This is a genomic window from Streptomyces sp. NBC_00078, assembly GCF_026343335.1.
GTDB lineage: Bacteria > Actinomycetota > Actinomycetes > Streptomycetales > Streptomycetaceae > Streptomyces.
Genome location: NZ_JAPELX010000001.1, coordinates 2165431 through 3088176 on the forward strand (window position 1 = coordinate 2165431; position 922746 = coordinate 3088176).

At 70.3% G+C, this 922746-nt stretch carries 814 protein-coding genes, 9 tRNA genes, 1 other RNA gene, 29 pseudogenes and 2 riboswitches (2 of these 855 cut by a window edge); of the genes and pseudogenes, 375 read left to right on the forward strand and 478 right to left on the reverse strand.

The genetic code is table 11. The features are described 5' to 3' along the window. Positions 1-230, reverse strand: partial view of an excinuclease ABC subunit UvrA gene (gene uvrA / locus OOK07_RS10100; protein ID WP_266678919.1) — the start only. It extends 2836 nt beyond the left edge of the window; 230 of the gene's 3066 nt are visible here — the first part of the coding sequence; it begins with the start codon at positions 228-230; its stop codon lies beyond the left edge, outside the window. Positions 231-453: 223 nt separating this feature from the next. Here uvrA and OOK07_RS10105 point away from each other — a divergent pair, with 223 nt between their 5' ends. The 5 genes from OOK07_RS10105 to OOK07_RS10125 all read left to right on the forward strand — a co-directional run bounded on the left by OOK07_RS10105 (position 454) and on the right by OOK07_RS10125 (position 4760). Next, positions 454-1140 carry a maleylpyruvate isomerase family mycothiol-dependent enzyme gene (locus tag OOK07_RS10105; protein WP_266678921.1) on the forward strand — a complete coding sequence of 229 codons (687 nt, stop codon included), beginning with the start codon at positions 454-456 and terminating at the stop codon, positions 1138-1140. Between the two features lie 88 nt (positions 1141-1228). Next, complete coding sequence (locus OOK07_RS10110; RefSeq protein ID WP_266678923.1) at positions 1229-1885, forward strand: MBL fold metallo-hydrolase; 657 nt, start codon at positions 1229-1231, stop codon at positions 1883-1885. 327 nt (positions 1886-2212) lie between these two features. Next, complete coding sequence (locus tag OOK07_RS10115) at positions 2213-3097, forward strand: ABC transporter substrate-binding protein (protein ID WP_266801920.1); 885 nt, start codon at positions 2213-2215, stop codon at positions 3095-3097. Beyond that, positions 3094-4011 (forward strand): amino acid ABC transporter permease, encoded by a 918-nt coding sequence (locus OOK07_RS10120; RefSeq protein WP_266678925.1) that lies wholly within the window; start codon positions 3094-3096, stop codon positions 4009-4011. The genes OOK07_RS10115 and OOK07_RS10120 overlap by 4 nt, the downstream gene beginning before the upstream one ends. After that, positions 4008-4760: an amino acid ABC transporter ATP-binding protein gene (locus OOK07_RS10125; RefSeq protein ID WP_266678927.1), complete on the forward strand. Its 753-nt coding sequence runs from the start codon at positions 4008-4010 to the stop codon at positions 4758-4760. Before OOK07_RS10120 ends, OOK07_RS10125 begins: the two co-directional genes overlap by 4 nt. Positions 4761-4805: 45 nt before the next feature. Here OOK07_RS10125 and aroQ read toward each other — a convergent pair whose 3' ends face one another. Continuing rightward, positions 4806-5279 carry a type II 3-dehydroquinate dehydratase gene (gene aroQ, locus OOK07_RS10130; RefSeq protein ID WP_266678929.1) on the reverse strand — a complete coding sequence of 158 codons (474 nt, stop codon included), beginning with the start codon at positions 5277-5279 and terminating at the stop codon, positions 4806-4808. Between the two features lie 130 nt (positions 5280-5409). On the opposite strand from aroQ, the pseudogene OOK07_RS10135 reads away from it, so the two are divergent. Beyond that, positions 5410-5730 (forward strand): annotated as a pseudogene (locus OOK07_RS10135) (MFS transporter); the annotation flags it as partial. Here the strand turns inward: OOK07_RS10135 and OOK07_RS10140 are convergent. The 7 genes from OOK07_RS10140 to OOK07_RS10170 form a co-directional block, all read right to left on the reverse strand. Beyond that, positions 5720-6820, reverse strand: coding sequence for a calcium:cation antiporter (locus OOK07_RS10140; protein ID WP_266796010.1), 1101 nt, complete (start codon positions 6818-6820; stop codon positions 5720-5722). The pseudogene OOK07_RS10135 and the gene OOK07_RS10140 sit on opposite strands and share 11 nt — an antisense overlap. Before the next feature lie 62 nt (positions 6821-6882). Then, a complete protein-coding gene (locus OOK07_RS10145; RefSeq protein WP_266796012.1) occupies positions 6883-7197 on the reverse strand; it encodes a hypothetical protein in 315 nt (104 codons plus the stop codon). 127 nt (positions 7198-7324) lie between these two features. Beyond that, positions 7325-8326 carry a TerC/Alx family metal homeostasis membrane protein gene (locus tag OOK07_RS10150; RefSeq protein WP_266678935.1) on the reverse strand — a complete coding sequence of 334 codons (1002 nt, stop codon included), beginning with the start codon at positions 8324-8326 and terminating at the stop codon, positions 7325-7327. Positions 8327-8556: 230 nt separating this feature from the next. Further along, positions 8557-10557 carry a TerD family protein gene (locus OOK07_RS10155; protein WP_266796014.1) on the reverse strand — a complete coding sequence of 667 codons (2001 nt, stop codon included), beginning with the start codon at positions 10555-10557 and terminating at the stop codon, positions 8557-8559. A gap of 81 nt (positions 10558-10638) precedes the next feature. Next, positions 10639-11217, reverse strand: a complete 579-nt coding sequence (locus OOK07_RS10160; protein ID WP_266678939.1) for a TerD family protein — start codon at positions 11215-11217, stop codon at positions 10639-10641. Between the two features lie 160 nt (positions 11218-11377). Next, entirely contained in the window at positions 11378-13516 is a 2139-nt protein-coding gene (gene uvrB, locus OOK07_RS10165; RefSeq protein ID WP_266678941.1) for an excinuclease ABC subunit UvrB, read from the reverse strand. A gap of 40 nt (positions 13517-13556) precedes the next feature. Continuing rightward, on the reverse strand, positions 13557-14423 hold the full coding sequence (locus OOK07_RS10170) for an MHYT domain-containing protein (RefSeq protein WP_266796017.1): 867 nt from the start codon (positions 14421-14423) through the stop codon (positions 13557-13559). Positions 14424-14703: 280 nt separating this feature from the next. Here OOK07_RS10170 and OOK07_RS10175 point away from each other — a divergent pair, with 280 nt between their 5' ends. Beyond that, positions 14704-15579 (forward strand): glycerophosphodiester phosphodiesterase, encoded by an 876-nt coding sequence (locus tag OOK07_RS10175; RefSeq protein WP_266678945.1) that lies wholly within the window; start codon positions 14704-14706, stop codon positions 15577-15579. A 46-nt stretch (positions 15580-15625) separates the two neighbouring features. After that, positions 15626-16180, forward strand: a complete 555-nt coding sequence (locus OOK07_RS10180; protein ID WP_266796018.1) for a methylated-DNA--[protein]-cysteine S-methyltransferase — start codon at positions 15626-15628, stop codon at positions 16178-16180. Between the two features lie 347 nt (positions 16181-16527). Here OOK07_RS10180 and OOK07_RS10185 read toward each other — a convergent pair whose 3' ends face one another. Together OOK07_RS10185 and OOK07_RS10190 are read right to left on the reverse strand one after the other, a co-directional pair. Next, complete coding sequence (locus OOK07_RS10185; RefSeq protein ID WP_266678948.1) at positions 16528-16956, reverse strand: VOC family protein; 429 nt, start codon at positions 16954-16956, stop codon at positions 16528-16530. An 86-nt stretch (positions 16957-17042) separates the two neighbouring features. Next, on the reverse strand, positions 17043-17837 hold the full coding sequence (locus OOK07_RS10190) for a methyltransferase domain-containing protein (RefSeq protein ID WP_266796019.1): 795 nt from the start codon (positions 17835-17837) through the stop codon (positions 17043-17045). Between the two features lie 261 nt (positions 17838-18098). Here OOK07_RS10190 and corA point away from each other — a divergent pair, with 261 nt between their 5' ends. Next, entirely contained in the window at positions 18099-19226 is a 1128-nt protein-coding gene (gene corA / locus OOK07_RS10195) for a magnesium/cobalt transporter CorA (RefSeq protein ID WP_266678952.1), read from the forward strand. Positions 19227-19244: 18 nt separating this feature from the next. On the opposite strand, the gene OOK07_RS10200 is transcribed toward corA, so the two are convergent. The 3 genes from OOK07_RS10200 to OOK07_RS10210 form a co-directional block, all read right to left on the reverse strand. Continuing rightward, complete coding sequence (locus tag OOK07_RS10200; protein ID WP_266796020.1) at positions 19245-19673, reverse strand: CBS domain-containing protein; 429 nt, start codon at positions 19671-19673, stop codon at positions 19245-19247. A 134-nt stretch (positions 19674-19807) separates the two neighbouring features. Then, positions 19808-20221 (reverse strand): PPOX class F420-dependent oxidoreductase, encoded by a 414-nt coding sequence (locus OOK07_RS10205; RefSeq protein ID WP_266678956.1) that lies wholly within the window; start codon positions 20219-20221, stop codon positions 19808-19810. Between the two features lie 61 nt (positions 20222-20282). Beyond that, entirely contained in the window at positions 20283-20924 is a 642-nt protein-coding gene (locus OOK07_RS10210; RefSeq protein WP_266801921.1) for a nucleoside/nucleotide kinase family protein, read from the reverse strand. A 136-nt stretch (positions 20925-21060) separates the two neighbouring features. Here OOK07_RS10210 and OOK07_RS10215 point away from each other — a divergent pair, with 136 nt between their 5' ends. From OOK07_RS10215 to gltD (OOK07_RS10225), 3 genes are all read left to right on the forward strand, one after another. Beyond that, on the forward strand, positions 21061-21756 hold the full coding sequence (locus OOK07_RS10215; protein ID WP_266796021.1) for a DUF2293 domain-containing protein: 696 nt from the start codon (positions 21061-21063) through the stop codon (positions 21754-21756). Between the two features lie 186 nt (positions 21757-21942). Next, positions 21943-22422: an anthrone oxygenase family protein gene (locus OOK07_RS10220; protein ID WP_266796022.1), complete on the forward strand. Its 480-nt coding sequence runs from the start codon at positions 21943-21945 to the stop codon at positions 22420-22422. Positions 22423-22589: 167 nt separating this feature from the next. Beyond that, the gene (gene gltD / locus OOK07_RS10225) at positions 22590-24077 is read left to right on the forward strand and encodes a glutamate synthase subunit beta (protein WP_266678962.1); all 1488 of its coding nucleotides are present in this window, start codon (positions 22590-22592) and stop codon (positions 24075-24077) included. An 84-nt stretch (positions 24078-24161) separates the two neighbouring features. Here the strand turns inward: gltD (OOK07_RS10225) and OOK07_RS10230 are convergent, their stop codons facing one another. Beyond that, positions 24162-24665, reverse strand: coding sequence for a carboxymuconolactone decarboxylase family protein (locus tag OOK07_RS10230; protein ID WP_266683432.1), 504 nt, complete (start codon positions 24663-24665; stop codon positions 24162-24164). Positions 24666-24763: 98 nt separating this feature from the next. Here OOK07_RS10230 and pdxR point away from each other — a divergent pair, with 98 nt between their 5' ends. Further along, entirely contained in the window at positions 24764-26227 is a 1464-nt protein-coding gene (pdxR, locus tag OOK07_RS10235; protein ID WP_266796024.1) for a MocR-like pyridoxine biosynthesis transcription factor PdxR, read from the forward strand. A 141-nt stretch (positions 26228-26368) separates the two neighbouring features. Here pdxR and OOK07_RS10240 read toward each other — a convergent pair whose 3' ends face one another. Continuing rightward, the gene (locus OOK07_RS10240; RefSeq protein ID WP_266678966.1) at positions 26369-26623 is read right to left on the reverse strand and encodes a DUF397 domain-containing protein; all 255 of its coding nucleotides are present in this window, start codon (positions 26621-26623) and stop codon (positions 26369-26371) included. Beyond that, positions 26624-27484 carry a Sco1979 family transcriptional regulator gene (locus OOK07_RS10245; protein WP_266796026.1) on the reverse strand — a complete coding sequence of 287 codons (861 nt, stop codon included), beginning with the start codon at positions 27482-27484 and terminating at the stop codon, positions 26624-26626. 216 nt (positions 27485-27700) lie between these two features. Between OOK07_RS10245 and OOK07_RS10250 the strand changes: the two genes are divergently transcribed. The 3 genes and pseudogenes from OOK07_RS10250 to OOK07_RS10260 all read left to right on the forward strand — a co-directional run. Next, entirely contained in the window at positions 27701-28333 is a 633-nt protein-coding gene (locus OOK07_RS10250; protein ID WP_266796028.1) for an ATP-binding protein, read from the forward strand. Further along, positions 28324-28764: a hypothetical protein gene (locus tag OOK07_RS10255; protein WP_266678972.1), complete on the forward strand. Its 441-nt coding sequence runs from the start codon at positions 28324-28326 to the stop codon at positions 28762-28764. The genes OOK07_RS10250 and OOK07_RS10255 overlap by 10 nt, the downstream gene beginning before the upstream one ends. Positions 28765-28905: 141 nt before the next feature. After that, a pseudogene (locus tag OOK07_RS10260) lies at positions 28906-29652 on the forward strand (hypothetical protein); the annotation flags it as partial. A 13-nt stretch (positions 29653-29665) separates the two neighbouring features. On the opposite strand, the pseudogene OOK07_RS10265 reads toward OOK07_RS10260, so the two are convergent. Both OOK07_RS10265 and OOK07_RS43650 read right to left on the reverse strand, forming a co-directional pair. Next, a pseudogene (locus OOK07_RS10265) lies at positions 29666-29910 on the reverse strand (hotdog fold thioesterase); the annotation flags it as partial. Positions 29911-29956: 46 nt separating this feature from the next. Then, a complete protein-coding gene (locus OOK07_RS43650) occupies positions 29957-30151 on the reverse strand; it encodes a TetR family transcriptional regulator (protein WP_406311464.1) in 195 nt (64 codons plus the stop codon). 163 nt (positions 30152-30314) lie between these two features. Between OOK07_RS43650 and OOK07_RS10275 the strand changes: the two genes are divergently transcribed. Together OOK07_RS10275 and OOK07_RS10280 are read left to right on the forward strand one after the other, a co-directional pair. Then, positions 30315-30587, forward strand: a complete 273-nt coding sequence (locus tag OOK07_RS10275; protein ID WP_266796029.1) for a hypothetical protein — start codon at positions 30315-30317, stop codon at positions 30585-30587. A gap of 130 nt (positions 30588-30717) precedes the next feature. Further along, positions 30718-31308, forward strand: coding sequence for a TetR/AcrR family transcriptional regulator (locus OOK07_RS10280; protein WP_266683434.1), 591 nt, complete (start codon positions 30718-30720; stop codon positions 31306-31308). A gap of 313 nt (positions 31309-31621) precedes the next feature. On the opposite strand, the gene OOK07_RS10285 is transcribed toward OOK07_RS10280, so the two are convergent. The 5 genes and pseudogenes from OOK07_RS10285 to OOK07_RS10305 all read right to left on the reverse strand — a co-directional run. Then, complete coding sequence (locus OOK07_RS10285) at positions 31622-31804, reverse strand: DUF8839 family protein (RefSeq protein ID WP_524540334.1); 183 nt, start codon at positions 31802-31804, stop codon at positions 31622-31624. Between the two features lie 154 nt (positions 31805-31958). Beyond that, the gene (locus OOK07_RS10290) at positions 31959-32648 is read right to left on the reverse strand and encodes a DUF899 domain-containing protein (RefSeq protein ID WP_266796031.1); all 690 of its coding nucleotides are present in this window, start codon (positions 32646-32648) and stop codon (positions 31959-31961) included. A 110-nt stretch (positions 32649-32758) separates the two neighbouring features. After that, a complete protein-coding gene (locus OOK07_RS10295) occupies positions 32759-33934 on the reverse strand; it encodes a cytochrome P450 family protein (RefSeq protein WP_266678980.1) in 1176 nt (391 codons plus the stop codon). A gap of 35 nt (positions 33935-33969) precedes the next feature. Beyond that, a complete protein-coding gene (locus OOK07_RS10300; RefSeq protein ID WP_266678982.1) occupies positions 33970-34182 on the reverse strand; it encodes a hypothetical protein in 213 nt (70 codons plus the stop codon). A gap of 116 nt (positions 34183-34298) precedes the next feature. After that, positions 34299-34436: pseudogene (locus tag OOK07_RS10305) on the reverse strand (amidohydrolase); the annotation flags it as partial. A 450-nt stretch (positions 34437-34886) separates the two neighbouring features. On the opposite strand from OOK07_RS10305, the gene OOK07_RS43255 reads away from it, so the two are divergent. Next, positions 34887-35396, forward strand: coding sequence for an endonuclease/exonuclease/phosphatase family protein (locus OOK07_RS43255; RefSeq protein WP_323183037.1), 510 nt, complete (start codon positions 34887-34889; stop codon positions 35394-35396). 263 nt (positions 35397-35659) lie between these two features. Here the strand turns inward: OOK07_RS43255 and OOK07_RS10315 are convergent, their stop codons facing one another. The 3 genes and pseudogenes from OOK07_RS10315 to OOK07_RS10325 all read right to left on the reverse strand — a co-directional run. Next, positions 35660-37600, reverse strand: a complete 1941-nt coding sequence (locus tag OOK07_RS10315) for an FUSC family protein (RefSeq protein WP_266796033.1) — start codon at positions 37598-37600, stop codon at positions 35660-35662. A 599-nt stretch (positions 37601-38199) separates the two neighbouring features. Then, positions 38200-38937 (reverse strand): DUF7873 family protein, encoded by a 738-nt coding sequence (locus OOK07_RS10320; RefSeq protein ID WP_266678986.1) that lies wholly within the window; start codon positions 38935-38937, stop codon positions 38200-38202. 175 nt (positions 38938-39112) lie between these two features. After that, positions 39113-39577: pseudogene (locus tag OOK07_RS10325) on the reverse strand (nucleotidyltransferase domain-containing protein); the annotation flags it as partial. Between the two features lie 273 nt (positions 39578-39850). Here OOK07_RS10325 and OOK07_RS10330 point away from each other — a divergent pair. From OOK07_RS10330 to OOK07_RS10340, 3 genes are all read left to right on the forward strand, one after another. Further along, positions 39851-40258, forward strand: coding sequence for a RidA family protein (locus OOK07_RS10330; RefSeq protein WP_266796034.1), 408 nt, complete (start codon positions 39851-39853; stop codon positions 40256-40258). 88 nt (positions 40259-40346) lie between these two features. Next, the gene (locus OOK07_RS10335) at positions 40347-40946 is read left to right on the forward strand and encodes a gamma carbonic anhydrase family protein (protein ID WP_266796036.1); all 600 of its coding nucleotides are present in this window, start codon (positions 40347-40349) and stop codon (positions 40944-40946) included. 100 nt (positions 40947-41046) lie between these two features. Next, positions 41047-41505 carry a GNAT family N-acetyltransferase gene (locus OOK07_RS10340; protein ID WP_266796037.1) on the forward strand — a complete coding sequence of 153 codons (459 nt, stop codon included), beginning with the start codon at positions 41047-41049 and terminating at the stop codon, positions 41503-41505. A gap of 66 nt (positions 41506-41571) precedes the next feature. On the opposite strand, the gene OOK07_RS10345 is transcribed toward OOK07_RS10340, so the two are convergent. Genes OOK07_RS10345 through OOK07_RS10355 form a run of 3 tightly spaced genes read right to left on the reverse strand, consistent with a single transcriptional unit; the run spans position 41572 to position 44789 of the window. After that, positions 41572-42546 carry an MBL fold metallo-hydrolase gene (locus tag OOK07_RS10345; protein ID WP_266796039.1) on the reverse strand — a complete coding sequence of 325 codons (975 nt, stop codon included), beginning with the start codon at positions 42544-42546 and terminating at the stop codon, positions 41572-41574. Positions 42547-42570: 24 nt separating this feature from the next. After that, on the reverse strand, positions 42571-43293 hold the full coding sequence (locus OOK07_RS10350) for an aspartate/glutamate racemase family protein (RefSeq protein ID WP_266796040.1): 723 nt from the start codon (positions 43291-43293) through the stop codon (positions 42571-42573). 5 nt (positions 43294-43298) lie between these two features. Beyond that, the gene (locus OOK07_RS10355; protein ID WP_266678996.1) at positions 43299-44789 is read right to left on the reverse strand and encodes an NCS1 family nucleobase:cation symporter-1; all 1491 of its coding nucleotides are present in this window, start codon (positions 44787-44789) and stop codon (positions 43299-43301) included. Between the two features lie 144 nt (positions 44790-44933). Here OOK07_RS10355 and OOK07_RS10360 point away from each other — a divergent pair, with 144 nt between their 5' ends. Then, positions 44934-45644 (forward strand): GntR family transcriptional regulator, encoded by a 711-nt coding sequence (locus OOK07_RS10360; RefSeq protein ID WP_266796041.1) that lies wholly within the window; start codon positions 44934-44936, stop codon positions 45642-45644. A 7-nt stretch (positions 45645-45651) separates the two neighbouring features. On the opposite strand, the gene pip is transcribed toward OOK07_RS10360, so the two are convergent. After that, complete coding sequence (pip, locus tag OOK07_RS10365; protein ID WP_266796043.1) at positions 45652-46614, reverse strand: prolyl aminopeptidase; 963 nt, start codon at positions 46612-46614, stop codon at positions 45652-45654. Between the two features lie 37 nt (positions 46615-46651). Then, positions 46652-47359, reverse strand: a complete 708-nt coding sequence (locus tag OOK07_RS10370) for a uracil-DNA glycosylase (RefSeq protein ID WP_266679002.1) — start codon at positions 47357-47359, stop codon at positions 46652-46654. Positions 47360-47433: 74 nt separating this feature from the next. Here OOK07_RS10370 and OOK07_RS10375 point away from each other — a divergent pair, with 74 nt between their 5' ends. Beyond that, positions 47434-47655 carry a hypothetical protein gene (locus OOK07_RS10375; RefSeq protein ID WP_266512415.1) on the forward strand — a complete coding sequence of 74 codons (222 nt, stop codon included), beginning with the start codon at positions 47434-47436 and terminating at the stop codon, positions 47653-47655. A gap of 41 nt (positions 47656-47696) precedes the next feature. On the opposite strand, the gene OOK07_RS10380 is transcribed toward OOK07_RS10375, so the two are convergent. Further along, on the reverse strand, positions 47697-48452 hold the full coding sequence (locus OOK07_RS10380) for a PP2C family protein-serine/threonine phosphatase (RefSeq protein WP_266679004.1): 756 nt from the start codon (positions 48450-48452) through the stop codon (positions 47697-47699). 219 nt (positions 48453-48671) lie between these two features. On the opposite strand from OOK07_RS10380, the gene hslR reads away from it, so the two are divergent. Then, positions 48672-49193 carry an Hsp15 family ribosome-associated heat shock protein gene (gene hslR, locus OOK07_RS10385; RefSeq protein ID WP_266679006.1) on the forward strand — a complete coding sequence of 174 codons (522 nt, stop codon included), beginning with the start codon at positions 48672-48674 and terminating at the stop codon, positions 49191-49193. A 231-nt stretch (positions 49194-49424) separates the two neighbouring features. Here the strand turns inward: hslR and OOK07_RS10390 are convergent, their stop codons facing one another. Beyond that, entirely contained in the window at positions 49425-49889 is a 465-nt protein-coding gene (locus OOK07_RS10390; protein ID WP_266679008.1) for a DoxX family protein, read from the reverse strand. A 98-nt stretch (positions 49890-49987) separates the two neighbouring features. Then, positions 49988-50887 carry an acyltransferase domain-containing protein gene (locus tag OOK07_RS10395; protein ID WP_266796045.1) on the reverse strand — a complete coding sequence of 300 codons (900 nt, stop codon included), beginning with the start codon at positions 50885-50887 and terminating at the stop codon, positions 49988-49990. Between the two features lie 69 nt (positions 50888-50956). On the opposite strand from OOK07_RS10395, the gene OOK07_RS10400 reads away from it, so the two are divergent. After that, positions 50957-51232 carry a DUF6343 family protein gene (locus OOK07_RS10400; protein WP_266796046.1) on the forward strand — a complete coding sequence of 92 codons (276 nt, stop codon included), beginning with the start codon at positions 50957-50959 and terminating at the stop codon, positions 51230-51232. A gap of 7 nt (positions 51233-51239) precedes the next feature. Here the strand turns inward: OOK07_RS10400 and OOK07_RS10405 are convergent, their stop codons facing one another. The 4 genes from OOK07_RS10405 to rpsA form a co-directional block, all read right to left on the reverse strand. Further along, entirely contained in the window at positions 51240-51620 is a 381-nt protein-coding gene (locus OOK07_RS10405) for a tetratricopeptide repeat protein (RefSeq protein WP_266796047.1), read from the reverse strand. Between the two features lie 50 nt (positions 51621-51670). Beyond that, positions 51671-52300, reverse strand: a complete 630-nt coding sequence (gene coaE, locus OOK07_RS10410; protein ID WP_266796049.1) for a dephospho-CoA kinase — start codon at positions 52298-52300, stop codon at positions 51671-51673. A gap of 48 nt (positions 52301-52348) precedes the next feature. Then, positions 52349-53287 (reverse strand): PAC2 family protein, encoded by a 939-nt coding sequence (locus tag OOK07_RS10415; protein WP_266796051.1) that lies wholly within the window; start codon positions 53285-53287, stop codon positions 52349-52351. Positions 53288-53558: 271 nt separating this feature from the next. After that, complete coding sequence (gene rpsA / locus OOK07_RS10420; RefSeq protein WP_266796053.1) at positions 53559-55070, reverse strand: 30S ribosomal protein S1; 1512 nt, start codon at positions 55068-55070, stop codon at positions 53559-53561. A 379-nt stretch (positions 55071-55449) separates the two neighbouring features. Between rpsA and OOK07_RS10425 the strand changes: the two genes are divergently transcribed. From OOK07_RS10425 to hrpB, 3 genes are all read left to right on the forward strand, one after another. Next, positions 55450-56262 carry a class I SAM-dependent methyltransferase gene (locus OOK07_RS10425; protein ID WP_266801922.1) on the forward strand — a complete coding sequence of 271 codons (813 nt, stop codon included), beginning with the start codon at positions 55450-55452 and terminating at the stop codon, positions 56260-56262. Between the two features lie 155 nt (positions 56263-56417). Beyond that, positions 56418-56744 (forward strand): hypothetical protein, encoded by a 327-nt coding sequence (locus tag OOK07_RS10430; protein ID WP_266796055.1) that lies wholly within the window; start codon positions 56418-56420, stop codon positions 56742-56744. Between the two features lie 37 nt (positions 56745-56781). Beyond that, positions 56782-59280 (forward strand): ATP-dependent helicase HrpB, encoded by a 2499-nt coding sequence (gene hrpB, locus OOK07_RS10435; protein WP_266796056.1) that lies wholly within the window; start codon positions 56782-56784, stop codon positions 59278-59280. Here hrpB and pgfA (OOK07_RS10440) read toward each other — a convergent pair. The 3 genes from pgfA (OOK07_RS10440) to OOK07_RS10450 all read right to left on the reverse strand — a co-directional run bounded on the left by pgfA (OOK07_RS10440) (position 59270) and on the right by OOK07_RS10450 (position 62298). Next, positions 59270-60262, reverse strand: coding sequence for a cell envelope lipid trafficking protein PgfA (pgfA, locus tag OOK07_RS10440; RefSeq protein WP_266796057.1), 993 nt, complete (start codon positions 60260-60262; stop codon positions 59270-59272). The two genes, hrpB and pgfA (OOK07_RS10440), sit on opposite strands and share 11 nt — an antisense overlap. Positions 60263-60283: 21 nt before the next feature. Then, entirely contained in the window at positions 60284-60418 is a 135-nt protein-coding gene (locus OOK07_RS10445; protein WP_266796059.1) for an SPW_0924 family protein, read from the reverse strand. 158 nt (positions 60419-60576) lie between these two features. Next, complete coding sequence (locus tag OOK07_RS10450) at positions 60577-62298, reverse strand: lytic transglycosylase domain-containing protein (RefSeq protein ID WP_266796061.1); 1722 nt, start codon at positions 62296-62298, stop codon at positions 60577-60579. A gap of 370 nt (positions 62299-62668) precedes the next feature. On the opposite strand from OOK07_RS10450, the gene OOK07_RS10455 reads away from it, so the two are divergent. Next, entirely contained in the window at positions 62669-63820 is a 1152-nt protein-coding gene (locus OOK07_RS10455) for a DUF4184 family protein (RefSeq protein ID WP_266796063.1), read from the forward strand. Positions 63821-63879: 59 nt separating this feature from the next. Here the strand turns inward: OOK07_RS10455 and OOK07_RS10460 are convergent, their stop codons facing one another. Then, positions 63880-64248: a hypothetical protein gene (locus OOK07_RS10460; protein ID WP_266796065.1), complete on the reverse strand. Its 369-nt coding sequence runs from the start codon at positions 64246-64248 to the stop codon at positions 63880-63882. A 391-nt stretch (positions 64249-64639) separates the two neighbouring features. Next, positions 64640-67363 carry a DNA polymerase I gene (gene polA, locus OOK07_RS10465; protein ID WP_266679022.1) on the reverse strand — a complete coding sequence of 908 codons (2724 nt, stop codon included), beginning with the start codon at positions 67361-67363 and terminating at the stop codon, positions 64640-64642. A 146-nt stretch (positions 67364-67509) separates the two neighbouring features. Here polA and OOK07_RS10470 point away from each other — a divergent pair, with 146 nt between their 5' ends. The 8 genes from OOK07_RS10470 to OOK07_RS10505 all read left to right on the forward strand — a co-directional run bounded on the left by OOK07_RS10470 (position 67510) and on the right by OOK07_RS10505 (position 76971). Continuing rightward, complete coding sequence (locus OOK07_RS10470) at positions 67510-69789, forward strand: FdhF/YdeP family oxidoreductase (protein ID WP_266796068.1); 2280 nt, start codon at positions 67510-67512, stop codon at positions 69787-69789. Between the two features lie 51 nt (positions 69790-69840). Beyond that, complete coding sequence (locus OOK07_RS10475) at positions 69841-70311, forward strand: PaaI family thioesterase (RefSeq protein ID WP_266679026.1); 471 nt, start codon at positions 69841-69843, stop codon at positions 70309-70311. Between the two features lie 76 nt (positions 70312-70387). Beyond that, positions 70388-71143, forward strand: coding sequence for a hypothetical protein (locus tag OOK07_RS10480; RefSeq protein WP_266796069.1), 756 nt, complete (start codon positions 70388-70390; stop codon positions 71141-71143). A 176-nt stretch (positions 71144-71319) separates the two neighbouring features. Continuing rightward, on the forward strand, positions 71320-72543 hold the full coding sequence (locus tag OOK07_RS10485; protein ID WP_266679030.1) for a branched-chain amino acid ABC transporter substrate-binding protein: 1224 nt from the start codon (positions 71320-71322) through the stop codon (positions 72541-72543). A gap of 114 nt (positions 72544-72657) precedes the next feature. Then, the gene (locus OOK07_RS10490) at positions 72658-73590 is read left to right on the forward strand and encodes a branched-chain amino acid ABC transporter permease (RefSeq protein WP_266679032.1); all 933 of its coding nucleotides are present in this window, start codon (positions 72658-72660) and stop codon (positions 73588-73590) included. A 5-nt stretch (positions 73591-73595) separates the two neighbouring features. Then, positions 73596-75380, forward strand: coding sequence for a branched-chain amino acid ABC transporter permease (locus OOK07_RS10495; protein ID WP_266796071.1), 1785 nt, complete (start codon positions 73596-73598; stop codon positions 75378-75380). A gap of 5 nt (positions 75381-75385) precedes the next feature. After that, a complete protein-coding gene (locus OOK07_RS10500; protein ID WP_266796072.1) occupies positions 75386-76258 on the forward strand; it encodes an ABC transporter ATP-binding protein in 873 nt (290 codons plus the stop codon). Continuing rightward, positions 76255-76971: an ABC transporter ATP-binding protein gene (locus OOK07_RS10505; protein WP_266679038.1), complete on the forward strand. Its 717-nt coding sequence runs from the start codon at positions 76255-76257 to the stop codon at positions 76969-76971. The genes OOK07_RS10500 and OOK07_RS10505 overlap by 4 nt, the downstream gene beginning before the upstream one ends. An 83-nt stretch (positions 76972-77054) precedes the next feature. Here the strand turns inward: OOK07_RS10505 and OOK07_RS10510 are convergent, their stop codons facing one another. Then, complete coding sequence (locus tag OOK07_RS10510) at positions 77055-77711, reverse strand: ANTAR domain-containing response regulator (RefSeq protein ID WP_266679040.1); 657 nt, start codon at positions 77709-77711, stop codon at positions 77055-77057. 101 nt (positions 77712-77812) lie between these two features. On the opposite strand from OOK07_RS10510, the gene OOK07_RS10515 reads away from it, so the two are divergent. Together OOK07_RS10515 and OOK07_RS10520 are read left to right on the forward strand one after the other, a co-directional pair. Next, a tRNA-Leu gene (locus OOK07_RS10515) sits at positions 77813-77885 on the forward strand. Positions 77886-77990: 105 nt separating this feature from the next. After that, positions 77991-78737: a helix-turn-helix domain-containing protein gene (locus OOK07_RS10520; protein ID WP_266679042.1), complete on the forward strand. Its 747-nt coding sequence runs from the start codon at positions 77991-77993 to the stop codon at positions 78735-78737. Positions 78738-78763: 26 nt separating this feature from the next. On the opposite strand, the gene pyk is transcribed toward OOK07_RS10520, so the two are convergent. Further along, positions 78764-80200 carry a pyruvate kinase gene (gene pyk / locus OOK07_RS10525; RefSeq protein ID WP_266796074.1) on the reverse strand — a complete coding sequence of 479 codons (1437 nt, stop codon included), beginning with the start codon at positions 80198-80200 and terminating at the stop codon, positions 78764-78766. 122 nt (positions 80201-80322) lie between these two features. Then, positions 80323-81036 (reverse strand): SIMPL domain-containing protein, encoded by a 714-nt coding sequence (locus tag OOK07_RS10530; protein ID WP_266679046.1) that lies wholly within the window; start codon positions 81034-81036, stop codon positions 80323-80325. A gap of 149 nt (positions 81037-81185) precedes the next feature. On the opposite strand from OOK07_RS10530, the gene OOK07_RS10535 reads away from it, so the two are divergent. Beyond that, positions 81186-82982 carry a bifunctional metallophosphatase/5'-nucleotidase gene (locus OOK07_RS10535; RefSeq protein ID WP_266796075.1) on the forward strand — a complete coding sequence of 599 codons (1797 nt, stop codon included), beginning with the start codon at positions 81186-81188 and terminating at the stop codon, positions 82980-82982. A gap of 52 nt (positions 82983-83034) precedes the next feature. On the opposite strand, the gene OOK07_RS10540 is transcribed toward OOK07_RS10535, so the two are convergent. The 6 genes from OOK07_RS10540 to OOK07_RS10565 all read right to left on the reverse strand — a co-directional run bounded on the left by OOK07_RS10540 (position 83035) and on the right by OOK07_RS10565 (position 90975). Next, positions 83035-84183, reverse strand: coding sequence for a GDSL-type esterase/lipase family protein (locus OOK07_RS10540; RefSeq protein ID WP_266796077.1), 1149 nt, complete (start codon positions 84181-84183; stop codon positions 83035-83037). A 51-nt stretch (positions 84184-84234) separates the two neighbouring features. Next, complete coding sequence (locus OOK07_RS10545; RefSeq protein WP_266796079.1) at positions 84235-85695, reverse strand: lysine N(6)-hydroxylase/L-ornithine N(5)-oxygenase family protein; 1461 nt, start codon at positions 85693-85695, stop codon at positions 84235-84237. Continuing rightward, positions 85692-87119, reverse strand: a complete 1428-nt coding sequence (locus OOK07_RS10550) for a pyridoxal phosphate-dependent decarboxylase family protein (protein WP_266796081.1) — start codon at positions 87117-87119, stop codon at positions 85692-85694. The genes OOK07_RS10545 and OOK07_RS10550 overlap by 4 nt, the downstream gene beginning before the upstream one ends. A gap of 215 nt (positions 87120-87334) precedes the next feature. After that, positions 87335-89833 carry an aminopeptidase N gene (gene pepN / locus OOK07_RS10555; RefSeq protein WP_266796083.1) on the reverse strand — a complete coding sequence of 833 codons (2499 nt, stop codon included), beginning with the start codon at positions 89831-89833 and terminating at the stop codon, positions 87335-87337. A gap of 79 nt (positions 89834-89912) precedes the next feature. Then, positions 89913-90485, reverse strand: coding sequence for a response regulator (locus tag OOK07_RS10560; RefSeq protein ID WP_266679058.1), 573 nt, complete (start codon positions 90483-90485; stop codon positions 89913-89915). A 139-nt stretch (positions 90486-90624) separates the two neighbouring features. Beyond that, positions 90625-90975 carry a chorismate mutase gene (locus tag OOK07_RS10565; RefSeq protein ID WP_266679060.1) on the reverse strand — a complete coding sequence of 117 codons (351 nt, stop codon included), beginning with the start codon at positions 90973-90975 and terminating at the stop codon, positions 90625-90627. A gap of 328 nt (positions 90976-91303) precedes the next feature. Here OOK07_RS10565 and OOK07_RS10570 point away from each other — a divergent pair, with 328 nt between their 5' ends. Beyond that, positions 91304-92203, forward strand: coding sequence for a hypothetical protein (locus tag OOK07_RS10570; RefSeq protein ID WP_266679062.1), 900 nt, complete (start codon positions 91304-91306; stop codon positions 92201-92203). 22 nt (positions 92204-92225) lie between these two features. On the opposite strand, the gene OOK07_RS10575 is transcribed toward OOK07_RS10570, so the two are convergent. Together OOK07_RS10575 and OOK07_RS10580 are read right to left on the reverse strand one after the other, a co-directional pair. Further along, on the reverse strand, positions 92226-92504 hold the full coding sequence (locus OOK07_RS10575; protein ID WP_323178077.1) for a helix-turn-helix domain-containing protein: 279 nt from the start codon (positions 92502-92504) through the stop codon (positions 92226-92228). Between the two features lie 168 nt (positions 92505-92672). Beyond that, the gene (locus OOK07_RS10580) at positions 92673-92936 is read right to left on the reverse strand and encodes a helix-turn-helix domain-containing protein (protein WP_266679066.1); all 264 of its coding nucleotides are present in this window, start codon (positions 92934-92936) and stop codon (positions 92673-92675) included. A 190-nt stretch (positions 92937-93126) separates the two neighbouring features. Here OOK07_RS10580 and OOK07_RS10585 point away from each other — a divergent pair, with 190 nt between their 5' ends. The 3 genes and pseudogenes from OOK07_RS10585 to OOK07_RS10595 all read left to right on the forward strand — a co-directional run bounded on the left by OOK07_RS10585 (position 93127) and on the right by OOK07_RS10595 (position 95680). After that, positions 93127-93789: a hypothetical protein gene (locus tag OOK07_RS10585; RefSeq protein WP_266796085.1), complete on the forward strand. Its 663-nt coding sequence runs from the start codon at positions 93127-93129 to the stop codon at positions 93787-93789. After that, positions 93786-94818 (forward strand): annotated as a pseudogene (locus OOK07_RS10590) (hypothetical protein). The gene OOK07_RS10585 and the pseudogene OOK07_RS10590 overlap by 4 nt, the downstream one beginning before the upstream one ends. 211 nt (positions 94819-95029) lie before the next feature. Continuing rightward, positions 95030-95680: a hypothetical protein gene (locus OOK07_RS10595; RefSeq protein WP_266512511.1), complete on the forward strand. Its 651-nt coding sequence runs from the start codon at positions 95030-95032 to the stop codon at positions 95678-95680. A 3-nt stretch (positions 95681-95683) separates the two neighbouring features. Here OOK07_RS10595 and OOK07_RS10600 read toward each other — a convergent pair whose 3' ends face one another. From OOK07_RS10600 to OOK07_RS10615, 4 genes are all read right to left on the reverse strand, one after another. Further along, positions 95684-97795, reverse strand: a complete 2112-nt coding sequence (locus tag OOK07_RS10600) for a hypothetical protein (RefSeq protein WP_266796087.1) — start codon at positions 97793-97795, stop codon at positions 95684-95686. 48 nt (positions 97796-97843) lie between these two features. After that, positions 97844-98134: a hypothetical protein gene (locus tag OOK07_RS10605; protein ID WP_266796089.1), complete on the reverse strand. Its 291-nt coding sequence runs from the start codon at positions 98132-98134 to the stop codon at positions 97844-97846. 365 nt (positions 98135-98499) lie between these two features. Then, positions 98500-99405, reverse strand: a complete 906-nt coding sequence (locus OOK07_RS10610; RefSeq protein WP_266796091.1) for an SDR family oxidoreductase — start codon at positions 99403-99405, stop codon at positions 98500-98502. A 1-nt stretch (position 99406) separates the two neighbouring features. Further along, entirely contained in the window at positions 99407-100165 is a 759-nt protein-coding gene (locus OOK07_RS10615; RefSeq protein ID WP_266679076.1) for an SDR family oxidoreductase, read from the reverse strand. Between the two features lie 194 nt (positions 100166-100359). Between OOK07_RS10615 and OOK07_RS10620 the strand changes: the two genes are divergently transcribed. The 4 genes from OOK07_RS10620 to OOK07_RS10635 are packed head-to-tail and all read left to right on the forward strand — an operon-like array spanning position 100360 to position 103777. After that, positions 100360-101118, forward strand: coding sequence for an enoyl-CoA hydratase family protein (locus OOK07_RS10620; RefSeq protein WP_266796093.1), 759 nt, complete (start codon positions 100360-100362; stop codon positions 101116-101118). Then, positions 101119-101955 carry a CoA transferase subunit A gene (locus OOK07_RS10625; protein ID WP_266679080.1) on the forward strand — a complete coding sequence of 279 codons (837 nt, stop codon included), beginning with the start codon at positions 101119-101121 and terminating at the stop codon, positions 101953-101955. Beyond that, complete coding sequence (locus OOK07_RS10630; RefSeq protein ID WP_266679082.1) at positions 101952-102722, forward strand: CoA-transferase subunit beta; 771 nt, start codon at positions 101952-101954, stop codon at positions 102720-102722. The genes OOK07_RS10625 and OOK07_RS10630 overlap by 4 nt, the downstream gene beginning before the upstream one ends. After that, a complete protein-coding gene (locus OOK07_RS10635) occupies positions 102722-103777 on the forward strand; it encodes an NAD(P)H-dependent flavin oxidoreductase (RefSeq protein ID WP_266801923.1) in 1056 nt (351 codons plus the stop codon). The genes OOK07_RS10630 and OOK07_RS10635 overlap by 1 nt, the downstream gene beginning before the upstream one ends. Positions 103778-103937: 160 nt before the next feature. Here OOK07_RS10635 and OOK07_RS10640 read toward each other — a convergent pair whose 3' ends face one another. The 3 genes from OOK07_RS10640 to OOK07_RS10650 are packed head-to-tail and all read right to left on the reverse strand — an operon-like array spanning position 103938 to position 106568. Beyond that, the gene (locus OOK07_RS10640) at positions 103938-105095 is read right to left on the reverse strand and encodes an acetyl-CoA C-acetyltransferase (protein ID WP_266796095.1); all 1158 of its coding nucleotides are present in this window, start codon (positions 105093-105095) and stop codon (positions 103938-103940) included. Between the two features lie 43 nt (positions 105096-105138). Next, positions 105139-105750, reverse strand: coding sequence for a TetR/AcrR family transcriptional regulator (locus OOK07_RS10645; protein ID WP_266796097.1), 612 nt, complete (start codon positions 105748-105750; stop codon positions 105139-105141). A 26-nt stretch (positions 105751-105776) separates the two neighbouring features. Continuing rightward, positions 105777-106568 (reverse strand): SDR family oxidoreductase, encoded by a 792-nt coding sequence (locus OOK07_RS10650; RefSeq protein WP_266679088.1) that lies wholly within the window; start codon positions 106566-106568, stop codon positions 105777-105779. 48 nt (positions 106569-106616) lie between these two features. Between OOK07_RS10650 and OOK07_RS10655 the strand changes: the two genes are divergently transcribed. Together OOK07_RS10655 and OOK07_RS10660 are read left to right on the forward strand one after the other, a co-directional pair. Next, positions 106617-107756 (forward strand): acyl-CoA dehydrogenase family protein, encoded by a 1140-nt coding sequence (locus OOK07_RS10655; RefSeq protein ID WP_266679090.1) that lies wholly within the window; start codon positions 106617-106619, stop codon positions 107754-107756. After that, complete coding sequence (locus OOK07_RS10660) at positions 107756-108961, forward strand: acyl-CoA dehydrogenase family protein (protein ID WP_266796099.1); 1206 nt, start codon at positions 107756-107758, stop codon at positions 108959-108961. The genes OOK07_RS10655 and OOK07_RS10660 overlap by 1 nt, the downstream gene beginning before the upstream one ends. Here the strand turns inward: OOK07_RS10660 and qcrB (OOK07_RS10665) are convergent. Beyond that, complete coding sequence (gene qcrB, locus OOK07_RS10665; protein ID WP_266796101.1) at positions 108936-110585, reverse strand: cytochrome bc1 complex cytochrome b subunit; 1650 nt, start codon at positions 110583-110585, stop codon at positions 108936-108938. The two genes, OOK07_RS10660 and qcrB (OOK07_RS10665), sit on opposite strands and share 26 nt — an antisense overlap. 94 nt (positions 110586-110679) lie before the next feature. Continuing rightward, the gene (locus tag OOK07_RS10670) at positions 110680-111228 is read right to left on the reverse strand and encodes a HutD/Ves family protein (protein WP_266796103.1); all 549 of its coding nucleotides are present in this window, start codon (positions 111226-111228) and stop codon (positions 110680-110682) included. Between the two features lie 138 nt (positions 111229-111366). Between OOK07_RS10670 and OOK07_RS10675 the strand changes: the two genes are divergently transcribed. Then, positions 111367-112278 carry a rhomboid family intramembrane serine protease gene (locus OOK07_RS10675; RefSeq protein WP_266796105.1) on the forward strand — a complete coding sequence of 304 codons (912 nt, stop codon included), beginning with the start codon at positions 111367-111369 and terminating at the stop codon, positions 112276-112278. A 36-nt stretch (positions 112279-112314) separates the two neighbouring features. Beyond that, positions 112315-113232, forward strand: a complete 918-nt coding sequence (locus OOK07_RS10680) for a chitosanase (RefSeq protein ID WP_266796107.1) — start codon at positions 112315-112317, stop codon at positions 113230-113232. A 160-nt stretch (positions 113233-113392) separates the two neighbouring features. Here the strand turns inward: OOK07_RS10680 and gltD (OOK07_RS10685) are convergent, their stop codons facing one another. The 3 genes from gltD (OOK07_RS10685) to OOK07_RS10695 all read right to left on the reverse strand — a co-directional run bounded on the left by gltD (OOK07_RS10685) (position 113393) and on the right by OOK07_RS10695 (position 120540). Further along, positions 113393-114853: a glutamate synthase subunit beta gene (gene gltD / locus OOK07_RS10685; protein WP_266796108.1), complete on the reverse strand. Its 1461-nt coding sequence runs from the start codon at positions 114851-114853 to the stop codon at positions 113393-113395. Continuing rightward, positions 114846-119438, reverse strand: a complete 4593-nt coding sequence (gltB, locus tag OOK07_RS10690; protein ID WP_266796110.1) for a glutamate synthase large subunit — start codon at positions 119436-119438, stop codon at positions 114846-114848. Before gltB ends, gltD (OOK07_RS10685) begins: the two co-directional genes overlap by 8 nt. Positions 119439-119808: 370 nt before the next feature. After that, complete coding sequence (locus OOK07_RS10695; protein WP_266796111.1) at positions 119809-120540, reverse strand: VIT1/CCC1 transporter family protein; 732 nt, start codon at positions 120538-120540, stop codon at positions 119809-119811. A gap of 295 nt (positions 120541-120835) precedes the next feature. Here OOK07_RS10695 and OOK07_RS10700 point away from each other — a divergent pair, with 295 nt between their 5' ends. The 7 genes from OOK07_RS10700 (at position 120836) to OOK07_RS10730 (ending at position 128763) form a co-directional block, all read left to right on the forward strand. Then, a complete protein-coding gene (locus OOK07_RS10700; RefSeq protein WP_266796113.1) occupies positions 120836-121945 on the forward strand; it encodes an ADP-ribosylglycohydrolase family protein in 1110 nt (369 codons plus the stop codon). 161 nt (positions 121946-122106) lie between these two features. Continuing rightward, positions 122107-123327: an ADP-ribosylglycohydrolase family protein gene (locus tag OOK07_RS10705; protein WP_266801924.1), complete on the forward strand. Its 1221-nt coding sequence runs from the start codon at positions 122107-122109 to the stop codon at positions 123325-123327. A gap of 7 nt (positions 123328-123334) precedes the next feature. Then, positions 123335-124501, forward strand: a complete 1167-nt coding sequence (locus OOK07_RS10710; RefSeq protein ID WP_266796115.1) for an ADP-ribosylglycohydrolase family protein — start codon at positions 123335-123337, stop codon at positions 124499-124501. Beyond that, the gene (locus tag OOK07_RS10715; RefSeq protein WP_266796117.1) at positions 124489-125856 is read left to right on the forward strand and encodes an ADP-ribosylglycohydrolase family protein; all 1368 of its coding nucleotides are present in this window, start codon (positions 124489-124491) and stop codon (positions 125854-125856) included. The genes OOK07_RS10710 and OOK07_RS10715 overlap by 13 nt, the downstream gene beginning before the upstream one ends. Beyond that, positions 125853-126746 carry a ribokinase gene (gene rbsK, locus OOK07_RS10720; RefSeq protein ID WP_266796118.1) on the forward strand — a complete coding sequence of 298 codons (894 nt, stop codon included), beginning with the start codon at positions 125853-125855 and terminating at the stop codon, positions 126744-126746. Before OOK07_RS10715 ends, rbsK begins: the two co-directional genes overlap by 4 nt. Then, a complete protein-coding gene (locus OOK07_RS10725) occupies positions 126743-127933 on the forward strand; it encodes a CaiB/BaiF CoA transferase family protein (RefSeq protein WP_266679122.1) in 1191 nt (396 codons plus the stop codon). The genes rbsK and OOK07_RS10725 overlap by 4 nt, the downstream gene beginning before the upstream one ends. Beyond that, positions 127930-128763, forward strand: coding sequence for an HpcH/HpaI aldolase/citrate lyase family protein (locus OOK07_RS10730; RefSeq protein WP_266679124.1), 834 nt, complete (start codon positions 127930-127932; stop codon positions 128761-128763). The genes OOK07_RS10725 and OOK07_RS10730 overlap by 4 nt, the downstream gene beginning before the upstream one ends. A 61-nt stretch (positions 128764-128824) precedes the next feature. Here the strand turns inward: OOK07_RS10730 and lgt are convergent, their stop codons facing one another. From lgt to hisI, 11 genes are all read right to left on the reverse strand, one after another. Further along, the gene (gene lgt, locus OOK07_RS10735; RefSeq protein WP_266679126.1) at positions 128825-129808 is read right to left on the reverse strand and encodes a prolipoprotein diacylglyceryl transferase; all 984 of its coding nucleotides are present in this window, start codon (positions 129806-129808) and stop codon (positions 128825-128827) included. Positions 129809-129892: 84 nt separating this feature from the next. Beyond that, positions 129893-130663 (reverse strand): DsbA family protein, encoded by a 771-nt coding sequence (locus tag OOK07_RS10740; RefSeq protein ID WP_266796120.1) that lies wholly within the window; start codon positions 130661-130663, stop codon positions 129893-129895. 88 nt (positions 130664-130751) lie between these two features. Then, complete coding sequence (gene trpA, locus OOK07_RS10745) at positions 130752-131570, reverse strand: tryptophan synthase subunit alpha (protein ID WP_266796122.1); 819 nt, start codon at positions 131568-131570, stop codon at positions 130752-130754. After that, the gene (trpB, locus tag OOK07_RS10750) at positions 131567-132850 is read right to left on the reverse strand and encodes a tryptophan synthase subunit beta (RefSeq protein WP_266679132.1); all 1284 of its coding nucleotides are present in this window, start codon (positions 132848-132850) and stop codon (positions 131567-131569) included. The genes trpA and trpB overlap by 4 nt, the downstream gene beginning before the upstream one ends. A 133-nt stretch (positions 132851-132983) precedes the next feature. Then, positions 132984-133151: a tryptophan biosynthesis modulator TrpM gene (gene trpM / locus OOK07_RS43550; RefSeq protein WP_368081947.1), complete on the reverse strand. Its 168-nt coding sequence runs from the start codon at positions 133149-133151 to the stop codon at positions 132984-132986. A gap of 22 nt (positions 133152-133173) precedes the next feature. Continuing rightward, positions 133174-133983, reverse strand: a complete 810-nt coding sequence (trpC, locus tag OOK07_RS10755; protein ID WP_266796123.1) for an indole-3-glycerol phosphate synthase TrpC — start codon at positions 133981-133983, stop codon at positions 133174-133176. 145 nt (positions 133984-134128) lie between these two features. Further along, positions 134129-134578, reverse strand: coding sequence for a DUF2752 domain-containing protein (locus OOK07_RS10760; RefSeq protein WP_266679136.1), 450 nt, complete (start codon positions 134576-134578; stop codon positions 134129-134131). 75 nt (positions 134579-134653) lie between these two features. Next, the gene (locus OOK07_RS10765) at positions 134654-134908 is read right to left on the reverse strand and encodes an HGxxPAAW family protein (protein ID WP_266679138.1); all 255 of its coding nucleotides are present in this window, start codon (positions 134906-134908) and stop codon (positions 134654-134656) included. A 122-nt stretch (positions 134909-135030) separates the two neighbouring features. Next, complete coding sequence (locus OOK07_RS10770) at positions 135031-135672, reverse strand: TIGR02234 family membrane protein (protein WP_266679140.1); 642 nt, start codon at positions 135670-135672, stop codon at positions 135031-135033. Positions 135673-135744: 72 nt separating this feature from the next. Further along, positions 135745-137232: an anthranilate synthase component I gene (locus tag OOK07_RS10775; protein ID WP_266796125.1), complete on the reverse strand. Its 1488-nt coding sequence runs from the start codon at positions 137230-137232 to the stop codon at positions 135745-135747. Positions 137233-137243: 11 nt separating this feature from the next. Further along, positions 137244-137636, reverse strand: coding sequence for a phosphoribosyl-AMP cyclohydrolase (hisI, locus tag OOK07_RS10780; protein WP_266512605.1), 393 nt, complete (start codon positions 137634-137636; stop codon positions 137244-137246). Between the two features lie 84 nt (positions 137637-137720). On the opposite strand from hisI, the gene OOK07_RS10785 reads away from it, so the two are divergent. Continuing rightward, positions 137721-138356, forward strand: a complete 636-nt coding sequence (locus tag OOK07_RS10785; protein WP_266679144.1) for a TIGR03085 family metal-binding protein — start codon at positions 137721-137723, stop codon at positions 138354-138356. Between the two features lie 185 nt (positions 138357-138541). On the opposite strand, the gene OOK07_RS10790 is transcribed toward OOK07_RS10785, so the two are convergent. From OOK07_RS10790 to hisD, 10 genes are all read right to left on the reverse strand, one after another. After that, positions 138542-139792, reverse strand: coding sequence for an MFS transporter (locus OOK07_RS10790; RefSeq protein WP_266796127.1), 1251 nt, complete (start codon positions 139790-139792; stop codon positions 138542-138544). A gap of 14 nt (positions 139793-139806) precedes the next feature. Then, a complete protein-coding gene (locus OOK07_RS10795) occupies positions 139807-140397 on the reverse strand; it encodes an ArsR/SmtB family transcription factor (protein ID WP_266796128.1) in 591 nt (196 codons plus the stop codon). A 109-nt stretch (positions 140398-140506) separates the two neighbouring features. Next, positions 140507-141262 (reverse strand): imidazole glycerol phosphate synthase subunit HisF, encoded by a 756-nt coding sequence (gene hisF, locus OOK07_RS10800; protein WP_266796130.1) that lies wholly within the window; start codon positions 141260-141262, stop codon positions 140507-140509. Then, positions 141259-141654 carry a RidA family protein gene (locus tag OOK07_RS10805; RefSeq protein ID WP_266679148.1) on the reverse strand — a complete coding sequence of 132 codons (396 nt, stop codon included), beginning with the start codon at positions 141652-141654 and terminating at the stop codon, positions 141259-141261. Before OOK07_RS10805 ends, hisF begins: the two co-directional genes overlap by 4 nt. Further along, positions 141651-142376: a bifunctional 1-(5-phosphoribosyl)-5-((5-phosphoribosylamino)methylideneamino)imidazole-4-carboxamide isomerase/phosphoribosylanthranilate isomerase PriA gene (gene priA, locus OOK07_RS10810; protein WP_266796132.1), complete on the reverse strand. Its 726-nt coding sequence runs from the start codon at positions 142374-142376 to the stop codon at positions 141651-141653. The genes OOK07_RS10805 and priA overlap by 4 nt, the downstream gene beginning before the upstream one ends. A gap of 3 nt (positions 142377-142379) precedes the next feature. Further along, a complete protein-coding gene (hisH, locus tag OOK07_RS10815; RefSeq protein WP_266796133.1) occupies positions 142380-143027 on the reverse strand; it encodes an imidazole glycerol phosphate synthase subunit HisH in 648 nt (215 codons plus the stop codon). Beyond that, entirely contained in the window at positions 143018-143182 is a 165-nt protein-coding gene (locus OOK07_RS10820; protein ID WP_266679154.1) for a CG2302 family histidine operon protein, read from the reverse strand. The genes hisH and OOK07_RS10820 overlap by 10 nt, the downstream gene beginning before the upstream one ends. 4 nt (positions 143183-143186) lie before the next feature. After that, positions 143187-143780, reverse strand: coding sequence for an imidazoleglycerol-phosphate dehydratase HisB (gene hisB, locus OOK07_RS10825; RefSeq protein WP_266679156.1), 594 nt, complete (start codon positions 143778-143780; stop codon positions 143187-143189). Continuing rightward, complete coding sequence (locus OOK07_RS10830) at positions 143777-144892, reverse strand: histidinol-phosphate transaminase (protein ID WP_266796135.1); 1116 nt, start codon at positions 144890-144892, stop codon at positions 143777-143779. Before OOK07_RS10830 ends, hisB begins: the two co-directional genes overlap by 4 nt. Beyond that, entirely contained in the window at positions 144889-146229 is a 1341-nt protein-coding gene (gene hisD / locus OOK07_RS10835) for a histidinol dehydrogenase (RefSeq protein WP_266796136.1), read from the reverse strand. The genes OOK07_RS10830 and hisD overlap by 4 nt, the downstream gene beginning before the upstream one ends. Before the next feature lie 180 nt (positions 146230-146409). Between hisD and OOK07_RS10840 the strand changes: the two genes are divergently transcribed. The 4 genes from OOK07_RS10840 to ybaK all read left to right on the forward strand — a co-directional run bounded on the left by OOK07_RS10840 (position 146410) and on the right by ybaK (position 150446). Next, complete coding sequence (locus tag OOK07_RS10840; RefSeq protein ID WP_266679162.1) at positions 146410-147987, forward strand: oxidoreductase; 1578 nt, start codon at positions 146410-146412, stop codon at positions 147985-147987. Positions 147988-148129: 142 nt separating this feature from the next. After that, on the forward strand, positions 148130-149170 hold the full coding sequence (locus tag OOK07_RS10845) for a hypothetical protein (protein WP_266679164.1): 1041 nt from the start codon (positions 148130-148132) through the stop codon (positions 149168-149170). A gap of 11 nt (positions 149171-149181) precedes the next feature. After that, positions 149182-149922 (forward strand): LON peptidase substrate-binding domain-containing protein, encoded by a 741-nt coding sequence (locus OOK07_RS10850; RefSeq protein ID WP_266679166.1) that lies wholly within the window; start codon positions 149182-149184, stop codon positions 149920-149922. A gap of 20 nt (positions 149923-149942) precedes the next feature. After that, positions 149943-150446, forward strand: coding sequence for a Cys-tRNA(Pro) deacylase (gene ybaK, locus OOK07_RS10855; protein WP_266679168.1), 504 nt, complete (start codon positions 149943-149945; stop codon positions 150444-150446). Positions 150447-150907: 461 nt separating this feature from the next. Here ybaK and OOK07_RS10860 read toward each other — a convergent pair whose 3' ends face one another. From OOK07_RS10860 to OOK07_RS10875, 4 genes are all read right to left on the reverse strand, one after another. Continuing rightward, a complete protein-coding gene (locus OOK07_RS10860; protein ID WP_266796137.1) occupies positions 150908-151603 on the reverse strand; it encodes an AAA family ATPase in 696 nt (231 codons plus the stop codon). 34 nt (positions 151604-151637) lie between these two features. Beyond that, positions 151638-152459 (reverse strand): ABC transporter permease, encoded by an 822-nt coding sequence (locus tag OOK07_RS10865; protein ID WP_266679172.1) that lies wholly within the window; start codon positions 152457-152459, stop codon positions 151638-151640. A 100-nt stretch (positions 152460-152559) separates the two neighbouring features. Beyond that, the gene (locus OOK07_RS10870; protein ID WP_266679174.1) at positions 152560-153534 is read right to left on the reverse strand and encodes an ABC transporter ATP-binding protein; all 975 of its coding nucleotides are present in this window, start codon (positions 153532-153534) and stop codon (positions 152560-152562) included. A gap of 122 nt (positions 153535-153656) precedes the next feature. Next, entirely contained in the window at positions 153657-154871 is a 1215-nt protein-coding gene (locus tag OOK07_RS10875; RefSeq protein WP_266679176.1) for an NYN domain-containing protein, read from the reverse strand. 234 nt (positions 154872-155105) lie between these two features. On the opposite strand from OOK07_RS10875, the gene OOK07_RS10880 reads away from it, so the two are divergent. Beyond that, on the forward strand, positions 155106-155270 hold the full coding sequence (locus OOK07_RS10880) for a hypothetical protein (protein WP_266679178.1): 165 nt from the start codon (positions 155106-155108) through the stop codon (positions 155268-155270). Positions 155271-155362: 92 nt separating this feature from the next. Here the strand turns inward: OOK07_RS10880 and dnaE are convergent, their stop codons facing one another. Beyond that, entirely contained in the window at positions 155363-158902 is a 3540-nt protein-coding gene (gene dnaE / locus OOK07_RS10885) for a DNA polymerase III subunit alpha (RefSeq protein ID WP_266796138.1), read from the reverse strand. 205 nt (positions 158903-159107) lie between these two features. Here dnaE and OOK07_RS10890 point away from each other — a divergent pair, with 205 nt between their 5' ends. The 6 genes and pseudogenes from OOK07_RS10890 (at position 159108) to OOK07_RS10915 (ending at position 165404) form a co-directional block, all read left to right on the forward strand. Continuing rightward, the gene (locus OOK07_RS10890) at positions 159108-160448 is read left to right on the forward strand and encodes a DUF2252 domain-containing protein (protein ID WP_266679182.1); all 1341 of its coding nucleotides are present in this window, start codon (positions 159108-159110) and stop codon (positions 160446-160448) included. 68 nt (positions 160449-160516) lie between these two features. Continuing rightward, complete coding sequence (locus OOK07_RS10895) at positions 160517-161218, forward strand: hypothetical protein (protein ID WP_266796140.1); 702 nt, start codon at positions 160517-160519, stop codon at positions 161216-161218. Positions 161219-161297: 79 nt separating this feature from the next. Continuing rightward, positions 161298-162122: a thioredoxin domain-containing protein gene (locus tag OOK07_RS10900; RefSeq protein ID WP_266796141.1), complete on the forward strand. Its 825-nt coding sequence runs from the start codon at positions 161298-161300 to the stop codon at positions 162120-162122. 400 nt (positions 162123-162522) lie between these two features. After that, positions 162523-162663, forward strand: a pseudogene (locus OOK07_RS10905) (DUF2252 domain-containing protein); the annotation flags it as partial. Positions 162664-162851: 188 nt separating this feature from the next. Next, positions 162852-163196 carry a hypothetical protein gene (locus tag OOK07_RS10910; RefSeq protein WP_266679188.1) on the forward strand — a complete coding sequence of 115 codons (345 nt, stop codon included), beginning with the start codon at positions 162852-162854 and terminating at the stop codon, positions 163194-163196. A 537-nt stretch (positions 163197-163733) separates the two neighbouring features. Continuing rightward, on the forward strand, positions 163734-165404 hold the full coding sequence (locus tag OOK07_RS10915; protein ID WP_266796143.1) for an alkaline phosphatase D family protein: 1671 nt from the start codon (positions 163734-163736) through the stop codon (positions 165402-165404). On the opposite strand, the gene OOK07_RS10920 is transcribed toward OOK07_RS10915, so the two are convergent. After that, a complete protein-coding gene (locus OOK07_RS10920) occupies positions 165401-165970 on the reverse strand; it encodes a dienelactone hydrolase family protein (RefSeq protein ID WP_266679192.1) in 570 nt (189 codons plus the stop codon). The genes OOK07_RS10915 and OOK07_RS10920 overlap by 4 nt on opposite strands. A gap of 107 nt (positions 165971-166077) precedes the next feature. Here OOK07_RS10920 and OOK07_RS10925 point away from each other — a divergent pair, with 107 nt between their 5' ends. Then, positions 166078-167190, forward strand: coding sequence for a mechanosensitive ion channel family protein (locus OOK07_RS10925; protein WP_266796144.1), 1113 nt, complete (start codon positions 166078-166080; stop codon positions 167188-167190). 26 nt (positions 167191-167216) lie between these two features. Here the strand turns inward: OOK07_RS10925 and OOK07_RS10930 are convergent, their stop codons facing one another. The 6 genes from OOK07_RS10930 to OOK07_RS10955 form a co-directional block, all read right to left on the reverse strand. Then, the gene (locus OOK07_RS10930; protein WP_266679196.1) at positions 167217-167957 is read right to left on the reverse strand and encodes an SDR family NAD(P)-dependent oxidoreductase; all 741 of its coding nucleotides are present in this window, start codon (positions 167955-167957) and stop codon (positions 167217-167219) included. A gap of 67 nt (positions 167958-168024) precedes the next feature. Further along, the gene (locus OOK07_RS10935; RefSeq protein WP_266796145.1) at positions 168025-169611 is read right to left on the reverse strand and encodes a Na+/H+ antiporter; all 1587 of its coding nucleotides are present in this window, start codon (positions 169609-169611) and stop codon (positions 168025-168027) included. An 87-nt stretch (positions 169612-169698) separates the two neighbouring features. Further along, the gene (locus OOK07_RS10940) at positions 169699-170169 is read right to left on the reverse strand and encodes a GNAT family N-acetyltransferase (protein WP_266679200.1); all 471 of its coding nucleotides are present in this window, start codon (positions 170167-170169) and stop codon (positions 169699-169701) included. Continuing rightward, on the reverse strand, positions 170166-171110 hold the full coding sequence (locus tag OOK07_RS10945) for an RluA family pseudouridine synthase (RefSeq protein WP_266679202.1): 945 nt from the start codon (positions 171108-171110) through the stop codon (positions 170166-170168). Before OOK07_RS10945 ends, OOK07_RS10940 begins: the two co-directional genes overlap by 4 nt. An 84-nt stretch (positions 171111-171194) precedes the next feature. After that, positions 171195-171770 carry a signal peptidase II gene (lspA, locus tag OOK07_RS10950; protein ID WP_266679204.1) on the reverse strand — a complete coding sequence of 192 codons (576 nt, stop codon included), beginning with the start codon at positions 171768-171770 and terminating at the stop codon, positions 171195-171197. A gap of 60 nt (positions 171771-171830) precedes the next feature. After that, on the reverse strand, positions 171831-173156 hold the full coding sequence (locus OOK07_RS10955) for a TraR/DksA family transcriptional regulator (RefSeq protein WP_266796147.1): 1326 nt from the start codon (positions 173154-173156) through the stop codon (positions 171831-171833). Positions 173157-173750: 594 nt separating this feature from the next. On the opposite strand from OOK07_RS10955, the gene ileS reads away from it, so the two are divergent. After that, the gene (gene ileS, locus OOK07_RS10960) at positions 173751-176921 is read left to right on the forward strand and encodes an isoleucine--tRNA ligase (RefSeq protein WP_266796149.1); all 3171 of its coding nucleotides are present in this window, start codon (positions 173751-173753) and stop codon (positions 176919-176921) included. Between the two features lie 203 nt (positions 176922-177124). On the opposite strand, the gene OOK07_RS10965 is transcribed toward ileS, so the two are convergent. From OOK07_RS10965 to rsmH, 16 genes are all read right to left on the reverse strand, one after another. After that, positions 177125-178339 (reverse strand): DivIVA domain-containing protein, encoded by a 1215-nt coding sequence (locus OOK07_RS10965; RefSeq protein ID WP_266679210.1) that lies wholly within the window; start codon positions 178337-178339, stop codon positions 177125-177127. A gap of 53 nt (positions 178340-178392) precedes the next feature. Beyond that, on the reverse strand, positions 178393-178677 hold the full coding sequence (locus OOK07_RS10970; RefSeq protein ID WP_016435858.1) for a YggT family protein: 285 nt from the start codon (positions 178675-178677) through the stop codon (positions 178393-178395). 72 nt (positions 178678-178749) lie between these two features. Further along, entirely contained in the window at positions 178750-179391 is a 642-nt protein-coding gene (locus OOK07_RS10975) for a cell division protein SepF (protein WP_266679212.1), read from the reverse strand. A 129-nt stretch (positions 179392-179520) separates the two neighbouring features. Beyond that, the gene (locus OOK07_RS10980) at positions 179521-180255 is read right to left on the reverse strand and encodes a YggS family pyridoxal phosphate-dependent enzyme (RefSeq protein ID WP_266796151.1); all 735 of its coding nucleotides are present in this window, start codon (positions 180253-180255) and stop codon (positions 179521-179523) included. Positions 180256-180260: 5 nt separating this feature from the next. Continuing rightward, on the reverse strand, positions 180261-180998 hold the full coding sequence (pgeF, locus tag OOK07_RS10985) for a peptidoglycan editing factor PgeF (RefSeq protein ID WP_266679216.1): 738 nt from the start codon (positions 180996-180998) through the stop codon (positions 180261-180263). Beyond that, positions 180995-182188, reverse strand: a complete 1194-nt coding sequence (ftsZ, locus tag OOK07_RS10990) for a cell division protein FtsZ (RefSeq protein ID WP_266796153.1) — start codon at positions 182186-182188, stop codon at positions 180995-180997. Before ftsZ ends, pgeF begins: the two co-directional genes overlap by 4 nt. Before the next feature lie 278 nt (positions 182189-182466). Next, on the reverse strand, positions 182467-183261 hold the full coding sequence (locus OOK07_RS10995; RefSeq protein WP_266796155.1) for a cell division protein FtsQ/DivIB: 795 nt from the start codon (positions 183259-183261) through the stop codon (positions 182467-182469). 34 nt (positions 183262-183295) lie between these two features. Next, entirely contained in the window at positions 183296-184393 is a 1098-nt protein-coding gene (gene murG, locus OOK07_RS11000; RefSeq protein WP_266679222.1) for an undecaprenyldiphospho-muramoylpentapeptide beta-N-acetylglucosaminyltransferase, read from the reverse strand. Between the two features lie 6 nt (positions 184394-184399). Continuing rightward, positions 184400-185758 (reverse strand): putative lipid II flippase FtsW, encoded by a 1359-nt coding sequence (ftsW, locus tag OOK07_RS11005; protein ID WP_266796156.1) that lies wholly within the window; start codon positions 185756-185758, stop codon positions 184400-184402. Positions 185759-185855: 97 nt separating this feature from the next. Further along, positions 185856-187289, reverse strand: a complete 1434-nt coding sequence (gene murD, locus OOK07_RS11010) for a UDP-N-acetylmuramoyl-L-alanine--D-glutamate ligase (protein WP_266796157.1) — start codon at positions 187287-187289, stop codon at positions 185856-185858. Next, a complete protein-coding gene (gene mraY, locus OOK07_RS11015; protein WP_266679228.1) occupies positions 187271-188344 on the reverse strand; it encodes a phospho-N-acetylmuramoyl-pentapeptide-transferase in 1074 nt (357 codons plus the stop codon). The genes murD and mraY overlap by 19 nt, the downstream gene beginning before the upstream one ends. Beyond that, entirely contained in the window at positions 188341-189747 is a 1407-nt protein-coding gene (locus OOK07_RS11020; protein ID WP_266679230.1) for a UDP-N-acetylmuramoyl-tripeptide--D-alanyl-D-alanine ligase, read from the reverse strand. The genes mraY and OOK07_RS11020 overlap by 4 nt, the downstream gene beginning before the upstream one ends. A gap of 4 nt (positions 189748-189751) precedes the next feature. Beyond that, on the reverse strand, positions 189752-191329 hold the full coding sequence (locus tag OOK07_RS11025; protein ID WP_266801925.1) for a UDP-N-acetylmuramoyl-L-alanyl-D-glutamate--2,6-diaminopimelate ligase: 1578 nt from the start codon (positions 191327-191329) through the stop codon (positions 189752-189754). A 161-nt stretch (positions 191330-191490) separates the two neighbouring features. Then, complete coding sequence (locus OOK07_RS11030) at positions 191491-193452, reverse strand: peptidoglycan D,D-transpeptidase FtsI family protein (protein WP_323178078.1); 1962 nt, start codon at positions 193450-193452, stop codon at positions 191491-191493. A 5-nt stretch (positions 193453-193457) separates the two neighbouring features. Beyond that, positions 193458-193991, reverse strand: coding sequence for a cell division protein FtsL (gene ftsL / locus OOK07_RS11035; protein WP_266679234.1), 534 nt, complete (start codon positions 193989-193991; stop codon positions 193458-193460). A gap of 62 nt (positions 193992-194053) precedes the next feature. Then, the gene (gene rsmH, locus OOK07_RS11040; protein WP_266796159.1) at positions 194054-195010 is read right to left on the reverse strand and encodes a 16S rRNA (cytosine(1402)-N(4))-methyltransferase RsmH; all 957 of its coding nucleotides are present in this window, start codon (positions 195008-195010) and stop codon (positions 194054-194056) included. A 358-nt stretch (positions 195011-195368) separates the two neighbouring features. On the opposite strand from rsmH, the gene OOK07_RS11045 reads away from it, so the two are divergent. The 4 genes from OOK07_RS11045 (at position 195369) to OOK07_RS11060 (ending at position 201127) form a co-directional block, all read left to right on the forward strand. Continuing rightward, positions 195369-195977 (forward strand): beta-class carbonic anhydrase, encoded by a 609-nt coding sequence (locus OOK07_RS11045; protein ID WP_405672386.1) that lies wholly within the window; start codon positions 195369-195371, stop codon positions 195975-195977. A gap of 238 nt (positions 195978-196215) precedes the next feature. Then, positions 196216-197256: an AAA family ATPase gene (locus OOK07_RS11050; protein ID WP_266679240.1), complete on the forward strand. Its 1041-nt coding sequence runs from the start codon at positions 196216-196218 to the stop codon at positions 197254-197256. Next, a complete protein-coding gene (locus OOK07_RS11055; protein WP_266679242.1) occupies positions 197256-198629 on the forward strand; it encodes a DUF58 domain-containing protein in 1374 nt (457 codons plus the stop codon). The genes OOK07_RS11050 and OOK07_RS11055 overlap by 1 nt, the downstream gene beginning before the upstream one ends. Continuing rightward, positions 198626-201127 (forward strand): transglutaminase TgpA family protein, encoded by a 2502-nt coding sequence (locus OOK07_RS11060; RefSeq protein WP_266679244.1) that lies wholly within the window; start codon positions 198626-198628, stop codon positions 201125-201127. Before OOK07_RS11055 ends, OOK07_RS11060 begins: the two co-directional genes overlap by 4 nt. Positions 201128-201207: 80 nt before the next feature. Here the strand turns inward: OOK07_RS11060 and OOK07_RS11065 are convergent, their stop codons facing one another. The 3 genes from OOK07_RS11065 to OOK07_RS11075 all read right to left on the reverse strand — a co-directional run bounded on the left by OOK07_RS11065 (position 201208) and on the right by OOK07_RS11075 (position 203500). Continuing rightward, complete coding sequence (locus OOK07_RS11065; RefSeq protein WP_266796161.1) at positions 201208-201600, reverse strand: SCO2097 family morphological protein; 393 nt, start codon at positions 201598-201600, stop codon at positions 201208-201210. Positions 201601-201883: 283 nt separating this feature from the next. Continuing rightward, complete coding sequence (locus tag OOK07_RS11070) at positions 201884-202705, reverse strand: methyltransferase (protein WP_266679248.1); 822 nt, start codon at positions 202703-202705, stop codon at positions 201884-201886. Positions 202706-202933: 228 nt separating this feature from the next. Continuing rightward, complete coding sequence (locus tag OOK07_RS11075; RefSeq protein WP_266679250.1) at positions 202934-203500, reverse strand: SAV_6107 family HEPN domain-containing protein; 567 nt, start codon at positions 203498-203500, stop codon at positions 202934-202936. Positions 203501-203661: 161 nt separating this feature from the next. On the opposite strand from OOK07_RS11075, the gene OOK07_RS11080 reads away from it, so the two are divergent. The 4 genes from OOK07_RS11080 to OOK07_RS11095 all read left to right on the forward strand — a co-directional run bounded on the left by OOK07_RS11080 (position 203662) and on the right by OOK07_RS11095 (position 209236). Further along, the gene (locus OOK07_RS11080; RefSeq protein WP_266796162.1) at positions 203662-204453 is read left to right on the forward strand and encodes an ATP-binding cassette domain-containing protein; all 792 of its coding nucleotides are present in this window, start codon (positions 203662-203664) and stop codon (positions 204451-204453) included. Further along, a complete protein-coding gene (locus OOK07_RS11085) occupies positions 204425-206509 on the forward strand; it encodes a YhgE/Pip family protein (RefSeq protein WP_266796163.1) in 2085 nt (694 codons plus the stop codon). Before OOK07_RS11080 ends, OOK07_RS11085 begins: the two co-directional genes overlap by 29 nt. A gap of 47 nt (positions 206510-206556) precedes the next feature. After that, positions 206557-207186, forward strand: a complete 630-nt coding sequence (locus OOK07_RS11090; protein WP_266679256.1) for a TetR/AcrR family transcriptional regulator — start codon at positions 206557-206559, stop codon at positions 207184-207186. A 541-nt stretch (positions 207187-207727) separates the two neighbouring features. Beyond that, positions 207728-209236, forward strand: coding sequence for a phytoene desaturase family protein (locus OOK07_RS11095; protein ID WP_266796165.1), 1509 nt, complete (start codon positions 207728-207730; stop codon positions 209234-209236). 33 nt (positions 209237-209269) lie between these two features. Here the strand turns inward: OOK07_RS11095 and OOK07_RS11100 are convergent, their stop codons facing one another. The 6 genes from OOK07_RS11100 to OOK07_RS11125 all read right to left on the reverse strand — a co-directional run bounded on the left by OOK07_RS11100 (position 209270) and on the right by OOK07_RS11125 (position 214281). Continuing rightward, a complete protein-coding gene (locus tag OOK07_RS11100) occupies positions 209270-210253 on the reverse strand; it encodes an SCO2102 family sporulation regulator (RefSeq protein WP_266796167.1) in 984 nt (327 codons plus the stop codon). Positions 210254-210309: 56 nt separating this feature from the next. Then, positions 210310-211233, reverse strand: a complete 924-nt coding sequence (gene metF, locus OOK07_RS11105; protein WP_266679267.1) for a methylenetetrahydrofolate reductase [NAD(P)H] — start codon at positions 211231-211233, stop codon at positions 210310-210312. Between the two features lie 119 nt (positions 211234-211352). Beyond that, entirely contained in the window at positions 211353-212009 is a 657-nt protein-coding gene (thiE, locus tag OOK07_RS11110; RefSeq protein ID WP_266796168.1) for a thiamine phosphate synthase, read from the reverse strand. Positions 212010-212218: 209 nt separating this feature from the next. Further along, the gene (locus tag OOK07_RS11115) at positions 212219-212590 is read right to left on the reverse strand and encodes an Rv2175c family DNA-binding protein (RefSeq protein ID WP_266679271.1); all 372 of its coding nucleotides are present in this window, start codon (positions 212588-212590) and stop codon (positions 212219-212221) included. Positions 212591-212656: 66 nt separating this feature from the next. Then, positions 212657-213877 (reverse strand): NAD(P)/FAD-dependent oxidoreductase, encoded by a 1221-nt coding sequence (locus tag OOK07_RS11120; protein WP_266683468.1) that lies wholly within the window; start codon positions 213875-213877, stop codon positions 212657-212659. Positions 213878-213930: 53 nt separating this feature from the next. Continuing rightward, a complete protein-coding gene (locus OOK07_RS11125; RefSeq protein WP_266679273.1) occupies positions 213931-214281 on the reverse strand; it encodes an avidin-fold protein in 351 nt (116 codons plus the stop codon). 52 nt (positions 214282-214333) lie between these two features. Further along, a riboswitch (TPP riboswitch) is annotated at positions 214334-214445 on the forward strand. Between OOK07_RS11125 and thiO the strand changes: the two genes are divergently transcribed. The 6 genes from thiO to OOK07_RS11155 all read left to right on the forward strand — a co-directional run bounded on the left by thiO (position 214443) and on the right by OOK07_RS11155 (position 220140). Then, complete coding sequence (gene thiO, locus OOK07_RS11130) at positions 214443-215597, forward strand: glycine oxidase ThiO (RefSeq protein WP_266679275.1); 1155 nt, start codon at positions 214443-214445, stop codon at positions 215595-215597. It overlaps the preceding riboswitch by 3 nt. Next, positions 215594-215794 (forward strand): sulfur carrier protein ThiS, encoded by a 201-nt coding sequence (gene thiS / locus OOK07_RS11135; protein ID WP_266679278.1) that lies wholly within the window; start codon positions 215594-215596, stop codon positions 215792-215794. The genes thiO and thiS overlap by 4 nt, the downstream gene beginning before the upstream one ends. 3 nt (positions 215795-215797) lie before the next feature. Then, the gene (locus tag OOK07_RS11140) at positions 215798-216592 is read left to right on the forward strand and encodes a thiazole synthase (RefSeq protein ID WP_266796169.1); all 795 of its coding nucleotides are present in this window, start codon (positions 215798-215800) and stop codon (positions 216590-216592) included. Between the two features lie 118 nt (positions 216593-216710). Next, positions 216711-218633, forward strand: coding sequence for a Stk1 family PASTA domain-containing Ser/Thr kinase (gene pknB, locus OOK07_RS11145; RefSeq protein ID WP_266796170.1), 1923 nt, complete (start codon positions 216711-216713; stop codon positions 218631-218633). Between the two features lie 34 nt (positions 218634-218667). Continuing rightward, positions 218668-219537, forward strand: coding sequence for a deoxyribonuclease IV (locus tag OOK07_RS11150; protein ID WP_266796171.1), 870 nt, complete (start codon positions 218668-218670; stop codon positions 219535-219537). 108 nt (positions 219538-219645) lie between these two features. Further along, complete coding sequence (locus OOK07_RS11155; RefSeq protein ID WP_266796173.1) at positions 219646-220140, forward strand: DUF4396 domain-containing protein; 495 nt, start codon at positions 219646-219648, stop codon at positions 220138-220140. Positions 220141-220156: 16 nt separating this feature from the next. Here the strand turns inward: OOK07_RS11155 and OOK07_RS11160 are convergent, their stop codons facing one another. Continuing rightward, complete coding sequence (locus OOK07_RS11160; RefSeq protein ID WP_266679288.1) at positions 220157-220804, reverse strand: sulfite oxidase-like oxidoreductase; 648 nt, start codon at positions 220802-220804, stop codon at positions 220157-220159. A gap of 173 nt (positions 220805-220977) precedes the next feature. Between OOK07_RS11160 and bfr the strand changes: the two genes are divergently transcribed. Continuing rightward, a complete protein-coding gene (gene bfr, locus OOK07_RS11165) occupies positions 220978-221457 on the forward strand; it encodes a bacterioferritin (RefSeq protein WP_031044530.1) in 480 nt (159 codons plus the stop codon). Here the strand turns inward: bfr and OOK07_RS11170 are convergent. Beyond that, positions 221454-221726: a (2Fe-2S)-binding protein gene (locus tag OOK07_RS11170; protein ID WP_266796175.1), complete on the reverse strand. Its 273-nt coding sequence runs from the start codon at positions 221724-221726 to the stop codon at positions 221454-221456. The two genes, bfr and OOK07_RS11170, sit on opposite strands and share 4 nt — an antisense overlap. Positions 221727-221849: 123 nt before the next feature. After that, positions 221850-223202: a class II 3-deoxy-7-phosphoheptulonate synthase gene (locus tag OOK07_RS11175; RefSeq protein WP_266679293.1), complete on the reverse strand. Its 1353-nt coding sequence runs from the start codon at positions 223200-223202 to the stop codon at positions 221850-221852. Between the two features lie 105 nt (positions 223203-223307). On the opposite strand from OOK07_RS11175, the gene OOK07_RS43415 reads away from it, so the two are divergent. Beyond that, a complete protein-coding gene (locus OOK07_RS43415; protein WP_073723848.1) occupies positions 223308-223364 on the forward strand; it encodes a trp operon leader peptide in 57 nt (18 codons plus the stop codon). 114 nt (positions 223365-223478) lie between these two features. Then, positions 223479-225344 carry an anthranilate synthase family protein gene (locus tag OOK07_RS11180; protein ID WP_266796177.1) on the forward strand — a complete coding sequence of 622 codons (1866 nt, stop codon included), beginning with the start codon at positions 223479-223481 and terminating at the stop codon, positions 225342-225344. 56 nt (positions 225345-225400) lie between these two features. On the opposite strand, the gene OOK07_RS11185 is transcribed toward OOK07_RS11180, so the two are convergent. The 4 genes from OOK07_RS11185 to OOK07_RS11200 form a co-directional block, all read right to left on the reverse strand. Beyond that, entirely contained in the window at positions 225401-226429 is a 1029-nt protein-coding gene (locus OOK07_RS11185; protein WP_266679297.1) for a 6-phosphofructokinase, read from the reverse strand. Positions 226430-226537: 108 nt separating this feature from the next. Beyond that, positions 226538-227227: a response regulator gene (locus OOK07_RS11190; protein WP_266679299.1), complete on the reverse strand. Its 690-nt coding sequence runs from the start codon at positions 227225-227227 to the stop codon at positions 226538-226540. After that, entirely contained in the window at positions 227224-228456 is a 1233-nt protein-coding gene (gene macS, locus OOK07_RS11195; protein ID WP_266796179.1) for a MacS family sensor histidine kinase, read from the reverse strand. Before macS ends, OOK07_RS11190 begins: the two co-directional genes overlap by 4 nt. A gap of 25 nt (positions 228457-228481) precedes the next feature. Then, entirely contained in the window at positions 228482-229198 is a 717-nt protein-coding gene (locus OOK07_RS11200; protein WP_266796180.1) for a lysophospholipid acyltransferase family protein, read from the reverse strand. Positions 229199-229423: 225 nt separating this feature from the next. Here OOK07_RS11200 and OOK07_RS11205 point away from each other — a divergent pair, with 225 nt between their 5' ends. After that, entirely contained in the window at positions 229424-230203 is a 780-nt protein-coding gene (locus tag OOK07_RS11205; protein WP_266679305.1) for an alpha/beta hydrolase, read from the forward strand. Beyond that, the gene (locus tag OOK07_RS11210) at positions 230196-230759 is read left to right on the forward strand and encodes a hypothetical protein (RefSeq protein ID WP_266679307.1); all 564 of its coding nucleotides are present in this window, start codon (positions 230196-230198) and stop codon (positions 230757-230759) included. Before OOK07_RS11205 ends, OOK07_RS11210 begins: the two co-directional genes overlap by 8 nt. On the opposite strand, the gene OOK07_RS11215 is transcribed toward OOK07_RS11210, so the two are convergent. From OOK07_RS11215 to OOK07_RS11240, 6 genes are all read right to left on the reverse strand, one after another. Beyond that, positions 230756-231502, reverse strand: coding sequence for an endonuclease/exonuclease/phosphatase family protein (locus tag OOK07_RS11215; RefSeq protein ID WP_266679309.1), 747 nt, complete (start codon positions 231500-231502; stop codon positions 230756-230758). The two genes, OOK07_RS11210 and OOK07_RS11215, sit on opposite strands and share 4 nt — an antisense overlap. A gap of 157 nt (positions 231503-231659) precedes the next feature. Next, a complete protein-coding gene (locus tag OOK07_RS11220) occupies positions 231660-232613 on the reverse strand; it encodes an ROK family glucokinase (protein ID WP_266679311.1) in 954 nt (317 codons plus the stop codon). Positions 232614-232737: 124 nt separating this feature from the next. Next, complete coding sequence (locus tag OOK07_RS11225; protein WP_266796183.1) at positions 232738-233271, reverse strand: DUF5304 domain-containing protein; 534 nt, start codon at positions 233269-233271, stop codon at positions 232738-232740. A gap of 57 nt (positions 233272-233328) precedes the next feature. Further along, positions 233329-234498 carry an ArsA family ATPase gene (locus tag OOK07_RS11230; RefSeq protein ID WP_266679315.1) on the reverse strand — a complete coding sequence of 390 codons (1170 nt, stop codon included), beginning with the start codon at positions 234496-234498 and terminating at the stop codon, positions 233329-233331. A gap of 64 nt (positions 234499-234562) precedes the next feature. Further along, positions 234563-235006, reverse strand: coding sequence for an SRPBCC family protein (locus tag OOK07_RS11235; protein WP_266679317.1), 444 nt, complete (start codon positions 235004-235006; stop codon positions 234563-234565). Positions 235007-235139: 133 nt separating this feature from the next. Continuing rightward, positions 235140-235895: a metallophosphoesterase family protein gene (locus OOK07_RS11240; RefSeq protein WP_266683470.1), complete on the reverse strand. Its 756-nt coding sequence runs from the start codon at positions 235893-235895 to the stop codon at positions 235140-235142. Positions 235896-236233: 338 nt separating this feature from the next. Here OOK07_RS11240 and OOK07_RS11245 point away from each other — a divergent pair, with 338 nt between their 5' ends. Next, on the forward strand, positions 236234-238030 hold the full coding sequence (locus OOK07_RS11245; RefSeq protein ID WP_266679319.1) for an AMP-dependent synthetase/ligase: 1797 nt from the start codon (positions 236234-236236) through the stop codon (positions 238028-238030). Positions 238031-238049: 19 nt separating this feature from the next. Here OOK07_RS11245 and OOK07_RS11250 read toward each other — a convergent pair whose 3' ends face one another. Beyond that, complete coding sequence (locus tag OOK07_RS11250) at positions 238050-239690, reverse strand: GMC oxidoreductase (protein WP_524540313.1); 1641 nt, start codon at positions 239688-239690, stop codon at positions 238050-238052. A 110-nt stretch (positions 239691-239800) separates the two neighbouring features. Then, on the reverse strand, positions 239801-240943 hold the full coding sequence (locus OOK07_RS11255; protein WP_266796185.1) for a glycosyltransferase family 4 protein: 1143 nt from the start codon (positions 240941-240943) through the stop codon (positions 239801-239803). Between the two features lie 120 nt (positions 240944-241063). On the opposite strand from OOK07_RS11255, the gene OOK07_RS11260 reads away from it, so the two are divergent. Further along, entirely contained in the window at positions 241064-242299 is a 1236-nt protein-coding gene (locus OOK07_RS11260; protein WP_266679323.1) for a glycosyltransferase 87 family protein, read from the forward strand. Positions 242300-242549: 250 nt separating this feature from the next. Here the strand turns inward: OOK07_RS11260 and OOK07_RS11265 are convergent, their stop codons facing one another. From OOK07_RS11265 to OOK07_RS11290, 6 genes are all read right to left on the reverse strand, one after another. Then, entirely contained in the window at positions 242550-242684 is a 135-nt protein-coding gene (locus OOK07_RS11265; protein WP_266796186.1) for a hypothetical protein, read from the reverse strand. Between the two features lie 107 nt (positions 242685-242791). Continuing rightward, complete coding sequence (locus tag OOK07_RS11270) at positions 242792-243982, reverse strand: hypothetical protein (RefSeq protein ID WP_266679325.1); 1191 nt, start codon at positions 243980-243982, stop codon at positions 242792-242794. A 31-nt stretch (positions 243983-244013) separates the two neighbouring features. Beyond that, complete coding sequence (locus OOK07_RS11275) at positions 244014-245030, reverse strand: C40 family peptidase (protein ID WP_266796188.1); 1017 nt, start codon at positions 245028-245030, stop codon at positions 244014-244016. 201 nt (positions 245031-245231) lie between these two features. Further along, positions 245232-246266 carry a C40 family peptidase gene (locus tag OOK07_RS11280; RefSeq protein WP_266796190.1) on the reverse strand — a complete coding sequence of 345 codons (1035 nt, stop codon included), beginning with the start codon at positions 246264-246266 and terminating at the stop codon, positions 245232-245234. 223 nt (positions 246267-246489) lie between these two features. Beyond that, positions 246490-247833, reverse strand: coding sequence for an NYN domain-containing protein (locus OOK07_RS11285; RefSeq protein ID WP_266679337.1), 1344 nt, complete (start codon positions 247831-247833; stop codon positions 246490-246492). 34 nt (positions 247834-247867) lie between these two features. Beyond that, positions 247868-248107, reverse strand: coding sequence for a hypothetical protein (locus tag OOK07_RS11290; RefSeq protein WP_020137397.1), 240 nt, complete (start codon positions 248105-248107; stop codon positions 247868-247870). A 164-nt stretch (positions 248108-248271) separates the two neighbouring features. Here OOK07_RS11290 and OOK07_RS11295 point away from each other — a divergent pair, with 164 nt between their 5' ends. Then, the gene (locus OOK07_RS11295) at positions 248272-249057 is read left to right on the forward strand and encodes a rhomboid family intramembrane serine protease (protein WP_266796192.1); all 786 of its coding nucleotides are present in this window, start codon (positions 248272-248274) and stop codon (positions 249055-249057) included. Beyond that, complete coding sequence (locus tag OOK07_RS11300) at positions 249054-249335, forward strand: Lrp/AsnC family transcriptional regulator (RefSeq protein ID WP_266679341.1); 282 nt, start codon at positions 249054-249056, stop codon at positions 249333-249335. The genes OOK07_RS11295 and OOK07_RS11300 overlap by 4 nt, the downstream gene beginning before the upstream one ends. A gap of 35 nt (positions 249336-249370) precedes the next feature. Here OOK07_RS11300 and OOK07_RS11305 read toward each other — a convergent pair whose 3' ends face one another. From OOK07_RS11305 to ctaE, 6 genes are all read right to left on the reverse strand, one after another. Next, a complete protein-coding gene (locus OOK07_RS11305) occupies positions 249371-250747 on the reverse strand; it encodes an aminotransferase class V-fold PLP-dependent enzyme (protein ID WP_266796193.1) in 1377 nt (458 codons plus the stop codon). 123 nt (positions 250748-250870) lie between these two features. Beyond that, positions 250871-250986, reverse strand: a riboswitch (SAM riboswitch). A 76-nt stretch (positions 250987-251062) separates the two neighbouring features. Continuing rightward, positions 251063-252127 (reverse strand): anthranilate phosphoribosyltransferase, encoded by a 1065-nt coding sequence (trpD, locus tag OOK07_RS11310; protein WP_266679351.1) that lies wholly within the window; start codon positions 252125-252127, stop codon positions 251063-251065. Positions 252128-252271: 144 nt separating this feature from the next. Beyond that, positions 252272-253924, reverse strand: coding sequence for a cytochrome bc1 complex cytochrome b subunit (gene qcrB / locus OOK07_RS11315; protein WP_266796195.1), 1653 nt, complete (start codon positions 253922-253924; stop codon positions 252272-252274). After that, complete coding sequence (gene qcrA / locus OOK07_RS11320; protein WP_266679355.1) at positions 253921-254976, reverse strand: cytochrome bc1 complex Rieske iron-sulfur subunit; 1056 nt, start codon at positions 254974-254976, stop codon at positions 253921-253923. Before qcrA ends, qcrB (OOK07_RS11315) begins: the two co-directional genes overlap by 4 nt. Next, a complete protein-coding gene (gene qcrC / locus OOK07_RS11325) occupies positions 254973-255782 on the reverse strand; it encodes a cytochrome bc1 complex diheme cytochrome c subunit (RefSeq protein ID WP_266679357.1) in 810 nt (269 codons plus the stop codon). The genes qcrA and qcrC overlap by 4 nt, the downstream gene beginning before the upstream one ends. Positions 255783-255861: 79 nt before the next feature. Next, positions 255862-256482 carry an aa3-type cytochrome oxidase subunit III gene (gene ctaE / locus OOK07_RS11330; protein WP_242760872.1) on the reverse strand — a complete coding sequence of 207 codons (621 nt, stop codon included), beginning with the start codon at positions 256480-256482 and terminating at the stop codon, positions 255862-255864. Positions 256483-256660: 178 nt separating this feature from the next. Here ctaE and OOK07_RS11335 point away from each other — a divergent pair, with 178 nt between their 5' ends. Then, complete coding sequence (locus OOK07_RS11335; protein ID WP_266679363.1) at positions 256661-257065, forward strand: response regulator; 405 nt, start codon at positions 256661-256663, stop codon at positions 257063-257065. Positions 257066-257072: 7 nt separating this feature from the next. Here OOK07_RS11335 and OOK07_RS11340 read toward each other — a convergent pair whose 3' ends face one another. The 4 genes from OOK07_RS11340 to ctaC form a co-directional block, all read right to left on the reverse strand. Beyond that, complete coding sequence (locus OOK07_RS11340) at positions 257073-258329, reverse strand: L,D-transpeptidase (protein WP_266796197.1); 1257 nt, start codon at positions 258327-258329, stop codon at positions 257073-257075. Between the two features lie 132 nt (positions 258330-258461). Next, positions 258462-258860 carry a cytochrome c oxidase subunit 4 gene (gene ctaF, locus OOK07_RS11345; protein WP_266679367.1) on the reverse strand — a complete coding sequence of 133 codons (399 nt, stop codon included), beginning with the start codon at positions 258858-258860 and terminating at the stop codon, positions 258462-258464. Beyond that, complete coding sequence (gene ctaD / locus OOK07_RS11350) at positions 258857-260593, reverse strand: aa3-type cytochrome oxidase subunit I (RefSeq protein WP_266679369.1); 1737 nt, start codon at positions 260591-260593, stop codon at positions 258857-258859. Before ctaD ends, ctaF begins: the two co-directional genes overlap by 4 nt. Beyond that, positions 260590-261549 carry an aa3-type cytochrome oxidase subunit II gene (gene ctaC, locus OOK07_RS11355; protein WP_266512908.1) on the reverse strand — a complete coding sequence of 320 codons (960 nt, stop codon included), beginning with the start codon at positions 261547-261549 and terminating at the stop codon, positions 260590-260592. Before ctaC ends, ctaD begins: the two co-directional genes overlap by 4 nt. A gap of 239 nt (positions 261550-261788) precedes the next feature. Here ctaC and OOK07_RS11360 point away from each other — a divergent pair, with 239 nt between their 5' ends. Beyond that, positions 261789-263165, forward strand: a complete 1377-nt coding sequence (locus tag OOK07_RS11360; protein ID WP_266796200.1) for a cysteine desulfurase/sulfurtransferase TusA family protein — start codon at positions 261789-261791, stop codon at positions 263163-263165. A 1-nt stretch (position 263166) separates the two neighbouring features. On the opposite strand, the gene OOK07_RS11365 is transcribed toward OOK07_RS11360, so the two are convergent. Then, positions 263167-264141, reverse strand: coding sequence for a carbohydrate kinase family protein (locus OOK07_RS11365; RefSeq protein ID WP_266679373.1), 975 nt, complete (start codon positions 264139-264141; stop codon positions 263167-263169). A 142-nt stretch (positions 264142-264283) separates the two neighbouring features. Here OOK07_RS11365 and OOK07_RS11370 point away from each other — a divergent pair, with 142 nt between their 5' ends. Further along, positions 264284-264493, forward strand: a complete 210-nt coding sequence (locus OOK07_RS11370) for a hypothetical protein (protein ID WP_266679375.1) — start codon at positions 264284-264286, stop codon at positions 264491-264493. A 162-nt stretch (positions 264494-264655) separates the two neighbouring features. Then, entirely contained in the window at positions 264656-266407 is a 1752-nt protein-coding gene (locus tag OOK07_RS11375) for a hypothetical protein (protein WP_266796202.1), read from the forward strand. A 96-nt stretch (positions 266408-266503) separates the two neighbouring features. Here the strand turns inward: OOK07_RS11375 and OOK07_RS11380 are convergent, their stop codons facing one another. Continuing rightward, positions 266504-266860, reverse strand: a complete 357-nt coding sequence (locus OOK07_RS11380; RefSeq protein WP_124004201.1) for an iron-sulfur cluster assembly accessory protein — start codon at positions 266858-266860, stop codon at positions 266504-266506. Positions 266861-267139: 279 nt separating this feature from the next. On the opposite strand from OOK07_RS11380, the gene nadA reads away from it, so the two are divergent. Next, the gene (gene nadA, locus OOK07_RS11385; RefSeq protein ID WP_266796204.1) at positions 267140-268336 is read left to right on the forward strand and encodes a quinolinate synthase NadA; all 1197 of its coding nucleotides are present in this window, start codon (positions 267140-267142) and stop codon (positions 268334-268336) included. A 21-nt stretch (positions 268337-268357) separates the two neighbouring features. Here nadA and OOK07_RS11390 read toward each other — a convergent pair whose 3' ends face one another. From OOK07_RS11390 to OOK07_RS11410, 5 genes are all read right to left on the reverse strand, one after another. Beyond that, positions 268358-270571, reverse strand: coding sequence for a serine/threonine-protein kinase (locus tag OOK07_RS11390; RefSeq protein WP_266796205.1), 2214 nt, complete (start codon positions 270569-270571; stop codon positions 268358-268360). Positions 270572-270773: 202 nt separating this feature from the next. After that, on the reverse strand, positions 270774-271460 hold the full coding sequence (locus OOK07_RS11395; protein WP_266796207.1) for a response regulator: 687 nt from the start codon (positions 271458-271460) through the stop codon (positions 270774-270776). A 28-nt stretch (positions 271461-271488) separates the two neighbouring features. Continuing rightward, positions 271489-272712, reverse strand: a complete 1224-nt coding sequence (locus OOK07_RS11400) for a sensor histidine kinase (protein ID WP_266679385.1) — start codon at positions 272710-272712, stop codon at positions 271489-271491. A gap of 195 nt (positions 272713-272907) precedes the next feature. Further along, positions 272908-273186: a PspA-associated protein PspAA gene (gene pspAA, locus OOK07_RS11405; RefSeq protein WP_266679387.1), complete on the reverse strand. Its 279-nt coding sequence runs from the start codon at positions 273184-273186 to the stop codon at positions 272908-272910. A gap of 23 nt (positions 273187-273209) precedes the next feature. Next, on the reverse strand, positions 273210-273977 hold the full coding sequence (locus OOK07_RS11410) for a PspA/IM30 family protein (protein ID WP_266520206.1): 768 nt from the start codon (positions 273975-273977) through the stop codon (positions 273210-273212). A 242-nt stretch (positions 273978-274219) separates the two neighbouring features. On the opposite strand from OOK07_RS11410, the gene OOK07_RS11415 reads away from it, so the two are divergent. The 3 genes from OOK07_RS11415 to OOK07_RS11425 all read left to right on the forward strand — a co-directional run bounded on the left by OOK07_RS11415 (position 274220) and on the right by OOK07_RS11425 (position 276816). After that, positions 274220-274894, forward strand: a complete 675-nt coding sequence (locus OOK07_RS11415; protein ID WP_266679389.1) for a DUF3043 domain-containing protein — start codon at positions 274220-274222, stop codon at positions 274892-274894. 83 nt (positions 274895-274977) lie between these two features. Next, on the forward strand, positions 274978-275679 hold the full coding sequence (locus OOK07_RS11420) for a class I SAM-dependent methyltransferase (protein WP_266796209.1): 702 nt from the start codon (positions 274978-274980) through the stop codon (positions 275677-275679). A gap of 57 nt (positions 275680-275736) precedes the next feature. Continuing rightward, positions 275737-276816, forward strand: a complete 1080-nt coding sequence (locus OOK07_RS11425) for a S1C family serine protease (RefSeq protein WP_266796210.1) — start codon at positions 275737-275739, stop codon at positions 276814-276816. A gap of 53 nt (positions 276817-276869) precedes the next feature. Here the strand turns inward: OOK07_RS11425 and OOK07_RS11430 are convergent, their stop codons facing one another. Further along, the gene (locus tag OOK07_RS11430) at positions 276870-277082 is read right to left on the reverse strand and encodes a hypothetical protein (protein WP_266512951.1); all 213 of its coding nucleotides are present in this window, start codon (positions 277080-277082) and stop codon (positions 276870-276872) included. A gap of 177 nt (positions 277083-277259) precedes the next feature. Between OOK07_RS11430 and OOK07_RS11435 the strand changes: the two genes are divergently transcribed. Further along, on the forward strand, positions 277260-278462 hold the full coding sequence (locus OOK07_RS11435; protein WP_266796212.1) for a bifunctional adenosylcobinamide kinase/adenosylcobinamide-phosphate guanylyltransferase: 1203 nt from the start codon (positions 277260-277262) through the stop codon (positions 278460-278462). Here the strand turns inward: OOK07_RS11435 and OOK07_RS11440 are convergent. Further along, the gene (locus tag OOK07_RS11440; RefSeq protein WP_266796213.1) at positions 278451-278984 is read right to left on the reverse strand and encodes a methyltransferase domain-containing protein; all 534 of its coding nucleotides are present in this window, start codon (positions 278982-278984) and stop codon (positions 278451-278453) included. The two genes, OOK07_RS11435 and OOK07_RS11440, sit on opposite strands and share 12 nt — an antisense overlap. A gap of 137 nt (positions 278985-279121) precedes the next feature. On the opposite strand from OOK07_RS11440, the gene cobT reads away from it, so the two are divergent. The 3 genes from cobT to OOK07_RS11455 all read left to right on the forward strand — a co-directional run bounded on the left by cobT (position 279122) and on the right by OOK07_RS11455 (position 282799). Beyond that, positions 279122-280243, forward strand: a complete 1122-nt coding sequence (cobT, locus tag OOK07_RS11445) for a nicotinate-nucleotide--dimethylbenzimidazole phosphoribosyltransferase (RefSeq protein ID WP_266796215.1) — start codon at positions 279122-279124, stop codon at positions 280241-280243. Between the two features lie 83 nt (positions 280244-280326). Continuing rightward, positions 280327-282063, forward strand: coding sequence for a phosphatidylglycerol lysyltransferase domain-containing protein (locus OOK07_RS11450; RefSeq protein ID WP_266796217.1), 1737 nt, complete (start codon positions 280327-280329; stop codon positions 282061-282063). Positions 282064-282073: 10 nt separating this feature from the next. Further along, positions 282074-282799 carry a hypothetical protein gene (locus tag OOK07_RS11455; RefSeq protein ID WP_266679405.1) on the forward strand — a complete coding sequence of 242 codons (726 nt, stop codon included), beginning with the start codon at positions 282074-282076 and terminating at the stop codon, positions 282797-282799. 42 nt (positions 282800-282841) lie between these two features. On the opposite strand, the gene OOK07_RS11460 is transcribed toward OOK07_RS11455, so the two are convergent. Continuing rightward, the gene (locus tag OOK07_RS11460; protein WP_266679407.1) at positions 282842-283603 is read right to left on the reverse strand and encodes a hypothetical protein; all 762 of its coding nucleotides are present in this window, start codon (positions 283601-283603) and stop codon (positions 282842-282844) included. Between the two features lie 151 nt (positions 283604-283754). Between OOK07_RS11460 and OOK07_RS11465 the strand changes: the two genes are divergently transcribed. From OOK07_RS11465 to OOK07_RS11510, 10 genes are all read left to right on the forward strand, one after another. After that, positions 283755-284540 carry an adenosylcobinamide-GDP ribazoletransferase gene (locus tag OOK07_RS11465; protein WP_266796219.1) on the forward strand — a complete coding sequence of 262 codons (786 nt, stop codon included), beginning with the start codon at positions 283755-283757 and terminating at the stop codon, positions 284538-284540. A 65-nt stretch (positions 284541-284605) separates the two neighbouring features. Next, the gene (locus OOK07_RS11470) at positions 284606-285190 is read left to right on the forward strand and encodes an RDD family protein (RefSeq protein ID WP_266796221.1); all 585 of its coding nucleotides are present in this window, start codon (positions 284606-284608) and stop codon (positions 285188-285190) included. 316 nt (positions 285191-285506) lie between these two features. After that, complete coding sequence (locus tag OOK07_RS11475; protein WP_266796222.1) at positions 285507-287054, forward strand: leucyl aminopeptidase; 1548 nt, start codon at positions 285507-285509, stop codon at positions 287052-287054. A gap of 264 nt (positions 287055-287318) precedes the next feature. Next, entirely contained in the window at positions 287319-288707 is a 1389-nt protein-coding gene (gene lpdA / locus OOK07_RS11480) for a dihydrolipoyl dehydrogenase (RefSeq protein WP_266679417.1), read from the forward strand. A gap of 56 nt (positions 288708-288763) precedes the next feature. Further along, entirely contained in the window at positions 288764-290596 is a 1833-nt protein-coding gene (gene sucB / locus OOK07_RS11485; protein ID WP_266796224.1) for a 2-oxoglutarate dehydrogenase, E2 component, dihydrolipoamide succinyltransferase, read from the forward strand. A 545-nt stretch (positions 290597-291141) separates the two neighbouring features. Next, positions 291142-291765 (forward strand): GntR family transcriptional regulator, encoded by a 624-nt coding sequence (locus OOK07_RS11490; protein WP_266679421.1) that lies wholly within the window; start codon positions 291142-291144, stop codon positions 291763-291765. Positions 291766-292062: 297 nt separating this feature from the next. After that, the gene (aceE, locus tag OOK07_RS11495; RefSeq protein WP_266796226.1) at positions 292063-294765 is read left to right on the forward strand and encodes a pyruvate dehydrogenase (acetyl-transferring), homodimeric type; all 2703 of its coding nucleotides are present in this window, start codon (positions 292063-292065) and stop codon (positions 294763-294765) included. Between the two features lie 158 nt (positions 294766-294923). Beyond that, the gene (locus tag OOK07_RS11500) at positions 294924-295898 is read left to right on the forward strand and encodes a helix-turn-helix transcriptional regulator (RefSeq protein ID WP_266796228.1); all 975 of its coding nucleotides are present in this window, start codon (positions 294924-294926) and stop codon (positions 295896-295898) included. 56 nt (positions 295899-295954) lie between these two features. Continuing rightward, the gene (locus OOK07_RS11505) at positions 295955-296473 is read left to right on the forward strand and encodes a DUF4240 domain-containing protein (protein ID WP_266683474.1); all 519 of its coding nucleotides are present in this window, start codon (positions 295955-295957) and stop codon (positions 296471-296473) included. Between the two features lie 28 nt (positions 296474-296501). After that, complete coding sequence (locus OOK07_RS11510) at positions 296502-297044, forward strand: carboxymuconolactone decarboxylase family protein (protein WP_266796231.1); 543 nt, start codon at positions 296502-296504, stop codon at positions 297042-297044. A gap of 12 nt (positions 297045-297056) precedes the next feature. Here OOK07_RS11510 and OOK07_RS11515 read toward each other — a convergent pair whose 3' ends face one another. Continuing rightward, entirely contained in the window at positions 297057-297284 is a 228-nt protein-coding gene (locus OOK07_RS11515) for a hypothetical protein (RefSeq protein ID WP_266679428.1), read from the reverse strand. A 98-nt stretch (positions 297285-297382) separates the two neighbouring features. Here OOK07_RS11515 and OOK07_RS11520 point away from each other — a divergent pair, with 98 nt between their 5' ends. Next, on the forward strand, positions 297383-298510 hold the full coding sequence (locus OOK07_RS11520; protein WP_266679430.1) for a lipid II:glycine glycyltransferase FemX: 1128 nt from the start codon (positions 297383-297385) through the stop codon (positions 298508-298510). Between the two features lie 93 nt (positions 298511-298603). On the opposite strand, the gene OOK07_RS11525 is transcribed toward OOK07_RS11520, so the two are convergent. After that, a complete protein-coding gene (locus OOK07_RS11525) occupies positions 298604-299410 on the reverse strand; it encodes a peptidoglycan recognition protein family protein (RefSeq protein WP_266679432.1) in 807 nt (268 codons plus the stop codon). A gap of 187 nt (positions 299411-299597) precedes the next feature. Here OOK07_RS11525 and OOK07_RS11530 point away from each other — a divergent pair, with 187 nt between their 5' ends. Next, positions 299598-300791: a MarP family serine protease gene (locus tag OOK07_RS11530; RefSeq protein ID WP_266679434.1), complete on the forward strand. Its 1194-nt coding sequence runs from the start codon at positions 299598-299600 to the stop codon at positions 300789-300791. Positions 300792-300818: 27 nt separating this feature from the next. Here the strand turns inward: OOK07_RS11530 and OOK07_RS11535 are convergent, their stop codons facing one another. After that, a complete protein-coding gene (locus OOK07_RS11535; RefSeq protein ID WP_266796234.1) occupies positions 300819-301307 on the reverse strand; it encodes a GNAT family N-acetyltransferase in 489 nt (162 codons plus the stop codon). 41 nt (positions 301308-301348) lie between these two features. On the opposite strand from OOK07_RS11535, the gene OOK07_RS11540 reads away from it, so the two are divergent. Both OOK07_RS11540 and OOK07_RS11545 read left to right on the forward strand, forming a co-directional pair. After that, positions 301349-302245, forward strand: a complete 897-nt coding sequence (locus OOK07_RS11540; protein ID WP_266796236.1) for a TIGR01777 family oxidoreductase — start codon at positions 301349-301351, stop codon at positions 302243-302245. A gap of 149 nt (positions 302246-302394) precedes the next feature. After that, positions 302395-303738, forward strand: coding sequence for an NAD(P)/FAD-dependent oxidoreductase (locus tag OOK07_RS11545; RefSeq protein ID WP_266679440.1), 1344 nt, complete (start codon positions 302395-302397; stop codon positions 303736-303738). Positions 303739-303923: 185 nt separating this feature from the next. On the opposite strand, the gene OOK07_RS11550 is transcribed toward OOK07_RS11545, so the two are convergent. Continuing rightward, positions 303924-305360 carry an NsdA family TPR-like regulatory protein gene (locus OOK07_RS11550; RefSeq protein WP_266796238.1) on the reverse strand — a complete coding sequence of 479 codons (1437 nt, stop codon included), beginning with the start codon at positions 305358-305360 and terminating at the stop codon, positions 303924-303926. 253 nt (positions 305361-305613) lie between these two features. Between OOK07_RS11550 and lipB the strand changes: the two genes are divergently transcribed. From lipB to OOK07_RS11570, 4 genes are all read left to right on the forward strand, one after another. Further along, the gene (gene lipB, locus OOK07_RS11555; RefSeq protein ID WP_266679444.1) at positions 305614-306414 is read left to right on the forward strand and encodes a lipoyl(octanoyl) transferase LipB; all 801 of its coding nucleotides are present in this window, start codon (positions 305614-305616) and stop codon (positions 306412-306414) included. 74 nt (positions 306415-306488) lie between these two features. Then, positions 306489-307478, forward strand: coding sequence for a lipoyl synthase (gene lipA, locus OOK07_RS11560; RefSeq protein WP_266679446.1), 990 nt, complete (start codon positions 306489-306491; stop codon positions 307476-307478). A 279-nt stretch (positions 307479-307757) separates the two neighbouring features. Continuing rightward, positions 307758-307958: an SCO2195 family GlnR-regulated protein gene (locus OOK07_RS11565; RefSeq protein WP_266683475.1), complete on the forward strand. Its 201-nt coding sequence runs from the start codon at positions 307758-307760 to the stop codon at positions 307956-307958. 60 nt (positions 307959-308018) lie between these two features. Next, positions 308019-308723 (forward strand): DUF4191 domain-containing protein, encoded by a 705-nt coding sequence (locus tag OOK07_RS11570; RefSeq protein ID WP_266679448.1) that lies wholly within the window; start codon positions 308019-308021, stop codon positions 308721-308723. A gap of 1480 nt (positions 308724-310203) precedes the next feature. Here OOK07_RS11570 and OOK07_RS11575 read toward each other — a convergent pair. From OOK07_RS11575 to OOK07_RS11595, 5 genes and pseudogenes are all read right to left on the reverse strand, one after another. Next, a pseudogene (locus OOK07_RS11575) lies at positions 310204-310701 on the reverse strand (recombinase family protein); the annotation flags it as partial. Positions 310702-310957: 256 nt separating this feature from the next. After that, positions 310958-311692: a replication initiator gene (locus OOK07_RS11580; protein ID WP_323182942.1), complete on the reverse strand. Its 735-nt coding sequence runs from the start codon at positions 311690-311692 to the stop codon at positions 310958-310960. Beyond that, on the reverse strand, positions 311628-311825 hold the full coding sequence (locus OOK07_RS11585; RefSeq protein WP_266796243.1) for a replication initiator: 198 nt from the start codon (positions 311823-311825) through the stop codon (positions 311628-311630). The genes OOK07_RS11580 and OOK07_RS11585 overlap by 65 nt, the downstream gene beginning before the upstream one ends. 578 nt (positions 311826-312403) lie before the next feature. Further along, positions 312404-312823: pseudogene (locus OOK07_RS11590) on the reverse strand (helix-turn-helix domain-containing protein); the annotation flags it as partial. Positions 312824-312928: 105 nt separating this feature from the next. Continuing rightward, the gene (locus tag OOK07_RS11595; protein WP_266679450.1) at positions 312929-313396 is read right to left on the reverse strand and encodes an RDD family protein; all 468 of its coding nucleotides are present in this window, start codon (positions 313394-313396) and stop codon (positions 312929-312931) included. 197 nt (positions 313397-313593) lie between these two features. Here OOK07_RS11595 and glnA point away from each other — a divergent pair, with 197 nt between their 5' ends. From glnA to pspAB, 4 genes are all read left to right on the forward strand, one after another. After that, positions 313594-315003 carry a type I glutamate--ammonia ligase gene (gene glnA / locus OOK07_RS11600; RefSeq protein ID WP_266513032.1) on the forward strand — a complete coding sequence of 470 codons (1410 nt, stop codon included), beginning with the start codon at positions 313594-313596 and terminating at the stop codon, positions 315001-315003. 123 nt (positions 315004-315126) lie between these two features. After that, positions 315127-315384, forward strand: coding sequence for an SCO2583/SCO2584 N-terminal domain-containing protein (locus tag OOK07_RS11605; RefSeq protein WP_266679452.1), 258 nt, complete (start codon positions 315127-315129; stop codon positions 315382-315384). Positions 315385-315492: 108 nt separating this feature from the next. Continuing rightward, positions 315493-316410, forward strand: coding sequence for a zinc metalloprotease HtpX (htpX, locus tag OOK07_RS11610; protein ID WP_266796246.1), 918 nt, complete (start codon positions 315493-315495; stop codon positions 316408-316410). Between the two features lie 3 nt (positions 316411-316413). Beyond that, complete coding sequence (gene pspAB / locus OOK07_RS11615; RefSeq protein ID WP_266679456.1) at positions 316414-316998, forward strand: PspA-associated protein PspAB; 585 nt, start codon at positions 316414-316416, stop codon at positions 316996-316998. A gap of 24 nt (positions 316999-317022) precedes the next feature. Here pspAB and OOK07_RS11620 read toward each other — a convergent pair whose 3' ends face one another. The 3 genes from OOK07_RS11620 to OOK07_RS11630 all read right to left on the reverse strand — a co-directional run bounded on the left by OOK07_RS11620 (position 317023) and on the right by OOK07_RS11630 (position 319972). Beyond that, positions 317023-317307 (reverse strand): hypothetical protein, encoded by a 285-nt coding sequence (locus tag OOK07_RS11620; RefSeq protein ID WP_266679458.1) that lies wholly within the window; start codon positions 317305-317307, stop codon positions 317023-317025. A gap of 260 nt (positions 317308-317567) precedes the next feature. Next, positions 317568-318302: a GAF and ANTAR domain-containing protein gene (locus OOK07_RS11625; protein WP_266796249.1), complete on the reverse strand. Its 735-nt coding sequence runs from the start codon at positions 318300-318302 to the stop codon at positions 317568-317570. A 335-nt stretch (positions 318303-318637) separates the two neighbouring features. Then, positions 318638-319972 (reverse strand): DUF2252 domain-containing protein, encoded by a 1335-nt coding sequence (locus OOK07_RS11630; RefSeq protein ID WP_266679462.1) that lies wholly within the window; start codon positions 319970-319972, stop codon positions 318638-318640. A gap of 337 nt (positions 319973-320309) precedes the next feature. Between OOK07_RS11630 and OOK07_RS11635 the strand changes: the two genes are divergently transcribed. Next, entirely contained in the window at positions 320310-321494 is a 1185-nt protein-coding gene (locus OOK07_RS11635) for a winged helix DNA-binding domain-containing protein (protein ID WP_266796251.1), read from the forward strand. A gap of 171 nt (positions 321495-321665) precedes the next feature. Here the strand turns inward: OOK07_RS11635 and OOK07_RS11640 are convergent, their stop codons facing one another. Continuing rightward, positions 321666-321974: a hypothetical protein gene (locus tag OOK07_RS11640; RefSeq protein ID WP_266679466.1), complete on the reverse strand. Its 309-nt coding sequence runs from the start codon at positions 321972-321974 to the stop codon at positions 321666-321668. A 173-nt stretch (positions 321975-322147) separates the two neighbouring features. Here OOK07_RS11640 and OOK07_RS11645 point away from each other — a divergent pair, with 173 nt between their 5' ends. Continuing rightward, a complete protein-coding gene (locus OOK07_RS11645; RefSeq protein ID WP_266796254.1) occupies positions 322148-322507 on the forward strand; it encodes an arsenate reductase family protein in 360 nt (119 codons plus the stop codon). Positions 322508-322626: 119 nt separating this feature from the next. Next, on the forward strand, positions 322627-323349 hold the full coding sequence (locus tag OOK07_RS11650) for an SCO2207 family protein (protein WP_266796256.1): 723 nt from the start codon (positions 322627-322629) through the stop codon (positions 323347-323349). A gap of 3 nt (positions 323350-323352) precedes the next feature. On the opposite strand, the gene OOK07_RS11655 is transcribed toward OOK07_RS11650, so the two are convergent. Further along, on the reverse strand, positions 323353-324225 hold the full coding sequence (locus OOK07_RS11655; protein WP_266796257.1) for an alpha/beta fold hydrolase: 873 nt from the start codon (positions 324223-324225) through the stop codon (positions 323353-323355). 67 nt (positions 324226-324292) lie between these two features. Here OOK07_RS11655 and OOK07_RS11660 point away from each other — a divergent pair, with 67 nt between their 5' ends. The 8 genes from OOK07_RS11660 to OOK07_RS11695 all read left to right on the forward strand — a co-directional run bounded on the left by OOK07_RS11660 (position 324293) and on the right by OOK07_RS11695 (position 332864). Further along, the gene (locus OOK07_RS11660; RefSeq protein WP_266679474.1) at positions 324293-324754 is read left to right on the forward strand and encodes a MarR family winged helix-turn-helix transcriptional regulator; all 462 of its coding nucleotides are present in this window, start codon (positions 324293-324295) and stop codon (positions 324752-324754) included. A 184-nt stretch (positions 324755-324938) separates the two neighbouring features. Beyond that, on the forward strand, positions 324939-325970 hold the full coding sequence (gene glnII, locus OOK07_RS11665; RefSeq protein ID WP_266679476.1) for a glutamine synthetase: 1032 nt from the start codon (positions 324939-324941) through the stop codon (positions 325968-325970). A gap of 85 nt (positions 325971-326055) precedes the next feature. Next, positions 326056-327048: a DUF6891 domain-containing protein gene (locus OOK07_RS11670; protein WP_266796259.1), complete on the forward strand. Its 993-nt coding sequence runs from the start codon at positions 326056-326058 to the stop codon at positions 327046-327048. A gap of 332 nt (positions 327049-327380) precedes the next feature. After that, entirely contained in the window at positions 327381-327989 is a 609-nt protein-coding gene (locus OOK07_RS11675; protein ID WP_266796261.1) for a winged helix-turn-helix domain-containing protein, read from the forward strand. Between the two features lie 103 nt (positions 327990-328092). Beyond that, on the forward strand, positions 328093-329085 hold the full coding sequence (locus OOK07_RS11680; RefSeq protein WP_266796262.1) for an SDR family oxidoreductase: 993 nt from the start codon (positions 328093-328095) through the stop codon (positions 329083-329085). A gap of 102 nt (positions 329086-329187) precedes the next feature. Next, on the forward strand, positions 329188-330459 hold the full coding sequence (locus OOK07_RS11685; RefSeq protein WP_266796263.1) for a sensor histidine kinase: 1272 nt from the start codon (positions 329188-329190) through the stop codon (positions 330457-330459). Further along, on the forward strand, positions 330444-331097 hold the full coding sequence (locus tag OOK07_RS11690; protein WP_266679486.1) for a LuxR C-terminal-related transcriptional regulator: 654 nt from the start codon (positions 330444-330446) through the stop codon (positions 331095-331097). The genes OOK07_RS11685 and OOK07_RS11690 overlap by 16 nt, the downstream gene beginning before the upstream one ends. A 189-nt stretch (positions 331098-331286) precedes the next feature. Beyond that, positions 331287-332864 (forward strand): DUF1996 domain-containing protein, encoded by a 1578-nt coding sequence (locus OOK07_RS11695; RefSeq protein WP_266796265.1) that lies wholly within the window; start codon positions 331287-331289, stop codon positions 332862-332864. A gap of 71 nt (positions 332865-332935) precedes the next feature. On the opposite strand, the gene OOK07_RS11700 is transcribed toward OOK07_RS11695, so the two are convergent. Beyond that, a complete protein-coding gene (locus OOK07_RS11700; protein WP_266796266.1) occupies positions 332936-333352 on the reverse strand; it encodes a hypothetical protein in 417 nt (138 codons plus the stop codon). 134 nt (positions 333353-333486) lie between these two features. Here OOK07_RS11700 and OOK07_RS11705 point away from each other — a divergent pair, with 134 nt between their 5' ends. The 4 genes from OOK07_RS11705 (at position 333487) to OOK07_RS11720 (ending at position 337553) form a co-directional block, all read left to right on the forward strand. After that, positions 333487-333996, forward strand: a complete 510-nt coding sequence (locus OOK07_RS11705) for a tetratricopeptide repeat protein (protein ID WP_266796268.1) — start codon at positions 333487-333489, stop codon at positions 333994-333996. A 61-nt stretch (positions 333997-334057) separates the two neighbouring features. Next, the gene (locus tag OOK07_RS11710; RefSeq protein ID WP_266679494.1) at positions 334058-336019 is read left to right on the forward strand and encodes a hypothetical protein; all 1962 of its coding nucleotides are present in this window, start codon (positions 334058-334060) and stop codon (positions 336017-336019) included. Between the two features lie 35 nt (positions 336020-336054). Further along, on the forward strand, positions 336055-336807 hold the full coding sequence (locus OOK07_RS11715; RefSeq protein WP_266796270.1) for a flavin reductase family protein: 753 nt from the start codon (positions 336055-336057) through the stop codon (positions 336805-336807). 56 nt (positions 336808-336863) lie between these two features. Beyond that, positions 336864-337553, forward strand: coding sequence for a TetR/AcrR family transcriptional regulator (locus OOK07_RS11720; RefSeq protein ID WP_266796271.1), 690 nt, complete (start codon positions 336864-336866; stop codon positions 337551-337553). 37 nt (positions 337554-337590) lie between these two features. Here the strand turns inward: OOK07_RS11720 and OOK07_RS11725 are convergent, their stop codons facing one another. The 8 genes from OOK07_RS11725 to OOK07_RS11760 form a co-directional block, all read right to left on the reverse strand. Next, a complete protein-coding gene (locus OOK07_RS11725) occupies positions 337591-337953 on the reverse strand; it encodes a 5-carboxymethyl-2-hydroxymuconate Delta-isomerase (protein ID WP_266796272.1) in 363 nt (120 codons plus the stop codon). Positions 337954-338225: 272 nt separating this feature from the next. After that, on the reverse strand, positions 338226-339857 hold the full coding sequence (locus OOK07_RS11730; RefSeq protein ID WP_266679500.1) for a fused response regulator/phosphatase: 1632 nt from the start codon (positions 339855-339857) through the stop codon (positions 338226-338228). Between the two features lie 71 nt (positions 339858-339928). Beyond that, positions 339929-345340 (reverse strand): pullulanase-type alpha-1,6-glucosidase, encoded by a 5412-nt coding sequence (gene pulA, locus OOK07_RS11735; RefSeq protein WP_266796274.1) that lies wholly within the window; start codon positions 345338-345340, stop codon positions 339929-339931. 672 nt (positions 345341-346012) lie between these two features. Continuing rightward, positions 346013-347386 (reverse strand): alpha-amylase, encoded by a 1374-nt coding sequence (locus OOK07_RS11740; protein ID WP_266679508.1) that lies wholly within the window; start codon positions 347384-347386, stop codon positions 346013-346015. A 123-nt stretch (positions 347387-347509) separates the two neighbouring features. Then, positions 347510-349243: a glycoside hydrolase family 13 protein gene (locus tag OOK07_RS11745; protein ID WP_266683477.1), complete on the reverse strand. Its 1734-nt coding sequence runs from the start codon at positions 349241-349243 to the stop codon at positions 347510-347512. 215 nt (positions 349244-349458) lie between these two features. Next, positions 349459-350376, reverse strand: coding sequence for a sugar ABC transporter permease (locus OOK07_RS11750; protein WP_266679510.1), 918 nt, complete (start codon positions 350374-350376; stop codon positions 349459-349461). Positions 350377-350389: 13 nt separating this feature from the next. Next, positions 350390-351394 carry a carbohydrate ABC transporter permease gene (locus OOK07_RS11755; protein WP_266796276.1) on the reverse strand — a complete coding sequence of 335 codons (1005 nt, stop codon included), beginning with the start codon at positions 351392-351394 and terminating at the stop codon, positions 350390-350392. 108 nt (positions 351395-351502) lie between these two features. After that, a complete protein-coding gene (locus OOK07_RS11760; protein WP_266796278.1) occupies positions 351503-352777 on the reverse strand; it encodes an extracellular solute-binding protein in 1275 nt (424 codons plus the stop codon). A 399-nt stretch (positions 352778-353176) separates the two neighbouring features. Between OOK07_RS11760 and OOK07_RS11765 the strand changes: the two genes are divergently transcribed. Continuing rightward, positions 353177-354211: a LacI family DNA-binding transcriptional regulator gene (locus tag OOK07_RS11765; protein WP_266796279.1), complete on the forward strand. Its 1035-nt coding sequence runs from the start codon at positions 353177-353179 to the stop codon at positions 354209-354211. 131 nt (positions 354212-354342) lie between these two features. Then, positions 354343-355197 carry a phosphatase PAP2 family protein gene (locus OOK07_RS11770; RefSeq protein ID WP_266679518.1) on the forward strand — a complete coding sequence of 285 codons (855 nt, stop codon included), beginning with the start codon at positions 354343-354345 and terminating at the stop codon, positions 355195-355197. 93 nt (positions 355198-355290) lie between these two features. On the opposite strand, the gene OOK07_RS11775 is transcribed toward OOK07_RS11770, so the two are convergent. Together OOK07_RS11775 and OOK07_RS11780 are read right to left on the reverse strand one after the other, a co-directional pair. Then, a complete protein-coding gene (locus tag OOK07_RS11775) occupies positions 355291-356859 on the reverse strand; it encodes an amidohydrolase (protein ID WP_266796281.1) in 1569 nt (522 codons plus the stop codon). A 28-nt stretch (positions 356860-356887) separates the two neighbouring features. Further along, the gene (locus tag OOK07_RS11780) at positions 356888-358351 is read right to left on the reverse strand and encodes an APC family permease (protein WP_266679522.1); all 1464 of its coding nucleotides are present in this window, start codon (positions 358349-358351) and stop codon (positions 356888-356890) included. Positions 358352-358541: 190 nt separating this feature from the next. Between OOK07_RS11780 and OOK07_RS11785 the strand changes: the two genes are divergently transcribed. Then, the gene (locus OOK07_RS11785; protein WP_266796283.1) at positions 358542-359147 is read left to right on the forward strand and encodes a TetR/AcrR family transcriptional regulator; all 606 of its coding nucleotides are present in this window, start codon (positions 358542-358544) and stop codon (positions 359145-359147) included. A 141-nt stretch (positions 359148-359288) separates the two neighbouring features. Here the strand turns inward: OOK07_RS11785 and OOK07_RS11790 are convergent, their stop codons facing one another. After that, positions 359289-362318: a bifunctional [glutamine synthetase] adenylyltransferase/[glutamine synthetase]-adenylyl-L-tyrosine phosphorylase gene (locus OOK07_RS11790; protein ID WP_266679526.1), complete on the reverse strand. Its 3030-nt coding sequence runs from the start codon at positions 362316-362318 to the stop codon at positions 359289-359291. A gap of 256 nt (positions 362319-362574) precedes the next feature. Between OOK07_RS11790 and OOK07_RS11795 the strand changes: the two genes are divergently transcribed. The 5 genes from OOK07_RS11795 (at position 362575) to OOK07_RS11815 (ending at position 366960) form a co-directional block, all read left to right on the forward strand. After that, positions 362575-363087 carry a pyridoxamine 5'-phosphate oxidase family protein gene (locus OOK07_RS11795; protein ID WP_266796285.1) on the forward strand — a complete coding sequence of 171 codons (513 nt, stop codon included), beginning with the start codon at positions 362575-362577 and terminating at the stop codon, positions 363085-363087. A gap of 22 nt (positions 363088-363109) precedes the next feature. Further along, positions 363110-363550: a VOC family protein gene (locus OOK07_RS11800; protein WP_266679530.1), complete on the forward strand. Its 441-nt coding sequence runs from the start codon at positions 363110-363112 to the stop codon at positions 363548-363550. Positions 363551-363690: 140 nt separating this feature from the next. Further along, positions 363691-364611 carry an alkaline phosphatase family protein gene (locus OOK07_RS11805; protein WP_266796286.1) on the forward strand — a complete coding sequence of 307 codons (921 nt, stop codon included), beginning with the start codon at positions 363691-363693 and terminating at the stop codon, positions 364609-364611. Between the two features lies 1 nt (position 364612). Continuing rightward, positions 364613-365899, forward strand: coding sequence for an MFS transporter (locus OOK07_RS11810; RefSeq protein WP_266796288.1), 1287 nt, complete (start codon positions 364613-364615; stop codon positions 365897-365899). Further along, the gene (locus OOK07_RS11815; protein WP_266679536.1) at positions 365896-366960 is read left to right on the forward strand and encodes a TolB family protein; all 1065 of its coding nucleotides are present in this window, start codon (positions 365896-365898) and stop codon (positions 366958-366960) included. Before OOK07_RS11810 ends, OOK07_RS11815 begins: the two co-directional genes overlap by 4 nt. A gap of 122 nt (positions 366961-367082) precedes the next feature. Here the strand turns inward: OOK07_RS11815 and glnA2 are convergent, their stop codons facing one another. Then, on the reverse strand, positions 367083-368444 hold the full coding sequence (gene glnA2 / locus OOK07_RS11820; protein WP_266679540.1) for a gamma-glutamylpolyamine synthetase GlnA2: 1362 nt from the start codon (positions 368442-368444) through the stop codon (positions 367083-367085). A 363-nt stretch (positions 368445-368807) separates the two neighbouring features. Between glnA2 and OOK07_RS11825 the strand changes: the two genes are divergently transcribed. The 3 genes from OOK07_RS11825 (at position 368808) to OOK07_RS11835 (ending at position 372257) form a co-directional block, all read left to right on the forward strand. Then, complete coding sequence (locus tag OOK07_RS11825; protein WP_266796289.1) at positions 368808-369476, forward strand: thioredoxin-like domain-containing protein; 669 nt, start codon at positions 368808-368810, stop codon at positions 369474-369476. A 1-nt stretch (position 369477) separates the two neighbouring features. Further along, complete coding sequence (locus OOK07_RS11830; RefSeq protein WP_266679558.1) at positions 369478-370104, forward strand: DUF305 domain-containing protein; 627 nt, start codon at positions 369478-369480, stop codon at positions 370102-370104. 245 nt (positions 370105-370349) lie between these two features. Further along, a complete protein-coding gene (locus OOK07_RS11835; RefSeq protein WP_266801927.1) occupies positions 370350-372257 on the forward strand; it encodes a S53 family peptidase in 1908 nt (635 codons plus the stop codon). Between the two features lie 87 nt (positions 372258-372344). On the opposite strand, the gene OOK07_RS11840 is transcribed toward OOK07_RS11835, so the two are convergent. Continuing rightward, complete coding sequence (locus OOK07_RS11840; RefSeq protein WP_266679562.1) at positions 372345-372746, reverse strand: hypothetical protein; 402 nt, start codon at positions 372744-372746, stop codon at positions 372345-372347. A gap of 179 nt (positions 372747-372925) precedes the next feature. On the opposite strand from OOK07_RS11840, the gene OOK07_RS11845 reads away from it, so the two are divergent. Beyond that, a complete protein-coding gene (locus OOK07_RS11845) occupies positions 372926-374962 on the forward strand; it encodes an NAD(+) synthase (protein WP_266796291.1) in 2037 nt (678 codons plus the stop codon). A 167-nt stretch (positions 374963-375129) separates the two neighbouring features. Here OOK07_RS11845 and OOK07_RS11850 read toward each other — a convergent pair whose 3' ends face one another. The 4 genes from OOK07_RS11850 to OOK07_RS11865 all read right to left on the reverse strand — a co-directional run bounded on the left by OOK07_RS11850 (position 375130) and on the right by OOK07_RS11865 (position 380060). Then, the gene (locus tag OOK07_RS11850; protein ID WP_266796293.1) at positions 375130-376359 is read right to left on the reverse strand and encodes an MFS transporter; all 1230 of its coding nucleotides are present in this window, start codon (positions 376357-376359) and stop codon (positions 375130-375132) included. Positions 376360-376457: 98 nt separating this feature from the next. After that, a complete protein-coding gene (locus OOK07_RS11855; RefSeq protein WP_406313304.1) occupies positions 376458-377426 on the reverse strand; it encodes an endonuclease/exonuclease/phosphatase family protein in 969 nt (322 codons plus the stop codon). A 341-nt stretch (positions 377427-377767) separates the two neighbouring features. Next, the gene (locus OOK07_RS11860) at positions 377768-378397 is read right to left on the reverse strand and encodes a TetR/AcrR family transcriptional regulator (RefSeq protein WP_266679570.1); all 630 of its coding nucleotides are present in this window, start codon (positions 378395-378397) and stop codon (positions 377768-377770) included. Between the two features lie 73 nt (positions 378398-378470). Then, positions 378471-380060: an MFS transporter gene (locus OOK07_RS11865; protein WP_266679572.1), complete on the reverse strand. Its 1590-nt coding sequence runs from the start codon at positions 380058-380060 to the stop codon at positions 378471-378473. A gap of 200 nt (positions 380061-380260) precedes the next feature. Here OOK07_RS11865 and panB point away from each other — a divergent pair, with 200 nt between their 5' ends. The 3 genes from panB (at position 380261) to OOK07_RS11880 (ending at position 383209) form a co-directional block, all read left to right on the forward strand. Continuing rightward, positions 380261-381136 carry a 3-methyl-2-oxobutanoate hydroxymethyltransferase gene (panB, locus tag OOK07_RS11870; RefSeq protein WP_266679574.1) on the forward strand — a complete coding sequence of 292 codons (876 nt, stop codon included), beginning with the start codon at positions 380261-380263 and terminating at the stop codon, positions 381134-381136. 223 nt (positions 381137-381359) lie between these two features. Continuing rightward, complete coding sequence (locus tag OOK07_RS11875; protein WP_266679576.1) at positions 381360-382385, forward strand: efflux ABC transporter ATPase subunit, DrrA-related; 1026 nt, start codon at positions 381360-381362, stop codon at positions 382383-382385. After that, positions 382382-383209 carry an ABC transporter permease gene (locus OOK07_RS11880; protein WP_266796295.1) on the forward strand — a complete coding sequence of 276 codons (828 nt, stop codon included), beginning with the start codon at positions 382382-382384 and terminating at the stop codon, positions 383207-383209. Before OOK07_RS11875 ends, OOK07_RS11880 begins: the two co-directional genes overlap by 4 nt. 20 nt (positions 383210-383229) lie before the next feature. Here the strand turns inward: OOK07_RS11880 and OOK07_RS11885 are convergent, their stop codons facing one another. Next, positions 383230-386526, reverse strand: a complete 3297-nt coding sequence (locus OOK07_RS11885) for an AfsR/SARP family transcriptional regulator (protein ID WP_266796296.1) — start codon at positions 386524-386526, stop codon at positions 383230-383232. Positions 386527-386776: 250 nt separating this feature from the next. Between OOK07_RS11885 and OOK07_RS11890 the strand changes: the two genes are divergently transcribed. Further along, positions 386777-387589: a site-2 protease family protein gene (locus OOK07_RS11890; RefSeq protein ID WP_266796298.1), complete on the forward strand. Its 813-nt coding sequence runs from the start codon at positions 386777-386779 to the stop codon at positions 387587-387589. A 417-nt stretch (positions 387590-388006) separates the two neighbouring features. Here OOK07_RS11890 and OOK07_RS11895 read toward each other — a convergent pair whose 3' ends face one another. Further along, complete coding sequence (locus OOK07_RS11895) at positions 388007-388240, reverse strand: hypothetical protein (RefSeq protein ID WP_266796300.1); 234 nt, start codon at positions 388238-388240, stop codon at positions 388007-388009. A 435-nt stretch (positions 388241-388675) separates the two neighbouring features. Here OOK07_RS11895 and OOK07_RS11900 point away from each other — a divergent pair, with 435 nt between their 5' ends. Both OOK07_RS11900 and cyaB read left to right on the forward strand, forming a co-directional pair. Further along, a complete protein-coding gene (locus tag OOK07_RS11900; RefSeq protein WP_266679601.1) occupies positions 388676-389437 on the forward strand; it encodes a helix-turn-helix domain-containing protein in 762 nt (253 codons plus the stop codon). Positions 389438-389454: 17 nt separating this feature from the next. Then, complete coding sequence (cyaB, locus tag OOK07_RS11905) at positions 389455-390009, forward strand: class IV adenylate cyclase (protein ID WP_266679603.1); 555 nt, start codon at positions 389455-389457, stop codon at positions 390007-390009. Positions 390010-390591: 582 nt separating this feature from the next. On the opposite strand, the gene OOK07_RS11910 is transcribed toward cyaB, so the two are convergent. From OOK07_RS11910 to OOK07_RS11925, 4 genes and pseudogenes are all read right to left on the reverse strand, one after another. Next, positions 390592-392256 (reverse strand): recombinase family protein, encoded by a 1665-nt coding sequence (locus OOK07_RS11910; protein WP_266796301.1) that lies wholly within the window; start codon positions 392254-392256, stop codon positions 390592-390594. Positions 392257-392349: 93 nt separating this feature from the next. Further along, positions 392350-392529, reverse strand: a complete 180-nt coding sequence (locus OOK07_RS11915) for a hypothetical protein (RefSeq protein WP_266679610.1) — start codon at positions 392527-392529, stop codon at positions 392350-392352. A gap of 89 nt (positions 392530-392618) precedes the next feature. Then, positions 392619-393335: an NADPH-dependent F420 reductase gene (gene npdG / locus OOK07_RS11920; RefSeq protein ID WP_266585174.1), complete on the reverse strand. Its 717-nt coding sequence runs from the start codon at positions 393333-393335 to the stop codon at positions 392619-392621. 37 nt (positions 393336-393372) lie between these two features. Continuing rightward, positions 393373-393690: pseudogene (locus OOK07_RS11925) on the reverse strand (sialidase family protein); the annotation flags it as partial. 113 nt (positions 393691-393803) lie between these two features. Here OOK07_RS11925 and OOK07_RS11930 point away from each other — a divergent pair. After that, positions 393804-394406 (forward strand): phosphoheptose isomerase family protein, encoded by a 603-nt coding sequence (locus OOK07_RS11930; protein ID WP_266796303.1) that lies wholly within the window; start codon positions 393804-393806, stop codon positions 394404-394406. Between the two features lie 134 nt (positions 394407-394540). Here OOK07_RS11930 and OOK07_RS11935 read toward each other — a convergent pair whose 3' ends face one another. Beyond that, positions 394541-394771: a hypothetical protein gene (locus OOK07_RS11935; RefSeq protein WP_266513196.1), complete on the reverse strand. Its 231-nt coding sequence runs from the start codon at positions 394769-394771 to the stop codon at positions 394541-394543. Positions 394772-394829: 58 nt separating this feature from the next. Here OOK07_RS11935 and map point away from each other — a divergent pair, with 58 nt between their 5' ends. Further along, on the forward strand, positions 394830-395687 hold the full coding sequence (gene map / locus OOK07_RS11940; RefSeq protein WP_266796306.1) for a type I methionyl aminopeptidase: 858 nt from the start codon (positions 394830-394832) through the stop codon (positions 395685-395687). Positions 395688-395767: 80 nt separating this feature from the next. Here the strand turns inward: map and OOK07_RS11945 are convergent, their stop codons facing one another. Continuing rightward, complete coding sequence (locus OOK07_RS11945) at positions 395768-396424, reverse strand: PhzF family phenazine biosynthesis protein (protein WP_266796308.1); 657 nt, start codon at positions 396422-396424, stop codon at positions 395768-395770. Between the two features lie 274 nt (positions 396425-396698). On the opposite strand from OOK07_RS11945, the gene efeO reads away from it, so the two are divergent. Genes efeO through OOK07_RS11965 form a run of 4 tightly spaced genes read left to right on the forward strand, consistent with a single transcriptional unit; the run spans position 396699 to position 401008 of the window. Beyond that, positions 396699-397850 carry an iron uptake system protein EfeO gene (gene efeO, locus OOK07_RS11950; RefSeq protein ID WP_266796310.1) on the forward strand — a complete coding sequence of 384 codons (1152 nt, stop codon included), beginning with the start codon at positions 396699-396701 and terminating at the stop codon, positions 397848-397850. A 13-nt stretch (positions 397851-397863) separates the two neighbouring features. Then, positions 397864-399171, forward strand: a complete 1308-nt coding sequence (efeB, locus tag OOK07_RS11955) for an iron uptake transporter deferrochelatase/peroxidase subunit (RefSeq protein ID WP_266796312.1) — start codon at positions 397864-397866, stop codon at positions 399169-399171. Between the two features lie 3 nt (positions 399172-399174). Continuing rightward, positions 399175-400047: an iron uptake transporter permease EfeU gene (efeU, locus tag OOK07_RS11960; protein WP_266796314.1), complete on the forward strand. Its 873-nt coding sequence runs from the start codon at positions 399175-399177 to the stop codon at positions 400045-400047. Then, entirely contained in the window at positions 400007-401008 is a 1002-nt protein-coding gene (locus OOK07_RS11965) for an SCO2278 family lipoprotein (protein ID WP_266796316.1), read from the forward strand. Before efeU ends, OOK07_RS11965 begins: the two co-directional genes overlap by 41 nt. A 68-nt stretch (positions 401009-401076) precedes the next feature. Here OOK07_RS11965 and OOK07_RS11970 read toward each other — a convergent pair whose 3' ends face one another. The 5 genes from OOK07_RS11970 to OOK07_RS11990 all read right to left on the reverse strand — a co-directional run bounded on the left by OOK07_RS11970 (position 401077) and on the right by OOK07_RS11990 (position 406215). Next, positions 401077-401811 (reverse strand): bifunctional DNA primase/polymerase, encoded by a 735-nt coding sequence (locus OOK07_RS11970; RefSeq protein WP_266796318.1) that lies wholly within the window; start codon positions 401809-401811, stop codon positions 401077-401079. A gap of 38 nt (positions 401812-401849) precedes the next feature. Beyond that, complete coding sequence (locus OOK07_RS11975; RefSeq protein WP_266796320.1) at positions 401850-402512, reverse strand: TetR/AcrR family transcriptional regulator; 663 nt, start codon at positions 402510-402512, stop codon at positions 401850-401852. Between the two features lie 57 nt (positions 402513-402569). After that, the gene (locus OOK07_RS11980; protein ID WP_266796322.1) at positions 402570-403565 is read right to left on the reverse strand and encodes a small ribosomal subunit Rsm22 family protein; all 996 of its coding nucleotides are present in this window, start codon (positions 403563-403565) and stop codon (positions 402570-402572) included. A 227-nt stretch (positions 403566-403792) separates the two neighbouring features. Further along, a complete protein-coding gene (locus OOK07_RS11985; protein ID WP_266796324.1) occupies positions 403793-404968 on the reverse strand; it encodes a serine hydrolase domain-containing protein in 1176 nt (391 codons plus the stop codon). Next, a complete protein-coding gene (locus OOK07_RS11990; protein ID WP_266796326.1) occupies positions 404920-406215 on the reverse strand; it encodes a multidrug effflux MFS transporter in 1296 nt (431 codons plus the stop codon). Before OOK07_RS11990 ends, OOK07_RS11985 begins: the two co-directional genes overlap by 49 nt. A 118-nt stretch (positions 406216-406333) precedes the next feature. Here OOK07_RS11990 and OOK07_RS11995 point away from each other — a divergent pair, with 118 nt between their 5' ends. Together OOK07_RS11995 and OOK07_RS12000 are read left to right on the forward strand one after the other, a co-directional pair. Further along, positions 406334-407398 carry a Gfo/Idh/MocA family protein gene (locus OOK07_RS11995; RefSeq protein WP_266796328.1) on the forward strand — a complete coding sequence of 355 codons (1065 nt, stop codon included), beginning with the start codon at positions 406334-406336 and terminating at the stop codon, positions 407396-407398. Between the two features lie 47 nt (positions 407399-407445). Continuing rightward, positions 407446-408243, forward strand: coding sequence for an SDR family oxidoreductase (locus tag OOK07_RS12000; RefSeq protein ID WP_266801928.1), 798 nt, complete (start codon positions 407446-407448; stop codon positions 408241-408243). Positions 408244-408502: 259 nt separating this feature from the next. Here the strand turns inward: OOK07_RS12000 and OOK07_RS12005 are convergent, their stop codons facing one another. Next, positions 408503-409651 carry a D-alanyl-D-alanine carboxypeptidase family protein gene (locus OOK07_RS12005; RefSeq protein WP_266796330.1) on the reverse strand — a complete coding sequence of 383 codons (1149 nt, stop codon included), beginning with the start codon at positions 409649-409651 and terminating at the stop codon, positions 408503-408505. 80 nt (positions 409652-409731) lie between these two features. Between OOK07_RS12005 and OOK07_RS43655 the strand changes: the two genes are divergently transcribed. Continuing rightward, a complete protein-coding gene (locus OOK07_RS43655; RefSeq protein WP_406311561.1) occupies positions 409732-409890 on the forward strand; it encodes a hypothetical protein in 159 nt (52 codons plus the stop codon). A 22-nt stretch (positions 409891-409912) separates the two neighbouring features. Here OOK07_RS43655 and OOK07_RS12015 read toward each other — a convergent pair whose 3' ends face one another. Both OOK07_RS12015 and OOK07_RS12020 read right to left on the reverse strand, forming a co-directional pair. Then, the gene (locus tag OOK07_RS12015) at positions 409913-410893 is read right to left on the reverse strand and encodes an aldo/keto reductase (RefSeq protein WP_266796332.1); all 981 of its coding nucleotides are present in this window, start codon (positions 410891-410893) and stop codon (positions 409913-409915) included. A gap of 56 nt (positions 410894-410949) precedes the next feature. After that, positions 410950-411276 carry a nuclear transport factor 2 family protein gene (locus OOK07_RS12020; protein WP_266796334.1) on the reverse strand — a complete coding sequence of 109 codons (327 nt, stop codon included), beginning with the start codon at positions 411274-411276 and terminating at the stop codon, positions 410950-410952. A gap of 139 nt (positions 411277-411415) precedes the next feature. Here OOK07_RS12020 and OOK07_RS12025 point away from each other — a divergent pair, with 139 nt between their 5' ends. After that, the gene (locus tag OOK07_RS12025) at positions 411416-411982 is read left to right on the forward strand and encodes a DoxX family membrane protein (RefSeq protein ID WP_266679623.1); all 567 of its coding nucleotides are present in this window, start codon (positions 411416-411418) and stop codon (positions 411980-411982) included. Positions 411983-412004: 22 nt separating this feature from the next. After that, on the forward strand, positions 412005-412376 hold the full coding sequence (locus OOK07_RS12030) for a MazG-like family protein (RefSeq protein WP_266679625.1): 372 nt from the start codon (positions 412005-412007) through the stop codon (positions 412374-412376). 179 nt (positions 412377-412555) lie between these two features. Here the strand turns inward: OOK07_RS12030 and OOK07_RS12035 are convergent, their stop codons facing one another. The 24 genes from OOK07_RS12035 to OOK07_RS12150 all read right to left on the reverse strand — a co-directional run bounded on the left by OOK07_RS12035 (position 412556) and on the right by OOK07_RS12150 (position 452671). Next, positions 412556-413002 carry a lasso peptide biosynthesis B2 protein gene (locus OOK07_RS12035; protein ID WP_266679627.1) on the reverse strand — a complete coding sequence of 149 codons (447 nt, stop codon included), beginning with the start codon at positions 413000-413002 and terminating at the stop codon, positions 412556-412558. Beyond that, positions 412999-413265 carry a lasso peptide biosynthesis PqqD family chaperone gene (locus tag OOK07_RS12040; protein ID WP_266679629.1) on the reverse strand — a complete coding sequence of 89 codons (267 nt, stop codon included), beginning with the start codon at positions 413263-413265 and terminating at the stop codon, positions 412999-413001. Before OOK07_RS12040 ends, OOK07_RS12035 begins: the two co-directional genes overlap by 4 nt. After that, positions 413262-415076 carry an asparagine synthase-related protein gene (locus OOK07_RS12045; RefSeq protein ID WP_266796337.1) on the reverse strand — a complete coding sequence of 605 codons (1815 nt, stop codon included), beginning with the start codon at positions 415074-415076 and terminating at the stop codon, positions 413262-413264. Before OOK07_RS12045 ends, OOK07_RS12040 begins: the two co-directional genes overlap by 4 nt. A gap of 21 nt (positions 415077-415097) precedes the next feature. Further along, a complete protein-coding gene (locus tag OOK07_RS12050; protein ID WP_266679633.1) occupies positions 415098-415241 on the reverse strand; it encodes a keywimysin-related RiPP in 144 nt (47 codons plus the stop codon). Between the two features lie 157 nt (positions 415242-415398). Continuing rightward, a complete protein-coding gene (locus OOK07_RS12055; RefSeq protein WP_266679635.1) occupies positions 415399-416328 on the reverse strand; it encodes an ornithine carbamoyltransferase in 930 nt (309 codons plus the stop codon). Further along, positions 416325-416936 carry an LOG family protein gene (locus tag OOK07_RS12060; RefSeq protein ID WP_266796340.1) on the reverse strand — a complete coding sequence of 204 codons (612 nt, stop codon included), beginning with the start codon at positions 416934-416936 and terminating at the stop codon, positions 416325-416327. Before OOK07_RS12060 ends, OOK07_RS12055 begins: the two co-directional genes overlap by 4 nt. Continuing rightward, complete coding sequence (gene sbnB, locus OOK07_RS12065) at positions 416933-417937, reverse strand: 2,3-diaminopropionate biosynthesis protein SbnB (protein ID WP_266796342.1); 1005 nt, start codon at positions 417935-417937, stop codon at positions 416933-416935. The genes OOK07_RS12060 and sbnB overlap by 4 nt, the downstream gene beginning before the upstream one ends. Before the next feature lie 2 nt (positions 417938-417939). Continuing rightward, positions 417940-418971, reverse strand: a complete 1032-nt coding sequence (sbnA, locus tag OOK07_RS12070) for a 2,3-diaminopropionate biosynthesis protein SbnA (RefSeq protein ID WP_266796344.1) — start codon at positions 418969-418971, stop codon at positions 417940-417942. A 60-nt stretch (positions 418972-419031) separates the two neighbouring features. Next, a complete protein-coding gene (locus tag OOK07_RS12075; protein ID WP_266796346.1) occupies positions 419032-419985 on the reverse strand; it encodes a beta-ketoacyl-ACP synthase 3 in 954 nt (317 codons plus the stop codon). A 26-nt stretch (positions 419986-420011) separates the two neighbouring features. Then, the gene (locus tag OOK07_RS12080) at positions 420012-421004 is read right to left on the reverse strand and encodes a TauD/TfdA family dioxygenase (RefSeq protein WP_266796348.1); all 993 of its coding nucleotides are present in this window, start codon (positions 421002-421004) and stop codon (positions 420012-420014) included. A 75-nt stretch (positions 421005-421079) separates the two neighbouring features. Then, positions 421080-421733 (reverse strand): helix-turn-helix transcriptional regulator, encoded by a 654-nt coding sequence (locus OOK07_RS12085; RefSeq protein ID WP_266679647.1) that lies wholly within the window; start codon positions 421731-421733, stop codon positions 421080-421082. A gap of 952 nt (positions 421734-422685) precedes the next feature. After that, positions 422686-423465 (reverse strand): thioesterase II family protein, encoded by a 780-nt coding sequence (locus OOK07_RS12090; RefSeq protein ID WP_266679649.1) that lies wholly within the window; start codon positions 423463-423465, stop codon positions 422686-422688. Positions 423466-423478: 13 nt separating this feature from the next. Next, positions 423479-424633, reverse strand: coding sequence for a M20/M25/M40 family metallo-hydrolase (locus OOK07_RS12095; RefSeq protein ID WP_266679651.1), 1155 nt, complete (start codon positions 424631-424633; stop codon positions 423479-423481). A gap of 14 nt (positions 424634-424647) precedes the next feature. Continuing rightward, positions 424648-426030: a condensation domain-containing protein gene (locus OOK07_RS12100; RefSeq protein WP_266796351.1), complete on the reverse strand. Its 1383-nt coding sequence runs from the start codon at positions 426028-426030 to the stop codon at positions 424648-424650. Further along, positions 426027-426299 (reverse strand): acyl carrier protein, encoded by a 273-nt coding sequence (locus OOK07_RS12105; protein WP_266679655.1) that lies wholly within the window; start codon positions 426297-426299, stop codon positions 426027-426029. Before OOK07_RS12105 ends, OOK07_RS12100 begins: the two co-directional genes overlap by 4 nt. An 84-nt stretch (positions 426300-426383) precedes the next feature. After that, complete coding sequence (locus OOK07_RS12110) at positions 426384-427154, reverse strand: DUF4097 family beta strand repeat-containing protein (RefSeq protein ID WP_266679660.1); 771 nt, start codon at positions 427152-427154, stop codon at positions 426384-426386. 30 nt (positions 427155-427184) lie between these two features. Beyond that, positions 427185-428429: an MFS transporter gene (locus OOK07_RS12115; protein WP_266796354.1), complete on the reverse strand. Its 1245-nt coding sequence runs from the start codon at positions 428427-428429 to the stop codon at positions 427185-427187. After that, positions 428426-441910 carry a non-ribosomal peptide synthetase gene (locus tag OOK07_RS12120; protein ID WP_266796356.1) on the reverse strand — a complete coding sequence of 4495 codons (13485 nt, stop codon included), beginning with the start codon at positions 441908-441910 and terminating at the stop codon, positions 428426-428428. Before OOK07_RS12120 ends, OOK07_RS12115 begins: the two co-directional genes overlap by 4 nt. Before the next feature lie 15 nt (positions 441911-441925). Then, positions 441926-446902 carry a non-ribosomal peptide synthetase gene (locus OOK07_RS12125; RefSeq protein ID WP_266796358.1) on the reverse strand — a complete coding sequence of 1659 codons (4977 nt, stop codon included), beginning with the start codon at positions 446900-446902 and terminating at the stop codon, positions 441926-441928. After that, complete coding sequence (locus OOK07_RS12130; protein ID WP_266679668.1) at positions 446899-447114, reverse strand: MbtH family protein; 216 nt, start codon at positions 447112-447114, stop codon at positions 446899-446901. Before OOK07_RS12130 ends, OOK07_RS12125 begins: the two co-directional genes overlap by 4 nt. Before the next feature lie 55 nt (positions 447115-447169). After that, complete coding sequence (locus OOK07_RS12135; protein ID WP_266796360.1) at positions 447170-448330, reverse strand: acyl-CoA dehydrogenase family protein; 1161 nt, start codon at positions 448328-448330, stop codon at positions 447170-447172. Positions 448331-448333: 3 nt separating this feature from the next. Then, positions 448334-449881 (reverse strand): GMC family oxidoreductase, encoded by a 1548-nt coding sequence (locus OOK07_RS12140; protein WP_266796362.1) that lies wholly within the window; start codon positions 449879-449881, stop codon positions 448334-448336. Continuing rightward, complete coding sequence (locus tag OOK07_RS12145; protein ID WP_266679674.1) at positions 449878-450840, reverse strand: R2-like ligand-binding oxidase; 963 nt, start codon at positions 450838-450840, stop codon at positions 449878-449880. The genes OOK07_RS12140 and OOK07_RS12145 overlap by 4 nt, the downstream gene beginning before the upstream one ends. Positions 450841-450871: 31 nt before the next feature. Continuing rightward, positions 450872-452671, reverse strand: a complete 1800-nt coding sequence (locus OOK07_RS12150; protein WP_266796364.1) for a fatty acyl-AMP ligase — start codon at positions 452669-452671, stop codon at positions 450872-450874. 160 nt (positions 452672-452831) lie between these two features. On the opposite strand from OOK07_RS12150, the gene OOK07_RS12155 reads away from it, so the two are divergent. The 4 genes from OOK07_RS12155 (at position 452832) to OOK07_RS12170 (ending at position 456518) form a co-directional block, all read left to right on the forward strand. Then, a complete protein-coding gene (locus tag OOK07_RS12155; protein ID WP_266796366.1) occupies positions 452832-454052 on the forward strand; it encodes a beta-ketoacyl-[acyl-carrier-protein] synthase family protein in 1221 nt (406 codons plus the stop codon). 29 nt (positions 454053-454081) lie between these two features. After that, positions 454082-455014, forward strand: a complete 933-nt coding sequence (locus tag OOK07_RS12160; protein ID WP_266679680.1) for an acyl-ACP desaturase — start codon at positions 454082-454084, stop codon at positions 455012-455014. Then, positions 455011-455280, forward strand: coding sequence for an acyl carrier protein (locus OOK07_RS12165; RefSeq protein ID WP_266679682.1), 270 nt, complete (start codon positions 455011-455013; stop codon positions 455278-455280). Before OOK07_RS12160 ends, OOK07_RS12165 begins: the two co-directional genes overlap by 4 nt. A gap of 104 nt (positions 455281-455384) precedes the next feature. Beyond that, positions 455385-456518 (forward strand): Nramp family divalent metal transporter, encoded by a 1134-nt coding sequence (locus OOK07_RS12170; RefSeq protein WP_266679684.1) that lies wholly within the window; start codon positions 455385-455387, stop codon positions 456516-456518. A gap of 53 nt (positions 456519-456571) precedes the next feature. Here OOK07_RS12170 and OOK07_RS12175 read toward each other — a convergent pair. The 3 genes and pseudogenes from OOK07_RS12175 to OOK07_RS12185 all read right to left on the reverse strand — a co-directional run. Beyond that, positions 456572-457177: pseudogene (locus tag OOK07_RS12175) on the reverse strand (response regulator); the annotation flags it as partial. A 16-nt stretch (positions 457178-457193) separates the two neighbouring features. Next, positions 457194-457940 carry an AfsR/SARP family transcriptional regulator gene (locus OOK07_RS12180; RefSeq protein ID WP_266796369.1) on the reverse strand — a complete coding sequence of 249 codons (747 nt, stop codon included), beginning with the start codon at positions 457938-457940 and terminating at the stop codon, positions 457194-457196. 708 nt (positions 457941-458648) lie between these two features. Beyond that, entirely contained in the window at positions 458649-459182 is a 534-nt protein-coding gene (locus tag OOK07_RS12185; protein ID WP_266679688.1) for a hypothetical protein, read from the reverse strand. A gap of 347 nt (positions 459183-459529) precedes the next feature. Between OOK07_RS12185 and OOK07_RS12190 the strand changes: the two genes are divergently transcribed. The 3 genes from OOK07_RS12190 (at position 459530) to OOK07_RS12200 (ending at position 462045) form a co-directional block, all read left to right on the forward strand. Next, a complete protein-coding gene (locus OOK07_RS12190) occupies positions 459530-460708 on the forward strand; it encodes a sensor histidine kinase (protein ID WP_266679690.1) in 1179 nt (392 codons plus the stop codon). Next, entirely contained in the window at positions 460705-461409 is a 705-nt protein-coding gene (locus tag OOK07_RS12195) for a response regulator transcription factor (protein WP_266796372.1), read from the forward strand. Before OOK07_RS12190 ends, OOK07_RS12195 begins: the two co-directional genes overlap by 4 nt. A 66-nt stretch (positions 461410-461475) precedes the next feature. Further along, the gene (locus tag OOK07_RS12200; protein ID WP_323182944.1) at positions 461476-462045 is read left to right on the forward strand and encodes a LacI family DNA-binding transcriptional regulator; all 570 of its coding nucleotides are present in this window, start codon (positions 461476-461478) and stop codon (positions 462043-462045) included. Positions 462046-462150: 105 nt separating this feature from the next. On the opposite strand, the gene OOK07_RS12205 is transcribed toward OOK07_RS12200, so the two are convergent. The 3 genes from OOK07_RS12205 to OOK07_RS12215 form a co-directional block, all read right to left on the reverse strand. Further along, positions 462151-462462, reverse strand: coding sequence for a hypothetical protein (locus OOK07_RS12205; RefSeq protein ID WP_266679694.1), 312 nt, complete (start codon positions 462460-462462; stop codon positions 462151-462153). Beyond that, a complete protein-coding gene (locus tag OOK07_RS12210; protein WP_266796374.1) occupies positions 462459-463331 on the reverse strand; it encodes a phytanoyl-CoA dioxygenase family protein in 873 nt (290 codons plus the stop codon). Before OOK07_RS12210 ends, OOK07_RS12205 begins: the two co-directional genes overlap by 4 nt. Positions 463332-463397: 66 nt before the next feature. Further along, positions 463398-464195 carry a helix-turn-helix transcriptional regulator gene (locus OOK07_RS12215; protein ID WP_266679698.1) on the reverse strand — a complete coding sequence of 266 codons (798 nt, stop codon included), beginning with the start codon at positions 464193-464195 and terminating at the stop codon, positions 463398-463400. 504 nt (positions 464196-464699) lie between these two features. On the opposite strand from OOK07_RS12215, the gene OOK07_RS12225 reads away from it, so the two are divergent. Beyond that, on the forward strand, positions 464700-465050 hold the full coding sequence (locus tag OOK07_RS12225; RefSeq protein WP_266679700.1) for an antitoxin VbhA family protein: 351 nt from the start codon (positions 464700-464702) through the stop codon (positions 465048-465050). Further along, positions 465047-465616, forward strand: a complete 570-nt coding sequence (locus OOK07_RS12230) for a Fic/DOC family protein (protein ID WP_266796377.1) — start codon at positions 465047-465049, stop codon at positions 465614-465616. The genes OOK07_RS12225 and OOK07_RS12230 overlap by 4 nt, the downstream gene beginning before the upstream one ends. 583 nt (positions 465617-466199) lie before the next feature. Here the strand turns inward: OOK07_RS12230 and OOK07_RS12235 are convergent. After that, positions 466200-467231, reverse strand: a complete 1032-nt coding sequence (locus OOK07_RS12235; protein WP_266679704.1) for a substrate-binding domain-containing protein — start codon at positions 467229-467231, stop codon at positions 466200-466202. Between the two features lie 511 nt (positions 467232-467742). On the opposite strand from OOK07_RS12235, the gene OOK07_RS12240 reads away from it, so the two are divergent. After that, the gene (locus OOK07_RS12240; RefSeq protein ID WP_266796380.1) at positions 467743-469242 is read left to right on the forward strand and encodes an arabinofuranosidase catalytic domain-containing protein; all 1500 of its coding nucleotides are present in this window, start codon (positions 467743-467745) and stop codon (positions 469240-469242) included. Positions 469243-469512: 270 nt separating this feature from the next. After that, on the forward strand, positions 469513-472131 hold the full coding sequence (locus OOK07_RS12245; protein ID WP_266796382.1) for an alpha-L-arabinofuranosidase family protein: 2619 nt from the start codon (positions 469513-469515) through the stop codon (positions 472129-472131). A 537-nt stretch (positions 472132-472668) separates the two neighbouring features. Here the strand turns inward: OOK07_RS12245 and rnpB are convergent. The 4 genes and pseudogenes from rnpB to OOK07_RS12270 all read right to left on the reverse strand — a co-directional run bounded on the left by rnpB (position 472669) and on the right by OOK07_RS12270 (position 474849). After that, positions 472669-473073: RNase P RNA component class A (rnpB, locus tag OOK07_RS12250), an RNA gene on the reverse strand. Between the two features lie 130 nt (positions 473074-473203). After that, positions 473204-473986, reverse strand: a pseudogene (locus tag OOK07_RS43420) (EamA family transporter); the annotation flags it as partial. A 19-nt stretch (positions 473987-474005) separates the two neighbouring features. Then, a pseudogene (locus tag OOK07_RS12265) lies at positions 474006-474116 on the reverse strand (AraC family transcriptional regulator); the annotation flags it as partial. A 346-nt stretch (positions 474117-474462) separates the two neighbouring features. Continuing rightward, positions 474463-474849 (reverse strand): DUF302 domain-containing protein, encoded by a 387-nt coding sequence (locus OOK07_RS12270; RefSeq protein ID WP_266796386.1) that lies wholly within the window; start codon positions 474847-474849, stop codon positions 474463-474465. Positions 474850-474964: 115 nt separating this feature from the next. Between OOK07_RS12270 and OOK07_RS12275 the strand changes: the two genes are divergently transcribed. Further along, positions 474965-477121, forward strand: a complete 2157-nt coding sequence (locus tag OOK07_RS12275; RefSeq protein ID WP_266796388.1) for an MMPL family transporter — start codon at positions 474965-474967, stop codon at positions 477119-477121. A 97-nt stretch (positions 477122-477218) separates the two neighbouring features. Next, positions 477219-477485: a metal-sensitive transcriptional regulator gene (locus OOK07_RS12280; protein ID WP_266801929.1), complete on the forward strand. Its 267-nt coding sequence runs from the start codon at positions 477219-477221 to the stop codon at positions 477483-477485. Between the two features lie 48 nt (positions 477486-477533). Here the strand turns inward: OOK07_RS12280 and OOK07_RS12285 are convergent. From OOK07_RS12285 to OOK07_RS12300, 4 genes and pseudogenes are all read right to left on the reverse strand, one after another. Then, a pseudogene (locus OOK07_RS12285) lies at positions 477534-478400 on the reverse strand (Tn3 family transposase); the annotation flags it as partial. A 54-nt stretch (positions 478401-478454) separates the two neighbouring features. Beyond that, a complete protein-coding gene (locus tag OOK07_RS12290; RefSeq protein ID WP_266796390.1) occupies positions 478455-478901 on the reverse strand; it encodes a hypothetical protein in 447 nt (148 codons plus the stop codon). 24 nt (positions 478902-478925) lie between these two features. After that, on the reverse strand, positions 478926-479633 hold the full coding sequence (locus OOK07_RS12295; RefSeq protein WP_266796392.1) for a DUF4158 domain-containing protein: 708 nt from the start codon (positions 479631-479633) through the stop codon (positions 478926-478928). Positions 479634-479811: 178 nt separating this feature from the next. Beyond that, positions 479812-481263, reverse strand: a complete 1452-nt coding sequence (locus tag OOK07_RS12300) for an RNB domain-containing ribonuclease (RefSeq protein WP_266796394.1) — start codon at positions 481261-481263, stop codon at positions 479812-479814. A gap of 76 nt (positions 481264-481339) precedes the next feature. On the opposite strand from OOK07_RS12300, the gene yaaA reads away from it, so the two are divergent. After that, positions 481340-482122 (forward strand): peroxide stress protein YaaA, encoded by a 783-nt coding sequence (yaaA, locus tag OOK07_RS12305; RefSeq protein WP_266679720.1) that lies wholly within the window; start codon positions 481340-481342, stop codon positions 482120-482122. Positions 482123-482284: 162 nt separating this feature from the next. Beyond that, the gene (locus OOK07_RS12310; protein WP_266679722.1) at positions 482285-482911 is read left to right on the forward strand and encodes a bifunctional 4-hydroxy-2-oxoglutarate aldolase/2-dehydro-3-deoxy-phosphogluconate aldolase; all 627 of its coding nucleotides are present in this window, start codon (positions 482285-482287) and stop codon (positions 482909-482911) included. Positions 482912-482984: 73 nt separating this feature from the next. Here the strand turns inward: OOK07_RS12310 and OOK07_RS12315 are convergent, their stop codons facing one another. The 3 genes from OOK07_RS12315 to OOK07_RS12325 all read right to left on the reverse strand — a co-directional run bounded on the left by OOK07_RS12315 (position 482985) and on the right by OOK07_RS12325 (position 486194). Then, positions 482985-484523 carry a bifunctional RNase H/acid phosphatase gene (locus tag OOK07_RS12315; protein ID WP_266796397.1) on the reverse strand — a complete coding sequence of 513 codons (1539 nt, stop codon included), beginning with the start codon at positions 484521-484523 and terminating at the stop codon, positions 482985-482987. Positions 484524-484602: 79 nt separating this feature from the next. Beyond that, positions 484603-485346, reverse strand: a complete 744-nt coding sequence (locus OOK07_RS12320; protein WP_323178115.1) for a zinc ribbon domain-containing protein — start codon at positions 485344-485346, stop codon at positions 484603-484605. Then, on the reverse strand, positions 485343-486194 hold the full coding sequence (locus tag OOK07_RS12325) for a Nif3-like dinuclear metal center hexameric protein (protein ID WP_266679728.1): 852 nt from the start codon (positions 486192-486194) through the stop codon (positions 485343-485345). The genes OOK07_RS12320 and OOK07_RS12325 overlap by 4 nt, the downstream gene beginning before the upstream one ends. 244 nt (positions 486195-486438) lie before the next feature. On the opposite strand from OOK07_RS12325, the gene OOK07_RS12330 reads away from it, so the two are divergent. Together OOK07_RS12330 and OOK07_RS12335 are read left to right on the forward strand one after the other, a co-directional pair. Then, the gene (locus OOK07_RS12330) at positions 486439-487671 is read left to right on the forward strand and encodes a hypothetical protein (RefSeq protein WP_266796400.1); all 1233 of its coding nucleotides are present in this window, start codon (positions 486439-486441) and stop codon (positions 487669-487671) included. A gap of 96 nt (positions 487672-487767) precedes the next feature. Then, positions 487768-487920 carry a hypothetical protein gene (locus OOK07_RS12335; RefSeq protein WP_266679732.1) on the forward strand — a complete coding sequence of 51 codons (153 nt, stop codon included), beginning with the start codon at positions 487768-487770 and terminating at the stop codon, positions 487918-487920. A gap of 59 nt (positions 487921-487979) precedes the next feature. On the opposite strand, the gene OOK07_RS12340 is transcribed toward OOK07_RS12335, so the two are convergent. From OOK07_RS12340 to chsH3, 3 genes are all read right to left on the reverse strand, one after another. Continuing rightward, entirely contained in the window at positions 487980-488918 is a 939-nt protein-coding gene (locus tag OOK07_RS12340) for a 3-oxoacyl-ACP reductase (RefSeq protein WP_266796402.1), read from the reverse strand. 17 nt (positions 488919-488935) lie between these two features. Further along, complete coding sequence (locus tag OOK07_RS12345; RefSeq protein ID WP_266796404.1) at positions 488936-490021, reverse strand: Zn-dependent alcohol dehydrogenase; 1086 nt, start codon at positions 490019-490021, stop codon at positions 488936-488938. A gap of 94 nt (positions 490022-490115) precedes the next feature. Then, the gene (gene chsH3, locus OOK07_RS12350) at positions 490116-490991 is read right to left on the reverse strand and encodes an enoyl-CoA hydratase ChsH3 (protein WP_266679738.1); all 876 of its coding nucleotides are present in this window, start codon (positions 490989-490991) and stop codon (positions 490116-490118) included. Between the two features lie 259 nt (positions 490992-491250). Between chsH3 and OOK07_RS12355 the strand changes: the two genes are divergently transcribed. The 3 genes from OOK07_RS12355 to OOK07_RS12365 are packed head-to-tail and all read left to right on the forward strand — an operon-like array spanning position 491251 to position 494186. Further along, on the forward strand, positions 491251-492174 hold the full coding sequence (locus tag OOK07_RS12355; RefSeq protein ID WP_266679740.1) for an ABC transporter ATP-binding protein: 924 nt from the start codon (positions 491251-491253) through the stop codon (positions 492172-492174). After that, complete coding sequence (locus OOK07_RS12360; RefSeq protein ID WP_266679742.1) at positions 492174-492890, forward strand: ABC transporter permease; 717 nt, start codon at positions 492174-492176, stop codon at positions 492888-492890. The genes OOK07_RS12355 and OOK07_RS12360 overlap by 1 nt, the downstream gene beginning before the upstream one ends. A 15-nt stretch (positions 492891-492905) precedes the next feature. After that, positions 492906-494186 carry a sensor histidine kinase gene (locus OOK07_RS12365; RefSeq protein WP_266796408.1) on the forward strand — a complete coding sequence of 427 codons (1281 nt, stop codon included), beginning with the start codon at positions 492906-492908 and terminating at the stop codon, positions 494184-494186. On the opposite strand, the pseudogene OOK07_RS12370 reads toward OOK07_RS12365, so the two are convergent. After that, positions 494164-495702 (reverse strand): annotated as a pseudogene (locus OOK07_RS12370) (arabinofuranosidase catalytic domain-containing protein). The gene OOK07_RS12365 and the pseudogene OOK07_RS12370 sit on opposite strands and share 23 nt — an antisense overlap. Positions 495703-495964: 262 nt before the next feature. On the opposite strand from OOK07_RS12370, the gene OOK07_RS12375 reads away from it, so the two are divergent. Then, a complete protein-coding gene (locus tag OOK07_RS12375) occupies positions 495965-496597 on the forward strand; it encodes a response regulator transcription factor (protein WP_266683481.1) in 633 nt (210 codons plus the stop codon). Between the two features lie 9 nt (positions 496598-496606). Here the strand turns inward: OOK07_RS12375 and OOK07_RS12380 are convergent, their stop codons facing one another. The 3 genes from OOK07_RS12380 to OOK07_RS12390 all read right to left on the reverse strand — a co-directional run bounded on the left by OOK07_RS12380 (position 496607) and on the right by OOK07_RS12390 (position 499475). Then, positions 496607-497425 (reverse strand): hypothetical protein, encoded by an 819-nt coding sequence (locus tag OOK07_RS12380; protein WP_266796410.1) that lies wholly within the window; start codon positions 497423-497425, stop codon positions 496607-496609. Beyond that, positions 497425-497967: a SigE family RNA polymerase sigma factor gene (locus OOK07_RS12385; RefSeq protein WP_266679750.1), complete on the reverse strand. Its 543-nt coding sequence runs from the start codon at positions 497965-497967 to the stop codon at positions 497425-497427. Before OOK07_RS12385 ends, OOK07_RS12380 begins: the two co-directional genes overlap by 1 nt. Positions 497968-498044: 77 nt before the next feature. Continuing rightward, on the reverse strand, positions 498045-499475 hold the full coding sequence (locus OOK07_RS12390) for an MFS transporter (RefSeq protein ID WP_266796412.1): 1431 nt from the start codon (positions 499473-499475) through the stop codon (positions 498045-498047). A gap of 285 nt (positions 499476-499760) precedes the next feature. Here OOK07_RS12390 and OOK07_RS12395 point away from each other — a divergent pair, with 285 nt between their 5' ends. Together OOK07_RS12395 and OOK07_RS12400 are read left to right on the forward strand one after the other, a co-directional pair. Then, positions 499761-501497: an MFS transporter gene (locus OOK07_RS12395; RefSeq protein ID WP_266796414.1), complete on the forward strand. Its 1737-nt coding sequence runs from the start codon at positions 499761-499763 to the stop codon at positions 501495-501497. A 197-nt stretch (positions 501498-501694) separates the two neighbouring features. Further along, positions 501695-502345, forward strand: coding sequence for a class I SAM-dependent methyltransferase (locus tag OOK07_RS12400; RefSeq protein ID WP_266679762.1), 651 nt, complete (start codon positions 501695-501697; stop codon positions 502343-502345). Between the two features lie 19 nt (positions 502346-502364). Here OOK07_RS12400 and OOK07_RS12405 read toward each other — a convergent pair whose 3' ends face one another. Together OOK07_RS12405 and OOK07_RS12410 are read right to left on the reverse strand one after the other, a co-directional pair. Then, positions 502365-502625, reverse strand: coding sequence for a Txe/YoeB family addiction module toxin (locus OOK07_RS12405; RefSeq protein WP_266679764.1), 261 nt, complete (start codon positions 502623-502625; stop codon positions 502365-502367). Continuing rightward, positions 502622-502897: a type II toxin-antitoxin system Phd/YefM family antitoxin gene (locus tag OOK07_RS12410; RefSeq protein WP_266679766.1), complete on the reverse strand. Its 276-nt coding sequence runs from the start codon at positions 502895-502897 to the stop codon at positions 502622-502624. Before OOK07_RS12410 ends, OOK07_RS12405 begins: the two co-directional genes overlap by 4 nt. A 143-nt stretch (positions 502898-503040) precedes the next feature. Between OOK07_RS12410 and OOK07_RS12415 the strand changes: the two genes are divergently transcribed. The 4 genes from OOK07_RS12415 (at position 503041) to OOK07_RS12430 (ending at position 506386) form a co-directional block, all read left to right on the forward strand. Then, positions 503041-504036 carry an N-acetylmuramoyl-L-alanine amidase gene (locus OOK07_RS12415; protein WP_266796417.1) on the forward strand — a complete coding sequence of 332 codons (996 nt, stop codon included), beginning with the start codon at positions 503041-503043 and terminating at the stop codon, positions 504034-504036. 85 nt (positions 504037-504121) lie between these two features. Then, positions 504122-504925, forward strand: a complete 804-nt coding sequence (locus OOK07_RS12420) for a DUF5336 domain-containing protein (protein WP_266796419.1) — start codon at positions 504122-504124, stop codon at positions 504923-504925. Positions 504926-505039: 114 nt separating this feature from the next. Next, positions 505040-506050: an LLM class F420-dependent oxidoreductase gene (locus OOK07_RS12425; RefSeq protein ID WP_266796421.1), complete on the forward strand. Its 1011-nt coding sequence runs from the start codon at positions 505040-505042 to the stop codon at positions 506048-506050. Positions 506051-506098: 48 nt separating this feature from the next. After that, on the forward strand, positions 506099-506386 hold the full coding sequence (locus tag OOK07_RS12430) for a hypothetical protein (RefSeq protein ID WP_266679774.1): 288 nt from the start codon (positions 506099-506101) through the stop codon (positions 506384-506386). A 125-nt stretch (positions 506387-506511) separates the two neighbouring features. Here OOK07_RS12430 and OOK07_RS12435 read toward each other — a convergent pair whose 3' ends face one another. From OOK07_RS12435 to OOK07_RS12445, 3 genes are read right to left on the reverse strand one after another with little or no spacing between them, the layout of a single operon-like run. Next, positions 506512-507582, reverse strand: coding sequence for a prenyltransferase/squalene oxidase repeat-containing protein (locus OOK07_RS12435; protein ID WP_266679776.1), 1071 nt, complete (start codon positions 507580-507582; stop codon positions 506512-506514). After that, positions 507579-508313, reverse strand: coding sequence for a class I SAM-dependent methyltransferase (locus OOK07_RS12440; RefSeq protein WP_266679778.1), 735 nt, complete (start codon positions 508311-508313; stop codon positions 507579-507581). Before OOK07_RS12440 ends, OOK07_RS12435 begins: the two co-directional genes overlap by 4 nt. Then, the gene (locus tag OOK07_RS12445; RefSeq protein WP_266796424.1) at positions 508307-509716 is read right to left on the reverse strand and encodes a glycosyltransferase family 4 protein; all 1410 of its coding nucleotides are present in this window, start codon (positions 509714-509716) and stop codon (positions 508307-508309) included. The genes OOK07_RS12440 and OOK07_RS12445 overlap by 7 nt, the downstream gene beginning before the upstream one ends. 396 nt (positions 509717-510112) lie before the next feature. On the opposite strand from OOK07_RS12445, the gene OOK07_RS12450 reads away from it, so the two are divergent. Next, on the forward strand, positions 510113-510766 hold the full coding sequence (locus tag OOK07_RS12450) for a TetR family transcriptional regulator (protein WP_266679782.1): 654 nt from the start codon (positions 510113-510115) through the stop codon (positions 510764-510766). A 310-nt stretch (positions 510767-511076) separates the two neighbouring features. On the opposite strand, the gene OOK07_RS12455 is transcribed toward OOK07_RS12450, so the two are convergent. After that, on the reverse strand, positions 511077-511310 hold the full coding sequence (locus OOK07_RS12455; protein WP_266679784.1) for a ferredoxin: 234 nt from the start codon (positions 511308-511310) through the stop codon (positions 511077-511079). Positions 511311-511316: 6 nt separating this feature from the next. After that, positions 511317-512774, reverse strand: a complete 1458-nt coding sequence (locus OOK07_RS12460) for an aldehyde dehydrogenase (RefSeq protein ID WP_266796427.1) — start codon at positions 512772-512774, stop codon at positions 511317-511319. Between the two features lie 339 nt (positions 512775-513113). Between OOK07_RS12460 and OOK07_RS12465 the strand changes: the two genes are divergently transcribed. The 8 genes and pseudogenes from OOK07_RS12465 (at position 513114) to OOK07_RS12500 (ending at position 520930) form a co-directional block, all read left to right on the forward strand. Continuing rightward, positions 513114-514142, forward strand: a complete 1029-nt coding sequence (locus OOK07_RS12465; protein ID WP_266796429.1) for a Strvi_7410 family MBL fold metallo-hydrolase — start codon at positions 513114-513116, stop codon at positions 514140-514142. A gap of 42 nt (positions 514143-514184) precedes the next feature. After that, positions 514185-514295: pseudogene (locus tag OOK07_RS12470) on the forward strand (nuclear transport factor 2 family protein); the annotation flags it as partial. A gap of 364 nt (positions 514296-514659) precedes the next feature. Continuing rightward, on the forward strand, positions 514660-515892 hold the full coding sequence (locus OOK07_RS12475) for an SCO2321 family membrane protein (protein WP_266679790.1): 1233 nt from the start codon (positions 514660-514662) through the stop codon (positions 515890-515892). Further along, entirely contained in the window at positions 515889-516533 is a 645-nt protein-coding gene (locus OOK07_RS12480; RefSeq protein WP_266796431.1) for an SCO2322 family protein, read from the forward strand. The genes OOK07_RS12475 and OOK07_RS12480 overlap by 4 nt, the downstream gene beginning before the upstream one ends. Then, entirely contained in the window at positions 516526-517611 is a 1086-nt protein-coding gene (locus OOK07_RS12485; protein ID WP_266796433.1) for an energy-coupling factor transporter transmembrane component T, read from the forward strand. Before OOK07_RS12480 ends, OOK07_RS12485 begins: the two co-directional genes overlap by 8 nt. After that, positions 517608-519404 (forward strand): ABC transporter ATP-binding protein, encoded by a 1797-nt coding sequence (locus OOK07_RS12490; RefSeq protein ID WP_266796435.1) that lies wholly within the window; start codon positions 517608-517610, stop codon positions 519402-519404. The genes OOK07_RS12485 and OOK07_RS12490 overlap by 4 nt, the downstream gene beginning before the upstream one ends. Next, positions 519401-520219, forward strand: a complete 819-nt coding sequence (locus OOK07_RS12495; RefSeq protein ID WP_266679798.1) for an ECF transporter S component — start codon at positions 519401-519403, stop codon at positions 520217-520219. The genes OOK07_RS12490 and OOK07_RS12495 overlap by 4 nt, the downstream gene beginning before the upstream one ends. Positions 520220-520510: 291 nt before the next feature. After that, the gene (locus OOK07_RS12500) at positions 520511-520930 is read left to right on the forward strand and encodes an aggregation-promoting factor C-terminal-like domain-containing protein (protein ID WP_266683483.1); all 420 of its coding nucleotides are present in this window, start codon (positions 520511-520513) and stop codon (positions 520928-520930) included. A 195-nt stretch (positions 520931-521125) separates the two neighbouring features. On the opposite strand, the gene OOK07_RS12505 is transcribed toward OOK07_RS12500, so the two are convergent. Continuing rightward, a complete protein-coding gene (locus OOK07_RS12505; protein WP_266796438.1) occupies positions 521126-522373 on the reverse strand; it encodes an alpha/beta hydrolase family protein in 1248 nt (415 codons plus the stop codon). A gap of 103 nt (positions 522374-522476) precedes the next feature. Between OOK07_RS12505 and OOK07_RS12510 the strand changes: the two genes are divergently transcribed. Further along, entirely contained in the window at positions 522477-523184 is a 708-nt protein-coding gene (locus OOK07_RS12510; RefSeq protein WP_266679802.1) for a YoaK family protein, read from the forward strand. Between the two features lie 9 nt (positions 523185-523193). Here OOK07_RS12510 and OOK07_RS12515 read toward each other — a convergent pair whose 3' ends face one another. Genes OOK07_RS12515 through OOK07_RS12530 form a run of 4 tightly spaced genes read right to left on the reverse strand, consistent with a single transcriptional unit; the run spans position 523194 to position 525090 of the window. Next, the gene (locus OOK07_RS12515) at positions 523194-523664 is read right to left on the reverse strand and encodes a pyridoxamine 5'-phosphate oxidase family protein (RefSeq protein ID WP_266796440.1); all 471 of its coding nucleotides are present in this window, start codon (positions 523662-523664) and stop codon (positions 523194-523196) included. A 1-nt stretch (position 523665) separates the two neighbouring features. After that, positions 523666-524145, reverse strand: coding sequence for a hypothetical protein (locus OOK07_RS12520; protein WP_266796442.1), 480 nt, complete (start codon positions 524143-524145; stop codon positions 523666-523668). A 33-nt stretch (positions 524146-524178) separates the two neighbouring features. Then, a complete protein-coding gene (locus OOK07_RS12525) occupies positions 524179-524697 on the reverse strand; it encodes a GNAT family N-acetyltransferase (RefSeq protein WP_266679808.1) in 519 nt (172 codons plus the stop codon). A gap of 30 nt (positions 524698-524727) precedes the next feature. Then, on the reverse strand, positions 524728-525090 hold the full coding sequence (locus tag OOK07_RS12530; protein WP_266801930.1) for an ATP-binding protein: 363 nt from the start codon (positions 525088-525090) through the stop codon (positions 524728-524730). 124 nt (positions 525091-525214) lie between these two features. Between OOK07_RS12530 and OOK07_RS12535 the strand changes: the two genes are divergently transcribed. Next, positions 525215-526051: a helix-turn-helix domain-containing protein gene (locus OOK07_RS12535; RefSeq protein WP_266796443.1), complete on the forward strand. Its 837-nt coding sequence runs from the start codon at positions 525215-525217 to the stop codon at positions 526049-526051. Continuing rightward, positions 526023-526364, forward strand: coding sequence for a DUF397 domain-containing protein (locus tag OOK07_RS12540; protein ID WP_266679814.1), 342 nt, complete (start codon positions 526023-526025; stop codon positions 526362-526364). The genes OOK07_RS12535 and OOK07_RS12540 overlap by 29 nt, the downstream gene beginning before the upstream one ends. Here OOK07_RS12540 and OOK07_RS12545 read toward each other — a convergent pair. Then, complete coding sequence (locus OOK07_RS12545; protein WP_266796445.1) at positions 526348-527517, reverse strand: steroid 3-ketoacyl-CoA thiolase; 1170 nt, start codon at positions 527515-527517, stop codon at positions 526348-526350. The two genes, OOK07_RS12540 and OOK07_RS12545, sit on opposite strands and share 17 nt — an antisense overlap. Before the next feature lie 237 nt (positions 527518-527754). Here OOK07_RS12545 and OOK07_RS12550 point away from each other — a divergent pair, with 237 nt between their 5' ends. Continuing rightward, a complete protein-coding gene (locus tag OOK07_RS12550; protein WP_266679818.1) occupies positions 527755-528990 on the forward strand; it encodes a cytochrome P450 in 1236 nt (411 codons plus the stop codon). A 271-nt stretch (positions 528991-529261) separates the two neighbouring features. Here OOK07_RS12550 and OOK07_RS43260 read toward each other — a convergent pair whose 3' ends face one another. Together OOK07_RS43260 and OOK07_RS12560 are read right to left on the reverse strand one after the other, a co-directional pair. Then, positions 529262-530920: a LuxR C-terminal-related transcriptional regulator gene (locus OOK07_RS43260; RefSeq protein WP_323178081.1), complete on the reverse strand. Its 1659-nt coding sequence runs from the start codon at positions 530918-530920 to the stop codon at positions 529262-529264. Between the two features lie 91 nt (positions 530921-531011). Continuing rightward, positions 531012-533057 carry a bifunctional glycosyltransferase 87/phosphatase PAP2 family protein gene (locus OOK07_RS12560; protein WP_266796448.1) on the reverse strand — a complete coding sequence of 682 codons (2046 nt, stop codon included), beginning with the start codon at positions 533055-533057 and terminating at the stop codon, positions 531012-531014. 360 nt (positions 533058-533417) lie between these two features. On the opposite strand from OOK07_RS12560, the gene proP reads away from it, so the two are divergent. Both proP and OOK07_RS12570 read left to right on the forward strand, forming a co-directional pair. Then, positions 533418-534803, forward strand: coding sequence for a glycine betaine/L-proline transporter ProP (proP, locus tag OOK07_RS12565; protein ID WP_266796449.1), 1386 nt, complete (start codon positions 533418-533420; stop codon positions 534801-534803). Between the two features lie 122 nt (positions 534804-534925). Next, positions 534926-535597, forward strand: a complete 672-nt coding sequence (locus OOK07_RS12570; protein ID WP_266679824.1) for an O-methyltransferase — start codon at positions 534926-534928, stop codon at positions 535595-535597. 65 nt (positions 535598-535662) lie between these two features. Here OOK07_RS12570 and OOK07_RS12575 read toward each other — a convergent pair whose 3' ends face one another. Beyond that, positions 535663-536055, reverse strand: coding sequence for an FHA domain-containing protein (locus OOK07_RS12575; RefSeq protein WP_266679826.1), 393 nt, complete (start codon positions 536053-536055; stop codon positions 535663-535665). 81 nt (positions 536056-536136) lie between these two features. On the opposite strand from OOK07_RS12575, the gene OOK07_RS12580 reads away from it, so the two are divergent. Next, positions 536137-536565 carry a DnaJ family domain-containing protein gene (locus OOK07_RS12580; protein WP_266679828.1) on the forward strand — a complete coding sequence of 143 codons (429 nt, stop codon included), beginning with the start codon at positions 536137-536139 and terminating at the stop codon, positions 536563-536565. A gap of 7 nt (positions 536566-536572) precedes the next feature. Here OOK07_RS12580 and OOK07_RS12585 read toward each other — a convergent pair whose 3' ends face one another. Continuing rightward, positions 536573-537310: a hypothetical protein gene (locus OOK07_RS12585; protein WP_266796451.1), complete on the reverse strand. Its 738-nt coding sequence runs from the start codon at positions 537308-537310 to the stop codon at positions 536573-536575. 5 nt (positions 537311-537315) lie between these two features. Further along, complete coding sequence (locus OOK07_RS12590; protein WP_266796452.1) at positions 537316-537987, reverse strand: hypothetical protein; 672 nt, start codon at positions 537985-537987, stop codon at positions 537316-537318. Positions 537988-538229: 242 nt separating this feature from the next. On the opposite strand from OOK07_RS12590, the gene OOK07_RS12595 reads away from it, so the two are divergent. Then, complete coding sequence (locus OOK07_RS12595; RefSeq protein WP_266679834.1) at positions 538230-538862, forward strand: dihydrofolate reductase family protein; 633 nt, start codon at positions 538230-538232, stop codon at positions 538860-538862. A 156-nt stretch (positions 538863-539018) separates the two neighbouring features. Here OOK07_RS12595 and OOK07_RS12605 read toward each other — a convergent pair whose 3' ends face one another. Beyond that, positions 539019-541118: an MDR family MFS transporter gene (locus OOK07_RS12605; protein ID WP_266796454.1), complete on the reverse strand. Its 2100-nt coding sequence runs from the start codon at positions 541116-541118 to the stop codon at positions 539019-539021. Between the two features lie 168 nt (positions 541119-541286). On the opposite strand from OOK07_RS12605, the gene OOK07_RS12610 reads away from it, so the two are divergent. Beyond that, positions 541287-542276, forward strand: a complete 990-nt coding sequence (locus tag OOK07_RS12610; protein ID WP_266796455.1) for a peptidoglycan-binding domain-containing protein — start codon at positions 541287-541289, stop codon at positions 542274-542276. Between the two features lie 128 nt (positions 542277-542404). Here OOK07_RS12610 and OOK07_RS12615 read toward each other — a convergent pair whose 3' ends face one another. Both OOK07_RS12615 and OOK07_RS12620 read right to left on the reverse strand, forming a co-directional pair. After that, the gene (locus tag OOK07_RS12615) at positions 542405-543073 is read right to left on the reverse strand and encodes an HAD family hydrolase (protein ID WP_266679840.1); all 669 of its coding nucleotides are present in this window, start codon (positions 543071-543073) and stop codon (positions 542405-542407) included. A 280-nt stretch (positions 543074-543353) separates the two neighbouring features. Continuing rightward, positions 543354-543935, reverse strand: coding sequence for a TMEM165/GDT1 family protein (locus tag OOK07_RS12620; protein WP_266679842.1), 582 nt, complete (start codon positions 543933-543935; stop codon positions 543354-543356). 368 nt (positions 543936-544303) lie between these two features. Between OOK07_RS12620 and OOK07_RS12625 the strand changes: the two genes are divergently transcribed. The 4 genes from OOK07_RS12625 (at position 544304) to OOK07_RS12640 (ending at position 548332) form a co-directional block, all read left to right on the forward strand. After that, positions 544304-544948: an HNH endonuclease family protein gene (locus tag OOK07_RS12625; RefSeq protein WP_266796456.1), complete on the forward strand. Its 645-nt coding sequence runs from the start codon at positions 544304-544306 to the stop codon at positions 544946-544948. 115 nt (positions 544949-545063) lie between these two features. Next, positions 545064-546707: an alkaline phosphatase D family protein gene (locus OOK07_RS12630; RefSeq protein WP_266796457.1), complete on the forward strand. Its 1644-nt coding sequence runs from the start codon at positions 545064-545066 to the stop codon at positions 546705-546707. 328 nt (positions 546708-547035) lie between these two features. Then, positions 547036-547491, forward strand: coding sequence for a DoxX family protein (locus tag OOK07_RS12635; RefSeq protein ID WP_266679848.1), 456 nt, complete (start codon positions 547036-547038; stop codon positions 547489-547491). A gap of 229 nt (positions 547492-547720) precedes the next feature. Then, the gene (locus OOK07_RS12640) at positions 547721-548332 is read left to right on the forward strand and encodes a DedA family protein (RefSeq protein ID WP_266679850.1); all 612 of its coding nucleotides are present in this window, start codon (positions 547721-547723) and stop codon (positions 548330-548332) included. 265 nt (positions 548333-548597) lie between these two features. Here the strand turns inward: OOK07_RS12640 and OOK07_RS12645 are convergent, their stop codons facing one another. After that, the gene (locus tag OOK07_RS12645) at positions 548598-548825 is read right to left on the reverse strand and encodes a DUF2277 domain-containing protein (RefSeq protein ID WP_266683485.1); all 228 of its coding nucleotides are present in this window, start codon (positions 548823-548825) and stop codon (positions 548598-548600) included. Positions 548826-548922: 97 nt separating this feature from the next. Between OOK07_RS12645 and OOK07_RS12650 the strand changes: the two genes are divergently transcribed. Both OOK07_RS12650 and OOK07_RS12655 read left to right on the forward strand, forming a co-directional pair. After that, positions 548923-549822 carry a ketopantoate reductase family protein gene (locus OOK07_RS12650; RefSeq protein WP_266796460.1) on the forward strand — a complete coding sequence of 300 codons (900 nt, stop codon included), beginning with the start codon at positions 548923-548925 and terminating at the stop codon, positions 549820-549822. 195 nt (positions 549823-550017) lie between these two features. Further along, entirely contained in the window at positions 550018-550344 is a 327-nt protein-coding gene (locus OOK07_RS12655) for a DUF8825 domain-containing protein (protein ID WP_266796461.1), read from the forward strand. A 50-nt stretch (positions 550345-550394) separates the two neighbouring features. Here the strand turns inward: OOK07_RS12655 and OOK07_RS12660 are convergent. Beyond that, positions 550395-550466, reverse strand: a tRNA-Val gene (locus tag OOK07_RS12660). Positions 550467-550640: 174 nt separating this feature from the next. On the opposite strand from OOK07_RS12660, the gene OOK07_RS12665 reads away from it, so the two are divergent. Together OOK07_RS12665 and OOK07_RS12670 are read left to right on the forward strand one after the other, a co-directional pair. After that, entirely contained in the window at positions 550641-551411 is a 771-nt protein-coding gene (locus OOK07_RS12665) for a DUF4097 family beta strand repeat-containing protein (RefSeq protein WP_266679856.1), read from the forward strand. Between the two features lie 81 nt (positions 551412-551492). Further along, on the forward strand, positions 551493-552869 hold the full coding sequence (locus OOK07_RS12670; RefSeq protein WP_266679858.1) for a hypothetical protein: 1377 nt from the start codon (positions 551493-551495) through the stop codon (positions 552867-552869). A 120-nt stretch (positions 552870-552989) separates the two neighbouring features. Here the strand turns inward: OOK07_RS12670 and OOK07_RS12675 are convergent, their stop codons facing one another. From OOK07_RS12675 to OOK07_RS12685, 3 genes are all read right to left on the reverse strand, one after another. Then, positions 552990-554138, reverse strand: coding sequence for an IS630 family transposase (locus OOK07_RS12675; protein ID WP_266796463.1), 1149 nt, complete (start codon positions 554136-554138; stop codon positions 552990-552992). Between the two features lie 91 nt (positions 554139-554229). Then, positions 554230-555345: an amidase domain-containing protein gene (locus OOK07_RS12680; protein ID WP_266801931.1), complete on the reverse strand. Its 1116-nt coding sequence runs from the start codon at positions 555343-555345 to the stop codon at positions 554230-554232. An 85-nt stretch (positions 555346-555430) separates the two neighbouring features. Further along, the gene (locus tag OOK07_RS12685; RefSeq protein ID WP_266796464.1) at positions 555431-556294 is read right to left on the reverse strand and encodes a polysaccharide deacetylase family protein; all 864 of its coding nucleotides are present in this window, start codon (positions 556292-556294) and stop codon (positions 555431-555433) included. A gap of 103 nt (positions 556295-556397) precedes the next feature. Here OOK07_RS12685 and OOK07_RS12690 point away from each other — a divergent pair, with 103 nt between their 5' ends. Continuing rightward, complete coding sequence (locus OOK07_RS12690) at positions 556398-556619, forward strand: FmdB family zinc ribbon protein (RefSeq protein WP_266679862.1); 222 nt, start codon at positions 556398-556400, stop codon at positions 556617-556619. A 3-nt stretch (positions 556620-556622) separates the two neighbouring features. Here the strand turns inward: OOK07_RS12690 and OOK07_RS12695 are convergent, their stop codons facing one another. From OOK07_RS12695 to OOK07_RS12705, 3 genes are read right to left on the reverse strand one after another with little or no spacing between them, the layout of a single operon-like run. Beyond that, complete coding sequence (locus tag OOK07_RS12695) at positions 556623-557435, reverse strand: HAD family hydrolase (RefSeq protein ID WP_266679864.1); 813 nt, start codon at positions 557433-557435, stop codon at positions 556623-556625. After that, positions 557435-560053: a phosphoribosyltransferase gene (locus OOK07_RS12700; RefSeq protein WP_266796466.1), complete on the reverse strand. Its 2619-nt coding sequence runs from the start codon at positions 560051-560053 to the stop codon at positions 557435-557437. Before OOK07_RS12700 ends, OOK07_RS12695 begins: the two co-directional genes overlap by 1 nt. Before the next feature lie 24 nt (positions 560054-560077). Further along, on the reverse strand, positions 560078-561244 hold the full coding sequence (locus tag OOK07_RS12705) for an HpcH/HpaI aldolase/citrate lyase family protein (protein ID WP_266796468.1): 1167 nt from the start codon (positions 561242-561244) through the stop codon (positions 560078-560080). A gap of 196 nt (positions 561245-561440) precedes the next feature. Here OOK07_RS12705 and OOK07_RS12710 point away from each other — a divergent pair, with 196 nt between their 5' ends. Continuing rightward, positions 561441-562262, forward strand: a complete 822-nt coding sequence (locus tag OOK07_RS12710) for a TerD family protein (protein WP_266796470.1) — start codon at positions 561441-561443, stop codon at positions 562260-562262. A gap of 9 nt (positions 562263-562271) precedes the next feature. Here OOK07_RS12710 and OOK07_RS12715 read toward each other — a convergent pair whose 3' ends face one another. From OOK07_RS12715 to OOK07_RS12740, 6 genes are all read right to left on the reverse strand, one after another. Beyond that, a complete protein-coding gene (locus tag OOK07_RS12715; RefSeq protein WP_266801932.1) occupies positions 562272-563009 on the reverse strand; it encodes a TerD family protein in 738 nt (245 codons plus the stop codon). Positions 563010-563118: 109 nt separating this feature from the next. Beyond that, on the reverse strand, positions 563119-564267 hold the full coding sequence (locus OOK07_RS12720; protein WP_266679872.1) for a DUF475 domain-containing protein: 1149 nt from the start codon (positions 564265-564267) through the stop codon (positions 563119-563121). A 189-nt stretch (positions 564268-564456) separates the two neighbouring features. Next, on the reverse strand, positions 564457-565032 hold the full coding sequence (locus OOK07_RS12725; RefSeq protein WP_266679874.1) for a TerD family protein: 576 nt from the start codon (positions 565030-565032) through the stop codon (positions 564457-564459). A 115-nt stretch (positions 565033-565147) separates the two neighbouring features. Further along, positions 565148-565723 (reverse strand): calcium homeostasis/redox stress adaptation protein, encoded by a 576-nt coding sequence (locus tag OOK07_RS12730; RefSeq protein WP_266679876.1) that lies wholly within the window; start codon positions 565721-565723, stop codon positions 565148-565150. A gap of 113 nt (positions 565724-565836) precedes the next feature. After that, positions 565837-566295: a peroxiredoxin gene (locus tag OOK07_RS12735; protein ID WP_266679878.1), complete on the reverse strand. Its 459-nt coding sequence runs from the start codon at positions 566293-566295 to the stop codon at positions 565837-565839. 111 nt (positions 566296-566406) lie between these two features. Beyond that, positions 566407-566838, reverse strand: a complete 432-nt coding sequence (locus tag OOK07_RS12740; RefSeq protein ID WP_266513594.1) for a DUF3052 domain-containing protein — start codon at positions 566836-566838, stop codon at positions 566407-566409. Positions 566839-567191: 353 nt separating this feature from the next. Here OOK07_RS12740 and aceE (OOK07_RS12745) point away from each other — a divergent pair, with 353 nt between their 5' ends. Both aceE (OOK07_RS12745) and OOK07_RS12750 read left to right on the forward strand, forming a co-directional pair. Next, a complete protein-coding gene (gene aceE / locus OOK07_RS12745; protein ID WP_266679880.1) occupies positions 567192-569939 on the forward strand; it encodes a pyruvate dehydrogenase (acetyl-transferring), homodimeric type in 2748 nt (915 codons plus the stop codon). 117 nt (positions 569940-570056) lie between these two features. Next, positions 570057-570794, forward strand: coding sequence for a potassium channel family protein (locus OOK07_RS12750; protein ID WP_266796473.1), 738 nt, complete (start codon positions 570057-570059; stop codon positions 570792-570794). Between the two features lie 55 nt (positions 570795-570849). Here OOK07_RS12750 and OOK07_RS12755 read toward each other — a convergent pair whose 3' ends face one another. Then, a complete protein-coding gene (locus tag OOK07_RS12755) occupies positions 570850-571158 on the reverse strand; it encodes a small hydrophobic protein (RefSeq protein ID WP_266679885.1) in 309 nt (102 codons plus the stop codon). A gap of 268 nt (positions 571159-571426) precedes the next feature. Continuing rightward, a complete protein-coding gene (locus tag OOK07_RS12760; protein WP_266796475.1) occupies positions 571427-573046 on the reverse strand; it encodes an MFS transporter in 1620 nt (539 codons plus the stop codon). A gap of 66 nt (positions 573047-573112) precedes the next feature. On the opposite strand from OOK07_RS12760, the gene OOK07_RS12765 reads away from it, so the two are divergent. The 3 genes from OOK07_RS12765 to OOK07_RS12775 all read left to right on the forward strand — a co-directional run bounded on the left by OOK07_RS12765 (position 573113) and on the right by OOK07_RS12775 (position 575977). Further along, on the forward strand, positions 573113-573739 hold the full coding sequence (locus tag OOK07_RS12765) for a TetR family transcriptional regulator (RefSeq protein ID WP_266679889.1): 627 nt from the start codon (positions 573113-573115) through the stop codon (positions 573737-573739). A 102-nt stretch (positions 573740-573841) separates the two neighbouring features. Continuing rightward, positions 573842-575059, forward strand: a complete 1218-nt coding sequence (locus tag OOK07_RS12770) for an alpha/beta hydrolase (protein WP_266796477.1) — start codon at positions 573842-573844, stop codon at positions 575057-575059. Positions 575060-575116: 57 nt separating this feature from the next. Continuing rightward, positions 575117-575977, forward strand: coding sequence for a DUF4429 domain-containing protein (locus OOK07_RS12775; protein ID WP_266796479.1), 861 nt, complete (start codon positions 575117-575119; stop codon positions 575975-575977). A 120-nt stretch (positions 575978-576097) separates the two neighbouring features. Here the strand turns inward: OOK07_RS12775 and OOK07_RS12780 are convergent, their stop codons facing one another. After that, the gene (locus OOK07_RS12780; RefSeq protein ID WP_266796486.1) at positions 576098-577114 is read right to left on the reverse strand and encodes an aldo/keto reductase; all 1017 of its coding nucleotides are present in this window, start codon (positions 577112-577114) and stop codon (positions 576098-576100) included. Continuing rightward, a complete protein-coding gene (locus tag OOK07_RS12785) occupies positions 577111-577581 on the reverse strand; it encodes a MerR family transcriptional regulator (protein WP_266679897.1) in 471 nt (156 codons plus the stop codon). Before OOK07_RS12785 ends, OOK07_RS12780 begins: the two co-directional genes overlap by 4 nt. A gap of 116 nt (positions 577582-577697) precedes the next feature. Here OOK07_RS12785 and OOK07_RS12790 point away from each other — a divergent pair, with 116 nt between their 5' ends. Further along, positions 577698-578516 (forward strand): serine hydrolase domain-containing protein, encoded by an 819-nt coding sequence (locus tag OOK07_RS12790; RefSeq protein WP_266679899.1) that lies wholly within the window; start codon positions 577698-577700, stop codon positions 578514-578516. 62 nt (positions 578517-578578) lie between these two features. Here OOK07_RS12790 and OOK07_RS12795 read toward each other — a convergent pair whose 3' ends face one another. Beyond that, entirely contained in the window at positions 578579-579244 is a 666-nt protein-coding gene (locus OOK07_RS12795; protein WP_266679901.1) for a pirin family protein, read from the reverse strand. Positions 579245-579315: 71 nt separating this feature from the next. On the opposite strand from OOK07_RS12795, the gene OOK07_RS12800 reads away from it, so the two are divergent. From OOK07_RS12800 to fabF, 5 genes are all read left to right on the forward strand, one after another. After that, positions 579316-580521 (forward strand): PucR family transcriptional regulator, encoded by a 1206-nt coding sequence (locus OOK07_RS12800; protein ID WP_266679903.1) that lies wholly within the window; start codon positions 579316-579318, stop codon positions 580519-580521. Positions 580522-580610: 89 nt separating this feature from the next. Next, complete coding sequence (locus tag OOK07_RS12805; RefSeq protein ID WP_266679905.1) at positions 580611-581528, forward strand: ACP S-malonyltransferase; 918 nt, start codon at positions 580611-580613, stop codon at positions 581526-581528. 21 nt (positions 581529-581549) lie between these two features. Continuing rightward, complete coding sequence (locus OOK07_RS12810; protein WP_266679907.1) at positions 581550-582545, forward strand: ketoacyl-ACP synthase III; 996 nt, start codon at positions 581550-581552, stop codon at positions 582543-582545. A gap of 77 nt (positions 582546-582622) precedes the next feature. Beyond that, positions 582623-582871: an acyl carrier protein gene (locus OOK07_RS12815; RefSeq protein WP_030678203.1), complete on the forward strand. Its 249-nt coding sequence runs from the start codon at positions 582623-582625 to the stop codon at positions 582869-582871. Positions 582872-582951: 80 nt separating this feature from the next. Then, positions 582952-584223, forward strand: coding sequence for a beta-ketoacyl-ACP synthase II (gene fabF / locus OOK07_RS12820; protein ID WP_266679909.1), 1272 nt, complete (start codon positions 582952-582954; stop codon positions 584221-584223). A gap of 172 nt (positions 584224-584395) precedes the next feature. Here the strand turns inward: fabF and OOK07_RS12825 are convergent, their stop codons facing one another. After that, positions 584396-584890, reverse strand: coding sequence for a DUF3145 domain-containing protein (locus tag OOK07_RS12825; protein WP_266679911.1), 495 nt, complete (start codon positions 584888-584890; stop codon positions 584396-584398). 267 nt (positions 584891-585157) lie between these two features. Between OOK07_RS12825 and OOK07_RS12830 the strand changes: the two genes are divergently transcribed. Both OOK07_RS12830 and OOK07_RS12835 read left to right on the forward strand, forming a co-directional pair. Continuing rightward, a complete protein-coding gene (locus OOK07_RS12830; RefSeq protein ID WP_266796491.1) occupies positions 585158-586045 on the forward strand; it encodes an SGNH/GDSL hydrolase family protein in 888 nt (295 codons plus the stop codon). Positions 586046-586073: 28 nt separating this feature from the next. Next, positions 586074-587045, forward strand: a complete 972-nt coding sequence (locus tag OOK07_RS12835) for an aldose epimerase family protein (protein ID WP_266796492.1) — start codon at positions 586074-586076, stop codon at positions 587043-587045. 77 nt (positions 587046-587122) lie between these two features. Here the strand turns inward: OOK07_RS12835 and OOK07_RS12840 are convergent, their stop codons facing one another. Further along, positions 587123-589567, reverse strand: a complete 2445-nt coding sequence (locus OOK07_RS12840; RefSeq protein ID WP_266796495.1) for a beta-glucosidase family protein — start codon at positions 589565-589567, stop codon at positions 587123-587125. A gap of 139 nt (positions 589568-589706) precedes the next feature. Here OOK07_RS12840 and OOK07_RS12845 point away from each other — a divergent pair, with 139 nt between their 5' ends. Further along, entirely contained in the window at positions 589707-590285 is a 579-nt protein-coding gene (locus OOK07_RS12845) for a TetR/AcrR family transcriptional regulator (RefSeq protein WP_266796497.1), read from the forward strand. Positions 590286-590294: 9 nt separating this feature from the next. Here OOK07_RS12845 and OOK07_RS12850 read toward each other — a convergent pair whose 3' ends face one another. Then, positions 590295-590633 carry a YrdB family protein gene (locus OOK07_RS12850; protein WP_266796498.1) on the reverse strand — a complete coding sequence of 113 codons (339 nt, stop codon included), beginning with the start codon at positions 590631-590633 and terminating at the stop codon, positions 590295-590297. Positions 590634-590658: 25 nt separating this feature from the next. Then, on the reverse strand, positions 590659-591048 hold the full coding sequence (locus tag OOK07_RS12855) for a RidA family protein (RefSeq protein ID WP_266679919.1): 390 nt from the start codon (positions 591046-591048) through the stop codon (positions 590659-590661). Between the two features lie 49 nt (positions 591049-591097). On the opposite strand from OOK07_RS12855, the pseudogene OOK07_RS43265 reads away from it, so the two are divergent. Beyond that, positions 591098-592077: pseudogene (locus OOK07_RS43265) on the forward strand (LysR family transcriptional regulator). A 43-nt stretch (positions 592078-592120) separates the two neighbouring features. After that, positions 592121-592975 (forward strand): annotated as a pseudogene (locus OOK07_RS12865) (pyroglutamyl-peptidase I); the annotation flags it as partial. On the opposite strand, the gene OOK07_RS12870 reads toward OOK07_RS12865, so the two are convergent. Together OOK07_RS12870 and OOK07_RS12875 are read right to left on the reverse strand one after the other, a co-directional pair. Then, positions 592965-593771, reverse strand: coding sequence for an EI24 domain-containing protein (locus tag OOK07_RS12870; protein WP_266796500.1), 807 nt, complete (start codon positions 593769-593771; stop codon positions 592965-592967). The pseudogene OOK07_RS12865 and the gene OOK07_RS12870 sit on opposite strands and share 11 nt — an antisense overlap. Before the next feature lie 140 nt (positions 593772-593911). Further along, positions 593912-594778 (reverse strand): hypothetical protein, encoded by an 867-nt coding sequence (locus tag OOK07_RS12875; protein ID WP_266796502.1) that lies wholly within the window; start codon positions 594776-594778, stop codon positions 593912-593914. 187 nt (positions 594779-594965) lie between these two features. Between OOK07_RS12875 and OOK07_RS12880 the strand changes: the two genes are divergently transcribed. Both OOK07_RS12880 and OOK07_RS12885 read left to right on the forward strand, forming a co-directional pair. Continuing rightward, positions 594966-595109 carry a hypothetical protein gene (locus OOK07_RS12880; protein ID WP_266679923.1) on the forward strand — a complete coding sequence of 48 codons (144 nt, stop codon included), beginning with the start codon at positions 594966-594968 and terminating at the stop codon, positions 595107-595109. A 15-nt stretch (positions 595110-595124) separates the two neighbouring features. Beyond that, positions 595125-596279 carry a serine hydrolase domain-containing protein gene (locus OOK07_RS12885; RefSeq protein WP_266796505.1) on the forward strand — a complete coding sequence of 385 codons (1155 nt, stop codon included), beginning with the start codon at positions 595125-595127 and terminating at the stop codon, positions 596277-596279. Positions 596280-596371: 92 nt separating this feature from the next. Here the strand turns inward: OOK07_RS12885 and OOK07_RS12890 are convergent, their stop codons facing one another. Further along, positions 596372-596806, reverse strand: a complete 435-nt coding sequence (locus OOK07_RS12890; RefSeq protein WP_266796506.1) for an organic hydroperoxide resistance protein — start codon at positions 596804-596806, stop codon at positions 596372-596374. 105 nt (positions 596807-596911) lie between these two features. Further along, a complete protein-coding gene (locus OOK07_RS12895) occupies positions 596912-597910 on the reverse strand; it encodes an NADP-dependent oxidoreductase (RefSeq protein ID WP_266679926.1) in 999 nt (332 codons plus the stop codon). Positions 597911-598009: 99 nt separating this feature from the next. Here OOK07_RS12895 and OOK07_RS12900 point away from each other — a divergent pair, with 99 nt between their 5' ends. Next, on the forward strand, positions 598010-598447 hold the full coding sequence (locus tag OOK07_RS12900; protein ID WP_266679927.1) for a MarR family winged helix-turn-helix transcriptional regulator: 438 nt from the start codon (positions 598010-598012) through the stop codon (positions 598445-598447). Between the two features lie 68 nt (positions 598448-598515). Here OOK07_RS12900 and OOK07_RS43660 read toward each other — a convergent pair whose 3' ends face one another. Continuing rightward, positions 598516-599430, reverse strand: coding sequence for an SCO2400 family protein (locus tag OOK07_RS43660; RefSeq protein WP_524540314.1), 915 nt, complete (start codon positions 599428-599430; stop codon positions 598516-598518). Between the two features lie 191 nt (positions 599431-599621). Between OOK07_RS43660 and OOK07_RS12915 the strand changes: the two genes are divergently transcribed. The 12 genes from OOK07_RS12915 (at position 599622) to OOK07_RS12975 (ending at position 613785) form a co-directional block, all read left to right on the forward strand. Continuing rightward, on the forward strand, positions 599622-600779 hold the full coding sequence (locus OOK07_RS12915; protein ID WP_266679930.1) for a mandelate racemase/muconate lactonizing enzyme family protein: 1158 nt from the start codon (positions 599622-599624) through the stop codon (positions 600777-600779). Next, entirely contained in the window at positions 600776-601780 is a 1005-nt protein-coding gene (locus OOK07_RS12920) for a zinc-dependent alcohol dehydrogenase (protein ID WP_266796509.1), read from the forward strand. The genes OOK07_RS12915 and OOK07_RS12920 overlap by 4 nt, the downstream gene beginning before the upstream one ends. 110 nt (positions 601781-601890) lie before the next feature. Continuing rightward, positions 601891-602871, forward strand: a complete 981-nt coding sequence (locus tag OOK07_RS12925) for a hypothetical protein (RefSeq protein ID WP_266796510.1) — start codon at positions 601891-601893, stop codon at positions 602869-602871. A 153-nt stretch (positions 602872-603024) separates the two neighbouring features. Beyond that, positions 603025-604131, forward strand: coding sequence for a multiple monosaccharide ABC transporter substrate-binding protein (gene chvE, locus OOK07_RS12930; protein WP_266679933.1), 1107 nt, complete (start codon positions 603025-603027; stop codon positions 604129-604131). 51 nt (positions 604132-604182) lie between these two features. Continuing rightward, a complete protein-coding gene (gene mmsA / locus OOK07_RS12935; RefSeq protein ID WP_266679934.1) occupies positions 604183-605733 on the forward strand; it encodes a multiple monosaccharide ABC transporter ATP-binding protein in 1551 nt (516 codons plus the stop codon). Beyond that, positions 605730-606977, forward strand: a complete 1248-nt coding sequence (mmsB, locus tag OOK07_RS12940) for a multiple monosaccharide ABC transporter permease (RefSeq protein ID WP_266679935.1) — start codon at positions 605730-605732, stop codon at positions 606975-606977. Before mmsA ends, mmsB begins: the two co-directional genes overlap by 4 nt. 136 nt (positions 606978-607113) lie before the next feature. Further along, positions 607114-608235 carry an aldose epimerase family protein gene (locus OOK07_RS12945; RefSeq protein WP_266796512.1) on the forward strand — a complete coding sequence of 374 codons (1122 nt, stop codon included), beginning with the start codon at positions 607114-607116 and terminating at the stop codon, positions 608233-608235. 244 nt (positions 608236-608479) lie between these two features. After that, positions 608480-610129, forward strand: a complete 1650-nt coding sequence (locus tag OOK07_RS12950; protein ID WP_266796513.1) for a pyridoxal phosphate-dependent aminotransferase — start codon at positions 608480-608482, stop codon at positions 610127-610129. A gap of 49 nt (positions 610130-610178) precedes the next feature. Continuing rightward, on the forward strand, positions 610179-610673 hold the full coding sequence (locus tag OOK07_RS43275) for a DUF397 domain-containing protein (RefSeq protein ID WP_323182950.1): 495 nt from the start codon (positions 610179-610181) through the stop codon (positions 610671-610673). 111 nt (positions 610674-610784) lie between these two features. Then, complete coding sequence (locus tag OOK07_RS12965) at positions 610785-612683, forward strand: serine/threonine-protein kinase (RefSeq protein WP_266796514.1); 1899 nt, start codon at positions 610785-610787, stop codon at positions 612681-612683. Continuing rightward, complete coding sequence (locus OOK07_RS12970) at positions 612680-613501, forward strand: FHA domain-containing protein (RefSeq protein WP_266796517.1); 822 nt, start codon at positions 612680-612682, stop codon at positions 613499-613501. The genes OOK07_RS12965 and OOK07_RS12970 overlap by 4 nt, the downstream gene beginning before the upstream one ends. A gap of 41 nt (positions 613502-613542) precedes the next feature. Then, positions 613543-613785: a hypothetical protein gene (locus OOK07_RS12975; protein WP_266796519.1), complete on the forward strand. Its 243-nt coding sequence runs from the start codon at positions 613543-613545 to the stop codon at positions 613783-613785. Between the two features lie 115 nt (positions 613786-613900). On the opposite strand, the gene OOK07_RS12980 is transcribed toward OOK07_RS12975, so the two are convergent. The 4 genes from OOK07_RS12980 to arfA form a co-directional block, all read right to left on the reverse strand. After that, on the reverse strand, positions 613901-614551 hold the full coding sequence (locus OOK07_RS12980) for a DUF4360 domain-containing protein (protein ID WP_266679942.1): 651 nt from the start codon (positions 614549-614551) through the stop codon (positions 613901-613903). A gap of 265 nt (positions 614552-614816) precedes the next feature. Continuing rightward, positions 614817-615029 (reverse strand): hypothetical protein, encoded by a 213-nt coding sequence (locus OOK07_RS12985; protein ID WP_266679944.1) that lies wholly within the window; start codon positions 615027-615029, stop codon positions 614817-614819. A gap of 66 nt (positions 615030-615095) precedes the next feature. Continuing rightward, positions 615096-615554 carry an RrF2 family transcriptional regulator gene (locus tag OOK07_RS12990; protein ID WP_266679946.1) on the reverse strand — a complete coding sequence of 153 codons (459 nt, stop codon included), beginning with the start codon at positions 615552-615554 and terminating at the stop codon, positions 615096-615098. Positions 615555-615740: 186 nt separating this feature from the next. Continuing rightward, on the reverse strand, positions 615741-617255 hold the full coding sequence (gene arfA / locus OOK07_RS12995; RefSeq protein ID WP_266679948.1) for an arabinosylfuranosidase ArfA: 1515 nt from the start codon (positions 617253-617255) through the stop codon (positions 615741-615743). Between the two features lie 296 nt (positions 617256-617551). Between arfA and OOK07_RS13000 the strand changes: the two genes are divergently transcribed. Next, positions 617552-618175 (forward strand): toxin-antitoxin system, toxin component family protein, encoded by a 624-nt coding sequence (locus tag OOK07_RS13000; protein ID WP_266683490.1) that lies wholly within the window; start codon positions 617552-617554, stop codon positions 618173-618175. Then, positions 618172-619440, forward strand: coding sequence for an MAB_1171c family putative transporter (locus tag OOK07_RS13005; RefSeq protein WP_406311617.1), 1269 nt, complete (start codon positions 618172-618174; stop codon positions 619438-619440). Before OOK07_RS13000 ends, OOK07_RS13005 begins: the two co-directional genes overlap by 4 nt. Before the next feature lie 385 nt (positions 619441-619825). Here the strand turns inward: OOK07_RS13005 and OOK07_RS13010 are convergent, their stop codons facing one another. Together OOK07_RS13010 and OOK07_RS13015 are read right to left on the reverse strand one after the other, a co-directional pair. After that, entirely contained in the window at positions 619826-620671 is an 846-nt protein-coding gene (locus tag OOK07_RS13010) for an SMP-30/gluconolactonase/LRE family protein (protein WP_266796521.1), read from the reverse strand. Then, positions 620668-621441, reverse strand: a complete 774-nt coding sequence (locus tag OOK07_RS13015; protein ID WP_266679952.1) for an IclR family transcriptional regulator — start codon at positions 621439-621441, stop codon at positions 620668-620670. Before OOK07_RS13015 ends, OOK07_RS13010 begins: the two co-directional genes overlap by 4 nt. A 235-nt stretch (positions 621442-621676) precedes the next feature. Here OOK07_RS13015 and OOK07_RS13020 point away from each other — a divergent pair, with 235 nt between their 5' ends. After that, positions 621677-623716: a TerD family protein gene (locus tag OOK07_RS13020; protein WP_266796523.1), complete on the forward strand. Its 2040-nt coding sequence runs from the start codon at positions 621677-621679 to the stop codon at positions 623714-623716. A 169-nt stretch (positions 623717-623885) separates the two neighbouring features. Here OOK07_RS13020 and OOK07_RS13025 read toward each other — a convergent pair whose 3' ends face one another. The 8 genes from OOK07_RS13025 to OOK07_RS13060 form a co-directional block, all read right to left on the reverse strand. Further along, entirely contained in the window at positions 623886-624203 is a 318-nt protein-coding gene (locus OOK07_RS13025) for a DUF6087 family protein (RefSeq protein WP_266796524.1), read from the reverse strand. Between the two features lie 28 nt (positions 624204-624231). Continuing rightward, positions 624232-625362, reverse strand: a complete 1131-nt coding sequence (gene tgmC, locus OOK07_RS13030) for an ATP-grasp peptide maturase system methyltransferase (RefSeq protein ID WP_266796526.1) — start codon at positions 625360-625362, stop codon at positions 624232-624234. After that, on the reverse strand, positions 625359-626312 hold the full coding sequence (gene tgmB / locus OOK07_RS13035; protein ID WP_266796528.1) for an ATP-grasp ribosomal peptide maturase: 954 nt from the start codon (positions 626310-626312) through the stop codon (positions 625359-625361). The genes tgmC and tgmB overlap by 4 nt, the downstream gene beginning before the upstream one ends. Then, the gene (gene tgmA, locus OOK07_RS13040; protein ID WP_266796529.1) at positions 626309-626602 is read right to left on the reverse strand and encodes a putative ATP-grasp-modified RiPP; all 294 of its coding nucleotides are present in this window, start codon (positions 626600-626602) and stop codon (positions 626309-626311) included. The genes tgmB and tgmA overlap by 4 nt, the downstream gene beginning before the upstream one ends. 72 nt (positions 626603-626674) lie before the next feature. Further along, complete coding sequence (locus OOK07_RS13045; protein WP_266796531.1) at positions 626675-626839, reverse strand: hypothetical protein; 165 nt, start codon at positions 626837-626839, stop codon at positions 626675-626677. Between the two features lie 274 nt (positions 626840-627113). Further along, complete coding sequence (locus OOK07_RS13050; protein WP_266796533.1) at positions 627114-627800, reverse strand: hypothetical protein; 687 nt, start codon at positions 627798-627800, stop codon at positions 627114-627116. Beyond that, positions 627797-628195, reverse strand: coding sequence for a DUF6415 family natural product biosynthesis protein (locus tag OOK07_RS13055; protein WP_266796535.1), 399 nt, complete (start codon positions 628193-628195; stop codon positions 627797-627799). The genes OOK07_RS13050 and OOK07_RS13055 overlap by 4 nt, the downstream gene beginning before the upstream one ends. After that, positions 628192-628671, reverse strand: a complete 480-nt coding sequence (locus tag OOK07_RS13060; protein WP_266796537.1) for an ATP-binding protein — start codon at positions 628669-628671, stop codon at positions 628192-628194. The genes OOK07_RS13055 and OOK07_RS13060 overlap by 4 nt, the downstream gene beginning before the upstream one ends. A 305-nt stretch (positions 628672-628976) precedes the next feature. Between OOK07_RS13060 and OOK07_RS13065 the strand changes: the two genes are divergently transcribed. From OOK07_RS13065 to OOK07_RS13075, 3 genes and pseudogenes are all read left to right on the forward strand, one after another. Further along, positions 628977-630275, forward strand: a complete 1299-nt coding sequence (locus tag OOK07_RS13065) for an NsdA family TPR-like regulatory protein (protein ID WP_524540315.1) — start codon at positions 628977-628979, stop codon at positions 630273-630275. Continuing rightward, on the forward strand, positions 630260-630793 hold the full coding sequence (locus tag OOK07_RS13070) for a GNAT family N-acetyltransferase (protein ID WP_266679960.1): 534 nt from the start codon (positions 630260-630262) through the stop codon (positions 630791-630793). The genes OOK07_RS13065 and OOK07_RS13070 overlap by 16 nt, the downstream gene beginning before the upstream one ends. A 179-nt stretch (positions 630794-630972) precedes the next feature. Next, positions 630973-631164, forward strand: a pseudogene (locus tag OOK07_RS13075) (NAD-dependent epimerase/dehydratase family protein); the annotation flags it as partial. Between the two features lie 52 nt (positions 631165-631216). Here the strand turns inward: OOK07_RS13075 and OOK07_RS13080 are convergent. Beyond that, on the reverse strand, positions 631217-632464 hold the full coding sequence (locus OOK07_RS13080) for a PucR family transcriptional regulator (protein ID WP_266796541.1): 1248 nt from the start codon (positions 632462-632464) through the stop codon (positions 631217-631219). Between the two features lie 3 nt (positions 632465-632467). Next, positions 632468-632620 carry a hypothetical protein gene (locus OOK07_RS13085; RefSeq protein ID WP_266679964.1) on the reverse strand — a complete coding sequence of 51 codons (153 nt, stop codon included), beginning with the start codon at positions 632618-632620 and terminating at the stop codon, positions 632468-632470. Positions 632621-632860: 240 nt separating this feature from the next. On the opposite strand from OOK07_RS13085, the gene pgfA (OOK07_RS13090) reads away from it, so the two are divergent. The 11 genes from pgfA (OOK07_RS13090) (at position 632861) to OOK07_RS13140 (ending at position 645367) form a co-directional block, all read left to right on the forward strand. Beyond that, positions 632861-633847 carry a cell envelope lipid trafficking protein PgfA gene (gene pgfA, locus OOK07_RS13090; protein WP_266796543.1) on the forward strand — a complete coding sequence of 329 codons (987 nt, stop codon included), beginning with the start codon at positions 632861-632863 and terminating at the stop codon, positions 633845-633847. A 194-nt stretch (positions 633848-634041) separates the two neighbouring features. Continuing rightward, a complete protein-coding gene (locus OOK07_RS13095; RefSeq protein ID WP_266796545.1) occupies positions 634042-635193 on the forward strand; it encodes a glycosyltransferase family 4 protein in 1152 nt (383 codons plus the stop codon). Continuing rightward, the gene (locus OOK07_RS13100; RefSeq protein ID WP_266796547.1) at positions 635193-635999 is read left to right on the forward strand and encodes a class I SAM-dependent methyltransferase; all 807 of its coding nucleotides are present in this window, start codon (positions 635193-635195) and stop codon (positions 635997-635999) included. Before OOK07_RS13095 ends, OOK07_RS13100 begins: the two co-directional genes overlap by 1 nt. Beyond that, the gene (locus OOK07_RS13105) at positions 635996-640441 is read left to right on the forward strand and encodes an alpha-(1->3)-arabinofuranosyltransferase (protein WP_266796549.1); all 4446 of its coding nucleotides are present in this window, start codon (positions 635996-635998) and stop codon (positions 640439-640441) included. Before OOK07_RS13100 ends, OOK07_RS13105 begins: the two co-directional genes overlap by 4 nt. Next, positions 640438-640584 (forward strand): hypothetical protein, encoded by a 147-nt coding sequence (locus OOK07_RS13110; RefSeq protein WP_266679972.1) that lies wholly within the window; start codon positions 640438-640440, stop codon positions 640582-640584. Before OOK07_RS13105 ends, OOK07_RS13110 begins: the two co-directional genes overlap by 4 nt. Next, positions 640581-641969, forward strand: coding sequence for a condensation protein (locus tag OOK07_RS13115; RefSeq protein WP_266679974.1), 1389 nt, complete (start codon positions 640581-640583; stop codon positions 641967-641969). The genes OOK07_RS13110 and OOK07_RS13115 overlap by 4 nt, the downstream gene beginning before the upstream one ends. Before the next feature lie 94 nt (positions 641970-642063). After that, entirely contained in the window at positions 642064-642798 is a 735-nt protein-coding gene (locus OOK07_RS13120) for a class I SAM-dependent methyltransferase (protein ID WP_266679981.1), read from the forward strand. 23 nt (positions 642799-642821) lie between these two features. Continuing rightward, the gene (locus tag OOK07_RS13125) at positions 642822-643754 is read left to right on the forward strand and encodes a hypothetical protein (protein ID WP_266801935.1); all 933 of its coding nucleotides are present in this window, start codon (positions 642822-642824) and stop codon (positions 643752-643754) included. Continuing rightward, entirely contained in the window at positions 643751-643975 is a 225-nt protein-coding gene (locus OOK07_RS13130) for a Trm112 family protein (protein ID WP_266679983.1), read from the forward strand. Before OOK07_RS13125 ends, OOK07_RS13130 begins: the two co-directional genes overlap by 4 nt. Further along, positions 643972-644802 (forward strand): FkbM family methyltransferase, encoded by an 831-nt coding sequence (locus OOK07_RS13135; protein ID WP_266796552.1) that lies wholly within the window; start codon positions 643972-643974, stop codon positions 644800-644802. The genes OOK07_RS13130 and OOK07_RS13135 overlap by 4 nt, the downstream gene beginning before the upstream one ends. Then, positions 644768-645367, forward strand: coding sequence for a hypothetical protein (locus OOK07_RS13140; RefSeq protein ID WP_266796553.1), 600 nt, complete (start codon positions 644768-644770; stop codon positions 645365-645367). Before OOK07_RS13135 ends, OOK07_RS13140 begins: the two co-directional genes overlap by 35 nt. A 119-nt stretch (positions 645368-645486) precedes the next feature. Here the strand turns inward: OOK07_RS13140 and OOK07_RS13145 are convergent, their stop codons facing one another. Further along, positions 645487-646365 carry an ATP-grasp domain-containing protein gene (locus tag OOK07_RS13145; RefSeq protein ID WP_266796555.1) on the reverse strand — a complete coding sequence of 293 codons (879 nt, stop codon included), beginning with the start codon at positions 646363-646365 and terminating at the stop codon, positions 645487-645489. A gap of 182 nt (positions 646366-646547) precedes the next feature. Between OOK07_RS13145 and OOK07_RS13150 the strand changes: the two genes are divergently transcribed. From OOK07_RS13150 to OOK07_RS13160, 3 genes are all read left to right on the forward strand, one after another. Continuing rightward, a complete protein-coding gene (locus OOK07_RS13150) occupies positions 646548-647993 on the forward strand; it encodes an acyl-CoA synthetase (protein ID WP_266796557.1) in 1446 nt (481 codons plus the stop codon). After that, positions 647986-649404, forward strand: a complete 1419-nt coding sequence (locus OOK07_RS13155) for a carboxyl transferase domain-containing protein (RefSeq protein WP_266796559.1) — start codon at positions 647986-647988, stop codon at positions 649402-649404. Before OOK07_RS13150 ends, OOK07_RS13155 begins: the two co-directional genes overlap by 8 nt. A gap of 235 nt (positions 649405-649639) precedes the next feature. After that, positions 649640-650677 (forward strand): rod shape-determining protein, encoded by a 1038-nt coding sequence (locus OOK07_RS13160; RefSeq protein WP_266679995.1) that lies wholly within the window; start codon positions 649640-649642, stop codon positions 650675-650677. 323 nt (positions 650678-651000) lie between these two features. On the opposite strand, the gene OOK07_RS13165 is transcribed toward OOK07_RS13160, so the two are convergent. From OOK07_RS13165 to OOK07_RS13175, 3 genes are all read right to left on the reverse strand, one after another. Further along, positions 651001-651948, reverse strand: a complete 948-nt coding sequence (locus OOK07_RS13165) for an anti-sigma factor RsbA family regulatory protein (protein ID WP_266679997.1) — start codon at positions 651946-651948, stop codon at positions 651001-651003. A gap of 748 nt (positions 651949-652696) precedes the next feature. Next, positions 652697-653857: a T6SS phospholipase effector Tle1-like catalytic domain-containing protein gene (locus OOK07_RS13170; RefSeq protein WP_266679999.1), complete on the reverse strand. Its 1161-nt coding sequence runs from the start codon at positions 653855-653857 to the stop codon at positions 652697-652699. A 13-nt stretch (positions 653858-653870) separates the two neighbouring features. Further along, on the reverse strand, positions 653871-654746 hold the full coding sequence (locus OOK07_RS13175) for a DUF6424 family protein (RefSeq protein ID WP_266680001.1): 876 nt from the start codon (positions 654744-654746) through the stop codon (positions 653871-653873). A gap of 704 nt (positions 654747-655450) precedes the next feature. On the opposite strand from OOK07_RS13175, the gene OOK07_RS13180 reads away from it, so the two are divergent. Next, the gene (locus OOK07_RS13180; protein ID WP_266796563.1) at positions 655451-656884 is read left to right on the forward strand and encodes a glycoside hydrolase family 43 protein; all 1434 of its coding nucleotides are present in this window, start codon (positions 655451-655453) and stop codon (positions 656882-656884) included. A 128-nt stretch (positions 656885-657012) separates the two neighbouring features. Here OOK07_RS13180 and OOK07_RS13185 read toward each other — a convergent pair whose 3' ends face one another. Then, positions 657013-657360, reverse strand: coding sequence for a hypothetical protein (locus OOK07_RS13185; protein WP_266796564.1), 348 nt, complete (start codon positions 657358-657360; stop codon positions 657013-657015). 251 nt (positions 657361-657611) lie between these two features. Continuing rightward, positions 657612-658214 (reverse strand): DUF5994 family protein, encoded by a 603-nt coding sequence (locus OOK07_RS13190; RefSeq protein ID WP_266796566.1) that lies wholly within the window; start codon positions 658212-658214, stop codon positions 657612-657614. 334 nt (positions 658215-658548) lie between these two features. Between OOK07_RS13190 and OOK07_RS13195 the strand changes: the two genes are divergently transcribed. The 4 genes from OOK07_RS13195 to OOK07_RS13210 all read left to right on the forward strand — a co-directional run bounded on the left by OOK07_RS13195 (position 658549) and on the right by OOK07_RS13210 (position 660847). Then, positions 658549-659034, forward strand: a complete 486-nt coding sequence (locus OOK07_RS13195; protein WP_266796568.1) for a DUF5994 family protein — start codon at positions 658549-658551, stop codon at positions 659032-659034. A gap of 295 nt (positions 659035-659329) precedes the next feature. After that, positions 659330-659728: a DUF5994 family protein gene (locus tag OOK07_RS13200; RefSeq protein WP_266796570.1), complete on the forward strand. Its 399-nt coding sequence runs from the start codon at positions 659330-659332 to the stop codon at positions 659726-659728. Between the two features lie 286 nt (positions 659729-660014). Next, on the forward strand, positions 660015-660611 hold the full coding sequence (locus OOK07_RS13205; protein ID WP_266796572.1) for a DUF5994 family protein: 597 nt from the start codon (positions 660015-660017) through the stop codon (positions 660609-660611). 5 nt (positions 660612-660616) lie between these two features. Then, positions 660617-660847, forward strand: a complete 231-nt coding sequence (locus OOK07_RS13210) for a hypothetical protein (protein ID WP_266796573.1) — start codon at positions 660617-660619, stop codon at positions 660845-660847. A gap of 32 nt (positions 660848-660879) precedes the next feature. Here the strand turns inward: OOK07_RS13210 and OOK07_RS13215 are convergent, their stop codons facing one another. Then, positions 660880-662079, reverse strand: coding sequence for a N(5)-(carboxyethyl)ornithine synthase (locus OOK07_RS13215; RefSeq protein ID WP_266796575.1), 1200 nt, complete (start codon positions 662077-662079; stop codon positions 660880-660882). Between the two features lie 260 nt (positions 662080-662339). Between OOK07_RS13215 and OOK07_RS13220 the strand changes: the two genes are divergently transcribed. The 5 genes from OOK07_RS13220 (at position 662340) to OOK07_RS13240 (ending at position 668589) form a co-directional block, all read left to right on the forward strand. Beyond that, positions 662340-662666 carry a carboxymuconolactone decarboxylase family protein gene (locus OOK07_RS13220; RefSeq protein ID WP_266796577.1) on the forward strand — a complete coding sequence of 109 codons (327 nt, stop codon included), beginning with the start codon at positions 662340-662342 and terminating at the stop codon, positions 662664-662666. A gap of 483 nt (positions 662667-663149) precedes the next feature. Next, on the forward strand, positions 663150-664133 hold the full coding sequence (locus tag OOK07_RS13225; protein WP_266680021.1) for a response regulator transcription factor: 984 nt from the start codon (positions 663150-663152) through the stop codon (positions 664131-664133). 221 nt (positions 664134-664354) lie between these two features. After that, the gene (locus tag OOK07_RS13230) at positions 664355-665734 is read left to right on the forward strand and encodes an APC family permease (protein WP_266796580.1); all 1380 of its coding nucleotides are present in this window, start codon (positions 664355-664357) and stop codon (positions 665732-665734) included. Positions 665735-665919: 185 nt separating this feature from the next. After that, positions 665920-666264, forward strand: a complete 345-nt coding sequence (locus OOK07_RS13235) for a N,N-dimethylformamidase alpha subunit family protein (protein ID WP_266796582.1) — start codon at positions 665920-665922, stop codon at positions 666262-666264. Positions 666265-666282: 18 nt separating this feature from the next. Then, positions 666283-668589, forward strand: coding sequence for a N,N-dimethylformamidase beta subunit family domain-containing protein (locus OOK07_RS13240; protein ID WP_266796584.1), 2307 nt, complete (start codon positions 666283-666285; stop codon positions 668587-668589). A 120-nt stretch (positions 668590-668709) separates the two neighbouring features. On the opposite strand, the gene OOK07_RS13245 is transcribed toward OOK07_RS13240, so the two are convergent. From OOK07_RS13245 to OOK07_RS13280, 8 genes and pseudogenes are all read right to left on the reverse strand, one after another. Further along, positions 668710-669105, reverse strand: coding sequence for a PIN domain-containing protein (locus OOK07_RS13245; protein ID WP_266796586.1), 396 nt, complete (start codon positions 669103-669105; stop codon positions 668710-668712). Positions 669106-669503: 398 nt separating this feature from the next. After that, positions 669504-669911, reverse strand: a complete 408-nt coding sequence (locus OOK07_RS13250; protein ID WP_266796589.1) for a PIN domain nuclease — start codon at positions 669909-669911, stop codon at positions 669504-669506. Continuing rightward, positions 669908-670141, reverse strand: a complete 234-nt coding sequence (locus tag OOK07_RS13255; protein WP_019067000.1) for a type II toxin-antitoxin system VapB family antitoxin — start codon at positions 670139-670141, stop codon at positions 669908-669910. Before OOK07_RS13255 ends, OOK07_RS13250 begins: the two co-directional genes overlap by 4 nt. 845 nt (positions 670142-670986) lie before the next feature. Then, entirely contained in the window at positions 670987-672831 is a 1845-nt protein-coding gene (locus tag OOK07_RS13260) for an RICIN domain-containing protein (protein WP_266796592.1), read from the reverse strand. Between the two features lie 175 nt (positions 672832-673006). Then, entirely contained in the window at positions 673007-673399 is a 393-nt protein-coding gene (locus tag OOK07_RS13265) for an RICIN domain-containing protein (protein WP_323183039.1), read from the reverse strand. A 349-nt stretch (positions 673400-673748) separates the two neighbouring features. Further along, positions 673749-674510, reverse strand: a pseudogene (locus tag OOK07_RS13270) (family 43 glycosylhydrolase); the annotation flags it as partial. A gap of 251 nt (positions 674511-674761) precedes the next feature. Further along, positions 674762-677869, reverse strand: a complete 3108-nt coding sequence (locus tag OOK07_RS13275) for a DUF1349 domain-containing protein (protein WP_266796594.1) — start codon at positions 677867-677869, stop codon at positions 674762-674764. Positions 677870-678175: 306 nt separating this feature from the next. Beyond that, on the reverse strand, positions 678176-678943 hold the full coding sequence (locus OOK07_RS13280) for a FadR/GntR family transcriptional regulator (RefSeq protein ID WP_266796596.1): 768 nt from the start codon (positions 678941-678943) through the stop codon (positions 678176-678178). 128 nt (positions 678944-679071) lie between these two features. Between OOK07_RS13280 and OOK07_RS13285 the strand changes: the two genes are divergently transcribed. From OOK07_RS13285 to OOK07_RS13325, 9 genes and pseudogenes are all read left to right on the forward strand, one after another. Further along, a complete protein-coding gene (locus OOK07_RS13285; RefSeq protein ID WP_266796598.1) occupies positions 679072-680187 on the forward strand; it encodes an enolase C-terminal domain-like protein in 1116 nt (371 codons plus the stop codon). Between the two features lie 94 nt (positions 680188-680281). Then, positions 680282-681646: an ABC transporter substrate-binding protein gene (locus OOK07_RS13290; protein ID WP_266796600.1), complete on the forward strand. Its 1365-nt coding sequence runs from the start codon at positions 680282-680284 to the stop codon at positions 681644-681646. 12 nt (positions 681647-681658) lie between these two features. Continuing rightward, positions 681659-682579 (forward strand): carbohydrate ABC transporter permease, encoded by a 921-nt coding sequence (locus tag OOK07_RS13295; protein WP_266796601.1) that lies wholly within the window; start codon positions 681659-681661, stop codon positions 682577-682579. A 77-nt stretch (positions 682580-682656) separates the two neighbouring features. Next, a complete protein-coding gene (locus OOK07_RS13300; protein ID WP_266801937.1) occupies positions 682657-683541 on the forward strand; it encodes a carbohydrate ABC transporter permease in 885 nt (294 codons plus the stop codon). A gap of 85 nt (positions 683542-683626) precedes the next feature. Further along, positions 683627-683965 carry an L-rhamnose mutarotase gene (locus tag OOK07_RS13305; RefSeq protein WP_266796602.1) on the forward strand — a complete coding sequence of 113 codons (339 nt, stop codon included), beginning with the start codon at positions 683627-683629 and terminating at the stop codon, positions 683963-683965. A 68-nt stretch (positions 683966-684033) separates the two neighbouring features. After that, a complete protein-coding gene (locus OOK07_RS13310) occupies positions 684034-684885 on the forward strand; it encodes a fumarylacetoacetate hydrolase family protein (RefSeq protein WP_266796604.1) in 852 nt (283 codons plus the stop codon). A gap of 38 nt (positions 684886-684923) precedes the next feature. Further along, the gene (locus tag OOK07_RS13315) at positions 684924-685682 is read left to right on the forward strand and encodes an SDR family NAD(P)-dependent oxidoreductase (protein WP_266801938.1); all 759 of its coding nucleotides are present in this window, start codon (positions 684924-684926) and stop codon (positions 685680-685682) included. Then, a complete protein-coding gene (locus OOK07_RS13320; protein WP_266796605.1) occupies positions 685679-686752 on the forward strand; it encodes an aldo/keto reductase in 1074 nt (357 codons plus the stop codon). Before OOK07_RS13315 ends, OOK07_RS13320 begins: the two co-directional genes overlap by 4 nt. Next, positions 686733-687485: pseudogene (locus OOK07_RS13325) on the forward strand (amidohydrolase family protein); the annotation flags it as partial. The gene OOK07_RS13320 and the pseudogene OOK07_RS13325, both read left to right, overlap by 20 nt. Before the next feature lie 77 nt (positions 687486-687562). Here the strand turns inward: OOK07_RS13325 and OOK07_RS13330 are convergent. From OOK07_RS13330 to OOK07_RS13340, 3 genes are all read right to left on the reverse strand, one after another. Beyond that, positions 687563-687636: transfer RNA gene (locus OOK07_RS13330), tRNA-Ile, on the reverse strand. Positions 687637-687815: 179 nt separating this feature from the next. Further along, a tRNA-Asn gene (locus tag OOK07_RS13335) sits at positions 687816-687888 on the reverse strand. Between the two features lie 6 nt (positions 687889-687894). Then, positions 687895-687967, reverse strand: a tRNA-Asn gene (locus tag OOK07_RS13340). A 144-nt stretch (positions 687968-688111) separates the two neighbouring features. Here OOK07_RS13340 and OOK07_RS13345 point away from each other — a divergent pair. The 4 genes from OOK07_RS13345 to OOK07_RS13360 all read left to right on the forward strand — a co-directional run bounded on the left by OOK07_RS13345 (position 688112) and on the right by OOK07_RS13360 (position 693818). Continuing rightward, positions 688112-688417, forward strand: coding sequence for a YtxH domain-containing protein (locus tag OOK07_RS13345; RefSeq protein WP_266680032.1), 306 nt, complete (start codon positions 688112-688114; stop codon positions 688415-688417). An 84-nt stretch (positions 688418-688501) separates the two neighbouring features. Continuing rightward, entirely contained in the window at positions 688502-689944 is a 1443-nt protein-coding gene (locus tag OOK07_RS13350) for an FGGY family carbohydrate kinase (RefSeq protein ID WP_266680034.1), read from the forward strand. A gap of 209 nt (positions 689945-690153) precedes the next feature. After that, entirely contained in the window at positions 690154-691887 is a 1734-nt protein-coding gene (locus OOK07_RS13355; RefSeq protein WP_266680036.1) for an ABC transporter ATP-binding protein, read from the forward strand. Beyond that, entirely contained in the window at positions 691887-693818 is a 1932-nt protein-coding gene (locus OOK07_RS13360; protein WP_266680038.1) for an ABC transporter ATP-binding protein, read from the forward strand. Before OOK07_RS13355 ends, OOK07_RS13360 begins: the two co-directional genes overlap by 1 nt. Positions 693819-693982: 164 nt before the next feature. Here the strand turns inward: OOK07_RS13360 and OOK07_RS13365 are convergent, their stop codons facing one another. From OOK07_RS13365 to OOK07_RS13385, 5 genes are all read right to left on the reverse strand, one after another. Beyond that, positions 693983-695281, reverse strand: coding sequence for an RNA polymerase sigma factor (locus OOK07_RS13365; protein WP_266680040.1), 1299 nt, complete (start codon positions 695279-695281; stop codon positions 693983-693985). 461 nt (positions 695282-695742) lie between these two features. Next, complete coding sequence (gene dnaG, locus OOK07_RS13370; RefSeq protein ID WP_266680047.1) at positions 695743-697644, reverse strand: DNA primase; 1902 nt, start codon at positions 697642-697644, stop codon at positions 695743-695745. 129 nt (positions 697645-697773) lie between these two features. Further along, complete coding sequence (locus OOK07_RS13375) at positions 697774-699039, reverse strand: NAD(P)/FAD-dependent oxidoreductase (RefSeq protein ID WP_266796608.1); 1266 nt, start codon at positions 699037-699039, stop codon at positions 697774-697776. Between the two features lie 135 nt (positions 699040-699174). Beyond that, entirely contained in the window at positions 699175-700428 is a 1254-nt protein-coding gene (locus tag OOK07_RS13380) for a deoxyguanosinetriphosphate triphosphohydrolase (RefSeq protein ID WP_266680051.1), read from the reverse strand. 55 nt (positions 700429-700483) lie between these two features. Continuing rightward, positions 700484-701449, reverse strand: a complete 966-nt coding sequence (locus OOK07_RS13385; protein WP_406311637.1) for a sirohydrochlorin chelatase — start codon at positions 701447-701449, stop codon at positions 700484-700486. A 225-nt stretch (positions 701450-701674) separates the two neighbouring features. Here OOK07_RS13385 and OOK07_RS13390 point away from each other — a divergent pair, with 225 nt between their 5' ends. Together OOK07_RS13390 and OOK07_RS13395 are read left to right on the forward strand one after the other, a co-directional pair. Then, positions 701675-702451 carry a SanA/YdcF family protein gene (locus OOK07_RS13390; RefSeq protein ID WP_266680053.1) on the forward strand — a complete coding sequence of 259 codons (777 nt, stop codon included), beginning with the start codon at positions 701675-701677 and terminating at the stop codon, positions 702449-702451. 24 nt (positions 702452-702475) lie between these two features. Next, positions 702476-704647, forward strand: a complete 2172-nt coding sequence (locus OOK07_RS13395; protein WP_266680055.1) for a molybdopterin oxidoreductase family protein — start codon at positions 702476-702478, stop codon at positions 704645-704647. A 23-nt stretch (positions 704648-704670) separates the two neighbouring features. Here the strand turns inward: OOK07_RS13395 and OOK07_RS13400 are convergent, their stop codons facing one another. Then, complete coding sequence (locus OOK07_RS13400; protein ID WP_266680057.1) at positions 704671-705081, reverse strand: gamma-glutamylcyclotransferase family protein; 411 nt, start codon at positions 705079-705081, stop codon at positions 704671-704673. 150 nt (positions 705082-705231) lie between these two features. Between OOK07_RS13400 and OOK07_RS13405 the strand changes: the two genes are divergently transcribed. Then, positions 705232-706884, forward strand: coding sequence for a M4 family metallopeptidase (locus tag OOK07_RS13405; RefSeq protein ID WP_266796612.1), 1653 nt, complete (start codon positions 705232-705234; stop codon positions 706882-706884). A gap of 226 nt (positions 706885-707110) precedes the next feature. On the opposite strand, the gene OOK07_RS13410 is transcribed toward OOK07_RS13405, so the two are convergent. After that, on the reverse strand, positions 707111-707626 hold the full coding sequence (locus OOK07_RS13410; protein WP_266796614.1) for a hypothetical protein: 516 nt from the start codon (positions 707624-707626) through the stop codon (positions 707111-707113). A 361-nt stretch (positions 707627-707987) separates the two neighbouring features. Further along, positions 707988-708716 (reverse strand): NADPH-dependent FMN reductase, encoded by a 729-nt coding sequence (locus OOK07_RS13415; RefSeq protein ID WP_266796616.1) that lies wholly within the window; start codon positions 708714-708716, stop codon positions 707988-707990. 279 nt (positions 708717-708995) lie between these two features. Between OOK07_RS13415 and OOK07_RS13420 the strand changes: the two genes are divergently transcribed. The 5 genes from OOK07_RS13420 (at position 708996) to nirD (ending at position 714661) form a co-directional block, all read left to right on the forward strand. After that, on the forward strand, positions 708996-709532 hold the full coding sequence (locus OOK07_RS13420; protein ID WP_266680079.1) for a GVDTG sorting domain-containing protein: 537 nt from the start codon (positions 708996-708998) through the stop codon (positions 709530-709532). Positions 709533-709664: 132 nt separating this feature from the next. After that, positions 709665-710288, forward strand: coding sequence for a class F sortase (locus OOK07_RS13425; RefSeq protein ID WP_266680081.1), 624 nt, complete (start codon positions 709665-709667; stop codon positions 710286-710288). Positions 710289-710505: 217 nt separating this feature from the next. Beyond that, positions 710506-711720, forward strand: a complete 1215-nt coding sequence (locus OOK07_RS13430) for an NAD(P)/FAD-dependent oxidoreductase (protein WP_266680083.1) — start codon at positions 710506-710508, stop codon at positions 711718-711720. Next, positions 711720-714314, forward strand: a complete 2595-nt coding sequence (gene nirB / locus OOK07_RS13435) for a nitrite reductase large subunit NirB (protein ID WP_266796619.1) — start codon at positions 711720-711722, stop codon at positions 714312-714314. Before OOK07_RS13430 ends, nirB begins: the two co-directional genes overlap by 1 nt. Then, on the forward strand, positions 714311-714661 hold the full coding sequence (gene nirD / locus OOK07_RS13440; protein WP_266680088.1) for a nitrite reductase small subunit NirD: 351 nt from the start codon (positions 714311-714313) through the stop codon (positions 714659-714661). Before nirB ends, nirD begins: the two co-directional genes overlap by 4 nt. Positions 714662-714668: 7 nt before the next feature. Here the strand turns inward: nirD and OOK07_RS13445 are convergent, their stop codons facing one another. The 3 genes from OOK07_RS13445 to OOK07_RS13455 form a co-directional block, all read right to left on the reverse strand. Then, positions 714669-715595 carry an oxidoreductase gene (locus OOK07_RS13445; RefSeq protein ID WP_266680089.1) on the reverse strand — a complete coding sequence of 309 codons (927 nt, stop codon included), beginning with the start codon at positions 715593-715595 and terminating at the stop codon, positions 714669-714671. Positions 715596-715813: 218 nt separating this feature from the next. Further along, the gene (gene ppdK / locus OOK07_RS13450) at positions 715814-718534 is read right to left on the reverse strand and encodes a pyruvate, phosphate dikinase (RefSeq protein ID WP_266680090.1); all 2721 of its coding nucleotides are present in this window, start codon (positions 718532-718534) and stop codon (positions 715814-715816) included. A 406-nt stretch (positions 718535-718940) separates the two neighbouring features. Next, positions 718941-720137: an ROK family protein gene (locus OOK07_RS13455; protein WP_266680091.1), complete on the reverse strand. Its 1197-nt coding sequence runs from the start codon at positions 720135-720137 to the stop codon at positions 718941-718943. Positions 720138-720257: 120 nt separating this feature from the next. On the opposite strand from OOK07_RS13455, the gene OOK07_RS13460 reads away from it, so the two are divergent. The 3 genes from OOK07_RS13460 to OOK07_RS13470 all read left to right on the forward strand — a co-directional run bounded on the left by OOK07_RS13460 (position 720258) and on the right by OOK07_RS13470 (position 725647). Continuing rightward, positions 720258-721697, forward strand: coding sequence for an MGH1-like glycoside hydrolase domain-containing protein (locus OOK07_RS13460; protein ID WP_266796622.1), 1440 nt, complete (start codon positions 720258-720260; stop codon positions 721695-721697). Then, the gene (locus OOK07_RS13465; RefSeq protein WP_266796623.1) at positions 721694-723631 is read left to right on the forward strand and encodes an amylo-alpha-1,6-glucosidase; all 1938 of its coding nucleotides are present in this window, start codon (positions 721694-721696) and stop codon (positions 723629-723631) included. Before OOK07_RS13460 ends, OOK07_RS13465 begins: the two co-directional genes overlap by 4 nt. A 195-nt stretch (positions 723632-723826) precedes the next feature. Continuing rightward, positions 723827-725647, forward strand: coding sequence for an LTA synthase family protein (locus OOK07_RS13470; protein ID WP_406311644.1), 1821 nt, complete (start codon positions 723827-723829; stop codon positions 725645-725647). Between the two features lie 452 nt (positions 725648-726099). Here OOK07_RS13470 and dusB read toward each other — a convergent pair whose 3' ends face one another. Next, positions 726100-727239 (reverse strand): tRNA dihydrouridine synthase DusB, encoded by a 1140-nt coding sequence (gene dusB / locus OOK07_RS13475; RefSeq protein WP_266683501.1) that lies wholly within the window; start codon positions 727237-727239, stop codon positions 726100-726102. 173 nt (positions 727240-727412) lie between these two features. Between dusB and OOK07_RS13480 the strand changes: the two genes are divergently transcribed. Then, the gene (locus OOK07_RS13480) at positions 727413-728861 is read left to right on the forward strand and encodes an MFS transporter (protein ID WP_266796625.1); all 1449 of its coding nucleotides are present in this window, start codon (positions 727413-727415) and stop codon (positions 728859-728861) included. Positions 728862-728937: 76 nt separating this feature from the next. On the opposite strand, the gene OOK07_RS13485 is transcribed toward OOK07_RS13480, so the two are convergent. Further along, a complete protein-coding gene (locus tag OOK07_RS13485) occupies positions 728938-729861 on the reverse strand; it encodes a helix-turn-helix transcriptional regulator (RefSeq protein WP_266796627.1) in 924 nt (307 codons plus the stop codon). Between the two features lie 101 nt (positions 729862-729962). Here OOK07_RS13485 and OOK07_RS13490 point away from each other — a divergent pair, with 101 nt between their 5' ends. The 3 genes from OOK07_RS13490 (at position 729963) to OOK07_RS13500 (ending at position 732921) form a co-directional block, all read left to right on the forward strand. Further along, on the forward strand, positions 729963-731390 hold the full coding sequence (locus OOK07_RS13490; RefSeq protein ID WP_266680101.1) for an MFS transporter: 1428 nt from the start codon (positions 729963-729965) through the stop codon (positions 731388-731390). Between the two features lie 97 nt (positions 731391-731487). Further along, positions 731488-731694: a hypothetical protein gene (locus OOK07_RS13495; RefSeq protein ID WP_266680103.1), complete on the forward strand. Its 207-nt coding sequence runs from the start codon at positions 731488-731490 to the stop codon at positions 731692-731694. Positions 731695-731775: 81 nt separating this feature from the next. Continuing rightward, the gene (locus OOK07_RS13500; protein WP_266796630.1) at positions 731776-732921 is read left to right on the forward strand and encodes a serine hydrolase domain-containing protein; all 1146 of its coding nucleotides are present in this window, start codon (positions 731776-731778) and stop codon (positions 732919-732921) included. 146 nt (positions 732922-733067) lie between these two features. On the opposite strand, the gene OOK07_RS13505 is transcribed toward OOK07_RS13500, so the two are convergent. The 4 genes from OOK07_RS13505 to OOK07_RS13520 form a co-directional block, all read right to left on the reverse strand. Next, positions 733068-733658 carry a TetR/AcrR family transcriptional regulator gene (locus OOK07_RS13505; protein ID WP_266680107.1) on the reverse strand — a complete coding sequence of 197 codons (591 nt, stop codon included), beginning with the start codon at positions 733656-733658 and terminating at the stop codon, positions 733068-733070. A gap of 28 nt (positions 733659-733686) precedes the next feature. Then, positions 733687-734697, reverse strand: a complete 1011-nt coding sequence (locus OOK07_RS13510; RefSeq protein WP_266680109.1) for an aldo/keto reductase — start codon at positions 734695-734697, stop codon at positions 733687-733689. Between the two features lie 77 nt (positions 734698-734774). Beyond that, positions 734775-735386 carry a LysE family translocator gene (locus OOK07_RS13515; protein ID WP_266796633.1) on the reverse strand — a complete coding sequence of 204 codons (612 nt, stop codon included), beginning with the start codon at positions 735384-735386 and terminating at the stop codon, positions 734775-734777. Between the two features lie 152 nt (positions 735387-735538). After that, positions 735539-736921 (reverse strand): glycine--tRNA ligase, encoded by a 1383-nt coding sequence (locus OOK07_RS13520; protein ID WP_266680113.1) that lies wholly within the window; start codon positions 736919-736921, stop codon positions 735539-735541. A gap of 185 nt (positions 736922-737106) precedes the next feature. Here OOK07_RS13520 and OOK07_RS13525 point away from each other — a divergent pair, with 185 nt between their 5' ends. The 4 genes from OOK07_RS13525 to OOK07_RS13540 all read left to right on the forward strand — a co-directional run bounded on the left by OOK07_RS13525 (position 737107) and on the right by OOK07_RS13540 (position 740268). Next, entirely contained in the window at positions 737107-738066 is a 960-nt protein-coding gene (locus tag OOK07_RS13525) for a metal ABC transporter substrate-binding protein (RefSeq protein ID WP_266796635.1), read from the forward strand. Between the two features lie 17 nt (positions 738067-738083). Beyond that, positions 738084-738884, forward strand: coding sequence for a metal ABC transporter ATP-binding protein (locus OOK07_RS13530; protein WP_266796637.1), 801 nt, complete (start codon positions 738084-738086; stop codon positions 738882-738884). Beyond that, a complete protein-coding gene (locus OOK07_RS13535) occupies positions 738884-739786 on the forward strand; it encodes a metal ABC transporter permease (protein WP_266796639.1) in 903 nt (300 codons plus the stop codon). The genes OOK07_RS13530 and OOK07_RS13535 overlap by 1 nt, the downstream gene beginning before the upstream one ends. 68 nt (positions 739787-739854) lie before the next feature. Next, the gene (locus tag OOK07_RS13540) at positions 739855-740268 is read left to right on the forward strand and encodes a Fur family transcriptional regulator (protein WP_266680119.1); all 414 of its coding nucleotides are present in this window, start codon (positions 739855-739857) and stop codon (positions 740266-740268) included. Positions 740269-740282: 14 nt separating this feature from the next. Here the strand turns inward: OOK07_RS13540 and OOK07_RS43425 are convergent, their stop codons facing one another. The 6 genes from OOK07_RS43425 to OOK07_RS13575 all read right to left on the reverse strand — a co-directional run bounded on the left by OOK07_RS43425 (position 740283) and on the right by OOK07_RS13575 (position 743721). Beyond that, complete coding sequence (locus tag OOK07_RS43425; protein ID WP_353963537.1) at positions 740283-740957, reverse strand: YcxB family protein; 675 nt, start codon at positions 740955-740957, stop codon at positions 740283-740285. A gap of 60 nt (positions 740958-741017) precedes the next feature. After that, positions 741018-741869, reverse strand: coding sequence for an isoprenyl transferase (locus OOK07_RS13555; protein ID WP_266796641.1), 852 nt, complete (start codon positions 741867-741869; stop codon positions 741018-741020). 76 nt (positions 741870-741945) lie between these two features. Beyond that, a complete protein-coding gene (recO, locus tag OOK07_RS13560; RefSeq protein WP_266680127.1) occupies positions 741946-742692 on the reverse strand; it encodes a DNA repair protein RecO in 747 nt (248 codons plus the stop codon). Continuing rightward, entirely contained in the window at positions 742689-742820 is a 132-nt protein-coding gene (locus tag OOK07_RS13565; RefSeq protein WP_266680129.1) for a recombination protein O N-terminal domain-containing protein, read from the reverse strand. The genes recO and OOK07_RS13565 overlap by 4 nt, the downstream gene beginning before the upstream one ends. A 27-nt stretch (positions 742821-742847) precedes the next feature. Beyond that, positions 742848-743387, reverse strand: coding sequence for a DUF1266 domain-containing protein (locus OOK07_RS13570; RefSeq protein ID WP_266680131.1), 540 nt, complete (start codon positions 743385-743387; stop codon positions 742848-742850). Positions 743388-743505: 118 nt separating this feature from the next. Continuing rightward, entirely contained in the window at positions 743506-743721 is a 216-nt protein-coding gene (locus OOK07_RS13575; RefSeq protein ID WP_266680133.1) for a hypothetical protein, read from the reverse strand. Between the two features lie 180 nt (positions 743722-743901). On the opposite strand from OOK07_RS13575, the gene OOK07_RS13580 reads away from it, so the two are divergent. From OOK07_RS13580 to OOK07_RS13595, 4 genes are all read left to right on the forward strand, one after another. Further along, positions 743902-744735, forward strand: coding sequence for a helix-turn-helix domain-containing protein (locus OOK07_RS13580; RefSeq protein ID WP_266796645.1), 834 nt, complete (start codon positions 743902-743904; stop codon positions 744733-744735). Then, entirely contained in the window at positions 744717-744998 is a 282-nt protein-coding gene (locus OOK07_RS13585; protein ID WP_266796647.1) for a DUF397 domain-containing protein, read from the forward strand. Before OOK07_RS13580 ends, OOK07_RS13585 begins: the two co-directional genes overlap by 19 nt. 4 nt (positions 744999-745002) lie before the next feature. Beyond that, entirely contained in the window at positions 745003-745191 is a 189-nt protein-coding gene (locus OOK07_RS13590; protein ID WP_266680139.1) for a hypothetical protein, read from the forward strand. 92 nt (positions 745192-745283) lie between these two features. After that, entirely contained in the window at positions 745284-746762 is a 1479-nt protein-coding gene (locus OOK07_RS13595; RefSeq protein WP_266796650.1) for an alpha/beta hydrolase, read from the forward strand. 18 nt (positions 746763-746780) lie between these two features. Here the strand turns inward: OOK07_RS13595 and OOK07_RS13600 are convergent, their stop codons facing one another. After that, the gene (locus tag OOK07_RS13600) at positions 746781-747899 is read right to left on the reverse strand and encodes a glycoside hydrolase family 113 protein (protein WP_266796653.1); all 1119 of its coding nucleotides are present in this window, start codon (positions 747897-747899) and stop codon (positions 746781-746783) included. A gap of 139 nt (positions 747900-748038) precedes the next feature. Here OOK07_RS13600 and bla point away from each other — a divergent pair, with 139 nt between their 5' ends. Next, positions 748039-748932, forward strand: a complete 894-nt coding sequence (gene bla, locus OOK07_RS13605) for a class A beta-lactamase (protein ID WP_266801942.1) — start codon at positions 748039-748041, stop codon at positions 748930-748932. Here bla and OOK07_RS13610 read toward each other — a convergent pair. Continuing rightward, positions 748929-749363, reverse strand: a complete 435-nt coding sequence (locus OOK07_RS13610) for a protein-tyrosine phosphatase family protein (RefSeq protein WP_266796655.1) — start codon at positions 749361-749363, stop codon at positions 748929-748931. The two genes, bla and OOK07_RS13610, sit on opposite strands and share 4 nt — an antisense overlap. Next, complete coding sequence (locus OOK07_RS13615) at positions 749360-750142, reverse strand: FadR/GntR family transcriptional regulator (protein WP_405673863.1); 783 nt, start codon at positions 750140-750142, stop codon at positions 749360-749362. The genes OOK07_RS13610 and OOK07_RS13615 overlap by 4 nt, the downstream gene beginning before the upstream one ends. A gap of 191 nt (positions 750143-750333) precedes the next feature. Between OOK07_RS13615 and OOK07_RS13620 the strand changes: the two genes are divergently transcribed. Genes OOK07_RS13620 through OOK07_RS13640 form a run of 5 tightly spaced genes read left to right on the forward strand, consistent with a single transcriptional unit; the run spans position 750334 to position 756868 of the window. Continuing rightward, entirely contained in the window at positions 750334-751956 is a 1623-nt protein-coding gene (locus OOK07_RS13620) for an ABC transporter substrate-binding protein (RefSeq protein WP_266796658.1), read from the forward strand. 19 nt (positions 751957-751975) lie between these two features. Continuing rightward, the gene (locus OOK07_RS13625; protein WP_266796660.1) at positions 751976-752938 is read left to right on the forward strand and encodes an ABC transporter permease; all 963 of its coding nucleotides are present in this window, start codon (positions 751976-751978) and stop codon (positions 752936-752938) included. After that, positions 752935-754920, forward strand: coding sequence for a dipeptide/oligopeptide/nickel ABC transporter permease/ATP-binding protein (locus tag OOK07_RS13630; RefSeq protein ID WP_266796661.1), 1986 nt, complete (start codon positions 752935-752937; stop codon positions 754918-754920). The genes OOK07_RS13625 and OOK07_RS13630 overlap by 4 nt, the downstream gene beginning before the upstream one ends. Continuing rightward, positions 754917-755936, forward strand: coding sequence for an oligopeptide/dipeptide ABC transporter ATP-binding protein (locus tag OOK07_RS13635; RefSeq protein ID WP_266796663.1), 1020 nt, complete (start codon positions 754917-754919; stop codon positions 755934-755936). The genes OOK07_RS13630 and OOK07_RS13635 overlap by 4 nt, the downstream gene beginning before the upstream one ends. After that, on the forward strand, positions 755933-756868 hold the full coding sequence (locus OOK07_RS13640) for a dihydrodipicolinate synthase family protein (protein ID WP_266680163.1): 936 nt from the start codon (positions 755933-755935) through the stop codon (positions 756866-756868). The genes OOK07_RS13635 and OOK07_RS13640 overlap by 4 nt, the downstream gene beginning before the upstream one ends. Positions 756869-756970: 102 nt before the next feature. Here the strand turns inward: OOK07_RS13640 and OOK07_RS13645 are convergent, their stop codons facing one another. The 3 genes from OOK07_RS13645 to leuA form a co-directional block, all read right to left on the reverse strand. Then, positions 756971-758158 carry a sialidase family protein gene (locus tag OOK07_RS13645; protein WP_266796665.1) on the reverse strand — a complete coding sequence of 396 codons (1188 nt, stop codon included), beginning with the start codon at positions 758156-758158 and terminating at the stop codon, positions 756971-756973. Between the two features lie 340 nt (positions 758159-758498). Next, positions 758499-759194, reverse strand: coding sequence for a TerB family tellurite resistance protein (locus OOK07_RS13650; RefSeq protein ID WP_266680167.1), 696 nt, complete (start codon positions 759192-759194; stop codon positions 758499-758501). A 185-nt stretch (positions 759195-759379) separates the two neighbouring features. Further along, entirely contained in the window at positions 759380-761101 is a 1722-nt protein-coding gene (gene leuA, locus OOK07_RS13655; RefSeq protein WP_266796666.1) for a 2-isopropylmalate synthase, read from the reverse strand. A gap of 319 nt (positions 761102-761420) precedes the next feature. On the opposite strand from leuA, the gene OOK07_RS13660 reads away from it, so the two are divergent. The 4 genes from OOK07_RS13660 (at position 761421) to OOK07_RS13675 (ending at position 765463) form a co-directional block, all read left to right on the forward strand. Next, positions 761421-762494 (forward strand): M4 family metallopeptidase, encoded by a 1074-nt coding sequence (locus OOK07_RS13660; RefSeq protein ID WP_266680171.1) that lies wholly within the window; start codon positions 761421-761423, stop codon positions 762492-762494. Positions 762495-762515: 21 nt separating this feature from the next. Beyond that, positions 762516-762782 carry a protealysin inhibitor emfourin gene (locus OOK07_RS13665; protein WP_266680173.1) on the forward strand — a complete coding sequence of 89 codons (267 nt, stop codon included), beginning with the start codon at positions 762516-762518 and terminating at the stop codon, positions 762780-762782. A gap of 90 nt (positions 762783-762872) precedes the next feature. Next, entirely contained in the window at positions 762873-764195 is a 1323-nt protein-coding gene (locus OOK07_RS13670; protein WP_266680175.1) for a GH1 family beta-glucosidase, read from the forward strand. Then, positions 764192-765463 carry an MFS transporter gene (locus OOK07_RS13675; protein ID WP_266680177.1) on the forward strand — a complete coding sequence of 424 codons (1272 nt, stop codon included), beginning with the start codon at positions 764192-764194 and terminating at the stop codon, positions 765461-765463. Before OOK07_RS13670 ends, OOK07_RS13675 begins: the two co-directional genes overlap by 4 nt. A 3-nt stretch (positions 765464-765466) precedes the next feature. On the opposite strand, the gene OOK07_RS13680 is transcribed toward OOK07_RS13675, so the two are convergent. After that, positions 765467-766321 carry an NAD-dependent epimerase/dehydratase family protein gene (locus OOK07_RS13680; protein ID WP_266683504.1) on the reverse strand — a complete coding sequence of 285 codons (855 nt, stop codon included), beginning with the start codon at positions 766319-766321 and terminating at the stop codon, positions 765467-765469. A 133-nt stretch (positions 766322-766454) separates the two neighbouring features. Here OOK07_RS13680 and OOK07_RS13685 point away from each other — a divergent pair, with 133 nt between their 5' ends. After that, positions 766455-767303: a helix-turn-helix transcriptional regulator gene (locus tag OOK07_RS13685; protein WP_266796669.1), complete on the forward strand. Its 849-nt coding sequence runs from the start codon at positions 766455-766457 to the stop codon at positions 767301-767303. Positions 767304-767407: 104 nt separating this feature from the next. On the opposite strand, the gene era is transcribed toward OOK07_RS13685, so the two are convergent. Next, complete coding sequence (gene era / locus OOK07_RS13690; RefSeq protein WP_266680181.1) at positions 767408-768367, reverse strand: GTPase Era; 960 nt, start codon at positions 768365-768367, stop codon at positions 767408-767410. 162 nt (positions 768368-768529) lie between these two features. Between era and OOK07_RS13695 the strand changes: the two genes are divergently transcribed. Further along, positions 768530-769852, forward strand: a complete 1323-nt coding sequence (locus OOK07_RS13695; protein WP_266796671.1) for an ammonium transporter — start codon at positions 768530-768532, stop codon at positions 769850-769852. Positions 769853-769869: 17 nt separating this feature from the next. Here the strand turns inward: OOK07_RS13695 and OOK07_RS13700 are convergent, their stop codons facing one another. Next, on the reverse strand, positions 769870-771081 hold the full coding sequence (locus tag OOK07_RS13700) for an RNA-guided endonuclease InsQ/TnpB family protein (protein WP_266796674.1): 1212 nt from the start codon (positions 771079-771081) through the stop codon (positions 769870-769872). Positions 771082-771235: 154 nt separating this feature from the next. Between OOK07_RS13700 and OOK07_RS13705 the strand changes: the two genes are divergently transcribed. Beyond that, positions 771236-771574: a P-II family nitrogen regulator gene (locus tag OOK07_RS13705; RefSeq protein WP_266680187.1), complete on the forward strand. Its 339-nt coding sequence runs from the start codon at positions 771236-771238 to the stop codon at positions 771572-771574. On the opposite strand, the gene OOK07_RS13710 is transcribed toward OOK07_RS13705, so the two are convergent. The 11 genes from OOK07_RS13710 to OOK07_RS13760 form a co-directional block, all read right to left on the reverse strand. Further along, positions 771468-772478, reverse strand: coding sequence for a WxL protein peptidoglycan domain-containing protein (locus OOK07_RS13710; RefSeq protein ID WP_266680189.1), 1011 nt, complete (start codon positions 772476-772478; stop codon positions 771468-771470). The two genes, OOK07_RS13705 and OOK07_RS13710, sit on opposite strands and share 107 nt — an antisense overlap. 55 nt (positions 772479-772533) lie before the next feature. Then, positions 772534-773850: a beta-xylosidase gene (locus OOK07_RS13715; RefSeq protein WP_266796676.1), complete on the reverse strand. Its 1317-nt coding sequence runs from the start codon at positions 773848-773850 to the stop codon at positions 772534-772536. A gap of 204 nt (positions 773851-774054) precedes the next feature. Next, positions 774055-774531, reverse strand: coding sequence for a hypothetical protein (locus OOK07_RS13720; protein ID WP_266680193.1), 477 nt, complete (start codon positions 774529-774531; stop codon positions 774055-774057). 203 nt (positions 774532-774734) lie between these two features. Beyond that, positions 774735-775088: a cytidine deaminase gene (locus OOK07_RS13725; protein WP_266680195.1), complete on the reverse strand. Its 354-nt coding sequence runs from the start codon at positions 775086-775088 to the stop codon at positions 774735-774737. Between the two features lie 19 nt (positions 775089-775107). After that, complete coding sequence (locus OOK07_RS13730) at positions 775108-775467, reverse strand: MmcQ/YjbR family DNA-binding protein (protein WP_266680197.1); 360 nt, start codon at positions 775465-775467, stop codon at positions 775108-775110. Beyond that, positions 775464-776771 (reverse strand): hemolysin family protein, encoded by a 1308-nt coding sequence (locus tag OOK07_RS13735; RefSeq protein WP_266680199.1) that lies wholly within the window; start codon positions 776769-776771, stop codon positions 775464-775466. Before OOK07_RS13735 ends, OOK07_RS13730 begins: the two co-directional genes overlap by 4 nt. Then, positions 776768-777265, reverse strand: a complete 498-nt coding sequence (ybeY, locus tag OOK07_RS13740) for an rRNA maturation RNase YbeY (protein WP_266796680.1) — start codon at positions 777263-777265, stop codon at positions 776768-776770. Before ybeY ends, OOK07_RS13735 begins: the two co-directional genes overlap by 4 nt. A gap of 13 nt (positions 777266-777278) precedes the next feature. Next, positions 777279-778337 (reverse strand): PhoH family protein, encoded by a 1059-nt coding sequence (locus OOK07_RS13745; RefSeq protein WP_266680203.1) that lies wholly within the window; start codon positions 778335-778337, stop codon positions 777279-777281. 176 nt (positions 778338-778513) lie between these two features. Beyond that, positions 778514-779659 carry a carbohydrate kinase family protein gene (locus tag OOK07_RS13750; protein WP_266680205.1) on the reverse strand — a complete coding sequence of 382 codons (1146 nt, stop codon included), beginning with the start codon at positions 779657-779659 and terminating at the stop codon, positions 778514-778516. Positions 779660-779941: 282 nt separating this feature from the next. Beyond that, positions 779942-781231 carry a glucarate dehydratase family protein gene (locus OOK07_RS13755; protein ID WP_266680207.1) on the reverse strand — a complete coding sequence of 430 codons (1290 nt, stop codon included), beginning with the start codon at positions 781229-781231 and terminating at the stop codon, positions 779942-779944. Beyond that, the gene (locus OOK07_RS13760; protein WP_266796684.1) at positions 781228-782205 is read right to left on the reverse strand and encodes a 5-dehydro-4-deoxyglucarate dehydratase; all 978 of its coding nucleotides are present in this window, start codon (positions 782203-782205) and stop codon (positions 781228-781230) included. Before OOK07_RS13760 ends, OOK07_RS13755 begins: the two co-directional genes overlap by 4 nt. 86 nt (positions 782206-782291) lie before the next feature. Between OOK07_RS13760 and OOK07_RS13765 the strand changes: the two genes are divergently transcribed. Further along, entirely contained in the window at positions 782292-783083 is a 792-nt protein-coding gene (locus tag OOK07_RS13765) for an IclR family transcriptional regulator (protein ID WP_266796686.1), read from the forward strand. A gap of 197 nt (positions 783084-783280) precedes the next feature. Continuing rightward, positions 783281-784469: pseudogene (locus OOK07_RS13770) on the forward strand (MFS transporter). A gap of 313 nt (positions 784470-784782) precedes the next feature. Here the strand turns inward: OOK07_RS13770 and OOK07_RS13775 are convergent. From OOK07_RS13775 to hrcA, 10 genes are all read right to left on the reverse strand, one after another. Next, positions 784783-785772 carry an adenosine deaminase gene (locus OOK07_RS13775; protein ID WP_266680215.1) on the reverse strand — a complete coding sequence of 330 codons (990 nt, stop codon included), beginning with the start codon at positions 785770-785772 and terminating at the stop codon, positions 784783-784785. Between the two features lie 20 nt (positions 785773-785792). Then, positions 785793-786698: a ribonuclease Z gene (locus OOK07_RS13780; protein WP_266680217.1), complete on the reverse strand. Its 906-nt coding sequence runs from the start codon at positions 786696-786698 to the stop codon at positions 785793-785795. Between the two features lie 9 nt (positions 786699-786707). Continuing rightward, positions 786708-787061: a histidine triad nucleotide-binding protein gene (locus tag OOK07_RS13785; protein ID WP_266680219.1), complete on the reverse strand. Its 354-nt coding sequence runs from the start codon at positions 787059-787061 to the stop codon at positions 786708-786710. A 77-nt stretch (positions 787062-787138) separates the two neighbouring features. After that, complete coding sequence (locus OOK07_RS13790; RefSeq protein ID WP_266796690.1) at positions 787139-790381, reverse strand: S41 family peptidase; 3243 nt, start codon at positions 790379-790381, stop codon at positions 787139-787141. A 45-nt stretch (positions 790382-790426) separates the two neighbouring features. After that, the gene (locus tag OOK07_RS13795) at positions 790427-790984 is read right to left on the reverse strand and encodes a hypothetical protein (RefSeq protein WP_266796693.1); all 558 of its coding nucleotides are present in this window, start codon (positions 790982-790984) and stop codon (positions 790427-790429) included. 75 nt (positions 790985-791059) lie between these two features. Then, entirely contained in the window at positions 791060-791452 is a 393-nt protein-coding gene (locus tag OOK07_RS13800) for a VOC family protein (protein ID WP_266796695.1), read from the reverse strand. 18 nt (positions 791453-791470) lie between these two features. Next, entirely contained in the window at positions 791471-792223 is a 753-nt protein-coding gene (locus tag OOK07_RS13805; protein WP_266796697.1) for a 16S rRNA (uracil(1498)-N(3))-methyltransferase, read from the reverse strand. Continuing rightward, on the reverse strand, positions 792220-793296 hold the full coding sequence (locus OOK07_RS13810; RefSeq protein WP_266680229.1) for a nitronate monooxygenase: 1077 nt from the start codon (positions 793294-793296) through the stop codon (positions 792220-792222). Before OOK07_RS13810 ends, OOK07_RS13805 begins: the two co-directional genes overlap by 4 nt. A 282-nt stretch (positions 793297-793578) precedes the next feature. Continuing rightward, a complete protein-coding gene (gene dnaJ / locus OOK07_RS13815) occupies positions 793579-794712 on the reverse strand; it encodes a molecular chaperone DnaJ (protein WP_266680231.1) in 1134 nt (377 codons plus the stop codon). After that, on the reverse strand, positions 794713-795729 hold the full coding sequence (gene hrcA / locus OOK07_RS13820; protein ID WP_266680233.1) for a heat-inducible transcriptional repressor HrcA: 1017 nt from the start codon (positions 795727-795729) through the stop codon (positions 794713-794715). 151 nt (positions 795730-795880) lie between these two features. Here hrcA and OOK07_RS13825 point away from each other — a divergent pair, with 151 nt between their 5' ends. Beyond that, the gene (locus OOK07_RS13825) at positions 795881-796609 is read left to right on the forward strand and encodes an MBL fold metallo-hydrolase (protein WP_266680235.1); all 729 of its coding nucleotides are present in this window, start codon (positions 795881-795883) and stop codon (positions 796607-796609) included. Positions 796610-796643: 34 nt separating this feature from the next. Continuing rightward, positions 796644-797459 carry a DUF3097 domain-containing protein gene (locus OOK07_RS13830; RefSeq protein ID WP_266680237.1) on the forward strand — a complete coding sequence of 272 codons (816 nt, stop codon included), beginning with the start codon at positions 796644-796646 and terminating at the stop codon, positions 797457-797459. Here OOK07_RS13830 and OOK07_RS13835 read toward each other — a convergent pair. The 3 genes from OOK07_RS13835 to OOK07_RS13845 form a co-directional block, all read right to left on the reverse strand. Further along, positions 797437-798027, reverse strand: a complete 591-nt coding sequence (locus OOK07_RS13835) for a Uma2 family endonuclease (protein ID WP_266680239.1) — start codon at positions 798025-798027, stop codon at positions 797437-797439. The two genes, OOK07_RS13830 and OOK07_RS13835, sit on opposite strands and share 23 nt — an antisense overlap. A gap of 103 nt (positions 798028-798130) precedes the next feature. Further along, positions 798131-799363, reverse strand: a complete 1233-nt coding sequence (hemW, locus tag OOK07_RS13840; protein ID WP_266796703.1) for a radical SAM family heme chaperone HemW — start codon at positions 799361-799363, stop codon at positions 798131-798133. Between the two features lie 41 nt (positions 799364-799404). Further along, positions 799405-801333 (reverse strand): ATP-binding SpoIIE family protein phosphatase, encoded by a 1929-nt coding sequence (locus tag OOK07_RS13845; protein WP_266796705.1) that lies wholly within the window; start codon positions 801331-801333, stop codon positions 799405-799407. A gap of 102 nt (positions 801334-801435) precedes the next feature. Between OOK07_RS13845 and OOK07_RS13850 the strand changes: the two genes are divergently transcribed. Beyond that, positions 801436-805587, forward strand: coding sequence for a HAMP domain-containing hybrid sensor histidine kinase/response regulator (locus OOK07_RS13850; protein WP_266796708.1), 4152 nt, complete (start codon positions 801436-801438; stop codon positions 805585-805587). A gap of 12 nt (positions 805588-805599) precedes the next feature. Further along, entirely contained in the window at positions 805600-806172 is a 573-nt protein-coding gene (locus tag OOK07_RS13855; RefSeq protein WP_266680247.1) for a response regulator, read from the forward strand. Positions 806173-806181: 9 nt separating this feature from the next. On the opposite strand, the gene OOK07_RS13860 is transcribed toward OOK07_RS13855, so the two are convergent. Next, the gene (locus OOK07_RS13860) at positions 806182-808056 is read right to left on the reverse strand and encodes an AMP-dependent synthetase/ligase (protein ID WP_266796710.1); all 1875 of its coding nucleotides are present in this window, start codon (positions 808054-808056) and stop codon (positions 806182-806184) included. 263 nt (positions 808057-808319) lie between these two features. Then, the gene (gene lepA / locus OOK07_RS13865; protein ID WP_266796711.1) at positions 808320-810188 is read right to left on the reverse strand and encodes a translation elongation factor 4; all 1869 of its coding nucleotides are present in this window, start codon (positions 810186-810188) and stop codon (positions 808320-808322) included. Positions 810189-810407: 219 nt separating this feature from the next. Here lepA and rpsT point away from each other — a divergent pair, with 219 nt between their 5' ends. Continuing rightward, positions 810408-810674 (forward strand): 30S ribosomal protein S20, encoded by a 267-nt coding sequence (gene rpsT, locus OOK07_RS13870; RefSeq protein ID WP_266514164.1) that lies wholly within the window; start codon positions 810408-810410, stop codon positions 810672-810674. Positions 810675-811229: 555 nt separating this feature from the next. Here rpsT and holA read toward each other — a convergent pair. From holA to leuS, 9 genes are all read right to left on the reverse strand, one after another. Next, positions 811230-812216 (reverse strand): DNA polymerase III subunit delta, encoded by a 987-nt coding sequence (holA, locus tag OOK07_RS13875; protein WP_266796713.1) that lies wholly within the window; start codon positions 812214-812216, stop codon positions 811230-811232. 48 nt (positions 812217-812264) lie between these two features. Then, positions 812265-812492, reverse strand: coding sequence for a hypothetical protein (locus OOK07_RS13880; protein WP_266683506.1), 228 nt, complete (start codon positions 812490-812492; stop codon positions 812265-812267). A gap of 57 nt (positions 812493-812549) precedes the next feature. Continuing rightward, the gene (locus tag OOK07_RS13885; RefSeq protein WP_266680255.1) at positions 812550-813431 is read right to left on the reverse strand and encodes a YceI family protein; all 882 of its coding nucleotides are present in this window, start codon (positions 813429-813431) and stop codon (positions 812550-812552) included. 126 nt (positions 813432-813557) lie between these two features. Beyond that, positions 813558-814361 (reverse strand): arylamine N-acetyltransferase family protein, encoded by an 804-nt coding sequence (locus OOK07_RS13890; RefSeq protein WP_266796716.1) that lies wholly within the window; start codon positions 814359-814361, stop codon positions 813558-813560. Positions 814362-814365: 4 nt separating this feature from the next. Beyond that, positions 814366-816933: a ComEC/Rec2 family competence protein gene (locus tag OOK07_RS13895; RefSeq protein ID WP_266796718.1), complete on the reverse strand. Its 2568-nt coding sequence runs from the start codon at positions 816931-816933 to the stop codon at positions 814366-814368. Next, positions 816930-817961 (reverse strand): ComEA family DNA-binding protein, encoded by a 1032-nt coding sequence (locus OOK07_RS13900; RefSeq protein WP_266680261.1) that lies wholly within the window; start codon positions 817959-817961, stop codon positions 816930-816932. The genes OOK07_RS13895 and OOK07_RS13900 overlap by 4 nt, the downstream gene beginning before the upstream one ends. A 184-nt stretch (positions 817962-818145) precedes the next feature. Next, entirely contained in the window at positions 818146-818982 is an 837-nt protein-coding gene (locus OOK07_RS13905) for a DegV family protein (protein ID WP_266796719.1), read from the reverse strand. A 72-nt stretch (positions 818983-819054) separates the two neighbouring features. Further along, positions 819055-819789, reverse strand: a complete 735-nt coding sequence (locus OOK07_RS13910; RefSeq protein WP_266796734.1) for a hypothetical protein — start codon at positions 819787-819789, stop codon at positions 819055-819057. 156 nt (positions 819790-819945) lie between these two features. Further along, entirely contained in the window at positions 819946-822816 is a 2871-nt protein-coding gene (gene leuS / locus OOK07_RS13915; RefSeq protein WP_266796736.1) for a leucine--tRNA ligase, read from the reverse strand. 413 nt (positions 822817-823229) lie between these two features. Between leuS and OOK07_RS13920 the strand changes: the two genes are divergently transcribed. Beyond that, positions 823230-824579: a cytochrome b/b6 domain-containing protein gene (locus OOK07_RS13920; RefSeq protein WP_266796737.1), complete on the forward strand. Its 1350-nt coding sequence runs from the start codon at positions 823230-823232 to the stop codon at positions 824577-824579. Then, positions 824576-826189, forward strand: a complete 1614-nt coding sequence (locus OOK07_RS13925) for an NADH-quinone oxidoreductase subunit NuoF family protein (RefSeq protein WP_266680271.1) — start codon at positions 824576-824578, stop codon at positions 826187-826189. The genes OOK07_RS13920 and OOK07_RS13925 overlap by 4 nt, the downstream gene beginning before the upstream one ends. Positions 826190-826300: 111 nt before the next feature. Here OOK07_RS13925 and OOK07_RS13930 read toward each other — a convergent pair. The 10 genes from OOK07_RS13930 to OOK07_RS13980 form a co-directional block, all read right to left on the reverse strand. Further along, positions 826301-826373: transfer RNA gene (locus tag OOK07_RS13930), tRNA-Ala, on the reverse strand. 129 nt (positions 826374-826502) lie between these two features. Next, positions 826503-826736, reverse strand: a complete 234-nt coding sequence (locus tag OOK07_RS13935; RefSeq protein WP_003976229.1) for a hypothetical protein — start codon at positions 826734-826736, stop codon at positions 826503-826505. Between the two features lie 3 nt (positions 826737-826739). Then, the gene (locus OOK07_RS13940; RefSeq protein ID WP_107057459.1) at positions 826740-826913 is read right to left on the reverse strand and encodes a hypothetical protein; all 174 of its coding nucleotides are present in this window, start codon (positions 826911-826913) and stop codon (positions 826740-826742) included. A 399-nt stretch (positions 826914-827312) separates the two neighbouring features. After that, positions 827313-827385, reverse strand: a tRNA-Ala gene (locus OOK07_RS13950). 135 nt (positions 827386-827520) lie between these two features. Then, positions 827521-828192 carry a histidine phosphatase family protein gene (locus OOK07_RS13955; protein WP_266680273.1) on the reverse strand — a complete coding sequence of 224 codons (672 nt, stop codon included), beginning with the start codon at positions 828190-828192 and terminating at the stop codon, positions 827521-827523. Beyond that, positions 828192-828635: a ribosome silencing factor gene (gene rsfS, locus OOK07_RS13960; RefSeq protein ID WP_266514207.1), complete on the reverse strand. Its 444-nt coding sequence runs from the start codon at positions 828633-828635 to the stop codon at positions 828192-828194. Before rsfS ends, OOK07_RS13955 begins: the two co-directional genes overlap by 1 nt. A 124-nt stretch (positions 828636-828759) precedes the next feature. Next, positions 828760-830481, reverse strand: a complete 1722-nt coding sequence (locus OOK07_RS13965; RefSeq protein WP_266796742.1) for an LCP family protein — start codon at positions 830479-830481, stop codon at positions 828760-828762. A 16-nt stretch (positions 830482-830497) separates the two neighbouring features. Then, positions 830498-831214, reverse strand: a complete 717-nt coding sequence (gene nadD / locus OOK07_RS13970) for a nicotinate-nucleotide adenylyltransferase (protein WP_266680277.1) — start codon at positions 831212-831214, stop codon at positions 830498-830500. Positions 831215-831285: 71 nt separating this feature from the next. Then, a complete protein-coding gene (locus tag OOK07_RS13975) occupies positions 831286-831453 on the reverse strand; it encodes a hypothetical protein (protein ID WP_266680279.1) in 168 nt (55 codons plus the stop codon). Positions 831454-831559: 106 nt separating this feature from the next. Next, complete coding sequence (locus OOK07_RS13980) at positions 831560-831721, reverse strand: hypothetical protein (RefSeq protein WP_266514220.1); 162 nt, start codon at positions 831719-831721, stop codon at positions 831560-831562. A gap of 125 nt (positions 831722-831846) precedes the next feature. Between OOK07_RS13980 and OOK07_RS13985 the strand changes: the two genes are divergently transcribed. Next, positions 831847-832989 carry a M48 family metallopeptidase gene (locus OOK07_RS13985; protein ID WP_266680281.1) on the forward strand — a complete coding sequence of 381 codons (1143 nt, stop codon included), beginning with the start codon at positions 831847-831849 and terminating at the stop codon, positions 832987-832989. A gap of 152 nt (positions 832990-833141) precedes the next feature. On the opposite strand, the gene OOK07_RS13990 is transcribed toward OOK07_RS13985, so the two are convergent. From OOK07_RS13990 to proB, 5 genes are all read right to left on the reverse strand, one after another. After that, positions 833142-834212: an SCO2583 family membrane protein gene (locus OOK07_RS13990; RefSeq protein ID WP_266680283.1), complete on the reverse strand. Its 1071-nt coding sequence runs from the start codon at positions 834210-834212 to the stop codon at positions 833142-833144. Between the two features lie 112 nt (positions 834213-834324). Beyond that, positions 834325-834900, reverse strand: a complete 576-nt coding sequence (locus OOK07_RS13995) for an SCO2584 family spore wall biosynthesis protein (protein ID WP_266680285.1) — start codon at positions 834898-834900, stop codon at positions 834325-834327. 99 nt (positions 834901-834999) lie between these two features. Next, on the reverse strand, positions 835000-836286 hold the full coding sequence (locus OOK07_RS14000; RefSeq protein WP_266680287.1) for a glutamate-5-semialdehyde dehydrogenase: 1287 nt from the start codon (positions 836284-836286) through the stop codon (positions 835000-835002). 118 nt (positions 836287-836404) lie between these two features. Continuing rightward, on the reverse strand, positions 836405-836857 hold the full coding sequence (locus tag OOK07_RS14005; RefSeq protein ID WP_266683508.1) for a DUF8830 family protein: 453 nt from the start codon (positions 836855-836857) through the stop codon (positions 836405-836407). A gap of 204 nt (positions 836858-837061) precedes the next feature. Then, complete coding sequence (proB, locus tag OOK07_RS14010) at positions 837062-838168, reverse strand: glutamate 5-kinase (protein ID WP_266683509.1); 1107 nt, start codon at positions 838166-838168, stop codon at positions 837062-837064. A 210-nt stretch (positions 838169-838378) separates the two neighbouring features. Between proB and OOK07_RS14015 the strand changes: the two genes are divergently transcribed. After that, the gene (locus tag OOK07_RS14015) at positions 838379-839785 is read left to right on the forward strand and encodes a polysaccharide pyruvyl transferase family protein (RefSeq protein ID WP_266680289.1); all 1407 of its coding nucleotides are present in this window, start codon (positions 838379-838381) and stop codon (positions 839783-839785) included. 147 nt (positions 839786-839932) lie between these two features. On the opposite strand, the gene OOK07_RS14020 is transcribed toward OOK07_RS14015, so the two are convergent. The 13 genes from OOK07_RS14020 to OOK07_RS14085 form a co-directional block, all read right to left on the reverse strand. Next, positions 839933-841177 carry a glycosyltransferase family 2 protein gene (locus tag OOK07_RS14020; RefSeq protein WP_266796745.1) on the reverse strand — a complete coding sequence of 415 codons (1245 nt, stop codon included), beginning with the start codon at positions 841175-841177 and terminating at the stop codon, positions 839933-839935. A gap of 290 nt (positions 841178-841467) precedes the next feature. Beyond that, positions 841468-843582 (reverse strand): hypothetical protein, encoded by a 2115-nt coding sequence (locus OOK07_RS14025; protein WP_266801943.1) that lies wholly within the window; start codon positions 843580-843582, stop codon positions 841468-841470. A gap of 197 nt (positions 843583-843779) precedes the next feature. Next, positions 843780-845276 carry a bifunctional cytidylyltransferase/SDR family oxidoreductase gene (locus tag OOK07_RS14030; RefSeq protein ID WP_266680295.1) on the reverse strand — a complete coding sequence of 499 codons (1497 nt, stop codon included), beginning with the start codon at positions 845274-845276 and terminating at the stop codon, positions 843780-843782. Positions 845277-845860: 584 nt separating this feature from the next. Then, positions 845861-847411, reverse strand: a complete 1551-nt coding sequence (locus OOK07_RS14040; protein ID WP_266796747.1) for an alkaline phosphatase D family protein — start codon at positions 847409-847411, stop codon at positions 845861-845863. 203 nt (positions 847412-847614) lie between these two features. Then, on the reverse strand, positions 847615-847758 hold the full coding sequence (locus tag OOK07_RS14045; protein WP_266680299.1) for a hypothetical protein: 144 nt from the start codon (positions 847756-847758) through the stop codon (positions 847615-847617). A 95-nt stretch (positions 847759-847853) separates the two neighbouring features. Then, entirely contained in the window at positions 847854-849299 is a 1446-nt protein-coding gene (gene obgE / locus OOK07_RS14050) for a GTPase ObgE (RefSeq protein WP_266796750.1), read from the reverse strand. A gap of 130 nt (positions 849300-849429) precedes the next feature. Next, positions 849430-849684 (reverse strand): 50S ribosomal protein L27, encoded by a 255-nt coding sequence (gene rpmA / locus OOK07_RS14055; protein ID WP_019063244.1) that lies wholly within the window; start codon positions 849682-849684, stop codon positions 849430-849432. Between the two features lie 14 nt (positions 849685-849698). Then, complete coding sequence (gene rplU, locus OOK07_RS14060; protein WP_006374708.1) at positions 849699-850019, reverse strand: 50S ribosomal protein L21; 321 nt, start codon at positions 850017-850019, stop codon at positions 849699-849701. Between the two features lie 250 nt (positions 850020-850269). Then, positions 850270-854121, reverse strand: a complete 3852-nt coding sequence (locus OOK07_RS14065) for an Rne/Rng family ribonuclease (RefSeq protein WP_266796751.1) — start codon at positions 854119-854121, stop codon at positions 850270-850272. Positions 854122-854384: 263 nt separating this feature from the next. Further along, positions 854385-855194 carry a TIGR03936 family radical SAM-associated protein gene (locus OOK07_RS14070; protein WP_266796752.1) on the reverse strand — a complete coding sequence of 270 codons (810 nt, stop codon included), beginning with the start codon at positions 855192-855194 and terminating at the stop codon, positions 854385-854387. A 48-nt stretch (positions 855195-855242) separates the two neighbouring features. Further along, positions 855243-856475: a hypothetical protein gene (locus tag OOK07_RS14075; protein ID WP_266801944.1), complete on the reverse strand. Its 1233-nt coding sequence runs from the start codon at positions 856473-856475 to the stop codon at positions 855243-855245. Between the two features lie 39 nt (positions 856476-856514). Next, entirely contained in the window at positions 856515-856814 is a 300-nt protein-coding gene (locus tag OOK07_RS14080; RefSeq protein ID WP_266680308.1) for a hypothetical protein, read from the reverse strand. A gap of 77 nt (positions 856815-856891) precedes the next feature. Beyond that, complete coding sequence (locus tag OOK07_RS14085; RefSeq protein WP_266680310.1) at positions 856892-857446, reverse strand: TetR/AcrR family transcriptional regulator; 555 nt, start codon at positions 857444-857446, stop codon at positions 856892-856894. Between the two features lie 351 nt (positions 857447-857797). On the opposite strand from OOK07_RS14085, the gene OOK07_RS14090 reads away from it, so the two are divergent. Next, positions 857798-858907, forward strand: a complete 1110-nt coding sequence (locus OOK07_RS14090) for an ABC transporter permease (protein WP_266796754.1) — start codon at positions 857798-857800, stop codon at positions 858905-858907. A gap of 125 nt (positions 858908-859032) precedes the next feature. Here OOK07_RS14090 and OOK07_RS14095 read toward each other — a convergent pair whose 3' ends face one another. From OOK07_RS14095 to OOK07_RS14105, 3 genes are read right to left on the reverse strand one after another with little or no spacing between them, the layout of a single operon-like run. Next, positions 859033-859440 (reverse strand): arsenate reductase ArsC, encoded by a 408-nt coding sequence (locus OOK07_RS14095; RefSeq protein ID WP_266796756.1) that lies wholly within the window; start codon positions 859438-859440, stop codon positions 859033-859035. Between the two features lie 24 nt (positions 859441-859464). Continuing rightward, complete coding sequence (locus tag OOK07_RS14100) at positions 859465-860217, reverse strand: aquaporin (RefSeq protein ID WP_266796757.1); 753 nt, start codon at positions 860215-860217, stop codon at positions 859465-859467. Beyond that, on the reverse strand, positions 860214-860594 hold the full coding sequence (locus tag OOK07_RS14105; protein ID WP_266680318.1) for an ArsR/SmtB family transcription factor: 381 nt from the start codon (positions 860592-860594) through the stop codon (positions 860214-860216). Before OOK07_RS14105 ends, OOK07_RS14100 begins: the two co-directional genes overlap by 4 nt. Positions 860595-860699: 105 nt before the next feature. On the opposite strand from OOK07_RS14105, the gene OOK07_RS14110 reads away from it, so the two are divergent. Further along, positions 860700-861614, forward strand: a complete 915-nt coding sequence (locus OOK07_RS14110) for an arsenite methyltransferase (RefSeq protein WP_266796759.1) — start codon at positions 860700-860702, stop codon at positions 861612-861614. 145 nt (positions 861615-861759) lie between these two features. Here OOK07_RS14110 and OOK07_RS14115 read toward each other — a convergent pair whose 3' ends face one another. Continuing rightward, on the reverse strand, positions 861760-862068 hold the full coding sequence (locus tag OOK07_RS14115; protein ID WP_266796761.1) for an immunity protein CdiI family protein: 309 nt from the start codon (positions 862066-862068) through the stop codon (positions 861760-861762). 181 nt (positions 862069-862249) lie between these two features. Between OOK07_RS14115 and OOK07_RS14120 the strand changes: the two genes are divergently transcribed. Continuing rightward, a complete protein-coding gene (locus OOK07_RS14120) occupies positions 862250-862921 on the forward strand; it encodes a hypothetical protein (RefSeq protein ID WP_266796764.1) in 672 nt (223 codons plus the stop codon). On the opposite strand, the gene OOK07_RS14125 is transcribed toward OOK07_RS14120, so the two are convergent. The 3 genes from OOK07_RS14125 to OOK07_RS14135 form a co-directional block, all read right to left on the reverse strand. Continuing rightward, positions 862908-866069, reverse strand: coding sequence for an alpha-L-arabinofuranosidase family protein (locus OOK07_RS14125; RefSeq protein WP_266796765.1), 3162 nt, complete (start codon positions 866067-866069; stop codon positions 862908-862910). The two genes, OOK07_RS14120 and OOK07_RS14125, sit on opposite strands and share 14 nt — an antisense overlap. A 412-nt stretch (positions 866070-866481) precedes the next feature. Next, on the reverse strand, positions 866482-868050 hold the full coding sequence (locus tag OOK07_RS14130; protein WP_266796766.1) for an alpha-L-arabinofuranosidase B: 1569 nt from the start codon (positions 868048-868050) through the stop codon (positions 866482-866484). Between the two features lie 166 nt (positions 868051-868216). After that, entirely contained in the window at positions 868217-869362 is a 1146-nt protein-coding gene (locus OOK07_RS14135) for an AbfB domain-containing protein (protein ID WP_266796768.1), read from the reverse strand. A 737-nt stretch (positions 869363-870099) separates the two neighbouring features. Here OOK07_RS14135 and OOK07_RS14140 point away from each other — a divergent pair. Both OOK07_RS14140 and OOK07_RS14145 read left to right on the forward strand, forming a co-directional pair. Next, a pseudogene (locus OOK07_RS14140) lies at positions 870100-870192 on the forward strand (transposase); the annotation flags it as partial. A 129-nt stretch (positions 870193-870321) separates the two neighbouring features. Next, positions 870322-870699, forward strand: a pseudogene (locus tag OOK07_RS14145) (IS701 family transposase); the annotation flags it as partial. Positions 870700-870792: 93 nt separating this feature from the next. Here OOK07_RS14145 and OOK07_RS14150 read toward each other — a convergent pair. From OOK07_RS14150 to OOK07_RS14160, 3 genes and pseudogenes are all read right to left on the reverse strand, one after another. Next, entirely contained in the window at positions 870793-871305 is a 513-nt protein-coding gene (locus OOK07_RS14150) for an RICIN domain-containing protein (RefSeq protein WP_266801945.1), read from the reverse strand. Beyond that, positions 871282-872892 (reverse strand): annotated as a pseudogene (locus OOK07_RS14155) (glycoside hydrolase 43 family protein); the annotation flags it as partial. The pseudogene OOK07_RS14155 and the gene OOK07_RS14150, both read right to left, overlap by 24 nt. An 848-nt stretch (positions 872893-873740) precedes the next feature. Then, positions 873741-874198 (reverse strand): annotated as a pseudogene (locus tag OOK07_RS14160) (serine/threonine-protein kinase); the annotation flags it as partial. Between the two features lie 393 nt (positions 874199-874591). Here OOK07_RS14160 and OOK07_RS14165 point away from each other — a divergent pair. The 3 genes and pseudogenes from OOK07_RS14165 to OOK07_RS14175 form a co-directional block, all read left to right on the forward strand. Further along, a pseudogene (locus OOK07_RS14165) lies at positions 874592-874726 on the forward strand (glycosyltransferase); the annotation flags it as partial. A gap of 860 nt (positions 874727-875586) precedes the next feature. Then, complete coding sequence (locus OOK07_RS14170) at positions 875587-876975, forward strand: glycoside hydrolase family 43 protein (protein WP_266796770.1); 1389 nt, start codon at positions 875587-875589, stop codon at positions 876973-876975. A gap of 223 nt (positions 876976-877198) precedes the next feature. After that, entirely contained in the window at positions 877199-877357 is a 159-nt protein-coding gene (locus OOK07_RS14175) for a hypothetical protein (protein ID WP_406311680.1), read from the forward strand. A 218-nt stretch (positions 877358-877575) separates the two neighbouring features. Here OOK07_RS14175 and OOK07_RS14180 read toward each other — a convergent pair whose 3' ends face one another. Together OOK07_RS14180 and OOK07_RS14185 are read right to left on the reverse strand one after the other, a co-directional pair. Then, positions 877576-879069: a replication initiator gene (locus OOK07_RS14180; RefSeq protein WP_323182952.1), complete on the reverse strand. Its 1494-nt coding sequence runs from the start codon at positions 879067-879069 to the stop codon at positions 877576-877578. A 648-nt stretch (positions 879070-879717) separates the two neighbouring features. Then, the gene (locus OOK07_RS14185; protein ID WP_266796772.1) at positions 879718-880098 is read right to left on the reverse strand and encodes a hypothetical protein; all 381 of its coding nucleotides are present in this window, start codon (positions 880096-880098) and stop codon (positions 879718-879720) included. A gap of 205 nt (positions 880099-880303) precedes the next feature. Here OOK07_RS14185 and OOK07_RS14190 point away from each other — a divergent pair, with 205 nt between their 5' ends. After that, positions 880304-880534 (forward strand): DUF397 domain-containing protein, encoded by a 231-nt coding sequence (locus OOK07_RS14190; RefSeq protein WP_266796773.1) that lies wholly within the window; start codon positions 880304-880306, stop codon positions 880532-880534. A gap of 78 nt (positions 880535-880612) precedes the next feature. Then, on the forward strand, positions 880613-881113 hold the full coding sequence (locus tag OOK07_RS14195) for a hypothetical protein (protein WP_266796775.1): 501 nt from the start codon (positions 880613-880615) through the stop codon (positions 881111-881113). Between the two features lie 286 nt (positions 881114-881399). Here OOK07_RS14195 and OOK07_RS14200 read toward each other — a convergent pair whose 3' ends face one another. The 11 genes from OOK07_RS14200 to OOK07_RS14250 form a co-directional block, all read right to left on the reverse strand. Further along, positions 881400-883367 (reverse strand): TIGR03960 family B12-binding radical SAM protein, encoded by a 1968-nt coding sequence (locus OOK07_RS14200; protein WP_266796776.1) that lies wholly within the window; start codon positions 883365-883367, stop codon positions 881400-881402. Positions 883368-883502: 135 nt separating this feature from the next. Then, positions 883503-885038, reverse strand: coding sequence for a CYTH and CHAD domain-containing protein (locus OOK07_RS14205; protein WP_266680324.1), 1536 nt, complete (start codon positions 885036-885038; stop codon positions 883503-883505). Positions 885039-885136: 98 nt separating this feature from the next. Next, complete coding sequence (rodA, locus tag OOK07_RS14210; RefSeq protein WP_266680326.1) at positions 885137-886336, reverse strand: rod shape-determining protein RodA; 1200 nt, start codon at positions 886334-886336, stop codon at positions 885137-885139. After that, entirely contained in the window at positions 886333-888594 is a 2262-nt protein-coding gene (gene mrdA / locus OOK07_RS14215; RefSeq protein WP_266680328.1) for a penicillin-binding protein 2, read from the reverse strand. The genes rodA and mrdA overlap by 4 nt, the downstream gene beginning before the upstream one ends. A gap of 135 nt (positions 888595-888729) precedes the next feature. After that, positions 888730-889410, reverse strand: coding sequence for a rod shape-determining protein MreD (gene mreD / locus OOK07_RS14220; RefSeq protein WP_266680330.1), 681 nt, complete (start codon positions 889408-889410; stop codon positions 888730-888732). A 13-nt stretch (positions 889411-889423) separates the two neighbouring features. Further along, positions 889424-890368 carry a rod shape-determining protein MreC gene (gene mreC / locus OOK07_RS14225; protein ID WP_266680332.1) on the reverse strand — a complete coding sequence of 315 codons (945 nt, stop codon included), beginning with the start codon at positions 890366-890368 and terminating at the stop codon, positions 889424-889426. A gap of 146 nt (positions 890369-890514) precedes the next feature. Continuing rightward, complete coding sequence (locus OOK07_RS14230; RefSeq protein WP_266680334.1) at positions 890515-891534, reverse strand: rod shape-determining protein; 1020 nt, start codon at positions 891532-891534, stop codon at positions 890515-890517. 399 nt (positions 891535-891933) lie between these two features. After that, on the reverse strand, positions 891934-892347 hold the full coding sequence (gene ndk, locus OOK07_RS14235) for a nucleoside-diphosphate kinase (protein WP_266680336.1): 414 nt from the start codon (positions 892345-892347) through the stop codon (positions 891934-891936). 100 nt (positions 892348-892447) lie between these two features. Beyond that, on the reverse strand, positions 892448-892804 hold the full coding sequence (locus OOK07_RS14240; protein WP_266680337.1) for a DUF4233 domain-containing protein: 357 nt from the start codon (positions 892802-892804) through the stop codon (positions 892448-892450). Between the two features lie 6 nt (positions 892805-892810). Next, positions 892811-894337 carry a bifunctional tetrahydrofolate synthase/dihydrofolate synthase gene (gene folC, locus OOK07_RS14245; protein ID WP_266683513.1) on the reverse strand — a complete coding sequence of 509 codons (1527 nt, stop codon included), beginning with the start codon at positions 894335-894337 and terminating at the stop codon, positions 892811-892813. 138 nt (positions 894338-894475) lie between these two features. After that, complete coding sequence (locus OOK07_RS14250; RefSeq protein ID WP_266796781.1) at positions 894476-897100, reverse strand: valine--tRNA ligase; 2625 nt, start codon at positions 897098-897100, stop codon at positions 894476-894478. A 136-nt stretch (positions 897101-897236) separates the two neighbouring features. Between OOK07_RS14250 and OOK07_RS14255 the strand changes: the two genes are divergently transcribed. Beyond that, positions 897237-898232 carry a hypothetical protein gene (locus tag OOK07_RS14255; protein ID WP_266796783.1) on the forward strand — a complete coding sequence of 332 codons (996 nt, stop codon included), beginning with the start codon at positions 897237-897239 and terminating at the stop codon, positions 898230-898232. A gap of 72 nt (positions 898233-898304) precedes the next feature. Here the strand turns inward: OOK07_RS14255 and OOK07_RS14260 are convergent, their stop codons facing one another. Beyond that, a complete protein-coding gene (locus OOK07_RS14260) occupies positions 898305-898577 on the reverse strand; it encodes a hypothetical protein (protein ID WP_266796785.1) in 273 nt (90 codons plus the stop codon). 251 nt (positions 898578-898828) lie between these two features. Here OOK07_RS14260 and OOK07_RS14265 point away from each other — a divergent pair. Next, a pseudogene (locus tag OOK07_RS14265) lies at positions 898829-899119 on the forward strand (helix-turn-helix domain-containing protein); the annotation flags it as partial. Positions 899120-899201: 82 nt separating this feature from the next. Then, positions 899202-899885 (forward strand): IS630 family transposase, encoded by a 684-nt coding sequence (locus tag OOK07_RS14270; protein WP_266796787.1) that lies wholly within the window; start codon positions 899202-899204, stop codon positions 899883-899885. Positions 899886-899970: 85 nt separating this feature from the next. Here the strand turns inward: OOK07_RS14270 and clpX are convergent, their stop codons facing one another. The 5 genes from clpX to OOK07_RS14295 all read right to left on the reverse strand — a co-directional run bounded on the left by clpX (position 899971) and on the right by OOK07_RS14295 (position 904773). Further along, positions 899971-901260, reverse strand: coding sequence for an ATP-dependent Clp protease ATP-binding subunit ClpX (clpX, locus tag OOK07_RS14275; RefSeq protein WP_266514322.1), 1290 nt, complete (start codon positions 901258-901260; stop codon positions 899971-899973). A 178-nt stretch (positions 901261-901438) separates the two neighbouring features. Further along, positions 901439-902119, reverse strand: a complete 681-nt coding sequence (locus OOK07_RS14280) for an ATP-dependent Clp protease proteolytic subunit (RefSeq protein ID WP_323178082.1) — start codon at positions 902117-902119, stop codon at positions 901439-901441. 50 nt (positions 902120-902169) lie between these two features. Further along, entirely contained in the window at positions 902170-902790 is a 621-nt protein-coding gene (locus OOK07_RS14285; protein WP_323178083.1) for an ATP-dependent Clp protease proteolytic subunit, read from the reverse strand. A 280-nt stretch (positions 902791-903070) separates the two neighbouring features. Beyond that, a complete protein-coding gene (tig, locus tag OOK07_RS14290; RefSeq protein WP_266796789.1) occupies positions 903071-904471 on the reverse strand; it encodes a trigger factor in 1401 nt (466 codons plus the stop codon). Between the two features lie 225 nt (positions 904472-904696). After that, a tRNA-Pro gene (locus tag OOK07_RS14295) sits at positions 904697-904773 on the reverse strand. Between the two features lie 176 nt (positions 904774-904949). On the opposite strand from OOK07_RS14295, the gene OOK07_RS14300 reads away from it, so the two are divergent. After that, positions 904950-905023 (forward strand) — tRNA-Gly (locus OOK07_RS14300). A gap of 82 nt (positions 905024-905105) precedes the next feature. Here the strand turns inward: OOK07_RS14300 and OOK07_RS14305 are convergent. Both OOK07_RS14305 and OOK07_RS14310 read right to left on the reverse strand, forming a co-directional pair. After that, positions 905106-905297 (reverse strand): hypothetical protein, encoded by a 192-nt coding sequence (locus OOK07_RS14305; protein ID WP_266680341.1) that lies wholly within the window; start codon positions 905295-905297, stop codon positions 905106-905108. Between the two features lie 339 nt (positions 905298-905636). Next, the gene (locus OOK07_RS14310; protein WP_266680342.1) at positions 905637-905831 is read right to left on the reverse strand and encodes a hypothetical protein; all 195 of its coding nucleotides are present in this window, start codon (positions 905829-905831) and stop codon (positions 905637-905639) included. A 581-nt stretch (positions 905832-906412) separates the two neighbouring features. On the opposite strand from OOK07_RS14310, the gene OOK07_RS14315 reads away from it, so the two are divergent. Further along, entirely contained in the window at positions 906413-907591 is a 1179-nt protein-coding gene (locus OOK07_RS14315) for an acyltransferase family protein (protein ID WP_405672088.1), read from the forward strand. A gap of 26 nt (positions 907592-907617) precedes the next feature. Here OOK07_RS14315 and OOK07_RS14320 read toward each other — a convergent pair whose 3' ends face one another. Both OOK07_RS14320 and OOK07_RS14325 read right to left on the reverse strand, forming a co-directional pair. Then, the gene (locus OOK07_RS14320; protein WP_266801947.1) at positions 907618-908064 is read right to left on the reverse strand and encodes an HD domain-containing protein; all 447 of its coding nucleotides are present in this window, start codon (positions 908062-908064) and stop codon (positions 907618-907620) included. Positions 908065-908400: 336 nt separating this feature from the next. Beyond that, a complete protein-coding gene (locus OOK07_RS14325) occupies positions 908401-909591 on the reverse strand; it encodes a PP2C family protein-serine/threonine phosphatase (RefSeq protein WP_266680344.1) in 1191 nt (396 codons plus the stop codon). Positions 909592-909753: 162 nt separating this feature from the next. Between OOK07_RS14325 and OOK07_RS14330 the strand changes: the two genes are divergently transcribed. After that, positions 909754-910983 carry a GNAT family N-acetyltransferase gene (locus tag OOK07_RS14330; protein ID WP_266796790.1) on the forward strand — a complete coding sequence of 410 codons (1230 nt, stop codon included), beginning with the start codon at positions 909754-909756 and terminating at the stop codon, positions 910981-910983. A gap of 162 nt (positions 910984-911145) precedes the next feature. On the opposite strand, the gene OOK07_RS14335 is transcribed toward OOK07_RS14330, so the two are convergent. Beyond that, positions 911146-911955: an Fpg/Nei family DNA glycosylase gene (locus OOK07_RS14335; RefSeq protein ID WP_266680345.1), complete on the reverse strand. Its 810-nt coding sequence runs from the start codon at positions 911953-911955 to the stop codon at positions 911146-911148. 38 nt (positions 911956-911993) lie between these two features. After that, positions 911994-912482, reverse strand: a complete 489-nt coding sequence (locus OOK07_RS14340) for a ribose-5-phosphate isomerase (protein ID WP_266680346.1) — start codon at positions 912480-912482, stop codon at positions 911994-911996. Positions 912483-912685: 203 nt separating this feature from the next. Between OOK07_RS14340 and OOK07_RS14345 the strand changes: the two genes are divergently transcribed. Beyond that, positions 912686-914104, forward strand: coding sequence for an amino acid permease (locus tag OOK07_RS14345; RefSeq protein ID WP_266680347.1), 1419 nt, complete (start codon positions 912686-912688; stop codon positions 914102-914104). An 81-nt stretch (positions 914105-914185) separates the two neighbouring features. Here OOK07_RS14345 and OOK07_RS14350 read toward each other — a convergent pair whose 3' ends face one another. Then, positions 914186-914788, reverse strand: a complete 603-nt coding sequence (locus tag OOK07_RS14350) for a serine/threonine kinase C-terminal domain-containing protein (protein WP_266796792.1) — start codon at positions 914786-914788, stop codon at positions 914186-914188. A gap of 314 nt (positions 914789-915102) precedes the next feature. Between OOK07_RS14350 and OOK07_RS14355 the strand changes: the two are divergent. Next, positions 915103-915393, forward strand: a pseudogene (locus OOK07_RS14355) (BBE domain-containing protein); the annotation flags it as partial. An 87-nt stretch (positions 915394-915480) separates the two neighbouring features. On the opposite strand, the gene OOK07_RS14360 reads toward OOK07_RS14355, so the two are convergent. Continuing rightward, positions 915481-916059 carry a biotin transporter BioY gene (locus OOK07_RS14360; protein WP_266796793.1) on the reverse strand — a complete coding sequence of 193 codons (579 nt, stop codon included), beginning with the start codon at positions 916057-916059 and terminating at the stop codon, positions 915481-915483. A 433-nt stretch (positions 916060-916492) separates the two neighbouring features. On the opposite strand from OOK07_RS14360, the gene OOK07_RS14365 reads away from it, so the two are divergent. The 6 genes from OOK07_RS14365 to OOK07_RS14390 all read left to right on the forward strand — a co-directional run. After that, positions 916493-917704 carry an ROK family transcriptional regulator gene (locus tag OOK07_RS14365; RefSeq protein ID WP_266796794.1) on the forward strand — a complete coding sequence of 404 codons (1212 nt, stop codon included), beginning with the start codon at positions 916493-916495 and terminating at the stop codon, positions 917702-917704. A 206-nt stretch (positions 917705-917910) separates the two neighbouring features. Further along, the gene (locus OOK07_RS14370) at positions 917911-918978 is read left to right on the forward strand and encodes an ABC transporter substrate-binding protein (protein WP_266796795.1); all 1068 of its coding nucleotides are present in this window, start codon (positions 917911-917913) and stop codon (positions 918976-918978) included. A gap of 5 nt (positions 918979-918983) precedes the next feature. Beyond that, complete coding sequence (locus OOK07_RS14375; RefSeq protein WP_266680352.1) at positions 918984-919835, forward strand: ABC transporter permease; 852 nt, start codon at positions 918984-918986, stop codon at positions 919833-919835. Continuing rightward, positions 919811-920527, forward strand: coding sequence for an ABC transporter ATP-binding protein (locus OOK07_RS14380; protein ID WP_266680353.1), 717 nt, complete (start codon positions 919811-919813; stop codon positions 920525-920527). Before OOK07_RS14375 ends, OOK07_RS14380 begins: the two co-directional genes overlap by 25 nt. 350 nt (positions 920528-920877) lie before the next feature. Beyond that, positions 920878-922224 carry an LLM class flavin-dependent oxidoreductase gene (locus tag OOK07_RS14385; RefSeq protein ID WP_266680354.1) on the forward strand — a complete coding sequence of 449 codons (1347 nt, stop codon included), beginning with the start codon at positions 920878-920880 and terminating at the stop codon, positions 922222-922224. Between the two features lie 12 nt (positions 922225-922236). Further along, positions 922237-922746, forward strand: the 5' portion of a protein-coding gene (locus OOK07_RS14390; RefSeq protein WP_266680355.1) for a TauD/TfdA dioxygenase family protein. The gene runs 387 nt beyond the window's last position; only the first 510 of its 897 coding nucleotides appear in the window; its start codon is at positions 922237-922239; its stop codon lies off the right edge, out of view.

Below are 922746 nucleotides of genomic sequence, written 5' to 3' on the forward strand. Positions count from 1 at the left end.
ATGAAGTCGACGTCCGGCTTGTCCATCTGGCCGAGGAACTGACGGGCGTACGAGGAGAGCGACTCCACATAGCGCCGCTGCCCCTCGGCGAAAATGGTGTCGAAGGCCAGCGAGGACTTGCCCGACCCCGACAGGCCCGTGAAGACGATGAGCGAGTCGCGCGGCAGGTCGAGCGAGACATTCTTGAGGTTGTGCTCGCGCGCGCCACGGACGATGAGACGGTCGGCCACGCCGGTCCGCACCTTTCTTGAGAGAAGTGACAGGGGCGAGGCCCCCGTGCTTTCTCAGACTAGGGGGAGCCACTGACAACGCCGGTCGGATTCCGGGATGCATAACAATCCCCGCCCATCCAGCATGCCCGACGCCACTCCCGACCATATAGCACGTGCTTTCGATTTACGGCACGGCTTCACCACCTTCACCCAAAGGTGTGGCGGGGCTAGGGTCAGCACCATGATTGATCACGGTCATGACCTGGCGTCTGTACGTGACGCGACCGACCGGCTGCTCACTGCAGCCGCCAAACTGGACAACGCCTCGGCGGCCGGACCGTCACGGCTCCCCGGCTGGACCCGCGGCCACGTCCTCGCCCACCTCGCCCGCAACGCGGACGCCCTCGTGAACGTCCTCCGGGGGCGCCCCATGTACGCCTCCGGAGAAGCCCGCGACGCCGACATCGAGCGGGACGCCCCGCGCCCGATCGACGTCCAGCTCGCCGACCTGCGCGAGAGCGCGGCCCGCTTCCAGGAAACCGGAGCCGCACCCGCGGACTGGTCGCGCACGGTGGAGCTGCGCAACGGGGTCACCGACTCGGCATCCAGTGTGCCGTTCCGTCGATGGGCCGAGGTGGAGCTGCACCACGTGGACCTCGGCATCGGGTACGAGCTGGAGGATGTGCCGACGGAGTTCTCGCAGCGGGAGATCGACTTCCTCGCCGCGCGCTTCTCGGGGCACCCCGAGGTGACCGCCGCACGTCTTACGGACGGCACACGCGCGTGGCGGACGGGCCGGGAGGCGAGGGAGCCGGATGTCAGCGTCTCGGGCCCGGCGCCCGAACTGCTCGGCTGGCTCGCCGGACGCCGCGACGGCTCCGCGCTGACCGTGGAGGGCGGCTCACTGCCGGCGCTTCCCCCGCTGTGACCTCGCCTCCGATGACGGGGGACCAGGGTGCGCTCGCCGCCGATGACGGGGGGACCGGGGTGCGCTCCCCCGCTATAGGCTGGCGGCCATGACGTACAGCGGACAGGTTACGGTCGGCGGCCCGGCGGATGTGCACGAGCTGAAGGACCTGATGATCACCAAGATCGCGGTCGGCCCGATGGACAACAACGCCTATCTGCTGCGCTGCCGGGCCACCGATGAGCAGCTGCTGATCGACGCCGCCAACGACGCGGACACGTTGCTCGGCATGATCGGTGACGACGGCATCGCCTCCGTCGTCACGACGCATCAGCACGGCGACCACTGGCAGGCGCTCGCCCGGGTCGTCACGGCCACCGGCGCCCGCACGTACGCGGGGCGGGACGACGCCACCGGCATCCCCGTGCCGACCGACGTCCTCGTCGATGACGGCGACACGGTCCGGGTAGGGCGCGTGGAGCTGACCGCGCGCCATCTGGTCGGGCACACGCCGGGCTCGATCGCCCTCGTGTACGACGACCCGCACGGGCATCCTCATGTGTTCACGGGAGACTGCCTCTTCCCCGGGGGTGTCGGCAACACCCGTAAGGACCCGAAGGCGTTCGCCAGCCTGATGGACGACGTCGAGACGAAGATCTTCGGCGCGCTCCCCGACGAGACGTGGGTCTACCCGGGGCACGGCAACGACACGACCCTGGGCGCGGAACGACCGCATCTGCCGGAGTGGCACGCGCGCGGGTGGTGAACACCGTCGGGCGGGGCCGCGCAGGAGTTGCCTGCGCCCCGCGCGCGGTTCACCGCACACGCCCCGTGTGAACCGTTCACACACGCCGGAGCCAAGTGCACGCTCCCGGCGCACCTTGTTGCGCAGTCAACTGGAAACAGCCCCGCACAGGATGACGGCTCCTGCGCGGTACGGGCCGCCGGTCTTTCGATCCCCGCCCTCGACCGGCGGCCCCGGCGCGTTCCCCGTCCCGAAAGTGTTCACAGGACTGCAACACCCGTTCCCACCATGCGGACAATTGTGGTCGTGACCTCGACAAACGAGCCGTCGTACTGCCAATCTCCGGCCATGCACCTCGCCCCTCGCGCACTGCGCCGCGCCGTCACCGCGGCAACCATCGCCCTGCTTGCCACAGCCGTCGGCTGTGCCCCGCAGCCGGAGGAGAAGGCGGCGGCCACGCCGTCCGGGTCGGCCGGGAACACCTGCGCCAAGGGCAAGTTGGCCACCCAGACGTCCGGCAAGCTGACGATCGCTACCGACGAGCCCGCGTACGAGCCGTGGTTCAAGGACGACAAGCCCGCCAACGGCGAGGGCTACGAGTCGGCCGTCGCCTACGCCGTGGCACAGCGGCTCGGCTACGACAAGAGCGCCGTCGTCTGGCAGAGCGTGCCCTTCAACAAGGCCTTCGCGCCCGGTGTGAAGACCTTCGACTTCGACATCAACCAGGTGTCGATCAGTGCCGAGCGCAGGAAGGCCGTCGACTTCTCGTCCGGCTACTACGACGTGCGCCAGGCCGTGATCGCCCTGAAGGGCTCGAAGGCCGCGAAGGTGTCCGGCATCGCCGATCTGAAGGGCCTCAAGCTGGGCGCCCAGGTCGGCACCACCAGCCTCGACTACATCACCGACGTGGTGAAGCCGAAGCAGGAGGCCGCGGTCTACGCCAAGAACGACCAGGCCAAGTCCGCGCTGAAGAACGGCCAGGTGGACGCCATCGTCGTCGACCTGCCGACCGCCTTCTACATCACCGCCGCCGAAGTGACGGACGCGAAGATCGTCGGGCAGTTCGAGAACCAGGGCGGCACGCCCGAGCAGTTCGGGCTCGTCCTCGACAAGGGCAGCGCGCTCACCTCGTGCGTCACGAGCGCCGTGGACGCCCTGCGCAAGGACGGCACGCTCGCGAAGATCGAGAAGCAGTGGCTTTCCGACGCCGTCGACGCCCCGGTCCTCAAGTGACGCTCGCGAAGGAGGAGTCCGGCCGCGGCGGCGCGGACGACAAGGGTGACATGCCCGGCGGGGGCGAGGGCTACGTCCCGTCGCAGCGGCGGATCGAGCGCGAGGCCTTCAAACGCGCGCGTGCCCGCCGCGCGACGGCTCTCGCGGCGCTCTCGACCCTCGTCACAGGCATCGTCCTCTACCTGATCGTCGTCAACGCGCCCGGCTGGCCGCGCACCAAGGAGACGTTCTTCGACTGGCAGTACGCGCGCGAGGCGTTCCCCAAGGTCCTCGAAGGACTGTGGCTGAACGTGCGGCTGCTGCTGATCTGCGGCGTGGCGGTGCTGGTCCTCGGCATGCTGATCGCCATCGCGCGCACACTGCGCGGTCCCGTGTTCTTCCCCCTGAGGTTCCTGGCCGCCGCGTACACCGACTTCTTCCGCGGGCTGCCGCTGATCATCAACCTGATGATCGTGGTCCTGGGCGTCCCCGCGCTGCGCCTGCAGGGTGTGACCGTCGACCCGGTGCTGCTCGGCGGTACGGCGCTCACGCTCACGTACTCGGCGTACGTGGCCGAGGTGTTCCGCGCCGGCATCGAGTCCGTGCACCCCTCGCAGCGCGCGGCGGCCCGCTCGCTCGGCCTCACCAACCGGCAGGCGCTGCGGCACGTCGTCCTCCCGCAGGCCGTGCGCCGCCAGGTGCCGCCCCTGCTCAACGACCTGGTGTCGCTGCAGAAGGACACCGGTCTCGTGTCGATCGGCGGTGCCATCGACGCCGTACGGGCCGCGGACATCATCGTGGGGCGCAGCCTCAACTACACGCCGTACATCGTCGCGGGCCTGGTCTTCGTGGCGTTGACCATCCCGATGACCCGCTTCACGGACTGGGTGACGGCCCGGATGGACCGTCGGCGGGCCCAGGGAGGATCGATATGAGCGACGCGTCCGTGCTGCGCATGGAGTCCGTGCGCAAGACCTTCGGTGACTCGGTCGTCCTGCGAGACGTCGACCTGGAGGTCGCCCCGCACACGGTGACCGCGCTGATCGGCGCCTCGGGTTCCGGTAAGTCGACGCTGCTGCGGTGCGCCAACCTCCTGGAGGAGATCGACGACGGCGCGATCTGGCTGGACGGTGAGGAGATCACCGACCCGCGCACCGACCAGGACGCGGTACGCCGTCGTATCGGCGTCGTCTTCCAGGCGTACAACCTCTTTCCGCACATGACCGTCCTGGACAACATCACCCTCGCCCCGCGGCGCGTGCACGGCGTCTCCCGCGCGGAGGCCGAGGAGCGCGCCCGGGAGCTTCTGGAGCGGCTCGGTCTGGGCGGCAGGGCGGGCGAGTTCCCGGACCGGCTCAGCGGCGGTCAGCAGCAGCGTGTGGCGATCGCGCGTGCTCTCGCGGTGCGGCCCCGGCTGCTGCTGTTCGACGAGATCACCGCGGCCCTCGACCCGGAACTCGTCGGTGAGGTCCTCGCTGTCGTACGTGACCTCAAGGACGACGGCATGACCATGGTGCTGGCCACGCACGAGATGGGTTTCGCCCGGGACGTCGCCGACCAGGTTTGCTTTCTGGACGGGGGCGTGGTGCTGGAGCGCGGGACGGCGGAGCAGGTCTTCGGTGATCCGCAGCAGGAGCGCACACAGCGGTTCCTGCGGCGGATCGTGGAGGCGGGGCGGCTTTAAAAGCGCCGGCGCGGCTGTAAGGGCCGCCCGCCTGGCCATCAGGGCTTACGCGTCGGCCTGCGCCGCCCCCGCCAGCGCCGCGACGCGCTCCACTCCGAACACGTAACCCTGCACACCGCACCCGGCGATGACGCCGTCGGCACGGAGCGAGACGTACGAATGGTGCCGGAACGACTCGCGCTGGTGGATGTTGGAGATGTGCACCTCCAACACGGGCAGCCCGTCACAGGTGTTGAGAGCGTCCAGAATCGCAACCGACGTGTGGGAGTAGGCACCAGGATTGATGACGATCCCGCAGTGGTCGAGCCGCGCCTCGTGGATCCAGTCGACCAACTCGCCCTCGTGGTTGGACTGACGGAAGTCCACCGTGCCGCCGTGCGCGGCCGCCGCCTTGGCGCACAGGGCCTCGACGTCGGCGAGGGTGTCCTTGCCGTAGATCTCCGGCTGGCGCTGGCCGAGCAGGTTCAGGTTGGGCCCGTTGAGAATCATGATCGGGGCGTTGGCCAGGGTGCGGGGCACGGTTCCTCCGGTCCGGTCGGGTGGGCGATCCGGCGAAGGACCGCTGCTCGGACCGGTTTATCACGCTGTGTCGACGCTGGACCGGCCCGTATCCTCCCGGCGCATCGGCCTCACGTGGCGAGTGCCTTCTGAGCCGCTGCTGATGTTCACGGGCTTCCTGGGCGCGCTGATCGCGTTCATCACGATGTTCGGAGTCATCGCAGCGTATCTGCCCGAGTTGTACGAGCCGCGGGTGCGCTGCACTGCGGCGGTCGGCTACAACCTCGGTGGGGTGCTCGGGGGTGCTCTCACGCCGATCGCGGCGACGGCACTCGCCGAGCACGGGGGCAGGGTGCCGCGGGGCGTGGGCGCGTATCTGACGGCGATCGCGCTGCTGAGCCTGGGCTGCTTCGCGCTGCTGCCCGAGACGCGGCCGGTGCCGGTGGCCGTCGCGGCGCCGGTCATGGATTGATCGCCAGCTCCAAGTAGGCGGCGAACAGCACCAGATGGACGCCTCCCTGCAGGGGCGTGGCCCGGCCCGGCACCACGGTCAGGGAGCTGACCACCACGGTCAGCGCGAGCAGCACCATGTGCGTGGAGCCGAGGCCGAGGACGAGCGGGCCGGACAGCCAGATGGACGCCAGGGCCACCGCGGGGACGGTCAGGCCGATGCTGGCCATGGCGGAACCGAGGGCGAGGTTCAGACTGGTCTGCACCCGGTCCCGGCGGGCGGAGCGCAGGGCGGCGATGGTCTCGGGCAGCAGTACCAGCAGGGCGATGATCACTCCGACGACGGCGTGGTGCAGTCCGGCGTCCTCCACGCCGGACTCGATGGTCGGCGACACTCCCTTGGCCAGCCCGACCACGCCGATCAGCGCGAGGCCGAGCAGCCCGAGACTGGTCCAGGCGGAACGGGCGGACGGCGCGTCGGCGTGGCTCTCCGCCGTGATCACCTCGCCGTGACGGGTGATGGGCAGGAAGTAGTCGCGGTGCCGCACGGTCTGCGTCGCGACGAACAGGCCGTAGAGGATCAGCGAGGAGATCGCGGCGAAGGTGAGCTGTACGCCCGAGAACTCCGGGCCCGGCTTGCTCGTGGTGAACGTCGGCAGCACCAGGCTGAGCGTGGCCAGGGTGGCGACGGTCGCGAGGGCGGCGCCGGTGCCCTCGGGGTTGAAGACCGCCAGGCCGTGCCGGAGTGAGGCGACGAGGAGGCAGATGCCGACGATGCCGTTGCAGGTGATCATCACGGCTGCGAAGACGGTGTCCCGGGCCAGGGAGGAACTCTTGTCGCCGCCATCCACCATGAGGGTGACGATCAGGGCGACCTCGATGACCGTGACGGCGATGGCGAGCACGAGGGAGCCGAAGGGTTCGCCGACCCGGTGGGCGACCACCTCGGCATGATGGACGGCCGCCAGCACCGCGCCCGCGAGGACGAGTGTCACCAGGGCGACGACCGCCCCGGGCAGATCACGCCCCCAGGTGAAGACCAGCAGGACGACAGCGAGCGCCGGCACGAGGGACGTCCACTGTGTCGTGAGCGTCCTCAGCCGAGCGATCATGGAGTGGTCGTCGCAGAGGCGTACGGGCCCCCCGCACTCCGGCGGTGCGGGGCCCGTGTACGTCACCGGAACTCGGCCATGTCCAGCACGTCGCAGTCCGTGAAGGACGGCGGCCTGGTACACAACGCGGCCATCCGTTCGGCCATCTTCGTCGTCTCGGGGTCGTTGCTGTTGCGCATGGCCTCCTCGTACGAGTTGAACTCGATCACGACGAGATAGCGGCCCGGCTTGTTGCGGTCGTGCAGGACGAGCCGGTGCGTCGGGCCGCCACTGCGGCCGGCGAACTTCTTCTCCATCTCCTCGGACAGGGTCTGCATGTCCTCGATGCGGTCGGTTTCGAAGTCGACGATCTGCACGAACTTCATCGGTGCGTCCACGGTGCCTCCACCCGGCCAGGGCTCTCCCGGAGCGGGAGCGCTCAGCACCCAACGAAGCACCGGGAGCGGTGTTCGGCAATTCGCCGCGTACCGCTCCCGGTGGTGGTTGTCCCTACGTCGGTCGTGGTCAGGCCTGGATGCTGTCCTTCGGAGCGCCTTCGCTCTCCGCCTGCGCCGCTTCGGCTGCCGCCTGCTTCTTGGACGCCCTGAGGCTGGTGATCGTGGTGATCGCCAGGACGAGCACGATGAAGCCGAGCGAGAACGGGATGCCGATCTCGGGGACGTGGACCCCCGACTCGTGCAGCGCGTGCAGTACCAGCTTGACGCCGATGAAGCCCAGGATGATCGACAGGCCGTAACTGAGGTGGACCAGCTTCCTCAGCAGTCCGCCGATCAGGAAGTACAGCTGCCTGAGGCCCATCAGCGCGAACGCGTTCGCCGTGAACACGATGTAGGGGTCCTGGGTCAGACCGAAGATCGCGGGGATCGAGTCGAGCGCGAAGAGGACGTCGGTGGTGCCGATCGCGAGCATCACGACCAGCATCGGCGTCATGACCCGCTTGCCGTTCTGCGCGATCCACAGCTTGGTGCCGTGGTAGCGGTCGGCTACGCCGAAGCGGCGCTCGACGGCCTTGAGCAGCTTGTTCTCCTCGAACTCCTCGTCCTCCTCGTCGGCCCTGGCCTCCTGGATGAGCTTCCAGGCCGTCCAGATCAGGAAGGCGCCGAAGATGTAGAAGACCCAGGCGAAGCTGGCGAGGATGGCTGCCCCGGCTGCGATGAAGATCGCCCGCAGTACCAGGGCTATGAGGACACCGACGAGCAGGACCCGCTGCTGGTACTGGGACGGCACGGCGAACTTCGCCATGATCAGCACGAACACGAAGAGGTTGTCGACGCTCAGCGACTTCTCGGTGATGAAGCCCGCGAAGAACTCACCACCTGCCTGGCCGCCTCCGAAGACGAGCAGGCCGAGCCCGAAGAGCCCGGCGAGGGCGATCCAGACGACCGTCCAGATCCCGGCTTCCTTGATCGAGACGTCGTGCGGCTTGCGGCCGATGAAGAAGTCGACCGCGATGAGGGCGGCAAGGCCCACGATGGTCAGGACCCACAGGGTCGGGGAAACATTCACTGCGCCTCCGGCAGTACGTAACGGCAAATGTCAGCGTCGTCGCTGCCGGAGGTCTCTTCCACCCAGGCACGGGCCCTGGGCCGACGCCCCGGGATCTGGTTGATCCGTACTGACGAGTGCGCCGCAGCAGATAGGGAGTACTCCCCTCCGTGAGGTAAACAATACCTCAATCACCAAGGAAAGGTAAAGCAATTGGTAAAATAAATGCCAAGTTAGCTGGTCAGGGAGCTTTACATGTACTTGGTGCGGCTCTGTGAGACCTGACTGAGCACCTGCTGGAGCACCTGACTGCCGGGCGGCACGAGCGCCGGCTCGTACGTCCAGACATGGCCGACCCACGGGTCGGCGAGGTGGTCGTCGGGCAGCGGCGTGAGTCGCAGCAGCGAACGCCACAAGGGGTCGAGCAACGGCCCGTATCCGGCGGCCTCCTCGCGGTCCGCGACCATCATCAGGTGGACGCCGACGGCCGGGCCCTCGTCCGCGAGATAGCGCAGCTGGGTCACGGCACGGTCGTCGAAGCCGTGCGGGAAGTCGTTGACGATCAGGAGCTGCTCGGCGGTGTCCAAGCCCGGCGGCAGCGAGTCCGGCGCACCACCGCGCACCGCCATCTGCACCAGGTCGACACGCTGGGTGAGCCGAGTCAGGACGTCCGACACCCCTGCCGCGCCCGGGGCGGGTGGTGAGGCGAGCACGCCGGTCTGCACCAGCGGCGCGAGCGCCTGAGCCCCGGAGCCGGCCGGATCGATGACGTGCACGGCGAACTCGCCCGCCGGGTAGACCGCGAGCAGCCGGGCCGTCAGCGCCACCGCGGTGTCCATCGCGAGGCGCCCCAGTGCGTGGGCGTCCGCGTACGCGTACGACTCGTCGAGTGCTCCGGCGCGTCCGCTGTCGATCCACACACCGCGTTCGAGCGGCAGGCGGACCAGCATGGGGATGCGCAGCAGCTCGCTCTCGGGCAGGTACAGGTCGCCCAGGCGCACGGCCATCGGGATCTCCATCGGCACCCGGTAGGCGTGCCAGACGGGGTTGTCCCAGCGTGCGTACGCGGGTGGCAGCGCGGGCTCCACGACATCGGACTCCGCGGCCAGCTGGGCGAGGTCCCGGTCGAGAGCCTGGCGGGCCTGGTCGACGAGTTGCGCGTGCTTGCCCCGGGCCGCCTCGCGGGCGGCGTCGCCCTGTCCACCGATCCTGCTGCGCGGGTCGGACAGGACCTCGTCGAGCTCCTTCTCCATGCGTGAGTCGGCGAAGTCGACGGCGCTGCGGTACGCGGCCGTGGTCCGGGCCAGATCCTCGAACATCCCCCAGACCTGGTTGTACAGCCGCTCGTCCATCGACCAGCCGGTGGCGTCGCCCGCGACGGGCCGCGCGGGCTGCCCGGGCGGGGCCTCGGGCGCGGCCGGCGGGGGCGTGGGCGGTGCGGCGTTCTGCCGCCCGGGGTGGCTGTAGTTGACCGGGCTGCCGGCCTGGGGAACGGACGGCTGGGTGGCCGCGGAAGGGTCCGCTGGATACCCGGACTGCGTGCCCTGTGGACCGTACGGGGACGTGGGCTGCGGGGTCGCGTGACCAGCGGTGGCCTGCGGCGCCGGCCCGCCCTGGTCGGGGCCCGGCGCCGGTGCGACGGCCTGGCGGGTACGGTCGCCGTCCGCCGTGCGTTGCGGAGGTGCCGGCACCGAGCGGGCCAGGCCCTGAGCCACGGCCTCGTTGATCATGCCCGCGAGGTGGTGGGCCTCGGGCAGGCCCCGGTCGGCGAAGAGCTCGGCGAGGCCGCCCGCGTAGCCCTGGCCGACGGCACGCACCTTCCAGGCGCCCTGCCGTCGGTAGAGTTCCAGGGCGACGACGGCCGACTCGGCGTCGAGACCGGTGATCGTGTAACTGGCGACCTCGGTGCCGTCGAGGCCGGTGACCGCAACGAACGGGGCCGCCACGGCGCCGAAGCGGACCGGCCCCCCGCCGCCGGTGGGCAGGGCGAGCAGCACATCGACGCGGTGCACGGCCTCCGGCATGGCGTCCAGATCCACCGCGAGACGGTGATCGGCGGCCGCCTGCTTGGAGACCTCGAGCCCCGGCAGCGTGGGGGCACCCGGGTGGGCCACCCATTCCACGCCGCGTGCCCTGCCCTGCTCGTCGCTGAGCGTGGCCGAGGCCACGACCGGTGCGCCGGCCGAGACCCGGATCTCGAGACGGGCTTGGGAGAGCGAGTGGTTCTGCCCCCGCACCAGCTCGGCCGTCATCGCCCTCGTCCCCCTGTGTGCTGGTCTGTCGTGTCCTGTGCCGCCAGGGCCTGCCCTCCGACAGGCCCTGGCGGGATTGCCCTACAGGTGCGGCAGGATCGACGGCATCAGATCCTGGAAGGTGCGGCCGTTGGCCGGGGTGCCGAGCGCGGTCATCGTCCAGCCGGGGCCCGAGCGGTGCACCTTGGCCATGATCTGGGCCGTGTAGGCGCCGCCGCCCGCCAGCGTGTAGCGGGCCAGCTCCTGGCCGTTGGTCTCGTCGACCAGACGGCAGAACGCGTTCTGCACTTCCTGGAAGGTCTGGCCCGTGAAGGAGTTCACCGTGAAGACGATCTGGTCGATGTGCACCGGGATGCGTGCCAGGTCCACGAGGATCGCCTCGTCGTCGCCGCCCTGGCCGACACCGCCCACGAGGTTGTCGCCGGTGTGGCGCACCGAGCCGTCGTCGCTCACCAGGTGGCGGAAGAAGACGACGTCGATCGGCTGCTTGTCCGCGAACAGGACCGCGGAGGCGTCCAGGTCGATCTCCCGCGTGCGCGAGCCGAACAGGCCGCGCCGGGGAGCCGCCTGCCAGCCGAGACCCATGCGCACCGCGGTCAGGCTGCCTCCGTCGTTCTTCTGCAGACTGATGGCCTGACCCTTGGTCATGTTGACGGTCACGCGCTGATTCCCCTCTCGAACTGTCCCCTGTTGCCGCAGAGTCCGCGGTTGATCCGAACCCTACGCAGGGCCCCTGACCGTGCCGTACCCCGACCCGTACTTTGTGTCGGTCTTGCAACACAGAGCGCGTAGGCCGAGGTCCGGCGGTGGCCCGCGGAGGTCAGGCCAGACCCGCCTCCCTCATCTGACGCAGTTCCTTCTTCATCTCGGAGACCTCGTCGCGCAGTCGGGCCGCGATCTCGAACTGGAGGTCGGCGGCCGCGGCCCGCATACGCGCCGTCATCTCCTCGATCTGCTCGGCGAGTTCGGCCGCGGGCCGGTCGGTCGGAACCGTCTCCTTGGCCTTGCCCTTGGCGGACTTGGCGCCGCCTGCCGCCTTGCCGCCGAGGGCGGGCACGGGTGCCTTGGCGCCCTTGCCCTCCTTCAGCTTGCGGTACCCGGAGCCGAGCAGCTGTTCGGTGTCGACGTCCTCGCGGGCGATCTGCGCGACGATGTCGTTGATCTTCTTGCGGAGGGGCTGGGGGTCGATGCCGTTCGCCGTGTTGTACGCGACCTGCTTCTCCCGGCGGCGGTTGGTCTCGTCGATGGCCTTCTCCATCGCCGGGGTGATCTTGTCGGCGTACATGTGGACCTGGCCGGAGACGTTGCGCGCCGCGCGGCCGATGGTCTGGATCAGGGAGGTGCCGGAGCGCAGGAAGCCCTCCTTGTCGGCGTCGAGGATGGCCACCAGGGACACCTCGGGAAGGTCGAGGCCCTCTCGCAGGAGGTTGATGCCGACCAGGACGTCGAACTCACCGGAGCGCAGTTCGCGCAGCAGCTCGACGCGGCGCAGGGTGTCGACGTCGCTGTGCAGATAGCGAACCTGGATGCCGAGTTCCAGGAAGTAGTCCGTGAGGTCCTCGGCCATCTTCTTGGTGAGGGTGGTGACCAGGACGCGCTCGTCCTTCTCGGTACGCGTCCGGATCTCGTGCACCAGGTCGTCGATCTGCCCCTCGGTGGGCTTGACCACGACCTCCGGGTCGATCAGGCCGGTGGGGCGGATGATCTGCTCGACGGCGCCGTCCCCGCGCGAGAGTTCGTACTTGCCCGGGGTCGCCGACAGATAGACCGTCTGCCCGATGCGCTCCTGGAACTCCTCCCACTTCAGGGGACGGTTGTCGAGGGCCGAGGGCAGGCGGAAGCCGTGGTCGACGAGGGTGCGCTTGCGGGAGGCGTCGCCCTCGTACATGGCGCCGATCTGCGGCACGGTGTTGTGCGACTCGTCGATGACGAGCAGGAAGTCCTCCGGGAAGTAGTCCAGGAGGGTGTTGGGCGGGGAGCCGGGCGAGCGGCCGTCGAAGTGCATCGAGTAGTTCTCGACGCCCGAGCAGGAGCCGATCTGGCGGAGCATTTCGAGGTCGTACGTCGTGCGCATCCGCAGGCGCTGGGCCTCCAGGAGCTTGCCCTGCTTCTCCAGCTCGGCCAGGCGCTCCCCGAGTTCCTTCTCGATGTCGTTGGAGGCCCGCTCCAGTCTCTCGGGACCCGCGACGTAGTGGGAGGCCGGGAAGACGTACAGGTGCTCGTCGTCGCTGATGATCTCGCCGGTGAGCGGGTGGAGTGTGGACAGCGCCTCGATCTCGTCGCCGAACATCTCGATGCGGACGGCGAGTTCCTCGTAGACCGGGAAGATCTCGATGGTGTCGCCGCGGACGCGGAAGGTGCCGCGCGTGAACGCCAGGTCGTTGCGTGTGTACTGGATGTCGACGAAGCGGCGCAGCAGCTGGTCCCGGTCGATCTCGTCGCCGACCCGGAGGGGGACCATGCGGTCCACGTACTCCTGCGGGGTACCGAGGCCGTAGATGCAGGACACCGAGGCGACCACGATGACGTCACGGCGGGTGAGCAGCGAGTTGGTCGCGGAGTGGCGCAGGCGCTCGACCTCCTCGTTGATCGAGGAGTCCTTCTCGATGTAGGTGTCCGACTGGGGGACGTAGGCCTCGGGCTGGTAGTAGTCGTAGTACGAGACGAAGTACTCGACGGCGTTGTTCGGCAGGAGCTCTCGGAACTCGTTCGCCAGCTGGGCGGCCAGGGTCTTGTTCGGCGCCATCACGAGCGTGGGGCGCTGGAGCTTCTCGATCATCCACGCGGTGGTGGCGGACTTGCCGGTGCCGGTCGCGCCGAGCAGGACGACGTCCTTCTCGCCTGCCTCGATGCGTTTGGCCAGCTCGGCGATGGCCGCCGGCTGGTCGCCGCTGGGCTGGTAGGGGCTGACGACCTCGAAGGGCGCCACCGTGCGTTCGATGTTGGAAACGGGCCGCATGGAATCCACCGTACGACCCGGCACTGACAACGCGGACCGATCAGCGGTTCTGCGGGGTGCGCGAGGTGCGCCGGCCCGGCTGCCGGACCGGGCGGAGCGGGGGGCGGTGGGCCGGGTGGTGGACCGCCGGATGGGCCGGCACGCCCGGCTTGTGCTCGACGGGGGTCCAGTCGGGTTTCCCCGTGACCATCAGCGGGTCGAACACCACGACCGCCCCCGCGAGCAGGAGGAAGGCGAGCGGACCGACGAGCATGGGCCACAGCAGCTCGGCGGGCGATGCGCCGGCGGTGGGTGCCCCCGTGTCGTGGATGTGGACGCTGAGGGCCGCCATGCCCGTGTAGTGCATGCCGCTGACGGCGAGCCCCATGACGAGGCTCGCGCCCACGCTCCACAGGAAGCCTCTGACCTGTCCGGCCGCCCACAGAGCGGCGGTCGCGGCCGCCATCGCTATGACGACGGAGACGGCGACGGTCACCGTGTTGTACTCCAGCTGTCCGTTCAGGCGCATTCCGGCCATGCCCAGATAGTGCATCGAGGCAATACCCAGGCCGGTGATCGTGCCTCCGGTGAACAGGGCCGTACCTTTCGCACCCTTGTAGCCGACGATGAATATGCCGATACCCACCATGACGATGGCGACTCCGAGGCTGGCGAACGTCATCGTCCTGTCGTAGTGGATGGGCGTCTGTTTGACCTTGAAGCCCATCATCGCGACGAAGTGCATGGTCCATATACCGGAAGCGATGGCCGCCGAACCGAGGGCCAGCCAGCCGGGCCGCCAGGAGTGCGAGACGACCATGGATCTGGTGGTGCAGCGCAGGCCGAGAGCGCCGCCGAGGGAGGCCATGAAGAAGGCCACCAGCGGTGTGACGAGTCCGTAGCTGAATCCGTCGACCGTGCCTTGCATGCGCGGCTGCCCTTCCCGCCTTCGTACGTCCCGTAATTCCCTGAAATACGCCCCTCCCGGGACCGCCCGAGCGGTCAGGGGTGAGGCAGAGAGTATGACTCCCACCGGAATGGTCGAACGATTTTCCGGCAAAGAAACACGGCGTTGCCTCAGTTGTGCGGCAACAGTGAGCGCACTTGGGGGATCTGCATTCAATGTGTGGCCATCTTGTACCCCTCCGCCGTTGACGCTCTGCTGTCACAGTTGATCTGACCGTGATCGACCGACGCGAGGAGTACGCATGCACGCGCGCGCAGTCGCCGCCATCACCGCCGCTCTCCTGGGGACCGCCACCCTTCTGCTGCCGGGCTCCGCCGCCCGGGCCGGCGACGCCGGGGTGCGGCCGCTGGTCATCGGCCACCGGGGGGCGGCCGCCTACGCGCCCGAGAACACGCTGGCCTCCATCGACAAGGCGGCCGAGCTGGGCATCACCTGGGTCGAGAACGACGTCCAGCGCACCAAGGACGGCGAGCTCGTCGTCATCCACGACGACAGCCTGCAGCGCACCACGGACGTCGAGCAGGTGTTCCCCCACCGGGCACCCTGGAAGGTGAAGGACTTCACCGCGGCCGAGGTCGCGCGCCTCGACGCGGGCAGCTGGTTCGGCTCCGGGTACGGGTGCGCGCGCGTGCCGACGCTGACGCAGTACATGCGCCGCGTCGAGCACAACCACCAGAAGCTGCTGCTGGAGATCAAGAACCCCGACCTGTATCCGGGCGTCGAGGGGCAGACCCTGAAGGTCCTCGGCAACGAGGGCTGGCTCGACCGGCGGCATCTGGCCGACCGGTTGATCGTGCAGAGCTTCAGCGCGGACAGCCTGCGGATCGTCCACGACCTCAAACCCGCTGTCAGGACGGGCCTCCTCGGCATGCCGCGCGTCTCGCAACTGCCCGGGTACGCGAGCTTCACCGACGGGATCAACCCGTCGTACGGATCGCTCTCTCGGGGTTACGTCGCCGCCGTGCACTCCGTGACGGGACCGCACGGCCGGCCGCTCGCCGTCTTCGCCTGGACCGTCGACGACGCGGACACCGCCCGCCGGGTCGCCCGGTACCGCGTGGACGGCCTCATCACCAACAGGCCGGATGTGGTCCGGGCCGCCCTGCAGGCCCCCTGAGCCCGGCTCGCCGGGCGTTGTCAGTGCCGGGTCGTACGGTGGGCGCATGGACAGCGATGGGCAGTACGAACAGCAGGTCGTGTGGGCGGTGGTCGGCACCGGGATCGGCCCGCTGCTGCTGGCCGCGACCCGCGAAGGCCTGGTCAACGTCGTGTTCCACGCCACCGGGGCGACACGCGACATGGCGCTCGACCGGCTGGCCTCCCGGCTGGGCTGCGAGCCCGTCGAGGCACCCGGCTCGCCGCTGCTGACCGAGGCGATACGTCAGGTCGAGGCGTACTTCGCGGGCGATCGGCGCGACTTCGAGCTGGCGCTGGACTGGTCGCTGATCTCGGGCTTCAACCGGCAGGTGCTGCGCGAACTGGCCGGCGGTGTCCCGTACGGCGCGGTGGTGGGCTACGGCGACCTCGCCGGGCGGGTGGGCCAGCCGGGCGCGGCCCAGGCGGTCGGGGTGGCGATGGGGTCCAATCCGCTGCCGGTCGTCGTGCCCTGTCACCGGGTGGTGGAGAGCCACGGGGGCATCGGCGGGTTCGGGGGCGGGCTGGAGACGAAGCGCAAGCTGCTCGCTCTGGAGGGAGTGCTGCCCGAGCCGCTGTTCTGATACTCAAAGGGGCGCGCGAAGGGTGGCCGGGAAGCGGAACGGGCAGCAGACTCCGCCATGCGCACGACCACTGGCATCCGAGGGTTCGGAGGTGGACGCGGCGGTCAACGCGACCGTGATCGGTACGGACGACGCGCCGCGCGGCGACGCCGAGTTCGACCAGGGCGCCGGCACACGTACGTGCTCGATCCGCACCGGGCGCTGACCTGCGTACGGCCAGGTCTGAGGCCCTGAGCAGTGGGTGCCCACGCACACGTGGGCACCCGCCATGCCCTGGTGGTCGTGGTTCTGCGCCCTGGGTGGCAGTGGGGCCCCGTGCCCTGTCGGTCGTGGTCTCCCGTGCCTGTTCAGTCGTAGTGCCGGGCCTCGAAGACGTTTCCGTCCGGGTCGCGGAAGTAGAAGCTGCGCCTGGCCTTCCCGCGGGCGCCGTAGGAGTCGTACGAGAACTCCGAGATGGGGACGGCGCGTTCCGTCAGGCGGTTGTGCAGGGCGTCGAAGTCGTCGCCGGTCAGGGCCAGGCAGACGTGGTTGACCGGGTGGCCCGCGCTTTCGGGGGCGCCGGGGAGCATCTTCATGTGCGCCGCCATGGTGCGGGGCATGAGATCGATGATGGTCTCGTCGTTGAGCCGTACCGAGGGGAAGGGAGCCTTCCCCTCGGAGAACTCGGTGATCCTCAGGGGGCGCAGTCCGACGGCCTTCTCGTAGAAGCCGGCCGCGGCGACCGGGTCATGTACCCACAGGACGACATGGTCGAGACGTGTCGTGTTATCCGTCATGTTCTTCAGGCTGGTGCCGTCTCCCACAGGCCGCAAGGGCCTGCCCGGAGCTGCCGCTCGCCGGAGACGGAGGGCCGGGTCGGGGGTTACGCCTTGCATCCCCATGCCGAGATCATCGGCGCCGTGGCCAGGTCCATTGCGCCGGATGCGATGTTCGCCAGGTGGCGGTCGATGTCCTCGTTCGTGGCGATGTCCGCGCTGACGAGGCGGTCGCGGATCTGGCGGACAGTGGCCGATTCGAGGGCGGCGCAGGCCGGCGAGGTGAGCGGGAAGTACGCGTCGGCCTCCACCTGGCCCAGGCCTGCCTCGCGGAGCAGTCGCGGGAGGCGGCGGCCGTAGGCGAGATCGGCGCCCCGGTCGGCGAGCAGTTGGCGGAAGCCGTGCCGCAGGCGGTTGGCGAGCTCCTGCTCGGGGCCGTGCTCGTCGGGGCAGACCAGGGGTTGCAGGGCGGGATCGGCATCCTCGATCAGAAGCCGACCGCCGGGGCGCAGGGCCTTGACCATCGAACGCAACGCCCGTTCGCGGTCCGGCACATGGACGAGGACGAGCCGGGCGTGCACCAGGTCGAAGCCCTCGCCTGGCGGCTCCTCGGCGCCGACGTCGTGGACCCGCACGTCCACCGGCGGACGGGCGACGGAGGCGAGCAGGGACGTGTCGATGTCCGTGGCGACGACCTTTCCGCTCACACCGACCTTCTCGGCCAGCCAGGACACCACGGAGGTGCCGCCCGCGCCCACCTCCCAGCAGCGCCAGCCGGATCCGACGCCCAACGCTTCGAGATGCCGGAAGGTCGTCGGGTCGAAGAGGGTGGCGAAGGCGCCGAAGCGCTCTCCCGCCTCGTTCTGCTGGTTGCCGAGGAGGTATCCGTCGGATCGCGTCATGGCGCGATCATCCCAGCCGCGCGGCCGGCTCGGCGGAAGCCGTCGGCGCCTCGGCGCACGGCTTGCACGGGACGCCGGCCCGGTCGTCGGGGAACCCTTCGTCCACAGGCCGGAACCAAGCGGAATGCCCTGCTCCCACAGGCTCACCCGCCGCTTACACAGACCTGGCACACTGGCGCGCCAAGGCACAAGCAGGCGGTTCATCACGCAGGTGAACCGCGCACCACGCATCGAGCCGGAGATCCACGCAAGGAGATCCAGATGTCCATGGCAGGGAATCTGCGGAAGGTCACCCACCTCGGCAGGGTCGGCGGCCTCCGTACGGTGGCACGGCTGGCCAGGCGGCGCCCTCGCGTCGACCTGAGTCACCCGGCCAGGTCCCCGCTGGGCTCCTCGGTGGTGAACTGCGTGACCTACCGGGACGGCATGCGGGTCCCCGGCGGCAGCGATCTGGTGGACACCGTGGAGCGCGTGCGCAAGAAGGGGGACGGGTTCGTGTGGCTGGGGCTGCACGAGCCGACGGATCAGGAGTTCGCCGGCATCGCCGACCTCTTCGACCTGCATCCGCTGGCGGTCGAGGACGCGGTCGAGGCGCATCAGCGACCGAAGCTGGAGCGCTACGGCGAGACACTGTTCGCCGTGTTCAAGACGGTCTGCTACGTCGAGCACGAGGAGCTGACAGCGACGAGCAAGGTGGTGAACACCGGCGAGATTATGCTGTTCGTCGGTGAGGACTTCGTGATCACCGTCCGGCATGGGATGCACGGCTCGCTGGGCCCGCTGCGCGAGGACCTGGAGTCCGACCCCCACCAGCTCGCGAAGGGGCCGGCGGCGGTGCTGCACGCCGTCGCGGACCACGTGGTCGACGACTATCTGCACGTCACCGACTCCATACAGGCGGACATCGACCAGGTGGAGATGGACGTGTTCGCGGAGGGCGGCGCGCGGGCCGACCCGGGCCGGATCTACCAGCTCAAGCGTGAACTGCTGGAGCTGAAGCGCGCCGTCGTCCCCCTGGGCCGCCCGGTCGAGGACCTCGCCACGCGGCCTGTGCGGGTGGTCGGCCCGGAGATACAGACCTACTTCAGGGATGTTTTCGATCACCTCATGCGGGCGAAGGAGCAGATCGCCTCTTTCGACGAACTGCTCAACTCGATTCTGCAGGCTCATCTCGCGCAGGTCACCGTTGCCCAGAACGAGGACATGCGGAAGATCACGGCCTGGGCCGCGGTGATCGCCGTACCGACGATGGTCTGCGGCGTGTACGGCATGAACTTCGATCACATGCCGGAGCTGCACTGGAGGTTCGGCTATCCGCTGGTCATAGGCGTGATGTCGTTGGCGTGTCTGGTGCTGTACCGCGGCTTCAGACGCAGCGGCTGGCTGTGACGCGCCGCGCCCGGCGGGTCAGCGGCTCGTTCCCCTCGCGTACACCCTGTGGGCGAAGTCGGCGATCTGGTCCTCCGTCAGATGCTGGGCCAGGTCGGCCTCGCTGATCATCCCGACCAGCCGCTTGTTCTCGATGACGGGGAGCCGGCGGATCTGGTGGTCCTGCATCTCCCGGAGTACGTCGCCGACGTCGGCACTCGCGTCGATCCAGCGCGGGGTGCCGTGAGCCATCTCGCCCGCGGTGACCTTGGCCGGGTCGTGGCCCATGGCCACACAGCCGACGACGATGTCGCGGTCGGTGAGGATGCCGCAGAGCCGCTCGTTCTGGTCGCTGATGGGCAGGGCTCCGACGTTCAGCTCGCGCATCAGCTGGGCCGCGCGGTCCAGCGTCTCGTTCGCGGGGATCCACTGGGCGCCACGGTGCATGATGTCTCCGGCGGTGGTCATGGAGTACCTCCCGGTGCCGGAAGGCCGGCGCGGCGCGGGAACGCTCCGCTAGTCCCGGCGCCCTACATTCTCGCCGCGCGGCCCGCCCCGTGCACCCGGAACCCCGCGGTAGCAGGCGGCCCGGGAAGGCGGCGTCAGGCCGAGAAACCGACGATCCGCCGGGGGACGATGCGGATGATCACGCGGACCTCGTCGTCCTTCTCGGCGTGCGGGTCGATGCCGAGGTATTTGTGCGAGAGCTCGTAGGGGAGCCGCTTGCCCTCGTCAGCGAGGATCTCGGCGGTGCCGCGGATCTCGACCGAGGTGTAAGGGTCGGCGAGGTCGAAGACCGAGAGGCTGATGCGGGGGTCACGGCGGAGGTTGCGCACCTTCTGGCGTCCGTCGGTGGAGGAGAAGAGCACGGTGTCGCCGTCGCGCTTGATCCAGACCACCGAGTTCTGCGGGGCGCCGTCGGGGCCGAGGGTGGCAACGCTGGCGAAGTTCCTGCCGTCGAGAAGGGCGCGGACGGAGTCGGCGAAGAGGACGGGATCACTCGATGCGGTCGGCATGGGACCACCATAACTAAATGCACGCGCATATAAAAGTGGTGGGGTGCCATCTCGCGGCCGATCACCCTCTCCATGCCGGATGCCGTTGATCGTCGGCACGCACCAGGACGTCGGCCGTGTCCGCCGGGTTGGTCTCGTCCGCGTAGCGCTCGAAGGCGGGGAGCGTCCAGTGGTCGGCCTCGGGGGTACGGCGGCGCAGCGCGCCGGGTGAGAGGAGGACGTGGACGGTCAGATCGAAGGGGAACCAGTGACGCAGCAGGAGAGGGCCGTGCAGCAACAGGAAGCCACCGGGCGGGAGTGGGACGTAGGGGCTGCGCGTGGCGCGGTCGGTGGCCGGGTCCCACAGGTCGGGCAGGACGCGTCCGTCGCCGCCTGCTTCGAGGGGTCCGAACACCTCGCGCCACAGGGCGCCGGTGTCCAACCAGCCGTCGTAGTAGGCGTCGACGTCCTGGTGGCCGTACTCCAGGCGGAGCGAGGCGGGCCGCAGGAAGCCCTCGGCGCCGACGGTCAGCGAGGGGCGGCCGAGTATGCGCAGGGCCTCGGCGACCCGCTCGGCGAGGTCTCCGGGGCGGGCCGCCGGAGCTCCGTCGAAGGCGATGCGGGGCCAGGAGCCGCCGTCGGCCGGCTTGAGGTCGAGCAGACGCTCGGCCAGGAGGTCGCCGAGCCGGTCCCAGGTGATCGCTTCGAGTCGCACACGGCCCATGATGCGCCAGCCGCCCGCCCGGATGCGTCGCACACCCGCTGGCAGGGAAGGTGTACGGGAGGAGGGTGTGCGGAGCGCGGGCGCAGAGGGCGGTTGCGCGGTGGTCCAAGGTCCTGTCGGGGGGAAAGAACCAGCCATGGCACGTCTGACAACTCCCCCGCCCCGCATCGGGCTTCTCGTCTTCCAGCCTCTCCGGAGACGGCACTGCAAGGAGTGTCAAGCCGGACCGTTGACGCTGCTCGTGATCGAAGAGGGAGCGCCGCGGTGTCTCGACTGTGCCGATCTCGGGCATCTGGTGTTCCTGCCGCGCGGCGACACGGCGCTGACGCGTCGGTCGCGGGAGGAGAGCACACTGTCGGCGGTCGTGGTGCGCTTCAACCGGCGCAAGGCGCGGTACGAGCGGCAGGGCGTCCTGGTCGAGGAGGCGGGGCTCGCCCGGGCCGAGCGGCGGTGCCTCGCGGACGCCGAGGCGCGGCGGCGGCGTCGGGTGCGGGACGCCCGGCGACGGGCCGCGGAGGACGTGCGGTTCACGAAGGCGTTCGCGGCGGAGATACGGCGGCTGTTTCCCGCGTGCCCGGTGGAGCGGGCCCGGGAGATCGCGGAGCACTCGTCGGTGCGGGGCAGCGGGCGGGTGGGCCGGAGTGCCGCGGGGCGGGCGCTGTCCGAGGGGGCGGTGGTCTCGGCGGTCGTGGCGTCGGTACGGCATGTGGACACGCCGTACGACCAGCTGCTGATGAGCGGGGTGCCGCGGCACGAGGCCCGGCGGCGGATCGGAGCGGGGGTGGAGACGGTGCTGCGGGGGTGGCGGTCGGACAGGGCGGAGGCCGGTTGACGGACAGGGACCGGGCGGCGAGCGCCTAGCCGGCCGCGCACGGACGGCGGTCCGGCGGCGCCCGCCTGGACGCCCGCACATGTGCCCGCGCCCTTCGGCATGGTCACCGGGCCCGTACGGGAATTCACTTGTGGTGGTAGGAGGTGCCGGGCGAGGTCTCGGCTCGATACGGGGAGTTGACCTGAAGTGATCGATGGGCCGTACCTCTGGCTGACGGTGTTGGGTGTGCTCGGGACCGGTCTGGTGGCCGGGGTCTTCTGCGGTTTCTCGACGTTCGTGATGAGGGGGCTCGCCGCGCTGCCGCCGGCGCAGGGCGTCGCCGCGATGAACGCGATCAACGTGAGCGCGGTGATGCCCGCGTTCATGCTCGTGTTCGTGGGGTCGGCGGTGCTGTGCGCGGTGCTCGCCGTGGTGACGTTCGTCTTGTGGCCGGACGAGGGCACGGTGGAACTGCTGGTGGGCAGCGCGCTGTATCTGTTCGGCTGCTTCGGGGTGACCATGGTCGCGAACGTGCCGCGCAACGACGCCCTGCTCAAAATGGATCCGGGCACCGCGGAGGCGGCAGCGTACTGGCCGTCGTACGTGCGCGAGTGGACGTTCTGGAACCACGTCCGCATGGTCGCCTCGGCCGGCTCCGCGTTGGCCTATGTGCTGGCGCTCACCTGAGAGGCGGCTGAGAAGTTCCGGGCGGGCGCTGGGGGAACGCCGAGAGGGGTGGGGCAGAAAGCGCTGTCCGTCCCCTCTGCGCACAGGGCCGAGGAGTCGTATCGTGGCCGAAAGAACGCCGCCCGATGACGCACGGCTCGTCGTACGCGTAGGCAAGGAAGACGGCCATGGCCGATCCCAAGGGTTTCATGACCACGCCTCGCCGGGAGTGGCCCCGCCGGCCGGTCGAGGAGCGGGTCCGGGACTGGAACGAGGTCTATGTTCCCGGTGCGCTGCTGCCGATCGTCACCGGACAGGCCGACCGCTGCATGGACTGCGGTGTCCCGTTCTGCCACGACGCCTGCCCGCTGGGCAATCTGATCCCCGAGTGGAACGACCTGGTCAGCCGGGACGACTGGCGGGCGGCGGCCGACCGGCTGCACGCCACGAACAACTTCCCGGAGTTCACCGGCCGGCTCTGTCCGGCGCCGTGCGAGGCGGGGTGCGTGCTCGCCATCAACCAGCCCGCGGTCACCATCAAGAACGTCGAGGTCGCCATCGCCGACAGGGCCTGGGAGTTGGGCCTCGCACCCCCGAGAGCGCCGGACCGGCTGTCCGGGCGGACCGTCGCGGTGATCGGGTCGGGGCCCACGGGGCTCGCGGCGGCACAGCAGCTGACCCGGGCCGGGCACACGGTCGCCGTGTACGAGAAGGACGACCGGCTCGGCGGGCTGATGCGGTACGGCATCCCCGAGTTCAAGATGGAGAAGCACCATCTGGACCGGCGGCTGGAGCAGATGCGGGCCGAGGGGACGAAGTTCCGTACGTCGACGGCGGTCGGGCGGGACATCGGCGCGGCGGAGTTGCGGTCGCGCTACGACGCCGTGGTGATCGCGACGGGGGCCACTGCGTGGCGCGAACTGACCGTGCCGGGACGGGAGTTGGCCGGGATACAGCAGGCGATGGAGTATCTTCCGCTGTCCAACCGGGTGCGCGAGGGGGACCTGCAGAGTTCCCCGATGTGCGCCGCCGGGAAACACGTCGTCATCGTCGGCGGCGGTGACACGGGGGCGGACTGCCTGGGCACCGCGGTGCGTGAAGGGGCCGCGTCCGTCACGCAGTTGGACATCTACAGCCGGCCCGGCGCCGATCGCGACGAGGACACCGAGCCCTGGCCGACGTACCCGAAGATCTACCGGCTTTCGGCCGCCCACGAGGAGGCCCGCGATCTTCGGACGGCGCCGGCGGCGGACGCGGACGCGCGCCTGTTCGCGGCGTCCACGCTCCGCTTCGAGGGCGACGCGAACGGGCATGTGAGTTCGCTGCACCTCGTCGAGGTCGACGCGCAGCGCCGACCGCTGGCGGAGAGCGGGCGGACGTTGCCCGCCGACCTCGTCCTGCTCGCGCTCGGTTTTTCCGGACCGGACCGGGCGGACGGACTCGTGGACCAGTTGGGGCTGGCGATGGAGCCTCGCGGGACGATCACCCGGGACGTCGGGTTCGCGACCAACGTGCCCGGCGTGTTCGCGGCCGGGGACGCCGCGCGCGGGCAGTCACTGATCGTGTGGGCGATCGCGGAGGGCCGGGCGGTGGCGGCGGCCGTCGACCGCCATCTGACGGGAAGTTCACAACTGCCCGCGCCGATAGGGCCGTACGACCGGCCGATGGCGGTCTAGCCGACGGCGGTGTGATCGCCGACGCCCGTGTCACCTCCGACGGCAGCGGTGTGGCCTGAGACGGCAGCGGATTGCCGTCGAAGGTCAGCGTCGTCCGTCCGCCCCCGCCACCTTGGCCGTCGACAGCGCCACCCGGTTCCACGTGTTGATCGTGAAGATCAGGGCGAGCACGTGGGCCAGTTCCTCCTCGCCGAACTGGGCCGCGGCCTGGGCGTAGACCTCGTCCGGGACGCCGCCGTCGGCGACCAGCGTGACCGCCTCCGTCAGGGCGAGAGCTGCCTGCTCCCGTTCGGTGAAGAAGTGTCGGGCCTCGCGCCAGACGGCGATCATGTGCAGCCGGTCCTCGCTCTCACCGGCCTTGCGGGCATCGCCCGTGTGCATGTGCAGGCAGTACGCGCAGTGGTTGAGGTGCGAGGCACGGATCTGGATCAGTTCCACGAGGGCCGGGTCGAGGCCCTCGCGGGCGGCGGCGTCGAATCCGATGAGGGCGCGGAACACCTTGGGGGCGGACTTCCCGAAGTCCAGGCGGCCCTTTTCGGCCACGGCCGCGACGTGGCCGTGGCCGTCAGGCGTGCTCGACGTGTTCATCGCGCCTGCCGAGTCGGTCGTGTTCGTCGTGTTCGTCGTGTTCGTCGTCATGTGCATCAATATACGAGCTGGAAAGACCCGCTGTAGGGTGCATTTCCATGGCGGAATCATGGGTCAATTCAGCGGAGCGGATCGGGGCCGACCTGCATCTTGAGCTGACCGAAGCGGGTGGGCGGCGGGCCGCGCTCATCGAGGCGCTGCGCGAGGCCGCGCGCGGCGGGCGGCTCGCCCCCGGCACCCGGCTGCCGCCGTACCGCTCGCTCGCCGCCGACCTCGGTGTCGCCCGCAACACGGTCGCCGACGCGTACGCGGAGCTGGTCGCGGAGGGCTGGCTGACCGCCCGCCAGGGCTCGGGCACCAGGGTGGCGGCCCGTACCGAACCTCTCCGCCACGGTCCGCGCGCGCTCCGGAACGCACCTGCACGCGCGCGTGGGTCCAAGGCGCGTGCACCCGCGCGTGGCCCCCGGCACGATCTGCGCCAGGGCACCCCGGACGCGTCCGCGTTCCCGCGTGCGGCCTGGCTGGCCTCCTACCGGCGAGCTCTGCAGCAGGCGCCCAACGAGGTGTTCGGGCCCGGTGATCCCGCCGGTCGCGTCGAGCTCAGGGAGGCGCTCACGGAGTATCTGGCACGCGCGCGTGGTGTGCGAACGGAGCCGGAGCGGATCGTGATCTGCTCGGGCTTCGCGCACGCGCTGCGCCTGCTCTTCGACGGCCGGAACCGGATCCTGGGCGGACCACTGGCCGTGGAGGCGTACGGGCTGCCCTTCCACCGGGAACTGCTCGCGGCTGCCGGCGTACGGACGGTGCCACTCCCCCTCGACGAACACGGCGCCCGTATCGACCGGTTGGCACGCGAACGCGCCGTGCTGCTCACGCCCGCCCACCAGCTCCCGACCGGCGGACCGCTGGCCGCCCAGCGCCGTTCAGCGGTGGTCGACTGGGCACGCGCGCGGGGCGGGGTGGTCCTGGAGGACGACTACGACGGGGAGTTCCGGTACGACCGCAGGCCCGTCGGGGCCGTCCAGGGTCTCGATCCCGAGCGCGTGATCTACATCGGTTCGGTCAGCAAGAGCCTGTCCCCCGCGGTACGGCTCGGGTGGATGGTGCTGCCGGAGCGGTACGTGGACGGCGTGCTCGCTGCCAAGGGCGAACGGGAGGCGTGGGCGAGCGTCCTGGACCAGCTGAGCCTCGCCGACTTCATCGCCTCGGGGTCGTACGACCGTCATGTACGGCGCATGCGGCAGCGATACCGGAGCCGCCGTGACCGCCTCGTCGCGGCGCTCGCCCCGCACACGCCGCGGATCGCGGTGACCGGAGTCGCGGCCGGGCTGCACGCGGTGCTGCGACTGCCGCCAGGCACCGAGCGGTCCACCGTCAAGGCCGCCACCTGGCAGGGCGTCGCGCTCGAAGGGCTCGCCGGGTTCCGGCACCCGGACGCGAACACGGCCGCGCCCGACGGTCTGGTCGTGGGCTACGCGACGCCCTTGGAACACGCGTACGGGACCGCGCTGGAAGCGCTGTGCCGGATCCTGCCGCCGGGCGGCCCCGAGGATCCCGCCTGATCCACTCGCCGACGGGACGGTTCTCCACCATTGCTTGGCGCCCGTCAATTCAGCAGCAACACAAGGAAGAAGTTCAGAAGCCGGGAGGTTCAGAAGCCAGAAGCCACGAGCCAGGAGTTCAGCGAATATCACGCAATGACCTCACGAGAGCAGGAAGTCGGCTTCCCCTGCCTTGGCACCCTGGATGAACGCGGTCATCTCGTCGGTGGTGTAGATCAGCGCAGGCCCGTCCGGGTCGGTGGACTGACGTACGGCGATCCGGCCGTCGGCGAGCTTCATCGCCTCCAGGCAGTTCCCACCGTTGCCGCCGCTCCACGGCTTGTGCCAGCCCTCGCTCCCCAACTCCCGCGCGGGCATGCCGTTGTAGACGTGTTTGCGCGGTTTGATGCGATCCATTCACAGCTCCTTGCGGAGGTCCCGGAGGATCTCCTTCGTGCGATGTGCCGTAGCGGCCTGCGCCGCCATGCGGTCCATGGCCTCGAGGTGGGTCGCCACCTCCGGGCGCGCGTCGAGATAGACGGCGCCGGTCAGGTACTCGCTGTAGACCATGTCCGGCAGTTCTGACATGGCAAATCGGAACAGCACGAAGGGCCCGTACGTGCCGGGGTGCGGCCCGTTGGTGAACGGCCCGACCTGCAGGGTCACGTTGGGCAGCTTCGCGGCCCAGAGCAGCTTGTCGATCTGGGCACGCATCACCTCCGGGCCGCCGACGGGGCGGCGCAACACGGTCTCGTCGAACACGGCCCAGAACCGAGGCGCGCCCTGACGGGTGAGCAGTTCCTGGCGTTGTATGCGCAGGGCCACATGACGCTCGATGTCGTCGGGCCTGGTCTGGCCGATCGCGCCCGACCGCAGCACTCCGCGCGCGTACTCCTCGGTCTGCAACAGGCCGGGCACGAAGTGCGGATCGTACGAGCGGATCAGCGCGGCCGCACCCTCCAGGCTGACGTACATGGAGAACCAGCCGGGCAGGATGTCGTGGAACCGCTGCCACCAGCCGGGCCTGTTGGCCTCCTCGGCCAGCCGTACGAAGACCTCGGCCTCCTCGTCCGAGACGCCGTAGGACTTCAGGAGCAGCTGGAGGTACGGGATTTTCAGGCCGACCTCGGCCATCTCCATGCGGCGGACGGTGGCGGGAGCGACCCGAAGGACGCGGGCCGCCTCCTCGCGCTTGAGGCCGGCGCGCTCCCGCAGGTCCAGCAGACGGCGGCCGAGGACGACTTGACCGACCGTCGGCGCGGACCGCGGTTCACTCACGCTCCACCTCCACTGGCCGCCGAGAGTCCAAAAGCATGCTGACAGCCCTGCGGCGCCATTCGAAGACCTATTCGAAGATCTGTACGGATCTCCGTTGATCCCAACTGGCGCCGCCCAAGGTGCTGTTGCGAGCAGTGTGCCACGGCACTTCACCGCGTCACACGCACTCTGCATTTTTCAAAGTGACACTTGCCAAGTGTTCACGGCGGGGCGATAGTGGCAAGCGTGATTCCGTCCGCGCCCTTAGGAACAGACGCTGCCGCAGGCCGCCCCCTCGGTCTCGGTGCCGCCTCGGGAGTGAGGCCCGACAGGGCCGCTGCCGAGCGCCGGTTCCGCTTCGAGCTGGCCGCACATCCGGGGTCTCCCGCGCAGGCCAGACGCCTGACGAGGGCTCGGCTGGACGTGTGGTCAGTGTGCGAGGACATCTGCGACACCGCGGCTCTGGTCATCTCCGAGCTGGTCACCAACGCCCTCATGCACACGGCGAGCAGCCACATAGTCTGCGAGCTGCACGGCAATGACGACCTGGTGCGCATAGCCGTGCGTGACGAGGGTTGTGCACCGGGTGAGCCTCATCCGTCGCGGGCGCGGCCCGATGAGGAGCACGGGAGGGGATTGCTCCTCATCGACGCGCTCTGTGACGCATGGGGCGCCCATGACCACGGCCCGGGACTGCTGGTCTGGGCGGAGCTGCCGCGCAAGGCGGACACGCCCCGTCACGACTGCGGCCCCTGCAACGACCTGGGCTGGGGAGCCCGCCCCAAGCCGGGCCCGGCCGGCGGTTCGGGCGACGAGGACGAGGCCGATGCACACCAACGGCAGCACGGGACGGGAAGCCCATGGCGGTGAGGGCTGCGTCCGGGGGGCAGGTGCTGAGCCTGGACACGCTGGTCCGCCTCCGGCGCGGACTGCATACGCCGGGTGCGCACCAGCGGCTGCCCGTGCCCGAGGGCATGACGGCCCCGCTGGGCTGCGACGCGGTGGAGGTACCCGCGCGCTTCGGCCCGCTGGTGCTGCCTCGGCTGCCACGCGTGGGGTGCGTCTACGCCGACGAGGCGCACTGGTGGTGGCTCGTCCCCTCCGACTCCGACTACGCGATCGAGTGGCCTGAGCCCGCGCAGTACGCCGCCGGGGCGGTGGTTCCGGACGCCCCGGCGGTCCCCGACCTCGTCCACCGGCCGTCCGGCACGGTCCCCTACACCCCGCCGATCCCGCTGTATCTGGTCCTGTGCCGGGTCACGGGAACGACGCCCGCATGGTCACGGCCGGCCGCCGCGTGACCCTCGTGATTGCGTAAACATCGCCCTCGCAGGGCGTACGCCAACGCGCTCGCCCCTCTCCGACACACGCCCTCCCCCGATGGACCCGGCCCCGCGATAGTGGCCGTTCGTCGAGGTGAACCGAGGGAGGCTTCGGTGGGGATGACGCGGGGCTCGGGCGGGCGGGGGAAGACGCGGGGCTCGGGCGGGCGGAAGAAGACGCGGGGCTCGGGCCGACGGGGGAAGACGCGGGGCTCGGGCGGGCGGGGGAAGAGGGGCGGTGTCGAGGCACCCGAGGTCTCCGAGTCGGAGCAGCTGCTCTTCGGGGGGCCTTTGCGCTACGACATGGGCTGGAACCAGCACCGGGAGCGTTTCTGGAGCTGAGCTTCCGGGCCATGGTGACGCGGCTGCCGGCCCTGCTGGGGTCGAGTATCCGGCTCGCCTGGCAGGCCGACCGGCGGGCGGCGCGGACCGTGCTGGCGGCCGAGGTCGGCCGGGGCGCGATGCAGGCGGTGAGCCTGCTCGCGGTCAACAGCGTGCTGGGCCGGCTGATCACCGGCGGTCCGGTCGAAGGCCGGCTGCGCGGCGCCGTTCCCGCGCTGGTCGCGATGGCCGCCGTCATGCTGGTCGGGGCGCTGCTGCGGGGCGGCGTCGGTGTATGCCACCGGACGACGTGAGCCCAAGGTGGAGCGAGTGGCCACGGAGCCGTACCTGGAGCGGGCGGCGGCCGTGGAGCCGGCCGCGATCGAGGACCACTCGTTCCACAAGCTGCTGGACACCGCGCAGTACGGCGCCTCCTCGGCCCGGCGGATGATCTCGTACGCCACGCGCGTGGTGAACGCGATGATCTCACTGATCGCGGCGGCGAGCGCGCTGACCGTGCTGCACCCGGCGCTGCTTCCGCTGCTCTGGCGGGCATCGGGGCGAGAGCCTGCTGGCGGCCCCTGTTGACGACCGTGCCGATGGCGCGGACCTTGCCGGTCTCCACCGTGATCCGCCGAAGGAACTTCACCGTCGGATCGAGCAAGGTGTAAGCCATGCCCTGTGGCTGTGTCGAGTGGACGGCCCCGTCCGCCGCAGAGTCGAGCGGGGTGACGAAGACGCCGCCATGCACACCGCCGATCGGGTGCGGTGTTCCTCGCCAGACACCAGCGGGAAGACCCCCCGCCAGAGCACCGGCCTCTCCGTCGTGAGCGGTGTCAGCCGGCTTCCGTCAGGGCTGCGCGCGGCGACGAGGATCTCGCCGTCGATCAGCGCGTGCTGGGCGCCCTCCCGTCGGCCGGAACCCTGCTCGACTGCGGCGGTGGGCGAGTTCGTCGAAGGCGGGTGTTGTGCCCTCGTCGATCAGCGCCTCCTTGGAGGCGAACTGCCGGTAGAAGCCGCCGTGGGTCAGACCGGCAGCCTTCATCAGGTCCGGCGACGCCGATGTGGGTCCCCCTGCTCCCGGAACAGCCGGGAGGCGGTCTGCACGACCCGCTCCCGGTTCTCCCGAGCCTGCGCCTGTGACACACGTCCCATCGCCCCCCCGATTGAATGTCGATCGTAATTCATTCTCGGGCGCATCGCCACCGATGCGGACCTGGGCGCAGCGCTGGGACGCCAGGTGCACCTACGCCCGCCGCGCCGACTCGGGCAGCGGCCGGGCCTTCCGCCGCCACGTCCCAACTCTCCTGCGCGACCTGGGACTTGACGGTGATCATGAAATGCTCGCCCACGCCCTGCTCGCCTTCACCAGCCTCGATGCGGCGGACTACCTGCGCGAGGAGCTCGGGGCGCCCACCACGCGCCTGCAGGCCACGTGGGTCGACCTCATACGGCGGTTGGCCCAACCCGAGGGAACATGAGCGCGCATGCCCAGCAGGTGGCGGTCGGCATCCTCAGACGCCGTAGGCCACCATTGGAGTACGTTCGCAATACCATACGCCGAGAGGGCCGACTGAGGACAGGCGGCCCTTCCGGCGCATGGAGGAGCCCGTGGTGCGGTACAGCAAAGAGCACAAGCAGGTGACGAGGCAGCGGATCATCGAGACCGCCGGCCGTCGGTTCAAGCGCGACGGCATCGACGGCTCGGGCATCTCGACACTCATGGCGGACGCCGGACTGACCAACGGTGCCTTCTACGCCCACTTCGAGTCCAAGGACGACCTCGTCGCCACCGCGGTCGCAGACCAGTTGCGCACACTGAACGCGAACGTCGTCACGCAGGCGGCACCGGGCATCGTCGGACTCAAGCAGATCGTGCGGCAATATCTGTCGCCCCAGCACCGCGACAACCCCGACGAGGGTTGCCCCTCCGCCGCACTCCTCGACGAGATCGGGCGGTGCGGGGACGCGACCAAGCAGGCCTACACCGACGGCGTACTGGCCGTCACGGACAGCATCGCCGAGCGCCTCGCGCCGGCCGATCCGCGCTCGGTCCGCAAAAAGACCCTCAGCGTCTACGCCATGATGGTCGGAACCCTGCAGCTCTCCCGCGCCTTGGCCGACCGGCAACTCTCCGACGAGCTCCTCGAAGAGGGCATCCACAACGCCCTGACCGCCCTCGGCATCGCGGAGTCCCGCTGACCCGCAGCGGCACAACGCGGCAACCGCTCCACGCCACGCCCTCTGAGTTCCGCCGAGCACCTGCCGCGCCGGCGGGGGCTTTCCGGTCCGCAGCGTTGCGACCGCCTCTCCTTCCGCGCCGCGAGCCGTTGTGAAGGCTGGTTTCGCACGTCCTCGACCAGGGCCGCCTCGCGGAGTCCGGCACCCCGGACGAGCTTCTGGCGAGCGGCGGCATCTACGCGGAGCTGTACTCGCTCCAGGCGGAGCAGTTCACGGTGCCGGTGCCCGCCCCGAAGGCGGGCTGACGTCACCTGAGACCGCCCCCTGGAGCTGCTCAGGCCGTCGCGTCGGCTGCCTCACCCGGGCGGACGATCACCAGGAACATGTCCGTCGCCAGGTCCATGACCACCTCGGCGGGCAGTCCTTCCAGTCGCCGCGCATGCGCGAACTCCTCCGCGGGCCACGAGCCTCGCGGCCCACCTGCGGGAAAGCGTTCGAGCACTGTTCGCCCGTTCACCATCTCGCACCTCCAGAAAGCGTCGTTGTTGGAGTTAACGCCTTCCAGGGGCCGAACGCCTCGCTCAGTTGCGGTACTGAGACGTAGTTGACACTCGTCCACTGCGGATTGTGAGGTTCCGGTCACTGTGCGGTCATATGCGCTACCGAACGTGTCAGATCTCGTACTCGTCGTGATACCGGATGCGCTCGCTCCCCGCCGGCGCTCCGAGAGTGGACGCGCGCCCCTTGGGCTCCTCCCACTCCTCCTGCCGGCCCAGCGCGGTCAGGTCGAGGAAGCCCGTGGTCGAGCCGAGTCCGTCGAGGCCGCGCTCATACGTCGAGTAGGTGTGGAAGACCCGCTCACCGTCCCGCAGGAAGCAGCTGACACCGGGCCGCTCGACCGACTCCCCCTCGCGCTCCAGGGTCACGTCGAAGTCACGGTTGAAGTCGCTGCCGTACGACGAGTACCAGGGCACCGTCCACCCCATCCGGGCCTTGAACGGCAGGATCTTCGTGTACGGCGCACGGGAGACGGCCACGAAAGTCGTCCCCCGTGCCCACATATGCGCCAGATGCCCTATCTGGTCCAGGAACCCCGAACAGCTGCGGCAGCCGGCGTCCCACTCGGGCGCGAACATGAAGTGGTAGATGACGAGTTGAAGCCGTCCCTCGAACAGGTCGGGCAGGGTGGCCTTCCCGTCGCCGCCCTCGAAGACGTACGCCTCGTCCACCTCGACCATCGGCAGCCTGCGCCGCTCGGCGTTGAGCGCGTCACGCGCGCGTGTGGCGGCCTTCTCCTTTGCAAGCAGTTCCTCGCGTGCGGCAAGCCACTGCTCGCGCGAGACGATCTCCGGAAGCGACATGGCTCCTCCTGTACAACGGTCCGTTCCGGGTGGTGACCGACGGGAGGGGCGGAACTCATCGCCGCTCGGCAGATTTCTTCGGGCAGTTCCGGCAGGTTCTTCGGGCGGGTTCAGGTCGAGTACGCCACCGGGAGCGTGACCAGGCCACGGGCGCGCAGGGAGCGGCGCCACCGCAGGTCGTCGTCCGCGAGGCCGAGTTCGGGAAACCGCTCCAGCAGAGCGGCTACGGCGATCTCGGTCTCCGCGCGGGCCAGGGGTGCGCCCAGGCAGTAGTGGATGCCGTGGCCGAGGGCGAGGTGGCCGGAGGCGTCGCGGGTCAGGTCGAGTCGGTCGGGGCCGGGGAAGCGGTCCGGGTCGCGGTCGGCGGCGGACGGGGACACCCAGACCGTCTCGCCGGCGGGGACGGTGACGCCGCCGATGGTCACGTCCTCGACGGGGAAACGCCGGATGGCGAGCAGGGCGGGGCCTTCGTAGCGCAGGAACTCCTGGACCGCGGCGGGCAGTTGCGTCATGTCCTTGCGCAGGGCGGCCAGCTGCTCGGGGTGTTGCAGCAGAGCGAGCACGGCGTTGCCGATGAGCTGCACCGTGTTCTCGTAACCGGCGAAGAGGATGAGGAAGGCGAGGGACATCAGTTCGTCCTCGCTGAGCCGGTCGCCCTCCTCACGCACGGAGATCAGGTCGGAGAGCAGGTCGTCGGCGGGCGCGCTGCGCTTGTCCGCGAGAAGCCTGGTGAAGTAGCCGAGCATGGCGACGACCGCTTCTCTGGCCGCCTCGGGCCGCGCAGCCGGGTCCGGGGCGACGAGGGTGTCGGTCCAGACACGGAAGTCCAGGCGGTGCTGGTCCGGGATGCCGAGCAGGTCGCAGATGACGGTGATCGGCAGGGGCGCGGCGTAGGCGGCGATCAGGTCGGCGGTGCCGTGCGGGCCGAGCGCGTCGAGGAGTCGGTCGGCGGTGCGGCGGATGGGCGTGCGGAGCTTCTCGATACGGCGGGTGGTGAAGGCGCGGCCGACCAGGCGGCGGATGCGGGTGTGGTCGGGCGGGTCCATGTTGAGGAGGTTGGCGTCGAGCGCCGGCGGCAGGGAGAAGCCCTTGTAGGTGCCCGCTGTGGCATGCCGTTTGTCGAGCGAGAGCCGCGGGTCGGCGAGGGCCGCGCGAGCGTCGTCGTAGCGGGTGACGAGCCAGGCGGGCGTGCCGTCCGGTCCGGCGATGCGGTGCACGGGTGCGGTCTCGCGCAGCCGCCGGTAGACGTCGTAGGGGTGGTCGAGGAGGCCGTCGGCGGGATCCATGGGTTCAGCGTAGGGGCGCCCGGGCACCGGCGCGATCACCTGCCCGACTGCGTGACGCCCTGGGCGAGTTGACCGACGACGCCGAGGACTCCCTGGCCGAAGGCGGTGGGGGCGATCAATATGCCGAACACGAGCACGATGGCCACGGTCAGCTTCTCGTCGTTCCTGCTTCGGGCCTCCGTGCGGCGCCCCAGCCGCAGGACGATGATCACTGCGAGCAGCACCGCGACATCGATCGTCAGCTCCACCGGCCGGCCTCCCGTCAGGCACCTGCGTCCCGGCCTTCATGTGTAGCGTGAAACCACTTCGCGTGACGGCCCGGTTACCGGTGGTTGGCGCCAAAGTACTGCTCTGCGACCGGTTTTCAGGTCTTGTATTCCTGGACGCGTCGGCCATGGCTCCGGTCGAGAAGTGCCGGCATCCGTTCCGCCAACTCCCGCACCACGGCCGGGACATCAAGGGTGAGCAGCTCGCGGTCGCGCATCAGCACCCGCCCGTCGACGGCACCTGGAACCTGGAGAACCTGTACCGGCCCGGCGGCCCCTTCGGCCCCAAGGACAAGGCCGCCTACGACACGAAACTCGCGGCCCTCGCCGCCGTGATCACGGAGCTCGACCCGGCGCTGCTCGGTGTGCAGGAGGCCGTCGAGCCCGAGGCGCTGGACGACCTGGTCGGCATGCTGGACGGCGACTGGCACGTCGCGCTGTCGCAGCACCCGGACGGCCGGGGCATCCGTACGGCCGGGGCATCCGGGTCGGCTTTCTCAGCCGTACGGCGCTGGAGGTGCTGGCCGACACGAACGCGTTCCCGGCGAAGCTGCGCCCCGTACAGGAGGACGACTCGGGTGCGCAGGTGTCGGCGGCGGGGCGCGGGTTCCTCGCGGTGGAGGTCGCGACGGACGCAGGTCCGCTGCGGGTGGCCGTGGCCCACCTGAAGTCGAAGCTGCTGTCGTATCCGGGAGGCCGTTTCTTCCCTCACGACGAGGGCGAACGGGCCCGTTTCGGCGCCTACGCCCTCTATCGTCGGGCCGCCGAGGCGACGACCCTGCGCGCTGGCCGACGACCTGCTGGCCGGGGACGGACGCGCACGGGACGTTGCCGTGCTGGGCGACCTCAACGACGAGGTGCAGGCCGCGACCACCCAGATCCTGCTCGGCCCGCCCGGCTCCGAGATCGGCACACCGGGCTACGACAAGCCGGACAGGGGCGACGCGGAGCGGCTGTGGGACGTGGCACCGCTGATCCCCGCCGAGCAGCGCTACTCCCGCGTCGACTCGGGGCGGCGCGAGCTGATCGACCACATCCTGGTGAGCCACCGCCTGGTCCGGCGGGTGACGGCGGCGGGAACGGGGCTGCCCGGTGAAGGGACGCTGCGGCTGCCGTCGGTGGGGCCGGATCCGGCGGAGCGGCAGGGGAAGCCGGGGTCGGACCATGCGCCGGTGTGGGTGCGTGTGGGGCAGTAGTTCATGACTGGTCAGCGGCCCCGTTCGTGGTTCAGGCGGGCCAGGAGCAGGTTCGGGTCCGGCTCGGTGGCGAAGTACGCGTATCGCGGCCGCGAGGTCGCCCGCGCGGCTCACGGGCTCCGGGCCGGTGGCTGACGTGGCCGACGGGCGCCCGGCCGGTGGCTCCCGGGAACTCAGTGCGCCACGCCGTCCGGCCCGCGATGGGGAGACTCCGGCACTCCGGCACCCCGGCCCTGCCGCGATGCAGTGCTGCGGTGCCCCCGCTACACGGCCAGGGGCAACTCGGGAAGCCGTAGCCTTGTCCGCTCGTGCTCCGTCTCCAACTCAGCCAGAATCAGGGTGAGTTGCTCCCGGTCGCCGTCCGAGAGGCAACCCGAGTCGTCGAGGTGCACGGCGCAGGAGGTGGTGGCGTCCACGAGCCGTTCGAGGGTGGCGACGACCTCGTCCGCGCCCTCCGAGTGCCGGGCGAGCGCGGGGAGTTCGGCGGCGGCGAGGACGATGGCGGTATGGGCCTCGGCGAGTGTGCGGTAGGCCTCGCGGCGGAGGGTCCAGCGGGAGGCGCGGGAGTCGGCGGCGGGTTCGCGGAAGGCGGAGCCGGTTTCGATGTCAGCCGGCGAGCCGGCCGGGCCGGTCGCCGGGTCCGGGTCGTGGGACTCACGGAGGACGTGGGCGAGGTAGGCGTACGCCGCGCGGCTCGCCGCCGAGACGCGTGCCCGCACTCCCCCGCCCCGCTGCCCCGGCATCGGCAGATGCCCGACGAGGAGCACGATCGCGCAGGCCAGCAGCGTCTCGCCGATCCTGCTGGCGGAGGCCTGAGGCTCCCCGCCGACCATCACCAGGGCGAGGACGAGGACGGTGACGACCGCGGTCTGGGCGGCGAAGTGCCGTGTGGCGACGGGGATGAGGGCGCCGCTGACGGCCACGAGCGCGATGAGCCCCTCCGGCCGGGGGAGTACGGCGGCGAAGCCGGCGAAGAGCAAGGCCCCCAGAACCGTCCCTGCCGCGCGGTTGAGCACTCGGGACGCGAGGGGCCCGAGGTCGGGCTTGACGAGGAAGACGGCAGTGGCGGGCAGCCAGTACCAGTGCGCGTGCTGCCCGTACCAACGGCTGTGATGCAGAGCCTGCGCGACAGCGGCACTGGCCCCGAAGCACAGGGCGACGCGCAGGCCGTACTCCCGCCCACCGGCGCCGAAGGTGAGCCGGAGCAGGTCCCGGGCCGACCGCCGCCGGGTGTGCAGGTCACCGCCGTTGCCCTGGTCGAAGGCCTCCGCGGCGCGCAGCAGGGCGTCATCGAGGGCGCGCAGGGCAGGAGCCGAACGGTTGGGAGCCGGCAGCGGCCCGGTGTGCGTGTTCTCCCGTACGGCGGCTGCGAGTCGCCGGGGCGCTTCTGACGCCCGCCCGGGGAGGGCCTGCCCGGCCCATGCGAGGGCCGTCGCGGCCTCGCCGAGCGGCAGCGCGGCGGCGTACTGCGCGTGCAGCCGCCGCTCGGCGGAGGAGGAGGCGTAACGCCGCAGCCGGGGCCCGGCGAGGGCGTCCTGCGCATGGTCGAGGGCGGCGGTGAGCGCGACGCGACGGGCGGTGGCGTCGTCGGTCCCGACGGCATCGAGGAGGTCGGCGACGGCGTCGTACACGACGGCTACGGCGTCCCGCTCGCCGTCGAACCGGAAGTCGCCGGCGATGGCGCCAGGGGTCGGAAGGGCGAGGCGCAGCGCGAGCAGCCACCCTGCCCCGGCCAGGAAGGCGAGTGCCCTCAGCCACCCGGCCTCCGGAACCGGCATCCCGGCACCGACGGCGGAGGCGACGAGCACCTGCGTACCCGCGGCGGAGGCGACGGGCCCGATGGCACTGATACCGCCGGCGACGAGCCCGATGCCGGTGAGGAGAAGGGTGAGCGCGACCGCTCCGACATGGTCCCCGGCATACGTTCCGGCGAGGAGCCCCCCGGCCCCGGCAAGCGCAGGCAGCCCGAGCCGCTTGACGGACACCCGACGGCTGCCGGGCCGGTCGTTGATCCCGGCGAGCATGGCGGCGATGGCGGCTACGACGCCGAGGGAGGTGCGGTCGAGAAGGACGGCGGTGAGGAGGAGGGGGCCGGCGGCGAGGACCCCGCGTACGACCGCGCTCCAGGGAACCGGGCCGCGCTGGGCACGGAGCGCGTGGGCGAGCCAGGGCGGCGGGGCGAACGGTACGGCGGGGCGGGACACGGGGCTCCTGTCGTCTCGACGATGGCGGGGTGAGCCTTCGGGCGACGGTGGCCGGGCTGTGGACTGGTGTGGTGTCCACGGTAGAGCGCGTCCTTGGAGAAACAGGGACGCTGGTATTTCCAGAATGTGACGATCGAAGGGAAAGCCGCGTTCTTTATGAACACAATCCCGCTGCGGCGGCTGCGCGCCCGCGGAAACGAAGGCGGACCCGGGGGCGTAGCCTGCCCCCGGGCCCTGTGATGCCGCCCATATTCACACGCCGGCACACTTGAGAGTCCAGGTCAGCGTCATGTCGTCGCGTCCTGCCTTTGGACCACCGCACATCGAGCTGTGCGGACTGGACTTGAACCAGCATTTCGACGTACTGGGGCCTGAACCCGGTCGATCCGGCGATCGACGGCGAATGCTGAGTCTGGAGCGAGAGTCTGAGATTGATCGCGGTCTGCCTCTGCCAGTTGGGCTACCGCGGCAAGGAGGTGGTTCTTGATGCCGCGAGGAGGACTCGAACCTCCACTGGAACCGCGCATTCACGACAAGCTTCAGCTTCAGCTTGCGCTCTTCGCGCACCCCGGCCGCAACGGACCGGGGATTCTATGAGGCTACCCGTTACCGAAGAGGTAGCCGAACACGGCGTCCCCGACCCGCTCATCGACGACATCGACGCCGTTCGCCTCCTCACGGGCGAACTTCACGGCCTGCTGCAACTTCTCGACCCGGTCGAGGAGTTCATTGACGCGACGGGCCGGAAGCGCACCGGAGAACTTCACGGTCGTCCAGTACCCGACGGGAATGTCCTCGTAGTAGACCTCGACCTGAGCGGGATGCTTCTCGGTCGCCTCGGCCTTGACGTGGTTACGGGGAACCTTCTTGGTCCGCAGCGTCCGAACGGGCTCCGTCTTCCAGGCATCCGTCGAAGGGTCCTGAACCCACGCCTCGGAGGCGTCGAGGACGGGCAGCTTCCGTACGAAGGTGTTGAGGTCGACGAGCTGCTTCTCCAGGAACAGCAGGTAGGACACGGGAACGTCGGCGACGAGCACCCGCCCGTCCACCTTCACGTCGGCGCGGGCGGCGCAGTTGGCCCAGTCCTTGGTGGCGGTCACGTCGAACAGCCGGGTCAGGGTCGCCGCGGTCTCCCGCAACACACCCTCGGCCTGCACCTGCACCCGCGTCGACTCGGGCGGCAACTGCTCGCCCTCCTCGTCCTTCGGCTGGTAGGTACGCGAGATTCCGGCCAGCAACGCGGGCTTCTGCAGCCCGTGATGAGCGGCCGTCAGGTCCTGGTGCGCCTTGGACTTGATGCCCTTCTCCACTGCGATGATCTGATTGAGTTTCGCCACGTCCGGGACGGTAGCAGCGGGTACTGGAGTTACTCGAATGATTATTCGCCGGATCAGCCGGATTCTTCGTCGGCCGACGTGAAGAGGGACGCGAAGAGGGCCTCCGCGTCGGTAACGGCCCGGGTCAACGCCTCGGGATCCGTGCCCAGTTGACCGAGCACCGCGTCGATCCCCGTTTCTCCGGATACGACGCCGGCCGTGGCAGCTCGCCCCTGAGCACCCGGTTGACCGCCAACTCGGCGACGATCAAGTAAGTCGGAATTCCTGCGAGATGGAACAGCAACGGCTCCACCCGGAACCGCCCTTCCTCCGCCTCCGCCAACTCATGCTCCACGACGTCGAGATCGCGGTAGTGCACGTCCACACGCCGCCCGTCGATCGTCAGCCAGGCGCCGCCGTTGAACACGCCGCAGCCCCATCCCCCGACCTCGGAGACCTCGCCCTCCCAGCCGAGGGCGCGGAGGTCGGCGGGGTCGAAGAGGCCGCGGTAGTAGACCGCCATGTCCCAGTCACTGTCGGGCCGGTGGGTGCCCTGAGCGCGGGAGCCATCGAGGGCGACATCCTGGACGGCGGGGACGGCGGGGACGGCGGCGAGGCGGTCGGCGACTCTGTCGAGGAATCCCCGGTCACCTCCGTCCATCTCAGCCATGACGGCCAGCCTGCCCCGCACGCGACAGCCGGCGCCACGCATTATCAGCGAGTTCGTCACTCGAAGTACGGAACCTTGCACGTGGGTGCGAACGGCAGCTGCGTGAGCGTGAGCGGTCCACCGCCGGAATGACATACGCGGCGGCCGGCCATCGCCACGCGGCACGGGCGTGACGCGCCCGCGTCCCGTGAAATTCGGATGCGGCCCCGGTCGGCTGCCCGGACCATCGTCGAGTTGTCCCGCATCTGCTCCAGGAGCCGCCCCGTGATCCGCCGTGTCACCTCTCCCGTTCTCTTCCCGCCGCCCACCTACTCCCACGCCTCCGTCGTCGAGGCCGGCGCCAAGCTCGCGTTCCTCGCCGGTTCCGTCCCTCTCGACGCCGAGGGGAAGCTGGTCGGCGAGGGAGATCCCGTGCGGCAGGCCGAGCAGGTGCTGGTGAATCTCAAGGAGCAACTGCGCGCCGCCGGTACCGACTTGGCGCATGTCGTCGCGACCGACGTGTATGTGGTGAGCGGTGACACCGCCGTGCTCTCCGCCGTCTGGGACGTCGTCGAGGCGTCCGGGCTCAGCATCGGACCCCACTCTTCGACACTGATAGGCGTGGCGTGTCTCGGGTACAGAGGACAGCTGGTGGAGATTACGGCTACTGCCGTTGTTCCCGAAGGCCGATGAGGACCGTGGGCCTCCGTCGAGGCCCCGCGGGTCCCCGTAGGTCTCAATAGGTCCCAATGGGTCTCAATTGGTCTCAACAGGAGGCTGCATGTTGATCGAGCATCGCGGGCGCCGTCCCGTGGTCCCCGAGTCCGCCTACGTGGCGCCGACGGCCGTACTCTGCGGCGCCGTCACCCTGGGTGAGCGTGCCCGTGTGCTGCACGGCGCCGTACTCACCGCCGAGGACGGTGAGGTCCGCGTCGGCTCGGACGTCGTCGTCATGGAGAACGCGCTGGTGCGAGGCCGCGCCGGGCACCCCGCCGTGCTCGGTGACGCCGTGCTCGTCGGACCGCACGCCCATGTCAACGGAGCGGCCATCGAGGACGAGGTCTTCGTCGCCACCGGGGCCGCCGTCTTCCCGGGTGCCGTCGCCGGCGCCGGTTCCGAGCTGCGGATCAACAGCGTGCTGCAGGTCAACTCCGTACTGGCGCCCGGCACTGTCGTACCCATCGGCTGGATCGCGGCCGGAGCACCGTTGGCGCGGCTCTTCTCACCCGAGCAGCATGACGAACTATGGGCTGTGCAGCGGGAGTTGGACTTTCCGGGCACGGTCTACGGCGTGGCCCGCGGCACCTCCATGCGGGACATCATGGCGCGCCAGGCCGACTTCTACGGCGCCCATCACCACGACCGCCTCCTGGACCCCTGACGGCTGACGACGACGAACGACGACTGGCGATGACCACCGCTACTGCTACCGACGGGATCCGCCCTTGCGTGCCGAACCATCCCCAGCTTCCGAACCGTCCGTGGTGACACTCCGGCGGGCGGCCTCGGTTCCCGATGGCGATGCCTCTGCCGCAGCCGACGTCTGGCTCAGCTCCTTCGCCGCCGCGCTGCCGACGGTCGTCAGCCCTCGTTCCGCCGACGAGGTGCGCGGCTACTTCCGGGATGTCGTGGTTCCCCTGCGGGAGACCTGGGTCGCGGACGCCGGGGCCGACGGCGGGATCGTCGGGGTGATGGTGCTCCACGACGACGAGCTCTCCCAGCTCTATCTGCAGCCCGACTGGCGTGGGCGAGGCATCGGTGATCGGTTCGTCGCGCTCGCCAAGGAGTGCAGACCGGGCGGGCTCAGTCTGTGGACCTTCCAGGTCAACAGGCCGGCCCACCGGTTCTACGAGCGCCACGGCTTCGTCGCCGTCGAGTACACGGACGGCAGCGGGAACGAGGAGCGTGAGCCGGACGTGCGCTATGTGTGGCAGCCCTGAGGACGCTCTGCGGAGGCCTGCCGCACCACCCGTGCCCTGCCTCTCACCGCACCCGCCGCCCCCGCCCTAGCCCGATGACCCGGGGCCGTGATGCCGGTAGGCCCAGTCCGCCGCCTGGGCCGCGAGCCGGACCAGGTCCGGGTCGCTCTCGTCGCCGTCGAGGTGGCGGTATTCGACGGCGGTGAGGATGACGATCCGTTCCCGCAGACCCAGGTGGTCGTAGAACCCGGAGGCGAGGATGTCCGCGGCGGCCTCGCCCGCCGGGACGCCCGCCGCGTGGTGGGCCTGCACGAGCGCTTCGAGTTCGCGCAGGTAGGTGATGTAGTCGCGTACGTCCTGCGGGCCCATCACCGGACCATGTCCGGGGACCACCACTACGGGGTCCAGGGCGACGATCGTCTCGGCGGCGGAGATGATCCGGGCGAGCGGGCCGTTCCAGTGGACGGGGTGGTCGTCGGCGAACAGGACGTCCCCGGCGCAGATGACCCGCTGCTGGGGAAAGTGGACGATGAGGTCGCCGGCTGAGTGGGCCGGTCCCACCTCGATCAGTTCGGCCTCGATGTCGGCCACCCGCAGCGAATACCGGCCGGAAAAGGTGGTGGTGGGCGGGACGGACTCGACGCCCTCGTACTCGTAGCGGCCGAAGTGTTCGCGCGCGTACCAGCCGAGCGGCTGGTCGGCCGGTGTCTGGTGGGTGAGGAAGTGCATCTGCTGCGGGGAGGGTTCGTGGCAGAGGTGCTCGGCGCTCGCCTTCGTGGCGATGATCTCGGCGCCTGGGAAGCAGCCGTTGCCGAAGGTGTGGTCGCCGTTGACGTGGGTGTTGACGATCGTCCGCACGGCGGCGGCGCCCGCGGGCAGGACCGGCCGGGCGGCGGCGATGAGGGCCTCGGTCATGGGCCGGTCGTACGGGGTGTCGACCAGCGTCGCCTGCTCGCCGGAGGTGACGAGCAGACAGTTGGCGTAGCCCCAGGTGCCCGCGTGGCCCGGGGACCACAGGTGGAGTCCGTCGGCGACCGGGGTGAGTCCGTCGGGAAGGTTCATGCCATTGATTGTCGGTGAAGGTGATCACAGGTTCTGCGGTCGCCCCCACACCCGCCTCTTGCGCTCCGGCTTCGCATAACTCCCCGCTCTGCTCGTCCTCAGCCCCATCGTCACCAGCGACTCCGCCAGCTTCACCGCCGCCGCGACCCCGTCGACCACCGGCACCCCGAGCTTCTCCCCCACCACCTGCTGCAGTCCGGTCATCCCGGCGCACCCGAGCACCAGCACCTCGGCCCCGGCCTCCAGCGCCCGTTCGGCCGCCGTCAGAAACGCCGCCTCCGTGCGGTCGGGGTCCCCAAGATCGAGAACTCCGAGACCGGTACCGACCACCGCGGCGCAGTTGCGCCCCACCCCAGCCAGCTCCAGGCTGTCCTCGATCTGGCCGCAGGAGCGCTCCAGCGTCGTGACAACGCCGTACCTCCGGCCCAGTAAGCACGCCAGATGCGCCGCGGCCTCCGTGATGTCGACCACCGGCGCGTCGACCAACTCCCGTACGCCTTCGCGCCCGTGCTCCCCGAAGCCGGCCATGACGACGGCGTCGTACGACGGTCCTTCGTACGTCCGCAGCAGATCGAGGACGGCCGCGGCCGACAGATGGCTGTCGAGCCAGCTCTCCGCCGACTCGGGGCCCCATGTGGGGGTCAGCCCGAGCACGGTGGTGCCCGGGCCTGCGGCGGCCCGGGCACCTCGTACGATCTCCTCGGTCATCTCCTGCGTGGTGTTGCAGTTGGTGACGACGATCCGCACTCCGCTCAGACCTCCGCAGACCCGGCGGACACGGCCGGTACGGCAGCCGCAGCCGTAGCCGCCCGTTCGGACCGGCACAGCAGCGCGTACAGGCCTGCCCCCAGCGCCGTGCCGATGAACCACGAGTACGGGGCCACGTCGCTGAAGGTCTTCACGAGCGCGAGTACGGCCGCGACCCCCGCCGACGGCAGGAACGCCCACAGGGCCTTCGGGTTGACGCCCTTGCGGTAGTAGTAGCGGCTGCCGGGGCGGGCGTCGAACAGTTCGTTCACGTCGACACGGCCGCGCTTGACCCAGTAGTAGTCGAGCATGATCACGCCGAACAGCGGGCCGAGGAAGGCGCCGAGACCGCCCAGGAAGTAGTTGACGACCGTGGGGTTGGAGAAGAGGTTCCACGGGGTCACGACCAGGGCGGCGACCGTACTGATCATGCCGCCGACCTTGAAGGTGATCTTCTGCGGCCAGACGTTGGCCAGGTCGTACGCCGGTGAGACGAAGTTGGCGACGATGTTGACGCCCATGGTGGCGACGGCGAAGGTGAACGCACCCACCACGAGCACCCAGGTGTTGCCCACCTTCGCCACCAGCTCCGCGGGGTCCGTGATCGCCTCACCGAACACCTTCAGCGAGCCGGCCGTGACGATCACGGAGACGACCACGAAGGCGGTCGAGTTGATGGGCAGGCCCCAGAAGTTGCCGCGCCGGACGGTGCGATTGTCCGGTGCGAAGCGCGAGAAGTCGCAGAAGTTGAGCATCAGCGTGCCGTATGTGGCGAGGATCAGCCCGATCGCGCCGAACCACTGCCGCCACTGCTCCCCCACGGAGACCGGATGCGGGGTGGACGTGAGCGAGATGCTCCAGTCGGCCTTCCACAGCACCCACACCGCCAGCGCGATCATCACCAGCCAGATCGCCGGACCGCAGAAGTCCTGGAACTTCCGCACGGATTCCATGCCCTGACTGATGATCAGCGCCTGGACCAGCCACAACGAGAGGAACGACACCCAGCCGAGCGCGTCGAGTCCCACGAAGGAGTGGTGCGTCCAGGACTCCAGGCCCGGCCAGGCGGCCAGCAGCATCACGTTGACGGCGACGGAGGCCAGATAGGTCTGGATGCCGTACCACATGATGGCGATCACGGCCCGGATGAGGGCCGGGATGTTGGCTCCCCAGACGCCGAAGCTGATACGGCTGACGACCGGGAAGGGCACGCCGTGGCGCTGGCCGACCTTCCCCATCCAGTTCATGCCGACGTAGATGAGTACGAAGCCGACGAGCAGGGACGTGAAGACCTGCCACACGTTCATGCCGAGGACGAGCAGACCGGCGGCGAAGGTGTAGTTGCCGAGGTTGTGGACGTCGGACATCCACATGGCGAAGAGGTCGAAGACCTTCCAGTTGCGCTTCTCGGCCGGAGCCAGGTCTTCGTTGGTGAGCCGGGGGTCGGGGGTGAACGGTGGAGCGCCGATGGCTTCGGCACGGTCGGCGAGGGACACGGGGCCTCCAGGGACGGGCGGACGGAGGACTGCAACCGTTTGGTATACCAAACTGCGGTCATAGTCCTCCCGTCAAGCGTTCGGACCGATGTCGCTGCCATTAACGCTCGGTAAAACAGCCCCGAGGTCGGAGAAGATGACTCCATGAGCTCCTCCACGACGAAGATCGAACCTCTGGGCGCGGTCCGCGAACGCGTTCTGGCCGGCCTGCGGCAGGAGATCATCGCCGGCACCCTGCTGCCGGGCGACCGACTGGTCGAACGGGAGCTGGCCGAGCACTTCGGGGTGTCCCGGGTGCCGGTGCGCGAGGCTATCCGGGCGCTGGTCGCCGAGGGCTTCGTCCACTTCGAGACGCCACGCCGCACGGTCGTACGCCGTCTCACCCCGACGGACGTCCGGGAACTCTTCGAGCTGCGCGAGGCCCTGGAGGTCTACGCAGCCGGGCTCGCCGCGTCACACGCGACGCCGGAGGATCTGGCCGAGGCGGAGGAACTCCTCGGCCGCGCCGCCGCCGCGACCGAGGCGGGGGACGCCGAGATGATCACCGACATCAACAGCCGTCTGCACGACCGCATCATGGCCATGGCGGGCAACAGCCTGCTGACCGAGGCACTGGAGCCGGTCGCCGGCCGACTGCGCTGGATGACCCGGCGCAACGAGGAGTGGCCCCAACTCCTGGTGGAACACCGCGAGTTGTACGAGGCGATCGCCTCCGGAGACCCGGACCGCGCCCGCGCGCACGCCCTCGCCCATGTGCGGACCAACTACCGCTCCACGGTGCGGCATCTGTTCGGGGACACAGAGGGCAGGGAGGGCCGGGGGGACGCGGAGGATCTGGAGGACGCGGAGGCCTGACGGGCAGTCAGCGGCGGGCGTACCTGTCGGTCGCCGCCACCAGCGCCTCGGCAACTCCCGGCGCCCCCATGTTGTGCCCGACCTCGTCGACGACGGTCAACTCGCTGCCGGGCCAGGCGTGGTGGAGACGCCAGACGGTTCCGAGGAGGTTGCCGAAGTCGAGACTCCCCTGGACGAGGGTGCCGGGGATGTCCTTGAGCACGGGCGCGTCCCGCAGGACCACGCCTTCGTCGTTGCCCTCGCCCAGGAAGCAGTCGTTGCCCCAGTAGTGCGTGACCGTGCGAGCGAAGCCCATGCGGAATTCCGGGTCCTCGAAACGCTGGACCGAGCGCGGTGGCGCGGGAATGATCGCCGTCTCCCAGTCGGTCCAGGCGCGCGCCGCCCGTTTCCGCACCGAGGGGTCGGGGGACTCCAGGAGGCGGTTGTAAGCGGCGGCGAGGTTGCCGTCCCGGTCGTCGGCGGGCAGTTCGGCCAGGAACCGCTCATACGCCTCCGGGAAGATCTTTCCCAGTCCCCTGGTCAGCAGCGCGTGTTCCGCGTCGGCGCCGGTGGCGACCAGGGTCAGGACCAGCTCGGACACCGCCGCGGGATGCGTCTGTGCGTACCGCAGCCCGAGCACCGACCCCCACGAACCGCCCCACACCAGCCACCGCTCGATCCCCAGGTGCGCCCGCAGCAGCTCCAGGTCGGCGATGAGATGCGCCGTCGTGTTGACGCTCATGTCGGTGTCGTACGCGCTCGCATGCGGTGTGGACCGCCCGCAGCCGCGCTGGTCGAGCAGCACGATCCGGTACGCGTCCGGGTCGAAGTAACGCCGGAAGAACGGGCCGCAGCCGGACCCCGGCCCGCCGTGCAGCACGACCGCGGGCTTGCCCCCGGGGTTCCCGCAGGCCTCCCAGTGGATGCGGTTGCCGTCGCCGACGTCGAGCATGCCGTGGTCGTACGGCTCGGTCTCCGGGTAAAGAGGCACCCGGGCACCGTAACCTCCGTACGGTCGGCCCGTCGCCTTATTTCCCGGCCGTCCGGACGGGCAGTCCCGCCGCCTCCGCCGCCCTGCGCAGCACGTCCCGCAGCATTTCGGGGGTGAGCTTGCCGGTGAAGGTGTTGCGCTGACTGACGTGGTAGCAGCCGAAGAGGTCGAGGCCCCCGCCGAGCGACACGCGCGTGCCGTGCCCGAAGGCGGGCCGCGGGCGGGGAACCGTCCAGCCGGCCTCGGCGAAGGCGGGCAGCGCGGCCTGCCAGCCGAACGCGCCGAGCACGACCACCGCGCGCAGGGCCGGCCGCAGGAGCGTCAGTTCCTGGACGAGCCAGGGCCGGCAGGTGTCCCGCTCCCCCGGGGTGGGCTTGTTCTCGGGCGGGGCGCAGTGCACCGGCGAGGTGACGCGGACGCCGAGCAGCTCCAGGCCGTCGTCGGCGCTGACGGAGGCCGGCCGGTTCGCCAGCCCCACGTCGTACAGCGCCTGGTACAGCACGTCCCCGGAGCGGTCCCCGGTGAACATGCGGCCGGTGCGGTTCCCGCCGTGGGCGGCGGGCGCGAGGCCGATGATCAGGAGCGGGGCGTCGGCAGGTCCGAAGCCGGGCACCGGGCGGGCCCAGTACGTCCAGTCCTGGAAGGCCGCCCGTTTCGTCCGGCCGACCTCCTCGCGCCAGTCCACGAGCCGAGGGCATGCCGTGCATCCGCAGATCCGGGCGTCGAGATCGGCCAGGCTGTCCATGCCCTCCACCGTAGAACCACCGGACTGGCCCCCGCTGACCTGCGGTCCTGCTCGTCCCGACGCATGCTGGAGGCATGGACGAGAGCCCCCCTGTCGTCGTGCTTCCGCCGCAGTCGGACGGCGGACGGCGGGTGACGGTCAACGGCGAGCGTGTCGGCACCGCCTACAACCTCTTCGACGTGCTGGATTTCGTGCACCGCGCGGGCCTGCCCGCCGAGGAGGACCGGGCCGTCGACGACCCCGAGCTGATCGAGTGGCGCGGCGGCGGACCGTACGTGTGGAACAGCACGGCGTAGTCCCGGGCCGGAGGGGCGGTGCGCCCGTGCCCCCGCGCGGGCTATTCGCCCTCGCCCCCGATGCGTACGACGGCCAGCGTGATGTTGTCGGGGCCGCCGGCGTCGGTCGCGGCCTTCCACAGCTCGAAGGCGGCCCGGCCGTCGTCGTGCTCCCGCATGGCCTCCTCGATCACGTCCGTCGGCACCGGGTCGGTCAGGCCGTCCGTGCAGACGAGGTAGCGGACGCCGGGCGCCAGGGGCACCGTGGTCACATGCGGCTGGACGGCACGGTAGGTGGGAGAGCCGCCCAGGCACTGGGTGACGAGTGACGTGCTGTGCTGCCCGGGCCGGAGCGGCGGACTGTCGTCCACGCTCACCTGGCGCAGCCCTTCGCGCGAGGACGCGAAGACGCGGCTGTCGCCCACGTTGAACACCATCAGTGAGTCGGGTTGCACGACGAGTCCGGCGACGGTCGTCCCCATGGCGGTGAACTCGCCTCCCGCGTCGCCGCCGGCCGCCTCGTACACGGCGCGGTTGCAGTTGCTCAGGGCCGCACGGACGGTGTCCTCGCCGGTCAGGGCGGGGCCGAGCGAGGCGATCCGGCGGACGGTAAGGGCGCTGGCCACATCGCCGCCGGGATGCCCGCCGAGCCCGTCGGCCACGGCGACGACAAGAGGAGCCCCGAGCGGGAAGACCAGCGTCTGCGGGCAGTCGGTCACGGTGGCGCACAGGGTCCACGGTCCGGCGACGAGACTGTCCTCGTTCCGCTCACGGAGCAGCCCGGGATGACTCAGCGCGCTCACGGCGACGTACAGCATCCAGTGCCACCGCCTTCCCGCACCACACCCGGCCGGACCAGACCGGACCCACCTTCTCAGGCCGGTGCCGGGCTCCAAGTCTAGTAGTGGATCGTCATCGCCGCAGGTCAGAGGCGGGTTCCCGGCTACGTCGCCGGGGCGGTCGCCCTGTTTCGTTTCTGCGGGCCGCGCACGGAAAATCGTCCGGCCCGGCCGCTGCGACGGACTAAAGTCGGAGCTATGGCTTCCGAAGCTGACGAGGAGAAGAGCGGTCCGGGCTCCGCCGAGGGTGCGCCTGCCGAGGCCGATCCCAAGATCGCCGCCGCCATCGCGGCCGCGGAGGCCGCGGGCCCGGACGACGGCGAGACGGTGCGGATCGACAGCTGGATCTGGGCCGTACGTCTGACGAAGACCCGCTCGCTCGGCGCGGCCGCCTGCAAGGGCGGCCATGTGCAGGTGAACGGTGACCGCGTGAAGCCCGCGCACTCCGTGCGGATCGGCGACGAGGTGCGCGTGCGGCAGGAGGGCTGGGAGCGGATCGTCATCGTCAGGCGACTGATCCGCAAGCGGGTGGGCGCACCGGTGGCGGCCCAGTGCTACGTCGACAACTCCCCGCCCCCGCCGCCCCGACAGGTCTTCGCCCCGGCGGGCATCCGCGACCGCGGCACGGGCCGCCCGACCAAGCGGGACCGCCGCGACATGGAACGGCTGCGGGGCCAGACGGGCGGCAGCGACGGCAGCGGGCGCCCGGACGGACGCTGACGCCGACGCGGTGAGCCCGGCGGCACCAGGGCCCGCGGGAAGACCGACGGCGCACAAGTGCTGCCGCAGGAGGCCGGCTGTACATACGGCGGTGGCGTCCGGCGGGACCTCTGAGGTCCCGCCGGACGCCACCGCTGTCGTTCGTGGAAGTCGCGAAAGTCGGGAAGGTCATCGCACCCGTCGTCACACCTGTCGTGACGCGTTGCGTCACGCCCGCCGCCGCTCCCGTGTTCACGCCCGTCGTCGCACCAGTCGCAGCAGATCGGCGTTCGAGCCGCGCCGGGCCCAGGCGATCAGGGCGAGCGGCACGATCAGGATCAGCGGGGCCGCCGCGTTCTCACCGTCGAAGACGGTGGTCTGGACGACGAACGCGCCCACCATGAGCCCGCTCAGCGCGATCGCGGCCACCGACTGCAGCACAGGGATCAACAGGGCCACGCCACCGGCCAGTTCGAGAGCGCCGATGGTGTACATGCCCGCGCTGCCCCAACCGATCTTGTCGAAGGCGTCGACGGCGTAGGAGTTCCCGATCAGCTTGGGCAGGGCGCTCGCGATGCCGTAGAAGAGGGCGATCAGCACCTGCAGGGTGCGCAGGGCGATCCGGGCGCGGCGGCCGCGGGGGGTCGCGGACTCGGCGACGACGCTGCCGGAGGAGGCGGAAGCTACGGAGGCGACGGGGACGGTGGTCTCGGACATGGAGTTCTCCTGTGGTGAGCGGTTCGTCGTGCTGTCACAGGGGTAGACCGGCCGTCGCGCCGGAACTCATCGCCGCCGAGCGGGGTTTCGCAGGCACCCTAGAGCGGGAACCACCCGTGCCCGATGTACCAATGACCGCCCGCCCTCAAGTGGTCTCCGACCGCCCGCTCCACCGCGGTGCGCCGGGGCAGGCTCTCGATGGGCAACGCCGGGTCGCCGAAGACGAACTGGACCGGTTCCGTGTCGGCCGCCTCCCTGTCCTCGCGGGCGACCCGGAAGCGCTCCTGGAACCGGACGATGTTCGAGCCGGCCGGCAGATACTCCCTCAACTGCGGGTCCAGCAGCCAGGAGTGGCAGAGCGCGGCCCGGTACTTCTCCTCGGGGTAGTACCGGGTGAAGAACTCCCCCGCCAGCGCCAGCGAGCGCTCGCACGCCGCCGGTGACAGCGGGCCGAGGTAGTCGGGGATGTGGATGTTCAGGCACGGCATGCCGGGTGCCACGTCCAGGCCGGCCGACGCGAGCACCCGCGATGTGCGCTGCCCGTGCTTCGCCCGCTCGAACTGCAGCCGTCCCAGCTGGTACAGCTCGCCCCGGAAGTGGTGGGTGAGCCACCACGGCGCCTGTACACCCGCCCGGCCGTGCCGCCTGCGGTGCACGGCCATGTTCCGTCCCAGGTCGGCGAGGGTGCGCCGGGACACGTCGTCGGGCACGCCCCGCGCGCGGTGGTAGGCGCGCGTGTACGGCAACGCGGCCACGAACACGTACACGGGGAAGCAACGCTGCAGCGGCCCCGACGCCCAGTCCAGCTGGGGCAGGTCGACCGCGCCGTCGATCTCCCCCATGCCCCGGACCAGCTCCTCGACCGACGCCTCAAGGACGTGCAGGAGTTCCGGGTCGTCGGTCACGCGTCGGCCCATCCGGACGAGTTTATTGATGTCCTCGTGCGGTACGGCGAGATCCAGCAGCACCTCGGCGAGCTCGTCGGCATCCGGCAGCACGCGGCGACCCCCTAGTCCCGTTCCGTTTGGTGAACGTCCGTCCCGAAGAGTACGTTGCAAACAGGAGCGATGTTCCCGATGCGTACGGGCAGTGAGCCGACAACCGCGCGCAGTGCGCTGCGTGCGCGCTTCTGGCTGAGCATGTGGGGACTGGTGTGGGCGGTCTTCGGCACGGCCGCGTTCGCCCTCGTGGGACGCCCCGGGTGGGCGGCCGCCTGCGGTGTGCTGTGGCTGGTGATCACCGTGGACATGACCGTCATTCTCCGGCACATCCGGCAGGGCCCGCACTACCAGCCGGGCCCGGACATCCCCCCGTACCGCCCGCCCGAGAGGCGGCCCCGCTAGTGGGCGCTCACGCGTCGAACTGCGCCGCCTTCAGGTACTCCGGGTTGGGGTCCAGCGCGGCCGCCAGCCGGAAGTGACGCTTGGCCGACTCGGGTTCCCCGCGGCGCTCATAGGTCCGGGCGAGCGCGAAATGCGCGAACGCGTTGTCCGGCTCGCGCTCCAGGACGATCGTGAACTCCAGCTCCGCGGGCCGCAGTTGAGCGGCGGCGAAGAAGGCACGCGCGCGCAGCAGCCGGGCGGCGGTGTTCTCCGGGTGCGCGGCGATGACAGAGTCGAGCAGCTTCACCGCGCCCCGCGGGTCCCGTGCGTTGAGCAGTTGCTCGGCGGCACGGAAGTCGATGACATGCGTCTCCGGAGTACGTCCGGTCGAACCGCTGATCTCGGGCACGGCACAGTCCTTCCCTCACTGGGCGGGTTCAACGCCCCTGAAGGGGGCCGCTATTCCTGAGCCTGCGGTGACGACGCCGGCTGCGCCCGCGCTCTGCGCACGAGGTCCGCCCAGACGTCCTGCACGCGGCGCTGCAGCTGTTCCAGCGGTACGTCGTTGTCGATCACGACGTCCGCGATCTCCCGGCGCTTCTCGCGGGTCGCCTGGGCGGCCATCCGGGCGCGTGCGTCCTGTTCCGTCATGCCGCGCAGTCGCACCAGCCGGTCGAGCTGTGTCTCGGGGCTCGCGTCGACGACGATCACGACGTCGTAGAGCGGCGCCAGGCTGTTCTCGGCGAGCAGCGGCACGTCGTGGACGACGACCGCGCCCTCGGCGGCCGCCGCCTCCAGCTCACGTGACCGCGCGCCGACGAGGGGATGCACGATCGAGTTGAGGACGGCCAGCTTCTCCGGGTCGGCGAAGACGATCGATCCCAGCTTGGGCCGGTCAAGGCCGCCGTCGGCGCCGAGCACCTCCTCGCCGAAGGCCTCGACGACCGCCGCCAGTCCGGCCGTGCCCGGCGCGACGACCTCCCGCGCGATGCGGTCGGCGTCGATCAGCACGGCACCGCACTCGACGAGCAGCCGCGACACTTCACTCTTGCCGGCACCGATCCCGCCGGTCAGGCCCACCTTCAGCATGAGTGGGAGCTTAGGCCCTGGTCCTGACGGCGGCGCACCGGGTGTCTGTCAGTTGTCGCCTTCGCGTTCCGCCAGGAACCGCTCGAACTCGAGGCCGATCTCGTCCGCCGACGGGATGTCGACGGGTTCGGCGAGCATGTTGCCCCGGCTCTCGGCGCCCGCAACGGCGTCGTACTGGTTCTCCAGGCCCGAGACGAGGGCGGTGAGCTCGTCGTCCCCTTCCTGGATCTGCCGGTCGATCTCCGTCTGCGTGCGGTGTGCGTCCGTGCGCAGGGCGTGCGCGATGCCGGGAAGCACCAGGCCGGTGGCGGCCGTGACGGCCTCCAGGACGGTCAGCGCCGCGTCCGGGTACAGGGAGCGGGCGATGTAGTGCGGCACGTGCGCGGCGACGCCGAGGACGTCGAACCCGGCCTCCATGAGGCGGTACTCGACCAGGGACTCGGCGCTGCCGGGTACCTGCGCCTCGTCGAAGGGACTGCGGTGGCCGGGGACGAGGTCGGTCCGGTTGCCGTGCGGGGTGAGGCCCACGGGGCGGGTGTGCGGGACACCCATGGGAATGCCGTGGAAGTTCACCGACAGGCGGACGCCGAGCCGCTCCACGATCTGCTGTACGGCCGCGGCGAAACGCTCCCACTCCACGTCCGGCTCGGGGCCGGACAGCAGCAAGAAGGGTGCTCCGGTGGCGTCCTGGACGAGCCGCACGTCGAGGGTGGGCTCCTCGTAGTCGGTCCACCGGTCGCGCTTGAAGGTCAGCAGCGGGCGCCGGGCGCGATAGTCCACGAGCCGGTCGTGGTCGAAGCGGGCGACGACCTGGTGGGGCTGCGAGTCGAGCAGCCGGTCGACGATCTGGTCCCCGGTCTCGCCCGCGTCGATGTATCCGTCGAAGTGGTAGAGCATGACAAGGCCGGCCGACTCCTGGGCGAGCGCCATGTCGACCGCGGCGAGGCCCTTCGGCTCCCATGCGTACAAACCCTGCGGATCAAGCACTGTGACCGCTCCTCCTCGTGTTCGTACAGCACAACACCCCCTGGAGCAGGGGCATTCCCACCCGGCCCCCTGATCAGGCCTCTCTTATGGCCTTCTTATGACCGGGCGGCAGGACAACGCTCGGAAGGGGCGCGGGGAACCGCGCGACAGGCCCCCACTGGCCGGCAGCCGGACAACCGGGCCAGGGCAACGCTGAGGGGCCGCACCTCGAAAGGTACGGCCCCTCAGTTACCGGCTGATCAGCTACCGGCTAGACCTCAGCGGCGAGCGTTCAGCTCTGCCCACCCGCCAGCTTCTCGCGCAGCGCGGCAAGCGCCTCGTCCGAGGCCAGCGCGCCGGAGTTGTCCGGGCCCTCGGAGGAGTAGGAACCGCCGCCACCGCCACCACCGGACGCGGCCGGAGCCGCACCCGCAGTGTCGCCGCCCTCGGCCGCAGCAGCGGCGTCGGCCTCGCGGGACTTGATGACCTGCTGCTGGTGCTGCTCGAAGCGGGTCTGCGCCTCGGCGTACTGGTTCTCCCACACCTCACGCTGGGATTCGAAGCCCTCGAGCCAGTCGTTGGTCTCGGGGTCGAAGCCCTCGGGGTAGATGTAGTTGCCCTGGTCGTCGTACGACGCGGCCATGCCGTACAGGGTCGGGTCGAACTCGACCGTCGCCGGGTCGGCACCGAAGGCCTCGTTGGCCTGCTTCAGCGAGAGGCTGATGCGACGGCGCTCGAGGTCGATGTCGATGACCTTGACGAAGATCTCGTCGTTGACCTGGACGACCTGCTCCGGGATCTCCACGTGGCGCTCGGCCAGCTCGGAGATGTGCACCAGACCCTCGATGCCCTCGTCCACGCGGACGAACGCACCGAACGGAACCAGCTTCGTGACCTTGCCGGGCACGACCTGGCCGATCTGGTGGGTGCGGGCGAACTGCTGCCACGGGTCTTCCTGCGTCGCCTTCAGCGACAGGGAGACACGCTCGCGGTCCATGTCGACGTCGAGAACCTCGACGGTGACTTCCTGGCCGACCTCGACAACCTCGGAGGGGTGGTCGATGTGCTTCCAGGAGAGCTCGGAGACGTGCACCAGACCATCGACGCCACCCAGGTCCACGAAGGCACCGAAGTTGACGATCGAGGAGACGACGCCGGAGCGGACCTGGCCCTTCTGCAGGGTGGTGAGGAACGTCTGGCGAACCTCGGACTGGGTCTGCTCGAGCCAGGCACGGCGGGACAGGACCACGTTGTTGCGGTTCTTGTCCAGCTCGATGATCTTCGCCTCGAGCTCCTTGCCCACGTAGGGCTGGAGGTCGCGGACACGGCGCATCTCGACAAGGGAGGCCGGCAGGAAGCCACGGAGGCCGATGTCGAGGATGAGACCACCCTTGACGACCTCGATGACGGTGCCGGTGACGATGCCGTCCTCTTCCTTGATCTTCTCGATGGTGCCCCAGGCGCGCTCGTACTGGGCGCGCTTCTTCGAGAGGATCAGGCGGCCTTCCTTGTCCTCCTTCTGGAGAACAAGGGCTTCGATCTCGTCACCGACGGCGACGACCTCGTTCGGGTCGACGTCGTGCTTGATCGAGAGCTCGCGGCTCGGGATGACACCTTCGGTCTTGTAACCGATGTCGAGGAGAACCTCGTCCCGGTCAACCTTGACGATGACGCCGTCGACGATGTCACCATCGTTGAAGTACTTGATCGTCTCGTCGATAGCGGCGAGGAAGGCTTCCTCGTTACCGATGTCGTTGACCGCAACCTGCGGGATGGTGGCGGTGGTCTCGGTGCTGCTCGTCATGTGGGAAAGGGCTCCGGTACGGACGGTGAGTCGTAGGTACTGCTACGCCGGGAGCCCGTATCGCCCTGAAGAAGCCGGACAGCCAAGGAAGCGCCCCACCGGATATCGGTGATGGCGCCTCGACAACCGAGGGGACATACAACAGATGCGAGCGCAGCCTGCTACGTCTGAGGTGCGCAGGCCCACAGCGCAACTTGTAGCATACGGGGGCAGCCGGGCAGGGTCAATGCGCGAAGGCGCACACCCGGGGCGGATCGCCCCATACCCGGCACAAGAACCGTCTCCGGAGGCCACGCAGGCCTGTGAGACCCCTTCCGTGACACCGCCAAGAGGGTCGACGGCGTCGTGAAGGTGACGGAAGAGTACGACGAGGGAGCCGATCATCCAAGAGGCCAAAGCGTTCGAACCGGAAGCGACCCGGCGTGAGTCGGACATCGCGGAAAGCGCCCGGGCCAACCGGGGCTGGTGGGACCGGAACGCGGACGAGTACCAGGTCGAGCACGGCACGTTCCTCGGCGACGACCGTTTCGTATGGGGTCCCGAGGGCCTGGACGAGGTGGAGGCGGTGCTGCTCGGGCCGCCGGAGGACCTGAAGGGCAAGGACGTCCTGGAGATCGGCGCCGGCGCGGCCCAGTGCGCGCGCTGGCTGGCCGGCCAGGGTGCCCGCCCGGTCGCCCTGGACATCTCGCACCGCCAGCTCCAGCACGCGCTGCGCATCGGCGGCCCGTTCCCTCTGGTGTGCGCCGACGCGGGCGCGCTGCCCTTCACGGACGGCTCCTTCGACCTGGCGTGCTCGGCGTACGGCGCGCTGCCGTTCGTCGCCGACCCGGTGATGGTGCTGCGCGAGGTGCGCCGGGTGCTGCGCCCGGGCGGCCGCTTCGTCTTCTCGGTGACCCACCCGATCCGCTGGGCGTTCCCGGACGAGCCGGGCGCCGAGGGGCTGAGCGTGTCGGCGTCGTACTTCGACCGCACGCCGTACGTCGAGCAGGGCGAGGACGGCGACGCGGTCTACGTCGAGCACCACCGGACGATCGGCGACCGCGTGCGCGACGTGGTGGCGGGCGGCTTCCGCCTCGTCGACCTGGTCGAGCCTGAGTGGCCCGCGTGGAACACCTCGGAGTGGGGCGGATGGTCGCCGCTGCGCGGCAATCTCATCCCCGGTACGGCGATCTTCGTGTGCGAGCGGGACTGAGCGGCGCGTTCCGGCCAATCCCCGGCGCGCCCGGCTGCAGGGAGCATGCTCCGGGCGCCGTCAGGGAAAAACCGTCTGGCCACCACATCGTTCTGAACTGCGGTTCCCCGTCCTGAACCGCGGTTCCCGCGAGGTACGCACACGGGGGTGCGCGCATGGCCGTCTGCACGCGCTGCAAGCAGAGCGACAGGCTCACCAGCCTCGGGCGCCACTGGAGGACGCTTTCGGTCGACGGCCGCACCGAGGTACCGCACCTCGCGCCGCCCGTCCTCTACGACGCCCGGTACTCGCCGCCTGTCGGGCTGCTGGTCCTGGGGGGCGGGCTGCTCGTCACCGGCTCGCTGCTCGGGCTGGTCGTGGTGGCAGCGGGGCTGGTGTGGCTGACGGCGGTCAGGAACAGCGCTTTCGAGGCGTACCGCCGCTACGGCGAGTGGAAGAGGAAGCTGATCTGCGAGCGCTGCGACCTGATGGTCCTTCCGTGACGGTCTCGCCCGACGCGTCGGCTGGAACACTGAGGCGGTGATCCGCCAAGACGCCCTCGACCTCCTGCCCGTCCGTTCCGCCGTGCCCGCGCTGCGGGACGCGCTGGAGGGGCACGGTACGGCCGTGCTGTGCGCGCCGCCCGGCACCGGCAAGACCACGTTGGTGCCGCTCGCCCTGGCGGGACTGCTCGGGGAGGGGCCCGCACGGCGGGTCGTCGTCGCCGAGCCGCGGCGGATCGCGGCGCGGGCGGCGGCACGGCGAATGGCGTGGCTGCTGGGCGAGAAGGCCGGCGACAGCGTCGGCTACACCGTGCGCGGCGAGCGGGTCGTCGCACGGCACGCGCGCGTGGAGGTCGTCACGACGGGTGTGCTGCTGCAGCGGCTGCAGCGAGACCAGGAGTTGACCGGCGTCGACGTGGTCGTGCTCGACGAGTGTCATGAGCGGCACCTGGACGCGGACACGACGGCGGCGTTCCTGTGGGACGTACGGCAGACGCTGCGGCCGGAGCTGCGGCTGGTGGCCGCGTCGGCGACGACCGACGCGCAGGGGTGGGCGCGGCTGCTGGGCGGGGCGCCGGTGGTGGAGGCGGACGGGGTCCTGCATCCGGTCGACGTGGTGTGGGCGCCGCCCCTGCGCCCCATGCGTCCGCCGCACGGCATGCGGGTCGATCCGGCACTGCCGGCGTACGTGGCGTCGGTGGTGCGGCGGGCACTGGCCGAGCGGGAGGGGGACGTGCTGTGTTTCCTGCCGGGTGTCGGTGAGATCGCGCGCGTGGCAGGGCAGCTGGGGGACCTGGGCGGCGTCGAGGTGCTGCAGGTGCACGGGCGGACGCCTGCAGCCGTGCAGGACGCGGTGCTGGCTTCGGGGCAGCGGCGCCGGGTGGTGCTGGCGACCTCTGTGGCCGAGTCGTCGCTGACGGTGCCCGGTGTGCGGGTGGTCGTCGACTCGGGGCTGGCGCGGGAGCCGCGTGTCGACCACGCGCGCGGGCTGAGTGCGCTGACGACGGTGCGCGCCTCGCAGGCTGCCGGGAGGCAGCGGGCGGGGCGCGCCGGGCGTGAGGCGCCGGGTGCGGTGTACCGGTGCTGGGCGGAGGCCGAGGACGCCCGGCTGCCGCGTTTCCCTTCGCCGGAGATCAAGGTGGCCGATCTGACGGCGTTCGCCCTGCAGACGGCGTGCTGGGGCGATCCGGACGCGTCGGGCCTCGCTCTGCTGGATCCGCCGCCGGGCGGGGCGATGGCCGCGGCGCGGGGTGTGCTGACGGCCGTCGGCGCGGTGGACGCCGCCGGCCGGGCCACGGACAGGGGCGTTCGTCTGGCCCGGCTGGGGCTGCATCCCCGGCTGGGGCGGGCCCTGCTGGACGCCGGTGCCGATCGGGCCGCCGAGGTGGTGGCGCTGCTGAGTGAGGAGGCGCCTCGGGAGTACGGGGACGACCTCGCCGGTGCGTTGCGGGCGGCACGGAGCGGAGGTGACGGGTACGCGACGCGCTGGCGCACGGAGGTGCGGCGGCTGCGGTCCGTCTCCGCGCAGTTCGCCGAGCCGGCCGCCGGTGCCCCTCCCACCGGGGAACACGGCCTTGCCGGGCTTGTCGCCGCCCTCGCCTTCCCCGAGCGCGTCGCGAAGGCCGACGGCGGCTCCTATCTCATGGCCTCCGGCACCCGCGCCGAGCTGCGCGACGGATCCGCCCTCCGCGGGGCCCCGTGGATCGCCGTGGCCGTCGCAGACCGGCCCGTCGGCAAGGGGCACGCGCGCGTGCAGCTCGCCGCCGCGGTGGACCAGGACATCGCGCTGTCGGCTGCCGCGTCGCTGTATTCCGAGGCCCAGGAGGTCCACTGGGCCGACGGGGACGTCGTCGCGCGCCACGTCGAGCGGCTGGGGGCGATCGAGCTCACGGCACGGCCGTTGCGCGACGCCGGCCCCGCCCTCGTACGGACCGCCCTGCTCGAAGGTCTACGGCAGGAAGGGCTCGGCCTGTTGCGCTGGTCCGCCGACGCCGGCGTACTGCGGCAGCGGCTGGCGTTCCTTCATGCGCATCTCGGCGGTCCCTGGCCCGGCATGTCCGACGACGCGCTCCACGCGCGCGTGGACGAATGGCTGGAGCCGGAGTTGAGCCGGGCCCGACGGCGCGCCGACCTGGCGCGGATCGACGCCGGGCAGGCGCTCGCCCGGCTGCTGCCGTGGGCCTCCGGGGAGGCCGGCCGGCTGGACGAGCTCGCTCCGGAGCGCATCACCGTACCGAGTGGATCCAGAATCCGGATCGACTACGGCAATCCCGAACAGCCCGTACTCGCCGTGAAGTTGCAGGAGATGTTCGGGCTGCACGAGTCGCCCGCCGTCGCGGGGGTGCCGCTGCTCGTCCATCTCCTGTCCCCCGCCGGGCGCCCGGCCGCCGTCACCGCCGATCTCGCCTCCTTCTGGAGGGAGGGCTACAAGGGCGTTCGGGCGGAGTTGCGCGGCCGGTATCCGAAGCATCCCTGGCCCGAGGATCCGGCCGCCGCGGAGCCGACGCGGCACACCAACGCGCGGCTCAGGCGGTGACCGGTTCCGGCGTGGACGACTCGGCCGGTTCCGGATCACCCGGGCGCCGGCCGCGTGCCTCCAGACAGAGGGAGAGGGACAGGAGCAGGACGCCCAGGACCAGGAAGCCCCAGGGCAGGTACGACGTCAGCAGCAGGACGAGGGTGCGGTTGGACTTGACCAGGTCGACCGTGTGCCTGGTGTAGTCCTCGCGCATCTTCACGTCACCGGCGAACGCCGTCACCTTGTCGCGGCCGCCGAGGAGGGTGCCGCCGCGCAGTTCCTCCTTGTGGAGTTCCTCGCCGTAGACGGGAGCGCCGGTGACGGGCTCGACCCAGAACCTGCGGACCGTGGTGTACCAGCGGGTGGTGCCGGTCCTGGCGACCGACTCGGGGGTGATGCCCTTGACCGGCATGGTCCTGGGGAACGCCACCTTGGTCCAGGGGATGGTCTGCTCGAAGTAGTAGACCTCCAGGCCGCGGAAGTTCTGGGTGCCCTTGTAGTGGATGGGGTTGGTGGTGCGGGTCTGGGCGTCGAAGTACTCGTAGTCCCGTTTCTGTGTCAGGAAGGGCCACTTGAACTCGATGCCGTCCCGTTTCACCGGGGCGCCGTCGACCATCTCGCCGGTGGCGTGGACCGGGGCCTGGCTGTGGGCGTCGAAGATGTAGCGCTCGGGGATGCGGGAGACCATCTTCCCGTCGGGGCCCTGGACGTAGGACAGGCCGTCCCAGACGACGACGTCGCGGCCGGCCGTCCTCTCGATCTCCTTCGCGGCCTCCACGTTGCCCTTGAGGGTCTGCACGATGGTGACTTCGGAGACCTTGCGTGCCTTCATCGTGCCGTAGTCGAGGAGGGTCGCGCCCTTCGCCTCCAGCACCATGTCCTGGTACTGGCCGGCCGGGATCTTGGCGAGACGGGGAAAGGCGTACCAGCGCAGCATCGGGGACAGAGCCGCGAAGAACACGGCGAAGGCGAGCAGGACCAGACTGGCCTTGCGGCGCATCTCGGCCTCCCTACCGGGCGGTTACGGGTGGGCGGGCACCGTCGTCAGCAGGGGTTTCGGGGACGTCCTGCCCGTGGGACCGCCCATGGCCGTGATCGTGAGGATCAGCGCGAACGCGAGGACGAGACCGGTCGCGGCGGCGATCAGGGCGCGCATGCCTGCCTCCCGACGGAGTGGAAACCGCATGGAACTGATACATCGTCAGGTCCGGCACCGTAGCAACGGGTGGGCGAGATGAGAACACGTTGCACACACGACGACTGCGGCGCTCCCTCCGGTCGAGGCAGCGCCGCAGTCGTCGTCGTACGGAGAAACTACGAGCTCGGGCTCGCGGACGGGCTGGGGCTGGGGCTTGCCGAGGCGGCGGGGGCCACGGTCAGCGGGACGTTGAGCGCCGCACCGCCCGCGGTGGTGACGCGGAGCATGAAGGTGCCGGTGTTGTCGTCGGAGTACAGCTTCGGCAGCTTCAGCACGCCCTTGGCGTCCGTCTTCAGGCCCGTCAGCGTGCGTACGGCCTTGCCGTCGGCGTCCTTGAAGTACGGACCCTTGTCGTCCTCGGTCGGGTCGAGCACCGACTTGATCAGGGTCGCGGTGACCGCGACCTTGTCCGCGACGGCACCCTTGTAGGTGGCCTTCACCTCGGCCTGGTCGGCGAACTCGCCGCCCGGGGTGCAGGTCAGCGCCGTGTCGCTGGTACGGACGAGGGTGTCGGCGACGCGCTCGGTGACGGTGGCCGTGTAGTCGAGGCCGCTGACCGAACGGCCCATGAGCGTGGCACGGACGGTGACGTCGCCGGTCTTCTCGCCCGCCCGCAGCGCGGGAGCGACGGCCACACCGGAGCTGTTGGTGAGGACCGCGGCGACGCGCTCGCCACCGGTGAAGGTGGTGTCGGTGTCGCCGACGATGGTGAAGCGGACCCTGACCTTGCCGACCGCCTTGCCGGCCTTGGTCTCGGCCCTTGTGCTGATCTTCTTGGTGAACGCGTCGCCGGCCATCGCGGTGAGCTTCGCGGTACCCGCGTCCTCCAGGTGGTCGACCGTGTCGGTGGGGGTGGGGGTGGGGGTGGGGGTGGGCGACGGACTTCCCGGCGTCGACGGGGTGGGCGGTGCGGACGGGCTGGTCGAGCCCGAGCCCGGCTTCGGCCTGTCCGGCTGCGAGGGCGACGGAGACGGGCCGGCGCCCGCCGGGTCGTCGTTGCGGCCCGAGGGGACACCGCCGCTGCCGTTCGGGATCTCGTGCGTGCCCTTGCGGTAGTACTCCAGCCACGACAGGACGAGGTTCAGATAGTCCTGCGAGTTGTTGTAGCTGAGGATCGCGCGGTTGAGGTCGGACGGGGTCGACAAGTCCCAGTCGTAGCGGCAAAGGTAGTGGCCGGCGGCGAGGGCGGCGTCGTACACGTTGTTGGGGTCCTTGGCCCCGTCGCCGTTGCCGTCGCGGCCCGCCCACGCCCAGGTGGAGGGGATGAACTGCATGGGGCCCACGGCCTGGTCGTACGAGCTGTTGCCGTCGTACTTGCCGCCGTCGGTGTCCTTGATCATCGCGAAGCCGTTGCCGTCGAGCTGCGGACCGAGGATCGGGGAAATGGTGGTGCCGTCTGCGGAGACGCGGCCGCCGCGGGCCTGGCCCGACTCGACCTTGCCGATCGCGGCGAGCAGCTGCCAGGGCAGGTTGCAGCCGGGCTTGGACTCGCGCAGCTCGGCCTCGGCCTTCTTGTAGGCGTCGAGGACGGTAGCGGGTATGCCGGACTCGAAGTCGCCCTGCGCGACGGGGGTGCCGCTCGCGGACGGCGAAGGGCTCGGGCTCGGGCTCGGGCTGTGCAGCGGCGGCAGGTCCGTGTAGTACGGCGAGTTGCCGGTGGCGGCGCCGGCGTCCGCGGTCGCGTCGGGAGAGGGCTGGGCGTCCGAGGCGGTCCGTCTGCCGTGGTCGTCGACGGTCACCCCCGGAGCCTGAGAGGCGGACAGGGCCGCTACCGCGACCGCTGCCACGGCGGTGGTCGCCGCCCCTTTGGCCAGCCTCCTGCCGAATTGCGCCGCCATAAGGTGAACCCCTCCCGTGGACGCACCAGCGTCCGTCTTCGTCCTGTCGGGCACGCGCTGCGCCCGCCCTTGATGTGACGATCGACCCGGCGTGCGGGTTGCCCTCGATATTGCTCTTGTCTCGCTCGCGTCACTGGTACCGCCTGCGTCGCCGACGTCGACGGCGAGTTGCCCTGTTCGCGTGTTCGAACGTGCTGCCGAAGCGGTGACCCAGGCGACCCTACGACAACTTCCTTTCCACGGGGACCCGTTCGTGCCCGATATTCACCCCTTGGCCATGCGCGGCCGGGGCACAGTCGCGGCACGCATACTGGACCGAAGTGATCACCCGGGCCGCCCGCCCGGGCAACGTCCCGCGTGAGGAGCCCAGTTGCCGTTCACGCTGAGCCATGCGGCCGCCGTCCTTCCCGCGGTGCGCGCCGACGGGACCGGTCGAGGTCGGCTGATTCCGGCCGTACTCGTGGCCGGCTCCTTCGCGCCGGATATGACCTATTACGCAGCGAGTGCGGTGTCCGGGGCGATGGAGTTCGGGGACGTCACGCACTCCTTTCCCGGCGTCTTCACGGTCGATGTGCTGGTGGCCTGGGCGCTGGTCGGGCTGTGGCTGCTGCTGCGCGAGCCGCTGGTGGCGCTGCTGCCACGGGCCTGGCAACCGCGGCCGGCCGCCCTGCTGCACTGTGGGGCGCCACGCGCGCGCGTCCGGCCGTCCCTGGTGGCCCGGTGGTACGCCTCCGCCGCGCTCGGCGCCCTGACTCACGTCGTGTGGGACGCGTTCACCCACCTCGACCGCTGGGGCATGCGGCTCTTCCCCGCCCTGGGACACAAGGTAGACGGCTTCCCGTTGTACTGGTACCTGCAGTACGGCGGCTCGGCCGTGGCTGCGGGCGTGATCGCCGTATGGGCGGGGTGGGCGTTGCGGCGCCAGCCGACGGGGGCGGCCTCCGCCACCGGGCCGGTGAGCATGGGACGTGCCGGGGACGGGCCCACGTCGCGTCAGGAGACGGCCGGGGCGTCCTCCGCCGCCGCCGGGACGGTGGGCGCGGGACGTGCCGGGGACGGGCCCGCGTCGCGTCGGGAGACGGCCGGACTCGCCTCCGCCACCGGGCCGGTGAGCACGGGGCGTGCCGGGGACGGGCCCACGTCGCGTCAGGAGACGGCCGGGGCGTCCTCCGCCGCCGGGCCGTTGAGCGCGGGACGTGCCGGGGACGGGCCGACGGGTGTCGCCTTGCTTTCGGGGCGGGCAGGTGCCGGGCCGACGGGTGTCGCCTGGTTGTCGCTACGGGACCGGTGGTGGGCCGGTGCCGTGATCGGCGGGTGTGCGGTGGCGGGGGCCGTGCAGCGCGCGACCCGGTGGTGGGCGTACTGGGGCTCGACCGCGAAGCCGTGGGAACTCATCCCGGCGGTTTGCTTCGGAGCGGGCGCGGGGCTCGTGCTGGGTCTGCTGCTGTACGCGGTGGGAGTCAGGGTGTGGCGCCGGCCCGCGCCCGACGCCGCGGACCCGGAGCCGGTATCCGCCGCCTGAGGGTCGACCTGACCCTGGGTGAGGGTGCCCGCGGTCACGACGTGCGCCCTGGCCATTGGTCAGTGCCCGGCGCCGCCGTCCCTGCCCCTGGTGAAAGTGCCCGTGGTGACGATGAAGACGGGGATCGTGCGGGTGGCGCGGGCGGCGCGGGTGTGGCGGGTGCGGGCGATGAGTGCGGTCAGGTAGCTGCGGCCCAGGCCTGCCCATAGCCGCCAGACGGACGGCTCACCCGAGGTCTTTGCCGGGCGGCGCAGTCGGCGCCGGAGGTGCGTCGCCGTGCGGCGCAGAACGACGACGAGGTCGGTGGGGATGCGGGCGGTGCTTGCGCGGGCTGCGAAGGCCGGCACCGGCGCGGGCGGTGCGGCGGACGCCGCCTCGGCACTCGCCTGCGCTCTCGCCGTCCGGCGGTTGAGCATGCGTATACCCATGCCCGCATCCTGACGGGGCCGAGGCGGTGGCGCCCTTTTCGCGAGGGCCACCTGAGTGACGGGCCCTACGGAGACCCGCCGTAGAGGACGCAGAGCGCTCCGCACCACCGCAGCCAGACCCCGTGCCGCCGATCCATGCCGGTAGCGGGCTGCCCGCCGGGCCGCCGGAGTGTGGGCGTCGACGTCGAGGCGCGCCCTACCGCGAACCCACCCGAGTGCCGGCCCCTGCCCAGACCGGCCTGGGCGGCCCTGAAGCATGCAGAGCGCTCCGCACCACCGCAGCCAGACCCCGTGCCGCCGATCCATGCCCGTGTCGGGCCGCCTGGCGGGGGCGGTGTCGGGAGGCCGCCGCCCCCGGCAGGCGACCCGGCCCCCGCTCCGCCGCCGGAGGCTAGTGCGCCGCCGACTCCCAGTCCGTCCCCACGCCCACCGAGACGCCCAGCGGCACTGTCAGGTGAACGGCGTCGGCCATTTCGCGGCGGACGATCTCCTCCGCCTTCGCGCGCTCCCCGGGGGCGATCTCCAAGACGACTTCGTCGTGGACCTGGAGGAGCATGCGGGAGGTGAGGTCCGCCGCCCTCAGCGCGTCGTCCACCTTGAGCATGGCGATCTTGACGATGTCCGCCGCGGTGCCCTGGATGGGCGCGTTGAGAGCCATGCGCTCGGCGGCCTCGCGGCGCTGGCGGTTGTCGCTGTTGAGGTCGGGGAGGTAACGGCGGCGGCCGAAGAGCGTCGCCGTGTAGCCCGTTGCCCGCGCCTCGTCGACGGCCCGGCGGAGGTAGTCGCGGACACCGCCGAAGCGCTCGAAGTACGCGTCCATCAGGCCGCGCGCCTCCGCCGCCTCGATGTTCAGCTGCTGGGACAGTCCGAACGCCGACAGCCCGTACGCCAGGCCGTACGACATGGCCTTGATCTTGCGTCGCATCTCCGCGTCCACCCCGGCGGGCTCGACGCCGAACACCTGGGAGGCCGCGGTGGTGTGCAGGTCCTCGCCGGAGGTGAACGCCTCGATCAGGCCCTCGTCCTCGGAGAGGTGGGCCATCACGCGCAGTTCGATCTGGCTGTAGTCGGCGGTCATCAGCGACTCGAAGCCCTCGCCGACCACGAAGCCCCGGCGGATCGCGCGGCCCTCGTCCGTGCGGACCGGGATGTTCTGCAGGTTCGGGTCCGTGGACGACAGGCGGCCGGTCGCGGCGACCGTCTGGTTGAAGGTGGTGTGGATACGGCCGTCGGCGGCGATCGTCTTGATCAGGCCCTCGACGGTGACCCGCAGCTTCGCCTGCTCGCGGTGGCGGAGCATGACGACCGGCAGTTCGTTGTCCGTCTGGGTGGCGAGCCAGGCCAGGGCGTCGGCATCCGTGGTGTAGCCGGTCTTGGTCTTCTTCGTCTTGGGCAGGCCGAGCTCGCCGAAGAGGACCTCCTGCAGCTGCTTGGGCGAGCCGAGGTTGAACTCGTGCCCCGCGGCCGCGTGCGCCTCCTTCACCGCCTGCTGGACGGCGCCGGCGAACATCTGCTCCATGGCCTCCAGGTGGGCCCGGTCGGCCGCGATGCCGTGCCGCTCCATGCGGGCCAGCAGGATGGAGGTGGGCAGCTCCATGTCGCGCAGCAGGTCCGCGGCACCGACCTCCTCAAGACGGCCCCGGAACGCTTCCCCGAGGTCGAGGATCGCGCGGGCCTGCACCATGAGCGCCTCGGCCTCGGCACCGTCGTCGGAACCGAAGGCGAGCTGGCCGTCGGCCGCGGCGGCGGGAGCCAGCTCACGGCCCAGGTACTCCAGGGACAGCGCGTCCAGGTCGAAGGAGCGACGGCCCGGCTTGACCAGGTAGGCGGCCAGCGCGGTGTCCATGAAGACACCGGCGATGCTCCAGCCGTGCTCGGTGAACACGCGCATGGCGCCCTTGGCGTTGTGCAGCACCTTGGGGCGGTCCTCGGCGGCCAGCCAGGCCAGCCACGCCTTCTCGTCGGCCTCGTCCAGCTGGGACGGGTCGAACCAGGCGGCCGGTCCCCCGGCGGCGGCGAGCGCGACCTCGGCGACCGAGCCGGCGCCCAGCGCCCATGCGTCGACCGTGGCCACGCCGAGCGTCTGCGTGCCGTGCTCGGCGAGCCAGCCGGCCAGCTCGCCCGTGGCCAGCACCGTCCCGTCCAGCTCCACCCCGGGGGCCACCGGCGTCGCCTCGGCCTCCTCGCCGCCCGGGTCCACGGCGAGCAGCCGCTCGCGCAGCGAGGGGTTCCTGATCTCCAGGGTGTCCAGGATCATCGCGAGGGCCGTGCGGTCGTAGGCGACGCGCTCCAGGTCGGTGACCGCCTTGGGCAGCTCGACCGTACGCACCATCTCGGTGAGGCGGCGGTTGAGCTGGACGGCCTCCAGGTGGTCGCGCAGGTTCTGCCCGGCCTTGCCCTTGACCTCCTCGACGCGCTCGACCAGCTCCGCGAACGAACCGAACTGGTTGATCCACTTCGCGGCCGTCTTCTCGCCGACGCCGGGGATGCCCGGCAGGTTGTCGGACGGGTCACCGCGCAGGGCGGCGAAGTCGGGGTACTGCGCGGGTGTCAGCCCGTACTTCTCGAAGACCTTCTCCGGGGTGAACCGGGTCAGTTCGGAGACGCCCTTGGTCGGATACAGCACCGTCGTGTGCTCGCTGACCAGCTGGAAGGAGTCGCGGTCGCCGGTGACGATCAGCACCTCGAAGCCCTCGGCCTCGGCCTGGGTGGCGAGGGTGGCGATGATGTCGTCCGCCTCGTAGCCGTCGACCGCGAAGCGTGACGCGTGCATCGCGTCGAGCAGCTCGCCGATCAGCTCGACCTGGCCCTTGAACTCGTCCGGGGTCTTGGAACGGTTCGCCTTGTATTCCGTGAACTCCTCGGAGCGCCAGGTCTTGCGGGAGACGTCGAAGGCCACGGCGAAGTGTGTGGGCTCCTCGTCACGCAGGGTGTTGGCGAGCATCGACGCGAAGCCGTAGATCGCGTTCGTCGGCTGGCCCGTCGCGGTCGTGAAGTTCTCCGCGGGCAGCGCGAAGAACGCGCGGTAGGCCAGTGAGTGCCCGTCCATGAGCATGAGGCGGGGCCGCTTGCCGCCGGATGTCTTCTCGGTCTTCTTCGATGCTGTCTCTGCCACGCCCCCGATCCTGTCACGAGCCACTGACACTGAGACCCCCTTACGCCCTGGCCCCCTCGCTGTCAGCGCCCCGTGCGAGGATCGAGCGGATGGCTCGCACGCGTAGGTGAAGCGTGTATGTGCGTGTATGCGAAGGAGAGTGCGCGATGGCGACGAAGCCGCCCAAGGGCGACCCGGTTCAGGACGCGCCGCAGGTCGTCGAGCCGAAGCACGCCGCGGCGGGACTCCCCGCCATCGGGCACACGCTGCGCATCGCCCAGCAGCAGATGGGTGTGAAGCGGACCGCGCTGACGCTGCTGCGCGTCAACCAGAAGGACGGCTTCGACTGCCCCGGCTGCGCCTGGCCGGAGCCGGAGCACCGGCACAAGGCGGAATTCTGTGAGAACGGCGCGAAGGCGGTGGCCGAGGAAGCCACCCTGCGCCGGGTCACCCCGGAGTTCTTCGCCGCCCACTCCGTCGCCGATCTCGCGAACCGCAGCGGCTACTGGCTGGGCCAGCAGGGCCGGCTGACGCATCCCATGCATCTCCCCGAAGGGGGCACCCACTACGAGCCGGTGAGCTGGGAGCGCGCCTTCGACATCGTCGCCGAGGAGATCGCCGCCCTGGGCTCCCCGAACGAGGCCCTCTTCTACACCTCGGGCCGCACGAGCAACGAAGCGGCCTTCCTCTACCAGCTGTTCGCCAGGCAGCTCGGCACGAACAACCTGCCCGACTGCTCCAACATGTGCCATGAGTCGTCCGGTTCGGCACTGAACGAGACGATCGGCATCGGCAAGGGCAGCGTCCTGCTGGAGGACCTCTACAAAGCCGACCTGATCATCGTCGCCGGCCAGAACCCGGGGACGAACCACCCGCGCATGCTCTCCGCGCTGGAGAAGGCGAAGGCGGGCGGCGCGAAGATCATCAGCGTCAACCCGCTGCCCGAGGCGGGCCTGGAGCGCTTCAAGAACCCGCAGACCCCACAGGGCATGCTCAAGGGCGCCGCGCTCACCGACCTGTTCCTGCAGATCCGCATCGGCGGCGACCAGGCCCTCTTCCGCCTCCTCAACAAGCTGATCCTCGATGCGGACGGCGCGGTCGACGAGGAGTTCGTGGCCGAACACACCCACGGCTACGAGGAGTTCGCGGCAACCGCCCGCACCGCCGACTGGGACGAGACCCTCGCCGCCACCGGTCTCACCCGCGAGGAGATCGAGCAGACCCTGCGGATGGTCCTCGCCTCCAAGCGCACCATCGTGTGCTGGGCGATGGGCCTCACCCAGCACAAGCACTCCGTGCCGACCATCCGCGAGGTGGTCAACTTCCTTCTGCTGCGCGGCAACATCGGCCGCCCGGGGGCCGGAGTGTGCCCCGTCCGCGGACACAGCAACGTCCAGGGCGACCGCACGATGGGCATCTTCGAGCGCCCCGCACCCGCCTTCCTGGACGCCCTGGAGAAGGAGTTCGGCTTCGCGCCGCCGCGCGAGCACGGCTACGACGTCGTCCAGGCCATCCGCGCCCTGCGCGACGGCGCGGCGAAGGTCTTCTTCGCCATGGGCGGCAACTTCGTATCCGCCTCCCCCGACACGGAGGTCACCGAGGCGGCCATGCGGCGCGCCCGGCTGACCGTGCACGTGTCGACGAAGCTCAACCGCTCGCACGTGGTCACGGGCGCGCGTGCCCTCATCCTGCCCACCCTGGGCCGCACCGAGCGCGACCTCCAGGGCGGCGGCGAGCAGTTCGTGACCGTCGAGGACTCCATGGGCATGGTGCACGCCTCCCGCGGCCGACTGGAGCCCGCCGGCAGGCACCTGCTGTCCGAGCCGGCCATCGTCTGCCGTCTGGCACGCCGCGTGCTGGGCGCGGAGAACCCGGTGCCGTGGGAGGAGTTCGAGAAGGACTACGGCACCATCCGCGACCGCATCGCCCGAGTGGTCCCCGGCTTCGAGGACTTCAACGCGCGCGTGGCCCGCCCCGGCGGCTTCGCCCTCCCGCACGCCCCACGCGACGAACGCCGCTTCCCGACCGCCACCGGCAAGGCCAACTTCACCGCCGCGCCCGTCGAGTACCCCGAGCTGCCCGAAGGCCGCCTGCTGCTGCAGACGCTGCGCTCGCACGACCAGTACAACACCACGATCTACGGCCTCGACGACCGCTACCGCGGGATCAAGAACGGCCGCCGGGTCGTCCTGGTCCACCCCGAGGACGCGCGGGCACTCAAGGTCGCCGAAGGGTCGTACGTCGAGCTGGTCAGCGAGTGGAAGGACGGCGTGGAACGCAGGGCCGCCGGATTCCGGGTCGTGCACTACCCCACGGCACGCGGCTGCGCGGCCGCCTACTACCCGGAGACCAACGTGCTGGTCCCGCTGGACTCCACCGCCGACATCAGCAACACCCCGGCCAGCAAGTCCGTCGTCGTACGTCTGGAACAATCACCAACCCACTGAGCGTTTGCTCAGGCAGCTGGACGAGCGATCAGGACGAACGGAGCCGGGCCCATGGGCGAGCAACAGTACGTGAAGTTCCCGCAGGAGGTCATCGACGAGTACGCCGCACTCGGCGTCGACCTCCCCGCCCTGTTCTCCGCCGGGCACCTCGGCACCCGCATGGGCGTGGAGATCATCGAAGCCTCGGCCGACCGCGTCGTCGGCACCATGCCGGTCGAGGGCAACACCCAGCCCTACGGACTGCTGCACGGCGGCGCCTCCGCGGTCCTCGCCGAAACCCTCGGCTCCGTCGGCTCCATGCTGCACGGCGGCAGCTCCAAGATCGCGGTCGGCGTCGACCTGAACTGCACCCACCACCGAGGCGCGCGATCCGGCCTCGTGACCGGCGTGGCCACACCGGTGCACCGCGGGCGCTCCACAGCGACGTACGAGATCGTGATCAGCGACGAGGAAGGGCGGCGCGTGTGCAGCGCGCGACTGACCTGCCTGCTGCGCGACGTACAGCTGCCCGCCGCGGGCTGACGGCCGCGCCTTCCCCCCACCGGGCACTGTCCGGGCGCGTCCGCCGCGCCTACCGTTTCCCCATGAGGCCCCGGACATGAGCGGCATCGGCCCCGTCGAACCCGCCGGCCCCGTCGAGGCGAACACCGGCGACGACCCCGCCACCCCCCAGGACGTACCGCCACCCGACGTCATCGGCACCGACTCCCCCCGGCTGACCGACCGTTGGCACACACTGCTCCCGCGCACCCGCGGCACCGCACTGGCAGCGGCCGCGGCCACCCTGGCCGCGGCCGTATGGCTCCTGACCGCCCAACCCCCGCCCGCACCGCCGAAGGAACCGGCCACCCCCTCGCCCTCGACCACAACGGCCTTCCACTACAAGGGAGTTGCCGGGCACCCGGGCACAGCCACCACCAGGGACTTCCGCTTCGACGTCTCCGTACACGACGGACCCCCCGTCACCGTCTCCGACATCACCGCCGCCCCCACCGGCATACACACCCGCACCGCACCCCCGACACCCTTCACCGTGCACGCCGGAACCACCCACCGCATCACCGTGCGGATCACCGTGACCGACTGCGGCGGACTCCCCCTCAACGTCAACCTCCCTTTCCTCGACGTAACGCTGCGTAACACACACGCAATACAGCACTACAGTTTCATCTTCGGCGGCAGCTACTCGCACGACCTCTCCGACCTCCTCCACGCAGCCTGCGACGCCACCCGGACGCTCCCCTCGCCCCGCGTCCAACGGGAAGTGCGCGTTCTCACCATGTGGACCCGACGTGTTCCCGCCAAACCGGCCGAGAGCGAACTTCCCCAAGGCTCACCTTCCGGCACGTCATAACAAGAAAGTCACAAGCCAGCCCACACCGATGCCCCCACCTGACAGACAGGCTTAGAGTCACGCCCAGTCACCGCGCCGCCGGGCGCGTCTGCAGAACAGCCCAGCTCGACCCAGTACGGCCCGGCGAGACACACGGCAGCCCAGCAGGACTGCCGGCGCCAGGGAGAGGATTCATCGTGCGACACCGTTCTTTGGTCATACTCACCTCCGTACTCACGACGGGCGCCCTCACGCTGACCGCCTGCGGTTCGCGCGACGACAACAAGGGTGGGGACAGCGGCAGCAAGAAGACCGAGGTCATCATCGGCGTCGACGCACCGCTGACCGGCCAGAACTCCGCGACCGGCCTCGGCATCCAGGGCGGCGTCCAGGTCGCCGTCGACGACGCCAACAAGAACAACCTCGTGCCCGGCGTGACGTTCAAGGTCCAGGCCCTCGACGACAAGGCCATCCCCGCCAGCGGCCAGCAGAACGCCACCCAGCTCGTCAACGACGACAAGGTGCTCGGCGTCGTCGGCCCGCTGAACTCCGGCGTCGCCACCCAGATGCAGCAGGTCTTCGCCACCGCCAACCTGGTCCAGATCTCGCCGTCCAACACCGCCCCCGAGCTCACCCAGGGCAAGAACTGGCAGACGAAGAAGGTCCGCCCCTTCAAGACCTACTTCCGCACCGCCACCACCGACGCCCTGCAGGGCGGCTTCGCCGCCGACTACGCGTACAACACGCTCAAGAAGAAGAGCGTCTTCGTCGTCGACGACAAGCAGACCTACGGCGCGGGCCTGGCCAAGCTGTTCACCGCCGGCTTCACCAAGGCGGGCGGCAAGGTCGCCGGCACCGACCACGTCAACACCGGCGACACCGACTTCTCCGCCCTCGTCACCAAGATCAAGAACTCCAAGGCCGACCTCGTCTACTACGGCGGCCAGTACGACGAGTCCGAGAAGCTCACCAAGCAGCTCAAGGACGGCGGCGCCAAGCTCCCGCTCTTCGGCGGCGACGGCATGTTCAGCGACACCTACATCCAGACCGCCGGCAAGACCGCCGAAGGCGACCTCGCCACCTCCGTCGGCCAGCCCGTCGACACCCTCGCCTCCGCCCAGGACTTCATCAAGAAGTACAAGGCAGCCGGACTCAAGGGCGACTACGGCACCTACGGCGGCTACTCCTACGACGCCGCCACCGCCATCATCAAGGCCATCGGCAACGTCGTGAAGGACGGCAAGGTCCCCTCCGACGCCCGCGCCAAGATCGTCGACGAGGTCGGCAAGACCAAGTTCGACGGCGTCGCCGGCCCCGTCGCCTTCGACCAGTACGGCGACACCACCAACAAGCAGCTGACCGTCTACCAGGTCACCAACGGCAAGTGGAAGGCCGTCAAGAGCGGCACGTTCAACGGCTGACCAACCAGCCGAACCGCCGCTAGCACCACCCCAGGGCCGCGCGGCCGACCACACGTCACCCGCGCGGCCCGTTCCACGCCCCCCGCTCACTCCCCACCACATGGAGGCCATGCGGTGCACACCCTGCCGCAGCAGCTGGCCAACGGGCTGTTCCTCGGCTCGATGTACGGGCTGATCGCCATCGGATACACGATGGTGTACGGCATCGTCCAGCTCATCAACTTCGCCCATGGCGAGATCTTCATGACCGGCGGCTTCGGCGCGCTCACGGTCTACCTCTACGTCCTGCCCAACGGCACATCCATGTGGATAGCCCTCCCGGCGATGCTCATCGGAGGCGGACTCGTCTCCGTCCTCATCGCCGTCGGGGCGGAACGCTTCGCCTACCGACCACTGCGCGGCGCACCACGCCTGGCACCCCTCATCACCGCCATCGGCCTCTCCCTCGCACTCCAGCAGGCCGTCTTCAACTGGTACCCGGACGCCAAGACCGACCGCAACTTCCCCCAGATAGACGCCGGCCCCTGGCACCTCGGCTCCATCAACATCAGCAGCGGATCGCTCTTCGTCATCATCGCCGCCCCCCTCTGCATGGCCGCCCTCGCCATGTTCGTCAGCTTCTCCCGCACCGGCCGCGCCATGCAGGCCACCGCCCAGGACCCCGACACCGCCCAGCTCATGGGCATCGACACCAACCGCATCATCGTCATCGCCTTCGCCATCGGCGGCTTCTTCGCCGCCGTCGCCGCCATCGCCTACGGCCTGCGCTACGGACAGATCAAATACGACATGGGCTTCCAGATGGGCCTCAAAGCCTTCACCGCAGCCGTACTCGGCGGCATCGGCAACATCTACGGCGCCATGATCGGCGGCCTCGTCCTCGGCCTCGCCGAAACCATGGCCACCTCCTACATCGACGACATCCCCGGCATGCAGCAACTCGGCGGCGGCGGCTGGTCCTCCGTCTGGGCCTTCGTCCTCCTCATCCTCGTCCTGCTGTTCAGGCCACAAGGCCTCGTCGGCGAACGCGTAGCGGACAGGGCGTGACCACCATGACAACCACCGAAAAGACCACCCCCACCACGCCGGACACCCCGCGCGGCCTCATCCCCCTGCCCCAGTCCGCCGCCCGCGCCCTGATCGCCACCGGCGCCATCGGCACCATCGCCAGCACCTACATGTCCTGGACCTGGACCTCCGACTTCCCCGGGGACCTCACCTACTACGGCTCCCCCGCAGGCCTCCAGATCCTCGACCTCGTCGCCGGCGTCCTCACCCTGCTCTACGCACTCACCCGCTGGAACATACGCGGCCTCAACTGGCTCAACCCGGCCGGCGCCACCGCCCCCGTGTTCCTCGCCGCCGCAGCCGCCTTCGCCGTCAGCTGGTTCAGCGCCCTCGCCATCGCCATCGACCTCGGCGGACTCGTCAACCTCGACCCCGGCGCCTACCTCGCCGCCGTCGCCTCCCTCATCGCCCTCCTCGGCGCCCTCGCCCTGCCCAGCCCCGGCAACACCGCCAAAGCCTGGGTCAGCAAGCCCGACAACATCCCCCCGGCAGGCAAACTCCCCGCCTGGGGCGAACGCCTCGTCATCACCGCCGCCACCGGCGTCGGCCTCATCGCCTTCGCCTACGGCATCGGCGTCGACCCCGACGCCAGCGAAACCTTCATCGGCTTCCTGCTGCTCGTCATCTTCGGCTCCTGGGCCCTGCTCGCCGCCGGACTCGCCGACCGGTTCTCCGTCATCAACGCCCGGCACAAAGGTTTCGCCACCTCCATGGCCTTCCTCGCCGCCGCGATCTTCCCCTTCGTCGAGAACAACGAACACAACGCCAACCTCGGCGTGAACATCCTCGTCGTCGCCACCGTCGCCCTCGGCCTCAACATCGTCGTCGGCCTCACCGGACTCCTCGACCTCGGATACGTCGCCTTCCTCGGCGTCGGCGCCTACGCCGCAGCCCTCGTCTCCGGCTCCGAGTTCTCCCGCTTCTCCGGCGTCCAGTTCCCCTTCTGGGCCGCCATGCTCACCGGCATGGCCGCATCGCTCATCTTCGGCGTCCTCATCGGCGCCCCCACCCTGCGACTGCGCGGCGACTACCTCGCCATCGTCACCCTCGGCTTCGGAGAAATCTTCCGCATCACCGTCAACAACCTCGACGGCTCCTCCGGACCCAACATCACCAACGGCCCCAACGGCATCTCGATGATCCCCGACCTCGAGATCTTCGGCTTCAACCTCGGCACCAGCCACACCATCGGCTCCATCACCGTCGGCCGATTCGCCAACTACCTGCTCCTGATGCTCGTCATCACCGCCATCGTCGTCCTCGTCTTCAACCGCGCCGCCGACTCCCGCATCGGCCGCTCCTGGATCGCCATCCGCGAAGACGAAACCGCCGCCACCGCCATGGGCATCAACGGCTTCCGGGTCAAACTCATCGCCTTCGCACTCGGCGCCTCACTCGCCGGCCTCGCCGGCACCGTCAGCGCCCACGTCGGCTACAGCGTCAACCCCGCCCCCTACCAGTTCGCCGGCTCCGTACCACCCAACTCCGCGTTCCTGCTCGCCGCAGTCGTCCTCGGCGGCATGGGCACCGTCGGCGGACCCATCCTCGGCGCCACCCTGCTCTACCTCCTCCCCGAGAAGCTCAGCTTCCTCAAGGAATACCAACTCTTCGCCTTCGGCCTGGCCCTCGTCATCCTCATGCGCTTCCGCCCCGAGGGAATCATCGCCAACCGGCGCCGCCAACTCGAATTCCACGAAACAGAACAGGGCGACATCCCCGAACAGAGCCTTCCCGACACCACCGTCGGCGTCACCAAGGCAGGGGCGTAACCACCATGACCACCACCACGGCCACCAGCCCCGTCCTCGAAGCCAGCGGCGTCACCATGCGCTTCGGCGGCCTCACCGCCGTACGCAGCGTCGACCTCACCGTCAACGCCGGTGAAATCGTCGGCCTCATCGGACCCAACGGCGCCGGCAAAACCACCTTCTTCAACTGCCTCACCGGCCTGTACATCCCCACCGAGGGCAAAGTCGCCTACAAAGGCACCGTCCTGCCCCCCAAACCCCACCTCGTCACCAGCGCCGGCATCGCCCGCACCTTCCAGAACATCCGGCTCTTCGCCAACATGACCGTCCTGGAAAACGTCCTCGTCGGCCGCCACACCCGCACCAAAGAAGGCCTCTGGTCGGCCCTCCTGCGCGGCCCCGGCTTCCGCAAAGCCGAAACCGCCTCCCGCGAACGCGCCATGGAACTCCTCGAGTTCATCGGCCTCGCCCACAAAGCCGACCACCTCTCCCGCAACCTCCCCTACGGCGAACAACGCAAGCTCGAAATCGCCCGCGCCCTCGCCAGCGACCCCGGCCTGCTCCTCCTCGACGAGCCCACCGCCGGCATGAACCCCCAGGAGACCCGCGCCACCGAGGAACTGGTCTTCGCCATCCGCGACATGGGCGTCGCCGTCCTCGTCATCGAGCACGACATGCGCTTCATCTTCAACCTGTGCGACCGCGTCGCCTGCCTCGTCCAGGGCGAAAAACTCGTCGAAGGCACCTCCGACGTCGTCCAGGGCGACGAACGCGTCGTCGCCGCCTACCTCGGCACCCCCTTCGAAGGCGCCCCCGGCGACGACGAAGCCGCCGAAGTCGAAGCAGCCGAGGCCACCGGAGCACAGGGCACCACCAGCACGGAAGGAAACGCCCAGTGACCGCACTCCTGGAGGTCGAAGACCTCAAGGTCGCCTACGGCAAGATCGAAGCCGTCAAGGGCATCTCCTTCACCGTCGAAGCCGGCCAGATCGTCACCCTCATCGGCACCAACGGCGCCGGCAAAACCACCACCCTGCGCACCCTCTCAGGCCTCCTCAAGCCCCGCTCCGGCAAGGTCATGTTCGACGGCAAGCCCCTCAACGGCGTCGCCGCCCACAAGATCGTCGCCCTCGGCCTCGCCCACTCCCCCGAAGGCCGGCACATCTTCCCGCGCCTCACCATCGCGGAGAACCTCCAACTCGGCGCCTTCCTCCGCAAGGACAAAGAAGGCATCGAAAAGGACATCCAGCGCGCCTACGACCTCTTCCCCATCCTCGGCGAACGCCGCAAACAAGCCGCCGGAACCCTCTCCGGCGGCGAACAGCAAATGCTCGCCATGGGCCGCGCACTCATGTCCCAGCCCAAACTCCTCATGCTCGACGAACCCTCCATGGGCCTCTCCCCGATCATGATGCAGAAGATCATGTCCACCATCGTCGAGCTGAAGTCCCAAGGGACCACCATCCTGCTCGTCGAACAGAACGCCCAGGCCGCCCTCTCGCTCGCCGACCAGGGACACGTCATGGAGGTCGGCAACATCGTCCTCTCCGGCACCGGACAGGACCTCCTGCACGACGAATCGGTACGCAAGGCCTACCTCGGCGAGGACTAACCCCCTCACCGGACACACACGACCGAGGCCCGCACCCCTGAACCAGGGGCGCGGGCCTCGATCGTCCGTCTGCTGCGCGAGGGTCAGCCCTTCGCGGCCTTCTTCTCGTCCGCGTCCTGAATAACCGCCTCCGCGACCTGCTGCATCGACATCCGACGGTCCATCGACGTCTTCTGGATCCACCGGAACGCGGCCGGCTCCGACAGCCCGTACTCCGTCTGCAGGATCGACTTCGCCCGGTCCACCAACTTGCGCGTCTCCAGCCGGAGCGTGAGGTCGGCGACCTCCTTCTCCAGCTCCTTCAGCTCGGTGAACCGCGAGACAGCCATCTCGATGGCCGGTACGACATCACTCTTGCTGAACGGCTTCACCAGATACGCCATCGCACCGGCGTCCCTGGCCCGCTCCACGAGGTCGCGCTGCGAGAACGCGGTGAGCATCAGCACCGGGGCGATGCCCTCCTCGGCGATCTTCTCGGCCGCCGAGATGCCGTCCAGCTTGGGCATCTTCACATCGAGGATCACCAGGTCCGGCTTGTGCTCACGGGCCAGCTCGATGGCCTGCTCACCGTCACCGGCCTCGCCGACGACGCTGTAGCCCTCTTCCTCCAGCATCTCTTTGAGGTCGAGCCGGATCAGGGCCTCGTCCTCGGCGATGACGACACGGGTCGTCAGCGGAGGCACGTGCGACTTGTCGTCGTCGGGCGCGTCTACGGGCTGGGGCGACTCGGGGGCGGTCACGGGGGCTCCTTGATCAGGGCAGGGGTGCTGCTGACAAGAGCCTACCTAGCTGCGATAAGGTGGGGGCACAGCGGGTGACCGCTGACCTTCATATTGAAGGGGCCCCGGTAGCCCAGCGGTAGAGGCCATGGATTCAAAACCCATACAGCGTCGGTTCGAATCCGACTCGGGGCACTTTTCCTTCGAATCGAAGGTTGCCACCAAAAGCGGATGTACACGTTCTCGTGAACATCCGCTTTTTGCTGCGTGTCGTCGCGATCACTCTCGCAGGGTGACCACATGTACGACGTCAGCACACGCAGACAGACACTCGCACTGGTTTCACAGGGCCGTAGCCTCAACTCGGTGAGCCGGGAAACGGGTATCTCCAGAGCCGCAATCCGTTCCTGGCAAAGTCGCCTCGAACCGCTGCCACGCATGGCACCTCCGGACCCCGGGCCACCTGCCGATGAGTGCGCGTACGCCTACCTACTGGGCCTCTACCTCGGCGACGGCTGCATCAGCCCCCACTCGCGCGGCACCGGTTACTACCTGCGGATCGCGTGCGCCGATGCGTGGCCGGGGCTCATCGAACTGTGTCGCGACGCCATCACGAAGGTGCGGCCCGCTGTTCGTGTCTACCTCATGCAGAAAGAGGGCTGCACGATGGTCACGAGCTACAGCCGGCACTGGCCCGTCCTCTTTCCCCAACATGGCCCCGGCAAGAAACACGAGCGGACGATCGCTCTCGAACCCTGGCAGCAAACCATCGTCGCCACCCACTCCTGGGAATTCATCCGGGGTCTCATCCACTCCGACGGCTGCCGCATCACCAACTGGACCACACGGTTGGTCGCCGGTGAGCTCAAGCGCTACGAATACCCCCGGTACTTCTTCACCAACCTCTCGGGGGACATCATCCGGCTCTTCACTGCAGCCCTGGAGCACGTCGGCGTCGAATGGCGTCAGGCGAACCCCCGCAACATCTCCGTCGCCCGCAAAACCTCCGTAGCCCTGATGGACGCCCACGTGGGCCCCAAGCACTGAACCGCGAAGGGCACTTCAGTGGACGCCTACTTGGGGCTGTCGTCCTCCCCGATGTGATGCACCCGCACCAGGTTCGTCGAGCCCGAGACCCCGGGGGGCGAGCCCGCCGTGATGACCACGACGTCACCCTTCTGGCAGCGGCCGTACTTCAACAGCAGCTCGTCCACCTGGTCGACCATCGCGTCTGTGGAGTCGACGTGTGGGCCCAGGAACGTCTCCACGCCCCACGTCAGCGTCAGCTGGGACCGTGTCGCCGGGTCCGGGGTGAAGGCCAGGAGGGGGATCGGGGACCTGTACCGGGACAGGCGCTTGGCCGTGTCGCCGGACTGGGTGAAGGCGACCAGGAACTTGGCGCCGAGGAAGTCGCCCATTTCGGCTGCCGCGCGGGCGACCGCGCCGCCCTGGGTGCGGGGCTTGTTGCGTTCGGTCAGGGGCGGGAGTCCCTTGGCGAGGATGTCCTCCTCCGCCGCCTCGACGATCTTCGCCATGGTCCGGACGGTCTCGATGGGGTACTTGCCGACGCTGGTCTCGCCGGACAGCATCACCGCGTCCGTGCCGTCGATGACGGCGTTGGCGACGTCGGAGGCTTCCGCGCGGGTCGGGCGGGAGTTGTCGATCATCGAGTCGAGCATCTGTGTCGCGACGATGACCGGCTTGGCGTTGCGCTTGGCCAGTTTGATCGCGCGCTTCTGGACGATCGGGACGTGTTCGAGGGGCATTTCGACGCCGAGGTCGCCGCGGGCGACCATGATGCCGTCGAAGGCGGCGACGATGTCGTCGATGGCTTCGACGGCCTGGGGCTTCTCGACCTTGGCGATCACGGGGAGGCGGCGGCCTTCTTCGTCCATGATGCGGTGGACGTCCTGGATGTCGCGGCCACTGCGGACGAAGGAGAGTGCGATGACGTCGCAGCCGGTGCGCAGCGCCCAGCGGAGGTCCGTTTCGTCTTTGTCGGAGAGGGCGGGGACGGAGACGGCGGCTCCGGGGAGGTTGAGGCCTTTGTGGTCGGAGACGATGCCGCCTTCGATGACGGTGGTGTGGATGTGGGGGCCGTCGATGTCGGTGACCTGGAGGCAGACTTTGCCGTCGTCGACGAGGATGCGTTCGCCGGGGGTGACGTCGGTGGCGAGGCCGGGGTGTGTGGTTCCGCAGCCTTGTTGGTTTCCTTCGGCTTCGTCTTCTGTGGTGATGGTGAAGGTGTCGCCGCGTTCAAGGAGTGCGGGGCCTTCGGTGAAGTGGCCGAGTCGGATTTTCGGGCCCTGAAGGTCGGCGAGGATTCCGACGCTGCGGCCGGTTTCGTCGGAGGCCTTTCGTACGTGGTGGTAGCGCTCCTCGTGTTCGGCGTGGGTGCCGTGGCTGAGGTTGAGGCGGGCGACGTCCATTCCGGCTTCGACCAGGGCTTTGATCTGGTCGTAGGAGTCGGTGGCGGGCCCCAGTGTGCAGACGATCTTTGCTCGGCGCATGGTGTGAGCCTAGGCCTTACCGGTGGGTAGAGAGTTGGTCGCACATGTCTGCTCAACAACCTTTGGGTGAAGGGGTGTTGACAAGTATTGAAGTGTGCGTGGAGGTGCTCCGATGAGCATTTCTACAGTTGCGGTGGTGCCATGGTGAAGCGGGCGTTCACGGCTGCGAAGATTCGCTGGCGTTGGGGTTCGAGGTCGAGTGGTGGGGCTGCGTCTTCGGCGGTTGCGCCGTAGGCCATGGAGCGCATTCGGCCGGGGGGCTGTGGGTGGGGCTGTGCGTCCTCTGCTCCGATGTCGGCGAGTTCGACGAGTGCTGCGAGTGTGGTGCCGAGTGCTTGGGCGTATTCGCGGGCTCGTTGGACTGCTTCTTTCACGGCTTGCTGGCGGGCTTGTCGGTGGGCGGGTGAGTCGGGGCGCAGGGTCCACCAGGGGCCGTCGACGCGGGTGAGGTCCAGGTCGGCGAGGCGGGTGGTGAGTTCGCCGAGGGCGGTGAAGTCGGTGAGTTCGGCGGTGAGGTGGACGCGGCCGTGGTAGGCGTGGATGCGTTCGCCGCGGCCTTTGTCCTTGAGTTCGGGGCTGATGGAGAAGGCGCCGGTTTCGAGGCGTTCGACTGCGTCGCCGTATGTCTTGATCAGGTCGAGGGCGGTGGTGTTGCGGTGGGTGAGGTCGTCGAGGGCGGTTCGGCGGTCTTTGCCGCGGGAGGCGACGGTGATGCCGATGCGGGCGATTTCGGGGTCGACTTCGAGGCGGGCTTCGCCGCGGACGGCGATGCGGGGGGCGTCGGGGGTGCCGTAGGGGACGGCGGGGGGTGTGTCGTCGGTGGGAGGGGTGGCCATGCGTTCCACTCTGGCACTTGTTGGCTGTTTGGGGGCCGTGGGTGGTGCGGTTGGGTCATCAGATCGAAACCTGTGGGGCCTGTTGCGTTTTGCCGTGTCCGGGTCAGAATCTACGCGCGTTGTTGACTATTTCGCGAGGAGATCCAGACATGCCCTTGAACCGTAGGAAGTTCCTGCAGAAGTCCGCCGTGACCGGGGCGGGGGTGGCGCTGGCCGGTGCCGTGGCGGCTCCGTCGGCCGAGGCCGCTCAGGGGCGCAGACCTGCCAGGCGGTACTCGCTCACGGTCATGGGCACCACCGACCTGCACGGGCACGTCTTCAACTGGGATTACTTCAAGGACGCGGAGTACTCCGACAAGGCCGGCAACGCGATGGGCCTGGCGCGTATCTCGACGCTGGTGAACCGGGTGCGGGCGGAGAGGGGGCGCTGCAACACGCTGCTGCTGGACGCGGGTGACACGCTGCAGGGCACGCCGCTGACGTACTACTACGCGAAGGTGGATCCGATCACCGCCAAGGGCGGTCCGGTGCATCCCATGGCGCAGGCGATGAACGCGATCGGGTATGACGCTGCGGCGCTGGGCAACCATGAGTTCAACTACGGGCTGGAGACGCTGCGCAAGTTCGAGGGCCAGCTGCATTTCCCGCTGCTGGGTGCGAACGCGCTGGACGCGAAGACGCAGAAGCCGGCGTTTGCGCCGTACTTCATGAAGAGGTTCCGTGTGCCGGGTCTGCCGCCGGTGAAGGTGGCGGTGCTGGGTCTGACCAATCCGGGTATCGCGATCTGGGACAAGGCGTATGTGCAGGGGAAGTTGACGTTTCCGGGGCTTGAGGAGCAGGCGGCGAAGTGGGTGCCGAAGCTGCGGGCGATGGGTGCGGACGTCGTGGTCGTGTCGGCGCACTCCGGTTCGTCGGGGACGTCGTCGTACGGTGACCAGCTGCCGTATGTCGAGAACTCGGCGGCGCTGGTCGCTCAGCGGGTGCCGGGTATCGACGCGATTCTGGTCGGGCACGCGCATGTGGAGATCCCGGAGCTGAAGGTCACCAACGAGCGGACGGGCAGGACGGTGGTGCTGTCCGAGCCGCTGTGTTTCGCGGAGCGGTTGTCGTTGTTCGACTTCGAGCTGGTGTTCCGCTCGGGCCGGTGGGAGGTGGAGTCGGTGGCGGCGTCGTTGCTGAACTCGAACTCGGTCGAGGACGACCCGAAGATCACCAAGTTGCTGTCGGACGAGCATGCGAAGGTGGTGAACTACGTCAACCAGGTGGTCGGTAGGGCGACCGAGACGCTGACGACGGTCGACGCGCGGTACAGGGACGCGCCGATCATCGACCTGATCACCAAGGTCCAGGAGGATGTGGTGAAGGCGGCGCTGGCGGGCACGGAGTTCGCGACGCTGCCGGTGATCGCGCAGGCCTCGCCGTTTTCGCGGACTTCGGAGATCCCGGCGGGCGAGGTGACGATCCGGGATCTGTCGTCTCTGTATGTGTACGACAACACGCTGGTGGCGAAGGTGCTGACGGGTGGGCAGTTGCGGGCGTACCTGGAGTATTCGGCGGAGTATTTCGTGCGGACGGCGGCTGGTGAGGCGGTCGACGTGGAGAAGCTGACGAACGCGAACGGCCGCCCGGACTACAACTACGACTATGTGTCGGGTCTCGGGTATGAGATCGACATCGCCCAGGCGGCCGGGTCGCGGATCAGGAATCTCACCTTTGGCGGGGCCGCGCTGGACGACGGGCAGCAGTTCGTGCTGGCGGTGAACAACTACCGTGCCAATGGCGGTGGTGCGTTCCCGCATGTGGCGTCGGCGAAGGAGCTGTGGTCGGAGTCGACGGAGATCCGGACGCGGATCGCCGAGTGGGTGACGGCGAAGGGTGTGCTGGACCCGAAGGACTTCGCGTCGGCGGACTGGAGGCTGACCCGGGACGGCACGCCGGTGTTCTAGAGGTGGGGTTCTGGAGGCGGTGTTCTGGCCGCGGTGTTCTGGCGGCAGTCCTCTAGAGGTTCAGCAGGGTTACGTCGATGGCGTCGGCGATGGCTTTCGCGCCGGCGTCGTTGACGTGGAGTCCGTCGCCGCTGTTGAACTCGTCGCGGATTCTGGTGGGTTGGCCGGGGTCCGCGACGGCGGTGGCGATGTCGGCGACAGCGTCGAAGGGGTGGTCGTCGCCGAGGAGCCAGGTGTTGACCCGGTGGCGTACGGCCTGGCCCTCCTCGGTGTCGTAGCCGGGGTAGATGGTGCCGGCGTAGGGGCCGATGGTGCTGCCGATGACGGTGAGGCCGGCGGAGTGCAGGCGGTCGGCCAGGGTGGTGAGGCCGGTGATCAGGTCGTCGGCGGTGGGGAGTTGGCCGGGTTCGGGGTCCGCGATGGCGCCGGGCAGGCCGAGGTCGTTGAGGCCGACGTGGACGAGGACGTGGCTGACGCCGGGTACGTCGAGGACGTCGTGGTCGATGCGGGACAGCAGGTGGTCGCCGATCTCGTCGGTGAGCAGGCGGTTGCCGGAGATGCCCTGGTTGACGATCCAGCCGCGGTCGAGGCGGCGGCCGAGCTGGGAGGGGAAGCTGTTGTCGGTGCCGGGGGTGGTGGCCGCGCCTTCGATCCAGGAGTCGCCGAAGGCTACGGCGATGCGGGTGGTTTCGGGGGCGAGGACGTCGACGCCTGTGAGGAAGTGGCCGAGGGGCAGCTCCTCGGATTCGTCGAGGAGTTCGTCGGAGAGGTGGTTGCCGCTGACGGCGTGTCCGATGTCGTAGGGAGTCGCCGTGTAGGTGGTGAGTCCTGTGTCGCCCGGCAGGTAGAGGCTGATGGTGAGTTCTTCGCCTGCGCTCACGGGTAGTTCGACCGGGTCGCTGACGATTTCCTCGCCGACGGGCAGGCTGACTGTCTTGGCGCCGGAGAAGTGCAGGGGTGTGTCGCTGGTGGGGTCGATGCGGCTGCCTCTGGTGCGTACGGCGAGGTGGGCGCCGCCGAGTTCGAGGGGTTCCTTGCCGTAGCGGTTGCTGAGCCGCACTCTCAGTGCTTCACCTCCTCCGGCCAGGCGCAGGGACTGCCTGAGGGTCTGGTCGGTGAAGGAGCGGGGTTCGAAGAGGTGGAAGGTCTCGTGGGGGTTGATGACGGCGGCGCGGTGGGCTGCGATCCAGGTGGTGGTCATGGCGGGGCCAACGTCTGGGCCGTCGGGGTTCTTCCCGGCGTTCGGGTTTTTTCAGCTTCGGCGTTCCGGTGTTTTGTCGACGAGCGGTGTGAGCACCTGGGCGTGTCGTGCGTGCGGGATGCGCGGCTGTGACTGCTGGTCGAGTCCGAAGGTGGTGAAGGCGGTTCGGGTGGGGAGTGGGTAGGTCTCTTTTCCGGTGAGGGAGTTGAGGATGGTGGCGCTGCGCCAGGCGGCGAGGCCCAGGTCGGGGGTGCCGACGCCGTGGGTGTGGCGTTCGGCGTTCTGGACGTAGATGTGGCAGTCGGAGCCGCTGATGGAGGGGTCGAGGGCGAGGCGGAAGTGTTCGTCGACGCGGGGGCGTGCGCTGCTGTCGCGGCGCAGGTAGGGGTCGAGGCCGGCGAGGATGCGGTCGAGCGGGCGTTCGCGGTAGCCGGTGGCGAGGACTACGGCGTCGGTGGTGAGCCGGGAGCGGGTGTCCTGTTGCAGGTGTTCCAGGTGGAGTTCGACTTTGCTGGTGGCGATGCGGCCCGCGGTGCGGACCTGGACGCCGGGGGTGAGGACGACGTCGGGCCAGCCGCAGTGCAGGGTGCGGTGGTAGAGCTCGTCGTGGATGGCGGCGATGGTGTCGGTGTCGATGCCCTTGTGGAGCTGCCACTGGCTGGTGACGAGGCGGTCGCGGACGCCTTCGGGGAGGGTCTGGAAGTAGCGGGTGTAGTCGGGGGTGAAGTGTTCGAGGCCGAGTTTGGAGTACTCCATGGGGGCGAAGGCCTCGGTGCGGCCGAGCCAGTGGAGTTTTTCGCGGCCTGCGGGTCGGGCACGGAGCAGGTCGAGGAAGATCTCGGCGCCCGATTGTCCCGAGCCGATGACGGTGACGTGGTCGGCGGCGAGGAGGGTGTCGCGGTGGGTGAGGTAGTCGGCGGCGTGGACGACGGGGACGGCCGGTGCTTCGACGAGCGGTTTGAGGGGGTCGGGGACGTAGGGCTCGGTGCCGATGCCGAGGACGATGTTCCTCGTGTAGGTACGGCCGAGTGCTTCGGCTTCGCCGTCGGTGTCGAGCTGGGTGAAGTCGACTTCGAAGACGTCGCGTTCGGGGTTCCAGCGGACGGCGTCGACCTGGTGGCCGAAGTGGAGTCCGGGGAGGCTTGCGGCGACCCAGCGGCAGTAGGCGTCGTATTCGGCGCGCTGGATGTGGAAGCGCTCGGCGAAGTAGAAGGGGAAGAGGCGGTCGCGGGCCTTGAGGTGGTTGAGGAAGGTCCACCGGCTGGCGGGGTCGGCGAGTGTCACCAGGTCGGCGAGGAAGGGGACTTGGATGCGGGCTCCGTCGATGAGGAGGCCGGAGTGCCAGTCGAAGGTGGGGCGCTGTTCGTAGAAGGCGGTGTCGAGTTCGGTGAGGGGGTGGGCGAGGGCGGCGAGCGAGAGGTTGAAGGGGCCGATGCCGATGCCGACGAGGTCGCGGGGTGCGTCGGGCTCGCGGTGTGGGGGGTGGGGCTGGGTGTGGGGGGTGGTGCTCATCGGGGGATGTGTCCTTCCGCGAGTCTTTCGGCGGGTTCTCCGACGGCCTGTCCGGCGTGATGTTCGGTGGCCTTTTCGACGAGGGTGAGGAGGGTGGCCAGGTCGTCGGGGCGGGTGTGGGGGTTGAGGAGGGTGGCCTTGAGCCAGAGGCGGCCGTCGAGGCGGGCCCGGCCGAGGACGGCGCGGCCCTGGTGGAGGAGTTCTCGGCGTACGGCGGCGATGGCGTCGTCGGTGGTGTGCGCGGGCCGGAACAGGACTGTGCTGATGGTGGGCCGGTCGTGGAGTTCGAAGCCGGGGTGCTCGTGGACGAGGGCGGCGAACTCCTGGGCCCGGTCGCAGACTTGGTCGACGAGGGCGCCGAGGCCGGTGCGGCCGAGGGTCTTGAGGGTGACGGCGATCTTGAGGATGTCGGGGCGGCGGGTGGTGCGCACGGAGCGGCCGAGGAGGTCGGGGATGCCTGAGGCGGTGTCGTCGTCGGCGTTGAGGTAGTCGGTGTGCTGTGTGAGGGCGGCGAGGTCGCGGGGATGGCGGACCGCGAGGATGCCCGCGGCGACGGGTTGCCAGCCGAGTTTGTGCAGATCGAGCGTGATGGTGTGGGCGCGGTCCAGGCCGGCGAGCTTTCCGCGGTGGCGGTCGCTGAAGAGGAGGCCTCCGCCGTAGGCGGCGTCGATGTGCAGGCGGGCGTGGTGGGCGGTGCACAGGGCGGCGATCTCGGGGAGGGGATCGATGAGTCCGGCGTCGGTGGTGCCTGCGGTGGCCGCTACTACGACGGAGCCGTGGGGGCCGGGGAGGTGGGTGAGGGCCTCGTCGAGGGCTGCGGGGTCGAGGGTGCCGGCGGGGGCGGGGACGATCACGGGGTCGGGCAGGCCGAGGAGCCAGGCGGCGCGGGGCAGGGAGTGGTGGGCGTTGGCGCCGCAGACGAGGCGGACGCCGGTGCCGTGTGCCTCGCGCGCCAGGAGCAGGGCGAGTTGGTTGGATTCGGTGCCGCCGGTGGTGACGAGGGCGTCGGAGGCGCCGGCCTCTCTCGCCAGTGCGCGGGTGACGAGGGCTTCGAGTTCGGAGGCGGCCGGTGCCTGGTCCCAGGAGTCGAGGGACGGGTTGAGGACACTGGCGGCGAGGTCGGCGGCGGTGGCGACGGCGAGGGGCGGGCAGTGCAGGTGGGCTGCGCAGAGGGGGTCGGCGGGGTCGGCGGCGCCTTCGGCGAGGGCGTGCACCAGGGCGCGCAGGGCGTCCGGGTCGCCGTCCTGCGGCAGAACGTCTCCGGCGGCGGCCCGCACCCGCGTGGCGACCGCGTCCGGTCCGCCGGCGGGCAGGGGTCCGCCGCGGGCGCGTGCGCCCGCGTTCAGGGCGTCGAGCACGGTGTCGAGGAGCGGTCGCAGGGCGCGGAGGCCTTCGGGGCCCGAGGCGAGGCTCGGTGTGCTCATGGGTTCCTCCCGGGCGCGCAGGCAGAGGGAGTTCCAGCTTGTACGCGGATGCGTGCGCGTGCCCGAAAAGTTCAACGATCGGAACCCGAAAGGGTGTCCCTGTGGTGCCCGTGCGGGGCTAGGGCGGGCGTGCCGGTGGCCGGGGGCTGCGCCCTCGGATGCTGCTGAAAGTGCCCGTCCGGGCGCTCGGCCTCAGCTTCCCGTGCCCGCCCTCCCTAGCCCTCTCCCTCCGTCTCCCTGACCTGCAACGCCCGTCCCAGGTCGTCGAGTTGGTCGGCGAGTTTGCGGCGCAGGGACGGGATCGGGTTGGCGTCGCTCAGGCAGGCCTCGCCCAGGCGGAGTGTCTCGGGGTCGACGGCGTGCGCCGGGAAGGCCCAGCGGCCGGCGGCGTCGGCGATGGCGGGGCCGCGGCGGGCGGCGACGGTCACGGCGTCGCCGTAGTAGCGCGGCACGTACTGCCGTACCAGGTCGGTCTGTTCGGGCTGCCAGAAGCCCTGGGCGGTGGCGACGAAGAGGTAGTTGGAGAGGTCGTCGCCCCCGAACATGGCCTCCCAGGCCTTCGCCTTGGCGTGCTCGTCGGGCAGGGCGGCGCGGCAGCGGGCGGCGCCCTCCTGGCCGGTGGCGGAGGGGTCGCGGTCCAGTTCGGCGGCGATGGCCGCCTCGTCGGTGGCGCCGAGAACGGCGAGCCGGGCGAGGACCCTCCAGCGCAGTTCGGGGTCCAGCTCCGGGCCGCCGGGGACGGTGCCGTCGGCGAGCCAGGCGGCGATGGTGTCGGGGTGTGCGGCGACGTCGATGCTGTGGCGTACGGCGATCAGGCGCAGGCCGGGGTTGTCGCCGTCCTCGGTGCGGCGGATGAGGTCGCGGCAGAGGGAGGAGAGGGTCGCCAGGGCGGCGGGGCGCTGCTCGGGGGTGAGGTAGCGGTCGACGATGTGGGTGGCGGCGAAGGCGAGGACGCCCTGGACGAGGGCGAGGTCGGTCTCGTGCGGGAGGTGGGTGCGGGCCGTGTCGAGGTAGGCGGTGGGCGGGAGTTGGCCGTCGCGGACCGCGTCGCGCAGGGCGTTCCAGACGACGGCCCGGGTGAGGGGGTCGGGGAGGCCGGAGAGGCTGGTGCGGACCGCTTCGAAGGACTCGGGGTCGAAGCGGATCTTTGCGTACGTGAGGTCGCCGTCGTTGAGGAGGAGCAGGGCGGGGCGCTTGCCCAGGGGCTGGGGTGTGGTCTGCGGGACGTCGAGGTCGAGGCGTTCGCGCAGGGTGAGGTGGCGGCCCTCGTCGGTGATGTCCTGGTCGTAGAGGCCGACGGCGATGCGGTGCGGGCGGCTGCCGGTGTGTTCGACCCGCAGGGTGCATGTGCCCTCGTCGCCGGGGGTGATGAGCGCGCCGAGCGTGTCGACGCCGGTGGTGCGCAGCCAGGCGTCGGCCCAGGCGTGCACGTCGCGCTCGGTGGCGGAGGCGAGGGAGTCGATGAAGTCGGCGAGGGTGGCGTTGGCGAACTTGTGGCGGGCGATGTGGGTGTTGATGCCGGCGAGGAAGTCCTTCTCGCCGAGCCAGGCCACGAGTTGGCGTAGTGCGGAGGCGCCCTTGGCGTAGGAGATGCCGTCGAAGTTGAGGAGGGCGGAGGCCGTGTCGTCGACGTTCTCGGGGGCTACGGGGTGCGTGGACGGGCGCTGGTCGGCGTCGTAGCCCCAGGCCTTGCGGGCGACACCGAAGTCGGTCCAGGTGTCGGTGAAGCGGGTGGCTTCGGTGAGGGTCTGGTATCCCATGTATTCGGCGAAGGACTCGTTCAGCCAGATGTCGTCCCACCAGCGCAGGGTGACCAGGTCGCCGAACCACATGTGGGCCATCTCGTGGGCGATGACCATGGCGCGGGTCTGGCGCTCGGTGTCGGTGACGGCGGAGCGGTAGACGAACTCGTCGCGGAAGGTGACCAGGCCCGGGTTCTCCATGGCGCCGGCGTTGAACTCGGGCACGAACGCCTGGTCGTAGGAGTCGAAGGGGTAGGGCTCCTCGAACTTCTCGTGGTAGCGGTCGTAGCACTGCCGGGTGATCTCGAAGAGTTCGTCGGCGTCCGCGTCGAGGTGGGGGGCCAGGGAGCGGCGGCAGTGCAGGCCGAAGGGCAGGTCGCGGTGCTCGGTGCGCACGGAGTGCCAGGGGCCTGCGGCGACTGCGACGAGGTACGTGGAGATCAGGGGGGTGGGAGCGGCCTGCCAGCGGCCCTCGCCGAGGTGTTCGGTGGTGCCGTTGGCCAGGACGGTCCAGGTTTCGGGGGCCCTGACGGTCAGCTCGAAGACGGCCTTGAGGTCGGGCTGGTCGAAGGCGGCGAAGACGCGCTGGACGTCCTCCATGAACAGCTGTGTGTAGAGGTACGTCTCGCCGTCGGTGGGGTCGGTGAAGCGGTGCATGCCCTCGCCGGTGCGGGAGTAGCGCATGGCGGCCTCGATGCGCAGCTCGTGTTCGCCGGCGGTGAGGTTCTTCAGGGGCAGCCTGTTGCCGTCCAGGGTCTCCGGGTCGAGGGGCTGCCCGTCGAGGGTGGCGGAGCGCAGCTGTGCGGGCTTGACCTCGACGAAGGTGCCGGCGTCCGTGCGCGTGGTGAAGCGGATGACCGTCCGGGAGTCGAAGGTCTCGTCGCCGGTGGTCAGATCGAGGTCGACCGTGTACCGGTGGACGTCGAGGAGCTTGGCACGGGTCTGCGCTTCGTCGCGCGTCAGTACGGACATGCAGGCAATGCTGCCCGATGGCACTGACAAGGCACAGGGGCGGACCGGTACGCGCCGGTACGGGCCCCTGTGCGGTCGCCTATGTGCGGTCCCCTTCGAGCTCCCCGCCCAGGGCCTCGCTCGCGCGCTGGAGCGGGACGTGGGTGTCCGGGTGGGGCAGGGCGGGTGCGCCGGGGGCGGGTGCGGGCGTGCGGGGGGCGTGCTCCGTGGCCCCGGCGTGGTCCTTGACCAGGGCACGCAGGTCGCGGGCCTCCTGCGCCAGGTCGAGGTAGCGGCGGTGGGCGTCGTAGAGGTAGCGCACTTTGGTGCGCAGCGCCCAGGGGTCGATGGGCTTCATGACGAGGTCGGCGACGCCGAGCCCGAAGGCCGCGGAGGTCAGTACGTGGTCTACGCCGAAGCCGGTGAGCAGGATGACCGGTATGTGCTGGGTCTGTTCCACGCGGCGCATGTAGCGGACCACGTCCAGGCCGCTGACGCCGGGCATGCGGACGTCCAGCAGCAGCAGGCCGACCTGTCCGCGGAGCACCTGCTTGAGGGCCTCGTCGCCGTTCGTGGCGCGGCCCAGCAGATAGCCCAGCGGGGCCAGGGCGCTCTCCAGGGCGTACAGGGTGTCCTCGTGGTCGTCCACGATGAGGATCTTGGCTTCCGGCATGGCCCGTCGTCCCTCCCGCGTGGACAACCAGCTTATGTCGAGGTGCTGACGTGGCGTGCTCGTCAGCTGACAAGGAGTGCACAGCGCAGCATGCCCCCTGAAGGCCCTCCTGTCACGCCCCCCGTGGTATCCGGCGAGGTCAATTGGCCGCCTGCGTGGAGCCGTTCACCGCGTCGCCCGCGATGCGTTCGTGGTGGCGGATCACTTCCGCGATGATGAAGTTCAGGAACTTCTCAGCGAACGCCGGGTCCAGCTTGGCGCTCTCGGCGAGGGAGCGCAGGCGCTCGATCTGGCGGGCCTCGCGGGCCGGGTCGGCAGGCGGCAGCCGGTGTGCGGCCTTGAGGTGGCCGACCTGCTGGGTGGCCTTGAACCGCTCGGCGAGCATGTGGATGACGGCCGCGTCGATGTTGTCGATGCTGTCGCGCAGCCGGGCGAGTTCGGCGCGGACGGCGGGGTCCACGTCACTGGTGCCGGTGTTGCTGGTGGTCATGGGCATCCACCCTACGTGGCGTGCGGGAGTTCGATCATCGGTGGTGCTGGAGTTCGAGGAGTCGGCCACGGCCGGGACGGGCACCGTTTTCCTGCGGACTGTCGGACCTGTCGGACCCGTCGGACCCGTAGGACCCGTAGGACCCGTAGGACCCGTAGGACCCGTAGGACCCGTAGGACCCGTCGAGAGCATCCTGTCCGACCGTCGAGAGCGTGGGCGCCGGCGTGTACGGAGCCGGCGCGCAGCTCGTCCCGGGACCCGGCCAGGGCAAATCCGCTCGCGTCCCCGTAGAGTGGAGTCGGGTTCAGGGCGTCTTGGGGGTTCAGGCGTGGCGAACGGCGGACCGGTCGAGCACGGCTACCCACACCTGGAGACGGTGCGGGCCGCCATCACCGCGCTCTACAAGCGGTTGTCGTACGACACCATCCAGACGTTCTCGAGCAGCGTGGCGCCCGCCGACGTGGCGTTCGGCGACACGGACGATCTCTATCTGGGTACGCAGCGGGTGGCCCGCGAACTCGTCCGGCACTACCGCCTTCCGGACGCCCGCATGATCGTCGGCTTCCGCGAGATGCAGCATGCGGCGAACGTCGAACTCGCCGCGGGCCCCGAGTACTTCGTCGAACTGAACGACCGCTTCCGCACCCACCGCCGCGACATCGGCGCCGCCCTGGCCCACGAGGTCATGCATGTCTATCTGCACCGCCTGGACCTGTCCTTCCCGGGCACCCGCGACAACGAGATACTCACGGACACGGCGACGACATACCTGGGGGCGGGCTGGCTGCTGCTGGACGCCTATCGGGAGGACTCGGCGTCCTCCCAGAAGCTCGGCTATCTGACACCCGAGGAGTTCGGCTACGTCCTGGCGAAGCGAGCGCTGGTCTTCGACGAGGACCCGTCCGTCTGGTTCACCAGCCCCCAGGCCTACGAGGCCTACACCCGCGGCATGGCGCAGGCCCGCCACGACGAACAGCAGCCCCCGCTGACGGCGGCCGGCTGGGCGGGCCGCCGCCGCTACGCCCGCGACCGCCGCCACGCCCAGGACACCCACGCCCCGGCGTCCGCCCGCCCGGGAACCCCGTACACCTTCACCCCCGACGGCCGCGGCCCGCTGCGGGTGTCGTTCCCCTGCCCCACCTGCCATCAGCGCATCAGGGTGCCGGTACGGGGGCGCGTCCGCGCGCGGTGTGCGCTGTGCAGGACGGTGCTGGAGTGCGACACCTAGTGTCCTGAGTCGGGAAATCGGTTCAGATATCCGGCGAGGCGTTCGAGGATTTCGTCCGCCGTCTTCGGCACTCCAGCCGCTCCTGGACGAAACGGGCCCGCCACCGGCTCAGCGTGTGCGCCTCAACGCCCAGCCGGTCCGCAACATCCTTGTTCGAAGCGCCCGTTGCGCTCTCCAACACGATCCGGCACCGCAGAGCCAGCGCCCGGAAGGGCGCCCGGCGCCTCGCCCAACACGTCAACGTCTCGCGCTCGCCACCGGTCAGCACCAGCTCCGCCTTCGGTCGCTCCGTCCTCGCCACCCGGCCACGACGCCCAACCAGTACGGATTTACACAGCGAATTCCCGACTCAGAACACCAGTAGTCGCGGCAACGGTGGCTCTCCTCAGACGCCTTGACGAGAGCCACCAGCACTTTGTGTCGCTCGCCCACCACCGCACCTTCACCGCAGGGCGCGACCTGACCGCCATCAGGTGCCCGAAACCAGCCGCCTGGGTACGCTGCGCGGTCGGACCTCTACGTCCGTGTCGCGATGCAGCAGGCCGTTCACGAAGCTGCGACTGCGGCCCAGTTCGTCGGCGATCTCGTGGATGGAAGCACCGGCGGCGTACCTCTCAGCGGCGATCTTCGCGTAGCGCTCCCGCTCGGCTCCGAGGGCGTACCTGCCGTGGTTCGGGTACGGGATGTGCTTCCATCCAGGACTCCTGGGGTTCGTGTTCGGAGGCGCAGCCATGTTCACAGACTTCGTTGCGTTACGAAACAGTGACCATGCGACACCTCAGTTCACGGTTACTCACGGTGACCTTTGCCCGATTTGACCCGGTTGGGCGGCCGGCCTTGACGTAAAAGCCGCCTGGTGTCACCCAAATCCCGCCGATAGCGTTGGCACACTCGTGAAACCCTCGCCTCACCGGGAGTCATCCGTGAACCGCCGCTCCACCGTGCTCGCAGCCGCCGCGCTGACCACTGTCGCGGCCCTGTCGCTGTCCGCCTGCGGGAGCGGTGATGACAGCTCCAAGGGCAACGACAAGATCGCAGGGGCGGACGCCGGCAACGACTCGTCGGCAACGGCCTCGCCGAGTGCGTCCACTTCGACGGTTGCCGGTCGCCCCGAGATCAAACTGCCGTCGGACCTCACCATGGCGTTCGAGGGCGGGAAGACGGGCGACTCCGTCAAGGACGCCGTACTCGCTGACAGCGCTGAACGCATGCGTGCTGTCAATGCGGCAATTGCAGGGACGGACCCCAAGGAACAGGCACTGAACTTCTACGACACCGGCAGGGCGCTGCAAGCTGCCGTGACCTGGGTGGGGAAGTTCAAAAAGGCCAACCTCGGCATGACGGGCGCGATCCGGTACTACGACCGGACGGTGACACTCGACGGCAGCAAGGCAGCCTCGGTCGTGTTCTGCTCCGACGAGAGCAAGGGGTACGCCAAGGACCTCGAGACCAACAAGGCCAAGGTCACTGCTCCTTCCGACGATGACTTCATCCTTTACAACACCCGGTTGGAGAAGAACGAAGCTGGGGTCTGGCAGACCTCGCGCATCATTTCAACGGCGGGAGCGAAGCAGTGCCTGAAGTGAAAGCGAAACGAGCACTCGGTGTCCTCGTCCTCGCTGCGGCTCTCGTCACGCTGAATGCATCGAGCGCTTGGGCAGGCATCACCCCTGGGGACGGAAGCCATGAGACCGACACCGATGTGGTGGCCGACACCAGCGGGGACAAGGTTGCGGTCGGAGCCGGATCGGTCGTTTTCGACCGCTCCAAGAACGGCTCCGGTCAATCAGCAGGCCCGGTTGCCTCGACCACCACGTGGACGCCGCCGGCCTGCTACTACTCCCCGACCTATACCCCCGCCGATCTCAAGGCGTACTTGGAACCGATCTGGGCGCAAGAGTCAACAGGCTACGAATGGGACGCCAAGCAGCGCGATTACTACGTCAACGGCCATCCCTACAAGGACTTCAACAAAGAGAACGCCGACAAGGGTTACTGGTGGGACTCGCATGTCACACCGGGACGAGAAGGCGACCCGGCGTCTCTGAAGTGTGACAAGTCGATCTTCTGGGTCGACAAGGGCGACGATCCGCCTGCCGACGCTCCACAGGCCGTCACCCCCAAAGTGCTTGCTGAACTGGCATACGCGGAGACCCGGGTGCCGTCGACGACTGTGAAGCTTGCCCCGGCCGGCGCGACGAAGGTCAACCTGCCGACTTGGGCGTGGCTTGATGCGGCCAAGTTCAAGCCGGTATCAGTGACGGCGAGAGTCCCCCTTGCTGGGCACCTACGCCACGGCGACCGCCGAGCCGGTGTCGCTGAAGATCGACCCGGGCACTGACGACGCCATCACCTACCCTGCTTCCGGCGAGTGCCAGCTCAACGCCGATGGTTCCATCGGCGAGCCCTACGCCAAGGGCAAGGCCAACGAGGCCCCGCTGTGCGGAGTGAAGTACCTGCACTCGTCGGGCGATGGCACCTACTCGCTCAAGGCCACCGTCACCTGGAAGATCAACTGGACGGGCTCCGGGGGAGCGGGTGGCGACCTGCCCGACGGCACCTTCGGCGCCACCCAGGACGTCGTGGTCCAGGAGATCCAGGCCGTCAACCGCTGACTGCGTGAGGGCGCGAGGCCCGCTTGTGCTCGGGTCGGAGCCCCCTGACCTTCCCCTATGCCCTCTTCGCCTGACCAGGCTCCTGAGCAACGGCGTACGCCTGTACGATCGACCGAATCCCCCCATGCAGTCAGGGCCTGCCCCCGGGCTGGGCAACCAAGCCTCTTCGCTGAGCACACATCCTGAGCCCTCATCACTTACAGGAACACACATGACCGACTCCTCGTTCAGTGACGATGCCAAGGCGCAATCCCTTCTCAACCGGTCATTGCCCGATGCCGAGCATCAGCGCCGCCGGAGGTGGCTAATCGTTGGAGGTGCAGTGGTCGTCGCCGCCCTGCTCGTCGGTGGTGGTACATGGTTGGCCACGAGGGGTGGCAGCGATGACTCCGCACAGCATGCACCGGTGCTGCCGACCGCGTTCGCGGGGTATAAGGAGGCTGCGCCTCACGATACTGAATGGACCGAAATCGGCTCAGACTCGGTCAATACTGATATCACCAAGGGGCGGGTCAACCTGACTTATCGAGCTCCGGGTGGGAAGGCGTTGATAATCCGTGCCCAATACTGGCCGCATGCCACCCTCGAACCGGCGGGACCGAACGACGAACTTCGCTCGGTCTACAATTCGGCGATCGATCCGCGACGGGTCAAGACGTATCCGGCGGGTGCCGTCGGCGGAAAGATTCGGTGCGCGGACATCACCACCGGTGCGGTCACATTCACCACGTGCGGTTGGCACAACAACACTACCGACGTCACCTTGGCTCCCATGCTCAACCACCGCGAGATCGTATCCGCCGAAGCACCCGCCTATCTCCGAACCTTCATCAACGCCCTGAAAATCGCACCGTCGCAGTGAGCATCAGTCTGGGATGTTCTGGAACTCCTGAGATGCCTGGAAACCGTCGCGCTGCACTTTGGTGACCACGGCGTAGTCTTGAAGCCACCGTGAGTACGCGTTCAGTTGCCGCGGGCTCATCTTGTTCGGGTCCATCACTTGCCCCACAGAAGTCAGGAAGTTGCCGGCTGGGCTCTTGATGTAGTTCTTCGGGTCGCCTGTGTACGTCGTGCCGTCCTTGCCGTGCGGCCCGACAGTGACCGGTTTGGTGAGAGTGGGGTCGAACCCGGGTTTCACACCGCTGCCCGAGTCCCCGGCAAGCTGATTGTTCGCGAGTCTCTGGTAAGCATCGCGCCACGACGTGTCCAACTCGGCCTCTGACAGGCTCTTGTACTTGTCCGCAAGCCCGCCCGGCGCCTCCTCGGGCTTGACGCTCACCTGTTCTGCCAGCCAGTCCGTGAGCAGGCCCTGCGCGGAGTCGCCGAGCCCGGTGAGCTGTTCCTTGCCCATGTCGGCGACGGCAGTGGTGCCGCCCGTCGCGGCCGCCTTCGCCCCGTCGAATGCCGTCTCGATCAGCTTCTTGCGGAACTCGTTCACGCTGTCCGCCCACGCCTTGGCGTCGCCTTCGATGGATCCCTTGGCGTAGGTGAAGGCCGTGCCATACGCCTTCATCATCAGGCCGCGCTTCATCGCCAGGTACTCGATTGCATGGTCGTCCGAACGGTCTGTGTGTACACGCTTGTTGTCGACTTGCTTACGGTATGTGTCGAAGAGCGCACTCAGCTCGCCCGCCGCCCGTGGGTCCCGAGCCGCCTCGTTCATCAGCGCCTGCCACATCGGTGCACCCGCCTCCAGGCCGATGCGGGACGGGTCCTGGCCGTTCAGGAATGCCTTCTCATCCCACTTGGAGGCTTCCTCCGCGAAACCGCCAGATGTCGCATCGCCCATCCAGAACTTGTCGGCGACGGGAGAGGTGATTCCGTTCTCCATGTCCTTCCAGTACGAAGTGACCAGCTGCGAGTAGAAGTAGTCCACACTCTCGATGGGGTGGATGTCCTTTTCATCACCGTTCATGTGCTTGTAGTTGTCGAACATGAGGTGCGCGGTCAGCTTCTCGGCGAGAGCCTCGTTCGTCGGGCGCAGGGCGATGGTGGCGGAGTGCAGCACCTTGACCAGGGCGGCCGAGCGGGACTTGTCCCATGTACCGGCAGGGTTGTAGAGCATGTTCTGGATGGTGTCGTAGTCATGGCTCATCCATTCGCCGGACGCCTCGGGGTTGCTGGCGATGGCGTTGAACAACTGTGCGTAGTGGTCGGCCTCCCAGGGGCCCTTCCCGCTGCTGTTCATCCACTCGTTCTCGAAGGTCTTCTGGTCCTTGGAGAAGACCCGACCGCCGAGTGCGACCAAGAAGTCCTTGTCGTACGTCCCGCCGGCGAGAAGCGGCATCAGCCGGTCCGGTCGGAAGCCGCGCTGCGGGTCCATGGCGAACTTGTCGAACCACTTGCTCCAGTTGGCCTGCTTCTCCTTGGTGGTCTTGCCGTCGAAGGCCACCTGCGTGAACGTGCCGAGTGTCCTGGCGACGAGATTCCGGTCATGGGTCAGCGCGTCCGGGTGCTTGTCGTAGTAGTCGTCGTAGGGATCGTCGGCCATCTCGTTGGACAGCCACACCAGCTTGTCCGGTCCGAGGGTGCTGTAGAAGGCCTTGACGAAGTCACCGTCGTCGGCATTCGCCTCCAGGGCGGCGAAGAGTTCCGCCGAGTTGCTGCCGCGGAAGTCCTTCTTGAACCGCTCCGCCAGCGCCTTTCCGTTGCGTTCGGCTGCGGCCTTCTGGCCCACCATGGCCTCGTCGATCGTTACCATCGCCGTGCCCTTGGGGGCATTCGGATACGGCTTCCCACCGTTGCCGTTGCCGGTGACGGCCAGGGCTAGGTGGTAGCGGCGGATCAGCAGTGGTACCTGGTCGTCCAGCCAGCCGCAGATGCCGAGGAGTTGGGTCAAAGGTTGTGTGTCGATGCCGTGCCGCTCGAAGTTCGACTTGATCCAGGACACGCTGTCGCGCAACCGCTCCTTGTCCTTCTTGACTGAGCCGATCATGCCGTTCAGCGCCTTGGAGTCGATCCCCGAGAACTCGCCCATGTCCCTCTCCCCGTTGGTGGTACGTGCGCTGTCACCACACGCCTGGCATCAGTAGCCCTGCAGATCCATGCGCATCATCTTGGCCTCGCCCGGGGTCACCTTCTCCGGACACTTGGCGATCTCCGCATCCACCGCCGGAATGAGCTTCTCCACCAGGACCTTCATACGCGACCGTCGCCCCTCGAGATCCTTGGCCCAGTTACTGGCTGCCTTGCCGACCCAGACCTTCTTGCTACCCATGTCCTTGGCGGCGGTCTCGAGCTGCTTCTTCAGCATCTCGGTCTCGGTCTTGAGGCTGTTTTTGAGGCTCTCCAAGGAGGCCAGGTATGGATTGTCCACTTTCGGCTGGGTACTTGGGTCTCCCACGGTCGTCCCTCTCGAAATCGCGGCTGTGTAGGCCGAGTTGCATGATCTCATGCAGGAACCGGGCCTGGCATGGAGCCTTGCAGTCGGTCGCCGGGGGTGAGGTTCGCCCAGGGCGCCCCGACTACTGGTGTTCTGAGTCGGGAATTCGCTGCGTAAGTCCGTACTGGTTGGGCGTGATGGCCGGGTGGCGAGGACGGGACGACCGAAGGCCGAGCTGGTGCTGACCGGTGGCGAGCCCGAGACGTTGACGCGTCGGGCGAGACGCCAGACGTCGAGGGGACGGGTAGGGGCGGCGGGGGCGGGACACCCCTCAGGCACGGCCCCTCAGGCACGCCCCCTCACGCCCCGTACACCGCCCCCGGCACCTCGGCCCCCGCCAGCAGCTTCAGGACCGCCTCCCCCGTCTCCCCCGGACTCCACCGCGCCCCCTTGTCGGCGCTCGGCCCCGGCCGCCAGCCCTCCATGACCGTGATCCGGCCGCCCTCGGATTCGAAGACCCGCCCGCTCACACCGGTGCTTGCGGCGGAGCCCAGCCAGACGACGAGCGGCGACACGTTCTCGGGGGCCATCGCGTCGAAGCCGGACACGGGCGCCGTCATCGTGTCGGCGAAGGTGCCTTCCGTCATGCGGGTCCGGGCCGCGGGCGCGATCGCGTTGACCTGGACGCCGTAGCGGGCGAGTTCGGCCGCGGCGACCAGCGTGAGCCCCACGATGCCGGCCTTCGCGGCGCTGTAGTTTCCCTGCCCGACCGATCCCAGCAGCCCGGCTCCGCTGCTGGTGTTGACGATCCGGGCCGCCGGTACGCGTCCTGCCTTGGCCTGCGCCCGCCAGTGCGCTGCGGCGTGCCTCAGCGGTAGGAAGTGGCCTTTCAGGTGGACGCGCAGGACGGCGTCCCAGTCGTCCTCGTCGAGGTTGACGAGCATCCGGTCGCGCAGGAAGCCTGCGTTGTTGACGAGGGTGTCGAGCCGGCCGTACGTCGTGAGGGCCGTCGTGATCAGGGAGGACGCGCCGTCGGTGGTGGCGATGTCGCCGCCGTGGGCGACCGCCTCGCCGCCTGCCGTGCGGATCTCGTCCACGACCCGGCCGGCCGGGCTGTCGGGGCCAGGTGTCCCGTCCAGCCCCACGCCCAGGTCGTTGACCACCAGCCGCGCGCCCTCCGCCGCGAACGCGAGCGCGTGTGCGCGCCCGAGCCCACGGCCGGCGCCGGTGACGATCACGACCCGGCCGTCGCAGATTCCGCTCATCTCACGTCTCCTTGTTGGCAGTTGCCGCGTCCAGGAACGCCGGCCGCTCCCCGCCCCCGTGCACCAGCAGACTCGCCCCGCTGATGTAGGCGGCCGCGTCGGAGGCGAGGAAGACGGCGGCCGCGCCGACGTCGGCGGGTGTGGCCAGGCGGCCGAGCGGCACCGTGCGGGAGACCGCCTCGACGGCGTCCTCGCCGCCGTAGTGGAGGTGGGCCAGCTCGGTGCGGACCATGCCGACGACGAGGGTGTTCACACGGACCTGGGGCGCCCACTCCACGGCCATCGACCGGGCGAGGTTCTCCAGGCCCGCTTTGGCCGCCCCGTACGCCGCCGAACCGGGCGACGGGCGGCTGCCGCTGACGCTGCCGATCATCACGACTGCGCCCCCGGCCCGTCTGAGGTGCTCGTACGCGGCGAGGGAGGCCGTCAGGGGAGCGACGAGGTTCAGTTCGAGTACGCGCGCGTGCCGTTCCGCGTCCGCGTCGGCCAGCCGCCGGTAGGGGCCGCCGCCCGCGTTGTTGACGAGGACGTCGAGCCGGGGCAGCGCGTCGAAGAGGGCGCGTACGGCGGGTGGATCGCGCAGGTCCAGCGGGGCGAACTCGACACCCTCGGCGGGCACTTCGGGCGGTCTGCGCGCAACTGCGACGACTCGCGCGCCGGCCTCGGCGAAGGCTTTCGCGATCCCGGCCCCGACGCCGCGCGTGCCGCCGGTGACGACGACGGTCCTGCCGCTCAGTTGCGGCCGGCGAACGTCACTCATGTTCGCCTCGCGATGTCCGCTTCGGCCACCGCTTCTGGCCTGCTTTTCCTGCTGGGGGTCCGGGGGTCGCCCCTCGGAATAGTGCGGTATCCACAGGCCTTCCCGCTCCGATCCGACGGCTGCTAGCTTCGAAGCCTCACACCTAACAAATGTTTGGTGGAAAGGCGTTGGTTGGAAAGGTAGCTGATGCGCGCATGGGTGTCTCCACCTCGTTTCCGGAAAGCGGGCCCGAAGAGGAGGGAATCGCGGTCGTGACGGTCGACTTCCCGCCGGTGAACGCGCTGCCGGTGGACGGCTGGTTCGCGCTGGCCGACGCCGTGCGCGCGGCGGGCCGCGACCCGCAGGTGCGGTGCGTGGTGCTGACCGCACCGGGGCGGGGGTTCAACGCGGGCGTGGACATCAAGGAGATACAGGCACAAGGACCGAGCGCGCTGGTCGGCGCCAACCGCGGCTGCTTCGAGGCGTTCGCGGCGGTGTACGAGTGCGCGGTGCCGGTGGTGGCGGCGGTGCAGGGCTTCTGCCTGGGCGGCGGCATCGGACTGGTGGGGAACGCGGACGTGATCGTGGCGAGCGAGGACGCCGTCTTCGGCCTGCCGGAGCTGGACCGGGGCGCCCTGGGCGCGGCGACACATCTGGCCCGTCTGGTCCCGCAGCACCTGATGCGCGCGCTCTACTACACCTCGCGCACCGCGAGCGCGGCCGAGCTGCACGCGCACGGCTCGGTGTGGCGCGTGGTGCCGCGCGAGGAACTGCACACCGCCGCACTGGAGTTGGCGCGCGAGATAGCCGCCAAGGACGGGGAGCTGCTGCGCCTGGCCAAGGCCGCCATCAACGGCATCGACCCGGTCGACGTGCGCCGCAGCTACCGCTTCGAGCAGGGGTTCACGTTCGAGGCGAACGCGGTCGGGGTGGCCGACCGGGTCAGGGACACGTTCGGGAAGGAGGGTGCGTAGATGAGTGACAAGACGATGACCGCCGAGCAGGTCGTCTCCCGTCTGGAGAGCGGCATGACCCTCGGCATCGGCGGCTGGGGATCGCGGCGCAAGCCGATGGCCCTGGTGAGAGCGCTGCTGCGGTCCGACGTCACCGACCTCACGGTCGTCTCGTACGGCGGCCCGGACGTCGGCATGCTGGCGGCGGCGGGCCGGCTGCGGAAGCTGGTGACGGCCTTCGTCACCCTCGACTCGATCCCGCTCGAACCGCACTACCGCGCGGCCCGCGAGCGCGGCGCCTTCGAACTGACGGAGATCGACGAGGCGATGTTCATGTGGGGGCTGCACGCGGCCGCGAACCGGCTGCCGTTCCTGCCGGTGCGGGCCGGCATCGGCTCGGACGTGATGCGGGTCGCCCCGGGCCTGAGGACGGTCACTTCGCCGTACGAGGACGGGGAGACGTTCGTGGCGATGCCCGCCCTGCGACTGGACGCGGCCCTGGTGCACGTCAACCGCGCCGACCGGCTGGGCAACGGGCAGTATCTGGGCCCGGACCCGTACTTCGACGACCTGTTCTGCGAGGCGGCGGACACGGCCTACCTCTCGTGCGAACGAATCGTCGACACGGCCGAGCTGACGAAGGAGGCCGCTCCGCAGACGCTGCTCGTCAAGCGTCACACGGTGACCGGTGTCGTCGAGGCCCCGAACGGCGCGCACTTCACATCCTGCGTACCCGACTACGGCCGGGACGAGGCCTTCCAGAAACGGTACGCGTCCACGCCCTGGCCGGAGTTCGCCGCACGCTTCCTCGCGGGAGACGAGCAGGCGTACCGGTCGGCGGCCGGGGAGGAGACATGAGCGAGACCCCCGGCACCCCTCTTGCCACCACCCCTCTTCTCCCGCCCACCCGTGCCGAGTACTGCGTGATCGCCTGCGCCGAGGCCTGGCGCGGCGCGGGCGAGATCCTGGCGAGCCCGATGGGTGTGATCCCGTCGATCGGCGCGCGGCTCGCCAAGCGCACCTTCGCGCCGGACCTGCTGCTCACCGACGGCGAGGCACTACTGGTCGGACTGGACGGCACCGTCGAGGGCTGGCTCCCCTACCGGCAGCATCTGGCCCTGGTCACCGGCGGCCGACGGCACGTGATGATGGGCGCGAGCCAGATCGACCGGTTCGGCAACCAGAACATCTCGTGCATCGGCGACTGGGAGAAGCCCAGGCGGCAACTGCTCGGGGTGCGGGGCGCCCCGGTCAACACCCTCAACAATCCGACCAGTTACTGGGTGCCGAGACACTCCCGGCGGGTCTTCGTCGAGAGGGTCGACATGATCTGCGGGGTCGGTTACGACCATGCGGCCGCGCATCCTGACACGGCCCGCTTCCACCGCATCCCGCGTGTCGTCTCCGACCTGGGCGTCTTCGACTTCGACACCGGCGACCACTCGATGCGGCTCGCCTCGCTGCATCCGGGTGTCACGCCGGACCAGGTCAGGGAGGCGACCGCCTTCGAGCTGACGGTCCCGGACGACATACCGCCGACCCGTGAACCGACCCCCGGGGAACTCCGGCTCATCCGCGAGGTCATCGACCCGGCCGGCACGCGCGGCAGGGAGGTCGAGGCGTGATGGAGACGGCGCTCACCCGGCTGGTCGGGGTCCGGTACCCGATCGTGCAGACGGGCATGGGCTGGGTGGCGGGCCCGCGCCTGGTCTCGGCGTCGGCGAACGCGGGCGCGCTGGGCATCCTGGCCTCCGCGACCATGCCCGTCGACCGGCTGCGCGAGGCGATACGGGAGGTCAAGTCCCGTACTGACGCGCCGTTCGGCGTGAATCTGCGGGCGGACGCCTCGGACGCCGGCGACCGCGTGCGGATCCTGATCGAGGAGGGCGTACGGGTGGCCTCCTTCGCGCTCGCCCCCTCCGCCGGGCTGATCGCGGAGCTGAAGGAGGCGGACGTCGTCGTCATCCCCTCCATCGGTGCCCGCCGGCACGCCGAGAAGGTCGCGGCGTGGGGCGCGGACGCCGTGATCGTGCAGGGCGGTGAGGGCGGCGGCCACACCGGCGAGGTCGCGACGACCGTCCTGCTGCCGCAGGTCGTGGACGCGGTGCGGATACCCGTCGTGGCGGCGGGCGGTTTCTTCGACGGGCGGGGGCTGGTAGCGGCGCTGGCGTACGGGGCGGCGGGCGTCGCGATGGGCACACGGTTCCTGCTGACGTCGGACTCGACCGTGCCGGACGCGGTGAAGGCGAGATATCTGGCAGCGACGGTGAAGGACGTGACGGTCACGACGGCCGTCGACGGGCTGCCGCACCGGATGCTGCGTACGGACCTGGTGTCCTGCCTGGAGAACTCCGGTCGCGCGCGGGCCCTGTTCCACGCCGTTCGCCGGGCGGCGGGCTTCCGGAAGCTGTCCGGGCTCACCTGGCCGCAGCTGGTCCGTGACGGTCTCGCCCTGAAGCACGGGAAGGACCTGTCCTGGAGCCAGGTCCTGCTCGCCGCGAACACCCCGATGCTGCTGAGGTCGGCGATGGTGGACGGCCGCACGGACCTCGGAGTGATGGCGTCGGGGCAGGTCGCGGGAGTGATCGAGGATCTGCCGTCGTGCGCGGAGCTGGTGGAAGGGGTGATGGCCCAGGCCATGCAAACCGCACAGACGCTGGGTTTCTCCCTCAGCAGCTGACGCCACTCACCCGTCGCCCGCCGGCGGTCTCCCCGTTGGCTGCCGGCGGTCTCCCCGCCGGCTGTCGACGGCCGACGGGCACCCGTCCCCCTCACCCCACCCGTCGCCGGGCACCGACCGCCGGCCAACAGCCACCAGCCCACCCTCCCACCGGCCCCGGTCAGACCCGTTCGATGATCGTCACATTGGCCTGGCCGCCGCCCTCGCACATGGTCTGCAGGCCGAAGCGGCCGCCGGTGCGTTCCAGTTCGTGCAGCAGGGTCGTCATCAGCTTGACGCCGGTCGCGCCGAGGGGGTGGCCGAGGGCGATGGCGCCGCCGTTGACGTTGACCTTCTCCGGGTCGGCGCCGGTCTCCTTCAGCCAGGCCAGGACGACCGGCGCGAAGGCCTCGTTGATCTCGACCAGATCGATGTCGTCCATCGTCAGGCCGGTCTTCTTCAGGGCGTGGGCGGTGGCCGGTATCGGCGCGGACAGCATGCGGATGGGGTCCTCGCCGCGCACGGAGAGGTGGTGCACGCGCGCGCGTGGCGTCAGCCCGTGCTCGCGCACCGCCCGCTCGGAGGCGAGCAGCATGGCCGCCGCGCCGTCGGAGACCTGGGAGGAGCAGGCGGCGGTGACGGTGCCGCCGTCGAGGACCGGCTTGAGCCCGGCCATCTTCTCCAGGGAGGTGTCCCGGCGGGGGCCCTCGTCGACGGCGACCGAGCCGTGGGCGACGGTCTCCCGCTCGAAGCGGCCCTCGTCGATGGCCCGGAGCGCCCGCTGGTGCGACCGGAGCGCGAACTCCTCCTGGTCCTGCCTGCTGATGCCCCACTTCGCGGCGATGATCTCGGCCCCGGCGAACTGGTTCACCGGCTGGTCCCCGAACCGTGCCCGCCAGCCCTCGCTGCCAGCGAAGGGACCCTGCGTGAAGCCCAGCGACTCGGCGGCCTGGCGGGTCGCGAAGGCGATGGGGATCTGCGACATGTTCTGCACGCCGCCCGCGACCACCAGGTCCTGCGTGCCCGACAGCACTGCCTGCGCCGCGAAGTGCACGGCCTGCTGCGAGGAGCCGCACTGCCGGTCGACCGTCACGCCCGGCACCTCCTCGGGCAGTCCGGCGGCCAGCCAGCAGGTCCGTGCGATGTCCCCGGCCTGCGGCCCCACCGCGTCCAGACAGCCGAAAACGACGTCCTCGACGGCGGCCGGGTCCACGCCCGAGCGGGCCATCAGCTCCTTCAGAACATGGGCACCGAGGTCGGCGGGATGGACCCCGCTCAGCCCTCCCCGGCGTCGCCCGACGGGCGTGCGGACCGCTTCGACGATGTAGGCCTCGGCCATGACGACTCCCTCACGGAAAGGGGCACTTGGAAACGTGAAAGGGCTATGTGCGTACGGCGATCCCGTCCAGCACCATCGACAGGTACTGCCGGGCGATCTCCTCCGGGCTGTGCTGTCCGCCGGGCCGGTACCAGGACGCGGCCACCCACACGGTGTCGCGCACGAACCGGTAGGTGAGCCGGACATCGAGGTCGGCCCGGAAGACGCTGGCCTCGACCCCCCGCTCCAGCGTGGACAGCCACGCCTTCTCGAACTTGCGCTGCGACTCGGCCAGGAACACGAACCGCTCCTGCGCGACCAGTTGCTTGCTCTCCTTCTGGTAGATCGCCACGGCGGCGCGGTGCCGGTCGATCTCCCGGAACGACTCGATGACCAGGGCCTCCAGGGTCTCCCGCGGTCCCAGCTCGGCCTCCAGGACGGTGTCGTAGCCGCCCCAGAGCTCGTCGAGGAAGGTGCGCAGGATCTCCTCCAGCATCGATTCCTTGGAGTCGAAGTGGTAGTAGAGGCTGCCCGCGAGCATGCCCGCGTGGTCCGCGATCTTGCGTACGGTGGTGGCGTTGTAGCCCTGCTCGGCGAACACCTCGGCGGCGGTGTCGAGGAGTTCGCGGCGCCGGGCGGGGGCCGCGGTCACCTGGGGCTTCTTCTTGGTCGGCACGGGTCCATTGTCATCCGCTCCGGTCCTCAGGCGTGCCGGCTGCTGACGGAGACGACCTCTCCTGTCATGTACGAGGAGTATCCGGACGCCAGGAACACGATCACGTTGGCCACCTCCCAGGGCTCCGCGTACCGCCCGAAGGCCTCGCGTGCGGTCAGCTCCTCCAGCAGTTCGGGAGTGGTCACCTTCACCAGGTGCGGATGCATGGCGAGGCTCGGCGACACGGCGTTGACCCGCACCCCGTAGGCCGTCGCCTCCATCGCCGCGCACCGGGTCAGTGCCATCACCCCGGCCTTGGCCGCGGCGTAGTGCGCCTGTCCGGCCTGGGCGCGCCAGCCGACGACGGAGGCGTTGTTGACGATCACGCCGCCGCTTCCCTCCGCACGGAAGAGGCGCAGGGCCGCGCGGGCGCACCGGAACGTCCCCGTCAAGGTCACGTCCAGCACCTTCGACCACTGCTCGTCGCTCATGTCGACGAGATCCGAGGTGCCGCCCAGGCCCGCGTTGTTGACGACGATGTCCAGCCGCCCGTGCTCCCTCACAGCGGCCTCGAACAGGGCCTCCACCTGCACCTGGTCGGTGACGTCGCACGGCAGGGCCGCGACCGAGGACGGCCCGAACTCGTCGGCGAGCTGGGCCGCGTGCTCCTTCAGCCGCCGCGGGTGCGCGTCGCTGATCAGCACGCGCGCTCCCTCCTCCAGGAAGCGTCGCGCGCTCGCGCCGCCGATGCCCGCTCCGGCAGCCGCGGTGATGACGGCCGTGCGCCCCTTCAGCAGGCCGTGCCCCGGCTCGTACGACGGGCTCTCGACGACTGTCATACCGCCACGCTAACCTACCAAACACTTGTTAGGGAAGGATGGCAGCCGATGGATCTCGCGTTCACAGAGGAAGAGGAGGCCTTCCGCACCGAGGCCGGGGCCTGGCTCGCGGCCCATGTGCCGGGCTCCCCCCTGCCGTCCCTGGAGACCGCGGAGGGCTTCGCGGCGCATCGCGCGTGGGAGGCCGAACTGGCCGCGGAGCGCTGGTCGGTCGTCAACTGGCCGGCACGGTACGGCGGCAGGGAGACCGGCCTGATCGGCTGGCTGGTCTTCGAGGAGGAGTACTGGGCGGCGGGCGCCCCGGGCCGGGTCGGCCAGAACGGCATCAGTCTGCTCGCCCCCACCCTCCTCGACCACGGCACCGAGGAGCAGCGAGCACGCGTACTGCCCCCCATGGCGACCGGCGAGGTGGTCTGGGCGCAGGCGTGGTCGGAGCCGGAGGCGGGCTCGGACCTGGCGTCCCTGCGGTCGAAGGCGGTGCGCACGGACGGCGGCTGGCGGGTGAGCGGGCAGAAGACATGGTCGTCACGGGCGGCCTTCGCGGACCGCGCCTTCGGACTGTTCCGCAGTGACCCCGGGGCGCCGAAACCCCATCAGGGGCTGACGTACCTGATGTTCGACCTGCGCGCGCCCGGTGTCACGGTGCGCCCCATCGGCCGGCTCGACGGGAAGCCGGCGTTCGCCGAGCTGTTTTTGGACGAGGTGTTCGTGCCGGACCGCGACGTGATCGGTGAGCCCGGCGAGGGCTGGCGCATCGCGATGTCGACGGCGGGCAACGAACGGGGCCTGATGCTCCGTTCCCCCGGCCGTTTCCTGGCAGCCGCGGACCGGCTGCGCAGACTCTGGCGGCAGCAGGGAAGTCCGCCGTCCGCCCATGACCGGGTGGCGGACGCCCTGATCGGCGCCCGGGCGTACCAGCTCTTCACGTACGCGGCCGCTTCCCGTTTCCTGGAGGGCGCCTCACTCGGCCCGGAGTCCAGCCTGAACAAGGTCTTCTGGTCCGAGTACGACATCGCGCTGCACGAGACCGCGCTCGATCTCCTCGGCGACGAGGGCGAGTCGGCGGACTCCGACTGGGCCGAGGGATATGTCTTCTCCCTCGCCGGCCCGATCTACGCGGGCACGAACGAGATCCAGCGCGACATCGTCGCCGAGCGCCTCCTCGGCCTGCCGAAGGGACGCCGCTGATGCGCTTCGTCCTCGATGCCGGGCAGCGGGCGTTCGCCGACTCGCTGGACGCGATGCTGACGGCCGCCGGCACTCCCTCGGTCGTACGGGAGTGGAGCCGCGGCGAGCACGGGAGCGGCCGCGCACTGTGGTCCCGCATCGCCGAGGCGGGCGTGTTCGCGCTGACCGTCCCCGAGGAGTACGGCGGGCTGGGCGCCGGGCCCGTCGAACTCGTCGTCGCCTTCGTCGAGCTGGGGCGGCACGCCGTGCCCGGCCCGCTGGTGGAGACGGTCGCCGCGACGGCGCTGCTCCTCGGACTGGACGACCCGGGCCCGGCCGAACGCCTCCTGCCCACGCTGACCTCCGGCGAGTCGACGGCGACGCTAGTGCCCCAGCAGGCGACGTTCGCCCCGTCGCGGCGCCCGGCACGCTCCCCCACCGCCTCAAGGGCGTGGGACGTGCCCCCAGTCGCCGCGCCGGCCGAAAGCCCAGGTACGTCCAGTACGAGGACTTCCCACCGGCCCGCCGAGAGCACCCACCGGACGCCGCTCCTTGAGGGGCAGACGTTGCCTGCCGGGGCACGGGCGCCGGGCCCGTACGCCCTGGACGCGGACATGGCGGACGTACGGCTGACCACGCCGGAACCGCTGACCGCGCCGCCGGGGACCACCGATCTGTATCTCGCGCCTGCGGTCCGAGCGGCCGAAGTCCACCGCTCCCTCGATCCCGCCCGCCGGCTGTTCCGCCTCCCGCCCGGCGGGGAGCTGCTCGCATCGGGTCCGCAGGTCGCCGGGGCCGCCGCCCACGCCCTGGCCACCGGCCGCCTCGCCACCGCCGCGCAGGCCCTCGGCGTCGGGCTGGCGCTGCTGGACCGGACGGTCGTCCACGTCGGGCAGCGCAGCCAGTTCGGCGTCCCCGTGGGGTCGTTCCAGGCGGTCAAGCACCGGCTGGCCGATGCGAAGATCGCGTTGGAGTTCGCGCGCGCCGTGCTGTTCGGAGCCGCCCTCACGATGGCGGCGGCCGACGTCGCCGCCGCCAAGGTCACGGCATGCGAGGCGGCGTACACCACCGCCCGCACGGCACTGCAGCTGCACGGCGCGATCGGCTACACGGCGGAGTACGACCTGTCCCTGTGGCTGACCAAGGCCCGCGCCCTGCGGACCGCGTGGGGCGGACCCCGCGAGTGCCGGGCCCTGGTCCTCAGTGGTGGTGATCGCCGCTGGTGAGCTCGCGGTACTCCTCCGCCGTCGGTTTCGGGATGTGCGACTCGGACCCGAACATCGCCCTGGCCAGCCGGGCCCGCACCCGCTGGCCGGGCTTGACCCGCCGGCGCACGCCGTTGGCGTCCACGAGCGGACCGATCTCGTAGGGCGGGTTCTGCTCGTGCTGGGTGAGGGTGAACAGCTGGTCCTGTGGGAGGGGTTCGTGCACCTCGACGAACTCGCCGTGCGGCAGCCGGCGGATGGTGCCGCTCTCCCTGCCGTGCAGCACTTTGTCCCGGTCCCGGCGTTGCAGGCCCATGCAGACCCGCTTGGTGACGAGGAACGCGAGCACCGGCATCACGAAGAAGGAGATCCGCACGAACCAGGTGATCACGTTGATGGACAGATGCAGATGCGTGGCCACGATGTCGTTGCCGCCGCCGATCAGCAGCACCACGTACAGGCTCAGCCAGGCGACGCCCAGGCCGGTGCGGACGGGCGCGTTGCGCGGCCGGTCCAGGATGTGGTGCTCGCGCTTGTCGCCGGTGACCCAGGCCTCGACGAAGGGATACAGGCCGAGGGCGAGCAGGATCAGCGGGAACAGCGAGAAGGGGATGAAGACGCCCGGTTCGAGGGTGTGGCCCCAGAAGTTGAGCTCCCATCCCGGCATCACCCGGATCAGGCCCTCGGAGAAGCCGAGATACCAGTCGGGCTGGGCGCCCGTGGTCACCAGGTCCGGCCGGTACGGCCCGAAGGCCCATACCGGGTTGATGCTGGCGATGCCGCCCATGACCGCCAGCACACCGAAGACGAGGAAGAAGAAACCGCCCGCCTTCGCCATGTAGACGGGCAGGAAGGGCATGCCGACCACGGTCTTCTGGTCCCGTCCGGGCCCCGGGTACTGCGTGTGCTTGTGGTAGAAGACCAGGATCAGATGGGCGACGACCAGGCCCAGCATGATCCCCGGCAGCAGCAGGACGTGGACCGGGAAGAGGCGCGAGATGATGTCGTGCCCCGGGAACTCGCCGCCGAACAGGAACATCGACAGATACGTCCCGACGATGGGGATCGACAGGATCGCGCCGTCGGCGAAGCGGATGCCGGTGCCGGACAGCAGGTCGTCGGGGAGCGAGTAGCCGGTCAGGCCGGTGATGATGCCGAGCATCAGCAGGGTCCAGCCGAACAGCCAGTTGATCTCGCGCGGCTTGCGGAACGCGCCGGTGAAGAACACCCGCATCATGTGCACGAGCATGCCGGTGACGAAGACCAGCGCGGCCCAGTGGTGGATCTGCCGGATCAGCAGCCCGCCGCGCACGTCGAAGCTGATGTCGAGTGTGGACTCGTAGGCCCGGGTCATCGAGACGCCGTTGAGCGGGACGTACGAGCCGTGGTAGATCACCTCGACGCCGCTCGGCTCGAAGAACAGGGTGAGATAGATGCCGGTGAGGATCAGGATGAGAAAGCTGTAGAGGCAGACCTCGCCCAGCATGAAGGACCAGTGGTCGGGAAAGACCTTGCGCATGTTGGCCTTGGCCAGGCTGTAGAGGCCCAGCCGCCCGTCGGCCCAGTTCGCGAGCTTCTCGCCCTTGCCCTCCGGCTCCCTGCGCGCGGAAGCCGCCGCCTCGTTCCCCGATCGTGCGCCGTCCATACGTTCGTCGCCTCCCCGTAGGATCATCTTCAGGGTGACATGGTGGGGCAGCCAAGCCAACGGTGCCGACAGCCACGCGAGTGACCGCCTCGCCTCAACCCCTCGTGCCGACCCCGATCACAGCTGTCCGGCCTCCTGCGTGCAGCACCGCGTCCTCGCCGGCCAGCAGTACGGCGTCGTAGCGCGCGAGGCTTAGCCCGGCCACCTCCGCGGTGCCGTCGAGCACGACGACCAGGGTGCCCCCGGCGAGCGGGAGGCGCCCGCGCACGACAGCCACCGTCGGGGCCGTACGGCCACCGCTTCGGCGCCACATGACGTTGAGGTTCACCACGGGGCCACGCAGCAGGCGGCAGTCGGTCGGGACGTCGCCCCGGAAGTCCTGCGGTACGTGACGCGCATCGACGAGCCGTCGCTCGCCGCCCACCGTGAGGTCCATCCCCGCGCCCTGCACGACGGTCAGCGTGCGGTCGACGTCGGGGAAGGCGGAGAAGGGCCCGTCCGCGCCGACCTCCGCCAGGCTCACCCGCCAGTCGAAGTCGTCCATGCCCGCGCCCTCGGGCCGGACGGCTATCTCGCGTGTGATGCCGCCGCCGTTCTTCCAGGGCACGGCGGTCCGTTCGGCGGCCGGGAACAAGCGGGTCACCGGACGACCCGTCGGAAGATCACAATCATGGCACCAGGCTCCCACCGTTCACGTGTATTCGCTATTTTGTTCGCCGCCGACCCCACCGGCCCACCCGCCCTCTGACCACCATCCACCCCTTTTCCGCTGGAGCCGTACGTGGAGTCCGAGTCCGCCGTCACCACCTGCTATCGCCATCCCAAGGTGGAGTCCCACGTCCGCTGCACCCGCTGCGACCGGTACATCTGCCCGGACTGCATGCGGGAGGCGGCCGTCGGCCACCAATGCCCGGAGTGCGTGAGGGAGGGCGCGCGGTCGATGCGGCAGGCGCGCACGGCGTTCGGCGGCCGGATCACGGGCGCACCCGTGGTGACGTACGCCCTGATCGGGCTCAACGTGCTCGCGTACCTGGCCGAGCTGGTGCGTCCGGCGGTCGTGGACCGGTTCGAGATGCTGGGCCGGGGGCTGGTCGGACCCGACGGCGGTCACTACATGTGGCTGGCGAACCACCCCTCGGACTACCACCCCGAAGGCATCGTGGGCGGCGAGTGGTACCGCCTGCTGACCGGCGCGTTCCTGCATCTGCCGGTCGCCGAGGGGACGTTCGGGATCCTGCACATCGTGATGAACATGGTGTCGCTGTGGAACATCGGCCGGGTCGTGGAGTCCCAGCTGGGCCGAGTCCGCTACCTCACGCTCTATCTGCTGTCCGCGCTCGGCGGTTCGGTCCTCGTCCTGCTGATCGCGCCCGACACCCCCACGCTCGGCGCGTCCGGCGCGATCTTCGGGCTCGGGGCGGCTTACTACGTCATGGCCCGCCGCCTCGGCGCCGACATGAGCCAGGTCAACCGTTTCATGGCGGGCCTGCTGGTGTGGCTGCTGATCTCCGCGGGCCTCACGTCCTGGCAGGGCCACCTCGGCGGCCTGCTGGCGGGCGCCGTGGTGACGGTGGCGTACGCGTACGCGCCCGGGGACCGGCGCCGCACCCTGGTCCAGGCCGGCGCCTGCCTCGCCCTGTCGGTGCTGCTGGCCGTCCTGGCGATGGCGAAGGCCGCGGAACTGACCATGTGACCGTCCGATGAAAGATGCGCACGTAGTGTGTGCACCATGAAGCGTGCCGGTTGCCTCCTTTTCGCGGCCCTCCCCGTCGTCATCACGGCGGGGGTCTACGCCCTCACGCCCACGCACTCCCACGACGGCACGTCGAAGGCCTCCGCCTCCCCCTCCCGCTCCGCCGCGCCGCACGCCGCCACGGACGCCAAGCGCGGGGCCGAGCGGGAGAAGCCGGACGGCGATCAGGTGATCGCCGGGCTGCCGGCCGGTCTCGCCGCCCCCGCCAAGAAGGAACTGGCCCAGGAACTGGTGGCCAGCGCCGAGAACTCGACCCTCGACTGGCGCAGCGCCTACGGCTACGTGGAGGACATCGGCGACGGCCAGGGCTACACGGCCGGCACGGTCGGTTTCTGCACCGGCACCCACGACCTGCTCACCCTGGTCGAGCGCTACACCAAGGCCCACCCCGGCAACGGCCTCGCCCGCTACCTCCCCGCCCTGCACCAGGTCGACGGCACGGACTCCCACAAGGGCCTGGACCCCGGCTTCACGGCCGCCTGGAAGGCCGAGGCCGAGTTGCCCGCCTTCCGCAAGGCCCAGGACGAGGAACGCGACCGCGTCTACTTCGACCCGGCGGTCCGCCTCGCCAAGCTCGACGGCCTCGGCACACTGGGCCAGTTCATCTACTACGACGCCATGGTCTTCCACGGTCCGGGCACGGGCTCGACCGGCTTCTACGGCCTGCGCGAACGCGCGATGCGGGAGGCGGACACCCCGTCGCGGGGCGGCTCGGAGAAGAACTATCTGGACATCTTCCTGGACATCCGCGTCAAAGCCATGAAGACGAAGCGCCCCGGCATCGACACCTCCCGCGTCGACACCGCCCAGCGACGGTTCCTGTACGACGGGAACCTCGACCTGAAGACGCCGCTGACCTGGCAGGTGTACGGGGAGACGTACAAGGTGCCGTAGAGGCACCCGGCCCCGGCCCGACCCCATCCATCCGGACATGCGACGGCGCCTGCCCACCGTCCGGTCGGGGACAGGGCAAGCGCCGTGCTTGGGGGGTCTGGGGGTATTCCCCCCAGAAACCCGCCCGTACGCCTTTGTACGGGACGTATATGAGGGACCGTCAGGCCATCAGGGAACGGTCCGTCGGACGGATCGGGGCCGGCAGGTCGCTGGCTCCGGTCAGGAAGCGGTCGGTGCCGCGGGCGGCCGAACGGCCCTCCGCGATCGCCCACACGATGAGGGACTGGCCGCGGCCCGCGTCACCGGCGACGTAGACGCCGGGGACGCTGGTCTGGAAGTCGGCGTCGCGGGCGATGTTGCCGCGCTCGTCGAGGTCCAGGCCGAACTGCTCGACCAGGCCGTTTTCGCGGTCCGTGCCCGTGAAGCCCATCGCCAGCGTGACCAGCTGGGCGGGGATCTTGCGCTCCGTGCCCGGCTTCGAGGTCAGCTTGCCGTCGATGAACTCGACCTCGGAGAGGTGCAGCCACTGGACGTTGCCGTCCTCGTCGCCCTCGAAGTGGGTGGTGGAGACGGAGTAGACCCGCTCGCCGCCCTCCTCGTGCGCGGAGGTGACCTTGTACAGCATCGGGAACGTCGGCCACGGCTGGCCCGGGTTCCGCTCCTCGCCCGGGCGCGGCATGATCTCCAGCTGCGTCACCGAGGCCGCGCCCTGGCGGTGGGCGGTGCCCACGCAGTCCGCGCCGGTGTCGCCGCCGCCGATGACCACGACGTGCTTGCCGTCGGCCGAGACCGGGGAGGTGACGTAGTCGCCCTCCTGGACCTTGTTCGACAGGGGCAGGTACTCCATCGCCTGGTAGATGCCCTTGAGCTCGCGGCCGGGGACCGGGAGGTCACGGGGGGTCGTCGCACCGGCGGCGATGACGACGGCGTCGTACCGCTTCTTCAGATCGGTCGCCTTGAGGTCGCGGCCGATCTCGATGCCGGTACGGAAGCGGGTGCCCTCCGCGCGCATCTGCTCGATACGGCGGTTGATGTGCCGCTTCTCCATCTTGAACTCGGGGATGCCGTACCGGAGAAGGCCTCCGATGCGGTCCGCGCGCTCGTAGACGGCGACGGTGTGGCCGGCCCGGGTGAGCTGCTGGGCGGCGGCCAGGCCTGCCGGGCCCGAGCCGATGACCGCAACCGTCTTGCCCGACAGGCGCTCGGGGATCTGCGGGGCGACGTCACCGGTGTCCCACGCCTTGTCGATGATCGAGACCTCGACGTTCTTGATGGTGACGGCCGGCTGGTTGATGCCGAGCACACACGCCGACTCGCACGGAGCGGGGCACAGGCGGCCCGTGAACTCCGGGAAGTTGTTCGTCGCGTGCAGACGCTCGGAGGCGGCGCCCCAGTCCTCGCGGTAGGCGTAGTCGTTCCACTCGGGGATGAGGTTTCCGAGCGGACAGCCGTTGTGACAGAACGGGATGCCGCAGTCCATGCACCGGCTGGCCTGCTTGCTGATGATCGGCAGCAGCGAACCGGGAACGTAGACCTCGTTCCAGTCCTTGAGGCGCTCGTCGACGGGACGGGACTTGGCGACCTCGCGGCCGTGGTTCAGAAAGCCCTTCGGGTCAGCCATTGATCGCCGCCTCCATCATCTTCTCGGTGATCTCGGTCTCGGACAGACCGTCTCGCTCGGCGGCGTCCTTGGCGGCGAGCACTGCCTTGTACGTGCTGGGGATGATCTTGCTGAAGCGGTCGACCGCGGTGTCCCACTCGGCGAGCAGCTTCTCGGCGACGGTGGAGGCCGTCTCCTCCTGGTGCCGGCGGACCACGTCGTGCAGCCACTGCTTGTCGGTGTCGTCCAGGGACTCGATCGCGCCGGCGTTGCCGGCGTTGACGTTGTCGGCGTTCAGGTCGATGACGTACGCGATACCGCCCGACATGCCGGCCGCGAAGTTGCGGCCCGTCTCGCCGAGGACCACCGCGTGACCGCCGGTCATGTACTCGCAGCCGTGGTCGCCCACGCCCTCGGAGACGACCGTCGCGCCGGAGTTGCGGACACAGAACCGCTCGCCCGTACGACCGCGCAGGAACAGCTCGCCGCCCGTCGCGCCGTAGGCGATGGTGTTGCCCGCGATCGTCGAGTACTCGGCGAGGTGGTCGGCGCCCCGGTCCGGGCGGACGACGACGCGGCCGCCGGAGAGGCCCTTGCCGACGTAGTCGTTGGCGTCGCCCTCCAGGCGCAGCGTGACACCGCGCGGGAGGAAGGCGCCGAAGGACTGGCCCGCCGAACCGGTGAAGGTGATGTCGATGGTGTCGTCGGGCAGGCCCGCGCCACCGAACTTCTTCGTCACCTCGTGGCCGAGCATGGTGCCGACCGTGCGGTTGATGTTGCGGATCGCGACCTGGGCACGCACCGGCTGGGCGTCGATCGCGCTGGACGCGGCCAGGGCGTCGGCGGCCAGCTTGATCAGCTCGTTGTCGAGCGCCTTCTCCAGGCCGTGGTCCTGCTCGATGACCCGGTGGCGCACCGCGCCCTCGGCCAGCGCCGGCACGTGGAACAGCGGCGCCAGGTTGAGGCCCTGCGCCTTCCAGTGGTCGACGGCACGCGTGACGTCGAGCGTCTCGGCGTGGCCGACGGCCTCCTCGATGGTGCGGAAGCCCAGCTCGGCGAGGATCTCGCGGACTTCTTGGGCGATGTACTGGAAGAAGTTGACGACGTACTCGGCCTTGCCCGCGAACCGGTCCCGGAGGGTCGGGTTCTGGGTGGCGATGCCGACCGGGCAGGTGTCCAGGTGGCAGACGCGCATCATGACGCAGCCGGAGACGACGAGCGGCGCGGTCGCGAAACCGAACTCCTCGGCGCCCAGCAGCGCGGCGATGACGACGTCACGGCCGGTCTTCAACTGGCCGTCGGTCTGTACGACGATGCGGTCGCGCAGGCCGTTGAGCAGCAGCGTCTGCTGGGTCTCGGCGAGGCCGAGCTCCCAGGGACCGCCCGCGTGCTTCAGCGAGGTCAGCGGGGAGGCCCCCGTGCCGCCGTCGTGACCCGAGATGAGGACGACGTCCGCATGCGCCTTGGACACACCCGCGGCGACCGTGCCGACACCGACCTCGGAGACCAGCTTGACGTGAATCCGCGCCTGCGGGTTCGCGTTCTTGAGGTCGTGGATCAGCTGGGCCAGGTCCTCGATGGAGTAGATGTCGTGGTGCGGCGGCGGGGAGATCAGGCCCACGCCAGGGGTGCTGTGCCGGGTCTTGGCGACCCAGGGGTACACCTTGTGACCGGGCAGCTGGCCGCCCTCGCCGGGCTTGGCACCCTGCGCCATCTTGATCTGGATGTCGTCCGCGTTGACGAGGTACTCGCTCGTCACGCCGAAGCGGCCGGAGGCCACCTGCTTGATGGCGCTGCGCCGAGCCGGGTCGTAGAGACGGTCCGCGTCCTCGCCGCCCTCACCGGTGTTGGACTTGGCGCCCAGCTGGTTCATGGCGATGGCGAGGGTCTCGTGCGCCTCGCGCGAGATGGAGCCGTACGACATGGCACCGGTCGAGAACCGCTTGACGATCTCGGAGACCGGCTCGACCTCGTCGATGGAGATCGGCTGCCTGTCGGACTTGAAGCCGAAGAGCCCACGGAGCGTCATGAGCCGCTCGGACTGCTCGTTCACCCGGTCCGTGTACTGCTTGAAGACGTCGTAGCGCCCGGTGCGCGTGGAGTGCTGCAGGCGGAAGACCGTCTCCGGGTCGAACAGGTGCGGCTCGCCCTCGCGGCGCCACTGGTACTCGCCTCCTATGTCGAGGGCGCGGTGCGCGGGCGCGATGCCCGAGGCCGGGTACGCCTTCGCGTGGCGGGCGGCGACCTCCTTGGCGATGACGTCGAGGCCGACGCCGCCGATCTTGGTGGCCGTGCCGTTGAAGTACTTCTGGACGAAGGTGTCTTCGAGACCGACGGCCTCGAAGACCTGGGCGCCGCGATAGGAGGCGACCGTCGAGATGCCCATCTTGGACATGACCTTGAGGACGCCCTTGCCGAGGGCGTAGATCAGGTTGCGGATGGCCTGCTCGGCCTCTATGTCCGAGAGGAAGGTGCCCGCGCGGACCAGGTCCTCGACGGACTCCATCGCCAGGTACGGGTTCACCGCCGCGGCGCCGAAGCCGATGAGCAGGGCGACGTGGTGGACCTCGCGGACGTCGCCGGCCTCGACCAGCAGGCCCACGTGGGTGCGCTGCTTGGTGCGGATGAGGTGGTGGTGGACGGCCGCGGTGAGCAACAGCGACGGGATCGGCGCGTGCTCGGCGTCGGAGTGGCGGTCCGACAGGACGATCAGCCGGGCGCCGTTGCCGATGGCGGCGTCGGCCTCGGCGCAGATCTCGTCGATGCGCGCGGCGAGGGAGTCGCCGCCGCCGGAGACCCGGTACAGGCCGGAGAGCGTCGCGGCCTTGAAGCCGGGCATGTCGCCGTCGGCGTTGATGTGGATGAGCTTGGCCAGCTCGTCGTTGTCGATGACCGGGAAGGGCAGGGTCACCGAGCGACACGAGGCGGCGCTCGGCTCCAGCAGGTTGCTCGCGGGGCCCAGCGACGAGCGCAGCGAGGTGACCAGTTCCTCGCGGATGGCGTCCAGCGGCGGGTTGGTGACCTGCGCGAACAGCTGGGTGAAGTAGTCGAAGAGCAGCCGCGGGCGTTCGCTCAGTGCGGCGATCGGCGAGTCCGTGCCCATCGAGCCGATCGGCTCGGCACCGGCCTTGGCCATCGGCGCCAGGATGACGCGCAGCTCCTCCTCGGTGTAACCGAAGGTCTGCTGACGGCGGGTGACCGAGGCGTGCGTGTGCACGATGTGCTCGCGCTCGGGCAGGTCGGAGAGCTCGATCTCCCCGGCCTCCAGCCACTCGGCGTACGGCTGCTCGGCGGCGAGGCCGGCCTTGATCTCGTCGTCCTCGATGATGCGGTGCTCGACGGTGTCGACGAGGAACATCCGGCCGGGCTGCAGCCTGCCCTTGCGCACGACCTTGGCCGGGTCGATGTCGAGGACGCCGACCTCGGAGCCGAGGACGACGAGGCCGTCGTCGGTGACCCAGTAGCGGCCGGGGCGAAGGCCGTTGCGGTCGAGGACCGCGCCGACCTGCTTGCCGTCGGTGAAGGTGACGCAGGCCGGGCCGTCCCAGGGCTCCATCATCGTGGAGTGGAAGTTGTAGAAGGCGCGGCGGGCCGGGTCCATGGAGTCGTGGTTCTCCCACGCCTCCGGGATCATCATCAGCACGGAGTGCGGCAGCGAACGGCCGCCCAGGTGCAGGAGTTCGAGCACCTCGTCGAAGGACGCGGAGTCGGAGGCGTCCGGCGTGCAGATCGGGAAGACCCGCTCCAGGCCGTTGTCCCCGAACAGGTCCGAGACCAGCTGCGATTCGCGGGCGACCATCCAGTTGCGGTTGCCCTTGACGGTGTTGATCTCGCCGTTGTGCGCGACGAAGCGGTACGGGTGCGCGAGCGGCCACGAGGGGAAGGTGTTCGTGGAGAAGCGCGAGTGGACCAGGGCGACGGCCGAGCCGAAGCGGCGGTCGGACAGGTCCGGGAAAAAGGGCTCCAGCTGACCGGTGGTCAGCATGCCCTTGTAGACAATGGTGCGGGCCGAGAGGGACGGGAAGTAGACACCGGCCTCACGCTCGGCGCGCTTGCGCAGCACGAAGGCCTTGCGGTCGAGGTCGATGTCCTTGCTCAGACCGTCCGTGACGAAGATCTGCCGGAAGACCGGCATCGTCGAACGGGCCGTGGCACCGAGCAGCTCCGGAGCGACCGGAACCTCACGCCAGCCGAGAACCGTGAGGCCCTCCTCGCCGGCGATCGTCTCGATCTGCGAGACGACGTCCTCGGTGCCGTCCTCGGGCAGGAAGGCGATACCGACGGCGTATCCACTCGCCTCCGGCAGTTCGAATCCGGCCACCTCACGGAAGAAGGCGTCGGGAACCTGGGAGAGGATGCCGGCGCCGTCACCCGAGTCGGGCTCGGAGCCGGTGGCGCCGCGGTGCTCGAGGTTGCGCAGCACCGTCAGGGCCTGCTCGACCAGGGTGTGGGACGCCTCGCCGGTGAGGGTGGCCACGAAGCCGACGCCGCACGCGTCGTGTTCGTTGCGGGGGTCGTACATACCCTGCGCAGCAGGGCGAGCATCCATGAAGGACCAGTTCTGGCCATTCGCGGAATGCTGGGACGGCTGGCGCGGCGTACGCATCGGCTCTCCCGTCGTCGTCTCATATGGCATATGCAGATTGCCGAGGGACGACGTTGGCCCTCTGCTGAGTGCAAAATTTCGTGCAGGTTACATGATGGAGCGAATCTCGGGAACCGGGATATCACGTTCCAACATGCGGACACCGAAGGGATCGCGGCGGGATACCGCGACCGACGGTGGAAGCTATGGGGACCGATGCGAACAGATCGATGTCCGACGGCCCGTGCGCGAGGGGAGCGTCTTCGCCACCCCGCAGGTGCGCGGCAAGCCTCATTGCCCACAGCGCTTACGGCTCATGCCCAGTGGTTAAGCATTCGAAACCAGTGAGTAACGGCTACTTATGCGGCCCAACGCATAACTTGCAGCCGTCCTATCCTACGGCCGTCCCGAACAGGATGCCCAGGGCGTACGTCACACCGGCCGCCGCACCACCGAGAGCGAGCTGCCTGAGCCCGCTGAACCACCAGGTCCGCGCCGTCACCCTGGCCACCACCGCACCGCAGGCGAACAGCCCGAAGAACGCGAGCAGCAGGGCGGGCCACAGCACGGTGGCACCGAGCAGATACGGCAGCACCGGCAGCAGCGCGCCCAGCGCGAAGGAGCCGAAGGAGGACACGGCGGCGACGAGCGGCGAGGGCAGATCGCCGGGGTCGATGCCGAGTTCCTCGCGGGCGTGTATCTCCAGGGCCTGCTCGGGGTCCGTCGACAGCTGACGGGCGACCTCGCGCGCCAGCTCGGGCTCGACCCCGCGGGCCTCGTAGAGCGCCGCGAGCTCGGCCTCCTCGTCCGCGGGGTGCTTCCTCAGCTCGGCGCGCTCCACGTCCAGCTCGGCCTCGACGAGTTCACGCTGCGAGGCGACGGACGTGTACTCGCCCGCGGCCATCGAGAAGGCGCCGGCGGCGAGGCCCGCGAGCCCGGTCAGCACGATGGTCTGCTGGCCCGCGGCCCCACCCGCGACACCGGTCATCAGGGCGAGGTTGGAGACCAGGCCGTCCATCGCGCCGAAGACGGCGGGGCGCAGCCAGCCGCCGTTCACATCCCGGTGCGTGTGGTTGTCCCGGTGCGCCACGTGCAGCGCGGCCTCGGTTTCGATGATCGCCATTGCGGGGGTCCCCCAGGAAGCTAAGCCAAAGCTAACTTTGGACAAGTTCTACTCCTCGACAACGCAAAAGTTACGCCACCGATTCCGCCGCCGCCAGCAAGGAAAGGCTCGGCTAACCTGCGGCTTTACCTCGCGACGCTCATCCGTGTATGGGACCGCACATATGTCGACCGGGTGATGCTGAGTCCCGTCCGGCTCTGCGAAACCCCTCCGGTGGGACACATCCGAGAAAGGGGTCCGCGCCCTGAGAGGCCCGCCAATGAGCCGCCCGGAACCCTCGGAGGAGAAGCCGCGTATGGCATCGATCGCCTGCATTCCTTCTGTCCCCTCACCCGGGAACGCCGCCGACCTCCGCGAGCGGGCACGCGGTGCACTGCTCGGCCTGGCCGTCGGGGACGCCCTCGGCGCCCCCGCGGAGAACATGAAGCCGTCCGAGATCCGCGCCCGCTGGGGCCGCATCACGGGTTACGTGACCGACCGGCCGGCGGGCACGGACGACACGGAGTACGCGATCTTCTCCGGTCTGCTCCTGGCCCGGCACGGCTGCGCCCTCACCCCGGCCCATGTGGAGGCGGCCTGGCACGAGTGGATCGCGGACCGCGCGGAGGGCCCGTTCCGGGGGGCCGGCTTCAGCGAACGCGGCACCCTGGAGAACCTCCGCCGCGGCCTCGCCGTCCCCATCTCCGCCCAGCACCGCCACGCCTGGAGCGACGGCCTGGCCATGCGCGCGGCCCCCTTCGGCGTCTTCGCCGCGGGCCGCCCCGCCGAGGCGGCCCGGCTCGCGGCCGTCGACGGTTCGGTGAGCCACGAGGGCGAGGGCATCTACGGCGGCCAGGCGGTCGCGGCGGGGGTGGCGGCTGCGATGGCGGGGGCACCGCCGATCGCGGTCGTGGCCTCCGCGCTGGCCGTGATCCCGGACGACTCGTGGACGGCCCGCTCGCTGCGCCGGGCCGTGACGGTGGCCCACCGCGGCGAACGAGCGGTCCGCTCGGCGGTCGTCATCGGCGGCTACCCGTGGACCGACCTGGCTCCGGAGGCGGTCGCGCTGGCCTTCGGGGCGTACGCGGCGGCCGACGGCGACTTCAGGCAGGCCGTCCTCACCGCGGTGAACATGGGCCGGGACGCCGACACGACGGCCGCGGTGGCGGGCGCTCTGGCGGGCGCGACACAAGGAGTCTCCGCGATCCCGGCGGAGTGGGCGGCGGCGATCGGGCCGGCGCGGGGCAGCTGCCTGCCGGCGATGGCAGGCCATCACGTACTGGACGTGGCGGAGCTGCTGGTACAGGGCGGGGGCGTGACCGTACAGGAACTCCCACCGGACGTACCGGTCCGCGCCGACTGCCCGCCACCGGACGCGACCGCCTTCACCCTGGCAGCGAACGACGAGGCGGAGGCGGCCCGGTGAGACCGCCCGGGCCATGGGCGGTGGGGGCGGGCCCCACCGCCCCGGCAAACCATCCCGCCGCCACCGACCCGACGGTCACGGCGAACCCGCCGGTCACACCGCGGCCGACGGTCACGGCGGAGCCGAACGGACTCGCGGCCGCCGGCGGCGGCGAGGGCGCCGTGCAGAGGCCACCGGCACCCGACGACGAAAGCCGCGCGGCCGGTGCGGGTGGGAAGAGCAGAGCCGAAGGCGAAGCCGAGGAGGTTCACGCCCCACCGCGCCCGCAGGGACGTCGCATCGAGGGCCTCCTGCTCGGCCTGGCCGCGGGCGACGCCGCGGGCTGGCCCGCCGCCCGCCACCGGGCCGCCCGTATGCCGGAGTGGACCCGCCGGCTCACCCGCGAACTCGACACCTTCGCCGAACAGAACGCCACCACCACCCTCCCCGTCCCCATCGCCCTGAACCAGTCCCCCGAGCCACTCCGGCTCGGCCCCTCGGACGACGCCGAGTGGGCGGCCTTCGCCGCGGAGGCCCTTCTGCGGGCCGGGGACGACACCGTGCTCGGCGACCTGAGCCGGGAACGCCGCGCCCGCGCCGCCATCGACCTCACCTGGAACGCCGTGGCCAGCGAGGTCGCCGCCGCGGCGGACCGCGCCCCGGAGGTCGAGTCCGCCGTCCTGCCCCTGCGCGCCCGTATCTCCGTCCGCGCCGGCCTCGGCAACCTCGCCACCGGCCTGCGCCCGCCCGCCACCGGCCACGACAACCCCCACTACTTCGACGACGCGGCCTGCGTACGGGCCTGTGTCCTCGCCGTGGCCCACCCCGGCGCCCCCCGACTCGCCGCCGACCTGGCCGAGTTCGACGCCCGCTACACCCAGGACGGCGACGGAGTACGCGGTGCCCGGGCGATGGCGGCGGCACTGGCGCTGGCCCTGGCCGGCGCGGACGTCGGGACCTGCGTGGCAGCAGCCCTCACCGAACTCCCCGAGGCCACGGAGATCGGCCGCAACGCCCGCCACGCGCTCAAGCTGGCCGCCGACGCCGAGACCGCCTTCACCCTGATCCCTCTCCTGGAACACCAGATCGTCGACCACGTCTACAGCTACGGCATCGCAGCCGCGGAAACGGTCCCGGTCGCCCTCGCCCTGGCCACCGCCTCGGGCGGAAGGATCGCGGAAGCGGTGCCGGCCGCGGCGTGTCTGTCCCGCGTCGCCGACTCGGCCCCGGCCCTCACGGGCGCCCTGACCGGCGCGCTGGGCGGCGGCGACTCGATCCCGCCGTCCTGGCGGGAGGCCTGCCGCACCCTCTCCGGCTGCGCGCTCCCCCGCCTCACCGGCACCGACCTGGTGGAACTCGCCGAACTCCTGGAAGCCACGCAACCGGCCCCGCCAGGAGGATGATTCGGCCATGATGCCCAAACAGGCAGAAAACAGCCTCGATGACCGGATCACCGGAGCCCTCGTGGGCGCGGCGGTGGGCGACGCGCTCGGCGGTCCCGTCGAGGGCTACTCACCCGACCAGATCCTGCAGCGCCACGGCGGCCGCGTCCACGGCATCGTCGGCCCCTGGAGCGGCGACGACTGGCGCACGGCGCGCCCCATCGCGCCGTATCACAAGGGCGACGGCCACGTCACCGACGACACCTTGCTGACGCATGCGCTGGTCCGGGTGTACGCACAGGTCCGCGACCACCTGGACGCGTACGCGATCGCGGAGCACCTGGTCCCGGACCTGATGACCAAACCGCGCTGGATCCCGGAGCTGGAGACGGAGACCATCCCACTGCACCGTGTCTTCCTGGCGGAGAAATGGCTGGTGGCCCGTCTCCACTACGGCCATGTCGACCCGCGCGAGGCCGGCGTCGGCAACATCGTCAACTGCGGTGCGGCGATGTACATGGCCCCGGTCGGCCTGGTGAACGCGGCCGCGCCGACGGCCGCCTACGCCGAGGCGATCGACATCGCGGGCGCCCACCAGTCGTCGTACGGCCGCGAGGCGGCGGGTGTCTTCGCAGCTGCCGTGGCAGCGGCAGCGGCCCCCGCAGCGACACCGGACTCGGTCGTCACCGCCGCGCTCTCCCTGGCGAAGGACGGCACCCGCACGGCGATCGAGCGGGTCTGCGAAGTGGCCCTGCGCCACTCGGACTTCGAGTCCGCGCTGATTCCACTCCGCGAGGCGGTGGCCCCGTACGACACGGTGGGCCCGGACTACCGCTCCCCCTCCCTCGGGGCCCGCCGCCCGTCGCGCCTCCATTCGATCGAGGAACTGCCCGTCGCCCTGGGCATGTTGGTGCTGTCTCGCGGCGACTACCGGCACGCGGTCCTGGGCGCGGTGAACTACGGCCGCGACTGCGACTCGATCGCGACGATGGCGGGCGCGCTCGCCGGGGCTCTGGGTTCCCAGATCCCCGAGGACTGGTCGAAGACGGTGGCGGAGGCGAGCCGTCTGGATCTGTGGGAGCCGGCGGCGACGCTCGCGCGGGTGACCCGGGAGATCTTCGACCGGGACGTCCAGCGCCGCAGGGCCCACGAGGCGGCGTTCACCGAGATCGGGGGCCTGAGATGCTCCGAGTGACCTGGGTCCAGCCCGAGGACCTGATCGGCCACGAGCTGAGACAGGCCGCCCTGGACGGCCGTGAGCCGTCGGCGATCGCGGCGCGATGGAGAGCCGCGGGCGGTACGCAGGCCCCGCTGCGGGCCGGCGCGTCCCCGGAACCGGCCACGCGCTATCTTCGGCTGCTCGCGAAGGACCTGCTGGACGAACTGGCGGACCTGCCGAGCGCCTTGGGCGAGTGTGAGCCGACGGATCTGCGGAAGATCAAGGCCCTGTGCCCCAACTGGCCCGCCACCAACCCCACTTCGCCCACGCTCCCTTCACCGTCCCGCCTCGAAGCCGCCTGGCTCGGCCGCGCCGCGGGATGCCTCCTGGGCAAACCCGTGGAGAAACTCCCCCTGGAGGGCATCCGCGAGCTGGCCCGGTCCACCGGCAACTGGCCTTTGCACACCTACTTCACGGCCCGCGGAGTCCCCGAGGACCTCGCCTCGCGACACCCCTGGAACCGCCGCTCCGCGACGACCTCCCTCGCGGAGAACATCGACGGCATGCCCGAGGACGACGACCTCAACTACCCCCTCCTCAACCTGCTGCTGCTCCAGCGGCACGGCAGGCGGTTCACCACCACCGACGTGGCGGACCTGTGGCTGTGCGAACTCCCGGCGGGCCGCACGTTCACCGCCGAGCGCGTCGCCTACCGCAATCTCCTCCTCGGCCTGGAACCGCCCCGCACAGCACGTCACCGCAACCCCTTCCGCGAATGGATCGGCGCCCTCATCCGCGCCGACGTCCACGGCTGGACCAACCCCGGCGACCCGGCGGCCGCGGCACAGCAGGCCCACCGGGACGCCACCCTCACCCACACCGCGAACGGTGTCTACGCGGCGATGTTCACGGCCGCCACCATCGCCACCGCGGTGACCGGCGACCATGACGTCCACGCCTGCCTCCGCACCGGCCTGACGGTGATCCCACCCGGCTCCCGCCTGGCCAGGGCCGTCCGTCACGCCGTTCGCCTCGCCGAAGAACACACGGACTTCCACACCGTCGTCGACGAACTCCACGCCGCCCACGCCGCCACCCACCACTGGGTCCACGCCGTCCCCAACACAGCCCTCCTCGCCGCCGCCCTCACCCACGCGGACGGCGACTTCGCCGGCTCCATCTGCCGTGCCGTGTCCGGGGGCTGGGACACCGACTCCAACGGCGCCACCGCCGGCGGCATCGCCGCCCTCCTCGCCGGCTCCCCCTGCGCGCTTCCCGGCCGCTGGACGACCCCCCTGAAGAACCGGCTGGCCACCTCCGTCGGTGACTTCAACGGCATCGGTTTCGACGCCCTGGCCCATCTCACCCACCGGGAGGCATCCCGACCATGACCCACATCGTCGTACTGGGCAGCACGAACATGGACCTCGTCGCCTACGTCGAGAAGGCCCCACAGCTCGGCGAGACCGTCACGGGACGGGAGTTCCGTACGATCCCCGGTGGCAAGGGCGCCAACCAGGCGATCGCCGCGGCCCGCGCGGGCGCCACCGTCTCGATGATCGGCGCGGTCGGAAACGATGCCTTCGGCACCCGCCTCCGCTCCACTCTGGAACACTCGGGCGTCGACACGGACCACCTCCGCACCGTCGAGGCCCCCTCCGGCACCGCCCACATCGTCGTGGGCGACGAAGGCGGCAACGCCATCGTCGTGATCCCCGGCGCCAACGGCACCGTCGACCACCTCGTCCCCGGCGACGAAGGCCTCATCGCCTCCGCCGACGCCCTGCTCCTCCAGCTGGAGATCCCCCTGGCCGCGGTGGTGGCGGGCGCGCGGACCGCCCGCGCCCACGGCGTCCGTACGATCCTCACCCCGGCCCCCGCCCGGCCGCTGCCGCCCGAACTCCTGGCCGCCACCGACCTGTTGGTGCCCAACGAGCACGAGGCGGCGGCCCTGACCGGTGTCACCGACCCGCACAGCGCGGCCGCGTCCCTGCTCGACGAGGTGCCTGAGGTGGTCGTCACCCTCGGCTCGGCGGGCAGCCTGTACGCGGCCCGCGGCACCGACCCGCTCGCCGTCCCGGCACCACAGGTCACGGCCGTGGACTCGACGGGCGCGGGTGACACGTTCGTCGGCGCGCTCGCCGTGGCCCTCGGCGAGGGACGGCCGATGACGGAGGCGCTGGCCTGGGCGGGAGCGGCCGCAGCGCTCTCCGTGCAGCGGCCGGGCGCGTCGGCGTCGATGCCGTACCGCGCCGAGATCGAAACGCGGTTCACGTCATGAACCAAGCCCCGCTCACCGGCCTGCGCGTCCTCGACCTCGCCACCCTGTTCGCCGGGCCGCTCGCCGCCACGATGCTCGGCGACTTCGGCGCCGAGGTCATCAAGGTGGAACACCCGGCCAAGCCGGACCCCTCTCGCGGCCACGGCCCGTCGAAGGACGGCGTCGGCCTCTGGTGGAAGCTCCTCGGCCGCAACAAGCAGACCATCACCCTCGACCTCTCCAAGCCCGGCGGCCGCGCCACCCTCCTGCGCCTCGCGGCCACCGCGGACGTCGTCATCGAGAACTTCCGCCCCGGCACGCTGGAGAAGTGGGACCTGAGCTGGGCTGAGCTGTCCGCGGCCAACCCCCGCCTGGTCCTCACCCGGGTCACCGCCTTCGGCCAGTTCGGCCCCTACGCGCACCGCCCCGGCTTCGGCACCCTGGCCGAGGCGATGAGCGGCTTCGCCGCGATCACCGGGGAACCGGACGCACCCCCGACGCTCCCGCCCTTCGGTCTGGCCGACTCCATCGCGGGCCTGGCCACGGCGTACGCCGTCATGACCGCGCTCGCCGCCCGGGACCGCACCGGAGACGGCCAGGTCGTCGACATGGCCATCATCGAGCCGATCCTGACCGCCCTCGGCCCCCAGCCGATCTGGTACGACCAGCTCGGCCACGTCCAGCCGCGCACGGGCAACCGCTCCCAGAACAACGCCCCGCGCAACACCTACCTCACCTCCGACGGCGCCTGGGTCGCCGTGTCGACCTCCGCGCAGTCGATCGCGGAACGCGTGATGCACCTGGTGGGCCGCCCGGAGCTGATCGACGAACCATGGTTCGCGACGGGCGCCGACCGCGCCCGGCACGCCGACGTCCTGGACGAGGCGGTCGGCACCTGGATCGCCGAGCGCACCCGCACCGAAGTCCTGGCCGCCTTCGAGAAGGCGGAGGCGGCGGTGGCCCCGATCCAGGACGTCCGGGACGTGATGACGGACCCCCAGTACGCGGCCCTGGACACGATCACGACCCTCGATGACCCGGACCTCGGCCCCCTGCGTATGCAGAACGTCCTCTTCCGGCTCTCCGCCACCCCCGGCGCGATCCGCTGGGCAGGCCGCCCGCACGGTGCGGACACGGACCGGATCCTGACCGCGCTCGGTCTGACCCCGGCCGAGCTGACGGCCCTGCGCGAGGAGGGCGCCGTATGACCACGCCCCCGCTCACCTGGCTCTATGCCCCCGGAGACCGCCCGTATGTGGTGGCCAAGGCCCTGGCGGCCGGCGCCGACGTCGTCGTGATCGACCTGGAGGACGCGGTCGCCCCGGACCGCAAGGAGTACGCCCGCGCCGCGACCGCCGAACTCCTTTCCCACCCGCAGCCGGTCCCGGTCCACGTCCGCGTGAACGCCCTGGACGGCCCGCTGGCTCCGCGGGACCTGGAGGCGGTGGCCGCGCTGCCCGGGCTCGCGGGTCTGCGGCTGCCGAAGGTGACGGCTCCGGAGCAGGTCATCCGCACCGCGGAACGGTTCGCTGCAGCAGGAGGCGCCCCCGCCCTGTACGCGCTGCTGGAATCCGCACTGGCCGTCGAGCACGCCTACGCCATCGCGTCCGCCCACCCCTGCCTCCGCGGCATCGCCCTGGGCGAATCGGACCTACGGGCCGACCTGGGCGTACGCGAGGACGCGGGCCTCGACTGGTCCCGCTCCCGCATCGTAGGCGCCGCACGGGCGGCGGGCCTGCCCCCTTCCCCCCAGTCGGTCCACCCGGACATCCGCGACCTGGAGGGCCTGGCAGCCTCCTGCGCCCGCGGCCGCGCCCTCGGCTTCCTCGGCCGCGCGGCCATCCACCCGCGCCAGCTCCCCATCATCGAACGGGCCTACCTGCCCACGGCGAGAGAGGTCGAGGAGGCCGAGACGATCGTCAAGGCGGCGACCGCGCAGCAGGGCGCACAGGCCCTTCCGGACGGACGGTTCATCGACGCGGCGGTGGTGGCGGCAGCGCAGCGCACCCTGTCCCTCGCCCGCCGGAACCACGGTTGAGGGGCGCCCGCGAAAACCGCGGGCGCCCCTCAACCGTGATGATCGGCCAACGGCCGACCGGTCAGCTCTTCTTGGCCGACTCGGCGCCGTCCTTCGCCTCTTCCTCGGCACCAGCGGGTTCGTCGACGTCGTCGGCCTCGCCGGCAGCGCTCTCCACGTCCGTCTTCGGCGCCGAAGAGTCCGCCCCGTCCTTCTCGACGGCCTCGTCAGCGGCCTCGTCCTCCGCGGCGGCCGGCTCGACCACGGCCTCCCGGCCCGGCCGCTTCTTCGACGACACCACGATGTACGTCACCGCGAGCAGGAACACGATCATCGCGGTCCAGTCGTTCAGACGCAGACCCAGGATGTGGTGGGCGTCGTCGACCCGCATGTACTCGATCCACGCCCGGCCCACGCAGTACGCGGCGACGTACAGCGCGAAGGCCCGCCCGTGTCCCAGCTTGAAGCGGCGGTCGGCCCAGATGACCAGCAGGGCGACGCCGATGCACCACAGGGACTCGTAGAGGAACGTCGGGTGGTAGTACCCGGGCACTCGGCCGTCCTCCGAGGACGTGATGTGCAGCGCCCAGGGGACGTTCGTCTCCTTGCCGTACAGCTCCTGGTTGAACCAGTTGCCCCAGCGGCCGATGGCCTGGGCGAGGGCGATGCCGGGCGCGATGGCGTCGGCGTAGGCGGGCAGAGGGATGCCGCGACGGCGGCAGCCGATCCAGGCGCCCACCGCACCGAGCGCGATCGCGCCCCAGATGCCGAGACCTCCCTGCCACACCTTGAAGGCGTCCACCCAGTCACGGCCCTCGCTGAAGTACAGCTCGTAGTCCGTGATCACGTGGTAGAGCCGGCCGCCGACGAGGCCGAACGGCACCGCCCAGACAGCGATGTCGGCCACCGTGCCGGTCCGCCCGCCGCGGGCGATCCAGCGCTTGTTGCCGAGCCAGACCGCGACGAAGACGCCGATGATGATGCAGAACGCGTAGCCGCGCAGCGGAATGGGGCCGAGATACAGCACCCCATGCGACGGGCTCGGAATGTAGGCAAGTTCTTCCATGGCAGGGTCGACGCTACCGTGCCGGACCGGGCCGACGGCAGGCAGCCCGGCTACGGGTCCATAACGGGCGGGTGTGAAACCGCCTTACCCCTTGTTGGCCTCCTGCACCATCTGCTTCAGCTTGGCCGGTGTCATCGTCTGGTCCTGGTAGATGTTCTTGCCCCCGAGCAGCACGGTCGGCGTCCCGGAGAATCCGCCGGACTTGAAGGCGGCGTTCGACTTGTCGACCCAGCTGTCGTGCTTGCTGTCGTTGACGCACTGGCGGAAGGCCGCCGTGTCGAGGCCCTTGACCTTGCCCGCGAGCTCGATCAGCTTGCTGTTGCTGCCGAAGGTGTCGACGGTCTCCTTGGGCTGGTTGTCGTAGAGCACGTCGTGGTAGGCGGAGAACTTTCCGGCGTCCTGCGCGCAGGCGGCGGCATTGCCCGCGCGAAGGGAGCCGGTGCCGCCGAGATTGCCGTCGATCAGCCTGACCAGGTGGTACTCGACTCTGAGCAGGCCGGAGTCGGTCAGCTCGTGGATTGTCGGCCGATACGCCGCCTCGAAGGCCTGGCAGGCCGGGCAGCGGAAGTCCTCCCAGACCGTGAGCGTCGACTTGGCGCCGTCCTTGCCCACCGGAATCGCGAGACCGTCCTTGCCCTGCGCCCCGGAGGGCGCCACGGCCGGGCCCGAGGCCTTGTCGTCCTTGCCCGCGTTCGCGGCGACCACGCCGATCACTGCGGCGAGTCCCAGCACACAGACGACGCTCGCACCGATGATCAGCGTCCGCCGTCGCTTGTCCGCGGTCTTCTGCTTCTCACGCTCGACCGCCAGCCGATCCCGGGCGGTGCGCTTTCCCTCACGGTTCTTCTCGCTCACACCCCCAGAACGAACCGGGGAGGCGCATTGCGCCTCCCCGGTTGCAGATCCACCCGTTCGGAGGACCCGCGTGACATCAACTGCCCGGCTACGCCTGTCCGCGCACGCCCTTGGCCAGCTCACCGGCGAGCGCGCGGACGGCCTCGACGCCGGCCGCGTCGTCCGGCGCGTCCAGCATCCGCTTCACGAAGGCCGAGCCGACGATCACGCCGTCGGCGAAGCCGGCGACCTCGGCGGCCTGCCTGGCATCGGAGACGCCGAGGCCGACGCACACGGGCAGGTCCGCGCCCGCGGCCCGGGTGCGCTCCACCAGGTCCTGGGCCTGCGCGCCCACCGACTCACGGGTGCCGGTGACGCCCATCAGCGAGGCGGCGTACACGAAGCCGCTGCCCGCCGCGGTGATCTGGGCGAGTCGCGCGTCCTGGCTGCTGGGCGCGACCACGAAGACCGTGGCGAGGCCGTGCTTGTCGGCGTGCTCCCTCCACAGCGCCGATTCCTGCACCGGCAGGTCGGGCAGGATGCAGCCCGCGCCGCCCGCCTCGGCGAGCTCGGCCGTGAAGCGCTCGACGCCGTAGCGGTCGATGGGGTTCCAGTACGTCATGACGAGGATCGGCTTCCCGGTGGCCTCGTAGGTCTCCTTGACCGTGCGCATGACGTGCGCGATCTTGACGCCGCCGCGCAGCGCGATGTCGTCGGCGGTCTGGATGACCGGGCCGTCGAGGACGGGGTCGCTGTGCGGCAGACCGACCTCCACGACGTCCGCCCCGCCGTCGAGGACGGCCTTGATGGCCTCGATGCCGCCGTCCACGGTAGGGAACCCGGCCGGGAGGTAGGCGATGAGGGCGGAGCGTCCCTCGGCCCTGGCACCGGCGAGGGTGTCCGTCAGCAGCTGGATGTTCCCGCTCACTTGGCGTCCCCCTCGATCTCGGCGAGGTCGGCGGCGTCGGCCGCGACCTCGGCGTCGGTGTCGTACAGGCCGAAGTAACGGGCGGCCGTGTCCATGTCCTTGTCGCCGCGGCCGGACAGGTTGACGACGATCAGGCCGTCCTTGCCCAGTTCCCTGCCGACCTCCAGCGCACCCGCCAGGGCGTGTGCGCTCTCGATCGCCGGGATGATGCCCTCGGTGCGCGAGAGCAGGCGCAGGGCCTGCATCGCCGCGTCGTCGGTAACCGCGCGGTACTCGCCGCGGCCGCTGTCCTTGAGGTAGGAGTGCTCCGGGCCGATGCCCGGGTAGTCCAGACCGGCCGAGATCGAGTACGGCTCGGTGATCTGGCCCTCGTCGTCCTGCAGGACATAGGAGCGGGAGCCGTGCAGGATGCCGGGCTCGCCCGCGGTCAGCGTGGCCGCGTGCTCACCGGTCTCGACGCCGTGACCGGCGGGCTCGCAGCCGATGAGGCGTACGGCGGCGTCCGGGATGAAGGCGTGGAAGAGGCCGATGGCGTTGGAACCGCCGCCGACGCAGGCGACGGCGGCGTCCGGGAGGCGGCCGGCGCGCTCCAGGATCTGGCGTCTGGCCTCCACGCCGATGACGCGGTGGAAGTCGCGGACCATGGCCGGGAAGGGGTGCGGGCCGGCGACCGTACCGAAGAGGTAGTGGGTGCGGTCGACGTTGGCGACCCAGTCGCGGAAGGCCTCGTTGATGGCGTCCTTGAGGGTACGGCTGCCGGACTTCACGGCGATGACCTCGGCGCCGAGCATGCGCATGCGGGCCACGTTCAGGGCCTGGCGCTGGGTGTCGATCTCGCCCATGTAGATCGTGCACTCGAGGCCGAAGAGGGCACAGGCGGTCGCCGTGGCGACGCCGTGCTGGCCGGCCCCGGTCTCCGCGATCACGCGGGTCTTGCCCATTCGCCTGGTGAGCAGCGCCTGGCCGAGCACGTTGTTGATCTTGTGGGAGCCGGTGTGGTTGAGGTCTTCCCGCTTCAGGAAGATCCGGGCACCGCCGGCGTGCTCGGCGAACCTCGGCACCTCGGTCAGGGAGCTGGGGCGGCCGGTGTAGTGGACCAGCAGGTCGTCGAGTTCGCGGGCGAACTCGGGGTCGTGCTTGGCCTTGTCGTACTCGACGGCCACCTCGTCCACGGCGGCGACGAGGGCCTCCGGGATGAACTTGCCGCCGTATGCCCCGAAGTAGCCTTCGGGACTGGGGACTTGACCCTCCGGGTCAGGGATGAAGAACTCGCTGGGCATGCGGAAACCTCACGGTGAGTGCGTGGAAAAGACACTGATCGCCGTGGGGGCGGAGATGGTGGTTGACCGCGGACCGCTGTGGCCGGTCGCGCCCGCGCGGCGGTGGCCGCACATCAAAGACAGCTCCGCGCCCCTAGTGGGCGCGCTGCCATCGACGGCCGTTCACCTGCCCGGGTTCGTCTCCGATGACGTACCTGACCCTACGACCGTGTACGCGGCGTGCCGGGGCGCGGCAGCCACGGGGGCGGCAGCCGCGCGCGAGGCGGGCGTACCGGTCCACGGTCGTCATGGTGGGAGTCATCGAGGGTAAGCCTAGCGGGTGATCAGCTGCGGCCGTGCCGGAGTGCGGGATGCTCGCCCGCTGCCACCAGGTCCGACACCGCCGACTTGGGATCGCGGCCGGTGACCAGGGACTCGCCGACCAGGACCGCGTCCGCGCCGGCGTTGGCGTAGGCGATGAGGTCGTGCGGGCCGCGGACGCCGGATTCGGCGATCTTGACGATGTGTGCGGGGACCTCTGGGGCGACGCGCTCGAAGGTGCCCCGGTCGACCTCCAGGGTCTTGAGGTTGCGTGCGTTGATGCCGATCACCTTCGCGCCCGCGTCGACCGCGCGCTCGACCTCGTCCTCGTCATGCACCTCGACGAGCGGGGTGAGGCCGATGGAGACGGCGCGCTCGATCAGTGACTCCAGGGCCGGCTGGTCGAGGGCGGCGACGATGAGCAGCACGAGGTCGGCGCCGTACGCCCGGGCCTCCCACAGCTGGTACGAGGTGACGATGAAGTCCTTGCGCAGGACCGGGATGTCGACCCGTGCGCGCACCGCCTCCAGGTCGGCCAGCGAGCCGCCGAAGCGGCGCTGTTCGGTGAGGACGGAGATGACGGCCGCGCCGCCCGCCTCGTAGTCCGCGGCGAGTCCGGCCGGGTCGGCGATCGCGGCCAGCGCGCCCTTGGAAGGGCTGGAACGCTTGACCTCGCAGATGACCTTGACGCCGTCGCCGCGCAGTGCGGCCAGTCCGTCCTTGGCAGCGGGAGCCTTCGCCGCGCGCTCCTTGAGCTCGTCGAGGCTGACGCGCGCCTGCCGCTCCGCGAGGTCGGCACGGACTCCGTCGATGATCTCGTCGAGCACACTCACGCGAGCGGCCCCCTTCCAGACGGTTGACTGTTCAAGCGGTTGACCTTCGGTTAAAACCGATGGTCACTGCGATGGTATCCGCAGGAAGGCTTAGGCCTCACATCCTGTTGACGCCGGCCCCTCTACCTGGACTTTCACCCATTGATCAAGGATGCAGCCAGCCGCCGAACGGCGAGTTCCGGACAACCGTGAAGACCAGCAGCAACGTCCCCAGCGTCCACAGGTGCACCGGCCCGAGGTCGATGCGCAGCGGCCGTCCGCGCGCCGAGCGCACCACCCATACGGTCCACAGCACGGCGACGCCCAGATAGCCGATCACGGCGAGGGCGTTGTCCTGGAGTGCGGCCAGGAAGTCCCCGTGGACGAACGAGTAGGCACTGCGCAGGCCGCCGCAGCCGGGGCAGTAGACGCCGGTGAAGCGGTAGAGCGGGCAGACGGGGTAGTGGCCGGGCTGGTTCGGGTCCACGGTGCCCACGTAGGCGAAGGCCCCGGCGACGGCCGCGAACATCCCGGCGGGGACGGCCAGTCTCGCCGCCACCGTCGGCGGGGCGCCGGGCGGCGTCACAGGCTGGCTCTCGGCGTTCACACCTCGCATTGTCCTCCCGATCGCAGGCCGCGCACGCGTGAGGGGCGGTCCGATGCCGGATCGCCCCTCAGCAGTCGTACGCGCTCAGCTCTTGGCGTGCGCCGCCTGGCTCTGCTCCAGCGCGTCCTGGAACGTCTCGTGCGCGTCCTTCGCCTGGCCGAGGCCCATCGCGCTCATGATCCAGCCGACGATGCCGCCGACGACCACGATCGCCATGCCGGCCCAGAAGCCCACGGGCTCGGCCACCACCATGAAGGCACCCGAGACGCAGAAACCGATGAAGGCGATCGTGACACCGGTCCAGGCGGCCGGGGTGTGACCGTGGCTGCTGCCCGCCATGACTTGCTCCTCGTTGCTGTGTACGTGTGTGAGCCGGACGCTCAACGGACATTGTCCCGCACGCGCACGCGTGCGCTGCTCGGGGGTCGCTCCACGCGCGTCGGCGCCCGGAGAGGTGGTACCTACGCGCTGGTGGGGTCCTCGCCGCGGTCGAGTGCCTTCCAGATGTCCTCGGGCCGGTCGGGGTCGACGACCGCGGCCCTGCGGCGGGTCCTGGGGGCGCCACCGCGTTCGTAGCGGCCGGACATCGCGGGCCACTGCCGGCCGTAGCGCAGGGCGAGCAGGCCGGCGACGAGCAGCAGGGCGCCGCCCGCGGCCGCGACGTACGGCCAGGCGGTGTGGCTCAGGGCGTGCACGGTGGCCGAGGTGTCGCCCGCCGCCTGCGCGGCCCTCTCGTCCAGTGCGGAGCTGTCGGAGACGCCCAGCAGGGCGGCGGCGACCGTACCGGCGCCGGAGAGCGCGAGGAGGGCCGAGACCAGCAGTCGTCCGGCCCTGCGGACGGCGAAGACGGCGACGAGAGCGGCGAGGCCCACTATGGCGAGCGCCGCGGGGACGCCGGTGACGTCGCTTCCCTTGGCGGTCAGGGAGAAGGGGGCGCCGGCCACCGTCGCGGTCCCCTCGGACCAGCGCTGACGGGTGGCCAGCAGCGCCACGGCCGCGCCCAGCGCACCGCACAGCAGGGCAAGGGCGAGACTCCGGCGGCCGGCCCGGGAGGGGCCGTCGGCTTCGGAACGGGGGTGAGGAGCAGCAGTCACGTACTCCACTATCGCCCGAACCCCGGGTGAACCGTCACCCGGGGTTCACGTGAGAAGCACCCCGCTGCGGGGGAATGCGCCCTATTCGCCCAGTCTGTTCGCCGTGTGGACCGCGCGCAGGACCGCCGCCGCCTTGTTGCGGCACTCCTGGTCCTCGGCGACCGGGTCGGAGTCGGCGACGATGCCGGCGCCCGCCTGGACGTACGCCGTGCCGTCCCGCAGCAGGGCCGTGCGGATGGCGATGGCGGTGTCGGAGTCGCCCGCGAAGTCGAGGTAGCCGACGCAGCCGCCGTACAACCCGCGCCGGGACGGCTCGAGTTCGTCGATGATCTGCATCGCGCGCGGCTTGGGCGCGCCGGAGAGGGTGCCGGCCGGGAAGCAGGCCGTCAGGACGTCGAAGGCCGTGCGGCCGGCTGCGACCTTGCCGGTGACCGTCGAGACGATGTGCATCACGTGCGAGTACCGCTCGACGGACATGAAGTCGACGACCTCCACCGAGCCGGGTTCGCAGACCCGTCCGAGGTCGTTGCGGCCGAGGTCGACCAGCATGAGGTGCTCGGCGCGCTCCTTCGGGTCGGCGAGCAGTTCGTCGGCGAGGGCCTGGTCCTCCTGCGGGGTGGCCCCGCGATGCCGTGTGCCGGCGATGGGGTGGACCATCGCCTGTCCGTCCTCGACCTTCACCAGGGCCTCGGGGGACGAGCCCACGACGTCGAAGCCGTCGAAGCGGAACAGGTACATGTACGGCGAGGGGTTCGTCGCCCTCAGGACCCGGTACACGTCCAACGCGCTTGCAGTGCACGGTGTTTCGAAGCGCTGGGAGGGGACCACCTGGAAGGCTTCCCCGGCCCGGATGCGCTCCTTGACGTCCTCGACGGCCGCCCGGAAGTCGGGGCCGCCCCAGAGCGCGGTGTAGTCGGGGAGTTCCGAGGGCGGGAGGACGGCCGGAGGCTGGGCGACCGGAAGCGAGAGGTCGGCCTCCATGGCGTCCAGGCGGGCCACCGCGTCCGCGTGGGCCTCGTCGACGCCGGTGTCGAGGTCGTTGTGGTTGATCGCGTTGGCGATCAGCAGGACCGAGCCCTCCCAGTGGTCCATGACGGCGAGGTCGCTGGTGAGCAGCATGGTCAGCTCGGGCAGCCGGAGGTCGTCTCTCTCCCCCGGGCCGATCTTCTCCAGGCGGCGCACGATGTCGTAGCCGAGGTAGCCGACCATGCCGCCGGTGAAGGGCGGCAGGCCCTCCTGGTGCGGGGTGTGCAGGGCCTCGATGGTGGCGCGCAGGGCGGCGAGCGGGTCGCCGTCCTGGGGGACGCCGACGGGCGGGCTGCCGACCCAGTGGGCCTGGCCGTCCCGCGCGGTCAGGGTGGCCGCGGAGCGCACGCCGACGAACGAGTAGCGGGACCACTGAAAAGCCGTGCGCCCGTTCTCCGCGGACTCCAGCAAAAAGGTGCCGGGGCGCTCGGCGGCGAGCTTGCGGTAGAGCGCGACCGGAGTGTCGCCGTCGGCAAGGAGCTTGCGGGTGACCGGGATGACACGACGGTCGGTGGCCAGCTTGCGGAACGTCTCGAGGTCCATGGCGGCTGACCTTACTGATCCTGCGCCGGTACGCCGGAATCGGCGTCCTTGAGGAGCACGTCGACGTCGAAGCAGGTGCGCGCCCCTGTGTGGCAGGCGGCGCCGACCTGGTCGACCTTGACCAGCACGGTGTCCGCGTCGCAGTCCAGCGCGACGGACTTGACCCACTGGAAGTGGCCGGAGGTGTCGCCCTTGACCCAGTACTCCCCGCGGCTGCGCGACCAGTAGGTACAGCGGCCGGTGGTGAGGGTGCGGTGCAGTGCCTCGTCGTCCATCCAGCCGAGCATGAGCACCTCTCCGGTGTCGTACTGCTGGGCGATCGCTGGGACCAGCCCGTCGGCGCTGCGCTTGAGGCGCGCGGCGAGGTCCGGGGCGAGGCTGCTGGGCCTGGGCGTGCTGCTCATGGGTGCCATTGTGCCGCGCACCACTGACAGTGACGGTGGGGTGTCCACTGGGCGGACCCCCCGGGCAGTCGTAGGCTGGCTGGCATGTCGACTTTCGCCAAGCGTGAACGACTTCTCCTGGCCGACCTGTTGGAGGCCGAGGGCCCGGACGCCCCGACCCTCTGCACGGACTGGCAGACCCGCGATCTCGCCGCGCACGTGGTGGTGCGCGAGCGCCGCCCCGATGCCGCCGGCGGCATCCTGATCAAGCAGCTCGCGCCGCGCCTTGAGCGGGTGATGGCCGAGTTCACCGCGAAGCCCTACGGGGAGCTGATCCAGCTGATCCGTACGGGTCCCCCGCGCTTCTCGCCGTTCCAGCTCAAGCAGGTCGACGAACTGTCGAACACGGTGGAGTTCTACGTCCACACGGAGGACGTCCGCCGCGCGCAGCCGGACTGGACGCCGCGCGAGCTGGACCAGGTCTTCCAGGACACCCTGTGGTCCCGCCTGGAACGCTCGGCCCGCCTGATGGGCCGCAGCGCCCCGACGGGCCTGGTGCTGCGCCGCCCGGACGGACAGACGGCGGTCGCCCACCGCGGGACACCGGTGGTGACGGTGACCGGCGAGCCGTCCGAACTGCTCCTGTTCTCCTACGGCCGGCAGAGCGCCGCCACGGTGGAACTGGACGGCGACAAGGACGCGGTCGCGAAGCTGCACGAGGCCAGGCAGCTGGGCATCTGACGGCTCGCGATCGACCGAGGTGACGCGCGCCGAGAGCTGAAGCCCGACCAGGCTCCTCGGCGCGCCACACGTCCCGGACACCCCAGGCACCCACCACGCCGGCCCCGACCACCCGCGAGCCGCCGCGATCAAGGCCGCCCGCCTCCACCGAAGGAAGCCCGCCCGCCACCACCGAACGCCCGAGATCAGCCCGGCAACTCAGCGCGTCGCAGGTCCCGTACACCCAGCGCGACCACGCCGCCCAGACCACACACCACGGCGCTCACGACGAAGACCGGGCCGGTGCCCCAGGCGCCGATCGCGGCTGCGGACAGCGGCATGCTGAGGGGGGTCAGTCCGAGGCTGACCAGGCTGGAGACGGCGGTGACGCGGCCGAGGAAGGCGGGGTCGGCCTGGGTCTGCAGGAGGGCACCGCACATGGCGCCGCTGAGCCCGGCGAGCAGTCCGACGGCGAGCGCGACGGCCACGGCCGCGAGGAGGGTCGGTACGAAGGCCAGCGCGGCGATGGCGACCGCCCCGGCCAGGAGCGCGTACCCGGACACCTGTCCGGCGTGCGGCAGCCGGCCCCGCACGGCCAGCAGCAGCGAGACGAGCCCCGCGCCCACGCCGAACCCGGCCAGCACCCAGCCCATCCCGGACGCCCCCCAGCCGCGCTCGTCCGCGAGCAGGGTCAGGCCCACGTTGAGCGGCCCGACGAACCCGAAGTCCCCCAGGGCGATCGCCGGCACCAACGGGGCCAGGACCCGGTGGCGGCGGATGTACCGCAGCCCGGCCAGCAGGTCGGCCCAGGCGGTCCGGTCCCGCCCGGCCACCGTGTCGTCCGCCGGCAGCTCCCGCATCCGTACGCAGACCAGCAGCGGCACGGACACCGCGATCAGCAGCCCGGCGAGCCCGAACGCGGCCGCGGCCCCGCCCACCGCCACACCGAGACCGCCGAGCGGGGCGCCCACGATGACGGCGCACCGGTACGCGAGACCCCGCATGCCCTGGACACGGGCCAGCTGGCCCGGCTCGGTGATGCGCGCGGGCAGCGCACCCACCGCGGGTACGAACACGGCGTCCACCGTGCCGAAGACCAGGGCGAGCACCGCCAGCAGCCACAGGCCCGGGCCGGTGAGCAACAGCAGCCCCGCCACCGCGAGCACGGACGCGCAGCGCACCGCGTCGCTGCCGATGACGACACGGCGCGGCCCGAACCGGTCGGCGACCACTCCCCCGCCCAGCATCAGTACCGCGCGCGGCAGCGCGCTGACCGACATCACCAGACCGGCCTGGGTGGCGGAACCGGCCTGCACGGCGGCCCAGGACAGGGCGACGTAGTAGACGCCGTCGCCGGCCATCGACGACGCGTAGGCGCCGAGCCAGCGCAGGACGTTGGGGTCGCGATGGGCCGGCCGGTCGTCCAGGCCGCCCCGGGGCGCGAGCGTGGTGGTCACGGCGGACCGTCCTCTCAGACGCGGAAGGGGAAGCCGTACGTGTGCACCGCGACGTTCTCGCGGCCCTCGGTGTCGCCCGCGGCCACGGCGGCGCGGCCGTGCTCCTCGTAGCGGCGGACGAGGTCGTTCATCTCCTTGGCCAGCTCGGCCAGTTCGTCCGGGGTGAGCCGCAGCAGCCACTCGGAGGAGTCGGACGCCGCCGTCCACGCGTCGCCCCAGTGGGCGCGCTCGTCGAGGTGGCGTCGGTACATGTCGGCGCGCTGCTCGAAGAAGAGGCGGCCGGCCGCGGTGTGCGCGGCGGCCTTCTCAGGCGCGTCCCGGAAGTCCTCGTCGTGGACGCTCACGCCGTCCGAGGCAGGCTGCCACCATCGCTCCCGCCCGTCCCCGCTGCGCGCCTCGGCCTCCTCGATGAGCCCGTGCGCGGCCAGCTTGCGCAGGTGGTAGCTGACGAGCGAGACGGCCTCGTCGACCTGCTCGGCGAGCTGTGAGGCGGTCGCCGCCCGCGCGATGATCAGCAGTCGGTACAGCTGCGCCCGCAGGGGGTGGGCGAGGGCCTTGAGCGTGCCCACGTCCGTGATCCGGCGGTCTCTGTCCCTCTCAGGCATGCCCCCAGGCTAGAAACGAAAGGAAAGTTGCGCAATCTATTTTGCGCAACTTCTCTTTCGTTTCTGCCGGAGTGGTGTCTCTCCGAGGGTGATGTCTCCGAGGCCGGTGTCAGCGGACGGGGTGTCCCGCGGCCTTCAGCTCCTGCTTCACTTCCCCGATCCGCAGATCACCGAAGTGGAACACCGACGCCGCCAGCACCGCGTCCGCGCCCGCCGCGACGGCCGGCGGGAAGTGCGCGAGCTTGCCGGCGCCTCCCGAGGCGATCACCGGGACGGTCACGTGCCTGCGGACCGCCGCGATCATCTCCAGGTCGTAGCCGTCCTTCGTGCCGTCCGCGTCCATCGAGTTGAGCAGGATCTCGCCCGCGCCCAGCTCCGCGGCCCGGTGGGCCCACTCGACGGCGTCGATGCCGGTGCCCTTGCGGCCGCCGTGGGTGGTGACCTCGAAGGACCCGCTCTCGGTCCTGCGCGCGTCCACCGACAGGACCAGCACCTGCCGCCCGAAGCGCTCCGCGATCTCACGGATCAGGTCCGGACGGGCGATCGCGGCGGTGTTGACACCGACCTTGTCCGCACCCGCCCGCAGCAGCTTGTCCACGTCCTCGGCGGTGCGCACACCGCCGCCGACGGTCAGCGGGATGAACACCTGCTCGGCGGTGCGGCGCACCACGTCGTACGTCGTCTCGCGGTTGCCCGACGAGGCGGTGATGTCCAGGAACGTCAGCTCGTCGGCGCCCTCGGTGTCGTACACCTTGGCCATCTCGACGGGGTCGCCCGCGTCGCGCAGGTTCTGGAAGTTGACGCCCTTGACGACCCGGCCGTTGTCCACGTCCAGGCAGGGGATGACTCGGACCGCAAGGCTCATGCGGAACCCCCTCGGAACGCCTCCACCTCGACCTCGACGACCAGGCTGGGGTCCACGAAACCGGAGACGATGATCATCGATGCGGCGGGGCGGACGGCGTCGAACAGCTCCTTGTGCGCACGCCCGACGTCCTCCACGTCCCGGGCGTGCGTGATGTACATGCGCGTGCGCACGACGTCGTCACGCCCGAGGCCCACCTGCCCGAGCGCCGTCAGCGCGACGTTGAAGGCGTTGACCGCCTGCTCGTACGGGCCGCCGCCGGCGATCTCGCCGTCCACTATGGACGTGCAGCCGGAGACCAGCACCAGGCCGTTCGGCAGCTCGACCGCGCGGGAGTAGCCGAAGGCCTCCTCCCAGGGAGCACCCGTCTTCACCCGTCGTACCTCACTCACTGGGCCACCGCCTCCAAGGCCTCTTCCAGGGTGAACGCCTTCGCGTACAGGGCCTTCCCGACGATGGAGCCCTCGACACCGAGGGGTACCAGCTCCGCGATGGCGCGGAGGTCGTCGAGGGACGACACGCCGCCGGATGCCACGACCGGGCGGTCGGTCGCCGCGCAGACGCTCTTCAGGAGCTCCAGGTTGGGGCCCTGCAGGGTGCCGTCCTTGGCGATGTCCGTGACGACGTACCGCGCGCAGCCCTCCTTGTTGAGGCGCTCCAGCGTCTCGAAGAGGTCGCCGCCGTCGCGGGTCCAGCCGCGGCCGCGGAGAGTGGTGCCCCGTACGTCGAGACCGACAGCGATCTTGTCGCCGTGCTCGGCGATGACCTTGGCGACCCAGTCCGGGGTCTCCAGGGCGGCCGTGCCGAGGTTCACCCGGGTGCAGCCGGTGGCGAGGGCGGCGGCGAGGGTGTCGTCGTCGCGGATGCCACCGGACAGCTCCACCTTGATGTCCATCGCCTTCGCGACCTCGGCGATCAGCGAGCGGTTGTCACCCGTGCCGAACGCGGCGTCCAGGTCGACCAGGTGCAGCCACTCGGCGCCCGACCGCTGCCAGGCGAGGGCCGCCTCCAGGGGGGAGCCGTACGAGGTCTCCGTGCCGGACTCGCCGTGCACGAGGCGGACGGCCTGGCCGTCGCGGACGTCGACGGCGGGGAGGAGTTCGAGCTTGGCCATGGTCTACAGGGTTCCGATCCAGTTGGTGAGCAGCTGCGCTCCGGCGTCGCCGGACTTCTCGGGGTGGAACTGGGTGGCCCACAGGGCGCCGTTCTCGACGGCGGCCACGAACGGCTTGCCGTGCGTCGCCCAGGTCACCCTGGGGGCGCGCATCGCCGGGTTGAGCACTTCGAGGGACCAGTCGTGAACGGCGTAGGAGTGCACGAAGTAGAAGCGCGCGTCCGCGTCCAGGCCGGCGAACAGCTCGGAGTCGGCCGGTGCCTCGACGGTGTTCCAGCCCATGTGGGGCACGATCTCGGCCTGCAGCGGCTCGACCGAGCCGGGCCACTCGTCGAGGCCGTCGGTCTCCACGCCGTGCTCGATGCCGCGCGCGAAGAGGATCTGCATGCCGACGCAGATGCCCATGACCGGACGCCCGCCCGACAGCCGGCGGTCGACGATCCAGTCGCCGCGCGCCTCCTTCAGGCCCTGCATACAGGCGGCGAAGGCACCGACGCCCGGCACGAGCAGGCCGTCGGCGTTCATGGCCGTGTCGAAGTCACGCGTGATCTCGACGTCGGCTCCGGTACGGGCGAGGGCACGCTCGGCGGAGCGGACGTTCCCGAAGCCGTAGTCGAAGACCACGACCTTCTTGGGGCTGCTCAATTCCACACCTCCAGCCTCAGCACGCCCGCGAGCAGGCACATCGCGGCGCTGATGGAGAGCAGCACGATGAGGCTCTTCGGCATCTGCTGCTTGGCGAAGGAGATGATGCCGCCGACCAGGAAGAGGCCGACGACGATCAGGATGGTCGACAGTCCGTTCATGGCTTTACAGCGCGCCCTTCGTGGACGGAAGGATGCCGGCCGCGCGCGGGTCACGCTCGGAGGCGTAGCGCAGGGCCCGCGCGAGCGCCTTGAACTGGCATTCGACGATGTGGTGCGCGTTGCGCCCGTAGGGCACGTGCACGTGCAGCGCGATCTGGGCCTGGGCCACGAAGGACTCCAGGATGTGCCGGGTCATCGTGGTGTCGTACTCGCCGATCATCGGCGCCATCTTGTCGGGCTCGGTGTGCACGAGGTACGGGCGGCCGCTCAGGTCCACCGTCACCTGGGCGAGGGACTCGTCCAGCGGGACCGTGCAGTTGCCGAAGCGGTAGATCCCGACCTTGTCGCCGAGGGCCTGCTTGAAGGCGGCGCCGAGCGCGAGGGCGGTGTCCTCGATGGTGTGGTGCGAGTCGATGTGCAGGTCGCCCTCGGTCTTCACGGTCAGGTCGAACAGACCGTGCCGGCCGAGCTGGTCGAGCATGTGGTCGTAGAAGCCGACGCCTGTCGACACGTCGACCTTGCCGGACCCGTCGAGGTCTATCTCGACGAGGACCGAGGTCTCCTTGGTCACCCGCTCCACGCGTCCTACGCGGCTCATGTGCTCTGCTCCTTCTTCAGTTCACGGACCGCGTCGAGGAACGCGTCGTTCTCTTCGGTGGTTCCGGCGGACACCCGCAGCCACCCGGGTACGCCGTTGTCCCGGACCAGGACGCCCCGGTCCAGGATCCTCCGCCAGACCGCGTGCGAGCCGCCCTCGTCGTCGAATCTGCCGAACTGCACGAAGTTCGCGTCGGACTCGACGACTTCGTAACCGGCCGCCCGCAGCTCGCTCACCAGCCGGTCCCGCTCCGTCTTCAGCTGCTCGACGTACTTCAGCAGCGTGTCGGTGTGCTCCAGGGCGGCCAGCGCGGTCGCCTGGGTGACGGCCGACAGGTGGTACGGCAGTCGTACGAGCTGGACGGCGTCGACGACGGCCGGGTGGGCCGCGAGGTAGCCGAGCCGCAGTCCGGCCGCGCCGAAGGCCTTCGACATCGTCCGGGAGACGACGAGATTCGGCCGGCCTTCGATGAGCGGCAGCAGCGAGTCGCCGTGGCTGAACTCGACGTATGCCTCGTCCACGATCACCATCGACGGCTTCGCCGCCTGCGCGGCCTCGTACAGCGCGAGGACCGTCTCGCGCGGGACCGCGTTGCCGGTGGGGTTGTTGGGAGTGGTGATGAAGACGACGTCCGGCTTGTTCTCGGCGATCCACCGCTCGGCGGCCGGGAGGTCGATCGTGAAGTCCTCGGTGCGTGGGCCCGAGATCCAGCCGGTGCCCGTGCCGCGCGCGATGAGCGCGTGCATCGAGTACGACGGCTCGAAGCCGATGGCCGTGCGGCCCGGTCCGCCGAAGGTCTGCAGCAGCTGCTGGATGACCTCGTTGGAGCCGTTGGCCGCCCAGACGTTGGCCAGGCCTACCTCGTGGCCCGACGTGTCCGTCAGATACCTGGCGAGCTGGGTGCGCAGCTCCACGGCGTCCCGGTCCGGGTAGCGGTTGAGGTTTCGGGCCGCCTCACGGACGCGCTCGGCGATGCGTTCGACCAGCGGCTCGGGCAGCCGGTACGGGTTCTCGTTGGTGTTCAGCCGTACGGGGACGTCCAACTGGGGCGCGCCGTAAGGGGACTTGCCGCGCAGCTCGTCCCGTACGGGGAGATCGTCGATGCCAGTCACTTGCTCTCGGGTACCTTCCAGCCGAACCGTGCCTTGACCGCCGCGCCGTGCGCCGGCAGGTCCTCCGCCTCCGCCAGCGTGACCACGTGGTGCGCGACCTCGGCCAGCGCGTCCTTCGTGTAGTCGACGATGTGGATGCCGCGCAGGAAGGACTGGACGGACAGGCCCGAGGAGTGGCAGGCGCAACCACCGGTCGGCAGCACGTGGTTGGAGCCGGCCGCGTAGTCGCCGAGCGAGACCGGCGCCCAGGGGCCGATGAAGATCGCGCCGGCGTTCTTCACCCGGTCGGCCACGGCGGCCGCGTCGGCCGTCTGGATCTCCAGGTGCTCGGCGCCGTACGCGTCGACCACTCGCAGTCCCTCGTCCACGCCGTCGACGAGCACGATCGCGGACTGCCGGCCGGCTAGGGCCGGGCGGATCCGGTCCTCGATGTGCTTGGTGGCCGCGACCTGCGTCTCCAGCTCCTTCGCGACCGCGTCCGCGAGGGCGACGGAGTCGGTGACCAGGACGGCGGCGGCGAGCGGGTCGTGCTCGGCCTGGCTGATCAGGTCGGAGGCGACGTGCACCGGGTCGGCCGTGTCGTCCGCGAGGATCGCGATCTCGGTGGGGCCGGCCTCGGCGTCGATGCCGATCTTGCCGGCGAAGTAGCGCTTGGCGGCGGCGACCCAGATGTTGCCGGGGCCGGTGACCATGTTGGCCGGGGCGCACGACTCTGTGCCGTGCGCGAACATCGCGACGGCGGTCGCGCCGCCGGCCGCGTACACCTCGTCGACGCCCAGCAGCGCGCACGCGGCGAGGATCGTCGGGTGGGGCAGTCCGCCGAACTGGGCCTGGGCGGGCGAGGCGAGCGCGATCGAGGCGACGCCGGCCTCCTGGGCCGGTACGACGTTCATGATCACGGAGGACGGGTAGACGGACCGCCCGCCGGGCGCGTACAGCCCGACCCGCTCGACCGGCACCCACTTCTCGGTGACCGAGCCGCCCTGCACGACCTGGGTGGTGTGACTGCTGCGGCGCTGCTCGCGGTGGACGAGGCGGGCGCGCCGGATGGACTCCTCCAGGGCTGCGCGCACGGCGGGGTCGAGTTCCTCAAGAGCCTTTTCGAGCGCCGCGGCCGGGACCCGTACGGATTCCAGACGCACCCCGTCGAACTTCTCGGTGAAGTCGATCAGCGCCGCGTCACCCCGATGATGCACGGCTTCGCAGATCGGACGCACCTTCTCCAGGGCGGCCGAGACGTCGAAGTCGGCTCGGGGCAGCAGGTCGCGCAGGGCGGGTCCCTCGGGAAGGGCGTCGCCGCGCAGATCGATTCGGGCCAAGAGCGAATATTGCAGCACGGGCTCAATTCTCTCAGACCCTGGTCCGGCGTCGTTCGCGCGTATCAATGGCTGATACAGAACTCGGCGGAACCCGGAAGATCGCCTTCACGTCTAGCGTTCGAGGCGTCACACAGCGGGCATGAACAGTTGTGCGAAACGGGTGAGCCAGGAGGTTGGAAAAGCAGTGCGGGAAGAGCAGTGACCGAGGGGGCCGGTATCCGCACCGGAGACCTGCCGGAGGACCTGACCGCCGCCGAGGCCGGCATGTGGCAGGCCTTCCGCAACGGCAGTGTGTACGACCTGAGCAGCGGAGACACGCTCGTCGACGATCCGCACGGCGGCCACCCCTGGGGGCCCGGGCGGACCGTGCGGGCGCGCATCGTGTGCTGGCTGCTGCTGGACGGTCCGCCCGCGCTGGCCGGCCGTGTGTCGTCCCTGAAGCTGCGCGGTGTGCAGATCAGCGGCACCCTGGACCTCGCGGGCGGCACGGTCACGCCGTACGTCGAGATGCGCGCCTGCCGCTTCGAGCGGGACGTCCTGCTGCCGGAGGCCCACTTCACGACCCTGCGGCTGGTGGACTGCTCGGTGCCGCGCCTGGAGGCGGCCCGCGTCCGCACGGAGGGCGATCTGCACCTCCCGCGGTGCCGTTTCAACAACGGCATCCGGCTGACCGACGCGCACATCGGCACGGATCTGCTGATCAACCAGGCGATCGTCTACCGCGACCGCAGCGGCCGCTCCATCGCCGCCGACGGCATGACCGTCGGCCAGGACCTCCAGGCCGAGCTGCTGGAGTCGCACGGCGAGCTGAGCCTGCGCAGCGCGAAGGTCGGCGTCTCGCTGAGCCTGCGCGGCGCGCGGCTGGCCAACCCGTACTCCCGGCTCGCGCTGAACGCTCCCCAGCTGACCGTCGGACGCACGCTGTACCTGACCCCGGCGGGCGTCGGCGCCTCGATGCTGAGCGGCGCGACGCCCGCGCGCGGGACGCGGATCCAGCGGTTCGAGTGCCAGGGCGGAGTACGGCTGGACGACGGACGGTTCGAGGACGCGGTCGACCTGGAGCGGGCCCGGTTCACCTTCACCGAGGACCAGGAACTGTCGCTGCGCCGGGTGCAGACGCCCGAGCTGCGCTTCCTCGGAGAGCGTCCGCAGCGCGGCAAAATCGTCCTGTCGGGCGCGCGGGTCGTCAACCTGATCGACCGGGCGAGCGCCTGGCCGCCCCCCGGCAACCTGCACATGGGTGGTTTCCAGTACGAGAACCTCGTACCGCAGGGGCCCTTCCCCCTCACCGAGCGGCTGGAGTGGGTGGCCGCCGCGACCGCCGAGTACAACCCGGAGCCGTACGAGCGACTGGCGTCCGTGCTGCGGTCCGGCGGCGAGGACGAGGACGCCCGCGAGGTGCTCCTCGCCAAGCAGCGGCGACGCCGCGAGAGCCTGCCGATCGCCGCCAAGCTCTGGGGGTACGCGCAGGACTGGACGGTGGCCTACGGGTACCGGCCGGGGCGGGCGGCGGTGTGGATGGCGGTGCTGTGGGCAGCGGGCTCGCTGGCCTTCGCCCACGCGAGCCATCCGCCGGTGCAGCCCGGGGGGCATCCCCCGTGGAACCCGGCCCTGTTCGCCCTCGACCTGCTGCTCCCGGTCATCGACCTGGGCCAGGTCGGTGTCTGGCGGCTGCAGGGCGGCTGGCAGTGGCTGGCGGCGGCGATGATCCTGCTGGGCTGGATCCTGGCGACGACGGTGGCGGCGGGGGCCACGAGGATGCTGCGGCGCAACTGACGTACGGCGGGACCCGTGGCTTGGTCCTTCACAGTCGAACAGTTGTTGAACAATCACCTTTTACCTGCACTTGACCGATCTGCGTACAACTTTCCACGAGTTGCCGATAGGCCCTGGCGCCGGGTTGACCTGCGGCCTTTCAATGGTCGACACCATGGCTCTGCTGCACCCGTTCAGTCGCACGGCCCGGACGTCCCGGACCACGCCGCGCCCCGTCACCGGACTTCCCGCCGACGACGAGGTGCTCCTCGACGCGCCCGACGACCGCCTCGGCCCCGCGCTGGTCGCGTCCGCGCGCGGCGAGCACGGCCCCGCGGCCGCACTGCTCGCCGCCACGCGCGCCACCGCCGCCTGGGAGAACCGCGACCGGTACGCGAGACGGCTCGCGGCCTTCGCGCACTCCCGCCCGCAGTGGCTGGAGAGCTGGTACGCCGACGCCCCGCACGACCCGGACGTGCTGCTGCTCAGAGCCCAGCTCGCGGTGGACCACGCCTGGCGCTCCCCGGCGCGCGCGGAGTTGCTGCGCGGGGTGAGCCCCCTGATCACGGCGGCGGCCCTCGGCGACGACCGCGACCCGGTGCCGTGGCGGCTCGCGCTGGACCACGCGCGCGGCACCGAGGCCGGGCCCAAGTACTTCGGTGAACTCTGGGAGGCGGCACTGCGCCGTGCCCCGCACCACTACGGCTGCCATGTGGCGGCCCTGCGCTATCTGGCCGCCTCCTGGCAGGGCTCCCACCTCGAGTGCTTCGACTTCGCCGACCGGGCCGCACAGGACGCCCCGCCGGACTCCCTCATCCAGGCGCTGCCTTCACGTGCGGCGCTGGCCTATCTGACCGGCGGCGTCGGCGGTGCCGAGGTGCCACGCGAGCGGCTGGACGCGGCGGCCGACCGGGCGATCGCGCTGTCCGCCCGCTTCCCGGTCGCCGACCCGTGGCCGGCCGAGATCCGCAACAAGCTGCTGTACGTCCTCGTACGCCTGGACCGCTGGCAGGACGCCCTTGTCGAAGTCAACCGGATCGGCGCCTGTGCCACGTCCTTCCCCTGGGACCGGATGTCGGACGACCCGCTGGCCCTGTTTCTCAGGGTTCGCGGCGACATCCGCGCCCGTACGCCAGGCCCCCTGGCCCCGTCCCGGTATCCACGGAGTGGGCGCGGCGGACGCGCCGGCTCCGGCGACCATTAGGCTTTTGCGCCGTGACCACCGTCCGTCTCCCCCTCTTCCCACTGAACTCGGTGCTGTTCCCGGGGCTGGTGCTTCCGTTGAACGTGTTCGAGGAGCGCTATCGCGCCATGATGCGCGAACTGCTCAAGGCACCCGAGGACGAACCGCGCCGGTTCGCCGTCGTGGCGATCCGCGACGGCCACGAGGTGGCACCGAGCGCGCCCGGCATGCCGGACCCCACGGCCCTGCCCGACCGGGGGCCCTCGGCGGGCTTCGGCCCCGACCCCGCCAAGTCGTTCCACGCGACGGGCTGTGTGGCGGACGCGGCGACGATCCGCGAGCGCGCGGACGGCACCTTCGAGGTCCTGGCGACGGGGACGACCCGGGTGCGTCTGGTGTCCGTGGACGCGTCGGGCCCGTATCTGACGGCGGAGCTGGAAGAGCTGCCGGAGGATCCGGGTGACGAGGCGGGCGCGCTGGCCGAGGGCGTGCTGCGCGCGTTCCGCCAGTACCAGAAGCGCCTGGCGGGCGCGCGCGAGCGCTCGCTCTCCACGGGCGCCGACCTCCCGGACGAGCCGTCCGTGGTCTCCTACCTGGTGGCGGCGGCGATGATGCTGGACACGCCCACCAAGCAGCGTCTGCTCCAGGCCCCGGACACCGCGTCCCGGCTGCGCGACGAGCTGAAACTCCTTCGCTCCGAGACGTCGATCATCCGTAGCCTGCCGTCACTGCCGGCGTCGGACCTGACGCGCGGCCAGACGAGTCTCAACTGACCTCACCGCGAAGGCCCCCGATGGCGAAGAAGCCGAAGAAACAGCAGCAGGCGGGCGGCACACCGGCGACGGTGGCCCTGACCTCCGCCGGCGTCAGGTACACGGTCCACTCCTACGACCACGACCCCTCCCACCCGTCGTACGGCGAGGAGGCCGCAGAGGCGATGGGCGTCTCTCCGGACCGGGTCTTCAAGACTCTGGTGGCGGACGTGGACGGCGCACTGACGGTCGCGGTGGTCCCGGTGGCCGGCCAGCTGGACCTGAAGGCCCTCGCCTCGGCCGTCGGCGGCAAACGCGCCGCGATGGCGGACCCGTCCCTGGCCGAGCGCACCACGGGCTATGTCCGCGGCGGCATCTCCCCCCTCGGCCAGCGCCGGAAGCTCCCCACGGTCCTGGACGCCTCGGCCTCGGCCCACACCACGATCTGCGTCTCGGCGGGCCGCCGCGGCCTTGAGGTAGAACTCTCCCCCGAGGACCTGACCAAGCTGACGGAAGCGGTCCTGGCCTCCATCGGGCGCGCCTGACGCCTCGACGACTGCCCCTTACTCGGTCAAGTACGAGGGACATGCCGAAGAAAACCCCAAAACGCCAGTGGCGCACCACGTAGGCCCGCTCCCACCACGGCCACCGCCGGGCATAACCGTGCCCCGCCCCTCAAAGGCCGACCGCGGCACGCCGACCCGTCCGCCATTCGAGGACGAGGTCACCATCCCCCCACCCAGACAGAGCCGCGCCCTCTCAAGGTCCGCCATTCGAGGGCGAGCCCACCATCCCCACCCCCCAACCCAGACAGGGCCGCGCCCTCTCAGCCCGTCCGGCGTTTGAGGACGAGGCCGTTCAGGCCGATGGGGAGTCCAGGGGGTAAAGCCCGGGTAAAGCCCCCGGCGGGGCCGAAGGGGCGGAGCCCCTGGGGACGGGACGGGACGGGGCGGCGGGGGCGAAAAGTGACCGCCGCGACCACAACGGCACCGCCCCGCCCGACGCCCTACGCCCTCGGCGCCCCGTAAGGACCCTCGGGAACACCCCCGTGTTCCTGAGACGGCTCCGGATCCCGGGGCCCGAACAACGCCATCAGCCCAAGGTGCACCACCAGCGCGGCCAACGACCACGCCAACAACGCCCCCTTGGCCCCAAGCTTCAGCGGCGCAGAGAACCTGACCCCCTTGCCCACAGCCCTCGCATGGGCGATCACATCCTGCGCGGGCCCGAGCCACACCCCGATCTTCCAGGCCAGCAGGGACCCGAGCAGCCCCCCGACCCCCAGCGCCACCACCAACGGCACGCCGCCACGCCGCCGCCACAGGAAGACCGCGAGCGCACTCACCGCACCGAAGGCCACCGCAAGCAGAGTGAACGTTCCGTCCACCCCGATCGCCTGCTCCCCCTCGCTGTCCGCGAGATAGACGATCCACCTCTTGTCGGCCACGTCCCCGACCAGCGGCACATGCGGCGCCAGCCACCACCACAGCACCCCGAGCAGCACACCGGCGAGCGTCACCGCCACCGTGATCACGGCGGCCTCCCGCACTTCGGTCTTCATCCCGGGTCCGTCCTGTCCGTACGTACCGTCCCAGGCCGCGTCATGCGGCGCGGGAGCGACATGCCCGGCAGCCGGCGGCTGCCACGCATGGTGCGAGGTCGGTTCATGCGGCGGCGGAGGCGGAGTCAACGGTGCGGTCACCCTGCCATCGTGCCAGGCCCGCCTGTGTGGCGCGTCACCGGACGGCAGCCCGCCGGTACGCCCAGGTGGCGACGGCGAGCGAGAGGACACCCACACCGGCGCACACGGCGAGGTCCCCGGCCACGAAGGCCCAGTCGGGATGCGGCCCGAAGGTCCGCGCGAAGGCCTCGACGCCGTACGTCGACGGCAGCAGATCCCGGGCGAACCGCACGGCCCCCGGCATCCGGTCGGCCGGCAGCACCCCCAGCAGCAGCGCCGCGGACATGCCCATCTGCCCGAGCAGCGTGGCCAGTTCCGGCCGGGGCGCGAGCAGGCCGAGCGCCGCCCCCAGCCCCGCCAGTGCGGCACCCGCCAACGGAATGACCGCGACGAGCACCCACAGGTGCGCCATCGGCAACCCGAACAGCGCGCACCCGAACACCGCCGTGACCACGGTCCCCGGCACGGTGAACGACGCGTACGCGCCCGCCGCCCCCAGCACCACGGATGCGGGCGGCACGGGCAGCGTGGCGTAGTGGTCGAGTCCACCGCTCGCCCGCAGCTGCCCGAAGTACTGAGCCAGCAGGTTCAGCGCGACGAAGGCCACCACCAGCACCGACGCCCCGGCCACCACCGACTCGGCCTCGCCCCCGCCGTCCACGACCCCGCGCATCAGGATCATGATCCCGACCGACTGGAAGGTCGCCACGAAGAGCAGCGGAATCCGCGCGACCCGCGCGCGCGACAGCTGCGCCCGGTACACGGCCACGAGAGCAGGCCACATCCGCGCCCGCGGCCCGAGCTCGGCCGCGCCGCTGTCGGCCTCCTCCACCACCAGGGCACTGCCCGGCAGGGCATCGGCGGGTAGGGCACTCACGTCGCGCTGTTCCCCTTCTCGCTCGGTCCCACTGAGGCGCTGGGCCTCTCTCGTAGGGACCATACGGCTGCGGCGGCCCGCGCACTCACGACCACGTCGCTCACGCCTTCACCAACCCCTGCTGCGCGGCGCCGCCCAGCGCCAGGTACACGTCCTCAAGGCTGGGCGTGGCCAGGGTGAAGTCGTCGAGCGCGGCGAAGGCGCTGCCGCCGGTGACGGTGGCGACGACCGCACGCGCCTCCTCGGGGGCGAGCCTGAGCGTCCAGCGGCGCCCGGACTCGGTGGCCCGCTCCTTGAGCGCGGCGACCTCGGGGACGTGCAGCGGCGCCGTCTCCCGCCACACCAGCTCGACCCGGACCTCCCCGGCGACCTGCTCCTTGAGCCCGGCGGGGGTGTCGCAGGCGATGACCCGGCCCCGGTCGAGGACGGCGACCCGGTCGAGGACGGTCTCGGCCTCGATGACGTTGTGGGTGACGAGCAGCACGGTCGTCCCGCGCTCGGCCCGCCGCCGGTCCACCGCCGCCCACACGGCCCGCCGGGCCACGGGGTCCATCCCGGTGGTCGGCTCGTCGAGCACGAGCAGCGGCCGCTCCCCGACCAGCGCGGCGGCGAGGCACGCGAGCCGCCGCTGCCCGCCGGACAACTTCTTGAGCGCCCGCCCGCCGATGGCCGTAAGGCCGAGTTCTTCGAGTACGGCGTCCCGCTCGTCCCGCGCCTGCCGCGTCTGAAGGCCACGCAGCCGCCCGGTCGTCTCGGCGGCCAGCGACACGGTCAGCTCGTCGAGCGCGCTGGACTCCTGTCCCAGGTAGGCGAGGATCCGCGCGGCCCGCTCCGGGTGCCGCACGATGTCGTGCCCGAGGATCTCGACCCGCCCGGAGTCGGGCCGCATCAGCCCGGTCAGCTGCCGGACGAGGGTGGACTTGCCGGCTCCGTTGGGGCCGAGGAGACCGAAGATCTCACCCCGGCGGATGTCCAGCCGTACGTCGTCGGTGGCCCGTACCGCGGGCGTCCCCGGCACACCCCGGCGCGCCCGTACCGCTGGATAGGTCTTGGTCAGCCCGCGTACCGCGCACACGACATCCCCACCGTGCCGAAGTGCCTGTGCCGCGCGCGTACTCACAAAGGACGAGGGTACGGGGTCCGCGGCGTCCGGCCGCTCTCGGGTCGCCCCATGACGGCACACCCACCGGAAGGGAACTACTCCCCGGCAGGCGCGTGCTCCGCGGCCGTCCGTACGTCGATCTCCCGCCAGAACCCGGCCCGGATCGCGTACCGGTCGTGCTCGTCGATCTGGTCGTCCTTGTGGGCGAGCAGCCCGAAGCGGGCGGCGTAGCGCAGCAGCTCCCCGTCGACGCGGTGCGGGACCCGCGGGTACATCCCGGACAGCTTCTGCAGATGGCTCTGGTCGCCCAGCCGCTCCATCCACCGCCGTGCGAACACCTGCCCGACCTCGAACGGGTCTCCGCCGACCGTGGTGATGTCCTCCTCCCGGTCGGCCCACCGCTGCTCGGCCGTGGTCAGCTGCGCCAGCGTCGGCATCGAGGCGGCTTCGGGCGCCTCCGCGACGGGCCGGTCGACCCAGCCCTTGTCGGAGGACCAGCGCAGGGTCGCGTTGGCGGGATGCTGAGCGGGCTGCACTCCGGGGGCACGCAGCGCGGCCAGGTCCTTGGGGGTGGGCACTCCTCCCTTGGGCGCGGGCACCCGCTCCTGTGTGCCGTTCTCCGAGGCCGCGGCCGGGGCGTGCTCGACCTCCTCGGCAGTCCGCTCGGGCCCCTGGGCGAGCGAGGACTCGGGCAGCGGCGCGGAGAGGATCGCGGCGATCTCGGGCCGGGGGACCGGCGACGGCGCGCAGATTCCGCCGAGGTCCTTGGCGCGTACGGCCTTGGTGATCCACGTACGGTCCAGGACGCGCCGCTCGTCCGCCTCGGCGACCAGGTCCTCGGACTGGTTGTAGTCACCGTCGGCCGCCTGAACGGCCCACAGGTGTACGGCGACGCCGTGCTCCTTGGCGGCCATCATGCCCGGCAGCAGATCACCATCGCCGGTGACGAGGACGATGTCGGAGCAGGCGCGGTTGCGGGCCAGCTCGGTCAGCTCGGCGTGCATGGCGGCGTCGACGCCCTTCTGGGCCCAGCGTCCGTCGCTGCGGGTCAGGGCGCCGAGCCGGACGGTGACCCGGGGCATCACGCGCAGCCGGCGGTGCTCGGGCTGCGGGACGCGGTCGGGGGCGCCGTCGAACCAGTAGATGCGCAGCAGCGGCCGCTCGGTCTCGGACTCGGCGCGTTCACGCAGGGCCTGGATGAGGGCGGTGTGATCGACGGTGATGCGGGAGCGTGACGGCTCACCGGCGAGGAGACTGGCGGCGGCCCCCAGCAGATACCCGGCGTCCACCAGGACGATGCAGCGGTCCACGCGTTCCACCCTCTTTCCGGGAGGTTTGCTTCGGGCTTGCTTCGAGTCTGCCCGACTGCGCGGGGGTTAACGGCCCGAACTCGATCTTCGGCGTGGCGTTTCGGGGCGGACCTCGCATCCTCGCGCTCCGACAAGCCCTGTCACAGACGGTAATTATCCGAAATGCGCTCGTTGTCAGCCTATGTGAATCTGGTCCCGGCCCTGGCCCCTAGATCCCCCACAGGAGGCAGAACCATGGCCAAGAACAAGAAGCAGAACCGTAAGCAGCCGCAGTCCGAGCGCGGACAGCAGCAGGCCCAGGAGTCCTCGATGGAGGCACAGGCCGAGCAGCGTGCCACGCAGATCACCCCGGGCGACATGCCACGCAAGGGCCGGCAGAAGAGCTTCGGTCACAACTGACATCTGCATAAAGGGTTGTTGAGACCCAGGCACAGCCCGAGGGGCGCACCCCGTGCAGGGTGCGCCCCTCGCGCATGTCCGTGTGCCCGCCCTCAGCCGGCCAGGCAGGAGGGGCCGAGCAGCACCTTCAGGTCGCCGAACAACGCCGGGTCGGGCTTGACCCGGTGGCGGTCGAGGCGCAGAACGGTCGTCCTGGTCGGGCCCTGCAGCTTGATCCGGACCTCGCTGTCGCCCCGGTGGTGGCTGAGGATCTCACCGAGACGGCTGACCATCGGCGGGGTGACCCGGGTGGCCGGGATGGTGAGGATCACGGGCGCGTTGGTGCCCGCGTTCGACAGGTCCGGCACCTGGAGTTCCATCGCCACCAGCCGCGGCACGTCCTCGCGCTTGTCGAGGCGGCCCTTGACGAACACGACCGCGTCCTCGACGAGTTGGGTCGACACCAGCTGGTAGGTCGCCGGGAAGAACATGCACTCGATGGAGCCGGCGAGGTCCTCGACCGTGGCGATCGCCCAGGCGTTGCCCTGCTTGGTCATCTTGCGCTGCAGGCCCGAGATGATGCCGCCGATGGTGACGACCGCGCCGTCCGCGTGCTCGCCTCCGGTGAGTTGGGAGATGCCCGCGTCGGCCTTGTCGGACAGTACGTGCTCCAGCCCGAAGAGCGGGTGGTCGGAGACGTACAGACCGAGCATCTCCCGCTCCTGGGCGAGCAGATAGGCCTTCTCCCACTCGTCGGTGGTGAACTCGACGTCGAGTCCGAAGCCGGGCTCGCCGCTCTCCTCCTCGCCCATCCCGCCGAAGAGGTCGAACTGGCCCTCGGCCTCCTTGCGCTTGACCGCGACCACGTTGTCGATCATCGGCTCGAAGTGCGCGGTGAGGCCCTTGCGGGTGTGGCCCATGGTGTCGAAGGCGCCGGCCTTGATCAGCGACTCCGTGGTGCGCTTGTTGCAGGCGACCGCCTCGACCTTGTCGAGGTAGTCGGGGAAGGAGGCGTACTTCCCCTTGGCCTTGCGGCTCTTGATGATCGACTCGACCACGTTCGTGCCGACGTTGCGTACGGCCTCCAGGCCGAAGAGGATCACGTCGTCACCCTGCGCGGCGAAGTTGTGCACCGACTCGTTGACGTTCGGCGGGAGCACCTTGATGCCCATGCGGCGGCACTCGTTGAGGTAGATCGCCGACTTGTCCTTGTCGTCCTTGACGGACGTCAGCAGGGCGGCCATGTACTCGGCCGGGTAGTTGGCCTTGAGGTACGCCGTCCAGTACGAGACCAGGCCGTACGCGGCCGAGTGCGCCTTGTTGAACGCGTAGCCGGCGAAGGGGACCAGCACGTCCCACAGGGCCTGGATCGCCTCGTCGCTGAAGCCCTTCTTCTGGGCGCCGGCCTGGAAGAGGACGAAGTTCTTGGCCAGTTCGTCGGGCTTCTTCTTGCCCATCACGCGGCGCAGGATGTCGGCCTCGCCGAGCGAGTAGCCGGCGATGATCTGGGCGGCCTTCTGCACCTGCTCCTGGTAGACGATCAGGCCGTAGGTGACCGCGAGGACCTCTTCGAGGGGCTCCTCCAGCTCCTTGTGGATCGGGGTGATCTCCTGGAGCTTGTTCTTGCGCAGCGCGTAGTTGGTGTGCGAGTCCATGCCCATCGGGCCCGGACGGTAGAGCGCGGAGACGGCGGAGATGTCTTCGAAGTTGTCGGGCTTCATCAGGCGCAGCAGCGAGCGCATGGGGCCGCCGTCGAACTGGAAGACGCCCAGGGTCTCGCCGCGCTGGAGCAGTTCGAAGGTCGTCGGATCGTCGAGCGGGAGGGCCAGCAGGTCGAGGTCGATGCCCTTGTTGGACTTCACCATCTTGACGGCGTCGTCCATGATCGTCAGGTTGCGCAGGCCGAGGAAGTCCATCTTCAGCAGGCCGAGCGACTCGCACTGGGGGTAGTCCCACTGCGTGATGGTCACGCCGTCCGTGTGGCGCACCCAGACCGGGGCGTGGTCGACGATGGGCTCGCTGGACATGATGACGCCGGCGGCGTGCACGCCCATCTGCCGGACCAGGCCCTCGACGCCCTTGGCGGTGTCGATGACCTTCTTGACGTCCGGCTCGTTCTCGTACATCGCCCGGATCTCGCCGGCCTCGCTGTAGCGCGGGTGCGCGGGGTCGGTGATGCCGCTGAGGTCGATGCCCTTGCCGAGGACGTCGGCGGGCATCGCCTTGGTGAGGCGGTCCCCCATCGCGTACGGGTAGCCCAGCACGCGCGCGGAGTCCTTGATGGCGTTCTTCGCCTTGATCTTGCCGTAGGTGCCGATCATGGCGACCTTGTCGGCGCCGTACTTCTCCGTCACGTACCTGATGACCTCGACGCGCCTGCGCTCGTCGAAGTCGATGTCGACGTCGGGCATGGAGACGCGCTCGGGGTTGAGGAACCGCTCGAAGATCAGACCGTGCGGGATCGGGTCGAGGTCGGTGATGCCCATGGCGTACGCGACGATCGAACCGGCCGCGGAGCCACGGCCGGGACCGACGGCGATGCCCTGCTTCTTGGCCCACATGATGAAGTCGGCGACCACGAGGAAGTAGCCCGGGAACCCCATCTGGATGATGACGTCCATCTCGTACTCGGCCTGCTTCTGACGGTCCTCGGGGATGCCGCCGGGGAAGCGGCGCTCCATGCCGCGGCGGACCTCCTCCTGGAACCAGGTGACCTCGGTGAAGCCCTCGGGGATGTCGAACTTCGGCATGAGGTTCTTGGCCTCGAACATCCCGGCGGTGTCGACCTGTTCGGCCACCAGGAGGGTGTTGCGGCAGCCTTCCTGCCAGGCGTCCGAGGAGTCGATGGCGTACATCTCGTCCGTGGACTTCAGGTAGTAGCCGGTGCCGTCGAAGCGGAAGCGGTCCGGGTCGGAGAGGTTCTTGCCGGTCTGGATGCACAGCAGGGCGTCGTGCGCGGTCGCCTCGTGCGCGTACGTGTAGTGCGAGTCGTTGGTGACCAGGGGCGGGATGCCGAGCTTCTTGCCGATCGTCAGGAGACCGTCACGGACCCGGTGCTCGATGTCGATGCCGTGGTCCATCAGCTCCAGGAAGTAGCGGTCCTTGCCGAAGATGTCCTGGTAGTCGGCGGCCGCCCTCAGGGCCTCCTCCTCCTGACCGAGGCGCAGCCGGGTCTGTACCTCGCCGGAGGGGCAGCCGGTGGAGGCGATCAGGCCCTCGGACCACTGGGAGATGGTCTCCTTGTCCATACGGGGCCACTTCTGCAGCCAGCCCTCGGCGTACGCGTCCGAGGAGAGCCGGAAGAGGTTGTGCAGACCGGTCGCGTTCGCCGCCCAGATCGTCTTGTGTGTGTAGCCACCGGAACCGGAGACGTCGTCGCGCTTCTGGTGCGGCTGGCCCCACTGGATCTTGCGCTTGTTGCGCCGCGACTCGGGGGCGACATACGCCTCGATCCCGATGATGGGGGTGACTCCGGCCTTCTTCGCGGAGTGGAAGAAATCGTACGCACCGTGGAGGTTGCCGTGGTCGGACATGGCGATGTGGGTCATGCCCATCTCGTTGCACGCGTCGAACATGTCCTTCAGCCGCGCGGCACCGTCCAGCAGCGAGTACTGGGTGTGGACGTGCAGGTGCGTGAACGGCGGCTTTGACACGGCGTGGCCTCCATGGAAAACACTCGGCGACAGGCGGGCGGCCAGTCTGGGGGACAGCGTCGAAGTCTATGCCTCGGCACTGACACTCCGGGGGCTCCCCCGCGTACCTTCACTGCGAGGATCGCGGGCACTTCCGCGCACCCTCACCCGTTGGAAACTAGAGAAACGCCGTCGTACACATCCAGGCACCAGGAGGCACCCCGCGATGTCGGTACCCGAGCTCAACGACGAGCAGCGCGGCGAGGAGATCCTCACCGTGTTCGACACCGCCTTCGGCCGGCTCCTGGCCGCCGACCCTGCCGCGTTCCGCGTGAAGTTCCGCAAGATGGCGGCCTCCGCGTTCGCGTTCTACCGGGGCACGGCGTGCCTCTTCTACCACGACCTCACCGCGAATTCCCAGTTCGGTTCGAAGCGGGGCGGACCGTACCTGGACGAGCGCACCTCGCGCGTGTGGATCCACGGCGACCTGCACGCGGAGAACTTCGGCACGTACATGGACTCCAACGGCCGCCTGGTCTTCAACGTCAACGACTTCGACGAGGCGTACGTCGGCCCCTTCACCTGGGACCTCAAGCGCTTCTCCGCCTCCATCGCCCTCGTCGGTTACGCGAAGGCGCTCGGCGACGACCAGATCACCGAGCTGGTCGAGGTGTACGCGGGCGCGTACCGCGAGCGCATCCACGCCCTGGCGACCGGCGCCAAGAGCGACGAGGTGCCGCCGTTCACCCTGGACACCGCCCAGGGCCCGCTGCTGGACGCCCTGCGCGACGCCCGCTCCCTGACCCGCTTCGAGCTGCTGGACTCGATGACGGAGATCCGCGACTTCGAGCGCCGGTTCGCCCCCGGCGGCGGCTCCATCGAGCTGGACGCGGCGACCCGCTACAAGGTCCTGGCGGCCTTCGACGGCTACCTGGAGACGCTGCCGGACGCCTCGCTGGACCGCCCCGACTCGTACCGCGTGAAGGACGTCGTCGGGCGGCGCGGCATCGGCATCGGCTCGGCGGGCCTCCCGTCGTACAACATCCTCCTCGAGGGCCACAGCGACGCCCTGGAGAACGATGTGGTGATCTACATCAAGCAGGCCCAGACGCCTGCCGTCTCCCGGCACGTCACCGACCCGGCGATCCGGGACTACTTCCAGCACGAGGGCCACCGCACGGTGATCTCGCAGCGCGCCCTGCAGGCCCACGCCGACCCGTGGCTGGGCTGGACCGAGCTGGACGGCGCGGGGCAGCTGGTCGCCGAGGTCTCGCCGTACGCGGTCGACCTGGACTGGGGCGACATCGACGACCCGGAGGAGATCGCGGCCGTCGTCGCCGACCTCGGCCGGGCCACGGCCACCATGCACGCGGCGGCGGACGACCAGTCCGGCGAGTCCCTCGTGCCCTTCTCCACCGAGCGGGCCATCGACGCGGCGATCGCCGCCGACGAGGACGGCTTCGCGGGCCTGCTGACCGACTTCGCGCACAGCTACGGCACGCGCGCGCGAGCCGACCACCAGATCTTCGTGGACCTGTTCCGCAACGGCCGGATTCCGGGTCTGTGACGGTCGGAGATCTCACAGGGACCTTTTAGGGTTCCCTTAGCAGGGCTCGTGACAGACTCTCCCTCGCTATGGACATATCCGGGACCCGACTCAGAGCGCTTCGCGCGGCGCTGTTCACGGCACTCGTCGTGACCCTCAGCACCGCGTCGCACGTGTTGCTGTCGCAAGTCCCGCTGCCGCTGAACACGGTGGCCGCGGTAGCCGTCGCCGTGTTCGCGGTCGCGTACGCACTGGCCGGCCGCGAGCGCGGCTACGGACCGATCGCCGCCCTGCTGATCCCGCTGGAGCTGGCCGCCGACACGGTCTTCACCACCGGACAGCACGTCTGTTACGGCCGGGCGGGCGGCCCGGTGGCGGGCGCCCTGCGTTCCGTCGGCTGGGACCTGCTGTGCGGGAGCAGCACACAGGTCGGCACTCCGCTGACGCGGGTGACCCGCACCGGCGGCGACCGGCTCGCGGCGCTGCTCGCGCACGCGGACCCGGCCGCCGCGTGGCTGCTGCTCGGCGCGCACGTCGGAGTCGGCCTGCTCGCCGCCGCCTGGCTGCGCCGCGGTGAGCGCGCCCTGGCCCAGCTGCTGCAGGCGGTCGGCGCGACAGCTTGGACAGCGGTCCGACCCCTGCAGCTGGCGGCCGCCGCGGTGGCTGTGCGGGCGCCCGCGACCGTACGGCGCGTCCTGCGCCCCGGCCGGACCGCCGCCGTCGTCCGCGACCGGCTTTTCGTGCACTCCCTGGGACGGCGTGGACCGCCGTGCTCGGTCGCCCTGGTCTGAGCGACACCTCCGAGCACGATCACTCCCCCACACGTATCCCGCGTACGACAAGTGCGCGTCCCACATGGAGAACACCAACATGAGCAAGCGGAACAGCCAGACCTCGAAGACGGCGGCCCGAGAGCGGCTGCGTCAGGAGCGCGAGCGTCAGGCCAAGCGGGCCAAGGCCAAGCGGCAGATCATCGTGGCCTGTTCGGTCGTCGCCGTGCTGGCGGCGGCCGGCGGCATAGGCTACGCCGTCGTCCAGGCCAACAAGCCCAGCGGCTGGGATGCGGTGAAAAAGGAGAAGCTGGTCAAGCCGGCCAACAGCACGGGGACGGACGGTACGACCGTCGTCATCGGAAAGAGCACCGCCAAAAAGACCCTCGTGATGTACGAGGACCCGCGCTGCCCGGTCTGCGCCCAGTTCGAGCAGACGGTCGGCTCGACGGTCAAGAAGGATTTCGATGCCGGCAAGTTCAAAATTCAGTACGTCGGCGCCACGTTCATCGACAACAACATCCCGGGCGAGGGCTCCAAGAACGCGCTGAGTGCACTGGGCGCGGCCCTGAACGTCAGCCCCGAGGCGTTCCTCGAATACAAGACCGCTCTCTACTCGACGAAATACCATCCGGATGAGCAGGACGACAAGTTCAAGAGCGACGACTACCTGATCAAGGTGGCGAACACGGTGAGCGCCCTCAAGAACAACAAGGCGTTCCAGAATGCCGTGAAGAAGGGGACCTACGACAAGTGGGCCCTCGTGATGAGCGACAAGTTCAACACCGACGGAAAGAAGTACGGTTTCCAGGGGACCCCGACGCTACGTATGGACGGCAAGACTGTCACCGGCAGCGACGGCAAGAATGCCCCCATGTCGGTAACCGACTTCAATACCGCAATGAATAAGGCTCTCAACTCTTAGTTCCGCAGCCTCACGAAGTGGGAAGTGTCACGGGCCGGATTCAAGCCCGAGACACTTCCCATTCGACTTACGACTCAAAAGTCAGGCGATTACGCCTCGGCCCCAGGTGTGGTTGCAGCACTTATGAGTCCCGTGGGCCCCGTCCTGCAGACACGCCTCCACCTTGAGATTGCGGTTCTCCTTCTCCCTGGGGTCGTAGTCCTTGACGAAACACACCCGTCGTCACTCGATGTATCCGCTATCCAGGGGGCGAGCCGATTCGCGCCACTGCACGCATTACATCCCCGTTGCGATCACAGACGGCGAGCTTGTCACCGTTCGCAACAAAATGCGCGTAACCTCCCTTGGCCTGGTCTGTCGTGGTGACCGACCCGTCATAAGAGGTCTTCTCATGTGGGGCGCCATCGACGCCGCCATCACCCGCGACGAGGACGGCTTCGCCGCGGGGCTGGTGGAGTTCGCCCACTCCTGCGGCGCCCACGCCCGCGCCGACCACCAGATCTTCGTCGACCTCTTCCGCAACGGCCGCATTCCGGGGCTCTGGCCGTCCCGGGCCGTCCGCCCCGGGACGACGAATTCGCGTCCCGGCGGGAATCGCGGCGCGGCAATCGCGCTCCCACCGGGGAATAATTCGGCCAGATGTTTTCTGAAAACCCTGTGGTGGGCTCCATCGGCAGCCGGTTGAATCAAGGTCCGCAAGATGACCTTGGTAAGAAAACGAGGATGCACATGGGATTCCGCAAGAAGCTGGCGGGGGTACTGGGGGCGACTGCGCTGGCCATGAGCGGCATCGCGGTGAACGTGGCGACCGCGGGCACGGCGGCTGCCGCAGCCTGCGATCACGTGTCGGCGAGCAACATATCCAACGGGGTTGTCGTGGTCGTGGGCGGCGCGACGGCGTACAGCGAGCCCGCGTCGGAGTGCACGGCGTTGAGGAGCATGGCGCCGGGCCACGACCTGAACGCCTGGTGCTACACCATCAACAGCTACGGCAACCAGTGGACCCGCGTGAACGAGGGATGGATCTACAACGGACACCTGGCTCTCAAGTCGGGCACGGTGAAGCACTGCTGACCGGCGTCCGAATCGGCTGACATCCGGCCGGTTCCGCAATTGCTTGAAACGCCCCCTCGGAATTCCTGTAATGGGTCCGAGGGGGCGTTTTGTTGTGATGGGGGCGGCAGCGAACGGCGAATGCGAACCGTGACGCATTTCACGTTCCGCTTCAAAGGGAGGACCGACGGCGGGGCGCGGAAAGGCTGAAGCCGGCAGGGCCGACTGGATCCCGGTCCCGCCACGCCCGTCCGCCCTCCCGGCGACAGGCCCCCGCCAGGCCGTGATCCCCGGCGGGTTCAACTCGCGAATGCCGGCGACGTACCGATAGCTATCGCGGCGACGACCGCCCCGCCGCGAGCCCCTCCCCTTCAGTTTTCGGCCAACATCAAGGCTGAACTCTCATGGCGCTGGTCAGTGCGCCATTGATCGTCAGGGACGGTACCTTACGCAAGTTCGATGTCGACCTGGAATTCCCGGGAACCCCAAACCAAACAATAGGGCACATTTGGGAGTTCACTCGCGCGCATGACGTACCGATCAGTAACCTGATGCGCCGTGACCAGTCGATACAGAGCATCCACATCGCCCGAGGGCATCAACTCCCTCTCCCCGCGCCGCCGTACGGTCGTCAAGGCCGCGGCGGCGACCGCTGTCCTGGCCGGCCCGCTCGCCGCCGCCCTCCCGGCCCGCGCCGCCGCCGAGACCCCTCAGTTCCTGCACGGCGTCGCGTCCGGCGACCCGCTGCCCGACGGCATCCTGCTGTGGACCCGGGTGACGCCGACAGCCGAGGCCGGACCGGGTTCGGGGCTCGGCCCGGACACCGAGGTGAGCTGGGTCGTCGCCACGGACAAGGCGCTGACCCAGGTCGTCGCCAAGGGCTCCACCACCGCCACGGCCGCCTCGGACCACACCGTGAAGGCCGACATACGCGGCCTCCAGCCGGCCTCGGACTACTACTTCCGCTTCACCTCCGGCGGCGTGAACTCCCCGGTGGCGCGCACCCGCACCGCGCCGGCGGCGGACGCGGCCGTGTCCGGTCTGCGCTTCGGCGTGGTCTCCTGCGCCAACTGGGAGGGCGGCTACTTCGCCTCGTACCGCCATCTCGCGGCCCGTGGCGACCTGGACGCCTGGCTGCATCTCGGCGACTACATCTACGAGTACAAGTCCGGTGAGTACGCGGCCCGCGGCACGGTCGTCCGCCCGCACGCGCCGGCCAACGAGATCATCACGCTCACCGACTACCGCACCCGGCACGGCGAGTACAAGACCGACCCGGATCTGCAGGCCCTGCACCACAAGGCGCCGGTCGTCGCGATCTGGGACGACCACGAGTTCGCCGACAACGCCTGGTCCGGCGGCGCGGTCAACCACACCGAGGGCGCCGAGGGCACCTGGACCGACCGCAAGGCGGCCGCCAAGCAGGCCTACTTCGAGTGGATGCCGGTCCGCCCGGCGATCGCGGGCACCACCTACCGCCGACTGCGCTTCGGCAAGCTCGCCGATCTGTCGCTGCTGGACCTGCGCTCCTTCCGCTCCCAGCAGGCGTCCACAGCGAGCGGTTCGGTCGACGACCCGGACCGTACGATCACCGGGCGTGCCCAACTCGACTGGCTGAAGGCCGGGTTGAAGGCCTCCGACACCACCTGGCGGCTGGTCGGCAACTCGGTGATGATCTCGCCGTTCTCCTTCGGCTCGCTCTCCGCCGACCTGCTGAAGCCGCTGGCCAAGCTGCTCGGGCTGCCGCAGGAGGGGATCGCCGCCAACACCGACCAGTGGGACGGCTACACCGACGACCGCCGCGAGGTACTGGCCCACCTGCAGTCCAACGCGATCCGCAACACCGTCTTCCTCACCGGCGATATCCACATGGCCTGGGCCAACGACGTGCCCGTGGACGCCGGTACGTACCCGCTGTCGGCCTCCGCCGCCACGGAGTTCGTGGTCACCTCGGTGACCTCCGACAACCTCGACGACATCGTGAAGGTCCCCGAGGGCACGGTCTCCGCGATCGCCTCGCCGATCATCCGCGCCGCCAACCGGCACGTCCACTGGGTCGACACCGACCGCCACGGCTACGGCGTCCTGGACATCACCGCCGACCGCGCGCAGATGGACTACTACGTCCTGTCCGACCGCACGAAGGCCGACGCGACGTCCTCCTGGGCCCGTTCGTACCGCACACGCACCGGCACGCAGAAGGTCGAGCGGACGTACGACCCGGTCTAGAGCGTTTCGAGGAAGCCGAGTGCCACCCGCCAGGTGGCCTCGGCCGCCTCCTCGTCGTAGTCCGGCAGCTTTGGGTCGGTGTAGAGGTGGCCGGCGCCCGCGTATCTGTACACCTCGACGTCGGCGCCCGCCCTGCCCATCTGCAGATACCAGGCGGTCAGCCAGTCGTCCGTCTCGAACGGGTCCGGTTCGGCGACGTGCAGCTGGACCGGCAGGTCGTCCACCGAGGCGTTCGACGCGATGTCCGAGGTGCCGTGCAGGAGCAGCAGCCCGCGGGCCTTCTCGTCGCCGAGTGCGAGGGTCTGCGCGATGGAGGCACCGAGCGAGAACCCGGCGTACACAAGGCCCCGCTCCGAGTACGGGGCGGCGGCCAGGACGGCTCTCTTGAGCAGTTCGTCCTTGCCGGTCTCGTCCTTGAAGGCCATGCCCTCCTCGACCGTCTCGAACGTACGCCCGTCGAAGAGGTCCGGTGCCCAGACCTCGTGCCCGGCGCCGCGCAGCCGGTCCGCGGCCTCGCGCACCGCGGGCCTGAGGCCGTAGGTCGAGTGAAAGAGCATGATGTTCATGAGGTCATGGTGCCAGCCGGTACTGACAACGCCGTCCGGCGCCCGTACCCCTTGCGCGCCCGAAGTCACATGTTCATGAGCCCCTCGGGCCGGTTACGTTCGCAGGCATGGAGAACATACTCCGCCCGCTGATCGTGATCGGCGGCTCGGCCGTGATCACACTGCTCATCGGCTGGGCCACCGATCTACTGCTGCTCAAGGTCGACCAACGGCACCGCGAGACGCCCCTGTGGGGCCTGCTGCGCCGCGCCCGCGTGCCCTACCAGCTCGTGCTGTGCGCGGCGATACTGAGAGGGTCCTACGACCAGGCGCAGCTGACCGAGGAGCACAGGGTCGGCGTCGGCCAGCTGCTGACGCTGGTACTGATCGGGTCCACGGCCTGGCTGGTGGTGCGGATCGCGGCCGCCGTCGTCGACTCGACGTACACCCGCTACGCGCGCGCCCACCACGACGCCGCCCGGGTCCGCCGGGTGCGCACCCAGGTGTCGCTGATCATGCGCGTGGTGACGGCGATCGTCGGTGTGGTGGCGGTGGCCGCGATGCTGCTGACGTTCCCGGCGATGCGCGCGGCCGGCGCCTCGCTGCTGGCCTCGGCCGGCATCCTCGGCATCGTCGCCGGTGTCGCCGCCCAGTCCACGCTCAGCAACATGTTCGCGGGGCTGCAGATCGCCTTCGGCGACATGGTGCGCCTGGGCGACACGGTCGTGGTGGACGGCGAGTGGGGCACGGTCGAGGAGATCACGCTGACGTTCCTGACCGTCCGGACGTGGGACGAGCGCCGGATCACCATGCCGGTGTCGTACTTCACATCCAAGCCGTTCGAGAACTGGTCGCGCGGCACCCCGCAGATGACCGGCATCGTCTACTGGCACCTCGACCACTCGGCGCCGGTGGAGCAGATGCGCGAGAAGCTCCGCGACATCCTGCGCGAGTGCCCGGCCTGGGACGGCCGCGACTACGGCCTGGCCGTCACCGACACCACCCCGAACACCATGCAGGTGCGGGCCCTGGTGACGGCCAAGGACGCGGACGACATCTGGACGGTGCGGGTCACGGTGCGCGAGCAGATGGTGCGCTGGCTGTGCGAGCGGCACCCGTACGCCCTGCCCCGGGTCAACACGGCGGACGCGGCTCTGCTCGCGGACCGGCGCTCGCCCGACGGCTTCCCGGACGGCGCGGCCCGCCGCGCGCACGAGCCGCCCCGGACCGGCCGCGGCTGAGGCCCGCGCCGAGACCGTACGAGGTCTCAGTGGCCGCGCTCCGCACCCCCGTTGACCTGGACGACCTGCGAGGTGACATGCCCCGCGACCGGCGAGGCGAGCCAGTGCAGGGTCGCAGCCACGTCGCCGGGGGTGCCGGCGCGCTTGTTCAGGGTGTCCCCGACAAGCCGCTCGCGCCGCCCGGGGTCGATCCGCGGCCCGAAGAACTCGGTGTCCTCGACGTACCCGGGCGCGACGACGTTCGCGGTGATCCCGCGCGGTCCGAGCTCGCGGGCGAGGTCATGGGCGTACGGGTGCAACGCGGCCTTGGCTCCCGCGTACGCCCCGCTGCCGGACCCCCGGTAGGCGGCGATGGAGCTGACGAACAGCACCCGTCCGCCCGGCGTGGCCAGCCGGTCCTTGAGGGCCTCCGTGAGCAGCGCGGCGGTCAGGGTGTTGATCCGGAAGTTGACGGTCCAGTCGTGCGCGACCCGGTCGAGCGGATCGGCGCTGTCCGACGCGGGCTCCAGCTGCCCGGTGCCTCCGGCAGAGTGGATCAGCACGTCCACGGTCCCGAACTCCCGCGCCACGTGGTCGGCGACCCCCCGTACCGCTGCCGGATCGCTCAGATCGGCCGCGTACGTCGACGCCCCGGGCACCGCGGCCTTGTCGAGCACCTCCGCGCGCCGCCCTAGCAACAGGACACGGTCTCCGTCCGCCGCGAACACCTGCGCCGCCGCGAGTCCAATACCCGTACCGCCACCGCTGATTACGACATTACGAGTCATGATCCGACCCTACGCACCGAGACCCGCCGAACGCGAAAGGACCCGGCAAGTCATCGCAGCCGGAGGGTCACCGCAGACTGCGCACGTCGAGATGGCGCAGCACCCGGTCCACGATCTCCGGGTCCGCTCCGGGCTCGCTGCGCGCCGCCAGCACCTCGTGCCGCGCGGCGCTCAGCATCTCGCCCTGGATCCGCCGCACCCGCTTCAGCCGGCGCGCCCGGTGCTCATGCGCCTCCCGCCGCTCCTCGTCGCCCATGTCCGGGCTGATCCGCACCCCGATGTCGAAGGCCCGCCGCAGCATCTGCTCGGACAGCTCCTCCGGCAGCTCCTCGCCCTCCTCGATCTCCCTCAGCCGCTGCTTGGCCGCCCGGGCCGCCCGGACGGCGAGCGCCTTCTCGAAGTCCTTCTCCCGCTCGGTGTCGGCCCGCACCCCGAGCCGCTTCACCAGCCACGGCAGAGTGAGCCCCTGCAGCACCAGCGTGCCCATGATCACCCCGAAGGCGATGAACACGATCTCGTCCCGGTCCGGGAAGACCGACCCCTCGTCGGTCCTGAGCGGAATCGCCAGCGCCAGCGCCACCGAGGCCACGCCCCGCATCCCCGACCACCACATCACGACGGTCTCCCGCCAGGTCATCGGGATGTCCTCGTCGTGGTCCCGTCTGGCGTGCAGCCGCTTGGTGAGCCAGGTCGCCGGCAGCAGGTACACCAGCCGTACGACGACCACCACGGCCACGATCACCCCCGCCCAGCCGAGCATCTCGCCCCACCGCCCGGCCGCCGTCCGGATCGCGTTGTGCAGTTCGAGGCCGATCAGCCCGAACGCGACGCCCGTGACGAGCGTGTCGACCACGTTCCAGAAGGTGTGCCCGGCCAGCCGCGTCATCACGTCGTCGGCGTCGTTGGCGTACTCGGCGAGGAACAGCGCGGTCATCAGCACGGCGAGCACGCCGGACCCGTGCAGCTCCTCCGCGAGCACATACGAGGCGTACGGCACCAGGAGCGTCAGCCCGATCTGCAGGGTCGGGTCGTCGAGCAGATCGAGCAGCTTGTTGGCGCCCCAGCCGAGCGCGACCCCGATCGCCACCGCCACCACGCCGGAGAGCACCAGGTCGAGGGCGGCCCGCCCCGGATGGAACTCGCCGCTGACGGCGGCGGCGATCGCCACGTGGTAGAGCACGATCGCCGTGACGTCGTTGAACAGCCCCTCGCCCTCCAGGATGGACACCAGGCGACGCGGCAGCCCGAGCTGGCCCGCGACCGCGGTCGCCGCGACCGGGTCCGGCGGGGCGACCAGAGCGCCGAGCGCCACGGCGGCGGCGACGGGCAGCCCCGGCACGATCGCGTGCGCGACGGCGGCCACGCACACGGTGGTGACGAACACCAGCGCCACGGCCAGCAGGAAGATCGGCCGCAGGTTGGCCGCGAACTGCCGCCAGGACGTCCGCCGCACCGCCGCGTACAGCAGCGGCGGGAGCAGCAGGGGCAGGATCAGATCGGGCGGGACGTCGACGTTCGGCACGAAGTCGAGTACGGCGAGGACGATCCCCAGCAGAGTCATCAGCACCGGCGCCGGAAGCCCGAAGCGATCCCCGACCGGGACACTCACCAGGGCCCCGAGCAACAGCACGAACAACAGGGCCAGCTGATCCACGCTCAGCGCTCCGGGAGGGTCGACGTACGGGCGGCGGATCTCAAGCCTGCCACGCGACCGTCCCTGCCGCTCCGGGCCCGCCCGCTGTTACAGGGCGCGCCGCATCGCCCGGTGCGGGATGCCCGCCTCCGGGTACTCCGGTCCGTACGCCTCGTAGCCGAGCCGCTCGTAGAAGCCGAGCGCATGCGTCTGCGCGTGCAGATCCACCGCTGCGAGCCCACGCGCGCGTGCAGCGTCCTCGACGGCGCGCACCAGCGCCGCCCCGATGCCGAGCCCGCGCGCCTGCTGCGTCACCGCGAGCCGCCCGAGCGAACCCACCGTCAGGTCGCCGTCGGTCTTCGCCGCGGCCCGCTCCCCGTGCAGCAGCCGCCCGGTGCCGAGCGGCACCCCGTCCGCCCGCACGGCCAGCACATGCACCGCCACGGCGTCGTACGCGTCGTACTCGATGTCCTCGGGCACGCCCTGCTCGCCGACGAAGACCTCCTTGCGGACCGCGAAGCACATCTCCTGGTCGGCGGGGTCCTCGGCGACGCGCAGCACGTACGCGTGCGGGCTCATCCGTATGTCTCCTCGCGAACCTGGTCCAGGGCCTTCTGCAGGTCCGCCGGATAGTCGCTCTCGAACTCGACCCACTGTCCGTCGCCGGGGTGCTCGAAGCCGAGCCGCACCGCGTGCAGCCACTGCCGGGTCAGGAACAGCCGCTTGGCGAGCGTCGGGTCGGCGCCGTACGTCAGGTCGCCGACGCAGGGGTGGCGGTGGGCGGCCATGTGCACACGGATCTGGTGGGTGCGGCCGGTCTCCAGCTTCACGTCGAGCAGGGAGGCCGCGCGGAATGCCTCGATGAGGTCGTAGTGCGTGACGGACGGCTTGCCTTCGGCCGTGACCGCCCACTTGTAGTCGTGGTTGGGGTGGCGGCCGATGGGGGCGTCGATGGTGCCACTGGTCGGGTCCGGGTGGCCCTGCACGAGCGTGTGGTAGCGCTTGTCGACCGTGCGCTCCTTGAACTGGCGCTTGAGCGACGTGTACGCGCGCTCGGACTTGGCCACGGCCATCAGGCCGGACGTGCCGACGTCGAGCCGGTGCACGATGCCCTGGCGCTCGGCGGCACCGGAGGTGGAGATGCGGTAGCCGGCCGCGGCGAGACCGCCGATGACGGTCGGCCCGGTCCAGCCGGGGCTGGGGTGGGCGGCGACACCGACCGGCTTGACGATCACGACCACGTCATCGTCGTCGTACGCGATCTCCATGCCCTCGACCGGCTCCGCGACGATCTGCACCGGCGCGGGCGCCTGCGGCATCTCGACCTCGAGCCAGGCCCCACCGTGCACCCGCTCGGACTTCCCGACCACCGAGCCGTCGACCGAGACCTTCCCCGCCGCGGCGAGTTCGGCGGCCTTCGTCCGGGAGAAGCCGAACATGCGGGAGATGGCGGCGTCGACGCGCTCGCCCTCCAGGCCGTCGGGCACGGGCAGGGTACGGATCTCGGGAACGGTGCTCACCCGTCGAGTATGCCGGACGGCTCGGACAGCCCCGTACGCCAGCCTGTGCTCTCAGTCCTCGCTCAGGTCCCGCTCGGGCCCCGATCAGTCCTTGTGGACGGTGCCGTCCGGGTCGAGCCCCCTGAACGAAAGGAGCACGATCAGGATGCCGCCGCACACGATCGCGGAGTCGGCCAGGTTGAAGACGGCGAAGCCCTTGGGCGAGATGAAGTCGACGACCGCGCCCTCGAAGACTCCGGGCGAGCGGAAGATCCGGTCGGTGAGGTTGCCCAGCGCACCGCCGAGCAGCAGGCCGAGTGCGATCGCCCAGGGCACGCTGTAGAGCTTGCGGGCCAGCCGGGCGATCACCACGATCACGGCCGCCGCGATCAGGGTGAAGATCACGGTGAAGGCCTGGCCGAAGCCGAAGGCCGCGCCCGCGTTACGGATCGCCTCGAACTTCAGCCAGTCCCCGATGATCTCGATCGGCGCGTGATGCTCCAGCCTGGCGACCACGATCATCTTGCTGACCAGGTCGAGGGCGTACGCGAAGGCGGCGACCGCGAACAGCACGGCGATACGGCGCCTGCCCCTGGGACGGGCGGTCTCGCCCTGCTCCGGCTCGGTCCCCGCCGCCTCTGGGGAATCCGGCGTACCGATGATGCGTTCCGCCTCTGACACGTGAGTCCTCAACCTAGGTACCTGACTGAGGACGAGGGTACGACACGCCTCCCCCGACCCTCAGTACCGGCGTTCCTGCTTCTGCTTGCACTCGACACACAGGGTGGCCCGGGGGAACGCCTGCATGCGGGCCTTGCCGATGGCGTTGCCGCAGTTCTCGCACAGCCCGTAGGTGCCGGCGTCCAGCCGTTGCAGGGCGTGCTCGGTCTGCGTGAGCATCTCGCGCGCGTTGGCCGCGAGAGCCAGCTCGTGCTCCCGGGTGATGTTCTTGGTGCCGGTGTCCGCCTGGTCGTCGCCCGCGCCGTCTCCGGAGTCCCGCATCAGGCCGGCGACGGCGTTCTCGGACGCGGTGATCTCGTCACGCAGCCGCTGCCCCTCGGACAGCAGCTCGGCACGCGCCTCCTCGACCTCCTTCGGGGTCCAGGGCTCCTCGCCGGGGCGCACCGCGAGCTCGCCCGGCTCCGCGGCGGCGAGCCGTGCCTTGGGTACGGCGGTCTTCGCCGCTGTGGCCGTGCCTGGAGTCTTCTTCGCAACCACTGTCGTGGCTCCCGTCTGCTCCGCGGCCTCCGCCGCACCCACCGTCCTGGCCGTACGCTTCCTACCCACACTCTTCGCGGCCGCGCCCTCCCCCACGCCCCGCGCCCCACCCGCACCCTTCGCGCCCGCGCCCTTCGCGCCCCCGGCTTTCCCGGCCGCCCGCTTCGCAGCCTTCTTGCCCGCGGTCTTCCCGGCTCCGGCGCCGGCGCCGGCCACGGTCTTCGTTCCCGCGTCCCGCTCGTCCGAGTCCTGTTCGGTCACGGTCTTCCTACCGACACGTCGCTCGACGCCGCCCGGTTCGGCGGCGCCTTCCGGGACGGCGGTCTTCTTGCCCGCGGCCTTCTTGCCGGCCACCTTCTTCGCGACCGTCTTCTTCGCGACCGTCTCCTTCGCGGCTGACCTCTTCGAAGCCGCCTTCTTGGTGACCGCCTTCCTGGTGACCGCCTTCTTCGCCCCGGCCTTCTGCGCAGCCCCCGTCTTCTCGACGTCCTTACCGGCAGCCGCCGCCCCCTTGCCGCCCGTGGCCCTGCCACCGCCGGCCGCCGTCCCCGCGCCCGCAGCTCTCTCGGGCTCCTCCGCGGCCGCACCTTTCGACGCCGTCGCCTTGGAGGCGGTCGCCTTCCTGCTGGTGCTCTGCTTCCCCGGCGCCGTCTTCTTCGCGGGCCCCGGCCCCCCGCCGCCGGCGGCCCCCCGCACCGACTTCACCGACTTCGCGGCCACCTCAGCCGCACGCGCCGGGGCCCCTCCCCGCGCGCGCTTCTTCCCGCTCACGTCCTTGGCCGCATCGCCGGAGGCCTGCGTGGACCCGTCGGACGCCGACTGCTGTACGGCGGTCTTCTTCGCCACCATGGCCGCGGCCCCTTCACATATTGTGATCTTGCACGCGAATCATGCTGGGACGATAAATCGACTTGAGCCCCGCGGCAACGGGGCACACTCCCAGATTCGCCCGGCCCGCGTCCGCCGCTCGCAAGCCTGCATGCGTTGTGCCCAGCTCCCCGCGGGGTAATCCGCCGGACCGACCGTCCCAGGATCCGAACAGGCGTACCGCTCCATTCGGGTCATCGCCGCCCGTCCGGCACCCGCGCCCCCGGGGACCCGAAAACCGGTCGGCCGCTGTCCGCGCGGCGCCGTACACTGGGCGGAGCGAAAAGCGTGGATGGGGACGAGTAGCGGCGTACGCAGCCCAGAGCGACCCGGGGACGGTGGGAGCCCGGGGGCAGGCGCGACGTGAAGATCACCCCGGAGCCGCCGGAAGAAAGCCCCACAAGGGCGAGTAGAGCCGGCATCGCGACCCCAATGAGGGGGCTCACAGGTGCACAGCACGCACCGGGGAGCCAAGGAGGGTGGTACCGCGGGAGCGCGCCGAACCCGGCGCAGGAAGTGACACAGCTCTCGTCCCTCCGGACGGAAGGCAGCAAGTCCGCCGGAGGAAGCTCGCTGATGACAACGCCGACGTACCGCCAGGTGCCCGCCCAGGTCGACCTGCCCGCCCTCGAGCACGCCGTGCTCGACTTCTGGCGCGAGCAGAAGATCTTCGCCAAGAGCCTGGAGCAGTCCGAGGGCCGCCCCGAGTGGGTGTTCTACGAGGGCCCGCCCACCGCCAACGGCATGCCGGGCGCCCACCACATCGAGGCCCGCGTCTTCAAGGACGTCTTCCCCCGCTTCCGCACCATGCGCGGCTACCACGTGGCCCGCAAGGCAGGCTGGGACTGCCACGGCCTCCCGGTGGAGCTGACGGTCGAGAAGGAGCTCGGCTTCAGCGGCAAGCAGGACATCGAGGCGTACGGCATCGCCGCCTTCAACGACAAGTGCCGTGCGTCCGTGCTCCGCCACACCGACGCGTTCGAAGAGCTCACGACCCGCATGGGCTACTGGGTCGACCTGAACGACGCGTACGTCACGATGGACCCCGAGTACATCGAGTCGGTCTGGTGGTCGCTCAAGGAGATCTTCGGCAAGGGCCTGCTGGTCCAGGACCACCGCGTCGCCCCCTGGTGCCCGCGCTGCGGCACGGGCCTCTCCGACCACGAGCTGGCGCAGGGCTACGAGACCGTCGTCGACCCGTCCGTGTACGTCCGCTTCCCGCTCACCTCCGGTCCGCTCGCCGGCGAAGCCGCGCTCCTGGTGTGGACGACGACGCCCTGGACGCTGGTCTCCAACACCGCCGTCGCCGCGCACCCCGAGGTCACCTACGTCGTCGTGACCGACGGCGAGGAGAAGCTCGTCGTCGCCGAACCGCTCGTCGGCAAGGCGCTCGGCGAGGGCTGGGAGACCACCGGCCAGACCTTCACGGGCGCCGAAATGGAGCGCTGGACGTACCAACGACCGTTCGAGCTCGTCGAGTTCCCGAGCGTCAGCGAGGGAACCGATGGGCACACCCCGGAAGCCGCCCATTTCGTGGTCAACGCCGAATACGTCACGACCGAGGACGGTACGGGCCTGGTCCACCAGTCCCCCGCCTTCGGTGAGGACGACCTCAAGGTCTGCCGCGCGTACGGCCTGCCGGTGGTGAACCCGGTCCGTCCGGACGGCACCTTCGAACAGGACGTCCCCCTGGTCGGTGGCGTCTTCTTCAAGAAGGCGGACGAACGGCTCACCGAGGACCTCCAGCAGCGCGGCCTCCTCTTCAGGCACATCCCGTACGAGCACAGCTACCCGCACTGCTGGCGCTGCCACACCGCGCTCCTCTACTACGCGCAGCCGTCCTGGTACATCCGCACCACGGCCATCAAGGACCGCCTGCTGCAGGAGAACGAGAACACCAACTGGTTCCCGGACACGGTCAAGCACGGCCGCTACGGCGACTGGCTGAACAACAACATCGACTGGGCACTGTCCCGCAACCGCTACTGGGGCACCCCGCTGCCGATCTGGCGCTGCGAGGACGACCACCTCACCGTCGTCGGCTCCCGCGCGGAACTCACCGAGCTGACCGGCACCGACCAGTCCGAACTCGACCCGCACCGCCCGTACATCGACGACGTCACCTTCGCCTGCCCCCAGTGCGCGAAGACGGCCACGCGCGTGCCGGAGGTCATCGACGCCTGGTACGACTCGGGTTCGATGCCGTTCGCTCAGTGGGGCTACCCGTACAAGAACAAGGATCTCTTCGAGGCCCGCTACCCGGCGCAGTTCATCTCCGAGGCGATCGACCAGACCCGCGGCTGGTTCTACACGCTGATGGCGATCGGCACGCTGGTCTTCGACAAGTCCAGCTACGAGAACGTCGTCTGCCTCGGCCACATCCTCGCCGAGGACGGCCGCAAGATGTCCAAGCACCTGGGCAACATCCTGCAGCCCATCCCGCTGATGGACCAGCACGGAGCGGACGCGGTCCGCTGGTTCATGGCGGCGGGCGGCTCCCCGTGGGCGGCACGCCGCGTGGGCCACGGCACCATCCAGGAGGTCGTCCGCAAGACGCTCCTGACGTACTGGAACACGGTCGCCTTCCAGGCCCTGTACGCGCGCACCTCCAACTGGGCGCCCAGCGAGGCGGATCCGGCCCCGGCCGAGCGCCCGGTCCTGGACCGCTGGCTGCTGTCCGAACTGCACGCGCTCACGGACCAGGTGACCGAGTCCCTGGAGGCGTACGACACCCAGCGCGCCGGCAAGCTCCTGTCGGCCTTCGTCGACGACCTGTCCAACTGGTACGTCCGCCGCTCCCGTCGCCGCTTCTGGCAGGGCGACAAGGCGGCCCTGCGCACCCTGCACGAGGTCGTCGAGACGGTCACCAAGCTGATGGCCCCGCTGACCCCGTTCATCACCGAGCGGGTGTGGCAGGACCTGATCGTGCCGGTCACCCCGGGCGCGCCCGAGTCCGTGCACCTCGCCTCCTGGCCGCAGACGGACCTGGCCTCGATCGACCCGGAGCTGTCGAAGCAGATGGTGCTGGTGCGCCGGCTCGTCGAGCTGGGCCGCGCCACGCGCGCGGAGTCGGGTGTGAAGACCCGGCAGCCGCTGTCCCGTGCGCTCATCGCCGCGACCGGCTTCGACACCCTCGACCGTGCACTGCACGCACAGATCACGGAGGAGCTGAACGTCAGCTCGCTCGCGTCCCTGAGCGAGGTTGGCGGCAGCCTGGTCGACACGACCGCGAAGGCCAACTTCCGCGCCCTCGGCAAGCGTTTCGGCAAGCGCGTCCAGGAGGTGGCCAAGGCCGTCGCGAACGCCGACGCGGCGGCGCTCTCGCTCGCGCTGCGCGAGGGCACGGCCTCGGTCGAGGTCGACGGCGAGACGATCACCCTCGCTCCCGACGAGGTGATCATCACGGAGACCCCGCGCGAGGGCTGGTCGGTGGCCTCCGACTCGGGTGCCACCGTCGCCCTCGACCTGGAGATCACCGAGGAGCTGCGCCAGGCGGGGCTCGCCCGTGACGCGATCCGCCTGATCCAGGAGGCCCGCAAGAACAGCGGCCTCGACGTGGCCGACCGCATCGCGCTGCGCTGGACCTCGACCGACCCCGCGGTCATCGCGGCGTTGAGCGGCCATGCGGGCCTGATCGCCGACGAGGTCCTGGCGACGGACTTCGCCCAGGGCGAGGCGAACGACACATACGGCGAGCCGTTCACCGACGAGGGCCTGTCGCTGACCTTCCGCCTCCGGAAGGTCTAGCCGCTCGTCATCAGCGGTTCCGCCGCCGGGGCGCGACCAACTCCCCGCGGCGGAACCGCTGATGACACAGTCCGCCCCGTCGAGGACGGCGCGGGCACCGCTCCCTCAATGCGCGTAAAAGGGCGGGGCCCCGGATCGAAATCCGGGGCCCCGCCCTTTTGAACGCTGCCGGCGTCTACGGCGTACTACTCACCGTGCCGCGGTCAGTTGTCGTCCTCATCGATGAGGAACCCGCGCATCGGCGAGGGAGCCTGACCCATCGGCGACGGGCCCTGCGGCCGCACCGGAGCCATCGGCTGGGTCATCGCCGGGGACATCTGCTGCTGGCCGCCGTAGGACGGAGCAGCGGGAGCCGGGGCGCCACCCATGGTCGGGTTGCCGCCGTACGACGGAGCGCTCGCGCCGGCCGGTGCCATGGAGGGCGCCGGGGACGGCGGCAGAGACGCGGCCGCCGAGGTACGCGGCGGAGCCAGCGAGTCGTCGGCCTGGGTCTCCAGCTGACGCAGCTGGGACTCGAGGTACGACTTCAGGCGCGTACGGTACTCGCGCTCGAAGCCGCGCAGGTCCTCGACCTTGCGCTCCAGCGTGGCGCGGGCGGACTCCAGGGAGCCCATCGCGACGCGGTGCTTCTCCTGCGCGTCCCGCTCCAGCGCGTCGGCCTTGGCACGGGCGTCACGCTCAAGACCCTCGGCGCGGCTGCGGGCCTCACCGACGATCTTGTTGGCTTCGGAACGGGCCTCGGCGATCGCCTGGTCGGCGGTCTGCTGGGCCAGCGAGAGGACACGGGCGGCGCTGTCGCCACCGGGGCCCTGACCGGGGCCGCCCATCGGACCGCCCATGGGACCTCCCATGGGGCCGCCCATCGGGCCACCCATCTGCTGCTGCATGGGAGGCTGGCCGCCCATCGGGCCCTGGCCCATGGGGCCTTGACCCATCGGACCCTGGCCCATCGGACCGGGACCCTGGGGACCACCCTGACCACCGCCGGGACCGGCGGGCAGCTGCGGGGCACCGCTCGGCAGCTGGGGCGGGCCACCCATGGGGCCACCCATCTGCTGCTGCGGCGGGCCCGATATGCCGGCGGGCACGGGGCCGCCCGGCCCACGCATACCCTGCTGCTGCATACCCTGCTGCTGCATCCCACCCTGCTGGGGCATACCGCCCTGCTGGGGCATACCCTGCTGCTGGTCCTGCGGACCGGGGCCCTCCGGGGGCTTGCGCATGTTCTGCTGGTTCTGAGCAGCAGCACGCGTCGCCGCGGCCAGTTTGGCGCGCAGGTCCTCGTTCTCCCGGAGCAGGCGGGTCAGTTCGGCTTCGACCTCATCGAGGAAGGCATCGACCTCGTCCTCGTCATAGCCTTCTCGGAGGCGGACGGTCGTGAACTGCTTGTTCCGCACGTCCTCGGGGGTCAACGGCATCTCTTCACCTCAACGTAGTCGTCGGCATTCGGCAAGACGGTAGGTCACATCGATCACAGCCGGCTCACGATCGAGATCAGGATGTAGACGATGATCATCAGTACGAAGAAGGACAGATCGAGCGCCACGCCCCCGAGACGCAGCGGCGGAATGAACCGCCGCAGAAGCTTGAGCGGTGGATCAGTGACAGTGTAAGTGGCCTCCAGAACGACCACCATCGCCTTGCCGGGTTGCCACGAGCGGGCGAACTGGAAGACGTAGTCCATGACCAACCGGAAGATGAGCACGATGAGGAAGCACATCAGCGCGATGTAGATGACATCCAAAACCACGCTCATGACCCGCGCTTCCCTCTCCCCTGTTTCCGTGCTGCTGGTACTGCTTTGTATCGCTGTTTCCGGTCGTGCGTCTCAGCTCTGGTTGAAGAACCCGCCCTCTGCGATGCGGGCCTTGTCCTCCGCCGTGACATCGACGTTAGCAGGCGACAACAGGAACACCTTCTGCGTCACCCGCTCGATGCTGCCGTGAAGACCAAACACCAAACCAGCCGCAAAGTCGACAAGTCGCTTCGCATCTGTGTCATCCATCTCAGTCAGATTCATGATCACCGGGGTGCCCTCACGGAAGTGTTCCCCGATGGTACGGGCCTCGTTGTAGGTCCGCGGGTGAAGCGTGGTGATCCGATAAGGCTCTCGTTCCGACACGACCTTGGGCATGATCACCGGTGCGTTCTTCTCCAGGCTTGCGCGTTCTTGTGTGATGGACGCCACGGGCGCGATGCGCGCCGGACGGCCGGATTCCGCGGCTAGCGAAGCGGAACGGGGCACCGGTTCGCGAGACACGGGCGGTTGTACGATTCGCACCTCTTCGTCCCTTTGGGACTGATGTGCTACGTGTGACTGGTGGGACGGCTCGTGCCTACGGTGGTCCCGTTCGGGCTCGGGATCCAGTTCGGGCTCGAAGTCGTCATCGGGGTCGAATCCCCGGCCGTCGTACCCATCGTCCTCCACGAGGCCGAGGTAGACCGCCATCTTGCGCATCGCGCCGGCCATGCTCTGAGTCCTCCGCTCTGTGGTGGATCGGGCTGACGACTGCCAAGTGCCCGCGATCCACGAGGTCGTTACGCCCGCCTTCGGCGGCATTGACCATATTTTCTGCTGTGGTCCGACTTCCTGGCGACGTTACCCGAGCCTGGCGCGGACTCCGAGTACCGCGGTACCGACGCGTACATGTGTCGCTCCGGCCGCCACGGCCTGTTCGAGGTCCGCACTCATTCCCGCCGAGACCATGTTCGCAGCCGGATGGACTCGGCGCAGGTCGGTCGACAAATCCATCAACCGCTCGAATGCAGCCAGTTCACGTCCCGCGTAAGGGCCGGTGAGCGGCGCGACGGTCATCAGACCGTCCAGTCGCAGTCCCGGCGCCCGCGCCACCGATTCGGCCAACTCTTCGACGCCGTCGGGCCCGACGCCACCGCGCTCCCCGCGTCCGCCCCCTCCCGCCGCAGGCTCCTGCGCGTCGAGCGCGACCTGGAGCAGGCAGCCGATTTCGCGCTCCTGCCGCACCGCCTCCTTCGAGAGCGCCGTGACGAGCCGAGTGCGGTCGACGGACTGCACCAGGCCGGCATAACCGACCACGGAACGAACCTTGTTGGTCTGCAGTTGACCCACAAAATGCCAAGTCAGGGGCAAATCCGAACATTCCGCAGACTTGGGAGCCGCGTCCTGGTCGCGGTTCTCGGCCACATGCCGCACACCGAGTTCCGCCAGGATCCGCACGTCGCTCGCCGGATACGTCTTGGTGACCACGATCAGGGTCACCTCCTCGCGCTTCCGGCCGGCGACCGCGCACGCCGCGGCGATGCGACGCTCCACCTTCGCCAGGTTCTGGGCGAGTTCGTCCTTACGGTCCGTCATACCTCTCAGTCCAACCAGACATATCCCGCGAGTCGCCCCGTGGTGCGATCGCGGCGGTACGAGAAGTGATCGTCCGACTCCAGCGTGCACACCGGCGACTGCTCCCGGTCGTGCACCCCGAGCCGCTCGAGCTGCGCCTGCACTCCGGCGGTCACGTCGACCGCGGGCGTGCCCCAGCTCGTCTCGGCGTGCGCGGCCGGCTCGACGGCGGCCACATCGGCGCGCATCGCCTCCGGCACCTCGTAGCACCGGCCGCAGACGGCGGGGCCGGTGCGGGCGACGATCCGGCCCGGTTCGGCACCGAGTTCCGTCATGGCCCGTACGGCGGCCGGGACGACGCCGGCGACCATGCCGGGCCGCCCCGCGTGGGCCGCGGCGACGACCCCGGCGACAGGGTCGGCGAGCAGGACGGGCGTGCAGTCGGCGGTGAGAACGGCGAGCGCGAGACCGCGCCGCGCCGTGACGACGGCGTCGACCTCGGGTACGGGACGATCGCCCCACGGCCCGTCGACCACCGCCACCTCCGCACCGTGCACCTGGTTCATCCACACCACCCGAACCGCGTCCAGACCAAGGGACTTGGCGGCCAGCTCGCGATTGGTCCGTACGGCGTCGGGGTCGTCGCCGACCGCTCCGCCGAGGTTGAGCTCCTCGTACGGAACGGCGCTCACCCCGCCCCACCGGTCGGTGAAGGCGAAGTGCGCGCCGCTCACAGTGCTCGTTCCGGAGCGCTGTCCTATCACTTCAGGAAGTCCGGCACGTCCAGTTCCTCGGCTGCGCTGTCGTAGGACCGCGACGGCGGGACCGGCGGGGCGACCGGGATCTCGTTCGCCGGCTCCGGCGCGGGCTCCGTGTCTTCCTTCGGCGTGACGCTGCCGAGCGAGCCGAAGGACGGACGGCTCTCGGACTGCCGTACCGGAGTGGGCTCGTCGCGGCGGGCCGAGGTGGAGGACGAACCAAGGACGTTGTCCCGCTTGGAGGGCGGCTGACCGCCGTCGAAGCCGGCCGCGATGACGGTGACCCGCACCTCGTCGCCGAGGGCGTCGTCGATGACCGCGCCGAAGATGATGTTGGCCTCGGGGTGGGCGGCCTCGCTGACCAGCTGGGCGGCCTCGTTGATCTCGAACAGACCGAGGTCGCTGCCGCCGGAGATGGAGAGCAGCACACCGCGGGCGCCGTCGATCGACGCCTCGAGCAGCGGCGAGGAGATCGCCATCTCGGCCGCGGCCACCGCACGGTCGTCCCCGCGCGCCGAACCGATGCCCATGAGGGCCGAACCGGCCTCGGACATCACGGACTTGACGTCGGCGAAGTCGAGGTTGATCAGGCCGGGGGTGGTGATGAGGTCGGTGATGCCCTGGACACCGGAGAGCAGGACCTGGTCGGCCGACTTGAATGCGTCCAGCACCGAGACCTGGCGGTCCGAGATGGACAGCAGCCGGTCGTTCGGGATGACGATGAGGGTGTCGACCTCTTCGCGGAGTTCGGCGATGCCGTCCTCGGCCTGGTTGGCGCGACGCCGGCCCTCGAAGGTGAAGGGGCGGGTGACCACACCGATGGTGAGGGCGCCCAGGTTGCGTGCGATGTTGGCCACGACGGGTGCGCCGCCGGTGCCGGTGCCGCCGCCTTCTCCGGCCGTCACGAAGACCATGTCGGCCCCCTTGAGGACCTCTTCGATCTCCTCGCGGTGGTCCTCGGCGGCCTTGCGGCCGACGACCGGGTTGGCTCCGGCGCCGAGTCCGCGGGTGAGTTCACGGCCGACGTCGAGTTTGACGTCGGCGTCGCTCATCAACAGCGCCTGAGCGTCGGTGTTGATGGCGATGAACTCGACGCCCTTGAGACCGACCTCGATCATCCGGTTGATGGCATTGACACCACCGCCGCCGACACCGATGACTTTGATGACTGCGAGGTAGTTCTGCGGTGCTGCCACGTCGAAGGCCTCTCGCCTCGAGTTACGTGTCGCCCTCTCGCGGTTGCCCGTGATCCGACGACTGATGCCGAATGGGACGGTCCATAGCGCCGACCCGAACCCTAACGTTGAAGTTTAGGGTTACCAGTGTGTCTGTTCCCTGGAGTCTTCTGAACAGGACACTAAGTCGACAAGTGGCGCACGTTCAACGAACACGCCGAACCTCCCGTTTTTCTTTTCACCCTATGTGATCAGCCGTAGCAGTGACCAACCAGGGTGCTGGCCTGCGCGGATGTGCGTCAACTCCCTGATGACGCAGGCGCGGTGGGAACCGAAACGTCGAAGTGCCGCGCGTCGGGAGCTGCTTTCATGAGAGCGGTGAGCGCACGGGCCTTGGCGGCACCCTTCTCACCACTCCCCCAGGCGACGCTCCGGCCGTCGCCCAACTCCAGTGAGATGTCGTCGTATGAACGCACCTTGACGGCCTTGGTGACGTGTGCGACGGAGCCCGGGATGGCACCGGCGACGCGCACCGCCTCCCGCACCAGCCCGTCCTCGCCGAAGCGCCGCAGGCTCGCGGCGGACGAACCCGGGGAGGAGACTGTCAATTCCAGTGGCGGAACGCCTTTCGGGGCCTGGGAAACCGTGGCGAAACGGACACCTTCATCGTCCACTTCGACGAACTTTCCGCCCTTTTGGACAATCAGAACCGGAGTGCGCTCAACCACTTTCAGGCCGATTCCGTGGGGCCAGGAACGGACCACGTCAACCGTGTCAATTCGGAGCAGCTTTCGGCTGAGGCGCGTCTCGATCGCGTCGGTGTCGACGGAAATCAACGGCGCTCCGACCGGGACTTCGGCCGCCTCGCGCACCTCGGCGGGTGTCAGAACGCTGGTGCCGGAGACCGACACGCGCTCCACGCGCGTCCAGTGCGAGCCGTACAACAGCCAGACGGCGCCCGCCCCGAGAAGGATCAGCGCGACGACCATGATGATGATCGTACGAGGGCGGGGCGGCCACAACCGCCGTGCCGGAGGCGGGCCGGACGACTCCTGCTGGCGTTCACCGCGTTCGGCGGTGGTCGGTCCGGCCACGCTTCCTGCCCTTCACCTACATTGAAATACAGTCCTATTGACGTGCACGGCGGTCGGCGATCGCCTCGTACACCATGCCGACGAGCAGGTCGTCGGCGTCCCGACGGCCGAACTCGGCGGCGGCACGGGACATCTCGTACAGCCGGTGCGGGTCGGCGAGCACGGGCAGGACGTTGCCCCGTACCCAGTCGGGCGTCAGTTCCGCGTCGTCGACCAGCAGTCCGCCGCCGGCCTTCACCACCGGCTGGGCGTTCAGCCGCTGTTCGCCGTTGCCGATGGGCAGCGGGACGTAGGCGGCCGGGAGTCCGACGGCGGAGAGTTCGGCGACGGTCATCGCGCCCGCACGGCAGAGCATCATGTCGGCCGCCGCGTACGCGAGGTCCATCCGGTCCAGATAACTTACCGGGATGTACGGGGGCATACCCGGCATCTGCTGTACATGCGGCAGTTCGTTCTTCGGACCGACCGCGTGCAGGATCTGAATGCCCGCCTGCTGGAGCCAGGGCGCGACCTGCTGGACGACCTCGTTGAGGCGGCGGGCGCCCTGCGAGCCGCCGGAGACCAGCAGCGTGGGCAGGTTGGGGTCGAGGCCGAACATCGCGCGCGCCTCGGGGCGGACGGCGGCCCGGTCCAGCATGGCGATGGCCCGGCGCAGCGGGATGCCGATGTAGCGGGCGTCACGCAGCTTGCTGTCGGGAGTGGAGACGGCGACCCTGGCGGCGTAGCGCGAGCCGATCTTGTTGGCGAGGCCGGGGCGGGCGTTGGCCTCGTGGATCACGATCGGCACACCGAGCCGCTTGGCGGCGAGGTAGCCGGGCAGGGCGACGTAACCGCCGAAGCCGACGACGGCGTCCGCCTTCGTGCGCTCCAGGATCTGCTCGGTCGCCTTGATCGTGCCGCGCAGCCGGCCCGGGACGGTGATGAGTTCGGGCGTGGGCTTGCGCGGCAGCGGCACGGCAGGGATCAGCGCGAGTTCATAGCCCCGCTGCGGAACGAGCGTGGTCTCCAGGCCCCGCTCCGTGCCCAGGGCCGTGATCCCCACGGTCGGGTCCTGCCTGCGCAGGGCGTCCGCGAGGGCGAGCGCGGGCTCGATGTGGCCGGCGGTCCCCCCGCCGGCGAGTACGACATGCACCGAAATTCACCGCTCTCCGGACGAGCGCGCCGCCGAGGCACGCCGTCGCATTGTGTTCCATCTCCGAGGCCCCCGGTCCCGCACGCCTCTCGCCCGCTTTCTACCAAAGCGGGGTTGCCGCATGGCAAGCGCCGCCCGCGCAGCGGGCTCGTCACGCGCGAACGCGATCAGCAGCCCGATGGCGAACATGGTCGGCAGCAGGGCGGATCCTCCGTAGGAGAACAGCGGGAGGGGGACACCTGCGATCGGCAGCAGGCCGAGCACCGCACCGATGTTGATCACCGCCTGCGCGGTGATCCAGGTGGTCACGCCTCCCGCGGCATACCTGACGAAGGGGTCCTCCGTGCGTCCGGCCACGCGGATACCCGCATAGCCTAGAGCCGCGAAGAGGGCGAGTACCGACAGCGTCCCCGCCAGGCCCAGTTCCTCACCGGTGACGGCGAAGATGAAGTCTGTGTGCGCTTCCGGGAGTTGGCCCCATTTTTCCACACTCGCGCCGAGCCCGGATCCGAAGATTCCGCCTGATGCGAGCGCGTAGATGCCGTGCACGGCCTGCCAGCAGTCCGCGACCCCGGACTTGGGTTCGGTGGCGCCGATGCAGGCGAGCCGGGCCATGCGGTTCGGGCTGGTCTTGATGAGGATCACACCGAGGACGGCGGCGATCGACAGCACGCCCGCGAACAGCCGGGTCGGCGCGCCGGCCAGCCACAGCAGGCCGAACAGGATCGCCGTGAGAATGATCGCCGTACCCATGTCGCCGCCGAGCATGATCAGGCCGAGCAGCATGAAGGCGGCCGGGACGAGCGGCACCAGCATGTGCTTCCACTGGTTCAGCAGCTTCTTGTCCTGTTTGCGGGCCATCAGGTCCGCGCCCCACAGCACCAGCGCCAGCTTGCCGAACTCGCTGGGCTGGATCTGGAAGGAGCCGCCGAGCGAGATCCAGTTCTGGTTGCCGTTGACCGACATCCCTATCCCCGGTACCTGCACCAGCGCCATCAGGAACACGGCGCCCGCGAGGATCGGGTAGGCGAGCGCCCGGTGCAGCTTCACCGGCATCAGGGAGGCGATCAGCAGCAGGACGCCGCCGATCACGGCCGCCAGCAGCTGCTTGCGGAAGAAGTACGAGCCCGGCAGGGACATCTGCAGCGCCGTGATCTGGGAGGCCGAATAGACCATCACCAGGCCGAGCACGGTGATCAGCAGGCTGCCGCCGAAGATCAGGTAGTACGCGGTCAGCGGCCGGTCCCAGGCACGCTTGGCGTTGAGGTACAGCCGGCGTACGGGGTTGTCGCGGGGCGGACGGGGCGCTGCGGGCCGTCTGGCCGGCCGCTGCACCGGGGGACGGCCGGTACGGCTACTGGACATTACCGGCTCCTCGCGCCAACCCACCGAACCCGCGCCACATCCGAGTCATTCGTCCCTCCAAGGGTCCCGAAGCACCCTATGTGGCCGAGACCCGCCGTCAGGCGCCCGCGCCGAGTTCGCCGACCGCCTGGGCGAACGCGTCACCGCGCTTGTTGTAGTTGGCGAACATGTCCATGGAGGCGCAGGCCGGGGCCAGCAGCACCGTGTCGCCGGCGACCGCGAGCCGCTGGGCCTCCTGGACAGCCGCGAGCATCGCCCCAGTGTCGGTCCGGTCGAGGTCGACGACGGGTACTTGCGGCGCGTGTCGCGCCAGGGCTTCACGGATCAGGGCCCGGTCCCGGCCGATGAGCACGACACCGCGGAGTCGCTTGGCCGACTTGGCGACCAGTTCGTCGAAGGTCGCGCCCTTGGCGAGGCCGCCGGCGATCCACACGATGGACTCGTACGCCGCCAACGAGGCTTGGGCCGCATGGGTGTTGGTCGCCTTGGAGTCGTCGACGTACGCGACCGAGTCCACATCGGCCACGTGCGCGATGCGGTGCGCGTCCGGCTTGAAGTTCCGAAGGCCCTCGCGTACGGCCGCGGCGGGCACCCCGAAGGCGCGCGCGAGGGCCGCTGCCGCAAGAGCGTTGGCGATGTTGTGCGGGGCCGGCGGGTTGACGTCGGAGACCTCGGCGAGCTCCTGGGCGTTCTGCTGCCGGTTCTCGATGAAAGCGCGGTCGACCAGGATGCCGTCCACCACGCCGAGTTGGGAGGGGCCCGGAGTGCCCAGGGTGAAGCCGACGGCCCGGCAGCCCTCCTCGACGTCGGCCTCGCGCACCAGGTCCTCGGTGGCCTTGTCCGCGACGTTGTAGACGCAGGCGACGCGATTGCCCTCGTAGATACGGCCCTTGTCGGCGGCGTAGGCCTCCATGGAGCCGTGCCAGTCGAGGTGGTCCGGGGCGAGGTTCAGGACGGCGGCGGAGTGCACGCGCAGGGAGGGGGCCCAGTGGAGCTGGTAGCTGGACAACTCCACGGCCAGTACATCGAGATCGCCGTACTGCTCCTCGCCGAGGACCACGTCGAGGAGCGAGACACCGATGTTGCCGACGGCGGCGGTGCGCAGACCGGCTGCCGCCAGGATCGACGCGAGCATCTGCACCGTCGTCGTCTTGCCGTTGGTGCCGGTGACGGCGAGCCAGGGTGGCGCGTCCGGGCCGCGCAGGCGCCAGGCGAGTTCGACGTCGCCCCAGATGTCGACACCGGCCGCACGCGCGGCCTCGAACAGCGGCTTGTCCGGCTTCCAGCCGGGTGTGGTGACGACGAGTTCGGTGCCCTTGGGCAGGGTCGCTCCGTCACCGAGGCGCACCGTGATGCCCAGCGCCTCCAGTTCGGCGGCCTGCTCACGCGCGCGTGCGTCGTCGCCGTCGTTGACGACCGTGACGACGGCCCCGCGCGCGTGCAGCACCTTGGCCGCCGGGATTCCGGAGACGCCGAGCCCGGCGACCGTGACGTGCCTGCCCTGCCAGTCGGTCACTTGTCCGCTGCCCATCCCGCGTAGAAGAGGCCCAGTCCGACGATCACGCAGATGCCCTGGATGATCCAGAAGCGGACCACCACAAGGACTTCGGACCAGCCCTTGAGTTCGAAGTGGTGCTGCAGTGGCGCCATCCGGAAGACCCGCTTGCCGGTGAGCTTGAAGGAGCCGACCTGGATGACGACCGACATGGTGATGAGGACGAAGAGGCCACCCATGATGGCGACCAGCAGTTCCGTGCGGGAGAGGATGGCCAGGCCCGTGAGGACACCGCCGAGGGCGAGCGAACCGGTGTCACCCATGAAGATCTTGGCCGGCGAGGTGTTCCACCACAGGAAGCCGAGGCAGGCCCCCATGAGTGCCGAGGCGATGACCGCCAGGTCGAGGGGGTCGCGCACCTCGTAGCAGGCGTGCGGGTTGGTGAGGGTCTGCGCGTTGGCGCAGGACTCCTGGAACTGCCAGACACCGATGAAGGTGTAGGCGCCGAAGACGAGCACGGATGCGCCGGTGGCCAGGCCGTCCAGACCGTCCGTCAGGTTCACGCCGTTCGACATCGCGAGGATCATGAACAGCGCCCAGACCACGAACAGGATCGGGCCGATCTTCCAGCCGAAGTCGGTGATGAAGGACAGCTTCGTCGAGGCCGGGGTGTTGCCGCGAGCGTCCTGGAACTGCAGGGCGAGCACCGCGAAGCTGATGCCGACGATCAGCTGGCCGGCCATCTTCGCCTTGGCCCGCAGGCCCAGCGAACGCCGCTTGACGATCTTGATGTAGTCGTCGAGGAAGCCGACCAGGCCCATGCCGACCATCAGACCGAGCACCAGCAGACCGGAATAGGTCGGCGTGTAACCGGTGATGACCTTGGACAGGAAGTACGCGGCTACCGTCGCGAAGATGAAGGCGATACCGCCCATCGTCGGCGTACCGCGCTTGCTGGCGTGCTCGCGCGGGCCGTCGTCGCGGATGTACTGGCCGTAGCCCTTGCGGGCCAGCAGCTTGATCAGCAGCGGGGTGCCCACCAGGGTCAGGAACAGGCCGATGACTCCTGAGAACAGGATCTGCTTCATCATCGGGCGGCAACCTCACCCTCGGCACCGGTCGCGAGCAGCGCCTGGGCGACACTCTCGAGGCCGACCGAACGGGACGCCTTCACGAGGACGACGTCCCCCGGGCGCAACTCTCTGCGCAACAGGTCGACCGCCGCCTGTGCGTCGGACACGTGCACCGACTCCTCACCCCACGAACCCTCGTTATATGCGCCCAGTTGCAGCCAGGACGCTTCCCTGCCCCCGACCGCGACGAGCTTGCCGACATTGAGCCGGACGGCGAGCCGTCCGACCGCGTCGTGCTCGGCGAGCGCCTCGTCCCCGAGCTCGGCCATCTTGCCGAGCACCGCCCAGGTCCGCCGCCCCCGGCCCATGGCCGCGAGCGCGCGCAGGGCGGCTCGCATGGACTCGGGGTTGGCGTTGTAGGCGTCGTTGACGATGGTCACGCCGTCCGGTCGCTCGGTGACCTCCATCCGCCAGCGGGAGAGGGAGCCCGCCTCGGAGAGCGCGGTGGCGATCTCTTCCGCGGACATGCCCAGTTCATGGGCGACGGCGGCCGCGGCGAGCGCGTTCGACACGTGGTGCTCACCGTACAGGCGCATGGTCACGTCGCTTGCACCGGAGGGTGTGCGAAGCCTGAAGGCGGGCTGTCCGCTGTCCGTGAGTCGCACGTTCTCGGCGCGTACGTCCGCTTCGTCGGCCTCGCCGAAAAAGAGCACCTTCGCCTTCGTACGAGCCGCCATGGCCCGTACGAGGGGGTCGTCCGCGTTGAGGATCGCGGCGCCGTCCTCGGGGAGGGCCTCCACAAGCTCGCCCTTGGCCTGCGCGATCTGCTCGCGGCCGCCGAACTCGCCGATGTGGGCGGTCCCGACGTTGAGGACGAGGCCGATCTTCGGGGGCGTCAGATCCGCGAGGTAGCGGATGTGGCCGATGCCGCGGGCGCCCATCTCCAGGACGAGGAACCTGGTCTCCTCGGTGGCGGTGAGGGCGGTGAGCGGCAGCCCGATCTCGTTGTTGAGCGAGCCGGGCGTGAACACCGTCGGCGCCTTGCGCTGGAGGACCTGGGCGATCAGGTCCTTGGTGCTGGTCTTGCCCGCGGAGCCGGTGAGGGCCACGAGGGTCGCACCGAGGCGTCGTACGACATGACGTGCGAGGGCGCCGAGTGCCGTCTGGACGTCCTCGACGACGATCGCGGGCACGCCCACGGGACGCGAGGCGAGGACGGCGACCGCGCCCGCCTCGACGACCTGACGGGCGAAGTCGTGGCCGTCCGCGCGTTCGCCGACGAAGGCGACGAAGAGGCTGCCGGGCTCCACCTCGCGGGAGTCACGGACCACCGGAGCGGTGACCTGGACGGACGGGTCCGGTATGTCGTGCGTCTGCCCGCCGACGACTTCTGCGATCTCGGCGAGAGAGAGGGCGATCACAAGTTCATCCCTGGGTCTTCTGGATAGCTTCGCGAAGCACCTGGCGGTCGTCGAAGGGACGAACCACCCCGGCGATGTCCTGGCCCTGCTCGTGGCCCTTCCCGGCGACCAGCACGGTGTCGCCGGGCCGCGCGCGGGCGACGGCTGCGGCGATCGCGGCGGCCCGGTCCTCGAAGACCTGGACCTCGCCGCGCTCGTGTGCCGGTACGGACGCGGCGCCCTCGAGCATGGTTGCAAGGATGGCGAGGGGGTCTTCGGAGCGGGGGTTGTCGGAGGTCAGTACGGCGGTGTCGGCGAGCCGGGCCACGGCTGCGCCCATCGGCACGCGCTTGGTCCTGTCCCGGTCGCCGCCGCAGCCGAGCACGACGTGCAGGTTCCCCTCGGTGACCTTGCGCAGGGCGCGCAGGACCGATTCGACGGCGTCGGTCTTGTGGGCGTAGTCCACGACCGCGAGATACGGCTGACCGGCGTCCACCCGCTCCAGACGCCCCGGCACCCCCGGGACGGCGGCGATGCCGTCGGCGGCGGTCTGCGGGTCCAGGCCCGCTGCGGCCAGGGCGACGATCGCGGCGAGGGTGTTGGCCACGTTGAAGGGGCCGGCGAGCGGCGACTTGGCGTGGATGCGCTCGCCCTGGGGGCCGATCACCGTGAACGTCGAGTCCAGTCGGCCGATCTCGACGTCCTCGGCGCGCCAGTCGGCGTCCGGGTGGCCCTCGGCGGAGAAGGTGACGACCGGGACCGCGGCCTCCTTGGCGAGGCGTCTGCCGTACTCGTCGTCGGCGTTGACCACGCCGAGCCTGCTGCGCTCGGGCGTGAACAGCTGTGCCTTGGCCCGGAAGTAGTCCTCCATGTCGGAGTGGAACTCCATGTGTTCCGGGCTGAGGTTGGTGAAGACGCCGATGTCGAAGACGCAGCCGTCGACCCGGCCGAGGACCAGCGCATGGCTGGAGACCTCCATGGCGACCGCCTCGACGCCGCGCTCGCGCATGACTGCGAACAGGGCCTGCAGGTCGGTGGCTTCGGGCGTGGTGCGCTCGGACTTGATGCGCTCGTCGCCGATGCGCATCTCGACCGTGCCGATGAGGCCCACCCGTCGCCCACCACCGCCCTCGACCGACGACGCTTCGCGTCGGCCCCTCTCGCCGGCGTCGCTCCTGGTCCGCAGACCGCCCTCGACGAGGTAGGCGGTGGTGGTCTTGCCGGAGGTGCCGGTGATGCCGATCTGGAGGAGGTCGCGGCCCGGGTGGCCGTAGATCGTGGCCGCCAGCTCGCCCATCTGCGCGCGCGGATTGTCGACCACCAGGACCGGCAGGCCGGTCGCGGATGCGCGCTCGGCCCCCGTCGGGTCGGTCAGCACGGCGACCGCGCCGAGGCCGGCGGCCTGGACGACGAAGTCGGCGCCGTGCAGCCGGGCGCCCGGCAGGGCGGCGTACAGGTCGCCGGGTCGGACGGCGCGCGAGTCATGGGTGATGCCCGTGACCTCGGCGGCGCCCTCCGGCGCTGTGGCACCCAGCTGATCGGCGAGTTCCGCGAGGGGTGTGACGGAGAGCTGCACCGGCCTGGGCGGCCCCGGATAGGTCACGGATGCGCCCTTCTGGGTGGTTTGGGACTGATCAGCGTGTGGCACGGCGGTGAGCGTACCGGGCGCACCCGCCTGCGGGCGAAGTGAGGGGCGGGGGGTGCCCGGGTTGCCCGGGCCGGGGGTGATCATGGTCACGGAGCGTTCCTGGCTGGTTGCGCTGATCAGGGCGTGAAGGTGACGGGCAGGTTCGCGGCCCTGGCCCCCGTGGGCGGGACCTGAAGGGTCTTCAGTGCGAACTCCATCACCTTCTTGTAGATGGGTCCGCAGATCTGGCCGCCGAAGTAACTGCCGCTCGTGGCGTTCTGGATGGCGCAGTAGACGGTGATGCGGGGGTTGTCCGCAGGTGCGAATCCGGCGAACGACGAGGTGTAGCCGCGGTACTTGCCGGTGGCCGGATCCACGCGGTTGGCCGTACCCGTCTTGCCCGCGACCCGGTAGCCGGGGATGCGCGCCTTGGTGCCCGTGCCCTGCTCGTCGTCCACCACCGACTCCAGCATCTGGGCGAGCGTCTTCGCCGTCCTGGCGCTGACGACCCGCGTCTTCTTGGGCTGCGCGGCAGGCGTGAAGCGTCCGTCGGCACCCTTTGTGCCGCGCACGAGCGTGGGTTCGACGCGGACGCCGCCGTTGGCGATGGTCGAGTAGACGGAGGCCGCCTGCATCGCGTTGAGGGACACACCCTGGCCGAAAGGAATCGTGTACTGCTGCGATGTCGACCACTTGTCGGGCGGCGCGAGGATGCCCTTGGTCTCCCCCGGGATGCCGAGTCCGCTGTAGCTGCCGATGCCGAACTTGCGCAGATACGAGTAGAGGACCCTGTTGGCCTGCGCCTGTGTCTTGCCCAGCTGGCCGGTGGCCAGGATGGTGCCGATGTTGCTGGACTTGGCGAGCACGCCGTTGAGCGTCAGGTTCCAGGTGGCGTGGTCGATGTCGTCCTTGAAGAGCCGGTCGCCGCGGTGCAGCCGGTTCGGCACGACGACATGCGTGAGCGGGGTGGCGACGTTCTGCTGCAGTACGGCCGCCATCGACATGATCTTCGCGGTGGAGCCGGGCTCGAAGGCGTCCTCGACCGCCCAGTTGTGCAGGGCGTTCGGATCCGCCTTGGACAGGTCGTTGGGGTCGAAGCCGGGTGAGTTGGCCATGGCGAGGATCTCGCCGGTCCGGGTGTCCTGCACTATCACGTAGCCGCGGTCCGCCCTGGACTCCTTGACCTGCTCGGTGATCGCGTTCTGCGCCGCCCACTGGATGTCGCGGTCGATGGTGAGCTCGACGTCGCTGCCGGGCACGGCGGGCGTCTCGGCGGAGCCCGCGGTGGGCACCAGGCGGCCGCCGGACTGCGCGTAGCGGATCTTGCCGTCCTTGCCGGCCAGGTCCTGGTTGAACTCCTGCTCGACGCCTCCGCCGCCCTTGCCGTCGTCGTTGACCCAGCCCAGTATCCCGGCGGCGAGGTCCTGGTTGGGGTAGATGCGTTTGCTGCTCGGGTCGGCGAAGACGCCGGCGAGGACGTTGACCGTGGACTTGTCCTTCTCGCCCTTGGCGGTGAGCGCGGCCTTCAGGTCCTTGATCTGCTTCCAGACCTGCGGGGTCTGCCTGCGAGCGAGCAGGACGTAGCGCAGTTCCCTGTTCCGGGGGCGCAGCTTCCTGAGGAGCGCGTCCTGGTCCATGCCGAGGATCGGCGCGAGGAGCGCGGCCGCCTGCTCGGGTCCGTCGTCGATCTTCAGCTGCTTGCGGTTGAACATCGTGGGGTCGGCCGTGAGGTCGTACGCGTCCACACTGGCCGCGAGAGCCACGCCGTTGCGGTCGGTGATGCCGCCGCGTTCGGCGGCCAGGACGTGGCCGACGTAGCGGTTCTGCTCGGCCTTGGCCGCGTACGCGCTCGCGTCGACGGCCTGCACCTGCAGCAGCCGTACGACGAAGGCGATCAGCACCAGGGTGAGCGCCAGGCTGACCATGCGCAGCCGGGGGCGGGGGCTGCCGAGCCTCAGTGCGTTCGGGGCCGCGGGGCGGGCCGACGCCGGGCGGCGGGCCGGGCGGGCACCGGGGCTCGGGCGGCGCTGACCGGCGACGGGACGGGCGGGACGTGCGGGGCCGGGCACGCGACGGCGCGGCGGTTCCCTGTCGGACACTTCCGTCACCTGCCGGGGGTCGTGGTCGTCTGGGCGGGGGCGGCCGCCTGGGCGGGGGCGGCTGCCGGAGTGGGAGTGGCCTCCGGAGTGGGGGGCGTGCCGGGGTCCGGTGCGGACGCGAGGGCCTCCGGCGGGAGCAGGACGAGCGGCATCTGCGCCGCGGACTGCTCGGCGGCGGCCGAGGGGACGCCCTTCACGGTGCCGTCCGGGTTCAGGAAGGCGGGGTCCGAACCGGGGACCATGCCGAGCTCGCGGGCGCGGCGCTGGAGGGCCTCCGGGGCGGAGTAGGAGTCGATGTCGCGCTGGAGCGCCTGTTCCTCGTCGGTGAGGCTCTTGGTGTCCTTCTGGAGGTCGTCGAGCCGGAACGAGCCCTCGCTGACCGCGGAGTTCAGCACCAGCAGCCCGATCAGTCCGCCGCCGAGGAGGAGCACGACGAGGAGGACGAAGGGCGTACGGGCCGCCTGTCCGCGGTTTCCCGGTCCCGGGAAGAGCCGGGCGAGCCGGGCGGCCCGCCCTCTCAGTTCGGGTTTCCTACTCACAAGACCTCCAGTGAGTCCGGTTTCCCAACTCGCTCACTCCCCGGCTCGTTCGAAAATCCGGCTCACTCGGTGTCCTCCCTGATGCGCTCGGCGCCGCGCAGCCGCGCCGGTGCCGCCCGCCGGTTCTCGGCGACCTCTTCCTCGGTGGGAAGTTCGGCACCGCGCGTGAGCAGCTTGAGCCGGGGCTGGTAGCGCTCGGGGACCACCGGCAGGCCGGGCGGGGCGGTGTTCGCGGCGCCGGCTGCGAACACCTGCTTGACCAGGCGGTCCTCAAGCGAGTGGTACGACAGGACGGCGATCCGTCCGCCCACGCCCAGCGACTTCACCGCGGCCGGGATCGCCTGCTCCAGGACGGAGAGTTCGCCGTTGACCTCGATGCGCAGGGCCTGGAAGGTGCGCTTGGCGGGATTGCCGCCGGTGCGCTTGGCGGCCTGCGGCAGCGCGTCCCTGATGAGCTCGACGAGCCGCGCGCTGTTGCTGAACGGCTCCTTCCCGCGCTCACGCACGATCGCGGACACGATCCGCTTGGCCTGCTTCTCCTCGCCGTACGCGCGCAGGATCCGGACGAGTTCACCGGGGGGGTAGGTGTTGAGGACCTCGGCGGCGCTCATGCCGGTCGTCTGGTCCATGCGCATGTCGAGCGGGGCGTCCCGGGCGTAGGCGAAGCCGCGGTCCGCCTCGTCGAGCTGCATGGAGGAGACGCCGAGGTCGAACAGGACGCCCTGCACGCGCGCGAGGCCGAGCCGTTGCAGTACGTCCGGGAGTTCGTCGTAGACCGCGTGCACCAGGGTGGCCCGCTCACCGAAGGACGCGAGCCGATCACCCGACAGGCGCAGCGCTTCCTTGTCGCGGTCGAGAGCGACCAGCCGGGCCTCGGGAAACTGGGTGAGGAGTGCCTCGCTGTGGCCGCCCAGGCCGAGCGTGCAGTCGACGACCACCGCTCCCGGCCGCCGCAGGGCGGGGGCCAACAGGTCCAGGCACCGCTGGAGCATCACCGGGACGTGTCGACTCTGGCTCAAGGGGCCCTCTCAGATCCGGCACGGTGTACGCACCGCCGGGTCCCCGCCCGCTCGTGAAGGGGAGGCCTGCCGGCGCCGAGAGCGTCAGCCGACCGGGAGCGGGAGGAGGCCGAGCCGTACGTACGCGCCGCGCACGTGGGGAGACCGTCCGTGCGCGAGCCGGGGCCTCCGGGGTGTTCAGTCCAGCAGGGAGAGCCTCGCCTCCCGCTTCGCGTCACTTTAGTCCACGGTGTCTCGCGGTCAATCAACCGGCCTGCGCGTCGCGGTCCGGCATGAATGCGATGCGGTGAATCCGGGAAAATCACCCGCACGGCTCCCTGCCGGCCACCCCTGTGGGGTACCTCACAAGAGGACTGTGATGACTCCCTTTTCCCGCTCTCACACCGCGACTGGATCGCTTGTGACCAGTAACGTTATAGATATGACGACTTCTGCATCCGTTCCCACCGAGTCCGAAGGCGCCATACGGGGCGGCACCGTCACCGACCGCCTCGTGGACGCCAACGAACGTTACGCCGCCGCATTCACCGACCCCGGAATGGACGCCCGCCCCGTCCTGCACGTCGCGGTCGTGGCCTGCATGGACGCCCGCATCGACCTGCACAAGGCGCTCGGCCTGCAGCTCGGCGACTGCCACACCATCCGCAACGCCGGCGGCGTGGTCACCGACGACGTGATCCGCTCGCTCACCATCAGCCAGCGCAAGCTCGGCACCCGCAGCATCGTCCTCATCCACCACACCGGCTGCGGCATGGAGTCGATCACCGAGGACTTCCGCACCGAACTGGAGCGGGAGGTCGGGCAGCGCCCCGCCTGGGCTGCCGAGGCCTTTGCGGACGTCGACCAGGACGTGCGGCAGTCCATGCAGCGCGTGCGCACCTCGCCGTTCCTGCTGCACACCGAAGACGTACGCGGCTTCGTCTTCGACGTGAGGACGGGCCTGCTGCGCGAGATCGACCCCGTGTGACCGTCCCCGGCCCTTCTCGTTTTTCGCAAAACCGCCACACGCTGAAGACCAAGCGCTACAAAACCCGACATATCGCAGCCAGTTGTCCACAGTCGAGTGACACGAATCGGTAACGGCAGCAAGAATGCGGTGTGTGACGTCGCGCGGAACTATTCACGCGTGGTGTCCGTGTTTCGGGGTGGGCCGGTCCGCATCGCAGAGCGACGGCCCGGAGAAAGAACGGGCCGAGGAGGGCCGGGTGACGACCTATGACGATCGAGCGAGCCTTACAGATCTGACTTCCACTGTGGAGCGGGTCCGCAGTTCGGTGGAAGGAGTGATCGAGGGCAAGCCCGAGGTCGTGCGGCTTTCGCTGACCGTACTGCTCGCCGAGGGACATCTTCTGATCGAGGATGTCCCCGGTGTGGGCAAGACCATGCTGGCCAAGGCGCTGGCCAAGTCCATCGACTGTTCGGTGCGACGAATCCAGTTCACCCCGGACCTGCTGCCCTCGGACATCACAGGGGTGTCCATCTGGGACCAGCAGCGCCGGGACTTCGAGTTCAAGCCGGGCGCGATCTTCGCGCAGATCGTGATCGGCGACGAGATCAACCGCGCCTCGCCGAAGACGCAGTCCGCTCTGCTGGAGTCGATGGAGGAGCGCCAGGTCACCATCGACGGGACGACCTACGAGCTGCCCAGCCCCTTCATGGTGGTGGCCACGCAGAACCCGGTCGAGATGGAGGGCACCTACCCGCTGCCCGAAGCCCAGCGCGACCGCTTCATGGCCCGGGTCTCCATCGGCTACCCCAGCGCGGAGGCCGAGCTGCAGATGCTCGACATCCACGGCGGGGTCAGCCCGCTGGACGACCTGCAGCCGGTGGCGCACGCACACGACATCGTGAAGCTGGTCGAGGCCGTCCGCGGCGTCCACGTCGCCGACGCGGTCCGGCGGTACGCGGTGGACCTGGTCGCCGCCACCCGCAGCCATCCCGACCTCAGACTCGGCGCCTCCCCGCGCGCGACGCTGCATCTGCTGCGCGCGGCGAAGGCGTCCGCCGCCCTGAGCGGGAGGGAGTACGCGCTGCCGGACGACGTGCAGGCACTCGCCGTCGCCGTCCTGTCCCACCGCCTGCTGCCCACCGCCCAGGCCCAGCTCAACCGCCGTTCGGCGGAGCAGGTCGTGCAGGAGATCCTGCAGCGCATCCCGGTGCCCGCCGCTCCCCAGCAGCAGAGCGGCTACGGCACCCTGGGCCACGGCAGTGCCGCATACGGCTCACAACCACCGCGGAGGTTGTGATGACCACCGGGGGGACGGCCCGCCCGGACACCGGCCACAGCGAGAAGGGCGGCGTCCGTACGGCCCTCGCGGGCCTGACCACCCGCGGACGCTCCTTCCTTGCGGCCGGCGTGGCGGCCGCCGTCTGCGCCTACGTCCTGGGACAGAGCGACCTGCTGCGGGTCGGCCTGCTGCTCGCCGTGCTGCCCCTGGTCTGCGCGCTGTTCCTGTACCGCACGCGCTACCGGGTGGCCGGCAGCCGCCGCCTCTCTCCCGCGCGCGTGCCCGCCGGCAGCGAGGCCCGCGTCCATCTGCGGATGGACAACGTCTCGCGGCTGCCCACCGGCCTGCTGATGCTGCAGGACCGGGTGCCGTACGTGCTCGGCCCGCGCCCCCGCTTCGTGCTGGACCGGGTGGAGCCGGGAGGCCGCCGTGAGGTGTCCTACCGGGTCCGCTCCGACCTGCGCGGCCGCTATCCGCTGGGCCCGCTGCAGCTGCGTCTGACCGACCCGTTCGGGATGTGCGAACTGACCCGGTCCTTCTCGACGTACGACGACCTGACGGTGATCCCGCGCGTGGAGGCGCTGCCCCCGGTGCGGCTGACGGGCGAGGCGAAGGGGTACGGCGACGGGCGGCAGCGCTCGCTCGCCCTGGCCGGCGAGGACGACGTGATCCCGCGCGGCTACCGCTACGGCGACGACCTGCGCCGCGTCCACTGGCGCCTGACCGCCCGCTACGGCGAGCTGATGGTACGCCGCGAGGAGCAGCCCCAGCGCTCCCGCTGCACGGTGCTGCTCGACACCCGGGGCATCGCCTTCGAGGGCGCGGGCCCCGACTCGGCCTTCGAGTGGGCCGTGTCGGGCACGGCGTCCGTCCTGGTGCACATGCTGGAACGGGGCTTCTCCGTCCGCCTGTTGACCGACACCGGCACCTCGGTGCCCGGCGAGGGCGCCGACGGGTTCGCGGGCGCGAGCCAGGAGACGGCCGACTCTGCCGGGCTGATGATGGACACCCTCGCGGTGGTCGACCACTCGGACGGCACGGGCCTGTCCCGGGCGTACGACGTACTGCGCCGCGGGAACGAAGGGCTTCTCGTGGCCTTCTTCGGCGATCTGGACGAGGAACAGGCCGCGGTGGCCGCCAAGATGCGGCAGCGCAGCGGAGGCGCGGTCGCCTTCCTGCTGGACACCGGCGGCTGGGTGCGGGAACCGACCGATGTGCCCGGTCCGTTGGACAGGGGCGAGGAGCGGCTGCGGATGCTGCGGGAGGCGGGCTGGACCGCCCTCAGGGTGCCCCGGGGCGCTGCGCTGGCTGGGCTGTGGCGCCAGGCGGACCGTGAGCGCACGGGCCTCGCCGTGGCGGACGGGACGACCGGTGAGGGGGTGGGTTCATGAGCGGGCGCGCACGACTGGCGCTGTGCGCCTGGGCGGCCACGCTGATGACGTCCTTCGCCCTGCTGCCCCTGCTCTCCCCGGCCACGTGGATCCTTCAGGTGGCCGTCATGCTGGGTGTGCAGACGGGCGTGGGCGCGGCGACCCGGCGGGTGCCCCTGGCGCGGCCGCTGACAACGGCCGCACAGGCGCTCGTCACGCTGATGATGCTGACCCTGGTCTTCGCCAGGCAGCAGGCGCTGCTCGGGATCGTCCCGGGTCCTGAGGCCTTCCGTCACTTCGCCGATCTGCTGCGGCAGGGGGGTGACGACATCGCGCGGTATGCGATCCCGGCGCCCCTGGAGTCCGCCGGCATCCGGTTGATGGTCTTCGGCGGAGTCCTGCTGATCGGTCTCGCGGTGGACACGCTCGCGGTGACTTTCCGCAGCGCCGCCCCCGCCGGACTGCCCCTGCTCGCGCTGTACTCCGTCGCCGCGGGGCTGTCCGACGGTGGGACGGACTGGCTGTGGTTCCTGGTCGCGGCGGGCGGCTATCTGATGCTGCTCCTGGCCGAGGGACGGGAACGGCTCTCGCAGTGGGGCCGGGTCTTCGGCGGTGCGGCGCGCTCCCAGGGCGGGGAGCCCGGCGCGGTGGCACCGGTCCGCACCGGGCGGCGCATCGGTGTGGTCGCCCTGGGCGTCGCCCTGGTGGTGCCGGTGGCACTGCCCGCGATGAACGGCGGACTGCTGGACGCGGCGGGGACGGGCGTGGGCTCGGGCAACGGCAGCGGCGGCACCATCTCCGCGGTGAACCCCCTGGTGTCGCTGCGCGACAGTCTGAACGTGGACGAGGACCGCCAGGTCCTGTCCCTGAAGACGAACAGCAACGACCTCTCGAACATGTACCTGAGGATCGTGTCGCTCGACGACTTCGACGGCAGCACCTGGAAACCGTCCAAGCGGCATGTCACCGGCGTACCGGACAAGTTCCCGACCCCGGTCGGCCTCGCCCCGGACGTCAAGCGGGCGGAGATCGAGACCCGGATCTCGGCCGCCGACTGGTACGCCCAGGACTGGCTGCCGATGCCGTACCCGCCCAGTGGCGTGGACGTCGGTGGCAAGTGGCGCTACGAACCTGTGGGCATGACGCTGGTCGGCGACCACGGAGAGACCACGCGCCGCAAGACCTATCTGGTCAAGAGCCTCGATGTGCAGCCGACGGCGCAGCAGCTCGCCGACGCCCCGGCTCCGCCCGCGGCTCTCCAGCGTGACTACACCAGGCTTCCGGACTCGGTGCCCGCGGTGGTGGGCAGGACCGCCCGCACGGTCACCAAGGGCTCGACCAGCCACTACGAGCAGGCGGTCAAGCTCCAGGACTACTTCGCGATGAACGGCGGCTTCCAGTACAGCACCCAGGTGCAGGTCGGCAACGGCCCGCAGGCGATCGCCCGCTTCCTGAAGGACAAGGAGGGCTTCTGCGTCCACTTCTCCTTCGCGATGGCGACGATGGCCCGCAGCCTGGGCATCCCCGCCCGGGTCGCGGTGGGCTTCGCCCCGGGCACGCCGCAGGCGAACGGCTCGGTGTCGGTGGGTCTCAAGGACGCGCACGCCTGGCCCGAGCTGTATTTCGAGGGCGTGGGCTGGACCCGCTTCGAGCCGACCCCGAACCGCGGCGTGGCCCCCTCGTACACGCAGACGGACACGCCGGGCAACAGCCTTCCCGACGTGACGCGGCCCTCGCAGTCGGCGGGCTCGTCCGCCTCCGCGGCGCCGTCCGCGAGCACGAGCTGCTCGGCGCAGCAGAAGAAGCTCGAGGCCTGCGCGGCGGCGCTCCCGCTGGACACCGCCACGCAGGGCGACGACGGCCTCCCCTGGTACAAGATCGCCGGCTGGGCCCTGCTGGGTCTCCTCGCGGTCGCGGTACCGCTGCTGCCCATGCTGTGGCGTCTGCGACGGCGTTCGGTGCGACTGACGTCGGCCCAGCACTCCGCGTCGGGCATGCGGCTGACCCGAGAGGGCCGCACGGCGCGAGGGGCCGACGCGGGTTCCGCCGGCGACGTCGAGGTGACGGCCCTGCAGATCGAGGCCGACGCGCGATACGCCGCCGAGGTCGCCGCGGGCCATGTCCTGGCCGTCTGGCGCGAACTCACCGACACGGCCTGGGACTACGGCATCGCGCCGGACGACGCACTGACCCCGCGGAAGGCGGCCGCGCGCATCGTGCGGCTGGGGCGGCTGGATGCGGCCACCGCCGAGGCGGTGCACCGGGTGGCGAGTGCGGTGGAGCAGGTGCTGTTCGCGCCTGAGCCGCAGCCTGTGCCCGGACTGGCCGACGATGTGCACCGGCTACGGGTGGCGCTGCGGTCGAGCGTCGGCTGGACCACCCGGGTACGGGCGGTCGTGGCGCCCCGGTCGGCCATCCGCGCGGTGTGGGACTTCACGGACCGCTGGACGGTCTTCAAGGCCCGCTGGGCGGACCGCTGGTCGACGCTGGTGCGACGGCCGGGACAGCAGAGCGGCTGACGGCGCCCCGGTCTTCCGGGCGCGCGTGAGGGGGTGACCACCGGGCGGGTGGTCACCCCCTCATCTGCGTCGGGGAGGTGCTAGTGGCCCTGCTCGTCGCGGCGGCGCTGCCAGCGCTGCTCGATGCGGTCCATCATGGAGCGCTTCTGCCGTCCCTGACGGCGCGCGTGCGGGGCACCGGCGGCGGACTGTTCACCCGGCTTGGGGGCCTTGCGCCAGCCGGTCACGGCGAGGACCGCACAGCCGAGCATGACGAGGAAACCCACCACGCTGAGCCAGACCTGCTTGGCGACCATTCCAGCCATGAGGAGCGCGATACCCACGAGAAAGCCGGCGACCGCCTGGTAGACCCGTCGCCGGGTGTACGTACGCAGCCCGCTTCCCTCAAGCGCTGTCGCGAACTTGGGATCTTCGGCGTACAGCGCTCGCTCCATCTGCTCGAGCATGCGCTGCTCGTGCTCCGAGAGCGGCACGGAGTCCTCCTCATCGTGCAGTCGCCGGGGCGACCCGGGGGGTCCCTTCAGGATAGGCAGGGAATCGCCCCCGTGAAACCCGCCCCTCTGCGCCAATTGGCCAACCGGAATCCGCCATGGGCGTCTCGGCTCGCTGAAGCTTGCATTCCCCAGCGGCCGACCCGTCATGCCGGGTGGTCTCCCTCGATCATACGGCGCTGAGCGTCCGATCGGGGGGCCTGTGGCCTACTCCATGTGCGGCCAAGTCCCTGATCAGCGGTGCGCCGCGGGAGGCGGCTCAGGCCTATGAGGCCCCTTGCGTCTCACCGAGCACGTGGAGCTGGGTGGCGACCGAGTGGAAGGCGGGGAGCTCGGCCGCCGCCTCCTCCAGCTTCAGCAGCGCCTCCAGGGCGCCCGGCTCGGTGTCCACGAGGACGCCCGGGACGAGGTCGGCGAAGACCCGTACGCCGTGCACGGCACCGACCCTGAGGCCCGCGCCCTCGGCCAGGGAGGTGAGCTGCGCGGCGGTGAAGCGGCGCGGCACGGGGTCGCCATCGCCCCAGCGGCCGTTCGGGTCTTCGAGGGCCTGCTTGGCCTCCTTGAAGTGGCCGGCGAGGGCGCGCGCGAGCACGGCGCCGCCGAGCCCCGCGGCGAGCAGGCTGAGCACTCCCTCGGACCGCAGGGCGGCCACGACGTTGCGCACGCCTTCGGCCGGGTCGTCGACGTACTCCAGGACGCCGTGGCACAGCACCACGTCGTAGCCGCCGCGCTCGACCACGTCGAAGAGGCCGTGGGCGTCGCCCTGGACGCCCTTCACCCGGTCCGAGACGCCGGCCTCGGCGGTGCGGCGCTCCAGAGCGAACAGCGCGTTGGGGCTGGGGTCGACGACGGTGACCCGGTGGCCGAGACGGGCTACGGGCACCGCGAACTTGCCGCTGCCGCCCCCGGTGTCGAGGACGTCCAGCGACTCCCGGCCCGTGGCCTTCACCCGGCGTTCGAGGGCCTCCTGCAGGACCTCCCAGACCACGGCGGTACGGAGGGAGGCGCGGGGGCGAGGGGGGTCGGTGCGTGACGACGTCGTCTGGGGGTGGTGGTGGGAGACGGGCGGGCGCATCGGGTCCGACACGGCAGTTGACTCCTCGGCGCGGCACCGCCCCTTGCACGGCGGAGCGAACGGAGTGCCTTCCCCGCCGGGATGCGGGAGGGAAGGCTTCAGGCGCCTTCCACCCTATTGCCTCCGGTGCCCTGCCTGGTCACCGCGGTGGCGTGCCCCACCCGACGTCTCGCACGGCGGACGGGGTCATCCCGTGTTCGGCCAGCGACGGGCCATCCCGTGTTGGGTCGGCGGACGGGGTCATCCCGTGTTCGGTAAGTCACGGTCACTCTCCACCTCGCTCTGCGGATGGTCGGCGTCCTGGCGCGGCTGCGGGAGGACCGGCTGGAGGACGAGCATCCGCTCGACGAGGCGCAGGAACATCGCGACGTCGCGTATCAGGTCGTCGGCGTCCCGGCGGCCGGCCGCACCCGGGATGCCCGCCTCGGCCCGGGCGCGGCGCCGGGCACCGGAGGCGAACAGCGCGCTCCACTCGGTCAGTTCGGGCGCGATTTCGGGGAGCACTTCCCAAGCGCTCCGGATGCGGGCCCGGCGTCGGGAGGACGGCTCGGGGCGCCCTCGCGCGGCGAGTACGGCGGCGGCCGTGCGCAGGGCGGCGAGGTGGGCGGTGGCATAGCGCTCGTTCGGCGTTTCGAGGGCGGCTGCCTCGTCCAGTCCGGCGCGGGCCTGGGCCAGCAGGTCGAGGGCGGCCGGCGGGGCCGTGGTCCGGCGGAGCACCGGGTGGACGTCGCTCGCCGGGCCGGTCAGTGAGGGGGCAGGACCGGTGGCACGGCGCCGGCGGGCGGCTGCTGCGTGATAGCTGGCCATGACGAACCTCCTGTCGTCTGCGTGACGGCATGCCCCGATACGGGCCGCCGTATGTGCCCATCGTGCGGTATGCCACTGACAATCCGTTCTGACCTGGGCTTTTGCTTCGATCGAAAGTTCGCGTTAGTTTTTGCACTGACCAGTCAGTTCAATTCAGGGGAATGGGGGGAACCGTGCCCGGAATCGCTGTCACGGCCCGCGGCCTCGGACTCAGGGGCCCTCGCGGCTGGGCCTTCCGCGACGTCACGTTCGACGCGGAGCCCGGCTCGCTGATCGCGATCGAGGGACCCTCCGGGTCCGGCCGCACCTGCCTGCTGCTCGCGCTCACGGGACGGATGAAGACCACCGAGGGCGCGGCAGGGGTGGGCGAGTGGAAGCTGCCCAAGCAGATGGCGGCCGTGCGCCGGGTCAGTGGGCTCGCGCACGTCGGCTCGGTCACCGATCTCGACCCCGCGCTGACCGTGGGCGAGCACCTGCACGAACGGGCGCTGCTGCAGCGGCGGTTCGGGGACTCGCTGCGTGGGCTGCTGCGGCCGCGTGCGGAGCGCGTCGCCGAGGCCGGGCTGCGGATCGACACCGCGCTGGCCGCCGCCGGACTGGACCGGGAGGCGCTGCCCAAGGGCTCCCGGACGGCCGTACGCGATCTCGAGCGGCTGGAGGCGCTGCGGCTGTCCCTGGCGCTCGCCCTGCTCGGGCGCCCTCGGCTGCTCGGTGTCGACGACACGGACCTCAAGCTCTCGGAGGCCGAACGGGGCGAGGTCTGGGCGCTGTTGAGGTCGATCGCCGAGTCCGGGACGACCGTCGTGGCGGTCTGCAGCGAGGCTCCGGACGACACCGTCGCCGTAGCCACCGGGGACGTCGCGGCCACCAAGGAAGTCGCTGCCGTTCAGGACGTCGTAGCCACCGAGGGAAAGGAGAGGGCCGATGCGCTCGCCGAAACTGGCCGCTCTTGAGCTGAGGCGCTTCGGCAGGGGCAGGCTGCCGCGCGCCGCCATGGTGGCGCTCCTGGTGCTGCCGCTGCTGTACGGAGCCCTGTACCTGTGGTCCTTCTGGGACCCGTACGGCCGTCTGGACCGCATCCCGGTGGCGCTCGTCAACGACGACAAGGGGGCGACGGCCGACGGGAAGAGGATCGCGGCGGGCGACACCCTCACCGAAGGGCTGCGCGACAGCGACGTCTTCGACTGGCACGAGGTGAGTTCCGACGAGGCACGCGCGGGCGTGGAGGACGGCACGTACTACCTGTCGCTGACCATGCCGGCCGACCTCAGCGAGCGAATCGCGTCCAGCGCGGGCGACTCGCCACAGACGGGCGCACTCCAGGTGCGTACGAACGACGCGAACAACTACATCGTCGGGCAGATCTCGCGGACGGTGTTCAGCGAGGTGCGCCAGGCCGCGTCCACGAAGGCGTCACGGTCCTTCCTGGACAAGATCTTCATCTCGTTCTCCGACATCCACGGCGCGACGGTGAAGGCGGCGAACGGCGCCGACAAGCTGAGCGGCGGCATCGGGAAGGCGGAGAAGGGGTCGAAGGACCTCGCCGACGGGCTGAAGGACGCCAAGGACGGCAGCGGCAGGCTCTCCAAGGGCGTGCGGAAGCTCGACACGGGCGCCGGCGACCTGGAGGACGGCTCGAAGCAGGTCGCGGCGGGCACCCAGACGCTCGCCGACACGGTCAACGGGATCGACACGAAGGTGGGTCCGTTCCTGAAGGGCAACGAGAAGACCATCGGGGACACCGCCCAGTTGGTCGCCGACTCCTCCAAGGCGATCCGCCACAACCTCGGCACCCTGGTCAAGACGGCCCCGGTCGCCGCCAAGAGCGCCCGTGCGGCCTCCGACACGCTGGACGACGTCTACAAGGTGCGCTGCGAGAACCCGGTACTGCCGGACGCGGCCTGCTCCGACCTGAAGAAGGCGAAGGAGGCTGCCGACGACGTGTCGACGATCGCCGACGACCTGAACACGCTGATCGGCGACCAGGACGGCGACCTGAAGAAGCTCGACAAGAACCTGGCCACCCTCCAGACGCAGGCCCAGGCTCTCGCCGACCGCGCGCCGCACCTCTCCGAGGACCTCGACGACGCCGTCTCCAAGGTCAACAAGCTGAACGAGGGCGCCGTGAAGGTCGCCGCGGGCGCCAAGAAGCTGCACAAGGGGCTCGGCACGGCCAAGAGCGGTGCCGGAGACCTGGACGAGGGCCTCGGCAAGCTGAAGACCGGCGCCCAGACCCTCAACGGCGGCATGTACAAGCTCGTCGACGGCTCGGGGAAGCTCGCGGGCGGGCTGCATGACGGCGCAGGGCAGATCCCCGACTACGACAAGCAGGACCGCGACAGGCGCACCCAGGTGATGGCGGACCCGGTCGGGCTCGTCTCCAAGGACCTGCACAAGGCGCCCAACTACGGCACCGGGTTCGCCCCGTACTTCATCCCGCTGTCCCTGTGGGTGGGCGCGATGGTGGCGTACATGCTGATCCCGCCGATGAACCGGCGCGCGCTCGCCACGGGCGCCCCGGCGTGGCGGATCGCGCTGGCGGGCTGGCTCCCGGTGGTCGCGATCGGCGTACTGCAGACCGTGTCCCTGATGTCGGTGCTGCACTGGGCGATCGGCCTGCAACTGGACCGGGCGGCCGGCACCGTCGGCTTCCTGTTCCTGGTGACGGCGTGCTTCGGGGCGATCGTGCAGTGGCTGAACGCGCGCTTCGGGGCTGCGGGCCGGATCCTCGTCCTCGCCCTGTTGATGCTCCAGTTGACCTCCGCGGGCGGCACGTACCCCGTGGAGACCAGTCCGGGCTTCTTCAACGCGATCCACCCCTTCCTGCCGATGAGCTACGTCGTTGAGGCCCTCAGGAGGCTCATCACGGGCGGCGGCATGGGACCGGTGTGGCACGCGTGCGTGGTGCTCTCGGCGTTCACCGCGGGTGCCCTCGCACTGACCGCGGTGTCGGCCCGCCGCCGGCAGGTGTGGACGCTGGACCGGCTGCACCCGGAGCTGACCCTGTGAGCCCTGCGGTGACGTCCGGAGGTACGGCTCCTGTGACAATCAGGACCATGGAACGCAGCAGTGCCACGTCGGGCGGCAGCACCCGCCGCGAGGCCACCCGGCAGAAGCTCTACGAGGCGGCCGTCACGCTCATCGCCGAGCAGGGCTTCTCCGCCACCACGGTGGACGAGATCGCCGAGCGTGCCGGGGTCGCGAAGGGCACGGTCTACTACAACTTCGCGAGCAAGTCCGTCCTCTTCGAGGAGCTGCTGCGGCACGGCGTCGGGCTCCTCACCGCCTCCCTGCGGGAGGCGGCCGAGCGGACGGCCAGGGACGGCGGCAGCAAGGTGGACGCCCTGGACGCGATGATCCGGGCCGGTCTCGTCTTCATCGACCGCTATCCGGCCTTCACCCAGCTGTACGTGGCCGAGATGTGGCGCACCAACAGGGCCTGGCAGTCCACGCTGATGGTGGTCCGGCAGCAGGCGGTCGCGGTCGTGGAGGACGTGCTGCGCGAGGGCGTGGCGAACGGCGAGTTCAGCGACGAGATCGATGTGTCACTGACCGCGTCGGCGCTGGTCGGCATGGTCCTGGTCGCCGCCCTGGACTGGCAGTCCTTCCAGCCGGAGCGCTCCCTCGACGATGTCCACGCGGCGCTGTCCCGGCTGCTCCAGGGGCGCGTGAGCGGCCAGGGCTGAGCGCACACGAAAGCGCCGGTCCGATGTGGCCGCGTCCCCCGCGGGCCACCTCGAACCGGCGCCGTCCCGTACTCCCCCGTTTTCTCTTCCCCCGTTGGGACCCCCGTTTCGGTCGGTTCCCCCGGGTTCCCCCGTGCCTCGCTCCCGCCGACCTCGGTCGGCGGAAGGAGCGGATCCGGGGCCGCTCCGTTCCGGCGCCCCGTGTCGCCGGTGCCGGAGCCGCGCCCCTTTCCGTGTCTCCACTCTCTCGTTCACGCAGGTCGGGCCCATCCGCGCGCGTACTCATCTCACTCACTAGGTACGCATACTCAGTGCTGCGCACTCACCCCCAGGGCGCTCCGTTGCCGACTGGTCCCGATCGCCTCCGTGTCCGTACTCCCCCTGACTCCCCTCGGCCGATCTTCCCGGTCTCCCGGATCCGGGGGTTCCCGCGCCGCGGGGCCCAGCGACGGGCGGAACGCGGACTCGCCGCGCGGGCCGGACGCCGGCCGGCGGACCACGCGTGCCGTGGCTGTCAGTGGCGGTCGGTAAGGTCGCGGGCATGGGACGGATTGCGGTGATCGGCGCCGGGATGGGCGCGATGGCGGCCGCCGCCCGGCTGGCCGTCGCGGGCCACCGGGTCGCGGTGTACGAGCGTGCTCAGACGTACGGCGGGGCGGTTTGCCGCTTCGAGCGGGACGGGTTCGGCTTCGACGCCGGTCCGGGGCTGCTCACACTGCCCGCTGTCTGGCGCGATCTGTTCGTCAAGACCGGCAAGGAGCCGCTGGAGGCGTGCGTCGAGCTGGTCCAGGTCGATCCGTCCTCACGGCACGTCTTCGCGGACGGCACGGAGGTGTCCCTGCCGAACGCCTCGCGCGCCGGCGCGGTCGCGGCCCTGGACGAGGCCCTCGGAGCGGGCGCGGGCGGGCGCTGGGGCGACTTCCTGGTGCGGGCCCGTGAGGCCTGGGACCGCACCCGCCGGCCCCTGCTGGAGGAGCCCCTGTGGCCCAACTGGTCGGTGCTGGCCGAGCGCGAGCCGTACCCGGCGGTCCCGCACAAGCGGCTGCTGCGCACCCGGCGCGCCACCACGCTCGCCGAGGTCGGTGCCTGGGAGCTGCGCGATCCCCGGCTCACGGCCCTGCTGGAGAGCTACGCCCTCTCGTACGGCCTCGATCCGCGGTCAGCTCCGGCGAGCGCGGCCGTGCTGCCGTACATGGAGCACGCCTTCGGGAGCTGGTATGTCCGCGGCGGCGTAAGGGAGTTGGCGCGCGCGGTGTACGAGCGGTGCGTGGCCCGCAGGGTCGAGTTCCACTTCGGCGCCGAGGTGACCGCGGTGCTGGAGAAGGACGGACGCGCGGCGGGGGTGGAGCTGTCCGGGGGCACCTCCCTGGTGGAGGCCGACCATGTGGTGGCCGGCGTGCATCCCGTACGTCTGCGGGGGCTGACGGAGCGTCTGCTCGACGAGGAGGGCGATGTACGGCCCGACGCGGCCCCCCGCCCCGGACGGTTCACCGTGCTGCTGGCGCTGCGCGGCCCGCGGGAGGCCGGGGCGGTTCATCACACGGTCGTGCACGCGCCCGACCGTGCGGCCGAACTGGACTCGCTGGGTTCCGGCGCGGCCGAGCCCGTCCGGCCCACGGTGACCGTGCTGCGGCCGGACGACCCGGCGCTGAGACCGGACGACGGGCACGAGTCCGTGGTCCTGTCCGCGGTGGTGGCGACGGGGTCCGACCGGCATCCGCCGGAGCGGGACGAACGCCTCGCCCACGCTCTCGTCGCAGCGGCCGGGGCCGCGATACCGGGGCTGCGTGAGCGGATCATGTGGCGCGAGGTGCGGCCGCCGGAACACCGTGAGAAGGAGGCAGGCGCCGGGTTCGGTGGTCTGTCCGCTCCTTCGCTCGCCGCGGGGAGCGGGCGCTTCCTGCACCCGGCCAACACCACCCGGTTCCCGGGTCTGTACCGGGTCGGCGGGTGGTCCCACCCCGGCGGCGGTCTCGCGCATGCCGGCATGTCGGGCGCGCTGGTGGCCGGACTGATCGTGGAGGGGCCGGAGTTCAGGGGTTCCCAGTGAGCACCCCGCGCTGAGGGACCCGCTGAGGGGCTCTCAGAAGCGGTACTGCTCGTCGTACCCGTTCCCCTGCGCCTGCCCCTGCGCCTGTCCCTGACCGTTGTCGTCCTGGTAGGGGTACGGCTGCTCCTGCGGGAGCTCGCCGCCGTAGGTCTCGTCGGTGCGCTGCTGCGGGACCCACACGCCGCCGGCCGGGGTCTCGCCGCCGTAGGTGCCGGTGGCGTACTGGTCCTGTCCGTAGCCCTGTTGCGCGTACTGACCGTAGGTGGCGTCGTAGCCGCCGCCGTAGGTCTGGGTGCCGATGTACGGGTCGGAGTAGGCGGCGTACTGCTGCTGGCCGGTGGTGTCGTAGCCGTACTGCTGCTGGTCGTACCCGGAGTAGTCGTACGCGTAGGCCTGATCGCTGCCCTGGGCCGCCGTCGCGTACTGGTCCTGGGCCTGGCCGGCGTTCGCGTAGGAGGGGTCGCCGGCCGCGGTGTACGCGTTGTCGTTGTATATGCCGTACGAGCCGGTGTCGTCGGGCAGGGGCTGCGGTTCGTACACCGCGGTGGACTCGGCGGCCGTGGGCTCGGCAGCGGAGCGGGCGGGGGTGAAGACGTCGTCGCGGTCGTACTCGTCGTCCTTGTACGACACGCTCTCGCGGTTGTAGGCGGCCGCCTGGTCGCCGTATCCGCTCTCATCCGGCTCGAGGTCGGAGACCTCCAGGGTCGGGTCCTGACGGTCCGCCGTGCCACGCCTGCGCTTGGTGCCGGCGCCGTCCTCGTCGGGGCGCTTTACCGCCCAGCCCGAGGAGAAGCCACGGCGGAACGACAGCGTGACGTATGTCTGGCCGACCGCGAACGCGGCCGCGCCAAGGCCGATGACGATCACCTGCGAGATCAGCACCCCGGCCACGACGCACAGGAAGCCGGCGAAGGCGAGCAGTCGCCAGCGCAGCCGTGCCTTGTACTGCAGCAGCACCTCACCCAGCAGCCACAGCGCGACGATTCCGAACGCGATGTAGAGGACCGTATAGCCCATGTACGCCCCTCTCCCAGTCGCCGCTACGCAGTGTGTCGTATACCCGTGCGGCCGGTCTAGGCCCGCGGCGGATGGTGCAGGCCCAGGTTCTCGTAGATTTCCAGCGTCGCCGTGGAGTTGTTGAGCGTGATGAAGTGCAGTCCGGGCACGCCCTCGGCCAGCAGCCGCGCGCAGAACTCCGTGGCGAATTCGATGCCAATGGAGCGTACAGCGGTCGGATCGTCTTTTGCTGTGAGGATTCGCTCTTTCAGGGCGGACGGGATGTGAGCGTTGCTGAGCCGGGGTAGCCGCTCCAGCATCTTCACGCTGGTCACCGGCATGACCTCTGGGATGACGGGGGTCTCGCAGCCCGCCGCGGAGACCCGGTCGCGCAGCCGCAGATAGGACTCCGGCTGGAAGAACATCTGCGTGATGGCGTAGTCGGCGCCGGCCCGGCACTTGTCCACGAACCGGGCGACGTCCGCGTCCCAGCCCTCTGAGCGCGGATGCATCTCCGGGAAGGCCGCGACACCTACGCAGAAGTCGCCCGACTCCTTGATGAGCTGGACGAGTTCGGCGGCGTAGCTGAGGCCCGTCGGGTGCGGCACCCAGTCGCCCATGGGGTCGCCGGGCGGGTCGCCGCGCACGGCGAGCATGTTGCGGATCCCGGCGTCGGCGTACTGGCCGATGATGTTGCGCAGTTCGGCGACCGAGTGGTTGACCGCGGTGAGGTGGGCCACCGGGGTGAGCGTGGTGTCGACGACGATCTGCTGGGTCTCCCTGACCGTGGTCGCACGCGTGGAACCGCCCGCTCCGTAGGTGACGGAGACGAAGTCGGGGGCCACCGCCTCGACCCTGCGGAGCGCGTTCCACAGGCTCTTCTCGCCCTTGGGGGTCTTCGGCGCCGTGAACTCGAACGAGTAGGTCGTTTTGCCGCTCGCGAGCATGTCGCTCACGGTGCGTGCGCGATCAGTCCGGGTGGATGCGGTTCCGAGGGCCATACTCGCAGGTTAACCAGGGGTGGGCGGTCCCCCAACCGAGCGCCGGAAATTTGCCCGTTTTGTCGACTTGTTGTCCACCCCTTGGACAACCTGCCCGCTCAGGGATTCCGCCTGCCCGCTCAGGGATTCCGCAGCCGCTTCGCGAAGTCGGCCGCCGCCGCTCCGGGGTCGTCCGCCCCGGTGATCGCGCGGACGACCACCACCCGGCGGGCGCCGGCCGCGAGCACCTCGTCGAGGTTGCCGAGATCGATGCCGCCGATGGCGAACCAGGGGCGGTCGGTGCCGAGGGAGGCGGTGTACCGGACCAGGCCGAGGCCGGGAGCGTGCCGGCCGGGCTTGGTGGGCGTCGGCCAGCAGGGGCCGGTGCAGAAGTAGTCGACGCCCTCCTGGACGGCGGCGGCCGCCGCTTCCGCCTCCGCGTGCGTCGAGCGGCCGATGAGGACGCCGTCGCCGAGGATCGCGCGGGCCGCGGGAACCGGGAGGTCGCCCTGGCCCAGGTGGAGTACGCCTGCGCCGGCGGCGTGCGCGATGTCCGCGCGGTCGTTGACCGCCAGCAGCTTGTCGTGACGGGCGCAGGCGTCGGCGAGGACCTCCAGGTGCTCCAGCTCCTCGGCCGCCTCCATGCCCTTGTCGCGCAGCTGCACGATGTCGACACCACCGGCCAGGACGGCGTCCAGGAACTCGGGCAGGTCGCCCTGGCGCCTGCGGGCGTCGGTGCACAGGTAGACGCGGGCGTCGGCGAGCCGGGCGCGTGCGGTGACGGCGGTGTCGGGCATACGAGGGTCCCCCCGGTGTCGTTCCGTGTCGGCGGCGTACGGGCTCGGAGACGGCCGTGGCCGTCGGCCCCTGCGGACCTTGTCGAACCTGCGGGCCTGCGAGCCTGCGGGTCCGCGGCCTGGGGGCCGCAGTGAACCGCGGGCCCAGGCCGTGGCCGGCCCCGGCCCCGGCCCGTACGCCGGACGGTGTTCGGATCAGCCTGTTCGGATCAGACGGCGAGCGCCTGGGCCCGGCGCTTCACCTCCGTGCCTCGATTCTCGCTCAGAGCCTGCGCGGGGGTGCCGGGCAGGCTCTCGTCGGGGGTGAAGAGCCATTCGAGCATCTCTTCGTCGGTGAAGCCGTCGTCCCGCAGGAGCGTCAGAGTGCCGGCCAGGCCCTTGACGACCTTCTGCTCGACCCCGTCGATGAAGGCGGCGGGGACGTGCAGCGCACGGTTCTCACCACGGCGTACGGCGATGACTTGGCCGTCCTTGACCAGCTGTCGCACGCGCGTCACCTCGACATCGAGCATCTCTGCGATGTCGGGCAGGGTGAGCCAGGCGGGGATGAGAGCATCGGTCTTTGCGTCAATCTCGGTCACGGAATCAAGCCTGCCATCCCGCACTGACAGCCGGAAGCCAGGAGCGTCCGACCTGTGGCTTTTGCACTAGATCGCGGCGGCTTTCAATGGCTTCGCCGGATCCGCGAGCAGCTCCGGGTCCATCGGCGTTCCCGCCTCGATCAGCCGTCTGCCCTGCGCCAGGTCCCGCGGCCTGCCCACCGCCAGCAGGGCGGCCAGCCGGTTCTCGCGCAACCAGCAGACGGACCAGGCGGGTCCCGACGGGTCGCCGCGCCACAGGGTCGTGTCGGCGGACGTGTGGTGGCCGGCGTACTGGACGAAGCGGCCGAACTGCTCGGACCAGAAGTACGGGACCGGGTCGTAGACCGCCAGGGGTTCGTCGGTGGCCTCGCCGACGATGTTCGCCGCCACCGTGCGCGGCCCCTGGAGGGCATTGTCCCAGTGGTGGACCAGCAGGCGCTCGCCATATCTCCCCGAAGGGAAGGACGCGCAGTCTCCGACGGCGTAGACGTCCGGTGCGGACGTGCGCAGGTGGGTGTCGGCCACGACCTCGCGGTGCGCGCCGAGTTCGATGCCGGAGCCGGTCAGCCAGGCCGTGGCGGGGCGCGCGCCGATGCCGACCACGACCGCGCCCGCGGGCAGCCGCGTGCCGTCGTCCAGGACGACCGCTCCGGGCTCGACGCGCTGCACGCGCGCGTGCGTACGCAGCACGGCGCCGGCATCGGCGTACCAGGCCGCCATCGGTGCGGCCACCTCGGCCGGCAGCGCTCCCGCGAGCGGCCGGTCCGCGGCCTCGACGACGGTCACCGCGCAGCCGGACTCGCGCGCGGCGGTGGCGAACTCGGCGCCGATCCAGCCCGCGCCGACGACCACGATGTCGTGCTGCCGCGCGAGCACGGGCCGCAGTCGCTCGGCGTCGTCCAGGGTGCGCAGCAGATGCACGCCGGGCACGCCCTCCGTGCCCGGCAGGGTGATCGGCTCGGCGCCGGTGGCGAGGACCAGGACCTCGTACGGGACAGGCCCGGCCTCGGTGTCCAGTTCGTGCTCGCCGGGACGCACGCCGAGCACCTCGCGGCCCAGTTGCAGTTCGATGCCGAGCGCCTCGAAGTCGACGTCGAAGGCGGAGCCCTCGGACTTGCCGAGCAGGACGGCCTTGGACAGCGGCGGCCGGTCGTACGGCTGGTGGGGCTCGGCGCCGATCAGTGTGACGGTGCCGTCGAAGCCCTTTTCGCGCAGGGCGACGGCGGTCTGCACGCCGGCCATCCCCGCGCCGACGACGACCACGCGCCGCGCCGGTGACGTGCTCATTTCCCGCCTCTGCTCGCTCACCTGATCACCATAGACAACTGACAATTCGTCAGTCAGCGGTCGTGCTCAGTGACCTGCTCCACAACACTTGTCCCGCTGCCCGGCTGCGACTCCCACTCCCAGGTCTCCTCCAGCCGCACCCGCCGGTCCGGCAGTTCCACCACCGTCGACACGCAGTGCCCCGAGGACGTCGTCCCGTCGTGCTTGAGCTGGACGTAGCGGAAGTCCAGCCGGTCCCCCGTCCGGGTACCCACCAGATGCCCGCGTACGACGTCACCGCCCGCGTACTCGGCCCAGATCGCCCCGTCCTTCTCGTGGTACGTGAACCGGGTACGGGTACCCACCTGACCTGGGGCCTGGTCGGCGACGGGCGCGAGAACGAGGCCGTCGAGCGAGCGGGGCATGGCAGAGGGCTCCTTACAGAGGCGCGGCGGGTCGGGCTAGGGTGGCCAACGTACAAGCACTCGCGGGAGCCCGGACGCACCGGGCTGAGAGGGAGGCTGGCGGCCTCCGACCGTACGAACCTGATCCGGGTCATGCCGGCGAAGGGAGGGGCTGGACGCCCATGTCGTCACGTACGTCAGACGTCCTCGTGATCGGGGGCGGAATCATCGGCCTGGTCACTGCCTGGCGGGCCGCGCAGCACGGGTTGACCGTGGCCGTCGTGGACCCCGAACCGGGCGGCGGGGCCGCCCAGGTGGCCGCCGGGATGCTGGCCGCCGTCACCGAGCTGCACTACGGCGAGCAGACCCTGCTCGGCCTCAATCTGGAGTCGGCCCGCCGCTACCCGGACTTCGCGGCCGAGCTCACCGACCTCACGGGCCTCGATCTCGGCTACCGCCAGTGCGGCACGCTCGCCGTCGCCCTGGACGCCGACGACCGTGCCCACCTGCGCGAACTGCATGTCCTGCAGCGGCAGTCGGGGCTCGATTCCGAATGGCTGTCGGGGCGCGACTGCCGGCGCCTGGAGCCGATGCTCGCGCCCGGCGTGCGCGGGGGGCTCAGGGTCGACGGCGACCACCAGATCGATCCGCGGCGCCTGGCACGCGCGCTCGTGGCGGCGTGCGAGCTGGCGGGCGTGGTCTTCCACCGCGCGTGGGCCGAGCGCTTCCACGTCGTACAAGAGCGGGCCACCGGTGTCACCACGGCGGACGGTGACGAGCTGGGCGCGGGCCAGGTGGTGCTGGCCGCCGGCAGCCTCAGCGGGCGCCTCCCGGGCGTCCCGGACGACGTGCTGCCGCCCGTGCGGCCGGTGAAGGGGCAGGTGCTGCGGCTGACCGTGCCGAAGCGGTACGCGCCGTTCCTGAGCCGCACCGTGCGCGCGGTCGTCCGCGGCAGCCATGTCTACCTGGTGCCGCGCGAGAACGGCGAGCTGGTCGTGGGCGCGACCAGCGAGGAGCTGGGCTGGGACACGACGGTCACCGCGGGCGGCGTGTACGAGCTGCTGCGCGACGCGCACGAGCTGGTGCCCGGGATCACCGAGCTGCCGTTGACGGAGACGCGCGCGGGCCTGCGTCCCGGCTCCCCGGACAACGCGCCGCTGCTCGGCCCTACGCAGCTGCCCGGACTCCTGCTGGCCACCGGCCACTACCGCAACGGCGTGCTGCTCACGCCGGTCACCGGCGACGCCATGGCGCACGTCCTGACCATCGGCGAACTCCCGGACGAGGCCCGTCCGTTCACCCCGAGGCGTTTCGCGCTCATGGAGCAGCCCGCATGAACATCTCCGTCAACGGTCAGGCGCGGGAGTTCACTCCCGGCACCGCTCTCGACTCCGTCGTACACACGCTGACCCCGGCCTCCTCCGGAGTGGCCGCCGCCCTGAACGAAACCGTCGTCCCACGCGCCGAGTGGCCGTCGACGTCCCTCCGCGAGGGAGACCGCGTCGAGATCCTCACCGCCGTCCAAGGAGGCTGACCCATGGCCGACGATCCCCTTGTCATCGGCGGTACGTCCTTCACGTCCCGCCTGATCATGGGCACCGGCGGTGCTCCCAGCCTCGACGTGCTGGAGCGGGCGCTGGTCGCGTCCGGCACGGAGCTGACGACGGTGGCGATGCGGCGCGTGGACCCCTCGGTGCACGGTTCGGTGCTGTCCGTCCTGGACAGGCTCGGCATCCAGGTGCTGCCGAACACGGCGGGCTGCTTCACCGCCGGCGAGGCCGTCCTCACCGCCCGCCTCGCGCGCGAGGCGCTCGGCACCGAACTGGTCAAACTTGAGGTCATCGCCGATGAGCGCACCCTCCTGCCCGACCCGATCGAACTGCTGGACGCCGCCGAGACCCTCGTCGACGAGGGCTTCACGGTGCTGCCGTACACGAACGACGATCCCGTCCTCGCCCGGAAGCTGGAGGACGTGGGCTGTGCGGCGATCATGCCTCTCGGCTCGCCGATCGGCTCCGGGCTCGGCATCCGCAACCCGCACAACTTCCAGTTGATCACCGAGCACGCCCGCGTGCCGGTGATTCTGGACGCGGGCGCCGGTACGGCGTCGGACGCGGCACTCGCGATGGAGCTGGGGTGCGCGGGTGTGATGCTCGCCTCAGCGGTGACGCGGGCGCAGGAGCCGCAGCTGATGGCCGAGGCGATGAAGCACGCAGTGGAGGCGGGGCGGCTGGCCCGGCTCGCGGGGCGGATTCCGCGGCGGCATTTCGCGGCGGCGTCGTCCCCCGCGGAGGGCCTGGCACGACTGGACCCGGAGCGGCCCGCTTTCTGAACGGACGTTCGACACTGGCCGGAACTCGCTGCGATGTCCGTCACAGCTCGGCTGCAGTCACGCCCCGATCCCGCAGGAATCGACGGCCCTGTCAGTCACGGCTCGTACACTCACCTGCGTGGATACGACCCTTCAGGACCCTCTGGTCGGGCAGGTGCTCGACGGGCGCTATCGCGTGGAGGCGCGGATCGCGGTCGGCGGGATGGCCACGGTCTACCGGGCCCTGGACACCCGCCTCGACCGGGTGCTCGCGCTCAAGGTGATGCACCCCTCGCTCGCCGCCGACGGCACCTTCGTCGACCGGTTCATCCGGGAGGCGAAGTCCGTCGCCCGGCTGGCCCATCCGAACGTCGTGCAGGTCTTCGACCAGGGCACCGACGGGTCGTACGTCTATCTCGCCATGGAGTATGTCGCCGGGTGCACCCTGCGGGACGTGCTGCGCGAGCGCGGGGCGCTGCAGCCGCGCGCCGCTCTGGACATCCTGGAGCCGGTGCTGGCCGCGCTCGGTGCCGCGCACCGCGCCGGTTTCGTGCACCGGGACATGAAGCCGGAGAACGTGCTGATAGGAGATGACGGCCGGGTCAAGGTCGCCGACTTCGGCCTCGTCCGCTCCGTGGACACGGTCACCAACACCACCGGGACCATCCTCGGCACCATCTCCTACCTCGCGCCGGAGCAGATCGAGCACGGCACCGCCGACCCCCGGGTCGACGTGTACGCGTGCGGTGTCGTCCTGTACGAGATGCTCACAGGCGACCGGCCGCACTACGGGGACTCCGCGGCCACCGTCCTCTACAAGCACATCCACGAGGACGTCCCGCCGCCGTCGGCCGCGGTGCCGGGGCTGGCGTACGAACTGGACGGGCTGGTCGCGTCGGCCACCGCCCGCACTCCCGACATCCGTCCGCAGGACGCGGTGGCGCTGCTCGCGCAGGCGCGCGAGGTGCGCGCCACGCTCAGCGTGGACCAGCTGGACGCGATGCCCCCGCAGGCGCTCGTCTCGGACCACCGGGACATCTCCGCGGACCGTACGAGCGTGATCCCGCGCGGGCTGACGGTGCAGCGCCCGCTGCCGGTGAACGAGGACGACGACCGGCAGGCGCTGCACCACACCAGCGTGCTGGAGACTCCCCCACCGCTGCCCAGGCGCCGCCGCGGCAGGCGCGGTCCGCTCGCGATCGTCGTCGCGGTGCTGCTGATCCTCGGGGTCGGCGCGGGTGTCTGGTACATCAACTCCGGCCAGTTCACCAAGGTCCCGCCGGTGCTGGCGAAGACCCAGGTGGAGGCGCGGAAGCAGCTGGACGACGCCGGGCTGGACCTCGGCCGGGTCAAGCACGCCTACAGCGACACGGTGAAGCGGGGCACGGTCATCAGCTCCGACCCCGTGCCCGGCACCCGCGTCCGCGACAACGCGTCCGTGACGCTCACCCTCTCCGACGGCCCGGAGACCGTGCAGGTGCCCGACCTGGAGAGCCGGACGCTGGCCGAGGCGAGAGCACAGCTGAAGCAGCACAGCCTCGATCCCGGCATGGTCACCCGCGAGTTCAGCGACGACATCCCCAGGGGCTCCGTGATCTCCACGGACCCGGAGGCGGGCACGAAGCGGCACGCGGGCTCCGCGATCGCGCTGGTCGTCAGCAAGGGCAGCCCGGTGGACGTGCCGGACGTCACCGGTGAGGACCTTCAGGACGCGAAGGCGGACCTGGAGGACGCGGGCCTGACGGTGAAGGTCGCCCCCGAGCGGGTCAACTCCGAGTACGACCAGGGGCAGGTCGCCGCGCAGACACCCCGGGGCGACACCCAGGCCGCCGAGGGCGACACGGTGACGCTGACCCTGTCCAAGGGCCCCGAGATGATCGAGGTCCCGGACGTCACCGGTGACAACGTCCACGACGCGAACAAGGCCCTGAAAGACGCCGGCTTCAAGGTCGACGAGGACCGCGGTCTGCTCGGACTGTTCGGCGACACCGTCAAGAGCCAGTCCGTGGAGGGCGGGGACAAGGCGCCCAAGGGGTCGACGATCACCATCAAGATCCGGTGACGGAGCACGTCAGGCTGCGTGACACCCTGAACGGGTGAAGAGTCAGCAGTCCCGCAACCCCGTCGGCGGCCATGTTCCCGTGGCCGGCGGTCTCCACTCCGTCGGCCTGTCGTACGCCCATGACCTGAAGGCCGAGACGGTGCAGGTCTTCGTCGCCAACCCGCGCGGCTGGGCCACACCCGCCGGCAATCCGCGACAGGACGAGGAGTTCCGCGCGGCGTGCGAGGCCGAGTCGATCCCGGCGTACGTGCATGCTCCGTACCTGATCAACTTCGGTTCGCACACCGAGGCGACCGTCGAGAAGTCCGTGGAGTCGCTGCGGCACTCGCTGCGGCGCGGGCGGGAGATCGGGGCGCTCGGGGTGGTCGTGCACACGGGCAGCGCGACCGGCGGCCGGGACCGCTCCGTAGCCCTGAAGCAGGTGCGGGAGCACATGCTGCCGCTGCTCGACGAGCTCACCCACGACGACGACCCGTTCCTGCTCCTGGAGTCGACCGCCGGGCAGGGCGCCTCGCTCTGCTCGCGGACCTGGGACTTCGGCCCGTACTTCGAGGCGCTGGACGCCCATCCGAAGCTCGGCGTCTGCCTGGACACGTGCCACATCTACGCGGCCGGCCACGATCTGACCGGCCCCAGCGGCATGCACCAGACCCTGGACCTGCTGGTGCACACCGTGGGCGAGGGCCGGCTGAAGCTGATCCATGCCAACGACTCCAAGGACGTGGTCGGCGCGCACAAGGACCGGCACGAGAACATCGGCGCCGGTCACATCGGCGAGGACCCGTTCCGGGCACTGATGACCCACCCCTCGACCGAGGGCGTACCGCTGGTCATCGAGACGCCCGGCGGCAAGGAAGGGCATGCCGCGGACGTGGAGCGCCTGAAGAAACTGCGCGATTCCTAGGCGTTTCTTCAGGTGTTGAGGAATTCCCGCAACATCAGGGAATACCCCTGGGGGGTATAAGGGTTCTGCTCCATGCGGGAACCGTCACCTGACATTGGGGGCAGCGCCATGCGGCACGAGGCACATCAGGCACATCTGGAACACGCACACCACCATCACCCGGCCGCCGCCACCTGGGGCATGGCCGCCCAGGCGACCCTCCACTGCCTGACCGGCTGCGCCATCGGCGAGGTGCTCGGCATGGTCGTCGGCACGGCGCTCGGCTGGGGCAACGTCGCGACGACGGTTGTGGCGATCGTGCTCGCGTTCTTCTTCGGCTACTCACTGACGCTGCGCGGGGTGCTGCGGGCCGGCGTCGGTTTCCGTACGGCCTTCCGGGTGGCGCTCGCCGCGGACACCCTGTCCATCGCCGTGATGGAGCTGATCGACAACGGCGTGATCGTGCTGTGGCCGGACGCGATGGACGCCCAGCTGGCCGACCTGCTGTTCTGGGCTTCCCTCGCGATCTCCCTGGCGATCGCCTTCGTCGTGACGACGCCCGTCAACAAGTGGATGATCGGCCGTGGGAAGGGCCACGCGGTGGTGCACGGCTACCACCACTGACGACGCCCGCCGGGAGTCAGAGCTCGGGGCCGTCCCCGAGCTCCTCCTGGTAGGAGTAGCGCTGTTCCTTCCAGGGGTCGCCGACGTTGTGGTAGCCGCGCTCCTCCCAGAAGCCGCGGCGGTCGGCGGTCATGTACTCCACGCCGCGCACCCACTTCGGGCCCTTCCAGGCGTACAGATGGGGCACGACGAGGCGCAGCGGGAAGCCATGCTCCGCCGTCAGCAGCTCGCCGTCCTTGTGGGTGGCGAAGATGGTCCGCCCGGAAGCGAAGTCCGCCAGGCGGAGGTTCGAACTGAAGCCGTACTCGGCCCACACCATGACATGGGTGACCGCGGGCGCGGGCGGCGCGATCTCAAGAATCGCAGCGGCGGGAATGCCGCCCCATTCGGCGCCGAGCATGCTGAACTTCGTGACGCAGTGCAGGTCGGCCACGACCGTGGTGTACGGCAGGGCCGCGAACTCCTCGTGGGTCCAGCAGTGCTTCTCGCCGTCCGCGGTCGCGCCGAAGACCCTGAACTCCCAGCGCTCCGGGCGGAACTTGGGGACGGGCCCGTAGTGCGTGACCGGCCAGCCGCGTTGCAGGCGCTGCCCCGGCGGAAGCCCGGCCTGTGCTGCTCCTCCTGAATCGCGTTCTCCCGATTCACGCTCCGCCGGCTGACCCATGACTCCATCCTGACAGACCCGTGACAGTGCGCTTGACCTGCCCCATCAAATGTGGGCAACTACGACTAAGCATGCACTTACTTACTAAGTGAAGACTTACTGGACGATCTTTGTTGCCGGTGCAATCATGCGGCGCAAACTGCCAGTCCCCCCGCTTGGAAGGAGCCTCTGCGATGCAGGGCGACCCCGAGGTCATCGAATTCCTCAACGAGCAGCTCACCGGCGAGCTGACCGCGATCAACCAGTACTTCCTGCACGCGAAGATGCAGGAGAACTTCGGCTGGACGAAGCTCGCGAAGTACACGCGGCACGAGTCGTTCGACGAGATGAAGCACGCGGAGGTGCTCACCGACCGCATCCTCTTCCTGGAGGGGCTGCCGAACTACCAGCGGCTGTTCCATGTGCGCGTGGGGCAGACCGTCAAGGAGATGTTCGAGGCCGACCGGCAGGTCGAGGTCGAGGCGATCGACCGGCTCAAGCGCGGTATCGAGGTGATGCGCGCCAAGGGCGACATCACGTCCGCGAACATCTTCGAGTCGATCCTCGCGGACGAGGAGCACCACATCGACTACCTCGACACCCAGCTGGAACTGGTCGAGAAGCTCGGCGAGGCGCTCTACATCGCGCAGCTGATCGAGCAGCCGGAGAGCTAGGCGGCCTCGTCCAGACCGGTCAGGACCGGCTTGCCCTGTTCTGCGGCGAACTCACGGCGGGGGCACTCGCCCCGGCCCAGGAGTGCCTGGATCCGCCGGACGCACGAACCGCAGTCCGTGCCCGCCTTGCAGGCGGACGCCAGCCGGCGGGGGGTGCCGGCACCGTCCTCGGCATGCTTCTTGACCTGCTGCTCGGTGATGCCGAAGCAACTGCAGACGTACACGCGGTTCCACCTCCCGCCGGGATTGACCAGTCTCGCCGCCCCCATTGATCGGTGAGGCTAACCTAACCTTACCCGGCGTTCAGGAGCCGCAAAAGTGGGGCGGGGCGCGGATCGTATGTGATCCGCGCCCCATTCACGTCCTGTAACGGGTGCCCCCGTCACTGGTCCCTACTGGTCCCTGTACATCTCCGCCACGAGGAAGGCCAGGTCCAGCGACTGGCTGCGGTTCAGACGCGGGTCGCAGGCCGTCTCGTAGCGCTGGTGCAGGTCGTCGACGAAGATCTCGTCGCCGCCGCCCACGCACTCGGTCACGTCGTCACCGGTGAGCTCGACGTGGATGCCGCCCGGGTGGGTGCCGAGGCCCTTGTGGACCTCGAAGAAGCCCTTGACCTCGTCGAGCACGTCGTCGAAGCGGCGGGTCTTGTGACCGGAGGCCGCCTCGTAGGTGTTGCCGTGCATCGGGTCGGTGATCCAGGCGACGGTCGCGCCGGACGCGCTGACCTTCTCGACCAGCTCGGGCAGCTTGTCGCGGACCTTGTCGGCGCCCATGCGGACGATGAAGGTCAGCCGGCCGGGCTCACGGTCGGGGTCGAGGCGCTCGATGTACTGCAGCGCCTCCTCGGCCGTGGTCGTCGGGCCGAGCTTGATGCCGATCGGGTTGCGGATCTTCGAGGCGAACTCGATGTGCGCGCCGTCCAGCTGACGGGTGCGCTCACCGATCCACACCATGTGCGCCGAGACGTCGTACAGCTGCCCGGTACGCGAGTCGACCCTGGTCAGCGCCGACTCGTAGTCCAGCAGCAGCGCCTCGTGCGAGGAGTAGAACTCGACGGTCTTGAACTCTTCCGGGTCCGTGCCGCAGGCCCGCATGAAGTTCAACGCGTTGTCGATCTCGCGGGCCAGCTGCTCGTAGCGCTGACCGGACGGGGACGACTTCACGAAGTCCTGGTTCCAGGCGTGCACCTGGCGCAGGTCGGCGTAACCGCCGGTGGTGAAGGCGCGCACCAGGTTGAGCGTGGAGGCGGAGGCGTTGTACATCCGCTTCAGGCGCTCGGGGTCCGGGATGCGGGCGCTCTCGGTGAAGTCGAAGCCGTTGACCGAGTCGCCGCGGTAGGTCGGCAGGGTCACGCCGTCGCGGGTCTCGGTCGGCTTGGAGCGCGGCTTGGAGTACTGGCCGGCGATCCGGCCGATCTTCACGACCGGCACCGAGGCGGCGTACGTCAGCACGGCGCCCATCTGGAGCAGGGTCTTGAGCTTGTTGCGGATCTGGTCGGCGGACACCGCGTCGAAGGCCTCGGCGCAGTCGCCGCCCTGGAGGAGGAACGCCTCTCCCTTGGCGACGGCCGCCATCCGGGCGCGCAGCTGGTCGCACTCGCCCGCGAAGACGAGCGGCGGATACGACTCGAGGTCCGCGATCACTGCGCGCAGAGCCTCGGTGTCGGGGTACTCGGGCTGCTGCGCCGCGGGCAGGTTTCGCCAGGTGTTGCCAGCGCTCGCGCTGGTCGTTGCGTTCACGGTCACCCCGTAAACATTACGGGGTCGTGTCGACTGGTTATCTCCCGGCTCGACTGGTGAGACGGGGCGATCACCGTCCGGACGGCCGGGCGGTGCGGTAGGGTGCGTCGCATGTTCGCGCATTCGACCCAGACCTGGTGGTGGACCGCTCATCCGGCGGCCCACTGACTGCGCGTACGCAAAACTTCGCGAAGGCCGCCCGAGGGGCGGCCTTCGGTGTTTTCCGGGTCGTTCCTCTCCGTCCTCCCCGCCGACGACGAGACCGAGAAGGAACCCGGACCCATGAACCTGCTGGACCTGCCGCACGACCCCCGGCCGTTCGCCCTGCTGCGCCGCCGCGCGCCGGGCCATGCCATCGAGGAAAGCGCGACGGTCGAGCTGCTCCTCGGCCCGGTCGCCGCCTACGACCGCCTCGCCGACCTCCCTGACGAGGGCCTCGCCCTGGTCCCCTTCCGTCAGATCCGCGAGCGCGGCTTCGACGTCCGCGACGACGGCACCCCGCTGACGTTCCTCACCCCCGAGGAGTCGTACGAGATCCCGCTCGCCGACGCTCTCGCGCAGCTCCCGACGCACGACGTGCGGGTGGAGGGCGGCGGCTTCGACGTCGGCGACGAGGAGTACGGCGAGATCGTCGGGCGGGTGCTGCGGGAGGAGATCGGGCGGGGCGAGGGCGCGAACTTCGTGATCCGGCGGACGTACGAGGGCGGGATCCCGGGATTCTCCAGGGCCGACGCCCTCGCGCTCTTCCGGCGGCTGCTGGAGGGCGAGCGGGGCGCGTACTGGACGTTCGTCGTGCACACCGGGGACCGCACGCTGGTCGGCGCCAGTCCCGAGGTGCACGTCCGGATGTCCGGCGGCACGGTCGTCATGAACCCGATCAGCGGGACGTACCGGTATCCCGCCGAGGGCCCGACACCCGAACACCTGCTCGACTTCCTCGCCGACGGCAAGGAGATCGAGGAGCTGTCGATGGTCGTCGACGAGGAGCTCAAGATGATGTGCACCGTCGGAGACATGGGCGGGATCGTGGTCGGCCCTCGCCTGAAGGAGATGGCCCATCTCGCGCACACCGAGTACGAGCTGCGCGGGAAGTCCTCACTGGACGCGCGTGAGGTGCTGAAGGAGACGATGTTCGCGGCGACCGTCACCGGGTCGCCCGTGCAGAACGCCTGCCGGGTCATCGAGCGGCACGAGGTCGGTGGGCGCGGCTACTACGCGGGCGCGCTGGCCCTGCTGGGCCGGGACTCCGGGGGCGCGCAGACGCTCGACTCCCCCATCCTCATCCGTACCGCGGACATCGACGCGGACGGGCGGCTGCGGGTGCCGGTCGGCGCGACCCTCGTACGGGGATCGGACCCGGCGAGCGAGGTCGCGGAGACGCACGCGAAGGCGGCGGGTGTGCTGGCGGCCCTGGGCGTACGCCCGTCACGGCCGCGTGAGGAGCACACGCGCGCACGGCTCGCCGACGATCCACGCGTGCGTGCCGCGCTCGACGGGCGCCGGGCCTCGCTGGCCCCCTTCTGGCTGCGGATGCAGGAGCAGTCCGCTCAGCTCACCGGGCACGCCCTGGTCGTCGACGCGGAGGACACCTTCACGGCGATGCTCGCGCATGTGCTGCGCTCCAGCGGTCTGGAGGTGACCGTCCGGCGCCACGACGAGCCCGGTCTGCGGGACGCCGTGCTCGCGCATGAGGGGCCACTCGTGCTGGGCCCCGGCCCCGGTGACCCCTCGGACCTGGACGATCCCAGGATGCGGTTCCTGCGGGAGCTGACCGCCGCGGTGATCCAGGACCACCGGCACGGCGTCCTCGGCGTCTGCCTCGGACACGAGCTGATCGCGGCCGAGCTGGGGCTGGAGATCGTACGGAAGGAAGTGCCCTACCAGGGCGCGCAGACGACGGTCGGCCTGTTCGGGCGGCGCGAGACCGTCGGCTTCTACAACAGCTTCGTGGCGCGCTGCGACGACGAGACCGCGGGGGAACTGGCCGCGCACGGCGTCGAGGTCAGCCGGAGCCCGTCGTACGAAGTGCACGCGCTGCGCGGCCCGGGATTCGCCGGAGTGCAGTTCCACCCGGAGTCGATCCTCACGCTCAACGGCGCCGCCGTGGTGCGGGAGTTGGTCGGCCGGCTGCGGAACACGACCGTGTAGCCGGCCGCGCGGCCGTCCGGGGGCCGGCGCCCCCGGACCTCCGCCTCGGCCTGCCGTCAGCCGAAGAAGACCCCGACCTCCTCGTACAGCTTCGGGTCCACCGTCTTCAGTTTGGCCGTGGCCTCCGCGATCGGGACCCGGACGATGTCGGTGCCTTGCAGGGCGACCATCTTCCCGAAGTCACCGTCACGGACGGCGTCGATGGCGTGCAGGCCGAAGCGGGTGGCGAGCCAGCGGTCGAACGCGCTGGGGGTACCGCCGCGCTGGATGTGGCCGAGGACGGTGGTACGGGCCTCCTTGCCGGTGCGCTTCTCGATCTCCTTGGCCAGCCATTCACCGACTCCCGACAGACGGACGTGTCCGAAGGAGTCCAGCGACCCGTCCTTGAGGACCACGTCGCCGTCCTTCGGCATGGCGCCCTCCGCGACGACCACGATCGGTGCGTACGACGCCTTGAAGCGGGAGGTGACCCAGGAGCACACCTGGTCGACGTCGAAGCGCTGCTCGGGGATGAGGATGACGTTGGCGCCGCCCGCGAGGCCGGAGTGAAGTGCGATCCAGCCGGCGTGACGGCCCATCACCTCGCAGACCAGGACCCGCATATGGGACTCGGCGGTGGTGTGCAGGCGGTCGATGGCCTCCGTCGCGATGCCGACCGCGGTGTCGAAGCCGAAGGTGTAGTCGGTGGCGGACAGGTCGTTGTCGATGGTCTTGGGCACGCCGACGACGGGCACGCCGTACTCGTCGGTGAGGCGCGCCGCGACGCCCAGGGTGTCCTCGCCGCCGATCGCGATGAGCGCGTCGACCTCCTGCTTGGCGAGGTTCTCCTTGATCCGGCGGATGCCGTTCTCCTGCTTCAGCGGATTCGTGCGCGAGGAGCCGAGGATGGTGCCGCCGCGGGGCAGGATGCCGCGCACCGCGGGGATGTCGAGGCGGACGGTGTCGCCCTCCAGCGGTCCGCGCCAGCCGTCCCGGTAGCCGACGAAGTCGTAGCCGTACTCCTGCACGCCCTTGCGGACGATGCCCCGGATGACGGCGTTGAGCCCGGGGCAGTCGCCGCCTCCGGTCAGTACTCCGACCCGCATGGAAATGTCCCTTCGCCGCGGTTGCCTGTGAGGGCCACGCTAATGGTGATCCAGGTCACACAGGGATGGGCGTGAAGGGCAATTCCGGTGAACTGTCGGGCGCGCGGTTTACTCGTCGTCAAGTCCGCGCTCTATCGCGTAACGCACGAGTTCGACTCTGTTGTGCAGCTGGAGCTTGCCGAGAGTGTTCTGGACGTGGTTCTGCACCGTGCGGTGGGAGATGACGAGGCGTTCGGCGATCTGCTTGTAGCTCAGGCCCTTGGCGACCAGGCGCAGCACCTCCGTCTCGCGGTCGGTGAGCTGCGGGACCTTGGATTCGCCGGTGTCGGCGGCGGGCCCGGGCTCGGAGGCGAGACGGCGGTACTCGCCGAGGACCAGTCCGGCCAGGCCCGGTGTGAACACCGGGTCCCCGACGGCCGTACGGCGCACCGCGTCCAGGAGTTCCTCGGTCGACGCCGACTTCAGCAGATAGCCGGTCGCGCCGGACTTCACGGCCTCCAGGACGTCGGCGTGCTCGCCGCTCGCGGACAGCACGAGGACCCGCAACGCCGGGTTGTGGCCGACGAGTTCCTTGCAGACCTGGACGCCGGGCTTGGCCGGCAGGTTCAGGTCGAGGACCAGGACGTCGGGGGCGGCGGCCTTGGCGCGGCGCACGGCCTGGTCGCCGTCGCCGGCGGTGGCGACCACGTCGAAGCCGGACTCGGCCAGGTCGCGGGCGACGGCGTCGCGCCACATCGGATGGTCGTCGACCACCATGACCCTGATCGGGTCCCGCTGCCCGTCGGTGGAAACCGTCATCGCCGCTCCGCCTTCTTACCCCGTGGGTCCTTCGCGTCCTTCGGTACTTTCAGTTCGACCTCCGTGCCCTGCCCGGGCACCGAGATCAGTTCGGCGCTGCCGCCGAGTTCGCGCAGCCTGCCCCGGATGGACAGGGCGACGCCGAGCCGTCCCTCACCCTCGGCCTGGGCGAGCCGCCCCTCCGGGATGCCGGGTCCGTCGTCCCGTACGGTCACCACGACCTCGTCGGGCTCGTCCTCGACGAGGATCCACGCGCGCGCGTGCTCGCCGGCGTGCTTTCGTACGTTGTCCAGGGCGGCGCCGACGGCCGCGGCCAGCTCCTTCGCGGCGGGCATCGTCAGCAGCACGGGGGCGCCGGGCTCGGCGAAGCTGACCTTCGCAGCGGCGTACCGAGCGAGGAACACGCGCAGGTCCACGGGACCGTCCCGGTCGTAGGACGGCTCCTCCACGGCCCGTACGACCGCGCCCTCGGCGGCGTCCTCCGACGCCCGGGAGACGGGGACCAGCCCGCCGGAGACCAGTGTGCGCAGCGCGACCTCCTGCTCGCCGGCCATCCGGCCCAGCTCGCCCGCCTCCCCGCCGATGACGGCACCGCGCCGCTGCACCATGGCCAGCACCTGCAGCACGCCGTCGTGGATGTCCCGGGCCAGCCGCTCCCGCTCCCTCGTCGCGGCCTCGATCTCCAGGGCCCGGGCGAGGGTGCGCTCGGAGGCGCGGGCGACCTCGACGACGTAGCCGATGGCGATGGAGGCGACCCAGACCAGGATCACGTTGTGGACGGTGTCGCGGGCCGGGGCGCCGCGCTCGATCAGGTTGGCGGCGGCGACCGGCGTGGAGGCGAACGCGGCCCAGCGCCAGCCGCCCTTGATGGCGTACGCGAGAACCGAGCCTGCCGTCCATATCGACGGCAGGGTGGGGCCGCCGCTGTGGATGTGCGCGTCGTCGGCGGCGATCGGGGTGAGGAGGATGCCGGTGAGCGCGATGGCGAGGTCGACGGCGAGGAAGCGCTTGGTGCAGGCGACCGCGCTCTGGACGCGGGGCAGGGTGGCGAGCGTCCAGACGAACAGGACGACGTAGTAGACGATGGCGATGCCCGCACGGTCGTACTCGTCGTAGGCGGTGGCGAACAGGCCCACCGCGTACAGCATCGTCAGCACCCGGTACGCGGTCAGCGCACGCCACAGCGGCTGCTCGACCGACATCCGCATGACCTGCTCGCGCCTGGCCATTTCCGCCACCCCCACAACCAGGAGCCTAGGCCCCGGACTTCTCCTTCTTAGCCTGTTCCTTCTCCGCCTTCGCGGCATCGGCGATCCGCCGCTTGGCCGCGGTCGCGTAGATGTCGACGTACTCCTGGCCGGAAAGCTTCATGATCTCGTACATGACCTCGTCGGTGACCGCGCGCAGGACGAAGCGATCGTGCTCCATGCCCTGGTAGCGGCTGAAGTCGAGGGCCTTGCCGATGCGGATGCCGGGGCGCATCAGCTTGGGCATCACCTTGCCCGGCGGCTGGATCTTCTCCGTGTCGATCATCGCGACCGGGACGACCGGCGCGCCGCTGGCGAGCGCCACGCGCGCGAGGCCGCCGGGCTTGCCCCGGTAGAGACGGCCGTCGGGCGAGCGCGTGCCCTCGGGGTAGATGCCGAACAGCTCACCGCGCTCCAGGACGTCTATGCCGCTCTTGACGGCGGCCTCACCCGCGCCGCGCGCGCCGGAGCGGTCCACGGGGAGTTGGCCGACACCTTTGAAGAACGCGGCCGTGAGGCGGCCCTTCACACCGGGCGTGGTGAAGTACTCCGCCTTCGCGATGAAGGTGACCTTGCGGTCGAGGACCGCGGGCAGGAAGAACGAGTCGGAGAAGGAGAGATGATTGCTCGCCAGGATGGCGGCGCCTTCCGCCGGAATGTTCTCGAGCCCTTCCACCCAGGGCCTGAAGGCGACCTTCAGCGGTCCCCCGATGGCAACCTTCATCGTGCCGTACAACAACCGAGTGCCTCCCGTTTCCGTCGATCAGACCTTAACCCGGAGCACTGTCAAAGGCGCCGACGGCCCTGGTCGGTGTCAGTGCGGTCGCGTACGGTGAAGGTTCTGCAGGCGCTCCACCCACTGTGTGCCCGTTCCTTCCTTGCCCCCTCCCCCGACCCCCTTTTCCGCGACCCCTTCCATGACCCCTCTTCCATGAACAGGAGACCGAAGGTGCCGGTCCTTCCTGGAGCCGAGCCGTACCGCCATGAGGGCGGAGCCACAGGCGTCCTCCTCTGCCACGGCTTCACCGGTTCCCCCCAGTCGCTGCGCCCCTGGGCGGAGCATCTCGCCGAGCGCGGCCTCACGGTCTCGCTGCCGCTGCTGCCCGGGCACGGCACGCGCTGGGAGGACATGCAGCTCACCGGCTGGCAGGACTGGTACGCGGAGGTGGACCGCGAGCTGCGGTCCCTGCGCGAGCGCTGCGGCGAGGTGTTCGTGGCCGGCCTGTCGATGGGGGGCACCCTGGCGCTGCGCCTGGCGGCCAAGCACGGCGAGGGGGTCCGCGGGGTGGTGGTCGTCAACCCGGCGAACCGCATGCACGGCTTCTCCCCGTACGCCCTTCCGGTGGCCCGCCATCTCGTACGGACGACGAAGGGGATCGCCAGCGACATCGCCAGGGAGGGCGGCGCCGAGCTGGGGTACGACCGGGTGCCGCTGCACGCGGCCCATTCGCTGCGGAACTTCTTCCGGCTGGTCGACCGCGAGCTGCCGCAGGTCACGCAGCCGCTCCTGGTCCTGCGCAGCCCGCAGGACCATGTCGTGCCGCCGGCCGACTCGGCGCGGATCCTCGGCCGGGTGTCGTCACGGGACGTGACAGAGGTCCTGCTGGAACAGAGCTACCACGTCGCGACGTTGGACCACGACGCGGACCGGATTTTCGAGGAGAGCCTCGCGTTCATCGGCCGGCTCGCACCCAGTGTCGGCAAGGAAGGGACGGCCGCAGGTGGCTGAGCACGACTCGGACCGCGAGGATCTCGAGCCGGAGGAGCAGGGCGTCCCCTTCGACGAGGACGCCGCGTGGGCCGCGATCGTCGCCGGGTATGGCGACGAGCCGACGGACCCGCCGGGCGCCAAGCCCTTCAAGTCGGTCGAGGACCTGGCGCTGCTCGAGCCGGAGAGCAACGACTCCGCGGACGACGCGCCGAAGCAGGACAAGCCCGCCGGCCCCCTGGGCGGCTCGGTCTCCTTCGCGCCCGGCGTCGGTCCGCGCGACTACCCGGCCGCGGCGCCGTCCGAGGACGACTTCGACGAGGACGACGAGGGCCACTTCGTACCGCCGGAGCCGCCGCCGCTGCCCGCCGCGGACGCGACCGCGAAGTTCGCCTGGCTGGGAGTGATCGGCGGTCCGATCCTGCTCCTGCTGGCGGTGCTGCTCGGATGGGACATGACCTGGTGGCTCGCCACGCTCGGCATCGGCGGCTTCCTGGGCGGATTCGCCGCACTGGTGATGCGGATGCGGACGGATGACGAGGACGACGACGATCCGGGGCGCGGAGCCGTCGTCTAGCCGGCCGGGATCCTGAGGGCGGCCAGGACCGGAAGGTGGTCCGTGGCCGCCCTCAGATCTGTCTCCGTCACTCCGGGGTGACCGAGGGGGACGCCGCAGCCGAGCACCTCGATGCCCTTGGTGGCGAAGATCGCGTCGATGCGCTGGAAGGGTGTGACCGGCGTGAAGGTGAACTCGCCGCCCCAGGGGGCGGTGGCCCGGCAGTCCTGAAGGCCGTCGGCGAGACGGCGGAAGGTGCGGCCGGTGGGGCGGTCGTTGAGGTCGCCGCCCGCGATCGCGTGATCGACGCCCAGGCCGGCGAGGCGGTCCAGGAGCATGCCGCTCTGCTCGTAGCGCTCGTCCTTCTGCAGCGAGAGGTGGCAGCTGAGAACGCCGAGGCGGGTGGCGCCGAAGCGGAGCACCGCAGTGGCGAAACCGCGGCGGAACTGGCCGGGGGTGAGCGGCAGGAGGACGTCCTCGGTGCGTTCGACCGTCGCACGAAGGGTGCACAGGACGGCCGGGCCGGCGGCTGTGGCGCCTCCGGTGAGGATCACCTGGCCGGAGGCGGCCGCCAGCCGTGCGAGTTTCTTGCGCCAACGGAAGAAGAGCGGGGCTTCCTGGAGGAGGACCAGGTCGGGGCCGCAGGCGGTGATGACGCGGGCCAGGGCGTCCGTGTCGTCCCGCATGGAGCGGATGTTGTAGCTGAGGACCCGGATGACGGCGGAACCGTCCGGTTCGGTGCGGGAGTTGGGCAGCGGCTCCATGTGGATCAATCTACGCCTTGGAGCGCGGGGCGCGAGGTATATGGGCGACCGCCGGTTCCTTGTGGCTTGTCGCGCCCACACGGCGAAGCCGCGTGTTCATACAGCCCCGCGCCCCTGGAGCACGTGCACTGACCGCACCTGGCGAAGGCTGCGTGCGTCACATGATGGGGTCGGGTTCCCGAGCCAGGTCCGCCGCGCCCACCAGGCCCGCCTTGTTGCCCAGCCGAGCCGCGATGACATCCGCGACCGGGCGCCAGTTGCCGCCGACCAGCCAGCGCTTGTAGGAGTTGCGGATCGGGTCCAGGACCAGCTCGCCCTCGTCGGAGAGGCCGCCGCCGACGATGAAGGCGGACGGGTCGAAGAGCGAGGCGAGGTCGGCGAGGCCGGCGCCGGCCCAGCGGGCGAGCTCGCGGTAGGAGTCGACGGCGACCGGGTCGCCCTGGCGGGCGGCCATGGAGATGTGCTTGCCCTCGATGCCCTCGGGGCTGCCGTCGCCGAGGCCGAGCAGGATCTCGGCGTTCTCGGGGGTGGCGTTGGCGCGCTGTTTGGCGTATCTCACGAGGGCGCGTCCGGAGGCGTACTGCTCCCAGCAGCCCTGCGAGCCACAGCCGCACAGCAGTCCGTCCGGAACCATGCGGATGTGGCCGAACTCGGCGGCGACGCCGAAGTGGCCGCGGCGCAGTTTGTTGCCGATGATGATGCCGCCGCCCAGGCCGGTGCCGAGCGTGATGCAGATGACGTTGCGGTGGCCCTTGCCCGCGCCGAACTTGTACTCGCCCCAGGCGGCCGCGTTGGCGTCGTTCTCCACCACGACGGGGAGGCTCACGCGGGTCTCGACCGCCTGCTTCAGCGGCTCCTGGCGCCAGTCGATGTTCGGCGCGAAGTACACGGTGGAGCGCTGCCGGTTCACGTAGCCGGCCGCGCCGATGCCGACGCCGACGATCTCGTGACCGGCGCGTGCGCCCTCCACGGCGGAGGCGATGGCGTCCACGATCGCCTCGGGCGTGCCCGGGGTCGGCACCTGGTGGGTCGAGAGGATGTTGCCTTCCTCGTCGACCACACCGGCCGCGATCTTGGTACCGCCGATGTCGACGCCGATGGTGAGTCCCATGAATCCCTCAGTTTCGGTGTAGCCCCGCTACGGCCAACCGTACCCGAGGCCCTGCCGTCGGAGTCCCGTCGTCCGCCTGGAGGACAGGCGGGCGGGACTCCGACGGCAGGGCCTCGGGGGACTCTCAGTCCAGGTCGATGCGTTGCCCGGGTCCGGTGCCCTCGTCGCCGTCCCGGTGCTCGTCCAGGTCCTTGTGCAGGTCCGTCGTGCGGGTCGTCCAGCGCTGTTCCTGGGCCTGGACCGCGGAGCGGTAGGCGGCCAGCAGTTCGGTGCCCGCGGCGGCGAGGTGGTCGAAGACGTCCGGGTTGCGTTCGATGACGGGTTCGACCGCGGCCCTGGCCTGCTGGACGACCTGTTTCACCACCTGCTGGGCGGCGGGTCCGGCGACCGCGCCGAGCAGCGGGGACTGGATCGTCGACAGCTTGTCCGTGACGGCGTCGACGAGCCTGCGCAGTTCCTCGGCGGCCGAGCTCTGCGGCGGGCCGTACTCCGCGCGGCGGCGGGCCTTCTCCGCCGCGAGGTCCTCGGCGCACGCTGTCGACCAGGCGTCGGCGTCGGTCGCCCGCGCCTCGTCGATCGCCTCGTGCTCGCCCCCACTCTCGGCTTCGCTCGAACGGGGTGACCCCGACGCGTCGGACGGAGGGAGCTCTTCGCTCATGACGACCTCCTGATTACGGTTCGTCTCTACGACGTTACCCGAACGGGCGCACGTGCTTCACCGGGTCTGCGGCCACAGCTGCGGGTCGGGCGCGAACCGGATCCGCAGCTCGCCCTCGCGCAGCGCCGCCCCGTCGACGGTACAGCGGCGCAGGACGGACGGGAGGGGGAGGATACGGCGGAACTGGCCTGCCGCGACGACGAGTTCGTCGCCGCGCCGGATGAGGTCCAGGTCGTCGCGTATGGCGCCGGGCAGGGGCAGCCGCCAGACCAGCACGCCGTCGTCGGCGAGCCGGTCGACGACGGGCCACTCGACGGTGGAGGTCGTGTCGTTGACCGCGGGTACGTGGAGCGCGGCGAGGTCGTCGGTGCCGCGGGGGTCGTGGCCGAGATGGGCGACGGTCCGGACGTCATACGCCTCCCGCCACGCGTCGAGGACCTTGCGCTGCTGGGCGACGGGTCCGGCCGGCCAGCCGTCCGCGGCCCGCTCCGGCAGCACCCGGTTGGCGATCAGGACATCGGGGCGCAGCCCGCGCAGGGCGAGGCCGAGAGTGACGTCGCGGACTGTGTCGGCGCCGGCCGGGCCGGGGTCGGCGACCAGCCGTACGACAGTGCCGCGGTCGGCGAGTACGGCCTCGACGGCGGCCAGCTCCATGTCCCAGCGGGCGGCGGTCTCGTACAGCCACTCCGACGGCATGGGGACACCGGCCAGCCGTCCCAGGATGGGGCGCAGCGCACGGGCCGCCTGCCGCTCGGGCGGGAGCAGCCGGCGCAGATAGCGGCGCAGTTCCTCGGGGAGGGCGAGCAGGGCGAGGGCCTGCGGAGCGGGCGGGAGATCGACGACGAGCAGGTCGTGCGCCTCGGCGAGGGCGGCGTCGCGCAGGGCGCGCAGCAGCGTGAGCTCCTCGGCGCCGGGGAGGGGGGTGACCTCCTCGGCGTCCAGGCGGGAGGCGCCAAGGAGGTCCAGGACATTGGCCGCGCGTTCCTGGAACGCTGCGAGGTCGTCCCGGAAACCGGCGGCGGCGTCGGGACGCCAGGCGGTGAGATGCGGAGCGATCCGAGTCGGCGTCGAGCCCGTCTTCGCACCGAGGGCCGCGCCGAGGATGTCGGTGCGGTCGGCGCTGAGGACCAGGGTGCGGGCCCCTTCGCGTGCCGCGGCGAGCGCGGTGGCGGCCGCGAGGGTGGTACGTCCGCTGCCGCCGGGGCCGGTGATCAGGATGGTGCGCATGGGCCTGAACGGTACCTGTGCCTGATGGGCTGCCGGACCGTCCCCGGAGGCTGCTCGGCCGCCTCTACTTCTCCCCCGACTCCACGCGCTTCTTCAGCCCTGCCAGCGCCCGGTCGATGATGACCTTCTCGGCCTTACGCTTGATCATGCCCAGCATCGGGATCTTGACGTCCACGGTCAGCTGGTACGTGACCTCGGTCGCGGCCGCTCCGGCCGGCTTCAGGAGGTACGAGCCGTCGAGCGAACGCAGCATCTGGGACTTGACCAGGGTCCAGGAGACCTCGCTGCGACCGGTCCAGGTGTATGCGAGCACCTGGTCGTCCTTGATCGCTCCGGCGTCCATGACGAGCCTGACCTGCTCGGCGCGGCCCTCGGCGTCCGCCGCCAGGACCTCCGCCTCCTTCACCTCGCCGGTCCAGTCCGGATAGCGGGCGAAGTCGGCGATCACCGCCATGACGTCGGCCGGTGCCGCCTCGATCGTGATGCTCGAGCTGGTGTGTTCCGCCATCGCTGTGGCTCCTCCAGATGCGGGCCGGTACTCATGTCGTGATGCGCACGTGGGTGCAGCGTGAAGGCTACCGCGCGTCCGACCAGCCGACTTCACCCGCATACCCGTAGCACGGGCCGTGGTCGGGAGGTGGTCACCATTCCAGCGCCCACGGCTTTCCGGTCCCGGCGAAGTGACCTACGTTCACGCACTCCGTGGCGCCGATCCGCATCCGCCGGACCAGCGGCTGGTGGACATGGCCGAACAGCGCGTACCGGGGGCGGGTGCGGCGGATCGCGTCCAGCAGGGCCCGGCTGCCGCGTTCGAAGCGGCGCGCGACCGTGTCGTAGACCAGCTCGGGAACCTCCGGCGGGATGTGGGTGCACAGCACGTCCACCTCGCCGACGGCCTCGATCTTCGCCGCGTACTCCTCGTCGCTGATCTCGTACGGGGTGCGCATGGGGGACTTGAGGCCGCCGCCGACGAAGCCGAAGGTCCTTCCGCCGATCTCCACGCGCTCGCCGTCGAGCACGGTGGTACCCGGCCCGGCGTACTCCGGCCACAGGGGCGGCACGTCGACGTTGCCGTAGGTGGCGTACGTCGGTGTGGGGAAGGCGGCGAACATCTCGGCGTACTGCTTGCGCACCGCCTGCTCGATCACGGCGGCCCGGTCCGGGCCGACACCGCTCCACAGCCGGGCACCGAACGCCCGTGCCTCCTCGTAGCGGCGTGCGGTGCGCAGCTCGACGATGCGGTCGGCGTTCTCCGCGCCGAACAGTTCGGGGAAGATCCCGCGCGAATGGTCGGCGTAGTCGAGGAAGAGGACCAGGTCGCCCAGGCAGATCAGGGCATCGGCACCCTCGCCGGCCGCGGCCAGGTCGCGGGCGTTGCCGTGCACATCACTGACCACATGAACACGCGTCCTGCGATTACCGGCTGATGTGGATGCCATGGCGATCAAGGGTAAGCGTGTGCGGTGTACGTGAACAGTGCCGGCGGACCCTGCGGTTACTGGCCAGTCGGCTAGCAGGTGGACTACCGTACGCAAAAGAACACCAATCTGTGTGACGCAGCGAACATCTCGCCGGACCCCCCTGTCGAAGAGCCATACCGGCGGGTAACGTCCGGGCAGTCCAGTCGTGCTCAGGATTTCAACCACTGAACACCTGAGTACCTGCCCGAGCCTTGGACCCGCACCGTCGCATCACACAACGTCGTGGCGCCGGCGCCCTATGAGGAGCAGCAGTCTTGCGCGAGTTCAGCCTTCCGGCTTTGTACGAGGTCCCCGCGGACGGCAATCTGACCGACATCGTCCGGAGAAACGCCGCGCAGCATCCTGACGCCGCCGTCATCGCCCGCAAGGTGGGTGGTGTGTGGCAGGACGTGACGTCCACCGCGTTCCTGGCCGAGGTGCACACGGCAGCCAAGGGGCTCATCGCCTCCGGCGTCCAGCCCGGCGACCGGGTCGCCCTGATGTCCCGCACCCGCTACGAGTGGACGCTGCTGGACTTCGCGATCTGGAGCGCCGGCGCGATCACCGTGCCGGTGTACGAGACCAGCTCCGCGGAGCAGGTGCAGTGGATCCTCTCCGACTCGGGCGCGAGCGCCGTCGTCGTGGAGCTCGACAACCACGCGGCAGCCGTGGAGTCGGTGCGCGACCGGCTGCCCGCGCTCAAGCAGGTCTGGCAGATCGACGCCGGTGCCGTCGAGGAGCTCGGGCGGCTCGGCAAGGAAGTCACCGACGCGACGGTCGAGGACCGCAGCTCGCTGGCGAGGGCGGACGACCCGGCGACGATCATCTACACGTCCGGCACGACCGGCCGTCCCAAGGGCTGTGTGCTCACCCACCGTGCCTTCTTCGCCGAGTGCGGCAACATCGTGGAGCGGCTGCGCCCGCTGTTCCGTACCGGCGACTGCTCGGTCCTGCTCTTCCTGCCCCTCGCGCACGTCTTCGGCCGGATGGTGCAGATCGCGCCGCTGATGGCGCCGATCAAGCTGGGCATGGTGCCGGACATCAAGCAGCTCACCGACGAGCTGGCGTCCTTCCGCCCGACGCTGATCCTCGGCGTCCCGCGGGTCTTCGAGAAGGTCTACAACTCCGCGCGCGCCAAGGCGCAGGCGGACGGCAAGGGCAAGATCTTCGACAAGGCGGCGGACACCGCGATCGAGTACAGCAAGGCGCTCGACACCCCGTCGGGACCCTCGCTCGGCCTGAAGATCAAGTACAAGACCTTCGACAAGCTCGTCTACAGCAAGCTGCGCGCGGTGCTCGGCGGCCGCGGCGAGTACGCGATCTCCGGCGGCGCGCCGCTGGGTGAGCGCCTCGGTCACTTCTTCCGCGGCATCGGCTTCACGGTCCTGGAGGGCTACGGCCTGACCGAGTCCTGCGCGGCCACCGCCTTCAACCCCTGGGACCGGACCAAGATCGGCACGGTGGGCCAGCCGCTGCCGGGCTCGGTGGTCCGGATCGCGGACGACGGCGAGGTGCTGCTGCACGGCGAGCACCTGTTCAAGGGGTACTGGAACAACGAGCAGGCGACCGCGGAGGCACTGGCCGACGGCTGGTTCCACACCGGTGACATCGGCACCCTCGACGAGGACGGGTACCTCAGGATCACCGGCCGCAAGAAGGAGATCATCGTCACCGCGGGCGGCAAGAACGTCGCCCCGGCCGTGATCGAGGACCGCATCCGGGCGCACGCCCTGGTCGCGGAGTGCATGGTGGTGGGCGACGGGCGGCCGTTCGTGGGCGCGCTGGTCACCATCGACGACGAGTTCCTTGGCCGATGGGCCGATGAGCACGGCAAGCCGGCGGGCTCCACCGCGGCGTCGCTGCGCCAGGACCCGGACCTGCTGGCCACGATCCAGTCGGCGGTCGACGACGGCAACGCCGCGGTGTCGAAGGCGGAATCGGTGCGGAAGTTCCGCATTCTGTCCTCCCAGTTCTCCGAGGAGTCCGGTCACCTCACGCCGTCCCTCAAGCTCAAGCGCAATGTGGTGGCGAAGGACTACGCGGACGAGATCGAGGCGATCTACCAGAAGTAGTACGTCACGGTCGTACGGCTCATGGCGCGGTGTCCTCGGCGAGGACCCGCGCCATCGTGCGTTCGGCGAGCGCGGTGATCGTCACGAACGGGTTCACGCCGATCGAGCCGGGCACCAGCGAGCCGTCGGTGACGTACAGCTTCGAATAGCCCTTCACCCGGCCGTAGTCGTCGGTCGCCTTCCCCAGCACGCAGCCGCCCAGCGGGTGGTAGCAGAAGTCGTCGGCGAAGACCCTGCTCGACGAGCCGAACAGGTCGTAGCGGTAGATCGTGGCGTTGGCCGAGTTGATCCGGTCGAACAGCTTCTTGGCCATGGCCACCGAGACGGCGCTCTGCGCGGCACTCCAGCCGAGCTTGACCCCGTCGCTCGCGGCGTCGTACGTGAACGTCGCCCGCTCCCGGTTCCTGGTGATCGCCAGATAGAGGCTGACCCAGGTCTCGAACCCGATGGGCAGCGGGGCGATCTCGGCGAAGACCGGGTTGTCGGCGTTGGCCCAGTCGTCGATGCCCATGACCGGCATGGTCGACTGGTTGGCTCCGGTGGTGTCCCAGATGTGGTTGGCGCGGCCCAGCATGGTGTTGCCGTTGGTGCCCCAGCCGGCGCCGACGCTGGAGTTGAGCGCGGGCAGGGCTCCGGTGTCCCGGGCCCGGACGAGGAGTTCGGTGGTGCCGACGCTGCCGCCGCCGAGGAAGAGGTACGTGCAGTTGTACTGCCTGGTCCCGACGACCGCGCCGGTGTTGTCGATCCGGTCGGCGGTCAGGATCCAGCTCCCGTCGCCCGCCCGGCTGATCGCCTTCACCCGCTCCAGGGTGTTGATGGTGACGTTCCCGGTGCCGAGCGCCGACGCCAGGTACGTCGTGTCCAGGCTCCGCTTGCCGTGGTTGTTGCCGTAGATGACCTCCTGCCCGAGCGCGGACCTGGTCGCCGTGCCGGCCGCCTCGCGCGCCATGTAGTCGAAGTCGTAGACGTTGGGCACGAAGGTGGTCTTCAGGCCGGCGTTGGCCGCGGCCTTCCGTGAGGTCCGGGTGAACCGGTACCACTCCGTCGACTCGAACCAGGTGGGGTCGACGCTGTTGACACCCAGCTCGGAACGGGCGCGCGGGAAGTACGTGCTGTACATCTCGCCCGCGTCCACGGTGGGGAACTGCTCGCTGAAGTACGACGGGAGCGGGGTGACCGCCATGCCTCCGTTGACCAGGGAGCCTCCGCCGACCCCGCGGCCCACGTACACGGACATGTGGTCGAAGTGCACGCGGTCCAGGACGCCGGGGTACGCGCTGATGTCCCTGTTGACGAGGTCCAGCCACAGGAAGGTGGCCAGCGGCGCCTCGGTGCGGGTGCGGAACCACATGGAGCGCTGGTCGGGGGCGGCGGTGGAGCAGAAGACCTTGCCGTCGGCGCCGGGGGTGTTCCACAGCCGGCCCATTTCGAGGACGAGGGTGCGGACACCGGCCTGGCCGAGGCGGAGGGCGGCGACGGCCCCGCCGTAGCCCGAACCGACCACGATCGCCGGGGCGTTGTCGACGGCGGCCGCTTCCTCGGCGGCCTGCGCCGACTGGAGGCCGATACGGGTGAGTCCGGCCGCGGCGGCCGTCTGGAGGGCTGCCATGCCCAGGATTTGACGTCTCGTCAGCTGACGCTGCATCAGTTTTGCTGTCATGCGCGCAGCATGTGCGGATTTTCCGGTTCCGCCAATAGGCTCCGCCGGTTTTGGGACGCCGTCCGGGGTGCCGGGTGCTCAGCCGGGCGGCTGCGGGTTTTGTCCGGGCACTAGAGAAGCGCCTTCAGCTTCTCGGCGAGCGAGTCCCACCGCCATGTTTCCTCGACCCACTCGCGGCCCCGCTCTCCCATCCGCCGCCGCAGTTCCGCGTCGCCGAGGAGTACGGCGACGCGCTCGGCCGTCTCCTCGGCGGAACCGCCCCGCACCACCCAACCCGTCTCGCCGTCCAGTACGGCGTCGGGGGCGCCGCCCGAGTCGCCGGCGACGACGGGGAGGCCGGTCGCCGACGCCTCCAGGTAGACGATGCCGAGACCCTCGACGTCGAGGCCTCCGCGGCGCGTCCGGCACGGCATGGCGAAGACGTCCCCGGCGCCGTAGTGGGCCGGCAGCTCGGACCAGGGAACCGCACCCGTGAAGCGCACGGAACCGGCGACCCCGGTCTCCCGGGCCAGCCTGCGCAGGTCCTTCTCGTACGGGCCGCCGCCGACGATCAGCAACACCGCGTCCGGCTCGGCGGCCAGGATGCCGGGCATGGCGAGAATGAGGGTGTCCTGCCCCTTGCGCGGCACCAGCCGGGACACGCACACGACCACCGGCCGGTCCGTCAGCCCCAGCCGGGCCCGGACCGCGTCGCCGCCCGAGGCCGGATGGAAGGTCTTCTCGTCGACCCCCGGCGGCAGTTGCACCATCCGGCCGGCCGCGTCCGGTGTCAGCGCGGCGGCGATCCGCGAGCGTGTGTACTCGCCGAGGTAGGTGATCGTGTCCGTCGACTCCCCGATCCGGCGCAGCAGCTGCCGCGCGGCGGGCAGCTGCGCCCATCCCGCCTCGTGCCCGTGGGTCGTGGCCACCAGCCGCTCGGCGCCCGCCTTCCTGAGCGCCGGCGCCATCAGCCCGAGCGGCGCCGCCGCACCGAACCACACCGACGTGCACCCGTGCTCACGCAGCAGGCCCACGGCCCGCCGGGTCGCGCCCGGGGTGGGCAGCAGCATCGTCGTACGGTCGCGTACGACGGTGAACGGCTGCTCGGCGTCGAAGACGGCCGTCGCCTCGACGCCCTCCCGGCCGCGCTTCCAGGTGGAGGCGTAGACGACGAGGCGCTCGGGGTCCAGGCGCAGCGCCATGTTGTGCAGGAACGCCTGGATACCGCCCGGGCGGGGCGGGAAGTCGTTCGTCACGATGAGGGTCTTGTGCATCGCCGCCGACCCTATCCAACGGGCGCGGGCAGCCGGGCACGGCCACGTTTATGGCACCCACACAGCCCGGCAGGACATCATGTTCCCCTCAAGACGGGACGCGGACGAACAGGGGCTCCGGTGGACATTGCGGGTGCGAGGCGGTGCCTGGCGGGGCTGCTGGGGGCCTGGGGCCTGACCAGGCTGGTCCTGCTGCTGTTCGTGTTCAAGGTGTTCGTCTTCCCGGGCCCGGACGTGACGACCGACGTGTCCGTGATCTACCAGGGCTGGTACGAGACGCTGCGGCACGGCACCTTCCCGCTGGACGACGTCACCTGGCAGTACCCGCCCGCGGCCGCCCTGGCGATCCTCTCGCCCGCGCTGCTGGGCTTCCTGGAGTACACGAAGGCCTTCTTCGTCCTCGCCTTCCTCGCCGACCTGGTCGTCCTGTCACTGCTCGGGTACGCGGGCCTGCGCCCCGGCAGGACGCTTCGCGGAGCCTGGGTGTGGGTGGTGGGCGTACCGCTGCTCGGACCGACCGTGTACGCACGCTACGACGTGATGGTCACGGCCGTGGCCGTGGCAGGGCTCCTGGCGGGCGCCCGGCATCCCCGCGTGATGGGCGCCCTCGTCGGTTTCGGGGCGATGCTGAAGGTGTGGCCGGCGCTGCTGCTGCTCGGCGCCCGCAAGCGCGGCGCGTGGGCCTGGGCGGCGGCGAGCGCGGCCGCGCTGGCGGCGGCGTTCGCGGTGAGCATGCCCGGCGCCTTCGCCTTCCTGACCTTCCAGCGCAACCGCGGCACCGAGGTGGAGTCGCTGGGGGCCCTTGTCATCCACGTGGCCCGGCAGTTCGGCTGGGACGGCCAGGTGCTGCTGAACTACGGCTCGATCGAGTTCCTCGGCCCCTGGGTGACCGTCATCAGCTCGGCCGCCCTGTTCCTCACCGGCGTGGCCTTCGGCTGGCTGCTGCTGTGGCGGCTGATGGCGACGCGGTTCCTGCCGAACACGCTCGCCGACGCGGCCTTCACGGCGGTGCTGATGTTCACGGTCACCAGCCGGGTGATCAGCCCGCAGTACATGGTGTGGCTGGTCGGCACGGCTGCCGTCTGCCTGTGCTTCCGCAGCAGCCGGATGGGGCTGCCCGTGGGCCTGGTCGTCGCGGCCGCATTCGTGACGGTGCTGGAGTTCCCCGTCTGGTTCCAGCACGTGGTCATGAGCGACACCCTCGGCGTCACCCTCCTGGTCGTCCGCAACGGCCTGCTGGTCGTCGCCGCCCTGCTCGCGGCCGTGGAGCTGTGGCAGTCGACGGTCTCCCGCGAGCCGGTACCGCCCCTGCCCGCCCAGGCGACCCGCACGAGGGAGACCTCGACCTCGTCCTGACGCCGGGCGCTACGCAACAGCACGGCCACCGCACCGCCATCGTGAGCGCCGGCGCCGAAACAGCCGAGCAGCCCGAGCCCGAGCCCGAGCCCCGACAGGCCGTACGGGAACGGCAGTTGGACCGCCGTGCCGAGAACCGTCACCCGCAGCAGTGGAGGAACAGAACCCGGCGTGGGCGACACCGGCACCCCGCGCTGAAGGCTGCCCGCCGCACCGCGTAGAAGGCCATGGTGGCGGCCGTCATGGCCGTCTACGCGATCGAGCACCCGCCACGGCCGTCAGCCCCGGGCCGGGCCACGACCACAACCACAACTTCGACCGCGACCACGACCAGGACCCGCGCACCGCCCTCGCGCGCGGTGAAGTCGGCGGCCGTGGGCGACACCCGAGGCAGGCGGAGAACGCGGACACCGTCGGGGATGCGGCGCGGGCCTCTCGGGCACGGGCGCGGCGGAGCGCGCCGGGCTCGGGGAAGCCATCTCCCTGCCGGGCTCAGCCGAGTTGAGCCTGGAGGTAGTCCCGCCACTGCGCCGTGAACTTCTCCGATGTCGTGCCGAGCACCGTCTTCAGCGCGTTCTCGACGGAACCGGCCCGCTGCTGATGGTCGCCCACGGCGCGGTAGAACCGGCCGAGCCGCTCCTGGCCCCACTGCCCGGCGATCATCCGACAGGCCATCCAGCCGGCCTCGTAGGACTGCGCGAGCTTCGTCGCGTCGCCGCTGAAGCCGAAGTCCCCGTCGGTGGGCAGGCTGTCCGGCACACGCCCCTCGTCCACCGCGCGCGCCAGCTCCGGCGCGGCCTCGGAGGGGGTGCGGGTGGTGCCGAGGTAGCCGATCCAGTCGGCGTATCCCTCGGACAGCCACAGCGGGGTGGCGGCGGTGGTGTGGGCGCGGGTGGCGACATGGGTGGTCTCGTGGGTGAGCACGACCTGCTTGCCCAGGGGCCCGAGCAGGGAGTACGCGTCAGGGTTGATGATGATGCGGTCCGCGGGCGCGTTCGGCGGGCCGCCCACCTCGCCCGTGGTGACCGCCGCGATCCCGCGGTACTGGGACGCGGGCGAGCCGAGCAGCCCCGCCATGCCCTCCACCGAGCCCGGTACGAGCACCACGACCTTCCCGGTCCACTCCAGGCCCCACGCGCCGGACACGGCCGGCACCGCCTTGTCCGCGAGGCCGGCGTACGTGTGCAGGGCCTCGCTGGAGTGTCCGGTGCCCAGGACGAGGCTGTGCCTGCCGCGCACGACGGTCACCCCGCCCTGGTCCCACAGCTGCTGGGCGGCCTTCCTGGCGGGCTTGTCGGCGTCGACGTACCACTGCCCGTCCGTCTCCCGGGAGAGGGTCAGGGTGCGGCCCACGGTGACAGGTGCGTTGTCGTATCCCTCGATGCGGTAGCGCAGTTCGGCGGCGGCGGTGGCCTCGTCGCCGGTGCGGTGCAGGGACGTCACGCGGTACGACCAGGCCGAGAGGGGCACCCCGCGGAGGTTCTCGAACCAGCCGAGCTCACCCGTCGTCAGGAAGGCGCCCCGGTCACGGTCGAGGACGGCGGTGGACCGCCGGTCCAGGACGCGCTGCAGATCGGCCTTGGCGGTGTCGCCCGCGGGTCTGCCGCCGCACGCCACCAGAGAGACGAGCAGCAGCACGAGCACCACCAGCGCGGACCTCGACGCCCGCCTACGACCAGCCATCTTTCCGATCGTAAGGCCGACAGGGCGGTTGTCAGACCCTCGTGACCGAGGACACCGGCAACATGTTCACCGGGTCGTAGCGCACGGGTGCGCCGGGATAGGGCGCATGGATCACCTGGCCGTTGCCCATGTACATCGCGACATGGCTGGCGTCGGTCCGGTAGGTGACCAGGTCACCGGGGCGCGCCTGGGAGAGCGGGATCTGCCGGCCGGCGTACCGCTGCTCCTGCGAGGTGCGCGGCAGCTGGATTCCGGCCCGCGCGTACGACCACTGCATCAGGCCCGAACAGTCGAAGCCGGAGGGGCCGGTGGCGCCCCAGATGTACGGCGTCCCGAGCGCGGAGCGGGCGGCGGCGATCGCGGCAGCCGCGCGGGCCGAGGCGGGGAGGGAACTTCCGAGGTAGGGGATGTCGCCGCGGTCGCCGCGGGAGGCACGGTCGTATGCGGCACGTTCCCCGTACGGAAGGGAGTTGAGCAGCCGGCGTGCCTTGGCGAGTTTCTTCTCGACGGTCTTCTTGTGGACGGCGACGGCCTTGCGGTTCCTGGTCAGCTCGGCGAGCTTGCCGACAGCCTCGACGCGCTCCTGGGCGAGTTCGCGCATCGCGGACTGCAGGTCCCTGAGTTCACCGGCCTGGTGGGCGGTGATGCGGTCGAGGGCGGAGGCCTTGTCGAGGTAGTCGGCCGGGTCGTGGGAGAACAGCAGGGCGAGGGTCGGGTCGATGCCGCCGGAGCGGTACTGGGCGCCGGCCAGCGAACCGAGCGACTCCCGCATGGTGTTGATGCGCTGCTGCTGCCGGGCGATGCGGTCCTGCGCGTCGCTCACCTGCCTGCGCAGCGTGTCGGCGGTCTCGTCGGCCTTGTTGTAGGCCTCGGTCGCCCTCTCGGCCTCCTCGTACAGGCGGTCCACCTCGGACCTGGTGGTGTCGTGCGGAGCGGCGGTCGCCGGCACGGCGCCGAGGGCGGAGGCCGCGGCGGACAGCACACACAGGGCGGCCCCGGCGCCCCGGTTGAACCCGGACGTCGGTGCAAGGCGGCGATGGGACCTCACGGGAAGCCGCACTCCTTCCGTTGGCGACAAGGACTGCCTCCCCGCCGCAGCAGGGAAACGCGGCAGACAGTAGCCCCGCGGCGGGCCGACGGCCAAAGACCTCCATGGCCACACAACGTGACGCCCCGCCTCTGACGCAGGTCATCGGCGGGGCGTGGGGTCAGCGTGGGGTCATGCAATTCGCCCGTTCGGGCGGCACGGTCAGATCCGGACGCCGAACTGGAACGGCATGTTGCCGATCGACTCGTAGCGCACGGTGGCACCGCTGTGCGGGGCGTGCAGCACCTGGCCGTTGCCGGCGTAGAGGCCGATGTGGTGGAGGTCGCCGTAGAAGAGCACGAGGTCGCCGACCTGGAGCTGGCTCTCGCTGTAGATCCGCGTGCCCGCGTTGGCCTGGGCCTGCGAGGTGCGCGGGATGGAGACGCCGGCCTGGGCGTAGGCCCAGGAGGTCAGGCCCGAACAGTCGTAGGAGGCGGTGCCGGTGGCGCCGTAGACGTACGGCTTGCCGGTCTGGGTCTGGGCGGCGCGGAAGGCGGCGGCCGCGCGGCCGGAGGCGGCCTTCGAGTCGCCGAGGTCCACGCGCTCGGCGGAGGAGCGGCTGGCGCGGCTGTCCGCGGCGGCGAGCGCCGCCCGCTCCGAGGCCGTCAGGGTGTTGAGCAGCTTCTGCGCCTCCCCGAGCTTGCCCTGGACCTGCTTCTTCTTCTTGGCCAGCTCGGCGCGGGTGGAGGCGAGGTCCTTGAGCTTGTCGGAGGCCTCGGCGCGCTCCTGTGCGAGCTCGCGCTGCTTCTCCTGGATCTTCTTCAGCGCCCCGACCTGCTGGGCGCTGAGCTGGTCGGCTGTGGAGGCCTTGTCCAGGTAGTCGTCCGGGTTCGACGAGAGGAAGAGCTGGAGGGAGGAGTCGATGCTGCCCGTGCGGTACTGGGCGGCTGCTGCCAGCCCGATCGAGTCACGCAGCTCGTTGAGGTCATCCTGGCCGCGGGCGACTTTGTCCTGGATGGTGGAGATCTCCTTCTGGAGCTTCTCCTGCTTCTCCTTGGCGCCGTTGAGCTTCTCGGTGGCCTGCTCGGCCTGCTCGTAGAGCTTGTCGACCTTCGCCTTTACCTCGTCCTTGGAGGGCTTCTCGCTCGGCGCGGCGTTGGCGGCCTGGGCGCTGAAAGCAACGGCGGCAGCAGCTGCGGTGGTGAGCACGGTCACGCGAGTGCGGCTCGGCTGCCTGGGTCGACGGTGGGACGCCACGGACGCGGACTCCTTCTTGAGAGTGATCACCCGTTCGGAGGTTCGGGGCAGACCCTAGTGACCATCCTGTGATCAGATCAAATCCTCACACAAAAAAATCCCGTCACGCAATGCATTCTTTGCACTCAACGCACATGCAGTGATGCGCGGTTGACGCTACGTTGCGTGACGATCCCGCCAATTCGGTCATTAAACCGAGAAGTTCGACCTTCGGGACATGGGCTCAGGTCAGCCGCTTCAGGAGCATCGCCGAGGCGACCGGACGCGCCCCCGCGCGAGCCACTCCGTCGGCCACCTCGCGGTCGGTGGAGGCCACGATGACGGGCCGCCCGGGCGGCTCGGCGCGCACCAGCTGCCGGATCAACTCGTCGGCGGTCACGCCGGGTTTGGAGAACAGCACCCGGACCCCGCGCGGTGGCGCGAGCAGCACGGGGGCGGCCAGCTCGGCCCCGTCGAAGACGCAGGTGACCTCGGCGCCGGTCTGCGCGGCGAGCTGCGAGAGCTGCCCCAGGAGCCTCAACCGCTGCTTCTCCAGGGGCATTTGGGGGTAGCCGGTCTTGGTGACGTTGTAGCCGTCGACGACCAGGTGCGCCTGCGGCAGCGCGAGCAGCTGGTCCAGGATCGCGGGGTCGTTTTCGGACAATGCCCGCGCGGCGATGTCCTTCGGTGTCATTCGCCCCGGTTCGACCGCATCGACGGTCTCGGCCGGCCGTACGGACACGGGTGGCAACGCCAGCTCCCGGCGCAGCCCCTGGGCAGCGTCCAGCACGGTGTCCAGAAGCAGTCGTACGCGCATGTCCTCGACGCTGCGCCCCTCGCGCGCCGCCTTGCGCGTGGCCTCCAGGGCCGCCTCCGCCTCGCCGAGCCGCGACTTCAGGCGCCGGGTCTCACTCTCGGCGGCGGACAGCTGTGCCTGCCCCTCGGCGCGTGCGGCCTCCATCTCGCCCTGCGTCTTGCGCAGGGCCGCCTCGCGCCGCTTGACGTCGCTGTGGGCGGCACGCAGCTTCCGGTGCAGCGAGTCGGCCTCCTTCTTGGCGGCCTCCAGCTCGGCCCGCAGCCGCTCGGTGTCGGCCCGGGTCTGCTCCCGGGCGCGGTCGAGCTCCTCGCGCAGCCGCTCCAGTTCGGCCCGGCTCTCCTCGTCGGCGCGCTCGGCACCGGCCCGCTGGGCCTCCTCGCCGGCCGCGGTCACGAGCTTGACCCAACCGGTGGGCCGCAGAACGTAGGCCGCGGCCGCCACATCGAGCGGATCCGCGGCCGGGGGCGGCGAGCCGGAGTCGAGAGCACCGGTGAGTTCCGGCTGGACCTCTCTCAGCTTCTCCCCGATGCGCTGTCGGAACAGCGGATCGGTCTCCAGGGCGGCCGCCATCGCGTTGCCGGCGAACTTGGCCCGGCGGTTCGGCGCGAAGCGGGCGTATTGCCTGAGCTGTGCGGGCAGTTCACCGACGGTCAGTCCGCCGAACGCGTCCGAGACGATCTGGACGACCCTGCGGCGCACTCCGTCGGGCAGCGGACGGTCAAGCACCTCGGCGGTGCCGTCGCCCGGCCCCCCGCCTGTGGTCTCCGCCATCCGTCACACCCCAATACCTGTGGGGCCGCTCCGCTCAGGAGTCGGCGCCCGGCCTGTCCACGAGTTCCACCTGATCCACCGCGTTGCACCACCGGCAGCGCACGGACTCGATGGTCTCACTGACCACCTCGCGCTCCTCGACCTTCGGTTCGCCCGCCAGATCGAGGTGGACGTACTCGACGACCTTGGACGAGCGGGTCACGTCGAAGCGCGTGAGGTTGCCGCAGAGGGTGCAGCGCCACCGCGTGGAGGCGGTCGGCAGGGGAACCGTCATCGTGCCTGTGCTCTTTCCTTCTAGGCTTCCATTGTCAGTGACGCCCCAGATTCCCTGGGCGTATGGCTCGTAACCCTACGGCCTGGTGAGGACTCGCCGCCCGCCCGTCCAGGGCGGCGAGGCGGTCTGCGCTGCTGCGTCCCGTTACGTCATGCTCTGTACTCATGACCGGCAACTGGAGCCCGACCGTCAGCAGAGCGATCCGGCGCCCCGCGGCGCCCGTGACATATGCGCTGATCGCCCTGTGCTTCCTGGCCTTCGTCACCGGTCCGGCCGCAGGCCTGAATCCGGTCTACGGCTCCGGCGACGCGCTGGTCGCCGCCCAGCGCGCCTACTTCCACCGCTGGGGTGTGGTCCCGGCCGAGCTGTTCCAGGGCTCCCCGAGGGCCGCCCTGACCCCCGCCACGGCCCTGTTCATCCACGGCAGCTGGGTGCACCTGCTCGGCAACATGCTGTTCCTCTACGTCTTCGGCGTGATGACGGAGCAACGCGTGGGCCCACTGCGGTTCACCGTGTTCTACGTCTGCTGCGGATATCTCGCCCTGCTGGGGTACGCGGCCGCCAACGCCACGTCCGAGCAGTCCCTGGTCGGTGCGTCCGGGGCGATCTCGGCAGTCCTGGGTGCGTTTCTGTACCTCTTCCCCGGGGCCCGGGTCACAAGCCTGCTCCCGTTCCTCTTCTTCCTGCCCGTGCGCTTCCCCGCCTGGGTCGTACTGCCCTTCTGGGCGGCCCTGCAGTGGCTGGCGGCGGGGCGGGCGCCCGCGGGCCCGGGGGTGGCCTATCTGGCCCACCTGGTGGGCTTCGGCCTGGGCTTCCTCCTGGCCTGGGTCCGCTTCGGACGTGGCGAGGGACCGAAGGGCGGCCCGGGAAGGGCGGTGGTGGGCGACGGGCGGGCGACTACAGTGAAGTCCGCCCCAGCTCCGACCCCCGAGGGAGAGAACCAGCCGTGATCACCGCGATCGTCCTCATCAAGACCAGCGTGGACCGGATCCCCGAGATCGCGGAGTCGATCGCGGCGCTGGAGTCGGTGAGCGAGGTCTTCTCGGTCACCGGTACCTACGACCTGATCGCGATGGTGCGGGTCAAGCAGCACGAGGACCTGGCCGAGGTCATCCCGGGCCGAATCAGCAGGATCCCCGGCGTGGAGGGGACGGACACGCACGTGGCGTTCCGGACCTACTCCCAGCACGACCTGGAGGCGGCGTTCGCGATCGGCCTGGACTCCTGACCGGTCGCGGACGCCGCCCGAAGGCGTAGCCCGGCTCAGACCGAGGGGACGCAGCGGCCGCCCTCCGTGCGGTACTGCCACTTCGCTCCGTCGCTCACCAGCTCCTTCACGGCGTTGACGAAGCGCTCGACGTGCTCGTCGGGGGTGCCCGCGCCGAAGCTCACCCGGATCGCGTTGAGGGACTTCTCGCCGGGCGCGGCCTCGGGGGCGCCGCACTCGCCCTGGGTGTGCGGGTCGCTGCCCAGCAGCGTGCGGACCAGCGGGTGGGCGCAGAAGAGGCCGTCGCGGACGCCGATGCCGTACTCGGCGGAGAGGGCGGCGGCGAAGTGCGAGCTGTTCCAGCCCTCGACGACGAAGGAGATCACGCCGACCCGGGGCGCGTCCTCGCCGAAGAGGGAGAGGATCCGGACCTCCGGGACCTGGGCGAGGCCCGCCTTCACCTTCTCGATCAGGTGCTGCTCGCGGGCGACCAGCGTGTCGAAGCCGGCCTCGGTGAGGGCCTTGCAGGCCGACGCGATGGAGTAGACGCCGATCACGTTGGGGGAGCCGGCCTCGTGGCGGGCGGCGCTCTCGTGCCACTCCACGTCCACTCCCCCGTCCTCGCGCCGCGTGACCTTGCGGCTGGCGCCGCCGCCCGCGAGGTAGGGGTCTGCGGCCCGGAGCCAGTCGGCGCGGCCGGCCAGCACGCCGGAGCCGAAGGGCGCGTACAGCTTGTGGCCGGAGAAGGCGACCCAGTCGACGTCGAGGTCCCGCACGGAGACCGGGTGGTGGGGGGCGAGCTGGGCCGCGTCCAGGACGATGCGGGCACCGTGGGCGTGCGCCGCCGCCGCCAGCTCGCGCACCGGCCACAGCTCGCCGGTGACGTTCGAGGCGCCGGTCACACAGACCAGTGCCGGGCCGTGCCCCCCGTCGATCGGCACGGTGCGGTCGGCGAGGGCGCGCTCCAGGATCTCGACGGCCTGCCGCGGGGTGCGCGGGGCGTCGAGGCAGGTGACCCGAGCGTCCTTCCACGGGAGCAGGGCGGCGTGGTGCTCGGTCTCGAAGACGAAGACCTGGCAGTCGGCGGGCAGGGCGGCGGCGAGGAGGTTGAGCGAGTCCGTCGTGGAGCGGGTGAAGACCAGCTGGTCGTCGGCACGGCAGTCGAGGAACTCCGCGACCGTCCTGCGGGCGTTCTCGAACAGGTCGGTCGACAGCTGCGAGAGGTACCCGGCACCGCGGTGGACGCTGCCGTAGTACGGGGCGTAAGCCGCCACGTCGTCCCAGACCCGCTGGAGGGCGGGGGCGCTGGCCGCGTAGTCGAGCGCGGCGTAGGTGACCTCGCCGCCCGTCACGAGCGGGACGGTGACATCCCGGCCCAGAACGGGCAGCGGGGCACAAATGGTCTGGGCGACGGCAGCGGAGGAGACAGACATGGGGGAACTCCCGTGAGAGGCAAGGAAAAGTGAAAAGGGGTACGCGGAGGCAGGGCTACGCCCTATCGCATTCGCTTGCTCACAGAAGACTCCTCGACGACCAGGACCCCTGGCAGTGGGAGGGGCCCGCGCTTGCCGCACACCTTTTGTGCACGGCCTGGTCTTCACCCGGGGCACCCCGCCACGGACGGAGGGTTGCCGGACAGTCGGCCGGGGCCTCATGACTGTCACTCATGACCTGGTACGACATCTTGCCATACGATCTTCGGTCCGCAAGGCGCAGTCCGGATTCTGGACTGCGCCCCGCGTCACACCTCAGCGGTTGCTGGCCGCCACCCAGCGCTCCAGCGTCTGCTTGGCCGCACCCGAGTCGATCGACTCCGCCGCCCTGCCCATGCCGGCCCGCAGCTGCTCTGCCAGCGTCCCGGAGCCCGGATCGAGCGCCACCAGCGCCGCCGCCGAGTTCAGCAGTACCGCGTCGCGGACCGGGCCCGTCTCACCGTCCAGGAGTCTGCGGGCGACCTCCGCGTTGAACGACGGGTCGGCGCCGCGCAGGGCCTGCACCGGCACCAGTTCGAGGCCGACGTCACGGGGGTCGAAGGACTCCTCGGTGACCTTGCCGTCCCGGACGATCCAGACGTGGGACGTCGCCGTCGTGGTCAGTTCGTCGAGGCCGTCGTCGCCGCGGAAGACGAGCGAGGAGTTGCCTCGCTCGGCCAGGACGCCCGCGATCATCGGCGCCAGCCGGGGGTCGGCGACGCCGACCGCCTGGGCCTTGACCTTCGCCGGGTTGGTCAGCGGGCCCAGCGCGTTGAACACCGTCCGGATGCCCAACTGGCCGCGGGCGGCGGCGACATGGCGCAGCGCCGGGTGGAACTTCACCGCGAAGCAGAACGTGATGCCCGCCTCCTCGGCCACCTCGGCCACCCGCCCGGGCGTGAGGTCGAGGTTGACGCCCAGCTTCTCCAGGACGTCCGAGGCGCCGGACGCCGAGGAGGCCGCGCGATTGCCGTGCTTGACGACTTTCGCGCCGGCGCCGGCCACCACGAGCGCGGACATCGTGGAGATGTTCACCGTCTTGGCACCGTCGCCGCCCGTGCCGACGATGTCGACCGTGCGGCCCGACACCTCGATCACATTGGCGTGCTGGTACATCGCCCGGACCACGCCGGTGATCTCCTCGACCGTCTCGCCCTTGGCGCGCAGGGCGACGACGAAGCCCGCGATCTGGGCGTCCGTCGCCTCGCCCCGCATGATCTGGTCCATCGCCCAGGCCGTCGCGTCGGCGCTCTGGTCGCGGCCGTACAGCAGGGCGTTCAGTACCTCGGGCCAGGAACGGCCCGCCGCGGTGTCGCCTCCAGCGGGGGTCACAGCGCTCATGGGGCCGCTCCTGGGTGTCGTAGAGAAGTGTGAACTCGTAGCAGAGTCCGCGACCCCCACCCTATCCAGCCGGAAGGCATGGCAAAGGGCCCCGTCCGAACACCGGACGGGGCCCTTTTCCGTGGCGTGGCGACGCCGCAGCGATCAGTGGTGGCCGTGGCCGCTCGTGATCTCCTTGTACTCCTCGACGGTGGGCTTCGGAATCTGGGACTCCTCGCCGAAGTACGCCTCGCTGAGCTTGGCGCGCAGCCTCTCGGAGCCCTTCACCTTGCGCTCGACGCCGTTGCCGTCGGTCGTCGGGCCGATCTCGGCCGGCTTGTACTGCTCGTGCGCCGTGAGGGTGTGCAGCGCGTCCTGGCTGAGCGGCTCGTGGACCTCGATGAACTCACCGTGCGGCAGGCGCTTGATGATGCCCGACTCGCGGCCGTGCAGCACCTTGTCCTTGTCCCGGCGCTGGAGGCCGAGGCAGACCCGCTTGGTGGCGATGAACACGAGGACCGGCACGACGAAGAAGCCGACGCGCACGAACCAGGTGATCGAGTTGATCGACAGGTGGAAGTGCGTGGCCCACAGGTCGTTGCCGCCACCGATCATCAGCACGAAGTACCAGGAGATCCACGCGGCACCGAACGCGGTACGCGTCGGGGCGTTGCGCGGACGGTCCAGGATGTGGTGCTCGCGCTTGTCGCCGGTGACCCAGGACTCGATGAACGGGTAGACCGCGATCGAGACCAGGACCAGCGGGAAGATCACCAGCGGGATGAACACGCCCAGGACGAGCGTGTGGCCCCAGAGGTTGATCTCCCAGCCCGGCATGACACGGATCAGGCCCTCGGAGAAGCCCATGTACCAGTCGGGCTGTGCGCCCGTGGAGACCATGTCGGGCCGGTAGGGGCCCATGGACCAGATCGGGTTGATCGAGGCGATCGCCGCGATGGCCGCGATGACACCGAAGACCAGGAAGAAGAAGCCTCCGGCCTTGGCCATGTAGACCGGCAGCAGCGGCATGCCCACGACGTTGTTGTTCGTCCGTCCGGCGCCCGCGAACTGCGTGTGCTTGTGGTAGAAGACCAGGATCAGGTGGCCGACCAGCAGCCCGAGCATGATGCCCGGCAGCAGCAGGATGTGGATCGAGTAGAAGCGGGCCACGAAGTCGCCGCCCGGGAACTCGCCGCCGAAGAGGAACATCGACAGGTACGTGCCGACGATCGGCACGGACAGGACCGCGCCCTCCATAAAGCGGACACCGGTGCCGGAGAGCAGGTCGTCCGGGAGCGAGTAACCGGTGAAGCCGGTGAACATGCCAAGGACGAGCAGCAGGAAGCCGAACAGCCAGTTGACCTCACGCGGCTTGCGGAACGCGCCCGTGAAGAACACACGCATCATGTGCACGAACATGCCCGCGAGGAAGATCAGCGCGGCCCAGTGGTGGATCTGCCGGATCAGCAGACCACCGCGCACATCGAAGGAGATGTGCATGGTCGAGTTGAACGCCTCGGACATCATCTGGCCCTGCAGCGGGATGTAGCTGCCGTGGTACTCCACCTCGTTCATCGACGGGTGGAAGAACAACGTCAGGTAGACACCCGTGAGGATGATGATGATGAAGCTGTAGAGGCAGACCTCGCCCAGCATGAACGACCAGTGGTCGGGGAAGATCTTGCGCATGTTGGACTTGGCCAGGGAGTAGATCCCCAGACGGCCGTCGGCCCAGTCGGCGACGCGCTCGCCGGCGGGCGCTTTGCCGCGCCGCCCCGCGTTGTTCCCGGGGGTCCCGTTGGTCTCGTTGGTGCTCATCCGCGCTCCCAGAATGCAGGACCGACAGGCTCTTCGAAGTCGCCGAGCGCCTCGAGGTAGCCCTGGTCGTTCACGCCGATGCGCAGCTGCGGCAGGGCGTGACCGGCGGGGCCGAAGATCACCCGGGCACCGTCGGAGAGGTCGAAGGTGGACTGGTGGCAGGGGCACAGCACGTGGTGCGTCTGCTGCTCGTACAGGGAGATCGGGCAACCGACGTGGGTGCAGATCTTCGAGTACGCCACGATGCCCTGGTGCGACCACGCGAGTTCGCGCTTGTCCTTGATGTCGGCCGGCTGGATCCGGACGATCATCAGGGCCGACTTGGCGATCTCGGTCTGGAAGTTCTCGTCGTGCTCCTCCAGGCCCTCGGGCTTGGCGAAGGTGAGCGATCCGACCGCGACGTCCGAGGCACGCAGCGGCTCGTTCGTGTTCATGTTGACGAGCAGCTTGCCCTTGGACCACAGCGTGTGGCGGAGCTTCGTACCCGGCAGCGGGCCGAGGTCGCGCAGCAGCATGACGCCGGAGAGCGGGAACAGGGCCAGCGCACCGAACATCGTGTTGCGGATCAGCTTGCGACGACCGAGCGCGGACTCCTTGGCACCTTGCCGGAAGTCGTCCATCACCTTGGCCTTGACCTCGGGCGAGGCCTCGATCGGGTGACGCTCGTCGGCGACCTCCTCGTCGGACATCAGGGTGCGGGCCCAGTGGACCGCGCCCGCGCCGATGGCGAACAGCGCGAGGCCCAGCGTCAGGCCCAGCGCGAAGTTCAGCGCGTTGATGTGACCGATCGGGAAGACGAAGATCGCCTTGTCGTGCGGGATCGCCACGTACGAGGCGATGAAGCCCACCGTGGCGAGCATGGAGACCGTGAACAGCATGGCCACCACACGCTCGGACCGCTTGGCGGCCCGCTCGTCGATGTCCTGGACACGGTGCTCGTGGGGCGGCAGACCGGGGTCCGCGAACGGGTGCTTCTCGTCCGCGATGCTCACGGTGCCGTGCGCGTCCTGCTCTGCGGGCAGGTTCTCTTCTGGAATGTCTTGGCTACTCATGACTTCTTGGCCTTTGCGGTCCGAGCGGCGACCCAGACGGCGACCGCGATCAGCGCGCCGAGTCCGAAGATCCAGGCGAACAGGCCCTCGGAGACCGGGCCGAGACCGCCCAGCTCAAGGCCGCCGGGGCTCTCGGTGTCGTCACCGTTGACCGCGTTCAGGTACGCGATGATGTCCTTCTTGTTCTGCTCCGACAGCGTGGTGTCGGGGAACGACGGCATGTTCTGCGGGCCGGTCTGCATGGCCTCGTAGATGTGCTTCGGGTCGACGCCTTCGAGGCTCGGCGCGAACTTGCCGTGCGTCAGCGCGCCGCCCTTGCCGGTGAAGTTGTGGCACTGCGCGCAGTTGGTGCGGAACAGCTCGCCACCCTTGGCGATGTCAGCACCGTCCGGGCCGTACTGCGTCTTCGTCGGCACGTTCGGGCCGGCGCCGAGGGAGGAGATGTACGCCGCGAGCTGGTCGATCTCCGCCTGGGTGTAGATGACCTTCTTCTTCGGGATCTGCGCGCCCGGCTGCTGGGCAGGCATACGGCCGGTGCCGACCTGGAAGTCGACGGCCGCGCTGCCCACTCCCACGAGGCTCGGACCGTCGGAGGTGCCCTGACCGCCGGTGCCGTGGCAGCTGGCGCAGCCCACGGAGTAGAGCTTCTTGCCCTCGTCGATGGCGAGAGACTGGGCTGTTTCATCGGCCTGCGCCTTGCTCGCAGGTGCGAACGCGGCGTACAGCCCCCCGGTGCATGCCAGCGCGAGGAGTAGGACGACGAGCGCCGCCATGGGATGGCGTCGTCGTGCGGAGAGCTTTTTCACGGATTACCCCGGTGTCAGGATCTTCTGCGTCGATGCTTCTGGGATGTGCGCCCGTGGGCGCACGCGGGAACGGTCCCGGCTACTTGATCAGGTAGATCGTGGCGAAGAGGCCGATCCACACGACATCGACGAAGTGCCAGTAGTAGGACACGACGATGGCCGCGGTCGCCTGCTCGTGGGTGAACCTCTTCGCCGCGTAGGTGCGGCCGAGGACGAACAGGAAGGCGATGAGGCCGCCCGTCACGTGCATGCCGTGGAACCCGGTGGTCAGGTAGAACACCGAGCCGTACGGGTCGGAGGACAGGGAGAGCCCGTCCTTCTTCACCAGCTCCGTGTACTCGAAGATCTGACCGCCGATGAAGATCGCACCCATCACGAAGGTGACGATGAACCAGCCCCGGAGCTTCTTCACGTCCCCGCGCTCGGCGGCGAAGACGCCGAGCTGGCAGGTCAGGGAGGAGAGCACCAGGATCGTGGTGTTGGTCGCGGAGAACGGAAGGTTGAGATGGCTCGCCATCTCCTTCCAGTGATCCGGACCGGTCACCGATCGCAGGGTGAAATACATCGCGAAGAGGGCCGCGAAGAACATCAGCTCGGAACTCAGCCAGATGATGGTTCCGACGCTGGTGAGGTTCGGCCGGTTGACCGACGGGTGCGCGTGCCCGGTTTCTACTGTCGTTGCTGTCGCCACGACCGACATTATGTCGGTCCCTTATCCCGCCCTCACTCCGGGGGGTGCCGTTCGGAGTGTCCGTACCGCGTGTACTGCCCGTATGGCCCATCGAAGCCGTGTTCCAACAGGTGTTGACGCGGTGCTCATGGGAGTAGCATCCGCCCCATCGGTAACCGATGTTCCCGACCAACGATGCGGAGGAACGATGCAGGCGACCGCCACGGTGCTGGTCTACAGCGATGACTCCAACACCCGCGAACAAGTCCGGCTGGCGACCGGACGCAGGCCTGCGCCGGACGCTCCCGTCGTCGAGTTCCTGGAATGCGCCACGCCGGCGGCCGTCCTCAAGGAGCTGGACAGGGGCGGTGTCGACGTCTGCGTCCTGGACGGCGAGGCCGTGCCCATGGGCGGCATGGGCCTGTGCCGCCAGCTCAAGGACGAGGTGTTCAACTGCCCGCCGGTGCTGCTGCTGATCGGCCGGCCGCAGGACGCGTGGCTGGCGACCTGGAGCCGCGCGGAGGCGGCTGTGACGCTCCCTGCGGATCCTGTGGAGTTCGCGGCCGCCCTGGCCTCCCTGCTACGGCAGAAGGGGCTTCAGCAGAGCGCCTAGGAGCTTCTCAGACGCTCCGCGGCCTGAGCCGGGCTCGCTCCGCCGAGCTCGGCCCGTCGGGCGTGCCGGCGACCAGCGCGCTGCCGGTGCGCCAGTTCTGCCAGGTGAGGTTCCAGTCACCGAAGCCGTTGCCGAACGGCTCCATGGTGTCGCCGCCCGAGTTGACGACCTTCACCACGTCGCCCTCGTGGACGGTGTCGAAGAACCACTCGGCGTTGCTGGTGCTCATGCCGGTGCAGCCGTGGCTGACGTTGGCGTAGCCCTGGGAGCCGACGGACCAGGGGGCGGCGTGCACGTACTCGCCGCTCCAGGTCAGGCGGGTCGCGTAGTAGACGGGCAGGTCGTACGAGTCCGAGCTGCCCTCGGCGATGCCGACCGTGGCGCTGCGCATGCGTACGAAGTACTGCTTGCCCAGGATCACCTTGACGCCGTTGCGGGTCTCGAAGCCGGGCTTGCCGGTGGTGACGGGGAGTTCTTTGATGTCCTCGCCGTTCTTGTAGACCGTCATGGAGTGCGACGCCGCGTCGGTGACGGCGACGATGCTGTCGCCGATGGTGAGTTTCAGCGCCTTGCTCTTGGTGCCCCACAGGCGGTCGCCGACCTTGACGCCGTCGAGGTCGCTGTGGACCTGGACGGTGGCCTGGGCGGGCCAGTAGTCCTTCGGGCGGTAGTGGAGTTCCTTGTCGCTCACCCAGTGCCAGGCGCCCTGCACGGCGGGCACGGCGTCCACCCGCAGGGCCCGTTCGACGACGGCCCGTTGTGCCTTGTCCTTGACGGGCTTGTCGAGTTCGGCTGTCACGGGCTGGCCGACGCCGTACGTCCCCGACTTGGGCCCGAACGTCACGCCCAGGGTCTTCTTGGTGGTGGGCGTGGTGGTGTCGAATTCGAGGACCTTGCGCCCCGGTGCCCCGTCGTCGTCCTCCGTGCTCACCCGCACCGTGTAGTGCGCGTTGGCGGCGAGCGGGGAGGTGCTGTGCCAGCGGGAGCCGTCGGCGGAGAGTTCGCCCGTCACATAGCGGCCTGTGGCGTCCACGGCCGTGACGTCGGTGATGCGGTCGTCGTCGGCGGTGACCTCCAGGGGCTTGTCCGGGTCGGCCTTCTTCCCGTCTCCCGTGGGGCCCTTGAAGGAGATCTGGTCCGTCGCGTCGTACGGCTTGTCGGTCAGCGGGTTGCCGCCGCTGCTGCAAGAGGTGCCGCCCGCGCCGAGGGCGATCACCAGCAGCGTGCAGCTGACGACGATGCGGGTGCGCGGAGAGTGGTTCATGTCCCTCACGCTAGGGACGTTCGTCAAGCACGGCGCGCCGGGTAACTCGTTCGAGCGAACGGTATTGCGGCAAAAGCAGGAGCCCGGACGCTCCTGACGGAGTGTCCGGGCTCCCTTTGCGCTCTGCGCGTGCTACTGGGTGCGGTTCTCACCGCGGTAGTACTCGAAGACCCAGCCGTAGAGGCCGATCATGATGATCGGAGCGGAGAAGTACAGCAGCCACCAGCCGATCGCGATCGACAGGAAGGCCAGCGCGCCACCGAAACCGAGGGCGAGCGGCTGCCAGCTGTGCGGGCTGAAGAACCCGACCTCGCCGGCGTCGTCCGCGACGTCCGCGTCCCTGTTGTCCATGGCACCCGCGTCGACCCGCCGGGCCGTGAAGCCCAGGTAGAAGCCGACCATGATGCACAGACCGAACGCCAGGAAGAGGGCCGTGGTACCGGCCGGCTCCTTCGACCACACGCCATAGACGACCGCCATGGCGAGGACGAAGACGCTCAGCCACATGAACATCTTGCCCTGAACCTTCACTTGCCGGCCTCCTTGCCACCAGCCAGAGCCTTCTCACCGTGAGGCGCGTTCTCGAGCTGGTCGAGAGCGGCGATCTCAGGGTGATGCAGGTCGAACGCCGGGGATTCACTGCGGATCCGCGGCAGAGTGAGGAAGTTGTGCCGCGGCGGCGGGCACGAGGTGGCCCACTCGAGCGAGCGGCCGTAGCCCCACGGGTCGTCGACGCCGACCGGCTTGCCGTACTTGGCCGTCTTCCACACGTTGTAGAGGAACGGCAGGATCGACATGCCGAGCAGGAACGAGCTGATCGTCGAGATGGTGTTCAGGGCGGTGAAGCCGTCGGCCGCGAGGTAGTCCGCGTAACGACGGGGCATGCCCTCGGCGCCCAGCCAGTGCTGGACCAGGAAGGTGCCGTGGAAGCCGATGAACAGCGTCCAGAACGTGATCTTGCCGAGCCGCTCGTCGAGCATCTTGCCGGTCATCTTCGGCCACCAGAAGTGGAAGCCGGAGAACATCGCGAAGACGACGGTGCCGAACACCACGTAGTGGAAGTGCGCCACCACGAAGTACGAGTCGGACACGTGGAAGTCCATCGGCGGCGAGGCCAGGATGACGCCGGTGAGGCCGCCGAAGGTGAAGGTGACCAGGAAGCCGGTGGCCCAGAGCATGGGGGTCTCGAAACTCAGTGACCCCTTCCACATCGTTCCGATCCAGTTGAAGAACTTCACGCCGGTCGGTACGGCGATGAGGAACGTCATGAAGGAGAAGAACGGCAGCAGCACACCGCCGGTGACGTACATGTGGTGGGCCCACACCGTCACGGACAGGCCGGCGATCGCGATGGTCGCGCCGATCAGGCCCATGTAGCCGAACATCGGCTTGCGGGAGAAGACCGGGATGACCTCGGAGATGATGCCGAAGAACGGCAGCGCGATGATGTACACCTCTGGATGGCCGAAGAACCAGAAGAGGTGTTGCCACAGCAGGGCGCCGCCGTTGGCCGCGTCGAAGACATGTGCCCCGAACTTCCGATCCGCCTCCAGCGCGAACAGCGCGGCGGCCAGGACGGGGAAGGCGAGCAGTACCAGCACCGCGGTCAGCAGCACGTTCCACACGAAGATCGGCATGCGGAACATGGTCATGCCGGGCGCGCGCATGCAGATGATGGTGGTGATGAAGTTGACCGCACCGAGGATCGTGCCGAAGCCGGAGAAGGCCAGGCCCATGATCCACAGGTCGGCGCCGATGCCCGGCGAGCGCACCGCGTCGGAGAGCGGGGAGTAGGCGAACCAGCCGAAGTCGGCCGCACCGGACGGGGTGAGGAAGCCGCCGACCGCGATGGTCGAGCCGAACAGGTACAGCCAGTAGGCGAACATGTTCAGCCGCGGGAACGCCACGTCCGGGGCGCCGATCTGCAGCGGCATGATCCAGTTGGTGAAGCCGGCGAACAGCGGCGTCGCGAACATCAGCAGCATGATCGTGCCGTGCATCGTGAACGCCTGGTTGAACTGCTCGTTCGTCATGATCTGCAGACCGGGCCGGGCGAGCTCGGCGCGCATCAGCAGCGCCATGACGCCGCCGATCATGAAGAACGCGAACGACGTGACGAGGTAGAGCGTCCCGATCGTCTTGTGGTCAGTGGTGGTGAGCCACTTGATCACGACGTTGCCGGGCTGCTTGCGCCGGACCGGCAGTTCGTCTGAGTAGTGTCCCTCAGCTGCCGGGGCACCCTGGGGTTCGTTGACGATGCTCACAGGTTGTTCGTCTCCCGGTTCTTCTCGTGGCTCGTCTGCGCGATGCCGGCGGGAACGTAACCGGTCTGCCCCTTCTTGGCGAGGTCCTTGAGGTGCTGCTCGTAGCGCTCGGGGGAGACGACCTTCACGTTGAACAGCATCCGGGAGTGGTCGACGCCGCAGAGCTCGGCGCACTTGCCCAGGAAGGTGCCCTCCTTGTTGGGGGTCACCTGGAAGGAGTTGGTGTGGCCCGGGATGACGTCCATCTTCATCAGGAACGGCACCACCCAGAAGGAGTGGATGACGTCACGGGAAGTGAGGACGAAACGAACCGTCTTCCCCTCGGGCAGCCACAGCGTGGGGCCCGGGTTGCCGGTCTGCGGGTTCTTCGTGGCGGGCGTACCGACGTCGTAGACACCGCCGGCGTTCGCCGGGAAGTCGGTCTTGAACCGGTCCGGAATGGCGGCCAGGTTCTTGTCGGTCTTCGCGTCACCGGTGGAACCGTCGACGGGCTCGATGTAGTTGAAGCCCCAGCTCCACTGGAAGCCGACGACGTTGACGGTGACGTCCGGCTTCTTGTCGAGGCTCAGGATCTTCGTTTCGTCGCGGGCCGTGAAGTAGAACAGCACCGAGACGATGACGAGCGGAACGACCGTGTACAGCGCCTCGATCGGCATGTTGTACCGGGTCTGCGGAGGAACCTCGATCTTGGTACGGCTACGCCGGTGGAAGATCGTGCTCCACAGAATCAGGCCCCACACCAGCACGCCGGTGGCCAGCGCGGCAGCCCAGGAGCCCTGCCACAGGGAGAGGATCCGCGGAGCCTCTTCCGTGGTGGGGGTGGGCATACCAAGGCGGGGGAAGTCCTTGTATGTGCAACCGGTGGCGGTCGCCAGGACCAGGCCCGCGGTCATTGCCTGCAGCAGCTTCCGCCGCATCGGGCGCCGCGGCGAGCGGTCGGAGCCGTTGGGACTCACGTAGCGCCTTCCCGAGAGTCTCGCCCGCGCGTATCGGCTGCGGCCTTCTCGCTGGTCGGTCGCCGCCCTGCGTCGGGCAGGGGTTTGGATGTTTATGCGGACCAAACCCTAGCCGACGCGTTCCAGGGGGTCGCGGGGAGGGGTGCCTACCGGGTGGGGGGTTCGCTGGATTGGCGGCTGCGGGTGCATGGGGGCTGGTCGCGCAGTTCCCGGTGCCCCCAGGGAGTTAGCGTTGCCGTGTGTCCTACTTTGACGCCGCTTCCGCTGCCCCTCTCCATCCCGTTGGCCGTCAGGCGCTGTTGGCCTCTCTTGACGAAGGGTGGGCCGACCCTTCCCGGCTGTACCGGGAAGGCCGTCGGGCGCGGATGCTGCTGGACGCCGCGCGGGAGGCTGCTGCCGAGGCCGTGGGGTGCCGGCCTGACGAACTCAGCTTCACCTCTTCCGGCACGCGGGCCGTACACGCGGGGATCGCGGGAGCGTTGGCCGGGCGGCAGCGCGTGGGACGTCACCTGATCGTGTCAGCGGTCGAACACTCCTCCGTGCTCCATTCGGCCGAAGCCCACGAAGCAGGCGGGGGGACGGTCACGCAGATCGCGGTGGACCGCACGGGAGCGGTGAACGCACGGTCGTACGTGGACGCGCTGCGCCCCGACACCGCGCTCGCCTGTCTTCAGTCCGCCAATCACGAGGTGGGGACCGAGCAGCCGGTGGCCGACGTTGCCGCCGGGTGCCGGGAGGCCGGGGTGCCGCTGTTGGTGGATGCGGCGCAGTCGCTGGGGTGGGGGCCGGTCGAGGGCGACTGGTCGTTGCTCGCGGCCAGTGCTCACAAGTGGGGTGGGCCCTCGGGGGTGGGACTGCTCGTCGTACGGAAAGGGGTGCGGTTCGCGCCGCAAGGGCCCGTGGACGAGCGGGAGTCGGGGCGTGCGCCCGGCTTCGAGAACCTGCCTGTCATTGTCGCGGCAGCGGCTTCGCTGCGGGCGGTGCGCGCGGAGGCGGCACAAGAGGCGGTACGGCTGCGGGAACTGACGAAGCGGATCCGGGTCCGGGTGGCTCAGTCGGTGCCGGACGTGGAAGTGGTCGGGGATCCGGAGCGGCGACTGCCGGGGATCGTCACCTTCTCCTGTCTCTATGTCGACGGGGAGACACTGCTGCACGAGCTGGACCGGGAGGGTTTCTCCGTCTCGTCCGGATCGTCCTGTACGAGCAGCACGCTGACGCCGAGCCATGTGCTGAAGGCGATGGGGGCGCTGAGTGAGGGGAATGTGCGGGTTTCTTTGCCGACGGGGACGACCCGGGAGGAAGTGGAGCGGTTCCTGGAGGTGCTGCCGGGGGCGGTGGCGGGGGTGCGGGAGAAGCTCGGGGCTCCGGCCCCGGCCACGACCGTGCAGCAGGACGTTCTCGTCGTCGACGCTCTCGGCAGGCGCTGCCCGATCCCCGTGATCGAACTCGCCAAGGTCATCGGGGGCGTCCCGGTCGGCGGCACGGTGCGGGTGCTGTCCGACGACGAGGCGGCGCGGCTGGACATTCCTGCGTGGTGCGAGATGCGGGGGCAGGAGTACCTGGGCGAGGAGCCGGCGGACCAGGGCTTCGCGTACCTGGTCCGCCGGGTGTCGTAGCTCAGGCCAGGTGCTTCTGGACCTCGGCCGCCGCCTCGTCGCCGTACGCCTTGGTGAAGCGGTCCATGAAGTGACCGCGGCGCAGCTGGTACTCCTGGGTGCCGACCGTCTCGATGACGAGCGTGGCGAGCATGCAGCCGACCTGGGCCGCGCGCTCCAGGGAGACGCCCCAGGCCAGGCCGGAGAGGAAGCCGGCGCGGAAGGCGTCGCCGACGCCCGTGGGGTCGGCCTTGCGCTCCTCCTGCGCGCAGCCGACCTCGATCGGGTCCTCGCCCTTGCGCTCGACGCGGACTCCGCGGGCGCCCAGGGTCGTGATGCGGTGACCGACCTTGGCGAGGATCTGCTCGTCGCTCCAGCCGGTCTTGGACTCGATGAGGCCCTTCTCGTACTCGTTCGAGAAGAGGTACGTGGCGCCCTCCAGCAGTATCCGGATCTCGTCGCCGTTCATCCGGGCGATCTGCTGGGAGAAGTCGGCGGCGAAGGGGATCGACCGGGAGCGGCACTCCTCGGTGTGCCGGAGCATGCCCTCGGGGTCGTCGGCGCCGATCAGGACCAGGTCGAGGCCGCCCACGCGGTCCGCGACGGTCTTCAGCTCGATCAGGCGGGCCTCGCTCATCGCGCCCGTGTAGAAGGAGCCGATCTGGTTGTGGTCGGCGTCGGTGGTGCACACGAAGCGGGCGGTGTGCAGGGTCTCGGAGATGCGGACCGAGTCGGTGTCGACGCCGTGCCGGTCCAGCCAGGAGCGGTACTCGTCGAAGTCGAAGCCCGCGGCGCCGACCAGGATCGGCTGTGTGCCGAGCTGGCCCATGCCGAAGGCGATGTTCGCGCCTACGCCGCCCCGGCGTACGTCGAGGTTGTCGACCAGGAAGGAGAGCGAGACCGTGTGCAGCTGGTCCGCGACGAGCTGGTCGGCGAAGCGGCCGGGGAAGGTCATGAGGTGGTCGGTGGCGATGGAGCCGGTGACTGCGATGCGCACGGGGGATCTCTCCTGTGGGGAGACGGATTGACAGTTCACGCTACCGGGTCGTAGCGGGGCGCTGAAGAGGGGCTCCGAAGAGGCCAGAACTACCCGATAGTAGATCTTTCTTCGCAGGCTGGTACGTGCATACCGTTCCGCTATGACGAACCTCAAGGTCCATGCCCCGGTCCCGGTCGACCTGGAAGGCGACCTCGCGTCGCTGCGCGGCGACTGTGCCCGGATGGTCCCCCACTGGACCGCTCCCGACCGGGTCACTTCCCTTCCGGTCTCCCCGTCACTCATCCACGGGGTGAGGGTGCCGCAGAAGTCGGCCCGCCTGCTGGACGCGATGTCGGACTACGGCGACTGAACCCGGCTCGGTGGTACCCGATCGGCGCATTCGAGGGAACCGCGCGCTCCCCCGCTGCGTCCCATCGCCGTCCCCCGTAAAGGGGATGCGCGATACGACCCTCCAGCAGGCCGTTTTGACAGGGCCGGGTCAGGGTCATGGGACAGCAGAAGGAGCGATGCGGTGAACACCGAGCGACCCGACAACGACGCCGACGGCTCCGACGAGGAGCGGGGCGACACCGGCTCCGCGGCGGAGCAGGGTGCCGTGGCCGGACAGGACGCCGAGGGTTCCGGCGCCCAGGGGGACGGCGCACAGGCCGCCGGCGCCCAGGTCGAGGAGACCGAGGCCGTCGAGGCTTCCGTGGCCGACGAAGGTGACGCCGAGGCCGTCGAGGCTTCCGTGGCCGACGAAGGTGACGACGGTGTCCCCGACGCCACACCCGATCCGGGCGCGGATCACCCGCGGCCGCCCGGCCGCCGCTCCCCCGTGCTCGTCGCCTCCGTCGTCGCCGCCGTGCTGCTCGTGGGAGGCGGCGGGGCCTATCTCACCGCATCCGCCACCGGGGGGTCCGGCGGTCGTACCGGCTCCGGGGCCTCCGGCGACGACAGCACTCCCCCGCCACTCGCGCTCGACGGCTACTCCCAGGGCGGTTCGAACGGGATCGCGCCCGGGGAGCCCAACCCGTACGGCGTGACGTACAAGGTCGACGGCACTCTGCCCGCCGGACCCGGCTCCGCGCCCGTGTACCGGGCGGCCGGTGAGGTCACCAAGGACGAGGTGGCCCGGCTGGCGAAGTCCCTCGGTCTGGCCGGGGCGCCGGTGGCGCGGGGGCAGGGCTGGCAGGTCGGGCCCGCCAAGGACGGGTCGGGGCCGAGCCTGGTGGTGAACAGGCAGGCGCCGGGGACGTGGACGTTCCACCGGTACGCGGCCGGCACCGACGCCTGCCAGAGCATCACCGCGTGCACCAAGGATCCCGCGAACCCGGCCGGCGCCACGGTGAGCGAGGCGGCCGCGAAGAAGGCCGCGGCGCCCGTGCTGAAGGCGGTAGGCCAGGACGACGCGAAGGTGGACGCGAGCCAGGTCATGGGCGCCCAGCGCGCGGTGAACGCGAACCCGTTGGTCGGCGGGCTGCCCACATACGGCTGGACGACCGGGCTGACGGTGAGCGCACAGGGCGAAGTGGTCGGTGGCAGCGGCCAGTTGAAGGCACCGGTCAAGGGCGACACGTATCCCGTGCTGGGGGCGAAGAAGACGCTGGAGCTGCTGAACTCGGCGCCCACGACCGGCCACCGCATGGGCATCGGCGGCTGCGCCAGCCCCGTACCGCTGAAGGACCGGCTGGAGGCGCCGTGCGGTCAGTCGACCTCGGGGGCCGGTGCGAAGCCGGCGAAGGAGACCGTCACGATCGACGGCGCGGTGTTCGGGCTGGCCGCCCGGCCCGTGGACGGGCGGCAGGCGCTGGTGCCGTCCTGGCTGTTCGAGGTGAAGGGCGCGGGCGCGCGGCACGGCTTCTCGGTGACGTATCCGGCCGTCGACCCGAAGTACCTGGCGTCGGACTCGGGCACCGCGTCCCAGGAGCCGACCCCGTCGGCGAGCGCCCCGGGCGACGAGCCGACCTCGGCGCCGGCCACCCGGGACGTCAAGGTGGACGGCTACACGGCGGACGGCAAGGAGCTGACCGTGAGTTTCACGGGCGGCGTGTGCGCCGACTACACGGCGAAGGCGAGCGAGAGCGCGGACGAGGTGACCGTGACGGTGACCGAGAAGCCCTGGAAGGGCAAGATCTGCATCATGATCGCCAAGGAGTTCCAGAAGACGCTGCAGTTGGACGAGCCGCTCGGTGACCGGAAGGTCGTGGGCTCGGACGGCAGGGGGATCGCGCTGGTGAAGCCGGGAGCGCGGCTGCCGCGCGCTGCGGCCGGGGTGCAGTAGCCGTTCGGAGAAACGCGAAGGCGGCGGCCCCCTCGGAGGGGGCCGCCGCCTTCGGCGTGTTCAGTTGTCCAGTGAGCTTCGGCCGGTCGGCGGGGCTTAGCTGAAGGAGTCGCCGCAGGCGCAGGAGCCCGTCGCGTTCGGGTTGTCGATCGTGAAGCCCTGCTTCTCGATGGTGTCGACGAAGTCGACGGACGCGCCGCCCAGGTACGGGGCACTCATGCGGTCGGTGACCACCTTGACGCCGCCGAAGTCCTTGACCACGTCGCCGTCGAGGGAGCGCTCGTCGAAGAAGAGCTGGTAGCGCAGGCCGGAGCAGCCGCCGGGCTGGACGGCGACACGCAGGGCCAGGTCGTCACGGCCTTCCTGGTCGAGCAGGGCCTTGACCTTCGCCGCGGCGGCGTCGGACAGGATGATGCCGTCGGTGACGGTGCTGGTCTCGTCCGATACGGACATCTACATCTCTCCCGGGTTGTACGGAGACTGCTTGCCGACGTTTTCAACCGCCGGAGGCACGGATTCATTCCGAGCCGGGCAACTTGTCTTTTCGCCTGTCCTTTCATGCTCGCACACCCGCGACGAAGCGAACAGCGGCCCAATGGCCCCCTCCGGCACGGCACCGGGATTCATGTCACATCGACGTTATGACCATCGTCAAACTGACGTGAACCGGGTTATGATAGATAACGTCAGTTCGACGAAAAGCACTCCCGCAGAACAGAAAGGGTGCGTGTCGTGACCACCGCCCAGACCCCGGAGCTCGACGTACAGCCGACTCCTCTTGCCCTGCTGCTCCTCGGCCGCGAGGCCGACCCGAAGAGCGAGCGCGGCGTCGAGTGTCCCGGTGACCTGCCCTCGCCGTCCGACCCGGACCTCGTGGCACGCGCCCGCGCCGCGAAGGAGAAGCTCGGCGACAAGGTCTTCGTGCTCGGCCACCACTACCAGCGCGACGAGGTCATCCAGTTCGCCGACGTCACGGGTGACTCCTTCAAGCTGGCCCGGGACGCGGCGGCTCGTCCGGAGGCGGAGTACATCGTGTTCTGCGGTGTGCACTTCATGGCGGAGTCCGCGGACATCCTGACGTCGGACGACCAGAAGGTGGTCCTGCCCGACCTCGCCGCCGGCTGCTCGATGGCCGACATGGCGACGGCCGAGCAGGTCGCCGAGTGCTGGGACGTGCTGACCGAGGCCGGCGTGGCCGAGCAGGTCGTGCCCGTCTCGTACATGAACTCGTCCGCCGACATCAAGGCGTTCACGGGCAAGCACGGGGGCACGATCTGCACCTCGTCCAACGCCGAGCGGGCCCTGGAGTGGGCCTTCGAGCAGGGTCGGCCCGGTGCGACCAAGGTCCTGTTCCTGCCCGACCAGCACCTCGGGCGCAACACCGCCGTGCGGGAGCTGGGCATGTCCCTGGAGGACTGCGTCGTCTACAACCCGCACAAGCCGGGCGGCGGGCTGACGGCCGAGCAGCTGCACGCCGCGAAGATGATCCTGTGGCGCGGCCACTGCTCGGTGCACGGCCGCTTCAGCCTGGAGTCGGTCGAGGACGTCCGCGCCCGCATCCCCGGGGTGAACGTGCTCGTGCACCCCGAGTGCCGGCACGAGGTGGTGTCCGCGGCGGACCACGTCGGCTCGACCGAGTACATCATCAAGGCGCTGGAGGCGGCCCCGGCCGGCTCGAAGTGGGCCATCGGCACGGAGCTGAACCTGGTGCGCCGGCTGGCGAACCGTTTCGCGCCCGAGGGCAAGGAGATCGTCTTCCTCGACAAGACGGTCTGCTTCTGCTCGACCATGAACCGCATCGACCTCCCCCACCTGGTCTGGGCCCTGGAGTCGCTGGCCGAGGGCAATCTGGTCAACCGGATCGAGGTCGACAAGGAGACCGAGGCGTTCGCGAAGCTCGCGCTGGAGCGGATGCTGGCGCTGCCGTAGCCCGTCTGCCGCGGCCCCCGTTCACCCCGCCGAGACCGGTGTCCGGCCGGGGTGGGCCGGGTCGAGGGTGAAGATCGTGCCGTCGGCGGTCGCCACCACCAGGGCGCCCTTGTCGAACAGCACGACGGGCTCGAGCCCACTGGCCAGCACCTCGGCACGGGCAGCGGTCTCCCACAGCACCGTGCCCCGCGCCACGTCCAGGGCCGCCACCCGTCCGCTCGGGCCGGCCACGTACGCGGTGCGCCCCACGGCGTCCACCGAGACCTGGCCGGACGACTCCAGGGTGGTGCGGGACTCCCAGACCCGCGCCCCCGTCAGCGGCGAGACGGCGGTCACCAGGCCGCTGGAGGTGGAGAAGTAGAGCGTGCCGCGTGCCAGGGCCACGGTCCCCCGGTACCGCTGGGGCAGTGCTGTCACCTCGCGCTTCCCGCTCCCGGGGTCGACGCGCACGATACGGGTGTACGTCAGGTCTTTGCTGACCGCGACCGCGTCCGCGTCGGACTCCACGAACAGCAGCTTCCCGTCGAGGGCGCCGACGAAGCTGCCGCTGTCCGCGGGTGAGGACAGGCGCCGTACGGAGCCGTCGGAGGGGTCGATGACGATGAACTCCGTGTCGTCGTCCGCCGAGTCGGTGACGCACTCGACGTACGGACGGTCCTCCAGGTCGAGCAGGGTGCAGAAGTGCTTCGCCGGCAGGGACGCCTTCCAGCGCTCCTTGCCGTCGGCCACCGAGCGGGCGGTCACCGACCGGCCGTCGGCCTCCAGCATGAGGGCCAGTCCGGCGACGTCGATCGAACCCGGGCTGCCCTTGTACACCTTCCGGGACCAGAGTCTCCCGCCGTTGTCGCGGTCGAGGGCGACGAGGGACTGTTCCTGGGTGAAGCCGAACTTGTTGTTGACGAGCAGCTGGACGAGCACCACGTCGCCCTCGGCGCCGACGACCGACGACACGTACCGGTCGGCCGGGACCCCGGCGGGCGCGATGCCGGCGCGCCAGAGGATCGTGCCGGTGGCGGCGTCGATCCGTTCCGGGAGGAGTGCGTTGCCGCCGCAGTAGACGGAGCCCTGGTCCACCGCGCAGTGCGGCGCCATGTCCGTGCCGTGCACGTCCGGCGCCTTCGTCACTCCGCTCACGGCGGTTGCGGTCACCCCCGTCTGCCACGGCTTCCAGCCGGCCGGGAGCCCCGGCCGGCTGGACGAGGCGGGGCCCACCGGCGGGGAGTCCGAAAACCCCGGCCCGAACCCGACGTAGACCAGCAGCCCCAGGCCCAGTGCGCCGACCGCGGCCCACACCGGGCGTAGACGGCCGCGGCGGCCGGAGCCGGTAGTGGTGGTACGGCCGGACGCGATCCCCGGGCCTGTCTCCGCGTCGGCCCGCGGCGCGGACCGGCGCAGGGTCGTCGTGAGCGGCTCGTCCTCCGTGGGCTCGGGCAGGACTGCCGCGAACTCGTGGGCCAGTTCGTCGAGTTCGGGCCGGTCCTTGGCCTCCTTGGCCAGGCAGCGCTCCAGGACGGTGCGCAACGGGCGCGCCACCCCCTCCAGCACGGGCTCGTTGTGGACCACGCGGTAGGCGGTCAGATAGGGGCTGTCGGCGTCGAACGGGCCCCGGCCGGTGACGGCGAACACCAGCAGGGCACCGAGCGAGAAGACGTCCGAGGCGGGGCCCACCGTACGGGCGTCGGTGAGCTGTTCCGGGGACATGAAGGGCGGGGTGCCGATCATCTGCCCGGTCTCGGTGAGGGTGTTGTGGTTCTCGGCCGCGCGGGAGATGCCGAAGTCGATGACGCGGGGACCGTCCTCGGCCATCAGGACGTTGGCGGGTTTCAGGTCCCGGTGCACGACCCCGGCCCGGTGGATCTCCCGCAGCGCCTCCACCAGCCCCAGGGCCAGCTGCCGCAGTTCGGCGCCGCGCAGCCGGCCCTCCCCACGGATCCGCTCGGCGAGGGAGCGGCCGGGCACGTACTGGGTGGCCATCCAGGGCCGTACCGCCTCCGGGTCGGCGTCCACGACAGGGGCGGTGAAGGCTCCGCTCACCTTGCGGACCAGCTCGATCTCCTGGCGGAAGCGGGCCCGGAAGACCTGGTCCTCGGCGTACTGGGCGTGCACCACCTTGACCGCGACCTCGCGGCCTGAGCGGGATCTGGCCCGGTAGACGATGCCCATGCCACCGGACCCGAGCCGATCGGCCAAGGTGTAGCCGCCGACCGATTTCGGGTCGTCCTTGCGCAGGGGCACGCCCGAATCCCTTTCCCGCGTACTGAAGTTGGAGGCACAGAATACGCAGCGAGGGGACTCTGCCGGCCGGGGGCCCGGCCGCCCCTACGAGAAGGTCACATGCCGGCGGGCAGCGGTTCCTTCGGACCGGGTGCGGAGGCCGCTACGCCCCAGCTCCGACTCCCGCTTGCCGGTGTGGACTTCCTGCTGGCTCGGTCGAAGCTCACTCCGCCCTTGGACGGACCAGCCCGGACTCGTAGGCGGTCACGACGAGTTGGGCCCGGTCGCGGGCACCCAGTTTGGCCATGGCGCGGTTGACGTGGGTCTTCACGGTGAGCGGGGAGACCTCGAGGCGTTCGGCGATCTCGTCGTTGGAGTGGCCGCCGGCGACCTGGACGAGGACCTCGCGCTCGCGGACGGTGAGGGCGGCGAGCCGCTCGGCGCGGGCCGGGTCTCGGCCGTCGTCGGAGGCGTCGCCCTGGGCGAGGAAGCGGGCGATCAGGCCCTTGGTGGCGGCCGGGGAGAGCAGCGCCTCGCCGCCGGCCGCGATGCGGATCGCGCTCAGCAGCTCGTCCGGTTCACTGCCCTTGCCGAGGAAGCCGGAGGCACCGGCGCGCAGGGACTGCACCACGTAGTCGTCGACCTCGAAGGTCGTCAGGATCACCACGCGGACCTGGGCGAGGGAGGGGTCGGCGCTGATCATGCGGGTGGCCGCGAGACCGTCGGTGCCGGGCATCCGGATGTCCATCAGCACCACGTCGGCCCGCTCCTCCTTGGCCAGCCGCACCGCCTCCGCGCCGTCGGACGCCTCACCGACGACCTCCATGTCGGGCTCGGAGTCGACGAGTACCCGAAAGGCGCTGCGCAGCAGGGCCTGGTCGTCGGCGAGCAGGACACGGATCGTCGTCATACGGGGTCCTCCGCAGGGGGTGGGGGCGTCATACGGCTTCTTCCGCGGCGCGGGAGCGGGTCTTGACCGGCAGGATGGCATGGACACGGAAGCCGCCGCCGTAACGGGGGCCGGTGGTGAGGGTGCCCCGCAGGGCGTTGACCCGCTCGCGCATGCCGAGCAGGCCGTGGCCGCCGCCGCTCGTGAGGTCGTTGTCCTCGCCCGAGCCGTTGTCGAGGACGGTGATCTCGATGTTGGGGCCGACGCGTACGACGCTGACCTCGGCCTTCGCCTCCGTACCGGCATGCTTCTGCACGTTGGTCAGGGCTTCCTGGATGACGCGGTAGGCGGCCAGGCCGACGGCGGCGGGAAGGGTGGTGCCCTGGTCGGCGCGGGCGACCTCGACATGCAGGCCGGCGCTGCGGAAGGTGCCGACGAGTTCGTCGAGGCGCTCCAGGCCGGGCGCCGGTTCGGTGGGGGCCTCGGGGTCGCCGGACTGCCGCAACAGGCCGACCGTGGCGCGGAGTTCGTTGAGCGCGGAGCGGCTGGCCTCGCGGACGTGGGCGAGGGCCTCCTTGGCCTGGTCGGGCCGCTTGTCCATGACGTGCGCGGCCACACCGGCCTGCACGTTCACCAGGGCGATGTGGTGGGCGACGACGTCGTGCAGGTCCCGGGCGATACGCAGGCGCTCCTCGGCGACCCGGCGGCGGGCCTCCTCCTCGCGGGTGCGTTCCGCCCGCTCGGCGCGCTCGCGGATGGCCTGGACCACGGCGCGACGACTGCGGACGGCGTCGCCGGCGGTGGCCCCGATGCCGGTCCAGGCGAAGATGGCGAGGTTCTCCTGGGCGTACCAGGGCAGGGGGCCGGCCAGCATGGAGGCACCGGTCAGGACGGTCATCGTCAGCAGGCCCAGACGCCAGGTGGTGGGGCGGTCGGTGGTGGCGGCGACGGTGAAGAGGGCGATGACCGCGGCCATGGCGACGGGGGCCCTGGGATCGCCCACGACGCACTCGACGAGGGCGACGGTGCCGGTGAGGGCGAGGACCGTCCTCGGGGCGCGGCGCCGGAAGACCAGGGCGAGGGCGCCGAGGGCCATGAGCACGAGGGCGAGGACGTCGGGGGTGCGGATGCCCCAGGTGGTGTCGTTGCCGCCCCTTGGGTCCACGAAGGAGCCGGCCACCATGCAGACGAGTACGCCGGCCGCCAGGGTCGCGTCCAACGCGAGGGGGTGCGCCTTCAGCCGGCATCTGGTGCGTTCTAGCGTGCCGCTCACTCCTGAACAGTACGGGGCGCCCGACCCGGCCGGAACGGGTGGTGGCCGCACCTTGACGTGGCCGCGCCCTGGCGCTGCCGCCCCCGGCCCCCGCTTCGGCCCTTGAGGGCATCGTCCTCGAACGCCGGACGGGCCGGCACATTGCCGGACCGGCGTCGAGACGTGCCGTCCGGCGGGCGGAAAACGCCCCGTGACCTACCCGGGGATCAAGCCGTCGTCGCTCAGCAGGTCCCGGACCTCCTCCAAGGTGGCGTCCTCGGACGGGAGGATCAGTTCCGAAGGCTCCAGGGAGTCGTCGGGCAGGGGGTCGCCCAGCTCGCGGACCTTGGCGAGAAGGGCCTGCAGGGTGCGGCGGAAGGCGGGGCCGTCGCCGTTCTGCATTTCCTGCAGGAGGACGTCGTCCAGCTTGTTCAGCTCGGTGAGGTGGCCCTCGGCCAGCCTCACCTGCCCCTCCCCCATGATCCGTACGATCATGTCGCCCTCCTCGGCGTGGGCCGCTACTGCTTGTCGAAGCGCGGAGTGTCCTTCGGCTGCTGCTGGGACTGCGAGCCGCCCGCGCCGCCCTCGATCGCCTGGGGGGACGAGGAGCCGCCGGCCAGTTCGGCCTTCATGCGCTGCAGTTCCAGCTCTACATCCGTACCACCGGAGATCCGGTCCAGCTCGGCCTGGATCTCGTCCTTGTGCATGCCGGACTGGTCGTCGAGGGCGCCCGAGGCGAGCAGTTCGTCGATGGCGCCTGCCCGGGCCTGCAGCTGCGCCGTCTTGTCCTCGGCGCGCTGGATCGCCAGGCCCACGTCGCCCATTTCCTCCGAGATGCCGGAGAAGGCCTCGCCGATCCGGGTCTGGGCCTGGGCGGCGGTGTACGTGGCCTTGATCGTCTCCTTCTTCGTACGGAAGGCGTCGACCTTGGCCTGGAGCCGCTGGGCCGCCAGAGTGAGTTTCTCCTCCTCGCCCTGCAGCGTCGCGTGCTGTGTCTCCAGGTCGGTGACCTGCTGCTGGAGCGCGGCACGACGCGAGAGCGCCTCGCGGGCCAGGTCCTCACGGCCCAGCGCGAGCGCCTTGCGGCCCTGGTCCTCCAGCTTCGTCGACTGCGACTGCAGCTGGTTGAGCTGGAGCTCCAGGCGCTTGCGCGACGTGGCCACGTCGGCCACACCACGCCGCACCTTCTGCAGTAGCTCCAACTGCTTCTGGTACGAGTAATCGAGGGTTTCGCGCGGGTCCTCGGCCCGGTCAAGGGCCTTGTTCGCCTTCGCGCGGAAGATCATCCCCATACGCTTCATGACACCGCTCATGGGCTTCGCGCGCCCCCTTCTGACGTCCAGCTCTGCGACAGGACCCACAGTACGGGCCCTGCATCCATTGACGCACTGTTCGGGGACGGATGCGCTCATCCCCAAGGACGACTGCCACCGCTCCCGCTCCGGCGTAGGGAGTAGGTGTCCCCCCAAGGAAACCCCTGACGGACACCGGGGCCGGAAGCAGGCGCAACGTCCCCTCTGTCCCTTACATGACGACTGGTGTTGCCGGATCGTTCCCCGCGGGGCTGGGGTCCAACCCCGGGCACCCCGTACCCTTGGGTTTTGTGTTCCGTAGCCGTGCCAAGGAAGAGAAGGCCGCAGGCGCCGACAAGGCGTCGCTGACCGACTCCAAGCAGCCCCGTGACCCTCAGGCCAAGAAGGGAAGGCCCACGCCCAAGCGCAGTGCGGCCCAGTCCCAGCGCCGCAGCGTCGCCAACACCTCGATGACGCGCAAGGACGCCTCCAAGCGCCAGCGCGACGAGCGGCGTGCCGCGATGGACCGGCAGCGCCAGGCGCTGGCCGGCGGCGACGAGCGTTATCTGCCCGCCCGCGACAAGGGGCCGGTGCGGAAGTTCGCCCGTGACTGGATCGACTCCCGTTTCAACGTCGCGGAGTTCTTCCTGCCGATGGCCGTGGTCATCCTCGTGCTGAGCATGGTGCGGGTGGGTTCGCTGCAGAGCATCGCGCTGCTGCTGTGGCTCGTGGTGATCGTGCTCATCGTGCTCGACGCGATCGTCAGCGCCTTCCGGCTGAGGAAGCAGCTCGCCGAGCGCTTCCCGGACCAGAACACCAAGGGCGCCACCCGATACGCCCTGATGCGCTCCCTCCAGATGCGTAGACTCCGGCTGCCGAAGCCGCAGGTCAAGCGCGGAGAGCGGCCCTGAGCGCTACGTCGTTCTCCGGGGGCGCGGCGGATGCCTGGCTCAACACGCTGGGCGGTCTGCGCGATGTCGTACGTCAGGAGCTGGTGGCCCGGCAGCTCGACGAGCAGATAGCGGGACGTTTCCCGGTGGGGCAGCGGCTTCGGGTGCTCGACGTGGGCATGGGCCAGGGCACTCAGGCGCTGCGTCTGGCCCGGGCCGGGCATCAGGTGACCGGGCTCGAACAGGACTCCACGATGGTCGCCGCCGCGCGCGAGGCCCTCTCCGAGGAGCCCGAGGGCATCCGGGAGCGGGTGCGGATCATCGAGGGCGACGGCCGCGACACCGGCGTGCACTTCCTGCCGGGCAGCTTCGACGTGGTCCTGTGCCACGGGGTCCTGATGTACGTCGAGGAGCCTGATCCGCTGCTGGCCGGACTGGCCAGGATGCTCGCCCACGGCGGACTGCTGTCGCTGCTCGTGCGCAACGCCGACGCGCTGGCGATGCGCCCGGGGCTGTCCGGGGACTGGGCGTCCGCGCTGAGCGCCTTCGACACGGTGTCGTACACCAACCGGCTGGGCCTGGACGTCCGGGCCGACCGGCTGGGGACGCTGACCGCGACGCTGGCCGGGATCGGCGCGCCGCTGCACGCCTGGTACGGGGTGCGGGTGTTCACGGACACCGCGGCCGACGGGGCGGAGATCCCGGCGGACGCGCAGACCCTGCTGGCGGCCGAGGAGCGGGCGGGGCGGACGGATCCGTACCGCGGGGTGGCGGCACTGCTGCACCTGTGCGGGGTACGCGGCTGAGCCCCATTCGGGCGTGCACCACAAGCCGGGGATTCACTCCGAAGTGAGACTCGGGGCATGGACGTCTCCCGCACCCGTGCCCTACGGCTGCTCGCCTCTGCCGCCGCTCTCTGCTGCTCTGTCGCGTTCGTCTCGGCCTGCTCCGACTCCGGTTCCCGGGACGGGGCGGAGAAGTCGACCGCGCAGGCAGCACAGGCCGCCGTCCCCATGACGACCAGCGATCTGCAGAGCGACTACCAGAAGGTGATCAAGGACGTACTGCCGTCGGTCGTGCAGATCCAGGCGGGCAACGATCTGGGGTCGGGGATCGTGTACGACGACCAGGGGCACATCGTCACCAACGCGCATGTCGTCGGCGGTGAGAAGACGTTCCAGGTGACGACCGCCAACAGCGAGGACGTGCACACGGCCAAGCTGGTCTACTCGTACCCGGACCAGGACCTCGCCGTCATCAAGCTGGACGAGGCGCCCGGCGGGCTCCAGGCGGCGACCTTCGCGGACTCCTCGAAGGTCGCGGTCGGGCAGATCGTGCTGGCGATGGGCTCGCCGCTCGGGCTGTCGTCCAGCGTGACGCAGGGCATCGTGTCGGCGACCGGACGGACCGTCACCGAGGGCAGCTCGGGCGGCGGCACGGGCGCGACGATCGGGAACATGGTGCAGACGTCCGCGGCCATCAACCCCGGCAACAGCGGCGGCGCCCTCGTCAACCTCGACGGGCAGGTCATCGGCATTCCGACGCTCGCCGCCACCGACCCCGATCTCGGGGGCAGCGCGGCGCCCGGGATCGGGTTCGCGATCCCCTCATCGATGGTGAGGACGATCGCCGACCAGATCATCAAGGACGGCAAGGTCACCGACTCGGGCCGGGCGGCGCTGAACATCACGGGACGTACGGTCGTCGACAGCCGGTACCAGGCCGCCGGGGTCGCCGTCGTCGAGGTGAAGAGCGGCGGGGCGGCCGACAAGGCCGGCATCCAGGCCGGGGACATCATCACCAGGCTGGGCGACACGGGCATCACCACGATCACGTCCCTGTCCGAGGCGCTGGCGGCGGACCAGCCGGGCGAGAAGACGTCGGTGACGTTCACCCGGAACGGGAGTGAGAAGAAGACCGAGGTGACGCTGGGCGAGCAGTGAGCGGAGGGGGCGGCCGGGTCGCGGCCGCCCCCTCCGCCCGGGGCTTCGCCCGCCTACGCGTCCTCGGCGTGCAGGCTCATCGGCCCGTAGATCTCCGTGGAGTCCTCGAACAGACGCGCCTGGTCGGCGCCGCCTTCCTGGAGCGGCTTCCAGTACTCCCCGATCCAGGACTCGGCGTCCCCCTGCGTGGTGAACTCCTCGGGCTGCACGGCGGGCTGGACCTCCGCCCCGTCGGCCTTCTCGAACCGCCACGTCCATGACGCCATGTACGCCTCCTCGCTCCGCTGGTTAGGCCGTGATCAACCTACGGTAGTCGGTCGCGTGCGGGTCGTCGTCGGCTCGTCGCGCCCACACTGCGGTAGCCGCATATCCCATACGGCCCCGCGCCCCTTAAGGGCGCCTCCGTGACGCGGGACCGGACGCAACCGGCGAAAATCAATTCCGTGGAAGTGACTCTGCTCGGCACCGGTGCCCCCGCGGGCCTGCCCCGCCCCGACTGTCCCTGTGCCGCCTGTGCGGTCGCGCTCGGCGCCGACGCGCGGGCGGCGACCGCCGTGCTCGTGGACGGGACCCTGCTGCTCGACCTGACCCCGGGCGCGGCGTTCGCGGCCGCGCGGGCCGGGCAGTCGCTGGGCGGCGTACGGCAGGTGCTGCTGTCGCATCCGCACGACGGGCCGGCCGTCGAGGTGCCCGCGGGTCTGCCGCAGCCCGGGCGGGTGCCCGACGGGCGGGAGTTGGCGCTGCTGACGGGACATCGGGTGCGGGCGGTGGCGATGGACGCGCCGGGCACCGGCTACGCGGTGACCGGGCCCACCGGGCAGCGGCTGCTGTATCTGCCGCCCGGGGGCGCACCGGCCGGGCTGGAGAACGGGTCCGCGGAGTCGTACGACATGGTGCTCGCCGATGTCGTGGGGCGGCCGGACGCGCTGGCGAAGCTGCGGGCGGTGGGGGCGCTGGGGCCCACCACCGACGTCGTCGCCGTGCACCTCGACCATGACGTGCCGCCCGGTGCCGAGTTGCGGCGGCGGCTCGCCGCGGCGGGCGCGCGGGCCGTGCCGGACGGCACGACGCTGACCGTCGGGGTCTACGAGAACGTGCCCGATGTGCCGCGGCGGACGCTGGTGCTGGGCGGCGCCCGGTCCGGGAAGTCGGTGGAGGCCGAGCGGCGCCTGGAGGCCTTTCCCGAGGTGCTGTACGTGGCGACGGGCGGCTCCCGCAGCGGGGACACGGAATGGGCCTCGCGGGTCGCCGTCCACCGGGAGCGCCGGCCCGGGTCCTGGCGGACCGCCGAGACCTGCGACCTGGTGCCGATGCTCCAGGACGACGGACCGCCGCTGCTCGTCGACTGTCTGTCCCTGTGGCTGACGGACGCGATGGACTCCGCCGGGGCGTGGGACGACGCGGTGTGGGCGGACGGCGGTGAGCGCGCGCTGCGCGAGCGGGTGCGGGAGCTGACGGCGGCGGTGCGGGCGACCCGGCGGACCGTGGTCGCCGTGTCGAACGAGGTGGGGTCGGGGATCGTCCCGGCCACCGCGTCGGGGCGGCGGTACCGGGACGAGCTCGGGCGGCTGAACGCGGCGTTCGCCGGAGAGTGCGAACAGGTGGTGCTCGTGGTGGCGGGACAGGCCCTGGTGCTACGCGGCTGACGCCGTTCGGCGGGCGATGATCCGGCATGTGTACGGGAGCCGGTCCAGGACGTGACGGCTCGTCGCCACGATCGTGCAGCCCTGGGACTCGAGTTGCGCGCGCAGGCCATGGGCCTCGGGAGGGGCCGCCTCCACAAGGAGCAGGCCGCCGGGGCGCAGCAGGGTGAGGGCGGCGTGGAGCTCGGCGGCCGGGTCCGGGGCGGGTGAGCGGCGCTCCAGGAGCGTGACGACGTCGTAGCGGGCACGCAGGATCGTCGTGATGTGAGGATCCGTCACATGCCCCGCGTACGCCTCCTCGACCCGCTCGGCGTGACGGGCGTACGCCACGCGCGGGGTGGGGTCGAGGCCGTCGATGGAGGTGTAGGGGAAGAGTTGTCGCGCTGTCTCGGGGAAGTGGGCGTCGCCCGTGCCCACGTCCAGCCAGCTCTCCGGTTCGGGCAGCAGCCGCCAGATCGCCCGGGCCGTCGAACGGTGGCGTCTTTGCCGGTCGAGGACACTGACGCGGGTGCGCAGGCTGTTCATGGCGGCTCCCGAAGACGTACGACAATCCGCTGCAAAACGGAACGTATGGGATCCAGATCTTGGGAGCAACGACGTCACGCGCGCGTGGTGCCCATGTGGCGCTGTCACGTTCGATCGGTGGCGGTACTGTTCGGCGAATGAGCTCGCTTAATCTCGACGACTTCACCGATCTGATCGAGCGCCCTGACGGCGGGGTGCGCCGCGACGCCGAGGAGCGCCGGGAGCGTCAGATCGTGCCCCCCGGGTCGCTGGGCCGCCTCGACGTCCTGGGCGAGTGGCTGTCCGCGGCACAGTCGGCGGTGCCGGTACGGCCGATCGAACGACCGCGGGTCATTCTGTTCGCCGGTGACCACAAGGTCGCCGAACTCGGCGTCTCGGCGCGGCCCGCGGGCAGCGCGGACGCCCTGGTGCGCGAGGTCCTGGAGGGCGGCCGTCCGGTGTCGGTGCTGGCCCGGCGCCTCGGCGTGCCGGTGCGCGTCGTCGACATGGCGCTGGACTGCGATCCGGAGGCGCTGCCCGAGGAGGTCGCGGGGCACCGGGTGCGGCGCGGCAGCGGACGTATCGACATCGAGGACGCGCTGACGGCCGAGGAGGCGGAGGCCGCGTTCCGTGCCGGGGTCGCGGTGGCCGACGAGGAGGCCGACTCCGGTACGGATCTGGTGGTGCTCGGCGATGTGAGCGTCGGCGGGACGACACCGGCCGGCGTGCTGATCGCCGCGCTGTGCGGGACCGACGCGTCCGTCGTCACCGGGCGGGGCGGGCTCACCATCGACGACCTGGCCTGGATGCGCAAGTGCGCGGCGATCCGGGACGCGCTCAGGCGGGCCCGGCCGGTGCTGGGCGACCAACTGCAGCTGCTGGCGGCCGTGGGCGGGGCCGATCTCACCGCGATGACGGGTTTCCTGTTGCAGAGCGCGGTGCGCAAGACGCCGGTGATCCTGGACGGGGTCGTGGCGGCGGCCTGTGCGCTGGTGGCGCAGCGGGTCGCGTTCCGGGCACCGGACTGGTGGCTGGCCGCGCACGACAGCGGGGAGCCGGGCCAGGCGAAGGCGCTGGACCGGATGGCGCTGGAGCCGCTGCTGTCGCACGGGGTGACCGTGGGCGAGGGCGCGGGGGGACTGCTGGCGCTGCCGCTGGTGCAGGCCGCGGCGGCGCTGGCCGCGGAGCTACCGGAGAAGCCGCAGGTGGCCGAGGTGGCTGAGAAGTCCGAGGAACCCGGGAAGAAGGGCGAGGAGACCGAGGCGGAGGAGAAGGGGTAGGCCAAAGAACCCGCCGAAAGTCGACCGGCCTCAGACCAAAGATGGTGAGGTTCATCGAGGCATCGCCCATATGATCCTCATCCATGGGAGATGCCCGAATTGCCTCGCGGCGTGCCGCCGCCTTCGCCGTCTGGTACTTGCGGGCCGTCGCGTTCGTCAATTTCCTCAGTGCCGTCTGGGTCTCTCTGGGGCAGGACGTGCGACGGCACAACCAGGAGAACTTCTTCACCCCGTACCTGCTGACCGCTGGCTTCGCCTCCGGGGTCTTCACGGCGTTCCTCGCCATCACCATGCGGCGCCGCAAGCGCGCCGCATGGATCCTCAACCTCGCCCTGGCGGGCCCGTTCCTCGGGCTGTTCTCCTTCGCCATGACGTTCCCTGAGATCCGGCAGTACGTGCAGAACTGGATCTCGCTGGCCCTCACCGCCGCCTTCGTCGTGGCCCTGCTGGTCGGGCGGCGGGAGTTCTACGCCAAGGGCGACCGCTCGAACCCGAAGCTCGCCGCCGCCGTCGCGGTGGGCGGCACACTGGTCGCCTCGCTGCTGGCGGCGCTGCTGGTGACGGTCACCAACGAGGCGGCGGACGCGTCCCGTTCGACGTTCCCCGAGCGGTGGCGCTACGGCACCTTCCGCCTCGTCTCCATCGCCGTCGACGAATCCCACTTCCCGGGCGTCGAGGCGCCGAACTGGATCAACGTCGCCATCAACGTCCTCAGCACGATCCTCGTCCTCGCCGTCTTCTACGCCGCCTTCCGGTCCCGGCGCGCCGTCGACCCGCTCACCGAGGACGACGAGAAGCGGCTGCGGGAGCTGCTGGAGCGGCAGGGCGAGCGGGACTCGCTCGGCTACTTCTCGCTGCGCCGGGAGAAGAGCGTCGTGTGGTCGCCGACCGGCAAGGCGGCTGTCGCGTACCGGGTCGTCGGGGGCGTCTCGCTGGCGTCCGGTGATCCCATCGGCGACCCGGAGGCCTGGCCCGGCGCGATCGAGCCGTGGCTGGCCGAGGCGCGGGCGCACGGCTGGATCCCGGCCGTGATGGGGGCGAGCGAGGAGGCCGGGACCGTGTACGCGCGACACGGCCTGGACGCGCTGGAGCTCGGCGACGAGGCCCTGGTGGAGGTCGCCGAGTTCACCTTGGAGGGGCGCGCCATGCGGACGGTGCGGCAGGCCTACAACCGGGTGAAGCGGGCCGGGTACACCGTGCGCGTCCGGCGGCACGAGGACATCCCCGACGACGAGATGACGTACCTGCTGAAGCGGGCGGACGACTGGCGCGACGGGGCCACCGAGCGTGGGTTCAGCATGGCGCTGGGCCGGCTCGGGGATCCGGACGACGGCCAGTGCGTGATGCTCGAATGCACGGACGGTGAGGGCGAGTTGAGGGCGCTGCTGTCCTTCGTGCCCTGGGGGCCGCACGGGCTCTCCCTCGACCTGATGCGACGCGACCGCGACTCCGACAACGGGCTGATGGAGTTCATGGTGCTCGAACTCCTGCGCCGCGCCGACGAGATCCAGGTCAGGCAGGTCTCGCTCAACTTCGCCATGTTCCGTTCCGTCTTCGAACGTGGGGCGCGCCTTGGTGCCGGGCCGGTGCTGCGGCTGTGGCGCTCGCTGCTCAGCTTCTTCTCGCGCTGGTGGCAGATCGAGTCGCTGTACCGCGCCAACGCCAAGTACCGGCCCATCTGGGAGCCCCGGTTCCTGCTCTTCGAGAAGAGCGCGGACCTGCCGCGCATCGGTATCGCGTCGGCTCGCGCGGAAGGGTTTCTGGAGGCGCCCGGGCTGCCGAAGTGGCTGCACCGCAAGCACCTCGAAACGCACAGGTGAGGACCGCCGGATGAACAGGCTCGCACGCTGGGCCCGCGCCGAATGGGGACTCCTGTACCGCACGGCGCGTGACCCGCTGGTCGAGCGGCGCCTGCGGGCGATCCCGATGACGCTCGGGGCGGTGGCGCTGACGACGGTCGTGCAGATCGTGCAGAACCAGTCGTGGGGCTATCGGTTCGTGCAGGACGTCGGGGCCGTGCGCGCCGAGGACCCGCTGTGGCTGGCGCTGGTCCGCACTCCCCTCTCGCTGTTCGTCCCGGCGCTGGACCTCCCGGTCTGGGGCGCACTCGCGCAGATCCTCTTCGTCTTCGGGATCGCGGAGATCTGCATCGGCCGGTGGCGCACGCTCGTCATCGCCTACGCCGCCACCCTCGCCGGAACGCTGTACGCCCGCCTGGGCATCTGGCTCGGCTTCGACAGCCCGCTGGGGCTGCCCACTTCGGACGCGCGGGTCGTGGACACCGGCCCGTCGGCGGCCGTGGTGGGCCTCGCCGTCTTCCTCGGCTGGCGCTACGGCGCCCGTGTCACGGCCGGTGCGGTGATCGCGGCGATGGCGATCGAGGTGCTGCTGAAGGGAAACCTCGCCGGCAAGGAACACCTGGCGGCGATCGCGACGGTGGTACTCCTGTGCGCCGTCTCGACCCTGCGCCACCGCCACCGCCACCGCCGCCGCCACCGGCCGAGTGGGCGGGCGCGATTCAGCTCCCGTCCGGGCCCGCCGCCGACAAGATCCTGACATCCCCGGCCGAGGTCCGGGGGTCCCGGCGCTCGGGAGTTCTCACCGGCCCAGGGCGCGGGTCGGTTCAGGGTCGGGCTTTCCGCCGACGAGGTCCTGGAGCCTGCGGCGGGGGCCGGCCCAGCGGCGGTCGTGGCGGTAGGCGCGCAGGGTGGACCTGGCCCGGGCGCGCGGGCGGCGGCGGTAGAAGCGCCTGGCCCAGGGTGAGCCGGGACGGGCGAGGCGGACGGCACCGATCAGACCGACGAGCGGGATGATCACGCTGAAGATCGCCATCCTGGCCTTGCCCTTGCTCAGGACGGCCAGCGCGAACAGGAAGTTGATCACCACCGTCGAGATCACGCTGCCCCGGTCCTGCAGCTCCCCCTGGCTCATGTCGTTGACGCCGAACGGCGAGAAGCCCGCGAGCATCAGCCCGACCAGGGCCGCCGTCAGCACGACGACCTCCACGCTCTTGCGGCCCTCCTCGCTCCAGTAGACGTCGTCGAGGTGCAGGATCAGCGCGAACTCGTCGAGGACCAGGCCGGCCCCCATGCCGAAGACCACCGCGAAGGCGGCCGCGCCGAACCCGTGCCGGCTGCTGGCGACCGCTCCGAAGCCGCCGAGCACGGTGAGCACGACGCCGGGCACGACATGGTGGATGTGCAGCCCGCCCGCCTTGACGTTGCCGAAGGGGCCCTTGCCCGCCCGGATGAGGCGGACGATCATCCGGGTGATCAGGAACGTCAGCACGAACGCGGTGAGGGCGAGCAGCAACGGCAGCTTGCCGGGCTCGATGATGTTCCGCTGCAACCAATGTCCCATATGCGCACTTTACTCAGCTGTGCCTGGCGGCATCCGCACCCCTCACACCTGCCGGCCGGCCTTTCCGGCCGGGGGTCCGGGGGTTGTCCCCCGGAAGAACGCAGCCACGGCCGCCGCGGCTGTCCCGACGACCGCCCGGTAACCTGCGCCGGTGCTCAAGACCCCCTGGCCGGACGGCCTCCGCTTCGCCTTCGGCACCCTCACCGTGCTGCCCGTCCCGGTGACCCGCTGGGACCGGGACGCCGCGCGCGGCGGCATGCTCTGCGCCCCGCTCGCCGGACTGGTCGTCGGCGGGTGCGCGGCGCTGGCCGGTGTGGCGCTGTCGGCACTGGGCGCCGGTCCGCTGCCGGCTGCCGTCGCCTCCGCCGCCGTACCCGCCGTCCTCACCCGCGGACTGCACCTCGACGGGCTCGCGGACACCGCGGACGGGCTCGGCAGCGGCAAGCCCGCCGAGGACGCGCTGCGGATCATGAAGCAGTCGGACATCGGGCCGTTCGGGGTGATCACGCTCGTCCTGGTGCTGCTGGCGCAGGTGGCGGTGCTGGCTCAGGCGTACGGCGACTCGTGGGGGCGGGGTGCGCTCGCCGCCGTCGTCTCGGCGACCGCCGCCCGGCTCGCGCTCACCCTGGCCGCGCGGGCGGGCGTGCCGGCCGCCCGGCCCGAAGGGTTGGGGGCGGCGGTAGCGGGCGTGGTGCCGGTACGCGCGGCGGTGGTCGCGGCGGTCGTCGTGACCGGGGCGGCCGCCGCCGGGGGTGCGCTGACCGGGACGTACGACATGGTCCGTACGGCGGCGGCGGTCCTTGCCTCCCTCGCCGTCGCCGAACTCCTGCTCCGCCACTGCACACGCCGCTTCGGCGGGGTCACCGGCGATGTGTTCGGAGGGCTGGCGGAGACCGCGGCGACGGTTTCGCTCCTGGTGCTGTCACTGGGGCAGTAGTCTTTTCGGCCGTACGGACAAAAGATCGTGATCGGGGGACGTTCGTGCCGAAACTTCGTCGTGCCATGGCCTGGTTCATCGACTTCGCGCTGGTGCTCGCACTGGCCGCCGCACTGGCTGCGCTCACCTTCCACCGCATCTCCGCGCTCGTCACCGACGTGCCCGAACTCGCCACCCGCGGCGGCTTCGACCTGGTGAGCTCGCGCGGCGACGTCATCGGCGCCTCGGAGAGCGTCGGGCTGTCGCTGTGGGGCAAGGTCGTGCTCCAGGTCGAGGAGGCCTTCGGGGCGCTGATCGTGGCGACGTTCCTGTACCAGTGGGGCTGCCTCGCGCTTGCCGGACGGACCATCGGCAAGGGACTGCTCGGGCTGAAGGTCACACCGAGCGCTCCTCGCCGGGCCGCCGTGCGCGCCGCCGTCACCACCGCCGCGGACATAGCCGTCTACGCCGTCGCCTGCATCCTGCTGGTCGAGGGTCACTTCGTGCTGTCGGTCCTCGTGTGGGCACTGGCCGTCACGATCTTCTTCCTCAACGCGCTGCCGGTCTTCTCGCCCACCCGCCGCTCCCTCGCCGACCGCTTGGCGGGCACGGCGGTGACCGGCTTCGGGATCACCGGGCCCGGCGCCACACCCCCGGTTCGTCCGTTTTAGTTCCTGGTGCCGTACCCGCTGTCCGTTCTCGGGGCCGTACCGCTCGCACATCCGGTCGTCCGGCAACCGGCCGTCCGACAAACCGCCGGACACCGGCAGGGCGGCGATCCCGCCGGGGTGGACGGCGGCGGCCACGAGGTCCGCCGGGACCGAGTGAACGGGCGCACGCGCGTAGGCTCAGCCGGAGTGTTCGCCGCACCGGGACGGCCCCGCTGAGACCGCGCCCTCAGGTCGGATCTAGGGTCGGCTGTCGGGCCCGGTCGACCCACACAGATCGACCACAGGAACTTCACATCGGAAGCGAGAATTCACCACCGTGACTGCTCTCACTCTCAGCACCGCCGCGGCGCCCGGTCTTCGGGCCGATGCGATCGTGATCGGTGTGGCCAAGGGCACCGGCTCCACATCTGGGGACCTGGTCGTGGCGCCCGGCGCCGAGGCCGTGGACAAGGCCTATGACGGCAAACTCGCCGGCGTCCTGGAGACCCTCGGTGCCTCCGGCGCCGAGGGCGAGGTGACCAAGCTGCCCGCGCCCTCCGGCTTCAAGGCCCCCGTCGTGGTGGCGGTGGGCCTGGGCTCGCAGCCCGATAAGGACGCGAACGGGGCCGCCTTCGACGCCGAGGTCCTGCGCAAGGCGGCGGGCGCCGCCGCCCGTACCCTCGTCGGCGCCAAGAAGGCCGCCTTCGCCCTGCCGGTCGGGGACCCCTCCGACATCGGCGCGATCGGCGAGGGCGTGCTGCTCGGCGCGTACTCCTTCGACGCCTACAAGGACAACGGCAAGAACGAGAAGGCCAAGAACGGCAAGGCACCGCTCGCCGAGGCCACCCTCCTCGGCGGCAAGCCCCGCGACAAGGCGCACAAGGCGGCCGTCGAGCGCGCCACCGCCGTCGCCGAGGAACTCAACCGCGCCCGCGACCTGATCAACACCCCGCCGAACGACCTCGACCCGGAGGCCTTCGCCGCCGTCGCGCAGGCCGCGGCCAAGGAGCACGGCATCAAGGTGCAGGTGCTCGACGAGAAGGCACTGGAGAAGGGTGGCTACGGCGGCATCCTCGGCGTCGGCGCCGGTTCCGCAGCCGGCCCGCGGCTGGTGAAGCTGTCGTACACCTCCTCCAAGGCGAAGAAGCACCTCGCGCTCGTCGGCAAGGGCATCACCTACGACTCGGGCGGCATCTCGCTGAAGCCGGCGGGCCACAACGAGACGATGAAGTGCGACATGAGCGGTGCCGCCGCGGTCTTCGCGGCCGTCGTCGCCGCCGCGCGGCTCGGCCTTGAGGTCAACGTCACCGGCTGGCTGGCGCTCGCCGAGAACATGCCCTCGGGTTCCGCGACCCGGCCCGGTGACGTGCTGCGCATGTACAGCGGCAAGACGGTCGAGGTCCTCAACACGGACGCCGAGGGCCGGCTGGTGCTCGCGGACGCGCTGTGGGCCGCGTCCCAGGAGAAGCCGGACGCCATCGTCGACGTCGCGACGCTCACCGGCGCGATGATGCTGGCGCTGGGCAGCCGGACGTTCGGGATCATGGCGAACGACGACGCGTTCCGCTCCGCGGTGCACGAGGCCGCCGAGGAGGTCGGTGAGCCGGCCTGGCCGATGCCGCTGCCGGAGCACCTGCGCAAGGGGATGGACTCCCCCACCGCCGACATCGCGAACATGGGTGAGCGGATGGGCGGCGGCCTGGTCGCCGGTCTGTTCCTGCGTGAGTTCGTGGGCGAGGGCATCACCTGGGCGCACCTGGACATCGCGGGCCCGGCCTTCAACGAGGGCGGACCCTTCGGGTACACCCCCAAGGGCGGTACGGGTACGGCGGTACGGACGCTGGTGCGGCTGGCGGAGCTGACCGCGGCGGGCGACCTGGGCTGACGTCACGACGGGTGAGGGGGCTCCGCGCGCGGGTAGGGCGGAGCCCCCTCTTCTCTGCGCGCTCAGCCGGACGCGCCCTGCGCGCTCAACCGAACGTGGGACGTCTCACACACCGGCCCGGCGTCTCGTTCGCCCCCGACAAGTGCGAAGATGGGGCTCGGCAGGACAGGGCCCCCACCACAGGGCCGAAGAAAGAGCGGCCGGACACCAGCCGCCGACCGGTCACTGCTGACCGGCGTGGCGCACATGCATGGAGGACGTGACGTGGCGAACGACGCCAGCACCGTTTTCGACCTAGTGATCCTCGGCGGTGGTAGTGGCGGTTACGCCGCGGCGCTGCGCGGGGCCCAGCTGGGCCTGGACGTCGCCCTGATCGAGAAGGACAAGGTCGGCGGTACCTGCCTGCACCGGGGGTGCATCCCCACCAAGGCCCTGCTGCACGCGGGCGAGATCGCCGACCAGGCCCGCGAGAGCGAGACGTTCGGCGTCAAGGCCACCTTCGAGGGCATCGACGTACCCGCCGTCCACAAGTACAAGGACGGTGTCATCTCCGGCCTGTACAAGGGCCTGCAGGGACTCATCGCCTCCCGCAAGGTGACGTACATCGAGGGTGAGGGCCGTCTGTCCTCCCCGACCTCCGTCGACGTGAACGGCCGGCGCGTCCAGGGCCGTCACGTGCTCCTCGCGACCGGCTCCGTGCCGAAGTCGCTGCCGGGCCTGGACATCGACGGCAACCGCATCATCTCCTCGGACCACGCGCTCGTCCTGGACCGCGTCCCGAAGTCGGCGATCGTTCTTGGCGGCGGCGTCATCGGCGTCGAGTTCGCCTCCGCCTGGAAGTCCTTCGGCACGGACGTCACGGTCATCGAGGGCCTCAAGCACCTCGTCCCGGTCGAGGACGAGAACTCCTCCAAGCTTCTTGAGCGCGCCTTCCGCAAGCGCGGCATCAAGTTCAGCCTGGGCACCTTCTTCTCGAAGGCCGAGTACACCGCCGACGGCGTCAAGGTCACCCTGGCCGACGGCAAGGAGTTCGAGGCCGAGCTCCTGCTGGTCGCGGTGGGCCGCGGGCCCGTCTCGGCCGGTCTGGGCTACGAGGAGCAGGGCGTCGCCATGGACCGCGGCTACGTCCTGGTCGACGAGTACATGCGCACCAACGTGCCCACCATCTCCGCCGTCGGCGACCTCGTCCCGACCCTCCAGCTCGCGCACGTCGGCTTCGCCGAGGGCATCCTGGTGGCGGAGCGTCTGGCCGGCCTGAAGACCGTCCCGATCGACTACGACGGCGTGCCCCGGGTGACGTACTGCCACCCCGAGGTCGCCTCCGTGGGCATCACCGAGGCCAAGGCCAAGGAGATCTACGGTGCGGACAAGGTCGTCGCTCTGAAGTACAACCTCGCGGGCAACGGCAAGAGCAAGATCCTCAACACCTCGGGCGAGATCAAGCTCGTCCAGGTCAAGGACGGTGCCGTGGTCGGCGTCCACATGGTCGGCGACCGCATGGGCGAGCAGGTCGGCGAAGCCCAGCTGATCTACAACTGGGAGGCGCTGCCCGCCGAGGTCGCGCAGCTCATCCACGCCCACCCGACGCAGAACGAGGCGATGGGTGAGGCCCACCTGGCTCTGGCCGGCAAGCCCCTCCACTCGCACGACTGACCCTCGGTCGAAGAACGCGACGACACAGACTTCCGCACTAAGGAGCAACCGAAACCATGGCGGTTTCCGTAACCCTTCCGGCGCTCGGTGAGAGCGTCACCGAGGGCACTGTCACTCGCTGGCTGAAGGCCGAGGGCGAGCGCGTCGAGGCCGACGAGCCGCTGCTCGAGGTCTCGACCGACAAGGTCGACACCGAGATCCCCTCGCCCGCCGCCGGTGTCCTGGCGTCCATCAAGGTCGCCGAGGACGAGACCGTTGAGGTCGGCGCCGAGCTGGCCGTCATCGACGACGGCACGGGCGCGCCCGCTGCCGCCCCGGCCCCCGCTGCCGAGCCCGAGCCCGCCGCGGCTCCCGAGCCCGCCCCGCAGGCCGCTGCCCCGTCCACCGAGCAGGCGGCTCCGGCCCCCGCTCCCACCGCCGAGGCCGCTGCCGGCGGCGCCTCCGCCGAAGGCACGGACGTCGTCCTGCCCGCGCTCGGCGAATCCGTCACCGAGGGCACCGTCACCCGCTGGCTGAAGGAGGTCGGCGAGGAGGTCGCGGAGGACGAGCCCCTGCTCGAGGTCTCCACGGACAAGGTCGACACCGAGATCCCGGCGCCCGTCGCCGGCGTCCTGCTGGAGATCGTGGTCGGCGAGGACGAGACCGCCGAGGTCGGCGCCAAGCTCGCCGTGATCGGCGCGCCCGGTGCCGCTCCGGCGGCTGCCCCGGCCCCCGCCGCTCCGGCGCCCGCCGCCGCTGCCCCGGCAGCTCCGGCTCCGGCTCCGGCGGCTGCGGCGCCCGCTCCGGCCGCCCCGGCCCCGCAGGCCCCGACGGCTCCGGCCCCGCAGGCCCCGACGGCCCCGGCCCCGCAGCAGGTCACGACCCCGGCTCCCGAGCCGGTTCCGTCCGCCCCTGCTCCGGCGCCCGCCCCCGTCACCCCGGCTCCGGCTCCGGCTCCGGCTGCGACCGCCGGTGACGACGGCGCCTACGTCACCCCGCTGGTGCGCAAGCTCGCCGCCGAGAACGGCGTCGACCTGGCCGGCGTCAAGGGCACCGGCGTCGGCGGCCGTATCCGCAAGCAGGACGTCATCGCCGCCGCCGAGGCCGCGAAGGCCGCCGCCGCTGCTCCGGCTCCCGCTGCCGCCGCCGCGCCGGCCGCCAAGAAGGCGCCGGCCCTGGAGGCCTCCCCCCTCCGTGGCCAGACCGTCAAGATGCCGCGCATCCGCAAGGTCATCGGCGACAACATGGTCAAGGCGCTGCACGAGCAGGCGCAGCTGTCGTCGGTCGTCGAGGTCGACGTCACCCGCCTGATGAAGCTCCGCGGCAGGGCGAAGGACTCCTTCGCGGCCCGCGAGGGCGTCAAGCTCTCCCCGATGCCGTTCTTCGTGAAGGCGGCGGCCCAGGCGCTGAAGGCGCACGCGCCCATCAACGCCAGGATCAACGAGGGCGAAGGCACGATCACCTACTTCGACACCGAGAGCATCGGTATCGCGGTGGACTCCGAGAAGGGCCTGATGACCCCGGTCATCAAGCACGCGGGCGACCTCAACATCGCCGGTATCGCGAAGGCCACGGCGGAGCTGGCGGGCAAGGTCCGCGCCAACAAGATCACGCCCGACGAGCTGTCCGGCGCGACCTTCACCATCTCCAACACCGGTTCGCGCGGTGCGCTCTTCGACACGATCATCGTGCCGCCGGGCCAGGTCGCGATCCTCGGCATCGGTGCCACGGTCAAGCGCCCGGCGGTCATCGAGACCGAGGAGGGCACGGTCATCGGCGTCCGCGACATGACCTACCTGACCCTCTCCTACGACCACCGTCTGGTGGACGGCGCCGACGCGGCCCGTTACCTGACCGCGGTCAAGGCGATCCTGGAGGCGGGCGAGTTCGAGGTCGAGCTCGGCCTGTAAGCCTCAGCGGCCGTACGCTGGTGCCCCCGCCCGGAGTTCTCCGGGCGGGGGCACCAGCGTTTCCCGCATCTATCGCGGCGTCAGAGTGCGGTCGCTCCAGGCCCACAGGGTCTCCACCCACACCGGCCCCGGTGCGGGTCCTTACAGGCGGCGCGGATCTGCGAGGTGTAAGTCTCGTCTCACCTGCGGGAAAGCGCCCCCGTGCGCCCGTGCGGGATGCGCTTACGCCGGTGCGGGGGCTGCGTGCGATGCGGCCTTATTGTCTAAACTTGGTTTCCTCCAGGCGGTTTAGCCGCCAGGTGGTTCCTGCTTCGCCGCCCGCTGCCCCGGCTTGCGGGGTCTTACGTGGGCTCCACAGGCGTTTTATCTCTCCGCAGACCCTGCGGCGAGGAGGCGCCGTCCCTCGGCTCGAAGGTTGTTACACCAACGGTTCGACCAGGAGTCTCGACCGGATCCACCCGCCCCACCGAAGTATCCGACCTGCGCCGTTTAGAGTTGAGGTAAGCATTTCGGGGGGCCGAAGAGCCCCTCCCTAAGGAGCCCTCATGACCGCGCCCGTCGTCCACTCGCTGCGCGAGCAGATCCGCGAGCACATCGTGGAGGGGATCGTCAGCGGGCGCTGGAAGCCGGGCGAGCGGATCGTGGAGCGGCGGATCGCGACCGAGCTGGAGGTCAGTCAGACACCGGTGCGGGAGGCGCTGCGCGAGCTGGAGTCCCTGCGGCTGATCGAGTCGGCGCCGAACAAGGGCGTGCGGGTACGGAACCTGACGGCGGCCGACCTGGAGGAGAGCTACCCCGTCCGGGCCGGCCTGGAGGCGATCGCGGCGGAGCTGGCGGCGGAGCGGCTCGCGGAGGACTGCTCGGCCCTGGAACCGCACGTCGCCGCCCTCTACGAGGCCGACCGCAACGCCGACGGCACCGGCCAGGTGCGGCACACGGTCGGCTTCCACCGCGAACTGGTCCGTGCGGCCGGCAACTCGGTCCTGCTGCACACCTGGGAGGGCCTGGGCATCGAGGTGTTCACGGCGCTCTCGATCCGCTGGCTGGGGACGGTGCAGCAGTCGTACGCGGAGGAGCACGAGGAGCTGGTGGCGGCGTTCCGTCGCCGGGATCCGCGGATCGCGGAGATGGTGAAGGCACATGTGCTCGGGTGCGCGCCGCGGGCGTGAACCTTGAGCGAGGCAGCGCTCAAACGCGCCTCCGACCTGCGAAAACCCCGGAAAGTCGCGGCACCCGGTGCCTGCCCGAAAGGCACGCCGTGCCTACTTTCTCGTGATCAAGAGATTTTGCCCGCGAACCTTTGATCGATCATCGATCAGGGAGTTACAGTCTCCGACGGGCCACGCGGCGGAAGCCGCAAGGTGTTACAGCACCACAGAGCCTCACGCCCTGTCCTGCCAAAGACAAAGGGCATCCCCGAACCCTTGCCGATGAGGGAACCCCCTTCGACTGAGGAAGGCGGCGACATGACCGACCCCCACGCCATCCAGCCGAGCGAGCTCGACCAGCTCCCCGACCGGGACCCCGAGGAGACCGCCGAATGGCAGGCCTCGCTGGACGCGGTCGCCAAGGCGGCGGGCCCGCACCGTGCCGCGTACCTGATGCGCCGCACGCTGGAGCGCGCGGAGGGCAACGGCATCGCGCTGCCCAAGCTGCTCGAGACCGACTACGTCAACACCATTCCGACCGCCGCCGAGCCGGGCGTACCCGGTGACGAGGCGATGGAGTCCCGTATCACCGCGTGGAACCGCTGGAACGCGGCCGCCATGGTCACCCGGGGCGCCAAACACGGCGTCGGCGGCCACATCGCCACCTTCGCCTCCGCGGCCTGGCTGTACGAGACCGGCTTCAACCACTTCTTCAGGGGCAAGGAGGCCGACGGCTCGGGCGACCAGCTCTACATCCAGGGCCACGCCTCCCCCGGCATCTACGCCCGTGCCTTCCTCGACGGCCGGCTGACCGAGCAGCAGCTCGACAACTTCCGCCAGGAGGCGGGCGGCAACGGCCTCCCGTCGTACCCGCACCCGCGGCGCCTGCCCTGGCTGTGGGAGTTCCCGACGGTGAGCATGGGCCTCGGCCCCCTCTCCGCCATCTACCAGGCCCGCTTCAACCGGTATCTGACCGCGCGCGGCATCAAGGACGTCTCGGACTCGCACGTCTGGGCCTTCCTCGGCGACGGCGAGATGGACGAGCCGGAGTCCACGGCGGCACTCGCCCTGGCCTCCCGCGAGGGCCTGGACAACCTGACCTTCGTCATCAACTGCAACCTCCAGCGCCTCGACGGCCCGGTCCGCGCGAACTTCAAGATCGTTCAGGAGCTGGAGGCCCAGTTCCGCGGCGCCGGCTGGAACGTCGTCAAGACGCTGTGGGGTACGGCCTGGGACGAGCTGTTCCAGCTGGACACCACCGGTGCGCTCGTACGGCGCCTGCGCGAGGTACCCGACGCCCAGGTGCAGACGTACCAGACGCGCGACGCGGCCTACATCCGCGCCGACTTCTTCGGCAAGGACCCGGCGCTCGTCGAGATGGCGAAGCTGCTGAGCGACGACAAGATCCTCGCGTGCTTCCACCTCTCCCGCGGCGGCCACGAGTCCCGCAAGGTGTACGCGGCCTACAAGTCGGCCCTGGACCACAAGGGCGCTCCGACCGTCATCCTGGCCCAGACCGTCAAGGGCTTCACGCTCGGTGAGGGCTTCGCGTCGAAGAACGCCAACCACCAGATGAAGAAGCTGACGGTGGACGAGTTCAAGAAGATGCGTGACCTTCTCGAACTCCCGGTCTCGGACGCGCAGTTCACCGACGGGCAGGTGCCCTACGGCCACCCGGGCGCCGACTCCCCCGAGGTCCGCTACCTCCAGGAGCGCCGCGCGGCGCTCGGCGGTCCGGCCCCGGCCCGCCGTCTCCACGCGCTCCCCCCGCTGCCCGCCCCGGCGGAGAAGGCCTTCGCCTCCTTCGACAAGGGCTCCGGCGCCCAGAACATGGCGACGACCATGGCCTTCGTCCGCCTGGTCAAGGACCTGGTCCGCGACAAGGAGACCGGGAAGCGCTGGGTGCCGATCGTCCCCGACGAGGCGCGCACCTTCGGCATGGAGTCGCTGTTCCCGTCCCTCGGGATCTACTCCCCCAAGGGCCAGACGTACGAGCCGGTCGACCGCGACCAGCTGATGTACTACAAGGAGGCCAAGAACGGCCAGATCCTCAACGAGGGGATCACCGAGGCCGGTTCGATGGCCGACTTCATCGCCGCGTCCACCGCGTACTCCACGCACGGCGAAGCGATGATCCCGTTCTACATCTTCTACTCGATGTTCGGCTGGCAGCGCACGGCCGACCAGATGTGGCAGCTCGGCGACCAGCTCGGCCGCGGCTTCCTCGTCGGCGCCACGGCCGGCCGTACGACGCTGACGGGCGAGGGCCTGCAGCACGCCGACGGTCACTCGCCGGTGATCGCGGCGACCAACCCGGCGGCGCTGTCGTACGACCCGGCGTTCGCGTACGAGGTGGCGGCGATCGTCAAGGACGGTCTGCGCCGTATGTACGGCGAGGCGACCCCGGGTGAGGACCAGAACGTCTTCTACTACCTGACCGTCTACAACGAGCCGCTGCCGCAGCCGGCGAAGCCGTCCGCACCCGGCATCGACGAGGGCATCGTCAAGGGCCTGTACCGCTTCAACACGGCCGAGTCGGCGGGGCTGACGCCGGTGGCCAACGCGCCGCGCATCCAGCTGCTCGGCTCCGGCACGGCGATCCACTGGGCCCTCACCGCGCAGCGGCTGCTCGCCGAGGAGTGGGGCGTGGCCGCGGACGTGTGGTCGGCGACCTCCTGGACGGAGCTGCGCCGCGACGCGCTGGCCGCCGACGCGGCACTGCTCCAGGGCGAGGAGCGGGTCCCGTACCTCCGCCAGGCGCTGCAGGGCGCCGAGGGCCCGGTGCTCGCGGTCTCCGACTACATGCGCCAGGTCCCGGACCAGATCGCGCAGTGGGTGGACCAGGACTACTCGTCGCTCGGCGCCGACGGCTTCGGTCTCTCGGACACCCGCGAGGCGGCCCGCCGCCACTTCGGCGTCGACGCCGAGTCGATCGTCGTGGCGGCCCTGGCCCAGCTCGCCCGGCGCGGCGAGGTCAAGGCGACGGCGGTGAAGGAAGCACGCGCGAAGTACGGGCTGTAGGCCCGCGCTGGTGTGGGGCCCGGCGGCTGACGGCCGTCGGGCCCCACACCGTTTCCCGGCCGTTTGTCGGCTGCGGCCCCCACCGGCCCGCAGCCGAACACGCGCCCCACCCCGCTCAACCCCGCCCAAGCCGCGGAGCGCCCCGGCATCATGGCCGTATGCGTGCTGCCCGGCTCATCAAGATGGTGCTGCTGCTCCAGTCCCGCCCCGCCATGACCGCCGCCGAGCTGGCGCGGGAGCTGGAGGTGTCCGAGCGGACCGTGACGCGCGACGCGCAGGCGTTGTCGGAGGCGGGCGTTCCGGTGTACGCGGACCGTGGCCGGGCGGGCGGCTACCGGCTCATCGGCGGGTATCGCACCCGGCTGACCGGGCTGGCGCGGAGTGAGGCCGAGGCGCTGTTCCTGTCCGGCGTCCCGGGGGCGCTGCGGGAGATGGGTCTGGAGGACGCGGCGTCCGCCGCCCGGCTGAAGGTGTCGGCGGCCCTGCTCCCCTCCTTGCGGGACGCTTCCCGTGCGGCGGCGCAGCGCTTCCATCTGGACGCCCCGAACTGGTTCGCCGAACCGGGGACACCCCCGCTGCTGCCCGCGGTGGCCGACGCGGTGTGGGACGACCGCCGGATCACCGCGCGCTACCGGAGCCGGGAGACCGAGGTGGAGCGGGTGCTGGAGCCTTACGGGCTCGTGCTCAAGGCGGGCGTCTGGTACGTGTGCGCGCGGGTCACCGAGGGTGGTTCCTTCCGGGTGTACCGGATCGACCGGTTCACGGCGGCGGAGGCGGGCGGGGAGCGGTTCGAGCGGGACGAGGAGTTCGATCTGCCCGCCTTCTGGGCGGAGCGGGCCGCGCAGTTCGCGCGGTCGATCCTGCGGGCCGAGGTGGTGGTGCGGGTCTCCGCCGACGGGGCGCGAAGGCTTCCGTACGCCGTCGATCCCGCCTCCGCGCGGGAGGCCCTCGCCGAGGCGGGCGCCCCGGACGAGGAGGGGTGGCTGACGGTGACGCTCGCCGTGGAGTCGGAGAAGGTCGCCCACGCACAGCTCGCGGGGCTCGGGCCGGAGGTGGAGGTGCTGGCTCCGCCGAGCCTGCGGGCGCGTTTCGCCGATGACGCGATACGACTGGGCCGTCTGTACGGGACATAACAATCCGCCGCACTCCACGTGCGCCCCACCCTCCCAGGGCCGATGCTGTACCCGTGATGGACGAGACGGAGTTCTGGGAGCTGGTGGACGCCACCCGCGAGGCCGCCGAGGGCGACCCCGAGGAGCAGGCCGACCTGCTCGTGGACCGGCTGCTCCAGCTGGACCCGGACATGGTCCTCGACTTCGCCCGTCACTTCGAGGCCCGTTACAACCGCGCCTACCGGTGGGATCTGTGGGGCGCCGCATGGGTCCTGCTCGACGGGGCGAGCGACGACGCGTTCGACTTCTTCCGTTGCTGGCTGATCGGGCAGGGGCGGGAGGTGTACGAGGGGGCCGTGCACCACCCCGACGCCCTGGCCGAACTGCTGGACGACTTCGACGAGGAGATCGACGGGGACGGGGAGGAGCTGGGCTACGCGGCCGACGAGGCCTACGAGCAGCTCACCGGGACCGTCGCCCCCGACCTCGGGATCCCGCCCGCGGCCTCCGAACCGGAGGGGGCGTCGCTCGACTTCGAGAACGAGCGGGTGCTCGCGCAGCGCTATCCCAAACTGTGGGAACGCTTCAGGGGCTGACGTTCACGACTTCATCACTGGGGGGACCTTGGCCCGCATTCCGTACCCGGAGCGTCCCGCGGACGCCGTAGCCGCACTGCCCGTGCCGCTCAACGCCTTCCGCATGCTCTCCCATGCCACGCCGCTGACGGGCCCGGCGATCGACCTGGGCATGGCCGTGCTCCGTGAGTCGACGCTCCCGGTGCGGTTGCGCGAGCTTGTCGTGATGGCCGTCGCGAGCGGGACGCGGTGTGCGTACGAGTCCGCCCAGCACCACCCGATCGCGCTGCACGCGGGGGCGACCCCCGCACAGCTGACGGCGATCGCCGAACGGAGGGCGGGCGGCCCGGAGTTCGACGAGCCGGAGTCGGCGGCGGTGACCGCCGTGTTCGAGCTGGTCGACCGGCACACCCTGGCCGAGGACACGCTGGCGGCTCTTCGCGCCCGCTTCACCGATCGGCAGGTGGTCGAGATCGTCACCACGGTCGGCTACTACGTCATGCTGGCGGGCCTCATGAACGGGCTCGGGGTGGACATCGACCCGTCCGGCGAGCAGTTCCTCGGACTGTCCGGCGGCGACCGCCCGCAGTGAGGCACCAGGCACTCAGGCCACGGACGTACCCCGGCGCCCGGTGTCGGAGGGGATGTGGGCCTGCGTCCGGTCCGCCTTCACGACGTGCATCGGGGCCGCGTTGGCCTGGTGGAGCGCGGACGCGGTGACGGCGGCCGGGCCCAGGACCACGGCGGCGGCCGCGCAGAGCGCCGCCCAGGCGCCGTGGGAGCTCCGGATCCGGCCGTCCGTCTTGTGCGGGATGCCGTGGTGACTGTTCACTTCTTCCCCACCTCCAGTCAGTGCGTGTGCATGACGATAGGGAGGCTGCCTCGGGACGATCCGTGAGGCGGCTACGAGAAACCTGTGAGGCCCTGCCCATGACCAGCCCCCACGTGAAGGAGATCACCCGCGAGGAACACCTGGCCCACCTCCGGCTGTACCCCGACACGAGCCATCTCCAGATACCGGAGTGGGGCGACGTGAAGCCCGACTGGCTGGCGGAGAGCGTCGGTTGGTTCGAGGGGAAGCTGCTGGTCGCGACGGCGCTCGTGCTGTACCGGCCGCTGCCCGGAACCCGGCGCTTCCTCGCCTACCTCCCCGACGGGCCCGCGATCGACTGGCGCTCCCCGCGACTTCAGCGGTGGCTGGATCCGCTCGTCGCCCATCTGGAGGGGCGCGGGGCGTTCTCTGTCCGGATCGGACCGCCGCTCGTCGTACGCCACTGGGAGGCGCCCGGTGTCACCGCGGGCATCGCCGACCCCGACGTACGCCATCTCCACGATCTGCCGGCGGACGGCCTCGACGGGTATGCGCTGGACGTGGCGGAGCGGCTGGGGCGGCTCGGGTGGCGGCGGTGCGAGGAGGACGACGGCAGCGGCTTCGGGCTCGGCCAGCCGCGCTACGGCTGCCACATCCCGCTCGCGGGCCGCTCGGTGGACGAGCTGCGCGAGGCCCTGGCACCGCACTGGGAGCAGTCGTTGAGAACGGCCGAGGAGGCGGGTGTCCGCGTCGGCTGGGGCTCGGCCGCCGATCTGCCCGCATTCCACCGCCTCTACGCCTCGACCGCCGCCCACGACGGCTTCAAGGCCCGCCCACTGGACTACTTCCAGCGCATGTGGAAGGCCCTGAACGCCGAGGACGACGACCAGGTGCGGCTCTATCTCGCCGAGTACGACGGCGAGGTGCTCTCCGCGGCACTCATGATCAACGTCGGCTCCCGTGCCTGGCACTCGTACGCCGCGTCCGGCCGCAGGGGACGTGAACTGCGGCCCAGCAGCGCGCTGTTGTGGCGGATGCTGTGTGACGCGCGGCTGGCGGGAGCCGAGACGTACGACCTGCGCTCCATCACCCCTGCCCTCACCGAGGACCGCCTGCTGGGCAGGCTGCGCTTCAAGACGGGAGCGGGCGGCCGGGCCGTGGAGTACCTCGGGGAGTGGAAGCTCCCGGTGGGCAGCCAGGGCAAGGTGCTGCAACGGGCACTGGGGGCGTATCTCGGACGCAGGTGAGGGCGCGGGCGCTGTCCGCAAGTGCCCCCGGCGGGCAACGTTTGCGCGACGGGGCGAACGTTGCCCGCCGGGGCGCTAGGGAATCCGGCCCTGCTAGGGAATCCGGCCCTGCAGCCGTGCCGCCTGCTGTCTGATCGCGGGAAGGCGGGCACTGAGCGCGGCGCCGGGGCAGCTCGTCATGTAGGCGTCCTTGTGGCCGGCCAGGGCGGGCAGGGTGGCGGTGGTGCCGGAGGTGTAGCGGCTGAGGCTGTTGCTGGAGACCAGATGCACCTCGGCGCGCGGGTCGACGTCGGCGAGCCCCAGCTTCCAGGCGGCGACGGCGGCGATCGAGTCCGTCATCGCCTTCGGCACGGCGGCGCCGGCCGTGAAGGTGCCGATGGCGGCGATGCCGGCCGAGCGGTGGTTGAAACCCTGGGTGTGGGCGCCGGTGACGGGGCGGTCGACGCCCCCCGCGCGGCCCTCGTAGATGGTGCCGCAGCGGTCGACGAGGAAGTTGTAGCCGATGTCGTCCCAGTTCCGGGCGCCGGTCTGGCCCGCGTAGAGGTAGCGGATGATGCGCGGCACGTCGGCGCAGTCGTAGCCGTTCGGCGAGTCGGTGTGGTGGACGAAGACCGCGACGACCTTGTCGTCGTAGCGCGGGGGCGGTTGGGCGTGCCGGGTGAGGGAATCCAGCCAGGCCGATCTGGGCACGATGTGCGGCTTGGTCGCGGGGTGCAGGGCGGCGGGGCGGGCCGCGACCGGCGGCCGGCGGCCCGCGCCCGTGTGTCCGATGCCGTCGGCGCAGAGGATCAGTCCGAGGACGGCGGCCAGTCCGGGCAGCCAGGCGAGCAGCCGCCGCGCGGCGCGGGGTATGCGCGCTGCGCCGGCCTGCCGTGCTCCTGGAGATCTGCGGACACGCATGACTTCACTTTCGGCCGGATCCGCTCCGTCCGCGATGTGTGCTGTGCCACCCGGTGGAACCATCGTCCTGGTCCGAGGCGTTTTTCCTGATGCACGCACGCGTGGCCGGATCCCGCCGCCACGCGCGCGTGGCTGATCACTGGGCCCGTCCCGCGCGTAATAGGGAGTCTGAGAGAAAGGCGGCTTCGTGGACCTGCTCGACATCCTGCTGTTGCTGGTCGTTGTGGCCTACGCGGCGTCCGGCTACCGGCGCGGACTGGTGGCCGGCTGTGTCTCCCTCGCCGGGTTCGTCGGCGGCGCGGTCCTCGGCGTGTGGCTCCTGCCCTGGATGATGGACCTGGTGACGGCGGGGACGACCCGGGCGACCGTGACCGCGGTGCTGACCGTGCTGGTCCCGGCCGTGGTGGGGCACGAGCTGGCGGGGCGGCTCGCGCTGCGGCTGCGCCGGGAGCTGGGCCGTGCCAGTCTCGGTCCGCTCAGGGTGGCCGACGGGGTCGGCGGGGCCGCGGCGAACTCGGTGGCGGTGCTGATCGTGGCGTGGGTCGCCGCGAGCGTGCTCGGCGCCTCCTCCTCGCCGCTGCTCACGACGGCGATCCGGGACTCGACGCTGCTCGGCGCCGTACAGAACGCCATGCCGGACACGACCCCCACCTGGTTCTCCCGGGCCACGACCGCGCTCACCCAGGCGGGCTTCCCCCAGGTCTTCAACCCGTTCGAGAACGAGTCGACGGCCGAGGTGGCGAGGCCCACCGGCGACAGCGTCACGGCGAGCGCCACGAGCGCGGCCAAGCTGAGCACGGTGAAGATCGAGGGCGTCTCCGGCGACCAGGGCCGCGAGGGCAGCGGGTTCGTGTACGCACGCGACCACGTCATGACCAACGCGCACGTGGTGGCCGGCATCGACCTCCCGAGCGTGCGCATCGGCGGGGTCGGGCGGTCGTACGAGGCACGGGTGGTGCTCTTCGACCCCGACAAGGACGTGGCCGTGCTCTACGTGCCCGGGCTGCGCGCACCGGTCCTGAAGTTCGACGACAGCGCAGCACGCGGGGACTCGGCGGTCGTGGCCGGCTACCCGCAGGACGGCGACCTGAACCTCCAGGCGGCGACCGTCGCGAACCGGGTGCGGGCGAGGGGCCAGAACATCTACAGCGACGCCATGGTGACCCGCGAGATCTACTCGATCCGCTCCACCGTCCGGCCCGGCAACTCCGGCGGCCCGCTGCTGACGACCGCCGGCCGGGTCTACGGCGTCGTCTTCGCGCGCTCGACCTCGGACAACGAGACGGGTTACGTGCTGACGGCGGCCGAGGTCGCCTCCGACGCCGAGCGCGGGGCGAGGGCGACGGCGACGGTCGACACGGGCGCACTGGTCACGTCATGACCGGTCGGAGAGCGCACCCCGTGCCGGTCAGAGAGCGCACCCCATGAGGACGTCGTCCACGTACTCGCCCTCCAGCAGGAACTCGCCGGGAAGGATCCCCTCGACCACGAACCCCTCGGCTTCGTAGAGCCGCCGTGCCGGGGTGTTGTGCCCGAGCACTCGCAGGGTGAGGCGGCGTGCGCCGTGCTGCCGGGCCTCGATCCGCACGGCCCGCAGCAGCGCCCGTCCGACTCCGCTGCCGCGCGCCTCCTCGGCGACGGCGAGCCCCTGGATCTGGCGGACGTGGGAATTGCACACGAGGGGTGTCGGACGGCCGAGCCGGACGTAACCGGCGACCGCGCCGTCCAGCTCGGCGACGAGGTGGTCCCTGGGCCCGAACCGCTCGTTGAAGAAGGGTTCGTAGGGCGGCTGCGGTCGCGGCTGGACGGAGTGCAGCGGGGACCAGGTGACGCGGTCGAGCAGGCCCAGCGTCTCCTCGTCGTCGAGGGTGGCATGGCGTATGTACGGAACCGGCATGGCGGCAACCCTACGTCCGCCACTCAAGCAGAATGGAGGCCATGAAACCTTCCCGAATCGTGGTGGCCGGTGCGTCCGGGCTCATCGGTGGCGCACTGGTGCGATCGCTGACCGCCGAGGGGCACGAGGTGGTGCGGCTGGTGCGCCGGGCTCCCCGGGCGAAGGACGAGGTCCGCTGGGACCCGGAGGGCGGACGCGTGGATCCGGCCGGGCTCGCCGGGTGCGACGCCGTGGTCAACCTCGCGGGCGCGGGTGTGGGCGACCGCCGCTGGACGGACGCGTACAAGGCCCGGATCCGGTGCAGCCGGGTCCTCGGCACCGCGACGCTGGCCGAGGCGGTCGCCGCGCTGGAGAAGAAGCCGCGGGTGTTCGTCAACGGCAGCGCGATGGGCTTCTACGGCGAGACCGGCGACCGGGCGGTCGACGAGAGCGCGCCGCCCGGGACGGGGTTCCTGCCGGAGCTGTGCGTGGAGTGGGAGGGCGCGGCGGCACCGGCGCAGGAGGCGGGCGTACGCACCGTGTTCACGCGGACGGGGCTGGTGGTGGCCCGCGAGGGCGGGGCCTGGGGGCGGTTGTTCCCGCTGTTCAAGGCGGGGCTCGGGGGGAGGATGGGCGACGGGCGGCAGTACTGGTCGTACATCTCGCTGCATGACGAGGTGGCCGCGATCCGGCATCTCATCGACACCGACGGGCTGTCCGGGCCGTTCAACCTCACCGCCCCGAACCCGGTGACGAACCGGGAGATCGCCGCGGCCATGGGGCGCGTGCTGCACCGGCCGACGCTGTTCCCGGTGCCCGCTCCCGTGCTGCGGACGGTGCTCGGCGAGATGGCGGGGGATGTGCTGGGCAGTGCGCGGGTGCTGCCGAAGCGGCTGCTGGAGTCCGGCTTCACGTTCGCGTTCCCGGACATCCAGGAGGCGATCAAAGCCGCACTGTGACCGTATGCGACCGCCGTGCGACCGTGCTCTGCCCATGCGCGACTGTTCTTGACCGGTTACCACCTTAACCTCGACCCGAACTCGGGTATTCCCAGAGCCTGTTGGGGGCATGACGTCTCCACCGGCCGCGCAACCTCGGGGAGGGGCACGTGCTTGAGCCCGCGTACCAGGCGGACGTCGTGATCGTGGGAGCCGGGGTCGCCGGACTCTCGGCGGCGCATCGGCTGACCAGCGCAGGAGTGACGACCGCCGTCCTGGAGGCCGCCCCCTGCGTGGGGGGCCGCATGTCGACGGAGAAGGTCGACGGCTTCCGGCTCGACCGGGTCGGCCAACTGCTGTCCACGGCGTATCCCGAGCTACGGCTGACACCCGGACTGGACGCGCTCGTGCTGCGTTCCTTCGCTCCGGGCGTCCTGCTGCACAGCGACGGACGCCACCATCGCGCGCTGCCTCCGGCGAGCGCAGGGGGCGCAAGGGGCGCACTCCACGCCGTACGCGCCCTGGCGAGTGCCCCGGCGAAGAGCGCTCCCCGGTCCGGCGCCCCGCTCGGCACCGCCGTCGACCAGGCCCGTCTCGGCACCGCGCTCGCCCGGCTCGCGACGACGCCGATCGAACGGCTGCTGTCCCGGCCGGAGTTGCCCGCCGCCCAGGCCCTCGCGGCCCGTGGTGTCCCCGCCCGCACGATCGACGGCTTCGTGCGCCCGCTGCTCGCCGCCCTGCTGTGCGACCCGGAGCTGACCACGTCCAGCCGGTGCGCCGACCTCGCGCTGCGCGCCTTCGCGTGCGGGCGGCTGTGTCTGCCGGAGGGCGGTGCGGAGATGCTCCCGGAGCTGCTCGCCCGGGCGCTGCCACCGGGCACCGTGCACACCGGCGTCCGGGTCACCTCGGTCTCCACGAGCGCGGTGACCACGGCCGAGCACGGCGTGATCCGCTGCCGGGCAGTCCTGCTGGCCACGGACGCGCGCGCCGCCGCCGAACTCCTGCCGGGCCTGCGCGTACCGGACTTCCACCCGCTGACGGTGCTGCACCACACCACGGACGAGCCACCGACGACGGGCGCGTCCCTGCTCCTGGACGCCGACCGCGGCGGCCCTGTCGCGCACACGGCGGTCGTGAGCGCGGTGGACCCGAGCCGCGCGCCCGCGGGTCGCGCCCTCATCTCCTCGACGGTCCTGGGTACTCCCCCGGTCGACCTGGACACCGCCGTACGCATGCATCTCGCACGCCTCTACGGCACCTCGACCCGGCGCTGGGAATCCCTGGCCGTCCACCACACCCCCGACGCCGTGCCCGCCATGCGCCCCCCGCACGACCTACGCCGCCCGGTGCGCCTCCTGGCCGGCCTCTACGTCTGCGGCGACCACCGGGACACCAGCACGGTCCAGGGAGCCCTGCACTCCGGCCACCGGGCCTCGACGGCGATCCTGACGGACCTGGGAGCGGCAGGTTCCCTGCACGGGGCAGACCCCGCCCCCACAACCCAGGCCGCCTGAAACGCGCCCCGAAAGGGGCGCGGGGCTCGTATCGATGTGCGGCTCCGCCGCGTGCACCGGAGGCCCCCCGGCCTGAGGCTGGGGGGCCGGGTGCGGGCCCTCGTACCGGACGTACCGGGGCCTGCGCCTGCTACGGCGAGAGCGCTGCGGGGCGTCGCGACGGGGCGAACGTCGCCTGCCGGGCACTAGCCCAGCGCAGCGACCTTGTCGCGATACCCCCGCACCGGCGCCGCATCCTTGTACGGCTCCAACCGCCGCTCGAAGTCCCGGACATACTCGATCGCCCGGACGGACCGCATCTCCGCGGCAGCCCCCGCGGCCTCCGCACCGAGCTGGCAGGCCTGGTCCAGCTCACCCAGCCCGAGCCGGGCGGAGGCGAGGACCACCCGGCAGAACAGCCGGCTGCGGGCGAAGGAGGGAGCCCGCAGCTGGAGCGACCGCTCGGCGTGCTGCGCCGCCGCACGGAACTGCTGCAGGTCACGGTGCGCGTGCCCGAACTCGTCGGCGAGCTGCGCCTCGTCGAAGAACCGCGCCCAGTACGGGACTTCGTCACCTGCGCGGGCCGTTTCCAGTGCCCGCTCGGCGCGGACGAGCGAGGCGGTGCAGTTGCGCACCTCGCCGAGCACGCCGTGCCCGCGCGCCTCGGCCGAGTGCAGCAGGGCCTGTACGACGGGCGGGGCACTGGTGCCCACACCCTGCTGGGCCACGCGCGCCAGTTGCACGGCCTCCCGCCCGTGCCCGAGGTACACGGCCTGGCGGCTCATGGTGACCAGCACGTACGAGCCGTACGCCCGGTCCCCGGCCGCCTGCGCGAGCCGCAGCGCCTGCACGAAGTAGCGCTGGGCGAGCCCGTGCGCGGCGATGTCGTACGACGTCCAGCCGGCGAGCCGCGTCAGGTCGGAGGCCGCGCCGAACAGCCGGCGGCCGGTCTGTTCGCCGTAGGTGCCGCGCAGCATCGGCTCGCACTCGTGCTCCAGGTAACGCACGAGGGCCTGGCGGGCGTGGCCGCCGCCGTACATGTTGTCGAGGGTGCGGAACAGTTCGCCGACCGAGCGGAGCGCGGCGATGTCGCCGGTGGTGACCCGCTGGCCGGCGCCGCGTTCGGCCTGACCGCGCTGGCGGGGTACCACCGGGCGGCCCTGGGCGGGAACACGGATGGGCTGTTCGCCCCGGGCGACCCTGTCGTCGGCGCGGCCGATCAGCCAGTCGCGGCTGGGCACGACAAGGCCGGCCGGAGTGAACGCGATCTTGCGGAGCTCGGCGTGCGAGCCGGAGTCCTTGCGCCACAGGCCGCCGACGATGTCGACGGCCTCCTCTGGGGTGGCGGCGAACTCGAGTCCGGCGTAGACCGGCGCACAGGCGTCGAGGCCGAGGTCCTGGGCGGTGAGACGGCGGCCGAGACGGCGGGTGAAGACCTCGGCGATCAGGGCGGGAGTGGTGCCGCGTGGCTGCTGCCCGCGCAACCAGCGGGTGACCGACGTCTTGTCGTATCGAAGATCAAGCCCGTGTTCGAGACCGAGCTGGTCGACTCGACGGGCGAGACCCGCGTTGGAGAACCCGGCTTCTGCGATGAGCGCGGCGAGCTGGCGGTTGGGAGTGCGCTGCGCGGGTCGTTCCGTCATCTGCGGTGCGGTCTCCTGCCTTTCGGACCTCCGGTGCCGGTGTCGGCTCCGTTGCGCCCGGATTGCCTGTGAGCAGCCCTTATGGCCTGTGCGAACGGCGCGAATGTAGCGGAGAGTGAGCAGGCGATCGCACATTTCGCCGTTCGTTCATCCGATCGTGTGAGGATTACCCGCGGGGCTGACGCGAGACGGTCGGTCGTACAGTGGCGTAGGCACGTTTCGTGCCTTACGACCTTCCAGGGAGGCGCTTGCCGTGAGTGAGCTGCGGTTCGTCCGGATGGGATTCGGCGCCGAGGCCGTCGACTACCAGGTGGCATGGGACGAGCAACGCCGGGTGCACGCGGCGCGCTTCGCCGACGAGATCCCCGACACCGTGCTGCTCCTGGAGCACCCGCCCGTGTACACGGCGGGCCGGCGCACGGCGGACAACGAGCGCCCCCTCGACGGCACTCCCGTCATCGACGTGGACCGCGGCGGCAAGATCACCTGGCACGGCCCGGGCCAGCTGGTGGGCTACCCCATCCAGCAGCTCCCGCGCCCGGTGGACGTGGTGGCCCATGTGCGGCGCCTGGAGGAGGCCCTGATCCGCACCTGCGCGGAGTTCGGGGTGGAGACCATGCGCGTCGAGGGCCGCAGCGGGGTGTGGATCCTCGGCGATCCCGTCGAGCAGCGTCCGTCGCTCGGCGGGCTGTCCCTCGACCTGGACCCCCGTCTGCACGACGAGGAGTTCGACCCGCGCATGAACGGCCCGGAGTACGCCCCCTCCAACGCCGGCCAGCGCCGCGAGGACCGCAAGATCGCGGCGATCGGCATCCGCGTGGCCAAGGGCGTCACGATGCACGGCTTCGCCCTCAACGTGAACCCGGACAACAAGTGGTTCGACCGCATCATCCCGTGCGGCATCCGCGACGCGGGCGTAGCGTCACTGGCCGGCGAGCTGGGCCGCGACGTGACGATCGCGGAGGTGCTGCCGGTGGTGGAGCGGCACTTGGCGGACGTACTGGAGAACGCCGACCTGCAGCCGAGGGTGATCGAGAAGACACCGGCAGCCTGAACACCACGACAGGCATTCAAATCAACGGGCGTACCCTTGAGCACGCCGAAGAATCAATCGCTAGGGAGCCGGTCGTGTCCGCAGTCGCACCCGACGGACGCAAGATGCTGCGCCTGGAGGTCCGCAACAGCCAGACCCCCATCGAGCGCAAGCCCGAGTGGATCAAGACCCGGGCGAAAATGGGCCCCGAGTACACGAAGATGCAGAACCTCGTGAAGAGCGAGGGCCTGCACACGGTCTGCCAGGAAGCCGGCTGCCCCAACATCTACGAGTGCTGGGAGGACCGCGAGGCCACCTTCCTCATCGGCGGCGACCAGTGCACCCGGCGCTGCGACTTCTGCCAGATCGACACCGGCAAGCCCGAGGCGCTGGACCGCGACGAGCCGCGCCGCGTCGGCGAGTCCGTGGTCACCATGGACCTGAACTACGCCACCATCACCGGCGTCGCCCGCGACGACCTGGAGGACGGCGGCGCCTGGCTGTACGCGGAGACGGTCCGCCAGATCCACGCGCAGACCGCCGGGCGCGCGGACGGGCGGACGAAGGTGGAGCTGCTCGCCCCCGACTTCAACGCGGTTCCGGAGCAGCTCGAGGAGGTCTTCTCCTCGCGCCCCGAGGTGTTCGCGCACAACGTCGAGACCGTCCCCCGGATCTTCAAGCGCATCCGCCCCGGCTTCCGCTACGACCGCTCGCTGCAGGTCATCACGGCCGCCCGCGACTACGGCCTCGTCACCAAGTCGAACCTCATCCTCGGCATGGGCGAGACCCGTGAGGAGGTCAGCGACGCGCTCCGCCAGCTGCACGCGGCCGGCTGCGAGCTGATCACCATCACGCAGTACCTGCGCCCCTCCGTGCGTCACCACCCGGTCGAGCGCTGGGTCAAGCCGCACGAGTTCGTGGAGCTGAAGGAGGAGGCCGAGCAGATCGGCTTCTCGGGGGTCATGTCCGGGCCGCTGGTGCGTTCCTCGTACCGCGCCGGGCGGCTGTACCAGATGGCGATGGAGCTGCGTCAGTCAGCCGCTCCGGAGCAGGGCGGCAGCTACGTCGCCTCGCAGGCCGTCTGAGGGACGCCCGGCCCGCCCGCCAAATGGCACGGAGTGCCACCTCTCCGTGTGAATCTGCGCACAAGAAACTACCCGCCGGTAACGGCTGATTCGACGCGGCCCTGGCCGTCCTCGCAGATGAGGGCGCCGTCAGGGCCGCGTCGACGTTTTCGCTCGTCGCATCAAGGCTTCATTGGTGTTTGACCGGTCGGTCACGCCCTGGTAACACCAATCAGTGACGCTGGACTCACGCCACGTACACCCACACCCGTGCCCGTATCCCGAGGGGGGACCTCCACCATGCAGGCCGCGCCGGTTCGCGCCACCGCAATCCCGTCGTTCACCACTGCACTGCGTGCAGTCGAATCGCTGCTCATGAGCAGCGGCCAGCGCACCGCCCGTCGCAACGCCTGGACCTCCGTCCTGGAGGACCGCCGCCGCGCCAAGGACCGCGTCGAGGCCCAGCGCGTCCTGGACCAGACGCTCCTGCCCCGCCCCTGAATCCCGCCCTCGGGGCACTGCCGTCGTACGGCGGTCCCCGGGCCACGTAGACTTCGTGGCATGGCGAGGAAGGACACGGCAGCGGACGCTGCGAACCCCGGGCGACTGAAGCAGATCGCTCTGACCTACAAGATGACCCGCAAGGCCGACAAGAAAATCGGTCTTGTACTCGCGGCTGTCGGCATCGGCATCTTCGGTGTTTTCCTCGCGATCGGTTTCTTGATCGGTCACCCCATCTATCTCGGGATTCTGGGCCTGTTGCTCGCCTTCCTCGGGACGGCGATCATCTTCGGGCGCCGGGCCGAGCGGGCGGCCTTCGGGCAGATGGAGGGCCAGCCGGGCGCGGCCGCGGCGGTACTGGACAACATCGGCCGGGGCTGGACGACGACGCCCGCGGTGGCGATGAACCGAAGCCAGGACGTGGTGCACCGGGCCGTCGGCAAGGCCGGCATCGTCCTGGTCGCCGAGGGCAACCCGAACCGGGTGAAGAGCCTGCTGGCCGCCGAGAAGAAGAAGATGAACCGCATCGTCGCGGACGTGCCGGTGCACGACATCCTGGTCGGCGCGGGCGAGGGCCAGGTGGCGCTGAAGAAGGTGCGGACCACCATGCTGAAGCTGCCGCGCGTCCTCACGGGGCCGCAGGTGACGGCCACGAACGACCGGCTGCGCGCCATGGGCGACCTGATGAGCAACATGCCGCTGCCGAAGGGGCCGATTCCTGGACGTGGCATTCCCGGTCGCACCCCCCGGTCACCGCGAGGATGACGCCCGGCCTCACCTCCCCGCTCATTTCCATGCGCGGCAGGGGGTGAGGATCAACGGGAGGGGCGCCCTCGGAGCCCTTCAGGGCGCCCATGACTTCTTCCCAGAGCCCCGACGCGGTCCAGCGCCGCCAGTGCCCGCGCAGTCCCTTAGAGCCGAATTTCGCGTCCAACTCAGACCAACGGGCACCTGTCCGCGCTTTCTCCAAGAACGCTTGCAACACGGTGCGCGGCGCCAGCCCGCCCTTCTGGCGCGGGGTAAGACCTCCGCCTGGGAAACGGACCGTACCCACGACCCGATCCCAAGCCGCGTCTGTGAGATCCGGGACTAGGCGTTCGTTCTTCCGGAACCACTCCGCCACCGAGCAGACGAGCCCTTTACGCATCGGCGGAGGAGGACCGGTCACCTTGATGCGGATGTTGAGGAGTTCCATGAACTCCTGCTGCTGCTCGGAGAGTTCCTCCAAGCGATGGTGTGCCATCTCCGCGAGCGCCTGAAGGTTCTTCGCGCGCTCCTCCCCCATGGCCATTTCAGCCTGCCACGCGGCGACCTCTTCGCGGGTCTTCTCCAGGTACGCCAGCTCCTCCAACAGGGGCTTGACGGCCCGCTCTGCAGCAGCCTCGGTTTCCTTCGGAGAGCGCCGCACTTCCCGCTTGGTCACCACGACTGTCGTGACATCGATTGTGTCGTTCTGCTCCGCGATGTGCTGGTCAAGTTCGGCGAGCCTCGACGTCAGGTCGACGTTCTGCCCGACAGTCGTTCCCACCCACTCCTCAGCCATGGTCCGGAGGCGCTCAGGGTCGCCGAGGAGGCCGCAGACTTCCGTCCATGCCCACTTCTCCACGCCGCCCGCGCCGATCTGGGAGCAGGAGCAGGTGGGCGCACCAGGGTAGGCCTCGACCTTTCCCGTGCAGCGGTAATGCCGCGTCGTTGCGTCAGCGCGAGTGGCACCGACGTAGTGCTTGCCGCAAGGACTGATGATCCGGCCCGAGAGCGAATACACGCGACCAGTTCCCGCAGCGGCACGGGCAGGCTTGGAGGTCGCTCGACGAAGTTCGGCGACTTCTTCCGGGGTGAACATCGGGTCCAACGCCATAACGATGCTCTCGCCCCACACGGGGCGCCCGTCCAACCCCAGTTCCGCATTCTTGGCGTTCCTGAAGACGAACCGGGCATTCAATAGATCGTCGTTCATCAATCGCGACCGGATATTGGCGTGACTCCAAGGCTTACCGGACCGGCTCACCAGCCCCTCAGCGTTGAGGCTCAGCGCCACCTTTCGCCAGTTCCCCCGGAACTTGACCGCGAACCCCCGTGCCCGGCGGAGCACCAAGGCTTCATGGAGCGTGGTACACGGTGACGTTCGAGAGCAGTACTCTCCTCCATCGCATTCATCAACGACAAGCCTTTGCTCACCCTTCTTTCCCTTATCGGCGATTCGATATCCGTATCGAGCCTGCCCGCCGGGAAATCCACCCTCCTCCGCCTTCTCTTGGATTCCTCCCTGCGTACGGCTGCGGATATTCTCGCGCTCCCCCTCCGCATAATCGGCATCTTTTCGCATCTTCGAGCGTCCGGAAGCCGTTGCATTGTCGTAGTCATCCTTAACGACGGCAACGAAGATCCCGAGTTCTTCGAGGTCCCAGACCCAGCGCCAGAATGCCCGGCCTGTACGGCCGATGGCCCGGCCTTCGTTCACTACCACCATGTCGAAGGGGCGAGGGTCCCGGTGAGCATCTTCCATGAGCCGCTTGAGGTCGCCCCGCTGGTGAGCCTCCAGGCTGCCGCTCACGCCTTCGTCGGTGTAGGTGCCTGCGTGGTTCCAGCCCTTGCGCTCGATGTAGCGCGCGGTCTTCTTGGACGTGTAGGCCACGCCGTAGCCCTTGGCCTGGTCTTCGGTCGATACCCTCAGGTAGTCGACCGCCCGGAGCGTGGTCGCCCCTGCTGCCACGTCGATTGAAGACGTGAGAGTCTTACCCATGTCAGTCCCTCCAGACTGGCCAGACCCCGGAGCGCGCCAACGCTGCCGGGGTCACCCATGTGATCCGTCGACTATACGCGATGATCGCCCTACTCGGGCGCGAACAGGATTTCCAGTATTCGACGATGCGCCGCTTTCGATCCCGGCTCCTCCGTCGCGTACCAAATAACCTTTCGGCCAGGATCCGTTTCAGCGGGATCTAGCGTCCACTCAGACCGAATTTTATTACTCCCCCGAGTTTCCTTGGGAGGCCGACTCATCCCCCAACCACCCAATCCCAAGTATCCCATTGCTTCGCGTCCTCTATTTCCTCGCGGGCGATTTCGCGGTTACGGGCGATGCTTTCCGCGATGCCGGCGGCGAATTCGGCAGCGCCGGGTGTGTAACCGGATCCGATGTAGCGCCAGTTCGACTCTGTGATGGCGGCAGGATCTTCGGTCGATTCTTTCCCGCCGCGCTGGTATTCAGCCCGTTCGTCGCGTAGTGCGCCGTACGTGGTGGAGTAGCGGCGGGATTTGGTGAGGATGTGACCCCGGTAGCCGAGGCTGTGAGCCCATGAGCGGAGCCGGAGGTGTTCCAGTTCGGGCAGGCCGCCCAGGCGCCAGCAGGTACCCATCAGGGCCCGCACGTGAGGTGTGACGACCGCCGCGCGGATGTCGTCCGGACCGGTGATCCGGTAATCGAGTCCGGCGCCGGTTTCGGCGGTGCCCTTGGATACGTACTTGGCCACGTAGGCGGCGACCGCATCATCGGTGGGTCCTTCACCGTCGGCGAACGCCAGGATGGGCCGCACGTCCAACTGCGCGCCGAACATGAGGAGTTCGGTTCCGTAGGCACCGGATTCCGGGACGCGGGCGTTCGCCGCTGCGGCAGCCGCGCGGACGGCGGCGGCAAGCAGTTCGGCCGTTGCCCAGTCCGGGGACGGATCACCGGGACCGGCCGGGTTCCCCGTCCATCGAATAGGACGAGAGCACCTCACCCGTGACGGCATCGCGGGTGATCGTCGAACCGGACAGGTAAACAGGATGGGCACAGCCCCCGATGGCTTTGATCTGCGCCAGCCAGCACGGAAATTGGGGATCGTTGGCCAGGCGGACGATGTCCCGGTCGACATCGGACAGCATTCACAGACGCTTCTCACGCTCCAGCTGGGCAGAGCGGCTGGTCGACGTGGCCACCTCAGGCAAGGTGTTGAACACAGGGCACCTCCAGAACACACCCACCAGACCACTTATCCGGATGAGTTGGAGGATCATCGTCACTTGCCGTCCAGGCGCGCCTTCGGCGCGCCGCCGGGGCGGCTTGCCGCACCCCGTCCCGGCATGCGGCCTTCGGCCGGTCCGGTACGGGGCGCCGCCGCCCCCGGCGCACACCAGGCGAGCCCAGACGTGAGCCAGCTCCAGCACGGCCCACTGTGCCCGCCTCATCCCGTGGACTCTGGCCCGTGACGCACGGCATCCAGCACCCAAGACACCGATCCGGACGCACGACCCTCACGGCCAGCCCCGCGCCTGCTACGGCCAAGAGTGGTCGCCCTCGTGCCCCGCGAACAGGCCGCACGCGTCGTTGTCCACCCGGTCCTCATCCCCGAACCGATACACCGGACACGTATCACGCACTTCCACTCCGGACCGCCACCACACCCAGGTCATACGGCCAGATTCTTCCTGCGCCTCCACGATCCCCGCCGCATGATCCGGCCCCGGGCATCGGCACGGGCCTGGGCCGCGTGCGGGCGGTACTGGCCCCTGACCGGGTGGCGGTTACGGCGGATCTCCCGGCTGACCGTCGACGGGCTGCGGCCCAGCTCCGCGGCGATCGCCCGCACGGTCGCCTTCTCCCGCAGCCGGTCAGCGATGTGAATGCGGTCTTCCTCGCGCAGGTACCGGGACGGCCCGGTAGGCGCTGCTACCGCGTTGATCGGTGGCAGCGCCTTCCGGTTTCCGTATGCGTGACGCCCGTTGCGCCACTTCTGGCCGGTCCGCTCGTCGATCCCGACGATCCGGCACGCTTCCCGGTTACTCACGCCCTGCTGCATGAGCCTGGAGTATGCCTCCCGCTCCCGGGTGAGCTTGTTCCTGCCCTGAGGCTTCGTCCGGTTCTTACGGATCTCGAAGTCCATCGCACCCCTTGAACTGGGGTGTTGCAACGACTCCTAGAACCCAAGGCGACGGGTGCCCATTCGTCTTACCCGTTCGTACCCGTTCATACCCGTTCGTCGTACGCGCTAGATGCGGACCTCGACCGTGCGCGCGAGGCGGTCGTGCAGGCCCCTGCCGTCGCGGTCCCAGATCAGGGCCGGGATGGCCACGCACAGCAGGGCCGTGCGGAGGGCGGCCCGCAGGGGGCTGGGGCGGCCGGTGTCCAGGGCGACCACGCGGAGGCCGAACAGGCGCTTGCCCGGGGTGAAGCCGATCGTGCCGACCGTCAGGACGCCGAGAAGGAAGAAGACGAGCAGGGCCCAGTTGCCGGTCGCCTGCTCATAGCCGTGCGTGATCAGGCCGTATGCGATCAGCAGACACAGAGCCCAGTCGACGGCCAGGGCACCGAACCGGCGGCCCGGGCGGGCTACGGAGCCCGGCCCCTCCTGCGGCAGGCCGAGCTGCCGGCCCGGGTATCCGAAGTCGACACCGGCTTCCTCTGCGGCCGCGCGGGGGCCCGAGAGCCACGAGCCGATTGCATCCCTGTTCTCCACCCATCCACGGTACTGCGGGCGTTTCGCGATCCGGACAGGTGGGGTACACCGGACCGAGTCCGGTTAACTTGAGCGAAACAAATGGGTCACGCCCGAGAAATCACGCGTCCCTAGTGTCGGGGCCAGCGTGTGCCACCGCACTGGCCGCACGAACGAACTACCACCCCGGCGAGGCGGTCGGGAGTAGGAGGAGCTGGATGTTCCAGAACGCCGACGAGGCCAAGAAGTTCATCGCGGACGAGGACGTCAAGTTCATCGACGTCCGCTTCTGCGACCTGCCGGGCGTCATGCAGCACTTCACGCTGCCCGTCGAGGCGTTCGACCCGGACGAGGAGCTCGCCTTCGACGGCTCGTCGATCCGCGGTTTCCAGGCGATCCACGAGTCCGACATGGCCCTGCGCGCCGACCTGTCGACCGCGCGCGTGGACTCCTTCCGCCGTGACAAGACGCTCAACATCAACTTCTTCATCCACGACCCGATCACGGGCGAGCAGTACTCCCGTGACCCGCGCAACGTGGCGAAGAAGGCCGAGGCCTACCTCGCGTCGACCGGTATCGCGGACACCGCGTACTTCGGTCCCGAGGCCGAGTTCTACGTCTTCGACTCCGTGCGCTTCGCGACCAGCGCGAACGAGTCCTTCTACCACATCGACTCCGAGGCCGGCGCCTGGAACACCGGCGCCCTCGAGGACAACCGTGGTTACAAGGTCCGCTACAAGGGCGGCTACTTCCCGGTCCCGCCGGTCGACCACTTCGCCGACCTGCGCGCCGAGATCTCCCTGGAGCTGGCCAAGTCCGGTCTCCAGGTCGAGCGCCAGCACCACGAGGTGGGCACCGCCGGCCAGGCGGAGATCAACTACAAGTTCAACACGCTGCTCGCCGCGGCCGACGACCTGCAGCTCTTCAAGTACATCGTGAAGAACGTGGCCTGGCGCAACGGCAAGACCGCGACCTTCATGCCGAAGCCGATCTTCGGTGACAACGGCTCGGGCATGCACGTCCACCAGTCCCTGTGGACGGGCGGCCAGCCGCTGTTCTACGACGAGGCCGGTTACGCGGGCCTGTCGGACACCGCCCGCTACTACATCGGCGGCATCCTCAAGCACGCCCCGTCGCTGCTGGCCTTCACCAACCCGACGGTGAACTCGTACCACCGTCTGGTCCCGGGCTTCGAGGCGCCGATCAACCTGGTGTACTCACAGCGCAACCGCTCCGCGGCCATGCGTATCCCGATCACCGGCTCGAACCCGAAGGCCAAGCGCGTCGAGTTCCGGGCGCCCGACTCCTCCGGCAACCCGTACCTGGCCTTCTCCGCGCTGCTGCTCGCGGGCCTGGACGGCATCAAGAACAAGATCGAGCCGGCCGAGCCGATCGACAAGGACCTCTACGAGCTGGCTCCCGAGGAGCACGCGAACGTCGCGCAGGTCCCGACCTCGCTCCCGGCCGTCCTGGACCGCCTGGAGGCCGACCACGAGTTCCTGCTCGCGGGCGACGTCTTCACGCCGGACCTGATCGAGACGTGGATCGACTTCAAGCGCGCGAACGAGATCGCCCCGCTGCAGCTGCGTCCGCACCCGCACGAGTTCGAGCTGTACTTCGACGTGTGACCGGCCCGTAGGCCGCTCGGCCACGCCCCCGTTCCTGCTTTTGCAGGGCGGGGGCGTCGTCGTATGCTCTGGCACTGCTGTTCGATGCAGTCGACTTCGACAGAGACAACGGGGTGAGCCGGGATGTCCGAACAGGACGACGCTGAGCGGGAGTTCGACCTCAGGTGGGCGGACAGCGCCGATCACAAGGAGCCCTCGGCCCGGGCGCGGATGCTCGCGGCGCGCTGGAAGGAGAACCCGCCCGAGCCGGTGCCGTTCCGCGGCGACCCGGAGCCGGTCGCTCCACGCCGGTCGTCGTGGGTGTCGACGGCGATCGTGATGGGCAGCGTCGCCGCGATCATCCTGCTGCTGGGGTACGCACGGTTCCGGGCGCCCTACTAGATCACTACTGGGACCTTTGCGGCTCCTAGGGCCGATCGCGACCACTTCATGGGAGTGGCCGGGTGCACACTGGCAGTGGGACGAGTGCCTGACTGCGGGGTGAGGCAGATGCAGAGCCGCTTCCGGAGCGACCGGCGGTTGACCGTGCGGATGACGGTCACGATGTTCCTGCTCGGATTGCTGTACGTGGCGTTCTTCGCCGCGTTGATCGTGTTGCTCAAGTCCTGGTTGCTGGTCGTCGCACTGATGGCGGCGATGTTCGTCGCGCAGTTCTGGTTCTCCGACCGGATCGCGATGTTCGCCATGCGCGGGCGGGTCGTGGAGCGCGAGGAGTATCCCGAACTGCATGCGGTGGTCGACCGGCTGTGTGCGATCGCCGACATGCCGGTACCGGTGGTCGCCGTGTCCGAGATGGACATGCCCAACGCGTTCGCGACCGGGCGGAATCCCGATCACGCCGTGATCTGTGTGACGACCGGGCTGCTGCGGCGACTGGAGCCCGCAGAGCTGGAGGGCGTGCTCGCGCACGAGCTGTCGCACGTGGCGCACAAGGACGTCGCCGTGATCACGATCGCGTCGTTCCTCGGTGTGATCGCGGGACTGATCGTGCGGTTCGCCTTCTACTCGCAGTTGTTCGGCGGCGGACGCCGGGACCAGAACACCGCGATGGTCTTCGCCGCCGTGATGGGTGTGTCCGCGGCGGTGTACGCGATCAGCTTCCTGTTGATCAGGGCACTGTCGCGGTACCGGGAGCTGGCCGCGGACCGGGCGGCGGCGCTGCTCACCGGGCGGCCCTCGGCGCTGGCCTCCGCGCTGACCAAGGTGTCCGGTGACATCGCGCGGATCCCGACCAAGGACCTGCGGACCGCCCAGGCCTTCAACGCCTTCTACTTCACCCCGGCGACCGGCAAGGAGCCCGGCATCGAGCGGTACTTCTCCACGCACCCGAGCCTGGAGCAGCGGCTCGACCAACTGGGGCGGATCTCCGCCGAGTTGGGTGAGGCGGCCACCCCCGGAAAGGGCTGATGCATGGGGCTCCTGGACATTCTGCTCGGCCGTACGAAACCGGCCCTGCCCGATCTGGACCGCCTCTTCGCCCTGCCGTCGGCGGCCGTGACCCTTGAGGCCGCGGCCGGTTTCACGCCGACCGGCACGGGCGCGGTGTGCTTCGCCACGGTCGAGGGCTCGGCCTTCGAGCAGACGCACCGGGAGGTCCAGGCCCTGCTGGACGCGGACGCGGACCGGGACGGCCCTCCGGTGGAGCTGCGCCAGGACGAGTACGGCTACTCCTGGCTGCTCTCCCGCCGCTCCCCCGACCAGTTGTCCGAGCTGGTCAACGATCTGCACGCGGTGAACAGCTCGATGGAGGTGAACGGCTTCGGGCCGCAGCTGCTGTGCTCCCTGGCCGGTTTCCAGGGCGCGGGAGGCAGGCGGCTCGCGCTCGTCTATCTCTACAAGCGCGGCACGTTCTACCCGTTCGCGCCGCTGCCCGGTGAGGGGCAGCGGCGTGACAACGCGCTGGAGCTGCAGGTGAAGGCGGCACTCGGCGACGACCTGCGGATGGAGCAGGACCTGAGCCGCTGGTTCCCGGTGTGGGGCGCGCCCGGCCTGTAGGGCCCACGCACGGCCTCGCCGGTCCTACTTGTTCTTCTCACGCTCCTGGCGGCGGGTCTCCAGGGGGCGCTCGCGGCGGTAGCGGCGCTCCCACTTCGCCTGCTGGTCACGGCGCTTGCGGTAGGCCTGGTACGAGGCCGGCGTGGCGGCGGACGGGGATCCCCCCGGCGACGAGGGCCCCGAGACGGAGCGGTCCCGCCCGTACTGCAGGTACAGGAAGAGTACGCCGGCCGCGGCCAGCCACCAGACGTGGTTTCCGAATCCCAAGAGCGCCAGGACGACGGTCCCGGATATCAAGATGGTGCCCATGACGGGCCTCCGTGGGCGTGGGTGATCGAGCGGTAGGTGTGTCGTCCCGACGGGGCGCTGGGGATGGGCGTCCGTCCGTCGGTGCGTAGAGAGTAGCCCCGAGTCCGCGGGGTGATGCCGGTCCTGCGGAAAGCCGTGGTGGGCAGCTTTGCTGTGCTTGTCCAGCGTAGGGAGCCGGTCACCGGGAGTGCATCCGGTTTTCTTCGCGCCCCAGGGGTGCGGGGCGCCGGATACCCCCTTCTCGGCTACTCGGTAGTTGGCTACTCGGCCTGCAGGTCCAGCTTCCGGTCCACGACCTCCCGGGCCACTTCCGTCAGACGGCGGCGGCGGGAGCGGGCGTGGGAGCGCAGGACGCCGAAGGCCTCGTCCACCGAGATGGAGAGCCGGCCTGCGAGCGTGCCCTTGGCCTGTTCGATGACGATACGGCTGGTCAGGGCCTCGCCCAGCTGGTCGGCCAGGGCTCGGGTCTCGCGCAGGCGCCGGTCCCGTTCCAGAGCCCAGCCGGCGGCGTCGGTGAGTGACTGGCCAAGGGCCAGCAGCCCGGAGGCCAGCGGCCTGCCGCCGGAGCCCAGCACCACCAGGGCGCCGAGGGTGTCCTGGCCGACGTGCAGGGGCAGGGCGGCGGCCCGGCCGTAGCCGAGTTCCAGGGCCCGGCCCGTGTAGCGCGGCCAGTCACGGCGGGCCCGGTCGCCGTCGAGGGCGGTGTCCGGCACCGGCCGGCCGGTGCGGCGGGCCTCCGGGCCTGGTCCCTCACCCCAGCCGACGGCATCACACGCCAGGCGCATCGGCTCATCGCCGGCGCCGGCGACCTCGACATGGGCACTGTCGTCGGAGGCGTACAGCACGATCGCCGCGCAGTCACCGAGCAGTTCGGTTCCGCGTGCGGCAAGGGCGGCGAGGAGCCCGGTCGGATCGGACGCCTCGGTGACCGGGCTGGCGGCCAGGTCGACGAACGCCTGCGCCAGCCGCCGCGGCGGGTGGGACATCGTGCTCATCAGCTGAATTCCCTTCGCCTCTGCGGAGATCCGTCTCCCGCGGGCCCGCGACCGCAGTCCTCCTGGCCCGCGCCCCCGCGGTCTGCCCCGCCTGGGCCGAGCCTCAGCTCTGCCCGGAGGACGCGCTGTGCCATTGAGTGAGCGGAGGAGCCCTCGGCGAACGCGCGTGCCTCGATGGGTTCCCGTGCGTCGGCCACCGGACAGCCGAGGTGGATGAAGACCGTCCAAGCGGCCCGGTACACCTTGGCGCGCGGATCGGCGGCCATGGCGGAATCGTACGCTTGCCGTTGTCTCGCCAGGGGCGGTATGTGAATCGACTGCGGGGCAGTCCGGAGTCACACTTCCGGGGCCGCCGCGATCACGCCGGCGGCGACCGCCGCGCCCAGGGCGGCATGGTCGGCGGCGTTCTGGTCCGCGTAGTGGAGGGCGAAGTCGGCGACGGCCTGTTCGAAGGTGTCGGCGCCGCCCAGATAGGCGGCGATCGCGATGCGGTCGCCGGAGCGGGCGTGAGCACGGCCCAGGGCGGTGCCGCACAGCCGCGCGTACGCCAGGAGGTCGGCCGGCTTCATCCCCGCGACGTCCGCCGAGCCCTTCATGTCGCGCAGCCGCCGCCAGTAGTAGGCACGCCCCTGCGGCCCCGACATCCACCCGAGGAAGACGTCACCGGCCGTCTGCAACAACCGCTGACCTGCGACGACCCGATGCCCGGGATGGACGTAGGGCCCGGTCGGCAGATGCTCTTCCCACACGGACTCCCGCGCCTCCTTGATCTGCAGGAAGAGGGGGTCGTCCTGGTCGCGTCCGGTGAGCAGCACGACGAAGCACCGCATGCCGACGCTGCCCACGCCGACGACCTTGCGGGCGGCGTCGGCGAAGCGGTAGCGGTCCAGGAGGAGGCGGCGCTCCTCGGGGAGGGTGGAGCGGTAGTCGCTGAAGATCTTGCGCAGCGACGCCATGTCGGAGGCGCCGGCGGGTTCGAGGAGCGGTGGGTCCTGGATGATCCGGCGGCGTCCGTCGACCACTTCCGTGAGTTTGCCGACGGCGTGCAGGCTGGTGCGGCGGCGAGCCCGGGTGAGGCTGGCCTGTCCGCGGCGGTGCGCGGAGTGGGCGAGGGGCAGCAGGTGCTCGGCGTCGATGCGCTCGTACCAGACGGCGAGTTCGCCCTGCCGGGCCAGCCGCCGCACGGTGGTCCGGTACGCGGCCACCGCCTCCAGCGCCGAGCGGCGGACCTTTGCCTCGGCGTGCCCGTTCGCCCGGGCCGCCACGGCGACGGAGGCCGCGAGCCGTTTGACGTCCCACTCGAAGGGACCGGGGAACGTCTCGTCGAAGTCGTTCAGATCGAAGAGCAGGGCGCGTTCCGGGGAGGCGTACAGGCCGAAGTTCAGCAGGTGGGCGTCGCCGCACAGCTGCACGGTCAGCCCGGTGTGCGGCCGGGAGGCGAGGTCGGCGGCCATCACGGCGGCCGAGCCGCGCAGGAAGGCGACGGGTGACGCCGCCATCCGCCCGTACCGGATCGGCAGCAGTTCCGGCAGCCGGTCGCGGCCCTGCCGCTCCAGTACGGCGACGGGGTCGGGCCGGTCGACGGGCGGGATCCACGCGGCGTGCGCGGAACGGGCGACGCGGCGGCGGGCGGCCCTGCCGCGGTCGTAGCGTGAGGCAGCGGTACTCATGGGGTCCACCAACGCTTGCCGCGCCTGCCCATCACGCCTCCCGCTGCCGGCCGTGTCCGCACGGGGCGGTCCCGTCCGCCGCCCCCGCACGGTCGTCACCCGGGTTCCGCCGCCTCCTGATCGCAGTGAAGGCGGGTGCGGGGGTACGCGCATGCCGGGTACGGCGAACGGGTGACGCGGGGTGGGGTGACGTGGATCGGGTACGGCGCACATGTGCTGAGACCTCGGGGCGTCTTTCCTTCTCTTCCCGGCCCTACGGCGGCCCTGCGGCCCCTTGTCAGTGCCCTCCTGCAAGATGGGATCAAGGGTGATGCGACGGGGAGGCGGGGTGGCCGGGATGGGTGACGGCGTGCGGTACATCGGGGCGGCGGAGCGGCGGGCTCGGCTGGCGTTGCGGCATCGGCTGGCGCCGGGGGCGCGGGCGGGGAGCCCGGAGGAGGTCGCCGACTCATTGGTCGCGCTGCACGGCACGGACCCGGCGACGGTGTATCTGGCTGTCGGCGCACGGCTCGCGGACGCGGCGACGACCGTGCCGGAGACGGAGCGGGCCCTGTACGCGGACCGTTCCCTGGTCCGTATGCACGGCATGCGGCACACCGTGTTCGTGTTCCCCACGGACCTCACCGCCGTCGTGCACGCCTCCACCGGCCTCACGGTCGCCGCCCGGGAGCGGGCCGCGCTGCTCAAGGACATGGCGAAGGCCGGGGCACCGGACGCGGCCTGGCTGAAGGAGGTCGAGGAGTCGGCGCTGGCGGCGCTTGCGCGGCGCGGTCAGGCGACGGCGGCCGAACTCGCGCAGGACGAGCCGCGCCTGAGGGAACAGTTCGCGTACGCGGCCGGGAAGAGCTACGAGGGTGTGCACACCGTTTCGACCCGGCTGTTGAGGGTGCTGGGCGTGGAGGGCAGGGTCGTGCGGGGGCGGCCGCTCGGGTCGTGGACGTCCAGTCAGTTCCGCTGGGCGGTGGCACCCCCGCATCCCGAACTGGACGTGGCCGAGGCGCAGGCGGCGCTGCTCGGGCGGTGGCTCACGGTGTGCGGGCCGGCCACGGAGGACGACCTGAAGTGGTGGACGGGGTGGAAGGTGACCGACGTCCGGCGGGCGCTGACGGCGATCGGCGCGCGGTCGGTGGCACTGGACGAGGGCACGGGGTACGTCGTCGACGGGGACGTAGGGCCGGTGGCCGGGCCCGCGCAGCCGTGGGTCGCACTGCTGCCCGGCCTGGACCCGGCGGCGATGGGGTGGCGGGAGCGGGACTGGTATCTGGCACCGGAGTTGCGGCCGCAGCTGTTCGACGGCAGCGGGAACGTGGGGCCGACGGTGTGGTGGAACGGGCGGGTGGTGGGGGGTTGGGCCCAGCGCCGGGACGGCGAGATCGTGTGGCGGGCGCTGCTGCCCTCCGGGGTGGGGCGGGAGGCGGAGTCGGCGATCGGTGCCGAGGTGCAGCGGCTTCAGGGGTGGTTGGGGTCCACCAGGGTGACGCCGCGGTTTCGGACGCCGGTGGAGAAGGAGTTGGCGGGGTAGGGGTTGGCGGAGTGGGAGTTGGCGGTAAGGGTTTCCGCCCCGTCGCCCCCACCGTCCCGCCATGAGGGCCGGCCCCCCGGACCTCGCTCCGCAAACGCCGGACGCCGGACGCCGGACGCCGGACGCGCTGATTTTCAGCCCGCCCGGCGTTCGCGGACTAGGCCGGCCGGCTCACCGCGAGTAACGCATCAGTGCCCGCACCATGTGGCACGTCGTGTCCGACGGCGGATGGACGCCGATCAGTTCGGCGGCGCTCCGTATCGTCTCGTTGCGGGCCTGGTTCGGCATGTAGACCCCCGAGTCGAGCAGGGCGATCGCGAGCCGCATCGCCTTGAGGCGACGGTTGTGCGTGACATACCAGTCGCGCGGACGGCCCGCCGGCAGCGGGCGCTTCTCCACGGGGTCGTACGGCAGGTCGAGCAGAACGGGGCGCTTTGCTGTGGACTGCATCGGCTTCGGCTTCAGTGCGGCAGCGGGCACAGGCATCCTCCTGTCGCGGTCAGGGCCCTCACCGGGGACTACGTCGACCCCGGCGATTCCCTCGAACACTGCTTCTATTCTAGCGCCCGCCACTGACAAAAGCCCCTGGCCACAAGGGCTTTCGGGGCCGCTGTGACGCAGGTGGAGGACGGGTTTTCGCGTACCGTGAGGGCATGGAGATCTGGATCAACCCGGCCTGTTCCAAGTGCCGCAGCGCCATCAGCCTGCTCGACGCCGAGGGCGCCGACTACACCGTCCGCCGCTACCTGGAGGACGTACCGAGCGAGGACGAGATCAGGGACGTACTCGACCGGCTCGGTCTCGAACCGTGGGACATCACGCGCACCCAGGAGGCGGACGCGACGGAGCTGGGCCTCAAGGGGTGGGCGCGGGACGAGAGTTCGCGAGACCGGTGGATCAAGGCGCTGTCCGAACACCCCAGGCTGATCCAGCGACCGATCATCACGGCACAGGACGGCACGGCGGTGGTGGGGCGTTCGGAGGACGCCGTGCGGGATGCGCTGTCCCGCTGACCGTCTCACCAACCTCCGTGTGACGCGCGTTACTTCAGTGACTCCTGTAACCGCTGAGTAACCTCGTTCGGTATCTCGTACATAGCGGCGTACGCTCCCCTACCTCTCAGGAGGCGCGCATGTCGCGTAGGAGAAGTCTCGGTACGAAGAAGAAGATCGCGCTGCTGGTGAGCGCGGCGGCGGTGGCGGGAGGCGGCGCCTTCGTCATGGCGAGCACCTCGAACGCCGCGCAGAGTCCGGGCCCCAGGACGTTGTCCGCGGCGGACTCGAACGTCTGCCAGGGGCTCGCCACCGCCCTCGGGAACAACCAGAGGTTCATCGACGGGCAGAAGGCCGCTCCGGACGCCCAGTCCGCGGCGCGGATCGCCAACCGCGAGGCCGTCATCGCGCAGATCAAGGTCCAGCAGAAGGCGTCCGGTTGCGCCGTTGGGGAGTCGGCTCAGGACTCCCAGGCGACGCAGCCGGCGCAGAACGGCGCGGGACAGCAGGCAGGACAGCAGGCAGGTCAGCAGGCAGGGGGTGCCCAGCCCTCGCAGACCGCCTCGGCGCCCGCCGGAAACGCGGGCGGGAACGCGGGCGGCGCTGCCGCCTCCGGGCAGCAGGTGTGCAACGGCTCCACTGTCACCCTCTCCGGCGAGGGCGGCGCGCCTGCCGCCTCCAGCAACCAGTTCCCGGCGGGGACGACGCTGAAGGTCACCAACCTGGACAACAACAAGTCCACGACGGTGAAGGTCACTTCGGTGTCCGGCAGTTGCGCCCTGCTCAACAACGCGGCCTTCGAACAGGTCCGGGAGCCCGGCAAGTTCCTGATCCGACGCGCGCTGATCGAGAAGGTGGGGTGAGCCTCAGGGGTTCAGGAACTCCGTGAGGCGGCGGCCGAGTCCGGCGGGTGCGGACTGCGGCAGCGCGTGATGGGAGACATGCGGGAGTACGACCGTCTCGACACGCGGCAGCAGCGCATCCGCCCTCGATGCCACCTTGTACGCGTCATGGGTCCTGCTGTTCCCGGCCAGGAGCAGCAGGACCGGCGCGGTCAGTCCGCGCAGCGCGTCCGGCGCCGGGCGCGGGCGGGTCACCGGCTTCGACACGGAGGGGAAGCCGGCGGCCGCCTCCTGCAGACGGAGCCAGTCGGGGTCGAGGGGCACTCCCCCGGTCGCTCCCCCGGTCTCCCATTCCAGGAAGGCGCGGGCACGAGCGGGCGTGGGACGCAGCATCAGCGGCAGGGCGCGCAGCAGGTACGCCGGCCGGAAGCCGGCGAAGCACATGACGGGGTCCAGGAGGAAGAGGCGGCGCACGCGCGTGTGTGCGTGCCGTGCGTAGTGCAGGGAGATCCAGCCGCCGTACGAGTGCCCGCCCAGGTCCGCCTCCTCAAGGCCGAGTTCGTCCAGAACCCCCTCCAGCCAGGCCACCAGGTCGGCGACCGTACGGGGGTGACGGTCGACGGCCTCGGTTCCGCGGCCCGCGCAGGCGGGGAGGTCGACGGCGAAGACGCGGTGGGTGCGGGCGAGGCCGGCGGCCTGGGCGTACCAGGTCGCGGAGGTGGCTCCGCCGCCACCGGGCAGCAGGACCACCCCAGGGCCGTGCGGCGGGCCGCAGACATTGACGTACGTCGTGCCGAAGGGGGTGGGGACGGTCACCGCCTCCCGCTCGGCGGGCCACTTGCCCATGACCTTGTCGTACGCGGCCAGGAAGCCGTCCATGTCGTAGGCGGACCTCATTGCCCCTCCCCTATTATCTCGCTGAACGAGATACTCGATGAACGAGATAATAGAGCGGAGGCCGGTCTTGCGGAACCTTGGACCCGAGATGGAGGTCGTCCATCTGCTGCGCGCGGTGACGGTCGAACTCGGCCTGCACAGCGCCCGGTTCGCGAGCCGCAACGGCATGCACCCCACGGACGTACGCGCACTCATCGCCCTCATGGACGCCTCACGGGCCGGTGAGGAGACGACGGCCGGGCGGCTCGGCGCGGCACTCGGGCTGAACTCGGCGGGAACGACCGCGCTCGTCGACCGGATGGAACGCGCCGGACATGTGCGCCGGGTGCGCGCCGGGGGAGACCGGCGCAAGGTCCTGGTCGAGGTGACCGAGCAGGCGGTCGAGCTCGGATGGGCCTCCTTCGGACGGCTGATCGGAGGGGCGGCGGAGTTGCTTCGTGTGTACGACGAGCGGGAACTGGCCGCCGTCAAGGGGTTCCTCGAAGGAGTACTGGAGGGGCTGGCGGAGGCGGCGACGGAGCGGGACTGACCGGTCCGCGCGTTCTCACACCGTGACTCGCACCACACCACCTTCAGGTAACACGGGGTTCACATTCGAGCAACGGCCGGGAAATCGCCTGTTGACAGGCTCGCGGGCACAAGAGCGGCGCCCCAGTGCCGCAGCGCCGCAGCACCCGCAAGTGCGTAAGACACACCCCCGAAGGAAGTGGCTCGTGACCTTCAAGGCTGAGTACATCTGGATCGACGGCACCCAGCCGACCGCCAAGCTCCGTTCCAAGACGAAGATCATCACGGGCGGGCCCGTCGGTCTGGACACGCTGCCGATCTGGGGCTTCGACGGGTCCTCCACGAACCAGGCCGAGGGCCACTCCTCGGACCGCGTCCTCAAGCCGGTCTTCACCTGCCCGGACCCGATCCGCGGCGGCGACGACATCCTCGTCCTGTGCGAGGTCCTCGACATCGACATGACGCCGCACGAGTCCAACACCCGTGCCGCGCTGGCCGAGGTCGCCGAGAAGTTCGCCGCGCAGGAGCCGATCTTCGGCATCGAGCAGGAGTACACGTTCTTCCAGGACGGCTACCCGCTCGGCTTCCCCAAGGGCGGCTTCCCGGCCCCGCAGGGCGGCTACTACTGCGGTGTCGGCGCGGACGAGATCTTCGGGCGTGAGATCGTCGAGGCACACCTGGACAACTGCCTCGCGGCCGGCCTCGCCATCTCCGGCATCAACGCCGAGGTCATGCCCGGCCAGTGGGAGTTCCAGGTCGGTCCTGTCTCCCCGCTGGAGGTCTCCGACCACCTGTGGGTGGCCCGCTGGCTGCTCTACCGCACCGCCGAGGACTTCGGCGTCGCCGCGACGCTGGACCCGAAGCCGGTGAAGGGCGACTGGAACGGCGCCGGTGCGCACACCAACTTCTCCACCAAGGCGATGCGCGAGACCTACGAGGCGATCATCACCGCGGCCGAGTCGCTGGGCGAGGGCTCCAAGCCGCTCGACCACGTCAAGAACTACGGCGCCGGCATCGACGACCGCCTGACGGGCCTGCACGAGACCGCCCCGTGGAACGAGTACTCGTACGGCGTCTCCGACCGCGGCGCCTCGGTCCGTATCCCGTGGCAGGTCGAGAAGGACGGCAAGGGCTACATCGAGGACCGCCGTCCGAACGCCAACGTGGACCCGTACCTGGTGACGCGCCTGATCGTGGACACCTGCTGCTCCGCGCTGGAGAAGGCCGGCCAGGTCTGATCCGACCCGACTCCTGCGAGGGGGCGCCCATCGATCGCGGTGGACGCCCCCTCGCGTTGTCAGTGGTGCGTGCGAGGGTTGGGCCATGGAGATCAACGGGGGCATGGAGAACGACCGGGGACCGGCGGGCGACGGGGACCTGGGCATCGGCCGGAGCACGGAGACCGACGGGTGCCTCGCGGTCAGGGTCCGGACGGAGAACGGGCAGGCGCACACGCGGATTTCGGCCGAGCGGCTGGTTGAGCTGGTGCACCGGATCGGCGGTGCGGACGACCACTTCCTCGTCGTGCAGCGGATACCGGACCGGCCGGGGCTCTTCATCCAGGTGGCACACGAGCCGCGCGGGGTCTACGAGTTCCAGCACCGCACGGGCTCCGTCCCGCACATGTGGGTGACCGAGGTGACGGATCCCGGCCTCGTCGCGGACGTGATGGTGCGCTGGGCCCGGCAGGAGCGGGACTGGGACGCGGGCGTCACCTGGCGGCGCGACGAGCTCGCACCGCCCGAGGAGGTTCCCGCGCCCGACCCCCGGGCCGCGGGGCGTGCCGAGCAGTATGTGCGCGAGCTGCTTCAGGACGGCTACCTGGGCATCGACGAGCTGGTCCGCGAGACCGTGTACCTGATGGAGGACGCGCTCTCCCCCGCCCAGGCCCGCCGGATCGTCGAGCGGCTGTGGCTGGAGCGTGTCGACGCGCAGGAGACCTGGACGGCGCCGACCGGCCCGGACCGGCTGGAGCGGGCGTTCGCGGCTCTGGAGCGCACCGGCATCGTCGCCCGGGAGAACTTCGCCTGCTGCCATGGCTGCGGCATGACCGAGATAGGTGCGCAGGCGGACTCGGTCCAGGGCGCGCGGGGCTTCGTCTTCTTCCACCACCAGGGCACCCGCGGCGCGGCGGAGGGCGGCGGACTGACGCTCTATTACGGCGGGTTCGACGACTCGGCGCGGACCACCACGGCCGTCGGCCACGAGGTCGTCGCCGCGCTCGGTGCCGCCGGGCTGCCCACGGACTGGGACGGCGATCCGGCGAAGGCGATCGAGGTCACGCCCCTGACCTGGCACAAACGCCTCACAGGGTGAGGTCCGCGACGTGAGTTTCATACCGGGGAAGCGCCCAAGCAGTGAGAGGAGGCTCCTCGCCGCGGGCAGCGTCTGCTTCAATGGAGCCATGGCCGGCTTCCAGAACCACACCGCGACGGGTCGCCATGACCTCGAGCCGTTCTGGCCTTCCCGTCAGCACCACGACTTCGACCGGGTGTGTTGCCGCGCGATGAACGCGTCGGCCCTCTAAAGCCGTACACCCCGGCCTTCGTCCGACGCGAAACGACGTACGTCCCTCGACGAGCCCGACCGTGAACTCGCGGCCCGTCGTCCTCCCAGACGAACTCCTCGCGCGAAAGAGCTGACCCCTCATGGCGACCACTCGTTCTCTCTCCCCCGCCACCCTCACCGCCGCCCCGACCGTCACCCCGGCCCATGGCGCCCGGCACCGGCTGCGCGCCGTCGACCGGGACGAGGTCGTGGACGTGGCGGACTTCCTGCCGCCCGGCGCCACCTGGCTGCCGGCTCCGCAGCACACCCTGCCCACCCTGCCGGGCCGGCCGCCGATGATCGGCTACCTGGTGCTCGTCCCGGCCGACCAGCAGCCGCCGTTCCTGCCGGTGGCGGTGCCCGACCGCACCGACGCCGTGATCGCCCACGGCGCGGACGCCGGCGGCCAGGGCGGCGATCCGCTCGTCCGCATCGACTCCGTGCAGCGCACGGCCGACGTGGACGGACGGGAACTCGACCTCACCTACCTGGAGTTCGAGCTGCTCGCGCATCTCGTGGCGCACCCGCACCGGGTGCACACCCGCGACCAGCTGGTCACCACGGTGTGGGGGTACGGCCACGTGGGCGACGGCCGCACCGTCGACGTCCACATCGCCCGGCTGCGCCGCAAGTTGGGCGCCGAGCACCGCGCGGCCATCCAGACCGTGCGCCGGGTCGGCTACAAGTACACCCCGCCGACCGGCCGTTGACCACTCCCGACCTGCTGCCGACCTGCCGCCGGTCTGCCGCTGATCCTCTGCTGACGGCAGATTGCCGTTCCGTCACGCGTCCGGTCCGGGCAGGCTCACCGGCATGAGACTTCTGGTGCTGGGTGGTACGGAGTTCGCGGGACGGGCCGTCGTGGAGGCGGCGCTCGGGCGCGGCTGGGACGTGAGCGTCCTCAACCGGGGACGGCACCGACCGCCCCCGGGCGTGCGGTCCCTGCACGGCGACCGCACCACGCCCGACGGGCTCGCCGCCCTCACGGACGGCGAGTGGGACGTCGTCGTCGACACCTGGTCGGCGGCGCCCCGGGCCGTGCACGAGGCGGCGCGACTGCTGCGGGGCCGCGCCGGACGGTATGTGTACGTGTCGAGCCGCTCGGTGTACGCGTGGCCCTCGCCCCGCGGACACACCGAGGATGCGCCGCTGGTGGAGGGCGCCGAGCCCGACGCGGACAGGACCGACTACGCGCGCGACAAGCGGGGCGCCGAGATCGCCGCCGTCGAGGCGTTCGGCGCGGACCGGTCCGTTCTCGTACGGGCCGGGCTGATCCTCGGCCCGTACGAGAACGTCGGCCGCCTGCCCTGGTGGCTCGGCCGGATCGCGCGTGGCGGGCCCGTACTGGCCCCGGGACCGCGGGACCTGCCCCTGCAGTACGTCGATGTGCGCGACCTGGCCGAGTGGATCCTCGGCGCGGCGGAGCAGGAGCTGAGCGGGCCGTACACCCTGGTCAGTGCGCAGGGGCACGCCACCATGGGCGATCTGCTCGACGCGTGCGTCGCCGTCACCGGCTCGGACGCGGAGCTGCGCTGGACCGACCCCGAGGCCATCCTCGAAGCGGGCATCGAGCCGTGGACCCAACTGCCGGTGTGGGTGCCGCCGGACAGCGAGGAGCACGACTGCCTGCACGGCGGGGACGTCTCCCGCGCGCTCGCTACGGGGCTGCGCTGCCGGCCCGTCGCCGAAACCGTGACCGACACCTGGCGCTGGCTCCAGGACATCGGCGGCACGGCACCACAGCGCCCCGACCGGCCCCCGGTGGGACTGGACCCCGCCGTGGAGGCCAAGGTGCTGCGGGGTTAGCGGTCCACTGCTCTCCTCGCCGAGGGGTGTACGTGGCACCACCCGTCGGCCGGGGGGCTCAGCCCAGTGACCGTCGGTGCGTGCTCGGCCAGACTGGCTGCCATGAACACCAACACGAAGAACGGGTCTCTTACCACGAGGGCCCGGGCCGTCGCTCTGGCGGCGGGGCGGGGGTTCGTGCTGGCCCTGGTGTCCCTGCCCGGCGCGGTTCTCGGCTTCACCCTCTCCCTCCTGTCCATCGCGCTCATCCCGATAGGCATCGGACTCGTCACGACACCGTGGGTGCTGACGGGAGTGCGGGCGTTCGCCGACTGGCGGCGGGCGCTCGCGGCGAAGTGGAGCGGGGTGCCGATCCCGTCGGCGTACCGGCCGGTCCCCGAGGACGCCAAACCCTGGACGCGGACGTACGCGATGCTGCGCGACCCGGCGATCTGGCGGGACCTGCGGTGGCTGCAGGTGGACATGACGGCGGGGTACGTGACGGCGCTGCTGCCGGCGGTGCTCCTCTTCTACCCCTTCGAGGGCCTGGCCGTCGCGGCCGGGCTGTGGCGGCCGCTGTCGGACGGCGGCGGCTACTGGTACGGCTTCGTGCATGTCACCGGCCAGGCCTCCGCGCTCGGCGCCGGTGTGCTGGCCGTCGCGATCCTCGCCCTCGGCTCTCCCTACGCCCCGCGGCTGCTGACCGCCCACTTCCGGCTCACCCGAGCCGTACTCGGCGCGAGCCAGGCCGAGTTGGCCGAGCGCGTCCGCGTCCTCACCGAGACCCGCCGTGACGCCGTCGACACCTCCGCAGCCGAACTGCGCCGCATCGAGCGGGATCTGCACGACGGGGCGCAGGCCCGGCTGGTCGCCATGGGCATGGACCTGGGCACCGTCGAAATGCTCCTCGACAAGGACCCGGCGAAGGCCAAGCAGCTCATCGCCCGGACCCGCCAGTCCTCCGTGGACGCCCTCGGCGAGTTGCGCGACCTGGTCCGCGGCATCCACCCGCCGGTCCTGGCCGAGCGCGGACTCGGCGACGCGGTGAGGGCGCTGGCACTCCGGCTGCCCCTCCCGACCGAGGTGAACGTCGAGTTGAGCGGCCGCGCGGACGCGCCCGTCGAGTCCGCCGCCTACTTCGCCGTCAGCGAGGTGCTCACCAACGCGGTCAAGCACTCCGGCGCGGACCGGATCGGGGTCGACCTGCATCACAGCGAGGGCATGCTGCGGATCTCCGTCACCGACAACGGCAAGGGCGGCGCGGTGATCGGGTCGGGCTCCGGGCTGACCGGAGTCGAGCGGCGACTGGGTACATTCGACGGCGTCCTGGCCGTCAGCAGCCCCGCGGGCGGTCCCACCATGGTCACCATGGAGATCCCTTGCGAGTTGTCCTAGCCGAAGACCTCTTCCTGCTGCGCGACGGACTGGTCCGGCTTCTGGAGGCCTACGACTTCGAGATCGCCGCGGCCGTCGAGTCCGGCCCCGAGCTCACCCAGGCACTGGCCGAGCTGGAGCCGGACGTCGCCGTGGTCGACGTACGCCTGCCGCCGACGCACACCGACGAGGGGCTGCAGTGCGCACTGCGGGCCCGCCGGGACAGACCCGGGCTTCCGGTGCTGGTGCTCTCCCAGCACGTGGAGCAGCTGTACGCGCGCGAGTTGCTCGCCGACGGCAGCGGCGGGGTGGGGTACCTGCTCAAGGACCGGGTGTTCGACGCGGAGCAGTTCATCGACTCCGTACGGCGGGTCGCGGCCGGCGGGACCGCGATGGATCCGCAGGTGATCCAGCAGCTGCTGTCCCGGCGGGCGGCCGACGACCGGCCTCTCGGGCGGCTGACGCCCCGTGAGCGCGAGGTGCTGGAGCTGATGGCGCAGGGCCGCTCCAACGCGGCGATCGCGGGGCAGCTGGTGGTGACAGAACGGGCCATCGCCAAACACACCTCCAACATCTTCGCCAAACTGGACCTGGAGGTGTCGGATGATGACAATCGTCGCGTTCTGGCGGTCCTCGCCTATCTGGACCAGGACCGGTGAACGGCCGCGTATTCTCCGGAACTTCCGCTGTTCAGGCGACTGTTGGGACCCGTCGGCCGAGTAATCCTCTGATTTGTTTGCGGGGCTGCTGAACACCCCTGGGGCCACGCCCGTATCAATGGGCGCCGCTTCACTCCTGTCGGGCGCCTAGAAGCCCCGCCAAGCCCGCAAGGAAGTCAGAGGAGTTCCATGGTACGCAACACACGAAAGCGCCGTACGCCGCTGGCCACCAAGGCCATAGCCGCATCGGCGGCTCTAGCGCTCGGTGGGGGCGGGCTGATCTGGGCGAACTTCTACGCCTCGGCTCACGAGTCGAACAACTCGGGGCAGAACCAGACCAAGGCCGCCGCCGGCCAGGTGGCCACGATCGCCTGCCCGGACGTTCAGCAGAAGCTGACGAATGTGCCGGAGAAGGCCCGTCAGGGTGTGGCCACGGAGCTGGCGAACCTCGACAAGCAGATCACCGAGGCCTACGCCCGTCTCGCCTCCACCCGCCAGGCGCAGGCCGGCGACGCGAACTTCGTGCAGAACGCCATCGTCGGTCCGCTCAAGGACAAGCGGAACGCGACCCTCGACCGGATTCGCATCGACATCCAGCGGGTCGGCGGCCAGGTCGACGCGTCCGGGCTGACCGCGCTCGCAGCCTGTACGACGCAGAACGCCAACCAGAACAACGCCGGTGGCGGCCAGAACAACGGCGGCCAGAACAACAACGGTGGTCAGAACAACAACAACGGCGGCCAGAACAACGGCGGCCAGCAGCAGGGCAACGGTGGCCAGAACAACGGCGGCCAGCAGCAGGGCAACGGCCAGGCCGGCGCCGGTCAGAACATCGGCGGTCAGGCCGGCAACGGTCCCGTCGCCGCCGACTTCGTGGACATCACCAAGGTCTCCGCGAACGTCCAGGGCAAGCCGCAGAACGGCGGCCAGGCCTCGACCGGCACGTTCACCACCAATTGCGGAGTCAACGCCAACAAGATCTTCAACACCGACAACGTGATCGTGGCGCCCGGCGTGACCAACGGCGCCCACCACACGCACGACTACGTCGGCAACCAGAAGATCAACGCGTTCTCCGACAACGGCAACTTCCTGCAGGGCGGGACCAGTTGCCAGAACAAGAACGACCTGTCGGCGTACTACTGGCCGGTGCTGCGACTGCAGGACGGCACGCAGGAGTTCGACCAGAACAAGGACGGCGGCGGCAAGGAAGGCAACGTCGGCAAGATCCTCACCGCCCAGCAGGCCGAGATCAAGTACGTCGGCAACCCGACCAGCAAGGTCGTCGCGATGCCGCAGTTCCTGCGCATCATCACCGGTGACGCCAAGACCACGACCAACGGCCTGGCGAACGCCAACGCGCACTGGAGCTGCACCGGCTTCGAGAACAAGGTGCAGCTGACGGAGCAGTACCCGATCTGCCCGCAGGGCAGCAAGGTGGTCCGCACCTTCGCCTTCCAGAGCTGCTGGGACGGCCAGAACATCGACAGCGCCAACCACCGCACGCACGTGGCCTTCGCTGACCCGGCGAGCGGTGCCTGCGGGAACGGCTTCAAGGCGATTCCGCAGCTGACGATGCGCCTGGTGTACGACGTTCCGACCCCGACCATCGAGAACGGCCAGGTCAAGAATCCGTACGCGGTCGACGGCTTCCCGGAGCAGCTCCACAAGGCGGCCACCGACCACGACGACTTCATCAGCGTCACGACCGGCGGCCTGGCGAACAAGATCGCGAATTGCCTCAACGGCGGGCAGCGTTGCCAGTGACGAGCCCCTAGGAAAGCGGAGAGCGGGCGGTGGGAATCTCCCACCGCCCGCTTTCGTGTGTGCCGTAGAACTCAACCGCTGTGTGAGCCGTGCGCGCTGTGGTCGGTGCCGATCTCCTCCTCGCCGCCCAGCGTGCCCTGCAGCGCCTTGACCACCTTGTCGTCGCCGACGGCGACCCACTTGCGGCCCACGAGGTAGAAACCGCCGTAGTCCTTGGCGTCGTTGATCCACTCGCGCTGGCCGCGGTCGGTGGCGAAGGTGGCGAAGACGTACTTGCCGTCCGAGGTCTTGCAGATGGCCTGGCGGACCTCGTCGGAGTCGATCTGCATGTCCGGCTTGCACTTCACCTTGGCGGCCAGGCTCTCCAGGCTGCCGGTGGCGGTCGTCGGCACCTTGGCGGCAGCGTCGCTGTTTCCGGATCCACAGCCCGCCAGCGCCAGGACGGCCGCGGTGCCTGCCACGGCGATCATCGGTCGGGTCAACCTCATCTGTTCCTCCGGTCGCGTTGCTGGCCCTCGGGCCCGTCCCCTTCGATACGGCTGTGGGCCGCGGGGCACTCAAATCCAGGCGGTGCACTCAAATCCGGTGTGGCCGCGCGTACGGGTGTGCGAGGGTATGGCCCGTGAACCAGGACTGGGAAGATCGCGTGGCCGCCACTTGGGCCGCCTTCGACGACTACGCGGAAGAGGACGCCGCCGACTTCCGGGCCGCGGTCGACGCCCTCGTCGCCGAGCTGCCGGAGGGCAGTCCGCTCGGCCCCTTCGAGCAGGCCTGCGCCTGGGACTCGACGGGCCACTCGGACCGGGCGGTCCCGCTGTACCGGGAGGCGCTGGCCCTCGGGCTCAGCCAGGCCAGCGGCTACAAGGGCCGCCGCGCCAAGATCCAGCTGTCCAGTTCGCTCCGGAACATCGGGCAGGCCGAGGAGGGCGTCAAGCTGCTGTCAGCCGAACTGGTCGCGCCCTCGGACGAGTTGGACGACGCGGTACGGGCATGTCTGGCGCTGTGCCTGTCCAGCCTCGGCCGGGACCGCGAGGGTCTCTCCCTCGTCCTGGGCGCCCTGGCGTCGCATCTCCCCCGCTACCAGCGGTCGATGGCGAACTACGCGCGGGCGCTCGTCGACCCGCTGGACTGACCCGGGGACTGCGCCACCCGGGTTGCGGTGACCATCGCACGATTCGCTCGTTTTGCTGAACGTGCAGTCACAGGATGTCGCCCCACGCCCCGCACCTTCCTCCTCCGACCCGGTCGTCGACGTCGAGCAGGCCGAGGCCGCGCTCGTCGAGCACTACCCCCGGCTGGTCCGGCTCGCCTACCTGGTGCTGCCGCCGAGCCTCGGGCGCAACCGGCGCGTCGTGACCGCGCACGCCCTCACCCAGCGCGCCCTGCCCAGTGGCCGGACACCGGCGCCCGTGATCCCGGCCCAGTCGACCGGCCGCGACGGTGACCCGGGGTACGCCTTCGTCCGTCTGCAGGTCTTGCGTACGGCACTGGAGGCGGGCCTGCCGTTGCGGCGCGCAGCGTTCCCCAAGCGCTCCCAGCTGCCCCCGCTCCTCCCCCAGGTCTGGGGCCTGCGCCTGTTCCCGCGCTCGGGCGGGGCCGATGAACTCGCCCTGGACCAGCGCCTGTCCGCCCTGTCCGGGCCCGCGCGTGCGGCGTTCGTCCTGCGCGGCCTGGAGAAGCTGTCCGACGACGACGTTCGCAAGATCCTCGACTCCGCCGGCTGCGCCGACCCGGACGCGGCACTGAGCGAGGCCGACGACGTGTCGGCCACGCAGTGTCCACTGCTCGACTCCCCCGAGTTCGACCCCTGCTCGCTGCAGGCCCGGCCCACCGACCTGATGCGGCGCAGGCAGCACACCAGGGCCGCGCTCGCCGCCGCCGCGGCACTCGCCGTGTGCGGGACGCTCCTCGGGCTGCCCGGTGACGGCTGGGCGCCCGACGGCGCCGCCGCCCCCGTGTACGCGCAGAACCCGGCCGCCGAGGCCGCCCTCGACCCCGCCGGGCTGGCCCGGGTCGCCCCCACCGCCTGGGAGACCTCCGCACGCACCGACTTCTCCGTCTGGCCGGCCCGCGGCGACCTCACCGGCGACAAGGCCCTGCTGCGCCGCGCCCTCGCCGTCTGGGCCCGCCCCGGCGAGAGCGTCCAGGTCTCCGCCACCCCGGGCACCCAGTCCGGCGGCCCCTCCGGCCCGCCTCAGCTGCTGTACGCGGGGACCGTCGACAGCGCACACGTGGTGCTCCTCTACGACGGTCTGCGCGTCGCCCGGTACGCCGAGCCGAAGGACGGTACGAAGGGCGCCGCCCTGGACTTCGCGCGGGTCGACGACGCCGGCCGGTCCGAGGCGAGCGCGCTGGTCCTGAACCGGGCCGACGGCAACGTCCGCTATCTGACGGCGCCCTGGGTGACGAAGGCCGCGGAGCGGAACCTGCTCAAGCCGGACGCCGGTGCGATCGGCCTGCCGCTGACCGGCGGTGTCACGGCGCCGCTGGCCGGCCCCGCGGCACAGACCGGCACCTGCACGTCGTGGAACGTGCTGCAGCTGACCGACTCCACCGGTACGCGCGTGATGACCGACCTCGGTGAGCTGGTCCCCGCCCGCCTCACCACCGGACGGCCCGGCTCCCCCCACGAGGTGTCCGGCACACAGGCGTTGCGCGCGTGGGCGCCGTACGCCTGCTCGCTGGGCTCGCTGCGCTCGGCGGGCGTGCGCGACGTCAACGCCTGGGCGTATGCCCGGCAGCCGCTGCCCGACGCGAGCGAAGCGGGCTGGGCGGCCTCCGGCCCGAAGGGCGGATCGGGCTCGGCGGAGTGGGTGTGCACACGGGCCGAGACCTGGCGGGGCGGCGGGACACGGGTGCTGGCTCAGTTCCACACGCCGGGCGGGGCGTACGGGGCGATCGTCGCGAAGGCGGAGAACGTGCCGGCGTGCGGGGCGAAGGACCCGCATGTGCTCGCCGGCGTGCTGTGGAAGTCGGAGACGGGCAGCTGGTATCTCCTCGCGGCCGGAAGCCGGCAGACCTCGTCGATCAGCACGACGGGCGGGGTGCGGGCGAGTGCCCGGGGCGGTCTGCTGGCCGTACGGGCCGAGCAGGGGGCCCGGGCCGAACTCAAGGGCGTCCTGGACGACGGCCGGCCGATCGGCGGACTGGGCTAGGGCCGCCCCGCCCACCCGGCGACCCCTGCTCCGTCGTGGTCGTCGCGGGCACCGCGGTGCTGGTCCGGCGGGCGCTGCGGCGCCGCATCCGGACCTCGCCGCTGTGGCCGATGCCCGCCCTGGAGGAGGTGCGCAACCGCTTTCCGCCGGTCGAGGCGCCCTCGTACGTCTTCGTCGTCGGCGGCATCGGGATCACTCCCGTGCTGCCGATGTTGCGGGCGCTCGGGGACGGTAGGCCGTGGCGGCTGCTGTACGGCGGGCGGACGCGGGCGTCGATGCCGTTCCTGGAGGAAGTGGAGAAGCTGGGCGGTGACCGGGTGACCGTCGTCGCCGAGGACGAGGACGGACTGCCCGATCTCGACGGCCTGTTGGGGGATGTGCCCGAGGGGGCCGCCGTGTACTGCTGCGGGCCGGAGGGCCTCGTCGCGGCGGTGGAGGAGCGGTTCCCGCAGGTCCGCCTCGAACGCTTCGCACCCCGTACGGCCGCCGACGGCAACGTCGCCTTCGAGGTCGAACTCCGGCGCAGCGGACGGACGTTGACGGTGCCGGCCGACGTGACCGTACTGGCCGCCGTGCGCGCCGAGCTGCCGGACACCGCCTACTCCTGCGAGCAGGGCTTCTGCGGAACCTGCGAGCAGCGGGTCCTGGAGGGCGAGGTGGAGCACCGGTCCGAGCTTGGGGGCACCTCCCACGCCCTTAAGGCAGTGGGGGAGGACACCGAGCGCGGTGACTCGATGCTGATCTGTGTGTCGCGGGCCCGAAGTGAGCGTCTCGTGCTGGATATGTGAACACCGCTGGCCGGTCCGGTCCGTTCGGGGCCGGATCCGATCGGTAAGGTGTTCGTATGACTACCGGGGTGCGCCGCAGAATGGGAGTGGAAGAGCGGCGGCAGCAGTTGATCGGCGTCGCCCTCGAACTGTTCAGCCAACGCTCTCCCGACGACGTCTCCATCGACGAGATAGCGTCCGCCGCGGGCATCTCGCGCCCGCTGGTCTATCACTACTTTCCCGGCAAACTCAGCCTGTACGAGGCCGCGTTGAGGCGTGCCGCGCAGGATCTTGCGGGGCGGTTCGACGAGCCGCGTGAGGGGCCGCTCGGGGCGCGGCTGCTGCGGGTGATGCGGCGCTTCTTCGACTTCGTCGACGACCACGGCCCCGGCTTCGCGGCGCTGATGCGCGGCGGACCGGCCGTCGGCTCCTCGGCGACCAACGCGCTCATCGACTCCGTGCGGCAGGCCGCGTACGAGCAGATCCTTTCGCATCTGGGCGTCCAGGATCCGCCCGCGCGGCTGGAACTGGTCGTACGCTCCTGGATCTCGCTCGCCGAGTCGACCGCGCTGATCTGGCTGGACGGCCGGCGCATCCCGCGCGCCGAGCTGGAGGCCCAGCTCGTGCACGACTTCGCCGCGCTGGCCGCCGTGAGCGCCGCCTACGACGAGGAGATGGGCGCACTGCTGCGCCGGATGATCGAGGACGAACCGGCTGACGGGCCCTTCGCGCACCTGGTCGGCCGGCTGATCGCGCTCGACTCCTGAGGCGCCGGCGCCTCAGGGCGGCCCCCCGGCGGAGCGCTCAGCGCTCGAACTTGCGGTACGACGGGTCGAGGTCGCGGACCTCGGCGGAGGCGTGCAGCACGATTCCCTCGTCCGCGATGTGCTTGCGGAGCAACTCCAGGGCGGCCTCCGTGAGCCGTGCCTTGGTCTCCTCGGTACGCCCGGCGAGCAGTCCGAAGGTGACGTGGACGATCGCGTGGCGCAGCTCGGCGGGGTCCTCGTAGCCGAAGGCGGTGTACTCGCTGGGCCGGAACTGCGTCTTGCACGCCTCCGGCTTGGCCGCCGCGATCTCGACGGTCGCCTCGTGCAGGGCGCGGGCGAAGGCGTCCCGGTCGAAGGCGTGGGTGATCGTCTTCGAGTAGTCGACGCTGATCTGCGGCATGGGCACTCCCGTTCTACGGCTGCGACCGGGTCAGCCTAATGCCCCGGCAGGCAACGTTTGCCCGTAAAGGAGCGGCGTCCGGTGCGTGCTCCGGGGGCCTGCTCTGAGGGTCCCCCCGGCCGGAGGCTTGGGGAGTACCGGGGGCGGGCCCTCGTACTGGACGTACTCGGGCCTGTGGCCGGTGCGGCGACCGGGGGACCTCTCACGCCCTTGAGGCAGTGGGGGAGCGTGCCGGGCGTCGCGACGGGGCGAACGCTGCCTGGCGCAGCACACTAGTTCCCCTCCTTCCTCAGCTGCAGGGCCAGCATCGCGATGTCGTCCTCGCGGTCGTGGCCGAAACAGGCCAGGAGGGTGTCGCAGAGGGCGTCCAGGCCGGGCAGGGAGCCGATGGCCGCCGAGCGGAGCTGCTCCATCGAGATCGTCAGGTCCGTGCCCCGGGTCTCGATCAGGCCGTCGGTGACCATGAGGAGCCGGTCGGCGGGCTCCAGGAACAGCTCGGTGGGCGGCGGATGGGGCAGTCCCAGGCCGAGCAGCGGGCCGTCGGCCTTCGCGTACTCGGCGTCGCCGGTGTCCCTGAGGATCAGCGGCGGAATGTGCCCGGCGTTGGCGATCCGGGTCCGCCCGGTACCAGGGTCGATCAGGGCCAGGCATACGGTCACCGTGACCTCGGAATGGTAGTGCTGCAGCATTCGGTCGAGGCGCTCGGCGAGCACGGCCGGGTCGCTCTCCTCGACGCAGTAGGCGCGCAGCGCGTGCCGGATCTCGACCATCACGGTGGCCGCCTCCAGCGAGTGCCCGACCACGTCACCCACCGCCGTGAGTACACCCTCGTCGGTGCGCAGGGCAGCGTAGAAGTCGCCGCCGATCTCCGTTTCCTGCGACGCGGGCACGTAACGGACCACGACGTCCATGCCCGGCAGTTCGGGCAGCCGGTGCGGCTGGGGCAGGAAGCTGTGCTGGAGGGTGAGGGCGACGTGCCGCTCGACCTGGTACATGAGCAGCGGCTCGGCGGCCAGCGCGGTGGCCTGCGCCAGCCGGGCCACCAGGGCCTCGTCCTCGGGGTTCACCCGGCGCACCCCGCGTGTGGGCGTGGCCAGACACACCGGGGCCTTGCCGTCCTGGGTGAGGACCATCGCCAGCCGGCCGTCGTGCTGCATTCCTGGCCGGAAGAACCCGGCGGGCCACAGCGGCGCGGGCACCGTGGTGATCTGCACTCCCGACTGTCCCCGGGTGAGCCGCCGCAGCAGACCGGCCACGGCCCGGTGGGCGCCCGCGTCGGGCAGGGCGAGGGAGGTGCGGTCCCGGGAGGTGCCGCAGTACAGCTCCTCGTCCGGTCCGAGGACGAAGACGGCTGCGGGAGTGCCGGTGAGCCGGGCGGTGGAGTCGGCGGCCGCGTCCGCGAGTTCCTGCAGGGAGCGCGCCGCCTGGATGGTGACGATCGCCTGCGACAGCAGCGTCAGCCGCCGCACCAGCGCCTGGTCGTCGGCCCTGAGGCGCGCGGTGCGCACCGCGGCCCGGACCACCGCCTCGATCTCCTCGGGCTCGGCGGGCACCGTCAGATATGTCTCGGCGCCCACGTCCAGCCCCTGGCAGCGGTCGCCCGGGGCCACGGCGGCGGCGGAGAAGTGCACGACGGGCAGGGCCGCCATGTGCGGCCGTTCCCTGAGCCGGCGGCACAGTTCGAAGCCGCTCATGTCAGGCAGGTTGACGTCTACCAGGGCCACGTCGGGCAGCATGCCCTTGCGCAGCCGTACGTCGAGTTCGACGAGAGCCTGCCCGCCGGTGGCGACCGGTACGACCTGGTGTCCGGCCCGGCGCAGCACGGTGCCCATGGCGTACCGACTGGCCGCCACGTCGTCCACGACCAGCACGGTCGTGTCTGTCAGTTTGCCGTCGACGTCCATCTCTGAGCCCTTGGACAACACCGGTGGGGCAGACCCCGGTTCGAGGTCCGCCCCACCAAAATAATGCCCGGTCAGGAGATCCGGGAGAATATCGCGACACTGCGACCCGGAACGGCGAACGTGCCCGATTCCCGCTCGTAGGAAGAACTCTTGACGATAGGGTCCGCGCCCTTCGCCTGTACCGGGTGCAGCCGGTAGCCGGTCCCGGCCAGCGACTGGACGTGCTGCTCCTGCTTGCCGGGCGTCGCGTTGAACACGACGACCAGGTCGCCGAGTTCCATCGTGATCACGCCAGGGGTCTCGTCCTTCCCGGACAGCGGGAAGGACAGCGTGGACTGCACCTGCCCGGCCGTGCCGAGCGAGAACGCCTTCTCCGTGGACCGGATCCTCAGCAGGTCCTGGTACGCGGCCGAGGCGCCCTCGATCTGCGGGCAGCCCACTCGAACCGAGCTCAACAGCGGCTTGGCGTACGGCCACTTGGACTCGTTGTCGGCCGCCACCGGCAGTCCGCGGCCGAAACCGTTGCCGTCGGCGCAGTTCCAGTGGATGGCGTTGAACCAGTCACCGCTGTCGAAGGAGTTGCGGTCCAGGGACTTCGACCGCAGCAGGTCCGAGCCCGCCTGCGAGAGGGACGGCCCCTGCGAGAGAGTCGCGGTCGCCATCGCGAGGACCTGCATCCGGGCGCGGTCGGCCGCGGAGGTGCCCTTGGGCAGCTTGTAGGTGAGGGCGTCGAACAGGGACTCGTTGTCGTGCGCGTCCGCGTAGGCGACCGCGTCGCCGGGCGCGTCCGCGTAGCCGGCCGGCCGGCCGTTGTAGTCGACCTCGGCGCCGGTGACCTCCTTGCCGTCGGTGTCGGTGAAGCGGTAGTTGGCGAGGTTGCCGGCGAGCCCGACCTTGATCAGGTCCTGGTAGTGCAGCAGCCGGGCCTTCTGCTCGGCCGAAGTGCCGTTAGCCGTGGACGAGTTGGGGTCGGTGTACAGACCGGACGCGAAGCCCTGGACGCCGGGGTCGGAGTCGAAGGGGCTGCCGCCGCGGACGGCGTCCCGGGCCCGGTCGGAGAAGGTCGCGATCCCGGTGCCCGCCATGTTCTTCTGCGTGGCCTGCACGAAGCGGGCGTCGTCGGCGACCTCGCCGAAGTTCCAGCCCTCGCCGTACATGATGATCTTCTTGCCGTCGACGCCGTCCTTCGCGAGGGTCAGGGCGTCGAGCGCCTTGCGGACCGCGAGGATGTTGGCCTTCGGCTGGTGCCCCATCAGGTCGAAGCGGAAGCCGTCGACCTTGTACTCCCTGGCCCAGGTGACGACGGAGTCGACGACCAGCTTGCCCATCATGGCGTTCTCGGTGGCCGTGTTGGCGCAGCAGGTGCTGTTCGCCACCGAGCCGTCCGCGAGGAGCCGCTGGTAGTAGCCGGGCACGACCTTGTCCAGGACGCTGGTGTCCGCCTGGCCGGCGGCCGCCGTGTGGTTGTAGACGACGTCCATGACGACCCGCAGACCGTCCTGGTTCAGGGACTGGACCATCTTGCGGAACTGGACCGTGCGGCCCGTGCCGTCCGGGTCGGTCGCGTACGAGCCCTCGGGGACCGTGTAGTGGAACGGGTCGTAGCCCCAGTTGTAGGCGTCCTTCACCGCGGTCTTCGCGACGCACTCCTGCTGCTTGCCGGAGTCGGCCGCGTAGGAGGCGAGGTCGCAGTCGGGGCTCGCCTGGTCCGCCTTCTTCTCGGGGATGGTGGCGATGTCGAAGGCCGGGAGCAGATGTACGTACGACGTCCCGGACCTGGCCAGCTCACGCAGGTGCGCGGACCCGTCGCTGCCCTTGTCGGTGAAGGCGAGGTAGCTGCCGCGGTGAGCGGCCGGCACCGACTTGTCCTCGACCGAGAAGTCCCGGATGTGCAGCTCCTGGATCTCGGCGTCCTTCAGCGGCACCGCCTTGGGCTTGGCCAGGGAGGACCAGCCCTTCGGCGCGAGGGACCCGTCGTGCAGGTCGACGACGAGGCTGCGCTCGGAGTTCGCGGTCAGGGCGACCGAGTAAGGGTCGGTGACCTTGTTGGTGACGACCTTCCGTACGGTCGGCGCCCACACCTTCACGACGTACCGATAGGGCTTGTTCTTCCAGGACGGCGGCCCGGTGACGGACCAGACGCCGGTGGCGTCGTCGCGCTGCATCCTCTTGAGCGTGCCGTCCAGCTCCAGCGAGACGCTGTGCGCGGTCGGCGCCCAAACGGCAAGCCCGGGACGGCCGTTGTGGAACGTCGGGCCCAGCTCGGACGTGGCCGCCCTCGCGTACACGTCGTCGAGCACACCGGCGATCTGCACGCCCGTCGCCGCCACCACGGCGCCGTTCGCGGCGCGCTGCGAGGCGACGATCTGGCCGTCCAGCGCCGCGCGCACCCGGCCGCGGTCGCGCGGGTCGACGGACCAGGCCGTGTAGTCCTTCAGATGCGGGAACCTCGCCTTCTGGGCATCGCTGAGCGGCGTCTTCGTAAGGCGCAGCCAGCGCTCGTCGTCGCTGGTCAGTGCCCCGTCCTTGACGGCGATCGAGCCGTCGTGGGAGTAGAGCAGCTGGGTGGATACGGCCGCGTCGGAGCCGTTCCAGGCGACGGTGTTCCGGTCGATCCAGATCGCCTTGGACGTGGTCAGGTCGAGAGCGGCGGCCGAACCCGCCGGCTGCGGCAGCAGGTACTTCTCCTGGCCGTTCAACAGCCACACTTCACAGCCGTTGGACTTGAGATCCAGCGACTGGTCGGTGGAGAGGTCCTTCTCGACACCCTTGTGGATGATGTAACTGAGGCTGGTGGCACCGTCGTTGAGCGGCACCTCGAAGACCGCACCATAGGCGTCGGTCTTCGCCGGCTTCAGCGGGCTCGACCAGTCCGTGGGGTTCGCGGCTCCGGTCCAGACGTGCAGCCCCCAGCCGTCGTAGTCCCCGTCGGCGCGGTGGTAGTGAATGACGGCTTTGGTCTTGTCCTGTGCCGGGTAGTCCGGCCGCGTCGTCTGCACGGCCTCCTTGCCCTGCTCGATCCAGACCTCGCCGGTCTTGGTGACGTCGATGGTGCGGTCGGCGGAGACGTCCTTGTCGCCGTCCTTGTCGACGACCAGGAAGCCGACGCTGGAGGCACCGGGCTTCAGCTTGACGTAGGCGAAGGCGCCGTAGGCGTCACGGCCGGTGAAGGGATGGCCGGCCGGCCACGTGGTCGACTCGCCGTCGGCGAGGTCGCCCCAGGCGTACAGCCCCCACTTGTCGTAGTCGCCGTCGGTGCGCTTGTAGTGGACGACCGCGTAGTCACGGGAGGAGGCGGTGGGGGTCTCCGGCGCGGGCGGGGTGCCGGTCGTCGAGGCGGCCGTGGCGCTCGCGGTGTGCCCGGCCGAGTCGACGGCAACCGCCTTGTAGCGCAGGGCGGTTGAGGCGGCCACCTTCTTGCCGATGGTCTGGGTGACCTTGTACGGCGCGTGGTCGGCGGAACCCAGCGTCTGCCAGGCGCCGTTGCCGACCTGGGCGGCGAAGACGACGCGGCTGAGCCCGCCGCCGTCGACGCCGGCGGAGAGCTCGACCGTGCCGGTGGCGCCCGCGGCGGGGGCCTTGAGGGTGAGGGTCGGAGCCGTCGACGGCTTGGCGGGTTTTCCGGCCGCCTTGAGGACGACGGCGGATCCGGCCGGGACGGTGACCGTGACCTTCTTGTCGGCGCCGGAGGTGACGTCGTCCGAAGTGCCGTGGACTGCGCGGTACTTCATGTCCGCCGAGCCTGCCGCGAAGGTGGCCGACTTCGCCTCGTCCGCGTCGTTGAAGGCGACGAGGTACTCCTGGCCGGTCTTCGCGTCGGTGCGGCTGAAGGCGTAGACGCCCGGGCCGTCGGCCGCGTAGCGCTCGGTCTGCACGCCGTCCGTCAGGGCGGGGTTGTCCCTGCGCAGCCTGCTCAGCGCGCTGATCTGCTCGTAGAGCGGCGCCTTGGTGTCGTACGCGTCGCTCGCGTGCGTGCGGTCGGTGCCGATCTCGTCGTCGTCGAGGTAGTCGGCGACCTTGGAGGCGAACATCGTCTGACGGGCGTCCTTGTCGCCGCCGGAGCCGGTGAAGCCCTGCTCGTCGCCGTAGTAGACGACCGGGTTGCCGCGGCTGAGGAACATCAGCTCGTTGGCCAGCTCGTCCTTCTTGAGGATCTCCGCGTCCGTGGCCTTCGGGTTGTCCTGCTTCAGGAAGTACCCGATCCGCCCCATGTCGTGGTTGCCGAGGAAGGTGACCTGCTCGTACGCGTTGGCCTTGTCGGTCGTGTACTTGTAGTCGTCGCCGAAGACGGACGCCAGCTTCTGCGCGCTGCCGCCCTGGGAGGCGTAGGTGCGGGCCGCGTCCTGGAAGGGGAAGTCGAGGGTGGCGTCCAGGCGGCCCCGGGTGACATACGGCGAAGTGACCGAGGTGTCGGCGGAGTAGACCTCCCCGAACATGAAGAAGTTCTTACGGCCGTGCCGGGCCGCGTAGCCGTCGAGAGCCGTGGCCCACTGGGTCCAGAAGTCCATGTCGACGTGCTTGACGGTGTCGATCCGGAAACCGTCGATACCGAAGTCCTTGACCCACCGCTCGTAGATCTTCTCCATGCCGCTGACCACCTCGGGACGCTCGGTCCACAGGTCGTCGAGGCCGCCGAAGTCGCCGTACGTGGCGCTCTCACCGGCGAAGGTGGAGTCACCCCGGTTGTGGTACAGCGTCGGGGCGTTGAGCCAGGCGGGGACCTTGGCGTTCCTGTCCGCGGCGGCAACGGTCGGAGTACGCGGGAAGGATCCGGCGTCGACGGCGGGGAACTTCCTGCTTCCGTCCGCGTAGTCGGCGTCGTCGAAGGGCCGGCCGTCCTTGGTCAGGTACGGGAAGGCTCCCCTGGAGAGGTAGTCGTAGGACTTCTCCTTGTAGTCGACGACGTCGGCGGTGTGGTTGGTGATGACGTCGAAGAAGACCTTCATGTCCTTGGCGTGGGCCTTGGAGATGAGCGTCTCCAGGTCCCTGTTGGTCCCGAAGTGCGGGTCGACCCGGGTGAAGTCGGTGATCCAGTAACCGTGGTAGCCGGCCGAGGCGTTGGCACCGGTGCCCTGCACGGGACGGTTCTTGAAGATCGGGGCCATCCAGATGGCGGTGGTGCCGAGGCCCTTGATGTAGTCGAGCTTCTTGGTCAGGCCCTTGAGGTCACCGCCCTGGTAGAAGCCCTTGTCGGTGGGGTCGTAGCCGGTGCTGAGCCGCGAACCCGTCAGGCCGCCCTTGTCGTTGGACGTGTCGCCGTTGGCGAAACGGTCCGGCATGACGAAGTAGAACTGCTCCCGGGTGTCGTCGTGCCGGGCGGGCGCGGCGGCGAGCTGCGCGTCGGAGGGCGGCGGGGGCGGGGAATCCGCACGTGCCGCGAGCGGCTGGACCAGGGCGGCGGCGAGGGCGGCGACGGCGACAGCCGCGACCCGTCCGGCATGGGTTCTGCGGCGCTTTTGCGGCGCCGCCCATCTCGGTATCACAGGCGGGAACTCCTTGCGATGACGGCTCTGTGGGTCCGACCCCGCGCGACCGTATCGCTCACGCAAGGTTTACAGCAAGAGAGTTGAAACACATGGCAAGAACTTTCACAAGCCGCCCCGGGGCGGCTCAGGGCCGGCCGGCTGCGGTCGGCCGGCTGCCGCCTTGCGGGGTGCGCCGGATGGGGGAAGGGTGGCTGGTGTGGCGCACGCCGCCGGGCGCGGAGCAGCCCCTTCGGATCCGGCGCAGAGCACCCCCTCCGGATCCGGCGCCGAGCAGCCCTCCGGATCTCGTGCGGAGCCGTCCCTCTGGATCTCCGATGGCCAGAAACACGCAGCGACACCTCCTCCACGTGACCAGCGCGTCCGCCGTGGTCACGGCACTGGTGATGGCCGCGGGTCCCGTGGCCGCCCTGCCGGCGACCTCTGCCCGCGGCGCAGCGGGGCCGGGCGTGCTCGCCCCGTCCGGGCTTCCCGCTCGCACGCCTCCGCCACCGCCCCCATCGCCCCCGGCCTCTCCGGGGCCAAGGTGACGCGGCGCAGGCCGCGGTCGTCCGGTGCCTCGACGACGACCCACGGACGGATGCTCATGGGGCCAGCCTCGGCCCCGGGCCGGGTCGCACGCATGCGGGACTGCTCCGCTTGGCAGCGCCCGTCACCTGGCCGTGGGCAGGCTCAGCAGGTCGTCCTGCCCACGTAGACGGCGAGCGCGGTGTTGGCGCCCAGGGTGGCGGTGAGCAGGCCGGAGCTGTTGACCGTCACCGGCGTGTTGCTCTGGACGTCGCAGTACGTCCCGGCCGGGAGGGACGTCTGGTAGGTGCGGGTCAGGCTGCTCGACTCGTGGTTGATGGCGACGTAGCCCTTGGCTCCGCGCCCGAAGGCGATCGCGTCGCCCCCGTTGTCCCACCAGTTCGTCACCGACTCACCGCGCACGGCGTTCCGGAAGGCGACCATGCGGATGATCTCGGGCCAGGCGTGCTGGCACTTCCAGCCGTCCTGCCAACAGGCGTTCATCTGACCGCCGTTGGGCGGTCCGGCGTCCGCGTCGGACCACTCGTAGCCGGAGTTGATGTCCGGGGCGCCGTAGGGGTAGGCGAGCATGAAGACGTTGGCCAGCGTGTAGTTGGCGCCGTCCTTGTAGTTGAGGGTCGATCCGTTGCGCTCGGTGTCGTGGTTGTCGACGAACACTCCGGCCACCGAGCTGTTCAGGTAGCCCCAGCCCTCGCCGTAGTTCTTCAGGTAGGCGAGGTTCTCGTTGTTGAAGACGCGCTTGAGGTCGTACGCGTAGCGGAACTCCTGGACGTCGCCGTTGCCCGTGTACTCGGTCGGCTGGACGGCCTCGCCGGCGCCGTAGATGACTTCCTGCTTCCAGTACACCGACGGGTTGCCGAGCCGGGACTTGATGTTGGCGAGATCGGCCGCGGGGATGTGCTTGGCCGCGTCGATGCGGAAGCCGTCGGCGCCGTAGCCGAGCAGGGAGTTCATGTAGCCGGCGATGGTGGCGCGGACGTACTCCTCGCCCGTGTCCAGGTCGGCGAGGCCGACGAGTTCGCAGTTCTGGACGTTCGCGCGGTTGGTGTAGTCGCCGACCGTGGAGGTGCAGTCGTCCATGTCGGCCGAGGAGTACAGGCCGGGGTAGTTGTACTTCGTGTACGACGAGCCGCCGGTGCCGGTGCCGCTGCCCGCCGACATGTGGTTGATGACGGTGTCGACGACGACCTTCACACCGGCCGCGTGGCAGGTGCCGATCATGTTCTTGAAGGCCGTCGCGTCACCGAGCCGGCCCGCGATCCTGTAGCTCACCGGCTGATACGAGGTCCACCACTGTGAGCCCTGTATGTGCTCGGCGGGTGGACTGACCTGGACGTAGCCGTAGCCCGCGGGGCCGAGCGTGTTGGTGCACTCCTTGGCGACCGAGGCGAAGTTCCACTCGAAGAGAACGGCGGTGACGTCCTTGGTGCCGGGCGGGGAGGCATGCGCGGGGGTTGGGCTCATGACCAGGGCGGCCGCCGTGAGGGCGACGGTCGCCGCGAGGGTTCTGCGTGCCATGTGGGGTCTCCTTCACCTTTGAAGGTTCTTGCTGCAAGTTTTCAACCAACTTGCGGTGACGGAGATGTTAAAGGCCCGCTGCCTGAAAGGGCAGCGGGCCGTGTGAAGTTGATGCAAGAAACTTCAGGGGCGCGTGGTGAACCACACCGTCGTGTCCGCCGGCACCTTCGCCTCGCCGTCCGCCTCGGTCACCTCGCCGCTGGTGAGCAGGACACGACCGTATGCGGGAGTCGTGACGGACTCACCGCTGGTGTTGGTGACACACACGAAGTCCCCGCGCCGGAAGGCGAGTACGCCGTCGGGGGCGCGCAGCCACTCCACCGCGTCGCCCGCTCCCAGGTCGGGCTGCTCGCGGCGGGCCGCGAGGGCACAGCGGTACAGCTCAAGGGTCGAGCCCGGCACGCCGTCCTGCGCCTCGACGCTCAACTCGCCCCAGCTCTCCGGCTGCGGCAGCCAGCTGCCGCCGCTGCCGAAGCCGTACGACGAGCCCTCGCGCGTCCACGGGATGGGCACCCGGCAGCCGTCGCGGAAGCCGTCCTGGCCGGCGCCGCGGAAGTACGCCGGGTCCTGCCGGACTTCGTCCGCGAGGTCGACGACGTCCGGCAGGCCGAGTTCCTCGCCCTGGTAGACGTACGCGGATCCGGGCAGCGCCAGCAGGAGCAGGGTCGCGGCCCTCGCGCGCCTCAGCCCCAGCTCACGGTCGCCCGCCGTACGGATCTGGGTGCCAAGACCGGGCGGGTTGGCGAAGCGGGTGGCGTGGCGGGTGACGTCGTGGTTGGACAGGACCCAGGTGGCGGGGGCGCCGACCGGGCGCATGGCGTCCAGGGTGCGGTCGACGACCTCGCGAAGCTCGGCGGCGTCCCAGTCGGTGCTCAGGTACTGGAAGTTGAAGGCCTGGTGGAGCTCGTCGGGGCGGACGTAGTTCGCGGTGCGCTCGATGGTCGGCGTCCAGGCCTCGGCCACGAAGATGCGCCCGCCCGTCTCCCTCCCCCGCCCTTCCGAGGAAGGCCCTTCGGGCCCTTTTTGATTTCCGGAGTACTCGTCGAGGATGAGCCGCCACTGGCGGTAGATCTCGTGCACGCCGTCCTGGTCGAAGAACGGCATGACATCGTTGCCCAGCAGCTTCAGCTGCTCGTGGGAACCGAGGTCGGGCAGGCCCTTTGCCTTCACCAGGCCGTGGGCCACGTCGATGCGGAAGCCGTCGACGCCGATGTCGAGCCAGAAGCGCAGGATCGAGCGGAACTCGTCGCCGACGGCGGGGTGCTCCCAGTTGAAGTCGGGCTGCTCGGGGGCGAAGAGGTGGAGGTACCACTCCCCCGGCGTGCCGTCCGGCTCGGTGACGCGGGTCCAGGCCGGGCCGCCGAAGATGGACTCCCAGTCGTTGGGCGGGAGTTCGCCGTCCGCGCCCTTGCCGGGGCGGAAGTGGTAGCGCTCGCGGAGGGGGGAGCCCGGGCCCTCGCGCAGGGCCCGCTTGAACCACTCGTGCTGGTCGGAGGAGTGGTTGGGCACGAGGTCGACGATGATCCTCAAGGCCAGCTCGTGGGCGTCGCGGATCAGCGCGTCCGCGTCGAGCAGGTTGCCGAACATGGGGTCGACGGCCCGGTAGTCCGCGACGTCGTAGCCGGCGTCGGCCTGCGGGGAGGCGTAGAAGGGGCTCAGCCACACGGCGTCCACGCCGAGGTCGCGCAGATAGGTCAGGCGGGAGCGTACGCCTTCCAGATCACCCATGCCGTCGCCGTTGCTGTCGGCGAAGCTGCGCGGATAGACCTGGTAGATCACCGCGTCCCGCCACCAGTCGCCGCGCCTGGTTTTGGCGGGGGCGGGGGCCGGGGCGATGGCAGAGTGCTGCTGGCTCATGGCGTCCTTGGTGCGTAACGGGGTCATGGGGTCAGGTGTGCGTACGGCGGCGTTGACGAGGCGGCCGCGGTGACAGCGGGGTCGGATGGACACCGCGACCGCCTCGGGTCTGAAGGGTGTTTGGGGTCCCCCAAAAAAAGGGGGACGCGGGGAACGGCGCGACCAGCCACGACGGCGCCGCAGACAACGAACGGCCCTCCTCGCTCAACAGGCGGTCAGCCCTTCGTACCGCCGGCCGTCAGACCGGTCACCAGGTTCTTCTGCACGAGGTAGAAGAACACGGAGACGGGTATCGCGATCAGCACCGCCGTGGCGGCCATCAGGTTGCGCTGGGCGTCGTGCTCGCTGACGAAGGTCTGCAGCCCGACCGCGAAGGTGTACTTCGTGTCGGACAGCATGAACGTCGAGGCGAACGCGACCTCCCCGAAGGCCGTGAGGAAGCTGTAGAAGGCGGCGACCGCCAGGCCCGGCTTGGCGAGCGGCAGGATCAGTCGCGCGAACGTGCCGAAGGGGGTCAGCCCGTCGACGCGTCCCGCCTCGTCGATCTCGAACGGGATGGTGTCGAAGTAGCCCTTGAGCAGCCAGGCGCAGTAGGGCACGGCTGTCGAGCAGTAGACGAGGACGAGTCCAAGGTAGCTGTCGATGAGCTGCAGGTCCGACAGGATCTGGTACATCGGCACCATGAGTACGGCTACCGGGAACATCTGCGTGACCAGCAGCACCCACATGAACTTCCGGTAGCCCGGGAAGCGCATGCGGGAGACCGCGTAGCCGGTGGTCGCGGCGATCAGCACACCGATGACGGTGGTGCCGAGCGACACGATCAGTGAGCTCTTCAGCCAGTCGAAGAACTCCGTGTGCCGCAGCACGAAGGAGTAGTTGGAGAACGACATCTTGGCCCAGATGCCGCCGGGGTGCAGGTAGTCGTCCTTGTCCGGGCCGAGGGACAGATAGACCAGCCAGGCGACCGGGAAGAAGGCGATCAGGCTTGCGACGATCAGGAGGCCGTGCGAGACGAGGGAGGCGACGGGGCCGCGCTCCCCACGACGGACCGGGCGGAGCCGCGATGCGGCGAGGACCTGCGGGGTCACTGGGCTGCCTGGCTTGATCTCGGGCGGTGTTGCGGTGCTCATGGGGACTCCTGCCTCAGATCGCGAGCTGCTGCTCATTGCGGTTCAGCCAGCGGCGGTAGAAGGAGGTGAAGACGATCAGGATGGCCAGCAGCAGGATGCCGTAGGCGGCGGACTGCGCGAAGTCGCGCGGCTGCTGTCCGAAGCCGAGGTAGTAGGCCCAGGTCACCAGGATCTGGGCGTCGGGACCCGTGTTGCCGAACAGCAGGAAGATCACGGCGAACTGGTTGAACGTCCAGATGATGCCGAGCAGGACGACGGCGGAGCTGACCGCCCTCAGGCCCGGCAGGGTGACGTAGCGGAAGCGCTGCCAGGCGGTGGCGCCGTCCATCTCGGCGGCCTCGTACAGGGAGCCGTCGATGGACTGCAGTCCGCCGAGCAGCGAGATCATCATGAACGGCACACCGCACCAGGTGTTGACCATGATGGCGGCGAACCGCTGCCAGAAGGTGTCCTCCAGCCAGTCCGGCGCGGGCAGATGGAGTGCGTCCAGGGCGAGGTTGATGATGCCGCCGTCGGCGAGCATGAAGCGCCAGCCGAAGACGGTGACGAAGGTCGGCACGGCCCACGGCAGGATGAGGATCAGCCGGTAGAGGGTGCGGCCGCGCAGCTTCTGGTTGAGGAGCAGCGCGAGACCGAGGCCGATCGTGTAGTGCAGGGCGACACAGAGCGCGGTCCACACGATCGTCCAGATGAAGTGCGACCAGAAGCGGTCGTACGACGTCGGGCCGAACAGGATGTCCTTGTAGTTGTCGAGCCCGATGAACTTGTAGGTGGCGTCGATGTGGTTGACGCCGATCGTGCGCGCGGTGTTGAGGCTGTTGGCGTCCGTGAGCGTCAGGTAGAGGCCGTACACCAACGGGTACAGCACGAGGACGCCGAGTACGACGATCACCGGGGCGATCATCGCGTAGGCGTACCAGTGCTTCTGGTAGCCGTGTCTGAGGCGCTGGCCCAGCCCGGGCCGCGGCGCGCGGTCACCGTGGCGTTTGCCGGTGGCGCGGTCGATGGCGACTGTCATGTTCGACACCTTCTGGAAGTTCTACGGCTCTGAGAAGAGGCTGGGCGCAGGCCGGTGGCCGCCGGATCCCTCCCCCATGACTCAAGGGACCCGGCGGCCACACGGGGCTTACTTGCTGAAGTCCGGCACCAGCTTGGCGATGGCCAGTTCCGCGTTGCTCAGTCCCTTGTCGAGGGACTCCTTGCCGCCGGCGATCTTCGGCAGCTCGGTGTCCAGCGGCCCCCACAGGGAGCTGTACTCGGGCAGCGCCGGGCGCGGCTGGGCGGCGGGCAGGACCGTCTGGAAGCCGGCGATGCCCGGGTCCGCCTTGACCTCGGCGGTGTAGGCGTCGTCGCGGGTGGGCAGCGTGGAGTTCTTCAGGGCGATCTGCGTCTGGGACTTCGCGGAGGTCATGAAGTTGACGAACTTCAGCGCGGCCGCCTGGTGGGCCTTGTCCGAGCCGGCGTAGACGGACAGGTTGTGGCCGCCGGTCGGGGCGCCCGCCTTGCCGGTGGAGCCGGCCGGGACGGTGGCGATGCCGAGGTTGGACTTGTCCTTGAAGGCCGAGCCCTTGTAGAAGTTCGTGATCTCCCAGGGGCCCTGGATGATCGAGGCGACCTTGCCGTTGACGAACGCGTCCTGGATGTGGGCGTAGGCGTCGGCCGTGACGTCGGCCTTGTGCAGGCCCTGTCCGGAGAAGAGGCTCTGCCAGGTGCCGTAGGCCTTCTTCGCGGCGTCCGAGTTCACGGTGACCTTCTTGGCGGAGGCGTCGACGGTGTCGGTGCCCTCGCCGTAGAGGAAGGTCTGCGCGTAGTAGGCCTGGGTGGAGCCCCAGTAGCCGTAGACCTTGGCCTTGGCGTCGATCTTGGAGGCGTCGGCCTTCAGCTCGTCCCAGGTCTTGGGGGCCTCGGTGATGCCGGCCTTCTTGAAGAGGGCCTTGTTGTAGACGAGGGCGAGGGTGTCGGTGACCAGCGGAACGCCGTAGGTCTTGCCCTCGTACTTGGCCTGCTCGATCAGGTTGGACCGGAACTTGCTCTGGTCCTTGAGGGCCCCGGTGCCCTCCAGCGGAAGGAAGTAGCCCTTCTTCGCGAAGGCAGGCGTCCAGCCGACCTCGGACCGCAGCACGTCCGGGGCGCCCTTGGAACCGGCGGCGGTGTCGAACTTGTTCTGCGCCTGGTCGAAGGGGACGTTGACGTAGTTGACCTTGACGTCCTTGTTGGCGGCCTCGAACTCCTTGACCAGGGCCTTGTACGTCGGCGCCTCATTGGTGGCGTTGGAGGTGTCCCACCAGGTGATGGTGACCGGCCCGTCGCTCTTGTCGCTGCCGCTGTCACTTCCGCCGCAGGCCGTCGCCGCGAGGGCGAACGACGCCATCAGCGCGGTGGCCGCTATGCCACGCCGCATGAGTTCTCCTTGAGGGTGAAAGCCCGTGTGGTGCGAGAGGGGCCCCGTCCGCCGCTCTCGTCTTGCCGACTGCGCCGTTGCTGCCGCCGGGCGACGTGAACGTAACAGCGATGTCCGCGACCGCGAAAGTCCTTGCAGCAAAAAATTGCAAGGCGGCGCGGGAGTTACCCACCCGTGACCTCCCGACTCCGCTCCTCGACCCCCGCACAACCCCGTATTGAAGCCGCCGAGCGGGCAGTGGGAGTCTTGTGCAAGACTCTGCAAGCTCTTGCCGTATCAGGCGCCCACCCGAACACGAGGTACGCGATGACGCAGCAACCCGCACGGGGCCGTGCAACCGCTCGTGCCCGGCGCCCGATTGGTGTGCAAAGTGACAGTCGGCCGGTACAGTCCACCCCTGTGACCACACGGCTAGCCGACATCGCTGCTCAGGCCGGGGTGAGCGAAGCGACCGTCAGCCGCGTCCTCAACGGGAAGCCGGGCGTCGCCGCCACCACCCGCCAGTCCGTGCTCGCCGCCCTCGACGTCCTGGGCTACGAGCGCCCTGTGCGTCTGCGGCAGCGCAGCGAGGGCCTGGTCGGCCTGATCACCCCCGAGCTGGAGAACCCGATATTCCCGGCGCTGGCCCAGGTCATCGGCCAGGCGCTGACGCGGCAGGGCTACACCCCGGTGCTCGCCACCCAGACCCCGGGCGGCTCGACCGAGGACGAGCTGACGGAGATGCTCGTCGACCGCGGTGTCGCCGGCATCATCTATGTCTCCGGTCTGCACGCCGACACCACCGCCGACATGGAGCGCTACGAGCGGCTGCGCGCCCAGGGCGTGCCGTACGTGCTGGTGGACGGCTTCTCGCCCAAGGTGCAGGCACCCTTCATCTCCCCCGACGACCGTGCGGCGATGACGCTGGCGGTCACGCACCTGGTGTCACTGGGGCACACGAGGATCGGCCTCGCCCTCGGCCCCAAGCGCTTCGTGCCGGTGCAGCGCAAGATCGAGGGCTTCGTCCGTTCGATGCAGGACCAGCTCGGCCTCGGCGCGCAGACGATCGAGACGGATCTCGTCCAGCACTCGCTGTACACCCTGGAGGGCGGGCAGGCCGCGGCCACCGCGCTGATAGGGCACGACTGCACGGCGGTGGTGTGCGCCAGCGACATGATGGCGCTGGGCGCGATACGGGCGGCCCGGCAGCTCGGGCTCGACGTCCCGCGCGACGTCTCGGTGGTGGGCTTCGACGACTCCCCCCTGATCGCCTTCACGGATCCGCCGCTGACCACGGTCCGCAAGCCGGTCCCCGCGATGGGGCAGGCGGCGGTACGGACGTTGCTGGAGGAGATCGGCGGGACGCCCGCGCCGCACAGTGAGTTCGTGTTCATGCCGGAGCTGGTGGTGCGGGGTTCGACCGCTTCGGCCCCTGGGGACCGGAATCGTCCCTGAGGAGGAGAGCCCGGAGGTTCGTGCAGCGCGCCGGGAGTAGGCGCGGGCATCTCCTTGTCGTAGAACATGCGGCCCGAACGCGACCGAGGGATGATCGGTGACTGAAGGCGTTTCTGGCAGACTTTGTGCCTATGGGTGACTCGACCGTGACCAGTCTGGAAGACCGTGAGCAGACGGCCGCTCCAGGCTCCCTCACGGCCGTGCAAGGTCCGGCTTTCCTGCGCAGGCTGCGCACCCCGCGCCGTCCCCGCCTCTGGTTCGAGATCCTTCTCATCGCGGTGAGTTACTGGACGTACTCACTGATCCGCAACGCGGTCCCCGAGCAGCGCGGCACGGCACTGCGCAACGCCGACTGGCTCTGGCGGATGGAGCACCATCTCGGCCTCGCCGTCGAGGAGTCCGTCAACCACACCGTGAACTCGGTGACTTGGCTGATCGTCGGCATGAACTACTACTACGCGACGCTGCACTTCGTGGTCACGCTGGGTGTGCTGGTGTGGCTGTACCGCAGTCACCCGGGCCGCTATGCGGCGACACGTCTGGTGCTGTTCGCGACGACGGGTGTGGCCCTGGTCGGTTACTACCTGTATCCGCTGGCGCCGCCGCGTCTCATGACCGGCAGCCACTTCATCGACACGGTCATGGTCCACCAGACCTGGGGGTCGATGGCTTCGGGCGACCTGAAGCACGTGTCGAACCAGTACGCCGCGATGCCGTCCATGCACATCGGCTGGTCCGTGTGGTGCGGTCTGACGATCTTCGCCCTGTCCAGGGTGCCGTGGGTGCGGGTGCTGGGCCTTCTCTATCCGGTGGTGACGCTCACGGTGATCGTCGCGACGGCCAACCACTTCTGGCTGGACGCGGTCGGGGGGCTGCTGTGCCTGGCCTTCGGGTTCACGGTGGCGCGGGTCTGGTACGGGGCGTTGCCGTACGCGCTGCCACGCGCTCCGCGGACGCGGGGGGCTCGGCGGGAAGTGCCGGACTAGGCCGTCTGCCGTCCGCGGCGCCGTTGTGGCTGGTCGCGCCCGCGCGGCTGAGCCGAGTATCGATACGGCCCCGCTTCCCTTCGGAGCGCGCAGTCACCCCCGGTGCACCACGTGCCCGCCCGTCACCGTCAGCCGCACCGGCGCCTCCGTCAGTTCGTCTGCCGGGGCTTCCACCGGGTCAAGGGCCAGGGCCGTGAGGTCGGCCCGGTATCCGACCGCGATACGGCCCGCCACCTCCCCCTCCCCCGCTGCCCGCGCCGCGTGGCTCGTGCAGCCCTCCAGGGCCTCCAGCCCCGTCAGGCCCGCGCGCGCCGAGGCCGCGCCCCTCGGTGCGCGAGCTGTTGCCAGGACGGCCCGTACGTCGTAGTGGGCGATGGGCCAGTCCGAGCCCAGGGCGACCGTGGCGCCCGCGTCGCGCAGGTCCCGCAGGCGCCAGGCGTGGGCGGCGCGGGCGGTGCCCAGGCGGCGGGACCACTCGTCGCTGCCGTCGGCCCTGGTGTACGCGGTGTGCGGGGGCTGCATCGAGGCCGCCACCCCCAGCTCCGCGAACCGCGGCAGCAGGTCGTCCGGGGCCGTCTCGATGTGCTCGACGCGGTGCCGGTCCCGGCCGGCCGGCCCGAGCCCGGCCACCACGTCCAGGGCGTGCCGTACCGCGGCGTCCCCGATGGCGTGCGTGGCGGTACCGACACCGGCCGTGTGCAGGTGCCGTACGGCGGCGGCGTAGGCCTCGGGGTCCGGCCAGAACGCCTCCGTGCCCTGGCCGTGGCAGTCGGCGTGCTCCAGCCAGGCCGTGCCGCCCTCCACGGTGCCGTCCATGAAGAACTTGACCCCGCCGACCCGCCAGTGCCGGCCTCCGCGCCCCTGGAGGGTGATCAGTTCCGCCAGACCCGCCTCGTCCACCCCCGGCATGCACCACGGCGCGAACCGCAACCGCACCGGCAGCACCGTCTCGCGGGCCACGGAGCCGACCAGCTCCGGGTCCCCGGCGTCCATGACGTGCGCCCCGGTCAGCCCGGTCGCCGCCATCGCCGCCAGCAGCTCGACCAGGCGGGCCCGGCGGGTGGCGTAGGACTGCCGCGGCACGATGCCGGTGAGGAGGTCCATCGCCGCGTGCTCGACGAGGTGCCCCGTCGGCCGTCCGGCGGCGTCGCAGACCACCTCCGAACGCTGGGCGAAGTCCCGCGGTCCCCTCACGCCCGCCGCGGCGAGCGCCGCGCCGGTCGCGAGGGCGGAGTGACCGTCGTAGAGGCGCAGGAAGGCCGGCGCCCCGCCGAGTACGTCCTCGACGAGCGCCCGGTCGACGGCCCGGCCCTCGAACGCGTTGTGGTCGAGCCCGAAACCGATCACCCACCCGTCGATCCGCTCGGCCGCGGCCAGGGCCGCCTTGAGCCCCGCCAGGTCCGTCACCCCCGACAGATCCACCCCGCTCGCCATGTCCAGCCCCCACACGGGGTGGCTGTGCGCGTCCACGAGCCCGGGCACGAGGTGTGCCCCCTCCAGGTGCACCAGCTCGGTGCCCGGTCCGCGCCAGTCGCGTACGTCGCCCTCGTCGCCGACCGCGGCGATCACCCCGTCGCGCACGGCGACGGCGGTGGCGTACGGCCGGACGGAGTCGAGGGTGCGGACCTTGGCGCCGGTGAGGATCAGGCCGGGGGTGTGCATGATGCGTGAACTCCTTTGTTCCGTACGGCTATTCGGCAGGTTCGGCGGCGAAGTCCGCGTACACCTGCGGCCGTTCGCGGCGCAGCCACCAAGCAAGCGCCAGGCCTACGGCGAAGACGGCGGGCGCGGTGACGATCAGGACGGTGTTGACGGTCGTGGAGGCGCCGGTGAACAGGCCGATGTGGGTGATGACGAGCCCTATCGCGGTCGCGAGCAGCAGGGCGGCGGCGACCGGCGCGACGACCGTGCGCAGCGTGCCTTCCTGGTGGGTCACCCGGCGGAAGTAGCACGGCACGGCGATCGCGACGAGGAGCTGGAGGAGGAACAGGCCGATCATTCCCGGGGTGTTGACCCACAGGAGGAGTTGCTTGTACGGGTCGGCGCCGGCCGCCCAGAAGGCGGTGACGACGACTGCGCCGAGGACGGTCTGGGCGATTCCGGAGACGTACGGAGAGCGGTGGCGGGGGTGGATGCGGCCCAGCGTCCTGGGCAGTACGCCCTCTTCGGAGAGGGCGAGCGAGTACCGGTTGATCGCGTTGTGGAAGGCGAGGAGCGAGGCCATGACGCTGGTGACGATGAAGATGTGCATCAGGTCGGCCGCCCAGCCGCCGACGTAGGTGGTGATGGCGGAGAAGAAGAGGCCGCCGGGGTCCTTGGCCGCGGCCGCGATCACGTCCGTGTTGCCGAATGCCTGGATGACGATCCAGACGATGAACGCGTAGAACAGGCCGAGGAACGCGATCGCCAGGTACGTCGCGCGCGGCACCGTGCGCTCGGGGTCGCGGGCCTCGCGCCGGTAGATGACGGTCGACTCGAAGCCGGTGAACGCGGCGAAGGCGAAGGCCAGCACCACCGCCGTGCCGGAGACGAACACCTGGCCCGGGGCGAAGGAGGCGCCGGACAGTCCGTGCGCCCCGCCCTTGACGAGCACCCCGCCCGCGAGCAGCACCAGGATGCCGGTCTCGGCCAGGAGCAGGACGCCGAGGAGCCGGGCGCCGAACTCGATGGAGCGGTAGCCGCCGTAGCCGATGAGGAGCAGACCGGCCAGGGAGATCGGCAGCCAGGGGACGTCGGTGCCGAACAGGGCGCGCAGACTGTCCTTGGTGGCGCTGGCGAGGAGCCCGTAGACGCCGATCTCCATGCCGTTGTAGCCGATGAGGGCGAGCAGGGCGGCGCCGATGCCGGCCGGACGGCCGAGGCCGCGGGTGATGTACGCGTAGAACGCGCCGCCGCTTTTGACGTGGCGGCTCATGGTGGTGAAGCCGACGGCGAAGACGGCGAGGGTGATGCCGGCGATGAGGTAGCCGACGGGGGCGCCGATGCCGCCGAGCAGGATCGCGAGCGGGGCGACACCGGCCATGACGGTGAGCGGGGCGGCGGCGGAGACCACGAAGAAGGCGATGTCAGCGGTGCCGAGTGAGCCGGAGCGGAGGGTCGCCGCCGCGGAGGGCGGCATGCTCTCCTCGGAGGCGTCGGGAGTGGTCACGGACATGGGGAAGCCCTTCGAACGCAGGAGACGGGGAGGGTTCCGGGCGGGCGGGATGGCCGGTGCTCCCGGGGGCGCGTCGTGATGGGCCGGCGCCTCCGGACCCGTAAACCTAAAGGCTTTCGGTTTCGGCAATGTAGCCTCCTCCTGGGCATCCGGGAAGACCTGTCTCGCACCTTCAGGGGAGAAAACACGTATGGGACGGCCGCGCACACCGCTCCTCGACCGTGAGCGCATCACCACGACGGCACTGCAACTCGTCGATGAGCAGGGCGACTTCAGCGTGCCGCAGATCGCCAGGCGGCTCGGCGCGCAGACCGGCTCGGTGTATCACCATGTGGACGGCCGGGACGGGATCGTGGAGCTGCTGCGCGAGCGGGTCGCCGCCTCGATCGACCCGGGGACGCTGGATCTGCAGCCGTGGGACGGCGCACTGGAGGCCTGGGCCCGCTCCTACCGGGCCGCCTTCGCCGCGCACCCGAAGGCGATCCCGCTGCTGATGACGTCACCCGTACGAGCGCCCGGGGTGCTGGAGCAGTACGAACGCGCGGTGACCCTGCTGCTCGACGCCGGCTTCGCACCGGCCGACGTGATGCCGCTGACCATCGCCCTGGAGAACCTGGTCCTGGGCTCGGCCCTCGACCTCGCGGCCCCCGAGACGATGTGGGTCCTGACGGAGGAGGCCCGGACACCGCAGCTGGCGGAGGCACTGGCGGCGGTGGGCGAGGGCCGGGCGGACCGGGCCTTCGAGGTGGGACTGGAGGGCTTCCTGAACCATGCGCGAGCTTTGCGCCGCACATAACACCGCAGCCCGCCCGGCACCCATCAGCCCGTCCGGCGTTTGAGGACGAGGCCGCAAGGCCGACGGGGGGTCTGGGGGCGCAGCCCCCAGGAACGCGAACCCCCACAGCCTCGCGCCGTCTCCCGCCCCACCGCCGGAGGCCTACGCGCCGTAGAACAGCTCCTCCACCACCGCCCGCGCCCGCCGCGCCGTCCTCCGGTACCCGTCGAGCATGTCGCCCACATGCCCGTCCCCGTACCCCAGGTACCGTCCCACGGCGGCCAGTTCCCGTCCGTCGGACGGGAACGTGTCCCCGGCCCGCCCGCGCACCAGCATCACGGCGTTGCGCACGCGAGTGGCGAGCACCCAGGCCTCGTCCAGGATCTCCGCGTCCTCGGCCGCGATCAGCCCGGCCGCGCAGGCCGCCGCAAGTGCCTCGCGGGTGCGGGTCGTGCGCAGGCCCGGCTCGGCCCACCCGTGCTGCATCTGCAGCAGCTGCACGGTCCACTCGATGTCGGACAGGCCGCCGGGCCCGAGCTTGGTGTGCAGCTTCGGGTCGGCGCCGCGCGGGAGTCGTTCCGATTCCATCCGGGCCTTCAGCCGCCGGATCTCCCGTACGGCGTCGTCCCCGAGCCCCTCCGCCGGGTACCGCAGCGGGGCGATCAGCTCGATGAAGCGGCGGCCCAGGTCCTCGTCCCCGGCGACGGGTTCGGCACGCAGCAGCGCCTGCGACTCCCAGACCAGGGACCAGCGACGGTAGTAGGCCTCGTAGGAGTTGAGCGTCCGTACGAGCGGGCCGGACTTGCCCTCCGGTCGCAGGTCGGCGTCGATCAGCAGTGGCGGGTCCGCGCTCGGGATCTGCAGCAGCCGCCGCATCTCGGAGACGACCCGGTTGGCCGCCTCGGAGGCCTCCTGGTCCGCCACGCCCTCGCCCGGTTCGTGCACGAAGAGCACGTCGGCGTCGGATCCGTAGCCCAGTTCGTGTCCGCCGAAGCGTCCCATGCCGATGACCGCGAACCGGGTCGGCAGAGTGTCGCCCCAGCCTTCCCGCACCACCGCGCGCAGCGTGCCCGCGAGCGTCGCCGCGGTCAGATCGGACAGTGCGCCGCCGACCCGGTCCACCAGCGCCCCCTGGTCGGCCTCGGCCGGCTGGGTCTCGGTGCCGTAGGAGCCGACGATGTCGACGGCGGCCGTACGGAACAGCTCCCGGCGCCGGACGCCACGGGCCGCGGTGACCGCCTGCTGCGCGTTCTGCGCGCGGCGGACCGCAGCGAGGATCTCCTGCTCCAGCTGGCCGCGCCCGCGCGGCTCAAGGCCGCTGCCGCCGTCCCCGTCGCCGAGCAGCGCCACCGCCTCCGGGGCACGCATCAGCAGGTCGGGGGCGAGGCGCCCGGCGGACAGCACGCGGGCGAGGTTCTCCGCCGCGGCGCCCTCGTCCCGCAGCAGCCGCAGATACCAGGGGGTCTTGCCGAGCGCGTCCGACACCTTGCGGAAGTTGAGCAGACCGGCGTCCGGGTCGGCGGAGTCCGCGAACCAGCCCAGCAGCACGGGCAGCAGGGTCCGCTGGATGGCGGCCTTCCTGGTGACCCCGGAGGCCAGCGCCTCCAGATGACGCAGGGCGGCGGCCGGGTCGCCGTACCCGAGCGCGACCAGCCGCTCCCGGGCCGCCTCCGGGCTCAACCGGGACTCGCCCGGGGCGAGTTGGGCGACCGCGTCGAGCAGTGGGCGGTAGAAGAGTTTCTCGTGCAGACGGCGGACGACGGCGGCGTGCCGGCGCCACTCGCGGTTCAGCTCGGCGACCGGATCGGTGCGCAGGCCCAGGGAGCGCCCGATACGGCGCTGGTCGGACTCGTCCTCCGGCACCAGGTGCGTACGCCGCAGCCGGTAGAGCTGGATGCGGTGCTCCATGGAACGCAGGAAGCGGTAGGCCTCGTCGAGCTGGACGGCGTCGGCGCGCCCCACGTACCCGCCCGCGGCCAGCGCCTGCAGCGCGTCCAGCGTGGTGCCGCTGCGCAGCGCCGCGTCCGCCCGGCCGTGCACCAACTGCAGGAGCTGTACGGCGAATTCGACGTCCCTGAGGCCTCCGGGGCCGAGCTTCAGCTCGCGGTCGACCTCGGCGGCGGGGATGTTCTCGACGACGCGGCGGCGCATCTTCTGCACGTCGGCGACGAAGTTCTCGCGCTCGGCGGCCTTCCAGACGAGGGGTTCGAGAGCGGCCACGTACTCCTCGCCCAGCTCGATGTCGCCGGCCACCGGGCGGGCCTTGAGCAGCGCCTGGAACTCCCAGGTCTTGGCCCAGCGCTGGTAGTAGGCGAGGTGGCTGGAGAGGGTGCGCACCAGCGGGCCGTTCCTGCCCTCGGGGCGGAGGTTGGCGTCGACGGGCCAGATCGAGCCCTCGACGGTCGTCTCCGAACAGATCCGCATCATGTGCGAGGCGAGCTTGGTGGCGGAGCGCAGGGCCTTGGCCTCGTCGGCGCCTCCCCCAGTGCCTGAAAGGCCTGGGGGTGCCCCCAGGGCCTCTCCCACGAAGATGACGTCGACGTCGGACACGTAGTTCAGCTCATGGCCCCCGCACTTGCCCATCGCGATGACGGCGAGCCGGCACAGCGCGGCGTCCTCGGGTGCGGCGGCGCGGGCGATGGCGAGGGCGGCGCGCAGGGTGGCGGTGGCGAGGTCGGCGAGCTCGGCGGCGCTCTCGGCGAGGTCGGTGGTGCCGCACACGTCGCGGGCGGCGATGGACAGCAGGCAGCGGCGGTAGGCGACGCGCAGGGAGACGGGGTCCTGGGCCTCGGCCAGGCCCCCCTCGAACTCCTCGACCCCGGGGTGCAGGTCACGCGGCTCGTAGGTGACCAGCGCCTCCCAGTCGCGCGGGTGGCGGGCCAGGTGGTCGGCGAGGGCCTCGGAGGCACCGAGCACGCCGAGCAGCCGGTCGCGCAGGGGCTTGGCCGCTATCAGCGTGTCGAGCAGCTCGCGCCGCGCGCTGGGGCTGGGCTGGGCCTCCAGGAGCCGTACGAGACCGAGCAGCGCCAGATCCGGGTCGGCGGTCGCGCCCAGCGCGTCGAGCAGCACCGGGTCGTCGCGCACGGGCATCAGGTCAGCGCTGTCCAGGAGCCGCTCGGCGGCCGAGGGACCGGTGAAGCCGTGCCGCAGCAGCCGAGAGAAGGTACTGCTCCTGCGCCCCGGCACCGTCATCCCCGCCCTCCTGTCGGATCAAGGTCGTCCTGGCCCGAGCGTAACCGGAGACACTGACAGAAGCGCTGGGACGGGACGGCGGTTTCGGCGGGTGGTCGTCGCGGCCGGGTCCGGCCCCCTGTTGGGTCCGGGCAGCCGCTGTGCCCTGACCGGGCGACCGATGAGTTCTTCGACCGATGATTTCCCGCGGCGCGCACGGTCACCTCTTCGTACAGGCCGTCGGCATGGAAAGCACTGAAGGAGAAGAGGGCAGCTCATGGCGGACACCACCCCACAGACCCGTCTCGACCCCCGCTACAGCGACCCGCGGGCCACCGCGACCGACTGGTCCGAGGCCGAGGCTCGGCTTGCCGCGGCCGAGTCGTTCTGGATCTCCACCGTGCGGCCGGACGGGCGGCCGCATGTGACGCCGTTGCCCGCGGTGTGGTCGGACGGCGCGTTGCACTTCTGCACGGGGCCCGAGGAGCGCAAGGCGAGGAACCTCGCGGCCGATCCGCATGTCGCGCTGACGACCGGCAGCAACACCTGGGACAAGGGCTACGACCTGGTCGTGGAGGGCGAGGCGGTGCGCGTGGTCGAGGAGGAACGGCTGCGCCGCCTGGCCGCCGCGTGGGAGGCCAAGTACGGCAGCTTCTGGCACTTCGACGTGCGGAACGGGGCGTTCCATCATGGTGCCGGGCACGCTTTCGTCTTCGCGGTGGCGCCGCGCACGGTCTTCGGCTTCGGTAAAGGGGAGCCTTTCAGCCAGACGCGCTGGCGGTTCACCTGACGCACGGCAAAGGAGTCGTTCCATGGACATGAGTCTCGAAGTGCTGTTGCTGCCGGTCTCGGACGTTGACCGGGCCAAGGAGTTCTACCGGGACAGGGTCGGCTTCCACGTGGACCTCGACGGCGAGGTGATGGAGGGCGTGCGGATCGTGCAGCTCACCCCGCCCGGCTCCGGATGTTCGATCGCGCTGGTCGACGGACTGCAGGTCCCGACGGGCACGCCGCAGCCGGGGACGTACCACGGGATGCAGCTGTGCGTGACGGACGCCAAGGCCGCGTACGAGGAGCTGACCGCGCGCGGCCTGGAGGTCAGCGAGCCGCAGCAGTTCGCGCCGCAGGACGGGGCCACCTTCATGTACTTCAAGGACCCGGACGGCAACGGCTGGGCGATCCAGCAGTACCGGCGCCGGGCCACTGAGCCGCTGCACAAGGTGCTGGCCGATCTGGCCGCCCGACAGGGGTAGTTGATGCCGCAACGGTTCACCCGGCAGTAGTTCATCCGATCTTCACCATTCGGGTTGGGCGAGATGGGCCGGGGGCATCTTGGCGTGTGCATGCTCTGTCCGCACCGCCGCCCCCGTCCTTCCCCCCTCCGGAGGTTGATGTGTCCGGCAGTTCAACCAGTTCGGCCAGTTCGGCGTACCGCCGCAGCCGTGCCGCCGTGGCGTCCACGCTCGCCTTCACCGCTGCCGCCGTCGGTCTGTGGACCGGCCTCGGTGGCTCCTCGTCCGCCGCGTCCGGTGCGTCCGCGGCGTCCGGCGTGCCGGCCCCGGACCACGTGGTCGTCGTGGTCTTCGAGAACCATGCCTACAGCCAGGTGATCGACTCCTCCAGCGCCCCGTACATCAACTCGCTCAAGACCGGCGGCGCCAACCTGAGTCAGTCGTACGCCGAGACCCACCCGAGCCAGCCCAACTACTTCACCCTGTTCTCCGGCTCCACCCAGGGCATCACGGACGACAGCTGCTACACCCCCGGCTTCTCCTCGGCCCCGAACCTGGCCTCCGAGCTGATCGCCGCCGGACACACCTGGGCCAGCTACAACGAGACGCTGCCCAGCCAGGGCTCCACGACCTGCAGCAGCGGCGACTACGCGCGCAAGCACAACCCGTGGTTCGGCTTCAGCAACGTCCCGACGTCCAGCGCCAAGACCTTCGCGCAGTTCCCGGCCGACTACTCCACCCTCCCCGACGTCTCCTTCGTCACCCCCAACCTGTGCAGCGACATGCACGACTGCTCGGTGTCGACCGGTGACACCTGGCTGAAGAACAACCTCGGCGCCTACGCGACCTGGGCCAAGACCCACAACAGCCTCCTCGTCGTCACCTTCGACGAGGACAACCGCCTGGCCGGCAACCGCATCCCGACGGTCCTGTACGGCCAGCCGGTGACGGCGGGGTCCAGCAGCTCCACCACGTACAACCACTACAACCTGCTCCGCACCCTGGAGGACTCGCAGGGCCTGACGACCCACGCGGGCAACGCCGCCTCCGCGTCCGACATCACGGGGATCTGGGCCTCCTGAGATGTACGTAGCGGACAGCCGCGCAGGCACTCCTGATGCGCCGGCGTCCGCGGACGGTGCCGTCCGGCCCCTCGCCGGGCGGCGCCGCGCCGCGGTCGCCCCCACGGTCCTCGCCCTCGGCACGGTCAGCCTGATCACCGACGTCTCGTCGGAGATGGTGACGGCCGTCCTCCCCCTGTACCTGGTGGCGGGCCTGGGCCTGTCCCCGCTGGGCTTCGGGCTGCTGGACGGGATCTACAACGGCTTCTCGGCGCTCGTACGCCTCGTGGGCGGCCATCTCGCCGACCGCGGCGGGGGCCGCCACAAGTGGGTGGCCGGGCTCGGCTACGGCATCTCGGCGCTCTGCAAGCCCCTGCTCCTGCTCGCCCACTCCCTCACCCCCATCGGCCTGGTCCTGGCCGCCGACCGCACCGGCAAGGGCCTGCGCACGGCCCCGCGCGACGCGCTGATCTCCCTGTCGGCCACACCGCAGACCCGCGGCCGCGCCTTCGGCGTGCACCGTGCGATGGACACGGCCGGCGCGCTGCTCGGCCCGCTGGCGGCGTTCCTGATCCTGCGCGCCACGGTGGACGGCTACGACGCCGTGTTCACGGTGAGCTTCTGCGTGGCGGTGGCCGGGGTCCTGGTGCTGGTGCTGTTCGTGCCGGGCGCGTCCGCGGCTCCGGCGGCCGAGAAGGCCGTACGCCCACGCCCCACCCTGCGTGCCGCCCTCGGCCTCCTGCGCCACCGCGAGCTGCGCCGTATCACGATCTGCGCGCTGCTCCTGGGTCTCGCGACGATCAGCGACTCCTTCGTCTATCTCCTGCTCCAGCGCCGTCTGGGCGTCCCCGACCGCTGGTTCGCGCTGCTCCCGCTGGGCACGGCGGCCGCGTTCCTGCTGCTGGCGGTTCCGCTGGGCCGGCTGGCCGACCGGGTGGGCCGCCGGCGCGTCTTCCTCGCGGGGCACGGGGCGCTCCTGACGGCGTACACGCTCCTGCTCACCTCCTGGCACGGCCCGGCACTCCCCTACGCCGTCCTGCTCCTGCACGGCTCCTTCTACGCGGCGACCGACGGCGTGCTCATGGCGGTGGCCTCGGACTGCGTGCCTCAGGAGCTGCGCTCGTCGGGCCTCGCGGTGGTGCAGACGGGGCAGGCGCTGGCCCGGTTCGTGTGCTCGCTGGGCTTCGGCGCGGCGTGGACGCTGCGGGGCGACCGTACGGCCCTGCTGGCGTCGACGGCGGCGCTGGCGCTGTGCGCCGCCTTCTCCCTGACGACCCTGCGCCCCGCTGCCCGGGAGGCCGACGCATGACCGTACGCAACCGCATCCTGATCCTGCTGGCGGCCCTGACCGCCCTCGCGGCGGTCGCCGTGGCGTCGGTCCTGCACGCGTCGGCGCGCGCGGACCGCCTGCACCGGACCCAGCCGGGCGGGCCCCGCGTGACCTCGGGGCCGGTCACCCTCACCACCCCCGGCCGCATGGTCTTCCGCAACATGGCCTGGGGCCCGCACCGCGACGAACTGACGACGGTCCCGGCATCGGACCCGTCCGGCCCGCGCACCGCCTCCGGCGTCAAGTGCCTTCGTTTCTACGCCGCTTCGGGCACCGGCGTGTGCCTGCAGGCCGTGCACGGCACCGTCTCGGACACCTACCGCGCCCTCGTCCTGGACGCCCGCCTCAAGGAGAGGGCCCGCTACGACGTCCCGGGGATACCCTCCCGCGCCCGCGTCTCCCCCACCGGCCACTTCGCCGCCTGGACGGCGTTCGTGGGCGGCGACTCGTACGCGGGCACGGACTTCTCGACGCGCGCGGCCATCGTGGACGTACGGACGGGAAAGCTGATCCCGACGCTGGAGGCGTTCCGTATCGTGCAGGACGGCCACGCCTACCGCGCGGCGGACGTGAACTTCTGGGGAGTGACGTTCGCCTCGGACGACCGCACGTTCTACGCGACGCTGGCGACCAGGGGCAGAACCCACCTTGTCCGGGGCGACCTGCGGGCCCGCACGGTCACCATCCTCCACGCGAACGTCGAGTGCCCGTCCCTCTCACCCGACGGCACCCGCATCGCCTACAAGAAGCGGGTGCCGGGCCTCCCGAAGGACGCCCCGTGGCATCTGTACGTCCTCGACCTCCACACGATGCGCGAAACCCCGCTCGCCGAGCCTCGCAGCGTCGACGACCAGGCCGTCTGGCGCGACGGCCGGACGATCGTCTACGCCCTGCCCGGGGACTACGGGGCGGACCTGTACACGGTCCCGGCCGACGGCACGGGAAAGCCGCGGCGCATCAGCACGGCGGCTGTTTCGCCCGCGTTCGTGGGTATGGACCCCGACCTCCACGACAAGGTGGAGCTGATGCGCGGAGAGTAAAAGCGGCGAGGGCCCCTCCCGGCACCGGCACGGCCCCGGAACCGTGAGACGCGAGAAGGCCGACGGTCCACGACCGTCGGCCCCCACTGCCAAATGAGCAGGAAACCCGCTCTGACCTGCGACTACAGCACCGGCAGGTTCTTCCGCAGCTCGAACGCCGTGACCTCGGAGCGGTACTCCTCCCACTCCTGGCGCTTGTTGCGCAGGAAGAAGTCGAAGACGTGCTCGCCCAGGGTGTCGGCGAGCAGGTCGCTGCGCTCCATGAGGGTGAGCGCCTCGCCGAGGTTCTGCGGGAGCGGCTCGATGCCCATCGCGCGGCGCTCGGCGTCCGAGAGGGCCCAGACGTCGTCCTCGGCGCCCGGCGGGAGCTCGTAGCCCTCCTCGATGCCCTTGAGGCCGGCGGCCAGCAGGGTGGCGTAGGCCAGGTACGGGTTGGCACCGGAGTCGATCGAGCGGACCTCGACCCGCGCCGAGCCCGTCTTGCCGGGCTTGTACATCGGGACGCGGACCAGGGCGCTGCGGTTGTTGTGGCCCCAGCAGATGTACGAGGGGGCCTCGCCACCGGCACCGGCGGTGCGCTCCGAGCCGCCCCAGATGCGCTTGTAGGAGTTCACCCACTGGTTGGTGACCGCCGAGATCTCCGCCGCGTGCTTCAGCAGGCCCGCGATGAAGGAGCGGCCGACCTTGGAGAGCTGGTACTCCGAGCCGGACTCGTAGAACGCGTTGCGGTCGCCCTCGAAGAGGGACAGGTGCGTGTGCATGCCGCTGCCCGGGTGCTCCGAGAACGGCTTCGGCATGAACGTCGCCTGCACGCCCTGCTCCAGCGCCACCTGCTTCATGACCAGGCGGAACGTCATGATGTTGTCGGCCGTGGAGAGCGCGTCGGCGTACCTGAGGTCGATTTCCTGCTGGCCCGGGGCGCCCTCGTGGTGGGAGAACTCGACCGAGATGCCCATCGACTCCAGCATGGTGATCGCCTGACGGCGGAAGTCCATGCCGATGTTCTGCGGGGTGTGGTCGAAGTAGCCGGAGTTGTCGGCCGGGGTCGGGCGCGTGCCGTCGAGCGGGCGGTCCTTCAGCAGGAAGAACTCGATCTCCGGGTGCGTGTAGAACGTGAAGCCCAGGTCGGAGCCGCGGGTCAGGGCACGCTTGAGGACGTAGCGCGGGTCGGCGAAGGACGGGGAGCCGTCCGGCATGAGGATGTCGCAGAACATGCGGGCGGTACCGGGGGCCTCGGCGCGCCAGGGCAGGATCTGGAACGTCGACGGGTCCGGCTTGGCGATCATGTCGGACTCGTAGACCCGGGCGAAGCCCTCGATCGCCGAGCCGTCGAAGCCGATGCCCTCGTCGAAGGCCTGTTCCAGCTCGGCCGGGGCCACGGCCACGGACTTGAGGAAGCCCAGCACGTCCGTGAACCACAGGCGTACGAACCGGATGTCGCGCTCCTCCAAGGTCCGGAGCACGAACTCCTGCTGCTTGTCCATCTTCCGCTTCCCCATCCTTGCTGGTCAGGCCGCCTGTCTCCGTTTCACGCAGGAGGCGGTCGGGCACCTGAGCATCACACCACAACAGCATTTCAGCCGCGTTGCCGACCATGATCGACGCGGCGACCTCGGTCTGAATGCCTGGCATACGGCAGGTGTACGGCTCTACAGCCCATATTGCCTGCTCGGACTGACATCCGTAATGCCCGGCCCCACCTCGCACGCGAGGAGCACCGCTTACCTTCGGCGGATTCCTGTCGGGTACCTGTCGATCCGGCCATTCCCGTGACCTCCCTTCGAGGCGCCCCAGGTCCCCCATTACGATCAGCGGACCCGATCGTCCCTTTCGCAGAAGGACACCCCATGGGCTCCGCCAACAAGACCACCGGCACGGCACGCAAGGCGCGAATAGAGGAGATGCGGCGCGCCGAGCAGACCCGCGAGCGGCGCAACCGGATCCTGGTCATCGCCGCGAGCACCGTGGTCGTCGCGGCTCTGGTGGTCGGCGCCGTCTTCGTCGTCAAGTCGCAGGACGGCGGCGGGAGCGGCACCGCGGGCGACGGCAAGGCGCAGGCCTCGGGGCATTTCGTGACCGGCAAGGACGGCGTGCGGACCTGGTCGGGCAAGCTGGCCCGCAACCACGTCCAGGGGACCGTCAACTATCCCATGCACCCTCCGGTCGGCGGCGACCACAACCCGGTGTGGCTCAACTGCAACGGCGACGTCTACACCAAGGCCGTCAAGAACGAGAACGCCGTGCACGCGCTGGAGCACGGTGCGGTCTGGGTGACGTACACCGACAAGGCGAAGAAGTCCGACGTGGACGCGCTGTCCGCGAAGGTGAAGCAGACGCCGTACTCGCTGATGAGCCCGTACGCGAACCAGGCCTCCCCGATCGAACTGTCGGCGTGGGGGCATCAGCTGAGCGTGACGAGCGCGAGCGACCCGAAGGTCGGCGCGTTCTTCGAGACGTACGTGCAGGGCAAGCAGACTCCCGAGCCGGGCGCCTCGTGCACCGGCGGGACCATGTGACATGAAGAAGCACATCGGCTGGATCACCGGAACGACCGCGGCGGTGCTCGTCGCCGCCGGGGCGATCACCTACGCGGTCGCCGAGGACAGCGGGGCGGGCGCGAGCACGCCGTCGGCAGGATCCGCGGACGCCGGGTTCGCGCGGGACATGGCCGTGCACCACCAGCAGGCCGTCGAGATGTCGTACATCGTGCGTGACCGCACGAAGGACACGGAAGTGCGGCGGCTCGCCTACGACATCGCGCAGACGCAGGCCAACCAGCGCGGGATGCTGCTGGGCTGGCTCGATCTGTGGGGGCTGCCGAAGGTGTCGGCCGACCCGCCGATGACCTGGATGGGCATGGGCGGCATGGCCTCCGGCAAGGACGGCTCACTGATGCCCGGCATGGCGACGAACACCGAGATGCGCAAGCTCGGCACGCTGAACGGCAGGCAGGCGGAGGTCTTCTACCTGCAGCTGATGACGGCCCATCACAAGGGCGGCATCCACATGGCCGAGGGCTGCGTCGCCAAGTGCACCGTCGGCGTGGAGAAGGACCTCGCGCAGGGCATGGTCGACGCGCAGAAGTCGGAGATCGACCTGATGGCGGGCATGCTCAAGGAGCGCGGCGGGAAAGCGCGTTCCTGATCCCCTGCCGGGAACAAAGGCCTCAAATCGCCCCACCTGACGGTTCCTTGGGTTTCTCTTGGCTTACTCATTTCCCTGACATGGACGGTTCATCGAGAGAGTGGCCCCCATCGCTTGATCCATTGCCCGCCCCTCCGCCGCGGAGCGGGTCTACGCGGATCAACCGACGACCGACCACACATGCGGAGAACCGCATCGCAGGGGGTTCTATGAGATCCAATCGCGCCACACTGCGCACCGTGAGCATGGCAGCGACGCTGCCCATGATCGCCGGTGCGCTGGCGCTCGGCATACCCGCGGCACAAGCTGCGGACAATCCCGGCCGGGACACACTCGCGGGCACCAAGCCCGCGTGGGCGACGGCCAAGGCGGACAAGGGCGACGCCTCGAACGGCTCCCAGGTCTCGCTGAGGGTCTACCTGGCCGGCAAGAACGCCGCGGGCCTCGCCGCGTACGCGAAGTCCGTCTCCGACCCGGGCTCGCCGTCGTACGGCAAGTACCTGAGCGCCAAGAAGGCGCAGTCCCGCTTCGGCGCGACCAAGGCCCAGGTGGCCGCGGTCAGGTCGTGGCTGACGGCCAACGGCCTGAAGGTGACCGGAGTTTCGCAGCACTACGTCTCCGTCACCGGTGATGTGGCCGCCGCCGAGAAGGCGTTCGGCACCCAGCTGCACAACTACACAAAGGGCTCCAAGACGTACCGCGCGCCGTCGAAGGCAGCCTCGGTGCCCGACGGCCTCAAGGGCGCCGTCCTGACCGTCACCGGCCTGGACAACGCTCCGCACAAGGCGAGCCACGACGACCAGCTGCCCGGTCCGGGCGACGCGTTCAGGAACGCCGGGCCGTTCTCCTCGTACTACGGCTCGAACATCGCGAGCACGCTGCCCGACGCGTACGGAACGAAGATCCCGTACGCCATCAAGGGCTACACCGGCAAGCAGCTGCGTTCCGCCTACGGCGCCGGCAAGTACACCGGCAAGCGTGTCCGGGTCGCCATCACGGACGCGTACGCCTCGCCGACCATCGCCTACGATGCCGCCAACTACGCGAAGAAGCACGGCGACGCCGCGTGGAAGACCGGTCAGCTGAGCCAGTCGCTGCCCAAGAAGTACACGCACACCGGCGCCGACGAGTGCGACGCCTCGGGCTGGTACGGCGAGGAGACCCTCGACGTCGAGGCCGTGCACGCGGTCGCGCCGGACGCGCACGTCACGTACGTGGGCGCCGCGTCCTGCCAGGACCCCGACCTGCTGGACTCGCTCAGCAAGGTGGTCGACAAACACCTCGCCGACATCGTCTCCAACTCGTGGGGCGACATCGAGGCCAACCAGACGCCGGACCTCGCGGCCGCCTACGACCAGGTCTTCCAGTTCGGAGCGGTCGAGGGCATCGGCTTCTACTTCTCCTCCGGTGACAACGGCGACGAGGTCGCCAACACCAAGACGAAGCAGGTCGACACCCCGGCCAACTCGGCGTGGGTGACGGCGGTCGGCGGTACCTCCCTCGCCGTCGGCAAGGGCGACAAGTACCTGTGGGAGACCGGCTGGGGCACCGAGAAGGCCACGCTGTCCGCGGACGGCAAGAGCTGGACCGGATTCCCCGGCGCGTTCACCTCGGGTGCGGGCGGCGGCACCAGCAAGACGGTCGGCGAGCCCTTCTACCAGAAGGGTGTCGTCCCGGACGCGCTGGCCAAGGCCAACAACGCGGCCGGCAACCGTGTGGTCCCGGACATCGCGGCGATCGCCGACCCCAACACCGGTTTCCTGGTCGGCCAGACGCAGACCTTCCCGGACGGGTCGGAGAAGTACAGCGAGTACCGCATCGGCGGCACGTCGCTCGCCGCTCCGGTGATCGCGGCCGTGCAGGCGCTGGCCCAGGAGGCGGCAGGCGGCAAGGCGATCGGTTTCGCCAACCCGTCGATCTACTCCAAGTTCGGGTCGAAGCTGTACCACGACGTCACGGACAAGCCGACGGGTTCCGACCTGGCGGTCGCGCGCGTCGACTTCGTGAACGGCGTTGACGCGTCGGGTGGTCTTGCCACCTCGGTCCGCAGCCTCGGCAAGGACAGCTCGCTGTCGGCCGTGAAGGGCTACGACGACGTCACCGGCGTGGGCTCGCCCACGAACGGCTACGTGGACTCGTACAAGCGTCACTGACGTCTTACGGGCTTCCGAGCACCGTGCGCCCGCTCCTCCTCACCGGGAGGGGCGGGCGCACGCGTGTGCGCCCTGGGCTTGCGCAGGTCAGCCGGTTCGTCCGGGCCGGCGGTCAAGGGTCAGGAAGACCAGGAATCCGGCGGCGAAGAGCAGCGCACCGGCGATCAGGAAGGGCACCGGGGCGTACTCGTCGGTGCAGGTCTCCCCTCCGGCCGTCGCCCGGCACACGTTCCCAGGGCCGCCCCGGTTGAGGTAGGCGAGGTAGAAGAGCGGCAGAGACAGGCCGGTGACGGCCCCGGCGACGGCGTTGCGGTGCCCCTTGCGCAGCAGGAACACGGCGGCCAGGGCTCCCAGGACGATCAGGACCGGGCCCACGGACAGCAGCGCGGCCAGCCCGAGCGCGACACACCCGCCGACCGCGAGCCAGGCCAGGAACCAGCCCCACTCCGACGCACGGTCGCCCAGGACCGCGAGAGCCTTGCGTTGCACGGCGCCTCCTGCTTCGGCCTTCGGCGCTTTCGGCGGGAGACCGCGGCAATCGTGCGGCACGTCCCGGCGAAGACAATTCAGCATACGGCCGTGCCATGATCACGCCAATCATGGCGGGCCGGCGGGCGGGCACGAGACCCGCCCCCCATCGCGTCGCTCTGACGATTACACTGGCCCTCGTGCCTCAGTCGAACTTCTGGTCCATCTATCAGCACGGCTTCGCACGGGTCGCCGCGTGCACGGGCCACACCGTCATCGCGGACCCCCCTGCCAACGCCGAGGCGGTCCTGCGTCACGCACGCCGATGCGCGCAGGAGGGTGTCGCCGTCGCCGTCTTCCCGGAGATGGGGCTGTGCGGCTACTCGATCGAGGACCTGCTGCTGCAGGACGCGCTGCTCGACGGGGTCGAGGCGGCGCTCCGGGAGGTGGTGGCCGGGTCCGCGGACCTGCTGCCGGTGCTGGTCGTCGGCGCCCCGCTGCGCCATCGCAACCGGATCTACAACTGCGCCGTGATCGTGCACCGCGGCCGCGTCCTCGGCGTCGTGCCCAAGTCGTATCCGCCGAACTACCGGGAGTTCTACGAGCGCCGGCAGATCGGTGACGGTGCCGACGAACGCGGCGGGTCGATCCGGGTCGCGGGCGAGGCCGTGCCGTTCGGCGTGGATCTGCTGTTCGCGGCGGACGACGTCCCGGGACTCGTGCTGCACGCGGAGATCTGCGAGGACATGTGGGTGCCCGTGCCGCCCAGCGCGGAGGCGGCCCTCGCCGGTGCGACCGTCCTGGTCAACCTCTCCGGCAGCCCGATCACGGTCGGGCGCGCCGAGGACCGCAAGCTGCTGTGCCGCTCGGCGTCCTCCCGCTGCCTGGCCGCGTACGTCTACGCGGCGGCCGGCCTCGGCGAGTCGACCACCGACCTGTCCTGGGACGGCCAGGCCATGGTCTACGAGAACGGCTTGCTGCTGGCCGAGACGGAGCGGTTCCCGCTCGGCGACGAGTACGCGGTGGCCGACGTGGACCTCGACCTGCTGCGGCAGGAGCGGCAGCGGATGGGCACCTTCGACGACAACCGCCGTACGCACCGCGCGCGCACCAGCGACTTCCGTACGGTCGCCTTCGAACTCGATCCGCCGCTCACCGACCTGGGTCTGCGCCGTCGCCTGGAGCGCTTCCCGTTCGTGCCGGCCGACGCCGAGCGCCTGGCCCAGGACTGCTACGAGGCGTACAACATCCAGGTGGAGGGCCTTCAGCAGCGGCTCGCGGCGATCGGCGGCCCGAAGGTGGTCATCGGGGTGTCAGGCGGCCTCGACTCCACGCACGCGCTGATCGTCGCCGCCCGCGCGATGGACCGCGCGGGCCGCCCGCGCAGCGACATCCTGGCCTGGACGCTGCCCGGCTTCGCCACCAGCGACCACACCAAGGACAACGCCCACAAGCTGATGGCCGCCCTGGGCGTCACCGCGGCCGAGCTGGACATCACGCCGACCGCACGGCTGATGCTGCAGGAGATGGACCACCCGTTCGCGTCCGGCGAGCCGGTGTACGACGTCACCTTCGAGAACGTGCAGGCAGGGCTCCGCACCGACTACCTGTTCCGGCTGGCCAACCAGCGCGGCGGCATCGTGCTCGGCACCGGTGACCTCTCCGAGCTGGCGCTGGGCTGGTCCACGTACGGCGTGGGCGACCAGATGAGCCACTACAACGTCAACTCGGGTGTGCCGAAGACGCTGATCCAGCATCTGATCCGCTGGGTCATCAGCAGCGGTCAGCACGACGAGGAGACCGGCCAGACGCTCGCTGCGATCCTCGACACCGAGATCAGCCCGGAACTCGTACCGGGCGAGGAGATGCAGTCCACCGAGTCCCGGATCGGGCCGTACGCGCTGCACGACTTCACGCTGTTCCATGTCCTGCGGTACGGCTTCCGGCCGTCGAAGATCGCCTTCCTGGCCTGGCACGCCTGGCACGACGAGAAGACCGGCGCGTGGCCGCCCAACTTCCCGGAGGCCAAGCGGGTGGCGTACGACCTGCCGGAGATCCGGCAGTGGCTGGAGGTCTTCTGCCGCCGCTTCTTCGCGTTCGCGCAGTTCAAGCGGTCGGCCATGCCGAACGGGCCCAAGGTGTCGGCCGGCGGTTCGCTGTCACCGCGCGGCGACTGGCGCGCGCCGTCGGACAGCTCGGCGACCGCATGGCTGCGGGATCTTTCCCGCTTCGACTAGTTCGAACGTTGTCTGTCGGGGCTGGCCGGTCAGTCCCGCGCGGCAGGGTTGGCGGTACGCGGCCCTGGAGGCTGCGCCTCCAGGACCCCCATCGCCCTCATCGGCCCCATCGGCCCGAGGGCCTCGTCCTCGAAGGCCGGTCGGGCCGAAAGACACCGACCCGTGCCTCAGCGGTGCAGCGCCTCCGACTGCTGCGGCACATGGGAGGCGACCACGCGTTCCCGTACGGCCCGCGCCTGCGGGACGGGCCGCCGCCGGTCCACCGCGCACGCGGCCCCCGCGACGCCCAGGCCGAGCACGGCCAGCGCCGCGCCCGCCAGGGACGGCGAGGTCACGCCGAAGCCGGCGGCCAGGGCCACGCCGCCGATCCACGCGCCCCCGGCGTTGGCCAGGTTGAACGCGGCCTGGTTCGCGGAGGACGCCAGGGACGGGGCCGCCGACGCCTTCTCCATGACCATCAGCTGGAGGGGCGAGCCGGTGATGAAGGCCGCCGCGCCGAGCAGGATCACGGCGAGGGCCGCGCTCCACTGGGTGGACATCAGCAGCGGGAACAGGGCCAGTACGGCCGCCAGTGACACCAGCCCGCCGAACAGCGTCCCGCGCAGGGAGTGGTCGGCGAGGCGGCCGCCCGCCAGGTTGCCCGCCGTCGCGCCGACGCCGAACAGCGCCAGCAGCAGCGTCACGCTGGTCTCGGCGTACCCGGCGGCGTCCGTGAGCATCGGCGTGATGTAGCTGTACGCGGCGAACAGGGCGCCGAAGCCGGCGACGGTCGTGCCGAGCGCCAGCCAGACGGGCACGGACCGCAGGGCGGCCAGTTCGCCGCGCAGGCCCCCGGCCGCAGCGGCTTGGGTGGGGGCGTGCGGGATCAGCAGGGAGAGCGCGGCGATCGCCGCCAGGCCGATCGCGCCCACGCCGAGGAAGGTGGCCCGCCAGCCCAGGTGCTGTCCCATGAGCGTGGCGACCGGGACGCCGGCGACGTTGGCGACCGTGAGGCCGAGGAACATCAGCGAGACGGAGCGTGCCTTGCGTTCCGGCGCCACCATGTTCGTGGCGACGACGGCGCCCACGCCGAAGAAGGCGCCGTGCGGCAGACCGCTCAGGAAGCGGGCGGCCAGGAGCGAGTCGTAGCCGGGGGCGAACGCGGACAGCGCGTTGCCGACCACGAACAGGGCCATCAGGCCGATCAGGACCGTACGGCGGGACATCCGCGCGGTGACGGCGGCGAGGAGCGGGGCGCCGATGACGACACCCAGCGCGTACGCGGAGACCAGATGACCCGCGGTGGGGATCGAGACGTTCAGGTCGCTCGCGACGTCGGGCAGCAGGCCCATCATCACGAACTCGGTGGTGCCGATACCGAAAGCGCCGACGGCCAGTGCGAGCAGGGCCAGGGGCATGGAGGGGCCTGTTCCTTCCGGAGTGCAGAGGAGTGTGTGTTCCACGAGTGTATGTTCACTCGCGGAACAAAACCTCTCAGGCCCAGTATTCCGGCCCGCTAGGAGTCGGTGTCGAGGCTCACACGGGCCGCGATCGGCAGATGGTCGCTGCCGGTCGCGGGCAGCGTCCACGAGCTCACCGGCTCGACACCCTGGACCATGATCTGGTCGATCCGCGCCATCGGGAACGACGCCGGCCAGCTGAACCCGAAGCCGCTGCCGGCCGCCCCCTGCGTGGAGCGCATCTGGGAGGTGACGCCGTTCAGGGCGCGGTCGTTCATCGTGCCGTTCAGGTCGCCGAGCAGCACCTTCCGCTTCAGCGGCTCGTCGGCGATGGCCTCGCCCAGGGCGTTGGCACTCTTGTCGCGCTGGCGGGCCGTGAACCCGGCCTCCAGCTTCACACGCACCGACGGGAGGTGGGCGACGTAGACGGCGACCGGCCCCTCGGGCGTGGTGACCGTCGCGCGCATGGCGCGTGTCCAGCCCAGCTTGATGTCGACGGCCCTGACGCCGGTCATCGGGTCCTTGCTCCACAGGCCGACGGTGCCCTGCACCGAGTGGTACCTGTACGTCGACGCGAGCGCCTTCTCGTACACCGGAACCGCCGACGCGGTCAGCTCCTCCAGGGCCACCACGTCCGCGCCGGAGGCGGCCACGTCGCGGGCCGTGCCGGACGGGTCGGGGTTGTCGGCGTTGACGTTGTGCGTGGCGACGGTCAGGTCACCGCCGCCGCCGGTCTTGTCGGAGAGCAGACCGCCGAAGAGGTTCAGCCACACGATCGCCGGCAGCACCACCGCGATCAGGGCCGTCGCCGACCTGCGCACCAGGGCGAGCAGGAGCAGCACCGGGACCAGGAAGCCCAGCCAGGGCAGGAAGGTGTCGGTGAGGCTGCCCAGGTTGCCGATGCGGTTCGGGATCCGCGCGTGCAGCAGCATGACCAGGGCGAGGAGCACCGCGGTCGCGGCAACGACGACGCCTCGGCGCCAGATTCTTGGGTCGCCGCGCCATCCGGAGGCCAGGCGGCCCATCAGGCGCCGGAACCGGTCTCCCCGGCGCTCGGGCCCCGAGCCGCCGTTGTCCGTCTCCGTCATGTACGCCTGCTGCGCCATACCGCGTCGCCTCACTGCCTGCCTTGCAACACCGTCCGTCCCCCGCACCACGGGGGTGCCGAACACCCCCCTAGACCCTAGGGGATGATCGGCCCTGGACCTGCCGTCACATGACGGCCGTACGGGGACGAGGACGACCGACCCGGCGCCGGGAGTTCCACTTACGGCCGTGGAAAGCGCCGTCTGTGACGAACGGCGCACACTCGGGCCGCGCACTCGGGCTGCGCATTCGGGCTGCGCATTCGGGCTGCGCATTCGGGCTATGGCTTCGGGGAACTGACGGGCCGTAGCCCTTCGAGGAGCGTGTCGACCAGCCGCTCCGAAAGGCCCTCGGGCAGATCGGCGTCGGGCCGCATGACGGTGCGCAGCAGCATCGGGCCGACGACGATGTCGTTCAGCAACTCGATGTCGACGTCCGCCCGGATCTCGCCGTTCGCCTGCCCCCGCCGCAGGACCTCGACCTGGCGCCTGCGGCGCGGTTCGACGACCGAGGCGTGGTACGCCGCCCAGATCTTCGGGCTGCTCTTCATCTGCGCGAAGACGTTGTGCAGCAGCAGCGAGGAGCGGGTCAGCAGGGCGCGCCTGCGCAGCTGTTCCAGCATCGCCACCAGGTCGTCGCGCATCGAGGTGCCGGGCAGCTGCGGATCCGGCGGCTCGGCACCTCGTACGACGTCGACGAAGAGCTCCTCCTTGCCGTTCCAGCGGCGGTAGATGGTGGCCTTGCCGACTCCCGCCGTGCGCGCGATGCGCTCGATGGAGAGTTCGGCCAGCGGCACGCCCTCCTCCAGCAGCTTCATCACGCCCTCGACGATCGCACGCTCGACGGCCTCACTGCGGGGGCGGCCCCTGGCGGGTCCCTCGGGAGCGGCTTGGCTGTCGGCGAGGCTCACTTCACTGCGTCCCTTCGGTGTGCTGAACCCGATTCTCCCTTGCGTACGACACCACCCCGCAGGCCGGACGGCGTTATTCCGCCGCTGTGACCAACTCCTGGGCGTCCGCGCCCTCCTGACGGGCCGGCGGCTTCCCCGGCAGGAACAGCGCCACGACGACCGCGCCGACCACCGCCACGCCCGCGCCCCACAGCGCGGTGAGGTGCATGGCGTGCAGGAACGCGTCGTTGGCCGGAGTGACCAGCGCCCTGCCCTGCGGGCCGAGCTTGGCGGCGACGCCGAGCGTGGCCTCGATGGACTCGCCGGCGGTGTCGCGCAGGGCGGGGGGCAGCGGGCCGAGCTTGCCCTCGATGCCGTTGCGGTAGGCCGTGGACAGCACCGAGCCGAGGACCGCGATGCCGAGCGCGCCGCCGACCTGGCGGAAGGTGTTGCTGAGCGCGGACGCGGAGCCGGCCTTCTCGCGGGGCAGGGCCTGCATGATGACGACGCTGGTCGGCGTCATGATGTGCGCCATGCCGGTGCCCATGAGGAAGAAGATGACCTCCAGGAGCCAGATCGGGGTGTCCGCGTCCAGCGTGGCGAACGCGGCCAGCATCGCCGCGATGATCACCATGCCGCCCGTGGTGGTGGCCCGGTTGCCGAAGCGGTCGACGACCAGCCGGGCGCGCGGCGCGAAGATCAGCTGGGCGGCGGCCAGCGGCAGCATCAGCAGACCGGTCTGCAGCGGCGAGTAGCCGCGCACGCTCTGGGTGTAGAAGACCGAGAAGAAGGTCACGCCCATGAGCGCGAAGAAGACCAGCGCGATGGCGGCCATGGCGGCCGAGAAGACCTTGTTCCTGAAGTACGTGACGTCGAGCGAAGGGTGGTCGCTGCGCTTCTCGAACACGATGAAGGCTGCGAGGACCACGACGCCGGCGGCGATGGTCGACAGCACCTTGACGTCGGTGAAGTCGGCCAGCTCGCCGCCCTTGATGATGCCGTAGACGAGCAGGACGAGGCCGACCACGGACAGGACGACACCGACGGGGTCGACACGGCCGGGCTTCGGGTCGCGGGAGTCGGGGACCAGCCACAGCATCAGCCCCAGGGCGAGGAGCACGATCGGCACGTTGATGAGGAAGACGGAGCCCCACCAGAAGTGGTCGAGGAGCACACCGCCGGTGATGGGCCCTATGGCGATGGCGAGACCGACGCCGCCCGCCCAGATGCCGATGGCCTTGGGCTGCTCGTCGCGCTCGAAGACGTTCATCAGGACCGCGAGGGTGGCCGGCATGACGAAGGCCGCGCCGAGGCCCATCAGGGCGCGGAAGGCGATGAGCTGGGTCGCCGAGCCGGACTCGGCGGCCAGCGCCGACCCGATGCCGAACACGGCGAGACCGCCGAGCAGGACTTTCTTGCGCCCCAGTCGGTCGCCGAGCAGGCCCGCGGTGAACAGCAGGCCCGCGAAGACGAGCGTGTAGGCGTTGATCGCCCACTCCAGCTCGCTCTGCGTGGCTCCCAGGCCGGTCGGGGCCGGCGTCGAGATCGTCTTGATGGCGACGTTCAGGATCGAGTTGTCGAGCACCACGATCAGCAGGCTCAGCATCAGCACACCGAGGATCGCCCAGCGGCGCCGGTACACGGCTTCGGGTACCCGGGTGGCAGGAACGGGTGGAGAGGTCATGGGACCAGACTAGGTAATTCAGATACGAGACCGTGCCGTATCGAAATGTTTTTACCCAGTCCTTACGTGAGAGACGTCCATCCGGCCTCCATCGCTACGTGATGGACGTCCCTCTGGCTCTCTCTGGCACGAAGTGCCACCATGGAGGTGATCCGGGGACGCCGTGAGGGCGCCTCGAGATGACTGAAGGAGCCGTTGCAATGACGCAGCTCTCGGCTGCCCAGACTGTCCAGAACAGGCCCTCCGACGGCAGCAAGGCGCTGTACGGGGGGAAGGGCACACGCCGTATCACCGTTCGCGACATCGCCCTCGCCAAGGAACGCGGCGAGAAGTGGCCCATGCTCACCGCCTACGACGCGATGACCGCGTCCGTCTTCGACGAGGCCGGCATCCCGGTGCTCCTCGTCGGCGACTCGGCGGGCAACTGCCACCTCGGGTACGAGACGACCGTGCCGGTCACCCTCGACGAGATGACCATGCTGTCGGCTGCCGTGGTACGCGGCACCCAGCGCGCCCTGATCGTCGGCGACCTCCCCTTCGGCTCCTACCAGGAGGGCCCGGTGCAGGCGCTGCGCTCGGCGACCCGGCTGGTCAAGGAGGCCGGCGTCGGGGCGGTCAAGCTGGAGGGCGGCGAGCGCTCGCACGAACAGATCCGCCTCCTGGTGGAGTCCGGCATCCCGGTCATGGCCCACATCGGCCTCACCCCGCAGTCCGTCAACGCCATGGGCTACCGCGTGCAGGGGCGCGGCGAGGAGGCGGCCCAGCAGCTGCTGCGGGACGCGAAGGCCGTGCAGGACGCGGGCGCGTTCGCGGTGGTCCTGGAGCTGGTTCCGGCGGAGCTGGCGGCCGAGGTGACGCGGGTGCTGCACATTCCCACGGTCGGGATCGGCGCCGGTCCCGAGACTGACGCACAGGTGCTGGTCTGGACGGACATGCTGGGCCTGACCCCGGGCCGGGTCCCGAAGTTCGTCAAGAAGTACGCGGCCCTGCGCGAGGTCATGGGCGACGCGGTCAAGGAGTTCGCCCAGGACGTGGTCGGCGGGACGTTCCCGTCGGAGGAGAACTCCGTCCACTAGAGCCATCGCGGTACAGAGGCAGCCCGCCGATCTTCCCCCGTCGGCGGGCTGCTGCCTTGTGGCTCCGGCCGTGTCTGGGGCTTCGCCCGCAGACCGCCATCGGCCCGAAAGGCTTCGTCCTCCGACGCCGGACGGGCGCCGAGCCGGCCGATGTCGGCGCCCTGTCCGGGCCTGTAGGTGAGCTGTCGGTCGTTTGTCGGTGGGGCCTGGCACCGTTCTCGGCATGACGCGATTCGACAAGAACTCCAGTGACGGCGGTATCGCCGTGACCGTACGGGGGATGGTCAAGCACTACGGCGAGACCAAGGCGCTGGACGGCGTCGACCTGGACGTGCGCGAGGGCACCGTGATGGGTGTGCTCGGGCCGAACGGGGCCGGTAAGACCACCCTCGTACGGATTCTGTCCACTCTCCTGCAGCCGACCGCCGGGCAGGCGACCGTCGCCGGATACGACGTGCTGCGGCAGCCGCGGCAGCTGCGCCGGGTGATAGGACTCACCGGGCAGTACGCCTCGGTCGACGAGAAGCTGCCCGGCTGGGAGAACCTCTACATGATCGGGCGGCTGCTCGACCTGCCCCGCAAGCAGGCCCGCACGCGGGCCGACGAACTGCTGGAGCGGTTCTCGCTGACGGACGCCGCCAAGCGCCCCGCGAGCACCTACTCCGGCGGTATGCGGCGGCGGCTCGACCTCGCCGCCTCCCTGATCGGGCGGCCCGAGGTGCTGTTCCTCGACGAGCCGACCACCGGACTCGACCCCCGTACCCGCAACGAGGTGTGGGACGAGGTCAAGACGATGGTCGGCGAGGGCGTGACCGTCGTGCTGACCACCCAGTACATGGAGGAGGCCGAGCAGCTCGCCTCCGAGCTGACGGTCGTCGACCACGGCAAGGTCATCGCGGGCGGTGCCATCGACGAGCTGAAGGCCAGGGTCGGCGGACGGACGCTGCGGGTGAAGCCCGCCGATCCGCTGCACCTGCGCCCCCTCGCCGGAGCCCTCGACGAGCTCGGCATCACCGGGCTCGCCACGACCACCGTCGACACCGAGGGCGGCACCGTGCTCGTCCCGGTCCTCAGCGACGAGCAGCTGACCGCCGTGGTCAGCGTGGTCATGGCACGCGGCATCACCATCAGCTCCATCACCACCGAACTGCCCAGCCTGGACGAGGTGTTCCTGTCCCTCACCGGCCACCGCGCCAGTGCCCCGCAGGACGCCGTACCCACCGAGACCCGCGAGGAGGTCGCCGCATGAGCGCCGCAACCGCCACCGCCACCGCTCCGGCCGCCGTCGCCGACGCCCGTATCCCGCTGCGGGGCCAACTGCGTCACACCGGCGCCCTGATCCGCCGCAACCTGCTGTGGATCAAGCAGGACCCCGAGTCGATGTTCGACGCCCTGCTGATGCCGGTCATCTTCACCCTGCTGTTCGTGTTCGTCTTCGGCGGTTCGATCGGGCAGGCCCTGGGCGGCGGTCAGCACGGGTACGTGCAATACGTCATCCCGGGCATGATCGCGATGATGAGCATGTCGCTGTCACAGGGCGTCGGCACAGGGTTCAGCCAGGACTTCAACTCCGGTGTCATGGACCGCTTCCGGTCGCTGCCGATCGGCCGCGGCTCGGTGCTGTTCGCGAAGATCGCGGTCGAGTTGGCGCGGATGCTGTTCGCGACCACCGTGCTGATGATCGTCGCCGTCCTGGTCGGGTTCGACATCAACCACTGGGGCGGTCTGTTCGCGGCCGTCGGCCTGGCCTCCGTGTTCGCCTCCTCGATCATGTGGGTGTTCCTCACCCTGGGCGTGACCCTGAAGAACGCGCAGTCCGTGCAGGCGATGGGCTTCCTGGTCCTCTTCCCGCTGCAGTTCGGCTCGTCGATCTTCGCGCCGACGAACTCGATGCCGGGCTGGCTGCAGGCCTTCACCGACTACAACCCGCTGTCCACGCTCGCGGACGCGGCCCGCGGGCTGATGGTGGGCGGCCCGGTCGCGCACGACCTGTGGGTGACGCTGGGCTGGTCGGTGGCGATCACCGCGGTGGCGGGGCCCTACGCGATCCACAAGTTCCGTACCAAGAGCTGACGTTCACGCCGGTGCGCACGTCACACCAGGGCGGTGGCCTCCTCGGGAGAGAGGCCGCCGCCCTCGGCGTGCGCGGCCTCGTACGCCTGGTCGCCGAGCACGGCCCGCACCTGCCGCTCCGCGCGCTCGTACACCGCGCGTTCCAGGGATGTCGGGACATGGCTCGACGGCAGTGCCGCCCGGGCCGCCCCGATGCAGCGGGCGGCGTCGCGGGCCCGGCTGCCGCCGTCCGAAACGGCCAGGCCGATCGCGGAGAGGGCCAGGTACAGGGGCCGCATATGCGGGGCGATGGCCTCGGACACCGGATCGCCGGCCCGCCGCAGGGCCTGCCTGGCCTTGTCAAGGGAGGCATCGTGATTGCCGTCGACCGCCTCCACCCAGGCCTCCGAGCCGAGTATGAAAGCGTCGAAGACGACGAAGTGGGAACTACTGAACTCCCCACGCAGCAGTCGCAGTTGCTCGCGCGCCTCGGTGAGCCGGTCGGTCATGGCGAGCCGCCCCGCGAGGAACATCCGGGCGGCGGGCATGGCCTCGTTGCCCGGGCCGAACGGCATCTCGATCACCTCGCGCAGGATCCGCTCGCCCTCCTCGGCCTCGCCCGCCTCCATGAGCGCGGCGCCGAGCCGGGCACCCAGCACCGCCATCTGGGCATTGGCACCGAGCCGTTCGGCATACTCGATCGCCGACTCGTAGTCGTCGGCGGCGCGCCGGTACTCGCCGATCCGTTCACGGGCCTCGCCCCGCGCCGAGAGCGCTTCGGCCGCGCCCCACAGGTCGCCGATGCGCTGGTAGATCTCCAGTGACTCGTCGGCGTCGCGGGCCGCGTCGCCCGCCCAGTCGCTGCGGTTGGCCAGGACGTTGGCGCGCATCTGGAGCGTGGCGGCGAGCTCCCACTCCATGCCGGGGGTGGTGCGGCAGGTGTGGACGGAGGCGTCGAGGATGGCGGGCAGCCGCGACACACCGCCGGTCAGCATCACCGCGTAGAACCAGACCATGCCGGGGGTGCGGCAGATCTGCGGGGCGCCGGGTTCGTACACCTCGGTGATCAGGCGCAGCTTCTCCTTCGCCCGCGGGGAGTCCCAGGCCTCCAACTCGGTGTCCATGCAGGCCAGATGGGCGAGATGAAGACCGCGCCGGGCCTCGGCGAGGAGTTCGCCGGTCAGCGGGGGCGGGACGTCGGTGCAGCGCTGCCAGACCGGGGCGGCTCGCCGGACGGGGGCGGTGAAGGGGTCGGGGCCGAGGGCCATGACCTCCACACACCAGTTGCGCGCCTCGATCCGCACGTCGCGAATCTGCCAGTACCAGGCCAGCGACAGGACGAGACAGAGGCCTTCCTGTTCGTCGCGCTCGCTGACGGCATGGCGCAGGGCGGTGCGGAGGTTCTCGTACTCGCGCTCCAGCAGTCCGATGGCGGCGAGTTGGCCGGGGCCGCGGAGCAACGGGTCGGTGGTGCGGGCGAGTTCGCGGTAGTACGTCAGGTGGGCGCGCTCGGCCCCGGCCCGCTGCCCGGCCTCGTCGAGCCGCTCGGCGGCGTACTCGCCGACGGTTTCGAGCAGCCGGTAGCGCATCTCTCCACTGCCCGAGGGAGCGGCCACGACCAGGGACTTGTCGACGAGCGATCCGAGGGCTTCCAGCGCTCCGGACCCGCACACGGCCTCGGCGGCGGCGAGTTCGCAGCCGCCGGCGAACACCGACAGGCGGCGCAGCACGTCCCGTTCGGCCTCGTCGAGCAGCTCCCAGGACCAGTCGACGACCGCGCGCAGGGTCTGCTGGCGGGGCAGGACGGTGCGGCTGCCGGAGGTGAGCAGCCGGAAGCGGTCGTCGAGCCGGTCGGCGATCTGGCGGGGCGTCAGCATACGGAGCCGGGCGGCGGCGAGCTCGATGGCCAGGGGCAGTCCGTCGAGCCGCAGGCAGATTTCGGCGCACGCGTCGGGATCCTCGTCGATGCGGAACCCGGGCCTGGCGGCGGCGCCCCGGTCGGCGAGCAGCCGCAGGGCCACCGGCTCCGGCAGTGGTTCCACCGGCCGCAGCACCTCCCCCGGTACGCCGAGGGGTTCACGGCTCGTGGCGAGCACCGTCAGCTCCGGGCAGCGCTCCAGGAGCTGCTCCACCAGCCGGGCGGCCGCGTCGACGACGTGCTCGCAGTTGTCGAGGACGATCAGCATGCGCCGCCTGCCGCAGTGCTCGGCGAGCCGCTCCAGCGGATCGTCGTTGCGGTCGCTCCCGGCCGCCCGCATGGCTTCCGCTCCGGCGCCGTACAGCACGGTCTCGCGGGCTCCCACCGCGGTGAGCACGGCCTCCGGTACGGCGTCCGGGTCGTCCAGGGGTGCGAGCTCGGCCAGCCACACCCCGTCCCGGGCCGCGTCCCGCACGGTCTCGGCGGTCTCCTGCGACAACCGTGTCTTCCCGGCCCCGCCCGGCCCGAGCAGCGTGACGAGTCGGGCCGACGCGAGATCACCCCGAATGGCATCGATGTCGGCCTCCCGGCCGACGAAGGAGGTCAGCCGGGCGCGGAGGTTACCGGGCAGCGGGGCACCGGGGCCGGCGGGCGGGGCGACGGCCGGCCCACCGGCTGCGGCCCTGGGGCTGCCTCCGGCCAGCAACTCCCCGTGCAGCGCGGCCAGTTCGGGACCGGGATCGGAGCCCAGCCGGTCCGCCAGCAGCCGCCGTACGTCGTCGTACGCGTCCAGCGCCTCCGCCGTGCGGCCCGCGTCGCGCAGGGCGCGCAGGCGCAGCACCTGGAGGGGTTCGTCGAGGGGGTGGGTGTCGCAGAGGGCGGTCAGTTCGGGCAGGGACTGCTCGGCGTGGCCCAGGGCGAGCGCGGCGGTGTGGCGGGCGCGCAGGGCGTCCAGGCGACGGGTGTCCCAACGGGCCGCCTCGGCGGTGCGGTCGGGGAGGTCGGTGAGGGCGGGACCGCGCCACAGGCCGAGGGCGTCGTCGAGGACGACGGCCGCCTTGGCGGGGTCGCCGTCGGCCAGCGCGCGCGTGCCCTCGCCGGTCAGCCGCTCGAAACGGTGCAGGTCCACGTCGTCGGGCCGGGCCGTGAGCCGGTAACCGCCCTCGGCGGAGGCCACGGCGTCCGCGCCGAGCGCCCGGCGCAGCCGGCCGACCAGCGCCTGCAGCGCGCCCGGCGCGTCGGCGGGCGGATCGCCGCCCCACACCTCGTCGACCAGGACGCCGGCGGGGACCGTGCGACCGGCCCGTAGCGCGAGCACGGTCAGCAGAGCACGCAGCCGTGCCCCGCCGACCTGGACGGGGGTGCCGTCGGGGCGGAGAGCCTGAGCGGTGCCGAGGATGCGATAGCGCACGGGATCCATTGTCTCCGGAGAGGTCGGGGCCGGTCACGGGGTTCGGGCCGACGGTGCGTCGGCCTCGGAGGTCTTCGGAAGTCTTGGGAAGTCTTCGGTCGTACGGAAACGGGCTCGGAACCGGGTACGGGCGGGCGGTTCAAGGTCCCGCATGTCCTTACCCTTCCACGGAACCCCCGGCCCACCGCGAGACGTTTTCCCGGTACGCCCGGTACCGTCGGGCAGTCCCACCGCGCGCACGCACCGTCCAGGGAGCCCCATGACCACCGCCACCACCAGCCGCAGCGACCGGCGGATCAGCCCCGTCTTCATCGGGATCCTGGCCGTCACGGCGGTGACCGGCTGGGCCACCTGGACCGGGTTCTCCGAGCAGCCGGGCCTGGCCGTGTTCCTGTTCGTGACGGCGGCGTGGATCGTCTCCCTGTGTCTGCACGAGTACGCACACGCGCGTACCGCCCTGCACGGCGGCGACATCACGGTCGGCTCGAAGGGCTACCTGAGCCTCAATCCTCTCGCCTACACGCACGCCCTGCTCAGCATCGTCCTCCCCGTCCTCTTCGTGATCATGGGCGGCATCGGTCTGCCCGGTGGCGCCGTCTTCATCGAGCGCAACCGCATCAAGGGGCGCTGGCGGCACAGTCTCATCTCGGCGGCCGGCCCGCTGACGAACGTCCTGTTCGCGGCCGTGTGCACCGCTCCGTTCTGGCTGCACGCGCTGGACGGCGTGCCGCGGGACTTCCGGTTCGCGCTGGCCTTCCTCGCCCTGCTCCAGGTCACGGCCGCCATCCTGAACTTCCTGCCGGTGCCCGGCCTGGACGGCTACGGCGTGATCGAGCCCTGGCTGTCGGGCAACATCAAGCGACAGGTGGAGCCCTTCGCGCCGTTCGGCCTACTGTTCGTGTTCGCCCTGCTGTGGGTCCCGGCCGTCAACAGCGTGTTCTTCGACGTGATCGACTCGATCCTGCGAAGCCTCGGAATCGGCGACTTCGACACGTACTGCGGTCAGTACTTTTACAATTATGTATTCAGCTTCCTCCGGGACAACGGCCCGAACCTCGGCTGTGCGGCCTGAGGCGGCGCGCAAAAGCCCCGTCCACTCCGACTGAGGAACCGGGGAGAACGGGGCTTCGTCCCCGCCCGCGCCGTCGGCGGCGCACGGGGGTTGGGCGGGGAACCTCACGGCCCTGCGGACGCGGGAGAGTAGGGCCGTGAGGGGTCAGGGAAGCGTGCAGGAGCCGGGAGGGCCGACCTCACCAGCTGTCCGGCTCCTGCCGCTCCCACCGCGCGCCGGCACCACGGGGCGCCAGGACGCGGGTTCAGGGGGCTTCAGCATGTGAGCGTTGGCGTGCGTCCATAAAGGCCTGAACGTCGGCCTCAGCCTCGTCAGCGGACGCGTAGCCGAAGAACTCGGCGATGAGCCGGAACCCTTTGCCCTCCCATCGGAGGTAGGCGGCTCTCGCCTGCCGGTCCGCGCCCTCCGGGGCGTGGCTCATGGCGTCGCAATGAGCCTGGACGGGGCAACGCTGAAGTTGGCTTGCACGACGGTACGGAAGCGGACATGGCCGGGACGTTGCTCGGCGTGCAGCTCGGCCCACAGTGTCGGATCCGTGCCGTCGTTCAGTGACTTGTGGTCTATGCAGTGCACGCATTCGTCCCATCGGCTCTCCGGAGCCTCGTCCAGCTCGACGCCCGAACGCACCTCAGGAAACGGATCTATCTTCACTGCTCCGCCCTCTTCCGCGGGTGCGGATGACGGCCGATTTCGACTGCCAGATCCGACGCGTGCGACGGATCGTAGGCAACGCTATTGGGGTTCGATGCCTCCTTCCACTGCCGCGCGCATGCTCCGCAGACGTCACATCCACGAACCGGTTCCGGCGCGGCTAACGTCAAAAATGGAAGCTCCACCGGCCTCCCCTGCGTCGTATGCGACACGACTACACCTCCGCTAACTGTCTTCTCAGGGTCAACACGATTGCGTGAGGAGCAGCACACTTACGATCCCCCGCCGGTAATCTCACCGTGAGATGGCTTTTCGCTCGCGCGGAGATACCGGGGGCTTCCTATGTCGACAGCATTAGTACCGATCGACCTACCTGAGTGGTCATGGGAGCGTGCAGAGGTACGTCAGTCACTGCGGGCAAGGGACATCGGCGCCGTGTTCCGCCACGTGCAGCAGTACGCCGGCGCGAGTCAGTCGCGCATCGCGACGGCCACAGGGATGACGCAGGCTCGCGTCAACGAGATCATCAACAGGCGTCGGGAGGTGACACGCCTCGATGTGTACGAGCGGATCGCCGACGGGTTGCGTATGCCCGACGACGCGCGACACCTCCTCGGTCTGGCGGCCAGCCGCGAGAAACGAACCGGTGGCGCCGCCTTCGACCTGGCGGCGTTCCCTGAAGTCGTCCGCGTCTATGCCGCTCAGAATTCCGCAGCCTCCGAGATCCAGCAGCAAGCCCGCGCGGCACAAGAGTTGGACGTGTTGGCCGTGCGCGGTCTCGGCCTGATCGGGCTGAACGACAGCCTCCTGCGCGCCTGTCTCCCACGCGAACGGGGCGGCAAAGGGATCCGCGTCCGGGTGCTGCTACTTGATCCGGACTCCGACGCGCTCACCCGACGAGCGGCCGAAATCGGGGAGTCCGCCGAGTCCCTCGCCGGCGGAGTACGCCTGACGGAGGCCCGACTTCGAGAGCTACTTGCCGACGGCTGCGACATCCAGGTGTACCGGTATCGCCTGTTTCCCACCTGGCGGCTCATCCGCACGGACGCCACCATGTTCGTCAGCGCCTTCGACGCCGGGTGGGAGGGCCACGAGAGCGCTACGTACAAGGTGATGGAGACTCCGCACGGGCCCCTGTTCCGGGGGTTCCGAAGGATGTTTGGTGCTGTCATCGACGGCGCGCAGCGCACGGTCTGAGCAGAGAGGAACGGCCCGTGATTGAGGCTGAGTTGAAGGTCCGCGTCCACTCGCCAGAGGCAGTTATGCGGCAGCTCGACGAGCGCGCGACGGCCCGCGTCGAGGTGTACCGAGACACCTACTACGACCGGCCTGACGGATCCCTGGAGAAAGCCGACCAGGAATTGCGCGTGCGGACCGTCCACGGTGCGGATGGAACCCGTACGGTCCTCACGTTCAAGGGCGCGGCCGTCGACGAGGATTCCGGCTCCAAACCCGAACATGAAACGGTCGTCGAGGATGCGGGCGCCGCACACGCGATCCTCCGCGGGCTGGGACACGTCGAGCTGATCGCCTTCGAGAAGCGGTGCCGAAACTACGACTTCGAGGCGCACGGCCGACACGTGCTCGCCACCCTCGTCCGCGTCCCTGAGATCGACGGCACCTTCCTTGAGGTAGAGACCCTCGTCGAAGAATCTGAGCTGTCGCAAGCACTCGCCGACGTCCGATCGGTCCTGTCGGATCTCGGTATCAGCGCTGCTGATCTGACACGCGAGACCTACACGGGAGCGGTAGCCGCTCAGAGACGCTGAGCGCCTACAGCCACCCGGCGAGACGCATGCGACGTCGCCAACTCCGGCCATGGTGCGGCGTGCAGAACTGGCGGATCCTCCCGCGTCCCTCCGTCTGCGTCAGCGGGGCGCCACAGTGGAGGCAGTCAGCGTTGCACTGGCTCTTCGCGCTCTTCGTGTAGTCCATGGTCGGTCCTCTCAAGTCGAACGCCCCGCGGACCATGTCGGCCGGCGGGGCGTGGAAAGGCCGCTCGTCATGGCGACGAGCGGCCCGTGTGTGCGTGTGGTGTGCGTCAGACGTAGCGGCCGATGCCCGACCTCACGAGCTGCCGCCGTCACATTCCCCAACCGCTCCAGCGCCTCGAAGAACTCAGTCCTGCACGCCTCGCGCTCATCACCCGTCAACGACATGGTCCCCGCAACCTCCAGAATCTCTGGGTGTTGCGGGGACCTTTAGAACCCGAGTAGTCCGGTGGGGGCTCTGTCGTACCTAGTGTCTTGTGATCCCGTGAGTGTTACTTCCATAGCCCATAACGTCGCTGGTCAGTAGCCCTGTTGCGTACGCAACCGAGGAACGCGATCAGGATCACGAGACACTAGCAGCTACACGCCCAATTCGTCGGCGATCTCCAGCATCTCCCCCGCAGCGTCAGCGAAAAACTCAGCGGTGACGTCGAAGGAGACGCGCGACTCGTCGAGCTTCCGCCACCCCCCGGACTTGCCACGCTTGGCCTTGGTAACGACGCCACAGTCCAGGAGAAGGGAGCGCTTGTCGAGGTCATCGGCCGCGTCCCACATCTGTGCATACGTGGCCGACTGCGCCTTAACTACCGTGCGGGGCTCCGTCTTGGGACGTGCCTCCAGCTCCATCAGTCGAGCGTCGAGCGCGTCGTGAACCTCCTGCCACGCGCCTTGGGCAGCGCGGGACTTCTGCTTGCCACGCTCTACAAGGTGTGCCTTGAACTCAGCTTCGGTCTCCTCGATCTCCGGAGTTGGGTCGTACCCCGGAATCGTTTCGTGCTCCAGCACGCGCACGCCCCCGAGCCTGCGCAGGAATTCCCGCTCCACGTACTCTTCCGCCCACTGCTGTTTGATGGACGAGGGGGACGAGCACTGTGGTCCGGAACTGAAGCCCTGACACACATAGTTCTGCGCTTCTGTTCGCCGCTGGAGGTACATGCGCCCTCCGCAGGCGTCGCACAGAAGCACCCCCAGGAGCAACGCGTTCGTACCCTTGCGCGCGACTGGCTGACGCGCACGTGACTTGAAGATCTCGCCCACATGATCGAACTCCGTGCGCGTCATGATCGGCTCGTCGGTGAACGTCACAGGGGCTTCCGACTGTGCCTCCCTGACGACCTGCCCCTTGTATGTCTTCCAGCCGAGCATGGCGTAATCCGTCAGCATGCCTTTGATGGTCGCACCGGTCCATCCACGTATGGGTGATGCGCCTTCCGGCTCGGATTCTTCGTTACCTGCGGGATCCTCTTCGACGAATTCGCCACTCGTCGCGGTCTGCGCCTCCCGGAGTTCACGACGCTTTGCGTCCCAGTACTGCCACGGCGTGGGAACACCATCCGCCGTCAAGTCCGCGGCGATAGCGGTAGAGGACTTCCCGCGCTTCACGTCGGAGTCGTCGCCCTTTAGCTCACGGATGATCCGCTGAACCACCTTGACGGCTTCGACGTCAGGCTTCAGCGTCCATCCACCGCCTTCAAGTCGCTTGGGCTCGTAGCCGTATGGCGGTCGTCCACCCTTCCACCGGCCCTTCATCTGACGGAGCGCCGCGTGAGCACCCGTCACACGTTCTTTGGTGCTGAGGCGTTCGACCTGAGCCGCGAACGCAAACAGCATCATCATCAATTCCGACATGGGGTCCATGGGATTTCGGAAATCGAAGATGAGTCGGCCGGCGTTGCCTACGCCCTCGTCGAATACGAGCATCTTCCGATGCTCCTTCGCCCATTTCGCGAGGTCATGCATGTCCGACATTGACGCAATGGCACGGTCGAACCGCCACCAAACGATGGCGTCGAACTCACCGGAGCGCGCAAGCCACGCCCCAAGCTGCGGGCGGTCGAACGGGCTGAACTTGAGTGCTGAGACGTCGAGATCGACAGCCTCGCGAAGGGAGTCACCCTCCCCAAAGTCGATGTCCAGCGCCGCCGCAGATCGGTTGCCCGCCTCCCTCTGACGATCGACGCTCGTCGTGGAGTCCGTGAGTACAGACAGTCGGATAGCGCGCAGGCCGCGCAGTTGCTTCGGCATGATGAGGCCCCCCTCTACAGAGCACATCATCGCACACGTACTGCGGTCAGGAGCTCTACCGCTTCTGGCAGGGGACGAACGAGTTCTGCTCGGTCAGCCCGTGACCGACCTACGAGTCTTGCCCCGCTTCATGTAGTACCAGCACATGTTGCTGGACAGCCCCGCCAGCAGCACCCACACGATCCCCAGCCAGCTGCCCTGCGCGAAGGCGACCACGGCCGCGGCCACGGCGAGCACACAGACGATCAGGGCATACAGTCCAAGGCGGGGCATTTCGATCGGCTCCTGTCGGCGGACTCGGGTTCAGGCCTTCGGGGGGACACTGCTACGCCGACCAGTGTCCCCCATCCCCCTCCGTCTCCCTACACGTCCGTGACACGCAGCCCGGCGTGCGCCTTGTACCGCCGGTTCACCGAGATCAGGTTGGCGACGAGCGACTCGACCTGGTGGGCGTTGCGCAGCCGGCCGGCGAAGATGCCGCGCATGCCGGGGATACGTCCGGCCAGGGCCTGCACGATCTCGACGTCGTCCCGCACCTCCCCCAGCACCATCACGTCGGTGTCGATCTCGACGATCTCGGGGTCCTGCAGCAGCACCGCCGACAGGTGGTGGAAGGCCGCCGTCACCCGCGAGTCCGGCAGCAGGGCGGCGGCCTGCTCGGCCGCGCTCCCCTCCTCCGGCTTGATCGCGTACGCGCCCTTCTTGTCGAAGCCGAGCGGGTTGACGCAGTCCACGACGAGCTTGCCGGCCAGCTCCTCCCGCAGTGACTCCAGGGTCTTGCCGTGGCCGTCCCACGGCACGGCGACGATCACGATGTCGCTGCGGCGCGCGCACTCGGCGTTGTCCGCGCCCTCGACGCCGTGCCCGAGCTCGTCGGCGGCGGCCTGTGCGCGCTCGGCGGCACGCGAGCCGATGATCACCTTCTGGCCGGCCCTGGCCAGCCGGTAGGCCAGGCCCTTGCCCTGGGGCCCGGTCCCGCCGAGGACGCCGACGACGAGCCCGGAGACGTCGGGGAGGTCCCAGGGGTCCTTGGCGGGGGCCTTCGCGGGGACCTGTGCAGCACTGTCGGTAGAGGTCATGGGCCGACTTTACGTCCGCCCCGGACGCCCCCGCCGGTCAGGTGAGCCGCGTCACGGGCACCCGCCGGAAGACGATCCGCTCGTACGCGCCGAAGTCCCCGGTCTCGTAGAGGAGTCCGACGGTCGAGGAGTCGATCCGCACCAGGTCGGAGTAGGCGGCGGGCAGACCCACGACCTGGCGGCCCGTGTGCACGGGCCGCCAGGTCGTGCCGTTGTCCGCCGACGCACGGATGGTCATCAGCGCGCGGGCAAAGGCGTACGCGGGGCCGGAGAACAGCAGGACGTCGGGGTCGCGGAGCTGGAGCAGGCTGCCCTCGCACACCGGGCCGTCGAGACCGGCCTGCGGGCGGAAGGGGGTCCGCGCGGAAGGGGACAGTGGCTTCGGTCATCCGCGCAACGTCCCCAGGTCGGGCGAATTCGTGGTGAACTCCAGGTCACGAGTGACCGATTGGTGCAGGATGCGGACGCATGGACGCCGTACGGGTCGCGCTGCTGCGCGAAGTGCTCGCAGGAACCGAGTGGTTGGGCGCCACGCGGCGCTTCGCGGGGACTTTGCGCGGATCCGTGGTCTCGCACGGCGGCGGGCTGCTCCTGGTGGGTACGCAGGAGTACGAGCCGTGGCATCTGGCGGCCCACCTGGTGGACGAGGCCGCGTGGTCGGGGACGCCGGAGCTGGCCCCGACCCTGGTACGGCACGGCGCGTGCCCGTCCGATCCGGCGCATCTGGCAGTCGGGCTCGGCCGGTTGGCGGCGGCGCGCCGGGGCGAGACGCTGCTGGTCGTGTCGCCGGGAGGACCGGGCGCCCCGCTTCTGGAGCGGGTGCACGACGCACGGCGGGCGGGGGCGAGGGTGCTGGCACTCGGCCCCGGCGGGGGCGAACTCGCCCCCATGGCCCACGAGTCGCTGACCGTGCCGGAGGGCTCGGAGCTGGACCTGGACACCGTGCAGCACCTGGTCAGTGCGGCGGCCGGGGAGAACGCGCTCCCGGCACCGAGGGGGAACCGCCGGCTCAGGGACCGCCTGTACCGCCTGGCCGACCATCTCACTGCCCCACCACCCGCGCGCTGGTGACCTTCCCGGCCGCCTGGGAGTTCGCCCCGTACGACGTCCGCACGAACGAGCACGCGCTACGCCTGCGCGACCGGCGGAAGACGCCCGCACCCGCCCAGTCCTGATCGGGATCGGGATCGGGATCGGGATCGGGATCAGTCGTCGTCAGGGGTTCCGGCGGGGGCGTCGTGCCACTTCGGGTCGTTCTCCCATTCGAGATTGCGCTCGCGGGCCGTCGCCATCGCGGCCTCTGCCTCCTGACGCGAGGCATACGGCCCGAACCGGTCCTTGGCCGGACACTCCGGCCCCTCCTCGACCTTCTTGTGCTCCAGGCAGTAGTACCATTCGCCCGGTTTCCCGGCGGTCCGCTTCTTGAACAAGGCCATGACCGGCTCCTCTCGCCTCCGACATGTTCCCCCATGCCCGCTGGTTAGACTCGCTGGCATGTCTGGCCAGTCGCTGCTCGTACCAGGGGAGCTGTCTCCCACCCGTTCCGTACCCGGAAACATCCGCCGTCCCGAGTACGTCGGCAAGCCCGCGCCGTCGCCGTACACCGGGCCGGAGGTGCAGACGCCCGAGACGATCGAGGCGATGCGCATCGCCGGCCGGATCGCCGCGCAGGCGATGGCGGAGGCGGCCAAGCTCATCGCCCCCGGGGTCACCACCGACGAGCTGGACAAGGTGGCGCACGACTACATGTGCGACCACGGCGCCTACCCCTCGACGCTCGGCTACCGCGGCTTCCCCAAGTCCCTGTGCACCAGCCTCAACGAGGTGATCTGCCACGGCATCCCGGATTCGACCGTGCTCCGGGACGGCGACATCATCAACCTCGACGTGACGGCGTACATCGGCGGGGTGCACGGCGACAACAACGCGACGTATCTGGTCGGGAACGTCGACGACGAGAGCCGCCTGCTGGTCGAACGCACCAGGGAGTCGCTGGACCGCGCGATCAAGGCGGTCAAGCCGGGCCGCCAGATCAACATCATCGGCCGTGTGATCGAGTCGTACGCCAAGCGCTTCGGGTACGGAGTGGTCCGCGACTTCACGGGCCACGGGATCAGCTCCTCGTTCCACTCGGGCCTGATCATCCCGCACTACGACAGCCCGCACGCGACGACGGTCATGCAGCCCGGGATGACGTTCACCATCGAGCCGATGCTGACGCTCGGGACGCACGACTACGACATGTGGGACGACGGGTGGACGGTCGTCACCAAGGACCGCAGGCGGACGGCCCAGTTCGAGCACACGCTGGTGGTGACGGAGACGGGAGCGGAGATCCTCACGCTCCCCTAGCGCACGCCAGGGATCGCTCTCCGCAGCGCACCCCCGAGGCCCGCCCTCAACGGAAGTACCAGGGCGGGCCTCTTTGCCGGCTAGCGCTCCGGCTCACGCTCCAGGAAGACCCGGCCGCCGATCTCCACCCACCCGTACGGCTGCGGAGCGGTGAGGATCTGCGACCCCGCGCCCTGGGTGATGTTGAGCGCCCGGCCGAGGCGGTCCGTCAGGAGCAGCGCCGCCGCACCCGTCGCCTCGTCCTCCTCGATGCCGTCGTCGCGCCCCGGGAAGCCGCGCGCCCGGACCCGCCCCGCCGGCTCGTCCTCCCAGGCCCAGGCGTAGATCCACTCCCCCTTGGCCGGCACGGGCAGGGCATCGACCTCGGCGGCCGTCGCGTACTGGCGCAGCGTCCGCGGCGGAGCCCACTCCGCGCGCGCCTCGATCCAGCTGAACTCCCCGTCCTGGCGGGCCCCGACCACCCCGGCCGGTGTCACCAGCTCGGGCACGTCGAGGAGCCAGGCCGTGCCGACGCAGGGGTGGCCGGCGAAGGGCAGCCGCAGGGTCGGGGTGTAGATGTCGACGACTCCGCGCTCGGGATCGTCGACGAACACCGTCTCGCTGAACCCGAGTTTCCCGGCGAACGCCTGCCGCTCGCCCGGGTCCGGCAGCACGGAGCCCTCGCGGACGACGCCGAGTTCGTTGCCGTAACCGCCGTTCGGCCCGCAGAAGACGCGGAGTACGTCGTAGTCAGTCACCGGGGCATTCAAACACCGCCCCTCAAGGCGTGCCGCGGCCGCCCACGGCGGGGGCCCTTCCGGTCACCCGAAACGAAATCCTTGGAGTTCCCTTGACCATTCCTTGGGGTCCGTTTTTGGCCGGCGTGATCAGCCCGTGCTCATACACCGTCCATGAGAGCTGAATCACCACATGGGTGGGTATCACGCAGGCAAGCCTTAGATAAGTTAGGCGAGCCTCACCATCCCTGCGTGAGGCCCGACACGCGATTTTTCGCCACCTCTTGGAGCCTGCATGCGAGCCGCCAGACTCTCCGTCGTCACCGCCGTCGTCACGGCGGCGGCACTGACCGCCGTCACGGGGTGCACGGAGAAGAGCAAGGGTGACGGTGACGCGGCAGTCAAGGTGACCGCCGCCGACTCCACGTGCGACACCTCCGCCAAGTCGGTGCCGGCCGGCCAGGTCACGCTGAGCATCGAGAACAAGGGTTCGCGGGCGACCGAGGTCGAGATCCTCTTCCCGGACGACCGGATCGTGTCGGAGAAGGAGAACATCGGGCCGGGCACCAAGTACACGCTGACCGCGGAGGTGAAGGCGGGAGCGTACGAGATCGCCTGCCGCCCGGGGATGAAGGGGCACGGCGTCCGGCAGAAGCTCACGGTCACCGGCTCCGGCGCGGTCGCCAAGCGCGACCCCAAGCTGGACAAGGCCGTCGCCGACTACCGCGAATACGCGCAGGAGCAGGCCGACGCCACCCTCCCGAAGGTGGAGACCTTCGCCGAGGCGATCAAGGCCGGCGACCTCGACGCCGCCAAGAAGGCCTACGCCCCGTCCCGCGTCGGCTGGGAGCGCACCGAGCCCATCGCCGAGTCCTTCGGGGACATCGACCCCGAGACCGACACCCGCGCCGACGGCCTGGAGAAGGGCCAGAAGTGGACCGGCTGGCACGCGCTGGAGAAGGCGCTGTGGCAGGACAAGAAGATCGGCGCCGCGCAGAAGACGCTCGCCGACCAGCTGGTCACCGACCTCAAGGACTGGCAGAAGCGGGTCGGCAAGGCCGTGATCACCCCGACCTCCATGGCCAACGGCGCCAAGGAACTGCTCGACGAGGTCGCCACCGGCAAGATCACCGGTGAGGAGGACGCCTACTCGCACACCGACCTGAGCGACTTCAAGGCCAACGTCGAGGGCGCACAGAAGGCGTACGAGCTGCTCAAGCCGGTCGCGCAGAAGAACGACAAGGCGCTGACCACCGAGCTGGACAAGCAGTTCACCTCGCTGAACTCGACGCTCGACAAGTACCGCACGGACGATCCGCAGGGAACGGAACAGAACGGGTTCGTGTCGTACGACACCGTCACCGAGGACCAGCGCAAGGAACTCTCGGACGCGGTGAACGCGCTCGCGGAGCCGCTGTCCAAGCTCGCCGCCGCCGTTGTGAAGTAGGGGACGGACCACCATGACGGACACTCAGGAAGCAACGGGCGCGGAAGCCGCCGCGGACAAGCAGCCCTCCCGGCGTTCGCTGATCGGCTGGGGCGGGGCCGGGCTCGCGCTCGGTGCCGCCGCGGCCGGCGGTGCGGTGGCGATGACCCGCGTGGGCGACTCCGCCGACGACGCGGCTCCGGCCGCCGCCGAGACGGGCGCCGCGGTCGCCTTCCACGGCGCCAACCAGGCCGGCATCGCCACACCGGTGCAGGACAGGCTGCACTTCGCCGCGTTCGACGTGCAGACCGACGACCGCGCCGAGTTCGTGCAGATGCTCAAGGACTGGACGGCGGCCGCACGCCGGATGACCGCCGGGAAGGCGGTCGGTGACGGCGCGTACGGCGGTCTCGCCGAGGCACCGCCGGACGACACGGGCGAGGCGCTGGGTCTGAAGCCCTCGCGGCTGACGCTGACCATCGGCTTCGGTCCGTCGCTGTTCGAGAAGTACGGCGACACGTTCGGGATCAAGGACCGGCGGCCCGAGGCCCTGGCCGACCTCCCGCAGTTCGCCGGCGACGCCCTCGACAAGTCGCGCACCGGCGGCGATCTGTGCATCCAGGCCTGTGCCGACGACCCGCAGGTCGCCGTGCACGCGATTCGCAACCTGGCCCGCATCGGCTTCGGCAAGGTCAGTATCCGCTGGTCGCAGCTCGGTTTCGGCAAGACCTCGTCGACGACCCCCGACGCGCAGACCCCGCGCAACCTGATGGGCTTCAAGGACGGCACCCGCAACATCGCGGGCACCGAGACGGACCGGCTGAAGAGGTTCGTGTGGGTCGGGGACAAGGACGGCGGCAAGGACTCGGACTGGATGACCGGCGGGTCCTACCTCGTCGCCCGGCGCATCCGGATGCACATCGAGACCTGGGACCGCACGTCGCTGCAGGAGCAGGAGGACGTGTTCGGCCGCGACAAGGGCGAAGGTGCCCCGGTCGGCAAGGCCAAGGAGCACGACGCGCCGTTCCTGAAGGCGATGAAGCCCGACGCGCACGTCCGGCTCGCGCACCCCGACTCCAACAACGGGATCACGATCCTGCGCCGTGGCTACTCCTTCACCGACGGCACCGACGGTCTGGGCCGCCTGGAGGCGGGGCTGTTCTTCCTGGCCTACATGCGTGACGTGCGCAAGGGATTCATCCCGCTGCAGCGCAGGCTGTCGGCTTCCGACGCGCTCAACGAGTACATCCAGCACGTGGGTTCGGCGGTGTTCGCCGTTCCGCCGGGCGTCCGCGACAAGGACGACTGGTGGGGCAGCACACTGTTCTCCAAGGAGGCGTAGCCCGTGTTCTCCAACTATCTGATCGGTCTGCGCGAGGGCCTGGAAGCCAGCCTGGTCGTCTGCATCCTGATCGCCTATCTGGTCAAGACGGACCGCAGGGACGCCATCCGGCCGATCTGGATCGGCATCGCCGTGGCGGTGTTCATCGCGATGGGCTTCGGCTGCGCGCTCGAATTCGGCTCCCAGGAGCTGACGTTCCAGGCGCAGGAGGCGCTCGGCGGTTCGCTGTCGATCGTCGCGGTCTGCCTGGTGACGTGGATGGTCTTCTGGATGCGGCGCACCGCCCGGCACCTGAGGTTCGAGCTGCACGGCAAGCTGGACGCCGCCCTCGCGATGGGCACGGGCGCGCTGGTCGCCACCGCGTTCCTCGCCGTCGGCCGTGAGGGACTGGAGACGGCGCTGTTCGTGTGGGCGTCGGTCCACGCGGCCAGCGACGGCACCCCGCGCCCACTGGTCGGCGTGGCGCTGGGCCTGGCGACCGCGGTCTTCCTGGGCTGGCTGTTCTACCGGGGCGCCCTGAAGATCAACCTCGCGAAGTTCTTCACCTGGACCGGCGGCATGCTGGTCGTGGTCGCGGCGGGCGTGCTGGCGTACGGCTTCCACGATCTGCAGGAGGCCGACTGGCTGCCGGGCCTGACGAGCCTGGCCTTCGACATCAGCGGCACCATCCCACCGGACAGCTGGTACGGCACGCTGCTGAAGGGCGTGTTCAACTTCCAGCCGGACCCGACCGTCCTCCAGGTCACGGTGTGGCTGCTGTACTTGATCCCGACGCTCGCGCTGTTCTTCGCCCCGGTAGGGTTCGCCTCCGGGAAGGGGAAGGTGAAGGCACCTGATGAGCAGGGATCGCGGCCCTCGAAGGCTCCGCAGGCTTGACCGGCGCGTACTGATCGCGGCCTCGGTGACCGCTTTGTCGTTGACGGCGAGCGGTTGCGTGGTGGTGCACGGGGAGCGCGAGGTGCTCCCCTCCTCCACGCGTGGCGAGGCCGTCAGGGCGCTCCGGCAGTTCACCACCGCGTACAACAAGGCGGACAAGGCGTACGACAGTTCGCTCGACGCCGACCATGTCACCGGCGCCCTGGGCGACATCGACGCGGCCCGCCTCAAGGCCGGTCACGCGAACAACCCGGGCGGCAATCCGGCGCACACGCCGCTGAATTTGAGCGACGTGACGTACACGATCCCCAAGAAGGCGGGCTGGCCGCGCTGGTTCGTCGCCGACGCGTCCGCCAACAAGGGCGGCAACTCGCGCTGGGTGTTCGTGTTCCTGCGGGGCGGCCCGGACGAGTCGTGGCAGGTGGCGTATCTGACGCTGGTGGTGCCCGGCCAGATGCCGAAGTTCCAGAAGGACGCGGACGGCTGGGCCGAGGCCGTGCCCGCGGACTCGACGGAACTGGCCGTCAGGCCCGCGGACTTGAGCAAGGACTACGCGACCTACCTGAAGAGCGGCGGGAGTTCCTTCGCGGACGGCGCGAACACCAGCGGGTGGCGTGCGAAGCGGAAGAAGAGCGCCCAGCAGCCGGGGCGGGTCACCCAGTACATCGACGAGCCGCTGACGAGCGGGGACTACGCACCACTGGCCCTGCGGACGGCGAACGGCGGAGCCCTGGTGTTCTTCACCACGCGCTACTACGCGAAGGAGACGGCCTACCCGGGCACGTCGCTCCCCACGCCCACCAAGGACGTGCAGGCCCTGACGAAGGGCGAGGTCAAGCAGTCACTGACCATGGAGCTGAGGTCGAACCAGGTGGCTCTTGACCCGGCGCAGGGCTCGGGGAAGGCACAGGTCGGCGTACTGGGACGAATCGAGGGGCTCACGTCGGCGGTGGGTTCGTAGCCACCCCGTACACCGACATACCGCTATGTCGCTGTACCGCTGTGCCACCAGCGGTGCGGGCCCGGGGCTCAGCGGCGCAGGGGCCAGGCGGAGCTTGCCTGGTCGGATTCCTCGCCGACGTGGCGGGCGCAGGCGTCGGTGAGGATCTCAAGCAGGCTCAGCGGGTCCGGCAGGGCGTGCTCGGGGCCGCGTACCCAGTGCACGCCCTGGTCGCCGGGGAGCCGGGCGGGCGGTACGAGGACGTAGGAACCGCGGCAGTGCCAGCGCAGTCCGGGATGCTCGTCCGCGGTCTCGGGGTGGCAGTCCAGCTCGCAGGGCCACCACTCGTCCTCGTCCTCGGGGGTGCCGCGGGTGAGGGTGAAGAAGAGGAGCCGGCCGTCGTCGCTCTCCGCGACCGGGCCGACCTCGATGCCGGCGGCGAGCAGCCGCTCCAGCGCTTCTCTTCCCGCCTCCAGGGGCAGGTCGAGGACGTCGTGCACCATGCCGGTGGCGGTGATGAAGTTGGCCTGCGGCTGGTGGCGGGCCCAGCGCTCGATCTGCCCGCGGTCGGTGGTCGACTGGGTCTGCCAGGCGAACGACACCGGGTGCCGGGCCGGGGTGGGGCAGCCGACGCGGTCGCAGGAGCAGCGGTAACCGGGGGCCGGATGCGCGGCGGGGGCGAGCGGCAGTCCCGCTCCGGCGGCGGCGAGCAGCAGGGCCTCTCGGCCGGCGTCATCGGCGCCGGTCTCCTTCGGGCGGCGGCCACGCAGCCACTGGGAGAGCTTGCCCTGCCGGCCGGTGCGGCCACCGAACTCCGCGCTCATCTATCGCCTCGCCTTGCTGTCGTGCGGAACAGCATGCCCTATGGTCCCACCAACCGGTGCTCCGGGGTACCAGAAGGGACATCCGGGGTACGTGGGGCAAGTCCGTGGAGTGCGTAGTCGACGAGGGTGTCCGTGTAGTCGTACGAGATCGGGCCCGTGTGCTGGAGCCAGCGCTGGGCCAGGGGCGAGACGAAGAGTTCCAGGGCGATGCGCGGGTCGATCTCCGGGCGGACCTCGCCGGAGCGCTGTGCGGAGCGCAGCCGGGCGACGTACAGCTGGAGGGAGGGTTCGAGGAGCTTGGCCACGGAGTCCCGGCCGAGTTGCTCGTTGACCAGGCCCTCTGCGGCCAGGGCGCGGGAGGGCACCTCGAACCTGGGGTCCTTCAGCTGGTCGACGGTCATCCGCAGCACGGCCTTGAGGTCGGCGGCGAGGTCGCCGGTGTCCGGGATGACGTAGGGCTCCTGGCCCGCCTCCCGTGCCGCCTCCGCGCTGAGGTCGAGGAACGCCTCCAGCAGGACGTCCGCCTTGGATTCCCACCACCGGTAGATCGTCTGCTTGCCCACGCCGGCCCGGGCGGCGATGCCCTCGATGCTGGTCTTCGGGTAGCCGACCTCGCCGACCAGCGCGAGGGCGGCGTCGTAGATCGCGCGACGGGACCTCTCGCTGCGGCGGGTGGAGTCGGGAGCGGGCTTCTTGGCCATGCCAAGACCGTACCAAGGAGTGAGACGGAGCGTCTCGTCCTGTTTCTGCGCCGGTGACTACGACGGTGAGGTGTACGGCGGCCAGGGGTCCCCCCAGTCCGCGTCCCGCGCCGCCTTGTACAGGTCGCCGTGGCGTTTGGTGACCGTCGTGCGGCGCAGCTGCTCGTCGGCCTCGCACAGGTCGAGGAGGACCTGGCCCTTGCGGATCTGCGGGCGCCGGACGACTCGGGAGGGGGCGGGCCCTGCCGGGAGGCGAGTGGCGGCGACGTAGCTGAACTTCTCGTCCTCGTACGGCAGGGAGCCGCCCTTGACCTGACGGTGCAGGGAGGACCGGCTGACCCGGGCCGAGAAGTGGCACCAGTCCTCGCCGGGGACGATCGGGCAGGCGGCGCTGTGCGGGCAGGGCGCGGCGACGTGGAAGCCTGCCGCGATCAGGCGGTCGCGGGCCTCGATGACACGGGCGTAGCCGGCCGGGGTGCCGGCCTCGACGATCACGACGGCCTGCGCGGCGGCTGCCGCGGCGTCGACGAGCGAGGCGCGGTCGGGGGCGGTCAGTTCGTTCAGGACGTAGGAGACGGTGACGAGGTCGGTCTCGTCGAAGGTGAGCGCGGCGCCGATCCGCGAGCGCCGCCAACTGGCTTGCTCCAGCGCCGGGTTGGCGGCGGCGAGCTCCCGGCCCAGGGCGAGGGCGGGTTCGGCCCAGTCGAGCACGGTGACGGGGCGGGTGCCGTCCCAGGTGGCGGTGACGGCCCAGGTCGCGGCGCCGGTCCCGCCACCGACGTCCACATGACTGGTGGGCACCCAGTCGGGCACGGCGTCGGCGAACGCCTCCAGCGCGGAGCACACCGCCTCGAAGGTCGCGGGCATCCGGTAGGCGGCGTAGGCGGCGACGTCGGCCCGGTCCCGGAGGATGGGGGCGTCGGTCGGGGTGACCCCGCGGTAACTGGCGATGAGCCGCTCGACAGCTTGCGCGGCCTGCTTGGGCGGCAGCCCGTCGAGCAGAGCGGCGAGGCTGTGGCGCAGAGTCTCGGCGGGTGGTGCGGGGACGTTCACCGCCCGATTCTAGAACGCGCCCAACCCCTCCCTGCCGGCCAGCACCTCCTCACTGCCGACCGGCATCCTCTCGCTGCCCACCGGCACCCTCTCGCTGGGGGCCGGCACCCTCCCACTCCCGGCCGGGGCACATCCAGCCCGTCCGGCGTTTGAGGACGAGGCCGTTCAGGCCGAAGCGGGGGTCTGGGGGCGGCGAGCCCCCAGCAACGGTCGGCACACCCACCGCGTCAGGCCGGCCGCACGGCCCGCGCCACCCTCGTCGCCGCAGCCGCCCTCGGCTTGTTGTCCGCCGCCCGCCTGCGCGGATGCACCGTGTTCGCCAGCAGCACCAGGAACGTGTCCGTCGCCGGGTCCAGCACCAGTGACGTCCCCGTGAACCCCGTGTGCCCCGCCGCTCCCCGGCCCGCCAGCTCGCCCATGAACCACGGCTGGTCGACGGCGAAGCCCAGCCCCGGCGGGGTCAGCAGCAGTTCCACGAAGTCGGAGCCGAGGATGCGGGCGGGGCCGTGGGAGCCGCCGGCGAGCAGCGTCCGGCAGAACACCGCCAGGTCCCGCCCGGTGGAGAACATGCCCGCGTGGCCGGCGATCCCCCCGAGCGCCCACGCGTTCTCGTCGTGGACGACGCCCCGCACCATCCCCCGGTCCACCTTGGCCCAGGGCCGCCGCTGGTCCTCCGTGGCCGCCGCACCGGGGCAGGGCCCGAAGTCGGTGGACAGCATGCCCAGCGGCCGGGTGATCCCGTCGTTGATCAGGACGTCGAGCGTGCGGCCGGTGATCCGTTCCAGGACGAACTGGAGCAGCAGGAGGTTGAGGTCGGAGTAGGCGTAGGTGCCGGGTACGCCGACCGGCGCCTCCGCGCGCAGCTTCGCCAGCCGCTCGGTGTCGTCGGCGCAGTCGTACAGCGGGAGTTCGGGGCGCAGCCCGGAGGTGTGGGTGAGCAGCTCCCGTACGGTGATGCGGTGCCGGACGGCCGCGCGGAACTCGGGGAGGTAGGCGCCGACCCGTGCGTCGATGCCGAGCGTGCCGCGCTCGATCTGCTGCACGGCGGCGACCGCGGTGAACAGCTTGGTGAGGGAGGCCAGGTCGAAGGGCGTGTCCACGGTCATCGGGACCCGCGCCTCGGCGGGCAGCTCGATGCCGCGGTCGGTCCCGGCGTCGTGAGCCGCGTACCGCACGGCCCAGCCCGCCGCGTCCTCGACGGCGATCACCGGGCCGCGCCCGGCGACCACGACGGTGCCCGCGGCCCAGGGGTTCTCCCCGGCGCTGAGATCCCGGACCTCCTGGACGAGGTGGCGGAGTTCCTCGGGGTCGAGTCCGGCCCGTTCCGGACTGTCCCTGCGCAGTCTCGGTGCGCTCAGCTCTCTGCTCCCTCCGCGCCCGCCCGCCCGTTCCAAGGACGGCACATTCCCACGAAGCAGGCCAGTGCCACCAGTGCTGCGGCCAGTTGGACGACGGCCATCGGGACGGCGGTGTGCTCGCCGGCGATCCCGACGAGCGGGGAGGCGACCGCGCCGATGAGGAACGAGGACGTGCCGAGCAGCGCGGACGCGGAGCCTGCGGCGTGCTTGGTGCGCATCAGGGCGAGCGCCTGGGCGTTGGGCAGGGTGACGCCCATCGCGGACATCAGGACGAACAGGGCGGCGGCGACGGGCACCAGGCCGACCGTGCCGAGGACGCCGGTGGACATCAGCAGCAGGGCGGTCGCGGCGGCGATGACGACGGCCAGGCCCGCGCCCATGACCAGCTCCAGGCTCACCCGCCCGACCAGCACCTTCCCGTTGAACTGGCCGACCGCGACCAGCCCGACCGAGTTCAGGCCGAACAGCAGGCTGAAGGTCTGCGGGGAGGCGCCGTAGATCTCCTGGATCACGAAGGGCGAGGCCGAGATGTAGGCGAAGAGCGCCGCGAACGCGAAGCCGCCCGCGAGCATGAAGCCGGTGAAGGGCAGGTCGGCGAGCAGGCGCCGCATCGAGTGCAGGGCCTCGCCGACTCCCCCGCCGTGCCGCTCGCGCACGGGGAGGGTCTCGGGCAGCCTCGTCCACACGAAGGCGGTCAGCACCGTCCCGACGACCGTGAGCACCACGAAGACGCCCCGCCAGTCCGTCACCCGCAGGATCTGTCCGCCGATCAGCGGCGCGACGACCGGGGCGACCCCGCCGATCAGCATGAGGGTGGAGAAGAAGCGGGCCATCGCCACGCCGTCGTACAGGTCGCGGACCACGGCCCGTGCGATGACGATCCCCGCCGCGCCCGCCAGGCCCTGCGCGAGCCGGAAGGCGACCAGGGACTCGACGGTGGGCGCGAAAGCGCACAGCACGGTCGAGACGACATAGGCGACGAGCCCCACCAGCAGCGGGCGCCGGCGGCCCCACCGGTCGCTCATCGGCCCGGCCACCAGCTGCCCGAGCGCCATTCCGAGCAGACAGGCGGTGAGGGTGAGCTGGACGGTGGCCGCGGGCGCGTGCAGGGACCTGGTGACCTCCGGGAGCGAGGGGAGGTACATGTCCATCGCCAGTGGGGGCGTGGCGGTGAGGCCGCCGAGGATCACGGTGACGAGCAGACCGGTGCGGCGCACAGCGGGGGCGGCCGGTTCCGCTTCCGGTCCGGCCGCCTGTTCTATGTGTGGTGTCGAGGCCTCCTGCTCGGCCATGTGCCCCTCCCTTTCCGAGCGCTGCATTTTCCCGGGGGCAGCCCCCGGACCCCCGGCCACCTATGCTCTCAGCTCGTACACAGTGCCGAAGGCCACATGAGCGAGGGCGGGGTCCGTGATGACGGCGGAGAGCGTGCGGTGGGGGATCCTGGCGACGGGCGGGATCGCCGCCGCGTTCACGGCGGACCTGGTGGATCTGCCGGACGCGGAGGTCGTAGCGGTGGCCTCGCGAACGGAGGCGTCGGCGAAGGCGTTCGCGGAACGGTTCGGGATCGAGCGGGCGTACGGCGACTGGGCGGCGCTCGCCGAGGACGCGGACATCGACGTCGTCTACGTCGCCACCCCGCATTCGGCGCACCGGGCGGCCGCGGGCCTGTGCCTCCGGGCCGGGCGGAACGTGCTGTGCGAGAAGGCGTTCACGCTCAACGCGCGCGAGGCCGAGGAGCTGGTCGCGCTGGCGCGGGAGCGCGGGAGCTTCCTGATGGAGGCGATGTGGATGTACTGCAATCCCCTCGTACGGCGCCTGAAGGATCTCGTCGACGACGGCGTGATCGGTGAAGTCCGCAGCGTGCAGGCCGACTTCGGGCTCGCCGGTCACCTCTTGCCGGAGGCGAGGGACGGGATACTGCCGGCGTCGCACCGGCTGCGTGATCCCGGGCAGGGCGGGGGCTCGCTGCTGGACCTCGGCGTGTACCCGGTGTCGTTCGCGCAGCTGCTGCTCGGTGAGCCGGCCGACGTGGCGGCGCGGGCGACCCTCTCCGAGGAGGGCGTCGACCTCCAGACGGGCGCTTTGCTCTCCTTCGACAGCGGTGCGCTCGCCTCGGTGCACTGCTCGATCGTCGGCGGTACGGCGACCTCGGCGTCGGTCACCGGCTCGCGGGGCCGTATCGACGTCCCGTACGGCTTCTTCTTCCCGGACCGCTTCGTGCTGCACCGGGACGGCCGGGACCCCGAGGAGTTCGTGGCCGATCCGGCGGACGGAGCGCGGAACAGTCTGCGGCACGAGGCGCGGGAGGTCATGCGCGCGCTGCGGGCCGGTGAGACCGAGTCGCCGCTGGTCCCGCTCGATGGCACCCTCGCGGTGATGCGGACGCTCGACGCGATCCGGGACCGTATCGGCGTCCGCTACCCGGGAGAGGACCTGGGAGAGGCCGTCACACCAGACGCAGTCACGCCCGCCTGACCCCCTGCTCCCCCGCCTCCTCGCCTACGCTCCGGGCCATGGATGCCATGCGGACTCAGCAGACCGAGCAGCGGGAACAGCGGGAACAGACGGAGACGCGGTCGAGCATCGCGGTGGTGACCGGCGCCGGGTCCGGCATCGGGCGGGCGGTCGCCGTGGAGCTGCTGGGTGCGGGCTGGTCGGTGGCTTTGGCGGGACGGCGCCTCGGGACGCTGGAGGAGACGGCGGCGCTGGTGCCCGACGGGGCCGCTCTCCCCGTACGGACGGATGTCTCGCAACCGGACGACGTGGCCGCGCTGTTCGCCGCCGCCGTCGACCGCTTCGGGCGGGTCGACCTGCTGTTCAACAATGCGGGGACGTTCGGTCCCGGCGGGGTTCCGGTCGAGGAACTGCCGTACGACGCCTGGCGGCATGTGGTGGACACCAACCTCAACGGGGCGTTCCTGTGCGCGCAGGCGGCCTACCGGCAGATGAAGGAACAGGACCCGCAGGGCGGGCGGATCATCAACAACGGGTCTATTTCGGCCCATACGCCCCGGCCGTTCTCCGTCGCCTACACGGCGACCAAGCACGCGCTGACCGGCCTGACCAAGTCGCTGTCGCTGGACGGGCGGGCGTACAACATCGCGGTCGGGCAGATCGACATCGGCAACGCGGCGACCGACATGACCGCGCGGATGCAGACCGGGGCCTTGCAGGCCAACGGCGAGGTCGCGGTCGAGCCCGTGATGGACGCCGCCGACGTGGCGCGCACGGTGCGGCACATGGCCGAGCTGCCGCTGGAGGCGAACGTGCAGTTCGCGACGGTGTTGGCGACCGCCATGCCGTACGTGGGGCGCGGCTGACCGCACCCGCAGACCTCAACTCTTCAACTTGCACAACCGGAATTTGAGATTCCGGAGGATTGCGGCCGGTCGTGGGCCTATGCTCAAATCTCCTCCACAAGAGCTTCACACTTGGGGGAGAGTAGTTCCGTAGCCAAAACCCAGGGGGGAGACGGCAGCCGTTCCAGCGAGCCGGGTGGGGGTGGATTCCGCGTGAGACCGCGGGATACGCACCGGCGCGTGGAACGGCTGCCGTGTACGTCAGTCGGCCGCCGGCACGTCAATCGGCCTGCCGGCTCCCGCGTTTGGCCCGCCGCCGCAGCGCCCACACGCCGCCCGCCAGCACGGCGACCGTGCCGCCCGCGCCCTCCAGCAGCCGCCAGGCAGAGGGAGTGCCGGACGCGGCGCCCGGAGCGCCGGCCGCCGCCCTGACCGCCCCGTGGCTCGGCGTCACCTTCGCCCCGCCCTCGCTCAGCGGCTCGACCAGCGCGCCCACCGCCCGCGCCGAACTCCCCTTCGTGAAGCCCCAGTCGAGCAGGGCGGCCGTCTCCTCGTACACAGCGTTGTAGCCGCTCTTCGGATGCATCACGGTGACCAGCAGAGTCCGGCCGCCGCGGGTGGCGGCACCGGTGAAGGTGTTGCCGGCGTTGCTGGTGAATCCGTTCTTGACCCCGATCAGTCCGTCGTACGTCTTCACGCCCCACGCGCCCGTGAGCAGACGGTCGGTGTTCTGGATCTGGAAGGTCTTCCTGCCGCCGGCCGGGAAGTTCGCGGTCCCGGTGTGGCAGTACTCGCGGAAGTCGGCGTTCTTCAGTCCGTGCCGGGCGAACAGGGTGAGGTCGTAGGCCGAGGACAGCTGGCCCTTGTGGTCGAAGCCGTCGGGGCTGACGACATGGGTGTCCAGGGCCTGCAGGTCCTCGGCCTTGGCCTGCATCTCGGCGACCGTCCTCGCCACTCCGCCGTTCATGTGGGCGAGCACGTGCACGGCGTCGTTGCCGGAGCGCAGGAAGACGCCCTGCCACAACTGCTCGACGGTGTACGTGATCCCGGGCTTGACCCCGACGAGGCTGGAGCCGGCCGGGATGTCGGCCAGGTCGGCCTCGGTCACCGTGTACCGCTCGGTGCGGTCGAACTTCTTCAGCACGGTGTCGGCGAAGAGCATCTTCAGCGTGGAGGCGGGGGCCAGGCGCCGGTGCGCGGCATTGGAGGCGAGCACCTCTCCGGTGGCGCAGTCGGCGACGAGCCAGGCGCTCGCGGTGAGCTTCCCGGGCAGACCTGTGACGCCGCTCACTTGAATTCCCGCGCGGGCAAGTCGCGCACCGCCGACGACGGTGGCAGCGGCGGAAGCGGGAGTCGCCGCGGCGAACGGAATCGCGGCGGCGGTCAGGCCGAGAGCGGCACGCCGGGTGACCGGAGAAGAATCGCGCATTCCGGGACCGTACACCGCACCCGACAGGAGCTACCTGGCGGTACGGCACCCACCGGCGGCGCTGGTCCACCGTACTGCGGATGATCGGCGGCCTGGACCGCCCCACCGGGGGCAGCGGCGCGCCGGACGGTGTCGACCTCGCGCGCGTCAGCGAGGCCAAACCGGCCCCGATGCGCGCCCGGACGCGGCAGACGTACCGCCATCAGCGGTACCCCCCATGCGGCAGCCAGGGCCGCTGAGCGCCGCCCCCACGGGAGGAGTTCACCGCCCGAGCAGCCGGTCGATCTCGGCCAGCTGCCCAGCGGCGAGCGGGCCCTTGGCGATGGCGCCGGCGTTCTGTTCGGCCTGGGCGACCGAGCGGAACCCGGGGATCGGGATCGTGTGCGGGCTGCGTGCCCACAGCCAGGCGAGGGAGCCCTGGGCGAGGGTTCGGCCGTCGCTGGTGAGGATCTCCTTGAGCGCGTCGACGCGGGAGAGCCACTGCGGGTCGACGCCCGCGCCGTCCCCGAAGCCCTGGAGCCAGGCCGGCGGCCTGCTGCGGATGTCCCCGGCATCCGCGCTGCCCTGGCGCTTGCCCGCCAGCAACCCCATCGCGAGGGGACTGCGGTTGATGCTCGCGAGCCCCGACTCCTCGCACAGGGCCAGCATGTCCGGCGCGTCCTGCAGGACATTGAGGGCGTGCTGTACGGCCGTGCCGTGCTCCCCCTGCGCGAACACGGCGGCACGGGCCGGGTCGTCCGTGCTCCAGCCATAGGCGCGGATCAGCCCCTCCCGCACGAACTCCTCGCAGGCGTCCCGGAGTTCGGCCGCACGCGCCGGGTCGAGGTCGCTGAGGTGCAGTTGGTAGAGGTCGATGTGACCGGTGTCCAGGCGCTTCAGCGACGCGGTCAGCGCGCGGCGGGCGTACGCCGGGGAGTCGTCGCTGCCGGTGAGGGTGCGGGTGTCCTCGTCGAAGACGTTGCCCCACTTGGTGCCGAGCACGACGTCGTCACGGCGCTTGCCGAGGGCCCGCCCGAGGATCCGCTCACTGTGCCCGGCGCCGTAGGTGTCCGCCGTGTCGAAGAAGGTCACGCCGAGGTCGAGGGCGCGGCGGACCGCCCGTACGGACTCGTCGTCGTCGACCTTGCCCCAGCCGAGCGGCTGTCCGTCGGCCGCCTGCCACTCGCCGCCGATGGCCCAGCAGCCGAAGCCGAGCGCGCTTACTTCCATGCCGCCGCGTCCGAGAGTCCTGTTCGTCTCCATGGGCGAGGACCTTAGGAGCTGGAGCGCACACGAAGGCAAGGACCGGGTCGCGCCGCTTACGCCTGACCGGTCTCGAAGCGGGAGATCCTGCCGTCGTTCTCGACCTGGAAGCTCCACCGGGTCTGCATCTCGCCCCAGGTGTCGTTGCGGTACTGGGCGAGGAGGGCGCGGCCGCCCTGCGACTCGTTGTCGACGTCCAGGTGACCGTTGGAGGAGAAGATCTCCCGGTCGATCCACTCGTTCAGATCGCGGTCAGAGCCGTCGTCCGCCATGGTCGCGTTCTCCGTGAGAAGGGCCAGGAAGCCCGAGCGGTCGTGGGCGTTGACGGCGGTGACGAAGGCGCGGACGGCCGGGTCGCTGAGTCTGGCAGGCTGAATCGTCATGCCAGCAGACTCACACCGCCCGCCGGGACCCGCCACCCGTACGGCGGCGCGGGCGGGTACCGCAGTGCGCGAGGTGCGACGGTGGACACGCGGAGGGGACTGTTCCTGTCGACTTGTTCCAGTTGCTCCAGGAGAAACCATGACCTCTTACGACCGGCGTGATCTGGGGCTGCTGCTGCTCCGGCTGGGTACCGGCGGTGTGCTGGCGGCACACGGCGCGCAGAAGCTGTTCGGCTGGTTCGGCGGACACGGCATCGAGGGGACCGGCCAGTTCATGGAGTCCGTCGGCTACGCACCCGGCCGGGCGAGCGCGACCGCGGCGGGCCTCGCGGAGACCGGCGGCGGCACGCTGCTGGCGCTGGGCCTGGCGACGCCTGCGGCGGGCGCGGCGGCGGCCGGCGCGATGGCGGGAGCGTCGGCGGTGCACGCCCCCAACGGCTTCTTCAACATGGAGGGCGGTTACGAGTACGCGGCGACCCTGGCCCTGGCCGCCACCGGCCTCGCGGTCACCGGCCCCGGCCGCCTCTCCCTCGACCACGCGCTCGGCCACGTCCTGGACCGCGGCTGGATGGTCCCGACGGCACTCGGCGCGACGGCCGCGGTCACGGCGCTGGTCGTGGGCCTGCGGAACAAGAGGCTGCGGAAGGAGGAAAGGGGCGAGCAGGAGGCCCTGTTCGAGGAGGAGGAAGCGCTGTTCAGGGAGTGACCTGGGTGGGCAGGCTGCGCCCATGACCGACCTCTGGGAATCTGTCGACGACCTGTGGACCTGGCTGGACGAGAACCGTGCGCACGGCGGCCGGGAGGGCCTGCTCCTGCGCGTGCTCAAGCTGTCGGAGGAGGTCGGCGAGGTCGCGCAGGCGGTGATCGGCGCGACCGGGCAGAACCCGCGCAAGGGCGTGACCCACACCTGGGAGGACGTGGAGGGCGAGCTCTGCGATGTCGCGATCACCGCCCTGGTCGCCCTGCGCACCCTCACCCCCGACACCCGCGAGGTGTTCACCCGCCATCTGGAGAAGGTCACCGCACGCTCCCTCGGGCCGGCCGCGGCTGTTCATCCGTCGGACCTACGCCCGTCCCGCTCAGTTGGTGAGGCCCGCTGACCCTTCTCGTCGACCTCGTGCCGACGAAAGGGACGACGGCTCGGCCGACCTCTGCGGCCACGGCACTGAGGCGAAGGCCCTCGACCGCACCGAGTGGCAGGTCCCGCGCGACCTGGTTCACGGTCACCGGCTGACGCGCCCGGGCGGTCGGGCGCGCGGAGGGTGCCGTGCAGCCCCGGTCAGGCCGACCGATGTGCCTTCTGGCTCGACCCGGTGGCCGGAGGGACCACGAGCAGGGGGCGGTAGTGGCCCGCCGGGACCGGCTCACCGATGGGCCGGCCTGCGACCTCGATCCAGGCATGGGCCGCGAAGGGGCTGGTGCGGACTCCGGTGCACCACGTCGGCCACACTCCGCGGAACCTGCACAGGAGGGCCACTGCGATCGACCGCTGCAGACAGGCCTGGCCCGCGCAGCGCAGGCTTACGGAGACGATCGCCCGGCGGGCTTCCAGGGCCTGATCCGCCGTGGCGGGTGGCGCACCCCGGCGAAGGAACTCAAGAACCGAGCGCAGCCGGCCCGGCCTGCGGGAGGCGAGCACGCGGGCCGCGGCGACCGCGAGCAACGGTGCCAGGCGGCGATGAGGCGGAATGCTGTGGTGCTCGGGCAGAGCCAGCGGGGCGCTCATGAGGCGTCCAAGAGCAGTTCGGCCGCCCGCAGTTGGGCCACCACCGCTGAGACGTCACGGTGGGCGTGCGCCGGGACGATGTGGTGCCGCTCGACCAGCGCCTGAGCGGCGCGCTCGTCCGACTCGTCGTCGAGCAGGCTGTTGAGTACGAGCACACCGGTGCGGTTGAGCTGCCAGTAACGGCCGGTGCGTTGATGGAGAAGGACGGCGCCGTCGTCGGTCTCGGCCATCACCACGTCGGGGTGCAGACGCTGGGGCATCATCGTCTCCCAGGGGTTGGTGCAGGGTGGCAGGCGGCGCGGGCCCAGACCTCGACGCCGATCAGGTCTTCGACCGCTATGTCGGTGGAGATGCCGGAGTGGGGAGTCAGGAGTTGACCGCGCAGCACTCCGGTGGAGATCAGCCCCATGTCGCTCAGGACCGAGTCGGAGAACAGTTCCAGAAGGGCTGTCAGGTTGCGTTGTCGTCCGGCACGCAGGTCGGCGCTGAACTCTCCTTTCGTGGTGCGGTCGAGCACGACGTCCGGGACGAGGCCGCGCATGGAGGTGGCCAGCAGCGGCTTGTACCGCCGGGGAGTGACCCGCTCATGGAGACGCACGGCCAGGGCCGCTTCCACGACCTGGTTGTCGAGGTACGGCTGGTGCAGGCGCACGCCTGCTTCCTCGTACAGGCGGGCCACCTGGCGATAGGCCGGCGCCGTGGTCCGCAGTGCGGTGAGGAACTGATGCTGACCGCGGTCATGGGCGAAGGGCTGTGCGTGCTGGGCGGTGTCCCGGAGTACTTCTCGCGCGGCGTGGACCGCCTCGTCCGTGGCCCATGCCGGAGCACGCAGCGCTGCGAGTCCCCAGTCCAGGGAGGGAGTGCGGCGCGGCGGCGCCGGACGTGTCAGTTCCGCGGCCTGCCCGAGCCACCAGTCCCGCACGCCGCCCCGGCGCCTCAACTGGTGGACGACTCCGCCCCACGGCCAGCGGTGCAGTGCGCGGTAACCCCGCAGGTGCCGCAGTGCGATCGCCGGGTGGCGGCGGGCCAGTCGGTACAGATAGCCGGGGGCCCGGCCGAACAGCTCGTCCCCTCCGTGCCCCGCGATGTGCAGGCGAACGTCGTGTTCCGCGAGCAGGCGGGCGGAGTGGCGCACGCGTGCCAGGGTGCGAGAGAACAGGTACGGGCGCTCGGTGTCCGCCGCTGCGTCGGGATGCGCGAACACGGGCGGCAGTTCGTGCTGCCCGGCGACGACATGGCGGGCCTCGGGCAGCGAACGCGCGGACTCCGCGGCGTAATGGGCGTCGTCGTTGCCGGCTTCGGCCTCGCCCCATCTGAAGGTCAGCAGGTCGGGCGTGTGGCGGGCCGCGAGGAAGCACAGCGATGTTGAATCCATGCCACCCGAGAGGTCCGCGCCGAGCGATCCGCCGCCGGCTCGGCGGCCGTCCATCGCGGTCACCAGCGCGTCTCTGACGTGTGCGGCACCTTCGAGCAGCGGAACGTCAGGCTCTGGCGGGTGCCACCAGCGTTCTTCTCCCGCTCCGTGGGGCTCCAGCACCAGGCGGTGGTCGTGCGGCACCGTGCTCACGCCGGCCCAGACGCTCCTGTCGGACAGGGGCGGTGGGAGCAGGCCCCCGCATACCAGCCGAGCAGCCAGCACCTTCTCGTCCACGCCGGCCCTGGTCATGGCGGCGAGCACGTCGGCCCGGTCGGAAGCGATCGACAGGTGGCCCGACCGTGTGTGAAAGACCTGCCGGAGGCCGGACAGACTGCCGTAGACATGGGTCGCGGAGCCGGCGGCGGCCACCAGATGAAAACTGCCCGGCAGCTGCGTCATCAGGGCGCCTGCCTCGGACAGGGTGCGGATGCGCCGGCAGTGGCCGGCGAGCCGGTGGGTGGTGACCGGGCAGAACCCGATCACCACCACCCGCACGGGGGATGCCGTCACCTCAAGGATCTCGTCCGGATCCCATTCGCCCATCAACCACGGCCGCCCCGAGGGATGTTCGATCACGTTCGGACTGCTGAACGGCCCTGGGGCGTCGGTGACGCGGATTCCTGGTGCGTCCGGAAGGACGACAAACCCCTTGCTCATGTCATCGGACCTCGACGGCCCCTACCAGCCCTGCTTGCCCAGCACGTCGGTGTGGTCGCTGCCGAACCCGAGCGTGTCCTCGGAGAACTCCCCGACGGCCACCAGCGCCGGCGGCTCGTAGCTCTCGGCAAGGTCCTGCTGGTCGCGCGTGGTGTTGTTTTCCATGGCTTCATTCCTCCTTGTAGACGAACGGGCCCTCGGCTGGAGGGCCCGCCTGCCGCACGGCTTCAGGTGCTGATCACGGCCTTCTCGATCCGGCGAGGTCACGTCCTGAACCGTGCGGAGTCCCCGCGGCCTGTGCCTCGCCGCGACCGCGCCGATCTCAGGGCCGTTCGGAACGGACCCACTCCAGGACCGCCATCGCGCTGTGCATCTTGTTCTCGGCCTGCTCGAAGGCGATCGACCGCTCTCCGTCGAGCACGTGCGCGCTGACTTCCTCGCCGCGGTGGGCAGGCAGATCATGCATGAACAGCGCGTCCGCTCCGCCGTCCCACAGCCGCTCGTCGACCTGGAACGGGGCGAAGACCTCGCCCCAGCGCGGATCCGGCTTGGAGGTGCCGGTGGTCTGCCAGCGCGTCGTGTACACCACGTCGAACTGCCCGGCCGCGCCCGCGGCCGGCGGCTCGCTCCGCTCCAGCACCGACGCGCCGTGCTTCTCGGCCTGCCGCTCGGCCCTGGCGAGAACGCCGTCGGGGAGGCCGTATCCGGGCGGCGTGCGCAGCTCGAAGCGGACGCCGGAGAACCGGCTGAGCGCGAGGGCCAGCGCGACCGCGCTGTTGTTGCCCTCGCCGACGTAGAGCACGCGCAGATCCTCGATGGTCGAGAACCTGTCGAGCAGCGTCGTCAGATCCGCCAACGCCTGGGTCGGGTGCTCGTCGGCTGTCATCGCGTTGACCACCGACATGCCGCCGGGCGCCGCGAAGTCACGCAGCTCCTGCGGGTCGCCGGCGGTGCGAGCCACCAGCAGGTCGAGCATGCCGGAGAACACGCGCCCGGTGTCGGCGACGGACTCGCCGGTGTTCAGCTGCAGGTCCCCGGGCCCGTAGGCGAGCACCTGGGCGCCCAGCCGCAGCGCCGCCGCCGAGAACGCGGTGCGGGTTCGCGTCGACGTCTTGCGGAAGTAGGTGCCGACGATCTGACCGTCCAGCGGTTTGCCCGCCGCGGCGAGGCCGTGGCGGAACTGGACGCCGCGGGCGGCGATCGCCTCCAGATCGGCGTCGCTGAGATCGTCGAGCGATATCAGATGTCTCATGTGGGGCCTTCCAAACCTGTCGCAACGGGGACCCTGGGGGCCTGGCCGAGCAGGTCGAGCGCCTGCTCGCAGTCCTGGGCGACCTGCACGAGCGCCCGCTCGGACGCGTTGATGAAGCCCTCCGCGTGCAGGTGGTCGAGCAGCGCGGTCAGCGGATCGAAGAAGCCGTCGATGTTGAGCAGCACCACGGGTTTCTCATGGAGGTTCAGCCGGTTCCAGGTGACCACCTCCATCAGCTCGTCCAGCGTGCCGAACCCGCCGGGCAGCACCGCGAACGCCGAGGCCAGGCGGTACATCAGGGCCTTGCGCTGGTGCATGGAGCGGACGATGAAGAGCTCCGCGCCGACCCGGTCGGGATGCTCCCGGTCGAACAGCTCGTGCGGGATCACGCCGGTCACCCGAGCGCCCGCGTCGACGGCTCCGCTGGCCAGTGCGCCCATGACTCCGACGCCACCGGCTCCGTACACGAGCCCGACGCCCCTGCCGACGAGCGCCGCCCCGAACTCGGCCGCGACGTCCGTGTACTGGGGCCTCGTCCCCGCTCTGGAGCCGCAGAAGACGCCGATGCCCCGGGTGTGGCGGGTCGCCTGCGCCGACGCCTCGGTCACGAGTCGCTCCCGTCGAGGAAGTCGGTCACGTCCACTCCCGATCCGTGTTCCCGCGCACTGTCGAGGACGAGCCGGGCCACGGCGAGGTCGAGCACGCCGAGTCCGAACGGCGAGTAGACCGCGACGCGGCCGGGCTCACGCCGCAGCTGCGTGTGTCCGGTCAGCAGGTCACCGATCTGGGCGTCGACGAAGTCGTGGTTTCCCGCCTCCTGCCGGGCCAGATCCAGCGAGGTCTTCTCGCGCAGTACGTGGTCGGTGTCGTCCACGACGTTGTGCGCACCGCGAATCGCGTCGGGGCGGATGTCGCGCAGGGAGATGTGCAGCACCGTCGCGCCCGGTTGGCAGGCCTCAAGCCCGGTGTGCGGGGTCGCCGCCGTGGTGGCCAGCGAGACCAGTTCGTGGGCGCCGAGCGCCTCGTCGATCGTCGCGGCGATCGTGTACCGCAGTTCCGGCAGGCGCCCCGCGGCCTTCTCGATGAACGTCCGCGCCCGCTCGGCGTCCTGGTCGAAGACGGTCACCTCGGCCAGCGCGGGCAGCTTGGCGGCGAGGAAGGCGAGGATCTCCGCGTTGATCACCCCGGCTCCGATCAGACCGGCTCCGCGCACTCGCTCGGGCGCGGGAACCAGCATCGCGGCGCCCAGCGCGGCACTCGCGGCGGTGCGCTTGGCGGAGATCAGCGATGCTTCGAGCAGGGCCTGCGCCCGGCCGGTGCGCGGCGAGTTGAGCACCATGACCGCGCTGGCCCGTTCCAGCCCCACGTCGAGGTTGCCGGGGAAGGAGGCGATCCACTTGACCCCCGCGCTCTCGTGCGGGCCGCCCAGATAGCCGGGCAGCCCGATGATGCGTCTGCGCGCGTCGTCGGGGAACCGCAGAAAGACCGAATGCGGCAGCATCGACGCGCCCTGTGCGTGTGCCGCGTACGCCTCGCTGACGAGGTCGATCAGATCGTGCTCGCGACCGTCGAGGATCTCCCGCACCTCGCGCTGTCGAATGATGAGCATCGTTACCCTTTCTCCCGCTGCGTCGCGGCGACCGAATCAGGGGTCTTCCACAGGTGCGAGACTTCGCCGAAGTGCTCCTGCACCCAACTGTCCGAGTAGACGGTGTGCAGATAGCGGTCGCCTCCGTCCGGGAAGATCAGCACGCACACCGATCCGGCCGGGAGCCGCGGCCGCAACCGCTCGAACGCGGCCACGGTCGCCCCGGACGAGCCGCCGGCCAGGAGCGCCTCGCGCTGGCTCAGCCGGCGACAGCCGACCACGCAGTCCAGATCGGTGACATGGACGACCTCGTCGGCGGCGCCCGGCTCGAACAGCGCGGAGCGCACCGAAGCGCCATGGCCCGGGATCAGTCGCCGGGGCGGCGGGCCGGACTCGGGGTCCGTCCCGAACAGCACGCTGCCCACGGCGTCGACCGCGATCACCTTCGTGTCCAGCCCCTGCTCGCGCACGTACCTGCTGCAGCCCAGCAGGGTTCCGGTGGTGCTGGTGGCGGAGAAGAGGTAGTCCACGCGACCGTCGAGCGCCTCGACGATCTCCCGCATCGTCCCGGTGTGGGCGCGCGGGTTCATCTCGTTGGCGTACTGGTTCGTCCAGTACGCATGCGGGATCGACTGCACCAGCTCCTTGACCCGGCGCAGCCGCACCGACAGGTACTCGCCGTCGGCGTCCGGTTCGGTCACCACCTCGACCTCGGCGTGCAGCGCCCGCAGGATCGCCAGGTTCTGCTCCGTGGTCTTGGCGTCCACGACACAGATGAAGCGGATGTCGTGGTAGCGGCAGACCTGGGCCAGGCCGACCGCGAGATTGCCCGAGCTGGATTCGACGACGACCGAGCGGCCCGGCACCAGCCGGCCGGAGCGGATCTCGTCCATCAGCATGGTGACCGCGGGGCGGTCCTTGATGCTGCCGCCCGGATTGAACCGCTCCATCTTGGCGAAGATCCGTCCGTCGAATCCCGGACGTAACCGCTCCAGTTCGATCAGTGGGGTGCTGCCGACGGCGGAAAGGATGCCGGTGAGTCCATGTTCTGCCACAACTCGATCCTTCGCGTCGGCCCTATAGCACCCCTATACGTGCCGCCCCGGGCATGGGTCCTAGGGCAGTGTGGCGAGCAGGCCGGCATAGCTCAGACCCGCGCCGAAACCGAGCAGCAGCGCGAGGTCGCCTCGTTTGACCTGTCCCGACGAGCGCATCCGCTCCATTGCCAGCGGAATCGACGCCGCCGAGGTGTTGCCCTGCTCGACGATGTCGCGGGCGACGGCGCCGCCGAAGCCCGCGCTCTGTGCCACGGCGTCGATGATCCTGAGGTTGGCCTGATGCGGAACGAAGGCATCGATCCCGCCCGGTGTCAGGCCGGCGCCCTGAAGGATCTGCCCCACCACGCCGGGCAGTTCGGTCAGCGCCCAGCGGAACACGGTCGGACCCTGCATCCGGATGACGGGGCCCCGGTCCGGCAGCTCCGGGCGACAGCGGACGGTGATCGCCTCGGCCAGGCTCGGCTGCCCGCCCGTCACCGCGGGACCGATCTGAGAACGACGGCTCGCGGCGACGAGTACGGCGCCCGCGCCGTCGGAGAAGATGAAGGCCGTGCTCCGGTCGGTGGGATCGAGCAGGTCCGACATCCGCTCGACGCCGATCACCAGGGCGGTTCTGGCGCCGCCCGTGGTCACCGCGTCGGCGGCCAGACGCAGCGCCACGGCGAATCCGGAGCAGGCGGCGCTCACTTGGACGGCAGGCGCGCGCACGCCCATCCGCGCCGCTACCACCGAGGGCAGGTCCACCGGATCGTCGCTCACCTGCGACATGGTCGCGATGATGACCCGATCCACTTCCGCGGGACTCGCGCCGGCGTCGGCCAGCGCCTTCTCCCCTGCCGTGGCGGCCATCTCCGCCAGGGTCTCGTCAGCCTGCGCGAAACGGCGCGTACTGATTCCGGTGCGGCGCTGTATCCATTCCGGGGTGGAGTCCAGCACCCGGCAGATCTCGTCGTTGTCGACCACGCGCCGCGGACGGAACGTCCCGAGGCCCACCATCGCCGCACCGCTCATACCCGCACCGCTCATACCCGCACCGCTCATGCCAGCACCGCTGATCCGCCCGGCCGGTGTCCCCGGGTGCGGCGTGCGTCGAGATGGACGAACGTGCGATGCAGCCAGCGGTCCCGGCCGTCGTAGCGTGGGGTGAAGGCGGTACGACCGTGGATCGAGATCCTGTTGTCCACGAACGCGAGTTCGCCCGCGGCCAGCGTCAGCTGCGTGGAAACGCCCACGAACGCATCGCGCAGGAGTTCCAGTGCCTGCTTCGCCTCGTCGTCCAGGGCGACGGTGGCGTTGAAGTCCACTCGCACATCGGGATCCTCCGGTGCTCCCGCGAGCACGGCGTGCGCCGCACCGGCGTCGCCCTGCTGGAACGACGGCGGCGGGTCCGTGACGAAACGCGGACCGTGCAGCACCTGCCGGGCCGCCTGGGGAAGATGGGTCAGGGCTCGTCGGATCGAGGAGACCACCGTGCCGGCCTGGCCGTCGTGGTCGCTGCGCAGGCACAACAGCCCTACGTAGTCGGGACGATGCGGGTGGAAGGCGTTCTCCACGTGCATCTCCAGCGACACCGAGCCGGCATTGCTCTGGCTGCCCTCCCGGCCGGGTACCGGCACGACGTTCTGCACGAGCGCGCCGCCCTTCTCCGCCCGATACGCGGCGAGTTCGCCCAGGCACGACGTGAGCAGCGCGATGATCGCCGCGGGCGCGGTGGGGGTGCGTACGACCGACTCCGCCGCCGTCGGAGTGGGCGGCAGGGCCGACTCGTCGACCGGCAGATTGCGGACGATCAGCAGGCCGTCGACGCCTGGATCGTGCCGGTAGTGGCGCACCGCTTCGCGCAGCCGAACCGGCAGGCGCACGGAGAACTCTCTCGCGCGCGCGACCCAGGCGTCCTCGTCAATTCTCGGCAGTTCCTCTCCGACCAGATCCGCGCCGACCGCGGCCACCGCGGCACGCTCGGACGTGGTCAGGGTGATGTCACCGGTGTCGGCGCTCCCTGTGCGGCCCATGATGATGCTCCGTTCCATCTCGAACAGGGCGCCCAGGATGGAGGAGCGGGCAATATTTGATCGATACTTCCTACGTGCACAGGGCGTCGGGGCTCACGGGCCAGGCGTCTCCTCCAGGGCGAGGTCCTCCAGCACGCTCTGCTGCCCCAGCAGGAAGCACAGCTCCGACCGGGAACTGGCGCCCAGCTCGTTCTTGATCCGCCGCAGGTGGTTCTGGACCGCCCGTGGCTTCAGTCCGACGCGCCGGCCGATCTGCTCGTCGGTCTTGCCCTCGATGACCAGGCGCTTGACCGCCTCCTGGACCTCGGCGCCGACCAGGTTCGCCGTCTCGGCGAGCGGGGCGGACTCGAAGATGATCGCCCGGCTCCAGAAGCGGTCGAACAGGTCCCCTGCGAACCGCGCCACAGCGGGGTCGGTGAACATCGCCGCCTCGGTGCGCTCGGAGTTGGTGGGCACGATCACCACATGGTGGTCGACGACGATGAGCCGGTCGAAGAACTCGTCGAGGGTGCGCACCTGGGCACCGTGCTCGGTCGTCGCACGGACGTAGTCCTTCGTGGGCTGGTCGTAGCGCGCGGGATGCTGGTACAGGGTCCGGGTGGTCACACCGCGCTCAAGGCAGTCCAGGTGCGTGGGAAGCGCCTTGGCCAGAGTTGACTTGGATCGGGCGCCGCCGGGCTGGGCGAGCAGTACCTCTTCGCGCGAGGATTCGAGGGTGAAGCGGATGGTATCGTTGATCTTCTTCATACCGGAGATCAAGCACGTGGACCTGCCGGTGGGCTCCGCCCCCGCCTTCGGTTCGTACTCCGGCAGTGACGGTGTGGCGCCGCGACCCAGCACATCACCCAACTCGCCCAGCAGGTCGCGCAGATCATTCTCCACCCTGCGCGCACGTGCCAGCAGACGTCCTCCAGCGGGATCCGAGCCACCAGGTCCAGTGGAGTGAGTGGCTCTTAACTGATCGGAAACCGCCATGAATCCTCCCCGTGTCATCTGGCATGTTGCGGCGATGCTACTTGACGCTATGGATCATGTGTACGAAGCATGTCGACGGCCCTGAGGGAGATATTTGCCCCAGCGGGAGTGTTGCTCGGGGCACTGCATGGCGAGTCGTGTGGGACATGTGGGACAGATGCGCTTGAGGCCAACACAGGCAGCGCACGCGGCCATTGATTCCGTTTAGGCCATGAGAGGCACGGCGACACTGCGCCAGACGGTACTACTGAAACAGGACACGGCACCGCCCATATTCCACGGCCTCCACGACGCGGCGCAGGTCGTGCACGGGCGCGGGCGGCCGATGCCCAGGGGGAGGCGGCGCAACGGGCACTTCACCGGCTGGCCGAAAGAGGGCAACTTCGGCCCTGCACAACGGCTTTCTGGCGTGCCGGCCCGGGAATCGACGCCGTGGTCGTCCGACGCGCCCCTGGCCAGGACCACCCGCGCCACTCCGGCGCCATATTCCGGATCGCGATGATCGGCCTCATCGAGCCGACGGTCACCCGCGAACCCACCCCGGACCGGCGCGACACCCGAGCCTCGAACCGAGCGACGTCACCGTGACGCTCTGTGAGTGTTTTTTTGACCGACATTTTGGGTGCCGATCCGAGGCGCCGCCGTGAACAAGGCCGGTTCGGTCCTCTCGGTCCTCTCGGTCCGCTCCCGTGAACGCGGGTGTGTACCTGGGCGAAACGACCGCTCAGATCAGGGGTTCGCTTCGGGCCACCGTGAGTTCACGCAGCAGGAACCCGAGCACCTCGTCACGCTGTTCGCCGAGATAGAAATGGGCGCCGGGGAAACGCCGGACACGAAACGGCCCGGTCGTCGTGCGCGCCCAGGCCAGCAGTTCCTTGGCGCCGACGCGGGGATCGTCGAGGCCGCCGATGGCGGACACCGGTATCTCCAGCGGGGTGCGCCGCTCGCAGACATAGCTGTCACACAGCCGGTAGTCGGCTCGGATCGTCGGGGCCAGCAGCTCCAACAGGGCGGAGTCGGTCAGGACTTCGGCCCGGGTGCCGCCCAACGACGCCAGATGGTCGCGCAGTTGGTCGTCGGACATCAGATGCACCGCGGGACTCTCCCTCAGGAGATGCGGCGCCGGATACCCGGACACGACGAGCGAGGACGGCGCGCGCCCCGCCTCGGCCAGCACACAGGCAAGTTCGAACGCGATCAGGGCCCCCATGCTGTGGCCGAACAGCACGAACGGATCGTCCTGCGCATGCTCGATCAGCGCCTGGGCCGCCTCTGCCGCGACCGCCTGCACCGAGTCGGCCACGGGTTCGCCGAACCGCCCCTCACGTCCGGGCAGTTGTACGGGCACCACGCGGGTCGCGGGAGCCAGCTCGGCGATCCACTCCCGGTAGGCCGACGCCGCGCCGCCCGCATGCGGCACGGCGTACAGTCGCGGTCCCGAACCCGGGCCGTCGCCGTAGGGAAACCACTTCTTCAGCAGGCGCTCCGCCGCGCTCTGCGTCATGTCCTCACCCCGATCACAGACCTTGGCCGGTACCCGGCTCACGGGCGACGACTGATTCGAGCAACGCCTGGGCACCGCGCACCAGTTGCGGAGCCGGTGTGTCCTCCTTCGGGTTGTGGCTCACCCCCGCAGCGCTGGGTACGAAGATCATCGCCGTCGGCACCCGGGCGGCCAGCACGCTGGCGTCATGTCCCGCGTAGCTGAACAGCCGTGACCTCGTCCCGCCCGCACGGCCGCAGCCTCGTTCCAGAACCTCGCACAGCCGCGCGTCGAAGGTCGTCACCGGCTTCGCCGAGATGCGGACCACGTCGCAGGTGCACCCCTCCGCCGCGGCCGCCTCGTCCGCCGCGGCCCTGAGCGCGAGGGCCACTTCACCCAGTGCGCGCTCGGAGCCGGACCGCCACTCGACCACCAGCCTGGCCTCACCGGGGATGACGTTGGGAGCGCCGGGGAGGAACTCGATGAAGCCGACGGTGACCACCATCGCCGGATCGGTCGCCGAAGCGATCCGGCGCACTCGTGTCGCCAGGCCGGCCGCCGCCATCCCGGCGTCGGCCCGCTGCCCCATCGGCGTGGTGCCCGCGTGGTTGGCCGACCCGGTCATCGTGACCGCGTAGCGGTCGATGCCGACGATGCCCTCGACCACCGCCAGATCCAGCTCGGCGTCCTCCATCCGCGGTCCCTGCTCGATGTGCAGTTCGATGAACGCCTCGACATCGGCGATGGCCGCCGACCGGGCGAACGCCGTCGAGCCGATCAGCCCGCCGGGTGAGTCCGGCCGCGCGCCCTCCTCGTCGAAGAACCCCGCCACCCTCAGGCTGCGCGCCGCAGGATGGCGGTTCTCGTGCAGCGTGCGCAGCACCTCGAGCGCGGCGATCACGCCATAGGCGCCGTCGAGTCGTCCTCCTGCCGGAACCGTGTCGGTATGGGATCCGGTCAGCAGATACCGGTCCTCGCCGTCGGGTACGGCGGCGAAGACATTGCCGATCTCGTCCGTCGAACCCGTCAGACCCGCCTCGCGGATGCGTCCGAGCAGCCAGGCCCGCCCTTGCAGGTCGGCTGCGGATCCCGCGATCCGGTCGACGCCCCCGTCCGGGCGTTCGCCGAACTTCGCGAAGCCGGCGATGTCGTCGAGGAGACGTTCGGCGGAGATTCTCGGTGTCGTCATGGTGATCGTCCCCCTCACCCGACGCCGATCGCCAGCAGCGCCTGGCGTTCCGGCTCGCTGAGAATCGACACCCGGCCGACCTGCTGGTCCGGGTCGTCGGTCGCGACCTCCACGAACCGGATGAACCGATCGGCGAAGCGCTCCACCCACGCGCGGTCGAACAACGCGACGTCGTACTTGAAGAAGGCCCGGATCGACGTGCTGCTCTGCACGATCTCCAGCATCACGTCGCACTGGCCCTCCTGTTGCGGGACGTCGAACGCCCGCACCCGCAGCGGCCCCGCCGTGTGCTCCCGTCCGCCCTGCTCCCCCGCGGCCAGCACGTCGGAGAGGGGACGGAGCCGATTGGCCGTCACCATGGTCACCGCGACCTGGGTGAGCGGCGGCCGGGAGGGGTCGTGCGGCAGCCCCAGCGCCTTCGGCAGCAGGGCGAACGGGTAGCCGACATGGGAGAGGCCCTGCTTCACCTGGCTGTCCACTGCGCGGAACAGATCGTCGAAGGTCGTGTCCCGGTCGAGAGCCGCGCGCAGCACCAGGGAGTTGGCGAAGGAGCCCGCCACCTCACGCATGTCGCGCGTCAGCCGCGTGGTGGTCGGCCAGCCCGTCAGGAAGTCGCTTTGACCGCTGTGCCGATGCACCACCGCCTGGAACACCCCGGTGAGGAAGACGAACGGCGTGAAGCCACGCCCGAACGCGCTCTCGCGCAGCCGTCCGGTGAGCTGGTCGGGGAGCCTGACCTCCACGGTGTCGCCCTGCAGGCGCGAACGCGCCGGGCGGGGGCGGTCCGTCGGCAGGTCGACCACGGTCGGGGCGCCGGCGCAGATCTCCCGCCAGTACTGTTCGTGCTCCGCGAAGCCCGGACCTCGTAACAGCGCCTGTTCCGCGGCGACATGGTCGTCCCAGGTGGCGGGCAACGGCTCCCAGTCCGGATCGCCGCCCTGCGCGCAGGCGTCGATCAGATCGCGCATGACGATTCCCTGGGAACTCGCGTCGGTGGCGACGTGATGCGCGGTCACGGCCAGTACGCCGTCGAGGGGGGTGCGCCGGAAGAACGCCACCCGGAACGCGGACTCGGCGAGCCGCAACGGCTGCGCCGTACTGCGGTGGACCAGCTCATGGAGCTGGTCCTCGCCGATGTCCGCCGGCGTCTCGTGCAACTCCAGGCGGACCGAGTCGGCGTCGTGCACCACGCGGCGCACCCCGCCGTCGGTCTCGACGAATGCGGAGCGCATCATGTCGTGCCGTTGCGCGGTGGCCCGGAGCGCGGCCCGCAGTACGTCCGGGTCGAGCTCGCCGACGATACGCGCGGCCACCACCACGTTGTACGCCGGGCTCTCCGGCGCCATGCGATGGATCAGCCACAAGGCTTCCTGCCCGACCGAAAGCAGCCGTGTCATCGCGATTCCGCGACGTCCTCGGCCAGCCGCCCGGCCAGCGATGCGGCCGTCGGATGGTCCCAGATCATGGCCGCGTCAACCACCACGCCGAGCTCGTCCTCGATGTCGCCGCACATGGTCAGCACATAGATCGAGTCGAGTCCGAGTTCGGTGAGTTTCCGGTCCGGATCGATCCGCTCGATCGGGAGGTCTACGTAGAAGGCGATTCGCTCGGTCAGCCACCGGCGGATCTCGTCTGTGGTCGGCGCCGTGCCAGTCTCACTGATCATCGCCCCAGCGTCACAGGACCGTCTATACAGGAGCTATCGGCGGGGAGGCCGGGTACCGGAACCTCGGCGTCCCCGCCGTCCGGCTCAGGCCGGCTTGACGACCACGTCGCCCGACGAGGTGGTGACCGAGATGGCCGGCCCGGATCCCGTGGGCACGCTCACCGACCGGCTCCCTGACGACGTGTGTGCCGTCACGGCGTACGGTCCGCCGGGCACGGCCAGTTCCACCGCGCCGGAACTGCTGTGCGTGGTGACCGAGTCGGGCCGCTTGGCGAACGCGAGATCGATGCGGCCCGAGCTGGACTTGGCGGTCGCCGCGCCCGTGCCCAGGCCCGCGCCGTGCACCGCGCCGGACGAGCTGTCGACGTCCACCGCGCCGGCGATGCGATCGAGAGTGACCTCGCCGGAATCGGTGCTCACCTTGACGGCGGCGACCCCGGTGATGTCGACCGCGCCGCTGCTGTTGCTCGCGCTGACCTTCGCTGTCGCGGGCACGGTCAGGTCGTAGTCGATGTAGCAGTCGTCGCATCCGTTGCTGAAGGTGAGCGACCCGTCGGAAAGCGACTGGCCCGGGTGCGGTTTCGCGCTGTCGTGGTAGTGGACGGTCCGGTGAATCGTCACGGTGCGGTCGTTGCCGGGGTGCACACGGACGGAGCCGTGGCGCCCGTCCTGGATGGAGACCGAGGTGACGCGGCCGGTGACCGACGCGTCGGCGCTCATCTGTTTGAGGGGGCCCTCGTTCAGGGCCGAGCCCTGGCATCCGCTCGCGCCGAGCACGGCCGCCGAGACGACCGCGGCCGCCGCGAGCAGACGAGGGGACGAGGGGACGAGGGAAACAAGACGGCTACGGGACATGGGGGGATGCACCTCTCGCTCTGTGGATCTTCAGGTCTGCGACGCCAAGTCGTGGGGTGCCGTCGCGAGTTCACGGATCGCCGGGCTGAGTGCGGTCCACACGGCCAGTCCCGCCATGCACGCCCCCAACGCCAGCACGGTATGCGCTGTGCCCCATGCGTTCAGTAGGAATCCTCCTGCCATGGATCCCAGGGGAACGGTACCGTACGCGACCAGAATGGCTACGGAGAGTAGTCGCCCTTGGAGTTCGTCCGGCGTCACTCGCTGCTGATACGAGGCAGCCGCCACGTTCCAGAGGGCGCCCGCGTATCCCATTCCGGCGAACAGGGCGCCGAGGCCGGCCGGCGAGCGCACCACCGCGACCAGGGGCATGAGCACGGCCCAGACGACGTTGCATCCGATGACGAGCGCGGGCAGCGACGCGACCCGTGTCCACCACGCCGCGTTTAGCGCGCCCAGCAGTCCGCCGACGCCGGAGATCCCGAAGATCACGCCGATCGCCACGCCCGCCTGGGCCGCCGAGGAGTACTCATTGCGGACGATGTACTGCAGCGACAGCGTCAGGGCGGCGAACAGCATGTTGCTTCCGGCGATCAGCAGGGCGATCACCCGCACGATCGGCTGATGCCACGCCCAGGCCAGACCCGCTCTGAGATCCGCAGTCATCGAACGACGTGGCCCTTTCACCCGCTCCGTCTGGAACTTGCTGCGGATCATCAGCAGCGACACCAGCGATGCAAGCGAGCTGACCAGGGTGGAGACGAACGGCGCCCAACGGGCCACGGCGAACAGGAAGCTGCCGATCGGGGCTCCGATCAGGCCGGCGCCGCGCTGCCGCGCCTCGTTGCGGGACAGCGCGACCGGAAGATCGTCGTCACGCACCAGATTGCGCACCGAGGCACGCTCGGCTATCCGGTACAGGATCGCCAGCCCGTTGTCGCAGAAGGCGACGCAGGCCACCTGGGGCAGCCAGAACCGCCCCCACGCCAGGGCAGCGATCAGGGTGGCGACGGCGGTGATCCGCCCCAGGTCGCACACGATCATCAGCCGTCTGCGATCGACCCGGTCGGCGAGCACCCCGCCGGCCAGCTGCAGCAGGTACGGCAGATTGGCGAAGAAGCCGACGATCCCGGCGTCCGATGCCGACCCGGTATAGGCCAGGACGAGCATCGGATAGGCCACCGTGCTGATCCGCGATCCGACGAAGGCCAGGCCCGCGCCGGTCCACAGCAGCAGGAAGTCCCGGTTGGCGCGCAGCGGCCGGGGCGGACTCAATCCGTCATCACCTCGTTGACCAACGCGGCGAGCAGGCTGGTGCCGGGCTTCGCGAACGGCGCCTCGTGGCTTCCCGGCAACCGGTCGACCCGCAGGCCCGCGCCGCACAGCTGCGCCCACCGGCTCAGATAGGACCGGTAGGAGTGGCCACGGGACACGGAGTGCGTTCCCTCGGCGCACGCGTCGGTGACGATCAGGCGCACCGGCGACACCGTGTCCTCGTACCGGTAGTCGATGCACGCGCGCGTCAGCGTCCGCCACGACTCGACATGGCCGGCCACGTCGTCGAGGGCGCCGGCCCCGCCGGTGATGCCGATCTTGGCCAGCAGCTCCGAAACCGCCTGCTCGCGCACCGCGTCGTCCAGGCCGCGCGCGTCGAGCAGTTCGGTGAGGATCTCACCGGCGTGCGTCGGTGCGGACGCCGTGGGTTCCAGATCGGCCAGCGGGTCGACGAGGATCAGTTCCGCTGCGCCGTGGCCGCGTTCGACCAGCAGCCGGGACATCTCCCAGGCGATCGTCGCCCCGGAGGACCAGCCCAACAGGGTGTGCGGCCCTTCGGGTTGGGCGGCGAGCAGCTCCGGCAGATAGCGCTCGGCCATCTGCCGGACCGAGCCGGGTTCGACGACCTCGAACGCGGCCACGGGACGCACTCCGTCCAGCCGGTCCGCCAGCGGCACGAACCAGTGCGCGCTGCCGCCCTCGGTGTGCGGAACGAACAGGGTGCGCCGTGGCCCGGTTTCGGCCAGCCACACCAGCGCCGCGCTGCGTGCCGCGGCCTGCGAGTCGACATGCGCCGCGAGCCGCTTCACCGTGCGCTCCCGCACCAAGTCCCGTACGGACAGGGCCATTCCCTGTTTACGGGCTTGAGCGACGATGCGCAGCATGAGCAGCGAGTGGCCGCCCAGAGCGAAGAAGTCGTGCTCGACACCGATCTCGTCGACGCCGAGTGCGGCACTCCACAGCGCCGCAAGCGCCCGCTCGGTCGGGGTGCCCGGCGGGACGAGGGGCACGGCGCTCGGTCCGCCCGCTCCCGGCGCCGGCAGCGCGCCGCGGTCGAGTTTGCCGTTGGCGTTCAACGGCAGACCACCCAGCGCGACGAAGGCCGCCGGAACCATGTAGGGGGGCAGCTTCTTCGCACAGTGCGCCGCCAGTTCCTCGGGCGTCGCGGCCGGTTCGGACGTCGGCACGTGATACGCGACGAGCGTCTCCTCGCGGACGATCACCACGACGTCCTTGACCGCCGGATGCGCGGCGAGTACCTGCTGGACCTCGTCCGGCTCGATGCGGTATCCGCGCAGTTTGATCTGGTGGTCGGCGCGGCCGAGGAACTCGACGTTGCCGTCCGGGCGGATCCGGGCCAGGTCGCCGGTGCGGTAGAGCCGCGAACCGGCCTCACCGAACGGGTCGGGCACGAACGCGGCGGCGGTGCGTGCGGGCAGGTTGGCGTAACCGCGGGCCAGGCCCGCCCCGCCGATGTAGATCTCACCGACGGACCCCACCGGAAGTGGCCGCATACGCCCGTCGAGCACGTACATGGTGGTGTTGGGTACGGGCAGGCCGATCGAGACGACCTCGCCCTCGACCGGTCCGTCGAGGTGATGGACGCTGTTGGCCACCGAGATCTCGGTCGGGCCGTACTCGTTGAGCATCCGCGGGCCGGGGCCGACGCCCACGAGCTCGAACCACCGTTCGGCGATCCGGGCGGGGAAGGAGTCCGCGCCGACGGCGAGCATTCCGGCGAGCGTCGCGGCCTGCTCTGCGCCGAGCTGGTGGGTGAGCAGGTCCAGATGGCCCGGCGTCAGCTTGATGAAGCTGTACGGGCCGCCCCGCGCCAGCAGCTGGCCCAGATCGTCCAGTTCGAACCGCGGCGGCAGCAACGTCACCGGTTCGCCCGCCATCAGCGGCGCGTAGATGTTCGGAACCACCATGTCGAAGGCGATCGACGAGAACAGCGGCGCGCCGCCCTTTCCGTAGGCGCCGTAGCCCTCCACCGCCCACCACAGGTAGTTGGCGAGACCGGCGTGCGATATCTGCACGCCCTTGGGCCGGCCCGTCGATCCGGAGGTGTAGATCACGTAGGCGAGGCTCTGCGGGTCGGGGTCGGCCGTCCGCTCGGGTGGCGTTCCCCCGGCGCCGAAGTCGGTGACGACCGTGCCGTCGTATCCCTGCAGGATCGCCGCGAACCGCTCCTCGGATTCGGTGAGGACAACCCGCGCACCGGAATCGGCGAGCATGTATCCGATGCGGTCGGCCGGCAGGTCCGGATCGAGCGGCACGTACGCGCCGTGCGCCTTCCACACCGCCAGGAACGCGACGATCAGCTCGGGGCCCCGGTCCAGCAGAACGCCCACGGTGGTCTCGGCGCCGACACCCGCGGCGCGCAGCCGGGCCGCCAGCGCTGCCGCCCGTGCGTCCAACTCCGCGAAGGTGAGCCGCTGTTCACCGGCGACGACCGCGCAGGCGTCCGGGTCGGTCGACGCCCGGCGCTCGATCGTGGCGAGCACCGATTCCTGCGGGCGCGGCTTCTCGTTGCTGTTCCAGACCCGCAGTTGGCGGTCCGACTCGCCGTCCGGCAGGAAGGTCGCGGTCGCGTCGCCGTCCGGGTCCGTGGCGATCGCCACCAGGACGGCCCGGTACAGCTGGGCGATCCGCCCGGCGTGCTCCTGGGAGAGCACCCGGGTGTCGGTGGCGATGGTGATGAAGCCGCCGCCGGTGGTCACCGAGAACGGGGAGTCGTTGGAGCCGGCGCCGATCACCGCCGCCTGCGCGTCGGGGGCGATCGCCTCGTACCCGGCCTCGAACTCGTGGAAGTCCAGGTAGTTGAAGAGCACGTCGATCAGGTCGCTCTCCTTGACCGCGCGCTGCAGGGCGGGCAGGGGCAGCCGCCGGTGCGGCCAGAGCTCTGTCTCCTGGTCGTACACCTGCCTGGCCAGCTCGCTCCAGGTGGCGGCGGTGCGCTCGAACACGAACGGAACGCTGTTGAGGTACATCCCGTAGACGCGTTCGGCACCGGCCGCCTCCGGACGGGCGTCGACGACGAGGCCGGTGTGGAAGCGGGATTCATGGGTGAGCATGCTCATGACCTTGAGGTGGGCCGCATGCAGCACCGCCTTCATCGAGGTCTGCGACGCGTACACCGCCGAACGCAGCCCGGTCGCCAGGTCGGCGAAGGGAACACGGACCTGGAACCTCTTCGGCCGGCCCCCCGGCACCGCCCACTGCTGCGGCAGGGTGAACTTGGCGACGCCGTCCACGCGTCGCCGCCAGAACTCGACGTCGTCACCGGCCTGGACCGCCTCGTTCTCCGCCGCGATGAAGTCGGCGTAGCGCACGGCCTGCGGACGATGCGGCTCAAGCGCGATGCCGTCACGAAGCCGCGTGTACGCGCCGATCAGCTCGGCGAGCAGGCTGTGATGGCTCCAGCCCTCCAGTACGGCGTGGCAGTGCGTCAGGCACAGCCACCAGGTGTCGTCCGCGACGAGATACGCGCCGATGCGCATCAGCGGCGCCTGCTCCACATCGAACAGCGCCCTGGTCTCCCGCTCCACCGCCGAGCGGATCGACGCCTCCCGCTCCGTCGCCGGACGGCCGCGCAGATCCTGCACGGTGACCGGCACGGCGACCTGGCCGTGCACCAGCTGCAGTGGGATCGGATGACCGGTCAGGTCGAAGGAGGTCCGCAGCGCCTCGTGGCGCTGCAGCACGATCGCGGCGGCGTCCCGCAACGCCCGCTCGGAGAACGGACGGCCGTCGCTGACCGGGAACGCGGTGACCGTGTGATACGGACGATCATGCTCCGGATCCGCGGCGAGCATCTCGGTGAGCATGCCCAACTGCACCTGGGAGATGGGATAGGCGTCCACCACGTCGTCCGGGAAGACCGATCCCTCCGGCGCCAGGGCGAACCGCGCCACGCCCTGGGCGGCGGGCGCCGCGATGGTCTCGCGGGAGGCCAGCGCCTCGGCCAGCCCGGCCACCGTGCGCTGTTCGAAGACGTCCCGCACGGACACGTCGTATCCGCTCGCGCGCAGCGCCCCCACCAGACTCACGGCCTTGATCGAGTCGCCGCCGACGTCGAAGAACGCGTCGTCGACCGCAAGATGTTCCACACCCAGCACCTCGCGCCACACCGCGGCGACCGCCTCCTGCTGCGCGGTCATCGGCGACGCGTCGCTCCGCTGCTCGCGCTCGACCGACGTCGGTTCGGGCAGCGCGGCGCGGTCGACCTTCCCGTTGGCGGTCACCGGAATGCTCGCGACCGGCACGATGAAGGTCGGCACCATGTAGCCGGGCAGCCTGGCGGCGAGTTCGGCGCGCAGGCCGGCGGCGGACAGCACCGCTCCGCGTTCCGGGCTCGCGTACCCGACCAGCTCCCGGGCACCGTCGCCGCCGCGCACGGTGACGACGGCCCGGCGGACGCCGGCGCAGCCGGACAGCGCCGCCTCGACCTCGCCCAGCTCGATCCGGTAGCCGTGCACCTTCACCTGGTCGTCCACGCGTTCCACGAACTCGAACTCGCCGTCCGGCCGCATCCGGCCGCGGTCTCCGGTGCGGTAGAGCCGCGATCCGGGCGGGCCGTACGGGTTGGGCACGAAGGCCGCCGCGGTGCGGTCCGGCAACTGCCCGTAGCCGCGGGCCAGTCCGTCGCCGCCGACATGGATCTCGCCGACGACGCCGACCGGCACCGGTTCCCTGTGGCGGTCGAGCACGTACATGCTGGTGTTCGGGATCGGCAGTCCGATCGGCAGCTGGTCGCCGCCCTCGGTGCCGTCGGCCAGGTGCGCGCTGTTTCCGACGGTGATCTCGGTGGGGCCGTACTCGTTGACGATCCGCACCGTCCGGCCGTCACGGGCGCCCCTCGCCAACCGTGCCCAGCGCCGCGCCAGTCCGGTGTCGAAGACCTCTCCGCCGGCGACCGCGACGGCGGCGACCTCCGCCGCCTGCCGCGGACCGAGCTGGCCGGACAGCAGGTCGAGCAGGGTCGGTGCGACCTTGACGAAGCTGAACGGCCCGGACTCCAGCAGCAACAGGCCGAGATCCTCGACCGGGGTCTCCTCGTCGAAGATCGTCACCGGGTTTCCGGTCATCAACGGCGCGTACAGGATGGTGACCACCATGTCGAACGACGGCGAGGACAACAGCGGGGCGCCGCCCGGAGCGCCGGCGTACTGCTCGACCGACCAGTGCAGATAGGTGGCCACGCCACGGTGGGTGTTCTGCACGCCCTTCGGCCTGCCGGTCGATCCCGACGTGTAGATCACGTACGCGAGCGAGTCGGGATCGAGGTCGCGGCCGCTCTCGATCGGCGTGCCCGGCTCGACGCCGGCGACGTCGATCACCGGTCCGCCGAATCCACCGAGCAGGTGCCGATGCCGGTCCAGTGTGATCACCGCGCAGGACCGGGAGTCGCCGAGCATATGGTCGACGCGTTCCTGCGGCAGCGTCGGATCGATGGGCACATAGGCGCCGCCCGCCTTCCAGACGCCCAGGAACGCGACCAGCAGTTCGGCGGTGCGGCCGAGCAGCACGCCGACCGTCGACTCGGCGGCGACGCCGTGTTCTCGCAGCCGGACGGCGAGTGCGCTCGCGCGCGCGTCCAGTTCGGCGAAGCTGATCCGCTCGTCGCCGTGGATGACGGCGTCTGCGTCGGGGGTGGCGAGTGCCTGCAGCTCGATGGTCTCCAGAACGCCGGGCCCGCGGTCGAGGACGGGCCCGCGAGCGGACGTCGCCCGCTCCCGTTCGCCGTCCGGCAGGTGGGCGACGCACGCGTCGCCGTCCGGGTCGGCGGCCATGGCCTCCAGCACGGCGCGGTACATCTGGCCGATGCGGTCGGCGTTGCGCAGCGACAACACGCCGGTGTGCGTGGCCAGTGTGACGTGGCCGCCGCCCGTGGTGACCGCGAGGTCGAACTCGGTCGCCCCCTCGCCGATCGCCTCCCCGGCGTCGACCAGATCGGAGGAGAACGCGCTGAAGTCGAGGTAGTTGAAGAGCACGCTGAGCAGCTGCCCTTCACCTGCGCTGCGGGCGATCTCCGGCAGCGGGTGGCGCCGATGCGGCCACAGCTCGACCTCCCGCGCGAACACCGTGCGGACCAGGTCCACCCAGGTGCTGCCCGCGGCGATCCCGTCGAAGGCGAACGGCACCGAGTTCAGGTACATGCCGTACACCCGGTCCGCGCCGATCGTCTCGGGACGTCCGTCGCACACCAGCCCGTCGAAGAACGGCTCGTCGCCCAGGAGCGAACTCATCACCTTCAGATGCGCCGCGTGCAGAACGCTCTTGAGCGAGGTACGGGAGCGGACCGCGAGGGCGGTCAGGCCCGGCCGCAGATCGTGGAAGGGAATCCGGCGGCGGTAGTCGGACCTCGGCAGGTCGGGGTCGTGCCACCCCGCCGGCAGCACGGCACTGCGCCGGCCGGCGACGACGGACGCCCAATAGGCGCGGTCCTCCTCGGAGTCGAGCGAAGCGAGCTCCGCGGCGATGTAGTCCGCGAAGCGCACCGCCGGAGCCTGCCACGGCTCCAGTTCACCGCCGTCGCGCAGGGTCGCGTACGCGCGCAGCAGCTCGGTCGTCAGCGCGTGCAGGCTGAAGCCCTCCAGGATCGCGTGGCAGTAGGTGATCGACAGCCACCAGGTGCCGTCGTCGACGACGGACGCCGTCAAACGCATCAGCGGCGCGTCGGTGAGCGTCATCGGTGTGGTGCGTTCCACGGCGGCGAAGCCCTGCATGGCCTCGCTCGCCTCGTGTGTGCCGTATCCGCGCAGATCCCTGACGGCGACCGGCAGTTCGGCGTGCGCGTGCACCGACTGCAGCGGCGTGCCGTACTCGGTCAACTCGATGGATGTCCGCAGGATCTCGTGCCGCTCGACGACGACGGCCGTCGCCCGCCGCAGCGCTTGTTCGTCGAACGGGACGCCGTCGTTGACCGGAAAGGCGGTCACCGTGTGGTAGCGGCTGCTGCCGGTGCCGGAGAGCATCTGGGCGACCATCCCCAGCTGCACCATCGACAACGGATAGGCGTCCACGACGTCGTCCGGCAGGGCGACGTCGTTCGGCGCCATCGCGAACGGTTCGACCGCGGCCGCGGACTGACGCGGCGCGGGACGGCCGCTGAGGTGCGCGGCGAGCGTGCGCACCGTGGAGTGCTCGAACACGTCCCGGGCCGAGGCGTCGTAGCCGGCCGCCCGGAGCGCGCCGACGAGGCCGACCGCCTTGATCGAATCGCCGCCGAGCTCGAAGAACCCGTCGAGGGCGCCGACCCGCGGCACATCCAGTGCCTGCCGCCAGATCAACGCGATCCGCTCCTCGTCGACGCCGCTGGGCGCGGTGAACGTCTCGGCCGCCGTGTACGCGGGCTCGGGCAGCGCCAGGCGGTCGACCTTGCCCGCCGGATTGAGCGGGAACGCCTCCAACGCCGTGTAGACCGAGGGCACCATGTACGAGGGCAGGGCTTCGGCGGCGAACCCGGCCAGGCCGTCGAGGGCGCCGATCACATAGGCGACCAGCGTCTTGTCCTGCACACCGCGGGCCGTGACGACGACGTCGCGCACGCCCGGCGCGGTGCGCAGCACCGTCTCGATCTCACCGAGTTCGATGCGGTGCCCGCGTACCTTCACCTGATCGTCGGCGCGGCCGAGGAACTCGATCCCGCCGTCCTCGCCCACCCGGACCAGATCCCCGGTGCGGTACTCCCGGCCGCCCGTCTGCGCCGGGGTGAAACGGGCCGCGGTCAGCCGCGGTTGCGCGTGGTATCCGCGGGCCACGCCCGCACCGCCGATGACGAGTTCGCCGACGACGCCGACCGGGACGCGGGCTCCGCGCGCGTCGAGCACCCGTAGCCGGGTGTCGGCGAGCGGGGCGCCGACGACCACCCGGTCCGGCTGAACCGGCACCTCCCACGCGGTGGACCAGATGGTGGTCTCGGTGGGTCCGTACACGTTGAGCAGGCGGCCGACCCGGCCGCGGATGTCACGGGCCAGATCGAGCGGCAACGCCTCGCCGCCGCACAGCGCGGTCACCTCGGGCCGGTCGAACCCTGCCGCCAGCAGCATCTTCCAGCCGGACGGGGTGGCCTGCACATGGTCGACACCGTGTTCCTCCACCAGCCGCACCAGCTCGGCGCCGTCGCGCAGCTGGCTGTCCGCGGCGAGCACGATCCGTCCACCCGCGGTCAGCGGGCCGAACAGTTCGAGTCCGCAGATGTCGAAGGAGAGCGCGGTCGAGGCCAGCCAGCAGCCGTCGCCTGCGACGTCACGCATCGAGGCGAGCAGATTGGCCAGTGCGCCGTGTCCGATCTCCACGCCCTTGGGCTTGCCGGTCGAGCCGGACGTGTAGATCACGTAGGCCAGATCGTCCTCCGCCCAGTCCGCCCAGTCCGTCGTGGACGGCGTCGGTGCCGGTGCCGGCGAGTCCTGGGCGAGATCCGAGAGCGCGTCGTCGAGGACGATGCGCGCGCCGGAGTCGGCGAGCATGTACCGCACCCGCTCCGCCGGCAGCCCCACGTCCAACGGCAGATAGGCCGCTTGGGCCTTCCACACGCCCAGCAGGGCCGCGATCATCGCGGGCGTACGACGCATCGACACCGCGACGACGTCTCCGCGGGCGACACCCCGCCGTCGCAGCAGTGCCGCGACCTGGTCGGAGCGACGGTCCAGTTCGCCGTAGGCGACCTGCTCGCCGTCGCAGACCACCGCGATGTCATCGGGACGCTCCACGGCCAGCGTCCGGAACGCGGCCGGCGCCGCCGGACGCCGCTCGGCGGGAAGCGGTGCGCCGACCAGCCCGTCGAGCACCCGCAGATCGTCGTCGGCCAGCGGAACCCGGGACGCCTCGCCGTCCGGGTCGGTGAGCATCTCCTCCAGCACCGAGCGGTACATGGCCGCCAGCCGGTCGGCGTTGGCCCTGCTGACGACGTGGGTGTTGACGGTGACCGAGAAGTGCTTGGCCTGGGTGGTGACCCGAAGCGAGAACTCGTTGGGGCTGATGTCCATCGTCTTGAGGTAGTCGACGCGTTCGCCGTCGACCACATGGAAGTCGATGAAGTTGAAGTAGGCGTCGATCATCCGCTCGCCGCCCGCGGCCCGCTGGATCGCCGGGATCGGGTGACGGCGGTGCGGCCACAGGTCGATCTCCGTGGCGAACACCCGCCGCACCAGCTCGGTCCACGTCCCGTCGGTGCCCTCGAACGGGAAGGGCACGGTGTTCAGGTACATGCCGTAGACGCGGTCGGCGCCCACCGCCTCGGGCCGCGCGTCGCACACCAGCCCGGAGAAGAAGCGCTCCTCCGCGGTGATCATCGACATGACCTTGAGATGGACGGCGTGCAGCACCGCCTTCACCGAGACGCCCGCGCGCGCGGCGAATCCCTTGATCTGCGGGAGCAGGTCCAGGTAGGACACACCGGTCCGGTAGGTCTCACGCGGCGTCGCCGGGTCGGCCCCCCAGCCCTGCGGAAGGCGGAACGCCGGACGGCCGGCGACGATCCCCGCCCAGTACGCGGCGTCCTCGCCGTCGGCCAGCGATTCCAGCTCGGCGGCGATGAAGTCGGCGTAGCGCACCGCGGCCGCCGGCACGGGTTCCGGCTGTCGGCCGGAGCGGAACAGCCCGAACAGATCGATGATCTCCATCAGCATCTGGTGGTAGCTCCACCCCTCCAGCACGGCGTGGCACTCGGTGATCGTCAGCCACCAGGTGTTCTCGCCGGTGAGATGGGCGGCCAGCCGGATCAGGGACGGCCGGGCCAGATCGAACGGCGTCTCGCGCTCGCGGACCATCCACGCGCGCATCGCACCGAGCTGCTCCTGCTCCCCCAGCTCCCGCAGATCCCGTACGCCGACGCTGATCCCGGCGCTCTCGTGCACCAGTTGCAGCGGACGCGAATAGCCGTCCAGGTCGAACGAGGTCCGCAGGTTCTCGTGCCGCGCGACCACGGCCCGGGCGGCCCGCCCGAAGGCGTCGGCGTCGAAGGGCGCGTCGTCGTCGATCTTCATCGACGTGACGTTGTGGTAGTTGCGCTCCCCGCTGTCGGCGAGCATCTCGACCACCATGCCCAGCTGGACGCCCGAGACCGGGTAGGCGTCGACGACGCCGGCGGGCAGCCGCTCGCGGTCCTGCTCCGCGAGCAGCGCGAACGGCTCGACCGGCGGCCGCTGCTCGACCAGCGGGTCCCGTCCGGCCAGGTGGGCACAGAGCTGTGCCACGGTGCGCTGTTCGAAGACGTCCTTGACCGCCACGTCGAAACCGGCCGCGCGCATCGTTCCGGTCAACGCCACGGCGAGCAGCGAGTCCCCGCCGAGTTCGAAGAATCCGTCCTCGACGCCGACCCGGTCGACGCCCAGGACCTCACGCCAGATCTCGGCCGCCCGCTGCTCCTCATGGGTGCGCGGCGCGACGTACTGCGCGGTGACGGCGAGCGCGGCGCCGTCCGGCGCGGGCAGGGCCCGTCGGTCCAGCTTCCCGTTGACCGTCAACGGCAGCGCGGCCAGCGTCACGAACGCCGACGGGACCATGTAGGCCGGAAGCGCCGCCTCGGCGACCGAGCGCAGCCCCGCGGCCCAGGTGCGCTGCTCGGTGGCCGCGCCCTCCTCCGGCACGACATAGGCGACCAGCCGCTTGTCGCCGGGTGTGTCCTCGCGCACGATCACCACGGCGTCCCGCACCGTCGGCGCCGACGCCACCGTCGCCTCGATCTCGCCGAGTTCGACGCGGTATCCGCGGATCTTCACCTGGTGGTCGGCGCGGCCGAGGAACTCCAGCGAGCCGTCGGCGCGCCGGCGTGCCAGGTCGCCGCTGCGGTAGAGCCGGGCGCCGGGCCTGCCGAAGGGATCGGGCACGAAGCGCGCCGCGGTCAGGTCCGGGCGGCCCGCGTATCCGCGAGCGACCCCGGCTCCGCCGACGTAGATCTCCCCCGGCACGCCGACCGGGGCGAGCCCTCCGTCGCCGTCCAGCAGGTAGATGCGCAGGTCGTCCAGGGGACGGCCGATCGCGTTGGGGGCGCCCTGCGCCAGGTCCTGCTCGGTGATCCGGTGGAAGGTGGAGTGCACCGTGGTCTCGGTGATCCCGTACATGTTGTACAGGCACGGCGCGTCGAGGCCGAGCCGGTCCGTCCACGGCCGAAGCTCCGCCGGTTCGAGTTTCTCGCCCGCGAACACCACGGCGCGCAACGCCAGACGCCCGATCCGCGGATCGTCGTCGGCGGCTGCGGCGACCAGAGCGCGGAACGCCGACGGCGTCTGGTTGAGGAAGGTGACCTCGTGGCGCACCAGCACATCGAGGAAGTCGCTCGGTGACCGGGTGACCGAGGCGGGGACGACGACGAGCTTGCCGCCGTACAGCAGCGAGCCCCACAGCTCCCACACCGAGACGTCGAACGCGTAGGAGTGGAACAGCGGCCAGACGTCCTGCGGCGAGAACCCGTAGTGACGCTCGGCGGAGGTGAGCAGCCGCGCCACATGGGCGTGCGTGAGGACGACGCCCTTGGGCTTGCCGGTCGACCCGGAGGTGTAGATCGTGTAGATCAGGTTGTCCGGGCCGGACAACGGCTTGGGGTCGGCGGTCGGCAGACCGGTCAGGTCCTCGGAGTCGAGGTCGAGCACGGCACCGGTGTGCACGGCGGCGATCTTCTCGGCGTGCTCGCTCTGGGTGAGAACGATCGGGGCGTGGGCGTCGCCGATGACGTAGGCCAGGCGGTCCGAGGGTGCAGCCGGATCCAGCGGCAGGTATCCGGCCCCTGATTTGAGGATGCCCAGCAGCGCGGGGACCAGGTGTTCGCCGCGTTCCAGGCAGACTCCGATCATCTGCTCCGGGCCGGCACCGAGTTGCCGCAGCCGATGCGCGATCCGGTTGGCCCGCTGGTTCAGTTGGGCGTAGCTGAGTTCCGCGGCGGGCGCGCCGTCGCCGCTGTCGACCACCAGGGCGGTCGCGTCCGGGGTGCGCAGGGCCTGGGCCTCGAACAGCTCGTGCACGGTGGCCCGCACATCGTGGTCGAAGGTGTCGGCGCGCGGTCGTGAACCCGCTCCGGTGAGCAGGTCGATCTCCGCCCGGTCCAGGAAGCACAGCCGTGAGAGCGGCAGTTGGGGCGCCTGGGCCACGGATCGCAGCAGAGCGAGGTAGTGCCGCCCGATCCGTTCCACGGTGGCGTCGTCGAACAGTGCCGTCGGGAAGAGGATCTCGCCGTTGAGCGAACCGTCGGGATGTTCGCTGGCGAGTACGGTCAGGTCGAATCGCGAGGACTTGGCGGCGATCGGGAACTCGCTGACGGTGAGCCCGGCCAGGTTGGCCTCGTAGGCACCGGTGGTGCGCAGGCCCAGCATGACCTGGAACAGCGGTGAGCGGGCCGGGTCCCGGTCCGGGGCAAGCTCCCGCACCAGGTGCTCGAACGGAACCTCCTGGCTGATCAGCGCCTGCTGCACGGTGCGGCCCGTGTGACGCAGCAGCTCCGCGAAGGTGGGATCGCCCTCCCAGCGGTTGCGCAGAACCAGGGTGTTGATGAAGAAGCCGATCAGGTTCGACGCCTCGGGACGGCCGCGGCCCGCGACCGGCGACCCGACGCTGATGTCCCGGCTGCCGGTGTAGCGGTGCAGCAGTACGTTGAACGACGCGAGCAGAACCGCGTAGAGGGTGGTGTCCTGGTCCCGGCCGATCGCCCGGAGCCGGTCGGCCAGCTCGGCCGGGATGTCGAACGGAACCATCCGGCCGGTCCAGTCCCGCCGTGCCGGCCGCGGCCGGTCGGTGGGCAGTTCCAGCGGCTCGATGCCGGCGAGCTGTTCCCGCCAGTACCGCTGCGCCGAGGTGAAGCTCTCCCGGCGGGCCAGCGTCTCGCGCTCCCACACCGCGTAGTCGGCGTACTGGATGGGGAGCGCCGGCAGCGGGGACGGCCTGCCCTCCACCCTGGCCTGGTAGAGCGCGCGCAGCTCGCGCACCAGGATGTCGATCGACCAGCCGTCCAGCGCGATGTGATGGCAGGACAGGGCCAGTACGTGGTCCTGCTCGCCGAGCCGGATCAGCAGCGCACGCACCGGCCAGTCGGCGGCCAGGTCGAACGGTCGCGACGAGAGCTCGGTCGCGAGTTCGTGCGCGAGGGCCAGCGGATCCGGCGCCGAGGCGACATCGACCACCTCCAGCTCGGCGGCCGCGACCGGCGGATCGATCAACTGCCGCGGCTCGCCGCCGCGTTCGACGTAGCGAGTCCGCAGCACCTCGTGGCGCGCGACGACGTCCTGCCACGCCTGGTTCCAGGCCGGCGCGTCCAGCCTGCCGCGCAGGCGCAGCGCCAGCGGAACGACGTATTCCGTGGATCCGGGGTCGATCCGGTCGATCAGCCACAGCCGCTGCTGCCCGAACGACAGCGGCAGCGGACGCGAGCGGTCGGTCGGTGCGATACGGGAGCTCGCACCCGAGCGCGCTCCCGCGCCGCCCGCCAGACGGCTGCGCAGCAGTTGCGCGCGCAGCTCGTCAGGGGCAGAGGTTTCAACGCCGGTCATCGTGGCCAACTTCCTTCACTGCTGTTCCAGTTGTTCCTGATGGGCCGCCGCGAGCTGTGCGTCGGACATGTTGTCGATCTCGGCCAGGATCGCGTCCTCCACCGCCTGGGCGAGTTCGGCGACGGTCGGCCCGGCGAAGACGGTGCGCACCGGAAGGTCGACGTCGAACTCGTCCTGGATGCGGGCGATCAGCCGCACCGCGGCAAGCGAATTCCCGCCGGCGGCGAAGAAGTTCGTATGCGCTCCGGGGTCGGCGCCGAGCAGCGCCGAGAAGATCGTCGCGACGCGGATCTGCGCGGGACCGGTGGGAGTGTCGCCGTGCGCGAGAGCGGTGTCGTCGACCCGGATCCGCGGCAGCGCCGACCGGTCGACCTTTCCGTTGCGGTTGAGCGGAATCAGCTCGACCGCCGCGTACGCCGCCGGAACCATGTAGTCGGGCAGCCGCCGTACGACGTGGGCGGTGAGTTCGGAGTTCGGGACTTCCGCGCCCACCGGCACGTAGTAGGCGTGCAGCCGGACATCGCCCGGTTCGGGGTCCTGGGGTGTGCCGGATCCGGTGGCCGCCGCGATCACCACGGCGTCTCGGACGCCTGGGTGCTCACGCAGCACCGCCTCGATCTCGCCGGTCTCCACCCGGTAGCCGCGTACTTTGAGCTGGCCGTCCATCCGGCCGAGGAACATCACCTCGCCGGTGGGCCCGAACTTGGCCAGGTCCCCGGTGCGGTAGAGGCGCTCGCCCGGTGCACCGTAGGGGTCGGGCACGAACCGCGCCGCCGTCCTGGCCGGATCGCCCGTATACCCGTCGGCGACGCCGGCACCGCCGACGCACAGTTCGCCCGGCGACCCGGCCGGTACGCGGTTCAACGCCTCGTCGAGCACGTGCACGGTGACGCCCGGAAGCGCTCTGCCCAACGGCACGATCCGCTGTTCGGGCTCGCCGGCCACCGGATGGATCGTCGAGCCGACCGATCCCTCGGTGGGGCCGTATTCGTTGATCAGCCTTCCGTCGCCGAGCAGCCGGCGCCAGTGCTCGGCCTGGCGCGCCGGCAGCGCCTCGCCGGCGACGACGATCACCGAGGCGAGACTGGCCGCGGCGGCGTCGCCGAGCTGGTGGGCGAGGAGTTCGAGGTGGCCCGGGGTGAGCTTGATGAAGCTGAACGGACCCGTCTCGGCCAGCACTCGGCCGAGTTCGGCAACCGGAAGGTCACGCGGGGCCATGTGCACCGGCTGCCCGGCGAGCAGCGGCGCGTACAGGTTGGGCACCACCAGGTCGAACGCGGTCGACGAGAACACCGGCGCCCCGGTCGTCCCCTGCGAGGCGAGATCGCGGACGGCCCACTGCAGATGGTTCGCCAGCCCCCGGTGCGCCACCCGCACGCCCTTGGGCCTGCCGGTGGAACCGGAGGTGTAGATGACGTAGGCGGTGTCCTGCGGTGTGACGGGCGGGCCGACCGGATCTCCCGGCCGGTTCTCGACGCGTTCGCGGTGCAGATCCACCATGACCAGTTCGCCGTCGAAGGCCTCGGGCAGCAGGGTGCGGTAGCACGATTCGCTGACCAGCACCCTCGCTCGCGCGTCGGCGAGCATGTGCCCGATGCGTTGCGCCGGGAAGAGCGGGTCGACCGGCACGTAGGCGGCGCCCGCTTTCCACACGCCGAGCAGTACGGCGTGCAGGTCGAGCCCGCGTCCGACCAGGACGCCCACCGCGTCGCCGCGGCACACACCGAGGTCCTTCAGCAGTCCGGCGAACTGGTTCGCCTTCACGTCCAGCTCGCGATAGCTCATCGCCGTGCCCGAGTACGTCACCGCCGGCGCGTCCGGGGTCTTCGCCGCCTGCCGCTCGAAGAGCGCGAGCGCCGTCTCGGGGCCGAACGCGGCTTCCGTACGATTCCACGCGTCGAATCGCGTGTGCTCGGCCTGGGACAGCAGATCGACTTCGCGCAACGGCAGTTCGGGGCGGGCCGCGAGGCGTTCGAGCAGCAGACGGAACTGGCCGGCCAGCGCCTCGACCGTGTCGCGGTCGAACAGCGCGGTGGCGTATTCGAAGCCGAAGGCGTACGAACCTTCGGGTCTGCGGCGTGCGAAGACGGTCAGATCCGTCTTCGCCACCCGCCACGCCTCGCGCATCGCCGCCAGGTCGTCCGAGCCGGACATGCCGCCGGTGAGTTCCTGGTCGTGCAGGTCGAACGCGACCTGGTACAGCGGGGTCCTGGACAGGTCCCGCTCGCCGGCGTAGGCGTCGACGAGGCGGTCGAACGGCACGTCCTGGTGCGCCAGGGCGAAGCGCCGGGCCTCGTCCACTCGCCGCACCGACCGCTCGAAGTCCTCCTCGGGACGCAGCCGGGGACGCACGATCAGGGAGTTGAGGAAGAAGCCGACGGTCCCCTGCGTCTCCGGGTGCAGCCTGCCCGCGGTCGGCGTGCCGACGGCCACGTCCCACTGTCCGGTCCGGCGTGCCAGCAACGCGGTGAGCCCGGTCAGCAGCACGGCGAACGGCGTGGCACCGCACCGGCGGCCGATCCGTACGAGTTCCTCGGCGGTCTCGGCGGGCACGTCGAAGGTGACCAGGGCGCCGGCCTCGTCGCGGACAGGCGGGCGCGGGCGGTCCGCGGGCAGTACGAGCGGTTCGAGGTCCGCCAGTGTGTCCCGCCAGGCGGCGACACCGCGGTCGGTGCGGGCGTCGGTGTGCCATTGCCGCTGCCAGTGCGCGTAGTCGGCGTACTGAACAGGTGGCGGTGCCGGCTCGTCTCCGGCGAGAAGCGCGTGGAAGTCCCGTTCCAGGATGACCGCCGACCAGCCGTCGCAGGCGATGTGGTGCAGGGTCAGCAACAGCAGGTCGTTCCCGCGGCCGTCCGCGGAGCGCACCAGCAGCGCCCGCCAGACCGGGCCGGCGGCCAGGTCGAAGCCGCGGGCGATCTCGGCGCTCACCTCACCGACCGGGTTCGAGCTCTCGCTGGTGCGCAGTTCGACCGGGGTGGACGGATCGATGATCTGCAGCGGCTCGCCGTCCTCCTGCGCATACCGGGTGCGCAGGATCTCGTGGCGCTCGGCGAGCCGGCCGAGCGCCGCTCGGACCTGCCCCGGGTCGGCCCTCCCATGGAGGCGCACGAACAGCGGAACGGTGTATTCGCCGCTGCCCGGGCGCAGTTGGTCCAGGAACCACATGCGCCGCTGTCCGAAGGACAACGGGAGCCGGCCGTCCCGGGCCACGCGGACGATCGGCGGCGGCTCCTCACGACCGGAGCCGTCGGCCCGCGGTGCCACCAGCAGCGCCTGGTCCGCGACGGTCGTGTGGGTGTAGAGATCCTGGAGACCGACGTCCCTTCCCGTCGCCCGGGTCAGCCGCCCCGCGAGCCGGGTGAGCAGCAGCGAGTAGCCGCCCAGCTGGAAGAAGTCGTCGTCGGCTCCGACCTTCTCCACGCCGAGCAGTTCCTGCCAGACCTCGGCGACGGCGAGTTCGGCGTCGGTGCGGGGCGCGAGGTAGGCCGGGCGCGAGGCGAGCACCGACTCCATGCTCGACAGCGCCGATCTGTCGATCTTCCCGTTGGACAGCAGCGGGAAGCTGTCGACCGAGGTCAGCACCGAGGGGATCATCGGCGCGGGCAGGCGCTCGCGCAGGAACGAGCGCAGGGCCGCCGGAGCGACGTCGCCGACGACGTACGCCGTCAGCCGGGCCGCTCCGTCGGATCCGGCCGCCGTGCCGACGACCGCGGCCGTGACCTGAGGATGCGCGGCGATCGCCGTCTCGACCTCGCCCGGCTCGATGCGGACGCCGCCGACCTTCACCTGCTGGTCGAGGCGGCCCAGGTATTCCAGGTTGCCGTCCTCGCGCCACCGGACGCGGTCGCCGGTGCGGTAGAGCCGGCCGCCGGCCGGTCCGTGGGGATCGGGGACGAAACGCTGCGCGGTCAGGTCCGGGCGGCCCTCATAGCCGCGGGCCTGCGCCACGCCTCCCACGTACAGCTCGCCGGGCACGCCGACCGGGCACGGCTCGCCACCCGGGTCGAGAACCAGCAGTCGTACGCCGGTCACCGGCCGTCCGATGGGAGCGGGCCCGGACGACACGTTCCGGTCGCATGGGTGTGCGGCGACGTCGATGGTGCACTCGGTCGGCCCGTAGGTGTTGTACACCTGCGCCGTGGCGGGCACGGCGGCCAGGTACTCGGCGTGCAGCGATTCGCCGCCGGATGTCAGGACCCTGAGGCTGTGGCAGCGCGACCACCCGGGTTCGTCGGCGAGCAGCCGAAGAATCGAGGGCACGACCTGCAGCACGTTCACCTCGGCGTCGAGGACCGCCCTGACGATCTCGGCCGGGTCGCGTTCGGCTCCCGGCGGGGCGATCACCAGGGTGGCGCCGCAGGCCTGCGGGGCGAAGATCTCCCAGCCGGCCGCGTCGAACCCCACCGGTGTGCGTTGCAGCACCCGGTCGCCGGGGCCGAGGCCGTGGGTCCTGACCCGCCAGTCGACGTAGCCGGCGATCCCCTCGTGCGTGATGACGACGCCCTTGGGGTGCCCGGTCGACCCGGACGTGTACAGCACGTAGGCGGCGTTCGCGGGATCCGGCGCCGGACGGGCGACGTCCGACGGCCGCGCCGCGGCCGTCAGTTCGTCGCCCGCGCCGACCAGCAGGGTGGGCACCGCGTCGGCCGGCAGGACGCCGGCGTGCGCGTCGTCGGTCAGGACGGCGCGCACACCGGCGTCGGCGACGATCCACCTGGTCCGCTCAGCGGGATGGGCCGGGTCGAGCGGAACGTAGGCCGCCGCTGCCCGCCACACGCCGAGGAGCGCGACGACGAGATCCAGACCACGCGGCATCAGTACGCCGACCCGGTCCTCCGGGCCGAGGCCGCGGGCGCGCAGCGTGTCGGCCACCCGGTCCGCCGCGGCGACGAGCTCGCCGTAGGTGAGCGACCGGTCGCCGTCGACGACGGCGACCGCTGCCGGGGTGCGGGCCGCCTGATCTACGATCCGGGCAGGCAGCAGCGGGCTCAACTGAGCTGCCCCATGCGTCGGCGAAGGCTGGCCGGCCGCATGTCCGTCCACACTTCGGCGATGTGCGCCAGGCACGCGTCCTCGGTGCCCTCGAAGCCTTCCGCATGCCATCCGGCCGGAAGCTCACGTCCGAGCCACCAGATGGAGTGCTGGTCCTCGTCGTTGCGCACCACCAGATGGGTCGGTGCCGCCTGTTCTGTCTGCTCTGTCACAGCGTTCCCCTCATTCGACCTGAAGTCCACTGTCGAAAGCAGCGCTATATCGGACCTATACCGAATCAGGACGGTGCAGCAGATCGTCGGCAATGATGCCGCGCATAATCTCTGACGTGCCGCCGTAAAGCCGGGTCACCCGGGTGTCGGCGTACAGGCGGGCGATCGGGAATTCGGTGACGAACCCGTAGCCGCCGTGCAACTGCAGGCATTGGTCGATCACTTGGCCGGCCGTCTCGGAGGCGAACAGTTTGCAGGCGGCCGCGTCGACCGCGCTCAGTTCGCCCGCGTCGAAAAGGTCGAGCGCCCGATCGGTCATCGCCTGCATGGCCTGTACTCGTGCCGTGCAGTCGGCGAGCACGAATTTGGTGTTCTGAAAAGTGGAGACGGCCCGGCCGAACGCCTTGCGCTCCTTGACGTAGGCGACGGTATGGCGGACCGCCGCGGCTGCCTGTGCCGTCGCCCCCAGGGCGATCGCCATCCGTTCCTCGGCGAGGTTGTGCACCAGGTACTTGAATCCCTGGCCCGCTTCACCGAGGAGGTTGGCCGCGGGCACCCGCACCTCGTCGAAGAACAACTCGACCGTGTCCTGGGCGTGCAGTCCGATCTTCTCCAGCCGCCTGCCCACCGTGAATCCGGGCGAGTGGGCGTCGACGCACAGGACCGACAGGCCGCGCCGTTCGTCGCCGGGTATGCGTGCCACCACCAGCACCAGATCCGCCTGGGCGCCGCCGGAGATGAACGTCTTGGATCCGCGCAGCACGTAGTGCTTGCCGTCCTCGGACAGCGTCGCGGTGGTGGTGATCCCGGCGAGGTCGGAACCCGCCCCCGGTTCGGTCATCGCGATGGCGGTCATCATCTCGCCGCTGACGAACGGCGGCAGCCAGCGCTCCTTCTGCTCGTCGTCGGCGAAGGTCATCAGATACGGGAGCACCAGGTTGAAGTGGACCGGGGCGGCGCCCAGACCGACGCCGGCCCTGGTGGTCTCCTCGATGAGGATCGCGTTGTACTTGTAGCTGCGCTCTCCCGCGCCGCCGTACGCGACCGGGGCGCGGATGCCGAACACACCCAGCTCGCCCAGCCGCCGGTAGAGCCGGCGCGGAACCTGGCCGGCTCGTTCCCATTCGTGGTGGTGCGGCACGACCTCCGCCTGCAGGAAATCGCGGATCACGCGCCGGAACGCCTCGTGGTCGGCGTCGTAGACAGTGCGCCGCATGGGTCAGCCCCTTCGCTCGGCCGCGATCAGTTCCGCGGCGCGCTCACCGATGAGCATCGACGGCGCGGCGGTGTGTCCGCGCACGATCTCCGGCATGACGGAAGCGTCCGCCACCCGCAGGTTGCGCACGCCGCGCACCCGGAGCCGTTCGTCCACGACCGACGCCGAGTCGGTCCCCATCCGGCATGTCCCGACCGGGTGGTAGAGGGACTGCGCCGCCTGGACGGCGGCGTGACGGCGGTCCGGGCCGGGGGGCAGCGCCGGTTGTACGGGGGCGCCGGCCTCGGAGGCGAGGGGCTCGGTGGCGAGCACCTCCTCCGCGATGCGCAGCCCGGCGTCCAGGACTCGCCGGTCCTCCGGATCGCTCAGATATCCCGGATCGATCAGCGGCCGGGACAGCGGATCCGCGTCGCGCAGCGCGATCTCGCCGCGGCTTCGCGGCTGGAGCAGTACCACGGCGAGGGTGAATCCGGCGGACTGCGACCGGGTGCGCCCCTCGTCGACGAACTGCCCGGTCAGCAGCACCAGTTCGATGTCCGGGTGCGGCAGCGCCGGGTCGCTGCGCACGAACGCGTACGCCTCGCCGAGGTTGGAGGTGAGCGGACCGCGGCCGTTCGCGCGGAACTGCGCGAACGCGCCCGGAGCACGGCGCGGATCGGGGCCGGGCTCCGCCGCCTCGACCAGCAGCATCGCGGCCAGGTGGTCGCGCAGGTTGCGCCCGACCTCCGGCGCGTCGGCGACCAACTCGATCCCGTGGTCGCGCAGTCGGCCGGCGGGCCCGATCCCGGACAGCATCAGCAGTCGCGGCGAGTCGACGGCCCCCGCGCACAGAATGACCTCGCGGCGGGCCGTCACCGTGACCGGCCTGCCGTCGACGCAGTACCGGACCCCCTCGGCCCGCCGGTCGACGATCTCCACCTTCTGTACGGCCGCTTGGTGGCGCACGACGAGGTTGGGCCGGTGCGCGGCGGGCCGCAGATATCCGTCCGTCGTACTGCGCCGCCGCCCCCCGTGCTGCGTCACCATGGTGTGCCGCACGCCGTCGTACGCCGAGCCGATCTCGTCAGCGGCAAGGGGAATTCCGGCCTTGCCGCAGGCGTCCAGGAAGGCCGAGGTCACCGGGGCCGGATCCGGCAGCCCCGCGATACGCATGGGCGCGCCGTCGTCGCAGCCGATCCGCGACAGCACGGGGCGGACCGCCTCGTAGGACCACTGCGGGCCGGCGAGTTCGCCCCAGCGGTCGTAGTCGGCTCGCTGGCCGGGGACCCACATCATCGCGTTGATCGACGACGAGCCGCCGAGGGTCCTGCCGTGCGGCCAGTACACCCGCCGTCCGGCCAGCCGCTGTTGCGGGGCGGTCTCGTCGGCCCAGTCGACGGCGCTGCCGAACAAGCCGGGGAACAGGGCAGGGACCGCGATCGAGGGCAGGTCGTCGGCCGGTCCCGCCTCAAGCACCAGCACGGTCGTGTCCGGGTCCTCGCTGAGCCGGGCGGCCAGCGGTGCGCCCGCCGCCCCGGCGCCGACGACGACGTAGTCGTACGCCTCGTTCACCGCGGCGTACTCGCCTTGCGGCGGTCCTCGTCGGCGAACTCTTCCTCGAGCCGCTCTGCGACGATGTCGCGCTCGACCTCGCCCGCCGACTCGTTCAGCGCCGACGAGATCGCGCGCAGCCGTCGGCGCGGACGGCTGCTCGCGTACAGCAGGATCTCCTTGACCGGGATGTCGAACAGGTCCGCGGGGTAGGACTTGGCGGCGAAGTCGATCTGCCGCAGCGCATGCGGTATCAGCTCCCGCATGGTGCTCTGGGCGACGTTCCAGTTCTCCGGATCGGCGGCGACGTGACGACGGCAGGTGTAGGTGCCCCACGCCATGTGCCGCCGCTCGTCGTCGCCGATCAGCTCCACGACCCGGCGCATGCCCGGGAAGATCCCCAGTCCGGTGCAGAACCGGTTCCAGGTGTAGTAGCCGGTGAGCGCGAGCGTGCCCTCGACGAGGTGGTTGTACGTGATCGAGGCCCGCACCTGGTTGGCCGGGCTCGGATCGTGGTGCAGCTTCTCCAGCGCCTCCGGCAGGGCGATGCCGAAGATCTCCTGGTAGCCGGGGTTGCCGGTCACCAGCTCGTTGAGATCGTCGTGCAGCCCCACGGCGTCCATCCACCGGCGGAAGACCTCGACGTGCTTGGCCTCCTCGAAGCAGAACTGCGCCAGGTACATCTCGTCACCCAGCCGTCCCTCGGCCGCGACGGCGGACATGAACGGCTGGATGTCCCGGGTGACCGCCTCCTCGCCCGCGACGAACTGGGCGCACATGACCGCCACGGCCTCCTGGGCCTGCGGGGACAGTCCCGCGAAGTCCTCGGCGTCGCGGGTGAAGTCGAGGTCCGCCGGATTCCAGAACCTGCGGTTGCCCTTCGCGAACAGCCGCATGGGCAGCATGTCCCAGTCGATGCCGCCCGCGTTCAACGACGCGTAACCAGTGCGCCGGGCTGGTGAGTCGGTTTCGTTCGTCATGGTTCGTTCCTTTCCGAAGTGCCGGCCTCGCTCAGAGGAGGTCCAGCTGCTTGGCGAGATATCGGCTCCGGCATTCGGCGCGCTTGATCTTGGCGCTGCTGGTGTAGGGCAGTGAACCGGCCGCCAGCAGCACCACCTCGTCCACCCGCACTCCCTGTGCGGACGCGACGGCGGCGACGACCGCCGTCTCGATTTCGGCCGCTTCCACGGGACGGCGCAGCGAGTCCTGCGCGGTCCCCGCCTCCCGCACCACCTGGTACCGGCGCTGCACTTCCGTCAGCACGACCAGCCGTTCCCGGCTGCCGTCGTCGACCGAGAAGGCACAGCACCGGTCCTCGCGCAACGCCGGATGGGCTCCGTGCAGCGCGGCCTCGATGTCGTGCGGGTAGTAGTTGAGTCCGTTGAGGATGATCGCGTCCTTGCGCCGGCCGGTGACGAACACCTGGCCGCCGTGGACGAATCCGAGGTCGCCGGTGGCGAGGAAGCGGAGCCCGGGCTCTTCGGCCAGTTCGATCCCGAACGTCTCGGCGGTCAGCCGCGGCGCGTTCCAGTAACCCTCGCTGACGCTGGGTCCGGCGATGTAGATCTCACCGACCTCGTCCGCGGCGCACACGCGGCGGGTCAGCGGAGCGACGATGCGCAGGCACAGAGTGTCCTGGATCTGCCCGCACCCCACCAGCTCCTGGACGCCGGCGACACCGCGGCCGGCGGCGACCGGAACCACCCGGCCCGCCGCCAGCCGCTCGGCGTCGAAACAGGCGATGACCGGGTCGCGCAGTGCGGGACCGCCGCTGACCATCACCGTCGACTCGGCCAGCCCGTAGCAGGGAAAGAACACGGAGCTGCGGAATCCGGCGGCGGCGAACTTGGCGCTGAAGGCCTCCAGCGTCTTCGGCCGCACCGGCTCGGCGCCCACGCCCGCCAACTCCCACCCGGAAAGGTCGAGTTCGGCGACCTGCTCCTCGGGGACCCGGCGCACCGCGAGTTCGTAGGCGAAGTTCGGCGCGACACTCACCGCCCTGCCGCGGTCCGAAACGGCACGCAGCCAGCTGACGGGACGCTGCACGAAGGCAATCGGCGACATGTGCACGGCCTCGTAGTCGCGGTACAGCGGCGACAGGACTCCGTTGACCAGACCCATGTCGTGGAAGAAGGGGAGGAACAGCACGTTGGGCGCCGGGCGTTCACCGGCGCGCAGCTCGCCTCGATAGGCGTTGGCCCGGATGAGTTCCAGGTTGTGCAGCACGTTGCGATGGGTGAGGGTCACGCCCTTGGGAACACCCGTCGAGCCGGACGAGTACTGCAGATACGCGACCGAGCCCGGCTCGATCTCCGGAGGGCTCCACTTCTCCGCCAGTTCCCGTGCGCCCTCGCCGAGCACCGTGTCCGAGGCGAGACAGACCACGTCGGCCAGCGACGCGACGGCCCGGCCCCCGTCCAGCCGCGTGAGCGCGGACTGCGTGGTCAGGAGCACCCTGGGTTCGGCGCTGCCGCAGACCGCGTCCACCTTGTCGGTCTTCGGTCCGGTGCGGCCGATCTCAACGGGCGGTACGGGTACGGCGATCAGGCCGGCGTACAGGCAGCCGAAGAATCCGACGATGAACTCGAGGCCGGGCGGATACGCCAGCAGAACCCGGTCGCCGGGATCGGCGTGCCGCAGCAGCAGCACCGCCAGTGCCCTGGCGTCGCGGTCCACCGCCTCGGCGGTCAGCGACGCCCCGACCGTGCGCCCGTCGGGAAGATAGGTGAAGTACACGCGACCGGGATCCTCGGCGGCTCTCGACGCGCACATGTCGACCAGGGTCGGCCAGCGCCCGGATTCCAATGGCATGCTGCTGCGCTCCTTTGACACCAGATGTGTGCTCAGCCTCCTGGTGTTCGCGGCGCCGTCACAACGGCCACCCGGCGGCTTCGATCTCCTCCTTTGGTAGGGGGGAATCCCGCCCGATCGCCGGTGCCGGCGCGCACCGCCGCGTGGTTACCGTCGCGGCGTGACGAGGAGCGAAGAACAGCAGGTCGTGATCACCGGTCTCGGCATGACGACTCCCCTCGGCGGCGATGTGCCCGGAACCTGGCGGGCGCTGCTGGCCGGCGAGAGCGGCGCCGCACGGCTGACCGAACCGTGGGCCCAGGAGCTGGCCGTGCCGATTGCGGCACGGGTGAAGGTGGAACCCGCCGAGGTCCTGGAACGGGTCAAGGTCCGCAGGCTGGACCGCAGTCAACAGCTCGCCCTGATCGCCGCGCGTGAGGCGTGGGCCTGTGCCGGGTCTCCGGAGGTCGATCCGTTCCGTCTCGCCGTCGTCATGGGCACCGGAATCGGCGGGCCGCTGACCGTGCTCGGCCATGACGCGGTGCTCAGCAGCCGTGGACCGCAGTCGGTCAGCCCGTTCTCCGTGCCGATGCAGATGGCCAGCGGCGCGGCGGCGACGATCGGTATCGAGCTGACCGCGCGGGCCGGTGTCCACACGCCGGTGAGCGCGTGCGCCTCGGGTGCCGAGGCGATCGCCACCGGTCTCGCGCTGATCAGGTCCGGCCGCGCCGACGCGGTGCTCGCCGGCGGGTCCGACGCCTTCATTCACCGGCTCGGCCTGACCGCTTTCGATCAGATGCGGGCCCTGTCCCGGCGGATCGACGATCCGGAGGGCGCGTTGCGCCCGTTCGACTCCGACCGGGACGGCTTCGTCCTCGCCGAGGGTGCCGGGGCCATGCTGCTGGAGACGGAGGAGCACGCCCGGGCGCGTGGCGCACGGGTGCACGCCCGGCTCGCCGGCGCCGGACTCACCTCCGACGGGCGGGACATGACCGCCCCGGACCCGGCCGGCCAGATCAGGGCACTGCGCGACGCCATGGAACAGGCGCGGCTGCGCGCCGCCGACGTGGTGCACGTCAACGCGCATGCCACCGGCACCTCGGCCGGCGACATCGCCGAGGCGACTGCGCTCCTGGACGGTGTCGGCGGCCACGTCCTGGTCAGCGCGACCAAGGCGGGCACCGGGCACATGATCGGCGGCTCCGGCGCCGTCGAGGCCGTCTTCACCGCGCTGTCGGTCCGCGACGACGTGCTCCCGCCGACCCGCAACCTGCACCGTCAGGACCCGCAGATCAAGCTCGACGTGGTCACCACGGCGCTGCACACCCGGGTCGACGCCGCGCTGTCCAATTCGTTCGGGTTCGGCGGTCACAACGTCGTGCTCGCCTTCGTCAAACCGTGAATCGGCGAACCACGAAAAGGGAAGCACCCGTGACACAACTCGATTTGCTCGCCGAGCTCGAACCGGTGGTCGAGCAGAACCTCAACCGCCATCTGGCGACCGCCAAGGAGTGGTTTCCGCACGAGTACGTGCCCTGGTCCGCGGGGCGCGACTTCGACACCGAGCCGTGGGAGCCGGGTCAGTCGCGCCTTTCGCCCGCGGCGCAGGCGGCGTTGGAGATCAATCTGCTCACCGAGGACAATCTGCCCTCCTACCACCACATCATCGCCGAGCGGTTCGGCCTGGACGGACCGTGGGGCACCTGGGTGCACCGGTGGACCGCTGAGGAAGGCAGGCACGGACAGGCGCTGCGCGACTATCTGCTGGTGACCCGGGGCGTCGATCCGATCGGCCTGGAGCGCACCCGGATGGCCGCGGTCGGGATCGGCTACCCGGGCCGCGGAGACGATCCGCTCAGCTCCGTCGTCTACGTCACCTTCCAGGAGCTGGCCACCCGCGTCGCGCACCGCAACGCCGGCCGCGCCTGCGGCGATCCGATCGCCGACCGGCTGCTGGCCAGGATCGCCGTCGACGAGAACCTGCACATGGTGTTCTACCGCACCCTGGTGGAGACCGCGCTGAACATAGACCCGTCGGCGACGGTCATCGCCGTGGAGCGGATCCTGCGCGAATTCGCCATGCCAGGACGCGGCATTCCCGGCTTCGCCCGGCGCAGCCTGGCCGTGGCCAGATCAGGGATCTTCAATCTGCGCACCCACCACGACGAGGTCGCCTCGCCGTTGCTGCGTTACCTGAAAGTCCTGGACACGGGCGGTCTCGACGCGCAGGCCGGCGCCGCACAGGAGCGGCTCGGTGAGTTCATGGCCGATTTGGACCGGGCGGCCGCCCGGCAGACCGAACAGATCGAGGCGGCGAACGCGAGAGACCGTGCCGCCCACCCCATCACAAGGAGGACATCATGACCATACCCGCCGAGCAGGCCAAGCCCCTGACCAGGCAGGAAGCCACGACCAAGGTGGCGGAGATCTTCGAGTTGATCGCCGCGATCCCGGCGGCCGAGCTCACTCCGGAGCGAGGGCTCGTCGATGACCTGGGGATCGACTCGCTGACGATGATGGAGCTTGCCGTCACGATCCAGGACGAGCTGCAGGTCTCCGTCTCCGACGACAAGATCAAGGACCTGCGTACGGTCGGCGACATCATCGATCTGGTCGCCGAGGCGAGGTGACACCCCTCCTTTCCCCGCCGCGCCCTCCCGGCCGCTCCCGGCGCCTTGTGCAGCCCGCGGCCGGGAGGGCGGCGTCGCTCGTCGGCCCTGCCGCGGTGGCCGGCATGGCCTATGTGGATCCCGGCAACTTCGCGGCGAGCGCCGCCGCCGGGGCCGGGGTCGGGTACGCACTGATGTGGGCGGCGCTCACCGCGAGCGTCGCCGCGGCATTCGTGCAGTATCTTGCGGCCAAGCTCGGCGCCGTCAGCGGCGCGGGTCTGTCCCAGCTCTGCCGGGAGCGGCTACGGCCGGCCGCGGTGTGGCCGCTGTGGCTGCAGGCCGAGTTGGTGTGCGCTGCCACCGACCTGGCCGAGGTGGCCGGCACGGCCACCGCCCTGAACATGCTCACCGGCATGCCGCTGCTCGCCGGCGGGCTGCTCGCCGGTGCGGTCGGTTTCCTGATCATGGCTGCCACGCCGGGCGGCCGGCGCGGGGTGGAACGGGTGATGGCCACGGCGCTGACGACGGTGTTCGTCTGCTTCGCCGCCGTCGTCACCGTCGTACGTCCGTCGGTCCACGGGGCCGCGGCCGGACTCGCTCCGCAGCTGCCCGCCGGCGACGGGGCCGCCCTGATGGCCGGCCTGGTCGGCGCGACGATCATGCCGCATGTGATCTATCTGCACTCGGCGTTGGCCGCGCGGACGCCCCGCGTCGACGCCGACGCGGGGGTCAGGGCGCACCGGCTGAACGTGATGACCGCGATGACCGTCGCCGGCATCGTCAACCTCGCGATGCTCGCCATCTTCGCCGCGGCACTGCACGGACGCGCCGACGCCTCGGTGACGATGGAGCAGACGCATCACATCCTGGCGGCACAGAGCCCCACGGCCGCACTGATCCTGGCCCTGGCGCTGCTCGTGGCCGGACTCGCCTCGACCGGAGTCGGCGTCTACGCCGGCCAGGAGGTGATGCGCGGCTTCCTGCGGCGTTCGCCTCCCGCGACGGTACGCCGGCTGGTCACACTCGTCCCGTCGCTGATTCTGCTGAGCGCCGGGGTCAGCCCCACCCGGGCGCTGCTGTTGTCTCAGATCGTGCTCTCGTTCGGAGTCCCGTTCGGCCTGGCACCGTTGATCTGGCTCTCACGCCGCAAGGACGTGATGGGCGAACGCCGGGCCGGCGTCTGGACGACAGCGGTGGCGACGGCACTGTCCTGCGCGCTGGTCGCGTTGAACGTGTGGACCATTGCGGAAGCCGTGTGACGTTCCGGGCCGCCATGTCCGCGCACCAGCCCGATGCGATAAGCGAGCAGTGCCGCGTGCACGCGGCTGGGCAGGCCCAGCTTGGACAGGATGTTGGACACGTGCGACTTCACGGTGGCGGTCGTCAGATGCAGATCACGTGCGATCTGCTGGTTGGAGCCACCGTTGCCGATGGCGGTCAGGACGTCACGCTCCCGCTCCGTGAGCACGCTGACGGTGTAGCTGAAGGCGTCCTCGGGCGGCAGGAAGATCTCGAAGCGGTCGATGAGCCGGCGCGTCAGCGCCGGCCCTATCACCGCATGCCCGCGGGCGATCGACCGGACCGCGTGGACCAGCTCCGGCGCCGACATGTCCTTGAGCAGGACTCCGCTGATCCCGGCGCGCAACGCCCGGAACAACTCCGCGTCGTCGGCCGTGTCGGTCAGCAACGCGATCCTGGTCCGCTCCGCGCGGACCGAGGTCTGCAGCCGGTCCAGGAATGCCTGGCCGCTGCCGGCGTCCATCCGGGTGTCGACGAGGATGACGTCCGGCTCGTGCCGACGGGCCAGCACATGCGTCTGCGGGGATCGGTCCGCTGCGACCACGACGTCGATGCCGTCCTGCGCCTGCAGCACGTGCTTGAACCCCTCGCGGACGATCGCGTGATCGTCGACGAGCATCACGGCAAGGCTCACCTCAGGCGACCTTCTGGGGCAGTTCGCCGGCCAGGATCCCCTGAAACAGCCTGCTGAGCCCCGGCCCCGGATACACGCCGAGCTCCTCTTGCAGGATGCGGCGCATCTTGTCGTATTCGAGCAGGGCCTCCGACTGGCGGTTCGCCCCGTAGAGGGCGGCCATGAGCGAAGCCCGGAAGCCTTCGTGCAGGGGATGGCAGGACACCAGCGAGCGTAGCTCCGGCAGGAGTTCGACGGCACGGCCCAGTTCGACCTCGGCCTCGATGCGCCGTTCCAGCACCGCCAGCCGCGTCTCCTCCAGGGCGGCGGCCTCGGCGCTGATCAGCGGGTCGGCGCCCCCGGCGAGCGCGGGTCCTCGCCACAGCGCCAGCGCGTCGCGGTAGGCAGCGGCGGCTGCCGCGTAGTGGCCTCCGTCCCGTGCCGCGTCGCCCCGACGGCGCTGCCTGTCGAACTCGACGATGTCGATCCACGCTCCGTCGGTGTGCAGCAGATACCCCGGAGCCCGGCGCACAACGCGCACATGCCCGTCCAGGTAGGAACGCAGTCGCGAGGCGTACGTGTAGAGCTGGGCGTCCAGCGTGGACGGCGGATTCGTTCCCCACAGATGTTCGGCCAGCCGGACGTCATGAACGATGCGTCCCCGACCGAGCAGCAATGAAGCCAAGAATGTTCGTTGTTTGGTCCCGTCAAGTCGTATTTCTTCGTTGGAATGCCAGGCTTCGATCGGCCCAAGAATGCGCAATTCCATGAACGTCCCCCTTGTCTCTGACCACTCCGTTCGTTCATCAATGCCGCGCAGCGGCGCGCCGCGAATTCAAGAATTACGCGGCGCGCCTTTGGCGGGCTACGTGGTGCAGTCCCAGCCCGGATCGTCCGGCGATACCGATATGCACAACGAGATGCCCACGGCACCTGAATTTCCGGCCGCAGCGTGCTGAACAGCAGCTGACGCTTGATCAGAGGGTCCCGCATAATGCGCACCCAGCGACACCGCCAAGCTCAGGCACAATGCGCTGAGCGCGGTCATGGCGATATTCCAGTTCTTCATCGTGCTCCCCGTGTTGACTCAATCCCCTAAACCCGGTCATACAGCGGTTAGGGGCCTGACTCCTTCGCAAGGATCTCAGGATGGCCGCGCCGCAGGCTACAGACGGGCTTCTGCGAGGTTGCGCACTGCTCACTTCGGCAGCAGTGGAACGCCCCTTTGGGAGACGCAGGGTGACGAGGGCTCCACAGCAGGTTGCCCTATAGCCGTGGTCGAGGCCGTCGAGGCGACATCAAGATCGATCACGGCAGGGTCGGCCGCGGATGCGGGTACGAGAAATCCCCGTCGGCAGCAAGGCCGACGGGGACTTCTGGTTCGTCAGGGACATCAGATCTGCCGCATCTGCCGCATCTGCCGCATCTGCCACGGTGCGGGACCCGGGTCCGACAGGGCCGCCTCGCCCGGCAGTTGTCAATTGACGGCAGCCAGCGATCCGGCCTGCGTGACGGCCGCCGGTTTGGCCGTCACAGCCCTGGTGACCAGAGTCGCCGTGCGCGAGAGAGTCATCGTCACCGCCATGAAGATCAGGCCATCGGTCAGCGCGTCGGAGCTGATCTGGTTGTTCACGAGCCAGTGGCCGAGCTGCCGGTCGAAGATGTGGTTCGCCCCGTAGACGAAGAAGAGACGGGCGCCGATCGCCGCGATCCACAGCGCGGCGTAGCCCATACCCGCGTAGGAGACCGCCCGCCCGGTCGCCGGGTCGCGGTGCACCTTCATCACGGCGCCCGCCGAGAGCCCGAACAGGATGCCCACCACGGCGCCGGCCACCTCGAGGGCGAGTCCGGAACCGCTGGACGCGGGGTGCTTGATGTACACGGGAATGATCACTGCGGACAGCAGCAGTGGCCTGGCGATCCGGAACCAGGTGATCTTGCGGCGACCCAGATCGGCCTCGAGCACCGCAATCAGCACCGCGAGGTTGACGATCCAAACGCTGGCGCCCATGAGCATCTCCTTGTGTCACTCCGGTGGTTCCGACATCCTCAAGGCTAGGAATCGCGTGCTGTCGACGCCTCAGCCTGCGGATTGAAGCCGGGTGGATGCCGGGTGGAACCGTCGGCCTCCACCCGGTCTCCACCCGGGCGTCGGTCCGCACACCCGCGCCGCGTGCGCCGAGAAACCCGGGAACCCAGTACGCCGCTGCCGTGCGAACGGCGACTCCGGACTGCCGTACGTTTCCGGCCACTTGGGTACCACCGCCGAAAGTTCCGGCGCAGCGTTCTGGAATTCGGACTGGTGGAAGATCTCTGGAAAGCTCTCTGGAAAGAGCGCAGCATCTCGAAGGAGCTTGAATGCCCGCTTCAGCCCCGCGGTCCGCGTGGTTCGCCTGGCCCTTGCGGACCGCGCGCGCCCTCGGCCTCGTTCTGGTCATTGCGGAGAGCCTCACCGGGCATCCGGCTCCGGGCGCCGAGGGCCGTGGACTCGCCATCGCGTTGGCGTTGTCGGTCGCCGCGCTGTGCTGGGCGTTGTGCGTCTTCGCCGAGGTGCTCGACCGGCGCGTCCTGACGCTGGCGCTCGGCGGTCTGGCGGCGGGCGGCGGCCTGCTCGCCTCACTGCAACACCACGGTGTCAGCCTGGTGTTCGGCTGCCTGGCCGGGTTCATGGCCGGCTACCTGCTGGAGCTGACGGCCGCCCTCGGTGTCACAGCGCTCGCCTGCCTGGGCGCGTCGTGCGGGCAGCTCGCCGTGGGCGGCAGCACGGCCAAACTCGCCGTCAGCCTGTTGCTGTACTGCTGGTTCTTCTTCGCCGGACGCGTCCGCGACGACTACTCCGCGCGCGCTCGACAGGCCGAGCAGTTACTTGCGCAGAGTGCGAGGTTGTCCATAGAGGAGGCAAGGGTGGCCGCGTTGGCCGAGCGTGCGCGGATCGCCCGGGAGATCCACGATGTGCTCGCACATTCGATGGCTTCGCTGTCAGTGCAGTTGCAGGCCGCCTCGGCACTGCTCGACAGTGATGGTCTGCCTGAGCATCCGGATCTCGCGACGGCGTCCACCTGCGTCAGACGGGCCAGCAGTCTTGCGCGTGAAGGGCTGATCGAGACCAGGCGCGCCATCCACGCCTTGCGTGAGGACCATGAGGACGACGCCGTGCAACTACCGGCGCTGCTCGCCACGTTGGCCGAGGACTATCAGGACGCCGACGGCTCGGCCGCGACCCTGGCGGTCACGGGCGACGTCAAGGCGTTGCCCGCGCAAGCCGGACTGGCGCTGTTGCGTACGGCTCAGGAGGCGTTGACCAACGTCCGCAAGCACGCGCCGGACGCGCCGGTGTCGATCACCCTGGACTATCAGGACACGGAGACGAGACTCACGGTGACCAATCCGGCGTCCGACGCGGCGGCACCGCTGGCCGACACCGGCGCGGGCTACGGCCTGACCGGGTTGCGCGAGCGGGCCGAGCTGGCCGGCGGGCAACTCAGCGCGGGCCCGCTGGACGGCGGCTGGCAGCTTACGGCGAGGATTCCGTCATGAGTGTCCCAAGCAGTGCCCAGAGCGCGCAGGCGCCGATCCGGATCGTGATCGCCGACGATCAGACCGCTGTCCGTGAAGGTTTGGGTCTCCTGCTCGGCCTGCTGCCCGAGATCGAGGTGGTGGCCCAGGTCGGCGACGGCGACGCGGCGATGGAAGCGGTTGCCCGGCACGCGCCGCAGGTGGTGTTGATGGATCTGCACATGCCGCGCCGCGACGGGATCGAAGCCACCAGGGCGATCCGCGCCGACCATCCGGATGTGCAGGTGGTCATCCTGACCACCTACGACGATGACGCGTCGATCCTGCACGCCCTGCAAGCCGGGGCGCTGGGCTTTCTGACCAAGGACGCCACCCAGGCCGAGATCGGCCGTGCCCTGGCGGCCGCTGCCGCAGGCCAGGCCATCCTCGACCCGGCCGTGCAGACCCGACTGCTGGCCGCGGCCGCCGGCGGCCCCCTGCTGTCGCAGGACCCGGGCGGTCTGACCGCGCGCGAGACCGACGTACTGCGGCTGATCGTGCAGGGCCAGACCAACCGGGAGATCGCGCACACCCTGTTCGTCACGGAAGCCACGGTGAAGACGCACATCAACCGTATCTTCGCCAAGACCGGAAGCCGGGACAGAGCCGCCGCGGTCCACTACGCACGCTCCCGAGGCATCACGGACATCACGGATATCCCGGACCGGCCCGCATCGGGATGACCTCGGCCATCAGCCCCGCCCCCTGGCATCGAGCCCGGACACGGTGACCCGTCCGTCTTCGACCCGATGGACGACGTCCCCGACGGCGTCCCGTACGTCGGCGCCACCAACTTCAGGGGCGGTCGGTCCGCGGCACGCCACGTGGCCGGCCTCGGCCACCGGCGTATCGCGATGATCAGCGGTCCCGATCACGCGTTCTGCCTGGCGCGGGTGGCCGGCTACCGCTCGGTGCTGGAGACGGCCGGGCTTCCGGCGGACCTGGAACTGATCATCCGCACGGGACTCACCCGGGAGGACGGACAGGCCGCGGCGGACAAACTCCTTGCCCGCCCCGACCGGCCGACCGCGATCTTCACGGCGAACGACCTGCAGGCGCTCGGCGTCTACCAGGCGGCGCGCGATGCCGGGCTGCGCATCCCGGAGGACCTGAGCGTGGTCGGCTACGACGATGTGCCGGTCGTGGCCTGGGCGGACCCGCCGCTGACGACCGTGCACCAGCCGCTCGCCGAAATGGCCGCAGCGGCAACGGAGTTGGCCCTGAAGCTCGGCCGCGGCGAGCAGGTCCCCCAGCTCGGCCTGGAGATCGCCACACGTCTCGTGGTCCGTGAGAGCACGGCCCCACCGCCGCAGGACTGAGCGTTCGGGAACGGGCGCGGCACTCCCGGCCCGGCCCGTGGCCGGTGGTGCCCCCCCCCGCTTCGAACCCGCGTCCGCTTCAGCTCACGCGGTGGCGAGCGCCGGTCACGGCTGCGCCCGTACGTCCACGATCCGCTCGAACAGGAACTCGTGCTTGAGGAAGGAGACGTCGTACTCACGCCCCGGGGTGGGCGGGATCAGCTGGGAGGCCTGGATCAGCCGCCAGCCGTCGAGAAGGGCTTCGAGGCCCGTCTCGTAGGGCGGTTCGTCGCTGTCGCCCGAGGTCGGGGTGGTGCGGCCGGTCCCGTCGTAGCGCGACCAGCCGACGACCCAGGAGTCCAGGGCGGAGGTGGACAGGTACAGCACCAGGACCTGTTGACGCAGTGTCGTTGCCGTGGTGGAGGTGTCGACGGTCATGCGGCTGTCTCCTGAGGGCGGATGTCGGCGGGTGCCTTGGGGCGGTTGGCGGTCCTGGTCACCCAGTAGTCGATGTCGAATGCGTCGTCACCGGTCAGCTCGCGCCACAGCAGGACGCGGTTGTACCGCTCCAGTCGGCCCGCCGCCTGCTCGTACCAGGGGAACGTCGCGTCCAGTTCGGTGTGCACGCGGGGGTCGTGCAGGTCCGTGGTGTCCCACAGCAGCCGCTGCCGCACCCGGGGGTTGAACCGGATCTTGAACATGTAGCGGCGGATGTCACTGTCGTTGCGACGGCCACCGTGCCAGATCCCGTGGTGCAGGAACACCACAGTTCCGGCCGGGCAGACAAGGCGGTCCTGGCCGCGCAGATTCTGGTAGCGGCCGGTGTCGGACTCGTTGATCCGCCGCAGATGGCTGCCGGGCACGCTGAGCGTGCCGCCCATCTCCAGGGTCACCGCCTGCGGGTAGTACATGAGCTGGACGTCGAAGGCGTCCGGCCGTACGTCGATGATGGCGTCCGCGTGCAGCGGCTGGGCCTGTCCTTCGTGCGGCTCGCGGGTGTGCACGGCGTGGTGGTCGACGGTCGGGCCCGGACCGACAAGGCTGTGCAACGCCCCTGCTACTGCAGGTAGTTCCAGCAGTCGGCGGGCGAAGGACCCCGGTGCGAAGGCCTGGGTCACGGGTGTTCCGTACGGCACCGGCGCAATGCCGTCCGCGAGCACCCGCAGCGCCTGGGCGTTCATCTCGGGCGGGACCACCGCGTCGAGGCGCAGCGACCCGCGCGCCACGAAGCGTGCCATCTGCACCGAACTGAGCAGCGCTCCGCCCGCCTGCAGTGTCTTCTTCGTCTCGTTCTCGGCTTCTTCCATGACCCACACGCTAGGAGCTGACGCGCCGGATCGCGTGGGCGGCGTTCACCGTCCACTGGTTGATTCTCACCCTCCGCTTCCTTCCCTGACGGCGCGCGGGGAGGCTCCGAGTTCACGGCGGCAGGCCTTGTTGAACGCCTGCAGGTCGGGGATGCCGACGGTCGCGGCGACGGCGGAGACGGACAAGGTGCTGGCCCGCAGCAGGTGCCGGGCCTGCGCCATCCTGCGCGCACGGACATAACCGATCACCGTCTGCCCGGTGGCCGCGCGGAACAGGCGCGTCAGGTGGTTGTGGGAGACTCCGGCCTCCCTCGCGATCTCGGGTACGGTCAGCGGCTCCGCGAGCCGCGCCTCGATCAGGGCCACCGCCACGGCCACCGCCGGATGGGCGGCCTGCGCGGTCCGGTCGCGGGGCGGGTCGAGCTCGGCCACCCGCCACAGCGCGGCCCACACCTCGGCCACCGCCCGCCCCGTCGCGTGCGGCCAGGCAGCCAGTGCCTGCCGCAACTGCCGGTCCAGCACGACGGTCTGGGCCCCGGCATGCTGAACCGTCGCCACCTCACGCGGCTCTCCGCACGCGCCGAGCCGCAGATGGACGTAGAGGTGTTCGGAGCGCCCCCGGTAGCGGTAGCGCACCGGCGTTCCGGGTGGCACCAGGCTGACACTGCCGGGGCGGATGGCGTACTCGACGCCGCCCACTCTCAGGTCGGCCTCGTAGTCGTAGAGATGGAGCTGCCAGAGGTCCGGCAGCTTGAACTCGTCCACCCGGCCGGCCGGTCCGTGCACGCCGATACCGATGGCCGCCGGAACCGGCGGATCGTCGAGCCGCACGAATGCCGTCCGTACGGGCTGAAGTTCAGTCACGGTTCCTGCATCCGCCCTACCGTCAAAAGCACACCTGAGCAGCGTACGGGGCCGTACCTGAACTTGGAGCGGCAGACGAGTCGGGCTGTACGCCGGGGAGAGCTACCGCAACGCTATGAACTGCACAAACGTGCAGGGAGGGCGTTTCCGTGGCTACCTTGATGGCTACGTAAGGAGGCGCCCCGCGCCGGAGCGGTCCGGACGGGGGCCTCGTCGTTCTCGGCACCGGTTCTGGTGGCCGCCAATGCGGACGACATCACCTTCGACATGGTGATCACCGAACTCAATCGGCGCGATGCACCGATGGTCCCGTTCAACCCCGCCGACACGGGCGAGGACCTCGCGGTCTCGGCTCGGTTCGACACCTGCCCAGCCCCCGTGGCGCCACCGGCCCGTTGTCCAGCTCCGCTTCCAGGACGGCGAACCGGCCCGGGACGGGACGCTCACTGGAATCCGTACTAGAATCTGTACAGAATCAAGCCTCTATATGGGTACGGTGACAGCATGGAGATCCCTGAGGTCGTGACCGTCAGCGATGCGCGCGCGAGACTGTCGCGGATCCTGACTGACCTGTCGGAGTCCGGCGCGGATGCCGACCCGGTCCTGATCGGCGCCCACCGCAAGCCCCAGGGCGTCCTCCTGTCCGTCGAGGCCTTCGAGGCGCTGAGCGGCCGAGCGGCACGACGTGCGGCCGTCGCCTCGGCCACTGGCTCCATCGAGGCCGAGGGGCTCCAGGCATCCAAGGCCTCCGACCGCGACACCGAGGCATATGTGAAGGGCGACCTCGACGCGGACACCCTTGTCGCCCGCGCGATCGCCCGCCACCGACAGACTTCGGAGCGGCGGGCAGGGTGAACGATCCGTACGCCATGCCCAACGGCGTGCTGCGCAACAAACTCGGCATCACCGACCATCAGCTGCTCGCGGCGGCGGAGGCGGACATCACCCGGGCACGCCTCGTCCTTCTCGCCGAACGCCCCCTACCCGGCGCGTACGACCTCGGCCATCTCCAAGCGTTCCATGCCACGATCTTCGGTGACATCTATCCGTGGGCAGGTGAGTTACGCACCGTGAACATCGCCAAGCGCACACCATTCTGCCCGGTAAGAAACCTGATGCCCTATGCCGCAGAGGTCTTCGGCCGTCTCGCCTCGTCCGGCCACCTACGGGATCTCCCCCGGCAGGAATTCGTCATCCGACTTGCCGCGCTGTACGGCGACTTGAACGTCATCCACCCGTTCCGCGAGGGCAACGGCCGCACCCAGCGGGCGTTCCTGACCCAGCTCAGCGCCGACGCGGGCTACGACCTGAACTGGTCGATCCTGGACCCTCAGCGCAACGAGGACGCCTCAGTGAAGAGCTTCCTCGGCGACAACAATCTGTTGGAACAGCTACTCGACGAGCTGGTCACCACGAACTGACGCCCGTCACTCCGGCCGGCAAGGATCCTCGAAAGGGCGTTGCGCCCCTCCGCTCCAGGGACTTCTCAGGGACTCTCAGCTCTGCCCGAGGCACTTTTCGCCGTAGACCCCGTACAGGCCGTTGACGTCGGGGTTGTTGGCCAGGATGGTCTCCGCGTCGGAGGTCACGGTCCCGCCGACGGTCTCCGGCCGTTGGCATGGCGGTGCCTGGGAGGCGGGCGGGGATGGTCGGTGGTGGTGCAGTCAGCAAGCACAGGCGGGCGAGTGGCCTGCTGTGGCCGTGCGAAAGCGCCGACCGTGGTGAACGGCCGCGGTGAGGGCGGCACGGTGACGATATGTGAGTGCCTGACGGTGGGTCAGGTCGTGGGGGCCATCGGAGCGGAGGACGGCCAGCCTCGCCGGGATCGCGACCCAAGTGGCTTGGCAGCAACGGTCGTTCGGCTTATGGCACTCGCTGTGACGACCCCTGGTGATCGGGGGTGGTCCCCCAGCCGAATGGCCGGCGCTCACGCTGACGGGAAGCGGTCCATGGCGGACTTCCCTTTCTCAGTGCAGGCCGGTGGTGCGACCGGGGCGACGCCGGTCAGCGCCGGGGGCGGGTGGCCGAGGTTCGCACCACAAGAGTGGGCGGGATGACGATGTGGGGTGTCTCGCCGGACGCCGGGATCCCGGCGTCGGGATCGCCGACGATCTCGATCAGCGCCCGCAGGGCACGTCGGCCGAGTTCGTCGAAGTCCTGACGGACGCTGGTCAGCGACGGGCCGAAGTACTCGGTCTCCGGCATGTCGTCGAAACCGACGACGCTGATGTCCTCGGGCACTCGGTGCCCGGCCTGTTGCAGGGCTCGCAGCAGGCCGAGGGCCACGTGGTCGTTGGCGCAGAACACCGCGGTGACATCGGGGTCGGCGGCGATCCGCTGACCGAGCTCGTACCCGGTGCCGGCCGTCCAGTCGACGCCGCCCAGCGGTTCGACCACCGGAGCGCCACGCTTCCCCAGCATGTTGCGCCAACCGGCCTCGCGCTCCTGCGCGTCGAGCCAGGAGCGCGGCCCGACCAGATGGTGCACCGTGCGATGACCAAGGTCGAGCAGGTAGGAGGTGGCGAGTTCGGCACCCGCCTCGTTGTCCACGGCGACCGAGGCCAGCGAGGTGTGGGTGCCGCAGCCGACCGCGACCAGGGGCACGTCCGACGGCACGTTCGCCAGTGCGGCGACCGCGGTGCTCTGCGGCGCGATGACGATGATCCCCTCCACGCCCTGGTCCCGAAGCCGGTCGACGGCATCCAGTACCGAGCGCCGGTCGAGCGTGCCGATCGCGGCCACGGTGACGAAGTACTCGTGCTGTCTGGCCGCCTGCTCGATGCCGTAGAGCATGCAAGCCGGGCCGTACAGCGTGCTGTTGAAGCTGATCACACCCAGGGTGCGGGTGCGGCGGGTGGCCAGGGTGCGGGCGGCGGCGTTGGGGCGGTAGCCGAGTTCACGGACGGCGGCGAGCACACGGTCCCGGGTGGCCGGCCGCACGTTCGGGTGGTCGTTGAGGACCCGTGAGACGGTCTGGTGCGAGACGCCCGCGACCTGGGCCACGTCCGCCATCACCGGTGCACGATCCGCGTCCATGCTCCACCTTCTCACGCACCATCATGTATCCGATCCGGCGCCTTCTCCGATGGGGGGCAGCGCGTCGTGGGCGAATTGTTAGCGCACACATCCTGAGAGTCAAGGCGCTCCAACCGCTCTCTTTCGGAATTCTCAACCGGGTTGACAGGCCCTAGAACCGCTCTGACCTGCCCATTTGTCGCCGCCAGCGTCGCCTACGCAATGCCGACCGGGCGCCGGAGCTATGGGAGTGCATGACCTTTGTTTGCACACTCTTGACTGTTCAGCAGTGTTGACCGGATGTTCATCCCGGCGTAAAAAGACGGAGTCGCGAGACCGGTCGATCATCATCGACCTCGCGAGAACAGTGCAGGCACAGCATCCCGGTCCAGCTCCAACAGGGCGTCCGACAGGCCGACCGTACCCCCGTCCCCATACAGCTCGGATAAGTGGCGGCATCCGAGAGCCCCCATTGTTAGCGCTCACAATTCCCCTGCTCGGCGGGTCGAACCCAAGACGGAAGAGGTCCACAGTGATAGCCACACATCTGAGAGGGCTCCGGCTGAGGGTGGTGGGCGCGGTCCTGGCATTGCTCGCCGGCATCCTGGCCGCCACCATCAGCACCGCTGGCACGGCCCAGGCCGCCTCGTCGCTGCCCTGCGACATCTACGGTTCCGCCGGGACGCCCTGCGCCGCGGCGCACAGCACCACGCGGGCGCTCTACGCCTCTTACAACGGCTCTCTCTACCAGGTCAAGCGCGCCTCGGACTCCGCCACCACCAACATCGGCGTACTCAGTGCCGGCGGCTACGCCAACGCCGCGGCGCAGGACTCCTTCTGCTCCGGCACGACCTGCGTCATCACCAAGATCTACGACCAGAGCTCGAACCACAACGACCTGACCATCGAGGGGCCGGGGGGCAACGGCGGACAGGACGTCGGCGCGATCGCGAACGCTCTGCCGGTCACGGTCGGCGGCCACAAGGCGTACGGCATCTTCGTGAACGCCGGCGTCGGCTACCGCGACAACAGCACCACGGGCATCGCCACCGGCAGCTCCCCCGAGGGCGCCTACATGGTGACCAGCGGCCACCACGTGAACAACCGCTGCTGCTTCGACTACGGCAACGCCGAGACGTCCGGCAACGACACCGGCAATGGCCACATGGACGCGATCAACTTCGGTACGGAGTGCTGGTTCTCGTGTTCCGGCGCCGGATCGGGCCCCTGGGTCGAGGCGGACCTGGAGAACGGGCTCTTCTTCGGAGGGAACGGAGCCAACTCGAACAACAAGGGCAACTCCAGCGAGTTCGTCACCGCCCTGGAGAAGAACAACGGCAAGACCACTTACGCCATCAAGGGCGGCAACGCCCAGTCGGGCAGCCTGACCACCTGGTACAACGGGGCCCTGCCCAACCTCGGCGGATACACCCCGATGAGCCTGGAAGGCGCCATCGTCCTGGGCACCGGTGGTGACAACAGCAACGGTTCGGCCGGATCCTTCTTCGAAGGCGTCATGACCTCCGGATATCCGACGGACGCCGCCGACAACGCCGTACAGGCCAACGTCACCTCGGTCGGCTACACCACCCCGACCGCGAGCTTCCCGGTCGCCGGCACCGCCTACCGCCTGACCAACGTGAACAGCTCCAAGGTCCTCGACGCCGTCAACTGCGGGACGGCCAACGGAACCGCGATCGACCAGTGGGCCTCGCTCGGCAACTCCTGCCAGCAGTGGAAGTTCGCCGGCGCGGGCAACGGCCACTACACGATCACCAACGTCAACAGCGGCACGGTCCTGGACGACAAGGACTGCGGTCAGTCCAACGGCACGGCCGTCCAGCTGTGGGCCTCGCTCGGCAACACCTGCCAGCAGTGGGACGTCACCGCCGTCGGCAGTCACTACACCATCAGCAACGTCAACACCGGCATGGTGCTCGACGTGACGAACTGCTCAACGGCCAACGGGACCGCGGTCCGTCAGTGGCAGCAGCTCGACAACACCTGTCAGCAGTGGAACATCGCGCCCTGACCGAACGACGAGTCGCCGATGGCCCGCCGACCTCCCCGACGGCGGACCATCGGCCCGTCTTGGAGCGCGATCGGTGGACGGGCCTCCAGACTGCCCGGACCTCACCCTCCACAGCCGGCCCGGAGCGCACTGATCCGCGCCTGGGCTCCACGCACATCCAGCCGCCGCCGGCGGAAAGGCACTTACCTCTCTCCCCCGGGTCAGCCTCGTTCCACCCGCCGCGCCCCACACGCAGTGTCCGACCGATCCGTCTCGCAAAGGAATTGCCGCATGCCTTCAGAAGCCGGACTGCCCCGCAGAACCGTCCTGACAGCCCTCGGTGCCGCGTCCCTGGCCGGGACCTTCGCTGCTTCCGCTCCCGCCCGGGCCGCCGAGCGCTCCGGCACGGCCGCGGACGCCACCGCCTCGGACCTGCCCGCCGCAACCGCACACTGGACCTTCGACGAGGGCTCCGGTACTTCCGCCGCCGACTCGTCCGGCAACGCTCACCCCGCCACGCTCCAGGGTGCGGCCGCCTGGGACACCGGCAAGGTCGGCGCCCACAGCCTGAGCCTCACGGCAGGCGGCAACGCCACCGCGTCCGGGCCCGTCCTCGACACCTCCAAGGCGTTCTCGGTGGCCGCCTGGGTCAACCTCAGTCAGCTGGGCGGCTACCAGACCGCCGTCAGCATCGACGGCAAGGTGGTCAGCTCCTTCTACCTGGGGCTGCGCGACGACACCGGCACCTTCGCCTTCGCCCGCCTCGACGCGGACGCCACCCAGAACGCCGCCGTGGCGGCCGCCGCCTCGGCCCCCACCACCGGCACCTGGACCCATCTGGTCGGCGTCAGCGACCCCTCGGCCGGTGTCACCCGCCTCTACGTCGACGGCGTGCTGGAAGGCGAAACCGCCTACACCGCGGGCTGGACCGGCACCGGCGACACGGCGATCGGCCGGGCGCTCTACGGCGGCGGGCACGTCGACCAGTGGCACGGCCTGATCGACGACGTATGGATGTTCCCGGCCGCCCTCACCTCCGACCAGGTCGCGACGCTGGCCGGAGTGCCGGTGGAGTCCACGACACCGCTGCTGAGCGTGGACGTCGCCCACCCCGCGCACGCGGTCTCCCCCATCCTTCCCGGCCTGATGTTCGAGGACATCAACCACTCCGGCGAGGGCGGCATCTACGCCGAGCTGGTGCAGAACCGCTCGATGATGGCCAGCGACACCACGCCCGCCCACTGGTCCGCCGTCGGCGGAACCACCCTCACGCTGGACACCACCACTCCCCTCAACGACGTCCTCAAGCGTTCCCTCAAGGTCGTGCTGCCGAACGGTACGGGAGCCGGAAACCGGGCCGGGGTGGCCAACGACGGTTTCTGGGGCATACCCGTGCGCCCCCGAACCACCTACACCGCCCGCCTCTTCGCCAAGGCATCGCGCCGAATCGGCCCGCTCACCGTGGCCATCGAGTCGGCGGACGGCGCGACGGTGTACGCCTCCGCACGGGTGCCCCACATAGGTACCGCCTTCCCCGACCACCCCTTCGAGCTGACCCTGCGCACCGGTTCAGGCGCCCCCGTGACCGGCGACGCGAGGCTGACCGTCACCACCGCCGATCCCGCGGCCGCGGGCGAGACCCTCTGGCTCCAGCACGTCTCCCTCTTCCCACCCACCTACAACAACCGCCCCAACGGCCTGCGCATCGACCTGATGGAGAAACTGGTCGCCCTGAAGCCGAAGTTCCTGCGCTTCCCCGGCGGGAACTTCCTCGAGGGCAGCACCATCGCGACGCGGTTCGACTGGAAGAACACCATCGGACCGGTCTGGGAGCGCCCCGGCCACATGGACGACGCCTGGGGCTACTGGTCCACGGACGGGCTCGGACTCCTCGAATACCTGCAATGGGTCGAGGACATGCACGCCCAGCCGGTCCTCGCCGTCTTCGCCGGCTACACGCTGAAGGGCGAACACGTCACCGGCGACGCACTCAAGCCGTACGTCCAGGACGCCCTCGACGAGATCGAGTACGTCACGGGCCCCGTCACCAGCACCTGGGGCGCGAAACGGGCCGCCGACGGACACCCGGAGCCGTTCCCACTGGAGTTCGTGGAGATCGGCAACGAGGACTGGTTCGACTCGTCCGGGTCCTACGACCAGCGGTTCACGGCCTTCCACGACGCGATCAAGGCGAAGTACCCGCACCTGAAGCTGATCGCCACGACGTCGGTGACGAGCCGCACGCCGGACCTGATCGACGAGCACTACTATCTCGCGCCGTCCGCCGCCCAGGCCTCCACCCACAAGTACGACAACCGGGACCGCAATTCGACGAAGGTCTTCGTCGGTGAGTGGGCCGCGCAGGAGGGCCGCCCCACCCCCGACCTCAACGCCGCGCTGGGCGATGCCGCTTGGCTGGCCGGACTGATCCGCAACTCGGACCAGGTCCTGATGGAGTGCTACGCGCCGCTGTTCTCCCACGTCAAGAACAACGTGTGGGCCACCAACCTCATCGCCTACGACAACCTCACCAGCTACGTGTCGCCCAGCTACTGGGCGCAGCAAATGCTGACAAGCCAACTGGGCAAAACGGTGCTGCCGGCCACCGCACGCGCGCTGCCCGGCCTCGCCACCGTGGCCACCCGCTCCGGCAACCGTCTCTACGTCGCGATCGTCAACTCCGGGACGGAGAAGGCGACCGTGCCGGTCGAACTGAAGGGCTTGGCGAAGGGTGTCAAGAAGAACGCCACCGCCACCGTCCTGACGGGCCCTTCACGCACGACCACCAACACCCTGGCCGACCCCAACACCCTCGTACCCAGCACCAGCACGGTCAAGGGCGCCGCGGCAACATTCACCAGTACCGTGCCGGCACTTTCCGTCACGGTCCTGGAACTCACCCTGACCTGACGCCTGCCGAATGCCACAACACACCCTGCCTGCCTGCTCGTTGCGGGCGGGCAGGGTGCAGTCTCGCGTGCGGGAACGCGGCTCGCAGTCCTGGCGCACAGCAGGCCGAACAGTGCCCCGTGGTGCTCGGCGGCGGCCGGTCGGAATCCGCCGGCGGGGCCTCGATCGGCCCGGCCTGGGGGTCGGCATCCACGTCGCCCCCGGGCCAAGCCGGGGCGCATCCGCCCGGGGGCAAATGTCAAGCATGCAGCTTGCCCACGAAGCCGGATTGTCGAAGAGGTACAAGCTCACGAAGCTTCGCGCCTTGCCCAGGCTTCGCAGCCGGACCATCCGGATCACGCAGGGCAGAGGCCTCTTGCCGCAGGCCAGAACCCGTCGCCGCCAATCTCCACCCTCGGAGCCCATGGCTGCTTTCATGGCTACGCACGTAGCCGTGCGACCCCGTTTGAACCGGTGCGGTACGGGTTCTGACTAAGCCTCAGATTCCACAAAAGGAGCCCCTGACCGGCACTTTCACTGGCCAGGGACTCTTGGGGGCAGACGAGTCGGGCTGTACGCCGGGTTCTGTCGCCCGGTCGCCTCGCGGCGGCCGGGGAGACGGCCATCCATCTAGGACCGGCGTTGCCGCCGGTCTCGTGCGGTCTACCCGCGGACTCGGGCGGGCAGCCCTCGAACGTCCGCGCAGAAACACCGGGGTGTTTCCTTTTGACCTTGCTCCGGGTGGGGTTTACCTAGCTGCCCAGGTCGCCCTGGGCACTGGTGGTCTCTTACACCACCGTTTCACCCTTACCGGAGGCCGAAGCCCCCGGCGGTCTGTTTTCTGTGGCACTGTCCCGCGAGTCACCTCGGGTGGCCGTTAGCCACCACCCTGCCCTGTGGAGCCCGGACGTTCCTCGGGAAGCCTCCGTCAAGAGGACTCCACGCGGCCGTCCGCCCGGCTCGTCTGCCGTGTCGACCATGCTACCCGGCGTGTGCGTTCGACCGGACCGGAGCCGGAACCGGGTCCCGCCGTCGCCAGGACCGAGCCCGCCAGGATCAGGGTGAAGGCCGCCGCGATGCCCGCCGTCAGTTCCTCGCCCAGGAACAGGGCTCCCGCCGCCACCGCCACGGCCGGGTTGACGTACGTGAAGACCGTCGCCCGGGTGGGGCCGACCTCCTTGATCAGTTCCAGGAACGCGACGAAGGCGAGTGCCGTGCAGATCGCGCCCAGGCCCACCAGCGCCACCAGCACCGGTGCCGACGGCATCTCCGAGGGCCACGTCGCCCCCGCGGCCGGCGCGTAGACCAGTGCCGCCAGTGCCAGGCAGGGGGCCGTCAGCTGGAGGGTCGGGACGTCCTTGAGCCGGCGCGCCGCGATCAGGGGTGCCGTCGCGTAGCCCAGGACCGTGAGCATGACCTCGCCCAGGGAGCGGGCGTCTGCGCCGGTCAGGTGCGGGACGGTGAGGACTCCCACACCCACCAGGCCCAGCGCCAGACCCGTCATCCGCCGTACGCCCAGGCGCTCCGTGTCCCCGAAGAAGCGGGCCACGACCACGCCGACGATCGGGACGCCCGCGATCAGCAGGCCGGCCGTCGAGCTGGACAGGTTCCTCTCCGCGTCCGTCAGCGTGAACCAGGGGCCGATGATCTCGATGCACGCGAAGGCCAGCATCGGTATCCAGTGCGTACGGACCGTGCGGAGCAGGCCGCCCTGCCGTATCGCGAAGGGAAGCAGCAGGACCGCGCCCAGGGCGCAGCGCGTGAACACCACCATGGACGGGGAGAGCGGGGCGTCCACCGCCACCTTGATCATCAGGTAGGGGATGCCCCAGACGACTCCCATGAGGGAGAACAGGAACCAGCCGCGTGCAGTCATGCGGAAACCATGCGCGCGCTCAGTACCCGCCGTCTTGAACGCTGTTGCGGTACGCCGCCGGAGTCACCCCCAGCACCCGGCGGAACCAGCGGGTCAGGTGCGCCTGGTCCGCGAAGCCGACGAGGGAGGCCCCCGTGTGCCTTACTGGGTCATTTGTGAGAATCGCGCAACACGATGACTGTCACGCACAGCTGCGCGGTGGCAGCTTCGCGAGCCCTCACCCGGCGACCGCGTCCTGTGCGGGTGGTGGTCACCGGGCGCAGTGGGCATCAGGCATTACCGGGGGAAGCTGGGCGCTGTCGTGCCTGCGCCCCGCACGGAGCGACCGGTGAGGATCGGGTGCGCGCGACGTGGGCCCTCGCCTTCGCGCAATCCTCTCCGGGAGCCAAGCGGCCGTGAGGGGGCCGCCCGTACCTGGCGATAATCCACAGCGGCGCGTTAGGTCGCTCCTCACAAGGCGGCGATCTCGCCGGCGGTCAGGCGAGCGAGGCAAGGGCGGCGTCCAGGCGGGCAGCGGCCTCCTGTGCGACGGGCTGCAGGGCGGGCAGGCCGGTGAGAGTGACCATGGTGTTCGGGTCCAGTGCCTGGACGAGCGTGTGGTCGCCCTCTCGGCGTACGACGACGTTGCAGGGCAGCAGCAGACCGATGGCGCGGTCGGCTTCGATGGCGCGGTGGGCCAGGGACGGGTTGCAGGCGCCGAGAATCAGGTAGTCCTCCATGTCGTGGCCGAGCTTGGCCTTGAGGGTGGCCGTGACGTCGATCTCGGTGAGGACGCCGAAGCCCTGGGCGGCGAGGGCTTCGCGTACGGCATCGACCGTGGTGGCGAAGTCGCTGGTCAGACTGACGGTGCGGTCGTAGCTCACGGGTTTCTCCCCTGATGGGCAAGCATGCGAACACACTCAACAATACCCCCCTGGGTATCGTGTACGCTCGTCGCCGCAGACCAAATTACCCCCCGGGGTATCTCAGGAGGATTCCATGACGAGCGTCGACCACGCCCCGAAGACCGGAGCCCCGCCTTTCCCACCCTCCCGACCCGGCCCGCTGGGGCGCCTCGGCGACTGGACAGCGAGCCGCTTCAGGACCGTCCTGGTGGGGTGGGTGATCGTGGTCGCCGTGCTCGGTGTCTTCGCGCCGCAGGTGACCACCGCACTGTCCGGTGCGGGCTGGCAGAGCAACGGATCGGAGTCCGTCGCGGTCCGGGAGCTGGCCCAGCAGCACTTCGGCGGCACCGGCTCCACCGCGATCCAGGTCGTCGTCCACGCCGACCGGCCGGTCACCGACCCCGCCGTGCGGACCGTGCTCGCCAAGGCGACCGGGCTGCTGACCGCCGACGACCGGATCTCCGAGGTCGTCCAGCCCCGGGCCGGGGCGACGATCAGCCGGGACGGCAGGACCGCCGTGCTGCTGGGCGGCGCCAAGGCCAACCCGGACGACATGGTGCGGGCCTCCGACGACCTCAAGGATCCGCTGCGCGCGCTGTCCACCGACGGCATCGACGTGCGGGCCACTGGGGCGTCCGTCCTGTGGAGCGACTTCAACACCGCCAACCTGGATGCGATGATCAAGGCCGAGATTCTGTCCTGGCCGGTCATCCTGGTCGTCCTGGTGATCGCCTTCGGCTCGCTCGTCGCCGCCGGCCTTCCCCTGCTGCTCACCATGGCCGGGCTGGCCGCCTCCGTGGGCTCGTTGGTCCTGATCAGCCATGTCACGCCGATCTCCATCTGGGCCATGGACTTCGCCCTGATGTTCGCCCTGGCGCTCGGTATCGACTACGCGCTCTTCCTGGTCATCCGCTTCCGCGGCGCCCTCGCCCGCCACGGCGACCCACGCCGCGCGGTGCAGGAGACCATGGACACCGCGGGCAAGGCCGTCCTGCTGTCCGGACTGACCGTGCTCGTCAGCCTGTCCGCCGTGATGCTCGTGCCCGCCCCGGCGGTCCGCACCATGGCCGTTGGCATCATGCTCTCCGTCGTCTTCGTGCTCGCCGCGACTCTGACTCTGCTGCCCGCCGTCCTCGGCAGGCTGGGCCCGCGCATCAACAAGCTCGCCCTGCCCCGGACCCGCACCGACCAGGTCGTCTCCCCCCGCTTCGGCGCCTGGGGCGAGCAGCTGTGGCGTCACCCGCTGCGCTACGGGGTCCCCGCGGTGCTGGTCCTGGTCGCGCTCGCTGTCCCGGTGTTCGGGCTGAAGACCGCGATGCCGTCCATCACCGTCGTCCCCGCCTCCGACAGCTCACGGCAGGGCTACGAGATGGTGCAGCAGGCCCTCGGTAAGGGCGCCCCCGGCATGCTCCAGATCGTCACGCCCACCGCCCAGGCACCGGCCACGGCCCGCACCCTCGCCTCCACCGACGGCATCGCCGCCGTCCTGCCCGCCCAGCCGGCCGCCGACGGCTCGCGCTGGAGCCTGATCCAGGCCATGCCGTCGGTCGACCCCTCCGACGCGTCACTGACAAATACCGTCAAGACCCTCCGGGCCGAACTCCCGAGCCAGGCGTCGGTCGGCGGCGCGGCCGTGGAGAACATCGACCTCAAGCAGGCCCTGGACGACAAGGCCCCGCTGGTCATCGGCGTCATCCTGGCCCTCGGCTTCGTCCTGCTGCTCATCGCCCTCCAGGCCCCGCTGATCGCGGCCCTCGGGGTGCTCACCAATCTCCTCGCCACCGCCGCCGCCTTCGGCGTCGCCCGGCTGATCTTCCAGGACGGCCACGGCTCCGGGCTGCTCGGCTTCGACCCGCAGGGATTCCTGGACGGCTGGGGTCCGGTCTTCTTCTTCGCGATGATCTTCGCCATCGCCATGGACTACACCGTCTTCCTGCTCTCCTCCGCCAAGGAGCACTTCGAGCGCACGGGCGACCCCCGTAAGGCCATGACCGCCGCCCTCGCGCACTCCGGCCGCGTCATCTTCGCGGCAGCGGGCGTCATGGTCGCCGTCTTCTTCACCTTCGCCCTCGCCGAGCCGCTCCCGCCCAAGGAGATGGGCATCGTCCTCGGCACCGCCGTTCTCCTCGACGCCTTCCTCATCCGACTCGTTCTGCTCCCCGCCCTGCTCCGCGTCACCGGCCGTGCCGCGTGGTGGAGCCCCGCGTGGCTGCGCAGGGTCCTGCCCGACATCCGCTTCTCCCACGACTGACCGCCCCCTGCCCTGGTGGCCTCCGGCCCCGCGCCGGGGTCACCGATACCCCAGGGGGTACGATCGACCGTAATAAACCCACTCGGAGGAGCCGCCCGTGAAGGTCGACGAGGAAGCCAGCACCGCCGTTCTCAACCGCCTCCGTCGCGCCCAGGGGCAGCTCGCCGGTGTCATCGCCATGATCGAGGCCGGCCGCGACTGCAAGGACGTCGTCACTCAGCTCGCCGCGGTTTCCCGCGCCCTGGACCGCGCCGGCTTCAAAATCATCGCCAGTGGCATGCGCCAGTGCATGACCGCCGCCGACGAGGACACACCCCCGATGGGCGAAGCCGAACTCGAAAAACTCTTCCTCGCCCTTGCCTGACACACCTCGGCCGCGCACCACGACCATCAGTTCGTCCGTGGAGGACCAGGCGCCGAACTTGCGGCTGTCGGAGGCGCACGCAGTGCCGGTACCCCACCACATCTCATCCCGGACGGCGAAGGTGGCGTTCACCAGCTTCCGCAGGGCCGCGCGCATGTTGGCGCGGTTGACGAACAGGTGCCGCACCCGCCGCAGCGTCGCCTCCGACTCGCCGTGCTTGCCGGTCACCGCGACCCGCTTGATCCCCATGTTCGTGCCCAGACCGAACAGGACCAGCAGCAGCCGGCGCCGCAACACGTCCTTGGACAGATTCTCTCTGGTGGCGACCGAGGCGAACTCGGCGATGAAGTCCGTGTCGAACTCGGCGTACTTCAAGATGTCCAGCAGGTCGATGGTGCCCCAGCGCCGCTCGATCTCGCCCTTGACCGCCACCAGGCTCTCGGGCTCCTCCTGCTTGCCGCGCGGGGAGACGCGAATCCACGGCTCGCCGTGTTTCTTGACGATCGCCACCCCGCCCGTCGTGCCCTCCGCCAGCGCCCGCTCGAAGCGGTCCAGCGAGGTACGGAGCTTGCCTTGCAGAGCGGCGATGAACTCCCTGGCGTCCTGCGGCTGGCCCAGCGCGGCGTAGTGCACGTCCCGGTTGTCCTCGAAATCCGCCGGCAGCTCATCCTCCGGGTTACGCCACCGGTTCGCCCCAACCACCCAGATCTCCCGGCGCCGCACCGCGTCCCGCAAAGCGACCAGCACGCACAGCTCGTACGGGATCCGCTCGACACGACCCTTCTCGTCCACCACCGCCGCCCGCCACTGCTCGGGCACCACCCCCGCCAGCGGCACACTCTCCGCCGGATCGAAGAACGCCCCCTCCTTCAGCGGCTGCTCCAGGTACCGCTGGAGCAGATCGATCGCGTCCATCACCGGCCGGTAGGCCGTGTTGTTGCACTTCAGCTCCAACGCGCCCAGCAGCGGCTAGAGCATCCGGCGCCAGTGCGCCGAGTACGACGACCGCAGCACCGTACGGACCCTCGCCTTGTAGCGGGCCTCGTTCGCCGCGGCCTCCGCCGCCAGTGCCTTCAGCGTCTTCTCCCCGCCGACCACCGGATAGATCACCCGCCGCACCGTGCCGGACGGCTCCGACAGCGCCGCCTCCGCGACCCGCAGCAGCATCCCCTCCTTGCCCCGGACCTTCTTCAGCTCGGCGTTCAGCTCCTTGTCGACCTTCCGCTCCGCCCGGGTGTTGATCTTCAGCACCAGCTGGATGAACAGGTCCACCAGCGAATCGGTGATCTCCGTCTGCCGCACATGACACAACGCAGCCAGCAGCGTCAGCCGCCGCGGCGGCTTCATCAGCTCCAGGTTCGCCGGGTACTCCTTCGCCGCCCGCGCCCGCCACGCGTCCACCACCTTCTCCGACACGTCCGCGAACAAGTCCGCGGGCAACTACAACCGCCGCACCCGGTTCAGCTTGTTCACCTCCGCCAGCAGACTCTCCAGCCCCGGCGCCCCCGGGTCGGCCTTCAATTCGGCGAAGTGCGACCGCCCGCCGCCCGACACCGCACCCTCACCGTCCACTCCCTCGCCCGTCTCCTCCCCGCTGCCGGCGACCAGATCTTCCAGGCGCGAGCGCGTCGCGTGCGAGATCCGCTCCACCCGGCTGCGGCAGAACTGGGCCTCGAAGTCCGTGACCGCCTTGCCCACCAGCCGCCCGACCCGCCCCGGGGCCGGCGGCTCGATACGGTCGTTACGGCACCGGGCCACCACCGCCTCTGCCAGCCGCTCCCGCGACAGCTCCACCGGACACAGCTCGGCGGCAAGCCACTCGGCCAGCCGCTCCTGGTCCTCCTCGGTGTTCGCCCTGAACCCGTACGCCTCCCGGATCTCCTTGCGGTGCCGCTTGATCCGGTCGCCCTGCCAGTCGTAGTCCGCCCACGCCCCGGCGGGAACCTTCACCTGCTGGGCCACGTACTCCACCGCCGCCGCGGGCATCTCCCTGGCGGACTCCGGGAACCGGGCCTCCACCTCGAAAAACTTCAGCAACAGCGCGAAGCCCAACCGGGTCGCCCCGGACTTGTTCCGCACCTTCTTCATGTCGTCTTCGAGCAGCGTCCAGACCTCGATCAGGTCTTCCGGCTCCCAGTCCTGCCGCACCCATGCTCCCTCGCCCAACCAGTTGGATCACCACAGGGTGGCGAGGCGGAGCCGGAGAGAAGATCAGAAGAGCACAACTGTGGCCGGAAGGTTACTGAGCGCTACACGCCACCTGGCGGTAGCTATACGAGAACAGGGCCGATTACGCAGGCGATTGCGCAGCCGATTGCACCAGCGGTCAGGCAGGCGCGAAGCGCACGGTGGCTGCTTCCGGGTCGGCCTGCGTGAGCCGGACCCGCAGGCGCTCGCCCAGGGGCAGGTGCTCGCCCTCGATCCGGCCGATGATCGCCGGAGACTCCAACTGGACTTTCCCCACCGTGAGTTGACGGCCCGCGGGCTGGCGCTCCTCGACCTCCACCACGTACCCGTCGAAGACTTCGCCCACCCGGTCCTTGAGCAGCACCGCCTCCACGATGTCCACGCACGCGCGCTCCACCGCGCCCGCGAGCCGGCTGCCGTCGGCCATCTCCTTCGGCAACACGCCCAGCGCCGCGAGCACCCAGTCCGCAGGGGGCTCGCCGGCCACGGTCGCGAGGCAGATCTCGGCCGCGTAGCGGTCGGCGAGCCGCCTCAACGGCGCCGTGCAGTGGGCATAGGGGGCGGCGACCGCGGCGTGCGTGGTGATCGGCGGAAGGGCCCCGTCCCGGAAGACGGTGTAGCCCGCGCCGCGCAGCAGAGTCGTGCACTCCTGGAGAAACGCCGCGTGCCGCGGTCGGTGCGGGTCGAGGGAACGGATCAGCTGGGCGTACGAGACATGGTGCGGCCACTCGATGTGCAGCGCCTGCGCGGTACGGCGCAGACGGCCGACGGCGCCGTCCGGGGCGGCAGGAAGGGTGCGCAGCACGCCCGTGCCACCCGCCAGCATCAGATCCGCGGCCGCCATCCCGGTCAGCAGGGAGATCTGCGCGTTCCATCCCTCGGCGGGCAGCGGCGCCCGGTAGGCGAGCTCGTACGCGTGGTTTCGCTCGACGATCTCCTGCTCGGGCACGTTCAGCGAGATCCCGCCCCGCTCCGCCTCCAGCCGCTGCCGCGCCTGCCCGATCTCCGCCAGCAGCGCGAGCGGCTCCTCGGCCGTCCTCCGGTCGATCTGCCGCTGTACGCCGGTGTAGTCGAGCTTGGCCCGGCTGCGGACGAGGGCACGACGGACGTCGACGGCGCCGGTGCGGCCTTCCGCGTCGAGGTCGATCGTCCAGAGCACCGCCGGTCGGACCTGGTCCGGGAGGAGGCTGGCGGCGCCCTCGCTGAGCGGCGCGGGATGCAGCGGGATCTTCTCGTCCGGGAAGTACAGCGTGGCCACCCGCCGGTGGGCCTCCGCGTCCAGCGGCGCTCCCGGCGCGACGAACGCGGCGACGTCCGCGATGGCGTAACGGACGCGGTAGCCGGTGCCGTCCCGTCGGGACAGGTGCATCGCCTGGTCGAGATCGGTCGATGCCGGCGGGTCGATGGTGAAGAAGGGGATGTCCGTGGCGTCGTACGACGGAAGGACGGGGGCCTTCGCGGCCCGCTCGGCCTCGGCGAGCACCTCGGGCGGAAAGCTCTCCGGGACGCCGAGTCCGGAACGCAGTGCGGTGAGGGCCGCCCGGAGGGGGGCTTCGGGGGCGCCGGTCACGCGGATGTGGCGGCGGGGCATGTAGCGAGCGTAGGGCCGTGGCCGCCTCGGGGCACGCCGTACGCTGTCGCAGAGCTCAAACAGAAGGAGATCTTCCGTGCTGGTCCTGCTGCCTCCCTCCGAAGGCAAGGCGACCTCCGGCCGAGGCGCCCCGCTGAAACTGGAGTCGCTGTCCCTGCCCGGACTGACCCCCGCCCGTGAGGCCGTGCTCGGCGAGCTGGTCGACCTGTGTGCCGGGGACGAGGAGAAGGCGCGCGAGGTGCTCGGGCTGAGCGAGGGGCTGCGGGGCGAGGTGGCGAAGAACGCCGGACTGCCGACGGCCGGGGCCCGGCCCGCGGGGGAGATCTACACGGGTGTGCTGTACGACAACCTCGACCTGGCCTCCCTGGACGCTGCCGCGAAGAGGCGTGCCACCCGGTCCTTGCTCGTCTTCTCCGGACTGTGGGGTGCCGTCCGGGTGACCGACAGGATCCCCTCCTACCGCTGCTCGATGGGTGTGAAGCTGCCGGGGCTCGGGGCGCTGGGCTCCCACTGGCGGACGGCGATGGCGGACGCGCTGCCCGAGGCCGCCGGGGACGGGCTGGTGCTGGATCTGCGCTCCTCCGCGTACACGGCCGCGTGGAAGCCGAAGGGCGAGGTCGCCGGACGGACGGCGAGCGTACGGGTGCTGCACGCGCCGACCCGCAAGGTGGTCAGCCACTTCAACAAGGCGACCAAGGGGCGGATCGTACGGAGTCTGCTGACGGCGGGCGCGGCGCCCAAGGGGCCGGCCGCGTTGGTGGAGGCGCTGCGGGACCTCGGTCATGTGGTGGAGGTGGAGCCGCCGAAGGGGGCCGGGAAGGCCTGGACGCTGGATGTCCTGGTGGACGAGGTTCACTGATACATCCGCACGGACCTCCACTGAGACGTCCCGTCAGACGTCCTATCAAGCGTCCGATCAGGCGTCCGACGAGACGTCACCGGCACCCACGCCTGGGCGGCCATCGTTGCAGCATGCGCAATGAGCTTTGCGCATGCTGCGTCACCTGGGCAGTATGGCGCCATGCCCACCTCGCTGCTGGATCTCGCCCCCGTCGTGCCCGTCGTCGTCCTCGATGACGACGCCGACGCCGTACCGCTCGCGCGGGCGCTGGTCGCCGGTGGGCTGCCGGCGATCGAGGTGACGTTGCGGACGCCGGCCGCGCTGGAGGCGATCCGCGCGGTCGCCCGTGCGGTGCCGGACGCGGTGGTCGGGGCGGGCACCGTGATCACGCCGGAGCAGGTGAAGGAGTCGGTGGCCGCCGGGGCGCGCTTCCTGGTCAGCCCGGGCTGGACGGACATGCTTCTGGAAGCCATGCGGGCGTCCGGGGTGCCGTTCCTGCCGGGGGTGTCGACCACGTCGGAAGTGGTGGCACTGCTGGAGCGCGGGGTGCGGGAGATGAAGTTCTTCCCGGCGCAGGCGGCGGGCGGGACGGCGTACCTGAAGTCCCTCGCGGGGCCCCTGCCGCAGGCGCGGTTCTGTCCGACGGGCGGGATCGGTGCCGCGAACGCACCCGAGTACCTCAGCCTGCCCAACGTCGGCTGTGTGGGCGGAACCTGGATGATCCCCGCGGACGCCGTCGCCGCCAAGGACTGGGGGCGGATCGAGACGCTGGCCCGGGAGGCGGCGGGGCTCGGGCCGCGCGGCTGACCTGCTCCGCACTCCGGCACGGACCGGTTGAGGACCCGGACCCGCCCGCGGAGATCCTTCGGAAAAGTGAAGGTCAGCGCAGGTGAGAGGTGTCGTTGAAGAGTCGTACGCTCGCGTTGCCGTCCGCGTAGTAGGCCACCGCCGAGAGGGAGGCGGCCGAGAGCTCCATGCGGAACAGGGACTCGGGCGGGGCGCCCAGGGCGAGGCGTACGAACGTCTTGATCGGGGTGACGTGGGTGACGAGGAGGACCGTGCGGCCCGTGTACGCCGCCACCAGCTTGTCCCGTGCCACCGCGATCCGGGCCGCGGTGGCCGCGAAGCTCTCGCCGCCGCCGGTCGGCCGGGCCTCCGGGTCGTCCAGCCAGGCGTTCATGTCGTCGGGGTAGCGCTCGCGGACCTCGCCGAACGTGAGCCCCTCCCAGGCGCCGAAGTCCGTCTCGCGCAGCCCGTCGTCGACGCTCACCTCCAGGCCGAGACGTGCGGCGACGATGTTCGCGGTCTCGCGGGTACGGGCGAGGGGCGACGCGACGATCGCCTGAATCGTGCCTCGCCTGGCCAGCGCCGCCCCGACCCGCTCGGCCTGCTCCCGGCCGACGTCCGACAGGGACGGATCGGTACCGCCGCTCCCCGAGAACCGCTTCTGCGGAGTCAGCGGGGTCTCACCGTGCCGCAGGAGGACGAAGGTCGCGGGCGCCCCCATGTCGGCGGGGGCCCAGCCTGGACTGGCGACGGTGCGCGCGGCCCGGACGTCAGCCTCCGCCTTCGCCCCAGCACCGCCTATCTCCCCCCTGGCCTCCACCGCACCGCTGCGGTCGGAGGGGACGGCGGAAGAAGACGCGGAGGTCGCGGACGGGGCCGCGGACGGGCTCGCGGGGGGCGCGGAAGACGAAGCCGAGGCCGAGGCCGCGGACGGAGTTACGGGAACCGCCGAAGGCGAAGTGGTGGCCGCGGACGGAGATCCGGGGGCCGCGGGAGAGGCGGGAGTGGCAGGAGCCGCCGCAGTGGAAGCGCTGGCTGCGGTAGAAGATGCCGGGGCCGCCGGAGCGGAGCCGGTGGGGGCAGGGCGCGCCTCCGCCAGCGCCGCGCGTGCTCTCGCCGCGCCCGCCGCCGCGTCGCCCGGCGGGCCGGACGGCTCCGGGGCCGCTAGGCGGGCGGCGCGTGCGTCCAGCTCTGCCGTGGACGCCGACGGCGACCACTGCTCGCCGCGCTTGCCCGCGTCCATCGCCTCGTTAGCGAGCCGGTCCGCGTGCTTGTTCCGCTCGCGCGGGATCCACTCGTACGTCACCTGCTCCGGCGGGAGGACGCGAGCCGCCTCGGTCGCCAGCGGCTTCATGTCGGGGTGCTTGATCTTCCAGCGGCCCGACATCTGCTCGACGACCAGCTTGGAGTCCATGCGGACGTGCACGGTGGCCGACGGGTCCAGGTCACGGGCGGCACGCAGCCCCGCCAGCAGGCCGCGGTACTCGGCGACGTTGTTCGTGGCGACGCCGATGTACTCGGCCGCCTCCACCAGCGTCTCCCCCGTCGCCGCGTCGATCACGACGGATCCGTAGCCCGCGGGCCCCGGGTTTCCCCGTGACCCGCCGTCCGCCTCGACGATGAACTCCCGCACGGCACAAGCCCCTTACAGTCGCCCTGGCAGTCGCCCCTGCAATCGCGGTGGCAATCGCCCTTTCCAGTCCTGTCCTTGCTTACAGACCGGACTCGGCCGTGCGCACCAGGATGCGACGGCAGTTCTCGCAGCGCACCACGGTGTCGGGGGCGGCCGAGCGGATCTCGTTGATGTCGGTGATCGCCAGCTCCTGACGGCAGCCCTGGCAGGTGCGCTGGTACAGCTTGGCCGCGCCGATGCCGCCCTGCTGCTCGCGCAGCTTGTCGTAGAGCTTGAGCAGGTCCGCGGGGATGGTGCCCGCGATGACCTCGCGCTCCTTCGTCACCGTGGCCACCTCGCCGTCGATCTCCTCGAACGCGGCGCCGCGGCGTGCGCTCGCGTCGTCGATCTTCGACTGGACGGAGGAGACCCGCTCGGTGAGTTCGGCGACCCGCTCCTGCACGGACTCGATGCGCTCCATCACCTCCAGGACGACGTCCTCGAGGTCGCCCTGCCGCCTGGCGAGGGAGGCGATCTCGCGCTGGAGGTTCTCCAGGTCCTTCGGCGAGGTCACGGCACCGGAGTCCAGGCGCTGCTGGTCGCGGGCGGCGCGCTGGCGCACCTGGTCCACGTCCTGCTCGGCCTTGGTCTGCTCGCGGGCGGTGTCGCTCTCCTCGGTCTGGGCGGCCACGAGCAGGTCGCGCAGCTGGACGTGGTCCTTGGTCAGCGAGTCGATCTCGGCGTGCTCGGGCAGCGACTTCCGCCGGTGGGCGAGCTGCTGCAGCCGGACGTCGAGTGCCTGGACGTCGAGGAGTCGGATCTGGTCGGCGGGCGCGGCGTTCAGTTGGGGGCTCCTGCGGTTGCATCAGAGGAGGCCGCATGGGCCGTCCAGGGGTCGGTGACCGTCTTGGACACGTGGACCCTGAGGTCCCATCCGTGCCGGTCGGAAATCTCGTCGAGCTGGGTTGCGGCCAGCTCGCACCAGGGCCACTCGGTGGCCCAGTGCGCCGCGTCGAGCAGCGCGAGGGGGCTTTGGGCGGTGGCCTCGGAAGCCGGGTGGTGGCGCAGGTCCGCGGTGAGGAAGGCGTCCACTCCGGCCGCGCGGACCTGGTCGAAGAGGCTGTCGCCCGAGCCGCCGCTGACGGCGACGGTACGGACCGTCGCCTCGGGGTCGCCGGCCACCCGGATGCCCTGCGCGGTGGCGGGCAGCCGCTCGGCGGCACGGGCCGCGAACTCCTTCAGGGGCAGCGGGTGGTCCAGCTCGCAGACGCGGCCGAGGCCCCGGCGTCCGGACGGGTCGGTGGCGTCCGGCACGAGAGGCCCTACGACGCGCAGGTCCAGCGCGCCGGCCAGCGCATCGCTGACGCCCGGGTCGGCCGTGTCCGCGTTCGTGTGGGCGACGTGCAGCGCGATGTCGTTCTTGATCAGGGTGTGCACGACGCGGCCCTTGAAGTGGTTCGCCGCGACCGTCGTCGTACCGCGAAGATAGAGCGGGTGGTGGGTGACGAGCAGGCCGGCGCCCAGCTTCACCGCCTCGTCGACGATCTCCTGGACCGGGTCGACGGCGAACAGGACCCGGGTGACCTCCTGGTCGGGGTCGCCCACGACGGTGCCGACCGCGTCCCAGGACTCGGCCCGCTCGGCGGGCCACAGGTTCTCCAGCGCGGTGATTACTTCAGACAGACGGGGCACGGGCAAAAGGCTACCTGCCTGATCTGTGCCGCTGAACCGATGTGCGGGTCCCGGCACCACGATCCCGGTCGCAACGAACGGGACGGTGCCCGCACCCGGCCGCGCCCCCGGCCCCCGTCAGCACACCGGCCCCCGTTTCCTCAGGCGAATCGTTCCTTGGCCACCCTTATGTGTGAAGCAGGAGGCTCGTGGTCCCACGTGTGTGCGTGCGAAAACTAGCTTCGTCGCCGGAGGTGACCAGACCATGACGGCGTGTGCGATCGAGCCCGAGGCTGCCCCCGAGGACGGCGCCCCGCAATCGGGCTGCACCATCACCGCGGACGGCGCCTACGCCGCCCGGCTCGCCCAGGACGGCGGCTCCTGGTTCCCGGAGCGCTGGACGCTGGACGGCCCCGAGCCGTACGCCGTGCCGCTGCCCGGCAACCAGCCCGAGGAACCCGGCACCGAGGTGCAGCCGATGGGCGACGGGCGGGTGCTCATCCGCCGGCCGATGGACGGGCGGCATGTCTTCTCCCTGCTCTACCCGACCGGGCCCGGCACCGGCGAGGTGCTGATCGGCGCGGTCGAGTGCCCGGACGAGGGCACCCGGCTGCGGCTGCTGCCTCCCGCGCCGGGCGGCGAGCAGGCGTACGCCCTCGCCGTGGGCCGGCACACCAGCACGGTGTGGCTGGTGGCGGGCGGCGCCTTCGGGCCCGAGCACGTGGCGGACGTCCCGGGGCGCTGCTCGGGCGGGGTGTGGCTGGATCGCACGGGACGGATGCTGGTGCTGGACCGTGAGATCGACGGCCGGACCAAGGCGGTGGTGGTCGACCTGGAGCGGGCCGGCGAGGTCTCGCCCCTTCTGCAGATCGCCGACGCCAGCGACGACCGGCTGTTGCTCGCCGACCCGGACAGCGGCCTGCTGCTGATCCGCTCGGACGCGCCGTCGCCGGGCGAGGAGCGGCTGGGCTGGGGGGTGCTGGGCAGCACGCTGCCGGTGCGTTTCCCGGAGTGCCTGCGCCTGCCCGGCTGTGCCGTCACGCCCTTCGCCATCCAGCCGGGGCAGGTGCTGATGCCGGAGAGCTGCGGGGTGGCGTTTCGGGCCGACGGGCCCGTCGGCAGCTGGGTGGGGCTGTGGCGGCCGGACCGGCGGCGGCTGCACCATCTCCCGGCGCCCGAGGGGTGGTTGGCGGGCGCCGGACTGTGGACCAGGGACGGGGTGCTCCAACTGCCGTACGCCACGGCCGAGATGCCGTGCGGCGTGGCGTGGATGGTGGCGCCCCCGGGGGAGACGGGGGAAACGGGGGGCGCAGGGGAATCGGGGGGCCCAGGGCCGGAGGATCCGGTCCGGGACGGTGCGGCTGCCCCGGCGGCGGACGGGAGTTCGTCTCCGTCGCCGGGCGCGCCGTCCGCGTCCGTGTCAGATCCTCCTGAGCCCGTCGCGCCGCGTCCCGTGCCGTTGCAGCAGGCACCCTTGGGACGTCTTGTAACGAAATAGTGCCGATGGGCGCGCCCGTCTGGATTCGAACAGAGGCCAGCCGGTTAAACTCGCCCGGCTGTTAGAAAGATCATGTCAACGGGGTGAATCCTTCCGATGAGCGACACACGCACCATGCAGCTGTCCGCCGAGACCCAGGAAGACGCCGGCCAAGGCCGGCACCGGGGTCCGGTCTCGGCCCAAGACGGTGACTCGGCCCCTCGCGGCCGGCACCGCAGGCCGGACGAGAACACCGAGGCGGCTGCCTGACGGTTACACGGTTACGCAGGGAAGGGCCCCGCACATCGACGTGCGGGGCTCTTCCCTCTCTATCCGCGCCCCAGTCCCAGCACCTCCGCCGCCGCGAACGTCTCCCCCGCAGGCCGCTCCGCGTAGTGCGGGGTGAGCAGGGCGTCGAGTTCGTCGTAGGTGAAGGTGTCCTGCTTGCTGTCGAACTTGGCCTGCACACTGGGCCGTTCGATGACCGCCACCATGCCGCCGTGTACGACGAGCAGCTGCCCGTTGACGCGGGCGGCGGCGGGTGAGGCCAGATACCCCACGAGCGGGGCGACGTGTTCGGGGGCGAGTGGGTCGAGCCCCTCCGCGGGCTGCTCGAAGCCGGCGAAGACGTCCTCGGTCATCCGGGTGCGGGCACGCGGGCAGATGGCGTTGGCCGTGACGCCGTACTTGGCGAGGGCGAGGGCCGTGGAGGTGGTCAGGCCGACGATTCCGCCTTTCGCCGCCGCGTAGTTGGGCTGTCCGGCCGAGCCCGCCAGGAACGCCTCCGACGAGGTGTTCACGATCCGCCCGAACACCGGCCCGCCCACCGCCTTGGACCGCTCACGCCAGTGCGCGGCCGCGAAGTGGGTCGTGTTGAAGTGGCCCTTGAGGTGGACGCGGATCACCGAGTCCCACTCTTCCTCGGTCATGGAGAAGACCATTCGGTCGCGCAGGATGCCCGCGTTGTTGACCAGGATGTCCAGCCTGCCGAACTCGGCGATCGCCGACTCGACCAGTTCGCGGGCCTGTGGGAAGTCGGCCACGTCCCCGGTGTGGGCGAGCGCCCTGCCGCCCGCCGCGCGGATCTCGGCGGCGACCTGTCCGGCGGGGCCGGCGGAGGCGTCCCCCGAGCCGTCCCGGCCCGGCTGCCCGAAGTCGTTGACGACGACGGCGGCGCCGAGCCGGGCGAGTTCGAGCGCCTCGGCACGGCCCAGGCCACGGCCGGCGCCGGTGACGATGGCCGACAGTCCCTCAAGTGGCAGTGACATACGCATCCTTGGAGTCGTCAGATCTCGATGCACGTACGAAGCGCCGTGCCCGTCCGCATCTGGTCCAGTGCCTCGTTGATCTCGCTCAGCGGCACCCGGTGCGTGATCAGGCCCTCCAGGTCGATGCGGCCCGCGCGCCACAGGGCGATGGTGCGCTCGTAGGAGCGCAGGACGTCGCCGCCGCCGTACATCGAGGGCAGGATCCGCTTCTCGTCGAAGAACAGCTCGAACATGTTGAGCTGCAGGAAGTCGTCCATGGCGCCCGCGCCGACGACCACGAGCGTGCCGCCGCGCCGGGTGTTCTCGTACGCCGTCCGGGCGGTGGCCGACCTGCCGACGACCTCGAAGACGTAGTCGAAGCCCTCGCCGCCGGTGACCTGTTGCCTGGCGTCGGCCAGCTCGTCCGGCGAAACCGCCTTCGTGGCACCGAACCTGAGGGCGGACTCGCGGCGCGAGGCGACCGGGTCGACGGCGACGATCTCGGCGGCGCCCTTGAGCCGCGCGCCCTGGATCGCGGAGATGCCGACGCCGCCGCAGCCGATGACGGCGACCGACGAACCGGCCTCCACGTCGGCGGTGTTGAGGGCGGCGCCCAGGCCCGTGGTCACCCCGCAGCCGATCAGCGCGGCGATGTCGAAGGGCACGTCGTCCGGTATCGGCACCGCGCAGCCCGCGTCGACGACGACTTCCTCGGCGAAGGTGCCGGTGCCCGCGAAGCCGAACACATCGGCAGGGGCTCCGCCGGGACGCCTGAAGTTGGGGGTGCCCGCGTTCATGAACCCGGCCAGACACAGCTCCGTCTGCCCGCGCCGGCACGCCGGACAGGCACCGCAGGCCGGCAGCCAGCACACGACCACCCGGTCGCCGGCCTTCACATTCCGTACGCCCTCCCCGACTTCGACAATCTCGCCCGCGCCCTCGTGCCCGGGCACGAACGGCGCCGGCTGCGGCAGCACCCCGCTCATCGCCGACAGGTCCGAGTGGCACAGCCCGGTGGCCCGCACCCGGATCCTCACCTTGCCGGGCCCGAAGCCCGTCGCCTCGACGTCGTCGAAGACCTCGAGCTTGTCCTGGCCGATCTCGTGCAGTACGGCTGCGCGCATGGTGCGGGCTCCCCTCAACTGCCTGCCTGGTACCTGCTTCGACTGCCTGCTTCAACTGCCTGCTTCCGCGCTGTCTGCTCAACTGCCCGCTGGATCACGGGTGTTCGACGATCGTGTCGGCGAGGACGGGTGCGTCGTCCCGCTCCGCCGCGCTCACGGCGACCCTGGTGGACTCCGAGGTGTGCCACATGCGGATGCGCAGCGTCTCCCCCGGATACACGACGCCCGCGAACCGGGTGGAGTACGAGCGCACCCGGGTCACGTCGCCGCCGAGCAGCGTGTCGACGACCGCCTTGAGCGTCATGCCGTAGGTGCACAGTCCGTGCAGGATGGGCCGTTCGAACCCGGCGACCTTGGCGAAGTCGGGGTCTGCGTGCAGCGGGTTCCAGTCGCCGGAGAGGCGGTAGAGCAGGGCCTGGTCCTCGCGAGTCGGGCGCTGGACGGTGCGGTCGGGGGCGCCGGTGAGCGGTTCGAGGCGCGTGGACGGGCCGCGGTCGCCGCCCCAGCCGCCCTCTCCGCGGACGAAGATCTGCGCGTCGCTGGTCCACAGCGGGCCGTCGGCGTCGGCGACCTCGGTGCGCATGACCAGGATGGCCGCCTTGCCCTTGTCGTACACGGCGGCGATGCGGCCGGTGGCGGTGGCCGTGCCCGCGACCGGGATCGGGCGGTGCAGGGTCAGTGACTGGCCGCCGTGCAGGACGCGGGCCAGGTCGACTTCGATGCCGGGCATGGACAGACTGCTGATCACGCCGGGCGAGCCGGAGCCCGCGACCGTGGCGAAGCTCGGCAGCACGTGCAGCCGGGACTCCAGGGTGTAGCGCAGTTCGTCGGGGTCGGTGGCGGGGCTGTCCTTGTCGGGATTCGCGGCCGCCCCGACGCCGAGGTGGTAGAGCTGGACGTCCTTGCGGTCCCAGGTGATCTCGCCGGAACGGGGCTCGGCGGCGAGGGCCTGCGCTGCGTCGATGGGCATACGGCTCCTGTACATGGGGCGGCATGAAGACCCCGGTGCGGCCGTCCGCACCGTCGGCCGCACCGAGGTCGCTACGGGCCGATCTAGAACGCGTTCCAGTCCGGCGCCCTCTGTATAGCCCAGCGCCCGTCAGTTGTGAAGGCTCCTGACGGAGTGTCAGCTTGGGGTGCCGCGGCAGTCGGGCCGTGACATTTGTCCTGCCGGAGTCCGTACAGGCGGATCTGCCGGACGGCCGCCCTTCCTCCGTAGCGTCGTCGTCATGACGAACACGACTGGGACGGGAGCCGGGGCGGAGCCCGCGGTGTCCTTCACGGGGGCGGTCAAGACCTTCGGCGCCGTACGCGCCGTCGACGGCGTCGACCTGGCCGTAGCGCCCGGCGAGACCGTCGCCCTGCTGGGCCGCAACGGCGCCGGCAAGTCGACGGCGATCTCGCTGCTGCTCGGCCTGAACGAACCCGACGAGGGCACGGTGCGCCTTTTCGGCGCCGCCCCGGAGCGGTCGGTGCGCGCCGGGCGGGTCGGCGCGATGCTGCAGGAGGGGCGCGCGGTGCCCAGGGTGACCGTGCAGGAGCTGGTCACCTTCGTGGCCCGCCGCTACCCGGCCCCGATGCCCGTCGCGCGGGCGCTGCGGCTGGCCGGGATCGCCGAGCTGGCGGGGCGGCGCGTGGACCGGCTGTCCGGCGGTCAGACGCAGCGTGTACGGTTCGCCGTCGCGCTCGCCGGGAACCCGTCGGTGATCGTCCTGGACGAGCCCACCGCGGCCCTGGACGTGGAGGCGCGGCAGGCCTTCTGGACCTCGATGCGGTCCTACGCCCGTCTCGGCCACACCGTTCTGTTCTCCACGCACCACCTGGAGGAGGCGGACGCCCACGCCGACCGGATCGTCGTCATCGACAGGGGCCGGATCGTCGCGGACGGCACCGGTGAGCAGCTCAAGCGGTCGGTGGGCGGCGGCCTGGTCGCCTTCGACCTCGCGGGACGCTCCACCGAGGGCCTGGAGCTGCTGCCCGGCGTACGGTCGGTGGAGGTGCGCGGGGACCGGGCCCGACTGCGCAGCGACGACCCGGACGCGACGGTGGTCGCGCTGGCGAAGCGGCATGCGATACGCGGCCTGGAGGTCGCCCCGGCGTCGCTCGACGACGCGTTCCTGGCCCTCACCGCACGAGTCGAGGAGGCTGCGTGATGCTGGACTATCTGCGGCTCGAGGTGCGCCGGACCCTGCGCGACGCCGGTTTCGTCGTCGGCGGGATCGCGATGCCGGTGCTGATGTATCTGCTGTTCACCAATCTCGGCGCGGACGACGGCAGCTGGAAGACCGGCGCGATGGTCGGCATGGCCGGGTACGGCGCGGTCGGCTCGGCTCTGAACACCGGTGGCGGGGTCGCCGAGGACCGGGCGATCGGCTGGCTGCGGCAGCTGCGGGTGACACCGATGACACCGCGCCAGGTCGTCGTGGGCCGGACCCTGACCGGCTCGGTGACGGTACTGCCGGCCATCCTCGCGGTCCTCGCGGCGGGCGGCCTGGTCAACGGCGTACGCCTGGATGTCTGGCAGTGGGCGGCGATCGCCGCGCTGCTGTGGCTGGGCTCGGTGCCCTTCACCCTGCTGGGCCTGGGCAACGGCTACCGGCTGACCGGGCAGACCACGGGCGTGGCGAACATGGCGTGCAACCTGGGTCTGGCGGTGCTGGGCGGCCTGTGGTTCCCGGTCACCCTCTTCCCTGGCTGGCTGAGCACCCTGTCCGCGTACACCCCGACGTACCGCTTCGCCGAGCTGGGCACCTCGGTCGCCGACGGGCACGCCCCGGCGCTCGGCGCGGTCGCGGTCCTCACCCTCTGGCTGCTGGCGTTCGGTTCGTACGCTGTGCTGTCGTACCGACGGTCCGGCCGGACCGTCTGAACGGGGAGCGAGAACATGTTCTGGATGCGAGGGATCACCTGTCAGGTGGGCGGGTGGCGGGCGGCCCGGGCGCAGTGGCGCGCGGACATGGAGCGGTTCAAGGCCGCACAGAAGGAGGCACGCAGGACCGGCGGGAAGATGCCGGAGAACCCGGGTCCTCCGCCGACCGGCTTCGCGCTGCTGCCGTGGCTGCTGATGGGGATGGGCGCCTTCTCCAACCTCTTCCAGGGCAAGACGGCCAGCCCCTGGATCGGCGGCGTGGGCCTGCTCGCCTTCAACTCCCTCTACATCTATGTGACGTTCCGCGCCTTCGTGAAGGAGACGCGCGAGGCGGCCGCGACCCGGGGGGCGCTCGCCGCGATGGCCGTGATCACCTGCGCACTGGCCATCGGGTACGGCGGCAGCTGGCTGTACTTCTTCCCGCTGCTGGGCCTGGCCACCGGAGCGGTCGTGCGAGGCCCGTGGCTGGGCAAGGCCGGCCTCGGCCTGACGGCGCTCGCGGCGGCGGTCTCCGTGTTCCGGGCGGGCTGGGACGCGGTGAACGTCGCGTACGGCACCTTCCTTTCGACGATGGTGACCGCGGCGATCCTGTCTCTCTCCGAGGCCGTACGGGAACTGCGCGCGGCCCGTGAGGAACTGGCCCGGCGGGCGGTCGAGGAGGAGCGGCTGCGCTTCTCCCGCGATCTGCACGACCTGCTCGGGCACACCATGTCGGTGATCGTGGTGAAGTCGGAGGCGGCCCGGCGGCTGGCCTCGCGGAACCTGGACGCCGCGCTCATCCAGATCTCCGACATCGAGTCGGTCGGCCGCCAGGCGCTCACGGAGATCCGCGAGGCCGTGACCGGCTACCGCGAGGGCAGCCTCGCCACCGAACTGGACCGGGCCCGCTCGGCCCTGTCCGCGGCGGCCGTCGAACCGGTGGTGGTCCGCTCGGGCACGCCGCTGGCTCCGCAGACCGAGGCGCTGCTGGGCTGGGTGGTGCGGGAGGCGGTCACCAACATCGTGCGGCACGCCTGCGCCACACGCTGCGAGATCACCGTGGACAGCACCCCCGAGCACGTCCGCCTCACGATCGCCGACAACGGGTCGGGCGAGCCGGTCCCCTCGTCGACGCCGCCCCTGCCGGGCATCGGCGGCACCGGCCTGAAGGGGCTGACCGAGCGCCTCGCGGCGGCCGGCGGCTCCCTGCGGGCCGGCCCGTCACCGCGAGGCGGTTTCACGGTGGCCGCCGAACTCCCCGTGGAGCCGGGCGGCCTGGCGGACACCGCTCTGCTTACGGTGCCCAGGGCTGGCTGACCACCCAGCTCACGTCGTCCGCCCAGGACGTGGCACTGTCCCAGGTGTTGGAGCCGCCGTTGCTCGCTACGTAGACGTTGAAGTCGTAGTGGCGGATGAACTTGGCCGGGAAGTTGTACGACGCGAACGAGGTGCCCGTGCCGCTCTTTCCGGCCGCCGGGCAGAAGGTCGCGTCGGATCTGAACTGCGCGGTGCCGTCCATGGGTTGCCGCAGGAGCTGGTAGTTGTAGTGCCGCAGGAAGTCACCGGGGTAGTTGCGTGACTCGAAGGAGACACAGGAGCTGCGGGCCAGGCCCCGGCGGACGATCCAGGTGGCGTCGCTCTTGTCGAGCGCCGAACTGCTCGACGTGATGGGCTAGACGACTCCCGCGTCGTTCTGGTGGCGTATGTAGTCGCTGGTGCAGCACGAGGTCGTCGCACGCAGTGAGATCTCCGAACCGGGGTTCAGCGAACCGGTGGAGCCGGTCGAGCCGCCGTAGCCCACGGAGACGATGTTGGCCTGCACGGAGTTGTCGGCGGCGTCCGTCGGGATGCCCGAGGTCATGACGCCCTCGAAGAAGGACCCGATCGAACCGTTGCTGTTGTCGCCGCCCGTGCCGAGGACGATCGCGCCCTCCTGGTGCATCGGCGAGTAGCCGCTCGTGGTGGGTTCACCGCCGGAATAGGTGGTGGTGAGGCTGCCTGATTGGGCATTGCCGTATTTCAGCGCGAAATGGTCCTGACCATTGTTTTTCAGCAAAGCGGTCACGAACGGCATCGCCCCGGTACCGGTGTTCGACGTGTTCTTGCTGTGGCCGGCGTCCGACTGGAACAAGCCGTTCTCCAGGTCTGCCTGCACCCAGGGGCCGCCGCCGTAGCAGGGCGAGAACCAGCACTCGGTGCCGAAGTTGATCGCGTCCATGTGGCCGTTGCCGGTGTCCTTGTTGTTCGTCTCGGCATTGCCGTAGTCGAAGCAGCACCTGCCGTTGACATGGGTGCCGGAGGTGACCATGTACATCCCCTCGGCCTGCCCGTTCACGGCGACGCCGGAGGTGGAGTTGTCCCGGTAGCCCATGCCGGCCGAGATCTCCAGGCCGTAGACCTGGTGGCCGCCGACGGTCACCGGCAGGGCGTCGGCGGGTGCGCCGACATCGGCCGCGCCGGCCCCGCCGGCCCCTTCGACGGTCAGGTCGTTGTGGCGCGGGGACTGGTCGTAGATCTTGGTGATGATGCAGGTGGTGCCGGAACAGAAGGAGTCCTGGGCCGCCGCGTTGGCGTAACCGCCGGCGGCCTGCAGCCCGATGTTCGCCGTGGCGCTGTCGGAGGCTCGCTGCACCTGGTACAGCGAGCCGCTGTACGAGGAGTAGAGCGCCCTGACGAGGCTGTGCGCGGCGACGCAGGGGGTGCCCGCGGCGGCGTAGATGTCACAGGGCAGCGAGTTCGCGGCCTGGGCCTGCGGGATGCCGACGGCGAGCGCGAGGACGGTGACGAGCGCCGAGAGCGCGGCCAGGGTCGCGGTTCTGAGTCTTGGGAACAAGGCTGACCTCTTTCACTGTCCGATATCCCGAACGGTGTTCGACTGAAATGCCGAACTTATTTCACCGATCGAAATACCGAACAATTGCGGGTGGGGAGAAGGCACAGCAATGACAAAGGTGAACTCTCAATGCAGGGGCGATTGTTGGGCCGAACTCGGCGCACCGTCAAGAGTCACGGAACGGAACCATGACAAGTCTTTAGACGAGTTTCCCTTCGGGCCCCGGGCCCGGCCCACGCCCTACCCTTGACCCGTGAACGAGATGCCCCGGGGCCACCGGCCGACGAAGTGTGTGAGGGTTCTGCTCGCCGAGGACCAGGGAATGATGCGGGGCGCGCTCGCCCTGCTGCTCGGCCTGGAGGAGGACCTGGAGGTCGTCGCCCAGGTCGGGACGGGCGACGCGATCGTGGACGCCGCGCTGGCCCACCGGCCGGACGTGGCCCTGCTGGACATCGAACTGCCGGGCATGAGCGGCCTGGACGCGGCTGCCGAGCTGCGCGAACAGGCCCCGGACTGCCGGGTGCTGATCCTCACCACCTTCGGGAGGCCCGGCTATCTGCGCCGCGCGATGGAGGCCGGGGCGGCCGGCTTCCTCGTCAAGGACGGCCCCGTAGAGGAGTTGGCCGCCGCGATCCGCCGGGTGCTGACCGGCGAGACCGTGATCGACCCCGCGCTGGCCGCCGCCGCGCTCAGCGCCGGGCCGAGCCCGCTCACCGCGCGCGAGTGCGACGTCCTCAAGGCGTCCGTGGACGGCGCGACGGTCGCCGACATCGCCGCGAAGCTGCATCTGTCCGAGTCGACGGTCCGCAACTACCTCTCGTCCGCGATCGGCAAGACGGGCACCCGCAACCGCATGGAGGCGATGCGGGAGGCCCGGCAGCAGGGGTGGCTGTGACAGCCGCGCCTACTTCGTCACGAACACCGACTTGAAGCCCGTACTCTTCGGCGCCAGGCACACGAACCAGTTGTCCGGGGACCCGTCGGCCGGGCGGATGCCCTGCTCCTGACGGGCATCCACGGCTTCCCCCGAAAGCCTGTGAAGCTTGGTGCGGGTGCCGTCCTGCCAGGTGCAGGTGACCTCCTGAGCGGACTTGCCAACCCGGCCGATCACCAGGCGCACGGGCCCCCCGGAAGCCGGCCGCAACCGGGCCGAGCCGGATTCCAGGTCCGTGTCCGCCAGCCTGCTCTCCTTGAGGAGCGTGCTGTAGATCACCAGCGACCGCTGGTCCCCATAGCTCCTGCGCACGAAGTAGGCGCTCTTGCCGATCAGGTCGGAGGCCTTGCGGATGTCCCCGGGGAATTCCCCGTACTCGGCCATGGCCACCAACTGGGTCTGCGCCTCCGCCGCATTGCGCGGTGCGCCCCACACGTTGATCCAGACGTCCCATTCCTTGCCGTCCTCGGTCCCCCTCGCCAGCGTCGTCGACTGCGGCTCGCCGAGCCGCGGCGCCGCGGTCGTCGGCGGGTGGGTGGCCACCTGCGCTCCCCGATGCCCGCCCCCGTCACCCGGCAGCCCCGCGAGCGCCAGCGTCCCCGTCGTCCCGACGATCGCCAGCGCCGCCGCCGTCGCCACCGCCCAGCGACGGGCCCTGCGCCGCCGGCCACCGCGGATCACCGCCTGGGTGGGGGCTATACCGATCTCGACCCCGTCCGCGGCGTCGGCGAGCAGGACGGCGATGTCGGTGTGCGTCATGTCGTGGTTCGTCTCCCGGTCCGCGCTCATCACTTACGCCCTCCCCCAGTCGTCACCATGTCCGCCAGTCCCGGTATGGCGCGGAGTTTCGCGATCCCCTTGGCCGCGTTGCTCTTCACCGCGCCGACGGAACAGCCCATCGCCTCCGCCGTCTGTGTCTCCGTGAGGTCCTCCCAGTACCGCAGGACCACCGCCTCCCGCTGCCGTACGGGCAGTTGGGCGAGCGCCGTCAGCAGGACGCCCCGGTCGTCGGCCTGGGCCATGCGGTCACCCGTGTCAGCGATCTCGCGCACCAGGCCCGAATCGTCCTTCGGCGCCAGGAACTCCCGCAGTTTCCTGCGGTGTTTGCGCGCATGCGCGTTGATCATCACGCGCCGTACGTACGCCTCCGGGTCGTCCGCCGAGCCGACCCGGCGCCAGGCCACGTAGACCTGTTCGAGCGTCGACTGGACGAGGTCCTCCGCGGCGTGCTGCTCCCCCGTGAGGAGATATGCCGTGCGCATCAGCCGCGGCCAGCGGCCGATGACAAAGCTCTGGAACTCCTTGTCCCGAGCCTCCTTGCGATCCCCCATGGGCACCTCCTAGATGTCTGAAGGAGTCCATGAGCGGCCCGGACCGTTGCCTCACTCCGCCGAGAATTTCCGCGGCCTCACTGCGCGGAGGTTCTCCGGGGCAGCCACACCAGCATCAGCACCGCCCCCGCGAGCAGCACCCCCGCCCCCGTGCGGAACACCAGCGCGTACCCCTCCGTGAGCGCCCCCGGAGCATCGCTCCCGGCCGACCGCGTCGCCGCGATGGTCGACATCACCGCGAGCCCCAGTGAACCGCCCATCGTGCGCGAGGTGTTGACCACCCCCGACACCAGTCCTGCCTCTCCGGGAGCCGCCCCCGCCGTGGCGAGCGCGGCGAGCGGGGTCGCCGTCAGGCCGGCCCCCAGCATCATCAGGATCCCCGGGATCATGATCTCCGTCGGATAGGCGCCCTCCGGCGTCATCATCGACTGCCAGCCGAAGCCGGCCGCCGCCACGACCGTCCCGAGCACGGCCACCTTGCGCGCGCCGAACACCGGCATGAACCGGGGCGCCGCCTTGGAGCCGACGAGCACCGCCAGGGAGCTGGGCACCAGCGCCAGCCCGGCCTCCAGCGGCGTGTAGCCGAGTACGTTCTGCGCGTACAGCGTCATGAAGAACCACATGCAGAACATCGCGGAGCCGCACAGGAACATCGCCGCGTTCGCCGACCACACGGCCCGTACCCGGAACAGCCCGAGCGGCATGAGCGGGACCGCCGTACGCGACTCGACGACCAGGAAGAGCGCGATCAGCGCGAGCCCGGCGGCCAACGGCACGAGCGTGTCCGCCGCCGTCCACCCCTCCGACTCCGTCTGCGAGATCCCGTACGCGAGGGTCGCGAGCCCTGCCGTCACCAGCACCGCACCCGGCAGATCGAGCCGCCGCCCGCCCCCGTTGCGGCTCTCCGCCAGCCATCGCGTCGCGCCGGCCAGCACGACCGCCCCGACCGGAACGTTGATCAGCAGTACCCACCGCCAGGACAGCCCGTCCACCAGCGCTCCGCCGACCAGCCCGCCCGCCGCTCCGCCACCGGCACCCACCGCGGTCCAGGTCGCTATCGCCCGCGCCCGCGCCGCCCCCTCCGGGACCGCCGAGGTGAGGATCGTCAGCGTCGACGGCGCGAGCACCGCCGCCCCCAGCCCCTGCACGGCCCGCGCCACCAGCAGCTGCCCGCCTTCCTGCGCCAGCCCGCCGCCGAGCGAGGCCAGCGTGAACAGGGCGAGCCCCACCAGGAACATCCGCTTGCGCCCGTACAGGTCCCCGGCCCGCCCGCCGAGCAGCATGAAACCGGCGAAGGCGATCGCGTACGCGTTCACCACCCACTGCAGTCCCTGCGGGCTCAGCCCCAGGTCGGCCCGCATCGACGGCAACGCCACATTGACGACCGACACATCGAGCACGACCAGGAACTGTCCGGCGCAGGCGAGCGCCACGACCAGCCATGTGGGCGGCGCCGTACGGCGGGAGGAGGTCCGGGTGACGTCAGCGGCTTCCAGCATGCCTGTCATGCTCTCAACCCTGTTACGCCCCCTGCATCGGTATTTCGCCCGACCCGGCCCTGGGCCGCCCGACCTACACCGTCCGCCCGACCTGCACCTCCCGCACGACATCCCCGCGACGCGGACCTTCATGGCGCGCCGGATCAGAACACGTTCCACTCGACCCCACCAGGCCTGACGGGGCCTCAGATACCCATGACAAGGTCAAGAATTCATTAGAGACCTGAAGCAACGGAATAGTTGCCTGCGCATACGAGGTTTACCCAGCACTCATCTCACGGGAGGCCTCACTCAATGACGCACACGACGACCGACCAGCCCGCGCGGAAAGCGAGCGGAGCCGTGGTTCCGGTGCTCGCCTTCGCGGGCATCGTTGTCGCGGTGATGCAGACCCTGCTCGTCCCGGTCATCAAGGATCTGCCGCAGCTGCTGGGTACCGCGCCCAGCAACGCCACCTGGGTCCTGACCTCGACGCTGCTCTCGGGAGCCGTGGCCACGCCGATCATGGGCCGCCTCGGCGACCTCTACGGCAAGCGGCGCATGCTGATCCTCAGCCTCGCCGTGATGGTGGTCGGCGCGCTGGTCAGCGCCCTCACCAGCGACCTGCTCACGATGATCGCCGGCCGTGCGCTGCAGGGCTTCGCGATGGGCGCGATCCCGCTCGGCATCGGCCTGATGCGCGACATGCTGCCGCGCGAGAAGCTCGGCTCGGCCATGGCCCTGATGAGCTCCTCGATCGGCGTCGGCGGCGGACTCGCGCTGCCGCTCGCGGCCCTGATCGCCCAGCACGCCGACTGGCACGCCCTCTTCTACGTCGCCGCCGGCCTCGGCGCGCTCGCGATCCTCCTCACCCTCCTCGTCGTACCGGAGTCCCCGATGCGCGCGGAGGGCTCCTTCGACGTCCTGGGCGCCATAGGCCTCTCCACCGGTCTCGTCCTCTTCCTCCTGCCGATCACCAAGGGCAGCGACTGGGGCTGGACGTCCGGCACCACGCTCGGCCTGTTCGCCGCGTCGGCCGTCGTCCTCGTCCTGTGGGGCGTGATGGAACTGCGCATGAAGGCCCCGCTGGTGGACCTGCGCACCACGGCCCGCCCGGCCGTCCTGTTCACCAACCTCGCCTCGATCATGGTCGGCGTCTCCTTCTACGTCGTCTCCCTCGTCCTTCCCCAGCTGCTCCAGCTCCCGAAGGCCACCGGCTACGGCCTCGGCCAGTCGATGGTCACCGCGGGCCTGCTGGTCGCGCCGCTGGGCCTGACGATGATGCTCACGGCGCCGGTCTACGCCCGCCTGTCGGCGAAGTACGGCCCCAAGGTCACCCTGATCCTCGGCATGCTGATCATCGCGATCGGTTACGGCGCCGGCCTCGGCCTGATGAGCGCCGCCTGGCAGAGCCTCGTCATCGCGGTGCTCCTCGGCGCCGGCATCGGCCTCGCCTACTCCTCCCTCCCCGCGCTGATCGTCGGCGCGGTCCCGGCCTCGGAGACGGGCGCGGCAAACGGCCTGAACACGCTGATGCGTTCCATCGGTACGTCGGTGTCGAGCGCCGTCATCGGCATGGTGCTGGCCAACACCGCGAACAACGTCGGCGGCGTTGCCGTCCCGACCATGCACGGCTTCCGCGTCTCCTTCCTGATCGCGACCGGCGCGGTGGCCGTCGGCCTGCTGATGGCGCTGTTCCTGCCGAAGGCGAACCGTGCGCCGCAGCTGCGCGCGAGCAGCGAGGAGGACGACGCCGTCGTGGAGCGCGCCGAGGAGGTCCTGCGGGGCTTTCGCGGCCGCGTCCTGGACGCCGCCGGCTCCCCGGTCGCCCGTGCCAAGGTCACGCTGATCGACCGGCGGGGCCGGCAGGCGGGGGCGACGCTCTCGGAGGAGGACGGCAGCTATGCGCTCGCCGTGCCGACCGAGGGAGCCTACGTCCTGGCCGCGCGGGCGGCGGGGCACGGTCCGCTTGCCTCTTCGGCTACGCACGGGGGCGAGGAGCGGCCGGTGGACCTGGATCTGTCGCTGCCCGGTGAGGCCGTGACCGCTTAGCGCCCAGCAGGGTGCGGCGCTCCGGCAGCCCGGCGGCTGCGGGTTCATTGTGGCTGGTCGCGCAGTTCCCCGCGCCCCTGAAAGCAAGAGTGCCGCACCCCCTTCAAATGCACGCTTGCCGCACCCCCTGTCCCATGGCCGGCGGGGGGGTGCGGCAGCATGTGTGCCGAGACGCGCGTACGACCGAAAGGAACCCCATGGCCGCGGCACCCAAGCCGGAGACCCTGGCCGCCTTCGAGGCCGCGAAGGGGTTCATGCCCGTGGACGAGGGCCTCGCGCTGTACGAGGCGGCGATCGAGGCCGGGCGGCTCGGCCTTCCGCTCCTCGAAGTCGGCACGTACTGCGGGCGCTCCGCGATCCTGCTCGCCGACGCGGCCCGCGAGACCGGCGTCACCGCGCTGACCGTCGACCACCACCGCGGCAGCGAGGAGCAGCAGCCGGGCTGGGACTACCACGACCCGGAGACGGTCGACCCCGAACTCGGCCTGATGGACACACTGCCCACCTTCCGGCGCACGCTGCACCGAGCCGGGCTGGAGGAGCACGTGGTGGCGCTGGTGGGCCGTTCGCCGCAGATCGCGTCGATCTGGAACTCCCCGCTGGGCCTGGTCTTCATCGACGGCGGCCACACCGACGAACACGCGAGCGCCGACTACGAGGGCTGGGCCCCGCACGTGGCTGAGGGCGGGCTGCTCCTCATCCACGACGTCTTCCCCGACCCCGAGGACGAGTTCACCGGCCAGGCCCCGTACCGCGTCCACCTCCGGGCCCTCGGCTCCGGCGCCTTCACGGAGATCTCGGCGACCGACTCACTGCGTGTCCTGCGGCGAACGGGCGCAGGGATCTGAAGGCCCGCCAGTTCCAGTCTCAGCTGTAGTGGTAACGGGCTTTGAGAATCTTCACTTCTTTGTCGTCCGCCCGGTACACCAGACGGTGTTCGTCGTCGATCCGACGCGACCAGTAGCCGGACAGGTCGCCTTTCAGCGGCTCCGGCTTGCCGATGCCTTCGAACGGGGTGCGCTGGATCTCGCCGATCAGCCGTGTGATTCTCCGGGCCGTTTTACGGTCGGAGGCAAGCCAGTACAGGAAGTCCTCCCACCCGTCCGGATCGAAGGACACACTCCTCATGCCTCACCACCTGCGAGGTCGCGGAGTTCATCGATCGACTTCGTGACTCCCGCCTCACCTGCCCTGTCGCGGGCGACGGCCTCCATGAGGCGTCGGGCGTTGGCGGGGGAGCGCAGCAGATAGACGGTCTCCTGCCATGCGTCGTAGTCGTCGGCAGACATCAACACGGCGTCGCCGCTCTTCGAGCTGATCCTGACCGGGGTGTGATCGGTGTTGACACGCTCGATGAGCGGAAACAGGGTCTTCCTGGCTTCGCTGGCACTTATCGACATGTTCCACACTCCCTCTCGGACGGTACGACATAACAGTACCGTACTGGTACGACATTTCCGTACCAGATGAGCGCCATACTTCTGCACCCCGGGCCGGGGAGAGGATCACGTGCAGGCCCTCGACGGCCGCTAGGGTGGCTGACGTGTCGTACGTAGGCCCTGACTTCGATCCTCCCCAGCCCCGCCGCTCCCGTCGCCGGCCCCTGACCGTCGCGGTCGCCGCGCTCGTGCCGGGCGCCCTGCTCGGATGGCTCGTGTACGAGGCGGTGGGCGGCACGGGGAACGACGGCGGCGCGGCGGGCACGGCGACCGTGCGGACGTCCGCGACGGCGGCGTCCAGTACTCCCGCCTCCTCCCCCGCCACCGACGACGGCAAGAACCCGAGCGCGACGCCCACCCACGCCTCGCCCACCTCGTCGGCCCCTGCCGACCCCGGCTCCGGCTCCGGCTCCGGCTCCGGCTCCCTCAAGGGCAAGGTCGTCGTCATCGACCCCGGTCACAACTCGGGCAACTTCCAGCACACGTCCGCGATCAACCGCAAGGTGAACATCGGGACGAACTGGAAGGAGTGCGACACCACGGGCACGTCCACCAACGCGGGTTACACGGAAGCCCAGTTCACCCTGGACGTGTCCCACCGACTGAAGGCGCTCCTCGAAAAGCAGGGCGCCACGGTGAAGTTGACCCACGACACCGGCTCCCCGGCCTGGGGCCCCTGTGTGGACGAGCGGGCGGCGATCGGCAACACGGCACGCGCCGACGCCGCGATCTCGATCCACGCGGACGGCTCGGCGGCCGGCAACCGCGGCTTCCACGTCATCCTCCCGGGCAGCGTCCACGCGGGCACCGCCGACACCCGCTCGATCGTCGCCCCCTCCGCCGAACTCGGCGAACGCGTCGCGGGCAACTTCGTCCGCGTCACGGGCGCGGCACCGTCCAACTACATCGGCGACGGTACCGGTCTCGTCACGCGTAAGGACCTGGGCGGTCTCAATCTGTCAACGGTTCCCAAGGTGTTCATCGAGTGCGGCAACATGCGCGATACCAAGGACGCGGCACTGCTCACGAGCGGTGCATGGCGACAGCAGGCCGCGCAAGGAATTTCTGAGGGAATAGTGAGTTTCCTGCACGGTTCGTGATCAGCGGGCTGCTCCCGGCGGACACCGTGGTCGGACGGACGATAGGGTCTACCGACGACGAGACGACCTACGAAGGACCTTTGAAGTGAATATCCGCTCCCTCACACGAGGCGACGGCGTGGTGATCGGAGCAGCGGTGTTGCTGTTCATCGCGTCGTTTCTCGACACGTACGGCGGCGACAGCAGCAACATCCCCAACGCCTGGGACAACCTCGGACTGCTGATGAGCGTGTACATCGGTGGCATCGCAGGCGCGGTCCTGGTCGTCGTCGCACGCGCGCTGCCGCAACCCCGCAAGGTCGTCGGCCTCGACCTCGGCCAGTTCGGCGTGGCACTGACGGTCTTCGCCGCGTGGACCGCCCTCTGGACGATCTTCGACCCGGCAGGGTCGCTCGACACGGGCGGGTTGAGTGTCGAAAGGGGCGCAGGCCTCATCCTCGGCCTGATCGCCGCCCTGCTCCTGGCCGGAGCCGCAGTCGCCTCTCCGCTGGCCCCGCCCCTCCAGGCCGCCCTCCTCCCCGCCCCCAAGCCCGTCGCCCCGCAGCCCTACGGCGGTCAGCCGCAGGGTGGTTACGGCTACCCCGGCGGCCAGCAGCCGCAGGCCGGGCAGCCCTACGGTGGGCAGCCGCAGCCCGGGCAGCCCTTTGGCGGGCAGCCCCAGCAGGCGCAGCAGGCGCAGCAGCCGGCCGGGGACTTCTCGCCCTTCTGGTTCGCCGTTCCGGTGCCGCGGCCGCTGTTCGCGGAGGACGGTTCGCCGACGCCGATCGCCGAACTCGCGCCGGGCACCTGGTACCTGGCCGTCGAGCAGCGTGGCCCGGGTCTGGTCGCCCAGACGCAGGACGGCCGTCGTGGCGTGCTGCAGGACACCTCCGGGATCCAGCGCGGCTGACGCCCCACAGACCGTACGACGGCCTCTCGCCCTTCCGGGTGGGGGGCCGTTGTCGTACAGTCGCAGCCCACAGGCCACTGACTGACTGACCGTCAGGTATTCCGTGGAGGCGTCATGCGGCTCGGTCTCGCCCTCGGCTACTGGGGCCGTGGTCCCTCCCCCGACCACGTTCCGCTGGCGCAGGAGGCCGAGCGGCTCGGGTACGACTCCGTGTGGACGGCCGAGTCGTGGGGTTCCGATGTCTTCACGCCGCTGACCTGGATCGCCGCGCAGACGTCAAGGATCAAGCTGGGCACGGCGGTTGCGCAGATGGCGGCCCGGTCGCCCACCACCACCGCCATGCACGCGCTCACCCTCGACCATCTCTCCGGCGGACGCATGATGCTCGGGCTCGGGCTGTCGGGTCCGCAGGTGGTGGAGGGCTGGTACGGACGGCCGTTCCCGAAGTCACCGCTGACCGCGACGCGGGAGTACGTGGACGTCGTACGGCAGGTGTTGCGGCGGGAGGCGCCCGTGGTGCTGGAGGGGCGGTTCCACTCCCACCCCTACCGGGGCGAGGACGGCACCGGGCTCGGCAAGGCGCTCAAGTCCATCACCCACCCCCTGCGTTCCGGCCTTCCCGTCCTGCTCGGTGCGGAAGGGCCGAAAAACGTCGCGCAGACGACGCGGATCGCCGACGGATGGCTGCCGTTGTACTGGTCGCCGTCCCGTCCCGACGTGTACGGACCGGCACTTGACCGGCTCCCGGAGGGCTTCGTCGTCGCCCCCATGGCGCGGGTGCAGGTCTGCGACGACGTGGCCGAGGGGCTGCTGCCTGTGAAGACCATGCTGGGCTTCTACATCGGCGGCATGGGACACGCGGCCCGCAACTTCCATGCCGATCTGATGGCACGTATGGGGTACGAGGAGGAGGCCCGCCGGATTCAGCGGCTGTTCCTGGAGGGACGCCGCGAGGAGGCTGTGCTCGCCGTGCCGGATGCCTTCGCCGACGAGATCTCTCTGGTGGGGCCGCGGGAACGGATCGCGGAGCGGCTGGAGTTGTGGCGGAAGGGGCCGGTGACGGATCTGTTGGCGCTGTCGCCCGACCGGGAGTCGCTGCGGGTGCTGGCCGCGCTCAACTCCTGACAGAACCCGTTCGGGTTTCATTCAGGATTCGGCGGCAATCCGGAAAGTATGTCTCGATACAACAGCGGTAATCGGGCCGGGGCGGTCATAGCGATCGTCGCCGACATCATGGCGCTCATCCTGGGGCTGTGGATCCTGATGTACCTGTTGGACGCCAACCGCGCCAACGACCTGGTGCAGTTCGTCCACAATGCGGCCAACTGGCTGGCCGGCTGGTCGCGTGACCTGTTCACCTTCGACAAGGCCTGGGCGCGCGTCATCGCAGGTTACGGCCTGGCGGCGGTGGTCTACCTGTTCATCGGCCACGCGATCGCCGGACGGATGCAGCGGCACTGAGCGCTCCACCGGAAGCGCCGCGGTGCGCCGTCGATCTCCTGCTTCTGCGGCGTCACCGTGGCCGGTCGCAGCCAGGCCGCGGAGCCGCATATCGATACGGCCCCGCGCCCCTTCAGGGGCGGCGGTCAGCCGCAGCAGTCCGGGTCCAGCCCGCTCGGCAGCTGCTCACCTCCGAACACCGTGCACGTGGCCTCGTGGCCGCCCAACGCGGCGACGGCGAGGAGCAGGGAGCCCGCGGTCCACGTGGTCAGTTCCTGGGGCCAGATGGCCTTGTCCTCGAAGACGTAGCCCGTCCAGTAGAGGCCGCTGTCGGCGTCGCGCAGGTGCTGGATGGACTGGAGGATCTCCAGGGCTCGGTCGGACTCGCCCATCGCCCACAGGGTGAGGGCGAGTTCGGCTGATTCTCCGCCCGTGACCCACGGGTTGGGGACGACGCAGCGCACGCCCAGGTCGGGCACGACGAAGCGCTCCCAGCCTTCCTCCACCCGGGACTTGGCCTCCGCGCCGGTCAACGCGCCGCCCAGGACCGGGTAGTACCAGTCCATGGAGTAGCGGTCCTTGTCCAGGAACCGCTCCGGGTGGCGGCGGATCGCGTGGCGCAGCGCCCCTACCGCCAACTCCCAGTCCGGCTGCGGCTCTTCGCGCTGCTCGGCGATGGCGAGCGCGCAGCTCAGCGCGTGGTGGACCGAGGAGGAACCGGTCAGGAGGGCGTCGGTGGTGAAGCTGCCGTCCTCCTCGCCCTTCCAGCCGATCTGCCCGCCGGGCTGCTGGAGAGCGAGGACGTACTCGATCGCGGCGTGGACGGCCGGCCACATGCGGTCCAGGAACGTGTCGTCCCCGGTGGACAGGTAGTGGTGCCAGACCCCTACGGCGATGTACGCGACGAAGTTCGTCTCGCGCCCGCGGTCGGTGACATCCGCGAAGTCGCCGTCGGCGTAGGCCGCGTACCAGGAACCGTCCTCGTTCTGGTGCCGCGCGAGCCACTCGTACGCCCGCTCGGCGGCCTCGTGCTCGCCGGCCGCGTCGAGTGCCATCGCGGCTTCGGTGTGGTCCCAGGGGTCGAGGTGGTGTCCGCGGAACCACGGGATGGCCCCGTCCTCCCGCTGCACGGCGAGGATGCCCCGCACGGTCGCGGCAGCCTGCTCGGCGGTGAGGACCCCGGGCAGGACGAGGTGTTCTGTCCGGGGAGTGGTCACCGGGCGTCTACCGACGGCAGGTGGGGCTTGGTCGCGTAGGCCACGAAGCTCTTGCCGATCAGCGGGTTCAGGGCCTGCTCGGCGACCCGGGTGGCGAGGGGCTTCTTCATGATGTCCCAGACCAGCAGCTTGTGGTACGCCTTCACGGGCAGCGCCTTGTCGTTGTCGACGCCGAACGCGCACTTCAGCCACCAGTACGGCGAGTGCAGCGCGTGCGCGTGGTGCGTGCCGTAGGGCTTGAGGCCGGCTTCCCGGATCCTGGCCAGCAGTTCGTCCGCCTTGTAGATGCGGATGTGGCCGCCCTCGACCTCGTGGTAGGCGTCGGACAGTGCCCAGCAGACCTTCTCGGGGCCGTAGCGCGGGACGGTGATGGCGATGCGGCCGCCGGGCTTCAACACCCGTACCATTTCCGCGAGTACGCCCTTGTCGTCCGGGATGTGCTCCATGACCTCGGAGATGATGACGACGTCGAAGGACTCGTCAGGGAAGGGCAGCGCGAGCGCGTCGCCCTCCATCGCGGTCGCGGTGGCGCCCGCGGGTGCCTCGCCGGCCTCCTTCATCGCCGCGAACCACTTGGCGACCTCGCGGATCTCCTCGCCGTTCTGGTCGAGCGCCACGACCTGCGCGCCGCGCCGGTAGCACTCGAACGCGTGCCGCCCGGCCCCGCAGCCGAGGTCCAGGACGCGGTCGCCCGGGGCTAGCGGGAACCGGGAGAAGTCGACGGTCAGCACGTGGCCCTGCTTTCGGGATGGGGGGCGGCTAGTTCTTCCACGGCCGTCGGCTGGTCGGCCACGCTTGGTTCCGGGGCCGCGGGGCGGCGGGGAGTCTCGCCGACGGGGCCGGCGATGGCCTCGCGGTACCTGGCCACCGTGCCCTCGGCGGCCCGGGCCCAGGTGAAGTGCCGTAGCACCCGCTCACGCCCGGCGCGGCCGAGCCGCACCCTCAGCTGCGGATCGCCCAGCAGCCGGCTCAGCCCCGCGGCCAGCGCGCCCGGGTCGCCCGGCGGCACCGCCAGACATGTCTCGCCGTCGCGGCCGGCGACCTCCGGGATGGCGCCGCCGGTTGTCGCGACCAGGGGCGTGCCCGTGGCCATCGCCTCGGCCGCCGGGAGGGAGAAGCCCTCGTACAGGGACGGGACGCAGGCGACCTCCGCGGAGCGGACCAGGTCGACCAGTTCGGCGTCGGAGATGCCCTTCACGAACTCGACGGCGCCGTCGAGGCCGTACCGCTCGATGGCCTGGGCGACGGGCCCCTCCGTGGGCCGCTTGCCGACGACCACGAGGTGGGCGTACGCGTGCTCGGTGCGCACCTTGGCGAGTGCCTCGACGAGGAACACAAGGCCCTTGAGGGGGACGTCCGCGCTGGACGTCGTCACGATCCGGCCGGGCACGACAGGCACCGTCGGGTCCGGCGAGAAGAGGTCGGTGTCCGCGCCGATGTGCACCACGTGTATGCGGTCGTCCCGTACGCCGAGGTGGTCGACGATCTCCTGGCGGGAGGTGCCGGAGACGGTGAGGACCGAGGGCAGGCGGCGCGCGACGCGCTTCTGCATGCGGGTGAAGGCGTACCAGCGGCGCTTGGACAGCCGCTGCCGCCAGTTCTCGGCGGCGTCCAGCTCCAACTGCCGGTCGACGGTGATGGGGTGGTGGATGGTGGTCACCAAGGGGGCGCCCACATCGCCCAACAACCCGTATCCGAGCGTCTGGTTGTCGTGCACGACGTCGAACTCGCCGCGCCGGGCGCGGAGATGGCGGCGGGCGCGCAGCGAGAAGGTGAGCGGCTCGGGGAAGCCGCCGGTCCACATCGTCGCGACTTCCATCGCGTCGATCCAGTCGCGGTACTCGTCGCGCCTCGGGGTGCGGAAGGGGTCGGGCGAGCGGTAGAGGTCGAGGCTCGGCAGCTCGGTGAGGGTGAGACCCGGGCAGCCCTCGTCGAGGACGGGGTACGGCTGGGAGCCGATGACCTCGACGCGGTGGCCGAGGCGGGCCAGTTCGCGCGAGAGGTGCCGGACGTAGACGCCCTGGCCGCCGCAGAACGGGTTCCCTTTATAGGTGAGGAGTGCGATGTGGAGCGGTCGCTCGCCGTCGGCGGCGAGGTCCTCCTGGGGACCCGCCTGACTGGCCTCAGCGGTCACTCTGGGCCCCCTTCTGCGTGCACGGTCCCGCGAGATTACGCCGGGACGCTAATCTAGAACAAGTTTCAGACTTGATCGTCCAGGAGGCTCTGAATCTACCGGCAGGTAGGGGCGAGGTGAGCAGTGGATCAGGTGATTCGCGCCACGGCGGGCGCCCTGCCATGCTCGGTGCGATCACCAGGGCCTGTCCGGCGGATCAGGTCGGCTGTGAGATGCGGTTCCTCCTGGCCGACCCGACCGGGGTCTGGTGCGTGCAGCTGCAAGGCGGAGGAGGGAGTCGACGCGGAGCGTCGGCGACCGACGACAACGCCGCAGATGCGCGTGCCAGGGCCCGCGACGCCGAGCTGATCCGCCGGACAGGCCCTGACCCTCACCGACTGTCACGGAACGGGAACCATGCCAGCGCAAGCGAAGGTGGCCAAGGTGGAAGCAAGTACCTCGCAGCCGGCCTCCCCGCCCCTCACGGAGCGGCAGGAGGCGCGCCGTAGGCGCATCCTGCACGCGAGTGCGCAGCTGGCCAGCCGGGGCGGTTTCGACGCCGTGCAGATGCGCGAGGTCGCCGAGTCCTCGCAGGTGGCCCTGGGCACCCTCTACCGCTACTTCCCGTCCAAGATCCATCTGCTGGTCGCCACGATGCAGGACCAGTTGGAGCACATGCACGGGACGCTGCGGAAGAAGCCGCCGACGGGTGACACGGCGGCGCAGCGGGTCGCGGAGACCCTGATGCGGGCCTTCCGTGCGCTGCAGCGCGAGCCGCATCTGGCCGACGCGATGGTCCGCGCCCTCACCTTCGCCGACCGCAGCGTCTCGCCCGAGGTCGACCAGGTCTCCCGCCAGACCACGGTGATCATCCTGGACGCGATCGGCCTGGAGAACCCCACGCCCGAGCAGCTGTCGGCGGTCCGCGTCATCGAGCACACCTGGCACTCGGCCCTGATCACCTGGCTCTCCGGCCGCGCCTCCATCGCCCAGGTCAAGATCGACATCGAGACGGTGTGCCGCCTGATCGACCTGACGGACCCGGCCGCCGGGAGTGCGTCCGGCGACTGAGGCACGCACAGAACCTACGAGACGGGTTCCCTTCGCCGGCATTGTCCGGATCAGGTCCTGGGGGTCGCCTTCCGGCCCTACTGCTGCCTTCCGGCCTCTCAGCCCGACCGTCGACGTCGGCCCCGGCGGATGCGTCTGCATCTGCGTCTCGCCAAAGTCGGCTACTCCGGTGGAACTCCCTCACTCGCCTCGTAGGCCACTTCTCAGGATAGAACGACTGGAAGCCAATGAAACCCCCCGAAGGCCTATTTTTTGGGACACCACCTTCTCGGGTTCGGCCCCTACCCCTACCCCTACTCCTCTTCGGCTCTTACTCCTCCGGCGGAAACACCGGCTCCCCGCTCCCCAGCAGGGTGATCAGGACGGCCTCCACCGGGCAGTTCTCCGCCGCCTCCAGAATGCGTTCGTTGGCGTCGGCATCCGGCTCGACCGGGTGGGACTGCATGGCGGAGTCGAGCCGGAAAGCGCCGACGGCCCGGTGGACGCACTGGGCGGAGCCGATGCAGACGGAGCGGTCGACCTCGACGTGCCAGCGGTCACCCATGGCGGCTCAGCCCTCCCAGCCGGCCGGGAGATGGATCATCTTGTGTTCGAGGAACTCGCCGTAGCCCTCGGGGCCGAACTCCCGCCCCAGCCCGGAGTTCTTGTAGCCGCCGAAGGGGCCGAGCATGTCGAGGCTGAAGGTGTTGACGGAATACGTGCCGGTACGGACCTGGCGGGCGACCTCGATGCCGTGCGCCACGTCCGACGTCCACACGCTGCCGCTCAGCCCGTAGTCCGAGTCGTTCGCGATCTTCAGGGCCTCGGGCTCGTCGCCGTAGGGCAGCAGGCAGATCACCGGGCCGAAGATCTCCTCCCGGGCGATCCGCATCGAGTTGTCGACGTCGCCGAAGAGCGTCGGCTCGACGTACCAGCCGCGCTCCAGGCCCGGCGGGCGGCCGCCGCCGGTGAGGATCTTGGCGCCCTCCTCCTGGCCGATGCGGATGTAGTCGAGGTTGCGCTGCTGCTGGCGCCGGGCCACCAGGGGGCCGACCTGCGTCGCCGTGTCCAGCGGGTCGCCGACGACCAGCGCGCTCGCCGCCGCCGCGAAGGCGTCCGCGAACTCGTCGTAGCGTGAGCGCGGGAGCAGGATGCGGGTCTGGGCCACGCAGGCCTGGCCGTTGTTCATCCAGGCCGCCGGGACGACGCCTGCGACGGTGGTGGCGAGGTCCGCGTCGGGCAGGACGACCGCGGCCGACTTGCCGCCCAGCTCCAGTGTCACGCGCGTGAGACTGCGCGACGCCACCTCCATCACGCGCTTCCCGGCCGCCACCGATCCCGTGAAGGAGACCTTGTCGACCCCCGGGTGCCCGACCAGGTACTCGCTGACCTCGCGGTCGGCCGGGAGGATCGACAGGACGCCCTCCGGGAGCCCGGCCTCACGGGTGATCTCGGCGAGGATATAGGCGTCCAGCGGCGACTCGGGCGACGGCTTGAGCACCACGGTGCAGCCGGTGAGCAGCGCGGGCGCGAGCTTGGCGGCGGCCACGAACTGCGGGACGTTCCAGGGCGCTACGGCCGCCACGACGCCGACCGGTTCGCGGCGCACGAGGATCCTGCCGAGCACACCGTCGCGTGTCTCCTCGTACGTGAAGTTCCGCGCGACGGTGATCGCCGCGTCCCACACCATCATCGCGCCGAGCGCCTGCGCGAGGACGCTCCAGGAGTACGGCGACCCGTTCTCGGAGGAGATCACGCGGGCGATCTCCTCGTGCCGTACGGCGATCGCGTCCTTGATGCGGGTGACGACCTCGATCCGCTCGTCGAGCGACATCCGCGGCCAGGGCCCCTCGTCGAACGCCGTCCGCGCGGCCGCGACAGCCCGGTCCACGTCCGCCGTGGAAGCGTGCGGCACACGTCCGATGACCTCCTCCGTGTGCGGCGAGATCACCTCGATGACGTCCTTGCCGAGGGGATCGGTCAACTCCCCGCCGATGAACAGCTGTCCGTGTTCCACGAGCTCGGTCATGGCCGACTGCCTTCCCGGGAGCTGACTCTGACGGTTCATCAGATACGGGAACTGATACCAGTTCCCCTCGGAGGAGTCCACAGACCGCACACCGCTTCACGGCACCTCCGCGACGACAGTGCACCCGCGACGCACCACGCACCGGGAAGCGCTCGCCCCCGGCCCGCACGCCGAGTGCCCTCACTCCTGCGGCCCCGCCACCACCCGCACATCACCGTGCTCGACCCCGGCGCAGCGGCCGTCGTCGTGGTGGTCGCCGCGAGCGTCTGATCGATGACTTGGGCTCCCATTGGAACTGGTTCTAGTTATAGTGACGGGGAGGCGGCGACAGGGGAGCCCATGACACAGGTCAGCGACCACGGCGGCGGGGTACGGTCCGTCCAGGTCCCCATCCCGGACAATCCCCTGGGGTACACGCTCGTGTACGTCGTCGACACCGATCGCGGACCGGTGCTGGTGGACACGGGGTGGGACGACCCCGCGTCCTGGGACACGCTCGTCGAGGGGTTGGCAGCCTGCGGTACGGCAGTGGGCGAGGTGCACGGTGTCGTCATCACCCACCATCACCCCGACCACCACGGCCTGTCGGGCAAGGTGCGCGAGGCGTCCGGGGCCTGGATCGCGATGCATGCCGCGGACTCGGCGATCGTGCGGCGCACCCGGGAGACCCGGCCCGACCGCTGGTTCGCGTACATGACCGACAAGCTCACCGCCGCCGGCGCCCCCGAGGAGCACGTGGCGCCCCTGCGCGACGCGGCTCCCCGCACCACCCTGCCGGGCTTCTCCCCCGCCCTGCCCGACCGCGAGATCGTCCCCGGCGAGCTCCTCGACCTCCCGGGCCGGCGGCTGCGAGCCATCTGGACTCCGGGGCACACCCCTGGCCACGTCTGCCTGCACCTGGAGGAGGAGCACCCGGCCCGACTCCCCGGCCACGGGCGCCTGTTCTCCGGCGATCACCTGCTCCCCCGGATCACCCCGCACATCGGCCTGTACGAGGATCCCGACGACGCGACCATCACCGACCCTCTCGGCGACTACCTCGACTCCCTCGAACGCGTCGCCCGCCTCGCCCCCGCCGAGGTGCTCCCCGCCCACCAGCACGTGTTCGCCGACGCGTCGGCCCGCGTACGGGAGTTGCTCGCGCACCACGAGGAACGGCTCACCGGGCTGCGCGCCCTCCTGGTCGAGCCGCTCACCGCCTGGCAGGTCGCCGAGCGTATGGAGTGGAACCGTCCCTGGGCCCAGATCCCGTACGGATCAAGGAACATCGCGGTCTCGGAGGCCGAGGCCCACCTGCGCCGGCTGGTCAAGCTGGGGCGGGCGGAATCGGCGGCGGGGAGCGATCCGCTGACGTACGTGGCCGTGTAAAGCTGTCGCACCTCGTGAGTGTCCGCTGATACCAACGTCTCCATGGACCCCACGGAGCAACTCCTCGCCGGACGCGCCTGCGAGCGCCTGATCCTCGACCTCGTCCACCGCCTCGACCTCGGTGAACCCTCCTCCGTGGCCGAGCTGTTCACCGGCCTCTCCGTGATCCCCATGGGCCCGAACCTACCCGGCCCGCCCACCCCGAGTGCCCACCCCGAGTGCCCACCCCGAGTGCCCGGCCTGCCGGCCTCACAGGCTGCCCTCAGGGTGCTCGTTACGGGCCGGTAGAGTGGCCGGGTCGTCATCACACCCGTACGGGGGGAAGCCGGTGCAATTCCGGCGCTGACTCGCAACCGTGAACCGTCCGAAGGCGGTCAGCCGGACTGCCCCGCACGGTCGTGACCGGCTCACGTGTGTCGGCAGCCTGCCGGCGCGCGGCACCGTCGAGGCACACGGAGCCGAGCCGCCCGGGGTGTCCCGTGCTGCCAGCTCCCGCAGGGAGAGGCACCCGCCGATCATGAACGTCGTCCGCCGCAGCGCCGCGGCCCTGGCAGCCACCGCCGTGATCGGCGCGGCCGCGCCCGCCGTGGCCGCATCCCCGTCCCCGTCCGTGGCGATACCCGATGGCCTGTACGGCACCGCCGACCCGACGTACGACGGCGTCTGGCGACAGTCGCTGGCGCTGCTCGCACAGCACACCGTGGGTGTGAAGCCTGCCGCGAAGGCGGTGGACTGGCTGCTGGGCCAGCAGTGCGCGAACGGGGCCTACGCGGCGTTCCGTCCGGATGCGGCGAAGGCCTGCGACGCCAAGCTCATGGTCGACACGAACAGCACGGCAGCCGCCGTCCAGTCCCTCGCCGCGCTCGGCGGCCACGACGCCGAGGCCGGCAAGGCGGTCGGCTGGCTGAAGTCCGTGCAGAACAAGGACGGCGGCTGGGGCTACTCGCCTGGCGGAGCGAGCGACGCGAACTCGACGTCCGTCGTCATCGGCGCGCTGACCGCCGTCGGCGAGCAGCCCGCGCAGGTCGTCAAGGGCGGCAAGTCGCCCTACGACGCCCTGTTGAAGCTCGTTCTCCCCTGCGACGGGGACGGCGCGGGCGCCTTCGCCTTCCAGCCGGACAAGAAGGGCAAGCTGTCCGCCAACGCGGACGCGACGGCGGCGGCCGTGGTGGGCGCGCTCGGCAAGGGACTGGCCGGGGACGCCGTGAAGCCGGCCGGAACCGCCGTGGCGTGCAAGGGTGCGGACGGCCGCGAGCAGGCGGCGCGCAACGGCGCCGCGTATCTCGTCAAGGCCCTGGCCAAGGACAGGCACCTGACGTCGACGCTCCCCGGCGCCAAGGACCAGCCCGACTACGGCAACACGGCCGACGCGGTCCTCGCCCTCGCGACCGCCGGTCAGGGCGACAAGGCGGCCGACGCCCTGCGCTGGCTGGAGGGCAACTCCCGGGCGTGGGCGAAGCAGGGCGGACCGGCCGCGTACGCGCAGCTGATCCTCGCCGCGCACGCGGAGAGCGCCGACGTGCGCGACTTCGGCGGCCAGGATCTGGTCTCGCTCCTCAACGCGACCGGTCCGAAGCCCGCCTCCGTCCCCGCGTCCGCCGCCCCCACCGGGCACTCGGACCAGGCGGATCGCAAGGACGACTCCGGCGAATCGGGCGTCAGTGTCTGGTGGATCATCGGCGTGGGCCTCGTCGGCGGTATCGGCATCGGCTTCCTGATCAGCGGCCGTAACAAGAGGCGACAGCCGTGATACGGCGCTGCGCGCTGCTCCTCACCGCGCTGCTCCTGACCCTGGCCGGCGGCGGCCAGGCACAGGCCGTCGGCTACCGCTACTGGTCGTTCTGGGACCACGACGCCGGTCACTGGACCTACGCCACCCAGGGCCCCGCCACCACCAGCCCCGACGACGGCGCCGTCCAGGGCTTCCGCTTCTCGGTGAGTGAGGACTCCGGCGACTCGGCGAAGCCGCGCGGGACGGCGTCGTTCCCGGTGATCTGCGCGCGGACCCCGGCGCGGGACGGCATGAAGCGCGTGGCTCTCGTCATCGACTTCGGTACGGCGGCGGACGCCCCGTCCGGCGAGACGCCGCCGGTGCGTCGTACGGCCTGCGCGCGGGTGTCGTCCGACGGGACGACGGCGGAGGCGCTGGCGTCGGTGGCGAAGCCGCTGCGGTACGACACCAACGCCCTGTTGTGCGCGATCGCGGGGTATCCCCACAAGGGGTGCGGGGAACAGGCCTCCGGCGGGAAGAAGCCGACGGCTGCCGCGAGTTCGGCGAAGTCCGGGGAGAAGGAGGGCGGGCCGGCCGTGGGGCTGTTCGCGGGGGCCGGGGCTGTCGCGCTGCTCGGTGCGGCAGCCGTGTGGCAGACACGGCGACGCAGGCATGGCTAGTGCCCCGGCAGGCAACGTTCGCCGTGTGCTGCACCCCGGTGCCTGGTGGCTGTGGTCCCTGGGCCTCGGCACCGCGGCCACCCGCACCACCAACCCCCTCCTCCTGGCCCTGCTCATCGCGACGTCCGCCTACGTCGTCGCCACCTGCCGCACCCAGGCCCCCTGGTCCCGCTCCTACTCCGCCTTCCTCAGGCTCGCCCTCGCCGTCCTCGTCATCCGCCTCTTCTTCGCGGTGGCCCTCGGCTCCCCCATCCCCGGCACCCACGTGATCGTCACCCTCCCCGAACTCCCCCTCCCCCACTGGGCGCAGGGCATCCGGCTGGGCGGCAAGGTCACCGCCGAATCACTCACCTTCGCCTTCTACGACGGCCTGAAGCTGGCCACGCTGCTCATCTGCGTGGGCGCCGCGAACGCCCTCGCCAACCCGTCCCGTCTGCTGAAGTCCCTCCCGGGCGCGCTGTACGAGACCGGCGTCGCGGTGGTCGTCGCCCTCACCTTCGCGCCGCACCTCATCGCCGACGTCCAGCGTCTGCGCGCCGCCCGTCGCCTGCGTGGCCGCCCCGACAGCGGCCTGCGCGGTCTGCTGCAGGTCGGACTTCCGGTGCTGGAGGGCGCGTTGGAGCGTTCCGTCGCCCTGGCCGCCGCGATGGACGCCCGCGGTTACGGCCGCAGCGCCGAGGTCGCGACCGGCGTACGCCGGACCACCGGGGCTCTCACCCTCGGCGGACTGCTCGGGGTCTGCGCGGGAACGTACGGGCTGCTGACCGCCGAAGGCGGCACCTACGGGCTGCCGCTGCTGCTCGCCGGGGTCGCCGCGGCGCTGGCGGGGCTGCGGCTGGGCGGCCGTCGCAGCCTGCGCACCCGGTACCGCCCGGACCGGTGGGACCTGCGCGCCTGGCTGGTCGCGGGGTCCGGTGCCGCGGTCGCCGCGCTGCTGACCCTCGCCGCCGCGGACGATCCACAGGCCCTGCACCCCGGTGTCGTCCCGCTCGTCGCCCCCGCTCTCCCGCTGTGGCCGGCGGCAGCCGTGCTGCTCGGTCTGCTGCCTGCCTTCGTCGCACCCAAGGAGCCGTCGTGATCCGCTTCGAGGATGTGTCCGTGACCTACGACGGGGCGGCCGAACCCACCGTTCGGGGCGTGGACTTCGAGGTGCCGGAGGGCGAACTGGTGCTGCTGGTGGGCCCGTCCGGGGTCGGCAAGTCGACGGTCCTGGGTACCGTCAGCGGGCTCGTCCCGCACTTCACGGGCGGCACGCTCAGGGGCCGCGTCACGGTGGCGGGACGTGACACCCGCACCCACAAACCGCGCGAACTCGCGGACGTCGTGGGCACGGTGGGGCAGGACCCGCTGTCCCACTTCGTGACGGACACCGTCGAGGACGAACTCGCTTACGGAATGGAGTCGCTGGGGCTGGCGCCGGACGTGATGCGGCGCCGTGTCGAGGAGATCCTCGACCTGCTCGGCCTGGCCGATCTCCGCGACCGCCCCATCGCCACCCTGTCAGGCGGCCAGCAGCAGCGCGTCGCCATCGGCTCGGTCCTCACCCCGCACCCCAAGGTCCTGGTCCTCGACGAACCGACCTCGGCCCTCGACCCCGCGGCCGCCGAGGAGGTCCTCGCCGTCCTCCAACGTCTGGTCCACGACCTCGGCACGACCGTACTGCTGGCGGAACACCGCCTGGAACGCGTCATCCAGTACGCCGACCTGGTCGCCGTCCTGCCCGCCCCCGGGATGGCACCCGTGCTCGGCACGCCGGCCGAGATGATGGCCGTATCCCCGGTGTACCCCCCTGTGGTCGCCCTCGGCCGGCTGGCCGAATGGACCCCGTTGCCGCTGACGGTGCGCGACGCGCGGCGCCGGGCGGGGGATCTCCGGGAGCGGCTGACCGAGCAGCGGACACAGACCGCGCCAGACGGCCCGAAGCATGGGGTGACTGTGGCAGACGGCCCGAAGCACGAGGCGAGCGTGGCAGACGGCCCGAAGCACGGGGCGACCGTGGCAGACGGTCCTGAACATGAGGTGCCCAGCGCCGCGGCGAAGGACACGGACCCGCCTCGGTGGCCCTTCCTCGCCCGCAGACGCACGAGTGTCCGCTCGGCGGTCGCGTCCCCGACTCCCGCCCCCACCGCGGAAGTTCGCGGCCTGTCCGTGCGCCGCGCCCGGGTCGACGCCCTCCGGCACGTCGATCTCGCCGTCTCCCCCGGCGAGACGGTCGCTCTCATGGGGCGCAACGGGGCCGGCAAGTCGACGCTGCTCAGCACACTCGTCGGGCTGGTCGAGCCGTCCGCCGGAACGGTCCGGGTCGGCGGTGTCGTCCCCCACCGCACGGCGCCCCCGGACCTCGTTCGCCGCGTGGGCCTGGTACCCCAGGAGCCCCGCGACCTCCTCTACGCCGACACGGTCGCCGGCGAGTGCGCGGCGGCCGACCGGGACGCCCGGGCAAAACCGGGCACCTGCCGGTCACTGGTGTCAAAGCTGCTTCCGGGTATCACCGACGACATCCATCCGCGGGACCTCTCCGAGGGCCAGTGCCTCACGCTCGCCCTGGCCGTGGTGCTGACCGCGCGGCCACCCCTGCTGCTCCTCGACGAGCCGACCCGCGGCCTGGACTACGCGGCGAAGGCCCGCCTGGTGACCGTGTTGCGCGCTCTGGCCGCCGAGGCGCACACGATCGTCCTGGCCACGCACGATGTGGAGCTGGCCGCCGAACTCGCCCACCGGGTGGTGCTGCTGGCCGACGGCGAGGTGATCGCCGACGGCCCGATGGCCGACGTGGTCGTCTCGTCCCCGTCCTTCGCCCCGCAGATCACCAAGATCCTGGCCCCGCAGAAGTGGCTCACCGTCACCCAGGTCCGGGAGGCACTCGCATGACCGGGAGCCCGGCGGCCAGGGCCATCCGCCTCGGCCCACGATCCATCACCGCCCTCGTCCTCGTCAGCGCCGTCGGTGTCGTCGGCTTCGGCTGGCCCTTCCTCGCCCCGCCGGCCTCGCAGCTGAGCGCGCATGCGCAGGACGCGCCCTGGCTGTTCGCGGGACTGCTGGTGCTGCTGGTCGCCGTGGTGGCGGCGACGATCTCCGAGTCGGGCCTCGGACCGAAGGCGGTCGCCATGCTGGGCGTGCTCGCGGCGACCGGGGCCGCGCTGCGTCCGCTCGGCGCCGGAACCGCGGGCATCGAGCCGATGTTCTTCCTGATGGTGCTGAGCGGGCGGGTGCTCGGCCCCGGCTTCGGCTACACCCTCGGCTCGCTCACCATGTTCGCGTCCGCGCTGCTCACGGGCGGGGTGGGCCCATGGATGCCGTTCCAGATGCTGGCGATGGGATGGTTCACGATGGGGGCCGGGCTGCTGCCCGGCCCGGACCGGCTCCGGGGGCGGGGCGAACTCGCCCTCCTCGCCGTCTACGGCTTCCTCGCCGCCTTCGCCTACGGCACGCTCCTGAACCTGGCCGGCTGGCCCTTCATAGGCGCGCTCGCCTCCGGCATCGCCTTCGACCCGCACGCCGCCGTCCCCGCCAATCTGGCCCGGTTCCTCGCGTACTGCACGGCCACCTCGCTGGGCTGGGACCTGGGCCGGGCCACGGTCACCGTGCTCCTGACGCTCAGCCTCGGCCCGGCCGTACTCAGGGCGCTACGCAGAGCCACCCGACGGGCGTCGTTCGAGACCGCGGTCACATTCGAGTCCTGTTGACCGGTGAACCACCACACATGACCCACATCACCCACTAACTGCCCTAGTAGTGCATATCGGGCCCCATGTCCACGCCATAAGAGCCTCTGACCTGCACTTTGAGAGCCAGGTCACACCACCCCCACCTCCCCCACATACGACCACAACTAGCAAATAGGGTCATTGCGGACGCCCTCCGAGCCTGTTTCTCTGGATGACGTCGCACGGCGCCGACGAGCCCCAGGGCCTCGGCGCCGACGCATGCCCCTCGGGGCAGCACGCGACACCCTGTCCCCGAAGAAAAGGTTCCTCGTGCCCGTCTCCCGCATCGCCCGCACCCTCGCGTCCCCGAAGAAGGCCCTCGCCTCCGCCGCCGTGGCTGCCGCCACCGCCGGCCTGGTGCTGACCGCGGCTCCCGCTCACGCCGCGACCGCCAACTCGGCCGCAGGTGCCCAGACGATCGCGCACAAGATGATCCCGAGCGCGGCCCAGTACAACGCCTTCAGCAAGATCGTGGAGCACGAGAGCGGCTGGAACGTCACCGCCACCAACTCCTCCTCCGGCGCCTACGGCCTGGTCCAGGCTCTGCCCGGCTCGAAGATGGCCTCCGCCGGAGCGGACTGGAAGACCAGTGCCAAGACCCAGATCAAGTGGGGTCTGGACTACATGAACTCCCGCTACGGCAGCCCGACCGGCGCCTGGGCCTTCTGGCAGGCCAACGGCTGGTACTGAGCCACACCGAACCAAGCCACGCCGAGCCGGGCCACACAGGCCTGACGACGCCCGCAAGACCGAAGGCGGCGGCCCCGATCCCCGGGCCGCCGCCTTCGCCATGCCCTCGGGTCCCAGGTTCCGGCCCCGCCCCCAACCCCTGCCCCCGCCCCTGCCCCTGCCCCTGCCCCTGGGCGCGGCCTCCCCGCGCCCGGATCACCCCCGTACGCCGTCGAAGAACCGCACCACCTGCGGTGCCGACGTCGCGAACCCGCCGAAGTGGTCCACGGCTCCCTGGTCCACCACCCGCACCTTCGCCCCCTGGCCGGCGAGAGCGCGGGCGCAGGTGCGGGTGTTGCCGATGGGGACATCGGTGTCGTTGTCCGCCGTGTACAGCCGCACCGGCACATCCGGTTTCCAGTCGCAGGCGTGGTCGGCCGAGCGCATCGCGGTGAGCAGCGGGCCCGTCGGATGCCGCAGACGCTCGTAGAAGGCCGGTGTGAGCAGTCGCTTCACCGAGGGCGCGAGACCCCTGACCACGTCCTCCTCCTGGTGACGCCCGTCGAAGAGGCCCGCCACGCGGCTCGCGTAGGGCGCGCGGAAGACCTCCGCCGGGTTCTTGTACAGGTGATGCAGCCTGTTCTGCGCCACCAGCCAGTACGAGATGTAGAGGACGCCGCTCGTGTCGTTGACCCGCCCGTCGAACAGGGCCGGCATCTCCTGGCCCTCCAGGTCGTACGGCCCGCTCACCGGGGCCAGCGCCTTCAGCCGGAAGTGCCGGTCGGCGCCCGATCGCAGCGCCTTGCCGAGCGCCATCGCGACCTGACCACCCTGCGAGAAGCCGGTCGCGTACACGTCCCCGGTGAGCGGGCGGCCGAGCCGGTCCGCGGCCGTGCGGGCGGCGCGCAGCATGTCGACGGAGGCCGTCACCGACGAGGCGGTGTCCATGTAGGGGTGCAGCCCCGGGCCCCTGCCGAGGCCGAGATAGTCGGGGGCGGCCACCGCGCGGCCGGCGCTCGCGTTCAGATAGGACGGGATGCGGCCGAAGTCCTCGCCCACGGAGGGTGCGTAGTCCCGGTGGACCATCGTGCCGTGCGTGTCGGAGACGAGGTCGAGCCGGTGGGCGCCGCCCTTGGGGAGCGTGAGCAGGCCCGTCGCGGTCGTGGGTTTCCCGTGCGGGTCCACCGTCCGGTACGTCAGACGGTACGCCCGCACTCCGTACCGTACGGGACCTGCGGCGACGTCCCGCGCGGTCAGGAACGTCCTGACCTGCGCGGCGTCATGATCCGCGACCAATGTGACGGAGACCGGCTCGCCGCGTCGCGGCTGGTGCGTCTGCCCGCCTGCGGCCACGGCAGGGGCGACGGCGAGCCCGGCGAGCAGCAGGGCCGCCGCTCCGGCGAGTCCTCGCCGGGTCCGCCAACTGGTCCTTGTTTCCTGGGATTTGCACGTCTCATCACTCATGTCCCCGACGCTACGGACGCGCACCGCACGCCGACATCCGAGACTCCCCCGCGTCCGTGGTGGACTTGAGTGCACCCAGCCCGTCCGGCCACCCGGAGACTCGATGAGCGAACAGAGCAGCAGCACCGGCACCGGCACACCGCCGGACGACCCTCACGAGACACGCGGACTGCGACTGGTGGTCGTGCTGTTGGGGCTCACCGTGGTCAGCGGTCTGATCGACGCCGTGAGCTATCTGGGACTCGGACACGTCTTCACCGCGAACATGACCGGCAACGTGGTGGTGCTGGGCTTCGCCGCCGCCGGCGCGCCGGGCTTCTCCGTGCCGCACACGGCGACCTCCCTTTGCTGTTTCCTGCTGGGCGCGGTGGCCGGCGGGCGGGTGGCGCGGTGGCGGGGCGAGGGGTCGCGCCGTACCTGGGCCCGGCTCGTCCTGGCCGCGGAGGCGGCCCTGGTGGGCGCCTCGGCGGTGGCCGCGTTCGCCGCGCCGCACGCCACCGCCGGCGACTACGCCCTGATCGCCCTCACCGCCTTCGCGATGGGCCTGCGCAACGCCACGGTTCGCAAGCTCGGCATCCCCGACCTCACCACGACCGTCCTCACGATGACCCTGACGGGGCTCGCCTCCGACTCCCGCGCGGGCGGCGGCTCGGGCCACCGCTCCCCGCGCCGCTCGGCCTCCGTCGTGGCGATGGCCGGCGGGGCCTGGCTCGGCGCATGGCTGGTGATCCACCACGGCCTGGGCATTCCGCTGCTGGTCGCGGCGGTGGCGACGGGAGTGCTGGCGGTGGTGGCCTCGGGGCGGGAGTAGCGCCGTACGTCAGCCGGGGTCGGCCGGGATGCGATGGTCCGGCCGGCCGTCCTTGGCGAGGATCGAGTGGTCGTGGGCGACCGCCCGGTACAGCCGCATACCGGAGTCGCCGTGTACGTCGTCGAGCGTCCAGACCCTTCCGCCGTGCCGCCGGGACCGGCGGGAGAACACCTCGATCGCACGCTCGGCGTCCGGGCCCGCCACGGCCCCGGCGACCGCGGCCATGTACACCCCCTGCCCCGTCCCGATCGGCGCCGACGAGTCGAAGACCGAGACTGCCACCTCGGGCCGCACGGCGATATTGCGGGAATGCAGGGCCCCCGGCGACGACACCCAGAAGAACTCGCGGCACCCCTCGTGGGCGAAGTAGACGGGCGAACTCCACGGCCGCCCGTCCTCATCGGCGGTGGCGAGGACCATGTACAGGTTCGCGTCGACGATGCCGCGCACGATGTCACCGCGGTCCGTGCCGGAACTCATCTCACCGGCTCCTGCGGTAGGAGAGGGAGAAGTCCCGCTCCCACGCGGCCGACTCGCCACGAGCGATCTCCCAGGCGCCGCGGATGGTGTCGCCGTCCTCGCTCACGTACCCGACGTACCGCTGCCGGAAGCTCAGCGGCGAGAAGTCCGGGCTCTCGCGCAGCAGTTGCCACACCCCCTCGTCGAAGGTCATGGCATACAGCCGTACGACGCCCCGCGAGTCGTAGTAGTGCTGCGTGCAGCCGCCCGTCTCCGGGTCGACCGCGATGATCGCCAAGCCGTCCGGTGCCGGGTTCGGCGCCTCCGTCCGCTGGACCAGGAACTGCCCGTCCAAGGTCCACTCGAACACGCTGCGCCCGGGAGGCACCCCCATCCCCGGGAACTCGGCCTCCACCACCCACTCGCCGACCAGGACGTCCAGCCGTTTCAGGGATTCCTGCCGTGCCGCCGCATCCACCACGCTCACCTCCATGTCCTCCATCACACAGAGGGAGACGGCGGTGGCGCGCGAAACTCATCGGTCCGCGAGCCGCAACCTCGCCGTGCACAGGCCGGTCTCCCCGGCCTGCCGCGTCCGATTGCCCAGCGTCTCGCCCTCCGGGGCCTGCGGCACACGAACCTCGAACCCCAGGCTCCGCAGGAACCCCAGCCCCGGCTCCCACTGTCCCGGGCACGTGGCGGCCACCGTCCGCATCCCGCGCCCGGCCGCCTCCTCGATCAGGCGGCCCGCGACGCTCGCGCCCAGCCCCTCACGCCGGGCCTGGGGGGCAACGAGAAACATCCCCACCGAACAGCTCCCGGCATCGGGATGCCTGTCCACGACATCGACCAGGCCGACGATCCTCTCGCCCCTGCACATCACCAGCAGGCGCTTCTGGTCGAAGTCCGCGCCGTCGGGAAGGGCGTAGTACAGGCTCTGCACATCCCCCGGGAGAGCCGGACTGCCGGTCGCGGCGACGAAGTAGTCCTCGCAGGACGCGAACAGGGCGGTCACGCCCGGCTCGTCCTTTGGCCGCAGCTCACGCACCGTCATCCCGTCCACGGTCCAGCGCCTCCCAACGTCTCATCTCACGCACTCGAACCACACCGTCTTACCACCCCCGGCCGCCGGACCCACACCCCATTTGTCGACCACGGCGTCGAGCAGCACGAGCCCGCGCCCGCCCTCCGCCTCCAGCGACAACTCAGCTGAAACACAAGGCAGTTGAGGACAGCTGTCCGCCACCTCCACCCTGACTCCCGCCGCCGACCGCAACAGCAGCAGCACACAGCGCCGGTCCGGAACATGGCGTACGACGTTGGCGACCAGTTCGGTCACACCGAGCTCCACGGCGTCGGTCAGCTCCGCCAGCTCCCACTCGTCGAGCAGCGAGCGGACGATACGGCGGATGTGCCGGGCGGAGTGTTCGCCTGCGGTGAGGCTCAGGCGGTAGGTGGGGGGAAGTAGAGGTTCACAGGACGAGCGTGACGTGCCACAACTACTCTGGGCTACGGGGCGAATACAACACGTCCCGAAGTGGACGGAGTTGGTTGCACAGAGAGGGCCGTGCGTGACCCACATCAACATCCTCGACCCGGGGGCCTCGCCGCTCGATTACTACGGCTATGAGCTGCGGCGGCATCGAGAGGCGGCCGGGCTGACGCAACGGCAGCTCGGGGACATCGTCAACTACACCGGATCGCTGGTTGGACAGATCGAGACTGCCCGGAAGCTGCCGACGCGGGAGTTCAGCGAGCGCTCGGATGCGGCGCTGGGGACGGGCGGGGCGCTGTCGCGGCTCGTCGAGTTGGTGATGCGGAGTCAACTGCCGGGGTGGTTCCGGCAGGTGGCGGAGCTGGAGGCGCGGGCCACAGAGATCTGCACCTTCCACACGCACCTGGTCCACGGCCTCCTGCAGACCAAGACGTACGCACGCGCCGTGCTCGGGGCACTGGACCGGACCGACCTTGAGGACCGCACCGCCGTACGGCTCGCACGTCAGCGAATCTTCCAGAAGGAAGAGCCACCGGTCTTCTGGGCCGTGATCAGTGAGGCCGCACTGCGCCAGGAGATCGGCGGTCCGGAAGTCGTGCGAGGCCAACTGGCACAACTGTTGTCCTTCGAAGAGAACCCCCGGATCAACATCCAGATCCTGCCGTTCTCAGCCGGGGTGCACGCGGGACTACAGGGCTCGTTCGACCTCTTCCGCTTCGCGAGCGATCCGGCCATCGTCTATACCGAAAGCTATGGCAGCGGGCATCCAACCGCGAATCCGGACACCATCAAGGACTGTTCGCTCCGTTACGATCATCTGCGGGCCGCCGCACTCTCCCTCACGGACACGGCGGAGCTGATCCGGCGAGTGATGGAGGAACGCTATGGAGAACCACGCGACTCAGTGGCGTAAGTCCAGCTACAGCAGCGACCAGGGCGGCAATTGCATCGAGTGCACCCTGCTCGGCCCTGTCGCCTGGCGTAAGTCCAGCTATAGCGGCGACCAGGGCGGCTCATGCGTCGAATGCGCGCCGCTCGGCCAACTGGCCTGGCGAAAGTCCACGCACAGCAGTGACCAGGGCGGCCAGTGCGTCGAAATCGCCCAAACCCCCTGCCCCGCCATCGCCGTCCGCGATTCAAAGACCCCCGCCGGGCCGGTGCTCTCGTTCCGGCCCGACGCGTTCCGTCAGTTCGTCGCTTGGGGCGCGTCTACAGCCGTTGGATGATGGTCCCGGTGGCCAGGCCGCCGCCCGCGCACATGGTGATGAGCGCGAACTCCTTGTCCGTGCGCTCCAGTTCATTAAGCGCCGTCGTGATGAGCCGCGCTCCCGTCGCCCCCACGGGATGCCCGAGCGCGATCGCACCGCCGTTGACGTTGACCTTCTCCAGGTCCTGCTCGAAGACCTGGGCCCAGCTCAACACCACTGAGGCGAAGGCCTCGTTGATCTCGACGACGTCGATGTCCCTCAGCGTCATCCCGGCCTTGCCCAGCACAGTGCGCGTCGCGTCGATCGGACCGTCGAGGTGGAAGTGCGGGTCGGCGCCGACCAACGCCTGTGCCACGATCCGCGCCCGTGGCTTCAGCTTCAGCGCCCGCGCCATCCGCTTCGAGGCCCACATGATGGCCGCCGCGCCGTCAGAGATCTGCGACGAGTTGCCGGCCGTATGGATCGCCGTCGGCATGACCGGCTTCAGGCCCGCCAGCGCCTCCATCGACGTGTCGCGCAGCCCCTCGTCCCGGTCGACGAGTCGCCACATGCCCTGCCCGGCACGCTGCTCGTCCTCGGTGGTGGGCACCTGGACGGCGAACGTCTCCTTCTTGAAGCGCTCCTCCGCCCAGGCGACCGCGGCCCGTTCCTGCGAGATGAGGCCGAGTGAGTCGACGTTCTCGCGCGTCAGCCCGCGATGACGGGCGATACGCTCCGCCGCCTCGAACTGGTTCGGCAGGTCCACGTTCCACTCGTCGGGGAACGGCTTGCCCGGCCCGTGCTTCGATCCCGACCCCAGCGGCACCCGCGACATCGCCTCGACGCCGCACGAGATACCGACGTCGATGACGCCGGCCGCGATCATGTTGGCGGTCATGTGCGAGGCCTGCTGCGAGGAACCGCACTGGCAGTCGACCGTCGTCGCCGCCGTCTCGTACGGCAGACCCATCGTGAGCCAGGCCGTGCGCGCGGGGTTCATGGACTGTTCGCCGGCATGCGTCACCGTGCCGCCGACGATCTGTTCGACCGCGTCGGCGGGGATGCCGGTGCGGCCGAGGAGTTCACGGTAGGTCTCGCCCAGGAGGTAGGCGGGATGCAGGTTGGCGAGCGCTCCGCCGCGCCTGCCGATGGGAGTACGTACGGCCTCGACGATCACGGGTTCCGCGGCCATGGGGGGATCCTCTCCTCCGGTACCCGCGCGGCGCGGGGGCGTCCCGGCCGGCCCCGCCACGCTGAACTAGTACGTGTTCTAGTTCCTTGTGCAGTCTGCTGACAGCTCAACCACAACCGCAAGGGTTGTGCACGCAATTCGGCTTGCCCTACCTATTGCCTCTTGTAGAACCCGTTACTACCTTCACGGCAAACCTGAAGAACTGACGAGTCGTCAGAACTCAAGCCGGAGTCGCCCATGCCCTGTCCCGCTCTTCCCGACGGGTTCGACTTCACCGACCCGGACCTGCTGCACCACCGTGTGCCCCTGCCGGAGTTCGCCGAGCTGCGCCGGGCCGAACCGGTGCGCTGGATCCCGCAGTCGGCCAACCTCGCCGGCTTCCAGGACGAGGGTTACTGGGCGGTCACCCGGCACGCCGACGTCAAGTACGTCTCGACACATCCGGAGCTGTACTCCTCGTACCTCAACACGGCGATCATCCGCTTCAACGAGCACATCGAGCGCGACGCCATCGACGCCCAGCGGCTGATCCTGCTGAACATGGACCCGCCGGAGCACACCCGGGTCCGCCAGATCGTGCAGCGCGTGTTCACTCCGCGCGCCATACGGGCGCTGGAGGAACGGCTGCGCGACCGCGCCCATGCCATCGCGCGGGAGGCCGGTGCGCGCCCCGGCCCCTTCGACTTCGTCACCGAGGTCGCCTGCGAACTGCCTTTGCAGGCCATCGCCGAGCTGATCGGCATCCCGCAGGACGACCGGGCCAAGATCTTCGACTGGTCCAACAAGATGATCTCGTACGACGATCCGGAGTACGCGATCACCGAGGAGGTCGGCGCCGAGTCGGCGACCGAACTCATCACCTACGCCATGAACATGGCCGCGGACCGGAAGCAGTGCCCCGCGAAGGACATCGTCACCACGCTGGTGGCGGCCGAGGACGAAGGCAACCTCAACTCCGACGAGTTCGGGTTCTTCGTGCTGATGCTGGCCGTGGCGGGCAACGAGACCACCCGCAACGCCATCACCCACGGCATGCACGCCTTCCTCACCCACCCCGAGCAGTGGGAGCTGTACAAGAGGGAGCGTCCGCAGACGGCGGCCGAGGAGATCGTGCGCTGGGCCACCCCGGTCAACTCCTTCCAGCGCACGGCCACTCAGGACACCGAACTGGGCGGGAAGCTGATCAGGAAGGGCGACCGGGTCGGCATCTTCTACGCCTCCGCCAACCACGACCCCGAGGTCTTCACGGACCCGGACACCTTCGACATCACCCGCGACCCCAACCCGCACCTCGGCTTCGGCGGCGGAGGCCCGCACTACTGCCTCGGCAAGTCCCTGGCCGTCCTGGAGATCGACCTCATCTTCAACGCGATCGCCGACGCCCTGCCGAACCTCACCCTGACCGGCGACCCGAGTCGCCTGCGCTCCGCGTGGATCAACGGCGTGAAGCACCTCCGGGTCGAGGTGGCCTGACACGCTCGGGCCGGCGGCATCCCGGCGCCGCCGGCCCGTCCCACGGAACGTCGAGGGAGGCAGGAACATCCCCCTACGCGCCGTTCCTGCCTCCCCCGAGGGCCGAGGCGCTCAGCTCGACCGGCGCCGGCACGGAGCACGCGGCGCGGACCTGTTCGTGGAGACCGGCTGTACCGGTCGGGTCGTCGGACACGTTTCGATGCTCGTGCCGGTGCGGGGCCGGGCGCATCGAGAGGAATGCCCATTCGGCGGCCGGGACACATGGGTGGTTCTACGCAGGTGTGTCTCGCTGCACGAGTCCGTGCTGGAAGGCGTAGGCGGCCGCGGCGGTGCGCGAGGTGACGTCGAGCTTGCCGAAGATGTTGCTGACGTGCCGGGCGACGGTCTTCTCGCTGAGGACCAGCTCGGTGGCGATGGTGTGGTTGGTGTGGCCGCGGGCGATGAGCCGTACGACTTCGAGTTCGCGGGGTGAGAGCGTCGGGTGCCGGTACTCCGCACCCACGGTCAGACGCTCGACCCTTCCGATGTCCGGGACGGCGCCGAGCCGCTCGAAGACCTGCCGCGCCGCGTCCAGCTCCCAGCCGGCCGAGTCCTCGTCGCCGAGCGCCCGGCAGGCCAGCCCGATCGCCACCCCGACACGCGCGGCCTCGTACGGCACGTCCAGCTCGCGCCAGATCCGCCCGGCCTCCCGGAGCGGGGGCAGGGCCTGGCCCGCCGCGCCCTCGGCCAGCAGCACCGCTCCCTGGGCATGCCCGGCCATGGCCCGCAGGGCGGCTGCACGGTGGACGGCGGCGATGTCCTCCAGCTCATCGGCGGCCCGGGCTGCCTCGATCGCGCCCGCCTCACCCTCCGCGAGCAGGATCTCCACCGCGGCGGGCAGCAGACGCGCCCTGCGCATCGGCTCGGTCGTCTCGGCCAGCGCCCGGCGGATCGCCGCCGTCGCCGCCTCGGCACGGCCGCGGGTCAGCCACAGGAGGGCGAGGCCGGGCTGGGCGTCCCAGCCGTGGTGGAGGGTGTCCCGGTAGGCTTGCTCCGCCTCGGTGAAGTCGCCGCGCAGGCGGTGCAGTTCGGCCAGTTGGTAGAAGGCACCGCCGGCGACCTGTCCGCCGTAGCCCGCGGTGAGCTGGGTGCAGGCCAGACGGGCCTCGCGGACGGCGTCCGGCCAGGCGCCGCCGAGCTGGAGCAGCACGACGCGGTGCACGCGGCACAGGCCGCGGTAGGCGCCGGTGAAGTCGGGCTGGGCCGCGCACCACTCGGCCAGGGCTTCGCTCCACTCCTGGGCGCGGCGCAGTTCCTGGAGGTCCTGGCAGGTGCCGATGACGACGCAGTAGATCATTCCGGTGCAGCGGGCGGTGGGCCCGCCGCCGGCGACGGCGACCATCGCCTCGTCCAGCTCGGCGAGCCCGGCCGCCACCTGCCCGTTGCTGACCAGGGCGAGGCCCAGCGTCATCGCCGTACCGGCCGCGAGGTCGGCGTCCGCGCGGGGTGCGACGACCTCGCTCAGCCGGCGGGCGGTGTCGAGCATCTGTTCCGGCTCGCCCGCCCGGAAGTGCAGCTCGGCCTCCAGCATGAGCAGGTAGGCGCACTCCGGGCAGCCGGGATCGGTGGCCGCCAGTCGTCGTGCGCGGGCCAGCCAGGCGCCCGACCGCGCGAACTCGCCGCCCCACGCCAACGCCTTGCACAGCCAGTACGCACACCGCAGCGCCGCCCCCACGGCCCCGGCCTCGGCATACGCGGTGTAGGCCCGCCGCAGCAGCCCCACGGCATCGTCACACCGCCCCAGCATGTCGGCGGCCTCGGCGAACAACTCGACGTCGGGGGTGTCGAGGGGGCGCTCCGCATCGGCCCGGGCGAGTACGTCGTACGCATCGGTCCAGGCCTGGGCCCGTACCGCATCCCGCCCCCGCCAGACATCCGCGTCCCAGTCCATGGCGCCTCCGCACAACATTTCACCGCGGACGGGGCGGCACTGTCATCCGCTGGGCAGGCCCGCCCGGCAGGCGCCTGGGGACGCGGGCGCCTCAGCCCACCGCCCGTTCCTTCTCTCCCACCGGTTCCTGGCTGGTCGCCGCCGCCATGGCCAGTTTCGCTCGTGGGCCCTGCAGGAGGTACGTGAGTCCGAAGCCGGCGCCGACGACGAGCGCGCCGCCCGCCGCGTCCAGGACCCAGTGGTTGCCCGTCGCGACGATCGCCGAGACCGTGAAGAGCGGGTGGAGCAGACCGAGTGCCTTCATCCACCACTTGGGGGCGATGACCGCGATGACGACCCCGCACCACAGCGACCAGCCGAAGTGCAGGGAGGGCATCGCCGCGTACTGGTTGGTCAGTGCCGTCAGGGTGCCGTAGTCCGGCTTGGAGAAGTCCTGGACGCCGTGGACGGTGTCGATGACGCCGAGGCCGGGCAGGAGGCGGGGCGGCGCCAGGGGGTAGAGCCAGAAGCCGACCAGGGCGAGGAGCGTGGCGAAGCCCAGCGCGGCGCGGGCCCAGCGGTAGTCGACCGGGCGGCGCCAGTAGAGGACGGCGAGGACCGTCAGCGGGACCACGAAGTGGAACGACTCGTAGTAGAAGTCGAAGAAGTCGCGCAGCCAGCCGACCTTGACCACCGCGTGGTTGACCCAGTGCTCGACGTCGATGTGCAGCCACCGCTCCAGATCCAGGATCTGGTGACCGTGGTGCTCGGCGGTCGCCCGGCCCTCCGAGTTGCTGCCGCCGGTCGCCGCCAGCCGCACCTTCTGGTAGGCGGCGTACGTGACGCGGATGAGGAGGAGCTCCAGGAGGAGGTTCGGGCGGGTCAGGACCCGGCGCAGGAACGGCAGTAGGGGGACGTGCTTGAGGCGTGCCGGGACCGCGGGCGCGTACTCGGTCGGGATCGGCGACCGGTAGTACTCCGACGTGCGGGACAGGAACGGGATCACGGTCGCGGCGAGGAGGGCCGCGAGGAGGACGACGTTGTCACGCAGGGCGTACATCTGCGACATGTTCGGCAGCATCATCCTGGCCGGCAGCGTCATCACGAGCACGACGGCGACCGGCCACACGTACCGGTCGGAGGCCCGCCTGCCGACCCGCCCTACGACCGCGAGCAGCACCCACAGCAGCTGGTGCTGCCAGGTCGTCGGGGACACCGCGATCGCCGCGCAGCCGGTGATCGCCACCGCGAGCAGCAGCTGGCCGTCACGCGCGTAACGCACCGCGCGCCGCACACCGAGCACCGCGACCGCCGTGCCCAGCGTGAAGAAGAGGACGATCTCCAGCGGGCCCTCAAGGCCGAGCCGGAGCAGCGCGCCGTGCAGGGACTGGTTGGCGAGGTCGTCGGCCTTGCCGCCGAGACCGGTGCCCGCCATGTGGTGCACCCAGTAGGTGTACGAGTCGTGCGGCATCGCGGCCCACGCGAGCGCGGTGCACGCGACGAACGTGATCCCGGTGGACAGGGCGGCCCTGCGGCGGTCCGTGAACCACAGCAGCGGCGCGAAGAGCAGCACGGTCGGCTGGAGCGCCGCGGCCAGACCGATCAGTACGCCGCAGGCACGCTCCCCGCGTACCGCGAAGCAGCCGACCAGCACCAGCAGGACCGGGATGATGCTCGTCTGCCCGAGCCACAGGGCGTTGCGCACCGGCAGCGACAGCATCAGCAGGCTGACCGCGACCGGCGCGGCGAGCAGCGAGGTCCTTCTGCTCACCGGCTGCGGCAGTGCACGGGCCACGACCAGGCCGAGCGCGACGACCAACAGCAGCGTGCCGAAGGTCCAGCCCCAGCCGAGGGCCTGCTCGGCGGCCCTGGTGAGCGGCTTGAGGACGAGACCGCCGAACGGTGTGCCGGTGAACTGCGTCGAGTCGTAGAGCGAACCCTTCACATGCAGGACGCCGTTCGGGCCGACCCAGGTCTCCAGATCGGTCAGCCGCTCACCCCTCGGCGTACTGAGGACGACGGCCACCTGTCGTACGGCGAGGACCGCCGCGACCAGCCACAGCCCCAGGCGCGCCACACGCAGGCGTCCCCCGACCGCTCCGACGGCCATCGCCCCGAAGGCCTTCGCCGGTCGCCCGCTGTGCTCCACGTTCGCCACGCCCCGTCGGCCTCCCGCCCCGTCGTCCGGATGCGCACCCCATGGTTCGCACCGCCCCCGGAGAGAGACGCCGGCTACCCCTGCTTCACCTGACGTCCGTTCCCCTTTTGTCTGGATGACGATAGTGCGCCGGGGGTCCGGTTGCCTCCGCGGGGCGCGAGATGGATCACAACGGAAGCCGGCGAGAACCGTTTTCGAGCGGGCATAAGAGCCTGTACACGCGGTGTTCACATGCACTGCGCAACGACTTGAGTGCGATCCGTGAGGGCGACACGTGCCCTTATGGTCGCTTTTCGGCCCACCGTCACCGCCGCCGCGGGCCGCGTCCCTGTCCCCGTCGAAAGGTAGGCGAGCGAAGTCTTGGCGTCCGCCACATTCACCGCTCCCCCCGTACGCGCCGGCACCTCCACCTCCGCCCGGCCGGTCACCACCACCGACCCCGCTCTCGTCCGCCGCGCCGTGAAGGCCGCCGCGCTGGGCAACGCGATGGAGTGGTTCGACTTCGGTGTCTACAGCTACATCGCGGTGACGCTGGGCAAGGTCTTCTTCCCGTCCGGCAACCCCACCGCCCAGCTCCTGTCGACGTTCGGCGCCTTCGCCGCGGCCTTCCTTGTCCGCCCCGTCGGCGGCATGGTCTTCGGCCCGCTCGGCGACCGGATCGGCCGCCAGAAGGTCCTCGCGGTGACGATGATCATGATGGCGGCGGGCACCTTCGCGATCGGCCTGATCCCGTCGTACGCCACGATCGGCGTCGGCGCCCCGCTGCTGCTGCTCCTGGCGCGTCTCGTCCAGGGGTTCTCGACCGGCGGTGAGTACGCCGGCGCCTCGACCTTCATCGCCGAGTACGCGCCGGACAAGCGGCGCGGCTTCCTGGGCAGCTGGCTGGAGTTCGGCACGCTGGCCGGCTACGTCGGCGGCGCGGGCCTGGTCACCCTGATGACCGCGCTGCTGTCCGCCGACGACCTGCTGTCCTGGGGCTGGCGCATCCCGTTCATGATCGCGGGTCCGATGGGCATCATCGGCCTGTATCTGCGGATGCGGCTGGAGGAGACCCCGGCCTTCGCGGCGGAGGTCGAGAAGGCGGAGGCCGGCCGCCCGAAGGCCCCGCTGCGCGAGATGATCACCGGCCAGTGGCGCGCGCTGCTGCTGTGCATGGGCCTGGTCCTGGTCTTCAACGTCACCGACTACATGCTGCTGTCGTACATGCCGAGCTACCTGACCGGTGAGCTCAAGTACGACGAGACGCACGGTCTGCTCGTGGTGCTCGGCGTGATGGTGCTGATGATGGTCGTCCAGCCCTTCGCGGGCGCCCTGACCGACCGAATCGGCCGCCGCCCGGTGATCGCGGCGGGCTGCGCGGGCTTCCTGTTCCTCTCCGTCCCGGCGATCCTGCTGATCCGCCAGGGCAGCCTGGCGGCGGTCGCGCTGGGCATGGGGGCGCTGGGTCTGCTCCTGGTCTGCTTCACGGCCGCGATGCCCTCGGCCCTCCCGGCCCTGTTCCCGACCCGGGTCCGCTACGGCTCCCTGTCGATCGGCTTCAACGTGTCGGTGTCCCTGTTCGGCGGCACGACCCCGCTGGTGGTCACGGCCCTGATCGGCGCGACCGGCAACATGATGATGCCCGCGTACTACATGATGGCGGCGGCGGTCGTCGGCGGTGCCGCGGTGTGGTTCATGGCCGAGTCCGCGGGCAAGCCCCTGCCGGGGTCGGCGCCCGCGGTGGAGGCTCCCGCGAGGCAGAAGTAGAGACGCAGAAGTAGCAGCGTCCGAAGCCCTGCGCTCGGAACCGGCGCATACTCGAAATCGTTTACCCGACTGGCTGACGCCCTGTCGGCAGCGTTGACGAGCCCTATGAAAGGCGTAGGTGAATGAGCGAGTCGCAGCTCTGGGACGACGTGGACGACTACTTCACCACCCAGCTCTCGCCGAACGACGAAGCACTGCAGGCCGCCTTGCGCGACAGCGAGGCGGCCGAGCTGCCGTCCATCGCCGTCAGCCCACCCCAGGGCAAGTTCCTGCAGCTCCTCGCCCAGATCCAGGGCGCCCGCACCATCCTCGAGATCGGCACCCTCGGCGGCTACAGCACCATCTGGCTGGCCCGCGCTCTGCCCGAGGACGGCCGTCTGGTCTCCCTCGAATACAGCGCCAAGCACGCCGAGGTCGCCACCCGCAATATCGCGCGCGCGGAGCTGGACCGGATCGTCGAGGTCCGGGTGGGCCCGGCCCTGGAGTCGCTGCCCAAACTGGCCGACGAGAACCCGGCACCCTTCGACCTGGTCTTCATCGACGCCGACAAGGCCAACAACCCGCGCTACGTGGAGTGGGCGCTCAGGCTCACAAGCGCGGGCAGCCTGATCGTCGTGGACAACGTCGTACGAGCAGGCCGGGTCGCCGATGCGGACAGCACGTCGCCCGACGTGCTGGGCAGCCGCGCCGCCGTCGAACTGATCGCCTCGCACCCGAGGTTGAGCGGCACGGCGATCCAGACGGTGGGCAGCAAGGGCCACGACGGCTTCGCACTCGCGCGCGTGCTGGCGTAGCCCCTGCCCACCGAGAACCCGTGTTCTGAGCGGAACCCGGGTTCCGCTCAGAACACGGGCTCCGCTCAGAACTCGTGGTAGAAGCCGACGTTGACGCTGCGCGGGGCGGTGCGGTCCAGGACGACGATCTCGCCGTTGCCGCCCCTCGGCAGCGGCACGGTCCCGCCGTAGACGAGCGGCTGCGCGTACTCGCCGACGATCAGCCGGACCTCGGAGGACGGGTCCTCCTGCGAGCCGCGCAGCCAGGTGACCTGCCAGGTCCCCTCCGGGCCGCACAGGAACTCCAGGTGGACCCGGGAGATGAACAGCCAGTCGTCGGGCGTCACAAGACGGCACACGGATTTGTCACGCCCCACCCGCAGCATGGCGCCTGGCTCACTGGGTGCGTCGGCCATGAGCATGCCGGCCGTGGCCCCCTCTTCCGCCCCGGAGACGGTGGCCATGGTCAGTTCGAGCACGCGCTGCTCCTCTTGAAGTGTCCGTACACAGCGGGCGCATGATAAATCGCCCGGCGGTGCCGCGTCCGGCACACTGGACTCATGACCGAGCGAAAGCCACCGGGTGTCCCGTTCGAGTCCTGGGTCGAGAAGCAGATCCGTGACGCCGAGCGGCGCGGAGAGTTCGCCCAACTGCCGGGGGCGGGCAAGCCGTTCCCGTCCGGTTCCGACACCTCGTACGACGAACTGTGGTGGATCAAGCAGAAGATGGCGCGCGAAGGCCTCTCCGTGCTGCCGCCGACGCTCGCCCTGCGCAAGGAGGCCGAGGACGCGCTCGCGGCGGCGTACGCGGCACCCTCGGAGCGGATCGCACGGAAGATCATCACCGAGGTCAACGTCAAGATCCGCGACATGATGTTCAAGCCGCCGCCCGGCCCCCCGCTCGGTATGAAGCCGTACGACGTCGAAGAGGTCGTACGCGAGTGGCGGGGGCGCCGGACGGCGGCGGGCGGGTCGGAGTCGGCCCTGTAGGAGCCGGTCAGCCCCTCAGGAGCCGGTCGGCCAGCTCGCGGTAGTCCCGCAGCGCCAGTCGGAGCTGCTCGGTGTCGGGGTGCGTGGCCGGGGACCCCGACCGCTCGCCCTGCTCGCCGTCCTGCCAGGACATGCGCAGGGTGCGACGGCGCCGGGTCAGTGCCTCCGTGAAGCGGCCGGCGATCTCCTCGACCACGTGGTCGGCCTCCTCGACGGCGTCCCGGGGCCCGTCGACGAACCCGGAGACCGCCTGCCGGAGCCGGAGCTCCAGCTTGTCGCACTCCTCGTGCGGGAGGAGCTGGGTGGTGGGCGTGGTGGAGGTGGTGCCGGTGTGGTGGGCGGTGCCGGAGGCGCTGGGGCGGCCCTTGTCGGAGGTGCTGTGGAGGTCGGAGGCGATGCCCTCGCGGTCCGTCTCCTGTCCCGTGGCCCGTCCCGTCGCCCGGTCGTCGCGCAGTCCGGCCGCTCCGCCGCCCGCGATGTCGCCGGCGCCCCGAGCGGGCTCCCGCTCGGCCGCATCAGTCGTCCCGATCGTCCCGGTCGTCCCGGTCGTCCCGGTCGTCCCGGTCGTCCCCGGCGTCTCCGTCGTCCCCGGCGTCTCCGGCGTCTCCGGCGGGATCGGTGTGACCGTGCGCCGCTTCGTCCTGTCCTCGCCCTCGGGCCCGGTACGGGCGGCCCCGGCCCCAATACGTTCGGCACCGGCACCGGCACCGGCACCGGCGCCGGCGCCGGTCGTCGCGTCCGTCATATCGCTCAACTCCCCTTTGCGTGGTGCCGGTTGAAGGCCCACGGCAGATGGCTGCCGCTGCCGTCGTTGCGTGCGGTCTCCTCGCGCATGGCGGGCTTCTCGGAGACCTTGTCCTCGCGGGTCGGCTTCATGAGGTCGTCGAAGAGGGCCCGCGCCTCGACCAGCGACTCCCGCATCTCCTCGGTGTCGGCGCGGTCGCCGTCCTGCCCGCCCGCACCCACGCTTGCGACGCGGTGGACGCGCCGGTAGCCGTGGACGTGGTGGGCGTGGTGGACGGAGAGGGCGGCGAGCTGTTCGTCGTAGCGGTCGGCGTCGGGGAAGCCCCGGACGGCGGCGAGCTCCGCGAGGAGCCGGTCCGCCTCGCCGACGGACTCACGCGGCGCGTCGACGAAGCGCTCCTGTACGGCCGCCCAGCGAGCCACGAACTGCTCGCGCCGGCCGGGCTCCAACGGCTGCTCGCGCAGCGACCCGTGCCGCTCCACGCGCTCCGTGAGCTCGCGCTCGGTGGCCTTCGCGTCCCCGTCGTGCCGGGCCAGGGTCCGGTCGTACTCGGGTCCGAAGCGCCGCTTCAGGTCCCGGCCGCCGCGCGGGCCCCGGGAACGCATGGTGAGGACGGCCGCGACAACGACCACGGCCGCCACGATCACGATCAGAGCAATGATCATGCCTGTGGACATGGGTGCCTTCCGTTGTGTCGGCCCCGTCGGGCCGGTTCCCCGGCCGGGTTGCCCGGAAGGCACCCCTCAAACGGCGTCGGCAGGTGCTCAGCGCGCGAAGCGGCGCAGGCCGGTCACCGACCACACCGACCGGTCTCCGGAATTCGTTCGGGTGGCGTGTCGATTCGGCGGCGGCCCGATCGACGCAGGAGCGAAGGCATGAGGAACAGGCACCGCGAGGTGCCGCATCTGAGGAGGTTGTCATGAGTGAGGTCATCGCACGGCTGGCCATGTCGCTCGACGGGTACATCGCGGGCCCCGAGTCGGGCCCCGAGCATCCGCTCGGCATCGGCGGGGAGCGGCTGCACACGTGGGTGTACGGGCTGCGGACGTTCCGCGAGATGCAGGGGATGAAGGGCGGGACGACGGGTCCGGACGACGACTTGATCGCCGCGCACGTCGCGCGGCCCGGCGCGGTCGTGATGGGCCACGGCATGTTCGTCACCGGGGAGATCCCGTGGGGCGACGAGCCGCCCTTCCACGCGCCGGTGTACGTCGTCACCCACCACGCCCGCGAGTCCGTCGTGAAGAAGGGCGGCACCACCTACCACTTCGTCACCGAGGGTCCGGAGCGCGCACTGGAGCTGGCGCGGGCGGCGGCCGACGGGAAGGACGTGTCGCTGGCGGGCGGGGCGGACCTCGTGCAGCAGTTCATCCGCAACGGCCGGCTGGACGAACTGCTGCTGCACGTGGTGCCGGTACTCGCGTGCGGTGGGCGGCGGTTGTTCGACAACCTCGGCGACCAGCACATCGAGTGGGAGAAGACGCACGTGCTGGACTCCGCGGGGGTCACGCACATCCGGCTGCGCTCCCCGCACACCGTGCCCGCGGAATGAGCCTGATGCCCCGGACGATCACCGCGGAGCCCTACGACCCCCCGTCGCCGCCGCCCTCTCGCGGGCGTACCGCACCGAGGTCGGCGACCGCTGGTACCTCCTGCACGAGGACCGTCAACTGTGTCGACGCACCGGCCGGGAGGGAGCCCCGACCGGCTAAGGCGCCCCCGTGGGCGAACGACCCGACGGAGTAGTCCCGTAGTGCGGCTGTTCCTGGTCCGAGCCGCAGAGTTCGTCGTTGAGTTGGCCGACCAGCTGGGCGAGGTCCGTCGGCCGGTCGGGGCCCCACCAGTCGCCCAGCAGTTCCGCCAGGGACTGCTCGCGGGCCTGCGCGAGCCGTTCGGCGACCTCGCGGCCCTCGTCGGTGAGGACGAGGTCGAGGCCCTCACGGGTGGCCAGGTGCCGTTCCTCGATCTGGCGGCCCGCGGCGATGACGGCCCGCAGCGGCACCGAGCTGCGCTCGGCGAGCACGCCCGGCTCGGCCCAGCCGTACTTCTTGATCCGCAGCAGCAGCCAGCTCGCGGCGGGCAACAGGTCGTAGCCCGCCCGTTCGGTGATCTCCACGTAGATCTCGCGCCGGCCCTCGCGGGTGCCCAGCACGGACAGCGCGCGGCACACCTCGTCGTAGGAGGACCGCTCGACCGGATTGCTGGCGAGCGTCTCGGTGACGTCGGGCGCGGTGACGGAGCCGCGCAGTTTGTCCTCCTTGAGGAACCAGGCCAGTACGAAGCCGACGAGGGCGACGGGGGCGGCGTACAGGAAGACGTCGGTGATGGACGCGGCGTACGCGTGCAGGGCGGGCGGGCGCAGGTCGGCCGGCAGGGAGCCGATGCCGCGCGGGTCGGATTCGAGGGAGTCCGCCGAGACGCCGGCCGGGAGCCGGGTGCCCTGGAAGGCGTCGGTCAGCTGGTCGCCCAGGCGGCCCGCGAAGACCGTGCCGAAGATGGCGACGCCGAAGGAGGCGCCGATCGAGCGGAAGAAGGTCGCGCCGGAGGTGGCGACGCCGAGATCCTCGTACGAGACCGCGTTCTGCACGATGAGGACCAGCACCTGCATGACCAGGCCGAGCCCGAGGCCGAAGACGAAGAAGTCCACGCTCATCGAGGCCGTGGAGCTGTACTCGTCGAGCCGGTGCAGCAGGAGCAGACCGAGGGCGGTGACTCCGGTGCCCGCGATGGGGAACACCTTCCAGCGGCCGGTACGGCTGACGATCTGCCCGGAGGTGGTGGACGACAGCAGCATGCCGAACACCATCGGCAGCATGTGCACCCCGGACATGGTCGGCGTCACGCCCTGGACGACCTGGAGGAAGGTCGGCAGATAGGTCATCGCGCCGAACATGGCGAAGCCGACGATGAAGCTGATGATCGCGGAGAGGGTGAAGGTGCGGATGCGGAACAGTTTGAGGGGGAGAACGGGCTCGGCCGCCCTCCGCTCCACGGCCACGAACGCCACGGCCAGTACGACGCCCAGGACGATCAGCCCGATGATCTGCGCCGAACCCCAGCCCCAGGTCGTGCCGCCGAGGGAGGCGACCAGGATCAGGCAGGTGGCGACCGAGGCGATGAGGAACGTGCCGAGGTAGTCGATGACGTGTGGTGTGGCCCTGCGGGGGATGTGCAGGGCGGCCGCGATCACGGCGAGGGCGACGACGCCGACGGGCAGGTTGATGTAGAAGACCCAGCGCCAGCTGAGGTGTTGGGTGAACACTCCGCCGAGCAGCGGGCCGAGCACACTCGTCGCGCCGAAGACCGCTCCGAACAGCCCCTGGTACCGGCCGCGTTCCCGGGGCGAGACGACATCCCCGACGATCGCCATCGACAGCACGATCAGACCGCCGCCGCCCAGGCCCTGAACTGCCCGGAAGGCGATGAGCTGGGGCATGTTCTGCGCCGTTCCGCAGAGCGCCGAGCCGATGAGAAAGATCACGATCGCGATCTGGAACAGTCGCTTCCGCCCGTACTGGTCGCCGAGCTTGCCCCACAGCGGAGTCGCCGCGGTCGAGGCCAGCAGATAGGCGGTGACCACCCAGGACAGGTGCTCCAGGCCGCCCAGGTCGCTGACGATGGTGGGCAGCGCGGTCGACACGATGGTCTGGTCGAGGGCGGCGAGCAGCAGTCCGAGGAGCAGCGCGCCGATCGAGACGAGGACGTTGCCTGACACGTGTTCCTGGGCGGCGCTGCCCCGCTTCGGGGGCTTCGCGGGTGGCTGTGCGTCTCGCACATTCCCCGTCATACCGTGCGCATCCCCGGCCATGAAGACCTCCCGAGGCTCTCGTTACAGGTCCATGGTGATCGCTGTGACCGGTTATGGCCTGTTGAGTCCTGTTGGAAGCCGATATTCCGGAGGCTGGGGCAGCGGCCCGAAGACGATCTGGATAACCTCTGGAGTTCGCGAGGGGAGCGTGAAGAGAGGGAAGAACGCGTGAGAGACCCGAAAGGTCAGCAGTGCCCGGAGTGCGGTGCGCCCAGAGGGGCGGACAACACCCCGTCCTGCGGCTGCACTCGACGGGCGTCCGACGCCCTGCGCGATGCCCGTACGGCCGAACAGGCGGCGGCGGAGGACTTCGATCCGCTGCGCATCCGGCCGTACGTCGAACTGGAGGGCGATAACGGGACGGCCGAGCACCCGGCGGCCTCGCCCGCACCGGCCCCGCCCGCACTGGCCCCGCCCGCCCCGGCTCCGGTGCCGGCGGCCGAGGCGACGATGCCGTTGCGCACCGTGAGCCCCGAGGCGCCGAGCGCCGACGATCTGCGCCTGTTCGAGCAGGCGCCCGCGGGCGGCCGGTACGACGAAGCGGTGAGACCGCGCGGCAGAGGCCGTACGGTGCTGCTCGGCGTGGGCGGGGCCGTGGTCGCCGTCGTGGCGGCGGCGGGGCTGGCGAGCGGGATGTTCTCGTACGAGAAGCCGTCGCGGGAGAGCGCACTGCCCGACGACATACGGGCGAGCGTGCCGGACGCGTCGACGGGACCCGCGTCCGCGCCTCCGTCCCGGACCGGGGCCGCGCCGTCGCTACGGCCGCCCGCGCCGCCGGTGCCGCCCGTCAGCGCGAGCCCGTCACCCTCGGCGTCCCCGTCGGCGACGAGCGCCTCCCCGAGCCCGTCCCGCTCGGCCGAGCCGACACGGAGCGCACCGTCGGCCGGCGCCACCAGCAGCACGGGCGCGTCCGACAACAGCCGCAAGGCCCCGCCCCCCGTCCTGCGCCGCGGCTCCGAGGGCGCCGAGGTCACCGAACTCGAACTACGGCTGACCCAGCTCGGCCTCTACCCGAGTAAGGCGAGCGGCCACTACAACGAGGGCGTCGAGGACGCGGTCAGCAGATACCAGCTGGCGCGGGGACTCCAACAGGACGGACTGGGGGTGTACGGGGCGGAGACACGGTCACGACTGGAGTCCGAGACGACCGACCCCTGAAACGCCGGTCGGCCCATCTCGCGGACAGCCGCCCAAATCAGCCCGTCCGGCGTTTGAGGACGAGGCTGTTCAGGCCGACAGCGGGGGTCTGGGGGCGGCAGCCCCCAGCGCTACGGCACGTACAGGCCCTACCGCACGTACAACCGAACAGCCCCGTCCACCGCGGCAGCGACCCGTACCCGAGTCAGATCCCGCACCACCACATCCGGCTCGTGCAGATCGGCCCGCGCCCCGACGCCCACGACCCGCATCCCCGCGGAGCGCCCCGCCTGGATCCCGGCCGCCGAGTCCTCGAAGACGATGCAGTCGGCCGGGTCGACACCCAGTTCGGCGGCGCCCTTGAGGAACCCCTCGGGGTCCGGCTTGCTGGCACCGACCGATTCGGCGGTCACGCGCACGTCGGGAAGCTCCAGACCGGCGGCGGCCATACGGGCCGTGGAGAGCGGCACGTCGGCCGAGGTCACCAGGGCGTGCGGGACGCCGCGCAGGGAGGCGAGGAACTCGGGTGCGCCGGGGATCGCGACGACACCGTCCATGTCGGCCGTCTCCTCGGCGAGCATGCGGGCGTTGTCGGCGAGGTTGTGCTCCATGGGGCGGTCGGGCAGCAGCAGCGCCATGGAGGCGTGGCCCTGGCGCCCGTGCACCACCTTCATGACCTCGGCCGCGTCCAGCCCGTGCCGCTCGGACCAGCGCCGCCAGCAGCGCTCGACGACGGCGTCGGAGTTCACGAGGGTGCCGTCCATGTCCAGCAGGAGGGCGCGGGCGGTGAGGACGGTGGGCACGGTGGTGACCGTCATCGGCAGCTCCAAGGCGCGGAGGAACGAGCGGGGCGCAGGGTAGGGCCCCGCAGGGACAAGGCGGCCCCGCCTGCCGGTCAGGGAAAACAGGCGGGAACCACTTTGTTCCTCCACGGTACAAAATCGCCGGAGTATCCGCCACCGCTTTCGGCAACAGTTCACCGGACGTTCAGGCACGAGCGGCCCAAGGGGGCACCCCAACCGAACAGCCGGCGCCCGCCCAGCCCGGGTGTCACGCGCACCCAGCCCGGACACCTGCCCTCAGTCCGGCCACCGGCCCTCAGCCGGCCACCGCCTCCCAGAGGCTCCACACGCCGAGCGCCACCATCAGGAGGGCCGCGATCCTGGTGATGAGGGACAGCGGGACGCGCTTCATCAGGGCCTTTCCGCCGACGATGCCGAGTCCGGCCACCGCCCAAAGCGCCAGCACCGCGCCGAGGCCGACGGAGAGCGGGTCGTCGTAGCGGGCCGCGAGGTTGGCCGTCATGATCTGCGTCAGGTCTCCGAACTCGGCGACCAGGATGAGCATGAACCCGGCGCCGGCGACCTTCCAGAAGGACTGGTTCTCCGGCTTGCGGATCTCCTCGTCACCCTCGTCCGTCTTCATCAGCAGCACCGCGGCACCGCCCAGGAAGAGGACGCCGGTCACCACGTGCACGATCTGCTGCGGCAGCAGCGTCAGCACGCTGCCCGCCGCGACGGCCAGAGCGACATGGAGCGCGAAGGCCGCGGCGACGCCCGCGAAGACGTACGAGGCGCGGTAGCGGGTGCCGAGGACGAGCCCGGCGAGCGCGGTCTTGTCCGGCAGTTCGGCCAGGAAGACGACGCCGAAGACAAGCGCCGTGACGGTGATGCTGATCAAGGTTCCTCAATCGGTCGGGGCTGCCCCACCGAGAGTGCCGTGACTGCGATACGAGACACCTCGGTACGGCAGCACACACATGTGCACTGCTTACCGAAGGTCTCGCTGGCCGACCCCGTGACCGAGGTCTGCCTCCGGGCGCCGGCTCAGACGAGCTGAGCAGTATGTCGACGGTCCGGCGAAGAGCTACTCCCCTTCTGCGTCGTCCATGGTACGCGACCGGCCCGCGACCGAAAGTCCGGCTGTAAACCTTGTGGCGTCATGTACACGTCACTAGCTTCTAACCGTACGCACACCCTCCCGCAACACGGCGCCGCGAGTATTCCCTCGCTCGCACTCCAACGCCCCCAGCCCCCAAGGGAGTTCGCATGCAGAAGTTCTACGCGCGTCGACGACTGAGCATACTCGCAGCCCTCACCGGACTCATAGCGTCGGTCGGGCTCTTCAACGGTCCGACCGCCTCCGCCGCCCTCCCCACCCCGGTCAGCGCGGCCACCGCCCGCACCTACCTCGCCTCCCTCACCGTGGCGACTGAGGACCGCACCGGCTACCAGCGCTCCCTGTTCCCCACCTGGATCACCATCAGCGGCACCTGCAACACCCGTGAGTACGTCCTCAAGCGCGACGGCTCCAACGTCGTGACCAACTCCGCCTGCACCGCCACCAGCGGCAGCTGGTACTCGGTCTACGACGGCGCCACCTGGACCGCCGCCTCCGACCTGGACATCGACCACCTCGTCCCGCTCGCCGAGGCCTGGGACTCCGGGGCAAGCAAGTGGACCACCGCCCAGCGCCAGGCCTTCGCCAACGACGTGACCCGTCCGCAGCTGATCGCCGTCACCGACAACGTGAACCAGCAGAAGAGCGACCAGGACCCGGCCGAGTGGATGCCCCCGCTCAGCTCGTACGCCTGCACCTACGTCCGCGCCTGGGTCCAGGTGAAGTACTACTACGACCTCTCGGTCGACTCGGCGGAGAAGAGCAAGCTCAGCTCGGTCCTCAACGGCTGCTGAAACGGCGGATGATCCGGCGGCTCAGCGGCTGCTGATCCGGCGGATTCCGTAGCGGAACCTCCCCACCGGCCTCCGTCGTTCCGTACCGTACGGGGCGACGGAGGAGGGCGATCAGGTGTCCGGACTGCGGCTGGGGCCATTGCTGAGGTTTGCCGACGGGACGTCCGCGACCGTCTGGGTCGAGACGAGCCGCCCGTGCACCGCCGAGGTGCGCTGCGCGGACGGCGCCCGTGGTGAGTCCCGCACGTTCCAGGTGGCGGGCCATCACTATGCGCTGGTGCCGGTCACCGGGCTGACGCCTGGCACGACGACGCCGTACGAGGTGTTCCTGGACGGCGCGCGGGTGTGGCCGCTGTCCGAAGCACCCTTCTCGTCGTTCCCGCCCTCCGTCATCAGGACCTCGCCGGCGGGCGGCGAGCTGCGCGTCTCGTTCGGCTCCTGCCGCTGGGCCGCCCCGGCCGCGGACAAGCGGGACCCGGTCGGCCCCGACGCCCTGGACACCCTCGCCGCACGTATCGCGGCCGACCCGGACGGCGAACGGCCGGACGTGCTGCTGCTGTTGGGCGACCAGGTGTACGCCGACGAGACCTCCGAGGCGACCGGCCGCTGGCTGGCCGCCCGACGCGACCTGCGCGAGCCGCCGGGCAGCGAGGTCGCAGATTACGAGGAGTACACCCGCCTGTACTACGAGTCGTGGCTCGACCCGGAGGTGCGCTGGCTGCTGTCCACCGTGCCGAGCTGCATGATCTTCGACGATCACGACGTCATCGACGACTGGAACACCTCCGCCGCCTGGCTGGAGGACATGCGGGCCACCCCCTGGTGGCGCGAACGGCTGCTCAGCGGTCTGATGTCGTACTGGGTGCACCAGCACCTGGGGAACCTGTCGCCGGCGGAACTCGCCGTCGACCCCCTGTACGCGGCCGTGCGCGAGGCCCCCGACGGCACCGACGACCTGCGCGCCTTCGCCGCCAAGGCCGACGTCGCCCCGGCCGCCGTGCGCTGGAGCTATCGGCGCGACTTCGGCCGCGTACGCCTGCTGATGGTGGACTCGCGCGCGGCTCGGGTGCTCGAAGAGGACAAGCGCTCGATGCTCGACCCCGGGGAGGCCGAGTGGCTGCGCGAACAGGCCCTCCAGGAACGGGACTCGTACGACCACCTCCTCATCGGCACCTCCCTGCCCTGGCTTCTGCCGCACCTGGTGCACGACGCCGAGGCGTGGAACGCGGCCCTGTGCCGGGGAGAGCGCGGGACGCGCTGGGCGCGGTTCGGGGAGAAGCTGCGGCGCAAGGCCGACCTGGAGCACTGGGCTGCCTTCCCGGCATCCTTCGCCGCGCTGGCCGATCTGATCGCCGAGGCCGGTTCGGGACCGGAGGCACCCGCGACGATCCTGGTCCTGTCGGGAGACGTGCATCACGCGTACGTGGCCGAGCCGACGTGGGTCTCGGGCGCCGCGCCGGACGCCCGCGTCCTGCAGCTGACCTGCTCTCCCGTCCACAACTCCGTACCCGCGTACATGCGCTTCGGCTTCCGGTTCGGCTGGAGCGCGGCGGCCCGGGCCCTGGGCCGCCGCTTCCTGCGCCACGGCCGCTGCTCCCGGCCCCCGGTCGACTGGCGCAAAAAGGGCGGCCCTTGGTTCGGCAACCAGCTCATGACGCTGACGGTGCGAGGCCGCTGGGCGCGGCTGCGGCTGGAGCAGGCCCGGCCGGACGGCGTGCTGAAGACCGTGGAGGATTCCGTCCTCACTCCGCATGAGTGACTGAGCGGCCGTAGTACCCGATGTCTCGTCAAATCAAGGCACATTCAAGGCAGTTCGTGTTCGGTGTACCTCCGGAGGGCTGCACCGGCTGACGGCGGCGAGCGCTCGCCAGGGATGGATTCGGACACACTTTCGGTCGCCGAAGCGGCGGCGAGAGCCTCTCCTACGTGCGACTGCGGGCGAAACGGAACCGGGAGCGGAACCCCGCCGATGGCCGAATGTTGAACTTGCAAGCATCGAAAACGTGGACCTACCGTGAAGGACCCGCTCGGTTCGTCCCCCAGGCCGGTCTGCCCCGGACCGACCCGACCGAAGGAGATATCCCCATATGTCCTCTCGCCTCAACGACGCCCAGCCATATGCCCTGGGCCTGTTCCGCGTCGTCGTCGGCCTGCTCTTCGCCTGTCACGGCGCAGCCTCCCTCTTCGGCGTCCTCGGCGGCGCGGTCGGCACGAACGGCGGCACCATCGAGAGCGGTGTCTGGCCGTTCTGGTACGCGGCCGTCATCCAGCTGGTCGGCGGCGTCCTCGTCCTGCTCGGCCTGGGCACGCGTGCCGCCGCGTTCATAGCCTCCGGCTCGATGGCTTACGCCTACTTCAAGATCCACCAGCCGAACGCACTGTTTCCGATGCAGAACGGCGGCGAGGCCTCCGTGATGTTCTGCTGGGCGATGCTGCTGCTCGTCTTCACCGGCTCCGGCGCCTTCGGCCTGGACCGGCTGTTCGCGAAGCGCTCGACGAGCCAGAGCCGGCCGGCCGCGGACCAGACGCCGGTCGCTGTCTGATCCCCGCTGTCCGTGACGCGAAGGGTCTGCCCCACCGGGGCGGGCCCTTCGCGTCACGTGCGGGCTCCGTCGCGGGGCAGGTGAAAGTCCTGTGCCAGTCACACGCGCCCCCCGTGAACCCCCTGTCACACCCCGCGCGTACGCTGTATGGCTGTCAAGGCCGCTCTTGCCGCTCCCTCGCGACGTCGCGGCGCGGTCTGGCCACGGGGGAGTCACGGGGGAGTTCGCGGTGCTGGAGAGTGTGGGGTCGCTGACCGGCAGCCCATGGATCTACGCCATGGTGGCGCTGTCGGTCCTGCTCGACGTGTTCGTGCCGGTCCTGCCGAGCGGCGTACTGGTGATCACGGCCGCGACGGCGGCGGCCGCGGGCTCGGCGACCGGCCACGTGCCGCACGCGGTCCCCGACATCCTGTCCCTGACGATCTGCGCGGCCACAGCCTCCGTCCTCGGCGACCTCGTGGCCTACCGCCTGGCCTGGCGCGGCGGTGAACGCCTGGACCGCGCGATCGCCCGCTCACGCCGGCTGACCACCGCGCAGGAACGTCTCGGCGCGGCTCTGGCCCGCGGCGGCGGGGCCCTGGTGATCCTCGCCCGGTTCGCCCCGGCCGGCCGCTCGGTGGTCTCCCTCGGCGCGGGCGCCGCCCACCGCCGCCCCCGCGACTTCCTCCCCTGGTCCGCCCTGGCGGGGCTGGCCTGGGCGACGTACAGCGTGGCGCTGGGGTACTACGGCGGGCAGTGGCTGGGTACGACGTGGCTGGCCACGGCGGTGTCGGTGCTGGCGCTGTTCGGGGCGGGGGCCGGGGCGGCGTACGTGATGCGGCGACCGGCCAAGGCGTCCTAGGCGAACGCGTACCGGGCGAACGCGCTCCGCGGGCCGGTGCCCCGACAGGCAACGTTCGCCCCGTCGCGACGCCCGGCACGCTCCCCCACTGCCTCAAGGGCGTGGGAGGTGCAAGTGCCCCACTCGCCGCACCGGCCACAGACCCAAGTACGTCCAGTACGACGGCCTACGCCCAGCACTCCCCCAGCCTCCGGCCGGGGGCACCCCCAGAGCACCCACCGGACGCCGCTCCTTTACGGGCAAACGTTGCCCGCCGGGGCACCAGCTAGGCGGCCGGCGCCTTCTGGCCCCGTACCTCAAGACCGGCCAGCAGCTCGGCCGTGACCTCGGTGATCGCGTCGACGGCGTGGTCGAAGACCTCCTGGTTGTGTGCGGCGGGCGCCCGGAAGCCGGACACCTTCCGTACGAACTGCAGGGCCGCGGCCCTGATCTCTTCCTCCGTCGCCTCTTCGGGCAACGCGGGCGGGCGAAGTGTCTTGATGCTCCGGCACATGAGACCAGTCTCACCCATGTCCGCGGCACCTGACAGGATCCCTTCCGAGGCGGCCACCACCGTTACGGGGCCGACCGACGAAGGGAACAACAGAATCATGGCGAACGAACTCACTGTCGCGGTCCTCGGCCCCGGCGGCACGGGCGGCCTGCTCGCGGGGCTCCTGTCCCGCGCCGGCCACCGCGTGATCTGCCTGTCCGGCGAGGAGACGGCCAAGACGCTGCGCGCGGACGGGGTCCGTGTCCGCAGCGGCCTGTTCGGCGACTTCACGGCCCGCGTCGAGGCGGACACCGTGCTGCGCGAACCGGTCGACGTATGCCTGGTCGCGGTGAAGCACACCGCCCTGGACGCCGCCCTGGGCCGCGTCCCGCCCACGGCCCTGGGCGACGGCCTCCTCGTACCACTCCTGAACGGCGTCGAGCACCCGGCTGCCCTGCGCGCCCGCTACGGCCCCGGCCTGGTCGCCCCGGCCGTCATCCGCGTCGAGTCGACCCGGGTCGAGGCGGGTGTGATCGAACACGGCAGCCCGTTCGCCGAGATCGACCTGACCGGCGAAGGGGTGGACCGGGCACGGCTCGACGCGTCGGCGCGGGCCCTTTCCGCCGCCGGCCCGGCGACCCGCGTCCTCGACGACGAGACGGCCGCGCTGTGGGCGAAGATGTCGTTCCTGGCGCCGTTCGCCCTGCTCACCACCAGGTACGGGCTCCCGCTGGGCGAGATCCGCAGCCGGCATCGGGACGAACTGACGGCCCTGGTCGAGGAGACGGCCGCGGTCAGCCGCGCGAGCGGCGGCCCGTCGGACCCGGCCCAGGCACTGGCCCGCTACGACGCCTTCCCGCCCTCGGCCAGGTCGTCGATGCAGCGCGACGCCGAGGCGGGCCGGCCCCTCGAACTGGACGCGATCGGCGGCGCGTTGCTGCGCGCGGCCGAGCGGCACGGGGTGAGTGTGCCGGTGGCGGCACGGCTGGTACGGGAGTTGAGGGACGCCGGACACTGACTCCCGCGCGTTTCGGGCCGGTTGGCGCTGCACCGACGCCGACCGGCCGACGGCTCGCTCCACGCCACCAGGCACCAGGCACCCGGCACCGGGCAGCACCGCCCACTTGGCACCGCCCACCGGCCCGCCCACTCGTTCGCATGAACCCCGGGAAGGAACTCGCATCCCAAATTCGAACAGGCGTAGCATTGTGCCGTGGCTACGACCTATGACTTTCCGAGTGACCTCCTGGCCGGTCAGGAGGAGCTGCATCAGGTCCGGGCCGAGCTGTCGGCCCTGTTCAAGCGGCTCCCCTGGTCTGTTGAGCCCCTGGACGGCTTCAGCGACGCGGGCGGCTGGCGCAAGGTGGAGCGCCCCGCCTCCCCCGGCTGGACGACCGACGAACAGGCCGCGGTCGAAAAGCTCCGACAGCGTGAGCACGAACTTGCCGTCTTCGTCAGCACCCATCGCTTCTGGGCAGAGGTCACGGCCGGCGAGCGGGTGGAAGCGCGCACCAGGCTGAAGCACGCCCGCGAGGCGTGAGGGACGCAGGAAGGCCCCGGCCATGAGCGGCCTGGGCCTTCCTGTCGGTGTGGGCGCGGACGGTTTCGAACCGCCGACATCCTGCTTGTAAGGCAGGCGCTCTACCCCTGAGCTACGCACCCGAGACGAGTCGACAGCCTACCTTGCCCGAGGCCATGCCCCGCAAACCCGTATCGGGGGCCGGCCGGTGCGGGGGTTTTCCCCACCCCGCATCCGGGAGTGGCCCGGATCCCCCTGCGGCCTCCGGCTCCGTACCGTCGAAGAGCTTTCAGCATCCGTCTCAGGGGGAGATCGTCATGGCCCGTACCGTCACCGCCCGCGCAGCCCTCGCCGCCGGGGCCGTCGTGGTTCTCGTCGGAGCCGCGACCGCCTGCGGCGCTTCAGCGGGGGACGACAAGGACCCCGATCACCGCTCGTTCGCACTGAAGGGGCACACCCTCACGGTCGACTCCGACGACTCGGCGCTGGAGATCGTCGCCGCGGACCACAACCCGCACGGGAAGGTCCAGGTCACGCGGTGGTTCCAGGGGACGGTCGCCATCGGGAAGGATCCCAGGGTGAGCTGGTCGATGAAGGACGACCGGCTGACGCTGCGGATGAAGTGCTCGGGTGTCGTCGCCGACTGCTCGGCCAAGCACCGGATCGAGGTGCCGCGCGGGGTCACCGTGAAGGTCGAGGACGGGGACGGCAGCGTGCGGGCACGCGGGTTCCAGGACGCGCTGAGCATTCGTACGGGCGACGGGTCCGTGCACGTCAGCGACACCACCGGCCCGCTGAATCTGCGCACCGGCGACGGCTCCGTGCACGCCGACGTCTCCTCGCGCCGAGTGCGCACCGAGACGGGTGACGGCTCCGTGCACCTCGAACTCGGCGCCGTACCGGACCTGGTGGACTCCCGCAGCGGCGACGGCTCGGTGACCATCGCGCTGCCCAGGTCCACGTACCGGGTGACGACCTCGTCGGACGACGGCTCGGTGCACGTGTCCGTGCCCCGTTCCGACTCCAGCTCGCACGTGGTGTCCGCGCGAACCGGTGACGGCAAACTCACTCTCAAGACCGCGAACTAACCGGCCCGTGTGTTCGTCCTTAACCGGTGGGAGAATGAAACGAGGCACCGGCCTGGACGGATGACAACACGGGAGAGGGATGTGACGGCGACACCTTCGAAGCCGTACTCGCCGTTGGTGCCGCGCGCACACCGTCAGGCGCTCAAGGACACCCTCACCCTGCTCGCCGTGCCGCTCGTCGTGGCGCTCGCGCTGCCCGCCGCGTTCGCCGGCGGCGGCACCCGGCGCTGGTTCGGCGGACGGGCCGAGAGCCAGCGGGCCGAGGCGCAGGCCGCGAAGGACGCCGCGGCGGCCGCGTTCTACGAGCTGGACACCGCCCAGCGCGACCTGCGGATCTCGATCGAGACGATCGCGGCCGTCGACGACTCCCCGGCCGCCCGGCGCGCGATCTCCGACTTCGACGGGCTGGGGCGGCGCATCGACGAGGCCAGCAGCCGCTACATCGAAGCGGTCGACGCGCACGACCTCGACCGTGACGACCTGGAGGCCTCGGTCGCGGCACACGCGCGCACCGAACTCACCCGGGCCAAGGACGAGCTGGCCGACGTCAGGCGGGAGCTGGATCGTTTCTCGGACAGCCTCGGGCCGCTGCTCGGAAAGGCGGAGACGCAGCTGGCCCGGCTGGCGCCCGCGGTGGAGCGTGCCCGGCAGGGGCTGCTGGCCGCGTCGAACGCCCTCGATGCCGTACGGGGAACAGGGCTGAAGGCGGACGACCTCGCCGCGCGTCTCGCCCGCCTCGCCCCCGAGCTGACGAAGCTCAATCAGGGCGCCGGGCAGCACGGGGTGCCGGAGACGCTGGAGCGGGCCGAGCGACTGGCGCGGGAGGCCGAGGCGGTCCGTGCGGAGGCCGGACGGCTGCCGGAGAAGGCCGCCGAGATCGATCACCGGCTGGTCTCGCTGCGCACTCGCGCGCAGGCGCTCACCACCCGCGCCGGGCAGGTGGAACCGGTGCTGAGCGAGCTGCGGCGGCGGTTCGTGGCGGAGTGCTGGCAGGACCTGCAGCACGTACCGGACCAGGCCGGGGAGAACGTCCGGCAGGCCGAGCTGAAGCTTAAGGAGGCGCAGGCGGCGCGGGACAGCCAGCGCTGGCCGGACGCCACCTCGCTGCTGTCGACCGTACGAGCCCTGCTGAACACGACCGACGAGTCCGTGTCGGCCGCGCGGGACCGACTGCAGCGGCTCAACGCCGTACAGAAGGACCCTCAGCAGGAGATCGACCGCACGCGGTTCGCGATCCGGGACGCCCAGCGGCTGGCGATGACGGGCCGGACAACGCCGGACCCGCGGCACGCCCGCCCGCTGGACGACTCGGTGGCCCGGCTTGACCGGGCGGTCGCCGCACTGGAAGGCCGTCACCCCGACTACTGGCACTTCCTCACGGAGACCGAGGCGGTACGGCAGACGGTGGCGAGGGTGGTCGCGCAGATCCGGGAAGGACGCGGTTCCGCGACGGCCTGAAGGGGCGCGGGGCTGCGGCGGTGTCGATATGCGGCTGTGCCGCGTGGGCGCGACCGGCCCCGGTGGCGCCGCAGACGAAAGCGGCGCCACCGAGCGGAGGGCCTAGTAGACTGTCGCGACTTAATTTCGCCTCGTGGTTGGGTAGAGGTGGCGCAGTTTCACGCGTGCGTCGTCGGTGGTGAAGTGCCAGTCGACTTGGCGCTGGTTGCTGTTGGTGTGCTGCTGCCAGGCGGCGAGTTCGGTGTTGAGCACGGTGAGGTCGTCGATGCGGCGGTCCAGGCACTGGCGGGTGAGCGCGGAGAGCTCGATCTCGGCGATGTTGAGCCAGGACCCGTGTTTGGGGGTGTGGTGGATCTCCAGGCGCTGGGCCAGCGCGAAGGCCTTTGCCGGGTCGAACGCTTCGTAGAGCGAAGCGGTGGTGTGGGTGTTGAGGTTGTCCATCACCAGCACGACCGTGGCGGCGTCGGGATAGTCCACGGTCAGCAGGTGCTCGACCTGGTGCGCCCAGTCGACCCTGGTCCGGCGGGGCCGGGCGTCGACGCGCCGCCATCCGCGCAGCGGCTCGACCCAGCAGAAGATCGAGCAGGTCCCCGAGCGGACGTACTCGTTGTCCTCGCGCCGGTCACGGCCCGGCTGCGCGGGAAGCGGATCGCGGACGTGGCCGAGGAGCTGGTACGGCTTCTCGTCCATGCACACCACCGGGCGCGCCGGATCGAAGGGTCGGTGGTAGACCGCCAGGACGTCCTCCATCGCCGCGGCGAAGGCCGCGTTCGCAGCCGGCGGGATGGTCCAGCACTTCTTCACGTGAGGACGCAGTTCCGTTTTTAACACCCGGCCGATGGTGGAGTGGTCCAGATCCGGGATGTCCTCGACCAGCGCGACGTGCTTCTCCAGCAGGCGCAGCGACCACCTGGCGTGTCCTTTGGGCGGCGTCGAGCAGGCCAGCGCGATCAGCCTCGCCTCGACCTCGCCGGTCACCACAGAGGGCACCGGCGGGAGTGCGCGTTCCTTCCGGCCGACCGTGGCCCACACATCGCCGCCGGTCTCCGCGTAGCGCTTCGAGATCAGGCGGACCGAATCGCACGAGACCCCGACCCGGTCCGCGATCACCGCCCGCGGATCGACCTCACCGACCGAGGTGTCCAGCGCGAGCAGTACCCGCGCCCGCCTGATCATCGACGCGCTGCGGACCCCCGTCGTCGTCACACGCTCCAACGCCCGACGATCTTCGGCGCTCAACGCGACCGGATACTTCTTCTGCGAGGACACGGCACCCCTGCCCAGCCGAACGGAAGCGACAAGCGAAGCTCGCCCGACCCCAACTCCACCAACCAGCACGACACTTAGTCGCGACAGTCTACTAGCTCCGGTAGGCGTAGTAGGCCGAGTTCGGATACGACGCGATCAGGCTCGACAGCGACCGCCGGTAGGTGTCGGTGTCGTGGTACGTCAGGTACGGCACGCCGCTGGAACTGCGGTAGGTGGTCATCATGGAGTGGTCCTTCGACCCGTCCCTGTCGAAGTCCATCTGCAGCAGGTCACCGACGTCCATCTGGTACGCGTTCGCCAGCGCGGTCGTCCGCTTCGCGGTCTGCGTGAACCACGACCACTCGTTGACGCCGATCCAGGTGTCCGACTCGCCCGACGTCTTCGAGTACCAAGTGCCGTAGTCCTCGCGGGAGCTGGTGACCTGCTTCCAGCCGCCGGCGAACAGGGACTGGCTGACGAAGTTGGTGCAGTCTCCGCCGACGCTGCTGTAGCGCCGGTAGGCGGTGTTGTAGTTCTTCCAGTACTTCTCGGCGTACGTCGCCATCGCCGCGTACTTGTACGTGGTTCCGGTGCCGAGGTTCTTGGGCTTCGCGGGGGCGGGGTAGGTGGTGGCCGCCCGGGGCGCGTCGATGACGGCGCCCGGGCGGACGGTGGGCGCGGCGATCACGGGGGCGGGTTCGTTGACCGGGCGGGGGCCCTCGTCGGTGAGGCGTTCGCGGGTGAGCTGCCAGGTGCCGTCCGGGCCCGCGGTGAAGGTGAGCCGGTGGTGGGCGGTGAAGCCCGTGGTGGCGGGTTCGTCGCCGCGTACCTTCGCGTACGTCAGGGTGGTGCTCTCGGTGACCTGGACCGTGACCGTGCGGCCCCGCAGGCGGGTGCTGTCGACGGTGACCTTCGTGTCGGCGCCGGTGTAGGCCTCGCCGAGCGCGGCGAGCCGGGAGCGGGTGCCGTGCAGGGCCGTCACTGCGCCGGCCTCGGACCTGGCCGCCGTGGCCGCCAGGCGCACACCGCCCATCGCCTGCAGAGCCGCAGGTGCTTTCGGCGCCCCTGCGAGAAGGGCGGCCGTACGGTCGGTGAGGACGGCGTCCGCGAGACGGCCGAAGGCGTCGGTCGTCGCCGCGGTCACGGCCGGCGCGGGTGTTCCCGCGGTGGGGGCGGCGCCTGCCGCGTGGGCGGCGGACAGGGGAAGCAGGGCCACGGAGAGGGACATCGCGGCCGCGATCGTGCAACGGCCGCTGTTCGTACGGGACTTGCTGGGTCTCACTGAGGGGTCTCCTTGTGGTGGTGGGGGTGGTTCAGTGCGCGATCGTCGACCAGTCGGGCCCCTGTGCGGGGTCCAGGCCCCGCAGTCGCGCCAGGGTCTGCGGCTGCTGCACGTCCAGCCAGTCGGCCAGCTCCTTGAAGGACACGCACTTGACGCCCTTCTTCGTGCAGACGTTCTTGACGACCTGGTCGACGGCCTTCATGTAGATGCCACCGTTCCACCCTTCGAAGTGGTTGCCGATGAACAGCGGGGCGCGGCTGCCGTAGTACACGCGGTCGAAGCCGGCCAGGTAGGAGTCGACGGTCTGCTGTTGCCACCGGGTGTAGTCGGCGGGGTCGCCGTCGGTCTCGCCCCTGGACTGGTTGGCGAGGAAGTTGAAGTCCATCGACAGGCCCTGGTACCTGCCCTGCTCGTAGGGGAGCAGCTGCAGTGGGAAGTCCCAGACGCCGTTCTTCCTGGCGGGCCAGATCTGGAAGTCGCCCGTGGACGAGGCGTCGTAGCGCCAGCCGTAGCTCCTGACGGCCTTGAGCAGGTTCTTCTGGCCCTCCAGACAGGGGGCGCGGCCACCGGTGACCTCCTTGCGGAAGTCGAAGGGCAGGGCGGGTACATCGGTGTAGCCGGTGTTGGTCTTCCAGTTCTCCACGAACGCGTACTCCCCGGGTTTGAGCGGCTTCGGCTTCAACTCGCCTTTCTGCGGGCCGGTGTAGGAGGTGGAGCCGTCGCCGAGGATCTCGGTCCTGCCGTTCCAGGCGGGTTCCGCGCTGGTCCTGGCGGTCGAGGACCTGGGGGTCTTGCTCGCGGAGGCGGTGGGGGTGGTGTGGTCCGGGCGGGTCAGGACCAGGAATGCGGCGACCACCGAGGCCACCACGAGGAAGGCGGTCAGGGTGCGGACCACACACGAATCCAACAGGAACAATCACATACCGATCAGTAAGGAACATGGCGACCTTGAGGGATTGGTCACACTCAGGGCCTCGCCGTCCCGTTAACCTGGTCGCATGCCTCGCTACGAATTCCGCTGCCGGACCTGCGGCGACACGTTCGAACTGAGCCGGCCGATGGCTCAGTCCTCCGACCCCGCCGACTGCCCTGCCGGGCATGCGGACACCGTGAAGCTTCTGTCGACGGTGGCGGTGGGCGGGACGACGTCCGCCCCCGCCGCGGCACCTGCGAGCGGTGGCGGCGGGGGCGGTTGCTGCGGTGGCGGGTGCTGCGGCTGACGCCTACTGAGCCGCCCCGGCCGCCTTCAGGAACTCCCGGAGGATTCGCTCCCCGGCCAGGATCCCCCGCTCCGGCAGCGCCACGATCTCCGGGGCAGTCCAGCCGGCGTCCGCCAGTTCGCCGTGGCCCGGGCGCCAGCCCTTGTCCGCTGCGAGCAGCAGGTCGGCGTCCAGCAGGGAGTCACCCGCGGCCAGCGTCAGGGTTGCGCCCGTGCGCCGGGCGACCTCGCGCATCGCCGCGCTCTTGGTGAGCGGCTTGGGGACGGCGTAGAGCTTGCGGCCCTGTAGCGACACGGTCCAGCCACGGTTCTCCGCCCACACCGCGAGTTCCTTCACCCAGTCCTCGGGCAGCAGTTCACGCTCGACGACGAGATAGGCGAAGAGGTCCTCGGCGACCCGGTGCTTGCGCACCCACGCCGGGTCCGTCGTCCGCAGCAGATGCTCCCGCACCTCGTCCAGCGGCGCGCACCGCTCGGCCAGCCGTGCCGTCACGCGCGCGTGCCAGTCGAGGTCGGAGACGCCGTCCACCATCAGATGGCCGCCGTTGGCACAGATCGCGTACTTGGGCGGCGGGCCCGGCAGGTTGATGCGCTGGTACTGCTTGCGCGTGCGCGTCGTCGTCGGCACGAACACCGCCGCGTCACCGAGGTCGGTCAGCAGTCCGGCCGCCGTCTCCGTCATGAACGACAGCGGCCTGGCCTCGTGCACCTCGACGCAGAGCAGCCGGGGCGCCCGCGCGTCCGGCATGGTCAGCGCGAGGGCCGCAGCGGAGTAGATGAGCGTACGGTCGAGGTCGCTCGCCACCAGCACCGGCATCAGACCGACACCGCCCGGCCGTCGGCACCGGTCGCGCCCCGCGTGAACCTGGGGTGGATCAACCCCACGCAGGTGTACGGCAGTTCGGCGACCTCTTCCACCGGTACGCCTCTCTGCCCGGCCAGCAGCCGCACATGGTCCAGGTCGGCGCCCGCCCCGGCCCGCGCCAGGATCTTCCACGGCACCCGGCGCAGCAGCACGCGCGTGGTCTCCCCGACGCCCGGCTTGACGAGGTTCACGTCGTGGATGCCGTACTCCTCACTGATCCGCTCGACGGCCGCCCAGCCCTCCCAGGTCGGCTCGCGGTCACCGGCCAGCAGCTCCTTGGCCTGTGCGTCGGCGGCGTCCGCGACGTCCGGGAAGCGTGCCGCGACGGCGTCCACGAAGTCCACCGAGACATCGGCGCCGGCCAGCTCGCGGTAGAACTTGGCGCCGTGGAAGTCGTACGGGCCGACGAGGTCCGCGCGCAGCACCGTCCGCGAGATCAGGCCCGAGACGGTCGAGTTGAGGCAGGCCGAGGGGATGAGGAAGTCCTCCCGGGTGCCGTACGTCCGCACACACGAGCCCGGGTCGGCCAGCACCGCGATCTCCGGGTCGAAGCCGGTGATCCCGTCGGACACCTCGAACTCCCGTATCGCGTCGGCGAGTTCGCGGGTGATGGCACCCTTGCCGGTCCAGCCGTCGACGAACACGACGTCGGAGGGGTCGTGGTGGGCGGCCAGCCAGCGCAGCGCGTTGGCGTCGATGCCTCGCCCGCGGACGATGGAGACCGCGTAGTGGGGCAGTTCGAGCCCGTGCCGGAACTGGGCCCAGCGCCGCATCAGCACGCCGATGGGCGTACCGGCACGGGCCAGCGAGACGAGCACCGGCCGCGGCGACCGCTCGGCGAGCACGATCTCCGTCACCGCGCCGACCGCCAGCGCGAGCCGCGCCGTGGACTCCCGCAGCGCCGTGTGGAACAGCTCCTGGTACTGCTCGCTCGGCTGGTACTCGACCGGCAGCGACTCGGCGTAGTGCGCGCCACCGCTCTGGATGGCCTCCTCGCGCTCCTCGGTCGGCGCCTCCAGCGTCACGTCCGAGAGGTCCTGGAGCAGCCAGCCGACCTCTTGGGGCGCGTACGAGGAGAAGGCGGGGCCGCGAAGGGGCTCGGGCAGCATGGCGGGCCTTTCGGGGACGTACGAGGGCACGACCGCGAGGGCGACGTGCGGGGTGTGAGCGGCCAGCTGGGCCAACAGGCCGTCCGGCGTGTGCAGTTCGGGGGTGTCGGCGGCGGAGTCGACCACGGCGACCACGGCGTCGAAGCCCGCGCCTGCGACGTTGTAGGCGTACCGCGGCCCGGGGCCGTCGGCCGGGTCGTCGTGGGCGGGGAAGACGATACGGCTGCGTATCGCGTACCCGGGGTCGTCGACCGCGAGCACCGGCGAGCGGGTGGTCGTGGAGTACCGCACCTCGGCGTCGACGACCTGCTCCAGCTCACGGGCGAGCCTGAGCGGGGCGTACATCAGCTCCTCGAACCCGAGCACGAGAACGCTCCGCGCGTCAGCGGGGAGTGCCTCTGCGAGGCGGGCCGCCATCGCGGGCAGCGCGTTTTCGAGGCGGGTCCGGTGGGCGGGCGTGAAGCCGTGCCGACCGCCGTCGGGCAGGCCCTGCGGCCAGAACAGCTCTACTCGGGTGATGTGACCATGGGGTCGCGTCTGCCGGATACGGTCGTCTGCCACGTGCGAGTCAGTGGGGGCCGATCGCGCGGTTCCCCGCGCCGCTGGGGGGGTACAGCTCAAGCCGGCCTCGACGTCACCGCCCTCAAGGGGCGCGGGGCTGTGTCTGTTTGCGGCTCCGCCGCGGGGCGCGACCGGCCACGAGGGCGCCGCAGCCGACGAACGACCCGCTGCGGCACTCTCTGCCTCGTACCGCGCCACCAGCTCCTGCCCCCGCTCCAGCACGCCGTGCGGCAACCGCACCGTCCCGGAAGCGGCCGCCACGAGGTCGACCCTCGCACCGATCTCCCGCGCGAACCCCTCCAGCCGCCCCAGATCCGCCGCCGAGCGCATGTCGACCAGGGCCACGACGACGTACCGCCGCCGCGGATACCGCTCGTGAAGATCCCGGATCGTGTTCAACACCGTGTTCCCGGTGGAGAACTCGTCGTCGACCAGCACCAACGGCCCGTCCCCCACCAGCAGCACAGGGTCCTCCGGCAGCAGCAGGTGGGACGTGGCATGCGAGTGCGACTCCTCGAAGCCACCCGCCGGGGCGACCGAGGCGACCGGGCGGCGCGTGGAGTGCATGTACGGAGCGAGCCCCACGCCGTCGGCGACCGAGTGGCCAAGACCCGTTGCCGTCTCCGCGTACCCGAGGACGACCGCCCCGGCGGCCTCCTGGGCGCCCAAGAGCTCCCGCACCCGGCGCCCGAGCTCGAACCCGTAGCCGTACACCACGGACGGCGACTGCGGTATGTGCTTGCCGAGCACGTTGGACACGAGCAGATGCGCCCGCTTGGGGTTGCGGCGCAGGGCCAGCCCCAGCAGGTCGGTCAGCTCGTCATCGCCCGTGAGTTCGAGACCGAGCCGCTCGGCGACCCAGGTCCCGGACCAGACCGGGTTGTTCACTGCGTTGTTCATGCGTCCCTAGATGGTGAAGTGGGTTCAGCCGGGGATTCCGGCGGCGAGCAGGTCCACGAAGCTGACGTCCTCGCGCGCGACGCCGAACACCTCGGCCCGCAGCATGGTCCGCTCGGCCCACGCGCGGTGCGGCTTCACCTCGTTCATCTTGTTGGTGTACGCCGACCTCAGCACACCCCCGCCGCCGCGCTCGGGCCGCAGGATGTCCGTGGCGTCGCCGAACTCTTCGTGACTGACCACGGACAGCGCATGCACGGGCAGTACGTGGGAGGGGTGGATGCAGGTCTTGCCCAGCAGGCCGTTGGCCTGGTCCAGGGAGATCTCCCGCAGCAGCCCGTCCATGGCGTGCTCAATCAGTTTCTCGCGCAGCTCGACGGCCTGCCCCTCCAGGAAGGGGCTGGTGCGCAGCATCGGCTTGAACATGCGCTCCGGCACCCGGAAGTACTCCCACACGGGCCCGGTCACCGTGAATCCGGTGCCGTCGGCCCGCCCGAGCATGTTCACCACGTCGGAGATCACGGAAGCGACGACATGGACGTCGTACGCCGTCATGTCGGGGGCCCGGCGCAGCCCGTACGAGGAGCAGAAGTCGGTCACGCCCAGGCGCAGCGCGAGCACGCGGTCGCGGTACTTGTCGACGGCGCGGGCGATGCCCTCCAGGCTCTCCACCCGCGACTCGCGGTAGAGCAGCTCGGGCGACTCCAGCACCGGCATCGCGAACAGCCGCCGCCCGCTCGCGGCCTCGGCGCCGGAGAGGGCCTCCAGGAAGGGGATGCCGCGCTCCTCGGTGAACTTGGGAAGCACGAATCCGGACAGCAACCGGACCGTCACCCCGAGCCGCTCCACCAGGTCGGGAATCTGCTCGGGCGTACGGACCCGGATGAAAAGCAGCGGGAGGCAGGATCCGGCACGCGCGTAAAGGTCGGCGAACTGGCGGACGAGGTTCTCCTCCCCCTCCGGCACGTCCGCGTCGTTGATCGAGTCCTCCAGGCACAGCACCATCGAGACAACGCCCAGCCCCGCCTGCTTGAGGATGTCGTCGGCGAGCCGCGGCCTGGTGGCCGGGCTGTAGAGCGTGGCGCCGAGGGCTACGGAGAGCAGCCTGGCCGGAGAGTCCGTGGTGAACTCACACGGCTCCTGGTGGAAGAGGTGCTGTCGCACCTCCGGGGCGATGTGCCCGAAATGACGCATAGGACTCCCCCGGGGCGCAAGGTGATGCCGAGTAGTCGGCAATAGGTGGCCGGTAATAGTACGTAGAGATCCATGCCAAGGGTTCCCACTGGGCATGAATTTCTGGTAACTCGGCCATGTCGACGGCTATTCGACACGGCTGCGGGTCGTGTACCCCGCGTTGTCGTGATCAGAACCGAGAAGGCAGGATGACCGCATGACGCACGCGATGCTGAAGGGGTCGAACGTCCCGCTCGAGGCCGCCACGGTGCGCGCCGTGCTGCGCTGGACGCCCGGGCACGGGGTCCCGGATGTCGACGTCTCGGCGCTGCTCCTCGGCCCCGACGGCCGGGTGCGCTCCGACGAGGACTTCGTCTTCTACAACCAGCCCCGGCACCCCTCCGGGAAGGCCAGGTGGCTCGGCAAGAAGCGCGTCACCGACGGCCTCACCGACACGATCCAGACAGATCTGACCGGTGTCGAGGCCGACGTCAGCCGGATTCTCCTGGTCGCTTCGGCGGAGGACGTCACCTTCGACCGTGTACAGGGACTGCGCATCCTGCTGTACGACGCCGCCGGCGCCGGCAGCGAGCCGCTGATCCGCTTCGACATCAAGCCTCAGACGGGCCAGGAAACGGCCCTGATCTGCGGCGAGCTGTACCGCCGAGGCGAAGGCTGGAAGTTCCGCGCCCTGGGCGAGGGCTACTCGAACGGTCTGAAGGGCCTGGCCACCGAGTTCGGTATCTCGGTGGACGAGTCGGAGGCCGCGGCCGAGCCCGGGCAGGCGCAGTCGGCCGCCGCGGTCCCCGCACCCGAGGTCTCCCGGCCGCTCCCGCCCGAGCAGCCGACCGCGGTCCCGGTGCAGCCGGCGTACGGCTATCCCCAGCAGCCTCCCCCCACGCAGCCCGCCTACGGCTACCCCCAGCCCGCGGCGGCGGCCGCTGCGGGCGCCCAGTCCGGCTACCCGCCCGCGGTGACGTCCGCCCCAAACCCGGACTTCCGGCTCCCGCCCCAGGGACCTCAGTTCATCCGGCCGTAGGGGCGGCCCTCAGCGCTCGGCCTTGGACTTGTAGCCCCGCCCCCACTGCAGGCCCCACCCGTACAACCGGTCCAGCTCCGCCTGGAACCCGTAGACGAACTTCACCTCGCGCCGTACGACCAGCTCGCCCTTGACGTTCTCGATCATCACGACCGCGCACGAGCGGGCCTGGGGATGGCGTTCGTCCAGATGTATCTCGATCCGCGGCCCGTTGCTCGGGTACAGCGTCACGATCGCGTGCGTACGGTCGAAGGCCGGCGTCTGGTCGTAGATGTACACGAAGACCAGCAGACGCTTGATCTCGTCCCGGTGGTCGAGGTTGACGTACATCGTCTCGCCGGACGCCGACCCGAACCGGTCGTCGCCGCTGAGCTTGACGTACGGCGCCGCGTTCACGTCTCCCAGGAAGCCGCCGAGGGGCTGCACGACCCCCTTCGTGCCGTCCTGCAGCTCGTACAGGCACCCCAGGTCGAGGTCGACGTTGACCATGCTCTGGCTGTGTCCCATGACCTCCGGCGGCTTGAGCGCCTTGAAGGGGTGCCTGAGCATGGACTCCCGCTGCGTCCCGCCGATGTCGGACGTCCGCATCCGCCAGTGCAGGTTGACCCGGAGATGGCCCGTCGCCGCGCCCTGCTTGGTGAGGGAGACCTGGTGGTGCCGTTTGGTCAGCGCGATGGAGTTCGTGGCCGCGCTGCCCGAGTCGAAGTCGGCCTCGCGTCCGCGCCAGAGCCCGTCGAAGAAGCCCATTCCCGCCCCCAGATTCACCCGGGTCCCTCAGACCCGGCTGTTTGAAAAACCGGCGGGGCGGCCGGAGACCGGCCGCCCCGCACAGAGCGTTCCCTCACCCGCAGGTGCGTCACACCCCGGACGAGATCTCAGTCTTCTCGTCCGAGGCCGCCGCTTTTCCCTCGGCTTCCGCGAGGGCCTTGTTGCGGCGCACGGAGGACCAGAAGGACCAGCCGATCAGGACGACGCCGACGAGGCCGGTGATGACCTCGTTGATCTGGTACTGGATGGTGACCATGAGGAGCACGGCCAGCGCGCCGATCGCGTAGTGCGCGCCGTGCTCCAGGTAGACGTAGTCATCGAGGGTGCCCTGACGGACCAGGTAGACGGTGAGCGACCGGACGTACATCGCGCCGATACCGAGACCCAGCGCCATCAGCACGATGTCGTTGGTGATGGCGAACGCGCCGATCACGCCGTCGAAGGAGAAGGACGCGTCCAGGACCTCCAGGTAGAGGAACATGAAGAACGCGGCCTGGCCGGCCAGCACGACGGGCTGCTTCTTCTTGCCGGTCCGCTCGGCCTCTTCCTCCTCCTCGTGCTCCCGCTCCTCCTCTTCCTCGAGTTTGTCCTCGAAGTAGCCGGAGAGTCCGCCGACGACCATGTACGTGATCAGGCCCGCGATGCCGGAGATCAGCACCGTCTGCGCCTTGTCGACGTGCGCGCCGCCGTGCTGGTGGGCGTGGGTGGCGAAGGTGAAGGAGGTGACCAGCAGGACGACCAGTGCGATGCAGACCGACAGCATGTCGACCTTGCCGAGCTTGGCCAGGGGGCGCTCGATCCAGCGCAGCCACTGGATGTCCCGGTCCTCGAAGATGAAGTCGAGGAAGATCATCAGCAGGAACATGCCACCGAAGGCGGCGATCGCCGGGTGGGCGTCCGTGACCAGCTGCTGGTAGTGGTCCTTGTTGTTCAGGGCGAGGTCGACCGCGTCAATCGGGCCGATCTTGGCGGTGACGGCGACGATGACGACGGGGAAGACGAGCCGCATGCCGAAGACCGCGATGAGAACACCGACCGTGAGGAAGATCTTCTGCCAGAAGGCATTCATCTTCTTCAGGATTCCGGCGTTGACCACCGCGTTGTCGAACGACAGCGAGATCTCGAGGATGGTGAGGATCGCCACGATGCCGAGGGCCTCCCACCCCCCGTAGAAGACCGCAGCGACCAGGCCGAGCGCGGTGACCGCGAACGACCAGCCGAAGGTTTTCAGAAGCACTGGCTACCCAATCCGTAGGTACGGGTCTCCCCCGCGCCGTACTCGGCTTTACTCAATGTTGACGTTGCGGCCGCAAGTCTAGAGGGAGGATCCGCCGGCCGGGACACGCGGACCCCGACCGACCGGAGAGCCGCAGGTCCGGGGCGGTTTCGGTCCTGCAAAGGAGCGGGCCTGTGCCGTGCTCGGTCCCTACGAGACGTTGACCCCGAAGTCCAGCGCGATGCCCCTCAGCCCCGACGCGTACCCCTGCCCCACCGCCCGGAACTTCCATTCGCCCTGGTAGCGGTAGAGCTCGCCGAAGATCATGGCGGTCTCCGTCGAGGCGTCCTCGGAGAGGTCGTAACGGGCCAGCTCCTGTCCGTCGGCCTGGTTGACGACGCGGATGAAGGCGTTGCTCACCTGTCCGAAGGTCTGGCCGCGCTCGTCGGCCATGTGGATCGAGACCGGGAAGACGATCTTGTCGCACTGGGCGGGCACCTGGCCGAGCTCGACCAGGATCGACTCGTCGTCGCCCTCGCCCTCACCGGTGAGGTTGTCGCCCGTGTGCTCGACCGAGCCCTCCGGGCTCTTGAGCTGGTTGTAGAAGACGAAGTACTCGTCACCCAGCACCCGCCCGCTGTTGCACAACAGGGCACTGGCGTCGAGGTCGAACGGGGCTCCGGTGGTGGAGCGCGCGTCCCAGCCGAGTCCGACCATGACCTGAGTGAGGTTGGGTGCGGCCTTGGACAGGGAGACGTTGCCCCCCTTGGCGAGCGTGACGCCCATGATGCTGGTCCTCCCCGAGATGGTGCTTGTTTGGTTGTCCTGCGCGGCCGGCGCCGCACGCAAACGGTGCGGCGCCGGCCGATGAGGCCCTGTGGCGTGTGCCCTGGGACGCGTCTCAGACGTTCACGCCGAAGTCCTGCGCGATGCCGCGCAGGCCCGAGGCGTAGCCCTGGCCGATAGCGCGGAACTTCCACTCCGCACCGTGCCGGTACAGCTCGCCGAAGACCATGGCGGTCTCCGTCGAGGCGTCCTCGGAGAGGTCGTAACGCGCGATCTCCGCCTCGCCCGCCTGGTTCACCACGCGGATGAACGCGTTGCGTACCTGGCCGAAGGACTGCTGGCGGTTCTCGGCGTCGTAGATCGAGACCGGGAAGACGATCTTGTCGACCTCGGCCGGGACGCCGACGAGGTTGATCTTGATCTGCTCGTCGTCGCCCTCGCCCTCACCGGTGATGTTGTCACCGGTGTGCTCGACTGAGCCGTCCGGGCTCTTGAGGTTGTTGAAGAAGACGAAGTTCGCGTCGCTGGCGACCTTGCCGGACGAGTCCACCAGCAGCGCGCTGGCGTCCAGGTCGAAGTCGGTGCCGGTCGTGGTGCGGACGTCCCACCCCAGACCGACGATGACCGCGGTCAGGCCCGGGGCCTCCTTGGTCAGCGATACGTTGCCGCCCTTGCTGAGGCTGACTCCCACGAGTCCTCCATTGGGTTCCAGGGGCGGGGAGCCCCGCGTGCGTTCTGACATCGGATCAACGTCTCGATCCTAGTGACGGGTTCCCGCGGCACGCAGGCCTTGGGGGCCAACAATCACAGGGTGTCGAGTGCCTTCACGTACTCGTTCAGGTCGCGGGCGTCCGGGAGCGCGTTGACGACGGTCCAGCGCACGACGCCCTCCTTGTCGATGACGAAGGTGCCGCGCACCGCGCAGCCCTTGTCCTCGGCGAAGACGTCGTAGGCGCGGGAGACCTCGCCGTGCGGCCAGAAGTCGCTCAGCAGCGGGTAGTCGAAGCCCTCCTGCTCGGCGAAGACGCGCAGGGTGTGGATGGAGTCGTTGGAGACGGCCAGCACCTGGGTGTCGCGGTCGGAGAACTGCGGCAGGCTGTCGCGCACCGCGCACAGCTCACCGGTGCACACGCCGGTGAAGGCGAAGGGGTAGAAGAGCAGGACCACGTTCTTCTCGCCACGGAAGTCGGAGAGCCGCACGGTGGCGCCGTGGTTGTCCTTGAGCTCGAAGTCGGGGGCCTTGTCGCCGACCTGGATCGCCATCGCAGTATTTCCCTTTCGGTGGGGCTGTTCGGGTGGTGGAACCACCCTACGCAGCGATCACCGAAAGCCGACGGACGGGCCGAGCACGACGGCTCGGCCCGTCCGGCGATGTCACTTCTTGGACTTGGCCGCCTTCGGCGTCACGAGCCGGCTGCCGCTCCAGTCCTTGCCCACACTGACGCTCTTGGAGGCGGACAGCCCCGCGGTCGTCGAGGCTTCGGAGATGTCGCTCGGCTCCACGTAGCCGTCGCGGCCGGTCTTCGGCGTCAGCAACAGGATCGACCCGCCCTCCTCGATGTACGTGGTGGCGTCCACCAGCACATCGGTCAGGTCGCCGTCGTCGTCGCGGAACCAGAGCACCACGGCATCGGCGACGTCGTCGTAATCCTCGTCCACAAGGTCACTGCCGATGACTTGCTCAATGGCCTCGCGGAGTTCCTGGTCTACGTCGTCGTCGTAGCCGATCTCCTGGACCACCTGCTCGGGCTGGAACCCCAGCCTGACGGCAGGGCTCGTCTCCGCGTGGTCCGCGGTCGCGCTCACGGGTTGCCTCCTGATCATGTCTTGGTGAATATCTCAGCCACGCGCGTGCGCGAAGCATTGGCCGTAGTCCACACGGGCGGGGCGGATCGCGCAAGTACCCGGCCGTTCAGACCGCCGAAACGGTGACGATCCTGGCCGTGTCACCCCAACTTCAGGCACACGATTGCCGCCAAAAGTGACCTACACCACACCTTTCTGCCCCCTTTGTGGCATTGGGAACCCGTGGAAACTGTCGGAGGTCTCGGTTACCTCTCAGTAGAGATGACGTTTGCGTCGGCGAGGTACACGATGGGGAACGGTGCAGGCATACCGAAACGCAGCTCAAAGCAGCCCTCTGACAGGTAAGGAACAGCGTGGCTTCCGGATCCGATCGCAACCCGATCATCATTGGCGGCCTTCCGAGTCAGGTTCCTGACTTCGACCCCGAGGAGACCCAGGAGTGGCTCGACTCGCTCGACGCCGCCGTCGACGAGCGAGGCCGCGAGCGGGCCCGCTACCTGATGCTGCGACTGATCGAGCGAGCCCGCGAGAAGCGCGTGGCCGTGCCCGAGATGCGCAGCACGGACTACGTCAACACCATCCCGACCAAGAGCGAGCCGTTCTTCCCCGGCAACGAGGAGATCGAGCGCAAGATCCTCAACGCGACCCGCTGGAACGCCGCGGTGATGGTCTCGCGCGCCCAGCGCCCGGGCATCGGCGTCGGCGGCCACATCGCCACCTTCGCCTCCTCGGCATCACTGTACGACGTGGGCTTCAACCACTTCTTCCGCGGCAAGGACGAGGGCGACGGCGGTGACCAGGTCTTCTTCCAGGGCCACGCCTCTCCCGGCATCTATGCGCGCGCGTTCCTGCTCGACCGGCTGACCGAGGAGAACCTCGACGGGTTCCGGCAGGAGAAGTCGAAGGCTCCGCACGGCCTGTCCTCGTATCCGCACCCGCGCTCGATGCCGGAATTCTGGGAGTTCCCGACGGTGTCGATGGGCCTCGGCCCGATCGGTGCGATCTACCAGGCGCGGATGAACCGCTACATGCACGCGCGCGGGATCGCCGACACCTCGAAGTCGCAGGTGTGGGCGTTCCTCGGCGACGGCGAGATGGACGAGCCGGAGTCGCTCGGCCAGCTGACCATCGCCGCCCGTGAGGGCCTGGACAACCTGACCTTCGTCGTCAACTGCAACCTGCAGCGCCTGGACGGCCCGGTCCGCGGCAACGGCAAGGTCATCCAGGAGCTGGAGTCGGTCTTCCGGGGCGCCGGCTGGAACGTCATCAAGCTGATCTGGGACCGCACCTGGGACCCGCTGCTGGCCCAGGACCGCGACGGCCTGCTGGTCAACAAGATGAACACGACGCCGGACGGCCAGTTCCAGACGTATGCGACCGAGTCCGGCGCGTACATCCGTGACCACTTCTTCGGCGACGACCAGCGGCTGCGCGCGATGGTCGAGGGCATGACCGACGACCAGATCCTGCACCTGGGGCGCGGCGGTCACGACCACAAGAAGATCTTCGCGGCCTTCTCGGCGGCCAAGGCGCACAAGGGCCAGCCGACGGTGATCCTCGCCAAGACGGTCAAGGGCTGGACGCTGGGCCCGAACTTCGAGGGCCGCAACGCCACGCACCAGATGAAGAAGCTGACGGTCGACGACCTCAAGCGCTTCCGCGACCGGCTGCACCTGCCGATCTCCGACAAGGAGCTGGAGAGCGGCGTACCGCCGTACTACCACCCGGGGCGGAACTCCGAGGAGATCCAGTACATGCACGACCGCCGCAAGGGCTGCGGCGGGTACGTCCCCACCCGCGTGGTGCGCTCCAAGCCCCTGGCACTGCCCGACGACAAGACGTATGCGAGCGTGAAGAAGGGGTCCGGTCAGCAGTCGATCGCCACAACGATGGCCTTCGTACGCCTGCTAAAGGACCTCATGCGGGACAAGGAGATCGGCAAGCGGTTCGTGCTGATCGCGCCGGACGAGTACCGCACGTTCGGCATGGACTCCTTCTTCCCGAGCGCGAAGATCTACAACCCGCTGGGCCAGCAGTACGAGTCGGTCGACCGCGAACTCCTGCTCGCGTACAAGGAGTCGCCGACCGGGCAGATGCTGCACGACGGCATCTCCGAGGCGGGCTGCACGGCCTCGCTGATCGCGGCCGGCTCGGCCTACGCCACGCACGGCGAGCCGCTGATCCCGGTCTATGTCTTCTACTCGATGTTCGGTTTCCAGCGCACCGGCGACCAGTTCTGGCAGATGGCCGACCAGCTGGCGCGCGGCTTTGTGCTGGGTGCGACCGCGGGACGTACGACGCTGACCGGTGAGGGGCTGCAGCACGCGGACGGCCACTCGCAGCTGCTCGCCTCGACCAACCCGGGCTGTGTCGCCTACGACCCGGCGTACTCGTACGAGATCGCGTACATCGTGCAGGACGGTCTGCGCCGGATGTACGGCTCCTCGCCCGAGCACCCGCACGGCGAGGACGTGTTCTTCTACCTCACCGTCTACAACGAGCCCATCCAGCACCCGGCCGAGCCGGACAACGTGGACGCCGAGGGCATCGTCAAGGGCATCCACCGTCTGAGCGCGGGCACTTCGGGGTCGATTCCGGCGCAGATCATGGCGTCGGGTGTGGCCGTGCCGTGGGCCATCGAGGCGCAGAGGATCCTCGCCGAGGAGTGGAACGTCAAGGCCGACGTCTGGTCGGCGACCTCCTGGAACGAGCTGCGGCGCGAGGCCGTGGACGTCGAGCGGCACAATCTGCTGCACCCTGACGAGGAGCAGCGGGTGCCGTACGTGACGCGCAAGCTGAGCGGGGCCGAGGGTCCGTTCGTGGCCGTCTCCGACTGGATGCGGTCGGTTCCGGACCAGATCGCCCGGTGGGTGCCGGGGACGTACCAGTCGCTGGGCGCCGACGGGTTCGGCTTCGCGGACACGCGTGGTGCGGCGCGGCGCTTCTTCCACATCGACGCGCAGTCGATCGTGGTGGCGGTGCTGACCGAGCTGGCCAAGGAGGGCAAGGTCGACCGGTCTGTGCTGAAGCAGGCGATCGACCGGTACCAGCTCCTCGACGTGTCGGCGGCGCACCCCGGAGCGGCGGGCGGCGACGCGTAGCGCTCCGCGAGCGGGCCGTGTGAACCCGCGGGGCGCCGGTGGCGCCCCGGAGTCGACCGGTTGAAGGTGAGGGGCTCACGAGGCCCCTCCCCTTCACTGTTTCCTTACGATGCGTGCATGCAGGAACAATCGGCGCAAGCACGTTGGGAACACCTCACCCAGCGGCCTCTGCTGGCGCTCGCCGTGGCGTTCGCCCTCGCGTACGCCGTGCCGATCGTGGACAGTTCGGCCGGCCATTCGCTGACCGCGGTGTGCACGGCGGTCGAGTGGGTGGTGTGGGGGGCGTTCGCCGCGGACTACGTGGCGCGGTTCGCGCTCTCCCGCCATCGCAGGGAGTTCGTGCGCGGGCACTGGCTGGACCTGTGCGCGGTGGTCCTGCCAATGGTTCAGCCGCTGCGGCTGCTGCGCATGGTCGCGACGTTGATGCTGGTGGGGCGGCGGGCCCGGATGGCCCACCAGATCAGGCTCACGACGTATGTGGCCGGCGCGGTCGTGGGGCTGCTGATGTTCGGCTCGCTGGCCGTGCTGTCGGTGGAGCGGGAGTCACCGGACGGGAACATCCGGACGCTGGGTGACGCCTTGTGGTGGTCGTTCACGACGATGACGACCGTGGGCTACGGGGATCATGCACCGACCACCGGCCTTGGGCGGATGATCGCCGTCGGCCTGATGCTCGCCGGCATCGCCCTGCTGGGTGTGGTGACCGCGAACATCGCCGCGTGGTTCCTCGCCCGGTTCGAGAAGGACGATGTGGAGGAGCGGCGGCAGACGGAGGCGATCGAGGCGCTGACGGACGAAGTGCGGGCGCTTCGGGCCGAGGTCGCGGCGCTCAGGAAGACATCCGTGGAGAGTTGAGTTGAGGGAAGGGCCCCCGGTCGTCCCACCGGGACCCTTCCCTCACGCACCCGGGTCAGAACAGTCCGCTGCCCGGGGTTGCCGCCCCCGCGAGCCAGATGATCGCGAGGAGCGTGTCGATGGCGCCCAGCACGAGGGCGACCAGAGCCGGTACGGGACCTGAGCGTGCCCATGTGCGGCCCATCGCGAGCCAGCCGCAGACGATCGCCACGGGGCCGAGGATGATCCCCAGCACGAAGAACCCTGCGACCGCGCAGATGACTCCGATGATTCCGAGCGTTGCGCGATCCGGCCCGGTCCGTGACCAGTTACGGCCATGTGAGCGGGGGTGCCTGCGCGTTCCTTGTCCGAAGCCCGCCATCATCAACTCCTTGAACCCCGGGGTCTGTTCGGGGCTGAAGGAGCGGGTACCCCCGGTGCACTTCCTAATCCTCGGGCTGCCGGCGCGCTGCCCCCCTCCGGCAGCGCGCCGCAGCACCGGTCGCCCTCAACACCGTACGAACTTGCCCGAGGAACATGCCGTACGGAGGGGGCGTGACCACTGTGGCCTGGGGTGCGCACCGGGAGCGAGGAATCTTTAGCGTCTTCACCCTGATGAGCGAAGTCCGTTGAAAACCCGTCAGGTTGGCGCGTCAGATGTGGGCCGCGCCCGCACCCGCCTCCGCGTTCGCCCCGCGCTTGGTGAGCAGGGCGACGAAGACCGCCACCACCGCGACCGCGCAGGCGACCAGGGACGCCAGGCTCATGCCGGAGACGAACGTGTCGTGCGCGACGTCCGCGATCTTCGCGGCGATCGCTTCCGGAGTGCCCTTGGCGACCGGGGGCACGCCGACCTGGACGGCCTCGGAGGCCTGGTCGAGCTGGGCCGGGGTGAGCTTCGGCAGGCCGGCGTCCTTCCAGTTGCCGGCGAGGTCGCCGTCGACCTTGGACGCCATCACGGCACCCAGCACCGCCGTACCGAGGCTGCCGCCGATCTGCATCGCGGCCTGCTGGAGTCCGCCGGCGACACCGGAGAGCTCCATGGGGGCGTTGCCGACGATGACCTCCGTGGCGCCGACCATGACCGGCGCGAGACCGAGGCCGAGCAGGGCGAACCAGAGGGACATCACGGCACTGCCGGTGTCCGTGTCCAGCGTGGACATGCCGTACATGGCGATCGCGGTGGCCGCCATGCCTCCGGCCAGCGGGATGCGCGGGCCCAGCTTGGTGATCATCACGCCCGCGAGCGGGGAGCCGACGATCATCATGCCGGTGAGCGGGAGGAGATGGAGGCCCGCGTCGATGGGCTTCATCCCGTGCACGTTCTGCAGGTAGAACGTCACGAAGAACAGGCCGCCCATGAACGCGATGGCCATCAGGACCATCAGCACGACGCCCGCCGACAGCGGCACCGAGCGGAACAGGCCCAGCGGGATCAGCGGCTCCTTGACCTTCGTCTCCCAGAACGAGAACAGGGCGAAGCCGATGACCGAGGCGGCGATGAACGCCCAGGTCTTGCCGTCGCCCCAGCCCCAGGTCGGCGCCTTGATCAGGGCCCAGACCAGGCAGAACATCGCGCCCGACAGCAGGGCGATGCCCAGGATGTCGAACGATCGCGGCGCGTTCTCCGCCCGGTGGTCGAGCAGGATCAGCGAGCCCAGGACGAGGGCGAGGACGCCCACCGGGACGTTGATGAAGAACACCGACTGCCAGTTGACGTGCTCGACCAGGACACCGCCGAGGATCGGGCCGCCCGCGGTGGAGGCGCCGATGACCATGCCCCAGATACCGATGGCCATGTTGAGCTTCTCGGCCGGGAAGGTCGCGCGCAGCAGGCCCAGCGCGGCCGGCATCAGCAGGGCGCCGAACAGGCCCTGGAAGACGCGGAAGGTGACGACGGCGGCGATGCTGCTGGACAGGCCGATGGCGCCGGAGGCGGCCGCGAAGCCGGTCACACCGACCAGGAAGGTCTGCCGGTGTCCGAAGCGGTCGCCGAGCTTGCCGGCGGTGATCAGCGACACCGCGAGGGCGAGGAAGTACCCGTTGGTGATCCACTGGACGTCGGCGAAGCTCGCCTTCAGGTCCTTCTGGATGGCCGGGTTGGCGATGGCCACGATGGTGCCGTCGAGGGCCACCATCATGACCCCGACGGCGACGGTTATGAGGGTGAACCAGGGGTGGCCGCGCAGCCCGGAGGCCGGCGGCGCGTCCGACGGGGCTGTCGGCGCCTTGTCCCCCGACCCCGTCGTGTCGATGGTGGTCTGACTAGTCATGTGTTCGAGGCTAGTGACAGCCGCTGACAATTGACAAACCAATTCACAAGTCAGTAACTGACGCATATGGAAACGCTCCGCGAACGCAAGAAGCAGCGCACCCGGGACGCGCTGCTGCGGGCCGCCGTCGAACTGTTCACCTCGCGCGGCTACGAGGGGACGACCGTCGACGACATCGCCGAGGCCGTCGACGTCTCGCAGCGCACCTTCTTCCGCTACTTCGCCGGCAAGGAGGAGGCCGCCCTCGCCCTGCAGGAGCTGGTGGCCGCGCGGTTCGTCGAGGCCGTGCGCGCGCGGCCGGCCCACGAGGCGCCGCTGGAAGCGCTGCGCCGGGCCGTCCTGGAGGGCTGGGACACGCTCAACGACGTCATCGAAACCGTCGTACCCGTCGAGCTGTATCTGCGGATGCAGCAGGTGATCGAGTCGACGCCGGTCCTGGTCGCCGCCCATCTGCGGCGCAACGAGGGGATCGAGGACGCCCTCGCGCGGGTGCTCGCCGGGCGCGAGGGCGTCGACGTGGACGCCGACCCCCGGCCGCGGCTGACCGTGGCGGTGTTCGGCGGAGTGATGCGGGTGACGGAGCGGCGGTGGAGCACGGGCGAGGACTTCAGTATCGACGCCATGCGCGCGCTGACCCTCTCGTACCTCGAACAAGTGGGGCCCGCACTCACCGGGAACTGGCGATCACGCTGAGACACACCGGGAGACAGTGAGGTCATCGCCACGTTTATCGAAACGTGATCCCTGTCACTCGGTTCACGCGAGACCCTCTCGTTCTCCTAGTGTGTCCTCCCAGTGACTTCCTTCGACACCTCCCCGCAACTGAACGTCGGGCGGGCGCTGCTCGCCCTCGCCGTCGTCTTCGTCATGCTGGCGACCACCGGCTGGACGGCCCTGCGCAGCCACCGTGAGGCGACTCCGCTGCAGGCTTCGCTCTCCTCCTGGGAGCACGGCCGCATCCACGGACACCACCTCCCGGACCCCGACGCGGCCCCCGTTCGCGTCGCCCGCTTCTTCACCTCGCTCACCGCTCAGGAGCGCGCCCGTCTCGCCCGCCGCTATCCGCTCGCGGTGGGCAACATGAACGGCGCACCCGTCGAGCTGCGCTACCGCGCCAACAAGTTGGCGCTCGTCCAGCAGCGCAAGGTCGAGCTCAAGCGCATGCACGACCTCCGCCTTTCGGCCCTCGGGCAGCGGGAAGCGGGCCGCCGTATGCACCGCTACGAGTCGCTGACGCACAAGGGCCGGCACATCCTCGCCTTCGACCCGGACGGCTCGGGACGGATCGCCGAGGTGATCGGGAACCTGCAGAAGGCCGAGCGTGTGTCGGTCGTCGTCCCCGGGGTCGACACCGACCTGCTCACCTTCCAGAAGACGAACCGCCGGTACACGGCACCGGTGGGCATGGCCACGTCGCTGTACGCGGCCGAGCGGGCGGCGAGCCCGACGACGCGTACGGCCGTGATCGCCTGGGCCGACTACACGGCACCCGCCGGACTGGGCATCGACTCGGCCACGGCGATGCGCGCGGAGGACGGCGCGGTGCGGCTGAACGCGATGCTGCGCGGGCTGCCCGGCGACGCGCCGGTGTCGCTGTTCTGCCACAGCTACGGCTCCGTGGTCTGCGGAGTGGCCGCGCACACGCTGCCGCGCCGGGTGACCGACATAGCGGTGGCCGCCAGTCCCGGGATGCGCGTGGCGAAGGCCTCCCACCTGCACACCTCCGCCCAGGTGTGGGCGATGCGCAACGCCACGGACTGGATCCAGGACGTGCCGTACCTGGAGGTCGGCGGGCTGGGTCACGGGGCCGACCCGGTGTCGGCCGCGTTCGGGTCGCGGGTGCTGTCGGCGCGGGGTGCGAAGGGGCATGCCGGTTATTTCGAGCCGGGAACGGAGAGCCTGCTGAACTTCGCGGAGATCGGTGTTGGCGCGTACCGGTCGGTGCAGTGTGCGCGTGATGGCGACGCGTGCCGGGCGGGTTTGTCCCGCGCGGCTGCGGCCGGACGCGCGTAGAGACGGAGAAACTGCGGTCTGCGCAGGGTGGCGACGAAGGAGCGGGTCCCGAATACGATGAGCCGCATGGGTGACGTACTGGCCGGATTGCATGCCGCCTGGGAGTTCGAGTCCGACTCCGTGCTCATCCGTTACGAACGGGGCATTCGAACACCCAAGCTCTTCCAGGCGCTCGGTGAGCGTCGTGTTCCGATCGAGGCGATCGCCGGCGTGACGCTGGCCCCCGGCAGGCGCGGCACGGTCGTCCTGCGCATCGAGCCGCGCGCCGGCGCCGACCCGCTGATGGAGGCGGCCGCCGGGCAACTGAAGGAGGGGTGCGATCCGTACCGGCTGGTGCTGCCCGCCGAGCGCGAGACGCTCGCCGAGTACTACGCCGACGAGCTGCGGACGCAGCTGAAGGACGACGGCGAGGCGGCCGAGCGGTATCTGGTGAGCGCCCCCGAGGCGCCCCGGCAGTTCAAGGCGTACGACGCGAAGGCGTCCTTCGACGGGAGGACCGTGCGCTTCCGGTGGTTCTGGACGGGGGCGTCGTCGGCGAAGTGGAAGGCCGGCGACCAGAGCTTTCCGGTCAGCGAGCTGAGCGGGGTGCAGTGGCGCTCCCCCGAGGTCTTCGAAGGGCACCTCCAGCTGATACGACGGGACGGGACGCCGGCGCCCGCGCAGGCGGACCAGGATCCGGCGGCCGTGGTGTTCGGGCTCGGGTACGGGCCGGTGCACGAGTCACTGCCGTTCGCGGCGGCCGTGCTGGCCGCTGTGCGGGACTGTCGGCCGGTCGCAGCGGTGTCGGCCGGCGCGCCGCGGCGTGACCCCGCCGACATCGCCGAGAGGATCCGGCACCTGGGGGAACTGCATCAGGCGGGCCTGGTGACGGATGAGGAGTACTCGCTGAAGAAGGCCGAGTTGCTGGCGGAGCTCTAGCGTTTGCCGGGTCGCCGTTTGTTGGCCGCCGCGGGTTGTCCGTGGCTGGGCTGTCCGTGGCTTGTCGCGCCCACGCGGCGGGGCCGCGTACCGACACGGCCCCGCACCCCTGAAAAGCCTCTACTCACGTCCGGCGGACGCGAAGCGCATGTCCGGGTAGCGCGTTCCCGCCACCTTGTCCGCGATCGGTTCCAGCAGAGCCAGCTCGTCGTCCGTCAGCACGATCCGTGTTGCCGCCACGTTCTCCTCGATCCTCCTGCGCTTCGTCGTACCCGGGATCTGGGCCACCGTGAGGCCGTGTACGGCCGCTCGCTGCTGGACCCAGGCCAGGGCGATCTGGGCGAGGGACACCTCGTGGGCTTCGGCCACCGCGCGGATCGGTTCCAGCAGCGTCGCGTTGGCCGCGGCGTTCTCGCCCTGGAAGCGGGGCATCATGCGGCGGACGTCGCCGTCCGTCAGGTCCTTGCCCGCGTTGGCGAAGGAGCCCGCGAGGAAGCCGCGGCCCAGCGGGGAGTACGGGACGAGGGCCACGCCCAGTTCGCGGGCGGCCAGCACCACGTTGGTCTCGATGTCCCGGCTGAACAGGGACCACTCCGACTGGACGGCGGCGATCGGGTGCACGGCCTGTGCGGCGCGCAGCTCGTCGGCGGTGACCTCGCTGAGGCCGAGGTGCTTGACCTTGCCCTGGCGCACCAGCTCGGCCATGGCGCCGACGGTCTCCTCGACCGGCACGTTCACATCGCGCCGGTGCATGTAGTAGAGGTCGATGACGTCGACGTCGAGGCGGCTGAGGCTGCCCTCGACGGCCTGGCGGACGTACGCCTCGTCACCGCGGATGATCCGCTTCGTGCGGTCCCCGGCCGGGACGCGTACGCCGAACTTGGTCGCGATCACGACCTCGTCCCGGTGGGCGTTGACGAAAGGGGAGAGGAAGCGTTCGTTGTCCCCGTCGCCGTAACCCTCCGCGGTGTCGTACAGCGTGACGCCGAGTTCCAGTGCCCGCTCCAGGGCGGCCCGCGACTCCTTCGCGTCGGCGGGGCCGTAGGCGAAGCTCATGCCCATGCAGCCGAGGCCCTGTACACCGACCTCGGGGCCGGTGGTGCCGAGCCGTACGGCCGGGATCCTGCTGTCGGTCATCGCACCTTCTCCGCCTCGTGGCCACGGGCGCGGCCCGCGTCCGCATAGAAACTGATCTTCCGGTCGAGCACCGCGAGAGTGTCCTGGAGTTCGGCGACCCGGGCCAGCACGTCGCGGCGGGTCGCCTCCAGCAGCTCGAACCGCTGGCCGAACGTGTGGTCGCCCTCGCGCACCAGTTCCGCGTACCGCACCATGTCGGCGACCGGCATGCCGGTGAGCCGCAGCTTGCCGACGAGGTCGAGCCAGTCGAGGTCGCGGTTGCTGTAGCGGCGCTGACCTGTGTGCGAACGGTCGACGTGCGGCATCAGGCCGATGCGCTCGTACCAGCGCAGAGTGTGCGCGGTCAGCCCGGTGAAGGCGACGACCTCGCTGATCGTGTAGCTGTCATGACCTTCGGGGCGCCGGTGGGGGTGGGGCGGGGCTCCGCAGGCGTCGGTCCGGGTGGGCGTGGTCTCCATCACCGTCATGCCCTCAACGCTATGGCCTTGGAGTGCACTCCAAGCAAGCGGAACCGGTAAGAAACAGGCCTGGGAGCCTGACCCCGACAGGAGTATGAACCGGTGGGCCGCTTAGGCTCGTCCGCATGTCCTTGCAGAGCCTTGCGTTGATCGAGAACTGGCCGGTTCCCACCGCTGCGGCGGGTGTCGTGCGGGGTGACGGGACGGTCCTCGGCACCCACGGCCCCGTCGACCGGCGCTTTCGGCTGGCCTCGGTCACCAAACCGCTCGCAGCGTACGCCGCGCTCGTCGCGTACGAGGAGGGGGCGATCGAGCTCGACGAGCCGGCCGGTCCGCCCGGGTCGACGGTCCGGCATCTGCTCGCCCACACCTCGGGGCTCGCCTTCGACGAGCACCGGGTGACCGCCCCGCCCGGGGAACGGCGGCTGTACTCCAACGCCGGCTTCGAGCAGCTCGGCGACCACGTCGCCAAGGCGACGGAGATCCCCTTCTCCGAGTATCTGCGCCAGGCGGTGCTGGAGCCGCTGAGGATGGCAGCCACCTCGCTGGAGGGCTCACCGGCGAAGGACGGTGTCTCGACGGTCGAGGACCTGCTGCGCTTCGCAGCCGAACTCCAGGCCCCTCGTCTCCTCGACCCCCGCACGGTCGCCGAGGCGATGACGGTCCAGTACCCGGGCACCAAGGGTGTCCTGCCGGGCTACGGCCACCAGAACCCGAACGACTGGGGGCTCGGCTTCGAGATCCGCGACTCCAAGTCCCCCCACTGGACGGGGAGTTCCTCCTCGCCGCGCACCTTCGGGCACTTCGGTCAGTCGGGTACGTTCCTGTGGATCGACCCCGACGCGGGGGCGGCGGGCGTGGCGCTGACGGACCGGGCGTTCGGGCCGTGGGCTGTCGAGGTGTGGCCGGTCTTCACGGACGCGGTACTGGCTGAAGTGCGCTGAGCCCTCGGCCGGGACCGCCGCTGTGGGCCGTGGTTCGCCGCGGCGCCGTCGCGGCCGTGCGGCTACCGCCGGTCCGCCGCCATCTCCCACATCAACAGCTCGGCCCCGGTCAGCGCCTGAGCCTCCAGGTCCTTGGCGTCCGTGACGCGTGCCGCGTCGCCCGGCCCCAACTCCTCGCCGTCCAGGCGCACTTCCCCCCGTACGACATGGACGTACACGAACGCCCCGTCCGGCACCGCCGTCCGCTCCCCCGCTCGCAGCCGCCGCAGGTGAAGCATCGCGCCCGCCTCGGGGACCGCGTACGGCGTCGAGTCCGCGATGCCGTGGACGATCTCGTACCCGGGATCGCCGCCGGGATCGCGGGGGGCCAGCCACATCTGGACGAAGGTCAGCGGCGACGGGCCGTCGTTGCGCTCGACGTGCCGTACGCCCGCCGCCGAACTCAGGCGCTGCACATCGCCGGGGCGCACCCGGGTCTCGTGGCCGGTGGAGTCGCGGTGGGTGAGCTCGCCCTCGACCACCCACGTGACGATCTCCGTGTGGCTGTGCGGGTGTTCGCCGAAGCCGGCGCCGGGGGCGAGGCGCTCCTCGTTGCAGGCGATCACCACGCCGAAGCGGAGGTTGCCGGGGTCGTAGTGCGGACCGAAGGAGAAGGCGTGCCACGACTCGATGCCGGCGGCCGGGTCGCCCCCTGGATAGCGCTCCGCGGCGCGCCGTACGTCCATCACGGACACCACGGTAGACCTCGGCGACCACCCGGCGGCGCGCACTCCCGTCCGGATAAGGCAGTCTTGTCCCCGTGCCCGAACCCGAAACGAGCAAGCCCGAAGCCGTCGCGCGCGTCGTCCACGCGCACGCCGCGACCCTGAAGCGACTGGAGAAGTCCTCCGGTTCTCTCGCCGCGCAGGCCATCACGCGCATGGACGAGACGCTGTCGTGGTACCGGGCGATGCCACCGGAGAACCGTTCCTGGATCGGGCTGGTCGCCCAGGCCGGTATCGCCGCCTTCACCGAGTGGTTCCGGCATCCGGACGCGCCCCAGGCCATCTCGACGGACGTGTTCGGCACCGCGCCGCGCGAGCTGACCCGGGCCATCACCCTGCGGCAGACGGTGGAGATGGTGCGCACCACCATCGAGGTCATGGAGAGCGCCATCGACGAGGTGGCGGCGCCCGGCGACGAGAGCGTGCTGCGCGAGGCGCTGCTCGTGTACGCCCGGGAGATCGCCTTCGCCACCGCCCAGGTGTACGCCCAGGCCGCCGAGGCACGCGGTGCCTGGGACGCCCGACTTGAGTCCCTCGTCGTCAACGCCGTGCTGAGCGGGGAGGCCGACGAGGGCGCGGTCAGCAGGGCCGCGGCCCTCGGGTGGAACTCGCCCGAGCATGTGTGTGTCGTCCTCGGGACGGCTCCCGACGGCGACTCCGAGCTGACCGTCGAGGCGATCCGGCGGGCCGCCCGGCACGCCAAGCTGCAGGTGCTCACCGGGGTGCTCGGCGACCGGCTCGTCGTCATCGCCGGTGGCAGCGACAATCCGATCGCCGTGGCCAAGTCGCTGATCGGGCCGTACGCGGCCGGGGCGGTGGTGGCCGGGCCCGTCGTGTCCGATCTGCTCGCCGCGACCCGGTCCGCGCAGGCCGCGGCCGCCGGGCTCAAGGCGTGTTTCGCCTGGCAGGACGCCCCACGGCCGGTACTCGCGGACGACCTGCTGCCGGAGCGCGCGATCGCGGGTGACCCGAACGCGCGCGAGCAGCTGGTGGAGGAGATCTACAGACCGCTCGAGGAGGCCGGGTCCGCACTTCTGGAAACGCTCTCCGTCTATCTCGAGCAGGCGAGCAGTCTCGAAGGCGCCGCCCGGATGCTCTTCGTTCACCCCAACACCGTGCGCTACCGGCTCCGACGTGTGACTGACGTCACCGGCTGGTCACCTTCCGATGTACGCTCCGCGTTCACGCTGCGGATCGCTCTGATCCTGGGGCGTCTGGCCGAGGGAGATCTCCCGGCCTAGGCTTTTGTCGGGGGCCTACAAAACCCCCTCGTGTTCTTCGTCCCTGTCCCCACGGGCCGCGCAGGCCGTCCACAAGAGAGAGTGTGAGAGTGCTCGTACTCGTCGCTCCCGGCCAGGGTGCCCAGACGCCCGGCTTCCTGACTCCCTGGCTCGACCTCCCCGGTGCCGCCGACCGCGTCGCCGCCTGGTCGGATGCCATCGGACTGGACCTCGCCCACTACGGCACCCAGGCCGACGCCGACGCGATCCGTGACACCTCCGTCGCGCAGCCGCTGCTCGTCGCCGCCGGCATCCTGTCCGCCGCGGCACTGGGTGCCATCACGCCGGGCGCCGTCGCGGGCCACAGCGTCGGCGAGATCACCGCCGCCTCCTTCGCGGGCGTCCTCGACGACACCGCCGCGCTGACCCTCGTACGCAAGCGGGGTCTGGCCATGGCCGACGCCGCCGCGATCACCGGGACCGGCATGTCGGCGCTGCTCGGCGGCGACCCCGACGTGTCCGTCGCGCACCTGGAGAAGCTGGGTCTGACCCCGGCCAACGTGAACGGCGCGGGCCAGATCGTCGCCGCGGGCACGCTGGAGCAGCTCGCCGTACTGAACGAGGACAAGCCCGAGGGCGTGCGCAAGATCGTCCCGCTCAAGGTCGCCGGTGCCTTCCACACGCGCCACATGGCACCCGCGGTCGACGCGCTGGCCAAGGCCGCCGCCGATCTCACCCCCGCCGACCCGGAGTTCACGTACGTCTCGAACAAGGACGGGCAGACGGTCGCCACCGGCGCCGAGGTGCTGGAGCGGCTGGTCGGCCAGGTGGCCAACCCCGTCCGCTGGGACCGGTGCATGGAGACCTTCAAGGAACTGGGCGCGACAGCGATCATCGAGGTGTGCCCGGGCGGCACGCTGGTCGGCCTCGCCAAGCGCGCGCTGCCGGGTGTGAAGACCCTGGCGCTCAAGACCCCCGACGACCTCGACGCGGCCCGCGAGCTCATCGCAGAGCACGCCGAAGCCTGAGCCCGAAGGAGCCGTACGAAGATGTCGAAGATCAAGCCCAGCAAGGGCGCCCCGTACGCGCGCGTCCTGGGTGTGGGCGGCTACCGCCCGGTCCGGGTGGTGCCGAACGAGGTGATCCTCGAGACGATCGACTCGTCGGACGAGTGGATCCGTTCGCGCTCCGGCATCGAGACCCGGCACTGGGCCTCCGGCGAGGAGACCGTCGCCGCGATGTCGATCGAGGCGTCCGGCAAGGCGATCGCCGACGCCGGGATCTCCGCCGACCAGATCGGCGGCGTGATCGTCTCGACCGTCTCGCACTTCAAGCAGACCCCGGCCGTCGCCACCGAGATCGCCGACAAGCTCGGCACGGCCAAGGCCGCCGCCTTCGACATCTCGGCGGGCTGCGCCGGCTTCGGCTACGGCCTCACGCTCGCCAAGGGCATGATCGTCGAGGGTTCCGCCGAGTACGTCCTCGTCATCGGCGTCGAGCGGCTGTCCGACCTGACCGACCTGGAGGACCGGGCCACGGCCTTCCTGTTCGGCGACGGCGCGGGCGCGGTCGTGGTGGGCCCGTCGCAGGAGCCGCACATCGGCCCGACCGTGTGGGGCTCGGAGGGCGACAAGTCCGACACCATCAAGCAGACCGTGCCATGGACCGAGTACGACAGCACGGGCAAGTTCCCTGCGATCACGCAGGAGGGCCAGGCGGTGTTCCGCTGGGCCGTGTTCGAGATGGCGAAGGTCGCCCAGCAGGCGCTGGACGCGGCCGGGATCACCCCGGACGACCTGGATGTCTTCATTCCTCACCAGGCCAACGAGCGGATCATCGACTCGATGGTGAAGACGCTGAAACTGCCGGAGCACGTCACGGTCGCGCGTGACGTACGCACCACCGGCAACACCTCGGCCGCCTCGATTCCGCTCGCTATGGAGCGGCTTCTGGCGACCGGCGAGGCGAAGAGCGGCGACACCGCGCTCGTCATCGGATTCGGGGCGGGTCTCGTCTACGCCGCCACTGTCGTTACCCTCCCCTAGGCACTCCGTGCCGGATCAACCGGTCCGGGACGGGAAGCACTGCCAACCCTCTGGATATAAAACGAAGGAGCGCCAACATGGCCGCCACTCAGGAAGAGATCGTCGCCGGTCTCGCCGACATCGTGAACGAGATCGCCGGCATCCCGGTTGAGGACGTCCAGCTGGACAAGTCCTTCACCGACGACCTGGACGTCGACTCGCTGTCCATGGTCGAGGTCGTCGTCGCCGCTGAAGAGCGCTTCGACGTCAAGATCCCGGACGAGGACGTCAAGAACCTCAAGACGGTCGGCGACGCGACCAACTACATCCTCACGCACCAGGCCTGAGCCTTCTAGGCCCCGGCTGCATTGCCCCGCCACCCGGCGGTGGCGCCGCTGAATCCCGATCCGTTGGAGAAAGAATTCCCGTGAGCCCGACCAATCGCACCGTGGTCGTCACCGGTATCGGCGCAACCACACCGCTGGGTGGCGACGCAGCCTCTACCTGGGAGGGCCTGATCGCCGGCAAGTCCGGTGTGAAGCCCCTGGAGCAGGAGTGGGCCGCCGAGCAGGCGGTCCGTATCGCCGCGCCGGTCGCCGTGGAGCCTTCCGAGGTCATCCCGCGCCCGCAGGCCCGACGCCTGGACCGCTCGGCGCAGTTCGCGCTGATCGCGGCCAAGGAGGCCTGGGCCGACGCCGGTTTCACCGACAGGGCCGGCGAGGACACGGCCATCGACCCGGACCGTCTCGGCGCCGTCATCGCCTCCGGAATCGGCGGCGTGACGACCCTGCTCGACCAGTACGACGTGCTCAAGGAGAAGGGCGTACGCCGCGTCTCCCCGCACACCGTTCCCATGCTGATGCCGAACAGCCCGTCCGCCAACGTGGGCCTGCTGGTGGGCGCCCGTGCGGGCGTGCACACCCCGGTCTCCGCCTGCGCGTCGGGCGCCGAGGCCATCGGCTACGCCATCGAGATGATCCGCACCGGCCGCGCCGACGTCGTCGTCGCGGGTGGCACGGAGGCGGCCATCCACCCCCTCCCCATCGCCGCGTTCGGCAACATGATGGCGATGTCCAAGAACAACGACGACCCCGAGGGCGCCTCGCGTCCCTACGACCTCGCCCGTGACGGCTTCGTCCTCGGCGAGGGCGCGGGTGTCATCGTCCTGGAGTCCGCCGAGCACGCCGCGATGCGTGGTGCCCGGGTGTACGCCGAGGCGGTCGGCCAGGGCATCTCCGCCGACGCGCACGACATCGTGCAGCCGGAGCCCGAGGGCCGTGGCATCTCGCAGGCCCTGCAGAACCTGTTGGACCGCACCGATCTGAACCCGGCCGAGATCGTGCACGTCAACGCGCACGCCACCTCGACGCCGGCCGGTGACGTGGCCGAGCTGAAGGCACTGCGCAAGGTGTTCGGCGACGACGCGGACCACATGGCGGTCTCCGCGACCAAGTCGATGACCGGTCACCTGCTGGGTGGCGCGGGCGGCGTCGAGTCCGTCGCGACGGTCCTCGCGCTGTACAACCGGATCGCTCCGCCGACCATCAACGTCGAGAACCTCGACCCCGAGGCCGAGGCGAACGCGGACATCGTCCGTGGCGAGGCCCGCAAGCTTCCCGTCGAGGGCCGGATCGCCGCCCTCAACGACTCCTTCGGATTCGGCGGGCACAACGTGGTGCTGGCGTTCCGTACGGTCTGAGAATCGCAGTGAACAACGTGTGGCCCGCACCCGGGTTGGGTGCGGGCCACACGTTGTCTGTCGTCCGGGGGCCGGTGGGGGTTGATCGCGCCCACGCGCCGGAGCCGTATGTCGATACAGCCCCGCGCCCCAAGAGCCGGCTGCCCCTGAGCCGGCTGCCCCTCAAGCCGTTTCAGACCACCTGGTGCAGCCAGCGCACCGGGGCGCCTTCACCGGCGTACCTGAAGGGCTCCAGCTCGTCGTCCCACGGCTTGCCGAGGAGTCTGGCGATCTCGGCCTCCAGGTCCGTCTCGTCGCGCTGAGAGCGCGTCAGGGCGGCGCGCAGACGGTCCTCGGGGATGAGGATGTCGCCGTGGATGCCGGTGACGGCGTGGAAGATGCCGAGTTCGGGGGTGCAGCTGTAGCGCTCGCCCTCCGCGGTGGGGCAGGGCTCGGCGGTGACCTCGAAGCGCAGCAGGTGCCAGCCGCGCAGCGCGGAGGCCAGCTTGGAGGCCGTGCCCGCCTGAGCCTGCCAGGAGAACTCCGAGCGCCAGGTGCCGGGGGCGGCGGGCTGCCGGATCCAGTCGAGGTTGACGCGCGTGCCGAGCACCCCGGCGACGGCCCACTCGACGTGCGGGCACAGCGCGCGCGGAGCGGAGTGCACGTACAGAACCCCACGTGTCGTCACCGGGACCTCCGGGCAGAGCAGGACAATCGGGCGAACGGGCGGACGGCGGTGGCCGGGCAGCCACGTTGATGGCGAGGCTACCGTGCGGCGGCGCAAGGAGTGTGACGTACCGTCGGTCCCGATGCGCTGAAACGTCCGCCATTCACCCGGCAGGACGCTTGTACGGGTGTGAACCGTTGCATGGCGCGTTGATCGGGAACTCCCGCGCGTTGTTATGGGAGGACACATCTGTACGCAGACGGACTGGACCGAGGGGATCACCGGCGTATGCGGAAGCCAAGCCACCGCTCACGGACCGTTCTCGCCGCCGTGGCGGCGGCCGTCCTGGGCGTCGCCGGCTGCGACGCCGTCGGTGGCGACTCCGCCGGCCCCAGGAGCGGCGCGGCGCACAGCGCGAAGCCGACACCCGCGTGGGACGTGAGCCCCCGCTCTGTCGCGGCCGTGGGTGACTCCATCACTCGCGGGTTCGACGCCTGTACGGTCCTGTCGGACTGCCCCGAGGTGTCCTGGGCGACCGGCACCAGCACCGAGGTCGACAGCCTCGCCGTCCGGCTGCTGGGCCGGGCGCGGGCAGCCGAGCGCAGCTGGAACTACGCGGTGACCGGGGCCCGGATGGCGGACCTGCCCGGTCAGATGGCGCAGGCGGCGACACGCAGGCCGCAGTTGGTGACGGTGATGGCGGGGGCCAACGACGCCTGCCGGGCCAGCACCTCCGCCATGACGTCGGTGGGGAGCTTCCGCGCGGACTTCGAGGACGCGCTGAGCACGCTGCACGAGTCGCTGCCGAAGACCCAGGTGTACGTGGCGAGTGTGCCGAACCTGAAGCGGCTGTGGTCCGAGGGCCGCACCAACCCGCTGGGCAAGCAGGTATGGAAGCTCGGCATCTGCCCGTCGATGCTGGGCGACGCGGACGCGCTGGACTCGGCGGCGACGCTGCGCCGGGACACGGTGCAGAAGCGGGTGGAGGCGTACAACAAGGTGCTGCGGGAGGTCTGTGTGAAGGACCGCCGGTGCCGCTTCGACGACGGCGCGGTGTACGACTACCGCTTCGGTACGGACCAGTTGAGCCAGTGGGACTGGTTCCACCCCAGTGTGAACGGGCAGGCGCGGCTGGCGGAGATCGCCTACCGGAAGATCACGGCCCGCACGGCGTGACTCAGGGACGTGACCTAAAGTTCCGCACATGAACGAACTCTTCGGCACACTTCCCGACGGCACGACGGTCCACCGCTGGACCCTCCAGCGGGCGGACGCACGGGTACGGATCCTGTCGTACGGCGGGATCGTGCAGTCGGTGGAGACCCCGGACCGGGACGGCCGGGCCGGGAACGTGGTGCTGGGGTTCGCGGATCTGAACGGCTATCTCACGCACCCCGAGCCGTTTCTGGGGGCACTGATCGGGCGGTACGCCAACCGGATCGCGGGCGCCCGCTTCCCGCTCGACTCAGTGACGTACGCCCTGGAGCCGAACAACGGGCCAAGCTCCCTGCACGGCGGCGGGCAGGGCTTCGACAAGCGTGTGTGGGACGTCGCGCCGGTCGAGCACGGACTGCGTCTCAGCCGTGTCAGCCCGCACGGCGAGGAGGGCTTCCCGGGGCGGCTGGAGGTCACCGTGACCTACACGCTCGACGCCTCGGGCGCCCTGCGGATCGCGTACGAGGCGGTGACGGACGCGCCGACCGTGGTGAACCTGACGAACCACAGCTACTTCCACCTGGGCGGCTCGGGCAGCGCCGGCGGCCACGAACTGCGGATCGCCGCCTCCCGGTTCACCCCGGTCGACGACGACCTGATCCCGACCGGCGACCTCGCGGACGTGGCGGGCACGCGCTTCGACTTCCGTGAGGCGCGGAAGGTCGGTTCCGGGTACGACCACAACTTCGTGCTCGACGGCGGGGTGACCGAGACCGCCCGGGAGGTCGCCGAGCTGTACGACCCCGCGTCCGGGCGGGTCCTGACCGTGGCGACCACCGAACCCGGCATCCAGCTGTACACCGCGGACCACCTGTCCGCCCCCTTCTCCCCCGGCGACGGCATCGCGCTGGAGACCCAGCACTTCCCCGACTCCCCGAACCGGCCGGAGTTCCCGGACACGGTGCTGCGGCCGGGCGGGGTGTACCGGTCGGAGACGGTCTACGGGTTCGGGGTGCGTTAGCCGCCGCTGAACACACGAGCCCCGGCCCAGGGGTCAGGTCCCGGGCCGGGGCTGTTCATGGGGAGACTCGTCCCGGATCAGACGTTAATCGTCGCGGTGAGGCGGCGGTCCGTGATCGAGCGGCTCACCTGGATCTCGTACGAACCCTTCACAAGTGACCACGAGCCGGTCGCCTCGTCCCACACCTCGAAGGTGCGGCGCGGGAGTTCGACGACCGCTTCGGCCGTGTCGCCCGGGCCCGCCTCGACGGCCGCGAAGCCCGCGAGCCATCGCGCCGGGCGGTCGGGGCCGGCCTCGCTCCGGGCCAGGTAGACCTGGACGACCTCGCGGCCCGCGCGTTCCCCGGAGTTGCGGACACGGACCTTGGCGGTGGTGCCGTCGACCTCGACGGACTCGTACGTCCAGTCGGTGTAGCCGAGGCCGTGGCCGAAGGGGTACGAGGGGGTCCGGCCCGCCTTCTCCCAGGCTCGGTATCCGATGAAGAGGTCCTCGGTGTACGGGAGTTCGCCGTCCTGCGGCACCACCTGGGTGACCGGGGCGTCGGCCAGGGAGCCCCAGGTGGTGGGGAGCCGGCCGCCCGGTTCGTACGCGCCCGTCAGGACGTCCGCGAGGGCCGCGCCGCCCTCCTGGCCGGGGAACCAGCTGAGCAGGACGGCGGCGACCTCGTCCCGCCACGGAAGCTCGACCGGGGAGCCGGAGTTGACGACCACGACGGTGTTCGGGTTGGCGGCGGCGACCGCGCGGACCAGTTCGTCCTGGCGGCCGGGCAGGCCGAGGTTCTTGCGGTCGAAGCCCTCCGACTCCACGCGCTCGGTGGTGGCGACGACGACGACGGCCGTGTCTGCGCGGCGGGCGGCCTCGACGGCTTCGGCGATCAGCTCGTCGGCGTCACGCTGCGGCTCCTGGTGGGCGAGGCCGAAGACGACGACCTTGAAAGCGGCGTCCTCGGGGACGGCGACGACATGGGTGAGGGACACCTCGACCGGTTCGCCAGCGGTCAGGTCGGGCTGGGCGCGGGGCGCCGGGCCGCCGAGGAACGCCTCGAAGGGGTCGCCGTCGGCGGCGGGGCGCTGGATGTCGTCGTAGTGCGTCGTGCCCTCGACGGTGAGGGTGAAGGAGCCGGTGCCGTTGATGCCGAAGGTGTGCCTGCCTGCGGCATGGGGGGTGAAGGTGCCGGTCAGCTCGATGGTGTGGAGGTTGGTGTAGGTGACCCCCTCGGGGAAGTCCGAATCCGTCCACTGGATCTGGCCGCCCGACACGCTGCGCGCGCCGATGACGTTGCCGTCCGCGTCCCGGCACACCGCCCGCAGCTCGAACCCCTTGTCGGCGACGGCGAGTTCGGTGGCGGGGTCGGCGCCGACGGCATAGCTGAGGCTGTCTTCGGGGAGGGCGGCGATGAGGCCGTCGAGCGGGGAGACGATCCGGGACGGGAAGACGGTGGCCGATCCGCCGCCCTGGACACGGGCGTCGCGGGCGGCGGCGCCGATGAGGGCGACCGTGCCCGGCTTCAGGGGCAGGGCGTTGTTCTCGTTCCGCAGGAGGACGAAGGCGCGGCGGGCGATCTCACGGGCCAGCGCCTCGCCGTCGACGGTCCGGGGCGGCTCGGTCACGGCGGGCTCGGCGCTCTCCAGGGCGCCGACGCGGGCGGCGAGCCGCAGCACGTTGCGTACGGCCGTGTCGACCGTCGTCTCCTCCAACCTGCCGTCCCGCACTGCCTGGGCGAGTGGTGGGCCGTAGACGGTCTGCGGGCCGGGCATGGCCACATCCAGGCCGCCCTCGATGGCCGCGACCGTCGAACGCCCGGCCGTCCAGTCGGAGACGTTGTAGCCGTCGAAGCCCCACTCGCCCCGCAGGACCTCGTTGACCAGGTGGTGGTGCTCGGTCATCGTCGTGCCGTTGACCGTGTTGTAGGCGGTCATGATGCCCCAGGGGTGGGCGTTCTCGACGATCATCTCGAAGGGGGCCAGGTACAGCTCGCGCAGGGCGCGTTCGCCGATCAGGTTGTTGACGGTGAGGCGGTCGGTCTCGGCGTCGTTGGCGACGAAGTGCTTGACGGTGGTGCCGACGCCGCCGGACTGGACGCCGCTCACATAGCCGGAGCCGATGGCGCCGGTCAGGTACGGGTCCTCGCTGTAGGCCTCGAAGTGACGCCCGCCCAGCGGCGAGCGGTGGAGATTGACGGTCGGGGCGAGCAGCACGTGCACGCCCTTGCGGCGGGCCTCCTGGGCCAGCAGGACGCCCGCCTGGCGGGCCAGCTCCGGGTCCCAGGTGGCGGCCAGCGCGGTCGGGGAGGGCAGGGCGATGGAGGGGTCGTCGGCACCCCAGCGGACACCTCGCACCCCGATGGGCCCGTCGGACATCACGAGGGACCTCAGGCCGATCTCCGGCAGGGCGGGCAGGGTCCAGACGTCCTGCCCGGACAGCAGCCGGGCCTTGGCGTCCAGGTCCAGCTTGCCGAGCGCCGCCTCCACGGCGGCCTCGCGCGCCTGGTCGGCCGGAGAGGTTCCAGGGGTTCCCGCCATCGGGTGTCTCCTCATCGGGTCATGCCGCCATGGCGTCCATGCCGTCCATGCCGTCCACGGCGTACGAGATCCCATCGTGCACGTGTCACCTGTAACACGGTAGGTTTTGTGATCAGGCCGTAACAACAGGGGTGTGGGGATGCCGTACGGTGACGCCATGAACGGCAGGGTCAGGAGCGAGGAGCGGCGCGCGGAGATCGTGCGGGCGGCGCTGGAAGTGATCGCGGAGCGCGGGTACCGGGGAGCGAGCCTGGCCGCGGTGGCGGAGCGCGTCGGCCTCACCCAGCAGGGACTGCTGCACCACTTCCCGACGAAGGACGCGCTGCTCGTCGCCGTACTGGAGGACCGGGACCAGTGGGACGCGATGCCGGCCACCCCGTGGCGGATGGACCTGCTGGCCTCGCTGGTCGAGTACAACGCGATGCGGCCCGGCATCATCCAGACCTTCTCGGCGCTGCTCGGCGAGAGCGTCACGGAGGGGCATCCGGCGCGGGCCTACTTCACCGACCGCTACCGGCAGGTGCGGGAGAGCATGGCAGCGGTCCTGCGCGCCGAGTACGGCGACCGCCTGCCGAACGGCCTGACCCCCGAGCGCACGGCCCCGCTCCTGGTCGCCGTGATGGACGGCCTGCAGTACCAGTGGCTGCTGGACCCGGAGTCGGTGGACATGCCGGGCGCGTTCCGGGACTTCGTCGCGCTGCTCGGCGAAGCGGCCTGAACTCCCCTGCTACTGGCGCCAGATGACGGCCAGCGTCTTGCTCACCGCACACACGGCGGCGAAGGCGACGGCCCAGCCCAGGGCTCCGGCGACGGTCAGCGCGGCCACGCCGGCCCCGAACCAGAGCAGTTCGAAGCCGACGCGGACCGCGCCGCGCGTCTTGTACGACGCCTTCTGCGAGCCGAACAGAGCCCACAGCGCGATCAGCACGGCCGGGGCTCCGAGGCCCGGCAGCCAGGCGAGCGGCGTCGACACGTCTCGGGTGAAACCCCAGTAGCCCACGGCGGCGAGCGCGCCGAGTTCGATGAGGAACAGAACGCCCAGGTTGACTGCCTTGACTGCCTTCACGAGCGGCAGTATCGCCCGGAAGGGATCACTCCGGCACAGGTACCGCGGCGACGATCTCTATCTCGATCCGCGCCTCGGGCCGGAAGAGCCGCGAGACCTCGAAGGTCATGCTCGTCGGCGGGGTCCCGGTGAGGAACTCCCGTCGTACGGAACCGTATTCCTGCAGCTCGCCGAGGTCGGTCAGATACGAGCGGATGTTGATGACGTCGGCCAGGGTCGCGCCGTGGGCCCGAAGCAGGGCGTCGAGCCCCTCGAAGATGCCGCGCGTCTGCTCGGCGAGGGTGTCACCCTCGGCGATCTGGCCGGAGACGAACAACAGGGCGCTGCCGTCGGGGTGTTCGACGCGGGCGACCTGGGAGTAGTAGGGGCCGGTGGGCTGCGGAGCGTCGGCCGGGTTGTCCAGGGTGACCTTCATGAGCTCGACGCTAGGCGCGCCCCCGTGATGCGACAAGCGAATGTCTAGCATGGCTGCCATGCCGAAACAGCATCCCGGGCTTCCCGGGAATCCGGGGCTTCCCTCGCCTCCCGCGGTGGACGTGCCCGACGTCTCCACCGTCTGGCTGCGTGCGTTCCTGGCGGTCGCCCGCCAGGGCTCGTTCACCGTGGCCGCGCGGAGGCTCGGGTGGACGCAGTCGGCGGTGTCACGGCAGATCTCCTCCTTGGAGGCCGCGCTGGGCGGTGCCCCGCTCTTCGACCGACTGCCGCGCGGTGTGCGGCTCACGGAGGCGGGCCGGCTGCTCGTCCCGTACGCGCAGACCGTCGCCGAGACGCTGCACGGCGCCGCGCGCGAACTGACCGCGCTGCACCAAGTGGCGGGCGGGCGGCTGCGGTTCGGGGCGTTCCCCACGGCCGACGCGGCGCTGGTGCCGCACGCCCTGGCCGCGTTCCGCACCCGCCACCCCGGCGTCCGGCTATCGCGCGAGGAGGGGCTGACTCCCCGGCTCCTGGACCGGCTGTCCTCGGACCATCTCGATCTGGCGGTCGTCTCGACGACCGCCGGCACGTCCCTGGAGTCGTACGACCTCCATCACCTCCTCGACGAGTCGCTGTACGCGCCGTCCCGGCGGACCATCCGCTGGCCGTCCTCCGCGGCCCGGTGCGACTCGGCCGACTCGCCGACGCCGACTGGATCTCCGGCAGCTCCCGCCCCGAGGGCACCCTTCTGGACGCGGCCCTGCGCCAGGGTTTCCGCCCGCGAGTGACGCACGTCGTCGGCGAGTGGACCGCCAAACAGGGGTACGTCGCGGCAGGCCTCGGAGTCGCCCTTGTCCCGGCGCTGGCCGCCGAGTCCGTACGCCCCGACGTAGCACTGCTGCCGGTACTGGACGAGAGCGCCCCGGCGCGGGCGGTGTACGCGGCGACGGCACGGGGCCGGTCACCGGTGCCGGCGGCTGGGGCGTTCGTCGGGGCGCTGCGGGAGGCGGTCGCCCGGATCCCGGGGTAGGTACGTGGACCACTTCCGTCACGCGATACTGCGGAGCCTGAAGCAACGGGCCGCCCTGATCGCCGCGTTGGAGCGCACCTCTCGCGGACAGACCGACGTCCGCTACCCGCACGGCAGGAAGACCGGGCGCGTTCTGGTCACCGGCTTCGATCCGTTCACGCTCGACCGGGACATCCGGATCTCCAACCCCTCCGGGGCCACCGCGCTCGCCCTCGACGGCACGGTGATCGAGACGGCGGACGGGCCGGCGCGGGTCGAGACCGTGGTGTTCCCGGTGCGCTGGCAGGACTTCGCCGGGGGCACGGTGGAGCGCACGCTGCGGCCGTATCTGAAGCAGGTGGATCTGTTCACCACCGTGAGCCAGGGGCGGGTCGGGCGGTTCGACGTGGAGCGGACCAACGGGGCCTGGCGCGGCGGCTTCCCGGACAACGACAACGTCAGCAGGACGGAGACCGTCCCGGTCACCGATCCCGCCTCGCAGCCGCAGTGGACGTCGACGACCCTGCCGTACAAGGAGATCGTGGCCGCGAAGACGGGCCGGTTCCCGGTGTACGACCACACGGAGGTGACCGAGATACCGGCGGGCGGCACCGATCCCGTCGTACGGCCGGACGGACCGACCCCCGGTTCGGCTGCGCGGGCCGGAGGCGGTGGCGACTACCTCTCCAACGAGATCGCCTACCGGGCGACGCTGCTGCGCGACCGGCTCGGGCTGCACGGCAGTGTTCCGGGCGGCCATGTGCACACGCCGGTCCTGCAGTTCGGGACGGGCAACACCGATCCCTCGACCGGGACGGTCACGGACCCGGAGTTCCTGCAGAACCGGCGGGACATCATCGAGCAGATGCGGGCGATCCTGCGGACGGCGATCGAGGCGGGCGCACCGCTCAGGAGGTGACGTTCTCGTCCACGGACTCCTCCGGCTCCCCGTCGGCACGGTCCTCCTCGGTCTCCTCGCCCAGCAGGTCCCGCGCCAGCAGCGTCGCGCCCGCGACCGCGCCCGGCATCAGGAAGACGGCGACGAAGGGGACCAGGAAGGCCAGGCCCAGGGGCGTGCCGAAGCCCCAGACCAGGGTCTTGCGGGAGCGCAGCAGGGTGAGGCGGGCGCGCAGGTCGACACCGCGGCGCTGGAGGGCGACCGCGGTGAGTTCCTCGGTGAGGAAGAAGCCGGTGACGAAGAAGCCGATCACCGGGACGGCGGTCTGCCCGACGAACGGGATGAAGCCGAGGGCGAAGAGCAGGATGCCCCAGAGCACGGCGCGCACCAGGATCCGGAGGCTGTCCCTGGCCGAGATCCACAACTCGCGCCACAGCGGCAGGCCGGACTCCGGCGCGGTGCCGTCCGGGGAGACGTCACGGTCGACCTTCTCGGAGAGGTTCTCGTAGAAGGGCTGCCCGATGAGCAGCGTGACCGCGGTGAAGGTGAGGACGGCGAGGAGGAGGGCGAGGGCGACGAGTACGGCGGTGAGGAAGCCACGGAAGAGACCGAGCCAGGGGCTCGTCCAGTCATCGGCGAAGGGGGTCGACCAGGCGACGAAGTCCTCGCCCCACAGGGCCAGTGCGACGAGGGCCGCCACGTAGAGAACGAGGGTTATCAGCCCTGGCAGCAGTCCGAAGCCGTATTGCCTGCGGTGCCGGGCCGCCCAGCGTTGGCCCTTGAGCAGATAGGTGAAGCCCACCCCGAGATCGCGCATGAGGGCACTTTATCGGGGCAGGAGGCGGGGGCCTGTCCGGGCTGCCGCCCCGGGGTCCACGGGCCGCGTCGTGGCTGGTCGCGGCCGCGCGGCGGAGCCGCACACCGATACGGCCCCGCGATCCCGGAGGGGCGCTTTGCTCACGGAGTCGAGACGGCGGCGACCACGACTCCCCGCTCCGTCGTCGGCGCGAGGGCCGCCGTCACCCTTACCGCCGCCGCCCTTGCCACGCTCCCCGCCCGGGAAGCCGCCGCCAGCAGCAGGGGCTGGAGCTGTTCCAGGCCCGACACCAGGAGTTCCTCCCCGGCGATCAGTACCGGCCGGGCCGCCTTCGTCGTCGCCGCCGCTGCCTCCGTGAGGTCGGCCAGGGGTGGCAGCGTCGCCCGGACCACCCCGGCCCCTGCGGCCGCGGCACGTTCGGCGAGGGCGACCTGGAGCGGCATCAGCGGAGCCAGCGCCGCGGTCAACGCATCGGCGACGCGCCGGAGTTCGGGCGAGGACTCGCGCAGCACGTCGGCCGCGGCGCGCAGCACCGGGGTGACCGCGAGCAGCACCCCCGCGGCCATGCCCGCCGCCGCGGGCAGCAGCGGGGACGTCGTCTCGACCAGGTCACCGAGCGCGTCCGCGAACTCCTCGACGGCCGGCTCGACCGCGTCCAGCACGGGCAGCAGGCTGTCACCGAGCACCGTCAGCAGCGCCTGCGCCGGCTCGCTCACCGGGTGCACGGCAAGCGGCGCCCCGCTCGTCCCGAGACGGGTCAGGGTGTCGACGATCCGGTAGAACGCCGCCTGCGCCTGCGGTGACGCACTCGCCTCGGCCAGTTCCGCGGTGGTCTCGCGCAGCACGCGCAGCACCTCGGTGCCCGAACCGTCGCGCGGGTCGAAGGTGTTGATGGCGATCTTCGTGATGTTCCCGGCCGTGTCCAGGAGCTGGCCGGTGATGTCGGTGGTGCTGCGTGCCATGCGCAGCACGTCGTCCCTGCTGGGGAGCGAGGGGATCGTAGCCATGGACTCTCCTCGGCCTGGGGCCCGCGTGGGGCGGGTCGGCTGCGGCGGTCGTCCTCAGCATGCCCCCATCCGCCTGCGTGTGATGCGCCATCCGGGGCATCCGCGACGCGAACTCCCTCTCGTTGCGGTTGAGTCCAACAGGTACATCTCGCCGTACCGATCTCAGGAAGCCCCGAAGGAGGTACGCGTGCACACCACGACAACCGTCCTTGCGCACCGTGCACTGGTCGCCGGCCTCGCCCTGGCCGGCTTGCTCCTGGACCACGCGAAGGGGGAACTCGCCCAGGTCGGGCAGGCGTTGATCACCATGGCACACGCGAGCAGAGGCTGAGATCGAGGAGACCGGATGACGCGAGAGATCCACGGCACCGTCGCGGACGGGTTCGAGGCGGTGCGTGAGGAGTTCGCCGCGTTCGTGGCGGGGGAACCGGCCGACTACGAGGGACAGTTGTGCGCGTATGTGCACGGCCGGAAGGTCGTCGACCTGTGGGCCGGTGACGGCAACGACGCCGAGTCGCTGTACGCGGTCTTCTCGTCGACCAAGGGCGCCGCGCACCTGGTCGTCGCACTCCTCGTGCAGGACGGCACGCTCGAACTGGACCGCAAGGTGACGTACTACTGGCCGGAGTTCGGGGCCGAGGGCAAGGCCGCGCTGACGCTGCGGGACCTGCTCGCGCACCGCGCCGGGCTGATCGGGCTGGACGCCGGGTTCACCAGGGCCGAGCTGGCCGACGACCGCGTGGTCGCCGAACGACTCGCCGACCAGCGGCCGTTCTGGCGGCCGGGCACGGCCTTCGGCTACCACGCGCTCGTCATCGGCGCACTCACCGGTGAGGTGGTGCGCCGGGCCACCGGCCACACCCTCCAGGAGGTGTACGAGGAGCGGGTGCGGGTGCCGTACGGCCTGGACTTCTTCCTCGGGCTGCCCGAGGTGCTGGAGCCCCGCTTCCGGCCGGTGCAGCCGATGGCTCCGACGTCGAGGCAGCAGGCCGCGCTGGACGCGACGCCGAGGGGCCCGCACACGCTCGCCTCGATCGCGCTCAACACACAGGTGCCCGAGCCGGGGGACCTGACGGACTACGCCAACTCCCGCACCGTGCGCGCCAAGGGCCCGGCGTCGGCGGGCGGGGTGGCCGCCGCGCGCGGACTGGCCGGGATGTACGCGGCGGCGATCAGCGAGGTGGCCGGGCGGCCGCCGTTGCTGAAGCCGGACACCGTCGCCGAGGTCGGCCAGATCCACTCCATCGGCTACGACCTGGTGACCCGCATGCACAGTGCCTTCGGCCTCGGCTTCCAGGCGACGGCGGATGCCTGGCACCCGTTCCTGGGCGCCGGCTCGTTCGGCCACAGCGGTGCGGCAGGCTCACAGGCGTTCGCGGACCCTCGCAGTGGACTGGCCTACGGCTACACCCGCCGCCGCTGCGCCTTCCCGGGCGGCGGAGCGGCCTCGGAGAACGCGCGGCTGGTGAGGGCCGTGCACACGGCGGCGCTGGCCGTCTGAGCACCGGACCGGCGGACGTGCCGCTCGACGAGCAGGCAAGAGGCCGCACCCCACGTCCAAGGGTGCGGCCTCTCGCGTACGCAACGAGCGCGTCAGGCAAGCGTCACGGTGATGTTGCCGCGGGTCGCCTTCGAGTACGGGCAGACCTGGTGGGCCTTCTCCAGGAGGCCCGTCGCGGTGTTCGCGTCGACGTTCGGGATCTCGGCGGAGATTTGGACGATGATCCCGAAACCGTCGTCGTTCTTGCCGATGCCGATTTTCGCGGTGATGGTCGAGCCGGTGATGTCGGCCTTCTCCTGGCGGGCGACGACGCCCAGCGCGCCCTGGAAGCAGGCGCTGTAACCGGCCGCGAACAGCTGCTCCGGGTTGGTGCCGGCGCCGTTGCCGCCCAGTTCCCTGGGCGGGTTGACGACGACGTCGAGCTTGCCGTCGTCGGTGGCGACCCGGCCGTCGCGACCGTTCGTTGCGGTGGCGACGGCCGTGTACAGGACGTCGGCCTGCTGAATGCCGGTCTGCTGGATGGACATGCGGTTGTCTTCCTCCTCGGTCCGCCGCGACTCGCGCCCACGATCGACGACGGTTTCGGAAAGAAGTTATCGCATACCGGAAAGTCGGCGACAGGCCTGGAGTCGTCAGAGCTTGACGATCATCTTCCCCGTGTTGTCACCGCGCAGGACACCGAGGAAGGCCTCCAGGTTGTTCTCGATGCCCTCGGCGACGGTCTCGCGGTACTTCAGCTGCCCCGAGGCGACCCAGGGACCGACCTCCTGCACGAACTCGGGCTGCAGGTCGTAGTGGTCGCCGACGAGAACGCCCTCGACGCGGAGGCGGTTCTGCAGGATCTTGACCATGTTGCGCGGGCCGACGGCCGGCTCGGTCGAGTTGTACTGCGAGATCATGCCGCAGATCACGGCCCGTCCCTTGAGGTTGAGCGCGCCGATCGCGGCCTCCAGGTGCTCGCCGCCGACGTTGTCGAAGTAGACGTCGATACCGTCGGGGGCGGCCTGCTTGAGCTGCTCCCAGACCGGGCCGTTCTTGTAGTTGAAGGCGGCGTCGAAGCCGTACTCCTCGATGAGGACCTTGACCTTCTCGTCGGAGCCGGCGGAGCCGATGACCCGTGAGGCGCCCTTGAGTTTGGCGATCTGGCCGACCTGGCTGCCGACGGCACCGGCGGCGCCGGAGACGAAGACGGCGTCGCCCTCCTTGAAGGCGCCGACCCGCAGCAGGCCCGCGTACGCCGTCAGGCCGGTCATGCCGAGGACGCCGAGGTACGTGCTCAGCGGCGCGGCCTCCGGGTCGACCTTGACGGCGGTCTTCGCGTCCACGACCGCGTACTCGCGCCAGCCGAGGAAGTGCAGGACGTGGTCGCCCACGGCCACGCCCTCGGCATTGGAGGCGATGACCTCGCCGACCGCGCCGCCCTGCATGACCTTGCCGAGCTCGAAGGGCGCGACGTACGACTTCGCCTCGCTCATGCGGCCGCGCATGTACGGGTCGACGGAGAGGTACTGGTTGCGTACCAGCACCTGCCCCTCGCCCGGCGTCCCGACCTCGGTCTCGACCAGGGCGAAGTCCTCTGGCTTCGGCCAGCCGACGGGACGGCTGAGCAGGTGCCATTCGCGGTTGATCATGACGAGAGCCTTTCCGGGCGTGGGAAAAATACTTCAGTACCTGAAACAACCATGCTCCTGAATATTTCAGGTTGTCAAGTAACGGGGTATTCTGGAGCCATGTCCACCCCAGAGAAGTCCCGCCGGCCCGACGCCCTGACCATGGAGGTCGTCGAGCTCATCGGCGACGTCGTGGCCCGGTTCTACGCGGACTACGAGGAGGCGGCCGGCGAGCACACGCTGACCGGCGCGCAGGCGCGGCTGCTGAGCCTGCTGTCGCTGGAGCCGCTGCCGATGCGCAAGCTGGCACAGAAGCTGAAGTGCGAGCCGTCGAACGTCACCGGGATCGTGGACCGGCTGGAGTCACGGGGGCTGGTCGAGCGCCGCCCCGATCCGGCCGACCGGCGAGTGAAGCTGGCGGCGGCGACGGACGAGGGACTGCGGGTCGCCCGTTCCCTGCGGGACGGGTTGCGCTTCGCACGGGAGCCGCTTGCCGGGCTGTCGGACGAGGAGCGGCTGTCTTTGCGGGATTTGCTACGGCGCATGCTGGCGGCGTAGCCGAGTCCCGGCACTTGAGCGGCGCCGAGCGGGCCGGGACGCACCACCCCGGCCCAGAAGCACCGCCCTCAGCTGCACCACCAGAGGAACCGGTTGCACGTCTGCGACGGTGACGGATCCGGGGTGGGGTCCGAGGTGGTCGGGGCCGAGGTCGCGGTGGGGGTCGGAGCGGGGGCCGGGTTCGCGGGGGCCGCGGTGCCGCCGGTGCCCGCAGCGGGTGATTCCGCACCCTTGGAGGGCTTGCCCTCGTCGCCCTTCGTGGATTTGTCCGTCGGGGACTTCGACGCGGACGGCGAGGCCGACGGGGTCCCGGTTTCGGAGTCCGCCCCTCCGCCGCCCGCCTTGCCGCCCACCGGCTTCGCGGTGCCGCCGGCCTCCACCGAGGCCGATCCGTCCGCCGAGTCGTCCCCTGCGGCGGCCGGCTTGGGGCTGGAGAAGGGCGCGTCCATGCCCAGTTCGGCAAGGCTGAGGCCGCCCGCCGCGAGCACGGCGGCCGTGGTGATCAGCAGCACCCGGCGCCTGCGCCTGCGATGCGCGGCGGCCTTTCGATCACGACGGCTCGCGCCGCCCGCGCGACCGGCACCCCTGCCGCCATGCCCCCGCCCACGGCCCTGTGCGCGCCGTGCGGCCCGGCCGACCGGCTCATCGGGGTCCTCAGCGTCTTCGGCGACTTCCCCGCCCCCGTCGCCACGGACGCTCTCCTCGTCGCCGTACGGGCCCTCCTGGCCCTCGTACGGCCCACCCCCACGCCCAGGCGCGTCGCCGTGGTCCACGTGCGCGCGAAGTTCTTCGACCGGCGCGCCGCACCCGGGACAGGCGAGAGCGCCATTCAGGTGCCGTCGGCACGGGTGGCAGTAGTCCATGACGCGGGAAGAGTAAGTTCCACACAGGCGGCGTTCATAGTCACGCCTGTGAAAGTTGTGTAGGGAACCAGCCGTTCCGGCATGGCGAGTTGAGGGCAACCCCTGGAACCTCTCGGGCATCTCCCCCGATCGCGCCGAAACCGTCTTCGAAAAGCCTATCGAAAGCAGTGTCGAAACTGTTATGTGTGCGACCCATTGACACTCCTGCCGCCCCGTCCTTACTGTCACGCCAGCATTTCGAACGCGTGACGAAATTTCGAACGCGCCCACCGAGCAAACACACACAGACGACGCAGCAAGGGGCAACTGCCGTGCGCATCACCGGAATCAGCACACACGTGGTCGGGACGCCGTGGCGCAACCTGACATACGTCCAGGTGCACACCGACGAGGGGATCACCGGAGTCGGCGAGACCCGGATGCTGGGCCACACCGACGCGCTGATCGGCTATCTGCGGGAGGCGGAGGCCAACCACATTCTGGGCTCCGATCCGTTCGCCGCGGAAGACCTCGTACGGCGGATGAAGTACGGCGACTACGGGCGCGCGGGCGAGATCGTGATGTCCGGCATCGCGGTGATCGAGATGGCCTGCTGGGACATCAAGGGCAAGGCCCTCGGGGTGCCCGTCTGGCAGTTGCTCGGCGGCAAGGTCACGGACAAGGTCAAGGCGTACGCCAACGGCTGGTACACGACCGAGCGGACGCCCGAGGCATACCACAAGGCCGCCCAGGGGGTCATGGAGCGCGGTTACCGGGCGCTCAAGATCGACCCCTTCGGCACCGGGCAATTCGAGCTCGACCACGAGCAGACCCTGTACGCCGTGTCGCTGATCGAGGCCGTGCGCGACGCCATCGGGCCGGACGCCGAGCTGATGCTGGAGATGCACGGCCGGTTCTCGCCGGCCACCGCCATCCGTCTCGCCCGCGAGCTGGCCCCCTTCAAGCCCGCCTGGCTGGAGGAGCCCTGCCCGCCGGAGAACCTGAAGGCGCTGGAGAAGGTCGCCGCCAAGGTCGACATCCCGGTCGCCACCGGTGAGCGCATCCACGACCGGATCGAGTTCCGCGAGCTGTTCGAGAGCCAGGCCGTGGACATCATCCAGCCGGACGTCGGTCATATCGGTGGAATCTGGGAGACGCGCAAGCTCGCCGCCACCGCCGAGGCCCACTACGTGCTCGTGGCGCCGCACAACGTCGGCGGGCCCGTGCTGACCGCCGCCTCCCTCCAGGTCGGCTTCACCTCCCCCAACTTCAAGATCCTGGAGCACTTCAACGACTTCGCGGACGCGGAGATCAAGAAGGTCGTGAAGGGCGCACCGCAGGTCGTCGACGGGTACTTCCACCTCTCCGACGCCCCCGGTCTCGGCGTCGAGCTGGACACCGACGCGGCCGCCGAGTTCCCGCAGCAGCAAGCCCGGTTCGACCTGTGGGCCGAGGGCTGGGAGCAGCGTAAGCCGAAGAGCACGCAGTGAGCAGCGCCGTCGTCATCGAGGCGCCCGGCGAGCACCGGCTCGTCGAGCACACGCCTCGTGAGCCCGCAGTCGGCGAGGCGCTCGTCCGCGTCCACGCCGTGGGCATTTGCGGCAGCGACCGTGAGGTGTACCAGGGCAACCGGCCCGAGGGATACGTCCGTTACCCCCTCACGCCCGGCCACGAGTGGTCCGGAACGGTGGAGGCGGTGGGCGCCCGGGTGCCGTCGACCCTCGTGGGCCGCAAGGTCGTGGGCGAGGGCTTCCGCAACTGCCAGGTGTGCGACCGCTGCCACGCGGGCGAGACGACGTTGTGCACGGCCGGGTACGAGGAGACCGGGTTCACCCAGCCCGGCGCGATGGCGGGCACGCTCACCCTGCCGGCGCGGCTGCTGCATGCCCTGCAGGACGACGCGGACCTCACCGCCGCCGCCCTGCTGGAGCCCGCCGCCTGTATCGCGGCCGCCGCGATCAAGGCGAACGCGCTGCCGGGCGCGCGGGTCGCCGTGGTGGGGACCGGGACGCTCGGGATGTTCGCCGTCCAGTTCCTGAAGGCCGGATCACCGGCCGAGTTGCTGGTCGTGGGTACGCGGCTCGACCGGGCGGAGCTTTCGAAAGTTTTCGGCGCCACCGACTTCCGCACGAAGGACCAGGAGCTCCCCGACGACTTCGACGTCGTCATCGAGACGGCCGGGTCCGCGTCCGGCGCGCGCACCGCCGCCTCTCTGCTCAGGCGGGGCGGACGCCTGGTCCTGACGGGCATCCCGGGGCCGGCCGCCGAGGGGCTCGACCCGACCGACCTGGTCGTACGGCAGCTGGAGGTGCAGACCGTCTTCGGTGCGCCGCCGGAGGCCTGGGCGCACGCGGTGCGGGCGTTCGGGGCGGGTCTGCTCAATCCGCTGCTGCTGGTCACGCACGAGCTGCCGCTCGGTGAGTTTCCGCAGGCCATCGAGCTGGTCGGATCCGGCGATCCGAAAGTGGGCAAGGTGCTGCTTCACCCCTAGACGTACGCCGGTACGGGGACGAACTGACGGCCTCCGTACCGGCGTACACCCAGCCCCCCATGACTTGAGCCGCGAACCTCGTCCGAAATATCGAACACGAAGGACAGCTTGTGACGACCGACGCTTCCGCCACGGCGGCCCGCCGACCCGGTGAGAAGGTGCTCACCGCTCTCGGCCTGGGTGCGCCCGCACTCGACCCCGCCGACGCCTCGCCGCACACCTTCCCCGGCGGTGGCCGCTGGCGCACCGAGGTCCCCTCGTGCGAGGGTCCCGAAGCGCTGGCCGCCATCCTCAAGGAGTCCTCGCACCTCGATGTGCCGATCCACCGGATCAGCCAGGGCAGCGGTGTGTGGATGCTGACCGACGCCGAGATCACCGAGATGGTCGAGGCGACGGCCGAACGTGACATCGAGCTGTGCCTGTTCACCGGCCCGCGCGGCACCTGGGACATCGGCGGCTCCATTCGCTCCGACTCGCGGGGGGCCGGGCTGCGCGCACGCGGTCACGACGCCGTCGCCGGATGCATCGAAGATGCCGTCCGGGCAACGGAGTTGGGCGTCAAGTGCCTGCTCGTCGCCGACGAGGGCGTGCTGTGGACGCTGCACCGGGCGCGCACCGCCGGGATCATCCCGGCCGACACCACGCTGAAGGTGTCCGCGCTCATCGGGCCCGTCAACCCGGCCTCGTACGCGGTCTTCGAGCAGCTGGGCGCCGACTCGGTCAACGTGCCCAGCGACCTGACGCTCGATCACCTCACGGAGATCAGGCGGGTCTCCGCGGCTCCCATGGACATGTACATCGAGGCTCCCGACGACCTCGGCGGCTACATCCGGATGTACGAGGTCGCCGAGCTGATCCGGCGCGGCGCTCCGCTGTATCTGAAGTTCGGGCTGTCCAGGAGCCCCGGCATCTACCCGTACGGCCACCACGTGCGGGACCTGACGCTGGCCACCGCCCGGGAACGGGTCCGGCGCGGCCGGCTCGCTCTCGACCTGCTCGCCCGGCACGGGGCGGACGGCGATATGGCGCCGCTCGGCTCCCGGCTGCCGGGGTCCCTCAACCGCTTCCCCACTGAAGGCTCTGCCGGATGACCCACGGGGACGGCGGACCCGTTGCGACCGGTCGCGGCCACGCGGCGGAGCAGCACCTGTCCGCAGCCTCGCGCCCCTAGGGGCACTGCCCCTCGGGGCGTTTCACCAACCTCGCTCAAGATCTCGACGACGAGAAGAACAGGGACGATCACCATGCGCACTCGTAGAAGCGCCCTCACCCTCATAGCCGGAGCCGCCTCCCTCGCTCTCACCCTGTCCGCCTGCGGGCAGAGCGGTGAGGGCGGCAGCAAGGAGGACAAGGGCAGCGCCAAGGGCGGCACCATCGGTATCGCGATGCCGACCAAGTCCTCCGAGCGCTGGATCGCCGACGGCAAGAACGTCGTCAAGAACCTGCAGTCCAAGGGCTACAAGACCAAGCTGGTCTACGGCGAGGACGACCCCGACCAGCAGGTCTCGCAGATCGAGAACCTGATCACCCAGGGCGTCAAGGGCCTGATCATCGCATCGATCGACAACAAGTCGCTCAACAACGTGCTGCAGCAGGCCGCGGACGCCAAGATCCCGGTGATCTCCTACGACCGCCTGATCCTCGGCACGAAGAACGTCGACTACTACGCGTCCTTCGACAACACCAAGGTCGGTGAGCTGCAGGCCAGTTACATCGTCGACAAGCTGGGTCTGAAGAACGGCAAGGGCCCGTTCAACATCGAGCTGTTCGCCGGCTCGAACGACGACAACAACACCAAGTACTTCTTCAACGGCGCGATGAGCGTGCTGCAGCCGTACATCGACAAGAAGAAGCTCGTCGTCAAGTCCGGCCAGACCAAGATCAACCAGGTCACCACCCTGCGCTGGGACGGCGCCACGGCGCAGAAGCGCATGGAGGACATCCTCACGTCCACGTACTCGAGCGCCAAGGTCGACGCGGTGCTGTCGCCGTACGACGGCATCTCCATCGGCATCATCGCCGCGCTCAAGTCGGACGGCTACGGCTCCTCCCGCAAGCCGCTTCCGGTCATCACCGGCCAGGACGCCGAGCTCGCCTCGGTGAAGTCGATCATCGCGGGCCAGCAGACGCAGACCGTCTACAAGGACACCCGCAAGCTCGCCGACGTGGCCGCGACCATGGTCGACGACGTCCTCAACGGCAAGAAGCCCGAGGTCAACGACACCAAGACGTACGACAACGGCACCAAGGTCGTCCCCGCCATGCTGCTGCAGCCGGTGAGCGTCGACAAGACCAACTACACCAAGGAACTGGTCGACACGGGCTACTACACGGCCGGCGAGCTGAAGTAGTCCTCCGCCGGCGAACACGGCGGCCATTCCTACGGATTGAAAGGGCACACCATGGCGGGACCCGTCCTGGAAATGCGCTCGATCGTCAAGACCTTTCCCGGCGTAAAGGCACTGTCGGACGTCACGCTGACTGTCCGTCAGGGCGAGGTCCATGCCATCTGCGGCGAGAACGGCGCCGGAAAGTCCACCTTGATGAAGGTGCTCTCCGGCGTCCATCCGCACGGCACCTACGAGGGCGACATCCTCTTCGAGGGAGACGTCTGCTCGTTCAGGGACATCCGGGCGAGCGAGCAGCACGGCATCGTGATCATCCATCAGGAGCTGGCACTGGTGCCGTTCCTGTCGATCGCGGAGAACATCTTCCTCGGCAACGAGCACGCCTCGCGCGGGCTCATCAACTGGAACGAGACCCTGCGGCACGCCACCGAGCTGCTGCGCCGGGTCGGTCTGACCGACCACCCGGAGACCCGGATCGCGGACATCGGCGTGGGCAAGCAGCAACTGGTGGAGATCGCCAAGGCCCTGTCCAAGAAGGTGAAGCTGCTCATCCTGGACGAGCCGACCGCGGCTCTGAACGACGAGGACAGCGGCAAACTCCTCGATCTCATCCTGGAGTTGAAGAAGCAGGGCATCACCTCGATCATCATCTCCCACAAGCTGAACGAGATCCGCCGGGTCGCCGACTCGGTGACGATCCTCCGGGACGGCAGGTCCATCGAGACTCTCGACGTGAAGGCGCCGGAGACCACCGAGGACCGCATCATCTCGGGCATGGTCGGCCGCGACCTCGACCACCGCTTCCCCGAACGCACCGCGTACGAGGGCGAGGTGGACGCCGCTCCGGCGCTGGAGATCCGGAACTGGACGGTGCACCACCCGATCGACCAGCAGCGCAAGGTGGTCGACGACGTGTCGATCCACGTGCGGCGCGGGGAGATCGTCGGCATCGCGGGACTGATGGGCGCGGGCCGCACCGAGCTCGCGATGAGCGTGTTCGGGCGCAGCTACGGCCGGCACGCGGGCGGCACGGTCCTCAAGGACGGCACGGAGATCCGTACGAAGTCCGTCGCGGAGGCGGTCGGGCACGGCATCGCGTACGTCACCGAGGACCGCAAGCACTACGGCCTCAACCTCATCGACAACATCAACCGGAACATCTCGCTGACCGCGCTGAACAAGGTGGCCAAGCGCGGTGTGGTCGACGAGCACGAGGAGCGGAAGGTCGCCGAGCGCTTCCGCAAGTCGATGAACATCAAGGCGCCGACCGTCTTCGAGACGGTGGGCAGACTGTCCGGCGGCAACCAGCAGAAGGTCGTCCTCAGCAAGTGGATCTTCGCGGGTCCCGAGGTGCTGATCCTGGACGAGCCGACGCGCGGTATCGACGTGGGCGCCAAGTACGAGATCTACACGGTCATCGACCAGCTGGCCGCCGAGGGCAAGGCGGTCGTCTTCATCTCCTCCGAGCTGCCGGAGCTGCTCGGTATGTGCGACCGCATCTACACCATGGCCGCCGGCCGGCTCACGGGTGAGGTTCCGCGGGCCGAGGCCACGCAGGAAGTGCTGATGCGCCAGATGACGAAGGACAAAGAGGTAACCCGATGAGCACGGATGTGACGGACAAGGTCCCGGCCGCTGCGCCGCCCGGCAAGAGCGGAGGCTCCGCGTCCGGTGACGGCCTGCTGCAGCTGATGCTGGGCGGCCTGCGCCGCAACATGCGCCAGTACGGCATGCTGATCGCGCTCGGCCTGATCGTGATCCTGTTCCAGGTGTGGACCGGCGGCGACCTGCTGCTGCCGCGCAACGTCTCCAACCTGGTGCTGCAGAACAGCTACATCCTGATCCTCGCGATCGGCATGATGCTGGTGATCATCGCGGGACACATCGACCTGTCGGTCGGATCGCTGACGGCGTTCGTGGGCGCGTTCGCGGCCGTGCTGACGGTGCAACACGGCGTGGCATGGCCGGTCGCCCTGGTGCTCAGCCTGCTGGTGGGCGCGGTCGCGGGCTCGTTGCAGGGCTTCCTGATCGCGTATCTGGGGATACCGTCGTTCATCGTCACACTCGCCGGAATGCTGCTCTTCCGCGGTCTGACGGAGATCTTCCTGCAGGGCCAGACCCTCGGTCCGTTCCCGAACGGTCTGCAGAAGCTCGGCAACGGCTTCCTGCCGGAGGTCGGCCCGAACACCAACTACCACAACCTCACACTGCTGCTGGGCTTCGTGCTGCTGGCCTTCGTGATCTTCCAGGAGGTCCGTGACCGCAAGCGGGAGCAGGAGTTCTCGCTGGACGTACTGCCGCGCAACGCCTTCCTGCTCAAGCTGGTCGCCATCGCCGCCGCGGTCCTCGCGGTCACGATGATCCTCGCCAGCTACCAGGGCGCGCCGATCATCCTGATCGTTCTCGGTGTGCTGGTGGTCGGCTACGGCTACGTCATGCGCAACGCGGTCTTCGGCCGGCACATCTACGCGATCGGCGGCAACCTGCCGGCGGCGAAGCTGTCCGGCGTCAAGGACAAGAAGGTCACCTTCCTTGTCTTCCTCAACATGGGCGTGCTCGCGGCCCTGGCGGGTCTGGTGGTCGCCGCCCGTCTGAACGCGGCCTCGCCGAAGGCGGGACTCAACTTCGAACTCGAGGCCATCGCCTCGTCGTTCATCGGTGGCGCGTCCATGAGCGGCGGCGTGGGTACCGTCCTCGGGGCGATCATCGGTGGTCTCGTCCTCGGCGTGCTGAACAACGGCATGAACCTCCTCAGTGTCGGCACCGACTGGCAGCAGGTCATCAAGGGCCTCGCCCTCCTGGCCGCGGTCGGCTTCGACGTGTGGAACAAGCGCAAGTCCGGTTCGTAGGTCAGCGCCGGCGCTCCGCTGGGAAGGCTGTACCGAAACTGCGGGCCGTGCGTGGCCGGTCGCGCAGTTCCCCGCGCCCCTTTCTGGGGCGCGGGGCCGGCGGAACCCGTTCACCTCACCTCATGGGAGCCGCTCCATGGAACCGAACAGACACACAGCCGTCGCAGATGCCGCGACCGCGGGCAGCGCCGCCCCGGGGTGCGGGGAGCCGGAGAGGGAACTCTTCGGCAAGCTGGACGACGGCACCGAGGTCTACCGCTGGTCGCTGGAGAACGGCGGCACCCGGCTGAAGGTCCTCTCCTACGGCGGCATCGTCCAGTCGCTGGAGATCCCCGACCGGCAGGGCCGCTACGCCAACGTCTCCCTGGGCTACGACAACCTCGCCGCCTACGTCGCCGGAACCACCTTCTTCGGCGCCACGATCGGCCGCTACGGCAACCGCATCGCCAAGGGCCAGTTCACGCTCGACGGCAAGACGTACCGGCTGAACGTCAACGAGGGCGTGAACAGCCTGCATGGGGGCGCCCAGGGCTTCAACACCAAGGTGTGGGACATCGAGGGCTTCACCTCGGGCTCCGACGTCGGCCTGCACCTGTATTACACGGACGTCGACGGCGAGATGGGCTACCCCGGCACGCTGAGGACGAAGGTCACCTTCACGCTGAACCGGCACGGTGACTGGCGCATCGACTACGAGGCCACCACCGACAAGGCGACGGTCGTCAACCTCACCAACCACACGTACTACAACCTCGCCGGCGAGGGCAGCGGCACGATCGAGGACCACGAGCTCACGATCGCCGCCTCCCACTACGCGCCCACCGACACGGGCCTGATGCCCACGGGCGAACTGGCCGAGGTCTCCGGCACCCCGTTCGACTTCCGCAAGGGCAAGCCGGTCGGGCGGGACATCCGCGCGGGTCACCCCCAGCAGCTGCAGGCCAAGGGCTTCGACCACAACTGGGTGCTCGACAAGGGCGTCACGGAGAAGCCGCAGCACATCGCCACGCTGCGCGACCCGCGCTCCGGCCGCACCCTGAAGATCGCCACCGACCAGCCGGGGCTGCAGTTCTACTCCGGCAACTTCCTCGACGGCACCCTCGTCGGCACGTCCGGCAGCACCTACCGGCAGGGCGACGGCCTGTGCCTGGAGACGCAGCACTTCCCGGACTCGCCGAACGAGCCTTCATGGCCGTCGACCGTGCTCCGACCTGGGCAGACGTACCGGACGACGACAATCCACTCGTTCTCCGCGTAGACGCTCCGCCGGGAGGGCGTGGGGGGATCTGCGGGCCGGCTGCGGCTGGTCGTGCACATGCGGCCGAGCCGCGAACGGACCGCAGCCCCGCGCCCCTTCGGGGCGCGACGTCACACTCTCTTCACACGTTGAACGGCGCCACCCCAGCCTCCGTATGTACGGGTGGCCCGTGCTCCCCCGCACGGGCCACCCGAAGACGACGGGCCCGGTCGTCCCCACCGGGCCCGCCCCATACGGAGGTTCCATGGCCGACAACGTCACCTCGCTGTTCCGCAGCAGTGCGGCACACAGCCCGTCGATGGCGGAGCTGACGCGTGAGGGCGGCGACGGGACCGGCCCCGTGGACTTCTGCATTCCCTGCAACCCCTACTTCCCGACCCCGGCGATGTTCGACACCATGTCGGCCCGGCTTCGCGACATCGTCACGTACTACCCGAGCAGCGCAGACACGATCACAGCCGAGCTGTGCAGCCTGCTCCAGCTCCCGCCGCAGTGCGTGGCGATGGGCAACGGCTCGACCGAGCTGATCACCTGGATCGACCATCTGATGGTCCGTGATTCCCTCGCCATCCCCGTCCCCACCTTCGCCCGCTGGACCGACCAGCCCATGGAGACCGGCAAGCGGGTCGACATGTTCCCGCTGCAGGAGTCCAGCGGTTTCTCCCTGGACCTCGCCCAGTACGCCGAGTTCATCCGGGCCCGCGGCACCCGCGTCGCCGTCGTCTGCAACCCGAACAACCCCGACGGCGGCTATCTGCACAAGCAGGCGCTGGTGCAGTTCATGGACGCGATGGCCGACCTCGACCTGATCGTCGTCGACGAGTCCTTCCTGGAGTTCGCGGACGCCGAGGCCGAACCGTCCGTCGTGCAGGAGGCGATGATCCGCCCGAACGTGATCGTGCTGCGCAGCCTCGGCAAGAACTTCGGCCTGCACGGCATACGTTTCGGCTATCTGGTCGCCAACCCGGCGCTCGCGGGCCGCGTCCGCTCCATGCTCCCCAAGTGGAACCTCAACTCCTTCGCCGAGTACGTGGTGTTCATGCTCAGGGAGCACGGCGCCGAGTACGCGCAGAGCCTCCACCAGGTGCGCCGCGACCGCCTGGACATGGCCAGCCAGCTCTCCGCGCTGCCCGGTCTCACCGTCTATCCGTCCCAGGGCAACTTCCTCTTCGTCCGCCTCCCGGTGGGCGCGGAAGGCACCGTCGTCCGCGACCGGATGCTCACCGAGCACCGCATCCTGGTCCGCGAGTGCGGCAACAAGATCGGTTCGTCCAGCCGCTTCCTGAGGCTCGTGGTGCGCCCCCAGGTGGATGTGCGTCGCCTGGTGTCCGGCCTGGAACAGGTGCTCTACGGGACCAGGAGGGGAGCCGCCGTACCGGAGCTGAGCACAGGGACCAGCTACAGCTCGGGTACGGCGGCCGTGGACCGACTGGTCAGCGCGACCAACGGAGCCGGGCAGCCGCTCGCCGCGCAGGTCGCGCAGGTTGCGCAGGCCATGGGCACCGGGATGCCGATGCCCGCGGCGCCGATGCCCGCCGCGGCGCAGGTGATGCCGCAGCCGGTCGCCGCGGCGATGCAGGCACCCGCTGCCATGCAGCCGGTCGCCGCCGCGCAGATGCAGATGGCCCCGCAGATGCAGGCCGTACCGGAGCCGGTGCCCCCACAGATGCAGCCCATTCCCGCGCCACAGATGCAGCCCGTGCCCGCGCCGCAGATGCAGCCCGTGCCCGCGCAGATGCCCGCGCCCGGTCCGACGCCGCCCGGTGTCCCGGCCCGCGGCGGGCTCACGGCCGCGCAGGTGCGCGGCATGACCGGGCCCGCCCAGGGCCTCGCCCCGGCCCCGGCCACGGGGTGGCCCAACGCACAGAGCTGGCCCAACGCGGCGGGCGCCTGACGCCCGTTTCCGTCGGGGTGGATTCTTCCCACCCGCGCTCGACCTGGCGGTGTTCCTGGTCACCGTCGCACCGAGTCTGCACCGCCCGCCCTTCCTGGAGCGGCTGGAACGGTTGCGGCCGGCGGGCCATGACGCGCTGCTGGCCCTACCGACCCTCCGACGCCCACCGCCTGACGCTCTGCCGCACCGCAGGACACGCGCGCAGGTCGATTTCGACACGGACCGTCTTGCCGGGTTGCGGCTGACGGTCCACCACCTCCCACCGGTCGGCCGGCGCGTCCACGAGTGCGAGGCCGCGGCCGCCGGACGCGAGGGGCGCGGGCATGTCCACGGTGCGGGCCGAACGAACGCGGCTCGCCCCTCGTGTCGGACACCTCGATCCGGACGCTGCCCGTCACCAGCGGCAGCCGCAGCTGGTGACTGCGTAGAGGTAGCCACCTGCCCCACCACCATCCACGTCCGTGACTCCAAGAACCAGCAGGGCTCCCAACTCGCCCTCTCCTCGCCCACCTGGGAGGACTTCGTCGCGCACATCACGAAGTGAGGGGATTCTGTGCTGGTCGACGCGAGGGGCCGTTGAGGAGATCACCGCTCAGTACACTCCGTCACTGACGTTCAACCACGTGTTTCGCGTGGGGGCGAGGGGTGAGGCGCAGTGGCGACGCCGGAAGCGGGGCACGAGGTCGCGGGCCGGTACCGGTTGCAGGACCCCATCGGCCAGGGCGGGATGGGAGTCGTCTGGCGGGCCTGGGACGAGACTCTGCAGCGGCACGTCGCGGTCAAGTGCGCGCGCCCCGGCGACGAGACGGCCGCCAAGCGGCTCCAGGGCGAAGGGCGGTACGCCGCACGGCTGCACCATCCGAACATCGTGCCCGTCTTCGACTTCGTCGAGGACGGGTCCGTCTGCTGGATCGTGATGGAGTACGTCCCCTCGCGCAGCCTCGCGCAGATCATGGCGGACGACGGCCCGCTCACGCCCGGGGAAGCCGGGTCGGTGGGCTGCCAGATCGCCGCCGCGCTCGCGAAGTCGCATGCCGCCGGGGTGGTGCACGGCGATGTGACGCCGGAGAACATCCTCGTCACCACGGACGGAGTCGCCCGGCTGACCGACTTCGGGATCGCCCGGGCCCTGTGGAGCGACGTCACGCAGACCACGACCGGCGTCGTGCACGGCAAACCCCGCTATCTCGCCCCCGAGGTGGCCAAGGGACGGCCGGTGGACGAGAAGTCCGACGTGTTCTCCCTGGGCGCCACCCTGTACGCGGCCGTCGAGGGCCACTCGCCGTACGGTGAGGTCGAGCACCCTGTGGCGTACGTGGCGCGGGCCATCGAGGGGCACATCGAACCGGCCGAGCACGCCGGCCACCTCACGGGAGTGCTGGCCGCTCTACTGGAGGTGGAGCCCCGGAACCGCCCGGACGCCCTGGAGTCGTACCGGCTGCTGACGCACGCCGCGCCACCACCTGCGCACGTCCAACAGGTGCTGCACGACAGCCGCACCCTGCCCCTGACTCCTCTCGAAGCCCTCACGATCCGGCTTCCGCGGCCCCTGCGCCGTCGCCGTCGTCCGCTGGCGATCACGGTGGGTGCACTCCTCGCTGCGGGCGCGCTCACAGCCGGTCTCGTCGCTGCCTCCGGCGGTGACAGGACCGGCGGGAGGAGACCGGTCGACGCGAAGCCCTCGGCCACGGCGAAGCCCGGCGCCATGGGCGATCCTCGTACGGCGGACCCCTGCAAGCTGCTCGACGCCGCCTCGCTGATCCGCTTCGGAGGCAACCGACTGGATCCGGACTACGGGGAGTTCGACCGGTGCGACGTCCTGGTGCACAACAGCAGCGGCGACGACAACGCCGACCTTGAGGTCAACTTCAACCTGGACGCGGCGCAGTTCGGGAACGACGTACCCACCAAGGAGGTCGGAGACCTCACGATCGCGACCATGAAGCGGGACGGCCCGGAGTGCTCACGGATCGTCGCGACCGCCGACGGCAGACAGATCGAGATCAAGGGCAAGCAGCTCGGCTCTCCGGCCCCCGACCCCTGTGCCCTGGCCGACGCCGGCACCGAGCACGCCGTCGCGCTGCTGGAACGGGGGCCGGTGCCCCGGCGCTCGGGGACGTTCGCCGCGGCCTCCCTGGCACGTGTCGACGCCTGCGCGCTGCTCGACGCGGCCGCGCTGAAGAAGGTTCCCGGCGTGGGGACGGACGACATCGACCACGGCTTCGGGGACTGGTACTGCGAATGGGACTCCGCCGACGAGAACTCCGGCGTCGAGCTCCAGTTCAGCCAGGACAACTCACTCGACGGCGATGGCGAGAAGGCGGTGGTCGTCTCCGGGAAGAAGAGCTATGTGTCGGCGAAGGACAGCGGTGACGACACCTGCGCGATCCGCACCCCGCACCGCTCGTACACGAACCAACTCGGTGACCGGACCGTCGAGTTGTTCGTGCTGACGGTGTATGGACCGGGGTCGGTCGCCGGGCTGTGCGCCGACGCCGAGGTGCTCGCGGCCACGGTCGTGAAGAACATCGCGAAGAGCCTGCCGACGACATGAGCGCGAACGGAAGGCCAGGCGGCCCGGCCCCCGGCCGCATGCCACCGAGCGGCCGCCCACTGGCCGCCACCCACGGCAGTCTCGCCCGGGGCGCCTCCGCTCCCCTGCCGGGCACCGTCTTCGCGCTCGCGATCACCGGGGGTATCACGCTCGGCCCCGGGGAGGGGCGCGAGGTGCTGTTCGGCCGCAACCGGCCCGAGGTGCACGTCTGTCTGGCCGAGGACGATCCGCAGGTCAGCCGGCATCAGGGCACGCTCGCCCACCGGGCGGGCAGTTGGTGGCTGAGCACCACCGGCAGGCTGCCGATCCGCTGCCCGGGGAGCCGGCTGCTGTTCCGCGGGGAGGATCCGCTGCCGTTGGTGCCCGGCTACTCCCCGCTGTTCATCGGGGGCTCACGCGGCCGCGAACATCTCCTGGAGGTCTACGTCACCGGCCCCGAGGGCGAGCGCCCGCTCCCTCGGCACGCCGACGTCACCCGGCCGCCGCGGGTGTGGACCCTCACCGAACCGGAGAGGCTGGCGCTCATCGTCCTCGGCCGGCGCTATCTGCTGCACGAACCCCGGCCCCAGCCCCTGACCTGGAGGCAGACGGCCACCCAACTCGCCGAGTTGCAGCTGGACTTCGGCTGGACGGACAAACGCGTCGAGCACCTCGTCAACGGCGTGCGCCTGCGTCTGTCCCGCGACGGCGTACCCTGGCTGACACGGGAGGAGATCGGCGAACCGGTCGGCAACGCGCTCAACGACCACCTGATCAGGGCCCTGATGTCGTCCACGACGCTGGTCCCGATGGACCTGGTCCTGATCGACGCGGCGTGACGGCCGGGACCGGTCCCCAGGCTTCTCGCTAGCTTCGAGGGATGATCCTGTTCCTGCCCGTGCTCGGCATCTTCGCCTGGATGGCCTGGTCGGTCTGCCGGATGAGCCAACTGCCCGTCCTGCGGCGGATGCTGCCCTCGCTGCTGCTGACGGCCGCCCTGCTGTGGTGGGTCGTCCTGCGGACGTCCGGCCCCGTGGTCTGGTGGTCCTTCTGTCTTCCGGTCGGCCTCGCCGTGGCGTCGTGGGCCGTCAGCCTGGCCGAACGCCGCTTGGCCCGCAGGTGACTTGACGGATCGTCATTTTGCCCAATTGGCAGCTGCCCAACAGACGTCAGCCCTGGCGTGCCGTGTCCACGGGGGCAGGGGTGGCCCGTGGCGCGGGCCACCCCTGCCACGCGCGTCAGGACTTCGGGCACTCCTGCCACGCCATGTGGTACACGGTGCTGATGTCCCCGTCGGTCGAGTCCATCGTCATGAAGCTGACCTTGCCCGGGTTCTGGCTCCCCGCGTTCACTCTCAACTCGGTGTTGATGTTGAAGTTGCGCAGAACTCCGCAGGGCGCCCAGACCAGTTGGGCCCAGTCGGTGCTGTCGGTGGCCTGCCAGTCGTCGTTGTACGTGCCGCTGAAGGGGTGGGTCTTGGGCACCGTGTTGGAGGAGCCCTGGAAGTAGTACGAGGCCTTCTGCGTGGCGGACGCTCCCGGCTGGAGCGAGAGGAAGCCCCGGTAGTCGGCGCTGGCGATGGCGTAGGTGAAGCCCTGCGGGACGTGCACGATCAGGTTGAGCTGGCAGTTCTTGCGGAACGCCGTGGGGTCGGAGTTGCCGCCGGCCTGGGCGAGGTAGTCGCTGTAGGTCACCGTGAAGGCCGTGTTGTCCGGGGAGACGGCGACGGCCGCCGTGCCCTTGGGACAGCCCGAGCCGTTCACGGTCGCCACGTCGATGACGATCTTGTCCGGGGGCGGGTCGTCGAAGACGGGGGACGAGTGCTGGGCGGGTAGCGCGGTGGTGAGCAGAGCGGCTATGGCGCCGCCCATGAGGAGTCCGCCAGACATGGTCTCTCCGGTTCTGTGAGTGGGGGGTGGCTCGCCCCGGCACTCAAGCAACCCTTTGGAGAAACCGTGGGGTTCCTGTGAAGACCGGAGGCGATCGCATCGTAGGGAGGCACACATACGGCGACCAGGTCGAACTCAAGCCATTCACAGACACGGATTTCACAGGGCGGCACTCTCGCCGCACCCGGACACCACTGACGGGCTGCCACTTCCAGGGCGACAGCCCGTCAGCACCTCACGGCTCAGCACCTCACGGCCCGGTACCTCAACGCGAGGCCCCGCGTGAGCGGATGTAGCGCCAGCCGAAGCAGAGCGTCGCCGACACCCCCACGGCGACACCGACGCCGCACAGCGCTGTCGCCCACGCGGCCATGTCCTGCGTGATCCACAGCAGGCTCACTGCGACCAGCGCCACGGCGAACAGGAAACGCTCGCCATGACCCAGGTCGCGGCCGGTCGGTCCCCGGTAGCTGTGCACCCGTACTCCACGCTCTTCATCCTGATATCCCGCCACCCGGTCCAACCGCCCCTCCGGGCCCGCGGCTTACGGGTTCTTCCAGGCCGCCGGCTCCGCCGCCAGCCGCTGCACCGGCTCCGGCAGCGCGTCCGCCGCGATGTCGGCGATCGTGACGCCTTCGAGGATCCTGCGCACGTTGGCCCGCAGGGCGATCCACAGGGGCAGCAGGGGCTGCGCGGATCCCGTGTACTCCAGGCCGGTGGGCCGCTCGCCGCGCACGGAGACGATCGGGCCGTCGACGGCACGGATCACGTCCGCGACCGTGATCTTCGCGGCTTCGCGCGCCAGCTGGTAGCCGCCGTTGCCCCCGCGCCGGCTGTCGACGACGCCGCCGCGCCGCAGGTCACCGAGGATGCCTTCGAGGAACTTGTGCGGGATGTCCTGCGCGGCGGCGATAACCTCGGCCTTCACCGGAGTGCCGTCCTGGCGCACCGCGAGCTCCAGAACCGCCCGTACCGCGTAATCCGCCCGTGCCGAGATCCTCATAGCACCATTGTGCTGGGTCCGGCCGTACGCAAGGACCTCGCGCGAAGACGGCGCGCGAAGGCGACGCGCGTCCGTCGGACGTACGGCTGACGTTGCCCGGGGCGGCGGCGGAGGGGTGCCGGTGACCCCGGTCCGACGCACTCGCCCCCGCCCCCGCCCCCGCCCCCGCCCCGGCGCGGGCGGCCGCTAGGCCAGCCGGATCACGTTCCAGGACAGCGGTTCGAGTACGGCGGTGAGGGTGCCGTCCGTGAGGGCGGTGCCCTCGACCGCGTGCGGGGCGACCCGCTCGGGCTCGTCGAGGGTGTTACAGGCGTCCGGGTCGGCGTCCGCGAGGGCACTGTGCTCGACGACGGACGTCAGGTCGAGGCCGTTCAGGGCTACTTCGAGCGAAAGCGCCTCGGTGCGGCTGCGGCTGACGGCGAAGACGGTGACGGTTCCGTCCTCCGCGCGCACGGCCGTGGCGTGCAGCAGGTCGGCCTCGCCGTACTTCTTCGTCTCGTACGTCGGTGAGTCGACCCGGACGTCGAGGACCTGGCCGCGGCCGTACTGCGAGGCCTGGGCGAAGGGGAAGAAGGTCGTCTGGCGCCAGGCCGGACCGCCGGGCTCGGTCATGATCGGGGCGATGACGTTGACCAGCTGGGCGAGACACGCGACGGTGACGCGGTCCGCGTGCCGCAGCAGGGCGATGAGGAGCGAGCCGAAGACGACGGCGTCGGTGACGCTGTAGTTGTCCTCCAGGAGCCGCGGGGCCTCCGGCCAGTCCCGCTGGTCGACGCCCTCGGCGTGCTTCTCCCACTCACGCAGGTACCAGACGTTCCACTCGTCGAAGGAGAGATTGATCTTCTTCTTCGACTTCAGCCGCGCACCCACGTGGTCGGCGGTCGCGACGACGTTGTCGATGAACGACTCCATGTCGACGGCGGAGGCGAGGAAGGAGTCGATGTCGCCGTCCTCGGGCCAGTAGTAGGCGTGCAGGGAGACGTAGTCGACGAGGTCGTACGTCTCCTTGAGGACCGTCGCCTCCCACTCGGCGAAGGTCGGCATGGACTGGCTGGAGGAGCCGCAGGCGACGAGTTCGACTCCGTGGTCGATCTGGCGCATGGCCCGGGCCGTCTCCGCGGCGATCCGGCCGTACTCCTCGGCCGTCTTGTGGCCGGTCTGCCAGGGGCCGTCCATCTCGTTGCCCAGGCACCACAACCTGATGCCGAAGGGGTCCTTGTCGCCGTGGCCCACGCGCAGGTCGGACAGGGCGGTGCCACTGTCGTGGTTGGCGTACTCCTGGAGTTCGAGGGCCTCGGCCACGCCGCGCGTCCCGAGGTTGACGGCCATCATGGGCTCGGCCTGCGGACCGACCTTGCGGAGGAAGTCGATGTACTCCGACAGGCCGAAGCGGTTGGTCTCGGTGGAGTGCCAGGCGAGGTCGAGCCGGCGGGGGCGGTCCTCCGCGGGGCCCACGGAGTCCTCCCACTTGTAGCCCGAGACGAAGTTTCCGCCGGGGTAGCGGATGGCGGTGACACCGAGTTCGCGGACCAGGTCGAGGACGTCCTGGCGCAGGCCCTTGTCGTCGGCCGTGGGGTGGCCCGGTTCGAAGATGCCGGTGTAGACGCAGCGGCCGAGGTGTTCCACGAAGGAGCCGAAGATGCGGGGATTGACCTCACCGACGGTGAAGGCGGGGTCAAGGGTGAAGCGGGCGGTGCTCATGTGCGCCTTTCGGGGGTGGGTATGTCTGTTTCGCGGGCGGGTGCGGGTGGTTCGTGGCTGGTCAGATCGGGTCAGGTCGGGTCAGGTCGTCCCATGCCCGCCCCTTCTGATCGACTGCGCCCGATCGCCCCGTTCGGTATCTCGTCGTCCGCTCGTAACCTCGAACCGGACGCTAAGTAGGAAGCGCTTGCCAGTCAATGGTTAGCACGGGTCTTTCCAGCCACGGAGGTCGTTCTCGGTTGAACGAGGGCCTGGTCTCGGGCAGCCTGCTGTGCGGCGGCGACGAAGGGGGAGCGATGGGTGTCGCGGGCGCGGGGAAGAAGGCGGCCCGGCTCGCCGCAGGGCTGCGGCGCTCACGCAGGGCCGCCTCCGGGATGCGGGAACTGACGAAAGGCCTCGGTGCGGCGGTGCGGGCCAGCCCGCGCCCACCGGCCGACGCGCGCGAACTGTGCCGGGTGCTGTGCGAGGCGATGCGCGTACGGCGCGGCGGGCGGCCCGTGGAGCTGCGGTTCGAGCGGTTCCCGGACGAGATCGAGGTCACCGGGCTGTGGGTGGAGTTCCAGGACTTCGACCTGGTGATCGTCGAGGAGCGGGCCGAGGCGGTGCAGCAACTGGTCATCCTCGGCCATGAGTTGTGGCACCTGCACGCCGGGCACAGCCACCACCACATTGCCGGGGCGGCGCTGGCCGGCCGGCACGAATGGAATGCCTTCGACGACGCCGCACTGTCCGTGGCCGCGCGTGACGGCTCCCGTGCCGCCGACGAGGCGGAGGCCGACGACTTCGGGCACCGGCTCGCCGCCGCGTTCCGTCCCCTGCTGTCCGGTGGGTCGGGGCGGTCCGGACAGGACACAGTCGCCCCGCTCGACCCGCTCCGACGGTCCCTCGGCTACCGGGGGCGTGGGGGAACGGCGCGGTGACGACGGCCCTCGCCCGACTGGCGTGGTCCCCCGCGGGTTTCGTCAACGAGTTCTACCCGTCGTTCTGGTGGATCCCGGCCGGCGTCCTGACCGCCGCCCTGGCGATCAAGCTGCCCACCATCGTGCGGCTGTGGAGCGACCCGCTGCTGCGGGCCGTGGGCGGCGTCCTGCTTCTCGCCTGCGCCGTGTTCGTGTTCGTGGCGCCGTCGACGATCGCCCGGGTCAACCGGATCACGGGCGTGCCGAACATCTCGGCGCCCTGGGTGTACTCGCTGCTGACCGCGTTCTGCGGCTCCTGTCTGCTGCTGATCATCGCGTGGCGCAACGGGCTGTCCGACCGTTCGGCGTCGACGGTCCGCGCCGTGCGCTGGGTGATCGCCGGCTCCTGCACGGTGATCGCCGCCCTGTGGGTGCTGTTCGCGCTGGCGGACGCGCCGGTGGAACGTCTGCGGGACCTCGACACGTACTACGCCGACACCCCGTACATGCGCGAGATGATCCTGCTCTATCTCCTCGCGCAGGCCCTTGCCACCGTGATCACCTCGTGCCTGATCTGGAACTGGGTCCGCACCGAAGGACTGGACGCCTGGCTGCGCTGGGGCCTGAAGTTCCTGGGTGTCGGTTACGCGACCCAACTCTCCTTCTATGCGGTCAAGTTGCCCGCGGTGGTGGCCCGCTGGACCGGCCATCCCCTGGACTGGCTGAGCACGGCGGTGGCCCCGCCCCTCGCCTGTCTGTCGGCCATCCTGATAGCGGTCGGCTTCATCCTGCCGCACGCCGGCCAGTACCTGCACGAACGCTGGCGGGTCCATGCCGCCCACCACCGCCTGCGCCCCCTGTACCTCCTCATGCGCACGGTGAACGGCGGCGGCGTGCCGTTCGTCCTTCACGCCACGCCGGAGCTACGGCTCATCCGCCGGGAGACGTTCATCCGCGACGTCCTGCTCCCCCTGGCCCGCCACATCGACGAGGACCGACGCCACCGGGCCTACGAGGCCGCCCTCGCCCTCGGCCACGCCCCGGCCCACGCCAGGGCCCTCGCCTGCGCGGTGGCCCTCCAGGACGCGGTCGAGGCCCACCGCCGGCCGACGGACACCGCCCCGGACCACGCCCCCGGCACCACGGACCTGCTCCGCGAGATCACCACCGTGTCCCAGGCCCTGCGCCACCCGGACGACCTCCTGGCCGTACGCACCCGCGCAACGGGACCGGGCCTGGCGGGGCGCGGCGCCGCTGCGAGCGATCAGCGGGGGGTTTCTGGCTGAGGCGGGGGGGGGGTGGGCGGGCCGCGGAAAAGATAACGGGGGCGGGGGGGCCGGGAGGCTGGGAGAGGAGGCCCGGAGGCCGGAGGCCGGGGGCCCGGAGGCGGAAGGCCCGGAGGCGGAAGGCCCGGGGGCCCGGAGGCGGGAGGCCGGAGACCGGAGGCCGGGGGCCGGGGGCCGGGGGCCGGAAGACCGGGGGCCGGAAGACCGGGGGCCGGAAGACCGGGGGCCGGTGGCCGGAAGACCGGAGGCCGGTGGCCGGTGGCCGGTGGCCGGTGGCCGGTGGCCGGTGGCCGGAAGACCGGAGGCCCGGAGGCCAAGGGGGCCAAGGGGCCCAAGGGGCCGGGCGGGAGCCGTGTAAATGCTCCCGTCCGTGTCGCCTCAGGGTTCAGCCCGCGAACGCCGACTGGGGCAGACCCTTTCCGGCACCGGGAACCACCAGCAGGGAGCCTGCCACCGGGTGGGGTGCGGTCAGGCCCACCCGGGCCGTCGTGACGTAGAGGTCGGTCAGGTCCGGGCCCCCGAAAGCGCAGGCGGTCACCAGGGGAGTGGGCAGCTCGATCACGCGGTCCAGTTCGCCGTCGGGCGTGTAGCGGCGTACCGCTGCACCGCCCCACAGCGCCACCCACACGCAGCCGTCGGCGTCCACCGTCAGTCCGTCGGGGAAGCCGGCGCCCTCCTCGATCTGCGCGAACCGGCGCCGGTCCACGGCCCGGCCGCCCTCATGGTGGAAGACGTCGACCTGTCGCGTCGGCGAGTCGATGTAGTACATCAGGCTGCCGTCGGGGCTCCAGCCGACACCGTTGCTGACCGCGACGTCGTCGAGAACCGTCCGCACGTCCCCGTCCCCGGTGATCCGGGAGAGTGTGCCGCCGCCGGGCGCCTCGTCGTAGCGCATGGTGCCGGCCCAGAGGGAACCGTCGGGGGCGACGGCGGCGTCGTTGGCGCGGCGGCCGGGGACGACCTCGCGGTGCAGCCAGCGGAAGGAGTCGTCCGGGTCGACGAGTCCGACCCCGTCCCGGAGATTCAGGACGAGCCCACCGCCTGCCCTGGGCTTCGCCGCACCCACGTGCTGGTCGGTCACCCGGACGCCACGGCGACCCGACACGGGGTCGTACGTGTACACACGGGCACCGAGGATGTCGATAAAGATCAGCCGGCCGGCGTCCGCGTCCCAGGTCGGGCCCTCCCCCAGGCTCGCCTCGACGCGCACCGCCACCTCGAACGCCGTCATACGACGGTCCTGTAGCCGAGGTGCTCGGAGAGTTCCACGGCGCCCTTGGCGGCGAGCTGCTCCAGCTCCTCGCGGCGCTCGTCGCTCCAGCGGATCATGGGGACGGAGATGGAGAGGGCGGCGACGACCTGCCCGGTACGGTCCCGTACCGGCGCGGCCACGCAGCTCACGTCCGGATTGGACTCGCGGCTCTCCACCGCGATACCGCGCTGGCGGATCTGGGCCAGGGCCTCGCGCAGGGCGGACGGTTCGGTGATGCTGTTGGGTGTCATCCCCACCAGCTCGGCGTCGTCCGGGATACGCGAGGTGAGTTCGTGATCCGGAAGGGAGGCCAGCAGCATCTTGCCGACGGACGTGCAGTGCGCGGGCAGCCGGCGCCCGGCGGCGGACACCATGCGCACGGCATGCGTGGAGTCGACCTTGGCGATGTAGATGACGTCGGTGCCCTCCAGGATCGCCACGTGCACGGTCTCGTCACAGGTCTCCGCGACGGACCGCGCCACCTGCTGCCCCTCGGCCGCGAGGTCCAGCTGCTCGGCGTACCGGCTGCCGAGCTGGTACGGCCGCACACCAAGCCGGTAACGTCCCGGCTGCCCGGGCACCTGGATGATGTACGCGCGGGCGGCGAGCGTGGTGACCAGCTCGTGCACGGTGGTGCGCGGCAGCTGCAGCCTGCGCACGATGTCGGGGGCGGAGAGCGTCCCGTCCCCGTCGAGGAAGAGCTCAAGAATGTCGAGAGCCCGGGTCACGGCAGGTACGAGGCGTCCCACAACCGGCCCCCTCCCTTAGTTATCTGAAGCCTGTGTTCGAAATTTCAACAGACGATCGGCATGACGAACACAGGCTACGCAAGTGCGTTTGCCCGGGCAATGGTTCTGCGCAGACCACCTGAGCACCCCTGTGGTACTACTGTCCCCCATGTGCGACACGTCACATCATGTCGCACACGGGACAGCCGCGGCGGGAGGGGCCAGCGGCTTCCCGGCTTGGTGATTGGGGGGTTCCATGCACGAAATGGTCAAGGGCTCGAACGTGTCCCTGACGGCCCTGAGCGAGAACCTCGGTTCGGTGATGGTCGGCCTGGGCTGGGTGAGCCCGAGCGGCGAAGGCGACGCGGACGTGTCCGTCTTACTCCTGGGCACGAACGGCAAGGTGCGCATCGACACCGACTTCTACTTCTACAACAACCCGGTCGCTGCCGACGGAAGCGTGCAGTTGCTGGGGAAGACGCCAACGGCGGACGGCAACGAGGACCGCATCGGCTTCGATCTCACCGCCGTTCCGGCTGACGTGGACCGCATCGTCGTAGCCGCGAGCCGGTACGACGGGGCCCGGTTCGGTGAGCTGGAGGACCTGGGGGTGACACTGGCCGACGCGGCGGGCGAGCACCTCCTCCGGTTCGCCATCGACGACGCCGACTCGGTGAGCGCGATCATCTTCGGAGAGCTGTACCGGCGCGGGGACGAGTGGAAGTTCCGGGCCGTGGGTCAGGGTTACGAAACCGGCCTGGCCGGCCTGGCCACGGACTTCGGGGTGAACATCGACGACGACGCGGTCGAGGCGGAGACGCTCGAAAACGCTGGGGACTCGAATACGACGGCTCCCGCCGCCCCCGTCGAGGCACTGCCGCAGGCCGCCGCCCTCGAGGCCATCCCGGCTCCCCGGAAACCGGACGAGGCCGAGGCCACGCCGAGGAAGCCGGCCGCGCGGCCGCGCACGGCGAAGAAGAAGGTCACGCTGCCCAAGGTGACCAGGAAGTCCCTGGCGGACAACGAGTCCTGGCGGGAAGCCAGGGCCTTTCCGGTCTCGGTGCTCAAGAGCGACCGGGACCGGGAGACGCGCGCCACCTCGGTGTTGTTGTCGGTGATGGCGCAGGTGCCCGAGTTCGGCAGAAGGCTCACGGCCGCGTTCGGGGCGCCGGCGGGCCGTATGGAGACGTTCACCGAGGTCTCCCTGCCGCACGGCGACACGCCCCGGCGCCCCGACGGGGTCATCCGCGTCGAGCGGGCCGGGAAGCTGTGGACGGCGCTCGTCGAGACCAAGACCAACGGCAACTCCCTCAAGGCCGAACAGGTGCAGGCGTACATGGACATCGCCGCCCGTCGTGGCTACGAGGCCGTGATCACGCTGTCGAACGATGTCGCCCTGGAGGGCAGCCCGCTCGTCGACGTCAAGATCGACGGGCGGCGCAAGCACAAGGTGGCCCTGCGGCATCTGTCCTGGGCCGAAGTCACCCACCAGGCACAGATGTTGATCCGGCACGAAGGCGTTGGGAACGCGGCGCACGCCTGGCTGCTCCAGGAGCTGCTGCACTATCTGCAGCACGAGAACTCCGGCTGCCACGGCTTCCAGAACATGGGCTCGGCCTGGGTGCCCGTGCGCAACGGAATCGACGACGAAACCCTGTGCCGGGGCGAACCCCGGGCGCTGGAAGTGGTCGAGAGCTGGGAGCGGCTCATCCGCCAGGTGTGCATCCGGCTGGGCGGCGAACTCGGGCAGAAGGTGCTCCCCGCCCAGCGGGCCAAGCGCGGAGCTGATCCCGGGGCGCGCCGGGCCCTGCTGGCGGACAGGCTCTGCGTCGACGGGCGGCTTCATGCCGGGTTGCGCGTCGAGGGCGCGCCCGGTCTGCTTGCCGTCACCGCCGACCTGCGGACCGGCAAGCTCCGTATCTCGGTCGAGATCCCAGTACCGGACCAGGGCTACCCACTGAGCTGGGCCAAGCGTCTGATCCGCCGGCTGGAGGAAGCCCCTGCGGACCTGCACGTCGAGACCCTGGTCGAAGGCGAGGGGGGCGGACCCCGGGGGACTCTGGAGCGCCTGCGCCCCGAGCCGGCCGACATGCTCCCGAAGAACGCCGCCACCCGGATCACCGGTTTCCGCCTGTCCCTGCTCAAGAGCATGGGCAACGGCCGCGGCAACGCTGAGACCGGCTTCATCCGCAGCGTGGACGACGCGGTGCAACGCTTCTATACGGCAGTGGTGGTCCACCTGGACGCTGCGACGCAGCAACGGGTTTCGTCGAAGGAGCGCACCAGCACGGGATGAGAACGGCGCCCACGTGCAGCCCGGCGGTCTCCGTCAATTTACGGGCACACGCACGGCGCGTCGGGGCACCGGCCGATCCACGCCATGCATCGGCCACCGCACCGACGGCGTTTGGAACTTGCCGGAAGCAGCTCCGAAGAGCCTCAGATTCACCAGAGTTTCCAGTCACTCAGGGCTTTCGGTGACGCCCTCGGCCGGGACCGAGACCGGGCGGAGCGGGCTGAACGTCCTGCCCACTCTCAGAGGCAGGTGGGGGCACAAGGCCGAGGAATTCCCGGGCGGCGTCCGCGTCTGCCGCGACACCGACCGTCACCCATGCGTGCCCGTCCCACTCCAGCAGGGCACGCGGGGCATCGGGGGCAATGTGGGAGGCGCGAGCTCCGTCGGCAAGGGGGACGGCCCGGCGTGTGCCAGTGATCTCCCGATCCGCAGCCCGGCGTCGGTCGCGTCGGGCTGCCCACTCGTGCAGGGGCTCCTCTTCCGCCATCGTCTGCGCCTCCCGGTGCTCGCTACCGTCAGAACCTAGACCAGGTCACAGTCTGCCCTTCGGGGGTGACTGCGACCTCGAACAGATCCAGGCCCGGGGAGCCATCGGCCTCCCATTGGGAGACGGTCTCCTCGACGTCGTCCCACAAGCGAGCGGGTCCGCCCTGACGGACCCTCCAGGTCTCACCGTCCTGAACGAGAGCGGCCCAGGCGCCGGCATCCACGTCGACCAGGAGGTGTTCGGTGCGGCCATCCCGGTTGAGGCTGAGGCGCTGTGCGTGAGCGGCTGCAAGCTGAGCGACGAAACGCGTGTCCCAGTCGTCCAGATCATCGGCAGCGAGCACGGTGGTGCGTTCCTCTCCGTCGTCGATGCCGGGCAGAAGGCCGAGCGGGGGCGGGAGCTGAGGTCGGGCGATCATGAATGAGACCTGCCCGCCGAGGAGCCGGCCGCGGGCGGTGCCGTCCTCCCCCACGGTGAGCCGGGCGAGTTCGGAGGAGTAGAGCCAGCCGGACAGGGGAGCGAGGATGATTCCGCCGGGCCGGGTCTGCTCCACCCACGCATACGGGAGCTCGGTGACTCCGCAGGTGGCGATCAGCCGGTCGTACGGGGCGCCGTCGGGGTGGCCGGCGAGCCCGTCGCCCTCGATCAGGAGCGGCGCGTACCCGGCGTGCCCGAGCGCGGTACGGGCGCGGATGGAGACTTCCGCGTCGACCTCCATGGACGTCACGAAGTCTTCGCCGAGGCGGTGGCAGAGCAGGCCGGTGGAGTATCCGGTGCCTGTGCCGATTTCCAGCACGCGGTTGCCGTCCTCGACTCGGAGGTCTTCGAGCATCCGGACGACGAGGCCGGGCAGGGTGCTCGATGAGGTGGGCTCGCGCAGGACCTCACCGCGAATGTCCCCAGGGGCGATCGTCCCGGCGATCTGGGTGACGAGGGAGGCGTCTTGGTAGCAGCCGACCAGCCATCCGGGGTCATCGGGGAGGACGGGCCGCCACGCGGTGGGGCCGGGGCTGTCGGCCCGTTCGAAGAAGCCGCCGCGCAGGAACTCGTGCCGGGGCACGCTTTCAACGGCGGCCCGCCATGGGCCGATGCGCAGGTGGCCGCTGGCGGCCAGGCGCTCGGCGAGCGTGAGGCGGAGGCCTTTGTCGTCGTCGGTCACGTCGTGGTCTTCCTCTCCAAGAGGTCGGCCAGGGCTGCGCACATGGGCAGACCCGTCTCAGGCTCCAGCCAGTACCACTGACCGGAGGGGTTGCATTCCAGGAACCACCATTGCCCGTCCTCGGCCACGCAGAAGTCGAAAGCCCCGAAGCCAAGACCGAAGTGGTCCATGTAGTGGCGCAACGCCGGCGCGATGTCCGGTGGCGGCTCCACGGAGGCGTAGGTGAGCCGGTCGTAGTTGGTGCGCCAGTCCAACAGGTCGGAGTCGATGCGGACGCAGAACACCCGGGTACCGATGACGGTCACCCGTACGTCCGCGGTCTTGTGGATGCGCTTCTGGAAGAGGTGCGCCGTACCCGCCACGCCGTCGTCGATGTCTGCGGCGGACACTTCGGCGACCTTGACGACGTTCGACACTCCGTCAACCCGGTACACGGGGTTGTGCAGCGGCTTGTAGATGACCGATCCGTGCCGCTTGATGAAGGCTCGGGCCGCGTCGGGGCTGGAGGTGATGAGCGTTGGCGGCACCAGGAAGCCTGCCTGTACCGCCGCGGCGAGCCCGGACGGTTTGAACTCCGCGTCCCCGATGCGGTGCGGGTGGTTGACGTACAGGCAGCCCGGCAGGGCAGCCAGTACCCCGCCGAGCCCGTACCGAGCCTGCGTGACGGCGAACCGTGCGTCCTGCTCATCGAGGTGCGGGAAGGCGAACCCGGTTGGCCGACGGTAGTACATGGCGCGGACGTTGGCCAGATCCGCGGTGCGGGAAGGGGTGAGTAGACGGCCCTGGATCCCGTGCGGGGTGATCTCTGCCTTCACCGACAGTGATGCGGGGAAGTCCCCCGAGTCGAGCCGCACGACCGGGATGTCCCGGCCGTGCAGCTCGCGAATCACCACATCGGCGGTGGGGTCGTTCAGGCTGGTGACGACCAACACCGGACGCGTGTCAGTCACTGGTCGCTGTCGCTCCCGGTGTCGCTGTCCTGAGTGGTGCCGTTGCCGTCCGGGCTGGTGCCCGTGGAGGGGCTGGTGCCGGTGCTGGTGCCGTGGCCAGGCATCTCCATGACCTGGCCACTCACGTCATAGAACTTGGCGGTCTGGGTGTCCGGGTCCAGTCGGCTGGTGGTGTATCCGGGGGCCATCGTGGGGTACGGCGCCATGCGGCCGACCCCCCACGGCAGCGGGGTGATGATTCCCTGCGGAACAGCCGTGCTCGTCGGCAGACGGTCAGAGTGGACGAACATGCCTCTCCTCGATGTCGCAGTGATGGAACCCAGCCGGGGCGGGTTGAAGCGGCCCCGACCGGATGGATGACGTCAGCTGTGGCTGTCCTCGACCTCAATGAGGTCGAGGGTGTGGGCGCGGACAGGCTGGTCGGCGAGCGATCCCTTGCTCTTCTCCGGCGTCACCTGCTTCACGTTCTTGGTGTCCCGCTCTATCTGCGCCTTCGCGGCCCTGACAGTGCTCTTCTTGCTACTCACGCGCATTTGCTCCTCCCTTCGGTTCCGTGTGTGGGGCCACCCGCCGTTCTGGCGGCGGGCGGCCCCGTGCGGTCCCCCTCGGGGGAGGGGACCGGCCCGCGCAGCGTCTTGCCATTTCTGCACTGCGCGGGAGATTGCGCTGCTTACGCCCCGAGGCCCCTGCGCGGGGAGGAGCATTGCGTCGTGGGGGAACGGTGGTCTGCCTTTCCCCGCGCCGGGAGTTGGTCTGCCCGATGGCCTCGGTCGGAGATCATCCGGGACACCGGGCAGAGGTCTATGCGGCGACCGCGAGTTCGGCGAGCAGTTGGTCCACGTCGAGCACACGGAACAAGGACAGTCGCCGTACCAGCTGCGAGGCGAGCAGCAGCGGAGCCCGTGGATCGCTGAACGCGACCGGCTTCTCCGGCGACGAGACGACCCGCACGTCACCATCCGTGCCGGAGCCGTAGACACTGCCCAACGCCCCGTACAGCGGTGCGCTATTGGCGAGGAACACCATCGGGTTGCCTTCCATGTGGTCGCAGAGCTTCGCCGTCGTGCGGACGTGCCGCGCGCACACAGGCGGCTGGTTCGCCAGGATGTACGGCTTCGTCGGGTCTTCGTCCTTCGGCCCGGCAAGGAAGATGAACCCGAGAGGTGTCCGCGCCGGTCGCGTGCAGATCTGGCAGCGCCCAGCGAGCATCGTCGCCATCTGCCTGTACGGGTGCACGAACCTCCATAGCGGCTCGCCCACCGGCACGCCGTCGCCCCCGTGGTTGAAGCTGCACCGCGCCCACAGCATGCCGCGCACCGGCCGGTCTCTGGGGTCCTCGTCGCCGTAGAACAGACGCAGGCCCGAGCCGCCGCGCCGGCGAAGGATGTGCAGGTTCGTCGGCGCCGCCTCCTCGCCCTTGCGCTGGGTGATCCACGGGACCACTCCGCGCTCACTCGTACTGGCCACGGGACGGGGGAACTCGATCACGCGTACTCCTTCAGGCACCGGATCGCGCCCAGACGTTCCACCAGTTCGTTGACGGTCCATGCCATCCGGCGCAGGTGCCCGACGGCTCGCCAGTGATCACCAGGCACGTCGGCGACGGGCACCTCACGAGCCCGCGCGATCAACCGGGCGGCCTCCTCGTCCTCGTCTGCCTTGTTCGTGAGCCCGATATCGACGAGCTGCATCAAGTGGCCACGAAGACGCTCAGCTAAGTCTTCGACGTCGTCCTCACGCGGTATGACGTCGTCCAGCACGGCGCCGACATCCTCGAGTACGGCGTCCCCGTCGAAGGGCGTCCACTTCCGCACGGCCGCCAAGAGGGTCGTGAGGGTCTCCTCGTTCGCGGGCGCCCAGTGGGCCAAGGCCGGGGCGGTCACCGTGCCTCCTTGGTGGGCACGTTGAGGCGGCACCACGTCGTCGCGCCATCGTCGCTGGTTCCCCAGGTTCCGCCGTTCTCCTCCGCCAGGGCGTGGACAAGCGCGAGGCCCCGCCCTGACTCGGCCGCGTCGTCCGTCGGCTTGGGCTCGGCGCAGCCCGGCATGCCGTCGCCCACCGCGATACGGAGGGCCCCGTCCTCGAAGGTGATCTTCAGACTGATCTGCTTGGTGCCGCTGTGCAGGACCGCGTTGGTGAGCAGCTCCGAGACGATCAGCATCACGTCGTCGTGCAGCGCCTCAAGGCCGCAGTATCGGAGCCTGGCGGCCGCGATCCGGCGCAGGATTCCTACGCGGCATGTGTCCTGGGCCGCGGGCGGCTCGTTGTCGTGACGGGGGGTCACGCGGAAGCGCTCGTTCAGCACGTCGCCGCCGCGGTGGGGGGCCGTGCGAAGCGTGCGTACGGCTGTCGTCGTCATCACGTCCTCTGGGGGGAGCGTGGGGGCTGACCGGACGGCACGCGCAGGACTGCACTCCGGGTGGGTGGAGGTCTCGTCCTGCGTGGTGACTGCTCTGGTCATCGTGGCCTCGGCGTCTGCGGTGGGGGCGATACCCCGCCCGTTTCCCACGGGGGAACGAGGAGCGAGCGGGGCCGTACACAACAGCTAACCCACCGTCACCTCCCGTTGGACATGACGAAGTTGTCCCGGCCTCCCACCTCACAACTGACGAATTGACTCGCCCTTTACTGTCGGTGACGGTCCGGGCCTTCTACCGTGGGCTGGTGGCGGAGACCCGGAACGAAGACTTAGCCGCATGGATGGCGGATCACGGCATGTCGGCCGCAGAGCTGACCGACGCCGTCAATGACGCCATCCTCACGCTCACCGGCAAGCCCGGCGCCACGTCGGAACGGACCGTGTTCCGATGGCTGTCCGGCGAGAACCAATGGCCGCAGGAGCGCCAGCGCATCGCCGTGGAGATCGTCACCGGCCGCACCATCACGGACTTAGGGTTCGTGCCTCGAGGGAAACGCAAGACCGACCCACCGCCCCCACCAGCACTACCGGAGGACCCTTCAGTGCATCGCCGCCGTTTCGTCGGGGCGGCCACCGGCACCGCCGCCGCCGTCACAGCACCCCTCGTCAGCGCAGGCTTCCGCCCCTCCCACGTCGGCACCTCCGACGTCATCCGGCTCCGTGACCACGTCGAAAACCTCGTGGAACTGGACGCCGAACGCGGCGGACACACCGCCCTCGAAAGGGCGGCCCTCGCGGGAGCCTCCGAAGCCCTCGGCCTACAGAAGCGGTCCACCACACAGCGCGTGAGGCAACGCCTGTTCGCCCTCGCCTCCGACTTCACCGCAACCGCCGCATGGTCCCTGATCGACGCCGGGCAGCTCGACGACGCCGGCCGCCGCCTCGACCGCGCGCTGACCCTCGCGGGCATGGCCCAAGACTCCGAAATGACCATGCAGGTGTGGAACCTACGGGCCATGCTCGCCCGGCAGCGCGGAGAGTACGCCGAAGCAGTCGCCGCAGCCCAGGCCGCCCAGACGACGACCGTCGCCCGCCGCAGCCCGATACACGCCTCCCTCGCCCACGCCCGCACCGCAATCGGCCTCGCCCACTCCCGGGACCACCGCGGCGCCCTGCGCTCTCTCGGCCGCGCCGAAACCGCAATCTCCAAGGCCGACATGACGGCCCCGCTGCCCATCTGGATGGCCTTCTACGGACCCGCGGAACTGCACTCGCTCACCGCAATCGTGGAGGACGTCGTCGGGCGCCCTGGCGAAGCTGAGGCCGCCTCCTACAGGGCACTCGCCGCCCTGCCCGAGGCGTATCGCCGCAACCGCGCCAACGCCACCGTGCGCCTCGCCCTCGCCCAGCTCCATCAGGGCGACCTCGATCAGGCAGTCGCCACCAGCGGCAAGGTGTTCGAGATCATGGCCGGTGACCCCATCCCCGGCCGCATGCGTCAAGCCCTCGGCGACTTCCAGCGCGATCTGATCACCCTGGCTCCCTCCGCGCACATCGCGCACGAGTGGATCGACCGCTACCGGACCGAATGGAGCACTCCTTGACCACGGCAACCGTCGAACTCCGCCACTACGGGCACGACGACCTACCGCAGATCCGACAGACCCTGCTGGATGTGCACGCGGACGCGTACGCGGACGAGATGGAAGACGAGTTCAACCAGCGGTTCCCCTGGTTCGTCGATCACTGGGGCTCAATCCCCGGGTTCTCCTGCGTCATCGGCTACGACGACGGCGAACCGGTCGGCTTCGCCTACGGCGCCCCAGCCACCCCGGGCCGTGAGTGGTGGCGCGAGCACGTGAACCCCGCGCCGGCGGATGACTCGACATTCTCTGTGTCCGAGCTGATGGTGCGCCCGAAGTGGCGTAAGACCGGCACGGCCGAGCGGTTGCACACGGCACTGCTGGAGAGCCGGCCGGAGGCTCTCGCCGTTCTCCTCGTCGACCCCGACCACCCCAAGGTGCAAGATCTGTACGCAACTTGGGACTACCGGAAGGTCGGAAACCGCCAGCCCTTCCCGGACAGTCCGAACTTCGCTGTCATGCTCCGAGAACTCCGCTGACCAGTACCAGCACAATGGCCCGCCTCCACCGAGGCGGGCCGTCTGCTTCGCGGGCGGAGCGTCAGGCGTTGTAGCCCTTCTGCCGCACTACCGGCCCCCACTGGGCCGCGCGCTCCCCGAAGCACGTCCGGCACAGGGGGTCGGCGTCGCTGCCGTACCTCTTGTACTTGGCAAAGCAGTTGGCGCACTGGCCCGTTCGCATCCTCGGCCCCGCCTTCGGGCTCACCCAGGACTACACGCGCAAGCACCTCGGCATCAGGTTCGAGGTCGACAACAGCCGTAGCGTGCGGGAGCTCGGCATCGGCTACCGGCCCATCGAGGAGACCCTGCTGGACCACTACGAGGCATGGCGGGCGCAGCGGTCCCGGTAGCGGAGCACCGGCCGCTTTCCGATGGCGGCAGATGGGCGCACACGAACAGCCGCTACGCCCCCTGCCCCCTCGACTCCCCCAGTACCCCCCTCAACCTCCGTACCCTCAGCACCAGTTCGAGTTCGAAGCGCCGGTCCGGGTCGTCGATCTCGTCGCCCCACAGCTCGCGGATCTGGCGCAGGCGGTAGCGGACCGTCTGGGGGTGGACGCCGAGCCGGGCGGCCACCTCCGGCGCTCCGCCCCGCGTCTCCAGCCACGCCAGTAACGTTTCCGCAAGCCGGCGCCCGTGGGTCGGCCCGCAGTGGGCCAGGGGCGCCAGGCAGCGCAGGGCCAGGTCGTCGATCAGTTCCTCGGGCTGGAGGAGGACCAGGGCCTCGGTGTGTTCCGTGCAGTACAGGACGTCTCCGGTGGGCAGCAGCCGCCGTTCCATCAGGCGTACGGCCGCCTCGGCCCAGTGCAGCGACTTCGCCGCGTCGGCGAGCGGTACGGGCGGTCCGATCGCCCCGGACCAGCCGGTCAGCGCCCGGTGCAGTAACTCGGGGCGGCCCGCGGCGTCCGGCTCGGGGACGACCATGCGGGGCTGCTCGTACTCCATGTCGAGCAGCACGCCCTCTCCGACGGCGGGCGCGACCGCCTCCCGGGCCGGGCGGAGCAGGACGCCGACCGCCACCTTGCGCGGCAGCGGCCAGCCGACCCGGGCGGCCCGTTCGGTCAGGGCGTCGGCCGGGTCGCCCCGGTGGTGTTCGGCGAGCAGCAGCTCCACCAGGCGGCGCTGGAGCCGCAGCCGCTCGCCGGCCTGCCGGGCCGCCGCCTCGGCGTAGCCGCGCACGGACTGGTCGACCAGTCCGTCCAGATACTCGTAACCGGCGTCCACGAGCTCGTACATCGCGGGCGGCGGGATCTCGACCTGCTGGCCGATCTCGGCGAAACAGCGCCAGGCCAGGCGTACGCCCATGCGGTAGATGGCCTGCAGCGAGTCCAGGGTGCGGCCGTGCAGGCCTTCGCCGCGGCCGAACTCCTGGAAGACGCCCGGCGGGACCGTCGGCCGGCCCTCGGACTGCTCCAGGTGCTGGACGAAGACCTCGATGGCGCGGCGGATGCCGACCAGGGCCATCGGCTCGCCGGACTCGTCGAGGACGAGAGGCAGGTGCGGGTACTCGCGGCGGATCTCCCGCAGGATCTCCTCGGCGAGCGCCGGCGCCTCGGCCATCGCGAGGGCGGCGAACCGGCGGACCTGGAGTCGGGGGACGTCGTGCCAGGCCGAGCGGGTGGCGACGGCCGGCGAGTGGGCGGGCGTCACCGGTCAACTCCCCTGTCCGGCTTGCTCGTACGTGATCAATGGGGTGTTCGGCTGGTCGGGGGTCGCGTCGAGCAGCGCGACGACGCCGAGGGCGGCGCCCACGGCGAGGGCCGCGGCGGCCAGGGCGGTGAGCGTGGCGGCGAGCAGTCGTGACATCGCAGGGTCAGCCTCTCTGTCCGGAGGTCGTCCCCACCCCGGTGTCCCCAACCCCTGCCCGTCGGCCCAGTCTCGACAACCATTGACACCCCGTCAAGAGCCGCCTACGGTTCCCGGCCCATAGGCCCTGCTCGGGTCCCCCAGGACCTGCCGTTTCTCGCGGCCGGCCTGATCCGGAAGACCCGCAAGACAGGGACAGAGCGGCCCGAACTCCGTCATCCCACCCCCTGGAGTGCCCGGATGCGCCGTACAGCCTCACCTGTCTCCCTGATCCTGCTGGGACTGGGCACGTTTCTGCTGGTCCTGGCGCCGATGCTGGTCTGGTACGTCGAGCCGCGGGCCGCCGTGAACCCGATCGACATCGACACGACCGCCGTCTACTCCGGCACCGGCAGCTACTTCGACACCGACGAGATCAAGACCGTGCACGACAAGCGGATCACGGTCACCCAGCAGGTGCGCGGCAACGTCGCGGACAGCGAGAAGAGCGGGCGGGCGGTGTGGGACGTGACGACGACGGTCGACACGGACAAGTCACTGCCGGCCGCCGATCCGCACGACGCGCTGGAGTTCTTCCTGAACCGGTGGGTGACCGACCGGCACACCAACCAGCCGGTGCACTGCTGCAAGGAGAACCCGTACTTCGAGGGCGACGCGTATCTGAAGTTCCCCTTCGACGTGCACAAACGGTCGTACTCCTGGTGGGACAACTCGCTCGGCGACACGGTGGTGCTGCACTACGCGGGTACGAAGAAGGTTCAGGGGTACACGGGTTACCGGTTCACCGGCACCGTCGCGCCCACGAAGATCGGCACCCGGCTGGTGCCCGGCACGATCGTCGGCCGGAAGAACACACCGCAGGTCCTGGCCGAGGAGTGGTACTCCAACCACGGCGTCGAGCTGGTCGCCGACCAGAGCACCGGCCGGGTCCTCTACGCCCAGGTCGGCCCGCGCCGCACGCTGCGCGCGCCCGGCACGAAGAAGGACGCGGTGGTGCTGCTCGACAGCCGGAAACTGGGGTTCACCACCGTGACCCAGAAGGCCCAGGTGAAACTGGCGAAGAAAGAGAGCGGCCAACTGCGCATGCTGGGACAGACGTTGCCGATCGGCGCCGCCGTGGCCGGATTCGTTCTGGCGGTGGTGGGTGGGGTTTTGGTGCTACGAGGACGGAAACGCCCCGAATCACCCGATACAGGTGGAACATCCCAGGCTCACCTCACGAAGTGACATGACGTCAGTTCTAATAAAGCCGGAAATTGTCATCCCGGTGAGTAGCCGTGGCGAATCGCTGGGCGAAAACTGTCCAACCCCACCCGAGCACAGCCCGTCCACACCCCCCGCCCATGAAGAGCTCAGTCCCCCCACAGCAAGTCCGGAAAGACACCGCTGAGTTCCGCACCCTGAGACGAGTTGGAGCACCCATGCCCCAGCACGTGCCTTCCCAGCTGCGCGCCGCACACCCCTGGGCGGCGCAGCACCCTCCGGCGCTCCCCCCACAACCGCGCCGAATCGTTTTCCTTGCCCACCGGGATCTGGACAATCCGGCGGCCGGCGGCTCCGAGCTGCTGGTCGACCGGCTCGCCGAGGGGCTGACCGACCTCGGCCACCAGGTCACCCTGATCTGCGGCGGCCCGGCGGCCTTCCGGGACTACCGGGTCGTGTCGGCCGGCGGCGAGTTCGGCCACTACCTGCGCGCCCGCTCCGCCTTCGCCCGACAGGTCGGTGAGACCGATCTGCTGGTCGAGGTCTGCAACGGCATGCCCTACCTCGCGCCCCTCTGGCACCACGGCCCCACTCTGTGCCTGGTCAACCATGTCCACTCCGACCTGTGGAAGATGCGGTTCGCTGGGCCTTTCACCCCGGCCGCGCGCATCGGCCGAAGACTCGAACAGTGGGCGCTGACCGGTGCCCAGAACCGGAGTCTGCTGGTCGCCGTCTCCCCCTCGACGGCGCACGCCCTGCGCGCGATCGGTGTCGAACGTGACCGGATCCGCGTGGTGCACAACGGGGTGGAGGAGCCCGGGCCATGTGCCGAGCGATCGGCCGAGCCGCTGTTCGCGGCGGTGGGCCGGCTCGTCGAGTACAAGCGGATCGATCTGCTGCTGAGACTCTGGGAGCGGGTGCGGCCGGTCACCGGCGGCCGGCTGGTGATCGTCGGTGACGGTCCCGAACGGGGTCGCCTGGAGCGGATCGCCGGTCCCGGCGTCGAGTTCGCCGGCCATGTCTCCGAGGCGGAGAAGCACCGGCTGTTGTGCGCCGCCTGGTTGCTGCTGCATCCGTCCGCCGTGGAGGGATGGGGGCTGGTCGTCACCGAGGCCGCCACCCGCCGGACGCCGACGATCGCCTTCGACGTACCCGGGCTGCGGGACTCCGTCGTGGACGGGGAGACGGGGGTGCTGGCTCACGGCGAGTCCTCGTTCGCGGCGGCCTGGTGCACGTTGGCCCTGTCCGGGCCGCGGCGGGAGGCGATGGGCAAGGCGGCGCGGGATCGCGCGGCGCGTTATCGCTGGCACCGGACGGTAGGACAGTTCCGTGCCGTCGCCGCCGAGGCGGTGAGGGGCTGGGGGCCGTGATGCGGCCGCGGATACGCCGTGCCCGTCCGCGCCCACGCGACGGTGGCGCACAGGGCACACCCCCGCGCCCCCGGCGGAGCACGAAAGATCCCTCCCTTGGCCGCAGCCTCGCTCTCTTCCGTGCCTTCCTGCACGAACAGGACGACCCGGACTCGTGCTACGAACTGCTGGCCCGTGACGCGGTCGATCAGGTCGAGGCCTACGGCGGAGCCGTCGCCGGGCGCACGGTCGTGGACGTCGGCGGCGGGAGCGGGTACTTCACCGCGGAGTTCCGGCGGCGCGGCGCGCATGCCCATCTCTTCGAGCCCGACAGAAGGGAGTTGGGCGCAGAGCCTCCCGACGGGGCCGTGATCGCGGACGGGTACTTGTTGCCGCTGTCCGACGGGGTCTCGGACGTCACCTTCTCGTCCAATGTCCTGGAGCACGTGGCCGACCCCCAGACGTTTCTCAGTGAACTCACCCGCGTCACCCGGCCCGGCGGGCTCATCTACGTGTCGTTCACCAACTGGCTGTCGCCCTGGGGCGGTCACGAGTGGTCGCCGTGGCACTACTTCGGCGCCGATCGGGCCCGCGCCCGCTACCGGCGCCGTACCGGAAAGCCCGCCAAGCACACCCTCGGCGAGAACCTCTTCGCCGTGCACATCGGCACCACGCTGCGGCAGGTGCGTGCCCGCGACGACGTCAGGGTCGTCTCGGCGCGCTCCCGCTACTGGCCGTTCCTCGCCGAGGCCGTCGTGAAGGCGCCCGGCGTGAGGGAGTTGGCCACCTGGAACCTTCTCCTCATCCTCCGGCGGTGTCCCCCATGACGACCACGGTCCAGGCTCCCCCTCCGGCAGCCGTCCCCACCACCGCGGGTACCTCGGGTCCGCCGGAGGGCCCGCGGTCGCGGCGCTGGCCGGCGGGGTTCTGGGCCGTGGTCTTCGTGCTGTTCCTGGTGGTGCACCCGGGGCGGCAGACCTTCGACACCAAGCTGGGTGTGACGGTGGACCCGGGCGCGTTCTTCTCGGGTCTGGGGCAGTTGTGGCACGACCAGGGATCCTTCGGCGGGATCCAGGACCAGTACGCCGGCTATCTGTGGCCGATGCTGCCGTTCTACTGGCTGGCCCATGCCGTGCGGCTGCCGGTGTGGCTGGCGGAGCGGCTGTGGCTGTCGCTGATCGTGTCCGTCGCCTTCTGGGGTGCGCTGCGGCTGGCCGAGCGGTTGCGGGTGGGCAGCGGGGGTTCCCGGCTGCTCGCGGGCGTCGCGTACGCGCTGTGGCCGGTGTTCACGATCGTCGTCGGGTCGACGTCGGCGGCCGCGCTGCCCGGTGCCTTTCTGCCCTGGGTGCTGCTGCCGCTGACGAACGAGCGGTACAGCGCCCGTGTCGCCGCCCTGCGCTCGGCGTTGATCGTCCCCTTCATGGGCGGCGTGAACGGCGCCTCCACGCTGGCCTCGCTGCTGCCGGTCGGGCTGTATCTCCTCTCCCGGCCGCCCGGGCCACGTCAGCGCAAGCTGATCGCCTGGTGGGTGCCGGGGGTGGTCGTGGCGACGGCCTGGTGGTGGATCCCGCTGCTGATGCTCGGCGTCTACGGCGAGAACTTCCTTCCGTACGTGGAGACTTCGCAGACCACGACGGCCACGATGTCGGCGACGGAGGCGCTGCGCGGGGCCGGCAACTGGGTCGCGTATCTGCACTTCGGCCAGGCGTGGCTGCCTGCGGGCTGGACGGTCGCCGCTTCGGTGGTCGTCATCGTCTGCTCGGCGCTCGCGGCCGGGCTGGGCCTGGCGGGGCTGGCGAGACGGGACATGCCGGAGCGGCGGTGGCTGGTGCTGACCGTGATCTGCACGGCTCTGGTGCTGCTCGCGGGATACGGCGGCGCGTTCGGCGCGCCCTTCCACGGCGTCGTGCAGGACTGGCTCAACGGCGGACTGGTCCCCTTCCGCAACATCTACAAGTTCCAGACGGGACTGGCTCTGGCGCTGGTCCTGGGGCTCGCCCATGTGGTGGGCGTGGCGGCGCAGGCGCGCGGGGCCCGGCCGGTGCGCGGCCGCCGGTTCGCCCCGCTGGTCGCGGCGGCCTTGATCCTTCCGGGCCTCGCGTGGCCGTACCTCAACGGCTCGATCCTCAACCCGGGCTCCTTCCAGGAGCTGCCCGCGTACTGGAGGACGACGGCGAGCTGGCTGGAGAAGTACTCCCCCGACTCCCGCGCCCTCGTCGCCCCCGCCACCTCGCACGGCCTCTACACCTGGGGCTCCCCCATCGACCAGCCCCTCGACGTCCTCGCCAAGTCCCGCTGGGCGCAACGGGACTACGTCCCCTTCGGCACTCCGGGCAACCGGCGCGCGATGGACGCGGTCGAGGACGCCCTGGCCTCCGGCAGTGACGTCCCGGGCCTCGCCGACTACCTGAGCCGGGCGGGCCTCTACTACGTCGTCGTACGCAATGACCTGGACCCCGACCAGATCGGCTCGGTGCCGACCACGACAGTGAAGCGGACCCTGGAACAGTCGGGGTACGTCCGGGTGACGGGCTTCGGGCCGGTCATGACCGGCGGCACGATCGCCCATGACGCGCCGCTCCAGGTGGAGGGGCTGTACCCGCGGCAGCGGGCGGTGGAGATCTACGAGCCCGCCGGCAAGGGCGTACCGAGGCCGGGACAGGCCCGTCTGCTGCCGGTCGCCGACACCGCCGTGGTCTCCGGCGGCCCCGAGTCGCTGCTCCCGACGGCGTCCGAGCTGCGCGGCCGGGCGAGCGTGCTGACCGGTGACAACCACCCCGGGCTCGGCTCCCCGCCCCTCCAGGTGGTCGGCGACGGGCTGCGCCGCGCGGACACCCGGTTCGGCCTGGTCGACGCCAACACGTCGTACACCTACACGAGTTCGGAGCGGAACTCGCCGGACGCCGTGCAGGACCCGGGCGAGAAGCCGCACCAGATCCTGCCCACCGAGGGCCTCGGCCACCAGACGGTGGCCCGGCTGCGCGGCGCCCGCTCGGTGACGGCCTCCTCCAGCGGCAACTGGCTCTTCCACCTCCCCCAGTACGACCCGGTGAACGCCTTCGACGGCAATCCGGAGACTGCCTGGACGGAGGGCGCGCCGGACTCGGCGGACGGGCAGTGGCTGCGGATCGGCCTCACGGACACCTACGACATGCCGTCGTCGTTCGAGGTGACGCCGCTGCCGCAGGAGAGCGTGCGGTCGGCGGCGACGAAGGTGCGGGTGGCGACCGAGAAGGGGTCGAGGACCAGTTTCCTGCGGCCGAACGGCCAGACGCAGAGCATCAAGGCACCGGCGGGCTCGACGAGTTGGATGAAGCTGACGATCGTCGACTCGGTGTCCCGTCGCTCGGGCCTCACCGGCGCGGGCTTCTCCGAGGTCCGTCTGCCGCATGTCCAGGTGACCCGGCTCCTGCGGCTGCCGACCGACGCGGACGCAACGGCCGGCTCGGACGCCGCCGCCACGATGATCTCCCTGCACCGCACCCCCGACCCCACCGGTCTCTCCGCCACCGGCACCGAGGCGGGCCTGCACCGCCGCTTCTCCACGGCCGCGGCGGGGACGTACGAGGTGAAGGCGAGTGCGGTGCCGGTGGCCGGTGAGGCGCTCGACAAGCTGCTGTACGAGGTCGCGCCCGACCAGCGCAACCGCATCGTGGCGACCGCCGACTCGACGGCACCGCTCGGTGCGGGTCTGTCGGCGCGCAACCTCACCGACGGGGACCTGACGACGGCGTGGATCGCGGGCGACCGGCCGACGATCCATCTGCGCTGGAACGGCAAACTGCCCGTCGGGGAAGTGGTGTTGGCCCCGGCCGGCGGCCTGTCGAGCCGTCCGGCCCAGGTGGACATCAGCTCGCCGGGCGGCTCGACGACCGCCGGCGTCGACGAGAACGGCGTGGTCCGCTTCGACCCGATCACCACGGACCGCATGGACATCACGATCACGCAGACCGCGCCGCTGACCCTGCACAACCCGGTCGCCGACGAGGACCTGCAGCTGCCCGTGGGCCTGACCGAGGCGTACATCCCGGCACTGGACCAGTACCGGACGCCGCAGCCGAGGAACTCCCGCACGTTCTCGCTGCCGTGCGGGCAGGGGCCGGACGTGGCGGTGGACGGCGAGCTGTACCGGACGAGCGTGCAGGGGACGGTACAGGACCTGCGGGAACGCCGGCCGGTGGACGTCACGCTCTGCCAACGAGGGCGCGCCGACAACGCGTTGGACCTGGCGGCGGGCGCACACCGGGTCGAGGCCGGGGACGCCGGACCCCTCCCGCTGACGGACGTCACCCTCACCCACGGCACACTCACCGAACCCACGGCGGTGGAACGCCGGTTGACGGTAAGGGACTGGCTGGGCGACCGCCGGGAGGTGACCGTCGGCTCCGGTGCGGCCATGTACCTGACGACGTACGAGAACTACAACGACGGCTGGAAGGCCACCCTGGGCGGCAAGGAGCTGACCTCGGTCCGCCTCGACGGCTGGCAGCAGGGCTGGCGGATCCCGGCCGGAGCGGGCGGCACGGTCAAGCTGTCGTACGAGCCCGCGACGACCTACGAGGGCGGGCTGATCGGCGGGGCTGTGGGGCTCGCGGTCCTGGTTGCCCTGGTCGTGTGGAGGCGGCGCGCACCGAACCCCGACCCGCCGCAGCCGGCTGCGCCGCTGCCGGGGCTGTGGCTCGGCACGGTGGTGCTGACCGCGGTGGGCATCGTGATCGCCGGGTGGTTCGCCCTGCTGGTGCCCGCGCTGGCCTTGCTGGCGTACCGACGGCACGCGCCGCTCGTACCGATCGCGTTCGTGGCCCTCGCGGGGGCCGGGATCGCGGCGGCGACGGGGGCCGGCGAGCCGGTGGGCGCGGGGCATGGTGCGTTCGGTCACGCGGCCCAACTGCTGGCGTTGACAGGGCTGTTCGCGGGTGTGGTGAGCGTGCGGGAGCCGGACGAGGGGCCGGGGGCCACGGCAGTGCTGCCACCGGCGGCTGCGACCGGCGCTCCGCCCGGCTCCGAGGCACCCGCACAGTCGCTGCCGCGCCGGATGCGCGGCGCGAGGGGGCCGCGGCCCCGGAGCGAGGACGTGCGGGGGGCCGAGGGTGAGCCCTCCGCCCCGCGCCCCGACACCGGACCGACCCTCTCGGCCCGGGGCCCCGGCGGACCGGGCCCCGGCTCACCCACCGCCCGCATCCCCTCCCGCACACCGAAGCCCCCGCCCGCACCGCGCGAGCAGACACCGGACCCGGACCCCGACAGCGGAAGGGGTGACCCCAAGTGAGCGCACTGGAACACCATGCGCGCGCCGAGAGCCCCGCGCGCCCTCCGGGCCACAACTCCTTCCGCGCCGCCACGCTCCGGCCGGCACCGCTCCAGGACGCGCAAGGACCGACGACCACCATGGGGAGGGGCGACCTCGAATGACCGCACTCGAACACCCCGCGCGTGCCGGGGGCCCGGCTCGTTCGCCGGTTCGTATTCCGTTTCCGGTCGTCGACGAGGTCGCCCGGCACTGCATCCAGGAGGAGGAGCCGGAGACGGTTCACATCGAGGTGCATCTGCCGGGGCGGCTGGACCGGGACCGGCTCCGTGCCGCGTTCGTCGCGGCATTGCGTCGCCATCCGCGCATCCTGATGCGCGAAGCCCCAGGTCACTGGTATCGGCGGCGCTACGAATGGGAGTTGACAGGCGGGCCGGACGCGGAGGTGGTGTCCTTCCCGCCGGGGGGCCGGTGCGCGTTGCGGGACGCGCGGACGCGGGCGCTGACGAGTGCCCCGCCGCTGTCCCTTTCTCCGCCGGTACGCCTGGAGGTGGTGGAGGGGGCGGGCCCTGCGGAGGGCAGCGAGGCGACGGACGCCGTCGGTGTGCCGCCCGGGAGGCACGACGGCCCGCAACCGGGCCTTTCCCGGGGCACCGTCCTCTTCCTCACCATCAACCACACCGCCCTGGACGGCCCGGCCTGTCTGCGTGTCCTGGCCACCGCGGCCGAGCTGTACGGAGGCAGGGACAACTCCCCCGCAGCACCCCCCGTACGCACCACCGACGCCCCCCGGGACCCCGGCGACTCCCCCTCCAACTGGTCCCCGCCCGCCCGCGTCGCCCCCGGCACCCCCGAGCCCTCCCCAGGCAACGGCATGCTCGTCACCGAACTCCCGCTCCCCCACCGCCCGAAGGGCTCCCCCTACACGGTGAACGACCAGCTCATGGTCACCACCGCCCTCACCATCGCCCACTGGAACAGAGAACACGGCGCCCGCCCACGCCCCCTTCGCATCACCATGCCCGTGGACGACCGCCCCCGGGACGCCACCATGCCCATCGGCAACGGCACCCGTCTGGTCGAAGTCACCTTCAGCACGCGGGAGTTGGCCGCCCACGCCGTCGCCGACATGCCCTCCCTCCTGCGCGGCACGGCCATCCGCACCCGCGCCCTGAAATCCCTCCCCCGTCCACAGCTCGGCCACGGCGCCGCGCTGCTCACCGCGCCCGTCACCCCCGTGGCCTGGCGCGCCGCCCTCACCCGGGGCCTGCGCAGAGCCGCCGCGCCCTGGACGTCGACGACACTCCTCAGCAACATCGGCCGCATCCCGTACCCCCTGGACTTCGGCGAGGAGGCGGGCCGCGCGCACGCGGTCTGGTTCTCGGCGCCGGCCCGGATGCCCCGCGGCCTGACCGTCACCACCGCGTCCACCGCGGGCCGCCTCCACCTCGCCCTGCGCTGGTCCCGCGCCCTGCTCAGCCACGGCGACGGGGCTCACCTCCGGGACCTGTTCGAGCACTACCTGCACTCCACGGAGGTCACCCCATGACCACCGCCCCCACGCTCCGCCCCCTCGGCATCGGCCGCGACCCACACCTCCGCCCCTGGCCCCGAAGCCACCCGCACACCACGGAGGTGGCCCCATGACCACCACCCCCACGCTCCGCCCCGGCCTCCGCGACTTCTACGAGAACCCCACCGTCCCCGTCGCCTCCGGCACCCCGCGCACCCTCCGCCAGGCCCGCATGCTGGCCACCGCCCTCGGCCCGGCCACGGGCACCCCGCGCACCGTCCTCGACCTCGGCTGCGGGGACGGCACCGCCGCCGCCACCGCGGCGCCCCTGCTGTCCGGCCATCGCATCGTCGGCGTCGACTGGTCCCAGGACGCCCTCACCCGCGCCCGCACGCACCTGTCGTACGCCGTCCGTGGTGAACTCGGCGGCGGTGGGCTGCCGTTCGGGACCGCCTGCGCCGACGCCGTGCTGTTCAGCGAGGTCATCGAGCACCTGGTCGACCCGGATGCGGCGCTCGACGAGATCCGGCGTGTACTGCGCCCCGGAGGCCACCTGATGCTCTCCACCCCGAACCTGGCCGCCTGGTACAACCGCGCCCTCCTGCTGGCCGGCGTGCAGCCCGTGTTCTCCGAAGTCAGCCTGCGCGCGATCCACGGCCGGCCGGGAAGGGAGGTGGTGGGGCATCTGCGGCTCTACACCGCCCGCGCGCTGCGGGAGTTCGTCGCCGGGTCCGGATTCGAGATCGTGGAGATGAAGGGCGCGCCCTTCCACGGCGTACCGCGCACGCTCCGCACGCTCGACCGGCTGGCCTGCTCCAGACCGTCGCTCGCCTCGATCCTGCTTCTGCACGCGCGAAAGACCTAGGGGGCGTGGCCATGTGGTGGGGAGTGGCGGCGGCCCTCGTGGCGAATCTCCTCTACAGCACCGGGTTCGTGCTGGAGAAACGGGCGTTGGCCGCCCTGCCGGAGGTGACGATCCGTCAACCGGCCCGGCTGCTGCGCCTGGTGCTCGGCAGCCCGCTGTGGATCGGCGGCTCACTCGCCCTGGCCGCCGGCTTCGGCGCGCAGCTCGCCGTCTACCGGACCCTGCCGATCGCCGCGGCCCAGGGCATCTTCGTCTCCGGCCTGGTCCTGCTCGTGCTGCTCTCGGCCCGGCTGCTGGGCGAGGAGACCACGGGCCGCGAGCGGTACGCGCTCGGCGCGATCCTCGCCGCGCTGCTCATGGTCGTGCTGTCGCTGAAGGAGGCCGGCCCGGGTGCCGACACGGTCAGCCGCAGCGCGCCGTATCCGCTGATCCTGCTGGTCTGCGTGCCGTCGCTGGCAGGTGGTGTGTGGCTCTACGGTGCCGCCGAGCGCCGCGCCCGCCACCGGCACCGCGCCCCGACCACGGGCGTGGAGTACGGGGTGGCCGTGGGCCTGCTGTACGGGGTCAGCTCGCTCGCCATCAAGGGCGTGTCGAGCTACCTGACGACCAGTGGGCCGAGCCACGCGGTGGTCGGGCTGCTGGGCTCCCCGTATCCGTATCTGCTGCTGTTCACCGGTGCGTTCGGCCTGGTCATGTCGCAGGCCGCACTGCAGCGCTGCCGGGCATCGCTGATCGTGCCCGTGTGCACCACCGTGACCTGTCTGTTCACGGCCGTACTCGGCACGCTCTCGTTCGGCGAGGCCCTCCCGCACGACCCCCTGCGCCTGGCCCTGCGCCTGGCGGGCACCGCCCTCGCCGTCTCGGTACTCCTCGCCATGCCTCGGCACGATCCGCAGCCGGCACCGCCTGCTCCACCCCAACCCCCCATTGTCACCAAGGAGTTGACCCCTCCATGAAGCCCGACGACCCACTGCTGCGGATCCTGGCCTGCCCGCTCGACAAGGGCCCGCTGCACCTTCTCCTGCCGGACGGGCCGACGGCCGACGAGGCCCTCTACAACCCGCGTCTGCACCGCCGTTACCCGATCGTCGACGGCATCCCGCAGCTGCTGCCGTCCTCCGGGGAGCAGGTGTCGGACGACGAGCACGAGTCCCTTCTGGAGCGGATCTCGCCGTGACCGCACCCCGCACCCTGGCCGCCCGTCTGGCCCCGCACCTGCCCGTCCGCCTGGTGGCGGCCACCGCACGGGCGGTCTACCCGCGCTTCGAACCCGAGCTGGCCCGGCTGTCCGACCTGTGCCCGGCCGGCTGTGGCACCGCTGTGGACGTAGGCGGCTGGTACGGCCCGTGGACCCGGCGCCTGGCGGGGCGGGCGGGCCAGGTGGTGACCGTCGAACCGGTCCCCCACCTGGCCCGCCTCCTCACCTCCGCCGCCCCGGCGAACGTCCGTGTCGTCCAGGCCGCCGCCTCGGACCGCCCGGGCACCGCCCGGCTGTGGCTGCCACCTGACGACGCCGGCGACCGGGGCGTGTCCTCCCTGGTCCGCCGGGACATCCACGCCCACGCCCTGCATGTCCCCTGCGTCACCCTCGACGAACTCGGCCTGCGGGACGTCGGCTTCATCAAGATCGACGTGGACGGCAGCGAGCTGGCGGTGCTGCGCGGGGCGACGGGCCTGCTGGCCCGCGACCGCCCCGCGCTCTTCGTCGAGCTGGAGTCCCGCATCCAGCCGATCGCCCCCGTCGTCACCTACCTCTCCCTGCTGCGCTACGCCGGCTGGGTGCTGCCCGGCTCGACCTGGATGCCGCTCGCGCAGTTCCCCCTGGAGGCCCATCAGGCGGGTGCCTCGCACGTCGTCTCCCAGGGCCTGCTGGGCCGCGTCCTGCCCTTCCGCGCCCACCCCCGTTATGTCAACTCCGTCCTCTTCCTCCCGGACGGCCGCCGCCCGGGTGTCAGTGCCGTGGGCGACCATGGTTCCCATGCCGCCCGCCACGCACCCCGCTAGCCCCTTCACCCCCCGCGACTTCCAGCTGGTCCTGCTCCGCCGCATGGCCGACCACAATCCAGGCCTGGTGGAGGACGCCCGCCACGCCCTGGGCGCCTCCATCACCGACATGAGAGAGGCCAACAAGCGCTGGCAGGCGATGCTGCACTCCCCCCGGTCCCGGGCCGCCGCCTCCCGGTACCGCTCGGTCCTCGGCGCCCCGGAGTCGACGCTCACGCGCAGGATCGGCGACATGGCCTGCGAGGCATGGCTCTTCCCCGTCCCCCTCTGGCCCGACCTGCGCTTCGAGGTGCTGCTCGCTCCGAACGGCGCGGTGTGGAACGAATGGCTGATCCGAGCCCCGGAAGCCGAGGGACCGGACCTGAAGTCGCTCGCCGACCTCACTCCCTGGTCCTGCACGGTCGACGAGGCAGCCCGCGCCTTCGCCCCCGCCCGGCCGCTGGAGGGCACGGCCCCGACCCGATGGGGGCTGGCATTCACGGCCCCGGACGCGGAGGGGGCGAGGCGGGCGGTGGTCGCCGAGTTCACCTGGGGGCTGTTGCAACGGGTCGCGGTGAACGACTGAACCAGGTCCATCCACAGGACCGCCCCAGCCCGCCCGCCACCCCGAACCCGTCGGAATCCCGTCCTCGCGCCCGTCGCAATCACGTCCTCACGGCCCTCAGAACCGTGTCCCTGAGGCCCTCAGAACCGTGTCCCTGAGGCCGTCAGAATCGCGTCCCTGACCGCGGCCACCGACCCCGGATGCAGATCGAGGAAGAGGTTCGGCTCGACCAGTTCCAGCTCCATCACCCGCGGCTGGCCGTCGGCCCCGTCGACGAGGTCCACGCGCGCGTACAGCAGCCCGGATGCGTCCGGTACGGCGGCCAACGCAAGCTCGGCGACGGCGAGTTCCGCCTCACTCGGGGTCCACGGCACCAGGTCCGGGTGGGGCACCTTGTCGGCGTCGTAGGCCGTGCCCGGCGCCAGTACGGCGCCCTTCCGACTGGCGTGCAGGAACCGTCCGCCGAAGAACTGCAGCGCACGCTCACCACTGACGTCGATGCCGGACAGATACGGCTGCACCATCGCGGTCAGCCCTTCCTCGTGCATGCGCGCGAGGTGTCGTACGGCCCTGTCGTGGTCGTCCGGCGTGTAGCGGGCGGCGTACCGGGCGCCCGCGCCCGAGGTCGGCTTGACGACGTACTCGTGGCCGTCGGGAAGGCCGGCGGCGTCGCCGGGCGCGAGATACCGGGTGGGGACGACGGGCACGCCGGCCGCCGCGAGATCCCCGAGGTACCGCTTGTCCGTGTTCCAGCGCACGATCTTCGCCGGATTGGCGAGCCGGGTGACCGCGGCGCACTTCTGCGCCCACTCCACGAACTCGCCCGCCCGCCAGCTGTAGTCCCAGGTCGAGCGGATGACGACGAGATCGAACCCGCTCCAGTCGGTACCGGGGTCGTCCCAGGGCACGGCGACGGCATCGGCCCCGGCCTCCCGCAGCGCACGCACCAGAACGGGAAGGTCGCGGTCCCTGCTGGGGTGCGCTCCGGGGTCGTAGGTGGCGAGGGCGACACGGACCATGGCGGCCTCCGGTCTCGTAGGTGTGCCGGGCGGTGGATCACGCGGCAGGGTATGAGCAGGTTAACGGGGTGCGAGGGAAGTCGCCGTGACGCCCCTGCGGCCGGCCCGGGGCACCGAGGCCCGATGATGGTCCTGCCCGGCTTGGAGCAAGCAGTGATCGTCGACAGTCAGGAGTACGACGCGTGACCTCTCTCTTCCCGGCCCTGGAGAATCCGAACAACCGCCTCGCCCTGCGGTTCGGGGACCGGTCCCTGACGTATGCCGAGCTGGCCGCGGCGACCGGCGCCCTGGCGGCCCGGATCCCGGCCGGCGGCCGGGTCGCCGTCTGGGCCACGCCCGGGCTGGAGACCGCGGTGGCCGTGGTGGCGGCCCTGCGGGCGGGGGTGGCCGCCGTGCCGCTCAATCCGAAGTCGGGCGAGAAGGAGCTCGGGCACATCCTGTCCGACAGCGCACCGTCGGTGGTGCTGGCGGCAGCGGGTGATGAACTCCCCTCGTCCACGAGGGAGTTGGCGCGCATCGACGTGGACGTCCACGGCACGGGAGGCCTCGCCCCGGCCCCCGCCGTCACCGCCGAGGACCCCGCCCTGATCGTCTACACGTCGGGCACCACCGGCCCGCCCAAGGGTGCCGTCATCCCGCGGCGGGCGATCGCCGGCACCCTGGACGCGCTCGCCGACGCCTGGCAGTGGACCGGCGACGACGTGCTCGTGCACGGGCTGCCGCTGTTCCATGTGCACGGTCTGGTGCTGGGCATCCTGGGCCCGCTCCGGCTCGGCGGCTGTGTCCGGCACCTGGGCGGGTTCAGTACGGAGGGTGTGACACGCGAGCTCAACGACGGCGCGACCATGCTGTTCGGCGTGCCGACGATGTACCACCGGATCGCCCAGGCCCTCTCCACGGAACCGGAGTTGGTGAAGGCACTCGGTTCGGCGCGGCTGCTCGTCTCCGGTTCCGCCGCGCTCCCCGTGCACGACCACGAGCGCATCGCGGCCGCGACCGGCCGCCGGGTCGTCGAGCGCTACGGCATGACGGAGACGCTCATGAACACCAGCGTGCGGGCGGACGGCGAGCCGCGCGCGGGCGCCGTCGGCCTGCCGCTGCCCGGCGTCGAGCTGCGGCTCGTCGAGGAGGACGGGTCGGCCATCACCTCGTACGACTCACAGACCGTGGGCGAGATCCAGGTCCGCGGGCCGAACCTCTTCACCGGCTATCTGAACCGGCCCGACGCGACCGAGGCCGCGTTCACCGCCGACGGCTGGTTCCGCACCGGTGACATGGCGGTGCGCGATCCCGACGGATACGTCCGCATCGTCGGCCGCAAGGCCACCGACCTGATCAAGAGCGGGGGTTACAAGATCGGGGCCGGTGAGATCGAGAACGCGCTGCTGGAGCATCCGGGAGTGCGGGAGGCCGCGGTCACCGGGGAGCCGGACGCGGACCTGGGTGAGCGGATCGTGGCGTGGGTGGTGCCGGTTGATCCACAGTCGCCGCCCGGTGCACAGGAGTTGGCGGACCATGTGGCCGGCCGTCTCGCCCCGCACAAGCGGCCACGCGTCGTGCACTACCTCTCCGCCCTCCCCCGCAACGACATGGGGAAGATCATGAAGCGGGCGCTGAACCGTGACTGAACGCCTCTCCGCCCGCGCGTTCCTGGCCCTGGTCGCGGACGAGTCGACCTTCACCGAACTCCCGCACCCCGCAAGGGACTTCGGGGCCGGGGACGAGGCCGTGTCCGACGGCCCCCTCGCCTGGCACGGCTACGACGCCTCGCGCGCGCGTGCCGCCGAGCGCACCGGCGAGCGGGAGTCCGTCGTGTGCGGCACCGCGACTGTCACGGGGACGCGGGCCGTGCTGCTCGCCTTCGAGTTCGGCTTCCTCGGCGGCTCGCTCGGCGAACGCACCGGCGACCGGCTGGAGTCGGCGTACGCCTACGCCCGCGCACACCGGCTCCCTGTCGTCCCGCTGGTCGCCACCGGTGGCAGCCGTATGCAGGAGGGCATGCTCGCGCTGACCCAACTCCAGCGCGTGGCCCGTCAGTCGGCGCTGACCCGGGAGGCGGGCCTCCCGCAGATCGCCGTCCTCCGGGATCCCACGACGGGCGGCGGCTGGGCGACGCTGGGCGCGGGAGCCGACGTCGTCCTCGCCCTGCCGGGCGCGCAGGTCGGCTTCGCCGGCTCCCGGGTCCGCCCGCCGGACGCGGACCCGACGGCGTACCGGGCGGAGGCGCAGGTGGCGGCGGGCGCGGCCGACGCCGTGGTGCCTTTGGCGGAACTGCCGGTGACGCTGGGCCGGTGGCTGCGGCTGCTGACGGGCGGGGCGGGGTCCCTTGGGGCCGGCTCCGAGCCCGCGACCGCCACCGCCTCTGCTGTTCCGGCCGCTCCCGTTCCGGCCGCCCTCGGCGCCGGCGACCTCCCCGGCACCGGCTGGGCGGCGGTCCAGCGTGCCCGCTCGGCCGAACGACCCCGCGCGCAGGCCTACCTGGACGCCTACTTCACCCATCGGGTCACCCTCAGCGGCGACCGCTGCGGCGGCACCGACCGCGGCATGCTCTGCGGTTTCGGCGAGCGGGACGGCCGCAGCGTCGCCTACGCCGCCCAGGCCGGGACCGCGACCCGCCCCGCGGGCTACCGCACCGCCGCCCGGCTGATCCGCCTCGCGGACCGGCTCGGCATCCCGGTGCTGACCCTGGTGGACACCCCGGGCGCGGCCAACGACGCGGAGGCGGAGCGGCAGGGCGCGGGCGCGGCGATCGCGGAGCTGTTCGGCGCGGTGGCGGCGGCCCGTACGCCGGTCACCACTCTCGTCATCGGCGAGGGCGGGTCCGGGGGTGCGCTGGCACTGGCCGCGTCGGACAACACCTGGGCCACCCCGGACAGTTACTTCTCCGTCATCGCTCCCGAGCTCGCGGCCGCGATCCTCAAGCGGCCGGCCCACCAGGTGGAGGCGACGGCCGACCAACTCCGCATCCGGCCCCAGGACCTGGTGGAACTGGGGGTGATCCGCGGCGTCGTCGAACCCGCGGCCCGTTCCCGGCCCTGACCTACGCCAGTGGGGTCTCCCGGCCCCTCCTCCACGCCGTCCGATCCCTGTGAGCACCTCACACCGTCACTCTTACGCGAGCCTTATATCATGAGATAAGCAACAAAACCCCCATTCAGCCGCACCCCCACCCGGCCCCCCATAAAACGCGCTCCCCACCCCGCCTCCCGCACGATGCCTATAAGGCCCGCCACCCGGCGGCCCCCACGGTCTGCGCTCTCGGGAGGACCCCCGCATGACTGCCAGTCTGGAGCAGTTGCGCCGCTGCCATTTCGCCGTCGACCTGGGGGCGGCCCGGACCCGCGTCTACGTCAAGGGCGCCGGCCTCGTCGTCGACCAGCCGTCCGCCGCCGCCGTGAACACCCGCACCGGTGCCCTCATCGCCGTGGGCGAGTTCGCCGAGAAGATGAAGGGCCGCACCCCGGACTACATCCGCGTCATCCGCCCGGTGTCCGGCGGCACCGTCGTCGACATCGAGATGGCGCAGCGCATGCTCCGGCAGCTGCTCGGCGACAAGATGCGCCGCGCCCTGCGCCGCAAGCCCTTCCTGCGCGCCGCGGCCTGCACTCCGCACGACGCCGATCCGCTGGCCCGGCGCGCGGCCGTCGAGACGCTCGTGGGGCTCGGCGCACGGCGTGTGGAGCTCGTGGACACCCTCATCGCGGCCGCCGTGGGGTGCGGACTGCCCGTCGAGCAGCCCGAGGCCACCATGATCATGGTCTGCGGGGCGGCCACGACCCAGGTCGCCGTGCTCTCCCTCGGATCCATCGTCACCGCCGAGCGCATTCCCGTCGGCGGCGAGGCCGTGGACCACGCGATCGTCCAACACCTGCGCCACGAACACGAGTTGATGCTCCCCAGCCAGTCCGTACGACCGCTGCAGATCGCCCTGTCCGGCAACGGGCTCACCGCCCAGGGCCCGGCGTCCACGGAGATCCACGGGCGGGACGTCGCCACCGGTCTCGCCCGTTCCGTGCAGGTCGACACCGCCGCGGTGCGTGACGCGATCGAGACGCCGCTGACCGCCGTGCTCGACGGCATCGGAAGGGTGCTGCGCGACTGCCCGCCCGACCTGGTGGCCGACCTCGTCGACCGCGGGATCACGATGGTGGGCGGCAGCGCGCTGCTCCCGGGCCTCGACCAGATGCTCCGGCAGGCCACCAAGATGCCCGTGCACATCGCCGAGCGGCCCGACGTGTGTGCCGTACAGGGGCTGGGCTACATGCTGGAGGGCAAGATCGAGCCGCTGGTGCTCGACCCGATCTCCACCTGAGCCGTCCATGGCCCCCGGGGCGCCCCGGGCTCACGGGCTCACGGGCTCACGGGCTCACGGGCTCACGGGCGAGACGCCTAGCGGGCCCATCCGGGTCCATCCAGGTCCGTCCGGCCCCATCCGGCCCCATCCGGCCCCATCCGGGCACAACCGGCTCCGTCCGGGTCCGCCACTCCCACTTCGGCAGCCTCCTCCTCACCGTCCATGAGGACCGCGGCCGTATCGCCCGTGTTGATGCCGGACTCCACGCGGCGCTGTACCGGCCGCCCGCCGACGCCCCCGTCACCTGCCGCGGCAGGGTACTCGCGACGCGCTCTGCGTGGTCAACGGGCGAACCAGCAGCGGACGGTCGTGCCGCCGGGGCCCGTGTGCATCCGGACCAGGTCCGCGACCAGGTTGACCAGAAGGAGCCCGCGGCCACCGCTCTGAGCGCGGGCGGCGGGCCGGCGTCCGGCCAGCGGGTCGGCGAGGTGGCCCTTGTCCCGCACCTCGCACACCACGTACCCGTCCTCGGCCCACACCCCGAGCGCGCCCGAACCGCCGCCGTGCAGCACGCTGTTGGTGGCCAGTTCGGCGACGGTCAGCGCCAGGTCCTCGACCCGGGCCGACGACAGGCCGAGCCGTACGGCCTCGTCGACCGCCAGATGCCGGACCTCGCTGAGGGAGTCCGCGTCGAAGCGGTGGGACATCACGTCCGGTACGAGCGGCAACGGTTGGTTGTAGCGGGCGACGACGTCCGCGGGCGCGTAGGCCTGACTGTCCTCCTCCCGCCCCGAGCCGCCCCGGACGAAGGTGGGGTGGGTGGCGTAGGCGTCGGCGATGACCTGCGGGGGGAGGCGCCGGGTGTCGTACGGGCACAGGATGGTCGCCGTACGGCCCCGGAAGGCCGCGTTGATCAGCGCCTCGTGCTGGACGCAGGCCGGGTACTCGGTGGGCGAACGGCCGGCCCAGATCGGTTCGCCGATGATGCTGACCCGGGTGCCGAGCGGCTGGGCGTCGGCGAAGGAGCGCAGCACCCCGGGGATGATCCGGCCGGGGTTGCGCCCGGCCTCGCGCATGTCCAGGAACAGCACGGCTTCGGCCGCAGCGCCCAGCTCGTCCCGGATCAGCCGGAGGTTGTCGGCGGGCACGGCCACGGCGACGGGTTCACCGGCCGCGAGCGCGTCCCGCACGAAGGAGACGGTGCCCGCGAGGTACTCGTGCTCGTCGCCGTAGAAGAGGGCGGGGTGGATGAAGGGGTCGAGGGTGGCGAAGAGGTCGGTCTCGCTCATGACCACCTCCGTCTCGCCTGTCCCCCTGAGTTTCCTCGACAGCAGCCGCGTACCCGCTGCGGGGGTCGGTCATTCGCCTGGCCGGTGTATTCGGAGGCGCTCGGGGCGGGCGCAGGTCAGCGCCGCCGGGACCCCGCGGAGCCGGGGCGGGACGGCACGGCTCGCCCGACGGATTCCGGCGGCTGGAGGAAGTCTGCCCGGGGCCATCGAGGCGAGGTCATCACCACTGCGCCACAGACACCTCCCAAGGGGCTGAACACCCTGGCGAGCGGCGTCCGGATGGCCACGCACGGCTGCACCTGGGACGAGGCGTGGACCACCCCGCGTCACGAATCGCAGCTGTACGACGCCGAGCTGGGCACGGTGGCCGCGAGGTCGCGGCCGGCGCGGAGTCCGACGGCCAGGCCCCTCCGGAGGAGCTGCGCCGGGCCCTGCGTACGGCGATCACGCCCTGCCGGCGCTGACCTCGGCACGCCATCAGCGCGGCAGGATCCGGTCAGTACGGCAGGATCCGGCCCGAAGGCGTCCTGCGGTCGATCGTGGTGTCGCGGGGCGTGGAGGGACGGCGGTTGACGCGGACACGGATCTGACGGTTCATGACGCCTCCTCTGGCCGAGGGCCTACTGGCTGACATTCACCAGCCTGGTCCGCGTGCCGCTCCTGCACATCGTGCCCACGGATGCACCCGCGATGCCTCCGCAGCAGGAACGGATCCGGTTTCCGCTACTCCCGGGGGAGGAGGGCACCCCTAGGCCCCCGGCCCGTCGGCCTCCTGCCCGTCGGCCCCCGGTCCCTGGCCCCAGGTGGGCTTGAACCAGTCCGGGTCGGCCCAGCGCCCGCGTCCGGCCAGGTCAGGGCGGTAGCCGGGGTTCCGTTCCCTGCGCAGCCGTACGCTCGCGTGGAGCACCGCCGACGGAGGTACGGGACGCGAGCGCCGGCCCGCGAGGATCCACAGGGTGCCGTTGTGGTGGATGGTGGCGTCGGCGAAGGCCTCGGTGACCGCGGTCTCCTCGGCGTAGGCGCCCGGCCGGAAGTCCAGGTCGTCGCGGACACCGTCGGTGATCCACTTGAGGGTGATCGTGGAGAGCAGGGGCGCCCCCGGGACGTGGTCGAAGGTCCCGCCGACATCGCAGTGCACACCGGCGAACCACACCTCCTCCGCGGTGCTCCGGTCCGTGTCGGGCTCGGGGATGCGTGGCCTGACCAGGAACTCCCGGAACGGCCGCCGTTTCTCGTCGAGGGACACGGCGTGCCGGATGCGGGCGGCGTTGGGCAGCGAGTAGGTGTAGGGCCAGCGCAGGTCGCCCAGCCGGAGGAGGCCGGCCGCCTTCACGGTGTCCCAGACGCCCAGGTAGGCGACCGGGAGGGCGTGGTGCGAGACCTGCCGGGGGTCGTTGCGCTTGACCTGTGCCCACAGCGGCTCGTTCTCGGTTCGCCGGCAGAAGGCGTGCGAGAAGCGCGCGACCTCCTGCTCACTCTCGTCGATGTCCTGGTTGAAGGCGTATCTGGCCACCGCGTAGGGCACGAGGTTCTCCGCGCCCGGGCGCATCAGCCCCGGCTTGTTGAGCATCCCGACCAGCGCGCGGGCCGTGTAGGCGCCGCGGCTGAACCCGAAGACGTACACCGCGTCCCCTGGCTCCCAGTGCTGCATGAGGTAGGTGTACGCCTCGGCGAGGTTGGCCTTCAGGCCCGTGCCGAAGGCGAGGCCGCCCAGCCGGGAGAGCCCCCGCCCCAGGGGTCCGCGCGCGGTGGCCGCCGACATGGTGCCGACCCCGGGGTCGTAGTAGAGCAGCTGGCTCGACGGATCGTCCGGCTCCAGCATCTCGTACAGCCTGACCACGTTCGTCGGGTTGCGGGCGCCCACCTGGTTGCCGGTTCCGTCCAGGCAGACGACGATCCTGCGCGGCATGACCGCTGCCCGCCTAAGCGGTCCGGCGGGTGGCGCCGGACCCGCCGCGGGCACGCGCCCGGACGGACGCGGAGCGCGCACCGGGCGCGATCTGCTGCTGGAACGCCTCCAGCGCCATGGGGCTGTCCGGCGGCAGTACGGCCATCTGGCGGCGTCGTTGCGCCTTGGCCAGGACGTCTCCTGCTGGTGTGCCGTGCCGCGCGTGGAGGATGCGCAGATGTCCGTCGCCGGAACCGCGGGCGGCGACCGGTGCGACGCCGGCGTGGGTGCCGTCGGGCAGGGTCACCCACAGGTTGAAGTCGTCGTACCGGATGTAGTCCGCGCCCTTGATGGGCCACGGGTAGTGGTGCTCGCCGGCCGCCTTGGGCAGGATCCCCTGGTGGTTGCCGGTGGTGAGCGGCACGCACGCGTTGAACAGCGAGTCGGTCCAGGCCGCGACGCCCTGCGCGTCCGTGATGGGGGTCTCCAGCAGCTTCCGGGCCCGCTTGTAGCCGAGGGTCTCCAGGGCGGGAAGGGTGTCCGGGAAGGCGGCGACGAGGTCGGCGGCCTCCTGCCGGAGCCGGTCGACCTTCGCCGGGTCGGCGCAGAACTGCATGCTCCACTCGATGCCGACCCGGGCCCGGTACATCCGCCAGCCGCCGCCCGTCCGCACCCAGAGGCTGCCGCCGTGGTGCATCTCGTACGGCCCCGGCCCGTACGGCCGCTCGGTCCTGCCCAGCTCCCGAAGGATCTTGTTCGTGACCTCCTTCGCGGCGCGGAACTGCGCGGACTCGGTGCGTTCCGGATGCTTGACGAGCTGTATCTCCCAGGGGTGGTCCTCCCGTTCGGTCTTGCCGAAGGTGAGGGCCGGAGGAGTTCTCGTCGCGGTAGCGGCTCGGTCGTTGGCCATGGCCGGCCTCCTCTGTCGACCGCGGCCCCGGACGCCCGGCGCGTCACGGGCCCCGCTGTTCTCATCGTCCTCCCACGGCCCGGTTCTCGCTCTGCGTAACACCTGCCCCTTTCAACGATCGTTCCTGGCCGATGAACGATCGTCGGGAGGGGCGGCGCTGGGCGTGGCGGGTATTCCCCAGGCTCCCCCGGGCTGCGAGCCGCGCCACGCCACAGCTGTCGACCACCCGCTCAGGGAGCACATGGTGGAGCCACCTGCGGGTGTCACTACGTCAAGACCTCTCGAATGCCTCTCGCGCACCCGGCGAAAGACTCCGGAAACCTGTACGCGCGACCCCACGGCCACCGTCCGCCCTCGTAACCACCTTCCCGGGTTCCCGATTCACGGGCGTCGGAGGTATTGACGCGTCCCGCTTCCCCCCTCTAGCGTCTGCCCGACTTTACGAACACTGTTCGATTTTTCGGACAACTCGCCCCACTGAACAGGGAAGCGGCTGCACAGGCTTCCCCCGGCCAAGTACCTGGACGGCAACCCCCGATCCCCTCCGCACCGATCACCGCCCCACCCGGACGACGACCGTGACGTGCCCTTCCACGTCGCGCTGCAGCCGCGTCTGTCCCGCTGGAACGAGACCGAGCCCCCCACCACTCCACCGCGCCCCTCGTCACCCGATGGCGGCTTGCGAAGGACGACAGGAGACGTACATGTCCGCGCTGCGCGCACGGCTGTCGGCGATATTTCTCGCCGCGTGCCTCATCTTCACGGGTCAGGCCCTGACCACACCACAACTGGCCGCCGCCGCCGACCCCGGATACCTGATGGTGCACTTCACCGGGGAGGGGGCGACCAACCAGCAGACGTACCTCTCGCACAGCACCGACGGCGTGCACTGGAGCGACCTCAACGGCGGCGGCATGGTCCTGCGCTCCCCCGTCGGCACGAAAGGCGTGCGAGACCAGGCACTGGTGCGCTCTCCCGATGGCAGCAAGTACTGGATCATCGCCACCGACCTGTGCATCGACTGCGGGCAGAACTGGGACCAGTCCGTGAACAACGGCAGCCGCAACATCGTGGTGTGGGAGTCGACCGACCTGGTCAACTGGTCGCAGCCGTGGCTGCTCAACGTCGCCGGCGCGATCCCCGACGGGCGCAACGCCTGGGCACCGGAGGCGATCTGGAACCCGGCCACCAACGACTACGTCCTGTACTGGGCGACGAACGTGCCCCTCAACGGCAAAACGAAGCACCGCATCTACTACGCCCGCACCAGCGACTTCCGCTCCATCAGCACGCCGCAGACCTACATCGAGCGCCCCGGCACCCAGGAGATCATCGACACCCAGATCATCGAGGTCCCGGCCGGTGTCGGCAAATACCGCTACGTGCGGGCCTCCGGCGACGGTCAGATCACCCTCGAAGGCAGCAACTCGATCCTCGGGACGTGGACCAAGCTCGGTGACCTCTCCGGCATCGGCCTGACCGGCTCCATGGTCGAGGGCCCGATGTGGATGAAGTTCAACGGCACCAACAAGTGGGCGCTCTACCTCGACCAGTACGCCAGCAGCGGCGGCTACATGCCGGTCATCACGACCGACCCGTCCAACCCCGCCGCCTACCAGAAGCAGGCGTCGAGCAGCTACAACATGGGCGGCACGAAGAAGCGCCACGGCTGGATCATGAACCTCACGGCCGCCGAGGAGAGCCGCGTACTCGCCCGCTGGCCCAACACCCCGGTCCAGCGGCTGCAGTCGTACAACTTCCAGGACCGCTACGTCCGCCAGACCGACTTCGACGTGCGCATCGACCCGAACGTCAGCCCCGCCGACGACGCCCAGTTCCGGATGAGGCCCGGCCTCGCGGGCACCGGCACCGTCTCCTTCGAGTCGGTGAGCAACCCCGGGTACTTCCTGCGGCACGCCAACTACGACTTCCAGCTGGTCCGCAACGACGGCTCCGCCCAGTTCGCCGCCGACGCCACCTTCAACAAGGTCGCCGGACTCGCCGATTCCACCTGGTCGTCGTTCCAGTCCTACAACCACCCCGACCACTACATCCGCCACTACGCCTACGAGCTACGCCTCGACCCCATCACCACCGCGACCGGACGCAGTGACGCCACCTTCCGCCTGACGAGCTGAACGGGGGCCACCGCGCGCCGACGGGGAGGGCGGCCGGACCGAGGGAGTGCACGGAGGTGCCTGCGGCTCGGCTCAGGACGGAGCCTTCACGGCCGTTCTCACAGCCGCAAGCGCGGGGCAGCGGCCGCCTAGATGTGGAGCAGTCGCTGAGTGATCTCCCGGTACCGCCTCATCGCGAGCCGGAGTTCGTCGGACTGCGCGTCGGGATCGCGGTCCTGCCAGCCAGCCCGCAGGACACGCCGTCGTTCCGCGAGGGCGTTCACGAGCTGGGCGGTGGCTTCGTCATAGGCGCTCTCGGCTTCCTCCAGCGCGTCGAGCGGGATGTCGTCGAAGGTGTTGAGGGCGTGCCGGAGGCACTGGAGGACCTTGTCCCGTTCTTCCGACGGGAGCAGCGGCTCCGGGCTCGGGCTGCGGCGCGCGGCCGGGCCCGGGGTCTGGCCCGCGGACTGCCGGGCACGTGTCTGGTCGTACATCATCGGGGTCCGCTTCCGTTGCGCCTGAAGGCGGCTCTGGTCTTCTCGACGGCCTGTTTCATGGTTCCGGAAACCCGGTCGATCCTGCCGTGGCGTTGCAGTCGCCTGTTACGGGTGACCCGGCCGGCCTCTTCCGTGATCCTGCCCTTCATTGTCTGCGCCTGGTTCCTGATGCTCCGTGCAACGGTCATGGTCGGCCTAGCTGTTGTCCGGTGGGTGGTTTCCAGCGGGGCTGGGCGAGGCGGGCCGCCTCGTCATGGCCGGGGCGGTGATTGGGATGGCCACATCTCCGCCGCCGGCCGGCCGGGCCGTCCCGCGGCGGTGCCGATGCCGGTATCGGTGTCGGCATCGATACCGGTGTCGGTGCCGGTGCCGTACAGGGTGGAGGGGTCGTCGGTCTGTTCCGCCGCCATGAGAGCGGTCGCGGTCGACTGCGGGGCGGTGCTCGCGCCTGCGGCGGCCATCAGCCGGGCGGCCGAGGGGGCGGTGGTCTCCGGGGGAATCACCAGGAGGTCCCAGCGGCCCGACGTTCCGGACAGCAGAAGGATCTTGTGCGGGTCCAGCTCCGAGGTGAACCAACCGACCTTCACCACATGGCCGTTGACGAAGATCCTTTGCGGGAGGTTCGGCCAGTAGCGGGCGTTGACGGCGATACGGGTGATCCGTCCCCACAGCGGGTCCAGTACGTCGGCCAACGCGGGGAGTTCGTCGCTCAGGTCACGTGAGCGGGGCCACCAGGCGCCGTCCAGCTCCACCTGTCCCGGGGAGAGGCTCACGGGTTTGAGGGCGAGGCGCGCGGTCGGCACCCTGAAGGGCGCGGCCCGCAGCGCCGGATGGTCGGTGATCGCGGACATCATGCGAACCCGTCCCCGGACCTCTGCGCGTGGGCAGTTGTCCGGTGTCGTCGCTCACCAGGAACGACACCGGGATCGGGGCCCGGTGCACGAAGTGCTCCCGATGGCTTCACGCTACTCCCCGAAGAGGCCGAACGGGCCGCTCCCGAAGATCTCCAGCCAGGATCGCGAAGGTTCTGCCGCGCTGGTGGTGTCCATGGTGAGCCGGAGACGGGTCCCTCCTGTTCCACCAGTGAGCTTCCCGACTGCCGTGGGCGGTGGCCGCGGACTGGCGTGAAACCGGGAGTACCGTGAAACGAGGAAGCCACTCCGTTTCTCCCGCAGACAGGCGAGTGCCATGCCCGACTCCGGTTCCCCGCGTGTGAGCAAGCTCCTGCCGGACGCCGTCCACCAGGTGGCGAAACCCGGGACGGCTCTCGTACGGCTGGAGACGACTCACGACCGCCGGGGCGTTCTCGACGGGGCGTGGTGGCCGTGCTCCCGTGACATCGCAGCCGAACTTCCCGCCCTGATCGCCGCACTGACCGAGCACCTCGGGCCGATCACGCGCGTCGGCCTGGACGCAGGGGCCTGGGACGCGCTGCCGACGCGACTGCTCATCGGTGACCGCGTCGTCCACATCGACTCCTTCCCGGTCGGCGACGACACCGTCCTCGTCACCCGGGGTGATCAGGACCATTTCTCCCTCCTCGTGGTCCCGCCGCACGCGACGCCCGAGGCGGCCCGCGCCGCGATGGCCGAAGCCGTCCGCGCCGACAACATCACGCAGGCGGAACAGATCCTCATCGACACCGGCACCGACCGGGCAGCGCCGAAGACCTGACAACGGTCCGCCACGGCTGCCGTCGGACCAGGCCGGTGCCGGTGCCGGGATGACCGTGCTCTGGAAGGCGTTTCGTCGACGGGGGTGCGAGGCCGCCGGCGAATGGGCGCGGCTGTTACACGGGCGGGAGTACCGTGACGAGGAGGAGCAGTTTCCGTATGCCGGAACTCGGACCGGCCCCGATGGTCGTCCGTTCGGCGAGAGCCGGCACAACCTCCACCACGCGGACCCCACCAGCGCCCGCCGCGCCTGACATCAACCACTCGTCCATGCACGGCAGTTGGCAGGAGCCCTCATGACCACCGCACGGCAACCCCGGCTTCCCTCCCATCCCCTCCTCCGCCTGCGCCTGGCACCTCATGGCCGTATGCCCCGGCCCATCGACGGAGCGTGGTGGCCCCGTTCGTACGACCTGCTTGCCGAACTCCCCCGGCTGCTCGCGGGGCTGCCGCGCGCGTGGGGGCACATCACCAGCGTCACGGTCAACGGGACGACCTGGCCCTCGATGCCCGGCCGGATGCTCGTCTCCAACCAGGTCGTCCAGCTGCACAGCTCCCTCACGGCATCCGCCGCGCACACCATCGTCCTGCTCGCGCCCGGCCGGGGGCGCTGGGACCTGCTGGTCGTGCCGCCGGACACCACCGAGGAGTCCGCGGAACCGCTCATGGCGGCCGCGGCGGACGGTCAGGCGTGACGCGGAGACGACCAGGATCGGCAGGGCGCTGCCGCCCAGGGCGCTGACCACGGCGGTCGCATTCCCACGGCGCGCCGCTGAATCCGACGGCGCGCCGCTGATTCCGACGGTTCCAGGTAAGGACGCGTGGGGCTGTTGCCCCGTTGACCGTCCGGTCCGTTCGGCTTGCCCGGGGAGTACGCTGAAATCACCGAGGATATTCCGCACACCGGCTTTCGTGCCGTGTCGTTTTCGGCGATCGAATACGCCGGGCCGACCACGGTCGGCTCGGGGCAGGGTTCGCGTCATGACCGCGATCATTTCCCTCCCGCCGACAGCCGAAGCCGAAGACCGTTCCTCCTCGTCCCCGCTCCGTCTGTCGCTGGCTCCCCTCGGTCCCCCGCCGGCTCTGCTGGACGGCGCCTGGTGGCCCCGCTCCCGCGATCTGGCGGCGGAACTCCCCTCTCTGACCGCCGTACTGGACCCGCTGTGGGGGCGGATCACCCGGGTCACGGTGAATCCCACCCACTGGCCGGTCGTCCCGCACAATGTGCCCGTCGCCGGGCATGTGGTGAAGGTGGGATGGTTCCTGGCCGAGCAGGACCCGCACGAACTGCTGTTGCTCTCCTACCGCACGGGCCGCTGGAACCTCCTGGTGGTCCCGCCGACGACGCCTCCCGTCACAGCCGCCTGGCTGCTGGCCGCCGCCAGCGACCCGCTCGGCACGTCGACCGCGAGTGGGTTGATGGAGGAGGCGGCGCGTCTGCGGACGGTGTCCGAGACCGACCGGGCCGTGGAAGCTGCCTGGGACTCCGAAGGCGGACACGCGGCCGGCGATCCGGCCGCACGTCCGCGGATTCCGGCGGTGACCGCCCCGCTGCCGTATCAGCCGATGGGGAGGTGAGGGCCGTGGAGACATTCGTGGCGGTGGTCGTGATCCTCGCGATGATCGCTGTCGGGGCGTTCCTCATCCACCTGCTCAACGCACAGCACGGCGACCGCATCGCCGCCTTCCACTACGGCCGTTTCGGGACGGCTGCCCCGGGACCGGATTCGTCGGTTCCCCGCAGGAAGCGCGGCCGGGCGCGGAAGACGCCCCGCCGCGCGGCGACTCGGCACGGCGGGCCGCAGGACGGCTGAACGCCGGATGCCCCGCCGCCACGGCCCCGCCGCTACGGCCGTGGCGCCGCCCGGGTCTCCTCCTGGGTGTCCCGGGTCTCCTCCTGGGCGTGCGGGTACTGCGCGGTGCGGTGCTGGAAGGCGAGCACCTTGGGGTTCTGGACGACGCCCCGACGGATCTCGATGGCCTGCCGGATCGTGTCGTCGGCGTCCCAGCCGTCGGCGCCCCGGAGCACGACGTCCAGATACGGCAGGAGCGCCTCGCTGTTCTCCCAGGTCGCGGAGTTCCACAGGTAGGAGGGGCTGTGGTCCACCCCGTAGTACCTGACCTGGTCGCCGACGGTGAACATCGGATCGGTGAAGGTGGTGGGCCTGGCCCAGTCGAAACCCATGCCCTCGTCGCAGGAGACGTCGATGACCAGGGTGCCCGGGGCCAGCTTGGGCAGGTCCTCGTCTATCAGGAACATCAGTGGCGCGTCGGTGTCCTGGAGCACGCAGTTGACGATGATGTCGTGCCCGGCGAGGAAGTCGGCCAGCGGCATCGGCCCGTCCTCGGTGAGGGCGACACTGCGTCGCGGATCGAGGGTGTCGTCGGCCTTGTCGTGGTCGAAGTGGACGATCCGCGCGGAGTGGATGGGCGAGCTGACGGCGGTGACGCCACGCGCGGTGAGCACGTCGACGTCATGCACGCCCAGGGCGCTGAGCGCGGTCACCGCGCCGCGGGCGGTCGCACCGAAGCCGATGACTACCGCGCGCTGCCGCCGCCCGTAGTCGCCTGTCACGCCGGTCAGCTGCATGGCGTGCAGGACCGAGGAGTACCCGGCCAGTTCGTTGTTCTTGTGGAAGACGTGCAGGTTGAAGGCGCCGCTGCGGGTCCAGTGGTTCATCGCTTCGAAGGCGATCAGGGTCAGCCGCCGGTCGATGGCGATCTGGGTGACCTTCTCGTCCTGGACACAGTGCGGCCAGCCCCACAGAACCTGACCCTCGCGCAGTTCCGCAAGGTCTTGGTGGAGCGGTTTGGCCAGCAGGATGACATCGCATTCGGCGACGAGTTCCTCGCGCGAGCGGAAACCCGCGACGAACGGGGCGAGCCGGCTGTCCGGGACGCCGAAATACTCTCCGTAGTTTTCCTGGAGGTAGACGCGCTTGCGGAGAGCGGGGTCGATGCGGTCGAAATGGGCGGGGTGAACGGGCAGACGATGCTCGTTTTCCTTGCGGGTCTGCGACATGATTCCGAGCGTGAGCTGCTGCAAAATGCCCCTTTGGTTACTTCCTGTTTAGCACACCGGGGCAGTTCCGCGGTTGGTCCGTCACCTCATTCAGCGCCACCGAGCGTCCCGCCACGGCCGCGGCTTCCCCTCCGGAGCAGCGGGGGCTGTCAGGACGCGCGATCACCCCTTGTGCGCGGGGCCGGGATCGGTTCTACGGTTGAGAGGACCCCCGTCTCCCGCGGAATTCCGTTCTTCCGCCTGACCCCCCTATCAGCGCAGATGCACTCAGGAAGGCATGCGCCATGTCCACAGCATCCGACACCCCTGTCCTGGACACCCTCGCCGCCATGACGGTCGACTCGATCGAGCGATGCGGGCTGGCCCCGGACATGCTTCTGCTCACCCGCATCGCTGCACTCGCCGCCTCGGACGCCCCGCCGATCTCCTACGCGGCCCATATCGACCCCGCCCTCAAGACCGGCATGACCGCAGAGCAGCTTCAGGACGTCCTGGTCGCCATCGCGCCCATCGTGGGCACCGCCCGAGTCATGACGGCAGCGGGCAACATCGCCACGGCACTCGGCGTCGCCATCGCCGTCGCCGATGCGGAGATCAACGCCCAGGGCTGAGAGCGGACGCCCACCCGGCATCGCTGATCCACACGGCCGACCCCGGGCAGAAGGCCGGAGAGCTGCCCTTCTGTCCGGGGTTTCCCGTGCCGGGCGTGCGTCCCAAGACGGCCGCAGGACCAGGACAGGAGGCGGGTCCCCGGCCGGACCCGCCGACGATCCCGGAGGCGCGGGTCGCGGCACGGGTCCCTGGCCGACAGCCAGCCCGGTCTCGTGGATCACGGCCCAACCGTGCTGGGACGCGCACCTGCTGAACATCTCTCTGCTCACCTCGCCGGAGCTCCCGGACGGCGATGAAATCCGCGCACGGCTGGGTGACAGTCAGCAGCGTCGCCCACCCGCAGAGCAGGGCCAGCCGACTCCTCTCCTCAGGCGGTCACCGCGAGCGCGATGTGCAACCGCGGCCGCAGCTCTCCTCCTCAGAGCCCGAGAAGAGGTTGCTATCGTGGGGTGGGGTAGCCCAGCTTCGAGAGGGATCCGCTGATGAAGCCATCCCACACCCGGGTTCTGGCCGAGGCTGCCTATGCAGCCGGAGCCCGTGACCGGCACGAGGCCGCGATGACGGTACTGAGGCTGCTTGAGCCGGTGACTCATCACGACGCCGGCGCCCTCCTGCTCTGGGACCCTATGGACCATGCGCACCGCGCGCTCGCTGCGGTCACCTACGGCGACGAAACGGTTGCCGCACTGGGTGACCGCTATGCGGCGAGTGCTGAGAACCGGCCGGTCCGGGAGCGGCACCTGCCGATGCGGATCGACGACATGCCGGGCGACTACCGAGTTTCCCCGATGTACCGAGAGGTGCTCGGACCTGCCGGCTTCGAAGACGGCATGACCGCGTGCCTCTTCTCGGACAGCGGGGTGTACACGGGCATGCTGCATTTCTCCGCGGCGGCGCGCGGCGCGTTCCGTGATGACGCGGCCGAACTCCTCAAGGCATTGGCGCCCGCGCTGGCGCGGATGTGCGACGTGGGTCGACGGCAGACCACCGGAAGCTCCATACCCTCGGGAGCGAACGCCACCCTGATCGACCACACCGGCCGTGCCTGGGCCGTCGAGTCGTGCGCCCCGGCGCTCGCGCCCACGCGGCCCGACTTCAACAGCTTCCTGCACCGCTTCATGGCCTCGCCGCAGGTCGCCACCACCGGGCTGCAGGCGTCGACCGAAGGGTGGCTTACGCTGCAGGTCCTGAAGGTGGCCGATCCGCTGGGACGGCCGGAACCGGCCGTACTGGTGCAGGAGCTTCCTGCGGCCAGCCTGCCCCATTCTCTCTCGCCGCGCGAGTACGACATCCTGAACGGGATGGCGGCGGGGTTCTCGAACCAGCAGTTGGCATCGCAACGAAACGTCTCCCTGCGCACCGTGACCACGCACGTGGAGCGGATCCTCCACAAGATGGGGCAGCCGTCGCGCGCCGGCGCGGTGGCGTCGGCCCTGCGCGACGGGATTCTGCGCCTGGACCGCTGACCACCGCTGTCGGTAGGAATGCGTATTGAGGTGCAAGGTGGCCGAAAGCCATATTCGAGGTGAAGAGAAGCCCGCGCTGAAGGCGGCCCCCACCCGCCGAGCCGGCTGTTGCCGATCCCCGCGTCCTCCCCGCTGTTGCCGCCCACGGCACCGACAGCCGACCGGGGCTCGTTCATCCCTCAGGAGGCCCGGCCATGAACGTTCCAGAAGCTCGGCAAGCAGTGCCCGAAAGTCCTGACGGCGCGTATGACGACAGCGACCGGCTGCACGAGCTCGGTTACGAGCAGGAGCTCGCCCGCACGCTCAGCCTGGCTGACGTCGTCATCTATGGCCTGATCTACATGGTGCCGCTCGCCCCCGTGGCGGTGTTCGGCATCGTCTACAACATGTCCGCCGGCGCGGTCGCCGCGGTGTACGTGGTGGCTGCGATCGCGATGCTGTTCAGTGCCATCAGCTACAAGGAGATGGCGGTCCGGTTCCCGGTCGCCGGCTCGGTCTACAGCTACGTGCGGATGGGCAGCAACCGCTTCCTGGGATTTGTCTCCGGGTGGGCCATCCTGCTCGACTACCTGCTGCTGCCCGCGCTGCTGTGCGTCTTCGCAGCCAGCGCGATGACCGGAGTGGTCTCCTGGGTGCCCGCCTGGATCTGGGTGGTGATCTTCGTCGCCGCGACCGCCCTGATCAACATCATGGGCGTCAGCGTCACCGCGACGATGAACAAGATCTTCCTCTACGTCCAGCTGGTCGTGCTGGCCGTGTTCCTGGTCTGGGCGGCCGTGCTCATCCTCCAGGGCCGGGCCCATCTGTCGCTCGGCCCGTTCGTCCCCGCCGACGGCGGCTCCTGGTCCCTGGTCCTCGGTGCAGTTCCGGTCGCCGCCCTCAGTTACATCGGGTTCGACGCGATCTCCACACTGAACGAGGAAGCCGAGGGCGGCGGCAAAACCGTCTCCAAGGCCACCATGATCGTCCTCTACCAGGTGACCGCGCTGTTCGTCGTGCAGGTCTTCGTGGCGGGCCTCCTGGTCCCGAGCGGGACGGAATTCGCCGACGGCGACCCGGTCAACAACGCCTTCTACAACGTGGTGGGCACGGCCATGGCGGGCTGGTTCAAGACGGTCGTCCTGCTGACCGCCGCCCTGATCGCGATCTTCGCCAACACCATCGCTTCCAACGCCACCTCCGCCCGCCTGGTCTTCAGCATGGCCCGCGACGGGCAGCTGCCGAAGTTCCTGTCGCGGGTCAGCGACAGACACCAGGTCCCCTTCAACGCGATGATCTTCATCGCACTCCTGTCGGTGGGAGTCGGCATCCTCGGCGTGGAGCAGTCGGGACTGCTGACCACCCTGGTGACCTTCGGCGCGATCACCGCCTACGTCCTCCTCCACGTCAGCGTCTTCACCCACTTCGTCGTCCGAGGCGGAAGCCGCCGCATTTTCGTCCACTGGGTCTCCCCGATCCTCGGCGCCGCGCTCCTCCTGGTCGCGCTGTGGAACGCGGACTCCAACGCCAAGGTCGTCGGCTCGTGCTGGCTCGTCATCGGCCTCGGTGTGGCGGCGTACTTCAAGCTCACCGGCCGTGCACTCGGTGGCTCCGACGCCTGACCGCACTCGCGCATACCGCCGGGCAGCACAGGCATCGGCGAGAGACACCGTCACATCGAGGCGAACGCCTCAGTCGCTGCCCGGCGCTCGCGAGCTCCTTCAGCACAAGAAAGGCACACTCCTGTGAGTCCATCGTCCTTGTCCCGTCGCACCGCAACGGTGTTCCCGCAGCAGGAGGTGAACTGATGCGCACCAGTGCAGACCGCTCGGCCGAGCTGCTCGAAGTGTTCCGTCTGCGCAGCGAAAAACGCCTGCGCAAGGAGTGCACCGACGAGGTCGTCGCTGCCCATGACGCGGCTCCGCTGGGACCACACGACGACCGCACTCAACGCGTACTGCGGGCGCTGCGCAGCCTGCCCGTCTCCGGCAAGCACATCGTCTTCTCCGAAGGCCCCGACGGCCCGTGGCACGTGGCGCAGATCGTCCTGGGCATGCCCGGCAATCTGCTCCTGACCGAGCAGTCCTTCGAGGACTTCGAAGACGCCATGCGGTACATCTTCACCGCGCGTGTCGCGGAACTGCAGAACTAGAAAGGAACGAGGAGGGTCATGCCACTCCCCAGCGACCGCACGACAACCCAGAACGTCTTCGGCTACACCGATCGCTTCTCCGCCCGTCCCGGCGAGCAACTGTCGTTCCACATCAGCTGTGAAGGCGCGTCAGCCTACGACGCCGCCCTGGTACGCCTGCGACACGGCTACGACGGGCAGGCGGGGCCGGGTTTCCTGGAGGCCGAGGTCCCCTCCACCATCGATGGGACGTACTCGGGGCAGTACTACGCCTGCCAGCCCGGCTCCTACGTCGAAGTCCCTGACCCGAGGGGCCTGCTGGCGAACCCCGACGCGCTGGTCATCCGCGCCGCCGTCTTCCCGACGCTTCCCCGTGACAACCGTTCAGGGAGCCTGGGCGCCTATCGGGTCAGCCAGAGCTCCGTCGGCTTCACCGGCGAGCGCCAGGCGGTCATGGGCACCTGGGACGAGGCGACCATGACCGGCTGGGCCCTGCTGCTCGACGACGGCAAGCCGTCCCTCGTATGGAGCGAGGACGGTCAGCGGCGAACCCTCACCCTGGAACAGGAGCTGACGGCCCACCAGTGGTACCGGCTGGAGGTCGAACTGCCAAGTTCGGCGGGGCAGATCACCCTGCGGCAGGCCCCGCTGGACCACTGCGCGGACCGGGTGGCACCGGCCGCCGCAGCCGCCGTACCCGAGCAGGCGACTGCAGCCGCCTCGGCAGTCCGGACGGCTTCCTCGATGCCGTTCCGTATCGGCGCGCTGGCTCGCAGGGATGGTGACCGGCTGCTCGCGGCGACCGTGTTCAACGGGAAGATCGGTGGCATCCGCGTCAAACGCGCCACCGACGACGCGCGCGAACCGGTGGCTGCCTGGCACTTCGGCCGCAGTCGGCGCCCCGACGGGCTGCTGCTGTGGGATGTGGTCGACGAGGGGCCTCACATGCTGCAGGGCCGCTGCGTCAACGCGCCCGTCCGGGGCGTCACCGGGCCCGAGTTCCAAGGTGTCGTGGAGGACTTCCGGCTTGCGCCCGATGAGTTCGACGCCATCCACTTCCACGACGACGACATCGCTGACGCCCAGTGGCCTGCGGCGTTCACCTTCGAGGTGCCCGAGGACCTGCCCAGCGGCGTCTACGCGGTGCGGCTGCGGGCCCAGGGCATCGAGCAGCACGTGCCCTTCCTCGTCGGGCCGGGGCGCCGCCGCAAGGACGTCGCCGTCCTGTTCCCCACGGCCACCTACCTGGCGTATGCCAACGACCGGATCGCGTTCGAGGCGGACGGCATGGAGATGCTCCTCGGGCACACGCCCATCGTCCACAAGGAAGACCTGGTCCTGCAGGACCACCCCGAGTTCGGCCGTTCCCTCTACGAGATCCACAATGACGGGTCCGGCGTGGTGTTCGGCAGCGTCCGCCGTCCGCTGATCAGCCTGCAGCCGCGGTACCGCGCCTCGTTCATGAGCGAAGGCCCCTGGGGCCTGCCCGCCGACCTGTCCCTCGTGCACTGGCTGGAGACCGCTGAGTGCGAGTTCGACGCCCTCACGGACGAGGACCTCGACCGGGAAGGCCACGACCTGCTGCGCGACTACCGCGTCGTGATCACCGGAAGCCACCCCGAATACGTCACGCGGCGCGAGCTCGACGCCCTTGAGGAGTTCACCGCAAGCGGCGGCCGACTGATGTACCTGGGGGGCAACGGGTTCTTCGCGACCGCCTCCTACGACCCCGACGCCCCGCACCTGATGGAGCTGCGCCGGGCCGACGGCGGCACCCGCCCCCACCAGTCGCCCTTCGCCGAACGCCGCCACACCACCTCGGGCGAGGCCAGCGGCCTGTGGCGCAACAAGGGCAAGGCCCCGCAGCGTCTGGTGGGAGTCGGCATGGCGGCCCAGGGCTTCGACCGCTGCACCTACTACGAGCGCCTTGCGGACAGCCACGACCCGCGTGCGGCCTTCGTCTTCGAAGGCGTCGGCGAGAACGAGCTCCTGGGAGACTTCGGCATCGTCGGCGGCGGCGCGGCCGGCGCCGAGATCGACTGCTGGAACCCTGCGCTCGGCTCGCCGCCCGAAGCCCTGGTCCTGGCCACCTCCGGGCCCTTCTCCGACAACTATCTGCTGGTGACCGAGGAGATCTTCGAGATGCTCCCGGGAATGGGCGGAACCGAGCAGCCGGCGGTCCGCTCGGACATGGTCTACTGCGCGCTGGAGGGCGGCGGCGGATTCTTCTCGGTCGGATCCATCGCCTGGACCGGGTCGCTGTCCCACAACGGGTACGACAACAACATCGCGAAGATCACAGGCAACGTACTGCGGCGCTTCCGCGACGAGAAGCCGCTGGAGTAGGCCACCCCTGCCGTCGAAGGCAGGCCGCCATGCGCCGCATCCACGAACTCGCCGGAGAACCCGTCGAGAACGAGGGCGAAACTCCCGGCCGCCTGTCAACGGCCTATCGTTCAAGACCCGTCACAACTGACGCACCCGAACGCCGGGAAGGTCGTCGAAGCGTGCCCGCTTGTCGTGGGTGACCACCGCGCGGGCGGTGGTCAGCGCGGTGGCCGCGATGATCAGGCCGTGCGCGCCCCGAGGCTGGCCGGCTCTGCGGACGTGGGCGAGCAGCCGCGCGTGCGCGCGAGCCACATCCACGGTGTATTCCTCGACCGGGATGGTGGCGAGGACGGTGTCGACGAAGGACTGGCGGGCGACCCGATTGGTGTCGTCCGCCAGTTCCACGCCCTGGAGCAGCTCCGCCGCCGTGATGGCGGCGATCGCCGGGTCGTCGTCGGCCAGCACCTGGTCGAGGGAGACTTTGCGGCGCTCGATCGCGATCAACACGCCGGTGTCCAGGATCAGTCGTTCCACGGATCGTCCGGCGTCAGCAGGTCACGGGTGGCGGTGACGTCATCCTCGAAGGCATCGTCGAGCGTGCCAACATGCCGCAGGAGAGCATCGCCCGCAGACGGAGCCGACGACACGGTCAGGCTGTCTCGCCGGACACCAAGGTGACGAGGGGACCGAGGTCCGGCCCTGAGGCGCTGGCGTCGTCGTGGCCGCCGCTGCGCGCCGGTCCGCGTAACGGAGGCGGGGACTGTAAGACGTGCTTGTTTGACAGTCCCGTGTCTCGCGGAGTTCGGGTAGGCCTCGCGCAGGCGGGATAGCTCCGCTTTTTATTGCCGGTGTAGTGGAAGGACCACTGATGCGCCCCGGAGACATCGATCACCGAGGTCAGAAGCCGACAGACGTGATCCTGCCTCAGAAGATCAGGCTCGTGCGTCTCGCTGCTGCACTTCCTTAAGGACTCCGGCCACGGTCACAAAGTCGTTGTCCACGTGGAGAACGGTGTGCCCATGGTGCACAGCTGTCGCACACACCAACAGATCGATCGCCCCAGCCGCCCGATGCTGGCCCCGCTGGGTCAGTTTGTACTGGGCGGTGTCGACCCAACGCCAGGCGTTCTTCGGAACCGGAGAGAGCAAGCAGAGCGCGTCCAGTTCCTCCGCCAGCTCATCCCGATGGGACGGACTGGTTGCCGAGTAGAGAAATTCGGCACGTGTCGGCTCGCAGAGGTGGAACACCCCGGCGGCAATGTGTCCCTCCCAGGGCCGCAATGCGCCGGGGGTGCGAAACAGGTGCCACAGAGCCGAGGTGTCCACCAGATACGTGATCACTCGAAGGCCTCGCGTCGCGCACGCTTCTCCGCGTCATGCGCCGCCGCGGCCTGCTCGAACTCTCCACGCGCACCCCTCGCGGCCAGCTTCTCCGCAGCCTCAAGCCGCTTGATCCGCGCCACGTAGTCCCGAAGGGCCGTGTTGACGGTCTCCTTCTTCGTCGTAACGCCCATGAGCCGCATGGCCTCGGCCAGCGCCTCGTCGTCGAGATCAATCTGCGTGACGGACATCGGACACCTCCAACATCCACGATGTATGCACCCAAGATACATCACCAACATTGGCGCAGTCGTCGATCACAAACAGACCACGCGAGGGAAGTGCGCTGGATGTCGGGGCGCTCCCATGGACCGCTTCCCGCCACGGGGCGAGGCGGCGAAGACCTGCTCGACGTCGACACGAAATAATGCATAGGCGCCATGCCCGACTTGACCGGAATCGGCGTCCAGAATCTGTCCAGACGATCATGAAATCATGATCACGACGAGGTCGCCAGGACCCTCAACTCGCCCGACCCTCCAGCGAAGTTGCTGGTCAGAACGATTCTGCGTGGGTAATGCAGAGTGGGGCGGGTGGGACTCGAACCCACGGCCGACGGATTATGAGTCCATTGGGGATCTTGGCGGCCCTTGCCGATCAACGTTCATCTTTGCCGTTTTCCCAGGTCAGACGCGCCGATCCGTGTCAGTCCTGTGTGGTGCTTGTCGATGTGTTCCTGTCCTTGTGGCCCCTCAATGGCCCCTGGAAGTCGATGAGTTAGACGCGTACCAGGGCAGCAGCCGCGTCCGCCCAGTTCAGCCACGAGGATGGAACCTACACACAGCGGAGTACCTTACCGACGAGATGATGCTCCACCCCTTGATCCCGAGGCGGAGCTGCGGCAAGGATTTGCGTGTGATCAGCTCGTCGTCCACGGCGGTCTCCATGATGGCCTTGAGGGAGCCGGTATGCCTTGGCCGTCATCGTCGGCAGCAGTTGCCCGCAGGCGCACGGATGACGGGCCGTTCCGTCCGGTGCCCCGTACGCGGAGAGGGGGCGCGGAACGGAACTATGCCGTCCGGGAGGTGGACACCGCTCAGGAGGTGAGCAGCGCGAGGTTCACCGTGTTGGCCATGGCCTGCGTGCCCGCGCTGTTGGGGTGCACATGGTCGCCGCCGTCGTAGGCGGGGAGCAGCTGCGCCGGGTTGGCCGGGTCCCGGAGCGCCGCGTCGAAGTCGATCACCGCGTCGAACGCGCCGCTGGTCCGGATCCAGTCGTTGACCTGGGCGCGGATGGCGGCCCTGTCGGTGGACAGCACGGAGGTCGGCAGGATCGTCCCACCGAGGATCCGGACACCGGCCTGGTGCGCCTGGTTGATCATGGTCTGGTAGCCGGCGATGATCTGGTCGGCGGTGACGCTGGTGTTGCCGATGTCGTTGATACCCTCCAGCAGGATGGCGTTCCTCACTCCCGGCTGGGTCAGGACGTCGTGGGAGAACCGGGTCACGGCCGCGATGCCCTGCGGCGCGGACGGGCTGTCGGTGACCACCCGGTTGCCGCCGATGCCCGCGTTGACCACGCCGAGGCGCTGGCCGCCGGACTCGGCCTGCAGCCGCCGGGCGAGGTAGTCGGGCCAGCGCTGGTTGGCGTTGGAGGTGGTGATGGAGGCGTCGGTGATGGAGTCGCCGATGGCCACGACGGTTCCCTTGGCCGTGGGTGACACGACGTCGAGTCCGGCGACGTAGAACCAGCGGGCCGTGGTGGTGGCGAAGTTCGTCGCGGCCTCCTCGGCGGCGTGGTTGCCGGTGCCCGCGGCGGACAGGTACGAGGTCTGGTGGGCGTCGTAGTGGTAGGTCGAGGCACCGGTGGTGCCCGGGAGATAGACGCTCACCAGCAGGTTCTGCTCCGCGACGACCGGCATCGGGATGACGTCGCTGGTCAGTTCCTGCCCCGCGGGGATGGTCGGCGTGGCCGACCGGCCGAAGGTGACGGTGTGTGTGGTGCCCGCGGCCGCGGTGGCGCCGCTGGACTGGACGGCCACCGTGACGGCGCCGACCGAGAGGGCGGTCGTGCTGCGCAGGTTGGACAGCCGGATGCGCAGCCCCGCGCCGGAGGTGTTGTTGTGGACGACCATCCGGATGGTCTGCTCGGTGAAGGTCTGGCCGCCGCTGACCATGGCCGGGCCCCAGGTCGCCGAGCGCAGGCGCTCGGTCAGGCTCCACTGCTGGTTGGCCGTGTTCTTGCAGGTCCACTGGATGATCGCGCGGTCCTCCGCGGTGGAGCCGCCGTTGACGTCCAGGCACAGGCCGCTGCGGGCGGAGACGATTGCCGAACCGCTGAAGGTCCAGTTCTGGGTGCTGGAGCCGGTGCAGGGCCCCTGGATGATCGCGGTTCCCGCGTTCGTGGAGCCGTTCTGGTCCATGCACTTGCCGCTGTTGATGTTGACCAGCGAGAAGGTGCCGTCGCCGTGGTCGACCGCCTCCCAAAGCTGGCCGGGGCCGCCGGAGACCGTCTTCTGCACGACCGCCGCGCCGTTGGCCAGGGAGTCCGACTGCACGGCGGCGTTCTTGCCGCTGTTGGCTGCCGTCAGGGAGTAGACGTGGCCGCCCTGCGGCGCGCCCGCGGCCGAGGCGTCTGCCGCCGGGACGAGGGTGAGTCCGACAGCGGCCAGACAGGTGGCGGATGCCGTGGCCGTGAGTCTGGCGGCGAGTCTTCGGGAGGTGTGCATGTGCGGCCCTTCTTTGCTGGGTGGGGACGTGCGGCTCTTCCGCGTGGAAAGGAGGCGACTGTCACCGAGGTCGCCGCGCTTGTCGAGTGCCTTGAGCGCCGGGCTGACGAGGGAGGACTCGTCCTCGGGGTTGATCTCGTGCAGCGGCCAGGCGCCGTACAGGTGCTGGATGTGCCGGTGGGCACCTGCGATCCATGGAGTGGTCCAGTCCACTACGCAAACTCCTTTGTCTGCTGAGGGCTATACGTAATGGGGGAGTTGGGATGTGTGGGGAGTCATTGGCAGGCGAGCGGACAACGTTCCCGGTCCGCACCGGCCCGTGAGGTGATCCCCCGTAGGGGACGTGCCCCGGCGGCCCGCTCGGTGGCGGGGTCGCCGAGGCATGCGGTCAGGAGAGAGTCCAGGTCTCGCTGTTGACGCTCGCGCTGCCGCCGAGCTCCTGGTCCACCGCCGCTCCCTGGGTGGTGGAGCCTGCGACGCCGATGTGCAGGCCGCTGCCGATGCCCACCAGCATGTAGGTGCTGCCGGTGTAGCTGCCGGTCAGGTCGAGGGCCCACTGCTGGTTCGTCTGGCCGTTGCAGGTCCACTGTTGCAACTGGACGCCGGCGGTGGTCGACCTGCTCGGGACGTCCAGGCACAGGCCGCTCTTGACGCTTCTGAGCGTGAAGATGTTGTCCGCCACCTGGGTGAAGGTCCACTGCTGGTTGGTACTGCCGGCGGACGGCCACTGGATGATCTTGGCGCCGTTGGCCGTGGACCCGCTCGACACGTCCATCAGCATGGAGCTGCCGACGTTCTTCAGGGTGTGGACCCCCTCCGACGGGCCCGCTGCCGGCCGTCCACGTGCCCGCGTCCACGTCGAGGGACCAGGCCGGGTACTGACCGAGGTTCGCCGTCGTGCCCCGGATGGTCAGCGGCAGCCAGATCAGCTTCGACGCACCCAGGTTGGAGGTGTCCCAGCGGTCACCGGCGTAGATGTACGTGGTGCCGGCGGTGCCCTGGACCGTGATGACGTTCACCGTCTGGCTGCCGTAGGTGCGGGTGCCGGGGGCTGCGAAGTTCCGGAACGCCGACCACGATCCGCTCAGCGATGTGGCGGTGGCGTAGACGTTGTCGTTCAGGCTCCAGCCCGTCAGGTGGGAGCCGAAGACGTAGTACATGCCGTTGATCTTCACCATGGCGGGCGACTCGACGCTGCCACTGCTGCCGCCGCTGGCCAGCACCGCCACCGCGCTGTCCACGGAGAGGTAGTCGGCGGAGAGCCTGTAGATGCGCAGGCCGTTGTTGCGGTCCTCGCTCAGCAGATAGCCGGTGCCGTCGGTGTCCTGGAACAGGCCGATGTCACGGCTCAGGTTGCCCATCGACCGGAAGCTTCCCCGGTAGGTGTACGGGCCGCACGGCGTGCTGCTCGTGGCCACACCGACCCTGGCCTCGGCGTAGTTGGTGCTGTCGATGTGCATGTACATCACGTACGTGCTGGTCGACTTGTTGTAGATGACCTTCGGCCGCTCCACGATGCGGCTGGGGCCAAGGTCACCGCTGGTCTGCCGGCTCAGGGCCTGACGCTGGTAGGTCCAGTTGCCGAGGTCGTTAGAGGTATAGCAGGTGATGTTTTCGAACGAGGTGTTCCCCGACGCCTTGCCGGTCTTGTCCTCGCCGAAGCCGTACCAGGTGCTGCCGACCTTGATGATGCCGAGCCCGTGCAACTGCAGGGTGTTGCCGTTCTGGTGGGTCCGGTCGGCACCCGTCGTGAAGGTCACCGTGGCCGCGTGTGCCTGCGTGGCGGGGACAAGCAGGGCGGCGAGGCCGCCGGGCGGGGTCAGGAGCGTGACGAGGGTGGTCCGCCATCGGGCGCGCGGTGGCGATGTGCGGGGCGATGTGGTGTCGGGCATGGTCTCGCCTCTGAGGTACGGGGATGGTGCGGGGGTACGGGTCGAGTGGTGGGAGGGGGATCCTGGGGCCGCTCAGGGGGCGAGCGGCCCCAGGTGCCGCTCAGGGGGCGAGCGGGATGGTGATGGTGTTCCAGGACATCGGTGGCAGCAGGGCGTCAGCCGTCCAACGGCGCCCTTCTCTGTGCGGGCCCCGGTGGCTCACTACCAGACGGAGAACGTGGCGTCGGCCCGGCCGCGAGCGGTGGAGATCGTCAGCTGACGGAGAACTGGCTGAAGGTCGCGGTGCCGATGGTTCCGGCGTGGGCCGTGGAGAACATGCCCGCGTCCAGGGTGCTGTTCGCCCCGGTCAGGGTCGCGGTGCCGACTGTGGTCCAGGTGGTGCCGTCGGCGGAGTAGGAGCCGGTGACCGACGTGCCGCTTCTGACCAGGCGGAGCCAGACCGGGGCGGCGGTGAAGCTTCCGGCCTTGATGGTGTTGGTGTCGAGGTAGCCGTCACCGTTGGAGTCCGACGACAGGGCGATTCCGTTGCCGGGGGTGGTGGCAAGGACGAGGTATCCGGCGGACGAGCCGGCGGAGGCGATGTTGTTTCGCAGCATGAGGCCGGCTTTGGCCCAGCTGTTGGTGTTGTCCTGACTGGTGACGCGGACGGTGACGGTTGAGGACGTTCCAGCGGCCCCCGTTCGGTAGGCGGCGGAGTACTCGTCGTCGTATGCCGTTCCGGAGCGCCACATGTCGATGCCCGCGTTGGTCAGGGAGGTGACTCCGCCGCTTTGACTGACGGCGGCCGGTATCGAACTGTATGCCTTGTACGGGGAGGTGACGATCTGCAGGTTGCTGAATGTCGCGCTGCCGGCGGTGGTGTTGTGGGCTGTGTGGATGACGCCGGCATCCTGGGTGGTCGCCATGGACGGCAGGGTCACCGTCGAGCCGACCTGGGTGAAGGTGGATCCGTCGGTGGAGTAGTAGGCGGACACCTGGGTGGCGGTGCGGGTGAGCCGCAACCAGACCGGTGCCTTGACCGTGACGGCGGTGGACGTGAGCTGGTCGAGGTAGCCGTCGGCGTTGGAGTCCCGCTGGAAGCTGACGCCGTTGTTCGGGGTCACCACCACCGTCGCGTATCCGGCGGAGGAGCCGTCGTCCGTGAGGTCGTTGCGCAGGACGACGCCGGCCTTGGCCCACCCGTTGCTGTTGTCCACGTTGTCGACCCGGGCGGTCACCGAGGTGCCGTCGACAGCTGCCCCCGCCTGGTAGACGGTGCCATAGGCGTCGTCATGCTGTCCGCCCGCGCCCCAGATGTCCGCACCCGCGTCGGTGATGGTGAATCGGCCGCCGCTCTGGCCGGTGTTGGCCGCAGTGGAGGAGTAGGCGCTGTAGGGCGAGCTGACCGGGTCGGTGGTCAGCGGACGGTACAGCGGCTGGATGCCGGCACTGTCCATGACCGTCCTGGCGCCTGACGGCCAGTTCCCGTTGCTGACGACGACGGTGCCGCTGACCACGTCACCGCGGCCGTTGGTGTTGGTGATGTTCGCGGAACTGTTGTTGGTCCAGTTGTCGGTGAGGGTCAGGGCGCCGGTGTTGTTGGTCGAGCTGCTGTTCTCGTGGCCCCAACTGCCGGTGTTGCGGAAGACGTTGTTGGTGTCCGTGAAGTTCCGGGAGCCCTCGTCGTGGTAGAAGCCGAAGTAACCGCCGTTGGTGTGGCAGTAGTTGCGTTCGAAGGTGCTGCCCGGTGACGCCGACAGGGTGTACATGCAGCCGCCGTCGGTCATCTGCTGCATGATGTCGTGGATGTAGTTGTCAGTGACGTGGTTGTTGGCGGCGGTGGTCGCGGTCGTGTAGGTGGGCTGGTAGTTGTACAGGCCCCGGTTGACGTAGTCCTGGCTGCCGCCGATGTCGTTGGTGCCCCAGCCGTAGCCGATGGTGAGGCCGGAGTAGGGCAGGTTGTACACCTCGTTGTGCGAGACGGTCGCGCCGTTCACGTAGGTGACGAGGATGGCCGACATGTCACGGTATTCCAGTGCCACGTCATGGATGAGGTTGTTGCTCAGTGTGATGTTCTTGTTGGTCATCCGGCTGTCACTGGGGTGGTGCGCGTCCGCCTGAAGGCCGCCGACGGCGATGCCGCCGCCCGCGTCCTGGGTGAAGACGTTGCCGGTCGCGGTGACGGTGTCGGCGCCGAGTCCCACGCCGGTGGTGTGGGCGTTGGCGTCGTTGCCGATACCGAGGCCGCTCTGTCCGAGCTGGGTGAACCGGTTACCGGTGAACGTGATGTGGTCGGCGGCCGAGACCTGGACGGCGGAGGGCATCTGCTCCCAGTGAGGGCGTGTCGCCTCGAAGAGGGGGCAGCCGCTCCGGCACGAGGTCAGCGCGTCCGACGGACGGTCCCAGGTGCCGGTGAGGTACGCGCCGGTCTGCTGGCTGGCGTAGCCGCCGGTGGTGGGGTCCAGCCAGCTGGTACCTGAGAACTGCAGGCCCGAGAAGGCGATGTGGGTGGCGGGTGAGGAGTAGGTCCCTCCGACGTTGATGAGCGACTGCAGCTTCGGCACCTCGACGTCGGCCGTGCTCATGTCCTGCCCGGAGAGCGGCTTGTAGTACAGGGTGCCGGTTGTGGTGTCGAGGTACCACTCGCCGGCCGCGTCGAGGAACTCGTAGGCGTTCTCGATGTAGAGGGGGCCGGCCCGGAAGGGGCTGGTCAGGGTGTCGTAGCCGAACGTGTTGTTGTTCCACGAGGGCTGGGCCATGGTGATGGTGCCGCTGCTGATGCCGGTCACCGGGGCGTAGCGGTCGGTGAAGGATCCGATGCCGTGGATCTCGGTCCGGCCGGGCTGCGCGAGGCTGTTGAGGTAGCTCAGCGAGCTGTTCGTGAAGGTGTAGCCGCTGGTGGTCGCGGTCAGGTCCGAGCGGGTGACCGCGGTGCGGGCCCTGGTGGCCAGGACGCCGTCGACGGAGAGGTGGCGCGTGTCGAAGCCTGTGCCGACGTTGCTCTTCCAGATGTTCTTGGCCGAGTCCTGCACGGTCCAGCCGGTGGCCTTCTGCGCGCCGGTGATGACCGGGTGGGCGCCGAGCGCGGCCTTCCAGGTCACCGTGAAGCCGCCTGTGCCGGAGTCGGCGGAGGTGAAGCTGAGCGGTGCCGTCAGCCGGTAGGTGCCGTCGGCGAGCTCGACGGTTATGTCGGCCGCCATGGAGCTGTTGAGCGCCCGCACGTTGGTCTTGGCCTGGGTGATGGAGCACGGCTGGCTCGCGGAGCAGGTGGTGCCGGAGCCGCTCGGCGAGGCGTAGAGCGTCGTGCCGGCCGCGAAGGCGGGGCCGGCCTGGACGAGGACCGCGGCGGTCGAGGCGGTGAGCACGGCGGCTGTGGCCAACCATGATCTGAGCCGGTTGGCAACCGAGGGACGGATGCGGGCTGTTCGCACGTGACACCTTCCGGGTGGTTCAGAGGGGCCTGCGGTGCCCGTGGGGGCAGGGGGGAGCCCAGAGGCACAGGAGGGGAAGGGAAATAGTGCTGTAACATTAGACGTCATATGAATTTCGTCAATACCTCGCGCATGCCGACTCGGCCGAAGTTGGCCGTAGTCGGCCCGGGCATGCGAACGCCCCCGGCCTGTCGGCTCGGGGGCAAGTTCAGCGCGGGCGCGCTCTCAGGAGGCGGGGGCTCAGGAAGCAGGGGCTCAGGAGGCGGTGGAGCTCACGTTCGGCAAGCGGCGGCGGCTCCAGGCGGTCTGGATGTGTGCCGCCATGGCCTGCGCGGCCCCGTCGGAGTCCCGGGCCAGTAGCCGCTCGGCGACTGCGCGGTGCTCCGCGTTGGCCCGCTCGCACGCGGTCTCGTCCGGTGTGCCGTTGTACAGGTACGTCGTGCGCGCCTGGGCGTGGAGGATCCGGATGATGGAACGGCCGAGCCTGTTGTGCGATGCCTGCAGGATCCGGTCGTGGAAGGCCACATCGGTCTCGATGAAGCGTGCCGGAACGGCGGTCTCCTCGTCGAGCCGGGCGAGCAGCCGCTCGATGGCTCGCAGGTCGTCGTCGGTGGCCAGCTCCGCGGCCTGGGCGGTCATCTGGGCCTCCAGCGTCGACCGGATGTCGACCAGCTGGTCCAGCACGACGAGTTCCTCGTCGTGCTGGACGGTCGCGGCGAGCACGACGGGATCGAGGAGGTTCCATTCCTCTGGCGGGGTGACGGTGGTGCCGTAGCCCTGCCGGGCGAGGACCAGCCCCTTGGCCTCCAGGGACTTGACCGCCTCGCGGACGGTGATGCGGCTGACGCCGAACGTCTCGCAGAGCTCGGGTTCGACCGGCAGGGTCGCCCCTGGAGGAATGGCGCCCGACACGATCGTGTCGGTCAGGCTCTCCATGACGGCCTGCGCCAGTCGGGCCGGACGCTTGGGCCAGGGTTTGAGGACGGGAGGCTCTCCTACTCTGCCGACGCTGTCCTTGGCCATGTGTGCCCCCCTTGCTGGTGCGGATGACGGCGAGTCTACTGCGCGGAACTTCTTGACAGCATTCGTATGACGACTTATGTTACACGAAAATTTCGCAGCAGTACTTCCCGTTGCAAGGGGTGCACACCGTGCGCATTACCGAAGTCGAGTGCCATCCGGTCCGGGTGCCGGGAGTCAGTCCGCCCTTCGTCTGGCGGGACGGACTCCTGGGCAGCCCGTCCGATGGCGAGGCCGCGGTCCTGCGCATCCGCACGGACGAAGGGGTCGAGGGGGTGGCGATGTCCCCTCGGCGGGGCAGCGGGGTCATCCTGGCGGACCTGCTCGACCGCGTACTGCGCGCGGAGTTGGTGGGTCAGGACCCCCTGCAGCGGGAATGGCTCTGGCACCGCATGTGGGAGCTGGACCGCACGGAAGAACTACCGCTCTACCTGCTGGGGCTGGTCGACACCGCGCTGTGGGACCTGGCCGGACGACTCGCCGACCGGCCCACCTGGCAGATGCTCGGCGGCTACCGCACCTCGATACCCGCCTACGCCTCCACCGTCACCTACTCCTCGATCGAGGAGTACCTGGACATCGCCGACCAGGCCCTGGAGCTCGGCTACCCTGCCATCAAGCTCCACGCCTGGGGTGACGCCCGCCGCGACGCCCGCCTGTCGGTGGCCCTGCGTGAACATGTGGGGGACGACGTCCCGCTGATGTTCGACGGGTCGGCGGGCTTCGACCTCCCCGACGCGATCCATCTCGGGCACGCTCTCTCGGACGCGGGCTACCTCTGGTACGAGGAGCCGATGAGGGAGTTCAGTGTCACCGCGTACAAGCGCCTCGCCGACGCGGTGGCCGTTCCCCTCCTCGTGGCCGAGACCTCCGACGGGGCGCACATGAACTCGGCCGATTTCATCCAGGCCGGCGCCGCCACCTTCGGAGTCCGCGCCTCCACCCAACTGCGCGGCGGCTTCACCGGCGCGATGCGCACCGCCCACCTCGCCGACGCCTACCGACTGCGCGCCGAGGTGCACGGGCCGGAGATCCCCAACCGGCACCTGTGCATGGCCATCTCCAACACCACCTACTACGAGTCGCTGGTCATGGGCAATCCCATCAGCCGCGAGAGCGGCATCGGCGCCCACGGCCTCGTTCATGCCCCCACCGGTCCGGGCGTCGCCCTTCCGGCGGGCTTGGATTATCCTCCCGTCCTTCAGGGATTTGTCGACAAGGAGACCGTCACTCCGCCCCGGGCCTGATGACCGGAGCCGCAGGCCCGACCGCCTGACTCGAACACCCCGAACGCGGCGCCTCTCCCTGTTGTGCGCCATTTCCCAAGATCTGAGGTCAGTCATGAACAACGACGTTCCGGTTTCCTCGCGCCGCCAGCTCAGACACACGGCAGTCGCCGTCCTGGGCGCCGTCTCCCTGCTCGCGCTCGCTGCCTGCGGCAGCGCGGACCCCACCCCTGCGGCGACTTCCTCCGCGGCTGCCTTCAAGCCCGTGACCCAGGAGAAAGGCAGTGAGATCACGGTCTGGGCGGACGCCGGCCGTGTGCCCGGCGTGCAGGCGTACCAGAAGGCGCACCCGGACGTGAAGATGAAGATCGTCACGTACAGCGGCGACGCCAACGGAGCCAACGACCTGCAGACCAAGGTGCAGCTGTTCGACCGGACCGGCAGCGGCTGGCCCGACGTCGCCTTCAGCGCCAACGTCAACGACGGCAGCTGGGCCGCCCAGGGTAAGACGCCCTATGCCGCGCCCGTCGACAAGGGCCTGGTCCCGCTGTCGACCCTGAACGGCTTCGCGTACGGCGCACTGAACCCCTGCAAGTTCAACGGCGGCACCTACTGCCTGCGCAACGACCTGGCCCAGAACGTGCTCTGGTACAACAAGGTGCTCATGCGCAGGTGGGGCTACTCCGTCCCGACCACCTGGGAGGAGTATCAGGCTCTCGGCGAGAAGGTCGCCAAGGAGCACCCCGGATACCTGATCGGGACCGCCGGGGACGCCTGGACTCCTGAGGTGTACTTCTGGGCGAGCCAGTGCACCGCCAGCACCACGACCGGTGCCAAGAAGGTCACCGTGAACCTGCAGGATGCCAAGTGCACACGGATGGCGAGACTCCTCGACACTCTGATCGCCAAGGGCTCGGTCTCCAAAGACACCGTCTTCAGCGCCGGCTTCATCAAGAACCAGGCGAGCAAGGTCCTCATGCTCCCCGGCCCGTCCTGGTACGGACAGGTGCTCTTCAACTCCACATTCAAGATCCCCAAGGGAAAGATCGCCGCTGCCTCACCGCTGAAGTTCGAGGGCGACGACAAGAACTACACCGGCAACGTCGGCGGCGGACTGTGGTTCGTCTCCTCCCACAGCAAGAACCTCAAGGCGGCCTCCGACCTGGTCACCTGGATGACGACCTCCGACGACAACCAGGCCACCGCGGGCACCTACCCCGCGTATGTGCCGGCGGCCAGCAAGTGGCTCGGCAAGCAGCTGGACACCGGCTACTTCGCCAACGACATCGGCCCCGCCTTCAAGGAAGCCGCGGAACTGATCTGGCCCGGCTGGTCCGCCACCCAGTACAGCCAGGAGGCGATCTACTCCTCCACGGTGGTCCCCGCCCTGAACTCGGGCAAGACCCTCACCGACACCCTGGACACCTGGCAGACGGCGATCACCGACAAGGCCAAGTCCCTCGGATACACCGTCAACTAGCGAAGCGGACCGATGACCACCCACCTCGCAACGGAGCGGAGCGGCCGCCGCGGCGACCGCTCGGCCCGCAACCCGGTCGGACGCGCCGGATACGTCTTCGTCTCCGGCTACGTCCTCCTCCTACTCGCCTTCGGCGTCCTGCCCACCGGTTACGCCGTGTGGCTGGCACTGTCCAACTCCCGCAACCAGCTCGTCGGAATCGGCAACTTCACCCGGACGTTCACCGACTACCGCTTCGGACCGGCCTTCCTCCACATCGGCCTCTACCTGGCGATCTGGCTGGCCGGCCTGATGATCCTGGTGGTGCTGCTCTCTCTGATGCTGCACGGCCGCATGCGCAGGGCCTCCACCAGCCTGCGGTTCCTGTTCTACCTGCCGGGGGCCCTCGCCGGGGTGGCGAGCGTACTGCTCTTCCTGATCCTCCTCGACCCGGCCGCCAGTCCCGTCGGCTGGCTGCTGAAGGGCTTCGGCTGGAACACCCTCGCCCAGGTCAACGCCCCCGGCCACCTGCCGGTTCTCTTCACCGTCATCGCCTTCTGGACCGGCGCCGGCGGGTGGATCGTGGTCATGTACGGCGCGCTCAACAGCATCCCGGACGAGATCCTGGAGGCCGCCCGCATCGACGGCGCCAGTACGCTCCAGATCGCCCTGCGCATCCAGATCCCGATGATCACCAAGTGGATCGCGTACATGCTGATCCTGGCCTTCGCGGCCGGTACCCAGCTCTTCGTCGAGCCACAACTGGTCTCCCTCGCCAGCTGGGGCATGATCCCCGACAGCTGGTCACCGAACCAGCTCTCCTACCAGTACGCCTTCCAGGCAGGCGACTTCAACGGCGCGGCGGCGCTCTCCGTCGACCTTCTCATCCTGGGCCTCGCCTGCGCGGCGCTCGTCGTGTTCCGTACCGGCCTGTTCGACAGGGACGAAAGATGACCACAGCTCCCACGACCGCGGCCCGCCGAAACCCGCCGCCCCGTGCCGCCGGCGCCCACACCAGCCCTAGGAAGCCCATGCGCCACAAGCGCCGCCCAAGCTCACTGGCCGCCCGGCTGGCCTGGCTCATCGTCATGGGCCTGGCCGTGCTGTTCTTCTGTGTGCCGGTGGTGTGGCTCCTGCTGGCCACGACCAAGACCGACGGCCAGATCGTACGGGACAACCCGTTCTCCTTCGGTTCCCTCACCGCGATCGCCGACGCCTGGCACCATCTCTACGCCTTCCAGGACGGCGCCATCCTCACCTGGCTGAAGAACTCGGCGCTCTACACGTTCGGTGCGCTGGCCATCACCCTCGTGACATCGATCCCCGCCGGGTACGCGCTGGCTCTCACCCAGTTCATCGGGCGCCGGATGCTGCTGACCATCACCATGCTGGTGATGCTCATGCCGACAGCCGCGATGGTGCTTCCCCTGTACCTGGGGATGAACGCCGTGCACCTGGACGGCACGATCTGGTCGGTGATCCTGCCGTTCTCCTTCTTCCCGTTCGGGGTCTACCTCACCTACATCTACTTCTCCTCCAACGTCCCCTCCGACCTGCTGTCCGCCGCTCGCATCGACGGCTGCTCGGAGTGGCAGGTCTTCCGCCTCGTCGCGATGCCGCTGGCCAAGCCCGTGATCGCCCTGGTCGGCTTCTTCAACTTCGTCGGCAACTGGAACAACTTCTTCCTGCCGTTCGTGATGCTGCCCGACAGCTCCCAGTATCCGGCGCAGGTGGGGCTGAACAACCTGCTCGCCGCCTCGCCGCTGTTCAACACCTCCAGCGGCGCGGGCAACCAGATCATGCGACCCGAACTGGCGCTGGCCACCCTGGTGACCATCGTGCCGGTCCTGATCGTCTTCCTCTTCTCCCAACGCGCTCTGGTGGCCGGCATGCTCGCCGGCGCGACCAAGGAGTGAGGCGGCGGCCGCACCCTTGGCGCCGCGCCGTAGTGGCTGCGCCGCCGTATGGGCGACGCCTCCCACACTCGCCGGAAGGACCCCGATGAAACGGGTTGCCCAGACGATCCGCCTGCGGTCCGAGCACCGTGACCTGTATCTGCGCCTGCACTCCGAGGTCTGGCCGGGCGTCGAGGCCGCGCTGCGGGCCGCGAACATCCGCAACTACAGCATCTTTCTGCGCGAGGACACGCTGTTCGGCTACTTCGAGTACCACGGCGACGACTTCGAGGCCGACATGGCCGCGATCGGCGCCGACACGGCCACCCGGGCCTGGTGGGAGCTCACCGGCCCCTGCCAGGAGCCATGGGCCGATACCGGCACCGGGGGCGGCTGGTCGGACCTGACCGAGATCTGGCATCTGAGTGAGTCCGGCACACCGTGACGGTCATCCCCAGCCCCCCGTCCCTCGCCCGAGCCACCTGACCACCGCCCATGGCAAGGAAACGCCCAGTGAAACTTCTACGAGTCGGCGCGCCCGGCGAGGAGCAGCCCGCAGTCCGCACGGAGGAGGGCCGGCTGCTCGTTCTGTCCTCCATAACCTCCGACATCGACGGCGCCTTCCTCGCCTCTGACGGTGTAGGCCGGGCCCGGGCGGCCGTCGCGGCGGGAGGCCTGCCCGAACTGGCCCCGGACGGTCTGCGGATCGGAGCACCCGTCGCCCGCCCCGGCAAGGTCATCTGCGTCGGGCTGAACTACCGCGACCACGCCGCCGAGACGGGCGCGGCGATCCCCGCGCGGCCGGTGGTGTTCATGAAGGACCCGGGCACGGTGGTCGGGCCGTACGACGGGGTGCTGATCCCCCGCGGCTCCGCGAAGACCGACTGGGAGGTCGAGCTGGCGGTCGTCATCGGACGGCGGGCCCGCTACCTCGACGGTCCGGAAGCCGCGCGGGCCGTGATCGCGGGGTACGCGATCAGCCATGACGTGTCGGAGCGGGAGTTCCAGCTGGAGTACTCCTCGCAGTGGGACCTGGGCAAGTCCTGCGAGACGTTCAACCCGCTCGGACCGTGGCTGGTGACCGCCGACGAGGTCGGCGATCCGCAGGACCTCGGGCTGCACCTGAGCGTCAACGGCGTGAAGCGGCAGGACGGCCACACCAGCGACATGATCTTCCCGGTCGACCACATCGTGGCGTACCTGAGCCAGTACATGGTCCTGGAGCCGGGCGACGTGATCAACACCGGTACGCCCGCGGGCGTGGCCCTCGGCCTCCCCGGCACCCCCTACCTCCGCCCCGGCGACACCGTCGAGCTCTCCGTCGACGGCCTCGGCGCCCAGCGCCAGACCTTCGGCCAAGCGTGAAAGGCGCCCCCTTGAGCAAGTCGAGTCAGCTGAGCAGCTTGAGCGGCCTGTCAGGGCTCAAGGCCGTCGTCACCGGCGGCGCGTCCGGCATCGGGCTGGCCACGTCCCGGATGCTGGCCGAGCACGGCGCCACGGTGGCCGTCCTCGACCTCGACCCCTCCGGTATCCCCGAGCCGCTGATCGCCATCGAGGCCGACCTCGGCGACGACGCCTCGGTACGTATCGCCGTGGACGCCGCTGCCGGGCAGCTCGGTGGCCTGGACATCCTGGTCAACAACGCGGGCATCGGCGCCATCGGCACCGTCGAGGACAATGCCGACGAGGAATGGCACCGCGTCCTCGACATCAACGTCCTCGGGACGGTGCGCACCACCCGGGCCGCCCTGCCGTATCTGCGGCGCTCGTCGCACGCGGCGATCGTCAACACCTGTTCCGTCGCGGCCACCGCGGGCCTCCCCCAGCGCGCCCTGTACTCCGCCAGCAAGGGTGCGGTGCTGTCGCTGACCCTGGCGATGGCCGCGGACCATGTCCGTGAGGGCATCCGCGTCAACTGCGTCAACCCCGGCACCGCCGACACCCCCTGGGTGACCCGGCTCCTGGACGCCGCCGACGACCCGGAGGCGGAACGCTCCGCCCTCGACGCACGCCAGCCCCTGGGCCGCCTGGTCACCGCGGACGAGGTGGGGGCAGCCGTGGTCTACCTGGCGAGCCCCGCCGCAGCCTCCGTCACCGGCATCGCCCTCGCCGTCGACGGTGGCATGCAGGGACTCCGGCTGCGCCCGGCGGCCGGCGCATGAGAACGACCACGCTGGGCACCACCGACGTCAGGGTCACCGAGCTGTCGTTCGGGGCCGCTGGCATCGGCAACCTCTTCCGCCCGGTCACCGACGAGGCGGCGTCCGCCGCGGTGGCGGCGGCCTGGGACGCGGGCGTACGCACCTTCGACACCGCCCCGCACTACGGACTCGGGCTGTCCGAGCGACGCCTGGGTGCCGCGCTGCGCGGACGCGATCGCGACACGTACACCGTCTCCACCAAAGTCGGGCGGCTGCTCGAACCCCACCCGGAGGGAGGCCGCGGCGACGATCTCGCCCACGGCTTCGCCGTGCCCGACACTCACCGGCGAGTCTGGGACTTCAGCTGCGACGGAGTCCTGCGCTCCCTGGAAGCGAGCCTGGACCGCCTCGGCCTGGACCGTGTGGACATCGCCCTGCTGCACGACCCGGACCACCACGCCGAGCAGGCCCTCACCGAGGCCTACCCGGCGCTGGAACGACTGCGCGGCGAAGGCGTCGTCAAGGCGATCGGCATCGGAGTGAACCAGTGCGCACTCCCCGCCCGCTTCCTGCGCGAGACCGACATCGACGTGGTGCTGCTCGCCGGCCGCTACACCCTGCTGGAGCAGGAGGGACTTGCCGAGGTACTGCCGGAGGCCGCCGCCCGCGGCAGGAGTGTCATCGTCGGCGGGGTGTTCAACTCGGGTCTGCTCACCGACCCCAAGCCCGGGGCCATGTACGACTACGCGCCCGCCCCACTTCACGTACTCGACCGGGCTCTGCGCATGAAGGCGGTCACCGAACGCCACGGCGTACCGCTGCGCGCAGCCGCTCTGCGCTTCCCACTCGGCCATCCGGCGGTCGCGAGCGTTCTGTCCGGCGCGCGTTCCGCCGACGAGGTCCGCGACACGGTGGACCAACTGCGGCGAACGGTACCGGCCGCACTCTGGGACGAACTGCGCGCCGAGGGGCTGCTGCCCCCGCACGTCCCCGTCCCTGCCGCCGCGCCGGTCGACGAAGCCGATCGGCCGAAGGAGAAGTCGAAGAGTCGCGAAGGTGACCGCCATGGGCATGCAGGCGAACACGGCTGAGGGCGTCATCGACGCACACCACCACGTGTGGGACCTCTCCGTCCGCGACCAGGACTGGATCACCGGACCGGAACTCGCCCCGCTGCGCCGCGACTTCCTACTCGCCGACCTGGCGCCCGAGGCCCGGGCCTCCGGCGTCACCGCAACGGTCCTGGTCCAGACGATCGACGTGCCAGAGGAAACGCCCGAGTTCCTGGCGTTGGCCCAGGACAGCGACCTGGTAGCCGGCGTCGTGGGGTGGACCGACCTGACCTCCCCGGATGTCACCCGCGCGCTCGCGGCGCTGCGGGAGAGGCCGGGTGGCGAGTACCTGATGGGCATCCGACACCAGGTGCAGGGCGAGTCCGACCCTCGCTGGCTGATGCGGCCGGACGTACTGCGTGGGCTGGCCGCGGTGGCCGAGGCAGGGCTCGTGTACGACCTGGTCGTCCGGCCCCACCAGCTCGCGGCCGCGCACGAGGCCGCCCGACTGCATCCCGGCCTCACCTTCGTACTCGATCACGCGGGCAAGCCCCCCATCGCCTCGGGCGAGCTGCGGCCATGGGTGGACGCGGTGCGCCTGCTGGCCTCGCTGCCCAACACCGTCTGCAAGCTCTCCGGCATGGTGACCGAGGCCGACCGGGGCCAGTGGAGCGTGGAGGACCTCCAGCCGTACGCCGACACGGTGCTGGACGCCTTCGGACCGCGAAGGCTGATGTTCGGCTCCGACTGGCCCGTCTGCCGACTGGCAGCGGATTCAGTCCGTTCAAGCAAAGTTGACGATCCGACACCCAAAAATGAACGTTTCCGCAGGTCAGAAGCCTACACAGGTGGGGCGGGTGGGACTCGAACCCACGGCCGACGGATTATGAGTCCGCTGCTCTAACCGGCTGAGCTACCGCCCCATAGCGGCGTGTCGCGCACATTTGTGCGCGCCGTCTGCCGCAGCATAGCCGCTCATACGATCTCCTGCTTCGTATGGTCGACTTCGCATGCCCTTGAGGACTCCGCCGTGACCTGCACGGTTCCCAAGGACAGGACCAGACATGAAAAAGGACCCCTTCGGGGGTCCTCCTTCGGCGTGCTCTCCCGACTGGACTCGAACCAGTAACCTGCCGGTTAACAGCCGGCTGCTCTGCCAATTGAGCTACGGAAGATCGAAGCTCCCCCGACTGGACTCGAACCAGTAACCTGCCGGTTAACAGCCGGCTGCTCTGCCAATTGAGCTACGGAGGAATGCCTCGTTGCATCGAACGCACCCACCTGGGTATTCGCCAGGGGGCGGACGCTCGCTGCGACACATACATTAGCGCAAGCAGGGGGGTGCTCCGCCAATCGGTTCCCCCCGGCACCGACCTACACGAGGGAAGGATGGCCTCCATGCGCTACAAGCTCACGTTCGTCGTCGGGCTGGCTCTGGGTTACGTGCTGGGCACACGTGCCGGGCGCGAGCGCTACGAGCAGCTGAAGAAGTCCGCACGCCAGGTCTCTCAGAACCCGGCCGTCCGCAACACCGCCGAGACGGCCGCCCAGCAGGGCCGCCAGTTCGCCGGCAAGGCGTATCACGCGGTGAGCGAGAAGGTCGGCGACCGCGTCCCCGACTCGGTGACCCAGCGAGTCCGTTCCCTGCGGGACCGCAACACCAACGGCACCGCAGGGGACGACTGGGGCACCACCAATACCTAGGTCCACGGCGCCGCGGGCCCCGGCGGACCGGCACCCGCCGGTCGGCAGACGCCCCCACGGCGCACCGGCCATAGAATTTTCGCCATGGGGATAGTCGCCGGGTTGGACAGTGCGCCCGATTTCACTCGCATCGTCGTCTGCGACACGGACACAGGTGCCGTGCTCAGGCAGGGGTATGCGCCGCATCCGGTGGACGGAGATCGGCCCGCCGACGTCGACCCGCAGGCCTGGTTGCTGTCCCTCGGTGAAGCGGCCGGCGGTGGACTTCTCGAAGGCGTGCAGGCCATCGGCGTGTCGGCGCAGCAGAACGCGGTCGTGCCGCTCGACTCCCAGGGCGGCACCGTACGGCCCGCGATGGTCGGTGGTGACAAGCGCGCTCAGGTGGCGGCGGCCGATCTGATCGACGCGCTCGGCGGGCGCGAGGCGTGGGCGCAGGCGGTGGGGTGCGTACCGCAGGCCGCGCAGCCGGTGACCAAACTGCGCTGGCTGGCTAAGAACGAACCTGATGCCGCCCTGCGCACGGCGATGCTCATGCAGGCCCACGACTGGCTGGTGTGGCAGCTGCTGGGGAGACCGGTGAGAAGGACCACCGACCGGGGCGGGGCCTCCGGCACCGGCTACTGGTCGGCGGCCACCGGCAACTACCGGTCCGATCTCGTCGAGCTGGCGCTCGGTCACCAGGCCATGCTGCCCGAGGTGATCGGCCCGTCCGACCCGGCCGGTACGACCCCGGAGGGGCTGCTGATCTCCTCCGGGACCGGTGAGACCATGGCCGCCGCCTTCGGTCTGGGGATCGGGCTCGGAGATGCCGTGGTGTCCCTCGGGGCCTCCGGTTCCGTGATGGCCGTGCACCGCGAGGCCCTGGTCGACAACACCGGGATGATCACCTCCCTGGCCGACGCGACCGGCATGCACCTGCCCGTCGTCACCACGCTGAACGCCGTGCGGACCCTGCGCGGAACCGCCGAACTGCTCGGGCTGCCCGATCTGGAGAGCCTGTCCGAGCTGGCGATGAAGTCGACGCCCGGCGCGCACGGGCTCGTCATGCTGCCGTATCTGGAGGGTGAGCGGACGCCGAACCTGCCGCACACCGCGGGCTCGATCGCGGGGCTGCGGCGGGAGTCGATGAAGGCCGAGCACCTGGCCCGGGCGGCGTTCGAGGGCATGCTGTGCGGGCTCGCGGACGCGCTGGACGTGCTGCGCGGCCGGGGTGTCGAGGTGCGGCGGGTCTTCCTGCTGGGGGCGGCCGCCGAACTGACCGCGGTGCAGGCTGCGGCGCCCATGCTGTTCGGGGCGCAGGTCGTCGTACCGCAGCCCGCGGACTACGCGGCGATCGGTGCCGCCCGGCAGGCCGCCTGGGCGCTCGGCGTGTCGCAGGGCACGCTCGACCCGCGCACTCCGCCGGCCTGGCAGGGCGCGTCCGCCCAGATGCTGGAGCCCGGCGACGACCTGGCGGTCGGACAGGCGGTGCGGCAGCAGTTCGTCTCGGTGAGGGAACAGACACATCCCGGCGCGTTCCGCCCGTAAGGCGGTACCGCGTTTTTTCGGGGGGACAACCCCCGGATCAGCGGCAGAAGGGCAGGTCAGCCGGGGTGGCCGGCGCGGACCCCCCGAGGTGAGCCCGAGTGGGGCGCACTGCTGTCGGCTTAATCGGTTGAGGTAACACGGGTGGAGTGTCCGACGATAGGAGCCTGGGGCATCAAGCCCGCCCCACCGCCGACTCCGAGAGACGTAGCGTGCTCATACGACTTCTGCGGACCTACCTCAGGCCCTACAGGAAACCCATCGCCCTGCTGGTGCTGCTGCAGTTCCTGCAGACCTGCGCCACCCTCTATCTGCCCACTCTGAACGCCCACATCATCGACCAAGGCGTCGTGAAGGGTGACACCGGCTACATCCTCTCCTTCGGCGCCCTGATGATCGGTATCTCGCTGGTCCAGGTCGTGTGCAACATCGGTGCCGTGTACTACGGCGCCCGCACCGCCTCCGCACTCGGCCGGGACCTGCGCGCGTCCGTGTTCGACCGGGTGCAGTCCTTCTCCGCGCGGGAGGTCGGTCATTTCGGCGCGCCCTCGCTGATCACCCGTACGACCAATGACGTGCAGCAGGTCCAGATGCTGGCCCTGATGACGTTCACGCTGATGGTGTCGGCGCCGATCATGTGCGTGGGCGGCATCGTGCTGGCGCTCGGCCTGGATGTGCCGCTGTCCGGTGTGCTGATCGCCGTGGTCCCGACGCTGGGCATCTGCGTGACGCTGATCGTGCGGAAGCTGCGGCCGCTGTTCAGGTCCATGCAGGTGCGCCTGGACACGGTCAACCGGGTCCTGCGCGAGCAGATCACCGGCAACCGTGTGATCAGGGCGTTCGTGCGGGACGAGTACGAGAAGGACCGGTTCGGCAAGTCCAACGCCGACCTCACCGAGATGCAGCTGAAGACCGGCAACCTGCTCGCGCTGATGTTCCCGGTGGTCATGACCACGGTGAACCTGTCGTCGATCGCGGTGGTGTGGTTCGGCGCCCACCGGATCGACAGCGGCGGGATGCAGATCGGCGACCTGACCGCGTTTCTCGCCTACCTCATGCAGATCGTCATGTCCGTGATGATGGCCACCTTCATGTTCATGATGGTGCCGCGCGCGGAGGTGTGTGCCGAGCGGATCGAGGAGGTGCTCGGGACGTCCTCCAGCGTGGTGCCGCCGGTGGCCCCGGTCACCGAGCTGCGCCGGCACGGCCATCTGGAGATCCGGGGTGCCGGGTTCCGCTATCCCGGTGCCGAGGAGCCCGTGCTCAAGGGGATCGACCTGGTGGCGCAGCCCGGCGAGGTGACCGCCGTCATCGGCTCGACGGGCAGTGGCAAGTCGACGCTGATGGGGCTCGTCCCGCGCCTGTTCGACGCCACCGACGGCGAGGTGCTCGTCGACGGCACGAACGTGGCGTCCCTCGAACCGGCGCTGCTGGCGAAGACGGTCGGGCTGGTGCCGCAGAAGCCCTACCTGTTCGCGGGGACGGTCGCGACCAACCTGCGCTACGGCAACCCGGACGCCACGGACGAGGAGCTGTGGCACGCGCTGGAGGTGGCGCAGGCCAAGGACTTCGTGCAGAAACTCGAAGCCGGGCTCAACGCCCCCATCTCGCAGGGCGGCACGAACGTCTCCGGCGGTCAGCGGCAGCGGCTCGCCATCGCCCGGACGCTGGTGCAGCGCCCGGAGATCTACCTCTTCGACGACTCCTTCTCCGCGCTGGACTACGCCACCGACGCGGCGCTGCGTGCGGCGCTCGCCCAGGAGACCGCGGAAGCGACCGTCGTGATCGTCGCCCAGCGGGTGGCGACCATCCGGGAGGCGGACCGGATCGTCGTCCTCGACGAGGGACGTGTCGTCGGGACCGGCCGCCATCACGAGCTGATGGCGGGCAACGAGACCTACCGGGAGATCGTGCTCTCCCAACTGACGGAAGCGGAGGCTGCCTGATGGCCGGGCCGATGGCACGGATGATGGGCCAGGGCGGTGGCCCCGACAGCCGTTCGATGGACTTCAAGGTGTCGGGCAAACGCCTGATCGCCCGGTTCAAACCGGAACGTCTCACGATCTACGCGCTGCTGGTCTGCGTGGTCGTGAGCGTCGGCCTGAACGTGATCGGGCCGAAGATCCTCGGCAAGGCCACCGACCTGGTCTTCTCCGGCATCATCGGGCGGCAGATGCCGGCCGGGGCCACGAAGGAGCAGGTCCTCGCCTCCATGCGGGAGCGGGGCCAGGGCCAGGTCGCCGACATGCTGCGCAGCACCGACTTCACGCCGGGCAAGGGCATCGACTTCGGCGCGGTGGGGAACGTCCTGCTGCTCGCGGTGTGTACGTTCCTCGTCGCCGGTCTGCTGATGGCGGTGGCGACCCGACTCGTGAACCGGGCCGTCAACCGGACCATGTACCGGATGCGCGAGGACGTACAGGCGAAGCTGTCGCGGCTGCCGCTGTCGTACTTCGACAAGCGTCAGCGCGGTGAGGTGCTGTCCCGGGCCACGAACGACATCGACAACATCGGTCAGACGCTGCAGCAGTCGATGGGCCAGCTCATCAACTCGGTGCTGACCATCATCGGCGTGCTCGCGGTGATGTTCTGGGTGTCCTGGCTGCTGGCGCTGGTCGCGCTGGTCACGGTGCCGCTGTCGTTCGTCGTCGCCACACGCGTCGGCAAGCGCTCGCAGCCGCACTTCGTGCAGCAGTGGCGCTCGACCGGCAAGCTGAACGCCCACATCGAGGAGATGTACACCGGCCACACGCTGGTGAAGGTGTTCGGGCGGCAGGAGGAGTCGGCGCAGCAGTTCGCCGAGCAGAACGACGCGCTGTACGAGGCCGGGTTCAAGGCGCAGTTCAACAGCGGGGTCATGCAGCCCCTGATGATGTTCGTGTCGAACCTCAACTACGTGCTGGTGGCGGTCGTCGGTGGACTGCGGGTCGCGTCCGGCGCGCTGTCGATCGGTGACGTACAGGCCTTCATCCAGTACTCGCGGCAGTTCTCGATGCCGCTGACGCAGGTCGCCTCGATGGCGAACCTGGTGCAGTCGGGCGTCGCCTCGGCGGAGCGGATCTTCGAACTCCTGGACGCGGAGGAGCAGGAGGCGGATCCGGTGCGCGGCGCGCGGCCCGAGGAGCTGCGGGGGCTGGTGGAGCTGGAGAACATCTCCTTCCGCTACGACCCCGACAAGCCGCTGATCGAGAACCTGTCCCTGAAGGCGGAACCCGGGCACACCGTCGCTATCGTCGGCCCGACGGGAGCCGGCAAGACCACGCTGGTCAATCTGCTCATGCGGTTCTACGACGTGTCCGGCGGGCGTATCACTCTCGACGGCGTCGACATCGCGACCATGTCCCGGGACGAGCTGCGGGCCGGGATCGGCATGGTGCTGCAGGACACCTGGCTGTTCGGCGGCACGATCGCGGAGAACATCGCGTACGGCGCCTCGCGGGACGTCACGCCGGGCGAGATCGAGGAGGCGGCGCGGGCCGCGCACGCCGACCGGTTCGTGCGCACCCTTCCCGACGGCTACGACACCGTGATCGACGACGAGGGCTCGGGTGTCAGTGCCGGTGAGAAGCAGCTCATCACCATCGCGCGGGCGTTCCTGTCGGACCCGACGATCCTGGTGCTCGACGAGGCGACGAGTTCGGTGGACACCCGCACCGAGGTGCTGATCCAGAAGGCGATGGCGAAGCTGGCCCACGGCAGGACGTCGTTCGTGATCGCGCACCGGCTGTCGACCATCCGGGACGCGGACACGATCCTCGTCATGGAGAACGGGTCGATCGTGGAACAGGGCGCCCACACGGACCTGTTGGCGGCCGACGGGGCGTACGGGCGGCTGTACAAGGCGCAGTTCGCCCAGGCGGTGGCCGAAGTCGACTAGTGCCCCATCAGGCAACGTATGCCCGTAAAGGAGCGGCGTCCGGTGCGTGCTCTCGGCGTGGAGCGTGCCGGGCGTCGCGACGGGGCGAACGTTGCTTGTCGGGACACTGGGTGCCGCGACAGCTGATCCCAGGGGGCCGCTCGCCGCGTGTGAGCGGCCCCTGCTCAGTCCAGGTATCCCCTCAGCTGGTCCGCGAAGGCGTGGTCGCGCAGCTTGTTCAGCGTCTTGGACTCGATCTGCCGTATCCGTTCCCGCGTGACGCCGAAGATGCGGCCTATCTCCTCCAGCGTGCGCGGGCGGCCGTCGACGAGCCCGTACCGCAGCTGTACGACCTTCCGCTCCCGCTCTCCCAGCGTCGACAGCACCGCCTCCAGGTGCTCCCGAAGGAGCAGGAAGGCGGCCGACTCGACGGGAGAGGTGGCGTCGCCGTCCTCGATCAGGTCGCCGAGGGCCACGTCGTCCTCCTCGCCCACCGGGGCGTGCAGGGAGACCGGTTCCTGGGCCAGGCGGAGGACCTCGCTGACGCGCTCCGGCGGCAGTTCGAGGTGGTCGGCGACTTCTTCCGGCGTCGGCTCGTAGCCGCGTTCCTGCAGCATGCGGCGCTGGACGCGGACGACCCGGTTGATCAACTCGACGACGTGGACCGGGACTCGGATGGTCCGGGCCTGGTCGGCGAGGGCCCGGGACATGGCCTGGCGGATCCACCAGGTGGCGTAGGTGGAGAACTTGTAGCCGCGGGCGTAGTCGAACTTCTCGACGGCGCGGATCAGGCCCAGGTTTCCTTCCTGGACGAGATCCAGCATGGTCAGCCCGCGGCCGACATAGCGCTTGGCCACGGACACCACAAGCCGCAGATTCGCCTCGATGAGGCGGCGCTTGGCCATGCGGCCCATGACGACGAGACGGTCCAGGTCGAGCGCGAGCTGGCTGTCCAGGTCGGGTGCCGAGCCGAGCCTCTCCTCGGCGAACAGGCCGGCCTCGACGCGGCGCGCGAGTTCGACCTCCTCGGCCGCGGTCAGCAGGGCGATGCGGCCGATCTCGCGCAGGTACTGGCGGAACAGGTCCGAGGACGGGCCTGCGGTGTCGGCCGCGCGGGCCCGCGGTGCCACCGGCTCGGGGTCCTCCGCGGTCTCCAGCGCCTCTGCGGGCGGTTCGGCCGGCTCGGGCGGGCTCTCGGGCTCCGCCTCGGGGTGGTGCGCGACACGGGTCTGCGGCGGGACCGCGACGAGGGGATCGGTCTCCGCGTCCGGCTCCGTGCCGTCCGTACTCTTGTCGGTCTGGGTGAGGGTCTGGGTCTGCACGGGGGCGACCTCCAGGATGATCGCTGCTGAGGTGTGCGGCAGCGCTGCTTCGGGAGCGGAGTCGACGGCCTCGCCGCTGTCCGTCCCGTACGCGATGAACGCAGCCGCGGGGTTGTGCGACCCGTGCGGGACGGATCGGCCGCGCTCCGAGGACTCAGGCACCGGAACCCAGTGTGGAGTACGACACATCGCCGCCACGAGGGGCGTGCGGTGACTTTTTGCAATCGGGCTGTGACCCGGTGGTTACCGTCACAAAGAACCGGATGTCCGCGCACCGCCTGATCTGGCACGATCGGCGCACTCGCCGCACGGGTGGACTGCGGTACGCCATCAGCCATTGGTCACCTTGTCGGGTTCCCCGTCCCGCGCGGTCGAATCGGCATCGGCACGGGAGGCGGAGGTGTGACGTCTCTGTTGCCCCGACAGGCACGTTCGCCCCGTCGCGACGCCCGGCAATCCCCCACTGCCTCAAGGGCGCGGGAGGTGCCCCCACTCGCCACAACGGGCACAGGCCCGCGTACGTCCAGTACGAGGGCCCGCACCCGGCACTCCCCCAGCCTCCGGCCGGGGGCCCAGAGCACGCACCGGACGCCGCTCCTTTACGGGCAAACGTTGCCGGGGCACTAGAGGGCGGCAGCCCCCTGCTCCCTCAGCGCCTGGTCGTACTGCTGGAGCACCCACAACTCGTTCTGTACGGCGGCCAGTTGGGCCGGGTCGCTTTGGGTGCCGAGGCGGGTGAAGGTGCTTTGGACGTCGCGGACGCGGCGCTCCACGGCGCGGCGGCGGACGGTGACGAGCTGATCGCCCGCGTAGTTCTCGTCGACCGTGCGGCGCATGATCGCCTCGACGGCCAGCTCCGTGACCATCGCGCGCACCGCGTCGTCCGGTGCTGCCTCCCGGACGCGGACCAGGTAGTCCTGCGCGTCCTGGACGCCGTACTCCACGCCGCCCGCCTCCATGATCGCCTCGCGTACGGCGGCGTAGGGCGCGGCGGTGAACTCGTCGGCACCGTAGGCGTCGAAGGCCGGGGAGACCAACTCGGGGCGCTGGAGGGCGAGTTTGAGGAGTTCGCGTTCGGTGGCGTAGACGGGGTTGCGGAGGTTGAGGGCCGGGCCTGAGGTCAGGGGGCGGGGGGCGGCGTCGTACGGCTGCTGCGGGCCCCGGGTCGGCGCCGGTCCCCTGCCGCCGCGGTCGCGGGCCCAACGGGCCAGCTGGGCCACGCGCTTGACGACGAACTGGGTGTCGAGGATGCCGAGCATGCCGGCGAGCTGGACGGCGACCTCGTGCTGGGCGCCGCTGTTCTTGATGCGGGCGACGATCGGGGCCGCCTCGTCCAGGGCTGCCGCTCGGCCGGCGGGGGTGTCGAGGTCGTAGCGGACGACGATCTGGCGGAGCGCGAACTCGAAGAGCGGCGTGCGGGGTTCGGCCAGGTCCGCGACCGCCTCGTCGCCCTTCGCCAGGCGCAGCTCGCAGGGGTCCATGCCGTCGGGGGCGATCGCGATGTACGTCTCGGCGGCGAACTTCTGGTCGTCCTCGAAGGCGCGCAGGGCAGCCTTCTGGCCGGCCGCGTCGCCGTCGAAGGTGAAGATCACCCGGGCCGAGCCGTTGTCCATCAGCAGCCGGCGGAGGATCTTGATGTGGTCGCCGCCGAAGGCCGTGCCGCAGGTCGCGATGGCGGTCGTGACGCCGGCCAGGTGGCAGGCCATGACATCCGTGTAGCCCTCGACCACGACCGCGCGGCTGGCCTTGGCGATGTCCTTCTTCGCGAGGTCGATGCCGTAGAGGACCTGGGACTTCCGGTAGATCGCCGTGTCCGGTGTGTTGAGGTACTTGGGGCCGTTGTCCGCCTCGTACAGCTTGCGGGCGCCGAAGCCGACGACCTCACCGCCGATGTCGCGGATCGGCCACATCAGACGGCCGCGGAAGCGGTCGATGGGGCCGCGGCGGCCCTCCTGGGAGAGGCCGGAGAGGAGGAGCTCCTTGTCGGTGAAGCCCCTGCCGCGGAGGTAGCGGGTGAGGTGGTCCCAGCCCTGGGGGCTGTAGCCGACGGAGAAGTGCTCGGCGGCCGACTGGTCGAAGCCGCGCTCGGCGAGGAACTTGCGGCCGGTGTCGGCCTCCGGGCTGGTCGCGAGCTGTTCGACGTACCACTGGGCGGCGATCTTGTGGGCCTCGACCAGGCGGATGCGCTCGCCGCGCTGGTGGGACGGGTTGTAGCCGCCCTCCTCGTACCGCAGGGTGATGCCCGCCTGGCCGGCGAGGCGCTCGACCGACTCCGAGAAGGTGAGGTGGTCGACCTTCATCACGAACGTGATGGTGTCGCCGCCCTCCTGACAGCCGAAGCAGTGGAAGAGTCCCTTGCTCGGGCTGACCTGGAAGGACGGCGACTTCTCGTCGTGGAAGGGGCACAGGCCCTTGAGGTTGCCACCGCCCGCGTTGCGCAGCTGGAGGTACTCGGACACCACGGCGTCGATAGGGACCGCGTCCCGTACCGCCTTCACGTCCTCGTCGTTGATCCGTCCTGCCACAAGGGGATTCTACGGGGCCGAACCGACACTCCTGGGGCGAGACCGGCCTCCGGCCGGGGGTCGGGCCCGCCGCGCGGCGGCTGTCGGATGCGGCGCCCCCGGAATTCGCCCACGGTGACGGTCCGACATCTAAGGGACGAGGTTTCCGAGCGGTACGTGCGGGTCCGCCAGTGCTTCCGTGTCCACCTGTGTCCTTGAGCGAATCAGCCGCTGGATGGGCTCTGTGACGTCCCACACGTTCACGTTCATCCCGGCCAGCACTCGGCCGTCCTTGACCCAGAAGGCGATGAACTCACGCTTCCCGGCGTCCCCCCGGATCACCACTTCGTCGTAGGAGCCCGGGGGCGCCCAGCCGGAGTACTCCATCCCGAGGTCGTACTGGTCGGAGAAGAAATAGGGCACGCGGTCGTAGGTGACGTCCTGGCCGAGCATCGCCCGCGCCGCCGCCGGTCCGCCGTTCAGTGCGTTGGCCCAGTGCTCGACGCGCAGGCGGGTGCCGAAGAGGGCGTGCGGGAAGGACACGACGTCGCCGGCCGCGTAGATGTCGGGGTCGGAGGTGCCAAGCCGCTCGTCGACCACCACACCGCCGCCATACTGCCGTTCGGCGATCGCCAGGCCCGCCGCCTCCGCGAGGCCGATGCGGGGGGCCGCGCCGATCGCCGCGAGGACGTCGTGGGCGGGGTGCTCCTCGCCGTCGTCGGTGCGGGCCGCGAGGACCATGCCGTCCTGGCCGACGATCTCCGTCAGCCGGGCGCCGAAGTGGAAGCGGACGCCGTGTTCACGGTGCAGCTCGGCGAAGAGGTTGCCCAGCTCGGGGCCGAGGACCGCGTGCAGCGGCGTCGCATGGGGCTCGACGACGGTGACCTCGGCGCCGTACTCGCGGGCCGCCGCAGCGACCTCCAGGCCGATCCAGCCCGCCCCGGCGATCACGATGTGGCCGTTGTCCCGGCCGAGGGCGGCCAGCACGCCCTTGAGCCGCTCGGCGTGGGCGAGGCGGCGCAGGTGGTGGACGCCCGCGAGGTCGGTCCCGGGGATGTCGAGGCGGCGCGGCTCGGCGCCGGTCGCGAGCAGCAGCTTGTCGTAGCGGACGAGCGTGCCGTCCCCGCCGAAGCGGACGGTCCTCGCCTCGCGGTCGATGGCCTCCACGGTCTCGCCGAGGTGCAGCTCGATGTCGTTGCGCGCATACCAGGCCGGTTCGTGGACGAAGACGCTGTCGCGCTCCTCCTTGCCCAGCAGATAGCCCTTGGACAGCGGCGGGCGCTCGTAAGGGTGGTCACGTTCGTCGCAGATCAGTATCACGCGGCCGCTGAAGCCCTCCGCCCGGAGCGTCTCGGCCGCCTTGGCGCCGGCGAGGCCGCCTCCGACGATGATGAATGTCTGATCCGCGTCGACCACGTGATGCCTCCTGGTAATGATGCCGCCACATGCGAGCGTCCCGCACGGAGCGTGATGGGGGAAGAGGGAGTGGCCCGATCAGGCCACGGAGGGTCACATTCGGGCTCTTTTGGCGTCACCCGCGTCCCGTCTGTCTCACCGATGCCCCGTCAGACTCGAGTGAAGTGAGCGGGCCGAGGCGTCGGTGAGGGAGGCGATCTGGTCGACGATCACGCGCGCCCGGGCCCTGTCGTCGGGGGCCTGGTCGAACAGGGCGCGGAACTGGGGGTCGAGGCCGTCGGGGGCGCGCGCGGTGAGTGCCTCGGCCAGCTCGGCGACCACGATCCGCTGGTCGGCCCGCAGCCGCTCCTGCTCGGCGCGCTGCATGACGTACCGGTCGGCGACCGCCTTGAGGACCGCGCACTCCAGCCGGGTCTCGTGCGGTACGACGAGTTCGGCGCCGTACCGGGTGAGCCGGCCGGTGCCGTACGCCGCGCGGGTGGCGGTCTCGGCGGCGAGGCAGAAGCGGCCGATGAGCTGGCTGGTGGCGTCCTTGAGGCGGGCCTGGGCGGCCGCGGAACCGTCGTAGCCGTGCGGCCACCACTCCTCGTCCTGGAGGCGGTCCAGGGCGGCGGCGAGCTCGGCGGGGTCGGTGTCCGCGGGGACGTAGCGGCCGACGGCGACCTCGAAGACCGCCTGCCGTTCGGGTTCGGCGTGCAGGCAGTTGGGGTCGATGTGTCCGGCGTGCAGGCCGTCCTCGACGTCGTGCACCGAGTACGCCACGTCGTCCGACCAGTCCATGACCTGGGCCTCGAAGGTGGTGCGGGTTTCGGGGGCCTCCTTGCGGACCCAGTCGAAGACCGGGCGGTCGTCCTCGTAGACGCCGAACTTCGGGGAGTCCGGGGCGGTGGGATGGGCGCCCCTCGGCCAGGGGTACTTGGTGGCCGCGTCCAGGGTGGCGCGGGTGAGGTTGAGGCCGACGGAGCCCTCCGGGGTGAACCGTTTGGGCTCGATACGGGTGAGGAGCCTCAGGGACTGGGCGTTGCCCTCGAAGCCGCCGCAGTTCTCGGCGAACTCGTTCAGTGCCTGTTCGCCGTTGTGGCCGAAGGGCGGGTGGCCGAGGTCGTGGGAGAGGCAGGCGGCTTCCACGAGGTCGGGGTCGCAGCCGAGGGCTGCGCCGAGCTCCCGGCCGACCTGGGCGCACTCCAGGGAGTGGGTGAGGCGGGTGCGGGGGCTGGCATCCCACACCTGGCTGCGGGTGCCCGGGGTGACGACCTGGGTTTTGCCTGCGAGCCTTCTCAGCGCCGAGGAGTGCAGGATGCGTGCCCGGTCCCGCTGGAAGGCGGTGCGGCCGGGGCGTTTGTCAGGTTCTGGGGCCCAGCGTTCGGTTGACGACAGGTCGTACGGCATGACTCGACAGTAAGGGCACGGACTGACAATCCGCCCATGCATCCGCCGAGTACTGTCATACGGCGAGTGCGGGTCGTGCGGGGCCGGTCGCGCCCTGGGGCGCAGCCGCGGACCGACGCGGCCCCGCGCCCCTGAGGTCGGTGATCGGCGCCCGCGTCGACAGTGCCTGGTCGTAGCGGTGGACGACCAGCTCGGCCATCGCGGGATGCGTGCCCAGGGGGGCCGAGGCGATCCACGGGGCCGCCTGCGCGCACTCCGTGGCGAAGCGGCCGGGGGCCGTGAAGTACGAGGCGACGGCCACCCGGTGGCGGCCGCTCGCGATCAGGGCGCGGATCGCGTCAGGGACCCTCGGGGCGGCTGTGGTGGCGTAGGCGGGGACCACCGGGACGCCCAGGCGTTCGGACAGCAGGAGGGCCGTGCGGTTGGTGTCGACCTTGGACTCCGGATCCCGGGAGCCCGCTGCGGCGAGGACGACCGCGCTGGTGCGGCGGGTCGCCTCGTCCATACGGGTGCGCCAGCCGGCCTCGACCAGACGGTCGGCCAGGGCTTTCGCGAGGAGGGGGTGCGGGCCGAGCGGGGCGGCCACGCGCGTGCGTGCCTCGGCCGCGGCGGCCATCTCCGGGATGTCCTGCTTGACGTGATAGCCGCGGCCGAGGAGCAGGGGGACGAGGACCGCCTCGCCGGTGCCCAGGCCGGCGAGCGTGTCGGGGAGCAGGGGTTCGTTCAGTTCGATGTGGCCCAGGTGGACCGGAAGGCCGGGGCGCTGTTCGCGGACGCGGTCCAGGAGCGTGCGGACGGTGCTCAGGGCGCGCGGGTCACGGCTGCCGTGCGCCACGACGACGAGCGCGGGAGGGCCCGGGCGCCGCCTGCCGTTGAGGGAGACGAGGCTGAGCTGGCTGGCGAGCTGGCTGCTGATCCGGTTCATGAGGTGCGCCGTACTGTCGAGGTGGGCCGCCGGGACTGGCTGGGCCGCACCGGGCTTGGACACGGACTCGTCGCGAGGAGGGTTCGACGGCGTCATGGACCGATGGTGGCGGCGAGAGGTTGCCACGCCGTTGCACGAGAATGACGGGCGTTTTCCGGCAGTTCACCGTGAGGGGTGTGGGGTGTGTGAGGTGACGTGACCTGCGGTTTCCCATCTCGGAGTGAACCTGGTCACGTATCACGTGCCGAACCGTCCGGCCTGACAGGGCGTCTACGACTGTCGAAAGGCCGGCCGGGGGGCCGACCGGGAGGGGACCGTCCGATGCGCCGACCCACGCTGCGCAGACCGCGCCTGCCCCGCACGCGCGCCGGCCGGCGCAGGCTGGTGCAGGCCGTGATGGCCGGCTGCGTGCTCGCGCTGCTGCCGTCGACCTGGATGTACGTCGTCACGGATGACCGGCTGCGTACGACGGCCGACGCGCCCCGCACCGAGGTCGCCGTCGTCTTCGGCGCCGGCCTCTGGGAGGGCGAGCCCTCCCCCTACCTGGCGCACCGTCTCGACGCGGCGGCCAAGCTGTATCGCGAGGACCGTGTCGAGGTCGTCCTTGTCACCGGTGACAACAGCCGCAAGGACTACGACGAACCCGACGCCATGCGCACGTACCTGACGAAGCACGGTGTCCCCGGCTCCCGGGTCGTCAGCGACTACGCCGGCTTCGACACCTGGGACTCCTGCGTCCGGGCCAGGAAGGTCTTCGGCGTCGACAGGGCCCTGCTGATCAGCCAGGGCTTCCACATCCGGCGGGCGGTCGCACTCTGTCAGGCGGCGGGCATCGAGTCGTACGGCATCGGGGTCGACGCCAAGCACGACAGGACCTGGTACTACGGCGGCACCCGCGAGATCTTCGCGGCGGGCAAGGCGGCCCTGGACGCGGTGTTCCACCCGGACCCCCGGTTCCTCGGGCCGAAGGAACCAGGGGTGACGAAGGCGCTCGCCGACGCCCGCCGACGGCCGGAGCGGTGCGTGCCTCACTCCGTCGGGGCCCGCGCGGGGAGACCGCCGTCTTGCCCGCGTAACGAGCGGCTCTCGCGGACGTAACACGGCCGAAGCACGCTGAAGGGCATGCAGACCTCCGCGACGCCCACCCACTGCCCGTACTGCGCCCTGCAGTGCGGGATGAACCTGACGCCCGCGCCGGACGGCACGGTCGAGGTGAGCGAGCGCGCGGACTTCCCGGTGAACCGGGGTGCGCTGTGCGGCAAGGGCCGCACCGCGCCGGCCCTGCTCTCGTCCCGGGTGCGCCTGACCTCCCCGTTGGTGCGCTCCGAGGGCACGCTGGTGCCCGCCACCTGGGACGAGGCGCTGGACCGGATCGCCGCGGAACTGCACGGCACTCGTACGGAACACGGCCCGGACGCGGTCGGCGTCTTCGGCGGGGGCGGCCTCACCAACGAGAAGGCGTACACGCTCGGCAAGTTCGCGCGGGTGGTGCTCGGCACCTCGCAGATCGACTACAACGGCCGCTTCTGCATGTCGTCGGCGGCGGCCGCGGGGACGAAGGCGTTCGGGCTCGACCGCGGGCTGCCCTTCCCGCTGGAGGACATCCCGAAGACGGGCTGTGTGATCCTGGTGGGCTCCAATCTCGCCGAGACGATGCCGCCGTCCCTGCGCTTCTTCAGCGAACTGCGGGAGAACGGCGGCACGTTGATCGTCGTGGACCCGCGCCGCACGAAGACCGCCGAGCAGGCCGACCTGCACCTGGCACCGCGGCCCGGCACGGATCTCGCGCTGGCACTCGGCCTGCTGCACCTGGTCGTCGCCGAGGGCCGGGTGGACGAGGAGTACGTGGCCGAGCGCACGGCCGGCTGGGAGGACGCCCGGGCCGCGGCGATGGCGCACTGGCCGGAGTACGTGGAACGGATCACGGGTGTGTCCGTTCCCCAACTCCGGGAAGCCGTACGGCTGTTCTGCGAGCCCGAGAACGCGATGGTACTGACGGCGCGCGGGCCCGAGCAGCAGTCCAAGGGCACGGACACGGTCGGCGCGTGGATCAACCTGTGCCTGGCGACCGGCCGCGCGGGACGCCCGCTCGGCGGTTACGGCTGTCTGACCGGGCAGGGCAACGGGCAGGGCGGGCGCGAACACGGCCAGAAGGCCGACCAGCTGCCCGGCTACCGCAAGCTGGACGACCCCGCGGCACGGCGGCATGTGGCCGAGGTGTGGGGCGTGGACCCGGACAGCCTGCCGGGACCGGGCCGCAGCGCGTACGAGTTGCTGGACGCCCTGGGGACGGACATCAAGTCCCTGCTGCTGATGGGGTCGAACCCGGTGGTGTCGGCACCGCACGCGGCTCACATCGAGGAGCGTTTCAAGTCGCTCGACTTCCTGGTGGTGTGTGACGTCGTACTGTCGGAGACCGCCGCCCTCGCGGACGTCGTCCTCCCGGTCACACAGTGGGCCGAGGAGTCCGGCACGACGACCAGCCTGGAGGGCCGGGTGCTGCTGCGCCGGCGTGCGCTCACCCCTCCCGAGGGCGTCCGGAGCGACCTGGAGGTCATGCACGAACTGGCCTGCCGGCTCGGGGTGGAGAAGGGCTTCCCGACCGACCCGGAGGAGGTCTTCGAGGAGCTGCGGCGGGCCAGCGCGGGCGGCCCGGCCGACTACTCCGGGATCACCTACCGCAGACTCGCCGAGGAGAACGGGGTGTTCTGGCCCTGCCCGGCGGCCGAGCCGGGAACGGGCATGCCCGAGGCCGGGACAGGCACCACCGGAACGGGTACATCCGAGGCCGGGGCAGGCCGGTCCGAGGCCGGTGTCTCCGACGGACCGCACCCCGGCACGCCCCGCCTCTTCCTCGACCGTTTCGCCACCCCGGACGGCCGGGCCCGGTTCGCGGCCGTCTCGCACCGGGCGTCCGCCGAGGAGCCGGACGAGGAGTACCCGGTGCTGCTGACGACCGGCCGCGTCGTCGCCCAGTACCAGTCCGGCGCCCAGACCCGCCGCGTGGCGGAGCTGAACGCCGCCGCGCCGGGCCCCTTCGTGGAACTGCATCCGCGGCTGGCGGCGCGCCTCGGGGCGGCGGAGGGTGATCCGGTGGCGGTGGTGTCCCGTCGGGGCCGGGCCGTCGCACCCGCCCGGATCACCACCGCGATCCGCCCGGACACCGTCTTCATGCCCTTCCACTGGCCCGGCGAGGGCCGCGCCAACACCCTGACCAACCCGGCCCTCGACCCGACCTCGCGCATGCCGGAGTTCAAGACGTGTGCGGTGCGGCTGGAGACCGTTCACCCCTAGCCGGTCCGGCGCCCGGCGCATGCCTACCTGACCCGCCAGTCCCCGCTCTCGATCAGCTTTCCGCGGGCGCGCAGCCGGGCCGCGACGGCGGGTGCGGCCACGTACACCCAGGCGCGTACGTGCGGGCCCGCGGCGCCACGGACCACCTCGCGCTCGACGCGTTCGTAGAGGCTGCGCGGGTCCGCCGCGGCGTACTCCTCCAGCCGGTCGAGCGCGACCAGCAGCTCCTCGTACTCCTCGGGCAGCGCGGTCACGAGCTCGCCGTACACGATCCCGCCCCGCTCCTCGACGGCGTAGGGATAGCCCGGCCCGTCGTACAGCACCGCGCCGTACAGCCGCCCCGGCTCCTCGGACCGGGTGCGGCCGCGCAGGAACAGGTCGTGGTTGACCTCGCCGGGGAGAAGGGTGCCGTAGACGAAGAACGGGAGGGTCACAAAAACGATTCTCTCTCCACACATACCTCCTCGTCAGCGCTATGGACCTCGCTCTGTCATGACCCCTTAAATCTTGGTCAACACCCGCGATTCCTGGTCGACACCAGCGTCGTACCCCATGCGCCCACGGGCGCCTTTCCGAGGAGATCGATGAGTCGGATACGTATCGACGTCCGGGGCTCCCGTCGCCTCGCCGCCGCCGGTGTGGCCGCAACAGCCGCCACCCTGCTGGCCGCCACCCTCTCCCCCGCCGCCGTCGCGGCCGACGAACCGACCAGGGCGGGCGCGATCGAGAACGCTGCGTCGGCGCTCCTGGAGCACGCCGCGAGCCTCCAGCTCACCACCGACGAGGGCACGAAGGTGCGGGACGTCGTCGTCGACCAGGACGGCACCCAGCATGTGCGATACGACCGGACGTACCGTCAGCTCCCGGTTCTGGGCGGCGACTTCGTCGTCCATCTGAAGCCGGACGGGGCGCTCCGCAGCGTGAACCGGGCGACGCGGAGCAAGATATCCCTCGCCTCGATCGTCCCCTCCATATCCGCGCCGAAGGCCGCCGACCTCGCGGCGAACGCCCTGCGCGCGGTCAATCTCGGCGAGACGCTGAAGAAGCTGACGGCCAAGCCACAGCTGGTCGTCGACGCCCTGCACGGGGCGCCCAAGCTGGCGTGGCGGACGAGCGTCGCGGCGCGGGACTCCCTCGGCAACCCGGTCTCCCGCACCGTGATCACCAACGCCCGCACCGGCGCGCAGATCGACGCCTGGGACGACATCGAGACGGCGACGGGTGACGGCAAGTCGCTGTACAGCGGCACGGTGCCGCTGCAGACGACGCTGTCGGGATCGACGTACCAGCTCAAGGACGCGACGCGCGGGGGCACTTACACGGGTGACGCGGCGAACCAGACGGACCTGTGCTTCCTGACCAGCGTCTGCGTCAGCCGCGCCCCGTCGACGGTGTTCACCGACCCGGACAACCACTGGGGCAGCGGAACGAGTTCCGACCGCGCCTCCGCCGCCGTGGACGCGCAGTACGGCACCGACGTGACCTGGGACTTCTACAAGAACGAGTTCGGCCGCAACGGCATCGCGGACGACGGCAAGGGCTCGTACAACCGCGTCCACTACGGCAACAAGTACAACAACGCCTTCTGGGACGACAGTTGCTTCTGCATGACGTACGGGGACGGTGACGGTACGACGCTCGGACCGCTGGTGGGTCTGGACGTGGCCGGCCACGAGATGACGCACGGCGTCACCTCCAAGACCGCGGCGCTGACCTACTCCGGCGAGTCCGGCGGCCTGAACGAGGCGACCTCCGACATCCTCGGCACGCTGGTGGAGTGGTACGCGAACAACTCCTCCGACCCCGGCGACTACCTGATCGGCGAGAAGGTCGTCCGCTCCGGCTTCGGCGCCGAGGCCCTGCGGTACATGGACAAGCCGTCCAAGGACGGGGTGTCGGCGGACTACTGGAGCAGTTCGGTCGGCAAACTGGACGTCCACTACTCGTCGGGCGTCGCGAACCACTTCGCGTACCTCCTGGCCGAGGGCAGCGGCGCGAAGACCGTCAACGGCGTCAGCTACAACTCCCCGACGTCCAACGGCAAGACGGTGACGGGAATCGGGCGGGAGAAGCTGGGCCAGATCTGGTACCGGGCGCTGACCGTCTACATGACGTCGTCGACCAACTACGCGGGGGCACGCACGGCGACGCTCAGCGCGGCGAAGGATCTGTACGGGGCGGGCAGTACGGAGTACGACGTGGTGGGGGCGGCCTGGAGTGCGGTGAATGTGAACTGACCGTTCCGGTCGGGCTGTGTGAGGGCCGCCTCGGTGATCGAACCGGGGCGGCCGCATTTCCCCTGCTGCTGCCGCCAGTTCAATCGGCAGGGTTGTCGATGGCCGCGAGATCGATCACGCCCCGCCTGCCGAGGACACACTAGCCCTCCACAAGACGCGAGCGTCAAATCGATCCAGAACACCGCAGACACCCAAACCCCTGGCGCCTCATTTTCTCGATGACGTCCTACACGGCATCGAGGTCCAAGTTTTCCAGGTGCAAGTCTGCAGGGAGGTTTGACCTGGCCTCCACTTGATAGATGCGCAGCCGGGCCTTCAAGTCTTCGTAGGCCATCAGCAACTCAAAAGCATACGCTGCAGCCACCTTGGACCTGCCTGCGACGATCTCCTCAAAGAGGATCTCTGTGCACCCACGCACCGCCTCCTTGCAGGACTCAGCAATTTCCTCCTGTTCGCCATAGACGAGATTTGAAAGGACTGCAAGTAGGTGCGGCCGCCATTCTACGGAGACCTCAGAGGCAGCAAGAGAGGCAGCAACCATCCCGGCCGTCGCCGGAGCAGGCTCCATGAGGTTGGATTGAATATACGCATGGTTATCCGCCCAGCCTTCTCCAACACTGCCCGGGGTCGGACCCTGCAGATAGGCCATAAAATCCCGAGGGATGTGCTCCGCGCTCCGATTACAGCCGCACGACATTCTCTGCCAGCCGTAACGTGAGGCTTCGATTTCCAGAATCCGCATGATGTCCTTTCACCTGCCCCAGGGACCACCGGGCTCAGCCTCGGCTCCATCGATGAATCGGGACGGCGGATAATCCGCCTGACATTTGACACAAACCGGCTTGGGCATGACCTTGAGTTCACCGTTGGCGTCTCGCCCGATGGTGTACGCGTTAGTGAAGATCACCTTACTCGCATCCCCTCCCAAGGCATTACAAACGTTGCCCTCCGCACAGTAGCTGTAGCCTCCCGGCGCATGTGCCCCAGAGGACGCCACGGCTATCTCACCGGTCTCGACGTGGTATCCACCGGCGTAGGTCCGGTCTCCGGTTCGCTTGATATACGTAGGGATGTTGTCCCGGGCGAGATCGTATGCAAGCCGATCAGCGGTCCTCAACTGACCGTCGGCAGTCCAGCCAGCTCCAGCCGGGTAGGTGTCGAGCGGAGCAAATGGCGGCTTGTTGGGCGCCCAATCCACGCATGCTCGGGCGCAGAAGAGGAAGGTCGAGAGTAAGGCCGCCGGACTTGGCACCGGTCCCGAATAGGCCCTTGCCCCACTGCCAGGCTGGCCCAACGGACGGGTCGTCGAGGTGGCCGTCGGTGAAGGACGAGCCGGCGTTGTGGAACGACACCGTGTCCCGGATCGTCACCGCGTGGAGTTCGGCGAAGACCTGGCGGAGGTGTTCCACGGCACGCAGTCCGCCCGCGAGACCGCCGTAGGAGACGAGGGCGACGGGCTTGGCGCGCCATTCGGTGAAGTGCCAGTCGATGAGGTTCTTGAGGCCGGCCGGGTAGGAGTGGTTGTACTCGGGGGTGAGGACGACGTACGCGTCCGCGGCCGCGAGCTTCGGGGTGACGGAGGCGAGGGCCGCGCTCGCCTCGGGGGACGGGGCGAAGGTCGTGGGGAGGTCCGCCTCCGCGACGTCCACGACCTCGACGGCCATGTCGTCGTGGTCGCGCAGGTGGCGCAGGAGCCAGTCGGCGACGACGGGGCCGAACCGTCCGTGGCGGTTGCTGCCGATGACGAGGGTGACGGCGAGGGGCACGTCGGTGAGGGGCGCATGGGCCGCGAGGGCGGCGTGGGCGGTGTCGGGAGTGTCTGTGATCTGCATGCGCCCCAGGCTCGTACCTCAACCATCCTTGAGGTCAAGTCCGCGGCGTGATCGCCGGGTCACCCGTTCACACGCGCGCCCTGCGCCCTTCGGGTGCTCTTCCGTACAGCCCCCGCCCCACGCCGATGACCTGCGGGAAGTCGCCCCGAGCAGCCCCACCGCGCGCCGATCTGACACCCATTCACCACATTTCTGACACTCCTTCAGGAAGCGCGTTCGCGCCGCTGCCACTTACCTCGGAAGGGCAGAGGACACCGAAGAGAGCTCGAAGGAGCACCGATGCGACGTACCGCCCGTCTGCTGACCGGGACCGCGCTCGCCGTCGCCGCCGCGGGCTTCGTGGCCGCGCCCGCGTACGCGGACGACGGCGGGAGCGGCGGCAGCAGCAGCGGCTCCCTGGAGGTCCTTCCGTCGTCGGTGGTGCCCGGCGGCGAGGTCACGGTGACCACCGCGGACTGCGAGAACGGCACTGCGGCGGGCGATGCCGGCGCGGTGGGGGCCGGTGCCTTCACGCTCGCGCCGAGCACGCACGAGGGCGAGGCGATCGGGCAGTTCCGGGTGCCGCCGAGCGCGCAGCCGGGGACGTACGAGATCGTCGCCAAGTGCGCCGAGGGCGACCGGCAGGTCAAGGGCGACCTGGTGGTGACACTGACCGCGGCACGCGGGCAGGAGCCCCGGGGAAGTGTGAAGACGGGGGTCGGCGGCGCTCTGGGCCCCGATCCCGTGCAGACCGCGGCCGGCGTGGCGGCTCTCGCCGTCGCCGCCGCGGGCGGTACCTGGCTCCTGCATCGCCGGGCGAGAGGCGACGGGATCTGACGGACACCCTCCGCTGTCCGTCCGCCGGTACCGCATGTCCCGCCCCCTCCGGGTCCGACGCCCCTCGCGGCCCGGAGGGGGACCGGGTCCACCCTGTCCACCAGGGTCCCGCTCGCCAGGCAGGAGGCTCGCGTGCGCAGAATCAGCAATGCCGCGATAGGCGCCGTCACGGTGGTGGCCCTGTGCTCGGGCGCCTGGCTGCTCGGCGGCGGCGCGGAGACGAATGCCCCGCCGCAGCCGTCCGCCGCCCAGGCGGCCCGTACCGGCCAGGGCGGCGAACCTCCCGTCGCGCGCGCGCTGCCGCCGTCCCCGCCCGACCGGATCCGCATCCCGTCGATCCGTGTGAACGCACCCGTCATGGGCCTCGCCCTCACCACGGCCGGCAGTCTCGACGTGCCGCCCGCCGCGAAGAAGAACCTCGCCGGCTGGTACGAGGCCGGCACCACCCCCGGCGAGCGGGGCACCGCCATCGTCGCCGGCCATGTCGACAACGCCGACGGCCCCGCCGTCTTCTACGACCTCGGCGCCCTGAAGAAGGGCAGCCGCATCGAGGTGGACCGGCGCGACGGCGGCACGGCGCTGTTCTCGGTGGACGCGGTCGAGGTCTACGGCGCCGAGCACTTCCCCGACGAAAAGGTGTACGGCGCCGCGGACCGGCCGGAGCTACGGGTGATCACCTGCGGCGGCGGGTATTCCCGCTCGACCGGCTACCAGGGGAACGTGGTCGTGTTCGCGCACCTCACGGGGAGCCGCTGACAACGGCCCGCGCGATGGTCCGCGCGCACTCCAGCGACTGCGCGCGCGGTGTCCATCTCCACGTCGTACAGCACATCCCGGTGGACCACCTCACACTCCGCCCCCGACATGCCCCCGGAACCCTCACACCCGCTGCGGGCTCCCGAAGAGGGCAGCGTTCCTCGGGGGAAACAGTGGTGATGCTGCCGGGTAACACCCGCACCGCACGCTCCTAGGCATGACCTCGAATACGCGTGTGGTGGTGATCGGCGCCGGCCTCGCGGGCGTCCGTCTCGCCCGGCGGCTCGGTGAGCTGGGCACGCCCGTGACGCTCGTCGGCGAGGAGGAGCACCGCCCGTACAACCGGGTGCTCCTCGCCGAAGTGCTGGCCGGGCGCTACAGCCCCGAGGTGATCGCGCTGCCGTCCCCCGCGGACCTGACGCGCGCCCGGGTCATCGGCATCGACCGCGCCGGACGGACCGTCGAGTGCGCGGACGGCTCGAAGATCGCATACGACACGCTGGTTCTGGCCACCGGCTCGAACCCGGTGCTGCCGCCCCTGCGCGGCCTGTTCACGCCGGACCACGTGCTGCCCGAGGGTGTGCACGCGTTCCGCACGATGGATGACTGCCTCGGCCTGTCCAAGGCTGTGCGGCCGGGGGCGAAGGCCGTCGTCATCGGCGGCGGGCTCCTCGGGGTGTCCGCGGCCCGCGCGCTCGCCCAGCGTGGCGCGCAGGTCGTCCTCGCCCAGCAGGGCGAGCGGCTCATGGAGCGCCAGCTCGACCCGAGCGCCTCGAAGCTGGTGAAGCGGCACCTGAGGGACCTCGGCGTGGAAATCCACACCGAGTGCCGGGTGCGCGACGTGCGGTGCGTGGGCGGTGTGGTCCGCTCGGTCGAGATGCACGACGGCTACACGCTCGACGCCGACCTCGTGGTCCTGGCCTGTGGTGTCCACCCGAGGGTGGGTCTCGCACAGACCGCGGGCCTTGAGGTGCGCAAGGGAATCGTCGTCGACGGCGAACTGCGCACCTCCGACCCGCACATCCGGGCGATCGGCGACTGCGTGCAGCACGACGGCACCGTGTACGGGCTCGCCACTCCGGCGCTGGAACAGGCCGAGATCCTCGCCGAGTTGCTCGCCGGGCGTTCGAACGCCCGGTACACCGGCACCCGTTCACTGACCCGGCTCACGCTCGCCGGGCAGAACTCCCCCTTCGACCTCGCCGCGTTCGGCGAGACGGAGCCGCGTCCCGGGGACGACGTCGTCCAGTTGGCGGACGCCACCCGCGGCACCTACCGCAAGGTCGTCGTCCGCGACGACCGCCTGGTCGGCGGAGTCCTCGTCGGCGAACTCGGCACCGTCGGCGCGCTCGCCCGCGCCTGGGAGGGAGCAGAGCCGCTCCCCGACGACGGTCCACTGCTCCACCTGCTCACCAACGATGGAGGCTCCTGATGACCGCCACCCTGGGGGCCACCCCCACGATCGTGCTCGTCGGCCACGGCATGGTCGGCCAGCGCTTCCTCGAAGCGCTCGCCGAACGCGGCCTGACCGCCACGCACCGCGTGGTCGTCCTGTGCGAGGAGCCGCGTCCCGCCTACGACCGCGTGCAGCTCACCTCGTACTTCTCCGGGAAGACACCCGAGGAACTCTCCATGACCGACATGGAGTTCATCGCCGACCACGGCATCGAGCTGTACGTCGGCGACCCGGCGGAGACGATCGACCGTGCGGCGAAGAACGTCACGGCCAGGTCCGGCCAGGTCTTCGCGTACGACACCCTCGTCCTCGCCACCGGTTCGTACCCCTTCGTACCGCCCGTCCCGAACAAGGACGCCGAGGGCTGCTTCGTCTACCGCACCATCGAGGACCTCCTCGCGATCGAGGAGTACGCGAAGACCCGCACCACCGGTGCCGTGGTCGGCGGCGGTCTGCTCGGCCTGGAGGCGGCCGGTGCGCTGAAGGGGCTCGGACTCACCTCCCACATCGTGGAGTTCGCGCCGCGTCTGATGCCCGTGCAGGTCGACGAGGGCGGCGGCGCCGCGCTCCTGCGCACCATCGAGGACATGGGCCTGTCGGTCCACACCGGTGTGGGCACGCAGGAGATCGTGGTCGACGAGGCCGGCGCCGTCACCGGTATGAAGCTCTCCGACGGTTCCGAACTCGCCACCGACCTGGTGGTGTTCAGCGCCGGTGTCCGCCCCCGCGACCAGCTGGCCCGCGACTGCGGTCTGACGGTCGGCGAGCGCGGCGGCATCACCGTCGACGAGCAGTGCCGTACGGTCGCCGACCCGCATGTCTTCGCGATCGGCGAGTGCGCGCTGGCCTCCGACGGCCGGGTGTACGGCCTGGTGGCACCCGGTTACGAGCAGGCGGAGACGGTGGCGGCGACCATCGCCTCCGACGAAGCCGCCTTCGTGGGCGCCGACCTGTCGACCAAGCTGAAGCTGCTCGGCGTGGACGTGGCGTCCTTCGGCGACGCGCACGGCACCACCGACGACTGTCTGGACGTCGTCTACTCCGACTCCCGCGCGGGCCTGTACAAGAAGCTGGTCATCGGCCGTGACGGCACGCTGCTCGGCGGCATCCTGGTCGGAGACGCGGACGCCTACGGCACGCTGAAGGCGTTCACCGGCTCCATTCCGCCCGTCTCGCCCGAGTCGCTGGTGCTGCCCGCCGGTGCCGGCGAGTCCGTCCAGCTCGGCCCGTCGGCGCTGCCGGACGAGGCGATCATCTGCTCCTGCCACAACGTCAGCAAGGGCACCATCCGCGGCGCGGTGACGGAGCACTCCTGCACCACCGTGCCCGACGTGAAGAAGTGCACCAAGGCCGGTACGGGCTGCGGCAGTTGTGTCAAGGTCCTCGGCCAGCTCGTCACCGCCGAGCTGGAGGCGAGCGGCGTCGAGGTCGACAAGGGCCTGTGCGGCTGCTTCTCGCAGACCCGCGAGGAGCTCTACGAGATCGTCCTCGCCCTGCGCGTCAACACCTACCGGGACCTGCTGGACCGCTACGGCCGTGAGGAGGCCAGGAGCGGTGACGGCTGCGAGGTCTGCAAGCCGGCGGTCGGCTCGATCATCGCCTCCCTCGCCCCGACGATCGGCGCGAGCGGCTATGTCCTGGACGGCGAGCAGGCGGCCCTGCAGGACAGCAACGACCACTTCCTGGCCAACCTGCAGAAGAACGGCTCGTACTCGGTCGTCCCGCGCATCCCCGGCGGTGAGATCACCCCCGAGGGCCTGATCGTGATCGGCGAGATCGCCCGCGACTTCGGCCTCTACACGAAGATCACGGGTGGTCAGCGGATCGACATGTTCGGCGCGCGGGTCGAGCAACTCCCGCTGATCTGGATGCGGTTGGTGGACGCCGGCTTCGAGTCCGGCCACGCCTACGGCAAGGCGCTGCGCACGGTGAAGTCCTGCGTGGGCCAGACCTGGTGCCGCTACGGCGTCCAGGACTCCGTGCGCATGGCGATCGACCTGGAGCTGCGCTACCGGGGCCTGCGCTCCCCGCACAAGCTCAAGTCGGCGGTCTCCGGCTGCGCCCGCGAGTGCGCCGAGGCCCAGTCGAAGGACTTCGGCGTCATCGCCACTTCCAACGGCTGGAACCTGTACGTCGGCGGCAACGGCGGCGCGACCCCGCGCCACGCCGACCTGCTCGCGCAGGACCTCACCGACGCCGAACTGGTCCGCCTCATCGACCGGTTCCTGATGTTCTACATCCGCACCGCCGACCGCCTGGAGCGCACCTCGACCTGGCTGGAGCGCATCCCCGGCGGCCTGAGCCACGTGCGCGACGTGGTGGTGGAGGACTCCCTCGGCATCTGCGAGGAGCTGGAGTCCCTGATGGCGGACCACGTGGCGAACTACGCCGACGAGTGGGCCACCACCATCAACAACCCGGAGAAGCTCGCCCGGTTCGTGTCCTTCGTGAACGCGCCCGACACCCCCGACCCGGTCGTCGGCTTCGTCCCGGAGCGCGACCAGATCAAGCCCGACCTGCCGCTGCTCACCATCGGCCACCGTCCCCTGGAAGGAAGCGCCCAGCGATGACCCTGGCACCCGAGACGACCGAACTGAAGATTCAACTCCAGCTGGACAACGGCTGGTTGACGGTCTGCGACCTCACCGAGCTGATCCCCGGCCGAGGCGTGGCCGCGCTTCTGCCCGACGGCCGCCAGGCCGCCCTCTTCCGCGATCGCGGCGGCAAGGTCTACGCCATCGACAACCGCGACCCCTTCGGTGGCGCGGCGGTCCTCTCCCGCGGCCTGACCGGCACCCACCAGGGCCGCCCCTTCGTCGCCTCGCCCCTGCTGAAGCAGCGGTTCGACCTGACCTCCGGGGAGTGCCTGGACGACGAGTCGGTACGGGTGGCGACGTACGAGGTACGAACCAGCTGACTCACGCTCACACCTTCAGGCCGGCGTAGGTCACGCCCGTCAGCTGCTCGGACGCGGCCCACAGCAGTTCCCCCGCCCGGTCGTCGAGCGTCCACGGTGCCCGCCACGAGGGCGCCGGCGCGCCGCGCCACATCATGAACGACGGTCCGTTGAAGGAGTCGGGCCGCACGTCGGGGGCGGTCGCCGCGTACAGCGTGCTCAGTGCGCCGGCCTCCGCCGACTGCGCGAGGACCCGGTTGCCGATCTCCATCACCCGCCCGGCGAGCCGGCGCCCCTCCATCCGGGGTGCGGTGCCCTGCAGATTGGTGGCCGCGTATCCGGGGTGGGCCGCGGCCGCCACCACGTCCGCACCCTGTGCCGCCAGCCTGCGTGCCAGCTCGTGCGTGAAGAGAAGGTTGGCGGTCTTGGAGCGGGCGTAGGCGATCCAACGCCGGTAGCGGCGCTCGCTGTTGAGGTCGTCGATGTCGATGTTGGCCATGGCGTGCGCCTCGCTGGAGACGGTCACGACACGTGCTCCGGGCGTGCCGAGCAGCACGGGCAACAGCAGACCGGTCAGGGCGAAGTGCCCCAGATGGTTGACCCCGAACTGCGTCTCGAACCCGTCCGCGGTCGTCCCGTACGGCAACGCCATCACCCCGGCGTTGTTGACGAGCAGATCGAGCCGCTCGTGACGGAACCGGTCCGCGAACTCCCGTACGGAACCCAGGTCTCCGAGGTCGAGCCGGGCGAACTCCGCGACCGCACCCGGCACTTCGCCCACGATCCGATCGGCCGCCGCGCTCCCCCGCACCTCGCTGCGGCACGCGAGCACCACCCGCGCCCCCTTGCGCGCCAGCTCCCGCGCGACGACGTACCCGAGCCCGCTGTTGGCCCCGGTGACGACGGCGACCCGGCCGCTCTGGTCAGGAACGGCCTTCTCGTCCCAGCCGGACATGGCGACTCCCTCCGCGAACGGGTGAATGCCCAGCGTACGAGACGAGGCCCGCCGCCCGGACGACGCAAGAGGGCGGCACCCCCGCACGGGTGCCGCCCTCTCTTGGTGATCCGGAACCGCCGCCCATCGGTGTTGAGGGTCGGGGACGGGCGGCGGCTCCGGGGTTCAGTGGCCGCAAGGCCGGCCGGTGACCTTAGGGCCGGCCGGTGACCGTCGGGTCAGCGGTGGTCGCTGCCCGTCGACTGTGTGGCCGCGCGGCCCGCCTCCAGGCGCGCCACCGGGATCCGGAACGGCGAGCAGGAGACGTAGTCCAGACCCACCTCGTGGAAGAAGTGGACCGACTCCGGGTCACCGCCGTGCTCGCCGCACACGCCGAGCTTCAGGTCGGGGCGGGTCTCACGGCCCGCCTTCACCGCAGCCTGGACCAGCGAACCCACGCCGTCCCTGTCGATCGTCTCGAACGGCGACACCCCGAAGATGCCCTTCTCCAGGTACGCCGTGAAGAACGAGGCCTCCACGTCGTCCCGGCTGAAGCCCCACACCGTCTGCGTGAGGTCGTTCGTGCCGAAGGAGAAGAACTCCGCCGCCTCCGCGATCTGCCCGGCCGTGAGGGCCGCGCGCGGCAGCTCGATCATCGTGCCGATGGCGAGCTTGAGCTGCGTGCCGGTCGCGGCCTCGACCTCCGCGATGACCAGGTCGGCCTCCTCGCGGACGATCTCCAGCTCCTGGACCGTGCCGACGAGCGGGATCATGATCTCGGCGCGCGGGTCGCCCTTGGCGTTCTTGCGCTCGGCCGCGGCCTCGGCGATCGCCCGGACCTGCATCGTGAACAGGCCGGGGATGACCAGTCCCAGACGTACGCCGCGCAGGCCCAGCATCGGGTTCTGCTCGTGCAGGCGGTGCACGGCCTGGAGCAGGCGCAGCTCGTTCTCGTGCGGGTCCTTGCGGGACTCGGCGAGGGCCACGCGCACCGACAGCTCGGTGATGTCCGGCAGGAACTCGTGCAGCGGCGGGTCCAGCAGCCGGACGGTGACGGGCAGGCCGTCCATCGCCGAGAACAGGTCCACGAAGTCCTGCTTCTGCAGCGGAAGGAGCTGCTTGAGGGACTCCTCGCGTTCGTCGTCCGTGTCGGCCAGGATGAGACGCTCGACCAGCTCACGGCGGTCACCGAGGAACATGTGCTCCGTACGGCACAGGCCGATGCCCTGCGCCCCGAAGCGGCGCGCGCGCAGCGCGTCCTCGGCGTTGTCCGCGTTGGCGCGCACCCGCAGCCGGCGCTTGCGGTCGGCGAAGGCCATGATGCGGTGCACGGCCTCGACCAGTTCGTCGGCGTCGTTGGCGCCCGCGTGCATCCGGCCCTCGAAGTACTCCACGACCGGGGACGGGACCACCGGCACCTCGCCGAGGTACACCTTGCCGCTGGACCCGTCGATGGAGATGAGGTCGCCCTCCTCCACCACGTGCCCGCCGGGCACGGTCATCCGCCGGCGCTTGGTGTCGACCTCCAGCTCCTCGGCACCGCAGACACAGGTCTTGCCCATGCCGCGCGCGACGACGGCCGCGTGGGAGGTCTTGCCGCCGCGCGAGGTCAGGATGCCCTCGGCCGCGATCATGCCGTCGAGGTCGTCGGGGTTGGTCTCCCGGCGGACCAGGATGACCTTCTCGCCCGAGCGCGACCACTTCACGGCGGTGTACGAGTCGAAGACCGCCTTGCCGACCGCCGCACCCGGCGAGGCCGCGATGCCCCGGCCGACCTTCTCGACCTTCGCGTCCTCGTCGAAGCGCGGGAACATCAGCTGGGCGAGCTGGGCGCCGGTGACCCGCTGCAGGGCCTCGGTCTCGTCGATGAGCCCCTGGTCGACCAGCTGGGTCGCGATCCGGAAGGCCGCACCCGCGGTGCGCTTGCCGACGCGCGTCTGCAGCATCCACAGCTGCCCGCGCTCGATGGTGAACTCGATGTCGCAGAGATCCTTGTAGTGGTTCTCCAGGGTCTCCATGATCTGCATCAGCTGGTCGTACGACTTCTTGTCGATCTGCTCCAGCTCCGCGAGCGGGACGGTGTTGCGGATGCCCGCCACCACGTCCTCGCCCTGCGCGTTCTGCAGGTAGTCGCCGTAGACGCCCTGGTGGCCGGAGGCCGGGTCGCGGGTGAACGCGACGCCCGTGCCGGAGTCCGGGCCGAGGTTGCCGAACACCATCGAGCAGACGTTGACGGCCGTACCGAGGTCGTGCGGGATGCGCTCCTGGCGGCGGTAGAGCTTGGCGCGCTCGGTGTTCCAGGAGTCGAAGACCGCGTGGATGGCGAGGTCCATCTGCTCACGCGGGTCCTGCGGGAAGTCCCGGCCGGCCTCGGTCTTGACGATCTTCTTGAACTTGGTGACCAGCTTCCTGAGGTCAGCGGCCTCCAGCTCGGTGTCGACGCTGACCTTCTTGGCCGCCTTCGCCGCCTCCAGCGCCTCCTCGAAGAGGTCGCCCTCGACGCCGAGGACCGTCTTGCCGAACATCTGGATGAGGCGGCGGTACGAGTCCCAGGCGAACCGCTCGTCGCCGGCCTGCTCGGCGAGGCCCTTCACGGACTTGTCGGAGAGCCCGATGTTCAGGACCGTGTCCATCATTCCGGGCATCGAGAACTTCGCGCCGGAGCGGACCGAGACGAGCAGAGGGTTGTCGGCCTGACCGAGCTTCTTGCCCATGCGGGCCTCAAGAGCGTCGAGGTGCGCACTCACCTCGTCACGCAGTGCCGCCGGCTCCTCGCCACTGTCGAGGTAGACCTTGCAGGCTTCGGTCGTGATGGTGAAGCCAGGGGGAACGGGGAGCCCCAGGTTGGTCATCTCCGCGAGGTTCGCGCCCTTGCCACCCAGGAGGTCCTTGAGGTCTTTGTTTCCCTCGGTGAAGTCGTAAACGAACTTCGCTACGTGGGGTTCTTTGTTTTCCGACACGGTCTCGACTCCCTCGAGGACGCGGTGGCTGCCCTGACGGCGAGGAACATACCCAGATCGAAGGCGTCTGGGTACGTCTACTCGCGCGTCATGCGCCCGTAACCAGTCGTCCGCCAGTGGATCGAAAGTCAAAGCTTGGCAAGCGATGACGGGCACATGTTTTCACTTCTTGAACGCAACCCTCCTCACTCGCCCCAGAATTGCGCTCACATGAGCGCCTCTCAGCACGTTTGATTTCGATCGATGAACGATCAAGGGGTGGCACTCCGTGCCACCCCTTGGAGAAGTGCAGTCGCTCATGATCCGCTCATCTGAGCGTAGCCCTTATCAAGGGTGGCAAGAATCACGCTGTCACAGGCGGCCAGATTTCACCATGCGGACGCGATCCGGGACAGAAACGCGGACGTCACACACCCATCGCGAGCAGCCGCTCCTCCACCCGCTCCGGCGCGTACAGGTGCTCCACGACCAGCGCCCCGGCCCCCACCAGCCCGGCCCGCTCCCCGAGCCGCGAGGTCACGACCTCCAGATGGGCCGTGGAGCGGGGCAGCGCCCGCTGGTACAGCAACTCCCGGACCCCCGTGAGGAAGGGAGTTCCGGCCAAATCCCCGGCGATCATCAGCACTCCGGGGTTCAACAGCGTGACGACGGTCGCCAGGACGTCCCCCACCAGCCGCCCGGCCTCCCGGGCGAGCCCGACCGCCTCGGGATGGCCGGCCGCCAGCAGATCCCGCACATCCGAGCCGGAGGCCGTCGGCAACCCGGCCTCCGCGAGCCGCCGGGCGACGGCGCCACCGCTCGCGACGGCGGCGAGACAGCCGTACGCACCGCACCGGCACAGCGCCTCCGTGCCCACCCGGATGTGCCCGATGTCGCCGGCACCCCCGTCGATGCCCCGGTAGATCGACCCGTCGACCACGACCCCCGCACCAATACCGGTCGACACCTTGACCAGCACGAACGCCGAACAGCCCGCGTATCCCGTGCGCTGTTCGCCATACGCCATGAGGTTCGCGTCGTTGTCCACGAGCACCGGCACCACCCCCGCGCCCGCGCACTCGGCGAAGGCTCCGGCGAGGCGGCCTCTTATGTCGTGGCCTTCCCAGCCCGGCATGATCGGCGGCTGTACGACCCGGCCGGTGTCGCTGTCGACGGGCCCCGGCACCGCGAGCCCGATCCCGCAGACCGTCCGAGCCGGCTGCCCGGCCTTCTCCAGCAACTCGGCGAACCAGCGGCCGAGTTCACCGAGTACGGCGTCCGGGCCGTCCTCGATGACGAGCGTGCCGGAGTGCTCGGCGAGGATCTCGCCGGCCAGGGAGAGGACGGCCGCGCGGGCGTGGCGGGTGTCGAGGTCGGCGGCCAGCACCACCGCGTGCTCGTCGTCGAACTCCAGGGTGATGGAGGGGCGTCCGCCGAGGGGCGAGTCGACCGGGCCGCCGGCGCCCTCGCGCAGCCAGCCCGCACGGAAGAGCCGGTCGAGGCGCTGGCCGACGGTGGCACGGGAGAGCCCGGTGGCCTGCTGGAGCGCGCCGCGCGTGGTGGCCCGCCCGCTTCGCACCAGTTCGAGCAGATCGCCGGCGCGAGCCTGGCCACGTCCAGTCATGCGCACCCCCTTGTGTTTCCCAAGCCTGCATTACATATTGAGTTTTGCGTGTTAAATAGACGTAACTCTACGGTAGCTACGACCGAACCGGTCGACCGCACGTCTTTCGGGGAGCCCCGAGTGGATCGCACTGCCCAACTCGCCAGCCGTGCCGCACAGCACCCCATTGCATACGATCCACCGCCCGAGCCGGACGCGGTGCACCTCGGAGCCGTGCGCGTACTGGAGGACAACTGGACGGGGACCTCGACCGTCCCCTCGCGCCGGCTGTATCCGCACCAGTGGTCCTGGGACTCCGCGTTCATCGCGATCGGCCTCAGGCATCTGTCGCCGTTACGGGCGCAGCGGGAGCTGGAGACGCTGCTGGACGCCCAGTGGGAGGACGGGCGGATCCCGCATATCGTCTTCAACCCCTCCGTCCCGCTCGACGCGTACTTCCCGAGCCCCGACTTCTGGCGCTCCTCGACCGCCGGGCGCGCCGCGGGCGCCCCGCGCACCGTACAGACCTCCGGCATCGTGCAGCCACCGGTGCACGCGCTGGCTGCCTGGCTGGTGCACTGCGCCGACCCGGGCCTGTCCCGCGCCCGCGGCTTCCTCACCCGGGTGTATCCCCGCCTCGCCGCCTGGCACCGCTATCTGCTGCACCGCCGCGACCTCGGCTCGGGCGGCCTCGTATCCGTCGTCCACCCCTGGGAGCAGGGCATGGACAACAGCCCCTGCTGGGACGCCCCGCTGTCCCGCGTCACCCCCGCCCCGGCCCGGTCCTTCCGCCGCGCCGACCTCGACCACGGGGCCGCCGAGGACCGGCCGACGGACCTGGACTACGGGCGGTACGTGCGGCTGGCGACGGACTACCGGGATCGCGGGTATGCCGACGGGGCCTCGGAGTTCGCCGTCGAGGATCCGGCGTTCAACGCCCTGCTCATCGCCTCCGAGCACGCCCTGGCCCGGGTGGCGGACGAGTTGGGCGCGAGGGGTGCGGCCCGCCGTGCGCGGGCGGAGCGGCTGACGAGCGCGATGCTCGACCGGCTCTGGGACCCGGCGCGGGAGATGTTCTTCTGCCGGGACGTGCACAGCGGGGAGCTGATCCCGGAGCGAAGCGTCTCGGGCCTGCTTCCCCTGCTGCTGCCCACACTGCCGCGCGAGACGGCCGACGCCCTTGTCCGCACGACCCGCGGACCGCACTTCCAACTCGGCAGCGCGACCCGGCTCCCTCCGTCCTACGACCTCCTCGGCGAGGCCTTCGACCCGCACCGCTACTGGCGCGGCCCGGCCTGGTTCAACACGAGCTGGCTGCTGGAGCGGGGGCTGCGCACCCACGGCGAGCAGGCGATGGCCGACGCGCTGCGCGAGGCCGTCCTGGACATCGCCCGCACCTCCGGGTTCGCGGAGTACGTGGACCCGTACACCGGCGAGGCGTGCGGCGCGACCGGGTTCGGCTGGACCGCCGCGCTCGCGCTGGATCTGCTCCACACGCGCCCCGGACACGGCGTGTCCCTCATGGGCGCCGGCACGTTCGACAGCAGTGACAAGGCAGTCAGGGGAGGGGACCAGGCATGACGGACCGGCATCATCTGCTTGTGCACGGCGGGACGTTCGCGGCCGTGGGCGACGGCGGGGACATCAGCGGCGTCCGGGGGTCGGGCTCCCCGGACGGGTTGTTCGTGCGTGACGCCCGGCACCTGAGCCGTTGGCAGTTGACGGTCGACGGCGCCGTACCCGAAGCGCTCACGCCGGTCACGAACGGGGACACGGCGCGTTGTGTCCTCGTACCGCGCGGCGGACGCCAGGAGCCGCCCGCGTACACGATCTTCCGCGAACAGGCCGTCGCCGACGGCGCGTTCGTCGAGTCTCTACGGGTGACCAGCAACCGTCCGGTGCCGACGACGGTCCGCCTCGCGGTCACCGCGGACGCCGACTTCACCGACCAGTTCGAGCTGCGCTCCGACCACCGCACCTACACCAAGATCGGTGCCGTCCGCTCCCGCCGAGCCCTCGACGACGGCATGGAGTTCGGCTACCAGCGCGGCGACTGGCGTTCGAGTACGACGGTGCGGACCACCCCCGCCCCGGACGCCGTCGAGGAGACGGGCACGGGCGCCCGCCGCCTCGTATGGACCCTGGACCTCCAGCCGCACGGCACGGCGGAACTGACGCTTCGGGTGGCGGCCCACCCCCACGGAACCGCCGGCGCCCCGCAGGTCCCGACGTCCCCGAGCGACGCGAACGCTCAACTCCGCGCTCTGGAAAGCGAGTTCGTGGAGGGTGTGTCCTTCCCGACCGGCTGGCCCGAGCTGGCGGCGGCCTGCGCACGCGGCCTCGCCGACCTGGCCGCACTCCAGGTCCCGGCGACCGGACCGGACGGCGAGGACCTGCGCGTCCCGGCGGCGGGCGCCCCCTGGTTCCTGACCCTGCTGGGCCGGGACGCCCTGCTCACCTCGCTCTTCGCCCTCCCCTACCGCCCTCAGCTCGCCGCGGCCACCCTCCCGGCCCTCGCCGCCGCCCAGGCGACCGAGACCGGAGCGGACTCGGTGTCCCAGCCCGGCAAGATCGTGCACGAGGTACGGCACGGGGAACTGGCGCACTTCGGCCAGGTGCCGTACGGCCGTTACTACGGCTCCGTGGACGCGACCCCCCTCTTCCTCGTCCTCCTGGGCGCCTACGTCGAGCAGACCGGGGACGCGGCCCTCGCGCGCCGGCTGGAGCCCCACGCCCGAGCGGCGATCGGCTGGATGCTCGACCACGGCGGCCTCACCTCCCGCGGCTACCTCGTCTACCGCGCCGACCAGGGCGGCCTCGCCAACCAGAACTGGAAGGACTCCCCCGGCGCGATCTGCTCCGCCGACGGGACCCGGCCGAGCGGGGCGGTGATGGCGGCGGGCGCCCAGGGATACGCGTACGACGCACTGCGCCGCACGGCGTGGATCGCCCGCACGGTATGGGAGGACGGAACATACGCGGCGTTACTCGAACAGGCCGCCAGTGATCTCCGTGACCGCTTCCAGCGGGACTTCTGGATGCGGGAGCGTTCCTTCCCGGCACTCGCCCTCGACGGCGACGGGAAGCAGGTCGACGCCCTGGCCTCGGACGCGGGGCATCTGCTCTGGTCGGGGCTGCTGGACAAGGAGTACGGGGAGGCCGTGGGCCGGCGGCTGCTGGAGCCCGACTTCTTCTCGGGCTGGGGCGTGCGGACGCTGGCCGCGGGCCAGGCCGCCTACCACCCGCTCTCCTACCACCGCGGTTCGGTGTGGCCGCACGACAACGCACTGATCACCCTGGGACTGGCACGCTACGGGCTGCATGACGAGGCCCGGCTCGTCGCCCACGCCCTGGTGGACGCGGCGACAGCGGCCGGGCACCGGCTGCCGGAGGTTCTCGCGGGGTACGGCAGGGACACGCAAACGGAGCCGGTGCCGTATCCCCATGCGTGTGTGCGGGAGTCCCGCTCGGCGGCGGCTCCACTGGCACTGCTCACTGCGGTGGGTGGTGCCTGATCACCGCGCGGGTCCGGTCGGGTGGCGCCCCGGGTTCGAGCCGTCGGCGGCAACGTTGACCGGGCGTTTGCCCGGTGTTTGCCCTGGGATGTGAACAGGGGGCCGAGGCCGGCCGTACGGACAGGTGGCGGGTCCCAGCCTCCCCAGCGCGACCCGCCACTCCGCATCGGGGCCTCGCATGGAAGGACCTTCGGGTTGCCTCAGGACACGAGCACGCGCCAGACAACGGAAACGGCAGGGGCGCCCGAGGACGAGACCGCGGAGCGAGAAGCCGATGAGGAACTCGTCGCCCCGAGCTTCCTCTCCCGCGTACGCTCCCTTCCGCGCCCCCACCCCCGGCGGGCCTGGCGGCGCTGGAAAGCCTCGCACCCCGTGCCCGCGCAGGTCATCGGCATCGTCGTGACGCTCGGCGCGCTCGCGCTCATCGTCGCGGCGCTCGTGATGCCGAACCGCCTTGAGACCTTCCGCCCGGCCGAGTTCATACGGCTGCCGGTGGAGGCGCTGCTCGGGGCGGCCGTGCTGACCGCTCTGCCACGCAGGCCGAGGCTGATCGTGGCGGTGCTGTTCGGGCTGCTGCTCGGCGTGCTGACCGTGCTGAACCTGATGGACATCGGCTTCTACGAATACCTCGGCCGCGGCTTCAACATCATCCTGGACTGGCCGCTGCTGACCGACGCGCAGTCCTACCTCGGCGACATGCTGGGCAAGGGGACGGCCCGGCTGGCGGCCGTCGGCGTCGTCCTGCTTGTCGCGCTCATCCTCGCGGTGACGGTCCTCGCGGCGGTCCGCGTCGGCAACCTGGTGGGCCGGCACCCGGGCCACTCGACCCGCGTCCTCCTCGTGCTGTGCGCGTTCTGGATGACCTGCGCGAGCGTGAACCTGCAGAACGCCGGCGTGCCGCTGTCCGCCGAGCACACCGTCACGATGCTCAAGTACCGGGCGGAGCGGATCCGGGACGCCATCCGGGACGAGGCGGCGTTCGGGAAGATCGCGCGGGCGGACACCTTCGGCAACACACCACCCAGCCAGTTGGTGCCGGATCTGCGCGGCAAGGACATGGTCTTCACGTTCATCGAGAGCTACGGCCGCAGCGCGATCGAGGACCCGGTCGAGGCACCCGGAGTGGACGCGACACTCGACGCGCGCACCAAGGCCCTCGCGAAGGCGGGCTTCCACGCCAAGAGCGGCTGGCTGACGTCGGCGACGTACGGCGGCAGCAGCTGGCTCGGCCATTCCACGACCATGTCGGGCCTGTGGATCAACAACCAGAGCCGCTACCGGACCGTCACCGCGGGCAACGGCGAACACCTCACCCTCACCAAGGCGTTCCAGAAGACCGGCGCCTTCGACACGGTCGGCGTCATGCCGGGCGTGCAGAAGGGCTGGCCGGAGGCGACGTGGTACGGCCTCGACAAGGTCTACAACGCCTTCCAACTGGGCTACCAGGGACCGAAGTTCAGCTGGTCGACGATGCCCGACCAGTACGCCCTCGAACAGTTCCAGCAGCGCGTGCACAGCCAGAAGCCGGCCGACGGCAAGTCCCGCGTGTCCTTCCTCATCCTGACCTCCAGCCACCAGCCGTGGGCCCCGATCCCCAAGATGGTCGACTGGAAGGACCTCGGCAACGGCTCGATCTTCAACGCCATCCAGAAGGCCGGCAAGAAGCCCTCGGACATCCTCACCAGTTCGCCCAAGTCCCAGGCGGAGTACGGCAAGTCGATCCAGTACTCGGTGACCGCCCTCACCCAGTGGCTGGAGCGCTACGGCAACGACAACACCGTCCTGGTCTTCCTCGGCGACCACCAGCCCATCGCCCGGGTCAGCGGCAACCACGCCAGCCGGGACGTCCCGATCTCGATCGTCGCCAAGGACCCGAAGGTCCTCGACAAGGTCAACTCCTGGAACTGGACAGACGGCCTGCGCCCCGCCCACAACGCCCCGGTCTGGAAGATGAACAAGTTCCGCGACGCCTTCCTGACGGCATACGGCTCGACCCCACACCCGAAGAAGGGCTGAGCGGAGCCCGCAACGGCGGGAAGGAGCCGAAGCAACTGAGGAGAACACCACCGCAGCCGCCGCAGGCCGCAAAGGCGGGAAGGAGCCGGAGCGGAGAACGCCACCGCAGGCGCCGCAGCCCGCAAACGGCGGGAAGGGGACGGGGCGACTGAGGAGAACACCACCGCAGCCGCCGTAGGCCGCAAAGGCGGGAAGGAGCCGGAGCGGAGAACGCCACCGCAGGCGCCGTAGCCCGCAAACGGCGGGAAGGGGACGGGGCGGGGGGTGCCCGCCCGCAGCGTCCGGCGTCCATCACCAGCACAGCCAAGCCAACAGCACCGCCGGACCGAGGACGGACACCCCCCGCACCGGCCCCGACCCCCCACCGAACCCGACGCGCCACACGCACCCCCACCCAGCCGCACCGGCCACACCAGCCGCACCAGCCGCACCGGCCGCCGCACGCATCCGACTCACCCGCCGGACGTATCCAGCTCCGCGTCCTCCCCGACCCCTGCACAGTCATACGGGTCCTTCAGCCAACCGTCCGGCAGCACGACCCTGTTGTTGCCGGACGTACGCCCACGGGGCCCGTCGGCGCCTTCGGGCCAGGCCTGGTCCAGATCCAACTCGTCCAGCCCACCCCGGAGTTCCTCCAGGGACGACGTAACAGCAAGGCGCTTACGCATCTCGCTGCCGACGGCGAAGCCCTTCAGATACCAGGCCACGTGCTTACGGAAGTCGACAACGCCCTTGGCCTCGTCACCGATCCACTCACCAAGCAGCGTGGCATGCCGAACCATCACGCCGGCCACCTCGCGCAACGAGGGCCGCGCACCGTGCCCCTCAACGCCTCCACCCTCGAACGCCGCCACCAGATCCGCGAACAGCCACGGCCGCCCCAGGCACCCCCGCCCCACGACAACCCCGTCGCACCCGGTCTCCCGCACCATCCGCAGCGCGTCCTCGGCCGACCAGATGTCCCCGTTGCCGAGTACCGGAATCTCCGGGACGTGCTCCTTCAGACGGGCGATGGCATCCCAGTCGGCCGTGCCCCCGTAGTGCTGGGCGGCGGTCCGCCCGTGCAGGGCGATGGCGGTGACACCTTCCTCGACGGCGATACGGCCCGCGTCCAGATACGTGATGTGGTCGTCGTCGATGCCCTTGCGCATCTTCATGGTGACCGGAAGATCCCCGGCCCCGGACACGGCCTCGCGCAGGATGGCCCGCAGCAGATGCCGCTTGTACGGCAGCGCGGACCCACCACCCTTGCGCGTCACCTTGGGCACCGGGCACCCGAAGTTCAGGTCGATGTGGTCGGCGAGACCCTCCTCCGCGATCATGCGGACGGCCTTGCCGACGGTCGCCGGGTCGACGCCGTACAGCTGGATCGAGCGCGGATTCTCCGTCGCGTCGAAGTGGATCAGCTGCATGGTCTTCTCGTTGCGCTCGACCAGCGCCCGGGTCGTGATCATCTCGCTGACGAACAACCCCTTGCCCCCGCTGAACTCCCTGCACAGCGTGCGGAAGGGCGCATTGGTGATCCCGGCCATGGGCGCGAGCACGACAGGCGGCGTGACGGCGTGCGGACCGATGGACAGCGGGTGGGACATCAGCAGGCTCCGGGCGTAAGTACGGGTCAGGGGCAAGCACCCATTGTCGCGCACTCCCAAAACCGCCCCGCCGACCCACCGCCCCCACAGGCCGGCCAGGCCCCACGCCAGGCCCCACACCCCCCAAGGTAATTAGTTAGACGCACTATTGAAGTCGGTGTACGCTGAAACGCATGCCCGAGCTCAACCCCCGCCGACGTCAGCTCGTCCTCGCGATCTGCTGCATGAGCCTGCTGATCGTGAGCCTCGACGTCACCGCCCTGAACGTCGCCCTGCCGTCGATGCAGCACGACCTGGACGCCAGTACGTCGGGTCTCCAGTGGACGATCGACGCCTACACGCTCGTTCTGGCCTCGCTGCTCATGTTCGCGGGTTCCACCGCCGACCGGATCGGCCGCAAGAAGGTCTTCATCGCAGGCCTGACCGTCTTCGGCCTGGGCTCACTGTTCTGCTCCCTGGCGCCCAGCCTCGACGCGCTGATCGCCTTCCGCATGCTCCAGGCGGTCGGCGGCTCGATGCTCAACCCGGTCGCCATGTCGATCATCACCAACACCTTCACGGACGCGCGCGAGCGTGCCCGGGCGATCGGCGTGTGGGGTGCGGTGGTCGGCATATCCATGGCCGCCGGTCCGCTGGTCGGTGGGCTGCTGGTGGAGTCGGTCGGCTGGCGGTCGATCTTCTGGGTCAACCTGCCGGTGGGCCTGGCCGCGCTGCTCCTCACCCTGCGCTTCGTGCCCGAGTCCCGGGCGCCCAAGGCCCGCCGCCCCGACCCGGTCGGGCAGTCCCTGGTCATCGCCCTGTTCGGCTCCCTGACGTACGCGATCATCGAGGCACCGAGTTCAGGGGCCGGCTCGATCGCACCATTCGCCGTGATCGCCGTGGCCGCGCTGGTCGGGCTCCTCTGGTACGAGCCCCGGCGCGACGAACCCCTCATCGATCTGCGGTTCTTCCGTTCCGTGCCGTTCAGCGGTGCGACCGTGATCGCGATCAGCGCGTTCGCGGCACTGGGCGGATTCCTGTTCCTGTCGACGCTGTATCTGCAGAACGTACGGGGCCTGAGCGCACTGCACGCCGGACTGTGGATGCTGCCCATGGCGGTGCCGATGTTCCTGTGCGCCCCGCTGTCCGGGCGGCTGGTCGGCAGCCGGGGGCCCAGGCTGCCGCTGCTGATCGCGGGGTTCGCGATGACCGCGAGCGCGGTGCTGTTCGCGGCGTTCGACGCGGAGACGTCCGACACCACACTGTTCCTGGGGTACATGGTGTTCGGCATCGGGTTCGGGTTCGTGAACGCGCCGATCACGAACACGGCCGTGTCCGGGATGCCGCGCGCTCAGGCCGGTGTCGCCGCCGCCGTCGCCTCCACCAGCCGACAGCTCGGTCAGACGCTGGGCGTCGCCGTGGTGGGTGCGGTGCTGGCGTCCGGCGTGGCGTCGTCGTCGTCGTACAAGGACACGTTCGTGTCGGCTTCGGTGCCCGGGTGGTGGATTCTCGTGGGGTGCGGGGTCGCGGTCCTCGTGTTCGGAGCGCTGACGAACGGACGATGGGCGAAGGGGACGGCCGAGCGGGCGGCGGAGCGTCTGGAGTCCGCCGAGGTGCGCGAAGCCGCGGGAGTCCGTGCGTAGTCGGGGCTGCTCGCACCCCGCGGCGAAGCCGCATGTCGATACAGCCCCGCGCCCCTCGGAAACAAAGCGTCGGCGCTCACGCCGGTTGAGAGGCGCGAGAGGCACCCTTCCCCAACGCGATCTGATGCAGCCGCTCCAACCGCTCCCTCGACTCCTCGCCCGCCGGCGCGTACGTCACGATGCGTGGGCCCGGCTCAGGACCCAGCCACAGATCCGTGTGGTCCACCGTGACGCGACCCACGTGGCGATTGTCGAACTGCTTGCGCTTGGTGCGGTGGGCCACCACCTCGTGGCGGTCCCAGTTCTCGCAGAAGTCCGCGGACTCGGCGCGCAGCCGCTTCAGGAGCATCTTCCAGGCGGGCTCGGCGAGATGGCCCGCCATCGTGGCGCGGAAGCGGGCGGCCATCATGCGCTGGGCGTCCTGCAGATGCACGATCGAGGAGCACCACTCGTCGTGCGTGTAGGAGAGAATCATGCAGTTGCGGTCCTCGGGCGGCACCGCGTCCAGGTCGCACAGCAGCATGCCGTACGTGCGGTTGTAGGCGAGGATGTCGTAGCGGCTGTTCTGCACGCAGGCCGGGACCGGCTCCAGCTGCTCCAGGACGGCACGCACCGCGGGGGTGATCGACGGGCAGCTGGTGGCCGGTGTCGGATCCACCTGGCCCGCCAGCTGGAAGAGGTGGGCGCGCTCGCTGGGGTCCAGGAAGAGCGTGCGGGCCAGCGCGTCCAGGACCTGCACGGAGACCTGGATGTCCCGGGCCTGTTCGAGCCACGTGTACCAGGTGACTCCGACGGCGGCGAGGTGGGCGACCTCCTCGCGGCGCAGGCCGGGTGTGCGGCGTCGGCGGCCGCGGGGCAGGCCGACCTGCTCGGGCGTGATGTGCTCACGCCGGTGCCGCAGGAACCCGGCGAGTTCGTGCCGTCGCACCGAACCGGCGGCGTCCCTGGTCACGGGAGTGCCCGTGGTGCCTACCGCCTGATCCTGTGCCATCGTCGTCATGCCTCCAGCGTGCCGCCCCACCGAACCTGTTTCCAGGTAGTGCTTCTACCAGGATAAGGACACTCTGGTACCCCTCTGGGAGTGGCCGCAGGCTCGATGACGTGACCGAAACCATCGCCCCACGCACTGTCCGATCGTCGGCCGCTGCACCTTCGCTCGGCGGTCTCGGGCTTTTCACCGTGCTGCTGGCAGCGGCACTTCCCCTGATCGACTTCTTCATCGTCAACGTCGCCCTGCCGTCCATCGGCAGCGACCTGCACGCGAGCGAGTCCGTGCTGGAACTCGTCGTCGCCGGTTACGGGCTCGCGTACGCCGTGCTGCTCGTCCTGGGCGGACGGCTGGGCGACCTGTTCGGCCGGCGCCGGTTCTTCCTGGTCGGCATGGCGGCCTTCGGACTGACGTCGCTGGCCTGCGGACTCGCGCCCAGTGCCTGGACCCTGGTCGCGGCGCGGGTCGCGCAGGGCGCCGCGGCGGCCGCGATGCTGCCGCAGATCCTCGCCACCATCCAGTCGGCCACCGCCGGGCAGCGGCGGGCGAAGGCCATGAGTCTGTACGGCGCCACGGCCGGGCTGTCCATGGTCGTCGGGCAGATACTCGGCGGGGTGCTCGTGGCCGCTGACATCGCGGGCACCGGGTGGCGCTCGGTCTTCCTGGTGAACGTCCCCGTGGTCGTCGTGGGCCTGTTCCTGGCGGTCCGTGGCGTGCCCGAGACCCGTTCCCAGCATCCGGAGCCGGTGGACGGGCCCGGTACCGTCCTGCTCACGGCGTCCCTCCTCACGCTGCTGGCCCCGCTCACCGAGGGCCGCTCGGCGGGCTGGCCGCTGTGGACGTGGCTGTCGCTGTCGGCGTTCCCGTTCGTGACGGCGGCGTTCTACCTGGTGGAGCGGCGGGCGGACCGGCAGGGCCGTACGCCGCTGGTGCCGCCGAGCCTGTTCGCGCTCACCTCGCTCAGGCGCGGGCTGGTGATGATCCTGCCCTTCTCCGTGGGCTTCAGCGGGTTCATGTTCGTGATCGCGGTCGCGCTGCAGCGGGGCGCGGGGCTCGGGCCGGTACCGGCGGGACTGGCGCTCGCACCCATGGCCGTCGTCTTCTTCTTCGTCTCGCTGGCCGGCCCGCGGCTGGTCGCCCGTTACGGCACCAGGGTGGTGACCGCCGGTGCGCTGATCCAGGGGCTCGGCGTCGGCCTGATGGCCCTGGCGGCATGGCGGTCCTGGCCTGGCCTCGGCCTGGTCGAACTGCTCCCCGGTGCGGCCCTCGCCGGAGCGGGGCAGGCGCTCCAACTCCCCATCGTCTTCCGGGTCGTTCTCTCCGAGGTGCCGTCCGCCCGTGCCGGTGTCGGCAGCGGGGTGATGATGACCACCCAGCAGTCGGCGCTCGCGCTCGGGGTGGCCGCCCTGGGCACCCTTTTCCTGTCCCTTGTCCCGCATCTCGGAATGCGGGACGCCCTGGTCACGACCCTTCTGGTGCAGCTGGGCTGCGTGGTGCTGACCGGGCTGCTGAGCCTGCGGCTTCCCCGCACGATCGGCTGAGGTGTGTGGGATCGGACACGGCTTGGTCAACTCGCGGTGGAGGACACCCTGTTGATGTTGGTCTTGCTGCACACTCCTTAGCCGGAGGCGAGGCAGCATGCTGGAGATCAACACGAGCAAGGTGAGCCGCTGGGACCAGCACGGACGCGAGCACGTCGTCCGGGTGCAGCGGGCGGGAGTGCAGCGCACGATCAGGTGTGACACGTGCGGCTGGCGCAAGGGCGCCCAGTTCCTGCCCTGGCTGAAGGCGGAGGAGCATCTGGCCGAGGCGCACCAGGCGACCGTGGATCCGTCGGCGGCCTGAATCTCCCCTGCCGTCGGAGATGAGCTTTCGCCACCGTGGGAGTCGTACAGAAGACGATGCCCCGGACCGGAAGGCCGACCGATGAGTGATCTGCACGACATCCTGCACCAGCATGTCGACCGGGGAACCGCCCCCGGCGCCGTCGCCCTCGTCGCCCGCGGCGACGACGTCGAGGTGGTGACCGTCGGCTCGTTGGACACCGAGGGCTCCGCCCCGATGGCCCGGGACTCGATCTTCCGTATCGCCTCGATCACCAAGCCGATCACGGCGGCGGCGGTGCTGATGCTGGTGGAGGAAGGGCTGCTCGGGCTGGACTCGCCGGTGCAGGAGTGGCTGCCGGAGCTGGCGAAGCCGTCGGTGGTGCGCACCCCGTCCAGCCCCGTCGAGGACGTGGTCCCCGCCGTCCGCCCGATCACCGTCGAGGACGTGCTCAGCTCGCGCACCGGCTGGGGCTTCCCCGCCGACTTCACGCTCCCCGCGGTGCAGTCGCTGTTTCCGGTGCAGCGGGACGGCCGCTTCCTGCAGGACTGGCCGGACCCGGACACCTGGCTGGGCCTGCTCGCGCAGGTGCCGATGCTGTACCAGCCGGGCGAGGCCTGGCTCTACGGCACCTCGTCCGATCTGCAGGGCATCCTGGTCGCCCGGGCGTCGGGCCGTTCGCTTCCGGACTTCCTCGCGGAGAGGATCTTCGAACCGCTGGGCATGAAGGACACCGCGTTCGAGGTCCCGGCGTCGAAGCAGAACCGCTTCACCTCGGCCTACAACACGGCCCCCGACGGCACCCTGGAGCGGGCGGACACCCCGGACGGCGAGTTCAGCCGTGTCCCCCGCTTCCACTCGGGCGGCGGGGGCCTGGCCTCCACGGCCGACGACTGGCTCGCCTTCGCTCGCATGCTGCTGAACGCCGGCGAGGGCGGCGGCCACCGTCTCCTCACCCCCACCTCGGTCAGCCGTATGACCGCCAACCACCTCACCGCCGAGCAGCGCGACCGGGTCCCCCTCTTCCTTGAGGGCCAGGGCTGGGGCTACGGCGGCCAGGTCGATGTCACCCCGTCCGACCCGTGGAACGTCCCCGGGCGCTACGGCTGGGTCGGCGGCACGGGCACGGCGGCTCACATCGTCCCGCCGACGGGAACGGTCTCTGTCCTGCTCACCCAGGCAGCCATGCAGAACCCGACACCCACGCAGCTGATGCGCGACTTCTGGAGGCACGTCGCCGGAAGCTGAGCGCTCCGCTGGATACGGCGGCACACGCCGTCGATGTCCGCGGCACCGTCGTGGCTGGTCGCGCGCACGCGGCGGAGCCGCATATGGACACAGGCCCGCGCCGCTTCGGGGCGCTCCCGCATCGCAGCGGACTTCGCCGGAGCCGCTCAGGCGTGCAGGCCGCGCACCAGCAGGTCCAGCACGGCCTCGAACTCGCCCTCCGCGCCCTGCTGTTCCCATTCCTTGGCGTAACCCGGGTCGTGGAAGCGGCCCATGGCCTGGAAGAGGGCGCGAGCGGTGGTCTCCGGGTCGTCGGCGGTGAAGGTGCCCGCCTCGACGCCGGCCCGCACGATCCGGGTCAGCTGGCCGGTGAGTTCGGCGACGTGGGAGCCGACCAACTCGCCGGTCTCTGCGGCCAGCACCGAGTAGGTGGCGAACAGCTCCGGGTCTCCGCCCGCCTTGCGGCGCTTGGCGGCGAAGAGTTCCGTGAACCACTCGCGCAGCCTGGCCTCCGGGTCCGGCCGTGCGTCCTCGGCGATACCGGCCAGCACCTCGGTCGTGCGGTCCAGCCACCGCTTCGTCACGGCCTCCCGCAGCGCCGCCTTGGTCCGGAAGTGGCGGTAGACGCTGCCATGGCTGACGCCGAGCGCACGGGCCACGTCCACCACGGTGGCCTTGGCCGGTCCGTGGCGGCGCAGCACTTCCTCGGTCGCTTCGAGGATGCGCTCGGCGGTCAGGGTCTGGGAGGTCGGTGCCATGGCCTAGACCGTACCCGGCACGGCGTGCTCAGTGTTCGGTGCCGAGGCTCGCCATCTGCGCCGCCGGGTACCGGGTGCCCGCCACCGCGTCCGCGGGCGCCGCCTCCTCGATCGCCGTCAGGTCGGCCTCGTCCAGGGTCACCTCCAGCGCGCCCATCGCCTCGCCGAGCCTCTCTCGGGTACGGGCGCCGACGAGCGGCACGATGTCCTCGCCCCGGGCGAGCACCCAGGCGAAGGCGATCTGCGCGACGGACACGCCCTTCTGTTCGGCGATCTTCCGCAGCGCGTCGACCAGATCCAGGTTGCGCTGGAGGTTCTCGCCCTGGAAGCGGGGCGAGACGGAACGCCAGTCGTTCGGGCCGAACTGCTTGTCGCGGGTGATGTGGTCGGAGATGAGGCCGCGGGAGAGGACGCCGTACGCCGTGATGGCGATGCCCAGCTCACGCGTGGTCGGAAGGATCTTCCGCTCGATGTCGCGGGTGATGATCGCGTACTCGATCTGGAGGTCGACGATGGGCGCGGTGGCGGCGGCGCGGCGGATGTTGGCGGCGCTGGCCTCGCTCAGGCCGATGTGGCGCACGTATCCCTTCTCGACCAGTTCCGAGATGGCGCCGACGGTGTCCTCGATCGGTACGTCCGGGTCGACCCGGGCGATGCGGTAGACGTCGATGTGGTCGACGCCGAGGCGCTGCAGGGAGTAGGCGGCGAAGTTCTTGACGGCGGCCGGGCGCCCGTCGTGGCCGGACCACCCGCCCTCCGGGTCGCGCAGGCCGCCGAACTTCACGCTGAGCTGCGCCCGTTCGCGCAGTCCCGCCGGGGCCGTGCGCAACGCCTCGCCGATCAGCATCTCGTTGTGGCCCATGCCGTAGAAGTCGCCGGTGTCGAGGAGGGTCACGCCCGCGTCGAGGGCGGCGTGCAGGGTCGCGATCGACTCCGCCCGGTCCACGTCGCCGTACACCGGGGACATGCCCATGCAGCCGAGGCCGAGGGCGGAGACCTGGGGGCCGGTGGTCCCCAGCTTTCGTGTCTGGATCGTCATGCGGTCCACTCTCTCACCGCGAATGACAGATTTCAATATCTGTCATTCCATACTTGTCACCGCGAGCACTGTCATGCCTACCTCGCGGTGAGGGCGAGCTTCGCGCCCAGCGCCACGAACGAACCCGCGAAGCTCCGGCGCAGCCACGCCATCACCCGCGGCCGTGAGGTGACGTGGCTGCGGACCGAGGCGGCGAGGATGCCGTACCCGGCGAACACCACGAAGGTCGCCAGCATGAACACGCCGCTCAGCTCCAGCATCCTCGCCAGAGCGTGCGGCCTGCCCGGGTCCACGAACTGCGGCAGGAACGCGAAGAAGAAGATCGTCAGCTTCGGGTTGAGGATGTTGACGAGCACGCCCCGCACGATGACCCGGCCCGCCGAACTCGGGGCGGCCTCCTCGTCGACGGCGATCGCGTCCTTGTCCCGCACCGTCGCCCACGCCATGTACAGAAGGTAGGCGACACCGGCGTACTTGAGGATCTGGAAGGCGCTCGCGCTCGCGTTCAGCAGCGCGGCGAGACCGGTGACGGTGGCCAGGACGTGCGGCACGATCCCGAGGGTGCAGGCGAAGGCCGCGACAACGCTCGCGCGGCGGCCCCGGGACAGACCGGCGGCGAGGGTGTAGACGACACCGGTGCCGGGCGTGGCGACGACAACGAGGGTGGTGAGGAGGAAGGCGAGGCTCATGTTGGCCAGCCTGGCGTCGTGGCGGCCCCCGATACAGGTCCAATGCGGCGTCCGCAACGGGGACCAATGCCAGAACGCCGGACGGGCAGGATCAGCCCGTCCGGCGTTGAGGACGAGGCCCGTTCAGGGCCGGTACAGCAGTTGCGGCAGACCTAGCAGCCGAGCAGACGCCCAGCCAGGTAACCCTCGATCTGGTCGAGAGACACCCGCTCCTGCTTCATCGAGTCCCGCTCGCGCACCGTCACCGCATTGTCCTCAAGCGTGTCGAAGTCGACCGTGACGCAGTACGGCGTACCGATCTCGTCCTGGCGGCGGTAACGGCGGCCGATCGCGCCCGCGTCGTCGAACTCGATGTTCCAGTTCTGCCGCAGCGCCTGGGCGAGGCCCTTGGCCTTGGGCGACAGCTCGGGGTTCCTGGAAAGCGGCAGCACCGCGACCTTCACCGGCGCCAGGCGGTGGTCGAGGCGCAGCACCGTGCGCTTCTCCAGCTTGCCCTTGGCGTTGGGCGCCTCGTCCTCGATGTAGGCGTCCAGCAGGAAGGCGAGCATGGCGCGCCCGACACCGGCCGCGGGCTCGATGACGTACGGAGTCCAGCGCTCGCCGGCCTCCTGGTCGAAGTAGGAGAGGTCCTGGCCGGAGGCCTTGGAGTGGGCGCCGAGGTCGTAGTCGGTGCGGTTGGCCACGCCCTCCAGCTCACCCCACTCGTTGCCGCCGAACTGGAAGCGGTACTCGATGTCGGCGGTGCGCTTGGAGTAGTGGGAGAGCTTCTCCTTCGGGTGGTCGTACCACCGCATGTTCTCCTCGCGCAGGCCCAGGCCGGTGTACCAGTTCCAGCGCTGCTCCATCCAGTACTCCTGCCACTTCTCGTCCTCGCCCGGCTTGACGAAGAACTCCATCTCCATCTGCTCGAACTCGCGGGTGCGGAAGATGAAGTTGCCGGGCGTGATCTCGTTGCGGAAGGACTTGCCCATCTGCGCGATGCCGAACGGCGGCTTGCGGCGCGAAGTGGTCTGCACCTGGGCGAAGTTGGTGAAGATGCCCTGTGCGGTCTCGGGACGCAGATACGCGATCGAGCCGGAGTCCTGGGTGGGGCCGAGGTGCGTGGACAGCAGACCCGAGAACTGCTTGGGCTCGGTGAACTGGCCCTTGTTGCCGCAGTTGGGGCAGTTCACGTCCGCCAGGCCGTTCTCCGGCACGCGGCCGTGCTTGGCCTCGTAGTGCTCCTCCAGGTGGTCCGCGCGGAACCGCTTGTGGCACGAGGTGCACTCGGTCAGCGGGTCCGTGAAGGTGGCGACGTGGCCGGAGGCGACCCAGACCTCGGGGGCCAGGATGACGGACGAGTCGAGACCGACCACGTCCTCGCGCGACGTCACCATGTAGCGCCACCACTGGCGCTTCAGGTTCTCCTTGAGCTCGACACCCAGCGGTCCGTAGTCCCAGGCGGCACGCTGTCCGCCGTAGATCTCACTGCACGGGAATACGAAGCCTCGGCGCTTGCTCAGGCTGACGATGGTGTCGATCTTGTCGGCGGCCACGGTGCTCTCTTCATTACGACGACGGGCGACGAAGCGAGACGCTTCAGAGCGAATGCTTCAGGGTACCGGCGGGGCCTCCCCCTCAATCAAATCGGTTCGGCTTACGAGCCTTGTGCGGGCCTTGCGTCCCCCTTTGCCAAGAGCTTTGTTGACAACGGTTTCCATGTCAGTTGAAAATGACTGTCATGAACGTACGACGACAGCACATATCCGGGGTGGCCATGGCTGCCGTCACCGCTCTCGGCCTCGGCTCGCTCTCCGCCTGCTCCACCGACAGTGCCGCCGCGGCGAACACCGGCAAGTTCGACGTCGTCGCGTCGTTCTACCCGATGGCCTTCCTCGCCGGCCGGATAGGCGGGAGCCATGTACACGTCACCAGCCTGACCCAGCCCGGCCAGGAGCCGCACGACCTGGAGATCAGCGCCCAGCAGACCGCGCGGCTCCAGGAGTCGGACGCGGTGCTCTACCTGAAGAACCTCCAGCCCTCCGTCGACGACGCGGTGGCCCAGTCCGAGGTCCGGACGAAGATCGACGCCGCCTCCCTCGCCTCGCTGGAGAAGCACGGCAACGAGGTCGGCGGCCACGCGGCCTCCCACGACCACTCCGCGAACGGGGAGCTGGCCGGCCTCGACCCCCACATCTGGCTGGACCCGGTGCGCTATGCCCAGGTCGCCGAGGGCGTCGGCAAGGCCTTCGAGAAGGCGGACCCGAAGAACGCGGCCGACTACAAGAGGAACACCGCGGCCCTGGTGAAGGAACTCGACGCCCTCAACACCCGGTTCAAGGACGGGCTGGCGCACACGAAGTCCAAGGTCTTCATGACCACCCACGCCGCCTTCGGCTACCTCGCCGAGCGCTACGGCCTGACCGAGGAGGCCATCAACGGCCTCGACCCCGAGTCCGAGCCGAGCGCGGCCCGGGTGAAGGGCCTTGAGAACATGGCGAAGGCCGACGGCGTCACCACCGTGTTCTACGAGACGCTCGTCAGCGACAAGACCGCGAAGACCATCGCCTCGGACGCCGGGCTGAAGACGGACGTCCTCGACCCGATCGAGGGCATCACCGCCAAGTCCCGCGGCAGGGACTACTTCTCGGTCCAGGAGGCCAACCTCAAGGCACTTCAGACGGCCCTGGGAAGCAAATGACCTTTACGGAGGACGACATGGGCACCTTGGGCAAGCCCGACGCCGAGCCCGGCACCGAGCCCGTCATATCGCTGCGCGGCGTACGAGCCGAGCTGGGCTCGCGCCCCGTCCTGCGCGGAATCGACCTCCGCGTGGCACGCGGTGAGGTCGTCGCGCTGCTCGGCGCCAACGGCTCCGGCAAGTCGACCGCGATCCGCACGATCATCGGCCAGGTGCCGGTGAGCGCGGGTGAGATCGAGCTGTTCGGTACGCCGCGCAAGCGGTTCAGGGACTGGGCGCGGGTCGGCTACGTCCCGCAGCGCACGACGGCCGCCGGCGGCGTCCCGGCCACCGTCACCGAGATCGTCTCGTCCGGCCGGCTGTCCCGGGCCCGCTTCGGCGTGCTGCGCAAGGCGGACCACGCCGCCGTACGGCAGGCCCTGGAGCTGGTCGGCATGGCGGACCGGGCCAAGGACTCGGTGAACGCCCTCTCCGGCGGCCAGCACCAGCGCGTGCTGATCGCCCGCGCGCTCACCGCCGAACCCGAACTGCTGATCATGGACGAGCCGATGGCGGGCGTGGACCTGGCGAGCCAGGAGGTGCTCGCGCGGACACTGCGGCAGCAGGTCGCGAGCGGCGTCTCGGTGCTCCTCGTCCTCCATGAACTCGGGCCCCTGGAGCCCCTGATCGACCGGGCGGTCGTGCTGCGCGACGGCTGCGTCCTGCACGACGGCCCGCCCACCCCGGCCGTCGGCCAGCACGCGCTGCCCGGCCACGACCACGTACACCCGCACGCACCCGCGGGAGCCGAACCGATCCGCACGGGACTGCTGAGCTGATGGACCTCCTGAACTACGCCTTCATGCAGCGGGCACTGCTGGCCGCCGTCCTGGTCGGCATCACCGCTCCCGCCATCGGCATCTACCTCGTCCAGCGCCGCCAGGCCCTGATGGGCGACGGCATCGGCCATGTGGCGATGACGGGCGTCGGCCTCGGCTTCCTGCTCTCCGCGTCCCCGGTCTGGATGGCGACCGTCGTCTCGGTCCTCGGCGCGGTCCTCATGGAGCTGATCCGCTGGTACGGCCACACCCGCGGCGACATCGCCCTCGCGATGCTCTTCTACGGCGGTATGGCCGGCGGCGTGATGTTCATCAACCTCGCGCCCGGCGGCTCCAACGCCAATCTGACGTCGTACCTCTTCGGCTCGCTGTCGACCGTCTCGGAGTCGGACGTGACGGCGATCTGTCTGCTCGCGGGCTTCGTGGTGCTGGTCACCCTCGGTCTGCGCCGGCAGCTCTTCGCGGTCAGCCAGGACGAGGAGTTCGCGCGGGTGACCGGGCTTCCCGTCCGCGCCCTGAACCTGCTCACCGCGGTCACGGCGGCGGTGACGGTGACGGTCGCGATGCGGGTGGTGGGCCTGCTGCTGGTGAGCGCGCTGATGGTGGTGCCGGTGGCGGCGGCCCAGCAGCTGACCCGCAGCTTCGCCGCCACCTTCGCGATCGCGGTGGCGATCGGGGTGACGGTGACGATCGGCGGCACGGTCACCTCGTACTACCAGGACGTGCCGCCCGGTGCGACGATCGTGCTGCTGACCATCGCGGCCTTCATGGTGCTGACCGCTCTCGCGGCCCCGTTCTCCCGCCGCCGGGCCCGTGCGGCGGCCGTCGAGCAGCCCGCCGGGGAGCCCGCGGAGTGTGCGATTCCGGCCGCCCGGGCAGCCGGCGGAAAGGTCGGCGCCTGACTGGGCACGGCCCGGACTGGCACAATGTCCGGGCAGACGCAGACGTGAACGAGCCGTAGGAGGAACCGGTGACGACCGCTGGACCGCCCGTGAAGGGCCGCGCAACCCGGCAGCGGGCAGCCGTGGCGTCGGCCCTGGACGAGGTCGACGAGTTCCGCAGCGCTCAGGAGCTCCACGACATGCTCAAGCACAAGGGCGACTCGGTCGGCCTGACCACGGTCTACCGCACCCTCCAGAACCTCGCCGACGCCGGTGAGGTCGACGTCCTGCGCACCTCCGAAGGCGAGTCGGTCTACCGCCGCTGCTCCACCGGCGAACACCACCACCACCTGGTCTGCCGCGTGTGCGGCAAGGCCGTGGAGGTGGAGGGGCCCGCGGTGGAGAAGTGGGCGGAGGCGATCGCCGCCGAGCACGGTTATGTGAACGTGGCGCACACCGTGGAGATCTTCGGCACGTGCGCGGAGTGCGCGGCGGCGCAGTAGAACCGAGCCGGGGCTCAGACGCGGGTCAGGTTGCGGTCGAGGATCTCCCGCAGCCGGTCCCCGTCCGCGGGGTTCTGCAGGCCCCGCTTGGGCAGCACGGTGAAGCAGGTGGCGTTCTTGTCGTCGCTGAAGGTGAAGAACGCGTCCTTGGTCTCCCGATAGCGCGGCTGGGCGACCCAGTTGACCGACGTCGTGCTGTTGTCGGTGACCATCGTCAGCCCGGCGTCCGTCACCGTCGCACGGTACGTGCCGTTGCGCGCGGCGATCTTGAGGACCACACGGGCCTGGAGTCGGGGCGCGAGCAGCAGGAGACCCGAAAACAGCGGCAGCCAGATCAGCAGGAACCAGTCAGGTTCCGCTCCGGTCAGCGCAAGGTCCTGCACCTTGGGGCCGAACTCCTTGCCCCTGCCGGTGAGTTCACCGGCCGCCTGCGCCTTGTGCCACAGGCCGAGGATCAGGTCGCCGTCCTCGCCGTCGGTGGCGGAGCGCGAGCCGTGCCGGGAGACGTTCTCCGTGAAGACGGGGGTGAAGCCGGCGGGCGGCCGCTGGTACGTGCGGGCACCCTGCTCGGCTTCGTACGTGGCTTTCGTGCCGTAACTGTCACGGAGCGCGAGCCGGTCCGCGGCCTGGGAGGGCATGGCGACGACCAGCAGGGTGCACAGCGCGAGGGCGGGGGTGACGCGTTTCATGGCCGGATCGTCGACGACCCCCGTGAACCCGTCACCTCCCCGCGGATGAACCCCCGGTGGCTACGAAGTGGCCGAATCCCCACGCATCGCCCGCTCCATCTCCAGAAGGTCCTCGTTCGGCACGGCTCCGCCGAACCGCCGGTCGCGCGAGGCGAATTCCATGCAGGCCCGCCACAGGTCACGACGGTCGAAATCCGGCCACAGGACGTCCTGGAAGACCATCTCGGCGTACGCGCTCTGCCAGAGCAGGTAGTTGGAGGTGCGCTGCTCGCCGCTCGGACGCAGGAACAGGTCCACGTCCGGCATGTCCGGGTAGTACAGGTACTTCGCGAGGGTCTTCTCGTTGACCTTGGACGGGTCGAGCCGGCCCGCCTTCACGTCCTCGGCAAGCGCCTGCGCGGCGTCGGCGATCTCCGCCCGGCCGCCGTAGTTCATGCAGAAGTACAGCGTGAGGAGATTGTTGCCCTTGGTCTGCTCCTGGGCGACCTGGAGCTCCTTGGCGACGGACTTCCACAGCTTGGGCATACGGCCCACCCAGCGCACCCGGATACCCAGCTCGTCGAGCTGGTCGCGGGTCTTGCGGATGAAGTCGCGGTTGAAGTTCATCAGGAAGCGGACCTCGTCGGGCGAGCGCTTCCAGTTCTCGGTGGAGAAGGCGTAGAGGGAGATGCTGCCGACGCCCATCTCGATCGCGCCCTGAAGCACGTCGAGCACGCGCTCGGCGCCGACCTTGTGCCCTTCCGTCCGGGGCAGGCCGCGCTCCTTCGCCCATCGGCCGTTCCCGTCCATGACGATCGCCACATGGTTCGGGACCAGCTCGCCCGGCAGCTTCGGCGCGCGGGCGCCGGACGGGTGCGGCTGAGGCGCCTTGTGATCGCGGCGCTGGCGTCCCAGGATCCCGCGTACAGCCATGTGCTTCTCGTCTCCTTGTATGCCTCGTCGTCTGACTTCGTCGACCTGCTTCGTCGACCTGCTGCTCTACGTGGGCCTATTTCTCTACGTAACGCAGTGAGCGCAGCCCGCGTTCCAGATGCCAGTGCAGATAGGCGGACACCAGCCCGCTCCCCTCCCTGACGTACCGCGGCTCGCACGCGTCCGCGGTCTCCCAGTCTCCCGTAAGCAGCGCGCCCAGCAGTTCCAGGGTCTGCGGCGAGGGTACGACGCTGCCGGGCACTCGGCAGTCGACGCAGATGGAGCCGCCGGAGGCGACCGAGAAGAACCGGTTCGGCCCGGGCATCCCGCATTTCGCGCAGTCGCCGAAGCTGGGGGCGTAGCCGTTGACGGCGAGGGAGCGCAGGAGGAAGGCGTCGAGCACGAGGTGCGACGCGTGCTCGCCGCGGGCGAGGGTGCGCAGGGCGCCGACGAGGAGCAGGTACTGCTGCACGGCCGGCTCGCCCTCGTGGTCGGTGAACCGCTCGGCGGTCTCGAGCATGGCGGTCCCCGCGGTGTAACGGGCGTAGTCGGCGACGATCCCGCCGCCGTACGGCGCGATGGTCTCGCTCTGTGTACACAGCGGCAGCCCGCGCCCGACCAGCTCGCTCCCGCGCGAGAAGAACTGCACGTCGACGTGGGAGAAGGGTTCGAGACGGGCCCCGAACTTGGACTTGGTCCGCCGCACCCCACGGGCCACGGCGCGCACCCGCCCATGACCGCGGGTGAGCAGCGTGATGATCCGGTCGGCCTCGCCGAGTTTCTGGGTCCGCAGGACGATGCCGTCGTCCCGGAAGAGACTCATCGCGCACCGCCGCGGGTTCTCGGCCGGGGGCCCGGGGTTCGTCCCCCGGGAGGGCACAGCATGATCCGGTCCGCCTCGCCCAGCTTCTGGGTGCGCAGCACGATGCCGTCGTCGCGGAACAGACTCATGGGGTCCATTCTCGCGTACGGCCGGAGTCAGCGGGCACGGTCGGGGCGACTGATGGTGTCCCAGGGGGCCAGGTTCCAGGGGCTGGACCGGTTCGCCGGGTCCAGCAGCGCGCTCAGGTGCGCGTCGGCGGCGGCCTGTGGGGCGGGGAAGGCCGCGTCCGGCGAGCCGCTCAGCCCGTCCCGCCACACCTTCCGCCCCAGCAGGTAGTGATCGGCGTACTCCCGCCAGGAGCCGTACGTCCGCACCACCGACGGCACGATGTTCTTCAGCGCGGTCCACGCCTCGGCCTCGGTGACCATCCCGCATCCGAAGCCGAGCCGGGCTATGTCGACGTACAGGGCGGCGTCCCAGGCGAGCGGCGAGACACCGAGGACCTGCTGAGCCCGGGCCCGGTAGCCGCCGCGGGAGAGTTCGTCGAGCCGGCCCACCAACCGCTCACGCGAGGTGATCTCCCACTGGTCGGCCAGCCAGCCGCGGGCGCTGTCGTCATCGATCCGCGTGTAGGGGTACAGGGTGGTCCGCGAGGCGTTGCGGTCCCGGCTCACCGGCGCGCTCAGGGACACCATCCAGAGCTGGTGCGCGGTGAGCGGTTCGGGGTACCGCCTGACGGCCCTCGGCTTTCTCCAGTCCCCCCAGCCTCGCCGGCTTCTCCAGTTCCTCAGACCCATGCGCCCGCACTGTACGTCAAGGGACTTCGCCCCGGCTGCGTGCGTTGGCGTACGCCGTCGCCGCGCTGAGCCGCTCGGCGGGGGTGGCTCCCCGCACGGCGCCGGGCTCCGCGTCCCACTCCCTGCCGCCGCCGTACGGTCTCAGTTGTACGTACGGTCCTTCGTGCCCCATGACGATTCCCACCTTTCCGCTGCGAGTGTCCACGACGTGAGTGCCGACGGGGGGTTTCATTTCCTCTCCTTAACGACCGTAACGAAAGCGACCCACAATTCCAGGAACGTTCGTTGAGCCTCCAGCGTGCTCCCCTTTCTCTTTGGGTTTCACTCTTTTCCTCTCGATGATGACGTGCGGCATCTACACTCGGCTGGAGTCTGTGCACTACAAGTGCGGTGCAGCACAAGGGGGTTGGCTATGGCCAACGGTTCACGTCAAGCGGCGTGGGAGTTCTTCGGCGCGGAGCTGAGGAGACATCGGGAGGAAGCCGGACTCAGCCAGGCTGAGCTGGGAGCACGCGTCTTCGTGTCCGGCGCTTATATCGGGCAGTTCGAGCAGGCCATTCGAAAGCCTCAGCTGGATATCGCCACGCGGATTGACGGGATCCTGCAAACCGACGGTATTTTCGAGCGGTTGTGCCTGAAGCTCATCAACGACAAGCGGTATGCGGATTACTTCGCCCAGGTCGTGGAACTGGAGCGACTGGCCACAAGGATCTGCGAGTTCGCGCCCACTGTGCTGCCGGGCCTGTTGCAGACGGCCCTGTATGCCGAGGCGGTCACCATCGCGGCCAATCCGTTCGTCACTGACGAGTACGTGGACGAGACAGTCGCAGCTCGCCTGGAGCGCCAGCACATCCTCAAGGACGCTACACGGCCGGAGTATTGGGTGATCGTGCACGAGAACGTGCTACGCACCCCGGTGGGCAGTTCTGAGGCCATGGGCGAGCAACTGGAGCACATCGCGGGGCTGATTCGGGAGCGCAAGGTGTGGGTGACCGTGATCCCATATACGGCTGGAGCTTACGCGTCGATGGCAGGCGATCTGCGGCTCATGGAGTTCGAGGCAGCCCCGCCGGCCGCCTATACAGAGACGTCGTTTTCGGGCACGTTGATCGACGATCCGGCTGTGGTGAAGCGGGCACAGCGCGCATACGATCTGCTCAGGGGTGCCGCACTGTCGCCGAAGGCGTCCCTCGCCCTGATCGAATCGGCCGCTGAGGACTACAGACGATGCACGAGTACGACCTGAGCAACGCCCGCTGGCGCAAGAGCAGCCACAGCAACGGCGAGGGCGGCAACTGCGTCGAGATCGGGTTCGACTTCCCGGGCGCCGCCCGCTGGCGCAAGAGCACGTACAGCGACGGCAACGGCGGCAACTGCGTCGAGGTCGCCGACGGAGTCCCCGGTGTCGTGCCGGTGCGGGACAGCAAGGTGCCCGGTGGGGCGGTGCTGTTGATGGGGTCGGCTGCCTGGACGGAGTTCATCGGAGCCGTGGGGGCCGCCCGGCTCTAGGCCGGTGCGCTCACCCGACCTTCCGCACCTCACCGCCGGCGCAGACCGCGACCATCACCAGGCTTCCGCCCAGCGCGTCGACGTACCTGGCAGGTTCCCGACGACGGTCACCGGCGGGTGGGTCGTGTTCGCGGTGTGGGCGGGGGTGGCGGCCGTACTGGCGGTGGTGGTTGTGGACCGGCGGGACGTATGAGAAACCCGCCGTGCAGGCTGGGGTAAACCCCCCTCCCAACCAGGCAGTTGACCGGATGGGAGACGCGGGCCGGTTCCGGGAGTCTCATGGCCATGAAGGAGATCACGAAGAGCGCCGCCCTGATCGCAGCCGCCTCCGGCATCGTCTTCGGTGTCGTCACGCCTCTCACCGCGTCCGCCGCCGAGGAACCACTGAAGTGGACCACGTGCGAGGGCAGCGGCCTCGACCCCCGCCAACAGTGCGCGACCCTCGAAGTCCCCATGGACTACGCCCACCCCGACGGCCGGACGATCGACCTCGCCGTCTCCCGCATCCCCAGCGGGAAGCCGTCCGCCCGCCGGGGCGCCCTGCTCCTGATCCCGGGCGGGCCGGGTGGCACCAGCCTCGATGACCCCTCCGGCAAGGGGCAGAAGCTGCCGCAGGACGTGCGGGACGCCTACGACCTGATCGGGTTCGCGCCGCGCGGCAACGCGCCGTCCACCGCCGTCAGTTGCGGACTCGACCATGCCGACCTCGCCCTGACGGCGCTGCGCCCGTGGCCCGCCGCCGACGGATCGGTCACCGGGAACATGACCACCGCCGGGCGCATGGCGGACGCCTGCGCGCACAACGGCGGCGAGCTGATGCGGCACATCAGCACGGTCGACAACGCACGCGACATCGACCGCATCCGCACCGCCCTCGGCGAGCACAGGATCTCGGCGTGGGGCGTCTCGTACGGCACGTATCTCGGCGCCGTCTACAACCAGTTGTTCCCGAACCGCACCGACCGCGTCGTCCTCGACAGCAACGACAACCCCGATCCGGTCAAGGTGGAGCGCGCCTGGCTGGAGGCGTATGAGGTCGGCGTCGAGGACACCTTCCCCGAGTTCGCCAAGTGGGCCTCGCAGCCCGGCAATCCGTACCGGCTGGCCGACACGGCGGCCGAGGTGCGCCCGCTCTTCCTGCGCCTCGCCGCCCGCCTGGACCGCGAGCCGATCCCCTGGCCCGGCGCCAACCCGGAGGAGCTGAACGGCAACGTGCTGCGCCAGACCATGCTGAACACCTTCTACGACCCCGACGACTACGCCGGTCTGGCCCAGCTGATCCTGGCCGCGCAGAAGGGCACGGTGCCGCCCGCGCCGCAGTCGCCCCCGGACGCGGTGCTGCAGAACGTCACCGCGGTCGGCGCCGCCACCATCTGCAACGACGCCGCCTGGCCGAGGTCGGCCGCCGTGTACGAGAAGGCCGTCGCGGAAAGCCGGGTCAAGTATCCGCTGACCGCCGGCATGCCCCGTAACGCGATGGTGTGCGCAGCCTGGCCGTGGCAGCCGAAGCAGGCACCGGTGCGCATCACCGACCGGGGGCCGGCCGGCCGGATCATGCTCGTCCAGAACGAGCGCGACGTGGCGACCCCGCTGAGCGGGGCCCGCAAGCTCCGTGAGGCCCTCGGCCGCCGCGCCGTCATGGTGACCGTCGACTCCACCGGCCACGACGCCTACCAGGACAACGGCAACGGGTGCGGCGACGCGACGGTCTCGCGGTTCCTGGCGACGGGCGAGCGGCCCCAGCGGGACGTCTACTGCGGGTGAGCACATCCGGTGCAGCCGCTACTGCGGGTGAGCGCATCCGCCGTAGCGGCGGGCGAGCGCGTGGAACGCCTCCTTCGGCTCCCAGCGCCAGTCCGAACGGGGGTCGTCGGGGCGGTCCTTGACGGTCTTGGTGATGCTGTAGCTCGCCATGTCGAGGTCGTAGCGGGGACTGTCGGTGCGGTGGGGGGCGTCCGGGGTGACGAACTCGAACGCCATCGCCGCATACAGGCCCATCGACTCGAAGACGTCCAACTGGTCGACCAGATAGGCGGCCTGGGTGTGTTCGCTGCGCACCAGATGGCCCTTGATCTCCTGCGGATCCTTGTCGTAGTCGACGACGTCCCAGCCCATGCCGCCCGCCTCGGGGGCTCCCTTGTAGGTGCAGGTGCCGAACTCGGTGATGGCGAGGGGCTTGCCCCAGCGCAGGTAGCGCCTCAACTCCCGTACGTAGTCGGCGTGATGGTGGAAGTAGGAGTAGTAGTCGATGCCGATGATGTCGAAGAGCCGCCAGTCGACCTTGTCGTCCTGGGCTGCCGCGTAACTGAGGTTGCCGTGGAAGACGGAGCGCCCGGCCGCCGCAGCCTTCGCGGTGAAGCGGTCGAGGCGGCGCTGCATCTGCACCGGGTCGAAGTCGCCGTTCAGCATGTGCTGTACGCGCTCCAGGACCGTCTCCCCCGGCACGATCCCGGGCACGAACAGCCAGAACTCGCAGCCCACGCTGAAGTCGACGCTCGCGCCCTGCCGCCGCAGCCGCTCAGCGAAGCGGCCGCACTCGGCCAGGTGCTCCAGGATGTCCCGCTCCGGGGCGTCGGCCAGGGTCGGCTGGAGCCATACGTGCAGTCCGTGCTCGGCGGCCTCGGCGGCGGTGGCCGTGAGGCGTTCGACGCCGTCGCCGGTGACGTCGACGGTGTCGGCGTGCAGCTCGCCGCGGATGGCGCGGATGTCCCGGCGCATCCGGGCGGCGCTCCACGCGGTCCCCGGAGTCTCGCCCTCACCGACCGTGTAGACGACACCGCGGTGCCGAAGGCCCCGGCCGGTGGCCCGGGCCGGCTGGGACGGCAGCAGCGCCGCCGAGAGCCCGAGGGCCGCCGCCCCCGCCAGGAACCCCGCCCGGCTGATCCCGTTCGTCTTCTCCATGCCCTCATGGTGGCGGCCGCGTCCGGGCCCCGCCGTCCGCCGATGGTCTACGGCTCGGCAACCAAGGAATGACGTATGGCGTCGATCATGGGTAGGACGACCGGACTTCGCCGGCCGTCACCGACCGAAGGAGAGCAAGATCTTAGGCCGACGCACCCTGCTCACCGCAGGCACCGCCACCGCCACCGCGCTCCTGGCGAGCGCACCCGCCCACGCCACCACCCACCGCCCGCGCGAGCTGGGGCAACTGGAGCAGCTGGAACGACTGGAGCGGCAACACGGCGCCCGGCTGGGCGTGTTCGCGCACAACGTCCGTACGAAGCGGACCGTCGCCCACCGGGCCGGCGAACGCTTCCCCATCTGCTCGGTCTTCAAGACCCTCGTCGCCGGAGCCGTCCTGCGCGACCTGGACCGGCACGGCGAGGTGCTCGCCCGCCGCATCCACTACAGGCGCGAGGACCTGGTGGACGGCGCCCCCGTCACGGGGACGGAGGAGCATCTGGCCGGCGGCATGACGGTCGCCGAGCTCTGCGACGCCGCCATCCGCTACAGCGACAACTCGGCGGCCAACTTCCTGTTGCGCCTGCTCGGCGGCCCCACCGCGATCACCCGCTTCGCCCGCTCGCTCGGCGACGGGGTGACCCGCCTCGACCGATGGGAGCCGGAACTCAACTCGGCCGAACCGGGCCGCGTCACGGACACGACGAGCCCGCGCGCGATCGGCGGCACCTACGGCCGCCTGGTCGTCGGTGACGCCCTGAACCGCCCGGACCGCGACCGGCTCACGCACTGGCTGCTGAACAACACGACCGGCGACCACCGCATCCGCGCCGGGGTGCCCGCGTCATGGACGGTCGGCGACAAGACGGGTTCCGGTTCGTACGGCACCACCAACGACGTGGGCGTCGCGTGGACCCCGGACGGCGCGCCGGTCGTCCTCGCGGTCCTGTCGACGAAGCCCGCACCGGACGCCGCCTGGGACGACGCCCTGATCGCGGAGGCGACGGCGGTCGTCGTGGACGCCCTGGCCTAGAACCTCCGCACGTACCGCCTCTGCCACGGTGTCTCCACCGCATGCCGGTCGTAGTGGCGCCGTACGAAGTCCACCGCCTCCCCGGCGGGCACGCCGTCCAGGACCGCCAGACAGGCCAGCGCCGTCCCGGTGCGGCCGCGGCCGCCACCGCAGGCGATCTCGACGCGCTCGCCCGGGGCCCGCTCCCAGGCCTCGGCGAGTGCGGCGCGCGCGTCGGCGCGGTCGGCGGGCAGCCGGAAGTCCGGCCAGCGGATCCAGCGGAACTCCCAGTCGACGGGCGGCGGTTGCCTGCCGAGGAGGTAGACGGCGTACGAGGGTGTGGGCGCCCCCGGTTCGAGGGGGCGCCGCAGTCCGCGGCCGCGCACCAGCCGGCCCGACGGCAGCCGGAGGACGCCACGGTCCGTGGGCTGCCAGGTGCCTGTGTCCGTCACCGGGTCAGCGTACGTGCCTCGATGCCCCGGAAGTGGTGTGCCATCGCGCGCTGCGCACTCTCGGCGTCCCTCGCCCGCAGGGCCGTCACGATGTCCCGGTGGCGGTGGACGGTCACCTCGGGAGCCGGGTCGTCGGTCCAGCCGCGGGCGCCCGCGACCCTGCGGAACACGGTCCAGAAGGCACCGAGCAGCTGGGGCACGAGTGCGTTGCCCAGGGAGGCGTAGAGCAACTCGTGGAACTCCCGGTCGAGTTCGGGAAACGGCCGGGCCGCCCGGACCGCCGTCTCCATCCGGGCCACCACCGCCTCCAGCGCGTCCAGCTCCGCCTCGGTGACCGTCCCCGCGATCCGCCGGATCAGCCCCTCCTCCAGCACCTCGCGCACCTGGAGGATCTCGGCGAGCGCACCGGTGTCGTCGTCCTGCCGGGCGAGCGTGCGGAAGGTGAGACCGTCGATCAGCGGGGTGAGGGACGCCTGGCCGACATAGGTCCCATAGCCGTGCCTGATCTCCACGATGTCGAGTGCCTGGAGCGCCTTGAGGGCCTCGCGCACGGAGTTGCGGCTGACGCCGAGGTCCTCCATCAGCTCGGCCTCGGTGGGCAGCGGGGCGCCGGGCCGGAGCCCGCGGTCCAGGATCAGCTGCACGACCTCGCGCCGTATCCGGCTGTTCCCGGACTCCGCGTGCCGGGAGTGCCTGGACTGCCCGGGCTCCCCGGCTTCCCTGCGCTCCCCGGGTTCCCCGGGCTCCTTGTTCCTCGGCTCCGCGGACATGCGCCGCATCGTACGCGCACCGGACGTCCCACGTCCCATGTCCGGCACCGACGTGCCCCAACTCCCGCTGTTTCGCACCGCCATTGGCCCGACCTCTGGCAGCTACGCCATTCGTGTAAGACCTCTTGACCACCCTCCGGGCCACTCCTATGGTCGCGGCTGACAGGGCAGGACGTAGGACGTCGTATCTCCTCACTCCGATGGAACTCCCCGCTGGAGGAACCGTGCATCGCCGGACCTTCCTGAAGTACACCGGCGCGCTGGGTGCGGCGACCGCCGTCTCCGCGTCGCTGTCGGCCTGCTCGTCCGGGCCCCAGTCCACGAACGACACCGGCGCCGGGGGCGGCAAGGACCGCACACTGAACGCGGTCATCGGCTACGGCAACGACGGCACCTGGGATCCCACCCAGACCGCGTCCGCCTTCTGCATGGCGGCCAACAACCACATCTACGAGGGTCTGCTCGACACCGACCCGATCTCCCGCAAGCCGTACGCCGCGCTGGCCACCGCGCTGCCACAGGACCTGAACGCCACGTCCTGGAAGTTCACGCTCCGGGCGGGCGCCAGGTTCCACGACGGCAGGCCCGTCACCGCCGACGACGTGGTGTTCGTCTTCGACCGGATCCTCGACCCGAAGACACAGACGCTCGCCAAGGGCTTCTTCGCGAGCTGGCTGAAAGAGGTCCGGAAGATCGACGCCCAGAACGTCGAGCTGGTGCTCAAGTTCCCCTTCCCGGACGGGGCTTCGCGGCTCACCCTCGCGAAGATCATGCCGAAGCACGTCTTCTCCAAGCCCGGCGCCTGGGACGACGCCATCAGAGGGCTGGCGATCGGCTCGGGACCGTACCGCCAGAGCGCGCACCACCCGAAGTCGAACACCACCTTCGAGGCGTTCGCCGACTACAACGGCCCCCGCAGGCCCGCCTTCAAGAAGATGAACTGGCTGACCATCGTGGACGCCGCCCCGCGCGTCGCCAAGATCTCGGGCTCCAGCGCGGGCGCCCAGATCTCCGACAACATCCCGTACGCCAACATCAAGCAGTTGGAGAGCGGCGGGCTGACGGTGGCGGGCGGCGCCGGCATGAACAACCTGTTCCTGATGTTCGACACCTTGCACAAGCCCTTCGACGACGTACGGGTGCGGCAGGCACTGCACTACGCCATCGACACCGAGAAGATGGTGCAGGTCGCGCTCAAGGGGCACGGGAAGCCGTCGTCCTCGTTCCTGAACGAGGGCAACCCCAGCTACCGGCGGGCGAAGACCGTCTACGACTACGACCCCGCGAAGGCGAAGGCGCTCCTGAAGGCGGCCGGGGTCAGCGGGCTGAGGATCAACATCCTTGCGGTGAACGTGAGTTGGATCGTCGACTGCCTGCCGACGATCAAGGCGTCCTGGGACGCGATCGGCGTGCGGACGACCCTCTCCCCGCAGGAGACCACGGCCGTCTTCACCAAGATGGACCAGAAGCAGGACTACCAGGTCGTCGCCGCGGCCTCCAACCCCAACCAGTTCGGCCTCGACGCGGACCTGATCATGCACTACAACTACGGGCCCACCAACCTGTGGATGCAGTACACCCGGTGGGCGGACAACTCCGTGGCCAGGCAGCTCTTCAAGGACATGGACCGGGCCACCCAGGAGCCCGACCCGGACAAGAAGAAGACGATGATCCAGGACTACATCGACGTCGTCGCCGAGCAGGCCGTGCTCTACCCGGTCGTCCACAACGAGCTGATGACCGCCTGGGACCCGCGCAGGCTCGGCGGCATAAGGGCACAGCCGTACCCCGGCATCAACCTCCTCCAGGCCAAGTGGGTCTGAGAACAACAGGAGCCCGCCCGTGATCACCGTCGCCCGGATCCTGCTCCGCCGCGTCGCCCTGCTCGTACCGCTGATGCTCGGCATCGTGCTGTTCGTGTTCCTGGTGATGCGCTTCTCGGACGTCGATCCGGCGTCCGCGTTCTTCCAGGGCGCCAACCCCACCCCGCAGCAACTGCACGACTTCCGCGCGCACAACGGCCTCCTGGACCCGCTGCCCGTCCGCTACGTCCACTTCGTCGGCGACCTGCTGCACGGCGACATGGGGACCAGCGCACTGACCCGCGCGCCGGTGATCGACCAGGTCACGACCGCCCTGCCGCTCACCCTCCAGCTCACCTTCCTGGGCCTGGGCGTGGCGGTCGTACTGTCGCTGGCGGGCGGAGTGACGGCGGCCATCTACCGCGACCGGCTCCCCGACCAGATCATCCGCGTGGTGTCGCTCACCGGAGTCGCCGCCCCCGGCTTCTGGCTGGCGCTGCTGATGATCCAGTACCTGGCGGTCGACCTGGGCTGGTTCCCGACCGGCGGCTACATCAACCCCGCCGACTCCTTCACCGGCTGGCTGAAGACGATGACCCTGCCCGCGCTCGCGCTGTCGCTGCCCGTGGCGGCCCAGCTCACGCGGATCGTCAGGACGTCGGTGGTGGAGGAGCTGGACCGGGACTACGTGCGTACGGCGGTCGGGAGCGGGCTTCCGCCGCGGGTGGTCGTCGGGCGCAACGTACTGCGCAACGCCCTCATGAACCCACTGACCGTGCTGGGACTGCGAGTCGGCTATCTGCTGGGCGGTGCGGTCGTCATCGAGACGATCTTCTCCCTCCCCGGCATGGGCAAGCTGATGATCGACGCCGTGAAGAACGGCGACCCGGCCGTGGTGCAGGGCGTCGTCCTGACCACGGCGACCGGCTTCGTCGTGGTCAACCTCGTCATCGACATCCTGTACCTCCTGGTCAACCCGCGACTGAGGGATACGACCGCATGATCACGCAGTTCACGCGCAAGAACCTCACCGAGACGCTGTCCGGGCCCGGCGTCCGCCTGCGTGGCCTGCGCCGGCTGCCGCTGCTGTCGAAGGTCGCCGTCTGCTTCCTGGCCGTCGTGGTCCTGGTGGCCCTGCTGGCGCCCCTGCTCGCGCCGCACGACCCCCTCGACCAGCAGGCGCCGGCCGACGGCACCGGGCACCCGTCCGCCGCGCACTGGATGGGCCAGGACAGCCTCGGCCGGGACATCCTGAGCCGGCTGATGTACGGCGCCCGCTGGTCGCTCGCCATCGGCCTGGGCGCGACCGCGCTCGCGCTGCTCGTGGGGGCGCTGATCGGCGCGGTCGCGGCCACCTCCCGCAAGGCGCTCGACGAGACGCTGATGCGCTGCCTGGACGTGGTGATGGCGTTCCCCGGCATCGCGCTCGCGGCGGTCCTGGTCGCGGTCTTCGGCGGCGGGATCACCGTGCTGATCTGCGCGATCGCGTTCCTGTTCATGCCGCCGGTGGCACGGGTCGTACGGGCGAACGTCCTCGACCAGTACGGCGAGGACTATGTGACGGCGGAGCGGGTGATCGGCGCCCGGACGCCGCACATCGTGCTGAAGCACGTCGCCGTCAACTGCGCCGCTCCGGTGCTGGTGTTCTGCACGGTGCAGGTCGCCGAAGCCATCGTCTTCGAGGCCTCGCTGTCCTTCATCGGCGCGGGCGTGCGCCCTCCCGACCCCTCCTGGGGCAGCGTCATCGCCGACGGCAAGGACATGGTGCTCACCGGGGGCTGGTGGGCCACGGTCTTCCCGGGCCTGCTGATCCTGGTGACCGTCCTGTCGCTGAACGTCCTGGCCGAGGGGGTGTCGGACGCGTGGGCGGCGCCGTCGGCACGGGAGATCGACGTCCGCGCGCACGACGACCGGCTTGAGGCCCCACAGCCCGGCAGCGGCGAGGTGCTGCAACTGCCGGGTCTGACGGCGGCGGCCGCCCGGCTCCGGTCCCGGGCGCGCGCCCTTCCCAGCGGCGCGCCACCGGTGCTGGCGGTGGAGAACCTCGCCATCGGCTTCCAGGACCGGCACGGCGGGGTGGACATCGTCGACGGCATCAGCTTCGAGGTGCGCCCGGGTGAAGTCCTGGGCCTGGTCGGCGAGTCGGGCTGCGGAAAGTCCCTGACCGCGCTGGCGGTCATGGGTCTGGAGCCGAAGGGCGCCCGGATCCGCGGCCAGGTCCGTTTCGGCCGGCGGGAGCTGCTGGCGGAACCGATGCGGGTACGGCGGGGGCTCCTCGGCCACGAGATGGCGATGATCTACCAGGACGCGCTCTCCTCCCTCAACCCCGCGATGACGATCCGCGCCCAGCTCAGACAGGTCGTACGCCGCGGCGGCCGCCGCGGCCCCGCCGAACTCCTGACGATGGTCGGCCTCGACCCCGACCGCACCCTGCGCAGCTACCCGCACGAGCTGTCCGGCGGCCAGCGCCAGCGCGTGCTGATCGCGATGGCCCTGTCCCGCGACCCGAAGCTGATCGTCGCCGACGAGCCGACGACGGCCCTGGACGTGACGGTGCAGGCGCAGGTCATGGAGCTGCTGCTGCGGCTGCGCGAGGAGCTGGGCTTCGCGCTGGTCCTCGTCTCGCACGACCTGGCGCTCGTCGCGGACGTCACCGACCGGGTGGTGGTGATGTACGGCGGGCAGATCGTGGAGACGGGCGTGACCGCCGATCTGGTGGAGGCACCGGCCCACCACTACACGCGCGGCCTGCTCGGCAGCGTGCTGTCCCTGGAGTCGGCGGCCGAGCGGATGACACAGATCAAGGGGGTCGTGCCGTCCCCGGCGGACTTCCCGGCGGGCTGCCGGTTCGCCGACCGCTGCCCGCTCGCGGCCGGGATCTGCCGGGCGACCGCACCGGACCTGCTGGGCACGGCGACCCACGCGGCGGCCTGTCACCATCCGGCGGTCGCACTCGTGACGTCGGATTCGGAGGCCGTGACGTGAACGCGATCATCGAACTGTCCGACGCCCATGTCGTCCACAGGGCGCGCAGCGGCGGCCTGTTCACGCGGGACAAGGTGTACGCCCTGACCGGCGCCGATCTCACGGTCGCGGCCGGCGAGACGGTCGGAGTCGTCGGCGAGTCCGGGTGCGGCAAGTCGACGCTGGCGAAGGTGCTGGTGGGCGTGGTGCGGCCGACGTACGGCACGGTGTCCTTCCAGGGGCGCGATCTGTGGTCGATGACGCCCGCCGAACGCCGTTCGGCCGTCGGCGGCAGCACAGGCATGATCTTCCAGGACCCGTCGACGGCCCTGAACCGACGGCTGCCCGTACGGCAGATCCTGCGGGACCCGCTGGACGTGCACAACCGCGGTTCGAGGACCCAACGTGAGGACCGCGTACGGGAGTTGATGTCCCTGGTGGGCCTTCCCCGCTCCCTCACCGACGCCCTGCCCGGACAGCTGTCGGGCGGCCAGCGCCAGCGCGTCGCCATCGCACGGGCGTTGGCGCTGGACCCCCGCCTGGTGGTGGCGGACGAGCCGACGAGCGCGCTGGACGTTTCGGTGCGCGCCCAGATCCTCAACCTCCTCCTGGACCTCAAGGAACGCCTGGGTCTGGCCCTGGTCTTCGTCTCGCACGACATCCAGACGGTCCGGCGGATGAGCGACCGGGTGATCACCATGTACCTCGGCCGGATCGTCGAGGAGGCCCCGGCCGCCGAGGTGACCGACCGTGCCCGCCACCCGTACACCCGGGCCCTGTTCTCGGCGACCCCCGGACTCCTGGACCCCGTCGACCCGATCCCCCTCACCGGCCCGGTCCCCTCGGCGACGCACCCGCCCAGCGGCTGCCCCTTCCGCACCCGCTGCTGGAAGTCGGACGATGTGTGCGCGGCAGAAATGCCGGACTTCTCCGACGCGTCGACCCGAACTCACCGTTTCCGCTGCCACCATCCTGTGCAGGAGGACGAGTCGACCCGCGACCTCGTACGTCAGAACCATCCCACGGAGCACCCATGACCTTCCCCGCCCCGCTGACCGGTGTCGTCCCGCCCGTCTGCACACCCCTGACACCGGACCGCGAGGTGGACGTCCCCTCCCTGCTCGCTCTGGTCGACCATCTGGTGGCGGGCGGGGTGCACGCGCTGTTCGTGCTGGGTTCGTCGTCGGAGGCGGCGTATCTGCGCGACGGGCAGCGGAGGCTGGTGGTGGAGTCGGTGGCCGCCCATGTGGGAGGCCGGCTCCCGGTGCTGGCCGGGGCGATCGACATGACGACGCCGAGGGTGCTGGACCATGTGGCGTCGGTGACAGCGGCGGGCGCGGACGCGGTGGTGGTGACGGCGCCCTTCTACACGCGCACCCACCCCGCCGAGATCGCCCGGCATTTCAGGCTGGTCGCGGCCGCGTCGCCGGTGCCGGTGGTGGCGTACGACATTCCGGCCGCCGTCCACACCAAGCTGCCCGCGGACGTGGTCCTGGACCTGGCCGCGGAGGGCGTGCTCGCCGGCCTGAAGGACTCCAGTGGTGACCTGTCCGCCTTCCGCGAGGTCGTCACGGGCGCGCGTACCCGGTCCGACATCACCGGTTTCAGCGTGCTGACCGGCTCGGAGCTGGTCGTCGACGCGGCGCTCGCGCTGGGCGCCGACGGGGCGGTGCCGGGCCTCGCCAACGTCGACCCGCACGGCTACGTCCGCCTCGACCGTCTCTGCCGGGACGGCGACTGGGAGCGGGCGCGTGCCGAACAGGAGCGGCTGTGCGCCCTGTTCGGCCTGGTGACCGTCGGGGACGCCACCCGCATGGGCGCCGGCTCGTCGGCCCTGGGCGCTTTCAAGGCGGCGCTGCATCTGCGGGGCATCATCGGCTGCCCGGCCACGGCGGAGCCCCAGGTACCCCTGTCGCCGGAGGAGGTGCAACGGGTGGGCAAGTACCTGGCAGCGGCGGGCCTGCTCTGAATCCATCCCCTCCGCTCTGAATCCAGCCCCTCCGCTCTGAATCCAGCCCCTCCGGCGTTTGAGGAGCGGGGGCCCGGGGGCGGAGCCCCCGGACGGCGCCGTCTAGCTCACGTCCGTCACCGGCACGCGGCGGAACTCGATCGTGTCGTAGGTGCCCGAGGCGCCCGTCTCGTACAGGATCCCGACCGTGTGCCGGCCGACCTGGGCCAGGTCGGAGTAGGCGGCCGGCTGCTGGGAGAGGGTGAGGGCCTTGGTGAAGGTCACGCCGGCGTCCGTGCTGCGCCAGATCGCCATCGCCCGGCGGGAGGTCGGTACGGACGGGCCGGAGAAGAGCAACGGGGCGTCCATGCCTCCGAGCTGGAGGACGCTGCCTTCGACCACCGGGACGTCGTCGAGCGTGGACTGCACGGCGTAGGGACGGTCGAGGGTCCGGCCGCCGTCGCTGGAGTAGGTGTCCAGACGGTTGCCGACGCTGGTGCCGTTCTGATCGCGGGAGCTGAAGTAGAGGCGCCCGTCGGGGAGTTGCGCGGCGGTGGACTCGTTGGGGTTGGCGCGGCCGTCGTGGGTGCCGTCGACGAACCCGATGCGCCAGGTGCGGCCGCCGTCGTCGCTGTAGATGGCGTGCGCGCCGTAGTACCGGGCCTCCTGGCCGGTGTCGGAGGATCCGGCGGGCGGAGCCACGGAGTGGTTGGCGGGGACGACCAGCCGGCCGGCATGCCGGCCGCGGGTCAGCGCGACCGCGTGGCCCGGTCCCGTCGCGTACCACCGCCAGTTCGGCGGCTTCACCTCAGCCGTGATGTCCCGCGGCGCGGTGAAGTGCCGCCCGTCGTCCGAGCTGCGCTGCACGAAGACCCGCCGGCTCTCCTCCGGGGTGGCCTCGCCCCGCATGATCTGCGCCTCGGTGACGGCACCGCTGTTGTAGGAGGTGACGAGGACGACCGCGCCGGTGTGCGGGTCGAGGACGGGTGCCGGGTTGCCCCGGGTGTTCCCGTCCCCGGCCGCGACCACCCGCAGCGGGCCCCAGGTGCAGCCTCCGTCGCCGGAGCGTCTGAGGACGACGTCGATGTGGCCGGTGTCGCCCGCCCCGCCGCGACGGCCCTCGGCGAAGGCGAGGACCGTGCCCCGGCCGGTCGTGACCGTCGCCGGGATGCGGTACGTGTCGTAGCCGCCCTCGCCCGACACGTACGGGACGGAGGAGGTGCAGCCGGTGGCTGCGGCGGCCGGGGCGAGGGCGGTGAGCGGGGTGAGGAGCACGGTGGCGGCGAGGAGGGTGCGGCTCAGGATGGTCACCGTCGGATGGTTCCCGGACTCACCGGTCCCGACTCGTGGTCGACGACGACCGGCCGGGCCAGGTCGCACGCCCCCGGCTCCGCCATGATCCGGCTCGGGCGGGTCTTCGCCGTCGGCGGGCGCGGCCCCAACGCCTGCCGGTCTCGGTGTTGTTGAGCCGGCGCGCAGGCCGGGTCAGCACCTCCCGCTCGTGGCGGGAGAGGCGGTCGGGCCGCCCGTCACGGGCGCCGGCAGGCCGCGCGGGAACCGCTCGATCAGCCGCGCCGTGAGTACTGCCGGGGGCGGCCGGCCCGGCGGCGCCGATACTCCGACGGGAGTGACGGCGCGAGCGGCAGGCGGCTCAGGACGGCGTACGTGCCGCCGCGAGCAGACGGGTCACGTCGTCCGAGCAGATGGTGAGGGCGGCGCCGACGGTACTCAGGGCGTCGCGCTCGGCCGGGGTGTAGGGGCCGTCGGCGAGGGCGATGCGGGCACCCTGCAGCAGGATCGCCTCGCGGCCCACGGGGGCGAGGTGCGGGGCCAGGGGGTCCAGGGCCTCGTGCAGCTCTATGGCGAGTCCGGCGCCGCACGACTCGCCGTAGACCCGGCCGGTGTCCGCGGCCAGCGCCTCGACGAGCGCGTTCAACTGGTCCTCGGTGCAGTCGTCGAAGCCGGCCGCCCTGACCGTGCCGGCGGCGGCCTCCAGGGCCGTGCGCGAACAGGTGCCGCCCGCGGCGAGCACCGCGAGAGCGACCGTGTGGACGGCGTCGCGGAGCATCGCGGAGAAGCGGGTGGTGGTGGGGTGGTCCAGGACGTCGGTGCCGAAGTGGCGGCGGCAGGCGGCGCACTCCACGACCGGCGCGGTCTCGCCGCGCGGCAGCACGGGCACACCGAAGAGGACGAAGCGCCGGTGGCCGGTCAGGCGCTGGTAGTTGCGGTCGCCGCCGCAGCCGGGGCAGAAGAACTCGCCGTCCCCGACGGGCGTCCACGCGGTGCGTGTGCCCAGGAGGCGCGCAGGCCTGGCCGCTCGGCCGTTTCGTCCCCGTACTGGCAGCACGTCGCACCTCCTTGACACCGCGGCATCATCGCAGCGGTGTCCGTGATGTTAGCCACACCAGTGAGGCGTAGTCAGCACCCTGGACGAGACCTTTCCGTGACCTCCACGGACGGGTGGCCGATAACCGACGGGGCCCTGGTCGTCGTATACGACGACCAGGGCCCCGAAATGCCCGGTCAGAGGCGTCAGCGGGCCGCGCGGTTCACCGCGGAGACGACCGCCTTGAGTGACGCACGCGTCGTGTTCGCGTCGATGCCGATTCCCCACAGAACCTTGTCGTCGATCGCGCATTCGATGTAGGACGCGGCCTGCGCGGAGGCGCCCTCGCTCATCGTGTGCTCCTGGTAGTCCAGCAGGCGTACGTCGATGCCGATGGACTGCAGGGCGTCGAAGAAGGCCGAGATCGGACCGTTGCCGGAGCCGGTCAGGACAGTGTCGACGCCGTCGACCGTGGCCTCGACCTTGAGGGTGTCCACGCCGTCGGTGTCGGTCGTCGACTGGCCGTTGCGGACCTGGATGCGGCCCCAGGGGTTCTCCGGGTTCGGCAGGTACTCGTCCTGGAAGACCGCCCAGATGTCGCCGCCGGTGACCTCGCCGCCCTCGGCGTCCGTCTTCGCCTGGATGATCCTGGAGAACTCGATCTGCATCCGGCGGGGCAGGTCCAGCTTGTGGTCGTTCTTCAGGACGTACGCGATACCGCCCTTGCCGGACTGCGAGTTGACGCGGATGACGGCCTCGTAGGAGCGGCCGACGTCCTTCGGGTCGATCGGCAGGTACGGGACCGCCCACTCGATGTCGTCGACGGTGACGCCCTTGGCGGCCGCGTCGGCCTCCATCGCGTCGAAGCCCTTCTTGATGGCGTCCTGGTGGGAGCCGGAGAAGGACGTGTAAACCAGGTCGCCCACGTACGGGTGGCGCGGGTGGACCTCCATCTGGTTGCAGTACTCCCACACGCGACGGATCTCGTCGATGTCGGAGAAGTCGATCTGCGGGTCGACGCCCTGGGAGAAGAGGTTCATTCCCAGCGTGACCAGGTCGACGTTGCCGGTGCGCTCGCCCTGGCCGAACAGGCAGCCCTCGACGCGGTCGGCGCCGGCCATCAGCGCCAGCTCGGCGGCGGCGACGGCCGTGCCGCGGTCGTTGTGCGGGTGGATCGACAGGACGACGTGCTCGCGGCGGGTCAGGTTGCGGCCCATCCACTCGAAGCGGTCCGCGTGCGTGGAGGGGGTCGAACGCTCCACCGTGGCGGGCAGGTTGAGGATGATCTCGCGGCCCGGGCCGGGCTGCCAGACGTCCATGACCGCCTCGCAGACCTCCAGCGCGAAGTCCAGCTCGGTGTCCGTGAAGATCTCGGGGCTGTACTGGTAGCCGAACTCCGTCTCCGGGCCCAGCAGCTTCTCGGCGTACTCCATGACCAGCCGGGTGCCGTCGACGGCGATCTGCCTGATGTCGTCCTTGGAGCCGCGGAAGACGACCCGGCGGAAGACCGGGGCGGTGGCGTTGTACAGGTGGACCGTGGCGCGCCTGGCGCCCTTCACGGACTCCACCGTCCGCTCGATCAGGTCCTCGCGGGCCTGGGTCAGCACGGAGATCGTGACGTCGTCGGGGATGGCGCCCGGCTCCTCGATGATCGACCGTACGAAGTCGAAGTCCGTCTGTCCCGACGCCGGGAAGCCGACCTCGATCTCCTTGTAGCCCATCTTGACCAGCTGGTCGAACATCCGCCGCTTGCGCTCCGGCGACATCGGGTCGATCAGGGACTGGTTGCCGTCACGCAGGTCGGTGGAGAGCCAGCGGGGCGCGGAGGTGATCCGCTGCTCGGGCCAGGAGCGGTCGGGAATGGCGACCTGCTCGTACTGGCCGTACTTGTGGATCGGCATGGTGCTGGGCTGCTGGCGGTTCGCCATGATTGCGGGGCTCCTCAGGATGTCCGGCAGGACGGCCGACGACGCAACGCGAAGCTCCGCGGGGAGGGAGTCGACCTGGACTACAGGCCCTCGCCGCGGCAGCTAAGAAGAAGAAGCCCGAAACGCATGATGCTCCGCATGCTAGCCGAGCCCCTTCGGATGCGGGGCGTCGTATCAGTATGCGGGACCCGGAAGACATTGGGGACAAAAAGTGCGCCATACCACTTCGTCACGGAGCGTGAACGTTCCTGTCCCCATATTTCACCAATCATGGTTGCGGGTAGTGACAGCGGCATAACGCAGTGCAAGGGTTGCGGGCATGACGAAGACCAACGGGGGCTTCGAGCCCGTCTTCTGCACCGTCGTACCGCCCCACGTCCTCGACAAGCTGGCCCAGCACGAGGACCCCGCGCTCGCCAACGCCGCGCGCAAGACCCTGGAGCGCGACGCCTACGAGCGCACCCACCGCCGGCTGACCACGGTCATCGGCGCTCCGACCGTCGCCCCGCCCGCCGGAGCGGCGACCGACAAGCCGCACCGCACGATCTACGACGCCCGGCACAGCACCGACCTGCCGGGCCGCAAGGTCCGCTCCGAGGGCGAGGACCCCGGCAAGGACGCGACCGTCAACCGCGCCTACGCGGGCCTCGGTGCCACCTTCGAGCTGTATCTGAAGGCCTACGAGCGCTACTCGATCGACGGCAACGGCCTGCCGCTCGACGCGACGGTCCACTTCGACAACGACTACAACAACGCCTTCTGGAACGGCGAGCAGATGGTGTTCGGCGACGGCGACGGCGAGATCTTCCTCGACTTCACCATCCCGATCGACGTCATCGGCCACGAACTCACGCACGGTGTCACGCAGTACACGGCCAACCTCACCTACTTCGGCCAGCCCGGCGCCCTCAACGAGTCCCTGTCCGACGTCTTCGGCTCGCTGATCAAGCAGTACACGCTCGGCCAGACCGCCGCCGAGGCCGACTGGCTGATCGGCGCGGGCCTCCTCGCCCCGCGCGTCACCGGCAAGGCGCTGCGCTCCATGAAGGAGCCGGGCACGGCGTACGACGACGACGTCCTCGGCAAGGACCCGCAGCCGGGCACCATGGACGACTTCGTCCGCACCGGCCGCGACAACGGCGGCGTCCACATCAACTCGGGCATCCCCAACCACGCCTTCTACCTGGCCGCCAGCGCCCTCGGCGGGCACGCCTGGGAGAAGGCCGGACAGATCTGGTACGACGTCCTGACCGGCGGCGAACTGAAGCAGGACGCCCTGTTCGCGGACTTCGCGAAACTCACGGTCGCGGCGGCCAGGGCCCGCTTCAACGAGGGCGAGGAACTGCAGGCGGTCCTGAAGGCATGGGAACAGGTCGGGGTGCGCAGCTCGTAGTTCCGTACTAGACACGTTCCCATGCGTATTCGAGTGAGGCGCACGGGTGGTTTCGCGGGCATCGAGCGGCACGCCGAGGTGGACACCTCGGGGCGGCCCGACGCCCACGAGTGGCAGGCGCTGGCCGAACAGGCCGTGGCCGGGGGCCGGAGCACACCGCCCATCGGGGTTCCGGACGGGTTCAGCTACGAGATCACGGTGGACGGCAGGACGTTCTACGCGGCGGACCCCCGGCTGACGGACGAACAGCGGAGGCTGGTCTCCAAGGTGCTGAAGGAAGGGGCGTGAGCCTTTGGGGCCTGTGTTCCACACGGGCCCCAACAGGTCATTCATGCGCAGGCGTTGACTTCCCTTACCGGCGGTAAGGATGATCCGCGCATGGCGACTGATCCGCTGCGTGCGGCGAACCCGATTCCTCAGTTCCCGGCCGGTTTCCTGTGGGGTGTGTCGACCTCGGCCCACCAGATCGAGGGCGCGGCCGACGAGCGCGAACCGTCCGTGTGGGACACCTTCACGGCCGAGCCGGGCCGGGTGAAGGACGGCTCGACCGCGGCGGTGGCCTGCGACCACTACCACCGCTACCGCGAGGACGTGGCCCTCCTCGCCGGCCTGGGCGTGGACGCGTACCGCTTCTCCGTCTCCTGGCCCAGGGTGCGCTCCGCGGGCGGCCTGGACTTCTACGACCGCCTCGTCGACGAGCTGTGCGCCGCCGGCGTGCGTCCGGCGCCGACGCTCTTCCACTGGGACCTCCCCCAGGGAATGGACTGGCTGGAGCGCGACACGGCCGAGCGGTTCGCGGAGTACGTGTCCGTGGTGGCCGAGCGGCTGGGCGACCGCGTGCAGAAGTGGATCACCATCAACGAGCCCGCCGAGCACACGCTGCTGGGGCATGCGATGGGCGCCCACGCGCCGGGCAGGCAGCTGATGTTCGACGCGCTTCCCGTCGCGCACCACCAGCTGCTGGCCCACGGTCTGGCCGTACGCGCGCTGCGCGCGTCCGGCGCCACGGACATCGGGATCGCCAACTCGCACGGGCCGACCTGGCCTGCGTCCGAGGAGCCGGCGGACCTGGAGGCGGCGGGGTTCTACGACCTGCTGCTGAACCGCCTGTTCGCCGACCCGCTGCTGCTCGGCCGGTACCCCGAGGGACTGGGCGAGTTGATGCCGGGCGATGTCGAGGCAGACCTGAAGATCATCGCGGAGCCCCTCGACTGGTACGGCGTCAACTACTACGCGCCGACCCGGGTGGGCGCCCCGCAGGGCGAGGACATCGAGTTCGGCGGCCTGACGATTCCGGCCGAACTCCCCTTCTCGGTACGGCAGATCGAGGGCGTACCGGTGACGGACTTCGGCTGGCCCGTCGTGCCCGAGGGCCTGACGGAACTGCTGACCACGTTCCGCGACCGCTACGGCGACCGTCTGCCGCCCGTCGTCATCACCGAGAACGGCTGCAGTTACGACGGGACCGACGACCAGGACCGGATCGCGTACCTGGACGCCCATGTCCGGGCCCTGCACCGGGCGTTGGAGGCGGGCGTCGACGTGCGCGGCTACTTCGTGTGGTCGCTGCTCGACAACTTCGAGTGGGCGGAGGGGTACGAGCGCCGGTTCGGGCTGGTGCACGTGGACTTCGAGACGCAGCGGCGGACCCCGAAGGCCTCGTACGGCTGGTTCCGGGACGTGCTGCGGGCGCAGAGATGACCAGGACCCGGCCGTCGGACACCTCGGCCGTCCCGAACCCCCTGGCCGAACCCGTCGAACGCGTCGGACGGGGCTGGACGGCGTCCCTCTCGCTCGCCAACGGGGCGATCTGGGTGGGCTGGTACGGCCCCCTGCAGATCCTGCTGGCCTCCCAGGCAGGGGACTTCGCCCCCGGCTCCGGCATGTCCAAGGAGACGATGCTGGCGTGGGTGACCGGCGCGGGCGCCCTGGTCTCACTGGTCGCCAACCCGCTCTTCGGCGCGCTCTCCGACCGGACGACGGCGCGCCGGGGCCGCCGTACGCCGTGGATCGTGGCCGGGGCGGCGGGCGGTGCGCTGTCCTTGCTGCTGCTCGCGGGCGCGGGCGGCGTGTGGACGATGGCGGCGGGCTGGTGTCTGGTCCAGCTGACACTCAACGCGGCGTTCGCGGCGGTGACGGCGGCGGTGCCGGATCGGGTGCCGCGGCTCCAACGTGGCTCGGTGGGCGGCTGGTTGGGGGTCGCACAGATCATCGGAGTGGTCGGCGGGACGGGGCTCGCGACGGTGGCCGGGGGCGTCGGGGCCGGGTATGCGGCGTGCGCGGTGTTCACGGTGGTGGGCGTGCTGCCGTACGTCATCCGGTACGAGGACCTGCGGCTGGCGCCGACGGACCGGCCGGCGTGGTCGTGGCGCGGCTTTCTGGCCGGGTTCTGGCTGAGCCCGCGCCGGTATCCGGACCTGGGCTGGGCGTGGCTGACCCGCCTTTTGATCAACCTCAGCAACGCGCTCGTCCTGCTCTACCTGCTGTACTACCTGCGCGACCGCCTCCACTACGACGACCCCGACGAGGGTGTGCTGATCCTGACGGCGGTCAACGGTCTGACGCTGTTCGCCACGGTCGTCGTCGGCGGGGTGTGGTCGGACCGGCTGGGACGCCGCAAACCGTTCGTGATCTGGTCGGGCCTGCTGATGGCGGTGGCGACAGCGGCGCTGGCGGGCTGGCAGACCTGGCCGGGCGCGATCGTCGCGGCGGCGGTGCTCGGGGTCGGCTTCGGGGTGTTCACGTCGGTCGACTTCGCGCTGATGACGGACGTACTGCCGAAGGCGATGGACCGCGGCAAGGACCTGGGCGTGATCAACGTGGCCAATGCCCTGCCCCAGGTCGCGGCACCCGCCCTCGCCGCACCGATCGTGACGTACCTGGGCGGCTACCGGGTGCTGTACCTGGTGGCGGCCGTGATCGGGCTGGCGGGGGCGGTGCTGGTGGGGCGAATCAAGGGCGTGGAGTGACCGTCACAGGGCTCCGGCGTCCCGGGCCGTCCAGACGCTCGGGTAAAGGGGCCTGAAGCCGAGTTCCCGACGGATCCGCCGGTTGGACATGATCCCGAACCACGGGTCGGGATCCGTCAGCTCGTGCAGAGCGGCGGGCGCCTCGACACCGTTGAGCTGGTACAGCTCGACCGTCGTGACGGGGGCGTCGTCGGCGACGTTGTAGATCCGGCCGCCGGTTCCCGGCGCGTACAGCAGCCGCATCAGGCCCTGGGCGACGTCCGCGTGATGGGCCATCTGCAGCCGCTTGTGCGGGGCCCAGTGCGCGGCCCAGCGCAGGGAGTCGGCGAGGTGCGGGTCGCCCTCGCCGTAGACGAACGGAAGCCGTCCGATGCGTACGTCCAGGCCCTCCATCGCCAGCAGCTCCCGCTCGGCCTCGGCCTTGGACTCGGCATACGCACCCCACATCTCGCCGCCCGGCCGGCTCTCGTCCTCCTCGGTCAGCGGGCGGCCCCGTCCCACGCCGTACACGTTGCCCGTGCTGACCTGCACGAACCGCTCCACGCCGGAGGTCCGTGCGGCCCGGCCCAGGGCCACCGCGGCGTCCCGGTTGACGGCCCACGCCTCCTCGTCCGGCACGCCGCGGAAGGAGGCGGCGACGTTCACGACGGCGTCCACCCCGGCGAGCGCCTTGCCTAGCGTCTCCTCGTCCCGCATGTCTCCTACGGCCACCTGGGCGCCCAGTTCCGCGAACCGCTCACCGCGGGCGGCGTCCCGCACCAGGACCCGCACCTGCTCGCCCGGCTGCCGCTGAGCCAGCAGCCGCGGCGCGAACCGCCGTCCGACCTGTCCCGTCGTCCCTGTCACGAGTGTCAGCATCATGTGCTCCTCATCTGCTTGGTCCGTCCTCGACAACGAGCCTCGGCGGACGCGGCGGGAACCGGGAGAGACCTGCTGATCAGGGGATCGGCAGTCCCTGGATAAGCGGCGCGGCCTCCCGCACCCTGGAGGGGTGAACCGAGCCGAACTAGCCGACTTCCTGCGCCGCGGCCGTGCCCGTCTGGACCCCTCCGACGTGGGCCTCACGGCCGGCGCCCGCCGCCGTACGCCGGGTCTGCGCCGTGAGGAGGTGTCCCAGCTGGCCGGCATGTCGGTGGACTACTACACCCGGCTGGAACAGTCCCGGGGCCCGCGTCCGTCCCGCCAGATGCTCGCCGCGCTGGCCCGCGCGCTGCGCCTGACGGAGGACGAGCGCGATCATCTCTTCCGCCTCGCGGGCGAGGAGGCGCCGCGCCGGGAGGCGACGAGCACGCATGTGCGCCCGGGGCTGCTCCTGGTGCTGGACCGACTGCACGACACCCCGGCGATGGTGGTGACCGACTGCGGCGAGGTCCTGACCCAGAACGCGATGTCGCGGGCGCTGAGCGGAGACGTCCTCGCCCGGCCGCCCCGCGCGCGCAACATGGTCCGCCGCTTCTTCCTGGACCCGACCGCCCAGGGCCTGTTCCCGGCCGAGGACCACCCGGAGCGCGCCCGCGAGCAGGTGGCCGCACTGCGGGCGGTGACGTCGGCCCGCCCGACGGACCCGGAGCCCGCCGCCCTCGTCGCCGAACTACGCGCCGGGAGCGAGGAGTTCGCCCAGCTCTGGGAGGAGCACGAGGTGGCGGTACGCCGCGCCTCGACGAAACGCTTCCTGCACCCTGTGGTGGGCCTGCTGGAGCTGGACTGCGAGGTCCTCGTCAACTCCGGCCACAACCAGCAACTGGTCATCCACACGGCCCGCCCGGGCACGGACTCCCACGAGCGCCTGCAGCTGCTGCGGGTGGTGGGGCTGCAGGACCTGAACCCGAGCAAGACCTGACCTTCCGGCCCGTCCGGCGTTCACGGACGAGGCCGTTCAGGCCGGAAGCGGGGTCTGGAGTGCAGCCCGGGGGCAGAGGTCAGGGGCAGAGGTCAGCGCAGAGGTCAGAAGCCCAGCTTCCGCAGCTGCCGAGGGTCCCGCTGCCAGTCCTTCGCGACCTTCACATGGAGGTCCAGGAACACCGGGGTACCGAGCAGTGCCTCGATCTGCTTGCGGGACTTGATGCCCACCTGCTTGAGCCGCTGGCCCTTCGGCCCGATGACGATGCCCTTCTGGCTGGGGCGCTCGATGTACACGAAGGCGTGGATGTCGAGCAGGGGCTTGTCGGCGGGGCGGTCCTCGCGCGGGAGCATCTCCTCGACGACGACCGCGATGGAGTGCGGGAGCTCGTCGCGGACGCCCTCCAGCGCGGCCTCGCGGATCAGTTCCGCGATCATGACCTGCTCGGGCTCGTCGGTGAGATCACCCTCGGGGTAGAGCGCCGGCCCCTCCGGCAGGAGCGGGACGAGCAGGTCGGCGAGCAGATCCACCTGCTGGTCGGCGACGGCCGACACCGGCACGATCTCCGCCCACTCGAACCCCAGCTCCTTGCCGAGCAGATCGATGGCGATCAGCTGCTCGGCCAGGGTCTTCGAGTCCACCAGGTCCGTCTTCGTGACGATCGCGACCTTCGGCGTCTTCTTGATGGACGCCAGTTCCTTCGCGATGAAACGGTCACCCGGGCCGAGCTTCTCGTTCGCCGGGAGACAGAAGCCGATCACGTCGACCTCGGCCCAGGTGGTCCGCACGATGTCGTTCAACCGCTCACCGAGCAGCGTGCGCGGCTTGTGCAGCCCCGGGGTGTCGACCAGGATCAGCTGGGCGTCCTCCCGGTGCACGATTCCCCGCACCGTGTGCCGCGTCGTCTGCGGCTGGTCCGCGGTGATCGCCACCTTCTGCCCGACCAGAGCGTTCGTGAGAGTGGACTTGCCCGCGTTGGGGCGACCGACGAAACAGGCGAAGCCCGACCTGTGGCCGGCTTCCGACGATTCCGACGGCCCGGATGACTGACTGCGAACGCTCATGACGCCCATTCTCCCTGATCCACAGAGCACCGCCGTACAACCGAGCGACCGCCGCCCCCGCGGTGAGCTTCAGGAAACCTCCACGCAACGAAACGTCACGGAAACACAGCCGTGCACAGCCGGAAACGCACGCCGGTGACGCTCTGACGAGCCCCCACCTCGATGGAGACGACCGTGACCCTCGCCACCGCGCAGATCGACACGGGCGACACCGCCTGGCTGCTCGCCGCCACCGCCCTCGTCCTGCTCATGACCCCGGGCCTGGCCCTCTTCTACGGCGGCATGGTCCGCACGAAGAGCGTCCTCAACATGCTGATGATGAGCTTCGTGTCGATCGCCCTGGTCACGGTGGTGTGGCTGGCGGGCGGGTACTCCCTGGCCTTCGGCGACGACATCGGCGGCGGGCTCCTCGGCGGTCTGAAGTACGCCGGCATGGCCGGCCTCGGCCCGGACAGCCTCCACGGCACCGTCCCCACCCTCCTCTTCGCCACCTTCCAGCTCACCTTCGCGATCATCACGGCGGCCCTGATCAGCGGCGCGGTCGCGGACCGGGTGAAGTTCTCCGCCTGGCTGGTCTTCGTGCCCGTGTGGGCGCTGCTCGTATACGTTCCCGTCGCCCACTGGGTGTGGGGCCCCGGCGGCTGGATCGCGAGCCGCCTCGGCGCTCTCGACTTCGCCGGCGGCCTGCCGGTGGAGATCACCTCCGGTGCCTCGGGCCTGGCCCTCTGCCTGGTCCTCGGTCCGCGCCTCGGCTTCAAGAAGGACGCGATGCGTCCGCACAACCTCCCGATGGTGATGCTGGGCGCCGGCCTCCTCTGGTTCGGCTGGTTCGGCTTCAACGCCGGCTCGGCCCTCGGGGCGAACGGACTGGCCGCCGCGGCCTTCCTCAACACACTCGCCGCCGGCTGCACCGGCCTGCTCGGCTGGCTCTTCGTCGAGCAGAGGCGCGACGGGCACCCCACCACCCTGGGCGCCGCGTCCGGCGCGGTCGCGGGCCTGGTCGCCATCACCCCCTCCTGCGGCTCGGTCTCCCTGCTCGGCGCCCTGGGCGTCGGCCTCGCCGCGGGTGTCGTCTGCTCGTACGCCGTGGGCTGGAAGTTCAAGCTCAACTACGACGACTCGCTCGACGTCGTCGGCGTCCACCTGGTCGGCGGGATCATCGGCACACTGCTCATCGGCGTCTTCGCCGTGAAGGAGATGACGGACGGCCCCGAGGGCCTCCTCTACGGTGGCGGGCTCACCCAGCTCGGCAAGCAGCTGGTGGCCGTGGTCGCCGTGGCGGCGTACGCCTTCCTCGTCACGTACGGCATCGGCAAGCTGCTCGACGGGGCGATGGGCTTTCGCGCGAGCGAGGAGGAGGAGCACACCGGCCTGGACCTTACGGTGCATGCCGAGACCGCATACGATCACGGCGTCCTGGGCCACGGCGCCCCGGTCTCGTCCTCCCTCGTCTCCCCCGCGCAGAAGGTCAAGGGCCAGACTTGACTTTCTCCCTCCCCCTTCTAAAGGGGGAGGAGTCCACGGGTCACCCCGTGGGTTTCCTGCTTCGTCGTCGGCAGCCCGCCCGGAGTGCTCCGTTGAGGTCTTACGCCGGCTCCACAGGCCGACACCGCCAGCCCGGCGGCCAAAAGGTTCTTCGCCGCGTTCGCGTCGCGGTCGTGGGTGGTGCCACAGCCGCTGCACGTCCAGGTGCGGATGTGCAGCGGCATCTTGTCCTGCAGGCTTCCGCAGGTCGAGCACAGCTTGGAAGACGGGAACCAGCGGTCGACGGCGATCAGTTCGCGGCCGTACCACTGAGCCTTGTATTCCAGCATGCTGCGCAACTCGCTCCACGCCGCGTCGGAGATGGCGCGGGCGAGCCCGCCGTTCTTCAACGGGTTCCGAACGGTCAGGTCCTCGATCACGACCACTTGGTTTTCGCGGATGAGTCGAGTGGAGATCTTATGCAGGGTGTCCCGCCTGCGGTCGGCGATCCGGGCGTGGATGCGGGCGACCTTCCTGCGAGCCTTGTCCTGGTTCGCCGATCCCTTGGTCTTGCGGGACCACTCTCGCTGAGCTTTGGCGAGGCGGGCACGGTCCGTGCGTTCGTGCCTGGGGTTGGTGATCTTCTCCCCGGTGGACAGAGTCAGTATGTGGTCGAGCCCGGCGTCCACACCCACCACGTTGGCGGTGACGGGAAGCGGCTGGATGGCCGGATCTTCCACCAGCAGGGACACGAACCAGCGCCCGGCACTGTCCTTCGAGACGGTCACCGTGGACGGCTGCGTTCCTTCTGGAAGAGGACGGGACCACACGATGTCCAGCGGCCGGCCCATCTTCGCCAGTGTCAGCATCCCATCGCGGAAGCGGAAGGCGCTGGTGGTGTACTCGGCTGATTTGCGGGACTTCTTGCGCGACTTGAAGCGCGGGTACTTCGCCCGCTTGGCGAAGAAGTGGGTGAACGCCGCCTGCAGATGCCTCAAGGCCTGCTGCAGCGGGACCGAGGAAACGTCGTTGAGGAAGGCCAGTTCCTCTGCCTTCTTCCAGGCCGTCAGCATCGTGGAGGTGGCGTTGTAGTTGATCCGTTCCTGGCGCAGCGCCCACGCCTCGGTCCGGGCCGCGAGCGCCATGTTGTAGACCTTGCGCACGCACCCGAACGTCCGCGACAGCTCCGCAGCCTGCGCGTCGGTCGGGTAGAAGCGGTACTTGAACGCCCGCTTCACACAAGTGGCCATGACTCACAAGCTATAGCATCGCCTTGTGAAGCACTGTCATTGCCGGGAAGTTGACACCGATCCGCTCTGACTGCGACCCGGCCTTTCTGCCCTGCTCCACAGGAGTCCGTTTCCTCCCCCGCCTGAAGACGGGGGTACTCACGGAGGAACCCCGATGAAGCTCATCACCGCGATCGTCAAGCCCTACCGCCTCGACGAGGTGAAGACCGCCCTCCAGGAACTCGGTGTGCACGGCCTGACCGTGACCGAGGCCAGCGGGTACGGCAGGCAGCGCGGCCACACGGAGGTGTACCGCGGCGCCGAGTACCAGGTCGACCTCGTCCCCAAGGTGCGGATCGAGGTCGTCGTCGATGACGCGGACTCGGAGGCCGTGATCGACGCGATCGTCAAGGCCGCGCAGACGGGGAAGATCGGGGACGGGAAGGTGTGGGCAGTGCCGGTCGAGACGGTCGTACGGGTTCGGACGGGCGAGCGCGGCCCCGACGCGCTCTGACCGCGAGCAAGACTCCCACGACGGTCACCACCAGCAGCACCACCGTCGCCACCCACGGCAGCGCGAAGAACGACGCGCTCGCCGACTCCCGCGTGTCCTGGGCGCTCGCCGTCAACCTGACGTCACCCCAGTCCAGTTGGGGCGCGCCCCGCCACGGCTCGGTGAGCTGGACGCGCTGGCCGGGCAGCAGTTCGGCGGGGACCCGGGACAGGCCGCGGCTCAGCAGCGTACGGCCGAACATTCCCTTCGCGCGCAGCTCCACCTTGGGGTTCAGGGTGACGTTGCCGGTGTTGTGGAGGGTGTAGGAGATGGTTGCCGTGCTGTCGCCGAGGCCGGGGACGAGGGGCTGGTGGTGGACGACGCGGACGTTCTCCACGTCGATCGCGGGGAGGGCCGGGCCGCCGACGCGGAGGTAGACGCGGGCGCCGACGGCACGCTGCACGCCGAGCGCCAGTGCCCCGTCGCCGCTGTCGATCCGTTCGTCGAGCGCGACCAACGCGCCGGGATGGTCTCCGGGTTCGGCACCCTCGGGGACGCGGAGCGTGAACGGGACGGTGACCTTGCCGTGCGCCGGGACGGTCACGCGTGACGTCGCGGGCCTCGCCCAGGCGCCCACCCCCCGCTGCTTCTCCTTGACCGTCCGCACCGCGAACCCGCCGTCCCGCGCGGTGTTGTAGGCGTCGGCGGCATACAACCGGAAGGTCATCGGCTGCGCGGTCTTGTTGGCGACGACGACCTTGTCCTCGATGGTCGTTCCGGGGTCGGCGGAGAGATAGAAGTACGGGCGCGCGGCGACCTTCGAGGAGGCCGGGTAGACGGACCAGCTGCCGTTGTCGGCGGCGTGCGCGGGCGCGGTCAGGCAGGTGAGGAACAGGGCCAGGAGGAGGACATACAGCTTGCGCATGAGTGCGGACCCCCGCGTGGACGAGGTGGACGGGCGGGTGCGGGCGCCCGTGCGGTCAGGCGAGAGTGAGGGTGAGCACGCCGGCGTACGAACCCGGGGGCGTGAACGCCGGTACGTCCAGGGAGAGTCCGGCGCCGGCCGTGAACTCGCCGCCGGTCAGGGTGCCGTTGGGAGTGGACGCCAGAGTCGCTCCCGAACCGCCCACCGTGCCCGCCGAACCGGCCTGACAGGTGCTCGGACTGCCCGCCTTGGTGGCGCAGGCGGGGGTCCAACTCAGCTTTCCGGCATCGATCTTGGCGCCGGGACCGGTGAAGTCGGTGACCTTGCCGGTGAGGGACCAGCCCGCGGGTCCGCCGCGGAAGTCGTTCACGGTGACGCTGTTCAGGGCTCCGGTCGAGGCCCCGCCCTTGCCGAAGTCGACCGCCGACAGGGCGACGGAGTCACCGGCCTGGGACATGGACAGCGTGCCGGCCTTCACCGTGGTCGTCAGCTTCTGGCTGCCGTCGGGGACGGGGGTGGTGTCGTTGACGACGTAGGCGGCGGGCCCGGCGCCGTTGCCGGCGTCCCACGCGCCGCCCTCGTACGCGACCACACCCGTCGTCGTCTTGTCGTTGACGACGAGGGAGCCGCTGAAGGAGCCGTTGGCGGCGGCGGTTGCGGTCGCCGTGTCAGCGGTCTGGGTGTCCCCGGAGCGCCCGGCGAGGGTGACGGTCGCGCCGGGCGTGAAGTTGCTGCCGGTGACGGTGACGCCGGCACCGGCGTTCCCGGAGGCCGAACCCAGCGAGATGGCACGGTTGTTGGTGGGGTTGGCGTCCGTCGCGGTGACGGTCGCGGAGACCGGCGCGGGCGGGTTGGTCACCGTGCACGGGGTGTCCAGCTCCAGGATGTAGCTGGTGTGGATGTTGTAGTCGCCGGGCGAGAGCGTGATCGAGCCGGGCGCGGTGACCTTGAAGGTGCCGGTCATGGAGAACGACGGGAAGGCGCCGTTGCCCGGCACCGGGTCGTTCTTCTTGGGCCCGGCGACGGTCACGTTCCCCGTCTGCGCGCCGCCGAGGGTGACCTTGCCGGTGGGCGTCATGATGTCGGCCGGCAGGGCGATCGCGGTGGGGTTGCTGGCGGCCGGCTTGACGACGGTGTAGGTGACGGTGACGGTGTCGCCGACCTTCGGACTGGCGTTGTCGACCGCGATGCCCGCGGTGGTCGTGCCGTCGATCGGCGGGATGCCCGCGACGGCGGGCGGAATGCAGTGCGTGGCGAAGTCCACGTTCGTGGCGGCGCCGGCCGGACAGGCCAGCGCCGCGCCCGCGGAGACCGCGAGCGCGGTCGCACCGAGCAGCGACGCCCAGCGGCGTCTTCGGTTCATCGAACCCATGGGTGTGCCCCCTCTTCTTCTGTGCTCACTGGGGGCATTGATGTGGAGATCGCGTGAGAAGTCAATGGAGACACCGAAAAGAACTGATGACCCGTCAGTTTCTGTGCAGCTAGAGGGAACTGACGGGCCATCGATCTGCTGGCCATCAACGACTGCGGACCGGTCGAGCGCGGATCGGTCGACCGCCGATCAGTCGACCGCGGATCAGTCGAACACGAACGGTCCCGGTGACTGCGGCCCGGTGGCCGTGCAGGTGATGGTGATGCCGAAGACGGTCATCTGCAGCGAGCCGCCATAGGCTTCGAGGCTGTCGCCGGAAGCCACAGTGCCGTTGAGCGGACCGACGGTGACGGGGTCACCGGCAGCCATCGCCGGGTTCTTGGTACCGCTGAAGGCGGTGGTACCGCCACTGGCGTTGACCAGGGTCAGCGTGGAGGAGATCGAGTCCGCCGACAGGGCGATCGGAGCGGAGATCGCGGACGACGTGAGGGTCAAGGTGGCCGACGTGCCGTCCTGGGTGGCCGTGAGCGTGGCGTCTCCGCCACCGAAGCTTCCGCAGTCGGCGGTGATCGTCGCCGACTGTGGGGTGACGGCGAGCGCGCTGGGGGCGAACGCGAGCGAGGCGGCCGCGAGGGCCCCCACCGCAACTGCCGCACCTGTACTTGTCCGTTTGGCTCTCATGGGGATCCGGCTCCCTTCCCGAAGCTGGGAACTGCCATGTGGGGATGGATGGGAGAGGTTCGGACGGACAGCCGGCCGGCGCGGTGCGGGGCGCCGAGTGGGGGGTGAATCTGACGGTCCGTCGGAACTACCGGTTCCATTGATGCCGGTGAGGTGAGGAAACGGCAAGGGTGAATTCAGGACGACTCTGAAGCGGCCGGTTTTCAGCCTGCGGTGAGGGTGGTCCGTACCGTTCCGTCCGGTCCGGCGACCAGCACCGGCGTCCCCGCCCCGCCCAGATCCCGTACGGCAGCCCGGTCTTCCGCGGAGGCCGACTCGGCGTCCGTCACCACGGCCGCCGCCTCCAGGGACTTCGCCCCGGACGCCACCGCCATGGCCACCGCCGTCTGCAGCGCGCTCAGCTTCAGCGAGGCCAGGTCGACGGTACCGGCGACATACGTACGGCCCGTCTCGTCCCGTACGGCAGCCCCCTCGGGCACACCGTTGCGGGCCCGCGCGGAACGGGCCAGGGTGACGATCTTGCGGTCCTCGGGGTCGAGCGCGCTGCTGTCGGTCATGGGCCGAGCATACGTGTGCTCAGGAACGGTCGAGGCGGAGGCGTTCGGCGCGTGGCAGACCCGCCACCACCAGGTCGTACGAGTCCTCGATCAGCTCCCTGACCAGCCCGTCCGGGAGCTCGCCGTCGACCGTGACGGTGTTCCAGTGACGCTTGTTCATGTGATAGCCGGGGATGATCAGCCCCTCGTGCTCGGTGCGGAGCCGGACCGCGTCCTCCGGGTCGCACTTGAGGTTGACCGTGAGGGGGCGGGAGTCCAGCCAGCTCAGGGCGAACATCTTGCCCAGCACCTTGAAGACCGAGATGTCCGGGGCGAAGGGGAAGTCCTCCACCGCCGCGTTGAAGGACAGGCAGTAGCCGCGCAGTTCCTCGGGGCTCACTCCTCTTTCGCCTCCTCCTCGGACGGATCCGCCGGATCCATGGGCTCCACGAGCACGGTCACGATCTTGTTGCGGCGGCCGGCCGCGGATTCCGCCGTCAGCCGCAGCTCCCGTCCGTCGGGCAGCTCCACGACCGACGAGGCCTGCGCGATGGGCACCCGGCCCAGCGCCTTCGCGAGCAGACCGCCGACGGTCTCCACGTCCTCGTCGTCGTACTCGTCGAGGCCGTACAGCTCGCCCAGGTCGGTGATGTCGAGGCGGGCGGTGACGCGGTAGCGGTCGTCGCCGAGGTCCTCGACCGGCGGGAGTTCACGGTCGTACTCGTCGGTGATCTCGCCGACGATCTCCTCGAGGATGTCCTCGATGGTGACGATGCCGGCCGTGCCGCCGTACTCGTCGATGACGACGGCGACGTGGTTTCGGTCCCGCTGCATCTCGCGCAGCAGGTCGCCGGCGTTCTTGGTGTCGGGCACGAAGGCCGCGGGCCGCATGGCCGTCGAGACCAGCTCGCTCTCGGCGTCCCGGCTGATGTGCGTCTTGCGGGCCAGGTCCTTCAGATACACGATCCCGACGACGTCGTCCTCGCTCTCCCCGGTGACGGGGATCCGGGAGAAGCCCGAACGCAGCGCGAGGGTGAGGGCCTGACGGATCGTCTTGTACCGCTCGATGGCGACCAGGTCGGTCCGCGGCACCATGACCTCCCGTACGAGGGTGTCGCCGAGCTCGAAGACCGAGTGCACCATGCGGCGCTCCTCGTCCTCGATCAGCGACTCCTTCTCCGCGAGGTCGACCAGCGCGCGCAGCTCCGCCTCGGAGGCGAAGGGGCCGCGGCGGAAGCCCTTGCCGGGGGTGAGCGCGTTGCCGATCAGGATGAGGAGGTTCGGGATCGGGCCCATGACCCTGGCCAGGGGCACGAGCACGTACGCCGCGGCGGTCGCCGTGTTCAGCGGGTGCTGGCGGCCGATGGTGCGCGGGGAGACGCCGACGGCGACGTACGACACCAGGACCATGACGCCGATCGCGGCCAGCAGGGCACGGGTCGTGCCGTTGAACTCCTGCAGGCAGGCGTAGGTCACCAGGGCCGCGGCCGCCATCTCGCAGGCGACACGGACCAGCAGCGCGACGTTCAGATAGCGGGTCGGGTCGGCGGCGATCCGGGCGAGCTTCGCGCTGCCGCGGCGGCCGGAGCGTACGGCCTCCTCGGCGCGGAAGCTGGAGACGCGTGCCAGGCCCGCCTCCGCGCAGGCGGCGAGCCAGGCGACGACGACCAGGGCGATCGCACCCGCGACGATCTGGGGACTCATGAGACGGTCGGGGCCGGGGACGGGCCGGTCAGGCCCTTCTCCGCGCGCCAGCCGTCCACGATGGCCGCCTGCAGGCCGAACATCTCGGCCTTCTCGTCGGGCTCCTCGTGGTCGTATCCGAGGAGGTGCAGCACGCCGTGGACGGTGAGGAGCTGGAGCTCCTCGTCCATGGAGTGCTGCGTGGGCGCTTCCTCACCCTGCCTCTTGGCGACCTCGGGGCACAGCACGATGTCCCCGAGGAGGCCCTGCGGGGGCTCGTCGTCGTCCTTCGCCGGCGGACGCAGCTCGTCCATCGGGAAGGACATGACGTCAGTGGGCCCCGGCAGGTCCATCCACTGGATGTGCAGCTGCTCCATGCCGTCGGTGTCCACGACGATCACCGACAGCTCGGAGAGCGGGTGGATGCGCATCCGGGCGAGTGCGTAGCGGGCGATGTCGAGGATCGCCTGCTCGTCGACCTCGGTTCCGGACTCGTTGTTGACGTCGATCGACATGGTGCTGGCTTGTCTACTTCCGCTTGTTCCGGCCGCCCCGGTGGGCGCCGTTCTCCGTACCGTTCTGGCTGTCGTACTTCTCGTACGCGTCGACGATACGGCCGACCAGCTTGTGCCGTACGACGTCCTGTGACGACAGGCGGGAGAAGTGCACGTCGTCGAGCCCCTCCAGGATGTCCTGCACCTGCCGCAGCCCGGACTTGGTGCCGTTGGGCAGGTCGACCTGCGTCACGTCACCCGTGATCACGATCTTCGATTCGAAGCCGAGGCGGGTGAGGAACATCTTCATCTGCTCGGGCGAGGTGTTCTGGGCCTCGTCGAGGATGATGAAGGCGTCGTTGAGCGTACGGCCCCTCATGTACGCCAGCGGCGCCACCTCGATGATCCCCGAAGCCATCAGCTTCGGAATCGAGTCCGGGTCCAGCATGTCGTGCAGAGCGTCGTACAGCGGGCGCAGGTACGGGTCGATCTTCTCGTAGAGCGTGCCCGGCAGGAAGCCGAGGCGCTCGCCGGCCTCCACCGCCGGGCGGGTCAGGATGATGCGGGTGACCTGCTTGGACTGCAGGGCCTGCACCGCCTTTGCCATGGCGAGGTAGGTCTTGCCGGTGCCGGCGGGGCCGATGCCGAAGACGATCGTGTGCTTGTCGATCGCGTCGACGTACCGCTTCTGGTTGAGGGTCTTGGGGCGGATCGTGCGGCCGCGCGAGGAGAGGATGTTCTGGGTGAGGACCTCGGCCGGGGTTTCCTGGCCGTCGCTCTCCCCGTTCTCACTCGCCCTGAGCATGGCGATCGAGCGTTCCACTGCGTCCTCCGTCATCGGCTGTCCGGTGCGGAGCACCAGCATCATCTCGTCGAACAGGCGCTGGATGAGGGCGACTTCCGCAGCGTCGCCGACCGCGCTGATCTCGTTTCCCCGGGCGTGGATGTCGGCCGCCGGGAAGGCCTTCTCGATCACGCGCAGAAGGGAGTCGCCGGAGCCCAGGACGGTCACCATGGGGTGCTGGGCGGGGACGGTGAACTGTGCTCTCGCCTGCCCCTGCGCGGGGGTGTGAGCTGTGGGTGTCTGAGTCATGGGCCGGCTCTGTAGGCCTTGCTCGTCCTCCTCGAAACGACACGCCAGCCGCTTGGGCTGCCTGGCGGTTTCCAGGGTACGCCGGGGAACTGACAACGCCGTAGGCCTTTTCTGCGGCCTCTGTTTCACCCACCGTGATGTGCCGACCTGCACCGATATGCGCCAGGGCCACCCTCTCAGACCGACCTGAACCCGATCGTCGGCACCGCCCGCCGCAGCGGCCAAGGTCTCGCCGACTCCTCCGGTACGAGTGTCTCCAGGAAGGAGTAGCGGCTGAGTGCCGTCGGGTCCTGGCCCTCGACCGACTGCACCTTCCGCCACCAGGCCCCGATCTCCGACCAGCCCGGCGCCGACAGCGATCCCCCGAACTCCTGCACGGACAGGGCGGCCGTCAGGCCCGCGAAGGCCAGCCGGTCGGCCAGCGGCCAGCCGGCCAGGGTGCCGGTGACGAAGCCCGCGACGAACACGTCTCCGGCGCCGGTGGGGTCGAGGGCCTCCACGGCGATGGCGGGGACCTCGGCGGTCTCGCCGGTGCGCCGGTCCACCGCGTACGCGCCCTTGGCACCGAGGGTGACCACCGCGAGCGGTACGTGTTCGGTGAGGGCGTGGGCGGCGGCCTTGGGGCAGGTGGTGCCCGTGTACCGCGTCGCCTCCTCCGCGTTCGGCAGGAACGCCTCGCAGTGTTCGAGGTCGGCCAGGCCCGCCAGGTCCCAGGCGCCGCTGTCGTCCCAGCCGACGTCGGCGAAGATCCGGGCGCCCGCGCCCGCGGCCTCGGCGATCCAGGGGGCACGCTTGCCGGGCGTGAGGGAGGCGATGGCGGCACGCGCGCGGGGAGGGAAGTCGGGGGCCCCCGCTTGGAGGGAGAGGGCGTCCGGGGGCGGCTCGTGGCCGTGGGAGACCATCGTGCGCTCCCCCTCGTACGCCATGGAGACGGTGACCGAGGAGTGCCAGCCGGGCACGGTGCGGGAGGTGGAGAGGTCGATGTGCTCGCCCTGCTCCAGCGCGTCCCAGCAGTACTCACCGTAGTGGTCGTCGCCGAAGGCCGCCGCCAGGGACGTCTTCAGGCCGAGGCGGGCCAGGGCGGTGGCCATGTTGGCGACGCCGCCGGGGCTCGACCCCATCCCGCGCGCCCAGGACTCCGTCCCGCGCACCGGGGCGGAGTCGAGCCCGGTGAAGATGATGTCGAGGAACACGGTGCCCGTGAGGTACACGTCCCAGGGGGGATCGTCCGGTGTGCGCAGGACGGCGAGCGGGTCGAACTCGGCCTGGCACTTCGGGCCCGTGGTGATTGGTGACGGTCCCTTTCCGGTGGGCGCGATCACGGTGCACTCCCTGGCATGGTGCGGATCAGGCCAGTGTGCACCACCCCACCGACAACATGCCGAAGCTCGTGCCGCAGGCGCCGGCCCCCTCAGCCCCTCGCGGGCCCCGCGGCGGGGCGGGTGTGCGGGCGGGGAGTCAGGACGCCTCGGCGAAACCAGCCCGTCCGGCGTTCGAGGACGAGGCCCGTGCAGGCCGAACGGAGGTCCAGGGGGCGGCGCCCCCTGGACGGGGCGAAGGGTTGCAGGGGTTGCAGGGGGTGCAGGGGGTGCAGGGCGCAAGCGCTACCAGCGAGGCACGGCGGGCGTCTCCCATCCGGGCTCGGCCACCCGCATCGCCGCCGCGTCGTCGCGCTCGCGCAGCGACCCGTCGTCATCGAGCCACCGCTGGTGCAGGAACCGCAGCTTGCCGCGGTCGACTTCGACGCCGAGCCCGGGTGCGTCGGAGACGGTGACCTTGCCGGCCTCGAAGGTCAGGCGCTCGGTGAGCACGTCCTCCGACTGCCAGGGGTAGTGGGAGTCGCAGGCGTGGTGGAGGTTCGGGACGGTGGCCGCGACATGGGTCATCGCGGCCAGGCTGATCCCCAGGTGGGTGTTGGAGTGCATGGAGACGCCGACGCCGAACGTGCGGCAGATGGCGGCGAGTTGCTGGGTGTTGCGCAGGCCGCCCCAGTAGTGGTGGTCGGACAGCACCACCTGGACGGCATCGCGCGTGAACGCCTCCCTGATCTCGGCGAAGGTCGTCACGCACATGTTGGTGGCCAGCGGCACGCCGGTCCGCGCGGCGACCTCGGCCATGGCGGGGGTGCCGAGCGCCGGGTCCTCCAGGTACTCCAGGACGTCCCCGAGTTCCTTCGCCACCTTCAGCGAGGTCTCCACGGACCAGGCGCCGTTGGGGTCGAGGCGGAGGGGGTGACCGGGGAAGGCCTCGGCGAGAGCCCGGATCGCGGCGATCTCCTCGTCCGGCGGGAAGACACCGCCCTTGAGCTTGAACGACGTGAACCCGTACCGCTCCGTGAACAGCCGGGCCTGCCGCACGACTCCGGCCGGGTCGACGGCGGCGCCCCAGTCGTCCGTCTCAGAGGCCACGCCCTCGGGGTGGCCGGCCCACTTGTAGAACAGGTAGGCGCCGTACTCGACGGCGTCCCGCAGCTTGCCGCCGAGCAGCGCGTGCACGGGCAGACCGAGCGCCTTGCCGAGGGCGTCGAGGCAGGCGACCTCGAAGCCGGAGACGACGGACAGGCGCAGCTTGTCGGCGGTCTGTACACCGCGCAGTCCGCCGACGTCGACGCGTCCCGAGACCCGGGTGTCATCGACGGAGACCTCGTCGGCGACGGTGAACAGGCCGTTCAGGTCGCTTACTTGACGACCTTTCAGCTTCTCGGCGAACGGGCGGGCGAGCTCCAGGTACTTGGTGTCGCCGTAGGTCTCGCCGACACCGGTGATCCCGTCGGCCGTCACCACCTCCACGATCAGCCGTGGGGTGTACGGCTGGTGCACGCCCTGGGTGTTGAGGAGGGGCGGGTCGGCGACCAGGATCGGCGTCAGCCGTACGTCGGCGATGGTGAGGTTCACAGTGCGGCTCCCACGAGGTCGAGTCCGGTGGCCAGGAGGGTCTTGAGGTCGGCCAGGTCGGCGGCCGAGGGGTCGGTGAGGGGGGCGCGCACGGGGCCGACGGGACGGCCGCGCAGCCGGGCCGCCGCCTTCACCAGGGACACGGCGTATCCCGGTACGCGGTCGCGGAGTTCGACGAGCGGGACGTAGAAGTCCCTCAGCAGCCGCAGCGCGTCCTTGCCGTCACTGTCGTCGCCGCCTTGCAGTGCGCCGAAGAAGGCGTTCGCGATCTCGGGGGCGAAGGCGTGCACGGCTGAGCTGTAGGCGGGGACGCCGACGGTGGCGTAGGCGCGGGCCTGGATCTCGGCGGTGGAGGCGCCGTTGAAGAAGAGGAAGCCCTCGGGGGCGGCGAGGGTGAGGCGCTGGAGGCGGTCGAGGTCGCTGTGGCCGTCCTTGAGGCCGATGACGTTCGGGATGCGGGCGATGCGCCGGAGCGAGTCGGCGGTGAAGGCGACCTGGCCGCGCTGGTAGGCGATGAGTGGCAGCCGGGTGCGGGCGGCGATCTGCTCCAGCTGTGCGACGAGGCCCTGCTGCGGGGCGGCGACCAGGTAGTGCGGCAGGACGAGGAGCGCGTCGGCGCCGGCTTCCTCGGCGATGCGGGCGAACCGTACGGCCTGCGCCCAGCCGTATCCGATGCCGGCCACGACGGGCACGCGGCCGGCCGCCTCCGCCACCGTGGTGGTCACGACCTGCCGGTACTCGTCCTCGTCCAGCGAGAAGAACTCGCCGGTGCCGCAGGCAGGGAAGACGGCGCCGGGTTCGGTCGCGATCTGCGCCGCGACATGGGCGCGGAAGCCTTCGGGGTCGAGGGAGCCGTCGTCGTGGAAGCTGGTGAGCGGGAACGACAGCACACCGCCCGCCATGCCGGACCGCAGCCGGCGCACCACCGTATCCGTGTCCGTACCGCCGCCACTCACTTCCGAGCATCTCCCCATGTAGACGTTATCTATGTATGGAGATGGAGATTAGATACACGAACTGCGACCGTCAATGGGCCGGGCGCCCCGATTACGATCGGCGCATGTCGGAGACAGGGGGCGCGGGGGGCGTCCGCGAGGTGAAGTCCGCGGCGCGGACGGTGGAGCTGCTGGAGCTGCTCGCCTCGCGCGGTGACCGTCCGGCACGGCTGCAGGAACTGGCGGACGAGCTGGGCGTGCCCCGCAGCTCGATGTACGCACTGCTGCAGACCCTGATCAGCAGGGGCTGGGTCCGCACGGACATCACCGGGTCGCTGTACGGCATCGGCATCCACGCCCTGCTCACCGGCACCAGCTACCTCGACTCCGACCCACGCGTACGGGTCGTACGGCCGTATCTCAACGAGGCGTCGGAGGCGCTCGGCGAGACGATCCACATGGGGCGGCTGGACGGCCGGGACGTCGCGTACCTCGCGACCCGGGAGTCGCACGAGTACCTGCGGACGATCAGCCGGGTGGGGCGCCGGCTGCCCGCCCACGTCGGCGCGCTGGGCAAGGCACTGCTGGCCGAACGGGGCACCGAGGAGCTGCCCGAGGAGCCGTACGAGGCACTGACGCCGAACACGCACACCAGCCGGGAGTCACTGGCGGCAGACCTCGCCGAGGTGCGGGCGCGGGGGTACTCGGTCGACCGCGAGGAAGCCGTGACCGGAATCGTCGGCTTCGGCTTCGCGCTGCGCTACGACACTCCCGCTCTGGACGCCGTCAGCTGCTCGGTGCCGGTGGCCCGGCTGACCCCGGAGCACGAGGAGCGGATCGTCGCCGTGATGCGGGAGATCAGGGCGAAGGCCGAGGCGACGGCGCCTTCGGCGGGCGGGGCCGCGCACTGGCGTTAGCGGGTACGCCCACGGCTGTGGGCCGCTCGTCTACCCGGCCTTCCCCACCCGAAACACGAAGTGCTCCACATCACACCGCCCCCACTTCTTTCCGGAACCACGTGCTTGATACAACTTGCTCGCGCGTTCCTGTCCGTCGACGGTCGTCGCCCAATCCCCCTTCTGAGCCGTCTCTTTCGCATGCCCTGGGAACGCCCGTGTTCAGCCCTCGCACCACCCCCTGGCCCCTCGTCGCCCTTTTCACGTCCGGGTACCTCGCTCCGTATCTGCTGCCGACCACCGTCGGACGGCTGGATACGGGGCTTCCGCTCTCCGCCACCCAGGCGGGCGCCGTCGGCAGCGCGCTGCTGCTGAGTTCGGCCGCGGCCGGCTTTCTGCTCGCCTCACGCGTCGACCGCGTCGGCCCCCGCACCCTGGCCCGCATCGGCCTGACGCTCGCGGTCCTCGGCTACGGCGGCGCCGCGCTCAGCAGCTCCGTCACGGCCGTCGTCGCGGGCGCCCTGGCGGGCGGTTTCGGGTCCGGTACGGCGACGACGGTGGCCGCCACCGGGATCGCCGCCCAGCAGGACCCGCACCGGACGACCACGGTCGGCCTGCTCGGCGTCTCCGCGCTCGCGGGCGCCGTGTATCTGACGGTCCCCCACCTGGGCGCGGGCCATGGACAGCCTCTCGCCGCGATCGCCGTCACCGCGCTCGCCGTATGGCCCCTGACGGGCCGTCTGCCCTTGCGTACGGCAGCCCGCAGTCCCGGCGCGAGGCGCCGCCGCTCCCCCACCGCCGGGCCGGCCTGACCCTGGCCGCCGCCCTCCTGTGCTGGTCCCTCGTCCAGAACTCCCTCTGGGGCGTGAGTGGCCGGATCGGTCTCGCGCAGGCGCATCTGTCCGAGGCCACGGTCGGTGCGGTCTTCGCCGTCGCACTCGGCACCGGGCTGCTCGGGGTCGTCGCGGCGGGGTGCTCGGGCCGCGGCTCGGGCTGGCGCTGCCCGTCGGGGCGGGCACGGTGCTCATCGCCGGCTGCATCGTGCTCAGCGCCTGCGCGCACGACCTGACGACCTTCGCGAGCGGCGAGATCGCCTGGAACACGCTCTACCCGATCGTCCTGTCGTACGTGATCGGCCTCGCCGCCTCGCTCGACCCGCGGGGGCGGTGGGCGGTGCTGGTCGGCTCGGCCTCGTCGCTGGGCACGGCGGTGGGGCCGCTGGCCGGCAGCGTGCTGTCCGCGCAGGCCGGATTCCCGGCCATGGGGGCGATCCTGGCCGTCGGCCTGCTGGTGATCGCGGTCCCGATGACGGCGGTCGCCATGGGCGTCGGCAGGCGTCACCTTCCGGTCGTCGAGATCCCGGTGGAGACACCTGCGGGGCGGGCCTACGACACCACCGCGGCGTAGCGCTCCGCTGGGCGTGCGGTGATGAAGGTGCGGCCCGGTGGGGGCGGGTCGCGCAGTTCCCCGCGCCCCTGACAGGGCCCGGACCCGATGAACCTGCGGCCCGGTGGGGGCTGGTCGCGCAGTTCCCCGCGCCCCAGACGGGGCACAGCCCCCATGAACCTGCCGCCCGGCGGGAGCTGAGCGCGCAGTTCCCCGCGCCCCAGACGGGGCACAGCCCCCATCAGCCTGCCGCCCGGCGGGAGCTGAGCGCGCAGTTCCTCGCGGCCCTGACGGGGCCCGGCCCCGATGAAGCTGCGGCGATACCGCAACCTGCCTAGAACTCGTATGCCTCCACCTCGGAGAGGTACCGTGCGCGGCGGTTCTCGTCGTCCTCCAGGAAGGATGCGAGGAAGGAGTTGCGGGCCAGTTCGCGCAGGCGGTCCTGTGAGAGTTCCAGGGTCGTGTGCACGGCGTCGAAGTTGTCGCCCGCGTAGCCGCCGAAGTAGGCGGGGTCGTCGGAGTTGACCGTGCAGAGCAGGCCGGCGTCGAGCATCGCGGGGAGCGGGTGGTCGGCGAGTGTGCCGACCGTGCGCAGGCGGACGTTGGAGAGCGGGCACAGGGTCAGCGGGATGCGGTCGCGGACCAGGCGGGCGACCAGCGCCGGGTCCTCCATGCACCGCAGTCCGTGGTCGACGCGCTCGACGCCCAGGACGTCCAGGGCCTCGGTGATGTACTCCGGCGGGCCCTCCTCCCCCGCGTGGGCGACACGGCGCAGACCGAGCGCGGCGGCCGCCTCGTACACCTCCCGGAACTTCACCGGCGGGTGCCCGACCTCGGCGGAGTCGAGGCCGATCCCGGTGATCCGGTCCAGGTACGGCTTCGCGGCCTCCAGGGTCGCGAGGGCCGACTCGGCGGACTCGTCGCGCAGGAAGCAGAGGATGAGCCTGGTGGAGACGGAGTGGTTCGCCTCGCTGTGCCCCAGCGCCCGCCACAGGCCTTCCACCACCGTGCCCACGCCGACTCCGCGCGCGAGGTGCGCCTGCGGGTCGAAGAAGATCTCCGCGTGCCGTACGCCCTGCGCGGCGGCGCGGGCGAGGTAGGCGTTCGCGAGGTCCTCGAAGTCCTGCTCGGTGCGCAGGACGGCCATGAGCTCGTAGTACAGGTTCAGGAAGGACTGGAGGTCCTCGAAGTCGTACGCCTTGCGCAGCTCGTCCTCGTCGGCGTACGGCAGCTCGACGCCGTTGCGGGCGGCCAGCTCGAAAGCCAGCTCCGGCTCCAGGGTGCCTTCGATGTGCAGGTGCAGTTCAGCTTTGGGGAGGGGCATCGCAGCATCGTACGGGCGCCTTACCGGCGTTTCGGAACCGGCACCCGCAGGAGGTCGTGGGCGACGGTCAGCTCTCCCTCGAAGCCGGCCGCCCGCGCCTGCCGCTCGAACTCTTCGGGGTCCGTGTAGCGCTGGCTGAAGTGCGTGAGCACCAGATGCCGTACGCCCGCCGCGCGGGCGACTGCGGCCGCCTGGCCCGCGGTGAGGTGGCCGTGGTCGGCCGCGAGGTCGATGTCCTCGTCGAGGAAGGTCGACTCGATGACGAGCATGTCGCAGCCCTCGGCGAGCGCGTGCACGCCGTCGCACAGGCGGGTGTCCATGACGAACGCGAACCGCTGCCCGCGGCGCACCTCGCTGACGTCCTCCAGGGACACGCCGTCGATGGCGCCCTCCCGCTGGATGCGGCCGATGTCCGGACCCCTGACGCCGTGCGCGGCGAGCCGGTCGGGCAGCATGCGGCGGCCGTCGGGTTCGATCAGCCGGTAGCCGTAGGACTCGACGGGGTGCGAGAGCCGGCGGGCTTCGAGGGTGTACGCGGCCGTGCCGGCCAGGGTGCCGTCGCTGTCGACCGGCACCTGGGTGAGCTGAACCGTCTCCCGGTAGGCGGTGGCGTGCCGCAGGCGGTCGAAGAAGTGCTGCCCGGAGCGCGGGTAGTGCGCGGTGATCTCGTGCGGCACCCGGTCCAGGTTGATGCGCTGGATGACGCCCGCGAGGCCCAGCGAGTGGTCCCCGTGGAAGTGCGTGACACAGATCCGGTTCAGGTCGTGCGCGGCGACCCCGGCGCGCAGCATCTGGCGCTGGGTGCCCTCGCCGGGGTCGAAGAGGATGCCCTCGCCGTCCCAGCGCAGCACGTAGCCGTTGTGGTTGCGGTGCCGGGTCGGGACCTGGCTGGCGGTGCCGAGGACCACCAATTCACGGACGGACACGGCGGGTTGCTAACCGGGGGGCCACTGGAGGCCGCGCCCGCCGAGGAGGTGGGCGTGGGTGTGGAAGACGGTCTGGCCGGCGCCGGCACCGGTGTTGAAGACGGTGCGGTAGCTTTCGAGCTTTTCCTCGTCGGCGATGTGCTGCGCCTCGCGGAGTATGTCGGCGGCGATGGCCGGTTCGGCGCTTGCCAGGGACGCGGCGTTCTCGTAGTGGACCTTGGGGATGATCAGGATGTGGGTGGGGGCCTGCGGGTTGATGTCCCTGAAGGCGACGGTGGTGTCCGTCTCGCGGACGATCGTCGCGGGGACGTGGCCTGCGACGATTTTGCAGAACAGGCAGTCGTCCTGCGGCTCCCCAGCCATGTGTCCTCCTGAACAGCGGATTGATCGAATTACGGGGCAACTCTATCGTCGCGGATCGATACGGCCCCGCGCCCCTTTCAGTCCGGCAGAGCCGGCAGGGCCGGCGGGGTCTTGGCGGGCCGCTGCTCCAGGGCCTCCAGCGCCAGCCTGATCGCCTCGTCCAGCTGGGTGTCGAGGCCCGCCGCGTAGTCCTGAGGGCGCTGGACGACCTCCACGTCCGGGTCCACTCCGTGGTTCTCCACGCCCCACTCGTAACCCTCCAGCCAGAACGCGTACTTGGGCTGGGTCACCAGCGTGCCGTCGACCAGGCGGTAGCGGCTGTCGATACCGATGACGCCGCCCCAGGTGCGGGTGCCGACGACCGGGCCGATACCGAGGGCCTTGATGGCCGCGTTGACGATGTCGCCGTCGGAGCCGGAGAACTCGTTGGCGACGGCGACGACAGGGCCGCGGGGCGCGTCCTCCGGGTAGCTGTAGGGCCGTACTCCGCGCGGCACGTCCCAGCCGACGATCTTCCGGGCCAGCTTCTCGACGACCAGCTGGGAGGTGTGGCCGCCGCGGTTCTCCCGGACGTCGACCACCAGGCCCTCACGGGCGACCTCGACGCGCAGGTCCCGGTGGATCTGCGCCCAGCCGGGGGCCTGCATGTCGGGGACGTGGAGGTAGCCGAGCCGGCCGCCGGACCGCTCGTGGACGTAGGCGCGGCGGTCGGTGACCCAGGCGTGGTAGCGAAGCGGCTCCTCGTCGGCGACGGGGACGACGACCGGGTGCCGCGGGTCGCCGCCGCCGGAGGGCAGGACGGTCAGTTCGACCGGCTTGCCCGCCGTGCCGACCAGGAGGGGGCCCGGGCCGGTCACCGGGTCGACCGGGCGTCCGGCGACCGCGACGATCGCGTCCCCGGCGCGCACCGCGACACCCGGCGCGGCCAGCGGGGAGCGGGCGTCGGGGTCGGACGTTTCCGCGGGCAGCACCCGGTCGATGCGCCAACTGCCGTCCTCGTGACGGGAGATGTCGGCGCCGAGGAGGCCCTGCCGCTCGCTGCCGCCGTGGCCGCCGCGCGAGGTGACGTAGGCGTGCGAGGTGCCGAGTTCGCCCTGCACCTCCCACAGGAGGTCCACGAGGTCGTCGTGGGTGGCGATGCGGTCGAGGATGGGGCGGTAGCGGTCGAGGACGCCGTCCCAGTCGACGCCTCCGAGGTCCGGGCGCCAGAAGTTGTCCCGCATGAGGCGGCCGGTCTCGTCGTACATCTGCCGCCACTCGGCGGCCGGGTCGACGCTCTGGCGGACCCGGCCGAGGTCGACGGTGATGTTGGTGTCGCTGTCGTCGTCGTTCGAGGCGCGCCGGTCGCTCGGGACGACCTTGAGCTTGCCGTCGGTCCACAGCAGGACGCGCTTGCCGTCGCCGCTGACGGCGAGGTGGTCGGCGTCGGAGGCCAGGTGCTCGATGCGCTGCTGGGCCAGGTCGTACCGTTCCAGCGCGCTCCCCGGGTCGGGGTCGTCCGGGGTGGCCCGGGAGGCACCGAGGACTCCGCGCACCGGGTGGCGCAGCCACAGCACACCGTCCTTGGCGGCGCGCAGGGTGGAGTAGCGGGCGGCCTCGACCGGGAAGGGCACGATCCGGTCGGCGAGCCCTTCGAGGTCGATACGGGTGTTGGGGGTGCCCTCGCTGTCCGGGGTCTCGTCCTTGTCCGGTGCCTCGAAGGGGCGGCCGTGGCGCTGCGGGCCGAACGGGGACGGGGTGGTCGCGGACAGGGTGATCAGGTGCGGGCGGGAGCCGCCGACGAAGGCCAGGTCGAAGACGTGCTCGTCGTAGACCGGGTCGAAGGAGCGTGCGGAGAGGAAGGCCAGGTGCTTGCCGTCGAGGGTGAAGGTCGGCGAGTAGTCCCTGAAGCGCAGCGGGGTCGCCTCGGTGACCGACAGGTCGGTGGTGTTGGCGAGGCGGAGCTGGCGCAGCGGGCGCGGACCGGGGTGGGACCAGGCGAGCCAGCCGGAGTCGGGTGAGAAGACCAGGCCCGAGACGTTCCCGTCGGCGGCGCGGTCGACCTCGCGGACCTCGCCGCTGTCCCGCTCGACGAGCAGCACCCGCCCGTCGTGCGCGGCGACGGCGACGCGGCTGCCGTCGGGCGCGACGGCGAGGTCGAGGACCCGGCCGAGCTGTCCGGCGGCCAGCCGGCGCGGGGTGGCGCCGTGGGCGGTGCCGGTCGCGGGGGCGAACTCCAGGGCGTCGTCGCCCTCCGCGTCGGTCACCCAGACGACGAGTTCCTCGCCGTCGGCGCGGAAGGTGCGCGGCAGCCGGGCACGTACGCCGGGTTCGGCGGCGAGGGCGCGGGCGGGGCCGGCGCGGTGGGTGACCCAGTGGACGCAGCCGCGCACGGCGACCGCGCTGCCGCGGGCGGTGTGGTCGGGGTGGGCGGAACCGAACCAGTGGGAGGCGTTCACGGTGAACGGCTGCAGGTCGGCCCGCGGTCCGCCGAGCCGGACGTCGAGCCGGCGCGGCTCGGCGCCGTCGAGGTCGTCGAGGATCCACAGCTCGCCGGCGCTGGTGTACACGAGCCGGCTGCCGTCGCCGGCGAGATGACGGGCGTAGAAGCCCGAGACCGGGGTGTGCCGGCGCAGGCCGGACCCGTCGGCGAGGGAGGAGTAGACGGCGCCGACGCCCTCGTGGTCGGAGAGGAAGGCGATACGGTCCCCGGCCCAGACGGGGCTCTCCAGGTTCCCGTCCAGGTCCTCGTGCAGCCGTACGAACTCCCCGGCTCCGTCCGCACCGTCAGGGGCCCGGTCGATCCACAACTTGCCGGCCGTACCGCCCCGGTACCGCTTCCACCAGGCGGCCTCGCGCCCCATCGGCGCGGACAGCAGGACGGTGGACGGGCCGAACGCCACGTCGCCGACGGGGCCGTGGGGCAGTGTGGTGGCGGGGCCGCCGTCCAGCGGGACCGCGCGGGCCCAGCTGCGGCGCAGGCTCGCCTGGCCGTACGTGCTGATCGCGAGGACCTGTCCGTCGGGGGTCCAGCCGCGGACCTGGGTGCGCCCGCTCCCCCAGTACGTCAGGCGGGTGGCGGGACCGCCCTCGACCGGGGCCGCGTGCACCTCGGGGGCGCCGTCGCGGGTGGAGGTCCAGGCGACGGTGGTGCCGTCGGGCGAGATGCGCGGGTGGCTGACCGGTACGTTGTCGGCGCTGGCCCGCCAGGCGCGGCCGCCGTCCAGAGGAGCGAGCCATACGTCGTCCTCGGCGACGAAGGTCACCAACTCGCCGTGCACATGCGGAAATCGGAGATACGCGGCGGATACCGGGGATGCCTTCGACACGGGCTGGGTCACCTGATCACTTTAGGCAGGCGCGGCATCCGCCGACAGAGGTTCGGATCACTTGCCCTGGACGGGCCAGCACTGCGGATCGCCCTTGCACCAGATGGTCTTGGTGACGGTCACGGTGACGGTGGCCCCGGGCTGCTGTCCGCGCGAGGGGTTGTTGAGGATGGGCGACGGGGTGGCGTTGCAGTTGCCGAGGCCACTGACGTGGAACCACTGCTTGCCGCCCACCTTGGCCGTGAGGTCGCCGCGCACGCAGGCGCCGCTGACGGCGCGGGTGACCTTGCCGGTGACGGTGATCTCCCGTCTGTCCTTGGTCTGCCCCTGGCAGTCGACGTCGGCGACGGTGGTCTCGCTCGCCGAGGGTGCCGCCTTGCCCGTGGAGGCCTTGTTGTCCCCGTAGTTGGCCGTGCAGCTGAGCCACTGCACATCGACCTTCTGCCGCTCCAGTTCCTTGGTCGCGGTCTGATCGGTCGTGTAGGCGACGGCCGCGGAGTTCAGCCCGCCCGGGTCGCACGCCACGGCTCCGCCGACGGCCGTCATCACCAGCACTGCCGCGGCCGCCACCCGCCGTCCTCGCGGCCGCCGCCAGATCCGCCTCAATGCCCCCATGGACGGCAGCCTGCCACCGCGCCCGCTTCCGCGGTAGAGCGCATACGGTCACGAAAGCGCCCGCGCGCGCTGCGGTCAGACCCGCAGCAGCAGCCACTCCTGCAGCTCCACCACATTGCCCTCGGGGTCCTTGAGGTGGGCCACGCGCATGCGGTCCGTCATGGGGGCGGGGCCGTGGACGAGGCCGGCGCCCCGGGCCGCGATCTGCTCGCAGTAGGTGTCGAGGTCGTCGACGCGCAGAACCACCAGGGAGCGGTGGCCCGTTGCCGTGTCGCCCAGTTCGTCCAGCACCTCGGCCATCATCGAACGGTCCTGGAGGGCGATGCCGGCCGAGCCGGTGGCCGGGCTGAACTTCTCGTACGGCCCCCCGGCCGCGCCCGACTGCGGCTTGAGGCCGAGGACCTCGGCGTAGAAGCGGTAGCAGGCGGCGAAGTCACTGACGAGGAGCCGGACTTGGGCGAGTTCCACGATGTTCCCTCGGTGTCGTCAGGACCAGCGGCCGGTGCGGCCGAGGAGCAGGGCCGTCGCCGCGGTGCCCGCGGTCGATGTACGCAGCACGCTACGCCCCAGCCGGTACGCCTTCGCGCCGGCCTCTTCGAAGAGCGCCAACTCCTGCTCGCAGACGCCCCCTTCGGGGCCCACGACCAGCACGATCTCGCCCGCGGAGGGGAGCTCGGCGGTCGCCAGCGGCTCGCTTCGGTAGTCGCGGTCCTCGTGCAGGACCGCGGCGAAGTCGGCTTTGGCGAGAAGTGCCGCAACCTGCTTGGTCGTTGCCGCGTTCGCGACCTCCGGGAAGCGCAGCCGGCGCGACTGCTTGCCGGCCTCGCGGGCCGTGGCACGCCATTTGGCGAGTGCCTTCAGGCCCCGGTCGCCCTTCCACTGGGTGATGCAGCGGGCGGCCGACCAGGGGACGATGGCGTCGACGCCGGTCTCGGTCATCGTCTCGACGGCCACCTCACCGCGGTCGCCCTTGGGGAGGGCCTGGACGACGGTGATGCGGGGTGCGGGGTCGGGCTCGCGGGGGAACTCGGTGGGCTCGACGAACAGCCGGTCCTTGCCCTCGGTCCGCACGACCGTACCGGCGGCGCCACGCCCCAGCCCGTCCGTGAGGACCACGTCCTCTCCGGGTTGCAGCCGCCGTACGGAGACCGCGTGCCGCCCCTCGGGGCCGTCCAGTTCGACGATCGCCCCGGCGCCCACGCCCTCCAGGGAGTCGACCACGAACACCGGCGCGGTCATCGCAGGTCCCCCTTGGCCGACAACGCTGTCCTGGCGGCATCGAGTTCGGCGGCGAGGACCTCCACCAGCTGCCCGGCCGGGAGTTCGCGCGCCATGCGGTGGCCCTGTCCCGCCCACAGCGCCATGCCCTGCGCGTCGCCGGAGGCGGCGGCCTTCTTGCGCAGCGGCGCGGTGAGGTGGTGGACCTCCGGGTAGGCGGCGGGGGCGTACGGGCCGTGCTCGTGCAGGAAGCGGTTGACCAGGCCGCGGGCGGGGCGGCCGGAGAACGCGCGCGTCAACTCCGTACGGACGAAAAGGGGGTTGGTCAGGGCCTGCTTGTGTACGGCGCTTGCGCCGGACTCGGGCGTGGCGAGGAACGCCGTGCCGAGCTGGGCCGCGCTCGCGCCCGCCGCCAGTACCGCGGCGATCTGGCCGCCGCGCATGATGCCGCCGGCGGCGACGATCGGGATGCTCACGGTCTCGCGGATCTGCGCGACGAGGGAGAGCAGGCCGATGCCGGAGCCGTCGTTCTCCGGGATGTCGCGGTGCGTGCCCTGGTGGCCGCCGGCCTCCACGCCCTGCGCGATCACCGCGTCGGCGCCGGACCGCTCCACCGCGAGGGCCTCCTCCGCGGTGGTCGCGGTGGCCAGGGTGAACGTGCCGGCACGGTGCAGGGAGTCGATCACCGCGCGGCTCGGGACGCCGAAGTGGAAGGACACGACCGGCACGGGGTTGTCGAGCAGCACGGCGAGCTTGGGCTCGAAGCCGTCGTCGCGGCCGCTGTCCGGGTCACCGAGTTCGGTCTCGTACCAGGAGGCCTCGCCGGCCAGCTGGTGGGCGTAGATCTCGATGGCTCCGGGGTCGGCGTACTCCGGCTGCGGCAGGAAGACGTTCACGCCGAAGGGGCGGCTCGTGAGGCTGCGCAGCTGCTTGATCTCCTGGTACATGCCGTCGGTCGTCTTGTACCCGGCTGCGAGGAACCCGAGCCCGCCGGCCTCGGCCACGGCCGCTGCGAGATGGGGCACGGAGACGCCGCCCGCCATGGGGGCCTGCACGATCGGATGAGGAAAGAGATCGGTCAGCGCGGAGGACATGACGGCATGTTGTCACGTCCTCCGAACAAGTCCGAATCCGGCCTTCCGGCAGGCATAGGCCTACGGCACGTCCCGATGCCGGTCGGCACTTCCAGCCCGCTCGGCACCCGGGACGAGGCCCGCTCAGGGCCCAACGGGGGGTCCGGGGGCGGAGCCCCCAGCACCACCTCAGCGCCCGTTGAACGCATCCTTGAGCCGCGAGAAGAGCCCCTGCTGCCCCGGCTGACTGTGCCCACCCGGGGGACGACCCCCGGACCCCCGGCAGCCGTCCCACAGCTCACGTCAGCGGCCGTTGAACGCGTCCTTCAGCCGCGAGAACAACCCCTGCTGCCCCGGCTGGAACTGCCCCACCGGACGCTCCTCGCCGCGCAGCTTGGCCAGCTCACGCAGGAGGCGCTCCTGTTCCGGGTCCAGCTTGCTCGGGGTCTGGACCTCGACGTGGACGATGAGGTCGCCGCGGCCGCCGCCGCGCAGGTGCGTGACACCGCGGCCGTGCAGCGGGATCGACTGGCCGGACTGGGTGCCGGGCCGGATGTCGACCTCCTCCATGCCGTCCAGCGTCTCCAGCGGGACCTTGGTGCCGAGGGACGCGGCCGTCATCGGGATGGTGACCGTGCAGTGCAGGTCGTCACCGCGCCGCTGGAAGGTCGAGTGCGGCAGCTCGTGGATCTCGACGTAGAGGTCACCGGCGGGGCCGCCACCGGGGCCGACCTCGCCCTCGCCCGCGAGCTGGATGCGGGTGCCGTTGTCGACACCGGCCGGGATCTTGACCGTGAGCGTGCGACGCGAGCGGACCCGGCCGTCGCCGGCGCACTCCGGGCACGGCGTGGGTACGACGGTGCCGAAGCCCTGGCACTGCGGGCACGGGCGGGACGTCATGACCTGGCCCAGGAAGGACCGGGTCACCTGCGACACCTCGCCGCGGCCGCGGCACATGTCACACGTCTGAGCGGTCGTGCCGGGCGCCGCACCCTCACCGTTACAGGTGGAGCAGACGATCGCCGTGTCGACCTGGATGTCCTTCGTCGTGCCGAAGGCGGCCTCGTCGAGGTCGATCTCCAGCCGGATCATCGCGTCCTGGCCCCGGCGCGTACGCGACCGCGGACCCCGCTGCGACGCCGTACCGAAGAACGCGTCCATGATGTCCGAGAAGTTCCCGAAGCCGCCCGCGCCGAAGCCGCCGGCACCACCGCCGGCCTGCGAGAGCGGGTCGCCGCCGAGGTCGTAGACCTGCTTCTTCTGCGGGTCCGACAACACCTCGTAGGCGGCGTTGATCTCCTTGAACCGCTCCTGGGTCTTCGGGTCCGGATTGACGTCCGGGTGCAGCTCGCGCGCGAGCCGCCGGAAGGCCTTCTTGATCTCTTCCTGCGACGCGTCGCGGCGCACGCCGAGAACGGCGTAGTAGTCCGTGGCCACTTACGACTCCGCCAGGATCTGTCCGACGTACCGTGCCACTGCGCGTACCGCTCCCATCGTTCCCGGGTAATCCATGCGAGTCGGTCCGACCACGCCGAGCTTGGCGACCGCCTCGTTGCCCGAACCGTAGCCGACCGACACCACCGAAGTGGAGTTGAGTCCCTCATAGGCGTTCTCGTGCCCGATGCGCACCGTCATGCCCGAATCCCCCGCCTCGCCAAGCAACTTGAGGAGCACGACCTGCTCCTCAAGCGCCTCCAGGACGGGGCGGATGGTGAGGGGGAAGTCATGTCCGAAACGGGTCAGATTGGCGGTGCCGCCGATCATCAGCCGTTCCTCGTTCTCCTCGACCAGTGTCTCCAGAAGTGTGGAGAGCACTGTCGAGACCGTACCCCGGTCCTCGGCATCGAAGCCTTCCGGCAGGTCTTCCACGAGCCGGGGCACGTCCGTGAACCGGCGCCCCGCGACCCGGCTGTTGAGCCGGGCCCGCAGGTCGGCGAGGGAGGCCTCGCCGAAGGGTGCCGGGCAGTCGACCATCCGCTGTTCGACCCGGCCGGTGTCCGTGATCAGCACGAGCATCACGCGCGCGGGGGCGAGCGACAGCAGCTCCACGTGCCGCACGGTCGAGCGGGTCAGCGACGGGTACTGGACGACCGCCACCTGCCGCGTGAGCTGGGCCAGCAGCCGAACCGTCCGCGCCACCACGTCATCAAGATCTACGGCGCCGTCGAGGAAGTTCTGGATGGCCCGCCGCTCGGGCGCCGACATCGGCTTGACGCCGGCGAGCTTGTCGACGAACAGCCGGTACCCCTTGTCGGTGGGGATCCGTCCGGCGCTGGTGTGCGGCTGGGCGATGAACCCCTCGTCCTCCAGGGCCGCCATGTCGTTACGCACCGTCGCCGGGGACACGCCGAGGTTGTGCCGCTCGGTGAGTGCCTTCGACCCGACCGGCTCCTCGGTGCCGACGTAGTCCTGGACGATGGCGCGCAGCACCTGAAGCCGTCGTTCGCTCAGCACCGCGCACACCTCCAGAAGTCGTCCCCTAGGCACCTCGCCTGGCACTCTGTCCGTCCGAGTGCCAGCGTTCCCCGGCCCAGTGTACGGCTGTGGGGTACACCCAGGGCAAGGTCGGCCCCCGTCGGCGGGGTCGTACGGCTAGCGTCGCCGTATGACGGTGACTTGGGAAGAGCTGGGGTGGGAGCGGGTGGCGGCCGGGGTGGGGCGGTGCCGTCTTCCGGGCTGGGACTGCACGGCTGGGCTGGTCGTCGGGGCGGGTACGGCGCTGGTGATCGACGCCGGGGCGAGCCTCGCGGAGGGCGTGCGGTTGCGTACAGAGGCGCAGGAACTCACCGGTCATCGTGTGACTCATCTCGCGCTCACGCATCCTCACTTCGACCATGTCTTCGGGGCGGCGGCGTTCGCGGGTGCGGAGGTGTACGGCGCGGTGGGCATGGACACGGTGTTCGGCGCACGGCACGCGCGCGAGGAGCTGCGGGCGGACGCGGTGGGCAACGGTCTGGACGCACGGGTGGCCGAGGAGGCGGTGGACGCCCTGGTCGCGCCCCGGCATCACGTCTCCGGCGAGTGGACCCTCGACCTGGGCGGCGGGCGGCAGGTCCTGCTGGCGAACGTGGGCCCGGGTCACACGGCGCACGACCTCGCCGTCCTGGTCCCCGGCTCCCCGGAGGTCGTGTTCTGCGGCGATCTGGTCGAGGAGTCCGGTGAGCCCCAGGCGGGCTCCGACGCCGTACCGTCGCACTGGCCGGCCGCCCTCGACCGGCTTCTGGACCTGGGCGGCGCGGACGCGCTGTATGTGCCCGGTCACGGAGCGGTGGTCGACGCGGGGTTCGTGCGGGCACAGCGCGACGGGCTGGCCGCGCGTTTCGGCGTGTCGTGACCGCCGCCCGGCGGCTTCTCCTATCGTCATCCGAATGCGCCAGTACTCCGCCGATCTGACCCCGCCGTGGAAGAAGCCCAAGCCCGTCCCGGAGGTCGCGGCCGAGCCCGGTCTGGTGGTCGAGGAACCCGGCACCGGTTTCTGCGGCGCGGTGATCCGCTGCGAGGCGGGCACGGTGACCCTGGAGGACCGCTTCGGCAAGCACCGGGTGTTCCCGATGGAGCCGCGGGGCTTTCTGCTGGAGGGCAGGGTGGTGACGCTTGTCCGCCCGTCCTCGTCGGCTCCGGTACGGCCCACCCGCACGGCATCCGGTTCGGTCGCCGTCCCCGGCGCACGCGCGCGCGTGGCCCGCGCCGGGCGGATCTACGTGGAGGGCCGGCACGACGCCGAGCTGGTGGAGAAGGTCTGGGGTGACGACCTGCGCGTCGAGGGTGTGGTCGTGGAGTACCTGGAGGGCGTGGACGACCTGCCGTCGATCGTGGCCGAGTTCGCGCCGGGGCCGGACGCGCGGCTGGGGGTGCTGGTGGACCACCTGGTCCCCGGCACCAAGGAGTGGCGGATCGCGCAGTCGGTGACGAGCGAGCACGCACTCGTGGTCGGGCACCCGTACATCGACATCTGGGAGGCGGTGAAGCCGGCTTCGGTGGGCATCGAGGCGTGGCCGCGCGTCCCGCACGGGCAGGACTGGAAGACGGGGGTGTGCCGGGCGCTGGGCTGGCCGTCGGAGAACACCGGCGCGGTGTGGCAGGCGATCCTGAAGCGGGTGGGGTCCTACAAGGACCTGGAGCCGGAGCTGCTGGGGCGGGTGGAGGAGCTGATCGACTTCGTCACGGGTAGCGGTGGGGCCTGACCTTCTCGTACGTTGCGAATTCGCTGGTGTCCAGTTCGATACCGAGGGGCTCCAGCGGCGTGGGATCGCCGAACTTCGTGATGCGCTGGCGCCGGTAGTCCGCGTCCTCTCCATGCCCCACCGGCTCAGTGAGAAGTACGGATTGGGCCATGATGGGGTCGATGATGATGTAGGCGGGGATCTTTGCAGCCGCGTAGATCGAACGCTTCACTCCGTAGTCTCGCGTCACGCTCGTCTTCGAGGCGACCTCTACCAGCAAGGTGATGACTTCGGACGGCATCAGCCTTCCGTGACCGGGTCCGGCACCTCGTTCAAGCACCACAAGGTCAGGCTGCGGCTCGCTGGTTTCCTCAAGGATGGCGATGTCCTGGGTCTGGAGTCGACGCCAGTGCCGCCGGGGGATCTGGTCCTGAACCGCCTCGACAATGTCGTTGTGGGCCACGTCTGGCCCCGCCATCATCACAATTTCCCCCCGGAGGAGCTCGACTTTGAAGCCGTCGGGAACCTCGAGGTTCTCGAAGATCTTCACGATGCCGGTGGTCATCGGTCGGTCGTCCACAGCGGTCATCTCCGCAGCCCTCCGGTTTCCGCCACCGTCAGTTACGGCAGCGGCCTACGAATCAGGTTAGGGACCGAACCGACGTTCCGCACCGATTCACCCGCCAGGGTGATCAGTCGACCAAGTCCCTGACCACCGCATCCGCCAGCAACCGCCCCCGCAGTGTCAGCACCGCCCGCCCCTCCTCATACGGCCCGCCCTCCAGCAGCCCTTCCCCCAGCGCCCGCCGAGAAGCCGCCAGCCCTTCCTCCCGCAGCAGATCCAGCGGCACCCCCTCCCGAAGCCGCAGCTCCAGCAGGATCCGTTCCACCCGCCGGTCCTCGTCCGACAGGAGCTCGCGTCCGGCGCCCGGCGAGTGTCCCGCCGCCAACGCCGCCGCGTACGCCCCCGGATGCTTGACATTCCACCAGCGCACCCCGCCCACGTGCGAGTGCGCCCCGGGGCCCGCGCCCCACCAGTCGGCACCCCGCCAGTACAGCTCGTTGTGCAGGCAGCGGCCCGCCTCGGAGGTGGCCCAGTTGGAGACCTCGTACCAGTCGAAGCCCGCCGCCGACATCACCTCGTCCGCGATCAGGTAGCGGTCCGCGTGGACGTCGTCGTCCGTCATCGGGACCTCGCCCCGGCGGATCCGGCGGGCGAGTTGCGTGCCCTCCTCGACGATCAACGCATAGGCGCTGATGTGGTCCGGGCCCGCACCCAGCGCCGCCTCCAGGGAGGCCCGCCAGTCGTCGTCGGACTCCCCCGGTGTGCCGTAGATCAGGTCAAGGTTGACGTGGTCGAAGCCGGCCGCGCGGGCCTCCGCCACGCACGCCTCGGGGCGGCCCGGCGTGTGGGTGCGGTCCAGCACGCGCAGCACGTGCTGCTTCGCGCTCTGCATGCCGAAGGAGATCCGGTTGAAGCCGCCCCGGCGGAGTGTGGCCAGATAGGCCCGATCCACCGACTCCGGGTTCGCCTCCGTGGTGACCTCCGCGTCGGCCGCCAGCCCGAACTCGTCGCGGATCGCGTGCAGCATCCGTACGAGATCGTCCGCGGCCAGCAGCGTGGGCGTGCCGCCGCCCACGAAGACCGTGCGGACCGGGCGCGGGTCGTCGCCCAGGACCTTGCGGGCCAGGCGGATCTCGTCGATGAGGGTGTCCGCGTAGTTGTCGCGGGAGGCGAGGACGCCGCCCGTGCCGCGCAGCTCGGTGGCCGTGTAGGTGTTGAAGTCGCAGTAGCCGCAGCGGGTCGCGCAGTACGGGACGTGCAGGTAGAAGCCGAGGGGGCGGTCGGCCGACCCGGCGAGGGCGGACACGGGGAGGGCGCCGTCGGCGGGGACCGGCTCGCCGTCGGGGAGTGCGGAAGGCATGCCTTCCATTGTCCAGCACGTCGGCGGGGACTGGTCGCCGCTCACTCCGCCTGCAGCACCAGCAGCGCCAGGTCGTCCTCCGGCGGTCGTCCGCCGAACTCGTGCACCAGCCGCCGGATGCGCTCCGCGATCAGTTCGGCACTGAGCCCGGCGCACCCGGCGAGGGCGGCCGCGAGGCCGTCGGCGTCGTCGAACATGTCGGAGCCGGAGCGGCGCTCGGTCACACCGTCCGTGACGCACAGGAGGCTGTCGCCGCGGCGCAGCTCGAAGGTCTCACTGGTGTACGTCTCGTCGTCGACGACGCCGAGGAGGGTCTGCGGGCGGGCCACCGTGCGGACGTCCCCGTCGAGGCCGAGGAGCAGCGGGAGCGGATGGCCGGCGGAGGCGACGGTGCAGCGGATACCGCCGTCGAAGGGGGCCAGTTCGCCGTAGAGGAGGGAGAGGAAGCGGGTCTGCGGGCCGTCGCCGGGGGCGGCCGGCCGTACGAGGGCCCGGGCGGCTGCGTCGGCGGCCTCCGTCGCGTCGTCCAGGAGGAGGCGGTTGAGGCGGTCGAGGACGTCGGCGACGCGGTAGCCCTCGCGCGCCAGGAGGCGCAGCCAGGGGCGGGCCAGACCGATGACCACGGCGGCCTCGGGGCCCTTGCCCTGTACGTCGCCGACGGCGAAGCACCAGCGGCCGTCGCCGGCCGGGAACAGGTCGTAGAAGTCGCCGCTCGGGCCGCCCTTGTCGCACGGCTCGTAGACGAGCGCGCTGCGCACCCCGGGGATCTCGGCGACGGCGGCGGGCAGCAGCCCGCGCTGCAGGACCTGGCTGATGGTGGCCTGGCGGGCGTACTGGCGGGCGGCGCCCACGGCGAGCGCCACCCGGCGGCTGAGGTCCTCGACCAGGCCGGTGATCTCGTCGGGGAAGCGCAGCAGTCCGGCACGGCCGATGACGAGTGTGCCGAGCGGGCGGCCGCCCGCGATCAGGCGGTACGCCAGCGCCGTACCGTGCTCGTCCCGCACCCCGAGTGCCTCGCCGGGCCAGGAGTGGGAGACCGGCCCCGACCTCAGGGTCTCGCCGGGGTGCGGCGGGTCCTTCTCCAGGGCCCGGCGCAGCTCCTCGATGCGGTTCTCGCTGCCGTGCCAGACGCGCGCGAGCCGGGGCCCGGCCCCCGCGGTGCCGTCGGCCCCCCAGCCGCCACCGCGACCCGTGGCCTCGTCCTCCAGCCACACCGCGCACCAGTCGGCGAGCCGCGGCACGATCAGCTGGCCTGCGAGCGCGGCGACCAGGTTCTCGTCGAGCTGCCCGGCGAGCAGGTCGGAGGCCTCGGCGAGGAACGACAGGGAGCCTCGGTCGAGCCAGTCCCGGTCACGCTCGGCGCGCTGCGGGTCGGGGGCCAGCACCTGGGCGGCGCGCAGGCCGCGTTCCAGGGCGTGCCGGCCGGGGTACGCCTCCGGTTCGCCCGCGGCAGGGCGTCCCTCCGCGGGCAGCCGCGCCCACACCGTCTTGGCGCCCCTGCGGAAGGTGACGCCCCAGGACTCGGCGAGCGAGGCGACGAGGCGCAGTCCGCGGCCGTACTCCGGTGTCTCGTACGGGACTTCGGCCGCCGAGTCGCGGGGCGCGCGGGAGGGGTGGTGGTCGGAGACCTCCACGACGAGTGCTCCGGCCGCCCCCTCCAGACGGCACTCCACCTCGACCTCGGTGCCCGCATGCACGACCGCGTTGGTGACGAGTTCGCTGACGACGAGCACGGCGTCGTCGGCGAGACGGTCGGTGAGGTGCTCGGTGCCGGGCAGGCGGGACTCGGTCCAGTCGGCGACGGCGGCCCGCACGAGCGCGCGGGCGGAGCCCGGCGCGAGGGGGCTGCCGGGCAGCGTCGTGTTCATCTGCGCACGTGGATCCGCACTCCCGTGTGCGGTCGGATGCCGATGCTCAGGCGCACCGCAGGCACAGGAAGCGGTCTCCCGTTGCGTCGGAATGGCCCCCATGGACAGCTCCCCGAACGGTTCGGACGAATACGCCTCAGTCGATGCCGACAGAGTGACAGACTGACCTCGCCCATAAGCGTCGAGTTACCGAAGTGGGCCGCCATGAGTGAGAACAGTGCTACGCGTGTGCTCGAAGACGGTCAAAAACCGGAACAAATCCGTGCATCGGAGCTGCGTCCGCTGCTCGCCGCGATGGCGGCGGCCCGGGACGGCGATTTCACGAAGGTTCCGGAGACGGGCCACGGGATGGTGGCGGAGCTGACGGCCGCCTTCAACCAGATCATGGACCGCAGCACTCACTTCAACGGCGAAGTGCAGCGCGTGAAGCGGGAGTTGGTGCGCCACGGCCGGCTCGACGAGCGGGTCTCGGCAAGCCCCGGACAGGGCGCCTGGACGTCCCGGGTCAACGACGTGAACCAGATCCTGGACGCCCTGGTGGCCCCGGCGGCCAACGCGACGCGGGTGCTGGACGCGGTGGCCGGCGGCGATCTGACCCAGCGGGTCGACCTGCACGACGGCAGCCGGCAGTTACGAGGTGATCTGCGGCGGCTGGGCCGCGCCGTGAACAAGATGGTCGACCAGTTGTCGCTGTTCACGGGAGAGGTGACCCGGGTCGCGCGCGAGGTGGGCACGGAGGGCCGGCTGGGCGGGCGGGCCAAGGTGACCGGTCTGTCGGGCAGTTGGCGGGACGTGACCGAGGCGGTCAACACGATGGCGTCCCGGCTGACCGCCCAGGTGCGTGACATCGCCCTGGTGACGACGGCGGTGGCCCGCGGTGACCTGACCCGTACGGTCACCGTCGAGGCGACCGGTGAGCTGCTCGAACTGAAGCTGACCGTGAACACGATGGTCGACCAGCTGTCCGCCTTCGCCGACGAGGTCACCCGGGTGGCCCGCGAGGTCGGCACCGAGGGCCAGTTGGGCGGTCGGGCCCAGGTGCGCGGTGTCAGCGGGGTCTGGAAGGACCTCACCGACAACGTCAACTTCATGGCCTCGAACCTGACTTCGCAGGTCCGCAACATCGCCCAGGTGACGACGGCCGTCGCGAACGGCGACCTGAGCCAGAAGATCACTGTCGACGCGCAGGGCGAGATCCTGGAGCTGAAGTCCACCATCAACACGATGGTCGACCAGCTCTCCGCCTTCGCCGACGAGGTCACCCGCGTCGCCCGCGAGGTCGGCACCGAGGGAAACCTCGGCGGCCGTGCCCAGGTGCGGGGCGTCTCCGGCGTCTGGAAGGACCTCACCGACAACGTCAACTTCATGGCGGACAACCTGACTTCGCAGGTCCGCAACATCGCCCTCGTGTCGACCGCCGTGGCGCAGGGCGACCTCGGCAAGAAGATCACCGTCGAGGCGAAGGGCGAGATCCTGGAGCTGAAGTCCACCATCAACACGATGGTCGACCAGCTCTCCGCCTTCGCCGACGAGGTCACCCGCGTCGCCCGCGAGGTCGGCACCGAGGGAAACCTCGGCGGCCAGGCGCAGGTGCGGGGCGTGTCGGGCGTCTGGAAGGACCTCACCGACAACGTCAACTTCATGGCGCTGAACCTGACTTCGCAGGTCCGCAACATCGCCCAGGTCACCACGGCCGTCGCCAACGGCGACCTCTCCAAGAAGATCACCGTCGACGCGCGCGGCGAGATCCTGGAGCTGAAGGACACCGTCAACACGATGGTGGAGCAGCTGCGCGCCTTCGCCGACGAGGTCACCCGGGTGGCCCGCGAGGTCGGCACCGACGGGCGGCTGGGCGGCCGTGCCCAGGTGCTCGGGGTCTCCGGCGTGTGGCGGGACCTGACCGACAACGTCAACTACATGGCGGACAACCTGACTTCGCAGGTCCGCAACATCGCCCAGGTCACCACGGCCGTCGCCAACGGCGACCTCTCCAAGAAGATCGACGTGGACGCGCGCGGCGAGATCCTGGAGCTGAAGACCGCCATCAACACGATGGTCGACACGCTGTCGTCCTTCTCCTCGGAGGTCACCCGGGTGGCCCGCGAGGTCGGCTCCGAAGGCCAACTCGGCGGCCAGGCAAGGGTCGAGGGCGTCTACGGCACCTGGAAGCGCCTGACGACGAACGTGAACGAACTCGCTCTGAACCTCACCACCCAGGTCCGCGCGATCGCCGAGGTCGCCTCCGCCGTGGCCCAGGGCGACATGTCCCGGTCGATCACGGTGGAGACCCAGGGCGAGGTCACCGAGCTGAAGGACAACATCAACCTGATGGTGGCCAACCTCCGCGAGACCACCCGCGCGAAGGACTGGCTGGAGTCCAACCTGGCCCGGCTGGCCGCACTGATGCAGGGCCACCGCGACCTGATGGAGGTCGCAGACCTGCTGCTGCGGGAGCTGACACCGCTGGTGAACGCCCAGTACGGCGCGTTCTTCCTGGCCGACCCGGGCGAGGACAGCGCCTCGCTGCGCACCACCGTTCCCACGAAGGGGCTCGCGTTCATCGCCGGGTACGGCTCGGCGCAGGGCGCGACGGTCGAGACCGGCGGTCTGCCGGTGCACGGCCTGGTCCGGCAGGCGGCCCGCGAGAAGAAACGGATCCTCGTCGAGGAGGCCCCGCCGGACTACATCAAGATCAACAGCGGGCTCGGCGAGGCGGCCCCGGCGAGTGTCGTCATCATCCCGATCCTCTTCGAGGACAAGCTCCTCGGGGTGATCGAGCTGGCGTCCTTCTCCCGCTTCTCCGACGTGCATCTCGCGTTCTTCGACCAGTTCGTCAACACCATCGCCGTCGCCATCAACACGATCATCGCCAACTCGCGTACGGAGTCCCTGCTCGGCGAGTCCCAGCGGCTGGCCATGCAGCTCCAGGAGCGGTCGGACGAACTCCAGAAGCAACAGGCGGAGTTGCAGCGCTCGAACGCCGAACTGGAGGAGAAGGCCGCCCTGCTGGCCACCAGCTCCCAGTACAAGTCGGAGTTCCTGGCGAACATGTCGCACGAGCTGCGCACCCCGCTCAACTCCCTGCTGATCCTGGCCCGCCTCCTGTCCGACAACCCCGACGGTCATCTCACCGACCAGGAGGTGCAGTTCGCGGCGACCATCCACCGCTCCGGCTCCGACCTGCTGCAGCTGATCAACGACATCCTGGACCTGTCGAAGATCGAGGCCGGCCGGATGGACGTACGCCCGAAGAAGCTGCCGCTCATAAAGCTGCTGGACTACGTGCACGCCACCTTCCGCCCGCTCACCCTCGACCGCGGGCTCGCCTTCGAGGTCGCGGTCGGTGAGGACGTACCGCGGGAGATGTACTCGGACGAGCAGCGGCTGCAGCAGATCCTGCGCAATCTGCTGTCCAACGCGATCAAGTTCACCGCGACGGGCCGGGTCGAGCTGCGGGTGAACAGGATCAAGGACCCCGAGCACCTCCACGTCCACGAGGGGGACGACGTGATCGCCTTCGCCGTCTCCGACACCGGCATCGGCATCGCGGCCGAGAAACTCCCGGTGATCTTCGAGGCGTTCCAGCAGGCCGACGGCACCACCAACCGCAAGTACGGGGGCACGGGCCTCGGTCTGTCCATCAGCCGGGAGATCTCGGGCCTGCTCGGCGGCCGTATCGTCGCCGAGAGCGAGCCCGGCACGGGGTCCACGTTCACGCTGTACGTCCCCGTCGTCAGCCCCGGCCACCCGGCGAACGGACCGGTTCCCGAGGACCGCGCGGCGCCGGCGCCCGAACAGCTGTCGGCGGAGCCGTACACCGCGACACACGACGTGGACGACTCCTGGCCGACGCCCACCAAACTGGAGGCGTGGAAGGCCGGCCGCGCGGGTCAGGTACTGCCCGGGCGGCGGGTGTTGATCGTGGACGACGACATCCGCAACGTCTTCGCCCTCACTCATGTCCTCGGCCGCGTCGGCATGCCGGTCCTGTACGCGGAGAACGGCCGCGAGGGCATCGAGACGCTGGAGCGCAACCCGGACGTCGAACTCGTCCTGATGGACATCATGATGCCGGAGATGGACGGCTACGAGACCATCGCCGCCATCCGCCGTGCCCCCCGCTGGACGGGCCTGCCGATCGTCGCCCTCACCGCGAAGGCGATGCCCGGAGACCGCGAGAAGTCCATCGCGCGGGGCGCGAACGACTACGTACCGAAGCCGGTGGACGTCGACCAGCTGCTGACGGTCGTCTGCGCCCTGCTCGATCCCGAGGGAGCGGACGACACCACCGAAACCGTTGCAACGGAACCGACCACGAGTGGGGATGCCACGGTTCCGTCGACGACCGAATCATGAGGCACTGTCACCATGAGCGCTGAGGCAACGACCGGTGAGCGCGCCAGCATCCTCCTCGTGGACGACATGGAGGACAACCTGATCGCGCTCGAGGCCGTCCTGGGATCCCTCAACGAGCCGCTGGTACGCGCACGTTCGGGCGAGGAGGCGATGAAGGCACTGCTGCGCCGGCACTTCGCCCTCGTCCTGCTCGACGTCCGCATGCCCGGCATGGACGGATTCGAGACGGCCGCGAACATCAAGCGGCTCGACCAGACCAAGGACGTCCCGATCATCTTCCTGACCGGCGCGGAGGACGACTCCGGCTACGCCTTCCGCGGGTACGCCACGGGCGCCGCCGACTACCTGACCAAGCCCTTCGATCCCTGGGTCCTGCGGGCGAAGGTCACGGTCTTCCTTGACCTGCACCGCAAGAACCAGCAACTGGAGCGGGTGCGGGCGCAGGAACTGGCGGCCTACGGGGAGGTGAGCAGCAGACTGACCGAGCTGGAGGGCCGGCTGGACGGCGACGAGCCCCCGGACCTGGAAGCACTGCGCATCCAGCTCCGGGAGCTGCGGACACTCGTCAACAGGGGCCGCCCGTAGCGCCCCTGGCTACGCCTCCCGGGCCCCGGCGTACATCTCGTCGATCAGGTGCTTGTACTCCCGCTCGACCACCGGCCGCTTCAGCTTCAGGCTCGGCGTGATCTCGCCGTGCTCCACGTCGAGGTCGCGCGGCAGCAGCCGGAACTTCTTGACGGTCTGCCAGCGCTGCAGGCCCTGGTTGAGTTCCTTGACGTACCCCTCGATGAGGGCGAGCGTCGCGGGATCGGCAACGACCTGCGCGTACGACTTGCCCGCCAGCCCGTTCTCCTTGGCCCAGTCGAGGATGGAAGGCTCGTCCAGCGCGATCAGCGCCGTGCAGAAGTTCCGGTCGGCGCCGTGCACCAGGATGTTGGAGACGTACGGGCAGACCGCCTTGAACTGCCCCTCGACCTCGGCCGGCGCGATGTACTTGCCGCCGGACGTCTTGATGAGGTCCTTCTTGCGGTCGGTGATGCGCAGGTATCCGTCCGGGGACAGCTCACCGATGTCGCCGGTGTGGAACCAGCCGTCCGACTCCAGCACCTCGACGGTCTTCTCGGGCAGCCCGTGGTAGCCCTCCATGATTCCGGGACCGCGCAGCAGGATCTCGCCGTCGTCCGCGATGCGCACCTCCGTGCCGGGCAGCGGCTTGCCGACCGTGCCGGTGCGGTAGGCCTCGCCGGGGTTCACGAAGGAGGCCGCCGAGGACTCCGTGAGGCCGTAGCCCTCAAGGATGTGGATGCCGGCGCCGGCGAAGAAGTAGCCGATCTCCGGCGCGAGCGCGGCCGAACCGGACACGCAGGCCCGCAGATTGCCGCCGAACGCCTCGCGGATCTTGGCGAAGACCAGCGCGTCGGCGACCTTGTGCTTGGCGCCCAGCCCGAACGGGACCGACGCCGTGCCGGTGCGCCGGAAGTTGTCCTGCGAGACCTTGGCGTAATCGCGGGCGACCTCCGCGGCCCACTGGAAGATCTTGTACTTGGCGCCGCCGCCGGCCTTCGCCTTGGCCGCGACCCCGTTGTAGACCTTCTCGAAGATGCGCGGGACGGCCGCCATGTACGTCGGCTGCACGATCGGCAGATTCTCGATGATCTTGTCCACGCGGCCGTCGACGGCGGTGACGTGACCGACCTCGATCTGGCCCGAGGTGAGCACCTTGCCGAAGACGTGCGCGAGCGGCAGCCACAGGTACTGCACGTCCTCGGCGCTGATCAGGCCGGTCGCGGAGATCGCCTTCGCCATGTACGACCAGTTGTCGTGCGGCAGGCGCACGCCCTTGGGGCGGCCGGTGGTGCCGGAGGTGTAGATGAGGGTGGCGAGCTGGTCCTTGGTGATCGCCCCGACCCGCTCCTTGATCAGGTCGGGGTCCTTCTCCAGGCGAGCGGCGCCCCGGGCCTCCAGCTCGGCGAGAGTGAGGACCCAGTCGCTCGTCTCGACACCGGCCGAGTCGATCACGACCACGTGTGTGAGGGCGGGCAGCTCAGCGCGCTTCTCCACCACCTTGGCGAGCTGGGCCGCGTCTTCCGCGACCAGCACGAGGCTTTCGGAGTCGGAGAGGATGAACGCCGACTCGTCGGAGTTGGTCTGCGGGTAGATCGTGGTCGTGGCGGCCCCGGCGCACATGATGCCGAGGTCGGCGAGGACCCACTCGACCCGGGTGGCGGAGGCGAGCGCGACGCGCTGCTCGGACTGCACACCCAGTTCGATCAGGCCGGCGGCGATCGAGTAGACCCGCTCCGCGGTCTGCGCCCAGCTCATCGCCTTCCAGTCGTCGGGGCCCGCACCGGAGGCGGAGGCCACCGGATAGCGGTAGGCCTCCGCGTCCGGTGTGGCCGCAACGCGCTCCAGGAAGAGGGTCGCCACGCTCGGCGGACGGTTCTCGATCAGTGTCTGTGTGTCGCTCACGACATCCTCCGGGGCCCGCGGCAGCGCGGCTGGCTCAAGTGCGGCGGTATTGACTGCGTGTATTCACTCGCGAGCCTTGTTTAACTCGCGAGTAACTATCGAGCAGAGATCAGGGTAGAGCCCGACCGCCCGGTTCGTAAGGGGCGGCGGCCTGTCACTTCGTACAGAGAGCGACGCTACGCACGCGTAGGGGCCCGTCGCGCTTTCGTACGACGAGCCCCTGTTGTGTCCGGTTTGGTGCCGCAACCCGTTGTTACCCCGGGTTACTTCTTGCCCTTGCCCGACCCCGCACTGTCATCGCTGGAGAGCACGGCGATGAACGCCTCCTGGGGAACCTCCACGGAACCCACCATCTTCATTCGCTTCTTGCCCTCCTTCTGCTTCTCCAGGAGCTTGCGCTTACGGGAGATGTCGCCGCCGTAGCACTTGGCGAGGACGTCCTTGCGGATGGCGCGGATGGTCTCGCGGGCGATCACCCGGGAGCCGATGGCGGCCTGGATGGGCACCTCGAAGGCCTGCCGCGGGATGAGCTCGCGCAGCTTGGCGACCAGCCGCACACCGTAGGAGTAGGCCGCGTCCTTGTGCGTGATCGCGGAGAACGCGTCGACCTTGTCGCCGTGCAGCAGGATGTCGACCTTGACCAGGCTGGAGGTCTGCTCACCGGTGGGCTCGTAGTCCAGCGACGCGTAACCGCGCGTCTTCGACTTCAGCTGGTCGAAGAAGTCGAAGACGATCTCCGCGAGCGGGAGCGTGTAGCGGATCTCGACCCGGTCCTCGGACAGGTAGTCCATGCCGAGGAGAGTCCCGCGCCGGGTCTGGCACAGCTCCATGATCGACCCGATGAACTCCGACGGCGCGAGGATCGTGGCGCGCACGACCGGCTCGTACACATCGTTGATCTTGCCCTCGGGGAACTCGCTGGGGTTGGTGACCGTGTGCTCGGTCAGGTCCTCCATGATCACGCGGTAGACCACGTTCGGCGCGGTCGCGATCAGGTCGAGCCCGAACTCGCGCTCCAGCCGCTCACGGATGACGTCCAGGTGCAGCAGGCCGAGGAAGCCGACCCGGAAGCCGAAGCCCAGCGCCGCCGAGGTCTCCGGCTCGTACACCAGCGCCGCGTCGTTGAGCTGCAGCTTGTCGAGCGCGTCGCGCAGTTCGGGGTAGTCCGAGCCGTCCAGCGGATACAGCCCGGAGAAGACCATGGGCTTGGGGTCCTTGTATCCCCCGAGAGCCTCGGTCGCGCCCTTGTGCAGGCTGGTGATCGTGTCACCGACCTTGGACTGGCGGACGTCCTTCACACCGGTGATGAGGTAGCCCACCTCACCGACGCCGAGTCCGTCGGCGCCGAGCATCTCGGGCGAGTTCGTCCCGATCTCCAGCAGCTCGTGTGTGGCGTTGGTGGACATCATCCGGATGCGCTCGCGCTTGTTGAGCTGCCCGTCGATGACCCGGACGTACGTCACGACGCCGCGGTAGGAGTCGTAGACCGAGTCGAAGATCATCGCGCGGGCGGGAGCGTCCGCGACGCCGACCGGAGCCGGGACCTCCTTGACCACCTTGTCGAGCAGCGCGTCGACGCCGATACCGGTCTTGGCGGACACCCGCAGCACATCGTCCGGGTCGCAGCCGACGAGGTTCGCGAGTTCTTCCGCGAACTTCTCGGGCTGTGCGGCCGGCAGGTCGATCTTGTTCAGTACGGGGATGATCGTGAGGTCGTTCTCCATCGCCAGGTAGAGGTTGGCGAGGGTCTGGGCCTCGATGCCCTGGGCGGCGTCGACGAGGAGTACGGTCCCCTCGCAGGCGGCGAGCGACCGCGAGACCTCGTACGTGAAGTCGACGTGCCCCGGGGTGTCGATCATGTTGAGGATGTGCGTGTCGGTCTTGTCATGGGTCGGGGCCCACGGCAAACGCACCGCCTGGGACTTGATCGTGATGCCGCGCTCGCGCTCGATGTCCATCCGGTCGAGGTACTGAGCACGCATCTGCCGCTGCTCGACGACGCCGGTCAGCTGGAGCATCCGGTCGGCGAGCGTGGACTTGCCGTGGTCGATGTGCGCGATGATGCAGAAATTGCGGATCAGAGCCGGGTCGGTACGGCTCGGCTCGGGCACATTGTTAGGGGTCGCGGGCACGCAGGGTCCTGTCTCTTGAGGCGCCTTATGCCTCGGGTCGGATCTATACGTAGGCTCCATGGTCCCACGGGCGGGGACCGGGAACCGTTTTGGGCCATGGGCCGAGCCACTGGTAGCCTGGGTGGCTGTGCCTCCTGCCCTCTCAGCACGAGGCACACTCCGGAAAATCACCGGTACGGGTCCTTGCGGCCCCGGACCAGAACCTGAAAAGGCTCATCAGTGGCGAACATCAAGTCCCAGATCAAGCGGATCAAGACCAACGAGAAGGCCCGGCTGCGCAACAAGGCCGTCAAGTCCTCCCTGAAGACCGCGATCCGCAAGGCCCGCGAGGCCGCTGCCGCGGGTGACGTCGAGAAGGCCACCGAGCACGAGCGCGCTGCCGCGCGTCTGCTCGACAAGGCCGTCTCCAAGGGCGTCATCCACAAGAACCAGGCCGCCAACAAGAAGTCGGCGCTTGCTTCCAAGGTCGCTTCCCTCCAGGGCTGAATCTCTTACTGATCTGACCGGTCCTACGGGACCGAACCGCCGGAAGGACCCAGAGCGGGCCCTCTCTCATCCGCTCCCGACCGGCCCCCAGCGCCTGTACGCGGCCTGCGTTCGCCACGCGGGTACGGGCTCGACATTGTGAACCGAAGGCCCCGCTTCCCGCCCTTCCCCAGGGCGGAAGCGGGGCCTTCGCACCTCTTGCGGTCGTGGCGAGGGGGAGGGCCGCGCCCCCATAGAGCGGGCCGCGCCCCAATCAGCCCGTCCGGCGATTGAGGACAAGGCCGTCCAGGCCGATGCGGGGGTCTGGGGGCGGCAGCCCCCGGGCGGAGCGGCAGCGGCAGCGGCAGCGGCAGCGGCAGCGGCAGCGGCAGCGGCAGCGGCAGCGGCAGCGGCAGCGGCAGCGGCAGCGGCAGCGGCAGCGGCAGCGGCAGCGGCAGCGGCAGCGGCAGCGGCAGGGTCCCTGGGAATGGGACGGGTAAGGGCGGCGGGGCGAGAGACACACGGCGCCGACACCGACACCGGCACAGGCCCCGCAACACCCGCCCCCACCGACACTTACCGCCCTCGCGACCGCGCCGCCCGCGCAATGGTCACGACGGCCTTCTCCAACGCGTACTCGGGATCATCCCCGCCGCCCTTCACCCCCGCGTCGGCCTCGGCAACCGCCTGCAACGCCTCAGCAACCCCATCCGGCGTCCACCCCCGCATCTGCTGCCGCACCCGGTCGATCTTCCACGGCGGCATCCCCAACTCCCGCGCCAGATCGGCCGGCCGTCCCCCTCGCGCGGACGACAGCTTCCCGATCGCCCGCACCCCCTGCGCCAGCGCACTGGTGATCAACACCGGCGCCACCCCGGTGGCCAGCGACCACCTGAGCGCCTCCAGTGCCTCGGCCGCCCGCCCTTCCACGGCCCGGTCGGCAACCGTGAAACTCGACGCCTCGGCCCGCCCGGTGTAGTACCGCCCGACAACGGCCTCGTCGATGGTCCCTTCCACATCCGCGACCAACTGGGAAACGGCCGACGCCAGCTCCCGCAGATCACTCCCGATCGCGTCGACGAGCGCCTGACAGGCCTCGGGCGTGGCAGATCTCCCGACCGCCCTGAACTCCCCCCGGACGAAGGCCAGCCGATCCGCCGGCTTGGTCATCTTCGGGCAGGCCACCTCCCGCGCACCCGCCTTGCGCGCGGCGTCGAGAAGCGCCTTGCCCTTCGCTCCGCCCGCATGCACCAGCACGAGGGTGATCTCCTCGGCGGGCGCCCCGAGATACGCCTTCACGTCCTTGACGGTGTCGGCCGAAAGATCCTGCGCATTGCGTACGACCACGACCTTCCGCTCCGCGAAGAGCGACGGACTGGTCAACTCGGCGAGCGTGCCGGGCTGCAGCTGCTCCGGGTTCAGGTCACGTACGTCCGTGTCGGGGTCGGCGGCCCTGGCGGCGGCCACCACCTCCCGCACGGCACGGTCGAGCAGGAGGTCCTCCTGGCCCACGGCAAGCGTCACCGGGGCGAGAAGGTCGTCATCAGCAGTCTTCCTGGCCATCGCGACAAGCATCGCACGCACCACTGACAACGGGCTCCCGCCGCATGCTCACGGCTCCTCCCGCCACCCGTCCCACGCCCCCACGAACTCGTCCAGCTCCCCCGGATCCAGCCGCCGGTCCTCGTCCCGCAGCACGAGCAGCCACTGCGCGTCCTCCGCGTCGTCCTCACCGGCCAGCGCGTCCCTTACGAGCCGCGGTTGTTCGGACAGCCCGAACCGCTCCCCGAGCGCCTCGGCCACCTCCTCCGCGGCATCACGGTCCGGCAGCACCAGCACATGTCTCACATCGCTCACGGCAGCCATTGTCCGGCACCCGCGTCAGGCACCCGCAGGTCACCCCTTGCGCACGATCTGCACATCGAGGTCGATCCGGATGCTCGGCCCCACGACCGCGATCCCCCGCGCCAGCATCGTCTGCCAGCTGACCGTGAAGTCGTCCCGGTGCAGCTCCGTCGTGGCCCGGCAGGCCGCCCGCACCTCGCCCTCCATACCGTTGCCGAGCCCGAGGTACTCCGTGTCGAGCGTGACCGTACGGGTCACTCCGTGCAGTGACAGCGCCCCGGTGACCGCCCACCGGTTCCCGCCCTTGTGCACGAACCGCTCACTGTAGAACTCCAGCGTCGGAAAGCGCGCCACGTCCAGGAAGTCGCCGGAGCGCAGATGGTCGTCCCGCATCCTGACGTTCGTGTCGATGCTCGCCGCGTCGATCACCACATGCATCGCCGACTGCTCCATCGGATCCGCGATCCGTACAGCGCCCGCGAAGGAGTTGAACCGGCCGTGGATCCGCGCCAGCCCGATGTGCCGCGCGGTGAACCCGATCGAGGAGTGCGCGGGCTCGATCTCCCAGTCGCCCGCCGCGGGCAGCTCCGGGGGTCGCGCGACCTGAAGCGTCACGTCGCCCAGCGAGGCGAGCGCGTTCTCCCCGACGGTCGCGCTGGCCCGGTACGGCGTGTATCCCTCGGCCGACACGGCGAGCCGGTACTCCCCCGCGGGCACCGTCGTCACGAACGACCCGAAGGGATCCGTCTCCCCGCCCACCACCTTGCGCCCCATGGAGTCGCTGACGGCGAACTCCGCATGCGTCACCGGTGCGTGGACCGGATCCAGCACCCGGCAGCTCAGCACTCCGGCCGTCGGCGGGGTCTGCACCGCCGCCAGGGGACTCGTCCGTTGCTCTCTGTTCGCTCGGTTTACCAACCAGCGGCCGAACATCCACGCCACCCCTGTGCGCCTCGACGTCATACGTTACCGAAGACGCATTCGATCACCGTTGTGGCTTTCGAGGCAACACGGGCCGCCTACGCACGAGTAGCAACGACTGGTCCCTTGTGAACCCAATCAGTCGCGCCTGCGGGGATTTCGCACGGTCGGCACTGAGCCGAGTTCGATCCCGAACCGCTCCCGGTACACCCCGAGCACCTCCTCGTCCGTGCCCAACTCCCGCTCCTCGTGCGCCCCGTCCGGGCCCGTCACCTTGAAGGTGCGCCCGCTGAGCGTGATCCTCCCCCCGTCCTCCGTCACCCTTGAACACACCAGCGACTGCACGAAGTGCGACACGGGCGAGGTGCTGTGCCACCACGCCCCGGCCACGAAGTCGCCCAGCTCACGCGGCCGCATCTCCAGCCGGTACTGCGGCCTTCCGTTCACGACGACGTCCAGGTCCGGCCCCGCCTCGACGATCCGGAACCTCCCGCCCGGATCCTTCTGCTCACCCCTCTCCCCGAAGGCCAGCGGCCAGTGACTGTGCGCCCCGAAGCCGACGTCCGCCAGCCACTCACCCGCATCCACCGTCCGCACCCGCAGCGCGAGATGGTCGTACGGGATCCCGAGCCGCCCCTCGTCCCCGTGCACCCGGGCGGCGAGCAGGGTGACCTCGAAACCCAGCGTGGCGAGCAGGGCCCCGAACGCCCCGTTGAGTTCGTAGCAGAACCCGCCCCGCCGCGCCCCCACCACCTTCTCCAGCAGCCGCTTCTCCTCCAGCACGATCTCCTCGCCGAGGTGGACCGACAGGTTCTCGAACGGCACGGCCTGCAGGTGGCGCAGATGCAGATCGCGCAGGACCTCGATGGCGGGGAGGGTGGGCCAGTGGGCGGGCTCGATTCCGAGACGGCGAAGGTAGGCGTCGGCCTGTGAGCTGTGCATGCCCTCAGTCTCGCGCCACCTGCAACTCCGTGCCCGTCCCCGTCTCCCTCCCCGTGACCGCCAGCGCCCCGTCCCGGTCCGTCCGTAGCACCACCGCGCCCTCGGCCCGCAACGCCGCGACCGTGCTGGGGGCCGGGTGCCCGTAAGGGTTGTCCTTCCCGCAGCTGATGAGCGCGATCCGCGGGGCCACCCTGCGTATCAGCTCCGGGTCCTGGTAGGCCGAACCGTGATGGGCGACCTTGAGGACGTCCACGCCACCGAGCAGCGCCCCTTGCGGCGACGTCAACAGCGCCTGCTGGGCCGGGGGTTCGAGATCCCCGAGCAGCAGGAGCCGCAGCCCTGCCGACCTGACGAGCAGGGCGACGCTGGCGTCGTTCGGCCCGTCAGGATCGGGTGCCGGGCTCGGCGGGGGCCACAGCACCTGCCAGGACAGCGAACCGGTGCGCCGCTGCTCGCCGGCCACGGCCCGGGTCACCGGGATGCGCCGTGCCGCCGCCTGCTTCCGCACGAACTCCATCTGGTCCGCCGGCTCGTCGAAGCCCGTCGTCTCGATCGCGCCCACCGAACGCCCGCGCAGCACGCCGGGCAGCCCGGCCACATGGTCCGCGTGGAAGTGGGTCAGCACGATCAGCGGGATCCTGGTGATGCCGAGCGTGCTCAGACAGTGGTCGACGAGCCTCGGATCGGGCCCGGCGTCGACCACCACACCGGTGCCGTCCCCCGCCGCGAGCACGGTCGCGTCACCCTGTCCCACGTCACACATCGCGAATCTCCATCCCGGTGGCGGCCACCCAGTGATCACCCTGGTCAACGGCGGCGGCTGCACGACGAGGAGCACGAACAGCACCCCGCAGGCGGCACACACCCAGGGATGTCTCAACAACCGCCGTCCGGTCAGCAGGACGGCCACCGTGACCAGAGCGAGCAGCCCCGCTCCGCTCCAGTCGCCCGGCCAGTCCACTCCCGCGCCGGGCAGGGCGGCCCCGGTCCTGGCGATGTCCGCGATCCAGTCCGCGGGCCAACTCGCGCACCAGGCCAGCGCCTTGGCCACCGGCATCAGCACCGGCGCGGTCGCCAGGGCCGCGAAACCGAGCACCGTGGCCGGCGCCACCGCGATCTCCGCGAGCAGATTGCACGGCACCGCCACCAGGCTCACTCTCGCCGACAGCACAGCGACGACCGGCGCGCACAGAGCCTGCGCCGCGGCCGCGGCAGCCAGCCCCTCGGCCAACCTCGGCGGGACCCGGCGCCTCCGCAGCGCCTCGCTCCAGCGCGGAGCAAGCGTGAGGAGGGCTGCGGTGGCCAGCACGGAGAGCAGGAAGCCGTAACTCCGGGCCAGCCAGGGGTCGTACAGCACGAGCAGCAGTACCGCCGTCGCCAGCGCCGGGACGAGCGACCTGCGGCGTCCGGTCGCCAGGGCCAGCAGCACGACGGCGCCGCAGGCCGCGGCACGCAGCACACTCGGATCCGGTCGGCACACGACCACGAAGCCGAGTGTGAGCGCTCCCCCGAGCAGCGCGGTCATCCGCAGCGGGATGCCGAGCCGGGGCGCGAGCCCACGGCGCTCCACCAGTTGTGCCATGCCCGGCGGTCCGATGAGCAGGGCGAGAATGATCGTGAGGTTGCTCCCGGACACGGCGAGCGTGTGCGCGAGGTCCGTGGCCTTGAAGGCCTCGTCCAGCTCCGGAGTGATCCGCGAGGTGTCCCCGACGACCAGCCCGGGCAGCAGCGCCCGCGCGTCGGCCGGCAGTCCGTCGGTCGCCTCGCGCAGCCCGGCCCGCAACCGCCCGGCGAACCGCTGGACGCCCGAGGGTCCTTCCGTCACCTCCGGCACGGCCTGTCCCCGCACGCGCAGCACCCCGGCGATACGGTCCCCGCCGACCGCCGCGGGCGCCGACCGCGCCATGACCCGCAGCCGCGTGGAGGGCAACAACTCGAGCCAGGGGGACCGTGATGGCCCCTCAGCGGGGACCTTCGTACGGGCGCTGCCCGCCCCCATGTCGACGATGACCAACACTGGTGCCCGGGTCGCCACCGCCGTCCCGTCCGCTTTCTCGACCCGCCGTACCTCCCCCTCCATCAGCACGGAGGCGGGAGCGGCATGATCCCCTCTGATCCGGGGCCTGGTGAGCCGAGGGTCGGAGGTGATCTCGACTTCGGCGGTCACGGTGGCGTACTGCCGGGCAAGGCGGGGCACGGGCCCGCGCCGCAGGTCGGCTCCGTGCAGCCCGGCGGAGACGGCGGCAGCGGCGACGCAGAGCAGCAGGGCAGCGACCGAGGCCCGCGGCCATGCACCCGGCGTGCGCGTCGGCGTCGGCGATCCGGCTTGTCCTCCCCGTCGTCGTACCGCCAGCAGGACCACCGCGGCGGTCAGGCAGAGGACCGCGACACCCGTGACCCATCCGGACGTCGCGTCCAGCATCAACGCCGCCGTCGCCCAAGCCGCGAGTGCGGGCGGTACGAGGCGTAGGTCCGTCGGTCCTTCCTGTCTGGGGTGGGCGGTTCCGAGCCGTCCTCCTGAGGCTGCGTGGACGGTGGCGCGCCGGGGTGGGGGCGCTGGTGTGCGCCTCATGGCCGTACGAGATTTCGGAGGTCGGCGAAGCGGCGGTCGCCGATGCCGTTGACCTCGCGCAGCTCGTTCACGGAGCGGAAGCCGCCGTGCTGTGTGCGGTAGTCGATGATGTGCTGGGCGAGCACGGGGCCGACGCCCGGCAGGGTGTCGAGCTGGTCCACGGTGGCGGTGTTGAGCGCGACCGGAGCGGCGGGAGCAGCGCCCGCCGCCGGGCCGGCCGGGCCGCCGGCAGCCGCACCGGCCGCCCCGGGTGCCGGGACGGCGGGACCGCCGACGATCACCTGCTCTCCGTCCACAAGGAAGCGGGCCCGGTTCAGGCCGTCCGTGCTGGTGCCGGGGCGCAGGCCGCCGGCCGCATGCAGCGCGTCGACGACACGCGACCCTGCGGGCAGGCGGTGGATCCCGGGGTCGCGGACCTTGCCGCTGACGTCCACGACGATCTCGCCCCCGGCGGTGCCAGCGGCGCTCGGTGCCCCGGCCGAAGCCTCCCGCTCCTGCGCCCCGATCACCTTCCGCTCACCGAACGGAGCCGCTGCCCGCACCACTTCGGGCGCCCGCACGGACTGCGTCCGCCCGACCCAGAAGTGCTGAACCGCGAAGACGGCGGCTACGACGAGCAGCGCCCCGAGCGCGAACACGCTGCGCCGCTCCAGCCCGCACCTCGCCTGCAGCCACAACGGCATCCGCTCCCGCAGAGCGAGCCCGGCCCGGGCTCGCCAGGCCTCCCCTGCCGGGGAAGCGTCCTGGCCCTCAACCGCTTCTCTCACCGGAGTCGCTGAAAGTGGACCGTGCTCGTCGTCCTCCTCCCCAGGCAGCACCGGCGGCCCCATCCTCAACTCCCGCCGATCACCCGCGCGTTCGGGGAAGAGTGCCTCCGCGCGCCGACGGGCTTCCTCCGCCGACGCATGCCTGTGCCGGGCACGGCTCCTCAGCGGCAGTGAGCGATGGCGGATCCGGCCGTCGGAGGCGGGTCCGCGCCCTGGGCCGCTGGAGACGGTCGCTGTACGTGAACGTGATCGAAGTGCCATGCGACGAGCATCGGACAGCCCACCGATCTCGCGATGATCTTGCTCAATTCCCGGGGATTACCGGCCAGTTGTGGATAACTTCGTCACCCACGCGAGCGGACCGACCCTCAGAAGACAGCACACAAGAGAAGACAGCAGACAGCAAGCAGCACGCGACAGACCGCACGCGGCGACTGCACCGCCGTCACCGTGGCGAGACCACAGTCCCCAGCAACCCGGGCCCCGTATGCGCCCCGATCACGGCCCCCACCTCACTCACATGCAGGTCCACCACCCCGGTCACCCGCGCCCGCAACCGGTCCGCGAGCGCCGATGCCCGCTCGGGGGCGGCGAGATGGTGGACGGCGATGTCGACCTGTGCGCTGCCGGCGCGCTCGGCCACGATCTCCTCAAGGCGGGCGATGGCCTTCGACGCCGTGCGGACCTTCTCCAGGAGTTCGATACGGCCGCCGTCCAGCTGCAGCAGCGGTTTCACGGCGAGCGCGGAGCCCAGCAGTGCCTGCGCGGCGCCGATCCGGCCGCCGCGGCGCAGATATTCGAGAGTGTCGACGTAGAAGTAGGCCGATGTGCCGGAGGCCCGCTTCTCGGCGGCCGTGACGGCCTCGTCCACCGTGCCGCCTGCCTCCGCCGCGGCCAGCGCGCAGAAGCCGAGCGCCATAGCGACCATGCCGGTGTCCACCACCCGCACCGGCACCGGCGCCTCGCGGGCCGCGAGGACCGCCGCGTCGTAGGTGCCCGAGAGCTCCGCGGAGAGATGCAGGGAGACGATGCCGGTCGCGCCGGACTCGGCGACCTTGCGATAGGTCTGGGCGAAGAGCTCGGGGCTGGGGCGCGAGGTGGTGACGGGGCGCCGCTTCTGGAGTGCCTGGGCCAGGGAACGGGTCGAGATCTCGGTGCCCTCGTCCAGCGCCTGGTCGCCGAGGACCACGGTCAGCGGCACCGATGTGATGCCGTGGCGCTCCATCGTCCGCGGCGGCAGGTAGGCCGTTGAATCGGTGACGATCGCGACATGGCGGGACATGAGCTGGAGGTTACCTGCCGTAGCGCCCGGGCGGCAGCCCGGCCCCTCTCACCTGGTCTGCCCTTGACCCGATCAAGTAGTGCTCTCGGGGCGGGGCTTCTTCTGCCAGGGGTAGGACGGGCGCCGCACCGGCGGGGTGATGGCGGTCCGCGTCGGCTCCTCGGCCGTGCGCGACCGCGGCGCTTCCGGCCAGGTCTGCCGGGATGCCTCACCGTCGGCGGCCGGGGCATCGGGCCACGGCCGCGGGGCCGACGCGGGCTCCTCCGTCGTCCAGTGCCGCAGGGCACCCGCCTCGACGTCTATCTGCGCACTCAGCGAGTCCAGGTCGTCTTCGGCGAAGCGGCGGGCACGGTCGCGGGCGGCCCAGCGCAGTGAGTCGGCCGCCTGAGCGATGCGCTCGGTGCGCTCCCGCAGGTCGGGCAGCCGCTCGGCGAGGGTGGTCCGGTCCGGCTCGGCCTCCAGCCGCTTGAGCTCGCCGTCCAGTTCGTGCCCGTGCGCGCTGAGGCGCTCGAAGAGGCCCAGGGACTCCTTGAGGGACGCGTCCTCGGCCGCGCCCGCGTGCAGCGCGTCCTGGGTCGCGCGCATCGATGTGCGCAGCTTCAGCCGCAGTTGGGCCAGCTCGCCCGCCGCTCCCGGCTGGACGAAGGACTTGGCCCGCAGGGTGTGGTCCTCGACCGTGCGGCGGGCCTGGGTGATCGTGCGGTCCACACCTCGCTTGGTGGCGCCGACCACCTTCACCGTGGCATAGGCGCCTAGTACCAGGAAAAGCACGAAGAGCAGGGCGAACACTGCGATCACTGCTTCCACCGCTCCTCCTCCGGCCGGTCGCGACCCATGCGGCGTCGCTCTTCCACGGTAAACGAGACGGGCAGGCCCGGAGTTCCAGACGAACCCCGAACCTGCCCGTAGGGGACTACCCCGAGGCGCTCACGCCCGGGCCGTCGACGCTCAGGCCGCCGACGCCTAGGCCGGAACGATGTTCACCAGCTTCGGCGCCCGCACGATGACCTTCCGGATGCCCGCGCCGTCCAGCGCCGCGACGACCTTCTCGTCGGCCAGCGCGGCCTTCTCCAGTTCCTCCTCGGAGATGGACGGCGAGACCTCCAGCCGCGCCTTGACCTTGCCCTTGATCTGCACCACGCAGGTCACGCTCTCGTCGACGACGTACGCCGGGTCGGCGACCGGGAAGTCCTGGTGGACGACCGAGTCGCTGTGGCCCAGCCTGCTCCACAGCTCCTCGGCGACGTGCGGGGCCAGCGGCGCGACCAGCAGCACCAGCGGCTCGGCGACGGAGCGCGGCACCGCGCCGCCCGCCTTGGTCAGGGCGTTGTTCAGCTCCGTCACCTTGGCGATGGCGGTGTTGAAGCGCAGGCCCTCCAGGTCCTGGCGCACACCGTCGATCGCCTTGTGCAGGGCGCGCAGCGTCTCGTCGTCGGGCTCGGCGTCGGAGACGGTGACCTCGCCGGTGGCCTCGTCGACGATGTTGCGCCACAGCCGCTGCAGCAGCCGGAACTGGCCGACCACCGCGCGCGTGTCCCACGGCCGCGACACGTCCAGCGGGCCCATCGCCATCTCGTACAGGCGCAGCGTGTCGGCGCCGTACTCGGCGGCGATCTCGTCCGGAGTGACCGCGTTCTTCAGGGACTTGCCCATCTTGCCCAGCAGCCGGGAGACCTTCTCGTCCTGGTAGTAGTACGCGCTGTCGCGCTCCTCCACCTCGGCGGCCGGTACCGCGATGCCGCGGCTGTCGCGGTAGACGTAGGCCTGGATCATGCCCTGGTTGAACAGCTTGTGGAACGGCTCCGCGGAGGAGACGTGCCCCAGGTCGAACAGGACCTTGGACCAGAAGCGCGCGTACAGCAGGTGCAGCACGGCGTGCTCGGCGCCGCCGACGTACAGGTCGACACCGCCGTGCGGCTGGCCCTCGCGCGGGCCCATCCAGTACTGCTCGATCTCCGGGTCGACCAGCTTCTCGCTGTTGTGCGGGTCCAGGTAGCGCAGCTCGTACCAGCAGGAACCGGCCCAGTTGGGCATGGTGTTGGTCTCACGGCGGTACCGCTTCGGGCCGTCGCCCAGGTCCAGCGTGACGTTGACCCAGTCCTCGTTGCGGGACAGCGGCGTCTCGGGGGACGTGTCGGCGTCGTCCGGGTCGAAGGTGCGCGGCGAGTAGTCCTCGACCTCCGGCAGCTCCAGCGGCAGCATCGACTCGGGCAGCGAGTGGGCGACGCCGTCCTCGTCGTAGACGATCGGGAAGGGCTCGCCCCAGTAGCGCTGGCGGCTGAACAGCCAGTCACGCAGGCGGAAGTTGACGGTGCCCTCGCCCAGGCCCTTGCGCGCCAGCCACTCGGTGATGCGCGCCTTGGCCTCGGCGACGTCCAGGCCGTCCAGGGAGACGTCTCCGTTGGCCGAGTTGATGATCTTCGCGTCGTACGACGCGAAGGCGTTCTCCCACGTCGACGTGTCGGTGCCGCGGCCGTCCGTCGGCTCGACGATGCAGTTGACCGGCAGTTCGAAGGCGCGCGCGAACTCGAAGTCGCGCTGGTCGCCGCAGGGTACGGCCATGATCGCGCCGGTGCCGTAGCCCATCAGGACGTAGTCGGCGATGAAGACGGGCAGCCGGTCGCCGTTTGCCGGGTTGGTCGCGTACGCGCCGATGAAGACGCCCGTCTTGTCCTTGGCCTCGGCCTGCCGCTCGACGTCGGACTTCGAGGCGGCCTGCGCACGGTAGGCGGCGACGGCCTCGCCCGGGGTGGCGTGACCGCCGGTCCACACGTCATGCGTGCCCTCCGGCCAGGCGGCCGGGGTGAACTTCTCGACCAGCGGGTGCTCGGGCGCCAGCACCATGTAGCTCGCGCCGAACAGGGTGTCGGGGCGCGTGGTGAAGACCGTGATGCGCTCGCCGTCGATCGGGAAGTCGACGCGGGCGCCCTCGGAGCGGCCGATCCAGTTGCGCTGCTGCAGTTTGATGGCCTCGGGCCAGTCCAGCGCGTCCAGGTCGTCCAGCAGCCGGTCGGCGTACGCGGTGATCCGCATGTTCCACTGGCGCAGTTTGGCCTTGAAGACCGGGAAGTTGCCGCGCTCGGAGCGGCCGTCGGCGGTGACCTCCTCGTTGGCCAGCACGGTGCCCAGGCCGGGGCACCAGTTGACCGGCGCGTCGGAGGCGTACGCCAGGCGGAACTCGCTCAGGACGTCGGCACGCTCCATGGCGTCCAGTTCGTGCCACGCGCGCGCGTGGCCCGGTACGGCGCGCTCACCGGTCTCGAACCGGGCGATCAGCTCGGAGATCGGGCGGGCCTTGCCGGCCTCGTCGTCGTACCAGGAGTTGAAGATCTGCAGGAAGATCCACTGGGTCCACTTGTAGTAGTCCGGGTCGATCGTGGCGAACGACCGGCGCCTGTCGTGGCCCAGGCCCAGCCTGCGCAGCTGGGACTTCATGTTCGCGATGTTGGCCTCGGTGGACACGCGCGGGTGCGTGCCGGTCTGCACGGCGTACTGCTCGGCGGGCAGGCCGAAGGCGTCGAAGCCCAGGGTGTGCAGGACGTTGTGGCCCGTCATGCGCTGGAAGCGCGCGAAGACGTCGGTGGCGATGTAGCCCAGAGGGTGACCGACGTGCAGGCCCGCGCCGGAGGGGTACGGGAACATGTCCATGATGAACTTCTTGGGGCGGGCGACGACCTCGGGGTCGCCGGCCAGGTCACCCTTGGGGTTCGGCGCGGCGTAGGTGCCCTCGGTGTCCCAGAAGTCCTGCCAGCGTGCCTCGATCTCGGCCGCCACGGCGGCCGTGTAGCGGTGCGGCGCGGCCACCTCGGCGGCAGCGGGGTTCGTCTCGCTCATGATCCTTAAGCTCCATCGATCGTCTCTGCCTGCGGCTTCGTCGTCGAGAAACGAAAAATCCCCTCACACAGGAGGGGACGCCGCGCCGATGCCGACCTGCCGGTTCCGGCGGTCGGGACTGATCAGCGCGGCTCGCTAAGCAGAAGGCGTACGGCACGCATGCGGTTAGGGTACCGCAGCGCTTGAGCACGATGCGACGCGCTTGCGTATGGCTCCTTGGCATCGGTCATCACCCGACAAAAACTGAACCAAGGTCAAAGGTTACTTCGCGTAACAACCAACACCGGGACATCGCAACTAGCGCACGGTCCTTTTATAACAACGCAATAACTCAAACCTCGTACCGATCGGTATGGAGACACTTAGAGTTCGGCAGCGGGACCGCCTTCCCGAACTGCTTCGGAGTTGCCCCCATGAACGCTCGTCGTAGTAACACCTCGCTCCCCAAACCGGGCCGGTCGGCCTACGGGGTGGCGTCGGCTGTCGTACTGCTGCTGATACCCGTCGTCGTGATGCTCGGAGGCGACTGGCTGCAGCAGTTCCTGAACTTCGGTGCAGGCGTCCTGTCGCTCGTCTGTCTCACCTGCTCGGTGATCTGGGGCCTGGTTGCCCAGGACCGGCTCGTCCTCAACATCCGCCAGCGCATCGTCGCGCAGGGCATCCACCGGGTGACCGCCGTCGCCTCGATCGCGTTCCTGTTCATCCACATCGGGGTCAAGCTCGCGCTGGACCACGCCGACTGGGTCGCGGCCCTGCTCCCCTTCGGCTGGCTCTTCTCGGGCACCGGCGGCGCGAACCCGGGCAGCGCCACCCTCATCGGCATGGGCTCCCTGGCCGCGTACCTCATGATCTTCGTCGGCATCACCGGCGCGCTCCGCAACCAGTTCGCCTCCCCGGCGCCGGTCGCGGCGCGCTGGCGTGCCATGCACATGCTGGCCTACCCGGCCTGGTGCGCGGCGCTGCTCCACGGCCTGTTCGCGGGACGGCCGGCGAAGACGTTCTTCATGGTGTCGTACGAGCTGTGCGTGGTCGCGGTGGCCGCGGCCCTCGCGCTGCGTGCGGCCCCGCGCCCGTTCAAGCGCAGGGTCGCCGACCGCCTCGCCATGCTTCTGGGCAATGAGCCGGGGTCGAGCCGCGCCGAGGAGCTCGAAGCGAGCCGCGCGCGCGTCGCCGAGGGCTCCTCCGCACTGCCCGGCTACGAGAGCAGGCGGGCGCCGAGGCAGTCGGTCACCGACACGGGAAGCATCCCGACGGCGGCACCCCCGTACGACGCTCCGGCCTCGCGCACGATGTCCCCGGAGCCCTCGAACGGCTTCGCGGCCGCCTACCGCGCCGTCACTCCCCAGCAGCGCGGACAGCAACCCTATGCGGCCGACCAGACCGCGCGCATGGACATGCCCCTGAACATGCAGGCCACGGAGGCGATCCCGCGCATGGACGGCGGCGGCAGCACCTCGGGGAGCTGGCCGGTCCCCTTGCCTCCTCCGGTCGGCGAGGCGCCCCCATCGGCGTACGACCCGATGCAGGACACCGGATACAACATCCCGGCCTACGACAATTCGGGCACCGCTGCCTATCGCAACAGTGATGTGTACGACACCGGTGAGACGAACACCGGCTACGGCACGTACAACCAGAGCGACACGTACGACCAGAACGGCACGTACAACAGCGGTCCCGCCAACGAACCATCGCCCGGCGCCTCGTACGACGCACCGGGTTCGGGCGAACCTTGGAACACGCCCTCCGGAGGCTATAGGTGAACGAGGCCCTGCCCGACGTCCCGGAAGTCCGCGTGGTCGGCCTTCCGCAACTGACGTCTGGCTTCGACCTTGTCGAAAGACTCGATCTGTCCATGCACCTCAAGGTGCACGGGCCGCTCGAACCCCTGGGCGGCGAGCAGCTCGCCAAGCTCGCCGAGAACATCAACCTGAAGGGCCGCGGCGGCGCGGGCTTCCCCTTCCACAAGAAGCTGCGCTCCGTCGCCGAAACGGCGATCAAGCGCGGTGTACGGCCGGTCGTCGTGGTCAACGGCAGCGAGGACGAACCGGCCTGCCGCAAGGACACGGTGCTGATCAACCGTGCCCCGCACCTCATCCTGGACGGCGCGCTGCTGGTCGCGGAGGCCCTGGGTGCCCGCACGCTCGTGGTGGGGGTGACCCGTGAGTCGACGCAGCGCTCGATGGAGGCCGCGCTCGCCGAGCGCGGCCTGAGCAACGGACGCCGCTCGGCACTGAAGGCCTGGGTCCAGCGCAACCCGGTCCGCATGGTCACCGGCGCCGCCGCGTCGCTGATCCGCTCCATCGACGGCGGCCCGGCGATCCCGCCCGGCCGCAAGGTCAGCGCATCCCAGAACGGCGTGGGCGGCGCACCCACCCTGCTGTCGAACGCCGAGACCTTCGCCCAACTGGCGATCGCCGCCCGCATCGGCCCGGAGCGCTACGGCAACACCGGTCTGTACGACGAGCCGGGCACCGTCATGCTGACGGTCTCCGGCGCGGTCGCGCGCCCCATGGTGATCGAGGTCCCCACCGGCGTCCCGCTGCGCTACGTCCTCCAGCTCGCCGGCGCCCCGCCGGTTCCGCAGGGTGTGCTGACCGGCGGCTACCACGGCAAATGGATCGACGCGGCGACGGTCAACGAGGCGATCGTCTCCCGCAACTCCCTGGACGCGGTGGGCGGTTCGCTGGGCGCAGGAGCGATCCTGCCGATCACTCAGGAGACCTGCCCGCTGGGCGAGTCGCTGCGCGTGGCGCAGTGGCTGGCGGAGGAGAGCGCGGGCCAGTGCGGTCCCTGCTACCTCGGTCTGCCGGCCGCCGCGCGCGGCATGGCGGACATCCTGGGCGGCGGCGGCCCGGCGGCCCTGGAGGCGCTCAAGCAGGTCGCCAAGAACGTGAAGCGGCGCGGCGCCTGCTCGCACCCGGACGGCTCCGCGATGTTCCTGGAGTCGACCATCAAGGCGTTCACCGACGACCTCGCCGCGCACGTCCTCGGGAACGGCTGCGGACGGCCCGTGGAGGGTGTTCTGCCGCTCTTCGAGGGCGGCCAGCTGCCCGCGGGCATCCCGGGCGGCGGAGAGCCGGGGGAGAACGGCCCCAGCCGCCAGAAGATCTACGTGGACTGGACCCTGTGCCGCGGCCACGGCCTGTGCGCCGACATCCTCCCCGAGGTGTTCGAACTCGGCGCCGACGGCTTCCCGACCGTCGCCCAGGCCCAGGTGCCGCGGTACGCGGAGGCCAAGGCCCTGCGCGCGGTGCGCCGCTGCCCGGCACTCGCCCTGCGCATCGAGGAGGAGACAGCGCGCGACCGGGCGCCGTCCCGCAACCTGCCGGTCCTCTCCCAGGGCCGCGGCCGGCGCGCACTGGGCCGCTGAGCCCGAACGAAAACGGCGGGCCACCCTTTCGGGGTGGCCCGCCGTCATGCCGCAGCGCTCACAGATGTGAAAGGCGGGCCATCCATCGGATGACCCGCCTTCCAAATCCTGTGGAGCTAAGGAGAATTGAACTCCTGACCTCCTGCATGCCATGCAGGCGCTCTACCAACTGAGCTATAGCCCCTTGCGTCACGCGGCGAAGCCGGATATTGACGCTGTCCGGCGGGTTTCCCCGGCGGCGACGCCAACATTACACGGTCGACCGGGTGGAACACCAAATCGTTTCCGTCGGCCCAGGACAGGGCCGACGAGGTCATGCCGTGACGAACGAATAGAACCGCTTCAGTGTGCAGTGCTCCTCGAGGAGACGGCCGTAGATCGGCTCGCCCTCCAGTTCCCGGTACGTCTCGATCGGGTCGCCCTTTATGATCAGCGCCCGCGCGCATTCCTCGCACCAGTACTGGTAGTCGGGGTTGACCGGCTCCATGTCCCGGACGATGGGCGTACCACTGCCGCACCAATCGCACTTTCGCCTGTGTGCACCCATCGATCAGCTCCAGCTGTGGCCGCAGGCCGTGCACACGTAGGAGATTCCGCCGTTGTCACCGAGCACTTGGGCTACATGGACGGAACCACAGGAAGGGCAGCTCAGACGGGTGACCGTGTCCCGTGTCGACGCCGCTTCGAGGAGGTGGCCGACCTCCTCGAGGATGCTCGCAGGCATCACTGCTCCCTCCCGTCGGGCCGCGCTCCCTTCCGGCCGTTTGATTCTGCCACGGCCGGAGCAATACGGTCAGCGACGCCTCAGTACCAGTCCGGACACGGCACCCTCCACGGCCGTCCCGACCGGGGCGAACGTGCCCGCCGAAAGCGCCTCCGCTGAGATATACGCCGCCGGGCCCCAAGTGACTCAAGACGCTTGCGGAACAGTGTGCCGAACACGGCGACCCCGGTCAGCCGCCCGGACTGCGCGACCGAGGCGAGCAGGCCAAGTCGGCCCCAGGGGCTTGGAGTTCGGTGCCGGTGGTGGCTCCCACGCGGCTGAGGTGCCGTACGACACACACCCGCGGTGGTCTGCGACAACGAAAGATCCCGCCCCCCTGAGGGGACGGGATCCGATCTGTGGAGCTAAGGAGAATTGAACTCCTGACCTCCTGCATGCCATGCAGGCGCTCTACCAACTGAGCTATAGCCCCTTGTCCTTCTGTCACGCGGTGGAGCCGCATGATGTTTCGCCCCGCTCGGCGGGGCGAACAAGAAGAACTTTAGCCTGCGACCTGCCGGAAAGTGAAATCCGGGTCAGGGGCCCGGCCCGACGGCCGGTCCGGCGTTCAGTCGTCGTCGCCGAGCACCGGCTCCGGCAGAGTGCCGGCGTTGTGCTCCAGCAGGCGCCAGCCGCGCGCGCCCTCGCCGAGGACGGACCAGCAGCAGTTGGAGAGACCACCGAGGCTCTCCCAGTGGCGGGCCTCCAGGCCCAGGAGGCGTCCGATGGTGGTGCGGATCGTCCCGCCGTGGCTGACCACCACGAGGGTGCCGTCGTCGGGGAGCTTCTCGGCGTGCCGCAGCACGACGGGAGCGGCACGCTCGGCCACCTCGGTCTCCAGCTCGCCGCCGCCGCGGCGGACCGGCTCACCGCGCTTCCACGCGGCGTACTCCTCGCCGTGGCGCGCGATGATCTCGTCGTGCGTCAGCCCCTGCCAGACGCCCGCGTAGGTCTCGCGCAGCGCCTCGTCGTGGGCGACCTCAAGGCCGGTGAGCGCGGCCAGCTCGGCCGCGGTGTTCGCGGCCCGCTGGAGGTCGGAGGCGACGATCGCGTCGGGCTTGAGGGAGACGAGCAGCCGGGCGGCGCGGCGGGCCTGGGCCACGCCTTCCTCGGTGAGCTTCACGTCCGTGCTGCCCTGGAAGCGGCGCTCCACGTTCCAGGAGGTCTGGCCGTGCCGCCACAGGATGACGCGGCGCCCGCGGCCGGAACGGCCCGCGGACACCTCACCGGTAGCGCTCATCACCACTCACCGCCCAGGTCGGCCGCCTCCTCGGCAGCCCGCAGCTTGGCGTGCTCCTCGGCCTTGCCCCGGGTGGCCTTCGCGTCGGCGGGCAGCTCCAGCTCGGGGCAGTCCTTCCACAGCCGCTCCAGGGCGTAGAAGACACGCTCCTCGCTGTGCTGGACATGGACGACGATGTCGACGTAGTCGAGCAGGACCCAGCGGGCCTCGCGGTCGCCCTCGCGGCGCACCGGCTTGGCGCCGAGCTCCTTCTGGAGCCGCTCCTCGATCTCGTCGACGATCGACTTGACCTGGCGGTCGTTGGGCGCGGAGGCCAGCAGGAAGGCGTCCGTGATCGACAGGACGTCGCTGACGTCGTAGGCGATGATGTCGTGCGCGAGCTTGTCGGCGGCCGCCTGAGCGGCGGTGTTGATGAGCTCGGTGGAGCGGTCAGTCGCGGTCACTACATGGCTTTCGGTCGGCGGTCACTTGGCATCAAGGGTCTCACGGACCGCCGGGAGCACCCCACGCGTTTGAGGGATCACGTGGGGCGGCCCCGCTTCTGCCGCTTTCTCCCGGGCCTGCGGGCTAGGACGACGACGGCTTGTAGTCCTGGCCGAGGGTCACCGAGACGTCCGCGTTCGAGGTGGTCGCGCCCTTGGTGACGGAGCCGGCGGGCAGGCCCAGGGTCTTGGCGACCTCGGTGGCGTTCTCCTTGTCGGCGGCGTCGGTGTAGACGACCTCGGAGGTGGCCGACGTGGGGGCGGTGCCGCCTCCCAGGAAGGTGAAGCCGCCGTTGAGGAGTACGACGCGGGCCTTCTCGGTGTTGTCCTTGGCCCCGCTGCCGTTCTGGACGGAGACCCGCACGGCGGAGCCCTGGTCGGGGCTCTTGGCGGTGCCGCCGAGGATGTTCTTGACCACACTGGCGCCGGCCTGCGCGCTCAGCGTGCCGTCGTTCTGCACGGGCAGGAGCGCGGTCTTGTAGTCGCCGCCCTTGGCGAGATCGGCGAGCTTGGCGAGGAAGGTGCCGAGGTCCTTGTCGGTGAGTGAGGGGTCCAGGATCTGCGCCAGGGTCTGCACGGTGGTCGTCGCCCCCGTCGGATCGGAGGACAGCTTGCGCAGCACGCCCTGCATGACCTGGCCGAACCGCTCCAGCTGGGCGTTCTGGGCCTCGCCGGAGGCGCGGTAGGTGGCGTAGGCGACGGCCGTCTTGCCGCTGAGGGTCTGGCCCTTGCCCTTGTGCACCAGCGGCGCGCTGCCCTTCTTGGCGTCCGGGTCCGGTACGTCGGCGTTGGTGTCGACGTCGATGTTGCCCACGAGGTCGACGAGGTTCTGCAGGTAAGGGGTGTCCAGCCGCCAGGTGCCCTCGATGTCGGTGCCGAGGACCGTGTCGAGGGCGTCGCGGGTGCCCGAGGAGCCGTCGTCGTCGACCGACTTGGCGAGGGTGGTCGTGGTGCCGTCGTCGTCGGTCAGAGAGAGGGAGTTGGGCAGCAGCACGGTGGTGGCCTGCTTGGTGGTGGTGTTGTCGACGAGCAGCGCCGTGGAGGTGCCGCCCTTCTTGGTGTTGTGCAGGTGCACGACGATCACGTCGCGGTTCTGGGCGCCCGCGGCGGTCGCCGTACCGGTCCTGGAGCCGGACGACGACGACTGGCCCGGCAGCTTCCCGGCGTACCAGAGGTAGCCCACCGAGCCGACCGCGACCAGGGCCAGGACCACGACGAGGGCGACGAGGCGGCTGCGGGCGCGGCGCTTGGCCTCCTCGCGTCGCTCGGTGCGGTTCTCGGTGAAGTTCAACCAGTCGATGACGTCTTCGGAGTCCCTGTCGGGATCCTCGACGAAGGCGAACTGCTCGGTGTGGTAGTCCCGTTCGGGCCGGGCGGCGGTCCGGGGGTCGTCCTGTGCCGGCTCCGACGGGCCGGCCTGCTGCGGGATGTAGGCGGTCTGCTCGGCGACACGGGGCTGCTGACCGCCGGCCGCGGCCCGCCCGTAGGGGTCGTACGGCGCTCCGGGAGCAGCGCCCTGGGCCGTCCCCCCGGTGCCATGGGCGTCGTAGGAGGGCACGGGAGGCTGCTGGCCGGTGCCGTAGGGGTCGTACTGCTGCGGCAGGACCGGCTGCTGCCGGCCGGTCGCGTACGGGTCGTATCCGTAGCCCTGCTGCTGGGCGTACGGGTCGTACTGCTGCGGGGGAGCCTGCCGCGGCTGGGCCTGCCGGTAGATGGGCCGGCCGTACTCGTCGTAGCCGACGAGCTCGTACGGCTCCTCCTGCTCCTCATGGTCGCCGCCGTAGCCCGCGTCGTATCGGTCGTTCACCGGTGCCCCTCTCGGCTCACTCGCCGCGGTACAGCTCGCGCTTGTCGATGTAGCGCACAACTCCGTCCGGCACCATGTACCAGATGGGATCTCCCTTGGCGACTCTCGCACGGCACTCTGTGGAGGAGATGGCCAGCGCGGGAACCTCCACCAGCGAGACACCGCCCTCCGGGAGACCGTGGTCGGTCAGGTGGTGGCCGGGCCGGGTGCAGCCGATGAAGTGCGCGAGGGAGAAGAGTTCCGCCGTGTCCCGCCAGGTCAGCAGTTGGGCCAGGGCGTCGGCGCCGGTGATGAAGAAGAGGTCCGTGTCGGGGTTGAGTGCGCGCAGGTCGCGCAGGGTGTCCACGGTGTAGGTCGGGCCGCCGCGGTCGATGTCGATGCGGCTCACCGAGAACTGCGGGTTCTCGGCGGTCGCGATGACCGTCATCAGATAGCGGTCCTCGGCCGGGGAGACATGGCGGTGGGTCTTCTGCCACGGCTGGCCGGTCGGGACGAACACCACCTGGTCCAGGTGGAACTGCGCGGCGACCTCGCTGGCCGCCACGAGGTGCCCGTGGTGGATCGGGTCGAACGTTCCGCCCATGACGCCGAGGCGGCGCTTGCCGGGGTTCGACGGGCCGTTGCCGGGGCCGTTCGCCCGTCGCGGCTGCGCGGCGGGGCCGCTCTCCGGACGGTTTTCCGTGCCGTCCGCCGTGCCGGTCGCCGGACCGGTAGGCATGTCCTGCTCTCCCATGCGTGCAGACCCTACCGGCCCGGCCTGAGAAGCCCACCCGGGCCGGTGCCCGAGGGCGACCCGGGCGAGGCTCAGCGGTCGCGGTTGAAGCGGGTGGTGATCCACAGCAGGAGCAGCAGGATGAACAGGGCACCGCCGCCGGTGACGTAGGGGCTGAGGCTCTCGTGGTTGCCGCCGTGCTCCTCGCCCTCGGCAGCGAGGGTCACCAACTGGGCAGCAGCGCTGTGGAAGCTCGTCATCGACAGAACCTATCGGTGTGGGCCGGATAAAGACGTCCGCTCATCGTAAGCGGGCGCCTTCACGGCGATCACGCCGACTCCGCCGTTGGGGAACCCGGGGCGGTCCTCAGTCGTCCTTCTGCTTGTAACCCCGCAACAGGAACCACCCGGTCAGCGCGCAACCCACCATCATCACGATCAGTACGACCCGGAGCAGATTCCCCGGCCCCTGGTGCTGGGCGGCGCTCGCGGCCTCGGTGAGCCAGGCGGCTGCGGGGCTGTGATCCATGGTGCTGGACTCCTTCGGTGTAGTGCCCGTCCACGGTAACTCCGCCTAGGCTGGGGCTTGCTTCGGGGGCGCAAAGGGCCGCACAAGGGTCCGCAAAGGCAACTCTCACGCACATGGGGGAAGACATGCCCGATGACGGCCACGAGCACAACGGACACGAGCACGTACCGAGCAGGCAGCGCCGGCGCTTCCCGGGGATCTCCTCGCGCGCGTACGAACACCCGGCGGACCGTTCCGCTCTGGTGGCGCTGCGCAAGCTGAGCGGATTCGACACGGTCTTCAAGGCGCTCAGCGGGCTGCTGCCCGAGCGCAGCCTCAGGTTGCTGTTCCTGTCCGACTCGGTGCGCGTCTCGGACCAGCAGTTCGCTCACCTCAACGACATGCTGCGGGACGCCTGTTACATCCTGGACCTGGAGAAGGTCCCGCCGATGTACGTCAACCAGGACCCGCAGCCGAACGCGATGTGCATCGGCCTTGACGAGCCGATCATCGTCGTCACCACCGGTCTCGTCGAGCTGCTCGACGAGGAGGAGATGCGGGCGGTCGTCGGCCACGAGGTGGGCCACGCGCTGTCCGGCCACGCCGTGTACCGCACGATCCTGCTGTTCCTGACCAACCTGGCGATCCGGGTCGCCTGGATCCCGCTGGGCACCCTCGCGATCATGGCGATCGTGACGGCGCTGCGCGAGTGGTTCCGCAAGTCGGAGCTGTCCGCCGACCGGGCGGGGCTGCTGGCCGGCCAGGATCTGCAGGCCTCGATGCGCGGCCTGATGAAGATCGCGGGCGGCAACCACCTGCACGAGATGAACGTGGACGCGTTCCTGAAGCAGGCCGAGGAGTACGAGGCCGGCGGCGACCTGCGCGACTCCGTGCTGAAGATCCTGAACCTGCTGCCGCGATCCCACCCGTTCACCACCATCCGCGCGGCCGAGCTGAAGAAGTGGGCCGAGTCCCGGGACTACCAGCGGATCATGGACGGCCACTACCCGCGGCGCACCGAGGACAAGGACACCTCGGTCTCGGACTCGTTCCGTGAGTCGGCGGCGAGCTACGCGACCAATGTGAAGGGCTCCAAGGACCCGCTGATGAAGCTGGTCAGCGACATCGCCGGCGGGGCCGGGGACCTGGGCGGGCGGGTGCGGCGCGGCTTCGGCGGCTTCGCGAGTTCGGCGCCCTCGCAGGAGCGGCCGACGACCGACGAGCCGCCGGCCGACGAGCCGCCCGCGGACGGTCCGCCGACGGACACGCCGCCGCGCGGAGACGGCTGACCTGCGGGCCGGGACCGACGGGGCGGAGACGCCCGCCCCGTCGGCGACAGCTCACTCCTCCAGGCGGCTCATGCCTTCGGCGGGCTCACGCCTCCGGTCGGCTCATGCCCCCGGTCGCTCACACCTTGGCCCGGCTCACACCTTCGGCCGGCTCACACCTTCGGCTGTGCGCTGGGCGCCAGCGCCCCGCACAGGGCCGTCGCGCCGCCCGTGGCATACGGGTCGGTGCCTGCCGGGCCGCCCGCCTTGGCCGTCTGTCCGGCCAGCAGCGGGTGGAGGTGGTTCGTGGAGTCCTCGGCGCAGGACAGCGGGCCGGCCTGGACGTAGGAGACGACGAGCTGGGCCTGGCGCAGGCGCAGGTCGTCGCGGTCGAAGCGGAAGTGCAGCTCGCGCCGGACGGTGAACAGGGAGGCCTGGGCCCTGGCGTCGGCGCCGGTCGGCCTCAGCGCGTAGACGAAGGTGTGGTCCGCGGTGACCTCGAGGGTGGCTGCGTCGGTCTCGGTGGCCTGCAGCGTGCCCTCGACGCGGATCTTGGTGTCGGCGAGCTGGGCGCGGGTCTGGTCGAGGCGAACCATCCAGCCGGTGGGCTGGTGACGCCCGTCGGCGGCCGGGTGCTCGAAACTCTGGTCGAACTGGTCCAGCTGGTCGCCGTCGAGCAGGACGCGCACGGAGCGGACGTCCTGGCTGCTGATCACGGCGGGTGACAGTGAGGACCGCACGATGTAGTCCTTGGCGGTGGTCAGGGCGGCCACCACCTGGCTGTCGGAGAAGTGCGCGGTGCGCCGCGAGGCGGGCAGCGGTATGCCCTCGGCCCCGACGCGGAACTGCGCGGCGGGGCTGTGCGCGTACAGGTACTCGGGATCGACCGCGCCGGGCACCCTGCCCTGCGGGGAGAGCGGGATGACGGTCATCCGCAGGGGCTCGACGGGCTGCCGGGCCGCGGGGGTCTGGTAGGGGTGCCGTACTCCCATGTAGATCGCGGTGCCGAAGGCCACCGCGATCAGGAGGACGAGGATCAGCGCCTGCCGGGACAGGCCCCGGCGCAGTGGCGGACGGCGGCGGACGGCGGGTGCGTGGTCGGCCATGCGCTCGTCCGCGGAGAACTCCTGGAGGCGGGCAGCGCGGACGAACGACTCGTCGAAGACGACGGATCGATACTCGTCCTCTCCACCTCCGGGGGCGCCCTCGGGTGTCCCCTCAGGTGGGTCTCCAGGCCCTCCCATATCTTCAGAGTAGGTCTCCGGGAGCCCCGGTAAACGCCCCGCTACACGACAAGTTCTGACAGGTTCTCACCAGGTTCGAAAGTGAGCGCGACGGAGCCGCTCCGGGGGCCGCTCAGGGGGTGCGCGGTATCACCGAGAGGGCTGGCTGAGAGTTGTCGGCGGAAGCGGAGGGCGGCGCCGCGCTGCCCTGCTCCAGGCCGGTCGAGGCGGGCGCCGGCACCTGGTCCCGGCTGCCCGAGGAGGCACCTCGGTAGACCGCGGCGAAGGCCAGTGCGACCATGCCGATTCCCATCACGAGGGCGAGCATCCACGCGACGGGGCGATGCCAGCGGACCTGTTTCCCGTACGTCCCCGGGGCGCCGTAGCGGCCTTCGAGGACGTCGGTGTCGTCCAGGTCGTCGAGGTCGGGATCATGGCCGAAACCGGTGCCGGCGTCGCGGCGGTATCCGTCCTCGTAGCGCTCGCCCCTGCCGTGGGCCCTGCGGGCTTCCGCCTCGGAGGCCTCCGCTCTCGCCTGGGCAGCGGCAAGGAGGCGTTCGACGGCGGTCGGCTCGTGTACCACGGCCGCCCGTACGAAGGCCTCGTCGAAGACCACGGAGGCGAACTCTTCGTCCGACACCCCGCGGTCGTGTTCGTCGTCGGGCTCCCAGCCGTCAGGGAACGGCGTACCCCCCACGTCCTCCGGCACCCCTCCAGAGTAGACCTGGGGGGTGAATTTGGGCAGACGGTATGGAAATTCATCCGTCTGCTGAGACATTTCCGGTCGGGGTGCCGCATCAGCGCCGGATCAGCGCCGGATGTGCCCGTCCCCGGTGACGATGTACTTGGTGCTCGTCAGTTCCGGCAGCCCCATCGGCCCGCGCGCGTGCAGCTTCTGCGTGGAGATGCCGATCTCCGCACCGAAGCCGAACTGGCCGCCGTCGGTGAAGCGGGTGGAGGCGTTCACGGCGACGGTGGTGGAGTCGACGAGCTGGGTGAAGCGGCGGGCGGCCTGCTGGGAGGTCGTGACGATCGCCTCGGTGTGACCGGAGGACCACAGCCGGATGTGCTCGACGGCCTTGTCCAGGGAGTCGACGACGGCGGCGGCGATGTCGTAGGAGAGGTACTCGGTGTCCCAGTCCTCCGGTGTGGCCTCGACGACGGTCGCCTTGGAGTCCTTCGCGTACGCCAGCACGCGCGGGTCGGCGTGCACGGTCACCCCGGCCTCCGCGAGGGCGTCCAGGGCCCGCGGCAGGAACTCGGAGGCGATGTCCTGGTGGACGAGGAGGGTCTCGGCGGCGTTGCAGACGCTCACCCGGTGGGCCTTGGAGTTGATCAGGATGTCGACGGCCATGTCGAGGTCGGCGGCCGCGTCGACGTAGACGTGGCAGTTGCCGGTGCCGGTCTCGATGACGGGGACGGTGGCCTCGGAGACGACCGTCTGGATCAGGGAGGCACCGCCGCGCGGGATCAGCACGTCGACCAGGCCTCGGGCGCGCATCAGCTCACGCACGCTCTCGCGGCTCTCCCCGGGCACGAGCTGGATGGCGTCGGCGGGCAGCCCGGCGCCGCCCACGGCGTCGCGCAGCACCCGTACGAGGGCGGTGTTCGACTCGTAGGCCGAGGCCGAGCCGCGCAGCAGGACCGCGTTGCCGGACTTCAGGCAGAGCGCCGCCGCGTCCACGGTCACGTTCGGGCGGGCCTCGTAGATGATGCCGACGACGCCCAGCGGGACGCGGACCTGGCGCAGGTCGATGCCGTTCGGGAGGGTCGAGCCGCGGACGACCTCGCCGACCGGGTCGGGCAGCGCGACGACGTCCCGTACGTCCGAGGCGATCGCGCGCACCCGCTCGGGCGTGAGCGTCAGCCGGTCGACGATGGCCTCGCTGGTGCCGGCCTCGCGGGCCTTGGCGATGTCCTTGGCGTTGGCCTCGACGATCTCGCTCGTACGGACCTCCAGGGCGTCCGCGACGGCGAGCAGCGCGTCGTCCTTCACCGCGCGCGGCAGCGGGGCGAGGTCGGCGGCGGCGGCCTTGGCGCGGTAGGCGGCCCGGGTGACCGGGGACATGGAGTCGTACGGCGAAAGCGTGGTCATGAGGGAAGCGTAGTGCGCTGTACGGGCTCGTCCACCGCGCGTTCCACACCCCGAGACAAGCCCCGCACAGCCCGTATTGCCCGCATACCCCTCAGACCTCGCAGACCTCGCAGGCCTGTCAAAACGGGTGGACGCCCACCGGGCTGGCCGGTGGCGGGCCGTAGCCCTCGGCGAGCCGCTGGTGGTAGGTCTCGCGGTCGATGACCTCCAGGCCGACGATCTCCCAGGGCGGCAGCTTGGCGGTCTGGCGGTGCTCGCCCCACAGGCGCAGGGCGACGGCGGCCGCGTCGTGCAGATCGCGGGCCTCCTCCCAGTAGCGGATCTCCGCGTGATCGCCCGCGTAGCGGCTGGTCAGGAGAAAGGGGTGGTCGTGGGCGAGCTGTTCGAGGCCTCGCCGCACCTCCTTCAGCGGCGCCTCCCCGCCGGAGACGCTGAGGGTGACATGCCACAGACGCGGCAGGTCGGCCGGTTCCTCGTACCGGTCGCCGGCCGCGACGCTGGTCAGGGCGCGCTCCTCGCCGCCCGCGCGGGAGGCGGCGCCGTCGCGGGACGCCGCCGCCCCAGGGCGCACTCGTCTCACGACGGCCTCCTTTACGCAATGGTCGAGCGATGCTCGCGCGGAATCAGTCCCTGAGACAAAGTTGAGCAGGCCGGGGGGGTCCGTGGGGCGGTTTTGCGGAACGTCCACCTGAGGGACGGGCCGTTTTGCGGGGCGTTCCCCCCGTTTTCGGCTCCCGTGCCCGTCCTCTTCCGCTTCCGCGGGCGTGCGGAGCGGTCAGGGGTGCAGGATCACCAGGTCGTCCCGGTGGACGACCTCGCGTTCGTACGCCGGTCCCAGTTCGCGCGCCAGTTCCCGGGTCGAGCGGCCGAGGAGCTGGGGGATCTCCTTGGCGTCGAAGTTGACGAGCCCGCGGGCCACCGCGTGCCCCTCGCCGTCGCGCAGCTCTACGGGGTCCCCGGCGCTGAACTCGCCCTCCACCGCGGCGATTCCGGCCGGCAGCAGCGACTTGCGGCGCTCGACCACCGCCCGCACCGCCCCGTCGTCCAGCGTGAGGGAGCCCTGCGGGGTGGAGGCGTGCTGCAGCCACAGCAGCCGGTCCGCGGAACGCCTGTCCGCGGGGTGGAAGTAGGTGCCGGTGTCGTTGCCCTGCAGCGCGTCGCCGGCGTGGATCGCGCTGGTGAGGACGACCGGGATGCCGGCGGCGGCCGCGATCCGGGCCGCCTCGACCTTGGTGACCATGCCGCCGGTGCCGACGCCGGCCTTGCCCGCGCTGCCGATGTCGACGTGCGCGAGGTCCCCGGGCCCGTGGACCTGAGCTATCCGCGAGGTTCCGGGCTTGCCGGGGTCGCCGTCGTAGACGCCGTCGACGTCGGACAGCAGCACCAGCAGGTCGGCGTGGACGAGGTGGGCGACGAGGGCGGCGAGGCGGTCGTTGTCGCCGAAGCGGATCTCGTCGGTGGCGACGGTGTCGTTCTCGTTGACGATGGGGAACGCGCCCATCGCGAGCAGCTTGTCGAGGGTGCGGGAGGCGTTGCGGTGGTGGGCGCGGCGGCTCATGTCGTCCGAGGTGAGCAGGACCTGTCCGACGCGGACGCCGTAGCGGGCGAAGGAGGCGGCATAGCGGGCGACCAGCAGGCCCTGGCCGACGCTGGCGGCGGCCTGCTGGCGGGCGAGGTCCCTGGGACGGCGGCGCAGGCCCAGCGGGGCCAGACCCGCGGCGATGGCGCCGGAGGAGACCAGGACGATCTCCTTCTCTCCCCCGCTGCGGCTCTTGGCGAGGGCGTCGACGAGCGCGTCGACCCGGTCGGCGTCGAGGCCGCCGGCCGCGGTGGTCAGCGACGAGGAACCCACCTTGACGACGATCCTGCGGGCCTCGATCACGGCCTGCCTTGCCCCTGCCACCTTGTTCTTCCGTCCCTCGCGCTCAGGCTTCCCCGCCCGGCAATCTACGCGAAGGGGACCGGGATGCGCGCGCCGGTCCAGTCCCCGGACAGGCGCCACGTAACCGTTCGCTCACGCGTCGCATACGGCAAAAAGGTTGCACTGGTTGCCTATAGAAATCAAAGTGCAGGTAAATCTAATTTGAACTCCGTGCAACCTACAGAAGTTCGCCGTGCAAGGCGCATCCTCCTGCGTTCGGGGAAGAGTCCCTTCGACGTCTTCCCCGTGGAGGAGGCCCTCGACCAGGACGTCATCGCCACCAACTCCGGCAACCTGATCTTCAGTGACGCCTCGCACAAGATCCTCGAAACACCGGGGACCGAGGTCGTCTCGAACACCATGCGGACCGAAGTGGCGGCGGCGGGCCTGATCAACGAGGAGTACGACGCGTTCGTCGTGCCGCTGGCCAATGCGTTCCGGCCGTCGTTCGAGGCCGGGCTGAAGCGGTTGACGCGGCTGATCAGCAGGCTCAAGATCCCGGTCGTGGTGCTGGGCATCGGTGCGCAGACCGGGCTGAACTACAACGCGGCCCGGCTGAAGCCGATGGAACCGGCCGTGCGCGAGTTCGTCTCCGCGGTGCTCGACCGCAGTGCCTCGATCGGGGTGCGGGGCGAGTTCACCGAGAAGTACCTCAAGGACATGGGGTTCAGCGACGTCGAGGTCATCGGCTGCCCGTCGCTGTTCATGTACGGCAAGGAACTGGCCGTGGACAAGCGGACGCCGGCCCTCACCGCCGGCTCCCGGATCGCGGTCAACGGCTCGCACAGCGCGGTGCAGAAGCAGGGTCTGGGCAAGGTCATCGACCGCGCCCACGCCCGCTATCCGCATCTGACGTTCATCGGCCAGAACCTCAGCGACGCGCGGCAGTTGCACTGGCGGGACCTGTCCCACCCGAACGCGGCGGTGACGGCGATCCCGACGCATCCCGACCACCCGATGTACCGGGAGGACAAGGTCCGGGTCTACGTCGACCCGGTCACCTGGATCGACGACCTGCGCGCGTACGACTTCTCCTTCGGGTCCCGCATCCACGGCAATATCGCGGCGCTGCTCGCGGGCACCCCCGCCACCGTGCTGTGCGGCGACTCGCGGACGCTGGAGCTGTGCCGCTACTTCGACATCCCGCACCGCCGCATCGACAGACTGCCCCCTGATCTGGACCCCGCGCAGCTCTACGAGGAGGCCGACTTCACCGGCCTGACCGGTGGTCACCTGGAGCGCTTCGAGCGGTTCACGGGGTTCCTGGACAGGAACGGCCTGGAGAACACGTTCACGCACGGCGACGGCGGCGCGGGCTTCGAGGCCCGGATGAAGGAGCTGGCCTTCCCGGCGGGCATCCGCCCCTGGAACGATGCCGACCTCGCCTCGCTCACCTCACGGTTCGGCTGGATGCAGAGCCGCATCACCGAACTGTCGCTGGACAACGCCCAGTTGAAGCGGGAGCTGGAACGAGGCACGGCCAAGCAGGGTACGGCGGCGCCGTCGACGTCCGTCTACCGCCGGGCCCGCCGCGTCGTGGGCCGCCCGATCCGACGTGCCCTGCAGTCGGGCCGGTAAGCAGCAGTCGGGCCGCTGAGCGGCGGTGGCGACGGGTCTGGCGGCGAGCACGCAACTCACCGACAGGCCCGCACCCGTCCACCCCGCATCCCGGGCAGCACGCCCGCCGCCCCGCGCAGAGGAGCTCTCGGGCAGCCGCGGTGCACCTCAGGCCGCCGCCGCGGTGCCCGTGCCCCCCGGCGTCCGCGGCCTGCTCGCCGTCGTCCGGGACCTGAGCACCCGGCGCGCCTTGCGGGCCGCGCGGCGCAGCACCGAGGCGGGCGAGTGCTCCCGGTAGCCCGGGACGGCGCGGGCCTCGCGGGGAGCGGCGAGGTAGACCGAGTCGGGGATGCCCGCCGCGGCGTCGCGGAAGAGCGGGTAGGCGAGATAGACGTGGCGGCCCTTCTTCTCCAGGAGCGCGGCCGGCTGCTTCTTCGCCTTGACGAACTCCACGACGCCGACGAGGAGTTCGGGGCGCTGTTCGGCGACCAGATGCAGCCTGAGCCGCTCCTCGACCTTCAGACGGCCGGCCACGCCCTCACCCCAGAACTCCTCCATCAGCGGCTTCGCCAGCTCGAACTTGTGCCGGCGGACCTTCTCGCTGTCCTTGAGGTACCGGGGACCGAACTGCGGGAGCAGCGTGACCAGGAAGGGCCGGATCATGAGCGCGTCGCGCCGCTCCCCCGCGGGGACCAGCCCGGCTATCAGGTTCATCAGGGCACGCGCTGAGTCGAAGCGCAGGGTGTAACTCCCGCTCTTCGTCACGTGTTTGCCGTCGTCCCGGCCGACCAGGTAGTAGCAGGTGTAGTCGGCCAGCACGGAGACGCCGTCCGACCGCAGATAGGCCTCCATCGTGAACAGCGCGTCCTCGCCGGTCCACAGGGACTCGTCGAAGCGCATGCCGTGCCGGTCCAGGAACTCCCGCCGGAACAGCTTCTGCGCGCTCAGCGTGAACTTGATGTTGGAGGAGAACACGTCCGTACGCTCGAACGTCTTTCCCCACATCGACTGCGGCGGCTTGCGGTTGATGCCCTCGACCCGGCCGAGGACCACGTCCGTGCCGTTGCGGTCGGCCATCGCGACCATCCGCTCCAGCGCCTGAGGGCCCAGCCGGTCGTCGGCGTCGAGGAAGAAGACGTAGCGCCCGGCGGCCTTGCCGAGCCCGACGTTGCGCGGCCCGCTCGGGCCGCCGGAGTTGTCCTGCCGGATCACCGTGACCGGCATGGTCACGCGCGCCGCGAACTCCTCCAGGTACTCCCCCGTCCCGTCGGTGGACCCGTCATCCACCGCGATGACCTCGATGCGCTCCGGGTCGATGGTCTGTGCCTCGACGGACGCGAGGCACTCGACCAGATATGGCATCGCTTCGTACGCGCCGATGATCACGCTCACATCAGGCTGCGCGACGGTCACATTTCCCCCTTGGTCACAGTGCATTTCCCCCGAATCCGCATATTCGCAATTTGTTAGACGGGTGACCACTTGAGGAGGTTGCCTTACCGCTTGGAATTGGTGACACACGTCACAGGGATCACACGGGCGGCGCAGGCCGCCGATGGAAGGGGCACCGAAAAGTACGCAGAACCGCCGAGAGTTACTCAGGACGCGGTGGGACCGAGCGGTAAGAAACGGTAAAGAGCCCGGCCCCGAGGATCACTCCTCGGGGCCGGGCTCTTGAGGTGTTTACGCGGGAGCGGAGAACGTCAGCGCGTGTTCGCGCCGCCCGTCTCCCCGGCCGCCGGCACCGGCTGGGCAGGCTGCGCCGGGGACAGCTGGTCCGACAGCTCGTCGGCGCCGACGGCGCCGGCCGCGGCCCGGGACTCCTGGCCGAGGTTGCGCGTCTGGGCCTTGAGCGCCAGGTCGGCCACCGCCCTGTTGAACTGCTCGATGGACGTGGGCTCGTCCGGTCCGAGCAGATACTCCTTGAGCTCCTTGCGGTCCTCCGCCAGCGTGTCGGCGGCCGGGGCGCGGACCGCACCCAGCAACTCGCCCAGTTCCGCGGCGCTGTTGGAGAGGATCACCGCGGCGCGCACGGCGGTGTTCTGCCGCTTGAACTCCTCGGCCCCCAGCTCGGCGGAGTCCGTGACCGCGTACGGCTTGCCGCTCGCGATGAAGTCGGAGACCACGGAGGAGATGTCGGAGACCATCGCGTCGCAGACGTTGAAGCAGTCGTACAGGCGCGGCTCGGCGCCCGCGATGACGCGGTGCTCGAAGCTGCCGAAGGAACGCCAGTACGCGTCGTTCCACTCGCCGCGCAGCCGGGCGACCTCCGCGTGCTTCTCGACGTCGACCACGCCGTCCCGCGTGGCCTCGGCCTCGTCGCCCTTGTCGCTCGCGGCGCCGGACAGCTCGGCGAGCCTGGCCTCGATACGGGCCAGTTCGCTCTTGGCCCCCGCCTGGGCGGCCGCGTCCACCGCGAAGCGGGAGTCGGCGGCACGCTCGGCGGCGGCCTTCTCGACCAGGGCGATGATGCGCTGGTGCGCGGCGCCCGCCTGCTTGCTGACGGTGCCGGTGAAAGGGTGCGGCTTGTACAGGACACGGACCGGCGGGTCGGCCTTCACCAGCTTCTTGACGATGTTCTCGCCGGCGAGCACGAGCGAGGTGTTGCCCGGGTTGCCGTCCCAGCCCTCCCAGGTGGGCGCGTACAGCACGGTCGGGCAGTATCCGTCGGCGGCCGCGCCGGGCGCGGGCGGTGCGTCCTGCCGGTTCTGGATCGGCGCCAGCTGCGGGCGGCCGACCTCCACGATGTCGTCGTCGCGGACGCCGACGTCGGCGATGGCGTAGCGGTCGCGGCCCGCGCGGCCGGCGGTCCACACCTCGTCGTACACCTTGCTGAAGGGGTTCACGCTGGCGAGCTTGTCGCTGTCACCGTGGCCGATGAAGACGTGCTTCATGGTGGGGACACGCAGCATGTGGATGTTCTTGCCGACGTTCGCCGCGTACAGCGCGACGCGCACCGTGGACAGCTCCATGTTCATCAGGTGCACACCGCCGGGCACGCAGATCACGGGGACGGTGGTGGGCGCCAGGCTCGTCAGGATGACCCGCTCGCGCAGGATGACCAGCGGCTTGGAGTCCAGCTGCTCCATGGCCTCCAGCCACATGTTGACCTGGTACGCGGAGTCCTTGGAGCCCGAGAAGTACAGCACCGTCTCCGGCTTGTACTCCCGCAGCCAGTCGTCGACGGCCGCGAGCACCTTCTCGGCGTTCGGCGGGATCTTGGTGCCTCGGACGTACGGCATCAGCGTGAGGACGTAGAGGCAGCCCAGGACCAGGGTGACGCCGATGCCGATGAAACCGGGCACGGCCGAGTCCAGGACGGCGGAGACGAGCAGGCCCGTGACAGCCGCGAGGTCGAGGTGGAGCATCTTCTCGGCGGAGCGGTTCAGCAGCCCGCGCGGCGGGGCGTCCGGGATGCGGACGCGCGAGGCCAGGTCGACGTTGCGGGTCGCGACCGGCATCCGGCGGCGGTTACGGATCAGCGTGACCAGGGCACCGTGCGGGGCCTGGAGGCCGTAGAAGGCGATGAAGCAGGCGATCGCGCCGTAGAAGATCAGGCCGTCCGAGAGGGACATCCGGGCCAGCAGCAGGACCAGCAGCAGCTGTCGGATCAGGAAACGGATCGACAGGCCGGCGCGGACCTTGCTGAGCCGGTTGACGAGGTAGCTGCCCTTGCGGTGCAGATAGTGGTCCGCCAGGTACGTCACGGCGGCCGCGGCCGCGAAGGCGTAGACGCTCGGAATGAGCGCGGCCAGCATGAGTGCCGGGAAGCCCAGCATCATGAGTGCCGCCGCGGCCAGCTCGGCCGCGCTGCCCACGCGGGCGACGCGAATAGCGGTGGATATCACGGAGAACCTGCTCTGGGATGGGGAGTGCCGGTTTTGTTCTGGAGTGCGCAGGGTTTAGGTAATTCGTCGGGTGTACGGATCAGGCCTCTGCGAGCACCCGGTCAATGCATTGCATTAACGCCGGAAAGCAGAGGCCTGAATAACGGAAGGCTAATTACCGTCGATTATTACACGCCGTCCTGGACGTCCAGAACCGAGGCCAGCGCCTGCTCGAAGCCGGAGGCCTTCGCCGCGCCCGCCGTCGGGTCCTGCTGGCGGACGTCGATGACGTGCCCGGTCAGCTCGGACAGCAGCACGTCGAGCGAGGTGCGGGCCACCGCCTCGGAGGAGAGCAGGGAACCCGTGGGCTCCTGGCCGAAGGCCTTGGTGCGCATGGGCGTCGCGGTGCGCTCCGGGTTGACGCAGTTGACACGGATGCCGTCGCCGGCCCACTCGTCGGACAGGGCCTGGGTGAGGTTCACCATGGCGGCCTTGGTCGAGGAGTAGAGGCTGTACTCGGCGCGGCCGCGGGTGTAGCTGCTGGAGGTGTACAGCAGCAGCTGGCCCTTGGTCTCCGCCAGGTACTTGTACGCGGAACGAGCGATCTGCACCGGCGCGAGGTAGTTGACCTTCAGCGCTTCCTCGATGGTCGCGTTGTCGGTCTCGGCCAGCTTGCCGATGCGCAGCACGCCCGCGGTGTTGACGACGTAGTCGATCCGGCCGGTCTCCGCGTACGCCTTGGACAGCGCGTCGTCGACCTCCTCCGGGTTCTCCACGTGCGTGCCGGTGGTGGAGCGGCCGAGCGCGTACACCTTGGAGCCGTAGGACTCGGCGAGCTCGGCGATGTCCTTGCCGATGCCGTACGAGCCGCCGAAGATGACGACCGTCTTGCCGGTCAGCAGCTCGCGGTAGGTCTCCTCGCTCACCTGCTCGGGCGTGGCGGTGGAGGCGAGCTGGAAGAGCTTGTCGGCGATGAAGACGTCGACCGGCTGCGTCACCTTCATGTTGTACTCGTCGCCCGCGACGACGTGGATCGGCACGTCCGGCAGGTACTTCAGTACGACGGAGCAGTCGTCGGTGGCCTGGAAGTTGGGGTCACCGGCGGCGACCTCGTAGGCGCGCTTGATCGTGGACAGCTTGAAGGCCTGCGGGGTCTGGCCGCGGCGCAGGCGGGAGCGGTCCGGGATCTCGGTGATGAACTCGCCGTCCTCGCCGTGCGTGCGCGTGACGATGATGGTGTCCGCGGACGGGATGGCGACGTCGACGGCCTGGAAGCGCTCCAGGGCGACCACGCAGTCGTCGATGACGCGCTGCGAGAGCAGGGGGCGCACGGCGTCGTGGAAGAGGACGTTGAGGTCCTCGCCCTCGGCCAGGCCCTCGCCGAGGGCCTCGATGGCGCGCTCGGTGGTCTCGTTCCGGGTCGAGCCGCCCTCGATGACCTTCTTGACCTTCTTGAACCCGGCCTTGGCGACGATCTTCTCGATGTCGGGGACGTAGCCCGGCGCCATCAGCACGATGATGTCGTCGATCGAGTCGGCCTTCTCGAAGGTGGTCAGGGTGTGCTCGACGACTGCCTTGCCGGCGATCTTCAGCAGCTGCTTGGGGATCGAGAGACCCACCCGCTGGCCGGTGCCACCGGCCAGGATCACTGCGGTGGTACGGGGCTTGGCTATGTGCTGGGACACAGAGGACCTACCTTGGGGCGTCAGGGAACCTGGAAATGGTCCCACTTGCGGTTACCGCTGTGCAAGGTGAGCGCCGTTCACTGCATATGTACGCGCCACCTGGGATTCATCTTGCACTGCTGGTGACCGCGGGAAGGCCGCGGGGAGCACCTGCCGAATTGCTGTGAGTAACTGCACAGGGGCTCAGTGCTGCCGCGGCTGCCTCGGGCAGCGGCGGCCGGACCGTCGACGGGTTCCACGAAGCCGTCAGGTGGTGAACCGTGCGCTCCGCCGGATCTCCGAGGACCCGTACGCCCATACGAGTGATGTGTTCGACCATCTCGGTGCCGATCCGGCGGCCGCCCGGGCTGTCGAGATCTTCACCTCCCGCGATACCGGGCTGCACGCGTTCTTCATATGCATGACCGCGCCGTTACGGATGAGCCTGGAATACAGCTCGCCCGAGAGCCCATTGCCGCGGAATTCCTTATTAAGATTCCGCAGCATTTCGGTCTCGGTGAGGCAGGGGCGCGGGACGGCCTGGGACACGGAAGAGTCCCAGGCCCCCGTCACTCGGACTTCATGCACTGCCCCAGGTCACGGCGTCAGGCGAGTTCGACGCCCGGCCGGCCGTTCTCCACCCGCAGCCGCGCATAGGTACTCGGCGTCGCCTTCGGCTGCAGCACCGTGTCGACCACCCGCACCTGCGCGTCGATGCCGTCACGCCGGATGTCGAGGAGGTGGTAGCCACGGTGGGCGTCGATCAGCTTCCAGTGCGGGTTGTCCGCCTGCAGCGGGTCCCACTGGGCGTGGAAGGCGGCCTGGTCCTGGTCGCCGTTGCTGGAGATGGACGTACCGACGAACTCGGCGCCGACCACCTCGGAGTCCGGGTCGGCGTAGTCGGTCCTGAGGTCGCTGATCATCGTCAGATGGCGGTCGCCGCTGAGTACGACCGGGTTGCGGACGTCGGCGAACTCGTCGAGCAGGGCGTTGCGCTCGACCTGGTAGCCGTCCCATGCGTCGTAGTACCAGAGCTTGCCCTCGCCGATCTGCAGATCGGTCTCGGCCATCATTATCTGCGAGGCGACGAGGTTCCAGCGGGCCGGCGAGTCCTGCATCCCGTCGAGCAGCCACGCCTTCTGTTCGGCGCCGAGCATCGTGAGCGACGGGTCCTCGGCGGCCGCCTGGCTGGTCACCTGGTCGCTGCGGAACTGGCGGGTGTCGAGGACGTTGAGGCGCACGAGGCGGCCGAACTCCAGGCGGCGGTACATCTGGATGTGCGGGCCGGTCGGGATCGCGCTCGCCCGGACCGGCATGTGCTCGTAGTACGCCTGGAAGGCCGCTGTCAGCCGGGCCACGAACGCGTCGTGCGACTGCTTGGCGGGGTCCTGCGGGATCTCGCCGGCCCAGTCGTTGTCGACCTCGTGGTCGTCGAAGGTGACCACCCAGGGGGCACTGGCGTGCATCGCCGCGAGGTCGGGGTCGGTGCGGTACTGCGCGTACCGGTTGCGGTACTCGACCAGGGTGTAGGGCTCCCCCGTGCCCTCGTGCCGGCGCGGCCCCGTCGAGGCCGGCGTGGACTCGTAGATGTAGTCGCCGACGAACAGGACGAAATCGGGGTCCTGCTGGAGCATGTCGGCGTACGGCGTGAAATAGCCGTGCTGCCAGTTCTGGCAGGAGGCGAGCGCGACGCGCAGGGAGCCGCCCCTGCTGTGCGGGTGGGGGGCGGTGCGGGTGCGGCCGATGGGCGAGAGCTGCCCGCTCACCCGGAAGCGGTACCAGTACGAGCGGTCCGGGCGCAGTCCGCGCACGTCCACGTGAACGCTGTGTCCGTACTCGGGGCGGGCCTGGGCGACGCCCCGGCGCACCCGCTTTCCGAGCCGGGGGTCCTCCGCGATCTCCCACTCCACCGCGACCACGCGGTCGGGCATGCCGCCGCCGTTCAGCGGGTCGGGGGCGAGCCGGGTCCACAGCACGATGCCGTCGGGCAGCGGGTCACCGGAGGCGATGCCGAGGCTGAACACCCCGTCCGGCAGCGTGGCCTCGGCCGCCCGGGCGGTGCCCGGCACCCACAGCTGGGCGGAGGCCGCCGCACCGAGGACGGCGGCACCGGCGGTCAGAAAGCGCCGTCGGTCGGGCGAGACGGTTCCGGTCATCAGCGAACTCCCTTGCCTCGCAAGCCTCTTGGACACGTGAAAGCTCACGCAGCCGGACGGTCCACCGGCTGAACGCAAGCGTTCGCGTACATGACAAATGGGCAGACAACAAAAACCCGTTGCGACACAGGAACAACGGAATGAACGTCACCTGGTCACAACGGGTCTGACGTCACATCAATTGACGCCCACCACAAGAGGCTTCAGTACGAGAGGTTCGAGCCGAATTTCGCGGTCGTACCGTCCGCGCCGAACGGGGTGGCGCCGACGAGGCCGGTGCTGTTCGGCGTCACGCCGAACCCGTAGTCGCCGCTGTCCGCCGGTGCGCCGACGGCGAGGTCGGCCACCGGCTCAGCCCCATCCGGCCCGTCCGGCGCTTGAGGACGAGGCCGCAGGCCGACGGGGGCCCGGGGGCACAGCCCCGGGCCCCCGCGCCCACACCTCAGAACGGCTCGAACCCGTCAAACTCCTGGAGGGACTCGTCCCGCTCGGCGTCCCGGTCCCGCCGCCGCTGCGCCGCAGGCCTCGGTGCCTCGAAGCGATGGTCCTCACCACGGCGCCCCAGCATCTCCGCCCCGGACATCATCGACGGCTCCCAGTCGAAGACGACGGCGTTCTCCTCGGGTCCGATGGCGACACCGTCGCCGGAACGGGCCCCCGCCTTCATCAACGCCTCCTCCACACCAAGCCGGTTGAGCCGGTCGGCGAGGAATCCGACGGCCTCGTCGTTGCTGAAGTCGGTCTGCCGCACCCAGCGCTCGGGCTTCTCGCCCCGCACCCGGAACAGCGCCTCCCCGTCGGCTTCCTCGTGCGTCACGGTGAAGCCCGCGTCGTCGACGGCCTTGGGCCGGATCACGATCCGCGTCGCCTCTTGATTCGGCTTGGCGGCCCGCGCCTTCGCCACCAGGTCGGCGAGCGCGAACGACAGCTCCTTCAGGCCGAGATGGGCCACCGCCGACACCTCGAAGACCCGGTATCCCCGTGCTTCCAGATCCGGCCGCACCATCTCCGCGAGGTCCTTGCCGTCCGGTACGTCGGTCTTGTTCAGCACGACCATCCGGGGCCGCCGGTCGAGCCCGCCGTACTGCTTCAGCTCCTCCTCGATGACGTCGAGGTCGGAGACGGGGTCCCGCTCGGACTCCAGCGTCGCGGTGTCCAGCACATGCACGAGCACACTGCACCGCTCGACGTGCCGCAGGAACTCCAGGCCAAGGCCCTTGCCCTGGCTCGCGCCCGGGATCAGCCCCGGCACGTCCGCGATGGTGTACACGGTCGAACCCGCGGTCACCACACCCAGGTTCGGGACCAGCGTCGTGAAGGGATAGTCCGCGATCTTCGGCTTCGCCGCACTCAGCACCGAGATCAGCGAGGACTTGCCCGCACTCGGGTACCCCACGAGCGCCACGTCGGCGACCGTCTTCAGCTCCAGGCCGATGTCCTGCAGGTCCCCGGGCTCACCGAGCAGCGCGAACCCCGGCGCCTTGCGCCGCGCCGACGCGAGCGCCGCGTTGCCGAGGCCGCCCCGGCCGCCCTGCGCGGCGATGTACGACGTGCCGTGTCCGACCAGGTCGGCGAGCGCGTTGCCCGCCTTGTCGAGCACGACCGTGCCGTCCGGCACGAGGAGGACGAGGTCCTGTCCGTCCTTGCCCGAGCGGTTGCCGCCCTCGCCCGGCTTGCCGTTGGTGGCCTTGCGGTGCGGGGAGTGGTGGTACTCGATGAGCGTGGTGACGGACTGGTCGACGGTGAGGATCACATCGCCGCCACGCCCGCCGTTGCCGCCGTCGGGTCCGCCGAGCGGCTTGAACTTCTCACGGTGAACGGAGGCACAGCCGTGGCCTCCGTTACCCGCGGCGACGTGCAGCTCGACGCGGTCCACGAAGGTGGTCATCTGGGTGCCTCCAGCACTTCAAAAACGTACGGATATGTCTCTGCTCTAACACGCGAAAGGCGGACCCGCCTTCCCACAGGGGAAGTGAGGTCCGCCTCGCGAAACGTTCGGTCTGTGTCTAAGCCTGAGCTCAGGCGACCGGAACGATGTTCACGACCTTGCGGCCACGGTGGGTACCGAACTCCACCGCGCCGGCGTTGAGCGCGAACAGCGTGTCGTCGCCGCCACGGCCGACGCCCGAACCGGGGTGGAAGTGGGTGCCGCGCTGGCGGACCAGGATCTCACCCGCGTTGACGACCTGACCGCCGAAGCGCTTCACGCCGAGCCGCTGGGCGTTGGAGTCGCGACCGTTCCGGGTGGACGATGCGCCCTTCTTGTGTGCCATCTCTCCTCAGTCCCTTACTTCGCAGCCGCGGGGATCTCAGTGACCTTGATCGCCGTGTACTGCTGGCGGTGGCCCTGACGACGGCGGTAGCCGGTCTTGTTCTTGTAGCGAAGGATGTCGATCTTCACACCCTTGTGGTGGTCCACGATCTCGGCCTGGACCTTGATGCCGGCCAGCACCCACGGGTCGCTGGTCACAGCGTCGCCGTCGACAACGAGCAGGGTCGAGAGTTCGACCGTGTCGCCAACCTTGGCAGTGGAAATCTTGTCAACCTCAACGATGTCGCCGACAGCAACCTTGTGCTGGCGACCACCGCTGCGCACGATGGCGTACACGCGGATCTCACTCTCTCGCTCGGGAACGGCACCCCCGCAGTCCAGCCACCCGGCAGGCGGGCAGCCTCTCCAAAACAGCCGGTGACGAGCACCGAGCGCTCTGGAGGAAGAGGTTTACGGGGATGTGACGCGTCTGTACCTGCGGACACGCCGACGGCCAAGGTTACGGGGCCGTGGCCGAAGGGGTCAAACCGGGCCGGGGCCCAGCGGTGTGCGGCCGGTCACGTGGACCGGCCGCACAGCGCACTGCTCAGCTCTCGTCGGCTGCGGCCGAGACCGCGGACTTCTTCGTCGCCGCCGACTTGGCGCCGAGGGTCTTGGCCGCCTTCTTCGCCGTCGCCTTCTTGGCGACCGTCTTCTTGGCCGCGGTCTTCTTGACCGCGGCCTTCTTCGCGGTGGCCTTCTTGGCGGTCTTGCGCGCGGCCGTCTTCTTGGCCGGAGCCGTCTCCTCGACGCTCTCCTGCGCGCTCGACGCCTCGTCCGCCGCACCCGACGGGACGACCACGACGGCCGTCTCCTCGGACGCGGTCGGCGCGGTCGCCTTACGCACCGCACGGCGCCGCGGACGGGCCGGTGCGGCGCTCTCGGGGGGCGCATCGGCCGGGGTCTCGGTCGCCACCGGAGCCTCGGCCACGGGCGCCGCGGTCTCGGTGACGGTCACCACGGCGGTCTCGGCCCCCGCGGGCGATCCGGCCGGCGCGGACACCTTGCGGGTGGCGCGACGACGGGTACGCCCCTTGGGCGCGGTCTCCTCCACGGCCTCGGCCGGGGTCTCGACGACCGCGTCCTCGACGGCGGCGGGCTCGGCGAGCACCGCGGCGGCCGGCTCCGGCTGCACCGGACGTGCGACCTCCTGTTCGGCGGTCACGTGCTGAGCGGTCGGCGCCTCGGACTGCACGTCCTCGGCCCGGACCTCCTCGCGCCTGTTGTCGTCGCGCCTCGGCGCACCCGCGGGAGCGGACGCCCGCCGGCTCGTCCGGCGCCGCGAACGGCCACGGCCGACCGCGGCCTCGGCCTCGGCGACGCTGCTGTACAGCTCCTCGTCCGGGGCGTAGGCGGGCGCGGACAGCGCGACCGGCTCGGCGACCTCGGCGGCGACCTCCGCCTCGGTCTCCTCCTCTGCGGCCTCCGGCGCCTCCGCGGACTCGTGCTCGTGCACATGTCCGTCGCCGCCACGGCCGCGCTTCTTGCGCTTGCCGCCGCCACCGGCGGAGGTCGGCTGCTCCATGTGCACGATGACACCGCGGCCGTTGCAGTGGACGCAGGTCTCGGAGAAGGACTCCAGCAGGCCCTGGCCGACCCGCTTGCGGGTCATCTGCACGAGCCCCAGTGAGGTCACCTCGGCGACCTGGTGCTTCGTACGGTCCCGGCCCAGGCACTCCAGCAGACGCCGCAGCACCAGGTCCCGGTTGGACTCCAGGACCATGTCGATGAAGTCGATGACGATGATGCCGCCGAGGTCGCGCAGCCGCAGCTGGCGGACGATCTCCTCGGCCGCCTCCAGGTTGTTCCTGGTGACGGTCTCCTCGAGGTTGCCGCCCTGACCGGTGAACTTGCCGGTGTTGACGTCGACGACGACCATCGCCTCGGTCCGGTCGATCACCAGCGAACCGCCGCTGGGCAGCCAGACCTTGCGGTCCAGGGCCTTGGCGAGCTGCTCGTCGATCCGGTACGTGGCGAAGACGTCGACCTCGGAGGTCCACTTCGACAGCCGGTCTGCCAGGTCGGGCGCGACGTGCGCGACGTATCCGTAGATGGTCTCCCACGCCTCGTCGCCGCTGACGACGACCTTGGAGAAGTCCTCGTTGAAGATGTCGCGGACGACGCGGACGGTCATGTCCGGCTCGCCGTACAGCAGCGACGGTGCGTTCGAACTGCCGCCGTTCTTCGACTTCTTCTGGATGTCCTCCCACTGCCCCTGCAGTCGCTCGACGTCGCGGCGCAGCTCGTCCTCGCTCGCGCCCTCGGCGGCAGTGCGCACGATGACACCCGCGTCCTCGGGGACGATCTTCTTGAGGATGGTCTTCAGCCGGGCCCGCTCGGTGTCGGGCAGCTTGCGGCTGATGCCGGTCATCGAGCCCTCGGGCACGTACACGAGGTAGCGGCCGGGCAGCGAGACCTGGCTGGTGAGCCGTGCGCCCTTGTGACCGATCGGGTCCTTGGTGACCTGGACGAGGACGGACTGGCCGGACTTGAGGGCGGACTCGATGCGCCGCGGGCCGTTGGCCATGCCCAGCGCCTCGAAGTTCACCTCACCCGCGTAGAGAACGGCGTTGCGGCCCTTGCCGATGTCGATGAAGGCGGCCTCCATCGACGGCAGCACGTTCTGGACCTTGCCCAGGTACACGTTGCCGACGTACGAGGTCGACTGCTCCTTGTTGACGTAGTGCTCGACGAGCACGCCGTCCTCCAGGACGCCGATCTGCGTGCGCTCACCGCTCTGCCGGACGACCATCACACGCTCTACGGCCTCGCGGCGGGCCAGGAACTCGGCCTCGGTGATGATCGGAACCCTGCGGCGGCCCTGCTCGCGGCCTTCGCGGCGGCGCTGCTTCTTGGCCTCCAGACGGGTCGAGCCCTTGATGGACTGCACCTCGTCAGACGGCTCGGAGGGCTTGCGGGGCTCGCGGACCTTGACGACGGTGCGCTCGGGGTCGCCATCGCCGGGCTCCGAGTCCGCGGAGGAGTCACCGGCCCGACGGCGCCGGCGACGGCGCCTACGGCTGCTGGAGCTGGAGCCACCGCCGTCGGCGTCGTCCTCCTCGTCGTCCTCGACCTGCTCGGCGGTGTCCTCGGCGTCCTGCGCGGCGGCCTCGTCGGACTCATCCGACTCGTCCTCGCCCGCGGAGTCGGCCAGTTCGCCACGGCGGCGGCGACGGCCTCCCCTGCGGCGGCGACGGCGGGACCCGGTCTCCTCGGAGTCGTCGCCGTCGGCGGTGTCCTCGGCCGACTCGTCGGCCTCCTCCGCCTCGTCATCGGCGGCGGTCTCGACGGCCTGCGTCTCGGTCTCCTCGCCGAACGAGGTACCCCGGCGTCGGCGGCGGCGCCGCGACCCGGCCTGCTCCTCGGGGAGCTCCTCCGGCTCGACGGCCTCCACCTCGACGTCGGCCTCGGCGGCAGCCGCGGCGGCGGCCCGCTGCGGCGTCTGGAACTGCGGCTCGGTGAACACGGGCGCCTGGAACACGGCGACGGCGGGCCGCGACGGCCGCCGCGCCTCCTCGCTCTCGCCCTTGTCCTCGGCAGGTGCGGCCTGTGCGGGCGCGGCGAAGCCGGTCGCGGCCTTGCGCGTGGCCCGCCGACGTGTACGCCGCGGGGCGGCGTCCTCGTCGCTCTGTTCGGCAACAGGGGTGGGGGCGGGAGCGGTCACCGGCTCCTCGACGACGGGAGCCTGCGCCTCTTCGGCGGCGGACTCGGTGGTCGCGGCCGTCTCCTCGGCGGGCGCGGTCACGCGGCGCGTGGCACGCCGACGGCCACGGCGCGGAGCCGCATCCTCGCCTGCGGACTCGTCGGCGGACTCGACAGCGGGAGCCTCGGCCTCGGCGGGCTTCTCGGCCTCCGCGGCAGGCGTCGCCTCTTCGGTCACGGGCGCGCCGGCGGGCGCGGACGCACGACGCGTGGCACGCCGACGGCTACGGCGCGGAGCCGCGTCCTCGTCGGCGTCCTCGGCCGGTGCCTCGGCGACGGCAGCGCTCTCCGCGACCTCGGCCGGAGCGGCAACGGGCACCACGGTCTCGGCCACCTCGGCGGCCGCGGGCGCACCGGCAGGCGCGGCCGCACGACGGGTCGCACGACGACGCGTACGCCCGGCGGGCGCGGCCTCCTCGACAACCGCAGACACCTCGGCCGCCTCAGCGCCCTCTTCGGTCTTTTCTGCCTCTTCGACATCGGCCGCGACCGCGGTCTCGGCGGCCTCGTCCTCGTCGGCCTTGAGGTCGCCGCCGGCCGGTATGGCCGGCGCGACGATCTCCTCCGGGGTCTCAGAGGCGGCCGCGGCGGGGGGACCCGCCGGGCGGGACGCGGCACGGCGCCGACGACGCGGCGGCAAGGTGTCGCTGGGAGTGTTCAGTTCGGAACCCTCAGTGGGTTCGGTCGGTTCGAGCATGCGGGCATTTCTCCCGTCAGGGCTCCCGGGCGCCGCACCTGGCCCGGCATTGATTGCCGGTGACGTCCGCGGCTCGCGCGATGCGCGGTGCCGCCGTCCGGGGCGCGGGCGCCGCACGGGAGCTTTCTGTGTCCTGTCTCGCCGGTTCCGTACACCGAATGTGTACGGCCTGGCGAAAGTCTTCTGGTCAGTTCGCTGCCCGACCCAGGTGGCTCCCGAGTACGAGGGCGGCGCTTCGACGTCCGTCCTTCGCGGGACCTTCCTTACGCCGGCGCCTTCGCGGCGGCAGCGGAATCGGCCATGGGTGCGGCCGTCGCTGCCTCGCGGTCGGGCGCGAGCGGGTCGGTCACCGTGCCGGTCTCTTCATCGAACAGCCCCTGCGCCAGCCTGGTCACCGCTGCGGGGACCGGCGGCGCGAGGTCGGCCACGGCGCGAAGACCGGACAGGACGTCGTCGGGTCGAACGGCAGGCGTCACGTGCCGAACAACCAGCCGCAGTATCGCACAGGCCTGGTCGGTCGGCCCAGCAAGGTGCACGGCGTCAGCCGCTCCATCGGAGCCGACGCCCGCGGCGGAGGGTCCACCATGCGTTTCAAGCTGCACGACCGCGGCGCGGGCGTCAAAGGTCCGTACGCCGTTCTTGGCCGTGCGCTGGACCTCGACCGCGTCGGCGGCGTTGAAGGCCGAAACGGCCCGCTCGACCTCCACCGGGTCCACGCCGTCCAGCCGCAACTCCCACACGGAAGCCGTGAGCCGGTCGGCGAGCCCGGAGGTCAGGGCCTCGACGGCGTCGACGATGTCGAGCCCGGCGGGCAGCGACTCGTCGAGCAGGAGCCTCAACTTCTCCGGATCCCGCGCCTCGGTGAGGGCGATCTCCAGATACTCCGCCTCACTGCCCGTGCCGGTGGGTGCGGCATTGGCGTACGACACCTTCGGATGCGGCGTGAACCCTGCCGAGTACGCCATCGGCACCTCGGCACGGCGCAGCGCACGCTCGAAGGCGCGCTGGAAGTCACGGTGGCTGGTGAACCGGAGGCGGCCGCGCTTGGTGTAGCGCAGTCTGATGCGCTGCACCGCGGGTGCGGGCGGCGGGCCTTCGGGCTGTCGCTTGCCCAGTGTCGTTCAGTCCTTCGTGAGAGCGGTCGTACTGCTATCAAGAGTACGTGCCTCAAGGCCCAGAGGTTCCCGCCCGTCCACAGCCTCGGCCCGCTCCGGCTCTCCGAACAGCATCCGGCGGAAGTCGGCCCGCGCCTGGCGCGCCGACTCCCGTGCGGAGGCCAGCGCCAGCCGGGTGGCCCGCCCCACACTGCGTGCGGCCTCGGCGGCCGGCCGCAGCACGGCGTCCCGTACGGCATGCCCGACGGGAGTGAGGACGGTCCGGTGGAACCAGCGCACGGGCTCCACGAAGATCCACCGGAAGAGGGTGCCGAGCGCCCGCCCCACGGCGAGCGAGATCCGCCCGGCAACCCGCCAGGCATGTACGAGCGCCTGTCCCACCTCGCGGCCGACGACGGCGAGGAAGCGCCCGACGGGCACGAGCACCCAGCGCCACAGGGCGAGCGCGGGCAACACGAACAGCACCCGCAGGATCCAGTAGAGGGCGACCCCGATCCCGGTGGCGACCAGGCCCGCGACCCGCACGAGCCCCTTCGCACACCACACGATCGCCTGCCCCACCGGCGCAAGCACCCACGCGTACAGCCACACCACCGGGACGACCACGAGATACCGCATCAGCCAGGCGAGAGCGGCATACGCACCCGCCCCGAGCAGGGCGAGCACAGCACCGATCCCCCTGAGCGCCCACATCACGGCATGTCCGGCCGGCGTCAGCACGCGCGCGTACAGCCACACGGCGGGGACGACGACGAGATACCGCCCCAGCCAGGCGAGGGCGGCATACACACCCGCCCCGAGCAGGGCGAGCACCGCGCCGGTCCCCCGCGCCAGCCACACGAGGGCGTGGCCGAGGGGAGTCAGCACGTGGCGGTGGAGCCATCCGAGCGGGACGACGACGAGGACGTTCCCGAGCCAGGCCAGCGCCCGGGCAAGCGGCACGACGACGTACCGCCACAGCCCTATGAACGGCCACACGAACACGGCTCGCGCGACCCATCCCAGCGCCCGTCCGACCGGCCGCAGCACGGTGTCCTTCAGGAACCGACCGGCGACGACGAGCGCGTCCCACACGATCCGCACCGGCACGACCAGTACGAGCACGACGATCCGCACGGGAAGTCGGATCGCGACGACGAGACACCCCTCGGGCGTCTGTCCCCCGGGCGACTGCCGCGCGGGCTGCTGATGCGCGGGCTGCTGTTGCGCCGGCTCCGGAAGCGGCTTCTGCAGATCCATACCCACGTAGACGCCGGAACCTCCCCTCCGGATCCCGCGTCAGTCACAAAGAGCCTGGTCCGCCAGCAACAGGGCGTGCCAGTACCGGTAATAGCGGACGCCCTCCGCGTGCCCGGTGAACTCGCAGTATTCGACGGCAGCAGCGACGGCGTCCGTCACCGGCAGGTAGGCGGCGCGAGGCACGTCGGCGTCCGCGGCCTGCGACGTCAGCTCGCGGATGGCGTCGTGCGCCGCGGCGATCACGTCGCCGTCCAGGTCAGGGAGGTGCTGGCTCAGCGCCCGGTAGTAGTTCAGGTGCTCTTGGAGTGCCGTCGTGAGGAGACTGCTCGACTCTGCCATGGGTCCTCCGAGGGGGAGTCGCACCAGAGAGAAATCGCGTCATGCCTGGGTTTCAGGTTACGGCGCATCCACCGTCCTCACGGGCTCAGCAGCCGCTGCACCAACGGAAGCACGTCCTCAAGATCGGCGGCCGCCAGTTCCCCGAACGCACCGGCGCTGCGTCCCATCACCACCCCGATGAACGCGGCCGCCGCCACCTCGGCCCGCAACTGCGGCCGGTCCAGTCCCTGAGCCGCGAAGGTCTCCTTCAGGGGAGCGACGATCCGCACGTGGAGTTCCTCGTGGGTGGCGGTCTCGACCGCCGGATCACGAGGGCGCTGGACCGCGGCCTGGAAGATGGGCCCGGGACCGCGCTGCCCGATGCGCTCCAGCAGCATCCGCACCTGCTCGGTGTCGAACAGGTCCAACTCCAGGCTGTCGCCCGCCTCGGCGCGCAGGACCGCGATGAGGAGCTGAGCCTTGCCCCCGAAGTACCGGGCGATCAGGGCCTGGTCGAGTCCCGCGCGTTCACCGATGTCCCGCACGGTGGTGCGCTCGAACCCACGCTCGGCCAGCAACTCCCCCGCGGCCTGGACCAACAGCTCCTTGCTGCGCGCAGAGTCCCTCCGGCGCACGGGCTTCTCCGCGCTCATCGACGAACGCCCCTCCCTCTCAGCCTGATAAGTGAGTCGTATCACGCCGACGGGCCCTGCCCAGGCACGGCCCAGGCATGGCCCAGTAGCCGGCCGGGCAGCCCCGCGGGGCAAAGCCGCCTGGCCGAGGACCACCTGCGGCCGATGCGCAGACCGCACCAGTACTACGCGCCTCGTAATGGCCGCTCGTGGACGGAGAAATCGAATTCCCTTACAGTCGCAATGTCAGCGCCTGCTGACTTACGGGCGGCAGAGCCCCGCCGCCTCCCCGGGAATCGAGATCCACCAGGAGATGCACTCGTGCAGCAAGAGGTCTTCAACCCCGATACGGGCTCTGGCACGAGCTCTGGCATGGGCCCTGGTTCGAGCCCCGGCGTCGGCCCTGGCGCGAGGCCGGCCCCGAGCTGGAGCCGGCCCCGGCATCGTGCGGGCGCGCCGACCGATGCGGCGCCCGCCCGGCGCGGCCTGACCGGCCCGAAGGCGGTGCTGGCTCCGGTCGTCACCGTGCTCACCATCGGGCTCGTGTTCATCGCCGTCTTTCTCGCCGCCTTCCACACGCCGAAGGCCCACCGGCTCCCGGTCGCCGTGGCCGCCTCGGACCGGGCGGCGGCGCTCTTCGACGTACGGCTGCAGCGTGCTTCGCCCGACGCGTTCCAGGTCGATCGCTACCGGAACGCGGACGCCGCCAGGTCGGCGGTCGAACACCGCACCGCGTACGCGGCCTACGTGGACACCGCCGGCTCACCCCGCCTTCTGTACGCGGGCGCCAACGGTCCGGCCGTCCAGGCGATGGTCACCCCGCTCGGCAACGCCGCGACGCCCGACGGCAGCAAGATCAAGGTGCAGGACATCCTTCCGCTGTCCAAGGGGGACAGCCGGGGCCTTTCCGTCTTCTACGCCTCGTTCGGCCTCGTTCTGGCCGGATTCCTGTTCGGTCAGATGACGTACCAGATGGCGCCGAGACTCTCCTTCGCACAGCGCATGCTCAGCCTCGCGATCTTCGCGATCGCGGGAGGCACGGCCACGGCCGTCATAGCGAGCGAGGTGTTCGACGCCGTCCCGGGATCGTTCATCACACTCGCCGGCATCCTGACGCTCGCGGCAGGGGCCGTGGCGGCAGGAACCGCCCTGCTCATACGGATCTTCGGTCCGCTCGGCATCCCACTGGGCTCGATCTTCATGCTGGTCATGGGCAACGCATCGAGCGGCGGGGTCCTGCCCCCGTCGTTCCTGCCGGGCTGGCTGCAGCCACTGGCCTCGGTGATGCCTGCCGGCGTCGGCGTGCGGGCCATCGACGGGCTCGCCTACTTCCACCACGACGGAGTGGGGGACGGCGTGATCATCCTCTCCGTCTGGGTGCTGTTCTGCACAGGAGCGATCTTCGCCCTCGACCGCATCGCCGCATCGACGGGCATCCTCCACGTCGCCCACCGCGGGAGTCCGTCGGCGGCGAGCGCGTGAACACCGGTCTCTCGCAGTACCTGCAGAGCCACGGAACCTGCGGAGCCACAGAGCTACGGCTCTACGGAGCCCCAGGATCACGGAGCCACAGAGCTACGGCGCTGCGGAGTCACGGAATCACGGAGTCACAGGAGTTCACTCACCAGCCCGCGAATCCGCTGCTCGATCCCGTCCCGGATCGGACGGACCGCGTCAACACCCTGCCCAGCGGGGTCGTCCAGCTGCCAGTCGACGTACCGCTTGCCCGGGAAGACAGGGCAGGTGTCGCCGCACCCCATGGTGATCACGACGTCCGACGCCTGCACGGTGTCCACGGTGAGCACCTTCGGCGTCTCGCCTGAAATATCGATGCCCACTTCCTTCATCGCCTCCACCACGGCCGGGTTGACGGTGTCGGCAGGGGCGGAACCGGCCGATCGCACCTCGATCCGGTCCCCCGCGAGGCGAGCGAGAAAGGCCGCGGCCATCTGGGAGCGGCCAGCGTTGTGGACGCAGACGAACAGTACGGACGGGCGATCACCGAGAGCAGTCATGAGGCGTCTTCCTGGGAGAGCGGATCAGGGAGTGGCAGGAGCCGCGGATTCAACCGCGCCCTGCGGGACGGGAACGCCGGGAACGTCGGCTTCAACGGGCGCGTGGCGCCCGAACACCGCCACCACCAGCCCCAGGCCGAGGGCGGCGCCGATCAGCTGGGCGACGACGAACGGGGCGACGGAGACCGGCGCGATACCGGCGAACGTATCCGTGAAGGCCCGCCCGATCGTCACCGCCGGGTTGGCGAAGGCCGTGGACGAGGTGAACCAGTACGCGGCCCCGATGTAGGACGCCACCCCCACCGGGGCCAGGTGGGCACGCCCCGCGCGGTTCAGGCCGAAGACCAGCAGGACAAGGCCGGCCGTGGCGACCGTCTCGCCGAGCCACAGGTGACCGGCCAAGCGGTCATGCGTGGACCACCTCACCAGCGGCTCGGCGAACATCGCGTCGGCCAGGATCGCGCCGCCCACAGCCCCGAGGACCTGCGCGGGGACGTACGCCGCTACTTCCCGTCCGGTCGGTCCGTCTCCGCTCGCGCGACCGGAGAAACAAGCCACGATGGTCACGACCGGATTGAAGTGGGCCCCGGAGACCGGCCCGAGGAGCACGATCAGCACCCCCAGCCCGAAGACCGTGGCAAGCGAGTTGGCGAGCAGCTGCACGCCCACGTCGCGCGACAGCTCAGCCGCCTGAATGCCCGAGCCGACCACCACGGTCACCAATGCGGCTGTTCCGACTCCCTCGGCCAGCGCGCGGCGCGCAAGTGAGGCACTCACACGGTCACCGCAGCAGGCTCGGCGGTGGTCAAGAACGCGGCCAACCGCTCCAGCACCCCTGGCAGCACCCAGTAGTAGACCCAGGTCCCGCGCCGCTCGCAGTCGGTGAGTCCCGCCTGCCGGAGCAGCTTGAGGTGGTGCGAGATCGTCGGCTGCGACAGGTCGAAGGCGGGCGTCAGCTCACACACGCACACTTCGCCGCCCTCCCCGCGTGAAGCGATCATCGACATCAGCCGCAGCCGCACCGGATCGCCCAGGGCCTTGAAGATCTTCGCCAGGTCCGCAGCCCGGCCCTCGTCCAGCGGAGCGGACGCAAGACCCGGGCAGCAGCCTGCATCCGCGTCCTGGCCGAGGACCTTCAGCTCTTGTTTCGACATTCCTCTATGTTGACGTTTTTCAATCCAAGGCGCAAGCTTGCATCAACGAACGTCAATACAAGCCGTTCCGGGGCACGATCCGACCCCCGCCACCAGGAGTGAGCCATGTCCGATCAGTCCACCGAGCTGCGCGAAACCGTCCGCCGACGCTACGCCGCCGCAGCCGTGCAGGTCACCGAAGGCGCCGCCGCCTGTTGCGGGCCCGAGCCCGTCGAGGTCGACGAGAACTTCGGCTCCACTCTCTACGCCGCCGACGAACGCGACGCCCTGCCCGCCGAGGCCCTCGCCGCCTCCCTGGGCTGCGGCAACCCCACCGCCGTAGCCGAACTCCAGGAGGGCGAACGCGTCCTCGACCTCGGCTCCGGCGGCGGCATCGACGTCCTGCTCTCGGCCCGCCGAGTCGGCCCCACCGGCAAGGCCTACGGCCTGGACATGACCGACGAGATGCTCGAACTCGCCCTCACCAACGCCGCCAAGGCCAAGGCGCCCAACGTCGAGTTCCTCAAGGGCACCATCGAGTCCATCCCCCTGCCCGCGAACACCATCGACGTCGTGATCTCCAACTGCGTGATCAACCTGTCCACCGACAAGCCCGCCGTCTTCGCCGAGACCTTCCGCGTCCTCAAGCCCGGCGGCCGCATCGGCGTCTTCGACATCGTCGCCGACGACGCCCTGACCCCCGGGCAGCGCGCCGAGCGCGGCGACTACGTCGGCTGCATCGCGGGCACCCTGTCCTTCACGGAGTACCGCGAGGGCCTCGACACGGCGGGCTTCACCGACATCGAGATCACGCCCACGCAGCCCGTCGCCGACGGCATGCACTCGGCCATCGTGCGCGCACTCAAGCCCGTCTCCGCCGCCTCCGCCCAGACGCCCACGAAGGCCGAAGCCGGGACCGCCGGGACCGCCGGCGAATGCTGCGGCGTCACCTCGTGCTGCACGCCGACCGAGCAGTCCACCGACCCGACCCTCACCGCGACCGAGGCCAAGTCGACATCTGGCTGCGCATGCCAAAGCTGAACACAGACGGCTGAGCCCCCTCAGTGCGCGTGGCCACCAGAAGAAGCGGACGAGACCTGGCCCACGCCGGTCTCCAACCAGCCCAAGACCACGGCCAACTCAGCGCCTGCGGGCATGACCCGCCTTTCTGACCTCCACTCAGATCTCAGAGCAGGCTCTCGTCCCGGACGACCCAGCCCGCACCCAGCTCGCGACGCAGCACGTCCAGTGCGGTGAGCGCCTGCCGCTTGAACAGCTGGAGTTCCTCGTCGGACCACGGTGACGGATCCGGCGGGTACGCCCAGTCGATCGACGACTGGTACCGCTCGCTCAGCCTGGCCAACTCGGCCCGTGTCTCCGGACTGATCGGGAGACGTGCCAGATCAACGGGGTAGCCGTACGGGCTGCCCATGTCTTCCGGCCACAGCGGGGTGTCCACACCGGCCTCGAAGAAGAACCGCAGATAGTGGATCATGCCGCACATTCTCACAGACCTGCCGATTCCCACCTGGCCAACTGCGGCCACCACACCGTCGGACTCCTGAACACGCAGACAGACAGCCGGAAGGGACGGCACCGGATGATTCCGGCACCGCCCCTTCCGTTGCGCCTCGATCACCTGCGCGTTCGGGTCACCTGACCGTGAAGGCGGGTACGTGCTGGAACAGGTCGGTGTTGACTCTGATCCGCTTCTGCCTAGGCGGGTCCTGCCCGCCGAGACCACGGTCCGACGACTGCTGGCCCGCATCGACTGCGACGCGCTGGACCTTGCTGTCGGGCGCTGGCTCGCCGACCGCCGCCCGAAAACGACCGGGCTGCGCGGACTCGCGGTGGACGGCAAGAGCCTGCGCGGCGCGGCCAAGGCGAAGGGCCGCAAGATCCACCTGCTCGCCGCACTGGAGCACGCCACTGGCCTGGCCCTGGCCCAGCTGGACGTCGGCGAGTCCGCCCTCCGTCACCGGGCGGGCTTGCCGCCCGCCGACTGGGCCGGGCCGATCAGCTCAGGGCCCACTTCTGGTTGGTGCCGCCGCTGCCACCGCGACAGGTTCGGCTCGACCGAGGTCGGTTGGTGCCAAGTGGTGAACGCCGACGAGTGCGCCGGCTGCAACCGTGGCGAGTGCGACCGCACGGACAAGGGCACGTATCCACCGGCGTCCGAATCCGGAAGGGCCCGACTGTGTCTGCGCGAGGTCTCCTGGTTGGCTTACTGGAGGCGGGACTACTGTGCCGGTGCCGGCGCGAACGGCGGGCAGCCGGCTCCGCGGGGCGGGGCGGTACGACTGACCGCCCCGCCACGCGGCTTCTTCCTACGGCTCAGCCGAGGGTGAGGATGGTGACCGAGTAGGCCGGGACGGTGCGGGCGAAGGCCGATGTCACGCCGCTGAACGACGTGGTGGCCGGGGTGATCTTGTTCGGGTTGCTGAGCGTGTTGGTGTCGGTGGGGGCCGCGGAGCTGAGGGTGGTGGCCGTGCCGGTGGAGGGCAGGGTGCCCGCGCCAGTGAGCTTGATGTTCACGGTCTGCGCGGAGGACGAGGGGTTGACCAGCGTGACGTAGATTCTGCCGGTCGAGGAGTCCTTGGTGACCACGTTGTTGACCGTGCCGGTACCGGCGTACGTGGCGGGCAGCACCTGGTCACCGTGGGCAGAGGCCATCATCTGCTGGACGTAGTAGGCCGGTGAGGCGTAGCTGGTCAGGGCATCGAAGCCGATCAGGTCCGGTGTCCACTTGGGGTTGTTGACGTTGACCAGCAGCGGGGCGTAGGCCTCCTGGGTGACCACGTCGGAGTTGCGCAGCAGCCCGGAGAGCCAGGAAGCGTCGCCGATGGCGGCGTTGAGGTTCGGGGTCGGGCTGCCTTCCCTGGTCCCCCACTCGCCGACCATGGTCTTCACCGTGGCGGTGCGGGACGCGCTGTCGTAGTACGTGGAGTGGTTGTTCATCCAGTCGGCCGTCTCGTAGAAGTGGTCGTCCTGGACGTCCGGGGTGCGGGCCGTCACCTTCGTGCTGGAGATGATCTTCATGGACGGGTACGCGGCCTTGATCGCGTCGTAGAACTGAGCGAAGCGGCCGTTGTCGCCGTCGTAGCTGCCGGACGTGTCGGAGTAGTCCTCGTTGCCGACCTCGACATAGGAAATCTTGAACGGAGCCGGGTGGCCGTCGGCGGCACGCCGCGCGCCCCAGGTGGTGCTGGTGGAGCCGGTGGCGTACTCGATCTCGTCCAGCGCTTCCTGCACATACGGGCCGAGGTCGGACAGCGCCACGTGGGTGCCCCAGAGGCTGTAGCCGGCGTAGACGGCCAGGAGCGGCTGCGCGCCAACGTCCTCGGCCCACTCCAGGTATTCCAGCAGGCCCAGGCCGTCGGTGGACCAGTAGCCCCAGGCGTCGTTCTGGTGGCCGGGACGGGTCCACACCGGGCCGATGGTCTTCTTCCAGTTGAACCGGTTGGCGGGGTTTGCTCCCTCCAGATAGTTCCCACCCGGCTCGCGGATGAAGGAGGGCTTCAGCCCCGCGATCTTCTGCATCAGGTCGGTGCGCAGCCCGTTGGGCCGGTTGTTGTACGTCGGCGGGAAGAGGGAGACGTTGTCCAGCCAGACCGTGGAGCCGGCGCCGCTGGTGGCGGAGACCACGAACCGGTTGGCGGCGGAGGTGGGCGCGCTCGCGGACGCGGTCAGGTGGACGGTGAACTGCTGCCAGGAGGTCGTCAGACCGGTGACCGTCCCGGAGGCGTAGACCGTTCCCGAGGTGCTCTCCACGTCGACGGTGAGCGGACCGGTGAAGCCGGAGCTCGCCTTGGCGAAGAGGGACGCGGTGTACGTCTGGTTCGGGCGGACCGGAATACCCCAGAACCCGCCGTTGGCAACGCCGGCCCGGGCACTGCTGGACGCCGTGTTGATGGAGAGTTTCAGTGACCGGGTGAGCGCGGTGTTCAGCGGATTGCCGCCGTCGAGGGCGATGGCCGAGTCGCCCACGGCCGACCAGCTGGTGGGAGAGGAGGTGCTGGCCATCATCGAGCGGTTCTGGATCAGCTCCGGATACAGGCCGCCCTCACCGGAGTGGTTGAGGTCCTCGGTCATCACACCGAAGAACGTCGAGGGCACACTGTGCGCCGGGTGGGCGACATCGACGTTGAGAGTGCCGCCGCTGAAGCCGGACACCCCGGCGACCTCGGAGCCGGTCAGGGCGTGGTCGTAGAGCTGGACGTCGTCGACGGCCCCGTTGAGGAAGTTGACCGCGCTGCCGGACCACCGGCCGCGGCCGATGGCCGTGGTACCGGTGGCCTTCCAGTTCCCCGTGTAGGGGACGGAGGACTGCAGCAGCCCATTGACGTAGAGCTGCAGCTTTCCGGCCGCGACGTCGTTCACGCCGATGAGCTGGTACCAGGTGCCGGTGGAGGGGGAGGCGGTGGCGTCGGCGCGGGTCTCGGCGGACGACGTGCTGTCGGAGCCGCGCCGGGTGAAGGCGAACTTGCCGGTGGCGCCGCTCAGTTGCAGGTAGAAGCCGCTGACGTTGGTGCCGTCGATGCTCACCGCGGTCTGGAACCCTGACGTGGAGTTGAGCTTCACCCAGGCCACGGCGGAGAATCCGCGGGAGGTGTCCACGGCCGCCCCGGAGGCGGTGGCGGTGGCGGCGGAGGTGCCGTTCAGCGCCAGGGCGGAGGAGCCTGTCTTGCCGGTGGTCCAGGCCGCGGCGGAGCCGAGGGTCGCGGTGTGGCCATTGCCGGTGGAGTCGGCGGCGGTGGTGCCGCTGCCCTCGTCGAAGGCCCAGTGCGCGGGCTCGTTGACTGCCGCGACCTCTGCCGCGGTCATGGCGCCGGAGTAGAACCGGACGTCGTCGACGGAGCCGTTGACGAAGTCGGTGGCGGCCCCGCTCCACAGTCCGCGGCCGATCTCCGTGTGGCCGGCGGCCTTCCAGGCGGTGGTGTACGCGGCGGTTCCCTGGGCCTTGCCGTCCACGTAGAGCCGGAGGGTGCCGGCGGCGACATCGTCCACGCCCACCAGGTGGTACCAGGTGCCGGAGGAGGGGGAGGCGGTGCCGTCCGCACGGGTTTCGGCCCCCGACGTGCTGTCGGAGCCGCGCCGGGTGAACGCGAACTTGCCGGTGGTGCCGCTCAGTTGCAGGTAGAAGCCGCTGACGTTGGTGCCGTCGATGCTCACCACGGTCTGGGCCCCCGACATGGCGTTGAGCTTCACCCAGGCGGAGACGGTGAAGCTCGCCGAAGTGTTCACTACCGGCGAGGGCACGTCGACAGCTCCGCTCGCGCTCTTGTCGAGGCTCACGGCTCCCGGCCCGACCTCACCGGTTGCCCAGGCCGCGCCCGAACCCAGGGTGCCGGTGTGGGCGTTGCCGGAGGAGTCGGCGGCGGTGGTGCCGCTGCCCTCGTCCAGCGCCCAGTGGGCTGCGAGGGCGGGCGCCGCGGCCGCCGGCGTCGTCGTGACGGCCACCAAGCCGCTGAGAAGCAGTGCCGCGCAGGCGGTCACCACACTGACTCTGGTGCGAAGGCGGAGCCGGAGCCCGCTCGGTCTTCTAGACCATTGCATGACATTCCTTTACTGTCGGCGGCCACTCGGCCGGTGAGCCGGACCGCCCCGTGGGCACGGTCCGGCGGTTGAGCGAGCGAGAAAGGCGCGGGGTGGCCCCGTTGGGAGCGACGAGGAACGGCGGGGCCTCGCCGGTGCCAGGTTGGGACGCACACGGACGAGGGAAACAGCGGGGTCGGCCGCTCCGGGGGTGTACCGGCGGCCTCGCCGTGCCCGGCCGCGGCTCAGCGGCGGGTACGGGAGCGGGTGGTCCGCCACCGCGTCCCTTCGTCGGCGGCCACGGCACGAGCGTGGGCGGCTCCCGAACCCGTGAGCGCCCCGGCTTGAAGGCGCCCACGGGTTCGGTCCCTCGTCAGCTCCAGGGGGATGCGGTGAGCCAACTGGTGTCCTGGGTCCAGGACTTCGTGGCGTCCCAGGTGTTGGAGCCGCCGTTGCCGGCGATGTAGGCCGTGTAGTTGTAGTGGCGGATGTACTTGGTCGGGAAGTTGACGGACTGGAAGGAGGTGCCGACTCCGCTGTTGCCCGTGGTGGGGCAGAAGGTGGCGTCCTTCGCGAACGCGCTGCCGCCGTCGTCGACGTTCAGGTTGAGCTGGTAGTTGAAGTGGCGCAGGAACTGGCCGGGCTTGTTGGCGGACTCGAAGGTCAGGCAGGAGGTGTTGGCCAGGCCGGCGCGGACGATCCAGGTGGCGTCGGCCTTGTCGGTGGCCGAGCTGGAGGAGTTGATGCTGGAGATGACGACCTTGGTGTCGGCGTCGTTGTGGCGGAGGTAGTGCGAGGTGCAACAGGGGGCGGTGGTGGCCTGCAGGGAGATCCGGGAGCCGGGGGTGAGCGAACCGGTGCTGGTCGAGCCGCTGTTGTAGCCTGCGGCGGTGATGTTGGCCTGTACGGCGTTCTCGGTGGCGTCCGAGGGGGAGCCCGAGGTCATGACGCCTTCGTAGAAGGTGCCGGCGCTGTCGTTGCTGTTGTCGCCGCCGATGCCGAGGATGATCGCGCCTTGCTTCTTCATCGGGTTGTAGCCGGTGTCGTTGGGGCGTACGCCGCTGTAGAAGGTGGACAGGCCGCCCGACTGGGCGTTGCCGCCGCGGATGGCCCACTGGTTCGGGCCGCCCTTGATGATGGCGGTCACGAACCGGTGGCCAACGGACGGGTCGCCCGCGTTCACGCCGCGGTTGACGCCGGAGAACAGGCCGTTCTCCAGGTCGGCCATGATCCAGGGGCCGTTGCCGCTGCCGGAGCCCCAGCCCTTGCTGTTGCCGAAGTAGATGGCCTCCATGGTGCCGTTGCCGTCGTCGTTGCCGGTCGTCTCGGCGTTGCCGTAGTCGAAGCAGCAGCCGGAGTTGAAGTGCGTGCCGTCGAAGATCGCGTACATGCCCTCGGGCTGGTCGCCGGTCGCGATGCCGTTGGTGTTGTTGTTGCGGTAGCCGGTCCCGGGGGCCACGTAGACGCCGTACGCCTGGTGCCCGCCGACCGTGACCGGCGCCTCGAAGGCGTTGGCCAGGTTGTCGTTCCCGCCCTCGGCAGGCCCGGGCCAGTGGCCCTTGAGCGCCTGGGTGAGCTTGTTGCCCTTGCCGGACTGGTCGTAGATGACGCTTATGACGCAGCTGGTGTTGGCGCAGAAGGAGTCCTGCGCGGCGGCGTCGGCGTATCCGCCGGCGCTCAGCAGGCCGATGTCCTTGGTCGTGTTGTCGGAGGCGCGCCTGACTTGGTACAGCGGGCCGTTGTACGCCCCGTACAGGGCGCGGGTGGTGCTGTGCGCGGCGACGCAGGGGGTGCCGCCCGCGGCGTAGATGTCGCACGGCCCCTGGGTGGCGGCCTGCGAGGTGGCGGCCGTGGCGGTGAGCAGTCCGGCGGCGAGCGCGGCGGTGGCACCCGCCGCGAGCAGCGCGCGTCTGACACCGCGTATCCACGGTGGCTTCGTCATGAAGAATTCCTTCTCGAGGTGGGGTGTGAGGGTGAGCGTCGAGGAACCCTGGCCGAGTAGTCACGTCGTCGCGGCGCGGGATGGGGGAAACCAGGGCGTTCGTGTGGCGGGTGCCAGGAGATGCCGGCGCTCTTTCTGGAGGCGCCGGCATCCCGGTCGGTGCGGGTCAGCTCGTCACGCGGAAGGTGGCGTCGCCGCGTCCCGTCGCGGTGGTGATCGGGTCGAGGCGCAGCAGGTAGGCGTAGTGGCGGATGTAGCGGTCGGGGTAGTTGTACGACTGCAGCCGCTGGGCCGGGGTGTTGGGCCAGCGGGCGAGCACGCGGCTCTCCTCAGCGGCCGTGAGGGTCATGATCGCGCCGTGGCGCTTCGGGGTGCCGCCCATGTCGTAGCTTGACGCGTCCTGAAGCCGGTAGGAGCTGACGCTGAACGGATTGGTCGTCAGGATCGGCCGGTATTCGCGCACGCCGCTCGGGCTGTTGTAGTCGATGTAGAGGGCCCACTCATCGCGGTCCCGGAACTTCATCCACACCGGGCCTTCGACCACGTTACCGGTGACGCCGATGCTGGAGAGGTTGCCGAGGTTGGTCCACGTCCCCAGGATCGAGTTGCTGCCCTCGACATTGTTCTGGCCGTCACCGGAGACCCGCACGTAGCGGTAGGGGCCGCCCGCGGGCACCTCGGTCATCTGGGTGTCGACGACCGCCGTGCTGCCGGGGGGGTCGATCCAGATCTGGGGGGTGGTGATGGTGCGGAAGTCCTTGGTGCGGGCGTAGTAGATGCGGTACTTGAACACGCCGTTCACCGTGGCGTTCGTCGCCCAGTACAGGACGTAGTCGTTGGTCTCGGGGTTCCAGATCGCCTCCGGCGCCCACGCGTTCTTCCCGCCGGGGATCAGTCCGGCGGCGCCGAGCAGCCACGGCTTCGACCAGGTCACCAGGTCCGTCGACTCCCACACCACGAAGCTGGGGCTGCCGTCGGTGTACGTCGAGCCGCAGCGGATGCACAGGTCGGTCGCGATGATCCAGTACTTGGTCCCGTCGGGAGAGCGCACCAGTGCGGGGTCGCGCACCCCCTTCGTGCCGATCAGGGAGTTCAGGACCGGCGCTCCGCCGTTGAGGTCGTTCCAGTGCAGGCCGTCCGTGCTGTGCGCGAGGTACAACATCTGGCCGGTCGCGGAATCGCCGGTGAAATGCACCATCAGGTAGCCGGGGTCGGCGGCGGCCGCCCGCTGGGGTGTGGTCAGGGCTTGGCCTGTGAAGAGGAGGCAGACGGCAAGCACTATCACCGTCAGCCGGGCGCGAAGCGCGGACATGCGGATCTCCTGTCGTGGTGCAGGTGCCACCGTCGGGGCGAAGGGGGAAACCGGGGTGGCGGGGCAAGCTCGGTCTCGGTGTGGGCGGAACGGGACCGGTCACCGCGCGAGCCGGACGGGGCGGATCCGGGGCAACGGGCCGTGTGCGGTGCATGCCACCGTGGTGACGGCGGGCCCGGGCACGCGAGCCGGTGTGACGGCTTCTGCGTCGAAGTCACGACTGTCGCCCGGGTGGGGCGGTCGCGGTCGGGCCGGCCGGACGCTCTGTGGTTTTCGGCGCCCATGAAGGCGCTGCGGGTGGATGCCGCTTCGGCGTCCTGTTCTCAGGGGCTCCTGTTCTCTCTGGCTCAGGCTCGCGCGGCCATCGCCGTCGAAGTGCACCGATGTGAGCGGCGGGTCACCGAATCTCCCCCTCCTGGGGCTGACCGCTGGTGCGCCCGGCGGCGTCCCGTCCCGGTGCTCGGCCGGGGCAAGCCTTCGTAGCCAACTCACTGTCCGAGCGAGTAAGTTGTGCGACATATCGAACGCTGTTCGTGAGATCGGGCAGACAGTAAGTCCGGTAAACAGGGTGCGTCAATACATCCGACGTTTTTTTGACGGGCGGCGTTGGCGGTCGTTGCATGGGGCATGAGTGTCCGTCGTCCGTACCGCAGTGACGTGTCCGATGCCCGTTGGGCCTTGGTCGAACAGGTCTTCACCGCCTGGGAGGCAGACGCACGGGACCGGGCACAGCGGCCCGGGTACACGACTTGCGGGAGATCGTGAACGCGATCCTCTACGTCAACCGCACAGGCACCCCATGGGAGTACCTGCCGCACGACTTCCCGCCGTAGAAGACCGTCTACGGCCCCTACGCGAAGTGGGAAGCGGACGGCACCACCCAGCAGGTCCACCCCGGCATGACCGACGAACATGCGTAGACGGCCTGGGACCGAGAACTCGACGACGTTTTCCTTCGTATCGGCCACCGGTTCGGCCGTGCCGACCTGCGGCGCCGGATGCGGGACTATGTGCGGGGCCTGCTGGCCCTCGTAGGCCGCAAGAACGGCTGACAGCTGTCCGAGTTCGCCGGGCATCGCACTCCCGACGGTCTGCAGCGACTGCTGAATGGGGCGACCTGGGACGCCGACGACGTCCGCGACGACCTCCAGTCCTACGTCGCCGAGCGCCTCGGTGAGGACGGCGGGGTGCTCGTCATCGACGACACCGGCTTCGTCAAGAAGGGCACCACCTCGGCCGGGGTGCAGCGCCAATACTCCGGCACCGCCGGCCGCACCGAGAATTGCCAGATCGGCGTCTTTGCCGCCTACGCGTCGTCCGCGGGACGCGCCCTGGTCGCTGTCGGCGGTGCGACCTCGGGCGCGCGCCCACCGAACGTCCCTTGCCCAGCGGGCAAGCGACGTTCGGTGGGCTTGGACCGGATGCCGGTGTCAGCAGGAGCGCGAGCCCGCGAAGCCGACGCGGACGAGCTTCCACTGCTGGTTCACGCCGCCCCAGTCCGAGTACTGGACGATGCCGGTCCCGTCGGTGGAGGAGAAGCCCGGTACCTCGATGGCCTTCCCGCTGTTGCGGTTGATCAGCCGGACGTATCCGTCCGGTGAGTCCGCCAGCCGGAACTGCTGGTTCAAGCCATCGTGGTCGGTCCACTGGTGGATGGCGGCGTTGTCGGCGGTCGACCAGCTGTCGACGTCCAGCAGCTTGCCGGAGTGCCTCGCCTTCAACCGGTAGTAGCCGCCGCCGGAGTCCACGAACTGGAACTGCTGGTTGGTCCCGTCGTACCGGCCCCACTGCGTGACCGCGGCGCCGTCCGCGGAGCTCGCGCCCGCCACGTCCAGCGCCTTGCCGCTGTTGCGGTTGACCACGACGTACCAGGCGTTCGTGTCCACAGTGCCTGCTTGCGCCGTCGGCGCGCACGCGCGCAAGTCGAAGCGTTCCACCCGCACTTTGCCGCCGAGGGCCTTGGTGGCGTGGTTGAAGACGGCGAAGCGGTAGCCCATGAAGAAATTAGGTCTCTCGTTCATGGTGTAGGCCGGGCCGAGCGGGGTGAAGGTGGTGCCGTCGGTGCTGTAGGAGAACGTCGCCTGGCGGCCCGGTCCCGGGCTGATGTCGGCGGTGGCGCGCAGCCAGACGCGGTTGCCGGACGCGGGGAGGTCGGCGCGGGCCTGCTCGGTGCCGGTGCTGCTGGTGTTCCAGCTGGTGTCCATGGTCAGGCCGTCGAACATCACCAGCCTGCTGACGCCGTCCTGCCGCGTGACGCCGATCCAGGCGGAGGAGTCCCGCAGCATCGCCAGCCCGGCCCGGTCGCCGTCCGCCATCCCGGAGCAGTCGAGCACCACGGTCGCGGTGGAGGCGGGGCCCTGGATGCGGCGGGTGAGGGTGTTACGGGCGCTGTAGAGGTCGTCGGTGACGGTGGCGGTCCTGAGGGTGAGCCCGTTGTTGACGGTGAACGCGGCGGTGTCGGGGTTGTGGTTCCACTCCCAGTACGGCGCCAGCGCCGTCCCCTCGAAGGTGTCGGCGCCGGTCATCGGCGGGAGCGGGTGCGGGGTGACCGGGTAGGGGTATGTCTCGCCCCACGTGCCGTCGACGGTCTGGAGCTCGGGCCAGCCCTGGGCGTTCCAGGTGACCGGGGCCAGGGCGGGGACGCGGCCGCCGGGATAGGCGTCGATGAAGCCCATGTAGTACCAGTCGCCGTTCGGGGTGTCGACCAGCGCGCCCTGGTGCGGTATGCCGCCGCCGGGGATCGGGCCGGGCAGGTTCAACAGCACCTCCCGCATTTCGTACGGGCCGAAGGGGCCTGAGGTGGACTTCCAGATGTACTGGCCGTTGGGCGGGAGGGTGGAGAAGATGTAGTAGTTACCGTTGATCTTGTAGAAGCGGGAGCCCTCCATCATGTGCAACGCGTCGGGCTTGGTGAGCACGTGCTCGGACCTGACCTCGGTGCGCATGTCCGGGGAGAGCTGTGCGACGTGGATCTCGTTGGCGCCGTACGCCACGTACGGGGTGCCGTCGTCGTCGAAGAGCAGCCCCGCGTCGTAGTAGATGCTGCCGATCTCGGCGTGCCGGGTCCAGGGGCCCGCCGCGTCGGTGGCGCTGTATACGTACGACCGCTGGAAGCCGATCTGGCCCAGCCAGTAGAAGGTCTTGTCGCTGGGGCGGTAGCGCATCGAGGACGCGTAGATGCCCTGGACGTACGCCCGTCCGCCGTTGAGGTCGTACGCGTCGCCGAAGTCGAGGACCGGCACCGAGTGGCCGATGAACTCCCAGTTGACCAGGTCGTAGGAGCGCAGGACGGGCGCGCCGGGCGAGTAGTGCATGGTCGAGCCGGTGTAGTAGTACGTGTCGCCGACGCGGATGACCTCGAGGTCGGCGAAGTCCTGCCAGATCACCGGGTTGGTGAACCGCTCCTGCTGGGCCGTCGTGGCCGCCGCCGCGCGCATCGCGTCCATCGCCGGCAGTGTGGCGCCCGCGACCAGGCCGGCGGTGACCGCCAGGACTCTCCGGCGGCTGTGGGGGTGTTGGAGCCAGGACATGCGAGATCAGCTTCCTCACGGGTAAGGGGACAGAGAGCCGAAGTTCGAAATGTCGGACATCATTCTGAGTGTCGAACGGAATATAGGAGGGGGTAGGAGGGGTGTCAACGCCTCGGCGATCAGCGGGTGGTGAGCGGCTCGCCCACAGCAGTCGTCGTTCGGTGATCGTGCGCGCTCCGGGGCTCTCGAAGTCGTCCGGGCCGACTCCTCGTGGTCATGCCGGGAGGCTGTCCCCGTCGGAGCCCGGCCAAGTCCCGACCCCACTCGTTGGAGGGGCGGTCCGGCAAGACCACCCCTGACATGCCATCAGCCCACTACACTCCCGACGATGCCTCTGACCAGGCCAGATAGCGAAACGCTGCTGGAGTATTGGGCTGGACCCCAATGGTCGTGCCCTCGCACGCGCACACGCCTTCATCGCTACCCCTTACAAGCCGATCCCGCGGCATCCGTTGGCGATCGGACTTGAAGAACCGCTTCATCCGCCGATATTTCCCCGACGGGACATCACAAGACCTGGCCATTGGACTGACTCCCTACGGGGTGGACAAGGGCCGCCTCCCCAAGTACATACTCATCATCGGGAAGCCGGATGTAATCCCTGGTCCGTGCAGTACGCACTCGGTACCCGCCAGGCTGTCGGACGCCTGCCGCTATCCGGTGACGGGCTGTGCGCCTACATAGAGGCCCTGCAGAACGGCTGGTCGGCTGCCGAAGCGGACTGCCAGCGGGCCCTGGTGTGGACTGTGGACCACGGCGGGTCAGACATCACGACAGAAATGCGAACGGTCATCTCGGATCCCATCGCAGAGGCACTGACGCCCCCTCCACTGTCGACGTTCTGCCGTGCCGGTGCGGGTCAGCGCACTGGCCCCGCTGGCCACTGATCTACCGAAGTCGATGACGCGGGGGCCGCCGGCGGCCAGGAGGATGTTGGAGGCTTCAGGTCGCGGTGGACGACCCCGGCGGCGTGGATCGCCTCCAGCGCCTCGGCGAGCCCGGCGCCCAGCGCAAGGACCGGCCGGGCGGGCCAGGGGCCGTGCTTGGCGATCGCCTCAGCCAGGGAGACGCCGGGCACCTAGACGGTGGCCAGCCAGGCCGGGGAGCCGTCCGGGTCGGCGTCGACGACGCTGGCGGTGAAGGCCCCGTTGACCAGCTGGGCGGCGGCCACTTCGCGGGCGAAGCGGAGCCGTAACTCGTCGTCCCGGGCCAGGTCGGCGCGGACCACCTTCACCGCGACCGGGCGCCCGCCGGGCGAACGCGCCAGATACACCTGACCCATGCCGCCCGCGCCGAGCCGGGCCATGATCCGGTAGCGCCCCAGCTGCCGCGGGTCTTCCGGCTCCAGGTCCTCGAACACACCCACCCCACGCCCCCCTTGCCCTGCCTGCGGCCCCGGGACCGCTGTCGCGTAGATGCCGCATCATTCCCCACAGCCTCTTCTGCTCCGGAAGGCGGACGCCCTGGCCGGAAGCTGGGTGCGGGGTCGGTATGGCCAGTCCAAAAGCCAGATGTAGGGGTGGTTGCTCGTTGCGCCACTTCACGTAGTGGGGACGGAGTCCCCACTCACAGCGCCCAACGAAGTACGTCAGAAGGCAGCGCCGGGCCATGGTCGCGTGCCGCTCTCACGCAGGTCACTCACCCGCAACCGCACCCGCCGCGCCCCTGACCTGCGCGTTCAAGCCAGGGGGGTCGCTTCTCCCGCAGCGGTGCGGGGACCCTTGCGGAGCTGACGGCGCTGGGCAAGCCCGCGCTGTTCGTGCCGCTGGCGTCGTCGGCGGGCAACGAGCAGGCGCACAACGCGCGGCATTTGCAGGAGGCCGGGGCCGCGATAACGGGAAGCGTGGAACGGAAGTCACCTGCCTTGCCGCACGGGCGCGTCCGACTGCCCGGAGGTGGGGCGCGGGGACCTCGGCAATCGGCCGTTCGCCATCACCGGACGGTGCTCGGCGGCGTCACGCGGAGGCGAAGCCGGGGGCGGTGGTCCCCGCAAGCATGGAGGCGCGTGGAACGGACCGGCCCTGAAGGCACTGCCCGAGCCAAGGGCCTCCCTGGTGCGGCGCTTCGGTGCCCGCTGCTCGCGGACGGGAGCGGTCCCGTCCCACGCCGGGAGGTGGGGCGCGTCGCTCGTCGGAAAACGAAACGACCGGACTGGCTGGTTCTCTTGACGTGGCCCTAACGGGAAGTTTACCTTCTGGCCGAAGTTACGTACGGCGTTCGAAAATGCGAACGGGCGTTCTCTGGGGGAGCTGCCCCATGACGCGCACCCATCATCGGCTCAAGCTGGGGCAGCCCCCCCCCCCCCCCCCCCCCCGACGCTGCCCTTCCACTCCTCACCCGGCTACGGCGACCGTGAGTGCCTCGACTCCACCGTCACTTGCACGTCGCACCCGCGTGAAGACAGGAGACGCTCACGCATGCGGTTTTCTTCCGGCGGCCGGCGACATGGGTCGCCGCCGACCCGCTCTCACGGCTCAGCCCTTGACCGCCCCCAGCGGGCTGCCGCAGCCGAGCAGGGCTCCTCGATGACGCGGTTCATCAGAGTGGGAGCGCCCGGCCGGCACAGGTACAGCGACGCCACCTTCCGCCTGACGAACTGACCCGACGGACCCGCGGCACCCTCCCGCTCCTTCGCTTTCGTAGGGAGGCCGTCGGTGCCGCACGCCTGTGAAAACCGCATCGAGAGGAAAGACCTTGTTGGCAAGACTGATCAGGAGAGCGGCGTTCCTCATCGCTCTAGTGGCGCTGGCCACGGGAGTGGCCGTGCCCGCACAGCCGGCCGCGGCGGCGGACGCCGACTCCGCCTATGTGATGGGCTATTTCAAGGAGTCGCTCAGCGGCGCGGGCAACGTCAACGCCCTGCACCTCGCGGTCAGTGACGACGGCCGGGAGTGGACGCCGCTCAACGACAACAACCCGATCCTCACTCCCACCGCGGGCACCAAGGGCATCCGCGACCCGTTCCTGTACCGGCTGCGCGACGGCAGCTGGGTCGTGCTCGCGACCGACATCGCGGTGGGCGGCGACTTCTCCAAGGCCAACCCGAACATCCACGTCTGGACCTCGCCGGACCTGGTGAACTGGTCGGCGGACCGGCTGCTCAAGGTCAACGGCACCAACCCGAACTCGTACAGCTGGGCCCCGGCCATCCACTGGGACCCGGTCCGAAGTGCCTACGGCATCACGTTCTCCACGGTCCCGCAGGGCATGTCACACTCGGTGATCGCCGCCGCCTACACGACCGACTTCGTCACCGCCACCAACCCCGTGGTCTTCCACGACACGGGCTCCAACACCATCGACTCCGACGTCGTCACCGGCGTCAACGGCCAGAACTACCTGTACTACAAAAGCAACGGCCTACTCATCGGGGCGCGGTCGACGTCGGTCGAACCGGGCAGCTTCACCCAGTACACCCAGGGCGTCGCCGAGAACCAATGCACCGAGGCACCCACACTGGTGAAGTCGCTCACCTCGTCCACCTGGTCCCTGTGGGGTGACACCTACTGCCCCAACGCCAAGTTCGACCTGTGGCAGGGTGACCTGGTGTCGGGAGCATGGACCAAGGTCGGCCGCCAGTCTTACACCGCACCGCTGAACGCCAAGCACAACACCATCCAACCGATCACCGCCGCCGATCGCGACCGCCTCCTCGCCCGGTACGGCGGCACCAGCTGGAACCTCCTGAAGTCGTACAACTTCCCCGGCCGCTACGTCCGCCACGAGAACAACGCCGGCCGCATCAGCGAACTGCCCTTCGACCCCTACCAAGACGCGCAGTGGCGGCTGCGGCCCGGCCTGTCCGACCCCAACGGCGTGTCGTTCGAGTCGGTCAACTTCCCCGGCTACTACATGAAGCAGGAGAACTTCACGATCAAGCTGGTCCGCAACGACGGCACGGCCGGCTTCGCCACCGACGCCACCTTCACCCGCGTCGCCGGCCTCGCCGACGGGAAGTGGTCCTCGTTCCGCTCGGCCCGGTTCCCGACGCGCTACCTGCGGCACTACTCGTTCGCCCTGCGGCTCGACGAGATCTCGACCGCGACGGACCGCGCCGACGCCACCTTCAACATCGTCTACTGACCCACCGGACGAGCCCACCACCCCGCGCCTGCCCGTCACCAGGCGGCGGGGCGGTGGCGACTTCCACGTCGGCCGCACCAACACTCCTCGCCCAGGCGGCGAGCAGCACGGCCGCCGGGCTACTCGCTCCGGCCCGGCGCGGTCATCCGTGGACGGGTGGTCGTTCCTCGCCGGGTGGGGCAGCCGTGACACGCTGGACGTCCCCTGGGGTGGCATGGAGGCCATGGCTGCCGATCTGCTTCGGGTCGGCGTGAAGTGCACGATCAAGCGGACCAAGGTGAAGGGTGCACGCGCCCCGCACATCCGAATGAGGCTCATGATCCCCAAGGACGTGCGGGACCGCCTGATCCTCAAGGAAGACGACTTCGCAGAAGCCTTCTGACACTGGCCGGACACGAACGGGAGCCGCCTTCTCCAACGCAGCGGGGAAGGCGGCTCCCTTGTGTCATTCGAACCACGCTGTGGGGTCGAACGGCTCTTCAATGCCGCTCTCGTCCACGATCACGATTTCACTCTCTATCGCGCTCTCGACCGTTGCCCGAGGCAGAGGAGTCGTCGCCGGAGAGGACGCCCGAGTTCCGCACTCGGGAACGACCGCCGTCACAGCCACTCACCCCACTGCTCCGCGTCTTCCCTTGCCTCCCTGGCCAGTTGGAGACTCTGCGCGCGACTCTCGGCGATGCCGTAGGCCATGTCAGCCTCACCGGGGGTGTAGCCCGAGCCGACGTAGCGCCAGGCCGCTTCCGTGACCATGTCCGGGCCGTCCAGGGGATTGGCGTCGCCCCGGCGATAGTCGGCCCGTTCCTCGCGCAGTGCGCCGTACGTGGTGGAGTAGCGGCGGGACTTGGTGAGGATGTGGCCCCGGTAGCCGAGGCTGTGAGTCCAGGGGCGCAGCCGGAGGTGTTCGAGTTCGGGCAGGCCGCCCAGGCGCCAGCAGGTACCCATGAGGGCGCGGACGTGGTGGTTGACGACCGCCGCGCGGATGTCCTCCAGGCTGGTAACCCGGTAGTCCACTCCGGCGCCTGTCTCTCCCGCACCCTTGGTCACGTACTTCGCCACGTATCCGGCGACCGCCGCATCTGACGGCACGTCACCATCAGGGAGTGGCCGGATGGGATGGGCGTCGAACTGCCCGCCCCAGCCAACCCGTTCCGTCCCGTACGCGTCGGAATCGGCCACCGTGACGAAGCTGGATGCGGCGGCATGCTCGACCGCATCCAACAGCACGTTCTCTGTCGCCCAGGCCGGAGCCGACGAGGCGGCACCGTCCGGGCCGTCGAGGCGCACCACCGCATGAAAGTGGATGGCCGCGCGCCGCTGGAACTCGGCAACCTTGGCGAACGACACCACCAGGTGCTCACCGAGCTTGGAGCGCGGTATCCCACCGGCCGAAGCCAGGTAGCGGCGCATGGCGGTGGTGAACCGGTTCCACAGCCGCCCCGCATGCGCGTGCCACAGCACATGACCCACGTAGTCGTAGCAGTCCGGGCACAACGGCAGACCCACCAGCGGCTCATCCTCCGTGTGCACCAGGCCGCAGCCGAGCCGCCGCCCGTGCTCACAGTGCGGATCATGCCGGCGCGGACGGCACGCCTGCCCGTCCAGAACACGATGCACCGGCCCGAACGACGGAGCGGTCAGGGTGACGAACAACCGGGGGTGATCCTTCACCGACTCCGGAACACCCTTCCCGCCGGACAGGCCCGCACGCACGAGCTGAAAGGTGTCCCCGGCATGCAGGCGAGAGCACGGCTCACACGCCGAGGCACGCCGGTTACGGCAGCGCACGGCCAGCCGCTCACCAGGTTCCCCGTCGGTCGAGTAGGACGAGATCACCTCACCCGTGAGGGCATCACGAGTGACGGTGGAGCCGGACAGGTAAATCGGATTGGCACAGCCACCAATGGATTCGATCTGCTCCTTCCAACGCGAAAAGAGCGGATCGTTGAGGAGCCGTATAAGGTCACGGTCCGCCTCTGAGAGAGCTTGGAGACGTAGTTCGCGTGCCAGCACGTCGGAACGCCCGGCCGGAGCGGACGACGCGACGGACGGGCGGGTTGCAGGTGGGGCGCTGCGTGCGGATTCGGCAGACATGGCGCGGCCTCCAGAGCCTCAAATCAGGGAGTAGATAACGGGTGTTCATGACTTCTCTCCTTTGCGCTTACAGGGCGCTTATGCTGCGTACGCCCTGTTCAGGCGCAGCCAACTTGCCTTTGAATAATATCGACTGCCACTGACAGTGGCCTGTGAATTTCTCGTGACAGGAAACCGACAGGCGATTTCGACGGTTGCATGGAATTCCGTACTGAAATCGACTGTAGTAAGAGACGCATCAGTTCTCGTCGACCAGGATGGTTTCGCGCAACAGGCCGAATTTACGTCGAGGGCTGAGCAGTTGAGTATGCGTCAGGAAATCCGGCATCGGCGGGGCTCTGAGTGTCTGTCCGGCCGGTTGCGCCTCGGTGCCACGGGTCCATCGGGAGACGGGAGCGAGCAGGGGTCGGGGCCGTGGCGTAATTTGGCTTTACTTCTTCCAGCCAGCCCAAGAGCCCGCCTCTCACAGCACCAGGCAGCCCGCATCCGTCCCGAGGGACCACAGCTGGTTCAACCTCTCTGGGCCGGCGGCGTGCCCAAGCCGCGCCCCTTCCCGGGCATAGGTTCGCCCCAGCCCAGCCCGATGACCGCACGACAAAGGCCCCCAGCCTCAGAGCTGGGAGCCTTTCGCACACGGACCGGTATTCGTTACTTCAGACTGCGCTCAACGGCCTCGAAGATCTCTGAATCGGTTGCCTTCTGCCAATCCGGCAGATCGGGCCAGTCAGCTACGTATCCCGGCTTCGGGTCCTCGAAGTGCTTGAACATCTGCGCCGTCCAGCACGTCGCGACAAAGCGACTCTTCTGCTCGCGCGACAGTCGGGAAGCGTGCCCGCCGCTCAGTTCGAGGAAGTGACGTACCTGCTCGTACACCGCGCCCGCAGCCTCACGTTCCCACTCAGGCGTTTCCTCCCACGGCGTCACGTAGCTCGGTTTCGGCTCGCCAGGGAAGTGCTTCCGCACGCCATCGATCCACGCCTCGCGAAAGACTCGCGCGCCCCTCATGATCGGCGCCTCCGTATCGCTCATGGCCGCCTACTGGCAATTGACCACATGATCTTCCGCCCCCGAGGTGACTCCCCCAGCCGTTTCCCCTGCGGCCACACCCCTCGGGGGCGGAGCCAGCGCCCACCCCGGTCAGGAACAGGAAGGCCGGGCCGGGGTGGGTCAGCAAGTGCACCACGGCGCGGAGACCGCATCTCCGCACGGCAGTTGCACCAGAGAGGACTACCCGATGGAAGGCAACCTCTACACCCTGCCCGTGGACAGCGTCGAGACGACGAACTTCTGTGGCGGCCCCTGCACCGAGGGGTGCGTCGACTTCGCCGAGATCCCCGGCGCAGTCGACTCCTTCGTGGTCCGCGACTCCAAGCCTGAGGGCGCCGGTAAGGAACTCAGGTTCACCACCGCCGAGCTGGACGACTTCGCCCTCGGCTGGGTGACGAAGCGAGGCCTCACCGCCTGATCCTGCTACACCTCCCATCCTCTGGCGGGTCGCCCGTGCACCTGGGCGGCCCGCCCTCCCTTCTCACGGAAGGCGCGCATGAGCTGGACAGGACGCATTCACGGCTTCGGCCCGTGGATCGGATCGCCCGACAGCTACCACCAGGAAGGCAACCGGCGGCCTCCGCATCCTGACCCACCGTCGCCCCCCACATCCGATGACGACAAGGTGGCCATCCGCATCCTTCAGCGGTACCGCGAAGTGATGGCCGAGTTCCCGACGTCGAACCTGCCGCCGATGATGTCGGGGCACTGGCTGCTGAAGCGGAACCAGGCATCGGACGAGCGGACCTGGACCGACCCCACAGCGGCTGTCGACTGGGCGACCAAGCACTTCCTCGACAACCCGCCGACGGAGCGCGAGGACGCGCAACAGGGGTACGTAGAGCTGGACGCGAAGCGCGAGTACGCGCGCGATGTCCTGCCCGTCGGCGTCGATGTGAGCTGGGTCTACTACAACCGGTCGGGCAATATCGTGTCGCTCAACCTCGTGTGCTGTCCGAACCGGCACCACCCTGGCCTCGCCTGCCCGCTCGCGTGATGCTGCCCGGGGCCCGGGAGCGGCTATAGCCACCCTCGCCGCCCAGCACGAAAGCCCCGCACAGCCCCCTCAAGCCGCTTTTGAGGGGGCTGCCCCTCTCAGACCCACTCCACATCGCAATGAATGGCAGAAGAGCCCCCAGGGGACGGCAGGGGCGTCTTCAGCGCCTTTCGCGCAACCGGCTTCCGCCTGTCTGCGACTCCTGCCGCGCCCAGCATTGCAGCCACCTCTTCCGCTGTGACATCCGACACAGCATCGGCGATGCGCCGTAACGCCTCACTCACGATCAGCCAGCGTTTTCGCTGGTCGGAGGCTTCTTGACCGTAAGCGGCAGAAGCTTCTTCCCGCTGTCACTCAGTTGTGGCCACGTATCCATCTGCGGACACACCCCACAGTCAAAGCAAGGCGTCCACCGGCAGTCCTCGACCTCTGTCTCGTCGAGGGAGTCCTGCCAGTCCTCCCAGAGCCAGTCCTTGTCGAGGCCGGAGTCGAGGTGGTCCCAGGGGAGGACCTCCTCGTATGTGCGCTCGCGCGTCGTGTACCAGTCGACGTCCACGTCGGAGTCCGCCAGCGTCTTGTCCGCGCACTGCATCCAGCGGTCGTAGGAGAAGTGCTCGCGCCAGCCGTCGAAGCGGCCGCCGTCCTCGTAGACCGCGCGGATGACGGCGCCGAGCCGGCGGTCGCCGCGGGAGAGGAGGCCCTCCACGATGCCCGGCTTGCCGTCGTGGTAGCGGAAGCCGATCGAGCGGCCGTACTTCTTGTCACCGCGGATCTTGTCGCGGAGCTTCTGCAGGCGGGCGTCCGTCTCCTCGGCGGAGAGCTGGGGCGCCCATTGGAAGGGGGTGTGGGGCTTGGGGACGAAGCCGCCGATCGAGACCGTGCAGCGGATGTCGTTCTGGCCGGAGACCTTGCGGCCCTCGGCGATCACCTTCATCGCCATGTCGGCGATCTGCAGGACGTCCTCGTCGGTCTCCGTGGGCAGGCCGCACATGAAGTACAGCTTCACCTGGCGCCAGCCGTTGCCATACGCCGTGGAGACGGTCCGGATGAGGTCCTCCTCGGACACCATCTTGTTGATGACCTTGCGCATGCGCTCGGAGCCGCCCTCGGGCGCGAAGGTCAGGCCGGACCGGCGGCCGTTCCTCGTCAGCTCGTTCGCCAGGTCCACGTTGAAGGCATCGACACGCGTCGACGGGAGGGACAGACCGATCTTGTCCTCCGTGTACCGGTCAGCCAGGCCCTTGGCGATGTCGCCGATCTCCGAGTGGTCGGCGGAGGACAGGGACAGCAGGCCGACCTCCTCGAAGCCCGTCGCCTTCAGGCCCTTCTCCACCATGTCGCCGATGCCCGTGATCGAGCGTTCGCGGACCGGGCGGGTGATCATGCCGGCCTGGCAGAAACGGCAGCCGCGGGTGCAGCCGCGGAAGATCTCCACCGACATGCGCTCGTGGACCGTCTCGGCCAGGGGGACCAGCGGCTGCTTGGGGTAGGGCCACTCGTCCAGGTCCATGACCGTGTGCTTGGACACGCGCCACGGGACACCCGACTTGTTCGGTACGACCCGTGCGATACGGCCGTCCGCCAGGTACTCCACGTCGTAGAACGCGGGGATGTACACCGAGCCCGTCTTCGCCAGGCGGAAGAGGACCTCCTCGCGGCCGCCGGGCCGGCCCTCCGCCTTCCACTCGCGGATGATCCTCGTCATGTCGAGGACGGCCTGTTCGCCGTCGCCGATGATCGCCGCGTCGATGAAGTCCGCGATGGGCTCCGGGTTGAAGGCCGCGTGGCCGCCGGCCAGGACGATCGGGTCGTCCAGCCCGCGCTCGCGCGACTCCAGCGGAATGCCCGCCAGGTCCAGCGCCGTCAGCATGTTCGTGTAGCCGAGCTCCGTGGAGAAGGACAGGCCGAACACGTCGAAGGCCTTCACCGGGCGGTGGCTGTCCACCGTGAACTGCGGGACGCCATGCTCCCGCATCAGCGCCTCCAGGTCCGGCCAGACGCTGTAGGTGCGCTCGGCGAGGACGCCCTCCTGCTCGTTCAGGACCTCGTAGAGGATCATGACGCCCTGGTTGGGCAGTCCGACCTCGTACGCGTCCGGGTACATGAGCGCCCAGTGGACGTCGCAGGACTCCCACGGCTTGACCGTGGAGTTGAGCTCTCCGCCGACGTACTGGATCGGCTTCTGCACGTGCGGGAGCAGAGCTTCGAGCTGCGGGAACACGGACTCGGCGACCGCAGCGGCTTCGGCAGGCATCTCGCGAACCTTCGTGGGAGGACTGGACTGACAGGGGTGACCATCTAGCGTAACGCGACCGCACGACCGCCCCGACCGCTCAAGCCCGTCCCCGACCGCTCAAGCCCCTCCCCGACCAGTCAAGCCCTTTACCGCTCAGACCTGCATCCCGGCCTTCGCCTCCTGCCACGCGCCGGGCAGCTCCGCCTCGGCGGCCGTCGCGCGCCCCTCCTCGCGGGCGTAGAGCACTCCGTACGTGAACGCGTTCTCCCCCGCCGCGTGTGCCACGGCGGACAGCTCGCGCAGGGTCTGGCGGGTCATGACGCTGTCCTGGTGGTCGCCCAGCAGGTTCTGCAGGGACTTCATCGACTTGGCCAGGGCGGACGCCGGGCCGCCGAGGGCGGCTGCGGCGACCTCCGCCGAGTACCGGGTCCGCTTCGCCTTCTTGCGGGCCTCGTGCAGGGCGAGGTCGCGGTCCTTGCCGGGTTCCAGGCCGATGGCCTGCTCCACCAGCTCCGACAGCTTGCCGAAGTCCTTGCGTACGGCCTTGGCGATCGCCTTCCTTGGCGTTCCGGCGGCCGCCTCCAGCAGCGGCGGGTCCGCCACCAGCGCGTCCAGCCTGTCGAGCAGGACCAGATAGCGCTTGGAGTCCAGGACGCCGGTCAGCCGGCGTCGCGAGCCGCCGCGGCGGGCGTTCATCCACGTGCGCAGCCGGGTGCGGACCGGGCCGGAGAGCAGCGTCCTGGGCAGTTCGTCCATGGCCGCCGTCAGGCGTTCCGTCAGCACCTCGGCGTCCCGGTCCACACCGAGCTCGCCGGCCAGCCACTTCAGTTCCTCACCGATCGGGTCGGTGACGGTCCGGTCGAGAACCTTGGCGTACGAGCGGAAGGCGCTGCGCATACGGCGGGTGGCGACGCGCATGCGGTGCACCGAGTCGTACGTGTCCTGCCGTACGGCCGGGTCGAGGGCGACGATGGCGTCCCGCTGTTCGCGGAGGTGGGCGAGGACGTGATCGCCGGCCGTCTCGGGGGGCCTTGGCTTGTGCTGCTTGGCGTCCTGCTGCTTCGCGCCCTGTTTCCTGGTGCTCTTCTTCCGCGGTGCCGTCTCCGTCAGCGCTCGCGCGAGCTTCGACGCCGATGCGGACGGTCGTACGCCCGCCCTGCGCAGCCGCTTGTCGACCTTGTCGAGGAAGACCGGGTCGGCGCCGTCGGCGAGTTCCACCTCCAGCTCGGTCCACTGGGCGAAGCCGCCGTCGCCGGTGAGCCGCTCGGCGCGTACGGCGTCGACGCTGACCTCGGCGAGCAGCCGGCCCTGGGCGTCGATGAGGTCGCGGACGTCGCGGTCGGACAGGAGGCGGACGACGGGCCGCAGTTCGGCGTCGCGGACCCGGGAGCGGACCAGGCCGGCCAGGCTGCGCGGGACGGTGTCGGAGAGCGGGGCCCGGATCTCGTCGCGGACGCCGGGGGCGACCGGGAACTTCAGGTGCCAGCCGGCGTCGGATCCGCCGGTGCGGCGGCGCAGGGTGATCGCGGCCGCGGCGAGGCGCTCGTCGGGGGTGTCGTAGTAGGTGGCGTCCAGATGGGCGACGCCCTTGTCGACGACGGACGCGACACCGGCGACGCCGGTCAGGTCCGGCAGGCCGCTGTCGTCGGACTCGTACTTCCGCTCGATCTCGCGCTTTGTGTCCGCCATGACCTGAATCTAGTGGGATTCGCCCCCGAGTGGCAGGGCCTCTCGGGGGCGAATCCCGGGGAAAGCCCCGGGCTGACGCGGGTGCAACGCACGGGTTTTCAGGCGGACATCGGCCGCTGCACCTTGATCGACTGCAGCAGTCCCACCGCTATCCACACCGCGAACATCGATGAGCCGCCGTACGACACGAACGGCAGCGGCAGGCCCGTGACCGGCATGATGCCGAGGGTCATTCCGACGTTCTCGAAGGTCTGGAAGGCGAGCCAGGCGACGATCCCGGCGGCGACGATCGTGCCGTACAGCTCGGTCGAGTCGCGGGCGATGCGGCAGGCGCGCCACAGGACCACGCCGAGGAGGAGGATGATCAGTCCCGCGCCGAGGAAGCCCAGTTCCTCTCCCGCGACCGTGAAGACGAAGTCGGTCTGCTGCTCGGGTACGAACTGGCCGGTGGTCTGCGAGCCGTGGAACAGGCCCGCGCCGGTCAGACCGCCCGAACCGATCGCGATGCGTGCCTGGTTGGTGTTGTAGCCGACGCCGGCGGGGTCGAGTGCCGGGTTGGCGAAGGCGGCGAAGCGGTTGATCTGGTAGTCGTCCAGGATGTGCAGCTGCCAGACGGCGATCGCGCCGATGGCGCCCGTGGCGATGAGGCCGAAGACCCAGCGGTTGGAGGCGCCGGAGGCGAGCAGCACGCCGAGGATGATGATCACCATGACCATGACGGATCCGAGGTCCGGCATGAGCAGGACGATCAGGATCGGTACGGCGGCCAGGCCCAGGGCCTGCAGCACCGTGCGGTGATCGGGGTACTTCTTGTCGCCCGCGTCGACTCTGGTGGCCAGCAGCATCGCCATGCCCAGGATGATCGTGAGCTTCACGAACTCCGAGGGCTGGAGGGAGAAGCCGCCGCCGAGCACGATCCACGAGTGTGCGCCGTTGACCGTGGAGCCGAGCGGGGTGAGTACCAGCAGGATCAGCAGCACCGAGGCGCCGTAGAGGACGGGTACGGCGGTGCGCAGGGTGCGGTGGCCGAGCCAGACCGTGGCGATCATCAGGGCGAACCCGATGCCGGTGTTCATGATGTGCCGGATGAGGAAGTAGTACTGGTCGCCCTGGTTGATCTCGGTGCGGTTGCGGGTCGCCGAGAAGACGAGGATCGCACCGATCGTCGAGAGCGCGAGCGCCGCCAGCAGTATCGGCCAGTCCAGGCGGCGGGCGAGCGAGTCGCGGGCGAAGATCCGTGTCCAGCCCGCGCGCGCGGGTCCGTACCCGGAGACGGAGAAGCTGCCTGCACCGGTCATGTGAGCATCCTCCGGCTTCCCCTTCTGCGCGGCCGCCTGCGGGTGGTCCGGTTGGTCGTGGTGGGCGAGGCGGTGGTCGCGCCGGGCTGGGTCTGGTCGGGAGCCGTCGCGCCCTTCTCGGTGGCCTTCTGCAGGTCCTTGAGCTCCTTGGCCGGGTCCTTGGAGATCTTCGGAGAGGCGATCGTGCCGTCCGGCTGGACCTTGGGCAGGCCCTTCTGCGGGGTGGGCAGCAGTGCCTTCTTCTTGTCGATCGAGCCGTCGGAGTTGACGCCGTACAGGGCGCTGTAGATGTTGCGGACGGCCTCACCGGAGGCGCCGGAGCCGGTACCGGCCTGGGCGATGGTCATGACGACCGTGTAGTCCTTGGAGTACGTGGCGAGCCAGGAGGTCGTCTGCTTGCCGTAGACCTCCGCGGTACCGGTCTTGGCGTGCAGCTCGATCTTGTCCTGTGGCCAGCCCTGGAACTTCCAGGCGGCGGTACCGCTGGTGACGACGCCCGCGAGGGCCTTGTCGATGCCCTTGAGCGTGGCCCGGCTGACCGGGAGCTTGGCCTTGACCTTCGGCTTGATCTCCTTGACGGACTTGCCGTCGGGGCTGATGACCGCCTTGCCGATGGTCGGGACGTATTCGGTGCCGCCGTTGGCGAGCGCGCCGTAGATCATGGCTTCCTGGATCGGGGTGAGGAGGGTGTCACCCTGGCCGATGGAGTAGTTGATCGAGTCGCCCTCGCGCATCTTGTTGCCTTCGAGGCAGTTCTCGTACGCGATCTTCTCGACGTAGCTGCCGTCCTTCTTGCCGGTCCTGCACCAGGAGTCCTTGTTGGCCTTCCAGTAGTCCAGCTTCCACTGGCGGTCGGGAACGCGGCCGGTGACCTCGTTGGGGAGGTCGATGCCGGTCTGCTTGCCGAGCCCGAACTGGTGGGCGGCCTTGTAGAAGTAGTCCTTCGGCTCGCCCTTCTTCGGGTTGATTCCGCCGTCCTTCTTCCACTCGCGGTCGGCGAGGCCGTAGAAGACGGTGTCGCAGGAGACTTCGAGCGCCCGGCCCAGGGAGATGGGGCCGAAGTTCTCGCCTTCGAAGTTCTTGAAGACCTGGCCGCCCACCGAGTACGAGCTGGTGCAGGGGTAGCCGCCGTCCCAGACGTAGCCGGCCTCGACCGCGGCGGCCGTGGAGACCACCTTGAAGGTCGAACCGGGCGCGGACTGACCCTGTATGGCCCGGTTCAGCAGCGGGTAGTCGGAGTCCTTGCCGGTGAGCTTCTTGTAGTCCTTGGCGGAGATGCCGCCGATCCAGACGTTCGGGTCGTAGGTGGGCGCGGACGACATGGCGACGATGCGGCCGGTCTTGGCCTCCATCACGACGACGGCGCCGGAGTCGGCCTTGTAGTTCTCGCCGGTGATCTTGTCGAACGACTCGCGGGCCTTCTTCATGGCCGTGTTCAGCTCGTACTCGGCGACTCGCTGGACACGGGAGTCGATGCTGGTGACGAGGCTCGAACCGGGATCGGCGGCGTCCGACTTGGCCTTGCCGATGACCCGCCCGAGGTTGTCGACCTCGTAGCGGGTGACGCCCGCCTTGCCGCGCAGTTCCTTGTCGTACTGGCGCTCCAGGCCGTTGCGGCCGACCTGGTCGGAGCGCAGGTAGGGCGAGTCGGTGTCCTTGGCCCGCTGGATCTCGTCGTCGGTGACGGGCGAGAGGTAGCCGAGGACCTGGGCGGTGTTGGCCTTGCCGGGCGACGGGTAGCGGCGCAGGGCCTCGGGCTCGGCGCTGATGCCGGGGAAGTCCTCGGAGCGCTCGCGGATCTGCATGGCCTGGCGGGGCGTGGCCTCGTCGGTGATGGGGATGGGCTGGTAGGGCGAGCCGTTCCAGCACGGCTGCGGCGTCTTGGCGTCGCACAGCCGGACCCGCTGCATGACCTCCGTGGGCTTCATGCCCAGGACCTTGGCCAGCTTGGTGAGGACCGCTTTGCCGTCGTCCTTCATCTTGAGCAGGTCGGTGCGGGAGGCGGAGACCACGAGGCGGGTCTCGTTGTCGGCGAGCGGTACACCGCGCGCGTCCAGGATCGATCCGCGTACGGCGGGATCGACGACCTGCTGGACGTGGTTGCCGGACGCCTCCTTGGCGTATGCGCTGCCCTCGCGGATCTGCAGGTACCACAGACGGCCGCCGAGGGTGCCGAGCAGGGAGAGGACGAGGATCTGGATGACGACGAGTCGGATCTGGACCCGTGGGGTCCGACCGGTCTCCGGAATGTTACTCACGGGCAAAGCCCATTCCGTTGAGGGTGGTGGTGGGCGACGGGTGGGCGTTGGTCACTGCGGCTGCCTCCCCCTCTCAGTGTGTGTCTGTGTCATATCCGACGGAGCTGTGAAAGCGTGCCGCCGGCTCCCGCGCCCTCACAGCCTCTTGACCCCCTTGATGCGGCCCACACGCGTGGTACGGGTGCGGGCCTTGGTCTTCAGGCCGCCGAGGCCACCGCGCTGGCCGCCGAGCTTGAGGCCGGTGCCGGCGGAGATCCAGCCGGAGGTGATGTCGGTCGCCTTCTTGGACGGGGAGTTGGTCTCGGCGAGCGGGTCGTTGTCCGCGCGCCGGGCCAGAGCCATGATCCCGGGGACCACGAAGGGGGCGAGGAGCAGGTCGTACAGGGCCGCCGTGAACAGCAGGCTGACGAGGCCGACATGGCGGGCGGCGGTGTCACCCACGAGGGCGCCCACGCCGGCGTAGAGCAGGGTCGAGCCGACGGCGGCGGCGGCCACGACGACCATGGGGCCGGTGGCCGATTTCAGCCGCCCGTTCTCCGGTTTGACCAGTCCGGCGAGGTAGCCGACGACGCACAGCACCAGGGCGTAGCGCCCGGCGGCGTGGTCGGCGGGCGGCGCGAGGTCGGCGAGCAGGCCCGCGCCGAAGCCGACGAGGGCGCCGCCGACATGGCCGTAGACCAGGGCCAGGCCCAGGACGGTGAGCAGGAGCAAGTCGGGGACGGCGCCGGGCAGATGGAGCCGGGCGAGGACGCTCACCTGGATGACCAGGGCTACGACGATCAGGGCCGAGGAGAGCAGGATCCGGTTGACACGCATGGGGATTCAGCTCCTACTGCTGCTGGGTCTGGCCGTCGGGGGACGCGTTCGCGGACGGGGTGACCGTGACGGTGACCGTCGGCGTGGGCGTCGGCTTGGGCTTGTTCGGGAGCACCGTGTCGCGCGGGTCGTGCTTCGGGGCCTCGACGACGACACCGACGACGTCGAGTTTGGTGAAGCCGACGTAGGGCGTGACGTAGAGGGTGCGGGTCAGGTCGCCGCCGGAGGGGTCGACCCGGGAGACCACGCCGACCGGGACGCCCGGCACGAAGGGCTTGTCGGCCTCGGAGCCGAAGGTGACCAGCCGGTCGCCCTTCTTCACGTCCGCCTTGCTGTTGAGCAGTTCGACGCGCAGCGGGCGGTCGCCCTGCCCGGAGGCGAAGCCGAGTTCGTCGCTGCCCTCCATGCGGGTGCCGACGGTGAAGTCCGGGTCGTTGGCGAGCAGGACGGTCGAGGCGTCGGGGCCGACGGTGGTGACCCGCCCGACCAGACCGTCCCCGTTCAGGACGGTCATGTCCCGCTTGATGCCGTCGTTGGCGCCGATGTCGATGGTGATCGTCCAGGAGAAGCCCTGGGCCGCTCCTATGGCGATGACCTGGCCGCCCTTGATGCCGTACTGGCCCTCGGCGGAGACCTTCAGCATCTTGTCGAGCTGTTTGAGGCGGCTGGAGTTGCGGTCGTCGCTGCCGAGCTTCGCCTTGAGGGCCGCGTTCTCCTTCTCCAGGCGGGCGAGCCGGTCGTGCCGGGTGCCCGAGTCGCGGATCGCGGAGACGGCGTTGCCGACCGGGTCGACCGCCGACGACACGCCGTTCTCGACCGGGCCGAACAGCGCGGCGGCGCCCTGGCGGGCACCGTCGACCGGTGAGTCCTCTCCGCCCCGGATGTCCACCGTGATCAGCGCGAACGCGACGGCGATCAGCAGCACCAGGAGCAGCCGGCTCTCTCGTGTGTCCCTCACGTGCGGCGGCCGTGCCTTCCTCATAGGAATGTGCAGAGGTTTGGGTATTGAGGTGTGCGGAGGCTTATGGGGGAGCTTATGCCTCCATATCAACGATCCGCCGCACGAGAGGAGATCATCTCGTACGGCGGAATCGAAGAGTTACTTCATCTGCGCGGCTGGGCGTCGAGCACCTGCTGGAGCGCCTCGAACTCCTCGACGCACTTGCCCGAACCGAGCGCCACGCTGTCCAGCGGGTCCTCGGCGATGTGGATCGGCATGCCGGTCTCACGGCGCAGCCGCTCGTCGAGCCCTTTCAACAGCGCCCCGCCGCCCGTCAGCACGATGCCCCGGTCCATGATGTCGCCGGACAGCTCCGGCGGGCACTTGTCGAGGGTCGTCTTGACGGCGTCGACGATGGCGTTGACCGGCTCCTCGATCGCCTTGCGCACTTCGGCGGCGGAGATGACGACGGTCTTGGGCAGCCCGGAGACGAGGTCCCGGCCGCGGATTTCGGTGTGCTGGTCGTCGTCGAGGTCGTACGCCGAACCGATCGTGATCTTGATCTGCTCGGCCGTCCGCTCACCGAGGAGGAGGCTGTACTCCTTCTTGATGTGCTGGATGATCGCGTTGTCCAGCTCGTCGCCCGCGACGCGGATGGACTGGGCGGTGACGATGCCGCCGAGCGAGATGACCGCGACCTCCGTGGTGCCGCCGCCGATGTCCACCACCATGTTGCCGGTGGCCTCGTGGACCGGCAGGCCGGAGCCGATGGCCGCGGCCATGGGCTCCTCGATGATGTGCACCTGACGGGCGCCGGCCTGGGACGACGCCTCGATGACGGCGCGGCGCTCGACGCCGGTGATGCCGGAGGGCACGCACACGACGACGCGCGGCCTCGCGAGATACCGCCGCTTGTGGATCTTCAGAATGAAGTAGCGGAGCATCCGCTCGGTGATCTCGAAGTCGGCGATGACACCGTCCTTCAGCGGTCGCACGGCAACGATGTTGCCGGGGGTCCGCCCGATCATCTTCTTCGCTTCGGATCCGACCGCGAGGATGCCACCGGTGTTGGTGTTGATCGCGACGACCGACGGCTCGTTGAGCACGATCCCACGACCCCTGACGTACACCAGCGTGTTGGCGGTCCCGAGGTCGACAGCCATGTCACGGCCGATGAACGACATTGAGTTCCCCATCAGGATTCGTCTGGCCTTCCTGGGAGCTTTGAGTGCTTTTCAGGTCGGCGAAGTGGGTGCTGTGACGTGAAGGCTTCCATCGTAGACGCGCCTGCACGAACACTGCGCGAGGGTCTTCGCCATTGTCAGCAGATGAAGTGCCGCCTCGCTTGTGGAGACGGCCTATCGGGGGCACTCGTTCCCCCGATCGGCACGCATATGCCGAAGGGGGGCCGAAATCCTACGGCCGCCCCAGGTCAGACGGGCGGACGAGCTGACGGGGCCTCAGAAATATCTACGAAAGCTCCGCGCACCGCTCCCCCGGGACACCTCGGGCCCGCCCCGCAGGACGACCCGCGGAGACCCCCCGGACGACCCGAAGCCGTCAGCCGCCCAACCCCCGCGGACCTATGCGCGGCCGGGGAAGAAGATCTTCACCTCGCGCTGGGCGGACTCCTCGGAGTCGGAGGCGTGGATCAGGTTCTCGCGGACGATCACGCCGTAGTCCCCGCGGATGGAACCGGGAGCGGCGGCGATCGGGTCGGTCGGGCCGGCGAGCGCACGCAGTCCCTCGATGACCCGCTCGCCCTCGACGATCAGCGCGACGACCGGGCCGGACGCCATGAACTCCACCAGCGGCTCGTAGAAGGGCTTGCCCTTGTGCTCGCCGTAGTGCTGCTCCAGGGTGTCCTGATCCAGGGTGCGCAGCTCCAGCGCGGTGATCTGCCAGCCGTCCTTGCGCTCGATACGGCTGATGATCTCGCCGGTCAGGCCACGGCGGACCGCGTCGGGCTTGAGCAGGACGAGGGTGCGCTGAGTCACTGCGGGCTCCTATGAATCAAGGGTTCTGCTGAATCAAGGTTGTGCTGCATCAAGGGTTCTGCGAGGTGTTCGAAGATTACAGGGCGTGTCCGGAGCCCTGTTACGCAGCGTCAGGTGTGGAGGAGCCGGCCTCTGCCGCGAATCTGGCTTTCGCCTCGTCGATCTTTCGTCCGTAGTGCACCGAGGCCCACCACAGTGCCGCGAAGACCACGCCCAGGAAGAACATCGTCGGGACGACGAAGCCGGAGGCGATGAGGGCGATCTGCAGGGCCCAGCCGAGGGCGATCCCGGCCGGCCGCGTCACGACACCGCACAGCGCCACGCACAGGAACATCGCGATGCCGCTGACCGTCCAGACCGTCGCCATGGACAGGCCGGGGTCCTTCATGGCGACCAGCCCCGCGAAGCCGATCACGAAGAACTCGCCGATCAGGGTCGAAGCACAGAGCGTACGCACGGGCCGTCAGCCCCTTCCCAAAAGGAGCCGGGCCTCGCCGACCGTGATGACGGAGCCGGTGACGAGGACGCCGCCGCCTGCGAACTCGCCCTCCTCCTCGGCCAGCGTGATCGCGGCCTCCAGAGCGTCCGGCATCCCCGGCTCGACCTGGACGCGCTCCTCGCCGAACACCTCCACGGCGATCGCGGCCAGCTCGTCGGCGTCCATCGCGCGGTGGCTGGAGTTCTGCGTGACGACGACCTCGGCGAAGATCGGCTCGAAGGCCTCAAGCAGCCCTCGCACGTTCTTGTCGGCGCTGGCGCCGACGACGCCGATCAGCCGGCTGAAGTCGAAGGCCTCACCGACCGCCTCGGCCGTGGCGCGGGCGCCCGCCGGGTTGTGGGCGGCGTCGAGCACGACGGTCGGGGACCGCCGTACGACTTCGAGCCGGCCGGGGGAGGAGACGGCGGCGAAGGCCTTGCGGACGGTGTCGATGTCCAGCGGTTCGGGGCGCTGGGAGCCGACTCCGAAGAACGCCTCGACCGCGGCGAGCGCGACGGCGGCGTTGTGGGCCTGGTAGGGGCCGTGGAGCGGGAGGTACACCTCGCCGTACTCCCCGCCGAGGCCGCGCAGCGTGAGCACCTGTCCGCCGACGGCGACCTGCCGGGCGACGACCCCGAACTCCAGCCCTTCCCTGGCCACGGTGGCATCGACCTCGACGGCCTTCTTCAGCAGCACCTGCGCCGCGTCGACCGGCTGCTGCGCCAGGATCACGGTCGCGTCCTGCTTGATGATCCCGGACTTCTCCGTGGCGATCGCGGCGGGCGTCTCGCCGAGCCGGTCGGTGTGGTCGAGATCGATGGGGGTGACGACGGCGACATCCCCGTCGATCACATTCGTCGCGTCCCAGGAGCCTCCCATGCCGACCTCGACGACCGCGACGTCGACAGGCGCGTCGGCGAAGGCCGCGTACGCCATGCCGGTCAGCACCTCGAAGAAGGACAGCCGGTACTCCTGCTGCGCGTCGACCATCTCGACGTACGGCTTGATGTCCTCGTACGTCTCGATGAAGCGCTCGGCGGAGATGGGGCTGCCGTCGAGGCTGATGCGCTCGGTGACCGACTGGACGTGGGGGGAGGTGTAGCGGCCGGTGCGCAGTTCGAAGGCGCCGAGGAGGGCCTCGATCATGCGGGCCGTGGAGGTCTTGCCGTTCGTCCCCGTGATGTGGATCGAGGGGTACGAGCGCTGCGGGTCGCCCAGCACGTCCATCAGCGCGGAGATACGGCTGACCGACGGCTCCAGCTTGGTCTCGCCCCACCGTGTCGCCAGCTGCGCCTCGACCTCGCGCAGGGCCCTGTCGACCTCGGGGTCCTCGGGACGCGCGGGCACGTCTGCCTCCGGCGGGCCGCCGTGGGTGCGCAGGGTGCGGCTGCCGGCCTCGATGACCGCGAGGTCGGGGTCGCGGTCGCCCGCCGCGTCAGCGGCTGATGTCTCCGCGGCGGCGATGATCTCGTCGAAGGCGTCGGGCTCGTTCTGGTCGCTCACGGAACTCAGTCTACGGAGGCCGACTGACAGAGTGCCCACGGAGTGGGGTAGCAGGTCCATGCCGGCGGGGGCGGGGGCCGGGAGCCCATGGCTTGTCGCGCCCACGCGGCGGAGCCGCACATCGATGCGGCCCCGCCCCTGGGTGTCCTACTGCTCAGGCAGGCGGTCCAGTTGGGCCTTGATCCTCGCGATGTCCTCGTCCGCCTTGGCCAGGCGGCCGCGGATCTTGTCCACGACGTTGTCCGGGGCCTTCGCCAGGAACGCTTCGTTGCCGAGCTTGGCCGTGGCCTGGGCCTTCTCCTTCTCGGCGGCCGCGAGGTCCTTGGCGAGGCGCTTGCGCTCCGCCGCGACGTCGATCGTGCCGGAGAGGTCGAGGGCCACCTCGGCGCCGGAAACCGGGAGGGTCGCCGTCGCCGTGAAGCTGTCGCCCTCCGGCTGGAGGCGGAGGAGTTGACGGATCGCGGCCTCGTGGGGCGCGAGCGACGTGCCGTCGAGGCTCAGCCGGGCCGGGACGCGCTGGCCCGGCTGCAGGCCCTGGTCGGCACGGAAGCGGCGGACCTCGGTGATGACGGACTGCAGGCTCTCGATCTCCCGCTCGGCGGCGGCGTCCCGGAAGCCGCTGTCGGCCGGCCACGGCGCGATGACGACCGACTCGCCTCCCGTGAGGGTGGTCCAGAGAGTCTCCGTGACGAACGGGACGACCGGGTGCAGCAGCCTGAGGGTGACGTCGAGGACCTCGCCCAGGACGCGCTTCGAGACCTCGGCCGCCTCGCCGCCCGCCTGGAACGTCGTCTTGGACAGCTCGACGTACCAGTCGAAGACCTCGTCCCACGCGAAGTGGAAGAGCGCGTCCGACAACTTCGCGAACTGGTAGTCCTCGTAGAGCGCGTCGACTTCGGCGACGACGGAGTTGAGCCGGGAGAGGATCCAGCGGTCCGTCGCGGACATGGCCGACGCGTCCGGCAGGGGGCCGTCCACCGTCGCGCCGTTCATCAGCGCGAAGCGCGTGGCGTTCCAGATCTTGTTGGCGAAGTTGCGGGAGCCCTGGACCCAGTCCTCGCCGATCGGGACGTCAACACCCGGGTTGGCGCCGCGGGCCAGGGTGAACCGGAGCGCGTCGCTGCCGTACTTGTCCATCCAGTCCAGCGGGTTGACCGCGTTGCCGAAGGACTTCGACATCTTCTTGCCGAACTGGTCGCGGACCATGCCGTGCAGGGCGATGGTGTGGAACGGCGGGGTGCCGTCCATCGCGTACAGGCCGAACATCATCATCCGGGCGACCCAGAAGAAGAGGATGTCGTAGCCGGTGACCAGGACGGAGTTCGGGTAGAACTTCGCGAGCGACTCGGTCTGTTCGGGCCAGCCGAGCGTGGAGAAGGGCCACAGGCCGGAGGAGAACCAGGTGTCGAGGACGTCGGCGTCCTGTCGCCAGCCCGCTCCGCTCGGCGGCTCCTCGTCGGGCCCGACGCAGACGACTTCCCCGTCCGGCCCGTACCAGACGGGGATCCGATGCCCCCACCACAACTGCCGTGAAATACACCAGTCGTGGAGGTTGTCGACCCAGTCGAAGTACCGCTTCTCCATCTCCTGCGGGTGGATCTTGACGCGGCCGTCGCGGACCGCGTCACCGGCGGCCTTCGCGAGCGGGCCGACCTTGACCCACCACTGCATGGACAGACGCGGCTCGACGGTGGTCTTGCAGCGCGAGCAGTGGCCGACGGAGTGGACGTACGGCCGCTTCTCGGCGACGATCCGGCCCTCGGCGCGCAGGGCGGCGACGATGGCGGAGCGGGCCTCCAGCCGGTCCAGGCCCTGGAAGGGGCCGTGGGCGGTGATGACCGCGTGCTCGTCCATGATCGTGATGGCCGGGAGGTCGTGGCGCCGGCCGATCTCGAAGTCGTTCGGATCGTGGGCCGGGGTGACCTTGACGGCGCCGGTGCCGAACTCGGGGTCGACGTGCTCGTCCGCGACGACGGGGATGGATCGGTCGGTGAGCGGCAGTTTGATGAGCTTGCCGACGAGGTGCTTGTACCGCTCGTCCTCGGGGTGAACGGCGACGGCGGTGTCACCCAGCATGGTCTCGGCACGGGTCGTGGCGACGACGATGGACTCGTCGCCCTCCCCGTACTTCATGGAGACCAGCTCGCCGTCGTCGTCCTGGTACTCGACCTCGATGTCGGAGATCGCGGTGAGACAGCGCGGGCACCAATTGATGATGCGCTCGGCGCGGTAGATCAACTCGTCGTCGTAGAGCCGCTTGAAGATGGTCTGGACGGCCTGGGACAGCCCCTCGTCCATGGTGAAGCGCTCACGCGACCACGCGACGCCGTCGCCGAGGCGGCGCATCTGGCCCGAGATCTGCCCGCCGGACTCGCCCTTCCACTGCCACACGCGCTCGACGAAGGCCTCGCGGCCGAGGTCGTGCCGCGACTTGCCTTCCTTCCCCAGCTCGCGCTCGACGACGTTCTGCGTGGCGATGCCGGCGTGGTCCATGCCGGGCTGCCACAACGTCTCGAAGCCCTGCATGCGCTTACGGCGCGTCAGCGCGTCGATGAGGGTGTGCTCGAAGGCGTGCCCGAGGTGCAGGCTGCCGGTGACGTTCGGCGGCGGGATGACGATGGTGTACGGCGGCTTGTCGCTCTTCTCGTCCGCCTCGAAGTAACCCCGCTCCACCCAGCGCTCGTACAGCGGGCCCTCTACGTCGGCCGGCGCGTACTGGGTCGGCAGTTCGGAGTCGGGCGCTGGTGGCTGCTGCTGAGCGTTCTCGGTCACGCGCTCAGTTTAGGGGTGTCACAGGGCAGTCCCGAAACGCGTTGTTTCTGTAATGGCTGCGCCCCCGATGGAACGCCCTCTCCCGGTCTACGCCAGGATGTCGGGACCACATAAGCATCTGGAGGGGAACCCAGAAATGAGTCACAACCAGCCGGGCCCGTACGGCGGGCAGCCCCAGCAGCCTGGACCGTACGGCCAGCCGGGCCCCTACGGCCAGCAGCCGCCGCAGGCCCCGCAGCAGCCCGGCTACGGCTACCCCCAGCAGGCTCCCCCGCCGCAGCCCCAGCCGGGTTACGGCTACCCGCAGCAGGCTCCGCAGGGCGTGCCGCCGCAGAACCCCCCGTACGGCCAGCAGCAGCCCGGCTACGGCTACCCCCAGCAGCCCCCGTACGGCCAGCAGCCCTACACCGTCCCGCAGCCGCCCGTGCCCGGTGGTGGCGGCGGCAAGAAGACGGGGCTGATCATCGGGGCGGTGGCGGTCGTGGCGGCCATCGGGGTCGGGGTGTACTTCGTGATCGGCGGCGGCGGTGGCGCGGGCGGCAGCTCGGACATCAAGGACGACGGGGCGCACAAGCTGACCACGCCGGCGACGGTCATCAGCGGCACCTACAAGAAGTCCAGCGGTGCCGACAGTTCGGACTCGTTCAGCGACGACGACAAGGCTGACTTCGAGAAGTGGGGCGTCAAGAACCCGCAGGACGTCAATGCCGGTTACACGAAGGGCACGGGACTGTCCACGTCGAACCTGTCCTTCGCCGGCGTCTACGGCACCGTCGAAAACCCCGAGGCGGTTGTCGACGCCATGTTCGCGAAGCTCAAGTCCGAGTCCACGAAGGACAAGGACACCAAGGGCAAGCTGCTCGGCAGCCCTGAGGTGGTTCACCCGTCGGGCTTCTCCAACGGCATCATGAAGTGCCAGGTGGCCGAGTTCGAGAACACGACGGCCTCGTCTACAGGTGCCGGTGCCGCGAAGACCTTCAAGATGCCCATCTGCATCTGGGGCGACCACAGCACCGTCGCCGACGTCACGACGTTCAGCCTCGCGACCATCGCCGCCGGTTCGAGCCCGTCGGTCGACGACACCGCGGACCTCGCGGCGAAGCTCCGCAACGATGTCCGCGTCAAGGCCTGACCGCAGCCACACCTGACGATGGGGCGCCCCGGCCGGCCGGGGCGCCCCATCGTCGTCTCAGAGGCTCAGCCTTCAGGCAAGGCGACAGGCGGCGCTCGCGTGCTCCAGCTTGACGTGCAGGTTGACCAGGGCAGTCACGCACACAGGATTGGCGCCCACCGGCAGGTGCTCGATGTTGCAAGCCGCCCGCACCTTGGGGCCGACCGTGTAGTGGTGGTTCGCCAGATACTTCGTGCATCCGATCTGGTCGGCGCTGGCCGACGTCGCCGTCAGCAGCGGTACGACTCCCGCCGCGGCGACGACGCTTGCTGCGACCAGGAGTCGCCTGGTCTTCAGCAGCTTCATATGGATCCCTCCCGATTTCGTTCCACCGATCCTCGAACAGGCGATCGGTGTGGTCGAGATCCACTAGTAGACTGTCGCGACTAAGTGTCGTGCTGGTTGGCGGAGTTGGGGTCGGGCGAGCTTCGCTTGGCGCTTCCGTTCGGCTGGGCAGGGGTGCCGTGTCCTCGCAGAAGAAGTATCCGGTCGCGTTGAGCGCCGAAGATCGTCGGGCGTTGGAGCGTGTGACGACGACGGGGGTCCGCAGCGCGTCGATGATCAGGCGGGCGCGGGTACTGCTCGCGCTGGACACCTCGGTCGGTGAGGTCGATCCGCGGGCGGTGATCGCGGACCGGGTCGGGGTCTCGTGCGATTCGGTCCGCCTGATCTCGAAGCGCTACGCGGAGACCGGCGGCGATGTGTGGGCCACGGTCGGCCGGAAGGAACGCGCACTCCCGCCGGTGCCCTCTGTGGTGACCGGCGAGGTCGAGGCGAGGCTGATCGCGCTGGCCTGCTCGACGCCGCCCAAAGGACACGCCAGGTGGTCGCTGCGCCTGCTGGAGAAGCACGTCGCGCTGGTCGAGGACATCCCGGATCTGGACCACTCCACCATCGGCCGGGTGTTAAAAAACGGAACTGCGTCCTCATGTGAAGAAGTGCTGGACCATTCCGCCGGCTGCGAATGCGGCCTTCGCCGCGGCGATGGAGGACGTCCTGGCGGTCTACCACCGACCCTTCGATCCGGCGCGCCCGGTGGTGTGCATGGACGAGAAGCCGTACCAGCTCCTCGGCCACGTCCGCGATCCGCTTCCCGCGCAGCCGGGCCGTGACCGGCGTGAGGACAACGAGTACGTCCGCTCGGGGACCTGCTCGATCTTCTGCTGGGTCGAGCCGCTGCGCGGATGGCGGCGCGTCGACGCCCGGCCCCGCCGGACCAGGGTCGACTGGGCGCACCAGGTCGAGCACCTGCTGACCGTGGACTATCCCGACGCCGCCACGGTCGTGCTGGTGATGGACAACCTCAACACCCACACCACCGCCTCGCTCTACGAAGCGTTCGACCCGGCAAAGGCCTTCGCGCTGGCCCAGCGCCTGGAGATCCACCACACCCCCAAACACGGGTCCTGGCTCAACATCGCCGAGATCGAGCTCTCCGCGCTCACCCGCCAGTGCCTGGACCGCCGCATCGACGACCTCGCCGTGCTCAACGCCGAACTCGCCGCCTGGCAGCAGCACACCAACAGCAACCAGCGCCAAGTCGACTGGCACTTCACCACCGACGACGCACGCGTGAAACTGCGCCACCTCTACCCAACCACGCAGCGAAATTAAGTCGCGACAGTCTACTAGATCATGAACAAGGTGCCCGGCGCTGAAGAAAAGCGCCGGGCACCTCTGGGCTATGTGTGGCGGTTGGTTACGCCGTCTTCTGCTCCCCCGGCCCCCGCCCGTTCCGCGCGTCCCGCGGAATAAGCGTCGGGTTCACGTTCGAGTGGACGACGTCCGCTGTGACGACGACTCGGGCGACGTCCTTGCGGGACGGAACCTCGTACATCACGGACATGAGGACTTCCTCCATGATGGCGCGCAGGCCGCGGGCGCCGGTCTGGCGGAGGATGGCCTGGTCGGCGATGGCCTCCAGGGCCTCGCGCTCGAAGTCCAGCTCGACACCGTCGAGTTCGAAGAGACGTTGGTACTGCTTCACCAGCGCGTTACGCGGCTCGATGAGGATCTGGAGCAGGGCCTCGCGGTCCAGGTTGTGCACCGAGGTGATGACCGGGAGGCGGCCGATGAACTCGGGGATCATGCCGAACTTGACCAGGTCCTCGGGCATGACGTCCCCGAACTGATCCTTGGACTGCAGCTCGAGCTTCGAGCGGATCGTCGCGCCGAAGCCGATGCCCTTGGCGCCCGCACGGGACTCGATGATCTTCTCCAGGCCCGAGAAGGCACCACCCACGATGAACAGGACGTTCGTCGTGTCGATCTGGATGAACTCCTGGTGGGGGTGCTTTCGGCCGCCCTGGGGCGGGACCGAGGCCGTCGTGCCCTCAAGGATCTTCAGCAGGGCCTGCTGGACGCCCTCGCCCGACACGTCGCGGGTGATGGAAGGGTTCTCGCTCTTCCGCGCGACCTTGTCGATCTCGTCGATGTAGATGATCCCGGTCTCGGCCTTCTTGACGTCGTAGTCCGCCGCCTGGATCAGCTTGAGCAGGATGTTCTCGACGTCCTCGCCGACGTAACCCGCCTCCGTGAGCGCCGTGGCGTCCGCGATCGCGAACGGGACGTTCAGCATGCGGGCCAGGGTCTGGGCCAGGAGGGTCTTGCCGGAGCCCGTGGGGCCGAGGAGCAGGATGTTGGACTTCGCCAACTCGATCGCGTCGTCACGGCCGTTGGCGCCGCCGTTCTCGCCGGCCTGGACGCGCTTGTAGTGGTTGTAGACCGCCACGGAGAGGGCCTTCTTCGCCGGCTCCTGGCCGACGACGTAGCCCTCGAGGAACTCGTAGATCTCGCGGGGCTTGGGCAGTTCCTCCCAGCGCACCTCGCTCGTCTCCGCGAGTTCTTCCTCGATGATCTCGTTGCAGAGGTCGATGCACTCGTCGCAGATGTACACACCAGGCCCTGCGATGAGCTTCTTGACCTGCTTCTGGCTCTTGCCGCAGAACGAGCACTTGAGCAGATCGCCGCCGTCACCGATGCGTGCCACGGTGTGCTTCCCCTTCGCCTGGGAGACGCCTAGGTCCAGCGGCTCCTGGTGCTGCCTTAATCCGACGGTACCTTGCCGAGCCCCCCGTTCGGGCCCCCCTTGGCGCGGTTCACTTTGACGTGCAGCGTGTCAAAGGCCACCAACCGTGCCAAGGGGCGGCAGACGATACAGCCTCCGACTAGCGGACGGCGGCGTTGTTCATCTTCCGGGTGGAGATGATCTGGTCGACCAGGCCGTACGAGAGCGCCTCCTCGGCCGTGAGGATCTTGTCGCGCTCGATGTCCTCGCGGATCTTCTCGATCGGCGTGGTGGAGTGCTTGGCCAGCATCTCCTCCAGCTGCGCGCGCATCCGCAGGATCTCGTTGGCGGCGATCTCCAGGTCGGAGACCTGGCCGCGGCCCGTCTCGCTGTAGGGCTGGTGGATCAGCACGCGGGCGTTCGGCAGCGCCATGCGCTTGCCGGGCGTACCGGCGGCCAGCAGGATCGCGGCGGCGGAGGCCGCCTGGCCCATGCAGACCGTCTGGATGTCCGGCTTCACGAACTGCATGGTGTCGTAGATCGCCGTCAGCGCGGTGAAGGAGCCGCCGGGGCTGTTGATGTAGACCGAGATGTCCCGGTCGGGGTCCATCGACTCCAGGCACAGCAGCTGCGCCATGACGTCGTTGGCCGAGGCGTCGTCGATCTGGACGCCCAGGAAGATCACGCGCTCCTCGAAGAGCTTCGCGTACGGGTCGTACTCGCGGATGCCCTGCGAGGTGCGCTCGACGAAGCGCGGGATGACATATCGGGACTCTGCGGCCGGGCCCGTGTACTCGGCGCGCGTGCGGTCGTACAGGCCGCTGCCGGGGATGTCGTTCACTGTCTGTCTCCTAGGGGCTTAGGCGGTCGGCTGAGGGGCTGTACGGGGCCTCAGGCCCCGGTGCCGCCGCCGCCCGGCATGTTGACGGCCGCGGTGATGACGTCGTCGATGAGGCCGTACTCCTTGGCCTCCTCCGGGTCGAACCAACGGTCGCGGTCGGAGTCGCGAGTGATCTGCTCGAACGACTGACCGGTGTGCTGAGACGTGAGCTCAGCCATGCGCTTCTTGGTGTGCAGCAGTCGCTCGGCGTGAATCTTGATGTCCGAGGCCGAACCGGCCAGGCCCGCGGAGGGCTGGTGGATCAGGATCTCGGCGTTCGGCAGCGCGAAGCGCTTGCCGGGGGTGCCCGCGCTGAGCAGGAACTGGCCCATCGAGGCGGCGAGGCCCATCGCGATCGTCACCACGTCGTTCTTGATGAACTGCATGGTGTCGTAGATCGCCATGCCGGCCGTGATCGAGCCGCCGGGGCTGTTGATGTAGAGGTTGATGTCCTTGTCGGGGTCCGCAGCGGCAAGGAGCAGCAACTGTGCGGTGATCTTGTTCGCGATGTCGTCGTCGACCGGCTGGCCGAGGAAGATGATCCGCTCGTTGAGCAGCCGGTTGTAGACCTGGTCGCCGAGACCGCCACCGATGGAAGGCTCGCCGGCGGCGGAGGGCATCAGATTCGTCACGTATCCACCTGCTCGTCTTACGACGGCGCCGGGCCGTCTTCACGTTTGCCTTCGGGGCCGAGCCCCGTTCGGGGACTCCACTGCCCTCGTATTCATGGACCCTAACGCGCTGGTCCCTTCGGAGAATCCCGTAGATGGGGGTGTTCGCCGGGGGCGTAGAGCCTGGCGGCCGGGCCGCCGCCCACCCGCCCGGGGCTGTGTCACCGCCCCGGGCAGACGGACGGGCCCCGGGTCACGAGTGACCCGGGGCCCGTCCTACGACCTACGAGGCGCCGTGGGCTCAGCCCTCGGTCTTCTCGTCGGCGGCCTCGACGGCGTCGCCGTCGGTGCCCTCGGCGGCGGCCTCCGCGGCCGTCTCCGTCTCGTCCTCGTCGTCGTCGAGGTCGACGACCTCGCCGTTGGTGTCCTTGACCGTGGCGGCCTCGACGACCACCGCGAGGGCCTTGCCGCGGGCGACCTCGCCGACCAGGAGCGGAACCTGGCCGCCCTCGACGACGGCCTGGGCGAACTGGTCGGGGGACATGCCGGAGGAGGAGGCGCGGCGCATGAGGTGCTCGGTGAGCTCCTCCTGGTTGACGTTCAGCTTCTCCTGCTTGACGAGCTCGTCCAGGACGAACTGCGTCTTGATGCCCTTGACCGCGGCTTCCTTGGTCTCGGCGTCGAACTCCTCGACCGTCTTGCCCTGGATCTCGAGGTACTTCTCGAGGTCGAGGCCCATCTGGCCGAGCTGGTGGTGCTCAAGGTTGTGCTTACGGGTGTTGATCTCGTCCTCGAGCAGCTTCTCGGGGACCGGGACCTCGACCAGCTCGAGCAGCTTCTCCAGGACGCGCTCCTGGGCCTGCGTGGCCTGGTCGTACTGCTTCATGTTCTCCAGGCGCTTGCGGCTGTCCGCCTTCAGCTCCTCGAGGGTGTCGAACTCCGAGGCGAGCTGTGCGAAGTCGTCGTCCAGCTCGGGCAGTTCACGGGCGGCGACCTGGGTGACCTTGACGGTGACCTCGGCCTCCTTGCCGGCCGCCGAGCCGCCCTTGAGCTCGGAGGTGAAGGTGGCCTCGCCACCGGCCTCGATGCCCTTCACGGCGTCGTCGATGCCGTCGAGCAGCTCGCCGGAGCCGATGGTGTAGGAGACGCCGGACGCGACGCCGTCCTCCAGCACCTCGCCCTCGACCTTGGCCTCCAGGTCGATCGTGACGACGTCGCCTTCCTCGGCGGCGCGCTCGACCGGGGAGGTGGAGGCGAAGCGCTCGCGAAGCTGCTCGACCGACTTCTCGATGTCCTCTTCGGTGACCTCGACGGCGTCGACCTCGACCTCGATGCCGGAGTAGTCCGGGATCTCGAGGGCGGGGCGGATGTCGACCTCGGCGGTGAAGTTCAGCGTCTCGCCGTCCTTCAGCTCCGTGATGTCGACCTCGGGCTGGCCGAGGACGTTGAGCTCGGCCTCGTTGACCGCCTCGGTGTAGAACTTCGGAAGCGCGTCGTTGACCGCTTCCTCCAGGACCGCTCCGCGGCCGAACCGCTGGTCGATGACGCGCGCCGGGATCTTGCCCTTCCGGAAGCCCTTCACCGTGACCTGCTGGTTGATCTTCTTGTACGCCGCGTCGAGGCTGTCCTTGAGCTCCTCGAAGGGCACCTCGATGCTGAGCCGAACCCGGGTCGGGTTCAGGGTCTCCACGGCGCTCTTCACGGTTCGGTCTCCTTGGGGGCTGACTTCTTGGTCTCTGCCGGGGCCAGACTGGTCCGGCGGATTTCGCCGCCCGAAGGACGTCCGGAGGATCTCCAGTGGGTGTCCAGTGGATTCCTGCGGATGAGACACACGGGCGCGCAGCTTGCATAGTAACCGCAGCCGCCGAACGCCCCAAAGGCGATCAAGCGAAGGTGATCGCGCGAGTGACCGGTGTTGACCGGTCGGTGGTCGGGGTGGCGGGATTTGAACCCACGGCCTTCCGCTCCCAAAGCGGACGCGCTACCAAGCTGCGCCACACCCCGTCAGGTGCGACACGTAGGGTACATGCCCGCAGCCAGTGCGGCTGCCGCATTTCCCGAGCGCCACTGTCGCGCGGGGGCGGGCGGGAGCGTTAGGCCAGAATGGAGTGTGCGCCGAGCGCATCCGACCCGCTACGATGCCTTGTGTGCCGCGGTCACTGACCTGCGGCGCACGCTGTGCGGGCGTAGCTCAATGGTAGAGCACTAGTCTTCCAAACTAGCTACGCGGGTTCGATTCCCGTCGCCCGCTCCACGTGCATACGGCCCAGGCAGACGGTCAGTTTCCGTCTCCTGGGCCGTAGTGCTTTCCGGCGCCTGTCAGCCCCGCCGGGGGATCACAGCACGCTGTGCAGGAGGGCCGCCATCATGTAGGCCGCGCCGAGCATGAACATGCCACCCACCAGCCTGGGCAGGGCTTTGTCGAAGTCCGGATGGGAGCTCGGACGGCTGGGAATCCGGCCGGTGAAGATGCACCAGCCCAGCGCGGACATGCCAATGATGAAGACCGTCATCAGGACGTTGCCCATGTGTTCCCCCCACTGCCACGACCAGGACCTGGGAGACAGCGTAGGAGGGGCGGGCGCAGTCCCGCGGGAGAGCGGGGGCGCGGGGGCGCACGAGGCGGCGTGCGCGGCGGTGACGGGCGTCGGGCGGTCAGCGGGAAGGCTCGCGCCGGCGCGGCGCGCGGGTTCCGCACCCCGTGCGCGCGCCTGTCGGCGACGACCTGGCACTGCCTCCCGGATCAGGGACCGAAGATCAGAGACCAGGAACCAGGGACCCGACCAGGGGCCAAGGGCCAGAGTCCAGGGACCAGAGTCCAGGGACCAGGGACCAGGGACCAGGGACCAGGGACCAGGGACCAGGGATCAGAAGCTGATCGAGTTGATCGTGTCGGCTATCGAGTTGAGGAACCGGTTGATCGACGGGGCCATGCCGGTCGACGCCAGGAAGAAGCCGAACAGCACCGCGACGATGGCGGGGCCGGCCTTGATCGATCCTCCTCGGATCAACACCACCAGGATGATCGCCAACAGCAGCACCACTGACAGCGAAATGGCCACAACTGATCACACCCTACGGTCGGTCCGCTCTCCCGGCCCGGGGGTGCCAGCCCCGCGCACCCCCGCCAGAACCATCGTGCCACCAACAGGGCCCCGGTATGCGGCAGGTGAGACATCGTCGGCCACACCTGTGCCGGACCTTTGCCAGCGCCATACGGACGCCGCCCGCGGGAGAGCCCCAACACCCGCCTCCCGCACAGCAATTCGAGGGTGCACCCGCAGAGGAAATTCGACGAGATCGTTTCCATGTCCACACAACGCGTTCGCAGGTATTTCGAATTAGCGCCACAGGCACAGTGAAGCGGACATTCCGCAGGAGTCGCCTGCGGGTCATATGCACCGTTTAGTCGGGACGAGTCGTGACAACCAGGACATGTAATGGTGTGTTGACCGTCACCCCCACACAGGCGTCAACTCCCGTTAATCGCGGGTACTCGAAGGCAATTAGCAGTAATGGCGTGGAGAGTTTTACGAAAACCCACAGACGACGCTAGGGTGCCTCAGATGTTTCACGCTGCCTCGTCCCCCGCACGCGCAGCGAGGTCCGGGCTCGTCTCCCCCAGCTTCTGGGGGGATGGTCTGTGACGAACTCGTTGCGGCCGCACGGCCAGAACAGAGCGCCGCTCCCTCCGGCACAGCCGCCGGCGTCGGGAGTGCCGAGTCCGCGCTCGCCGCAGGATCAGCAGAACAAAACCACCAAACCCGGCAAACAGCGCGACGCGTTCTTCGACAACGCGAAGTATCTGGCGATCGTGCTGGTGGCGATGGGCCATTCCTGGGAGCCCCTGAAGGGTGACAGCCGCATCCTGGAGGCCGTGTACACGGTGGTGTACAGCTTCCACATGCCGGCGTTCATCATCATCTCCGGCTACTTCTCGCGCAGTTTCGACATGCGCCCCGACCGCCTCAGACGCCTGGTCACCGGCGTACTCGTGCCGTACGTCGTCTTCGAGACGGCGTACTCCCTCTTCAAGCGCTACGGCGACCACGACCCGGGCATGGCGGTCAGTCTGCTCGACCCCTGGTACCTCACCTGGTTCCTGGTGGCGCTGTTCGTCTGGCGGCTGACGACCCCGCTGTGGAACAACCTGCGCTGGCCGCTGCCCATCGCGCTCGGTGTCGCGATGTTCGGGTCGGTCTCCCCGGAGATCGGCGACGACCTGGACCTTCAGCGCGTTCTGCAGTTCCTGCCGTACTTCGTGCTGGGTCTGTGCATGAAGCCCGAGCACTTCCACATGGTGCGCACCCGGAAGATGCGGATCCTGTCCGTGCCGGTCGTCGCGGCCGCGCTCGCTTTCGCCTGGTGGGCGGTGCCGCGCATGAACACCGCGTGGTTCTACCACCGTGACGCCGCCCAGGAGTTGGCCGCGCCGTGGTGGACCGGGCCGGTCATGGTGCTCGCGATGTTCGGCTGCTCGCTGCTGCTGACCGCCTGCTTCTTCGCCTGGGTGCCGCGCCGGAAGATGTGGTTCACGGCGCTCGGCGCGGGCACGCTGTACGGCTATCTGCTGCACGGCTTCGTGGTCAAGGCCGGTGACTTCTACGGCTGGTTCGACCACAAGTGGCTGCACCGGCCGCTGGGGGAGATCTTCGTGACGGTGGTCTTCGCTGCCGCCGTGACCCTGTTGTGCACCCCGCCGGTGCAGCGGGTCTTCAGGTTCGCGATGGAGCCCGAGATGAAGTGGGCGTTCAAGCGGGATGCTGCGGAACTCGCCCGGGAGCGGGAGAAGGCCCAGCAGCGCGAGAGGGCCAACGCCTGAGAGGCTGCCACCGCGTGCCCGGACCGCTACCGGGGCTGAACCAGGCCGAGAAGTGCGCGCATGTGTGCGTACTTCTCGGTCAGGCGTTCGCGGGTGGGCTCGTCGGTGAGGCGGGACAGACGGGCCGGGTCCGCGTTGTGCGCCAGGTCCGCCTCCTTCACCAGCAGTGCGCCCGGCGTGGCGAGGATCCGGGCCGCGTACTCCTTCGGCCCCTCCCCCACGCGCTTGGTGACCGCCAGCACGATGTCCTTCGTACGGCGGCTCAGCGCGGCCTCGTCCAGCCAACGCTCGGAGAGCGCGTCGTCCTCGACGGCGTCGTGCAGCCAGGCCGCTGCGATCTGTTCCTCGTCGCCGCCCCGCGCGCGGACGCCTTCGGCGACGGCCCGCAGGTGCTCGGCGTACGGCCGTCCCGCCTTGTCGGTCTGGCCCTCGTGGGCGGCGCGGGCGGTGGCCTCGACCTCGGCCAGGGTCATCGGGGTACGGGATGTTCCGGTCACTGCTCCAGTGTCTCCTTGCACAGCGCGGCGCGGGCCGGGAGGGTCGCCGCCGTCAGCCCGAGACCGTCGTCAGCCCGAGGACGACGATCCCGCCGGCGAACGAGCCGTACACCAGCGGGGCATGTACGGACCCTGCCCGGTCACTCCCTTCGTCATCGGCACCAGCGTGGCCGGTGCGATGGCCGCCGGCCGCACCGGCAGGACGACATTCTGCTCGGTCGTGAGCGGGAGAGGGAGAGGGAGAGGTCGATGAGGGCGGCCAGGCGAACGGGACGGGGCCAGGGGTGAACCCCACCCGCCGGCACCGCGGGCTCAGTGCGGCGTCGGCAGCTGGGCCGTCGCCGTCGGCCCCTCCCTGGAGATCAGCAGCAGCGCCCTGTCGTCGTTGACGTCCTTCGCCACCGCCTCGATGAGGTGCCAGGCGGCGCCGTGGAAGCCGCCGGCGACATAGCGGTCGGCCTCGCCTGTGAGGCGGTCTATGCCCTCCACGATGTCGCGGTCGGACGTCTCCACGAGACCGTCCGTGAACAGCATCAGCACGTCACCGGGGCGCAGCGAGCCCTTCACGGGGTCGAACTGCGCGCCGTCGTACACGCCGAGGAGCGGTCCCTCGGCCGCCTTCTCCTCCCAGCGCCCGCTGCCCGCGCTGAGCTGCAGCCCCGGGGGGTGTCCGGCGTTGTACAGCTCGTAGTCGCCGGAGTCGAGGTCCAGGACGAGGTGGATCGACGTCGCGAAGCCCTCGTCCCAGTCCTGGCGGAGCAGATAGCCGTTGGCCGCCGGGAGGAACGCGTGCGGGGGCAGCGAGCCCAGCAGGCCCCCGAACGCCCCCGACAGCAGCAGCGCACGCGACCCCGCGTCCATGCCCTTGCCCGACACGTCCGTCAGGACGACCTCCAGCGTGCGGCCGCCGTTGGTGCGGGCGGCGACCACGAAGTCGCCCGAGAAGGACTGGCCGCCCGCGGGACGCAGCGCCATCTCGCGGTGCCAGCCGATCGGCAGCTGCGGGAGCTTGCTCTGCACCCGGATGCGTTCGCGCAGGTCGAAGAGCATGGTGCCGCCGCGCCGCCAGGGCACGCCGACCCGGCTGCGGAACTGGGCGATGAGCAGACCGAAGAAGCCGCAGGCGGCGACCACCAGCACCACGCCGGGGGTGACACGGGAAGGGCCCTCCGTGTAGGGCCCCAGTTTCACCGACTCCACGATCAGTGCCGTGGCCGCGGCCGCGTACAGACCGAGCAGGCTCGCCGGGCGCAGCAGCAGGCCGCCCGCCACGATCGGGAGGACGAGGACGGCCGGGGAGCACCACACCGCGTTGGCGAGCGTGACGGCCGCGATCACCGGGACGGTGAGGAGCAGACCGGCCAGCGCGACCCAGTCCGAACCGTCCCCGCGGAAGTAGTCGACAGCGCTTCTGCGCAGGCCGACGCGGACCCGGTGCCACTGCATCTTCAACCGGGCCGTGAACGTCTCGGCTTCCGCGCGCCGCTCTCGTCCTGCTGCCATTAGTTCGGGACCCTATCCATCGGACCAGCTGCTTGGCACGGGAGGTCCCACTTGTCCCCCGTCCGAGGTTCAACTTCACAGTGAACTTCACAGAAAGGCGTTGCGGGTCCGGCAAGAGGAAATTCCCTCGCTCGTCCCGCAATGCCCTGGTAGGCATGGTTCATGGGCACTGACTTGCGCGTGCTGCGCCGGGACGACTGGGATGAGTGGTACGACAACCTGATCCGCGCCTTCGGCGGGAATCCGGAGTCCGCCGAGGAGCGGGAGCTGTGGCGCGAGTTCACCGAGACGGACCGTTCCCTGGGCGTCTGGGACGGTGACGTGTGCGTGGGGACGGCGGGAGCGTTCAGCTTCCGGCTGACCGTGCCCGGCGGGGCCGCGGTGCCCGCGGCCGGGGTGACCATGGTCAGCGTGGCGGCCACGCACCGGCGGCGCGGGCTGCTGACGTCGATGATGCGGCGCCAGCTGGACGACGTACGGTCGTGGGGCGAGCCGCTGGCCGTCCTGACGGCCTCGGAACCCGCGATCTACGGTCGGTTCGGGTACGGCGTCGGGACGTACAACGTCAACGCCGAGATCGACACGACCCGGGTCCGGCTGTCCGTGCCGCCCGGCACCGATGACGTACGGCTGCGGTACGTCTCGCCCGCCGAGGCGCTCGCCGCGTGCGAGGCCGTGTACGCGCAGCTGGTGGCGCGGCGGCCGGGCATGGTGGCGCGGATTCCGGGCTGGGAGAAGCTGTGGGTGCTCGACCCGGAGAGCGAGCGGGACGGTGCGTCGCCGCTGCAGTGCGTGCTCGCGGAGCGCGGAGGCCAGGTCGTCGGGTACGCGCGCTTCCGGATCAAGGACGACTGGGAGGCAGCGGGTCCCAAGGGCACGGTCGTGGCGCAGGACGTGGACGCGCTGGATCCGGCGGCGCACGCGGCGCTGTGGCGGTTCCTGTTCGACATCGACCTGACGTCGAAGATCGACGTGCGGCGCCGCCCGGTGGACGAACCCTGGCAGTACCTGGTCTCCGACATCCGGCGCTGCTCGCTGCTGGTCCGGGACTCGCTGCACGTACGGCTGGTGGACGTGGGCGCGGCACTCGGGGCCCGCACCTACCAGGCGCCGCTGGATGTGGTGTTGGAGGTCGAGGACTCCTTCTGCCCCTGGAACAGCGGGCGTTGGCGCCTGACCGGCGACCCGAAGGGCGCGTCCTGCGAGCGTACGCAGGATGCCGCCGATCTCACTCTGTCCGTAAGGGAGTTGGCGTCGGCGTATCTGGGAGGGGTCCCGCTGACGTCGCTGGCGGCCGCCGGGCGGGTGCGCGAGCTCCGACAGGGTGCACTGACCGAGGCGTCGGTCGCCTTCGGCTCACCGGTGATGCCCTGGCTGCCGCACGGGTTCTAGTGCCCCGACAGACGATGTGCCCGTGGGGGCGCGTGCCGGAGGTCGCGACCGGGGTGAACGTTGCTTGCCGGGGCACCGGGTCCTGCCGCCCCGTTCCCGTTGTCCGTCCACCCGTCCGGAGGGCGGGCGGGCGGGTGGGCTTCGGGGCTTGGGGAGCGGGGGTCAGGGCTGCTGGCAGGTGGGGCACCAGAAGAGGTTGCGGGCGGCGAGGCCGGCGGTGCGGATCTCGCCGCCGCAGATGTGGCAGGGCAGGGTGGCCCGCCGGTAGACGTACACCTCGCCGCCGTGGTCGTCGACGCGCGGCGGGCGGCCCATCGCCTCCGGGGTGTGCTCCGGGCGGACGGTGTCGATGCGGTTGTTGCGGACGCCCTCACGCATCAGCTCGACCAGGTCGGCCCAGACGGCGTCCCACTGGGCCGGGGTGATGTCCCTGCCGGCGCGGTAGGGGTCGATGGCGTGCCGGAAGAGGACCTCGGCACGGTAGACGTTGCCGACACCGGCGATCACCTTCTGGTCCATGAGGAGCGCGGCGATCGTCGTACGGCTGCGGGAGATCCGCCGGTACGCCGCCTGCGGGTCGGCGTCCGTGCGCAGGGGGTCGGGGCCGAGGCGGTCGTGTACCGCCTGCTTCTCGGGGTCCGTGATCAGGGCGCACGTCGTCGGGCCGCGCAGGTCGACGTACGACGTGGCGTTCGCGAGGCGGAGGCGGACCGTGTCGGTGGGTGGTGGCGCGGGGGCGTCACCGAAGGCGACCTTGCCGAACAGGCCCAGGTGGATGTGGACCCAGTCGCTGTCGCGGAAGCCCAGGAAGAGGTGCTTGCCGTGGGCTTCGCTGCCGGTGAGTTCGGCACCGTCGAGCAGTTCCGCGGCGTCGGAGAACTTGCCCTGGGGGCTGGTCACCCGCGGTGCCGTGCCGGAGAAGCGGCCGGCGTAGTCCGACGCCAGCCGGTGGATCGTGTGCCCCTCTGGCACGGTGCCTGTTCCTTTCGGGGACCCGGAGGGCGACGAGGTCAGTCCTGCTGCGGGTGGTGCGCCGGGATCGGAGGCAGGTCGCCCGTCGTCTCGTAGTCCGCGAGCATGTCGATACGGCGGATGTGGCGCTCGTCACCTGAGAACGGGGTGCCCAGGAAGGCCTCGACGAACTTCGTCGCCTCCTCCTGCGTGTGCATCCGCGCGCCCACCGCCACGACGTTGGCGTTGTTGTGCTGGCGGCCCAGCGACGCGGTCTCCTCGCTCCACGCGAGAGCGGCGCGCACGCCCTTCACCTTGTTCGCCGCGATCTGCTCGCCGTTGCCGGAGCCGCCGATCACGATGCCGAGGGACTCGGGGTCCGCGACCGTCTTCTCCGCGGCACGGAGGCAGAAGGGCGGGTAGTCGTCCTGGGCGTCGTAGATGTGCGGGCCGCAGTCGACGGGGTCGTGGCCTGCCGCCTTGAGCCACTCGACGAGATGGTTCTTGAGTTCGAGGCCGGCATGGTCGGAGCCGAGATACACGCGCATGGTTCCGAGTGTGACATGGGTGTTTCCGGGCAGCAGCCCCGGGTGTCAGCCAGGAAAATCCGGAGCCCAACCAAGGAACCTCAAGGAAACCTCAAGTAACGATCCGGATTCAAAGGTTCAAGAATTCCTTTGCCTCCGTTTCACTGGACCAACTCGTACGCCGCTCGTACGAAACCGCTCACCCGGCGCAAAGGAATTCCCCCATGACTGGTCTCCAGGCCGGCCTGAAGAACCGCCATCTGACGATGATCGCCATCGGCGGCGTCATCGGAGCCGGCCTCTTCGTCGGCTCCAGCTCAGGAATCGCCACCGCAGGACCCGGCATCCTCCTGTCGTACGCACTCGTCGGCACGCTCGTCGTCCTCGTGATGCGGATGCTCGGCGAGATGTCCGCGGCCAACCCGACCTCCGGCTCGTTCTCGGCGCACGCCGACCGGGCGCTCGGCCGCTGGGCCGGGTTCTCCATCGGCTGGCTCTACTGGTTCTTCTGGGTCGTGGTGCTCGCGGTGGAGGCCACCGCCGGTGCCAAGATCCTGGCGGGCTGGATGCCGGCCGTCCCCCAGTGGGGCTGGGCCCTGATCGTGATGGTGGTGCTGACCGCCACCAACCTCGTCTCCGTCGGTTCCTACGGTGAGTTCGAGTTCTGGTTCGCCGGGATCAAGGTCGTCGCGATCGGCGCGTTCATCGTCGTCGGCGGGCTCGCGGTCTTCGGTGTGCTGCCGGGCGTCGACAGCGACAAGGCCGGCCTGAGCAACCTCACCGCCCACGGCGGGTTCCTGCCCCACGGCCCCGGCGCGATCCTCACCGGTGTCCTGCTGGTCGTCTTCTCCTTCATGGGCAGCGAGATCGCGACGCTGGCGGCCGGCGAGTCGGAGAACCCGCAGCGCGCGGTGACAAAGTCGACCAACAGCATCATCTGGCGTATCGCCGTCTTCTACCTGGGCTCGATCCTCGTCGTCGTGTCCCTGCTCCCGTGGAACGACCCGTCGATCAAGGAGCAGGGCTCCTACGTCGCCGCCCTCGGCTCCCTGGGGATCCCGCACGCCGCTCAGATCATGAACTTCATCGTGCTGACGTCGGTGCTGTCCTGCCTCAACTCCGGCCTCTACACGGCCTCCCGGATGGCCTTCTCACTCGGTGAGCGAGGCGACGCGCCGAAGATCTTCGCGCGGACCACGTCCCGCGGTGTGCCGATGGCGGCGATCGTCGCGTCGGTGGTGTTCGGCTTCGTCGCCGTCTTCTTCAACTACAAGTTCCCGGACACGGTCTTCCTCTTCCTGGTCAACTCCAGTGGTGCGGTTGCCCTGTTCGTCTGGCTGGTGATCTGCTTCTCGCAGCTGCGCATGCGGAAGATCATCCAGGCCGAGGCGCCGGAGAAGCTGGTCGTGAAGATGTGGCTGTACCCGTATCTGACCTGGGCGACGGCCGGGCTGATCGTGTTCGTGCTCGGTTACATGCTCACGGACACGGAGCACGACGGGCGTGAGACCGTGCTGCTGTCGCTGCTGGTCGCGGCGGTCGTGCTCGTCATCTCCCTGGTGAAGCACAAGGTGGGCGGGGGCCGGGTCGTCGTCGACGGCACGTCCTCCGAGGCGGCGCGGGACGAGGTCAAGACCCGCTGACGTCGGTCGGCCGGCGTCGGTTCGGCCGACGTCGGCCGCAGGAGGGGCTCGCGGTGACCGCCGCGGGCCCCTCTCGCGCGTTCACAGAACTGTGAAGCTGTCCTTGACCTTGTCGTAGGTCTTGAGGGCCCCGGTTTCGTTCTCCGGCTGGTACCAGGTGTTGATCTGGTACGACTTCCCTTCCTGGTCGAACCCCAGCAGCCGGGCGTGCCACGGGACTTCCTTCAGCGTGAAGGTGTACTCCCAGACCACCGCCGGGTTGCCGCGGAACGTCGTCTTCTCCAGGCGGATCTTCTGGTAGTCCTGGCCCTGGTGGGCGTTCTCCTCCGACTTCTGCCAGGTCTCCATCAGGTCGCCGCGGGCGATGGACGACTTGCCCACGAGTTCCTGTGTGGCGTCGGGAGAGGTGTAGTGCACCTCCGACCCTGTCTGCAGATCCCGCCGCCAGCCCGCCGGAGTCGCCCACGCGAACCCACCGGCCTCCCGGTGTGTGCCCGGCGGCAGGCTCTGCGGCCTGGACGTGCCCTCGACGGTGGGCGACGAGCTGCCACCAGGTGTGGTGGCGGATGCGGACATGGACGGTGAGGTCGAGGAGCCCGCGCGATCGTCGCCGGGCGACCCGGAGTTCGGCAGGAGGACAACGGCGACCACGGCACCGGCGGCGGCCACTCCGACGGCGGCCACGATCCCGGCACGGCGCCGGCTGAGGCGGGGGGTAGCCGGGGCCGCGGGGCCGGGGGCCGCGGGGCGCGCGGGACCGGGGAGTTCGCCCTGGGGGGTGCGGAGGGGATGGGGGCCCAGAGCGGGGCGGGTGGCCTGTTCGGACGTGGGGGGCGGGCTCTGGCGGGAGCGAGGCGGCTCGGGAACGCGCGCGCTGTGCTGAGAGCCCTGGTGGACGTCGGCCGAGGAGCCGGAACCGTTCCCCTGCGCGGGGCGCTCCTCGGTGACCGGGTGGGGCGGACGAGCGAGACCCCGGACCGCCGCCGGGTCGCGGGCGACTGGGCGGGGCGCTCGCGCGGCCCGCACCGAACTCGGTGCCGTATCGCGAAGGGCGCTTCCTGGTGCGGCTGTTGACGGTGGGCGACCGGGACGCGGCACGGGCGGTGCTGGATCCGGCGTTCGCGCTGCTCGCGCCGGTCACGATCGGCCGTGCGCTCAACTTCGCGTTCGGCGCCGGCGACCGGACCGAGGGGCTGTACGACGCCGGGACGCGAAAGAGGCTCGCCGAACTGAAGGCGCGGTACGACCCGGCGAACCTCTTCCGCGCCAACTACAACGTCGGCACGTGAGCGACCGGCGCATCAGCAACCAGCGCTTCAGCGACCGGCACGTGAACAACCAGCGCGTCAGCGACCGGCACGTCAGCGACCGGCGCGTCAGCGCTTGTCGACGAGCTTCCAGGCGGTGGGCATGACCCCCATCGCCAGGGCTGCCTTCACGGCGTCGCCGATCAGGAACGGGGTGAGGCCGGCCGCGATCGCGGCGGAGACGGACAGGTCGGCTGCGTAGGCCAGGTACGGGACGCCGACGGCGTAGATGATCGCCTCGCCCAGCAGCATCGTGCCCGCCATGCGCGGCACCGAGCGGTCGGCGCCGCGGCGGGCCAGGGCGCCCACGACCGTGGAGGCGAGCATCATGCCGAGGATGTAGCCGAAGGAGACGGAGACACCCGAGGTGCCGCCGGCGAACCACGGCACACCGGCGAGGCCGGCCAGCGCGTACAGGACGAGCGCGCTCAGGCCCCGGCTCGCGCCGAGCGTCGTGCCGACCAGCAGGGCGGCGAAGGTCTGGCCGGTCACCGGCACCGGGGAGCCCGGGACGGGCACGGAGATCTGGGCCGCGAGGCCGGTGAGCGCGGCGCCGCCGAGCACGAGTGCCATGTCCCGGACGCGGGACGCGGGCAGGAGGTCGGCGAGGACCTCGCGGGGGCGGACGGTGGCGGCGGCGGTGCTCATGGGGACTCCGCGGGTGACGGGGGACGGCTGGGACACGGTGACGCTATCCCGGCGGCCCCGCGTCGATCACCGTCAGCGCTCGACAAAGCGTGGAACGGCGGCTTGGTGGACTCCAGACAAAGAGTGCCGCTTACACCGGTCTCGGCGTGATGCCGGTCACTGAGGCAGGGAGGCCGCGGTCACCCGGCCGGGTGCGGGCGAATCTGTGGGGTCTCACCAAATGAATCCTAGTGGACTGGTCGGATTCACCTTTTCTGGCCTACCCTTCGACCCATGGTTGCCCAGGCCCGGAACTTCACGTCGCGTCGCTATGTCGACCTGCGACGCCAGGGCACGGCCACCTGTCGCCGTTTGGTGTGAGGCGGCCCCGGAACGGTTTCGGCACGCCTCGCCCTCCGAGACATGTCGGCCCCGGTCCCAAGGACGGTCTCCCATGCCACGAACAGCGGCACCCCCTGTCACCTCCCCCGCCCCTGCCCCTGCCCCTGCCCCCGCCCCCACGGCCCGCCGCCGGACGAGCGCGAGCGTCGTGCTGCGGTCCGTGCTGGACCACGGCCCGGTGGCCCGCAGCACCATCGCCCGGCTCACCGGCCTGTCACCGGCGTCGGTGACGGACTACTGCGCCCGCTTCACCGAACTCGGCCTGATCCGCGAGGCGTCCGCGCCCCGGCGGTCGAACGGTGTGGGGCGCCCGCACGTCCCCGTCGACCTGGACGACTCACGGTTCGTGGTCGGCGGGGTGCATGTGGCCGTGCCTCACACCACGGTCGCGCTGCTCGATCTGCGCGGCCGGGTGGTCGCCCGGCGCGAGCTGAAGCACGAGAACACCGATCCCGGCCGGGTGCTGGCGCGGGCGGCCGACGGGCTCGCGGCGCTGCTGGCCGGCGCGCCCGGCTGCAGACCGCTCGGCGTCGGTGTGGCCGCCGGCGGCTGGGTGGACCGGGAGTCCGGGACCGTGGTGGAACATCCGTTGCTGGGCTGGCGGGATGTGGCGGTGCGCGAGGTGCTCGGCCGGCGTACCGGGCTGCCGGTCCATGTGGACGGACACTCCCGGGCGTTGGTCAACGCAGAGCGGCTGTTCGGCCTGGCACGGGAGAGCGGCAGCGTGCTGCACCTGTTCGTCGGCAACATGGTCGACGCCGCCTTCGCCACCCACGACGAGGTGCACCACGGCCCCCGCTCGCAGGCGGGCACGATCGCGCATCTGCCGGTGCCGGGCGGCACGGAGCCGTGCGCGTGCGGGCGAAACGGCTGCCTCCAGGCCGAGTTGAGCGAGCGGACGCTGTGCCGGCGGGCGCGCGAGGCGGGCGTCGTCGAGGGCGTGAACCCGATGCACGTGGTCGCGGCGGCGGCAGCGGGCGATCCGGAGGCCATACGGCTGCTTGTGGAGCGCGCGGCCGCGATCGGCCGGGCGGCGCGGCTGCTGCTGGACGTTCTCAATCCGGAGACGGTGGTCGTGACGGAGGTCGGGATCATTCACCGGGAAGACTGCCGGCGGGCGCTCCGCGATGAGGTCGGGGACGAACGCGCGGCTTCCGTCGTGCCGACGAGTTTCCCGGATTCCGTGCTCGCCGTGGCCGGTGGCTCGGTGGCTCTGGACGTGCTCTACCGGGATCCCCTGGCCGCGTCACCTGAGGCTATTTAATTCAGAAACTCCGAATATTGACAGGGATCGCCGATGACCGGGAACATTCTGCTCATGAGCCCCTTCGTGAGCTGTCGCACCCTTTGTTGCTGACACGTTGCCGCGTGTGAAGCGCTCATTTCCTCCTGCGTGAATTTCGTTCCTGGGCCTCCTTGCGCCCGGAATTCCGCGTGCTTTTCTGCCTTCTGAACTCACGGAGTCCTCCCATGCCTTCCTCTCCCCTGCCGGGTGTCGACCGACGGCTCTTCCTCACCTCGCTGCTCGGTGCCGCGGCCGGCGTCGCCGGGCTGAGCGGCTGCGCCGGCAGCAGCGCGGCCGCCGACGGCAAGGGCGTCTCGACCGCCCCGCTCGCCCACAAGGTCCCGGCCGGTACGAGTTTGAAGATCGCCTCGTATCTGGGCACACAGCAACTCCAGTTCAGGCTGGCCAAGTTGGACGACCCGCCGTTCAAGGTGTCGAACTGGCTGAACATCGGCGCCGGCCCGGATGCCATCAACGCGTTCCGCGCCAAGTCCCTGGATGTCGCCAACAATGCCGGGATTCCGCCGATCCAGGCGCACTACCAGGGATTCGACGCGAAGATCGTCGCGATCGAGATCACCCGCAAGCCCAACTACCTTTTCGCCACCAAGCCCGGCAGCGACATCCGGTCGGTCGCCGATTTCAAGGGCAGGAAGCTCGCCTTCTCGCAGGGGCAGGCCCAAGGTGTCGTGCTTCTGCGGGCATTGAAGAAGGCCGGACTGAAGTACGACGACGTCAAGCTCGTCCCGCTGACCAGCAACCAGTTCCTGACGGCCCTGCAGTCCGGCCAGGTCGACATCGCGCCACTCGCCAACACCCAGGTGCCCTCCTATCTGCAGCAGTACGGGTCCAAGGGCGCCCACGTCATCAAGACGGACGTCGTCGACCTGCTCAACCTGCTGTGGGCGCCGACCGCCGTGCTGAACGACTCCGCGAAGGCCGCCGCGGTCGCCGCGTACATCCCGTACTGGGCCAAGGGCCAGGTCTGGACGTACGAGAACCCCGACGCCTGGAACGAGGAGTTCTACGTCAAGACGCAGAACGTGACGCTCGCCCAGGCCCAGGGCATCACCAAGCTCGCCAACAAGCCTCTGTTCCCGCCGAGTTGGGACGAGGCGATCAAGTGGGAGCAGGAGACCGCCGATCTGCTGGCGGAGGGCGGCTTCGTGAAGAAGTTCGACGTGGCCACGCTCTTCGACCACCGCTTCGAGTCCATCGCCGCCAAGGCCGTGCCGGCGGAGTACCGGAGGTGACCGCCATGACCACCACCACGACCACCGCCGCCGCGCCGGTGACGGGCGAGGAGGAGGGCCGCCGGCCACGCCGACGGACACGGCGCGGCCTCTCCCCCGGCAAGCCCTTCCCCGCCTCCCGGCTGATCGGCCCCGCCCTCCTCGTCGCCCTGTGGGCCGCCGCCTCCGCCGCCGGACAGCTGGACCCCGGCGCGATCCCCGCTCCCTGGACGGTCCTGAAAACGGCGGGCCGTCTGTGGACCGCCGGGACCCTGCCCACCGACATCCTGACCTCGCTGGAGCGCGCCGCGTACGGCTTCGCGATCGGCCTCACCGCGGGTGTCGTCCTCGCGCTGGCGTCCGGGCTCAGCCGGGTCGGCGAGGCGCTGATCGACGGGACGGTGCAGCTCAACCGGGCGGTCCCGACGCTCGGTCTGATCCCGCTGTTCATCCTGTGGCTGGGCATCGGCGAGACCTTCAAGATCGCGATTATCGCCATCGTCGTCTACATCCCGATCTATCTGAACACGCACGCCGCGCTGTCCGGCATCGACAGCCGTTTCGTCGAACTGGCCGAGGTGCAGGGCCTGTCGAGGCTCCAATTCGTCCGCCAGATCGTCATCCCCGGCGCACTGCCCGGATTCTTCGTGGGGCTCCGGCTCGGCGTGACCGGATCCTGGCTCGGCCTGGTGGTACTGGAGCAGATCAACGCCACCAGCGGCCTCGGCTACATGATGTTCCAGGCCCAGAACTACGGCCAGTCGGACGTCATCCTCGTCGGTCTTCTCGTCTACGGCGTCTTCGGCCTCATCTCCGACAGCGCGGTCCGTCTCGTCGAACGGAGGGTGCTGTCATGGCGCCGCACACTGAGCAGCTGACCCGGCCCGCCGTCCAGCTCAGGGGACTCACCCGGTCGTTCGACGGGCGCACCGTCCTCGACGGCATCGATCTGGACCTTCCGGCCGGACAGTTCACGGCCCTGCTCGGGCACAGTGGCTCCGGCAAGAGCACGCTGCTGCGCGCGATCGCGGGGCTGGACCACAAGGTCTCCGGGAGCGGCCAACTCGTCGCCCCGGACAGGGTGTCGGTGGTCTTCCAGGACTCCCGGCTGCTGCCCTGGCGCCGGATCCTGGACAACGTACTGCTCGGCCTGGACGGCAAGGACGCGGCTCAGCGGGGCCGCGAGGCTCTCGCCGAGGTGGGTCTTGAAGGCCGTGAACGCGCCTGGCCCAACGAGCTGTCCGGCGGTGAGGCGCAGCGTGCCGCGCTCGCCCGGTCCCTCGTGCGTGAGCCCGAACTCCTGCTGGCGGACGAACCGTTCGGGGCGCTGGACGCCCTGACCCGGATCAGGATGCACGGCCTGCTCAGGGAGCTGTGGCAGCGCCACCGTCCCTCCGTGCTGCTCGTCACCCACGACGTGGACGAGGCGGTTGCCCTCGCGGACCGGGTGCTGGTGCTTGAGCGGGGGCGGATCGGGCTCGACCTGGCCATCGATCGTGATGCGGGTGCGCGTGGTGAGTACCGGGCGCGGTTGCTCGCGGCGCTGGGTGTGACCGAGGACGTCAGGTGATCCTCGGTCCCGCCGTTTCTGGGGGCTGCCGCCCCCAGACCCCCGCTTCGGCCTGAACGGCCTCGTCCTCAAACGCCGGACGGGCTGAAAGTCCGTCCCCCCTCCGGCGCGTGCGACCTCGTCCGCAGACACCGAACAGACCGAAGACCTGCCCCCTCCGGCGCGACCCGCCTCGTCCGCAGACGCCGGACCGGCTGAAAGTCCGTCGCCCTCCGGCGCGTGCGGCCTCGGCCGCAGACACCGAACGGACCGAAAATCCGCCCCCTCCGCCATGTCCCGCCTCGTCCTCAAACGCCGGACCGGCTGACAACGGCCGAAAACGGCTGAAGATCTGTTGCAAAGGACCATCCATGCCCCGGCAACTCCACCTCAACGCCTTCCTCATGAACACCGGCCATCACGAGGCCTCGTGGCGGCTGCCCGAGAGCGATCCCTTCGCCCACGTCGAGCTGTCCCACTACGTGCGGCTGGCGAAGACCGCCGAACGCGGCACCTTCGACTCACTGTTCCTCGCCGACGGGCCGCAGCTGTGGAGCAACCTCGCCCAGCGCCCCGCCGGTGCCCTGGAGCCGCTCACCCTGCTGACCGCGCTGGCGACGGCCACCGAGCACATCGGGCTGATCGCCACCGCCTCCACCTCCTACAACTCGCCCTACAACCTGGCCCGCAAGTTCGCCTCCCTGGACATCATCAGCGGCGGCCGGGCGGGCTGGAACATCGTCACCACCGCCGGTGCCGAGGCGGCCCGCAACTTCGGTCTGGAGCACGAGCCCGCGCACGCCGAACGGTATGCACGAGCCGCGGAGTTCCTGGATGTCGCCGTCAAGCTCTGGGACAGCTGGGAGGACGACACGGTCGTCGGCGACAAGGCGGCCGGCGTCTGGGGCGACGACGCGAAGATCCATCCGCCCCGGCACAGGGGGACCTACTTCAGCGTCGAGGGGCCCCTCAACGTCCCGCGCTCACCGCAGGGTTACCCGCTGCTCGTGCAGGCGGGGTCGAGCGAGGACGGCAAGGCGTTCGCGGCCCGGTACGCGGAGGCGGTGTTCACCGCGCAGCAGACCCTCGCGGACGCGCAGGCCTTCTACGCCGACCTCAAGTCCCGTACGGCGGCGGCCGGCCGGGATCCCGAGCACATCAAGGTGCTGCCCGGGATCGTGCCGGTCATCGGGTCGACGGAGGCCGAGGCGCGCGCGAACGAGCGGGTCCTGGAGGACCACATCGTGTACGCGCACGGGGTGCACCGCCTGGAGAGCCTCCTCCAACTACAGCCCGGCACCCTGGAGTTGGACGGTCAGCTGCCCGCCGGACTGCCGTCCGAGGACGCCATCGAAGGCGCCAGGAGCCGCTACACGCTCGTCGTCGAACTCGCCAGGCGTGACCGTCTCACCGTCCGGCAGCTGATCGGCCGGCTCGGCGGCGGGCGCGGCCACCTCACCTTCGCGGGAACGCCCGAGCAGGTCGCCGACGCGATCGGGACGTGGTTCACGCAGGGTGCCGCGGACGGCTTCAACATCATGCCCGCCGTCCTGCCGTCCGGCCTGGAGACCTTCGTCGAACACGTCGTCCCGATCCTGCGCGCCCGGGGGCTGCTCCGCGAGGAGTACGGCCCGCGGCAGACCCTCCGGGAGCGCTACGGCCTCCCCCGCCCCGCCAACCAGCACGTCACCACCGCCCCCGCACCCGTCCTCGTCTGAAAGGGACCGCTCATGTCCGGCATCGAAATCCACAAGGTCACCGCGCACATCGGAGCCCGGGTCTCCGGCGTCGAGATCTCCAAGCCCCTCGACGAGGAGACGGTCGTCGCGATCCGCGAGGCCCTGGGCGTCCACAAGGCCCTCGTCTTCGACGACGTGAACCTGGACGACGAGGGCCAGCAGGCCTTCGTCCGCCACTTCGGCGACATCACCACCGCCCATCCGACGGTGTCGTCCGTGGACGGCGTCCCGAACGTCCTGCCCGTCGACAGCGAGCGGGGCCGCGCCGCCAACAACTGGCACACCGACGTCACGTTCGTCCTGAACCCGCCGCAGGCCAGCACCCTGCGCAGCATCAAACTCCCGCCGTACGGCGGTGAGACCCTGATCGCCAGTTCCGCGGCCGCCTACCGTCAGCTGCCCGAATCGCTGCGGCAGCTCGCGGACACGCTGTGGGCCGAGCACACCAACGACTACGACTACGCCGTACCGGACGAGGAGGTCGACGAGCAGCTCGCCGCC

Bases quoted from the DNA above. Each gene is read 5' to 3' on its own strand.
- OOK07_RS10105 (WP_266678921.1), top strand. From the start codon at position 454: ATGATTGATCACGGTCATGACCTGGCGTCTGTACGTGACGCGACCGAC.
- OOK07_RS10110 (WP_266678923.1), top strand. From the start codon at position 1,229: ATGACGTACAGCGGACAGGTTACGGTCGGCGGCCCGGCGGATGTGCAC.
- OOK07_RS10115 (WP_266801920.1), top strand. From the start codon at position 2,213: ATGCACCTCGCCCCTCGCGCACTGCGCCGCGCCGTCACCGCGGCAACC.
- OOK07_RS10125 (WP_266678927.1), top strand. From the start codon at position 4,008: ATGAGCGACGCGTCCGTGCTGCGCATGGAGTCCGTGCGCAAGACCTTC.
- OOK07_RS10140 (WP_266796010.1), bottom strand. From the start codon at position 6,820: ATGATCGCTCGGCTGAGGACGCTCACGACACAGTGGACGTCCCTCGTG.
- OOK07_RS10155 (WP_266796014.1), bottom strand. From the start codon at position 10,557: ATGACGGCCGAGCTGGTGCGGGGGCAGAACCACTCGCTCTCCCAAGCC.
- uvrB (WP_266678941.1), bottom strand. From the start codon at position 13,516: ATGCGGCCCGTTTCCAACATCGAACGCACGGTGGCGCCCTTCGAGGTC.
- OOK07_RS10170 (WP_266796017.1), bottom strand. From the start codon at position 14,423: ATGCAAGGCACGGTCGACGGATTCAGCTACGGACTCGTCACACCGCTG.
- OOK07_RS10175 (WP_266678945.1), top strand. From the start codon at position 14,704: ATGCACGCGCGCGCAGTCGCCGCCATCACCGCCGCTCTCCTGGGGACC.
- OOK07_RS10180 (WP_266796018.1), top strand. From the start codon at position 15,626: ATGGACAGCGATGGGCAGTACGAACAGCAGGTCGTGTGGGCGGTGGTC.
- OOK07_RS10185 (WP_266678948.1), bottom strand. From the start codon at position 16,956: ATGACGGATAACACGACACGTCTCGACCATGTCGTCCTGTGGGTACAT.
- OOK07_RS10190 (WP_266796019.1), bottom strand. From the start codon at position 17,837: ATGACGCGATCCGACGGATACCTCCTCGGCAACCAGCAGAACGAGGCG.
- corA (WP_266678952.1), top strand. From the start codon at position 18,099: ATGTCCATGGCAGGGAATCTGCGGAAGGTCACCCACCTCGGCAGGGTC.
- OOK07_RS10200 (WP_266796020.1), bottom strand. From the start codon at position 19,673: ATGACCACCGCCGGAGACATCATGCACCGTGGCGCCCAGTGGATCCCC.
- OOK07_RS10205 (WP_266678956.1), bottom strand. From the start codon at position 20,221: ATGCCGACCGCATCGAGTGATCCCGTCCTCTTCGCCGACTCCGTCCGC.
- OOK07_RS10210 (WP_266801921.1), bottom strand. From the start codon at position 20,924: ATGGGCCGTGTGCGACTCGAAGCGATCACCTGGGACCGGCTCGGCGAC.
- OOK07_RS10215 (WP_266796021.1), top strand. From the start codon at position 21,061: ATGGCACGTCTGACAACTCCCCCGCCCCGCATCGGGCTTCTCGTCTTC.
- gltD (WP_266678962.1), top strand. From the start codon at position 22,590: ATGGCCGATCCCAAGGGTTTCATGACCACGCCTCGCCGGGAGTGGCCC.
- OOK07_RS10230 (WP_266683432.1), bottom strand. From the start codon at position 24,665: ATGAACACGTCGAGCACGCCTGACGGCCACGGCCACGTCGCGGCCGTG.
- pdxR (WP_266796024.1), top strand. From the start codon at position 24,764: ATGGCGGAATCATGGGTCAATTCAGCGGAGCGGATCGGGGCCGACCTG.
- OOK07_RS10240 (WP_266678966.1), bottom strand. From the start codon at position 26,623: ATGGATCGCATCAAACCGCGCAAACACGTCTACAACGGCATGCCCGCG.
- OOK07_RS10255 (WP_266678972.1), top strand. From the start codon at position 28,324: ATGGCGGTGAGGGCTGCGTCCGGGGGGCAGGTGCTGAGCCTGGACACG.
- OOK07_RS43650 (WP_406311464.1), bottom strand. From the start codon at position 30,151: ATGAAGGCTGCCGGTCTGACCCACGGCGGCTTCTACCGGCAGTTCGCC.
- OOK07_RS10275 (WP_266796029.1), top strand. From the start codon at position 30,315: ATGCGGACCTGGGCGCAGCGCTGGGACGCCAGGTGCACCTACGCCCGC.
- OOK07_RS10290 (WP_266796031.1), bottom strand. From the start codon at position 32,648: ATGTCGCTTCCGGAGATCGTCTCGCGCGAGCAGTGGCTTGCCGCACGC.
- OOK07_RS10295 (WP_266678980.1), bottom strand. From the start codon at position 33,934: ATGGATCCCGCCGACGGCCTCCTCGACCACCCCTACGACGTCTACCGG.
- OOK07_RS10335 (WP_266796036.1), top strand. From the start codon at position 40,347: ATGTTGATCGAGCATCGCGGGCGCCGTCCCGTGGTCCCCGAGTCCGCC.
- OOK07_RS10345 (WP_266796039.1), bottom strand. From the start codon at position 42,546: ATGAACCTTCCCGACGGACTCACCCCGGTCGCCGACGGACTCCACCTG.
- OOK07_RS10360 (WP_266796041.1), top strand. From the start codon at position 44,934: ATGAGCTCCTCCACGACGAAGATCGAACCTCTGGGCGCGGTCCGCGAA.
- OOK07_RS10370 (WP_266679002.1), bottom strand. From the start codon at position 47,359: ATGGACAGCCTGGCCGATCTCGACGCCCGGATCTGCGGATGCACGGCA.
- OOK07_RS10375 (WP_266512415.1), top strand. From the start codon at position 47,434: ATGGACGAGAGCCCCCCTGTCGTCGTGCTTCCGCCGCAGTCGGACGGC.
- OOK07_RS10380 (WP_266679004.1), bottom strand. From the start codon at position 48,452: ATGCTGTACGTCGCCGTGAGCGCGCTGAGTCATCCCGGGCTGCTCCGT.
- hslR (WP_266679006.1), top strand. From the start codon at position 48,672: ATGGCTTCCGAAGCTGACGAGGAGAAGAGCGGTCCGGGCTCCGCCGAG.
- OOK07_RS10390 (WP_266679008.1), bottom strand. From the start codon at position 49,889: ATGTCCGAGACCACCGTCCCCGTCGCCTCCGTAGCTTCCGCCTCCTCC.
- OOK07_RS10400 (WP_266796046.1), top strand. From the start codon at position 50,957: ATGTTCCCGATGCGTACGGGCAGTGAGCCGACAACCGCGCGCAGTGCG.
- coaE (WP_266796049.1), bottom strand. From the start codon at position 52,300: ATGCTGAAGGTGGGCCTGACCGGCGGGATCGGTGCCGGCAAGAGTGAA.
- rpsA (WP_266796053.1), bottom strand. From the start codon at position 55,070: ATGACGAGCAGCACCGAGACCACCGCCACCATCCCGCAGGTTGCGGTC.
- OOK07_RS10430 (WP_266796055.1), top strand. From the start codon at position 56,418: ATGGCCGTCTGCACGCGCTGCAAGCAGAGCGACAGGCTCACCAGCCTC.
- pgfA (WP_266796057.1), bottom strand. From the start codon at position 60,262: ATGCGCCGCAAGGCCAGTCTGGTCCTGCTCGCCTTCGCCGTGTTCTTC.
- OOK07_RS10445 (WP_266796059.1), bottom strand. From the start codon at position 60,418: ATGCGCGCCCTGATCGCCGCCGCGACCGGTCTCGTCCTCGCGTTCGCG.
- OOK07_RS10450 (WP_266796061.1), bottom strand. From the start codon at position 62,298: ATGGCGGCGCAATTCGGCAGGAGGCTGGCCAAAGGGGCGGCGACCACC.
- OOK07_RS10460 (WP_266796065.1), bottom strand. From the start codon at position 64,248: ATGGGTATACGCATGCTCAACCGCCGGACGGCGAGAGCGCAGGCGAGT.
- OOK07_RS10470 (WP_266796068.1), top strand. From the start codon at position 67,510: ATGGCGACGAAGCCGCCCAAGGGCGACCCGGTTCAGGACGCGCCGCAG.
- OOK07_RS10475 (WP_266679026.1), top strand. From the start codon at position 69,841: ATGGGCGAGCAACAGTACGTGAAGTTCCCGCAGGAGGTCATCGACGAG.
- OOK07_RS10480 (WP_266796069.1), top strand. From the start codon at position 70,388: ATGAGCGGCATCGGCCCCGTCGAACCCGCCGGCCCCGTCGAGGCGAAC.
- OOK07_RS10495 (WP_266796071.1), top strand. From the start codon at position 73,596: ATGACAACCACCGAAAAGACCACCCCCACCACGCCGGACACCCCGCGC.
- OOK07_RS10500 (WP_266796072.1), top strand. From the start codon at position 75,386: ATGACCACCACCACGGCCACCAGCCCCGTCCTCGAAGCCAGCGGCGTC.
- OOK07_RS10520 (WP_266679042.1), top strand. From the start codon at position 77,991: ATGTACGACGTCAGCACACGCAGACAGACACTCGCACTGGTTTCACAG.
- pyk (WP_266796074.1), bottom strand. From the start codon at position 80,200: ATGCGCCGAGCAAAGATCGTCTGCACACTGGGGCCCGCCACCGACTCC.
- OOK07_RS10530 (WP_266679046.1), bottom strand. From the start codon at position 81,036: ATGGCCACCCCTCCCACCGACGACACACCCCCCGCCGTCCCCTACGGC.
- OOK07_RS10535 (WP_266796075.1), top strand. From the start codon at position 81,186: ATGCCCTTGAACCGTAGGAAGTTCCTGCAGAAGTCCGCCGTGACCGGG.
- OOK07_RS10540 (WP_266796077.1), bottom strand. From the start codon at position 84,183: ATGACCACCACCTGGATCGCAGCCCACCGCGCCGCCGTCATCAACCCC.
- OOK07_RS10545 (WP_266796079.1), bottom strand. From the start codon at position 85,695: ATGAGCACCACCCCCCACACCCAGCCCCACCCCCCACACCGCGAGCCC.
- OOK07_RS10550 (WP_266796081.1), bottom strand. From the start codon at position 87,119: ATGAGCACACCGAGCCTCGCCTCGGGCCCCGAAGGCCTCCGCGCCCTG.
- pepN (WP_266796083.1), bottom strand. From the start codon at position 89,833: ATGTCCGTACTGACGCGCGACGAAGCGCAGACCCGTGCCAAGCTCCTC.
- OOK07_RS10560 (WP_266679058.1), bottom strand. From the start codon at position 90,485: ATGCCGGAAGCCAAGATCCTCATCGTGGACGACCACGAGGACACCCTG.
- OOK07_RS10565 (WP_266679060.1), bottom strand. From the start codon at position 90,975: ATGACCACCAGCAACACCGGCACCAGTGACGTGGACCCCGCCGTCCGC.
- OOK07_RS10580 (WP_266679066.1), bottom strand. From the start codon at position 92,936: ATGGCTGCGCCTCCGAACACGAACCCCAGGAGTCCTGGATGGAAGCAC.
- OOK07_RS10595 (WP_266512511.1), top strand. From the start codon at position 95,030: ATGACCGACTCCTCGTTCAGTGACGATGCCAAGGCGCAATCCCTTCTC.
- OOK07_RS10600 (WP_266796087.1), bottom strand. From the start codon at position 97,795: ATGGGCGAGTTCTCGGGGATCGACTCCAAGGCGCTGAACGGCATGATC.
- OOK07_RS10610 (WP_266796091.1), bottom strand. From the start codon at position 99,405: ATGAGCGGAATCTGCGACGGCCGGGTCGTGATCGTCACCGGCGCCGGC.
- OOK07_RS10615 (WP_266679076.1), bottom strand. From the start codon at position 100,165: ATGAGTGACGTTCGCCGGCCGCAACTGAGCGGCAGGACCGTCGTCGTC.
- OOK07_RS10620 (WP_266796093.1), top strand. From the start codon at position 100,360: ATGGGTGTCTCCACCTCGTTTCCGGAAAGCGGGCCCGAAGAGGAGGGA.
- OOK07_RS10625 (WP_266679080.1), top strand. From the start codon at position 101,119: ATGAGTGACAAGACGATGACCGCCGAGCAGGTCGTCTCCCGTCTGGAG.
- OOK07_RS10630 (WP_266679082.1), top strand. From the start codon at position 101,952: ATGAGCGAGACCCCCGGCACCCCTCTTGCCACCACCCCTCTTCTCCCG.
- OOK07_RS10635 (WP_266801923.1), top strand. From the start codon at position 102,722: ATGGAGACGGCGCTCACCCGGCTGGTCGGGGTCCGGTACCCGATCGTG.
- OOK07_RS10640 (WP_266796095.1), bottom strand. From the start codon at position 105,095: ATGGCCGAGGCCTACATCGTCGAAGCGGTCCGCACGCCCGTCGGGCGA.
- OOK07_RS10650 (WP_266679088.1), bottom strand. From the start codon at position 106,568: ATGACAGTCGTCGAGAGCCCGTCGTACGAGCCGGGGCACGGCCTGCTG.
- OOK07_RS10655 (WP_266679090.1), top strand. From the start codon at position 106,617: ATGGATCTCGCGTTCACAGAGGAAGAGGAGGCCTTCCGCACCGAGGCC.
- OOK07_RS10660 (WP_266796099.1), top strand. From the start codon at position 107,756: ATGCGCTTCGTCCTCGATGCCGGGCAGCGGGCGTTCGCCGACTCGCTG.
- qcrB (WP_266796101.1), bottom strand. From the start codon at position 110,585: ATGGACGGCGCACGATCGGGGAACGAGGCGGCGGCTTCCGCGCGCAGG.
- OOK07_RS10680 (WP_266796107.1), top strand. From the start codon at position 112,315: ATGAAGCGTGCCGGTTGCCTCCTTTTCGCGGCCCTCCCCGTCGTCATC.
- gltD (WP_266796108.1), bottom strand. From the start codon at position 114,853: ATGGCTGACCCGAAGGGCTTTCTGAACCACGGCCGCGAGGTCGCCAAG.
- gltB (WP_266796110.1), bottom strand. From the start codon at position 119,438: ATGCGTACGCCGCGCCAGCCGTCCCAGCATTCCGCGAATGGCCAGAAC.
- OOK07_RS10695 (WP_266796111.1), bottom strand. From the start codon at position 120,540: ATGGCGATCATCGAAACCGAGGCCGCGCTGCACGTGGCGCACCGGGAC.
- OOK07_RS10700 (WP_266796113.1), top strand. From the start codon at position 120,836: ATGGCATCGATCGCCTGCATTCCTTCTGTCCCCTCACCCGGGAACGCC.
- OOK07_RS10710 (WP_266796115.1), top strand. From the start codon at position 123,335: ATGATGCCCAAACAGGCAGAAAACAGCCTCGATGACCGGATCACCGGA.
- OOK07_RS10715 (WP_266796117.1), top strand. From the start codon at position 124,489: ATGCTCCGAGTGACCTGGGTCCAGCCCGAGGACCTGATCGGCCACGAG.
- rbsK (WP_266796118.1), top strand. From the start codon at position 125,853: ATGACCCACATCGTCGTACTGGGCAGCACGAACATGGACCTCGTCGCC.
- OOK07_RS10725 (WP_266679122.1), top strand. From the start codon at position 126,743: ATGAACCAAGCCCCGCTCACCGGCCTGCGCGTCCTCGACCTCGCCACC.
- OOK07_RS10730 (WP_266679124.1), top strand. From the start codon at position 127,930: ATGACCACGCCCCCGCTCACCTGGCTCTATGCCCCCGGAGACCGCCCG.
- lgt (WP_266679126.1), bottom strand. From the start codon at position 129,808: ATGGAAGAACTTGCCTACATTCCGAGCCCGTCGCATGGGGTGCTGTAT.
- trpB (WP_266679132.1), bottom strand. From the start codon at position 132,850: ATGCCCAGCGAGTTCTTCATCCCTGACCCGGAGGGTCAAGTCCCCAGT.
- trpM (WP_368081947.1), bottom strand. From the start codon at position 133,151: ATGACTCCCACCATGACGACCGTGGACCGGTACGCCCGCCTCGCGCGC.
- OOK07_RS10760 (WP_266679136.1), bottom strand. From the start codon at position 134,578: ATGCGAGGTGTGAACGCCGAGAGCCAGCCTGTGACGCCGCCCGGCGCC.
- OOK07_RS10765 (WP_266679138.1), bottom strand. From the start codon at position 134,908: ATGGCGGGCAGCAGCCACGGTCACACCCCGGCCGCCTGGACCGGTGTC.
- OOK07_RS10775 (WP_266796125.1), bottom strand. From the start codon at position 137,232: ATGGACCTCGAGACGTTCCGCAAGCTGGCCACCGACCGTCGTGTCATC.
- hisI (WP_266512605.1), bottom strand. From the start codon at position 137,636: ATGAGCAGCACGCCCAGGCCCAGCAGCCTCGCCCCGGACCTCGCCGCG.
- OOK07_RS10785 (WP_266679144.1), top strand. From the start codon at position 137,721: ATGTCGACTTTCGCCAAGCGTGAACGACTTCTCCTGGCCGACCTGTTG.
- OOK07_RS10795 (WP_266796128.1), bottom strand. From the start codon at position 140,397: ATGCCTGAGAGGGACAGAGACCGCCGGATCACGGACGTGGGCACGCTC.
- hisF (WP_266796130.1), bottom strand. From the start codon at position 141,262: ATGAGCCTTGCGGTCCGAGTCATCCCCTGCCTGGACGTGGACAACGGC.
- priA (WP_266796132.1), bottom strand. From the start codon at position 142,376: ATGGCCAAGCTCGAACTCCTCCCCGCCGTCGACGTCCGCGACGGCCAG.
- OOK07_RS10820 (WP_266679154.1), bottom strand. From the start codon at position 143,182: ATGAACGGACTGTCGACCATCCTGATCGTCGTCGGCCTCTTCCTGGTC.
- hisB (WP_266679156.1), bottom strand. From the start codon at position 143,780: ATGAGCCGCGTAGGACGCGTGGAGCGGGTGACCAAGGAGACCTCGGTC.
- OOK07_RS10845 (WP_266679164.1), top strand. From the start codon at position 148,130: ATGGTCGACACCATGGCTCTGCTGCACCCGTTCAGTCGCACGGCCCGG.
- ybaK (WP_266679168.1), top strand. From the start codon at position 149,943: ATGGCGAAGAAGCCGAAGAAACAGCAGCAGGCGGGCGGCACACCGGCG.
- OOK07_RS10880 (WP_266679178.1), top strand. From the start codon at position 155,106: ATGGCCAAGAACAAGAAGCAGAACCGTAAGCAGCCGCAGTCCGAGCGC.
- OOK07_RS10890 (WP_266679182.1), top strand. From the start codon at position 159,108: ATGTCGGTACCCGAGCTCAACGACGAGCAGCGCGGCGAGGAGATCCTC.
- OOK07_RS10895 (WP_266796140.1), top strand. From the start codon at position 160,517: ATGGACATATCCGGGACCCGACTCAGAGCGCTTCGCGCGGCGCTGTTC.
- OOK07_RS10900 (WP_266796141.1), top strand. From the start codon at position 161,298: ATGAGCAAGCGGAACAGCCAGACCTCGAAGACGGCGGCCCGAGAGCGG.
- OOK07_RS10910 (WP_266679188.1), top strand. From the start codon at position 162,852: ATGGGATTCCGCAAGAAGCTGGCGGGGGTACTGGGGGCGACTGCGCTG.
- OOK07_RS10920 (WP_266679192.1), bottom strand. From the start codon at position 165,970: ATGAACATCATGCTCTTTCACTCGACCTACGGCCTCAGGCCCGCGGTG.
- OOK07_RS10925 (WP_266796144.1), top strand. From the start codon at position 166,078: ATGGAGAACATACTCCGCCCGCTGATCGTGATCGGCGGCTCGGCCGTG.
- OOK07_RS10930 (WP_266679196.1), bottom strand. From the start codon at position 167,957: ATGACTCGTAATGTCGTAATCAGCGGTGGCGGTACGGGTATTGGACTC.
- OOK07_RS10940 (WP_266679200.1), bottom strand. From the start codon at position 170,169: ATGAGCCCGCACGCGTACGTGCTGCGCGTCGCCGAGGACCCCGCCGAC.
- OOK07_RS10955 (WP_266796147.1), bottom strand. From the start codon at position 173,156: ATGGTGGCGAAGAAGACCGCCGTACAGCAGTCGGCGTCCGACGGGTCC.
- ileS (WP_266796149.1), top strand. From the start codon at position 173,751: ATGACAACGCCGACGTACCGCCAGGTGCCCGCCCAGGTCGACCTGCCC.
- OOK07_RS10965 (WP_266679210.1), bottom strand. From the start codon at position 178,339: ATGCCGTTGACCCCCGAGGACGTGCGGAACAAGCAGTTCACGACCGTC.
- OOK07_RS10970 (WP_016435858.1), bottom strand. From the start codon at position 178,677: ATGAGCGTGGTTTTGGATGTCATCTACATCGCGCTGATGTGCTTCCTC.
- OOK07_RS10975 (WP_266679212.1), bottom strand. From the start codon at position 179,391: ATGGCCGGCGCGATGCGCAAGATGGCGGTCTACCTCGGCCTCGTGGAG.
- OOK07_RS10980 (WP_266796151.1), bottom strand. From the start codon at position 180,255: ATGACGGACCGTAAGGACGAACTCGCCCAGAACCTGGCGAAGGTGGAG.
- ftsW (WP_266796156.1), bottom strand. From the start codon at position 185,758: ATGTCCAGTAGCCGTACCGGCCGTCCCCCGGTGCAGCGGCCGGCCAGA.
- murD (WP_266796157.1), bottom strand. From the start codon at position 187,289: ATGGGCAGCGGACAAGTGACCGACTGGCAGGGCAGGCACGTCACGGTC.
- mraY (WP_266679228.1), bottom strand. From the start codon at position 188,344: ATGATGAAGCAGATCCTGTTCTCAGGAGTCATCGGCCTGTTCCTGACC.
- OOK07_RS11045 (WP_405672386.1), top strand. From the start codon at position 195,369: ATGACTCCCTTTTCCCGCTCTCACACCGCGACTGGATCGCTTGTGACC.
- OOK07_RS11055 (WP_266679242.1), top strand. From the start codon at position 197,256: ATGACCACCGGGGGGACGGCCCGCCCGGACACCGGCCACAGCGAGAAG.
- OOK07_RS11060 (WP_266679244.1), top strand. From the start codon at position 198,626: ATGAGCGGGCGCGCACGACTGGCGCTGTGCGCCTGGGCGGCCACGCTG.
- OOK07_RS11075 (WP_266679250.1), bottom strand. From the start codon at position 203,500: ATGGCCAGCTATCACGCAGCAGCCGCCCGCCGGCGCCGTGCCACCGGT.
- OOK07_RS11080 (WP_266796162.1), top strand. From the start codon at position 203,662: ATGGGGGGAACCGTGCCCGGAATCGCTGTCACGGCCCGCGGCCTCGGA.
- OOK07_RS11085 (WP_266796163.1), top strand. From the start codon at position 204,425: ATGCGCTCGCCGAAACTGGCCGCTCTTGAGCTGAGGCGCTTCGGCAGG.
- OOK07_RS11090 (WP_266679256.1), top strand. From the start codon at position 206,557: ATGGAACGCAGCAGTGCCACGTCGGGCGGCAGCACCCGCCGCGAGGCC.
- OOK07_RS11095 (WP_266796165.1), top strand. From the start codon at position 207,728: ATGGGACGGATTGCGGTGATCGGCGCCGGGATGGGCGCGATGGCGGCC.
- OOK07_RS11100 (WP_266796167.1), bottom strand. From the start codon at position 210,253: ATGGGCTATACGGTCCTCTACATCGCGTTCGGAATCGTCGCGCTGTGG.
- metF (WP_266679267.1), bottom strand. From the start codon at position 211,233: ATGGCCCTCGGAACCGCATCCACCCGGACTGATCGCGCACGCACCGTG.
- thiE (WP_266796168.1), bottom strand. From the start codon at position 212,009: ATGCCCGACACCGCCGTCACCGCACGCGCCCGGCTCGCCGACGCCCGC.
- OOK07_RS11120 (WP_266683468.1), bottom strand. From the start codon at position 213,877: ATGAGCACGTCACCGGCGCGGCGCGTGGTCGTCGTCGGCGCGGGGATG.
- OOK07_RS11125 (WP_266679273.1), bottom strand. From the start codon at position 214,281: ATGCCCCGCTCGCTCGACGGCCTCGTTCTCGCGCCCGTCGCCGACCAG.
- thiO (WP_266679275.1), top strand. From the start codon at position 214,443: ATGTCGTCACGTACGTCAGACGTCCTCGTGATCGGGGGCGGAATCATC.
- thiS (WP_266679278.1), top strand. From the start codon at position 215,594: ATGAACATCTCCGTCAACGGTCAGGCGCGGGAGTTCACTCCCGGCACC.
- OOK07_RS11140 (WP_266796169.1), top strand. From the start codon at position 215,798: ATGGCCGACGATCCCCTTGTCATCGGCGGTACGTCCTTCACGTCCCGC.
- OOK07_RS11155 (WP_266796173.1), top strand. From the start codon at position 219,646: ATGCGGCACGAGGCACATCAGGCACATCTGGAACACGCACACCACCAT.
- OOK07_RS11160 (WP_266679288.1), bottom strand. From the start codon at position 220,804: ATGGGTCAGCCGGCGGAGCGTGAATCGGGAGAACGCGATTCAGGAGGA.
- bfr (WP_031044530.1), top strand. From the start codon at position 220,978: ATGCAGGGCGACCCCGAGGTCATCGAATTCCTCAACGAGCAGCTCACC.
- OOK07_RS11170 (WP_266796175.1), bottom strand. From the start codon at position 221,726: ATGGGGGCGGCGAGACTGGTCAATCCCGGCGGGAGGTGGAACCGCGTG.
- OOK07_RS11180 (WP_266796177.1), top strand. From the start codon at position 223,479: ATGAACCTGCTGGACCTGCCGCACGACCCCCGGCCGTTCGCCCTGCTG.
- OOK07_RS11185 (WP_266679297.1), bottom strand. From the start codon at position 226,429: ATGCGGGTCGGAGTACTGACCGGAGGCGGCGACTGCCCCGGGCTCAAC.
- OOK07_RS11190 (WP_266679299.1), bottom strand. From the start codon at position 227,227: ATGACGGTTTCCACCGACGGGCAGCGGGACCCGATCAGGGTCATGGTG.
- macS (WP_266796179.1), bottom strand. From the start codon at position 228,456: ATGGCCAGGCGCGAGCAGGTCATGCGGATGTCGGTCGAGCAGCCGCTG.
- OOK07_RS11200 (WP_266796180.1), bottom strand. From the start codon at position 229,198: ATGAAGGTTGCCATCGGGGGACCGCTGAAGGTCGCCTTCAGGCCCTGG.
- OOK07_RS11215 (WP_266679309.1), bottom strand. From the start codon at position 231,502: ATGGAGCCGCTGCCCAACTCCCGCACCGAACCGGACGGTTCCGCCGTC.
- OOK07_RS11220 (WP_266679311.1), bottom strand. From the start codon at position 232,613: ATGGGACTCACCATCGGCGTCGACATCGGCGGTACCAAGATCGCGGCC.
- OOK07_RS11225 (WP_266796183.1), bottom strand. From the start codon at position 233,271: ATGAGCGAAGAGCTCCCTCCGTCCGACGCGTCGGGGTCACCCCGTTCG.
- OOK07_RS11230 (WP_266679315.1), bottom strand. From the start codon at position 234,498: ATGCGCACCATCCTGATCACCGGCCCCGGCGGCAGCGGACGTACCACC.
- OOK07_RS11235 (WP_266679317.1), bottom strand. From the start codon at position 235,006: ATGGCGGAACACACCAGCTCGAGCATCACGATCGAGGCGGCACCGGCC.
- OOK07_RS11250 (WP_524540313.1), bottom strand. From the start codon at position 239,690: ATGACAGCAAAACTGATGCAGCGTCAGCTGACGAGACGTCAAATCCTG.
- OOK07_RS11255 (WP_266796185.1), bottom strand. From the start codon at position 240,943: ATGCACAAGACCCTCATCGTGACGAACGACTTCCCGCCCCGCCCGGGC.
- OOK07_RS11270 (WP_266679325.1), bottom strand. From the start codon at position 243,982: ATGGCTGGTCGTAGGCGGGCGTCGAGGTCCGCGCTGGTGGTGCTCGTG.
- OOK07_RS11285 (WP_266679337.1), bottom strand. From the start codon at position 247,833: ATGGCGGAGACCACAGGCGGGGGGCCGGGCGACGGCACCGCCGAGGTG.
- OOK07_RS11290 (WP_020137397.1), bottom strand. From the start codon at position 248,107: ATGACGGTTCCCCTGCCGACCGCCTCCACGCGGTGGCGCTGCACCCTC.
- OOK07_RS11295 (WP_266796192.1), top strand. From the start codon at position 248,272: ATGACCGGCAACTGGAGCCCGACCGTCAGCAGAGCGATCCGGCGCCCC.
- OOK07_RS11305 (WP_266796193.1), bottom strand. From the start codon at position 250,747: ATGTCTGTCTCCTCCGCTGCCGTCGCCCAGACCATTTGTGCCCCGCTG.
- trpD (WP_266679351.1), bottom strand. From the start codon at position 252,127: ATGAGCGCTGTGACCCCCGCTGGAGGCGACACCGCGGCGGGCCGTTCC.
- qcrB (WP_266796195.1), bottom strand. From the start codon at position 253,924: ATGAGCACCAACGAGACCAACGGGACCCCCGGGAACAACGCGGGGCGG.
- qcrA (WP_266679355.1), bottom strand. From the start codon at position 254,976: ATGAGTAGCCAAGACATTCCAGAAGAGAACCTGCCCGCAGAGCAGGAC.
- ctaE (WP_242760872.1), bottom strand. From the start codon at position 256,482: ATGTCGGTCGTGGCGACAGCAACGACAGTAGAAACCGGGCACGCGCAC.
- OOK07_RS11335 (WP_266679363.1), top strand. From the start codon at position 256,661: ATGCAGGCGACCGCCACGGTGCTGGTCTACAGCGATGACTCCAACACC.
- OOK07_RS11340 (WP_266796197.1), bottom strand. From the start codon at position 258,329: ATGAACCACTCTCCGCGCACCCGCATCGTCGTCAGCTGCACGCTGCTG.
- OOK07_RS11370 (WP_266679375.1), top strand. From the start codon at position 264,284: ATGACGAACCTCAAGGTCCATGCCCCGGTCCCGGTCGACCTGGAAGGC.
- OOK07_RS11380 (WP_124004201.1), bottom strand. From the start codon at position 266,860: ATGTCCGTATCGGACGAGACCAGCACCGTCACCGACGGCATCATCCTG.
- OOK07_RS11395 (WP_266796207.1), bottom strand. From the start codon at position 271,460: ATGACGACGATCCGTGTCCTGCTCGCCGACGACCAGGCCCTGCTGCGC.
- pspAA (WP_266679387.1), bottom strand. From the start codon at position 273,186: ATGATCGTACGGATCATGGGGGAGGGGCAGGTGAGGCTGGCCGAGGGC.
- OOK07_RS11410 (WP_266520206.1), bottom strand. From the start codon at position 273,977: ATGATCTTCCGCGCGAAGGCGAACAAGGCCCTTGACCGGGCCGAGGAC.
- OOK07_RS11415 (WP_266679389.1), top strand. From the start codon at position 274,220: ATGACGACTGGTGTTGCCGGATCGTTCCCCGCGGGGCTGGGGTCCAAC.
- OOK07_RS11425 (WP_266796210.1), top strand. From the start codon at position 275,737: ATGGACGTCTCCCGCACCCGTGCCCTACGGCTGCTCGCCTCTGCCGCC.
- OOK07_RS11430 (WP_266512951.1), bottom strand. From the start codon at position 277,082: ATGGCGTCATGGACGTGGCGGTTCGAGAAGGCCGACGGGGCGGAGGTC.
- OOK07_RS11440 (WP_266796213.1), bottom strand. From the start codon at position 278,984: ATGAACAGCCTGCGCACCCGCGTCAGTGTCCTCGACCGGCAAAGACGC.
- cobT (WP_266796215.1), top strand. From the start codon at position 279,122: ATGAGCTCGCTTAATCTCGACGACTTCACCGATCTGATCGAGCGCCCT.
- OOK07_RS11450 (WP_266796217.1), top strand. From the start codon at position 280,327: ATGGGAGATGCCCGAATTGCCTCGCGGCGTGCCGCCGCCTTCGCCGTC.
- OOK07_RS11455 (WP_266679405.1), top strand. From the start codon at position 282,074: ATGAACAGGCTCGCACGCTGGGCCCGCGCCGAATGGGGACTCCTGTAC.
- OOK07_RS11460 (WP_266679407.1), bottom strand. From the start codon at position 283,603: ATGGGACATTGGTTGCAGCGGAACATCATCGAGCCCGGCAAGCTGCCG.
- OOK07_RS11470 (WP_266796221.1), top strand. From the start codon at position 284,606: ATGGCCTGGTTCATCGACTTCGCGCTGGTGCTCGCACTGGCCGCCGCA.
- sucB (WP_266796224.1), top strand. From the start codon at position 288,764: ATGGCGGTTTCCGTAACCCTTCCGGCGCTCGGTGAGAGCGTCACCGAG.
- OOK07_RS11490 (WP_266679421.1), top strand. From the start codon at position 291,142: ATGACCGCGCCCGTCGTCCACTCGCTGCGCGAGCAGATCCGCGAGCAC.
- aceE (WP_266796226.1), top strand. From the start codon at position 292,063: ATGACCGACCCCCACGCCATCCAGCCGAGCGAGCTCGACCAGCTCCCC.
- OOK07_RS11500 (WP_266796228.1), top strand. From the start codon at position 294,924: ATGCGTGCTGCCCGGCTCATCAAGATGGTGCTGCTGCTCCAGTCCCGC.
- OOK07_RS11505 (WP_266683474.1), top strand. From the start codon at position 295,955: ATGGACGAGACGGAGTTCTGGGAGCTGGTGGACGCCACCCGCGAGGCC.
- OOK07_RS11520 (WP_266679430.1), top strand. From the start codon at position 297,383: ATGACCAGCCCCCACGTGAAGGAGATCACCCGCGAGGAACACCTGGCC.
- OOK07_RS11525 (WP_266679432.1), bottom strand. From the start codon at position 299,410: ATGCGTGTCCGCAGATCTCCAGGAGCACGGCAGGCCGGCGCAGCGCGC.
- OOK07_RS11535 (WP_266796234.1), bottom strand. From the start codon at position 301,307: ATGCCGGTTCCGTACATACGCCATGCCACCCTCGACGACGAGGAGACG.
- OOK07_RS11540 (WP_266796236.1), top strand. From the start codon at position 301,349: ATGAAACCTTCCCGAATCGTGGTGGCCGGTGCGTCCGGGCTCATCGGT.
- OOK07_RS11550 (WP_266796238.1), bottom strand. From the start codon at position 305,360: ATGACGGAACGACCCGCGCAGCGCACTCCCAACCGCCAGCTCGCCGCG.
- OOK07_RS11565 (WP_266683475.1), top strand. From the start codon at position 307,758: ATGCAGGCCGCGCCGGTTCGCGCCACCGCAATCCCGTCGTTCACCACT.
- OOK07_RS11570 (WP_266679448.1), top strand. From the start codon at position 308,019: ATGGCGAGGAAGGACACGGCAGCGGACGCTGCGAACCCCGGGCGACTG.
- OOK07_RS11580 (WP_323182942.1), bottom strand. From the start codon at position 311,692: ATGCCGTCACGGGTGAGGTGCTCTCGTCCTATTCGATGGACGGGGAAC.
- OOK07_RS11585 (WP_266796243.1), bottom strand. From the start codon at position 311,825: ATGCTGTCCGATGTCGACCGGGACATCGTCCGCCTGGCCAACGATCCC.
- glnA (WP_266513032.1), top strand. From the start codon at position 313,594: ATGTTCCAGAACGCCGACGAGGCCAAGAAGTTCATCGCGGACGAGGAC.
- OOK07_RS11605 (WP_266679452.1), top strand. From the start codon at position 315,127: ATGTCCGAACAGGACGACGCTGAGCGGGAGTTCGACCTCAGGTGGGCG.
- htpX (WP_266796246.1), top strand. From the start codon at position 315,493: ATGCAGAGCCGCTTCCGGAGCGACCGGCGGTTGACCGTGCGGATGACG.
- pspAB (WP_266679456.1), top strand. From the start codon at position 316,414: ATGGGGCTCCTGGACATTCTGCTCGGCCGTACGAAACCGGCCCTGCCC.
- OOK07_RS11620 (WP_266679458.1), bottom strand. From the start codon at position 317,307: ATGGGCACCATCTTGATATCCGGGACCGTCGTCCTGGCGCTCTTGGGA.
- OOK07_RS11625 (WP_266796249.1), bottom strand. From the start codon at position 318,302: ATGAGCACGATGTCCCACCCGCCGCGGCGGCTGGCGCAGGCGTTCGTC.
- OOK07_RS11630 (WP_266679462.1), bottom strand. From the start codon at position 319,972: ATGAGTACCGCTGCCTCACGCTACGACCGCGGCAGGGCCGCCCGCCGC.
- OOK07_RS11635 (WP_266796251.1), top strand. From the start codon at position 320,310: ATGGGTGACGGCGTGCGGTACATCGGGGCGGCGGAGCGGCGGGCTCGG.
- OOK07_RS11645 (WP_266796254.1), top strand. From the start codon at position 322,148: ATGGAGATCTGGATCAACCCGGCCTGTTCCAAGTGCCGCAGCGCCATC.
- OOK07_RS11650 (WP_266796256.1), top strand. From the start codon at position 322,627: ATGTCGCGTAGGAGAAGTCTCGGTACGAAGAAGAAGATCGCGCTGCTG.
- OOK07_RS11655 (WP_266796257.1), bottom strand. From the start codon at position 324,225: ATGAGGTCCGCCTACGACATGGACGGCTTCCTGGCCGCGTACGACAAG.
- OOK07_RS11670 (WP_266796259.1), top strand. From the start codon at position 326,056: ATGGAGATCAACGGGGGCATGGAGAACGACCGGGGACCGGCGGGCGAC.
- OOK07_RS11675 (WP_266796261.1), top strand. From the start codon at position 327,381: ATGGCGACCACTCGTTCTCTCTCCCCCGCCACCCTCACCGCCGCCCCG.
- OOK07_RS11680 (WP_266796262.1), top strand. From the start codon at position 328,093: ATGAGACTTCTGGTGCTGGGTGGTACGGAGTTCGCGGGACGGGCCGTC.
- OOK07_RS11685 (WP_266796263.1), top strand. From the start codon at position 329,188: ATGAACACCAACACGAAGAACGGGTCTCTTACCACGAGGGCCCGGGCC.
- OOK07_RS11695 (WP_266796265.1), top strand. From the start codon at position 331,287: ATGGTACGCAACACACGAAAGCGCCGTACGCCGCTGGCCACCAAGGCC.
- OOK07_RS11700 (WP_266796266.1), bottom strand. From the start codon at position 333,352: ATGAGGTTGACCCGACCGATGATCGCCGTGGCAGGCACCGCGGCCGTC.
- OOK07_RS11720 (WP_266796271.1), top strand. From the start codon at position 336,864: ATGACTACCGGGGTGCGCCGCAGAATGGGAGTGGAAGAGCGGCGGCAG.
- OOK07_RS11725 (WP_266796272.1), bottom strand. From the start codon at position 337,953: ATGCCGCAGATCAGCGTCGACTACTCGAAGACGATCACCCACGCCTTC.
- OOK07_RS11730 (WP_266679500.1), bottom strand. From the start codon at position 339,857: ATGGACGTCGACGGCAAACTGACAGACACGACCGTGCTGGTCGTGGAC.
- OOK07_RS11740 (WP_266679508.1), bottom strand. From the start codon at position 347,386: ATGGCACGCAGAACCCTCGCGGCGACCGTCGCCCTCACGGCGGCCGCC.
- OOK07_RS11745 (WP_266683477.1), bottom strand. From the start codon at position 349,243: ATGAGCCAGCAGCACTCTGCCATCGCCCCGGCCCCCGCCCCCGCCAAA.
- OOK07_RS11750 (WP_266679510.1), bottom strand. From the start codon at position 350,376: ATGAGCACCGCAACACCGCCCGAGATCAAGCCAGGCAGCCCAGTGACC.
- OOK07_RS11755 (WP_266796276.1), bottom strand. From the start codon at position 351,394: ATGACAGTCGCCATCGACCGCGCCACCGGCAAACGCCACGGTGACCGC.
- OOK07_RS11760 (WP_266796278.1), bottom strand. From the start codon at position 352,777: ATGCGGCGTGGCATAGCGGCCACCGCGCTGATGGCGTCGTTCGCCCTC.
- OOK07_RS11770 (WP_266679518.1), top strand. From the start codon at position 354,343: ATGGGTGACTCGACCGTGACCAGTCTGGAAGACCGTGAGCAGACGGCC.
- OOK07_RS11775 (WP_266796281.1), bottom strand. From the start codon at position 356,859: ATGCACACCCCCGGCCTGATCCTCACCGGCGCCAAGGTCCGCACCCTC.
- OOK07_RS11780 (WP_266679522.1), bottom strand. From the start codon at position 358,351: ATGTCCGTGACCACTCCCGACGCCTCCGAGGAGAGCATGCCGCCCTCC.
- OOK07_RS11785 (WP_266796283.1), top strand. From the start codon at position 358,542: ATGGGACGGCCGCGCACACCGCTCCTCGACCGTGAGCGCATCACCACG.
- OOK07_RS11790 (WP_266679526.1), bottom strand. From the start codon at position 362,318: ATGACGGTGCCGGGGCGCAGGAGCAGTACCTTCTCTCGGCTGCTGCGG.
- OOK07_RS11795 (WP_266796285.1), top strand. From the start codon at position 362,575: ATGGCGGACACCACCCCACAGACCCGTCTCGACCCCCGCTACAGCGAC.
- OOK07_RS11800 (WP_266679530.1), top strand. From the start codon at position 363,110: ATGGACATGAGTCTCGAAGTGCTGTTGCTGCCGGTCTCGGACGTTGAC.
- OOK07_RS11810 (WP_266796288.1), top strand. From the start codon at position 364,613: ATGTACGTAGCGGACAGCCGCGCAGGCACTCCTGATGCGCCGGCGTCC.
- OOK07_RS11815 (WP_266679536.1), top strand. From the start codon at position 365,896: ATGACCGTACGCAACCGCATCCTGATCCTGCTGGCGGCCCTGACCGCC.
- glnA2 (WP_266679540.1), bottom strand. From the start codon at position 368,444: ATGGACAAGCAGCAGGAGTTCGTGCTCCGGACCTTGGAGGAGCGCGAC.
- OOK07_RS11825 (WP_266796289.1), top strand. From the start codon at position 368,808: ATGGGCTCCGCCAACAAGACCACCGGCACGGCACGCAAGGCGCGAATA.
- OOK07_RS11830 (WP_266679558.1), top strand. From the start codon at position 369,478: ATGAAGAAGCACATCGGCTGGATCACCGGAACGACCGCGGCGGTGCTC.
- OOK07_RS11835 (WP_266801927.1), top strand. From the start codon at position 370,350: ATGGCAGCGACGCTGCCCATGATCGCCGGTGCGCTGGCGCTCGGCATA.
- OOK07_RS11850 (WP_266796293.1), bottom strand. From the start codon at position 376,359: ATGCCCCTGGCCCTGCTCGCACTGGCCGTCGGCGCTTTCGGTATCGGC.
- OOK07_RS11855 (WP_406313304.1), bottom strand. From the start codon at position 377,426: ATGGGCCGCCTGGCCTCCGGATGGCGCGGCGACCCAAGAATCTGGCGC.
- OOK07_RS11865 (WP_266679572.1), bottom strand. From the start codon at position 380,060: ATGACCTCTCCACCCGTTCCTGCCACCCGGGTACCCGAAGCCGTGTAC.
- panB (WP_266679574.1), top strand. From the start codon at position 380,261: ATGACGCAGCTCTCGGCTGCCCAGACTGTCCAGAACAGGCCCTCCGAC.
- OOK07_RS11875 (WP_266679576.1), top strand. From the start codon at position 381,360: ATGACGCGATTCGACAAGAACTCCAGTGACGGCGGTATCGCCGTGACC.
- OOK07_RS11880 (WP_266796295.1), top strand. From the start codon at position 382,382: ATGAGCGCCGCAACCGCCACCGCCACCGCTCCGGCCGCCGTCGCCGAC.
- OOK07_RS11885 (WP_266796296.1), bottom strand. From the start codon at position 386,526: ATGGATCCCGTGCGCTATCGCATCCTCGGCACCGCTCAGGCTCTCCGC.
- OOK07_RS11890 (WP_266796298.1), top strand. From the start codon at position 386,777: ATGACCACCGCCACCACCAGCCGCAGCGACCGGCGGATCAGCCCCGTC.
- OOK07_RS11910 (WP_266796301.1), bottom strand. From the start codon at position 392,256: ATGCCGAAGCAACTGCGCGGCCTGCGCGCTATCCGACTGTCTGTACTC.
- OOK07_RS11915 (WP_266679610.1), bottom strand. From the start codon at position 392,529: ATGCCCCGCCTTGGACTGTATGCCCTGATCGTCTGTGTGCTCGCCGTG.
- npdG (WP_266585174.1), bottom strand. From the start codon at position 393,335: ATGACCTCTACCGACAGTGCTGCACAGGTCCCCGCGAAGGCCCCCGCC.
- OOK07_RS11930 (WP_266796303.1), top strand. From the start codon at position 393,804: ATGGACGCCGTACGGGTCGCGCTGCTGCGCGAAGTGCTCGCAGGAACC.
- OOK07_RS11935 (WP_266513196.1), bottom strand. From the start codon at position 394,771: ATGGCCTTGTTCAAGAAGCGGACCGCCGGGAAACCGGGCGAATGGTAC.
- map (WP_266796306.1), top strand. From the start codon at position 394,830: ATGTCTGGCCAGTCGCTGCTCGTACCAGGGGAGCTGTCTCCCACCCGT.
- efeO (WP_266796310.1), top strand. From the start codon at position 396,699: ATGCGAGCCGCCAGACTCTCCGTCGTCACCGCCGTCGTCACGGCGGCG.
- efeB (WP_266796312.1), top strand. From the start codon at position 397,864: ATGACGGACACTCAGGAAGCAACGGGCGCGGAAGCCGCCGCGGACAAG.
- OOK07_RS11965 (WP_266796316.1), top strand. From the start codon at position 400,007: ATGAGCAGGGATCGCGGCCCTCGAAGGCTCCGCAGGCTTGACCGGCGC.
- OOK07_RS11970 (WP_266796318.1), bottom strand. From the start codon at position 401,811: ATGAGCGCGGAGTTCGGTGGCCGCACCGGCCGGCAGGGCAAGCTCTCC.
- OOK07_RS11975 (WP_266796320.1), bottom strand. From the start codon at position 402,512: ATGGCCAAGAAGCCCGCTCCCGACTCCACCCGCCGCAGCGAGAGGTCC.
- OOK07_RS11990 (WP_266796326.1), bottom strand. From the start codon at position 406,215: ATGGCCGAGCAGGAGGCCTCGACACCACACATAGAACAGGCGGCCGGA.
- OOK07_RS11995 (WP_266796328.1), top strand. From the start codon at position 406,334: ATGACGGCGGAGAGCGTGCGGTGGGGGATCCTGGCGACGGGCGGGATC.
- OOK07_RS12000 (WP_266801928.1), top strand. From the start codon at position 407,446: ATGCGGACTCAGCAGACCGAGCAGCGGGAACAGCGGGAACAGACGGAG.
- OOK07_RS12005 (WP_266796330.1), bottom strand. From the start codon at position 409,651: ATGCGCGATTCTTCTCCGGTCACCCGGCGTGCCGCTCTCGGCCTGACC.
- OOK07_RS43655 (WP_406311561.1), top strand. From the start codon at position 409,732: ATGATCGGCGGCCTGGACCGCCCCACCGGGGGCAGCGGCGCGCCGGAC.
- OOK07_RS12015 (WP_266796332.1), bottom strand. From the start codon at position 410,893: ATGGAGACGAACAGGACTCTCGGACGCGGCGGCATGGAAGTAAGCGCG.
- OOK07_RS12020 (WP_266796334.1), bottom strand. From the start codon at position 411,276: ATGACGATTCAGCCTGCCAGACTCAGCGACCCGGCCGTCCGCGCCTTC.
- OOK07_RS12025 (WP_266679623.1), top strand. From the start codon at position 411,416: ATGACCTCTTACGACCGGCGTGATCTGGGGCTGCTGCTGCTCCGGCTG.
- OOK07_RS12030 (WP_266679625.1), top strand. From the start codon at position 412,005: ATGACCGACCTCTGGGAATCTGTCGACGACCTGTGGACCTGGCTGGAC.
- OOK07_RS12035 (WP_266679627.1), bottom strand. From the start codon at position 413,002: ATGAGCGCCCCGCTGGCTCTGCCCGAGCACCACAGCATTCCGCCTCAT.
- OOK07_RS12040 (WP_266679629.1), bottom strand. From the start codon at position 413,265: ATGATGCCCCAGCGTCTGCACCCCGACGTGGTGATGGCCGAGACCGAC.
- OOK07_RS12045 (WP_266796337.1), bottom strand. From the start codon at position 415,076: ATGAGCAAGGGGTTTGTCGTCCTTCCGGACGCACCAGGAATCCGCGTC.
- OOK07_RS12050 (WP_266679633.1), bottom strand. From the start codon at position 415,241: ATGGAAAACAACACCACGCGCGACCAGCAGGACCTTGCCGAGAGCTAC.
- OOK07_RS12055 (WP_266679635.1), bottom strand. From the start codon at position 416,328: ATGAGACATCTGATATCGCTCGACGATCTCAGCGACGCCGATCTGGAG.
- sbnB (WP_266796342.1), bottom strand. From the start codon at position 417,937: ATGCTCATCATTCGACAGCGCGAGGTGCGGGAGATCCTCGACGGTCGC.
- OOK07_RS12075 (WP_266796346.1), bottom strand. From the start codon at position 419,985: ATGAGCGGTGCGGCGATGGTGGGCCTCGGGACGTTCCGTCCGCGGCGC.
- OOK07_RS12080 (WP_266796348.1), bottom strand. From the start codon at position 421,004: ATGGAACGGAGCATCATCATGGGCCGCACAGGGAGCGCCGACACCGGT.
- OOK07_RS12085 (WP_266679647.1), bottom strand. From the start codon at position 421,733: ATGAAGAAGATCAACGATACCATCCGCTTCACCCTCGAATCCTCGCGC.
- OOK07_RS12090 (WP_266679649.1), bottom strand. From the start codon at position 423,465: ATGACGCAGAGCGCGGCGGAGCGCCTGCTGAAGAAGTGGTTTCCCTAC.
- OOK07_RS12095 (WP_266679651.1), bottom strand. From the start codon at position 424,633: ATGACGACACCGAGAATCTCCGCCGAACGTCTCCTCGACGACATCGCC.
- OOK07_RS12100 (WP_266796351.1), bottom strand. From the start codon at position 426,030: ATGACACGGCTGCTTTCGGTCGGGCAGGAAGCCTTGTGGCTGATCCAT.
- OOK07_RS12105 (WP_266679655.1), bottom strand. From the start codon at position 426,299: ATGATCAGTGAGACTGGCACGGCGCCGACCACAGACGAGATCCGCCGG.
- OOK07_RS12110 (WP_266679660.1), bottom strand. From the start codon at position 427,154: ATGTCCCGTAGCCGTCTTGTTTCCCTCGTCCCCTCGTCCCCTCGTCTG.
- OOK07_RS12120 (WP_266796356.1), bottom strand. From the start codon at position 441,910: ATGACCGGCGTTGAAACCTCTGCCCCTGACGAGCTGCGCGCGCAACTG.
- OOK07_RS12135 (WP_266796360.1), bottom strand. From the start codon at position 448,330: ATGCGGCGCACTGTCTACGACGCCGACCACGAGGCGTTCCGGCGCGTG.
- OOK07_RS12145 (WP_266679674.1), bottom strand. From the start codon at position 450,840: ATGACGAACGAAACCGACTCACCAGCCCGGCGCACTGGTTACGCGTCG.
- OOK07_RS12150 (WP_266796364.1), bottom strand. From the start codon at position 452,671: ATGCCATTGGAATCCGGGCGCTGGCCGACCCTGGTCGACATGTGCGCG.
- OOK07_RS12165 (WP_266679682.1), top strand. From the start codon at position 455,011: ATGACCATACCCGCCGAGCAGGCCAAGCCCCTGACCAGGCAGGAAGCC.
- OOK07_RS12170 (WP_266679684.1), top strand. From the start codon at position 455,385: ATGGCCTATGTGGATCCCGGCAACTTCGCGGCGAGCGCCGCCGCCGGG.
- OOK07_RS12180 (WP_266796369.1), bottom strand. From the start codon at position 457,940: ATGGAATTGCGCATTCTTGGGCCGATCGAAGCCTGGCATTCCAACGAA.
- OOK07_RS12185 (WP_266679688.1), bottom strand. From the start codon at position 459,182: ATGGGCGCCAGCGTTTGGATCGTCAACCTCGCGGTGCTGATTGCGGTG.
- OOK07_RS12190 (WP_266679690.1), top strand. From the start codon at position 459,530: ATGCCCGCTTCAGCCCCGCGGTCCGCGTGGTTCGCCTGGCCCTTGCGG.
- OOK07_RS12195 (WP_266796372.1), top strand. From the start codon at position 460,705: ATGAGTGTCCCAAGCAGTGCCCAGAGCGCGCAGGCGCCGATCCGGATC.
- OOK07_RS12200 (WP_323182944.1), top strand. From the start codon at position 461,476: ATGGACGACGTCCCCGACGGCGTCCCGTACGTCGGCGCCACCAACTTC.
- OOK07_RS12205 (WP_266679694.1), bottom strand. From the start codon at position 462,462: ATGACCGTCGACACCTCCACCACGGCAACGACACTGCGTCAACAGGTC.
- OOK07_RS12210 (WP_266796374.1), bottom strand. From the start codon at position 463,331: ATGGAAGAAGCCGAGAACGAGACGAAGAAGACACTGCAGGCGGGCGGA.
- OOK07_RS12225 (WP_266679700.1), top strand. From the start codon at position 464,700: ATGGAGATCCCTGAGGTCGTGACCGTCAGCGATGCGCGCGCGAGACTG.
- OOK07_RS12235 (WP_266679704.1), bottom strand. From the start codon at position 467,231: ATGGACGCGGATCGTGCACCGGTGATGGCGGACGTGGCCCAGGTCGCG.
- OOK07_RS12245 (WP_266796382.1), top strand. From the start codon at position 469,513: ATGCCTTCAGAAGCCGGACTGCCCCGCAGAACCGTCCTGACAGCCCTC.
- OOK07_RS12275 (WP_266796388.1), top strand. From the start codon at position 474,965: ATGACGAGCGTCGACCACGCCCCGAAGACCGGAGCCCCGCCTTTCCCA.
- OOK07_RS12300 (WP_266796394.1), bottom strand. From the start codon at position 481,263: ATGCCCCGCCGCCACATCCGCGTGACCGGCGCCCCCGAAGCCCCCCTC.
- OOK07_RS12310 (WP_266679722.1), top strand. From the start codon at position 482,285: ATGCCCACCTCGCTGCTGGATCTCGCCCCCGTCGTGCCCGTCGTCGTC.
- OOK07_RS12330 (WP_266796400.1), top strand. From the start codon at position 486,439: ATGACGGCGTGTGCGATCGAGCCCGAGGCTGCCCCCGAGGACGGCGCC.
- OOK07_RS12335 (WP_266679732.1), top strand. From the start codon at position 487,768: ATGAGCGACACACGCACCATGCAGCTGTCCGCCGAGACCCAGGAAGAC.
- OOK07_RS12340 (WP_266796402.1), bottom strand. From the start codon at position 488,918: ATGTCACTGCCACTTGAGGGACTGTCGGCCATCGTCACCGGCGCCGGC.
- OOK07_RS12345 (WP_266796404.1), bottom strand. From the start codon at position 490,021: ATGCGCGCAGCCGTACTGCACGAGATCGGCCAGGACAAGCTCGAGGTC.
- chsH3 (WP_266679738.1), bottom strand. From the start codon at position 490,991: ATGCCCATCGACGCAGCGCAGGCCCTCGCCGCCGAGCCCCGTTCCGGC.
- OOK07_RS12355 (WP_266679740.1), top strand. From the start codon at position 491,251: ATGACGAACACGACTGGGACGGGAGCCGGGGCGGAGCCCGCGGTGTCC.
- OOK07_RS12360 (WP_266679742.1), top strand. From the start codon at position 492,174: ATGCTGGACTATCTGCGGCTCGAGGTGCGCCGGACCCTGCGCGACGCC.
- OOK07_RS12365 (WP_266796408.1), top strand. From the start codon at position 492,906: ATGTTCTGGATGCGAGGGATCACCTGTCAGGTGGGCGGGTGGCGGGCG.
- OOK07_RS12375 (WP_266683481.1), top strand. From the start codon at position 495,965: ATGCCCCGGGGCCACCGGCCGACGAAGTGTGTGAGGGTTCTGCTCGCC.
- OOK07_RS12380 (WP_266796410.1), bottom strand. From the start codon at position 497,425: ATGAGCGCGGACCGGGAGACGAACCACGACATGACGCACACCGACATC.
- OOK07_RS12385 (WP_266679750.1), bottom strand. From the start codon at position 497,967: ATGGGGGATCGCAAGGAGGCTCGGGACAAGGAGTTCCAGAGCTTTGTC.
- OOK07_RS12390 (WP_266796412.1), bottom strand. From the start codon at position 499,475: ATGACAGGCATGCTGGAAGCCGCTGACGTCACCCGGACCTCCTCCCGC.
- OOK07_RS12395 (WP_266796414.1), top strand. From the start codon at position 499,761: ATGACGCACACGACGACCGACCAGCCCGCGCGGAAAGCGAGCGGAGCC.
- OOK07_RS12400 (WP_266679762.1), top strand. From the start codon at position 501,695: ATGGCCGCGGCACCCAAGCCGGAGACCCTGGCCGCCTTCGAGGCCGCG.
- OOK07_RS12405 (WP_266679764.1), bottom strand. From the start codon at position 502,625: ATGAGGAGTGTGTCCTTCGATCCGGACGGGTGGGAGGACTTCCTGTAC.
- OOK07_RS12410 (WP_266679766.1), bottom strand. From the start codon at position 502,897: ATGTCGATAAGTGCCAGCGAAGCCAGGAAGACCCTGTTTCCGCTCATC.
- OOK07_RS12425 (WP_266796421.1), top strand. From the start codon at position 505,040: ATGCGGCTCGGTCTCGCCCTCGGCTACTGGGGCCGTGGTCCCTCCCCC.
- OOK07_RS12430 (WP_266679774.1), top strand. From the start codon at position 506,099: ATGTCTCGATACAACAGCGGTAATCGGGCCGGGGCGGTCATAGCGATC.
- OOK07_RS12450 (WP_266679782.1), top strand. From the start codon at position 510,113: ATGCCAGCGCAAGCGAAGGTGGCCAAGGTGGAAGCAAGTACCTCGCAG.
- OOK07_RS12455 (WP_266679784.1), bottom strand. From the start codon at position 511,310: ATGGGTGACCGCTGGCACGTCGAGGTCGACCGCTCCGTCTGCATCGGC.
- OOK07_RS12460 (WP_266796427.1), bottom strand. From the start codon at position 512,774: ATGACCGAGCTCGTGGAACACGGACAGCTGTTCATCGGCGGGGAGTTG.
- OOK07_RS12465 (WP_266796429.1), top strand. From the start codon at position 513,114: ATGACACAGGTCAGCGACCACGGCGGCGGGGTACGGTCCGTCCAGGTC.
- OOK07_RS12475 (WP_266679790.1), top strand. From the start codon at position 514,660: ATGAACGTCGTCCGCCGCAGCGCCGCGGCCCTGGCAGCCACCGCCGTG.
- OOK07_RS12485 (WP_266796433.1), top strand. From the start codon at position 516,526: ATGGCTAGTGCCCCGGCAGGCAACGTTCGCCGTGTGCTGCACCCCGGT.
- OOK07_RS12495 (WP_266679798.1), top strand. From the start codon at position 519,401: ATGACCGGGAGCCCGGCGGCCAGGGCCATCCGCCTCGGCCCACGATCC.
- OOK07_RS12505 (WP_266796438.1), bottom strand. From the start codon at position 522,373: ATGAGTGATGAGACGTGCAAATCCCAGGAAACAAGGACCAGTTGGCGG.
- OOK07_RS12510 (WP_266679802.1), top strand. From the start codon at position 522,477: ATGAGCGAACAGAGCAGCAGCACCGGCACCGGCACACCGCCGGACGAC.
- OOK07_RS12515 (WP_266796440.1), bottom strand. From the start codon at position 523,664: ATGAGTTCCGGCACGGACCGCGGTGACATCGTGCGCGGCATCGTCGAC.
- OOK07_RS12520 (WP_266796442.1), bottom strand. From the start codon at position 524,145: ATGGAGGACATGGAGGTGAGCGTGGTGGATGCGGCGGCACGGCAGGAA.
- OOK07_RS12525 (WP_266679808.1), bottom strand. From the start codon at position 524,697: ATGACGGTGCGTGAGCTGCGGCCAAAGGACGAGCCGGGCGTGACCGCC.
- OOK07_RS12540 (WP_266679814.1), top strand. From the start codon at position 526,023: ATGGAGAACCACGCGACTCAGTGGCGTAAGTCCAGCTACAGCAGCGAC.
- OOK07_RS12545 (WP_266796445.1), bottom strand. From the start codon at position 527,517: ATGGCCGCGGAACCCGTGATCGTCGAGGCCGTACGTACTCCCATCGGC.
- OOK07_RS12550 (WP_266679818.1), top strand. From the start codon at position 527,755: ATGCCCTGTCCCGCTCTTCCCGACGGGTTCGACTTCACCGACCCGGAC.
- OOK07_RS43260 (WP_323178081.1), bottom strand. From the start codon at position 530,920: ATGGACTGGGACGCGGATGTCTGGCGGGGGCGGGATGCGGTACGGGCC.
- OOK07_RS12570 (WP_266679824.1), top strand. From the start codon at position 534,926: ATGAGCGAGTCGCAGCTCTGGGACGACGTGGACGACTACTTCACCACC.
- OOK07_RS12580 (WP_266679828.1), top strand. From the start codon at position 536,137: ATGACCGAGCGAAAGCCACCGGGTGTCCCGTTCGAGTCCTGGGTCGAG.
- OOK07_RS12585 (WP_266796451.1), bottom strand. From the start codon at position 537,310: ATGACGGACGCGACGACCGGCGCCGGCGCCGGTGCCGGTGCCGGTGCC.
- OOK07_RS12590 (WP_266796452.1), bottom strand. From the start codon at position 537,987: ATGTCCACAGGCATGATCATTGCTCTGATCGTGATCGTGGCGGCCGTG.
- OOK07_RS12595 (WP_266679834.1), top strand. From the start codon at position 538,230: ATGAGTGAGGTCATCGCACGGCTGGCCATGTCGCTCGACGGGTACATC.
- OOK07_RS12605 (WP_266796454.1), bottom strand. From the start codon at position 541,118: ATGGCCGGGGATGCGCACGGTATGACGGGGAATGTGCGAGACGCACAG.
- OOK07_RS12615 (WP_266679840.1), bottom strand. From the start codon at position 543,073: ATGACGGTCACCACCGTGCCCACCGTCCTCACCGCCCGCGCCCTCCTG.
- OOK07_RS12625 (WP_266796456.1), top strand. From the start codon at position 544,304: ATGCAGAAGTTCTACGCGCGTCGACGACTGAGCATACTCGCAGCCCTC.
- OOK07_RS12635 (WP_266679848.1), top strand. From the start codon at position 547,036: ATGTCCTCTCGCCTCAACGACGCCCAGCCATATGCCCTGGGCCTGTTC.
- OOK07_RS12645 (WP_266683485.1), bottom strand. From the start codon at position 548,825: ATGTGCCGGAGCATCAAGACACTTCGCCCGCCCGCGTTGCCCGAAGAG.
- OOK07_RS12650 (WP_266796460.1), top strand. From the start codon at position 548,923: ATGGCGAACGAACTCACTGTCGCGGTCCTCGGCCCCGGCGGCACGGGC.
- OOK07_RS12665 (WP_266679856.1), top strand. From the start codon at position 550,641: ATGGCCCGTACCGTCACCGCCCGCGCAGCCCTCGCCGCCGGGGCCGTC.
- OOK07_RS12680 (WP_266801931.1), bottom strand. From the start codon at position 555,345: ATGTCCCTCTCCGTGGCCCTGCTTCCCCTGTCCGCCGCCCACGCGGCA.
- OOK07_RS12690 (WP_266679862.1), top strand. From the start codon at position 556,398: ATGCCTCGCTACGAATTCCGCTGCCGGACCTGCGGCGACACGTTCGAA.
- OOK07_RS12695 (WP_266679864.1), bottom strand. From the start codon at position 557,435: ATGCCGGTGCTGGTGGCGAGCGACCTCGACCGTACGCTCATCTACTCC.
- OOK07_RS12700 (WP_266796466.1), bottom strand. From the start codon at position 560,053: ATGAACAACGCAGTGAACAACCCGGTCTGGTCCGGGACCTGGGTCGCC.
- OOK07_RS12705 (WP_266796468.1), bottom strand. From the start codon at position 561,244: ATGCGTCATTTCGGGCACATCGCCCCGGAGGTGCGACAGCACCTCTTC.
- OOK07_RS12710 (WP_266796470.1), top strand. From the start codon at position 561,441: ATGACGCACGCGATGCTGAAGGGGTCGAACGTCCCGCTCGAGGCCGCC.
- OOK07_RS12715 (WP_266801932.1), bottom strand. From the start codon at position 563,009: ATGGGCTTCTTCGACGGGCTCTGGCGCGGACGCGAGGCCGACTTCGAC.
- OOK07_RS12725 (WP_266679874.1), bottom strand. From the start codon at position 565,032: ATGGGCGTCACGCTCGCCAAGGGGGGCAACGTCTCCCTGTCCAAGGCC.
- OOK07_RS12735 (WP_266679878.1), bottom strand. From the start codon at position 566,295: ATGGCGATCCAGGTCGGCGACAAGGCCCCCGACTTCGAGCTCAAGGAC.
- OOK07_RS12750 (WP_266796473.1), top strand. From the start codon at position 570,057: ATGCAGGAACAATCGGCGCAAGCACGTTGGGAACACCTCACCCAGCGG.
- OOK07_RS12755 (WP_266679885.1), bottom strand. From the start codon at position 571,158: ATGATGGCGGGCTTCGGACAAGGAACGCGCAGGCACCCCCGCTCACAT.
- OOK07_RS12760 (WP_266796475.1), bottom strand. From the start codon at position 573,046: ATGACTAGTCAGACCACCATCGACACGACGGGGTCGGGGGACAAGGCG.
- OOK07_RS12765 (WP_266679889.1), top strand. From the start codon at position 573,113: ATGGAAACGCTCCGCGAACGCAAGAAGCAGCGCACCCGGGACGCGCTG.
- OOK07_RS12775 (WP_266796479.1), top strand. From the start codon at position 575,117: ATGAGCCGCATGGGTGACGTACTGGCCGGATTGCATGCCGCCTGGGAG.
- OOK07_RS12780 (WP_266796486.1), bottom strand. From the start codon at position 577,114: ATGACCGACAGCAGGATCCCGGCCGTACGGCTCGGCACCACCGGCCCC.
- OOK07_RS12785 (WP_266679897.1), bottom strand. From the start codon at position 577,581: ATGACGGTGATGGAGACCACGCCCACCCGGACCGACGCCTGCGGAGCC.
- OOK07_RS12790 (WP_266679899.1), top strand. From the start codon at position 577,698: ATGTCCTTGCAGAGCCTTGCGTTGATCGAGAACTGGCCGGTTCCCACC.
- OOK07_RS12810 (WP_266679907.1), top strand. From the start codon at position 581,550: ATGTCGAAGATCAAGCCCAGCAAGGGCGCCCCGTACGCGCGCGTCCTG.
- OOK07_RS12815 (WP_030678203.1), top strand. From the start codon at position 582,623: ATGGCCGCCACTCAGGAAGAGATCGTCGCCGGTCTCGCCGACATCGTG.
- OOK07_RS12830 (WP_266796491.1), top strand. From the start codon at position 585,158: ATGCGGAAGCCAAGCCACCGCTCACGGACCGTTCTCGCCGCCGTGGCG.
- OOK07_RS12835 (WP_266796492.1), top strand. From the start codon at position 586,074: ATGAACGAACTCTTCGGCACACTTCCCGACGGCACGACGGTCCACCGC.
- OOK07_RS12840 (WP_266796495.1), bottom strand. From the start codon at position 589,567: ATGGCGGGAACCCCTGGAACCTCTCCGGCCGACCAGGCGCGCGAGGCC.
- OOK07_RS12845 (WP_266796497.1), top strand. From the start codon at position 589,707: ATGCCGTACGGTGACGCCATGAACGGCAGGGTCAGGAGCGAGGAGCGG.
- OOK07_RS12855 (WP_266679919.1), bottom strand. From the start codon at position 591,048: ATGAAGGTCACCCTGGACAACCCGGCCGACGCTCCGCAGCCCACCGGC.
- OOK07_RS12870 (WP_266796500.1), bottom strand. From the start codon at position 593,771: ATGCGCGATCTCGGGGTGGGCTTCACCTATCTGCTCAAGGGCCAACGC.
- OOK07_RS12875 (WP_266796502.1), bottom strand. From the start codon at position 594,778: ATGGCTACGATCCCCTCGCTCCCCAGCAGGGACGACGTGCTGCGCATG.
- OOK07_RS12885 (WP_266796505.1), top strand. From the start codon at position 595,125: ATGACGCGAGAGATCCACGGCACCGTCGCGGACGGGTTCGAGGCGGTG.
- OOK07_RS12890 (WP_266796506.1), bottom strand. From the start codon at position 596,806: ATGTCCATCCAGCAGACCGGCATTCAGCAGGCCGACGTCCTGTACACG.
- OOK07_RS12895 (WP_266679926.1), bottom strand. From the start codon at position 597,910: ATGATCAACCGCGAATGGCACCTGCTCAGCCGTCCCGTCGGCTGGCCG.
- OOK07_RS12900 (WP_266679927.1), top strand. From the start codon at position 598,010: ATGTCCACCCCAGAGAAGTCCCGCCGGCCCGACGCCCTGACCATGGAG.
- OOK07_RS43660 (WP_524540314.1), bottom strand. From the start codon at position 599,430: ATGCCCGAGAGGTTCCAGGGGTTGCCCTCAACTCGCCATGCCGGAACG.
- chvE (WP_266679933.1), top strand. From the start codon at position 603,025: ATGCGCACTCGTAGAAGCGCCCTCACCCTCATAGCCGGAGCCGCCTCC.
- mmsA (WP_266679934.1), top strand. From the start codon at position 604,183: ATGGCGGGACCCGTCCTGGAAATGCGCTCGATCGTCAAGACCTTTCCC.
- mmsB (WP_266679935.1), top strand. From the start codon at position 605,730: ATGAGCACGGATGTGACGGACAAGGTCCCGGCCGCTGCGCCGCCCGGC.
- OOK07_RS12945 (WP_266796512.1), top strand. From the start codon at position 607,114: ATGGAACCGAACAGACACACAGCCGTCGCAGATGCCGCGACCGCGGGC.
- OOK07_RS12950 (WP_266796513.1), top strand. From the start codon at position 608,480: ATGGCCGACAACGTCACCTCGCTGTTCCGCAGCAGTGCGGCACACAGC.
- OOK07_RS12970 (WP_266796517.1), top strand. From the start codon at position 612,680: ATGAGCGCGAACGGAAGGCCAGGCGGCCCGGCCCCCGGCCGCATGCCA.
- OOK07_RS12975 (WP_266796519.1), top strand. From the start codon at position 613,543: ATGATCCTGTTCCTGCCCGTGCTCGGCATCTTCGCCTGGATGGCCTGG.
- OOK07_RS12980 (WP_266679942.1), bottom strand. From the start codon at position 614,551: ATGTCTGGCGGACTCCTCATGGGCGGCGCCATAGCCGCTCTGCTCACC.
- OOK07_RS12990 (WP_266679946.1), bottom strand. From the start codon at position 615,554: ATGAGGATCTCGGCACGGGCGGATTACGCGGTACGGGCGGTTCTGGAG.
- arfA (WP_266679948.1), bottom strand. From the start codon at position 617,255: ATGAGCACCGCCCGCTTCACCCTTGACCCCGCCTTCACCGTCGGTGAG.
- OOK07_RS13000 (WP_266683490.1), top strand. From the start codon at position 617,552: ATGGGTGTCGCGGGCGCGGGGAAGAAGGCGGCCCGGCTCGCCGCAGGG.
- OOK07_RS13010 (WP_266796521.1), bottom strand. From the start codon at position 620,671: ATGACGGCGTTCGAGGTGGCGGTGCGCGTCGAGGCGAGCCTGGGGGAG.
- OOK07_RS13020 (WP_266796523.1), top strand. From the start codon at position 621,677: ATGCACGAAATGGTCAAGGGCTCGAACGTGTCCCTGACGGCCCTGAGC.
- OOK07_RS13025 (WP_266796524.1), bottom strand. From the start codon at position 624,203: ATGGCGGAAGAGGAGCCCCTGCACGAGTGGGCAGCCCGACGCGACCGA.
- tgmA (WP_266796529.1), bottom strand. From the start codon at position 626,602: ATGTTCGTCCACTCTGACCGTCTGCCGACGAGCACGGCTGTTCCGCAG.
- OOK07_RS13060 (WP_266796537.1), bottom strand. From the start codon at position 628,671: ATGACGACGACAGCCGTACGCACGCTTCGCACGGCCCCCCACCGCGGC.
- OOK07_RS13070 (WP_266679960.1), top strand. From the start codon at position 630,260: ATGGAGCACTCCTTGACCACGGCAACCGTCGAACTCCGCCACTACGGG.
- OOK07_RS13085 (WP_266679964.1), bottom strand. From the start codon at position 632,620: ATGTCACGACTGCTCGCCGCCACGCTCACCGCCCTGGCCGCCGCGGCC.
- pgfA (WP_266796543.1), top strand. From the start codon at position 632,861: ATGCGCCGTACAGCCTCACCTGTCTCCCTGATCCTGCTGGGACTGGGC.
- OOK07_RS13095 (WP_266796545.1), top strand. From the start codon at position 634,042: ATGCCCCAGCACGTGCCTTCCCAGCTGCGCGCCGCACACCCCTGGGCG.
- OOK07_RS13100 (WP_266796547.1), top strand. From the start codon at position 635,193: ATGCGGCCGCGGATACGCCGTGCCCGTCCGCGCCCACGCGACGGTGGC.
- OOK07_RS13105 (WP_266796549.1), top strand. From the start codon at position 635,996: ATGACGACCACGGTCCAGGCTCCCCCTCCGGCAGCCGTCCCCACCACC.
- OOK07_RS13115 (WP_266679974.1), top strand. From the start codon at position 640,581: ATGACCGCACTCGAACACCCCGCGCGTGCCGGGGGCCCGGCTCGTTCG.
- OOK07_RS13120 (WP_266679981.1), top strand. From the start codon at position 642,064: ATGACCACCACCCCCACGCTCCGCCCCGGCCTCCGCGACTTCTACGAG.
- OOK07_RS13130 (WP_266679983.1), top strand. From the start codon at position 643,751: ATGAAGCCCGACGACCCACTGCTGCGGATCCTGGCCTGCCCGCTCGAC.
- OOK07_RS13140 (WP_266796553.1), top strand. From the start codon at position 644,768: ATGGTTCCCATGCCGCCCGCCACGCACCCCGCTAGCCCCTTCACCCCC.
- OOK07_RS13145 (WP_266796555.1), bottom strand. From the start codon at position 646,365: ATGGTCCGTGTCGCCCTCGCCACCTACGACCCCGGAGCGCACCCCAGC.
- OOK07_RS13160 (WP_266679995.1), top strand. From the start codon at position 649,640: ATGACTGCCAGTCTGGAGCAGTTGCGCCGCTGCCATTTCGCCGTCGAC.
- OOK07_RS13165 (WP_266679997.1), bottom strand. From the start codon at position 651,948: ATGAGCGAGACCGACCTCTTCGCCACCCTCGACCCCTTCATCCACCCC.
- OOK07_RS13170 (WP_266679999.1), bottom strand. From the start codon at position 653,857: ATGCCGCGCAGGATCGTCGTCTGCCTGGACGGAACCGGCAACCAGGTG.
- OOK07_RS13175 (WP_266680001.1), bottom strand. From the start codon at position 654,746: ATGGCCAACGACCGAGCCGCTACCGCGACGAGAACTCCTCCGGCCCTC.
- OOK07_RS13180 (WP_266796563.1), top strand. From the start codon at position 655,451: ATGTCCGCGCTGCGCGCACGGCTGTCGGCGATATTTCTCGCCGCGTGC.
- OOK07_RS13185 (WP_266796564.1), bottom strand. From the start codon at position 657,360: ATGATGTACGACCAGACACGTGCCCGGCAGTCCGCGGGCCAGACCCCG.
- OOK07_RS13190 (WP_266796566.1), bottom strand. From the start codon at position 658,214: ATGATGTCCGCGATCACCGACCATCCGGCGCTGCGGGCCGCGCCCTTC.
- OOK07_RS13195 (WP_266796568.1), top strand. From the start codon at position 658,549: ATGCCCGACTCCGGTTCCCCGCGTGTGAGCAAGCTCCTGCCGGACGCC.
- OOK07_RS13200 (WP_266796570.1), top strand. From the start codon at position 659,330: ATGACCACCGCACGGCAACCCCGGCTTCCCTCCCATCCCCTCCTCCGC.
- OOK07_RS13205 (WP_266796572.1), top strand. From the start codon at position 660,015: ATGACCGCGATCATTTCCCTCCCGCCGACAGCCGAAGCCGAAGACCGT.
- OOK07_RS13220 (WP_266796577.1), top strand. From the start codon at position 662,340: ATGTCCACAGCATCCGACACCCCTGTCCTGGACACCCTCGCCGCCATG.
- OOK07_RS13225 (WP_266680021.1), top strand. From the start codon at position 663,150: ATGAAGCCATCCCACACCCGGGTTCTGGCCGAGGCTGCCTATGCAGCC.
- OOK07_RS13235 (WP_266796582.1), top strand. From the start codon at position 665,920: ATGCGCACCAGTGCAGACCGCTCGGCCGAGCTGCTCGAAGTGTTCCGT.
- OOK07_RS13240 (WP_266796584.1), top strand. From the start codon at position 666,283: ATGCCACTCCCCAGCGACCGCACGACAACCCAGAACGTCTTCGGCTAC.
- OOK07_RS13255 (WP_019067000.1), bottom strand. From the start codon at position 670,141: ATGTCCGTCACGCAGATTGATCTCGACGACGAGGCGCTGGCCGAGGCC.
- OOK07_RS13265 (WP_323183039.1), bottom strand. From the start codon at position 673,399: ATGCTGATGGACGTGTCGAGCGGGTCCACGGCCAACGGCGCCAAGATC.
- OOK07_RS13280 (WP_266796596.1), bottom strand. From the start codon at position 678,943: ATGGCCAAGGACAGCGTCGGCAGAGTAGGAGAGCCTCCCGTCCTCAAA.
- OOK07_RS13290 (WP_266796600.1), top strand. From the start codon at position 680,282: ATGAACAACGACGTTCCGGTTTCCTCGCGCCGCCAGCTCAGACACACG.
- OOK07_RS13295 (WP_266796601.1), top strand. From the start codon at position 681,659: ATGACCACCCACCTCGCAACGGAGCGGAGCGGCCGCCGCGGCGACCGC.
- OOK07_RS13300 (WP_266801937.1), top strand. From the start codon at position 682,657: ATGCGCCACAAGCGCCGCCCAAGCTCACTGGCCGCCCGGCTGGCCTGG.
- OOK07_RS13305 (WP_266796602.1), top strand. From the start codon at position 683,627: ATGAAACGGGTTGCCCAGACGATCCGCCTGCGGTCCGAGCACCGTGAC.
- OOK07_RS13320 (WP_266796605.1), top strand. From the start codon at position 685,679: ATGAGAACGACCACGCTGGGCACCACCGACGTCAGGGTCACCGAGCTG.
- OOK07_RS13345 (WP_266680032.1), top strand. From the start codon at position 688,112: ATGCGCTACAAGCTCACGTTCGTCGTCGGGCTGGCTCTGGGTTACGTG.
- OOK07_RS13350 (WP_266680034.1), top strand. From the start codon at position 688,502: ATGGGGATAGTCGCCGGGTTGGACAGTGCGCCCGATTTCACTCGCATC.
- OOK07_RS13360 (WP_266680038.1), top strand. From the start codon at position 691,887: ATGGCCGGGCCGATGGCACGGATGATGGGCCAGGGCGGTGGCCCCGAC.
- OOK07_RS13380 (WP_266680051.1), bottom strand. From the start codon at position 700,428: ATGCCGTACGACCTGTCGTCAACCGAACGCTGGGCCCCAGAACCTGAC.
- OOK07_RS13385 (WP_406311637.1), bottom strand. From the start codon at position 701,449: ATGACGCCGTCGAACCCTCCTCGCGACGAGTCCGTGTCCAAGCCCGGT.
- OOK07_RS13390 (WP_266680053.1), top strand. From the start codon at position 701,675: ATGCGCCGACCCACGCTGCGCAGACCGCGCCTGCCCCGCACGCGCGCC.
- OOK07_RS13395 (WP_266680055.1), top strand. From the start codon at position 702,476: ATGCAGACCTCCGCGACGCCCACCCACTGCCCGTACTGCGCCCTGCAG.
- OOK07_RS13405 (WP_266796612.1), top strand. From the start codon at position 705,232: ATGAGTCGGATACGTATCGACGTCCGGGGCTCCCGTCGCCTCGCCGCC.
- OOK07_RS13410 (WP_266796614.1), bottom strand. From the start codon at position 707,626: ATGCGGATTCTGGAAATCGAAGCCTCACGTTACGGCTGGCAGAGAATG.
- OOK07_RS13415 (WP_266796616.1), bottom strand. From the start codon at position 708,716: ATGCAGATCACAGACACTCCCGACACCGCCCACGCCGCCCTCGCGGCC.
- OOK07_RS13420 (WP_266680079.1), top strand. From the start codon at position 708,996: ATGCGACGTACCGCCCGTCTGCTGACCGGGACCGCGCTCGCCGTCGCC.
- OOK07_RS13430 (WP_266680083.1), top strand. From the start codon at position 710,506: ATGACCTCGAATACGCGTGTGGTGGTGATCGGCGCCGGCCTCGCGGGC.
- nirB (WP_266796619.1), top strand. From the start codon at position 711,720: ATGACCGCCACCCTGGGGGCCACCCCCACGATCGTGCTCGTCGGCCAC.
- nirD (WP_266680088.1), top strand. From the start codon at position 714,311: ATGACCCTGGCACCCGAGACGACCGAACTGAAGATTCAACTCCAGCTG.
- OOK07_RS13445 (WP_266680089.1), bottom strand. From the start codon at position 715,595: ATGTCCGGCTGGGACGAGAAGGCCGTTCCTGACCAGAGCGGCCGGGTC.
- OOK07_RS13455 (WP_266680091.1), bottom strand. From the start codon at position 720,137: ATGACTGGACGTGGCCAGGCTCGCGCCGGCGATCTGCTCGAACTGGTG.
- OOK07_RS13465 (WP_266796623.1), top strand. From the start codon at position 721,694: ATGACGGACCGGCATCATCTGCTTGTGCACGGCGGGACGTTCGCGGCC.
- dusB (WP_266683501.1), bottom strand. From the start codon at position 727,239: ATGTCCCACCCGCTGTCCATCGGTCCGCACGCCGTCACGCCGCCTGTC.
- OOK07_RS13480 (WP_266796625.1), top strand. From the start codon at position 727,413: ATGCCCGAGCTCAACCCCCGCCGACGTCAGCTCGTCCTCGCGATCTGC.
- OOK07_RS13485 (WP_266796627.1), bottom strand. From the start codon at position 729,861: ATGACGACGATGGCACAGGATCAGGCGGTAGGCACCACGGGCACTCCC.
- OOK07_RS13495 (WP_266680103.1), top strand. From the start codon at position 731,488: ATGCTGGAGATCAACACGAGCAAGGTGAGCCGCTGGGACCAGCACGGA.
- OOK07_RS13500 (WP_266796630.1), top strand. From the start codon at position 731,776: ATGAGTGATCTGCACGACATCCTGCACCAGCATGTCGACCGGGGAACC.
- OOK07_RS13505 (WP_266680107.1), bottom strand. From the start codon at position 733,658: ATGGCACCGACCTCCCAGACCCTGACCGCCGAGCGCATCCTCGAAGCG.
- OOK07_RS13510 (WP_266680109.1), bottom strand. From the start codon at position 734,697: ATGACGATCCAGACACGAAAGCTGGGGACCACCGGCCCCCAGGTCTCC.
- OOK07_RS13515 (WP_266796633.1), bottom strand. From the start codon at position 735,386: ATGAGCCTCGCCTTCCTCCTCACCACCCTCGTTGTCGTCGCCACGCCC.
- OOK07_RS13525 (WP_266796635.1), top strand. From the start codon at position 737,107: ATGAACGTACGACGACAGCACATATCCGGGGTGGCCATGGCTGCCGTC.
- OOK07_RS13530 (WP_266796637.1), top strand. From the start codon at position 738,084: ATGGGCACCTTGGGCAAGCCCGACGCCGAGCCCGGCACCGAGCCCGTC.
- OOK07_RS13535 (WP_266796639.1), top strand. From the start codon at position 738,884: ATGGACCTCCTGAACTACGCCTTCATGCAGCGGGCACTGCTGGCCGCC.
- OOK07_RS43425 (WP_353963537.1), bottom strand. From the start codon at position 740,957: ATGAAACGCGTCACCCCCGCCCTCGCGCTGTGCACCCTGCTGGTCGTC.
- OOK07_RS13555 (WP_266796641.1), bottom strand. From the start codon at position 741,869: ATGGCTGTACGCGGGATCCTGGGACGCCAGCGCCGCGATCACAAGGCG.
- recO (WP_266680127.1), bottom strand. From the start codon at position 742,692: ATGAGTCTCTTCCGGGACGACGGCATCGTCCTGCGGACCCAGAAACTC.
- OOK07_RS13565 (WP_266680129.1), bottom strand. From the start codon at position 742,820: ATGAGTCTGTTCCGCGACGACGGCATCGTGCTGCGCACCCAGAAGCTG.
- OOK07_RS13570 (WP_266680131.1), bottom strand. From the start codon at position 743,387: ATGGTGTCCCTGAGCGCGCCGGTGAGCCGGGACCGCAACGCCTCGCGG.
- OOK07_RS13575 (WP_266680133.1), bottom strand. From the start codon at position 743,721: ATGAAACCCCCCGTCGGCACTCACGTCGTGGACACTCGCAGCGGAAAG.
- OOK07_RS13580 (WP_266796645.1), top strand. From the start codon at position 743,902: ATGGCCAACGGTTCACGTCAAGCGGCGTGGGAGTTCTTCGGCGCGGAG.
- OOK07_RS13585 (WP_266796647.1), top strand. From the start codon at position 744,717: ATGCACGAGTACGACCTGAGCAACGCCCGCTGGCGCAAGAGCAGCCAC.
- OOK07_RS13595 (WP_266796650.1), top strand. From the start codon at position 745,284: ATGAAGGAGATCACGAAGAGCGCCGCCCTGATCGCAGCCGCCTCCGGC.
- OOK07_RS13600 (WP_266796653.1), bottom strand. From the start codon at position 747,899: ATGGAGAAGACGAACGGGATCAGCCGGGCGGGGTTCCTGGCGGGGGCG.
- OOK07_RS13615 (WP_405673863.1), bottom strand. From the start codon at position 750,142: ATGCGGCGCATGTCCGCGGAGCCGAGGAACAAGGAGCCCGGGGAACCC.
- OOK07_RS13620 (WP_266796658.1), top strand. From the start codon at position 750,334: ATGGAACTCCCCGCTGGAGGAACCGTGCATCGCCGGACCTTCCTGAAG.
- OOK07_RS13630 (WP_266796661.1), top strand. From the start codon at position 752,935: ATGATCACGCAGTTCACGCGCAAGAACCTCACCGAGACGCTGTCCGGG.
- OOK07_RS13640 (WP_266680163.1), top strand. From the start codon at position 755,933: ATGACCTTCCCCGCCCCGCTGACCGGTGTCGTCCCGCCCGTCTGCACA.
- leuA (WP_266796666.1), bottom strand. From the start codon at position 761,101: ATGGCGAACCGCCAGCAGCCCAGCACCATGCCGATCCACAAGTACGGC.
- OOK07_RS13660 (WP_266680171.1), top strand. From the start codon at position 761,421: ATGACGAAGACCAACGGGGGCTTCGAGCCCGTCTTCTGCACCGTCGTA.
- OOK07_RS13665 (WP_266680173.1), top strand. From the start codon at position 762,516: ATGCGTATTCGAGTGAGGCGCACGGGTGGTTTCGCGGGCATCGAGCGG.
- OOK07_RS13670 (WP_266680175.1), top strand. From the start codon at position 762,873: ATGGCGACTGATCCGCTGCGTGCGGCGAACCCGATTCCTCAGTTCCCG.
- OOK07_RS13675 (WP_266680177.1), top strand. From the start codon at position 764,192: ATGACCAGGACCCGGCCGTCGGACACCTCGGCCGTCCCGAACCCCCTG.
- OOK07_RS13680 (WP_266683504.1), bottom strand. From the start codon at position 766,321: ATGCTGACACTCGTGACAGGGACGACGGGACAGGTCGGACGGCGGTTC.
- era (WP_266680181.1), bottom strand. From the start codon at position 768,367: ATGAGCGTTCGCAGTCAGTCATCCGGGCCGTCGGAATCGTCGGAAGCC.
- OOK07_RS13695 (WP_266796671.1), top strand. From the start codon at position 768,530: ATGGAGACGACCGTGACCCTCGCCACCGCGCAGATCGACACGGGCGAC.
- OOK07_RS13700 (WP_266796674.1), bottom strand. From the start codon at position 771,081: ATGGCCACTTGTGTGAAGCGGGCGTTCAAGTACCGCTTCTACCCGACC.
- OOK07_RS13705 (WP_266680187.1), top strand. From the start codon at position 771,236: ATGAAGCTCATCACCGCGATCGTCAAGCCCTACCGCCTCGACGAGGTG.
- OOK07_RS13710 (WP_266680189.1), bottom strand. From the start codon at position 772,478: ATGCGCAAGCTGTATGTCCTCCTCCTGGCCCTGTTCCTCACCTGCCTG.
- OOK07_RS13715 (WP_266796676.1), bottom strand. From the start codon at position 773,850: ATGGGTTCGATGAACCGAAGACGCCGCTGGGCGTCGCTGCTCGGTGCG.
- OOK07_RS13720 (WP_266680193.1), bottom strand. From the start codon at position 774,531: ATGAGAGCCAAACGGACAAGTACAGGTGCGGCAGTTGCGGTGGGGGCC.
- OOK07_RS13725 (WP_266680195.1), bottom strand. From the start codon at position 775,088: ATGACCGACAGCAGCGCGCTCGACCCCGAGGACCGCAAGATCGTCACC.
- OOK07_RS13735 (WP_266680199.1), bottom strand. From the start codon at position 776,771: ATGAGTCCCCAGATCGTCGCGGGTGCGATCGCCCTGGTCGTCGTCGCC.
- ybeY (WP_266796680.1), bottom strand. From the start codon at position 777,265: ATGTCGATCGACGTCAACAACGAGTCCGGAACCGAGGTCGACGAGCAG.
- OOK07_RS13745 (WP_266680203.1), bottom strand. From the start codon at position 778,337: ATGACTCAGACACCCACAGCTCACACCCCCGCGCAGGGGCAGGCGAGA.
- OOK07_RS13760 (WP_266796684.1), bottom strand. From the start codon at position 782,205: ATGGGGAGATGCTCGGAAGTGAGTGGCGGCGGTACGGACACGGATACG.
- OOK07_RS13765 (WP_266796686.1), top strand. From the start codon at position 782,292: ATGTCGGAGACAGGGGGCGCGGGGGGCGTCCGCGAGGTGAAGTCCGCG.
- OOK07_RS13775 (WP_266680215.1), bottom strand. From the start codon at position 785,772: ATGCCCCTCCCCAAAGCTGAACTGCACCTGCACATCGAAGGCACCCTG.
- OOK07_RS13785 (WP_266680219.1), bottom strand. From the start codon at position 787,061: ATGGCTGGGGAGCCGCAGGACGACTGCCTGTTCTGCAAAATCGTCGCA.
- OOK07_RS13795 (WP_266796693.1), bottom strand. From the start codon at position 790,984: ATGGGGGCATTGAGGCGGATCTGGCGGCGGCCGCGAGGACGGCGGGTG.
- OOK07_RS13805 (WP_266796697.1), bottom strand. From the start codon at position 792,223: ATGACCGCGCCGGTGTTCGTGGTCGACTCCCTGGAGGGCGTGGGCGCC.
- OOK07_RS13810 (WP_266680229.1), bottom strand. From the start codon at position 793,296: ATGTCCTCCGCGCTGACCGATCTCTTTCCTCATCCGATCGTGCAGGCC.
- OOK07_RS13825 (WP_266680235.1), top strand. From the start codon at position 795,881: ATGACGGTGACTTGGGAAGAGCTGGGGTGGGAGCGGGTGGCGGCCGGG.
- OOK07_RS13830 (WP_266680237.1), top strand. From the start codon at position 796,644: ATGCGCCAGTACTCCGCCGATCTGACCCCGCCGTGGAAGAAGCCCAAG.
- OOK07_RS13835 (WP_266680239.1), bottom strand. From the start codon at position 798,027: ATGACCGCTGTGGACGACCGACCGATGACCACCGGCATCGTGAAGATC.
- hemW (WP_266796703.1), bottom strand. From the start codon at position 799,363: ATGCCTTCCGCACTCCCCGACGGCGAGCCGGTCCCCGCCGACGGCGCC.
- OOK07_RS13845 (WP_266796705.1), bottom strand. From the start codon at position 801,333: ATGGGGGCCATTCCGACGCAACGGGAGACCGCTTCCTGTGCCTGCGGT.
- OOK07_RS13850 (WP_266796708.1), top strand. From the start codon at position 801,436: ATGAGTGAGAACAGTGCTACGCGTGTGCTCGAAGACGGTCAAAAACCG.
- OOK07_RS13855 (WP_266680247.1), top strand. From the start codon at position 805,600: ATGAGCGCTGAGGCAACGACCGGTGAGCGCGCCAGCATCCTCCTCGTG.
- holA (WP_266796713.1), bottom strand. From the start codon at position 812,216: ATGGCCAGGAAGACTGCTGATGACGACCTTCTCGCCCCGGTGACGCTT.
- OOK07_RS13885 (WP_266680255.1), bottom strand. From the start codon at position 813,431: ATGTTCGGCCGCTGGTTGGTAAACCGAGCGAACAGAGAGCAACGGACG.
- OOK07_RS13890 (WP_266796716.1), bottom strand. From the start codon at position 814,361: ATGCACAGCTCACAGGCCGACGCCTACCTTCGCCGTCTCGGAATCGAG.
- OOK07_RS13895 (WP_266796718.1), bottom strand. From the start codon at position 816,933: ATGAGGCGCACACCAGCGCCCCCACCCCGGCGCGCCACCGTCCACGCA.
- OOK07_RS13900 (WP_266680261.1), bottom strand. From the start codon at position 817,961: ATGGCACTTCGATCACGTTCACGTACAGCGACCGTCTCCAGCGGCCCA.
- OOK07_RS13905 (WP_266796719.1), bottom strand. From the start codon at position 818,982: ATGTCCCGCCATGTCGCGATCGTCACCGATTCAACGGCCTACCTGCCG.
- leuS (WP_266796736.1), bottom strand. From the start codon at position 822,816: ATGAGCGAGACGAACCCCGCTGCCGCCGAGGTGGCCGCGCCGCACCGC.
- OOK07_RS13920 (WP_266796737.1), top strand. From the start codon at position 823,230: ATGAACGCTCGTCGTAGTAACACCTCGCTCCCCAAACCGGGCCGGTCG.
- OOK07_RS13935 (WP_003976229.1), bottom strand. From the start codon at position 826,736: ATGGGTGCACACAGGCGAAAGTGCGATTGGTGCGGCAGTGGTACGCCC.
- OOK07_RS13940 (WP_107057459.1), bottom strand. From the start codon at position 826,913: ATGCCTGCGAGCATCCTCGAGGAGGTCGGCCACCTCCTCGAAGCGGCG.
- OOK07_RS13955 (WP_266680273.1), bottom strand. From the start codon at position 828,192: ATGAGCGCTACCGGTGAGGTGTCCGCGGGCCGTTCCGGCCGCGGGCGC.
- nadD (WP_266680277.1), bottom strand. From the start codon at position 831,214: ATGGGAGAGCAGGACATGCCTACCGGTCCGGCGACCGGCACGGCGGAC.
- OOK07_RS13975 (WP_266680279.1), bottom strand. From the start codon at position 831,453: ATGACGAGCTTCCACAGCGCTGCTGCCCAGTTGGTGACCCTCGCTGCC.
- OOK07_RS13980 (WP_266514220.1), bottom strand. From the start codon at position 831,721: ATGGATCACAGCCCCGCAGCCGCCTGGCTCACCGAGGCCGCGAGCGCC.
- OOK07_RS13985 (WP_266680281.1), top strand. From the start codon at position 831,847: ATGCCCGATGACGGCCACGAGCACAACGGACACGAGCACGTACCGAGC.
- OOK07_RS13990 (WP_266680283.1), bottom strand. From the start codon at position 834,212: ATGGGAGGGCCTGGAGACCCACCTGAGGGGACACCCGAGGGCGCCCCC.
- OOK07_RS14000 (WP_266680287.1), bottom strand. From the start codon at position 836,286: ATGACCACGCTTTCGCCGTACGACTCCATGTCCCCGGTCACCCGGGCC.
- OOK07_RS14040 (WP_266796747.1), bottom strand. From the start codon at position 847,411: ATGACCGGAACCGTCTCGCCCGACCGACGGCGCTTTCTGACCGCCGGT.
- obgE (WP_266796750.1), bottom strand. From the start codon at position 849,299: ATGACCACCTTCGTGGACCGCGTCGAGCTGCACGTCGCCGCGGGTAAC.
- rpmA (WP_019063244.1), bottom strand. From the start codon at position 849,684: ATGGCACACAAGAAGGGCGCATCGTCCACCCGGAACGGTCGCGACTCC.
- OOK07_RS14065 (WP_266796751.1), bottom strand. From the start codon at position 854,121: ATGCTCGAACCGACCGAACCCACTGAGGGTTCCGAACTGAACACTCCC.
- OOK07_RS14075 (WP_266801944.1), bottom strand. From the start codon at position 856,475: ATGGATCTGCAGAAGCCGCTTCCGGAGCCGGCGCAACAGCAGCCCGCG.
- OOK07_RS14080 (WP_266680308.1), bottom strand. From the start codon at position 856,814: ATGGCAGAGTCGAGCAGTCTCCTCACGACGGCACTCCAAGAGCACCTG.
- OOK07_RS14085 (WP_266680310.1), bottom strand. From the start codon at position 857,446: ATGAGCGCGGAGAAGCCCGTGCGCCGGAGGGACTCTGCGCGCAGCAAG.
- OOK07_RS14090 (WP_266796754.1), top strand. From the start codon at position 857,798: ATGGGCCCTGGTTCGAGCCCCGGCGTCGGCCCTGGCGCGAGGCCGGCC.
- OOK07_RS14095 (WP_266796756.1), bottom strand. From the start codon at position 859,440: ATGACTGCTCTCGGTGATCGCCCGTCCGTACTGTTCGTCTGCGTCCAC.
- OOK07_RS14105 (WP_266680318.1), bottom strand. From the start codon at position 860,594: ATGTCGAAACAAGAGCTGAAGGTCCTCGGCCAGGACGCGGATGCAGGC.
- OOK07_RS14110 (WP_266796759.1), top strand. From the start codon at position 860,700: ATGTCCGATCAGTCCACCGAGCTGCGCGAAACCGTCCGCCGACGCTAC.
- OOK07_RS14115 (WP_266796761.1), bottom strand. From the start codon at position 862,068: ATGATCCACTATCTGCGGTTCTTCTTCGAGGCCGGTGTGGACACCCCG.
- OOK07_RS14130 (WP_266796766.1), bottom strand. From the start codon at position 868,050: ATGACGAAGCCACCGTGGATACGCGGTGTCAGACGCGCGCTGCTCGCG.
- OOK07_RS14135 (WP_266796768.1), bottom strand. From the start codon at position 869,362: ATGTCCGCGCTTCGCGCCCGGCTGACGGTGATAGTGCTTGCCGTCTGC.
- OOK07_RS14175 (WP_406311680.1), top strand. From the start codon at position 877,199: ATGGCTGCCGATCTGCTTCGGGTCGGCGTGAAGTGCACGATCAAGCGG.
- OOK07_RS14180 (WP_323182952.1), bottom strand. From the start codon at position 879,069: ATGTCTGCCGAATCCGCACGCAGCGCCCCACCTGCAACCCGCCCGTCC.
- OOK07_RS14185 (WP_266796772.1), bottom strand. From the start codon at position 880,098: ATGAGCGATACGGAGGCGCCGATCATGAGGGGCGCGCGAGTCTTTCGC.
- OOK07_RS14190 (WP_266796773.1), top strand. From the start codon at position 880,304: ATGGAAGGCAACCTCTACACCCTGCCCGTGGACAGCGTCGAGACGACG.
- OOK07_RS14195 (WP_266796775.1), top strand. From the start codon at position 880,613: ATGAGCTGGACAGGACGCATTCACGGCTTCGGCCCGTGGATCGGATCG.
- OOK07_RS14200 (WP_266796776.1), bottom strand. From the start codon at position 883,367: ATGCCTGCCGAAGCCGCTGCGGTCGCCGAGTCCGTGTTCCCGCAGCTC.
- OOK07_RS14205 (WP_266680324.1), bottom strand. From the start codon at position 885,038: ATGGCGGACACAAAGCGCGAGATCGAGCGGAAGTACGAGTCCGACGAC.
- rodA (WP_266680326.1), bottom strand. From the start codon at position 886,336: ATGACCGGTGCAGGCAGCTTCTCCGTCTCCGGGTACGGACCCGCGCGC.
- mreD (WP_266680330.1), bottom strand. From the start codon at position 889,410: ATGCGTGTCAACCGGATCCTGCTCTCCTCGGCCCTGATCGTCGTAGCC.
- OOK07_RS14230 (WP_266680334.1), bottom strand. From the start codon at position 891,534: ATGTCGTTCATCGGCCGTGACATGGCTGTCGACCTCGGGACCGCCAAC.
- OOK07_RS14255 (WP_266796783.1), top strand. From the start codon at position 897,237: ATGAGTCACAACCAGCCGGGCCCGTACGGCGGGCAGCCCCAGCAGCCT.
- OOK07_RS14260 (WP_266796785.1), bottom strand. From the start codon at position 898,577: ATGAAGCTGCTGAAGACCAGGCGACTCCTGGTCGCAGCAAGCGTCGTC.
- OOK07_RS14305 (WP_266680341.1), bottom strand. From the start codon at position 905,297: ATGGGCAACGTCCTGATGACGGTCTTCATCATTGGCATGTCCGCGCTG.
- OOK07_RS14320 (WP_266801947.1), bottom strand. From the start codon at position 908,064: ATGACCCTGGCCGAGGTCGAGGCCACCGCCCGCGCCGCCCACGAGGGC.
- OOK07_RS14325 (WP_266680344.1), bottom strand. From the start codon at position 909,591: ATGGCAGCAGGACGAGAGCGGCGCGCGGAAGCCGAGACGTTCACGGCC.
- OOK07_RS14330 (WP_266796790.1), top strand. From the start codon at position 909,754: ATGGGCACTGACTTGCGCGTGCTGCGCCGGGACGACTGGGATGAGTGG.
- OOK07_RS14340 (WP_266680346.1), bottom strand. From the start codon at position 912,482: ATGCGCGTGTATCTCGGCTCCGACCATGCCGGCCTCGAACTCAAGAAC.
- OOK07_RS14345 (WP_266680347.1), top strand. From the start codon at position 912,686: ATGACTGGTCTCCAGGCCGGCCTGAAGAACCGCCATCTGACGATGATC.
- OOK07_RS14360 (WP_266796793.1), bottom strand. From the start codon at position 916,059: ATGAGCACCGCCGCCGCCACCGTCCGCCCCCGCGAGGTCCTCGCCGAC.
- OOK07_RS14365 (WP_266796794.1), top strand. From the start codon at position 916,493: ATGCCACGAACAGCGGCACCCCCTGTCACCTCCCCCGCCCCTGCCCCT.
- OOK07_RS14370 (WP_266796795.1), top strand. From the start codon at position 917,911: ATGCCTTCCTCTCCCCTGCCGGGTGTCGACCGACGGCTCTTCCTCACC.
- OOK07_RS14375 (WP_266680352.1), top strand. From the start codon at position 918,984: ATGACCACCACCACGACCACCGCCGCCGCGCCGGTGACGGGCGAGGAG.
- OOK07_RS14380 (WP_266680353.1), top strand. From the start codon at position 919,811: ATGGCGCCGCACACTGAGCAGCTGACCCGGCCCGCCGTCCAGCTCAGG.
- OOK07_RS14385 (WP_266680354.1), top strand. From the start codon at position 920,878: ATGCCCCGGCAACTCCACCTCAACGCCTTCCTCATGAACACCGGCCAT.